A 922,746-nucleotide genomic window follows, 5' to 3' on the forward strand; every position below is an offset into this window, starting at 1 on the left:
CGCACGAAACAGTGGGATTCGCCTGCTCGGGCCGGAATGCATGGGCATCTGCGTGCCCAATCGTCACCTCAATGCCTCCTTCAGCGGACAGCCGGTGGCCAAGGGCAAGGTTGCCTACCTCGGCCAGTCGGGAATGCTGGGCAATGCGATGATCGACTGGGCGGCGGGTCGCGGCATCGGCTTCTCGCATCTGGTCACCCTGGGCGACAGCGTCGATGTGATGCTGCCCGACCTGATCGACTATCTGAACCAGTACGGGCCCTCGCAGGCCCTGCTGCTGCACCTGGAGCGCATTCACGACCCGATGCACTTCATGACCGCCTTGCGCGAGGCATCCCGCAATCGGCTGGTGCTGGCGATCAAGAGTGGGCGCACCCCGGAAGCCGACCTGTTCGGCACGCATGTCACGCGGGGCGTGCCCAATCGCGACCGGATCGTCGATGTTGCCCTCGCGCGTGCCGGGGTAGTGCGGGTCAATGACAGCGAAGACATGTTCGATGCGCTGGAGACGCTCAACCGCATGAAACCCTTGCGCGGTGATCGACTGGCGATCGTCTCCAACGGGTTGGGCCCGGCCTTGCTGGCCATCGACAAGCTGATGGCGGGCGGTGGCAAGCTGGCGGAGCTGAGTGCTGACAGCCGTCGCGCGCTGCTCAAGGCCGAGCTGGATGTCAGTCTGCCGGGACGCAATCCGGTCGACCTGGGCGGCAACGCCACGCCGGAAGATTTTCTGGCCGCGGTCGACATCGTGGCCAATGACGCAGGGGTCGATGCCGTGCTGGTCGTGCATGCGCCGACACGTCTTGCGCCTTCGCGGGCGACGGCCGAGGCGCTGGTGGCGCATCGCAAGCAATTCCGACGCAACCTGCTGACCAGCTGGATGGGACTTGAGCAGGCACTTTCGGCCCGTCATGAATGTCATCTGGCCGGCATTCCGACCTATCTGTCACCTGAGAAGGGCGTCAAGGCCTTCCTGCAGATGGTCGATTATCACCGCGTGCAGACACTGTTGCAGCAGACGCCACCGAGCCTGGCCTTCTCGACCAGTGCCGAGATCCGCGCCCGTGCCCATGACCTGGTGCATAGCGCGCGGCGTGCAGGCCGTGAATGGTTGACCCACTCGGAGACGGCGCAGGTGCTCGATACCTATGGCATCGCGACCGCGCCCAGCCGCTATGTACTCGACGCCGCCGAAGGCGTGCGTGCCATCGTCGAGTTGCAGCGTTCTGCCACGGATGACGACAAGCCTTCTCGTCAGGGCCCCTATGCGCTGCGCGTGGTGCATGAACACAACAGCCAGCCGTTCCGCTATCGCCGCTACCCACAGCGGTTGTCTTCCGGCGTGGTGCAGGACCTTTCCGGTCCGGAGGATATCGCGCTGGCGATCCGCCGCATCACCCAGAAGGTGGCGGAGGGCGATGCAGAGCGCGGCCGCAGTGACCACGAGCGCACGCGCATTCATGAGTTCTGCCTGCAGCCGATGCAGCGTGGCAAACACTCGCTGCAGTTGAGCGCAGGCATCACCCGCGATGACGAATTCGGCCCGGTGATCGTGTTCGGTATCGGCGGTTACAAGGTCAATGTGCTGGCGGACCGCCAGGTGGCCTTGCCGCCCCTCAACATGACACTGGCGCGTGAGCTGATCTCGCGCAGCCATGCCTCCCGCCTGATCGCCGAGCACTCGCCGGACCCGGAGCGTGATTTCGAGCGCGTCAGCACGCTGTTGATCAAGCTCTCACAGTTGGCATCGGATTTGCCTGACATAAGAGGGTTGGAAATCAATCCGTTGTTGCTCAACCGTGAGGAAGCCGTGGCGGTGGACTTCGCGTTGGATCTCGGCAAACCGGCTCGTTTCGCGATCATGCCGTATCCGGAGGAGCTGCGTGAATGGGTGTCGCTGGACAATGGCATGCACGTCGAGGTGCGCCCGATACGCGGCGAGGATGCGCCCTTGATCACGGCCTTCCATGCGCGGCTCTCCGAGGAGAGCATTCGTTTCCGCTACTTCCACCACAAGGCGGCGCTGACTCAGCGAGATCTCGCGTTGCTCGCCCAGATCAATTACGACCGCCAGATGGCCTTCATCGCCGAGCGTGAAGTGGAAGTCCAGTCAGGTCAGTCGCCGCAGCGCGAGATGCTGGGGGTGGTGCGGGTATGGAATGACCCGGACAACATTCGCACCGAGTTCTCCGTCATCATCCGCGATGACATGCAAGGCGAGGGGATCGGTCGTCTGCTGATGGAGAAGATGCTGCGCTATTGCCGCTCGCTGGGCACGCTGGAGATGGTCGGCAAGATCATGATCGACAACCATCCGATGCGTGCCCTGATGAAGCACCTTGGCTTCACCTGTCGCTACAACATGGAGGAGCAGGTCATCGATGCCAGCATCCGTCTCAACGAGCCGGTCAGTGACTGGCAGCGCCTGAGGCTGGAAGCCAAGGCCTGATGCGTCTTGTTGGTGCATGGACTCATTTGATAGGCGTGTGCGGGGGGGGGCAAGGGCGCGTGCACGTCAGGCGGTTCTCGGCCACACGCAATGCGTCAGGGGATGGAGAGCAATAGACCAATAACAACATGCAATGTCGTGATTCAGGGAGGTACCAGCAAGAAGCGTCAAGAGCATACCACCTTGGTCGTATAAACATCTGTTCGTGTTTGAGCGCTTATCAATAAAACTGTATTGTAAGTACAAATATAAGAATCCTTTATGGTTAATGGCGCAGGGGATGACACAGTATTCTGCCAGCAGGTCGGCAAGCGCAGCTTGCGGCCAGATTGCGCGATGTCAGCGGCAGGGTGAGCCATTCTCCCTGCCGGATTGAGTGCGTAATGGACAGAATCCGTGAATATTTCCTGCCCGCTGACGACAGGAAAGCCAATGACTGACACTCGCGACGTGAAGATTCGAGTGCGCAATCTGAGCAAGGTGTTCGGCAATCAGCCCGACAAGGCACTCAAATTGCGTGATGAGGGCATGAAGCGCCCTGAGATTCTCGAGAAGACTGGCCAGACGTTGGGGCTTTCCAACGTGGAATTTGATGTGATGGAAGGCGAGTTGCTGGTCATCATGGGGCTGTCTGGTTCCGGGAAATCGACCCTGATCCGCTGCCTGAACCGGTTGATCGAACCAACGGAGGGCGAGATCCTCATCGATGGCGATGATGTCGCCAAGCTGGATGACAAGTCGCTGTTGCGCTGTCGCCGCAAGCATTTCTCGATGGTGTTCCAGAATTTCGCGCTCTTTCCGCATCGCACTGTGCAGCAGAACGCCGAATTTGGCCTCGAGGTGCGCGGTGAGGACAAGACGGTCTGTTATCAGCGTGGGCGCGATGCGCTCAAGCAGGTAGGGCTGGAAGGGTGGGAAGATGCCTATCCCAGCCAGCTCTCGGGTGGCATGCAGCAACGGGTCGGCCTCGCACGCGCCCTGGCCAACGACTCAAGCGTTCTGCTGATGGACGAAGCCTTCTCGGCGCTCGATCCTCTGATTCGCAAGGATATGCAGCAGGAGTTGCTGGCGCTGCAGCACAAGATGAAGAAGACCACCATCTTCATCACCCACGACCTCGATGAAGCTCTGTCCATCGGCGACCGCATCATCCTGCTCAAGGATGGCGAGATCGTGCAGATCGGCTCCCCCGAAAGCATCCTCACTTCCCCGGCCAATGATTATGTGGCGCGCTTCGTCGAAGGCGTCGACATGTCGCGTATCCTCACTGCGCGCTCGGCGATGACCGATGTGCGGGCCACCGCACGTGATGACGATGGCCCGCGCACGGCGCTGCGCAAGATGGGCGACAACGGCCTCGACAGCCTGTTCGTGGTCCGTCGTGATCGTACCGTGCTCGGGATCATCACCGCCGAGGATACCGAACGTGCCGTGCGCGAGAATCTTACCGATCTCTCGAGCATCATCCACTCCGATTGCTGTCAGGTCTCGCCGGAAGAACCGCTGCACAACCTGTTCGCGATGTTTGCCGGTCATCACCATCCGCTGGCGGTGGTCGATGAGCAATCCCGCCTGTTGGGCGTGGTGATCAAAGGGTCCGTACTCGCGGAACTGGCGGAAGCAGGGGAGGCACACGCATGAGCGACGCAACCGGTTTTACCATCCCGAAGATAGAGCTGGGTGACTGGATCGAGACGGGGCTGGATTACCTGACGACCAACTACTCAGGCATCACCCGCGGTATCTCCAAGTTCACCGAGACCGGCATCGACGTCCTGAACGATGCACTGATGTGGCTACCCGAGTGGGCGCTGATCGCCCTGGTCGCGCTGTTGTGCTGGCGGCTGGCCGGCCCGCGACTGGCCATCGGTTCCGTACTGGGGCTGGGGCTGATCTGGAACCTGGATTTGTGGCACCCGATGATCGAATCCCTGACCCTGGTGGTGATCGCCACGCTGGTCGCGGTGGTCATCGCGGTGCCGCTGGGGATACTGGCGGCACTCTCGGACCGCTTCTACAAGGTCATCATGCCGGTGCTGGATTTCATGCAGACCATGCCGGCCTTCGTCTACCTGATTCCGGCGATTCCCTTCTTCGGCATCGGCTCGGTCTCCGCCATCTTCGCCACCGTGATCTTCTCGATGCCGCCGGCGATTCGCTTCACCACGCTGGGCATTCGTCAGGTGCCCAACGACCTGATCGAAGCGGCCGATGCCTTCGGTGCCACCCGCAGCCAGAAGCTCTTCAAGCTGCAGCTGCCACTGTCACTGCCCACCGTGATGGCCGGCATCAACCAGACCATCATGCTGGCACTCTCGATGGTGGTGATCGCGGCCATGATCGGCGCCGATGGCCTGGGGAATGAGGTCTGGAAAGCCATTCAGCGCCTGCGTCCGGGAGATGGTTTCGAAGCGGGCATCGCGGTGGTCATCCTGGCCATGCTGCTCGACCGCCTGACCCAGACCTTCAGCAAGGAAAAGAAGCCCCGTTCATGAGGGGATTCACCAGTGGCCTCCGTGCGCTTTGTGGCTACGCGGAGGCCGCTTCGAGGACTTCCATACCCGACTCAACGTTTGGCCGTCGACACGCGTTTCTCGACAGATGTGCTTCGATAAGCAATGAGTAAATTCGAATAAAGGGGAAAATGATGAACAAGCAAGATGCCTCCCGCACTACCTTGAACGTCACCGCGAAGATGAACGCTGCCACCAAGGCATTGCTGCTTGGCGCTGTCATGTCCTCCTCACTGGCCGGGGCAAGCGCCGTGTATGCCGCCGGTGACAAGGGCGATGTGACGCTGGCCTACGTCGAGTGGTCTTCTGAAGTCGCCTCCACCAATGTGGTCAAGGCTGTGCTCGAATCACAGGGCTACAACGTCGAACTCAAGGCGCTCTCTGCGGCGGCGATGTTCCAGGCGGTCGCCTTCGGCGATGCCGATGCCATGGTCGGTGCGTGGCTCCCCACCACCCACGAAGACTACATGGCCAAGATCGCCGACAAGGTCGACGACCTGGGCGTCAATCTCGAAGGCACCAAGCTGGGGCTGGTCGTGCCGTCCTACAGCAAGCTCGAGACCATCGACGACATCAAGACCCACGCCGAGGACATCGATGAGCGCATCGTCGGCATCGAGCCGGGCGCAGGTCTGACGCGCCTGACCGAGCAGGTGATCGAGGACTACGATCTCGAGGACATCGACCTGACCACCGGTAGCGGTGCGACCATGACCGCCGCGCTGAGCAATGCGATCAAGGGCGAGCGTGAGATCGTCGTCACCGGTTGGACGCCGCATTGGATGTTCGCCCGCTGGGACCTCAAGTACCTGGATGACCCGAAGGGCGTCTACGGCGGTGCCGAGGAGATCCACACCCTGGCGCGCAAGGGACTCGAGGAAGACATGCCGGAGGTCTACGCGATTCTCGACAACTTCGCCTGGACCCCGGCTGACATGGGCGAAGTGATGCTCAACAACCAGGAAGATGACGCTGACCCCTACGAAACCGCCAAGGCGTGGGTGGAAAGCCATCAGGATATCGTCCAGCAATGGCTGCCGGCCGCGGCTGAGTGATGCCTGACACATGACTCGCTGAGTCATGTATGACGAAACGCCCCCACAGGGTCTCCTGTGGGGGCGTTTCGTTGTGTGTCTGCAGATCACTCGACGGGCTTAGGACAGGCTGGCTCAGAACGGGCAGGGACTGCGCACTTCCATGCGCTCACCGCTCACCGGGTGATCGAAGCTGATCATCTCGGCATGCAGCATCAGGCGCTCGGCCATGAAGAAGGCCTCATCCGTCGCATAGAGATCGCAGCCCAGGATCGGGTGGCCGATCTGCTGACTATGGATGCGCAACTGATGCGTGCGGCCGGACACCGGCGTGAACTCGACTCGCGTCCGCGCCGGATTCTCAAGACGCTCGATGACGCGGAAGTCACTGATGGCGGGCTTGCCGGTCTCGTGGCAGATTTTCTGCAGCGGAAACTGGTTGACGTCCTTGGCGATGGGCAGCGAGATGCGCCCGCTGTCCTCCTCGAGATGGCCATGCAGGATCGCGGTGTAGGACTTGCCGATGTTGCGGTCCTGAAACTGGCGGGTCAGGTTGCCGTTGGCGGGCTTGTTGAGCGCAACCAGCATGATTCCGGAGGTGCCGAAATCCAACCGATGCAACAGCTTGGCACTGGGGTATTCCTTGACCAGGCGATGATGCAGCGAATCCAGATTGAGCGGATGCTTGCCGGAGAGGCTGAGCAGGCCACTGGGCTTGTGGATCAGCAGGATGTCATCGTCGGCGTACAGTACCTCGTAGGTCTCGTGGCAGACGGGAACGATGAACGGGTCGGCTTGTGGCTGCATAAAGGCTCGTCAGTGACGTCAAGGGAGTCGGGGCGTAATGGCAAGAGGGGCAATCGCTGGCATGGTCTAGAGCGCGATGTCCTGCCAGTGATATTCGTATTCATCGTCCTCGTCATCATCCGGCGCACGACCGATGAAGAGGCTGGCGGTGAAGGCGCGCACGAAGATCACCTGGCTGCCATCCAGGGCGGTCAGCAGTTCACCCTTCTTGAGCTTCTTGATCTTGCGCTTGCGCGCCGCGACGGCCTGACGCGCCGCGCGGGTGTCGGCGCGCCATTGGGCGGCAATCTGACCGGGTGCCGTCGACTGTGCCAGCAGCTCTTCCGGGCATTGCAGCGGAATGTCGGGCGTGCCTTCGTCACGGATATGGTATTCCCAGCGGCTGGGATCCCCATTTTTCGGGGCCTGCATCAGGTGCTGGCGAATGAAGGTATGGCCGCGAGGATGCTCGAGCACGGTATACAGCACATTGCCGACCACGGCGTGATCGACCAGCGAGATACCATGACTGTCGGACGGGGTGTAGCCCGCCAGTAGACGGTCTACCAGTGTCTGACGTGCCACCTTGGGTGTGCCGCTGTCATCCCAGGCCATGAAGCCTCCAATCTGAGCGTGTCTGGCATCGCAGGCCATGTCGGCTGCGCCATGAGAGGCGCAGGATGACGGGCGTTCGCGAGGCCGAAAGGGCGGCCATTGTCCGGCTTGTGCCCGGTGAGGGCAAGCCGCGGGTGAGGGAATGCCCTGACGGGGGCTCGGGCGGTACTCATGCGGTACTCGTTCGGCGCTCGTGAGGCACTTATCCGACTTGCAGCCAGGCGGAAAACGCAAGAGGCCCCGCCTGAGCGGAGCCTCGAGAAGAGCGCACGGTGTGGCCAAGCCTGGCGATTGGTGTAGATTGGCGGTGGTGCAGGCCGGCGATCGGTGCAGACTGGCCAGCGGTTCAGGGCGCCAGAAGTTGCTTGTGCCATTCACCGTCTTCCGCGTCCTGGCGCTGGTAGCGCACGCGATCGTGAAGACGCGAGGGCTGGCCCTGCCAGAATTCGATCATCTCCGGCACTACACGATAGCCGCCCCAGTGTTCCGGACGCGGCACTTCGCTGGTGGCATAGACCTGCTCGAAGCGGCCCTGGCGCTCGCTGAGCCACTCGCGATCGGGAATCTCGACACTCTGCTGCGAGACCCAGGCGCCCAGCTGGCTTTCCTTGGGACGTGAGGCGAAGTAACGGTCGGAGAGCTCATCCTCGACCTTCTCGACGCTGCCTTCGATACGTACCTGACGCTGCATTGCCGGCCACCAGAAGGTCAGTGCGGCGAAGGGAACATTGGCCAGCTCGCTGCCCTTGTGACTCTGATAGTTGGTATAGAAGATGAAACCCTCACTGTCGCAGCCCTTGAGCAGCACGATGCGCGCATGCGGCTTGCCCTGGCTGTCGACGGTGGAGAGCGTCATCGCATTGGCGTCACTGTCATCGGCTGACAGCGCGCTGGTCAACCACTCCTGGAACAGCTCGAAGGGTTCCATCGGTGTGTTGGCAAGGCTGAGGCCATCACCGGAATAGGTTCGGCGCACATCGGCGATATCGCGGTTCATGGTGGGCTCCCTTGATGAATTGCTCATGTAATGACATGACTGTGACCGCTCACGTGCTGGATCGCAAGCCTCAGGCTCCGCCGAGTTGCAGCCAGGCCATGTAGAGTCCGGTGCCGACGGCAATCGAGAGCAGCGCATTGCGTCGCCACAGATGCAGTCCTGCCACGCAGGCGGCCGCGATCAGCATGCCAGCACCCTCGGCGCTTTCAAGCCAGTCTTGCCAGGCGGCGAGGCGTGACGCGGATTGCGTCATGTCCGGCAGTTGCATGGCCGACAGCGAGACGATGATCAGCACGACCATCACGATGGCCGGCAGATAGCGGCCCATATGCAGAATCAGCGGATGGGCCGAGTGGCGTGACAGGAACACGAAGGGCAGCGCGCGCGTGGCGAAGGTCGCACCGGCCGCCACGATGATCAACAGCAAGGCCTGCAAGGTGGTCATGGGGTAGGAGGCTCCGAGGCATCAGTGCATTGCGTCCGTCGTGGGGCGGACGTCTTTTCTGGGCGATGAGTGTCTCGCGGATGATGAGCGTTGCGCGAGCAATGTCTGCCGCGCAGATAGTGATAATGCCCCAGCAACAGTACGCAGGCGGCCGCGATGCTGCCCAGCAACAGTTGATCCTTGGGCAACCACCACAGTCCGGCGAGCGTAACCAGCAGGCCAAGCATGAAGGGCCAGCGCTCGCGCAGGGCGAACCACTGCTCGATGCCCAGCACCACGAACAGCGCCGTCAGCGCGAATTCGATGCCGCTGCTGTCGAAGCTGAGTTGGCCGGCTGCCAGTCCCAGCAGTGTGCCCAGGACCCACCAGGATTGATTGAGCAAGGTGATGCGCACCATCAACCGCTGGTCATCACGGCGCGCCACTGGGTCATCGCGTTCGCCGCTGCGTGGCAGACTGGCCAGCAGCGAGTAGGTTTCATCGGTCAGCCCGAAGATGAGGTAGAGCTTGGCGAGGCCCGCGGCGCGAAAGCGCTCCAGCAGCGACAGGCCGTAAAAGAGGTGGCGTGAATTGAGCAGCAGTGTGGCCACGAAGACCTCGGTGATGCCGGCCCCCGCCCCGAGCAAGGCAACCGCCAGAAACTGGCCGGCCCCGGCCAGGATGATCAAGGACATGAGCAGGCCCAGCCACGGACTCAACGGCAGCTGGCTGAACAGCACGCCGAAGGCAGCGCCCAGCGGGATATAGCCGAACATCACTGGCAGGGTCTGGTTGAGTGCCTGTTGCCATAGGTGACGACCGCTGATTGGCTGCCGGGGAGGCGAGCCCGCACCGGCGGTGTCGTCCCGGGAGGCGTGCGAGGTACTGGCCGTGGAAGGCGATGACATGGCGAGAGTTCCGTTCTGCGCAGGCGGGGTGAAGATGGGCGACACATGCAGGGAGTCTTCAAGAGGCCGAGTCCCCACAAGCCGCAGACAATCTACGCAGCATATAATGTCATCAAGCGTCAGGCGATGCTGCCAAGGTGGCAGCTGGCAGTGGAAAGTGCTGAATCAGCGCTGCATTGCTGATATTTCATATGTCTCATGGCGCTGCGATGGATTGATTTACCGTGGGTCGCCAGGTCATGGCCACCTATACTGGTCTGTAGCCGCTCGTTGGCTGTCATCGCTGCCTGACCGCATGCTATGTCACCCAGGGTTCATTCGCTGAGGGAATCATCAGGATGAGTTCGAAACGATCCCGCAAGTCCACGCCTGATATGGCGCCTGTCGACCAGGGTGCGCCTTCGCCGTTGCGCAGTGTCGAGATATGGGGGCTGGCCATCCGGCTGTTTCACCTGCTGCTAATTCTGGCGATCATCGGCATGTGGTACACCGCCGAGGTTGGGGCAGGGCTCGATTTTCCGATGGTCTGGCATGCACGGCTGGGATATTGCGTGATCGGACTGGTGGTGTTTCGCGTCATCTGGGGGCTGGTGGGCAGCGGCCATGCTCGCTTTGGTCGCTTCGTGGTATCGCCGCGCATGACCTGGCGCTACACATTGGACTTTCTGACAGAGCGGGCGAGGCGCCATGCCGGTCATAACCCCTTGGGTGGCTGGATGATGCTGACGATGTTGCTGGTGCTGGCGATTCAGACAGCGAGTGGACTGTTTATCACCGATGACCTCTTGTTCGAGGGGCCCTTGCATGATCGAGTCCCGGCGAGTGTCGCCGAACGTCTGGGTTGGGTGCACCACACCAATATCACGCTGCTGTGGGGGCTGATCGTGCTGCATCTGATGGCCATCGTCTGGCATGGTCTGCGCGGTGAGTGGCTGATCTGGGCGATGGTGCATGGCCGCAAGCATGTCCGGCGCGATGAGTCGCTGGTGGGTGAGGGGCAGTCGGTGCCGACTTCACGCTCTCGCAAGTGGCTTGCACTGGGGCTGGCGGCCGGTATCGGGGTGTTGGTCATCTGGCAGGGCGCGCAGTTGCCGTAAGCGCTGCTTACTGCTGCTTTCGCCCCCAAGTACCTCAAGACGCAAAAGCGCCGCCTGAGCAAGCTCATGGCGGCGCTTTTGCGTTCTGGCGAAGCCTTGGTATGAGGCGGTATGAGGTGTTATGAGCCGGTATGAGGCGTTCAGCGCGCTTCACCTTCGTAAAGACCCGTGCAGACCCCTACAGACCCGAAGAGGCGCTCATCAGTCAGCGCGATATTGCTGATGACAGCCCTTGCAGGTCTTGGCTGTCTCGACGAACTGGCTGCGCAGGGCGTCAAGATCCAGACTGGCGGCGGCGTCGGCCAATGCCCGGCTCTGGGTCATCAACGCCTCTGCACGCTTGTCGAAGCCTGCACGGTCGCTCTCTATCTTGCTCAGCGCGTCGGTATCACCGTCGTAGGAACCGGCGATGAATCCCTCCCATGGCATCTGCGCCAACAGCGCCAGTCGCTCGGCGCGAGTGCGAAACTCCTCGGCATCATACTCCTGCTTGCCCTTGACCATCGCGCCCATCGGACTGAACTGCCACGCCAGCGCCTGGAAGACTGCCTGGCGATACTGGATGGCATCCTCCGCCTTGTCAGCCAGTGCCGCTGGCGACGCCAACAGGCTGGCAAGCACCACGCCAGCCGCCAGCACGCCAGTGGACAGGCCGTTGCGCGCTACGCCCGCAGGGCGGTGGCGCGAAATGCCCGCAGGGCGGGGGAAAGACAAGTGTGTTGTCAGGCCGGTCATGGCAAAGCCTCGCTGGGGTCAACTCGCAAAGCCGATACAGCATGGACGGCTCGCGATGGTTGAGGAGACACGCTGGAAGGAGCGGTGGGTAAGGGTGGGGAAAGCGGCAAGCCGCTATGGGAAGGCGCAAACCGATACCCGCCATTCTAGCCGCTTATTTTAGTCGGCTATTCTAGCCGAACAAGGCACGACGAGAAGGGCGGGTAATGGAGAGGCCAAGGCTTGATCAGGCCTGCGGCTGACGCTTGAGGTTGCGCGAGCGGAAACGGGCATACGCCATGCTGGAAAGGAACAGCCCCAGCGCCGCCACGGCTTCAAGTCCACCGATGACGGCGTGGCCAGGCACACCGGCCAGCATCACGCCCTGCATGATGTAGAGCAGGCTGACGAAGGCCAGCCAGACATGGCCGCGCGCGCGCCGGGTGAGAATGGCGGGCAGAAACAAGGCGAGCGGCAGCAGGCGGATCAACAGCGGCAGCAGGCCGTTGTTCTCGCTCTGGGCCATCAATTGCATGCCGCCGATCAGCAGTAGCAGGGCAAGCGCCGCGAAGCTTGCGATCACACCGCGACGGCTCTTGGCTTCCAGCGTATCGAGTCCCTGCTCACGTTCCAGTCGTTCAAGCCAGGCACGCATCTATTTCGTCTCCCTGAGCGATTGCATGGCAAGGGCCAGGCGAGCGATGCGCTTGCCTTGCGCCAGTGCCAGGCGCTGTTCGTTGTCATCGACGTCGTTGTCGCCACGCTTGCCGCTGACGTGGGTCGTGCCGTAGGGCGTGCCGCCCTGGGTGGTCTCGAGCAACTCGGTGGCGCTATAGGGCACGCCAGCATAGACCATGCCGTGGTGCAGCAGCGGAATCAGCATGGTGATCAGTGTGGTTTCCTGGCCGCCATGCAGAGAGCTTGAGGCACTGAAGGCGGTGGCAGGCTTGTCGATCAAGGCCCCGTTCATCCATAGCTCACTGGTGGTATCCAGGAAGTACTTGAGCGGTGCCGCCATGTTGCCGAAACGGGTCGGGCTGCCCAGCGCCAGGCCCGCACAATGGCGCAGGTCGTCCAGCTCGACATACATGGCCCCGCTGTCGGGGATTTCCGGTTCGGTCTGCTCACAGGTGGCCGAGATCTCGGGCACCCGGCGCAGGCGCGCCTCGACACCGCTGATGGACTCGATACCGGCGGCGATCTGCTCGGCCAGCGTGCGGGTCGCACCATGGCGGGAGTAATAGAGGACGAGGACGTACGGCGTCGCGTCAGGGGTCGTTGCGGACATGAGCTTCCTCAGGTGGATGACAATCTATCGAAAGGGGCAAGCCGAGCGCCTGGGTGAGCACACCCTGTCAGCGGGGACTCAGGCATCACCCAGCAGCACCAGCACATCTTCGGGCGGGCGCCCGATGACGGCACGCTTGCCATCATCGAGAATCGGTCGCTGCATCAGTTTCGGCGTTGCGGCAATGGCATCGAGGCGTTGCGCGTCACTGGGGTCTACAAGGCCCAGCGCCTTCCACTCGGCTTCGTTCTCACGGGTCAGAGCCCGCGCCCCGCCTTGCACGCGGGCGGCCAAGGCCCCGAGCTGTTCGCGATCGAGAGGGTGCTCCAGGTAGCGGACAATCTCGAGGTCACTCACCTCGAGACGCGAGGTCAAAAGGGCCAGTGTTTCCCGTGACTTGGAGCAACGCGGGTTGTGGTAGAGTTTCAGGATCGACATGACTGTCTCCATTTTCGAACAGACGATGGGGCATCACGCAGGCGCTACTGGCCATGGCCGGCGGTGGCGTATGCATCAGGCACGCATTGTAGAGGGGCGCACAAGAATGCCACAACTGCCAGGGATTACGCGGGGCATGCCCGCCATCGGCGTCATTCTCAAGCTGGTATCACGATTCAACTACCATGACGGCAAGAAGACCGCGTCGGCACTGACCTATACGACGCTGTTCGCCATTGTGCCTCTGATGACGGTCATCTATGCGATGTTTGCCGTCATTCCCAGTTTCGATGGGGTAGGCGATCAACTGCAGACCACGGTGTTCTCCCAGTTTCTGCCCTCGACCGGCGCTACGGTGCTCGAGTATCTCAACGAGTTCTCCGGTCAGGCGCGCAATCTGACCTCGGTGGGTCTGATCTTCCTGTTCGTGACCTCGGTGATGATGATGATCACCATCGAAGGCGCCTTCAATGCCATCTGGCAGGTGCCGGAAGGGCGCAAGGGACTGTCGAGCTTCCTGATGTACTGGGCGGTGCTGACCCTGGGCCCTCTGATGCTGGGCTCGGGCTTTCTGCTGTCCTCCTTTCTGACCTCGCTGTCGTTCTTCGATTCGGCCGCCGAGATGCTGGGCGGCAAGGCGCTGCTGCTGCGTCTGTTGCCGCCGCTGTTGAGCGCCGCGGCCTTCACCTTCATCTATGCCGCGGTGCCCAACTGCAAGGTGCGACTGCGTGACGCCGCAGTCGGGGCCGTGACCACCGCGCTGGCGCTGGAGCTGGCCAAGGCGGGCTTCTCGCTCTACGTGACGCACTTCCCGTCCTATCAGGCGATCTATGGGGCCTTTGCCGCCGTACCGCTGTTCTTGCTGTGGGTCTTCCTTTCCTGGTGCATCGTGCTGCTGGGGGCGGAGGTGGCGGCCTGGATGGGCGAACGCTCCAACGCCGACTGGCATCGCTGGCCGCCGTTCTGGCAGACCCTCGGCGCGGTGATGCTGCTCAAGGATGCCCACGAGCGCGGTGAGCCGCTGTCTGATGATCGACTCACGGAAGTGCTTGGCAGCCGTTACCGCCGAGTCCTAAAGCCGCTGATCTCCGAGAACATCGCCAGCCAGACCCAGGATGGCCAATGGGTATTGGGGCGTGACCTCAACCATTACTCTCTGTGGGAAATGGCCCATGCCTTGCCCTGGGAGTTGCCGGCCGGCGAGGCGGGCGAAGCGCCGCATCCGCGCCTCGAGCCGCTGCGCGAAGCGCTGGCGCATGCGCGCGCCGCCGAGAAGGAACGCATGGCCTGCAGCCTGGTGGATGTCCTGCCCGGAGTGGAGGAGGTGGACGCCGAGTCCGCGGCGGTGGAGAAGAAGGGCTCGCAGGATCCCGCACTTGCCGCGACCTGAAGGCGACGGGTACGCGATGGCAAGGTGACAGCCCGAGGTTGAATGGGCAGAATGCGCACCCTGTGCCGACGGCTCTCCCCGCACAGGGTGAGGCGAACGCCGAAGACTGATGACAATGAAAAGGCCCGACTCCCGCTCGGGCCTTTTCATTTGTCTCTCACGCATGACCCGGAACCGCTCGCTTGTCTTGCTAGAAGTCGACCTGCACGCTGGAGAGCCTGACTGAAGTATGGGTGAGGTGTGAGTGAGACAGGTCAGCTGGCGGCGGCTCGCGGCGGCTCGCCGTGCAGACACGCAAGTGAAAGGTTGGCATGCCAGACTGACGACGGTGCCTTGCCCGCTGCCTGATGTGACCTTTGCGCGACCTGTGTGCGAGCGGCGAGTCGAGAGCTGGCAGTCTCCCGGTGGCCAGGCACGATGGAATTGACGATGTGGCGTGCCAGTCCCTGGCGCGCCTGACATGCATGAGGGTGCCGTTCGCGGCGCCCGCTGGAGGTGACAACCCGCCGATGAAAAGCTCTGCTCCTGAGAAGGCCCCGCTGGTCAAGTTGCGTGGCATTTCCAAGACCTTTGGTGATCGCAAGGTGTTGGACAGCCTTGACCTGGATTTGAACGATGGTGAGTTCGTCACGCTGCTGGGCCCGTCCGGTTGCGGGAAGACCACCGTGCTGAGAATGATCGCCGGTTTCGAATCGCCGGATAGCGGCACTATCACGCTCGAGTCGACGGCCTTGCATGAGCGTCCCGCTCACCAGCGCCCGGTCAATACCGTCTTCCAGAGCTATGCGCTGTTTCCGCATATGAACCTCTATGACAACGTGGCCTTCGGTCTGCGCATGGAGAAGGTCGCCAAGGCCGAGATTCATGAGCGGGTGCGCGATGCGCTGGAGATGGTGCAACTGGCCCATCTGTCGGACCGCCGCCCGGACCAGCTCTCCGGCGGGCAGCAGCAGCGCGTCGCGATTGCCCGCGCCGTGGTCAAGCGACCCCGCGTCCTGTTGCTCGATGAGCCGCTGTCGGCGCTGGACTACAAGCTGCGCAAGCAGATGCAGAATGAGCTCAAGCGCCTGCAGCGACGTCTGGGCATCACCTTCGTCTTCGTCACCCACGATCAGGAAGAGGCGCTGTCGATGTCCGATCGCGTGGTGGTGATGCGCGAAGGCGGCATCGAGCAGATCGGCACACCGCGTGAGGTCTATGAATCGCCGAGCACGCTGTTCGTGGCGCGCTTCGTCGGTGAGATCAACCAGCTGGCGGCACAGGTCGTGCGCCCCGCGGCGACGGCCGGACGCATTGAGATCACGCTGCTCGGTCAGACGCTGGAACTCAGCAGCCATGGCCGGGCCTATCAGGGCGGAGAGGCGGTGCAGGTGCTGCTGCGCCCGGAAGACATGCGACTCAAGGGCGCCGAGGACAGCGAAGGTTTCCCGGCACGGGTCATCGAGCGAAACTACAAGGGCATGACCTTGGACACGGTGCTGGAGCTGGACAGCGGTCAGCAGTTGCTGGCCAGCGAGTTCTTCGACGAGGATGATCCTGACTTCGACTATCGCCTTGGCGAGCGCGTACGTGTCAGCTGGGTGCCGGACTGGGAGATCATCCTACCCGATGATGCGCCTGCCGTGACGGGAGCGGGTGCATGAGTCTGGCGCGCAATCCCTTCAAGACGGCCACCCTGACCGTCATCTGGGGCTGGCTGATCCTGCTGGTGCTGGCCCCGACGCTGCTGGTGGTGCTGGTCAGTCTGATGCCGGAAAACACCGGCCAGCTGCTGGGCGGTGAGCTGTCGCCGAGTACGCTGTGGCAGGGCTTCGTGACCAACTATGGCCAGATGATCAGCCCGGTGTATCTGAGCGTCTTCGGTCATTCGCTGTGGATCGGCCTGGTCACGACACTGATCTGTCTGCTGCTCGGCTATCCCTTCGCGTGGATGATCTCGCGGGCCAGTCCGCGCCTGCAGCCCTTGCTGCTCCTGTTGGTGATCATTCCGTTCTGGACCAACTCGCTGATCCGCATCTATGCCCTGCGCACGCTGATCGCCACGCGCGGGCTGCTCAACGATGTGCTGATGAATCTCGGCCTGATCGATGCGCCGCTGCGTCTGCTGTATACCGAGGAGGCGGTGATCGTGGGGCTGGTCTACATGCTGCTGCCGTTCATGATCCTGCCGCTGTATGCCGTCTTCGAGCAGTTGAATCGCCCGACACTGGAGGCGGCCCGCGACCTTGGCGCCAATGGTCTGGCCACCTTCCGCCATATCGTGCTGCCACTGACCATGCCGGGCATCATCGCGGGCGTGCTGCTGGTGTTCCTGCCGGCGATGGGCATGTTCTATGTCTCGGACCTGCTAGGCGGTTCGCGCCATCCGCTGATCGGCAACATCATCAAGGGTCAGTTCCTGGAGGCCAACAACTGGACCTTCGGCGCGGCGATCAGCGTGATGCTGACGCTGGTGATGGCGTTCCTGCTGTTGGCCTATTACCGCAGCGTCAAGCTCTTCAAGCGTGAGGTGACCCTATGAAGGCGAGCGCCGCGCTGCGTTGGTTCAACCGCTGTTATCTGACGCTGATCTTCACGCTGTTGTATGTGCCGATCCTGGTATTGATCGGCATCTCGTTCAATGACTCACGCAACCCCTTCGTGTGGGGCGGCTTCAGCTTGCGCTGGTACGACAAGCTGCTGGGCAATGGCAATCTGATGGAGGCTGCGCTCAATACGCTGTGGCTCGGGGTGACGGCGGCGACGCTGGCGACCCTGATCGGCACGCTGACGGCCACCGCGCTTTATCGCTATCGCTTTCGTGGCAAGCCGTTGCTCAATGGCATGCTGTTCACGGTGATGATGATGCCGGACATCGTGATGGCGATCGCCTTCCTGGCGCTGTTCATTGCGTTGGGTATCCAGCTGGGCTATTTCTCGCTGCTGGTCTCGCACGCCACCTTCTGTCTGCCGTTTGTGGTGATCACCGTCTATTCCCGCCTGACGGGCATCAACCCGCAGTTGCTGGAAGCGGCGCGTGATCTTGGTGCCAGTGAAGCCCGCGCCGTCTGGCACGTGCTGGTACCGGCGCTGATGCCGGCGATCGCCTCCGGCTGGCTGCTGAGCTTCACCCTGTCGCTGGATGATGTGGTGATCTCGACCTTCGTCACCGGGCCGACCTTCGAGGTGCTGCCGCTGCGCATCTACTCGATGGTGCGACTGGGGCTCAAACCTGAAGTGAATGCATTGGCAACCCTGCTGTTGGGGCTGTCGCTCTGTCTGCTGTTGATTTCACAGTTGTTGCTCAAGGAGAAAAAATAACATGCAAGGTACCCGTTTCCCGCTGCGCGCCGCTGGCCTGATGGCTGCCGTCAGCCTGGCCTGCGTGGCCACATCCGCCCCCGTTCTGGCCGCGGATGACAGCGACAAGGTCCTCTACGTCTACAACTGGACCGAGTACATGCCTGATGAGGTCATCGAGCGCTTCGAAGAGCAGACCGGCATCGATGTCGTCTACTCCACCTTCGATTCCAACGAAGCGATGTACGCCAAGCTCAAGCTGCTGGACAGCGACAACAGCTACGACCTCGTCTTCCCGTCGACTTATTACATCGACAAGATGGCGCGTGAAGGCCTGCTGCAGAAGCTGGATGTCAGCAAGCTCGACCATTTCGAGGACCTCGACCCGAATCTGGTTGATCGTGACTTCGACAAGGGCAACCAGTACAGCGTGCCTTACATGTGGGGCAGCGCCGGTATCGGTTACAACCCGGACTATGTCGAAGAGGGCGCGCTGACCAGCTGGAACGATCTGTGGAACGACAAGTATCGTGACAAGCTGCTGCTCTCCAACGACATGCGCGAAGTCTTCCATGTCGCATTGGCAAGCCTCGGCTTCAGCGGCAACACCACGGACCCCGATGAGATCAAGGCGGCCTACCAGAAGCTGACCCAGCTGATGCCGAATGTGCGTGCCTTCAACTCGGATGCGGCGCGCGTGCCCTTCATGCAGGGCGAGGTCGATGCCGGCCTGATCTGGAACGGTGAGGTCTATCAGGCCAACCAGGAAGGCGTGCCGGTCGAGTATGTCTATCCCAGGGAAGGCATCATCCTGTGGATGGACACCATGGCGATTCCGTCCAACGCGCGTCACGTCGATGCGGCCTATCAGTTCATCGATTATCTGATCAGTCCGGAAGTCAGCAAGGAAATCAGCGAGTACGTGGGTTACACCACGCCGAGCCTGGCGGCCAGGAACATGATGGACCCGGAAGTGCGTGACAATCCGGTGGTCTTCCCGACTCAGCAGGATCTCGCCCGCGGCGAATTCCAGACCGATGTCGGCGATGCGCTGTCGATCTATCAGAAGTACTGGGAGCAGCTCAAGACCGGGCATTGATCCGCCCTTGATGCGTGATGACGCAAGAAATCACGTCAGCGACTTGAGCTGAACCGACGCCCCGAGGCATGCTCTGTCTCGGGGCGTCGTCGTTTGTCGACCTTGACTGCGCGCTCCACGTAATTGACACGTCCTGGTGAAGACTGGAGGGTGCCATGTCACGTTTTTCCCCTGCAATGATGTCGGCGGCGCATGCCCGTGAGTTGAGCAGTGCCGAGGCGGATGATCTGTTCAGTCGTGAGATGCAAGACGTTGCTCCTCTGACGCGCGGCAAGGACCGCGCCGATGTCACCACGGCCCGCAAGGGCCCCAGCGAGGCTCAGCTGGCACGGCGTGAAGACGCACAGAAGACCCTGGGCAATGAACTGGACGGGTTGTCCGACAGCTACGTGGAGCATCTCTCGCCGCATGACCCGGTCGAGTTTCGCCGCGATGGCATCCAGACCGGTGTGCTGGAGCGCTTGCGCCAGGGCGGCTACCCACCTGAGGCGCAGCTCAATCTGATGCGTCGTCCGCTCATCGAGTGTCGCCGTGAGGTGCATCGCTTCATCCAGGACGCCTGGCGCAGCGAGTTGCGTTGCCTTCTGGTGATTCATGGCAAGGGGCGTGACAGCGAATCGCATGCCGCCTTGATTCGTGCCTACCTGGTGCACTGGCTGGAGCAGATGCCCGAGGTGCAGGCCTGGAGCAGTGCCACGCCGCGCCATGGTGGGCTGGGGGCGACGCTGGTGATGTTGCGCAAATCCCGCGCGGCGCGTGACAACAACCGCGAACGGCACCAGAAGCGGCGCGGCTGATCGCCACGAGCAGGAAATCCCGCAAGCAGGCGAATCCGTAACAAGCAGACAGACACAAGAAAGCCCCGCCAGGCCGCGATCATCGCGAACTGGCGGGGCTTTTTCATGCTCATGGCTCAAGCAGACTATTGCACGCTGTAACCGCGACCAGTGAAGCAGGCACTCAGAGCGCGTCGATAGGTGTCTGCGTTGCTGGCGGTCACGGGCGGCGCCGCGGAATTAGCTTCGGCGCCACTCTGCTGATTGGCCCAGCGATGGCACTCATAGCGGTCACGCGCTTGCTGGTCTTCGCTCTGGCCCTTGGTGGGGTAGGCGATGACATCAACCGCCGCGGCCGTGAGTGTCGCCTGAGCGGGGGCCTGGACCGGCAGATACTGCTGCTGGCTCTCTTCCCACAGGTAATAGGTGCCTGCCGCCAGGAAATACAGCGTAGCGCCCACCCAGACACCACGCGCCCCTGCGGGCAGGCCATGACCGTGCCCCGGGCCACCCGGTGCCCAGCGAATCAGCCGACCGGGCTTACCATGCCCGATCACGATGTCGGGGCCTATGTAGCCCGGACCATCGAAACGCCCATGCCCTGGTCCGGCCATAGCAGATGTGGCCGGCAGGGCACTCAACAGGGCGAGAGCCAGCGCGAGATAGCGTAGGGGGGCCTTGCCGGAATGACGATTGCGACTCATGCGTTTACTCCTGTACGAACAGCATGGCAATTGAGTGTGCTGATGGTGTTGGAGGCCAGCGTGCAAGCATCAAGAAAACAAATGGCATTGTGCACCAGAGCGTGGCGAGAAGTTGGACGGTAGTTGGACAAGACATTGGCTGCTTAGTTATTAGATGATATTATTTCCAAACGATCTGATTATTTTTTTTCATTATAGTGTCGTGTGCCAGCAAGGCGTCGACACCGGTCATGACTGCCTTGCAGTACACTCACAAGGAAATCCTCATGCGCAATACTCCTGCAGCGGGCGGTGGCGAATCCGCCAGTGACGCGCCGCGCTCCGGCCTGTTTGCCAAGGTCAACCCACCGGTCTTCTTCGGTGCCAATGCCATCGTATTGATGCTGGTCATCTTCACGGCGGCCTTTTCCGGTACCGCTATGTCGATATTCGAAGCGGTTCAGAGCTGGATCACCAACACGGCAAGCTGGTTCTACATCCTGTGTGTCGCCATCGTGCTGATTTCGGTGGTGTATGTCGGCTTCTCACGCCATGGCGAGATTCGCCTGGGGCCGGACCACTCATTGCCGGACTACAGCAACGTCACCTGGTTCGCGATGCTGTTCTCGGCGGGCATGGGCATCGGGTTGATGTTCTTCGGTGTCGCCGAGCCGGTGATGCACTTCCTAAATCCGCCGACGGGCACTCCCGAAGAAGTCGAGACCGCGCGCGAAGCGATGAAGCTGACCTTCTTCCACTGGGGGCTGCATGCCTGGTCGATCTACGCCATCGTCGCCTTGATCCTGGCCTACTTCAGCTATCGTCATGATCTGCCCCTGACGCTGCGCAGTGCGCTGTACCCGCTGATCGGCAAGCGTATCTACGGCCCGATCGGCCATGCGGTGGACATCTTCGCCATCGTCGGCACCGTCTGTGGTGTCGCGACCACGCTGGGCTACGGTGTGGCACAGGTCAATGCCGGGCTCTCGCACCTGACCGGCATGCCGAACAACGACTGGACCCAGGTTGCGATCATCGTCGTGATCACCGGTCTTGCCACCGTGTCGGTGGTGACAGGCCTGGACAAGGGCATCCGCATCCTGTCCGAGATTAACCTCGGACTCGCCGTGGTGCTGTTGCTGTTCGTGCTGCTGCTCGGCCCGACGGCCTTCCTGCTCAAGGCATTCGTGCAGAACAGCGGTTTCTACATGGCGGATATCGTCGGCAAGACCTTCGAGCTCTACGCCTACGAACCCAACGATTGGATCGGTGGCTGGACGCTGCTCTACTGGGGCTGGTGGATGTCCTGGTCGCCGTTCGTCGGCATGTTCATCGCGCGTGTCTCGCGTGGTCGTACCATCCGTGAATTCGTGATCGGCGTGTTGTTCGTGCCGGCCGGTTTCACCCTGCTGTGGATGACCATCTTCGGCAACACCGCCATCTCGATGATTCTGGAGCAGAACGTCACGGCGCTGGTCGACACCGTCAACGACAACTATTCGCTGGCCCTGTTCACCTTCCTCGAGCAGCTGCCGCTGTCGTCCATCACCTCGGTGATCGCGCTGGTGATGGTGATCGTGTTCTTCGTCACCTCGGCGGATTCCGGCTCGATGGTCGTTGACATGCTGGCCTCCGGCGGTCGTGAAGACACTCCGACTTGGCAGCGTATCTACTGGGCCTTCGCGGTAGGTCTTCTGGCCATCGTGCTGATGCTGGCCGGTGGACTGGGTGCGCTTCAGACCGCCACCATCGCCACGGCCTTGCCGTTCGGCATGATTCTGCTGGCGGCGATCTTCGGTCTACTCCGACAGCTCAATCTCGAGTCCGTCAAGCGCCGTTCTCTGTCGGTGAACACTGCCGCCGCGACACCGATGGGCGAGAAGGGCAACTGGCGCAAGCGTGCCCAGCACCTGATGAGCTTCCCGACGCGCGCCATGGTTCGTGGATTCCTGCGCGGCACCGTCGCGGAAGGCATGCAGGAGCTGGCCGAAGAGCTGCGCAGCCAGGGGCTGGAAGTCGACGTCACCACCAGCCGTGATCGCGTCTACTTCAATGCGCGCCACGGTGAGGAAGATGACTTCATCTACGGCGTGCGCATTCGCTCTCACCTGCGCCCGGATCTCAATCTGGATCAGGAAGACGAGGGGGATGAAGAGGATTACTGTCGTGCCGAAGTCTTCCTCAAGGAAGGCGGTCAGTCCTATGACCTGATGGGCTACAGCAAGGACCAGGTCATCAATGATCTGCTCGAGCAGTACGAGCGTCATATGCACTACCTGCACCAGTTACGTCTGAGCCAGTCGGTCGGTCAATGATCCGGGCGGGCAGTCAGTGACGCTTCTCGCGTCGCCATGACGCAAGAGCCCCTTGTGGAGAGATCCGCCGGGGGCTTTTGTCTGTCTGGATGAGGTTCCCTGAACGAGGTTCCCTGAAAGAACTGGCCTGGATAGTGCATGTGTCGAAAGGTGCCTTGACCTGAGGCTTCGTTTTCCCAGTTCAGGTATTAGCTCTGCTTATCCAGCCGACGTCGAGATCTTATTTGTCTCGCAAGCAGGGGGCCTCTAGCATGGATTCTTCCCACAAAGTCGCATATCGGCTGGGGCCAGATGACATGCCGCGGTGTTGTCTCCTGCCAGGATTCTCGCCCATGACTGACCGAAGGTGAACGCGATCTGCCCGCAATATCTCCATGACGGCTGAGGTTCCCTGAGCCCCAGCATCCGCAGTCATGAACAACGATACCGCTGTCATCAACGACGATAGCGGCATCATGAAAATGATAATAAATACCCGTCACGAGGTAGAAACATGCTGAAAGGAAAGGAACTGGATGCACTCATCGAGCAGCGAGGTGTCCTGAAGGGACTCAACTCGACGCTAGGTATCACCGCGATCACCATGACCGTGTTCTTCATTCTCTATGCGATTCTGTTGGGCAAGACGGCCAGCGAGCAGTTTCTGGGCATCAAGTCCTGGATAGAGAGCACCCTGGGCTGGTACTACGTGCTGGTGATGTTCTCGACCTTCATGGTCTGTCTTTACGTGATGTGTTCGCGTGTCGGCAAGATTCGGCTGGGGCGTGACGATGAGCGTCCCGAGTTCAGCAATTTTGCCTGGTTCTCGATGCTGTTCGGCTGCGGGACCGGCGCAGGCATGCTGTTCTTCTCGATGTCCGAGCCCATGATCCATTTCGCGAGTGATTGGAGCGGCGGCAATCCGTTTTTGAGTGCTGACGTCAAGGCGGCGGTCGCTGCCTTCTTCGAAGCCAAGCAGGCCGCCCTGGCGAGTGGTCTCATGCCGGGGGACGAAGGCTTCCCGGTGCCTGACAGCCGCGTCGCGGAAGCGGCGGCCGGTGGCATCAAGCTCACCGTTTTCCACTGGGGCACAATCGCCTGGGCCATGTATGCCATCGTCGGGCTGTCACTGGCCTATTTCGCCTTCCGCAAGGGCCTGCCGCTCTCGATGCGCTCGGCTCTCTATCCGCTGATCGGCAACCGGATCTACGGGCCCATCGGACACACCGTCGATATCCTGACCGTGTTCGGCACCATTTTCGGCATCGCCACCACGCTCGGTCTGGGCGTCGAGCAGATCGGCTCCGGCCTGATGTCACTGAGTCTCATCGAAGAGAAGTCGCGCATGGTGACCGTGGTCTCCATCGTGTTGATCAGCGTCATTGCCACCCTCTCGGCGACCAGTGGTGTCGCACGGGGCATCAAGTTGCTTTCCACCTTCAATACCTGGGTATGCCTCGCCATCCTCGCCTACTTCCTGCTGGTGAGCGACGCCAACTATCTGATCGCGAGCTCGATCACCGCACTGGGCGATTACCTCACCGACGCCGTCTCGATGACATTGTGGACGGCACGCACGCCGGATGAGCGAGTGTGGCAGGGCGGCTGGACCATTTTCTACTGGGGCTGGTGGATCGCCTGGGCCGGCTTCGTCGGCATGTTCATTGCCCGCATCTCGCGTGGCCGGACCATCCGTGAATTCATTCTCGGGGTGATGGTCATTCCCTCCATCGTGGCGCTGGTCTGGTTCGGGGTCATCGGCTCGGCGGGCATCTACCAGTCCCTGTACGGGGCCGATATGGGCATCTACACGGCTGCGGTCACCAACTGGGATTATGCCGGCACCCTCTATCACTCGTTCGAGGTGCTCACACCCGGCATCGCTGCAACCGTGGCCAAGGTGGCGGCGCTGATCGTGGTGATCATCTTCTTTGTCACGTCTGCGGATTCCGGCACCCTGGTGCTGGGACGTCTGCTGGCCTTCGGTCGTCGCCCTCCGGTTCAACAACGCATCATCTGGGGCATGATGCTGGGCGCCGTGACCTTGATCCTGCTGCTGCTGGGGGGCGATCAGGCGCTCAAGTCCCTGCAGGCTGCCTCGATCGCCGGCGCCTTGCCGTTCACCTTCGTGCTGATCGCCATGATGATCGGGTTGTTGAAATCGCTGCGCGAGGACGGCGAATCGCTGATCGAGAACGAGGAGCACATCCGCAAGATGATCGAGAACGAGGTTCGCGACCTATCGTGAGTTGCCATGTTCCTGACTACGCACCAGACGCATGCGCCTGACGTAGGCGTTCGGTGTGAAAGACATGAGGCCTCTGCCCCCTGGGCAGGGGCCTCGGTGTTTCTCGCTTTCAGGTCAGGGCCGTTTACCTCCTGGGCTCAGGGCTGTTTCCCTGCTCCAGAGCAGGTCTGCGCATGTCACCAAGGTCGCAAGGCAATATCAAACGTACGTATGTTCCAATGCTGACAGGTCCATCGATTCCGCCAACGGCGCGCAGCATCGGTTTGCGGCTATGCTGTCGACAGTGAGGGCCCCACAGACTGACACTCACCTGACGGAGCCCCAGCAGCGCCTCACCACGTATCTCATCACGACGTCTTACGATCTAGTCTCATGACGACGTCTACAACAACAAGGTAGCGGGGGCAGTGACGCCGAGCGCCCCACGTACTGATCAAGGAGCAACGCCATGCATGATCCCCTAGCGGCTCGACCCGATGAGTCAGGCAAGCCCACTCCCGATTCCACTCTCGACTCCACGACAGACCCCTCCCACGTGGCAGATGTTTCGCCCGACGCTTCGAGAGCACAGCCAGCGGCAGGCGACATGAGCGGCATGTCGTGCCTGCGGTCTTCCCAGGAGGTGGATTTCAGCGGCTACGACTCCCTGATGGACATGCTGGAGAAGGCCTGCTCGGCGCATGGCGAGCGCCCTGCCTTTACTTGCATGGACCGCACCATGACCTTTGCGGAGCTGGATGCCACCAGTCGTCAGCTGGCGGACTGGTTCCAGCATGAGACCGACCTCCAGCCGGGCGATCGGGTCGCCATCCAGTTGCCCAATACGTTGATGTTTCCGGTGGTGGCCTTCGCCGTGCTGCGTGCAGGCCTGGTGCTGGTAAATACCAATCCGCTGTATACCGAACGTGAGATGGAGCATCAATTCAATGATTCCGGCGCGCGGGCGTTGGTAGTACTGGCCAACATGGCGGACAAGGTCGAACGCGTGCGGGGGCGCACTGGCCTTGAGTACGTGCTGGTCTGTGAATTGGGCGACATGCACCCGGCCTTCAAGCGACTGCTGATCAATACCGTGGTCAAGCACGTCAAGAAACTGGTGCCGAGTTACCACCTGCCTGACGCCATTGCGCTACGCACGGCCATCTCGCAGGGCAAGGCCGAGCGCTGGGAACGGCCGACACTGGCACTCGATGATATCGCTGTGCTGCAGTACACCGGCGGCACCACCGGGGTCGCCAAGGGCGCGATGCTGACTCACCGCAACCTGCTCGCCAACATGCTGCAAGGCAAGATGGCCCTGACGCAGGGCTTGAACCCCGGCCACGAAACGCTGGTGGCGCCGCTGCCGCTCTATCACATCTACGCCTTCACCATTCATCTGGCCTGCATGCTCAGTGAAGGTAATCACACCCTGTTGATTCCCAATCCGCGCGATATCCCGGGCTTCGTCAAGACGCTGCAAAAGCACGACTTCACGATGTTCGTCGGCCTCAACACGTTGTTCGTGGCGCTGTGCAACAACCCCGGCTTCCAGGCACTGGATTTCTCGAAGCTCAAGATCACCACCTCAGGGGGCGTGGCGCTGACGCGCAAGGCGGCAGAAGAGTGGAAGCGGGTCACCGGCAGCGATATCTCCGAGGGCTACGGCATGACCGAGACCTCGCCGATCGTGTCGTTCAACCCGCTGGATGCCATTCAGCTCGGCACCATCGGTCGGCCGATGCCCTCCACCGAGGTGCGCCTGTATGACGATGAGGGTGCACTGGTCGCGATGGGGGAGCCGGGCGAGCTGTGCGTGAAGGGGCCGCAGGTGATGAAGGGGTATTGGCAGCGTGAGCAGGCAACCAAGGACAGCTTCACTACCGATGGCTTCCTGCGCACCGGGGATATCGCAGTCTTCCAGGACGATGGTTATATGCGCATCGTCGATCGCAAGAAGGACATGATCATCGTTTCCGGCTTCAACGTGTATCCCAATGAGGTCGAGGACGTCATCGTGCGTCACCCGGATGTGCTCGAGGCGGCCGCCGTCTCGGTGGTGGATGAGCGCAGTGGTGAAGCGATCAAGCTATATGTCGTGCTCAAGGACGGTGCAGAGCTCGAGGCGGATGCGCTGCGTGACTGGTCGCGCAAGGAGCTGGCCAGCTACAAGGTGCCACGTCAGGTGGTCTTCATCGATGAGCTGCCCAAGACCAACGTTGGCAAGGTGCTCAGGCGTGAACTGCGCGATTCGCCGCCGGAATCTGCCTGACCTTGCCGTTGATATCTCCCTGTTGGTGACAGCCTGAAATACGGAGTCTGAACACTGCTTTTGAAACACGAACGCCCCGCTCATTGAGCGGGGCGTTCGTGTTTACGATGCATGTTTCAAGGCCTGGCGCGGTTGAGAGCGCCTGAGCCTGCTTCAGGCGTCTTTCTTGTGCTGGAGCGCGTTGTAGATCTCGAGGTCCAGCTCGTTCTCGGACTTGCCAACCAGGGTGGTGACCATCAGGTCGCCCGCGACATTCACGGTAGTACGTGCCATGTCGAGGATACGGTCGATGCCGGCGATCACCGCGATGGCTTCCAGCGGCAGGCCTACCTGGCTCAATACGATGGAAAGCATGATCAGCCCGGCACCGGGAACGCCCGCCGTGCCGATGGAGGCCAGCGTACCGGTCAGCACGATCATGCCGTAATCCATCATCGACAGCTCGATGCCGGTCATCTGGGCGATGAACAGTGCCACCACGCCCTGATAGATGGCGGTGCCATCCATGTTGATGGTCGCGCCGACCGGCAGCACGAAGCCGGAGACACCTTCCGAGACGCCGAGATTCTTCTGGGCGCAGCGGATGGAGATCGGCAGGGTGCCGGAGCTTGAAGCCGAGGAGAAGGCCACGACCAGTGCATCGACGATACCGCGCAGATAGCGCACCGGGTTCAGCTTGCCCAGCGTCGCCAGCAGGCCGGAGTAGACCACCAACACGTGCACGATGCTCGCCAGATAGGCCACGCCGATCACCTTGGCCAGCGGCAGCAGCACGTCCAGTCCATAGTTGCCGGAGACATGTGCCATCAGGCCGAAGACGCCGAACGGTGCAAAGGCCATCACGAACTCGGTCAGCTTGTACATCACCTCGGCGAAGCTGTCGAAGACGCGCACGACCGGCTCACCCTTGTCGCCGATCATGATCAGCGAGATGCCGATCCCGATGGCGAAGACGATGATCTGCATGATGTTGCCGTTGGCCAGCGCATCGATGGGGTTGCTTGGCACCAGGTTGACCAGGATTTGCACCAGCGAGGGCGCCTCCTTGGCTTCCATCGCCTTGTCGAAGTCGAACGTGAAACCGTTGCCCGGCTGGAAGATGCTGGAGGCCAGCATGCCGATGGCGATCGCGAAGGCGGTCGTCAGCAGGTAGAGGGCGATGGTCTTGCCGCCGATGCGGCCCATCTTCTGCGGGTCACGCATCGAGGTGATACCGACCACCAGGGTGCTGAAGACCAACGGTACGATCAGCATCTTGATCGCATTGATGAAGATATCGCCCAGCGGCTTGAACATGCTGGCGCTTTCTCCCATCAGGGCGCCAGCGAGTATCCCCAGGGCGAGGCCGCCCAGGATCTTCTGCCACAACGGCAAACGGCGCCACAGGTTAGGGCGGGAGGAATCACTCATGGAACTGTCCTTAGGTGTCTAGCGATGATCATCGCTGATGATGCTCAGGGCGCGCCCGAGTCTGTCGTCTCGATGCCTTGTCACGATTGCGCACTGCATTAAGCACTTTTTTGGTGCGGGAAGATTAACAGTCAGCCTTCACTCACCCTCTGCACCTTTAGTCGCAAAAAAGCGTTCTTACGCGCGAATTCAGCTTTCTATGCCGAACGCGCATGAGCCCATGCCGCAAAAGGTTCCACCAAAGAAGTAGTTGTCAGGCAGGCACATCGTCTGCCTTTGCGATACCTTGACGTTAACGTTAACTGATAGGCCGCCAGAGCGACTTTCCACTAGTCTGATGGTAGGCACTGTCGCCATCGTCGAATCGACAGCTTCCGGTTCGACATTCCTGAAGGTACGTCATTGCCTGCCCGGCCTCACGAGGGCTGGGTAATCCCTCAAACGCCTGATCGGTAAGAGAGGACGCTGAGCATGTCCGATACAACAACACGCGGACCCGTCTCCCCGGGGAGCGCGCCGCCCGATGGCTTACAGCCAGAGCTGAATGACCTGACCGCCATGCCGACGGCAGACCAGATCGCGCCGCAGGGGCCGACGGTGCTGCATCATCTGGCCTTCATGACCGGCGATGAACTCTGCATCCCGATCTTCAAGCGCCTGCGTCAGGACGGCACCCTTTATCCCGTCGATGAGTCGCAGGTACAGGGAGAGCCGTCACAGGACGCTTCACCTATCGAACGTGATCCGATCGAGCGCGACCCGATCGAGCGCGACACGGCGCTCAAGATCTACCGCACGATGCTGTTCACCCGGGTGCTGGATGAGCGCATGCTGGCTGCCCAGCGCCAGGGGCGCTTGAGCTTCTACATGCAATGCACCGGCGAGGAAGCCACGGTGATCGGCAGTGCGGCGGCGCTTCAGGAAGATGACATGATCATGGCGCAATACCGTGAGCAGGGTGCGCTTGCCTGGCGTGGCTTCAGCTGTGACGAATTCATGAACCAGATGTTCGGCAACGAGCGCGACTACGGCAAGGGCCGTCAGATGCCGATCCACTATGGGTCGCGTGACTTGCACTACATGACCATCTCTTCACCGCTGGCTACCCAGATCCCCCAGGCCACCGGCTATGCCTACGGTCAGAAGCTGGCGGGCAAGGGGCAGTGCACCATCACCATCTTCGGTGAAGGGGCCGCCTCCGAGGGCGATTTTCATGCCGCCCTCAACATGGCCTCCGTGCATCGGGTGCCGTGCATCTTCCTGTGTCGCAACAATGGCTATGCCATTTCCACCCCGTCATGCGAGCAATTCGCCGCTGATGGCATCGCGCCCCGCGCCTTCGGCTATCACATGCAGAGCATCCGGGTGGATGGCAATGATGTGATCGCCGTCTACGAAGCCACCCTGGCGGCGCGCAAGATCGCGGTCGAGACCCATCAGCCGGTATTGATCGAGGCGATGACCTACCGTCTGGCGGCGCACTCCTCTTCGGATGATCCCTCCGGGTATCGCAGCAAGAAGGAGGAGGCCATCTGGCGCGACAAGGACCCCATTCTGCGCATGCGCAACTGGCTGGAGGCACAAGGCTGGTGGAGCGAAGAGGAGGAAAAGGCCACTGGTGATCAACTGCGTCGCGAAGTGCTTGAGTCCATGAAGCGCGCCGAGAAACTGGCGCCACCGGCGTTGGACACGCTGATCAGTGATGTCTACGACACGCCGACGCCGTTGCTCACACAGCAGCTCGAAGACGTGAAACAACATATTCGCAAGTACCCGCACGCCTACCCCAAGGGCGCCGCCAGCATGGGATTCACTTCGCAGGAGCTGGAAGACAGCCGCAAGGTGTATCAGGAACGCCATCAGCGTGTGGATGGAGGCCAGACATCATGAGCGAGCAGATGAGTGAACAGCCGTTGGAGAAAACGCCAGTGACAGATTCAGCTACAAGCGACTCAGCTGCGGCGGGTTCAGCGGCGAAAGAAGCGTCTGCCGCGCCTGGCAGCAAGGATGCAGTAGCCTCGGCCTCGGGCAAGAAACAGATGAACATGCTGCAGGCGATCAACAATGCGTTGGATATTGCCATGGCCGCCAATCCCCGTGTGGTGTTGTTCGGGGAGGATGTCGGGGTATTCGGTGGCGTCTTCCGGGCTACCAGCCACCTGCAGGACAAATACGGTCGAGAGCGCTGCTTCAATACGCCACTCACCGAGCAGGGCATCATCGGGTTTGCCAACGGGCTGGCGGCGCAGGGCTCGACACCGGTGGCCGAGATCCAGTTCGCCGACTACATCTTCCCCGCCTTTGACCAGATCGTGAACGAGGCGGCCAAGTTCCGCTACCGCTCCGGTGATCTGTTCGATGTCGGCGGCCTGACGATTCGCACGCCCTATGGTGGCGGCATCGCAGGTGGGCTCTATCACTCCCAGTCGCCCGAGGCGTATTTCGCGCATACCCCGGGCCTCAAGATCGTGATTCCACGCAACCCCCACCAGGCCAAGGGCCTTCTGCTGGCAGCGATTCGTGATCCCAATCCGGTGCTGTTCATGGAGCCCAAGCGGCTCTATCGCGCCTCGGTGGGCGAGGTGCCAGAAGCCGATTACGAACTGCCCCTGGGCGTGGCCGATGTCATTCGTGAAGGCCGCGATATCACGCTGCTCGGCTGGGGCGCTCAGATGGAAGTCATCGAGAAGGCCGCTGCGCTTGCCGAGCAGGATGGCATCGACTGCGAGATCATCGACCTGCGCAGCATTCTGCCCTGGGATATCGAGACGGTGTGTGACTCGGTGCTCAAGACCGGTCGTCTGGTGGTCAGTCATGAAGCCCCGCTGACGGGAGGCTTTGCCAGCGAGATCGCCGCCACCGTGCAGGAGCGTTGTTTCCTGTATCTCGAGGCACCGATCCGGCGCGTCACTGGCCTTGATACGCCGTTCCCGCTGGTGCTCGAGAAGGAGCATCTGCCGGACGAGCTCAAGATCTACGAGGCCATCAAGCAAAGCTTGAATTACTGATGACAGGGAGTGATGCGCGCCATGAATGATTTCATCCTGCCCGATATCGGCGAAGGCATTGTCGAGTGCGAGCTGGTCAAGTGGTTGATCAAGGAAGGCGACGTGATCGAGGAAGATCAGCCGGTGGCCGAGGTCATGACAGACAAGGCGTTGGTGGAAATCCCCGCGCCCCACGCCGGTACCGTGGTCAAGCTTTACTGTCAGGAAGGCGAGATTGCGCGTGTCCATGCGCCGCTCTTTGCGGTGGATGACGGCGTTGGCAGTGATAGTGATAGCGAGAAGACCGGACACGGCGAGCGCGAGGATGATCACGCCGGCGATGTCATGACGGTTGCAGCACCTGCTCGCTCGACGGCACCGACTCAGTCAGCCGCCAGCCAGGCGGCCAGCAGTCAGTCGGATGTCGCTGCGTCAGCGTCTGCCAAACCAGCCAGCAATGGGGCAGCTAGCCCACAGACAGCCGCGGCCCTTGAACGACGTTCGCGTGATTTCATCCTGCCGGATATCGGTGAAGGCATCGTCGAATGTGAGGTGGTCACCTGGCACGTCGCGGAAGGCGACACGGTGGAAGAAGACCAGACGATCGTGGATGTGATGACCGACAAGGCGCTGGTCGAGATCACCGCCTCGGAGCCCGGACGTATCGTGCGCTTCCATTATGCCCAGGGCGAGAATGCTCGAGTGCATACGCCGCTCTATGCCTATGTGCCTGATGAAGAGGCAGAGGCTGAAAGCGCTGAGAGCACTGAGAGCACTGAGAGTGACGTCACCGCGCCTGAGCGCAAGCAGGCTCAGCCAGAGTATCTGACGGAACACCGCCGGGAGGGCGACGACAAGAGCGACCAAAAGAGTGGGCAAGACGGTAGTCATGGGGAGAGCCGGCCTCGCATACCCGCGACCCCTGCCGTGCGCCGCCTGTTGCGCGAGCATCAGCTCGAACTCCAGGCCATTGCTGGCTCGGGGCGTAACGGCCGGGTGCTGAAGGAAGATGTGCTGGCTTATCTCAAGCAATCCGAGGCTCGCGAGACTGACCTCGTGCCTGATGATGCTCACAAGGTCGGCGAGGCTGTCGAGACCGGCAAGGCAGCTGCCGAAGCGTGTGCTGTGGCCAGTGACGTGGTCAGTCACGAGGAGAGGTCGTCACGCCTTGAGTCGAAAGCGGTACCGCTCAAGGGAGTTGCGGCCGTTATGGCTCGGCGCATGGTACAGGCCAGCACGCAGATCCCGCATTTCCATTATGGCGATGAGCTCGATATCACCGACCTGCTGGCGTTGCGGGCTCGCCTCAAGGTACGCGCCGAGCAGCAGGGCATTCGCCTGACCCTGATGCCGTTCATCATGAAGGCCATGGCGCTGGCGGTCATCGAGGAGCCGATTCTCAATGCGCGCCTCAGTGAGGATGAAAGCGAGATTCTCTACCAGGGCACCTGCAACATCGGCATGGCGGTGGACAGCGCCAGCGGACTGATGGTCCCGAACGTGAAGAGCGTCGAACGCCTGAGCATTCTCGAGATCGCGCGTGAGGTCGGGCGGCTGACCGAGGCTGCGCGCAGCGGGCGCGTTGCCCAGGCGGACCTCAAGGGCGGCACCTTGTCGATCTCCAATATCGGTGCGCTGGGCGGCACCTATGCCGCGCCGATCATCAACCAGCCCGAGGTCGCCATCGTCGCGCTGGGGCGCACTCAGCGTCTGCCGCGCTTCGATGACGAGGGCAATGTCTGTGCGCGTGACATCATGACCATCACCTGGGCGGGAGATCATCGCATCATCGATGGCGGAACCATCGCGCGCTTCAGCAATCTGTGGAAACATTATCTGGAGCACCCTGACGAAATGTTGCTGTCGCTGTCATGAGGCGCTGTCTGATCCAGGGGCCGGCTAGAGAGCATCCTGCATGAGTGATGCGCGCGCCCACGAGCGCCTGCAACAGTTCTATATCCCGGAAGAGCAGTCGATCTACCTGCTCTCGCATCATGATGCCAAGAAGCTCAAGGATTGGGTGGCGCTGTGCATCTCCCAGCTCCAAGGGCTTGGCTACCGGGATATCCATCTGATCGGAAAGGGCGCCTACGGCTTCGTATTCGCGGGCTGGCGCCTTGGCGAAGACCGGCGCACGCGTGAAGAGCACGTCTTCAAGTTCACGCGGGTGACTCTGCCCCAGGCACTGCAGGACCGTCTGGAGGAAGAGGCCTACATGCTCGACCAGGTCGCCCACCCGCTGATTCCGCGTCTGATCAGCTATCAGCGGGTACGGCGGCAGTCGATTCTGGTCATGCAGCGTGCACCGGGCATCAATCTCGAGGAATATTCGCTGCGTCATGGGCGCATGGCGCCGCGTCTGGTGGTCAAGATCGCCAGTCAGCTGGCCGATATTCTCAAGTCGTTGCGCGGATCAACGACGGGAGCGAATACACCACCCATCGTGCATGGCGACATCAAACCGTCGAATCTGGTCTTCGATGTCGAGCAGGAACAGGTGGCATTGATCGACTGGGGCAGTTCGGTGTTCGCTCAGCTCGATGAACATCAGCAGTTCATTACCACCAACGTGATGCAGCTGATGTCGGATAACCTGCAACAGACCAATGCGCGTCTGGGCGATGTCTATTTCATCGGTGAGGAGCAGCTCAATGGAGCGCTGTCCTCGCCGCGCTTTGATGAGCAGGGTGTGGCCGCCACTCTTTACGCCTTGGCTTCTGGGCAATCGTGTCGCTTCGGCGTGCGCGCCATCCCGGCGGTGTCGCTGGGGTTGCCGCGGGAATTCGCGCGTCTGCTTGACGGCATGCTGGCGGATGACCCGCAGCTGCGTATGCAGGCCGGCGACTATTTCCTGCGCGAAATGGGCAGGATCGCACGGCTGGTGATGCCGGAATTGCCTCTCGAGCCGCCACAGTCTCTGCTGCCGGTCTGGGTGAGGCCGGCAACGCGGGAGATCGATACGGTTGTCTATACCTCGCGCAAATCCTTCCTGCGTGAGGCCTTCGAGACGCACGAGTCCGGTGAACACGCTGGCAACGCGCTGGACGCCGTCAATGATGTCCAGCTGGATCGTTACTACAAGAACTTCATGCAAGGCATGGGAGGCACCGAAAAAGCCTTCCTGGCCGCGGTCAGTCGTCTGGGCAAATACCCGATCGTCGGCGGTCTGGCGATTCGCTGGGAGCCACAGGGCATCTTCGTGGATACTGCGCTGCACCTACATGACCCTGCCTTGAAGGCCGCCTTCGTCGTGGCGATCAACAACATGGTCGCTCTGGCGCGTGCCATCTATCGCCGGGGCGTGTTCAAGGCGTGTCTGTTCAATGCTCGCGATACCCTGCATCTGGAGCGGGAAGACCCGGAGGCCGCCTTCGTCTTCGCGCCGACGGCAGACGGGGAGGCCAGACCTCGTTTGAGCTATGAGGTCAGCGCGGTGCCGGAGCTTGAAGATGACTCGCGTGTGCACTCCTACTTCGAGGACGGACCGGACCCTGAGGAACTGCTGGTGCTGCCCGAGGAGATATTGAAGGCACTGGAGTCACTCAATGCCATCCATCACACCGGCATGTTGATCTTCGAAGCCCTGCCACACCACCTCAAGATTCACAGTTATTACCGACTGCTGGATCCCTCGCGCGAGCAGGAATTCGCGCGTCTGCTGGCGGAGATTCTCGATGCGGTGCCGCTGATCTCCGGGCTGGGAATTTCCGGCTTCATGAAGATGCCCTACAAGAACACCAAGCATTTCGATCATATCGAGGCGCAACCCGAGCGCTTCTATCCACGGGATCCGCGTGCGGTGTAAACCCAAACAAAAACCCGCCTAAGCAATTGCTTGGGCGGGTTTCATCATTGACATGCTATCGAGTTGCTTTCAGGTTCCCAGGACCACTCAGTCCTTCATCTGGCGTGGGCGCGTCATGGCCTGCGGAGACAGCAGTGCCTCCAGGCGAGCTTCATCCAGCAGGCCTTCCTCGCGCACCAGTTCCAGCACGCTGCGCCCGCTGGTCAGGGCTTCCTTGGCGATACGAGTGGCATTGTCATAGCCGATATACGGGTTGAGTGCGGTGATCAGGCCAATGGAGTTATTGACCAGCTCGGCACAGCGATCGCGGTTGGCGGTGATGCCGATCACACAGCGATTCTTGAGCATGGTCATGGCGCGGCTCAGCTGGCGGATGGAGTCGAGCAGCTTGTAGGCGATTAGCGGCTCCATCACGTTGAGCTGCAGCTGGCCGGCTTCCGCCGCCATGGTCAGCGCGGTGTCGTTGCCGATGACATCGAAGGCGACCTGATTGACGGCTTCCGGAATCACCGGGTTGACCTTGCCCGGCATGATCGAGCTGCCCGGCTGCTGAGGCGGCAGGTTGATCTCGTTGAAGCCGGTGCGTGGGCCTGAAGACAGCAGGCGCAGATCGTTGCAGATCTTGGACAGCTTGACCGCCAAGCGTTTGAGCATACCGTGGAATAGCACGAAGGCGCCCATGTCGCTGGTCGCTTCGACCAGGTCCGACGCCGGACGAAAGTCGATGCCGGAACGACGCGCCAGAGCCTCGATCGCCAGTGCGCTGTAGCGCGGGTCGGCATTGATGCCGGTGCCGATCGCGGTCCCGCCCAGATTGACCTCCTTGAGCAATTCATTGAGGTTGGCGATGCGATCGACGTCTTCACGCAGGGTGTTGGCGAAGGCGCGGAATTCCTGGCCCAGCGTCATCGGCACCGCATCCTGAAGCTGGGTGCGACCCATCTTGACCACGTCATCGAATTCCAGCGCCTTGCTGGCGAAGGCATTGGCCAGTTCGCTCAGCGCATCCACCAGCACCGAGTGGCTGCGCAGCAGGCCGACACGGATGGCGGTCGGGTAGGCGTCGTTGGTGGACTGCGCCATGTTGACGTGGTTGTTGGGGTGCAGCTGCTGGTAATCACCTTTCTCATAGCCGAGGAATTCCAGGCCCAGATTGGCGATCACTTCGTTGGCATTCATGTTGGTTGAGGTGCCGGCGCCGCCCTGGATCATGTCGACCACGAACTGATCGTGATGATCGCCATTCATCAGACGCGCACAGGCGTGCTGGATGGCATCGTGTTCGCGTGTCTCGAGATAGCCCAGCGCATGGTTGGCTTCGGCGGCGGCGGCCTTGACCAGCGCGAGCCCTTCGACAAGACGCGGAAAGTGTGACAGCGGCACCCCGGAGAGGTGGAAGTTGTTGAGCGCGCGCTGGGTCTGCACACCGTAGTAGGCATCAGCCGGCACCGGCTCGCGCCCGAGGAGATCCTTTTCAAGTCGGAAGCCGTTGGCCAGTGCCTCACGCTCGGCATGGCTCAAGTCGGCCGGTGTGGAAGCTGCCGGGGTGGCATTGGCGGCGATGGGGGTTTCCGAGAGATGGTTCACTTGGGCGGAACTCCTGGCTGAAGTACACTGTGGCGCTTGAATGGCGGCTAGGTGGACAAGGGTAACCAGCGCAGCCCCTCGGCGGCCAATGCCATTCAACGCTGCCGTATACGTCAAATGCATAAGACGAAGGTGGTGGTGCGCCGCGACGCACCATTCTCCATGACAAGACCCTGCATGACCGGCCAGGCAAGCCTCGCTTGGGCATGTTCGACATTTTTGGGAGTTCGGGTGAACCTGGAAACTAAGTGGTTGGAAGATTTCGTTGCGCTGTCCAATACCCGCAGCTTCTCCACCTCGGCTCGCCTGCGACACGTTACCCAGCCTGCGTTCAGCCGCCGCATACGTGCGCTTGAACAGGCCGTGGGCACTACGCTGGTCGACCGCTCGACGACCCCGGTCAGTCTGACGCCGGAGGGCCAGTTGTTCCTGGTCACCGCGCGCAACCTGACAGAGCAGCTGTCAGAGTGTCTCGCCCACCTGCGCGGGCTGGGCATGGCCAACGAGACCCTGGATATCGCGGCCGCTCATTCGCTGGCGCTGGCCTTCTTCCCCAAGTGGATCTCGCGTCTCCAGCAGGGCCTGGGGGAGCTGCCGACACGCCTGTCCGCGATGAATGTCGGCGACGCCATTCACTCGCTGCGTGAAGGCAACTGCGACTTGATGCTCGCCTATTACGACCCTTACGCCAGCATGCAGCTGGACGCCGAGGCCTTCCCATCCTTCTCGGTCGCCAAGGTCAACATGCTGCCGGTGTGCGTGCCGCTGGAGAATGGCGAGCCCCGCTTCCCGCTGACCGGTCAGAGCGAGACCAGCCAGGATGCGATTCCCTTGCTGTCCTATACCCAGGGGGCATTTCTGGGTCGCAGCGTGAAGATGCTTTTGAAGAATGATCCACTGCGCCTGCGCCTGCGCACCGTCTATGAGATGGCGATGGCCGAGGGCCTCAAGGGCATGGCCTTGCAGGGCGTCGGCATGGCGTGGATTCCGGATTTCTGCATTCGCGATGAGCTGGAGAGCGGCAAGCTGGTGCGCGCGGGCAACGAGGCATGGGATATCCCGCTGGAGATTCGTCTCTATCGTTGCTCGCTGGTCCACAAGCCCGGCATCGACAAGCTGTGGAAACAGCTGATGAACCTGCCGCGTGATTTCCTCGAAGCATGAGCCCGAGAGTGGCAAGTGAAGGCAAAGACAAAAGTGAAGACAAGAGAAAGCCAGGTGCCTTGTGACGAAAACGGCAGCCCCGCGGGGCTGCCGTTTTCGTTGTGCTGATGCAGGGAAGTGTGCGCGACTGCATGGGCCGTTCCAAGGAGTCAGAAACTGCTTTGGCCTGCATGCAGGCCGAGGAAATTCTGAATGATGAAGAAGTGGTCCTCGAAGAGGGTGTCGGGCTCCAGATCCGCCAGCGCGACCCAGCGTGCCTGCTCCTCGCTCTCGCCGCCGCTTCTGAGCTTGGGAAGCTGCTGCTCCGGTCGCAGGGCGAAGTAGAAGGCCTCTGCCAGGGTGCGCCCGCGCCAGCTGCGATGCGGTGCGTCAAACAGACGCTGACCGCGCAGAGAGCCACGCAGGACTGGTTCCGGCACCTTGAGGCGCACACGCTCCTTGAGCTCACGCAGACAGGCATCCAGCAGGCGCTCTTGGGGTTGCACGAAGCCGCCAGGCAGGGCGTAAAGCCCCTTGCCGGGTGCCGCACGACGTGTGGTGAGCAGCACATGACCTGACTGCACCACCACGGCGTTGACCGTGATGAACAGTGGCGGGTAGGGCGCATCGCTCCAGGCGGCGCGATATTGCTCCAGCAGGCGACGTTCCTCGACCAGCCCTTGCCACGCGGTCTCCTCCAGGAAGCCATGCAGGTGCTGAGCCACCGGCGGTGGCAGAAGCTCCAGCCCCTCGTTGTCCAGCCAATCCTCGGCGCGGGCGCGCTCGGTGAAGATGACCTCACGAATACGGCTGGCCTCCATCCCCTCGCGCAGTGGCACCGCCACTGACTCCCACTGCGGGAAGAGGCTCAGGTAGTAGCTTGACTGGCTGTTGCTGTCACGACGATTGGCACCGATCAGTGCGATTCTCGGCATTCGATTGGCCTGCGGACGCGCGATATCGCGTACCTTGCGCTGCACATCACGTACCCAGACATCGTCGTTGTAGAGGGCATCCAACAACGGCACGATTTCCAGGCGCGCATTGTCGGCATCGTCAAAGCAGCTGCGGATCATGCGCGTACGTTCAGAGAAGGTGAACGGGTTGCGCAGTGAACGTGCCTGCCAGGCAGAACCGACCAGCACGATGACCTGCCGCGCGAGGCGCAGGGCTTCTTCCATCACGGCAACATGGCCATGGTGCATGGGCTGGAAGCGACCGATGAAGACCAGGCAGTCGTACTGGGTGTCGGCGATTGCGGGAGAATCCTGAGTGCGAAGCGTTGCAGCGGGGGCAGAGGGCAACGTTGTCGTCGAAGGCATGATGAGCTCCGTGGCAGGCAGGATGGGGCGGCGTATGAGGCGCTTGCCCAGTGAGATTCCGCTAGCGTATCAGATTATGTGCATGCGCCGAACGGCTCGCCATTCACTCTTGTCTGGTAAGGGGTATTCAAAAGTTTATCCCGTTATCTTGCTGAAAGATTATCCATAATTTAGCAACTTCTCGGTGTTCGGGGGTGGGAAGGCAGTTGCGGTAAAAGGAAAGACGCGAAAGAGGAGAAGAGGGAAGGATAGGGGAAGGTGAACAAGCGCGAATGCACAAACCGAGCCAACGCCCGCCAGCGAAATTGTTGCCGGGCGTTGGCTCGGTTTGTTGGCAAGCCCGATGGTAGACCCAGGCGGGCCTGCCGGGCGCCGGATCAGGACGCCTTGGCGGTCAGCACGTCGGTGATCCACTCGACGACCTTGTCGCCCTGGGCATTGAGGCAGACGTCGACCAGCGGCGTCTGGGACCACTGGTTGCCGAGGAATTCGCGACCCTCAGGGGCGAACAGCGTCTGACCTTCGGCCAGGCCTTCGACTTCGACATTCAGGTGGCCGCGCTCGGTAGTGAACAGCTCCGGCTTCATCAGCCAAGCGAGGGCGCAGCTGTCGTGCGGGCAGCAACCATCGATGCCACGCGCTTCCTGATAGAAAGCCTTGTAGAACTGATAGCTGCCGGACAGCACTTCGCCGAGTGCGCCTTGCGCGACGCGGATGCGCTCGACATGGGCCGGAGACAGCACGCAGCGGTGCGTCGCATCGAGACCGACCATGGTCAGCGGCCAGCCGGCGGTCAGCACCTTGGCGGCGGCATGCGGGTCATTGAAGATGTTGGCTTCGGCGACCGGTGAGACGTTGCCGCCTTCACGGATGGAGCCGCCCATGATGACGACCTGCTTGACCTTGCTGATGATGCTCGGGTCCAGCTGCAGTGCGGTGGCCAGATTGCCCAGCGGGCCGACGGCGACGAGGGTGATCTCGCCCGGACGCGCATTGACCTGCTCGACGATGAACTGCGGTGCGCTGATGGACAGCGCCTTGCCCTTGGGCTCCGGGATCTCCATGTTGCCGAGACCATTGGCGCCGTGGATGTGCGCCGGCGCCGGGAACTTGTCCTTGACCAGCGGCTGGGCAGCGCCCTGGGCGACCGGAATCTCCTGGCCCGCCAGTTCGCCCAGCAGCAGGGCGTTGGAGGTGGCCGTTTCGATGGTAACGTTGCCGAAGGTGGTGGTCATGCCGAGGAATTCGATGTCCGGATGCGCCAGACAGATGGCAATCGCCTGGGCATCATCCACGCCCGGATCGGTATCAAAGATAATCGGTGTTTTCATGCTGACCTCGTGAAACTCGTGAAACTCGTGAAAGAAGTGACCTGCAATAGAGGGCGTTACGCCAACAGGGCGCCCATGAGGTGACACGGGCACGGCACGGGCCACGTGGTAGTGCCCCGTGCAGGTAGTTCAGTCGTTCAGAGACTTGTTGCTCGAAGACTCAGTTGCTCAGGACGTCGAGTGTTGGCCATTCGGCCAGGGCAGCGGCGACATCACTGGCCAGCGGAATGCTCGGCGCTGCGCCTTCGCGGCTCACGCACAGGGCAGAGGCGGTGCTGGCACGACGCAGGCTTTCTTCGATGCTCTGGCCTTCGATCTGGCTTGCCAGGTAATAGCCGATGAAGGTGTCGCCCGCCGCGGTGGTGTCCACGGCATTGACGCGATGCGCCGGCAGCTGGATGTGCTGTTCCCCCAACTGGTAGCAGACGCCTTCACTGCCCAGAGTCATGACCACTTCGGTGTCAGGCAGACGAGTGTGCAGCGCGGCGAGCAGGGTGGCGACAGGCGCGCTCTCTTCCAGCTCGACCAGCTGTGCCGCTTCGCCACGATTGAGGAACAGCACCTGGCAGTGTTCCAGCGGCAGGCGCAGGACATCAGCCCCCATCGGGGCCGGATTGAAGGCGATCTTCATGCCCTTGGCATGTGCCAATTCGATGACCTTGCCCAGTGCGTTGCACTCATTTTGCAGCAGCAGCCAATCTCCCTGTGTCACGCCGGAGAACAGCGTCGCGAGATGCTCATCGGTGAAACCGTGATTGGCACCCGGATGCAGAATGATGCTGTTCTCGGCGTGGTCGTCCACCTGGATGATGGCGTGGCCACTGGCGCTGGCGCTCAGCTCGACCTGCGAGGTGATGACACCGGCGCTTTCCAGCGGCTCAAGTGCCCAGCGATCACTGTTGCCAAGGCGGCCCCAGTGCGTGACGTCGCCTCCGGCGCGCGCAAGCGCGAGCGACTGGTTGGCACCCTTGCCACCCAGTACCTGACGGTAGGAGAGACTCGCCAGGGTTTCACCCGGTCGTACCAGGTGAGGTACCCGATAGACGTGATCGATATTGATAGAACCGTAGTTGTAAAGCATGCAGCCTCCTTGGGGGCGAGCATCCTAGCAAAGCCTTGGCCGCCTGTCCCCAGTCGTATCACCAAGGTCTGACCTTTAGGTCATGATTAAGCGTTGAAGCTATTAGCCTCTTGGAACGCAAGAGAAAGTGCATACTTCCCGCATCTCGCTGGATTCAGGATAGTCGCCCATGTCGGAGTCGAAGCAACCCGCCGTCACGATAAAGAAGTGGGTCTGGCGAGCACTCTTCACCAGTACCATGATTCCATTGCTGTTGGTCGAGACCGCCCTGGTGGCGGTGTATTTCGTGTCCAATGACGAGATTCGGGATGCCAACCTCAATTACCTGCAATCCCAGTCGAGCAGTGAGCTCAATCTGGCAATGCTACGGGAGGCCAAATCACTCAGCCAGCAGCTGGAGCATGTCCAGAACCTGTCGCGCGGGCTCGGTGTTCAGGCAGGCGAGCTGGCCATGGGCGATGCCAGCTCTGGGGTAACGGCTCGCGAAATTGCCCGTCACGCAAGCCTGCCCAGCGGTGTCTGGGCCAGTCAGCAGACGGCGGACAATCAGGGCAGCGGCTTCTATCCCGCCTTGCCAGACTTCGAGCAGGACATTCCCCTGGCGCTGCGCATGACGGCGGTCGACCCGATCATGCGCAGTGTCGTGTCCTCGCACTCGGCCGTGGTGCAGTCATTCGTCACGATGGCCGACTGCTATGTCCGCCTTTTCCCCTATGTCGATCTGGTCTCGCTGTTACCAGCCGACCACGACTGTCGTGATTTCTCCTTCTTCTATCTGGCCGCGACAGAGGCAAATCCCTCACGAAACACCATCTGGACCGACATCTACGAAGACCCGGCCGGCAATGGCTGGATGACGTCGGCCGTCAGTCCCTTCTATTCCAAGCAAGGCGAGTTTCTCGGCGTCGCCGGCGTCGACATGACCCTGGACGTGATCGTCAATCAGGTGCTGGCGATGGAGCTGCCCTGGCAGGGCTTCGCGATGCTGTTCGATGCCGAGGGGCGCTCACTCGCCGTCCCGCGGGTCGGTGAGCAGTTGTTGTCGCTGCTGCCGCTGGAAATTCCCGATGCCAATGACCTCCAGGAAGAGGATGTCATTCGGCCCGCCCAGTTGGACCTGAAAGGTCATGATGTCTTCAAGGGACTCGCGCCCCGTATCCTCGAGCAGCGTCGTGGCCTGGAGAGCGTTAATGTGGCGGGGGCGCCCTACAAGGTGGCGTGGGAGCGCTTGCCGGGCAATGGCTGGATCATGTTGAGCATGGTCGAGGAGAGCGCAGTCTTCTTCCGTACCGCCGAGATCGGACGCAACTTCCAGCTGGTCGGCATGGCGCTGGTCGGTGGCCTGATCCTGTTCTATTTCGCCTTCTTCATTCTCATGAGCTGGCGCACGCATCACATCAGCCGTCGCCTTTCGGTGCCGCTGGCCGAGCTGCGTGAGCGACTGCATCGCATCGGCATGGGCGCGGAGGTCGAGTCCGTGGGCAGCAGTGGCATCGTCGAGCTGGATGATGCCAACGCCACCGCCGAAGAGATGTATCAGCGGCTGCGCCAGACCCAGAAGGAATTGCAGTCCAGCGAGCGTCGCCTGCTGGATTCCCTCGAAGCAAGCGGTGATAGCCTGTGGGAAATGGACATTCCTGAACGCATCGTGCGCATCCATCCCAATCTCTGGAAGATGCTCGGCGCTTCGGGCCACGAGCCGTTGGTAATGCGCGAAATGGACTTCGATCGCTTGATTCACCCGGAGGATCTCGAGCAGGTACATGCGATCAGGCACAAGATCATCACTACCTATGGCGAAAGCTTTGAGTGCCAGTACCGGATGCGTGCGCCGCAGGAAGAGGACCTTCAGCAGATCGAGGCGATGGGAATGAACGAAGCCGGCATAGACGCCGAAACAGGTAATGCCGGCGACAAGCCCCTGCAACAGCGGAGCCTGGCCGCTGGCGATGGTGGTGTACGGGAGGGAGGTGCGCTAGAGGGCGACGACAAGGAGGGGGCAGAGCGAGCGATCGGCACCCGGTGGGTACTGTTGAGCTCACGTGGTCGTGTGGTGTCGTGGGACACTGAAGGCAATGCCCTCAAGGCGGCGGGCATGCATATCCGCATCCGTTGATGCTGACCACTCACGAAAAAGCCCCCGACTTGGCGTATATGCCGGTTCGGGGGCTTTTTCGTGACCTGCCGCTCGCACCTGCCACTCGGCGTCAGTGGCTGGCGCAACGAGGGTGTGGCCGTGTCAGGCGTGTTCGTTCAGGAATGTCTCGATATTGGCCAGACTGAGATCGAGCATGTTCTGGCGCGCCTCCTGGCTGATCCAGGCATTGTGCGGCGTGACGATCAGGTTCAAGGGCGCACTCGCCGAATGATGCTGGCTTTCCAGGGCCGAGATCAGCGAGTGGCCTTCACGTGGCGGTTCTTCCGGCAGGCTATCCACCGCCAGGCCGCCGAGTTGTCCGGTGGCCAGTGCCTCCAGCGCTGCGTCCTCGTCGATGATGCCCCCGCGGGCGCAATTGACTAGCAGTGCACCTGGCTTCATGGCTGCGAGCGCCTGCTCATCGATCAGATGCTGTGTCTTTGGGGTCAGCGGGCAGTGCAGGCTGATGGCGTCAGCCTGGGGCAGCAGGCTTTCCAGCGCGGGGCGCTCGGCGGTGGGGGCGGTGCCCGGTCGAGCGGCATAGGTCACGCGCATGCCGAACGCCTCGGCCAGCCTGCCCACCGCAGTGCCCAGCTCTCCCTTGCCGATGATGACCAGATGCTTGCCGGACAGCTGCACCACGGGGCGGCCCATCAGACAGAAAGTCGGACTGCGTTGCCACTCGCCCGCGGCGATGTCGGTCTGGTATTCCGGCAGGCGACCTGCCAGTGCCAGCAGCAGCATCCAGGTATGCTGCGCCACCGAATGAGTGCCGTAGGCATTGACGTTCATGACCCGAATGCCACGTGCTTCGGCGGCCGCCATGTCGATATTGTTGGTGCCGGTCGCCATTACCGCGATCAGCTTGAGGGTCGGCAGCTCATCCATGTGGTGCGCCTCGATGCGTACCTTGTTGACCAGCACGATGGAGGCACCTCTCAGTCGTGGCACCACTTCCTCGGGTGCGGTGGCGTCATGACAGACCAATCCTTCCAGACGGGCCTCGAGGCGCGAGAAGTCCAGTCCGTCACCGACGGAGCCGGCATCGAGCATGACGGCCTGCGGGGCGCCGGTGGACGAGGCGGGCTCACAGTGAGAGGAAGCGGGCATGGAAGAACGAGAGCGAGACTGCGCAGTACGATCGTGATCGGACATAGGTGCCTCATGATGGCGTAGGAAAACAGACAGGAAGACATAAAGGGCTGGCCCAGAAATGACGAATACGTAGCGTCTGGGCCGGTTTGTGCTTGGGTGTTGCCCCGCACGGGGCCGAGCACGCTATAATGTGCCCCTTTCGCTTTGACTTGAAAGCCGCTCAACTGGCCTTATTGTAGGCGTCTCTTGCTGATGCTTGCGAAAGCTCTCATGTTGGGGCCGCAGGTGCGCTGAACGCAAGACGCGCCGCAAGGCATAACATTGTCATGGTTCACGGTGCTCAGACAGCCCCGTGACCAGTATCGTCAGGAAAGAAAACCATGCCGATCTATGAATACCACTGCAAGGCCTGTGGCCATCGGATGGACAAGTTGCAGAAGATCAGCGCTGCGCCGCTGACGGAGTGTCCGGAGTGCAAGACGGACCAGCTCGAGAAGCTGGTCTCCGCCGCCGGGTTCCGTCTGGCAGGTAGTGGCTGGTACGAGACGGATTTCAAGTCCGGCAGCAAGAAGAATCTGGCCGGTGGTAGCGACAGCACCGCCTGATACAGCTGGGATAGTGCGTCAGGCATCAGCGTGATGAGGGTCAAGGGCGCCCAACGGGTACCCTTGACCCTCATCGCCAACGGCAGGCCCTCTGAGACAGATGCGCATCAGCGCGTCGATCATGAATTTGAGCAACAAGGAATCAACATGCGCAGCCACTATTGCGGCAAACTGAACGAGACCCTGATCGATCAGGATGTCACTCTGTGCGGGTGGGTGCACCGCCGTCGCGACCACGGTGGCGTCATCTTCCTCGACATGCGCGACCGTGATGGCATCGCCCAGATCGTCGTCGATCCGGACACCGTCGATGCCTTCGCCACTGCCGACAAGGCGCGCAGTGAGTTCGTACTGCGTATTAAGGGCCGTATCCGTCTGCGCCCGGAAGGCACCCAGAACCCGAACATGCCGACAGGCATGATCGAAGTGCTGGCCAAGGACGTCGAAGTGCTCAACACCGCACAGACGCCGCCGTTCCAGCTCGACGATCACAACAAGGTCGGTGAGGAAGTTCGCCTCAAGTATCGTTATGTCGACCTGCGTCGTCCCGACATGATCGATAAGCTGCGTCTGCGCTCGCGCATCACTCACAGCGTGCGCGCCCAACTCGAAGCACTGGGCTTCCTCGACATCGAAACCCCGATCCTGACACGTGCCACCCCGGAAGGTGCACGTGACTATCTGGTGCCGAGCCGCACCTACGCCGGCAGCTTCTTCGCGCTGCCGCAGTCTCCGCAACTGTTCAAGCAGCTGCTGATGGTCGCCGGTGTCGATCGTTACTACCAGATCGCCAAATGCTTCCGTGATGAAGATCTGCGTGCTGACCGTCAGCCGGAGTTCACCCAGATCGACCTCGAAGCCAGCTTCGTCGACGAGCAGGACATCATGGGCATGACCGAGACCATGATCCGTGGCCTCTACAAGGAAGTGCTCGATGTCGAGCTGGGTGACTTCCCGACCATGCCGTATTCCGAGGCCATCAGCCGCTTCGGTTCCGACAAGCCGGACCTGCGTATCCCGCTGGAACTGGTGGATGTCGATGACCTGATGAGCGGCGTGGACTTCAAGGTCTTCTCCGGACCGGCCAAGGACGACAAGGGCCGTGTCGCCGCGCTGCGTGTGCCGGGCGGTGCCAGCCTGTCACGCAAGGAAATCGACGCCTACACCAAGTTCGTCGGCATCTACGGTGCCAAGGGCCTGGCATGGATCAAGGTCAACGAACGTGCCAAGGGGATCGAGGGGCTGCAGTCGCCGATCGTCAAGTTCATGGAAGACGTCGTGGATGACGTGCTGGACCGCTGTGGCGCCGTCGATGGCGACATCGTGTTCTTCGGTGCTGACAAGGCCGACATCGTGGCCGAGGCCATCGGTGCGCTGCGCGTCAAGCTGGGTGAAGACCTCAACCTCTACACCCGCGAGTGGGCACCGCTGTGGGTCGTCGACTTCCCGATGTTCGAGGCCGATGCCAATGGCCGTCTGAGCGCGCTGCACCACCCGTTCACTGCGCCGTCCTGCACGCCGGAAGAGCTCAAGACCAACCCGGAAGCGGCACTGTCTCGCGCCTACGACATGGTCATCAACGGCACCGAGCTGGGTGGCGGCTCCATCCGTATCCACGAACAGGCCATGCAGCGTACCGTGTTCGAAGTACTGGGCATCGGTGAAGAAGAAGCGGAAGAGAAGTTCGGCTTCCTGCTTGATGCCCTGAAGTTCGGCGCGCCGCCCCATGGTGGTCTGGCCTTCGGTCTCGACCGCCTGGTGATGCTGATGACCGGCGCCAAGACCATTCGTGAAGTGATTGCCTTCCCGAAAACCCAGAGCGCCGGCTGCATGATGACCGACGCTCCGGGTGTGGTCAGCGGTGAGCAGCTCAAGGAGCTGAACATCCGTCTGCGTCAGAAGGTCAAGGTCGAGGGCGAAAGCGGTCAGGCCTGATTCAGCGGCGCATGACCGAGAGAGTGACTGGTGGGGCCGTCAGGACTGATTCGATCAGACCCGGGCGGTCCCGCGGTGGCAGGTTTGCCCCTGTGGCCTGATAAACTAGGGGGCGAGCAAGCCTGACAAGGCGGTGCGAGACTGTTTGCTGGCGTTCACGTCAGGCAATGACAGTGTCGCACCGCCTTTTTTGTGGCATGGTGGCTGGTTATATACACAGTAAGAGCGATGGCGTGATGACGACAGCGAAAACGCAAGGTGTGAGAGACGAGGCAGCGGCATGATCATTCTTGGCATCGACCCGGGCTCACGTCTGACCGGGTATGGGGTACTGGATGTCTCTGCGGCTCAGCCTCGCTATGTGGACAGTGGCTGCATCCGCATGTCACAGGTCAGCCTGGATCAGCGCCTGGCGCAGATCTATGCCGGTATCAGCGAGGTTATCGCCCTGCATCGCCCCGCGGAATTCGCCATCGAGCAGGTCTTCATGTCCAAGAACGCCGATTCGGCGCTCAAGCTGGGCCAGGCGCGCGGAGCTGCCATCGTGTGTGCAGCCAACCACGGCTTGCCGGTATTCGAGTACGGGCCGCGTCAGATCAAGCAGGCCGTGACCGGTACCGGTGCCGCGGAGAAGTCTCAGGTGCAGCATATGGTCACGCATACGCTCAAGCTTTCCGCCACGCCACAGGCCGATGCCGCCGATGCGCTGGCCATCGCCTTGACGCATTGTTTCGCGCGTCGACGACTGACGCCCGGCAATGACCAGCTGGAAGCCTTGGGGCTGGGGAATACCAGTCGACGCAAGGGAACCCGCGTGCGACGTAGCAGCAGCTGGCGAGACTTCGAGCCTGACGCCTGACATGCCGCTGAGCGACAAATGCGGTATTGTGCTCAATTAATATCGATTTTTCAGTCACTTGTAGAGTGTCTGCCGAGCCTGGCAGCAGCCGATTGCGTGATGCGCCAAGCCGCGCGGCATCAGGCTTCGGGTCCTCACCCAAGGTATGACTGTCAGAAAGATGCGACAAATTCGTCGTGACACTGGGACATGCCGCCTGCGCTTCATCTTTGGTAGGCTTGCCCGCATTGTAACAATCCGTGCAGAGAATCGGGTCTGCGAGCAGCACGATCCCACCGAACACGTTCTCTGCCGAGCAAGGACAGCCGCAACATGATTGGACGCCTGACCGGGACATTGCTGGAAAAACAACCGCCGCAGCTGGTGCTTGACGTACAGGGTGTCGGTTATGAATTGGAAGCTTCGATGAACACCCTGTTGGGCTTGCCGGCCGTGGGTGAACATTGCCAGCTTTACACCCACCTGGTGGTGCGCGAAGACGCGCAGTTGCTGTATGGCTTCGGCAAGGAGCCCGAGCGTCGTTTGTTCCGTGAATTGATCAAGATCTCCGGTGTCGGTCCGCGACTGGCGCTGGCGATTCTGTCAGGAATGGAGCAGTCCGATTTCATTCGCTGTGTTCACGACGAAGATAGCCGAGCGCTGACACGACTGCCGGGCGTCGGCAAGAAGACGGCGGATCGACTGATCATCGAGATGCGCGATCGCCTCAAGCATTGGACGCTGCCGGCGGATGATGGGCTGGATGAAATGGCGCGTGCCTCCCAGCCGCAACCGCCGGTCACCCATCCTCTGGCGGATGCCGAAGCCGCGCTGGTGTCTCTGGGCTACAAGCCTGTCGAGGCGGCCAAGATGCTCTCCGGGCTCGAGACCGGCGCCTCCACGGAAGCGCTCATCAAGGCGGCACTGGCGCGCAAGATGGCCAGCTGAGGCGCCGCCGGAGCAGCAAACATGCGCCCTATAGTTTCCGTGAAGGAAACGGCGCATCGTGATTGGATTTATTGACTAGGGATTGGCAGGTTACTGGGGTAGAAAGTGCGCGCTTGAACGCAGATGCGCTAGATCGTTGCACCGCCCTGGCCAACCTTGCCACCTGCCACTGACGCATGTTCATGGCCCATCATCTGCGTCATGTGCGTGACCTGCGTCATCAGGAGTTGAGCAAGCATCATGATGGAGTCGGACCGACTGATCTCCGCGGCGACGCATGATCCGGAAGAGCGGATCGATCGCGCCAACCGGCCACGAACGCTGAGTGACTACATCGGACAGCCCATCGTCCGCGAGCAGATGGAAATCTTCATCAGTGCCGCACGAGGACGAGGCGACAGTCTGGATCACACCCTGGTCTTCGGCCCACCCGGTCTCGGCAAGACGACGCTGGCGCACATCATCGCCAGCGAGATGAGTGTCGATATCAAGTCGACCTCCGGGCCGGTGCTGGAACGGGCAGGGGATCTGGCAGCGATGCTGACCAACCTGCAGGAAGGCGATGTCCTGTTCATCGACGAGATTCACCGCCTGTCACCGGCCGTCGAGGAAGTGCTCTATCCGGCGATGGAAGATTACCAGCTCGACATCATGATCGGTGAAGGGCCCGCGGCCCGCTCGATCAAGCTTGAACTGCCACGATTTACCCTGGTGGGCGCGACGACGCGCGCAGGGCTGCTGACGGCGCCACTGCGCGATCGCTTCGGCATCGTTCAACGCCTCGAGTTCTACGATATCGAGTCACTCACCGACATCGTGGCGCGCAGTGCCAGGCTTTCCGGCATGGAAGTCGAGATGGAAGGGGCGCTGGAGATTGCGCGTCGCTCCCGCGGCACGCCGCGTATCGCCAATCGCCTGCTGCGCCGGGTGCGTGACTTCGCCGAAGTGCGCTCGGATGGCCGCTTGACGCTGGAAGTGGCCGACAAGGCGCTCAACATGCTCAACGTCGACAGTCACGGCCTGGATCATATGGATCGTCGACTGCTGTTGGCGATGATCGAGAAGTTCGATGGCGGGCCGGTCGGGGTCGATTCACTGGCGGCGGCCATCGGGGAAGAGCGCGATACCATCGAGGATGTGCTGGAGCCCTATCTGATTCAACAGGGCTTCATGATGCGCACGGCGCGCGGGCGTCTGATCACACGCTCGGCCTATCTGCACTTCGGGATCACCCCACGTGAAGAGCAGGCGCGGCTGGGACAAGAAGGAAATGATGCGTCATGACATCTGAAGACGCTGGAAATACGTTGAAGGGGGAAGCTGCATGTTTTCACCACACTGTGCGCGTCTACATCGAGGATACTGATGCCGGTGGCATCGTCTACTACGTAAATTATCTGCGCTTCATGGAACGTGCGCGCAGTGAATGGTTGCGTGCGAAGGGCTTCACGCAGCAAGCCTTGCTTGAAAAAGGCATTCAGTTGGTAGTACACAGTGTAACAAATCGTTATCTTCGTCCTGCGCACCTGGATGACCTGCTGACCGTGACGGCAACGGCAGGCGCCTTGCGCGGTGCACGCTTGACGTTCACCCAGAAGGCGCTGCGCGGTGAGCAGATCTTGAGCGAAGCGGAAGTCGTGATCGCTTGCGTCGATGCCACGACCTTGCGCCCCAGGCGCTGGCCCGGGGAATTGCTCGCGGCTCTTGAGGTCTGAGACCACAAGGCGCGATGAGGCCGCTGTCAGCCAGGCACAGAGACGCCAGGCTGATGAACAGATTATTTATCGTGTCACTGAGTGACGGTGGCACAGACTGAACCAAGTAAAGAGGGATTTCCGTGGAAGATTCGATGTCGATCATTTCGCTGTTCGCGAACGCCAGTCTGGTCGTTCAGGCAGTCATGTTGCTGTTGCTGGCAGCTTCCATTGCATCCTGGGTGGTGATCTTTCAGCGCGGGATGGCATTGTCCCGTGCCAAGCAGGCTTACGCGGCCTTTGAAAAGCGCTTCTGGTCCGGGGTCGACCTCAATCACCTCTATCGTGAATTGCCGGCAGATGAAGAATCCACCCCGGGCGCCCATGGCGTATTCCGTGCCGGCTTCCGCGAGTACAGCCGCCTCAAGCCCAAGTCCAGCAATGCCGATGCGGTGATGGATGGCGTGCAACGCAGCATGCGCGTCACGCTGTCACGTGAAGAAGAGCGCCTCAACGTGCACCTGCCGTTTCTGGCCACGGTCAGCTCCGTCAGCCCCTATGTCGGTCTGTTCGGCACCGTGTGGGGCATCATGGGCTCCTTCCAGGCACTGGGTACGGCTCAGCAGGCAACTCTGACTACCGTTGCCCCCTGGATTGCCGAAGCACTGGTCGCGACTGCCATGGGCCTGTTCGCCGCCATCCCGGCCGTCATCTTCTACAACCGTCTGGCGAGTCGTGCTGATCAGCTGCTGGGTCGCTATGAAGACTTCGCCGAAGAGCTTCACTCCATTCTGCATCGTAATCTGCACGGTCGTGGCAGCAACGACGCTTGAAGGGAGTCGAGTCAATGAAAGGACCGTATAGCAGAGGCCACAAGCGCAAGCTGTCCTCCGAGATCAATGTGGTGCCCTTCATCGACGTCATGTTGGTGTTGCTGGTCATCTTCATGATCACCGCGCCAATGATGACGCAAGGGGTTCAGGTCGAATTGCCCAAGGTCACCTCCAAGCCGATCGACAATCCCGATGATGTGACGCCATTGATCGTCTCGCTGGACGACAGCGGCAAGTACTACATCGATCTGGGGTCGGATGAAGACAAGCGCACGCCGGTGGCGCTGGACGAACTGGGCAGCAAGGTCGCGTCCATCGTGGCCGAGAAGCCCAAGACGCCCGTGCTGGTCAAGGGCGCCAGAACAGCGCCCTACGGCGATGTCATGGGGCTGATGAGCACGTTGCAGGGTGCCGGTGTTCCCAATGTCGGGCTGATTTCAGAACCACCGACCGAGGGCTGATGGATGAGTCAGCCAGAGATAGAACAGCGGGTCGGGTTGGGATTGCCTGTGGTGCTGGCCGTTGGCCTGCACTTGGGCATCCTGGTTCTGACTCTGGTGAGTTGGCCAGAATCCGAACCGGAGAAGACCAACACCACCATCGTCAACGCGACACTGGTCAGTACCGAGACAACGACCAATCAGGCCCAGCAGGCGAAGTCCAGCAAGGCGCGTGATGCGGCCGAAGAATCGGATCAACGCCAGAGCGCGAAGGAAGAGGCGGCCAGAGAGGCAGAGCTTGCAGCGGAACAGCAACGCAGCGCCGCCGAGGAAAAAGCGGCTGTCCAGAAGGCGCAACAGCAAAAGGCGGCTGAGCAGGCCAAGGCGGCTGAGCAGGCCAAGGCGGCTGAGCAGTTGAGGACTGAGCAGGCGGCTGCCGAAAAGGCCAAGGCAGAAGCGGCCAGGCGTGCAGAGGAAGCCAAGGCGATTGCCCTTGATCGCAAGAAGGCCGAAGCGGAAAAGCAGGCCAAGGCCGATGCCTTGAAGAAGGCTGAAGCCGAAAAGGCTGCCAAGGCCAAGGCGGAAGCCGAAAAGGCTGCCAAGGCCAAGGCCGAAGCCGAAAAGGCCGCCAAGGAAAAAGCCGCAGAAGAAGCGCGCAAGAAAGCCGAAGCGGAGAAGGCGGCCAAGGCCAAGGCAGACGCTGAAGCCAAGAAAGCGGAAGCCGAAAAGGCAGCCAAGGCCAAGGCAGCAGCGGAGAAGGCCGAGAAGGAAAAGGCAGCCAAGGCCAAGGCGGCGGAAGAAGCGCGCAAGAAAGCGGCCGCTGAGGCCGCACGCCAGAAGGCGCTTGCCGAGAAAGCGGCGCAGGCCTCTGCCGGCTCGCTGGATAGCCTGATAGACAGTGAAAGCGACGCCATCAGCGGCGCCAAACAGGCCGCTCAGGCAGCCAACAGCTTCGAGAGTCTGCTCAAGAAGTATGTCGGACAGAATTGGAATCGGCCCTCGGGCTCCGTTCCCGGTATGACGGTCACGCTGAGAGTGTCATTGTTGCCGACAGGCGAATTGGTGTCGGCTGCGGTCAGCAAGAGCAGTGGTAACGCCGCCTTTGATCGCTCCGCGGTTCAGGCGATCCAGAAAGCAGCGCCGTTTACCGAGATGCAGGACCTGCCGGCTGGTGCCAAGAGCCAGTTCCGAAACTTCAACCTGTACTTCAATCCAGAGGACCTGGGCCGATGAGACGATTGACCGCATGGATGATGGCAGCCGCCTTGCTGGCAGTGACCAGCCTGGCAAGAGCTGACCTGACCATCGAGATCACCAAGGGCAATGACAGCGCCACACCTATCGCTGTCGTGCCGTTCGAGAATCTGACCGGGGGAAGTCTGCCGCAGGACCTCGCACGTATCATCTCCGATGATCTGGCGCGCAGTGGCCAGTTCGACCCGATCAAGCGCGACAATCTGATCGCGTTGCCGGGTACGACGCAGGACGTCTTCGTCAATGACTGGAAGCGCCTGGGGGCCAGTTACCTCGTGGTGGGGCAGGTAAAGTCGGCCAGCAATGGTGGTTATAGCATCCAGTATGAGCTGATGGACGTGCTGGGCAACAAGCGCATGCTTGGCGAAGTCATCACCGGAAGCAATGGTGAGCTGCGCGCGCGTGGCCATTATATGAGCGATGAAATATTTGAGGAAATTACTGGAATTCGCGGTGCTTTCTCGACAAAAATCGCATACATTACCGCCAAAGGTGTTGGCGACAATATTCGCTTTGCCCTGTACGTGGCGGACTCAGATGGCCACAATAGTCAGGAGGTTCTGGCGTCCGATGAACCGATCATGTCACCGGCATGGTCGCCGGATGGCAAGAAGCTGGCCTATGTCAGTTTTGAAGCCGAACGTCCCGCTATCTATGTGCAGGAATTGGGTAGTGGTCGTCGTGCAAAACTGACAGGTTTCCGAGGCATCAATGGTGCCCCGGCCTGGTCGCCGGATGGTCGTAAACTGGCAATGGCATTGTCAAAGGATGGCCAGCCGGAAATCTATGTGATGGATATTGCCAGCCGTCAGTTCCAGCGTCTGACCAACAATCCTGCGATCGATACCGAACCGGATTGGTTGCCGGATGGCAGCGGTATGGTGTTCACCTCTGATCGTGCAGGCTCCCCACAGATCTATCGACTTGATCTGTCCGGCGGCACGGAGCGTGTGACATATACCGGCAATTACAACTCCCGCGGGCGCATCTCACCCGATGGAGAGAACCTTTTCATGATCAACCGCGCAGGCAACGGTTATCAGGTTGCCAAGCAAGATCTGAAGAGCGGTCGGGTTACCTCCCTGACCGATACTCAGTGGGATGAATCACCAAGTGTTGCGCCGAATGGCACTATGGTGATATATGCCACTCAGCAAGGAACCCGCGGGGTCCTGGGCCAGGTGTCGGCAGACGGAAGGGCACAATTCTCCCTGCCGTCAGCACAAGGCGACGTGCGTGAACCTGCGTGGTCGCCGTTCCTGAACTAAACCACTAGAATGCAACTGAGCCTCCAAGAAAGGCTTGGCATTCGTACCCATTAGAGCAAGGAGTTTCACAATGCAGTTCACCCCGTATGCAAAAGGTCTGTTGGTTGCCCTGTCCCTGAGCGTGATGGCAGGTTGTTCCAGCAGCGGCGGCGCTCAGGACGGCGACATGGATTCAGCCAACAGCGGTGCGAACACTGCCGGCATGAATACTGGTGCCAACACCAACGCCAACCAGATGAGCAACGCCACCATGCCTGACGTGCGTACCATCTACTTCGCCTTCAACAAGGACACCATCCGTCCTGAGTTCGAAAGCGTCCTGATGGGTCACGCTCAGTACCTGAAAGCCAACACCAGCGCCAATGTCGTTCTGGAAGGCCACGCTGATGAGCGCGGTACTCGTGAATACAACCTGGGTCTGGGCGAGCGTCGTGCCAAGTCTGTCGCACGCTTCCTGACTGTCCAGGGCGTGTCTCCGTCACAGATCGAGATCGTCTCCTACGGTGAAGAGCGTCCGGCAGTCCAGGGCCACGGCGAGTCTTCCTATGCCAAGAACCGTCGTGTGGTCTTCGACTACTAAGCACGGTTCATCTCCGCGACTCTCTCATGAGGCGTGGAGACGCTAGAAACTTGTGTTGAGCCGGCCCGGGCAAGAGGCGTGACCTTGAACCCCGGGCTTGCTTGCGCGATACCATGATGATTCGGCGGAGCCGACAGCATGAAACACAGCCTGAAAGGGTTGTTCGGTGCGGGAGCCTTGTTGCTCCCGTTGTCCGTTTTGGCCGCACCGACGGTCGAGGACCTCACTGGGCAATCAAACTCGCTCTATCAGCAGGCCAATACTCGTTTGAGTGGCGGCGGCACCCTGACCCTTCTCAATCAACTCGACGAACAGGCACAGGAAATTGCCCGACTTCGCGGTCGAATCGATGAGCTGGAATACCAGTTCAAGCGCCTGACCGAGATGTCACAGCAACGCTACCTGGATCTGGAACAGCGGGTTTCTGGTGGCGCTTCGGCCGGGGAGAACGGTCAGGTTGTCGATTCACAGGCAGCAGCGGCAGTCACTGGCGGCGCAATTGCCGGTGGTACAGCCAGCACCAATGCCGACAGCGGTGCAGCTGCTCAGAAGGATTACGAGAATGCCTTCGCCAAGGTTCAGTCTCGCGACTTCGACGGTGCCATTGTCGCCTTTGAAGCTTTCGTGGTGGACCATGGGGATTCCAATCTAGCAGCCAATGCACATTATTGGCTGGGCGAGCTGTATTCGGCCAAGAACCAGCTGGATGCTTCCGCCCAGGCCTTCGAGACTGTAATCAGCGAATTCTCGCAATCCAGCAAGGTGCCGGATGCGATGTACAAGCTGGGACTGGTCAAGGCGCGTCAAGGCAAGGCGCAGGAAAGTCGCTCCTTGCTCGAGAAGCTGGTCCAGCAGTATCCGGACAGCAAGGCTGGCACCATGGCCAAGGACTTCCTGTCCTCCGGCGCCTGAGTGCCCGTGGCCATTGGCCATCTGTATTCCGCAAAGCCCGCGCTTGGTATTCTACCAGGTGCGGGCTTTGTCTTATGTGGCGCTCGGCGCCTTATGCCATCGGCAGGCGACCCGAGTGCGCTTCATTCGATTCATGTGGCCAAGCAAGTATTGTCGGTGAAGAGGCAGTGACTCTCATCGGCGTTGACGACAGATCTCAGACAGGGATATCACCATGGCAGAGTGCAAGATCGACTATCAGGCCCCGGGCGACATGCTGAAAGGGCGGATCATTCTGGTGACCGGGGCGGGGTCCGGCATTGGGCGTGAAGCGGCAGTCGAATATGCGCGTCATGGGGCGACGGTGATATTGCTGGGCAGAACCATTGCCAAGCTGGAAGAAGTCTATGACGAGATCGAGGCCTTGGGAGCACCACAGCCGGCCATCTATCCGCTCAACTTCGAAGGGGCTTCGCTAAAGGATTATCAGCAGATGGCTGACACCCTGCACAGCGAGTTCGGTCGACTGGATGGTCTGCTGCACAACGCTAGCCTGCTGGGCAAGATCACTCCGTTCGAGCAGTATGATCCGGCGCTGTGGGAGCAGGTCATGCAGGTCAATATCAATGGCCCCATCTGGATGGTCCAGGCATTGCTGCCGTTGCTCAAGGCCTCGAAGGACGCCTCAGTCGTGCTGACAAGCTCCAGTGTCGGGCGCAAGGGGCGTGCCTTCTGGGGCGCCTACAGTGTCTCCAAGTTTGCTACGGAAGGCTTCTCGCAGATGCTGGCTCAGGAACTGGAGAATACCAGTCAGGTGCGGGTCAATACGCTCAATCCCGGTGGCACGCGGACTCCGATGCGCAAGTCGGCGTTTCCGGCCGAAGACCCCGATACCCTGCGCACGCCCGCCGACATCATGCCGACCTATCTGTGGTTGATGGGGCCGGACAGTCGTGGTCGTACCGGCGAGATGTTCGATGCCCAGCCGCCGAAAGTCTGAGCCATTGTCAGCTGTCATCTCCTCACTGGATGACGAGTAACGCCGCCAGGCGGGCCAGTCGTTACGCCTCACAACAAGAACGCCGACGGCCATGGCCGTCGGCGTTCTTGTTACTAACTGCCTGTTTCTAGCTGCGTGTGTCTATCTTCTGATATTCAGCTGCGGATCACTTGCTCGTGGGGACTGATTCGTGTGAGCTTCGCGCGTGTCGCTCGGTCAGCGCAGGTCCGCTGCCCTTAGTGCGGCATTGACGACCTCTTCCGAGGTGTCAAACCATACGTCGGCAGGCCAGGCATCCACGTCATCGCCGTCACGCACATAGCCATAGCGCACCGCGACCGCCAGCATGCCCGCTGCGCGCGCCGCCTGCATGTCACGGTCATGATCTCCCAGGTACCAGCATTCGGAAGCATCGACGCCGAGGCAGCGCGCCGCCTCCCACAGAGGCTCTGGATGCGGCTTCTTGACCGGCAGGTCATCGGCACACAGCAGGCAGCCGGGCGTAAGCTCGAGCGCGGCAATCAGCGGCTCGGCGAACTGACGGGGCTTGTTGGTCACGATGCCCCACGGCAGGCCTGCGCGCTGACAGATCTCGATCAGGGCGTCATAGCCCGGGAACAGCACACTGTGCGCCGCGACATCGCGGGCGTAGAAATGCAGCAGACGAGTGCGCTCGGCAGCATGCTCGGGATGGTCGAGATCATGGCCCAGGGCAAGGGTCACCAGTGCACTGCCACCGTGGGAGACTTCGGCACGGATCACCTCGTACTCCAGGGGGGGGAGGCAGTGATGCTGACGCAGCTCATTGGTGGCGCGCGCCAGGTCCGGCGCGGTGTCCACCAGGGTGCCATCGAGATCGAAGATCAAGGCGGCGGGACGAGGTAGCGCTGCCGGCAGGCTCACGCAAGCTCTTCCTCTGTGGGGCGACGGGTGTGCATCAGGTAGTTGACCGACAGGTCGGAGGCATTCAGGCGATATTTGCGCGTCAGCGGGTTGTAGGTCATTCCGGTGGAGCCTTCCATCTTGAGGCCCGCATCACGTGTCCAGCGACCCAGCTCGGCCGGACGGATGAACTTGCGATACTCGTGAGTGCCACGTGGCAGCATCTGCAGCACATATTCCGCGCCGAGAATCGCGAAGGCATACGCCTTGGGATTGCGGTTGATGGTCGAGAAGAACACCATGCCGCCGGGCTTGACCAACCGTGCGCAGGCCGCGATCACCGAGGATGGGTCTGGCACGTGCTCGAGCATTTCCAGACAGGTGACGACGTCGAACTGGCCGGCCATCTCTTCTGCAGCGGCTTCGGCGGTGGTCTGGCGATAGTCCACCTCGACACCGGACTCCAGTTGGTGCAGGCGGGCAACGGAAAGTGGCGCCTCACCCATGTCGATACCCGTCACCTGGGCACCACGATGCGCCATGGCTTCGGAGAGAATGCCGCCGCCGCAGCCGACGTCGATCACGCGCTTGCCTGCCAGGCCAGCGTGGGTGTCGATATAGTCGACCCGCAACGGATTGATGTCATGCAGTGGCTTGAATTCACTGTCACGGTCCCACCAGCGACTGGCCAATGCCGAGAACTTGGCGATCTCGCTGGCATCGACATTGCCCAGATGGTCCTGGGGCTGGGCATCTTGCTGGGTGTCGTTATCGCTCATCTTTGCATCCTTACCGTTACGGAAGTGCTGTTCGGGAGGTGGCAGGCCTGTACAGGCACCTTACCCTCGGGCACGATTCCACCATTCTAATCCGACTGCCGTCGCGGGTCAGCGTCCAGCGCAAAAAACTCATCATGACGGGCACTTGCGTTACGATGGGGCAGGACGTCGCGCCACACGTGATGGCCAGTCGTCATTATTGTCATGTAGCAACGGGGAGTGGTCATGAGCCTGGTTCCGATTCGCTGGGTAAGCCAGCAGGAGTGTGCGTCGCGGGAAGAAGACACGGCAGTAGTCCAGCCCGATGCCCGCGCTGGCGTCACTCATGATGTCACTCAGCCGGCGGTGAAGCTTGTGTTGCTCGACCAGCGCCTGCTGCCGGGTGAGACCCGTGAGGTGCTGCTTGAGGATGCACGCGGGGTCGCGACTGCCATTACCGACATGGTGGTTCGCGGTGCACCGGCCATCGGGATCGCCGCCGCCTATGGCGTGGCGCTGGAGGCTTTCGTCATCAACCGCGAGGGCGGCGACTGGCCGTCACGCCTGGCCAGTGCCTGTGATGTGCTGGCTGCCTCGCGCCCTACAGCGGTGAACCTGTTCTGGGCGCTGGATCGCATGCGCAAGGTGATTGCCGCACACGCCACCCAATCGCAGGCCCCGTATGAAGCGTTGCTCAAGGAGGCCGTGCGCATTCATGAGCAGGATCTGGACGACAATCTGCGCATGGCCGAGTTTGGTGCCCAGGTGATTGCGGCCTCCCTTGCGCAAGGCGAGACGCAGTGCGAGGTCATGACCCACTGCAATACCGGCGCACTGGCCACTGGGGGCCACGGCACGGCGTTGGGCGTGATCCGTACCGCCTACGCCCAGGGCATTCTTGGCCGTGTGCATGTCAACGAAACACGCCCCTGGTGGCAAGGCTCTCGCCTGACGGCGTGGGAGCTGGTGCAGGAGAAGATACCCGCACGGCTGGCCGTGGAAGGCGCAGCCTCGTTGATCATGCAGCAGGGGGCCCGGACGCCGGAAGGGGTGCGCTGGTTGATCGTCGGCGCGGACCGCATTGCTGCCAACGGCGACACGGCCAACAAGATCGGCACCTTCTCGCTGGCCGTTCAGGCGCGTGCCCACGGCATCAAGGTCATGGTCGTGGCCCCGCTGGCCACGTTCGATGGCACCCTGGCCAGTGGCGCGGACATCCCCATCGAGACGCGCGGCGCCGACGAGCTGCGTGAGGCGGGTGGTCGCCAGATCGCGCCGCAGGACATCGATGTCTTCAACCCGGTCTTTGATGTCACACCGCATGAGTATATTGATGCCATCGTCACGGAACATGGCGTGGTAGAGTCGCCCGATAGCGACAGTGTCGGTGCGCTGCTCGGGCGCGCCATGCGCCGCTGATGGCGCTCCACAAGGTGGTCGCGCTCACCAAGCCTCAGATAGTGCAGGAATTTCGCACTCCTTGATCAAACTGGCATAATCTCTGCCTATGATGAAGGATGGTCGTTGATTGGCTTCGACGGCAGTAACCCGGTGGAGGTCCTTCGATGGTCCTCATCACGACATAGACACAAGGAAGACGCTACATGATACGCAAGGCTGTTCTGCCTGTTGCCGGTCTCGGCACACGTTGCCTCCCGGCCTCCAAGGCCATCCCCAAGGAAATGATCACCATCGTCGACAAGCCGGTGATCCAATATGTGGTGGAAGAAGCGGTCGCAGCCGGTATCAAGGAAATCGTGCTGGTTACCCATTCCAGCAAGAACGCCATCGAGAACCACTTCGACAAGCACTTCGAGCTGGAAACCACCCTGGAAGCCAAGGGCAAGCTCGAGCTGCTCGAACAGCTGCGTAACATCATCCCGGATGACGTCAAGATCATCAGCGTGCGCCAGCCGGAGCCGCTGGGCCTGGGCCACGCCGTGCTGTGTGCCAAGCCGATCGTCGGTGATGAGCCGTTCATCGTCATGCTGCCGGACGTGCTGGTTGATGGCGAAGGGCTCGAGAAGAATGATCTGGCGCGCATGATGGAGGCCTATGAAGCCACCAACGCCGCCCAGATCATGGTCGAGAATGTTCCGCAGGACATGGCTTACAAGTACGGTATCGTCGCGATCGACGGTGACACGCCGGAAGCCGGCAAGTCCGCCCTGATCAATGGCATGGTCGAAAAGCCGGCCCCGGGCACCGAGCCGTCGACCCTGGCGGTCATCGGCCGTTATCTGTTGCCGGGCCGTATCTTCGAGCTTCTGGAGAACACTCCGCCGGGCGCCGGTGGTGAGATCCAGCTGACCGATGCCATCGACACCCTGCGTGACGACAAGGCCGTCGCGGCCTACCGCATGGCCGGTGACACCTACGATTGTGGCCACCAGCTGGGCTATCTTGAAGCGACTCTTTCCTTCGCCAAGCGTCACCCGACCTTCGGTGAAGGCTTCCGCGAGCTGCTGACTCGCTACCAGGAGAAATAAGCCATGCAGGTGCTGGTGCACGGAAGCGAACTGGCGGCGGCAACGGCCAGCGCCGCTCTGGCGAGCGTGGGTCACCGTGTCTGGTGGTGGCCGCATGAGGATATGGACTGGGCTGCCCTGGAACACGTCGACTGGTTGAACAGTGAGCCAGGCCTGCGTGAACGCCTTGATCGCCATCGGGAGCGCGGCGATCTCACCCTCATCGATGGGCTCGAGTCACTGCGGCGCATCGATATCCACTGGATCGCCGTCTCGCCGGACCAGCGCGAAAGCGCGCTGAGCCGTGTCGAGCAGCTGGTGGCGACCCTGGATGAGCCGCTGGTGCTGGTCAACAACTCGACCTTCCCGGTGGGCACGACCGAGCGTTTCGAGGCGTTGCTCCCGCGTGACGACCAGTACGCCGTCGCCTTGCCGGACATGCTGGAAGAGGGCCGTTCATTGGCCACCTTCGAGCGTCCGGCCCGCTGGTTGCTGGGCAGCGAAGCGGAACCTGCCACCCTGCGGGTGCAGGAGCTGCTGCGTGCCTTCAACCGACGTGAAGATGTCTTCCAGATCATGCCACGCCGCGCCGCCGAACTGACCAAGCTGGCCATCAACGGCATGCTCGCGACGCGTATCAGCTACATGAACGAAGTGGCGGGTCTGTCCGACTCCCTCGGCGTCGATGTGGAATATGTGCGTCAGGGCATGGGCGCCGATCCGCGTATCGGCTTCGGCTATCTCTATCCGGGCTGTGGGTTTGGTGGCCCGAACTTTTCGCGTGACCTGATGCGTCTGGCTGATGTCCAGTACCAGACAGGGCGTGAATCGATGTTGCTCGAGCATGTGCTCGACATCAACGAAGCCAAGAAGGAGACGCTGTTCCGCAAGCTGTGGCAGCACTTCGATGGTGAATTGCGCGGCCGTACCGTGGCGATCTGGGGTGCGGCATTCAAGCCGGGTACCGCGCGTATCGACCATGCGCCGGTGTTGACCTTGCTGGAAGCGCTGTGGGCCCAGGGCGTGCGCGTTCGCGTACATGATCCCGCGGCCTTGTCGGCGCTGGGTGAGGCCTGTGGCGCGCATCCGTTGCTGGAGCTGGTCGATGGCAACATGTATGACGCCCTGGAGGGGGCTGATGCCTTGATGCTGGTCACCGAGTGGAAGTGTTACTGGAACCCGGACTGGCAGCGCCTGAAGCGTGAGCTAGGCGCGGGCCTGGTGCTCGATGGCCGCAACATCTTCGACCCGCGTTACGTGGCAAGCCAGGGACTGGTCTATCGCGGTATCGGCCGCCGTGCCAGCCCCTGATGGGCAACTCGGTGGAACAGGCTGACGCGCTCTGAAGTTGATTTTCTCTCAAACTGATGCATCTTCAGGCTGACCCTTGCGTGCTCGGTATGCAAAAGCCCTCATCCGGAACCGGATGAGGGCTTTTTGTCGTGAGCGTCAGGCTTTTATCATGGGGCCCAAGCTTTTCATGATGACCGCCAGGCTGTCTTCAAGCCCAGGGCTCGAGCACGAACTTGCCCACGTGGCCCTTACTCAGAAACTGCTGTTGGGCAGTGACGATCTCGGTCAACGGGAAGCTGGCCGCGATCAGCGGGCGAATCTCGCCTTGCTCTACATAGCGAATCAGATTGGGGAAGGTGGCTTCACACCAGGCAGTGGTGCCTAGCAGTCGCAGATTCTTGAGGTACAGGTCGCGCAGGTCCAGCGTCACCATCGGGCCGGCGATGGCGCCGGTAGTCACCAGACGGCCGCCACGCGCGAGCAGCTTCATCATGATCGGGAAGTTGTCGCCCGCGACATTGTCGACCACCAGGTCGACGCTTTCGTGGCCCAGCAGTTCGAGCAGGTCGGCCTTGCGGTCCAGAAGTCTGTCGGCGCCGAGTTCGGCAAGGGCCTCATGCTTGGCGGCGCCCGCTACTGCATACACCGTTGCGCCGCGGCGCTTGGCCAGCTGCAACGCGGCGGAACCGACTCCGCCCGAGGCGCCCAGAATCAGCACACGCTCGCCCGTCTTAAGCTCTGCCTGTTCGAGCATGTTTTCCGCCGTGCCGTAGGCGCAGGGCAGGGAGCCAAGCTCGACATCGCTCCAGTCACAGTCCACCGCGAACACTTCACTGGCGCGCACGCTGACGAATTGCGCGAAGGCGCCGTCGAAGTCCGAGCCCATCCATTCATTTTCCAGTGAGTCCCAGCCCTCGCTGCGCATGCAGGAGCGTACCAGCACGCGCTTGCCCAGCAGGCTGGTATCCGCATTCGGGCCCAATGCCACCACCTCGCCACAGCAATCCGTGCCCTGTATCAGGGGGAAGGGCGTCTCTCCCTTCCAGCCACCTTCCGGCGGCGCCGGCCTGTCAGTCGCCGTCTCTGCATCCGCGTTGTCATGCACGCTGCTGGCCTGTTGGGTCGCGGTGGTGATCGTGGAGGAATACCAGCCCAGACGCGTATTGATCTCGGTGTTGTTCATGCCAGCTGCCAGCACCTTGATCAGCACCTCGCCTTCACCGGGTGTCGGCACCGGGCGCTGCTGCGTCTCGAGGCATTCATAACCCCCATGGCCGATGGTCACGATCGCCAGCATGGAGTCGGGCAGTGAGGAGGTCGAGGTATCAGTGGGCATCGGTATTCCCTTTTTAAAAGTATGTATTTCGTGCAGTCAAAGAATGCATTTCAAGCAGTGTGTGCCAACAATGTCGTCGAGTCTCTTGTCGTTGAGGCCCTGTGAACGATCAAAGGCACGCAACGAGGTAGAGCATACGTTCTACTTCTACATCATTAGATAGGGGCAACGCCGTGGTTTGCAAGTCGACAGGCGAGATTCTTCTTCTGGCGGCGCATTCCTTAGCGTAGCCAAGCCTTGCGTGTAGCAGGATCGCGGCAGGGTGACGTTGTCTTGAACGAAAAAAACCCCGCCAAGTGGCGGGGTTTTTAGAGCAGGGCACTCAGGCGTCATATCAGGGTGACGTTGAATGCCTTGGCTCAGCTGGAGTTCCGAGCGGTAAACGACTCGGCTTCCTGAGGCTAGCAAAGCTCGGTCTAGCCAAACTCAATCTGGAAAAGCTCAGGCTGCGAAGTTCTGTGCAGCGAATTCCCAGTTGATGATGTTCCAGATGCTTTCCAGGTACTTCGGACGTGCATTGCGGTAGTCGACGTAGTAAGCGTGCTCCCAGACATCGACGGTCAGCAGCGGAGTCTGACCAGACTTGGCGATCGGGGTGTCAGCATCGTCAGTGTTGACGATTTCCAGCTCGCCCTGGGCGTTCTTGATCAGCCAGGTCCAACCGGAACCGAAGTTGCCAGCGGCGGAAGTGTTGAAAGCTTCCTTGAAGTCAGCAACGGAGCCCCACTTGGCCACGATAGCGTCTGCCAGCGGACCGGACGGCTCGCCACCACCATTCGGGGACAGGCAGTGCCAGTAGAAGGTGTGGTTCCACACCTGAGCCGCCTGATTGAACAGACCACCCTGGGCGCTCTGGATGATCTCTTCGAGAGATTTTTCTGCGTCAGCAGTGCCTTCGACCATGCTGTTCAGCTTGGTGACATAGGCTTGGTGATGCTTGCCGTAATGGTACTCGAGGGTCTCGGCAGAGATGGTCGGCTCGAGTGCGTTCTTTTCGTACGGCAGTGCTGGAAGTTCAAATGCCATGGGGATCAGCTCCTTTTCCTCACCAATTGGGTCGTACTCTGCCTTCGTGGGGCTTGGGGCTGAGTATTTCAATGCCTGGCCTGCCATCGCGTGATGGAAGAGGGTCAGACAAGCACAGTCTCAAGCTCCGCGACCAGCATCACTCCCAGCCCTGAAACTGGCCGCCCGCTCAGGCAGCGGGCAAGGGCGAAAGTGCATGACTCGCCGTGCATCCTTCATGCCGTGGCTACGCGCATGAAATGTGCAATCAGCGTGAAAAACCTTGTGAATCCAGATAGCTACGAAGACAGAGGCTGCGCGTATCGCAGTGTCTGGCACTATAGCACCCAGACACCGACAGGCCAACGCCGGTGGGCACCGACCGCGGTATCCTCTCAAGCGTCTTGCAAGGCTCGCGTTCATTGCCAGGCTCTTGTCCCATTCCTGCCACTCTGCCCTCGATGGCGGGCCATCGCGGGAACCTGATGAGATGACCGAGGTCAGCTGTTAGACTCGATTTCCTGTACGTGAACCGTGACTTATCTTTTGCAGAATCTGCATGACTGTATTTTTATACAGCAGCGCGAAAAAGCGCGCTTTCGGTCGCCTTGCATCTGCTGCTGCGATGGGGCCAGTGAGCCCACCGACAAGCCCGAAGATGCTGCGCTGACCCTTTCGCTGCTGATTGACTGCCGGAACTGGAGCCAGAATGCGGCCGCACAATGCTGAACCGTCTCTCAATGACTCACCGGACGATGCGCTGGTCGCGCGTCCCGACGATGCGCTTGGCGTGCATCACACTCGTCCCCCCGCGCCCAGACGCTGGCCGACGTGGCTTTGCCTCCTTGCCCTGGGGGGCGTGGTGGGCTGGCAACAGTGGCAGCTACATGACCTGCAGACCCTCGGGGGCGATCAACGCGATCAGCTTGGTGTGCGTGTCAGTCAGCTCGAACGTTCCGTGGCCCAGCTTGAGCAGCAGGGCGATGAGCGCCTGAACGAACTGCGTGATGCACTGGATGGGCAACTCAGCGCTCTGGACAGCCAGTTGAATGACACTGTGCTGCCGGCGCTGACCACCCTGCAGAAGGACAAGGCGTCCCTGTCGAGCGAGGCCGTCGCGCGCCTCGAGACGCTGGAAGACAAGGTGACAAAGGATGCGGATGGTGCTCAAGAGCGTCTGACCGCCATGGACGAGGCGCTTGATCGTCTGGAGGGTCGCGTCACGACGCTTGCCCAGATAGGTGACAATCACGCGACCCTGATCACGGCGCTGCAAGGTTCGATGGCGGCGCTGGAATCGCTCAGCCGTGATGGCCGTGCAGCGTTGGGCGCGCGCCTGGACGCCCAGTCGGCCACGCTTGAACACCTCGAGCCGCTGATGGACAAGACCTCCAGCACTCTGGACACGCTGGCTACCCGCATCGAGACCTTGCAGAGCGATATTGAAAGCGTTAACGCCGAGCAGTTGGCCTCGCTCGAGACTCGCCTCACGGCACTCCAGACGGGCCTAGCCACGCAACAGATCCAGACGCGCGACTTGCAGCAATCGCAGCAGCAACTGGGCGAGACGCTGAAGGCACTGCCGGAGCCGGTGGCGGCCGCTGATGGCGATGAACTGGCCAGCAAGCTCAAGGGCCGTTTTGCGCCGCTTGACGAGCTGACAGCGCTTGAGACCGCGCAACGCTCACTGGCCTCCCAGCTGGGTGAGCTGCGTCGTCAGCAGACAGCGCTCAGTGCCGGCCTGGAAGCCAGCTCACAGGGGGCGTCAGAGGACACGCGAGAGCAGTTGCGCTCGCTGGATGCCAGCCGTCGTCAGCTGAGCGGACGTGTCGCGTCACTATTGGGTCAGATGTCTGAACTGGAACAGCGCGTCAATCGACTGGAGCGCCGTTGAGCCTGTGAAGCAGGGATACAAGTAACGACGATATGGCGTGGCCCGCCATCCAGGCAGGCCATGTGCAACGCCCCGTGATGACCGAACGCCGCACGACATGATGAACGGGAACGATGGACAGTGCTTTCCACCAGCACTCAACAAAGGACGAATCATGAGTGGCGACAACAAAGAGCCTGCTCGAGCGACCGGGCCGCGCGGTTTGCCGCATCGCTATCTGATGCCGCTGATCCTGTGTGGCGGTCTGTGCTTCGCATCCCAGGCGCTGGCGATCGATGCCGCCGTCAAGGGTGTCAAGGGCGCGACGGCCACCAATGTGGTCAACTTCCTGGCCGGGATGACGCTCGAGGGCGATGCGCCGGCCGAGCGCTATGAGGATGAGATCATCCGGCGCACCCAGGAAGCGCTGCAGGCCTTCGGTTACTACGATGCCCAGATCACGCTCAGCTATCCCGAGAAGGGGCTGCTGGGCGGCGATGATGTGGTCGTGACGGTGGATGCCGGTGAGCCGGTCACCATCGAGACGCTGGAGCTGCGACTCGAAGGCGACGCCGCGCGTGACAAGGTCATGAAGAAGGTGCTGGCCGACGCCGACCTCGAGGAAGGCGATGTGCTGCGTCACTCACGCTATGACAGCCTCAAGTCGACTCTGACGTCGCTCAGCCTCGAACGCGGCTATTTCGACACCTCCTTCTCCCAGCAGCGCATCGAGGTACGCCCCTGGCTGCACTCGGCACGCATCTATCTGGTCATGCAGAGCGGTCAGCGCTACCGCTTTGGCGATATCACCTACCTCAACAGTCAGATAGAGCTGGATCGCGTCAAGACCATGCAGCCGTTCAAGACGGGAGATTATTACGAAGCCGACAAGTTGAACCAGTTCAACCAGCGGCTCAGTGAGGCCGGCTGGTTCCGCTCGGCCGCGATCAAGCCACAGCTCAATCCGGGCGCCGAACTCAAGACCACCAGCCCCGACAGCGAGATCAAGACCCCTTATGCCGTGGCACAGGGCTATGAGGGCTCATGGCTTGCCGATGTCGAGAGGACTGAAATCGAGGCGGAGGCTGATGACGCTGGCTCCGCTGTGGCTGGCACTAAAGGTGCCGCTGGCAACGACACGCCGGTGCTGACGGGCGATGCGCTGGAGGCCGCGGTCAAGACGGCCAACGGCCCCATCATCCCCGTGGACATCAGCCTGATTCCCGCTGACCGTCACAAGTTCGAGACCGGTATCGGCTACGCGACGGATGTCGGACCACGCCTGCAGTTCAGCTGGGAGATGCCGTGGGTCAATCGCTATGGCCATAGCCTGACCAACAGCCTGTTCCTGTCCTCGCCGGAACAGACCTTCGAGGGCGAATACCGCATGCCGCTCGAAGACCCGCTCAAGGATAGCTATATCCTCGAGTACGGGATGTCGAACACCGACGATGAAGATACCGAGAGTCTCGAGACCACCGTGCGCTTCACCCGTGAGTGGAAGTTCGACAATGGCTGGACCCAGCGCGTGTTCTTCGGTTCCACCTATGAGGACTACACCCAGGCTGACGAATCCGGAGCCGTGCTGCTGCTGTATCCCGGCGTGAGCTGGAATCGTACCCGCACCCGTCCCAAGACCTTCCCGATGTGGGGCGACCGCCAACAACTGACTTTCGAGTACGGCGATCAGTTGTGGGGCTCGGACGTGACCTTCCTGCGCTCCCAGTTCAACACCAACTGGATACGCTCCATCGGCGACAACCATCGTTTCGTCGCGCGCATGGGCGTCGGCCACGTCGATACCGACAATTTTGATGACATGCCACCTTCGATGCGCTTCTTTACCGGGGGCGACAACAGTGTGCGTGGCTATTCCTACGAAACACTCGCCCCGGAAGACGACGATGGCGATCTGGAGGGCGGTAGCTCGTTGCTCACCAGCAGCCTGGAATACGATTACCGCCTGACCGGCGACTGGTGGGGCGCGACCTTCTACGATGCCGGTAACGCCTTCAATGGCTGGGACGCACTCGAGCTCAAGACGGCGGCCGGCATGGGGATTCGCTGGATCTCGCCGGTAGGGCCGATTCGTCTCGATATCGCCCATCCCTTCGATGACGATGACAACGATTACCGTATTCACTTCTCGATCGGGCCGGAATTCTGAGCGGGCCACGCCTCTAAAACGAGTGTCGTGCGGATCAAGCGCTAGCAAAGGACCCTCAGCTGAGCGGGCGAGCTGATAAAAAGCTATGGAGATGTTGGAATTGTCTAATCCCTATGTACGTCGGGGCGGCCTGGTCATCCGGTTGCTGATATGGCTGCTCGTGTTCCTGATCGGGCTGACGATGCTGCTGGTCGGGGGCGTGCTGTCCCCGTGGGGCACCGGGCTGGTGCTCGATCAGGCGCGCTCGCGTGGCTTCATCGATTACTCCCGGGCCTCTGGCTCACCGCTGGAAGCGCTGTCACTCAAGGACGTCTCGCTGGACCTGCCGGGGCTGGCCGTCAATGCCGACTCGCTGTCACTGGTCTGGGGCGAGGACTGTCTGCTCAAGGGCAAGCTGTGCCTCGAGTCGCTGGAGTCCAGTGGTCTCGCGATCACCCTGAGCGATAACGGTGCCAGCACTGAACCGGAAGCGGAGAGCGGCGAGAGTCTCAACGTGCCCATCGTGGTGCCGATTCCCATCGAGGTGCGCAAGGTTGCCATTGATGACTTCGCCCTGGCGCTGGCGGATGGCAGTCGCGTCACCTTTGATCATTTCCATACCTCGGCCGCGCTGTCAGTGAGTACGCTGACGCTTGGCGAGACACGCCTGATCACCAGTCGTTTCATTCCCGCCGATGCCGCCGCGGCGCAAACGACGTCAGACACTGCCAGCCTCGAGGGAGTGAGCATCACGCCTGAGGCTCAGCAAGCGGCAAGTGAAGTGGTCCACACTCAGGTCGTGGCGTCTCAAGCCGAGAGCGCCGCCAAGGCCATCTCGAATGAGACCATCTCGAACAAGGCCATCACGGATGACGCCGCAGAAGTATCTGACACGTCTGCCGCTGAAACCACGGATGAGCCAGCACAGGCCGGGCGCATCGCCTTGCCGGAAGTCTATCTTCCGCTGACCATCGAGGTTCCCGACCTCGCCATTGAAGACTTTGCGCTCAAGGGGCCAAGCCCGTATGAGGTCAGTCGCCTGTCGCTGGCACTCAAGGCGGAAGGGCATGACATCACGCTCTCGCGTCTCGAGGTCGATTCCCGCGACGTGAACGCCGATCTCGTGGCGCAGGTCACCTTGAAGGGCGAGTATCCGCTGAGCGCCACGCTCAATGCCGAGACCCTGATTGACCCCGTGCGTCATGAAAAGCTGCGCCTGTCTCTGGAAGGCTCGCTGGCGGATCTTGAAGCCTCTCTCAAGGCCGACGGCCCACTGGCCGCTGAGCTTGTGGCCAGCGCGGATGTACTGGACAGTGATCTGCCCTTCGAGGCGCGCCTGAGCTCCGAGCGGATCACCTGGCCCTTTGCTGCCGTCACTGATGCCTCCGATGACACCCCCGCGGATGCGCAGACGGGCGCTCAGACAGCGACTCAAGCCAAAGATGGCAAGAATACGTCCGGCACCGCTGCCGCTGCCTCCTTCACGCCTGACTATAGCGTCGAGAATCTGGCGCTGGTCGCCAAGGGCTCACTGTTGGGGTATACGACCACGCTGGACGCCATCATCGAGGGGCGTGACATTCCGCGCGCCACCTTGTCATTGGCAGGCGACGGCGATCTCGAGCATTACCGCTGGCAGCCGCTCAAGATCGCGCTCAAGCGTGGCTCCGCGACCACCCGTGGCGAGATTCACTGGCAGGAAGGTATCCAGGTCGCCGCCGAGCTGGCCCTCGACAAGCTGCATCCCGAAGACTTGCTGCCGGCTCCGACCGGGGGCGGTCAGAAAGCCGTGCGTGGTGAGCTGAGCGGCAATCTCGTGGCCAGCTTCCAACAGCCGCAGCAAGGACCGTGGGCCGTCGATGTCAGCAAGCTGGATATCCACGGCACCTTGCTCGAGCGTCCGCTCACGCTGACTGGCAAGCTTTCAGGCAATGCCGACATGCAATGGAACGTCAACGCGCTGGAGCTGCGTCAGGGCCAGAACCGGCTGAGCGCCAAAGGCAAGATTGCCAAGACCATCACCCTAGCGGCCAACATCGATTTTCCGGCGCTCTCGACCTTGATGCCGGATATCGCGGGTGAGCTTAAGGGCAAGATCGATGCCTCGGGCACGCTCGACAAGCCTCAGCTGGCCAGCAACTTCACCGCACGGCGCCTGCAGATCGGTGAGAACCGTATCTCCGACTTGGCGCTGTCGGCCGGGGTCGATGCCCGCAAGCGGGGGATTGATGACCCGGCACTGGATATCGCTCTGAATGCCGATGATGTCAGAGCTGGCGGACAGCAGATCGCTACGGTCGCGCTGACGCTGGGAGGCTTCCTGAGCGATCACACCCTGCAGTTCGATACCGAGATGGCCGGTGAGATGCCGTTGTCTCGTCTGGGGCTGACTCTCAAAGGTGGGCTCGACAAGGCGCGTGAGCATTATCGCGGTGCGCTGTCTCCGCTGACGGCGAATACCGATTTCGGGGACTTCAACTTCGACACGCCGGCGAGCTTCGATGCCAATCTCGCCAAGGGTAGCGTGCTGGTGCAGCCGTTCTGCCTGAGTCGTGAACAGGGCGGCCAGATCTGTGTCGCCGAGCCCTTGAGCGCGGGCAATGACGGTCAGGCCGTGGTGACGCTCGAGGGGATTCCGCTGGACATGGCCCAGAGCGTCATGCCGGAGAGCTGGACCATCGGCGGTGCCACGGGCGGCAAGATCACGGCAAGCTGGAAGCAGGGTGGCCAACGCTGGAATGCTGACGCGGAGCTGGCGGGCAAGTTGACGCTGGCCGGCGAAGACGCCGACGGCAATGCCTGGTCTCTGCCCGAGACCACCCTGCAACTGGCGCTGGAGGCCACGCCCGACAAGGCCGATCTCGATACCCAGATTCGCCTCGACAGCGCTGGCGGCATCGGTCTCACCGTGTCGGTCCTCGACCCGGCGGGCGCAGGTCAGCTGGATGGTTCGCTGGCCATTCGCGACATCGACCTTTCGCCGTATCGTCCGCTGGTGGCGGGCATGACTCAGCTGGAAGGCAAGCTGGCGGGTGACGTCGAGGTCGGCGGCAACCTGAGCCTGCCGTCGCTGACCGGCCCGATCGCGCTGACCGGCGTCAAGGTGCAGGGCGAAGGCCTGCCGGTGTCGCTGTCGGATGCCCAGTTCACCGTCGACTTCGATGGCAACAGTGCCGATATCGATGGCTATCTGGTGGGCAATGATGCGCGCTGGGGCATCGATGGCGAGGCAGCCTGGCCGACGCTTGAGGACTGGACGGCATCATTGAACCTCGACGGTGCGAAGAATCCGCTCGAGCTGCATATCGCCGGGATCGGCCGCATGCGCGTCGCGCCGGATCTCGAGATCAATGCCAGCCCTACGCTGCTCAAGCTGCGGGGTGACGTCAAGGTGCCGTGGACACGCATCGAAGTGGACCAGGTGCCGCCGTCTGCCGTGTCACCCTCCAGTGACACCATCATCATCGAACGTCCCAGTGATGAGGACACCTCCAACCCGGCCGAGCTCGCCGATGGCAGCGATACCGCCAAGGCGCTCAACGAGGCCGGCATGGCGCTGGATGTGCGTATCGGCATCCATATCGGGCCGGATGCACGCCTGGAGGCGATGGGGCTCAAGACCAAGCTCAGAGGCGATCTCGATGTGCGCCAGTCCAAGGGCGGCGTGCAGGTCTTCGGTGAGGTCAATCTGGTCGACGGAACCTACAAGAGCTTCGGGCAGGACCTGCAGATCAGCAAGGGGCAGGTCTTGCTGGCCGGACCGCCTTCTAGCCCGCGTCTGAATATCGAGGCGATCCGTGATCCTGACAACACCGAGGACGACGTGACCGCAGGGGTGCGTGTGACCGGACTTGCCTCGTCGCCCAGCGTCGAGATCTTCTCGGACCCGTCGATGGATGAATCCTCGGCACTGAGTTATCTGCTGCGCGGTGAAGGCCTGGACAGCGACACCAGCAGTGACAGTGCGGTCACGTCCGCCTTGATCGGCATGTCGCTGGCGCAAAGTGGTCAGGTGGTCGGCCAGATCGGGGAAACCTTCGGTGTGCGCGACCTGAGTCTGGATAGCTCCGGCAGCGGCGATGACAGCCAAGTGGTGGTCAGCGGCTATATCGCCCCGGACCTGAAGCTCAGTTACGGCGTCGGGCTGTTCTCGCCGATCGCGGAGCTGACGCTGCGCTACAAGCTGTTCCGCAATCTGTATGCCGAAGCGGTGTCAGGCACGGCGCAGGCTGTGGATCTGCTCTACAGCTTCTCGCTGGGCCGCAGCGAGCTGGCGCCCAGAGTCGGCAAGGACAGATGACACGTCAGGCCAATTGATTGCCTAAGCTTCAGCCCCCATCGACAGGTTCGGTGGGGGCTGTCTCGTTTTGGAGGGGGCGTTTCAATGAGCTTGTCTTAAAGCGCTCGTTTCGAAGGGCTCGCAACGCTTATGCTCGAGAACTCAATCTCAAGCGCACGCGCGTCAGCACAAGACGCTGACGGTCACGCAGTGCAGCAACGCTTGATCTTCTTGCCGCTGCCACAGGGACACAGGCTGTTGCGCCCTGGCGTCAGTGTCTGCCACTCGGCATCACCGTCGACATAACGCCAGTGATGGCCATCGTGATGGAAGCGGCTAAGTTCTTGCAATTGTTGGAACTTTCCCTGCTCGAAGAAGGTGGCATGAAAGCGTACCATGCCGGTATCGGCATCTTGTCCGCTGTCCAGAATCTCCAATGCCAGCCATTGCGGGCCAGCACCTTCGAGATCGGCGCGTGCCGGGCAATGGGCCGGGTCCCAGCTGTCGATCAGGAAATCGCTGAGCGACAGGCAGAAGGCACTGTAGCGGGCGCGCATCAATTGCTCGGGGCGTTCGGCGCGGGTGATGTCAGCATGAATCGGCTGACAGCAATCGACGTAGCGTCGCGCCTCAGCACTATTGGGCTGGCAGGGGCAGATCTTGGGGGGCAGAGATGACATCATTGAACCTATACACGATTGCACGACGCGACACAGGAGAGAGTCCGCCATGTGGATAACGGAAGATAAGCAGACCATTCCTTCAGCGCAGGACAGCTTGCCAGGGCGCAGTGAAGCGGTTCGCATCAGCGGCGTTCATCACGTCAATGGCCGCTCGATTGTACCGCCGTTCGACAGTGAGTGTGAGGAGATCGTGCTGGGGCTGGGCTGCTTCTGGGGAGCCGAGCGCCTATTCTGGCAGCTGCCGGGTGTCAAGGTGACGGCGGTCGGCTATGCCGGCGGCTATACGCCGAATCCGAGCTATGAAGAGACCTGCACCGGCAAGACAGGCCACACCGAGGTCGTACGCGTGATCTTTGACCCAACGGTGATCGGTCTGCCGGAGATCCTGCGGGCCAGCTTCGAGGCCCATGACCCGACCCAGGGCATGCGTCAGGGCAATGACATCGGCAATCAGTACCGTAGCGCGATCTATTACACCCGCGAAGACCAGCGCGCCATCGTCGAGAAGAGCATGGCCGACTACCAGCAGGCGCTGGATCAGTCCGGTCTCGGCCGCATCACCACCGAGGTCGCACCGCTGCGCGAGTTCTACTACGCCGAGGAATATCACCAGCAGTATCTGGCCAAGAATCCGGGTGGCTACTGCGGTCTGAAAGGCACGGGAATCAGCTGTCCCATCGGCTGACAGTTTGGCACAGTCTCAAGACAGGCAGGACATGGCTGCCACGAGACTGTGCTGAGAGATTACCGCTGAGAAACACGAAAGCCTCATGGTCGCCGCGAAGTTCACGGCCACCATGAGGCTTTTGTCTGTCTGGAGCAGCTTTCGGTCAGGCGCTGCGATGCACGGTGTCAGCGGTAGCGCTGTCGATCCTGCTCGGCTTCTGCAAAGCGGTCGATCCACTGTACCAGGGCACCATCGCCAGTGACGTTGCACGCGGTACCGAAGCTGTCCTGCGCCAGATAGAGCGCCATCATCAGGCCGACGGCGGCGGCATCGAAGCCCAGCAGGCTCTGCAATACCCCCACCGAGGTCACTGCGGCCCCGCCGGGCGAGCCGGGCGCGGCAATGATTGTCACCCCCAGCGCGGCGATGAACGGCAGCAGCGCGGTGAGCTCGGGCGTTGCCAGTGAGGGAGTGACCAGCATCACGCCAATGGCGCACACGGTCAGCGTGATAGCACTGCCGCACATGTGGATGGTGGCCAGCAACGGTACCGCAAAGCTCGCCACGGATGGGGAGATGTGATTGAGGTGCATCTGGCGCACGGTAACCGGAATCGTGGCCGCGGAAGACATGGTACCGGCGGCGGTGAAGTAGGCGGGCAGCATGTGGGCCAGCGCCCTCATGGGTGAGCGGCCGGTGCTGGTGCCGCTGGTGACGTAGAGCAAGCTCAGCCACAGCCAATGCAAGGTCAGCGCCAGCAGCAGGATCATGCCGAAGCTCTTGAGGGTATTGGCCACCGTGCCGGCGATCGTCATCTCGCAGAACAGGCCGGCGATATAGAACGGCAGGGCAGGAATCAACGCTTTGGCGATGAAGCGCTCGACGATATCGCGGCCGCCGTCGGCCAGCTGACGCATGCCGTCATGCTCGGTGGCGGAAATACCGATGCCGAACAGGAAGGCCGTCACCAGGGCGGTGCTGATATCGGTCAGCGGCGGAATATCCAGCGTGAAATAGGGGCTCAAGTGCTTGATGGCATGACTGACCGGCAGCTGGTCCTGCTGCACGATATGCGGCACGACCTCCAGGCCAACGATGCCCGCCAACAGGCCTGCCAGCGTCGTCGAGGCATAGGCCAGCACGATGGTCAGGGTCAGCAGACGGCCCGAGGAGCGCTCGAGACGAGCGATCCCACTCATGATGAAGAACAGGATGATCAGCGGAATGGCGTATTCCAGCAGCTCACCGAACAGTACCTTGAAGGTCAGCAGGGTGCGGATCAGGGATTCGGGAGCCCATGGCCCCAGTAGTATGCCAGCCACGATGCCGAGCACCAGGCGAAAAATCAGGTTCATTATCAGGCCAGTAGAGTCTTGAACGTAGGGTGGGCGCGCAGTCTACCATTCTCCCTGAATCGTGACAGTGATCCGTGTCACCCTTCACTCCATCATCCTGTATACCGTTATCGTTTTTAATGCTCTAAATTTGACTATCCCAAAACGCATACGGTCGTAGTCAGGGCTCAGGGCTTTCCACCGGATCTGAGGGTGGGAAGGCGAGCAAGGGTGGAAGAAGCAAAAAAGGCAAGAAATGCCCCAAGGACAAGGCAACCAGGGAGGGGAATGCGTGGTGGTGCCTGAGTGGTAGTCAAGCCCGCCAGTTCAATGCCCGCCAGTTCAATGCACGCCAGTTCAATGCACGCCAGTTCAATGCAGGTAGCTCAGTACAGATAGCTCAGTGCGCTTCGCTCTGCACCTCGGCCTGCGCTTGCGGCTTGGGTAGCCCGCTCCAGGCCTCCAGCTGCTGACTGACACGGCGAGCCAGCCAAGAGCTAAGTCGCCCACGGCGCCATTCGACGAAGCCGACGTGCCCACCGCGCTCACTGAGCTCGATACGCACGGCCTCGGAGGGTTGGTGGAAGCGTGCGAACAGATCGCGTGGCATGAAGGGATCATCCAGTGATTGCAGAATCAGGGTCGGCAGTTCGATCTCGCTCAGCAGGCGGCCCGCCGAGGAGCGCGTGTAGTAATCACTCGCCGAAGTGAAGCCATGCAGGGGCGCGGTAACTTCGTTGTCATAGGCCCAGAAACTGTTCAGCTGGGTCAACTGATGCGCTCCGATCGAGATGGGTAGCGGGCCATTGGCAAGCTTCGCCGCCACCTTGGCCTTCAGGCCCTTGAGCAGATGGCGCTGGTAAAGGCGCGAGAAGCCGTGATTGAGCACATCCGCGCTGGCCGCCAGATCCAGCGGGGCGCTGATGGCGATCGCGCCAGCCAGGTCCAGGCCATCACCGCCTTGTTCAGCCACCAGCTTGAGCAGCATGTTGGCGCCCAGTGATACGCCACAGGCGACCTTGATGGCGTGCGGATAACGTCGCCCCAGCTCGCCGAGCACCCAATAGGCATCTGCGGTATCCCCGCTGTGATAGGCGCGTGGCAGGCGGTTGGGAGATTGCCCGCAGCCACGGAAATGCATCATCACCGGTCGCCAGCCCATTCGAGCGGCAGCATTGAGCAGCTCACGGGCGTAGGGCGAGCTCAAGTCACCCTCAAGGCCATGAAACAGCACGAACAGAGGCGCATCCTCGCTCAGGGCCGTCGTACGCTCATGCTTTTCATGACCGTCACTGATGACCCAGGCGAGCTCGACGAAGTCACCATCGGGAAGATTGAGAATCTCGGTGCGACGACTCAGGGGCGCGCGGGGCAGAAGGCGGGGCAACAAGGTCTGGACATGGCGATTGCGCAGGCCAAGGGCAGGGCGAAACTCTGACGTGAAGATGGAGTGCGGCATGTGAGGTAGCTCCAGTGGCAGGCCTGGGCGATGACGTTGGTAATCGGGTGATGGGCATGCCCTTGATGGCGGTGGCCTGCAGCAAGATCTGACAGGAATTTCTACACGGATGTCGTTGGCATCATTTCACTTGGCGACGCCAATCGCTAGTCGCAGTGCAGCATACGCATCGACGCCAATGGGGCTAGCTCGCCTTGGATCACATTCCCGGCCTGGCGCTCGAATACTCAGCCTTGGGTCACGCGACAAAAAGCCGCCATCGGCACAAGACCCATGGCGGCGTGAGGCAGACGTGACCGCAAGTGTTACAGCGAGGGGGCCGACGGCGTCGTGACAGGCCTGATTACAGACCTGTCGCCGGGCTGCGTGTCAAATTGAGGGCACCGTCTGCGGTGATGACCAGATTGTCTTCGATACGCACACCACCATGCGGAGCCAAAGCCTCGACCAACTTCCAGTCGATATGCTCACCGCGTGCATCGTTGCGCAGCGGCTCCAGCAACATGGGGATGATGTAGCAACCCGGTTCGATGGTGATGGCCATGCCGGTCTCGAGCACACGCGTCAGGCGCAGCATCGGGTGACCTTGCGGCGGATGACGGATATCGCCGGTGGTGTGATCAGGAATGCAGCCCGCCACATCATGGACCTGCAGCCCCAGCAGATGCCCGAGACCATGCGGGCAGAAGGCTGCCGTGATCCCTTGTGCAACCTGATCTTCAGCGGGCAGCGACACCACGCCCAGCTCCCGCAGCAGCTCACCCAGCTCGCGATGCATCTCGAGGTGCAAGTCGACGTAGTCCACCCCGGGCGCGAGTCTTGCGATCAGACGCTTCTGCAGCGCTTCCACACCCTCGATCAGGGCGCGATACAGCGGCAGCGCATCGTCGCCCGCCCAGCTGCGCGTGATGTCAGAGGCATAGCCGTGCACGCTGGCGCCGGCATCCACCAGCAGGCTGTGACGGGCAGCAGGAGCCTGTAAACCATAATGCTGGTAATGCAGAACCGCGGCATGCGCATTGAGACCCACGATATTGCCGTAGGGCACATCCGATTCCCGTTGGCGAGACGCGCCAAGATAGGCCAACTGGATATCGAGCTCCGCACCGCCTTCCATGAAGGTACGTCGGGCAGCCAGATGGCCACGCGCGGCGCGCAGGCTGGCTTCTTTAAGACAGGCGATCTCGAATTCGCTCTTGCAGACGCGCCCCTCGTCGAGCTGGCGCACCAGGCCGACCGGGTTGGGCAGTGCCTCAAGTTCGCTGACCACCTGCGGCTGAAGCTCAGCGATCTCGCCCAGCAGCGCCACGCGGCCCTCGGGACGCTGTGGCAGTGTCGGCTTGCGCAGATGGACGATCTCGAACTGCTCGGCCCAGGGCGCAGTGTCTGACGTCGGCAGGCTGGGTGACAGATGCCAGAAGTCATCGGGGGTATAGAGGTAAAGCGTCGGACGCTCGCCCGGACGAATCACCAGCCAGCTATCGCTGAGACCCGCCATCGGCACCCAGTGCAGAAAATGAGCATGCGACTTGAAGCTTGCATCCTGATCATCGGCGAAATGCCGCTTCGGCTTGCCACTGTGCAGCACGATGGCCTCTAGATCGTGCTGCTGCATGGCGACTTCGTAGCCTGTTTGCAGCGCCGCCAGATGGGCGCGGTGTGCCGCGGCGTGGGTGATGGTCGGGTCGTTGAGCTGGCTGTCGGACATCATGTTTCCTTGCAAACGGTCGTCACGCCTGACATGGAGAAGTGAGCGTCAATGGCGTGGTGTGGTGGAGAATGAGGGGATGAAGGAGAGAGGAGAGTGCCGCTGAGCCGTCGCCCCTCCTGCCCGGATGACTCACGAGAAATGGGCTTCCAGCTGGTGCCAGAGTTCACTGACACTGTCGTGGCGCGGCACGCGCGGGCGATACAGGCGAATATGCAGGCCAAGATCCCAGCGCGAGTCACCGGCACGCACCAGCTTGCCGCAGGCGATTTCTTCTGCGGCCAGTCGCTGCGGCAACCAGCCGATGCCATAGCCCTGCAACACCAGTGCCTTGATGTTGGCCGCCTGGATATTCTCGTTCATGGTGACCAGGTGCGCCTGAATCGGGACCTGAGCGAGATGCGCCATCAGCGAGGTGGCGACGACGGCGCGCGGATGCGGGCTGATGAACGGCAGCGGATTGCGCCGTGTGCCCGGCAACTGATGGCGGGGGTTACCATCCGCGCCGGGCGCACACAGCGGAATGAAGGTTTCTTCGCCGACTACCAGGTATTGGTAGCTGTCCAGCTCAAAGCCGAGATCGACACGTGCCTGGGGCCAATAGCACAGCGCCAGATCACATTCGCCGCGATCCAGGCCGTGGAAATAGTCGGCCGCCAGCCAGCCGGTGGCACGCAGATAGGGCAGCACCTGTTCACGCAGCTGAAGCTGATCGAGCCAATCGGGCAGGAAGTGCGACACCAGAGACTGCGGTGCCCCCAGCGATATCTTGCTGGCTTGCTGCTGGGCCATGTCCTGCAGGCGTTCGCGTGTGATGCGCACGCGCTCGGTGATCTGCTCGCACAGCTGGAGAAACTCGTCTCCGGCGGGAGTGAGCGACAGCGGCAGGGTCTGACGATTGATCAAGGTGGTGCCCATCTCCTCTTCCAGCAACTTGATGCGGCGGGAAAAGGTGGGCTGAGAGACATTCTGTGCATCGGCAGCCCGCGAGAAATGTCGGGTCTGAGCCAGAACGATGAAATCTTCGAGCCAGCGAATTTCCATGTAATCGGAGTGCCTCGTCGGCCTGGGAACAGGCCATGTCAGGAGGTCGGGCGCACATCTCTTCGGACGTGTCACACCAGAGTATCTTGGGGATGCGTCATCGGGGCCCGGTGCCACGCTGAATCTTCTTCTAGCATCGTGGGCAATGGCGTCAATTGACCTGTTGGTCAATCGCGGATGTGCGAAATCTTGCCCACACAAAACGCGAGATGCAATCGTCAATGAGGGCAAGACGCAAGGTTGCCGATGACAATGGCAACCTTGCGCGGTCTTTCCTTGCTTGAGGCCGGAAACACAATGATCGATGGCGCCCATTACATCGCCGTCACCACTTTCGTCACTGCCATCCCATCAGTCGATGCGGCCTTCCTCCACGGCGTGGCAGGCGACCTGACCGGTGTCCGTGGCGATCAGGCGCGGAATCTCCGTGCGGCAACGCTGATTGGCATGCGGACAACGGCCATGGAAGACACAGCCCGAAGGCAGATTGACCGGCGTCGGCACCTCGCCCTCGAGGCGAATGTGATTGGGTTTGTCGTCATGCAGGCGCGGGATCGCCGACATCAGCGCCTGGGTATAGGGGTGACGCGGACGGGCGAACAGTGAACGGGTGTCCGCCAGCTCGCACAGCGTGCCCAGATACATCACCGCAACGCGGGTGCCGAAGTGCTCGACCACGGCCAGATCATGGGTGATGAACAGATACGTCAGGTTGCGTTGCTCCTGCGCCTCCATCATCAGGTTGAGCACCTGGGCCTGGATCGACACGTCCAGCGCCGAGATCGGCTCATCGGCGACGATGAATTCCGGGTCCACCGCCAGTGCGCGCGCGATCGAGATACGCTGACGCTGCCCGCCGGAGAATTCATGGGCGAAGCGCTTGCCCCAGTCGGGGTCAATGCCCACCGAGCGCATGACCTCCTCGATCTTGTCACGGATCTCGCCATCCTTGAGGTTCGGCTGATGGAAGCGCAGCGGCTCCTCCAGGGTCTGCTGGATGGTCATACGTGGATTCAGCGACGCATAGGGATTCTGGAAGATCATCTGCATGCGACGACGGTAGGGCAGCAGGTCCCGCGGGGCCATGTCATCGATGCGGGTACCGTCAAAACGGATCTCTCCACCGCTGGGCTTGAGAAGCCCCATCACGGTCCGTGCGACCGTCGACTTGCCACAGCCGGATTCCCCGACCACGCACAGCGCCTCACCGCGCTTGACATCCAGCGTGACGCCATTGATGGCGTGCACATATTCCTGCTTGCGACGCAGGCGTCCCTTCTCGAAGGTCAGCTGCTCGAGGAAGTCGCCGGACAACGAGAAGCGCTTCTCGAGATCACGGATTTCCACCAGGGTTTCGCCAAGCTCGGCGCTATCCACACGGGTGGATGCCTGGGAGGAGGACTGAGCGTCCTTCAGAATTGCCGCGCTCATGCGTTCACCTCCGTGCGGTGGCTGTCAGTGGGTGTGGTGCCATTGCCGTTGGCATCGGAGATGATCGGGGTCCAGCGCTCGCCGGCCACCATGGCATCGACCATATGGCAGGCCACCTTGCAGTTGCCGGAATGGGCAAAGGCCGGCACTTTCTCGAGGCAGACATTCGCCGCGAAATCACAGCGCGGATTGAAGGCGCAACCGGCCGGAATCTTGGTCAGGGTCGGCATCGAGCCACGAATCTGGTTCAGACGGCTGCCCGGAGTGGCCATCTGGGGCAGGGCGTTGATCAGCCCCTGGGTGTAGGGGTGCTGAGCATCATTGATGATCTCGCGGGTCGGACCCTGTTCGATGACACGCCCGGCATACATCACCAGGGTGCGCTGGGTGACCTGGCTGACCACCCCCAGATCGTGGGTGATCAGGATCAGCCCGACGTTGTGCTTCTCGCACAGCAGCAGCAACAGCTCCATGATCTCGGCCTGGATGGTCACATCCAGTGCGGTGGTCGGCTCATCGGCGACGATGATGTCCGGGTCCAGCAGCAGCGCGATGGCGATGATGATGCGCTGTCGCATGCCACCGGACAGCTCATGGGGGTACTGATCCAGGCGCTTCTCCGGTGAGGGAATGAAGACCTGATTGAGCTTGTGCAGGGCGATGGCGCGCGCATCCTTGCGGGAGATGCGACGGTGCGCCTTCAGACACTCGATCATCTGCTCGCCGATGGTCAACACCGGGTTGAGCGTCATCATCGGGTCCTGGAAGATCATCGAGATGCGGTTGCCGCGAATCGACTGCATCGCCTTGGGCTTGAGGGTGTTGAGCACTTCCCCATCGAACTTGATTTCGCCGCCGGCGATGTAGCCCGGCTTGGCGATCAGATTCAGGATGGTGAAGGCCGCGACCGACTTGCCGGCCCCCGACTCACCGACGATCCCCAGCCGTTCACCGCGTTCCAGGGTGAAACTGACGTCGCGCAGGGCGCGCACCTCACCGCCTCGCATGGCGAAGCGGACGTCGAGATTGTTGACTTCAAGTAGTGCCATTGTCTTGACTCCTCTCGGCTTCAGCCCTTGTAGAGACGCGGGTTCATGACATCACGTAGCCAGTCGCCCAGCAGGTTGATGACCAGGACCAGCACGATCAGTACGCCACCGGGGATCAGCGTGATCCACCAGCTACCCGACTGCAGATAGTCGAAGCCAGACTTGATCAGTGACCCCAGCGACGGCTGGGTCTCCGGCATGCCAAGACCGAGGAAGGACAGCGCCGCCTCCGAGATGATCGCGTTGGCGATCTGCACCGTGGAGATGACGAAGATCGGCGACAGGGTGTTGGGCAGGATGTGACGGAACATGATGCGACGGGAGCGGAAGCCCATCACCCGCGCGGCATCGACGTATTCCTTGTTCTTCTCCGCCAGCACCGAGGCGCGGACGGTACGCGCATACTGCGGCCATTCCGCCAGCCCGATGATCAGGATCAACAGGATCAGCGCGTAGTCCGAGAAGGCGGCGCCACCGAAGGTCGCCTTGATGATGGCACCCACCACGATGGCCACCATCAGGGTCGAGAACGATAGCTGGATATCGGCCATGCGCATCAGGAAGGCATCGATACGCCCGCCCAGATAGCCCGCCAGCAGCCCGAAGGTCACGCCGAGCAGCGCCTGCAGGATGACCGCGCCGAAGCCGATCAGCAGTGACACGCGCGTGCCGTAGAGAATGGTGGAGAGCAGATCTCGCCCCTGGGCATCGGTGCCCAGCAGGAAGGCCGGATCACCGCCCGCCATCCACGCCGGCGGCAGCTCCGAGTTCATGATGTCGATACTGGCCAGGTCATAGGGGTCAGCCGGAGCGATCCACGGCGCGAGGAAGGCCCCGAGCACCATGGCGATGAACACCAGCAGACAGGCCTGAGCCATCCAGTCACGCTTGAAGCTGTAGACCAGATAGGACTCGCGGAAACGCTGCCAACGGCCGGGGACCACGATGGAACTGGTCTTCGGGGTGACGGGCGCGTTGCTCGATTGGGTGTTGGATTGGCTCATGCCGGTTTCCCCGCAAGCTTGACGGTGGGGTTGACCAGTCCGTAGATCAGATCGACGAGGGTATTGGTGATCACGAAGATCACGCCGACCATCATCAGATAGGCCACGATCAGCGGGATGTCGGAGCGGGTGATGGCCTCGAGGAACATCAGGCCCATGCCCGGCCACTGGAAGACGGTCTCGGTCAGGATGGTGTAGGCCACCATGGTGCCGATCTGCACGCCGCCGACGGTGATCACCGGCAACATGGTGTTCTTCAGTGCGTGCAGGAAGTAGATACGCTTGAGGCCGATGCCCTTGGCGCGCGCGAACTTGATGTAGTCCGACTGCAGCACTTCCATCATCTCGGCACGAATCAGGCGGATGAACAGCGGCAGCATGATCGAGGCCAGCGAGATGGCCGGCAGCACCAGGTGCCAGAGGCCATCGGCGGTGAAGAAGCCGCTCGACCAGGTGCCCGCGACGTGCACCAGCTCACCACGTCCGTAGGAGGGCATGCCGCCATCGGTGGAAAGCATGCCGTTCAGGACACTGCCCCAGGTGGTGTCGCTGGGGAACCAGTCCACCGTCACGCCGATCGCGAACAGCTGGATCAACACGATGGCGGTCAGGAAGACCGGCACCGAGATACCGATGATCGAGGTGCCCATGAACAGGCGGGACAGCCAGTTTCGTGGACGGATCGCTGCGAACACCCCGATGGGGGCAGACAGCAGGATGATGATCAGGCTCGAGGCCATCACCAGTTCCAGCGTGGCTGGCAGGTGCTTGAGAATCACCTCGGTCGCCGGCTGTTTGTAGAAATACGAGGTGCCGAGGTCCCCTTGCAGGGCATTGCCGGCAAAACGCAGATATTGGGTGATGAAGGGGTCGTTGAGGCCCATTTCATCGCGCATGACTTCACGCTGGGCTTCCGACACGGCCTGGCCGGTCATCTCGCGCAGCGGATCGCCCAGGTTGTCCTGGATGGCGAAGCTGATGATGCTGATCACGAACATGACCAGTACGGCGTGCATCAGGCGTTTGATCAGAAAGGCAATCATGGATCGCCACCTTCCTCGTGAACATCACGGTCTCGCGCGTGTCGGCCCTGGCCATGCTGACCGATCACGCTGGGTGTCAGGTATCCCGCCTGTCGCTGGCCTGACACTGGGCACAGGCTCCCCAACCCATCACCGAGAGGCGATGACCAAAGGGGAAGAACAGGCGAGGGTAAGTCGTCGCGTTCAGGTCAGCAGGGCAACCAGAGAGTTCGCTTTGGCTATCTCCGGTTGCCTGACTTGCCTATCGCAAGGGGTTCGTGGCCAGAAACATGGCACTGAACGATGCAAGGCGGTTCAGTGTCTGTCCCTCACTCACGCGGCGGGATCACTCCTGGTCGATGACCAGATCCCCCAGGTACGGGAAGTTCATCACGTTGAGGACCGGCTCGATGTTGACGCCATCACGCGCCCCCCAGGCCAGGTTCTGCCAGTGCAGCGGCACGAAACCGGCGTCGTCGTAGACGGCCTTCTCGGCGGCCTGCAGCATCTTGGCGCGCTTGTCGGTATCGGTCTCCAGGTTGGCCTCGGTGACCATCTTGTCGACGTCCGGGTTGCAGTAGTTGCCTGAGTTGTACTGGCCGACACCGCTGTCGGCGTCCGGGCAGAAGGTCAGGAATTCGAAGAAGTTTGCACTGTCTTCGGTATCCGAGTGCCAGCCGATCATCATCATGTCAGCCGCACGCGCATCGAACTCCGGCCAGTACTGGGCCTTGGGCAGGGTCTTCAGATCGACCTTGATATTGATCCTGGCCAGCATCGAGGCCACGGCCTGGGCGATCTTGGCGTCGTTCACATAGCGGTTGTTGGGCGCCATCATGCTGATCTCGAAGCCATCCTCGTAGCCGGCTTCCTTCATCAGCTCCTTGGCCTTGGCCACGTCATAGCGCGGCGTCAGCTCGGGGTTGTGGCCCTGATAGCCATCCGGGGACATCTGGGCGGCGGGCGTCGCGAAGCCTTTCATCAGCTTCTGGGCGATGCCTTCCTGATTGATGGCGTAGTTGACGGCCTGACGGACGCGCTTGTCCTTGAAGGCTTCGACACGCTCCTGGTTCATCTGGAAGGTGATGATGCGGGTGCCGCCCATCTCGACCAGATGCACGCCGTCCTGCTTGCGAATGCGTTCCAGATCGGTCGGCGGTACCGGCGCGATGAAGTCCATGTCGCCGGAGAGCAGCGCCGCGACGCGCGTGGCGTTTTCCTTGATCGGGGTCAGCACGATGTCATCGACGTTGCCCGGGGATTCGGTGTCCCAGTAATCCTCGAAACGCTCGAAACTGATCTTCACGCCCTGTTGGCGGTCGGTAACCTTGTAGGGGCCGGTACCGGATTCATTGCGCGAGGCGAAGGTGTTGGCGGCCTTGGCGATCTCGTCCTTGGCCTTGCCGTCTTCGGTCTCACCGGTATAGAAGGCGCTGTCCATCGGGAAGATGTAGGTGGCGGCATTCAGCACCAGCGGGAAGGGCTTCTCGGTCACCAGGTCCACGGTGTAGTCATCGACGGCCTTGACCTCGGTGAAGGGCGCAAAGATTGCCTTGAAGTCGGCACTCTTCTTGAGGCGCTCGATGGTCCAGACCACATCCTTGGCGGAGAAGTCATTGCCGGAGTGGAACTTGACACCTTCGCGCAGGTGGAAGCGCATGGTGTTGTCATCGACACGCTCCCAGCTCTTGGCCAGGCGGCCATCGAAGCCGAGATCCTTGTTCCAGCGAATCAGCGGGTCGTACACCATGTGCGACAGCTGCAGGGTGCCGCCGGAGAGCTGTTCGTGGATATCGAGGGTCACGGGGTCAGCGTCGTAGGCCATGCGCAGGGTGACGTCTTCGGCCATTGCCGGAGCCGCCATGGCCAATGTCGCGCTGCCGATCAGCGCGCACAGGGTCTTCTTGTGGAAGAGGGTCTGGAAGGCATTCTGACGGGTCATGAGCTTCCCTTTGCTTGTGATGTTTGGTTGTTCTTGTGGGCTCTCTTCGCGTTGTCCCTGTCAGGACATCACGCAAGGATGCGCTTTCACAGTAGTGAGGCTGGCTGCATGGAGACAATCGAAATGTTGAGTAGCCGGATTCAGGTGGTGAATAGCCTTTTCCTCGCGGCGCAACGTCATCCAGGCTGGTGCAAGGTTTGGCAGGGATGAAGTGACACCCCGGATGTCACACGGCGTTGTCATTTTTCACCTCGATAACGACGTGAGCTGCGCGCGCTTTCTGCCAAGGCTATACGGGGCGATTCAGCAATGCCACGTGCAAGGAAAGCCACCGTGACACTGGCCTGCCTCGTTCATTCTTCAAGCCTTCAAGATAATTAAATTACAATAGAATTAGTCACTTGGGCCTGGCGCAATAATCGAGGACTGGAAAGTTTTTCGTAGACGGTACGGCCGTGATGTGTGTCAGTTCCGTCAGCCGACAGCGCCTGGTTGAGAGACATTGCATACGCTGAATACTGCCAACCAGGCTTCACGCCACCTAGCGATAAACAAATGCCATCAACGGCAGAAAAGCCGCCAGGGTACGCAGTGATTTTTCAATGAGTGCAGCCTCTGCACTTGATTGGTGCGCATGGCGTTCTGCGACCAAAGTTGCGCCTCTGAGGCCCTCCACGAAGGCCTGCGAGGCCGATCCTGCGCTGTAAAATTCACAAACGGTGCGCTGAAAGCACGTGAAAGACTTCCCAGCGCAGATGATCGCTAGCCCTGATCCCATTCAATAGACGCCAAGCCATAGGGTGATCGGAACATTGCAAGTCAGCACATTGGAGATCAGGCCGACAGGCGCCAGGGCAGTCGCCGCTGACAAGCACTCGCGATCAAGCACTGGCACGGGGAGGAGCGTTTGAGGTAAGGCGACTGAGAGCCAGTCTTGAAAAGAGGCAGGCCTGAAACGCGACGCGCCTCCCGAATGGGAGGCGCGTTGGAGGCACTGCTGACGATTCTACCGGTACCCTGCGGCATCGGCAGCTGGATCAGGTCAGGCTGGCCTGCTCAGTCCTGCTGGGGCAAAGGCTCGATGCGGTCCACGCGATACAGCTGCGGCACCTGTGACAGATTGCTGATGGTGCAATCGAGGTTGTTCACTCGACCATCGGAAAGGCCGTAGACCCAGCCGTGCACTTCCAGCTTCTGACCGCGCTCCCAAGCACGCTGCAGGATCTTGGTTCTGGCCAGGTTCTGCACCTGAGAGCGGACATTGAGTTCGCACATGCGGTCGACCTGCTCATCCAGCGGTAGGTCCTTGAGCTCGTCATAGTGCAGGTTGTAGAGCTCACGCAGGGTGTGAAGCCAGTAGTCGACCATGCCATTGTCACCGCCGGTGATCGAGGCACGCACGCCACCACAACCGTAATGGCCGACGATCATGATGTGCTCGACCTTCAGGACATCGACGGCGTACTGGATCACCGACAACGCGTTCATGTCGTTGTAGTGGATCAGGTTGGCGACATTGCGATGAACGAAGACTTCGCCGGGCGGCAGGTCGATGATCTGGTTGGCCGGTACGCGGGAATCCGAGCAGCCGATCCACAGAAAGTCAGGATTCTGCTGGTCCGAGAGGCGCTTGAAGAACTCAGGGTCGCGCTCGGTCATGGATTCAGCCCAGACCTTGTTTTGCTCAAGCAGCTTTTCGATATTGCTCATGGCAGGGAGACCACTTTTTCAAATGACGGGGGCAGGGATAGTTCTCACACAGAGGCGTTGGCCGTGATGCCTCTCGGGCGGAGAGCCTCTTGGCTCAGGCCAACAGGCAGGCATTCACTTCAGCGTCAGGAAGACATCAGAGCGCTGATGCGACGAGCGACAGTGTTAAGAACAACAATGTTACGCGCCCGCGTAGCGCTTCGCCAATGACGGAACTTGCCCCTGTGCCAGCACGTTGTAACTTTTGTCTAACATGCTTGTGAGACATATTTACCGTGTCACAGGCCACAGGGTCAACCTGAAGGCCGAAACGCGGGTAACCGTGCCCAGCGACACGGGACTCCCGAGGCCGCACGAGTCCTGATACCATGTGGCCAATTCATCAAGGAGATTCCCGTGACCGATCAGACCCATCAGCCTGCGACAGGCCAGTTTGACTTCGACCTGTTCGTCATTGGTGCCGGTTCCGGCGGCGTTCGTGCCGCCCGGACCGCCGCCGCGACCGGCGCCCGCGTTGCCGTGGCAGAAGACCGCTACCTCGGCGGTACCTGTGTCAATGTCGGTTGCGTGCCCAAGAAGCTCTACTCCTACGCTGCCCACTACCATGACTCCTTCAAGGACAGCGCCGGCTTCGGTTGGGATCTGGGGGACGCCCCTCGCTTTGACTGGGCGACCCTGCGCGATCGCAAGACCGCCGAGATCTCTCGTCTGAACGGTATCTATCGCAATCTGCTCAACAATTCCGGCGCCACGCTGATCGAAGGCCGTGCCACCATCGCCGATGCCAACACCGTCGTCGTCAATGGCGAGCGCCACACCGCGGCCAAGATTCTGGTCGCCACCGGGGGCTGGCCGTTCCTGCCGGACTTCCCGGGTCGTGAACATGCGCTGGATTCCAACCGCATCTTCGATCTGGAAAGCTTCCCGAAGCGCTTCTTCGTCATCGGTGGTGGCTATATCGCCGTCGAGTTCGCCAGCATCTTCAATGGCCTGGGTGCCGAGACGCATCTGAGCTATCGCGGCGACCTGTTCCTGCGCGGCTTCGACAACGAAGTGCGCGAGTTCACGCGTGACGAGATGGCCAAGAAGGGCGTCAACCTGCACTTCAACACCACGGTCGAGTCCATCGACAAGCAGGGCGACGTCTACAGCGTGCGCCTGAGCGATGGCCAGGTGCTGGAAGTGGATTGCATCCTCGCCGCCACCGGGCGCAAGCCGAACATCGAAGGCCTGGGGCTCGAGAATGTCGATGTGGCGCTGAATGTCGATGGCACCGTACGCGTCAACGAGCGCTTCGAGACCACCACCCCATCCATTCTCGCGCTGGGTGACATCATCGGTGGCCCGGAACTGACGCCGGTGGCGCTTGAAGAGGCCATGCACCTGGTGCGTGCGCACTTCGGCGACGGTGTCGTGGGTGGCCTGGACTATGACAGCATCGCGACAGCGGTATTCTGTCATCCGAACATCGGTACCGTCGGCCTCAGCGAAGAAGCCGCGCGTGAGAAGTTCGACAGCATCCGCGTCTACACCGCCGATTTCCGTCCGCTCAAGCACACTCTATCCGGCAGCGATGAACGCAGCCTGATGAAGCTGATCGTCGATGATGCCAGCGACAAGGTTGTCGGCGTGCACATGGTCGGTGATGAAGCCGGTGAGATCATGCAAGGCATCGGCATCGCCGTGCGTGCCGGCCTGACCAAGGCCGACTTCGACCTGACCGTGGGCATTCACCCGACGGCAGCGGAAGAGTTCGTCACCATGCGCAGTGTCACGCGCACCTGACAAGCCAGTCGCCAAGACGGCTCAGCGAAAGGACTGAGCTTCGAAAAGACTGAACGTCGAAATAGAACATCGAAAACAGAACGCCCCACGGCCTTGCCGTGGGGCGTTTTTGCATGCGTCTTTTGCCTGCACCCTGACGCGAATGGACTGCAAAAGGGGAGTCATGGTTACTGAGTAACGTTGCAGGTTACACGGTCTGCAGCAGCCACTACTTGAATCCGTGCTGACAGTTGCACGCAATGAGGAAGCGGCAATCCTCTAGTGGCCATCTACACGTCGTTGCCTGCGCAGTTCACTGCCAACACCTACACCTTTCGTAGCACAAAGCATGACAAGCTGGTACTCGCGCACTTCAGCTATGCTAGTCTCAGTGCAGCGTTATGCACCTCAAATTACTGAAATATCAGCCATGTGGCAGTGGATAAGCCTGAAAATCGGCTTGTTTCACACACGAGAAAAGCAAGGGCCTGGCCGGTATCGAGGTGCATGACGGCAAGACCAATAACAAGCCAGCAAAGGGAGTTTCAACATGACCATGATCAAGAAGTCGCTGACAGCGGCGGTCGCGACCGCAGGTCTTGGCCTGATGGGGATCTCCGGAGGCGCCAGCGCCGCCGAGCAGACCTTCGTAACCATCGGCACCGGCGGTGTAACAGGCGTTTACTATCCGGCTGGTGGTGCAATCTGCCGCTTGGTCAACCGTGGCAAGGCCGAACATGGCATTCGCTGCAGCGTCGAATCCACGGGCGGTTCCGGCTACAACCTGAACAGCATCCGTACCGGCGAGCTGGACATGGGCGTTGCCCAGTCTGACGCGCATTACAATGCCTATGAAGGCAAGGGTGACTTCGAAGACTTCGGCCCGAACAAGGACCTGCGTTCACTGTTCTCCCTGCACCCGGAACCGTTCACTGTCGTCGCTCGCAAGGACAGCGGCGTGACTGAGTTCGACCAGCTGGAAGGCAAGCGCATGAACATCGGCAACCCGGGTTCCGGTCAGCGCTCGACCATCGACACTCTGCTGTCCTCGCAGGGCAAGGACACCAGCGTGTATTCCGTGGCCTCCGAACTCAAGGCCTCCGAGATGTCTTCTGCACTGTGTGACAACAAGATCGACGGTTACGTCTACGTCGTGGGTCACCCGTCCGGTTCCATCAAGGAAGCGACCACCACCTGTGACGCGAACATCGTCAATGTCACCGGCGACGCCGTCACCAAGCTGGTCGAAGAGAAGCCTTACTTCTCCGTCGCGACCATTCCGGGTGGCATGTACCGCGGCAACGATGACGACGTGACCACCTTCGGTGTCCGTGCCACCATCGTCTCCAGTACCGAAGTCGAAGACCGCGTCGCCTACGAAGTGGTCAAGGCCGTGTTCGACAACTTCGATCAGTTCCAGCGCCTGCACCCGGCGTTCCAGGTCCTGAAGAAGGAAGAGATGGTCAATGCTTCCCTGACGGCGCCGCTGCACGATGGCGCCAAGCAGTACTACAAGGAAGCTGGCCTGCTGAGCGAGTGATATGCCCTGTGCGCCTCGCCTGCGAGGCGCCGTGCATGAACGCTTACCCTGCGCTCAGGGAGCCGAGCGCAGGGAGCACAGGGAATTACCGGAGACCGCACTCGTTGCGGTCTCCGTGCTTGTGGTCTGCATTCCCGGGCGGCCACTCAGGTCGAGCAGGAAAGGGCCAAGCAGGAAAAGGCCGAGCAGGGAAAGCGCAGCAGAGACACCCGCCGTCAGCGCGCCGCCAGGACTTGCCTGCGAGTGGCAAGTGGCGTGACGGCAGCCGCAGCATGGACAAGCGTGACCAGGCAAGGTCTCACGCTCGTCACGAGCCTAGCTCACTGCCCGTTCAGGACATCGTTCAGGAAATTTACGCCCTGATCGGGTGAATCAATGGAAACATCTGTCAGGCCGGACATACTGAAGACGTAACCAGCTTGATAAGCATGTGGTTGAGCAGCGCCTTCTGGTCGAGCAAGAAGGTGAACTGTCAGCCATCGCCTGACTCGCGTACCGGATCACACAAAATGACCAAAACCCAAACTGCAGCAACGTCTCAGGCGCCAGACGCCGAGACGCATCATGATGCTGAAGTCCTCGAGATGCTGGAGTCGGAAACCGGCGGCCGTCATCCCGTGGGCTTCGTGGGCCGCCACTTCATGTGGCTGATTCCACTGGCATGGTCGTTGTTTCAGCTTTATCACGCCTCGCCGCTGTCACTGCTCAATTCCGACACCGCGCGCGCCGTGCATCTCTGTTTTGCCATCTCGCTGGCCTTCGTGGCGTACCCGGCCTACAAGGGTGCCCCCGCCAACCGCATTCCTCTCTATGACTGGGCATTGGCGATATTCGCCGTGGCGGGTGTCGCCTATGTGCTGATCTTCAGTGATGAGCTGGCACGCCGCGCTGGCGCCTATACCACCGTGGACCTGGTGTTCTCGGGGATCGGCCTGGTCCTGCTGCTGGAAGCCACGCGTCGCGCACTCGGGCCGCCACTGGCGGTCGTCGCCAGCGTCTTTCTGCTCTACAGCCTGTTCGGCGCCTACATGCCCGATGTCATCGCGCATGCCGGGGCCAGCCTCAACAAGCTGCTCGGCCACCAGTGGCTGACCACGGAAGGGGTTTTCGGAGTCGCGCTCGGCGTTTCCACCGACTTCGTGTTCCTGTTCGTGCTGTTCGGTGCCTTGCTGGAACGCGCAGGCGCCGGTAACTACTTCATCCGCATGGCCTTCTCCATGCTCGGCCACATGCGTGGCGGACCGGCCAAGGCCGCCGTCGTCGCCTCTGGCCTGTCCGGCATCATCTCCGGCTCCTCCATCGCCAACGTCGTCACCACCGGCACCTTCACCATCCCGCTGATGAAGAAGGTCGGGTTCCCGGCCACCAAGGCGGGCGCCGTGGAAGTGGCAGCGTCCACCAATGGCCAGCTGACGCCGCCGATCATGGGCGCCGCAGCCTTTCTGATGGTCGAATACGTCGGCATTCCTTACCTTGACGTCATCAAGCATGCCTTGCTGCCGGCATTGATCTCCTACATCGCTCTGATCTACATCGTGCACCTGGAAGCGTGCAAGGCCGGCATGGAAGGCCTCAAGCGCACCCAGAAGACCAACATGATCGCGACCTTGCTGACCTTCCTGACCGTCTTCATCGGCATGGGGATACTCACGCTGGTCGTCTACTACGGCATAGGCTGGATCAAGACCCTGGCGGGTGATGGCGCGGTCTGGATCGTGCTGCCGCTGCTGCTGGCCTCCTATGTGGCACTGATCGCTTATTCGGCACGCTTCCCGGAGCTCGGGGAAGGCGATATCGATGTACTGCCGCCGGTCGGCCCGACCGTCAAGGTCGGTCTCTACTTCCTGCTGCCGGTCGTGGTACTGGTGTGGTGCCTGACGGTTGAACGCATGTCACCGGGGCTGTCGGCCTTCTGGGCCGTGTTGTTCATGATCTTCATCACCGTGACCCAGCGTCCGCTGGTGGCCATCTTCCGCAAGCAAGGCAATGTCGGCGGCGCCGCACAACGCGGTGGCGAAGATCTCTTCCATGGCCTGGTGATCGGCGCCAAGAACATGATCGGTATCGGCGTGGCCACCGCGGCGGCAGGTATCGTCGTGGGCACCGTGACCCTGACTGGGCTGGGCCTCAAGATGACCGCCTTCGTCGAGTTCATCTCGGCCGGCAATCTGATGCTGATCCTGCTCTTCACCGCCGTGATCAGCCTGATCCTGGGCATGGGCCTGCCGACGACTGCCAACTACATCGTCGTCTCGACGCTGATGGCACCGGTCATCGTCAATCTGGGCGCGGAAAACGGCCTGATCGTGCCACTGATCGCCGTGCACCTGTTCGTGTTCTACTTCGGGATATTGGCCGATGACACGCCACCGGTGGGGCTAGCCGCCTTCGCGGCGGCCGCGATTGCCAAGGCAGACCCGATCAAGACCGGTATCCAGGGTTTCACCTACGATATCCGCACCGCGATCCTGCCGTTCATGTTCATCTTCAATACCAACCTGTTGCTGATGAACATCGACAGCTACTGGCACCTGGCGATCACGGTGGCCTCGGCCGTCGCGGCGATGCTGGTCTTCGCGGCGGCGACGCAAGGCTACTGGCTGACGCGTACGCGCTGGTACGAGACCATCGGCCTGCTGCTGATCACCTTCACGCTGTTCCGTCCGGGCTACTGGTGGGACATGATCTATCCGCCCACCACCATGGCCGCGCCGCAGCAGATTGAAGCGCTGATCGCCGAAGCGCCGGTGGACAGCAAGCTGCCGATTCACGTCTCGGGCATCAACCTGGATGGCGACGAGGTCTCCAAGACCGTGTTGCTGCCGGTTTCTGACGCCGAGAGTGGCGAAGCCCGCCTGACCGATGTCGGCCTGACGCTGGATATCAGCGACGAGCAGGTGCTGGTCAGCATGATCGAGTACGGCAGCGTGGCACAGCAGGCCGGCATCGATTTCGACTTCACCATCGATGGCATCCAGCAGAAAGCTGAGCGTCCGCCGAAGGAAATCGCCATGCTGCCGGCACTGGCATTGCTGTGGCTGATCGGCTTCCTGCAGGTACGTCGACGCCGTCAGCAACCCGCTGTTGCCTGACGCCTAAGCGCTTCCGCTCGACAAGGTAGCGTTTGAGCACCAACCCTCACGGCCGATGCCGTGAGGGGATAAACAAAAGCCGCCCCGAGATTCTCTGTGGGCGGCTTTTCATGCCTGAAGCGCTGGCGTTGAGTGCGGCGCGGCTTGCACTCTCGGCTGCAAGGTGATGCTGCTCAACATGATGTTGTCAGGCACCGGGCAAGAAGGCATTTCATGAGGGAGCCACAGTATGCGCCTGCCTTGCGTGACCTGTCTGCAAGGCTTGCGTGAAATCTGAACGCGTTTTTGCAACACGATCGACATATTCATCATGCTAGGTTCAAGGGGCACACTCCAACGGAAGGCATGTCGCCAATGGTAAGAGTCGAGAAGCAGTCCCGTCGTCTGTACGTCCTCGATACCAACGTGCTGATTCACGACCCCTCAGCCCTGTTCCAGTTTGACGAGCATGATGTCGTCATCCCGATGACGGTGCTGGAGGAGCTGGACAAGCACAAGAATGGCCACAAGGAGATTGCCCATACCGCCCGCCAGATCAGCCGTACGCTGTCCGATCTCACCGCGGATGTCACACCTCAGGAAATCCTGCGTGGAATTCCGCTCCCGCCCTCCATGAATGGTGCGGGCAACCTGCACTTCCTCTCCGGCCACGTCGATCAGAGCGACGCCTGTGCCGACAATCGCATTCTCGCCGAGACCCGCAGCCTGGCTACACGCTGCCAGGACGCTTCGGTCATCCTGGTCACCAAGGACATCAATCTGCGCATCAAGGCCGCCGCTTTGGGGATGGCGGTGGAGGACTATCTGACGGACCGCGCCTTCACCGACAGCGATGCCATGATCGAGGGCGTCAAGCTGTTTCATGAAGCCGGTCCCGATGGCCAGGGCGTGTGGGACGACTTGCAGGTCGATGTCACCGTCACGCGAGAACACCATCGCACCTTCTATGAGCTGTCCGGCCAGATGCCCAAGGACTGGTACCCCGGCATGCTGATCGCGGATTGCGATGGCGATGGCGATGATGGTGCAAGCTTCGAGGCCATCGTACGCGAGCTGGAGCACGACTATGCACGCCTGGAAGTGCTGCAGAACTATCGCAACGAGCGCAGCGCCTGGGGGGTGAATGCCCATGACAGTCGCCAGAACTTTGCCCTCAACCTGCTGATGGACGATAGCGTCGACATGGTGTCAATCGCGGGCAGTGCCGGCACCGGCAAGACCTACATGACCCTGGCTGCCGCGTTCGAGCAGACACTGGAGAAGAAGCGTTTCGAACGCATCATCTTCACCCGCGCGCCGATCGCGATGGGCGAAGAGATTGGCTTTCTGCCCGGCACCGAAGAAGAGAAGATGTCACCGTGGATGGGCGCCTTCCACGACAACATGGACAACCTGCTGCGCAAGGAGGGAGAAGGCACCAGCGCCTGGAACGAGGAGGCCACGCGCGCCTGGATCGGTAATCGTGTCCAGATTCGCTCACCGTCCTTCATGCGTGGCCGCACGCTGAGCGACACCTTCCTGATCATCGATGAAGCCCAGAACCTGACACCCAAGCAGCTCAAAGGTCTGCTGACACGGGCGGGCGCCAACACCAAGGTGGTACTGCTGGGCAACGTCGGCCAGATAGACACTCCCTACCTGACTGCCAACACCTGTGGCCTTGCAGTGGCAGTGCAGCGTTTCAGCTCGTGGCCGCATGCCAGTCACGTGACACTCAAGTGCGTCGAGCGCTCACGTCTGGCGCTGGTCGCGGAAGAGCTGTTGTGAGCGGTTCACCATACTTTCGACAACCTGTTAGCCACACGATGGTGTCGTCATCACGACACTGGCGACTCTGACACCACAGGCTCGGTATCAAGGGAGTGGTATCACGAGAATGAGATCACGACAGCACTGACAGAAAACGCCGCCCATCTGGGCGGCGTTTTCGTGCGCATTACTCATGCCAGTCACGGAAATCATGCCACAAGTGCGTGGCAATCACTCGCAAGGCTTTCAGCATACGAAGGGCGGCAAGGGCGCAAAGGCCAGGCGTTCCTTGAGCAGCTTGTTCTCGTGCGTCAGCTGCCCAAGCTGAGCCTCCAGGCGTGAGTATTCCGCAGAGGAGTGCTCCAGCTGCGCACGCATGTCCTTGAGCTCCGTCTCGCGCTGCTGGCGAGCCGATGTCTCTTCAAAGCGGCGACGCTCTTCTTCCTGCAGCTGCTTGCGTTGCTCGGCCGCCTGGGCATCGAGACGCTCGACGCGCTTCTCGAGCTGCTCCTGGCGGCGTCGATGCTGCTTGTCGAGCTCGCTCTTCTCGAGGCGCGCATCATCCAGCATCTTCATCAGGCGCGTTTCACTGGCCTCATGACGCGCCTCTTCCTGCGCGAGGCGTTCCTTCCACTCGCTTTCCTGCGCCTGAATCGCCTGTTGATGGCGCTCATGGTCCACTTCGCGCGTGCGCTCCATGGCCGCGATGTCTTCCTGGGCCAGGGTCAGACGCTTTTCGAGCTTGTCCTGCAGCTGCTGCCAATGTTCCCGCTCATTGGTCAGTGTCGCCAGGGCCTGCACGCGCTCTTCAAGTCGCGCCTGCACCTGGGCCAATTGCTCGGACAGGGCGCTGAGACGCTGTTCGGCATCTTCCGCGCGGCGCTGCGCCTGCGCTTCGGCTTCACGCGCCTCGACGGTCTGCTTGTCCGCTTCCTGGCGATAGTGCACCAGGCTTTCATTGGCCAGTGACTGCGCCTCCTTCCAGACCGTGGCCAGGGTCTCGGTGAGACTGTCAGGCATGGCCTGGCTCAGCGGCTCATCACGCTTCTCGGCGCGCCGTTGGCGCCAGTCACGCAGGTGATCGCTGATGGTGGTGAAGCTGCCGGTCCCCAGCACTTCACGAATCTTCTGCACGCTCGGGGCCTCGCCCCGCGCCATCAGTGACTCGATGGCTCGTTGTACATCCTCGTACTGGACGCCAGTGCGCGCCATGGGAATCTCCGTCCTTAGTCCGTCATTGATACGTAGTCTGTCATTGATACGCAGTCTGTAATTGATACGTCGTCAGTCGTTGCTGCTTGACCGCCATTACGCCACGAAGCGCGGCCAACTACCACTCTCCAGCACGCACTCTCGTAACGTAAAGGCAGCGGATGGGCCACGCCATCTGGCGAGAGCAATACCATGGATGCCGCTCGCCTTCTTCTGCCGTCAGCCTGTCATCAGCCTCGCGCCCATCTTAGCGATGTTTTCTGACAAGATAAAGATAATTACATATTACGTAATATGTAATGTACGATACGAGCAGATTGATAAATTCATGATTACTCGCCTTATCTTGAATTATGGTGACCGTAACGTCACAATCAGCCCCGAGGACAGGCCAAGCCTGGACAGAACAGAGAAGGACAGAACAGGAAAGGGCAGACAAGAGAAAGACAGGGGCGCTACAGAGCGGCGCACGCCTGAAATGACACGCCAGACGGGCCATATACAGCCGAGAGGCAGCAACGGGAGTTGATCGGTGGAAGAAAGCACACATGACGGCATCACGGCGCTGGTCGGGCATCTGGAGGGCGAGCTATCCAGAGCACAGCAGCATGCCCAGCTGACGGCCGCTGATGATCGCTCACTGATTCGCGCCCGCACGGATGTCGAAGCCGTGGCCGCCTGGCTCAACGAATATCGCCACAGCGCTCAGACGCTGCGCGCCTATCGGAAGGAGGCTGAGCGCCTGCTGCTATGGCTCAAGGCCGAGGGAGAGCAGGGCAGAGAATCTTCACTGGCCAGCCTGGATCGCGAACGCCTCGAGCACTTCGAGGCGTTTCTGGCCGACCCTCAGCCTGCAGAGGTCTGGATCGGTAGCGTGCGCGCCCGCAAGCATCCGCAGTGGCGACCCTTTCGCGGCCCGCTGGCCCCCGCCAGCCGCCGTCAGAGCCTGGTGATCCTGCAGGGCATGTATGCCTGGCTGATCGAGGCCGGCTACCTGTCACGCAATCCGTTCCGCCTGATGCGCGACAAGCGCCGCATGGACAACCGCACGCTGCGCATCGAACGCTATCTCGAGCGCCCCTTGTGGGACTGGCTCTGGGGGCGTATCGAAGCGCATTGCGAGGAGCTGACACCGCTCGGTGATTCACCTGAGGATGGAGTGTCCCGCGAGCGCTTCGTGGCCGAGCGCCAGCGCTTTCTGTTCGCGTTCGCCTATCTGATGGCACCCCGCATCGCGGAAATGGCCGCCGCAAGGATGGGCGATATCGTCAAGCGGGAAGGCCAGTGGTGGTGGCGGGTGATCGGCAAGGGCGCCAAGCTGGCCGAGATTCCGCTGCCGCCGCCGATGCTCGAGGCGCTGGTTCGCTGGCGACGCCTGCGCGGGCTCAGTGATCTGCCGCAGGCACTGCCCGCCGACGAGTCGCTGCCGCTGCTGGCGCGCCTGGATGGCACGACACCGCTCGGCGACAACCAGCTCTACCGCTTGATCAAGCAAACATTCACACAGGCTGCCGCTGACATGCGCCAGCGAATCCAGAGCCCCGGCGATGCCAGTGAGCTGATGGCACGCACCCTCGATCAGGCAAGCCCTCACTGGCTGCGCCACACCGCGATCACCCATCAGGCACAGGCTGGGGTAGAGCTGCGCTTTCTGTCGCGCTCCGCCAGACACTCGCGACTGGATACGACATCGCGCTACCTGCACGCCGAGGACAGCGAATGGCAGCAGCAGATGGCCAGACATTCGCTGGCGACGCCAGGCTATCCGCCTGAGGCGCCAGAACACGACTCATGAGCGCTGCCACCACGCACAGACTCCAAGGCGCCGTGCGTCCGGCGAGGTCAGGCGTTATCATGGCGACAGCGTATCTTCAGACACTTTGCAGTGACATCATCGGGAGTCAGCATGAGCGACGCGCAACAAGCGCAGGCGGAACTGGTCGAGGAATTCAGCTTCTTCGACAACTGGATGGACCGCTATCAGTACATCATCGACATGGGCAAGGCGCTGCCGGAATACCCGGAAGCCCTGAAAGGCCCTGAGACCAAGATCGACGGTTGCCAGTCCAACGTCTGGATTCATCCTGAAGTGCGTGGCGAAGGGAGCGAGCAGCGCCTGCATTTCCAGGCGACCTCGGACGCCGCCATCGTGGCAGGCCTGATCGCCGTGGTGCTGCGCATCTACAACGACCGGACGCCGCAGGAAATCGTCGCCACCCAGCCGACCTTCCTCAACGAGCTCGGCCTCGACAAGCACCTGTCGCCGACGCGCTCCAACGGCCTGCATGCGATGCTCAAGCGTATCTACGGCGTCGCCGAGCTGCACGCCAACGCCTGAGGCCTGGCGCTTTAGCTCTGATGCTTGAGGTCTGGGCCAACACGAGTAACGCAAGACGCCCGCCATTCCAGTCTCGAGATTTCGAGCGGAATGGCGGGCGTCTTTTTTGGGTCTTTTTCAAGAATTTCTCAGGGCTTTCTCAGGCTAATTTCAGACTGTTCAGCAGGGCGCTGCACGCTCTCAGCGATGCTCGCGCACTTCCAGCACATGCGTCATGGCCTGATGCTGACCATCCCAGACATAGCGCAGGTGTGGCCCCTGAATGGGGATGCTGACCGCCGGCGGACGCAGGATGGCAGCGCACTCGGCGCTTGCATCCACCTGAGCGTGGCGCACGCTGGGGTAGAGCAGGCCAAAGCTGCCAGCCTCTCGCAACCTGGCGGCAAATGCCTGACCGGCAGGGTAGCTGGCCATGTCTGGCTGACAGAGGGCGTCATGACCCTCGCGAATGTCATGCAGTGGCTGCGTCACGCGATTGACGTAGCTGCGCATGGTCATTTCCTGACTGGGCTGCGCGGTATCGGCCAGAAAGCGTGCCATGTGGAAGCGGGTCTCGCTGATCGCGGTATCCAGCGTACTGGCGCAGTAATAGACCCCGAAACTGCCATCGGTGAAGCGCGAGGCACGCCCGATGTGCGTGAAGGCCGCCATCACCGGCGTGGAGCCCGGTCCGCTGATGCGGTCTTGCGGCGCGACGCGACTCAGCTCGCCGGCTTCTTCACGCAGACGGTCATTGGTCAGCGCCTCGATGGCAAACGCCATCTCCAGCTCATCAGGCTCGAGAATATCCTCGAATACCGAAATGGGCGGGAAGGCGCTGGAGATCACGCGCCAGGCGTTCTGCCAGTCCGGCAGCGTCAGCGCGGGCAGGGCGGAGTCATCGACATGCTTGCCTTCGCTCGTCCATTCGCTCATCCACGCACTCCGTCGAGATAACGGCGAGTGTCGGCCAGCGAGACCACCTGGCCGGCCAGCATGTAGTCCAGCGCACTCTGGCCATTGAAGGGCGCCGCCCGATTGGGGCGACGCACCCATTCATGGGCCATCTCGGGCGTATTGCTGAACAGGATGCGCAGGGCCTTGTGGATCCCCATCACGTAGGAGATACGCTCCAGGGTGTCGTTGGGCAGGCGCACTTCCGGCAGCTTGCGATACTTGTGATAGGTGGTGGTACCGATGCCCCCCAGCAGCACGCGCTGATCCGCCGCGCTGCACTGCCACTTCTCCATGATGTTGAAGAAGGACTTGAGGGCAACGCGGCCCGCACTGGGGCTGGTCGGGGACACGCGATCGAGGGCGGCTGCGGTGGACATGACATTCTCCTGCTGACTGACGATGGCGTCACAGCTGACGCCATATACATGTGAATGATAACACATAAACACTTCACATGCGTAAAGCCAGCCGCAAGACTCCGCCGCTCGCAGGGCACTCGACCCAGTCACTCGCAAGGCGTATGCCCTCAAGGCCTGGGCGCGTCGTCCTGATCATGCGCATCGCAGCTGCTGGCAGTCGAGGCGTGACCCTTGCGCGGTGGCACGGGGTCCACGCCACCCGGCCCGCCCAGCGGGTGGCAGCGCGACAGACGCCTGGCCGTGAGCCAGCACCCCTTGAGGGGCCCATGCACCTTGATGGCCTCCAGTCCGTAACTGGAGCAGGAAGGATAGAAGCGACAGCGCGGCCCCAGCAGCGGGCTGAGCACCAGCTGATAGCCGCGCAGCAAGCCGGTCAGAAGGCGCGTCATGACCGACGTCACGCCGCGCCTGAGGGAGTGGCGACGTTCAGGCGTTTCCATACAAGGTGTTCGGATCAATGATCGGTGCATCGGTAATCTCGGCACCTTCAGCATCCAGGCGCCAGTAGAAGCAGCTCTTGCGGCCGGTATGGCAGGCAGGGCCCGTCTGATCGACCTTGACCAGCAGGGTGTCGCCATCACAGTCCAGATGCGTACTGACCAGCTTCTGCTGTTGGCCCGAGCTTTCGCCCTTGCGCCACAGCTTGCTGCGCGAGCGTGAGAAGTAGCACACGCGACCGGTGGAGAGCGTCTCGCGCAGGGCTTCGGCGTTCATCCACGCCATCATCAATACCTCGCCGCTGTCATGCTGTTGCGCGATGGCGGGAATCAGGCCATCGCCATTCCAGGGCAAGGCGGCGATCAGCGCCTCCAGCGCGACCTTCTCGCCGACGTCGGCATTCTCCAGCGACTTGAGCAGTCCATCCTGTACCATTGAGGGGGTTCCTTGCAGAGTTCATATCGAAGCCCCTGCCAGCGTGATGTCACGCTGGCAGGGGCTCACGCAGTATCAGTATCACAAGTCGCGAATCAGCGACGCAGTCCGCCACGGGCGCTGCGCCAGATGAGCGACAGCAGGTAGGCGACACCGGCCACCAGCACGATGGTCGCGCCGGCGGGCAGGTCGAACTGCCAGGAGAGCGCCAGGCCGCCGGTGGTGAAGGCCATGGCCGCCAGACTCGCGATCACGATCATCATGCCCAGTGAGCGGGCATGATGGCCGGCAAGCGCGGCAGGCAAGGACAGCAAGGCCAGCACCATGATCAAGCCCACCGCCTGCAACAGCAGCACGACGGTGATCGCCACCATCACCAGCAGCAGCAGGTAGAGCGTCTTGACCGGCACGCCCCGCAGACGTGCGAACTCTTCATCGAAGATCACCGCAGTCAACGGGCGATGCACCAGCAGCAACACCAGCGCCAGGCCTCCCACCATCCAGGCCAGGGTGCCGATGGCATCCGCAGGCACCAGCAGCAGGTTACCGAACAGGTAGCTCATCAGGTCGACCTTGTAACCCGGGGTCTGACTGATGAACAGGATGCCGGTGGCCATGCCGATGGCCCACAGCGCGCCGATGACGGTGTCTTCCTGATCAAAGCCCTTGAGACTGATGTAGCCGATCAGCAAGGCGGCGAGAATGGCGCTGATGAAGGCGCCGACCAGCGGGCTTGCGCCCATGAAGTAGGCGATCCCCATGCCGGCAAGCACGGTATGGGCGATCCCCCCGGCCAGATAGCCGATGCGGCGCACCACGACATAGGGGCCGACCAGACCGGCCGCAAGACTGGCCAGCAGGCCGGCGAAGAGGGCGTTCTGGAGAAAATCCTGGCTGCCCAGGGCGGTGATGAAATTCATGTAGTGTAAGCCTAGAGCGCAGAGCGGGCGACGTGAAGGAAGTGAAACAGGCCAGACGGACAGTCACCGGCCGCGGCATCAGTGATGGTGATGGATCATCTGGACGTTTTCACCATAGAGCCGCTCGATCGATTCAGCGGTGAGCGTCTCGGTGTCATGGACGATCATCTTGCGGTTGAGGCAGGCGACCCGATCGACGTAATCGCTGATGAAACCGAGATCGTGACTGATCACCACCACGCTCATGCGATTGGCCAGGCGATTGAACAGCTCGAACAGGGAGCGCTCGCCATCGCTGTCGACACTCGCGGTGGGCTCATCCAGCAGCAGCAACTGAGGCTCGGCCGCCAGGGCGCGGGCGATCAGCACACGCTGCAGCTGCCCCCCGGAAAGGGCATCGATGTGCCGACGGCGCAGATGACTGATACCGACTTCTTCCAGCACCGCACCGATCGCCTCACGGTCCGCGCGTGGCCAGGGGCCCCACTGACGACGACGCCCCTGGCGCCCCATCAGCACGACGTCTTCCACGCGGATGGGGAAGCGCTTCACGAAGTTGGCAAACTGCGGCACATAGCCGATATGGCGCGCGGCGGCCTTGGGCGTGCGCCCCAGCACGCGGACACAGCCAGCCGCCGGCTTGTGAAGACCGAGTATCAGCTTGAGCAGCGTGCTCTTGCCACCACCGTTGGGCCCGATCAGCCCCACGATCTCGCGCGCGCCGACCTGAAAGTCGACATCGTCGAGAATAACCTGCTCGCCATACCGGAAGGTCACGCCGCGAATATCAATGGCATCCGGTGCATCTGCCGGCACCGGGCGAAAGACCGGTCCGACACTGCGCCCAGTGGCTGACGCCTCCGGATGGCTGTCCGTGCGCGGGCGCGCGACGGAGATGGGGCTGACCATGACGTAAGGTACCTCGTTGCAACGCAGACGGGCGCATGAGCGCCCGTCTGACTTTTCGATGGGGCAGGGCATTGTGCAAGATCAGGCGATATGCGCAACACCCCGGCCGGCAATTACTGGCTGTCAGTCAACTTGAAACCCGCCTTCAGCGCTTCGGTGGCGTGCTTCAGATTGTCGAGATAGTCCTCTGCCAGCGGGTCCAGCACGGCCACTTCGGCCTCCAGGGAGCTCGCGATCCGCTTGGCCGCCGTCTGGGAGAACTGCCCCGAGACGAAGATGGTGCCGATGTTCTCATCCTTGGCACGCGTGATCAGCGTGGCCATCTCGCGCGGCGTGGGCTCACGACCACTGACTTCAATGGCATGCTGCTCGAGCGAGTAGCGGTCCGCGAAGTAGCCGAAGCTGGGATGGAAGATCAGGAAGTTGCGGCCCTTGTAGGGCGCCAGCGTCTGAGCGATCTGCGCATCCAGCTCGCTCAGGGTCTTGAGCAGACGCTGCTCATTGGCATCGATCTCGCTGGCATGCTGCGGCAGGCGGGCCTCGAGCACCTCGGCGGCACGCTCGACGACGGTCTGCATGCGCTGCGGGTCCAGCCAGAGGTGGGGATCGGCTTCGCCGAGGCCATCATCCTCGCCATGCTGGGCGCCATGCGCCTGATGATCAGCGTGCTCATCGTGGTGCTCGGCGTGACCTTCATGCTCGTCATGATGTTCTTCATGACCTTCGTGAACGTCGTGATGCTCGCCGTGGCCACCGTTATCAGCATGATCATCGTGCTCATCATCGTGATGCGCGTCATGCTCATGCTCATGCTCATGCGCTTCATCATGACTGTGGTCATGCGCCTCGCCACTACCGAAGTGGCGTGTGTTGAGACCCTCTTCCAGGTGCACGACCTGCATCTCGGCGTTGTTCTTCTCCAGGCGCGGCAACCACACCTGCTCGAATGGCACACCGATGGCGAGATAGAGCGGGACTGTCGACAGCTCGGCCACCTGGCGCGGGGTCGGGTCATAGGCGTGCGGGTTGTCGCCCGGCTTGGCCAGCGTGGTGATCTCGACATGCTCACCGGCCAGCTGATCGACCATCCACGCAATGGGCGGCACGCTGACGGCCACATGCAGAGGGGCGCTGTCCTGGGCGTGGGCGGCAGGCGTCGCGAACGCGGCAAGCGCGCCCAGCACACTCAGCGGCAGGGCACGCGCGGCCCGCGGACCCAGCGTGCGCTGGACCCGGGACAGCAGCTTTTCACACAACACTTGGCGAGACGCCAGGGGAGAGCCCGCATGCATACTCATGACACCACTTCCTTTGCTAGTGATCACGGCATGATGCAGGCAGGGCGTGCCGAGAACCGGCACGCCAGGACCGCCATCAGCCGCGGTTGAACGAGAGTCGCTGGCCGTTGGCCACCGAATTGACGGTCTTGCCGTCATAGGCTTTCACACCGTTGACGAAGGTCGCATCGATACGTGCCTTGAAGGTCACGCCATCGAAGGGGCTCCAGCCACACTTGTAGAGCACATTGTCACGCGTGACGCTGGTCTCGCCATTGAGGTCGACCAGCACGAGGTCAGCGAAGGCCCCTTCACGGATGTAGCCGCGATCGACGATGGAGAAGCGATCCGCCACGTTGTGGCTGGTCTTCTGCACCAGGGTCGCCAAGTCATAGATGCCGTCCTGTACCTGATCGAGCAGTGACAGCAGGGCATGCTGCACCAGCGGCAGGCCGGAAGGCGCCTTGAAGTACGGGTTCTGCTTCTCTTCCCAGGTATGCGGTGCGTGATCGGTGGCGATGATGTCGATACGGCCATCCATCACGGCAGCGCGCAGGGCGGCGCGGTCTTCGGCGGTCTTCACTGCCGGGTTGCACTTGATCAGGCTGCCACGGATGTCGTAATCGGCGTCGCTGAACCACAGGTGGTGCGCGCAGACTTCGGCGGTGATCTGCTTGCCCTTCATCGGGCCGGCCTTGAACAGCGCCATTTCCTCGGCGGTGGTCAGGTGCAGGACATGCAGCTGGGTACCGTTGCGAGTCGCCAGGTCGATCGCCAGACGCGAGCTCTTGATGCAGGCTTCGCGCGAGCGGATCAGACCGTGTTCGGAGAAGGGCACGTCTTCCCCGAAACGCTCACGCCAGCGAGCCTCGTTCTCGAGAATCATCGGCGTATCTTCGCAATGCGTGACGATGGGCGTCGGTGCATGCTTGAAGATGCCTTCGAGAATCTCCGGATCATCGACCAGCATGTTGCCGGTAGAGGCGCCCATGAAGATCTTGATGCCGCAGGTCTGGTTCGGATCCAGCGTCTTGATCGCTTCCAGGTTGTCGTTGCTGGCACCCAGATAGAAGGCGTGGTTGGCATGGGCACGGCCGGCCGCCACGGCAAACTTGGCTTCCAGTGCATCGCTGTCCAGGGTCGCCGGCTTGACGTTGGGCATATCGAAGAAAGTGGTGATCCCCCCGGCCACGGCAGCAGCTGACTCGGTGGCGATGTTGCCCTTGGCGGTCAGGCCCGGCTCACGGAAGTGCACCTGATCATCGATCATGCCCGGCAGCAGGTGGCGGCCAGCGGCATCAATCACTTCACGTGCATCGAGGTGAGACAGGTCGCTGCCGATGGCGTGTATACGCCCGTCCTTGATGCCCACATCCAGAGTGGAAATGGTGCCTTCGTTGACGACTTGCGCCTGTGAGATGCGGATGTCCAGCATGTGACGTCCTCCGTGGGAAGCAAATGTTATATCGTATCAAAAGCGCTCGCAAGCGCCGTTCACTGAGCGTTTTCTGCCATGGCAGCTGCTTGAGAGGTGCAATCCTGGCAACGCCCCTCGAGCTCGATGGTCTGGCGTTCGATCGAGAAACCATGGCGATCGGCGCTGGCGACTAGCCGAGTGCCGAGATCGTCATCATGCATTTCCTCGACACGACCGCAGCCGCGGCAGATCAACAGCTGAAATCCGTGCTGATGTTCCGGGCAGTGGCAGGCAAGGTAGGCATTGAGTGATTCGATGCGATGAACGAGGCCCTGTTCGAGCAGGAAGTCCAGCGCACGATAGATCGTGGGAGGGCGGGCAGCGCCATGTTCCTTGGCGAGCTGATCCAGCAGGTCATACGCCTTGAGTGCGCCATGACTGGTCGCGATCATTTCCAGTACACGTCGCCGGATCGGCGTAAATCGCACACCGCGCGCCAGGCATTGACGCTCGGCCTGGTCGATCAGCGAAAGTGGCTCTGGCATGAAGAATCCTGAGTGTCGTGAATCCCGGATGTCAAAAGGCGTCGAGCGCGATGAGGGCAAGGGCGTCAGCGCGCAGCCTGAATGACCAGATGCTTATTCTAGGGCAATTGGACCACGACGGGCCACCGGCAAAGGCATCGAGGCTGCGTGAGTCACTCAAAGGCAACGCACGGCGCGGGAGCCGACATGAAGTCGTGGACAACAAAATAATATGATATAACATAACAATAATGACTTTCTGGTCGCGATGATAGACCACCGACCATCCCTGACAGGAGTATTACATGGCCCAGTTCGAGGCGCTGCACCCGCCCCTTCACACACGGCCCGTGCCACCCCCGGCGGCCAGTTCGTCACCTTCTACTCTCGCGTCGGCGCAAAGGCCTGTGGCTCATTGGCATATCGGGCACGAGGCACGTGACCTGGGGGCGATCTTCGAACCCCATATCAGCCTGGCCGTGATGCAGCGCCGCATCGATGCGGCATTGAAAATGGCGGTGAAGGCCCAGTCCTCGGGTGCCTACCCGCTGCGCATGCGCTGGCGCGGCCCTATCAGTGAGCTGCGTGAGGCGCTGGAGCGCTACCTTCCCGCACCGGATGCCGGGGCTGCACTGATAGAGGATATCCGTGTGCTGGGTGAGGCCATGGGCGAGCTCTTCCAGGTCAAGGATATCGGCATGCGACTGGAGATGACCCAGAGCGCCATGTGCCCGCGCTTTCATGTCGACCGCATCCCCGTCAGATTGGTGACGACCTACGATGGCCCGGGCACCCAGTGGCTGCCGGAACATGCCGCCGACAGAATGGCACTGGGCCATGGCCAACCAGGACATCAGGACATCTGCCTAGCCCCCGGCGAGATACATGAGCTGCGCCCGGGCAGCCTGGCGTTGCTCAAGGGAGAGTGCTGGCCGGGCAACGAAGGGCGAGGGCTGATCCATCGCTCGCCTGTGGTGCCCAATGGTAGCCGCCTGATGTTGAGCGTGGACCCCGGCTAAGCTGAGGCTCGGTGAGCCAGCAAACAGAAACACCCCGCCTTGGCGGGGTGTTTCTGTCTTTCCAGACGCTGGAACGCTCGATCAGCCACACCATCGGCCAGCAGACGAGTCGATCGGCAACCTGGTGGAACCGGGATCAATCGGCGATGGGCGCCATGCCGACATTGGCGACATCTTCCTTGCTACGCGAGAAATGCTTGCGCGCAAAGGCGACACGCTCGGCGACCGGCACACCGTCGGGCTGACGCTCGATCAGCTCGAGCCGCTTGCGCAGGCCCTCGCCATTGGCCATCTGGATGGCCAGCCCCGGACGGGCGTTGAGCTCCAGAAGCATCGGGCCATGGCGACGATCCAGCACCATGTCGGTGCCCAGATATCCAAGTCCCGTCATCTCGTAACAGCCGGCAGCCAGCTCGAGCAGGGTGTCCCACTGCGGTACCTTGAGCGAGAAGATATCGTGCCCGGTATCGGGGTGCGCGAACTGCGGGCGATCGTACTGCACACCGCGTACCGCCCAGCCACTGCCGATATCCAGCCCGACACCGACCGCGCCCTGGTGAAGATTGGCCTTGCCATCCGAGGCTGCCGTCGACAGGCGCATCATCGCCATCACGGGATAGCCCTTGAAGACGATGACACGAATGTCCGGCACACCCTCATAGGTGAACTCGGCGAAGGCCTGATCAAAGGAAATCAAGCCTTCGACCAGTGCCACATCCGGTGAGCCACCCAGCGAATAGAGCCCTGACAGGATATTGGAGACGTGACGCTCCATGTCGGCACGCGTTATGCGCGCGCCGCTGGGCTTCACATACTCTTCGCCATCATGGTGCTCGATAACGAGGATCCCCTTGCCGCCTGAGCCCTTGGCCGGCTTGATCACGAAACCTGCGTGATCGCGCACCATGTCGACGACGCGCTCGACCTCGAACTGGCTGGCGACCTTGCCGATCATCTCCGGCGAGGCCAGGCCGTACTTCTGACACAGCAACTTGGTCTGCAGCTTGTCATCGACCAGCGGATAGAGGCGGCGGTCGTTGTATTTCGAGATATACCCGATGTTGCGGCGATTCATGCCGACAACCCCCCGGGCGCGCAAGGCGCCCGGCGTGGTCCAGTTGCGCGACCAGCGATTCAGCCATGACGAGAGCATCTCAATCCTCCGTCAGCGGCTTGAAGCGGCGCAATTCCAGCAGACGATAGCCGGTGTAGTTGCCGAGCAGCAGGATGAAGGCCATCAGCACCAGTTGCAGACCGAGGAAGTTGAAGGTCAGGTGACGCACCCACGGATTGTTCATCGCCAGATAGGCCAGTACGGCGGTCAGAAGGCTGCCACCACCTTGCTTGAGCACTTCCTTGGGGCCTTCCTCTTCCCACAGGATCGACATGCGCTCGACGGTCCACGACAGGATGATCATCGGGAAGAAGGTGATGGTCAGGCCGGCGTTCAGGCCGAAGCGATAGGCGAGCACCGAGAAGATGGAGATGATCGCGATTACCGTGATGATCACCACCGAGACCCTCGCCACCAGCAGCAGATTGAGCCGCGACAGGTAGCTGCGGATCACCAGGCCCGTCGCGACGATCAGCAGGAAGCCGATCAAGCCGGTCACCAGGCTTGTCTGGATGAAGGCGAGGGCGATCAATACCGGCATGAAGGTACCAGAGGTCTTGAGGCCGACCAGTACACGCAGCAGCACCACGACCAGCGCGCCGATCGGGATCAGCAGGATGGTCTTGAACAGCGCCTGTTCTTCCAGTGGCAAGGAGTGGATCGAGAAGTTGAGCAGCTCGTCATTGGCCAGCTTGTTGCGCACCGCGACGGCCGCCGGCTCGTTGTGACGGATCATCGAGAAGCTGACACGGGAATTCACGCCACCTTCGACTTCCAGCATCGGCGCGCCACGACCTTCCCACAGCAGCAGGTTGTCCGGCTCACCTTGCTTGCCGGTTTCCGGGTTGATCAGCACCCAGTCGGTGTTGATGTCCTCAGCAGCGGCATCGACCTCCACCGCCTCGTTGCCTTGCGGCGTTTCGGCGAAGACCTGCAACCAGGACGAGACCGTCTGGCGACGACGACCGTCTTCCAGGCTCAGGCCGCTGACCAGACGCGCACTGACACCGGCCTCATTGAGCAGGCGCAGCATGAGCTCGGGACGCTCGAACTGGGTCAGCAGCAGGCGCGCATTCTCGCCCTGACGCTGATTGTCGAACTGCTTGATCAACTCGCGAGCGAAGGTGAAGGAATCGGCACTGCGCTCCCGGGCCTGATCGATGACCTGGGCTGCGGCGGTATCATAAGGACGCTCCCAGGAGACTTCCTGGGGGGCAGGCAGACGCTTGATGGCCGCAGGCGTCGCATTATCGGACTCCAGCATGGTCACGGTGTAATACAGCAGCTGCGAGCCTGCCGCTTCACGGATCGACCATTCGGCACGACGGCCCGGCAGGTCATCCAGATAGGACAGCCCGAAGCCCGAGGACGCCGTGTTCTCGGTCAGGACGCTGTAGCCCTTCTGATTTTCCGGCAGCGCCAGCGACGCCTTGACCGGGCCGCCAGTGGCCGTGAAGGCCACCTGGGCTTCGATATCCCACACTTTCTGCTGTGCACCGGGCACCCAGGGCACATCGAACGAAATATGGCGATAGGCGGTCAGGCCTACACCGATCAGCATCAACAGGCCGACCAGAAGATAGAAAGCAAAACGCGACATGGGAGTCCTTGAAATGTCTGGAGCAGTCATGATGGCTCGGTGGCGCACCGAGCCATGTCAGGCAACGAAGCCGGGCAGAGGAGACAAGAGGGCGCTTGCCACTCAGTCGCGGTTGCCTTCGTTCGGGTCCTCGTCCTTGGCCGCTTCGTTACTGGGTGCACTGCCCGGGTATTCCGGACGTGCATTGATGAAGGTACGGCTGACGTCCACCGCGGCGATGTCCATCATGAAGCGACGGCCCAGCAATACCGGATAGGTGAGATCACGACGATCATTGAGGGTGAACTCGACCTTCTGCTTGATGTCACCCAGTGTCATAAGCAGGCTGACGACGGGACGCTCTTCGCGACCGGAGGCCTGGATGATGGTCACCGTGCGGCTGACCTGGGCCTCGACCCACTTGTCCCGATCACCTGACACGAAATACTTGCCGTCATCCCGCAGTGCGAGCTTGAACTTGACCCATTTGGCGCCGTCGCGCTCGAATTCGGTGATATCACGCGCCGACAGCGACGAGGTGTTGGCCCCGGTGTCGATACGCGCCTTGAAATAGCTGCTGATGGTGGGGAAGCCGACCCACTCGACACGCCCAAGCAAGGTCTTGTCGAGGATGGGGTTGTCGGTCACGGCCTTGCAGGCTTCCACGGCCTGCGGCTGTGGGGGCTGTTCCATCTCGGCATGGATCTGGCGCAGCTGACTGCCGACTTCTCGCACATCACGACGCAGAGAGCGGCTCAGTGCCTGCTGGTCGGCAAGTTGCTGCTGTTGGACGTTGCATTGTCCTGCCAGCTGTTCCTGCAGGGCATCGATACGCTGTGAAAAGGCATCTGGCGTCAATACCGGTTTCTGCGGCTGCGGTTGTGCCGGGACGCAGCCGGCCATGACAACGACACTGGTCAAGGTAACAGGCAATAGCAGCTTGCGGATCAGCATAGGGGAGAAGGTTCCTGTTCAGCCTTGCTACCGCTCTACAACCTGTGTGAACGGCAGACATAATTCTTGTCCATCGTCAGTCAGCACACTGACCCGACGATGCCTGGGTATTCCCTTGTATAGCTTGGGCGTTCTAGCACCGAAGCGTTACTGGGAGCGATCATACGTAGCCCGAATGGTGACTGTCCATGTTTCAGCACCTGACGCCGAGCCATTTCCTGCGATTCACCAACGTAGCGATCACTTTCTGTCGCCAGTCGAGGACAGACCACACAAGGGCCCACCATTCGTGGGTCAGGGCCGCTGTCAGCCGGCCGGAAATATAACGCCAGCTTGGCTTGCGTCGCCTTCAGGTGACGAAAACCTTAATGGAATCCAATCTGCAGACAGGACTAGCCTTCGCGGCAACTTGCACAGCCAGACCTCACTGTTTGCGCATTGTTCAGGGTGTCACCGTAGAGTCAGCACGGAATCACCGCATGACAGCGCCACGCTCTAGGATGAGAACACGCCGACATAGCAAGTCAGACTGTCGCCAAACTGATCAAATGCAAGCTACTCAGCAAAAGATAGGCGGGAACACCGGCTGACTCCATCGGCTGGTTTCATCCATAGGCAGAACCTAAGATTCAGAAGCAGGCATGCAGAAGCTGCTATTCGCACGGAGGAAGCCTGGTACCAGGCGATCGACGCTCAAGCATTGCCGTACACAGCCCGGATGAACAAGGCACCGACGTACACAGCTTGAGCACGCTCACGAAACATCGTATTTAACATAATATATATTATGCGAACTACAATATACACGGGTTCATTAGTGATCCTGGGCGCCCGTATGGTCAGTTGCTTTGGTCCATCAGGTCAGGCCTATCAGGTCGAGTCGTCGGGCCAAGTCCAGCGAGTTGAACCTGTCGCTTGCATCAGCGACGGCAAGGATCACGATCCACTTGAGCTCGCACCAGGCACTCCGAGCCATTTTGCCAGAGTCCGTGTGCAAACAGCCCGTTAGCTCAAGAGCGCGAAAAAACTTATCCTTGATATAATTAACGCACAAGTGCTGTAGAATAATTCGAGCCACATGTGACCCACACCGCTCATCTAGTCACTCAACCTTGCCGCGCGCCGTGATGACTCACGCGTCGGCGCGAATCGGAGTCAGCGATGCCCTCCTTCCCGTCCTGTCTGTCAGCTAGCGCTGGATTCATGCACAACGGCATTCGACGCCTTCGGCGCATCAGCGGCCGCGCAGCAGTGTTGATCATGGCAGCGGGATTGTCAGCCTGTAGCGGGCCTCAGATAGAGGATTACGCGGGCAGCGGCCCTGAATTTCGCATCGATGACTACTTCCTGGGCCACACGCGTGGCTGGGGCATGGTGCAGGATTACCGTGGTGAGGTGACGCGGCGGTTTGTGGTCGATGTCATCGGCAGCATGCAAGGCAACCAGCTGATTCTTGAGGAAGACTTCGTCTATGCCGATGGCGAGACACAACACCGCCGCTGGACCTTTACCCCTGCGGGTGATCGCCAATGGATCGGTCGAGCGGCGGATGTTACGGGCGAAGCGACAGCGACGACCCGCGGTAATGCCCTGCGCATGAACTACGTGCTTCAAGTACCGATCGACGACAGTACTTGGGAGTTCAGCATGGATGACTGGATGTATCTGCAACCGGACGGCCGCATCCTGAACCGAACTTCGATGCGCAAACTGGGCCTCGAAGCCGCTAATATTACCCTGGCATTTCAGCGTTGTCCCTGTGACTCACCAGCGTCTGAGCCGAAATGACAGCTCTTGCGCGGCAATAACGTGAGCCCTTAATGGCTCCAATCCTTGATAAGCGCCAGCATCTGATAGCCTAGCCATCATGTGTCGGCGGATTTGTCAGATTGCGGCTCAAGAGAGCTTTCCACCCTAGCCTTCCATTTACCGTAATCTTCATCTGGCGCCATCGGCTCTCCGAAAGCGTGTCCCTGCAATTGATCAAAGCCCAGATCAACCATTGTCTGGCGATGGCGTGAGTGTTCGATGCCAACTGCGATGGCGGATATATCCAGGGCATGCAATGCCGCCGTCCAGGCTTTCAATAGCCGCCCCTGACGCGTATCGGTCTGCAACAGACTGATCCAGCGAGGATGCAGTTTCACGCTAGCGATGGGCAGCATGCTTAACAGACGCAGGCTGTCATGCTCAGGGCCGAAACGGTCGACACAGAAGCTGATGCCGTCATTGGCCAGCGATTTCATCGCCGAGACCAATGGCTCAGGCGTCGCGACAAAACTCTCGACACCGCTGATATCAAGGCGAAGGCAATCTCCCCTGAGTCTGTAGAGGCGAAGAACGCGCCGCAGAACATCCATATACTCGGCTTCAACGAGACGCGACGCCGTTACGTTCAACGACAGCGGCAACACGGTAGCCCCCTCCTCCCTAGTCGAAACCCAATGGCTCAGCAAAGCGCAACTTCTGCGCAAGACCCAGATATCAAGCTCCTCATCCAGCCCCGCGTGTCTGGCGATGCGCAGCATCTGATGGGGTGTGATCCAGCGATCCTTGTCCTGCCAGCGCAGTAGCACTTCCTGACCACTGAGGCTTTGACGGCCAGCAGTGACGATTGGCTGCAGGTGGATACGTAGTTCATTGTCACGAAGTGCTTGGGCAAAGCGGTTGTTCATCTCGAAACGCAGATTCAGATTGTCTGTCAGATCCGCGAACTGCACGCCCTTCTCTTTCGGCGCCCATTCACTGGCACAGACAAGCTCCTCTTCCACCACCTCGACCAGTTCCGCCCCTGACATGTCATCGCTGATGAAGGTGCCTGCTCCGATCAGTAAATCAGGTCGGGTGTTGGCGGAGAGATGCAATAGCCAAGGTTGTTCCACGAAACGATGCCAGCGCATGCCGTGTAAGGCCTGGTTACGAGGTAACAAAATCATCAGGGTATCTTCGCTGATGCGCCCCTTGAGTAGGCTCTCATCATCGAAGTTTTCATTGAGCTGGTGGGACAATGATTGCAGTACGCCTTCGTAGAAATCGACACCCTGCTGCCTGCGCAGTCTTTCAGCATTTTGCAGCTTAATCAGGATGACTTGTATCGGCCCTTGACTTGCATATTCTTCTAGCCAAGCAGCCATTTTCTGAAGAAAGCGCCTACGCAGGCTGTAGCCGGTAATGGGGTCGATATTGGCTTGCAGGGTGGCGCGTGCGCGTTCTGCCAGCAGCGCATCACGCTGGATTAGCTCATTCTCGACCAACAGTGCACAACGCTCCAGCCGCTCCAGCTGGGCCGTAGCCAGCTGACGGGGCTTGTGGTCGATCAGACACAAGGTGCCCAGCGGCAATCCGCTACTATCACGCAGCACGGCACCCGCATAGAAGCAGACATGCGGTGGCCCTGTCACCAGGGCGTTATCAAAGAAGCGCTCATCCTGACGCGCATCATTGATGACCAGAAAGCGCTCTTCATGCAGCGCGTGGGCACAGAAAGCGAGATCCCTGTCCGTCTGCCGTGCATCCAGCCCACAATGGGCCTTGAACCACTGGCGGTCTTCGTCCACCAGCGACACGAGGCAGATGGGCACATCAAAGATATCGGCGACCAGGCGCGTCAGATCGTCATAACGCTTTTCATGATCACTATCCAATACATGTAAAGAATGCAGGCTATTGAGACGCTCTTCTTCACGCGGATGAGGCGCCGCCGGCCTGAAGCCGGGGCGCCCACCTGGCGCGAGGGTCGTCTTTGGAGTGGAATCTGCCATGGCCTACTTCCTCGTTGGAATTTCCAGGAGATATAACCGCATTTTAGTACTTGAGCATACTCGTCTCGACTGTTGACTGGCAGAGTCGGCAAATTACGCGCCACTAACGATAATTGAGCGTGTAAAGCCCTGCACGCCCTGCCATTAGGCAACTTCATGATGCAATTTCTCTTCACCACGACGCAGAAAGCCCCGCAGCAAGGCTACGGGGCTTTCTGGATGGCGCTTGTCCCTTTGAGGTCAGGCGCTTCGCGCCTCACTCAAGACGCGACAGGGTCTCAGGCTTCGGCAGGTGCATAGGAGCCATCTTCACGATGGACTTCCTTGCCGGTCAGGCCTGGGGTGAACACACAGGCCAAGTGCATGGTCTTGGTGGCACGCAGCAGGTGATCGTCATGCTCGTTGAGGATATAGATGTCGCCCGGCTTGATCGGCCAGATCTTGCCATCGGCCAAGGTTTCGACCTCACCCTCACCTTCCATGCAATACACCACTTCATAGTGATGCTTGTAATGGATGTGGGTCTCGGTGCCTTCAAAGATTCGGGTGATGTGGAACGAACACTTGCCACCATCTTCATCGAGCAGCAGGCGCGTGCTATCCCAGTTGCCATTCTCGGCCTTGACCAGACGATCGGTGCTGCGAGCTTCTTCGAGATTGCGAACGATCATGTGTTTTCCTCACTAGGCTGCCTGACATCGACAGCTGACAGATGGCGATTACCGTAACGAAGGGATGACCTGGATGGGCAATCGGTGGGGATGGCAAGCCAGGGGCTCACCAACGACCCGCGGGGCACCGATGATCGGGCGCCCCGCGGGAAGACAACGTTACTTGGACAGCACCGCGGCAGCGTTTTCCTCGATGATATCGAGGGCCTCCAGCAGATCTTCGTCGCGGATGGTCAGCGGGCACAGGCACTTGACGACCTGACCGGAATGACCACTGGTCTCGATGATCAAGCCCTGCTCGAAGCAGCGTGAGGTGATGGCATCGGCCAGCTCACCGTCACGGACATCGATACCGCGCATCAGGCCACGGCCCTTCTCGTGCGCTTCGAAGCCGTTCTCGCGAGCCTTGGCGGCAATCTTCTGGAAGCGGTCTTCGACGATACGGCCCTTACGCTGGATGTCGCGCTCGAACTTGTCATCGCTCCAGAAGTGGCGCAGCGCGGCGGCGCCGGTAACGAAGGCCAGGGCGTGGCCACGGAAGGTGCCGTTGTACTGGCTCGGCTTCCACTGGTCCAGCTCGGGACGCATCATCACCATCGCGAACGGCACACCGGAGGCAGACAGCGACTTCGAGTTGCAGACGATATCCGGCACGATGTTGGCGTGCTCGAAGCTGAAGAACTTGCCGGTACGACCACAACCCGCCTGGATATCATCCACGATCAGCAGGATCTTGTGCTCCTTGCACAACGCATCCAGACGCTGGAGCCATTCGATGGAGGCCGGGTTGATACCGCCCTCACCCTGTACGGTCTCGACCAGCACTGCTGCCGGGCGATCCAGACCGCTGGAGGAATCTTTGAGCAGCTTGTCGAGATAGGCAACGGTGTCGATGCCCTCACCCATGTAGCCATCGTAAGGCACGAATTGCGCACCCTGCGCCGGCAGGCCTGCCGCATCGCGGAATTTGGCGTTACCGGTGGTGGCCAGCGCACCCATGGTCACACCATGGAAGCCGTTGGTGAACGACACGATGTTGTGGCGGCCGGAAACCTTGCGCGCCAGACGAATGGCAGCTTCGACCGCGTTGGTGCCGGTCGGCCCCGGGAAGTGGACCTTGTAGTCCAGACCACGCGGCTTGAGGATCACTTCCTCCAGCGCTTCGAGGAAATCACGCTTAGCGGAAGTCCACATATCCAGACCGTGAATGATGCCATCATTGCTGATGTAATCGACCAGTGCCTTCTTGAGTACCGGATGATTATGCCCGTAGTTGAGCACACCGGCACCGGCGAGGAAATCGATGTAGCGCTTGCCGTCCTCGGTGAACAGGTGGGCATTCTGCGCCTTGGTGAAAACGGTCGGGAAAGAACGCGAATAAGTGCGTACCTCGGATTCCATCTGTTCGAGAATCTGCGTATTCATGCTGTCACCTCCCTGGTGATGGATGGCCGCGTACTAAAAGGCCATACCAGAATGTAAAGACGATCCAACGAATGACACTGCCCCCACCTCGCTAACACATGGGGTCAGCAGGAGATGTCACAACCTTCCTGTCGTGAACATCTGCCGAACGGGACGTGATTCTTCTCGACGACCGACACAAGAATCATGACGGCGTCCCGTCCGGGACTTCTTGCGATTTGCTACCCGCCCTTGCTGCGCATGGGCCTTGATTTTCACAAGAGCCTTGAGCGCGTCGAGCACTCAGATGTCTCTTGGCAGGAACGGGCCGATGCGCACCAGGTTTTCGGCTAGGTGCACGCCACCCAGCTGGTCTGAAGAGAAGTATTCACGCGAGTGAAGCGGCACCTGCCAGCGCTCGGCGAGGCGAGTGAACAATGCCCAGGACGCCTCGTTGTCCGGCGTGATGGTGGTCTCAAGATGACGCACGTGCGCCATTTCGGGACGCTTCATCACGGCTTCAATCAAACGACGTGCCAGGCCAGTACCACGCGCCTTCTCACCGACGGCGATCTGCCAAAGGAAGAAGGTCTGCGGGGCGTCGTTGCGGGTGTAACCGGAAACGAAGCCGACGACCTCACCTTCCTCATCTGTCGCGATGGCACAGCTGTCACGGAACTGCGTGGCCAGCAAAACGTACGAATACCCTGAATTGAGGTCCAGCGGCGGGCAGGCCTTGACCAGCTCATAGATGCCCCAACCATCATCGGTAGTCGGCTGACGGATGAACAACGGCGCGCTGGCGCGGTTGATCACAGCATCGTGGGTGTGGTGGGCCAGGCCCTGAATCGTGGAAGTCATTGTCATGGTTTTCATAAAATATTTCGCAGTTGGCGAATTCGCTATAAACCATAACAAACCGTTATGGATGTCGCAAACCATAAATTATTCTCGTGAAGCGTATGGATAACGTAGAATTATCCCAAGCCCCGTGTCGGTGAGCGCGCAAGCCGGGGCCATGGCCAGTACCAGTACCGGGCAATACTCGCCCTTGCCCACCGCCCGCAGGTGGTTTGTCCCCACCAGACGCAAAACGGCACCCCGAGGGGCGCCGTTAGATTGCCTGCTCATGCGGCATCTAGCCTTGCTATCGTTGCCAATGCCGCTGAGGCGGCTTCTGCACTAGTGCTTGAACCCTAGGGCTTCCGTCACTGCTGTTTCTGCACATCACGCTTCTTGCTCGCGATCGCGACAATCTGGCCCAGCTCATCATGGCGGCTGAACTGCACCGCGCAATTGCGTCCCTCATGCTTGGCGGCGTACAGCGCCATGTCCGCATTGTGTGATAGCTGTTCACGGTCGGCGCCATGTTGAGGGGCGATAGCAATCCCGATGCTGCAGCCCACTTCCAGCTTGTGCTCTTCATACAGGAATGGCTTGCCCAGACTGTCGATGATGCGCTGGGCCAGCTGGGCGAGTTCCCCGTGGCGACCCAGATTCGCCTGGATGTCGGCATTGTGGACCAGCACCACGAACTCATCGCCTCCCAGACGCGCGACGAAATCGCCCTTGCGCACCACCTGATTGAGTCGCTCCGCGATCACCTTGAGCGCCACATCCCCGGCAGCATGGCCATGGATATCATTGATGGGCTTGAACTTGTCGATGTCCAGCATGAGACACGCCAGCTGCCCGCCTTCGTCACTGACGCTTTCGAGCCAATGCTCGACCCGCTCATAGAAATGCTGTCGATTGGGCAGCCCCGTCAGAGAATCATGCATCGCCAGTTGCGTGATACGCTTCTTGTAGTTGTTGCTCTCGATGATGTTGTACTTGAACTTCTGCAACGCCCGCGCCATCTGGCCCACTTCATTGGTGTGCTGAGTACTATCGATCACCACGCTCACATCATCGTTGGCCAAGGTATTCATGGTCTGCGTTAGACGACGTATCGGCACCAGGACATAACGTCCAAACAGCCACATCGAGATGCCGATCAGCACCACGATCATCGCCAACGCCAGGCCATTGACGACCGGCGCCACCGTGGCCAACAGATTGAGCGTCTTGCCTACCGAGGCAGAGGTCGCCCCGATCCGCATGCGGGTTTCATGATCCAGCACCGCCAGTGCTGCAAGCGCTTGTGCTTCATTGATCCTGACTTGCTGATCGATCTCACGCGGCGAAAGCTCTGTCTGCTGGTCATGCAACTGGCTGACCTTGTTCAAGCGGTCACTGTAGGACTGGATGACATCGGCAATATCGCGAATAGCACGCTGCTCGGCAGTATTCATGCCCATCTCACGATATGCCGCCAGTGTCGCTCGCAGCGACTCGAGGTCCTGCGCCGCCTGTTGACCGTAGATAGCATCACTACGCAGTACGTAATTCTTGAAGTGGTGGATCATCTCGCCATAGCCGAGGTCACGTCGCAGGTTGGCTACCAGTCTCGCCTTACCCATGCCGTTCTCAAGCGGGTTGTCATTATCACGTAACTCAGCGACGGAGATACGGCGCAAGGTATCTAGCCCTGAGACAGCCTGGAAATCGTCGATCTTTACCACCTTGTCGATATCGGTACTAGAACGCCCCTGCTCAATCATCTCGCGTATTCTAGGAGTCATCTGCTCATAGCGACTGATGGTGGCACGCAGACCCGCCACCGCCATTTCCTCTCCTTGTGATAACCCGAGGTTTTGATAGCGGTTAAGAGCACTACGTGCGGCCCCAATCTCACTTTGTATCTCAACGAGCAAGTCAAGGTCCTGACGCAATACGAGATTCTTGAAATCATGCACCATACCGCCATAGCCTAAGGCCTTGGTCAGCTGCCCCTCTAGGCGCGGCTTGTCAGAGCGCGCCTGCTGATATTCCTGCCAGTCACGCTGCAGGTCGGACACATTACGGGTAATAAATGCCAACACGATCAGCAACACCAGACCCGCCAAGGCAGAAAGCACACAGATGATGATGTTGATGGTGCGAAAACGCAGGTTGGCCAGACTCATGAAGGCTATCTCTTGACGATGGAAGGAAAGGTTCGACGAACACACGTCATGCCGGACGGCCGTAGAGCTGATGCCAGCATGAAAAAGATACTGCCACGATACCAGATAACCCTAATACTTTACTCAGCTACTTCACTGAGCCTCCCTTCATACGCCGAGCGCCCTGGCCTGGATATCCCAGGCTCGCGCCAGCTCGCCTCAACCCATGAGAGGCCGACGTCGCACGCATAAAAAAATCTCCCACCGAAAATCGATGGGAGATTGCATTCTTGGCCTGTGCTTGGATCGACTCTGGCATTGGCCTGGCCACATGCCTGAAGCCAGACCCGCCCTCAGCTGTAGTAGGCGTTGGTCGTGTCGGTATGATCGGTGACGTCACGGACACCGGTCAATTCCGGGATACGCTCCATCAGCGTCTTCTCGACACCATCCTTCAGGGTCAGATCGACGGCGGAGCAGCCTTGGCAACCGCCGCCGAACTGCAGGACGGCGACCTGCTCTTCGGTCAGCTGCACCAGTTTGATCTCGCCGCCATGAGCTGCAAGCCCCGGGTTGATCTCGCTGTAGAGGATATAGTTGATGCGATCTTCCAGCGGGCTATCCGCGTTGACCTTGGGCATCTTGGCGTTCGGTGCCTTGATGGTCAGCTGGCCGCCCATGCGATCGGCATTGAAGTCGACAGTCGCTTCTTCCAAGAAAGGCACGCTGTGCGTGTCGAGATAGACCTTAAGCTTCGGCAGATCCAGGATCTCATCCGTCGGCTCTTCCTCGCCCGGACGGCAATAGGCGAGACAGGTCTCGGCATATGGAGTGCCCGGCTGGGTGATGAAGATGCGCACGCCGATACCTTCGACGTTCTGCTTCTCGAGCAGCTCGGCAAGATACTCTTGGGCGCTATCGGTAATCTGGATGCTCTCACTCATGGCGCAGAGACTCTCTTGATGTCAGGTGACTAATGGCTCCATGTTAAGGGAAAACCTGCTGCACTCGCAATCCTGAGCAAATCACTCGGGTTTGGTGACTGCGCGCGACCACTCCCTTTTAGACACTCCTGACTGACTCATGTTGCCCATGAATCATGCTCATCGTGACGCTTCTGTAGTCTGATACGATAGCTCCAACTGGCCAAGGCGGGGGTTTCTGAGCGAATCCCTCGCCGGCGCCTCTCAATAGCAATGAGTTCGCGCCTGTGGCGTGTGACTTTCTCGGCAAGATGCTGGCTTGGCAAAGCACTGGCTTGGTAGAGAAAGTTGCCCGCCCGGGAAACAACGCGACAGGTCACGTACGCTGGAGTCCGTCATGGCGCAAGCCCAATCCCCTGTTCCTTATTCTCTGTCCTTGTCCGACGCGCTGAGCCAGGCGCTGCAGGAACGCATCCTGATCCTCGATGGCGGCATGGGCACCATGTTGCAGAGTTACGGGCTGGAGGAGGAAGACTTCCGAGGTGAGCGCTTCGCCGACTGGCCCAGCGACATCAAGGGCAACAACGATCTGCTGGCGTTGACCCGACCGGACATCGTCGAGGCGATCCACCGCGCCTACTTCGAGGCCGGCGCCGATATCGTCGAGACCAACACCTTCAATGCCACTCAGCTGTCGCAGTCCGATTACGGCATGCAGGCGCTGGTCCACGAGATCAACCTCGAATCGGCACGCCTGGCGCGCAAGACGGCGGATGCCGTGGCCGCCGAGACTGGCATCCCGCGCTTCGTCGCCGGGGTGCTGGGTCCGACTAGCCGCACCTGCTCCATCTCGCCGGACGTGAATGACCCCGCCAAGCGCAATGTCACCTTCGATATCCTGCGCGACAACTACCGCGAAGCCGCATTGGCGCTCTTCGAGGGCGGCGCAGACCTGATCCTGATCGAGACAATCTTCGACACCCTGAATGCCAAGGCGGCGATCTACGCCCTCGAGGAGCTGTTCGACGAAGGCCATCCGCGCCTGCCGGTGATGATCTCCGGCACCATCACCGATGCCTCGGGGCGTACGCTGTCCGGCCAGACTACTGAAGCCTTCTGGAACTCGGTCCGTCACGCGCGCCCGCTGAGCATTGGCCTCAACTGCGCACTGGGCGCCGAGGAGCTACGTCCTTATCTGCGTGAGCTGTCCGAGAAGGCCGATACCTTTGTTTCCGCGCACCCCAACGCCGGCCTGCCCAACGAATTCGGCGAGTACGACCAGACCCCGGACGAGATGGCCGAGATCATCGGATCCTTCGCCGCCGCGGGCCTGCTCAACATCATCGGTGGCTGCTGTGGCTCCACCCCGCAGCACATACAGGCGGTCAAGCGCGTGGTGTCCCAGTACCCGCCGCGCAAGGTGCCGGAGATCGCGCCGGCCTGCCGCCTGTCGGGACTTGAGCCCTTCAACATTCAGCCGGACTCGCTCTTCGTCAATGTTGGTGAGCGCACCAACGTCACCGGCTCCGCGCGCTTCCGCCGCCTGATCAAGGAGGAGGACTACACCACCGCGCTGGAAGTGGCCCTCGAACAGGTCGAGAATGGCGCCCAGGTCATCGACGTCAACATGGATGAGGGCATGCTGGAGTCACAGGAGGCCATGGTGCGCTTCCTGAACCTGATCGCCTCGGAGCCGGACATCTCGCGCGTGCCGATCATGGTCGATTCCTCGAAGTGGGACATCATCGAGGCGGGGCTCAAGTGCATCCAGGGCAAGGCGGTGGTCAATTCCATCTCGCTCAAGGAAGGCGAAGAAAGCTTCCGTCAGCAGGCGCAGATCTGTCGTCGCCATGGCGCCGCGGTAGTGGTCATGGCGTTCGATGATGTCGGTCAGGCCGACACCTATCAGCGCAAGATAGAGATCTGCGAGCGCGCCTACCGGATGCTGGTCGATGACATCGGCTTCCCGGCCGAAGACATCATCTTCGACCCCAACATCTTCGCCATCGCCACCGGCATCGAGGAGCACGACAACTACGGGGTCGATTTCATCGAGGCCACGCGCTGGATTCATGACAACTTGCCCCACGCGATGATTTCCGGTGGCGTCTCCAACGTGTCCTTCTCGTTCCGTGGCAACAATCCGGTCCGCGAAGCGATCCACTCGGTATTCCTCTATCACGCCATCCAGGCGGGCCTGAGCATGGGCATCGTCAACGCCGGCCAGTTGGCTCTCTACGATGACCTGCCCCGGGAGCTGCGCGACGCCGTCGAGGATGTAGTGCTCAACCGCCGCGATGACAGCACCGAGCGCCTGCTCGACATCGCCGACAAGTACAAGGGCGATGGCAGCAGCGGCGAGAAGAAGGAAGACCTCGAATGGCGCAGCTGGTCGGTCAACAAGCGCATCGAGCACGCGCTGGTCAAGGGCATCACCGTCCATATCGAGGAAGATACCGAAGAAGCGCGCCTGCAGGCAGCCCGGCCCATCGAGGTCATCGAAGGGCCGTTGATGGACGGCATGAATGTGGTCGGCGACCTGTTCGGCGCGGGCAAGATGTTCCTGCCCCAGGTGGTGAAGTCGGCGCGCGTCATGAAGCAGGCGGTCGCCCACCTGATCCCCTTCATCGAGGCCGAGAAGAGCGGCGAGACCCAGGCCAAGGGCAGGATCGTCATGGCCACCGTCAAGGGCGATGTCCACGACATCGGCAAGAACATCGTCGGTGTGGTGCTTCAGTGCAACAACTATGAGGTGATCGACCTGGGCGTGATGGTGCCGGCGGAGAAGATTCTGCAGACCGCCATCGACGAGAAGGCCGACATCATCGGGCTTTCGGGGCTGATCACGCCGTCGCTGGACGAGATGGTCAGTGTCGCGAGGGAGATGCAGCGCCGTGGCTTCGAGTTGCCGCTGCTGATCGGTGGTGCCACCACGTCCAAGGCCCATACCGCAGTCAAGATCGAACCGCAGTACGATCAGCCGGTCATCTATGTCACTGATGCCTCACGCGCGGTGGGCGTGGCATCGCGTTTGCTGTCGCCGGAACTCAAGGCAGCTTATGTCGATCAGATTCGCACCGAGTACGCCGTGGTGCGCGAGCGCAATGCCAAGCGCCGCCCCAAGGCCGCGGATCTCGACTACCGCGAAGCGCGCAAGCGTCGCTTCCAGACGGACTGGGAGCATTACACCCCGCCGGCCCCGAGCTTTACCGGCCTCAAGGTCTTCGATGACTACGATTTGAATGAACTGGTCGAGCGCATCGACTGGACGCCCTTCTTCATGAGCTGGCAGCTGGCGGGCAAGTACCCGAAAATTCTGCAGGATGAAACAGTCGGGGAAGCGGCGCGTTCGTTGTTTGCCGATGCCAAGGTGATGCTGCGCAAGCTGATCGATGACAAGGTGCTGTTGGCGCGTGGCGTGATCGGCTTCTGGCCGGCCAACTGTGTCGACGACGACACCCTGGAAGTCTACGCCGATGAATCACGCACACAGGTGGTCGAGCGCCTGCATCATATCCGTCAGCAGATGACCAAGAATCGTGATGGCGTCTGTCACAGTCTTGCCGACTACATCGCCCCGCGTGATAGCGGCAAGCCGGACTGGATCGGTGGCTTCGCCGTGACCACCGGGCATGGCGCGGATGAACTGGCCAGGGAGTACGAGGCGGCTGGCGATGATTACAACGCCATCATGGTCAAGGCGCTGGCGGACCGTCTCGCCGAAGCCTTTGCCGAGCGCCTGCACGAGCGCGTACGCAAGGAGTTCTGGGGCTACGACAGCGAGGAAGTACTCGACAACGAGGCGTTGATCGCCGAGAAATATCGCGGCATTCGTCCGGCGCCCGGCTATCCGGCCTGCCCGGACCACACCGAGAAGGCCACGCTGTTCCGCATGCTCGAACCAGGCAAGCATGCCGGCATGGAGCTGACCGAGAGCTTTGCCATGTGGCCAGCCGCCGCCGTCTCAGGCTGGTACTTCGCGCACCCGGAGTCGAAGTACTTCTCCACCGGCAAGATCACTCGCGATCAGGTGCAGTCCCTGGCGAGCCGCAAGGCAATGGAGCTTGGCGAGATGGAACGCTGGCTGTCGCCGGTGCTGGGCTACGATCCAGACACCGATTGACTCCTCCCGTCAGCTGCCCCCACCGTCTGACACCGCCAACGTCGCCCCGCGCGCCTCACCTCTCAGGAAGTGGGGCGCGCTGTTGTCTGTGAGCCGATGTCTTCAGTTTGCCGAGCGCGCTATCATGTTGCCCCTCTTGTCCGCTGTCGTGAGTCGCCCGTGCTGCCGTTGTCACTGCTTTGTCTATCACTCCTCTATAAATCAATGCTCTGTTCACTGGTTTCCCGTTTTTCAGGCACATTCGAGGCTTTCAATTCTTCCCGAGCTTCATATCCTTTCGCCACCCCGCGTGGGAGCGTCTGATGCTGGGGAATCTTGCGCGCAACACACGAATACTGAAACTGGCGCTGCCCATCATCGGGGCGATGCTGTCGCAGAGTCTGCTCAACCTGATTGATGCGGCACTGGTCGGCAGCCTGGGGGAAACGGCGCTGGCGGGTGTCGGGATCGGTGGCTACGCCATGTTCATGGTCACGGCACTGATCTTCGGGCTGTCTTCCGCCGTTCAGGCTCAGACCTCGCGACGCCTGGGCGAGGAATCGCCCGAGCGTTGTGGCGAAGGCCTCAATGCCGGCCTGGTGTTGGCGTTGTCGATCGGCATTCCTGTCACCCTCGCCTGCCATCACTGGGCTGGGCCGCTGCTGTCACTGATCAATGACCAGTCCGGCGTGCATGAAACGGCCTCGTCATATTTTCAATGGCGTGTGCTGGGGCTGATACCTGTCGCCATGGCGTTCTGCTTCCGGGGCTTCTGGAATGGCCTGCAGCGCACCGGGATCTATCTGCGCATCATGTTGATCACCCAGGCGGTCAATGTCGTGCTCAGCATCATTCTGATCCATGGCCTGTTCGGTGCTCCGCAGATGGGCGCGGATGGCGCCGGGGCCGGTACGACACTGTCCCTGCTGGTCGCATTGGCGCTGTGGATCAAGGCGACGCTGGGCGAGCGCAGTCTGCACGGTGTTCTGCATGCCTGGCCGCCGATGACGCATTACCTGACGCTGTTGAAGCTCGCGGTGCCCCACTCCTTTCAGCAGTTATGGTTCGCGGCAGGCTACGCGATGCTGTTCTGGATACTCGGTCAGATCGATGCGGCCAGTGTCGCGGTCGGCCATGTACTGGTGAATCTCTCCCTGCTACTGATACTGCCCGGGGTCGGACTTGGGCTGGCCGCCATGAGTCTGGTGGGGCAGTCTCTGGGCAGCGGCGAACATGAAGAGGCCCACCGCTGGGGGTGGGACACCGTGCGCGTGGCACTGCCGTGTCTATTGCTGCTGGGCTTGCCACTGTGGGTCGCGCCCGAGAGCGTGCTCGGATTGTTCCTGCATCGCCCACAGTTGATCGAGCTGGGCAAGCTACCTCTGCAGATGACGGCCGCCATGATCGTGCTCGATTGCACCGCTATCGTGCTGGCCCAGGCACTGCTGGGCGCCGGCGCCCATCGCACCGTGATGCTTGCCACCTTGAGCCTGCAGTGGCTGATCTTTCTGCCCGCGGCCTGGTGGTGGGGGGTTCATCAGGAAGGGGGCCTCGTCGCCATCTGGGCAATTCAGCTCGCCTATCGCCTGCTCAACTCGCTCGTCTTCGGACTTATCTGGCAGCGAAGAGCATGGCAAGCCTTGCGCCTTTGATAATGCTCTATGATGCGACTCGCCATTCATCGCTGTAGCCACTCGCTCCTGTAGCTCATGGTAAATATCAAGAGTCAATGATATAGATCGTTCAATCGTTGAAATTTGGTAAATGGCAGCTTTGTTGCAGTCAATTCAAGGCCTGCCCAGTCGCGTATCCTGATTGAATTGTAATCAAATGTAATAGGGAGAACGCCATGTCCGCTGCCACCCACGAGACAGGACGAGTACAACTTGGCTTGCCAAGGCTGATCGTCCTGTGTGGTTGCCTTGCCCTCAGCGGGTTGGTCAACGCCGCATCCTCTGGCTCTTCCTCCTCCGATCTCACGCCTCGAGCCTCAATAAATACTCAAGCTTCGACCTATCCTTAAGGCGAGTCGAGGGCACGTGTTGCACAGAAGGCGATGCCAGGACGCACGCTGAACGCCACCTTCGTGAACCCCGGGCTTCGTGGCGAGCGCTTCTGGGACATGGTGACGAACACCATGCGAGCGGCCGCCCTGGACTTGAACATCTCGCTGGAAGTCGTCTAAGCCGAGCGGAATCCCATCCTGCTCAGGAAACTCGCGATTCAGGCTTTGGAGAGCCCTTCCGCTCCTGATTATCTCCTGCTGGTCAATGAAGAGCAGGCGGCATCCGAGTTGTTGACGATCGCGGATGGCCACGACACCCATGTCGTGATGCTGTTGAACGGACTGAGCCGCGAACAGGCGCTGATTCATGGCACCCCGGGGTCCCTCCACCCCTCCTGGATCGGCAGCGTCATCCCGGACAACCATACCGCGGGCAAACGCATGGCGGCCCAGTTGATCAAGGTGGCGCGGGAAGGGTCCCCCACCGAACAATTGCATGGGCTTGCCTTGATCGGGGATACCCGAACACCTGCCTCGATTGCCCGCAATACCGGCATGCTTGCCGGCTTTTCCCAGGACCAGAATGTCCACATAGACCGCATACTCGAGGCGCGCTGGAATACTCGGGATGCTGAACATCTTACTGCGCAATATCTTAAGTGGGTCAGCCGCTCAAGCGGTCAGAATGATCTGATCTGGGCGGCGAATGATGCCATGGCCGAGGGGGCCATTCTTGCGCTCGAGTCAGCGAGCCTCACGCCCGGCGTGGATGTGCTGGTGGCAGGACTCAACTGGTCACCGGAGGGTATCAGCATGGTGAAGGATCAGCGCATGCTGTTGACGGACGGCGGTCATTTCATGGCGGGAGCCTGGGCGATGGTGATGGCAAGAGACCATGCCGATATCGAGGAATGGACCCCCAGAACCGTCAACTTTCCGATGAGCGCCATCACGCATGGTAATGTGGCTCGATACGGCCCATTTCTGGAAAATCCTGACTGGGAGGCTGCAGATTTCGCGGCCTTCGGATTGCAGCCATCGCAGGATGACTATGGGTTTGATCCGATGAAGGTATTGGCGCAGATGCTTGATCACCAGGCCGCGGCATCCGGATTGCTCCCTCAGGCTCCTGCCGTCTAGAAGAAGATTGCACATTCCAGCGCGCTCATGAATACCCCTCAATGAGGGGCCGCAAGGATAGCTAGCAGGGCGACTTTCATCGCCACCGAGGGAGAACAGCGTGATCAATGATGGCCCGACACCCGTCAAGACCCCGGATACGGCACCCGGGGGTGATGGCGAGCATGCGTCACCGCTCAGATGGCGAATACTGCGGATACTTGCGCCGCTGGTATTCGCCATCTGTGCCATCAGTGGAGCCGTGAGTTATTACCTTTATGCCAGTGAGGCCGTCGAGCACATGCATGATGACCATCAGGAAATGATGGATATCGTGGCACTATCGATGCCGGACGCCATCTGGAACTTTGATGATGAGAGAGTTCATGCCTACCTCGAGACTCTCAGTCATCACGCCAGCGTCCATGCCGTGCGCTACTTCAATCATGAGGGTGAGCTTGTCGAGGAGATAGCCAAAAGCGGCACAGCCTTGAACCCCCGTCACGCATTCGAAGCCACTTGTCTATCAGAATTCTCTGGTCAAGCAGGCCGTTGGCAGACTTGAACTGGAGAGCACCAACGCACCGTTGCTTGCCGCCCGTTACCAGGGTGGAGCAGTGCTGTTCGCGATTGCCCTGACCATCATCCTGTCGATCCTGCTGATGCTTTCCTGGCAGTTGAAGCGCTATGTGATGAACCCCTTGAGCAAGGCTGTGAGGCGCATGAGGCAGCTGGAGGGCCAGCATGCCACCTTCCAACGAATTCCCCCTGTTCACTCGCGTGAGATCAACAAGGTCATCGTGGAGCTGAACAAGCTGGGGCAGCGAATCTTCAACATGATGGAAACGCTGCGTAACAACGAAGAGCGCTATCAACACTTCTACCGTGATACCCCCGCATTGCTGCTGGTGATCGACGACAAGGGCACAGTGCAGGATGCCAGCGAGCAAATGCTGGAGGTGACCGGTTGGACACGTGAACATCTTGTCGGCATGCCCTTCGATACTCTCATCAGCAGTCAGAATAGCAAGCATATCCATCGCATCAGTACTGCCTTGAAGCTGGGCAATGCCTGCAATGACCTTGTAATGACATTGAACTGCCGACATCAGGAAGACCGTCAGGTCCAGGTGGTCATTCCGGCCGCCAATGGCAGCCAATCCCGGGGCACGATGATGCTGCTGACGGACATCACCGAACTGACCAGGACCCAGCAGCGACTGTTGGAGCATGAGCTGATTGACCCCTTGACTCAATTGCCCAACCGGCTGTCACTCAATCAGCACGTACAACAGTTGATCGCACGTGACGCTGTCTTTGGTTTGCTGCTGGTCAATATCGATCGATTCCACAGCATCAATCACCACCTGGGGCCGATGGACGGTGATCTGCTGTTGAAAGAGGTTGGCGCACGACTCAAGGAGTGTGACCCCGCCTGGATCGGTCGTACTGGTGGTGATGAATTCGTCATGACCTGTGATATCAATGACTTGCGACCACTTGTTCACCGAATTCAAATCGCCTTCTCCCATCCGCTGCTCAAGGCTGGCGAACCCATCCATCTCAGTCTGAGCATGGCGGGTCTGCAGGCGCAGGCAGATGACGAGAGCCCGAGCCGGCTGATGCGTCTGCTGGAACTTACCGTGGTCGATATCAAGCATAAAGGGGGCAATCAATACCGCACCTGCGTCCGTGACAGCGCGCTGGAAGACGGTGAGCCGTTGTTCCTGAAGGAGCGCATGATTCGCGAAGCCTTGACCATGGGCTGGTTCCGCCTCTATTTACAACCCATCTTCCGGGCGGCCAGTGCCGATCTGGAGGCGCCGGAACTGCTCGGTGCGGAGGCACTGATCCGCCTTGAGCACCCTGAGCTCGGCCTGGTACCACCCGATGAGTTCATTCCGGCAGCAGAAAAGACCGGACAGATCGTCGAGATCGGCAACTGGGTATTGGAAGAGGCTGCCGTCATCCTGTGTGAATGGCGACGACTCGGGATCGAGGAGCGCTATCTGTCCGTCAACGCCTCTGTCATCCAGTTCAGGGATCAAGGCATGCTGCACCAGCTCGAGTCACTGCTCGAGCGCTACCCGATTCGTCCCTCGCAGCTGGTGGTCGAGGTCACCGAGAACCTGATGCTCGACAGCAAAGACAGCTTGCGTTATCAGTTGCAGGCCATACGCAGGCTGGGCGTCAACCTCTCGCTGGATGATTTCGGAACAGGCTTCTCATGTCTCTCCTATCTGCATGATCTGCCTTTCGGCATCCTGAAGGTCGATCACTCCTTCGTCATGAACGTCGAGACCAGTCGCCGGGACAGGGAGCTGGCGCGGGTCATCGTCGCGATGGGCCAATCCCACGGCATGCAGGTCGTTGTCGAGGGGGTCGAGGAGCTGGGGCAAGCCGAAATCTTCCAGACCATGGGCGTCCACGCCTTCCAGGGCTTTCTCTTCGGTCGCCCGATGCCGCAGCAAGTCTTCGAGACGCGCTTTCACGCCCATGCGGATTCGCGCCTCAGTCTGCTGAAACCTGTCAGGAGCGCACCAGGCACAGGCAATGACCTGGACTGATATCGTCTGACTGATGTCGTCAGTTCTGCGCGAGCCCGGCCTGTGGCAGGCCCTTGCCTATCGTGAGCCCTCGTGTACTTGGCCAGACGCCTGCCAGCCGGCGTCTGGTCTTTTCTTTTTGGCTGCCGATAGGCAAACTCGACGCGCCCTTCTTAATAACGTCATCATCGAAAACTATGAGGATTTATTCTTTTAAAGAATAAAGAATAGAGGGTATGGTGGCTTCAGCATCAACAAGATTCGCATCAGTGGACGATCATCTGATGCCCGACCGCAGGACACCCCTGACATGTATCGCTATGACACCTACGACCAGACACTGGTCGACGAGCGGGTAGCTCAGTTCAAGGACCAGATGGATCGCTATCTGGCGGGCCGTCTGGGGGATGAAGAATTCCGCCCTCTGCGCCTGCAGAATGGCCTTTACATCCAGCGTCACGCCCCGATGCTGCGTATCGCCATTCCTTACGGCATGTTGAGCGCTGTCCAGCTGCGCGCCATGGCGGCCATCAGTCGTCGTTATGACCGTTCCTATGGACACTTCACCACCCGCCAGAATCTGCAGCTGAACTGGCCGAAGCTGGAAGATGTCCCGGCAATTCTCGCCGAACTCGCTCAGGTCGAGATGCATGCGATCCAGACCAGCGGCAACTGCATCCGCAATACCACGACTGACCAGTTCGCCGGTATCGCGGAAGACGAGACCGTCGACCCGCGTCCGTGGTGTGAGCTGATCCGTCAGTGGTCCACGCTTCACCCGGAATTTGCCTATCTGCCGCGCAAGTTCAAGATTGCCGTCACCGGCGCAAGCGCCGACCGTGCTGCCATCCAGGTCCACGATATCGGCATTCGTCTCAACCGCGCCGACGATGGCAGCGTCAAGGCCACCATCCTGGCGGGTGGCGGCCTCGGCCGTACACCGATGGTCGGCGACATCGTGCGCGAAGACCTCGACTGGCAGCACCTGTTGACCTATCTGGACGCTATCGTGCGTGTCTACAACCAGTGGGGCCGTCGCGACAACAAGTACAAGGCGCGCATCAAGATCCTGGTCAAGGCACTGGGAATCGAGGAATTCCGCCGTCGCGTCGAGGAAGAATGGGCCCACCTCAAGGATGGCCCGGAAACCCTCACCGACTCCGCCGTCACCAAGGCGACCAGCTACTTCCCCGAGCCTGAGCGCCGTGAAGTCAGCGCCGAGGCCATCGAGGCCTACGAGACCCTGCGCCGCGAGAACCGCGCCTTCGCGCGTTTCGTGACCAACAACGTCGTCGGCCACAAGGTGCCGGGCTACAAGGCCGTCACCCTGTCGCTCAAGCGCCGTGAACTGGCCCCGGGTGACGTCACTGCTGACCAGATGGACGCCGTGGCTGACCTCGCGGAGCAATATGGCTTCGGTGAACTGCGCGTGACACACGAGCAGAACCTGGTGCTGTCAGACGTGCCGGTTGATGAGCTCGAGACACTCTGGAAGGCGCTGGAAGAACTCGGCATGGCCAACCCGACCGTCGGCACGCTGGCGGACATGATCTGCTGCCCGGGTGGCGATTTCTGCTCGCTGGCCAATGCCAAGTCGATTCCCATCGCTCAGGCACTGCAGGACCGCTTCGAAGACCTCGACTTCCTGTACGACCTCGGCCCGCTGGACCTGAACATCTCGGGCTGCATGAACGCCTGTGGCCATCACCACGTCGGCAACATCGGCATCCTGGGTGTCGACAAGAAAGGCCAGGAGTTCTACCAGGTCTCGCTGGGCGGACGCAGCGACGACAACGCCACGCTCGGCAAGATTCTCGGCCCCTCCTTCAATGCCGAAGACATGCCGAACGTCATCGACAAGGTGCTGCAGGTCTACGTCGAGCAGCGTCTGGAAGATGAAGTCTTCGTCGATACCTACCACCGCATCGGCATGAAGCCGTTCAAGGAGCGGGTCTATGCCTGAGGTGACTGCACAAATGACATCAGCACGTGAATTGACCGATCAGCGCCAGGGTGGCGTCATCCGTCAGAATCAGCTGGTGAGCGAAGATGCCTGGCAGGTCGTGCGTCTGGATGAAGACGGCAATCTACCGAGCTATCAGCAACCTGCCCTGCTGCCGCTGGCAGAATGGCAGGCGCTGGTCGCCGCCGGTGAAGGTTCTGATCATCTGGCGCCCTGGCTTGCCAGTGACACCGAGCTCACGCCCGAGCTGGGCAAGGCACTGGCGGACGCACCACTGCTGGGGGTCGACTTCCCGAACTTCAATGATGGCCGCGGTTACACCATTGCCCGCCTGATGCGTGAGCGCTTCGGCTACCAAGGTGAGATTCGCGCCATCGGTGACGTGCTGGTGGATCAACTCCACTACATGAGCCGTTGTGGCATCAGTGCTTTCGCCCTGCGTGACGATCAGTACGTGGAAGATGCTTTGCATGCCCTGAGCTTGTTCAGCGTCAGCTACCAGACCGGTGTCGACCAGAAGACGCCGCTGTTCGCGCGTCGTTGATCGCCCGCTCTTGATCACTCACCGTTACTGCCTGCGGATAGACGCGGGATAGAAAGCAATCGCAGTCGAGTGAACCAAGCAAAAGCCCCCGTCCAGGATGGTCTCCTAGGCGGGGGCTTTTTTCGTGCCGGATGGTTAGTCTCTGCAGTGTCTTGCCTGACGTTTCGTCTCAGTCGCCTGAGCGGCTCTTCAACCGGCGACGACCGTGGACAGCAGTGCCATCCCTCCCACCAGCAGTGCGGCCATCACCAGTCCCACCACCAGAAAGTTCAGCGCATGGCCGTGCTCGAAATCACGCTTGCGATTGGCCTCCTTCTGGACACCAAAGAATGCTGCCAGTACGGATTTGACTTCATTGATCATGATCGCCTCCTGGTCGGTGACCTCACGCAATTCATCATCAGGGCACAGGGTTGTCTGAGGACAGGGGGGGCCGGGATAGAGTTGACTGGAGACAGCACAGGATGCTCGCGCGCATTCCAGCAGAGGGAGCTATGCTCAACTCAGCTCAGGTTGCGAAGCCTGTGCCACTAGACACCAGCCACTATCACTATTGGTCACAATAACGCCAAACACCAGCCGCCCCGCCGGTATTTTCCCCAAGGTCTGCACTCATCAGCTATCAGATACCATGAGACAGGAGTCCGGAATGCCAATCGCCAATCAACCGATGCACCCTTTCGCTGCCTTGTTCAGCACCCCACTGCCCTGGATGAATCGACCCGATGACCTCGTGCATCCCCTCGCCCCCTTGATGCGTTGTCAGCAGGTATGGTGGAGCCTGAGCCTCAAGGCATATGAGCAGGAGATCGAGTTTATTCGCATGTGGCAGACCAAGAGCATGGAAATGGGCCAGTGCCTGCTATCCTCCGGGTTCGTTGACCCTCACGAGTCAAAGGAGTGCCTGACGGAGATCGTCAGTGATGTACAGGAACATACCGTCAAGCGCCTGCAACGCCTGCAAGGCCTGACAGACGAATTGAAGGAAGCCATCTGGGAAGAGATCTAGGGCGCAGCTCTGGGCCTGGGGCCGGTGGGAGCGTTGCCCAAAGGCCCTTGTCGACAACAGGCTAGTGGTGTCGTCGCCAGGTCAGCAAGCCACCAAGCCAATAAGAAGACGTCAGAAGATCTATCGGGCTAGATGATCCATCGGATCCAGGTGAACCAAGCGAGAAACGCACAACGCCCAGCCTTCAGGTAGAAGTGCTGGGCGTTGTGCTTACACGCTTGCAGGCCTGATAAAGCCATCGCGACGCGCGAGCCACTGCATGACTCAGGTGATAGCTCATGGCTTGCTCAGAGCGTAGCGCAGGACAAGTCAGGCAAGACGAGGGCTTACTCTGAATCCGCTTTCCCCTTGAATGCCTCAAGCTCTCGCAGCCATGTCTGGGCGGCCTCGCGATCAAGATCGAATTCCGCGATCAGGCTTTCGAGTCGCGCCACGAACTCCTCATCACGCTTCTGGGCGCGCGCCTCGTCAGCGTCGTGGTTCGACTCGGCGGCGGGGGCAGGCTGAGAAGAGCGATCCAACGCATTCAGCTCTTCTGCCAACGCCTTTTCGAGCTCATCAAAGAGAGCACGCTGCTTGCGAGCACTGGCAATGATCTTTTCATCATGTCGGTTCATGCACGATTTCCACTTTTGATCTTGTCGACAACAAGAAGACAACGCTATGAGTTCACTGCAGGACGATGAGCGACAATTTGACTTGCAGCTTATGCACGACACCTTCAACACTCGACCGGCGCGCCTCAAATCAAGATGTTAGCGAGCCTCTTCTGGACAGCCATCGATAAATGACAGATATCTTCTTGAAAGCCATACAGAAAACTAGCTTCATCATGCCCCTTTCAACGTCTGCTCGCAAGACATCGCGCGACAGGAAAAACGTGCAATTGCCCTGAACTGGGGCTTCGCGGAGTGTTGAGTGCCCTCTCTTGGCATTGGGGCGGTAACATCGTAGCGTTGGCTGGATGACATAGAGGACTGAAACGATATCCTCTGGGTCTTGCGCTAGCCGCTATGCTCGAAACAGTGCCATCATCACCCTCCCCGGCGCCACCGCATCACTCATGGATGACGTGACTCGATGATCAAGGATAGTGATCTCTCTCGACATGGGCCAGATACCGGCCCGCCCGATCTTCGCTCCCCGGTCAGACAGCGTCCGTTGGGCAAGCCCTTGCGCCTATGGCTGGGGTTGACCGCACTCTCCTGTCTCTCACTTGGTGCCCTGCTGGTATTTCAGGAATCGCAGAGTCGCGAGCAGGATATTCTGCAGGCCCAGGCGACACAGATGCTGGTCGCCAAGGAGCGGCGTCAACAGGCCAGATTAATGGTGGAGCAGACGCTCGGCATGATCGCCTCGCGGCATCGCGATTACGAGCATCGTCTGCAACGTCTTCTCATCACCACCATGCGCTCCCCGTCACTGGGCATCAGCCATCTGAGTGGACGCGATCGCTCCTTCGTCAGTACCGAACTGTTGCGCCAGTTCCCGGACCTGCGCATCAACCCGGACTGGATCGACATCATGCAGCTCCCCACCACGCTCCACCCTGACTGGTGGAATCAGGAGCTGAATCAGCGCCTCAATGCGGGCATGCGCAAGCCACAATTCCTGCGCGGCACGGATGCCGGGCTGGTGTTTGCCGTGCCGCTGGGGCAGGAGGAAGGTAACCCCGGCGCCGTGCGCCTTGATCGACGACAACAGCCCGCCCCCTGGGCGCTGGTGCATATCGACCCGAAGATGGTGGCCTTTCTGGTCGCCAATGAGCTGAGACAGTCTCTGCACGCCAGTATCGAGCGCGAGGAAAGCCGCTATGTCTGGATCAACGAGATCCTGGACCCGACCGGAGGTGAGGGCTATGCACGCCGGTTGATCCATCCTCTGCTGCCGGCCACCGAAGGCAAGTTGCTGTCGACCGAGTACCAGGACAGCAGTGGCCGCTTCCCGTATCGCACCGAGCTCGAGGGTGTCTTGAACGGCAGTGGCATCTACTTCGATTACCGCTTCCCCAAGCGCCCGGGCGCCGAGCAGGTCGACAAGACCGCCTACGCCGCCCTGTATCCCCCCTTCCAGTGGATCATCGCCAGCGGCGTCTATCTCGATGACATCAGTGAAGCCGCCCTCCAGGCGCACGAAGACTTGATGAACAAGAAGCACGCGCTGGAGCGTTGGCATTTCCTGATCACCCTGCTGGTGACCTTGATGCTCTGTCTGGCCTTTGGCTACGCCTTCCTGTGCCAGTATCGCGAGCGACAGCTGCAGATGCGCCAGCGCATGAATCAGCTGGAGCATGAGCTTGAGCAGCGCGGCGAAGACAGGCTCGGGGCGGTGATGCGCATGATCCGTGAGGAACGCTGTCCCGAGCGCTCGGGAGAAGACTTTCTGGCCGCCAATCTTGTCAGCGCCATCGCGACACGACTCGGGATGGACCGCCAGGAAATCGCCACGCTGGAGCGCGTTGCCATGCTGCACGATATCGGCAAGCTGGCGCTGCCTGACTCCCTGCTGCGACCGCGCGATGAACTCCATTTCGATCAGTATCACTTGCTGCGTCGCCATGTCGAGGTCGGTGCACGCATGATGGAAGATGCCCTGATGGCACCCGCGGAAGCTGACCTGTTGCGTGCCAGTCAGCAGTTCATGCTGGGGGCCTGCAGCAGGTTGACATCGTATGCAAACGGCAACGCTGCCGCGACCTCGCAAACCTCTGCAACACCTCCTGCCATGTCTCCGTCTGCTCCTCCTCGTGCAGATATCCCACAGGCAGAGCAGACCTCGGCCGATACAGCAGCGACGTCGCTCGCTGCCAGCACTCTGGCACTGGTCGTGCAGGTCATCGAGCTGGTGCGACACACCGGTGTCAGTGAGGCCCAGGCACTGAGCGAGATCGAACACCGTCTAGGCCTTATGCCACCAGAGTTGCTGCAAGCGGCGCGTGAAGTACTGACGGAGCAACCGATAGCGCCGGCACCCACCCTGCATCGACTCTGCCCGCAGCAGGTAGAGCGTGACCCGAACCGGTGGCGCGACAGCCACAGTGGCTGCTTCACCCGCGCACTGCTGGATGCCGCTCTCGAAGCGCTGGCCCGGGAGTGTCAGGACGCCATGGGGCAGCACATCACGCTGTGCCATCTTCACCTGGGCGGCATGAAAGGATCGCGCCGCAGCGCTGACGACAGACACCTTGCGCCACTCGATGCCCAGCTTGGCCCACACCTGAATGCCTGCTTCTATCCGTTGCGTGTCTTCCGCGTCAGTGAGGGCAACTTCATCGTGATGGGGCACCAATGTCGAGATATCTCGCCTGCGCAGAAAGTGACTCGCCGCCCTGAAGGCAATGAGCCACTGTTCGAGGCGCCAGCCAATGGCACTGCCTCGCCACCCACCGCCAATTCCCTGACATCGCTGCTGTCATCGCTGGAGGACACCGCGACGCTCGAGATCACGCTGCTCGATCTCTCCTGTGCCCAGACACTCAAGGAATGGCAATTGACCCTCAATGGCCATATGGCTCGCTACCCGCCATCGGCGTGATCTGATCATGGCGCCAAGCTTTCCTGGTGACCCGCTTCCCGATGACCCGCTTTGCATGTGAGCCGTCTTACCAACCGTGACAGGGGCCAGACATCGTGTCTGGCCCCGTTCGTTGTAGATGCACCCTTTTCACTCCCCCTTGTTACCCGCCTCCTCGTTGGCTGCGCCATTGTTAGCTGTGACGGGCGAACTTTTCGCGCGACCAAAGTTGAAGAGCTTGTGGCTTGTTGAAATGTCCGACATTTATTAATGTGTGTTCAGACATTTATCCTGATGCTCGGAACCTCATGCGTCAGCGCCGCGCTCGAAGGCGATGCGATGCAGTGACTCTCCTGACCATCCTCTCACGACAGGCATCTCAATGACCGACTCTCTGGCGGCAGCCTCACTCGCCACTGACAGCGCCTCGGCGAACGACGCGACCCCGCGCAGCATGGAGGCCATTGCCACCTGCATGGCGCGGGAAATTCTCGCGGGCAGCTTCGGCCCCGGTGACAGCTTTCCGCGTGAACTGGACCTCTGCCAGCGCTTCGACGCCAGCCGCAACCGTGTTCGCAACGCCCTGGCTCAGCTGGTGAGCGCCGGGCTGCTGGAACGTACCGCCGGGCGTGGCACCATCGTGCGCGAGATGAGCGAATGGCAGCTGCTGGATCCGCTGATGAGCCATTGGGTCAGCGGTCTCGACGGTATCAACCCGGACCTGATGCGCGAGATCTACGCCTTCCGCCTGTCCGTCGAGCCCTATGTCAGTGCGCTGGCCGCAATGAAGGCCAACGCCCAGGACCTCGCGCGCCTGGAGCGCGCCTTCGAAGGCATGGTCAATACCGCCAATGACAGCTCGCGTGAGGCGCACGCCGAGCACGATGTCGCCTTCCACGAAGCCATCTACCACGCCACGCACAATCTGGTGTGGACACAACTTGGCAGCCTGCTGCGCCCTGCCATCAGCCAACTGATCCACAGTACCCAGCAGTCCGCGCAGCAGCATGATCACAGCCATCATCGCGCCAGCCTCGATCGTCACCGCGCGGTGATGGAGGCCATTCGCCTGCGCCAGCCCGAGATGGCACGCACCTGTGCCGAGCGCGTGCTGGAGACCGCAGCGCGCGATCTCGGCTTCTCACCTGACCACCCACAGCTGGGACACCGCCGCTTCTGATGCTGATCGGGCGTCAGCTGATGACGACCGATTCCACCACCCGCTTCGCCTGGCGCTGAGCCTCGTTCAAACGCCCATTCTCAACAAGGATGCATCCGTGAAAATCACCCGACTCAAGACCTGGCAAGTTCCGCCGCGCTGGCTTTTTCTCAAGATCGAGACCGATGAAGGCTGCTATGGCTGGGGCGAACCGGTCATCGAGGGCCGCGCCGCGACGGTCGAGGCCGCCGTGCACGAGCTGTCCGATTATCTGGTCGGTCAGGACCCGCGCAATATCGAGCACCTGTGGAACGTGATGTACCGCGCGGGCTTCTACCGTGGTGGCCCGATCCTGATGTCTGCCATCGCCGGCATCGATCAGGCGCTGTGGGACCTGAAGGGCCGTGATCTGGGAGTGCCCGTGCATCAGCTGCTCGGCGGCCCGGTGCGCGACAAGATGCGCATGTATGCCTGGACCGGCGGTGACCGCCCGTCAGATGTCGGCGCAGGCGCCAAGGCGCTGGTCGATCAGGGCTTCACCGCCTTCAAGATGAATGGCACGCCGGAGATGCAGATCGTCGATTCGCACAAGAAGATCGATGACGCCGTGGCACGTGTCGCCGAGGCCCGTGATGCGGTCGGTGCGGATGTCGGCATCGGCATCGACTTCCATGGTCGCGTGCATCGCCCGATGGCCAAGGCGTTGCTGCGTGAGCTGGAGCAGTTCCACCCGATGTTCATCGAGGAACCGGTCGCGCCTGAGCACCTGCCGTCGCTCAAGCACATCGCCGAAGGCATCGCGACGTCCATCGCCACCGGCGAGCGCCTGCACACCCGCTTCCAGTTCCGCGATCTGCTGGCGGACGGCATGGTCGACATCATCCAGCCGGATCTTTCCCACTGTGGCGGCATCAGCGAAGGCCTGAAGATCGCCACCCTGGCCTCGGCTTACGATGTGGCGCTGGCCCCGCACTGCCCGCTCGGCCCGCTGACGCTGGCGGCCTCGCTGCAACTGGACGCGGTGTGTCACAACGCCTTCATCCAGGAACAGAGCATGGGAATCCACTACAACAAGGACAACGACGTACTGGATTACCTGGTCGACAAGGATGCGCTGGCAATCAAGGACGGCTTCTGCGCCATTCCGCAGGGCCCGGGGCTGGGCGTCGAGATCGACGAAGCCTTCGTCGAGGAGCGTGCCAAGGTCGGCCATCGCTGGCGCAACCCGCTGTGGACCCACGAAGACGGCTCCGTCGCCGAGTGGTAATGCCGAGCAAGCCGCAACGCACCCGCTGACAACCTAGACGCCATGCCAGGACAGGCCTTCCGCCGAAGGCCTGTCACGCTCAAGGAAGGATTCGACATGACTCGTACCACATCATCCACGTCTGAAGGCTCCGCCTTCGCCGACTTTCGCTACCCGGACCTCGAAGGCGCCAGCGTCTTCATCACCGGAGGTGGCTCCGGCATCGGCGCCGCGCTGACCGAAGGCTTCCTCGCCCAGGGCGCCAAGGTCGCCTTCGTCGGCCTGTCCGATGCCAGCGAATTCTGTGACGCCATGGAAGCTCGCTACGCCAATCGTCCGCTGTTCATCCCCTGCAACATCCAGGACATCGAGGCACTGCAGGCCGCCGTCGCTCAGGCGCGTGAGGCCCACGGCTTGATCAATGTACTGGTCAACAACGCCGCGCGTGACACCCGTCATACGCTGGATGAGTGGACGGTGGAACAGTGGGATGAATCCATCGCCACCAACCTGCGCCCGCAATTCTTCACTGCCCAGGCCGTCGCCCCCGACATGCGCGCGTTGGGTGGCGGCGCCATCATCAATCTGTCCTCCAACAGCTACATGCTGGGACTGGGCGGCTACCCGACCTACGTGACCGCCAAGGCCGGCATCATGGGCATGACCAAGGCACTGGCACGTGAGCTGGGCCCGGACGCCATTCGCGTCAACTGCCTGATTCCGGGCTGGGTGATGACGGAGCGTCAGCGTGAGCTGTGGGTCAACGACAAGGACCTGAACGAGTGCATTGATCAGCAGTGCCTGAAAGAGGCCATTCCGGTCGAGGACATGATCAATCCGTGCCTGTTCCTGGCCTCCAGCGCCTCGCGCATGATGACCGGCCAGCCGATGGTGGTAGACGGAGGCCGAGTGTGAGCGGCGTCAGCGTCACGCCGGCCTGGATCGCCGTCGATTGGGGCTCCAGCAATCTGCGCGCCTGGGCCGTCACTGACGAAGATGAGGTCATCGCTCAGGCCAGCAGTGCCCGCGGCATGCTGGGACTGGCGGCGGATGAGTTCGAGGATGTGCTGCGCGTGCTGATCAATGACTGGCTGCCGGATGATGCGACGGCACCCGTACCGGTACTGATCTGTGGCATGGCCGGCGCGCGTCAGGGCTGGCAGGAGGCGGCTTACCTGCCGCTGCCCGCAGACAAGACGCCTTCCCGTGATGTGCTTGCTGCCCTCGGTGAGCGACTGACCCATGTCACGACGCGCGACAGCCGCCTTGCCGTCGCCATCGTGCCGGGCCTCTGTCAGCAGCAGCCGACCTACGATGTCATGCGTGGCGAGGAGACCCAGCTGGCGGGCCTTGTCGCCGCCCAGCCCGGCTACAGCGGTGCGGTGTGCCTGCCCGGCACCCACGCCAAGTGGGCGCATCTCGTCAATGGCGACATTACCGGCTTCAGCACCTTCATGAGCGGCGAACTCTACAAGCTGCTCAGTCAGGATTCGGTGCTCAAGCACTCCGTCGCTGCTGGAGATCTCACCGACGCCACCCAGCGCGATGCCTATCTGGAGGGCATCGATACAGCGCTTGCTGCCCCGGAGCGCACCACCGCGCAACTGTTCGGCATTCGTGCCCGCGATCTGCTCGATACATCTCTGCCTCAGAGTGACGCTCGCAAGGCGATGCTCGGTGCACGCCTGTCAGGCCTGGTGCTGGGACTTGAGCTGGCGGGCGCTACTGCGGAGCTTTCAGATCACACCACCATCACCCTGATCGGCGACGCCGTGCTATGCCAGCGCTATCAGGTCGCGCTGGAGCATCTGGGCTATCAGGTCACCACCGCGGCCAACGCCGACATGATTCTGGCAGGGCTCGGACGCATCCGGCGTGGACGATCATCCACGCAGTCATCATCAGACCGTGGCTTGTCATCAAAACATGCCTCTGTGAGCCATTGATTGAGCATTTCTGGCATTGCCAGACAGCATTTCTCTCTTCACACAGCCCTTGTTCACACAGCTCCTCTTCAAATAGACCCATTTCTGGAGATTGCCATGAGCCTGCCTCTGGTCGCCATACTGCGCGGTGTGACACCGCAAGACGTCATCGCCATCGCCGACGAGATCATCGCCGCCGGCATCACCCGCATCGAAGTCCCGCTCAACTCCCCACAACCGCTGGAGAGCATCGCCGCGCTGGTCGAGCACTGCGAGCGCGCGCATGACGGCAAGATCCTGATCGGTGCCGGCACCGTGCTGATCCCACAGCAGGTACGCGATGTGCACTCCGCCGGCGGCCGTCTGATCGTCTCGCCCAATGCCGATGTCGACGTCATCCGCGAAAGCCGCCGCCTGGAGATGGTCTCGCTGCCCGGCATCGTCACGCCGACGGAAGCCTTCGCGGCTCTCACTGCCGGCGCCTCGGGCCTCAAGCTGTTCCCGGCGACTCAGGTCGGCATCGTCAACATGAAGGCCATGCTGGCCGTGTTGCCCAAGGACATCGAGCTTTATGCCGTCGGCGGCATCGGCAGTGACAACTTCGCCGAATGGCGTGCGGCGGGTGTCCACGGCGCCGGCCTCGGCACGGCCATCTACACGCCCGGCCTGAGCGCGGCCGAAGTGGGTGAACGTGCCCGCACGCTGGTCGCGGCATGGCTGGCGGCAGACTGATAGCGACAAGTCACGCCGCCGCAAGAGTGACGAGACAACGAACAGAGCACGGATATCGCAAAGGAGCAGCAGATGATGTCATCCCCATGCCTTGGCACTGCCAGTCGCCTCGTCGCCAGTGGCTGCGAGCTGGGCGAAGGGCCGGGCTGGACGCCCGCGACAAGCACCCTACCTGCCCGGGTGCGCTGGCTGAACATCCTCGCCGGCGAGCTGCATCACGCGGCCGCGGACGGCAGTGATCACGTCATCACTCAGCTGGCGCGCCGCACCTCCTACGCAGCCGTTACCCAAGACGGCGATTACCTGCTGGTCGGCCAGGGAATGCTCTCGCGCTACACCCCCGAGACCGGCGCCGTGGAGGATTTCATGCCCTTCGAGGCGGACGCGGCGCCGGCCACGCGCAGCAATGATGCGCGGGTCGATCGCCACGGCAGTCTGTGGCTGTCGAGCATGGGCTGCAACGCCGAGTCCGGCGCTGGCAGCCTCTATCGACTGCATCGCGGAGAGCTGACCCGCGTACTCGAGGGGCTGACTATTCCCAATGCGCTGTGCTTCTCGCCGGATGGCCGCTTTGCTTATTTCACCGACACCGTTACCGGTCAGGTGATGCGCTGGCAGCTGGACGCCGATGGCTGGCCACTCAAGTCAGCAGGTGAATACAACGCCCCCGAAGTCTGGGCCGATCTGCGGGATGCCGGTGGTGGCCCGGATGGCGCCGTGATCGATGCCGAAGGCCATATGTGGATCGCGCTCTGGGGGGCCGGCCGCGTGGCAAGGCTGAACCACGACGGCAAGGAAATCGCCCATGTAGCGCTGCCGGTCAGTCAGCCTTCGTGCCCACTTTTCGGTGGCGAAGGGCTGAACACGCTGTATGTCACCACGGCGCATGAAGGCATGGCCACGCCGGTTCATGCGGCGGGCGATGGTGATCTCTTCACGCTGAACCTGTCAGCACACGGCTTCAAGGGACTAGCAGAGCTACCACTGGTGCTGGGCTGACACCGCCACTCCCTCTCTGATCTTTCTTTATTTCTGGACCCCTCATGATGACCGCAGACGCCCCATCCTCCCGACCTCCGGCTGCGCCTGACGCGACCTGGTCAAGCGATCAGCAGTGGTTGAGCCTGAGTGCCGATGGCATCCAGCTACAGCTGGATCTCGCCGATGGCCTGCTCAAGCTGGCCCATTTCGGGCGCATCGCGCCCATCAATCCGGACCAGCACCGCCTGATGAGCGCTGCCGCCACGCCCCAGGCCAGCCTGGATCAGCTGCCGCCCAATACCCTGTTCAATGATGCCGGGCTCGGCTTTGCCGGCTATCCCGCGCTGATCGGTGACCGCGAAGGCCGCGACTGGCTGACGGCGATGCGCCTGAGCGATGTGGCCTGCTCGACGGATGCCTCCGGCGCTCACGCCCGCCTGACGCTTCGCGACAGCCTGAGTGAGCTGGAAGTATTGCTGGCGCTGACCGTTACCCGCGAGGGCGTATTGCGCCAGCAGACGACCCTGACCAATCAGTCATCCGCGCCCTATCGGCTCGAGTGGCTGGCGGCCGCCTGCCTGCCGCTGCCAGTCCGCTTCGAGGAGTGCCTGAGCTTCGGCGGCCGCTGGGTGCAGGAATTCACCGAGACGCGTCATCGTCTCAGCGAAGGCACCTTCACGCTCGAGAACCGTCGCGGCCGCAGCTCGCATCAACGCGTGCCGACGCTGATCACCGGCACGCCAGGTTTCAGCGAGCAGCGTGGCGAAGTCATCACCGCGCATCTGGCGTGGAGTGGCAATCATCGCGCATTGATCGAGCGTCAATTTGATGGCAGCACTCAATTGCAGATGGGTGCCCTGCTACTGCCTGGCGAGCAGATGCTGGCCGCCGGCCACAGCGTGGCCACCCCGGAAGTGGTGATGGCCTGGTCGGATAGAGGTATCAATGGCGCTAGCCAGCGCATGCATCGCACCCTGCGCGCGCGGCTTGACTGGCCGGTGGCCGACAAGCCGCGTCCGGTACACGTCAACACCTGGGAAGCACTCTATTTCGATCACGATGCGGCGCGTCTCGAGGAGTTGGTCGTTGCTGCCGGTGAGGTGGGTGCCGAGCGTTTCGTGCTCGATGATGGCTGGTTCGTCGGCCGAAGTGGCGAGCGCGCCGCCCTTGGCGACTGGTATCTGGATTCCGACAAGTACCCGCAGGGGCTGGGGCCGCTGATCGAGTCCGTGCAGGCGCACGGTATGGAATTCGGCTTGTGGGTCGAGCCCGAGATGGTCAACCCGGACAGTGAACTCTTCCGCACCCATCCGGATTGGATTCTCGGGCTGGAGGGGCGCGAGCAGCCGCTGGGACGTTATCAATGCGTGCTGGATCTGACTCGCCGCGAGGTCTGTGACTACCTGTTTGCGCGCCTCGATGCGCTGCTCAGCGACTACCCGATCAAGTATCTGAAATGGGACATGAATCGCGACCTGACCCACGCGGGCGGCCAGTCGGAGGAAGGACGCGGAAAGCCTGCCGCCCATGCCCAGGTCAGCGCGCTCTACTCGCTGCTGGCCCGCCTGCGAAAGGCGCATCCCGGCGTCGAGATCGAGAGCTGCGCCTCGGGCGGCGCGCGCACCGATCACGGCATTCTGCGGCACACCCATCGCGTCTGGACGTCTGACTGCAACGATCCCCACGAGCGCACGCATATCCAGCGCGGGGCCAGTCGCGTGCTGCCGCCGGAGCTTCTGGGTGCGCATATCGGCCCGCAACACGCCCATACCACCTCGCGACGCACGTCGCTCGCCTTCCGTGCCTCCACGGCGCTGTTCGGTCATCTGGGACTGGAGCTGGATGTCAGCCAGCTCGGCCAGGCAGAGCGCCGTGAGCTGGGCGGCTGGATAGCGCGCTACAAGGCGCTGCGTGGCCTGCTGCACAACGGTGTCAGCTGGCGTCTGGATTGCCTGGATGACGATCAGCATGCCCATGGCGTGGTCAGTCAGGATGGGCAGCAGGCCCTGTTCAGCATCAGCCAGCTGGCCATGCCACGCCACGCCGTGCCCGCCGCCCAGCCGCTGGCCGGCCTGCAAGCCGACACGGCCTACCGGCTCGAGCTGCTGGAACTGCCGGAGCACCCGGAGCGACGCATGAAACAGCTGCCCGCCTGGATCAGCCGACAACAGGCCGGCGAGCCGGTCGTCGTCTCCGGTGAGTACCTGATGCGAGAAGGCCTCGCCCTGCCGGTGCTGGACCCCGACCAGGCAATCCTGATTCACCTCCATGCGGTAGCGCCATGACGCGTGCCACGCAGGATGTCATTGCATGCGACGCGCTCGCTCCCCACTTTCAGCATCAAGGATGAACCCCATGCAGCTCGGTGTCTGTTATTACCCGGAACACTGGCCACGTGATCGCTGGCCGCAGGATGCTCGCGACATGATGGAAGCCGGCGTTCGTGTCGTGCGTATCGGAGAATTCGCCTGGAGTCGCCTGGAGCCCAGCGCGGGTGACCTGCGCTTCGAGTGGCTGGATGAGGCCGTCGAGGTTCTGGCGGCGGCTGGTCTCAAGATCGTGATGGGCACGCCCACGGCGACACCGCCCAAGTGGCTGGTGGATGCTCATCCGGAAATTCTGGCCGTCGATGAGAATGGCGACACACGCGGCTATGGCTCGCGTCGTCACTACTGCTTCTCTTCGCCGACGTTCCGCACCTTGAGCGAGCGCATCGTGCGCCTGATGGGCGAGCGCTACGCCCACCATCCCGCGGTCATCGCCTGGCAGACCGACAACGAGTACGGCTGCCATGACACCATCCTCAGTTACTCCGCAGCGGCCCGCGCCCGCTTCCCCCAATGGCTCGAGGCGCGCTATGGCACGGTCGAGGCCCTCAATGAGGCCTGGGGCACGGTGTTCTGGAGCATGGAAGTCAGCGAGTTCTCCCAGGTCGAGGCGCCCGTCGGCACCGTGACCGAGCCGCATCCGGCCATCGTGCTCGATTATCGACGCTTCTGCTCCGACATGGTGGTCGAATACAACCGCCTGCAGGTCGACACCCTGCGTGCCGCGGGTGTCAGCGGCGATATCGTGCACAACTTCATGGGCCTGTTCACCGAATTCGATCACTTCGATGTCGCCCGGGACCTGGATATCGCCAGCTGGGACAGCTACCCGCTGGGCTTTCTGGAGCGCGGCGCCCACGACGACGCCACCAAGGCCCATTATCGCCAGCAAGGTCATCCGGACTTTGCCGGCTTCCATCACGACCTCTACCGCGCCATGTGCAAGGGCCGCTGGTGGGTGATGGAGCAGCAGCCGGGCCCGGTCAACTGGGCGATCAGCAACGCCGCGCCCTTGCCCGGCATGGTGCGACTGTGGAGCCACGAAGCCTTCGCGCATGGCGCCGAAGTCGTTTCCTACTTCCGCTGGCGTCAGGCGCCCTTCGCCCAGGAGCAGATGCACGCTGGCCTGCTGCGCCCGGATGGCTCGCCCGCCTCGGCCTGGCCGGAGCTCTTGCAGGTGCGCGATGAACTGGCGACACTCGCGGAACATGACTCGGCGTCTGCCCAGCAGGCGCCCGCCGCCCTGATGTTCGATTACGCCTCCATCTGGGCCTGTCAGATCCAGCCTCACGCCGAGAACTTCAACCCGCTCGAACTGTACCTGAGCTGGTACAGCGCGCTGCGGCGGCTCGGGCTTGATGTCGATATTGTCTCACCGCGCGATGCGCTTTCTGGCTATTCACTGATTGTGCTGCCCTGTCAGGTAATTGCCGATGAGGCACTGGCGGCGCGTCTTAGCACGGCGCGCGATTCAGGCAGTCGCGTGGTGATCGGCGCACGCTCCGGCTCGCGCACGCCGGAGTTTCAGATACCCGCGCAGTTGGCACCCGGCGCACTCAGCGAGCTGGCTGGCGTCACGGTCGATCGAGTCGACGGCCTGCGGCCAGGTGCCAAGCCGGCCGTCATGTTGAGCAACGGTGCACACGGCCATGCCCTGCGCTGGCGCGACCTGCTCGACCATCAGCGCACCAGTGCCCAGGTGGTAACGCGCTTCGAGGATGGCGAACCCGCCATCCTGCATCAGCGCGGTGTCAGCTATCTGACCGCCTGGTTGAGTGAAGACACTCTGGTGGCGATTCTGCAGGCGGAGTGTCAGGCCTGCGGCATCACCACTCATGCCCTGCCCGACGGCGTGCGCCTGAGGCGGCGCGGGCCGCTGAACTTCGCCTTCAACTATGCCCCCGAGCCGCGCTGGCTGCCGGAAGGCCTCGTCAATGACAGCGGGCTGCTGGCCGGTAGCCGGGTGCTGGCACCCGCTGACGTCTGTATCTGGTTCAGTGACGAAAAGCGCCCCTGAGTGCGGCGGCTCCTGCCCACTCATTCAACGCGAAAATCGACTTTGCTTGAAAGCAGGACATCTCTCGGATTTCGCGACCGGCAGACTGTTCGATCACTTGTCGCGGCGCCTTCGGGCGCCGCTTTTTTGGATAGCTATTCTGGGTCTGCAGGCTTCATGAGTGACTACAACACGTGCTGACCCCCCCCCCTGCTTACCGGATGACTGAGGCTGTCTTATCGTCAAAATAAAGCAGAATGAAGATAACGGTATATATTTTGATGTAAAACGACCTCTCTTTTCACTGCGCAAGGCCAGATGGAGTTTGCCCTTGAGTGCTTGCTGACCGCACAGCGCTGCCACTTAAGGCGCATTGTTCTCATGTCAGACAATCTCTAGTGTGCTGGATGTCTCTGTATATAAGCCAATAAATAGCAAAAACAACAGGCCACGCACCTGTAAACAGGACAACCGTCGTCAATGGCAGACGACCCACGACTACGATAACGCCAACTACGAGATACCCCCATGAGTATTCTTGCCATTCTGATATCGCTCGGGCTGCTGATGTTCCTGGCCTACCGCGGTATCACCGTTCTCTTGCTTGCCCCTCTGATGGCCGCCCTCGCCGTCGTCCTGTCAGGAGATGCAGCCGCCCTGCTGCCCAGCTACACCGTGACCTTCATGAGTCAGCTGGGCGGCTATCTGGCAAAGTTCTTCCCGCTGTTCATCCTCGGTGCCCTATTCGGTCAACTGATGGCCGATTCCGGGGCCGCGCATGCCATCTCCGAAGGCCTGGTCAAACGCCTAGGCACACGCCATGTGATCCTGACTGTGGTCCTGGCCTGTGCACTGCTCACCTATGGGGGCGTCTCGCTGTTCGTGGTCGCCTTCGCCGTCTACCCGATTGGCGCTCAGCTCTTCCAGCGCACCGGCACGCCCAAGCGACTGCTGCCCGCGGCCATCGCCCTCGGCTCCTTCACTTTCACCATGACGGCACTCCCCGGCACACCTGCCATCCAGAACGCCATCCCGATCCCCTACTTCCAGACCAACAGCTTTGCAGCGCCAGGCCTGGGCATCATCGCAGGCCTGATCATGCTAGGGCTGGGTACCTGGTGGCTGAAGGGACGTGCCAGCAAGGCTCAGGCACAGGGGGAAGGCTACGGAGTTCACAAGGACGAAGCGCTGGAGGAATCCATGGCGCCCACCGCACAGATGGGCATGATCACGGCGCTGATTCCGCTGGTGATGGTCATCGGCCTGAACGCCCTGATGACCTATCTCGTCTTCCCGCGCATCGATTTCTCCTACCTGAGCGAGGCCTTCCCGGAGCTTGACCCGGCGGGCGCCACCGGCATGTGGTCGATCCTGATCGCGCTGGCCTTGGCCTCCACCTGGCTGGTCATCTCACGTTGGAAGCAGTGGGCCGACCTGAAGACCACCGTCAACAATGGCTGCTTTGGCGCCATGCTGCCGGTCTTCAATACCGCCTCAGAGGTGGGATATGGCGCGGTGATCGCCAGCCTGGCCGGTTTCGCGATGGTCAAGGAGGCGGTGCTCGGCCTGTATCCGGGCAACCCGCTGATCTCGGAAGCGGTGGCAGTCAATGTGCTGGCCGGCATCACCGGCTCGTCATCCGGCGGCATGAGCATCGCGCTGTCGACTCTAGGCGAAACCTACCGCGAGATGGCCGTCAATGCCGGCATCGACCTGGAACTGATGCACCGCGTGGCGGCGCTGGCGGCGGGCAGCATGGACACCTTGCCGCATTCCGGAGCGGTCATCACCCTGCTGGCGATCTGCAAGCTGACTCACCGCCAATCCTACGGCCAGATGTTCATGATGACGGTCGCCTTCCCGATGCTGGCCCTGATTGCCGTCGTGACCCTGGGCAGCCTGGTCGGCAGTTTCTGAGCCGTAACAGCTTTTGAACCGTTTAAGCTACTGGCCATAAGCGGAGCAAAGTGACACCAATACAATGACAAGAAGGCCACCCATTCGGGTGGCCTTCTTGTTGAGCAATCACGCCAGCAATGCGCTGACACCTCAGTAGACGTGGTGAGCCCGCTTCGGGTTCAGCGTCTCATGACGTGCACGCGTCTTTATCCAGAGCGTAAGGTCATCGCGGTCGGTGCCTGGATTCTCGGCGACCCACTCGACGATACGCGAGGCGATGAATTCGGCATGAAACTCATCATCGAACTGCAGCAGCATGAGGTCCTCGCCCGCCTGAGAGATGCGCAACAATACCTCGCTGGTCGGCAGTACATAGAGATTCAACTCATGCAGGTATTGTGTCGTGAAGGTGACACGCCGAAAGCGTTCGGGAACATTGCGCCCGCTGTGAGTAATATCATTCATGAAAGCCATGGCTCTCTCCTGCATCAAGGCGCTCATCGTTTTTGCTCATTTTTGAGCTTTGCCACTTATCATAGCGCACAGGATGTACTTCCGGCTGATTTATGCATATATTTTAATAAAACCTGCAAACAACATCCTTCAACCGGTTATCAACTCTATATCCTGGCAAGTCACTTTCGGATAGCGGCCGTTATCACTGTTGCCGCTGAAGCAATGCATCACTTTGCAAGGTTAGCTGAACTCGCGTCAGCCAGCCCGCCAGCAGCGCCTGCTTGTGCCGACTCATGGTGCGATGTTGCTCGATCACTTCGCATAATCGATCGCCGGCCGCACGCATTCTGGTAGGGCTCTCCCCTCGGGCACAGCGCTGATAGTCATCCGCCAGCCCATGGATCAATTCGCGCAAGGCGTGCTGTACCGGGCGCGGCACATCGTTGCCCAATTCCCGCCGCACGAAGCCTATGCCGCGTCCGATATCCATCCCTGTCAGGCCCAGCGTCAGTAGCGGCATTCCGAGCACTTGCTCCTGTGCAGCATCGGGCTGGCCGTTTGCAGTTTCGCCACTGCGGCGCGCTTCCTGTTCACGACTGCGAGTCTGCTCATGCCGGGCCAGGCGCAACAGCCTGTCGCCCATACGGCCGCCGAACCAGCTGTCCAGGCGTTCGGTAGAGCGCTCCGCCAGCTCACGAATATCACTCGCCGTGGCGCGAATCAGCTGGCGCTTGTCCCAACCGGCTCCCGGCACAGGGATCAGGCGGAATCCAATGATGGTCACGATCAGACCGATCCCGGCTGCCAGACTTCGATTGAGGGTATAGGCGACATCGAAGGTCATACCGTTGTCCGGCATCACCAGCAGAATATTGAACACCACGAAGGGCAAGGCGATACCCGCCAGCGCCGGCACGACGGACCCCATCAGGCCGAGGAACAGAGGAATACTGAAGATGGTCACAAAGGGCACGAAGTGGTGGGCGTGACTGAGCATGACATTGCCGAACAGCAATACGCTCGGGACCGCCAGCAGCAAGCCCTTGAGCACCATCGGAATGATCGGCGCCGGATCACCACGGCTGACGAAGATGCCCGAGAACAAAGTCCCTAGCAGCATGGCCACCGCCCCGTTGTCCCACGCCGTCGCAAGCCAGAAGATAGCCGTGGCGCTGAAGATGGTCATCGCGCGGATCGCATCAATGGCGGCGCGTCCGTGATCGCGGTGCCAACTCATGCTTGGCTGACGCAGCTGATGACGGTCGGGATGATTGATGACCTCACGTGCCTGCAGGATGACCAGCGCATGCCCCAGCACCTCACGCAGACTGAACAGCAATCTGGCTTCCAGCGCGGTGATGCTTCGCTGACCGCGTGACAGGCGCAGACATTCCCCGCGCAGCTCCTTGAGCGTCTTGCGAGCCTGGGCCGTGCCCTGATTGTCGGCCATGCTTTGTAAAGCCGCGCCCAGACGTTGCATCAGGTCCTGGGTCGGCTGACTGAAACGCTCGGCTTCCTCTCTCTTTACCTGGTTCAACTCGTTGGGCTGTGCGCTTGCCCCACCGTCATCGTTCTGTGATGGCACAAAGAACTCGGGATGACGCAGCTGGTGCAGGGCCTTGAGTGTCGCGTAGAGACGCATGCTGCGCCGTGTCAGCAAGTGAACACCGCGAATACGTCCCTTGCCTTGGGGGCCTTCATAACGCGCCGAGTGAGCATCGATCTCGAGATTGTTGAGCGCCTCCAACCCGGTCATCATCTGCTCGAGCATCGCCATGCGTTCCTGATGTTGATCCTTTTGCCGTCCAGTTGTCTTGCCTCCCTCTAACGGCATCGAGAACGCCAGCGCCATATAGCGGAAGGTGGCATTCACCGCTGTGTCCGCCAGCTGGCCGAGATGATCCCGTACCCGTATCGGCCATAGCAGCGCACTCACGACGACAGCACACAGCGCGCCGAGACTCAGCTCACTGAGACGGGCCAGCGCCACCGAGAAGAAGTCATCCGGCGCCGAGGACGTCAGCACCACGATGATCATGCAGGCCACCGCCGCCATCACACAGCCATAGGACAGATTGTTGTGCGTCAGCGAGGCGCCATAGATACATAGCCCGATCCACAGTGTGACCGAGCCCAGCGCCAGTTCGGGTACCTGGGCAAAGCAGCCCATGATCACCACGGCCACACAGGTACCGACGAAGGTACCCGTGACCTGACAGATGCCCTTCTCGACCACCATGCCCGACATCGGACGTGTCTGCAGAAACGCCGCCGAGATCAGCGCCCAATAGGGTCGATCGAGGTCGAAGAAGAAGGCGGCGTAGAGGGCCAGCGCCATCGCCAGCACACCCTTGGTGGCGAACTTCAGGGCGAACGGCGAAGGCCTGAGAAAGGCGGCCAGAGCGGGAGACATGGATCAGTGCTTCCCGTCTGCGTCTTGGGCGGCCTGATCTATCTCGTCAGGTTCCGCCTTGGCAGGATCCGCCTTGGCATGACTGGTCTCATCCTTGCCATCCTCAGCAGTGATCAGCCTGACACTCGCCGTCATGCCGGCGGCAAGATTGACACCTGAGGCACGTACCGCCTCGATATCATCAAATTCCACCCGTACCGGAATGCGCTGCGCCAGACGCACCCAACTGAAGGTGGCGCTGACCTGAGGCAGCTGCTGGGCATTGGTCGCGGTATTGTCATCGGCGATGCCCTGACCGATCCCCACGACCCGCCCCTTGAAGTCTTCATTGCCGCTCATCAGCGTGATCTGGACCGGATCGCCCGGACGCACATGCTGCAGCTTGGTCTCCTGGAAGTAGGCGCTCAGGTAGAAGGAGTCTTCCTTGATCAGCGCCATCACCGCCGTGCCGGCCGTGACGTAATTGCCCTGACTGAGGTGCATGTTGAGAATGCTACCGTCGGCGGGTGCCACAAGACGCGTACGATCGAGATCCAGCTGCGCGGATTGCACCGCGGCTTCGGCCTGTTGCACGTCGGCGCGGGCGACTTCGGCTTCCAGACGCGCACTGTCGCGCTCTTCCTCACTGATGGCACGATTGGTCAAGCGACCACGACGATTGGCTTCATGCTCCTTCAGACTCAGGGTCGCCCTGGCACTGGCGAGACTGGCCTTGGCCTTGGCGAGCGCGGCCTCATAGCGCGCACGATCGACCTGAAGGATGACGTCCCCTTCCTTGACGCGCGTGGTATCCGCCACATTCAGCTCACGCACCCAACCGGAGACATCCGGGCTCAACGTGATCACCTCGGCGCGCACCCGGGCGTCGCGCGTCCAGGGACTGTACATGTAGGTATTCCACAGCCACACCGCACACCAGGCTGCAGCCGCCACCAGACAGAGAGTGATGATCCATTTGACGGCTTTGTGTCGCAGGTTGCGCATGCGGTTTCCTTGGGGAATAGAGGGGCTGGGGAAAATGGGTGCCACGAAACGGGGCATGGGAAGATCGGGATCACGAATGGCGTAACGCTGAAGGAATGGCGCACGTCACGTCACGAGGGCGACCACCGCCGCCAGACAGATGACAAACAGCGAGATATCGAACCAGGCCTCGAACCAGAGCTCGTGATTGGCCAACAGACGATGCAGCAGCGTGCGAATGATACCCGCCGCCAGCAAGGCGACCAGCGCATAGACCAGCATCGGGCTGATCAGGAATTCCCCGACCACCATTTCATGCAGCGCATTGAAGCCAGGCGCAACATCATTGCCTGCAGCGATTTCCTTCATCGAGATGTCCTAATCCTGTGTTATGCGAGATCTGGCTTGCGTCATGCGAGAGCTTGGTCCCACCTGACAAAATCCCGACTGACATGCGTACAATCAGCGTTCAACGATGGTGGCAGACTCGTGCGCATTCAAGGTCCGCGAGTGGACTGTTCCACCATGCGGATCTGGAGGGCAGCGTCGTCGCTGAGAATATATGCAGGCTAACATTTTTTGCCGTCGCGCACCGTTGCGTCAGAAGAATCACCCCATTCCTCGCACAACGGGCGACCAGAATCCGCTCTCAATTTGGCTGAACGCTAATTGGAACAATCAGCCTGGACGCCAAGTATTCAGGTAGTAGCAGAGTACAAGGTGCCCCGAACGCAAGACGGCTTACCCGGAAGGCAAGCCGTCTTGTTTTTTCCACTTCCTGCTTCCTGCAGATTGCTACACCGCGTAGCCGAGCACGCGTGGCAGCCACAGGGCGAGCTCAGGGAACAACATCACCACCGCCAGCGCTGCCAGCATCGCCACCACGAAGACCATGGCCCAACCTACCGTCTTCTCGAGCCGGACCCCGGCCACGCTACTGGTCACCATCAGATTGACCGCCACTGGCGGGGTGAACTGCCCGATCGCGATGTTCATCGCCAGCAGGATACCGAACCACACCGGATGCCAGCCGAAGTGCTGCATCACCGGAATCAGCACCGGCATCAGGATCAGGTAGATGGAGACCGCATCCAGCAGCATCCCGGCAATCAGCACTGCCACCATCACCAGAATCAGCAGCGTCGTTCCGCTATCCGACAGCGTGATCAGCCATTCGGCCAGATGCCGGAAGGTACCCAGCATGGTGCCCGCCCAGGCGAATATGCCCGCCAGCGCGATGATCAGCATCACCACACCGGAGATGACGGCCGCCTCTCTGAGCAGTTCCCACACCTGGGAGAGCTTGAGCTCGCGGGTGATGAATAACCCGACACACAGCCCATAGGCGGCGGCCACTACCGCCGCTTCCGTGGGCGTGAAGAGGCCTGAGCGCAGTCCGCCGAGGATGATCACCGGCGCGAGCAGGGCCGGGATCGCTGCGCGGAACGCCGGACCCAGCGCGATACGCTCTACCTGAGTCGGGTCTTCCCAGCGATAGCGACGCGAAAGGAACCAGGCCGGCAGCAGCAAGGCCACGCCCACCAGCAAGCCCGGAATCAGGCCCGCGGCAAACAGCGCACGCAGATCCACCCCCGGCACCACGATGGAATAGAGGATCAGCGCGATGGACGGCGGGATCAGGATCGCCGTGGAGGCCGAGGCCGCAATCAGCGTCGCCGAGAACGCCCTGGGGTAGCCCGCCCGAGTCATGCTGGGGATCATCACCATCGCCACCGCGGCCGCATCCGCCGGGCCGGAGCCGCTCATGCCGCCCATGATCAGGCATACCAGCACCGCCACCAGTGCGAGCCCCCCGTGACGCGGGCCGATGAGCGCCTGGGCAAAGCGCACCAGCCGCGCCGCCACACCGGCACGCTCGAACACCAGCCCCGTCAGGATGAACAGCGGAATGGCGATCAGCGGATACTTGGCGATGCTGTTGTAGGTATTGGTGCCGAGGGTGGCTAGCATGCTGACCGGCAGCCCCGCGACGATACCCACCGCACCCGAGAGCCCCAGCGCGAAGGCCACCGGCACGCCGAGTATCAACAGGGCGGCAAAACTGGCGAGCAACCAGAGATCAGGACTCATGATCTGACTCCTTGTGCTCTGACGACGCATTTTGACCGGGCCCTTGCGAAAGACGCTCGACACACTGCTGCAACTGACGCCAGGCCATCGCCAGCGCCAATATGGGCAGCCAGATCACGTACCACCAGTTGGGCAGACCCAGCCCCGGTGACAGCGAGTCCCACTGATACTCCTCCAGCGCGAAGGTCCCCCCGAACCACACCACCAGCCCCAGCACGACCAGCACCGCCAGGGTCTGCACGATCACGACCAGTCGCCAGAGCGGCAACGGCAGCACGTCTTCCAGCAATGCGATACGAATATGCGCCTGACGGCGAATCGCCACCGAGGCGCCCGCCAGCGTCAACAACACCAGCAGGAAGACCGAGAATTCCTCGGTAAAGGCAAAGGAGGCATCGGTGGCATAACGCACCACCACATTGGCCAGACTGATGATACCGATCAGTCCCAGCGCCAACGCCGCCAGCCAGGACTCCGGCCGCACGCGTGGCGGTGGCCTGTCCGTGGGGGCAGGCGCTCCATTGGCGCCGTCTTGCAGAGCTCGTTGCGACGTTTGAGGTGATGCTTGTTGAGAGGATTGTTGCGACTTTTGCGACATGACACGCGATCCACACGAACGCCGAGGCTGTCAGGCCCCGGCGTGGTTCTTCACTCAATAACGCGCATAGACCGCATTATTCCCGATGTCATCTGCTCTGTGAGCAGCGGCGATCATGGCCAGGCTCAGCGCGAGGCCTCGACCTCGGCACGTGCCGTCTCGACCAGCGCCTCACCGATCTTCGGTGTCCAGCTTTCGTAGACCGACTGGGTGGCATCCCGGAAGGCCTGCATCGCATCCTCATCCAGCTTGACGACATTCACGCCGCGCGCCTCGATGTCCGCCAGCCGCTGGGCATTGCCTTCACGACTCATGGCGATCTCCCACGCGCCTGCTTCCCTGGCGGTTTCGGTCAGCAGAGTGCGCTCCTGTTCACTGAGCGACTTCCACACGCGCTGGTTGGCGGCGAAGATCAGCGGGTCCGCCATGTAGTGCCAGAGCGTCAGGTGGCTCTGACCGACCTGATCGATGCGCGCGACATCGAACACCGACAGCGGGTTCTCCTGGCCATCCACCGCGCCGGTGGTCAGTGCCGGCTTGGCATCCGCCCAGCTCATCTGCGTCGGGTTGGCGCCCAGCGCCGTGAAGGTGTCCTGGAACAGCGGCGAGCCCACCACACGAATCTTCAGGCCCTTCAGGTCATCCGGCGAGGTGATCGATTTCGACGAGTTGGACACCTCACGGAAGCCGTTCTCGCCCCACGCCAGCGGCTTGATGCCCTTGGACTCGATGGCGGCGAAGACCTGCTTGCCCGACTCGCCCTGGGTCAGCGCATCGATGGCGGCATGGTCCGGCATCAGGAACGGCAGCGAGAACAGGTTGAGCTCCGGCACCTGGGGCGACCAGTTGATGGTCGAGCCCACCGCGAGATCGATCAGCCCCTGACGCATGGCCGAGAACTCCTTGGTCTGGTCCCCCGCCACCAGCTGGGCATTCGGATAGACGCGCAGGGTGAGGTCGCCACCGGAGCGCTCCTCTACCAGCTCCGCCCACTTCTCGGCCGCCTGCCCCCACGGGAAGGCATCCGACAACACGGTGGAGACGGACAGCTCGCGCGCCTCGGCATCACTCGCCATCAGCGGTGACAGCAGAGCCAGCCCAAGCACGCCGGCCATCAAGGCGGAGCGACCCGTGGCAGCGGCACGCGGGCGCGCGGTCTGGCTTTGAGAAAGGGCTGGAGAATGATCCGAAGTGCAGTGACGCAGATGACGAGGGGCGGGGCCAGCGTTGGCGTGTACAGCGGTCAGGGTCATGAATAACCTCTTGATTATGATGTTATTGAGTGTGTCCAGAGGCAGATTCGCATCTACTTTGGTCGCTGACCATTCGACCATGCGACAGATCGGCGCTTTTTCGACGCTCACAGGCTGACTCGCTGCATTACGAATCACTGTACATTTATCCACCCCACGGATTTTCCGAGACCTCTTGCGTACGAAACGCTCGACCATCGGGTGTCATCAGCGTGTGTCGCCAAGAAATGTATCCAGCGATGCAGGATGGCCAATCCTCGCGCAGGCCCCGCCAGCAGGGAGTTTTACGATATTTCCCCTTTGCAAAATGCCGTGCCTTTCACATCGTCGGCGTGTCCTGGGTCGTATCGGGTCATGATTTCATGAGGGACTGTATATTCATCCACCCCATTACATCCTTGAGACAAATTTCACGATATGTCGCCTTTCAACCACGCAATGGCGCGCCACGGGTCGCAGACTCCGGATTCGGTCGGTAGACTGAGCGCCGTTCCCGCAAGGACCAACCACGACTGACCAACATCACGCACGCAAGTGTCGTACCTGACATCTCGTCGGCACCGCTCCCACGGTCCCGACCCCGACCGATGAGGCCCCTTCCATGCCGCACCCCCAGCAGGAAGCCGTACCCACTCCCACCTTCGAGACCGAGCCTCTCGACACCACGCGCAAACGACTGCAGCCGACCAGCAGTCTCGGCGCAGCGGTCGTTCTGTGGTCGCTGCTGCTGGGAATGGGGATGCTGATGCTGGCCAACGGGCTGCAGGGCAGTCTGTTGGGGATTCGCGCCTCCTCGGAAGGCTTCAGCAACACCATGACGGGTATCATCATGTCGGCGTACTTCGCCGGCTTCCTGCTCGGCTCGACGCTTGCGCCCCGCAAGCTGCGCCGGGTCGGCCATGTGCGCACCTTCGCGGCGCTGGCCTCCATCACCTCGGTGTGCATCCTGATCCATGCGCTCTATGTGGTGCCCGAGGTGTGGATCGCGATGCGCTTCATCACCGGCTTCGCCTTCGCCGGCCTCTACGTGGTGGCGGAGAGTTGGCTCAACAGCCAGGCGACCAACCAGATGCGTGGCCGTCTGCTGGCCATCTACATGGTGATCACCTATCTGGGCATGGGCGGCGGCCAGTTGCTGCTCAACGTCGCCAACCCGGACACCTATCTGCTGTTCATCCTGGTGTCGGTGATCATGTCGCTGGCGCTGGTGCCGATGCTGCTGTCCGCCTCACCGCAACCGGAAGGCGCTCAGCCGGAGGCCATGGGGCTGGTACGTCTGCTGCGCCTGGCACCGCTGGGCACCCTGGGCGGCTTTGCCACCGGTATCGCCAACGGCACCGTCTTCGGCATGGGCGCGGTGTATGCCGACCGCGCGGGCTTGCCGGTGCAGGAAGTCTCCTGGTTCATGGGCGCCTTCATTCTGGGGGCCGCCCTGCTGCAATGGCCGCTGGGGAAGCTTTCCGACAAGCTGTCGGCCAAGAAGGTGATTCTGGGCTGCAGTCTCGGGGCGATCGCGCTGTCCATCGGTGGCGTGCCGTTCAGTGGCGGTAGCATGATGACCATGGCGCTGCTGGGTGCAGGCCTCGGCGGGCTGATCCTGACCCAGTACTCGCTGTTCCTGGCGGCGGCCAACAATCTGCTGACGACGGCCCAGATCATCTCCGCCAGCGGCACGCTGGTGCTGATGCATGGTGCCGGCGCGATTCTTGGCCCGCTCACCGCGGGGCTTCTGATGGAGCGCTTCGGGGCCGTCGGCTTCCTCTATACCTTGACTGCCATTCACGTGCTGATCGTGATTCTGGCCGCCAGTGTCACCAGCAAGCCGCGTCAGGAGCTTGAGGCCGAGGAAGGCGATCACCCCGGCCACTATGTGGTGGCGCCCTCCACCACCAGTCCGCTGAGCGCCGCCTGGGTCGAGGAAGCCATCACCGAGCCGGAAACCGGTCAGCTGGAATTCGACTTCGATGCTGAGCCTGATTTGAGCGAGGAAGAGCTCGCTACCCAGCAACAGGAAGCGGCCTCCGAAGCAGAAGGAGGCGTCGTGCAGCAGGTCGACAATGAGGAAGGCGTGATGAACGACCGCGTCACCGGCATGGAAGACGACTGGCACCTGGATGGCCATATCGACGAGCAGGCCCAGCACCTCAGCGAAGAGGAACGTCGCGTAAAATCAGAACCGGAGCGCGAGAGCTACTGATCACGCCTGACGGCATGCCGAAATTGACGAGATAAAAAAGAGATCACCAAGAACACCGCCCTGAGAGGCGGTGTTCTTGGTTGGAGCGGGCGAAATAGCGGCGGGCGGAACAAGGAGAGGATAACGTTCGGGGGAAACCAAGAAGGCGCAAAACGATAGAGACTCAGCGACGACGATTTCCAAGCCACATACCCAGTGTTTTTCTCATTCTCAGCGGCTAGACCCTAATAAATAATTACCATTGCACACCCCGCACTAGACCTCAGACTACAGAAAGGTAGTCACCCTACAGCACCTACGACGTATCGCTTACCGCACCGCAAACGTTTGCGGTTCATAATTGGCGCCATTGTGAACCAGCGGATTCAGATACTGGATCGACTCATTCCTGCTTTACCCAAGGACTGCGACGTGAAACGACACGGCATCTTGAACGGACCTCTCAGTGGCCACCTCGCCCGCCTCGGCCATACCCACACCGTGGTGATCGCCGACGCAGGCCTGCCGATTCCCGAGGGCGTGCCCTGTGTCGACCTCGCGGTGGTTTCCGGCCTGCCCGCCATGCTGCCGGTACTGGACGCCCTGCTGGCCGAGCTGTGCATCGAGGCCACGACCCTGGCCGAGGAGCTGCCGGTCAAGAGCCCCTCCTTCCATGACGCCATCATCGAACGTCTGGATACACTGGATCGTCTGTCACTCACGCCGATCACTCGCCAGCAACTCAGTCATGAAGCCTTCAAGGCGGCGCTACCCGAGGCCAGCGTCATCGTGCGCACGGGCGAGTGCACGCCGTACGCCAACGTGATCCTGCACTGTGGGGTGCCCTTCTGATGCAGAGCCATGCACAACCGAGAGTGCTGATGGCACTCAAGGGCATCGACAAGGGCTTCTCAGGGGTCAGCGTGCTCAAGGGTGTCGATCTGACCCTGCGCGCGGGGCGCGTGCATGCGCTGGCCGGTGAGAATGGCGCGGGCAAGTCGACGCTGATGAAGATTCTCTCCGGCGTCTATCGCTATGACGCCGGCACGCTTTGGCTGCGTGACGAGGAAGTGGTCTTCACCACTCCACGTCAGGCGATGGACAGCCGCATCGCCATCATCCACCAGGAACTCAATCTGGTGCCAGGCCTGTCCGCCGGCGAGAACATCTTTCTCGGCCGTGAGCCACGCACCGCGCTGGGCACCGTCGACTGGAAGCGTCTGCATCGCGATGCCCGCCAGCTGCTCGACCGCCTGCGCCAATCGTTGGATTCCCGCACCGCCGTCAGCGAGCTGAGCATCGGTCAGCAGCAGATGGTCGAGATCGCGCGTGCGCTGTCGCTGGACGCCGAGATCATCATCATGGATGAGCCCACCGATGCGCTGACCGACATCGAGACCGAGATTCTCGCCGAGGTCGTGGCGGAGCTGCGCGCCGAGGGCCGCTCGCTGGTCCTGATCACCCACCGCCTGAACGAGATCTTCAGCATGTGCGATGAAGTCGCCGTGCTGCGCGATGGCCAGATGATCCACCAGGGCCCGACGGCGGAACTGGATGAGGATGGCCTGATTCGCCTGATGGTCGGCCGCGAGCTGGCCGAGCGCTACCCTTATACGCCCGCCACCCCTGATGGCGAAGCGATGCTCGAGGTCGAGGATCTCGAGGCGCCGGGTGTCAAGGGCATCAGCTTCTCGGCCCGTCGCGGGGAAGTGCTCGGCTTTGGCGGCCTGATGGGCGCCGGGCGTACCGAACTGGCCCGCGCCCTGTGCGGCGATACCCGTATCAGCGCCGGCAGTGTGAAGCTGCATGGCCAGCCGGTGCGCTTCGCCTCGCCGGCCGAGGCATTGGCCGCGGGCCTGGTGTACGTGCCGGAAGACCGCAAGCAGGCGGGCCTGATTCTCCCTCACTCGGTGGCCAACAACATGTCGTTGAGCGCCCTGCCCAGCTTCTGTGGCGCGTTCGGGCGTATTCGCCATGGCGAGGAAGCCGCCGCCGTCGAAAGCTTCGTCAAGAGCATGCAGATCAAGGTCAGCAATACCGACCAGCCGGTCGATACCCTGTCCGGCGGCAACCAGCAGAAGGTGTCGCTGGCCAAGGCATTGATGCCGGCGCCGGAGCTGGTGATTCTCGATGAACCGACCCGTGGCGTGGATGTCGGCGCCAAGCGCGAGATCTACCTGCTGATCAACGAGCTCAAGCGCCAGGGCAAGTGCGTGCTGCTGATCTCCTCGGAGATGCCCGAACTGCTCGGCCTGGCCGATCGCATTCTGGTGGTCGCCGACGGGCGCATCTCCGGCGAGTTCAGCCGTGAGAACGCGACCCAGGAAGCGATCATGACCGCGGCCTCGGGCCTCGAGAGCCCCCTCAACAGTGGCAACGACGCCGCGAATGGCACGTCAACGTCCAGCGCTGCATCACGCGATGCCATCCGCCCGTCTTCTACCCCCGATTCCTCCGCTTCCCGCCACGAGATGCCGAACTGATGTCTACTCCTTCTTCCTCTGCCGCCAGCGGCCGCCGCCTCGACGTCATGCGTCTGCTGGTCGACAACAAGGCGCTGATCGCGCTGGCCCTGTTGATCGCCGTGAGTGCCGGCCTGTCCGACAACTTCCTGTCTTCTGACAACCTGCTCAACGTGCTCCGCCAGACCAGCATCAATGCCATCATCGCCATGGGCGTGACCTTCGTCATTCTCACCGCGGGCATCGATCTGTCCGTTGGCGCAGTACTAGCGCTGACCGGCGCCTTCGCGGCCTCGATGACCGCCGCCGGCCTCTCCCCCTGGCTGAGTGTGCCGGGCACCATCATCGCCGGTGCCGGCCTGGGCGCCATTTCCGGCCTGTTCGTCGCCTTCGGTCGCATCCAGGCCTTCATCGTCACGCTGGTGGCGATGACGGTGCTGCGCGGTGCCACGCTCGTCTACACCGATGGCCGTCCGGTCTCCATCGGCGTCAGCGAAGCCGCGGACAGCTTCTGGAATCTGGGCGGCGGTTACTGGCTCGGCGTGCCGATTCCGATCTACATGATGTTCTTCGTCTACGTGCTGTGCTGGGGCGTGCTGCATCACACCCGCTTCGGGCGCCACGTCTATGCGGTCGGGGGTGGTGAGAAGGTCGCGCGCCTGTCCGGCATCAACGTCAATCGCATCAAGATCAGCGTCTATGCCATCGCGGGTGCCTTCGCGGCACTGGCTGGTGCCATACTCGCCGCACGTCTGGGTTCGGCACAGCCGAATGCCGGCACCGGTTACGAGCTGGACGCCATCGCGGCGGTCGTCATCGGCGGTACCAGCCTGATGGGTGGCCGCGGGCGCATCTTTGGCACCTTGATCGGTGCACTGGTGATCGGCGTGCTGAACAATGCGCTGAACATCATGGGCGTCTCCAGCTACTACCAGATGATCGCCAAGGGCGCTGTCATACTGCTTGCGGTACTGATCGACAGCCGTGCGCAGAAATAGAAGAGCAAGTACGTAAGACACGACACGATTTCATTCCCTGCAGCATCGAAGACCCTCGCCCCCGTGCGCCAACCACGGGGGCCCTTCAGCGGGTCGCCGACAACAATGAAAGGACCATCGCCATGAAGAAGAACGGAAAACTGCTCACCTCCACGCTGACCACCGCCATCACTGCCGCAGGCCTGAGCTTGATGCCGGTGCAATCCGCCATGGCCGACAAGATCGCGCTGGTGGTCTCGACGCTGAACAACCCGTTCTTCGTCAGCCTCCAGCAGGGTGCCAAGGACAAGGCCGAGGAACTGGGCCACGAGCTGATCGTGCTGGATTCCGGTGATGACGCCGCGCGTGAGCTGTCCAACGTCGAGGACGCCCTGTCCCGCGGCGTCGATCTGCTGCTGATCAACCCGACCGACTCCGATGCCGTGGTCTCAAGCGTGCGCACCGCCAATGGCCGTGATGTGCCGGTGGTGACACTGGATCGCAGCGCCAACGGCGGTCGGGTCGCGGCGCACGTCGCCTCCGACAACGTCGCCGGGGGTGAACTGGCGGGCAATTTCATCGCTGAGAAACTCGCAGGCAAAGGTGAGATCGTGCAGCTGGAAGGTGTCGCCGGCGCCTCGGCCACGCGCGATCGTGGTGAAGGCTTCATGAAGGCCATCGACGGCCAGTCAGGCCTCAGCCTGGTGGCCACTCAGCCGGCCAACTTCAACCGCACCCAGGGGCTGAACGTGATGGAGAACCTGCTGCAGGCGCACCCGAGCGTGAATGCCGTCTTTGCACAGAACGATGAAATGGCGCTCGGCGCACAGCGTGCCCTGCAGGCCGCTGGCAAGGACATCCTGCTGGTCGGCTTCGATGGTACCGATGAAGGCATCAAGGCCGTGCAGGCCGGCAAGATGGGCGCCACCGTCGCCCAGCAACCGGCACTGATCGGTAGCCTCGGCGTCGATACCGCCGACAAGCTGCTCAAGGACGAAGACGTCGAGAAGACCATTTCCGTGCCGCTCAAGCTGATCACCGAATAAGCGACCGCACGGCTCGCACCCTCTTCATCGCAAGACAGGACGCCGGCCACTGGCCGGCGTTTTTCCGTCTTTCCTTCAATGGCGTGTCTTGCTCGCCTCGCAGGGACAGTGACGCCCACTCGACTTTCACCACCAGGGATAGAGATGTGATTCGACTCAAGGATGTGGCGGCACACGCCGGAGTTTCCGTGACCACGGTGTCGCATGTCGTGAATGCCACCCGCCCGGTGGCCAGTGCGACCGAGGCCCGGGTACGCGAATCGATCGCCGCACTCGGCTATCGACCGGACAGCGTCGCCCGCGCGCTGAAATCCAACCGTAGCCACACCCTCGGGATGATCGTCACCAATGCGCACAACCCCTTCTTCGCCGAGGTGATCCGCGGCGTCGAGGACCGCTGCTACCAGGCGGGCTACAGCTTGATTCTGTGCAACAGCGACGATATCGACGCCAAGCAGCTCAGCTATCTCGAGACACTGCGGGACCGACGCATCGATGGACTGGTGGTGATGACCGCCAAGAACGGAGCCGGCTTTCTCGAGGCGCTCAGTGCTCTGCCACTGCCCACGGTGATGATGGACGCCGAGCCCCAACCGGGCTGGGACATGACGGTGGTCAATGATGATTCACGCCTGGGGGGCAGGCTCGCCATCGAACACCTGCTGGAGCAGGGGATCGAACGCATCGCCCTGCTGACCGGGCCTCGCGATCATGCCCGTTCCCGCGAGCGACTGAGCGGAGCGCTGGACGCTCTGCACGCCGCCGGCCTGGGGCTTGCCGAGGACTGGCAGATCGAGACCCAGCTGATGCTGGCCGACGGTCATCGCGCGGCCCATCTGCTGCTGGCCGATCCGGCCGACAGACCCGATGCCATCTTCGCCTTCAATGACCTGCTGGCACTGGGCTGTCTGCGCGCCGCTCGAGACCTGGGCCTTGAGGTACCCACGCAGCTCTCGATCATCGGCTACGACGATATCGAGATCAGTGCCTATCTCTCACCCGCCCTGACCACCATCCGCCAGCCGATCTATGCGCTGGGCACCACGGCCGTCGATCAGCTGATCGCGCGCCTGGAAGGCACCCCCTTCCCGGGCCAGACCCAACTGGCCCCGAGGTTGGTGAAACGCGACAGTGTCGCGCAGCCAGGCCAGCGCCTTCAGAGCCACGTTTGAGCGCAGCCACGTTTGAGCACAGTAAGTATTGAGCGCCTCCAGGATAGATCACAGATCTATACCGGTTGAGTATCAAACATATCAAACACCAACATTTCTCTTATAGGTGAACACTGCCTACCCTGCCCCTCGTGAATCACCGCTGCCACGGCTGGCAGCACGCACATGAGGACACCCAGGTGACAGGCACTCCCCCTTCCAGCACTTCCCGATCGGACACAGCCCGATCAGATACTGTCCAGTCAGGCCCAGCCTCGCCGACATCGACATCGGACGCCGACAGCACGCCCGCCATTGGCCGTGGCCTGCTGTTGCTGATGGCGATCGCGGTCGCTGCAACTGCCGCCAATCTGTACTACAACCAGCCGCTGCTGGCAGAGATGGCCCGCTCACTGGGCGTGAGCCAGGGCTTGATCGGCCTGATTCCCTCCGCGACCCAATTCGGCTACGCCGCCGCCATCCTGCTGATCTCGCCGCTGGGCGACACCATGGACAGGCGCCAACTTATCCGCAATCTGTCCATCATCCTGGCACTGGCCTCACTGGGCATCTTCCTGGCACCCAGCTTCTGGCCGCTGTTGCTGGCAAGCTTCGTGGCCGGGCTGGGCGCCAACATCACCCAGCAGCTGATTCCGCTGACCGCCTCGCTGTCCACCCCCGAGGCGCGCGGCAAGAACATCGCCACCCTGATGACGGGGTTGACCATCGGCATACTGCTGTCACGCACCCTGAGCGGCAGCATTGGCGAATACTGGGGCTGGCGCAGCGTCTTCCTGGTCGCGGCCATCCTCGCCATCATCATCGGTGTGCTGCTGCATCGTCACCTGCCCAGTCGCGCGCCTGCCGTGCAGATGGCTTACCCCAGACTGATCCTCTCGATGGGCACGCTGTTCAAGCAACATGCCCTGCTGCGAGAGTCCGCACTGACCGGCGCACTGTGGTTCGCGGCCTTCAATGCCATGTGGGCGACGCTGGCCACGATGCGCCGTTTGACTACAGCGTCCAGCAGGCGGGGCTGTTCGGTATCATCGGGCTGGCCGGCATCTTCGGGGCCAAGGCGGCGGGCCGTCTGGTCAATCGTGTCGGCGCAGGGCGCCTGATCAGCTTCGCCCTGGTGATGGTGCTGGCGTCCTTCGCGGCGCTCGGCCTCTGGGGAAACAGCCTGGCAGGGCTGATCGTCGGCATCATCCCGCTGGACCTGGGCGTCTTCGCAGCTCAGATTCCCAACCAGGTGCGCGTATTCTCGATCGACCCCAAGGCCCAGAGCCGCATGAACGCCGTCTACATGCTGTGCTACTACCTCGGTGCGGCAGCCGGTTCCGCCATCGGCGTCAAGATGATGAGCGTGTATGGCTGGCAGGGCATGTCGCTGTTCGGGCTGGCACTGGCAGCGGTGGCACTGGTGCATCATGGTGTGAAGCAGCGCCGCTCGGCCTCTTCATCACAGTGAGATAAAGACAGTGAGGCGAGAGCGCAAGCGAAGCGCTGGATGGGCAGGCGAGGCGCGAAGGAGAGAAAGCGCGAAAGTGATGAAAGCGAAGCGATGAACGGCTGAGAGCCTGAGATGGCGCCTGGTCAGCACGTCGAGTCATGGGCAATCACACCCCATGCCACGGCAGCTGGCCAGGCGCCTGAAATGGTGGCGCAATTCAGGTAAACTCTGCGCGCCATTTCGGTGCGTCGCCGAGGTGGTACGCGATTCACGACCCGTTATCGGGGCAAGAACCCGTCAAACCCTCGAGATCCACATGAAGCTCATCGTCAAACTTATCCTCGGCATCATTGCCGGCCTGCTGATCGGCCTGATGGCCCCGGATGCCCTCGTACGTGCCGCGCTGACCGCCAAGGTCATCATCGGCCAGCTGATCAACTTCACCATCCCGTTGATCATCCTGTTCTACGTCATGAGCGGCATCGCGTCGCTGCCGAAGAATTCCGGCGCCATGCTGGGTCGCACCGTCGGCATGGCCTACGGGTCGACGATTCTGGCCGGCATCTTCGCCTTCCTGGTGGCCAGCAACCTGCTGCCCGGCATGCTGTCCGGCATGGCGCCGGTCGCTGAAGGCCGCGATGCCCTGACTCCCTTTCTCGATCTCGAAATCCCCGCGGCACTGCCGGTGATGACGGCCCTGGTGCTGGCCTTCGTGTTCGGCGTGGTCATCAGCCGCCGCGAACTGCCGACCCTGAAAAGCGCCGTCTTCGAATCGCGTGAAGTGGTCGAGGTGTTCCTCAATCGCGTCATCATCCCGCTGCTGCCCCTGTTCATCGCCGGCACCTTTGCCGAGATGGCCTACGAGGGCAAGGCGCTGTCAACTCTGGATACCTTCTGGAAGGTGCTGGTGCTGGCGATCGTGATGCACTGGATCTGGCTGAGCACGGCCTACCTGATCACCGGCCTTATCCAGCGTCGTTCTCCGCTGGGCCTGTTGCGCAACATGCTGCCGGCCTACCTGACGGCGCTGGGCACCATGTCGTCGGCGGCGACCATTCCGGTCAGCCTGCGTCAGACCAAGGCCAATGGCGTCAGCGATGAAGTGGCCAACTTCAGCGTGCCGTTGTGCGCCACCATCCACCTGTCCGGTTCCACCATCACCATCGTCACCTGCGCCACTGCCGTGATGATGATGAGCCACAACCTGGCACTCGCAAGCCTCGGCGAAGTGATTCCGTTTCTGATCATGCTGGGCCTGACCATGATCGCCGCGCCCGGGGCACCGGGTGGCGCGGTGATGGCGGCGCTTGGCGTGCTGGGCAGCATGCTCGGCTTTGGCGAGGCGGAACTTGGCCTGATGATCGCGCTGTATCTGGCCCAGGACAGCTTCGGTACCGCCACCAACGTCACCGGCGATGGCGTGATCGCGCTGTGGGTCGATCACTTCGCGCGCCGCGATGGTGTGGTAGCTACGCCGGAGCTGGATGCCGCGACCGGTGAAGCACCGGTGGCACGCTCACAGCCGTGAGCTGCCATATGTGCTGAGCCGTGAGCTGTCGCATGCTCTGAGCCGTGCAAGAAGTGAGCTGAGCCACCTGTGCTGACAGTCGTCAAAAGCCCCGCCTCCTTTCGGAGACGGGGCTTTTTCATGCCAGCGGCCATCCATACGCTCATCTCCACGGTCTTCCTCACGGTCATCCTCGCGCTCATCCTCTCAACCACCCCGCAGGGTGGCGTGCCGGCGGCGAGGTGAGACATGACGCCGCGCCGTGCCTGACACCCACAGGCCAAACGGCTACCATTGGCGCCCACGCGCGAGTGCTGTCATCGCTGCCGTACGCCATCACCCTGTTACCGTTGCCGGAGTGCCAGATGTCCCTGCTTCCCCCTGCACTGTTCTGTCCTTCGATATCACTACCGATATCTCGCCCGCGTCTGGCACGCATGTTCGCCACCCTGTCGCTCACCACTGCCAGCCTGACCCTTGCCCAGCACGCCAGCGCGCTGGAGATCGGCATGCCCGCCGATGGCGGCGTCAGCGTCAGTCCCGCCGTGATGCTTGAAGCCGAGGGCACCCTCGATGAGCAACTGAGCAGCCCGCTGATGCTCAAGCAGTTCTCAAGCCCCGAGGCCGTGGAGCAAGGGCTGAGCGATGGTAGCCTCGACGCCGCCTACCTGACGCCGCAGATGCTCAAGGCACTGACCGACAGCGGCATGTCACTGCGAGTGCTGGACGGCGCGGATCTCGACGATGTCAGCCTGGTCGCGCGCGATGAGCTGATCCGCTACACCGAATTGTTCGAGCCGCAGGAGCTGCTGATCCGCTTCCTCAATGACACCACGCGTGCGGTGCGAGTGGTGATGCGCGATGACGATGCACGCTCGCATCTGGCGCTGAAGCAGTGGATCGAGGTCAAGGTCGGCTCCAGCATGCAGCTGGTCAGCCCGCGCTCGCTGGAAGAGCTCGAAGGCGATGAATATGTAGGGGATGCGCCTCAGGCACTGATCAACAGCCGCAAGATGCACGCCGCCTTCCTCAACGGCGATGACGCGACGCGTCTGGTGGCGCTGCATCCGCTGTCCAAGAACTGGCTGCCGCGCGCCGACATGCTCGACCTGCCGCGCATGCTGCTGGTCAGCCGCGCCGATATCGAGGATGCGAGCCTTGAGGCCGAGCTCGAGTCTCTGTCCGTCGCACACGCCCGCATGCAGCAGAGCCTGCACGGCGAAGAGCCGATGAAGCTCGCCTTCACGCTCAAGCAGGCCTGGCCGGCGGATGCCGGTGAGGCGCCGAGTCTGCCCAAGGTGGTGCATGCGCTGAACGGGCGCGCTATCCCGACCGCCGACATGCGCACCGCCCTCAAGGACTGGCTGGGCAAGCAGCAGTCAGCGGTCAGCTGGCCTGAGCTATAGCAGTAGACCCAGGTGTAGACCCGGCCGTAGGCCCAACAGTCATGCCCGCCACAGGGCAAATGACAGACACAAAAAAAACCCGCCGATTGGCGGGTTTTTTCGATCAAGGCAACGATCAGGCGTCGAGGGCTTCAGCGATCTGGGACTGAGCCTTCGGGCCGATGCCCTTGACTTCAGAGATCACGCCATCAGCGTGAGCCTTGCGAACCTTGGCGACATCGTCGTAGCCAGCGTCAGTCAGGGCACGGATAGCGGCAGCGTTGAGGCCGAGGTCTTCCAGAGAGGTCGCATCGGCTTCTTCGGTCGCTTCCTCGACGGCTGCGCCCATCGGCATCATGCGAGACTGGGCGATGGCCTGTTCGCGTGCCAGACGTGCCTTGTACTGCACAAGCTTCTGGTTGAACTCGTGTTCGACCTGCTTGCGGTGCTTGTCAGAGGCTGCGGCTTTCTCGCTCAGGCGTTCGTTGCGAGCGCGCAGGTCTTCGACTTCCTTCTTTGCCTTGTCACGGGCATTGCGGAGCTTGTCGGCTTCTTTGCTGGCTTCACGCAGCTGACGCTCCAGCTCCTTGATGCGGGCGTTCTGGTCCTGCTTGGTGTCCTGCTCCTGAAACAGGGATGCAAGCTGGTCGTCAAGATTAGCGTCGGTCATACTGCTATGTTGCCTCGAATAATTGATAAAGAGCTAAAGTCTGGGCGCACATTCTACCGCAGTTCTTCAGTTTGTGCTGCATTTGAGCGCAACCCGAGCGGGATGAATGTGAATCGGGGGTCCTGCATGGGGCAATATTACCCCAACTGTGTGACATCGCCAGCCACGGATGAACCAGTTATGGACGATCCAGTCATGGATGATCCAGTCGTGGAGGATACCGAGCGCGGGATGAGACGGCACTGAACGCACACGATAATCGCATGTCGGCGCCGTGGCGCAGGTCACGGAAAAGACAGCCCGCTTTCATGGGCTGTCTTTTTTAGCGGTTACCCAGCACTTGTGCAGGCCTGTCAGCCTAGACCTCAGTGCCTGCACCGGACTCAGTGCTTGCGCCAGTCCTCGAGCTTGTCGCTCAACTGCTGACGACGCGCTTCGGGCGATGCCAGCGTCTCGGACTGATGGCCTTCCCCGAAGCGATTCTCGAGATAGTCCATCAGATTGATCAGCTCATCATCGGTCAGGCTGTCATCGAAGGCCGGCATGAAGACACTGTGGCCATTGTTCTCACGCTGCACGCCATTGAGGATCGCCTGGGCCAGATTGTCCGGATAGACACTGCCGGTCACGCTGTTGTGGAACAGCGACGGGTAGTAGCCATCCTGGGTGCCGGCACCATCCGCGCCGTGGCACATGGCGCAGTGGCCCAGATACAGACGCACGCCCGGCGTGGCATCGGTCAGCTGGCCGATCAGATCTTCATCGTCGGGACGCTTGTCCAGCGGCTGACCGCGCAGCAACAGCACGTCATCGGCCGGTGCGCCCTGATTGAAGCGCGTGGCGACCTGCGGCTCGCTTTCGGCCTCGCGATCGCCATCATTGACCGCCTCGCCCTGCTCGCCCTTGCCATCCACCGCCGGAATCGACTTCAGATAGACCGCGATGGCGCGCAGGTCATCTTCACTCATGTGACGCATGGAGTGCTCGACCACATCCGCCATCGGGCCGCCAGCCTGCGCCTTGCCCTTGAGGTTGCCGGTCGCCAGATAGGTCTGGATATCCTGCTCGCTCCAGCTGCCCAGACCATCCTGCATGTCCGGCGTGAGGTTGAAGGCGCGCCAGCCCTCGATCATCGCCCCACCCAGATAGCCTTCTTCATCACCGGTCAGTGCCGTTTCCTGGAAGGCGAAGCCACGTTCGGTGTGACAGCTGCCACAGTGGCCCGGCCCCTGGACGAGATAGGCGCCACGGTTCCAGTCGGCACTCTTGTCCTCGTGGTCCTGCCACGGCTCCAGCGGCGAGAAGATCTCTTCCCACAGCGCCATCGGCCAGCGCATGTTGAGCGGGAACGGAATCTCGCTTTCGCGGTTGGGCGTGCTGCTCGGCGTCACCTCATGCATGTTCCAGGCGTAGAGCGCCTTGATGTCCTCATCCGTCAGACGGGCGTAGGACGGGAACGGCATCGCCGGATAGAGGTTGTGGCCGTCGGCAGCCTCGCCCTCGCGCAGCACACGGGTGTATTCCTCGAGGGTGTAGTTGCCGATGCCGTGCTCGGTGTCCGGGGTGATGTTGGTGGCGTAGATCTCGCCCACCGGGGTCTCGAAGCCGAGGCCACCGGCATATTCATCGCCGTCCTCGGTGCTGTGACAGGCCGCGCAATCGCTGGCGCGCGCCATGTACAGACCCTTTTCGATCAGCGCGGGGTCATTGGTGGCAGCCTTGTCGGCTTCCACCTGGCTGGCGTGCTCGTCCTCGCCACTACCACAGGCGCTGAGCAACAAGGCGCTGGTGCCCGCAATGGCGGCCAGGCGGACGGCACGGGTCAGGCGTGCGGGGCGAAGGATCGGGCGGGCACCGCGACCTTTCTCATCAATGGCATCACGGGTGCCAGCAGTACGGACGTGCGGGACCATGCTTATATTTCCTGTTCGAGCAGATCGGCAATACGCAGAGACAACGCCGCGATGGTCAGGGTGCAATTGACCGACCCGACGGTGGGCATGCTGCCGGAGCTGGCGACAAACAGGTTGTCATGGCCATGCACTCGGCAATCGCGATCCACCACGGAATCTTTGGGGTTGTCTCCCATCAGGGTCGTACCGCAGATATGCTGGTTGTTGGAGAACTCATCACGGAACGCGATGTCGGTGCCTCCCATCAGCTGAGCGATACGCGCATATTGTTCACGGGTATGCGCGGCGCTGCGCTTGACGTAATCATCGATAGCATAACGGAATTCCGGGCGCGGCAGGCCGAGAGCGTCATGTTTTTTTGACGGCGTGATGCGATTGGCGGCCTCTGGCAACAGCTCGTGGAAGCTGTCGAACTGCACATAGCGGCTGGCGCGGTTATCGATCTGCGCCTGCAGATCCGCGCCGAGCCTGAGCGGTGTTTCCGACAGCACTTCGGTCGTCATCTGCTGCGTGCGGGCAATGTTGGACAGGTGCAGCTTCTTGGACGCGAAGTCCTTGCGGAAGTCGCCGTCGCGCCAGGTGATGATGGAGGTCATCTCCTGAGGGCCACGCCCAGCCCACAGCGGCTCATCGGCCAGAAAGCTCACCCCGGTGCCGGGATGGTCCATAAGATGCCGGCCGACCATGTCGTTCTGGTTACCCACCCCATCGGGGGTATGGGCGTTGACCGACATCTGCATCAGCTTGGGCGTCTCGATGCCATTGGCCGCCAGCACCACTCGCGCCGCACTCAGGCGATGCTGCGTGCCCTCGGGGTCCAGATAACGTACCTCGCGAATCTTGCCACTGGCGTCGCTCTCCAGGTGATGCACGATGGCATTGTCGATCAGCCTGGCACCGGCACGTTCGGCCTTCTCGACATGGATGATGCCGGAATACATCGCGCCGATCGGGCAGATGGGCATGCAGTTGTTGTTGCCACAGCAGGTCGGGCGCTCATCATAGGGGCGGCTGTTGCGCGCCACCGGCTCGGTGACCATGTCAAAGCCGTGGGGATTGATGCGCTCGCTGACCCGCCGCTCGTTCCACGACAGCGGCAGAGGCGCCATCGGATACTCGGCGCTGCGTGGGCTGCCGAGATCGACATCATTCGGCCCCCAGACACCCAGCGCAACCTCAGCCCGGAAGTAATAGTCTTCCAGATCGTCATAGCCGATCGGCCAGTCGCGCCCGACGCCATACTCGCTCTTGAGCACGAAATCGCTGGGCAGAAAACGCCAGGAAGACGCCGCCCAGTGCCAGGTAGTGCCACCGACCGCGCGAATGTACTGGGCGTCGTAGGCCTGCTCGCCCTTCTGCACCAGATAGTCGGCATTCTCGCCGTAGAGCATCGGATGGGGCGCCGCCTTGCTGGCAGGATAGGGCCCCATGAAGTCCATCTTGTTGGCCTGGTTGCGGAAGCGCTCGACGATCTGCCAGCGCTGCATGCGCGGGCCGGCTTCCAGCATGATGACCGACTTGCCGGCCTCGGCCAGGCGATGTGCGATCAGGGCACCGGCAACGCCGGAACCGACCACGATCACATCGGCATCATACGCACGGGATTCCTCGGCCATGCAGGATTCTCCTCGGGAAATTGGGAACAGCAACAGGGGCAGTCAGGACGCCCCTGGAAGGTCTGGCATGCAGGCGATGTCAGGAGCTGAGGTCTAAGCACGGACTCAAGGCCCGACCATCCGCCACGCGCAAGCCTGGGGAGAAAGCGTGACCACTCAGGCCTTGGGTGCCTCTGCCCAGAACCCCGGGCGATTGGGGCAATAGGTACGCACCACCTGCACATCGCGCGGCCCGGCATACATGCCAGCGCGTTCGAAAGCGATGACCTCGGCGGCAGGGTCACTGATCGACTTGCCGACCGTGCCCAGCATCCAGGCCTGCAGCAGACGGCGCACCAGCGCCATCTCGCCGTCACTCAGGTCTTCCTTTTTCACGTACTCTCGCGACTCGCCCAGGGCCAGCAAGCGAGTCTTGAGGGCCGGCAAGCTGCCGACACCGGGCACTCCCTCGGCTGGAATTCTCGCCAGCGCCTCGAAGTAGCGCTGGCCCAGCCGCTCATCCAAGGTCTTGTCGCTGAGCAACCAACGCGACAGGACCATGAACGTCGCGAAGGCACTGTCATCCTGCGTCTGTTGCTCGTCAGCGACTGTCTCGGCCAGGGCCTGGAGGGACAGGCCGCCGAACACGGCAATGCCTGCCCCACCGAGCCCCAGCTTCAATAGCTGGCGACGTGAAGGATCAGTAGCGCTCTGGGATGTCGACATGCGGCCCTCCCGGACAATGAATGGTTCACCCGACGCCAGCGCACAAGGCGGTATTGCCACCTGTGTGCTGCACCCGAATAGCACTCGAACAGCACACCAGCAGACCTTGAGCGGTTCTGAACAGCTCTTGCGCAGCCCTTGCACAGGGTTTGATGAGTTGCATGGTAACAAGCGCCATCACGTTATAGACAAACGTATAATGAACAAGTAGTTCCTGTTTAAGCAACTCCAGAGACATGCTTTGCGCAACCCAGCCCGCTTACGGACAAACGCTTGCTGCTGGCCTACTGACAAGGGTCGTTCGAAACCGCGAGAGTTACCAGCGGATGCCCACGAATGCCGATGCCTGACGGAAGAGTCACCCGCGCCTGTCTCCCGCTCGCCGACAGTTCCCTGACTGTGCTCGGCGCAGTAGGATGTGGGGCAAAGGCAACAGCTGTGGCCAGACTGGCTCGCTCACGAGCCGACGCCCGCGCCGCCCATCAACTCGACTTCAGGGAAGACTCGCCATGCTTCGTCACTTGCGTACTCCACTCGCTCTGCTCATGTGCACCGCCGTTCTTGCCGGGTGTGAAAGCGCCTCGCGCATGGCCGACAGCATTTCGCTGCCGGACTTCGGCTCCTCCTCGCAGACCGAACAGGGCGAGCAACGCGTCCAGCGCACCGTCGCCTTCCCGGAGGCGGAGTACGCCAAGCTCGACAAGACCGGCACCTCGGTGATCAAGGGCCGCATGTCCTATGAGTGGCAGGGCCAGACGATCTACGCCAACCGGGCGGGCATCTCGATCGCGCCGGTCACCACCTACTCCGCCGAAGCCGCGGAATTGGCGCTGGCGGGCAAGACGGCGTCTCGCGCCGACCCCCGTGCCCAGGCCTATACCCACATCGTGCGCACTGACAGCAATGGCTACTTCAATGCCACTGGCCTGCCGTCCGGCACCTTCTATGTCGCCGGTGTCATCCAGTTGCCGGACGGCACACGCAGCCCGCTGATTCTCAGTCAGGTGCAGGTCGGCCGCGGCCAGACCCGCAGCATCGAGCTGAGCCGCTGACGGCCCGCGTGTTCCTCTTGCTCTGCTTGCTGCCCTTGCATCGCCGGATGATGGCCATCGCACCATGACGACACTCTCGTTGCGCGCCTATACCCCGCAGGCCACGAGTCATGACCACGACCACCACCAGCTGGTGCTGCCGATCCGCGGCCATCTCGATATCCAGGTCGGCAGCCATCATGGCACAGTGGTCACCGGCGAGTGCGTCATCATTCGCCCCGGGGAGGCGCACCTGTTCCATGCCAAGGACGCCGCGCGTTTCATCGTCGCCGACCTGGACTACCTGCCCGACAATCTCGCGGCGTCGCAACGCGTGGTGTTCTCGATCAGTACCCTGCTGATGAACTACCTGCTGTTTCTCGAAGCGCAGCTGCAGGGTGAGGTCGACAAGCACATCGATCAGCTCTCCATCGCGCTGTTTCTCGGTCTGCTGGAGAAGCAGACCTGTGATCAACGCGTCGATCGTCGTCTGCTCAGAGTGCTCGACGTCATGAACGCGCAGCTGGCCCAGCCCCACGACGTGGCATCACTGGCCCGACTCGCCCACCTGAGCCCGACCCAGTTTCACAAGGTGTTCCGCGACAATCTGGGCGTCAGCGTCAAGCAGTACCTGACCGCCAGACGCATGGAGCGCGCGCGGGCGCAGTTGATCCATACCGATCTCAGCGTCCAACAGGTCGCCGAGGCCGTCGGCTATCAGAACCTTTCCGCCTTCTCGCGGCGCTTTTCCTGCTACTTCGGCCAGTCGCCACGCGAGATGACGCGTCAGTATTCGAGCCTCACTCCCCCGAATGACTGAATCACTGAATGACCGACTGACTGACTGACACGATCATCTGAACAACCGATTGAGTCCCCGAACCCAGCAGTCAATCACCGCATGCTGGTGGTATATGACGTTTTTTGCTTCTCCTGGCAGATCAGAGCGTAGTTTCAGCACAATATATTCTCGCGATGCCGCGTAATCTCGTGCACACCGAGATACACTTCATTGCGAGCCATCCACCATGCAGCACTCCTTCTCCCGGACGCCCTTCCGCCCAGCGCTGGAACGCCAGATCGGCAATCTTTCCGTCCTCACGGCCGCCCTGCTATGGGGCACGACCGGCACCGCCGCCCACTTCAATCAGGATGTCAGCCCGTTGGCCACCGGCGCCTTCGCCATGGGCTTTGGCGGCATTCTGCAGGCCGTGCTGTCGCGACGAATCCTCCATGAGGAGCTGGCCGCCCTGCTGGTCCACAAGCATCTCGTGCTGTGGGCGGCGCTGTTCATCATCGTCTACCCACTGGCCTTCTATTCGGCCATGGAATACACCGGCGTCGCGATGGGCACCGTGATCACCATCGCCACGGCGCCGTTAGCGGCAGCGGTGCTGGAATATGTGCTGGATCGCAAGCGCGTCAGTGCGCGCTGGTACACGGCGCTGATGCTGGGCATGGCCGGCGTGGGGTTGATGGCCATGGGCGAGACACGCCTGGCAGACACGGCGGCAAACGCCACTGCCAGCGGCGTTGCCAGCGAGAGCCACAAGCTTATCGGTATCGGGCTGGGCGTGCTGGCCGGCGCCAGCTACGCCACCTATTCGCTGCTTGCCAGACGCATGATGCTGCTGGGCGTGCATCGCCGTGCGGCCATGGGGGCGATGTTCGGCTGTGCCGGCGTCCTGCTGTTGATCGGCCTGGCCATCAGCTGCCTGCTCCTCGATCCACGTCTGTTTGCCACGCCGGTGAATTCGGCGGTCGCCATCTACATGGCACTGATCCCGATGCTGCTGGCCAGCCTCATCTTCGGGCGCGGGCTCGCCAGCGTGCCCATCAGCCGGGTGACGGTTCTGACCATGTTCGAGCCGCTGGTGGCGGGCCTGTTGGCCGTCATCGTGGTCGGCGAGCAGTTCACGCTGATGGGCGCCATCGGCATGGTGCTGATCATGACCTGCCTGATGCTGCAATTGCGTCCGCAGGCAACGCAGGCACCGATGGCCAGCCCGCAGGCAGACCTCGCGGCCTGGACGACGCCCGACACGGCCTGCGACGCGCTAGCTGAGACACACGGCGACACTGCCCACTGGGGTGAGCATGATCCGTGGAGCGATACCGAGCATGGCCGCGATGCCAAGCAAGGGTCGGAGCAAGGATCGGACCCATGGCAGCGTCATGACGCCTGACGGCATTGATGAAATTGAGGGCAAGTCACAGTGCGCACTGAGCGGCAGCCAGCCGGCGCGGCAACTCAACTGCTCGAAAGTGGTTCCAGCACACTTTCGCCAGCGCTCATGCGGCGACTGAAAACGGCCAAGGGATTGGCAATACACGCAAGGACATCACCATGACAACCACACGCTCCGATATCGCCGGGTCTGCAAGGTCGACCGACATGGGAAGCCTGGCCGTCCTGTTTGCCGCGCTGCTGTGGGGCACCACCGGCACGGCGGCCCACTTCAATCAGGATGTCAGCCCGCTGGCGACCGGCGCCTTCGCCATGGGCGTCGGCGGCCTGCTTCAGGCAGTGATCGCACGGCCCAATATCATGGGCTGCCTAGGCCTTTTGATGGCGCAGAAGCGCTGGGTATTGCTCGGCGCCGTGTGTGTCGTCATCTACCCGCTGGCCTTCTACTCCTCGATGAATCTGGCCGGCGTCGCCATCGGCACGGTGATCACCATCGCCACTGCGCCACTGGCCGCGGCGATTCTGGAGCGCCTGTTCGGCCACCACCAACTCACTCTGAGCTGGTATATCAGCCTCGCGCTGGGCATTGCCGGTGTGGCGATGATGGCGATGGGCGAAACGGCCACTCATGGCGGGGAACTTGCCACCGTCAGCGCCAGCGGCGACCCGATGGTGACAGGGTCAGGGGGCGTGCCTGATGCTGACTGGCAACGTCTGGGCGGTATCGTGCTGGGTATCATTGCCGGCACGACCTACGCCGCCTATTCGCTGATCGCCCGGCGCATGATGGACCAAGGCACCCACGCCCGCGCTGCCATGAGCAGCCTGTTCGGCGTCGCCGGTATCGCGCTGATCGCCGGCCTGGGTCTCAGCATGCTGATGGCCGACCCGCGCCTGTTCGCCACCCCCGGCAACACATCGGTCGCGCTCTACATGGCGCTGGTACCGATGTTCCTTGGCTATATTGCCTTCGGCTACGGCCTGAAGACCGTTGCCGCCAGCAAGGCCACCCTGCTCACCCTGTTCGAACCGCTGGTCGCCGCGCTGCTCGCCATCACCATCGTCGGGGAACATATCGCACCGCTCGGCTGGCTCGGCATGGCGCTGATCGCGGTCTGCCTGCTGATTCAGGTGAAGCCAGCAACCGCCTGATCAACGCGAGCGGCTCGACGAGATGGCCCCGGAAACGAAAAACACAAAGCCCAACCTGAAATTCAGGCTGGGGCTTTGCATTGCTGGGCATAAGCTCTCGGGCTCACGCCATCTCAATCACTCGCCGTGAAGAGCGCGCGCCGTCAATGCGAGGCAAGCTCGCCGGCATCCACTTGCGGTGTTATCCGACGTACGCCCTTGGCATCCTGCGCGTAGGCACGATGTCGCACATCCCAAAGCTCCACGGCATGCTGGATGTTGAGCCAGAACTCCGGCGTATTGCCTAGCGCAGCCGCCAGCTTGATGGCCATCGGTGCCGTCAAGGTGCCCTTGTCATGCACGATACGGCTCAGGGTATTTCTATGCACTCCCATCGCCTCGGCCAGGGTGCGGATATCGATGTTCATCGGCTCCAGAAACTCTGCCGTCAACATCTCTCCTACCGTCAGCGGGCGCCGCTGGGTGTTTCTCATCACTGCTACCTCCTCTAGCCCTTGTAAGCAGCGGGTCTAGATGTGTTTGATGGGCGACCCCTGCCTCCCACCGGAAGATGAGTCGATACTGCTTGTTGACAAGAATCGAGCAATAACCTGCGAGATTGCCCTGCAGATGCTCGAACCGATTGCCCGGTGGAACCCTCAGATCAGACTCCTGACTTGCGGCATCGAGAATCTGCAACTTTCGGTAGAGCGAACTGGAGAGCGCCGCAGGTATCTTGCGGTGGCCAACATCATGCTCATAGAAGCGCTCGAGCCACACATCCCTGAATTCCACCGCCATGGCAGCACCTTTTTTCCTCATTCTATGCACAACCACGTTGTGCATCAAGCGGTTCTACCCTGACGCTACCCCCCAGGAAAAACGCCCAACGAGTCCAGGACTCGTTGGGCGTTTCATATTCCTCTGCCCTTCACACCAGACGCTCAACCACTCACGCCGCCGTCTTGCTGGCCAGTTCTACCTTGGCAAGCTTGCTCAGCCCGCCGTAGACGACGAAGGCGACCATGACACCCACGACCGGCGGCATGAAGGGTGAACTCCAGGCGCACAGGCAGGCGATGGCGTAGGCGGCGAGACCCGGCCAGTGGTAATCGACCTTGTGCATCTCGGCGAGGCGCGGATACTGCCCTTTATGACCGAGCCAGAAGTTGGCCATGATCACGCCGCCGATCGGCGGAATGAAGGTGCCGAGCAGAATCAGGAACGGAATCAGCCACTCATACATGCCGAGTACCGCCAGCACTGTGCCGATGGCCGCGCCGCCCAGAGTGACACGCTGGCGATGCGGCGTGCGCAGCAGATTGCAGCCGGCGATGGCGAAGTTGTAGATGGTGTTGTCCTGGGTGGTCCAGATATTGAGGAACAGCATCAGGACGGCGAGGCTGACCAGCCCCTGGGCGATCATCACGTCAACGATATCGGCTTGCTGGTAGATCATCGCGCCGAGCGCGCCGGTGAGCACCATCAGGCCATTGCCAGCGAAGAAGGCCGCCAGGGTGGCAATGACGGCGATCTTCGGCGAACGCGCGAAGCGGCTCCAATTGGTTGCCTGGGTGCCACCGCTGATGAAGGTGCCGATCACCGCGGTGATGGCGGCCGTCCAGCTCATGGAGTCCGTCGGCGTCAGTGACGCAAGGCCTGCCACGCCGCCGACATCGACCATGCCGGTGTAGAGACTGAACAGGATGAACAGCAGCATGGCCGGCACGGCGATGCGCGAGAGCATGTCCAGCCCGCGATAGCCGATCATCGCCGTCAGACAGAAGGCAAAACCGAAGATGATCATCAGCGGCGTGGTCAACCACTCCGGCAAGCCGAGTGTCTTGACCAGCACGATGGCGATGGTCGCGGTGCCCCAGGCGTACCAGCCGATCTGGGTGAACCCGAGCACGAAGTCAGACAGGCGACTGCCCTTCTCGCCAAAGCACAGCCGTCCCATCAGCACTGAATTCAGACCACTCTTGCAGGCGATATAGGCCAGGGCAGCGGCGTAACCACCGAGCAGCAGATTGCCGATCACGATGATCCACAGCAGTTCATTGAGCGCGAACGCGGCACCCAATGACCCACCCGCCCACATGGTGGCGGTAAAGAAGGTGAAGCCGAGCAGCACCATCGAGATGGAAAGCAGCCCACGTCGTGCCGAAGCGGGCACTTCGCTCAAGGGATAATCATTGCCGGATTCGCCTGTCATCGATTGCTGATCTGAGGTGCGGTCTGAGGCGTGCGGTGAGGAGTTTTCTGCCATGAGTGCCTTCCTGGAGCTCGGTCGTGAGTCGTCGAGTCTTGTGGTGGTGTCAGCCTGCCCGAACGCCGGCCACCGCCCCCTGCGCGCAAGGTGGTGGTCAGAGCGGCGGTCGCTACCCTACCACCACGCAAGATTCACGCCACCCATCCTCAAACCGTGCAAGACGCCAGCTCGTCGTCTGCCTCATGAAGCTGACACAGGCGTCAGGATCTGGCCTGTCAGCAGGCGCGGTTGGGCGCAGGACCGCCTCCAGAAATGATTTCGCGACTAGTCCGGCGCAGTACCCACAACCCTTCAATTACGCAGACTTTGGCATCAACTTGAGTGCCAGACACCAGAACGCCACGCGGCGCACTCTTTCAGTGCAGCGCGTGGCGTGGCTCGAGGCGTCCTGCACTGACATCGAAACCTGACGCCGAGTACAGGATGCAAATTTTTTCAGGTTTTCCTTGTTCAGCGGTTCATGCTGAAGCCCTTCAGCTGCTCGCCAACACCCCTTCGCTGGCATTGACCTCTTCAGTGTCCATCAGGCGCAGTCTGACCGGCACCGATTTCGAGGCGGGCGTATTGCTGCGCGCATCGCGGTGATCCAGCGGAATCAGATCATTGGTTTCCGGATAGTACGCTGCCAGACAGCCGGTCGGGATGTCGTATTCCTTGAGCTTGAAGCCCGCCATGCTGCGCTCGACGCCGTCTTCGCTGACCGTTTCCAGCGTCACGCGCTGACCCTCGCTCAGGCCCAGCGTCTCGAGATCCTGCGGGCTGATCATCACCACCATCCGCGTGCCATAGACGTCGCGATAGCGGTCGTCATTGGAGTAGACGGTGGTATTGAACTGGTCGTGACCGCGCATGGTGATGAGCAGGAAGGTGCTATCCATGTTCAGGGTCTCATGGGTGACCTTGTTCAGCCCCTCCTCATCCGTGCCCAGCCCCTCGGGGAATAGGAAGTTGGCACGCCCCGAGTCGGTATGCCAGATGCGCTCGCGCGGGGCGATGCGGATATGGAAGCCGCCCTGAGCCAGGCGCGCATTGTAGTCGGGGAAGATCTGCGGGAAGACCTCTTCGATGCGATCACGGATGCGCGCGTAATCCGCCTGCAGCCAATCCCAATCCAGGGTCGGATGCGGCGGCAACGTCGCCTTGGCCAGCTGACAGGTGATGGCGATCTCGGAGTGCAGGCTTGGGTCCGCCGGTGCCATCACGCCGCGCGACGGCGCCACGTTGCACATACCGTCCTCGGCACTGGAGACCTGCTCCGCGCCCTTGCCATCGGCGCCCGCCTGCAGGTCACGTTCGCTATGGCCAATCGTGGGCAGCACCCAACCATGCTTGCCGGGGTGCAGGTGACTGCGATTGAGCTTGGTGGCGACATGCACCGTCATGTCGAGATCGTGTACCTTCTCGACCACGCGCTTCTGATCGGGAATCGCACGGAAGAAGTTGCCGCCCATGCCGATGAAGGCCCGTACCTCGCCACGCAGAATCGCCTCGCAGCATTCGGCGACATCATGGCCATTCTCGCGCGGGCACTTGATGTCGAAGACCCGATCGAAGGCATCCAGCATCGCGTCATTGGGCAGGTTCTCGATGCCGACGGTGCGGTCACCCTGCACATTGGAATGGCCGCGTATCGGGCAGGCGCCCGCGCCGGGCTTGCCGATATTGCCACGCAGCAGCAACAGATTGATGATCTGCTGGATGGTGTCGCCGCCGCGCGCATGCTGGGTGATGCCCATGCCCCAGCAGCAGATCACGCGCTCGGCCTCCAGATAGGTTTGCCCCGCCTGTTCCAGCGATTCACGTGACAGGCCGGACATGGCGACCAGATCCCGCCACTCGAGCTTGCGGCAATGCTCGGCGAAGGCATCAAAGCCGTGGGTATGCTGGGCGATGAAGTCATGATCCAGATAGCCCACCGCATGCGGATTGCACTCGCGAAGCGCGTCGTCAGCCTCGATCACGTACTTGCACATCGCCTGCACGGCGGCGAGGTCCCCGCCGATGCGCAGCTGATGATACTGACTGCTGATCTCGACACCCTTGCCGCCCAGCATGTCCTTGGGCGACTGCGGATCGGCAAAGCTGACCAGCGCCCGCTCGCGCAGCGGGTTGAAGCTGACCACCTCGGCCCCGCGGCCACGCGCCTCGTGGAGATCCCCCATCATGCGCGGGCTGTTGGTGCCGCTGTTCTGGCCGAAGATGAAGATGGCATCGGCCTGCTTGAAGTCCTCGAGATTGACCGTCGCCTTGCCGATGCCGATGGACTCCGGCAGCGCTCGGGAGGTGGTCTCGTGACACATGTTCGAGCAGTCCGGGAAGTTGTTGGTGCCGTACATGCGCCCGAACAGGGAAAACAGGAACGCCGCCTCGTTGGAGGTACGCCCCGAGGTGTAGAACTCGACCTGATTCGGGTCCTCATAGCGTTTGAGGCGTTGGCCAATCTCGGCGTAGGCAGCTTCCCAACTGGTGATCTCGTAGCGGTCCGTCTGGGCGTTGTAGCGCAGGGGGCGCGTCAAGCGCCCTTCCTTCTCCAGATGGTGATCCGACCATTCACGCAACTCGCTGAGCGTATTGTTGGCGAACAGCTCATCACTGACTCGTTCACGTGTCGCCTCCCACGCCAGCGCCTTGGCACCGTTTTCGCAGAAGTTGGCCCCCTTGGGCTTGTCACCATTCGGCCAGGCGCAGCTCGGGCAGTAGAAGCCATCGGGCTTGTTCATCTTCATCAGGCTGCGATGGCCCTCGATGGGTAGATGCTCCTGCCAGATGAACTTCTCGACCGCCTTGATCGACGGCCAGCCACCGCCCGGCGGCCGGTCCAGCTGACTGCCGGACAGCGACGCCGATAACGCCGGCGCGTGGGACCCCTTGGGGCCGAAGGAATCGACTGGCGTGGTCTGGTCTTGGGACATGTCGGGGCTCCTGACGGTGGCGGCCGGCGGCTGGCATCGATCAGACACCGCTGCGGTCACGCCACCGAACAAAGAATTCAAGGGTAACCATTGCTTCCTTGACTCGCGCCAAGCCTTTTTCAAGGCCGATCGCCGTTGCGCACTTGAACTTCCGCCGATCCGCCACCAGAGTTGTACAGACCTGACACAAACAAGATCGCACTTGAGCAAGACCGCACACAAGCAGACCTGCCACTCAACACGCCAGACATGATGAGGAGCTGGAACATGACCGTATTTGAAGCCCTGCGCGAGACCCACGACGAACAACGCCGCCTGCTGGACATGCTGCTGCAGACCGAGGGTGACAGCGAGCCGCGCGATGATCTGTTCAAGCGTCTCAAGGAATCGCTGACCAATCACGCCGGTGCTGAGGAACGCGCGCTCTACATGCCGATGATGGAGCACGACATGACGCAGGAGAAGGCGCGTCACAGTGTCGCCGAGCACCATGAGATCGATGAACTGGTCGAGAAGCTCGAGGCGACCGACTACAGCTCGCCGGGCTGGCTGGCCACAGCCAAGCAGCTCGAGCACCTGGTGACCCACCATCTGGATGAGGAAGAGCAGGAAGTCTTCCAGCTGGCAGGCCGCGTCTTCGATGACGCCACCAAGAAGCGCCTCGCCGAGGAATATCATCAGGACATGAAGGCGCGCGAAGCGGCCTGAGCCAGAATTCAGCATCGAGCCAGGTCGAAAGCGCTTGGCGCTGTGACAGGCTGAATGCTATCGATAAGCGCCGATGACGCACACGAAAACGGGCTGACCACATCATGTGGCCAGCCCGTTTTGTCATGCGTTCAACCAGCCGCGAAGGCGCTGCTGTCTCTCACAGCGTGTGTCATAGCGAATGAGGCGAAGAGTCATCCATCACGTCATCAGCCACGACGCACTCGGGTTACTTGCGGCGCGATGGCCGTGCGGTACCTTTCGCTGCCGACTTTCTGCTTGGGCTGCCTGAGCGCTTGCCCTTGCCTCTCCCAGCCTTAGGCCTGGCATCAAGTGCCTCGGAGCGCCCCACGTAACGCGCGATCCAGATGGTGTGCTTGGCTCCCGAGGTGCCATGCGCGTAGACCTGACGCGCCTCGGCCTTGAAACCGGCCCGCGACAGGCGCTGCGAGAAACGCGCATCGGCCGTGGCCGACCACACCGCCAGAATGCCGGCCGGGCGCAACGCCCTGGCACATACCGCCAGCCCCTCCGCACTGTAGAGCCAGTCGTTGTCATCCGCAGTCAGGCCTTCCGGGCCATTGTCCACATCCAGCATGATGGCATCGAAGCCACCGGGCGCTTCACGCAGCATCTCGGCGACATCGCGATTCTCGACTGTCGTGCGCGGGTCCCGAATCGGATAGCCCGCCTTGGCCCCCAGCGGGCCGTCATTCCAGGCCACCACTCCCGGTACCAGCTCGGCGACGACCACCTCGGCATCTGCCTTGAAGTGCTTGAGCGCGGCAGCCAGCGTGAAGCCCATCCCCAGGCCGCCGATCAGAACGCGCTGTGGCGCCGCCGACGTGCCGCGACTCTTGAGCAGGCCGGCAGGAATCTCAGCCAGCGCATCTTCCGAGCCATGCATGCGGGTGTTCATCAGCTGCCCGCCCTTGCCGCTCTCGATCTTGATGACGAAGTCCTCGCCATACTCGAACAGGCACAACGAATCCGACGTGCCGGGGATCGGCGCGGTATCGAGCAGCACAAAGCGTTTCATGGCACATCCATAGAAGGAAAAATGATCATCTGTCAGGTGGCTTCGTGGCCATCCTGACTATATTCAACATGACGGACATCTGTACGACATGGGGGAGCGTTAGTCTAACAGTCAGAACCCCATGGCAGGCATCCGCCTGCGCGAAGGCATGAAGTTTCGCGAAAGCACGAGAAAAATGAGAGCATGCGCGCATCAAGGCTGGAAGATATTCGCGAATTCTCTAATACTAGCTTTTGTAGAACGCAACACCGTCGTAAACCAGACACACTCAGAACGAACACTCTCAGTAGCAACTGTCACTTGCCTGATGGCTGGCGCGCAATGTAAAGCGCGTGGGTCTCGCCGGCAGATGGGCTAGCCTCACCACCGACGAAGCAGCGTGACACCTAGAGAATCACTCAAGATTCCGACTCATCGGAACCCGAAAAGAGGATATTTCGATGCCGCATACCCATCCGGAGCGACTCGCGACGATCAGTGCCAGCCAGGTCGAGGAACATTTTCGCGATCTCCATCCCATCGTGGCGTTGGTCTCAGCCACTCGGCTGCTGCAATTCCTCGAACGGGAAGGTCTGACACTGCATGCACACCGTGCCCTGTGCGCCAACATCATTCGCAAGGCATTGCCCAGCCTCGAAACCGGCCCCGGGCATGATCCTGCCAATTTGCCGAGCCTGCACGGAATAGAACAGACCGAGGAAAGCGAGCCGCGTGTTCCGCTTGCGCAGGCCTTGGCAGCGGGCGCCAGTACGCCAGCCACCATGCAAGACAAGCATGAGGATATCGCCTCCTGACAACCGTCAGGCTTGCCGATGACGAGACATTCTGACGCCCAGCTCCGTTCACACGGGGCTGGGCGTTTTTATATCGCTAAACAAGAAAATCATGATTAAGGGGGTTTAATCCGCCACGATCGTCCACAGATCTGTGGGTAGACGTTCAGCGTCTGAACGCGCAGCAGCGCATTCACGATCAACGAACCGGAGGTGACGGCATGACTCAGCAACAGCCCCCACAGCATCAGAACTATCAACCGGGCGATGAACATCGCATGGACCCCAAGCCCGAATATATCCGCGAGAGCTATCGGGGCAGCGGCAAACTTCTGGGCAAGGTGGCAGTCATCACCGGTGGTGACAGCGGTATCGGTCGCGCCGCCGCCGTGCACTTCGCACGCGAGGGTGCCGATTGTCTGATCACGCACCTGGGCAGTGAAGAAGTCGATGCCCAGGAGACCATCCGTCTGATCGAAGCCGAAGGCAGACGCGGACGCCGCATCGCAGGGGATATCGGTGACCCGGCCTTCTGCCGCAAGGTTGTCGAGGGCGCTCTGGAGGAATTCGGTCAGCTGAATATCCTGGTCAACAATGCTGCAGAACAGTACGACTGGGACGACGTCACCGAGATCGATGACGAACAGATCGAGCGCACCTTCAAGACCAATCTGTTCAGCCACTTCTACATGATCAAGGCCGCCGTGCCGCATCTTTCCAAAGGCGACTCCATCATCGCCACCTCGTCCGTCAACGCCTTCAAGGGCAACGACAGCCTGATCGATTACAGCGCCACCAAGGGCGCCATCCAGGGGCTGGTACGCTCACTTTCCGGCACGCTGATGGACCGCGGCATTCGCGTCAATGCGGTTGCACCCGGCCCGGTCTGGACTCCCTTGATCCCCGCCAGCTTCGAGGATGAGAAGGTCGCCAACTTCGGCCAGCAAGTACCGATGGAGCGCCCCGGTCAGCCTAGCGAGATGGGCCCGGCCTACGTCTATCTGGCCAGCGAAGATTCAAGCTACATGACAGGCCAGACAATCCACCTCAACGGCGGCGTCGTGCTCAACACCTGATCGCCCTGCTTTTTCAGGCTCCCACTGTGCCTGATGCTTGAGAGCAGTACCGCCGCAAGCGGCGAGAAACAACCGCGCAGGAAACGCAAGGCCACCCGATCCGGGTGGCCTTCTTGCATAGGGGACGGTTCATGGAAGACGCGCTGCACCTCGGCGCCTGCTCAGCGCTCAAGCCGCCTTTGCTCTCCCTGGAAGTATCAGGTCCTCCTGTCTGTCTCTATCAGTCTTTTCAGTCGGCTGAAAGCCAGTGGCCTCTCTATTCTGGTAGCAGCCACAGACGTTGCCGTGGACAGGATTGAGCATTACCCGCTCTGCAGGAGGCAAGCATGTCCAAGTTGATTCTTTCTCTGGATGGCGGCGGCATACGCGGGGCGGCCACCGCTCAATTTCTGATGCGTGTCGATGCGACACTCAGGAATGAGCACCGTACCAGTCTGCGTGAGCAGGTCGATTTCTATGCAGGCACCAGCACCGGCAGCCTGATCGCGCTGGCGCTGGCGACCACCGACATGAGCCTCGAGGACATCAATGGGCTCTACAGCGCGACCAGCGTCAGGCAGATCTTCGCCGACAACCGCGGCTGGTTCGAACTCGATGGCATCAATGCACCCAAGTACGAGGCCAAGGGCAAGAGCACGATGCTCAAGAAGCACCTCGGCCAGGCCAAGCTCAGGGATGTCCCCGCTGGCAAGCAGGTGCTTGTCGTCACCTACGGCATCGAGAGACGCCGCCCGCATGTCCTGAAGTCGAGCAAGCGCGAGCATCACAAGCTGCTGGCCTGGCAGGTGGCGGATGCCTCCAGCGCGGCGCCGACCTACTTCCCGACCCGAGACATGAAGCTCGGGCCGGACAACGAGCAGACCTGGCTGATCGATGGCGGCGTCATCGCCAACAACCCCACCATGTGCGCCATCGCCGAAGCCTGTCGCCTGTGGCCGCATGAGCCGCGTCGCGTGCTGTCGATCGGCACCGGAACACGCACGCGCAAGATCAATGGCCCGGATTCGCAGCACTGGGGCGCAGTACAGTGGGTGCTGGAAGGCAGCCTGATCGACGTGCTCTCCGATGAGAAGGTGGTCGGCTATCAGGCCATCACCATCTCGCCGCCGGGCAGCTATATCCGCGTCAATGCCGAGATGCGCCCGCAACCGGGGATGCTCAAGGCGCCTGATGACGCGATGGACGACATCAGCACCACCAACATCAAGCATCTGAAGGTCATGGGCGATTTCTGGTTCGAGCAATATGGTGACGCCGTGGTGGCCCTGATCACCGACCGCTACCAAGGGCCCTCGCTTGACCGCATCGATCCTCTCACCGGCCGGCCGCAAGCCTATCAACCGCACTGAGCAAGCCTTCCCCACATTGCACTCGGAGACGTCTGTCAGCGATTTTGCTACTCTGCGCTGCCGTGCTTCACGCCGACCCGAGTTCATTCAATGACACATGGCACACCGCAAGACACTCGCATTCGCCCCGCCACCTCAACATGGCGAATGCTGGTGACTTTCACATTATCTCTGGCGATTCTCGTACCCACTACAGCGCAGTCAGACGACGATATGCACTTTGACCAGCCGGAAGCCTTCGCCACCCTGAAGAAGGCGGTCAGCTATTTCGATGAAATGGATACCTTGCCGGAAGAGGCATGGATCAGCCGAGATCAAGCGTCGGCGCGCAGCGATATGGACGAGATGATAGAGGAAGCCATGCAGGCCCTCGACGTCCCGCAACTCTCGACACTGCGCAGCACCTATCGCCAGGTCGAGGACAAGATACGCGAGTCGCGTAGCGAGATTTCCGAGTTGAAGGAAAAGCGCATCCTTGCGCCTGACACCGATGTCTCGACGCTGACGCGCCTCACGCCCACCGACACCCTGCGCGAATTCACCGCCAGTACGCGCGGCGATTATGATCTGCTGATCGCCGCGCATGAGAAGAACATCGCCGCCTATCAGGGCGAGCTGACCACGCTGGAAGGCAAGCTGGCCGCGCGACTCGAGGAGATCGGCATCACCCTGACGCCAGACCAGATCCAGGTATGGCTGTCCTCGGTGGTCGGCGATGATGTGCTGACCATGAGTGTAGTGTTCGCCAGCATCAAGTCGGTGGCCCAGCAGCTCGCGGAGCTGACCCGCGACAGCGGCGAGAACCTCGACTACGCGCGTCGTTATTACGGCATGGTCGTCATGCTTCACCGCATGATCGTGACCATGCAGCAGGACTTCATCACGCGCGTGAATGATGAGGTACTGCCGCAACTGCAAGGCTTCGCCGACGAAGCCGAGGCCACCACGCGAGAAGCGCGCACGCTGATCAAGCAAGGCGGATCACGCGAGAGCCTGGAAAACAACATCCGCGCCAATACGCTGACGCTCAAGACGATCAACCTGTATCGTTCGCTGGTCACCGAGCAGCGCGACCGCGTCACGACCTCTCTGACCAAGAGCCAGCGCGAGCTTGCGGTGGCGACCAATACCTATCGCACCGTCAAGCTCAGCGCTCACGTCGCCGACCTGATCCGCCAGGGTGTCAAGACCTTCGACACCCTCGCCGGACTGCAGGTGCCGGTCGCCACCAGCTTCGAGAACAGCGCTATGCGCGAGGAATTCCGCAAGCTGACCGAGCGCATGCGCTAGCAGTCCACCTCCCTCTGGGCCAGAGGCAGGAAGCATGGTTCAGAGGGCATTTACCGTCTCTCTTCGGCAGGTTGCGCACGGCTTTCAGTTATCGATCATCTCTATGGGCTTGAGACATGGAACCTGAGATATACAACCTGAGACATGGCACTTGAGATCTAGCACTTGAGAAACAGAGCTTCAGGCACGGAGCTTGAGATTCACGCTGTTTCGCCCACTGCTCCCTCCGCACTTCGCGAATTACTCCGCTGCCCGTTTCGTTCCTGACTCCCCTCTTTATTCCATCCTGATCATTCCATCCTGATGAGAGTCTCTTCTGCTCTCAGCCCTGCTTTCCGCTGTACCCTCTCACTCAGGCCGTCCCCGTATCCTCTGTCAATCTTCCCTTGGCGACTTCGCCTGACCTCCTCCTCGCGGCTGCTCTTTCTGATTACTCTTGAAGACTGCTCTTGACGGTAGAGGTTTTCCGTTAATTCAACTATCCAACTCCAGCTTCAGTGGCCCCTGCTCTCGAGACGCCCACCATGAACTTGCGGGAAATCGCTAAACTTTAGAATAATCGCAGAACCTGAACTAACATGAAAACATGTCAGACTAGCAGGTGGCAGAACATCACCTGATGAGAAATACGTTCTTGACCCTGGATAGCCGGATTGAAGAGCGACAAGGCTTGTTCAGAGGAATCACACAGGAATGTCAGTCCTTTGACTGGGAGATTGATAGTCATTATCCAGGTCAGGACGCCACGATTTGCCTTCGTTACCCATGACAGGACGTGACTCATGCGCAAGCAATCGTTACGGACAACGGGACTGCTGGTACTGGGCAGTATGGTAGGGATCACCACCGCTCATGCCAGTGAAGCAACCGAGACCACATCTCCCAGGGCCGAGATCGAGCATGGGAAATACATCGCCCGGGCGGCTGACTGCGCGGCTTGCCACATGGGCCCTGATGGCACGCCATACGCTGGGGGCCGGCCGATCAGCACGCCGATGGGCGACGTGGTCGCCACCAATATCACATCATCAAAGGAATACGGTATCGGCGATTATTCGCTGGAAGACCTCACCAACGTATTGCGCCATGGCAAGACGCCCGACGGCAGCCACCTGTATCCCGCCATGCCTTACCCTTCCTATCGTGGCATGAAGCAAGACGATATCGCGGCACTATACGCCTATCTGCAAAGTATTCCCGCAGTGGATCGCGAACCCGAGGCCCACACCGACATGGACTTCCCATTCAATTTCCGGATATTGATGGCGATGTGGAATACGCTCGAACTTGAAGATGATCCTGCCTCACAGGGGCAGGATGGGGCGGTGAGTCGTGGGCAATACCTCGTGGATCATCTGGCACATTGTGGTACCTGCCATACCCCTCGCGATGATTTCATGGCCAGTGACTCGACGCGTTATCTGAGTGGTGCACGGTTGGGAATCTGGTCGGCCCCCAACATAACCTCCGATGAGACGTCGGGTATCGGTGCCTGGCAAGACCAGCAACTGGCGGATTATTTCAAACATGGCATGGCAGGCTATGTCGCCCAGGCAGCCGGCCCCATGGGCGAGGCTGTCCATCAGAGCCTGCAATATCTGAGCGAGAAGGATCGTCTGGCGATCGCCGCTTATCTGAAGACGGTGCCAGCAATTGAGGATGAGACCCAGCAACAGCCCGTGTTCGATCAGATGGCCAATCAGGCACTGCTAGGCCATGAGCCGGTGGTGAGCCCCGCCACCCGCCACCGCGAAGACACGCTGGCAACGCAAGGCCTCAGGCCAGACGATATCGCGCAACCAGACACCGGACAGGGGCTCTACCTCACCCATTGTGCAGCCTGCCACGCGGCGGATGGCAATGGTCAGCCGGTCTCCTACTACCCGAGTCTGAACGGGAACACCACCCTGCGGCGCGCCGACCCGCGCAACCTCATCGCGGTGATTACCGAGGGTGTCGCCTATCAAGGCGCGACGCCACTGCCTCAGATGCCGGGCTTTGCTGAAGTGTTGAGCCATGCCGAGACCGCCAAGGTGGCCAACCATGTCAGAACCGAGTTTGGCGGGCACGACGAGAGTCAGCTCACGGCGCAGGACGTCAATGAGCTGATCACGGGTGAGCGCCCGGTGCCGGCACTGATACGCCACGCCGGTACCCTCGCCTGGCTGGGCATTATCGTGGCCGTGACACTGGCGGGCCTCGCTGGTTGGTGGCTATGGCGGCGCCGTGATCGCCGCCAGCCCGCCAGTGCCACGTCCAATACCCATCACTCGCCATAAGGGTGTTCTCATGCCTACGCCTCCTTTCATGACACGTCGCGACCTGCTGACCATGATCGGCAGAACCGCTGGTGCGAGCGCACTGTATTCCGCCATGTCCTCCATGGGCCTTGCCAAGGCCTCGACCTTCACCGGTGAATTGAATCTCTCACAGGCCCCCAAGGGCGACAGCGTCCTGGTGCTGGGGGCCGGCCTCGGGGGCATGACGGCGGCCTACGAATTGCGCAAGGCGGGTTACGACGTCAGCGTACTGGAATACAGCGAGCGGGCCGGCGGGCGCTGCTTCACGCTCCACGCCGGGGATACGGTCACTGATCTTTCCGGCGAGACACAGCACTGCGACTTCTCACCTGGCAACTACATCAATGTCGGCCCGTGGCGGGTGCCTTATCACCACTACGGTGTGCTGCATTACTGCAAGAAATTCGGGGTCAAGCTAGAACCCTTCATCCAGCTCAACTACAACGCCTATGTGCACGCGCAGAACGCTTTTGAGGGCAAGCCACAGCGGGTACGGGAAGTGCTGACCGACATCCACGGCTACACCTCGGAGCTGCTGGCCAAGGCCACCGACCAACGTGCACTGGACGAAGTACTGACGAAGGAAGACTGCGAGGCTCTGCTCGACCAGCTGGATGACTGGGGGCGCCTGACCGGCGATCACCAGTATCAGCAAAGTCTCAAGGCCAGCCGCTTCCGAGGCTACGAGCATTGGCCTGCCGGCGGCCTGATGCCAAGGCCGTCGCCCAGCAAGCCACTGGATTTCAAGGAGCTGCTGCACTCCGGCCTGTGGGGACTGCTGCTGGATTACTTCAACAACGAGTACCAGCACACCATCTTCGAGCCGGTGGGCGGCATGGATCAGATCGCCAAGGGCTTCGCGCGCGAGGTCGGGGACCTGATTGAATATCGCGCCCAGGTGGTGCGCATCGAACAGTCCGAGACTCAGGTCATCGTGCACTACATCGACCCGAGCCGGCCGGACGACATCAAGACGCGCAGTGCCGACTGGTGCGTGTGCAACATTCCGCTGTCGATCCTCAGCCAGATTCCAGTGGATGCCTCGCCGGCCTTGCGTCAGGCCATCGCCGCAGTGCCCTATGGCAGCTCCACCAAGACCGGTCTCGAGTTCAAGCGTCGCTTCTGGGAACAGGACGAGAGCATCTTCGGGGGTATTACCTTCACCGACCTGCCAATCACCACCATCTCCTATCCGGCCTACGACTACTTCAGTGATGGCCCGGCGGTCCTGCTGGCTGCCTACACCTTCGATGATCCCAACAGCTACACGATGTCCACGCTGACCGCCAGGGAACGCATCAAGGCAGCGCTGGCCTACGGCAAACAGATCCACCCCCAGTATGAAGAGGAATTCTTGAGCGGGGTCTCGTGGTCCTGGCATCGCAGCCCCTGGTCACTGGGCTGCTACGGCCTGTGGACCGATGAACTGCGTGCGGCACACTACGAGACACTGTGCGAGATCGATCATCGACTGGTGCTGGCCGGCGAGCACTGCTCCTACATCCCTGCCTGGCAGGAAGGCGCCATTCTGTCGGGCATGGATGCCAGCCAACGTCTGCACGAGAAAGCCACCAAGCACAAGGCAAGCGCCTGAGGGGGCCAAGTTGATCTTCCACGACACCGGTTCATCGGCGAAGGGCGCAACCAGGCAAGCAACGAAATTCGCCACCATGGGATGGCGTAGCAGCGTGATGGCCTGTGCTCTGGGCGCGGTGAGTCTGACCACCACGGCCCTGACGGTATCGGCCGCCGCAGCGACGAACGACAGTATGCAACATCACCGTCTCACGCCGCCGTGGGTAGTGAGTCAGGCAGACTCCCGCCAGGCCACCACGGCACCCCCGGACCGGAAGCCTGAACAAGGGGCGAAAAAGACACCCGAAAGCGGTGCTGGCGGGCCTTCCCGAGAAGGCGCCAGCAACTCGACTGACAAGACCGCCGAGGACAGCTCTAGGCCAGGCGCCAGCAAGGGCACCCTGAAAGCCACCGGCGAGGCAACGGGGAAGACAGGCACTATCAGTGCGCCCGTCACGTCCGGCAGCCAGGAGGTGAACCCGCGCTGGGAGGAGTGGTTTGCCGACACCAAGGGCTATTCCGCCAGCAGCGGCAAGGCAGTCTATGAGACCCTGTGTCAGGCCTGCCACATGGCAGATGGTCAAGGCGCTCAGAGTGCCGGCACCTTCCCGTCCTTCGTCGGCAATGAACGCCTGCGCACGCCCTACTATGCCGTTGATGTGGTGCTCAATGGCCTGCGCGGCATGCCTGGCTTCGGCGACACCTTGAGTGACAAGCAGATCGCCGATGTGGTGAATCACCTGCGCAGCCATTTCGGCAACCAGCTCGAGGCGACGCTGAGCGCCGAGGATGTCGCGCGCATGCGTCCCGATCTCGGCAAGGCCGAACCTCGCTGAAGCCGGGCGTACCTATCCTGTGGTCAGCAATCACGCCCGTCCGCAGGCCACAGGATCACGACAGCGAGTGTCGTCATACCCGTCAGGACTAGCGTAGCGGGGAGCCGCCCAGCGGGGTGCCGCCCAAACGGATGTCGCGCATGCTCAGGATGCTCTCCAGCGTGCGCCGTAGGCGCGCCACCTCGTTGACAAGGCTATCTCCCGCCAACATCCCCACTCCGAGCACCAGGCCACGACGCGAATCATTGGCACTACACACCGGACTTAACGGCCGCACGATCAGATGCTCCTTGACCATCAGTTGCGCGACGCGCTTGTCGTCGATCTCGGGGGCAAATTGCACGCACAGGCTGATACCGCGTGATGGCGGCGAGACACTGATCACGCCCTTCACCTGGCACAGCTGGTCATGCACCACCTGCTGTCGGCCCAGATAATCGCGCTGGATGCGCTGATACCAAGCGTCCAGATCGCCATCGGCGATGAACTGCGCCAGCACCGCCTGATCGAGCATTCGCCCCTCGCGGAACACCTCACTGCGCAGACGGTTCATCGGCCCGGCCAGCGCGCGCGGTACCACCAGGTAGCCCAGCCGCAGCCCGGGAAACATCAGCTTGGAGAACGAGCCCACCAGCAGGCGATTGCCGGAATCGGGATCAAACAGCAACTCGCCATGATCATCACCGCTGAACTCGTAATCATCCTCGAGGATATAGGCGGGCTGACAGACCTCGCAGAGCGCCAGCTTGTCACACCGCGAGGTGGGCACACTCAAAGGATAGTGATGCGAGCCGGTGAAGTAGGCAATCTGCACCGGCCCCTTGGCAAGCGCGGTGAGATCATGTCCGGCCTCGCCCGTCGTGTCGCTAACAGGCCGCCAGGGAATCTGCCGGGTCTCGAGTCCAGCGGCCAGAAAGACATTGCGTGCCCCCCAGTAGCAGGGAGACTCCATCACCACCTGCTGCCCCGCATCTGCCAGCGCCAGCGCGCACAGTTCGATGCCGTGGTGAGTGCCCTCGGTGATGATGATCTGCTGGGTATCGCAATCGATATTGCGCCAGCGGCGTAGAAAATCGCGTATCTCACGCTTGAGCGGGCCGTAGCCGCCGCTCGAATACGACAGCAGCAGCGCATTGTGGGGCACCGTCACACTGGCATATAGCTGACGCCACTTGCGCATCGGAAAGCGTGCGATATCCGGAATGCCCGGCACGAAGGCACCACTCTGGATCAGGCTGGCCCCCTGCCCGCCCAGCACCCGGTGCGCACGGGTGGAGAGCGGCAGTGGCACAGGTGATGCCTCAGGCATGGCGCTGCCGGGTCTCGCGGCATAGGGGCGGCGCGTCCAGGTGCCCTGACCCTGCCCGGTGTGTAGATAGCCCTCATCTATCAATGACTTAATGGCCAATGACAAGGTGTTGCGCGCCACCCCCAGTGCATCGCACAGTTTGCGGTGCGGCGGCAGCCGAGCACCGACGGGCCACTGTTCGCGGATCATCTCCAGCAACGCCTGCTCCAGGCGCACCTGCTTGCCCAAGGTCTCGGACTGGCGGCGATAACATTCGATCAGCGGCTCAAGCGCAGCCAGTTCCATCCAAGTCTCCCGTTGTCGTTGTCGATATGGTGTCACGCAGCTCCTCGAGGTTGTCCCACTCCCGTCAGCCACGCGCTTCAAGGCCGGCGCGCAACGCCCATTCAGCCCTGATTATCCGCAGCCCCAGTCGATTGGTCCAGTCAAACGCGCAATTGGTCTATTCGCCTAAACAGTGGGCGCTGATAGCGTGTGTTTCATCAATCAGGCGGGTAGCGCAACCAATCTCCGCAGCCCGTATTCGTGTCCAACGACCATCGTCAGCAGCAGGAGCTTCACATGTCCCGTTCCGCCCTCCCGATCAGCGACTTCCTGAAGCGCTACGTCAACTCGGAAACCAGCAGCGACGTCTTCGTCCCGGCGCTCATCGGTACCGAGCACCGCGAGACCGGCACCACCTTCAACGTGACCAATCCGGCCACCGGCGAGCAGCTGGCCCGTGTCGCCGAGGTCAGCGCCGATGACACCCGTGACGCCGTCGCCGCGGCCGAGGCCGCCGGCAACGCCTGGAAGAAGGTGCCGGTGAAGGAGCGATCCGCACTGCTGCGTCGCTGGTTCGATCTGGTGCTGGCGCATCGTGAAGATCTCGCCCAGCTGATGACGCTGGAACAAGGCAAGCCGATGGCGGAGTCGCGTGGCGAGGTGACCTATGGCGCCTCCTTCATCGAATTCTTCGCCGAAGAAGCCAAGCGCATGGCCGGAGAGACCCTGCCGTCCCACGGTGCCGACAAGCGTCTGATGGTACTGCGCGAGCCGATCGGCGTAGTGGCCGCGATCACGCCGTGGAACTTCCCGCTGGCGATGATCACCCGCAAGTGCGCCCCGGCGATCGCCGCAGGTTGTGCCGTGGTCATCAAACCGGCTGAAGCCACGCCGCTGACCGCATTGGCACTGGCGGACCTGGCGCTGGAAGCCGGCCTGCCGAAGGGGCTGATCAGTGTCGTCACCGCCATGAAGCCGATCGCCATCGGCGAAGTGCTGACCACCGATCCGCGCATCCGCAAGGTGTCCTTCACCGGCTCCACGCCGGTGGGCAAGACGTTGATGGCGCAGTGTGCCTCCACCGTCAAGAAGACCGCGATGGAGCTGGGCGGCAATGCGCCCTTCATCGTCTTCGATGATGCCGATCTGGATGCGGCCGTCGATGGCGCCATCGCCTCCAAGTTCCGCAATGCCGGCCAGACCTGCGTGTGCACCAACCGCTTCCTCGTCCAGGACGGTGTCTACGACGCCTTCGTCGAGAAGCTCGCGGCACGCGTTGAAAGCATGCAGGTCGGTGATGGCCTGGTCGAAGGCAACACCATCGGCCCGCTGATCAATGATGCGGCGGTCAGCAAGGTGCAGAGCCACGTCGATGATGCCGTCAACAAGGGCGCGCGCCTGGTCACTGGCGGCAAGAAGCACGCTCTCGGTCACAGCTTCTTCGAGCCGACCGTACTGGCCGATGTCACCACGGAAATGGTCGTCGCGGCTGAAGAAACCTTCGGCCCGCTGGCGCCGGTGTTCCGCTTTGGCAAGGACGAGGAAGCCATCGCGATGGCCAACGACACCCCGTTCGGGCTGGCCGCGTATTTCTACGCCAACGATTACCGCCGCATCTGGCACACGCTGGAAGCGCTGGAATACGGCATGGTCGGCGTCAATGAAGGCCTGATCTCGACAGAACTCGCGCCCTTCGGTGGCATCAAGGAATCCGGTCTGGGTCGTGAAGGTTCTCACCACGGTCTGGAAGAGTTCACCGAGCTGAAGTACATCTGCATCGGCGGCCTCTGATCCTGCGAGGGCGCCTCGCGACGACGCATCGCGCCGATGCCTCGAGAGGACGTCCCACAATGTTATCCCACCACGTTTACTGCACATCGGTGGCATGGCCCGCGCCATGCCACCGGCAACAAGAAAAGGGACCTGACATGAGCCACTCTCAGCTGAGCAACGAACAACTCGACGTCCTCAAGCACAAGTACGTCGCCAAGGGTGCCGTCACTGCCACACCGCAGTTCGCCGACACCGCGCTGAACGCCGAGATCTGGGATGCGGACGGCAACCGCTGGATCGACTTCGCCGGTGGTATCGGCGTGCTCAACCTGGGTCACCGTCACCCCAAGGTCGTCGCCGCCGTCAAGGCACAGCTCGACAAGGTCATGCACACCGCCGCGGGCGTCATCTCCTACGCGCCGTATGTGCAACTGAGCCAGAAGCTGGCCGAGCTGACGCCGGTGCGTGGCCCGGAACGCAAGACCCTGCTGGTCAACTCCGGCGCGGAAGCGGTCGAGAACGCCATCAAGATCGCACGTGCCGCCACCGGACGCAGCGGCGTCATCACCTTCGACGGCGCCTTCCACGGCCGCACCATGATGACCCTGGCGATGACCGGCAAGGTGCTGCCGTACAAGAACGACTTCGGTCCGATGCCGGGTGATATCTTCCGTGCGCCCTACCCAAACCCGATTCACGGCATCAGCGAAGAGCAGTCCCTGAACGCCATCCGTACCCTGTTCAAGACTGACCTCGCACCGCACCGCACCGCCGCCATCGTCATTGAGCCGGTGCAGGGCGAAGGCGGCTTCTACATCGCCTCGCCGAGCTTCCTGACCGCCCTGCGTGAGCTGTGTGACGAGCACGGCATCCTGCTGATCGCCGATGAAGTGCAGTCCGGCTTCGCGCGTACCGGCAAGCTGTTCGCGATGGAGCACAGCGGCGTCGAAGCCGACATCATGACCATGGCCAAGAGTCTGGCTAACGGCATGCCGCTGTCGGCCGTCGTCGGTACCGCCGAGGTGATGGATTCCTCCGGCCCGGGCTCGCTGGGCGGCACCTACAGCGGCAACCCGCTGTCCTGCGCTGCGGCCCTGGCCGTCATCGACGTCATCCGCGAGGAGAACATCCTGGAGCGCAGCACCCAGATGGGCGAGCAACTGGCCGCGCGTTTCGCCCAGTGGGAAGAACGCTTCGCGCATGTCGCGCACTCACGCAATCAGGGTTCCATGGCGGCCTTCGAGCTGGTGGATGCCGATGGCAAGCCGGACCCCGCCGCGACGGCGGCGGTGTGTGCCAAGGCCAAGGAGCTGGGACTGATCCTGCTGTCCTGTGGCTTCTACTCCAACTCCATCCGCGTGCTGGTGCCGTTGACGGTCGAGCCGGAAGTGCTGGAAGAAGGTCTCGACATCGTCGAGAAGGCGCTGGAAAGCCTCGTCTGATCCACGGCCTGTCATGAGACAGACAAGCCAAGCAACGGCCACCTTAGGGTGGCCGTTGTCGTTTCCAGCGCAGCTCGCTGTGTTGGATGCCCCCCCCTGGGCCAGGACATGCATCGCAGCTGATTGCCCATCTAACCATATAGCCAATCAACCCAAGCAGCCTTTTGTGGTAACTAATTGATTAAATTATGATATTCGCTGAATTTCTGCGTCTTCCCGACCGATTATCGCCATGCCACACGCCATCATGAATGAAGGTTGCCAGAGAGAGCCCTTTCTCATCGGCAGCCCCTCGAGTGACCCCGACCATGACTGACAGCAACGCCCACGACTTCAAACGCAGCATGCAGCAGCGTCACCTGGTGATGTTGTCCCTCGGCGGTGTCATCGGCACCGGCCTGTTTCTCAGCTCCGGCTATACCATTCAACAGGCGGGCCCGGCGGGGCGGTACTGGCCTACCTGATCGGCGGACTGGTGGTCTATCTGGTAATGATGTGTCTCGGCGAACTGGCCGTGCATCACCCGGAACCCGGCGCCTTCAGCGCCCACGCCACCCGCTATCTTGGCCCTGCCACCGGCTATACCGTGGCCTGGCTCTACTGGCTGACCTGGGCCGTGGCGCTGGGGTCGGAATTCACCGCCTCCGCCGTATTCATGGGGCGCTGGTTCCCCGGCGTCGAGCCATGGGTCTGGTGCGCCATCTTCTCGCTGATCGTGTTCGGCATGAACATCGTCTCGGCGCGCTTCTTCGCCGAATCCGAATTCTGGCTGTCGCTGATCAAGGTCGCCGCGGTGATCGTGTTCATCGCGGTGGGGGCCGCCGCCATGTTCGGCTTCACGCCCCTGGCGGGTAACGTCGAGGCGCCGGGCATCACGCGTATCCTGCAGGAGGGGGTATTCGATCACGGCGTGATGCCGATTCTGATGACGCTGCTGGCTGTCAGCTTCGCCTTCTCCGGCACCGAGCTGATCGGCATTGCCGCAGGCGAAAGCAAGAACCCCGAGAAGAACGTGCCGCTGGCGATTCGCGCGACCCTGTGGCGGCTGATCATCTTCTTCATCGGTACCATCATCGTCATCGCCGCCCTGTTGCCGCAGGACAGCGCCGGCCTCAAGGAAAGCCCCTTCGTGGCGGTCTTTCAGCTCACCGGTATTCCCTACGCAGCGGATATCATGAACTTCGTGATCATCACCGCGCTACTGTCAGCGGCCAATTCCGGCCTCTACGCCGCCTCCCGCATGCTGTGGACCCTGGCGGACCAGAAGACGCTGCCGCGTGTGTTCAGTCGCGTCAATCAGCGCGGCATTCCGGTGCCCGCCCTGCTGATCACCATGCTCGGTGGCCTGCTGTCACTGCTCTCCAGCGTGTATGCCGAGGACACCCTCTATCTGGCGCTGGTGTCGATTTCCGGGCTGGCCGTGGTCCAGGTGTGGATGGCGATCGCCGCCAGTCAGTTCAGCTTCCGCCGCCAGTGGCTGAAGGCCGGCCATAGTGCCAGCGAGCTGACCTAGCGCGCGCCGCTGTATCCCGTCGTACCGATTGCCGCCTTCCTGTTCTGCGCGCTGGCCTGCATCGGCATCGCCTTCGATCCCAACCAGCGCATCGCGCTCTACTTCGGCGTGCCCTTCGTGGCGCTGTGCTATCTGGTCCACTCTCTGACCCATCGCACGTCTGCCGACGCCGCGAATTCCCCGACTCCACAGGAGGCCCTCGATGCCCGCTGATGCCACCCGCAATCCGCTGAGCGCCATCACCGCGCGCCAGCCCTTCCTGATCGTCGATGGCGCCCTGGCCACCGAACTTGAGCGCGCCGGGTTCGATCTCTATGACTCGCTGTGGTCGGCCAGAGTGCTGGCCGATGAGCCGCAGGCGATCGTCGATGTGCACCGCGCCTACTTCGAGGCCGGCGCCGATGTCGCCACCACCGCCAGCTACCAGGCAACGCTCGAGGGCCTGATGGCGCGCAGCCTGAGCGAGACCCAGGCCAGCGCGCTGATCCAGCGCTCCGTGACCCTGGCGGCGCAGGCCCGCAGCGAGTACCTGGCTGCGCACCCGGAGCGTCTGGACTGCCCGCCGCTGGTCGCGGCCTCCGTCGGCCCCTATGGCGCATATCTCGCCGATGGCTGCGAATACCGTGGTGGCTACGCGCTGGACCGCGCTGGTCTGCGCGACTTCCACCGTGCCCGTCTCGCCACGCTGCTCGATGCCAAGCCGGACATTCTCGCCGTGGAGACGCTGCCGTGTGCCGAGGAAGCACTGGCCGTGTGTGATCTGCTGCGCGATGACTTCCCCACGGCGCGTGCCTGGATCGCCTTCAGCGCGCGCAATGCCACCGAATTGAGCGACGGCACGCCGATCCGAGACGCCGTGCGCGCCATCGCCGACTGCGAGCAGGTGGTCGCCATCGGCGTCAACTGCACCGCGCTTGAGCACATCGAATCGCTGGTGCGTGAGATTCGTGGCGAGACCGACAAGGACATCGTCATCTACCCGAACTCCGGTGAGGTCTATGACCCGATCACCAAGACCTGGTCTGCCGCCTGTGCCGTCTCGGCTGATGACGAGGGCCAGGGCGTTGAGCACGGTTTTGAACACGGCTTTGACCACGACCATGATCTCGCCGGCTGGACACCGCGCTGGCTGGCCGCCGGCGCCACGGCGATCGGTGGCTGCTGCCGCACCGGCCCGGACGACATCCGCGCCCTGGCGGACCTGCGCAAGGCGCTGAGTTGATTGAGGCACGGGGCTGATACGAACGCTGAGTACGCCGCAGTGAATACGCAGCACTGAGCTCCAAGTACTGAACTCGAAGTGTTGAACTCCAAGCACTGAACACGAACGCCCTGTCCGGTCATGTCGCATGATCGGTCAGGGCGTTTTCGGTAGCGTCCCGCGCCCCAAATCGCTAGGATGGCAGGACACTGATGAGCGATTACTCAAAATCATTCCGACATGCTCTCAAGATGGCCGTAGGCTCCCATTGAAGAGCGCGTGAGAGATCAGCAGGAGAATCCCCATGTCACAGCTCGATATCCAGGTCGCCTACGACGTGGTCTGCCCCTGGTGCTGGATCGGCAAGCGTCATCTTGATGACGCCATCGCGCAACTCGACTTCAAGGATGAAGTGCGCGTCAGCTACCTGCCCTTCCAGCTCAATCCGTGGGTGCCACGTGAAGGCATGGCGCGCGCCGACTATCGCGCGCAGAAGTTCGGCAGTGTCGAGCGTGGCGTGGAGCTGGATGCGCAGGTGGCCCAGTCAGGCGCGCAGAGCGGCGTCACCTTCCGTCATGCCCTGATGAAGCGCACGCCCAACTCCACCGACGCCCAGCGTATCGTCTGGCGCCAGCAGTCCGCGGGCCTGGCGGAGCGCCCGTTGCTGGAAGCGCTGTTCAGCGCCTACTTCCACGATGGCAAGGACGTGGGCGACCGCCAGGTGCTGGCAGAGATCGCAAGCCAGCACGATGAGAACCTGAGCGTCGAACAGGCGCTGTCCTTCCTCGAATCCGACGCGGGCGAGCAGGAAGTCGCCGCCCAGCAGGAAGCGCTGCGCAACGCCGGTATCCAGTCGGTGCCCAGCACCATCGTCGGCCAGTACTACGTACCCGGCGCACAGCCGGTGGAAGTGCTGGTGCAGATGCTCAACGAGGCACGCGCCCAGTAGACGGATAGATCTGCCTCGCACTGACGCCAAGCGCTGTCACCAAGCGCGAATGCCATGCACGGACAGACGACACGCCCTTCGCAAGGATGGCGTGTCGTTTTGCGTTCAGGCATAAAGGAAAGGCTCATAGAGGCAAATCACGACAACAAGACGACTCACGACAAGGATTGCTGCATGCCGCGCCCCATCATTCTCGATTGTGATCCCGGCCACGACGATGCCATCTCGCTGATTCTGGCCCTGAGTTCAGACGCGCTCGACGTGCTGGCCGTCACCACCAGCGCCGGCAATCAGACCCCCGACAAGACCCTCAACAACGCGCTGCGCGTGCTCACCCTGCTGGGGCGGCATGACATTCCGGTCGCCGGTGGTGCGCCCAAGCCGCTGGCGCGTGAGCTGATCATCGCCGACAACGTGCATGGCGAAAGTGGCCTGGATGGCCCCGAACTGCCAGACCCCGCCTTCGCCCCCGTCACCCAGAGCGCCATCGAGCTGATGGCCGAGAAGGTCCGCACCTGTGAGCAGAAGGTCACGCTGGTGCCCTCTGGCCCGCTGACCAACATCGCGCTGTTTCTCGCTGCCTACCCTGAGCTGCACTCGCGTATCGACAGCATCGTGCTGATGGGCGGCGCGGCAGGGGTCGGCAACTGGACCCCCGCCGCCGAGTTCAACATCTTCGTCGACCCCGAAGCCGCCGACATGGTGTTCAAGTCCGGCCTGCCCATCGTGATGTGCGGGCTGGATGTCACTCATCAGGCGCAGGTCATGGACGAGGATATCGAGCGTATCCGCGCCATCGACAATCCCGTCGCCCAATGTGTCGCCGAGTTGCTCGACTTCTTCATGATCTACCATCGCGACCCCAAGTGGGGATTCACCGGTGCGCCATTGCATGACCCCTGCACCATCGCCTGGCTGTTGAAGCCTGAGCTGTTCACCGCTGTCGAGTGCTGGGTCGGGGTCGAGACACAGGGCGAGCATATCCAGGGCATGACGGTAGTCGACCGTTACCAGCTCACCGGCAAGCCACACAACGCCAGGGTGCTGTTCGAGATCGACCGCCAGGGCTTCGTTGACCTGATCGCGCAACAGCTCAAGCGCTATCAATGACTACCGATGACTATCGATGACGACCGCTGATCGCCACGCCAGCGCCACTGCGCCACAAGAGCACGGCCATGGCTTCGACTACGACTACCTGATCGTGGGCTCGGGCTTTGGCGGCTCGGTATGCGCGCATCGTCTGACCGAGAAAGGCTATCGCGTGGCGGTCATGGAACAGGGCAAGCGCTGGACGCCGGACAACATGCCCCGCTCCAACTGGCGTCTTCGCCGCTGGCTGTGGCGACCGATGCTGGGGCTGCGCGGCTTCTTCACCATGAGCTTCTTCCGCCATGTCATCGTGCTGCACGGCAACGCGGTGGGTGGCGGTTCCATCACCTATGCGCAGACACTGCTGGTGCCGCCTGCAAGGATCTGGGACAACGGCCAATGGGCAGGACTCAATGACTGGCATGCGGTGATGCCAGAGCACTACGCCACGGCGCAGCGGATGCTCGGCGTGACGACCAACCGGATCATCGCGCCGGCGGATGACGCCCTGAAACGCATGGCGGAAGTCGCCGGCTGCGAAGACACCTGGTACCCCACCGAGGTCGGCATCTTCTTCGGCCCCGAGGGCGAAAGCGGCACGCCCGCCGCCGGTAGCACCCATCCAGACCCCTATTTCGCTGGCGAAGGGCCTGAACGAAAAAGCTGCATCGGCTGTGGCGGCTGCATGATGGGCTGCCGTCATGGCGCCAAGAACACACTCGACAGGAACTATCTCTATCTGGCCGAGAAGCACGGCGCCAAGGTGCACGCCGAGACCAAGGTGATCGATGTCGTACCGCTCAATGGCAAGGCGGATGGGGCCGATGGCTATGTGGTGACGACGGTGCCCTCCACCTTCGCCGGGCTCTATCTTGGCAGAGGCAAGCGCACGTTCACCTGTCAGTCCATCGTCTTCGCAGGCTCGTCGCTCGGCACCCAGGAGTTGCTGTTCCGCCTTAAGGACAAGGGCTCATTGCCGAACCTCTCGGACGCGCTGGGCAAGCGGATGCGCACCAATGCGGAGTCCTTGATCAGTTGTCGCATGCCGGGAAGTCGCGATGACATGTCCAAGGGCATCGCCATTGGCTCCGGCATCCATATCGATGAGCACACCCATATCGAAGCCACGCGCTATCCCGCGGGCTCCGATTTCATGGGGCTGCTGTTCACCGCGATGGCCAGGGGCAAGCCTAGCTGGACACGCCCCTTCTCGTGGCTCAAGGCCATGGCGAAGGTGGTGGCGGCCAATCCGCGCCGCGCGCTGAAATTCCAGCTGCCGTGGGGCTTCGCGAAGGAAACGATCATCTTTCTGTGCATGCAGACGGCAGAGGGCCACCTCGACATGACGCTCAAACGCCTGTGGTACTGGCCATTTCGCAAGGCGCTGGTCACCGAAGGCAAGCGAATACCCACCTTCATCCCCGAGGCGAATGACTTCGTCACACGTGGCGCAGAGGCCATTGGCGCCATCCCCGGCAGCAGCATCCCCGAGATACTCTTCAACATCCCGACCACGGCGCACTGCATGGGCGGCGCGGCCATGGCGGCCTCCCCCGAGGACGGCGTCTGCGATGGCCAGAATCGCGTCTTCCATTATCGCAACATGCTGATCTGTGACAGCTCGATGCTCGCCGCCAACCTGGGCGTCAATCCAAGCCTGACCATCACCGCCTTGGCGGAACATGCGATGAGCCATATCCCGCGCAAGGAATGATCTGCAGAATGCGTGGTGTGGAATGTGCTGATGCAGGAAGTGCTGGTGTAGAGAGAGAGAAAGCGACGGCTGGTATCATTGCCCGCCAGCGCCTCAGGCCAGGTGCCTACAACACGCGGGATCGATCAACACGGGAGCAACAGCAATGAAACGGGTATCACTCTACAGCATGGCCAACTGCCCCCACTGCAAGACAGCCAAGCAATATCTGGAGCAGCAGAAGATCGGCTTCCGCCTGGTGGATGTCCGATCCCCCGCGGGACAAAAGGAATTCGCCAAGACCGGCTTTCGCAGCGTGCCGGTCCTGAAGATTGGCGATCAGTTCCTGAAGGGCTTCAGCGTGAAAGGCTTCAATCAGTTGTATAGGGGTTGAGAGGAGTACTCTTTATGACAGCAGTATCTTCTGGATACAGTTCATTACCCTGACAACCGCCTACTGCATGGGCCGGAAACTGAAAATATTTATAAAAACGGCTCTTCGACGCCAGGTGTGGAATTAGTGCCCTAGAATGGTCCAGGATATGGGGCCCCGAACAGACTGGAGAATTGACATGGATGGTACTCAGATCCTGACCCTTGGTTTGGGCTTGCAAGCGCCTTGGAAACTCAAGGACCAGCATCTGGATACCACGTCATCTCCGCATCGTCTCGAGCTTTACGTGGAAGCCGACCGGGGGAGCCTTTATGCCTGCCCGGAATGCGGCAAGGCATGCCCGGCGCATGACTTTGCCGACAAGTCCTGGCGACACCTGAACTTCTTTCAGCATCATTGCTATCTCCATGCCCGCGTTCCTCGCACCCGGTGTCCAGAGCACGGCGTCAAGCGAGTCGAGGTGCCCTGGGCTCGCCCTGATAGTGGTTTCACACTGTTAACAGGCTGCCATGTCGTTGGTCAGGGAGATGCCTGTGCTCGCCGTCTCTCGGCAATTGGAAGTCACTGACAAGCGTCTGTGGCGCATCGTGCATCATTACGTAGGCCGCATGCTGGGAGACCTGGATCTTTCTCAGGTTGCCAATGTCGGGGTAGACGAAACGGCATCACGTCGAGGGCAACGTTACGTCACCGTATTTCTCGATATGCAACGCCAACAAGAGCCGGTGATCTTTGCTGTCCAGGGACGTGGCAAAGAGACGATCAAGGCGTTCAGCGCCTTTCTCGAGGCACATGGCGGCGCCCCGGGCAATGTGGTTGAAGTCGTGTGTGACATGTCTCCGGCCTTCCTCAATGGCACTGCGAAACATCTTCCTGATGCTCGAGTGACGGTTGACTGGTTCCATATCGTGCAGACGTTCACCAAGGCGTTGGATGAAGTGCGTAAGCGGGAACGTCGAGAAAAAGCCCATCCCAGGGCCCTGCGCTGGGCAGTGCTGAAAAGCATGGATAACCACAACCTGACGGAAAAGCAGCTGGTCGCCCTCCGGGAGCTGGTTGCTGACCAAAGGGCTACCGCGAATGCATGGATCATCAAGGAAAAGCTGAGGTGGATTCGTCGCGCACCGACAGCGCGCGGGGCTCGTTGGCGCATCACGAATTACCTCAATGTGATGCGTGAGGCAGTCGCCGGCCACACGCTCCTCAAGCCAATGGCAAAAGCACTCAATACGTTGGAGCGACATGCCGATCAGGTTGTGAGGCGCTGGTATTCAGGCCTGACGAACGCATGTCTGGAAGGCATGAACGGCCTCTTTCAGGCTGCCAGATCTCGCGCTCGCGGCTACCGAAACGAAAGCAATTTCATTGCGATGATCTACCTGATCGGCAGCCCCGTGGGGCGCATGCTGGATGAAGCCAAATCCACATGAAACGTCGAAGAGCCACATTGATATCAAGCACCTGCCCCAAATGCCTGACGAAGATCAGAAGCGTTATCTCTACGTCGCGATTGATCGTGCCACTCGGTGGGTGTATCTGGAGGTCAGATCAAGTCAATCTGCAAAGGACACCCAGGCGTTCATGAAGCGTGTGGAAGAGGAGGCTCCCTTCACGATTCGAACCGTGCTCACGGACAATGGTAAATCCTTTACCGATCGCTTCACCGTGGGTGGCGAACGTAAGCCCAGTGGAAATCATCTTTTCGATCAGGAATGTCAGAACCATGGTATTGAGCATCGATTGATCAGGCCAGGCAGACCCCAAACGAACGGGATGGTGGAGCGCTTCAATGGGCGTATCAGCGATGTTCTGGCGACTCGGCGTTATGACTCAAGTGAGGATTTAGAACAGACACTCGAGCGTTATTGCTGGCTCTATAACCACCACATTCCTCAGAAGGCACTACACCACAAAGCGCCTATAGCAGCAATGAAGGAGTGGCAGGTTGAACGACCTGAGCTGTTTACGCAAGCTATAGTCAATCAGACGGAACCCGACATCGCTGGCGCTGGAGATGATCAGTGAATGCCTGGCGGCCAGACCCGCCCAGACGGATGCCGGGGAAAGGCATCCTCCCCGGGAGACGGCAGACTGGAAGGAAACGCTGGAAGACTGGATCCACAACGGGGAAGTTGCCTATCAAAGCCAGGCGGAGATCGCCGCTCGTCTGGGCATGAGCGTGCGCCAGTTGCAGCGCCGCTATCGCGATGCCTACGGCCAGACCATGACGCAGGACCTGAGACGACGACAATTGGTCCGTGCCGCTCACCTGCTTCAGGACCGCAATGTCACGGTGGAGGCCGCGGCCGAAATGGCGGGGTATCGCAGCGCCGCCAATTTCGCCACCGCCTTTCGTCGCCAGTTCGGCGTGCCGCCCAGTCAGCGGCCTGTCATTGACAACAGCGCGGTGTAGGGTGAGTCGACATGCAAGGGGGACGGTCAGGGCAAGGCGCTGGATGTCAGGCGCAAGCGGCAAGGAAGCGAACAAGTCGTGTCATCACTTCCTCTGGCTGTTCGCGATGCGGAACATGTCCGCAGTCGTCGAGAAGATGCAGCTCAGCGCCGCGCCCCGCGTTCTCGGTCAGGCGCGCCGGCTGGGAAGCACTTCCGTACTCATCCTGCGCGCCATGGATCACCAGCAACGGACAACGCAACGCTGCCAGAGAGGCATCGAGACACCAGTCACGAAAAGCGGGGGCCAGCCAACTATCGATCCAGGCGCTGAGCACCCACTCGGTCCTGGAGCCGTGATATCGGGCAAGTCGTGCGCGCTGGTCGGGCTCGGCAAACAGGCGTTGCGCTTCACGGATACCGTTCAGGGTCAGCTCCTCGACCATCGCCTGCGCCGCCAGCGTGATAACAGCCTGACAACGCGCATGATGTGTCGCGGCGCCGGCGATGGCCATGCCCCCGCCGACACTGTGGCCAAGCAGGATGAAGCGCTCCAGCGCGAGCCCTTCGATCACGGCCTGCAAGTCGCCGCGAGCCTCCTGCTCGATGAAATCCAGCGGCATGGGGTGATGGCGTGCCTCCGAACGGCCGAAGCCTGCCCGGTCGTAGGCGATTACCTCGCGTCCGCTACTGACCGCCAGCGTTGCAGGAAAGCCTCGCCACAGCGCCACGCAGCCCAGTGAGTCATGCAGCAGAATGATGGGCGCACGCACTGGGTTAATGGCCGGAACGGCAGGCTGCCATCGGGCCACGAACAACGCACCATACGGGCCTTGCAACCAGTTCTGCTGGCATATGATGTCTTGTGATGTCACATCCATGTCTCCTGTGCCCACCATGGTGGAATCTCCGAGCTGTTGCTCTCAAGACACTGCCACAGCCCGCGCCGGGAAACGCTTAGACATCCTGATGACCCATTGCTAATGTTGGGCGTCGTCGCGGTATGCGCCCCTGTTGGTGTTGGCGGCAGATCGCAGCCGCACGATCGCAAACAGCACGAACGAAAAGCGCACGAACGAAAAGCGCACGACAGAACAAGAACTTCGCCACGCTCTCGCACAAGGACACTGTCATGTCGGTTGACAACATGAAGCTGGAATCCCTCGCCCTGCATCACGGCTATACCTCGGAAGCCACCACCAAGGCCGCGGCGGTGCCGATCTACCAGACCACTTCCTACACCTTCGATGATACCCAGCATGGCGCGGATCTCTTCGACCTCAAGGTGCCGGGCAACATCTATACCCGCATCATGAACCCGACCAATGACGTGCTGGAGCAACGCATGGCCGCCGTCGAGGGCGGTATCGCAGCGCTGGCGGTGTCATCCGGCATGGCGGCGATCACCTATGCCATCCAGGCGCTGGTACAGGTCGGCGACAACATCGTCAGCACCAGCCAGCTGTATGGCGGCACCTACAACCTCTTCGCCCACAGCCTACCGCGTCAGGGGGTCGAGGTACGCATGGCAGCCTTCGATGATTTCGAAGGCCTCGAAGCACTGATCGATGACAGGACCCGCGCCGTGTTCTGCGAATCCATCGGCAACCCTGCCGGCAACATCGTCGATCTCGCGCGTCTGGCCGAGATCGCTCACAAGCATGGCGTGCCACTCATCGTCGACAATACCGTCGCCACGCCAGTGCTGTGCCGCGCCTTCGATCACGGCGCCGATATCGTGATCCATTCGCTGACCAAGTACATCGGCGGCCACGGGACCACCGTGGGTGGCATCATCATCGATTCCGGCAAGTTCGACTGGGTCGCCAACAAGGACCGCTTCCCGATCCTCAACGAGCCGGACCCCTCCTACCACGGCGTCGTCTACACCGAAGCCTTCGGCCCGGCTGCCTATATCGGTCGCTGTCGCGTGGTGCCGCTGCGCAATACCGGCGCGGCACTGTCACCGCAGAGTGCCTTCCTGCTGTTGCAGGGCCTGGAAACCCTCAGCCTGCGCATGGAGCGCCACTGCAGCAATGCGCTCGCACTGGCCGAATACCTTCAACAGCACCCGAGCGTCAGCTGGGTCAACTACGGTGCCCTGCCGGACAGCTCCTATCACGCCACCTGCCAGAAGATCACCGGTGGCAAGGCCTCCGGCATCATCAGTTTCGGCATCAAGACGGACGCGACAGGTGACGACAAGGCCGAAGCCGGGCGCATCGCCGGCGGCAAGTTCATCGATGCGCTGCAGATGATTCTGCGCCTGGTCAATATCGGCGATGCCAAGTCACTGGCCTGTCACCCGGCCTCCACCACTCACCGTCAGCTCAACGAGGAAGAACTGGCCAAGGCCGGCGTCTCGGCGGATCTGGTGCGCATCTCGGTGGGGATCGAGCATATCGACGACATCATCGCCGATGTCAGCCAGGCACTGGACAAGGCGGTGGCCTGACGCGGGAGCGGTTCCTAAACGACAGTCAGGCGACATTGAGGCGCCAACCAGGCAGTCTCAGTCATATCTCAGCGCCCGCGAAGACTCGCTTCTTTGCGGGCGCCTTGTGTTGCGTATCCCGATGACTGTACTTCTCTCAGGCCTGCCAGACCTGCAAAAGACGACAAGAAAGATAACGGTATACATATCGCTGAACCGTTAGGTCGGCGGGACATCCAGACCCAGCATAAATCTGGTTAATACCAAGAATAAAAAATCGAAACTACCGAAATACACGAGCAGAACACACTCTTGGCTCAAGGCGCACACAGAGGCGCCTGTCACGATGATAACAACTCCAAGAGGTGTCCCGATGAAATCCGTCCAGTTGAAGCCAGCCCTGCTGACCACCGCCATCGCGGTGGCCTGTGCCTTGCCGCTGAGCGCCGCTCAGGCCCAGGATATCAAGCTCGGCCACGTGCTGGCGCCCACCCATAGCTGGAACATCGCGGCGGAAGGCTTCGCCAAGGAAGTCGCCGAGGCCACTGATGGCCGCGTCAATTTCCAGGTCTTCCCCAGTGGTCAGCTCGGCAACGAGAAGACCGTCGTCGAAGGCATGCAGATCGGCAGTGTGCCGGCCGGCGTGATCGGCTGTGGTTCCTTCCAGCCGCTGGATGCGCGCTTCGGCATCGTCGAACTGCCCTACTCCTGGCCGGACCGCGAACACGCCTACGCAGCCTATGACGGCAAGCTGGGCGATGCGCTCGAGGACATCGCCGACGAGCACAACATGAAGATCCTGTCGTGGTGGGAGAACGGCTTCCGTCACGTCACCAACAACCGTGGCCCCATCACCACCCCGGAAGACCTCGCGGGTCTGAAGATTCGCGTCACGCCGGACAAGATGCGTCTGGATACCTTCACCGCGCTGGGCTCAAGCCCCGCACCGCTGTCCTTCGGTGAGCTCTACTCCGCGCTGCAGCAGGGCGTGTTCGATGCCCAGGAAAACCCGCTGGCCATCATCTATTCCTCTTCCTTCAGCGAAGTGCAGGACTACGTCTCCCTCACCGGTCACGTCTGGGCACCGGCGTGTCTGACCATGTCCAACTTCACCTGGAACCAGCTTTCCGAGCAGGATCAGGCGGCAGTGCAGAAGAGCGCCGACGAATGGCGTGACAAGCAGCGCGCGATGACCCAGAAGGATGACGCCGAGCTGGTCGCCAAGCTGGAAGAGGCCGGCATGCAGGTCAACGAGGTCGATACCGCGCCCTTCAATGCCAAGGTGCAGGGTGTCTGGGCCGAGTACACCGACGTCTTCGGGCCTGAGCTGATGGGCCTGGTCGAGCAATACCGCAAGGGCGAGTGACGATGTCTTCCGCCACTCCCTCCGTCAAGCCGCTGGCCGTGTTGTGTGCCGTGCGTACCCTGATGATCACCCTCTCACGTTGGAGCTGCCGGGGCTGTCTGGCCCTGGCTGCCAGCGGAGTCGCCGCGCTGTCGGCACTGGTGATCTGGACCGTCTTCATGCGCTGGGTCATGGGTCAGCCGCCGCACTGGGCAGAAGAGTTGCCGCAGCTGGTACTGGTATGGACCACCCTGCTGGCCGCGGTGTCCTGCACCCGCAACCGCACGCATCTGAGTGCGGGCCTGCTGCCGCTGCTGGTGCGCTCGGTGCGTATCCAGCGCATCACCTGCCGCATCACTGACGTCATGATCCTGATCATGCTGATGATGCTGGCCAAGGCAGGCATGGACCTGACCGCCATCACCATGCGTCAGACCACCACTGCGCTGCAGATTCCGGCCGGTATCGTCTATCTGTCCGTGCCGCTGTGCTGCACCGCAATGGCCCTGATCCAGCTTGAGCATCTGTTGAGCCCTTCGGCCATCGCAGCCGAGATTCACGAGACAGATACCACTGCGTCTGACAACGCTTCATCTCGCCAAGGAGATGCCCCATGACACTCGGCGCCCTGGCTCTGCTCGGCGTCTTCGCGCTCGGCATCCTCATCGACATTCCCATCGCCTTCGCGCTGTTGATGTCGGCCCTCTTCTACCTGCTGGCCTTTGGTGCCGCGCCCATGATGGTCTCCGCGCAGCAGTTCGTGGCCGGAATGGAAAGCTTCACCCTGCTGGCGATCCCGCTGTTCGTGCTCGCCGCCCAGTTGATGAACCGCGCCGGGCTGACCGAACGCCTGGTACGCCTGTGCATGGCGATGGTCGGTGACATCCGCGGCGGCTTGGCAGTGGTCGCGGTTCTTGCCTGCATGATGTTCGGCGCGCTGTCCGGCTCCGGCGTGGCGGACGTGATCGCCATCGGCAGCATGCTGCTGCCCACCATGGCCCGCAACGGCTATGACAAGGGCTTCAGCAGTGCGCTGGTCGGTACCGCCAGCTCCATCGGCACCGTGATTCCGCCCAGCATCGTGATGATCGTCTACGGCACCACCTCCAATACCTCGGTGGGCCAGCTGTTCATGGGCGGCATCATCCCCGGCCTGATGCTGACCGTCGCGCTGGTCGGCGTCGCCCTCTACATGTCACGCAAGCATGGCTGGTCGGGCGGTGTCGCGGCCCGTGTGCCCGGCGAGCGACGCCGCGCCCTGCTCAGTGCCATGCCGGCACTGATGGTACCGGTGATGATCATCGGCGGTATCCGCTTCGGGGTCTTCACGCCCACCGAAGCCGCCGCCTCCGCGATTCTCTACGCCATCATCATCGGCACCTGTGTCTATCGCAGCCTGACCTGGCGCGGCTTCCTGGACAGTGTCCGCGCAACCGCCGAGACCACCGGCGCCATCCTGCTGATCATCGGTGCGGCCGGCATGTTCGCCTGGGGCCTGACCTACGAGCAGGTGCCGCAGGCCATCGCCCAGCTGATCGGCGAATTCACCGACAGCCGCATCAGCGTCCTGCTGCTGCTGACCGCCGTGCTGCTGGTACTGGGGTCCTTCATGGAAAGCGTGGCAATCATCATCATCGTGACGCCCATCGTGATGCCGCTGCTGGCGCAATACGGCATCAGCCCGGTGCACTTCGGGGTACTGCTGACCGTCAATCTGGCCATCGGCGCCAATACGCCGCCGCTGGGGATCGACCTGATGGCCGCCTGTCGCATCGCGGGCATCAACGTCAGCGACTCGCTGCGCCCGCTGGGCCTGATGCTGGGCGCGATGCTGACCGTGCTGATGCTGATCACCTTCATTCCGGAACTCGTGCTGTTCCTGCCCAACCTGATGGAGGGCTGAGTGATGACCACCGCCATGGACCACAAGCTTCCCCAGCGCTGGCTGTTCGTGCCGGGTGACGACGACGCCCGTCTGCAGGCCGCCCTCACCAGCGGCGCCGATGCCATCGTGGTCGATCTCGAAGAGTTCACCCCGGCCGCCGGACGCAAGCTTGCCATCAGTCGCTTCGCCGACTTCGCCAGACGCGCCCGTGCCCTGAAGGTGTGGCCGGCCGTGCGCCTCAACCTGCTGGAGCACGGCGGTCGCGAAGAGCTGGCAGAGCTGATCAGCACCACCCTGGGCGATCCCACCGGGACTCCCGCCGCCATCTTCCTGCCCGCCGTCGGGCAACGCGCCCAGCTGGCCGCGCTGGATGACGCCCTCGCCGAGCAGGAAGCCCTGCATGACCTGCCACGGGGCAGCCTGAAGAGCGTCGCGACGCTGGAAAGCCAGGCCGGACTGCTGGCCGCCGAGGAACTGCTCGCCGCGGGCGATGACACGCCACGCCTGCTGGGAGCGCTGATCGGTACCGGGGATCTGGCCACGGATCTGGGCCTGATGCCCGACCAGCCCGCCGCCACCATCACCGAGACGCTCAAGCCGTGGCGTCAGCGGCTGGCGAGAGCCTGCAAGACCCATCGCCGGCTGGCCATCGATGGCCCGTGGCGCTGGAAGCACGGGCTGGGTACCGACCAGCACTGGGCCAATCAGCAGGGGCTGCAGGCGCGTTGCGTCATCTACCCCGAACAGCTCGAGGCGCTTTACGACCTCATGCCCGCTCGCGGCGCTGACCCGATGCCCGTCGACAGCACCGCGCCTCAGACCTGAGCCGCTGCCCTGCTGAGCGCCGCACCGAATTCATTACCGCGTCAAAACTACCGACGTCTCAACACCGATTTCTCAACATCCGAATTCTCAACATTCGAATTCTCAACAACGAGAGCACTCCCATGACTCAGGCCGCGAACACTTCCTCCGCTTCCACTCTGCCGCTGCGCAATGGCGGGCAGATTCTCGTCGATCAGATCCGTCTGCACGGTACCAAGCGTGTCTTCTTGGTGCCGGGCGAAAGCTACCTGCCGTGCATCGATGCACTCAATGAGCACAAGGGCTCCATCGAGCCCATCGTCTGCCGCCAGGAAAGTGGCGCAGGCTACATGGCCGAAGCCTACGGCAAGCTGACCAACGAGCCGGGCGTGTGCTTCGTCACCCGTGGCCCGGGCGCCACCAACGCCTCCATCGCCGTGCACACCGCCTATCAGGATTCCACGCCGATGATCCTGTTCATCGGTCAGGTCGGGGGCGACTTCATCGAGCGCGAAGCCTTCCAGGAAATCGATTACCGCCGCATGTTCGGCGAGATGACCAAGTGGGTCGCGCAGATCGACGACACCTCGCGCATTCCGGAATACATCGCGCGTGCCTATCAGGTGGCACGCAGCGGCCGTCCGGGACCGGTGGTGCTGGCACTGCCCGAAGACACCCTGTGGGGCGAAGCCCAGGTCGCGGACGTCAAGCCGCACCCGCGTCTGGCCACCTATCCGGGTCAGCCGCAGCTGGATGAGCTCAAGCGCCTGCTCGCGACTGCCGAGCGCCCCTTCCTGCTGGTCGGTGGCAGCGGCTGGACCCGCGATGCCCAGGTCGCGCTGGAAGGCTTCGCCGAGCGTTTCGATATCCCCACCGGTGTCGCCTGGCGCCGTCTGGAGTGCGTCGATGCCGAACTGCCGCAATTCGCCGGTCACGTCGGCATGGGCATGCATGACGCGCTGCGTCAGCAGCTGGTCGAGAGTGATCTGGTGATCGCCGTCGGCACCCGTATCGGCGAAGCCACCAGCGAAGGCTACAGCTGGATCCAGTCGCCGGTGCCGACCCAGAAGCTGGTGCACATCTACGCAGACCCGGAAGAGCTGGGCCGTGTCTATCAGCCGACGCTGGCCATCAATACCGACGTCAACGGCTTCGCACTGGCGCTCTCCACCCTGTCCCCGGATAGCGCCCCGCGCTGGTCCGGCATTACCCGCGAGGCGCGCGCCGCCTACCTGGCCACGCTGGAAGAGCAGCCGTCGCCGGGCCCGCTGAGCCTGGACAAGGTCAGCTTGACCGTCGACCGCATTCTCGATGGCAAGGGCTGCATCAGCGTCGGCGCCGGCAACTACGCGCTCTACGCACACCGCTACGTGCGCTTCCGTGGCCTGGGCAGCTCGCTGGCCCCGACCGTCGGTTCCATGGGTTATGGCCTGCCCGCCGCCATCTCCAGCAAGCTGGAATTCCCGGAACGCCCCGCCGTCTGCTACGCCGGTGATGGCTGCTTCCAGATGAACCTGCAGGAACTGGGCGTGGCACTGCAGTACCGCCTCGGCGTCGTGGTGCTGGTGTTCAACAACGGCATGTGGGGCACCATCCGCGCCCACCAGGAAAACGACTTCCCGGGCCGCGAGATCGCGCTGACCTTCACCAACCCGGACTTCGCCGCGCTGGTCACCGCCTACGGCGGCCTGGGCCAGGTGGTGGAGAAGGACGAGGACTTCGAGGAAAGCTTCAAGCGCGCCCTGGAATTCGCCGACCGCGAGCGTCTGCCGGCCCTGATCGAGCTGCGCTATGACCCGGACGGCATCGCCCCGGGCAAGCTGCTCAGCGGCATCCGTGAAGATGCCCTCACGCGCAACGCAGCCGAGTAAGTCACAGGGAGGCGCGCCTTCCCGCCTTCGGACGACCTTCCCGTCGCCCGAAGGCGGGAAGGTCGCCAGTCAGAACAGTTGAACCATGCCGCCAGAGCGCGACGACAGGAGTCATACAACAACATGTCCACTACCACTACCCCTTCAGCTCCCTCTGCCAATACCGAACAGACCCAGCAGATTCTGGATAGCTTCGCCCTGCGCGTCGACGGCAAGCGCCTGTGGGACGCGCTGATGACATTGGCCGAGATCGGCGCGACGCCCAAGGGCGGCAACTGCCGTCTGGCCCTGACCGAAGAAGACCGCGCCGGCCGTGAGCTGGTCACCGGCTGGCTCGAGGCCGCTGGCCTGACACTGCGCGTCGACGAGATCGGCAACATCTTCGCCCGTCGTCCGGGCCGCAATGACAGCCTGCCGCCGGTCGCCACCGGCAGCCACATCGACACCCAGCCCACCGGCGGCAAGTTCGACGGTTGCTACGGCGTGCTGGCTGGCCTGGAAGTCATGCGCGTGCTGGATGAGCGCGGCATCGAGACCGAGGCCCCGCTGGAAGTGGTGATCTGGACCAACGAGGAAGGCAGCCGCTTCGTGCCGGTGATGATGGGGTCCGGCGTGCATGCGGGCTTGATCCCGCTCGAGAAGGCCCTGGCCGCCACCGACCGTGACGGCGACAGCGTTGCCGCGTCACTGGCGCGAACCGGCTATGCCGGCGACGTGCCGGTGGGCAGCCATGATTTCGGCGCCTATTTCGAGGCGCATATCGAGCAGGGCCCGGTGCTGGAACAGGAAGAGATCATCATCGGTGCCGTCACCGGCTCGCTGGGTCTGCACTGGTTCGACGTGGTGGTCAGCGGTCAGGAAGCCCACGCCGGCCCGACGCCGATGCCCTACCGCCGCGATGCGCTCAAGACCGCCTGCGCGCTGGTCAGCGACATCCTGACGCTGGCCGATGCCTACCAGCCCAACGGTCGCGTCACCTGCGGCGAATTCAATGTGCATCCCAACTCGCGCAACGTGATTCCGGGCCAGGTGCGCTTCAGCGTCGACCTGCGTCACCTGGAACCGGCCGTGCTGGCCGAGATGCACGACCAGCTCAAGGCGCTGTGCCTCAAGCATCACGCCGCCAACCAGAGCGACAAACAACGCGTGGACATCGAGCTGATCGAGGTCCAGCACATTCCGCCGACGCCCTTCGCGCCGGAACTGATCGAGATGGTGCGCAGCGCCAGCCAGGAACTGGAACTCAGCTACCGCGACATGGAAACCGGCGCCGGTCACGACGCCGTGCAGATCGCCGGCATCAATCCGGTGGCGATGATCTTCGTGCCCTGCGAAGACGGCATCAGCCACAACGAGAGCGAGAACGCCGAACCGTCCGATCTCGAGGATGGCTCCAACGTCCTGCTGCTGGCGATGCTCAAGCGTGCCGGCATCGTCAGCTCTGACACTGACGACGCCAATGCGACCCACAACACCGCGGAGAACGCCCAATGAGCACTGCCACATCCGCCCCGCTGACGCATGCCGACTGGCAGCAACGCGCCGCCGCGCTGACCTTCGAGACGCGTGCCTTCATTGATGGCGCCTATACCGAAAGCACCGGCTGCGACACCTTCCCGGCCTACAACCCGGCCACCGGCGAAGTGCTGGCGCATATCACCGCCTGCACCGAGCAGGATATCGACCGCGCCGTGATGGCCGCGCGTCGTGCCTTCGAATCCGGTGTCTGGTCGCGTCAGTCCCCCCAGGCCCGCAAGGCCGTGCTGCAACGCTTTGCCCAGCTGATCAGCGACAATGCCGAAGAACTGGCGCTGCTGCAGACGCTGGAAATGGGCAAGCCGATCGGCGACAGCCTGGGCTTTGATCTGGCGGAAACCGCGCGCTCGGTGGCCTGGTACGCCGAGGCCATCGACAAGCATTACGACGAGATCGCGCCCACCGGCGAGAACGTGCACGCCACCATCACCCGTGAAGCGCTGGGCGTGGTCGCGGCGGTGGTGCCGTGGAACTTCCCGCTGATGATCGCTTCCTGGAAGTTCGCGCCGGCGCTGGCGCTGGGCAACAGCGTAGTGCTCAAGCCGGCCGAAGCCTCAAGCCTGAGTGCGCTGCGTCTGGCGGCACTGGTCGATGAAGCCGGCATTCCGGCGGGCGTGTTCAACGTCACGCCGGGCCTCGGCGCGGTGGCGGGTCAGGCGCTCGGCCTGCACAAGGAAGTCGATGCGCTGGCCTTCACCGGCTCCACCGCGACCGGCAAGCGCTTCATGCGCTATGCCAGCGACTCCAACCTCAAGCGTGTGTGGCTGGAGTGTGGCGGCAAGTCGCCGCATATCGTGTTCGCGGATTGCCCGGACCTGGACCAGGCCGCTCGCGCCGCCGCCGATGCCATCTTCATCAATCAGGGCGAAGTCTGCATCGCCGGTTCGCGCCTGTATGTCGATGAGGCCATCTTCGATGACTTCATGCCGCGTCTGATCGCCTGCGCCCGCGCCATGCCGGCCGGTGATCCGCTCGACCCGGCCACGCGCATGGGCGCACTGGTCAGCGCGGACCACCACGAGAAGGTGCTCGGCTTCGTCGAGACGGCGCTCTCGGAAGGCATGACGCTGCACCAGGGCGGTCAGGCGATCGCGCCCAGCGATGCCACCGCCGGCGGCTGGTATCTGGAGCCGACCATCGTGGAAGGCGGCCAGAACAGCACCGTGATGCGCGAGGAAATCTTCGGCCCGGTGCTCGGCGTGACCCGCTTCAGCGGCGAGGAAGAGGCCATCGAACTGGCCAATGATTCCATCTACGGGCTGGGCGCTGGTCTGTGGACCCGCGATCTGGCGCGTGCCCATCGTGTCTCGCGGCGTCTCAAGGCGGGTCTGGTGTGGGTCAACTGCTACGCCGATGGCGACATCAGCGTGCCCTTCGGTGGCGTCAAGCAGTCCGGTTTCGGGCGTGACAAGTCACTGCACGCGCTGGACAAGTACTCCGACCTGAAGACCACCTGGATCAATCTCGCCTACTGAGGCCAGTGACGACCCACCCACCATCGGCACCGCTGCCATCCTATGTTGCAGGATGGCAGCGGTGTCGATGGTGGTCGTCGAGAAATGGGGCTAGAAACTGACATTCGGTCTAGACGGTTTCGCCCTCGCCCTCATTCTCGTCGGACTCGGGCTGCGCCGCACCCGGCTGGGCCGCACCCGGCTGGGCCGCATCAGGATCAGCATGCACGGCGGCAAGCGGGTCGCGACTGGCCGGCACGCCGTCGGCTGCGGCAGAGGCCGCGGCGGGCTGCATTTCCAGCCCGCGATGCAGGCGCTCTTCCAGCGGCACCTTGGCCAGCGCGTTGTGCATGAAGTTGACGAAGGTGGATTCGGCGGCACTGAAACGCGCCTCGCGGTGCCACATCAGGTGCAGGTCGATATCGGCCACGCCACCGTAGGGCGGCAGGGGCCACAACTCTCCTTCCGCGACTTCACGGCGCACGATGTGCTCGGGCATGCAGCCGATGCCCCAACCGGCCAGCACCATGCGGCGGATTTCCTGCAGACTGCTGGACTGACCGATCACCGGACCCTGCACGCCTTCGCGGGCACGGAACATCGCCAGCGGTGACAGCACGCCATCGAGCTGCTCACTGCCAAAGGAGACATAGCGTTCATTGCGCAGTGCATCCATCGGCAGGTTCTGCTGACCGAACAACGGATGCATGCGACCACAGAAGTAGCGGTAATTCTGGCGCGCCAGCACCTGGGACATCAGCTGTTCAGGCGTCTGCTGGGCCAGACAGATACCCAAGGCCCCCTGGCGCTGCAGCAGGCCCTGCTGCACCTCGTGACTGGACATTTCCTGGATCGAGAAGGTGACCTGGGGGAAACAGCGGTGAAAGCGTGCGAACACGCTATCAAGGAAACGGCATTCAATGCCGGTGATGAACAGGAGCGAGACATGTCCGGAAATCTCCGTATGACTATTGCCCACCTCAGAGGCGAGACGCGCCACATTGGCGTAGATCTCCACCGCCTCGCGATAGACCACCTGCCCCGCCCCGGTCACGCGAAAACTGTGACTGTCCCGTTCAATCAGACGCTGCCCCAGGCGCTCTTCCAGGCGCTTGAGTGACAGACTCACCGCTGGCTGTGACAGGTAGAGACGCGCCGCGGCCCGACTGACGCTTTCCTCCTGGACGATGACGATGAATGTTCTCAGCAGGTTCCAGTCCAGCGTGTCATGTATGGGTCGCATGGCGATTGTTCCTGTCCCGAAAGTGGCGCGACCGGCAAGAGCGCAATGAAACGCACTCCCGGTGGCACGCCAGATGGTAATAAAGTCAGCACCGCGTCACCAACGTCTGCCCTCGAGTGATATATTCCCCCTCGCTCAAGACACTAATGACGATCAATACAAGATCAATAAAGCGTAAAACACGACGATGTTCGATACCCGAGAAACCTTCATTCTCTCGATCATGATCATAGCATGTGGCGTATTTCTGATGGGGCTTTCGCTCTATTTCTTCCGCCGCATCAAGACCTATGATGATTACAATGTCGCAGGCCGTTCCACCTCGACCTTCCCGCTGATCTGTACGCTGATCGGTACCGCCGTCGGCGGTTCTACCCTGCTGGGCTTCGTCTCCAAGGGCTACACCTTCGGCATGGGCCAGCTGTGGCTGCCGGTGGGCATGACCTTCGCGGGCATTGCGCTGTACTTCTTCATCGGCAAGATCCACGCCGAAGGCGAGCGCCTCAACATGGTGACCCTGGCCGACTTCCTGGTCAGTCGCTTTGGCGAAGGCGTCAGGGTGCCGACGCTGCTCAGTATCCTGTGTGCCTACGCGGCCATCACCGGCATGCAGTTCGTGGCCGTGGCCACGGTGCTCAAACTGGTGTTCGGCCTGGCACTGCCGGTGGGCATCCTGCTGACCTGGGCACTGCTGACCGCCAAGACATGGCTGGGCGGCCTGATGGCGGTCATCTGGTCAGACGCCATCCTGGGCACCCTGCAGACCCTGGGCATCTTCTTCCTGCTGGTCACCGTCTACTACGTCAGCGGCAGCTGGGAATTCATCAGCGCGGCACCCATGCCCGAAGGCAACCCTGACTTCCTGAGCCTGACCGGCATTTCCGGGCATGAACTGGCGGTCTACATGCTGACCATCGGCGCCTATCAGTTCGTGCGTCAGGACCTGTGGCAGCGCTTCTGGGCCGCGCGCAGCCTCAAGGCGGCACGCACCGGCTACGCCGTGGCCATCGTCTTCACGCTGCTGGTCGGCGGTGCCGTGGTCCTGATCGGCGCCTTCGCCAAGCTGGGGCTGGATATCGCGGTCGCCAATCCGGACCTGTCCTTCTACGCCATCATCAAGGCCACCCTGCCGTTGCCGCTGATGGTCAGCATGGTCGTCGTGCTGCTGGCGACCATCATCTCGTGCGCCGATTCGTTCTTCATCGCCGGTGCGTCTTCCATCGCCAATGACATCATCAAGCCGCGCATGAAGGGCCGCGATGATGCCTTCATGCTGCGCATGAGCCGCCACTCGGTGGTCGCCATGTCCTTGATTTCGCTGGGCCTGGCGCTCTATGCACCGCGCCTGCTCGATATCTGGATTCTCGGCAGCGCGATGCTGGTCTGCGGTGTGCTGGTGCCGACGGTGGTCGCGCTGTGCCGTCGCACGCCAGACCCGCGTGGCGGGGTGATCATGATGTGGGGCGGGCTGGCCACCGCCGTGCTGTGGCAGGTGCTGGGCCATCCCTTCGGCCTGCACCCGGTGATGATCGGTCTGCCGGTCTCGCTGGCGCTGATGCCGCTGGCGTTGCGCAAGCCGAGCCTGGGCCTCTCGACCGAGTCTGCGGCGCGCTGACTGACCGAGCTGACTAGCCGAGCTGACTGGTTGAGAGAACAGTTGCGCTCAGTGCTCATCAAATAGTGATGCACCACCCGAAAGCCCCCGTTGCCGATGACCTCTTGAGAGCATCGGCAACGGGGGCTTTCCTGTGGTCAGGATCCATCGCTCTGCGGGTTTCCTGCTCGCCACTCTGATAGCTATTCCGATGACCATTCTGCTGACCGAGCAGATGGCTTCAGGCAGGTTTATCGCGAGCGACTGCCCGCTATCCTTGCGACGACTTGGCTGCCTTTTCTGCCATCAATCGGCCAATTTCTCATCGCAATCCCCGCATGTTGTCATCGCGCAATACACACATATTTTCTTACATAAATTTGGCAAATACTGCGTATTGAAATTTGAAAGCCCAAAAGGCTGATGATTCGTTGACCGCGAAGGGAGGGCCTCATAGATTGAAGGCGTACCATCACAACAAGAAGCAGGGACAGGTACCGCATGCATCTCCCGGACGCAGCATCATGGTCACGAGAAGTCCCGCATGCACTGCCCCGCTCACAATAACGATAACGTGGATACTGCTATGAAAACCCTCAAGCCCGCTCTGTTGCTCCCGCTGCTCGCTCTCCTCCCGGCCACCCAGTCCATGGCCACCGAATTGCGCATGCTGTCCAGTTACGACCAGACCACTGCCTACTCCCGCGAGATTGCCCAGCGCTTCATCAAGGAAGTCGAAGCCAACAAGGCCGCCGACCTCACCATCAAGCTGACCGGTCCGGATGTGGTGCCGCCCTTCGAGCAGCTGCAGCCTGTCGCGGCCGGTGTCTTCCAGCTGCTGTATACCCACGCCGCTTACCACACCAACACCACCGGCGTCGGCGCCGCGATGGATGGCGTGGCGGTGAATCCGGAACAGACGCGCGAATCCGGCCTGTGGGACATGGTCGATGAGCACTACAACGGCCTGGGCCTCAAGCTGATCGCGATTCCGCCGCTGGGCAGCCACGGCTTCCAGTACGTTCTGAAGGAGCCGATCACCGGTACGCCGGGTCTGGATGGCCGTCGTCTGCGCGGCAGCCCCACCTATACCAACGTCACCAAGGGCCTGGGCGGTACGCCGGTGCTGATGTCCAGTGGCGATGTCTACTCCGCGATGGACCGTGGCGTGATCGACGGCGCGGCCTGGGGCCTGAATGGCGTCAAGGACATGGGCTGGCAGGAAGTCGCCGGCTACTACTCCAAGCCGACCTTCGGTCAGACCTACAACTTCGTGCTGATGAACCTGAACGCCTTCAACACCCTGTCGCCGGAACAGCAGCAAGTGCTGCTCGACGAAGGCCGTGAGCTGGAAACCGAGATCGTCCCGATCCTGGATGAGCTGGCAGTCGAAGAGTGGAAGGCGCTCGACGAAGCCGGCATGCAGGCCACCGAATTCGCACCGGAAGACGCCGAGCGTCTGGATGCCCTCGTCACCGACGGTATCTGGCAGCTGGGCATCGACAAGACCCCGGACACGGTGACCGCCATGCGTGAACTGGCGATCGAGAAGAACCTGACCACCGTCAGCGAGTAAGGAATCCACCATGCTAACCCTGCTTGCACGTGTGCATGACGGCGTGACGCGAGCAGGCTTCCTTCTGGGCGGTGTCACATTGTGTGGCATCGTCCTGTGCTTCTGGCTGGAAGTCATCGCGCGCTACTTCTTCAACTCTCCCACCCTGTGGTCCGGCGCGATGGTGGCTTACCTGCTATGCCTCTCGATTTCGCTGGCAACGCCGGAACTGGCCCGCACCCATGGCCATATCGCCATCACCGTGCTGCCGGAGCGCCTCGGCCCTGCCGCGCGCGCCTTCTATGATCGTCTCCTCGCCCTGGTGACCGGCGCCGTCTGCGCCGTGGCCGGTTGGATCTGCGTGCAGGAAAGCCTGCGTCAGTTCAATTACCACACCACCACCGCCATGGGCCTCGACATTCCCAAGGTCTGGGTCTCCAGCTTCATCGCCTACGCGATGATCAGCGCCGCCCTGTACTTCCTGCGCCACGCCTTCACCCGCGCGACGCCCCCGGCTACCGCCGCCAGAAAAGGACCCTGAGTCATGGAATGGTATACCTCTCTGGGCCTGGCCATCGCCTTGCTGATGGGCCTGTTCGCCCTCGGCATTCCCGTCTTCGCCGCCTTCCTGACCATCAACGTGCTCGGTACGCTGTGGTTGATGGGCACCGCCGGTTTCGGCATGTTCGCCAACAGTGTCTACGACAGCATGACCTCGGAGACGCTGACCACCATCGCGCTGTTCGTGCTGATGGGGGAGCTGCTGTTCCGCTCCGGCTCCATCGATGTGATCTTCGACTCGCTGGATGCCCTGATGGGCCGCATGAAGGGTCGCCTCTACTTCTTCGTCGTCGCCCTCTCGACGCTGTTCGGTGCCCTGTCCGGCTCGGCACTGGCCGTGACCGCCATGCTCAGCCGCTCGGCGCTGCCGACCATGCAGGAGCGCGGCTATGACGACAGGCTCTCCATCGGCCTGATTCTGGGCGGGGCGAGTCTCGCGCCGATCATCCCGCCGAGTCTGTTGGTGATCATCATCGGCTCGATGGTGGATGTCTCCATCGCGCGCCTGCTGATCGCGGGTATCCTGCCCGGCATCCTGCTGGCCGCACTGTTCATCCTCTATGTGAAGGTGCGCATCACGCTGGACCCGCGTCGCGCGCCGCCCGTCGATGAAAGCGGTGGCGGCACAGCCCGGGAAAAGCGCCGCGCCGTGATCAACATGCTGCCGTTCACCATCATCATCTTCGCCGTGCTCGGCCTGATTCTGCTCGGCATCGCCACGCCGTCCGAATCCGCCGCCACCGGCGTGCTGGGCTCGCTGGTAGTCGCGGCCTACTACCGCAAGTTCTCGTTCAAGATGGCCGGCGAGGCGGTGATGTCCTCGCTCAAGGTCAGCACCATGATCATCCTGATCCTGGCGTGTTCGAAGCTGTTCTCGCAGCTGTTGAGCTTCACCGGCGCCACCAGCGGTCTGGTGAGCAGCGTGACCGGGCTGGATCTTGACCCGGTATGGATGCTGCTGATCCTGATGCTAATCCCGCTGATCGCCTGCATGTTCATCGACCAGATCGCCTTCATGATGGTGGTGATTCCCATCTACGCGCCGCTGGTCAAGCTGTATGGCTTTGATCCGGTGTGGTTCTGGACACTGTTCCTGATCAACATCTCGGTGGGCAGTCTGACCCCGCCCTTCGGCTACAACCTGTTCGCGGTGAAAGGCGCCGCCCCGGCGACGCCGATGCAGACCATCTACGCCGCGGCCTGGCCGATCGTCATCTGCTTCCTGTTCGCGATGCTGATGCTCTACTGGGCCCCGTGGCTGACGACCTTCCTGCCCAGCCTGATCTGACCGACCACGACGAGAGACTTCCATGTACCAACTCAATGACATGCCAGCGCAGGTCGCGCCTGAACGGCTGGAACAGCTCAAGCAGTGCGAGACGGCCACCATCGGCCACTTCCACACCCACGGCTTCGTCGAACCGGCGATTGCCAGCATGCTGCCTGAGGTGCGCATCGCCGGTACCGCCGTCACCGTCTCGCTGCCGCCGGAAGATGGCACCCTGCTCAACCACCTGATGCGCCTGGTGCGTCCGGGCGATGTGCTGATCGTGCATCGTCAGGGCGATCGCCACCGCGCCTGCTGGGGCGGCGTGATGACGGAAGTCGCCTCGCGCCTCGGCGTGGCGGGTGTGGTGATCGATGGCATGGCCACCGATGCGCTGACCATTCGCGACAAGCAGTTCCCGGTCTGGAGTCGCGGTGTCGCCTCGCTGACCACCCGCTTCGCCGGTATCGGCGGCGCGCTCAATGTGCCGGTCAGCATCGGCGGTGTCGTCGTCAATCCGGGCGATGCCATCCTCGCTGATGAAAGCGGCGTCATCGTCATGGCGCCCGAGGAAGTCTCGGCCATCGCCACTCACGCCATCGAGGTGCAAGAAGCGGAAGAAGTGCTGCTGGCGAAGATTGCCGACGGCGCCTGCCTGCCGGACCTCACCGGCTCCAGCAAGCTGATCGAGGAAGTGAATGCACGCGGTTGATTCCCTCGTTTGATGCGCTTGCGAGACGCTGAAACCAAAAAAGGCCACCAGATTGCTCTGGTGGCCTTTTGGGTTCTGACACGGTCTGTAAGACACGGTCAGTCTGACAAGGTCTGTATGACACCGTCAGTTTGACACGGTCGGTCGGACACGGTCAGTCCGACGCGGGATGAGGGCTACCCATCACTGATGGGTGATCACCGCCTCACAGCTGACCGGAAAATTCAGCGAATTGGCGATGAAGCACAGCGCATGCGCTCGGTGGTGGAGCTGATGGGCGAGCGCGATATCGTCACCGGCGGCCAGCGTGATCTCGGGGCGCAGCACGATGGAGGTGAAGCGTCCCGCCTCGCCCTGGCTCTCTGTCTGAGTCTTGTCATCGGCGGTGGGCGCGCCTTCCTGCATCGTGCCCTCGGCAAGGTCGTGATAGCTCATGACACGAATGCCGGCCTCAGCACACAGGTGCAGATACCACAGCTTGTGGCAGGCCGAGACGGAGGCCACCAGCATGTCTTCCGGATTCCAGCGGCCAGCGTCGCCCCGAAAAGCGGGGTCGGCGGAGCCTTCCAGGCTCGGCTTGCCGCTGACGCGGGCCACGAAATCACGCTCATAGGCGGTGTAATGGCGGGTGCCATCACCGCGATTGCCGGTCCACTCAAGTTCAACCGAATACTGGTGTCGTCTGGACATCGTTGTCTGCTGCTCTCTGAAGGGAAACCGCGTGCGTTGCATGACGCGCAGTCTGATACTTCTGCCTGATTAGGCATCTGAACAGCGTCAGCACGCAAGAATTCACCGTAGGCGGATGATAGGATTGAATCGATCGCACTCTGACAGGATGTCACGCATGGCGTTTGCCGTAACACGCTCCCTTGGGGCAATTCCCGGGCTGGCCGCCGCCGCCCTGACGCTCGGACTGGGCCTGAGCTTGTGCCTCATCACCCCCGGCGCCTCGGCACGCGCCGAAGCCGCACAGTTTCGCCCCACGCCCAAGGTCATCAATACGCTGAGCAGTACCTACGGCTTCGTCATCGCCCAGGACATCACCCTGTCACGCATCGCCGAGGAGTATCCCGGCCTCGCGCCGGATGCAGAGCTTGCCTCCGCCTATTTCGACAATGCCTTCCCGAACATCACCCATCGCCTGGCGGACAACCTCGCCACCTTGATGGGGCGGGAGCACGCACGCGAAGTGCTGGATGGCATCCGCCGTCAGATAAAGACGCAACTGGATTCGCAACTGACCACCGACAAGCTGACCAGCGACTTCGCGGCCCGCTTCATCGAGGCCATTCATCTGCGCGCCCAGGGGGAATACCTGCCCTCGCCGTTCAAGGAATTTCTGCTGGCGACCAAGTATCAGATCGAGCCGGTGTACGAGCTGTACGACGGCTATTTCCAGCAGTTCCACACCAAGGGCCATCCCAAGTCACTGGGCATCAGTCTTGCGCTGCACCTGCCCGCCTCGTGGTCTGCCGCCGAGGGACGCCTGCCGCATATCGTGCAGAAATGGCAGAGTCAGGCGGGTACCGGCACCGACATGATCATCCTCGAAATCTATGACCTGCATGGCGAGACTGTCAGCGACGCGCAGCTCAAGGTGATGGCCGCCACGGACCAACTGGCGCAATGGGCGCCCATCAACAGCCAGATGCTCGACTCCGGCCTGACCCGAGTGGATCACCGTCAGGTCTACTGGTTCGATATCGCCATGACACAGCGACACCAGGGCATGCCCATCACCTCGCAGACCCGCGAATACGGTCTCTTCCTCGACGACAAGCTGATCCGCCTGCACTGCACCAGCTACCACCCCACCGCCGACGGCACCACCTACGCCAAAGCCAAGACAGACCTCGCCGTCGATGACGGCTTCAGCGAGATCAAGCCGTTGTGTGAGGGGGTAATGGGGAGTTTGGTGGTGATGGAAGGAAGCTGAATTTATAAGCCTTTATAAAAAAGCACAATATAAACAACTATAACAATCATACAGAGACGTATGGATTATCATTAAACAGCACTCCCACCAACAGCCAACCTACAAATCAAGTATGCACGCCCAAAAATTTAATAAAGATTAAACAATAAACTTAAACCACATTTTCACTTTGTTTTTTTAGTTCAAAAAAACAAATATACTTTACAAAAAGTTCCGCCAGATAATGCGCCCTATCAAATAACTTTTTCTTTTCATGTATATCTAAAACCTCACCATGAGCTCGGTTATTCCTCTCCTCGCGCAATGTATTGAGGTGATAACCTTTGGTCACCACCCTTAATTTTACTGCGCAAGTTATCATACTAACCAGATTATTAAGCTCCTTTGAACTGACTTGGGAGGGATCCTTTTCTCTTCTTATATTCAAATAATCCCTCAAAGAGTTTTCAAATATCAAGCCTAGCTCGCCTAGTGCAATGTCAACGTTAGAGATTGTTAAATGACCGAGTGGCCTAGCTAACTTATTCTTAACTTCATCATTTGCTCCATATTGCGAAGGGTCTATTTTAATACTTATATCAGGCTCGTAGTGTTTATATACGGCGTAATGCTTCCCATTATCAGAGTATTGCTCTATGGAATCCATCTTTTCTAAATACTGATAAAATGTTGGCCTAAGGCAACTCACATTCGATATAACCATGTGATACAAATCACCTTTTAGTATTGGCTCATTAGGCCTTGCATAAAGAATAGATTTAACTTCATTTTGAACGAGATCTTTTAACAAAACCTTTTTAGTTTCTACATTTTTTATTAACTCATCAAGTAAACTTAGGTCTGGGCAAAACACCTCCTTACCACGGCCAGACTCTCGATCTCTAAGCTCAATAGCTTCTAACGATCTTAACTTTTGGCGTGCACTCACTTCGGAGCAACCTAAAGACTTAGCCACAATAGAGATGAGTGTAGCAAAAGGCTGAGGATTTTCTATTTGCAGCCCCTCCTTTACTGCTAGTGCAAAATCATGACTAGAAATTGATTTTAGCCGCTTAACTTTTGGTGATGGCTTAATGCGCCAAGAATTTAGAGCAAATAACCTACGACCTACCCTAGCAAACTTAGAGTCATCATTTAAATAAGTAACCACGGATTTTTCAGAAGCATAAGGGCGTATTTCTTTCAACTCACTAAGAATATCTGCATATTCCATTGGCTTGCCAGTACGATGGAGGATTCTTTCTAATGCCTGAACTATTGTTATATTTTCAATATCTGAACTGGATGATAGACCCCAAAAGCCACTTTTACCTACAGGTATGAATCTATCATCGGCTGTTAGCTGATTAGTCACATTGGTTTCGGATACTGGTGCGTACGTGTAGGGTGCCGGATGATCGGATTTCACAACGAAGCTATCCTTTGTTAGCCTCTCGTGAGCTCATCAAGCAATTGATTCAGGAAAAGCTTCATGGACATCAAGCTGCATAAGCAAGCGACGACGACACCGAAAATCCGTGCCGACATCCAAGCAGCTCCCTCCAGCATGACGAACAAAGATCTCGCTCGTCAGTTCGGGGTCAGCGTCTCAACTATACAACGCTGGCGCTATCGTGATGATGTCCTGGATCGTTCCCACACACGTCATAACCTACTCGCGACTCTGACCTCAGAACAGGAAGAGATCGTCATCGCCGCACGTGAACTGCTTCGCCTGGGGCTCGATGATCTACTTGTCGTTGCTCGGGAATTCCTGAACCCAAATCTGTCGCGTTCCGCACTTCAGCGCATGCTCAAACGACGTGATGTACCGACTCTCGCCAAGCTGGCGCGTCAAGATGCGAAGGAGGACGAAAAGCCCAAGCATCGGCCTTTCAAGGATTATGAGCCCGGGTATGTGCACATTGATATCAAGCACCTGCCCCAAATGCCTGACGAAGATCAGAAGCGTTATCTCTACGTCGCGATTGATCGTGCCACTCGGTGGGTGTATCTGGAGGTCAGATCAAGTCAATCTGCAAAGGACGCCCAGGCGTTCATGAAGCGTGTGGAAGAGGAGGCTCCCTTCACGATTCGAACCGTGCTCACGGACAATGGTAAATCCTTTACCGATCGCTTCACCGTGGGTGGCGAACGTAAGCCCAGTGGAAATCATCTTTTCGACCAGGAATGTCAGAACCATGGTATTGAGCATCGATTGATCAGGCCAGGCAGACCCCAAACGAACGGGATGGTGGAGCGCTTCAATGGGCGTATCAGCGATGTTTTGGCGACTCGGCGTTATGACTCAAGTGAGGATTTAGAACAGACACTCGAGCGTTATTGCTGGCTCTATAATCACCACATTCCTCAGAAGGCACTACAGCACAAAGCGCCTATAGCAGCAATGAAGGAGTGGCAGGTCGAACGACCTGAGCTGTTTACGCAAGCTATAGTCAATCAGACGGAACCCGACACGTACGCTTTATCATTTGTGCTACTAAGTAAATTAATTTCTCTACATAGCTTGGAATAATGCATAGGCTGCTTGACTGAATCCAACACTCTAAAAGCCTTATCAGCAGCGCTTCTCAAATAAGAAATTTTAACTCTTACAATATCGCTTACTTTTTCAAATTCTAGCACCGATTGCAATGCAACTTCTAAGCTATCATTCTCGATAGATTTGTTGACTCTTTTCTTAGAAAACTTTTTCGCTAATATTATTACATCAAACGTAGATAACCCCTCAGTATAATCAAACACGGAATTGAGTGCCATAAACATCAACTCAATCTCTTCCTTAGAATAATTATCTTGTGAGCACCAAGAGTCTTTGATAGTGCCTCTGAACCCCGGCACTGCTGTAGGTACTTTACGGTAACCTAAAACCTCCAATAACAAAGACAGATATGAAACATCCAAACTTGAGCCAAAATTTCGACTCAATGTAGATTTCACAACCTCTTCAGATATTATTGGAGAGTACTCTGAAATCTCACTCTCGAACGCATTGAAGTTATCAACAAGCTTTTCGCAAATTTTCCATTTCTTGGGCTGGATCTCGCCTTTCAAAATTCCCTTTAGCTCTTTTATACCTTTAGCCTCAACTTGACGAATTCTTTCCCTAGTGACATCGTAAAAAGTACCAATCTCCTCTAAAGTGTATTGTTTAGAATCCATCAAACCAAATCTCTTAACCAAGATGTCAAGCATCCTATTGTCACTATTTTTTATTCCTTTTTCTGAATAAAGAGTAACAAGAGCAGGAAAGCATTCAACTATATTACCATCACTGGCAGCAAAAAATGTCTCTCTAGGATCATTCAAACTTTTAACTAGCTCTAGCGAAAGACTATTAATCTTCTCTACAAATTCTTTAGAAGCAAGAGCTGATTCATTGACTGTCTTAGGGCCTACTCCTGACTCACTTGCCAATTCATACAGAATAAAACGAATTGCATCATAAGAATTTTCAATATTTTTAGACAAGACCAAGTTTAATGCACGCTTAGGTAGTCCAATTACACGAGGCTGAACCAAATATGCCTTATCACGATTTAATTCCAATTCATTTATTAAAGCTTCCATGCCCCACCCCCTTAACACAAATAGCCACTATAAACTATAGCAGAACAATAACATCAAATATATATTTCGCAATTGCAATACTTATCCAACAAGCTATACATAGCCAGCAAGTTTAATATACATTATTTTTACCAGCCTTATCTGTTCATCTTCTTGATTTTTCTCACCACCGACGGCTGACTGATCCCTGCCCTCTTGGCTATCGCATAGGTACTGGGCAGCTCCGCCGCCATCTCGTGTAACCATTGTGCTTCGATACGTGCCAGGCCTTCCTTGAGGGTTTCGTTAGGGCCAAGTTTGGGGACTGGCATAGCTACCGCCCCCTCAGCGGCAGGCGCTGAGAGGGATTTGTCACTATGTAAGGTATCGGCAGTGGGAAAACTATCATTAACGCCTATTTCATTGGATTTTTCATTACTGAAGCCAAATGAATTGCCTAGTCCATTAGCGTTATTCGTGGAACAAGTGTTGAGCAGTGTTTTTACTGAGTCGCTGTCGATGACATCACTGGGGGCGCTGAGCCAGGCGCGTTCCAGCCAGTTTTCCAGTTCGCGGATATTGCCGAGCCAGTCCTGGCGCATGAGGATGGGCCATAACGAGGCGTCGAGGAGTTTGCGGCGACCATGACGTTGATTGAGGCGAGAGAGGTGTTGCTCGATCAGGGCGGGAATGTCTTCGCGGCGTTCGCGTAGCGGTGGCAGGCTGACGGGGAGCACATTGATGCGGTAGTAGAGGTCGAGGCGGAACTGTCCCTGCTCCACGCGGGCGGCGAGGTCTTGATTGGTGGCGACGACCAGCCGAAAGTCGGCGCGGCGGGTGGTGGTGTCGCCCAGGCGGGTGATTATTCCGTCCTGAATCACCTTGAGCAGCTTGGTCTGGGTGGCCAGCGGCAGCTCACCGATTTCATCGAGGAACAGGGTGCCGCCTTCGGCCTGCTCCATCAGGCCCGCCTTGCCACGGTTACCCGCGCCGGTGAAGGCACCGGCCTGATAACCGAACATCTCGGACTCGAACAGGCTTTCGGGAATGGCGCCGCAGTTCACCTCGATGAAGGGGCCGTCGGCGCGTTGGCTCCAGCGATGCAGTTGATGGGCGAAGGCCGTCTTGCCGACCCCGGATTCGCCCAGCATCAATACCGTGGCGTTGGTGGGCGCGACCCGCTTGAGCAGCAGCGCTATCTCCCGCATCACGGGGCTTCTGACCTGCAGCTCGCCCAATTCCAGCGCGGCGTCTTCGCATTCCGCCTGCTCGCGCGCGGCCTGCTCGCACAGAGCACGCCCCTGCTGCGCGTCATGGGTGGTCTGCTCAGCAACTGAGCGCGCACTCCCCACCGTCCCCCAGTCACTCTCGTCCGCACTCGCCCCGCCCAGCTCACTGCTCCGCGAGTTGCGGCACAGGTGATCCGTGAAACGCTGCTGGAGCACAGCATATTCCTGCTGCAACAGCTGGATATCGGTGAGGTCCATCGAGCGGCTGACCACGCACTCAAGCTTGCCCGCGACGAATACCGGATGCGCCTGCGCCACCACTCGCCGCCCGGTGGCGGTGAGCTGCATCATCTGCAGCGCGCGCCCCGTACGCAGCACCTCCAGGCTGATCGATGGCTTGAGCACGCCACTGGCTTCCAGGTCATGCACGTTGGCGGCACACAGCTCCTCGCGGGTCATGCCATAGACCGCCGCGGCGCCGGGGCTGACATCCAGCACCTGGCCATCGGCATTGACCACGAAGTAGTGATCGTGAGCGGTGTCGATGATGGTCTTGAGAATCTGACGGTCGAGCTCTGACATGGCGGGTACCTCATGGTCGAGCCTGTGAATCGGGCGGGGCTTTCTGTGCTTCTTTTCGCAGGTCTTTCTCGCAGCTCTTTCTAACAGCTCTTTCCAGCAGGTCTTTCTCGCACTGCGCTGAAGACAGTCTCGATGATGCCTGAATGTGATCCACAAATGAATCAGTGATCCATTTTTGAATCATCAATGCCGCACTGGTGATCCACAAATGAATCACCCAGCAACCTCCGCCAAATAAAACTCAATAAAATCAATTGACTAAAAATTGGCATGGTTACTGCAATGCTGGAGTATGCGCCAAGGAGGATCGCCGGCTTTCATCACACCGTCCGGTCGGGCGATAAAGCGAACAAACACAATACCCCGCTCGCCGTCAGCGTATCGCGAGCAACTCAAGACCTGGAGAGACAGATGAGCGAGTTCAATCAGCCGCTGGGCGGCAACGACATGCCACGTTTCGGCGGCCCGGCCACCATGATGCGCCTGCCGGCTCAGGAAACCGCGGAAGGCCTGGATGCCGCCTTCATCGGCATTCCGCTGGACATCGGTACCTCCAACCGTCCGGGCGCGCGTCTCGGCCCGCGTCAGATCCGTGATGAATCGCGCATGCTGCGCCCCTACAACATGGCCACCCGCGCCGCGCCCTTCGACAGCCTGCAGGTGGCGGACATCGGCGATGTGCCGATCAACACCTTCCACCTGCCCAAGAGCATGGACATCATCGAGCAGTTCTACGATGAAGTGCTCAGTCACGACTGCGTGCCGCTGACACTGGGCGGCGATCACACCGTCACCCTGCCGGTGCTGCGCGCCATCGCCAAGAAGCATGGCCCGGTCGGCCTGATCCACATCGATGCCCACGCCGACGTCAACGACCACATGTTCGGCGAGCCCATCGCCCACGGCACGCCGATTCGTCGCGCCCAGGAAGAAGGCCTGCTCGACAGCCAGCGCGTGGTGCAGATCGGCCTGCGTGGCACCGGCTACTCCGCCGATGACTTCGACTGGTGCCGTCAGCAGGGCTTCCGTGTCGAGACCGCCGAGATGTGCTGGTTCAAGTCACTCGCGCCGTTGATGGCCGAAGTGCGCGACATGATGGGCGATCGCCCGGTGTACATCACCTTCGACATCGACGGACTGGACCCCTCCGTCGCCCCCGGTACCGGCACCGTGGAAGCCGGCGGCCTGACCATGCCCCAGGGCATGGAAATCGTACGCGGCGCGCGTGGCCTCAACATCGTCGGCGGTGACCTGATGGAAGTCTCCCCGCCCTACGACACCAGCGGCAACACCGCGCTGATGGGCGCGACCCTGCTCTACGAGATGCTCTGTGTACTGCCGGGCGTGCAACAGCGCGACTGATCCACGAACGACCCACGAATGACCTGCTGTCCTGCTGCACCCGCGCCGGGGGCCCGTCCCGCCCTCGGCGCACACAGAATCACCCGACACGATACGGCATGATGCATCACACGATGCACGGCTAGAGCCTGACCATTACAACAAGATCTAGGTGACCCGAATGACAACCAGCATCGACCCGACGGCGGATCACACGCCGTCCCGCTCCAGCCCAAGCGCCGATTCACCTTCAGACAAGGTGCACAAGGGTGAGAAGGCTCAGAAAGAGCTCATCGCCACCCGTCCCGTTCCGCTCACGACTCATGGAGTCATGAAATTCCTGCTGCCGTCATTGCTCGGCGTCAGCTTCTTCCTGGTGCCCTTCAGCACGGGTGACACCATCAATATCGGCATGGGCCTGATGGCCGATTGGCTCAAGGCGACGCTGGGCGGCGCACTACCCGCCATCGCCGTCGCGGTGCTGTGCCTTTCCGTACTGCTGACCGGCTTCGTCAAGCTCGCCAAACCGGCCTGGGCACGTCAGGGCGCGGCACACGAGCTGTTCGATGTCTCGCCGGTATGGTTTGGCATGCGTGCCCTCGGCGCCATCTTCGCGCTGATGACCTACTTCCAGTGGGGCCCCACTCAAGTGACGGCGGCCTTCACCGGCGGCGTGATGCTCAATGATCTCGCGCCGGTACTGCTGACCTTCTTCTTCTTCGCGGCCATTCTGCTGCCGCTGCTGGTCGACTTCGGCTTCATGGAATTCATCGGCAGCCTGGTACGCCGTCCGTTCCGTGCCATCTTCAATCTGCCCGGGCGCAGCGCCATCGATGCCACCGCCTCATGGATGGGCTCCGGCACCGTCGGCGTGCTGATCACCACCCAGCAGTACGAGCAGGGCTTCTACAGCAAGCGTGAAGCGGCGGTGATCGCCACCAACTTCTCGGTGGTCTCGATCGCCTTCGCATTGCTGGTCACCAGCTTCATGAACATCAACCACCTGTTCGTGCCCTTCTACCTGACCGTGGTCATCGCGGGCCTGATCGCCGCCGTCATCGTGCCGCGTCTGCCGCCGCTGTCACGCAAGCGCGATGACTACCACGAGCCGGTCGGCTGCCAGATCAGTGAAGAGAATCAGAGCGGCTGTGGCGTGCTGCGCTACTCACTCGGCATGGCCGTCGCGCGCGCCGAGCATGCGCCGGGCCCGCTCAAGCTGGTGAAATCGGCCTGCTTCAACGTGGCGGACATCTTCCTCGGTCTGCTGCCGGTGGTGATCGCCATCGGTACCGTGGCGCTGATGCTGGCCGAGTTCACGCCGGTGTTCACCTGGCTGTCCTACCCGATGATTCCGCTGCTGGAACTGCTGCAGATTCCCCACGCAGCAGAGGCAGCCCCGGCGACGCTGGTCGGATTTGCCGACATGTTCCTGCCGGCGGTACTGGCCAAGGACATCGACAGCGAACTGACCCGCTTCGTGATCGCCTGCCTGTCACTGACCCAGTTGATCTACATGTCCGAGATCGGTGCCCTGCTGCTCAAGTCGAAGATTCCGCTCAAGCTGTGGGAACTGGTGGCCATCTTCGTGCTGCGTACACTGATCACCCTGCCGATCATCGCTGGTATCGCCCATCTGTTCGTGTTCTGAGCCATCGATTGAACTGCTAGTTGAGCGACGACTCGCACTCGACTGACACCGCTTCGCGACCGACTCCTTTTCCTCATGACTTCAGGGAGCGCCACGGCGCTCCCGTCTGCCGGATAGACTGCCATGACCTGTGCTGAACTCCTGATCCGATTGCTGCGTGACACCTACGGCGTCGACACCGTCTTCGGTATTCCCGGCGTACATACCGTCGAGCTCTACCGTGGCCTGGAACCGGATGCCGATCCCGCCGCGAGCAGCATTCGCCACGTCACCCCGCGCCATGAACAAGGCGCTGGCTTCATGGCCGATGGCTATGCCCGCAGTACCGGCAAGCCCGGGGTGTGCTTCATCATCACCGGCCCGGGGATGACCAACATCACCACCGCGATGGGGCAGGCGCTGGCCGACTCCATTCCGATGCTGGTGATCTCCAGCGTCAATCGCACCGACACCCTCGGCCGTGGCCAGGGGCGTCTGCATGAGCTGCCCAGCCAGCAGCAGCTGGTGTCGGGCGTAGCGCGCTTCAGCCACACGCTGCTCGACACGTCCGCACTGCCGGAAGTGCTGGCCCGCGCCTTCGCGCTGTTCGAGGGCGCCCGCCCGGGACCGGTGCATATCGAGATTCCCATCGATCTGTTCAATGCCGAGGTGGCACTGCCTGCCGGTCGCACCACCCATGACGTCACGCGCCCGCGCATCGGCCGTCTGGCGCCGGACCCGGCCCTGCTCGAGGAAGCCGTGAGCCTGCTGCAGGGCGCCGAGCGCCCGCTGGTGCTGCTGGGCGGTGGCTGTGTCGCCGCACCCGCAGCGGCCCGCCAGTTGGTGGAGGCACTCGATGCCCCCACCGTCACCACCATCAATGCCAAGGGCCTGCTGGGCAGCGCTCACCCACTGGATCTCGGCGCCAATGCCGCGCTGCCTGCGGTACGCAAACTGGCGTGCGACGCCGATGTGGTGCTGGCGATCGGCACCGAACTTGGCGAGACCGACTACGACGTGGTGTTCGATGATGGCTTCGTCATCGGTGGCCAGCTGATCCGCATCGATATCGACCCCGAACAACTGGCGCGCAACCAGCAGGCGACACTCGCCATCGTCGCCGACGCCGGCTTGGCGCTGGAGACCCTCGCCGACCGGCTGACCGGCCTCGAGAGCAACCCGAAAGGCAAGACACGCGGCGCGCAGATTACCGCCGCCACGCTTGACGCCCTCGCGATACCGACTGACCCGGCCTTCGCGCCCTACGTGCCGCTGTTCAATACCCTGCAGCAAGCGCTGCCGGAGGCGATCTGGGTCGGCGATTCCTGTGCGACGGTCTACGCTGCCAATCACCTGCTCAGCCAGCCGGCGCCGCGCCGCTACTTCAATGCCTCCACTGGCTACGGCACGCTCGGCTACGGCCTGCCTGCCGCGATGGGCGCCACCCTGGGCCGCCCGGACCTGCCGGTGATCGCGCTGGTCGGCGATGGCGGCATCATGTTCACGCTGTCCGAACTCGCCTGCGCGGTGGAAGAACAGCTGCCGGTGGTGATCGTGCTGTGGCACAACCAGGGCTATGAAGAGATTCGCCGCTTCATGGACAACGCCGGCGTCACGCGCCTGGGAGTCGACATCAAGTCCCCCGACTTCCAGCTGCTCGCCCAGGGCTTTGGCTGCGCCGCCGTCGCGATCGACTCCCCCCGTGAGCTGGCGACAGCGATCAGCGAGCGCGACGCAAGCGCCCCGCTGCTGGTGGAAATCGATGCGGCGGGATGGCAGCGCTCAATCGCCGGCTGAGTCCGGCTAGGCGCAGCGCATCATTTTCACGAACAATGCCCGCCTGTGACCCTGAGGTGGCAGGCGGCAAGACACTCACATGTCAGGAATGTCCATGCACAAGCTCGATCATCAGTTCATCAACAATGCGTGGGTCAAGTCCCACGGCGAGCGTCGTCTGGCGGTCACCAACCCCTTCGAGGAAACCGTCATTGCCGAGGTGACGGCCGGCGATGCACGCGATGTGGAGGTTGCGGTCGCGGCTGCCGCCGAAGCCTTCGAGGGCTGGCAGGCACTGAGCGGCGCCGAGCGTGCGGTCTATCTGGAGGCCTTCGCCGAGGGGCTGACCTCACGTCGGGAAGCGCTGGTGGAGATGTCGTGTCGCAACAACGGCAAGATCCGCGCCGAGGCCGAGATCGATCTTGATGACGCCATCGGCTGCTACCGCTACTACGCCGCCCAGGCACGCGCGCTGGATGCGCGTCAGGGCGCGGAGGTCGCGCATGATGTCGAGGGCTATGCCGCGCACACCTATCACGAGCCGGCAGGCGTGGTGGGACTGATCACGCCGTGGAACTTCCCGCTGGTCACCAGCGCCTGGAAGGTCGCGCCGGCGCTGGCCGCGGGTTGCACCCTGGTGATCAAGCCATCTGAAGTGACACCACTGCCGGAACAGGTGATGGCCGAGATCGCGCTGGAAGCCGGACTGCCGGCGGGCGTGTTCAACCTGCTGCACGGCGATGGCGAGGGCATCGGCGCGCCGCTGACCCGTCATCCGCGCATCGACAAGATTTCCTTCACCGGCAGCAATGTGGTCGGTGAGAAGGTCATGCAGGCCGCGGCCTGCGGCACGCGCGGCGTCTCCCTTGAGCTTGGCGGCAAGTCGCCGATCATCGTGCTCGACGATGCCGACATCGAGGAAGCCGCCGACTGGGTGATGGCGGGTATCTACTTCAACGCCGGCCAGATCTGCTCCGCCACCTCGCGCCTGCTGGTGCATGAGTCCATCGCCGATGAGCTGCACGCCGCACTGGCCAGCCGCATCGATGCGCTGGTGCTGGGTGACCCGCTGGACGCCGCGACCCAGATGGGCCCGATGACCAGCGCCCGCCAGCGCGATACCGTGCTGAGCTATCTGAACGTGGCGCGCGAGGAAGGCCTGACGGCGCTGCGCGATGGCACCCACCGCAGCCTGCCGAACAAGGGCTACTTCGTGGCGCCGACGCTTTTCATCGATGTGCCGGTGACTAGCCGTCTGTGGCGCGAGGAGATCTTCGGGCCGGTGCTGTGCTCGCGCCGCGTCGTCGATGAGGCCGAGGCGATTCGCCTCGCCAATGACTGTGATTTCGGCCTGGTGGCCACGGTGGTCAGCGGTGATGCCAGACGCGCCCAGCAGCTCGGCCGTCGTCTGCGCGCCGGGGTGGTGTGGTACAACAGCGAGCAGTTGCCGCTGGTACAGGCCAGCTGGGGTGGCTTCAAGCGCAGCGGCATCGGCCGTGAGCTGGGGCCCTGGGGCATGGCGGGCTACCTGGAGGTCAAGCACATCATCGGACCAGTGCTTGACTGAACGTATTGGCTGAGTGCCTTGTGTTCAGATGACAAGACGCCCCGCCTCGGCAATCACCGAGACGGGGCGTTTTTCTTCAAGGCTCTTGCTTCAAGGCTCTTGCTCAGAGCTCCTCTTCTTCACGGCTCTCCGTTGAAACCAGGGTCTTCTCCTGTCAGCCAACCGCCGTCGTCTGGCTGATACCGTCGCGCGCGCAGGACTGGTCGCAATGGCTGCCGTGAATGCTCAGCGCCTGCCAGGCATCGAAGGTGCTGAGATAGATGTCGCCACCCAGATTGGCCGGCAGCTCCGAGCACTTGAGGCGGTCCATCACCGGGCCCTTCACTTCACTCAGATGCAGTTGCACGCCAGCGGCGCTCAAGCGCTCATTGATGACTTCCAGGCTTTCCAGCGCCGAGGCATCGATCAGGTTGACCGCCTGACAGGCCAGCACCAGGTGCTTGAGCGAGGGGCGTTCGGCCATCAGCGCCAGCACCGTGTCTTCCAGATAGCGCGCATTGGCGAAATACAGGCTCTCGTCGATCCGCAGAATCGCAAGTTCAGGATCGGTCTCCACCTCATGGCGCTCGACATTGCGAAAGTGCTCGCTGCCCGGCACGCGCCCGACCAGCGCACTGTGCGGCTGGCTGGTGCGCTTGAGATAGAGCCCCAGCGACACGACGATACCGACGATGATGCCGCTCTCCACCCCATGCGCGAGGGTGATGATCAGCGTGACCAACAGCGCCGCACCGTCACCCTTCGAGTAGCGGAAGGTGCGTTTGATCGCCGCGAGATCGATCAGGCTGGTAGTGGCGACGATGATGATCGCCGCCAGCGTCGCGCGCGGCAGCCACGCCAGCCAGTCGGTCAGCCACAGGCTGGCGAGCAGAATGCCGATGGCGGTGAAGGCCCCCGCCAAGGGCGTGGCCGCCCCGGCATCGAAGTTGACCACCGAGCGCGACAGCCCGCCCGAGATCGGCATGCCGCCGCTGATGCCTGCCCCCATGTTGGAGACGCCCAGCGCGATCAGTTCCTTGTCGGGGTCGATGCGCTGACGGCGACGCGCGGCGAGGGTCTGGGCCAGCGCCAGCGATTCGACGAAGCCGACCACGCTGATCAAGAGTGCCGAGAGCAGAAGGCCCGACCAGTCATTGCTGACGAAGGACGGCAGGCTCAGGGTGGGCAAGCCGCCGGGCACGCTGCCGACCAGCGCCATGCCCTGTTCTCCAAATTGCAGCCCCCACGTCAGCAGGCTGGTTAGGATGACAGCGAGAATCGGTGTGGTCTTGCACAGCATGCCCGCCGCGCTCGCGCGCATCCCGAGGGCCATCAGGCCCTGCTTGAGATATCGGCGTGCCAGAATCAACCCCGCCAGGCAGCCCACCCCGATGACGAGTGTCGGCCAGTGCAGCCCCTGCCCGCCTGCCGACAGCGATTCGCCCATGGCGATCAGATTGCCGCCGCTGAGGCTCAGGCCGGTGAGGGGCCCGAGCTGACTGGCGATGATCAGAATGCCCGAGGCGGTCATGAAGCCCGAGATCACCGGGTGGCTGATGAAATTCACCAGCACTCCCAGGCGCAACAGCCCCATGGCGATCAACATCGCACCGGAGAGAAAGGCCAGCAGCAGCGCGGCGGACAGCATCTCGGGCGTGGAGAGCGCTGCGCCATCGGCGCCGCTCATGCCCGCGATCGCCGAGGCCGTCATCAGCGAGATGATCGCCACAGGCCCCACCGCCAGGGTGCTGCTGGTGCCGAACAGCGCATACAGCACCAGCGGCAACATGCTGGCATAAAGACCGACCTGCGCCGGCAGCCCCGCCAGTAGCGCATAGGCCAGCGCCTGAGGCACCAGCATGACGCTGACGATCACCGCCGCCAGCAGATCGCGCCCGAGACTGTGGCGGTCATAATGGGCAAGCCAACCCGCCAGCGGCAGCCAGCGGGCAAGCGGCGTCCCCTTTGCCTCTCGAACCGGCTCAGACATCGCGTGACGCCGGACGCGCCAGCCATTCATGGCCCTTGAGCATCAGGTTCCAGTAGATGAACGGCAGCCCCCGCGCCTTGAGCTGCCAGGCCAGGCGAGTCGGACGCGTGCCGTCATTGACCCACTTGGGGAAGGTCGGCTGCAGTTCGCCGCCGTAGCCGAATTCCGCCAGCACGATGCGGCCGTTCTCCACCGTCAGCGGGCAGGAGCCATAACCCCGATAGCCCGCCGTGAGCGCGCCACCGGTCAGTGTGGCGAGCAGATTCTCCACCACCACAGGGGACTGCTTGCGCACCGCTGCGGCAGTCTTGGCATTCGAGGTGCCGCTGACATCGCCCAGCCCGAAGATGTCTGGATGGCTCATGTGCTGCAGGGTCTCGGGGTCGAGATCCAGCCAGCCAGCGCCGTTCGCCAGCCCGGACTGTGCGATCAACGCCGGTGCCTTCTGCGGCGGCACCACATGCAGCATGTCGAAGGACTGCTCGACGATCTGCGGCTCGCCGCCCTCCTCGGCTGCCGGCACCTCGAAGCGTGCCGTCTGCGTCTCGCCATCCACTCCGACCAGGCGCTGATGGAACCTGACATCGATACCATAGCCCGCGACCGCCTCTTCCAGCGCTGGCACGTAGGCCGGCACGCCGAACATCACGCCGCCGGCGTTGTGGAAGCTGACCTCGAGCTGCGACAGCACGTTCTCGCGCTGCCAGTGATCGCAGGCCAGATACATCGCCTTCTGCGGCGCACCGGCGCACTTGATGGGCATCGGCGGCTGGGTGAAGAGCGCCTTGCCGCCCTTGAGAGACTGCACCAGCTGCCAGGTATAGGGCGCGAGATCATAGCGATAGTTGGAGGTGACGCCATTCATCCCCAGCGTCTCTTCCAGCCCCTCGATGGCGCTCCAATCCAGTTCCAGCCCGATGGCGATCACCAGGCGCTCGTAGCGCAGGCGATGGCAATTGCCAAGCGTGACTTCGTGCGCCTCGGCATCGATGCCGGTGGCGGTATCGCGATACCAGTGCACGCCCTTGGGCATCACCGAGTGCATCGGCTTGCGCGTGAATTCCGGCGTGAAGATGCCGCCACCAACCATCGTCCAGCCCGGCTGATAGCTGTGCTGCTCGGCGGGTTCGACGATGGCGATGTCCATGCCCGGCTGGCGCTTGAGCAGACTGGCCGCCACCGCGATACCGCCGGCCCCACCACCGATGATCACCACCTTGTGGGCGTTGGGTGCCAGACGGTGATTGGCGGTGCGAGTCGCCTGCGTGGCCGAATCAGCGCCCTGATTGTCACAAGGCGTCGTTGCAGAACCCGAAACTGGCGGGGTTTGTGGCGTGCTCTGGCTCATCGATAAGGCTCCCATCGCGGAAATTCGTCCATTTGAGTCACAGAATTACGTAAGCAAGCTACATAGGCAAAGCACTTCAGCAAAGCCGGCATGGCGGCCATCACAGCTGATCAAAAGGCAGATTGAGCGGAATCTTGAGATAGGCGCGCCCGTTGTCTTCCGCCGGCGGCATCTGGCCGGCGCGCATGTTCACCTGCACCGCCGGCAGCATCAGGCGCGGCATGCCAAGCCCGGCGTCACGCTTTGAACGCATATCGACGAAGGCCTGCTCATCGATGCCGTCATGCACATGGATATTGTGCTCACGCTGCTCACCCACCGACGTCTGGCAGCAGAAGCCTTCGCGTCCTTCGGCCGAATAATCATGACAAAGGAAGATGCGCGTGCTGTCAGGTAGCGAGAGCACCTTGTGGATCGAGCGATACAGCGCGCGCGCATCGCCGCCGGGGAAATCGCAGCGCGCGGTGCCGTAATCGGGCATGAACAGGGTATCGCCGACGAAGACGGCGTCGCCGATCACGTAGCTGACGCAGGCCGGCGTATGACCCGGCGTATGCAGCACGCGGCATTCAAGCCCGCCGATGGCCAGGCTGTCGCCCTCTTCCAGCAGGCGATCGAACTGGCGACCATCACGCGCGAAACCCGCCTCGGCGGCGAAGATATCGGCAAAGATGTCCTGCACTTCGCGTATGCGCGCCCCGATCGCCAGCTGACAATCCAGCTTGTCTTTCAGGTAGGCGGCCGCCGACAGGTGGTCGGCGTGAACGTGGGTCTCGAGAATCCACGCCACCTCGAGGGACTCGGCGTCGATATGCGCAAGCAAGGCATCCGCTGAGCGGGTGCTGGTGTGGCCTGCGGGATAATCGAAGTCGAGCACGGGATCGATGATCGCGCACTGACGGGACTGCGGGTCACGCACCAGGTGCGTGAAGGTATTGCTGTCTTCGTCGAAGAAGCTCTCGACCTGGGGGCGCTGTGTTGAGGTTGCCATCTTTCGACCTCCTGCTTCGCTCAAGGATTGATGCCTCAAGCCTACGCCTGCATCGTCAACAACGCAAAAAAGAATAACGTTAAAACCATAAAGAATAACAATAAGGCGATTTCAATAACCTGCTGTTCTAGCGAGATAATTTCTGAGTCGAGGCCGAGCAAGTGCGGCTGCCGGGGCGGCTCTCCCCCAAAGGTATAGCGGATGGCACGCCGCAGGGCAGATAGGCTGATATCGCCAGGTGACACGATTCACCCTTGCACTCTTTAACGATTAACCTCCGCGAATCGCTGTCTTTCCTTCACGCCTCATTGGATGAGCTACGCCATGCCACGCATTCTTCAATGGTCGATCACGGTTGCCCTCGCCGGCTTCCTGTTCGGTTTCGATACCGCCGTCATCTCGGGGGCGGATACCTCACTGCAGAGCCAATGGGGTCTCAGCGATCTCAACCACGGCCTCATCATCATGTCGATGGCCCTGTGGGGCACGGTGATCGGCGCCATCTTCGGCAACTGGCCGACCGATCGCTTCGGGCGCCGTGCCACGCTGATCGGCATCGGTATACTCTATCTCGTCTCTGCGCTGGGGTCGGCGCTGGCCACTGACCCTTATGTGTTCTCGTTCTTCCGTCTGCTGGGCGGGCTGGGCGTGGGGGCCTCGTCCGTCGCGGCGCCCATCTACATCTCGGAAATCGCACCGCGCGAGCGGCGTGGTGCGCTGGTCGGGCTCTATCAGTTCAATATCGTCTTCGGGATTCTGATCGCCTTCGTCTCCAATTACTTCATCGGCTTCACCGACGGTGAGAACTGGCGCTGGATGCTGGGCGTGGAAGCCGTGCCAGCCGCGCTCTATCTGCTGATGATCTGCAAGGTGCCGCGCAGCCCGCGCTGGCTGATCCTCAAGCGCAACGATGAAGCGGCAGCGGCGGAGGTGATCAAACAGATCAACCCCAAGGCCGATATCGCGGAAGAAATTGCCATTATCCGTGGTACGGAAAGCAAAGAGAGCGTCAAGCAACATACTCGCCTGTTCGCCTGGCGCTATCGTCTGCCGGTGCTGTTCGCCTTCCTGATCGCGGCCTTCAATCAGCTGTCCGGCATCAACTTCATCATCTACTATGCGCCGCGCATTCTGGCCGAGGCGCAGCTTGAATCCAGTGCTGCCCTGCTCTCTACGGCAGGCATCGGGGTCATCAATCTCGCCTTCACGATGCTGGGCATGTCCTTGATCGACAAGCTGGGTCGACGCACATTGATCCTGATCGGCTCTGCCGGTTATCTGCTGTCGGTGTGCCTGATTTCCTGGGCCTTCTACCTCAAGGACTTCAGTGCCTTGGGCGGTTATGGGGTCCCGATTTTGATGGCTGTCTTCATTGCGGCGCATGCCATGAGCCAGGGTACGGTGATCTGGGTGTTCATCTCTGAGATCTTCCCCAACAAGGTACGCGCCATGGGCCAGTCCTTCGGCAGCTCCGTGCACTGGGTCTTCGCGGCATTGATCGCGCTGCTGATGCCGACCATTCTCAGCCACTTCAGTGGCGGACCGGTGTTCGCCTTCTTCGCCCTGATGATGCTGCTGCAGTTGGTCTTCGTGCTGTTCTTCATGCCCGAGACCAAGGGTGTCTCCCTTGAGGAACTCCAGGGCCGTCTGATCCGCCCTTCGCGCAAGGAGAAGGAGCTGGAACAGGCCGCGGCACTCGCTTCACAGGGCAACTGAGGCTCTTGACGATCGGGCTTTGAAACCTGACTCGAATAACGCTCTCCAGACGCCGACACCCCGCCCTGTGCGGGGTGTCGGCGTTTGTGGCTCTGGCAGTCATGCCCGTCAGGAGCCCCCGCCGAGCGTCGCCTCACGACATGTGGGAGCGACACCAATGCCAGCACTCCATATGGATTGCTGCCCTTCTCCTGCGCTGACGCGCGCCAGATCGCTACGTGCAAATAGCGTGGTATCGTCGCCGGCTCAATCGCCAGCCTCATCGGCGATTTTCAGCGCCAGATATCGGGATTATTACGGATATATTCTTTGGTCTCGTCATTCTTGCCAAGCCAATTGAAACAGTGAAAAGATCGCTTCCGAAACGTTTCGGGTAACGATTTCTGCTTACCGTTACCGCCAAGGGAAAAGTGCCATGCCGCCGAACATCACACTCAAGCATCTCGCCAGCCAGCTGGGCCTGTCGGTCACGACGGTCTCACGGGCATTGGGCGGATTCGAGGATGTCAGCGCCACGACCCGTGAGCGGGTGCAGGCCTATGCCAGTGAAGTGGGCTACAAGCCCAATCAGAGCGCACGCCGCCTGAAGACAGGCCGCACCTCTTCGGTGGGCTACATCATGAACGGCGCCCAGGGCGACTTTCGTGATCAATTCAACACCCGCCTGCTGGTATCACTGGGTCAGGCGCTGCACGACGCCGCACCGGAACACGACCTCATCGTTACCACGGTACCCGAGGACCGCGACGAGCTGGATACCTACAAGCGCTTCATCGATGGCGGCAAGGTCGATTCCTTCGTGGTAGCCCGTACCCGCATTCAGGACCCGCGCGTCGACTTCCTGCTCGACAGCGGCATCCCCTTCGTCACTCACGGTCGTACCGGCCGCGCCAGCGAACACGACTGGGTCGACATCAATGCCGCCGACGGCTTCATGCGCGCCACCCGCCATCTGATTGGCCTGGGCCATCGCAATATCCTGTTCCTCAACTTCTTCAGCGACCTCTATACCGCCGTCGAACGTGAGACCGGCTATCTGCAGGCGATGCACGACGCCGGCCTCGCGCCCAGCTCGCGCCATTGCCCGCACGGCTATGCCAGCGCCTATCAGGTCGCCCATGAAGCGCTGTCCGGGGCCAACGCCCCCACCGCCTTCGTGTGTGCCAGCGACATCTTCGCCTACGGCGTGATGGAAGCGGTCAGCGCTTGCGGTCATACACCCGGCGAGGACATCGCCATCATCGGCGCCGATAACCTGCCGCCGCAGATGTACCGCCAGCCCAGCCTCAGCACCCTGGACATCTCGTTCGAGATCGTCAGTCAGGCGCTGATCGAACTGGTGCTGGCACCGCAGGAGGGCTCGCCACGCCATCGCTGCTTCGATTACGACCTGCTGCTGCGCGATACCACTGCCTGAGCACACATGCCTGAGCACACAGGACCATCGACTGACCTCACGACGCCAGACGCCTGACCGCCAAACGCCAGAACGTGGTCAGCGTGACGCCAGAAAAACAATACCCGATCGGGGAGACCTCCATGCGCAAGATGCCAACCGCCCTCGCTTTGCTGGCGCTGCTGGGCACTACGTCCGCCCTCGCTGACATCACCTTCTTCAGCACCCAGGCCAGACCGCTGGAAGAGGCTCAGCAGATGCGCGAGATCGCGCTGGCACCCTACGCCGAGGCTATCAATTACATGCCGCAGGAGACAGGCACCTTCCTGTCGCGTCTCGAGGCGGAGAAGACCAGCCCCGATGGCGCGCTGGATCTGCTCGGCGGGCTGCACGGCGAACTGGGGTCGCTGACGCCCAGTATTCTGACGCCGCTGAATGACCTGCAAGGCTCGCTTGCGGACACTGGCATCAGCAAGCAGTACATGACGCTGGGCAAGCTGGGCGGCGACCAGCAGCGCTACATTCCGTGGATGCAGGCGACCTACATCATGGCCGCCAACCGCAAGGCGCTGCCCTACCTGCCCGAAGGCGCTGACCTGAACGCGCTGAGCTATGACGAGCTGCTGGCCTGGGGCCGCAACATGCAGGAGGCCACCGGCAGCCCCAAGCTGGGCTTCCCGGCCGGTCGCAAGGGGCTGATCCACCGCTTCCTGGAAGGCTATCTCTACCCGTCCTTCACTCACTCGGTGGTGCGTGAGTTCCGCAGCGATGACGCCGTGGCCATGTGGCAGAAGTTTCGCGAGATCTGGGCGGTGACCAATCCGCGCTCCACCGCCTACGGCTTCATGCAGGAACCGCTGCTCAATGGCGAGGTGTGGGTCGCCTTCGATCACACCGCGCGCCTCAAGGATGCCTTCAACAAGCAGCCGGATCAGTACGTGGCCTTCCCGGCCCCTGCCGGCCCAAGCGGACGCGGCTACATGCCGGTGGTCGCTGGCCTGGCGGTACCCGCCAATGCCACGAATCCCGATGCCTCGCGCAGGCTGATCCGCTATCTGATGACGCCGGAAGCCCAGATTCGCACCCTACGGGCCACCAACTTCTTCCCGGTGGTGGAAGCCGAGCTTCCCGATGACCTGCCCGCCAGCATTCGCATGTCCGGCAAGGCGGTCGCGGCCCAGTCCTCCGCCGACGACGCCGTGCTCTCGCTGCTGCCCAGCGGCCTGGGCCAGCAGTCGGGCCTGTTCAACAAGATCTACCGCGATGCCTTCGTGCAGATCGTACTGCGCGACGCCGACATCGAGGAGACGCTGGATATCCTCGCCCCGCGCCTGCAGACGCTGATCAACACATCAGGCGCAGGCTGCTGGCTCCCGGATCCCCCCAGCGACGGCCCCTGCCCGGTCAAGTAAGCCGCTGGCGCCAGAACGCAACACTCAAGAACGCAGCACTCGCAACACTCGCAACACAGCAGCAACAACGCCCCCCCGACGGGTCGCCACGACGGTACGCCAACCCCTGTCATGCCGACCCAGTGCCACCAAACCATTCCGACAAGCTATCACAACAACGCCAAAGGTGAGCAAAGATGAAGCACGATCGCTGGCTACCTTATTACCTGATCGCCCCCAGCCTGCTGTTCATGGGTGCCTTCTTTCTCTATCCGTTCATCCAGATCTTCGCCGAGGCCTTCACCAGCAGTGATGGCAACGTGGGCCTGGCCAACTTCACGCGCATCTATCAGGACTTCAACTTCTGGCCGTCACTCAAGAACACCCTGCTGCTGACCGGGGTCGTGGTACCGCTGCAGCTGGTGCTGGCCATCGGCATGGCGCTGATGGTCACCAGGATGAACAAGGGCCGCGACAGCATCCTCTACATCTGGACCATCCCGCTGGGCATCTCCGATCTGGCCGCCGGCATCATCTGGCTGGCGATCCTCGAGCAGTTCGGCTTCCTCAACAGCTTTTTGAGCGCGGTCAGCGTAATCGATGCGCCGGCGTCCTGGCTCAACTATCAGAATGCCTTCGCGCTGTTCCTGGCCGTGGTGGTCGCCGAGATCTGGCGCGGTACCGCCATCGTGCTGGTGATCCTGGTATCGGGCATGGGGCTGATCCCCAAGGAATATGACGAGGCCGGTCAGGTGTTCGGCGCCAGCTACTGGCAGCGCCTGTGGAAGATCACCCTGCCGATGTTGCGCCCCAGCATCCAGTCGGCGCTGATTCTGCGCACCCTGCTGGCACTCGAGGTCTTCGCGGTAGTGATGATGCTGGGCGGCAGTGACATGCCGGTACTGATGAGCGAGACCTTCGACTGGCAGTTCCTCTACCAGCAGACAGGTGCCGCTGCAGCCTACGCAGTGTTGATCATGCTGATCTCGGTGGTCATCACCGGCTTCTACATCAAGTTCCTCAATGTGCCGAAGGAGGCCCGCTGATGAAATCCTCTTCTTCCGAGGCCGTCATGCCGTCATCGCTTTCGTCACGCGCAAGCGCCTCCTTAGCCGATTCCTCAAGCCAGCTGGCGCAGACCGCCCACAAGCCACGTCGCAATGACATGGCCTGGAGATGGCTGTTCCGGGCCGGTGTCTCGATCCTGGTGCTGTGGGTGCTGGTGCCCATCGCCCTGCTGATGCTCAACAGCGTCAGCACGCCGGAGCAGATCACCGGCTGGCCCAAGACCCTGACCCCGGCGCTGAGCTTCGAGACCCTCGACTTCTTCTGGCACTACCAGGGCGTGATCAGCGCACTGGGCAACTCGCTGCTGGCCGCCGTCTTCACCATGGTGATCGCCATCGTGCTCGGCGCGCCGGCAGGCTATGCGCTGGCCCGCTTCGTGTTCCCGGGCATGAATGCCTACCGCATGATCATCATCCTGTCGCGGGCCTTCCCGATGCCGCTGCTGGCGCTGCCGCTGGCCGTCATCTTCATCCAGGTCGGCATCGATGACTCCATCCTGGGTCTGGCGATGGTGCACGCCACCCTGGCACTGCCGTTTGCGGTGCTGATCACCTCCAGCCTGTTCATGGGCATTCCGGTGGAACTCGAGGAAGCCGCCTGGTTGATGGGCTGCAACCGCTGGCAGGCCTTCCGCCGCGTGGTACTGCCGCTGGCCGCGCCGGGCATCACCGCCTCGGCCGTGTTCGCCTTCGTGATCTCGTGGAACGAGGTGTTCGCCTCGGCGATTCTCACCGTCGAGAACCGCACCCTGACCGCCTTCCTGGTGCAGAGCCTTTCCGAGTCACCTGCCGAGATCAAGTATGCCGGTGGTCTGATTCTGGTCGTCCCGGCGCTGCTGTTCCTGTTCGCGATCAGGAAGTACCTGTTCAGCATGTGGGGCATTTCCAACCGCTAACGTACGCCCGCTCATCAGGCCAATGACCGGCGGCGATCCTCATCGTCTCTCGCAAGCGAGTTCACTTCCTCGCCGCCGCTCTCGATCAAAGGAGTCAGACCATGTCAGCCATCCAAATCAGCGCCGTAAGCAAGCAGTTCGGCAAGCAGGAAATCCTCAAGTCCATCGATCTCGAGATCCGCGACAAGGAATTCACCGTGCTGCTCGGTCCATCCGGCTGCGGCAAATCGACTCTGCTGCGCATCATCGCGGGGCTGGAATACGAGAGCAGCGGCTCGATCCGCATCGGCGAGCGTGAGATCACCTCGCTGGCACCGCGCGATCGTCGCATCGCGATGGTGTTCCAGAACTACGCCGTCTTCCCGCACATGACCGTGGCGGAGAACATCGCCTTCGGTCTGCGCGTGCGTAAGGACAGCGAGGCGCATATCCAGCGCAAGGTGAAGGAAACTGCCGCACTGATGCATATCGAGGACCGCCTCGATCACTACTCCGGTCAGCTCTCCGGCGGTCAGCGTCAGCGTGTCGCGGTAGCGCGCGCCCTGGCGACGGAGCCGGAAGTGCTGCTGATGGATGAGCCGCTCTCGAATCTGGATGCCCTGCTGCGTCTGGAGATGCGCGCCGAGCTCAAGACCATCCTCGCCGCCTCCGACACCACCACCATCTACGTGACCCACGACCAGGTCGAGGCCATGAGCTTGGCGGACCGTATCGCGGTCATGAAGGGTGGCCAGATCGAGCAGTACGCGCCGCCCTCCGAGATCTACCACTACCCGGCGACCGAATTCGTCGGCAGCTTCATCGGCAACCCGCCGATGAACTTCATTCCGCCGGATGCACGCTGGAATCACCCGACCCGCTCCGAGCAATCGAGCCAGCAGGTGCACAAGTGCGGTATCCGCCCCGAGGACTTCGAGGTGCGCTTCGAGCCCACCGAGAGCTTCGCCCCGGTGCGCGTACTGGTCTCGGAATTGCTGGGATCGCACAAGCAGCTGACCGCGCGTTTCGGTGACGAGATGATTCGCGTCAACGTGCCGAGCGATCTCGAAGTCGGCAATGGCGGCGATATCCACATCCGCCCGCTGGCCGAGAAGGTGCGCTTCTACGACCACAGCGGCCACCTGATGTCGGCGTAAGAGCGCCGCGCACCTGACAGACAGTTGCCGGGCAATCTGCAACACCCGGCAAGCCGCCCGTGCTGCTTGCCGGACACGACACTGATTGACGACTGCTCACTTGCGATCAGTCGCTGACAGCCAGTCACTGATGACCATTCTCTCACAGCCCTTTTGTGACAGTCCTTTTGTAACTACACCGCGACCCACGACGGAGCCGACTCACATGAATGCCAAGCTCGACGCGCTCAGCGCTCACGACGTTCTCAAGCTCAACGACCTGGGCGGCTACACCGTGCCCACGCGTGGCCTCTATCCCTTCCAGTGGAACTGGGACGCCGCCATCACCGCGCTGGGATGGCTGGCCGCCGGTGACGAAGCGCGTGCCTGGCGTGAGGTTGAGCGCCTGCTGGAAGGTCAGTGGGACAACGGCATGGTGCCGCACATCGTCTTCCACGGTGACGCGGAAACCTACTTCCCGGGGCCGGAAGTCTGGGGCGTCAAGCATAGCCCGTCGACCAGCGCCATCTCCCAGCCGCCGGTGCTGGCCAGCGTCATGAAGCTGCTGTTCGAGGAAGGCCGTGATCGCCGGCTTGCCGAGGAAAAGCTGGTCGCCACCCTGCCCGGCGTCATCCGCTACCACCTGTGGTTCTACCGCGATCGTGATCCGGAACATACCGGCCGCGTGTGCAGCTATCATCCGTGGGAATCGGGCATGGACAACAGCCCCCAGTGGGATGGCCCGCTGGCTGGCGTGCCGCCGGTCGATGCCGAATACGTGCGTCGCGATACCGGGCTGGTCGATCCGTCCGAGCGCCCGCACAAGTACGAATACGATCGCTACATCTATCTGGTGAAGTTCTTCCAGCAGAACGAGCACGACGCCGAGGTGCTGTATCGCGACTGCCCGTACCGCGTCGAGGACATCAGCCTGATCTCCATCCTGCACCGTGGCACGCGCGACCTGATCGCGCTGTGCGAAGAGGATGCCGCCGGTCTGGGTCTGGTCAACACCCACGGCGAGGCGCTCTTCAGCCTCAAGCAGTCGTTGGCGCGCACCGAGGAAGGCGTGCAGGCGCTGTGGAGCGATGAGCTGGGCTGCTTCCTGAGCCGTGATGCGCGTGCCAACGTGCTGCTGGAGCACATCACCACCGCCGGTATCCTGCCGCTGTTCGCCGGGGTCGCAAGCGGCGCCCAGGCACAGCGCATGGGCGGTCTGCTCGAGGAATGGCTGGAACAGGCGCCCTTCGGTGTCGCCTCTACCCATCCGGCCAGCACCCGCTTCGAGCCCAAGCGTTACTGGCGCGGACCGAGCTGGTTGCACATCAACTGGATGCTGGGCACCGGCTGCGAGGAATATGGCATGTCCCGCGAGGCCGACCAGATCAAGCAAGCAAGCCAGAAGTGCGTCGAGGCCGCCGGCTACTACGAATACTTCAACTCGGTGACCGGCGAAGGCTGTGGCGGCCGCGACTTCTCCTGGACCGCGGCGATGGACCTCTACTGGCTCAACCCGCTGGAAAGCTTCACCGCCAGCAAGGCCGCAGCCGGCGTCGTGGAGACTTCCTGATGACTCAGCACGCCTCTCAGCAAGCCTCACCACTGGCGCAGGCACCGCAAAAGGCACCGCTGTCATGCCAGGCAGTACCGCCCATGCCGGCAACGTTCGCCAGCCGCGACTTTCTGGGTGAGCATATCCGCTCGATCATGGACTTCTATCTGCCCAAGGCTATAGACCATGAGCGCGGTGGCTACTTCCAGGCTTGGCGCGACGACGGTACGGTGTATGCGCCCACGGCGCGTCATCTGGTCAGCAGCACGCGGATGGTCTTCAACTTCGCGATGGAATATCTGCGCAACGGTGATGAGCAATGTCTCGCCGCGACCCGTCACGGCATCGACTACCTGCGCGATGTCCATCTCGATCCGCAGACCGGTGGCTATCTGTGGTCGCTGAGCGAGCAAGGCGAGGCAGACCACACCAACCAGTGCTACGGCCTAGCGTTCGTGATGCTGGCCTATGCGACGGCCTGGCGTGCCGGCATCGAGGAGGCTCGCGGCTGGCTCGAGGAGACCCGCGCGCTGATGGAAGACAGGTTCTGGTCACCGGAGGCAGGACTCTATGCCGACGAGGCCAGCGCCGATTGGCAGACACTGTCGGACTATCGTGGCCAGAACGCCAACATGCATGCCTGTGAAGCCATGCTGGCCGCCTTCGAGGCCACCGACGAGGCGCACTATCTGGAACGGGCCATGACCCTGGCCAGCAACATCTGCCAGCGTCAGGCCGCCAAGGCCGATGGCCTGATCTGGGAGCATTACGATCGCGACTGGAACGTCGACTGGGACTACAACCGCGACGACCCCAAGAACCTCTACCGCCCGTGGGGCTTCCAGCCGGGTCACCTGACGGAATGGGCCAAGCTGTTGCTGATGCTCAAGCGTCATCGCGATGACGACTGGCTGCTGCCGACCACGCAGCGTCTGTTCGATACCGCCTTGGATCTGGCTTGGGACAGCGAACGCGGTGGCATCTACTACGGCTTCGCGCCGGACGGCACCATCTGCGATGACGACAAGTACTTCTGGGTGCAGGCCGAGAGCCTGGTGGCCGCGGCGCTGCTGCACGAGGCCACTGGTGATTCACACTACGCCGAGTGGTACGAGCGCCTGTGGGGCTATGCCTGGCAGCACTTCATCGACCACCAGCACGGCGCCTGGTATCGCCTGCTGAATGCCGACAACCAGCGCTTCGATGACCTGAAGAGCTCGCCCGGGGCCAAGTGTGACTATCACAGCCTGGGCGCCTGCCATGAGCTGTTGCGCGTGATCACCGGCGACTGAGCCCTGTCGCACTGCCGACCGCACCACCCGACACCCCGCCTTGTGCGGGGTGTCGGCGTCTGGAGACCTTCACTGCCTGTCATCGCCTGCCAGCCCGCTCTATTTATTCGTACACCTATCATGTTTCTTTAGAGCACCGCTCCTGACAATACTGGATTGCGCTGACCGCCCCGGCAGAGGGCGGCAGCCGACAGCCGCGGGCATGCCCCGAGGCGCTGCATCCAGCCGTTTCAAAAGCTTCAGAAACTACAATAACAAGCGGAGTCCCACATGCCCCTTTCTCAACTCCTGGACTGGCGGTTGCACCTGCTGGTCGTGGTGCTGTCTCTCGGCGCCGAACTGATCGGTATTCTCAAGTTCCCGCTCGGCCCCGGCACCTTGCTGCTGTTGCCGCTGTTCTATGCCTTCATTGCCGCCGTACTGTGCAATCCGCACCTGTTCAGTGGTACCAGGCGCTTCATCCCGCCGGTGGTCAGCGCGGCGGCAGGGCCGGTCATCCTGCTGTCGATCATGCCGTTCATCGCCCGTTTCGGTTCCACCATCGGCCCGGCCATCGAGCAGCTGATCTCGGCGGGTCCGGCGCTGATCCTGCAGGAGCTGGGCAATCTGGGCACCATGCTGATCGCGATGCCGATCGCGGTGGTGGTGCTCAAGATGGGCCGCGAGGCGATCGGTGCGACCTACTCCATCGCGCGTGAACCCAATATCGCGATCATCTCCGACAAATACGGCCTCAAGGGCCCGGAAGGCGTCGGCGTGATGGGCGTCTATGTCGTGGGCACCATGTTCGGCACCCTGTGGTTTGCGCTGATGGCGGGCTATCTGACCTCACTGGACATCTTCGATCCTCGTGCGCTGGCCATGGCCTGCGGTGTCGGCAGCGGCAGCATGGTGGCGGCGTGTTCCGGCGCCATCGCCGGTGCCCTGCCGGAGATGGGCGAAGAGCTGCTGGCCTTCGCCGGCGCCAGCAACCTGCTGACCTATGCCACCGGCCTCTACGTCTCGCTGTTCATCGCCCTGCCGGTCGCGGAGCGCCTGTTCCGCTTCTTCAGCCGCAAGCGATCCCGCAGCGAAGACGCCATGAATGACGAGGAAGCCAAGCTCGCCTCCGAGGCACTGGCTGAAGACCGCCCGGAAAACCAGCTGGGCAAGACGGCCATGGTCGTCGCGGCTGTCTGCGTGGTCGGCTGGGTGGTCAACACCATCAATGGTGCCAGCCTGATCGACGCCGCCCCCGGCATGCTGATCCTGTACGTGATGACCATGCTCGGTCTGCTGGTCGCCCGCATCATGCCCTTCTATCTGCCGGCCATCGCCTGGGTGTCGCTGGTCAGCATCCTGATGACACTGCCGTGGTTCCCGGGCAGCGGCTGGATCACTGAGCAGCTGGGCTTCGTCAACTTCCTCGCCATCGTCACGCCGGTACTCGGCTATGCGGGTCTGGCGCTCAGCAAGCGCGAGTTCAGCATGTTCCGCCAGGCGGGCTGGAAACTGGTGATCATCTCGCTGCTGGTCTTCACTGGCACCTATATCGGCTCGGCGGTCGTGGCACAGGCACTGCTCTGATCACGCTAGCTTCGCCCTTTGCATCTCACCTTGCTTTCCCCTTCTCATCACTTTCACGCCGGCACTCCAGGGTGCCGGTTTCCACAGGAATTCAGCATGCAACTACCCGACAAGATCGACGAGGCACTGCTGCGCAGCTGGCGTCATGAGTTTCATCAGCATCCCGAGACAGCCTTCGAGGAGCACCGCACCTCGGCGCGCGTCGCCGAGATCCTGCGTGCGGCAGGCCTGGAAGTCACCACGGGACTCGCCGAGACCGGCGTGATCGCGGTACTCGATGGCAAGCTGGGCAAGGGCCAGACCATCGGCCTGCGCGCCGACATGGATGCGCTGGATGTCACCGAGGCCAACGCCGTCTCACATTGCTCGCACACACCGGGCAAGATGCATGCCTGCGGTCATGATGGCCATACCACCATGCTGCTGGGCGCGGCCTGTGAACTGGCGCGCGACCCTGACTTTGCCGGCCGCGTGGTGTTCGTGTTCCAGCCGGCCGAGGAGAACGAAGGCGGCGGCCGCCGCATGGTCGAGGATGGCCTGTTCGAGCAGTTCCCGATGGACGCCATCTATGGCCTGCACAACTGGCCGGGGCTGGCACTCGGCGAGGCGGCGGTGCATGAAGAGGCGGTGATGGCGGCCTTCGATGTCTTCACCCTGACCCTGAGCGGTCACGGCTGCCACGCCGCCATGCCGCATCTGGGCAAGGACACCATCCTGGCGGCCTGTCAGCTGGTGACTCAGCTGCAGGGGCTGATCAGCCGCGAGACGCCGGCACACCAGACCGCGATTCTCAGCATTACCCAGTTCCATGCCGGCGATGCCTTCAACGTGATGCCGGAAGAGGTCGAGCTGCGCGGTACCCTGCGCTGCTTCGACCCGGCACTGCGCGCGCATCTGCAGCAGCGCTTCCATGACGCCGTCGATGCCATGGCGACCTTCCACTGTCTCAAGGTCAACTTCGACTATCAGCCGCGCTATCCCGCGACCCTGAATGCGCCCGGCCATGCCGAACGCTGTGCCAGCGTTCTCGAGCAGCTGCCGAGCATCCAGCGGGTCCATCGTGATCTGCCGCCCTCGATGGCCTCGGAAGACTTCGCCTATCTGCTGCAGGAATGCCCGGGCGCCTATATCTGGCTGGGCAACGGTGAAGACAGCGCCTCGTTGCACAACCCGCACTACGACTTCAATGATGCTGCCACGCCCATCGGCGTCAGCTACTGGACATCGCTGGTGCGTCAGCTGCTGGCCGTTGGCGGATAGCGCATGGCTGCGATGAAGCTCTGACGAACCATCACCACTGATCAAGACCACCAGCGACACGGGCCCGGCGAGGAGTGCTGAGCATGAAGATCTGCGTGATTGGCGATGCGCCCATTGGCACTCGGGCCATACAGGCGCTTGCGCATGCCGGAGTCGAGGGCGTCATGGCAATGGCGGCCTCGGAGGTGCAGGACGCCCGGAGCCACCCACCCTTCAGCGCCGATGTCTATCTGATGGCGCTGGCGACATCACAACAGGTACAGAAGGTACTGACAGGCAATCAAGGCCTGCTGCGCATGGCGCCGCCCGGCAGTACCGTGATCGATCTCTGCAGTGGTGATGTCACGCTCAGCCGCGAGCTGGCCGTGCAGACACGCCTCGCCGGCCATCACTGGCTGGAAGCGGCCACCAACCGCAATCCTGCCGATGAGGCGAATGACAGCCTGACGCTGTTGATCGGCAGTGATGAGGCGACAGTGACGCGCATGACAGCGCTGCTTGACGCCATCTGCACGCAGCATCTGCATGTCGGGGACGCTGGCTGTGGCCATGCCGCCGCCCTGGCCAGCGACTATCTGCATGCCGCGCACCTGATCACCACCGCCGAGGCGGTCGCCATGGCCTATCGCGCAGGCGTGACACCCCAGGCGTGCATCGATGCCATCAACCTGGGTGCCGGGCGCAGTGCCGTGAGCGAGGTGAATTTTCCGCGTTGGGTGCTGCCGGGCCGCTATGACTCGGGGATCTCGACCGGTCAGCTGCGCCGCGACCTGCGCCTGGCGCGCAGTTTCGTCACCACGCTCAACCTGCCGGAAGGCTTGATGAAAGCGGTCTTCGAACGCTGTCAGCCGCCGGAGCTGTGTCCGGCGGACGAGGATGATCTCCATCATCTATGTGATCGCTGGCTGAGCAGGGTGCCCGCCCAGCTGCGCCCGCCTCGACTGACCGAAACCAGAGCCCCTGGATCATGAGGCCCGAGGTCAGCGCGCTTCCTGACGCGGACCGCTGAATGCCGTGATCCAGCGTTCGAGATGACGCAGCAACTGCAGGCTGGCACGCGGCATGCGCCGCCCGACCCGCGTGATGATATGCGCGCGGGCCTGGCGGAAGCTGGCACATTCCACATCGCGAGCGATCAACACCCCCTCCTGGAGCTCTCGGGCCGCGGCGAAGGCCGGCAACAGCGTGATGCACAGTTCGGACCGCGCCGCCTGCTTGAGCACTTCCATGGAATTGGTCTGCACCACCATATGCGGGCGCACCCCTGCCTCACGAAATCCATCGTCCATCAGCTGACGCACGCCGTGACTCGGCCCCCACAGCGCCATGGGGTGCTGCGCCACTTCCTCGAGTGTCAGCGCATGGGCCTCACTCGCCAGCGGATGCTCCGGTGACATGATGGCCACCAGCGGCTGCGGACTCGAATGCCAGAAGCGCAACTGGGGATGGACCCGCTCGTGATACATCAGGCCGATATCCGCCTCATCCTCGATCACGCTGTCGATGATGCTCTGCATGCTGCCGGTATCGACCTTGAGCGTGATGCCGGGGTACTGCTTGCGAAAGGCGCGCAGCGGACTGTTGATGATATCGCCGACGAAGCCTTCGCCGATGATCAGGCGAATCTCCCCGGTTTCCAGCCGCTGATAGGCATCGAGGCGTTCGCCGAGGTGCTGATCGAGCTTCTCTCGCTGCAGGATGTAATCCAGCAGCATCTCGCCGACCCGCGTCGGCTGCACCCCGTCACGGGTGCGCTCGATGAGCGAGGCGGCCATGGCCTCTTCGAGCAGACCTATCTGACGACTGACTGCCGAGGGGGCGATGTTCAGACGCGCTGCGGCACGCCGGATGGAGCCGGCTTCGACGGTGACCTGAAAATAGACAAGACGCTGATGCGGGATATCCATGAGGCGCTCTGCAGAGGATGGGAGAGAGAATTACATAAGTGCCAGGAAAAGTGCTGCCAGGAATGTCTGGAAAACTGGACAGTCTTCACACAGGACGCAGCCAGCAGAGTACCCGATATTCTGCCGTCTCGGGCAGCACGCGGTTGAACTCCCCCACCCTCAACGCCATATCAGAATGGATCATCGCCTCGCCTCCTCGCCTCTCCTCCTATTCATGACAGTTCTCACGGCCCTCTGCGCCGTGACGCGAGAACAGGCGATCAGCGTCGCGAGCCGGCCGAATGGAGAAGCGACGCACCGCCATTCTGAAGCCAGTACGCGAATAGGCTAAGATGGCCCATCGCTCCATTGACTGTGTCTGCGTGACACACCACACAGTCCCCATGACAAGGAGATTCAATATGCTGACCATCTCCAATTCGGTAACGCTGGCCGACTGGGAAATCGACCTCACCCAGATTCGCGCCCAAGGCAATGGCGGCCAGAACGTCAACAAGGTCGCCTCCGCCGTCCATCTGCGCTTCGATGTACAGCGCTCGACGCTGCCCGGCTTCTACAAGGAGCGCCTGATGCAGCTGTCGGATCAGCGCATCAGCAAGGAAGGCGTCATCATCATCAAGGCGCAGAGCCATCGCACCCTCGAGTTGAACAAGGAAGATGCGCTGGCCCGTCTCAAGGCGATGATTCTGGAAGCCGTGAAGGTACAGAAAGCGCGCCGTGCGACAGCGCCCAGCAAGGGCGCCAAGCGTCGCCGCGTCGACAGCAAGACGCGCAAGGGCAAGATCAAGGCCATGCGCGGCAAGGTACAGGACTGACATCGCCGCAAGCGGCGGCCAGTTCACGACTCATAATTCACGTCAGGGATAACAATACATGCGCAATATCATCAGCTCGGCCGTGCTGGGCGGCCTGCTGGCCGCGGGAATGGTCTGGAGTGGCAGCTATCTCAAGCAGGCTGCCCAGGTATGGGAATCTTCCAGCCGTGTAGTGACGGTCAAGGGGCTCGCGGAGCGCGAGGTCAAGGCCGACCTGGCCCTCTGGCCGCTGCACTTCAGCGTCAATGCCAATCAGCTGACCGGGCTTCATGAGGCGCTGGCCAATGATGAGCGCAAGATTCGCGCCTTTCTCACCGCACAGGGCTTTCCCGCCGACCAGGTCAGCGTGACCTCTCCCCAGGTGACTGACCTCTACGCCAACAGCTACAACGCCCAGCGCCCGGATGAGCGCTATCGCGCCGAAGCTACGGTGCTGGTGCGCTCGCCCAAGGTCGACCTCGTCAAGCAAAGCGCCTCACTGACCGGTGAACTGGTGCGCGAGGGTATCCTGCTCTCGGCTGACTATGCCTACCGCACCGAATTCCTGTTCACGGGGCTTGAAGCCATCAAGCCGGACATGATCGCGGCCGCGACCGCGGATGCCCGACGCGCCGCCCAGCAGTTCGCGGAGGATTCCGGTAGCACGGTCGGCCACATCAAGCATGCCAGCCAGGGCTATTTCTCGATCTCGGACCTCGACAGCTATACCCCTGACATCAAGAAGGTCAGAGTCGTGACCACCATCGACTACACCCTGAGCCACTGATCACCTCTCGACAGCCCCCTTCTTCGCCGTATGGAGCCCCAATGCCCGACACCCCGCTGAGCAAGACCCAGACAAGCTTCTATCGACGCCTGTTCGTGGCCCACCTCATCGCGCATGACATCGCCAGCGTGCCAGCCATCATCGCGGCCACCGGCATGCCGCGGCGTACCGCCCAGGACACCATCACCGCCCTGGGTGAGCTCGAGATCGTCTGTGAATTCCAGCGCGAGGAGGGCCAGCGCAACAATATCGGCCACTACGTGATTCGTGACTGGGGGCCGATCAATGCCCAGTGGGTAGCCGACAACGCCGAACGTCTGCAGAAAGCGCTGGGCTACGCGTGAGGGGCATGAACTTTATCGAACAACGAGGGCCGAGAAATGGGGAGCGAGAGATGGCTTTCGAGAATGAGCTCTCAAGCATGAGGCCTCAAGCATGATGGCTGACCCATGACGGCCGAGATTCTGGACAGTGCCGTTCAGCACGGCTTGATCGCCGTGCTGATCCAGCTGGCGCTGTGGCCGCTGTTTGGCGTGTGGTCGGCAGGTGCCATCGCCGTCGCCCTGTTTCTGGGCCGTGAGATCGCTCAGCATGAATACAAGGGCGATGGACCCAAGGCAGAGAACTGGGACTACGGCCTGCTGCAGCACTGGAATCTGGATTCCTGTCTCGATGTTGCCCTGCCACTGCTCTGCTGTGTGAGCCTGGCCAGTACGGTCTGGGCGTTAAGGCGCTACCTGGCCCGGGCGTGATCCGCGGCCCGCCTCGCGACTAGATGGGTCGCGCAAGCGCACGGCGAAAAGTGAACGTCGTAAAAAGTGAAAAACCCGTGCAGTCTTCTCTGAACGGCTCCCCTCCCCCAGCGCTGCGTTCTACCCTTCCTTGCCCTGCGCGTTTTGACTGTCCTTATAGCCTTCTCTTCCTGGCTGTCTTCCTTGCTGCCTCGCTAGCCCTTTGCTGGCTGTCTCTTGCCTACATCTGGCCTGCCTTTTCACCTCAGCACGGTGCAACCAGATTCGCTGGAAAGCGTTGCCTCAAGCATCATCAGCCAACGGCAATGCTGGTGACACTGCGCCGTACGGCGCCCGACCCAGTGGCGGAAAGCGCAGTGGCGGAAGGCGCAGAGGCGGAAGGCGCAGAGGCAGCGCGACGACGCAGCGGATGTCGGGCGCGATCCTGCAGGTAGGCCGAGAGCGTTTCCGGGCGGATGCCGGGATGCTGAAAGACGTAATCCTCGGTGATGATCGACAGAAATTCAGCACTGCGTGCGCCCGCGACCTCAAATCCCAAGATGAAGTGGCGCGACTGAGAGACCTCGAAGCAATAGTTTTCGGCGGCCACGGCGCAGGTCTGCACCACATAGCCTCCCCCCAGCTGTTCTCTGAGGATGGATCGTTCGGGATTGAATCGAGATGCCGTGTAAACGTCTATGATTTTCATTATCACCCCCAATATCGACTGGCGCAGTATATACGGAAAATCTAATACTTACATGCTTAGAGAACTCATCCCGCCTACCCCGCACTTCGAGCCGACAGTCAATTGATCCAGATCAACTCAAGCGGCAGCGCTTTCTGGGCCAGATGTCAGTGGCATCTGCCTGGATCAATAGAAAAGCGCTTGCGCGAGCACAGTGCTGATTGAGCTGAGAGGCCGGGAAAGTGAGCAATACGAACCAAAGGCGAGATACGTGAGGCAGGCGGGTCATCGCGAGAATGGTGATGAAGAATGGAAATCGGGAGCTGAAAGATGGAGAGCAGTGAGTGAGCAGTGAGTAAATAGTGACGAGATGGGCATCTTCAGGACATGCGAAAACGCAAAAAGGCCATCCGTTACCGGATGGCCTTTTCACTTGAATCTGGTCGGGACGACAGGATTCGAACCTGCGACCTCTGCAACCCCATTGCAGCGCGCTACCAAGCTGCGCCACGTCCCGACAGTGTCTGGAAGAGCTTCCCCCTCAAGACGAGACGTAATGTACCGCATTGATCTCAAAAAGAAAAGCAGGAATCTCACATTTCTTTACCTGCGTCGTGATCTGGTGTCGCACTGACGCCTGAATCCGCTGTCGGCATTGCAAAATGACCGGGTGCGACGCATGTTCATGAAGCAGGCATTCATTGCGCACCTTCGAATGCAACGCCCATGAACGACAATCGTCCAGAGGAGTTCGCGACCGATGATCCAATTCACGCTTACCACCACGCTCAAGGGCGGCACCAGCGTCAGCGGCGACCCCATCAAGGTCAGCGCCGAGAGCGCCCCTGCCGCCGGCAGCCAGATCACCAAGGGGCAATGGCCCGCACTCGACGCCTTGTCACCCAACTTTCCGGTGACAGTGACGGGAGTCGAAGAGGACGAGGATGGCAATACCCTCGTGCGCCTCAAGGAAGCCGACAGCCCGGATGCCAACGACCCCGAAAGCTACCGCTACACGCCCTGGAAGTAACGGAGCGACGCCGGGTAGCATCGGGAAGGTATGAGGGGTTATCGCGCCAGCGTCGAGAAGGCAATATATTGCGCTTCATGCGGAAAGTTGGACGCCTTCATTTCGCGCAGCTTCTTGTCAGACAAGTTATGACCCACGCTGCGTTAGCATAGGGTTTGCGGAGCCTTCGTTGGCTCTGGCGAGCTGTGGCTGATGATGAGGTGGTGTATCATCCAGCCTTTCCCGGTTGGTGCCTGATGTGCACTGACATCTCGATGCCCGAGGTCACATGGTCAGCCCATTGAAATTGATAGTTACCTCCTGGCGCTGGCTGGTCGGCAAGACCGGCTCCGCCCGAGAGACACTCCATCATGGCTTTCTCGTTTCCGCATTCTTCATCGGGTTGATTTCGGCCCTCTTCAATTCCCTGCTGGGCCTCACCCTGCCGGCGTACAACATCGTGCTGGTCATCACCAGCGCGTTCATCGCCCTGATGTGGTATCGCTCGCGGTTTCATGGCGAGTTCCAGCGCATGGCCTGGCTGTTCTGTGCGCTGGTCACTTTCGTGATGCTGCCCGGCAACTGGCTGTTCAATCATGGCGCGACCGGCCCGACCCTGCTCTTCTACCTGATGGCGTCGGCCTATGTATTGGCGGTACTGCCCGCCGACCCCAAGCGCCGAGGCATCATCGTCATCGGCCTGATGTTCATGCCATGGGCACTGCTGGCGTTTGAGCATGCAAGGCCGGGCCTGGTCAGCAGCTATGCCAGCGAAGGCATGCGTTTTCTCGATATGGGCTTCAGCTACACGCTGGCCTTCGGGCTTCTCAGCGTGGTGATCGCAGGCTATGCCCGACGTATCCATGAAGAGCGTGATATCGCCAATGCCTATGCGGCGCGACTCGAGCGCCTCAGCCTGCTGGACAGTCTGACCGGCCTCTACAATCACCGCGCCATCCACGAACAGGCCGAAGCCTGGATCAGGCGTTCGCAAAGTGCCTGCCTGCTGATCTGCGACCTGGATCACTTCAAGATGATCAATGACAACCACGGCCACCCGTACGGCGACACGGTACTGGAAGAGTTCTCACGCCATGTCAGCCAGTTGACCCGAGAGTTCTCGGGAGAAGCCGGACGCTATGGCGGCGAGGAGTTCATGATCCTGATTCCCGGCACCCTGGCGACGGCTCGCCAGTTCGATGGATGCCTGCGGGAGCGCTGCGAAGCCTCGCCCCTGTTGCATGGCGTGATTCTCTTCAGCACCGGCGCCAGCGAATTGCACGCCGATGACACCCTGTCGAGCTGGGTCAAGCGCAGCGATGACGCCCTCTACCACGCCAAGGAAAATGGCCGAGGCCGTCTGATGGTCGACAAGGACCTGAGCGTCATCTGAGCCTTCACCCGCCCGACCTGGACCGACTGAGCCCCCAGACACAACGCCCCCGCAAGCATGGCTTGCGGGGGCGTTGTGTCTGGGCCGGTGCGAGGCTGATGTCGCTCAGCGCTCGCCCTTCAGCCACTCGAGATTGATCTCGTGCTGGCCATTGTCATCGGTGATGAAGATGGTGCCTTCGGAGATCATCACGGTCCACTTGATGTTGCGCGGCAGCGACTCGGTGATGGCGTCCAGCGACCCTTCCGGCACGGCCGCGATGCTCAGGTTGGAGAGCCCAGCCACCGCCGGCACGACCTTGGTTTCCCACACACGCAGGCTGCCATAGGCCAGCAGCGAGGTACGCTCGGTGCGTCGCGAGCACCAGGTCAGGCGCTCGGCATCCGGCTGACCGACTTCGATCCAGTGCAGGATACGGCCATCGAGGCTCTTTTCCCACAACGCCGGCTCATCGACATCGGACAGGCCGCGACCGAACGCGATGTTCTCGCTGTACCACAGGGCGTGGCCCAGCAGACGCACGCAAAGACGCAGTTCGGTTTCGGAGGGGTGACGAGCCACCGTGAAGCGCAGGGTCTCGTAGACGCCGCGATCCAGGTCGGTCAGCGACAGATCCACCTTGTAAGGCGTGGAAGACAGGGCCATGAAAATCTCTTCTTGAAAAGGCAGACGTCTTGGAAAGGCAATGGCAGGAAGACACTATCCCGATAAAGCACCATGCTCCTCGACTGAACCACGCGCGTGAAAATGCAAGCGCGTGGGTGCGGAGCGCAGAGTCTACCCTAGCCGGGCCCTGAACGCCCGACTCCTGCCTGGCATGCCAGCCCTCAGGCGAGGTGACGCGCCACCAAGGCATCGATGGCATCGATATCGCTCAGGCGTTCGCGCGTCATGATCAACTCGCGCCCGAGCGCCAGCGCCCGCCGCTCGGCGCGTGCGCGGGTGGCCTCATCGCTGATGGATTCGAGCTCCAGAATATGCGCAAGCCCCACAGTGCGGCGGATCAGCTCACAGCCGGCATAGCCCAGTGCATCACGCAACATGCGAGACAACAGATGCTCTGCCACGCCCGACGCAGCGAAGCTGGCATCCGATGTATGGGTGGCCTGCTCACGATACTCACAAGCGAAGCTCTCCCAACTGGCGACCGCCTGGGCGCGCAGCTGCGCTACGTAGTCACGCTTGTTGCCCTGTTCTCCCTCAAGCTCGGTATGCGCACAGGCCGCCAGCCACAGTGCTGCCAGCCAGCTGCCAATATCAAAGCCCGCCGGCCCGAAGAAGCCGAATTCCGGATCGATGACCTTCGTACTGTCTTCACGCACGAAGATAGAGCCCGCATGCAGATCACCATGCAGCAGTGCCTCGGGCGCGGAGAGGAAACGCTGCTTGAGCTCCGCCACTTCGACCTTCAGGGCAGCATCCTGCCACAGGGCTTCGGCATCCGCGCGCAGCGCCGGATTGATGCTGTTGCGCTCGTGATCACAGAACGGATCGATGAAGAACAGGTCTTCGGTGATCTTGCACTGATCGGGATTGATGAAGCGGGCGACGCGCGCCTTCTTGTCGTGGGCATCGAGTGCCAGATCGCTGCTGCGATAAAGCGTAGTGGCCAGAAAATGCCCCATCTGCTCGCCCAGCCGGGGCAATGACGCGCGCTCCAGGAAGGCATGGCGCAGATTGCGGTGATCGCCGATATCTTCCATCACGATCGCTGAACGAGCTTCATCGAAGTGATAAAGCGCCGGCACCAGGTCCGGCGCGCAGTCTGCCTCGAACTGCAGAGTTTCCGCCTCGATGCGCACACGCACCAGCGACAGCGGCCAGCTTTCGCCGATGATGCGCACCCAGGGCAGGCCCTGCTTGACGATTACCGAGGCGGAGCGGTCCGGCGTGCAGACGCGATAGACATAGTTGATGTTGCCATCGCCGATCTCTTCGACCTGAAGTGCTTCAGCGGTCGCGAAGCCCGGATATCGAGCACCGACGTGCTGGCGCGCGAAGGCGATCACATCCGCATCATCGCGAAACTGATAGTCGATGGAAGGCGCGTGGCTAGCGGTGGGGTCTTGAGCAGTCATGGCAGGTCTCAGCGCTGAATCATGAAGTCGCCGGCCTCGGCGACGCTTCGCGTGCATGGCATGCGAAGCACCTCAAGGCTCTCACTTTATTCATTTAAGAAATAAGAAGGCGATCAGTTATAGCGAGAAGATGCCTGCTGGCGCGGCGATTGGCAAGACCTGCCGAGCGAGTTTTGCTCAGCTCGGCAGGCGCTTGTCGCATGCAGGATGCTGGATTACTGGATGGGAGCCAGCAGATAGGCCGCGCGCGAGATCAGCTTGCGCCACATCGGCCGCGCATCCAGCTCTTCGCAGCTGATTTCACGACAGTGGCGGAAGTCCTCTTCGAGCATCGCCTCCACTTCCGAGGCAAACTGGTGATCGGGCACGAACGCCGTGATCTCGAAGTTGAGGCGGAAGGAGCGGTTGTCAAGATTGACGGTGCCGATGGTTGCCGTATGACTATCCATCAACATCACCTTCTGATGCAGGAAGCCTGGCTGATAGCGGAAGACGCGTACGCCGGAGCGAATCATCTCGGACAGGAACGAGAACGCCGACAGGAACACCAGCAGGTGATCGGGTCGCTCAGGAATCATCACCCGCACATCCACCCCGCGCAGCGCAGCGATCTTGAGCGCATCCTGCACGCCCTGGTCCGGCACGAAATAAGGGCTGGTGATCCAGATGCGGCTGACCGAGGAGTGAATCGCCTGCTGCACCAGCAGGCTGGCCGTCTCGCGGCGGTCCGCCGGGCCGGAAGGCACGATCACTACATGCTGACATTCGTCACAGCTGATCTGCGGCTGCCATTCAAGCGACAGCACCTCACCGGTCGCCCAGTGCCAGTCTTCCCAGAAGGCTTCCTGCAGGCCCATCACGCTGGGGCCCTCAAGCTTGAGATGGGTATCACGCCAGGCCCCGTAACGCTCGGAATGGCCCAGATATTCATTGCCGACATTCAGCCCGCCCACGAAGCCGACACGGCCGTCGATGACGGTGATCTTGCGATGATTACGGAAGTTGATCTGGAAACGATGACGCCAGCCCCGCGAGGAATTGAAGGCACTGACCTCACACCCCGATTCCATCAGATCATTCAGATAGCCGTCGGGCAGCTTGCGCGAGCCGATCTCGTCATACAGGAAACAGACCCGCACGCCGCGTTCGGCGCGGCGCATCAACTTCTGCTTGAGACGCACCCCCAGTTCATCGTTTCGCACGATGAAGAACTGGATCAGGATGTAATCCTCGGCGGTATCGATGGCATGAAACAGCGAATCGAAGGTGTGCTCGCCATTGATCAACAACTTGGCGCGGTTGCCGGTGGTGACAGGCATCATCGCCAGGCGCTCTATGGCATCCAGATGGGTGGGATTGCCGCCCAGCGGGCGTGACAGCCACGGCGACAGTTTGGGACGGAAACGCATCAAGACGCGGCGCATGGTCGAGTCGCGCTCCTCGCGAGCGCTGACATAACCATAGAAACGTGGACGCCCGAATACCCAGTACAGTGGCAGGGCGACGTAGGGAAAGGTCAGCAGACACAGAATCCAGGCGATCGCACCCTGGGAGGTACGACTGGACATCAGGGCCATGACGGCGGTCATCGCACCCAGAATGTGACTGCTCAACAGCAGAAAGCCAAGTAACCAGGCGGTCATTGCAGCTCCATTGCAGGCGTCAGGGTTGCCAGAGTATGCCACAGCAGTGCGCGCAACGATGCCATGACATCGACGGCACACAGACGAAGACCCCCGCCGGCATGCCATCACCGGCGGGGGTCTTCAGGTCATATCCACACGATACGACGGCGTATCACGACAGGGCCATCATGCACGCTCAGCGATGATTTCCTTCCACTTGGCCGGGCCCGTCTGGTGCACGGAGACACCCGCGCTGTCGACGGCTACGGTCACCGGCATGTCTTCGACCTCGAATTCGTAGATCGCTTCCATGCCCAGGTCTTCAAATGCCAGCACACGGGATTTCTTGATCGCCTGGGCGACCAGGTAGGCAGCGCCGCCGACGGCCATCAGGTAGCTGGACTTGTTGTCACGGATGGCGTCGATCGCGGTCGGGCCACGCTCTGCCTTGCCGACCATGCCCAAGAGGCCGGTCTCTTCCAGCAAGGTGCGCGTGAACTTGTCCATGCGGGTCGCGGTGGTCGGGCCAGCCGGACCGACGACTTCGTCACGGATCGGGTCGACCGGGCCGACGTAATAGATGAAGCGACCCTTGAGATCGACCGGCAGCTGCTCGCCGCGTGCCAACATCTCGGTCATGCGCTTGTGAGCGGCGTCACGGCCGGTCAGCAGCTTGCCATTGAGCAGCAGGGTGTCGCCCGGCTGCCAGCTCTGCACTTCCTCGGGCGTCACGGTGTCGAGGTTGACACGCTTGACACTGTCGCCTGCTTCACGGGTGATTTCCGGCCAGTCCTCGAGCTTGGGTGCCGGCAGTTCTGCCACACCGCTGCCATCCAGGGTGAAGTGCACGTGACGGGTCGCCGCACAGTTCGGGATGATCGCCACCGGCTTGTTGGCCGCGTGGGTCGGATAATCCATGACCTTGATGTCGAGCACGGTGGTCAGACCACCGAGGCCCTGGGCGCCGACGCCAGTGGCGTTGACCTTCTCGAACAGCTCGAGACGGATCTCTTCGGCACGGTTGGAGGCACCACGCGCCTTCAGTTCCTGGATATCGATCGGCTCGAGCAGGGACTCCTTGGCCAGCTGCATCGCCTTCTCGGCGGTACCGCCGATGCCGATACCCAGCATGCCGGGCGGACACCAGCCAGCGCCCATCTTCGGAATCTGCTCCAGCACCCAGTCGACTACGGAGTCGGACGGGTTGAGCATCGCGAACTTGGACTTGGCTTCGCTGCCGCCACCTTTGGCCGCGACGTGGATCTCGACGCTGTCACCCGGCACCAGCTTGTGGTGGATGATGGCGGGCGTGTTGTCCTTGGTGTTGGCACGCTTGCCGTCCGGGTCTGCCAGCACAGAGGCGCGCAGCACGTTGTCCGGCAGCAGATAGGCGCGACGCACGCCTTCGTTGACCATGTCATCCAGGCTCATGTCGGCCTCGAAGCGCACGTTCATGCCGACGTGAACGAAGACGGTGACGATACCGGTGTCCTGACAGATGGGACGATGACCCAGGGCACACATCCGGGAGTTGATCAGGATCTGCGCGATGGCATCCTTGGCGGCAGGATTCTCTTCACGCTCGTACGCCGCGTTCATGGCGTCGATGAAATCCTTCGGATGGTAGTAGGAGATGTACTGCAGCGCGTCGGCGACGCTCTGGATCAGGTCATCCTGGCGGATCACGGTCATCAGGATCGGCTCCTCAAGGGCAAGCGATGGAAAAGACAGACACACTGGCGCACAGGGCACAGGGGCGATTACTGTTGTCAGGCACGGCAATCGCGCCGCCACGGGGCGAGCGTCAGATCAGGTGCGCGGGATTATACCTCATGCGAGCACGCGGCGGCAGAGCGAATCCTGCAACCCGCAAGACATGAGAATTCAGCAGGTTATGGCCCAGTCTGCGCAAGGCTCTCCCGCCCTGAGCCGCCTGCTTCGCTGCCGGCAGTCGCGTGTATCGCGAAGCGACTGCCGCCGTCCCGTTGCGGTACCGTCCTGTCATGCAGACTCCCCTTCTTCAGCCACGATGATTGCTCAATGACGCCACGCGACTGTTCACCCCCCTCCTTCTCGCCACGCCTCTTCCCGCGACGCTTCTTCTCGCGGCGTCTGCTGTCGCTGGCCGCTGCCGCGCTCACGATGTTGCTGGCAGGCTGTGGCACCCAGTCGGGTTCTGGCGCAGGTGTCGGGAGCGATACCTTCGACTGGGTGACGCCCTCCCCCCACGGCAAGAGCAATTCACGGGTTCGCCATCTGGTACTTCACTACACCGATGATGATCTGCACGGCTCCCTGCTCAGCCTGACGGGCTCTCAGGTCAGCGCTCATTATCTGCTGTCGGCGCCGATGCCCGCGACCGGCCTGCCGCGCGTCTATCCGCTGGTGCCGGAAGCGCGCCGCGCCTGGCATGCCGGCGTCAGCCAGTGGGGTGAGCGCAGCAATCTCAATGACACCTCCATCGGTATCGAGATCGTCAATGCCGGGCCCCTGGCACTGGAGCCATTGCAGGGAGGCGAGCAGGAAGATGCCAGGGAGGCGGTCGCCAGGCGCTGGGCCCCCTCACGTGGCTTCGCACCGTGGAGCGAGGCGCAGATCACTGCATTAATCACGCTGCTCAAGCCCATCATCGCGCGCCATGGCATCAAGGCGGTGGATATCGTCGGGCACTCGGACATCGCCCCTGAGCGCAAGACCGACCCCGGCCCGCGATTCCCCTGGCAACGCCTGCATGACGCCGGCATCGGTGCCTGGCCACGCACCTCTGACGTGCTGTGCTTCCAGCGCCAACTGGCAAGCGAAGGGCTGCCATCACGAGAGGTTCTGCTCACGGCGCTGACGCATTACGGCTACCCAGTGGACGTCGCACGGCCCGAACTGGCGATTGCCGCGTTCCAGGCACACTTTCGTCCCGGGTCGATCAGTGGGGCCTTCGATGTCGAGAGTATCGCGATATTGCTGGCGCTCAACGCACGTTACCGCCAGTCGCCTGGCTGCCAGCCGCCCTGAAAACGTCAGGCATGAGCCCCGGACAGTCACCTGAATGTCACTTCCCTGTCACATTTCTGACGCAGCATCGATTTGTCCTTGACGCACCAAACAGATTTGCATGGCAGTTTGACGACCGCCGTCTACTCTGGGATGAGGCATGACCAGAGAGGGTCATGGGCAGACAAGCTAGCGACTGGCTCGAAGAAGCCGGAATACCCCATCACAATGAGGTTCGTCATGGCTGACAACATTCTCAGTGCAGTACCTGAAACGGCAGCAGACATGACAACACCCGCCACATCCCCCGGGGCTCTTGGATTCGTCGTCTGTGATGACAATCGCATCTATGGGGCGGGCATGAGCGAAGAAGACTGCCTCGACAACGCCCTGGAGTGCCTGTGCGGTTTCTGTGAGCGCAGCGCGCTCAAGAAGATGCTGGAGCTATGTCAATCCGGCGTGCGCTATCCCTTGCGCCAGCTTCCCGCCAGCCAGGCCTGCGTCAGCAATTGCCAGGTCTCCGGCCCTACCGATCATTACCGTATCCATGACGGCGTCGCCTATGCTCCGGAAGAATTCGTGACACCTCTCTCGGCGTAAGCCATTCACGCCACTTTACCCGCCCCCCCCTGGCTCGCACCCTGCATCGCATCCTCAAGAAAGCGCCCCTGCCACCGAGGTTTCAGTGACAGGGGCGCGTTCTTTTGCATTGCCTTCCTCTGGTGAGGCGCGACAGCGAATCACGTGCCAGGCCTCTCAGCCGCCAAGATAGGCACGACGCACGTCATCATTGGCCAGCAGCGCCTTGCCGCTGTCCGCCAGCACCACGCGACCATGCTCCAGCACATAACCGCGATCGGCGATCGACAGGGCGCGATGGGCATTCTGCTCCACCAGGAAGATGGTGGTGCCCTGCTCGCGCAGCTGCTCTACGATCTCGAAGATCTGCCCGATCACGATGGGCGCCAGCCCCAGCGATGGCTCATCGAGCAACAACAGCCGCGGCCGACTCATCAGGGCGCGCCCGATGGCCAACATCTGCTGCTCTCCGCCGGACATGGTGCCGCCGCGCTGCTGAAAGCGTTCCTTGAGGCGCGGGAAGAGCCCCAGCACGTGCTCGATACTGCGCTCGTTTTCCTCCTTGCTCTGGTAATAGCCGCCCATGGCAAGATTCTCCTCCACCGTCATGCCGGTGAAGATGCGGCGACCTTCCGGCACCACCGACAGCCCTCCACGCATCACACGCGCCGTGGGTGTACCGGTGATCTCCTCGCCCTCGAACCACACCCGCCCGCTGGTCGGACGCGGATCGCCACAGATCGACATTAGAAGCGTCGTCTTGCCGGCACCGTTGGCACCGATCAGCGTCACGATCTCGCCCTGTCCGACGGCCAGCGAGACATCATTGAGCGCCTGCACCGGCCCGTAGTGGGTGGTCAGATGCTCGAGGGCCAGCATGGCCTCCCGGGGCGCGAGCTCCTCACCGGCAAGCGTGGCCTCGGGTGTCACGTCTTCGACATGCTCACTCATGATCACTCTTCCCCCAGATAGGCCTTGATCACGGCATCATTGCGCCGTATGTCTTCCGGACTGCCATCCGCCAGCGGCTGGCCCTGATTGACCACGTAGATGTGGTCCGAGATGCCCATTACCAGACTCATATCATGCTCGATCAACAGCACCGAGATGCCCTCATCGCGGGTCAGGCTGACGATCAGATCATCCAGATCGCGCGTTTCATTGGGATTGAGGCCCGCCGCCGGCTCATCCAGCATCAGCAGCCGCGGCCTGGCGACCATGCAGCGCGCGATCTCGAGCCGACGCTGCTGGCCATAGGCCAGATTGCCCGCCTCGCGGTTGGCGAATTCGAGCAGACCGACTCGCTCCAGCCAGTCGCCGGCATGCTGCATCAGCGCCTTTTCACTGCGTCGATAGCCCGGCGTCTTGAACAGTCCCTTGAGAAGGTTGCGTTCGGCGTGCATGTGCTGCGCCACCAGCAGGTTCTCGATGACGGTCATCTCCTTGAACAACCGCACGTTCTGGAAGGTGCGCACCATGCCAGCCTGAGCAATTCGGTAGCCCGGTAGACGATGCATGGCGCGGTTCTGGAAATACACCTCGCCGCCAGTCGGCTGATAGAAGCCGGAAATGCAGTTGAAGACGGTGGTCTTGCCTGCACCATTCGGTCCGATGACCGACACCACCTCCCCCGGATGTACCTGAAGCGTCACCCCATCCACGGCCTTGAGGCCACCGAACTGCATGGTGAGGTCACACACATCCAGCAACGGTGCCCTACCCTCGGCGCGCGCCTGACGATGTGAGGAGGTGGCTGGTGCTGCCTTGTCGAGGCCTTGCCTGTCGTGGACCTGCTTGTCACAGACCTGATTATCATGTGTGTCAGCCACGGTCGAGCTCCATCTGCGGTCGTTTGAGCGGCACCAGGCCCTGAGGACGCCATACCATCATCAGCACCATCATCAGTCCGAACAGCAGCATGCGATATTCATTGAATTCGCGTGCCAGCTCCGGCAACAGCGTCATGGCGATCGCGGCCAGAATCACACCCAATTGCGAGCCCATTCCCCCCAGCACCACGATGGCCAGAATGATCGCCGACTCGATGAAGGTGAAGGATTCTGGGCTGATGAAACCCTGACGCGCAGCGAAGAAGGCACCGGCGAAACCGGCGAAGCTCGCACCGATCGTGAAGGCCGAGAGCTTGATACCGGTGGGGTTCATCCCCAGCGAGCGACAGGCGATGTCATCCTCGCGCAGCGCCTCCCACGCCCGCCCGATGGGCATGCGCAGCAAGCGGTAGATCACGAACAGCGTGATCAGCACCAGAATCAAGGCCAGCAGATACAGGTAGATCACCTTGAGGGCCGGGTCATAGTCGATGCCGAAGAACTCATGGAAGGCGATGTTGCCCTCGTCGGCCCGCCGCGAGAACTCGAGATTGAACAAGGTCGGCTTGGGAATGCGCGCGATGCCATTCGGGCCGCCAGTCAACTCGGTCCAGTTGTTGAGCAGGATGCGGATGATCTCGCCGAAGCCCAGCGTCACGATGGCCAGATAGTCACCACGCAGCCGTAGCACGGGGAAGCCAAGCAGATAGCCGAACAGCGCCGTCATCAATCCGGCGATGGGCAATGCCTCCCAGAAGCTGAAGCCCAGATAGCTGTTGAGCAGCGCATAGGTATAGGCCCCAACGGCGTAGAAGCCCACGTAGCCGAGATCCAGCAGCCCGGCGAGCCCTACCACCACGTTGAGCCCCAGGCCCAGCATGATGTAGATCAGCGTCAGGGTGGCGAGGTCCACCGCCGAGCGGTTGGAGAGGAACGGGAAGATCAGCAACGCACCGATGGCCAGCATGATCCACAGCTGACGCTTCTGACCGCTCATGACATCAGGGACGCTGAAACGTGAAGGTTTGCGCGTGCGTGCGCGCCACTCCTCGATCTGCGGACGTACCAGCTGATGCAGGAAGACGGCCAGCGCCGCGGCCAGCAACCATCCCCAGGTGTCCATGCCCATCAAGCGTACCGTGGTGGTGATGCCGGTGGACTCGAGCTGCACACCCAGTACCGAGCCCCCCAGCACGAGGGTCAGCACGGCGGCCGCAAGTGCCGACCACCAGGGACGCCGATAGGAAGGCTGTGGCGGAATCGTCTCGGCGGGTGAGGTACCCGCTGTATTCAAAGTCTGTTTCGCAAGCTTGGGCATCAGATCTTCTCCACTTCGGGCTTGCCGAGAATCCCGGAGGGACGGAACAGCAGAATCAGGATCAGCAGTCCGAAGGCCACCACGTCCTTGTATTCAGTCGACAGGTAACCGCCGGTCAGCGCCTCCGCGACGCCCAGCAGCAGGCCACCCAGCATGGCGCCGGGGATACTGCCGATACCGCCCAGCACCGCCGCCGTGAACGCCTTGAGGCCAGCCAGGAAGCCGATGTAGGGATTGACCACGCCGTAGTACATGCCGAGCAGCAGGCCTGCCACGGCGGCAAGTGCCGCCCCGATCACGAAGGTCATCGAGATGATCATGTCGGTATTGATGCCCAGCAGACGCGCCATGCCGGCATCCTGCGAGCAGGCACGGCAGGCACGACCCAGACGCGAGCGCGAGATGAAGGACGACAGCAGCAGCATGCACACCAGGGTGACGCTGAAGATGATCACCTGCATGTAGGAGAGATTGACTGCGAAGCTTTCCAGCCCGAACTCCCAGCCGCCCGGGATCAGGCTGGAGATCGCCATGTCCCGCGAACCCTGGGCCAGACGCATGTAGTTCTGCAGGAAGATCGACATGCCGATCGCCGAGATCAGCGCGATCAGACGCTTTGAGCCACGTACCGGGCGATAGGCCACCCTCTCCACGGCAAAGCCGTAGGCACAGGACACCAGCACCGCCACCAGCAAGGCGGCCGCCATCAGAAAGAAGGGGTTGGCGATACCCAGCATGCCCAGCGCCGCGATGACGATGAAGGTCACGTAGGTGCCGATCATGTAGATCTCGCCGTGAGCGAAATTGATCATGCCGATGATGCCATAGACCATCGTGTAGCCGATGGCGATCAAGGCATAGGTACTGCCGATGGTCAGGCCATTGATGACCTGTTGCAGGAAGTAGAGGATGTCTTCCATTGGAACGACCCTTGGCCGCGACTGTCGTCGGCTTGTGGCCGGTGACCGTCAGGGAAATGCCGCATGTGCGGCGACAACGGGAAGGCACGGCGATGTTGCATCACCGTGGACTCGACCGAACGGAGAAGCCCGCCATGCCAGGTGGCATGACGGGAAGCGTTTCGGGGGTGATCCACCACGGCCACATGAGGTCTCAAATACTCTCTCAAATGATCGCTCAAATGAGGTGCCAGATGTGATGTCACATGGCCGTGGCGAAGGCTGAGCTCAGACGAGCAGAGGCCAGCCGATGATCAATGTGCCGCTTCGCTCTTGGTTCCGTCGGCGTGCCAGTTGTAGACGACGAAGTTGAAGTCCTTCAGATCGCCCTTCTCGTCGTATTCGACCTTGCCGATGGGCGTGTCAAAGCTGTTGGCCTTGAGATATTCGGCGACGTCATAGGGGTCGGTGGAGTCAGCCCCCTTGATGCCATCGGCGATCAGCTCCACCGCGGTGTAGGCCGGCATGACGAATGGCCCGGAGGGGTCCTGATCCTTGTCCTTGAAGGCCGCGACCAGATCGGCGTTCTTCGGGTCTGTCTCGAAGGCCGGCGGCAGCGTCACGTAAAGCCCTTCGGAGGCCTGACCGGCGATCTTGGAAATGTCCGGATTGCCGACCCCTTCCGGGCCCATGAAGGGTGCATCGAAGCCCAGCTCACGCGACTGACGCAGCAAGAGGCCCAGCTCCGGGTGATAGCCGCCGTAGTAGACGAAGTCGACATTCTCCTTCTTGAGCTTGGAGATCAGCGCCGAAAAATCCTTGTCGCCTGCCGTGATGCCCTCGAACAGCACCACATCGATGCCGGCTTCCTCGACGGTATCGCGCACGCCGGTGGCGATGCCTTCCCCGTACTGCTGCTTGTCGTGGATCACGGCCATGTGCTTGGGCTTGACCGTCTCGGCGATATAGCGCCCGGCGACCGGCCCCTGCAGGGAATCCAGGCCGATGGTGCGGAAGACCAGCTCATAGCCCTGCTCGGTGATGGTCGGGCTGGTGGACGCCGCCGTGATCATCATCACGCCTTCCTCGGCGTAGATGTCCGAGGCCGGCTGGGTCGCACTGGAGCACAGGTGGCCGATCACGTACTGGACACCGTCATTGACGATCTGGTTGGCCACCGCCACCGCCTGCTTGGGATCACAGGCGTCATCGTATTTGACGCCCTTTAGCATCTCGCCGTCGACGCCACCGGCGGCATTGATCCGCTCGATGGCCATCTCGGCACCGATGAACTGCATGTCACCGTACTGGGCAACCGGCCCCGTGACAGGGCCTGCCATGGCGATGGTGATATCGGCCTGAGCCTGGGTGGACATCGCCGCGGCGATACCGAGAGCGAGAAGAGACCTGCGCATCATGATGAGAATTCCTGTTCCCGATTATTGTTGTACTACGGCCGGGCAGACCTGACTGACGCCTGGTGCCAACGCTGGGCTGACCGAAAAAGGCTGGCGACAGTGTCTGTCATTCGCTGACCTTGTGCGCCGCTGCCAGCCTGCAGGCAGGGGGTCGACACGTCAGGAATGCCTTGAAAGCATTATTGGCAGCAGCGAATACGCATGTAAAGTGACCGTTTGGGCGCTCATGAATGCGGCTCGGCAGCCTACCAATAGCGAAAAGCACCACGCTTCCCAATGTGGCCAGACAATCCTCGGAAAACCCGATCAAAGCCAGTCATTGGCACATGCCAACACGCGGATAACAGGATTTCCCTCTCCTCTCGCACCATCAGGAGGCACTGCAGCCCCCTGCCCGGCTACGCCCAAGGTTGTAAGAGAAGCAATGCTGCCGCCCTCCCCGAGCAACCGGTTGCCCCTGAGCCATGCACTGAGCTGCCATGTGATGATTTGCGAAGCATAGGCAAGATAACGGGATAACTCGCTGATGACACTTGCGCAACACATATCCGCCGCGCGCTGGTACCAGGGTACCTGCAGACAGGCACACGCCAGCCCTGAACGCCACGCGCCCGACGATGGGTGACATCGTCGGGCGCGCAGGGTAATGCCTTTGGCAACGCGAAAGCTGGGAGATGGAGAGTAGCGTCAGCCCAGCGCGATCAGGCGATTGCGGACGTCGTTGATCTGGTCGCGCAGTCGACCGGCTTCCTCGAACTCGAGGTTCTTGGCCGCGGCAAACATGGCATCTTCGAGACGGCTGATCTCCTTTTCAAGCGCCTGAGGACCTTCGGCCGCCAGCGCGGCGTAGTCCGGCGTCTCTTCCGCCACCTGACGCTCGCTGCCCTTGCGACGGCTGCTCTTGCGGCCCGGTGCCTGGGCACCTTCCATGATATCCGCCACCGACTTGGTGATGGTGCGCGGCGTGATGCCGTGCTCGTCATTGAAGGCCATCTGCTTCTCGCGACGGCGTTCGGTCTCGGCGATGGCCCGCTGCATGGAATCGGTGATGCGATCCCCGTACAGAATGGCCTTGCCGTTGGCATTACGCGCCGCGCGGCCGATGGTCTGGATCAGCGAGCGTTCCGAGCGCAGGAAGCCTTCCTTGTCGGCATCCAGAATCGCCACCAGCGAGACCTCCGGTATATCGAGACCCTCACGCAGCAGGTTGATGCCGACCAGCACATCGAACTTGCCCAGACGCAGGTCACGAATGATCTCGACACGCTCGACGGTGTCGATATCGGAGTGCAGATAGCGCACCCGCACATCATGCTCTCCCAGATACTCGGTCAGGTCTTCCGACATGCGCTTGGTCAGCGTGGTGATCAGCACGCGCTCGCCCACCTGGGTGCGCGCCTTGATCTCGGAGAGCACATCATCGACCTGGGTCGAGGCCGAACGCACCTCGATGATCGGATCGAGCAGCCCGGTGGGACGTACCACCTGCTCCACCACCTGGCCGGCATGTTCTTCCTCATAGGGGCCAGGCGTCGCCGAGACGAATACCGTCTGCGGCAGGATGCTCTCCCACTCCTCGAATTTCATCGGGCGGTTGTCGAGGGCCGACGGCAGACGGAAGCCGTACTCCACCAACGTCTCCTTGCGCGATCGGTCACCGCGGTACATCCCGCCGACCTGCGGCACGCTGACGTGGGACTCGTCGATGAAGACCAGTGCATCCTTGGGCAGGTAGTCGAAGAAGGTCGGCGGCGCATTGCCGGGATCACGCCCCGACAGATAGCGCGAGTAGTTCTCGATGCCATTGCAGTAGCCCAGCTCCATCATCATCTCGATGTCATAGAGGGTACGCTGCTCCAGGCGCTGGGCCTCGACCAGCTTATCGTGCTTGCGCAAGTAATCGAGGCGCTCGACGAGTTCTTCCTTGATGCGATCGACCGCAGCGACGATGGTCTCGCGCGGCGTCACGTAGTGACTCTTGGGATAGATGGTCATGCGCGGCACCGACTCGGCCACTTCACCGGTCAGCGGATCGAACAGCCGGATGGAATCGATCTCGTCATCGAAAAGCTCGACACGCACCGCCTGCTCTTCGGAGTCGGCCGGGAAGATGTCGATCACGTCGCCACGCACCCGATACGTACCGCGCCGGAAATCCATATCGTTGCGAGTGTACTGCAGCTCCGCCAGACGCCTTAGGAAGCCACGCTGGTCAATCTGCTCACCACGATTGAAGTGCAGGCGCATCTTCAGGTATTGATCCGGATCCCCCAGGCCGTAGATGGCCGAGACGGAGACCACGATGATCGCATCGCGGCGTTCCAGCAGCGCCTTGGTCGCCGACAGGCGCATCTGCTCGATATGGTCGTTGATCGAGGCATCCTTCTCGATGAAGGTGTCCGAGGAGGCGACGTAGGCTTCGGGCTGATAGTAATCGTAATAGGAGACGAAATATTCGACGGCGTTGTCGGGGAAGAACGACTTGAACTCGCCGTACAGCTGTGCCGCCAGCGTCTTGTTGGGGGCCATGACGATGGCCGGGCGCTGCAGACGCTCCACGATGTTGGCCACCGTGAAGGTCTTGCCGGAGCCGGTCACGCCCAGGAGGGTCTGATGCGCCAGACCCGCGTCCAGGCCGGTTATCAGCTTCTCGATGGCCGCCGGTTGGTCACCGGCCGGCTGAAACTTGGAATCGATGCGAAATGGTTTGCTCATGCGCTCTCAATGGTGGCAGTCAGTCGGGTCTTCAACTGACGACAGGCAGATGATTGCCCAGCGGCATCATTCGCTCGCGGGCGCTTCTCGACTGGTCACCAAGACCCGGGTGCTGGTCATCAGGCGATGGATGGGGCAACGCTCGGAGATCTCGATCAGACGCGCGCGCGTCTCGGCGTCCAGCTCATGGCCCTCCTCGGCCAGAAACTGCATGCTGACCGTGAGGCGGTATTCGCTGTCGCTGCCACGGCGCTCGTCGCTGTCGTCCCGGTCCACCGTGGTGGTGATCCCCGCCAGCGGCAAGCCTTTGCGCCTTGCGTACATCTGCACGGTGATCGACTTGCAGGCCCCCAGCGACAGGTCGAAGTAGTCATGCGGGTCCGGAGCGCTCTCGGCGCCACCGACCACCGCCGGCACATCGACCAGCAACTCATCAAAGCTTGCGACCTGTACCCGCTGCACGAAACTGCCTGACCGACGGCTGATTACCTCGATGCTCATTCGTCACCTCCCTGTCGCTGATCTGTCCGTGATCCCGCTCATGAGACGTTGCCTGCTCGCCGCCTGTCCAGCGTCTGTGCACTGCGGTCACTTGACCTTGTAACCGGCCTTCTCGACCGCCTTGACCAGGGCGTCATAACGCACCTGACCGTCGACTTCGGCAAAGCCACGCCCGACCTCGGCTTCCTTGACGCCATCCATCATCATCAGCGCCGTGGTGACCTTGTTGACGTCCTTGACGCTCTCGACACCGATCAAAGTAAGAGAAAAGCTGGCCATCGTGTCATTCCTGTCATGCAGTAAAAAAGGGGCGCCGCGGCGCATTGCAGCCGTCAAGAATAGCACGGTTGTCTGGCAGTCAGCGCGGACCAGACGCTTCGCAAGCCAGGCCGCAGAAACGCCTGGCAGGACGGGAGCCCTGATTTGCCCGTTCTTTTACTGTCACTTGAGGCACTAGGGGCTGACAGCCGCCAGCTGGCGCGTGACAATGCGGGCATCCGACATGCCGCATGGTTGCCAGAGCGCCACCGGCAGTTCACTCCTTCGCAACAGGATGGTGGTAAATGAATCCCTTCAAGACCCTGATGCAAGACCACGGCTACCAGCTCGGCGAGGACGGCCGCCTGACGCTGGGTGAGCCAGACGATGCCTCCATGCCACTCGCTGGCGTAGCTGACCGCACCCTGGCCGAAAATGGGTTGACCCCGCTGGGCAATTTCGAAGTCCTCGAGGTCTGCGGCAAGGATGGCGAACGCTTTCTGCAGGGGCAGACCTCACAGCAGCTGAGTCTGGTCGATGGCGAGCTGGCGCCGCTGACGACCTTCTGCACACCGAAGGGGCGCATTCTGGCCATGGCTCAGCTGCTGCGCGTCAGCGAAGGGCGCCTGTGGCTGGTGATGCCGGCTGGCACCGCCGAACCGCTGCGCGCCCATCTGGCCAAGTTCGCGCCCTTCTACAAGGTGACGCTGGAGGTGTCGTGCGAGCTGAGTGTGCTCGGCCTTCTCGGCGAACAGACTCTGGCGGCCTGTGCCGACGCCCTGGCGGCACCGGCTCTGCCCGCGCACGACCTGGCCATGCGCTCGGTTCTCCCGTCGCCCCTGCAGTCGAGCGAGGAAGAAGAACCGCAGACCTGCGCGCTGGCTCGCCAGCCGTCAGGCAATACCCCGCGCGCGATACTGGTCGGCCCGCATGCCGCCCTGGCAGACCTCGCGACGGCGCTTTTCGGACGCGATGTGGCCGCCAGCGACGAAACCCGCTGGCGCCTGGAAGATATCCGCGCCGGTCTACAGTGGGTCACTTCCGCGCAGACTGACAGCTGGCTGCCGCAGATGCTCAATCTGGAAGCCCTCGCCGCGATCAGCTTCAAGAAAGGCTGCTATACCGGTCAGGAAGTCGTGGCACGTGCCCACTTTCGCGGTCAGGTCAAGAAGCGCCTGCAACGCCTGACGACAATGCAGCCGGCCGACTTGCCGGCGGTGGGCAGCAAGGTCACATCTCCCGATGGCAAGTCCCTTGGCGAAGTGTTGCAGGCAGCCCATGATGAGCAGGGACGCCTGGAGCTGCTGGCCGTGATCAGCCTGCGTGATGAAGAGATAGCGTTGGCATTGGAAGATGGCACCGAGCTTGAGCGCAGCGCACTGCCCTATGCCGTCGAGCGTCGCGACCCGGAGCAGCTCAAGGGCTGAAGGGTACGGCTTGAAGGACTGGCTGTCTTGAAGGGCTTAGCCTTGAAGGACTTAACGCTTGAAAGCCGCCACAAGAAAGCCCCACACGTGCCAACGTGCGGGGCTTTCGTCTTTCACGGATTGCAGACCTGATGCACCTACCGGGGCTCACAGCCCTTCCGGCAGCCAGCCATCCCCTGCGATCAGGTGCTCGATCAGCTCCTGCACCGGCATCGGTCGTGCATAGAGATAGCCCTGATGCAGCGAGCAACCATGCGCGAGCAATTCGGCTCGCTGCTCTGGCGTCTCGATGCCCTCGGCCACCACCGCAAGATGGAAGGCCTCCGCCAGCCCCAGCATCGCTTCGATCATGGCCTGCCCCTTGCTGGAGCCCAGCGCCGTCACGAACTGTCGATCGATCTTGAGCTTGTCGAACGGCAACCGCTGAAGCTGTGACAACGAGGAGTAGCCGGTGCCGAAGTCATCCAATGCCAATGCCACGCCGTGAGCCCGGATGGTCTGGAACAGCACGGCGAGTGCCTGGATGTCATCCGGCAGCTGGCTCTCGACCAGCTCAAGCGTCAGGCGCTCACACAGCTCCGGATGCCGGAACAACATTTCCAGGTCTGACAGGAAGCGCTTGTCCATCATGTGGCGCACGGTCACGTTGACGCTCAGATGCAACTCATGGCCGCTTTCGTGGACGCGCATCAAGGTCGCGATGCTTTCCTTGAGCACCCAGCGCCCCAGCGCGACATCCAGGCGTGCGGACTCGACGATCGCCATGAAATCCGCCGAGCCCATCAAGCCATGTTCGGGGTGCTGCCAGCGAATCAACGCCTCCGACAGCTGCAAGCGGCCGCTACGCCCATCGACGATCGGCTGCACGAAGAGCCTGAGCTGATTCTCACGCAGCGCGACGGTGAACTCGGCCTCCAGCTGCTTGAGGCGACGCAACTCACGCTCCGCCTCCTCATCGAAGAAGTGCCACTCACGTTGGCACTGCTGGGTATCGTGCAAGGCACGCTCGGCGCGATAGACCAGCGCATCCACCTGGTGGCCATCCTCGGGGTAGCGCGTGATGCCCAGACTCGGCTGCAGATAGATCACCTCATCATTGAGCGTGACCTTGTCGCGCACGGCATTCAGCAGGTTGTCCAGCCAGCCACTGATACCGCCACGCGTCGCTTCCAGCAGCCGGCGCTGGACCATGATCAGCAGCCTGTCGGTCTCGAGGCGCGCCACATCGCCCGAATTGCCCAGCAAGGGAGCGATACGCTTCTTGACCTGCTCCAGCTGGTGATTGCCCGGCTCGGCGCCGGCATGATCATAGAGCACCTGCAAACCGCCAATCCGCAGCGCCATCAGCACGAAGCCTTCCATCGGCGCGACCTCACCCAGCTGATCAATCCGCACCTTGATCAGGCGCAGCATGCCTTCACGGCTGAGCAGGCCGGTATCGAGATCCGTCTCGCGCTCCTCGAGCAACTGGTGCTGGAGCAGCACGCGTTCCTGCTCCAATCCTCGTACCACCAGCGTATCGAGAGTCATGTCCAGCAACGGCATCATCTCGGTGGCGTTGAGTCGATGGCCACGACTGGCCACCAGCAGCAACTCGCTGCGCCCGGGATGCGGCGAGACCGAATAGCCCATCAGCTGACTGGCGCCCAGTCGCTGACACAGCAGCAGCGCGCGGTCATTCGGCTCATCGGCATTCTTCTCGACGCTCCCATCGCCATCGCGCCGCGAGCCATCACCGGGTGACACGCACACGCGCCCTACCGGCAGGCGCAATAGAGGATCACGCCGCAACGATGCTTCACTCAACCACTCACGCTCATCGTGACTCTGCAGAATCAGGTAGCCGGCATTGGGATTTCCCACCTCACGCCGATAGATGATGATCTCCGCCCCCAGCATCTCGCGCACGCGCTGCAGGTATCGGGTGAGAGACGCACGCGCATTCTGCGGCGCGTGGGTTTCGTAGGGGACGCTCAGAAATTGCTGGTTGAGAGTGTTGTGGCGCTGGTTTTGATGCTCGAGATAGGCGCCATAGGCCCGACACGCCCTGCGGCGCCGACTGTCGCGCACCAACATGCCAATGGTGCCCATGCCCGCCAGCACAATGATCAACAGCAGCACCGCCAGCGGAGCGCCCATCTCATACACAAGCTGAGCGACGCGATTCTCATCCTGCCAGCAGGCCTTGGCATGGTGGTAGCGATCGGCACGGCCGGATGCCGGCAAAGCCACGCAGATCTGCTGCGTCGCGATGGGCTGTGGCATGGCGTTGCTGACGACCTTCAGACCCTTCAAGCCCAGTACGGCCGCCTGCTCGTCCAGCAGGTCTGTCGTGAGCGGCATGCCCAAAATCAACAGCCCCTGCTCGTCTCGCGGTGGCAAGGCCTCCTCATCCTCGTAGAGCCCCTGCATGCCGATCAGCCATGGCTGGTTATCGACGATCAACCAGGCCAGCTGGGATTGTGTCGATGACTGGCGGGCAGCCTGCATGACGGGGGCGAGCGCACGTCGCCAGCTCACCGGCTGCTTGCCCAGCCAGTCGGCCCCCGGCGACCCGGCGTTGTGCTGCACCCAGGCTGCCACCTGCCCATCGCCCCGCACCGCAGAGATCAGATGTATGCCGGTATTGATGGCGAACTCGGGGCCATACATGTACTCGAGCCAGGTCGTGTCGAGCTCGGGCTTGCGCAGAAACCTGGTCACGGCTTCTTCCCAGTAGCCGTTCTCCTGCAACTGTCCTGCGAGCAGGCGCTGTTCACTCTTGATCCACAAGGCCAGCCGCTGCCTGTCGGATTCACGATCCGCCTCACGGGATTGGGTGATCTGGCTGGCCGTCAACCAGGCGGTGGCCAGCAGTGCCGCCAGCAACAGCAGCGGCAGCAGGTACATCCGATAGCGGGGGCCAGCAGGCATGAAGGCATGCGCGAAGACAGCAGAAGACTCATGTGACGACACACGAGAGGAGGAACGCGGTGCTGAAGAATCTGACATTGATTTACCGATGATGAGGCGACCTCCTGAACCGGGTCGGCAGGCTGTCGCCTGGCCTTTGAGGTCAGTCTAGATCAGACGTTCAGTTGAAGAATACGCTGCACATTCGTCGTGGTGGATAACGCGATATCGTGGCGACTGCTCGAGCGGAGCTCCGCCACCACGTCCGCGACCTTCGCCACTCGCGATGGCTCATTGCGCTGGCCCTGAAACCCGCACAGCGGCATGTCGGGGCTATCGGTTTCCAGCACGAAGCCATCGTCGGGCAGTGACGCCACCACTCCGCGCAGCTTGTTGGCACGCGGGTAGGTCACGCTGCCGCCCAGCCCCAGCACAAAGCCAAGCTCGAGAAAGCGCTGTGCCTGCACCTGACTGCCCGCGAAGGCATGGATGATGCCGCCACGGGTGAGTCGTGCCTGCTTGAGGCGCTTGGCCACTTCGTCGTTGGCGCGCACGCAGTGCACGATGACAGGCAAGGAGAATTCGCGTGCCATGCTCAGCTGGGACTCGAACAGCTGCCATTGGGCGTCATGATCGGCCAATCGCGTATCGAAGCCACATTCTCCCAACGCGACGATCTTACCAGCATGCTGGTCGAGAGCCTGATGAAGCGACGCCAGCGCGTCATCGCCATGCTCGGACAGAAAATAGGGATGCAACCCCAGGGCACCGAACATACGCGCCGATGAACCCGCCAGCGCCAGCACTGCCGGGAAGCTTGCCACCGTGGTGGCGGGCACCACGAAGGCCGAGACGTCTTCCTGCTCGGCACGCGCGATGACCGCCTCACGATCCGGCGTGAAGTCAGCGAAATCCAGATGGCAATGGCTGTCGATCAGCATGGAATCTCCCAGGGATGGTCGTACAGCCATCGTGCTATATCAGCGTGTGTCAGACAAACGAAGGGACCGGCCTGGTGACCGGTCCCTTGTGGACAAGTGTCGATATTGCTTGTTAGTGGTCGTGACTGGCGCAGATGGCCTAGGCCGCCTCCACCGGCGCTGCCGGCGCCAGTTCGGAGGTGCAATGACCACAACGGGTCGCCGCCAGCGGCACCCTGGAAAGGCAATACGGGCAATCCTTGTCGGTGACCTCTTCGGGCGCTTCCTCGGCTTCCTTCTTGAGCTTGTTGATCTGGCGGATCAACACGAAGACCGCCAGCGCCACCAGCGCAAAACTGATGATGGCATTGATGAACAAGCCATAATTCAGCGTCACGGCTCCCGCTTCCTTCGCGGCATCCAGGCTGGCATAGGGGGCAGCCTGAGCGCCTTCCTTGAGCACGATGAAGAAATTCGAGAAATCTACCCCCCCGATCAGCAGCCCCATCAGCGGGTTGAGCATGTCCCCCACCAGACTCTTGACGATCAGTGTGAATGCCCCGCCGATGATGATGCCGACGGCCATGTCGACGACGTTACCCTTGACGGCAAAATCACGAAATTCCTGCATGAATCCGGACATCTGTCATCTCCTGTCACTCGCTAACCATCCGGTGAATTGCCACGCATCATGCATGGCCCGCACTGAGACACATTCCACGCCATTGTTGTTGTCATTGTCTGCGCCCTACCGACCTTCGCCCCAGCAAGCTTCATCACACGGATGCCAGCAAGACAACATGACCCAAACATTATGCCGTGCTGATGCCGCGCCATGGGTTGGCTGTGTAAACGTAGGGTTACACGCATATCTGGACACAAAAAACGCCACCCCTCGGGGTGGCGTTCTTCATGACGTGATCGACAGTCTCGCTATCGCAGCGTCGCTGTGGCAACTGTCTCAGTGCTCACGGGTCGCACGGAAGGTGATGTCCGGCCAGCGTTCCTGGGTCAGCTGCAGGTTGACGCGGGTCGGCGCGATGTAGGTCAGCCAGCCGCCGCCGTCGTAAGCCAGGTTGGCACTGGCCTTGCGTTTGAAGTCTTCCAGCATCTTGGTGTCATCGCAGTAGATCCAGCGTGCGGTCTGCACGTTGATCGCCTCATAGATGCACTCGACCTTGTACTCTTCCTTCAGGCGGTGAGCGACCACGTCAAACTGCAGCGTACCGACGGCACCGACGATCAGGTCGTTGTTGTCGAACGGCTGGAAGACCTGGGTCGCGCCCTCTTCGGAGAGCTGCTGCAGGCCCTTCTGCAGCGCCTTCATCTTCAGCGGGTCCTTAAGGCGCACGCGCTTGAAAAGTTCCGGCGCGAAGTGCGGAATGCCAGTGAAGCGCATGTCCTCGCCGATGGTGAAGGTATCACCGATCTGGATGGTGCCGTGGTTGTGCAGGCCGATGATATCGCCCGGCCAGGCTTCTTCCACGTGGGAGCGGTCCGCCGCCATGAAGGTCAAGGCGTCGGGAATCTTGACGTCCTTGTTGATGCGCACATGGCGCATCTTCATGTTCTTCTCGTACTTGCCGGAGCAGACACGCAGGAAGGCGACACGGTCACGGTGCTTCGGGTCCATATTGGCCTGGATCTTGAAAACGAAACCGGTGAAGCGCTCATCGTGGGCCGTGACTTCGCGGGTATCGGTATCGCGCGGCTGGGGGGGCGGGGCATATTCGACGAAGCCGTCGAGCATCTCGCGCACGCCGAAGTTGCCCATGGCAGTACCGAAGTAGACCGGCGTCAGCTCACCGCGACGATAGGCCTCGAGATCGAACTCGTGAGAGGCGCCGCGCACCAGCTCGACCTCCATGCTCAGCTCTTCGATCAGGTCCTCGCCCAGCACTTCGATGGCTTCGGGGCTGTCGAGGCCCTTGATGCGCACGTCGTCGGGAATGCGGTTGCCCTGGCCCTGCTTGTAGAGATGGATCTCGTCATTGAGCAGATGATAGACGCCCTTGAAGCCCTTGCCGACGCCGATCGGCCAGGTCATCGGCGCGCACTGGATGTTGAGTACCGTCTCGACTTCATCCATCACCTCGATGGGATCACGCGTCTCGCGGTCCATCTTGTTGACGAAGGTCAGAATCGGCGTGGTGCGCAGGCGGCAGACTTCCATCAGCTTGATGGTGCGGTCCTCGACACCCTTGGCGCCATCGATGACCATCAGCGCCGAGTCGACGGCAGTCAGCGTCCGGTAGGTATCTTCGGAGAAGTCCTCGTGCCCGGGGGTATCCAGCAGATTGACCATGCGGTCCTTGTAGGGGAACTGCATCACGGAGGTGGTCACGGAGATACCACGCTCCTGCTCCATCTTCATCCAGTCGGAGGTCGCGTGGCGATCGGCCCGCTTGCTCTTGACCGAGCCGGCCATCTGGATGGCATTCCCGAACAGCAGCAGCTTCTCGGTGATGGTGGTCTTACCGGCATCCGGGTGAGAGATGATGGCGAATGTACGGCGCACATCCGCCGCCTTGGCAATCTGGGAATCTGACATGAGCTGAAAGGCATCCGGCCCGACGTGAGGCACGCCGCGCGCACTGTTGGGTGAATAGCAGAACAAGACGAATGGCGCGCATTGTAGCGGCTGGCGCGGCGCGGCAACAGAGGCGAGCGTGATCTACACGCCTTCGATCATCCCTACGCGCGCGAAAATGCCAAGGCCTTACTCCTCGACCTCAGACAGTGTCTCAATGATATGGCACTGTGCCATCACCCCGCCGGCACAGCAGTGCGTCAGGCGCTGCAACTCTTCCTCCATGACGGCGAGGTCGCGCTGACGCTTGCGCACCTCGATCAGCTGCGCCTCGATGCGCGCGTCTATCTGATCGCACGGCAAGGACTGCTGGTCCGCCAGGCCCAGCAAGGCGCGGATGTCATCCAGCGAAAACCCCAGCCTCCGACAACGGCGGATGAAGGTCAGACGCCTAAGCTGTGCATTGCCATACTCACGATAGCCATTGGACGCGCGTCGCATCGGGGCCAACAGCCCCTGCTTCTCGTAGTAGCGGATCGTCACCGCCTGGACATCAGACGCCTTGGCCAGTTGGCCGATGCCCATCGTCACCTCGCCGTGCGATGACGTGAACGATTCCCCTCTCCGTGCGAAATCTCTTGCGGTCATCGATGACTTCTCCTCTCGCCATGTGTTGCATGTCGATGCATCAACCGTTTCATCAGCCTACTTGACCTTATAGTGACTATAACCTCCATGCTGTCATCAACACGACAGGAGGCCAAGACCCATGAAAAGCTGTTGCGAAAGTAAATCCGGCGAGCTGGCAGAGCTCAGAGCCTCACAGGGCAAGGTCCTGAAGATTCTGTTGGCGCTGAATGCCAGCATGTTCTTCGTCGAATTCACCGCGGCCTGGTGGCTGGGTTCCACCGCGCTGCTGGGGGATTCCCTCGACATGTTCGGCGATGCCAGCGTTTACGCCCTGACTCTCTATGTCCTGCACCGCAGTGTGCGTGAACGCGCAATGAGTGCGCTGATCAAGGGCATCGTGATGCTGTCGCTAGGCCTGATCGTTTTTGGCGAAGCAGGCTACCAAGCCCTCAATGGAGTGGCACCGGCCGCCCACGGCATGGGCGTCTTCGCCCTGCTGGCACTGGTCGTAAACCTCATCTGCTTCGGCCTGCTGTGGCGCTTCAAGTCGGATGATCTCAACATGCGCTCCACCTGGCTGTGCTCACGCAATGACATCATCGCCAATGCCTCGGTCTTCGGGGCCGCGATACTGGTGGGCTGGACAGGCTCCCGCTGGCCGGACGTGCTGCTGGGGGCGGCGATTGCCGCACTCTTCCTGCAGTCCGCCTGGCAGGTGATTCGCGATGCGCGTGAAGAACTGCGCGAGGCCAGAGAGGCCGAGAACGATCAGATACCTGACGACCAGGACGCTTCCAACACCAGCAGCTGTTGCACCCCGCCGACGGCTGCGGTAGTGCTTGAGCAATCTCACGCCAGCAGTTGCTGCTCCAGCAAGCGCTGTGGTTGAAGCACGACGTCGCTGACCCATGACTGCCAGCAACACGAAAGCGCCCCGTCGGTACCGACGGGGCGCTTTCGTGTCTGGATAACACCAGGCTCAAGGGGCCGGACAATCTGGCTGACGCTCGGGGTGAGCCTGCCGGAAGGCTTCCAGTGACTGACAGGCCGCCTCGATGGCCAGAATCCTTGGGTAGTCCATAAGTTCACACTCGAAGCGCCGCGCATTGTAGAGCTGAGGCATCAGGCAGGCATCCGCCATGCCCGGGCTATCGCCATGGCAGAAACGCCCTGCACTTTCCGCCAGCATCACTTCCAGACGCGCGAAGCCCTCGGCGACCCAATGTCGATACCACTCAAGGCGCTGCTGCTGGGTGACCTCAAGCCGATCGGTCAGATAATTGAGCACGCGCGGATTGTTGAGCGGATGCATCTCACAAGCCATGAACTGACACAGTGAGCGCACCTTCGCACGCGCTTCAGGCGCGGAGGGCAACAGCGCCGGGGTGGGCCAGCGCTCCTCCAGATATTCTAGGATCGCGATCGACTGGCTCAGGGCCACAGATGTTGGGGTATCTCCCACCATCAGGGTCGGCACCAGTCCCTGGGGATTGATGGCCAGATAGTCCTCGCTGCGCTGTTCGCCCTTGAGCAGATTGACCGGCACCTGAGCGACCTCAATCCCCTTGAGCGCCAGCGCGATTCTTACCCGATAGCTGGTAGATGAACGGTAATAGCCATACAGACTCATTGAACTCATGCTGCATTCCCCTGTGACGCAGTTGGATGCCGGCCGCCCCTTCGCACTGTCTCGCGCCCAGTTGGCTTGAGGCTTACCGGCGCACGACGTCTTCCCGAGACGTGTCTCTGAGAAGCTCTGCCTGACGAGGCCGCCCTCAGGCGTCCAACTGCGTCACCTGCTGATCAATGGCGCCGAAGATGCTCTGGCCATCGCGATCGAACATCTCGATGCGGATGCGATCACCGAAACGCATGAAGGGAGTGCGAATCTCATCGAACAGGATCTTCTCGACCATGCGCACTTCTGCCAGACAGCTGTAGCCCACACCCCCTTCACTGATCGGCTTGCCGGGGCCGCCATCCTTGCCGGGATTGGACACGGTGCCTGAACCGATGATCGCGCCGGCGCCCAGTGGGCGGGTCTTCGCGGCATGCGCCACCAGCTGCGGGAAGCTGAAGATCATGTCTGGCCCGGACTCTGGCTCACCGAACTTCTCACCATTGAGATGCACGCTCAGCGGCAGATGCACGCGCCCCTGCTGCCAGGCCTCCCCCAGCTCGTCCGGCGTCACGGCGATGGGCGAGAAGCTTGACGACGGCTTGGACTGGAAGAAGCCGAAGCCCTTGGCCAGCTCGCCGGGGATCAGTCCACGCAGACTGACGTCATTGACCAGCATCAACAGGCGAATATGGTCCTCGGCCTGCTCCGGACTGACATGCATCGGCACATCATCGGTGATGACGGCGATCTCGCCTTCGAAATCGATGCCATGCTCCTCACTGACACATACGATATCGGCGCTGGGGGCCAGGAAGCTGTCGCTGCCGCCCTGATACATCAGTGGGTCGTGCCAGAAGGTCTCGGGCATCTCGGCGCCACGCGCCTGACGCACCAGCTGCACATGATTCAGATACGCCGAGCCGTCTGCCCACTGGTAACTGCGCGGCAGCGGGGAATGCAGCGCCTGACTTTCCAGCGCAAAAGCGTCCGCCAGCGTGCCATCATTTAGCGCCACGTAGCGTTGCTCGAGCCTGGGCGCCAGCGACGTCCAGTCTTCCAGCAGCGCCTGCAGCGTCGTGGCGACATCCGCGACCTTGACGGCGCGGGTCAGGTCACGGGAGACCAGCAGCAGTGTTCCATCGCGGGAACCATCCTGGCAGGTAGCGAATTTCATGGGTGCCTCCTTGAAGAGCAACGTGAGCAAGAATGCAGGAATTGCCTGGGGTCGGATGACGATGAAAAGTCAAAGGTCATCGCTGATGCAGGGTGGATTGAGGAGTGAATCAAGAGGTGGATTGAGGAGTGGTGTGGGACGTGAAGTGAGACGCGAGTCCCTGCCAGACCGAGCCATAGTCGCGCTGACGAGCGCTCGACGACAGGGCCTGCGGGGTGGGCTGGAACAGATAGCGACTCTCGAACATGAAGGCGAGCGTATTTCCCTGATAGCGGGGGGCAAGTTCCGCCCGACTGGCGGCCTCGAAGGTGGCAGCGTCAGGGCCATGCGGGGTCATGGCGTTGTGCAGACTCGCGCCTCCAGGACGGAAGCCTTCGCGTTTGGCGTCGTACTCACCATGGATAAGCCCCATCAACTCGCTCATCAGGTTGCGATGGAAGTACGGCGGCCGGAAGGTGTTCTCGGCGACCATCCAGCGTGGCGGAAAGATCACGAAGTCGAGATTGGCGACCCCGGCAGTGTCCGACGGTGAGGTCAGCACGGTGAAGATAGAGGGATCAGGATGATCGAAGCTGACCGTATTGATCGTATTGAAGGTCGCCAGATCATATTTGTAGGGCGCGTAATTGCCGTGCCAGGCCACGACATCCAGCGGTGAATGATCCAGACTCGCGCGCCAGAAACGCCCGCCGAACTTTGCCACCAGCGTGAAGTCACCGGCTTCGTCCTCGAAACGTGCCGATGGCGCGAGGAAGTCACGTGGATTGGCCAGTCCATTGCTACCGATGGGCCCCAGCGAGGGCAGCTCGAGAGGCGCGCCGTAGTTCTCGGCCACATAACCACGACAGCCTTCCGCGTGCCCCGCCAGCGGATTGAGCTGGAACTTGATACCACGCGGGATCACGACGATCTCGCCGCTGGCGACTTCCAGCAGGCCCAGCTCGCTGCGAACCTCGATGGCACCCTGCTGCGGCACGATCAGCAATTCGCCGTCAGCATTGTAGAAAAAGCGCTGCTGCATGCCGCGAGTGAAGGCGTAGAGATGCGTGGCACAACCCTGCTGCGCCTGGGCATCCCCATTGACCGCCAACGTGATCAGACCTTCCAGAAAATCGCCAGCGCAGAACGCGATGGGGTCCCAGCGCATCGGGTTGGGATCCGGCATTCCCTCGGCCAGCGGTGCGGTGGCGACCTGCGGCATCTCCATGGGCTGATAGGTGCCCTGCACCACCGAGGGCCGAATGCGGTAAAGCCAGCTGCGCAGGTTGTGGCTACGCGGCGCGGTGAAGGCCGAGCCGCTCAACTGCTCCGCGTAAAGGCCGTAGGGGCAACGCTGGGGGGAGTTCTGGCCCTGCGGCAAGGCACCAGGCAACGCCTCGCTGGAGACATGATTGCGAAAACCGGCGTGATAACGACACTCAGCATTGCGCTCGCGCATGACGATTCATCTCCTTGTGGGCTCGCGGCTCCTGATGACCCGGGGCATCTATGGCACGACATGCCGCCACCGCCCCAAATAGTAACATATGAAACCATATAGCCAGATCCATACCTTGGCAATCGCCAAAGTGGCCGACTTTTGTCTTGCCCAACATCGAAAGTGGTAACATTGGCAACCTGATCTGGCCGCAATGCTCTGATGCGACAACGCAAGTCAGCCCTCTCACCGAGACAGGTAACTCTCGATGCAACGCACTGATGACACTCCCGAAGCGCGCGATGCCCTTGATGGGGATGCCTCCCAGGACACGCCCCGCTGCGAGCTGGATCTTGACCAGTTTTTGCCCTATCGCCTCAACCGACTGGCCGAGCGTACCAGTGAGGCGATGTTCGCCCGCTATGGCGAGCGCTTCGCCATCAATGTCGCCGAGTGGCGTCTGCTGGCCTGGTTGAGCCGTGGCGTACCGATGACCGCTCGGGAAATCAGTCTGCGCACCCACATGGACAAGGTACGCGTCTCGCGCGCCGTCAAATCACTGGAGAACCGTGAACTTATCCTGCGTCGTCCGAGCGAGCAGGACCAGCGTGCGCAGCTGCTGGTTCTCACCGCCGAGGGTGAGGCCATGCTAGCCGAGCTGATTCCCGAAGCGCGGCGTTTCGAGGATGAGCTGCTCGGTGCGGTCAATGCACGCCAATACCGTGATCTGCTACTCACCATGCAGACCCTGGAGCGACAACTGGATCAACTGCCGGGCAGCGATTGAGCCAGGCATGCAAGACGCTCATTCACAGAACGACAGGGGGTTTCCTGGCCGCCATTTCGCGTGATGTATAATTATGGTATAGGTTGTGTACTGTTTTTAAGGAGCCTTGCCAGCATGCATCGCAAACCGCACCTGCCCAGCAAGCTGTGTCAGACCTGCCAGCGCCCCTTCACATGGCGCAAGAAGTGGCAGGATTGTTGGGATGACGTACGCCATTGCAGTCAGCGCTGTCGTCGCAACGCACGCCAGCTGGCACGGGAGACGCGCGATGACGTCCACTGACCCCTGGCTGGTATGGTTGAACGAGGATCTGCGCCTCGATGACAACCCGGTATGGCAAGCCGCACTCGAGGAGCGAGCCTCGCACCTGCTGGTCGTGCATGTTCTGGCGGAAACGACCTTTCAGCCCTTCGGCAGCGTCAGCCCTGGGAACCACGCCTGCAGCCGCTTAGCACGGGACGGCAACATGCCCTGCTCGGGAGTCTGGAATCGCTGCGCACACGACTTCAGGCGCTGGGCAGTGACCTGCTGATCCTCCACGGCGATGCGGCACAACTGATTGGGCAGCTAGCAAGGCAATATGACTGCCGAGGCGTCATCACATGCCGCGCTACGGGCGTGGTGGAACACCGACAGCAACGCGCGGTGGCAAGCCAGTGTCGCCTGCGGCGATTGAACAGTGGTTTGCTGCTGGACGAAGACGAGCTGCCGGAACCGCTTACCGCGCTCCCCGAGAGCTTCAGTGCCTTTCGGCGCAAGCTGGAGAAGGCCCGCCCGAGCCTTCCCGACATGCCTGCCCCGTTAAAAGCCCCCTCCCGGCTCCCCGGCTGGCCGGAGGCCGCCCCTCGTGGCTTTCAGGGCGCGGCCAGGTATCTGTTGGAGGCTCGCCACTGGCAGGCCGATACCCGCGGCGAATACACCTTTACTCCCGGAGAGCCCGCCGGCTTGCAACGCCTGCAGGATTATCTGAGCCCGGCCTCCGCCGGCCACTACAAGACCACCCGCAATCGCCTCAGCGGCGCGGATTTCTCGACCCGCTTCTCCGTGTGGCTGGCACTGGGCTGTCTGTCGCCGCGGCGGATACTGGATGCACTGCACCGCTTTCAGACCACACTCCCCGAGCACTGCGCGCATCCGCAGGCTGCCTTCAAGGACAGCGACTGGATCCGCATCGAGCTGCTATGGCGCGAATATTTCCACTGGGATGCACGGCGGCTAGGCAGACATACCTTCACGAGCGAGTCCCCAAGCCACGACGGGGCTCAACCGCGCGGCCATGAGCCGGGGTCACAAGCGCTTGAACGCTGGCAGGCCGGAATGACCGGGGTGCCATGGGTCGATGCCGGCATGCGCGAACTGGCGGCTACCGGCTGGCTGAGCAACCGCATGCGCCAGAACGTGGCGAGCTTTCTGGTCAAGGACCTTGGCGTGGACTGGCGCCAGGGAGCGGCCTGGTTCGAACATCAGCTACTGGATCACGACGTCGCCTCCAACTGGGGCAATTGGCGCTATCTGGCGGGTATCGGACGTGACCCACGCGGGGATCGCCACTTCAACATGATGAAGCAGGCACGCCAGCATGACCCTCTCGGCCATTACGTCAGCCGCTGGATACCTGAACTTGCGGCACTGCCCGCCGGCATGCAGTGCCATGCGCCCTGGCTCGCCTGGTCAAGCAGCGCCGGACGCGACAGAACAACGGCTCACTATCCGCGCCAGCCAATCACGCATGTCGAGGGTTGGAAGGCCCACCTGACCGACATCACACCGACACGCGTGACGCCCTGGCCGAGTGGCTCCTTCGAGCGAGGCTGACAACCATTGAATCCCGAAGAGAGCGCCACCAAGCGGTCACGACGCAGAGGAGGCGACCCAGGGGATCCCTTGGCGCCTTGACGCTAACTGTCCGTCAGGGCTGCACTTTATGCGCCTTATTCACTATCATGGCCGCATTCCTCGCAGGAGTTGTCATGAATCAGCCGCTACCGCCACCACTGTCCACGCCGCACCGCAATCTCATTCGTCTGACCATTGCGCGCGGCATCACCTGGACCGGCTTTCTCATCCTGATCATCTTCGGGATCGAGATCATCGGCTTTCAGCTCAACGTGCTGCCCGTCATCTCGATCATCATCGCGATGGGGCTGGTCAATGTCGCGACCTGGTGGCGCCTCGGGCAATCTCACCCTGTCACCGACACCGAGAACCTGATTCACCTGCTGGTGGATATCGCCGGCCTGACGATGCTGTTCTTCCATACCGGTGGCTCCACCAACCCCTTCGTGCCCTATTATCTGGTGCCGGTGACCATGGCGGCCGCAACGCTCCCGTGGCGCTATGCTTGGGTGATTGCTGCAGTCGGCATGGGCTGTTACAGCTTCCTGATGGTGTTCTACGAGCCGGTGCCGCAGCTGGCGACCTATGAGCTGGGCGGACGCATCAGCCTACATGTCATCGGCATGTGGCTGAACTTCGGCCTGTCGGCGTCTCTGGTGACCTACTTCATCTACAAGATGGCCCATGCGCTGCGCACCCGGGAGCAGGCGCTGTCCACCACGCGTGAGGCCGCCCTGCGTAGCGAGCAGGTATTGGCAGTGGCCAGCCAGGCCGCCGGCACCGCGCATGAGCTGGGCACCCCGCTCTCCACCATGGCGGTGCTGTTGAGCGAGATGCGCGAGGATGCCAAGGACAGGAACAACCCTCAGCTAGAGGATGATCTTGCCCTGCTGCGCAGCCAGGTCGACACCTGCAAGCAACGCCTGCAGGCGATGGTGGCCGCGGCCGACCGCCGCCGCATGGAGCAGCCTCAACCCATCAATGCTGCCCAGTGGCTGGAAGAAATCGTGCAGCGCTGGCTGGTAGTGCGCCCGGACGTGCAGCATAGCGTCGAGGTGACGCCCGGCGCTGAACAGGCCTCCATGCTGGTGGACACCACGCTTGAGCAGGCGCTGATGAACCTGCTCAACAATGCCGCCGACGCCTGCCCGGATGATATCGAGATCACCCTGGAGCAACGCGATCAGGAAGTGCTGATCGACATCCGCGATCATGGCGAAGGTGTGCCCATGGCGGTGGCGGATCAACTGGGTGAGACCTTCATCTCCACCAAATCCAAGGGCATGGGCATCGGCCTGTTCCTCACGCATGCCACCATCAATCGGTTCGGTGGCGGCGTCAGTCTGTACAACCACGAAGATGGCGGCACCTTGACGGAAGTGCGCCTCCCCCTTCATCTGACATGATGGCGGCAAAGACCGCCCAAGCGAGAACCCTGATGAGCGATGCAACCCGACTGCTGATCATCGACGATGATGAATTCTTCTGCCAGGTCACCGCGCGCGCCATGACGCGTCGCGGCTATGAAGTGGAAGTGGCCCGCGATGAGGCCCAGGCACTCAGCGTGGCGCGCAGCCACCGCCCGGAGCTGATCACGCTCGACCTGAAGCTGGAGCAGAGCTCTGGCCTCAAGCTGCTGCCCGAGCTGATCGCTCTGCTGCCTGACACGCGTATCGTGGTGCTGACCGGTTATTCCAGCATCGCCACCGCGGTGGAAGCCATCAAGCTCGGCGCGGTCAACTACCTGTGCAAGCCCGCCGATGCCGACGAGATTCTCAACGCATTCAACCGCGAAGGCGGTGACCCGGCCGCCGAGATTTCCGACAACCCGCCGTCGGTCAACCGCCTGACCTGGGAGCACATCCAGAAGGTGCTCAACGAGCACGATGGCAACATTTCCTCCACAGCCCGCGCCCTGGGAATGCACCGTCGCACCCTGCAACGCAAGCTGCAGAAGCGCCCGGTCAAGCGCTGAGATAGCGCCGCTGCCCTGGCCTGCACCCAGGCGACAATTTGCAGACGACCAAGCAAGAGCCCTCACCATCCTCGCTCGCAAACGCGATTCGATGGTGAGGGCTTCGAGTCACTGCAGTGACTGTAATGCGTCGGATCTCAATGATAAGCCGTTATTGCGCCGTCCACCCCAAGTCCATGTTGAAGCTGGAGCCGGTCACTGAACCTGCCTTGTCGGAGGCCAGCCATACCGCCATATCCGCCACTTCGGAGGGGTCAATCATTTGCTTGATCGCCGCTCCCTTGAGCATGACCTTCTCGATCACTTCATCTTCTGGCATGTCATTGAGCTTGGCCTGTTCGGCGATCTGCTTGTCGACCAGCGGCGTGCGTACATAGGCCGGGCAGATGGCATTGGCGGTGATGCCACTTTCCCCACCCTCTAGCGCAGCAGTTCTGGTCAGCCCCATCAAACCATGCTTGGCACTGACGTAGGCCGCCTTGCCCGGGGACGCGACATGGGCGTGAATGGACGCCATATTGACGATGCGCCCGTACCCATTCTTCTCCATGTACGGCCAGGCCGCCTGGATCAGCGTGAATGGCGCACTCAGCATCAAGGCGATGATCTGATTCCACTTGGCTTCGGGGAAGTCCTTGATACGCTCGACATGCTGGATGCCGGCATTGTTAACCAGGATATCGAGGCGCCCGAAACGGGACACGGCTTCTTCTACCGCCGCGCGACACTGCTCAGCATCCGTCAGGTCGGCCTTGAAGAAGGCAGCCCCTGCCTTGTCGGCGACCTCTGCCCCCTCATCACTGAAATCGACCGCCAGCACCTGATGCCCGGCATCGCACATCGCTTGCATGATGGCGGCGCCGATACCGCTGGCGGTACCGGTCACCAGTGCAACACGGGCAGGGGAAGATTGTTGTTCACTCATGCGAATCTCCTGACAGAGGGTAATGTCATGCTGCTCTGCAACATATAATGAAGATAGCGCTAATCTAGCCGTCTTTACCACCCGACCATCGCCGAGTTGCACTCCGCGCTGGCATTATCGAGCGCCAGCCAGCATCACAGCCGCATGATGCATTCGACGCAATCATTGACCTCCGCTGACGCAACCCGGCCGACAGGCGCTATTCACGACGAGAAGCGAACCTGCTATGACAGGAAGCGAACCTGCACCAGCAGCCCCGGGGCCTGGGGCGTTCCCAAGGGGCTCTCCTTCAGCGCCAGCGCTGCGCCTAGACGTTCGGCGAGCTCGCGCACGATGGATAGGCCCAGCCCGGAACCTTGAGTCTTCTGGCCGGCCAGACGCACGAAGCGTTCAAAGACGCGCTCGCGTTCACGCAGCGGGATTCCGGGGCCCGTATCGGCCACTTCCATGCGCCATCCAGCATCGTCGCGGCGGATATCCAGGCGCACCTCTCCGCCTTCTGGCGTATAGCGCAGCGCATTATCGAGCAGATTGCGCAGCAGCACGTAGAGGCCGTTCTCATGACTGACCAGCTGCGCGCCAGGTTCAACCTCGATATGCAGCTTGATGCCTCGCTGGCGTGCCATGGGGCCCAGATCCCGCGCCAGCTCATTGGTCAGCTGGGCGAGATCGACGGAGCGACGCGGTGCCTCTGCCCCGCTTTCCAGTCGTGACAGGGTCAACAGCTGCTCCACTACCCGTGTCATGCGATTGACGCCATCCACGATCATGCGTGCCGAGCGCCGCGAGGCCTCATCCCTGGCATCGGCCTCCAGATTCTGGGCATGCACCTTGATGCCCGCTAGGGGAGTCCGCAATTCATGGGCCGCATTGGCCGTGAAGCGCCGCTCCTTGTCAAGGGTGTCCGCCAGGCGCACCAGCAGCCCATTGAGGGCATCCACCATGCCGCGTATCTCGTCAGGTGCCTCGCTGGCATCCAGCGGCTCGAGGTACCCGGGTTGACGGGCCGTGATCTGATGACTGATGCGCAATACGGGACGAAAACCCCGCGAGACCGCCACACCGATCAGCAAGGCGATCACGAGCAACCCGACCACCAGCGCCAGCACGTTGTGCAACGCAATCTGGCCGGTCAGTTCATCGCGCACATCTTCACGCTGGGCCGCCGTGACCCAGATGCCACTCTCGGGGAAATACAGCGTGAAGGTGAACCAGTCATGATGATTGTCATGCTGCATGCCATAGCCAGGCACCGGCAGGTAATCCAGCGCCACAGAGGGTGAAGAGAGGCCAAGCAACGGCTGGCCCAGCGCATCCCACATCTGGAAGATCAGTTTGTCTTCATAGACATGCCCCAGCGGGGATTTCTCGTGACCATCGGCAAAGCTCAAGGAGGGTGGACGCAGGCTGAACTGGCCCGATGTCATCTGCTGCAACTTTTCCTGACGCGCGGCCGGTGTCAACGACGCCAATTGAGACTGATAGAGCCGCCCCAGCATGCGTGCATTCTGGGCCAGCTCAGCGTCGAACAGCTCATCAATCTGCTCGCGGGAGTCGAAGTAGCTCCAGGCAGCGGCCGTCCCCAGCACGATCACGACGCCACCAATCAGGTTGCGCCGCAGGAAACTGCGGATGGATTTCACGTGAGTTCCCCCAGCCGATAGCCCACGCCGCGCACGGTCTTGACCACCCCGGTGCCGAACTTGCGGCGCAGATGGTGCACATGTACCTCGATGACATTGCTCTCGACATCGCCATCCCAGCCATAGAGCTGCTCGACGAGCTGATCTCGGCTGAAGACACGGCTGGGGTGCAGCAGCAGGAACTCCAGCAGATCAAACTCGCGCCGTCCCAGCGCGACCTCACTACCGGAGAGCGTGACAGTGCGGCCAGCTTGATCAATGCGCAACGGCCCCAGCTGCAGGCAACCGCTGGCCTGCCCGGCATGGCGCCTGACCAACGCACGCAGACGCGCCACCAGCTCGGCAATGTCGAACGGCTTGACCAGATAGTCGTCCGCGCCGCCGTCCAGACCACGTACCCGGTCGCTGATGTCATCACGTGCCGTCAGGATCAATACCGGTAACGTCTGGCCCTGACGGCGCAGGTGACTCAAGACCTGCAGACCGTCGAGATCCGGCAGGCCAAGGTCCAGCACCAGCACATCAAAGGGCGAATGCTTGAGCGTGGCGGCAACGTTGGCGCCCTCCTTCAACCATTCAGTGCTCATGCCTTCGCGGCGCAGGGTATGGTTGACCCCCTCCCCCAACAACGGATCATCTTCGACGAGCAGAACTCGCATCTGGACTCCTTGAAATCGTTCTGATTCTGCCATGTCATATCAGGACATGAGACAAGACGTCCGCCACCGAAAGGTGACGGACGTTGGAAGCAAACCTCGGGATAGCACATCGCCTGTGTCGATGGATCAGCCAGCCATCACACACCGCTGCGTGCACGACGCCCCGGGTGTCGAGCATGGCGCCACCTGGCCAGACGCGCCGTCAGCAGCATCCTCTGCTCACGCAGCCCGAGCGCGCCACGCTCCAGCATGCGGCGCGGTCCTCCGATGACACGCCGCAACGCCTCACCCGCCATCAACCAGCCATACGCGAGCGGGTGCCCGGCTCGCGCCAGACGCAGTCGGAAGATCAGCGCGCGCGCCTGACGCGCCACACTGACAGGATGATTGCCCTGATGACGCGCCAGGCGCATCAAAAGAGGGTCCTCTTCACCAGTGATCAGCGCCGGGGTATGCAAGCGGATACGTGAGTGCTTCGCTGTCGGCAGCGGAACGAAAAAGTCGCCGTCTGCCTGCACGATCAACTCCAGCAGCGGGCGTCGGCTATCCGCCGAGCCATGAAGCTCAAGACACTCCAGTACCTTGGCGCGCACCTCGGCCGGCCACCCCCCACGCTCGAGCACATGCCAGGCGCGGCCACTCTCCAGATGCCAGCGGCCATCGCCCGGCAGGCTTAGCAAGGTATCGGGGCGCTCCGAAGCCGGGATGTTGTGCAGTTGCGTGCATAGCGCGTCACCCCTCACATCTGCGTGCGTCAGTGACAGGCGGCGGTGTTGCTGGCCACTCGGGGTGGGCAACAACCTGCACAGCAAGGCAAGGTCATCCCCCTCTCGCTCGACCAGAATCAATGCAGCCCCTGCCGCCGCCAGCTGCCAACAGAGTTCTCGACAACTGGAGGCCATCGGCGCCTCGACCAGGACACGATGCCCGGCTAGGCTAGCGGGCTTGAGCTTTGCAGCGGTGTGGGCAAGACCAGTGCGTTCAAGAACTGTGCGTGCAAGAGAAATGAACATGAGGGCTTTCCTTGGGTCGAGGCATTGCCAGACACAGAGGCGCGAGTGGATGACACGCCTTGTGGACCTGCATAGGAGCATGATCGATCAGCTCACTGACAGACATGTGGCAACGAGGTGACATTTCCACAAGACGTGCTGACGATTCCCATGGCCAACACGCAAGCGCTGAGCTTAACCATGGAGTGATCACCAGCATGAATGGCTGCGCTTAACGCAAACTTAAGCTCTCACAAGACGATGCCACGATAACGCTGGCCTTCCTGCTTCTTGCTCGCCTCCAGCTCGACTCTCCACCAATACCCCTGATGCTCAGAAGCCGAACAGCCTGACGATAGGCGGCACGATGAAGGCGGTCAGCAGACCGGTCAGCCCCATCGACATGCCAGCGAAGGCACCCGCCAGAGTGCTCACCGACGAGAAGCAGAACGCAGTACCGATGCCATGCGCCGACAAGCCCATGGTGAAGCCCTTGACGGTATCGTCTCGCGCCCCTGCCAGTCGCATGACAACGGGGCCTACCACACAGCCGAGGGTGCCGGTCAGCAGCACCAGCCCTGCCGTCAGCGAGGGGATACCGCCCAATTTTTCGGCGATCCCCATCGCGATCGGTGATGTGACGGATTTGGGCGCCAGGCTCAAGGCCACCTGGGTGTGTGCTCCCAGCGACAGTGACAGCCCCAGAGTAGTGGTCACGGCAGTGACGATGCCGACGCAACAGGCCGTCAGCAGTGGCCACAGCATCTGCTTGACCCGATCGAGATGGTCAAACAACGGTACCGCCAACGCGACGGTGGCCGGCCCGAGCAGGAAGTGGATGAACTGGGCCCCTTCAAAGTAGGTGGGATAGTCGGTGTCTGTCAGCCACAGAAACCCGATGATCAGCGCGATGGAGACCAGTACCGGGTGCGCCAGCGATGCGCCCCGTGCCAGACGATTGATCGCCGTCGCCAGCAGAAAGGCCACCAGCGTCAGCAGCAGATGCAATAACGGAGAAGCGCTCAGGTACACCCACAGGGCGTCAAGCGGGGCCAGATTCATGAGGACACCTCATCACCGTTGGGTGACTTGCCCCCTGGGCCGCTCGGCGTAGCAGAGCCTCGATCGATCAGACGCTGCAACAGCCAGGCCGTGACGAACTGGGTGACCGCGATCGACGCGATCAGCGTGATGGCGATGGCGGTGAGATCGCGTGCGATGAGCTCGAAATGGACCATGACGCCAACGCCCGCAGGCACGAACAGCAGCGACAGATGCGAGAGCAGGCCATTGCTGGCAAGCCTGAGACTGGCCGGCACGCGTTCCCGCAGTAGCGCACGGGCCAGCTGACGTTGACCGAAGTCTCGATCCGCACTCTCGTCAACGCGCAGCACTCCTTCCCCTTCTCTGTCCGGGGCAGGCAACAACCGTTTGCGCAGCCGCCCTCGCAACATCAACCCCAGCAGCAGGAAAAGCATTCCCAGTACTGGCCCTGGCACCGGCAACAACAACGCACGCCCCGTCACCTCGCCGAGAAACTGGCAAAGCAGAAGGATGCAGAACCCCTTAATCAACGCCATTTCCTTTCATACTCCTCTTGACCGTGTCAGCCCGTCAGGCTGCCATACTGACAATTATGTCACAGCCATCCTTGACGACCTCCCCTCTCTGCCCTGGCGTCCTTACTGCCCTCAATGTTCAAGACGCCAACAACGGTTTGGCAACGCTCTACTGTGGTAGTCTGCGATTTCGACCTCTCCATCACCGTTACAGACAGGGAAGGCTGCGACACGATGCCAGACTCTCTCGGGCTTGATACTTCCGTTATTCCCAATTGGATCAAGACATTGCGGCATGAAGAGGATCATCAGGCCCTGATGATTCTTGAGCTGGCTGCGGACCTTGCTGGCGCTCCTATGGGGATGATCAACCTGCGTGACGGCGAGCAGCTCAAGCGCTGGTTGAGTCTGGATGACAACGCGCATGAGTCCGTCCTTATTAGCAATGCGCTGTGTGGCGTGGCAGTACTACAAGCTAGTCCCCTCATCACGTGTGACGCCCGTCGACAACCCGAATTCGCCGGTTGCAGTTCGGTGCTTGCCGACGGCATTCGTTATTACATCGGCTTGCCCCTCAAGGCAGACAATGGCGAGATAATCGGCTGCATGAGCCTGGCGGACACTACACCGCGTCAACAGTTGCCCAGCCCAGACGTCCTCATCCGGCTGGACAAGCTCGCGACCCTGGCGACCGAGGCGCTGAAACGCCAAGTCAATCAAAGCTACCTCAATGCAGAGTTCGCAGACAGTCAATCGCGCGCCAGCTGGATATTGCGCAGCATTTCCGATGGCATCATCGAATGGAAAACAGGCAACGAGAGACTGACCATCTCTACCCGCCTGGAAAACCAGTTGGGGTATGAAGCCGGAACACTCGACACCGGACTCGAAGCATTGCATGAGAGAGTCGCACCCGACATGCGTGACGACTTCAAGGCCTTGGTCAACGCCAAGCGACTGAGCGGAACGCCTTTCAATTGCGAGTTGCTGATTCGCACTCAGCAGGGAGACCATCGCTGGTTTGAGCTACGCGCTCAATTCGAGGTCAGAGACGGCGAGCCCTACCGCTTCATTGGCTCATTACTGGACATCCATCAGCAGCATCTGGCCAAGGAGGCCCAGGCTGACAAGCTGCGCCGCTATGAACGCCAACAGGCGGCCTTGATCGAGCTCGGCAACACCCGCCACGATGACAGCACGCACCTAGATAGCCTACTGCCATGGTTATGCGAGCAAGTCGCCAAAGGACTGCAGATACGCAAGGTGAGCTTCTGGTATATGAATGCCGCCCACGACTGCCTTTCACTCGCCCACGTCCATGATGCATGGATTCCCCCTCCGCACGATGCGACGCTTAGTACGGTCCCCACCAGCCTCACTAGAAAACACAACGGACTCTATTTCGAAGCCCTAGATGCCGGACGCGCTCTCGCGTTGGCCGATGTGACCAAGGCCAATCAAGAGTTGCTGTTTGATGGAACCTTCCGATGCAGCGTGAAAGCCATCATCGACAGCCCGATCCGTGTGGCAGGTCAGGTGGTGGCCGTCATCTGCTGTACAGAAAGCCATGCCCCGCGCGAATGGGCAGATGATGAGCGGGCGTTTCTTGCCTCCGTGGCGGATCACGTCTCACAGCTCATGACCGAATTCGAGCAACAAGCCTCTCAGAAGCGCCTGCGGGCCAACGAACGACGCTACCGCGCCACCTTCGAGCACTCTGCTGTCGGCATGGCGCACCTGAGCACCAGTGGCCAGCTGTTGCGCGTCAACCAACGACTCGAGAGCATCCTGGGCTACACCGCCGCCACCTTGTCCCAGAGTGTCATTCGCGAACTGATCGAGCCGGAGGACCTGGAAAGCTTCCTGCAGCAACATCAGGCTCTGATCGAGCAGCGCAAGGACTTCTTTACCCAGCAATGCCGCTTCATCCACGCCTCCGGCAACTCGGTGCATGCCGAGATCAGTGTTTCTGCGGTTGAGGCGACGCCAGACCAGGAGGGCTATACGCTGCTGGCGCTGATCGACAATACGCTCAATCACACCATGTCGCAGCGCATGGCCCACGAGGCCAACCACGACAGCCTGACGGGATTGCTCAATCGCGGCGCCTTCAAACGTGAACTGACGACACTTTGTGATGATGCGCGTGCCACCCGCGCACTGCATTGTCTCGCCTACATCGATCTGGACCAATTCAAGGTCGTCAATGACACCTGCGGGCACTCGGCAGGCGATGCCCTATTGATCCAGCTGGTCGACGTCATTGCCGCCGGCTTGCGCAAACAGGATCGACTCGCACGCCTGGGAGGAGATGAATTCGGCTTGCTAATGCCCGACACGACGCTGGATGACGCCGAAGCGCTGCTTGAACAGATGCGCCAATCCGTCACCAACTTCCGATTCATGTGGGAAGATAAACTGTTCACCATCAGCACCAGCATTGGTCTCGTGAGCATCGACAGCAACCACAACGACCCGCACCAACTGCTGAGTGCCGCCGATGCTGCCTGCTATGAAGCCAAGGATGCCGGGCGCAACCGCATTCATCGGCACAGCGAATCCGGTGATGAGGTAGCACGGCGCATGCAGGAAATGCACTGGCTGACAGAAATCACCGCGGCCATAGAAGAACAACGCCTGGTGCTTTACCAACAGCCGATTGTCAGCACCCTCGCCACTCCACAAGCCGTCAACGCAGAGCCAGGCGAGGGCCCGCACTGCGAGCTTAACTGCGATCTACATTACGAAGTGCTGGTGCGCTTGAAAGGCCGGGATGGCACCATCATTGCGCCGGGCGCCTTCCTGCCTGCGGCGGAGCGTTATGGCCTGTCGGCCGCCATCGATGAACATGTCATTCGCCAATACCTGAGCTGGCTGGCAGCGCACCCTGCGCATGCCCAGCGACTGACCATGGTGTCACTCAATCTCTCCGGACACTCCATAAGCAGCCCAAGCTTTCGCGACCTGCTGGTCACGATGGTCCGCGACAGTGGCATCCCGGGTGACAAGCTGTGTTTCGAGATCACCGAATCCGTCGCCATCACGCGGCTGGGCGACGCCCGCGCCTTCTTCGAGGCACTCGGCGCACTCGGCTGTTCCTTCGCGCTGGATGACTTCGGGAGTGGAGTCTCGTCCTTTGGTTATCTGAAAAACCTGCCCGTCGACTTCCTGAAGATCGATGGCGCCTTCATTCGCGACATGGACACCAACCGCGTCTCCTACTCCATCGCCCGCGCCATTGCCGAAGTCGCACGTGAAATGGGCATGAAAACAGTGGCGGAATTCGTGGGGAGTGCACAAGTGCTCGACTCCGTCACCAGTATCGGTGCCGACTTTGTACAAGGCTACGCGCTGGGCATGCCGGAGCCACTCGAGACAAACGCCATACTACCCAATACCGATGATGCCCACGGCAAGGGGCATACTGAAGGCAAAGTCTCCAGCACAATCTCACGGGGCAATGACACTCGCGTGGTGGAGCCTTCTCCTAAAGTTTACTGAGACAAGGGCTTGCTGAATCAGAGGCTCGGGCTTGCTGAGTCAGGGCGGGGCGCCATAGAGCAGAGAAGCGGCATTTCCTCAAAACCACACACTACCCTATCTCCAGAACCGGACCAGAGAAGCCCAGCCTCTGAGCGGCGAACGCTACTCGGGGGCTGGGCTTATTTTCCCTTTCAGGGTGCAAGATGCAAGAAAGAGTAGCGGTGTCAGAAACCGGATTCGCGACGCCAGCCCCCACCACTTGACGCCAGGTTCGGCTCAACAGGCTGCGCGGCTCAGTATCGACATTGACCATGCCGCGCCGGCCAGGCATCGAGAGTGCCAGCGCCTGAGAGAAGTCCACTGGCTCAAGCGTGACCCGATAGAGGCTGCGCATCAGTTCCAGCTGCCCATCATCACCCTCGCGAACCTTCAAGTCCCCACCATAGGGCGCGGCCATTTCCGGCTGCTCAAGCACTGCGACTGCCTGAGCCTCGACGCTGACCACGCGCATTTCCAGCGGCTTGCCTACAGGCGCCAGCGGATAGAACCAGGCAGTAGCACCTTCATCGACGCGCAGTACCTCTTCCTCTTCCACCCAGGCCGTCAGGGCCACTTGCCGAGGATTGCGCAGCGTCATCACCCACTCCCCTCACCGACCCAGCCCCCTGCTTTCAAGGCAGGATTGAGCGAGTGCACCTTGCCGGCGAATGCCGCCTTGAGCTGGCCGGTCGCCTGCTCGGCTTGCAGCGCGCTGACCCGTTGGCGCTGCACCTCAAGATCGGCCTGCACCACCGGGCTATCCTGCAGCAGTCTGCGATCCAAACCACTGGCGGAGCGACGCCAGTCCAGCTGCTCCACGCGACGCTCGGCACTGGCAAGGCGCTCACCTCGGCGGGGCAAAAACCATGTAAAGTTTTTAATAGCAGAATATTGGTTACATCAGTTTCTTGACCCAGAGCGCAGCAGCCTCCACCAGCTTCTGGTGTGCGTGGCGGAATGCCTCCTCACTCTTGCGATAGGGATCGGGAATCTCTTCTCCCTGGCCGCCAGCCAGCCAGCGGCCGAACAGCATCGTCTTGCCACTGACCTGCGGTGCCATCTGGTTGATGGCACGGCGGTGGCCATCGCTCATGACCAGAATCAGATCCGCCGCCGTCAGCATCTCAACCGACACCTGGCGTGCACGATGCTCACCTACCTCAAGGCCCGACTCGACGGCGAAGCGTGCTGCCGTGGGCTCGACAGGGTGATCGACCAGAGCGCCCACGCCCGCCGAATGCACTGTCTTGCCAGGCAACGCCTGCTTCAGCAGTGCCTCACCGACCGGACTGCGACAGATATTGCCGGTACACACCACCAGAATATTGTTGAACACGCTGACTTCCTCTTCCTTGTGACGCTTGCACTCATGTCGATGGCCCGGCACTGGAGACGCTTTCCCGCACCCGGGCACCAAGTATTCATTGTCGCATGCTGGCAGCCTGTAGTGGCAGGCTTGCGAGGCGCGATTGACGCAGCCTGTGGCGTTTCAAGGGCCAGCAGCGTGCTCATATGGCAACACTGAGGTGACCTGACGCATTTGTCCCCTGCCCCTTGAAGACCTCAGGCAATATCGCCAAGTCCTGATGTGTAGCCAATGAAGTGACTAGTCAAAGGGCCGATCTCGATCCCTTGCGACCCCCATTCAGTCACTTGCTGAACCAGCACCCACCAGGGAGGCAAGATGAGCAACAAGACACTGACCGCGTCCAATCCGGCCAATGACAAGGTTCTCAAGGAATACGCCACGCTGAGCAAGGAAGAGGTTCAGCAGAAACTGGAGCAGACGCGCAAGGCGTACTCGAGCTTCAGTCAGACCACCGTGCAGGATCGTGCGCAACGCCTCACCATTCTGGCGGACTTGATCGATGAGCATCAGAAGGAAATCGCCACGCAGATCGCTCATGAGATGGGCAAGCCCTATGATCAGGGCATCAGCGAGACGCAGATTTCCTCCAGCATCGCGCGCTTCTATGCCGACAACCTGCCCAAGCTGATGGAAACCGAGCAGCGTGAAGCCGACGGTGCCGTGCGTGCCAAGATCGTCAAGGACCCCATCGGCGCCGTCCTGGGCGTGATGCCGTGGAACTATCCGCTCTATCAGGTCATCCGCTTCGCGGCTCCGGCCCTGGCAGGCGGCAATGTCTGTCTGATGAAGCACGCCTCCAATGTCCCGGGCTGCGCCGATCTGATCACTCAGCTATTCCACAAGGCCGACTTTGAAGAGGGCATCTTCACCTGGTTGCCGGTGGGCTCGGAGATGATCGAAGACATCATCAATGACCCTGTCGTCCAGGGCGTCACCCTGACCGGCAGTGAAGAGGCGGGTCGCAAGGTCGCCGAGCAGGCAGGCGCGGCGCTCAAGCCAAGCGTGCTGGAGCTGGGCGGTATCGATCCGCTGATCGTGCTGGATGATGCCGACATCGAGCGTGCGGTGGATCTCGCCATCGCCGGGCGTTTCGACAATACCGGCCAGAGCTGCGCCGCATCCAAGCGCCTGATCGTCGACAAGTCCCTCGCCGAGGACTTCTCCAAGCGCCTGATCGAGAAGGTCAAGGACATGCGCATGGACGACCCGATGAGCGAAGGGGTCGATATCGGCCCGATGTCTCGCAAGGACCTGCGCGATGACCTGCACGATCAGGTCCAGCGCGCCATCAAGGCAGGCGCCAAGCTTGAGTGCGGCGGTGAGATTCCGGATCGCGACGGCGCCTGGTACCCGCCGACGGTGCTGACCAACGTCACTCAGGGCAATCCAGCCTTCAATGAAGAACTGTTCGGGCCAGTCGCCTCCGTGGTGGTCGCCGACAACGAAGCGCATGCCATCGAGCTTGCCAACGACTGCCCCTATGGCCTGGGCAGCACCGTGGTGGCCAAGGACGACGAACGAGGTGAACGCGTCTCTCGTCAGCTCCAGGCTGGCATGAGCTTCGTCAACCGTCCGACCACGCCCTTCGCCCAACTGCCCTTCGGTGGCGTCAAAGGCAGTGGCTACGGTCGCGAGCAGAGCGAATATGGTTTCGGTGCCTTCATGAACATCCGCACCGTCTATGTCGCTGAACACTGATGTGACACATCGTCGATGCCCCTGAGCACTGAGCTTTTGAGGCATTGATGTCGCGAAGTCAGGCAGCCCATGGCTGCAATCAACAACGCCCCGCTTTTCAGCGGGGCGTTTTGCGTCAGGCATTCGCATGCCTTGCCTTGCGATATTCCCCTTCCTCAACCATCGCGCTGAGCGCCCATCAAGTCAGCGCGTCACACAGCCCTGCCGACATGCCTCACCTTCCAGCTGAACCGTGACGTGCGAGATGTCGTGGCCGTCGCGCAGATAATCCTGAACCCGTTCCAGCACATCACCGGGCACACTGGTGGCGGCGACGACGACATGCAGACTGGCAATCGGCGACTGAGGCGTCAGCCCCCAGAGATGCAGGTCATGTACGCTCTCCACGCCCTCAAGCGCCAGAACGCCCGCCTGAATATCGGCGTGATCGAGCTGCTCCGGCGCTCCTTCCAGCAAGGTATGCGCCGAGCGTTTCACCAACGACCAGGCACCGCGCAATATCAGCACCGCCGCGAGCACTGACAACACGGGGTCAGCCTGATTCCAGCCGGTGGTCATGATGATCAGCGAGGCGACGATGGCCGCCACCGAGCCGAGCAGGTCCCCCATTACGTGCAATACCGCACCGCGCAGATTGAGGTTGTCCTGATCGCCCTGATGCAGGATACGAAATGCCGCGATATTGACGATGAGCCCAAGTACGGCGATGGCCAGCATCGGCCCCGCCAGTACTTCGGCGGGAAGCCAGAGCCGCTTGATGGCGGCCACCACGATCGCCGCCCCGATCACCAGCAGGGTCAGGCCATTGACGAAGGCAGCCAGCACCTGAAAGCGCGCATAGCCGAAGGTCAGCTTGCGGGTCGCCGCCCGATGCCCGAGACGAAACGCCCCCCAGGCCAATGCCAGCGACACGGTATCACTGAGCATGTGCCCGGCATCCGCCAGCAGAGCCAATGATCCGGCGACCAGACCGCCGACTACCTCCGCCAGCATGAAGCCGCCCGTCAGATACATCGCCATCTTGACGCGGCGCTCGCTATCGGCTGTCACCTCAGGCGCATGATCATGGTGATGCCCATGATGCTCATGCGAGTGGCTGTGCGAATGATCGTGTAAATGACCCTGCGAGTGACCGTCTGAAGAGCCGGGGACATGGGAATGATCGTGAGCGTGTTGCTCGCAAGACTCATGCAAAGGTTCGCGGGCGTCATCTTGCGGTGTCGATGCCATTCAACCTCCGGCCATCTAATGAAAAAAGAAACGTGTCTGCATGATGCGCAGCGTAACATCGAAAGTCGCGCGGCTTTCAAGACGCATTGGCGGATTTTCGCGTTCCGATAAAGGCCAGCAGCCACTGCGCCAGCTTGATAGGATAGTTATCACTTGCGAAGCAACGAATAAAGGATTCCTGCCCTCCCCATGAGCCTCTCCTCCGAGACCACCCCCTCCCGCTCGCCCCTCAAGGCCGATCTGCTGCTCCTGCTGGTCACCATCATCGCCGCCGCCGGCTGGATATTCTCCAAGGAGGCGATGGCCGGCATGCCCCCTCTGCTGTTCATCGGCAGTCGCTTCCTGCTTGCGGGGCTCATTCTGGCCATCTTCGATGCGCGCTCACTGGGCCAGCTATCCACCAGACGCAAGGTGCGTGCCAGCGGCGTCGGTGTCCTGTTCGGGGGTGCCATGGCCTGCTGGTCGCTGGGGGTCGCACTGTCTGATCAGCTGGGCGTGATCGCCTTCATCAACAGCTTCGGCATCCTGCTGGTGCCGGTGCTCGCACGACTGCTGTTCAAGGACAGGCCACCGCTGAGCACCTGGATCGCACTGCCCACCGCCCTGCTCGGATTCGCCCTGCTCGGCATGGGCCAGCCCGGCGCGACCGATGGCTTCACCATCGAGCCCGCTCAATGGCTCATCTTCGGCGCCGCCTGCCTGTTCGCTCTGGTGTTCAACTTCAATTCACGCCTGGTGCGCAATATCCCGGCCCTGCCGCTGACGGCCATCCAGCTGATGACCACCGGCGTCACCTGCCTGATACTGTCGGCGCTCAGCGAGAGCTGGCCCGCCGGCATCAGTCTCGACATCCTGAGCTGGTTCCTGGCCAGCACCCTGATCGCCAGCACCCTGCGCTTCTTCCTGCAGATCTACGCACAGGGCCTGACCACCCCCAGCCACGCCTCGGTCATCCTGATGCTGGAAGCGGTCTGGGCCGCCCTGATGTCGGCAGCCTGGTTCGGTGAGCGCATGACCCTGATCCAGATGACCGGCTGTGGCCTGATCTTCACCGCCCTGCTGATCAATCGCTGGCAGTGGATCTCACGCCTGTGGCGTCAGCGGCGGGCTGCCTCGTGAGAACAGCGTCCTGACTTGAGTGTCAGGCATGTCGCCACCATGTCTGACGCTTGAGCGTTCGACTTCCCGCCCCATTCTCTGCCATCGGAGCCACCATGATCCCCACACTACTCGGCGTACTGACGCTGCTGATGGCAGCCTTCACCCTGCTGCCACTGACGCGTATTCGCCATTGGTCGGTGCGCATCATGGATTTCCCCCGTCTGCAGCTGGCTGCATTGTGGGCGATGTTGTTGATCGCCGACCTCGCGGTACCCCAGCTTGCCTCCGGGCTCAGGGTGTCACTGGCCGTGATCGCCGTGGCCGGGCTTGTCTATCAGGCACACTGGATCGTGCCCTATACCCGCCTCTTCCCTTGCGAGTCCGCGCGCACCAGACAGCACGACCGGCAGCGTCAGGTCCGCCTGCTCACCGCCAATGTCCTGACCAGCAACCACGACAGTGACAAGCTGCTGGCCATCGTCGAACGCGAACAGCCCGACGTGCTGGTGACGCTGGAATCCGATGACTGGTGGCAGCAGCGGCTCGACGTGCTCGAGGCGGATAGCGAGCAATACGGCTATACCCACACCCTCAAATGCCCGCTGGACAACCTCTATGGCATGCATGTCTATTCACGCCTGCCACTGCATGACGCCAGCATCAATTATCTGGTGGAAGATGACGTGCCCTCGATGCATGCGCAGCTGGAGCTGGCCAGCGGTGATCGCGTGCGAGTGCACTTCCTGCATCCGGCGCCACCCAGCCCGACCGAGAATGACGAGTCATCCGAGCGAGATGCCGAGCTGATCATCGTGGCGCGCAGCGTCGCCGACAGCCAGCAACCGGTGATCGTGACCGGTGACCTCAACGACGTGGCCTGGTCTCGCACCACGCGCCTGTTCCGCAAGCTGTCCGGTCTGCTGGACCCGCGCGTCGGCCGTGGCATGTTCAATACCTTCCACGCCAACATTCCCCTGCTGCGCTGGCCGCTGGATCACCTCTTCCATAGCGAGCACTTCAGTGTGGTGCGCGTGGCGCGCATGGAAGCCTTCGGCTCCGACCACTTCCCGCTGCTCACCGAACTGGCGCTGACGCCCGCCCAGGACACCGGCGAGACGCTCGATGCCCCGGAACCGGACGCCGACGACCAGGCCGAGGCCAGCGAGACCGCCAGTGACGAGAATGTCAGTCAGCAGGACGTGCCGAAGCCAGGTCGCTGAGCGCGACATGCCTGAGATGGCATTTGGCTGAATTCTCCAAAAGGTCCCAGACTGGCTGATGAGGGTTGAGCCATACGGGAGGCAGGCATGCGAGGACTCGACTGGCTGGGCACGCGGCTGGCGCGTCATCTCACGGCGCCGGGCAAGCTGCCGGCGCATCGCGCCACGTCATCACCGGAAAAGCTGGCTGCCACCCTGCGGCGCGGCGATGTCCTGCTGGTCGAGGGCTCCTCGCGTATCAGCACCGCCATTCGCTACCTCACCCAGTCGACCTGGTCTCACGCCGCGCTCTGCGTGCGCACGCCGCTGGACAGCAGAGGACGTCCGGCCAGGGGCGACTGCCTGCTGGAAGCGGACGTCACCGCCGGGGTGCGCCGCGTCCCCCTCAACCATTACTGGCATCAGCACACGCGTATCTGCCGCCCGGTCGGGCTCACGGAGGAGGAGATCAGCGCATTGATCGCCCACGCCGAGGCGCGGCTGGGCCATCAATACGACCTGCGCAACATCGTCGATCTGGCTCGCTATCTGATTCGCACGCCACCGGTGCCAAGCCGCTATCGGCGCCGCATGCTGGCACTGGGCAGCGGCGACCCGACCCGTGCGATCTGCTCGTCGCTGATCGCCGAAGCCTTCCAGGCCGTGCGCTACCCCATCCTGCCAGACAGTGACGTCCTGCCCTCCAGCGACCCGGCATGCCTGCACTGCTATCAGGAGTTGCTGCATATCCGCCATCACAGCCTGTTTGCGCCCTGCGACTTCGATATCTCGCCCTACTTCGACATCATCAAGCCGACCCTGTGCGCCGGATTCGATCCCCATCGCCTGCAGTGGAGCGAACCGCCCGCCTGATCTGGTATGCTGCGCGCCATCCGCGGCCTTGCTGGCCGGCACCTGGGCATCAGTTCTGCTGTGCCGACTGCGCCGCCTGCCGCCCTTTGACACTCTTCACGACCGGAACCACGCCCGTGACCAATAACGACATCATCCGTCGCCTGCGCTACGCGCTGAATCTCTCCGACACCGACATGATCAACACCTTCGCTGCCGCGGACCACGAGGTCTCACGCGCCCAGATCAGCGATTGGCTCAAGCGCGATGATGATGAGGCTCAGCAGCGCATCAAGGACATCGACCTGGCCAGGTTCCTCAATGGCCTGATCAACGTGCGCCGCGGCAAGCGCGAAGGCGCCCAGCCGGCGCCTGAAAAGCGTCTCGACAACAACCTGATTCTGCGCAAGCTCAAGATCGCCTTCGAGCTCAAGGATGACGACATGCTCGAGCTGCTGGCACTGGCCGGGTTCGAGCTGATCACCAAATCCGAGCTGTCTGCCTTCTTCCGCAAGCCCGATCATCGCCACTACCGCGAGTGCAAGGACCAGATCCTGCGCAACCTGCTCAAGGGCATCGAGCTGCGCCATCGTCGCCAAGACCCCGAGACCGAGCAGCACGCCGTCGATCCGGTCTGATCAGACCCTGATGTGACGCCATACAACAACGCCGCCCCGGATTCCGGGGCGGCGTTGTTGTATGGCGGCAATGGCGGTACCCACAGCGGCTCAGCATTCGCGGTTGGGGCGCCCTTCCATGGTGACCAGGCGCGCCAGCAACGGCGCCATGCGGTGCTGGCTCCCTTCCGCCGCCGCAACCAGCGCCGGCAATACCCAGCACGGCAGGTCAGGCATCAGGCGGTAGTAGACCCATTGTCCCTGGCGGCGATCCAGCAGCAGACCACAATTGCGCAACTGGGCCAGATGGCGCGATACCTTGGGCTGCGACTCCTGCAACACGTAGGTCATCTCGCATACGCAAAGCTCGCCTTCTGCATGGATAAGCAACATCAGCACAAGGCGTGTATCGTCGCTGAGGCATTTGAAAAGACGTGTCGGGGTCAGAAGAGACAATGCAGAATTCCACCTGATTCAATGATGTGAGCGTGCCGCCAACCACAGCTGCAAGCGCGTGCGAATTTCGTTCAAGGCGCGCCCATAGGACACCGCAGTATCCTCATTGCGCGGATCCTCGATATCCCAGAACAACAGCTCATCGGTCTGGCCATCCCACTGGCGACACTGCTGCATCGCCTTCTGATACGACGCGATGGCGGTATCGAAGGGTTGAGATCGGTAGCGATCGACTCGCTCGCCAAGTCTGAGTCATCGCCCCCGGCGCGTGCAAGAAGGTCCGACGCATGCTGTAGCGAGGCACCAGTTGCTCGCCACTCGAGAGCTCTTCCCAAGAGCTGCCCGCCACAACCCAAGCCCCGGCCAGTAGCTAGCAGCTCAGCTAGTCATCATCGCCCTCTTCGGCACTCTTCTGGCGCGCCTTGCGCTCCTGCTCTTCTTCCATGGCCGCCATGATGTTCTCGAGCAGCGCATCCACGTCCGGCGCTTCGGCGTCGTCCTCATAAAGGCCCGTCAGCTCGACATCCGGGTCCATATCACCGGCCTCAAACAATGCCCAGATCTCATCGGCGTAGCGTGTCTGTGCCAGTTCAGGCGCGAACATCGCGTAGTAGGCGGTGATATTGGCGACATCACGCGCCAACATGCTCTTGGCATTATTGTTGGCCGCAGCATCGACCGCCTGCGGCAGATCAATGATCACTGGGCCATAGTCATCGACCAGCACGTTGAACTCGGACAGGTCGCCATGCACCAGGCCGGCATGCAGCATGCGCACGATGTACTGCATCATCAGCGCATGGTCTTCCCGCGCCTGCTCGGCGGACATCGAGACATCATTCAGGCGCGGCGCCACATTGCCGTCGTCATCGGTGACCAGCTCCATCAGCAGCACGCCATCGAAGCAGCCGAACGGTTGCGGCACGCGCACACCGGCATCGGCCAGACGATACAGCGCATCGACCTCGGCATTCTGCCAGGCGGCTTCCTGCTGGTTGCGTCCGAAGCCGGAGCCCTTCTCCATCGCCCGCTGACGGCGACTGTTACGCACCTTGCGACCTTCCTGATACAGCACAGCCTGCTTGAAGCTGCGCTGGGCAGCATCCTTGTAGACCTTGGCACAGCGAATCTCTTCTCCGCAGCGCACGACATAAACCGAGGCTTCCTTGCCACTCATCAAGGGGCGAAGCACTTCATCGACCAGGCCGTCATCTATGAGCGGCTGGATTCTCTTTGGCGTTTTCATCGCGTTCTTATACGCGTTTTGCGATACATCGGGAATCACCCTGTAGCAATTTTGTGACATACCTTACGACAAAACCCCCGCCAATGCGTCATTGGCGGGGGTTTCAGCATTCACTGACAGACTGCCTGATCGGCAGCAGCGTCAGCGCTTATTGGGCGTTCTTGAGGCTCTGCATGTCAATCACGAAACGATACTTGACCTTGCCTTCCTGCATGCGCTTCCAGGCATCATTGATGGTGTCGATGTCGATCATCTCGATATCGCAGCCAATGTCGTGCTCGGCGCAGTAGTCGAGCACTTCCTGGGTCTCGGGCATGCCGCCGATCAGCGAGCCGGCCAGCACGCGACGCTTCATCACTAGATTGCCGCCCTGCAGCGCGGGGTCCACTTCCTGCACCAGGCCGACGAGGATATGCGTGCCGTCGTACTTCAGGGTATTGAGGTAAGGGTTGAGATCATGCGGCACCGGCACCGTGTCGAGCAGGAAGTCGAAGGTTTCGGTGGCGGCTGCCATCTGCTCATCATCCGTCGAGACGATCACATGATCGACACCATTCTCGCGCGCTTCCTCGACCTTGCTCTCGCTGCGGGTGAAGAGCGTCACTTCACAACCCATCGCCTTGGCGAACTTGATGCCCATGTGGCCCAGGCCGCCCATGCCGATCACCCCGACCTTGTCACCGGACTTCACGCCATAGTGACGCAGCGGCGAATAGGTCGTGACACCCGCGCACAGCAGCGGCGCTGCCACAGCCGGGTCGAGCTTGTCCGGGATGGAGACCACGAAGCGTTCGCTGACGACGATCTTGTCGGAATAGCCGCCCTGGGTGAGGCTACCGTCGTGACGGTCCGGGCTGCCGTAGGTCATGGTCATGCCGTCAAGGCAGTATTGCTCGAGCCCCTTCTGACAGGCGCTGCATTCGCGGCAGGAATCCACCATGCAGCCAACGCCGACCATGTCGCCCACCTTGTACTGACTGACGTCATTGCCTACCTGGGTCACCCGCCCCACGATCTCGTGCCCCGGCACCAGCGGATACTGAGAAAAGCCCCAGTCATTGCGGCCGACGTGCAGATCCGAGTGACAGACACCGCAGTAGAGAATCTCGATGGCCACATCGTCCGGACGCGGCTGGCGACGCTCGAAGTTCCAGGGCGCCAGGTCTGCCGTTTCGGATGCCACGGCATAAGCGCGAGTCTGGCCGTCAAAACCACCGTTGGAAGGGCTAGTCATGGAGTCTCTCCTTGCTTGGCTGAGCGTCGGTTGGCGTAACCATCAAAGATGATTCAGCGCCCGTGAAAGGGATTCGCATGCCATGCGGCAATCGCGATCATGCCCACTGACCTCTTGCCGACAGCCCGACTTTTCAATGGCTTGGCTGCCCTGCATCACTGTGTTGGTCAGATCGCAACAGCGACCCACCAAGCTGCGCGAGGCTTGCAGACACAACAGAAAGCGGCGCGAAACATAAGGCTCCTGATTCCAAATTGACGCCATCAAGCAGCAAAGTTGCCACTGTGTTATCATACACCTTCACCCCTCACGTCTTGGAACGGAGTCCCGCATGGCGAATACTCGTACTGCTGCAAAGAAAAAAGCACCGGCTGCTGTCGAAACCTCAGCCTCGCTTGAAGCTCAGATGCAGGCCTTCCTGGACCGTGGTGGCAAGGTGGATGTGATTGAATCCGGTGTCAGCGGCCAAATCATTGGCGTCAAGCCGACCAAGCCGTCAAACCCTGCTGCCAAGAGCTGAAGCTTGCCCATCAAGCCTTGGTGCCCGAACGCGCTGCTCGCCTCTCTCAACTGGCGCCTGCCATCGAGTCACTGACTGGTGAGAGCGTTGTTCATCGCTAGACCTCCAGCCGCTGCCCTGCATCATCAGGTAGCGGCCGGCTTCTTTCTGGGGAGAGGAAAACCGCCTCTTGCCTGCCATTGCCCTCCCGCCACGGCGACGCCCATGTCAGCATCCTCTTCGCGCGACAGCTCTCTCGACTCCCGCCAGCATAGCGCGCATGGCACTCTCGACGCGGATGGGGCACGCACACGCCTGGCCGTCTTCATCGATGTGCAGAACATCTACTACACCACCCGCGATACCTTCGGTCGGCAGTTCGATTATCGTCGCCTGTGGGCAGAACTCGAGCGTCTCGGCTCGATTCAGCATGCCTACGCCTACGCAATCGACCGTGGCGACCCCAAGCAACAGCAATTTCAGCAGCGTCTGCGCGAGATAGGCTTTGAGGTCAAACTCAAGCCCTTCATCCAGCGCGGCGACGGCTCGGCCAAGGGCGACTGGGATGTCGGCATCACCATCGACGTGATGGAAGCCGCCCCCGAAGTCGATGAGATCATCCTCGCCTCCGGCGATGGCGACTTCGCCCTGCTGCTGGATCATGTCGCCACCCGTCACGCCATCACCACACGCGTCTATGGCGTCGAAGCCCTCACCGCCCTCACCCTGATGAAAAGCGCCCATCACTTCCGCGAAGTCGATGAAAGCCTGCTGATGCGCTGATACCGATCGATCGCGTCTCAACCGCGCTCGAATCCTGTCTGTCGCACAAGAAACACCCGCACTGCCTCCACTAATCAAGAGGATGTGCGGGTGTTTTCGTCTGGGCTACCAGCGGCCTGCCAGACATTCAGGCTTTACCGCGAACTTGTCGACTAGCTCTGTGGTGCGGCACTCAGCGTCAATTCGATGGCATCGTGGCGCCAGTGTTCATCATCGCAGTCCACCGCGCGGCCATTCTGATCGAAGTTGATTCGGGTGATGCGCTGCGCGGGGCTGCCTTGCGCGGCGTTCAGCGCGGCGGCGGCCTCAGCGTCGAACACCGTGGAGGCCAGTTCGAAGCTGACGCGGCTGACACGAATGGCGTATTCGCGTCGATAGAGGTCGGTCAGGGAGTGGGCTCCGAGATCGAAATCGAGGATGCCCGGGAAGCAGTCACGTCGCAGGTGATGGCAGACATGCAGCACGCGCCGCCCGTCGATACGCCGCACGCGAGTGATGCGATAGACCACTGAGCCCTCCGCAATCCCCAGTCGCTGCGCGATCACCGCGTTGGCAGCGACCTCTCCTGCCGCCAGTACCTCGGTGCTGGCCACCCGCTGCTGTGACTCGACCATGTCGCGAAATGGCAGGCACGCCAGCAAGTCATAGCGCAGTCGTGGCGGCGAGACGAACCAGCCCCGCCGATTCTCGCGATAGATACGCCCCTCCGCCTCCAGCTGCAGCAGGGTGTCGCGCAGGGTGACCCGCGTCGTGGCAAAGCGTTCGATCATCTCACGTTCGGAGGGCAGGCGCTGTGAGGCGCGTAGCGGCGCTGCCTCAAGATGGTTCAGCAGCTTGCCCTTGAGCCCTGCCACGGGGACATCCGCGTCAGGAGTTGCTGATGAAGCAGCGTCACTCTGGGGCTCAAGCGAAGATGAAGGCATGCGAAGTTCCTGAAAGATAACGAAAGACAGCAATTTCTGGCGAGTCACTTGCATGACATCCAGGGCGTCCAGGATGGAAAGGGTCAGAGAGAAAAGATTCCTGTGGTCTAGTTCAGATGACTCGCAAAGCTCAGTGCGTATTTTCAAGACACGCTTGTCGAGACACGCATGAGGAGAATAGTGGCATTGGCGTGACAACTCGGTGACAGCGCAGCTCTGGCTGCCACGCCAGGCCAGTCATCACACGCTGGCTCATGCCTTGCACGCCATGCTTTGCACACTTATGGCTGTGGAAGATAGCGAGGACTGAAGCCCGCGGCAAGGCACGGAGAAGGTATGAAGGAGGCAGAGGCAGAGCCCTCACCCATGCCATGACAACGACATGTTGACGACACGCAACTGTCACAGGCGAGCGCTAGAGTCGATCGTGTCTTTCAGACTGAACTAGACCACACAGTTTCGGCTCTCTCGGCACTTGCCTGAGCACTTGGCAGAGCGCTGGTCTGATCAATGATCCGAGAACCGGCCTGAGCAATGACCTGAGCACCCGGACGTGCTCTCAGCGTGTCGACAGGGTGCCTGATGCCCGTCACGCCTTACCTTCAGCGCAGCGATTGTTCATCACCTACTGGGGAAATCTCCTTGAAATCGATTGCCACTACCTCACCCCGCTCCACCGGCCTGCTGGTTTCCACCTGCATGGCCGCCCTGTTGGGCAGTGCCTCCGTCAGTGCCGCCGACATGCCGGCTGACCTTCTCGAGGCTGCTCAGTCCGAAGGCCGTGTCGATAGCGTCGGCATGCCGGACAGCTGGGCCAACTGGAAGGACACCTGGGCAGACCTCGAGTCGAAGTATTCCATCGCACATAGCGATACCGACATGAGCTCCGCCGAGGAAGTCGCCAAGTTCAAGGCCGAGGGTGAGAACGCCACCGCCGATATCGGTGACGTGGGCTTCGCCTTCGGTCCGATCGCGGTGCAGCAAGGCGTGACCCAAGCCTACAAGACCACGACCTGGGATCAGATCCCGGAGTGGGCCAAAGACAAGGATGGCCACTGGGTACTGGGCTACACCGGCACCATTTCCTTCATGATCAACAAGACGCTGGTCAGCGAAGATGAGCGCCCGACCTCCTTCTCAGATCTCGCCGAGGGTGACTACAAGGTGTCCGTCGGCGCCGTGGGCAAGGCCTCCCAGGCCAACAACGCCATTCTGGCCGCTGCCTTCGCCAATGGCGGCAAGGAATCCGACCTGACACCGGGCCTGGAAGTCTTCGCGGAACTGGCGCGCCAGGGCCGTCTGTCACTGGCAGAGCCGAGCATCGCCAACTTGGAGAAAGGCGAAGTCGAAGTCGCCCTGCTGTGGGACTTCAATGCCCTGAACTATCGCGATCAGATCAACCGCGACACCTTCGAGGTCGTCATTCCGTCTGATGCCTCCGTCACCTCCGGCTACGCCACCATCATCAACAAGCATGCCGCGCACCCGAATGCCGCCAAGCTGGCCCGTGAGTACATCCTCTCCGATGCCGGTCAGCTGAATCTGGCCAAGGGCTATGCCCGTCCGATCCGCGCCGAGCACCTCACCCTGCCTGAGGATATCGCCGCCAAGCTGCTGCCCAACGAGCAGTACGCCAATGCTCGTCCGGTTCAGGACTTCGCGGGCTGGGAAGCCAGTGCCAAGCAGCTGCCGCGTCAGTGGCAGTCCCAGGTACTGATCCACCAGCAGTGATCCCCGGCCTCTGCTTCACGCGAGCAGAGCGCGCACCATCCTGACAGACGGCATCGCCTTTGCGGTGCCGTCTTGAGCTTCACGGAGTCACCATGTCTCAGCGTGTCATTCTTGTCGTGCTCGACGGCCTCAACCATGCCGTGGGTCATCATGCCATGGGCTATCTGAGTGCCCTGGTCGAGGCCGGCCGTGGCCAGTATCAATCACTGGACTGCGAGCTGCCGGCCATGTCGCGCCCGCTCTATGAATGCCTGCTGACCGGCGACCTGCCTGTCGACTCAGGTATCGTCAACAACGGTATCGTGCGCCGCTCACGCGGCATCAGCCTGTTCGACCTTGCCAGCCAGCAGGGCAAGCGCACGGCTGCTGCCGCCTATCACTGGGTCAGCGAACTCTATGTCGCGGCCCCCTTCGTGCCGGCCCGCCATCGCTGGCTCGACAACCCGGAATCCGCCATCCAGGCGGGCATCTTCTACTGGCAGGATCATTATCCGGATGACCATCTGTTCAGTGACGCCGAAATGCTGCGCCTGCGTCACGACCCGGATTTCCTGCTGGTGCATAGCATGAACATCGACGATGCCGGCCATCGTCATGGCGGCGACACGCCGCAGTACCGCAACGCCGCGCGGCATGCCGACGTCGCCCTGGCCGACTACCTGCCGGCATGGCTGGAAGCCGGCTATCAGGTGATGGTCACCGCCGATCACGGCATGAATGCCGACCGCTCACATTCCGGCCTGCTGGAAGAGGAGCGTCGCGTGCCGCTGTGGACCTTCGGCACCGCCTTCGCCAACGCCACCGCGACGGATCTCAAGCAACGCGAGCTCTGCGGCACCCTGGCCACACTGCTGGGGCTCGAGCACAGCAAGGCGAGCAATCCGTCGCTGCTGGCGAGCCATGCTGCCACGCGAGGCCTCAAGTGATGTCTGCCGCCTTCAAGCGCCGCCTGACCAGCCCCGTCATGTGGCTGTTGCCGTTTGCACTGATCTTCGGCGCCTTCCAGATCGCGCCGCTGGTGTGGGTGATGATCAGCGCCTTCAAGCCCCCTACTGGCTGGGGGCTGGCCAACTTTCACGAGATCGCCTCTTCGGCCTTCTTCCGGCAGGCCATCTGGCGCAGCCTCGAGATCTCCTTCATGTCCAGCGTGCTGGGGCTGGCGATCGCCGCCGTGACCTGTCACAGCATGCAACGCTGCGGCCCGCGTCTGACGCGCATGATGATCGCCTTCACCAACATGACCAGCAACTTCGCCGGTGTCCCGCTGGCCTTCGCTTTCATCATCCTGATGGGCGCCAACGGCATGCTGACCCTGATGCTGGAGCGCTTCGGCCTGCTCGAGGACTTCAATCTCTACTCGCGCACCGGCCTGATCGTCATCTACACCTGGTTCCAGATTCCGCTGGGCATCCTGTTGCTGTATCCCGCCTTCAGCACCCTGAAGACGGAGTGGCGTGAAGCCGCCAGCCTGCTGGGCGCCAATCGCCTCGCCTACTGGCAGCACATCGGCCTGCCGGTGCTGTGGCCGTCACTGGCGGGCACGCTCACCGTGCTGTTCGCCAATGCCATGGGCGCCTACGCCACCGTCTATGCGCTGGTGAACACCAGCTACAACCTGATGACCATCCGCATCGCCAACCTGGTCTCCGGCGACCTGTTCCTGCAGCCGGAACTGGCCAGCGCACTGGCACTGGTGCTGGTCGTCATTCTCATCATCGTCACGCTGATTCAGCAATGGCTCATGCGCAGGAGCTACCATGTCACTTCCCGCTGAACTGCCCTATCGCCACGGCAAGCCCTTGCTGCCCAGCCTGATGGCGCGCCTGCGCCGCGTGAATCTCTACACCTTCATCGTCACCAGTATCTTCGCGCTGCTGGCACTGCCGCTGATCGCGACGCTGTTCTACGCCCTGGCGACACGCTGGGGCGCCAGCCTGACCCCCGACGCCCTGACCGTGAAATGGTTTCTGGAACTCTGGACCACACCGCGTTTTCTGGCGGCGTTCGGGCGCTCGCTGCTGGTCGCCGTCGGCGCGCTGGCACTGTCGTTGCTGCTGATCGTGCCGGTGGTATTTCTCGCCCATACACGCTATCCGCGCCTGGACAGCGTGATGAATGGGCTGATCCTGCTACCCTTTGCCGTGCCGCCCATCGTGTCATCGGTCGGCCTGCTGCAGCTCTACGCAGGCGGCCCGCTGGCCATCGTCGGTACGCCGTGGATCCTGATACCCACCTACTTCACCATCGTGCTGCCTTTCATGTACCGCGCCTTGGCCAACAGCCTGCGTGCACTGGATGTAGCCTCCCTGATGGAGGCCGCTCAACTGCTGGGGGCAAGTCCGCTCAAGGCGTTCTTCCTGGTCGTACTGCCCAATATTCGCGTCGGTATCCAGATTGCCGTCTTCCTGGCCTTCTCGTTCCTGGCCGGCGAATTCGTGTTCGCCAACATGCTGGTCGGCACCCGATTCGAAACCCTGCAGGTCTATCTGAACAATATCCGCGGCGCCAGCGGCCATTTCACCAGCGCCCTGGTCATCACCCTGTTCGTGTTCACCCTGATCCTGACCTGGCTCGGCAATCGTCAGCCCGCCGAGCAGGAGATGCCCGCGGATGACCCCGACGAGGTGCTGGCCACCGCCATGACCGACGGCTTGCCCGGCCCGGTGCCGAGCGCCGACCCCGAGCCGCGTCACACCACTCACCAGTCGCCAGACTCCACATACAGAGGGGACCGCTGATGCTTGCCATCGACACCGCCACCACATTCGATAGCCAGAGCGCCGGCGGCCTTCTGACCAGCGCCCTGCGCGAACGCGCCGCCGACCAGCACTATCTCAAGCTCAATGGCCTGGCCAAGAGCTTCGGGAAGACCCAGGTGTTCGCCGAGATAGAGGCCGAGATCGCGCGGGGGGAATTCATCACCCTGCTCGGCCCCTCCGGCTGCGGAAAGTCGACCCTGCTGCGCGCCATCGCCGGTCTCAATGATGTCGATGCCGGCCAGATCATCGTCGATGGTCACGACATCACGCCACTGCCGCCGCAGCGTCGCGGCATCGGCATGGTCTTCCAGCACTATGCGCTGTTCCCCAACATGCGGGTGGCGGACAACGTGGCCTTCGGCCTGCGCATGAAGAAGGTACGCCCGGAAGAACGCGAGCGGCGTGTCAGCGAGGTGCTCAGACTGGTGGAGCTGACCGATCAGGCGCAACGCTTCCCGCACCAGTTGTCCGGCGGCCAGCGTCAGCGTGTGGCACTGGCACGCGCGCTGGTGGTCGAACCGCAGATCCTGCTGCTGGATGAGCCGCTGTCGGCACTCGATGCGCGTATCCGCCGCCATCTGCGTGATCAGATCCGTGACATCCAGAAGAGCCTCGGCCTGACCACCCTGTTCGTGACCCACGATCAGGAGGAAGCACTGCTGCTGTCGGACCGCATCTTCCTGATGCATCAGGGGCGCATCCTGCAGCAGGGCAATGCCGAGTCGCTGTATACCCGCCCGGTGGATGCCACGGCGGCAGGTTTCATGGGGCATTACAATCTGATCGGTCGCGAGCTGGCGCGCCCGCTGCTCGGGTACGAAAGCGACAGCCAGCGCGTGGCACTGCGCCCGGAAGCGCTGTACCTGCAACCGGACACCAGCCCCCAGGGACAGCAGGATGAGTACGCCAACTTCCCGACCCAACCCTTGCCGGACAATGCCGGCCCCGGCTGCCCGGGCGTGATCCGCCGCCACCAGCTGCTCGGCAATATCGTGCGCTACGAGGTGGACTGTCAGGGACTGCGCCTGAATGTCGATGTCCTCAATCGCAGTGCTCGGCAGCTACTGCCGCGCCATCTGCGCGTGATACTGCACGCCGATCTGGATGAGGTTCAGGCGCTGGGCGGTAACGAGACCGCCACCACGACGCAGGTGTCCCATGACTGACATCACAGGGCTTGCCATCTTCGATCTTGACGACACCTTGCTCGAGGGCGATGCCACGGGGCTTTGGACCGACTGGTTGATCGCGAGGGGCTGGATCGTCGATGGCGAGAAATATCGCGCGATCTGGGCACAACAGATGCAAGACTACGTGGCAGGTGAGCTCGACATGGAGACCCACCTGACTCACCTGCTGGTCCCGCTGGCAGGGCGGGCCGTCAGTGAGGTCGATGCCGAGGTGGCACGCTTTCTCGATGCCGAGCTGATGCCACGCCTGTATCGTGAGGGGCTGGAGCGGATCCATTGGCACCGCGCTCAGAATCATCAGGTCGTGATCATCTCGGCCTCGACAGCGCATCTGGTCGCCCCCCTCGCCGAGCGCCTGGCGCTGGACGCGGCCCTGGCCACGGCCCTTGAGACCGAGCAAGGCTGCTACAACGGGCGGGCCTGTGGCATTCGCACCTTCCGCGAGGGCAAGCTCGCGGCACTCAAGGCATGGCAACGGCAACACGCCAGCCACAGCACTGGAGTGCCCAGCTGGGGCTATTCGGATTCACGCAATGATCTGGCCTTGCTGGAATTCGTCGATCACCCCTTCGCCGTCCACCCGGACCCGACCCTTGCCAACCTAGCGCAACAGCGCGCCTGGCAGACACTACGTTGGCAATGAAGGAAACCGGGTTGGTAATGAGAGAGGCTGGCAGCAAGAGACGCTGGGCTGGAATCGAGAGACGGGAATCGAGAGCTCCTGCGCTGGAATTGAGAGACTGGACGGGAATCGAGAGTCCCTGCGCTGGAATTGAGAGAAAGTGCATAATAGGCGACGCTGGGCGTAAAAAAAGGCACTCTATGCCAAAAATGCAAGCATAAAGGAAGCCATGCAATGGCCAAGGTCAGGGTCAGTCGGATCGCACGTGTACCCGATCCCATGCGCGTCAGGCGCTATCTTAAAGCCCCCGAAGTCGGCCCGCGCGTGCTGTTCTTCAGTGGCGGCACCGCACTGACCGGGGTCTCGCGCACCCTGACCCGCTATACCCACCACAGCATCCATCTGGTGACGCCGTTCGACTCCGGTGGCAGCTCAGCCAAACTGCGCGACGCCTTCTCGATGCCCGCCATCGGCGACCTGCGTTCACGCCTGATGGCGCTGGCCGATGACAGTGTCCTGGGCCATCCCGACATCTATCGCCTGTTTACCCACCGCCTGCCGCGTGAAGCGCGCCCGGAGATGCTGCACGCCACGCTGCGCGAGCTGGCAGCCGGACGTCATCCGTTGACCATGGCGGTCGCGGAACCGATGCGCACCCTGATCTGCCATCAGCTGGGCTTTCTCATCGACGCCATGCCGGAAGGCTTCGATCTGCGCGGCGCCAGCATCGGCAACCTGATCATTGCCGGTGGCTATCTGAACCATCACCAGCAGCTGGATCAGATCATCTTCCTGTTCTCCAAGCTGGTACACGTGCGCGGTACGGTGCGCGCCGTGGTCAATGCCGATTTCCATCTGGCGGCAACGCTGGAAGATGGCCGCGAGATCATCGGTCAGCACCGCATCACCGGCAAGGAAGTCGCCCCTCTCGATTCGCCCATCGCGCGCATGCGCCTGGCCGCGACAGAGGGCGACCAGCATGTGCCCGTGGTGCCGGAGCTACACGCCAACAATCGCCAGTTGATCGAGTCGGCCGAGCTGATCTGTTTCCCTCCCGGCAGCTTCTACTCCAGCGTGCTCGCCAATCTGCTGCCCAAGGGCGTCGGGCGCGCGGTGCTGGCCAACCCCTGCCCCAAGGTCTATATCCCCAACTGCTGCCCGGACCCGGAGCAGACCGGCAAACGCATGGATGAGCTGGTCAGCGTGTTGCTCGACACCCTGTGTGCCGACCTGACCGGCCGCATGGAAGACTGCCCCACCGAGAACCTGCTCAACATCGTGCTCCTCGACAGCCAGCGCGGTGACTATCCCGGCGGCCCCTGCATCGAGGCGCTCGAGCGCATGGGCATCACCGTGATCGACACCCGTTTGATCAGCGAGCAGAGCGCACCCTACTACGACAACGAGCTGCTGGTCACCGCGCTGTTGTCGCTGGTGTGACGCCAACCACGAGCCGCTCGGCCTGAAGTTGCTCTGAGCGAAGTTGCTCGGCATGAGCTGCTCGGCCTGAAGCTTCTCTGTAGAACAAGAACGCCCCCGCCTGCCAACGGCAGACGGGGGCGTTCTGTTATCAGATACGACGTCGGGACTTAGATCACGCCACGCACCGCGCCGAGGATCACCATCCCCAGCACCAGCTTCCAGGGTGCCAGCGAGAAGCGTGTCAGAGCGATGAAGGCGGCCAGCGCGATCACCATGTCCGTGCGGCTCAGCACGCTGGTGGTCCATAGCGGGTCATAGAGCGCCATGCCCAGCACGCCCACGACGGCTGCATTGGCGCCGGCGAGCGCAGCGCGCGCCCCCGCGCGGGAGCGCAAACGCCCCCACAGTGGCGCCACACCGATCAGCAGCAGAATCCCCGGCAGAAAGATGCTCAACAGCGCAATGACGGCAGCGAGCAATGCCGAACCGCCGTCCACCTGCGCCATGCCAACCCCCAGCCAGGCGGCAAAGGTGAACAGCGGCCCCGGCACCGCCTGGGCGGCGCCATAGCCGGTGAGGAAGGTATCGGCCGCGATATGCCCCGTCTCGACGGTAGAGGCCTCCAACAGCGGCAGCACCACATGCCCGCCCCCGAACACCAGCGCCCCGGCACGGTAGAAGATATCGACCAGACTGCCGGAGGCCACCAGCGGCAGCCCGATCAACAATACGAAGAACGCGATCAGGCAGTAGCGCGCCAGGCGCGGCGAGACCGGCAGTGACAGCCCCGCGGCCTGGGCTTGCTGGCACACGGATGCTGCCTTGTCATCACGACACAGCAGGCTACCGAGCACTGCGCCCATCGCGATCATTCCGACCTGCGTCCAGGCGCTCTGTGCCAGCGCCAGGCCCAGCATGGCCAACAGCGCCAGACAGGTACGCCGCAAATCCGGGCACAGCTTGCGTGCCATGCCCCAGATCGCCTGGGCGACGACGGCCACTGCTACCAGCTTCAAGCCGTGAATCACCCCGGAGGCCAGCGGCCCTTCGAGGCTGCCGGCCACCAGTGCCAATACCAGCAACGCCAGCGCAGACGGCAATGTGAAGCCGATCCATGCCAGCAGCCCACCCATCACGCCACCGCCACGCACCATGCCTAGCGCGAAACCGACCTGACTGCTGGCCGGCCCCGGCAGAAACTGACAGAGCGCGACCAGCTCGGCGTAGGCCTTGTCACTCAACCAGCCTCGCCTGCGTACCAGCTCATCGTGGAAGTATCCGAGGTGGGCAATCGGGCCGCCGAAGCTGGTCAGTCCCAGCGTGAGGAAGGTGCGCAGCACTTCACTGCGCCGCGTCTTGTCGCTCGCAAGCGGGGCATCAGGCGTCGCAGGGTCGCGCTCACGCCTTGCAGTTTCATCCGGATGTGACATGACGTTTCTCTTGGAACGGAAAGAAAAGGCTAACGACCGGAAATCCAGCCAGGAGCTTATATCAGGGACTTATGTGAGAGATATACAAAGATTCTTCACTTGCTGACGCTACGGTGACATCAGGTAAATGCGCAATGTCCTGATTCTCGCCCCTAGCATCACCCACCAGACTATCGCCGCCAGATGACAGGAAGCCCTTCCCATCAATGGGGAGGGCTTCCTGTAGGAGTGCTTTCTGCATACTGGCTCAGGCGCCAGCAACACGCCTTATGGCACCGGGTCATCAAGCGCATGGCGCCTTTAGTCATGGCGCATCAGGTGGCCGACGTCTTCTGAGTGGAGGCATGCTGCGTATCCGAGGGCAGTGCGATGGCCATCACGGCGCTCGCCGCCACCAGTGCCGCAGACCACCACAGGCAGGCTTCCAGACCATAGGCCTGATAGAGCCAACCGGACAGCAGCGTCCCCAGCAATCGGCCCATGGCGTTAGCCATGTAATAGAAGCCGACATCCATCGACACGCCTTCACTGCGCGCGAAGCGCACGATCAGGTAGCTGTGCCAGCTGGAATTGACCGCAAAGATGACGCCGAACACCAGCAGGCCGATGATCAGCCACTCGAGAGGTGCCAGCCCCAGCAGGATGGCCGCAGTCCTGTCGACTCCCTGCTGCACATCCAGCGACATGCTCGCCATCAGCGCGGGCAACAAGGCCAGCACACCAGCCAGCAGCACGGTCATCCAGCGCACGCCTGCATCACCGTGCAAGCGACGCGCGATCGGCCCGGTGATGCGCGGGGCCTGGGTCTGCACCCCGCCGTAACCGATCACCCACGCGGCCATCAGGATACCGACTGTCCAGAAGTTCCAGCCATGTACCTCGGCCAGATAGACCGGCAAGGCGACCACGAACCAGACATCGCGTGCAGCGAACAGACACATGCGCGCCGCCGACAGCACATTGACCGCTCGCGAGGTCGAGAACATCTCACGAAACGCCGGCTTGCGGCTGGCCTTGCTCTGCCCCAGTGATGCCGAGAGCTTGCGCAGGGACAGCACCAGCACCACAGCCAGCATGAGCCACATGGCCAACACCGTGCCCTGGAAGCCGATGAGGCTGAGCGCCGCGCCACCGAGGAAGAAGCCCAGACCCTTGAGAGCATTCTTGGAACCGGTCAGCAGCGCGACCCAGCGATACAGCGAGCTCTGCGACTGCGCCGCCTGCTGCCCCTTCGGCACCAGCACCTTGATGGCGCTCTTGGCGCTCATCTTGTTGAGATCCTTGGCGATGCCCGACAGCGCCTGGGCGATCATCACCCAGATCACCGTCAGCATGGGCTCCGGCACCAACAGCATGCCGAGCGCCACCAGCTGCATCGCAAGCCCGGCATTCATGGTGCGATTGAGGCCAAGCCTTGCCCCCAGCCAGCCGCCGACCAGGTTGGTGACGACACCGAAGGCCTCGTAGAACAGGAACAGCAGCGCGATGTCCAGCGCCGAATAGCCCAGCGAATGGAAATGCAGCACCACCAGCATGCGCAGTGCGCCGTCCGTCAGCGTGAAGGCCCAGTAATTCCCCGTCACCAGCAGGTACTGGCGCACCTCATGGGGCAGCTCTCGCAGGCGGGCAAGCATGTCAGCGCTCCCGTGTGCTGGCGTCGGCCAGATCACTCAGGCCCACTTTCAGCGCCAGCTCTGCGGTGCGGTTGGCATAGCCCCACTCGTTGTCATACCAGGCGTACAGCTTGAGCTGGGTACCCGCGACGACCATGGTCGAGGGCGCATCGATGATGCTGGAGCGGGAATCGGTACGGAAATCGATCGACACCAGCGGACGTGTCTCATAGCCCAGCACGCCGGCCAGTTCGCCTTCTGCCGCGCTCTGCAGCGCCTGATTGACCTCATCCACCGTCACTTCGCGGTTGAGCTCGAACACCATGTCGGTCAGGGAGGCATTGGCCAGCGGCACGCGAATGGCGTGGCCGTTCAAGCGGCCTTCCAGTTCAGGGAAGATGGCGCTGATCGCCTTGGCGGAGCCGGTGGTCGTCGGAATCAGGCTCATGCCGCAGGCCCGCGCGCGGCGCAGGTCCTTGTGCGGCGCATCCAGAATCGTCTGGGTATTGGTGATATCGTGCACGGTGGTCATGGAACCATGACGAATGCCGAACTGCTCCTGAATCACCTTGATGACCGGTGCCAGGCAGTTGGTGGTGCAGCTGGCCGCCGTCACGATGCGATGCTGTTCGGCGTTGTAGAGGTGGTCGTTGACGCCCATGACGATGTTGAGCACGCCCTCTTCCTTGACCGGCGCGGAGACCACGACCCGCGCGACACCCTGCTCGAGATAGGCGTTCAGCACCTCGGTACTCTTCTTCTTGCCGGAGGCCTCGATCACCACATCGCAGCCCGACCAGTCGGTATCACCGATCTCACGCTGGCTGGAGAACGCAGTGCGCTGACCATCGAGGGTAATGGAATCCGCGTCACTGGTGATACCGGCGCCCGGCGACCACTGGCCATGCACGGAATCGAATTCCAGCAGATGGGCGAAGGTAGCGGCATCGCCACCTGGGTCATTGATACGCACCACGTCCAGCGCGATATCCTCGCGCAGCTTCCACAGCGCGCGCAGCGCGAGACGACCGATGCGTCCGAAACCGTTGATGCCGACGCGCAGGGCCGGCATGCCCTCCGGCACGGTGATGGACGAGGAATAGGACGGAGCGCTATGAGCAGGACACATGGGCATTTCCTTGAGAGTGTTCGAAAGGATTCGGCTAACGTTCTTCGCCCTGTGCGCTCAGCAGCAGCGCACAGGGCGGTTGGGCATCGTCTCCAGCCACGCCACCCAGCGCGACACCTCGCGGGCGTTGGCCTGACAGAGAGTCGCGAGAATCTGATGGCACCAGGCCGGCAGATCAGGTGCCAAGCGGTAGTGCACCCACTGGCCGCGCCGCTGACTGATCAGCAGGCCAGCCTCTCTCAGCTGGGCGAGATGCCGCGAGACCTTGGGCTGGGAGATGGGCATGGCGCGCTGCTCCAGCAGCCAGATAAGCTCACAGACACACAACTCTTCCATCCGGGCCAACAGCTGCACGACGGTCAGGCGAGTGTCCTCGGCAAGGCACTTGAAGACCTGCAACGGTGTCAGGCGGGCCGCCATGTCTCCCACTCCATCAATAACGTCATGGGTTGACGGTTTCATGGCGATGTCCTCGCGTATGCCTGAGCCATCTTGCTCCCACTCTCGATTCCCCCGCCCGACTCCCCCACCCGATTCCCTCTCCCGCCCCCCTCTCACCGGCACCTGACGCATGGCGTGGCAGTTTGCCTGCCAGTCGGCTGATGCGCGGCGACATACGAAATATCATATATATGTTTTTCCATATATCAAGTGACACATGCATGACAGTTGGATGACAACCAGCGCGTGAATCGATGGCAACGATGGTGAGCGAGTGGCGGGTGAATGGAGGACGAATGAAGCGCGATCAGAGCATCGCTTGGCTGGGTGTAGCAGCGGATAGGTGGCCACACCCTCGCCACTGTTGCGCAAACGGCACGCATATGTTGCCTGGCCTCAAAAGCGAATGCGCTTGCGAACAAAAGTCGAGCGGCGTTAGTGTGTGCCCATCAAGCACACCAAGTGCCCTTTTGAATCACGCATCCCTCGTGATGCACAGGAGAGACAAATGGCGGATTTCGCACAAGTCGTCGATAGCAACTACACCCAAGAAGTCATCGAGAGCGAGCAGCCGGTGCTGGTCAAGTTCTGGGCACCGTGGTGCGGCCCGTGCAAGATGCTCGACCCGATCGTCGAATCCATCGCCGAAGAACAGGGCGATGCCCTCAAGGTCGTTGCCATCAATGTCGATGATGCACCGGACCTCGCCGCCCAGAATGGCGTCCGTGGCCTGCCGACCATCGCGCTGTTCAAGTCCGGCGAGAAGCTCGAAGCCCTGACCGGTGTCCAGCCGAAGGAAAACTTCGATGCCATGATCTCGCGTCACGCCTGATCAAATCGGCTTCTGGCCGCAAGGCACTTACGCTGAAATGAAAAACGCCCTCCATGAGGGCGTTTTTTTGGTCTGCACGGTACTTCAGGTTACTCTATGCCCATGATTTTTCAGGAAATTATCGTCATCGAGAAATCCCTTCCTTCAAAATATCGCTCATCGCGACAGTAACACCAGCATTACCACGACAAGGAAACATTGATGCCTGACCCCGTCCGTTCGACCCGACATCTGGGCATGGTCGCCCTGCTTACCGGCCTGCTGACGGGCTGCGCCAACGGCCATACGACCCTGCCGGCCACCACCTCAGCGCTCAAGGCCGGGCCTGCCTACGGTGAAATGCGCTCTGTCGCCGTCATGCAGATTCGCCCCGGCAATGTGGCGGTGACGCCCAATGGACAGGTCTTCGCCACCATCCACCCGATGGATGGGGACCACGATGTGCAGCTGGTCGAGATCACCGGTCAGAACAGCTACCGCGCCTGGCCCTCCCCCGCCTTGCAGACGCATGCCGGCCGCTACAGCGACGCCACCATCGACTCCCCGCTGGGCATCTACCAGGATGGCCAGGGCGGGCTTTGGATTACCGACATGGGGCTGCATCTGGGCAAGACCCGCCTGTGGGGCTTCGATATTGCCTCGGGCAAGCTGATCACCAAGCTGACTTTGCCGGCGAATATCGCCCCCGAGGGTAGCTTCGTGCAGGACCTAGCGGTGGACCGCAGCCGTGGCGTGGCCTATCTGGCAGACATCGCCAATCCGGGCTTGATCACCGTTGACCTGGAGAGCGGCGAGGCCACCCGCTTCGGCGAGCATCCGGCGCTTGAGGCAGAACCCGGTGCCAAGCTCAAGATCAATGGCAAGGACATCCAGTTCAATGGCAAGCCTGCCAAGGTCGGCGTCGACCCGATCACCCTGTCCGGCGATGGAGAGACGGTCTTCTTCGGCGCCATGACCGGCCACAGCTGGTACAGCGTACCGGCCAGACTGCTGCGCGAAGGCGCCGATCACGCCACCATCGCCGCTGCCATCACGCGCGTCGGCGACAAGCCCGTTTCCGATGGCGCGGATACCGCCGGGGGCATCCACTACTTCACCAACCTCAATCAGCATGGGCTGGATGTACTGGGCGCCGATGGCAAACTGACGCCGCTGGTGCGCGATGAGCGTCTCGACTGGCCGGATGGCGTGCGCATGGCAGCCGACGGCTGGCTCTATGTCACCGTCAACCAGCTCGACAGCACGCCGCCCTTCAATGACGGCAAGGACAGCGGCCAGGCGCCGTACCGTATCTTCAAGGTCTGGCCGGTCGATAATTGAGACGGCTATAAAGAGGTCCATCGAGTCGACCCTCTGAACGACAACGCCCGCATTCCTTGGTCAGGAATGCGGGCGTTGTCGTTTCTCATCCTGTTGAAACCCTGCTGGACACTTGCAGGAGGACTGAACAATACTGACGACAAACAAACGTTTGAATTTGTACTGACCAGCAGCGTGTCAAGACAGCCTAATGACAAGCCCAGCCCAAAATAAAAAAGAGACCAGATCGCCATGACCGAACGCTTGCCGGATACCTGCCCCGCTACTGCCAGTGCGCTTTCAACAGCGCCACAGAATCACGAAACGGCACAACACCCCGCCCGCTCAAATGGTGAACACGAGTGCGAGATTGCGGCGGCAGACGGCTATCGCCTCGCGGCGAGCGTGCATGAGCCTGAGCTGCATCCCGCCAGCGTAAAGGGCGTCGTCCTTCTCCACCCCGCCACTGGCGTGCCGCAGTCCATCTATCGCGCCTTCGCGCAGGCGCTGGCCAGCCGCAGCTTCCATGTGGTCCGCTACGACTATCGCGGCATCGGCCGCTCGGCGCCTCCCACACTGCGTGGCTTCGCCGCCAGCATGTCCACCTGGATCGATCAGGATGTCGAGGGCGTGACCCGCTGGGCCGCACAGCGCTGGCCAGAGTTGCCGCTTCTGGCAGTGGGCCACAGCATCGGTGGTCACGCCGTGGGCCTGAGTGACTCGAGCCGCCTGCTGAGTGCCGCGGCACTGGTGGCCTCCCACGCAGGCTGCCTGCATTTCATCAAGCCGCTTGGCGAGCGCCTTCGGGTCACGGCCCTGCTCAAGGTGATCGGTCCACTGACGTCGCACACCCTGGGCTATGTGCCGGGGCGGCGGCTCGGCATCGGCGAGAATCTGCCCCGTGGCGTCGCCCTTGAGTGGAGCCGCTGGACCAGCCTGCCACGCTACTTCTTCGATGATCCCTCAATGCAGGCCGAGCGCCGTTTCGCCAGAGTCACCCAGCCGTTGCTGGTATTGGGCTTTGACGATGACCCTTGGGCGACGGCCCCAGGCATTGATCTGCTGATCGGCTATTTCACGCAAGCCACATTGGAGCGCCATCAGATCGACCCACGCCAACACGCTACGGGGCCCATCGGGCATATGGGGTTCTTCCGCCGCCAACATCGAGACAGCCACTGGCCGCTGGTGATCGACTGGCTGGAACGCCAGGCAGCAGCCGCTCGGGGGAAATGAAGCCGCCAATGCGAGTTTCATGACCGCAATACGCAAGACGGCAGCCCGAGGGCTGCCGCTTCATGCTGTCGTCGTCATTCTGCCGTTGTCGTACTGTCGCTGTCTGTCTGCAAGGCACCACATCAATCGGGCTGTCGGAATATCACGAACTCGTGCTCACATTGCGGGCAATGCCCCGAGTAGACCGCCCCGGACTTGCTCAGGCGTACGCTGTGATGCTCGCAGGCCGGACAGTCCTGCTTGAGTGATGTATTGGCGTTGCAGACCCGACATTTGACGTAATAGCCGTAGGGGCCGTAACGCCCCAGCAGTGCATCTTTTTCCTGACATTTCTGGCACTGGACTCGCACTTCCGGTGGCGCTTGCGTGGTGGCGGAAGCCTTCAGGCGTGCGGTGATTCTGTCGAGATGCTCGCTCAACTGTGGCGAGGCCAGACACGCTTCAGGCACTGGCGACCCGACTGGTGCCTCGGTTGGCGGCGCTGGTGTTTCGGCTCTGGTTTCAGCTTTGGGCTTGGCGACGCTCTCGGCGCTTGCCTTCGCCTCATTGGCTGCCGCGGCGGCGGGGACGGCAACTGTCATTGCACTCGAATCGCCTCCCTGCCTGGCCACGGTGCGCGGCTTCTTATTACAGCGCGCCTGGCCGTCAAGCTCATGACTGCCAGGCGCATTGTCGCCAATGCCATTGCTGCGATGAGCACTGTAGCCCGCGCCATTGTTACCGAGGGCTTCGCTACCGAGGTCTTTATTGGCGAGGGCTTTGCTGTCAGATTCAAGGAGACTACCCTCATTGACCGCCCATCGACTCGCGGCATTGCCAGCGGCGTCTGGCCTCTTCGCTGCCAGCTGCGGACGACGACTCACCTCGCGACGGACGCTCTCGACGGCATGTGCGCGACGCGAACGAGCGTCCTGCTTGAGCAGGAACTCGCTGACACGCTCAAGCTCATCCTTGGTGAACTCCGGACGCGTATCAAACAGCAAGGCACGCTTGACCATCGACCGCGCCCCGATCAGACCACTGACCTGCTCGTGGAGAAACTCCGGCTTCACCACTTGAGCCGAGACCCCCTTGGCCATATCGTCACGGTGCACGATGGCATTGCTTGAGACGGCGCACAGCACTTTCCATTGTCGACCGGCAAAGCCGCCTTGCAGCCCCAGGGTCTTGTTCATCAAACGAGCGCGATGCTCGATCAACAGGCGCTTGAGAATATCCTGCTGCAATTCCGCCTGACGCAGTGGTGACTTGAGCCCAGACCAATTGCCCCGATAGCTGCGCTGCCATTCACCTGCCGCATTGACCCTGACTTCACCAGTGATGCTTTTCGACTCGATGATGATGAAGCCGAAGGGATGCATGACCAGATGATCGATCTGGGCATTCTCTTCACCATGTTTCAGTCGCAGATCATTGAAGATCACGACCTCGGGGTCGTCCCCGAAGGCACGCCGTAGATGGAAGGCCACATCCTCTTCCTGGCGGTGACCATATCTGGCGCGCTCATCGTCGCCACTGTAGGTGTAGGGTGCCGGATGATCGGATTTCACAACGAAGCTATCCTTTGTTAGCCTCTCGTGAGCTCATCAAGCAATTGATTCAGGAAAAGCTTCATGGACATCAAGCTGCATAAGCAAGCGACGACGACACCGAAAATCCGTGCCGACATCCAAGCAGCTCCCTCCAGCATGACGAACAAAGATCTCGCTCGTCAGTTCGGGGTCAGCGTCTCAACTATACAGCGCTGGCGCTATCGTGATGATGTCCTGGATCGTTCCCACACACGTCATAACCTACTCGCGACTCTGACCTCAGAACAGGAAGAGATCGTCATCGCCGCACGTGAACTGCTTCGCCTGGGGCTCGATGATCTACTTGTCGTTGCTCGGGAATTCCTGACCCCCAATCTGTCGCGTTCCGCACTTCAGCGCATGCTCAAACGACGTGATGTACCGACTCTCGCCAAGCTGGCGCGTCAAGATGCGAAGGAGGACGAGAAGCCCAAACATCGGCCTTTCAAGGATTATGAGCCCGGGTATGTGCACATTGATATCAAGCACCTGCCCCAAATGCCTGACGAAGATCAGAAGCGTTATCTCTACGTCGCGATTGATCGTGCCACTCGGTGGGTGTATCTGGAGGTCAGATCAAGTCAATCTGCAAAGGACGCCCAGGCGTTCATGAAGCATGTGGAAGAGGAGGCTCCCTTCACGATTCGAACCGTGCTCACGGACAATGGTAAATCCTTTACCGATCGCTTCACCGTGGGTGGCGAACGTAAGCCCAGTGGAAATCATCTTTTCGACCAGGAATGTCAGAACCATGGTATTGAGCATCGATTGATCAGGCCAGGCAGACCCCAAACGAACGGGATGGTGGAGCGCTTCAATGGGCGTATCAGCGATGTTCTGGCGACTCGGCGTTATGACTCAAGTGAGGATTTAGAACAGACACTCGAGCGTTATTGCTGGCTCTATAACCACCACATTCCTCAGAAGGCACTACACCACAAAGCGCCTATAGCAGCAATGAAGGAGTGGCAGGTCGAACGACCTGAGCTGTTCACGCAAGCTATAGTCAATCAGACGGAACCCGACATGTAGGCCTCTTTTTCCTTGGCTATCATCTGCTCGTCCCTGAAGCGCTGATTACATCCTTCTCAGCCCAATATATCGCTATTGCCCGTAAAATACGCCATGCAACATGCGTCAATAAACAGATTTCATCAAGAGATTATAAACTTTATTTAAATCAGCCCGACTTCACTGCCATGCTTCAGGTGCGGGATAATCGTTAAAACTCTGTGCCAGGACAAATCAGCGCCCCTTTATCCGCTGTTGTCAGGGCAAGTCTGGGGCGCCAGACATCAGCCACTCACAGCGTCAGGCGGGTGGCGAGAAACTCGACGAAGGCGCTGATGCGTGGCGACAGCGTGCTGTTGCGGTAATAGACCGCCTGGATCTGCTCGCGGGGATTGGGACTCTGGACCTGCCCGGGCAACACTTCCACCAGAGCGCCGGTCTTGAGGTCATTGCCCAGCATGAAGCGCGAGATCAGGGCGATACCATGTCCCGCCAGGCACAGCTGACGCATGACTTCGCCACTGGTGGTCGGCAGATGAGGGGTCGTGTCGAAGCCCTGTGCGGCACCCTTGAGCGGCCAGCGATTGAGACGACTGGGGGGCAGGAACCCCAGCAGCTGATGGGTCTGCAGCGCCGCGACACTGGACGGCACGCCATGCTCGGCCAGATAGGCAGGGCTTGCGACCAGATGCAGCGTGGAGCGCCCCAGCACCTTGGCGTGCAGCGTGGAGTCATCCAGCTCACCGATGCGGATGGCCACATCGGTACGCCGTTCCAGCAGGTTGATGATGTCATCGGCCGCTGACAGCTCCAGCGCGATGCCGGGATAGCTGCGCGAGAACTCCGCGACCAGCGGCACCAGCTGATGCAGCACGAAGGGACTCGCGGCATCGACGCGCAGCCGCCCACTGGGCTGATCGCGCTGCTGCAACAGAGCCTCTTCGGCACTGCCGAGCAGCAACAAGCCCTCGCGCACGCGCTCGACGAAGCCGCGCCCCTCATCGGTCAGTGCCACGCTGCGTGTGGTGCGATTCAGCAGCGGCGTTTCCAGCTCACCCTCCAGGCGCTGGATGGCCCGCGATACCTTGGCCACCGGAATGTTCAACCGATTGGCGGCGGCGCTGAAGCCCCCGCTATCCACCACGGCCAGTAGCAACTCAAGGTCATCCGAACGGCTGCGCATGCTGTGATCTCCTTGAAAGTGCAAGATACATGGTCCCATGCATCTTTGCAGAAATCACAATAATCATCCGCATCAGGATCGCTTTTGCAATATTGCTTGCCGATAAAATCACCCAGCAAAATGATCTCCTAGAACCCGCCACGCCGACGCTCTCCGGGGCGCAGCATCCTGACGCGTGCCTTGGGCGTGCGCCGCGGCAATGAAGGTGGCGCAGGAGGCGCCTCCAACTGATCCGAAGGGGAAACATCGCTGGTGCCGATAGAGCCGCCCAACGTCGTCGCGAATTCCGAGCGCCGGGGAGGCTTGTCCTTGATCAGAGCGGAAGAGGCCCCCTCTTTCTCGGCCGCCGTACCACCGCCGCTATCGTCAGTTGCGAGGCCATTGCCCTCTGCCCTCGATGGGGATGGATCATGCTCATGACCTGTGGGCTGCGAAGCCAGTGGAGGAGGCGAAATGATCACCCAGGCAAAGGTCGGCAAGGTCAAATGCCAATAGATCGCCGGCAGGCGAATCGCCAGTATCAGCACGATGGCAGCGCCGGTGGCCCACGCCAGGCCAACGCCAGCCTCGAGAAGCGCGATATAGAGAATGCCACCCGCCAGCGACGCGGAGGCATAGATTTCCTGACGCAGCACCATCGGTACACGACGTGCGAGCACATCGCGGATCATGCCACCCGCCACGCCGCTCATGGTGCCCATCAGGACGGCCACGATGCCATCCACGCCCAGCATGCGCGCCTTGTGTGCGCCCAACACCGTAAACAGCGCCAACCCGAAGGCATCGGTGACCGGTAGGAAAACCCGCGTCAGGCGATGGATATAATGAAAGCCGAGCGTCGCCACCAGCACCGTCAACAGGATGACCCACAGATAGATCGGCTGCTCGACCCAGAACACCGGGCCGATCCCCAGCACGAGATCACGCAGCGTACCACCGCCGATACCGGTCACGGCACCCAGTACCAGCATGCCGATCGGGTCCATGCGTGAACGGCACGCCACGACGACACCGGTCAGGGCAAAGATCATCACACCGGCCAGGTCGAGCCAGGTTATCCAGTTCATTCTCGTGAAGCCTCCTGCAGTGCGCTGGCGTGCGCATGAAACAATGGCGTATATGCTTGTCGCGAACCGTGATGGCCTCTTCTGCCAAGTCGTCTGCTGCGATGGCGTTTCGGCGCAGCGGCGCGATCATACTCCCTTTGGCGGCTTTTTTTGCGCCCTCGATGTCATCCGCGCCACCTTCAGGGAGCGCAGGATGGTGGGCCGCTTCAGGGCGAGACCTGACCACGGCGGGCGGTCGCGCTGGGCGGCTCCCCGAATCGCTGACGATAGGCACGCGAGAAGTGCGCCAGATGCGCGAACCCGACGCCGAGGGCCGCCTGGGAAACGCTGCGACTGCTGTCGGCCAATACACACCGCGCATGATCCAGGCGCATGCCGAGATAGCGCTGCTTGGGCGTTTCCTCAAAATGCGCCATGAACAGACGCGTCAACTGGCGCTGGGATTGGCCGACCAGACGGCAGATGTCGGGGATCGAGAGCACCTGGGCAAGATTGGCCTCCATCACGGCCAGCGCCTTGACCACACTACGTGGCAGCGAATCGTCTCGAGTGCTGACCGCAGCAGGCGTGGCCAGATGTCCGCGCTGATGCACCAGCTGCCACCCGACGGCGTCCGCCAGCGACGGCCCGTACAGAAACTCGATCCACGCCAGCATCATGTCGATACTGGCCGCGCCGCCAGACCCCGTCAGCCGCTCGCCCTGCCATTCATAGTCGGCCTGACTGATCTCGAGTTGAGGAAATTCCTCGCGAAAGGCCGGCACGCTCTCCCAATGCAGGGCGACCCGATGACCGGCGAGCACCCCGGCGCGCGCCAGAATGAAGGGAGCGGTGTCCAAGCCTCCCAACCAGGCGCCGTGGGCTGCCAGATGACGAATCACGCCACGCGCCTGGCTGCCGACGCTGACTTCCGGCCCGTAGGATGACACCACCATCAAGCGCGTCTGCGCCCCACCCTGGCCACCCGACGACGGCTCATCGACCAGAGACGACAAGGCACCATCGACGTCGATGCGTACGCCATTGCTGGCCACGACAGCCTCGCCATCACTGGACAGCAGGCGCCAGGCGAACAGCGGCCGTCCGAAGCGATTGGCGACCCGTAGCGGTTCCAGCAGACAAAACAACGTCAACATCGAGAAGCGCGGCACCAACCAGACATTCAGCGTGTGCTCGGCGGCCCCCGGCGCCAGCAGCGGCGGTGAATCCGGGCGCGGATACGGCGCAGAGAGAGACTCCGACGCCGACGCTCGAGGAAGCATGAGGAATGGCGCGGGCTGTTCTGAAAGCCCGGAGGATTCAGAGGGGGCGGACTGCGGTTCAGACATGAGGCAAATTTCATCAACCTGTGGCCATTTTCCTCAACCTTACCCGTGTCATGCATTCGAGGTAAGTGGCACAGGGTTGAGACAGGTCACACCGGATGAAACATGATGCTGTACCCCGCTCACAGGCAGGGTGCAGCATCAGGCGTTCGATCATTCCCTGTCACTATCGCGAAATGCAGTTGCGAGATGCAGTTGCGATGCTCAGTCGTGCTTCTCTGCTGCGGCCTCAGTCGTGACCCCAGTGTTGATCATCGCGCCGAGTGATTCGAAGTCTCGAGGCCTACTACCAGCCCGGTCAAAGCAACGCCATCGTTGCTCAGCGCCAGGATACCCTCAAGATCGATGACATCGAGCAGCAGAGTGGCAATCCCCATCTGATAAAGGCCGTGCGCGATGCCAGCCATGACCCCGCTGACGCCACCCTGTCATTGAGCGTACCGCCCTCCTTTGCCGCCAAGTAGCTGATGCCTCGGCTGGCAAGCTTTCGCCACGCACATCCCGAATGGCAACTGCGGGTAAACGCAAGAGAGGGGCTTTCGAATCTGCATCAGGACGGGGTCGATCTCGCCATACGCCAGGGTCATGGCCAGCATGACGCCGGACTCAAGGCGATATGGTTGACGGGGCTTGAGCGTATCGCCGTCTGCAGTCCCGGCTATCGGGAACAGCTGGGCGAGCGACTGAATAGGCTCGATATGCGCGGCAGCGTATTGATCGAGGACAGTCATCAGGGGGGGCATACCTTTGCGGCACACTTCTCGGGCCTGGAAAAGGCCGATCGTCTCTGGGTCAATCACACCAGTCTCGCGATCGATGCCGCTATGGCGGATCAAGGTATCGCGCTGACACCGCGACTGATGGCGGCGGAAGGCATCGCGAAGGGGCAACTGGTCACCCTGTGTAGCCTGCCGGATCAGGGCCAGGGATTCCATCTGATCTACCCCGGCGCATGGGCGCATCAGGCAGAGCAAATCATGCTGCCGTGGCTTCGCCAGCAGCTGGGGCTGTCACACAAGACGTGAGCGCACACACCCTTGGGCGCTCGACCCAGACTCCACAACGACCCAGACTCCACAACGACACAACGACACAACGACACCACCACGACGCTAGCCGGCGAAGGCTCGGCCTAGCGCTTGCTGATTCTGCTGAGCAAACAGCTCGCAGCGATCTCGCCCCGAGGCCTTGGCACGATAAAGCGCCTCATCCGCCTGCTTCAGGATGGTCTCGAAGCTGCAGTTCTGGCCGGTGCCTGTGGCAGAAACCCCGATACTGACGGTGGCAATATCGTGGCGTGAATTCCCCGCGTGCGAAAGCGCCAGGTCGCGAACATGGCGGCAAATCTCTTCTGCGCGAGCCAGTGCCTGCTGCGATGTACAAAATGGAAGTAGCACCACGAACTCCTCACCCCCGAAACGCGCCACGATATCGACATCAGGGTGCACACTTTCAGAGATGGCCGTCGCGATACGCTTGAGGCACTGGTCCCCTTTCACGTGGCCGTAGTGGTCGTTGTAGGCCTTGAAATGGTCGACATCGATCATGGCCACAGCGCACTGGAGTCGACTGCCGGCCTGCTTGCCGGGCAGGGAGTTCACGAGACTGTCGAAGTGACGCCGGTTATAGACTTCGGTCAAGGGGTCGATCGATGCCAGACGCCGAAACTCTTCACTCTTTTCAGTGAACTCCTCGACCCTGAGCTGCTCGCGTAGCAGCAACAGGTAGGCAAGACGCTCGGCCTTTTCGCTGCGTAGATTGGCAATGATCGAAAACAGAGTAATGGAAAAGAACACCATGAAGGCCATCAAGCCCGCCGAATCGGAAGGCGTGGGATGCGTGGTAACCAGATACAGCATCACACTGAAATGAAAGATCGAGGAGCACAGGGCATACCAGAAGCGCAGCTGAAACAGGACATTGCCCACCAGCACGATAAGTCCGAGTGCGAACAGGTCGAGGAAGGAATGCGCAGAGGCTGACACCTGAAGCAACAAGGCAGTCAAAATCATCGCGAGGCAGATGAGTCCAGTCATCAACATCTCACGCATAATCGGTGAAACGCCACGCTTGAGCACGTATAGGCCGAACAAGGTGATGGGTGTCATGACCCCGACGCGAATGACGATGGCTTCCCGCATGTGGTCCGGTCGCAAATACCAGTCATTGAACAGAAACAACACATAGATACCTATCGCCACCAACCCCATCAAGGCGAGCTTATGACTACGTGCCTGATGAATATCCTGCTCGAAGCGGGCCTCAATCTCGACCGGGAAACACACTCCAGGACCGCCCTTATGCTGTATCTGTCGTTCCACCTGCACCATCAGGTCATTCATTAACATCCCCTCCAAGAGGAGTGACAATCAATGAGCTCATTCTAGGTGTGGCGATTCAGATCGTTAAGCAATCAGATACAAACGTGACAATCGTTCACAACCTCGCCATACGCAGAGTCTGTCAACATATTTCAGACAACTGTTCTTGAGCCAAACGCTCGGTTATCAGCGGAGTGATGCCCCCCGACATCACTCCGCCATGACCTACCAGGCTGCTTATCAGCGCTTGAGACTCCAAGGGGCGGCGATGCGGAAGAAGCGCAACGTCACCGCCTCATCCACCGGCCGGGTCAGCAATGACACCAGCACGAAGACCGGCAGGTTGAGCATCAGCCCCCAGAAACCGGCATGCAGGCCCAGCGGATGCGGCCATACGACGGTAAACAGCACCGTGACCACGAAGCCGGCACTGATGCCGCTGATGACACCTGACGCCGAAGCGCGCGGCCAGAAGAACATGCCTAGAAATGCCGGCAATACCTGAGAGGCAAAGCCCAGCCCGATCAAGAGGATCATCACCAGGTTGCCCGGCTCCCAGATCGCAAGCGGCGCCACGATCAGGAACATCACCGGGAAGATCAGCCAGCGCGCCAGCCTGCCAGCGCGTTGGTCATCAAGCTTGAGGCCCGGCTGCAGCACATCACGACTCAAGCTCAGGGCCACCGAGTGGATGAAGGGCTCGCTTGAGGACATCGAGGCCGCCAGCGTGCCCGCGCCCAACAGACCCACCAGCCAGACCGGCATGTTGGCCATCGCGTATTCGAGCACCACGGTGTCGGCGCGCGCAAGCTCTGGCAGGCTATAGATACCGATGAAGCCGACCACCACCAGCGGCAGGATCACCACATAGTAGGTCGGCAGCCAGCTGGCACTGCGGCGGATGGTGTCGGCGGAGGCGGCACTCATCCATTGGGTCCATACCGGCGGCATGAAGGACAGCATCGAGACGATGATCGAGGTGGTCCAGAAGCTGAAGCTCATGTCGCCGCCGGCGCCGGGCAGACGCAGATACTCCGGGTGGCTGGCCTCAAGACGCGTGAACACGCCACTGAACCCCCATTCGCCGGTGGAGAGATAGGCCGCCCACAGGCCGATCACCCAGGCAACGACCAGCATCAACACGCCCTGGAAGGCATTGGTACGCCCGATGGCGCGCTGGCCGCTGACGAACAGATAGACGGCAATCGCGCTGAGCACCAGTAACACGCCAGCCCAGAGCGGAATGCGCCCGCCGCTCATCACCAGCAGGATGTAGGCCGAGCCGATGGTCTGCAGGACCGCATAGGCGATGGAGGCAATCGACATCACCAGCGCCGACAGCGCGCCCAGCAGCGGGCTTTGATAGCGGTCCGCGATCGCGCTTGCCTGGGTGACATGACCGAACTGCTCGCCGAACTTCCACACCTTGGGGCCGAAGTACCAGGCCACCAGCGCCAGATAGGCCAGATAGATGGCGACATAGAACACCGGCACGCCCTTGCTGTAGGCCCAGCCCGGCGCGCCCATGAAGGTATAGGCACTGACGCTGCCGGCGGCGATCAACAGATAGAGCGTCACAGGCCCCATCGAGCGCCCGGCAACTCCCCACTGCTCCAGCGTGTCCATGCGCCGGCCGCCCCGCGCCCCGAGACCGATGGCCATGGCGAGGACGACATACCCTAGGGTGACCAGCAAGGGCACGCTGTCATGCACGGGCGAAAAGGCATGCGGATCAATCACGCGGCGCCTCCGTCTCATTCGCCAGCGGGTCCTTGGTCATCAGGCCTTTGGCCCACGGGCCTTTCGTCAGCGCGTCGTCACCGTGGCGACGGCGCAACAGGCAATTGCCCAGCAGCATCGCACCACTGCAGGCGAAGATGATCAGGTAACTCCAGATGATCAAGGACGGCATGCCCCACAACAGGGTCTGCTGGTTGATCCAGCCGATCACCGGCCAGACGCCCATCACGACCAGTAGCAGGAAGATCACCAGCAGGCTCCAGCCCCGCCAGGTCGAGGGCACGACGAGGCGTGGCAAGGAACAGGGGGTCTCTGCAGCCCGGGCATCAGGCTGAGAGGAAGACAAGGTGTCAGGCGCGGCCAAGACGATCTCCGATGTGAACAGGGAGTGAATGAAAATTCTCGGCGCGCAGTGTAGCCGCTGCGCCCCGCCCTGTGGAGTCACCCTGGTGAATCCCGCTGTTGAGTCGCCCGGTTGAATCAGCCAGTGGCGCCACGTGACACGAAATCGCGCTCGATAAGGCGACACAAGCTGACAGGGACAGCCGCTGCAAGGATGGGAAGAAAAGAAGCTCTCAAGGGTCGTCTTTACGAAAACTGCAAAAGTCTTTCATCATTTGGCGCGTTTATCACAAAGGTAACTCACGGCAGACTGCACAGCATCCAAGACCCACCCATTGCTGATGGAGAACTGCCATGCCCCTTGCCCTGCTGGCGCTGACATTGAGCGCCTTTGCCATCGGGACCACCGAGTTCGTGATCGTCGGACTGGTACCCACCATCGCTCAGGATCTGAGCGTCTCTCTGCCTTCCGCTGGCCTGCTGGTCAGCCTGTATGCCGTCGGTGTCGCCATCGGCGCCCCCGTGCTGACCGCCATGACCGGCCGCTTCAATCGCAAGCTGGTACTGCTGGGGCTGATGGCACTGTTCATCGCCGGCAACCTGCTGGCTTGGCAGGCACCCAGCTATAGCTCGCTGATCACGGCGCGCATCCTGACTGGCCTGGCCCACGGGGTCTTCTTCTCCATCGGCTCCACCATCGCGACAAGCCTGGTGAGCAAGGACAAGGAAGCCAGTGCGATCGCCATCATGTTCACCGGCCTGACCGTGGCTCTGGTCACTGGCGTGCCGCTGGGCACCTGGATCGGTCAGCACTTCGGCTGGCGCGCCACCTTCCTCGTGGTCTCGGTCCTCGGCGTGCTGGCACTGATCGGTAGCGCCATTCTGGTGCCCAACAATCTCAAGAAGAACGTACCGGCCACCTTCGCCCAACAGCTCAAGGTGCTGACTCATCCGCGCCTGCTGCTGGTCTATCTGATCACCATTCTCGGCTACGGCGGCACCTTCACGGCCTTCACCTATCTGGCCCCGCTGCTGCAGAACGTCAGTGGCTTCAATGAAGGCGCCATCAGTCTGATCATGCTGGTCTACGGTGTCTCGGTCGCCATCGGCAACATCCAGGGCGGCAAGCTGGCCGACCGCATGGGCCCGATTCGCGCCCTGACCCTGATCTTCGGTGGCCTGATCGTCATCCTCGGCGTGCTGACCTTCACTGCCGCCAACCCGATCACCGCCGTGATCACCATACTGATCTGGGGTGCCTTCGCCTTCGGCAACGTGCCGGGCCTGCAGGTCTACGTCGTACAACAGGCCGAACGCTTCGTGCCGCAGGCCGTTGATGTGGCCTCCGGCCTCAACATCGCCGCCTTCAACATCGGCATCGCGCTGGGCTCCATCGTCGGTGGCCAGGTGGTCTCCTCGATGGCACTGACCGACACCGCCTGGATCGGCGCGCTGATCGTCACCGCTGCCCTGCTGCTGACCCTGCTGGCCGGTCGCCTCGACAAGCGTCACGCGTCTTCCATCGCGACCGCCTGACTCGTCACCTGCCCGCCCGCAGCCTAATGCCATCACGACGTGCCCCCGATTCCGACAGCTCAGCCTGCTGGCTCGGGGGCACCGTCGTCTACATACCCACTTGCTGAAGGATTCCATCATGATCTCCCCGACCCGCCCGCTGGATCGCCTCACCCAAGGCCCCCTGACCCTGGGCGTCGAACTGCCTCTCGACAATGACTGGGTCCGCACTGACAGAGCCCCCTCCACGCCCTTCGGCGTGCCTGACATGCGCGCCCATGCCGAGCTGATCAAACAGGTCGACAGGCTCGGCTTCCGCGCCGCCTGGCTGCGTGACGTGCCGCTGTTCGACCCCGCCTTCGGCGATGCCGGTCAGGTCTTCGAGCTGTTCACCTACCTGGGCTATCTGGCCAGTCACACCGACAACCTGCTGCTGGGTACCGCCGCCGCGGTGCTGCCGCTGCGCCAGCCGTGGCTGGTGAGAAAGGCCGCCGCCAGCGTGCAGGCCCTGAGCGAAGACCGCCTGCTGCTGGGCGTCGCCAGTGGCGACCGACCGGCGGAATATCCACTGTTCGGCGAGGAGTTCGCGACCCGTGGCGCCGCCTTCCGTCACGCGGTGGATGTCATCAAGGGCCAGGCGGATGATGCCCTGCGTGAAGGTCAGGCCATCCTGCCTGCCGCAACGCGCCCGCCGCTGTTGAGTGCCGGGCTCTCGCAGCAGACGCCGGAGTGGATCGGCCGCGAGATGGACGGCTGGCTGGCCTACCCAGGCACACCGGACGATCACATCCGCCGCGCGGCGCTCTGGCGTCAGGTCGCCGGCGACAAGCCCTACGTCAGTTTCATCCACCTCAATCTGGAAGAAGACCCGCACGCCCCGGTGCGTCGTCATCGCTTCGGGTTGTCGAGTGGCCGCCTTGCCCTCATGGAAGAACTGTCTGCCATGCAGAATGCCGGGGTAAATCACATCGGCTTCCACCTGCGTCGCAATCGCCGCCCGCTCACGGAAACCCTCGAGGAACTGGGTCGTGAGGTGCTGCCGCACTTTTCATGAGGCTGATGGTTCACACTGATCTGCCCCCGCCATGGCGCAAAGGATTACCGTTCACGCTTGCAAGGAGATCCCATGTCAGATTCCACAGAGACCACTACCCCGCAAGACATCAGTCACAGCGCCACTCGGGTACCCGCCTGGATATGGCAAGGCCCGGGAGAGCCTGAGGCGCTCGAGCAGTCAGAGGTGGACATCGGTGCCCCGGGTGACGACGAGGTACTGGTCGCCACACGTGCCATCGGCCTCAATCCCGTCGACTGGAAGTTCATGGCGATGGACAGCGAGCTGTGGCAAGCCGGCCAGATACCCGGCGTCGATGCCTCCGGCGAGGTGATTGCCTGCGGTGCCAATGTCCGCCACGTATCGCCGGGCGATCGCATCGCGGTCCACACCACTCTGGCGGGGCCGGGCACCTTCAGCAAACGCCTGCGTGTCCCGGCGCGCGCCGTGATGCGCCTGCCCGTCACCCTGGGCTTCAATGACGCCGCCGCCTTCCCGTGCCCGGCACTGACCGCCTGGCTTGCCATCGACAAGCTGCCCGTCAAGACCGGGCGACGCCTGCTGATCACCGGCGCCTCCGGCAGCGTGGGCCGCTGGTTGATCCAGCTGGCCAGACAGCGCAACTTCCACGTCATTGGCGTTGCCTCCGAGAAGCGCCACGCGGACCTCAAGGCGCTGGGCGCCGACGAGACGCTTGCGGACGCCGAGCAACTGGACGCGCCGGTCTTCGCCGTGATCGACACCGTCAATGGTGATCACGCCCACAAGATGACCCGCCATCTGGGGGCCAATGGCCACATCGTCTGCATTCAGGACCGTCTGGAGCAGGCGGCCACGCCAGCCTTCGATCGCGCCATCTCGCAGCATGAAGTCGCGCTGGGTGCCCTGCACTGGGCGGGTGATGACGAGGACTGGGCACGCCTGGTCGAGGCGGGGGAAGGTCTGCTCGAAGCGATTGCCGATGGCTCCATGAATCAGCCGGCGCCCTGCGTCGAGTCGTTCACGGCACTGCCGACCTGTCTCGCCGAGCTGAAGGGCGGTGAGCGTCGCGCCCTGAAATTCGTTATCACGGCCAACGAATGAGGTGCATTGCGGGAGGCTCAGGTCGAGAAATGCAGCATTGTTGCGAAAACGGCACTTGACTGATGCGTAGGTACGCCATTGTCGCGCCACTTTTACAGCCCCAGTAAACACGACACCACACATGGAAACGCTCCCGTCATTCACGACGGAAACGTCAACAGGAGTTACCGCATGTCGACTACCCTACCGAATCCCGGCTTTGGCACTTTCCGTCTGGAAGGCGATGTCCTGCGTGACAGCATGCAGGCAGCGCTGGACGCCGGTTATCGTCACTTCGATACCGCTCAGTTCTACGGCAACGAAGCCGAAGTGGGACAGGTGCTCGCCGACAGCGGCATTCCGCGCAGCGAGCTGTTCGTCACCACCAAGATCTGGCACGACCGCCTGCAGCCGGGCGACCTGGAGAAGAGCGTCGAAGAGAGCCTTGAAAAGCTCAAGATGGACTACGTCGACCTGCTGCTGATTCACTGGCCGTCGCCGAATGACGAGGTGGCCATGGAGGATTACCTGCCGGCACTCGCCAAGCTCAAGGCTCAGGGCAAGGCCCGTCACATCGGCGTCTCCAACTTCACCTGTGCCCAGTTGGAACGCGCAGTGGGCATTCTGGGGCGTGACGAGCTGATGACCAATCAGGTCGAGGTGCATCCCTTCCTGCAGAACCGCAAGGTACTCGACAAGTGCCACGAGCTGGGTATTCAGGTCACCGCCTTCATGCCACTGGCTGTCGGCAAGGTGATGGATGACGACACCCTCAAGGCCATCGCCGAACGCCACGATGTAAGCCCCGCGCAGATCGCGCTGGCATGGCTCAATATGCAGGACATCGTCACCTTCCCGTCCTCCACCAAGGCGAAGAACATCAAGAGCAACTTCGAGGCCTTCTCGCTGACACTGACCGGCGAGGACATGGCCAAGATTGCCGAGCTGGATCGCGGCGAACGTATCGCCAACCCGGACTTCGCACCCGACTGGGACTGATGACCCTCAGGCCTGTGCCTGATGCCACGTCAAAGAAATGAAAAGGCCTCCCTCGGGAGGCCTTTTGCGTTGCTGTCCAAGGATACTGGCAGACAGACCCCGATCCCGCTCGCACGAATTTGACGTGTTATTCGCATCCTCACGCCTTATGGGAGGTAGCCCCTATCTTTTCATTCGTCTGTGAGAGCGGACCGAGATGACGTTCCATCACTTGACGCTTGCCTATCAATCCACGGTCCAATAGTCTCGGCCACAAACTATTGAGCACAGCGAAGGATCGCTCTGCCCACCCTATCGTTTGACGCACTTGTCCACTAGCCAACTGCTTCACCACAAGTCTCGCAACGCTTTCTGGCTCATCAATGGCATTGCCCAATGCCGCGTTCATCTGCTCAACATGTTGTGGATTGATGGGAGTACGAGTTGCCCGAGGTGCAATGTACTGTATCTTCACGGAACTGCCCGCGAGCTCTCGCGCCAATGCCTCACTGAACCCCCTGAGTCCTGCCTTCGAGGCACAATAGGCAACATTGCCAGGGTGGCCGATATGACCAAGCATCGACCCCACCAGCATCAACTGTGCTTTTTCTGCCAACGCCAGGATCGGCAAGAGCTGCTGGGTCAGCAAGATCGTGCTGGTCAAGTTGATGTCGAGCAATCGTTCCACCTTCTCGCTCGACTGTTGGGCAAACCAGCCAACCTCATTCACACCCGCCAGATGTACCACCAGAAAAGGTCGCTGAGACTGAGGACAGGTCAATAGTGCATCACTCAATGCCTCACGGGCACTGACGTGGGTCAGATCAAGTGCCAGCAAGCTGGTTACCACGCGCTTGGGCAACTCATCACGCAATGCCTCCAACGTGTCACGACGACGCCCTACCAACCATAGTTCACAGCCGAGCCTCGCCAGCTCATGGGCCAGTGCCCGTCCTATCCCGCCACTGGCCCCTGTGATCAATACTCTGGATGCGTGAAGCGAGTGGCTCATGCCAACGCCTCCTTCTCCATGGCGCAATCCGCTGCAAGCGCCGCATCAGTCCAGTGGAATGCATCCTCGAGCGCAGCCTGATGGACACTGGAATAGAGATGATAGAAGGCCTTGGCGGCATGGATAATTGCCTGCTGCTCTCCTTCATCGGTGATACTGTCCATGAGGTTGGCGAAGAACTCCATGTGAGAGATATCAAGCTCGCCATGAGAAAAAAGATAGTGGAAGGCATCATCTCCAAGCCCCAGACTGTCACGCACGGCTCGTCCGGCCCCGCTGGCCACAGCAGTACTGGTCCCCTCCAGCACCAGCACCATCCCGAACATGCTGAGTGGATGACGCCGACGTATGCTGTCGTAGGCATAAGCCACCATCAGCTCGGTTGCCAACAGTGGCGCTCGTTGCACCGCCCTCTCACGAGGGACTCCCGTCGCAGCGAGATCATCCAGTACCCAATGCTCGTGCCCCTTCTCTTCATCAATGTATTCCGCGACGGCCATACGCAGCGCGTCTCGCGAGACATGAGCGGGTTCTGACAACTGCGCCCCACAGGCCATCATGAGCGATACGGTATGGCGCACATGGTGATAGGCTTGAGCCAGGAAGGCGCGATATTCCGCCAGGGTGATCTGACCATTCAGTGCACGGGCCACCAGAGGACCGGATAGCAACTTCTCGCGTTCCGTGGCCGTGGCAGCGACCAACTGGCGGTAGAACCCATCAGGCCGGCCATTGTCGGAGGGGATGCCAGCTCCAGAGGCAGCAGGAGTCTGAGTAGCGACTTCGCCAGTATCCGCCTGCCGATTGACAGATTGGTATGATGAGACGTTGTTGTTTAAGGACATGATCATTTCCTCAGGAAGCACTGTGATGACGTGACAATACGTCAGACTCTTGGGAAGAAGAGGGGCAGGGATAAACGGTCGATGGCGTCGAGATGCGTTGAGCCAATCGCTTGAGATCATCACCACGCCGTTCACGAATACGCGCGCGCCTGAGGCGCCCGTTATCCGTCATTTCACCACTGGCAATCGATAATGGCTGCGTGGTATCCGGTGATGCTTCCAGTACCTGCCAGGCAACAAGTCGGGCGTAATCAGGCAAACGAGAATTGAGCAGGGTAATCGCTCGAGCAATGGCATCCTCCGTACACGTGGAGTCTCCGTTGAGCACCGGTGCCAGCAAGGCAATCAATCCGCATAGACCATCACCCTCCACGAAGGCCTGTCGGATACCGGGAATGAGTGCCAGCTCTGCCTCGATCCATCCTGGCGAGACATTTCGGCCCGAGGAAAGGATCAGCACGTCTCTTTGTCGCCCTTCCAGACACCAGCCCCCGGTTTCGAGACAGCGAGCAAGGTCACCACTGGGCCATGGCTGATCGGCTGACAAGGGATTAAGTTCCCCCAGATAGCCCAGCATGCGACGGCCGTGGATCATCAGCTGTCCCGTATCATCGAGTGAGAGATTCAGGCCCTCAAGCGGCTGCCCGACACTGTCAATTTCGCCTTTTTCCTCCCCAGGTAACGACAGACACACCACGGACCCCAATTCCGACAAGCCATATCCCTGGGCGACCGGCAGGCCAAGCCTTATGGCACGCGCCAGCAGCGAAGCGGGGACCTTGGCTCCACCGACCGCGACCAGCGTCAGTGAGTTGCGCCAAGGTGACTCAATCGGTGAGCTCTCACACAATGCAACCAATACCTGCAGCAGATTAGGGACCAGAATCAGGCTCTGGGGCCGACGTTCATCAAGCCAGGATTCAAGCGTCAGGGCATTGAGCCCTCCACTACCAATCAATCCAGTGCAACTAGCGGTATCCACGATGGCGCAGCGGCCTTGCCACAGTGCCAGCAGACCACCAGCGAGGTTCTCCAGTAGCACTGCCAGCGGCAGGAGAACGCCATGCCGCTTGAGCGTCACGGGCTCCAATCGTACCGATAGACCCTCAAGAACCTTTTCAAGATGCTCAAGCGACAGACAGACTCCCTTGGGCGCCCCTGTCGTCCCAGAAGTGAACGTGATCAATGCAGTGCCGGCAGGGACGGCAGCAGGGACGGATGAGCGCTGTATCAGATAGACCGCCTCACCCTTTTCCAGCGACAGACAGCGGGACCTCCATTCGCCCTCGCCAATCTCATGATCCAGCTGAGCATGCCATGACTCATCGGCCAGACTCTCATTGGAAACTTCTAAATTGACCAGACGAGTCAACGCCCCCGGTTCAGCGCTCGCGATGGCATCAAGTGCCGTAGTAGCCAACAGATGTTGGCACTGTTCGGAACTGAAGAAATTCGCAATAGGGGTAACGACAATACCCGCCCGCCAGGCGGCAAGTTGGATGACAAGCCACTGCGGACTGTTGTCCCCCGCCAACCCCAGATGGCGAATACCAACGGCATTGAAGGCGCCTCCAAGTACCTCGATCGCCTCCCATAGTTGCTTTGCCGTGTAATCTCGATCCTCATGGATGGCATCGCGCCCTATCAGCAAGACTCGCGCAGGGTCGACCTCGGACAGGAGCTCTAGCGTCTCCAGCAGTCGTGAGTTCATCTCAGCACCCTCCGTTAGTGGTAGGAAATGCCGGGAATGGTGAAAGACTTGTCTGCAGAAAGCGTGGTGCTCCAGCCAGCAATCGGCGTCCCAAGGGAGAGCTGCCCATACGCTGAGCCTCATCCAAGGGACGAATCACGACGACGCGAGGATCATGTGCATAATAGCTTCCCCAATCATCCTGACTGTCAAGGCATGTGGGATCGGCCTTGCCCATATCACGCATGGCGATACCCAGACGTGACAGACCATTTCTCACCTCGCGCGAAGCCGTCACCACCAGCCACTCGACCTCGAGACTCGCCAGCACCTCAACCAGAGCCAACATCAGCATCCGTCCTGCACCCGCAGTGGCGCTGCATAGTGCACCGATTTCCATGATCTGATGCCGTTCGATCTGACGTTGCTCAGTGTCGGCCAGCAGCGTCTCGATGCGAACTCCAAGATAGGCTTCCACCCTCAAGGGACCTTCATCGGCGCGCATCAGCCCAGTCACTGCATGAATGTCGACATCTCCGATATCAAGCGAATGGCCATCCTCTGGCTCACCCTGCATCACCAGTAGACGAGAATAGTGGACGTGAATGCGCGCACTATGGTGACGCTGGAAACAAGCTTTCACGAAGGCCTCTGCCTGAGGCCGGCCAGCTATATCGCACCAATACAACTCGTTGCGCACCGTGACATCGGATGGCGCTGGCGTCTCTGAAAACGAAGTGTCTGTTGCTACAAGAGAAGAACTACTGGAACGGATAACAGGCGAAACATCATTGCTGACCGCAACCGTCGCTGTCGTAAGCTGAGAGCTTGAAAATTCCATGGGGCACCTCATCGAGGAAGATGTCCCCAGACTAGGGTCGCCAGCTTAGCGAAGGCTTAAGACAGGAAAAAAGATCGTCACTAGGAAATGCACGGCCTGAGAGGTAACCGTGCATGTCATTCTGCAAGCCAGGTCGATGGCCACAGAGAGGATTCCGGGATCAGAGTTTCTTTTGCGCCAGAACGCTACTCGTTACCGGAAGTGAGTGAACCCGAGTGATGCTCTGCGTACCGGGGCGCGGTGAAGCCAAGTCATGCTCATGCAGCAGATAGATCACCGTTCGCGCCTTGAACCAACCCTCCAGACGCTGTGCCATACGCTGTGTGGTGCGCGCATCCAGGCCGGAAAAGGGTTCGTCCAGAATCAGCAATCCCGGGTCCGTCAGCACGAGACGCGCCAACCCCAGGCGCCGCGCCTGCCCCCCCGAGACCTGCCGGCCGCCCTCACCCACTCGGGTGGCGAGCCCCTGCGGCAACTGGCGTGCCCACCCGGCAAGGTCCACCGCTTCCAGAGCCTGCCAGACCTGCGCATCGCTGGCCTGACGCGCGCCCAGTCGCAGGTTGTCGGCAAGGCTAGCATCCAGCAGCTCCACCTGCTGGGTCAGACAGCCCACCGCATGGGAAAGCGCCTCGGGCGAACAGGCCTCGATGGGCTGATCATTGAGCAGGATGCTGCCGCTCTGCAGGCGCGTCTGACCAGTCAGCAAGGCCGCCAGCGTCGACTTGCCGGAACCGGATGCTCCACAGATGGCCAGTTGGGTACCTGGGACGATATCAAGCGTTACCTCATGCAGCGCCTCGAACCAGGCACCGGGATAACGCCACGACACCTGCTGTATCTGTACCCGGACGGCTCCGCTGGCCAGAGCCTGCTGCCCCTTCAGCGCGCGAGTGGCGAAGGACAGCTCATTGAGACGTTCGGCAGCCCCCAGGCTGGCGCCGGCCTGGGTGAAGGCAGCAGGCAAACCCGCCAGGCCCTCACTCAAGGCCATGGCCGCGAGCGGCAGCATGACCATCACCGCCGGTGTCAGTCGCTCATCCGCCATCCCCTGCATGGCGGCCGCCAGCAACAGCAGCCACGCAAGGCCGATCACCAGACTGGCCAGCCCGTTGCCGATGGCCGCGATCACCGCCAAACGCCACTGATCCTTCAACAGCCGCGATTCGATCTCGTCCAGCCGCTGGCGGGCACTGCCCAGCGCCGCATAGGCTTCAAGCTCCGCCTGACCGCGTAGCGTTTCCATCAGTGCCGAGCGCAACGCCTCCAGGGTCGTGACGCGTCGTCGACTGGCAGCCAGCCCCCAGCGCGCCTGGCCCAGCGTCAACCAGGCCCAGCCCAGCACGAGGAGTCCCGCCAGCCACGCCGCCGTTACCGGCAGCCAGACAGCGACCAGCCCCACCAAGACCGCGATCAGCCCCAGCGCCATCAGTGGCGGCGCTGCCAGACGCAGGTAAAGCGCATCCAGGGTGTCGATATCCGCGGTGAGGCGATTGAGCCAGTCACTGGAACGCCGCGCCGCCACCCGCGCGGGGTCCATCGTCACCAGTGCGGCAAACGCCGTGCCGCGTAGACTGGCCAACAGACGCAGGATGGTGTCGTGGTTGTAGAGCCGCTCCAGATAGCGCGACACGGTGCGCACGACGGCGAACAGTCGAATGCCGCTGCCCGGGGTGTAGACATCGAGTGTCATGGCCGCGCCAGCGGCCAACGCCGCCCCCGTCAGGGCGGACGCGGTGATGAACCAGCCAGACACCGCCAACAGGCCGAGCGCCGAGCAGGCCGTGAGCAGCATCAGCACCACGCCGAGTATCAGGCGACGGCGATAGCGATCATGCAGACGCCACCAGGGAGCCAAGCGCGTAAGCGCCTCGCGCAAGGTCACACTGTCAGTCTCGGGATGTGTCACGCTCGTCCTCCTGTTGGCTCGTCGCTCCGGCTGTCACTGGCAGGATTCGCCCCTCCTCCAGCACCAGGTGGCACGTCGCCATGGCGATCAGCGCCGGATGGTGGGTCGCGATCACCAGAGTTCGCCCTTGCGCGCTCAATCCCTCGAAGCCCGCGATCAGATGACGTTCCGTCTCGGCATCAAGACTAGCGGTGGGCTCATCGAGCAGCACCAGCGCGGCATCGCTCAGAAATACCCGCGCCAACGCCAGGCGCTGTGCCTGACCACCGGACAGCCCACGTCCGCCCTCGCCAAGCGGCGTGTCGATGCCGTGGGGCAAGGCGGCAAGCACGGCCTCAAGCCCGGCGCGCTCAAGCGCGCGGGTGATCTCGGCGTCACTGGCCAGGGGAGCAGTGATCCGCAAATTGTCGGCCAGACTGCCCTGCATCAGCAGCGGGCGTTGATCCATCCAGGCAAGCCGCGTGGAGGGGGCTATCTGACGCTGACCGCTGTCCGGGGCCACGAACCCGGCGATCACCTGAAGCAGGGTCGACTTGCCTGCCCCGGACGCCCCGCTGAAGACCAGCACCTCGCCCTCCATCAGTGCCAGATCCAGCGGCCCGAGTACCTGACCGCGCTCGGGGTGGCTCAGACAGACCTCCGTCAGGCGCAACAGCTCATCTGTCGCTGAGGCGGCAGCGTCACCAGGCGCAGGCTTCGCCACAGGGTCGGCATGGCGCGTCGGCGCGCCATCGGCAGCGGCGAGAATCTCCATCAGCGTCTCGGAGGCGGCCAGCGCCGCAGCGCGATCATGATAGAACTGCGACAGGGTGCGTAACGGCTGGAAGAACTCGGGCGCCAGCAGCAGGATCACCAGTGCACTGAACAGCGTCAGCTCATCGGCGGGCCCGATGGGGATGTCGCCGAGCAGGCCGAAGCCGATGTAGATGGCGACCACGGCGATCGACACCGAGGCAAAGAACTCCAACACCGCCGATGACAGGAAGGCGAGCCGCAAGGTGCGCAGGCTGCGTTTGCGGTAATCATCGGCCACCAGCGTCACCTCACGAGTCGCCAGATCCCCTAGCCCGAACAGCCGCAGGGTGGTGATGGCACGCACCCGATCGACGAAGTGACGCGACAGCCGAGAGACCGCCTGAAACTGGTCACGATTGAGCGACTCGGCCCCCATGCCGACCAATGCCATGAACAGCGGTATCAGCGGCGCGGTCAGCGCCAGCAGGATGGCCGCCAGCCAGTCCTGACTGAGCACGATGACAAGAATCACCAGCGGCGTGATCACCACCAGGCGCATCTGCACATGAAAGCGCGCGAAGTAGCCTTCCAGCGCCTCGACCTGTTCCACCCAGCGCTGGGCGAGCTCGGCACTGTGATAACGGGCAGCGCGGACCGGCCCCAATGTCTCGAGCGCTGTCAGCACCTCGCCACGAATGGCTTGGCGCAGTCGCTGGCTGGCACGCTGGGCCAGCAGCTCCTGTGCCCCCGTCGCCAGCACCCGCGCGCCCAGGAGCGCCAGCAGACCGACGAAGGGCCATATGAGCTCTCCCAGCGCGGCGGGAGACGCGATGGCTTCGCTGATCACCCAGGCGGCAAGCACCAGCTGGGCGACCGTCAGGCCGCCGGCCAGGATGCCGAAGCACGCCGCAAACCCAAGCAGGCGACGCTCTCGCGTCGCCTGCTGTCTCAGCCATCGACCGGCCTGGCTGCATTTTCGGGTGCCCCGATCAGCGTTACCGACCGGGGACTTGACTGATTCAGTGATAGCCACCTTCCTTGACCTTGCCGCGGAACACCCAGTAGCTCCAGGCGGTATAGCCCAGCACCATCGGAATGACGAACAGGACGCCCAACAGCAGGAACAACTGCGATTCCGGCGCGGAGGCAGCGTCCCACAAGGTGATATCCGGTGGCACCAGATACGGCCACTTGCTGAAGATCAGCCCGAGATAAGTGAACAGGAACAGACCCAGCGTCGCCACGAAGGGCTGTCCTTCCAGGCGCTTGCTGGTGGCCCGCCAGATCAATGCCGCGCAGCACAGCGCCAGTACCGGGAAGACCCAGAACACGCCCAGATGATCGAACCAGCGCTCCCGCACATAGTCATCCACGAACGGGGTGTAGAGACTGATGACCCCGAAGCCGACCAGCACGGCAATCAGCAGTTTCGGCGTGATGCGATAGGCCCACTCCTGCACCTCGCCCTCGCTCTTCATGATGGTCCAGGTGGCCCCCAGCAGGGCATAACCTGCCACCAGCGCAAGCCCGGTGATCACGGTGAACGGGGACAGCCAGTCAAAGGCGCCGCCGACATAGACGTGCCCTTCAGTGGCGAAGCCCTGAATATAGGCACCGACCACCACGCCTTGACAGAAGGTCGCCAGGAAGGAGCCGCCGCTGAAGGCGATGTTCCACCAGTGACGATTGCGCGAGGACTTGAAGCGGAACTCGAAAGCGATGCCCCGGAAGATCAGCCCCGCCAACATCAGGAACACCCCCAGATATAGCGCCGGCAGCAGGATGGTGTAGACCGCTGGGAAGGCGGCCAGCAACCCGGCCCCACCCAGCACCAGCCAGGTCTCGTTGCCATCCCAGATGGGCGCGACCGAGTTCATCATCACGTCGCGGGCGTGCTCGTCAGGAGCGAAGGGATACAGGATGCCCACCCCGAGATCGAAGCCATCCATCAGGATGTACATCATGACGCCGAAACCGATGATCAGCGCCCAGATCATTGTCAGATTGATCATTTCCATCAGCTCAACTCCTCACCGTACGGCTGGCATCGTCATCCAGGCTCTCATGGGCGGCAGACAGCGGACGCATCGCGGTCTCGACTTCGTCATGCGGCAGTTCCGGTTGCATGCCACCGCGGATGACGCGGGTCAGGTAGTAGCTGCCGGTCACGAAGACCACCAGATAGACCAGGAAGTAGCCGATCAGAGTGGTCAGCACCATCCATCCGGTGAGTGACGGCGTAACGGCCTCCTGCTGAGTCATCATCCCGTAAACCAACCATGGCGACCGCCCGGCCTCGGTCACGAACCAGCCCGCCAGCACGGCGAAGAATGGCGCAATGGACATCAGGCGCAGCGTCTGCAGGAAAGGACGTGAGTGATAGAGCCTGCCCCCGCGGCGCAGATAGAAACCGATGAAAGCCACGGCGATCATCAAGAGCCCCATCGCCACCATCACGCGGAACGACCAGAACACGAACCACACCGGCGGCTGCTTGTCAGGCGCGACCTCCTTGAGCCCCGGCACCACACCGTCGGGGTCATGAGTCAGAATCAGACTGGCAAGCTTGGGAATCGCGATCTCGAAGTGGTTGGTCTGGGCTTCCTTGTCCGGCCAGGCGAACAGCAGCAGCGGCGCGCCCGACTGAGTCTCCCAGTTGCCTTCCATCGCGGCGACCTTGGTCGGCTGATGTTCCAGGGTATTGATACCGTGCATGTCACCCACCACCGCCTGGGCCGGAGCCAGCACCAGCAGCAACCACATGCACATGGACAAGGCCCGCTTGTTGGCTTCCACGTCGCGTTTGATCAGCAGATACCAGGCACTTACCCCCGCCACGACAAAGCCACCGGTCAGGAAGGAGGCGATCGCCATATGGGCGAAGCGATACGGCAGGGAGGCATTGAAGATTGCAGCGGCCCAGTCCTTGACGAAGAAGTGGCCATCTACCAGCTCCACGCCTGCCGGGGTCTGCATCCAGCTATTGGTGGAGAGAATCCAGAACGAAGAGATGAAGGTCCCCAGTGCCACCATCAGAGCTGAGAACAGATGAACCCCTTCCGGCACCTTGCCTCGCCCAAACAACAGCACGCCGAGGAAGCCCGCCTCCAGGAAGAAGGCCGTCACCACCTCATAGCTGAGCATCGGGCCGATGAAGTTGGAGCTGGCATAACTGAAGTTGCTCCAGTTGGTACCGAACTGGAAGGCCATCACGATTCCCGAAACCACCCCCATGGCGAATACCACGGCAAATACCTTCACCCAGAAGGCGGCAAGTCGATCCCAGGCAGCATTGCCCGTCTTGTAATAAAGCCCGTGCAACAAGGCAACATAGGACGCCAGACCGATAGTAAACACCGGGAAGACGGCGTGGAATGACACGACAAAACCGAACTGTATTCGCGACAGCATCACGGGATCCAGTTCCATGGGCGACTCCTCACGACTTCAAGCTTCAGGATTGCACAGCGCGCGCCTCATCCAGAGACAGAGCACTCTGTGGCAGCGATATCACGGTCAGGCCGTGATCACACGATAGACAGGCTCAATGCTTTTTACTGACATACGGAGCATAGAAAACAACGTTCTAACATGCACGATGACGTATTGCCGCAGGCCTGGCCGTACCCATCATCATCAAATGCTGCGTGACAGGGCCCGCCATATTGCATGGCAGCATCTCCGTATTTTTCACTCAGATCACTTCCACTTACCACCTTTCTTTCGCTGCATAACCGTATTTATTGACGCATATCAAGATACCCAAACACCGAGCTTCAGACACGGCCAATGATAATCAAAATCAGTGCCGGAGCAGCTTGACTGCCATTGGACGCCCCCACTGATTCGAGCACTTACATTAATATAGACTTATGTAAAGACATACCCTTTCGAGAATACATGTTATTTGCTTCCATGCCTCGATTGCTTTTTTGCCAAACCTCTTACTTTGCCCTCTTCTTCTTGTTCTGTTCCACCACTCTGGCGCAGTCACTCACCCCACGACACACCGATCACGGCCCTGATGCTTGGCATCATATAATGCTGCATCGGCGGCACGTACAAGGTCGGTGAAGTTGGTGTGCTGCTCAGCCTTGTAGCACACCGCCCCGACACTGACGGTCAGTACTTTCGCCACGGAGCTTTCGGGGTGGATGAGCTTGAGCGCACGCACCTTGCGACGGATGCGTTCGGCGCAGGCCCGCAATTGCCGCTCGGTCACTGACTCCAGCAGAACCAGGAATTCCTCGCCGCCATAGCGCACCACCATGCCCGGCTGCGGGCCGATGGCGGCCTGGAGGGCCTCGGCGACCTGCCGCAGGCAGTGATCCCCTTCCACATGGCCATGATGGTCGTTGTAAGTCTTGAAGTAATCGACATCCACCATCAGGATCGCCAGCCCATTCTCACGGGTCAGGTCCGCCCAGCGCTGGGCCAGATCCCGTTCCAGGTGACGCCGGTTGTAGACGCCCGTCAGTGCATCGCAGTTGGCTTCTCGGGTAAGGCGCTGACCGGCAGCACGCTTCTCCTCCAGCAACAGTCGCTCACGCTGGCGCAGCAACCACACCTGCCGCTGATTGTGCTCGAGCTGGTAATTGGCCAATAGCGAAAGTCCCGTGGTGCTGACGAATATCACCATCGCCAGCAGCTCCAGCCCCTCCTGACCGGCAGGTTCCAACACGATCACCCCGGCCATGATGAGCGTGCAGGTCAGCGACGCCGTCAGTGCCTGGGGGAAGCGCAGCCGAAAGAGAATGTTGCCGACCATCGGAAAGAAGCCGAACAACAGCGTATCGACATGCGAAAGCTCGGTGCGCGAGAGCTGCAACAGGATGGCGCTGACCAGCATGGTGTTGATCACCAGCGCAGTCATCAGCCATTCCTTGAGCCGCATGGAAGACGCGCGCTGCACCAGCGGCAGCACCAGCATGGCCACCACGCAGACACAGCCCAGCCGCAGCATGGCGGCCAGTGCCAGGTCCTCACTGCGATGAATGGTGTCACTGATCAGGAAGGTGGCATACATCACGAAGGCGAAGATGCCGGAATACAGCAAGCCACGCGTGCGCGAGACGCGTGTCTCTTCCACATACCGGGTCTCGAGGGCATCAGGAAACATGAGCCGCCAGCGTGACGCGCCATGACCGTCGATCAGCCCCTCGACGACCCCGCGCTCGGCGGCCACCGCCGCGGGCATCATCGCCTCACGGCCGCCGGGGAGTCGCTTTTGACTTCTCATGACAGGCCCGCTCCGCCCATCGGCGGCCTGTGATCAGGCAGCTCAGCCTTCTGTTCATCGTGCTGCGCATTCTGCCGCTTACCCTGCGGCGCAGCCTGGCGCTCGTCATGAAGGCCATCACGCAGGTCATCACTGACCTGGGCGCGCGCCTTGTCATGGCCGTTGCCACGTTGCACGCAGGTACGGTTGCGGCCATGGCGCTTGGCACGATAGAGCCCCTTGTCGGCCTGATCGACCCAGCGGCTGAGCAGCGTCTCGACCGCCATGTCACGCGTCATCTCATCCTCCATCCCCTCGCCCTCGAGCAGGTACGACAAGGGGATGACGCAAAGCCCCACACTCAGGGTGACGACGCCGAGTTCCGACTCGCGGTGAGGCAGCTTGAGCGACTTGATGGCATAGCGCATCGCCTCGGCCAGGCTGCGCGCATGCTCGAGATCCCGCACGGCCACCAGGGCGGTAAATTCCTCGCCACCGAAGCGGACGACGCTGGCCAACGCAGCCTCTTTCCCCTCGAGAGCACCGGCGTTGCCAGCGCCTTTTTCTCTGTCCAGTGTTTCGTGCAAGGCCTGGGCGATCTGATACAGGCAGTTGTCGCCCGCAACATGTCCGTAGTGATCATTGAAGGCCTTGAAGTGATCGACATCCATCATCATCAGCGCCAGACATGGTAAGGGTGGCACCGGATGGGACGCTGACACGCCGTTCTTTGCCTGCTGAGCATCGCCATGGTGCTGCTTGAGCACCTCGATCAGATGACGGCGATTGTAGAGCTGGGTCAAGGGGTCGAAGCTGGCCATTTCCTGCAGCTCGGCATTGCGCGACTCGACATCCTGCAGACGCAGTTGATCGATGGAGGTCATCAGGTAGGCATGGCGGGCCGAGAACTCTATGCGAAAGCTGGCAACCAGCGAAAACAGGCAGAACGCCATGAAAACGAAGGCGATCGCGAAGTCCATGTGGGCATAGGGCATCGCGACACTCAGCGCTACGCTCATCACGATGGCCATTCCCCCTGCCGACAGCACCAGAGCCGAGACGAAACGAATCTGCATCAGGACGATACCGATCAGTGGCACCACGCCCAGCGCATAGAGTTCGAGGAAGCAGCGCAGGTGATTCTCGCGCACCGCCAGCCACGCCGCCAGGCCGATCACGCCCCACAGGGTCGCGACCAGCAGCGCCTCGCGCCCGGCGGAACGACAGACCTCGCTCTTGAGGACCAGCACGAGTATCGCGAGTGCGATGCAGACATACAGGCGCAGCATCACGGCGAGATTCTCTGTCACCGGCATCACGATCGGCGCATAGACGGTGTCATAGAGCACGAACATCAGCTGAAAGATGATCAGGCTCCAGCAACCCATTACGGCACGGCTTACCCGCCGACGATGCTCGAACTGCTCAAAGTCTCTCTCGAGTTCAGGGGCAAAGCTCAGCTTCGCAGGGGTCGTGGCACTCAGGTGCTGCTCCAATATTGCCATTCGTGAAGGCATGTCTGATTTCCCTTCAATCGTCCTGCTTTCTTTATCACATGCGCCGATGTTGAAAGCACGCTGACGGAAATGACAAACGCCTCAGGTCCGTGTTGATACCCCGCTGATGGACGAAAATCCAACGAAAACACCGGGCCTCGATGAGGCCCGGTGTTCTAGATACAGCTGACTGCGCTAACTGGCTCAACCGATGATGGCGTTGAGCAGCAACAGGATAATGATGGAAATGGCCCAGGCGAGTGTCGTCGGCTTAGATGCGCCCTCTAGCTGTACCTCCCTCAAGACGCAGCCCGATAGGCTCAGGCGCTAGGCGTCTAACCGATGCATTCGCGTCCATCAGGGCGGGTTGGCGCCCGGCCTGAGCAAAGTTGACGTAAAACGCAAAGTATCCGGCGTCTTCCGATCATCTCACTGCCCTCAACTTCACGACACTGTGTTCAACAAAGGCGCAGAGGCGATGCGACCGGGACGTGCAGGTTGACGTCTGGTGACATGGCCGCTGCGACTTACCGCAGACAAGTGTTCTGACACGTGAGGCCCGACGATGAATCGCAAGACTATCCTGACATGCGCCATCACTGGCGCGGGTGATACCGCCAGCAAGAACCCGAATGTTCCGGTGACGCCGAAGCAGATCGCCGATGACTGCATCGCGGCCGCCAAGGCCGGTGCCAGCGTGGCTCACATTCACGTGCGTGATCCGGAGACCGGCGGCATCAGCCACTCCACCGAGCACTTCCGTGAAGTCATGGACCGTGTGCGTTCCGCCGACACCGACATCGTCATGAACATCACTGCAGGTGGCGGCGGCGACTGGATTCCGGACGTCAACGACCCGACTCGCGGTGGCCCGGGCACCGACATCCAGACCCCGGCCGAGCGTCACGCGCCGATCCAGGAACTGCTGCCGGAACTGTGCACCCTGGACTGCGGCAGCCTGAACTTCGGCGACATGGTCTACATCAACACCGCTGACTGGCTGCGCGAGCACGCTCGTCTGGTGCAGGCCGCTGGCGTCAAGCCGGAGCTCGAGTGCTTCGATCTGGGCCACGTCTGGTTCGCCCGTCAGCTGCAGCAGGAAGGTCTGCTCGACGACGACCTGCTCTTCCAGCTGTGCCTTGGCATCCCGTGGGGCGCGGAAGCCGACACCGAAACCATGCTGACCATGAAGAACAAGCTGCCGACCAACTCCAACTGGGCTGCCTTCGGCATCGGCCGCATGCAGATGCCGATGGTCGCACAGGCCGTGCTGCTGGGCGGTCACGCTCGCGTCGGTCTCGAAGACAACCTCTATCTGTCCAAGGGTGTGATGGCGACCAACGCGCAGCTGGTCGAGAAGTCCTCCGGCATCATCGAGAACCTGGGTTCCAGCGTGATGACCCCGGCCGAGACGCGTGAATTCCTCAAGCTGCGTGATCCGTCCACCGGCAAGACCGCTGGCGATATCGCCGCACTCGAAACCGCTGGAGGTGTCGCATGAGCCAGTTGTCTGTCGTAGGAACCGGTGTCATCGGCAATGGCTGGATCTCTCGTGCGCTGGCCAATGGCTGGGATGTGGTCGCCTTTGACCCGGCGCCGGACGCCGAAGCCCGTACTCGCGCCTTCGTCGCGAATGCCTGGCATGCACTGGAAAAGGATGGCCTGGCAGAGGGTGCCTCCGTCGAGCGTCTGCGCTTCGCCGCGACCCTCGAGGAAGCCGTGATCGGCGCCGATCTGATCCAGGAGAACGTGCCGGAGCGCCTGCCGCTCAAGCAGGAAATCCTCAGCGCCATTGATGCCGCTGCCGAAGAGCACGTCGTGATCGGCTCTTCCACCTCCGGCTTCAAGCCGACCGATCTGCAGCAGGACTGCAAGAAGGCACCGGGCCGCGTCATCGTCGCTCACCCCTTCAACCCGGTCTATCTGCTGCCGCTGGTCGAGCTGGTCGGTGGCGAGCACACCTCACCGTCACTGCTGGAAGGCGCTCGCGATGACTACCAGCAGCTGGCGATGCGTCCGCTGATCGTGCGTCGCGAGATCGAAGGTCACATCGCTGACCGCCTGATGGAAGCGCTGTGGCGGGAGGCCCTGCACCTGGTCAACGACGGCGTCGCCACCACCGAAGAGATCGACGCGGCTGTCGTCTATGGCTGTGGTCTGCGCTGGTCGCTGATGGGCACCTTCCTGACCTTCCACCTCGCGGGTGGCGAGCAGGGCATGCGTCACATGCTCGAACAGTTCGGCCCGGCCCTGAAACTGCCGTGGACCAAACTCGAAGCACCGGAACTGACCGACGAGCTGATCGACAAGGTCGTGGAAGGCTGCGAATACCAGGCAGCAGGCCGCCCGGTCGCCGAGCTGGACCGCCGCCGCGATGACTTCCTGGTCGAGCTCTTGAGCCTGACCCGCAAGTACTGGCCGGAAGCCGAAGGCCTCGAGGGGCGTATCTGATGGACCTGCTCGAGATCACGGTGCCGCATGAGTGGGTCGACTATAACGGCCACATGAACGATGCCGAGTACGCGCGCGCCTTCTCGATGGCGGTCGAGGCGCTGATGGAGCACGTGGGCCTGGGGGAGGAAGGTCGCAAGGAGCACGATCTGACCATCTACACCCTGGAGACGCACCTGTGCTATCTGGCGGAAGCGCACGAGGGCCAGATGCTCAAGGTCAAGGTGCTGCTGCTGGACCATGACGCCAAGCGCCAGCACGTGCTGTTCACCCTGACCGATGCCGATGGCGGCGAGATCGCCACCAGCGAGCAGATGTTGATGGCGATGAGCATCAGTGGCGGTCGTCCCACCCCCTGCCCAGAAGCGGTCGCGGAGCGCATTGCCGCCCTGCCCCAGTCGGCAGACAGCGATGACTGGCCCAAGGCGGCCGGTCGTCGTATCGCCATCCGCCGCAAGACGGCCTGAGACATGTGACAATCGGTGTCCGATTCGGATAACAAGTCGCTGATTCAGCGTCGAAACCCGCACCCTGCCAGTCTTCTGGCGGGGTGTTATTGTCTTGGGACACCCGCCGAGAGCCGATTCATGACCATGACGCCTTCCCCCATCACCTGTCGTACCTTCATCAATGACTTCGCACGTGGCATGGATGAAATGGTAGAGATGCCGCTGGCAGACGCCCGCAAGCGCTATGAACAACTGTGCCAGCAACTTGGTGCGCCACTCGCGGAGGGCATCACGTCTCATGAAAATCATGTCGAGGTCGCCGGCCGCGCGACGCCGCTGCGCCTGCGCCACTTCATCCCGGAGGTGGCACGCAAGGCGGATGGCAACCTGCCGGCACCGGTAGTGTTTCTGCACGGCGGGGCCTGGCAGATAGGCTCGCCGGAGAGCCATCAGGGCATCGCCTCCAGTCTGGCCGCCCAGCTGGGGCGTGAAGTGGTCAGTGTCGATTATCGCCTGCTGCCAGAAGCCAGCTATCGTGACGCACTGGCGGATTGTCTGGCGACCATCGAGCACCTCTCCGCCACTGTCGAACCGGTGGCCATCGTCGGTGACAGCGCCGGCGCTCGACTGGCGATGGATGTGGCGCGCCGACTCGATACCGAGATGCCCAACATCGGCCTGCAGGGCACGCGCATGCAAAGCCTCGGCACCCACGGCGCGGAAATGGAGAAGGCCCACCATCAGGAGAATCCGCCCCCCGAGAAGCCCACACGCTATGTGCTGGGGCTGATCTACCCGCCGATGGACCCGGTCTTCGTGCTGGCTAAAGAAAATGAGTTCGCGCTTGGCTCGGACGCCCCGCTGCTTGGCCGTGAGGAAGTGGTCAGCATGTGGCTGACCGTCGCCGAAGGCGACCGCTCTGCCAGCTACTCGCCCTCGCCGGCCCATTCCCAGCAGCCGCCGGCACGCCAGATCGAAGTGCTGGCCGCCGAGCATGATCCGCTGACCCAACCGCTGGAAGCAGCGTTGGATGTCTGGCGCTGGCGCGGTGCCGATGTCGGTTATCGCTGCGCACGCGGCATGGTGCATGCCGCACTACATGCGCATCACGCGCTCCCCGAGATGCAGCACGCCTGGCGGGCCTTCTGTGAAGCCCTCGATCGACGCCTGTGCGACCTGGACTGACGCAGACTTCCCGCGCACATATGGATACCCAGCTACGCAAACGCCCAGCCAAGAGCACCGTGACTGGGCGTTTGCGTGACAGGCGGCAACGTTCGAGCCTCAAGTCGTCGCTTCCGTTCTCAGACTGGCCGCTGACATGAAGCGCAGCTCGATGGCGACCGGGCACTGACGGATGCGCTGATGCCACTCTTGCTCCAGCCGCTCCCGCGTCATGCCCTGAGACGAATCATCCGTCAGCACGACCACGACGATCAATCTGAAATTGGCCTCCAGGATGCGGTCCACCAACAGCGCTTCGTAGAGCAGACTTTGCAGCACCGTCTGCGCTCTGGCGTAGTGCTTGAGCACCTTCACTTCAATGAACGTGAAGGGAGCACCATCCCCCTCGAGCAGTGCATCAAAGCAGGCATCGGTCTCGCCGACACGCACATGCCGCGTCATCGCGCCGCTCGTACTACCGCCACCACCCGCCGTGGAGGACTCCTGCATCTGACGCAGCACCGCATCCTTCAGCCGGGTCACCTGCTGGCGATGATGATCCAGATGCTCGGCACGCGATAACGGCGCCTTCTCGTCGGTGCCGCCCTGAGGGCTCAACAGCTGCGCAACATCGGCATCGTCGACGGCCTGACCGCTATCCTCATCTGCGGCTGATACCTGAGCCTCGGCGTCTACTCCGCCCTGCTGCCAATCACTCTCCCCCAGCGACGCCTGCACCTCGCGAGTCAGACGCTGCTCCTGCTCAGCTGGCGATAGCGTGCGCATGAAGGAGCGGTCCTTGTCGTAATCCCCCGGCGCATACAACTTGCCGTGATGATGCGTCACGAGTCGATAGAACACCGCCAGCACCAGCAGCGGAAACACCACGATGAAACCGATCAGCGGCCAACGCTCCGCCACCGTCAGCATCTCGGCCGCCGAATTCAGCAACAGACTCGCGAAGCCATAGATCAACGAGATGAACAACGCGATGATCCCCAGCGGGTTTCGCGCCAACTGCCGGGCATATTTCACGAACTGCATGCGCGCTCCATTCCTTGGGGCTTGCTGAGAGCATCTTCATGTAATGGAGGCGAGCAGCCTGATAATGCAAGAGGCCCGCCTCACCACTGCATCACGATTAACGTCAGCGTCATCACGCCGATGGCGACCAGCCAGGCCTCAGCGCGTCTGGCGAGGAGAGTGCCCGAAGTGGTTGCGGTAGGCTCGCGAGAAGCTGGAGCTGGAGGTAAAGCCGCTCGACAGTCCGACCGAGAGAATATCGAGGTCGGTTTCCTTGAGCAGATGCCGCGCCCGCTCCAGGCGCAGCCGCAGGTACCAGGCTCGCGGCGAGGTCGACAGCTCCTGCTCGAACAGGCGCTGCAACTGGCGCAGCGAGACGCGACAGCGCTTGGCCAGCTCCTCCAACGACAAGGGGGTGTCCAGGTTCTGCTCCATCAGGGCGACCGCATCGACCAACTGGCGCTTGTGGGTGCCCAGGCGGCGCGCCAACGTCATGCGCTGCTGGTCCGTCCGCGTGCGCATGCGGTCGTGTACCAGCTGCTCAGAGACATCCACCGCCAGCGCCGTGCCGTGCCGGCGGGCAATCACATCCAGCGCCATGTCCATCGCGGCTGCCCCACCGGCACAGGAAAAGCGCCGCGCGCCCAGCTCGAACAGCTCATCCGAGGTACTGATGGTCGGGAAGCGCTCACGAAACGCCGGCAGGCTTTCCCAGTGCAGCGTGACGCGCTCGCCATCGAGCAGTCCTGCCGCCGCCAGCAGAAAACACCCGGTATCCAGGCCGCCCAGCACACAGCCTCCACCATCGAGACGATGCAGCCAGCCCGTCAGGGCACGATTGAGGTGCGCCTCGGGCTCGAAACCGCTGCACACCGCCAGCGAAGGCAGAGAGCGAATGTCGAGAATGCTGTGGTCGGCGACCAGCGTCATGCCACTGGAAGACGTGACCGGCTGGCCATCCTCACTGATGAGCAGCCAGCGAAACAGCGGCTTGCCACTGATGCGATTGGCGATGCGAAGAGGCTCCACGGCCGCGAAGAACGCCATCATCGAGAAGCGTGGCAGCAAGAGAAACCCGATGGTTTCCGGTAGTGGGCCGATGTAATCGAGTCGCATCGTGCAGTGGCTCCAGAGAGTGAGAAGGTGAATCCGCCCTGCCCGGCGACTGAGCGCAAGCAGCGTCAATGACATCCTGAGGGCAAGCCCCTGAGGTGCAGGCTCGGCTCACGCCCCTGCACCGCCGGAATGATATCCCGAAAGCGCCCATCAGACGGCCAACATTGTCGCTTTCGGGCAATAAAGAGTCGTATCACATCAAGAATATCATTGCATAATTTCTGTCTCTCAGACAGCTGCAACGCTCCTGCGCGATAGACCCTGCCAATGCGTCGGCGTGACCAAATGGGCTCGCTGGCGAACGCGCTCTCGCGACACAGCCAATTTTCCAGAAGCTGTAGCCATCAAAATCATTTCCATACATAATATATTGTAATGCTTTGAAGGAGTTAGCGTCTTTCGCCGCCTCTCGACAATCATTCACGTCTTCATCTCGTTGCCTTATCGACAACAATTTTTCGCAACAGATGAACGGTCATTCCGCCGTGACCGCGACAGGGAACGCTGGCCCTACGACCAGCTCGAACAGGAGATATTGCGTGACCCCACCTCAGCCTGATCCCGCCTCACCTGACATTGCCAGTACCAAAAACGCCAGTAACAAAAACGCCACCTCCAACAACACCACCTCTGGCGGCAGCGCCTCGGCAATCGTCGGTTCTCAGCGCTACCATTCACCGGACCTGAGCCTGCGCGTCGAGACCTCCGGCCCGCTCAAGGGCATGCACAAGGGCATGACCCTGACCTCCGCCGGCCTGCTGCTGCTTTTCGTTCTCGCCACCGGCCTGGCTCCCGAACTGTCCTCCAGCCTGTTCGGCGCCGCGCGCGCCTGGATCGAATCCACCTTCGGCACCTATTACCTGGTGACCATCGTCGGTCTGATCGGCCTGTGCATTGCCCTCGTCTTCTCCCCCTGGGGCAAGCTGCGCCTGGGCGCGCCGGATAGCCGCCCCGAATTCTCGCGCTTCACCTGGGTCTCGATGCTGCTCTCGGCAGGCGTCGGGATCGGCATCCTGTTCTTCGGCGTCGCCGAGCCGATGCTCTACTTCGACAATTCCGGCGGCTTCGGCTATCCCAACAACCCGCACGCTGACCTCGCCGGCCATATGGCGATGGATCACGCCCGCGCCGTCGACGCGCTCAAGCAAGCCTTCTTCCACTGGGGGCTGCACGGCTGGGCGGTCTATGTCATCGTCGGCATGACGCTGGCCTACTTTGCCTATCGCCGCAATCTGCCGCTGGCACTGCGCTCCGCGCTCTATCCGCTGATCGGTGAGCGCATCTACGGCCCCATCGGCCATGCCGTCGACATCATGGGCGTGCTGGGCTGCGTGTTCGGTATCGCCACCTCGCTGGGGCTGGGCGTCAGTCAGATCGCCGTCGGCCTCAACCGCCTGACCGGTATCGACTCGGGTATCGGCACCCAGGTCGTATTGATCGCGATCATCAGCGTCATCTCCATCGTCTCGGCGGTCTCCGGCGTCAAGCGGGGTATCCGCATCATTTCCGAGCTGAATGTCGGCGTGTCCGTCATCGTGGTCGGCAGCTTTCTGATCGGTGGCCCGACCCTGTGGCTGATCAGCATGTTCGGCGAGACGGTCGTTTCCTACGTGCGTGACGTCATCCCCATGGGCCTGTGGGTCGCGAGCACACCGGTCGAGCGCGACTGGCAGGATGCCTGGACCATCTTCTACTGGGCCTGGTGGCTGGCATGGGCTCCGTTCATCGGTCTGTTCATCGCGCGTATCTCCAAGGGCCGCACCCTGCGTGAATTCATCCTCGGCGTGCTGATTGCCCCGCCGCTGATCATCTTCATCTGGCAGACCCTGTTCGGCGGCACCGCCCTGCATCAGGAACTGAACGCAGCCATGGGTCCGGGCACCGGCCAGCTGATGGGCATGATTCGCGACTGGAATCTGCCAGAGGCGCTGTTCGCCACCGCAGATGCGCTGGTGAGCAATGGCATTCTCAGCACCGTGCTGACGTCACTGCTGATCTTCCTGCTGATCAGCTGGTTCGTGACCAGCTCCGACTCCAGCACCCTGGTCATCACCACCATCCTGTCGATGGGCGATGAAGACCCGCTGCCGCGTCACCGCATCTTCTGGGGTGTCTGCATCGGCTCCGTCGCGGCGGTGCTGCTGATGGCAGGCGGGCTCAAGGCGCTGCAGACGGTCCTGATGGCTGCTGCCTTGCCGGTCAGCTTCGTGATCCTCGCCATGACGCTTGGCCTGCTGGTCGCGCTGGTCGATGAATCACGCAGTGCAATCAAGTCGCGTCGTCGGCCCAAGAGCGGCCCGCAAGCCACGCCGCGAGCGGTCAGCCAGACCAACGCGGGCTAAGGACTGCAGAAGAGTCACACTCTTTGGTAGTGATTTGTCATCATCAAGTCACCAATGCCCGCTCAGGCCAACACCTGAGCGGGCATTGTCATTTCTGGCATCTTTTGCATGCCCTTGACGTCGTGTTGCGGCAAATAGCCGTCGCCTTTCTTCAACGCCCACACACCGCACCTGACTAGTCTGGAAGGCGCAACCCTCGGCCTGACAGCCGGTTGCGTTGCTGACAGGACACTGACAGCAAAGGTGCCCAGCTAGGCACGCATGACACTCTTGGCACTCTCGTGATTGGCCATCCCCGGCATTGGCCTGATCGAGAACACCACCCCCTACTTTCGCCACTGGCCTTGCCCGTACCGCTTTCGCTCTCAAGGCTTCAAGGCATTCAGGCCGCAGCAGGAGCGACAGCTCAAACAGCAATTAGAACGACAGCTCACACAACAACTACAACAATTCAGGAGTCTTCTCATGGCAGCGACAGACCATGATCCGCTCGGTGATCACGCACCACCCCCTTCGCAGAACAATGCCCTCACGGCACATCTCCATGTGGAAACCAGCGGCCCGCTCAAAGGCATGCACAAGGGCATGACCCTGACCTCGGCCGGCCTGTTGCTGGCATTCGTCGTCGGGGCCGGCCTCTCTCCCGATGGGGCGGCCGCCATCTTCGGTGCCGCACGCAGCTGGATCGAACATACCTTCGGTACCTACTACCTGGTGCTGGTGGTCGCGATGATCGCCCTGTCGTTGGCACTGGTATGCTCGCCCTGGGGCAACCTGCGCCTCGGCCCCAAGGATAGTGCCCCGGAATTCTCGCGCTTCACCTGGATCTCGATATTGCTGTCGGCAGGAGTCGGCATCGGCGTGCTGTTCTTCGGTGTCGCGGAGCCGATGTTCTATTTCGACAACTCCGGTGGCTTCGGCTACCCCAACAACCCACATGCGGATCTGGCCGGTGCCACCGCCATGGACCACGCCCGCGCCGTCGAGGCGCTCAAGGTGGCCTTCTTCCACTGGGGGCTGCATGGCTGGGCGATCTACGGCATGGTCGGCATGACACTGGCCTACTTCGCCTATCGCAAGAAACTGCCGCTGGCGCTACGTTCAGCGCTCTATCCGCTGATCGGTGATCGCATCTACGGCCCGATCGGCCATGCCGTCGATATCATGGGCGTGCTGGGCTGCGTGTTCGGTATCGCCACCTCGCTGGGCCTGGGCGTCAGCCAGATCGCGGTGGGCCTCAATCGCCTCACCGGCCTGGATGCCGGCATCGGCACCCAGCTGGCATTGATCGTCGTGATCAGCGCGATCTCCATCGCCTCGGCGGTCTCCGGGGTCAAGCGCGGCATCCGTTACATCTCGGAGCTCAATATCGGCGTGTCGATCATCGTGGTCGGCAGCTTCCTGGTCGGTGGCCCGACGCTTTGGCTGATCTCGCTGTTCGGCGAGACGTTGCTGGCCTATCTGCGCGATGTGGTGCCGATGGGGCTGTGGGTCGCCGAGACCCCGGGCGAGAGCAGCTGGCAGGAAGGCTGGACCATCTTCTACTGGGCCTGGTGGCTGGCGTGGGCGCCTTTCATCGGACTGTTCATCGCCCGCATCTCCAAGGGCCGTACCCTGCGGGAATTCATCCTGGGCGTGCTGATCGCCCCGCCGCTGATCATCTTCATCTGGCAGGCGCTGTTCGGCGGTACCGGCCTGTATCAGGAGCTGACGGCCAGCATGGGCGCCGGCAGCGGTGAGCTGATGACGCTGGTACGCAACTGGAACCTGCCCGAAGCGCTGTTCGCCACCGCCGATGCCCTGACAGGCAACGACGTGCTGGGCATCATTCTCTCGGCACTGCTGATCTTCCTGCTGATCAGCTGGTTCGTGACCAGCTCGGATTCCAGCACTCTGGTGGTCACGACCATCCTGTCGTTGGGCGATGAAGAACCGCTGGCGCACCACCGTATCTTCTGGGGCATCTGCATCGGGCTGGTGGCCGGTACGCTGCTGATGGCAGGCGGACTCAAGGCGCTGCAGACCATCCTGATGGCTGCCGCCCTGCCGATGAGCTTCGTGATCGTGGCAATGACGCTGGGCCTTGTGGTGGCGCTCTATCAGGAATCCGGCAACGCACTGAAAAGGTTCAGGAAACCTGCACAGCATCACACAGGCCCTTGAGCCCACTCAAAGCCCCTCACTCGACCCGAGTCCGTCGTGCCAGCAGGCAACGGCGGGTCTTGAGCCATGTCTTTCACGTCAGGCGTTGCACGAAACACATAATGTCGTGTTATGGAAAATACTGGTCGTCAATAAACAAAAATTCACCAGAGGGCAGGATAGGCTTATGAGGTCCTTGCCACCCACAGGAGTCAGCCATCGTTATCTGCCCTCGCTTGACGACTTATTGCTGCCGCCAGCTTGCCAGTTCGACAACAACAACTTCAGGAATCGCGCTCTCATGACGACCGACACTTCCTCCTCCCGCCAGCCCGAGGCCACCACGGATTCCGTCTGCGGCCTGGGGGACACAGACTCCGCCAAGGGCAAGTACCTGACCTCGATCGCCACCGTCGCGGTCATCACGCTGCTGATCGGCGCCGCCGCCCTCTTCCCGACGGGATTTCTCGCGGCCCTGGACGCCGTCAAGACCTCGGTGATCGGCAACTTCGGCTTCATCTTCACCTGGCCGGCCTTTGCCGTGTCGCTGCTGCTGGTCGCGGTCTGCTTTACCCCACTGGGCAAACTGCGCTTCGGCGAAGGCGAACCGGAATTCCATACCCTGAGCTGGATGGGCATGCTGTTCGCCACTGGCATGGGTATCGGCCTGCTCACATGGGGCGTGCTGGAGCCCAAGTATCATACCGATGCCGGACAGAGCACCGACATGGCGCTGCTCAACGCCTTCAATCACTGGGGCCTGCTCGCCTGGGCGGGCTACTTGGCCATCGGCGCGCTATTCGCCCACGCCATGTACAACATGCAGATGGCCAAGCCCGCCGAAGAACTGCTGGGCAACGGCCTGTGGAGCAAGCTCAACCTTGTCAGCCTCGTCGTTTCCACCGTCATCGGCCTGTCGCTGTCCTTCACCTACGCGACCACCCCGATCCAGCAGGGGCTGGTCAAGCTGGTCGGCATCGAGTTCAGCCCGACCCTGATCATCTGTGTACTGGCCATGTGCGCTATCGTCTCCTCCGCCTCGGGCCTCAAGCGCGGCATCAAGTGGCTGAGCAACTACAACACTCTATTCGCCATCATTCTGATGATCGGCGCACTGGTGCTGACCGTCCCCGGCGACATCCTCTCCACCTTCGTGCGTCTGGTGCCGGAATACCTGCTCAAGTACCCCGCAATGGCCACCGATATCGGCCTGGGCGATCCGGAGCGCAAGACATGGCTGGCTGACTGGCTGTATGCCTTCGAGGCGGCCTGGTATGGCTGGTTCATCTTCACCGGCGTCTTCATCGCCCGCATTTCCAAGGGCCGCACCCTGCGTGGCATGGTACTGGGCGTGATGCTGGTGCCGACCCTGTTCTCATGCCTGTGGTTCGTGGTGTTCGGTCTCGGCAGTCTGAGCCTGGGCGTCGATGACGTGTTCAAGCTGATCGATACCATCGACACCACCGGTATCCTCTCACTGATACTGACGCTCAACATCCTGCTGTTCTTCATCACCAGCGCCGACTCCGCGGGCTTGGTGTGCGAGATGCTGACCGTCAAACGCTCACGCGCCTTCTGGATCATCGCCATGGCCGCCCTGGCCGTCGTGGTCAGCTGGCTGGGCGGCGATGTCTACAAGACCCTCCTGAGCCTGATCTCGGTCGCCGCCATCCCCGTCGCCTTCGGCATCTTCGCCCTGGTGATCGCCTTCGTGATCCGCGTACGACGTGATCGGGCCTCCCAGGCAATCCCGGCACCGGCGACACTCGCTCAGCGCTGAACCGCCATGGCGTGAGGTGATCCGCAGCGCACACTAGTGCGATGCCGTCTGCCCAACACAACGGCCCTGCCCTCGAATGAGGTGCAGGGCCGTGTCACGTCTGATGGACACCTTTTTTCGCTACCCGCCACGAACGACACGTCTTGCGCCTTCGCCGCATTGACAGTCCATCAGCACACACTGATAGGCTGAAATGACTGGCAGAACGCTGGATTTTCAGCGCTTCATGCTGGAAAGACATCAAACATCCACAAGCCTTGCTGGCGTTTGTATTGCTGACAAGGCCATGCGGACATCGCCATTGCGCTCTGGCATGTGCCGAGTGCAATCCGATGCAAGGTGAAGCAAGTGCCTTGCCATTCGGAAGATCGTCTTGCCCAGCGACTGCCTCAAGTCGTCACCCAACAATCACAATGACGTAGACAGGTAATGACATGTCCCCGACTTCACAGCAGAGTCCTGGGCAGCAGAACGCTGCTCACCCGCCCAATGACGCATCACACGTAGCGCCTGGCTCCCCTTCGCTGACATTCCGCTTCGGTGCCTGGGGCGCCGCCATCCCGTTGATCTTCTTTGTCGTCTGGGCAATCACGACCAGCGTGCTGGGGCTGTCCTCTGAAATCGGCCTGGTCATGGGGGCACTGTTCGGGCTGACCCTCGGTCTGTTCTTCTGCACCAGTCGCTGGGAGGACTATGCCAACGGGCTGTTCGATGGGCTGACGCAGCCCATCGGGGTGGTCGCCATCGTCGCCTGGTTCTATGCCGGGATGTTCGCTCAGGTTCTGCAGGTCGGGGGACTGGTCGAAGGGCTCGTCTGGCTGGGCGGCATCTCGGACATGACCGGGGGCTGGTTCGTCGGGCTCACCTTCCTGCTCGCAGCCGTGTTCTCGACCGCTGTCGGTACTGGTTACGGCACCACGGTCGCCTTCTGCACGCTGATGTATCCGGCCGGTATCGCGGTGGGCGGTGATCCCACCCTGCTGTTTGCCGCAATTCTGTCCGGTGCCATCTTCGGCGATAACCTGGCCCCGGTGTCAGACACCACCATCGTCTCCGCCACGACCCAAGGCGCGGATGTCCCCGGCGTGGTGAAAAGCCGTTTCAAGTACTCGATTGCAGCAGCCTTGCCGGCGCTGGCGTTGTTCGTGATCTTCGGCGGCAGCGAGCAAGGCGGAGTCACCGACCCCGCGGCGGTTCAATCGATGCAGGAGGCCGCCGATCCAGCGGGACTGATCATGCTGGCGCCCTTTGCACTGGTACTGATACTGGCACTGCGTGGACAGCACCTGCTGACCTCTCTGACCTGGGGCATCCTGCTCGCCATTCCTGTCATGCTGATCGCCGGCACCGGCAGCCTGCCACAGATCATCGCCTTCGATTCCGAGGCCGATGGCGTCATGACTGGCGCATTGGTTCGCGGCGTCGAAGGTTACGTCAACATGGGCATCCTGATCCTGCTGATCGTCGGTGCGGCCCACCTGATGACCCTCGGCGGCACCATGGAGCATGTCACGCGCCTGCTGATGCGCTGGATCAAGCAATCCATGCGCCGCGCCGAGCTGGCCATCTGGGGGATCGTGGCGCTGCTCAACAGCGCCATCACCATCAATACCGCCGCCGAAATCGCGGCCGCGCCCTTCGTGCGTGCGCTGGGCACCCGGTACCGCATCCATCGCTATCGCCGCGCCAACATGCTGGACGCCGTGACCTCCGCACTGGGCTACATCTTCCCTTGGGGGGCACCGGTGCTGTTGGGCTGGTCGACAATCCAGTCCATGCAGGGCACCTACGATTGGCTGCCCACCGTCTCGCCGACCGCCGTCTTCCCGTTTGTCTTCCAGGGCTGGTTCCTCGTGGCCATCATGCTGCTGGCTGCCATTACCAGCTGGGGGCTGACCTTTGAGGACGAGGATGGCAACGAACTCAAGGAGCACCCGGCCAGCTGAGCGCCCGATCCGCACCACGCCGCTGACAGACCCCGACTACGCTGAAAGCCTGTGCCATCACGTTTCCCGCAGGCGTTCAGCGTCCATCGGAAACGAACAGGACAACGACAGACAGGAGTGACGCATGCCAGCCAGTTTCCACGACCACCTCAGCCGTCAGATCAATGAACTGCAAGAAGAAGGTCTCTACAAGCAGGAGCGCGAGATCACCTCGCCCCAGCGTGCCAGCCTCAGAGTCGCGAGCGGTGATGAACGCGAGGGGCAAGGGTCGGAGGTGATCAACTTCTGTGCCAACAACTATCTGGGCCTGGCCGATAGCCCCGAGCTGATCGCGGCCGCGCAGCAGGCGCTGGAGCGTGATGGCTTCGGCATGGCCTCCGTGCGTTTCATCTGCGGTACTCACCATCAACATCGCGTGTTGGAAAAGCGCCTCGCGGCCTTTCTCGGCATGGACGATGCCATCCTCTATTCCTCATGTTTCGACGCCAATGGTGGCCTGTTCGAGACACTCTTCGGCCCTGAAGACGCCATCATTTCCGATGCGCTCAATCACGCCTCCATCATCGATGGCGTGCGCCTGTGCAAGGCCAGCCGCTATCGCTATGCCAACAATGACATGCGCGAACTCGAGGCCCGCCTCAAGGAGGCGGACGCCGCTGGCGCACGCTTCAAGCTGATTGCCACCGACGGTGTCTTCTCGATGGATGGCGTGATCGCCAATCTCAAGGGCATCTGCGAGCTCGCCAGACGCTACGATGCGTTGGTGATGGTGGATGACTCCCACGCCACCGGCTTCGTAGGGGCCAACGGGCGTGGCAGCCACGAATACCATGACGTGATGGACCAGATCGACATCATCACCACCACCTTCGGCAAGGCACTGGGCGGGGCCTCGGGCGGCGTGACGGCCGCACGCGGGCCCATCGTCGAGTGGCTGCGCCAGCGCTCGCGCCCTTATCTATTCTCCAATTCGCTGGCGCCGCCCATCGTGGCGGCGACCCTCAAGGCGCTGGACAAGGTCGAGGACAGCGCCGAGGCGCGCCAGAAGCTTTGGGAGAACGTCGAACGCTTCCGTCGCGGCATGCAGGAGGCCGGCTTCACCCTCGCGGGTGCCGGTCACGCCATCATTCCGGTGATGATCGGCGATGCACGGCTGGCGGGCGACTTCGCCAATCGCCTGCTGGAGGCCGGTATCTACGTGATCGGCTTTTCCTATCCGGTGGTGCCCAAGGGACAGGCGCGCATTCGCACCCAGATCTCGGCGGCGCATACCCCGGAGCAGATCGAGACGGCCATTGCCGCCTTCACGCGCATCGGCCGCGAGATGGGCGTGATCGACTCCACGACGGGAGGTGATGCATGAAGGCGCTGGCCAAGCTCAAGGCCGAACCCGGCATCTGGATGACCGAGACGGCCGTGCCGGAAATCGGCCACAACGATGTGCTGATCAAGATCCGCAAGACCGCGATCTGCGGCACGGACATGCACATCTATCAATGGGATGAGTGGTCGCAGGCGACCGTGCCGGTGCCGATGGTCACCGGTCATGAGTATGCAGGGGAGATCGTCGCACTGGGCAGCGAGGTGCGCGGCTATGAGATCGGCGACCGTGTCTCGGGCGAAGGACACATCACCTGCGGCCATTGCCGCAACTGCCGCGCGGGGCGTCGTCATCTGTGCCGCAATACCGAGGGCGTGGGCGTCAACCGCCCCGGCGCCTTCGCCGAATACCTCGCCCTGCCCGCCTACAACCTCTTCAAGTTGCCGGATGAAATCAGCGATGACCTGGCAGCCATCTTCGATCCCTTCGGCAATGCCGTGCATACGGCACTGGCCTTTGATGTGGTCGGCGAGGACGTCTTGATCACCGGTGCCGGGCCCATCGGCATCATGGCGGCGGCGGTCATCCGCCATATCGGGGCTCGCCACGTGGTGATCACCGATGTGAATGACTATCGACTGGCACTCGCCGAGCGGATGGGCGCGACCCGCACCGTCAATGTCAGCCGCGAATCCCTGAAGGAGGTGATGGCAGAGCTCGACATGCATGAGGGCTTCGATGTGGTGCTGGAAATGTCCGGCGTGCCTTCCGCCGTCGAGCAGATGCTCGATGTCATCAATCATGGCGGCAAGATCGCCATGCTGGGCATTCCGCCCGGCGAGATGGCCATCGACTGGACCAAGGTCATCTTCAAGGGGCTGACCATCAAGGGCATCTATGGCCGCGAGATGTTCGAGACCTGGTACAAGATGGCCAGCCTGATCCAGTCAGGTCTGGATCTTTCGCCCATCATCACCCATCGCCTGAGCGTCGCAGACTTCCAGCAGGGCTTCGAGATCATGGGCTCCGGTCAGTCGGGCAAGGTAGTGCTCGACTGGGACTGAGGGCGTCTGTTCGTGTCAGTCTCCACGCAAGTCAGTCGTCGCCTCGCGCGGCAACAGTCCGAAGGTCTCGCCCATGCCGGGGGCGGCAAGGCGCTCAAGGAACCATTTGAGCGCCTTGCCCTGACGACCACTGCGCCACGCGAGCGAGAGATCGAGCGGCGCGCGCTGCGTCTCCAGCGAAAGCACGACCAGACTGCCCTCCTCCAACTGGCGATGGATTCGATGCCGCGGCAGATAGCCGACCCCCAGCCCCTTGCGCTGAACCTCGATCTTCTGCGCCGTGGTCTTGACAATGATCTGACTGCGGCCATCCAGCAAACCGGAAGAATGGCCGGGCAGGCTGCGCGAACTGTCCGCCACGATCACGGTGGGATACTCCTGCAGCGCCTCGATGGCAATCGGCTGCGTCAGCCGGGTCAGCGGATGATCTGACGCCACGACGAAGACAGGCTCTATTGCGCCGAACCGCCGGCACGCTAGCCCCGACACCGGTGGCTCGCCGGGCACGCCGATCACCAGATCACAGCGATTGTCATGCAGCGCATCCCAGGCACCCGCCATCACCTCCTCGCTCAACACCACCCGCGTGCGCGGCTGGATGGCCTGGAATTCCTCCAACAGCGGATAGAGCGCCTCCGGATCAAGAATGGTATCGACGCAGATACGCAGCTCGACCTCCCAGCCAGCTCCCGCCTGACGCGCCAGCGCCGTCATCTCCTCGGTGGCCAGCAGAATGCGCCGCCCATGCGCCAGCACCAGGTGGCCCGCATCAGTCAGCTCAGCCTTGCGACGCGAGCGATCGAACAGCGGCACGCCCAGCTCTTCCTCCAGCTTCTGGACCGAATAGGAAATCGCCGAGGGCACGCGATGCAGTGTCTCGGCGGCCGCGGCGAAACTGCCGCGTCGCTCGATGGCATCCAGCACGCGCAGGGCGTCGAGTGTGATGGGTGAGACCATGGTTCAAAAATTCTGATTATTTAGACCAGAATCCTCCGTTATTTTTTTGATAAGCCGCATTCTATAGTAGCTCCATCGATCAAACACACTGATCTGAAAAACCTCATATCCCCTGATCAATGGAGCCACACATGTTCAAGTCTGCCCTCTCTCGCCTGATGACCACCGATTCCAGCCTCGCAAGCCTGGTGCTGCGTGTCCCGACCGGCATCATCTTCATGGCCCACGGTTCACAGAAACTGTTCGGCGCCTTCGGCGGCTACGGTCTGGAAGGCACCGGTCAGTGGATGGCCTCCATCGGTATCGAACCCGGCTATCTGATGGCGCTGCTGTCCGGCAGCGGCGAGTTCTTCGGCGGACTGGCGATCCTGATCGGCCTGCTGACACGTCCGGCGGCTGCCGTGCTGGCCTTCACCATGCTGGTCGCCATCCTGACCGTGCATATCGGCAATGGCCTGTTCATGAGCAACAACGGCTACGAATACGGACTGGCACTGCTGACCATCGCGGCGAGCCTGGCGATCACCGGCGGCGGCAAGCTGTCCCTTGACCGGATACTGCAACCGGGCAGCAACGCTGTGCGCGAAGACTGAAGCCTGCTTCACTTACCGGCAGACACCACGACACTCTGAGGAGGTTGCCATGTTCACGTTACGAGCAGCGGCAGAACGCGGTCATGCTCGATTTGGCTGGCTGGAAAGCCGCCACAGCTTCTCCTTCGCCAGCTACTACGACCCGGCTCACATGGGCGTCTCCGTATTGCGCGTAATCAACGATGACCACGTGGCGCCGGGCGCGGGCTTCGATCCGCACTCGCACAGCGACATGGAAATCATCAGCTATGTGCTGTCAGGCAACATCGAGCATCGCGACAGCATGGGCTCACGGCACACCTTGGGGGCGGGCGAAGTCCAGCTGATGAGTGCCGGGACGGGCATTGAACACAGTGAGTACAACGCCTCGTCCCTCGAGCCGCTGCGCTTTCTGCAGATCTGGATCACGCCACAGGCCAAGGGGCTGCCGCCGCGCTATCAACAGCAGCCCTTCGTCGCCCGCGACGGTCTCACCCTGCTGATCGCACCACCGGCGCAAGCCGCGCCTGGGATGCTGACCATCAATCAGGATGCCCGGGTGTATCGCATCGGCCTGCAAGGGAATGACGAGCAGCGCGCAGCACTGGAACTGCCGCTGGATAGCGAGCGCCGCTACTATCTGCACGTCATCGACGGGTCGGCGACACTGAAGGGCAAGGGTCAGCAGAGCCTGCCACTGTCCGCGGGGGATGCCGTCACGCTGGATCATGAACCCGAGGCCACTCTCGATGAGGCGCGAGGTCTGCATGCGCTGCTGTTCGACCTGCCCGCTTGAGCCGGCCTTTGATGGCATCGGGCCATGATTGTCCTCTAGACCCACGACGCCTCCCCGCCCATATGACTGTCGGCGGGGAGGCGTCGTTATGGCATGTCCGCATGGGAGAACACCTGGCAGGGAACGTGGCTGGGCGACATCTGTCATAGGGAGTCATGATACGATCAAGCGCGAGGCTGGCCGTCATCGCCATCCTCGTGAGCTGACGGAGGAAACCCAATGAGCAAGGACACGACCATTACGTCCACTCCACCCGAGACACCCGGATTGCCGGCACCGGATGCACAGCCCCTCACGGCCCACGCCTCCGAGTACAGCGAGGAAGGTTTCTGGCACAAGGTCTCGTCGGTCGCCCGCAAGGCCGGCCAGACAGCACTCAATCCCGCCCTGCGCATGTATTTCGCGGCGCAGGATTCCGATACCCCTGTCTGGGCCAGAACCACCATCTACGGCGCGCTGGGCTACTTCATTTCCCCCATCGATGCCCTGCCGGACTTCACCCCCCTGCTGGGTTACACCGATGACATCACCTTGATGGCGGGCGCGGTAGCCATCGTGGCGGCCCATATCAAGCCGGAACATCGCGCACGCGCGGACAAGGTGCTCAAGCGCTGGTTCGACTGAGCTGACGCCTCTTGCGAGCCTTCACATAGACAAATGCAACATTATTCAACAAAAGTTGACAAAGGTTGAAAGGCGTTGTCTGGCCCGTGTTTAGCCTCATGACATGCGCATGTTACGGTTAGCGACAACTTCGCCACGCCCGAGAATTCGTCATATGCCCGTCACTCGAATGCCCAAGCCATTGATGAAACTCGCTGTCGCGGGCACCGCCCTCATGATGCTGGCCGGCTGCGCATCGCGCGCGCAGATCGATGTCCCGAAGGTCGCGCCAGTGGAAGCGCAGGCCTACCAGCACAAGGTGTTCTATTCCGACGTCTATTACAGCCAACCACAGGCCAACCTGTTTTCTGGCGCAGCCCAGCAGGCCATGCAACCACTGGGCAACATCAAGCTGTCGCGCATCTGTTCACCGGCGATGACCCACTTCGATCAATTGCTGCGTGAGCAATTGCCCGCGTCTTCGCGCATCACCCATGATGCGCGTGCCAGCGACTACCGCCTGCGGGTGGAAATCCAGGCCCATGAGAATCGTGGCCCTGTCTATCTTGATTACCTGATCGCCCAGAACCTGACCAAGAATCTGCTGACCTTCGGCGTCGCCAACGAGGATTTCGATATCATTGCCGATTTCGATGTCCAGTATCGTCTCTACGACAAGAACGAGCAGTTGCTTTACAGCAAGGATTACGCCGTTCAGGACTCCGTGCCTCACCAGGCAGGCAACTTCGACTTCGGCGATCGCATCTTCCTGCCGGCCCAGAACATGATGAAGAAGTACCTGCTGTTGACGATGAATGACTTCTTCGTCAACGCCAGCCGCCCGAGCCCAGAACTTGCCGTCGTGCTCAGCGATAGCTGACAGCGAGCCAGATCAAGCACGCACTGGCAACACTCGACTTCCTATATGTCACATCACGACAACGCCTCGCCAGCCATGCTGACGAGGCGTTGTCGTAAGTGACTATTAGTCTAACTTCGATAGCTTTTCTGCATAGGTCTTCACTGACAAAACTAAAAAACTCATCAACAGATTCAATGACTTGATGACCAGGAAATTTTGTTGAGCCACTGGTAATACCAGATGACCTCAAGTAGCAGAAACAAATGGACTCTCTTACCTTGAGCTAGCGTCAGGTGCGACATGACAACGCACCCATCCAGCAACAAAGACTTCCAAACGATGTTCGCCACGCAACATAGGGAGAGTGCTGCACATGAATCAGTCGCTATTGGCACTATTGGCCTTTGTGCCATTGCTGCTCGCCGGGGTGCTGTTGATCGGCTTTCGCATGGCCGCCCGCCTCGCCATGCCCATCGTCTTCGTGGTCACTGCATTGATCGCACTGCTGGCCTGGGACATGACCTTCACTCGTGTACTGGCCTCGTCCCTGCAGGGGCTGATACTGACGGTCGCGATCCTGTGGATCATCTTCGGCGCCCTGCTGCTGCTCAACACCCTCAAACATTCCGGCGGCATTGCCGCAATACGCAACGGCTTCTCCGGCATCAGCCCGGACCGCCGCGTACAGGCCATCATCGTGGCCTGGCTGTTCGGCTGCTTCATCGAGGGGGCCTCCGGCTTCGGCACTCCCGCCGCCGTCGCCGCTCCCTTGATGGTGGCGCTGGGCTTCCCGGCCCTGGCGGCGGTCGTGGTGGGCATGATGGTGCAATCGACACCGGTCTCCTTCGGCGCCGTCGGCACGCCCATTGTGGTCGGGGTTTCCGGTGGCCTCGACAAGGCCGGTATCAGCGAGACACTGGCCGCGAATGGCTCGAGTTGGGATGCCTACTTCCAGCTGGTGACGTCTGAAGTCGCCATCACTCACGGCATCATCGGCATCTGCATGCCGTTGATCATGGTTGCGGTGATGGTGCGGTTCTTCGGTGCCAATCGCTCCTGGCGTGAAGGATTGGAAGTCGCCCCCTTCGCGCTGTTTGCCGGCGTCTGCTTCGTGGTGCCTTACGTACTGGCCGGCATATTGCTGGGGCCGGAGTTCCCGTCGATGATCGGCGCCATGGTGGGGCTCGCCATCGTGGTACCGGCGGCGCGCAAGGGCTTCCTGCTGCCCAGCCGGACCTGGGACTTCCCGAACGCTGACAGCTGGCCCGCGGAGTGGATCGGCAAGCTGGACATGACACTTGTGCCCGTCGAGGGCCGCAAGCCGCTCTCGGTCGGCATGGGGTGGCTGCCGTACGTGCTGCTCGCGGTGCTGCTGGTGATGTCGCGCGTCATCGCACCGATAAAGGAAGCACTGACCTCTTGGAGCTTCGGCTGGAGCGGCATTCTCGGGGAGGGTGACATCTCCGGCAGTCTGCAGCCCCTGTACCTGCCCGGCGGTATTCTAGTGGTGGTGGTACTGCTGACCATCGTGCTGCACCGCATGCGCATGCGCGATGTCAGTGCTGCCGTCAGCGAATCCAGCCGCACCATCCTCGGCGCAGGCTTCGTGCTGCTGTTCACGATTCCGATGGTGCGCATCCTGATCAATTCCGGCGTCAACGAGGCGGATCTGGTGTCGATGCCGGTGGCGATGGCGCAGTTCATCGCCGATGGCGTGGGCGATATCTACCCGCTGTTCGCGCCGAGTGTCGGTGCCCTCGGGGCCTTCATCGCAGGCTCCAACACCGTCTCCAATCTGATGCTGGCCGATTTCCAGTTCAACGTCGCCCAGGCCCTGGGCATCTCCAGCGCCATGATGGTCGCCCTCCAGGCGGTCGGCGCGGCTGCCGGCAACATGATCGCCATCCACAACGTGGTCGCCGCCTCGGCAACCGTCGGCCTCCTGGGTCGCGAAGGCGTCACGCTGCGCAAGACGATCCTGCCGACGCTCTACTACGTGATCTTCGCTGGCCTCATCGGCATGATTGCCTTCCACGGCCTGGGGGTGATCGACGGCTTGATGGGCTGACAGCACACCGCGTATTACTCTGGCAGACGACAGCAGGCCCGCATTGTGTGCAGGCCTGCTGTCGTGTGGAGATCATCAACGAGATATTGAATGTGTTTACTCCAGAGGGCTGTTTATCAACAGGGTGCGGCGTAATAAATTGCCCAACATCACCGAAACGCCAACCCTCATACCGCAAGTTTCTGGAGCAGACACCCCATGACCCACTCTGTATTGCACCCTACCCGATTACAACAGGCCCGCGAGCTCGAATTGCCTTCCCGCGAGGCCATGCTGCGGCGCGCGCCCTCCGTCCAGCAATTCTGGGACGATCACCGTCAGCTGCTGAGTGACGCCTGGCGTGAATGGGAAGCCGTCGAGCAAGACGACCTCGCCATCCTCGACAGTACCTTGATCGACGAGGCGCTGCGCACTGCCGTCAAGCAGGCGTGGGAGAATCCCGAGCGCGAGACGGACGTCAAGGCGCTGATGACCGAAGTCGCCACTGACGTCTATCAGTTCCAGCTCTTCGATCCCGAACGCATCGCTGACCTGCGCAACCTGCTGGAGCAGGCATGGGACGCCGGCATTCCACTACGCCCGCCGTATGGCATCGTGCTCAATCGACGCGGCGCGATGCTCGACCAACGCTCACAGGGCTACTTGGCGGCACCGAATTTCCAGGCGTTCTACCAGCAGCTGCTCGACACCTACATGCGCCCGATCTCCCGCATGCTGTTCCCGGAGATCATGGGCTACGATGGCCAGACCTTCGGCTTCTCGATCCACTATCAGCCCACCACGGACGCCTCGATTCGACCGCATACCGATGCCTCATCCGTGACGCTCAACATCAACATGAACCTGCCGGACGAGCCCTTCGAGGGCTCTGAACTGGACGTTCTCGATGCCGCCAGCGGTGATGCGGTGCGCTTCTCGTTCACGCCCGGCTCGGCCATGCTGCATCGCGGTAACGTGCCGCATGCCCCGCAGCCGATCACCAGCGGACAGCGCTCCAACCTCGTGCTGTGGCTGTATGGTGAACGAGGCCAGATACCGCCGCAGAGCGCCCAGCGTCGGGCGATACCTGCCGAGGATCGCTGGGTCGCCTCGAGCGCTGAACAGGATGATTACGCTCCGTTCTGATGGATATCGCTATCGAACAAAAACGACAAAGGGGGCCTTTGATAGGCCCCCTTTGTCGTTGTCATGTGATCGAAACGCCGCTCGATCACCCGCTCATGACCATCGGATCATGGCCTCGCCTGGCATGACGGGAAAGCCGAGCAGATCACGAAGGAACGCGGCATCCGGCGAGAGCGTCAGCCAGCTCACGGCGGCGATATTGAGCAGTACCACACACCAGAACACGAACTGGTAGCTTGTCTTGCGCGTCTTGTGGCGCAGACTCTGCTGGGCGATCAACGCGCCCGGCCAGCCACACGCAAGCTCCATGAAGTGCAGGGTATCCTCGCGGACTCTCTGTTCACTCTCAGCAGCGGCCAATTTATCTACCCGATACGCCATGTACGCCACCAGGCTCATGCCCAGATACGCTACAGGCAATATCCATGGCAGACGCTCCTGCCACCATCCTGCACCGAGCACCACCGCAACGGCCAACGCCACCAACCATGCAAGCCCCACCCCGGTTGAAGTGCTGGAAGCTCCGGCCCCATGGGTGCGAAAGCAAATGGCACGTGGACGATTGTTGTCATCCATGCCCAACTGATAATGCACCTGCGCGCTGGCCTTGGGTCGCCCACGCCCCTTATATGCACTGATGTGGGCAAAGACATCCTTGCCACCCGACGCCGGGGTAATGAAGCCGAAGCCCTTGGCATCGTTCCAACGCGTCAATCGTCCTTGAAGGTTCATCGTCTCTTCTCTTCCTGGTCTGGCCCCTTAGCCGATGAAGGTACCGGAGGTATTGCCGCCCCCCTTGCCGCCGGCGCCACCTTCACCGTGGTCGTCATCATCTCCATCATGTCGGCCATCCTTATGCTCTCGCTCGACGTCGCGCTGCCCCTGGGAAACTCCCTGATCCTGAGAGCGAGCGCCGCCTTGTTCATGATCACGGATATCGCCAGCGGGAGACGCCTGCGCATTGGCATACACCGCCAGCGCATCATCGGAATTGCGCGCCTCGACCTGAGCCTGCTCTCGATAGCCCTGGGTTTCCAGCAGGCTCGCGTACCACTGGTTGCCCTTGAGGCTGATGGTCAGATTCAGGCCCAGAAACAGCACATTGGAGATGAGCTGCCCTTCCATGGTCGCCGGAATGAAGACCGAGCTGAGCACGATGAAGCCGAACAGGCTGCCCGCCAGCAACCACATGCGCTTGTAGAGCGCCCAGAACATGCCGAAGAAGAACGCCGGCCAGGACCAGCCGATCTTGACGGCGAGCGTGCCGTGCTGGGGATGCGTCAGAATGCGAAATGAAGCCATCGAGGAGATCCTAGTCTATGGCGCCGGGCCAGCCGTGAGCCGCCAGGGGCGCGGAACAAATGACATACATCGTCCACTATACCGCTGCCCACTTGTCAGGACCATGAACCTCGCTGGCGCTATCTCACTGATTCTCCTCAATCTTGTCAGCCGCGCGAGTCATCGAGCTCAGTCATTCAAGCTCAGTCATTCACAGCGGGCCATTCGCGCCTGACGACACAGCTCACAGCGTCTGGATGACCAGAGGCGCCTCTCCCGCCGGGTAGGCACAGCACATCAGCACCTGCCCCGAAGCCACGCCAGCCTGTGGCGGCTCGGGATACTGCACCTGCCCCTCGACGAGTCGCAGTGCACAGCTACCACAGCGCCCGGAACGACAACTGGACATGGCATTCACGCCTGACTGCTCGGCTAGCTCCAGCAGGCTGCCCTGTTCGGGCGTCCACTGACGTGTGATGTCCGCATCGCTATCCGGCGGCTGGCCGGGTGCCCCGCGCGGCGTGAAGGTGACTTGGGCATGTTCCGGCAAGCTCGCCTGGAAGTCTGCCGATAGTGCAACCGCAGTTGCCTCGCCCTCCTCCAGTGAGCCGAGGCCGAAGAATTCGTGATGCAATTGCTCTCGCGGCAATCCCAGTGTCATCAGGGCGGCGTATTGCGCGCGCATGAAGCCTTCCGAGCCACACAGGTAGACATGGCTCACGGCAAGCTCTGGCAGGCTTGCCGCCAGACTCGCCAGCTCCAGCCTGCCGACCGATTGATGGTGTCCGGCTGCGAGGTCCGCCTCGGTCGGGCGTGACAGGGCGATATGTAACCGCAACCACGCATGCACACGCGACCAGCGCTTGAGCGTGTCGAGAAATGCCAGCTCTTGCCCATCCCGCGCGGCATGCAGGAAGAGCACCTCGCCGAGCGGAGGGTCGCCCGCCTCTGCCTTGTGTATCAGCTCTTCCAGCATGGCGATCATCGGCGTGATGCCGACTCCGGATGACAACAGCACGATAGGTGCGGTCGCGTCCTGCAGGATGAAATCCCCTGTCGGGGGTAGTGCTTCCAGTTCATCTCCCACCGCGATTTCATCATGCAGCAGTCGTGAGGCGAGCCCCTTGGGATCGCGGCGTACCGAGATGCGGTAGGCACTCTGCCCCTCCTGCCAGGCCCGGGAGAGACTGTAACTGCGCATCACCGCTATCTCGCCGATGGACAAGGGCTTGCGTGGCGTGGAGGCCAGACGCAGCGTCAGAAACTGGCCGGCCTGATAGGCAGGTGTCGGTGTCGCGGCGGACTCCTGCTCCGCCTGCGACAACGGTGCCAGATAGAAGGAGGTGATCGACTCGCTTTCGCGCACCTTGTCGATGACGCGCAGTCGGCGCAGGCGGGCGGGCGCCTCGTCAGCGGCCGGCCAGTCACCGGTCTGCTCAAGCGACGGTGAGAGTTCGATCAGACGTCCCTGGGCGGGCAAGACATGCTCGACGTGCAATATCTGCTCCGGCACCACATCCACGATGCGCTCGGCCCCTTCGACCAGTGCTGCTCGCTGGGGATTCCAGTCGACCCGGGCATGTCCCTTGAGCAACAACACCTCGCCCGTGATGAAGTCAGGAATCAACAGGCTGACCCGCGCATCCAGCTCGATATTGCCCAGGGTGTTGAAGAAGCGATTGCCAGCAAAGTCCGGAAACGACAGGCTGCCATCGGCATTCAAATGCACAAAGCCGGGTCTGCCGCCACGATGCGAGACATCCACTCCGTTGGGCGCAGAATCGTCAAGCTCACCTGCGCGAGTGGCGATGAAGAAGGTGTCCGCCCGGGCCAGCAAGGCCCGCGCCGCTGCATCGTGGCATGTCGTCTCATCATTGAGTGACACCTCGCGACTGACCAGCGATTTCGTCTGTCCACCCGCCCAGTCGATCTCACGTTGCTGGATATATTGCGGACAGTTGCCAAAACTCTGGTCGACCCCGATCCGCAGCCCATCCGGCACCCTGCCCGCCACCGCTTGCGGGGCAAGCAGGGTGCCATTCATTCGATTGCGTCGACGACTGGCAAGATCCAGCCCCAGCACGCCGATTCTAGTGCCGGGAGTGAAGTCCAGTCCCAGCAAGTTCTCCAATGCGGGACGCACCTTTACCTGCAGCTCAGCGGACGTGGCGTCACACAGCTGCCCGGGCGGCGCGTAGCTCACCACGGCCCATGGCCAGCCATCGCCGTCAGGCACCCCCATGAACAGCACCGGCAGGCTTTCGAAGAAGGCGACGTGCTGCTCGGGCATCCGCTCGCGGACGTAGGGCGCGACCTGCTCGAGATAGCGCTCTGGTACCCCTGCACGTGCCTGCACACGCTGCTCACCTGCATGAAAGACCTGCCGATGCTCACTCATGGTCAATCCCTCGCGAAGATGTGGAGACTCAGGCCAGTACAGGACTCGTGGCCATGCCGACGAAACCCGGCTCGCCTTCGATACGCGCAAGCCAGCCACGGATATTGGGATAACCTCCCAGGCCGACACCTCCCTCAGGGGCATGGGCGATATAGCTGTAACCCGCGATATCGGCCAGGCTGAGGCGCTCTCCCACCAGGTAATGACGCTGATCCAGATGGGACTCCATCACGGCGAACAGGGCATGTGCACGAGCGATGGCCTGTTCGTGGTCGAAGGGAGCACCGAACACGGTCACCAGACGTGCGGTGCAAGGCCCGGCAGCGATCTCACCCGCCGCCACCGAGAGCCAGCGTTGCACTTCAGCCACGGCCAGTGCCTCAGTGGGCATGAAGCGCTGCTCGCCGTCATAGCGCCGGGTCAGATAGACGAGGATGGCATTCGAATCGCTGAGGAAGACCCCATTGTCCTCGATGGCCGGCACCTGCCCGAACGGGCTGATCTTGAGAAACTCGGGGGCCTTGTGCGCGCCGTTGGCCATGTCGAGATCCACCGTCTCATAGGGAATCTCCAGCAGTGCCAGCAGCAGCTCGACGCGGTGGCAGTGGCCGGACTTGGGATTGCGGAACAGGCGAATGGGAGATGCTTCAGCAGGAAATAGCGAGTTCATGGGTCACCTTCGTGGGCAGTGGAAAGACACGGTCTGAATCGTCTCATGCAGTCGAAACACCACGACCTATCAGACCTCCCCACGGTAATCCAATCACCACAAGGCTAGAATCCTCGAACAATACAATTCATCATTCCATGAAATGATAGTAATCGATGCCAACGAGGCGCGAAGAATGGATAGACTGCAGACACTGGAGGTCTTCGTGGCCGTGGCCGATGCGGGAGGCTTCGCGGCCGGCAGCCGCGCACTGGGGATGAGTGCCCCCTCGGTGACCCGCGGCATCAATGCCCTGGAAGCTCGCCTGGGGACGCGACTGTTCACGCGTAGCACGCGACGCGTGCGTCTGACCGAGATCGGGCAGCGCTATCTGGAGGATGCACGCAGAATCCTGGCGGAACTCCAGGCGGCCGAGGACAGTGTCAGCGGCGCCGCGACTCGCCCGACTGGCGTATTGCGTATCACCTGTCCCACCGAATTCGGTCGCCTGCACGTGATGCCGTTGCTGATGGAGTATCTCGAGCGCTATCCCGAGATGCGAGCCGAGGTGGTGATGGTGGACCGCGTGGTCAACATGATCGAGGAGGGTTTCGATATCGCCGTGCGGATCGGCTCACTGCCCTCCTCGGGACTCTCGGCATTGCGCGTCGGCAGCGTGCGACGCGTGGTATGTGGCTCACCGGCGCATTTCGCCCGCGAAGGCATACCGAATTCGCTGGAGGCCCTGGCCGCCCAGCGCATCATTGCCTCCAGCAATCTGGGCGCTGGCAAGGAATGGCGCTTCGGTCGTGAGGGCGAGTATGCGATACGCATCAGCCCGAGGCTGACGATGAGCAGTATCGCCGCCTGCATCGAGGCGGCCCGCAGTGGCTGGGGCATTACCCGCGTGCTCTCGTATCAGGTCGGCGAGGATCTCGTCGCCGGTCGTCTGCAGGCGGTACTGGAGGAACTCGAACCGCCTGCCCTGCCGATTCATCTGCTGCATAGCGAGGGACGCGGCGCAGTGGCCAAGGTACGTACCTTTCTGGATTTCGCCGCCGAGCGCCTGCGCGCCAATCCCGTACTGAATCCCTCACCGTCAGCGCGATTGACCGACTGAGCCTGCCTATGGCGGGTTGAAGGCCGCCATGTCCTCACGCAGCAAACCAAGCAGCCGATTGGCACCGACGCTCAGTTGCCGACCCAGTCGGCTGATCAGTTGCACATGGGGTGTGACGAACTGAGCTTCCTGCAACGGAATGCGGCACAGCCGTCCAGCATCGACCTCCTCAGCCACCACGAAATCCGGCAGCAGGGTCACGCCGCCCTGCAGCGCGAACTGCTTGAGCATCGCCAGCGCGTTGCAGGTGAGCGTCGGGCTCAGCATCACCCCGGCCTGATACTCCGCCTGGGCGACAATCTGACGGATGCCGAACGACACCTCCGGCAGCGCCAGGGCATGGCCCTCGAGCGCCGCCAGCGTCAGTGGCTTGCGTGGATCCTGGGTCTGACGTGCCAGAGGGTGCTCGGGATTGACCACCGCACACACCGGCTGCGGCCGCGAGGCATGCGTGCGGATCTTGGGATCGCGTGTCGGATGGAACACAAGTCCGAGATGCGCCTCGTCCTCGACGACCTGACGGATCACTTCATTGGTCCCGCACAGATTCACCTTGAGCTCGATGCCCGGATGGCGGGCGGAGAAACGGCTCAAGGGCCCTGCCAGCCCCTCGATGAACCCCTCACCGATCGCCAGCACCAGCGAGCCGCTCTGCAGTCCCTTCAATGACTGCAATGACTCCAGCAACACCTCCTGCTGGGCCAGACGCTCACGGTAATACTCCAGCACTCGCTCGCCGGCCTCGGTGGGCTTGACCCCGCGGCGATGACGCTCCAGCAGCGGCATGCCCAGCTCATGCTCCAGCTGGGAAATCTGACGACTGACCGCCGACGGCGCCACATTCAGGAAATCCGCCGCCGCACGCACACTGCCAAGCCTTGCAGCCTCATGAAAGTGACGGATACGCCGCTCCTGCACCAGACTCATCACGCCTCCAGCATTGCCTTGAAGGCAACATTATAGTGAATTCGGGATTATTGCTGGAACACAGAAGCGCTGTCCATACTCGAGTCACCGGGTAGTACTCCCCCTTTCACCACGACAGGCACACCACAATGACAACAACCGTCGGTGTCATCGGCCTGGGCAACATGGGTGGCGGCATGGCCGCCACACTTGCTCGCCATGACTTCCCCGTCTTCGGGTTCGATCTCTCACAGGCTGCGCGTGACAAGGCCGCTGCGGCAGGCGTCACACCGGTCAGTTCACTGGCAGAGCTGCTGGACAGGATCGACGTCGTAATCCTCTCGCTGCCCAAGGCAGAGCAGGTAGAGCAGCTATGTCTGGGCAAGGAAGGCGCACAGGAAGAGGATCAAGACGCCACTCGTCTCCTTACGCTGGGCAAGCCCGGCCTGATCGTGATCGACACCACTACCTCGACTCCCGAGACCAGTCGCAGGGTGGCGGCGGCGCTGGCGACTCGTGGTATCGACTTCATCGATGCCCCGGTGTCCGGCGGCCCCAAGGGCGCGGCGAGTGGCAGCATGTCGATGGTGATCGGCGCCGAGGAGGAAGTGCTGGCCCGCGCCATGCCGGTACTGGAAGCCATGAGCGGCAGCCGCGTACACGTTGGCAGCTGTGGTGCGGGCAACGTCGCCAAGATCGCCAACAACATGCTCGCGGCCTGTCATCTGATCAGCACGGCGGAGGCCGTCAGCATGGCCGCCAAGGCAGGCGTATCGCCGGAGAAATTGCTGGAAGGCGTGAATGCGGGCTCGGGACGCAGCGGCGCGAGTCAGGTCATGTTCCCCAGCTGGGTGATCAACCAGGCCTATGATTCCGGCTTCACCATGGGCCTGATGCGCAAGGATGTCGGGCTGGCCAGTGATCTGACGGCAGAACTGGGGCTGGCGCTTCCGCTCTCCAGTACCGTCGCGCAGCTCTGGGATGAGAGCCGCGCGACGCTGGATGACAGCGAAGACTTCTGCGCCATTGTGCAACGCACTGACCCGACCCTCTTTGGCCACGGAGAATAAGCCATGCTGACCCAGAACATGACCCCGACCTCCCCGATCGCTAAGCGCATCGCCGAGCTGATGCAGAATTTTCAGAACGGCAGCCAGCCTCATGACGACAACTTTGTCATCAGCAGCCTGATCGGTGGTGAGTTCATCACCGGCACGGGTGAGCCCATCGAGGTGCGCAACGCCCAGGATGACAGCCTGATGCTGTCCTTCCCGGATGCCGATGCGTCTCAGGTCGCGCTCGCCAACGCCGCCACGCGCCAGGCACAACCGCAGTGGGCCGCCATGACCGCCCAGGCACGTGGGCGCGTCATCTATCAGGTAGGGACCTTGATTCGCGAACAGGCCGAGGCGCTGGCCGAACTCGAGGCGCTGAGCGCCAACAAGCCGATTCGCGATGCGCGTGTCGAGGTGGCCAAGGTCGCCGAGATGTTCGAGTACTACGCGGGCTGGGCAGATAAGCTGCACGGCGAGGTGATTCCGGTCCCGACCTCGCACCTCAACTACGTCACCTACGAGCCGCTGGGCACCGTGCTGCAGATCACGCCATGGAATGCCCCCATCTTCACCGCCGGCTGGCAGGTAGCCCCGGCCATCACCGCCGGCAATGCGGTGATCCTCAAGCCCTCGGAGCTGACGGCGCTGTCCTCGCTGGCCCTCGGTGTGTTGATCGAGCGCGCCGGCGTGCCACGCGGACTGGTCAACATCATCGCAGGCTACGGCCATACCATTGGCCAGGCCTTCATCGCCGAGGGCGACATCCGCAAGGTGGTGTTCGTCGGCTCGCCCGCGACTGGCCGCCACATCGCCACCGCCGCGGCGCAGCGCTGCATTCCCAGCGTGCTGGAGCTGGGCGGCAAGTCGGCCAACATCGTCTTCGAGGATGCCGATCTCGAGGTGGCACTACGTGGTGCCCAGGCGGCCATCTTCTCCGGCGCTGGTCAAAGCTGCGTGTCGGGTTCGCGCCTGCTGGTACAGGCCTCGATCTTCGAGAAGTTCACCACTGCACTGGCCGAGGCCGCCACGCAATTCACCCTCGGTGATCCTCAGGACCCGGCGACCCAGATCGGCCCGATCAACAACGCCAAGCAATACCAACATGTGACGTCGATGCTTGCCGGCGCCATCGAGGACGGCGCGCGTCTCGCCGATGGCTCAGCAGACCCCATCCCGGACACCGGCGGCTATCATGTCGCGCCGACGGTACTGCTGGGCGACAACGCCATGGCCTGCGCACAGGAAGAGATCTTCGGCCCGGTCGTGGTGGCCATACCGTTCGAGGAGGAAGCCGACGCCATCCGCATCGCCAACGACAGTCGCTTCGGACTGGCCGGCGCCGTCTGGACGCGCGACGTCGGCCGCGCCCACCGCGTGGCACGCCAGGTACGTGCCGGCACCTTCTGGGTCAATGGCTACAAGACCATTCACGTCAGCTCGCCCTTCGGCGGCTACGGCGAGAGTGGCTATGGCCGCTCCTCAGGGCTGGATGCGCTGCGTGAATACAGCGAAGTGAAGAGCGTGTGGGTCGAGACGGCTGCCGAGCCCGCCGCCAGCTTCGGCTATGGGGCGAGTCTAGAGTAGCAAGATAGCGTCGTGTTGCCTGTCAGCTGGGCAGCACTCAAGACACGCAGTGGTTGACGGGATGCATGGCCTTGAAAAGTCCTGCATCCTTGCTCCCTCCCCGCATGACACCGCAAGGCGCCGTGGATTTCCCACCACGGTGCCTTGCGGCGTTTGACGGCTTGCGCCAGCATCGACTTCTGATTTCCGACTTCCGAGTTCTGAGTCCCGGCATCGCGGCCAGTGGCAAGCAGTACTCCCGTGGCAAGCAGTACTCTCGTGACAAGCAGTACTCCCGAGACAAGGCATTCGTCCATCGCCCCGACGACTCAAGGATACGTGAATGCGCGTCAAGACCGACTTCCCCCATCGCGTCCGCGAGATCGAGCACACGCTGATTCCGCTCTCGGACGGCACCCGGCTGGCCGCCAGAATCTGGCTGCCGCAAGATGCGGATCGCACGCGTGCCGAGATCGTCTGGCACTACCATGCCGGACGTGGTCAGCACGGGCGTGACAGTGCGCTTGGCGAGACCACCCCGGGCCAGTTCGACGTCCGTGTCGAGAGCCACTACCGCATGCGCTGCGACGCCGAGAACTTCTATCTCGAAGCCGAGCAGATCGCCTGGCAAGACGACGAGGAGGTCCACCGACGTGGCTGGCAGCGTACAGTGCCGAGATCATCGGTCTGAGACGCCCGCTCAAGCGCCTGGCGCATACCTGTCCTGCGAGCGTTGCTGCCAGGACGCCAGCTCCGCCGCCAGATAGGGCATGAAGCGCTGCCCCTGACGCGAGACGGGATGAAAGCGCGAGGTGACCAGCGCGATGTCAAGGGTGATGCTCGGTGTGAAAGGCACGATGCGTATATGGCAATCGTGGCGCGCCAGCATCGCCTCCGCCGTCACCGGATCGATCAGCGCGATCCCCAGCCCTTCATTGACGAGCATCGCGACCGAGGGAAACAGATGGGTCTCGATGCTCGCCTGCAGTGTCATGCCGACCTGCTGGAAGGCCCGCGCGAGTTTCAGCGTGCTCTGATGATGCTGGTCCAGCGTGATGATGGTTTCCCCGGCCAGGTCCGCAGGGCCCAGTGACGTCTTCTCGGCGAGAGGGTTGTCTTCTGGAACTGCAAGCGCCATGCACAGCCGGTACTCCTCGAGTATCAGCTCATCGATGGCGGCGTCCGACTCGATCACGCCGAGATCGAACTGGCCCTCAGCGACCCACTCGGCGATCTTGCGCGAACTGAAGGTCTGCAACGACAAACGACTGTCGGGAAAATCGACAAGATAGCGCGCCATCACTCGAGGCATCACCGTGGGAGACAGCCCCGGCATCGACGCCACGGTGAGCTTTCCGGCATGGCCGTCACGCAGTCCATCGGTCAACTCATCAAGGTGGCCCACCGAGGCCAGCACCTTATCGACCCCTTCGGCCAGATGGACGGCCTCCGGCGTCAACTGGGTACCGTAGTGGTTGCGGCGAAAGAGCAGAAAGCCGACTTCACTTTCCAGATTGGTGATCGCCGTGCTCACCGCGGGCTGGGTGATGGCCAGGCGACGCGCTGCCTGGGAAAGACTGCCCGTACGTACCACCTCCTGAAAGATCTGCAATTGACGCAGGTTGTGCCTGAGTTTCATGACGGCTGGGCTCTCATCTGATGGCAGGGCTCTTGTGGCAGAGCTCTCGCGGCGAGGCCTCATGCCCGGATTCTCGAGACTAGCCTTTCTCGGGCAGACTCTAAATTGTTCTTATGACTTAATAGATCGCCTTTAGTTGTGCTTATACCCTCTGTGGGAGGAAGCTGACCAGACCCTCATAACCAACAACAAAGGGCCACACAATGCATATGATCGACCTCATGGGGCTATTGCTGTATTTCGCGATACTGCTCTACATCGGCTACCGCAGCGCCAAGAAGACCTCCAGCAGTGCCGACTTCGCCGTCGCTGGCAACAAGATCATCTGGCCGGTGCTGTTCGCCACGCTCGCTGCCTCCTTCCTCGGCGGGGGGGCCTCGATGGGTCGCGCCGGCAAGGCCTTCGATGAAGGCTACGCCTTCATGTTCGCGGCCTCTGCCTTCCCCATCGCCACCATCATTGCAGGTCTCTACATCGCACCGCGCCTCAAGCGCTATGCGGGTGCCCAGACGGTTGGGGACATCATGGCGCACCACTATGGCCGCAGTGCTCGCCTGCTGACCGGCGTCTTCTCGCTGATCTTCTGCGTCGGCATCCTCGGGGCTCAGGCGCTGGCCATCGGCACCGTCTTCAATGCCATCTTGGGCATCGACATCAGCACCGGCATCCTGATCGGCATGGCAGTGGTGCTGGTGTACTCCACGGCCGGTGGCATGTGGGCCGTGATCCAGACGGATGTGGTGCAGTTCGTGATGCTCGCCGTCTTCCTGCCCATCACCATGATCGTCGGGCTCGACAAGATCGGTGGCCCCGATGCCTTGATCGCCGCGCTACCCAGCGAGCACTTCAGCCTCATGGGCGATTACACGCCGCTGATGTTCATCAGTATCTTCATCGCCTTCCTGCTCGGCGAGACCCTCGTCCCGCCCTACACCCAGCGCGCCCTGTCGGCACCGGATTCCCGTCATGCCAAGATCGGCTACTCGCTGGCCGGTGGCTTCGGTCTGCTGTTCTATGCCGTCAGCTCCACCATCGGCCTGATCGCGCTGGTGCTCTATCCGCAGATCTCGCCGGATCAAGCCATGCCGGAACTGATTCGCGACGCCCTGCCGCTGGGCCTGACCGGCCTGGTGCTCGCCTCACTGCTGGCCGTGGTGATGTCGACGGCGGATTCCTACCTGAACTCGGCAGCGGTCATCTTCGTGACCGACATCTACAAGCCCTTCCTCAACCCCGCCATGTCCGGCAAGCAGCAGCTGTGGATCGAGCGCGGCGTCAACCTCGCCATCGGCATCGGCGCCATCGTCTTCGCGCTCTACGCCACCTCGATCATCGATGCACTGCTGCTGAGCTACGCGCTGTGGGCACCGACCATCCTGCTGCCGTTCATCTTCGCGGTGCTGTTCAAGATCCGCTGCAAGCGTGCCGGCATCGCCGCGATGCTCGCCGGGGCACTGGCCACCAGCATCTGGAAGTGGAGCAGCCTGGAGCTCGAGGCATTAAGCGGCATCACGCCGCTGATCGCCGGCGTCATCGCCAATATCGTGGTCTTCACCCTTGTCTATCAGTTCTTGAACGCGGCGCCGGATCACAACGGCAAGAATGCCCCGACCCAGCCCACCCACTCCTGAGGACCTGACCATGTTCGGATTGACCCTGTATGTGATCTGCCTGCTGAGCATCCTCACTGCCGTGGGCATCGCCATCGCCTCCTGGAAGTTCTACCGCGACAACTGAGCCACCGGCAGGGTCTGCAACGCTCGGCCCAAGGTCACCCAAGGCCCCGTCGTGCCCTTGTCATGGCCCTGCCACCGTCTTCATCACGCCGAGCATGCCGGGTAACCCGCCCGGCACGCTCGGTCAAGAGAGTCCACGCGATGACCCCGCAATCCCCTGCCGCCGAAGCGGCGAGTCACGCCAGCATTGCCGTCATTGGCGCCGGCATCATTGGCCTCGCGACCTGCCGCGCCTTGCAGGCACGTGGCTATCACGTTCATTTGTATGACCCGAAGCCCGTCGGCGAAGGCACTTCCTTCGGCAACGCGGGTCTGATCGCCAACTACGCCACCTCGCCGATGGCCAACGGCGATACCCTGCGCCAACTGCCGGGCCAGCTGCTGAGCAGGCAGCCCTCCCTTGGCATCGCCCTGCGCCACACCCCTGCCCTAGCGGACTTCGGCTGGCGCTTCCTCAAGGCGGCAACGCCCACCAATTTCCAGCGCCACAAGTCAGATCTGATCGCCCTGCTGGCCAATGCCGTCGAGCGACAGCATGCCCTGATCGATGATCTTCAGGCCCACACATCCGCACCACTTTTCCAGCAGCACGGCTGCCTACAGATCCAACGCGACACCGCCATCACCCCGGCAGCGCTGGAGACGATGGCCCGAGCGAAGCGACATGACGGGGTCGAATGTCAGGCACTGAGCGCAAACCAGCTGCGAGATCTGGAACCGTCGCTCAACTCGAAGGGACTGGCAGGCGGCCTCTACTATCCTGACACCCGCCACCTCACCAGCCCACTGTCACTCAGTCGCCAACTCTACGCACAGCTGAAAGAAGGCGGCCTGGAGTGGACGGCGCAGCAGGTTGACACCCTCACGCCGCTTTCCAGTGGTGGTTGGCGCATCAACACCGCCGCCACCTCGCAGGAGGCCTCGCATGTGGTGATCTGCGCCGGCATCGCGAGCAATACGCTGCTGACGGGGCTCGGCAAGCGACTGCCGGTGGTCAGCGAGCGCGGCTATCACATCGAACTCGCCACCTCACTGCCACTCTCACGCCCGGTGGGTTGGCTGGCGCATCACTTCTACGCCTCGCCCATGGCCGAAGGGATACGCCTGGCGGGCACCACCGAATTCTGCGCGCCCTCGCGTCCCGCATCGTCACAACGCTGGCAAGCCCTGAAGCAATGGGGCGAGACACTCTTCGGTCAGCCGCTGGACGTCGCCAGCCACTGGATGGGCGTGCGCCACTCCACCCCTGATGGCCTGCCGGTAGTGGGCGAAATGCCCGGCTGCCCCGGCCTGCTACTCGCCTACGGGCACGGCCACCTGGGCCTGACACTCTCGGACGAGACGGGCGATCTGGTGGCACGCACAGTGGCGCACGAGCCCCTGCCGGAATACGCGCGCAGCCTGTCGCCCGCCAGGTTCTGCCAATGATCCCGCTGCCCTGAGCAAGCAGGACGACACCCTTGCCCCTGAAGACGAAAGCCCCTGAAGACGAAAGCCCCTGACAGGCGAACCTGTCAGGGGCTTCTTGCGTCAGAGCTTCTGCTTACAGAAGGTGAAGAGAAAATTTCCCTTCCTCAATACACGAAAGCGAACAGGAAATTGAAGATCAGCGCAGCCCCGAAGCCCAACGGCGCTGCCTTGAACAGCAGCTTGGGCAACAGGTCATTGCGACGCTCTTCACTGGGGCATGAACCCAGAATCAGGCTACCGCCGGAAGAGAATGGCGAGATAGCGGTGGACTGAGCACCGATGACAATGGCGACAAACAGGATCATCGGGTCAATTCCCAGCTGGGTGGCCAACGCCGGCACGACAGGGAACAGCGCAGGCGTCACCACTCCCAAAGTGCTGGCGAAAAGCGACATGATCGCTGAGATCACTCCAAATACGATCGGCACCGCGTAGACCGGGATATTGCCGCTCACCCAGGAAGCCAGAAGATCGATCGTGCCGACCTTGATGGCAATCGAGATCAGCATGCCGACGCCACAGATCATGATGATGGTGCCCCACGGCAGCGAGGCGATCGCCTTGCGCTCATCTCCCAGCTTCATCAGCAGCGCGATCACCGAGAACACGCTGGCGATCAGGCCGATGTTGATACGGTCATTCACGTAGGCCACCAACGCATTATCCGGCAGGATCATCGCGGCGATCGGCGGTGCCAATACAGTGACCATCAACAGCAACGTCAGACGCAATGTCAGTCGCTGCTCACGATTCATCGGTGAGGGCTGGGCGGCATCGGAAATCTGTACACCGCCCTGACTCCCTCGCAGCGAGAACAGCACCAGCAGTCCCAGCACCACGATGGGCACGACCATGGTCGCCAGGAAGATGCCGAAACTGTAATGGAAGGCATCACCGGACGAGATACCGGCACCGGTCATCAAACCTTGAAAGATGATGCCACTCTGACTGGAAACGAAGTTGGCCCCCGCCAACGCGCCGTAGTTGACCGCCATGGCACCGACGATCAGCGACAGGCGAGTCTTGTCACACAACAGCAGTGTGATGGGCGCCATGAAGGCCAGTACCGTGTAGTAGCCTGCACCCAACGCCGAGATGATCACCGACGAAAAGAAGATGGCAAACGGCAACAAGGCTGGCACATTGCGACAGCGGTACAGCAGATGTTCCGCCAGCTTCTCAAGCGTGCCGTTGACGATGGCGAAGTTATAGAACAGACAGACCGAGAAGATGATGAAGAAGATCTTCAGCGGCCATAGGCCGATCACCTCGTTGGGCGACATTCCAAGCCAGAAGCAGCCAATCAGATAGGAGAAGGCAATGGCGAACAGACCGATATTCAGGCGCAAGCGATAGCCCAGGACGATCGAGACCACGATGGCCAGTATGACGACAAGACTCGACATGGCGAACACTCTTGTTATGTGGGGACAGGGCAGATGTGGCAGGACAATGAAGTTACAGCTGCAGCAAACGACGCGGGTTGTGGATCATTACCTGTTCGATCAGCTCCGGGCTCAGCAACAGCTCGCGTATGCGCCGGGTCTGGGCTGCATGATCGGCCACGTGTTCGAAACGGGTGTGCGGCCAGTCGCTGCCCCAGATCAGCCGCTGGTCATTGCCCATGGCCTGGCGCAACACGGCGAGCGAACGTCGTGACTGCTCAAGCGTTGCGTCCGAGCGATACGGTGCGGAGACCTTGACCCACAGCTGCGGAGAGCTCAGCAGTGTCAGAAAACGCTGATGCTCAGGAAGTGTCGGGACCAGCTCGCCCTCCTTCGGCAGGCCGAAGTGGTCGATCACCAGTGTCACGCCGGTCTCGATCAAGCTCGGCAGAAAGTCGGCGAGATCGGCCACGCTGCGCTGGATTTCTACATGCCATCGGCGGCGCGCCAGCTCACGATAGAGCGACAGCCATTCCTCCCCTAGATAGTCCGCCGGTGTCGCACCGATCAGATTGAGGCGAATGCCGACCACGCCCTCCGCTTCCATGCGATCCAGCTCCGCCATGGAGATGGCACTGTCGACCACTACTACGCCCTTGAGGCGCTCAGGAGATGCGGCAAGCGCCTGCAGCAGGAAACGATTGTCGGTGCCCAGAAAGCTTGGCTGGACTAGCAAGCCATGTGACAGCCCCTGCGAATCCAGCTGCGCCAGATATGCGTCGACCGTGGCATCATACTCAGGGCAATAGCGACGACCTTCCACCATGGGGAGGTCATGAAGAAAGACGTGGGCGTGGCAATCAACGCCACGACAGGAAGTCAGGAAATCTACAGTCATCAGGGTCACTCACTATCGGTGTGTATGTCAGGAAGCCCGAATATCAGGCCATACCGCCCGAAATTCATGCAAACATATATATGTATTTCGAGTGACAGGTTAGCGTAAAACTTACGCTGATAGCAGAGACCCATGACCAAAGGAGTAATGCATGCCGCAAGCACGGTCAGTTCGGAGGATCACTGGAACGGACAGCCGACTACCGCTTTACCAGCGCCTTCGCGATGAATTCCTTCTGCAGATCGCCGAGGGGCATTGGGTGCCGGGCACCCCCATCCCGACCGAAGCCGAGATGACGCGAGAGTATGAAGTCGCGATCGGCACGGTTCGCAAGGCCATCGAGACACTGGTGCAGGACGGTATCCTGGAGCGCCAGCAAGGACGCGGTACCTTCGTTCGCCGCCCGGAATTCACGCATTCGTTGTCGCGCTTCTTCCGTCAGGTCGACTCACAGGGCATTACCCGGATTCCGGAGAGCGATATCCTGTCATTGGAGAGCGAGCCTGCCAGCCAGCATGTCAGGCAGGCACTGAACCTTGGAGCCAGAGCAGGAGTCATCCACTTGGAGCGTCTACGCCGCCTGGAGGGAAAACCGCTGTTCCATGAGCGAATCTGGCTCCCTCAGAAGCGCTTTGCCGCACTGCTCGAGACCCCGAAGGATGCACTGGGTGACCTGCTCTACCCGACCTACGAAACACTATGTGGGCAGCTGGTCGCCCATGCGCGGGAAACACTCTCCATCGGCGTGGCAGACGCGTCTACCTCTGAGTTGCTAGGTGTAACTCTCGAGACACCAGTCGTGGTGATCGACCGCATCGCCAGTGGCTTTGATGGCACTCCGTTGGAGCTGAGGCGCTCCTACGGTATCGCCAGCGAGTTCCGATATCAGATCGAGATCGCCTGAGGTAATTGAAAGGAAACAGCAAGATGTGACGTTGCAGGTTCAGTCTGCAAGTTGTCATGTCAGTCACCCTCAACGACAAGGCCCCTGATCGGTGACGATCAGGGGCCTTGTCGTTGAGGGTGTAACACCTGACGGGTATTCATCAGGGCGCATGAACGCCTTCGAACATGCGTCGGCGCGCGCCTTCGAGATGCGCCCGCATCGCGTTTTCGGCCGCCGTGGCGTCCTTGTCGGCAATCGCATCGATGATTGCCTGATGCTCGTCCTGGACGATGCGCAGGCGCTCCTCGGAGGCGCGCAGTGACAGGCCGCGCGTCAGATTCATGCCTTCCTTGATGCTCTGATTCAGCGAACGCAGCACGGTGGCGTAGTAATGATTGCTGGCCGCCTCGGTGATCGCCAGATGGAACTCGAAGTCTTCATCCGAGGCCCGGTCATGATTGAGATTGGCCTGGTTGATGGCCTCGAAACGCTGGCGGATCTGCTCCAGCTGTTCCGGGGTGCGTCGCTGTGCGGCAAGCCCCGCCGCACTGGCCTCGACATTGGTGCGAAACTCGAAGCAACGCTGGATGTCGGCGATGCTGGAGATACGTGCGAATTCGAGCACGGCGCTGTCGGGTCGATTGATGACGAAGCTGCCGGAGCCCCACCGAGGCCGCGGTGATCGCGGTGGTCTACGCGCTGGTTCTGGGCTTCGTGATTTATCGCGAGCTGGATCTCACCAAGCTGCTCAATGCCTCCACCGACACCGTCAGGCTGTGCTCGCTGTCGCTGTTCAGCCTGGTGGGCGCGGCCATCTTCGGGTATCTGATCAGCTTCTATCAGATTCCGCCCAAGCTGATGGCAGGCGTCAGCATCACAGACCCGACGGTGCTGTTGATCGTGATGACCATCGTGCTGCTGGTGATCGGTACCTTCATGGATGCCCTGCCCGCGATGGCGATCATGGCGCCCATCTTCTATCCGTTGGCGATGTCGGCAGGCGTGCACCCCGTGCAGTTCGGTGTCATCGGCGTCATGGCGATGGGCCTGGGCCTGATCACACCGCCCTACGGCCTATGCATGATGATCTCCGCCAAGATCGGCGGCATCCCCCTGCTCAAGGCCATGGCGACCACCCTGCTGTACCTGGGCGTGATGTTGGCCGTGATTCTGATGATGATCCTGTTCCCGGAGTTCGTGTTGACCATTCCGCGCCTGATCGCCCCCGATTTCGTCTGATCCACTGCATTATCCGGACATTCTGAAAACTGTTTGAGGAATGTCCGGAGTTCTCCTTTTCTTGCCCAGACGCAACGCCTGTCTTCTCCTCGCGGCTCATCCCTGCCCACTTCACCCCGCCGGCCTCAACGTAGTGCCTGCATGAAACCGCCCTGAAAGTACGCCAACGTCGTGGTTCGTCAAGAAAATTTCTCGCTTCACGGCAAGAACTGCTACGCGTATCGTGACGTCCCTCGGGAAATGTCGCCGGTAACATGCCAAAGATGAACTCACGATTATCGTGTTTTTATTGAAAGTCTTTCATCCATATGCCGCTATATTCGGGCACCTGCCCACTACAGGATTTACGGCGTCAATCGTCAGCACACTGGCGATTCATTTTTCTTTTCCATGTTCAGACAGGCAGGCAATTCTCATGAAACGCCCCTTTTCCCTTGCTCTTCTCGGCCTCTCGGTCGCCTTCGCCAGCATGACCGCCCACGCCGATGACCACGCCACGCTCACACCAACCAGTGAAGTCGTCCAGCAGTCTGACGTCGACTGGGGCTACCTGAACCCGCTGCGCGGTGACAAAAGTCCCGCCGCCGGCGACCTGTGGGGTGATCGCACCAAGGATGGCGCTTCGGGCTTCCTGGTGAAGTTCAACGAAGGCTTCTCCTCACCGCCCCACATCCACAACATCACCTACCGTGGCGTGGTCATCCAGGGCGAGGTCCACAACGATGACAAGAACGCCGATGAGCAGTGGCTGCCCGCAGGCTCGTTCTGGATCCAGCCGGCAGGGGAATCGCACATCACCGCGGCCAGAGACAAGGTCAACATGGCCTACATCGAGATCAATGAAGGGCCCTACCTGGTAAAGCCGGAATCCGAGGCCTTCCACAACGATGAAGAGCCGCTGAATGTCGCAGAGAACAACATGGTGTGGCTTGATGCCAATGACATCCGCTGGATCAACCTGCCGGGCAGCGACGACGCCGAGCAAGGCCCGAAGACCGCCTTCCTGTGGGGCAACCCGGAGGTCGGCCAGCTAAGCGGCCGCCTGGTGAAACTGCCGGCCGACTTCTCCGGCGAGATCGAAAGCCACGCCGACGAATTCCGCGCCGTGGTCATCAAGGGCGACCTTACCCACGAGACCGAAGGCAAGGACGATAGCCAGAGTCTGGCGACCGGCAGCCACTTCGGCTCTCAGGGCGAGATCACCCATGTCATCACTACCGGCGCTGACGGCGAGGCCCTGCTCTACGTGCGCACCAATGGTGATTTCGACATCGTCGAGGACTGAAACCTGAGGTCGTCTGAACTCTTGGCTCTGAGCTCTGAGACCAGAAGCAGCAGACATCCCGACCTGCAGCAAACACGAACGGCCACCCCGATCTCAAGACCGCGGGTGGCCGTTCGTGTTTGTGTTGCGTTGGTATGCGTACCCGCCATCAGGCGACGCGGTCAGGCCAGTCTTTGGACCGCCATTTCGAGGCCACGGATTTCCGCCAGCCCCTTCATGCGGCCATAGAGAGGATAGCCGGGACGGGTCTCGCGGCGTGCATCGTCCAAGATGTGGTGGCCATGGTCCGGACGCATCGGCAGGGGAGCTCCGCCCGATACCAGGCGACGGCGCTCCTCCGCGACCAGCACGCTGATGATGTCTACCATGTCCAGGTCGCCCTCGAGATGCTCAGCCTCATGGAAGGAGCGCTTGTCTTCACTGTCACGCCCGGTGGCCCGCAGATGGGCAAAGTGGATGTGAGGGGCGAAGCGCCGCGCCATGATGCTCAGGTCGATCTCCAGATTGGCCCCGTAGGAGCCGGTGCAGAACGTCAGGCCATTGGCGGGACTAGGCACGACGCCCAGCAGCCAGTCAGCATCGACCATGCTCGAGACCACGCGCGGCAACCCGAACATCGGCCGCGGCGGATCATCAGGGTTAATGGCCAGACGAATGCCGACCTCTTCCGCCACCGGCACGATGGCCTTGAAGAAGGTGGCCAGATGCTGGCGCAGGCGCGCGGCATCGATACCGTCATAGGCCGCAAGCGCCGCTCGGAACTGGGCCAGCGTGTAGCCTTCTTCCGCCCCCGGCAACCCCGCGATGATGGTGCGGATCAACGTCTCGCGCCCGGCATCATCCAGCGTCTCGGGATGCTGCCGCGCGGCAAGGGTCAGCTTATTGAGCAACGCCACTGCCCCCTCCACGACCTCCGGCGACAGGCCTTCGATCATGGAGGCCTCTTCCGCGACCAGCTCGGCGTGAATCTGCTGGTACAGCGCCCTGCCCTCTGGGGTCAGCGAGAGCTCAACAGCACGCCGGTCGCTGGGGTCTTCGATCTTACGCACATAATGCTTGCGGATCAGCGAGTCGGCGACCCGGCTGGTCGTGCTCTTGTCGAGGTACATCTCGTCCGCCAGCGCCTGCAGCCTCAGCGAACCACGCTTGACCAGCGTCTCCAGCGCATAGCATTGAGCGACGGAGACGTTGTGGTGACAGATGCTTTCCCTGTCACGAAACTGATGGACACGAATGAGCTGATTGACGGCTTCGTACAGCGCTTCTGCTTGATCCACTCTGATGCCTCACGTGACGGTGGTCCTAAAGGGAGGAAGATGCTGGCCAAGATAACCGAGCACGACCAAGAGTGCACCGAGTCCAGCCACCCTTATCCTTCCCCCTTATCCAGCTTCCCTTGACCAACCACCCTATTCGGCCTGCACGTGGCAGTGCTTTGCGCGAGCAACTCAATCGCGACTCTTCCCCCCGAGACGGCTCCAGCAAACCTTTCAGGCAAAGACTGTGCAAGAATCTTGCAATTCAATATTGAGAACGATTAGCATTGCCAGCCGCAATATATAACTATTCATGCAAGGGAATCCACGTGCATCTTCGTCTCCATCCGCTTACCGCAGCCGTCCTCTCCGCCAGCACATTGACCCTGAGCCTCTCGGGCCACGCCTCGGCCGACGACATGTCCACCCTCGTCATCAGCGAAGACCGTCTTGAACAGAATGTCGTGATCAGCGCTGAAGAGATCGATCAGCGCCAGGCAGGCGATCTGGAAGACCTGTTCCGCGCCGAACCGGGCGTCAGTGTCGGCGGCGGCATCGCCATTGGTCAGAAGGTCTATGTACGCGGTCTGGAAGACACCAACCTGAACGTCACCATCGATGGCGCGCGTCAGGGCGGCTACCTCTTCCACCATACCGGCCGATTGACCATTGATCCGGCGCTGCTCAAGCAGGCGGAAGTCGATAAAGGCCCCGCGACCGCCGATGACGGCCCCGGCGCGCTTGGCGGCAGCCTCCGCTTCGAGACCAAGGACGCGCAGGACCTGCTCAAGCCCGGCCAGGACCTTGGCGCACGCGTCTCCGTCGGCACCGAAAGTGCGGCGGATGCCACCTCCGGCACCACGGCGTTCTATGGTCGTCTGGGGGAGAATCTCGGCCTGATGGGATACGTCAGCGGCCGCAACAGCGATGACTATGAAGTTGGCGGTGGCGGTGAGCAGGAACAGACCGCAGGCCAGCAGCGTGGCTACCTGCTCAAGATGTCATTGCTGGACGTCAATGATCAGGACCTGCGCATCAGTGCCGAGCGCACCACCGATCAAGGCACCTATTTCACGCGTCCGCACATGCCGAGCTTCAGCAGTCAACAGCCGACCTACCAGGAAATGGAGCGTGAGACCTTCACCATCAATCATGCTTGGCACCCGGGCAATGATCTGATCGACACCAAGACCACCCTCTACCACACCACTCAGGAACTGGATCGTGTCGAGGCGGGCAGCACCAGCCGCTCCAGCGAATTCGGCGCGGATGTGCGTAACACCTTCCGTCTCAAGACGGGTGATGTGGCACATGCTCTGACCACTGGTGTGGACTTCTACGATCAGGACACCCGTCGTTCCGATGATGCCGGCAGCTCCGGCCCCAACAACGAAGACACGTCACGCAACCTGGGGGTCTACGCCCAGAATCGTATGACACTGGGTCCGTGGGCCCTGTCCGTCGGTGCACGCTTGGATGATTACGACAGTGATTACGGCGAGGCCGGCAGCGTCAGTGGCAGCGAGGTATCTCCCAACGCGATTCTGAGTGTCGATGCGACTGACAACCTCACCCTGCATGCGGGCTACGGCGAGGCCATTCGTGGCGCCAAGGCGCGGGAAGTGATCCTGATCGGCGATGAAGTCGCCATCGCACAGGGGCTTGAGCCGGAGAAGGCACGTCAGCGCGAAATCGGTCTGGATTGGCATCAGAAAGATGCCTTGATGGAGGGAGATCGTCTCGGCTTCGCGCTGACCGGCTTCCATACCGATATCGAGAACTATCAGGCCTATGATCGCCGCAGTGATCCGGCGCTGCTCTACAACCTGGATGGCGAAGTCGAGAGCCGTGGCTATGAAGCCAGCCTGAACTGGGGCGTGGGCGGCTACGACACTCGCCTGGGCTACGCCAAGGTCGTGATGAAGAACAATGAAGGCAACCCGCTGGGCGACGAGATGAACATCGGTGCTTCCACCGGCGACAAGTGGACCTGGGATCACCAGTATCGCCTGCCGAACCACAACGTCACCCTGGGCTATACCCTGAACGCGGTAGAACGTCTGGAGCGTGTGGCTGAAGGCGACGAGGAGAAGCCGGGCTACGTGACGCACGACATCCGCGCCCAGTGGACACCCGCCTCCTATCAGGACCTGACGCTGACACTGGCGGTCAACAACGTATTCGACAAGCGCTACAGCGATCACAGCAGCTTCCTGCTCAGCAGCGGTGACAGCATGCTGGAGCCGGGCCGCGACATCCGCCTGGGTGCCAGCTACAGCTTCTGACCCAGTCCCTGGCTTCACGAACAGCTCGCGATCAGCTGACGGAAAAATGCCCCACAGGCCAGGCCTGTGGGGCATTTTCCTATCTGGGACTCGGTAATATCGCATTTGAGGGAACAGACTTCAGTTCGCCTCTTCCGCCTCGGCATCCTGCTGTTTGGCCAGCTTGTGGCCATCTTCTGACTGCCCGATCTTCCAGTAGCTGGAGACATAGAAGTGGGACTTGGGAATCTCGTAGGCCTGCTTGAGGTGAGCACGTAGCGCTCGCATGCTGCCGAATTCACAGGCCGCCCAGACAGAGATCTGACCTTCCTGTCGGGGCAGTGCGGCAACTTTCTCCAGCAGCGGCCGCCCTTCCGGGTCAGGCTGCGGATTGACCAGCCAATGCAACTCGATCCCCGGCGGGTGCTCCAGCGTCTGGATATCGGCCTCGCTGATCACCTCGATGACGGCGTGACCGCACGCATCAGCCGGTAGCTCGGCTAGATTGACGCTGATCGCCGGCAAGGCCGTCATGTCACCCGCCAGCAGGAACCCGTCGGCCTCCATATTGATCAGCTTCGTCGGGCCGGGGCCGCCGATAGTGATTCGATCCCCCGGCTGCGCATTGGCGGCCCAGGAAGATGCCGGACCGGCATGATCGTGAAGTGCGAAATCGACATCGATCTCGGTCGCACGCTGATGACGAATGGTATAGGTGCGCATCATCGGGCGCTCGCCTTCCCCACGCGGAAACACCAGTTTGATATAGGCGCTCTCCTGCCCCTCGGGGATGGAGTCGATATTCTCCCCGCCCAGGGTGACGCGCAGCATATGCTCCGTCACCTGGGCAGAACGAATCACTTCAAGCTCTCGCATCGCGGGCTTACCCATCTTGCGCACTCCTCTGGCAAACGCCTTCAAGTTGTTCGGCAGCGCGAGTTTCATACTCGCCTGCATTGTGAATCATGGCAGATGCCGTCTTCACGAATGCGGCGACCTCCTCATCGCTGAGGTCGCCCGCCATACGCTGAGCTGTCTCAGCTTCCAGAGCTTCAATTTCCTTGAGCATGCTCTGCCCCGCCTCCGTGGGGGCGAGAAGCAGGCTGCGACGGTCTTGCGGGTTTTTCGACTTGACGATCAATCCCGCCGTCATCAATTCATTGAGCACCCGCGTCACGCGCGCCTTGTCCTGCCCCAGATGCTGCACGATCTTGTGCGCGGTGCACTCGGAGGTACGGTTAATGCCCTTCAGCACCCGAATATGCGTGACTGGCAGATCAAGCTGGTAACGCTGGATACCCAGACGCAGCTGCCTGCGATAGACATGCATCAGCTGATGCAGCACATCATTGAGTGATGCCTGACTCATGTGTCGCTCACCATATGGTTGGTACAAGTCAACTATATTGGCAGATGGTTGACACTGTCAACAAAAACAGGATCGAGAAGCATTCTCATATTAATACCAAAAATCTCATATGCCTATCACTGTTCCTTCCACTACCAGACGCCTATCAGACAACACTTGCCGCGTGAGATGGTGACAGCGAGCAAGAACCTGCTAAGGTCGAAGGCCCCACATTCCTGACGCCCACGAGAGGCATCGATGGCTGAACTCTGCCTGCTGTTTGATTCCGATGGCACCCTGGTCGATAGCGAAATCCTCCTCGCCGAAGCCATGTCCAGCACCCTGCCCCGCTATGGTCTGCCATTTACCAGCGACCGCTATATGAACGAGTTTCGCGGCATGCGTTTCATGAGCATCGTGCGCACGCTGGAGGCAGCACATGGCGTTCTGGAAGAAGAGCCCATACGGCGCATGGAAGGCGAGATGCGAGCGCTGCTGGAAGAGTTGATGAAGGCGCGCCTGACAGCGATGCCCGGCATGTCAGCCGCCTTGATGGAACTTGAGGGCTATCCCTGTGGCGTGGTGTCCAATGGGCCCGAACGCAAGGTACGTCTGGCGTTGGACACTACGCGGCTGGCGCGTTTCTTCGACGGGCATATCTTCAGTGCCTATACCCTGGGCGTGTGGAAACCGGACCCTCGAATCTATCGGCTCGCCGCTGAGCATATGGGCTTTGCGCCTTCACATTGCGTGGTGATCGATGATGCCATCGTCGGTGTACAGGCAGGATTGGATGCTGGCATGCAGGTCATCCACTTCGCCCACCACGACGACGGCCATGAAACGCCGCATGGTGCATTGCGCATGCACCATGCGCGCGAGCTGCCGAGGCTGGTGGCGCAGATTTCCCAGAGACTCGCTGCGCAGTACTAGACGTCGTCGATTCTTCTCTCTCAATTCCCGCTCGCTGAAATTCTGCACCGAGAACTTCTTCATCGAGAAATCCTGCCCCTCGAGGCGGGGTTTTTCATGCCCGGCGTACAATACGGCTGCTCGTGGTGTGACTCGCTTTGCGTGTCGCGCCAACCAGTACTCCCGTTCAAAAATACCGCATGCCGCCCCTCACCCTTTGATATAAATAGGCAAGTTTTAGCGACTAAAGCGCCTATATATCACCTTTCCCGATACCTATAGTGCCTCTACAGCAAACCCGCGCAAGACACGCAAGGCTCGCGCACGGACAGCCAGATGCAGCTGTCTTGCGCGCCCTTGACGTGATCAGAGCGCAACCGCCGCACACCTGATATCAGGATCATGACCATGACTCGCAATATCCCCTTTGGCCCCAAGGGCTGGACCCCAGACAGAATCGGCTCGCTCGTCGGCAAGACCTATGTCATCACCGGCGCCAATAGCGGCGCGGGTTTTCAGGCGACGCGCATATTGCTGAGCAAGGGGGCGAGCGTCGTGATGTTGAATCGCAACCCGACCAGATCAGAGATCGCCATCGCGGCGCTGCAAGAGGAGTTTGGCCCCGCGGCGAATGTCCGCCATATCCGCATGGATCTGGCGGAGCTGGCCTGCGTACGCAGCGCGGCCGCGGAAGTACTGGAGAAGGTCCCGCAGATCGATGCCCTCATCTGCAATGGCGCCATCGCTCAGGTTTCCCGACAGCAACTCACCGTCGATGGTTTCGAAAGTCAGCTCGGCGTGAATCATTACGGGCATTTCCTGCTGTGCGGGCTGCTGTTCGAGCGCATCGATGCCTCCCACGGGCGGATCGTCGTGGTTTCCAGTGAAGGCCACAAGATGGGCCTCAAGACCATCCAGTTCGATGACATGAACTGGGAGCACAACTATCACCCAAACAAGGTCTATAGCCACAGCAAGCTGGCACAGATGATGTTCGCCTATGAACTGCAGAACAGGATTGAGGCCGCAGGCCGCCAGGCAAGAGTTCTTGTCTGCCATCCGGGCGCGTCCAACACCTCACTGATTCGTGACGACGCCAACCTGGCGACTCGACTCAGCTGGGCACTGATGGTGAAGACAGGGATGGCGCAGACGGCAGAGAAAGGCGCTTACCCGGAAGTCATGTGCGCCACCGAGGAGAACCTCAGACAGCATGCCTACTACGGCCCGACAGGGCTGATGAATTTCGGCGGGCCGGTAGGCGAGTGTGAGTTGGGAGCATTCGTTCTCGAGAAAAACGTCATGACCCGACTGTGGCAAGTCTCGGAGCAGGCAACGCGGTTCAGCTGGTCAATCTGATCTTGAACCGACCATCGCCCTTCCCACCCACTTTCAGGGAGGTGAGTTACATGAACGCATCAATGGTACTTTCAGGACTCCTGATGATGATTCCGAACCTGTCGTTCGCCAACAGCCTTTATGACGAGCTGATCCAGCCGGAGACCTCGATTCAGGACAGTGAAGGCAATCTCTATCGCAGCGTGAAGATCGCCGATCAGACCTGGCTTGCCGACAACCTCAGAACGACTCGCTATCAGGATGGCTCGCCCATCAAAACGGCATTCATTCCTGATGATGATCACGACAACCTTCTGCCGTATGGCCGTCTTTACGACTGGCACGATGTCAATGATGCTCGCAATCTCTGCCCAGCGGGCTGGAGAGTCGCCTCGGATGAGGACTGGAAGACACTGGAACGCACCATTGGAATTGCAGAAAAGGAAATCGACTCGACGGGCTGGCGTGGCGATGATGATATCGCCATCACGCTCAAGGCGGCTCAACCCGACTCCCTGTTGACGTCCTTCGATCAGGCACGCATCAATCTCAGCGGCTTTTCTGCCAGACCGGCGGGCGTGAAGTGGAAGGGTTGGTATATCACCTAGGGGGCATACACCGAATTCTGGACCCGCACGGAGGCCACACCGGCGAAAGCGTTTGCCAGAACATTGGCCTACTCCTGGTGGAATCCGCACAAGGGCGAGATCCGCCGCGCGGCACTTGGCAAGAATGGCATGTTCTCGGTGAGATGCATCAAGGAGTGATCAGGTCAAGATACTGGTGTCGCGCTGATGCGGTTTTCAGGTCAGATGAAAACTCCTCCCTCATCAATCGCCCAGCGAGAGATCGCCAACTCAAGACCTGAGGGCCAGACGTTCAGGCCAGGATTGTTGCGTCCTGTCATCCAATCCGCGCGGCTCGACACACTCGATGCTGCCCCTCAACCACCATCAATCCGCACGGACGCAGGCCCACCGCGACCCCACTCCCCCACTCTCTGCCTTGTCCGCCGCTGCCAACGCCTTGTCAGGCATGTCCATACGCCAGAAACGACAACGGCCCCTCATGTTGAGGAGCCGTGAGTGAGGAGCCGTTGTCGTGAAGTCTTGCGACGTATCTGTCAGCGCATCCCGCGGTTACGCCTGACGATTCGTCTTCTTCGGCTTGCGCTGGAAGGCCGGCATGTCATCGATGACCAGTACTGGGTTCAGCTCTTCCTTGGGGAAGTCATTCTTGAGCCAGCGCAGCATGGACAGCCCCAGAATCAGCATCACCGGAATCATCGGCAGCGCCACCACGATGGTGGAGGTCTGGACGGTCTTCAATCCCCCCAGCTGGATCAGAGCCACCCCGACAGCGGCGATCAGGAAGGCCCAGATCAGGCGGAACGAGCGCTTGGGCTCCTGATACCCGGAGAGCTTGCGCGACGTGACCGAAGCCAGCACGTAGGCCGAGCTGTCCAGGGTGGTTGCCAGGAAGATGAAGCACAGCAGAATGAAGGCCACCGTGACCAGCTTGGCAAACGGCAGGGTCTGCAGGATACCTTCCACCGCCAGCGGGATACCGCCGCTGTCCAGCAGCGCCTTGATGTCAAGTGCGCCACTGATCTGCAGGTCCAGCGCGTAACCACCCCACACCGCGAAGAACACCCAGGTGCCCAGCGAGCCGAATACCAGCTCGGCGATGATCAGCTCACGGATGGTACGGCCGCGCGAGATGCGCGCCACGAACAGGCCAACCATCGGCGCGTAGGCGATCCACCAGGCCCAGTAGAAGACGGTCCAGTCCTTCCAGAAGGTGGAATCCCCCGCCGGGTCGGTCCACAGGCTCATTGGGATGAAGTTGCCCAGGGTCTTGCCGAGGCTGTTGACGAAGCCTTCGACCATGAATTGCGAGTCACCGACGAGGAAGGTGAAGGCCAGCAGGAAGATCGCCAGGATCACGTTGACGTCGGAGAGAATCTTGATGCCCTTGGCCAGGCCGAACCAGACACTGGCGGAGAACATCGCCGTCCAGATGCACAGCACCGCGACTTCCAGCCCGAAGTTGGCTTCCATGCCAAGGATGCCACTGACCAGCTGCGAGACCAGCGGGACCGCCAGCCCCAGCGAGGTGCCGACGCCGCCGACAATCCCGAACACGACGATGGAATCCAGCAACACGCCCCAGGCACCATCCGCATGACGACCCAGTACACCGCGTGAGGCGACGGACAGACGCACGCCATCACGCTTCTTGACGTACATGGAGTAGGCGATCGGCAGGCCCGGCAGGCAGTAGAAGGCCCACGGCGTCAGCCCCCAGTGGAACTGACCGAAGGCCAGCGCCCACTCCGCGGCCTCACGACTCTTGGCCGCCACGTGGTAGGCCGGCGAGGTGTAGTAGTAGATCGGCTCGACCCATGCCCAGTTGACGATCGCGATCCCCATCCCGCAGGTGAATATCATCGCCACCCAGCTGAAATAGGAAAAGTCAGGTGTATCCTCAGCCCCGCCCAGGCGGACGTTGCCGTAGCGGCTGAACGCCAGCCAGATGAGGAACCCGACGACACTCAGGCCGGCCACCAGGTACAGCCAGCCGAATTTGCCGGTGGCGAAGGAGAAAGCGGCATTGATCAGCGCGGTGCTGGCCTCCGGGAAGAGGATGACCGGAGCGATGAAGGCCACGATGACCAACACGGCAGGGATGAAGACACGCGGGTCCAGATGATCGCCATCACTGGCGGGGGGAACGGCTTCTTGCACGGCTACCACCTTGGTGAGAAAGCCCGAGCAGGAACGGCGAGACGCCGCTCTTGCTCGGGCTATTCGCTATATTCGATAATTTTTCGTAATGAAAAGAGCGCAGTATTATACATATTTTTATTCCACGCGCATTATACTTTCCCGGCAACCGCGGGGAGCATGAATCGCGACACGGTATTTTCTCATGAAAACATGAATTTCATTCATCAATCTTGCACTGCGCACTTCACATCCTCGCGCCCTCCTCATGCCTTCTTCGCGCCCTCCTCGACCCAAGGTTCCACCAGACGCGAACAGGCCGCCGACACGTCGATGTCGGCGGCCTGTGGGTCTCAAGCGCTCATGAGCGACGACTGTCACGCAGAAGCCAGCACCTGACGCGGCAGTCTTTCCGCCCCTTGCTTCGCGAGGGTCACGCCAGCTGATGCATCACTATCAAGAGCAGCATCATCAACGTTAACCTCATGTCACAAGAGGCTCAGCGCTTGAGCACTTCTCATGCGCGGTAAGCTGCCCTCTGCAAGCTCAGGGTCAGACGAGCCGGCCTTGAGCGATCAGCACTGGCTGACGTGATGAGTCACGAAAACGCCCCACCTCGTGAATCACGAGATGGGGCGTTGGAACGTCTCAGACGCTATCGACTGCCTTCAATCGGCGGCCCTCGGTGAACAATCACCGCATGGCGGGATCAGCTTGGCAGGTACTCCTCACTCCAGCTTTCGGACACCACGCCCTCCTCAATCAACTGATCGATCTCTTCATCGCTGTGATCAAGCCCTTTGAGTACCGAGCGAGTCGAGGCGCCGTATTTTTCGGCCGGCGACAGCGGGTAGATACGTCCACGCCGCGGACGGATGGCGTAGGGATCAAGCTGGGTGATCTCGTGACCACTGGGGTGATCCGAGTAGACCGAGAACGAATAGCTGCCGGCATCGATCCCGGTCCGCTCGCCAGCCGGATGGACGTTGTAGGAGCGCAATGTCTCCAGGTTCTCGCACACGGCCGCTGCGATATCCGCCGCCTGCAGCCGCTCGACCCAGTCACTGGCTCGCGCGCTGATGAAACGCGGTGCCAGGTAGGCGGCCCGCTCCTCACGCGGCATTTCCGGCAGCTCTTCCAGCCCCTCGACCTTGCGGAATTTTTCCAGCTCCGACTCATAGACACTGACCAGCAGGATGCCATCGGAGGCCGAATAGAAACGCGCCAGATCATCGTAGCCGGTTGCCTCACGACCGGACGGCTCGTCGAACAGGCCACGGCGCTCATAGTCATAGCAGAACGGCAACTGGGCCAGACCGCTCAGTGCCGACAGCGAGGTCTTGATGCGCGAGGTGCGGCCGGTCTTGAGCTTGCGATACAGCGCGGTGGCTATCCCCAGCGACGCGCCAAAGCCGCACATGACATCGATGGTGCCGACGTGGGCGTGCTCTTCCGGAGTGTCCATGCTGCCGCCGAAGCGCAGCATGATGCCGGTGGTGGCCTGCACCAGATCGTCATAGCCAAGGTAGTTGGTGCGCGGCCCGGGCAGCACGCCACTGAAGCAGTCCAGCTGACAGAAGACGGCGTCCGGATTCAGCTCGCGCATGGCCTCCTCGCTCAGTCCCATGGAGGCCACCTGTCGGTCGGTGGCATTCCAGACCACCACATCACTCTGACGAATCAGCTCATCCAGGATGGCGCGCCCGCGAGGCTGTCTGACGTCGGTCAGCAGCGAGCGCTTCGAGCGCATGTGCGACAGGCCGAAGATGACGGTATTCCAGCAGTCATAGAACGGCTTGGCCGGGTCAACCTTGATGACCTCGGCACCGAAGCGTGCCAGATAGGCTACCGAGTGCGGCCCGGCGATCACGTTGCACAGGTCCAGAATCTTGACGCCTTCCAGCCAGCCATCGCGGGCATTGCGTGCCCGCACCCGTGGCAGCTTGGTCTCGATGCGGGTCAGCACCGACAGCGCATGCGTGACGCTCACCCAGCGCCGCGGCCTGGGCGTCAGCATCTCCTGGCCGCTGTCGGCCATCCACACCATCGGGCCAGGCTGGATCATCAGCCCGAATTCCGGGTCCTCGACCTCGACCATCAGGCCCGCCGTCTCGGCGTGGTCATCGTGGATCCACTCCTGCAGCCAGCGCTGCGGCGCGCCGGGGAACTTGCCCTTGCCGAAGATCTTCTCCCATTCCTTGGAGGTGCGCGTGAGGAAGACTTCCTTCATGCGCGCCGCGATATGGTCCGCCCAGGATTTGGGCAACGGATAGACGCCCAGCGACATGTCGGATTGCCATTCGCTGCTCGGGCGATAGGTATCCGGCTCCTCGCTCATGCCTTCGGCGACCAGCTCATCATAGAGGCCCAGTACCTTCAGGCAGCGCTTGGCGTGCTCGCGGTGACTCGGACAGACCACATAGAACATGCGACCATCCTTGCACTTGTAGCTGCGATAGAAGGGATCGAGCAGCTCCTGCAGTTCGTCGTAGTCGAGATTCATCGGCTGCCCTTCGATACGCCGGCGCTCGATTTCCTTCTCGCGCTGGGTCTTGTAGCGCTCCGGCAGGCCCTCGATCTTGATCGAGTTGTAGCAGAGCCCCTCCATCAGCGCGCAGACCAGTGGCACCTCGATCTCGTCGCCCATGCCGGTCCGCTCGCGGGCCTGCAGCGCCAGTACCACCGAGGAAGCCGCCAGCATGGTGCCGTAGGCCGAGCCCAGCGGCAGCGGCGAGAAGGAGGGGTTGATGCCCATCAGCACCCGGTTGAGGCCCATGTCGGTGAAGACGCCGGAATTGGCGGCGATCACGCTCTCGAAGGCGCGCCAGTCGCGGCGCAGGGTGTCATTGGAAGCAAAGCCGGGAATCGACAGCGTGATCAGCTCATTGCGCTCTTCACGCAGGGTCTGGAAGTCGATGCCCAGCCGCTTCATGACCCCGGGGCGGAAGCTCTCGATCACGATGTCGGCCTCCTCGATCAGCGCCAGCGCCTGCTCGACGCCCTCCTCGGACTTGAGGTCCAGCGAGACGATCAGCTTGTTGCGATTGAGCGTGGCGTTGGCCGGCGACTGCCACATCGGCCCGCCGGGCGGGTCGACGTGAACCACGGTGGCGCCCAGGTCGGCGAGGATCATGGCGACGGCCGGGCCCGCCATGTATTGACCGAAATCGATGACCTTGACGTCAGTCAGCGGCAGGCGGGTTTCGGAGTGGATTGTCATCGGTGCGGTCCTTCTGTCCGGGGGGCATGCGGGTCGCGTCAGCCCCGGTGAGCGTCATATGTTGAGAGAGACAGGAAAAAGTGCACTCAGCGAGGCTTGGCGTCATCGCGCGAGCTGGGAGTCTCCAGCACCAGATGCGGTTCCAGCACCTTGCGCGCGAAGTCCTGGCGCAACCAGCGCACCAGCGACCAGGTCAGGATAAACAGCACCGGAATCATCGGCAGCGCGACCACGATGGTCGAGGTCTGCACCGCCTTGAGGCCGCCCAGCTGGATCAATGCCACCCCGACACCGGCGATCAGGAAGGCCCAGATCAGACGCACGCTGCGCTTGGGCTCCTGATAGCCAGAGAGCTCACGAGTGGTCACCGACGCCAGCACATAGGCGGAGCTATCCAGGGTGGTGGCCAGGAAGATGAAGCACAGCAGGATGAAGCTTGCGGTGATCAGCTCGGAGAACGGCAGCGTGGCGAGAATCGCGGACACGGCGCCGGGGATACCGCCGTCGCTCAGTGCAGCCGCGACATCCAGGGTGCCACTTACCTGCAGGTCCAGCGCATAGCCGCCCCAGACCGCGAAGAACACCCAGCAGCCCAGCGAGCCGAACACCAGCTCGGCGATGATCAGCTCACGAATGGTGCGCCCCCGCGAGATACGGGCGACGAACAGCCCCATCATCGGCGCGTAGGCGATCCACCAGGCCCAGTAGAAGACGGTCCAGTCCTTCCAGAAGGTCGAATCGCCCACCGGGTCGGTCCACAGGCTCATGGTCACGAAGCTCGACAGCATGGTACCGAGACTGTTGACCCAGCCTTCCACCATGAACAGCGACGGCCCGGCAATGAAGGTGAAGGCCAGCAAGGCGATGGCCAGAATCACGTTGATGTCGGAGAGAATCTTGATGCCCTTGGCCAGCCCGAACCAGACACTGGCGGAGAAGATCGCCGTCCAGACCAGCAGCACTCCCAGATTGAGCGCAAAGGACGGCTCGATCCCCAACAGATCGCCGAGCAGTCGTGATACCAGCGGCACTGCCAGCCCCAGCGAGGTGCCGACACCGCCGACGATGCCGAACACCACCACGGCATCCAGCAACACGCCCCACCAGCCATCGGCACGCTTGCCGAGCACGCCGCTTGAGGCCACGGAAAGACGCACACCCGGGCGGTTGCGCACATACATGGAATAGGCGATGGGAATCGCCGGCAGGCAATAGAACGCCCAGGGCGTCAGCCCCCAGTGAAACTGGCCATAGGCCAACGCCCACTCGGCGGCCGCATCACTGCCGGCCTTGACGTCAAATGGCGGGCCGGTGAAATAGTAAATCGGCTCGACCCATGCCCAGTTGACGATGGCGATACCGATGCCGCCGGCGAAGATCATCGCGACCCAGCTGAAATACGAGAATTCCGGGGTGTCCTGCGGGCCTCCCAGACGGACGTTTCCGTAGCGGCTGAACGCCAGACCGATCAGGAACACGACGACGGAGAAGCCCGCCAGCAGGTAAAGCCAGCCGAAATTGCCGGTCGCGAAGGCGAAGGCCGCATTGACGGCAGCCTCACCGGATTCGGGAAACAGGATGATGGGAATGATGAGGCCGGCGATGACGAGCACCGAGGGCAGGAAAACCCGCCAGTCGATCTCGTCGCGGGCCTTGTGGGAGGCGCGGGGCTCGCGTGTCGGGCTCCCGCTGCCGGAAGACGTCTTGGGCGCAGAACTGCTCATGTTGATCACCGTTATTGTGGTTGTGCGGTTCGGTGTTTAGGCGAGGTCCACCGCGATTGGCGTATCGCTGGTGGACCACTCAACGCATGGTGTTGAAAGGGGCTAAAGGGTCTGGCTGGCTAAAGTCGGAATCTCTGACGCGTCACATCGATTGCTGTCACTTCTCAGACACGGCACAAACGATGCCGAGGCTCATCAGCCCCGCTCAATCCGGACAGAATTGCGCAATGCCATCCTCGAATGACCAATCGATATCGTGATTCTCCGAGATCGTGATCAGGACGTTGCCGGGGGCAATCCCCGGGTTTCTGCCCAGCGCCTCGACCACTCTGGTGTAGAAAGCCTTCTTGGCCTGGTCCGGCTTTCCGCTGCGCATCACCAGATGCATCATCACGCGGTCCTGATCACGTGACTGGAATTCGAGGTCCTGATCGGTACATTCATGGATCACCTGGTAGCGATCATCTGCCGGGAAATCCAGGGTCTCGATGACGGCGGCATTGACCTCATCGGCAATCGCCTTGCGATAAGCATCAGACTTGCCTTTCAGAACATTGATCGTGACAAAGGGCATCATGGCCTCCGCTGGCACCCGGACAAGGGGTGCGGTGAATGAACATCGAACTTGCCAGACCCCGGGGCCTAGCGATGACGGAAAACCGGCGCTCGCTTGGCAACGAAGGCGCTCATGCCCTCCTTCTGGCCCTCGGTCGCGAAGGCGGCCTGAAAGAGCAGACGCTCTTGACGAAGCCCCTCATTGAGCGGGGTCTCGAATGCCGTGTTGACGGCTGACTTGGCCATCTTGACCGCCGGCGTGTTGTAGCCCGCGATGGTATGCGCGGCCTCGAGCGCGTTCTGCATCAACTCATCCTTGGGCACGACCCGCGCCACCAGGCCAATCTCCTTGGCCTCCTGAGCGCCGATGTTGCGGCCGGTCAAGACCATATCCATCGTCATCGCCTTGCCGACCGAGCGGGCCAGGCGCTGTGATCCGCCGATGCCCGGCAGGATGCCCAGCTTGATTTCCGGCTGGCCAAACTGGGCGTCTTCCGAGGCGATGATGAAGTCGCACAGCAGGGCCAATTCACAGCCGCCACCGAGGGCAAAACCACTGACGGCGGCGATGATCGGCTTGGAAATCCTGCGCACCTCGTCCCAGGGCGAGAGAAAGTCATCCATGTAGAAATCAGTGAAAGACTTCTCGGCCATTTCCTCGATGTCCGCGCCGGCGGCAAAGGCGCGGGGATTGCCGGTGATGACGATGGCGCCGATGCCCGGGTCAGCGTCCAGCTCGCGGAGGACCGCAAGCGTCTCCTCGGCCAATTGGCGGTTGAGCGCATTCAGGCTTTTCGGACGATTGAGGATGATCAACCCGACGCGCTCACGACGCTCGACGACGATCATCTCGAGATTCTCCGACTCCGGCGCGTCAGAGGCCGACTGCTTGGCTTGGGGTTGCGATTTCACTATCTTGTTCATTCTTGTCTCCCGGTGTGGAGTGGCGTCACTTTGGCGTAAATTCGGCGTACTCACTGCGCATCGCAGATCGTTGTGCCGCTGGACGATGACGCGTCGCTGAATGACGAGGTGTCTGGCGCTGCGCTGCGCTTTTTCTTGGCGGTACCTGATGGCTTGCGAACCGGACGGGCCTTGTATGCAATGCCATTCTCGACGGACGGTCCGGTGTTCTTCTGGCGGTCAGATTCGGGCAGATGATAGGCACCATGGCGTGCCATCAGCTCGTCCAGAATCGCCTCGCGATGCTGGCCAAGGCCCGGCGCACTGCATGGCACCTGACTGTCGATGTCCCGACGTCCCGTGAGCTTGATCGGATTGCCCGCCGTCCTGAATGGCTTGCCGGCCTTGCCCTGGACCTGAACGATCATGTTGCGGGCCTTCAGCTGCGGATGATCGAACAGCTTGTCGATGGTATTGATCGGCGAGCACGGCACGCCCTCCTCATTGAGCAGGTCCACCCAATGCTGAACCGGCTGCTGCACCAGGACCTTTTCCATCTCGATCACCAGTTCCGGACGATTCCTGCAGCGCATGTCGTTGCTGAGAAAACGCGGATCGAAGGCCAACCGCGCCGCACCGATGGCATCGGCCATCAACAGGAACAAGGTGTCGTTGCCGGCCGCGATGACGAGCTTGCCATCTTGCGCATTGAAGCTTTCAAACGGCGCCAACGAAGGATGACAATCGCCGGTGCGGTGCGGCACCTTGCCCTCGATATCGAAGCGCGCCAGCGCCGTTTCCATCAGCGCCGCCTGGCAGTCGAGCATGCCGATATCCACCCGCGTGCCTTGGGCATCCCGGGTGCGGCTATAGAGCGAAGCGAGAATGCCCACCGCCGCAAACAGCGCCGCACTCAGGTCGCCAAAGCTGGTCCCCACGCGGGCGGGCTCTCCATCAGGCCAGCCCGTCAAGCTCATGATGCCCCCCATGGCCTGCACGACCATGTCGTAGCCGGGCAATTCACTGAAGGGGCCGGTGTGCCCGAAGCCCGAGATCGAGGAATAGATCAGGTGAGGATGCGTTCTGGCCAGGCGCTCAGGGCCATAGCCCAGGCGATCCATCACCCCAGGGCGGAAGTTCTCCACCAGTACATCCGCCTCATCCAGCAGACGCTCAAGCAGCTCGCGATCACGAGGCGACTTGATATCCAGCACGATGCTTTCCTTGTTGCGGTTGAAGCAGCTGAAATAGGCGCTTTCTCCCTCCACGAAGGGACCGAATTCGCGGGTATCGTCTCCGGTCCCGATCTTCTCTACCTTGATGACACGTGCGCCCAGGTCAGCCAGCACCATGGTGCAATAAGGCCCGGCGAGTACCCGTGAGAAATCCAGCACGGTGATCCCGTCCAGCGGCCCCTTCTTGAGTTCCGGTTGCGTCGAGATGGCCATCGGTCAACTCCCAAAGTCGTGGCGTATTACTGTGCGTTCAGGATCCATCCCGCGGCTTTTTCCGCGATCATCAGGGTCGGCGAGTTGGTATTGCCGCTGACGATGGTCGGCATGATGCCGGCATCGGCCACCCGCAATCCCCGGATACCGCGCACACGCAGACGGCTGTCGACCACCGCCATCGGGTCATTCGCGCGCCCCATGCGCGTGGTGCCCACCGGATGGAAGATGGTGGTGCCGATATCGCCGGCGAGTCTGGCGAGCTCTTCATCAGTCTGGTATTCGACCCCCGGCTTGATCTCTTCGGGCTTGTAGCGTGCAAAGGCAGGCTGGGAGGCGATACGCCGCGTGACCCGCAAGGAATCGGCCGCGACCTTGCGATCTTCCTCGGTGCTCAGGTAGTTGGGCGCGATGGCCGGGGCCTGACGCGGATCGGCGCTCTGCAGACGCACCGTGCCACGGCTGGTGGGGTTGAGATTGCAGACACTCGCGGTGATCGCCGGGAAGGGATGCAACGGCTGCCCGAAGGCCTCGAGGCTCAGTGGCTGGACGTGGTACTGGATGTTGGGATGGGCGTAAGTCTCGCTGCTGCGCGTGAAGGCGCCCAGTTGTGACGGCGCCATGCTCATCGGCCCGGAACGCTTGAACAGGTACTGCATGCCGATGTCCATCTTGCCCAGCAAGGTGCTGGCCATGGCGTTCAGGGTCTTGGCATTGGTGACCTTGTAAACCGAGCGGATCTGCAGGTGATCCTGCAGATTCTCGCCGACACCGGGCAGGTCCTTCACCACCTCGACGCCATGTTCCTCCAGCAATGCCCTGGGCCCGACGCCCGACACCTGCAGCAGATGTGGCGAGCCGATGGCGCCGGCACACAGCACGACCTCACGCTTCGCAGAGAGGTGGATGACCTTGCCGTCACGCACGACCTGCAGCCCCGTACAGCGCAGATCGGTTGCTTCTTTCGCCTCCCCTGTTTCAGCCCCCATGCCCTGCTCGCCGCCCGAGAACAGCAGACGATTGACCTGGGTGGAATGCCACAGCGTCAGGTTGCTGCGCTTGAGCGCGGGGCGCAGGAAGGCCTTGGCCGTGTTCCAGCGCCAGCCCGCACGCTGATTGACCTCGAAATAGGCCACCCCTTCATTGCTGCCGCGATTGAAGTCCTTGGTGCGCGGAATGCCGGCCTGCTCGGCCGCATTGGCGAAGTCGTCCAGCACTTCCCAGTTGAGGCGCTGACGCTCGACGCGCCACTCCCCACCGTGACCATGGAAATCACGCTGCTCAGGATCACAGCTGGCGCCGTCATCCAGCAGCGCGTGATCCTCGTGACGCATGAAGTCAGCCAGACAGTGCTCCCAACGCCACTCGTCGTCTCCGGACACCTCGGCCCAGTGATCGTAATCCCGCGCCTGGCCGCGCATGTAGATCATGCCGTTGATGCTGGAACAGCCGCCCAGCGTCTTGCCGCGTGGATAGATCAGCGAACGGCCGTTGAGTCCCTTGTCCGGCTCGGTGCGGAACATCCAGTCGGTGCGCGGATTGTTGATGCAGTACAGATAGCCCACCGGAATGTGAATCCAGTGGTAGTTGTCACGTCCGCCCGCCTCGACCAGCAACACGCGGTGGTCAGGGTTGGCGCTGAGGCGATTGGCCATCAGGCAGCCAGCGGAACCGGCGCCCACGATGATATAATCGAATTCAGAGAGATCGTCGCCCCTACTGGCGGTAGAGGGGGCGGGGCGAGCCCCCTGCTCGCCCTCCGGCGATCGATGCGGGTTGTTCTTGTTGCCTGACATGGCGCGTCCCTCTCCAGACAGCTGACGTAGGCTGGTAGATAACCAGAATGCAGATGACTACGATGCTGATGGCCCAGCCGCGAGCGACTTACTTGGCCGTCGGCATGGCGAATTCGGCACCGGCATCAATGGAATCCGACCAGCGCTGCATGATGGACTTCTGTTTGGTATAGAAACGCACACCCTCTTCTCCGTAGGCGTGGGTATCCCCGAACAGGGAGCTCTTCCAGCCACCGAAACCGTGCCAGGCCATCGGAACCGGAATCGGCACGTTGATGCCGACCATGCCCACCTGGATGCGACGCCCGAATTCCCGCGCGACACTGCCGCTCTCGGTGAAGCAGCTCACGCCGTTGCCGAATTCGTGGTCGTTGATCAGCTGGATGGCGGTTGCAACGTCCGGCACGCGGACACAGGCCAGAACCGGGCCGAAGATCTCTTCCTTGTAGATGGTCATGTCCGGCGTGACGTTATCGAACAGCGTACCGCCCATCCAGAAGCCTTCAGTACTGTCGCCGCCGATGTCGTTACCGGAGAAGTCACGCCCGTCTACGACTATCTCGGCGCCTTCCGCGACACCCTTTTCGATGTAACCGCAGATACGCTCGTGCGCCTGACGAGTCACGATCGGGCCCATTTCGGCGTCCAGATTCATGCCGTCCTTGATCTTGAGCTCGCGGGCACGCTCGGCCAGACGCGGCACCAGGGTATCCGCCACATCGCCCACCAACACCGCGACGCTGATGGCCATGCAGCGCTCACCGGCGGAGCCGTAGGCCGCGCCGATCAGGGCGTCCACCGCCTTGTCGAGATTGGCGTCCGGCATCACCACCATGTGGTTCTTGGCGCCACCCAGTGCCTGGATGCGCTTGCCGTGACGTGCGCCGCGCTCGTAGATCAGGTTGGCGATCGGGGTCGAGCCCACGAAGGACAGGGCGCGCACCTTGGGATGATCGATCAGCGCCTCGACGGAATCCTTGTCGCCCTGCACCACGTTGAAGACGCCATCCGGCAGGCCCGCCTGCTTGAGCAGGTTCGCTATCATCAGCGAGGCGCTGGGGTCCAGCGGGCTCGGCTTGAGCACGAAGCTGTTGCCTGCCGCAATGGCTACCGGGAACATCCACATCGGCACCATCACCGGGAAGTTGAACGGCGTGATGCCGGCGACGACGCCCAGCGGCTGGCGCATCGTCCAGTTGTCGATGCCGGTGCTGACCTGGTCGGTGAAGTCACCCTTGAGCAGCTGCGGGATACCGCAGGCGAATTCGACGATATCGATGCCGCGTGCCACTTCGCCCTGGGCGTCGGTGAATACCTTGCCGTGCTCGCGGGTGATCGCCTCCGCCAGCTCGTCCTTGTGCTCGTTGAGCAGCGCGAGGAACTTGAACATCACACGGGCACGGCGGATCGGCGGCGTGTCGGCCCAGGCAGGGAAGGCGGCGTCGGCAGCAGCCACGGCGGCATCGACATCACTGTTGCGGGCCAGCGCAACCTGGCCGGTCACCTTGCCAGTGGCCGGATTGAAGACATCCTGAGTGGCGCTGGAGTCGCCTCGGGTCACCTGGCCGTTGATGAAATGCTGGATAGCGTTGGCTGCTGTCGTCATGGTGCTGATCTCCGCTGGCGGTGTTTTATCGGAATAAGCCTGTGTCATGCACATGTCTGGCGCTGAAGGTCGTTCGCTTCATCAATGACGTTCGCCTAGTCAATGACGAACGAGGACATGTCATCAGCAGGTGTTCATGAAATTACGCCGCCACGCGCAGGGTGCAATTGAGTAATTCTTGGGTGAGATATAACGATTGCTGATATCCGATTTCGCTCGAGAGATCCTCCGCTCTCCTCCAGAGGCAGAGAAACATTTAAGCGCTGAAAATCAATCAGTTATAGCGAAAAAAGAAAGGAGTGCCGACAGTGGCAGGCGCTTCGCTCACGAGGCCTGCCCCGGGTGAACACGACTTGCCGCGACCAATGGCCAATAGGTGGCAGAGAACGCATTCAGGCCACAATGCGAGATGCTGGACCAGCAGCACGCGTCTCGCCGGCCAGAAAAATGCCAAACACATGGATGTCACTGATGCAGGATCTCTCCCGACTCAATGCCTTTGTCACCGTGGCGCGCACCGGCAGCGTGTCGCGAGCGGCGCAGGCATTGCACCTCACCCAGCCCGCGATCAGCCTCAAGCTCAAGCAACTGCAGGAAGGCCTGGGGTTAAGCCTGTTCGAGCGTCACCCCCATGGTCTGTTATTGACGGCCGATGGCCAGGCCTTGCTGCCCAGTGCCGAGAAGACCCTGGCCAGTGCACGTAGCTTCGAGCAGGCCGCCGCGGCACTGCACAGTACCGTGCGCGGCAAGCTGCGCATCGGCACCATCGTCGACCCGGAATTCATTCGCTTGGGCAGCTTGCTGCGCCATCTGCTGGAGCGTGCGCCCAATCTGGAAACGGAACTTCACCACGGCATGAGCGGCTGCGTCCTCAAGGCGCTGTGCCAGAATGAACTGGAAATCGGCTTCTACCTCGCTCCCCCCGGTGAAGGCCCACGCGATGACTCCCTCTGTTATCGCGAGCTGGCATTCTTCGACTATTTCATTCTCGCCCCCACCGGCTGGTCAGCACGCCTGACGGAGACTGACTGGCCCTCCCTGGCCGCCCTGCCGTGGATCGTGACGCCGGAGAATTCCGTCCACTCACGCCTGCTGGCGCATGCCATGCGTGACAGTCAGTGCACCCCTCACCGTGTCGCGCAGGTGGACCAGGAAGTCTGCATGCTGGACCTGGTGCGCGCGGGCGTCGGGCTGACACTGGCCCGCGATGTCCTGGCGCTGGCCGAGCGCCAGGAACGTGGCCTCAATATCGTGCCGGACACCCGCCTGCCCTGCGCCTTGAGTGTGGTATGGCGCCACGACAAGCAGCACGAACCCTGTGTCGAAGCCGCTCTGCAAAGTCTCGAAGAAGTCTGGCCATCCCAATAAATGATACTTTCAGGACAAGTGAGTGAGGCCTGATATTTCACGCGGCAAGCCCAGTCCTGCCGTGCCTTATCTTTCTTGACTTACCCTCACTCCGCGGCATGCCGACGGCATCGGGCTGCCCGTTCATGCGGGGCTACTCGATTGGTGCAGGATGGATTATTCTATTCGTGTTTCGGATGAAATCGTGTGCCCCGTCACGAGCGCGTGTTGCCTCCTCACGCTCGGTGTCGAGGCCTCATCGGATGACAGTTTTGTCGAATCACAAGGTAAGAAATGATAGATTTCAACAATAAAGGCTTTTTCAAACTCAAACAGAATGATGAATATGCCGAGCGCGTCAATGACCTGCTGATTGATGGCGAAGAGATCATCTCGGCCTACAAATCGATGCGTGACGGCGTCGTCTTTACCAACAAGCGAATCATCGCCGTCAATGTTCAAGGCTTGACCGGCAGCAAGAAAGATTTCACCTCTCTGCCGTACAAGAAGATTGAAACCTACTCCATCGAAACTTCCGGCACCTTTGATCTTGATTCAGAGCTCACAATCTATTTCTCGGCACTCGGTACGGTGAGGTTTGAATTCACCGGCAAGACACGCCTTACCGAAATCTCGCAAGTCATCACCACCTATGTGTGCTGATGCCCTACTGCTTCCATTGTGAATTCCTTTGATCAAACGGGGGTACCCAGATGAGTGACATGTCAGTCGAGCAATTCGAAGAAAACATGAAACGTGAACTCGACAAGTTCGTGCGCAGTACCACGGCACCTGCCAAGCCAGTTGCCAAGCCACGTGCCACGCAAAGCACCACGCCTCTCAAGGGGCTCAGGGTGACGCTGGGCGTCAAGAACAAGCGACTGGCATTGGAAGAACCCTTCACGGTGCAGACCGACAGCATCTCCAAGGTTCAAGCCAAAATTCAGGCAGAGAAAGCGGCGCGCAAGGCCGGCTGGAAAATCATCAGCCATGTGATCGACTGGAACGACACCGAACGAGCCCCCGACGCTCGCTGACGACGCGCCAGCCACGGACATCAAATATTCCGCTAATCCATATCGATATAACCGAAAGGCAATCCTTAAGCGCGTGACATAGTCTCTGTAGACACACTCGTTGTCTAGAGGGGGATATCGATGAAATACTTTGATGCATTATTCTCGTTGATCGCCGCGGTACTGGTCTCTGCACTACTCCCTTTTGAAGTGGAACAAGGCAATCGTTCTACTCCACAAGCACCGCATGAACACTCTATTCTGGTGATAGAGGGATTGCTGAAGGAGAGTGAGGACAACGCGTCGGTTGATACGTGAGTCACCATCACTGGATCATCGCGATAGGGAGCCGGCTTGCGGCGTAAACGGACAATCCCGTCAATTGCCCGGATATTCCCGCAGTACGCTCATGCGCAGCGACGTCACTTGAGGAGGCCGAATGGCGGACATTCAACTACGTATTGAATTGATGGGCACGGATCCCCTGGTCTGGCGTCGAGTCGTCGTGCCAGAAACCATCAATCTGCACCGACTCCACGAGCTCATCCAGGACGTGATGGGGTGGGAGGAGCGACACCTCTACGAGTTTGAGTGTGACGGTCGCTACTACGCTGAACCCGACGACCTCAGCGAACGTCCCATTACCATGTCGCGAAATGCCAAGCTGAAGACCCTGGTGAAACGGGCCAAGGGAAATGCCTTCCACTATCTCTATGATTTTGGCGATGACTGGAAACATCGCATCATCATCGAAGCAACAGGGATGGAAGCTATCTCCCCCTGCCCAAGATGGCTGGATGGCGCCATGGCATGCCCCCCGGAGGATATCGGCGGTGTGCAGGGGTATGCTGCCCTGAAAGCCGCCAGCGCCGGCGAGCAGAATCCTCATGGTCACGAGCTACTTCAGATGCTGGGGGAAGACTTCTCGCCGGAGGCACTGGACGAAGAGGCCATTGAAGAGCACCTCATCCCCTTCCAGGCGGGCTTCAATCGCATGGCATGACTCAAGAGACAATAGCGGCCATTATTGAACGTGAACCGCCAAATCAATCACTTGGCTGGGCCCAGGAGTTCGGCATAGCCTGCCTTGACGAGGCCATCTGGCGAGACATCTTGCCGAGGAGGCTCTGCCCAATAGGAGCAGCATCGAGTGAGCCCGTGACGACGACGAACGGTACACGCTGGCGCTGTTACGCCTTACCTAACTCAACCTTTCTTTGCCCCCCCCCCCTGCGCACTCACGTCAGCGGCCCTGCAGGGGTTCATCATTTCCTCGCAGCACACGCCTTGGGTGGGCTGTACGCTTGCCGGGGCGATGCCATTTACCGACAGAACGGATCCCTCCTCTCTATCGCGTATTTCGCTCACGGAGCCCCACGCGAGCGCGTGGAACGACCCTCCAGCTCATCCATGACACCTTCAGGCGAATACTGTTGCGAGTCCTGTCGCGGATACCGGACAGAATTCCGTGCTCACAGTTGATGGCGATGACGCAATCCCCTGCCCCGTGATTTTTGGCTGAGTGTTATATCTCGTCAGAAAACACGAACAGTACCATAAACTTTAGCCTAAATAAATTATTAATCGATAATTTAACGGCAATATCGATTATTTAGCGTGTAATTATCAATTAGCGTGTGGACAAGGGGCTCTGCAATGTACCAACACATCCGTAGCATGTTGTTTACCAAAGGAAAATAGAATTCATTGCCCGTTGAGTACTACTTTATTCCTCGATGTGATTGAAATTGTCAGATTCTTGCGCATACTCTTGATCATACGAAGGCGGGGGCCTTCGACAATAATATATGGTTAAACGAAAAAATAACGCTTATTGCCCTGCACATCTCGGCGCTAGCTGTCGTGGTGAGCAGACACAACATTGAAACCGTAACGCATAAGGAACATCGCGATGGCAGCGCTGAATCTGAACCTTGCTGGTACTCAAACAGAAGTCATTAAAACTCCAAACGATGGTGTCAACATCACCGCACTGGGCTCCTCTGAGCTGGTGTCCGATGGTGTTGAAACCAATGTACTCAGTATCGCAGGGGTTGAAGTTGGCGCCCAGCCGACCTTCACGGCGACCAACGGTGGTCAGCTCAATATTGACCAGGGCCTGCTGAATGTCAGCGCCCTCAGCAATGTGACTTACAAGGTTGATGGTGCAAGTGGCATCAGCGTCGATGCTTCTAGCATCTCTGCTCTATCTGGGCTCAGCTCCTACGATGTGAACTTCACCGGAGAAGGCGCTGGTAACTTCACTTACGACGCTTCAGATGTCAGCCTTCTGGACACCACCACACTGAATGTCACAGGTCTCGGAACAGGTGACACGCTGAGCATCGCTGATGATACTTGGCAGCTGGATGACGGCCTGTTCACAGAAGCCTATCGAGATGGCGCCCTACATATCACCAACTCAGGGAATGGGGTTTTAGGCGAAGGGGATGTCGTCGCCAATATTCCCATGACAGAAGCAGAAGCTCAGGCTTACATTGATGATCCAAGCCTGCTAAACGGTGAAAACGGCTTCACCTTGGTGTGCTTCGCTGAAGGTACCATGATTTCTACGCCGGAAGGTGAAGTTGCTGTCGAAAACCTGTCGATCGGCGATATGGTTGTGACCGCAGAAGGTAACGCCGTGGCCGTGAAGTGGGTGGGTCGTCAGACAGTGCGCCCGGCAAAGGCGCAAGACAAGTTCCAGGCTATTCGCTTCCAAGAAAACGCTATTGCTCCAGGGCTGCCGAACCAGGATCTGACAGTCACTGCCAGTCACGGCATGATCATCGATGGCTTGGTCATCAATGCCGGTGCACTGGTCAATGGCTCAACGATTAACACTGTTGAGGCAAGCGAACTTCCCAAGGAAGTCACCTACTATCACATCGAGACAGAGAATCACGAAGTGATTCTGGCGAATGGTGCTGCCGCAGAGACCTATATCGACTACGTCGATCGCAAGGCCTTCGAAAACTATGATGAGTACCTGTCACTGTACGGCATGGACACAACCATCACCGAAATGAAGCGTCCGCGCATTTCCGCACGTCGCCTGCTGCCACTGGCCATTCGCGAGCGTTTCGGCATTCAGGAGCCGAAACTGTCGATCCAGGCTGCCTGATAAGCTCCGCCAGAGCATAAGGTAGTTCACCTACACCTGCGTAACAGAATCCATCTGTTGCGCGGGTGTTTTTATGTTCATGGCTTGCTAATATGTTCTACCTAAGAGTACGTCAACTCTCCACTCAGACCTCAACAAGGTAATGACAACATTGTCCGTACATGACGATCGCTCACAAAATCAAAGCCAACCTTCGTTTGACCAAATTCAACAGGCGATCGCCAATAGTCATTATGAACAAGCGGCACAGTTGCTCGCACCGAGATTAGAAGCACCGACTCGCTGTGCACGTACTTGGCAGTACTGGGTACAACTTGCCTATCGACAAAATGACTTGGTGGAAGCCAGTCATCGTGTTGTGCAAGCTGTCTCAGACCACCCCTATCATCGCCCCATACATGAGCTCTACGGGCGTATTCAAAAGGCACAAGGGAGCGATGTAAAAGCTAGAGCCATCGTAGATAAAGCGCTTATCCAATGGCCGATGGCACCAGATCTTGTGTGTCTCAAGCTTGACCTATTACGGGGCAAGGAACTCAAAACAGTAGGCTTAGAATTCGTCAGCAACACAAGAAAAAATACAGATCCTCATCCCGCAATACAGATGGCAATAGCGCGCTGGTACCAATCCTATGGTAGATTCGATGCTGCCTATACCATTATCACTTCTCTTTTGACTCACCAACCAACTCATACAAATGCCATTACCCTAGGCAAAACCCTGGCAGTTCATATTGCACAGCATGCGGTTAATAGTCGTCAGCTCGATAAAGCGAACAAGGTGCTAGAGGATGCAATCTCCCATAAAATCTACAACCCTATCATCTGGAAGTTATGGGTACAGGTGGCATTGGATCTAGACCTGATAGAACTGGCATCTGAGCGGGTCACAAGAGCACTCGCACGTAGACCAAGCGATCCGGAACTACAAGTTCTGAGAGTTAGAATACATATGGCAATGGGGGAACTATCTCAAGCGCTTACTGTAGCCGATGGCGAGTTAAATAAACATCACCTACACGCAGGACTATGTTGTGCAAAGTTAGATTTGCTACGCATGGTTAACCTAAAGTCACCAGCTTTCTCGCTACTTCGTATGCTTCATAATACGACGGTCGTGCATCCCGGTGTGATGCTGGCAGCTGTGCGATTTTACCTAGCGAATGGTCGTATCAAAGCAGCAAGAAGAACATTACATACCCTTATTGTACTACACCCAGAACATATTAATGCCAATAAGCTTTGGCTTTCACTAATAGCTAATTTCAATAAAGAAGAATATACCGCTCATCTTATTGAGGTGTACCGAGCAATTAAAATAAAAAAGGATGTATCTCGGCAAGATATACAGATTTTACTTCATGCAGCATCACTCATAGATATTATGCAAGCTGTCTCTGAGAAAGAGCGTGATTGTTATCGCAATATCATTCAATTTATTCTTGAAAAATCACAACTTATAAGTGAAAAAGAGAAACTAGAACTAGTTTGTAATTCTGAAAGACTGGCAAGTAGAAAAGAGACATATTTAGCATGTGATGCTATATTCTTACACGGACCGAAAGATAAAGATGTCGTATTAACTCTATTTCAGAAAGCCATGGCATCGCAAGTACATCATTCGCTTTTCTCACTGAAAGAAAGGTTGACTAAACATCTTACAAATAAAGCAAAAAACGACGTAAATGTCGAATTTGCACTATACACTAGTGGGCCGCATGCAGCGCTATCCGTCTACCGTTCTCGCCATCAGTCGAAACGAGATTTACTAGAAGCACGTAGGCTATGCAACCTACTAAAGCTTACCGATGTCCATGGGCTTGGGCAACGCTATGTAAGGCAATGTCGACTGCGCTGGCCCCAAGACTTTGCACTCAAATCGTTGCATGCGTTAATGCTACTTAATTCAGGCCAACCCCGAAGGGCGCTTGAGATATTGCATGGTAATATCCCGATTGCAAAAAAAATAGCCGCGGCAAACCTACGTGCTCAATGCTGGTTAGAACTAGGAAATAGCCAAGAAGCACAAAATGAACTGGACGCTAGCGGTGTAGGAAATACGACACAGTTATTGATGACACGACTCCGTTTGCTCATCATGCTAGGCCGCTCTGAAGAAGCTCAGAACCTTATTGAGAAAGCTAGGCGATCCGGTATACAACACGAGGTAACATCAGAACACTTTTCTGTATCAATGATAGGAGTTCACCTAAATGATCTATACTTATACCAAGCGGAACAAAAAGCCCTGAACTTGGCATACGAGACAGCAGAACTTACTTCTCGCTACAACTTTGCAGCCTCAAAGGTTGTAGCAGCCTATGCTCAAGTGGCTACTACAGCCTTCCAGGCGAATAGCTGTCTTATTCCTCGACGTATTGTGCAGTACTGGGATGCCACTACTCCACCAAAATCCGTAATGGATACTATGGAAACTTGGGCACATTTCTCAGATATTGAGTATGTTCGATTTGATAGTCGTAAAGCGAGACAGTTCTTAAGAACTGCCTTTGACCGGTCTTATGAAAAAGCATTCTTATTAGCTAATAATCCTGCTGAAGGTGCCGATTTCTTCCGTCTTTGCTATCTAAGATATTACGGAGGTCTATATATTGATGCCGATGATCGTTTCCACGATAACCTAGACAGACTCTTCCCGAAGGGCGTCGAATTGCTTTGCTTTAGAGAGAACTTTGGTGCATTAGCCAACAACATAATAGCTGCAGCTCCTCAACATCCCGCTATTGTATATGCAAGCGAAATGGCATTGTCTTCACTGCTCGCACGAGATAATGAAAGCACTTGGAGCAAAACTGGTCCAGGGTTACTTACACGGGCAATTGCCACATATCTTAAAATCAGAGAAGCACAGGCATCGGAAATAGGCATTATGATACAACCCATTTACCACTTACGTCGTATAGTACATATACATATGGAGCTACCCCATAAAAAAACACAGTCGTACTGGAATGCTAATACGAACAACCATTTCGATATACGAAAACTAATCCTCTGAAATCCCTGAATTCAAGCAATAAGCGCAGCACCTGCGGTATCCAGGCCTCCTGAGTATTCCCCTAGATGTCGGGTCTCGCCTGATTGATTACCCGCCTGTGGAAAAGCTCGGGCCGCCTTTTTTGCCAATCTTTCATGGCTGATATCGGCGCCTGATGATGTAATGCTTTCTGCTGGATGCAGTGATTATAGAGCCAACAGTAACGCTTGAGTGTCTGCTCCAGATCCTCCCTCGATTCGTAGCGTCGAGTCGTCAGCACATCGCTGATACGGCCATTGAAGCGCTCGACCATCCCGTTGGTTTGGGGGTGACCCGGACGGATGAGCCGGTGTTCGACATGATGCTGTGCACAGGCCATGTCGAAAAGATGGCTTCCTGTCGGCTTACGTTCACCGCCCGACGTGAAACGATCAGTGAAGCACTTTCCATTGTCTGTCAGCACCTTCTGAACCTTGAACGGTGCCTTGTCGATAACGCGATGGAAGAACTCCTCTGCGTCTTTCGCTGACTGGCTGGAGCGCACCTCAAGATAGACCCAGCGCGTGGCACGGTCGATGGCCACGAACAGGTACCGCCGCTGGGTCTCATCGGGCATCTGTGGCAGGTACTTTATGTCGATATGCAGGTAGCCTGGCTCGTAGTCCCGAAATGCCTTGGGAGCCTGCTTGTTGTCCTTTTGGTCCTGGCGTGCCAGCTCGGCAAGTGTCGGCACCTGCCGTCTTTTCAACATCCGGTGCAAGGCTGCGCGGGAAAGGGTCGGATGAAGAAACTCACGAGCCACCACGAGGAGATCATCCAGCCCCAGACGAAGGAACGTTCTGGCGGCGATGAGAACTTCTTCCTGCTCCCCGTTGAGGGTGGCCAGGAGGTTATGACGTGTGTGAGGACGATCATAGACGTCGTCTCGATGCCGCCACCGGCGGATGGTCATATCACTCACGCCAAATCGCTCCGCCAATACGCTGTCCGGGATGTGGGCAGGAGCGGCCTGGATCTCAGCACGGACCTTGGGTGTGGTAGTCGCTTGCTTATGAAGCTTGATGCCCATCTCGATGCTCCTGAACGAACTGACGAAGAAGCCCTCTGGCAGCAAGCAAGGGATAGCTTATTCTAGTCAATTGAACATCCGAGACCCTACATCTACGAGGTGGGCATTTCCCTGAGTAGGTCATTACAAAGACTATGAGGCCTATGAGCCAGAAAGTTGGTGGAATACTACACTCAGATTGTTCGCCGGCATCTCGATCACCTTGTCGAGCCGCAAGCCGTTGCGCTCCGCTTCCTCGATGACCGCTTCCAGATCACGCACGCCCCATAGCGGGTTGCGGCTCTTGAGCTGCACATCAAAGCCCTCGTTGCTCGGCGCCGTGTGCTGCCCTCTCCGCTTGTAGGGACCGTAGAGATACAACACGCCGTCCTTCGGAAGGCGTCGACCGGCCTGCAACATCAGCTCGGATGTGACCCGCCACGGCGAGATGTGGATCAGATTGATCGCCACCAGCGCATCGTAGGCCACCTCAGGCCACTCGGCCTGCACATCCAGCGTGATCGGCGCCTTGAGGTTGGGCAAGGCGGCCTCGGTGCGCCAATCCGCGATGGACTCCAGCGCACGCGGGCTGGCATCGCTGGGCTGCCACGCCAGATGAGGCAGTCCGTGGGCGAAATGCATAGCGTGCTCACCGCTGCCACTGGCCAGCTCCAGCACCTCACGTTGCTGTGCCAACACATCGCGCAGGACATCAAGAATCACGTCACGATTGCGGGCGACCGCTGGGCTCGCGAGACGTTGACTGTGCGCCACCTCGACATCCTTCTGCGAGGATTGCGACGCGGCGCTGGGCAAGTCATCGGGTAACTCGGGGGTGGCCATGCAGCACTCCTTTCAACAGGGCAAATGACTCAGAACGAAAAGATGGCGAGATCATAACAAAGCGCCGCACCCCTGAGGGGCGCGGCGCTTGAGCAGACCGTGATTGGATCGAGCAATTTCAGCCAAGCTATCTTGTTTGGGCTATCCGAAGCAGGCCACAAAACGACTTTAGCGTGCGCGCGCCACCGTCGAACGCGCGCGCCAGAAATCCAGCACCTGCAGTGGATCGCCCACTTCATGGGCCTTGTGTTGCGCGTTGTGCGCCATGGCACGCGTCGCATCACGATCGCCCAGCAGGCGCTCGAGGGCGGCGGTCCATTCTGTCGGATCATCCTCCACCAACAGGCCATCGACGCCGTCCTCGATCAACTCGACATAGGGCGCCCGGCGACTGTAGATGCCCACCCCGCCCATGCGGGTGATATCGAGAAACCGAAGCCAGGAGGCATCGCGATTGTCGGAGTTTTCCATCAAGGGGGCCAGGCCGATGGCGATCCGACGCCGCGAGCAATAATCCTGGAATCCCTCCCAGCTGACGGCCTCCATCGTCTTGAGGCGGGGAATGTCGCTGAGTGCCAGCGGTAGATGTCGCCCCATCATCAACTCCACCTCACTGTCGGAATGCCGCGTCTGGATATCGCGCAACACGGGGGCCAGCGCCACGATATCGTCACGATGAGACAGAGTGCCGTGAAAGCCGATGCACCAATCGCTCTGCTCGAGATGGTGAAGATCCGGCAGCTTGCCAGTCAGTGGCGGTGTCAGCAGGCTGACTTTGGGATGCAGGCTCGCCAGAGCGGCCTCCAGCTGCTCGCTGACCACGACGATCTCATCCGCCAGCGTGAACAGTCGCTGCTGCAATTGGGCAGCCTCAGAGCCTGCTTCAGGGGTAGAGTTGCCCTCCTCCGCTGCCAACGACTCAGGCGAATACAGATGATCGACGAGGTAACAGATACGACCGAGCTGCTCACGGTGTTGCTCCAGCATCTCGATCCATTCCCGCCCCAGGCTACGCGCGATCAACAGGCAGGCGCCGGAGAGGCGCGCCTGGGCAAGTTTGGGAGAGAACTTCCAACGGCGGGTTTCAAAACGCTCGACACGTGTGCCTTCCTTGCGCAACGCGGCCATGGCAGGCAGGAAGAAGTAGATATCTTCCAGCGCCTGGGCTTCATCACTGAGTACGATCCATCGAGGAGTGGTCGGGAAGGCGGTCATGTCAGTCTCCTTTACTCGAGGCATTCATGGTCCCGGCACGTTCGGCGTGACCGCCAAACAAGCGCGAGCGAGAGCACACACTGACTCTGGGACGCTTACTTTGAGCTTAATGATTTCTGGGCATCACACCACTCAAATTTTGCTGGTGTGTAGCGGATGTAATCAACGTGTTACCTGCGTTGGACACGAAATCGCCGCTGGAAGTGTCAGATTGGTCGTTCTCAGCTCCAGAAATAACAAGGCCCGCAGGGTTGGCTGCGGGCCTTGTAGGTTGGGATCATCTCGCTCAAGTCAGCGCGAACGCCAGAAGTTCGTACACGCCTCTACAGCGCCAATATCTCGGGCTTTCTGCAATGCCCGCTCTGCCATGGCCTGTGTAGCGGCTGGGTCAGCCAGCAATTGCTCCAGCGCTGCCCGCCACTCGCTGGGGTCGTCCCCCACCAAGAGCCCATCGACGCCATGCTCGACGATTCCGTCATACGGCGCCCGACGACTGTAGATACCGACGCCGCCCATCGCGGCGATATCGAGAAACTTGATCCACGACTTGCCGCGATTGAACGGCGTCTCCAGAAGCGGTGCGAGGCCGATCTGGATGCGGCGTGTCGCCTGGTACTCTTGAAAGGCCTTCCAGGGCAGCGCCTCCGGGGTCTCCAGCCGTGCGATACCGCAAAATGATTCAGGCACGTGCCGCCCCATCATGATCTCGAGGCGTGCCTGGGGATGTGATGCCATCACTGGCGTGAGTGCCGGCGCCAGGTGCGCGATGTCATCACGATGCGCACGGGTACCGTGGTAGCCGATGGTCCAGTCAGACTGAGTGAAATCGGCCAGCTCAGTTTCTGGCGTCAGCATTGGCGGTGTCAGCAGCGAGACATTGGCATGCTCTCGCCCAAGCTGGGCCACCAGCGCCTCACAACAGGCCACTACCTCATCCGCGAGCGCAAGCAGTGCGGGCTGACGCATCGCCAAGCCGCTCAAACGAGCGACATAGGCGGCAGGCAATCCAGCGGTACGGGTCACGGCGCCAAGATCATCGTCGATCAGATAGACGATACGCCCGATGCGCTCATGATGACGTTCGAGCAGACGCACCCAGCGCTCGCCCAGAGAGCGCACGATCAGCAGATTGGCGCCCGCCAGGCGCCGCAATGCCCATCGCGTCGGCAGGTAGTAGCGGCGTGTATCGAAACGCTCGACGATGGCCCCCTGCTGGCGAAGAGCAGGGGCGGCCGACTCAAGAAAGTAGATATCTTCGGTGGGTCGAGCACCATCGCTGAGAACGACCCACCGCACACCTGCCAAGGGTGAAGCTTCAGCCGACATCAGGACGGGTCCTGCGCACGCAAGGAATCACGCGCCACGACATGCCAGGAAGACTCGACACCACGCGCTGCGGCACGTTTGTCATCCCGCGCCCGCTCCGCCTTGAGCACACGATACTGCAGCCGATTGAGCCATTCGCCGCCCAGCCCCGGCAACGGCAGGAAGGGCGTCGTGCGACTCATTCCCCACAGCGCCAGACGCGAACTGCCCGCCTCGGCAGGACCACGGCCGTGCATGCCGAAGGTATCCGCGATCAACAGCGTGTTGGCAGGCACCTTGAACAGCGTGGGCGCATTGAGACCGAAGCGAGCCAGTGCGCCCTCCTCGACCCGGAAGGACCCTCGCTGGGTATAGCGATTGGCATGCTCACGCGCCGTCAGACTCATGTGATACTCCCAATCCAGACGGCCCTTGTTCAACTGCGTGGACTGAGGCACGAACATGAAAGGCCCGTTGCGATCGCTCACCTCCTCCAGGTAAAGCCAGAACTTCATGGTCGGCTGGAAGGTATCCACGTGCAGGGACTTCTGCGGGTCGGCCTCATCACTGTCGCGGGCGCCATTGAACACCTTCTCGAGATGCACGATGGGCAGGCGACGATGGCCAGCGCAGAAACGCAGCAGACGCTTGAGCTGAGGGTCAGCCAACACTTGCTTAGCCACCGGCAGCTCGCTCAGGGTATCCGGGTCCAGCAATACGCGATGCGTGCGGGTATCCCCCTGACAACACTCACGTACCTCACCGGGACCGTGATCATGCACGGTTTCAAGCTCGGTCTTGAGTCGCGCGAACAGCTCTGGCGACAGGAAGTCCTGCTTGAGTAGATAGCCATCACGCAGATAGGCTTCACGCTCCGCTGTCGGCACGCCTCGACTCAACATGGCCATGCGCCAGCGCATGATCCGAGACGCCGCCTTCACCCGCCAGACGTGCAGCCCGCGGCGATTCAGACGCTCGCTCCCGATCAGCGGATTGGCGATGAAGGACTTGGCACCGGTGAATAGCGCAAGGCCCCACAGGGGAGCCTTGAGCAGAAATCGTGAACGGGACATGGCGTTCCTTGCGAGACGATGTTCAATAGGCAGCTACAGGCATGACGGGACGGCACTCTGCTCAGCGTAACGAAAAGTCTTCGTGGACGAGAGTCAGGTTGGGGTTGTAGTAAGGGTCCGTCGTCAGAGTGTCACCCCATGCCTGCAACATATAAGCATCTTCACGTTCTGCACGTGCCTGCTTCTCGCCGCTGTGATCTCGCCCGCGTGAGACGGATTCGTGGTGATAGAGCTCTGCATAGGGTATCCAAAGATTTCGATAACCGGCTTCACGTACCTTCAGACAGAAATCCACATCATTGTAAGCAACAGCCAGATGCTCTGCATTCAGCCCTCCCACCTCGAGGAAGACCTCACGACGAACCAGCAAGCACGCTGCCGTGACAGCGCTGAAGTTCTGGGGCAGCATCAAGCGAGAAAAGTAACCCGCCTCATTGCGATGGAAGTATTTATGGGCATGTCCAGCCACACCTCCAATTCCCAGAATGACACCAGCATGTTGTACGGTATTGTTGGGGTAATACAGTTTGGCACCAACACAGCCAATCTCTTCACGTTGAACTTGCCCTACCATCTCATCCAGCCAATCAGCATTGATGGGCTCGATATCGTTGTTGATCAGTCCGATGATCTCGCCACGAGATTCACTCACGCCAAAGTTGTTGATGGCTGAATAATTGAAAGGATGATCCCACTGCAGCACCCTTACCCTCGAGTCACGCTGGCTGACCTCCTGCATGAAGGCGAGCGTCTTCTCGCATGTCGATTGATTGTCCAGAATCAGCAGCTCGAAATGCCGATAGTGAGTTTTTTCCAACAGCGCCTCGACGCACGGCTTGAGGATATCGACACCATCGCGAGTCGGGACGATCAAGCTGACAAGTGGCTTGCCGATGACTGGCCAATTGACACGATAGGTATTCGGCATACTCCCGAAGCTGACAGAAGCATGTGCGTAATGTTCAGCCAGATAATCCTGCACTGCCTTGAGTCCGGCTTGACTGGTGTAATCCTTTTCGCCACTGTCCAGCGCCGTCGACCCCTTGCCTGCCCGCCAGTGGTAGAGAACACGTGGAACATGCACGACCTGAGTTGCCTTCAGGCCATGAGTGACCCGCAAGACCAGGTCATGGTCCTGGCTGCCCTCGACCCCCGCTCGGAAACCTCCCACCTGACGAACCCGCTCGGTCAGGTACATGCCCAGATGAGAGATATAATTCTGGGATAGCAGAAGATCAGGGTTCCAGCCGCTCTTGAAGTGCGGGTCATGACGACGACCTTGCTCGTCAAGCTTGTCTTCGTCCGAGTACACCACCACGGCATCTGGTGATTGCTGAATTGCCTGAACCATCAGATAGAGCGCTTGCTCCGCGAGCACATCGTCATGATCCAACAGCGCAACATAATCTCCATTGGCGTGGGCCAGAGCAGTATTGCTGGCGTGAGAGATATGCTTGTTGTGATCGTGAACGATGACATGCACACGATCATCTCGCTTGCGATATTCATCCAATACTGCAGTCAGCTCAGCTGAGCCTGAAGCATCATCGACGAGGCATAGTTCGAGATTGCGATAACTCTGTGCCAGTACGGATTCTAGACAGGCCCGGAAATCATTGATATCAGGGAGGTAGACTGGTACCAGCACTGAAATCAATGGCTGATGATCAAGTGCTGTCTCTGCAATGGGCAACTCATGTCGTGTTATCCACGCAAGATAATCCCCTTGGGTGCGATTATTGCGGAAGGTGTCAGCATAGTGGCTCATCAGAGACTTCTCGCGACTCTCCCCTCCGGCCGCCTTAGCAGAATTGAATACCTTTTTGGCATCTGCCAATGACTTACCTCTGAAGTCATGATGTAGGCGAGTGATACGCTTCAACATACGATCATGGGCAAACTGCGGCGTCAGCAGAATCAAATTCAACTTGTCAATGCCGAATTCGCCAGAAACATCAATCGGATCGAATCTGAGACGAGTTCCCGGCCTAGTAACCTTGATGATACGCTTGGAAACACAACCGTTCTTGATTGGCAGTATGAAGCTTTTGTCATTGGTATAGCCATTGCCCTCATTGAGGTATAAACGCGATTCTCGAGCCATAGTGGCATGAAGGACAGTCGCTTCTAGCATATACCATCCTGGAAGCCATATACGGGAATGTAGAATTATCTGAGGGTCCTTAGTGCTAGCAATATAAGAACCTTTTCCTTCATCAAAATAAATATTTATTTTTTTACACTTGGATTTATCAAGAGATAGAGAAAAAAATCTTTCCCACAGACGCTCTATAACATCGAATAAGAAATATTTAGACGTCATGAATGATAGTCCACATTGAAAACAGAAGTATCATAATCAGTATTATAGAACAAAGCTATCGATCAATTGGCCTGTCAGGGCTACCTTGCAGCTAATTCTCATCCCACTGGAATTAAACTTCCCTAGACTTACACTGAAACCAACATAGCTATCTCGAGGAGGAGATAGACCTATCAATCCGGGTCGATAATCACATGCTATTGCTCGCGAAATGAATATGTCATCGGCAAATATTTCGATCTCGACCGGATCATCCGAGAGACTCCACCACGCCCACCCAAGAATGTTATTCTCTACTGACCTTTGTAAAGCACCATGAACATAAGGAAGATAATTAGCGTGTAAGTCAATACGCTGGGAAAAGATTTCTAAAGCGGAGGCATAAAGTTTCAAGTCTTTATCATTGAGCTCCGATATTCGATCATGATCAGCTTCAGAAATTGAATGAATGCACCCAACGTTAGTCTCAACATTTTCCATTCGATGTGGTATATCAATAGAATAAAGATGATTAATTAAATCCAATGATTCTTTATATCGTTCTGTGATACCAATAAACCCATATGCTTGCAATCTTGCGCCAGCCAGAAATCTAGATTGTCTATTCTGTAGTTCAGGGCGCTCAATAAAACTCTCCAAGCTACCTGTATAGCCACTGTATCGAACAAGGTGTTTATAGTCCGAAATTATCCTTTGTAGCGGGTCTCGAAGGAAGGTAAATGAGTTTCTTATTCCAGCGGTGTCGATATATCGACTTGCAGGAACATGCCCTACTATAATAGATACATTATTTGATCTGATTGCTTTATTCAACTCATACCTATCTTGCAAATCATAAATTGTTCTACTTATCACTGGATGGGTTTCTTTGCTATCTTTTCCATAATCATTCCATACATTTTCTTTACCAAACTTGGAGATCGCACCAAGTCTAAAACTGGTACCAGCAGTTTTGGGGATATGTATAAACCAGAATGGTTTGTTTCGAATCAGTTTGCGTGGTAGGCGATTATAGCTATCTACTTTCAACGCATTAAAACAACCTGATTCTATCAACTCTTCGTTCATATCATGACTTTTGAAATATTCAATATTTCGAGAATATTTGGGTCCTAGATTGGCACGTCCACGTGAGGACTTTATATCTACAAATTCTTGCTCAGACTTAATATTATAATGATTTAATATCAAGCTATCTTTACAAATAAATTCGGTCCTACCCGTTTTTACTTGATTATTAACAAATGAGACAGGCTCACCATTTGGAGAAACATAATAAAAGTCAGACTTTAGCTTAGGGGCATGAATATAAATTTTACTAACAGCTTGTGGCTTGACAATACATTTAACATGTTGATTGACGACACGTGATGATCGGCTTGCCATGTTGAACCGGCTGGTCACGGCACCTGGCTGAACTCTTTTAAACCCGGCAGAACCATAAACTCTCCAGTTGATTGCAACCCCGCCTATGGCATCATCTTTTAGCAAAGTAGATAATTTAGCAATTATATTACTATCTTGACAATCTATTAAAAACTCATCAATATCAAAGAACCCCAGCCATTTACATTGATATTTATACCTTGATAGACATTCTTCATACCATTTAATTTGCGCATTAATAGGACAAGTCCATGATTCCCATGTAATATCACCGACCAAGGCTTCTTGAGCCAATATTTCTTGCGTTCCGTCGTCACTACCGTTATCGGCTATAAAAAAATGTGTAACGCCTATATTACGATAATGAGTCAACCATTCTGAAATATACATTGCTTCATTTTTAGCTATCGCTGAGATACATAAACTATGTTTATCTAAAATTTTCTTTTTACCGAACATTCACAATGTACTCTAGACGGTTTATACATACTGATGCAAATAGTATATTACTATAACCCATAGACCATAGCGTACACGACCTATGGGTTTCAACAGAATTAAAATAAATTTTTTACATTTCGTCTCTTTGTCAAGATTGTTTTAATAAAGAGGTACCAGCGACGAGCTTTTCAACTTCAGAATTCCCTTTTGTTAACATTCTACTGATTTTCTCCTTGACAATACCAGAACGAGAAAATACGTACTCACGACTTTGATTTGTAATCTCTATAGTATTAGTGGTTTTATAAAAATTTTCTTTCTTTTTGTTATATTCTTCGAAGTTACTTTTAGGCCAGGAATAAGTAGGATGCAAGGTAGCCACCCCCTTTTTATAACCTGGACGATTGTTTTTTAGAGCGAACTCATGCTCTGGATTTCCTCTGGCCAAAGTATTTAAATATTCAACCTCTGACCTGAACATCTGATGAACAATATAAGCATCGCGCTCACCTACAAAATCATCACTTGCTACTTGTATATTATCTTCACTAAACTTGAAAGGTCTTCCATTAGCATCATGTACAATGATATCGTCTTCAATTTTATGACGATGTACTCTTACACGTTTAACTTTCACGTTACGGATTGGAGAAATAGTTTTCACCTGCTTTCCAACAAAATATCTGGATTCGGGAGTAACCCCTTTAAAAGCTTCTTCTTCACCAAAAGCATTATGCCACATAAAAGAAATAGCATGTTCTTGAGACTTGGTGGATAGATAATCTTTTATATTGATATCGAATTTTTTAGGGACCCAGGTTTCATCGATATCCAAACAAAACCACCAATCTACACTATTCTCTTTGGCCCAATGTAAATCTTTTGCATAGGCGATGACTTGCATTTTTTTAGTAACGTCAATAGGACAAGCATCTACCCAGTCCAAATATTCATAACTGACATTTGGGTAAATTTTGGCTATATTATCTAAAATCTCAGCTGTGGCATCAGTAGTTCTATTTATGTATACATGGATCTGGTCAAACCCAAAATAAAGATGGTGAAAAACCCAATCTACGATATAAGGGGCTTCATCTTTGGCAATTGCACATATTCTAGTGATCATAAAAACCTCAAGTTTCAATAGTATAAGCTAAATATTGATGTGTATCCTTTACTCTTGCTGATATAACTGTTTTTTCTGGTAATACTCCAAGCTTAAACTCGAAACCTACATATCCTTTTCTAGATACAGAGAGCAACGCCAAGTATTTTCTATGGTCCTTTGCTATTGCTTCTCCAATCACGACGCCATTGGCCAGTATTTCAACTACAATAGCCGGTGAATTATCCTCAGCAGGAATGGCATAACCTGAAACAACATTCTCTTTAATAAATTCTAATCTACCTCGAACAAAACTATGCTGGTCTGGAAGAGAAATTCGTTGATTAAAATAATCAACTGCAGCATTATACAACTTAATATCACCTTGATTACATTTACTTATTAGCTCTAACTGTTCTTGCGATAAATCATAGCCTTTGCCAACATTTCCTCGTCTTTTATTGACCTCCATGTATTCAAGCTCTACGGAACACTCAGAGTTGATCAAACACATAGACTTATTATATTCTTCTGTTAAGCCAACACATCCGAATGCTGGCCAAGCTACACCGGCTAGCATTTTAGACTGTATATTACAGAATCTTTCTTCTTGACAATAATCTTCAATAGTTCCAGTAAAACGATCAAAGTCTCTACTGGATCTATGATTGTATTCAGAATAAAATCTTTGAATCGGGTCTCTTAAGATAGTTACGAATTTTGAAATAGGAATTTGATATGCATATCGAGAAGCTTTAAAATGACCTACGATAAACTTACTCCCTTTATCCGCTACATCTAAAACAGCAGAGTAAGGATCGTTTTCAATATGTAATTTTTTTTTGATATCAACATCTGTCTCTGGAAGATAAGGGCCATAATCTTTTGAAATATAACTTTCCCCATAGTACCTCCCCAAAGACTTACGAAAACTTGTGCCAGCAGTTTTAGGCAAATGAACAAATACAAACATAACAACCCTTAATTATGTAGATATAGAATAATACAAAAATTTAACTCAAATCGACAGCACCAAGACGGCAATCAAGCAACTTCATATCAGATCTTCTAGCGACAGTCTATCTTCAGGCAAGACATTGATTGAAGAATAATCCGTCTTTATCAGACCTTCTGACGGCAATTCAAACCACTCAATCAGCTTCTGATTGCCTTGTTTGAAATTAGCATCAAAGGCTTGCTGCTCCGCAATAGAAAACAACACCTCTTGATCATGATCACGATCGATTGCGTTCGACAAAGTGATGATCTTGTCACGCCTTTTGGCAAACTCGTTATTACTTGATGCGCCTCGCCCCAGTTTCTGCACAAGCAATAGACAGCGTGTCGGCAAAGAAGGGTTGATGATGGCCGTCTCAGGAGTCTGGTTGGCATCTTGGCGATACTCGATATCAAATGCCTGGAGGAAATCCTGTACCACCTGACGACTGTAGGAAAGTACCGACAGGTTATTCTCACCCACATGTTTTTCCCACTGTCGAATGTGGTTCAGATAGTTCAACCAGCCGATATTTCTCATCGCAAGCGTGAAGAGTGAAGCGTCGTAACGGACGTTGGGATCTTTCACCAACTGGTTGTAAAGCGACAATAACAGTTCAGACTGCGGCCGCACAGTGAACAATACCTTGACTGTCTCAAAATACTCAGTAACAAAGTTCCGAAAACGAGGGTTATTGAAGTACATCGGTGATAATTCAGAAGACAATAACACGCTAGGTGCAGGACTTGCTTCCATCTCGATACGCAGCTTTTCCAAGGCATCGGCAGGTGACATATCGCTTTGATACGCACCACTCCCCTGGAAAGATAAGGCAAAAGGATGATGGGAGTGATCAGGCCACTGCAAGGATTGAGGGTACAGGATACCCTTGTCAAGAAAGTCGGCATGTTGTGCCTGAATCTGGGACTGCACTGCCGATGTGCCCGTCTTCGACCAACCTACGTGAAGGTACAGAGTATCTTTTTTCATTATTCACCAATAAACGGGTTACGGCCGATCTGGCTCACCAGAGCGCCCCATTTCAGTATTTGGGCTTCATCCAGTGCATTCTTGCCATTGAGAACATCTGGCATGCCCAATGCATGCCACTTGTCCATTGGATGCAGGATATGAAAGCACGCCAGCCCCATATCTCCCGGACGCTGAGCGTCGGCAACGACATTGTCACCGATATGCAGGTGACTACGGCCATGCTCATTGGCAAGGTCTTCCTTCACCATTGCCCACATGCTGCCACTGTCCTTGCGCTTGCCTTCCTCGCTGGACACCATCAGGCGATAGGCCCCGGCGACGCCTGCTTTGCGCAACATCAGGCCAACCTGATCACGTGTGTAATAGGTATCAGAGATAACCCACAGCACGTGACCGGAAGACCCGAGGTTGTTGAACAGCTCCACCATTTCATCCTTGGGTTGAATCATCGCGAGGTCCAGCTCGAATTCACGCTGCATCCACCCTTGCGCAACGTCCTTTGTGACCTTCAGAACATCCGCGAGTTCATCGTAGATGGCATCGATACAGATATCGCCCTGGAAATTGGCGCGCTTGCGCAACGTGAACTCTGCCTTGTTGCGCAATGCCACAAAGTCATGGGCAGATGTCACGACGCCCTGCTCCACCAACCACTTTCCCAGTTTCAGCTTGGCGTAATCTGCTACGGTAAATTCACGACGCACCAGCGTATCAAACACATCGAAACTGATGATCTGATGCGATTGGATCGCGGGCAAGTGCTGCTCGATGGAACCATGATAACTGGCGGTGATATAGCTTTGATCGGACGTGAAATCACCACCGGAGGGGTGATAGAAGAATTGTTGATAGCCAAGATTCTCGACCTGTGCTCCCAATACGCGCTCCAACGCATGCAATTGCGAGCCATCATTGGGGAGTGGCTCCTCCGGGAAGTCCTCATACTTCCAGGCTCGATCCGCGATTCCCTTGAGCGCCATCGGCCGCGCCCAGAACATGCCGCCAGCCGGGTAGCTCAAGAAGTCGTTCACGTGCTCTATCTCGAGAGATTCCTGCCACTCACGCATGAAACCCTTGTTCATGGTCTGGTGGTTAACCCAGCTCGGCATCATCCAGAATGTCGTGGGATAGTAGAGTCCCAGGCTATCGTCTGCCGCGAAGGCGTTCAGTGCACGCTTGACCACAGACTTGTCGCGCAGCAGAAACTCGGTGAGATAGTCGGCCCACTGAGTCTGCTCACGCCCTGAATACAGTGATTTCTTGGAGTGCAGGTGGCAGAAGAGATCATAATTCTTGAGTTGGTCTGCGTATTCGACCAGAAGCGGACCAAAGTTGCGTCCGCGGTTGGGTACCCGCCGTGTCTCGACACGGGAGACGCAGGCATGACGCGCGAAGGTCTTGCGGGCGCGAGTTTCATCGACTCCTGCCGCCAGGGTCAACAGGACATCCACCTTGATCGGCATTTCATTGAGCGCTTCTGCAAAGCGATCAATGAAGTCTTCATAAAAGACGTGCAGGCAGATGGCCATCTTCAACTGACTGGCGGCTTCTGTCAGGGCTGTGTCCAACGGCAAGCGGGAATTGGGTACCCAGCGGGGCGTCAGCGGGACATGCTGGCGCCCTTCCTGCTTGCCGTTCTTCAGATAATGGAGCAGTGGGCTTTGCTGGTCATAGAATACGTCCATGTACATGCGATGGTAGCTTTCACCATCGAAGGCGGGTGACGGGTGCACCGGTGCAAAACGGGATTTGTGGAGATAGTCCTGGAAGGCATCTGCCGAGCTCGCAAACTTCTGGCCGTATTGCTGCTGATACCAACCCGCATCAAAGAGACCAAGCGCCTCAGCTTGTTGTAGTTGGGTCTGATCCACGACAGGCAAGGCCTCTTGTTTACGCTTGTTGAAGATGTTGAACGCTTTCATGATGTCTCTCGATCAAATATTGAAAAGGGCGAGTGGATTGAGAATTCCATTACCCGAGAAGTCATCATCGACAAAGAATAGATGCCAGGCGCACTGGGGAATCCCTCCCTGTCGCGTGGCAAAACTCTCATACATCTGCTCAACTTCTTCAGAGGTGAAGGTGACGCCATCTGCCAACCAAGTGGCCACTTGCTCAATGGCACCATCGAAGACTTGTTGCAAATCCTGAAAATGTCGCTGCGTCGCCGCCTGACGGCCATAGCAGAACTCGAAACCTCCCTCGCTATCCTCACGCACATCGACCACCTGGCCATGCGGCGCTGTCATCAACGACTCGAACAATAGTGATCGGTCCAGCATCTGGAAACCTTCACCCCACGCAGCATTCTCTTGAAAAACACCCTCCAGCGTTGCCACACCCTTTCCGTGCTGGCTACCGCTCTGCTTGGTCGTGACGTAATACAGTCCGTGCGTGTCACGCTCCAGCATACGAGTCAATACTTTCTGGATAGTCCCCGAGTAGCCCAGGTCAAGCATCATGGGCTGCGGGCCGGTTTTCAGACCGAGCGCCTCAAGATACGCCATCACGCCCTGCAAGGTAGGAGCGACCAAGGCCTTCAACCTCGGCAAGTGAGGCTCCAGCCACATGATGGCATCCGCCTGCTGCTCAGGCAGCTTGACCTCCATCTGCAACAGCTCGCCTGGCAAGACACTGAATGCTTCATGCATCTGCAAGCCAAACCGCTTGAGCATGAGATCAAGCATTGAGCCTTCAAAGTTGTTGCCAAGCGCGAACGGCCAGAGAAAATCATGGCCGAGATTGGCGCGGAACAACAAGGTACGTGAAACCTTCAGATACTGTGGGGCATGCTCCAGCTCGATATGTCCTTGGGTATTCAGGTGAGACAACAGTCGCTCGAAACACCATCCCTCACGAGCTAGACATACCGGTACTCGCCCTGCTCCTTTCGCTTCTATTTGCTTGGCATACACCAGAAATGCCGGCCCCATAAAAGTGGCACCAAACTCTCTGAGAGCCTGACGAGTATTCTTCATCTTATCACCAATCCCTTAATTTACGATCTCGATATACCCTTGACAATACTCAGGTATATGACGTCGTAACATTTTGCAATCCTGCAGTGATACGACGTCTTATTATCAGGCGAACAATGCTGCCTCTTCAAAAGACTTGCCTTCTTCATCCTTGCCAGAAAGCTGGGGTGGCTCTCCGTTGACCAGAGGCCATTCAACACCCACTGTGACATCGTTCCACTTCAAGGAGTACTCATCGCCCGGCGCATAGTAGTCCGTGCACTTGTACTGGAATTCTGCCGACTCGCTGATCACATAGAAACCATGTGCGAATCCCGGCGGTACCCACAACATCTGCTGATTGTCTTCGCTCAGGTGCGCACCTACCCATTGACCAAACGTCGGGCTGCTCTTGCGCATGTCTACCGCGACGTCAAAGACTGCTCCCTGAGTGACACGCACCAGCTTGCCCTGCGGCTGATTCAGCTGATAGTGCAGGCCGCGCAAAATACCCTGGCGAGACTTGCTGTGGTTATCCTGTACGAAGGTGTAGTTACCGCAGTGTTCAACGAATTCGCTCTGACGGAAGGTTTCCATGAAGAAACCACGCTCGTCACCGAACTTTTTGGGAGTCAACAGCACAACATCCGGGATGGCGAGTTTTTCATAGTTCATGCGGGTCTAACTCCTGAATAAGGCAGTGATTCATTGAACGACAATGTATTCGATGACATATCGGATTTGTCGCTTTCTATCATGAAAATTCCCGCAGTCGTCATCTATACCAACACGACTGCGGGAATATCGACACTAGCACCACCTTCAGCGTATCTATACCAAAGGACTGATGATGTTATGTCTCAGTAGTTGCAGCTACGCTTGTCTTCAAGGCGCTTGAGCAGGTACTGACCATAGCCGGTTTTCTTCAGTGCCGTACCCTGCGCTTCCAGCTGCTCGTCGGTAATCCAGCCATTGGTCCAGGAAATCTCTTCCAGACATGCCACCTTGAGCCCCTGACGATGCTCGATGGTTTGCACGTACTGACCCGCTTCCAACAGGCTATCGTGAGTGCCGGTGTCCAACCAAGCGAAGCCGCGACCCAGGCGCTCGACACGCAGGTCACCGCGTTCCAGGTAGGCATTGTTGATGCTGGTGATTTCCAGCTCGCCACGCTCGGAGGGCTCGACTGCCTTAGCGATCTCGACCACGTCGTTGTCATAGAAGTACAGGCCAGTCACGGCGTACGGGGACTTGGGCTTCGAGGGCTTCTCCTCGATGGAAATCGCCTTGCCTTCTTCGTCGAACTCCACGACACCGAAACGCTCTGGGTCTTGCACGAGATAACCGAAGACAGTAGCTCCACTCGGTTGTGTCGCAGCACGCTTCAGCTGCTCGGAGAAGTGCTGACCATGGAAGATGTTGTCACCAAGTACCAGGCATACCGAATCATCACCAATGAAATCCTCACCGATGATGAAGGCCTGTGCCAAGCCATCCGGACTAGGCTGAACGGCATACTCCAGGCGCACACCATACTGCTCGCCATTGCCCAGCAGCTTCTCGTATTGCGGCAGGTCTTCCGGCGTAGAGATAATCAGAATCTCTCGGATACCGGCCAACATTAAGACAGAGACCGGATAAAAGATCATCGGCTTGTCATAAATCGGTAGCAATTGCTTGGAGACACCGCGAGTAATCGGATGCAGCCGTGTACCGGAACCACCGGCGAGAATGATACCCTTGCGCGCCATATAAAAATCCTTGTCGAATCGACGTTTAGCGTGATGCGGAGAAATTGCGTCGTTCAGCTTATCCAGCAATTATCATATCGCCAGAAAGCGATGAGCTAGATCAGCCTTTAATACCAGAACCTAACAATGCACAAGTCTAGCTCAACAATCGAGATGTTCTTTCAGCGTCAATGACAACTGAGTATCCCAACTTGGCAGCGAACAGCACAATGCCGCTTCCAACTTGCCCAACGCTAGACGAGAATTCAACGGGCGCGTTGCGGGCGTTGGGTAGTCAGCGGTCGGGATACCACCTAGCGTCTCTGGATTGATCGCCAAGGTTTCGCCCTGCTCGATGGCCATGCGGAAGATAGCTTGCGCAAAACCATGCCAGCTGGTCGTGCCTTGAGGCGCTAGATGATATAGCCCGCTAGCAATGTTCTGGCGCAGCGCTTCAGAGGTCAGCTGCGAAATCAAACGGGCCGGGGTCGGAGCGCCAATCTGGTCATTGACGATATTCAGCGTGTCACGCTCACGGCCCAGCTTGAGCATCGTCTTCATGAAATTGTTGCCACGCGCGGCATACACCCAGCTGGTACGGAACACCAGGTGGCGGCAGTCACTCGTCAGCACCGCTTCGTCGCCTGCCAGCTTGCTTTCCCCATAGACAGACAGCGGCGCTGTCGGGCTATCTTCGCTCCAGAATTGCTCACCATCTCCCGGATAGACGTAATCCGACGAGTAATGCACCAAGGTGGCGTTCAAGGCACTAGCCTTTTCAGCCAGCAAGGCGGGCAGCTCAGCATTCAGGCGTATGGCACCGTCACGCTCTGCCTCAGCCTTGTCAACGGCCGTCCAGGCGGCGGCATTCAAGATCAGCTGAGGCTGAAGCTCGTCCACATAGGCAGCGACTGCCTGCAAATCATTGGCATCGACTTCACTGCGACGCGGCGCTCGCACTTCACCAAAAGGCGCAAAGCTGCGTTGCAGCTCAAAGCCAACCTGGCCATTGCCGCCCAGAATCAGAATACGACCGAAGCTATTAGAAGACATCATCAGCTCCCGGCGCCCAGACGTTCACCCCGATAGCTGCCATCCTGCACACGCTGCCACCAATTCTCGTTGGCCAGATACCACTCGACCGTCTTGCGCAGTCCGGTCTCGAAGGTTTCCTGCGGCATCCAACCCAGTTCACGCTCGATCTTGGCAGCATCGATAGCATAACGCACATCGTGACCGGGGCGATCCGTCACGTATTTGATCAGGTCTTCATACTTGGCAATACCAGCCGGTTTCTGCGGCACTAGTTCTTCGAGCAGCGCACACAGTGTCTTAACGACTTCGATGTTCTGCTTCTCGTTATGGCCGCCAATGTTGTACGTCACGGCGATCTTCCCTTCGGTTGCGACCTTGATCAGTGCACGGGCATGGTCTTCCACATACAGCCAGTCACGTACCTGCTTCCCATCGCCATACACCGGAAGCGCCTTGCCAGCCAATGCATTCAAGATCATCAGCGGGATAAGCTTCTCGGGAAAATGGTACGGGCCATAATTATTGGAACAGTTAGTCACCAACGTCGGCAGGCCATAGGTACGCTGCCAGGCACGCACAAGGTGATCAGAGCTGGCCTTGCTCGCAGAATACGGCGAGCTGGGAGCATAGGCAGTCGTCTCGGTAAAGAGATCTTCCGGCCCTTCCAGATCGCCATACACCTCATCGGTGGAGATGTGGTGGAAGCGGAAGCCGGCGGCCTTCTCAACATCAGTCTCTTTCAAGCCCTTCCAATACTGACGTGCCGCTTCCAACAGCTGATAGGTACCAATGATGTTGGTCTCGATAAAATCAGCCGGGCCATCGATAGAGCGATCCACGTGGCTCTCGGCCGCTAGGTGCATCACGATATCCGGCTGGAATTCCGCGAAGACCGCTTTCATCTTCTCGCCATCGCAGATGTCAGCGTGCACGAAGTGATAGCGCTCGGAATCCGCGACTTCCGCCAGAGACTCGAGGTTACCGGCGTAGGTCAGTGCATCAAGATTAATAACTGTGTGTTGAGTGGACCGGATCAGTTCACGCACGACTGCAGAACCAATAAAGCCAGCACCGCCTGAAATTAGAACTGTATAAACCATAGACATTATAAACTCTCTAGCAGCTTATTATAATGGATAGAACGCACTTTCATGGAATCAACTATATGATGATCGGGTCCACAAGGGATAAAAGAATGGTCGATCCCATTAAGTGGTTCACCACACGATAATGCGTCATTTATATCAAAATAACCTAAGCCATGGTTATAGCATAAAGCTTTAAGCTCTTTATTATAGCTTACTACTGATTCATTCAACACACTATATTTCTCCAAGCTTTTTTTAAGTAACTCTAATTTATAATTATAGCTTTCACCTTTGTCAGTTATTATCTTTGCTATATATCTAGCCGAAAAAACTGGATCCTTGAGAACAGTTAAATTCAATCCTTTGACGACTATTTTTAAATTAGGATCTAGAGATGTTAGAAAACTAGACATAGAATCCAACATACGTTTTGAAAAATCATCCCTAGTAATAACTTCTCCCTTCTGTATCAATCTATAATAATAACCTAGTTCAAAATCTACTTGCCCAAAACTGAAGACCTGCACAGCATCAGAATCAATTCTCCCAAATATATCTTCAACAGTATTAAGTTTACTACTAGGTCTCGCTAAACCAATAACACTACCACCTCTATAAACATTTACATCTACAGAAAGATTTTTAAATTTTGGGTACAATCTTCTCATTTTAGGAGTAAGACGAAAGTAACTTGAATGAGAATCGCCATAAATTTGGAACTTCATAAAAATTGCTCCATATCTTCAGCCCAAGACTTTGGAACATATGAGAACTTATTTAAAACGTATTTATACTGCTCACTGAAGGATGTTACTAACACTTTTCTTTGCTTTGAAGTTAGTACATCTGTCGCTTTAGATTTGTTCACAACCTTAGAATAATCCGGATTGACCAAATCGATATTTAGAAAATTAGCGATCTTTCTCAATGACGTTTCAGTAAACAAGTTCTCGTAAAACTCATAGTGTACTTGATCTGAGTTAAAAACAGATTCTAAATTAGCAATTGTTTTTAAATAGTCCGACCTTAGTATATGATGTTCGTTACTCAAATTTTTTCTTATAACTTCACCAGAATCATTACTCCCATCTAGCAATTGATCGCCATAAGTAATAGAAGACCAAAAACGATCTGCTGGGTTGCGTAATAAAAAAATTACCTTTACATCTTCTCGTACATTAAGAGCTTTTATTCTCATGAATGTTTTTTTAGACAAAAAAGAATAAGAAGGTGTAAAATCACATACGATTTTTTCATCCCGGTTATCGAAAAATTTTTTGTAGTCAACATCATTGAGCATATTAACCCTTTGATAAGACTCAAGCAAAACCTTTTGATCTTTCTCTACTATATATTTATTTTTATGGTTTCTATGCAATACGTTTTTAATTTTTTTATTAAATTGATAGTCCCATCCACCAGAAAGATGACTGCAGTACTTAGCGTCCCAATAATGTAATTCTTTTATTTCGGGGACATATACATTAACATTATCGGACAAAATTTCTGAAAGCCAAGTGGTACCTGCTTTTTGTGCTCCAACACATATTAAAAAAGTACTCATTTAAAAAGATACTCCAATGTCATAACATCTTTCTTATTAATCATACCTTCACGTTGAGCGGGAATGGAATTGGACCATCCATCAAGAACAGCACCAAAATCAAATACACTTGCCCCTTTTTTATAAATCTCACAGGCATAGATTTTTCCTAATATGCCAGCCCCAACTAAAAACAAGTAACCATCATAATTTTTATTACTTATACTCTTTATTATATCTCTATAAACATGTGGATAATGAGTATTGGTTTTCTCACTCTTGCTCCAGTTTTCACTAGGAACTTTGATAAAAGTGATCTCTGTTAAGTTATCGAATGTATAGATGTCATTGAGAACATTATGATTCCAATATACAAATCCTAGTCTAGAATACTTACTTAAGAGCTTTTTAATACTTTTATTTTGTTGTATTGTATGATGCAAATTTGCTGAGCAAATAGGTTTGCGCTTTAAAAAATTTAAACCGAAGTTATCAATCAAAGATTGCCATAATAATTGACAATTCTTTGCATCGCTGGTTAGTGCACCATTTTCACTATTAGTGCATCGATGATAGCCAGGTAAGCCTAGTATGGTAGCTTGATTAATAGAGGAGATGAGCATACTTTTAATATGCATTATATCAGCATGTGTAAGCTGATGCTCGCCAAACCATATCCTTAGCTGCTTGTCAAGGGATTCATAATCCAAGTATTCAGGATAGGCGAGGAGCTTTGCCTCGCCATCTCCAAGCCTAAGTGCTAGAAAATTTATATTAAGAGTGGCGTCCGTTAACACTCTATTAATAGAATGAACGTCACTTTCTACATAATTTAGGAAGCATTCTTCGCTAGCGAATATATTCATTACAAGTGCTCTTTGTTAATTCTAGTGAGGCTTTATATCTTAACTTTAAGGCTTCGTACAGTTGACTATCTATAGTCGATATTTCTCCAAAGCTATTTGTTTTTTGCTTTACTAAACTAGAAGCCTTATCTTTGTCAAAGGGTACGCCTAAAAAAGAGGCGAGATTATCAATGAATACTTTTGGATTATTAACCAATCCTTCATAAGATAAAGTCAGTAAATTGTCAAAATGCTTACTATAATTTTTGAGAGCCTCTTCATACTCATTAAAACGGTCTTGTTGCTGAATCCAATGTGAATTACTTGCTATTTCTGCTTTAATGCCCGCACTGATATCAGGCACTTTTATTTTGCTGCTTTTACCATAATTCATCTTCAACTTATAAGCGGAAATAATCCTATCAACGGGATCTCTGACTATTAATATAATCTTAGTATCACCACCTAATATCTCTTTCATGTTTTTAATACCCTCTTCAGGCAATAACATGTACTCTGGAGTTATTTCTCCTAAATATGAATAATCTTGTAGACAAGGTCTGAATAGGTCTATATAGTCAATCTCATCAATGAAAGTATTCTTTAAGATTAAATTTGCTCTTATATAAGCACGATACTCTTTAGATAGCTTAAACTCTTCCTTATTAACTAGATTGCTTAATTCACGATCTAATTGTCGACTAGAAAAGTCGACAAGAGTATCTCTGCCTCTTAGTCCGTATTTAGTATCAAAGTAATGTAACTCTTTAATTCCGTGCATATAGATATTAGTACAGCTAGAAATCAATTTATGCAACATAGTAGATCCAGCTCGTTGAGAGCCAATTCCAATAACAAATTTATTCACAATAATCCTTATATATTTTAGATAAAATGTTTGCTTGGATAGTAGAATATATCAAAGGTGATTCTTTAGAGTGTTTTTTATACTTGCTAGAGTTTACACTATGCAAAACCTTTAACAGATCAGCAACACACGGATTTATAACAAAACCTTCGCTAACATTTTCACCAATACCACCTAAACTTGATGCTACTATCCAGCAGCCACAGGCTGCTGCCTCGCGTGTTACAAGCCCAAAGCTCTCGGGCCAGGTAGATGGTGCAAACAACACATCGATCTGACGATAAATATCGACCACTTTGTCTTGACTGGCACGTCCAATGAATCTGACTGGTACATTTCCCCAGTATTGGCGTGATTCATAGCCTTCTTCTTTGGAGTGGTCTACCACCAGAAACTCCATGTTACTTGGCTGTGCTTCCATGACGGCTTGCTTGAGCAGGAAATATCCCTTGTGTTCTGCCATCCCCCCCACGTGTCCACCGACTACTCGTTTGGTATAAGACGTATTTTTGGACTCCCAGGGCAAGTCATCAGAGATACCGTTAGGCGTTACTTCGATGTCAGCGATATCATTCTTGCGGTAGATATCGGCAAAGGCATTGGAGACTGTGAGAACCCTATGAGCGCTACTCAGCAGACCCTTCAGATACAGCTTACGCTCTACTGAGGCTTCTTGCGTGACGCTAGGCGGTAGATCGATAGTCGCGAAGGGGTCCGGATGTCCATCTGGGTATACCGTGCCCTCATGATCTACCAGGAATTGGAAATCAGAAATCCACCACGCATCATGTGCCGTCACGATGTAAGGTATCTTGGCGTCACGCGCGGCTTCCACGACAGAGCCTGTCAGGCGCTGTACACAATGGAAGTGAACCATGTCAGGCTGTTCACACTCCAGGAATTCGGTGAACATCTGATGCATGCGCTCATCCTTGGCATGCCAGTCCATGTTCTCACGCCAAAGCGTCGTTGTACGGTAAACACGAACTCCCTCATGTTGATACATGCTCAGTTGATGAGGTGTGCGACACTCACTATCCGCGGTAAACACGACCAATTCGAAGTCGTCACCGTAATGCTTGCACAGCGCCTTGAAATTGTCGTCTACCACACGGGTAGCACCACCGATAGATTGAGGTGGGAAGAAGACATTGACGAGGGCAATCTTGCGTTTCTTGCGAACCAGAACGATTTGCCCGTCCCCATCGTCGACATGGCTGGCACTGTCCATCAAGCGATTGGCGTGGTATTCCAAGCCAGAGACAAGTTGGCTACCCAGTACCTCGAGAGAATATTCATCGCGCGTACGTTGTTGAGCTGCCTTGCCCATTGCATGGCGTAGTGATTTGTCTTCAACCAAGCGAGTAATCGCAGATTCCCAATCATCTGCAGTCACCGCCAGGAAAGCATCTTCCCCATCGCGAATCACGTCGCGGTAGTTCTGCGTGCTACTGACCACAGAAGGGACGCCATGACATGCCGCCTCAAACCATTTCAGTTCGGATTTGCATTCATTCATGACATCGTCATGCAGGACCGCCAGATTGATATCTGCGCGACGCAACAGCGACCAATAGCCCTGAACACTTTTCAAAGGAGGTATCAAGGAGAGTTGATCAGCGAAACGCTCAGTGAAGGATTTGGGTAGCTTCAGGTAGCCTACGACGACAAGGCGCAGGTGTGGATATTGATCGAGAAGCTTCACAATCGCCGGTAACGCAAGATCCATGAAATCCTGATTGTGCGCTTGTGTCCCGCTTCCATAAAAAATATCGAGTGTCTTCTTGGGAGAATCCAACGGCTGACTGAACTCATTAAGACTATCCAGTCCGTTGCGATGCAACATACATTCTTTGCCAAATACCAGTTGGGCAAGTCGCTCTTTCAACGGTTCTGTGGATGCTAAGCCAAGACGACAGTGACGTGCAGCCGCGTGGAACAGGGCCATGCCACGCGTGAGTTCCTGGTACGTCTCCAGAGAGACATAGCCTCCATAGCTGGCAAGCGCCGGAGGGTAGACAGGGTCAAAGATCAGGTCGTCTATTTCGTAGATGCTGAGCTTACCTACGGCATTGGTTTGGGCCATGGCCTTCAGAATTTTTGGCATGGCCGGCACACGGTAGAAAATGACAACGTCATGCGTGGCTAATGCCTCAGCATGCTGATCGATCTCGAGCCAGTTAATTGCGGTCACCTCCTTACCAACGGCTTCCAGCTGCTCGACTTTTTGATTGATGCGGTAGCGCTCGCACTGCGCAACATGATAGTCGCCAACGATCAAGATTCTGTCGAGGTTGAGGCTCGGCAAGGTGACAGGATTTTCGCTTGTTCCGCAGGCGCGCAAGTAGGCGTCGTAGACAACATCACTAAAGGCATCAAATGCCCTGACAAGTTCCTCTCGGTTGCCCTGACCCACGTAGCTCAATAGCGCAGGGAATACGTTATTCCAGGCCTCTTCTGCAAACTCATCGAGCTTTTCATGTTGAAAAGTGAAGTCTCCATAAGCTTCCAACCCTTCCGCAAGACTGGTCAGTGCTTTTTCATATTGTTGAAGCCTGGCCAGACAAGTCGCTCTATTGAAATAAAGCCATTTGGGCGGATTACTCAAAGCCTTTGCAGAATTGTAGTAACCTAATGCAATTCTATTATGACCTTGATCTAGGTAAAGATTACCCAACAACTCCAGACTAGCTGAGAGGCTATGGAATGAATTAGAGCTTTCCAGTAGCTTTTTCGCTTTAATCTTGTCGCCAATCTCAAGATAGTACCTTGCTATTCGGAGATAAAATTCTGCATTTTTCTGGTTATCTTCGTAAAATGAGACAGGAGCATTGATTTCTGCAGAAAATGCTCCCAACACATCCTTGAGCGTCACATCAATACCTAGCGTAGAATTCAACTGACAAATTGTCGCATAGTCAAAATCATGTGAGGCAATGATTTCTGGATAACCTTGGCTCTTCAGCCATTGCGAGAGAGTTGCAATCCTGCCCTCTTTCTCTCCAAACATATCATAATGTTTTGAGAGTTTCTTTTCTTTATGAAATTGAGTCTTTTCCAGGTCCGGATAAAAAGCACAATAAAAGGCATCATCGAAAGGTTTCTTTAAAATCATATCTTGCATCTGATTAGATTTTTTGAAACTAGGCAAAATTTCCTTATCCGGACTGTCAGTTACCATACTGGTAGAATTTTCTTTGACATTAATACCATCAGCTTCCAACATCAAGCTCTTAGCATGATCACCAGAGCAAACTCTTCCTTCTGGTTTACCGTAATTATGCCAATGATTGATGACTTGGGCATCGGTCATCAACTTTAGATCATGATAACGTGATTTATAATACTGTACATCAAGTGCATATCCTGTGATAACTTGATCTTTATTAAAATTAGTTCCCTTGATCGACATTTTATAATCCTTGCTCAATCACGATGATCTTTAACAATAAGTACCAGCATGCTAAATATGAACCCGAGGAATATCATCACTAGGCCAAAGACTGTGACATTATAGAGTCGCTCAGGCTGTTCAGGATATTCTGGCAGTATCGGGCTTTGCAGAATACTGACTTGCTTGAGTTTTCGCGCAGCTTCTATTCGCGTGTTTTCCAGTGCCGCTAAGGCATTGGAGTATGACTGCTTGGCAAAATCTGCACGCAATTGCAAGGTCTCGTATTGACTAGAAACACTGTTGAGTGCGTTGCCAGATTGGCGCGCAAGACGCTCTTTTTCCAAATCGATCTGCTGCTTGATCGCATTTATTTCACTTTCTATGCGTACCATGTCACTGGAGCGACCGCTCTGATAACTGGCCAAGGCACTCTTGCGCGCCTTATATGTCGCCAATTGGGCTTCCAGGGTGGAGACAACGGTATTGAGACTTTCGACCGTCTGCGTCGGAGACACCAGGCCATTCTTATTTTGATAATCCAGCAGATCTTGGCGCGATTGCTCAAAGTTCACTTCCAGCAAGCTCACCTGCTTGTCGAGAAACTCCACTTGGTCTTCTGCGAGGCGTTGTCCCATCTGGTTCATATGGCGCTCACCCTCCTTCAGTAGAAGTTGAGCGAATTGCTGAGCAAACTCTGGCGTCCAGGCTTGGACTTCTATATTCAGCACACCGGCATATTCATCCATCTCGACATTGATGCGCTTGAGATAATAATCATGCAACTCTTCAATGGGAGCTTCTGCATCGCCCAATCGTGCAAAGAAGTCACCGTGTTGGCTATAGTGTCTTCTGAAATCGAGCTTATCCTGCACTTTCTTGAGCATATCAACACTCATCAGATATTCACGCAACAGCAGAAGGTCACTGTCGGTCTGATTTCCTGATAACAATGATCCAAAGCTGACTTCACTTGCACCGCTCAGCTGAGGGCTTTCAAGCACCACCGTCGCCTTAGAAACATAGCGATCATCTGCCCAAGCTAGCCAGTAGAAGCCGACCACCACGATGGAGAACAGAACGACAGCCCATTGTGGATAACGTTTAATAAATGACGTCATGCGTATTCTCACTAATGAAGCGCGCTAGTTGAGCCCAGCGACATTGAAAGGAAAGGCCTTTGTTTCGCAGCCATAATTGACTTAGGGAGTCTTGATTTTTCGTGATTCTATTTCTTCCCGAACTTCGCGCAGTACTTCATGAGCAGCAAGCAATTTATTAGTATAGTATTGTTTCTCGCTAACCTGCATTTTATCCGCCTCTTCCTTAGCAAGCTTAGCTTTATCAACATTACTTCGGTACCTTGACCTAAGGTTTTCCAGCTCGAGAAGTGTCAATTTACTAAACGAAGATTTATCGCTGTCTTCGTGATACCTTCCGATAGCGTCTTCAATATTACCAAACCATTCAGCTTTACCATTATTCAGATAAATGCCAGCTTGACATAAATCTTTCAAAATACTTTCGCTGTGTGATACCATGATAAGGCTAGCCTCTCCTACTTTATCCTTAAACGCTTTCGATGCCTTAGCCTTAAAAGCTCTATCACCTACTGAAGTTGCCTCATCTGACAAGTAAACATCAAAATCAAAAGCTAACGATAAACCGAAATTAAGACGAGCACGCATACCAGAGGAATAAGTGCGAATCGGCTCATCAAAGGCTGGGCCGATTTCTGCAAAATCTTGGACTTTCTCGATGATGCTGTTGATGTCGTATTCTGTGCCATGCAACCGTGCCACAAATTTGACATTTTGACGGCCTGTCATGCTGCTTTGCAGGCCTGCGGCAAGCCCTATCGGCCAAGACACCTTGGAATGACGGATCACACGACCCTTTTGCGGCGTATCCATCCCGGCGATCAAGCGGAGCAAGGTCGATTTTCCTGCACCATTGGCACCGAGCAAGCCCACACTGATGCCGCTTGGAATGGTTAAGTTGATATTCTTCAACACCCACTGATCATCACTCTGACTATAGTGGGATTGATAGAAACGCTTGTAGAGACCCAGGATTTCAATCATTGGCTTTTCAGAAGCTCCTTAAACCGAATATGCATCAAAAGCCCCAATGCCAAGCTGGATAGTATCCATGTAAAGAAATAGGTCAAACTAGTACCGTGGACTACCTGATAGCCACCAAAGAAGCCATGACGAATGTACTCGAGTCCATGCACTATAGGATTAAGCATCAAATATTCCAGTAGATAATGCGGTAAACTATTCAGTGGCAGGATGACTCCAGACAGGATAAGCAATGGCATGTTCACCATGCGTACGATCTTGCTCACCTCTGGCACCAAGGTTCCCAATACGGAAGTGACAAGCCCCAGCCCCAGCCCGAACAACCAGAGTGATAGCCAGCCTCCAATAGCCTGATAAGCGTTATCAGGCCGAAAGTCCGTATCGAGCATCAAGCCACCGAGTATGAATAATAGGAAAATGAAGGTTCTGATTAAGCCATCAAGAGCATTACGCACAAGAACACCATCGACCGGATGCACCTGACGATAGGCAAACAGGGCCTTATTAGCATTAATGGCCCCCAGTCCCTGTTGCATTCCTTCACGTATGAGAAAGAAGCCCATCATTCCGACCAGCATCCAGGGGATGAAGGGCGCATTTATTATAAGGTTACCACTAGACAAAAAGCTTCTAATCGAAATCATTATAAGCATTAATGCGGCTGGCTCCGCAATCATCCAAAACCAGCCCATACGATCAGTCATAGTGCGTCCGATGGCTTCACGCATAAACATGGCGAACCAGACACTTCGCGTCACAGCCCAGGCGGAGCGGGATTTGGTTTTTTTATCCAGATCACCTTCAGAGCTATCAATTGATTTATATATCTCTCTAGACATATTAGAGATCCAGTGCGACTTTAGTAGCAACCGCCACTTGATAAAGTATCTGGGTGATACTTGTTGCAAGCTGTAAATTCATAGTAGGGACACTAGGAAGTACTAAAACTTCATCGCCAGCTCTCAAATCTACATCTTCAGCGTTTCTTACCGCTCCGTTACGTCTTACCACAAGGACTTGATCTTCATTAGCTCTACTTGTAAACCCACCAGCGTTTTTAATATAGTCTGTAACAGAATATCCTTGACTATATACCACTGCTTGAGGCACAAGAACCTCGCCACTTACTAAGACTGCATCACTGACTTCAGGCAATGTCACGATATCGCCATCCTGTAAGCGCACATCAGCGATATGCCCATCTCCACGAGATAGTACCAACGTTCCTGATGGCTCAACTTCCTTTGCTTTTTTAACAAACTCTTTGATTAGCTGTGCTTGAGTAACTCGAGCTTGCAATTCTTCTGTGGAAGAAGACTCAGCACCAAGGTAAGTTGTTTCCAGCCTTTCCAGACTTGCTTCTAAAGCTTCAGCCTGTTGTTCCTTGACACTCTCACGACGGATGGAAACGCTCTGATAATCGGTCAGCCCTTTGGGCACCCCGACGGCATTGAGCAGTTCACCCAGGTGGGCATCGCGCGGCAGTGCATAGCGCGACGGGCCATAGAAGCTGCCTTCCAGCTGCACGACGATGGTCTCGTCACGCTGGTCGGCACTGAACAGCACTTCATCACCAGCGCGCACATCAGCAGCGCGGAATTCGGTCACAGGCAGATAGCGTGAGATGGGACCGTCGGGACGAGAGCCCCGCAGCAGCACGTGAGAGACACCCGACTTGAGGCGCGCCAGGTTCAGTACGTCCTCGCCACTCAGGGGCGAGTCGGTGAGTTCATAGCGGTAATCACGCTCGACATCCCCGACTACGCTAATCGCCGGGCCACGCTCTGCAACGACGACGGTATCCCCATCGCGGAACTGCGGACGAGCGATCTCGCCGTTAACCAGGAAGTTATAGAGATCGACCGTATTGATGACGCGGCCATTGCGCTTGATCTTGATCTTGCGGTAGCTGCCCAGTGCCTGATCGATGCCACCTGCCTGGTCGAGAAAATACAGCATGGAGTCGTTCGGGGTGCCGGCGTAGCGGCCCGGGTTCTTGACATACCCAGTGACGAAGACGCCCACCGGCTGCACGCCCTGCAGGTTGGTGTAGACGCTGACGTTTTCGGGATACACCTCTTGAATAGCGCTACGTACCTTGCCGTCCAATTGGGCATTGGTAATGCCCTGCACCCTCACGGGACCGATGCCCGGCAGGAAGATGTTGCCCTGCGCGTCGACAGGCAGCACGGACTCCATCTCGACCCCACCCCAGACGCGCAGGGTGATCTGGTCACCCGGCTTGATGGTGTAGCTGCTATTCAAGCCATCAGCCATCATGCCTCGGAAACCACCTGTAAACAGGTTCTCTCCAAAGGGAGGCAGATAATCCACGTCTTTTTTCTCATCCGCATTAAGTGGCCCATAAGTACCGCTGCGCCAGTCAGCACGTGCAGAGTCCTGTACATCGTCCGTCTTTTCAGGAACTTTATCAGCTTGGTCTTCACTAGCCAGAATAGAGCCACCATCGAGACCAACAGCAAAGACTGGAGTCGCATTCAGGCACGCTACCGCCACCAGGCACCCGGCCCGGAGAAAGAATCTGGAAATTTTCATCGGGCTAAGCCCCTCGTAGTGCAAAAATAGTGCAGTGTTGATCAGAAATAACAATGCCAGTCACGCCAACCTGCTCCCTGTCGCCGTCGGCTCATACCGAACCGCGGTGCAGACCTCTACCGCCCCTCTTCCAGCAGGCCGGTCACCAACCGCTGGGTCACCCAAGTGCCTTCACCAGCCTGGCCGTCATTGCTGGTCCGACACGCCAGTTCCTTGCTGGGTAGATCACGCTGATTGGAGACCGTCAGCTCGCGACAGATACGCCCGCTGGCCGCGAAGTAGCGCTCATGGGCGACTATTTCGACGTTGCTGCCCCAGGGGCTGGTCGGCACGGCAATCACACTGCCGGGGGCCGCGCTGTCGAGAAATGACGAGACATCCGCCGGCAGCGACGCAGCGCCGGTCAGGTTAGCCAGATTGGTGCTGCCGGCACCGGTAGATTCCGGATAGGAGGTCGCGCAACCGGTGATGGCCAGTGCCAGGCCTGTCACTGCCACGAGACGCACGACATGCGGCAAGCGCTGTTTGAATCGGGATAAAGTCATATGGGAGTCCTGGAACTGCAAACGCCCCCGCCTGGCGGCGGGGGCGGATCGGTGCGAATGAATCAGCCGATGACGTTGTAGTGCTTGAGCTGGCTGACCAGCTTGAGCGCGGTCTGCTCGAGACTCAGCTCACCGGTGTTGATCTCGATTTCCGGGTTCTCCGGTGCTTCGTACGGAGAGCTGATGCCGGTAAAGTCACTGATCTCGCCAGCACGTGCCTTGCGATACAGCCCCTTCGGATCACGCTCTTCGCACACACTGATCGGCGTATTCACGAAGACTTCGATGAACTCGTCGGAACCGACCATGTCACGCACGGTCTGGCGGTCTGCTTGGAACGGCGAGATGAAGCTGACCAGCGTGATCATCCCGGCATCGACCATCAACTTGGAGACTTCGCCGACGCGACGGATGTTTTCTGCGCGGTCGTCTTCGCTGAAGCCAAGATCACCACACAGACCGTGACGCACATTGTCACCATCCAGCAGATAGGTGTTGTAGCCCATCGCAAACAACTGACGTTCCAGCGCGTTGGCGGCAGTGGATTTGCCGGCACCGGACAGGCCGGTGAACCAGATGATGCACGGCTTCTGCTTATTGCGATCGGCGCGACGCTGCTTGGTGACCGCCATGTCGTGCCACACGATGTTGCTAGCGCTCAGAGTCTCCTTGACCATGCCCGCACCGATGGTGATGTTGGACAGGCGGTCGATGAACACGAAGCTGCCGGTATGCGGCGAGCGCTGGTAGCTGTCCATGGCCAGCGGCTGGGTCAGTTCGACCTGCACACGGGCGATGCCATTCAGCGGGATGTCCTCGGCTTCGTTGCGCGCCATGGTGTTGACGTCGGTCTGGTGGATGATACGACCGACACGACCGATGACACTGGAAGTCCCAAGCTTCAGCTCATATTCCTTACCGACGACCAGCGGGTTCTCGTGCATCCACACCACATCTGCGGTGAAGGCGGTACACGGCACCATGTCGGAATTGGACGCGACAATCATGTCTCCACGCGAGATATCGATCTCATCGGCCAGAGTCAACGTGATGGCCTGCCCCGGCCAGGCGATATCGAGGTCGCCATCGAAGGTGACGATACGCTCGACCGTCGACGTATTGCCGGACGGCAGCACCTTGATCTTCTGACCCGGCGTGACGGTACCGGCGGCCAGGGTGCCGCAGTAGCCACGGAAGTTGAGGTTGGGACGATTGACGTACTGCACCGGGAAGCGCGTGTCGGTCAGGTTGCTGTCTTCGGTGACATCGACGGTCTCGAGGATGTCCATCAGCGGACGCGCTTCATAGGTAGCGTCGTCATACCACGGCGTGTGCTCGCTGATAGAGACGACGTTGTCCCCTTCCAGCGCGGACAGCGGTACGAAGCGGATGTCTGGGACTTCCAGGTCCTTGGCAAACTCCTTGTAGTCCGCGACGATCTCGTCGAAGCGTTCCTGGGAGTAGTCGACAATATCCATCTTGTTGACCGCGACCACCAGGTGCTGGATGCCCAGCAACGAGCAGATGTAGCTGTGACGGCGGGTCTGGGTCTGCACGCCGTAACGGGCATCGATCAGGATGATCGCCAGGCTTGCAGTGGAAGCCCCTGTGGCCATGTTGCGGGTGTACTGCTCGTGCCCCGGGGTATCGGCAATGATGAACTTGCGCTTGTCGGTCGAGAAGTAGCGGTAGGCGACATCGATGGTGATGCCCTGCTCACGCTCGGACTGCAGGCCATCGACCAGCAGCGCCAGGTCAACCTTGCCGGTGGTGCCGCTCTTCTTGGAATCCCGGGTGATGGCGGCCAGTTGATCTTCATAGATCATCTTGGAGTCGTGGAGCAGACGACCGATCAGGGTCGACTTGCCGTCATCCACGCTGCCGCAGGTGATGAAACGAAGCAGATCTTTCTGCTCGTGTTCCTTGAGATAGGCTTCGATATTTTCCGCGATCATCGTCGACTGGTGTGACACTGTCATTCTCCCTAAACGAGGCCTATCCGGCGCGAGCGTCTTGGGACGCTTCCAGCACTACGGACATCCCTCGGCCTGTCAATTTCGTTGAGTCTTACTTTCCTTGAAGCACGCCACCGCCGTTGCCGGCGACAGAGCCGGGTACCTAGCCCGTGGCCTAGAAATAGCCTTCGCGTTTCTTCTTCTCCATCGAGCCCGCTTGGTCGTGATCGATGGCACGCCCGGAGCGCTCGCTGGTGCGTGTCAGCAGCATTTCCTGGATAATTTCCGGCAGGGTCGCAGCAGTGGATTCCACAGCGCCGGTCAGCGGGTAGCAACCCAGGGTACGGAAACGCACGGATTTCATTTCCGGCACTTCGCCTTCGGCCAGTGGCAGGCGGTCGTCGTCGACCATGATGTCGAGGCCATCACGCTTCACCACCGGACGTACGGCGGAGTAGTACAGCGGCACGATCTTGATGGACTCGAGATAGATGTACTGCCAGATGTCCAGCTCGGTCCAGTTGGAGAGCGGGAAGACGCGGATGGACTCGCCCTTGTTGATCTTGGAGTTGTAGATGTTCCACAGCTCCGGACGCTGGTTCTTCGGGTCCCAACGGTGGTACTGATCGCGAAAGGAGTAGACACGCTCCTTGGCCCGCGAGGCTTCCTCGTCACGACGTGCGCCACCGAAGGCGGCATCGAAGCCATGCTTGTCGAGCGCCTGCTTGAGGCCGGCGGTCTTCATGATGTCGGTGTACTTGGCACTGCCGTGATCGAACGGGTTGATACCCGCGGCCACACCGTCGTGGTTGATGTGCTCGATCAGCTCCATGCCGACTTCCGCGGCCATCTCATCGCGGAACTTGATCATTTCCTGGAATTTCCAGGTGGTATTGACGTGCATAAGCGGGAACGGCGGCACGCCCGGCGCAAAGGCCTTGCGCGCCAGGTGCAGCATGACGGCGGAGTCCTTGCCGATGGAGTACAGCATGACCGGGTTGGAGAACTCGGCGGCGACTTCACGAATGATGTGTATGGACTCGGCCTCAAGCTGCTTGAGGTGAGTCTGACGTTCTGGTGTGATGCCGAGTTTTTCGGCCGTGGATGATGCAGTCATTTCAGGTTCCTTGAGATCACTCTGCTAATTGTTCCTGCCCTCTCCACTTGCAGGCGCTGCTGCATACCTTGAAGAGGCCCATGTATCCTTGACATGAGACTGACATCTTTAGAGGTCAGTCATGTGACGACAGTACTGAACTGCGAGAATACAAATTTCTAACATTCCCCCCAAGGCGCGGCTGGCTTGGCACAGACGATGAAATAGGGGTTGAGCACGCTATCATGTTGGTTGTAGCGCAGTGCCTGACGGGTCTCGGCATTCAGCACCTGGCCACCGGCGGCTTCGACCACCGCATGCGCGGCACCGGTATCCCATTCACAGGTCGGGCCGAGGCGCGGGTAGAGATCTGCCGCCCCTTCCGCGACCAGGCACAGTTTCAGCGAGCTGCCCATGGCGATGATATCGCAGGCAGCAAAGCCGGCGACGAACGCCTTGAAATCTTCCGTCTGGTGAGAACGGCTACCGACAATGCGCCAGCTATCGGTGCTGCTTGGGACCTCACTGACCACAATGGTCTCGCGTTCACCATCGCCAACCTGCTTCTCGGCGATGGAAGCCTGGCCGCCCCCTTGCTGTGCCCCAACGTAGAGCGTCTCAATAGCCGGCGCATAGACGACACCCATTGTTGGCACGCCGTGCTCGATCAGCGCGATGTTGACGGTGAATTCGCCATTGCGCTTGATGAACTCCTTGGTGCCATCCAGCGGATCGACCAGCCAGTAACGAGCCCATTCACTGCGCACGTCCCAGCTGATACCTGCGTCTTCTTCGGACAGGATCGGTGTAGCGCCGAATTCGATATCCATAGCCTTCAACCCGTCGACGATGACAGCATGTGCTGCTCGATCTGCCGTGGTCAGCGGAGAGTCGTCCGATTTCATATCGACAGTGAAGTCACCGCTCTCATAGATCTCCATGATGGCAGCACCCGCACTACGAGCAATCGACTCGAGAGCGGTCAACATCGGGCGTGTGTTACCTATGCTTGTCGCGTCTGTCATGTGCCTTCCTGTCCCCATGTAATGTCTTTCTTTGAACCGTACCCTACTGTCGCCAGCGTAACCCATTGAGGTCTGCTGACTTGCGACGGCTGTAAACGACGGTATCTTTGGCAGGTGTCTGTACTCATCTGAGACCCAATAGCCGACTCTCTTGCCCATCCATCATGGAGAAGCAATAAGCTTGCCATTGCCTCTACCAACCCACACTTAATCTACCCAGTAAACGGCCAGATCATCGGGATCAGGGTAACCGACGTCACCCCGACAATGAGGCTCATTGGTAGGCCGACCTTCATGTAATCGGCCACTCTGTACCCCCCCGGCCCCATCACCATCAGGTTGGTCTGATAGCCCAGCGGGGTGAGGAAACTGGCCGAGGCCGCGAACATGATGGCAATCGCATAGGGCATCAATGAGACCCCCAGCTGCTCGCTAACAGCCATGGCGATCGGAAACATCAACACGGCGGCGGCGTTGTTGGTGATGATCTCGGTAAAGAGCGTCGTGGTGAGATAGACGAGTGCCAGCATCAGCAACGGCGAGCCGCCGCCCAGCTGCATAAGCTGGTCCGCCACCAACTGGGCCGCACCACTGTCGGTCATCGCCTGCCCCAGCCCCAAGGCAGCAGCAATGACGACCAGCACGCTACCATCGATGCTGGCGCGCGCCTGTGAGGCAGGGAGACAACCGGTGAAGACCATCAGAATGGCGGCCGCCACCGCCGCCTCGACCAGCTCGGCCATGCCCGCCAGGTGCGTGATGATCATCAGGCTCATAATGGCAAGTGCGGTGGGAGCCTTGGTCAGATTGGGCATGCCATTGCCATCCAGCGTACTGACCAGCAGGAATTCGCGGTTATAACGGTGCAGACGCGTGAAATCGGCAGCAGCTTCCAACAACAGGGTGTCGCCAGGACGCAGCACGATGTCACCCACCTTGCTGTTGATGCGCTCACCATCACGTGACACGGCGAGAATCACGGATTGGTAGCGAGTACGGAAACGCGCTTCACGTACATTCATACCGACCACGGGGGAGCTTGGGGCGATGACGGCCTCGACCATACGGCGCTGGTGATGGTCCAGGTCCAGCCCTGCGGCGTCACTCTCAAGGCCTCGGACAACACGCACTTCATGCGCCGTATCTGCCACGCCGACGAAGATGAGACGATCACCAGACTGGAGCATGGTATCAGGGCCGACCATGGACAGCAGCTTGCCGGAACGTTCTATCTCGGCCAGATAACCGAATTGAAGACTGCGCAGGCCTGCCTCTTCGATACTCTTGTCGTGCAACGGCCCCTTGTCGGCCACCCGCATGGCCACGGAATACTCGCGACCATTGCCAAGCTGCTCGACCAACCCCTTGCGCTGGGGCAGGAAACGCCACCCGACAAGCACCATCCATAGGGTGCCAATAATAAGGACAGGGACACCCAGCGCAGAGATATCAAAGATGCCGAGCCCAGGCAGGTTAGCCTGAGATTGCAGCAGGCCATCGACGACCAGATTGGTACTAGTACCGATCAGAGTGCAGGTGCCGCCAAGAATAGCGGCATAGCTCATAGGCATCAGGAGACGCGAAGGCGAGATTTTCATACGCGCACACCACCCCTGAACCAAGCCGATGAAGAGTGCGACGACAGGTGTGTTGTTCAAAAAGGCGCTGAGCAGCGAGGTGATCGGCATCAGGCGTGCCAGTGCAGAAGAGGGAGAGCTGGGGCGCCCGAGCAGACGCTCGAGCATCCAGCGCAGCGCACCGGTTTCCTGCACGCCAGCGGCGACCACGAAAAGGGCACCGATAGTCATGATGCCCGGATTGGAGAATCCAGCCAGGAAGGTTGCCGGAGAAATGATGCCCAGCAGGATCAACGACACGGCAGCGGCCATCATCAGCCACTCCGCCGGCCAACGATTCCATACAAGCCCTGCCAACACTCCAACCGTCACCACCAAGGTGACAAAAGCATCCATGTGCTGCGCGATTTCCATCTAGTAGCGTTCCCTTGGCGTCCTGCCGCTTCTTCTGGTCAACCCCTGCGATTCACGCTCATATGAAGCTCAAGCATTAATGAAAATTCATCGCAGAGCATAACACTTTAGCAGTAAAGCTATTACTGCTGAAGCGTGTAGTGAAAAAGCTGACTAACAAAATAAAGCACAGGCTAATCATTTCCCTGCTACCAATGTCGCAAGCAAATACTTGATTGAATTCGTTCGTCACTTTGCGTACTTTCCCTATTTGCGGACTCTGAGTCAACGGTCTCGCGCAACAGCCTCACTAGGCGTGCTGAGTATCACGAGCAAGCAGTCACTTTTCTTATCTGAAACGGACACCCTGCATGCTGAAGGCGGCAATGAACCAAGGACGGGAGCTTATCATGCGCGCTCTGCCCTGCGCCTCTCACGCTCGGTACGGATCACAAGATGTCGTGAACGACGCGACCTCTGAGGCATCACTCTGCTTTTCTGCAGGTATTTATCGCCAACCACATCTTGCCTGCTTCATTCCCGAGTTGCTGCCACTGACAAAAAGGCGTACGCCTCTTTCATGTCAGAAAAATGACAACTCACTCACCTTCAAGAATTTATCTTTCACTGCCAAGCGACGTGCCCCGACAGGCACACTGAGCAAAAAAAATGTAGGAAAAGAACAACATCCTGCACCAGCGATAAATGGCACTGCTTCCCTGACAGAAACTGGGGCATCGAAAGGAATAAATACTGCGCCAGAATTCGTGGGCCAGACATCCTTGAAAAGAATCAAGCGTGTCATCGGCTGGGGACATAAACCCACGGCAAAGCGCGCGCGCCAATATGCGCTTGAACATGGACTGCCCTACGTAGCATTGGAGGATGGCTTCCTACGTTCTCTGACCTTGGCAAGCGCCGGTTACCCTGGCATAGCGATGGTGGTCGATCATCAGGGCATCTATTACGATGCGCGCCAACCGAGCGATCTCGAGCAACTGATCAATGAAGCGCCGACGCGTCAGGGAGAGGCACTGCTGACTCGGGCGCGCGCGGCTATCGAAAGCCTGCATAAGCATCGCTTGAGCAAGTACAACCATGCACCAGAGCGCAAGCTGCCAGCCCGAAAGCCCGGTGTGCAGCGACTTCTGGTCGTGGATCAGACCGCCGAGGATGCGTCTATCATTGGTGGGATGGCCAACCCGGAGACCTTCCTTGCCATGCTGAGAGAGGCCTGCGCTATCAAGGGAGTCGAGGTGTGGGTCAAGGTGCACCCTGATGTAATCGCCGGCAAGAAGCGCGGGTACCTACTGGATGAGGCACGCAAGCTGAACTGCACCCTCTTGAGTGACGACATCAATCCTTGGTGCCTGTTCGAACAGATTGATGGCGTTCATGTCGTGACCAGCCAGCTTGGGTTCGAGGCCCTGATGGCAGGCTTGCCGGTGACCTGCCATGGCATGCCGTTCTATGCTGGCTGGGGCCTGACGGATGATCGACAGCAATGCTCACGTCGCGGCATCTCGCGTACGCTTGAGCAGGTATTTGCCGCGGCCTATCTCGAATACAGCCGCTATGCCAACCCCTATACCCACCAGGCCTCGTCGCTCGAAGAGATCATTCAGTTATTGGCGGATCAAAAGCGCCAAGCCGAGAGATTGGCGGGTCACTGGGTAGCGCCAAGTTACTCGCGCTGGAAGCGCAAGTTCCTGCCCAGCTTCCTGGGGCCATTGGCGCACTGCGACTTCGTCAAAAGCGATGCCATCGCACTGCAAAAGCTGCAAAAGACAACTGGTGTCACCACCGCTCATGAACCGCAAGCCATGTCGCAGCGCGAACAAAAGGTCCAACAACCTGCTCGGGTGCTGAGCTGGGCGAGCCGAACCACAACACAGTTAGAGACCTCCGTCATTGCACAAGGGGGCGCTCTGTGGCGAATCGAAGACGGCTTCTTACGCTCAGTGGGCCTGGGGGTGGATCTCACGCGGCCACTTTCGTTGATCTTCGACCCGCTCGGCATGCATTTTGACGCCAGTCGCTCAAGCACACTGGAGCAGTGGCTGATGCATCATGATTTCACCGATGCCGAGCTAGTCCGCGCACGCCAATTACGCGAGCGCCTGATCACGTTGGGATTGAGCAAGTACAATTCGGAAGGTGATGAATTGCCGGACCTTCGCGCGATGGCCAAGGGCCGTGACGTGATATTGGTCGTCGGCCAGGTGGAGTCAGATGCCTCGATACGTCATGCGTGTCCCGGGATACGGACCAATCAGGCTTTGCTTGAGGCGGCGCGGAAATTGCACCCTGAAAGCTACGTGATCTATAAACCGCATCCCGACGTTGTCACAGGGGGGCGTAGTGGCGAGGTGGCGATTGAAGGCGGGACGTACGATCTCGAATTGACCACCGGCAATATCAGTCGGTTATTTGAGCAAGTGGATCACGCACACACGCTCTGCTCGCTCGCCGGCTTTGAAGCCCTGATACGAGGTGTGCCCGTCACGACCCATGGCCTGCCCTTCTATGCTGGCTGGGGGCTGACTAATGACCTTGTCAAGTGTCCAAGGCGAACTCGGCACTTGAGTGTGGATGCCCTAGTGGCTGGCGCTCTGATCGAGTATCCCGTGTATGTGGCCCCTGAGCACGGTCACTTATGCAATGCCGAGACAGTCGTCACGATTTTGGAACAACAACGTGACAAGCTTCGCAGAGGTACTTTGAAGCCAGCATTGCCTTGGAAAACCCGTCTTTATCGAGGCTATCGCGCCTTATTCATCGGGAAGCATTGAATCATGTCACATGGACGTCTGGCATTGCCTTTCACCGCTTCAGCTTCCGCCCTCATGCACGCGGACGCTCGCGCGCAAGAGAGCCTCGGGGAGCAAGGCCTTTCACCGACAACCTCCGTGGCTAGCGCGATCGAAAAACTGCGCCAGCTCAAGATGTCGGATGATGCCGTCCTGACACGTCCGCCAGCTCAGCCCGACGTCTCGCGTGGTGCTGAATTGTACACTCCGGGGCAGCCACCCTCTGCTCACATCCGACCGGGAGGCGGCCGCCGGCGCGTCTTCATGTTGCTGCAGGGGGTGTGCTCGCCCTTCTTCCTACATCTGGCGAAAAAGCTCAAGCAGGATGGCCATGAGGTCATCAAGGTCAACTTCAACAGCGGCGACAGCTTCTACTGGCGCCACGACAAGGCGTATGCCTATCGCGGCAAGCTCGAGGACCTCGGCGACTGGATCGCCGATCTGTGGCGCAAGCACCACGTCACCGATCAGGTATTGTTCGGCGACCGACGTCCGGTACATCGTGATGCCGTGCTCAAAGCAGAATATCTCGGCATCCGTACCCACGTGTTCGAGGAGGGCTACTTCCGCCCTTACTGGGTGACGCTGGAGCGCGAAGGCGTCAATGGCCATTCCTTGCTGCCACGCGATCCTGACTGGTTCCTCGAGGCAGGCAGGCACCTTGTAGATGCCCCCACGCCACAGCGTTTCAAGGCGCCATTTTGGGAGCGTGCACGCCACGACATGACTTACCACTTGGCTGGTGCCGCCAACCCACTCCTGTTCCCACGTTATAGACCACACAGCATTAACGCGGTGGAAGAGTATTGTGGCTATGCCACGCGCCTCCCCCTGATGCGCTGGTACAAGCGGCGGGATGCCGGGCGCATCGAGCAACTAATGCGCAGCGGGGCACCTTTCTACCTATTGCCATTACAGCTCAATACCGACGCCCAAATTCGTCACCACTCGCGTTTCTCGAATATGCAGGAAGTGATCCAGCGTGTGATGAAGAGCTTTTCCCTGAATACTCCCAGCGGAGCTCGGCTCGTTATCAAGAACCATCCGTTGGACATGGGCTTGGTAGATTACGCGAAGCTGATTCGAAAACTTGAGCGTCGCTATGATGTGATCGGACGCATCGTCTACCTAGAAAGTGGCAATCTAGAGAACCTCCTTCAGCATGCCAAGGGGATGATCACCGTCAACAGCACCACCGGCAATGTCGCACTGCAGTACCGTTGCCCGACGTATTGCATGGGAGATCCGATCTTCAACTTGCCTGGCTTGACTTTCCAAGGGTCCTTGCATGACTTCTGGATCGACGGCACGAGGCCAGATACTACCCTGTTCCGAAGCTTCCGCAATACGGTCATCCATACCGTGCAACTCAATGGGGGGTTTTACAGCAAGCCGGGCATGCAACTCGCCGTGAGGGGGGCCACGAAGATACTGTGTGCCGAGCGCTCTCCCCTAGAGCAGATGCTGAGTCGCGGCTGAAAATGCAGCAGACTGCTGGATCAATAATTGAGGTGAGACAAGCCAATGATGACAGCCTCTCTCACCCGACCATAACGAGAAACGCAAGGGAACTGCCGACCTTGGGTGTCGGGATTCAAGGAGACCAAAGATGACGGCCATGCCTCCCCAGCAGCCAGAGCCCACCGACGCTGAGCGCACCGCTGACACTCACCGAGCGGATAATCGACCTGCAGAGAGCGACGCCAGTGCGCAAGCCGCGCAGGATGCCAGCCGCCTGCGACGCATCCTGATCACCGGTGCCACGGGCGAGATCGGCGGCGCCCTGGCGCGCGCCTACGCTGAGACGGGCACCACGCTGATTCTCACCGGCCGCAAGCAGCGCAAGCTCGATGCGATCGCCAACGACTGCCGCAAGCTGGGCGCCGAGGTGGAATGCACGGTACTCAACCTGTGTGATGAAGAGACCCTGTTCACCTGGCTGGATGAAGTCTGCGCGCGCGGCGTTCCGGACATCGCCATCGCCAATGCCGGCATGAATACCGATATCGGCCCCCAGGGCAACGGAGAGCGCTGGGAGGATTCACGCCGCCTGCTGCAGACCAACGTGATCGGCACGCTGGGCATGGCCCATCATCTGGCCATGGCGATGAAGCAGCGAGGCAATGGCCAGCTGGTACTGCTCAGCTCCCTGGCGGCGTGGCATGGCCTGGCATTGACGCCCAGCTACAGCGGCAGCAAGGCGGCGGTCAAGGCATATGGCGAAGGCCTGCGCAGCTGGCTCAAACCCCATGGCGTAGGGGTCACCGTCGTCATGCCCGGCTATGTCACCTCGCCGATGTGTGAAGCCATGCCAGGGCCCAAACCCTTCGAGATGCCACCCGAGAAGGCCGCACGCCGCATTCTCAAGGGGGCAGCGCGCAACCGGGCGCGTATCAGCTTCCCCTTCCCGCTCAACTTCGGGTGCTGGTGGTTGAGTGTCCTGCCCGCCGGAATCTCCCAGCGCCTGCTCGGGTGGTTCAATTACACTCATTGATCGGGGCTTGCGTCTTCGTGAACCGTGAACCTAAGGCCTGAACCGTGAGCGGGGCCGCCATGCGCAGCAGGCGATGACTCGGCGTTTTTCCATTGTCATGACAATGAGTTAGCGTAATACCCCAGTACCTGCCACTGGAGTACATCGTGCAGGATCGATAAGGAAGACAGTGGCGGGAACGCCATAGCGGCAGTTGAACACGCTGGAACGATCAGGATCTGGACACCAGAGCGCCTGAAAATACTGCGGCGAGGGGCCGACTTGTCACTCCCCTCGTCGCCATGGATCTTGATCAAGGTCGAGTACTCGACCAGACACTACACAGCCCCTGCGACGACAGAGGCTAACGAGGTCGGCATTACATGGAGTTTGTCATTGCGTTTGTGTCTTTCATGTCCGGGCCACTGCTGGTCGGCCTCGGGATGACGCTGGGGCTTGAGCATCTGCTGCTGAAACAGATGACGACACCGCCAGCCGCATTCTGGCGTCGCCCCGTCAGCGCCAGGCTGGCACATGTTGGATACTGGTGCGCCAGCTGGTCACTGTGCACCTTGATCACCCAGCGGCCCTGGTTCTCGCTGATCGTCGTCAATGCGCTGTGGCTGGTGGTGCTGCAGGTCAGCCACACCAAGTACGTGTCGCTGCGTGAACCCTTCCTCAGCCAGGACTTCGAGTACTTCACCGACGCCATCAAGCACCCGCGCCTGTACATCCCCTTCTTCGGCATCGGGCTGACCATCGCCGCGACCACGGCAGGAGTGCTGGCGATCGGCCTGGGGTTCTGGCTCGAGCCCGCGCTGGGCTTCTCCACCGCCTATTCAGGCAATGCCGCTTTGTGGCTGGTGCCGTTGATCAGCGTACTGATCGGTGCGAGCCTCCTGGTCTACGCCCTGGGCAACCGTCTGGCCAGCAAGGTAATGCTGGTCCACGAATTCGATCTTAGTGAGCTGGGCATGGTGCCCTACCTGCTGGCCTATGCGCGACTGGCGCGTCGCCCGCTGACGCCACTGCGCAATCCGTTGGAGGAGGCACAGCGCGAACTCGACGCCACCTTGCGCGAACTCGATGACGAGGACGCCACCAAGGCACTGCCCCATGTGGTCAGCGTGCAGAGCGAATCCTTCTTCGATGCCCGCCGCGTCTATCCCCGGGTACGTGACGACCTGCTGCCGAACCTGGACCGCTGCCACTTCACCGCCCTGGCCCAGGGGCTGCCGTGTGGTCGTCTGGCCGTGCCGGCCTGGGGCGCCAATACCGTGCGCACCGAAACCGCCTTTCTGACGGGGCTGACCGCCGAAGAGCTCGGCGTGCACCAGTTCAACCCCTACCATCAGCTGGCGCGTCGCGCCGTGCCCAATCTGGCCGCCAGCTACAAGGCAATGGGCTACCGCACGCTGTGCATCCACCCTTACCCGGGCACCTTCTATCTGCGCAATCAGGTGCTGAAACAGCTCGGTTTCGATGAATTCCTTGACATCGCCCACTTCAGCGATGCCGACAGGAGCGGCCAATACATCAGCGATGCCGCCGTGGCGGCCAAGGTCGAAGACTGCCTGCTGGAAGCCGGCGACACGCCGTTGTTCATCCAGGTAATCACCATGGAGAATCATGGCCCGCTGCATCTGGAAACTTTCGACAGCACACGTCTGGCGGAATGGTATGACGGAGACCTGCCGGAGAACTGTCGGGAACTGGGCATCTATCTGCGCCATCTGGTGAATGCCGATGCGATGATCGAACAGCTCAACACCGCGCTGGCACGACTGCCACGCGGCGGGCTGCTGTGTTTCTATGGAGACCATGTGCCGATCATGCCCGAGGTCTATACGACCCTGGGCGAGCCCAATGGCGTGACCGACTGCTTCATCTGGTCCAGCATCCTGCCGGAGTCCGGCGACACCGCCCGCCAGACCATGGCGGCCGTACACGACGAGAACCCGGAACTGATGGAGTGGGCCCTTGATTGTGAAGGGCCCTTCAAGACTGACGAGCAATGCCGCAAGGGCGACCCGCGCGTCATCAATATCGATACATTAGGAAGTGCGCTGCTGAAGGCGACCGCGAAACATGCTCGCCACAGTGCCGTGACTCAGAAGTTCAGGAGCTTGTCATGACCCGACGCGTTGCCATCATCGGCGCAGCCAGCCGTTTCCCCGGCACCACTCAGGCCACTCTGTGGGACGACCTCCTGGCCGGCAAGGACATGGTGACCGAAGTCGCCGACGACCGCTGGAGCAAGGATTCTCTCTCGCATCCGGACAAGAAAGCCCCAGGCATGAGCTACAGCTTCGCCGCAGGCTCACTGGGCGACATCACGGGTTTCGACCCGGCCTTCTTCGGCATCAGCCCGCGCGAAGCCGCCAGCATGGACCCCCAGCAACGCATGTTGCTGGAGATGAGCTGGGAAGCCATCGAGCACGCCGGTATCCCGGCCGAGAAGATGCGCGGCTCACGCTGTGGCGTCTTCATGGGCATCGCGAGCCTGGACTACTCCTATCGCATGGCGGATGACCTGAGCGCCATCGGCCCGAATACCGCCACCGGCAATACCTCCAGCGTGGCCTCGAATCGCCTGTCGTATGCCTTCGATCTGCACGGCCCGAGCCTGTCGCTGGATACCGCCTGCTCTTCTTCGATGGTCGCCTTCCATCAGGCCTGCCAGTCGATCAGAAGCGGCGAGACCGACATGGCGCTGACCGGTGGCATCAGCCTGCATCTGCACCCTTACGGCTTCCTGATCTTCTCCAAGGCCACGATGCTGTCGAAGACCGGCCGCTGTCAGGTCTTCGATGAGGCCGGCGACGGCTATGCGCGATCAGAAGGCGGCGGCGTCTTCCTGCTCAAGGATCTCGACCAGGCCATCGTTGATGGCGATCGTATCCTTGCCGTAGTGGCCTCTTCGGTGGTCAATACCGACGGCTACAAGTCCGGCCTGACCGTGCCCAACCCGTCGGCGCAGATCCAGCTGATGGAACAGGCTTGCGAGCAGGCCGGCATCAGCCCGGACGAGATCGACTACCTCGAGGCCCACGGCACCGGTACCGCGGTCGGTGACCCGCTGGAAACCCGCGCCATTGGTGCTGCCATCGGCCAGAAGCGCACCAGTCCGCTGCCGATCGGCTCGATCAAAAGCAACATGGGACACCTGGAAACCGCCTCTGGCGTGGCCGGGCTGGCCAAGGCACTGGGGGTGATCGCGCACCGTGAAGTTCCGGCGACGATCAAGATCCAGCGCCTGAATCCGAAGATTCGTAGCGACGAGTGGAATCTGGATATCGTCACCCAGCCGCGCAAGCTCAAGGCGGAAGGTCGCCTGGTCGTCGGCGTCAACTCCTTCGGCTTCGGTGGCGCCAATGCCCACGTGCTGCTGGAAAGCGCCCCCGAACAGTCGGTAGCGCAACCGAGCAGTGAAGGTGAACAGACGCCGCCGCTGCGCCTGAGCGCCCGTTCCCCACAGGCGCTCAAGCAATCCGCACTGGAGCTGGCAGAGCACCTGCGTGAGCTCGCCGACCACGACATGGCGCCCAGCCTTTACGATCTCGCCTGGCAGCTGGCCGCCCGCCGCGAGCACCATGTGCATGGTGCCCTGCTCAGCGCAGATAACTTCACCACCCTGCTTCAAGACCTCGATACCCTCGGCAGCGAAGGGGATCTCGGCGACCATCCGCGTATCACCCTGGCGGACCGTCTGCCGGCATTACCAAGCGCCAGTGACAATGATGCATCACCCCGTGCCACGACGAATGCCCCGACTCCCGTACAGGAGCGCGGCCCGGTGTTCGTGTATTCCGGCAATGGCTGCCAGTGGGTCGGCATGGGCCGTGTCCTGCTGGAAGAATCCGCCAGCGTGCGCGCCTGCCTCGAGCGCCTCGACGTCGCCTTCCGTGCCTTCAATGGCTTCGAGTTGCTCAAGGAGCTGGACGGCAGCCTGAGCGAGAAAGGCGAGAACCGCCTGGACGCCACCGAGATCGCCCAGCCGACGCTGTTCGCGCTGCAGGTCGCGGTCACCGAATGGCTGATCGAACGCGGTATCCGCCCCGCTGCGGTCAACGGCCACAGCGTCGGTGAAGTCGCTGCCGCCTGGGCCAGTGGCGCGCTGACACTCGAACAGGCTACCCGCGTCATCTTCCAGCGCAGCTACCACCAGGGGCGCACCCGTGGCACCGGCGCGATGATGGCCGTCGGCCTTGGCGAGTGCGAGATGCGCGAATGGCTGGAGCAGCCGCAATGGGCCTCGCTGTCACTGGCCGGCATCAATGGCCCGCGCGGCACCACCTTGGCCGGCGAGCGTGAGCTGCTGGAAGCGTTGAGCAAGGAACTCTCCGCCCAGGGCACCTTCGCACGGGTACTGGGGCTTGACTACGCCTTCCACAGCCCGGCGATGGACACGATCAAGTCCGGCCTGCTTGAATCCCTCGACGGCCTGAAGCCCCGCGCCACCCATACCCCGTTCATCTCCACCGTCACCGGCAGCGTCATTGCCGGCGAGCAGCTGGATGCACGCTACTGGTGGGAAAACATCCGTCAGCCGGTCATGTTCGAGGCCGCTATCACCTCACTGGTCAACTGGCACGCCGATGCGGAAAAGAACACTGCCCTCGGCCGCCATCGCCTGCTGATCGAGATCGGCGCGCACCCGATCCTGCGCAGCTACCTGAACGACATCCTCAAGGCGCGCAGTGAAGAAGCGCCCGCCGGCCAGGTGCTCGCCAGTCTCGACCGTCGCCATGCCGGGCTAGACGCCCTGGAGCATCTGCGCGGTCGCGTGCTGCTCTCCGGCGCCGTCGACATCAGTCGCCTGTTCCCGGTCGCCGGTCAGTTCGTCGAGCTGCCAAGCTACCCGTGGCAACGCATCCCGTGCTGGATCCAGACCACCAGCGAAAGCCAGCGTCTGCTGGATCGTCATTACGTACATCCGCTGCTCGGCTATCGTCTCGCCCAGCAGCGTCTGACCTGGGAAGCCCAGCTCGATACCCAGAAGGTCGCGTGGCTGGCCGATCACCAGGTCGGCGAGAGTGCCGTCTTCCCGGGCGCCGGCTATCTGGAGCAATGCCTGGCCGCCGCCCACGAATGGCAGGCCGCCGGCGCCGATGCGGGCAGCCTGCCCGACGTGCTGGATCTGGAAGACTTCGAGATTCGCGCCCCGCTGCTGCTTGATGACAGCACGCTGCGTCTGACCCGCCTGTCACTGGACAGCGCCAATGGCGCCATGCGTCTGGAGAGTCGTGAGACACGCGCGGAGGATGCCGACAAGTGGAATCTGCACGCCGTGGCGCGCGCCTTCACCGCCACCCGTGGACGCCTGCTGGAGCGAGCCGCCCCGATCATGCCCACTCGCGCCGCCGATTTCGGCCGCGATGAGCACGTGGCGGCTGCCGCGCAACTCGGCCTGCATTATGGCCCGCATTTCCGTGCCGTCGAGCAGATCTGGGTCGACGCGGGCGCCGACCATCACGCACCGGGCACTGCGCGTCCGCAGGTGCTGGCCCGCTTCTCGCTGACCGAGGAAATGGCCAGCCAGGATGCCGACTTCCACCTGCACCCCGGCGTGCTCGACAGCGCCTTCCAGCTGTTCATTCCGCTGCTTGGCGTGCTAGAGGGCCAGATGGCGGCCAGCAATGGCATGGCCTTCGTGCCGGTGCGCGTGGGGCGCCTGCAGGTGCGTGAGCAGGTACGCGCCTCGCAGATCATCACCGCGCGCGTCGTGCTGCGCTCGCGTGGCCCGCACTCCCTGTGTGCCGACTTCGAGCTGTTCGACGCCGAAGGCCGCGCAGTAGCAGTTGCCGAAGAGGCCCGCTTCCGCGCCGTACGCCTGGGGCGTGATGGCACGGCGCATCTGGATTACCTGGATATCGAACTGACTGCCGCACCGCACCCGCTCACCCAGCCGTCCACGCCGGCATTGGATCTCGCAGACCTGGTGAATGACGCCATGCAGGCGTCAGACGCTGCCGATAGTGTTGTGGAAGGTCATGAGAATGTTGGTGAGGGCGACGCGACCGCCAGTGCACAGGTGCTACTGGCCGACAGCCAAAGCTACCGCGATGAGCTGGAGCCGCTGCTCGACAGCCTGATGCTCGCCAGCGTCCACGAAACCCTGCTGCGTCACGCCGCGCCGGGCGACCCGGAGCAGGCCCATCTGGATCACGAGGCACTGTCGCGCTGGCAGCGCCGTTGTCCGCTGTTCAGCCGTGCCCTGCTCGACTGGGCCGAGTCGCAAGGCCTGACGGAAGCACTCGACAGCGGCGACTGGCAGATCAACTCGCTGGATCTGCCCGCCGCCAATGACATCTGGCAGCTGCTGGTACATGACTATCCGGGCCAGTTGCCGCTGACGCATGCCGCCGGTCGCCTGCACCTGCATCTGGATGAATGGCTCAATCGCGGCATGCCGTTGGGTGGGACTCAGTCAGAAAGGACTCAGCCAGAAGGAACTCAGCTGGACGGCACCGCTGATGAAACGGTGGCAGATCGCGAGGCGCTGCTCTCGACGGACGCCAGTGCCGCACTGGAACATCTGCGCCAGCCGCTGATCCCGACGCTGCTCAAGACGGCAGTCGGCTATGCCGGCTGGCAGTGGTTGAGCGCACAGCTTGATCAACGCATCAGCAGCGCGCTTGCCACTCTGCCTGCCGGCCAGCGCCTCGATGTGCTGGAGCTGGGTGCCGGCGGCCCCTGGCTGGGCCAGCGTCTCGCGACACTGCGCGAGGCGGATGCACGCAACGGGCGCTTCGCAGCGCTGGATTACCGCTTCGTGGCCGCCAGTGCCGGTGCCCTCAGTGAAGCCAATCGCCTGCAGGATGACTTGCCACTGATCGACGTGATCACTGGCGAGACCTTCCAGGACACTGTCACGACCCACAAGGCGCAGCTCGCCATCGTGCATCTGGACTTCGAAGCACCGTCACAGGCGCGCGAGCTGCTGACAGCGCTGATCGCCCGTCTGGCGCCCGGCGCGCAGCTGCTGCTGTATGGCTGTGAACCGGCGGCCTGGGCCGGGCCAATTCTGGCCCTCAATGATGGTGAGCAGCTGCGCAGTCATCCAGGCATCGCCCAATGGCAACGTCTCTTGACCCAGCTGGGCCTCGACATCGAGTCACCAGCGCCTGCCAGCGATAACCTGACCAGCGATCACTTGAGCACTGAAACATCAGGTGCCTGGTGGCTGTCCGCGACGCTTGCTGCCAAGACGCCGCTTGCAGCTCTTACGGAAACCGCTGAAGGCCAGACGGCGGCAGATGAATCAGTCGAGAGTGAATCAGTGGCAAGCCAAGCCGCTACGCTCTCCATCGCGCTGCTGGATAGCCCGCAGGCACCGGCAGATCAGGCACTACTCACGCGCTTGAGTGACTCACTGGCCGCGCGCGGCCATCAGGTCAACCATCACCGCCTGTCAGCGACTCTGCCAGCGGACGGGTCCGCATTGATCGAGCAGCTCGGCGACGTTGATCACCTGATCGCGTTGCCTGACGCTGTCGCAAAGGGTGAGCAGAGCGACGCGGATCACACCAACGTCCTCCAGTGCGCACGCCTACAGCTGCTGGCGCAGATCGCCCAGGCCTTTGACAGCGCCCAGGAGCAGGACGACAGTCGCCTCGCCCCGACCCTGTGGGTGCTGACACATGACGTGGCGACGCTGTGGCAGACAGATGGCGCCCCCGCAGCGACTCCTCCGGCGGATGCGGCCAGCTGGGGCTTTGCGCGCAGTCTGGCCAACGAGAGCCAGTCGCTGGCCATACGCCTGCTGGATACGCCGGCGCTTGGGCACGACACCGTCAACACGCTGGCCTTGATGGGCGCGCTGGTGCAGGAATTCGAAGCGCCGGACCACGAACAGGAAGTGGTCCTGGATGCCAATGGCGCCCGCTTCGCGACACGCCTGCGTCAGGTAGCGGCTCCTCAGCAGGCCGCTGGTGGCGAAAGCTCCCTCTCGCAGACCTCAGGTGCTCAGACATCAGTCTCTACAGCCACAGGCACTCAGCGCCTCGGCGTCAGTCTCGGCTTCAGCCAGCCCGGTCAATTGCGCAATCTGGAGTGGCATCCACGGATTCTGCCCGCCGTAGCAGCCGATGAAGTCGAAGTGCGTGTCGAGGCGACCGGTCTCAACTTTCGCGATGTCATGTACACCCTCGGCCTTCTGTCGGATGAAGCCATCGAACACGGTTTCTCCGGCCCGAGCCTGGGGCTCGAGTTCTCCGGCATCGTCACTCAAGCCGGCGCCAATGCCGAATTCAAGGTCGGCGATCGTGTGGTCGGCTTCGGCCCAGCCAGCTTCTCCGACCGACTGGTGATTGCCGACACGGCGCTGGCCCATGTGCCCCACGGCGTCAGCCTGGAAGCCGCGGCGACCATCCCGACCACCTTCTTCACCGTCTACTACGCGCTCAAGCATCTTGCGCGGCTCGAAAAAGGTGAGAAGGTACTGATTCACGGCGCCGCCGGCGGCGTGGGTATCGCGGCACTGCAGATCGCCGGGTGGCTAGGCGCCGAGGTGTTCGCCACCGTCGGCTCGCCGGCCAAGCGTGACTTTCTCGCGCTGATGGGCATCGATAACGTCTATGACTCGCGCAGCCATGGCTTCGCCGAGAATATCCTGGCCGATCTCGCTGCACGCCAGCAGCGCGATCCATCCGTGGATGCCCGTGGTGTCGATGTGGTGCTCAACTCGCTGGCCGGTGAAGCCATCGCCCAGAACCTGCGCGTGCTCAAGCCGTTCGGGCGCTTCTGTGAACTGGGCAAGCGCGATTTCTACGAGAACACCCCGATGGGGCTGCGCCCGTTCCGCAACAATTTGAGCTACTTCGGCATCGATTCCGATCAGCTGATGAAGGAATGCCCTGGCCTAACCACGCGTCTGTTCCGCGAGATGATGGCGCTGTTCGAGGACGGTACCCTGGCGCCGCTGCCCTACACCACCTTCGATGCCAGCCAGGTGGTCGAAGCCTTCCGCTACATGCAGCAGGCCCGCCAGATCGGCAAGGTCGTCGTCACTCAGCGCACTGCCGAACCCGCCGCTGAGCAGACAGCTAGTGCAGTGCCCGCTAGTTCAGACGCAATAACGGCCAATGCAAAGACACTGACGATCGACCCGGCGGGCAGCTATCTGGTCACCGGCGGTCTGGGCGGCTTTGGCCTGCGCAGCGCCGAATGGCTGGCCATGATGGGCGCGCGTGAGCTGGTCCTGCTCGGGCGCTCCGGCGCGGCCAGTGAGGAAGCGCAGCAAGGCGTCGCGCGTCTCGAGGCCCAAGGGGTGAACGTGCATGCGCTGGCCTGTGATGTCGCCGATGACGCCGCGTTATCAAAGGTGTTCGCACGCTTCGGCAAGTTCGCTGACGCCGATGGCATCGCACCGCTCAAGGGCATCATCCATGCCGCCGCGGTGATCGATGATGCGCTGATTCGCCACCTCGATGCCGAGCGCATCCAGCGCGTGATGACGCCGAAGCTGGAAGGCGCACGCCTACTGGACCGCCTGAGTGCCGAGCATGCGCTGGATTTCTTCGTGCTCTACTCCTCGGCCACCACCCTGTTCGGCAACCCGGGACAGAGCGTCTACGTGGCGGCCAACCACTGGCTGGAAGGCCTCGCCGCCAACCGTCGTTCGCGTGGCCTGCCCGCCACCTGCGCACGCTGGGGCGCGATCGAGGATGCCGGCTTCCTAGCTCGCAACGAAAAGACCCTTGAAGCGCTCAAGAATCGCCTCGGCGGCGATGCACTGATTGCAGACCACGCGCTGGCCTGTCTCGGCGAGATGATCAGTGCGGATCAGCACGCCCAGGCACTCGGCCTGCCAGGACGCTCATTGGGCGTGCTGGAACTGGACTGGGGCGCGCTTGCACGCTTCCTGCCGACCGCCGCCACGCCACGCTTCGAGGAAATCGCCCGCCGCGCCGGTGAGGATGACAACAGCCAGGCGCAGCAGGATGATATCGCCGCGGCACTGGCGGGCTTGAGCGGCGAAGCGCTGCAGACCGCCATCGTCGAGATTCTCAAGGGCGAGCTGAGCAAGATTCTGTTGATCGACGCCAGCGCCATCGACGTCAACAAGAGCGTCTATGACATGGGCTTCGACTCGCTGATGGGGGTCGAGCTGATGACGGCAGTCGAGGCACGCCTGGGCATCAGTATTCCGGTGATGATGATCAGTGAAGCCGCTACCCTGTGGCGACTCGCGGAGCGCCTGATGCACAAGATGGGCAACACCGACGGCGAGGAAGCCGAAATCAGCTCGGAAGACAAGGCCATGGCGCAGCTGGTAAAGCAGCATGGCGGTGAAGCAGCCACAGTGACTTCAGAACGCGGTGAGATGGTCAGCAAGTAACGCGTAATACTAAATGATCATCCAGTCCTGAAATAGGTTAATACTTTTGTAGCTCAAACGAGCGCAATTTTGCATCGGTCGTTTGAGCTCCATGGCCATGTGAGGCTGAATTTCCTAGATTCGTAGAATAACCGCAGCACTTTGGAACGCACGGTAGAGGCAGGAGGCTTGGATACCGCGGGTGCTGCACTTGTTGCTTGAATTCAGGACTCAGAATCTGCGGCCAAGAACATTAATACTTAAACCATTTTAGGACGCTAATTTCAAATTTTACACCGAAAGTATCTACATCCTGTTGTAATTGTTTAGCTAAAAAATAAATGACAACTAGTGTTTTACTTACTAGACTATTATAGTCAGCGGTGCTGCCTCAACGGACATTAGGCATCATCCGGCAAGTTCCCATATTTTCACGAGGTGAGATCACCTTCATGGACGAAATGAGCATCCTGTCTGTCAACTCACATAGAGACTTCGTAGATCATGTGCCTTTGGCTATCACTACGAGCACCGAAGGTTACGCATTGCTCCTTGCCCGAACGCAGCAGGATACTTATCTCGTGATCGTCCAGCTGATGGGGCGCACTGTCTCGACAATAGAACTCGCCTCATCGCGTTATGCGGAATTTGTCATTCAGCTAATCGATGAACATATTCGGCAACACCCTGGGCTTCGGGGAGAGGAGCTCAATACGCACATTACTCTCAAAGCCAAGAACCATTTACCCCGTACCCCACTGCCTGGCGACTTTCTAGCTCCTGTCGCTTGATCGCCCTGGCCGCTGAGTGCAACCGCTCGCCTGGCGGCCAGCCAAGAACGGCGATAAGACCTTGATATGGCAGCACACGTTGGATAATGGGCATTATTGTGTGCGCAACGCCCCGTGCCGTCCCCCTCTTCGACCAGCATGATCTCAGTGCACTCACGAACTCGCACGCTTGCCTACAAGACGCCTCCTGAAAGCCTGAGAGATTCGTCCCCACACCTGCAAAGACTTGCCCTCTTGCGCGTGCACACTCATCATCGGGGAAAAGACTGCTTCTACTTCAAGGACTTCCTCTTTGGCATCTCGTCACTCCTCCGGCCCCAACCCCCGCGACATGAAACAACAGTTGTTGGACAAAGCGCGTGCCCGTCGCACCCAAGCTACCGCCGCCATGGCGGGCGAGGCTGACAATGATGTGTTTGCCCCCAGGACACCGACACTGGAGATCAGCGACGACTTCGTGCGCTTCGATCGCCAACCGGGCTATCAGCAGCTCAGCATGATGCAGCAGGCCGGCGCCGCCTTTGGCGTGCCGGAACCCTTCTTTCGCGTGCATGAAGGCTGCGCCGGTGCCACGACGCGTATCGAGGGGCGTGAGCTGGTCAACTTCGCCAGCTACAACTACCTCGACTACTCGCGCCATCCGGAAGTGGTCAAGGCCGCGTCTGACGCTGCCGCGCACTATGGCACCTCGGTATCGGCCTCACGCGCCGTCTCCGGCGAGCGACCGATCCACCAGCAGCTGGAAGCCGCCGTCGCGCGCACCTACGACGTCGAGGATGCGGTGGTCTTCGTCAGTGGCCACGCCACCAATGTCTCCACGCTGGGCTATCTGCTCGGCCCGAAGGACCTGATCCTGCATGACGAGTGGATCCACAACAGCTCGCTGGTCGGCGCCCAGCTGTCCGGCGCCCGCCGCATGCCGTTCGCGCACAATGACCCGGACGCGCTGGAAGCGCTGTTGCGTGCCCAGCGGGGCAAGTTCGAGCGCGTGCTGATCGTCACCGAAGGCCTCTACAGCATGGACGGCGACGTGCCGGACCTGCCGCGCCTGATCGCCCTCAAGCAGAAGTACCGCTGCTGGCTGATGGTCGACGAAGCGCACTCCTTCGGCGTGCTCGGCGAGCGCGGTCTCGGCCTGAGGGAGCATTACGACATCGCTGCGCGTGACGTCGATATCTGGATGGGCACGATGAGCAAGACGCTATCCGGCTGCGGCGGCTATATCGCCGGCTGCAAGGAATTGGTCAGCATGCTGCGCTACTTCGCGCCGGGCTTCCTCTACTCGGTGGGCATGCCAGCACAGGTCGCCGCCCCATCGCTGAAGATTCTCGAACTGCTCCAGGGCGATGATGCCAGGCAGCGCATCGCCCGGCTGCACGCCGTCTCCGGCTACTTCCTCAAGCGCGCCCGCGCCTTGGGACTCGATGTCGGCGACAGCCTGGGCGTTGCCGTCGTGCCGGTGATTCTGGGCAGCTCGCTGGTGGCCGCTCGCCTCTCCAACCAGCTATTCGAGGCAGGCTTCAACGTCCAGCCCATCCTGCACCCCGCCGTGCCGGAGAAGAGCGCGCGGCTGCGCTTCTTCCTCTCCTGCGAGCACACCGAAGCGCAGGTCGACGCCGTCCTCGACACGCTCATGCAGCAACTGAGCAATATCAAGGCGGGTCTTTGACCAGACTCATGAGCCAGAGGTGTGAACCAGAGTGACAAGTCAGCGCAGGAAGTCAGAATCGTGAGCCAAGGCTGATCGGGATTTCGCAGCCTTCGCTGCTGACATCCCACAACGAAAAACGCGGCCCTGCTTTTCAGCGGGGCCGCGTTTTTATCACGACAAGAATCAGTGGCGGAGCCAGATGTCAGTGGCTCAAGACTGCTCTGCCATCAGTTCGCTCAGCACCTGCTCGAACACTTCCTTGGGCTGAGCACCGCTCAGGGCACTGCGGCGGTTGAAGACGAAGGTCGGCACGCTGGAGATCCCCATCTGCTTCCAGTAGTTCTCATGCTGGACGACCTGCTCACGTGCCTCGGCGTCATCGAGTTGCGCGAGACTTTCCGTGGCATCCAGCCCGACCGCAGCCAGCGAGTCCGCCATCACGGCGCGGTCCGACATATCCTTCTGCAGTGCGAAGAAGTCCGCGAAGAACTGCATCATCAGGTCATGCTGCATGCCTTGCTCGGCGGCATACTCGAGCAGCACGTGCAGCTCGAAGGTATTGACCATGCGCATGTCGTCGAAGTAGTTGAAGACCAACCCTTCCTCCGCCGCCAGGTTGGCGAGGTTCTGGCGCGCCTCGACACTGCCCTTGGGCGTGGTGCCGTACTTGCGTTCAGAGTGCGCGCGCAGGTTCTCGCCATGGGCCGGCATGCCCGGGTTCAGCTCGAAGGGCTGCCATTCGATCTCGACCTTGTCTTCCAGACCCAGTGACTGAATGGCGCTCTCGAGGCGCTTGTAGCCAATGATGCACCACGGGCACACCACATCGGAGACGATGTCGATCTTGAGCTTGTCTTGCATATCCATTCTCCTGAGCGGCGAGGCAAGGCGCCTTACCGCTCGTCAATATTCGTGAGCGACTGCTCAAATTTGCGCATACTGTAGACCCCGTGCGTGCTCAGGTCAAAGCCTCTCCAGAGTGCCGAAGCGGCAGAGTGTCGAATCGCCAGAGCGCCAAGCGCTGAACGCTGTCGCCTCTTCAGGTCTGACATTCCATGCAAACATCCCGATCAGCCATACTTGGCTTGGGCTTTATCACAAGCGGCGGGCGGCGCTGCCTCAAGGCGACGCTCATGGGCGCGCAACGTGCCCCAGACGATCGCCAACCAGTAGGCGTAGATCATCACGCCGCTGGCCTGGGAGAACATCACCCAGGTCATGCCGAAATCGAGGAAGGTCAGCGGCAGCAGTACCCCGGCGACAGCCAGTGAGCGCAATGTCAGGTCGTCACAGTCCAGACGGCGATAGAAGAGGCGTAGCGGCACCAGATAGAGGGCCAGCAACGCAAGCAGCCCCAAGATCCCACGCTTGACCCACGCATCGAGAAACTCGTTATGGGGATGCGAATACTCCTGCACATGGCGACTCAGCTCGCCCTGCTCGATCATCGCATCACGCGCCTCGGTGTAGCCTGTCTCGCCTCTGCCTAGCCACGGCTGCTCGGCAATCATCAGCACGGCGCCCCGCCACATCTCGAGGCGCGCCCCCGCCGAGGTGCAGGCATTGCGGTCTTCCACGTACTTCGTGACATCCGAGACACCGGCTTCGACACGTTGCTGAACGCCGGTCGCCTGTGTCATCACCATCAAGGCGATCACCCCGGCACACATGAAGACGCCCAACCACAGCACACGCCGCGAGATCATCTCACCATAACTGCGATACAGCACCCAGGCGGCAAACGGGAAGCCGATCCAAGCGCCGCGCGTCCCCGACATCAAGGAGCCGATGATGCCGAACGCACCGCCAATCAGCAGCGCCAGCAACCAATAGCGCCGCCGAGCTCCCGCCTGACTCATTGCCCAGCCAAGGCCTGCCAGACACATCAGCCCCATCAACATGCAGATATCGCCGAAGTTGATGGTATTGGTGAAGCCCCCCCGCACGATGCACGCCCCACACCAGCTTCTGCCACATCGCCCAGCTGCCGGTCAGCACACTACCGAGGATCAGCCCGCTCCACATGGCCCCGTGCGATGGCGGGCACGACAACACCAGCAACAGCACGGGCACAGCCAACAACAAACGAATCGGCACGCCTGTCGTCTGCCACGCATCCCCCTGCAGCAAGATGCTCACCAGCAACAGGGCAGCGAGTCCTGCCACCACGCCAATCACTGCCAGGTCTTCCTTGTGGGCGGCCCCCAACAGCGCGCGCGGCTCTCGCAGCAAGCAATAGCCACTGATCAACACCAGCAACGCCGGTCCCAAGCTATAGCCAGAAGGCATCACCAGGCTGAGCAAGCCGAACAGGAAGACACTGCAGGAAACGGCGCGCGAGATCATAGGTGAAAAATACTGAGAAACACCGGATGAATCCGAGCGCGCAGCAGAAGCGAATGACGGCATACCTGGCCTTCCTGATTCAAAGATGACGATGTGAACGGTGATACGGGCAACTCAATCGAATACGGGAAAGCGCCATCGTGAGCTTGATGAGCGGGATAGCCTGACACAACTGCTCTCCTCCTTGGCATCAGGCGCGCAGCATGAAAGTCACCACCTGCTCCCTCTATCCCGTTCCCTGTGAGCCCATATGAAAACGCCGCATCACGAGGATGCGGCGTTTGAGTTTTGATCAAGAAACAGAACTCTGGATCAATCGTTGCCGAACAGATCGCGGGTGTAGACCTTGTCGACCACATCAGCGAGCTCTTCCGCCATGCGATTGCTCAGGATGACATCTGCTTCCTGCTTGAATGCCTCAAGATCACGCATGACGCGTGAACCGAAGAAGGTGTCTTCTTCCAGCACCGGCTCGTATACCACCACTTCCACGCCCTTGGCCTTGATGCGCTTCATCACACCCTGCATGGCACTGGCGCGGAAGTTGTCAGAACCGGACTTCATCACCAGGCGATATACCCCCACCACCTGCGGGTCGCGCTTGAGCACGGATTCCGCGATGAAATCCTTGCGCGTGGTGTTGGCATCGACGATGGCCTGGATCATGTTGTTGGGCACTTCCTGATAATTGGCCAACAACTGCTTGGTATCCTTCGGCAGACAGTAGCCCCCATACCCGAATGACGGGTTGTGGTAGTGCTGCCCGATGCGCGGGTCCAGCCCCACACCTTCGATGATCTGCTTGGCATCCAGGCCATGTGACTCGGCGTAGGTATCCAGCTCATTGAAGTAGGCAACGCGCATCGCCAGGTAGGTATTGGCGAACAGCTTGATGGCTTCCGCCTCGGTGCTGTCGGTGAAGAGCACATCAACACCCTGCTTGATCGCGCCTTCCTTGAGCAAACCAGCGAACACCTCGGCACGCTCGGAGCGCTCACCGACGATGATGCGAGACGGATGCAGGTTGTCGTACAGCGCCTTGCCTTCGCGCAGGAATTCCGGCGAGAACATCAGATTCTGTGTCTGGAAACGCTCACGCGCCTCAGCCGTATAGCCCACAGGTACTGTGGATTTGATCACCATCACCGCGTCAGGATTGATGTCGCGCACATCCTGAATCACCGCTTCAACACTCCTGGTATTGAAATAGTTGGTGGTCGCATCGTAATCCGTCGGCGTGGCGATAATCACGAAATCGGCATCGCGGTAGGCCACTTCCTTGTCGAGGGTAGCGCGGAAATTCAGATCTCCACGTGCCAGAAACTCATGGATCTCGTTATCGACGATAGGCGAGATACCACGGTTCAGGCCTTCCACCTTCTCCGGCACGATATCCAACGCGACGACTTCATGATGCTGAGAAAGCAGCATGGCGTTGGAAAGACCGACATAGCCGGTGCCTGCGATGGCAATTTTCATTTCAAATATTTCCTGTGTTTACCGTAACGAAAAGCTAAAAATACTGAAGACATCAGACTGCTGGCAGGCGCTGAAGTTCCTTGAGGGAAAGCCAAGTTGAATCACCGCCATCCTGCTTGAGCAATCTGATATCAACATCAGCACAGTCATGTACTGCCAAGAGCTATCAGTGAATCTCAACTGATATAACGATAGCCACTGAACAATACAAATGAAAACCTGACTATAAAGATGACATCTGGATTAGGTAACGAGCAGCGCAACCCTACTAGTTGGAAAAGTACTTGCGGTACCACTCCACAAAACGGCGAGCCCCTTCTTCTACCCCGACTTGCGGACGATAGCCAGTCGCGGCAAAGAAATCTTCAGTATCCGCCCAGGTCTGAGACACATCCCCTGGCTGCATATCCATATAGTTTTTCTTGGCCTCAATACCCGTGGCTTTCTCAACGGCACTGATGAAGTCCATCAGCTGAACCGGGCTACCATTACCGATATTGTAGAGAGCATAGGGTGCAGGACTTTCATCCGGAGCAAGGCCCTCCGCTGCCGATTTCTGACCAGCCTGCGGGACGACATCCTTGATGCGAATGATCCCCTCAACGATATCGTCAATGTAAGTGAAATCACGCGATAGATCGCCGTGGTTATACACATCGATGGACTTGCCTTCGAAAATGGCCTTGGTGAACTTGTACATAGCCATATCTGGGCGACCCCATGGGCCATATACGGTAAAGAAGCGTAGGCCAGTAGTCGGGATATCGTATAGATGTGAGTAAGTATGTGCCATCAATTCATTGGATTTCTTGCTCGCCGCATACAAGCTGACCGGGTGATCAACACCGTCCTTGGTAGAGAACGGAACCTTGGCATTCAATCCGTAAACAGAGCTGGAAGAGGCATAGACCAGATGCTCAATCCTGTGATGACGGCAGCCTTCCAGGATGTTCAAGAAACCCAGCATATTGGCATCCGCATAGGCATGCGGGTTTTCCAGCGAATAGCGTACCCCTGCTTGAGCGGCCAAATGAATGACATGAGAAATCTCGTTGTCAGCAAAGACTTTCTCTACTGCATCACGATCTGCAAGATCAAGCTTCAGAAACGTAAATTCAGAAGACTGCTGAATGCGCTCGAGGCGAGCCTCTTTCAGCGAGACATCGTAGTAATCATTGAGAGAATCAATACCAATGACATTTTTTCCTGCTTCCAGCAGTCGCTTGCTGACTTCTGCACCAATGAAGCCTGCAGCTCCAGTAACCAATACTGACATTATTATTTACTCTTCTTGGCAAGTATTTCTTCAGCAACATCAAGATAACGCTGAATCACGTATTGTTCGTCAAATTTCTCTTCAGCCAACTTCCTGGAGTTGGCCTGCATCTCTGCCAGCTTTTCATCTGAAAGATTGATGACCTTTTCCATGGCTTCTTTCAGAGCTTCTGTATCACGGGGAGGCACGAGGAAACCATTGACACCTTCGATGACAACATCACGACAACCAGGGGTGTCAGTAGTAATAATAACTTTTCCGGCAGCGGCAGCCTCTAATAGGCTACGTGGAGTTCCTTCTGGATAGTATGAGGGAAGAACTACGCAATCAACACTTTTTAAAAGGTTTGGCATATTTTTTACATGACCAAGAAAAGCTGCTCTGTCGATTGCAGTAAATTCAGCGATAATTTTTTTACATATAGAACGTTGTGAATTATCCTCAACTCCGGCTAACCTAAAGTAGCTTGAAGAATGATGTGGAGCTAATAGCTTAGATGATTCAACAAACTCTGCAATTCCTTTAGGATATATTAGTCTTGCAGCCATTAAAAAAGTAATACCGCTAGCTTTATAAGTTGGACAGAATTTTTTCAAATCTACGCCCGAACCAGGTAAAACTTCAGAGCAACACGGATCTGAATATCCTGAGTCAATATAACATTGATAATCTTCTTTATTCTGAAAGAAAACATGATTAGCTCGCTTATAAAAAAAACCAATAAGCTTACTGTATATTTTCCCAAGGACACCACCAAGCTGTGAAGCTTGGCCAACTCCAGAGACATTCGGTATACAAGGTATGCGTAATACCCAGCAACTAATCAAAGAATAAAGATTGGTTTTAGGATTAAACGAATATACGACGGCGGGCCGCTTTATGATTAATATAAAAAAAATAGATACTAATGAGCAAATCTCTTTAATAGCGTTTTTACTAGTGGGGTTTAAATATACATTAATAACTTGCGCGGACTCTGAGTAACTAGGAATCCCATTATCATCCTTAGGTGCTAAACAACTTACAGAAAATTTATCTGAAAAAGTTTTGATAGTAGAACTTCTGAAATTCTCTAAATACCAAGCACTATTACCTATAAAAAACACACGAGTCAACTTTGACATTAATTTTAACCTTTCGAGATATTTATAATTACATTATTCCATAGACTGGTAATATGACTCGTGCTGCAGTTAAATTTTATATATTGCTGCGCCAAAGAACCCATAGACTTCCTGGCATTGTCGTCCAAAGAATAGAGTTTTAACATAGAGTCTGCTATATGTTTATAGCTAAACCCATTCGAAACATAACCATTAGCACCATCCTGAATCATCTCTGGCGTAGCCCCAGCAGGAGTAACTACAGAGGGTAGACCGAAGTACATTGCCTCCATTAACGCATTAGGCATACCTTCTCTTAAAGATGGTAAAATAAAAGCGTCAGATTTTTCGAAAGTAGTTCTAACATCATAAGAGTGTCCTAAGAACACCAACTTATCTTCTAAGTTTAATTTAGCTGACAATTTTTTTAATTTATCTTCTTCTGGACCACTACCCAAGATATACAATTTCGTATTAGCTGTACCAGAATTACAAAATTCCTTAAAGGCATATAACAATTGTTCGAGATTTTTTTGTGGCGCTAATCTACCCACATAGCACCAATCAAAACTAGATTTGTCCTGCTTATGAGTTAATGCACAACCCAAATTATCTGGAAAAAAATAATTAGGAATAACATCAACAGACTTATTCAAACATTTCAAGCACAAACGTTCTTCAGCTTTTTTGGAATTAGATAATGTTTTGGTGTCAAGTAATGAGGTCAACCGAATAATGACATCTCTCCAATAACCACCATAACTTGTATTTCTATAAGATGTTATTACAGGTATCCGTAGAACTGTCCCAAGTATTCTTCCGATCAAGGTAGCATGATATAAAAAGCAGACAATTAAATCCGACTTATTTTTACGAAAGTACGAATACGTCTTTATTATTCCGGACAATGAAGAAGTAGAAGAAAGATTAACGACTTGAACTTCGGATGACAATAAACTCTCATATGCTTGTCCATTTTTAAGAGTTACTATTTTGACGTTATGTCCTAATTCAGCTAAATTATTAGCCACATAAATGAGCTGCCTTTCGGCCCCACCAGTGTGCATTACACCAATAAAGAAACTAATCTTCATATATAACCCTTTCCAGTTAGATGCTAGAGGATTTGTCTTATGTTATCACAAGGATATGATTATAAATAAAAATTATAGACATCATAGAGCAAATTATCTGGTTTATAGTGCAATAAAAAGTTTTTATATTCTATCAACATCAATATAGCCATATTAAATAAACTTAGCTTTCTATTGAAGTGGTCCCCGTAATGCGGACCAGGCGCTAAGCTCTGATCAGACCGACCAGGAGAGCTTGATCATGAGCAGGAAACGTCGACAGTACAGCGGTGAGTTCAAAGCCAAGGTAGCCCTCGCCGCCCTCAAGGGAGAACAGTCCACGTCGGAGATCGCGGCCCGCTTCGAGATCCACCCCACCATGGTGAGTCAGTGGAAACGCGAACTGCTGGACAACGCCACCGGCGTCTTCGAGAGCAAGAGTTCCGGAAAAACCGCCCAGAAGACCCAGGAGGAGATCGATACACTCTACCGCGAGATCGGCAAGCTGACGGTGGAACGGGATTTTTTGTCACGCGGGCTCGGTCGTTGAGCCGGGCCCAGCGCGTGGCACTGGTCGAGCCGCAGGCGCCCGACATCAGCCTCCGGCGTCAGTGCCAGCTACTCGGTATCAGTCGCTCCTCGATGTACTATTAACGCAAGGCACTACGGGCCTATGATCTGGAGTTAATGCGTCTGATCGACGCGGAACATCTGCGCACACCGGTCTATGGCTCACGAAGGATGTCAGCCTATCTCAATCGCTTGGGCACGCAGTGAGCCGCAAGCGCGTCCAGCGATTGATGCGCGGGATGGGGCTACAGGCTATTTATCCGAAGCCATGCACCAGTCGGCCAGGCACGGGACATCGGATCTATCCTGACTTGCTGCGAGGGCGAGTCATCGACCGTCCCAATCAGGTATGGGCGACTGATATCACCTATATTCCTTTGGCGCGCGGGTTCATGTACCTGGTGGCCATCATGGACTGGCACAGCCGTCGCGTGTTGGCCTGGCGGGTCTCCAACACCCTGGATACAGACTTCTGTCTCGATGCTTTGGAGGAAGCCCTGGCGTGCTATGGAAAGCCCGAGATATTCAATACAGATCAAGGCTGTCAGTTCACCAGCCAGTCGTTCACCGAAGTTCTAGAAGCCCATGATGTCCGGATCAGCATGGACGGCAAGGGATGCTATCAGGACAACATATTCGTGGAACGACTCTGGCGCAGTGTGAAGTATGAGTGCGCTTACCTGAAGGCTTTCGAGAGCGGCGCCCACTTGCGAAGGGATCTGAAGCGTTACTTCGCTTGGTACAACACGGAGCGGCCCCACCAAGGGCTAGACGATGCTACACCTGATGAAGTGTACTTCTCTCAACCACTGACCCAGGCGGCCTGACGCCGATGATGACCTGATCCGAGCTTAGACGACCCGTCAGGTGGTCCAATGGATGGGGTCCACTTCAGTATTGCTCAATTTATAATAGCCTAGAGATTAAGACCAATAATCTATACCTGTAGGGTGCCGGATGATCGGATTTCACAACGAAGCTATCCTTTGTTAGCCTCTCGTGAGCTCATCAAGCAATTGATTCAGGAAAAGCTTCATGGACATCAAGCTGCATAAGCAAGCGACGACGACACCGAAAATCCGTGCCGACATCCAAGCAGCTCCCTCCAGCATGACGAACAAAGATCTCGCTCGTCAGTTCGGGGTCAGCGTCTCAACTATACAACGCTGGCGCTATCGTGATGATGTCCTGGATCGTTCCCACACACGTCATAACCTACTCGCGACTCTGACCTCAGAACAGGAAGAGATCGTCATCGCCGCACGTGAACTGCTTCGCCTGGGGCTCGATGATCTACTTGTCGTTGCTCGGGAATTCCTGAACCCAAATCTGTCGCGTTCCGCACTTCAGCGCATGCTCAAACGACGTGATGTACCGACTCTCGCCAAGCTGGCGCGTCAAGATGCGAAGGAGGACGAAAAGCCCAAGCATCGGCCTTTCAAGGATTATGAGCCCGGGTATGTGCACATTGATATCAAGCACCTGCCCCAAATGCCTGACGAAGATCAGAAGCGTTATCTCTACGTCGCGATTGATCGTGCCACTCGGTGGGTGTATCTGGAGGTCAGATCAAGTCAATCTGCAAAGGACGCCCAGGCGTTCATGAAGCGTGTGGAAGAGGAGGCTCCCTTCACGATTCGAACCGTGCTCACGGACAATGGTAAATCCTTTACCGATCGCTTCACCGTGGGTGGCGAACGTAAGCCCAGTGGAAATCATCTTTTCGACCAGGAATGTCAGAACCATGGTATTGAGCATCGATTGATCAGGCCAGGCAGACCCCAAACGAACGGGATGGTGGAGCGCTTCAATGGGCGTATCAGCGATGTTTTGGCGACTCGGCGTTATGACTCAAGTGAGGATTTAGAACAGACACTCGAGCGTTATTGCTGGCTCTATAATCACCACATTCCTCAGAAGGCACTACAGCACAAAGCGCCTATAGCAGCAATGAAGGAGTGGCAGGTCGAACGACCTGAGCTGTTTACGCAAGCTATAGTCAATCAGACGGAACCCGACATATACCTCTACCCCACCCAAAGCCTGGCTCACCTAATCTGTCTGTCCACTGAATAAAGAAGAGAACAGCTATCATGCTTATAAAAATTAAAAACCTACTATTCCTTAGCTTTAATCCAGAGAGCAGGACTATCAGTATTGCACTTTCAAATATCCTAGCTGATACAGGAAATAGCAAATAGGTTGAAGTATAAAATACTAGTATATATGTGGCTAAACTATTATTTTTTATATATTCACTCCCTTGGGATAAGAAAATCAATAGACACATAGACCAAAATACAAGCCCTAATCCACTGGCATGAGTCATTTGTAATTCATAACGCTCACCTTGTCTAGCTCCTAATTTGCTAGCTAGCCATAAGCTTAAGATAGATAGCGAGACTGATATTATGAAAAACAAAATAACTTTTATCCCGTACGAAGCTCTGAAGTAGCGAAATGCTTCAGTTATGTATATAAAGAATACTATGAAAAAAAAGGAGGAGTGTACAAATGGTGTAATTAGAATTAGATAGATAGACTTGTCTTTGTTAAAGCAAAAATAGAAATACAAGAAAAGTGCTATAGCTAAACCTTGTCTAAGGTGAACTATGTTATTTTTTACAACTTGAGGCATTAGCAAAAATACAATTAACAAGATAAAGTATTTTTTTCTGTTATCAAAACCACATATGAACTTAAAAAAGCAGAGAAAAATATGATGACTCTAAGGGTGTACTCCTGGTTTAAAAAAGATGATAAAGATACATTAACTAGCAACCATATTGGTTCGTTTGTTAATAAGCTTAAGAAACCATTTGACATATAACCAAGAAGAATATTATAAGAATTCTCAGCATAAAAAAGATAATTCACCCTATCGTAAAACGCATCTATAGGTAGACAGAAAAAAATAAAAGCATACAATAAAGCAAATAATAAACTGGCTAATTTCCAAATATAATGAGAACCAACATTCATTTAAGTTACTGCCTCAGATTTATAATTTGAAAAAATCAATATATTGCTTTGAGATGTACTCTACTTCATATTGCATAGATCTTGAAATTAATTTTTGCCTGTCAATAGGCAGCGTATATACTTCAATTATAGCCTGGCTAAGTTGTTGTGGATTTTGTATATCGACTAATGGGCCATAGTTACCGTTATCCAATATTTCCACCGGGCCGCCTGCACATTTAGTAGATACAACTGGACAACCTACAGCCATAGCTTCTACAAGAACATTACCAAAACCTTCATATATAGACGACAATACAAATATATCATGCTTGAATATTAGTGATAAAGGCTCTTTATTTTCCTCTACAAAAGTTACTTTTTCCTCAATTTTTAAATGTTTAGCATATTCTTTTAACTCTGATTCTTGTTGACCTTTTCCTAAAATTGTTAAATTTATATCATGGGTATCCAATACAATACTAATTGCCTTTAAAAGAGTCTTAAAATCTTTCTGCTCATGCAAACGACCAATAGCCACTACTTTTATTACACTATCGGATTTTTTTATTTTATTTTTTAAGTAATATTTATCAGCGTCTTCTTTGAAAAAGACAGGGTTAGAAATTATAGTGGAACTACTATTATTAATTCCAACCTTATGCAAAGACATCAAAGTGTCTTTTGAGTTAGCAATTAAGCCGGTACATCTTCCATATATAAATTTAGCTAAATTTAACAAAACCTTATCGAAAAAGTACGCTTTTCTTGGTACTAATACGTTAGCCTCTCTTACGAACAATTTAGTTCCGGTATGCTTACCACCTGCTAATAACCAAGCTAACCCTACTGCTATATTTATATGTATTAAGGTCGATATCATTACATCAGGCTTATTCTCTTTTATATATTTGTACATTTTGTAAACACTAAGCGAAGCCTTAGTATTTAAATTAATTACTTTAATCCCTTTTTTTATTAATTCATCTAAAAACATACCTTTTTTTTGAAATAGAACTACTTCTACTTGATATTTATCTAATTTGGTAGCAGCTATAGCAAGATTTAGTATTACTCTTTGAGCTCCACCAGCTCTCATATTCGACACAATAAAAGTAATTTTCTTACTTTGACACATTTATTACACTCACTTTGATTGTTGTAGAAATACTACATATACTAAATCAGTTTTCTGTGAAGCATTAGTTAAATTTTTTACGTACTTTATTAATAACTTCTACTAAACATTCTTTAATATAGATAGGGAATAGTTTTTGGTAATACCTTAATTTTGGTTTAGCCAATATAGCTAATCTTGAAACACTAATATGGCTATTAACTTTTTTGATTTTCCAGAATATCGGATCATCAATATAAAGTGACTTAACAGCTTTTAGGAGAGTATTTCTATTATAAGTATTATGAGAATTCTTAGCTTTCTTAGACCCGTGGCGAGTATCTTCCTTGAGTAAACTTAATGGTGATCTAAGTGCGGCCAAATGAAAACCATGGTAAGGTCTAAAATTAGTTAGTTTCTCTCGTATATTCTCGTTAAATGATTCATCCAATATTTTATATAGAACCCTTTCATCCACACCTACTTTATCGAACTCATCAAATTCAGTTTCTAACTTAGCACTATCATAAAAATAACAGTGCGACTTTATTTTACTGAAGTATATATCTGTTTCAAAAAAATGGAGCCCAGTCAACCGATCCTCTTTTCTTACAGCATTACTAAAAGGTAAACCTGTTAACTTCATAGAATCGATATGCTGCTGCGATAAAGCGGGCTTTTCAGGTACTATAAAAAAGTCTATATCTCCTATATAGACGTAATCAAATCCCTGGAAGTAATTCTCATTTATAAACCATCTTAGTGCGGGCTTGGCATGAGGATATTTCGATTTTGAAAGCACTTCGGTTGATGTTGGAAGATCGTCTGAATTTAATTCGATAATTTTAAAATTATTAGATATTTCAGCTTCTATTATTTCTAATGCTTGAAGTACATTATGAGATAGAGGATCATCTACAAAAACATAACAACTATAGTTAGGATAAGACTTTAAAACAGAGTATATATAAAAAGGTATAAATACTTCATAGCTTCCAAACACATAGCATGCTACGCACACTGATCGTTTATCATTTGAAGATGCATACAGAGGGGTTGATTCTTGAAACATAGTAGATTCTCTATTTAGTTTATAACTTCTTAAGAAAAATAGCCTAAAAAAGACTAATATTCTTGAAAATTAAAATTTATTCACTAGCGTATTCTGTTGAAGTTAAGATCAGCAAGTGTATACAAATCACTATTGACAATGATATTTAATTAGCATTTTTTCCCCTTTCTATACCATACGTATAATAAAGGACATGCACCATAAGCAAAATATTCATTACACTACTTACTATGCAATATATCGCTATAGCAAGAACAGCATCCTCAAATAAGTATATCCCAATAAACAGAGCTACTAATGTAGAAGCTAGATAAAAAACACGATACATTAAATATACTTTTTGTAACTTTAATGGCGCTATCGCTCTTGTGCAAGCTGCTGCACTAAAAGCAGTGAATAACCAGAGGCTAATCCACTGTGCGTATAAGCCAGAATCAGCCCATTCAATACCAAAGACAAAAGTAAATATTTCAGGCCCAGCTATCATTACAATTGTATATGGTAACAAGGATAACAAGCTTAGAGCTATAGTGAACTTAACTAAAAAATCAAACGGATTATCTAGTTTTTTTACCTTATCGGTAAACTTAGGGAAAAATACATCTCCAACTGCTTTAGTTAGCAAAAACCCAGGCACCGCTAAGACCGTTTTAGCCATTACATAATAACCTGCTGCAGCACTACTCAAGAAGCTAGCAAGTATTATGACAGGTAGATTTCTAACCATAGCACTTAAGAAAGATTCGGGCATTCTATAAATCGGAAAATCAGAATATTTTTTAGCTAGATCTAAAATTATAGGCTTTATCTGAGATGTTGGTCTTAAAAAAAATATCAAATTATTTTCATTAACAGGCTTTACCTGCATAACTATCTTTGTTAATATTCCTAAAAATGTTGCTGATATTAAAACCCACACTGTTGGACTAAGTAACCCAAATCCTATTTTAGTACCATTAACGACTAAACTAGAAATAAAGTTAGAACCACTTATGTAACCAAAGAAGTTTTCTTTTATTAATATATTTTCAGAAATTTGATTAAGCGTAATAAAAAAAATAAATAATGGTACAAAATATAGCCATGTTTCAATTTGTATATTCCACGGTGTAAACTGATCGATTAATGTTACTAGGCCTAAGGCAATAATAATAATTAGAGAAATTATTGCTCCAGACATTACCGATATCCAAACCATACCAGCAGCTTCTCTTCTATTATTAGCTAGTACAATTGCTACCGGATATGAAAAACCTGCTATAGGTGTTAATATTGCCAATATTGATTGAAAACTACCTAACATACCAATATCAGAGGGAGTAAATAGTCTACTTATAATAGGAATAGCAAGCATTGAGATTAATTGCGCACCGGAAGCTCCTACTAACATAGCTAATATATTCTTCACTATTTTGCTTCTGAACAACCCATCCTTGATATATCCCATAAAGTCTGTTCCATAAGCAAATACAACGGAATAAAGGCACTAAACCGATTGATAAATCTCTATACGCCGGCGGTCTCAATGACCAAGTGCAACACGTGACCCATCAGGTACGGTGTTGCCATGAACCACTGCTATCGCCATCTTTCTGCTGAAGACCGAGCCGCCATCATGACGATGAGAGCGACTCACTCGATCCGAGCTATCGCCCATCATCTGGGCCGTGCACCGAGTACCGTGTCGCGAGAAATTGCTCGCCACTCCATCAATGGCTACGATGCCAGCCTCGCAGGCTACCGGGCCCGCCTGACACGCCATCGGCCCCGTCGGCGTCCCAAGCTGCACCCCGACAGGGAGTTGTTTGAAGTCGTGGTCCATCTGCTGCGCAAGTACTGGTCACCGCAACAGATAGCCCGCACACTGAAGCGCATGTCTCCCAACGATTCATGTCGACAGGTCTCGCATGAGGCCATCTACAACGCGCTCTATGTGATGCCCCGCGGCAGCCTCAAAAAGGAACTTATCGCCTGCCTGCGACAAGGCAACGGCAAACGCCGGCCACGAAATCGTGCCACGGATCGGCGCAACCAGATTCCCGGTCTGGTTAGCATCCACGCGCGACCGCCTGAGGTCGAAGATCGTTTGATGCCTGGCCACTGGGAAGGCGATCTCATCATCGGTGCCAACAATCGCTCTGCCGTCGGTACGCTGGTGGAACGCACCACGCGATTGGTGATTCTGGCGAAAGTGGATGGCACCACCGCAGCGGCCGTTGGCTTCAGCGACAAGCTAAACGAGGTGCCGCGATCGCTGCGCTTGTCCATGACCTACGATCAAGGCAGAGAGATGGTGAGACATGCCGAGATTACCCAGAAGACCGGCACGGCGATCTACTTCGCTGACCCGCATAGCCCTTGGCAGCGAGGTTCAAACGAGAACACCAACGGGCTGTTGCGGCAGTATTTGCCAAAGGGCACGGATCTCTCCGTCTACAGCCAAGAAGAGCTCGACGAGATCGCCGACTCACTGAACACACGGCCTCGCCAGACACTGGACTGGCGAACCCCACTGAAAGTCTACGCCGAGATGCTCAAGAAATCCGTCGGCGGTCCGAGCACCCTTCAATAGCGTTGCGCTTGGAACTTGAGACCGCCGTCATTAATCTTAAAACAAATCTATCTATAAGACTTTAACATACGTAGGTATCGCAATCATCAACTATTTAAAATCAACACAGAGTGCAATAAAAAATATAACGACGATTAACGACTACCTTTGCCAGTAAGAACAATGCGAACTGTACGCATTATTACTAGTATATCTAACCATAAAGAAAAATTCTTAATGTAGTAAAAATCGTATTCTAACTTCTCTACCATACCATCAATTTCAGCTGCATATCCCTGTTCAACTTGTGCCCAACCAGTAATTCCGGGTCGTACAACATGCCGATAATGAAAGAATGGCACATCTTTCTCATACCATTTTGTCAAACTCATTGATTCTGGACGCGGGCCTATCATGCTCATGTCGCCCTTTAATACGTTGAATAATTGAGGAAGTTCATCCAAGCGACATTTACGAATGAAGTGCCCAACACGGGTGATACGAGGATCATGGCCTTCTTGGGTGAAACCAGTGCCCTTCATGTCAGTATACATACTACGAAATTTGTAAACTGTGAAGGGACGACAATGGAATCCCATACGCTGCTGACAGAATAGCGCTTTACCAGGGCTATCCAGACGAATGGCAAGTGCAGTCAATAGCATGACGGGAGCCAGCAACGGAATAAGGATCAGGGCAGCGAAAATGTCCATGCCGCGCTTGATGACTTCATAGTCTTCACGCGGGGTGAGTGAACCAAACTCATTGGCATAGAGATGATCCAACAGTACCTTACCGGTAATCATTTCATGTGCCTGGGTGGCGTGATACACCGGAATACGGTGTATCGTGCAATCGGCAAGAAAACGCTGCCACTCTTCAGGGAGGTCAGCATGCAAGTCCGCGACTACTGCATCGATTCGCTTCATGCCTGCGAGAGTTGGTGATTCCATTTGATACCAATACACTGATTTGCTCTGATCACTGCACAATACTGATGCCTTGCCAAATGGCACTACTGCCATACGTTTGGTATTCACCTTACTGTCGATATAGTAGAAAGTACCACCAAAGATGATAGCCAATGCAAAGGAAATTCCCACCTGAAGGCGTGATACCTCAATGTCTAGCATACCACAGATGACAACAAGTAATGTATAGGATGCTGCAACTGTTGGAATCACATACGTGAAAGATCGTGTCCCTGGCAATTGACAAAGGCGATTTATTAGCTTTATTGATAATGAAAAGGAAGCTGCTGTCCCCAATATAGCATTCCACTGCGCAGATGTGGAAGTATTCCAAAAATCAATACCCCAACGGTACATGGCCGGTAAAATAACAACCAACAATACACCAAAACATGTTTGTAGCCTTTTGCTAGCTAATAATCGTTCATAATGTCGTGAATAGCGACGTTGATGCTCCATTGCAGTGCTCACCTCTTTCATGACATGTCCCTACGGTATTAGGTTTTGTACGAAAAGCCTTTTTGCTAATGTGGTCCATACACATCCAGTATAGGTGCGGTATGACAGGACGCTACGAAGTCTCTGATAGCCAATAGCAATTGATCGAAGACATTGTGTCATTGGACCAAGCGATGGGCAGGCCCAAGAAAGATGACAGGCAGATGCTGAACGGCATCTTTTGGGCCCTCTGCTCTGGCGCCAAGTGGCGCACCTTTCCGTTAATCATGGCCATTGGTGTACTGTCTACGCCGGGTTTCGACAGGGCGTGATGAGGTCATTTTTGAGACGGTCTTGTCGCGTCTCCAACTACGGCTTCACGAAGATAGGCTGATGGATCTGAAAACCTGGATGATCGGCTCAACTACTGTTCGTGCAGCACATGCCTCCGAGGGTGGAAGCAAACAAAGGGGTCTGCTGGGGAATCTCATCCGGCCACTAAAACATTGCCGCGACATCGTGGCAGACAAGGGCTATGACAGTGATGAGTTGCGCCGTTACTGAGATTGCGTTCGAATCAAGCCGATCATCGCTCACCAAGAGATGAAACGAAAACCGTGTCCAGGTCTCTCACACGGTTTCGATAAACCCATGTATCGTCTGGGTACATCGTAGAGCGCTCTTTCAGTTGGCTGAAAGAGTTCCGTCGCATTGAGACGTGATATGAGAAGTTGGCTCGCAGCTTTTATGCGATGGTATGCATAGCTTGCATACTCCGATGTCTACGAGCCGACTTTTCGTATAGAACCTAGATTATATCTAAAATTATAGATGACCTTAGATATTATAACAACTACTACTCTGCGAATAGATGTTAGCAGCCTTGCGTTCTACAGCATTTAAAACCCCGCCATTCACTGTTATTCCACAAACTTCTAGCCGCTTCAGCGAGGCCTCTATTTCCTTGGACGAATTTACCTCAAACCGTGATACCAAAAGTGTAGTACCCACAAGCTTACCAATGACGGCTGCATCAGTTACTTCTAGAATGGGTGGAGAATTTATGATTACTAGATCATAATTCTTACTAACTGTATCCAAAAACTCCTTGAACTTGTCTCTCATTAACAATTCCGAGGGATTTTGAGGGATATTACCGCGTGCTACATAGTAGAGTGGTTCATGTTTAGATACTGGCCTTATAACCTCTTCCAGCGCTTTTTGTCCTACAAGCAGGTTACTCAGACCGCATTCAGAGCTTTCATCAAAAATAGAATGTATATGGCCCTTACGCATATCTGCGTCTACTATCAATACTTTCTTGCCAGCTTGAGCACAGACTGCAGCCAAATTAACCGTAATAAAGCTCTTTCCAATACCTGAGCTAGGGCCTGCAACCATTAACGTATTAGAACTAGATTCGCGCATTGCGAAATGAAGACTGGTACGTAGTACTCGTAACGACTCTATAGCAAGGTCCGTAGGGGTACTCATGTACAATAGTTTATTATCAAACTTCTGAGCACGCTTATTCCATAAGGTTTTTTTGTTTCGATTTGATTGACTTTCTACGCCCGAAAACGGGATAGTAGCGTATACTGATAAACCCAGCATTTCCAGTTGGTCTGGCGATTCCACACTACTTCGAAAGCCGACACGTAATAGTATAACCCCTATGGAGAGCATCCCTCCGATTAGTATCGCAATAGTCAACAACATAGTTTTGCTTAACTTAACGTTCTGCGGAGAGACATCTACAACATCCATGATACTGATATCACCTATCATGCTAGCCTTGAAGACTTTTATCTCTTGCACTTTATTTAACAAATGTACGTAGTTTGCTCGAAGTACTGCCACATTGACTGAAAGGCGTAATGCTTCCTGGTCCGTGTCGCTCAGCTTTTCAACTCTGTCATTCAACTTTTTTAATTCACGTTCTCGCTGTGCTATTCTATCCAACAATGCGGCATATGTTGATTGACTTGGAATATAATATTTAGCGAGCTCGGTCCCCATTAACTCTAGCTGATTAACTTGAACTTCAATATTAATGATGCGATCTAAAAGGACTTTAGCCTCCAAAGAGAGTTCCTTCTCATCACTATGCGAGGCTCTCAAAGCCTTCAGACGCGATTCCGCTTTACCCAGCTGGATCCGTAATCTCGGCAACTGCTTCTCAAAATAACTGAGAGAGCTGGGAATTTCTTCACTTTGAAACTGAACGTTCTGTAAATAATATAGATCCCTTATCGCATCCAAGGTACGCTGTAGCTTGGGAGGATGCTCACCATTCAACGTTAATGACAGTATTCCTGTGTTGTCGCCGACCACTGTTACGGAAAGTGAATTGCGCAAATTGTCGACCACCTGCGCACGACTTGCATGAGTTAACACAAATTCTGCGCCCGGAGCCGCATGCAAGGAAGTTATACGCAATTGAATCTGACCATCGACAAAACTATTCAGTTGATTAATACTCCCTTTACCTAGCAGCTCCCCCTCCTTGAGCAGCTCATAATGTCCAGCATCAACAACACGTAGAGTAAAATTATCACCGATCATGGCCTCATCAATAGGCATTTCACTTATGGTAATGCTCTCGTTTGCCCAAGTACTCGCCCACCCTTGAGCAAAACTAGGCCGCTCCACTCCATGCCGCATGAGCAAGTTACCCAATACCGGTAAACGCTTTGGAGTGACATTGATGTCCAGATTGAGCAGGTCTATCACGCGGCTCAAGAGCACCCGGGATCTAATGTTCTCGATCGCAATTTCGGACTGAGAAAGCGGCTTCTGGACCAATTTTTGATTGTTGTTTGTTAGTGAATTGCTTGAAGTTTCACCCACAACTTGTATCTTGGCCTCTGCCTTGAAGGCTGGTATAGGCGTGAATATTGCGCTATAGATCAGCGCTAGAATGGCAAACAGAGCTGTGGTCGCAAATATCCATACCTTGTGGTCGATCAGGATGCCAAACAAACGCCCCAGATCAATAACATCCTCATCTGTGTCACGTCTGGCAGAATCTTGCACCCCGCTCGTGGTTTTATAATAATTTTGATTTTTATTCATATTACACCCTTCAAGTATATCTGCTCTTATGAGAGCTAGTAATAGTTGGTAATTAAGAAAGAGGTAGGCTTGCTTGCCCGCAGATTCTGAGTGCAACACCTGAGTTTATCTGTAAAGCATTACGCTCATATTATACTCAGAACTAGGTGTATGGGTCCCAGAAAGTAGTAGATGAGATGTTGATAGTATCGCTCAGGATCATCTTGCCAACGCTCAAGAATGAAACCAATGGGTATTTCCCCCTTGAGCGCTCGCAGAGCGCCGAGCATTGTTATAATGCCCAAAGATAGTCCTTTAGGTGGACACTAAGCTCTTCTAAGGTTGCATAATGGATGCTGCGGGAGTGGCTTCCTTGATCGTATTTTTTTATCCGTTCAACCTACCCGTTTGTCCAAGGATGGAAAGGACATATCAGGCGATGTTCGATGCCATGTCGATGGTAGACCACGCCGAACCAGTGTGGCTTGTTGGTTTCTGTTCCGCGTCGCTTAGCGAATTGCGCACAGTTGTCTGGCAGCACGGTGTGGGCCCGATACGGTAGCTGTTACAGCGTATCTTCGAGAAACTCAGCGGCCTGTTCCCGCTTGGCCTGCCGTTAAAGCCGGGCATGTACGAATTTGGAGGTACGATCGACCGCCACGAACAAATACGCCTTACCTTCATCGATACGGACTTCACAGATGTCTATATGTAGGTAACCGATCGGGTAATGTTTGAAGGATGGTTTGTCCCTCGTTTCAGGGATTGACGAGGTATCTGATTGATACCGTGATGCGCATACAGGCGAGCCAGGTGGTGTAGTGGCACAGTGAATCTGGCCACCTGACTTTGAGTGTATGATGGCTCACAGAGACAATCAGGTGCAGATGATGACGAAGAAGAGAACGTTTAGCCCGGAATTTCGCTTGGAAGCGGCCCAGCTCGTGGTCGACCAGGGCTACACGCTGAAGGCGGCGTGTGAGGCCATGGGGGTTGGCAAATCCACCATGGAGTATTGGGTTCGCAGGCTTCGCGCTGAGCGGGCAGGCAAGGCGCCGCTGAAAGGTGAGGCTCTGACGCCGGAACAGCGTGAGATCCAGGAACTGAAGCGCAAGCTGCGGCGAGTGGAAGAAGAGAAGGCAATATTAAAAAAGGCTACTGCTCTCTTGATGTCGGACTCCCTGAGCAATTCTCGATAATCGAGCGACTTGAAGAGAGCTACGCGGTGCAGCACTTGTGTCAGGTGTTTGGGGTGCATCGCAGTAGCTACCGGGCTTGGCGTAGTCGGGATAGAAGACCTTGTGAGACTGAGCAGAAGCTGCTGGATCAGGTTGTCGAGGCGCATACCGTCAGTAACGGCTCTGCCGGCGCTCGCAGCATTGCAAAAATGGTCACGCAGGCAGGATACAGTTGAGTCGTTATCGGGCCAGCAGGCGGATGAAGCAGCTGGGGCTGATGAGTTCGCAGCCGCCGAGGCACGCCTACAAGAAGGCTGATCAGCCACACCTGGATATACCGAATGTTCTTGATCGGGAGTTCGATGTAAAGCAGCCCAATCAGGTATGGACCGGCGACATTACCTATATTTGGACAGGGGCACGCTGGGCTTATCTGGCAGTGGTCATCGACTTGTATGCTCGTAAACCCGTGGGGTGGGCATTGTCCCTATCGCCGAACACGGAGTTGGTAAAAAAGGCGCTGACCATGGCCTACGAATCGCGTGGAGAGCCACAGAATATCCTGTTTCATTCGGACCAGGGGTGCCAGTACACCAGCCGGGCATTTCGGCAGATGCTCTGGCGCTACCGAATGACGCTGAGTCTCAGTCGCCGTGGCAATTGCTGGGACAATGCCCCAACAGAGCGCTTCTTCAGAAGCCTGAAAACGGAATGGATACCAGAGATCGGCTATCCCGATGTTGCTGCGGCGAAGCGATCTGTCACTGATTATATGATCGGCTACTACAGCAGGCTCAGGCCGCACAAGCATAACGATCGGTTACCACCGAACTTGGCAGAAAAGAACTACTGGAATGCTCAAAGCTCGGTGGCCAAAAAACGGCTCTTCGACGTTTCATGTGGATTTGGCTTCATCCAGCATGCGCCCCACGGGGCTGCCGATCAGGTAGATCATCGCAATGAAATTGCTTTCGTTTCGGTAGCCGCGAGCGCGAGATCTGGCAGCCTGAAAGAGGCCGTTCATGCCTTCCAGACGTGCGTTCGTCAGGCTTGAACACCAGCGCCTCACAACCTGGTCGGCATGTCGCTCCAACGTATTGAGTGCTTTTGCCATTGGCTTGAGGAGCGTGTGGCCGGCGACTGCCTCACGCATCACATTGAGGTAATTCGTGATGCGCCAACGAGCCCCGCGCGCTGTCGGTGCGCGACGAATCCACCTCAGCTTTTCCTTGATAATCCATGCATTCGCGGTAGCCCCTTGGTCAGCAACCAGCTCCCGGAGGGCGACCAGCTGCTTTTCCGTCAGGTTGTGGTTATCCATGCTTTTCAGCACTGCCCAGCGCAGGGCCTTGGGATGGGTTTTTTCTCGACGTTCCCGCTTACGCACTTCATCCAACGCCTTGGTGAACGTCTGCACGATATGGAACCAGTCAACCGTCACTCGAGCATCAGGAAGATGTTCAGCAGTGCCATTGAGGAAGGCCGGCGACATGTCACACACGACTTCAACCACATTGCCCGGGGCGCCGCCATGTGCCTCTAGAAAGGCGCTGAACGCCTTGATCGTCTCTTTGCCACGTCCTTGGACAGCAAAGATCACCGGCTCTTGTTGGCGTTGCATATCGAGAAATACGGTGACGTAACGTTGCCCTCGACGTGATGCCGTTTCGTCTACCCCGACATTGGCAACCTGAGAAAGATCCAGGTCTCCCAGCATACGGCCTACGTAATGATGCACGATGCGCCACAAACGCTTGTCAGTGACTTCCAATTGCCGAGAGACGGCGAGCACGGGCATCTCCCTGACCAACGACATGGCAGCCTGTTCAAACAACAGTGTGAAACCACTATCAGGGCGAGCCCAGGGCACCTCGACTCGCTTGACGCCGTGCTCTGGACACCGGGTGCGAGGGACGCGGGCATAGAGATAGCAATGATGCTGGAAGAAGTTCAGGTGTCGCCAGGACTTGTCGGCAAAGTCATGCGCCGGGCATGCCTTGCCGCATTCCGGGCAGGCATAAAGGCTCCCCCGGTCGGCTTCCACGTAAAGCTCGAGACGATGCGGAGATGACGTGGTATCCAGATGCTGGTCCTTGAGTTTCCAAGGCGCTTGCAAGCCCAAGCCAAGGGTCAGGACCTGAGTACCATCCATGTCAATTCTCCAGTCTGTTCGGGGCCCATATCCTGGACCATTCCAGGGCACTAATTCCACACCTGGCGTCGAAGAGCCCAAAAAACACTTGACCACTACATGGTGCGCCGAAGGTGATCGCAGCAGTCTCCTCAAGATCTGTCAAAGAGGTAGAGTTTGGTTGCTTGCGCCCATGCGTTCATCTTCCACGGAATGGCGATAGCGCCATTTACGCACCGTTTTAGGATTAAGGTTATAGCGACGGCTCAACTCCGCGATCGAAGCTGACGATCGCTGCATGTCTTTTCGGATGGCGTGCATGGTCTTGGCGCGTTTTTTAAATACTTGAGCCTTTGATCCTCCTTTGATAAAGGTTCACACCATGGACCATTATCCCCTGGGCTAACCACCTAGCCCACACAGAAAGTGCTGCGGAAGCCAGACACGCTACCGCCCTGAGATATATGACGGCTCTTATCCCAAGGCCCTATCACGCCCTATCAGCACTGGCGTGACTGAGCTGCTCTCTCACAGAAACAGCCCTAATATGTAATATAATCTCACTTACTTAAAGGCTTTCTGAAATCAAAGTAAAAATCAGCATCTATAAAACTCAAAATATTTTCGCTTTCAATGGAGGATGGTACCACATGATGAGCCTCATTATAAAGGGGGTGACACGAGCAGCGCTTTCCAAGATAATCGAGACATAAGTTAGCTATAGCTCATAAAAATCCTAGCTTATAAGGTGCCACCTGAGTTGACTAAGTGCCTATTCAAAATTAATCGTGCACTCAGTGCCATAACCGTCGAGCAGCCGGTGCACCTCATCGCACAGGTGCTCAAATGACAGATATGCACTCAGTGGCAGCCATGCATACTTCATCTGTCGCCACAGAATCTCAATCAGATTCAGCTCCGGCGAGTACGCCGATAAGTAGATCAAGTACACACGCTGCGACATCCAATCAACTATCTTCCGCCTGAACGCCTTGGAGTGATGCATGCTGGCATTGTCCAGCACCACGACGGCGAAGGTATCAGGGTCTTTCTGATCGGCAAACTGGTCGAATGCATCGATGACCGTCTCGGTAGTCACGGAGTCGGTCACAGAGTGATAGACCAACTTGCCTGCTCGGCTGAGGAACCCCAGTACATTCAACCTCCGGCTGCGAGAGTAGGCGGTTACCTCGCAAGGTTTACCGACAGGGCTCCATGCATATGGCACCGATGATGATTGTGAAAAGCCTGATTCATCAAAGTAATAGAGCTCATGCTCGCCCTGGTCTTCTCGCTTGTGAAGCGCCTTGAGAAGGCCCTGAGTATTGCGAAAATCCGTTTCGTCACGCCGCGCCTTGAGTGAGTGCCGAATCCGCTTGAAGCTGAAGTCATTTTTTTTTCAACGCCCGGCGAAGAGTCACCGTGCTGACCGTCTTGCCGGTCTCTTCTTGAAAGCGGGCCTGCAAGGTCCGAATCTGATGGGGCTGTTCGGCAACCAGTTCCTGCAATCGCTGGTGGTCATTCGCATCCAAGACCGGCGCTCGCCCACTGCGCGGCTTATCGATGAGCCCATCGAGTTCTGATGCTTCCCACTGCTTAAGCCATCGAGACACAGCATCACGACGAACCTGCAGTATTTCAGTGATTTGATTGATCGTATGGCCTTTATCACTGAGCAGGATGGCATGAGCACGCCGCCGTAAGGCGCGCTTCTCACCATGGTGATAGGCCGAGGTCAGCGTTTGCTGTTCAGAGTCAGTGAGAGGAGCAACGAAGCGCTTTGCCATACGATCATCCGTGTCAGAAATCCTAGCATCGATGATACACGAAAACTTAAGACCAAGCACTTACACAACTGCACTCTACGTATGGGGCAGAGCAGGCAACTGAGTGCATACATACTTATCAAAGCATTGTACATCCCAATGCACTCCTCCAAAGCGTAACCCTTGGGTATCAATACCGATATGTTGCGAAAACCCAACTTGAAACATACCCCATCAGCAAATGCCGAGCACATCTTAAACTAAATTTTATTATTACGATCTCTGAGAGTTGATGTACTGCCTGCAATCTCCTACTTCAACTTTCACCTTAACAAAACATACATTGTCTTTAGTAATCAAACATCAAAACTAAGTTGGCTGCTGCAAGCAGCTAGGCCCCTTGACAATATGAATAGGCGATCGTCCTCTACAGATCTTGCTCTGAACGCCACATCCGCCTTTCAAGGACAGACGGACCAAGCTCCTCTCTGTTATGGATAGCTGAGGAGGGTGCCATGGGCGCGCAATGTAAAGCAAAATGTGCCGCGCTCCTCTTCCCGCCCATCGTGCTTCTTTCCCAGTATGAGTTAAGGAGACTATCAGTCTCCTCTCACGCTCGCACCCTGTAAACGAGCAATAAGGCAACGATTATGCACAATCCCTTTTGATTTGTCACTTATGCACCTGGTGATCGCATGGTGGCTTCGTGCTCACCAGCTCCATCCGCCTACTGACTCGATAACGACTCAACGATGTTCCAGTCTGCGTGCCCATTTTGGCAATGCGCAAGCGTCGGCAAACCATGGCTGACAACACATGTCTAGACAACCTGAAATTGCAGGCTTTTCTCCATCTCGCAAGGGTTTTTTACCGCAATTACGTCAGGCCCTGTAGCTGCTGTGAAGTGGTCCCCGGAATGCGGACCAGGCGCTAAGCTCTGATCAGACCGACCAGGAGAGCTTGATCATGAGCAGGAAACGTCGACAGTACAGCGGTGAGTTCAAAGCCAAGGTAGCCCTCGCCGCCCTCAAGGGAGAACAGTCCACGTCGGAGATCGCGGCCCACTTCGAGATCCACCCCACCATGGTGAGTCAGTGGAAACGCGAACTGCTGGACAACGCCACCGGCGTCTTCGAGAGCAAGAGTTCCGGAAAAACCGCCCAGAAGACCCAGGAGGAGATCGATACACTCTACCGCGAGATCGGCAAGCTGACGGTGGAACGGGATTTTTTGTCACGCGGGCTCGGTCGTTGAGCCGGGCCCAGCGCGTGGCACTGGTCGAGCCGCAGGCGCCCGACATCAGCCTCCGGCGTCAGTGCCAGCTACTCGGTATCAGTCGCTTCTCGATGTACTATCAGCGCAAGGCGCTACGGGCCTATGATCTGGAGCTAATGCGTCTGATCGACGCGGAACATCTGCGCACACCGGTCTATGGCTCACGACGGATGTCAGCCTACCTCAATCGCCTGGGACACGCAGTGAGCCGCAAGCGCGTTCAGCGACTGATGCGCGGGATGGGGCTACAGGCTATTTATCCGAAGCCATGCACCAGTCGGCCAGGCACGGGACATCGGATCTATCCTTACTTGCTGCGAGGGCGAGTCATCGACCGTCCCAATCAGGTATGGGCGACTGATATCACCTATATTCCTTTGGCGCGCGGGTTCATGTACCTGGTGGCCATCATGGACTGGCACAGCCGTCGCGTGTTGGCCTGGCGGGTCTCCAACACCCTGGATACAGACTTCTGTCTCGATGCTTTGGAGGAAGCCCTGGCGTGCTATGGAAAGCCCGAGATATTCAATACAGATCAAGGCTGTCAGTTCACCAGCCAGTCGTTCACCGAAGTTCTGGAAGCCCATGATGTCCGGATCAGCATGGACGGCAAGGGACGCTATCAGGACAACATATTCGTGGAACGACTCTGGCGCAGTGTGAAGTATGAGTGCGTTTACCTGAAGGCTTTCGAGAGCGGCGCCCACTTGCGAAGGGATCTGAAGCGTTACTTCGCTTGGTACAACACGGAGCGGCCCCACCAAGGGCTAGACGATGCTACACCTGATGAAGTGTACTTCTCTCAACCACTGACCCAGGCGGCCTGACGCCGATGATGACCTGATCCGAGCTTAGACGACCCGTCAGGTGGTCCAATGGATGGGGTCCACTTCACTGCGGCCTACCCCAAATACTTGATACAAGTGCTGTGTATGGTCCCGGAAAATAGGATGGGATGTTGATAGAATCGCTCAAGATCGTCTTGCCAACGTTCGAGAATGAAACCAAAGGACGTTTCCCCTTGAGCGCTCGCAGCGATCGAGCACTGTTATAGCCCCAAAGATAGTCCTTTAGATGGGCGCTAAGCTCTCCTAAGGTCGCATAATGGAAGCTACGGGCGAGGGCTTCCTTGATCGTATGGTTTATCCGTTCAACCTGCCCGTTGGTCCACGGATGGATAGGACGTATCAGGCGATATTCGATGCCATGTCGATGGCAGACCACGTCGAACCGGTGCGGTTGTGGGACTCGAGCCTTGAGTCCTCCTCCGATATCGGTTGATACCATAGACCGTTACACCTCGGGACTGAACACCTAATATTTCCATCTCGTCCTTCACTCGTAGAAGCTTGCGCTTCAGCTCTTGGATCTCACGCTGCTCCGCTGTGAGAGCTTCACCTGCTGGCGGAGCTTTTCTTGTGCGCTCACCCTGAGGTCTTCGATCTCAATATTTCATGGTAGATATGCCAACCCCCATAGCCTCAATCGTAAGTTCAGCCTGTATGACATGACCAGCTATCGCGACATGGATGACTACTGGCGCGGCTTCGCTTCCCTGGTCTGGAAGTGAACGACGCCATGAGATGGTCTTTGCCGCGCGGCGGTCTACGTAAAGAGCTGACATACGTAATAGTGCGATAGCTGCACTCACAAGAAGGCCCCGATCCACAGGATCGGGGCCTTCTTTCGCATCAGCTTCGTACAGATAACTGAGCAGTTTACCGGCTCATGTTATTTGCTCAGCGCTTGGTGAAGTTGTTGCGCACCAGGTCGACCACATCATCCATGCGGCCATTGAGCACTGCCTTGGCGGAGTAGAGTGCGGTGGAGGCGACCTGGCCGGCCTCGATATGCGGCGGCATCACCAGTTCCATACGGTTGACCTTGACCTCGAGAATGCCGGGGCCTTCCTGAGCCAGCAGGCTCTGCACCGCCTCATCCAACTCGTGCTTCTCCTCGACGCGACGCCCCCACAGCCCCATGGATTGCGCCAGCAGCGAGAAGTCGGGGTTCTCAAGTTCGGTATAGCTATCCAGAATGCCATCCACCTTCTGCTCGAGCTCCACGAAGCCAAGTGTGCTGTTGTTGAAGATGACGATCTTGAGCGGGATCTTCTCCTGCTTGAGGGTCAGCAGGTCCCCCATCAGCATGGCAAGGCCGCCATCGCCACACATGGCGATCACTTGACGCTGCGGGTAGGCCTTCTGGATGCCGATGGCCTGAGGATAGGCGTTTGCCATGGTGCCATGCATCAGACTCGGCAGCGTGCGGCGCTTGCCGTTGGCCCGAATGTGGCGCAGGCACCACACCATGGGGCTACCGCCATCGGCAGTGAACACGGCGTCCTGGCTTGCATAACGGTCCAGCGACAGAGTCAGTTCCTGCGGGTGAATCAGGTGGTCATCATCAGATGTGACGGCGGCTTCATCGCGAGCCTCGAGATACTTCTTGCGGCAGCTGTCGAGCCAGCCACGATCATCACGCGGGTCCACCCTTGTCAGTAGCGCCGCGCAGGTGTCCTTGGCGCTGCCAACCACACCGAAGTCCACCGGATGACGCAGCCCAATCTTGCCGGGGTCGATATCGACCTGAATCACCGTCGCCTTGTCCGGATAGAACTGGGTCCAGGCGAAGCTGCAACCGAGCAGCAGCAAGGTGTCACAATCCGCGACGGCCTCGTAGCCGCCCTGCAGCCCGAATACGCCGGTCATGCCGACTTCGAGCTCGTTATCGGGCTCGATGAAGTCCTTGGCACGCGACGTCCAGGCTATTGGCGCCTTGAGTCGTCGTGCCAGCGCCAGCACTTCCTCCTGCGCATGCTGACAGCCGATGCCGGCATAGATCGAGACCTTGCCCGGCGCATTCAGCGCCTCGGCCACGGCGGCCAGCTCCTGCTCGCCGGGACGAATCACCGGCGTAAAGCGATGGGCACGCCACGGCAGCGAGCCCTTGGGCTTCTGGGTGAACAGATCCCCCGGGACGATCAGCACCGCGACCCCGCCTTCCGCCAGCGCCTTCTGCGCCGCGATGGCGACCATGCGGCGGGCATTCTCGGGGTTGGTCAGGTACTCGCAGAACACGCAGTACTGGGAATAGAGCGCCTTTTGATCGACATCCTGCGGGAAGCCGACGCCCATCTCGCTGGTATCGATCTGCGAGGCAATGAACACCACCGGCGCGCCATTGCGATGTGATTCGATCAGGCCATTCAGAAAGTGCGTGCTGCCCGGCCCACAGGTACCGGCACAGCAGGAAAGCTCGCCACTGATAAAGGACTCGCCCCCTGCCGCGAAACCGGCCACCTCCTCGTGCCGCACATGCACCCACTCCATCTCGGAGCGCCGAATGGCGTCGGTGAAGTGGTTGATGGTGTCACCCACGATGCCGTAGCAACGCTTGGCGCCGGCCTCAAGCAGTGAGTCGACGATGATCTCGGAGACGGATGCTGACGAAGATGTAGTTAGTGCCATGTAGGTGCTTTCCTTTTCCGGTGAACTTTCGGGTCAGGATGAGCAATGCATTCACTCATTCGAATAAACAGTGAACATGACCTTGGGTCCAAGCCGCGGATAACAATGGCCAGCCTCGAAACTCACGTTGGCACACCGCGTTGCGCCAAGCGTACGATGAGGCCATACACCCTGGAGGCTTGAGGAGAACACCATGCAGCAAGCAGCGGGAAGCAGTGGCTCAATCAGCCTCAACCCCGACAGCAAACGCACGTCCATGGGCGAGCTGCTGGGTGTCGAGCTGCCGATCATCCAGGCCCCGATGGCCGGGGTCACGACTCCACAGTTGGCGGCCGCTGTCTGCAATGCCGGTGGACTGGGCTCGCTGGGAGCAGGAGCCACTGATGCAGCAGGCGCACGCCGCATGATCCAAGAGTTGCAGTCACTGACCGACAAGCCCTTCAACATCAATGTCTTCGTGCATCAGGCCCCCGTTCATGACACAGAACGTCAAACGGAATGGCTCAAATGGCTGACCCCTCACTTCCAGGCCTTCGACACAGAGCCTCCTACCCAGCTCGATGCGCTCTATACCAGCTTTGCCGATGATCCTGACATGTTGGCGATGTTACTCGAGACTCGTCCGCCGATTGTCAGCTTCCACTTCGGACTCCCCTCTTCGCAGGCCATTGCTGCCTTGAAGACAGCGGGCATCTCGCTCTTCGCAACGGCGACCTGCCTTGAGGAAGCCATCGCCATTGAACGAGCTGGTCTGGACGCCATCGTGGCGCAAGGGTTTGAAGCCGGGGGACATCGCGGCATGTTCGATCCACAAGCCGCAGATGCCGAGCTGAGTACTGCCGCATTGACACGGCTGCTGGTACATGAGACGCACCTGCCGATCATCGCCGCGGGCGGCATCATGGATGGTGCGGGCATTGCCGCTGCTCTCGCATGTGGCGCCGTGGCGGCACAGCTCGGCACCGTCTTCATCGCCTGCCCGGAATCCAGCGCCGATGACGCCTATCGAGACGCACTCACCGGGCCAGCAGCGCATCACACGCGAATGACCTCGATCGTCTCGGGCCGTCCCGCGCGCATTCTCGCCAACCGATTCGCCAGCCTGATGGAGGAGCCTTCACGCCTCACCCCACCGGACTATCCTCTGAGCTACGCGGCAGGCAAGGCGCTCAACGCCGCAGCCAGATCAAAAGGGGAAACCGGTTTCGGGGCGCAATGGGCGGGGCAAGGGGCCCCGCTGGCCAGGGCAATGCCAGCAGGCCAACTTACACAAACGCTGGGAGAGGAATACCACAGGGCATGCCAGGCGATGACATGTCCGGCGATACGCTGTTGAGTCACCCGTTCACTCGACCAATTCCAGCACCTTGCTCATGCCCTGGTGCATATGCTCATCGATATGCGCGAGCATGTCCGGCAGCGAGTCACCGGTGGCAAGCGCCACATAGCGGTCATGGGCTTCACGCGATGGGCCGGGCCGCTGATGGGCCCGCTGGTGAAGCACGAAATAACACTGCAGGTGCGGTCGTATACGCTCCCAATCCGCCAACAGGAATTCATTGCCCGAGACCTCGTGGCACCAACCATGCAGATGCAGCTCGGCGATGATGGCGCCTTCACTGTCACGCCGCCCGATGGCGTCGCTCAAGGCGTGCTGACGCCGAATCAGCTCGTCAGTCATCTGCACGGTCTTGATCGGCCAGAGAATATTGAAGGCCATTCTCTCCAGCCCCGCGCGATAGGCGTACAACTGGGCGAGATGGGCATGATCGAAATGACGGACTCGCACACCCTTGTAGGGCTCACTGACCAGCAACCCCGTACTCAGCAGATGGCGCAAGGCCTCTCGTACCGGCACCCGGCTGACGCCGAGTGCCTTGGAGAGATAGGCTTCAGTGAGCTTCATGCCCGGGACAAGAGTGCCCGACGCGATGAGGTCCTGGATCTGCTCAGCCACGCCCGACCACAGGGTGTCAGGGCGATGCAGCTTGCTGAAATCGTTCATGCCTTGCGAATCCCTCTGGTCACTTGCTCTCCTCAAGATAGGCTTCATAGAAGGCATTCAACTGCCGATAGGCCGGCCCCATTTCCCCTATTCCGATCGTGCGACCATCAATGCACACGACGGGGGTCAGACCGCCTAAGGTACCGGTCACGAAGGCCTCTTCGGCACTATACACTTCAGCCAAAGTGAAGTCCTTTTCCCGCACCACCAGGCCGTTGCTGGCCGCCAGGTCAATCACTGCCTTGCGGGTCAGGCCATTGAAGTTGCAAAGGCCGGTGGAGGTCCAGACTTCACCCTTGCGCACGATGAAGAAGTTGGTGGAGTTGCAGCTGGCCACGAAGCCACGGCTATCCAGCATCAAGGCTTCATCCGCCCCGGCGTGCAATGCCTGAATCAATGCCTGGATGAAGTTGAGACGACTGTGGGAATTCAGGCGCAGGTCGAAGACATCCGGTGTGCTGCAGCGGAAGGTCGAGGTGAACAGCTTGATACCCTTCTGCTTGCGCTCGACATCGATCTTCTTGTATTCCGCCACGACGACGACCGTCGGGCCCTCGAGCACGAAGCGCGGGTCCTGGTTGGGCGTGCTCTTCAAGCCACGCGACACCATCAGACGGATATGAACACCATCGTGCATGTCATTGACGCGCAGCGTCTCGCGGATGATGCCGATCATGTCGGCGCGGCTCATGCCAAGGTCCAGATCGATCGAATTGGCGCCCTCGAACAGACGATCCATATGCGCATCAATCGCCAACAGCTTGCCATTGATCAGACGCATCCCTTCCCAGATGCCATCCCCGAGCACGAAGCCACTGTCAAAGATCGAAACCGTCGCTTCGTTGCGCTTCTTGAACTCGCCATTGACGTAGATGAGGACGTCATCGTTGCGCGGATCGGAGACATACGCCTGAGAACTGATAGTGGACATGGCCATGATCAAGCTTCCTGAGAAAGAGGTGAAGTTGTGACGGAATGTGCGGAATTCAGGGCGCGGCGCCCCTTCCAGAACGCGAGCCCGGTCATGGCGCTGATGAGACAGCCAGCCATGAAGGCGAAGTGATAGAACAGGTACGGGAGGTAATCGAGGGTCGCCACGCCGGTGGTGGCCGCCATGAAGACAGCACCGCTGGTCCAGGGAATCATCGGGCAGGACAAGGTGCCACCGGCCTCGCAATTGCGCGAGAGCACCCGTCGCTCGATATCCTGCTGCTCATAGAGATTGCGAGTCATGGCCGAGGCCGTGAACAACGAGACATAGGCGGCGCCACCGAAGACTGAGCCGAAGAATCCGCAGGTCACGGTGATGAGGGTAAGGCTGACGTCCCCCTTCACCATCCGCGACAGACGATTGCCCACCGAACGGATGACGCCGAGGCTTTCCATCAGCCCGCCGAGTCCGAGCGCGAAGATGACGATGACGACCACCGGCAACATGGACTGGATGCCGCCGCGGCTGAGAATCCCGCCGATCGTGGAGCCTTCCAAGGTCTGGGAATAGCCCTGATACAGCGACATGGCAGCTTCGAGAGGCGTTGCGCCCTGCACCCACCAGGCACACAGCACACCGAGGAAGGCCCCTATCGCGATCACCGGAATGGCGGGCTTGCGTGCCATCAGAAGACCGAGGGTGATCAACAACGGCAACAGCAACATCGGGCTGATCACGAATAGGGCATCCAGGTCACTCAACATCACCTGAGCGGACTGCATGGCTTGGGTTGATGCCGCGGAATCCATGCCCAACAGGTAGAAGCCGCCCAGTACGAGCACACCGGCAGGCAAGCCAACCCAGGCCATGGAGCGCACGTGATCGATCAGGGAGACATCACACAGAGAGGACGACAGGATGGTGGTGTCGGACAGCGGGGAGATGGCGTCACCGACATAGGCGCCAGAGATCACGGCCCCTGCCACATAGGGCAGCGGAATCTCGAACCCCGCACCGACGCCCATCATCGCGACGCCGACAGTCCCCACCGAGGCAAAGGAGGTACCTGTGACCAGGCTGGTCAAGGCGCAGGCCAGAAACGCGATGGGCAGGAAGGTACCCGGGTGGACGAGACTCAGGCCGTAATAGATGACGGTCGGCACGATGCCACCCGCGATCCAGGAGCCGACCACCGCGCCCACACAGGTAATGATCAGCACGCCTTCCATGCCACGCATGATGCCTTTCATCAGGCCCGCCTGCAGGCTGGGGTACGGCACCTTCAACATCCAGCCACACAGCATCAGCAGGAACCAGGCAGCGAACAACGCCAGTGCCACCGGCACCTTGAGCAGCAGGACGCTGGACATCAATAGACAGAATGCCAGGAAGATTCCCGACAGGGATGCCCCGTTCAACTCCGGGACGGAGGGGTTTTCAGTTGTCATGACTGCACCTTCTTAGAATTGTATACAGTACACACTAACTCTATACCGACCTTCCCGAGAGGCGCAAGCAACTTGTGTGAGCCCATAGACTCGAGCCCCTCATCAGGGAGTGATGAGGGGCTCGAAGCATGCTGACCTTGTTGATTCATGCCATTGGCTTACTCCTTGGCTGCCTTTCGCTTTCTTGCTCCATTCTCTACTGCCCCCTCTCTGCTCCTACCTCTACTCCCCTCTCGACTCCGCTCTCTATCCCCCTCCTGCCTCTGTTCTCTGGCCTGCCACCATCGGGTCAGGCTGCGCATCGGCGTTATTTCTTCTGTATTTCAAGATGTTAATGACGGCAGCCAAACGCTTTACATGTGAATGAAAAAATACTTAAAAAATTTCACTTGAACGATTTTACTCGCCGTCTATTTTCATTTGTGACGCGAGAAGATTCATCGAGTGCTGTATCAGCTGCAGCGCATTCACTGACGATGGATGGGGACCTAGCCGGTTCGATGAAGGGCGACGTCCCAGCCCCCGCTCCCATGACAACAATAAAATCTGCTCTCGATATTCCTGTCGGCTTGTCAGGTGTCTGACGAGATCTGGCGTGGAGCATCAGGGCCCCTTCCTGGAGGCACCCCAGTGACAGCAACACGCAACCCCGCAGCGGCTGAGCGCGCTGTTAGCAACGGCGTTCCGCGCTCATCCGGTCTGCTTGGCGACTACGACAAGGGGCTGTTCTGGCCCGTCCTCAGCATATATCCTGATCATGATCTACGCCCTGGCGGCGCCGGAGCAGACCGGCGCGGCGCTGTCCGGCATACGTGACTTCCTGATCTTCAATTTCGGCTGGAGCTTCGTGCTCGGGGTCGCCGCGACGCTGATCTTCAGCTTCTATCTGTTGCTCAGCCCCTTCGGCAGCATCCGCCTGGGGCCGGATGATTCACGTCCTGAGTTCAGCTATGTGGCGTGGATCTCGATGATCTTTAGCTGCGGGCTGGGCATTGGCTTCGTGTTCTTCAGCGTCGCCGAGCCATTGACGCACCTCTACACCTCCTCGCATGTGCAGGACCTCAATCAGGTCGGCCAGCAGGCCGGGGTATCAACCGCGATCCGCAACACCCTGATGGACTGGGGCATGAATGGCTGGGCACTGTTTGCCGTGGCCGCCTGGGCCATCGCCTTTCCGGCCTATCGCCTCGGGCAGCCGCTGACGGTCGCCACCGGTCTATATGGTCTTCTGGGGGAGCGCTGCAACAGCAGTCTGTGGGGAAAGCTTGCCAACGGGCTTGGCGTGATCGGTACCATCGGCGGCAATGCCACCATGATCGGGCTGGGCGTCACCTCCATCAGCTATGCCTTGAAGGTGCTGTTCGGACTCGAGTTCGGCGCCTTCGGTCAGGCCATGGTGATGCTGGTGATCATCATCGCCTACGTGGCATCGGCGGCGACCGGCATCGGGCGCGGCATCAAGTACCTCAGCCTGCTCAACATGATCATGGCCGGCGCCATATTGCTGGCGCTGCTGGCCTTCGGTCACGCCCCGGCGCAGTACCTGCTGAACATGATCACCCAGCAGTTCGGTGACTACTTCGGCTCGGTATTCGTCAACCAGTTCTGGACCGACGCGGGCAGCTTCGAACAGCGTGAGTGGGTGGGCTGGTGGATGATCTTCTACTGGCTCTGGTACATCTCCTATATCCCCCTCTGCGGCGGTTTCATCGCGCGCATCTCCCGCGGCCGCACCCTGCGCGAATTCGTGTTCGGCGTGGTGGTGGTGCCGATGCTGCTGTCGATCGTGTGGTTCAGCATCTGGGGCGGCTCGGCCGGCTATGCCGAGGTCAATCAGATCGTACCGCTGTGGGAAAGCGTGCAGGGCAATCCGGAATCCGGCATCTACCTGTTGCTGCAGAGCATGCCCGGCGGCTGGTGGCTGTGCCTCGCGGTGCTGTTCAACATCATCGTCTTCGCCGTCACCACCTCGGATTCGGCCTCGTTCTTCTCGGCCATGCAGGTCTCCAATGGCAACGAGAACCCGAAGATCCTGATGCGCCTGCTGTGGGGCGTGATCATCGGCGTCACCGGCATCGTCTTCCAGCTCGCCGGTGGCTTCACCGCCATCAAGTGCCTGGCGATCGTGGTCGGCGCGCCCTTCTTCCTCGTCAGCATCGCTTACATGTTCTCGGTCTATCGCATGCTCAAGGCGACCCATGAACAGCCCGCGACGGCCATGCAGCCGGCCCCTCAGGTAAAGCCTCTGCCTGCCGAAGCCGTTGAGCCGGAAGCCCCAAGTGCTGTCTCACCCACCACGCCAGCTAGTACGCCCGCGCCGCCCTCCCTCCCGGGGTCGGGAAGCCAACCCATCCCGGGCGCGACCTAAACGGCATGACGGGCTCACGTCGACTCGAGCAGGCAAGTCACCCGAGCGCAACGCGCACGAACCAACACCGCCATTGATCGCCAATGACAATGATCACCAATGACAATGATCACCAATGACAACGATCACCAATGACAACGATCGCCAACAACAAGACGGATGGTGACCCACGATGACTGTCAAGCAGCCTTACAACCCTCACTACGACCCTCTCAAGGACAGCTCCCCAGGCGAAGGAGTGGATTATGCGCCGAGCTACTGGCGCTACCACGCAGGGCCGCCGCCAGAGAATGATGGCCCGGTCACTGACGACATGGAGGCCGACGTGGTGCTGATCGGTGCCGGCTTCACCGGCCTTGCCACGGCGATGTTCCTGGCGCGCGAGCATGGCATCAAGGCGGTGGTGCTGGAGGCCAATCAGATCGGCTGGGGCTGCACCAGCCGCAATGGCGGCCAGGGCCATCTGGCCTGGGGGCGCCTGAGTCGCAGCCAGTGGGTCAGGAAATGGGGCGTCGACATGGCGCGCCAGTTGCACGCCAATAGCCTGGAGGGTTTCGAGGTCTTCAAGTCCCTGACCCAGGACCCGGAGGTGGACTGCGAGCCTCAGCCACTGGGCAATCTGCTGATCGCCCACAGTCCGCAGGCCATGCAGCATCTCGAGGCCGAATCACGCCTGTGCAACAACATCCTCGGCTACCGGACCCGAACGCTGGACCGCGCGTCAGTGCATCGTGACTTCATGGGCGATCAGGAGAGTCACGGTGCGATGCTCGAGCCTGAAGGCATCGCGGTACAGCCGCTCAAGCTGGCCTACAGCTACGCGCGTATCGCGCGCCACCATGGCGCCAGAATCCACACCAGCAGCCCGGTGCAGCACTGGACAACCGAGAACGGCATCCACTATCTGCAGACGCCGGGTGGCACGGTGAAGGCGCGCGCGGTGGGCTATACCAGCCCCAATCTTCACTCGCTGACCGCCTATCGCAACATGCCGATCATGGCCAATTCGGTGTGGACGCGCACCCTGACCGACGATGAGATCGAGGCTTGTGGCCTGCGTTCGACCATCCTGACCACGGACACACGCAAGCTGCGTTATTACTATCGCCTACTACCCGAGAAACGCCTGCAGATCGGCACGCGTAGCGCCATCAGTGGCGCGGATGCGCAGAATGCCCGGCATCTGGATGTGGTGCATGAGGCCATCGCGCGCAAGTTCCCGGCGCTGGCCGGCATCGAGACGCCGTGGTTCTCGCATGGATGGATATCTCCCACGACATGATGCCGCGCATCGTGCAGCCGGACCCAAGCAGCAGATCTTCTACTCCCAGGGCTACAGCGGCAACGGCGTGTCGTTCTCGGCCTATGCCTCCAAGCAGCTGGCCGCGCTGATCGCCGGGCAGTCGTTGCCGGAGGCCCATCTGCCGATCTTCAACTCGCCGCTGCCCGCCCATCCACTCAGACCTATCCGGCGCATGGGCCAACACCTGCTCTACAAGTATTTCCAGGTGCTGGACAAGGTGAGCTGAGTAACGCCCCGCGCGAGTTCCGCCACTGATCGCCTCTATCACTTCTCAATACGCCGCGGCGCACTCCAATGCCGTCGCGACACCTCCCACTGACATGCCTCTTGCGGCATGCAAGCACCAGAGAGACGCACCATAAATCGTGAACAGATGACCGCAATGTTCGACGCCTTCAATCGCCACGCCATCGATGAGGTCATGGAGTACTTCGCCGACGATGTGGTCTTCGACACCGTGTCCGGCGATGAGGCGCACGGCACGCGTATCGTCGGTAAAGCCGCCGTGCGCGACGCCTTCGTGAATACCTGGACGACAATGCCCGATGTGCAGTGGGCCAAGGGCGAGTTCTTCTTCGCCGATCAGCGCGTCGTCTCCGAATGCACCTTCATGGCGACCCAGCCCGATGGCCAGCGTGTCGAAGCCGACAGCGTGGATCTCTTCACCATCGAGAAGGGCAAGATCACCCGCAAACAGGCCTTCCGCAAGCAGCGACCGGCCTTTACTCCAGCTGCCTGAGGGTAACGCGCAGCGCATACGCAAAAGGCCAGTCATCATGACTGGCCTTTTGCGTATCAACATCTATCTCGACACGACGATTTGATAACGACACAGGCTTATCTCTTGACGCCGCATGCTGATAATCTTGCTGATGAAAACCGCTGTATGCTTTTCATCCACATGAAACGCCACTCATTGACCGCCAGTTCCCATTGCCAAGAGGAAACCGGATGACCACGGACACAGACTCCTCACAGGCATCAACCGACAGCACACTAAGCAATGCAGAACAGGAAGACCGCCGTATCGGCAGGCAGCTGCGCGACCTGCGCAAGTCCCGCCAGCTGACCTTGAACCAACTGGCAGGCCAAGTCGGCAAATCCGTCGGCTACCTGAGCCAGGTGGAGCGTGGCGTCTCCTCGCTGCCCATCGGAGTGTTGCAGACGCTGAGTGACGCCCTAGACGTGCGCGTCAGCTGGTTCTTCCAGCCGGGCGGCAGTGACTCGGCGGCCGAGCAGGAAACTATCGTGCGCGCGGATCAGCGCCGCGCCATGAACCTTGGCACCATCGGTGCACGGGAAGAATTGCTCTCCCCTCGCCTGAGCGGTCAGCTCATCCTGATCATGACCCGCCTGCAGCCCGGTGGCAGCGGCGGCGAGACACCGCGTGAGCGGCGCGGTGAGGAAGCGGGCTATGTGGAAAGTGGCCAGCTGGAGCTGACCCTCGGCGAACAGGTCTTCCTGCTCAACCCGGGCGACAGCTTCTCGCTCACCGGGGAAGAACCCCACTGGATTCGCAATCCCGGCGAGACCGAGACCCGCATCGTCTGGGTGATGACGGGCGTGGAGTACTGAGGCAGCGCGCTCAGGGGCTGCTTGTTCGCGCCATTTTATTTTCCTTCACTTATATACACCCCGCTGATGCATGTCCCTTCTGTTTCATGGCCCTCTTGGTTCATCTCCTCTCTCAATGGGGCATCTTGTCGCGCGTGGTGTAATAGACGCTATCGATATGCGAGAGCATGGCGCGTTCAGCAGCATCCGGGTCACCGGCACGTAGCGCCTCGACAATACGCACATGCTCTTCATAGCTGCGCTTGATCGAGCCGTGTTCGGCCATGACCTGGCGGCGAATGTTGAGCGCGTAGGTATAAAGCTCATCGGCATAGCGGATCAGGATCTCGTTGCGCGAGTATTCGGCGATGACGTGATGGAAGTTCTGATCCGAGAGCTGGAAGTTCACCGGCGAGTCGAAGTGCTGTGACTGGGCTTCCAGCAAGGCGTCCAGCTTCTTGAGCCCTGCTTCATCGATGTGCCGCGCAGCGCGGCGGGCGATGGCCGATTCCACCACGATCCGGCTCTCGAAGACGCTCTCGATATCCAGGTTGTTGAGCTCATCACCCTGTTGACGTGCGGGATGATTGCGGAAGCTGTCGATCACGGCCTCACTGGCACAGACGCGTGACTTGCTGCCGTGCGAGACATTCAAGAGGCCATAGCCCGTCAACAGCGCCAGCCCCCCGCGCACGGTCTCACGACTCACTTCAAACAACTGTGCCAGCTCACGCTCGCTGGGCAGCTCATCTCCATCGCGCAGCAGCCCCGTCAGGATCATCTCGATGAGCTTGTCGGCGAGAATTTCCTTCTTGGTCTGATTCTTCAGCGCTTTCTCGAAGGCGAAAGGCGTCTGCTTCATGCAGCCTCCACTGGTATATATTTCATACCAGCATAACCGACAACCGCATATCACGCATCCACAAACCGACCATGGTCGCAATTTTCGAGAAAACCTTGACCGATCAGCGTGGGCTCGGCTAATTTTTATCTCAACTGGTCCGGTAAACCAACCAGCAGACCATAAAGTGCGAATTGATTGAAGAAACCAACAACAACGCCAACTCTCACAAGGCTGGAATTCACATGTCAGCAACACGCCCTGTCATTGCCCTTACCCTTGGTGACCCCGCCGGTATCGGCCCGGAGCTGATCGCGCGCCTGGTCGCCGAACCCGAGCAATTCGCCGAGACCCACAGCGTGCTGGTCGGCGATCAGTGGCTGTGGGAGCAGGGCCAACGCCAGGCCGGTCTCTTCACCCAGCTGCCGCGCGTCGCAAGCTTCGCCGAGGCCCGCGAGCATGAAGGCCTGTCATTGATGCTGGTGGAAAGCGTGGCCCAGCAGGACGTGACGCTGGCCGAGGAAAGCGCCGCCTGTGGCGCCTCGACCCTCGCGGTGCTGTCTCGCTGCCTGGAAGCAGCCCAGAACGAGGAAGTCGACGCCATCTGCTTCGCGCCGCTCAACAAGCTGTCGATGAAGAAAGGTGGCCTCGGCCATGAGGACGAGCTGCACTTCTTCGCCGAGAAGCTCGGAGTCGAAGGCTATTTCTGCGAGTTCAACACCCTGGGGACGCTGTGGACCTCGCGCATCTCATCGCACATTCCGCTCAAGGACGCCGCCGAGTACGTCACCCAGGAGCGCATCATCGCCGCCAGCCAGCTGATTCATGACTCGCTGAAACTGGCCGGCTTTGAGCGTCCGCGCATCGCCGTCGCCGCCTTCAATCCCCACGGCGGCGAAGGTGGCACCTGTGGCCGCGAGGAAATCGACGTCATCGCGCCGGCCGTCGCGCGCTGCAATGAACAGGGCTACCCGGTCGAAGGCCCCTTCCCGGCCGACACCATATTTATCAAGGCGCGAGATGGCGAGTACGACGCCATCGTGACCATGTACCACGACCAGGGGCAGATCGCGATCAAGCTGCTGGGCTTCAAATCCGGCGTCACCGTCCAGGGCGGCCTGCCCATCCCCATCACCACGCCGGCCCACGGCACCGCCTTCGATATCGCAGGCCTTGGCAAGGCGGACGTCAACCCGACCCGCAATGCCTTCGCGATCGCCAAGCGCATGGGCACCAACCTGCGTGCACTGCGTCTCGAGACCGCTTTTGCCTGATGCCCTTGCGCCTCTCGCTCATGAACCTGAATCAACGCCATCCACAACAAGGATAATTCGATGAAGATCACCAACGTCAGAACCCGCGTCTTCGAATGGAAAGGCCACACCGTCCCTCCGACCGCCCACTTCTGCTCCAACGCCATGGACGAGCTGTGGGACAAGGGCGACTCGATGGGCACCTTCCGCTTCCACGGCTGGACAGTGGTGGAGATCGAGACCGACAACGGCCTGGTCGGGCTGGGCAACGTGGCGCTGGCGCCGCGCATCGCCAAGGCGATCATCGATCAATACCTCACGCCGCTGATCATCGGTCAGGACCCCTTCGACTACGAATACCTGTGGCAGCGCATGTACCGCTCCACCCACGCCTGGGGCCGCAAGGGCATCGGCATGGCCGCCATCTCCGGCGTCGATATCGCCATCTGGGACATCATGGGCAAGGCGGTCGGCAAGCCGGTCTTCAAGCTGCTGGGCGGGCGCACCAAGGAGAAGATCCCCTGCTACGCCTCCAAGCTCTACCGCACCGACCTCAAGGGCATGCAGGAAGAGGCCCAGTCCTATCTGGACCAAGGCTTCACCGCCATGAAGATGCGCTTCGGCTACGGTCCGCGTGATGGGGTCGAGGGCGTGCGTGCCAACCTGGATAGCGTGGCCGCCGTGCGCGAAGTCATCGGCGAGGATGTCGACCTGATGCTCGAGTGCTACATGGGCTGGAACCTGGACTACGCCAAGCGCATGTTGCCGAAGCTGGAACGCTTCCAGCCGCGCTGGCTGGAAGAGCCGGTGATCGCCGATGACATCGATGGCTACGCCGAACTCAATCAGCTGACCAGCATTCCCATCTCCGGCGGCGAGCACGAATTCACCCATTACGGCTTCCGCCAGCTGCTGGAAAAGCGCGCCGTCTCCGTCATCCAGTACGACACCAACCGGGTCGGTGGTATCACCGCCGCGCGCAAGATCAACGCCCTCGCCGAGTCCTTCAGCGTGCCGGTCATCCCGCACGCCGGCCAGATGCACAACTACCACCTGACCATGGCCTCACTGGCCTCCCCGATGAGCGAGTACTTCCCGGTGCATGATGTCGAGATCGGCAACGAGCTCTTCTACTACATCTTCAAGGGTGACCCGGAGCCGGTGAACGGCTTCATCGACCTCGACGAAGAGACCCCGGGGCTGGGCCTCGAGCTGAACAGCGACTACTTCGATCAGTTCAACATCATCGAGTGAGGAAGCCATCATGAGACTCGTCCAACTTCGCACCGCCAATGGCCCGCGGGTCGCCGTGGTCGAAAGCCGCGACCAGCTGCGCCTGCTCGACTTCCCCGGTGGCACCTATGAGCTGGCCTCCCGCGCCATCGAGCTGGGCATCGGGCTCAGCGCGCTGATCGAACAGCACTACTCGCACACCCTGGTCGACTACAAGCAGGCGATCGATCGCCGCGAACTGCTGCCGCCGGTCACCCACCCCGATCGCGCGCGCTGCACCGTCACCGGCACCGGCCTGACCCACCTGGGCAGCGCTGACACCCGCGATGCCATGCATGCCGCCGCCCAGGCACAGAGCGAGAATGACGCCAACGTCACCGACTCGATGCGCATGTTCCGCATGGGCCTCGAGGGCGGAAAGCCCGCCGCGGGTCAGGTCGGCGCGCAGCCGGAATGGTTCTACAAGGGTGACGGCAGCATCGTGGTCGCGCCGGAAACCGCGATCAGCGTGCCGGCCTTCGCCGAGGATGCCGGCGAGGAGCCCGAACTGGTCGGCCTGTACCTCAACGATGCCAATGGCCAGCCGCACCGCATCGGCTACGCCGTGGGCAACGAATTCTCCGACCACATCACCGAGCGCGCCAATTATCTGTGGCTGGCCCACTCCAAACTGCGCGCCTGCAGCTATGGACCTGAGCTGCTGATCGGCGAACTGCCCCAGCACCTGGAAGGCACCAGCCGCATCACCCGCGAAGGCCAGACCCTGTGGGAGAAACCCTTCCTGACCGGTGAGGCCAACATGGCCCACAGCCTGGCCAACCTGGAACACCACCATTTCAAGTACGCCCAGTTCCGCGCGCCCGGTGACCTGCATGTGCACTTCTTCGGCACTGCCACGCTGAGTTTCGCCGATCAGATCAAGGTGCAGGAAGGAGACCGCTTCGAGATCGAACTGCCGGCCTTCGGGCGCGCACTGCGCAACCCGGTCGCGTTCGAGTCCCACGACAACCAAGCGGAACAGCCATCCGCCATGGCGGTGCTGTAAACACTGCCGATCAGCACAAGAAGTAGAGCAAGGATCAGGGTCTTGAGAACCCCGCCATCACACGGCCCTGATCCCGGCAGCACCAGCAGTACCAATAGCACCAACAGCAGCACCAGCGTCAACACGCCGCCTAAGCATCACGACAATAACGAGAAAAGGGTTTCGCCATGACAACCTCACGCCACCACACCACCGCCACCCTCCTGTCCGCCGCCCTACTCAGCCTGGCGATGACAGGCACCGCCACTGCCGCTACCTCGCTGACCTTCGCGCATGCCCACCCGGTCACCGATTCGCAGCATCTGGCCGCCGAGCGCTTCGCCGAACGTCTCGCCGAGCGCAGCGCGGGAGAATTGACGGTCAAGATCTTCCCCAACGGCCAGCTGGGCAATGACCAGGCGATGATTTCCGGTGTCCGCAGCGGCACCATCGACCTGGAGCTCTCCGGCAATCCCTACTTCAGTGGTCTGGTCAGCGAACTCAACGTGCTGGACCTGCCCTTCCTGTTCGATACCCGCGAGCAGGCCTATCAGGTACTGGACGGCGAGGTCGGTCAGAACCTGCTGACTGCCATGCAGCCTCAACAGATCGAAGGCCTCGCCTTCTGGGAAATCGGCTTCCGCAACCTGACCAACTCGCGCCGCGCGGTAGAGACCGCCGAGGACATCAGCGGCCTGACGCTGCGCACCACCCCGAACCCGGCGCATATCGCCGCCTTCCAGGCCCTCGGTGCCAACCCGACTCCGATGCCCTTCGCGGAGCTTTATACCGCGCTGGAAACCCGCACCGTGGATGGCCAGGAGAATCCGGTCAGCCTGATTCGCTCCGCCAACCTGTATTCGGTGCAGGACCATCTGTCACTGACCGCGCACGCCTATACCGCCGCGCCCTTGATCATGAACAAGCAGACGTTCGACAGCCTCGCCCCCGAACTTCAGACGCTGATCAAGGAAGAAGCCCGCGAAGCGGCCCGCTATCAGCGCCAGCTCAATCATGACAATGAACAGGGCGATCTGGCCTTCCTCGAGGAACAGGGCATGCAGGTCGTGCGCGAACCCGATACCGCCAGCATGAGGGCCAAGGTCGCCGAGCCGGTGCGCGCCGAGTTCACCGCCAAGCACGGCAGCGAGCTGCTGGAACGCATCGACGCCGCTCTCGCCCACTGATCAGGCTCGCCTGACTTGCCACTGGAAGGAAGCTCGCCATGCTCTCTGACTCACTCCAATCCCCGGTGATGACTGCGTCTCTTGCCGAACTGGGCGAGCAACGCGAGCGCTATCTGGCCACGCAGCAGGATGAAGATCTGCCGATCATCGATGCCCACATGCATGTCTGGGACCCGACGCGCAATTACCACCCCTGGCTGTGCGATGAGCCGATGATTCCCTTCCGCTACGGCGACTATGCCGCGATTCGTCGCCCCTACCTGCCCGCCGAGCACCTCATGGCAGCGGGAAAGGCGCATCGCGTGATGGGCTGCGTCTACATGGAAGCGGAATGGGCGCGGGGCGATGCGCTCAAGGAAGTGCGCTGGGTCGAGGAGACTGCCCGCGAGACCGGCTGGCCGAATGCCATGATCGCCCAGGCCTGGCTGGATCAGGACGACATCGCCGAGCAACTCGCAACGCTGTGTGAGCCACGTTCCCCCCGTGGCAGCCTGGTCATGGGCATTCGACACAAGCCGGCCGCGCTGGAACGTCATGATCCGAGGCTTGCCACCCACACCATGCCCGGCTCGCTGCGCTGCCCGCGTTATCAGTACGGCGTCAGTGAAGTCGCGCGTCGCGGGCTGATCTTCGAGCTGCAGGTGCCCTGGTGGCACCTCGAGGAACTGTTGCCACTGCTGGGCCGCCACCCCGAGATGCCGGTGGTGATCAATCACGCCGGCGTGCCCGGTGATCGTCATCCCGACACCCTGCGTCAGTGGTCACGGGCCCTCGCCAAGGTCGCCGCCTGGCCCCAGGTGATGATCAAGTTCTCGGGGCTCGGCATCGTGGGTCAGCCCTGGCGGCTGGAAGACAACCGTGAGGTCTTTGCCATCGTGCTGCGCCATTTCGGGGTCCACCGCGTGATGTTCGCCAGCAACTTCCCGGTCGATGGGCTGGTGACCTCACTCGATACGCTGCTGCAGGCATTCAAGGACCTCAGCCGCTCCTTGAGTCCCGAACACCGCCTCAAGCTGTTCTGCGACAACGCCGTGCGCCGCTACCGCTTGAACGCTACCGCCTGACCGGAATGACGACGACCGCCACGACAGCGATTGCCACAACGACAGCCTCTATAACAACAACTTGCAAGGAATTCGCCATGCTTACCCGCCACGCCCTGTCCCATAAAGCTCTGATCAAGACAGTCTCCGCGCTGGGACTGATGCTGACCTTCGCGACCACTGCCCACGCCGAGATCACCGCGCGCATGGGCACCAGTCTGCCGGATGCCCACCCCCAGACGCTGGGGGCCAAGAAGTTCGCACAACTCATCGAGGAAAGATCCGACGGCGAGATCACCGTCAAGGTGTTCTCCAACGGCATTCTGGGCAACGACGTCAACATGACCTCGATGCTGCAGTCCGGGACCCTGGATTTCACCGTACCGTCCACCGCGACCCTCAGCAGTCTCAATCCTGACTTCAACATCGTCAGCCTGCCCTTCCAGTTCGATGACAGTACACATGCGGACGCGGTGCTGGATGGCGAGGCTGGCCGAGCCCTGCTCGCAAGCCTCGATGACAAGCAGCTAGTGGCACTCGAGTACTGGGAAAACGGCTTCCGTCACATGACCAACAGCCGCCGCCCCATAGAGACGCTCGAGGACATCGAAGGCCTCAAGATTCGCACCATGCAGAACGCGCTCTACATCGACCTCTTCAATGGGCTGAATGCCAATGCCGTGCCCATGGCGGTCAATGAGCTGTTTACCGCCATGGAGACCCGCACGGTGGATGGCCAGGAAAACCCCTACACCGTGATCGACGCCAAGCGCTTCTTCGAGGTCCAGAAGTACCTCTCGCGCACCGCGCATGCCTATGACGCCCTGGTGCTGGTCGCCTCGGCAGGCTTCATGCAGTCACTCGATGAGGCGCAGCGCCAGCTGGTCCGCGAGGCCGCCCGTGAAGCCACGCTCTATCAGCGCGAACAGAGCCGCGCCCTGAACGAGGAATTGCTGAGTGCCCTTGAGAAGAAGATGGCCGTCAACGTGGTCGCGGACAGTGAGCGCCAGCGCATGCGTGAGGCCCTGGCACCGGTGATCGAGCAGCACACCCAGGCGCTTGACGCAGACGTGGTGACGCAGTTCCAGACCGCCCTGGCCGACGCGCGCTGAACACTTTCATCAGCGCCTGTGTCATCAGCCCCTGACATCAGTCCCAGCCACCGACACGCGGCAGCGCCCTTTTCGCTGCAACCAGAGGGGCGCAATGACAGCGCTGCCGCACCGTCATCGAGATGCCTCCCTCGGGGATGACACCATGAACAAACTGACCCAAGAGATGCCGTTATCCATGTCGATCAAACCGCCCTCTGCCACGCACGCCGAGTCCCGCAAGGCCGCTGGCGCCGAGCAGAACAAGGCAGCTCCGCAGGACAAGACAACTGTGCAGGAAAAGACAGCCCCGCAGGACACGGCCGCCCACTCGAACATTGCCGTCGGCATCACGGCGCTGTTCAAGGGACTCGAGAAGACCCTGACCCTGCTGATGGTGCTGGCGCTGGTGGCGATGATCGTACTGGTGTTCGTCAATGTGGTGCTGCGCTACGGCTTCAACAGCGGCATCTCGATCAGTGTCGAACTGTCCCGCTTCCTGTTCGTGTGGGTCACCTTCATGGGTGCGGTCACGGCGCTGATCCGCCAGGAGCACCTAAGCGTCAATACCTTCGTCGACAAGCTGCCTGCGGCCATGCGCGCAGGGCTTGATCGGCTGGTGACCCTGGCGATGCTCGGCTGCTGCCTGATGCTGCTCAAGGGCAGCTATGCCCAGACGGTGCTCAACTGGAACAACCTCTCTCCCATCAGCGGCATTCCGGTCGGCGTCTTCTATCTCGCCGGCCTGATGGCAGGCGTGCTGATGTCGCTGATTCTGCTCTGGCGTCTGCTGACGCCGCTGGCACTGCATGCTGTCACGCCGCGCGTCGCGCCGAGCCACGCCTCTGATTCGCAAGGAGATACGCCATGACCATCGGGCTCTTCCTCGGCTCCCTGCTGGCCGCCATCGGCCTGAGCCTCCCCATCGCCTTCGCCCTGCTGGTCAGTGCCATCGTATTGATGCTGCATTTGGATCTGTTCAACTCGCAGATCCTGGCCCAGAACCTGGTCAATGGCGCCGATAGCTACACCCTGCTGGCCATTCCCTTCTTCCTCACCGCCGGCGAAGTGATGTCGCGCGGCGGGCTTTCCCAACGCATCGTCACACTGGCGATGTCACTGGTGGGCCACCGCAAGGGCGGGCTCGGCTTCGTCGCCATCTTCGCCGCCATCGTCATGGCCAGCCTGTCCGGTTCCGCCGTCGCCGATACCGCGGCGCTGGCCAGCATGCTGCTGCCGATGATGCGCAAGGCCGGCTACCCGCTGGGCCGCTCCTCCGGCCTGATGGCCGCCGGTGGGATCATCGCGCCGATCATTCCGCCCTCCATTCCGCTGATCATCATCGGGGTCGCCGGTGGCATCTCCATCGGCAAGCTGTTCCTCGCCGGCATCGTGCCGGGCCTGATCATGGGCGTGACCCTGGTAGTGATGTGGCTGTTCATGACCCGCAAGGAAGATCTGGTGGTCACGAAGAAGGCCAGCGGGCGTGAACGCCTCAAGGCACTCAAGGACAGCTTCTGGGCCATCATGCTGCCGGTCATCATCATCGGCGGCATCAAGAGCGGCATCTTCACCCCGACGGAGGCCGGTGTGGTCGCGGCGGTCTACGCCATCTTCGTCGCCACCGTGGTCTACCGCGAACTCGACCTCAGCCAGCTCTACGCCGTGCTCGCCCAGGCTGCCCGCAGCACCGCCATCGTGATGTTCCTGGTCGCTGCGGCGATGGTCGCCTCCTGGCTGATCAGCATCGCCCAGCTGCCGCTGATGGTGGCCGGCCTGCTGCAGCCGCTCGCCGATGATCCGCGCATCCTGATGCTAGCCATCATGGGTATCGTGCTGGTGGTCGGCATGGTGATGGACCTGACGCCGACCATTCTGGTGCTCACGCCAATCCTGATGCCCATCGTCAAGCTGGCCGGCATCGACCCGGTCTACTTCGGGATCATGTTCGTCCTCAACTGCGCCATCGGCCTGATCACCCCGCCGGTCGGCAACGTGCTCAACGTGATCACCAGCGTCGGCAACCTCAAGTTCGAGAAGGCGGTCAGTGGCGTCGCGCCCTTCGCCCTCGCCTATGTGGTGATTCTGCTGCTGTTCATTGCCTTCCCGCAGATCATCACCGCGCCGCTTTACTGGATGACCGACTGACCCCGTGGCAACCACAACCACGAAGCCACAAAGGAAGACTGAAAGAAGGCAAGACGCCAACGACACGCCACTTGCTTAGACAGTCGCCCACTAAGACAGCCGCCCACAAAGACAACAAGAGAGCCATTCAATGACACCCATGATCAAGACGACCCTCGCCAGCCTGCTGTTGATCGCCCCTCTGAGTGCTGCCCATGCCCAGATGACGCTCAAGCTGGCCCACGCCGCCCCGACCACCGATACCCAGCAGCAGGCGGCGGAGCGCTTCGCCGAGCTGGTCAAGGAAGGTACGGATGGCGAGATCACCGTCAACATCTTCGGCAATGGTGTGCTCGGGGGCGACCAGCAGATGATCGCCGGCGTGCGCAGCGGCACCATCGATATCGAGATGTCCGGCAACCCCAACTTCGCAGGTCTGCAGCCGGCGCTGGGCGCCTTCGATCTGCCCTACATCTTCCCGGACCGCAAGACGGCCTATCAGGTGCTAGACGGCAAGGTCGGCGACGATGCCCTGGCTCTGCTCAAGGAAGACAACCTCAAGGGCCTGGCCTTCTGGGAGGTCGGCTTCCGCGCGATGACCAACTCCAAACACCCGATCAAGACGCCCGCCGATGTCGACGGCCTGGTGATGCGCACCAACTCCAACAAGTCGCTGATCGAGGCCTTCTCGTTGCTGGGTGCGAATCCGGTGCCGATGCCGCTGGGCGAGCTCTACACCGCGATGGAAACCGGCACGGTCGACGCGCAGGACCACCCGATCAGCATCGTCTGGTCGGCGGGCTTCTATGAGGTCCAGGACTACCTGTCATTGACCAATCAGGCCTACACCTCACTGCTGATGGTGATGAACGACGACAAGTTCGAAAGCCTGTCACCAGAATATCAGCAGGTACTGGTAAGCGCGGCGCGGGAGGCCGGCGATTATCAGCGTGAACTGAACGCGAAGAACGAGCAGAAGATTCTCGCTGAACTGGCCGACAAGGGCATGAAGATCGAGACCGATGTCGATACCGCCGCCTTCCAGAAGGTCGTGCTGCCGACCTGGGACAGCTATATCGCCGCCAATGGTCGCGACTGGATCGATGCCATCCAGGGCGCCAGCCAGGCCAGCGCCGATGTCGATGTCGATGTCGATGACAAAGCCGAACCGCAAGGCACGCAGAAGACCACGGCCGCCGTGACGCAGTAACGCCCATCCGTTCTATCGCCTTGCTTATCTGTCACCCCAGCGAGGGCACAAGTCCTTGATAACCAGGCCCTGACGGCACCCTCGCTGATTGGAGAAATGTCATGTCCCGAGATGTTCTGCTGCTCAACCAGAAATGCGCACACACCCTGAGCCTGTTCGACGCCACCAGCGGCGAGGAACTCCACCACCTGCGCCTGCCGGATTACCCGCATGAGTTCGTGGTGGATTCCACCGGCCGCTACGCCTTCGTGGGTCACTACGGCATCCTCGGTGCCGACTGTATCGGCGACCAGGGCGGCTGCTCGGTATTCGTGGTCGATCTCGAGACCTTCACGCTGATCAATACGCTCAGCACCTGGCCTTACTATCGTATCCACGGTCTGGGCATCGATGACCAGGACCGCCTCTACGCCATGAGCGAAGGCCACAACACCCTGCTGCTGTTCAACACGCCCCTGACCCAGACCACGCCGGATCTGGCCGTGTCCTCTGGTGGCTACAAGACGCACCTGTTCGCGCTCACCAAGGCCGGCGACTGGGCCTACGGCATCAATCTGCTCAGCAATACCATCACCAAGTTCAAACCTCACGATGCCACCTTCACGCCCATCGCGATGATTCCGGGCCGCAAGCCCGAGGGCAACAGTCTGTCCGCCGATGGCCGCACCCTGTTCATCAGTAACCGCGATGACGACAGCATCGTGGCGGTGGATACCGAATCGATGACCGTGCGCGCCTCGGCGACCACCGGTCGAGATCCCAACCGCATCTACCGTGACCCCAAGGGGCGCCTGATCACCACCAATTACGGGGAAAGCTCGCTGTCATTGTTCGATGAGGCGCTGGCGCCGCTGGGCACCATCCAGCTTGAGGCGATTCCCATCGCGATGAGCTTCCACCCCGATGGCGAGAAAGCCTTCGTCTCGCTCAAGGACGATCGCATCGCGGTGCTGGATCTGGAGAGCGGCCAGGTACGCAGAAGCTTCGCGACACGCGCCGAGCCGGACGTGTCCTGCCTGCTGGTGCGTGACCACTGAGTCAATCGGCACTTGATGCTTCCAACCAGAATACGAGCCAGTCATGACGGATACCACACTCAGGCACGAGCCTTCACACAGTCAGCCGCTGATCGATGCGCACCATCACTTCTGGGCCCTGGATGGCCAGGTGGCGTACCCCTGGCTGGAAGAGTCGCCGGTGGAGAACTTCTTTCTCGGCGATTACGCCACGATCCGCCGGCCCTTTATGGCCACGGACTTGAAGCGCCTGGTGCCTGAGGGCTTCCGGCTGGTGGGCAGTGTGCACTGTGAAGCCGAGGCCGCACGCTCGCAGGCACTGGAAGAGACGCGCTGGATCACCCGACAGCAGGCCACTCATGCACTACCCAGCGCGCATGTCGGCTGGGCCGCCTTCGGCACTGACGAGTGCGCCACTCAGCTGGACGCTCAGCGTGAATCGCCGCTGTTTCGCGGCGTGCGCGCCAAACCAGTCACCGCCGCCACGCCCCAGACCCGCCAGTCGGTGGTGGGCGCCAGCGGCAGTCTGCAGGACCCGCGCTGGTGCGAGGGACTGGCGCTGCTCACGGAGCATGACCTGAGCTGGGACCTGCGCGTGCCCGCCTGGCATCTTGAAGAGGCAGCCGCGACGCTTGCGGACTTCCCCGGCTTGCGCGTCATCCTCAACCACAGCGGGCTGCCGTGGGATCGCACGCCGCAAGGACTCGCCCAATGGCGCGCAGGCATGCGGGAGCTTGCCGATAACCCGAATGTCGCCGTCAAGCTGTCGGAATTGGGCACGCCCTGGCATGCCTGGGATGCCGACGCCAATCGAGAGCTGCTGTGTGAAGTGCTGGATATCTTCGGTGTCCAGCGCTGCCTGTTCGCCAGCAACTTTCCGGTCTCCGGCCTCAAGGTCAGCTATGGCGACTGGCTAGCGCTGGTGACTAGCGCCATTGAACAAACGACGAGCGCCGATCTGCGCCAGAACACCCTCGACAAGGTGCTCCACGACAACGCCATCCACTGGTATCGGCTACCGATTACCGCTATCGCATCGCCTACGGACGCTGCTGCTGTAACCAGCTCCACCGCAACCTCTATTACGACCTCTACTACGACCTTTACTGCAACCCACAAGACACCCACGGCCTGACTCAACCTGCCTCAGGGCTTCACTTATCAAGGAGAAGACATGATGTCACTCAACGGTCATCAGCTTATCGGACAACGCAGCTTCGCCGCTCAGGGCGAGGCGATCCACGCCATCAATCCGGCCACGGGTGAGCGTCTGGAGCCTGCCTATCCGGGTGCCAACGCGAGCACGGTGGAAGAGGCCTGCCAGCTGGCCAGTCAGGCCTTCGATGCCTATCGCGCTACATCGACCGACGCGAGAGCCATCTTCCTCGAGACCATCGCCGAGGAAATCAATGCACTGGGCGATACCCTGACCCAGCGCGCCATGCAGGAGACCGGCCTGCCCGAGGCACGCCTGAACGGTGAACGCGGCCGCACCTGCGGACAGCTCAAGCTGTTTGCCAAGGTACTGCGCCGCGGTGAGTGGCAGGATGTGCGCGTCGACCCTGCGCTGCCGGAGCGTGCGCCCCTGCCGCGTGCCGACCTGCGCCAGCGTCAGATCCCGCTGGGCCCAGTGGCCGTCTTCGGGGCCAGCAACTTCCCGTTGGCCTTCTCGGTGGCCGGTGGCGATACCGCTTCCGCGCTGGCCGCAGGCTGCCCGGTGGTGGTCAAGGGGCACTCGGCTCACCCGGGCACCTCGGAACTGGTCGGCCAGGCCGTGGCGCGCGCCGCCAAGCGTTGCGACATGCCGGAAGGTGTCTTCTCACTACTATTTGGCCCGGGCAATGAGGTCGGCCAGGCGCTGGTCAAGCATCCCGAGATCCAGGCGGTCGGCTTTACCGGATCGCGCAGTGGCGGCACCGCCCTGCTGGCTCTCGCTCAGGCGCGCCCACAGCCGATTCCGGTCTATGCCGAAATGAGCAGCATCAACCCGGTCATCCTGATGCCGGCCGCACTGGAAGCCCGCGGCGAAGCGCTGGGCAGCGCATTCGTCGGCTCGCTCAACATGGGCGCCGGTCAGTTCTGCACCAACCCGGGGCTGGTGCTGGCCGTCAAGGGCGAAGCACTGGAGCGCTTCAAGCAAGCCGCCATTCCCGCCATCAAGGCAAGTCCGGTGCAGACCATGCTGACGCCGGGCATCCACAAGGCTTATGCCGAGGGCGTGGCAAGCCTGTCCTCACAGCCCGGCATCACCTGCCTGGCCAGTGGCGAAAGCGACTCTCCCATCGCTAGCCCCTGCCAGACCCAGCTGTTCAGCACTCAGGCGAGTGACTTCCTGGCTAATGAGGCCATGCAGGCCGAAGTCTTCGGCTCCAGCTCATTGATCATCGAATGCGATGATCTCGCTCAGCTCAAGCAGGTCTGCAGCGCGCTGGAGGGCCAGCTGACCGCAACTCTGCACCTGAATGACGCCGATCACGATGCCGTACGTCAGCTGCTGCCGGTGCTGGAACGTCGCGCTGGACGCATCCTCGTCAATGGCTGGCCGACAGGGGTCGAAGTCTGTGACGCCATGGTCCACGGTGGCCCCTGGCCCGCCACCTCCGACAGTCGCACCACCTCAGTCGGCACCGCCGCGATTCACCGCTTCCTGCGCCCGGTCTGCTATCAGGACCTGCCGGATGCCCTGCTGCCACCGGAGCTCAAGCACGACGCGACCTCCGGCATCAGCCGACTGGTGGATGGAGTGCGGGAGGGGCGAGAAGCTCAATGAAGCACATCGACTGAACTTGGAGTACTTGCAGCAGCTTTCCTACCCAATGACCATCGAATAGATAAATGGAATGTGAGCGGCTGGAGGTGATAAGCCAGCCGCTCTTTCCGAGTGGCAACGCATAAGGGTGACTGTCTTCTATCCGTTACATGAGCTCCAAGCCAACTCGTACCAGCCGTAGCTATGCCAGCCTGAGACTCTATCAGAGCCTATCGTATTTCCCGTTACGGCGAGACAATAGCATCTGGAGTAGTGATACTCTTTCGCTCCAGAGGCCTTCCATAAAGAAAAAACCCCACGCAGTGAAATCTGCATGGGGCTTGAGTATTCATTGCTGTAGCGGTGCGTAATATTTGCAATATTCTGATATTTCAGGAACGTAGCAGGTTAGTGTTCAATCTGCTTCTGCTGCTCATGGCGCCAACGCCAGTAATGAGTTACCAGGCCGCCAACAACAATGTTGTGGATATACAACCCAGTCCACATAGACTCATAGGATTCAAACTGGTTGATGATCATCCAGAAAACGAAGAATATCATTCCAAAGAAAGCCATATCACTTGGCATGACTCCTGCGCGCCAAGCCAACCAGGTCGCACGACCGATCCATATCATTAATGCAGCTATGGCCAGCACACCCAATAGGCCATAGGCTACCCACGTCTCCATGAAGAAATTATGTAGATGGCCATATTTCTTCGCCACTTTTTCAGGAATCCAGGCTGTCTCGCGCATCACAAGACTTTTGCCTTTTGCTCCCCAGCCTGTCAGCGGGCGCTCAGCGATCCATTCGCTTGCCGCGATCCAGCTATTGACCCTGATACCAACGCTGGTATACGGGATTTGGGTCAACTCGCCCTTCAATACTTGGGTTATCACATCACTTTCTTTATTGACACGCTTTTCAAGAGAATCCCCCAAGCCTAGTCCAAACACTACCATCAACAAGGCTAATGCAGCCAAAAACATTGATAGGTATTTCAAGAATTGGCGGACACCACGACGCATTACGACAAAGCCACCCCAGACCGACAACCCTAAGCCAAGTGATACTATAGTACCAATCCAAACTGCCCGCGTTTGACCAACGACAATACCTGCCAGCGCGATAATCAGTGCCATCCCCCATAAGGTAATGCGCACCCCTTGGCGACTCCCCTGCTGGCAGATACGTTTAGAAAATGCTACTAGTCCCAATAACAAGGTACCAAAGAACATTGCGGAATGTTGCGCGTTACGTATACCAAAATCAGCTCTCTCACCGGATAGTCCTGTTATCCAGTTTTCATCATTCGGTGGCGCCAGAAAAAAGGTAGTCAATAAAAAGCCAGTTGCTGCTACACCCCAGAGAAGTAGCGTATTTCGCGTACTACCGCGTAGCCACCAAGCTACGCTGATGAATATGAACAACTTGGCGAGAAGCGCCAGTCGAGGAGATGAATCCATCCACTGCGGGTGGTGTGACAATCCCGCCCACCATGAAATCAACTGCACCGTTACGACTGCCCCAAGCAATAGCAGTACAGGAAGACGGAAACCTTTTCCCCAGATACAAAATGCGATCAAACCAGAAAACGCCAACAAGGTTTCTGCTGGCTTGGCGATATCGCCAGCGGGAATATTGAAAAACGTATACACCATCAATGACGCCACTCCGATGAGCAGCAACCATCCAGGACTTTTCCAACCTGCCCCTTCGTCCCACTTATTTGTAACCATCATGCTCGCTTGCCATCTCCAGACAGGATGAAAAACGATATATTACAACAAAAATATTGTTTTATCGCCTATATTCCAGATTCCCGATGCAGTGAGTTGACGAAATCTTGTGTTCCTTACAGGAAGCCTATCTCGAGGAATGAACTACCAGGCATGGGCTAGACATCAACCTCGGACCAATGCTTCTACCCTTGAAACATATACTTTAGTAAAACCTGAATATCACTTTGATCAGCGCTTCAGTGGTCACTCTCGGCATATATCCCTCCCTGCGCTCGGCTTACTTGAAAGCCCGGTGAGGTCCCGGGACCCTCTGAACCCATCACGTTCAGCCCTTCTGCTCAGACATTCTGCCCTGTCACACCGCCCTCCCCAGCCTTGGCGATCAGCCAATCCCGGAACAGTCGCGCGGAGGCCAAGAGCGGTCGATCGAGATCAAACACGAGATGCTCCGCGAGGCCGGTGATCGCGCGATGATCCGTGACACGAATCAGCTCGCCCTTGGCGATGGCGTCCGCCGCCATGAAGTCCCACGCCAGTCCGATGCCGGCACCTCGCTGGATGGCGGCGAAGGTCAGCGTCAGCTGATTGAAGGTGATGTCTGACTTGGGCGGGCGGTAGCGAATACCGAAATGGGCGAACCAGTGAGACCAGTCCATGCAGTTCCACGAGGAGTCCAGCTGAATCAGCGGGCGCTGGGCCAGCTCTTCCAGCGAAAGTCCCTGCTCCTTGATCACATCCGGGCGCGCCACCGGATAGATATCTTCGTGAATCAGCGGCGTAGCACTCAGCGCTGGCCATTCGCCGTCGCCATAGAGGATCGCGAGATCATGGTCCGGCACCATGCTGGCATCCATCTCGTTGCTGGCATGGATGTGCACGGTAATCTCGGGGTGCTCGGCGCTGAAGCTCAAAAGGCAAGGGAACAGCCAGTACTGGGAGACGGCATGCGTTGCCAGCACGCTGACGGTGTCAGGGTGCTGCAGTGCGCGCAGGCGCTGTCCGGCCATCTCGAGCCCTTGCAGCGCCGGGAAAATGTCCTTTTGGTAGAGCATTCCCGCCTTGGAAAGCGTGACACCACGCGCCTTGCGCACGAACAGCGGCGTGCCAAGTGACGCTTCCAGCGCGCGAATCTGCTTGCTGATGGCGCTCTGGGTCAGGCACAGCTCATCGGCGGCACGGGTGAAGCTTCCCAAGCGACTCACGGACTCGAAGGCTGCAAGTCCCTCCAGTGAGGGAAGATGGCGGAAACGTCCTGCCATGGTGGCTCCCTGTATTTGGAATTGTGTCTGTGTTCGTCATTGCGCTCGCGCGGATGGCTCTAGGCAGCTCTCTCGCCGCACATTCCTTGACGGAATGGCTGGATGCGGCAAAGTCGCTGCTTGATCACAAAGTAACGCATTAGAGTGGCCCCTTGATCAAGACAAGGGCGACTCATCATGAAGAAAGCAATAGTCCATGCTGGCATGGCAGGCGCCCTCTGGGGAGGCGTCATCGTGTTGCCATCACTGCTTGGTGACATCCATCCAGTGGTCATCAGCTGCGCGCGTTTTGGACTCTACGGACTGTTTGCCGCGGCGATAGCGTTACCCCATGCTCGCCGCCTGTCTGCTCGCCTCACTACGCGCGATACCCGCTTGCTGCTGGAGTTGGCGCTGACAGGCAATGTGGCATATTTCATCTTGCTGACGGCGGCCGTCCAATATGCCGGCGTGGCCATCGCGGCATTGATCAACGGGCTGGTGCCGGTGGCGGTGATGTTGATCGGGAGACGCCATATTCAGGCGAGCCGCCTGTCCGTGAGCCTGTCCCTGACGCTGATCGGGGTGGGAATCATCTGCATGAACGTGCCTGTTCTGCTTCGCTTCCTTCAAGGCGCGGGAGAGTGGCGAGACCTGATCGGCGTGCTGTGTGGCTCGCTCGGCGTGATGTCCTGGGCATGGTTCGCGTTGCGCAATGCCCAGCAACTCAAGGCCGGTCGTTTTTCCGCGCGAGAGTGGTCCACCCTGCAAGGCATCGCGACCGGGGTCGTGGCAGTGATGATTCTTGTGCTGGTCGCCGTCTTGCAGCCGCGAATATTGCCGCTGGAGCTCTCGTCTGAGCGCTGGCTGGCCTTCGCTGCCGCAGCCCTGTTCATGTCGGTCGGGGGCTCCTGGATCGCCAATGCCCTGTGGAATTCGTCGGCCCAGCGCCTGCCGGTGTCGGTAGGCGGACAGATGATCGTCTTCGAGACCTGCTGTGCGTTGCTCTACGGATATCTGCTTGCCTGGCAATGGCCGCAGAGCAACGAAATGCTGGGCATGCTGTTGATTCTCGGCGGTGTAATGTGGACGCTGCGCGCCGAGCAGCGTGTGTCCGGCCCTCGAAAGGCTGTGGGTGGCGTACCTGTTACGGGATCAGAGCAGTGAAATACCCCACCTGATGAGGCCTGGCCTGGCCGATGGTCATTCCCCGCACATTTCACTCGCCTATTTCAGACACGCCAAGGCCGCCTCAAAGGGCGGCCTTGGCGTGTCTGGCGGGCAGTCTCCACCACTGCCCTCTCAACCTTATCTCTCAGACATAGCTATCAACCATAGAAGTGCTCGACAAGACTCATGGGAATCGCCGGCACGTAGGTGACCAGCATCAGCACCAGGAAGAGCACGAAGATCATCGGAAGATTGACCTTGGTGGTTTCCCACATGTCCGTCTTGGCGATGGAGCATGAGGTGGCCAGTACCGAGGCCACGGGCGGCGTCTGCTGACCGATGGCCAGATTGAGGGTCAGGATCAGACCGAAGTGGATGGGGTCGATGCCGATCTGCTGGATCAATGGCATCACGATCGGTACCACCAGAATGATGGCAGCGGCACCATGCAGGAACATGCCGAGCAGGAGCAGCAGGATGTTGAGCAACGCCAGCACCGCCACCGGGTCCGTGGTGATCGCGGTGATCTCCTGGGCCAGCTGTTGCGGCAACTGCATCTCGGTCAGGAACAGCCCCAGCACCGCAGATGTGGCGACCAGCAGCATCACGACGGAGGTCTGGATCACGCCATCGATCACCGCGCGGTACAGCACCTGCAGGTTCAGCTCACGATAGACCAGCCCCCCGATCACCAGCGCCGCCAGCACGGCGATGCCCGCGCCTTCGGTGGCGGTCACGAAGCCACCGAAGATACCGCCCAGAATGATGACCGGCAGCGTCAGGGCCCAGAAGGCCTCGCGAAACGCCTTGCCGAGTGTCGACAGCGAGAAGGCAGCCTCACGCGGCATGTTGTACTTGCGGGCGTAGTAGTAGCAGAGCATCGCCAGCCCCAGACCACCCAGAATCCCCGGAATGATGCCGGCGACGAACAGCTTGACGATGGACGTGTCCGCGATGGCCCCGTAGAGAATCATCGACAGCGACGGCGGAATGATGATGGCAAGCGACGCCGAAGACGACGTGATCGCCGCCGAGAACTGCGGCGTGTACTTGCGCTTCTTCATCTCGGGAATCAGCACCGAACCCGTCGCGGCCACATCGGCCACCGCGGAGCCGGAAATCTCGGCGAAGAACAGCGATACCCCGACATTGACCATCGCCAGGCCACCGCGCACGAATCCGACCATGGCCGTGACGAGGTTGATCAGTCGCATGGAGATGCCCGAGGTATTCATCAGCGCGCCGGCCAGAATGAACAGCGGAATTGCGATCAGCGGGAACTTGGTGGCGCCATTGAAGAGCGTCAGTGGCACGTTCACCAGCGCGTCCACGCCCATGAAGATCACCACTCCGACGACCCCGACGGTGCCGATGGCGACCGCAATGGGCACGTTGATCAACACCAGTGCGAACAGCGCCGCGATAATGATCAGTAACGTCATGAACGGTGCTCCTTGAGGTCTTGCTCGGCCAGACGGATGGCTTCCGCGATCTCTTCCTCTTCACTGTTGACGCCTGCACACATCTTGCGCCAGGCATGAGGCAGACTCAGCAGTTCACACAGTATGAAGAGCGCCGCACTGATCGGAATCACCGACTGGGTGACGTCCAGACCGATGGCCGGCAAGGCGATGAGGGAGTCCCAGGCCAGCACGTCAAGCACCTGATAGCCGAACCAGCCCACCACGGCGAAGAACCCGATCACGATTAGCTCAGAGGTAATGAACAGTGCACTGCGCAGTGCGATGGGCGCCTTGGTGATCAGACCAGGGAAGCCCATATGGGATCGCTTCAGAGCCGCCAGGCCAGCGCCATAGAAGCTGAGCCAGGCCAGATTGATCGAGGCGACCTCGTCATACCAGGGCAAGGAGCCCCCGAAGGTACGCAAGGCCACCGCCGCCAACACGATCACCGTCAGCGAGAGCAGCAACCCGACGGTGAACACTTCCAGGCAGCGTTCCACCACCTTGTTGACTCTGTCCAGCAGGGTCACACCAGCCGTGGCCGTCAGTCCTTCCCCACTCTCGGTGGGGAAGGTTGCCTTGGCCGCATGGGAATGCGAGCTCATGACTTACTCCTTGGCCAGTGCCATGGCCCGGTCGACCATCGCCTGACCACCGTCGACCTTGTCGGAGAACGCCTGATAGACCGGCGCACTCGCGGTGACGAAGGCATCCCGATCCACCTCATTGACGGCCATGCCGCCCGCCTTCAGGCTCGCCAGCAGCTTGTCATCCAGTTCTGCCCCCTTGGCGAAGGCCCAGCTCTGGGTCTCGGCGGACACCTCGGCAATCGCGGCCTTCACGTCCTCGGGCATCTTGCCCCAGCCGGCCTGACTGCTGGTCAGCCAGATGGGCGAATAGACATGATTGGAGAGTGACAGGTACTTCTGGACCTCCTGGAACTTGGCGCCATCGATGTTGGACAGCGGGTTCTCCTGGCCATCGACCACCCCGGTCTGGAGTGCCACGAAGACCTCCGAGAAGGCCATCGGTGTCGGATTGGCACCCCACGCCGTGAACATGCCGGTACGCCATTCGCTCTGCGGGGTGCGCAGCTTCAGCCCGTCCAGGTCTTTCGGATCCACCACGGGATGTTCATTGTTGGTGATCTGGCGGAAGCCGTTCTCCCAGGTGGAGACCAGCTTGAGGCCCTTGGCCTTGGCATCCTCGGCCAGGTCCGTCATCACGATCTCGTCATCGATGCGCTTGAGATGCTCGCGATCCTTGACCATGAACGGCATGTCAAATAGTGCAAAGCTTGGCGAGACGGACGACATCACCGAGGAAATCGCGGCCAGATCGACCGTGCCGAGGCGCAGCTTCTGGATCAGCTGGCGCTCATCGCCCAGCTGGCCACTGTGGTAGTACTCGACCTGATGCTCATCCCCGAGTCGTGCCTGCAGGCTATCGGCGAAATGTTGCGCAGTCTGGCCCTGCAGACTGTTGGGGCTACCGCCGATGGCAAACACGATCTTCTCGGCATGCGCAGTGGTGGTACCCAAGGCGGCGGCTAACAGCGTGGCGGCAAGCATGGCTCGCTTCATTGTCGAATCCCTTTGATTGTTCTGTTGTGGGGTATGGACGTATCGGGGCTGGCTTGCCGCTTGATCGCTCCGGACCTGAGTCTGTGTTGGCGAGACTGACTCACGTGCGTGACGTTCATATTCCACTCCCTAAAGTGGACTGCAAACCATACCAGATGAAGCAAAACTTAGTCGCCCACTGCCGCACCGGTCAATCACACCGCAGCAGAAATAGACCTTTGTCTAGCGAAATACGCAACAATCCCCCTTCCCCGGCCTCATCTGGACTGGATGGCAAACCACATACCGACATCATCCGTCTGCTATCGTCAGCAGCGGTGTCTGGCGTTTTTTCAGCTCTGCAAAACCAAAAGCCCCGCCGATTTCCTCGGCGGAGCATGCATGTAGATCAGAGACGCCAACCTCTCGAAAAAGGGCAGAACGGGCGAATGAGGCTGGAGAACCCGGCTTGAGCGCCAGGCAAGAGTGCGGCTGGGCGTCACTCAGCCACGGCGTCACTCAGTCGCGGCGACCCCAGGCCACGGCGTCATGCGGGTGAAGGCTTTCGATATGCCGTACATGCACATGCGCCTCGCCGTCTGAGATCGCCAGGCCATTGATCAACCTGCGTGCGGCGTCTTCAACGAACATCAGATTCTGGCCATTGAGCGCCGCGAAGGCTTGCTCGTCGGCGCGTTTCACGGCCGTCTGGACCGGCGTGGCCACGGCCTGTTCGATGACATCGATCAGCGCGATCAGCCCCAGATCCTGCGCCGTGGGCTTCAGCTCGATCTGGACCTGCGCTTCGCTACGCTGACTGTGGGGCGTGGCCAGAGTGGCGTTATGGGTGAGCCACTCGGCGACCTGCTCAGGCGTCAGTGTGGTGTCATTGCGATGAGCCGCCAGGAATGCCTGCTCGATCAGCTGGCGCGACAGGGCCGCCGAGCACGGACAGGTGGAGGAATACCCCACCGTGACACTGGCCTGCAGCGTGAAGCTGTCCTCGCGCAGACTGGCCTCCAGCGTGACGGGGTAGGACTTCCAGCCAGAGAGTTGCGGTGTGACTAGTGCCGGACGCTTCACCAGCAGCGCGAATTCCAGCCTGACGCGGGTATTGCGCGAGGCGCAGTCGTGATGGCTTGCCACCATCGCGGCGAGCACGTCCTGCAGATTGCCCGGGGTCAGTGGCTCGCCCTCCGCCAGCCCATCCAGCAGGCGGTAAAGGCGCGACATGTGAATGCCCTTGGTATGCGGCATCGGCAGGTCGACCTGCGCATCCACGTGGGCATGCAATTCACGGCGATAATCGCCCTCCTCGATGAGTACAGGCAGATCAATCCCCTGCATGCCCACCCATTCCAGGGGACTCAAGGAGCGCGAGCGCTCGGTCAGGGAAACGTCGGGGAGTATTGCGGTCATTCGTCAGATATCCAAAGCGGCCCTCGTCAGTGACCGCCTCCCTCAGGATGCAGGAAGGCGGCACTGAGCTCAGCCGAAGTGTGGGGTGTATCAGGAGAGGTGAAGAGCAGAGCGCGGACGGCTCGTCGTCAGCGCAGAATCATCCCGCCAGTCGCGAGGAATGATGACCGGTGATCTTCCACTCACCGAGGATCTCCTCGAAGGTGAACAGAAAACGGGCCGGAATCGTGACCGTCTCGTCAGCGGCGCGATATTCGAAGGTGTAGTGCCCTCCAATCACGACGGTACCCAGCTTGCGACTGACTCGGGGTGAGTACTCTCCCAACTCGCAGGCCAGCGCTTCATTGGCGAGAAAGCCATCGAAGTAGGCCTGTCGTTGCTGGCGATTCTCACGCACATCATCGGCGACCGTCGGCACCAGGATCGCGTCCTCTGCATACAGCGAGAGAAGCGTCTCCTTCTCCCCGCGAGTGACGGCAATCGCCCAGCGCTCCAGCGTGCGCGTCGCGGCATTGATGCAGAACTCTGCGTCACGCTCACTCAGCGGTGGCGATGTCGGGTGGGGCATGCGGTGGCTCTCCCTTGAGGATGAGGCTCTTGAGGAAAGACGGGGGCCGACAGCGCCCCCGTCGATTTGTCACGGAGCGATCAGGCGTCGGCACACCGCAGGATGCCCTGTCCCAGGCGCTCGATCAGCTGCGGATACAGCGTCTCGCCCAGCGGCAGCCCCACACCCAGCGGCTCGAAGACGATGGAGGTCTTGACGCCAGTTCCCTCGAAGACGCTCTCGATCAACGCCGGGTTGTACTGTGGCTCTCGGAAGACGCACTGGATGTCGTCCTGCTTGACGCGCGCCTGGATCTCCTTTACGCGGGCCGGGCTGGGGGTGGAGGCATCGCCCAGCGAGATGGCACCAGACGCCGGCACGTCGAAGCGGTGCTCGAAGTACTGATAGGCATCATGGAAGACGATGTAGCGAGTGCCCTGCACCTGAGCCAGACGCGCTGACAGTGACTCGGTCAGCGCCTCGAGCTCCTGCTGCCCCACCTGGGCATTGCTGCGATAGGTCGCCGCGTGCTCCGGGTCCTGTGCTGCCAGTGACTCCGCAATGGCGCCCAGCCAGGTGTGAGCATTCACCGGGTCCAGCCAGCCATGGGGATTCTCGCCGTCATGACCATGCTCGTCGTGATCCGCATGGGCTTCGTGGCCACCATGCTCGTCGTGCTCTTCGCCATGCGCGGAAGAGGCTTCATCAGCGTGATGATGCGCCTCGAAGGTGGGGCCCGAACGATAGGTCAGGTGCAGGGTGCCCGGCACCTCCATCAACTCGACGGCATCGGCCTCCGCGGCCAGCGACGCACGCGCCTTGGCAAGCCAGGGCGTCAGCTCATCACTGACGAAGAACACCACATCCGCATCGGACAGTGCCCTGGCCTCGGAGGGACGCATGGAATAGCCATGCGGTGAAGCGCCTGACTGGATGACCAGATCGGGGCTGCCCAGCTCCCCCATGACACGTGCCACCAGTGAGTGCACCGGGGGGATGTCCACCGGGACCGATGGCACCTCGGCCACTGCCACGGCAGGTGCCAGCATCAGGGGCAGAGAGAGGGAAGGCAGTAACCGATGGCGCATGGCGGTTCTCCAATAGAGGCGATATCGCGGAAGGAAGATCGAAGGCTGCAGTGACCAGACTCAATATGTTATAACATAACATTAATGGTTACTGACCCGTCAACTCTTCAGCGCCAAGAGGTCCCCATGTCGCTGTTATCGATCAAGAATCTGTGTGTCACGCTCGGCAGGCATCGTATCCTCGATGCGATCGATCTCGAGGTTGAGCGCGGCGAAATCGTTACCCTGGTAGGCCCCAATGGCTCAGGCAAGTCCACGTTGCTTCGCAGCATCATCGGGGCGGTGTCCCCGACGAGCGGGCGGATATATCGTCAACAAGGCTGCAGAATTGGCTACGTCCCCCAGCGCCTGAGCCTGGACCCGACACTGCCGATGACGGTGGTGCGTTTCCTGAATCTGCCCCATCGCCATTCGCGCGCGGCGGTGGCAAATGCCCTGGCGCAGGCCGGCATCCCCGGCGTCGAGCAACAGCAGATCGCCGACCTCTCGGGGGGGCAATTCCAGCGTATTCTGCTGGCCCGTGCCCTGATGGATTCGCCCGATATATTGCTGCTCGATGAGGCAACCCAAGGGCTGGATCACCGTGGCATCGCGGACTTCTACCGTCAGATCGATCGCGTCCGCCACACCCTCGGCTGCGGGGTACTGATGGTCAGTCACGAGCTGCATGTGGTGATGCGCGCCTCCGACCGTGTCGTCTGCCTGCATGGCCACGTCTGCTGTCAGGGCACGCCTGAGCGTGTCATGGCCTCACCGGCCTACCAGGATCTGTTCGGGCTCGATACCGCTGATGCCCTGGCCTTCTATCGCCATGAGCATTCACACGATCACTCTGACTCTCGCACCCACTCGCCTGCTTACGCTGCGCCCACCTGTCGGCCCTCATCCGGACCTGCACCCGCGCCTGCAGCCAAGCCTGTGCTCAAGCAAACAGCGCAGCGCCGGGAACCAGCGCTCCAGCTCATTGCACCGAACGCAGAGGGATGTCACTGATGTTGGAGGGACTGATACTGGATGACTTCATGCTCCGCGCCGCCCTGGCCGGGATATTAGTGGCGCTTGCGGCAGCGCCGCTGGGCTGTTTCGTCGTCTGGCGACGCATGGCCTATTTCGGCGACGCCACGGCCCATGCCGCGATCCTCGGCGTGGCGCTGTCGCTCTTGATGTCCACCTCGATTCTGGCCGGCGTGCTCGTCGTCTCGCTGATCATGGCGACACTGGTCACGCTGCTCAGCGGACGCGGCTACGCCATGGACACCCTGCTTGGCGTGATGGCGCACTCCGCACTCGCCTTCGGCCTGGTGGCCGTCTCCTTCCTGCCCGGCGTACGCATTGACCTGATGGCCTATCTGTTCGGCGATATCCTGGCGGTCAGCAAGACAGACCTCGCAATCATCGCCGCAGGTGGCGTGTTGGTCATCGGCCTCATCTACTGGCGCTGGTCGGCGTTGCTCACTGCCACCCTGAATGAGGACCTGGCGCGTGCCAGCGGCATCAACCCGCGACGCGAGCAGCTGGTGCTGACACTGTCGCTGGCCGTGGTGGTCGCGGTTGCATTGAAGGTGGTCGGTGCGCTGTTGATCACCGCACTGCTGATCATCCCGGCGGCCACGGCGCGCCGCTTCTGTCACACCCCGGAGCTGATGGCGATCGCCGCCGCCATCATCGGCGGAGTCTCCACCACCGGCGGACTGCAGGCGGCTTACTGGCTGGATACGCCCACCGGCCCCACCATCGTGTGCCTCGCCACCCTGCTGTTTGCCCTGAGCACTGCAGCGGCACGCATCTCACGCCTTGTCTCTCAGAGGGGCAGCGAAGCGTCTGCTCGAGGGTGACCTGGTGCATGCCCGCACAGAGGCCCGATGGGTGCTGCACGATAGCTAGCGTTGTTCATCAGTCATCAGCTTGCGCAGCAGACAGGCAAGCTGATGTTGCTCATCGCTGTCCAGCGCACTCGCCATCCGGTGCTGATTCTCGACATGCGCTTCCAGAGTGGAGTCGATCAGATGACGCCCTGCTTCCGTCAGCGCGACGCGATTGCTGCGCCGATCCTCATCACTGGCCTGGCGCTGCAACAACCCTCGCTTCACCAGCTGATCTATCCGCGTGCTCATGGCACCGGAAGAGAGCATCAACGTCTGATACAGCTGAGTCGGGGTCAATGGCGCCTGTGAACGTCGTAGCGTCGCCAGGATGTCGAACTCGACAGTCGACAGGCCCTCCTTCTCGAATACCTGCTCCATCCTCGAGCCAAACACGCGACTTGCCCGGCTGATACGCCCGAATATGCCCATCGGCCGGCAATCCAGATCGGGGCGAGCCTTCTCCCACTGCGCAAGAATGCGATCCACAGCATCTGTCATCATGAAACCTCCCAGTTATCTTTCCAAAAAGATACTTTAATGACGACGGCTTTGCGAGTACTCTCACACCTATCTTTTTAGAAAGATACTTTAAGGAGAGACAAATATGCCATCTTCACACCTGAAGGTTCTCGCCATGACCGCCACGGCCCCGGTCATATGGGGAAGTACTTACCTGGTGACACAGACCCTTCTCCCTGCCGACACCCCACTCACCGCAGCCACCATTCGCGCCCTTCCCGCGGGACTGCTGATTCTGCTCTGGACTCGACAGACCTTGTCGGGAGGGGGGTGGGTGAAGGCCATGGTGCTGGGCACTCTCAATATCGGACTCTTCTTTACCTGCCTGTTTGCCGCTGCCTACCGCATCCCCGGCAGCATGGCCGCCTTACTGCTGGCAAGTCAGTCGGTGTGGGTTCTACTGCTGAGCCGCTGGTGGCTGGGGACAGGCTTCAGCATGACAGCCGCAATGCAGTGTGGACTGGGCATGGTCGGAGTGGTGCTGCTGCTCAATCCCGGTCAAGGTGGGCTGGACATGACAGGGGTCGGGATCGCGCTGCTCGGTGCTGTCTCGATGGCCGCCGGCATCGTACTCAGCAAGCGCTGGCAACGTCCGCCCGACGTCAGTCAATTGAGCCTGACGGGCTGGCAATTGATCTTCGGCGGACTGCTGTTGCTGCCCCTGGCCGCCTGGTCGGAAGGTATTCCGACCAATCTCGAGCCGCAACATCTGCTGGGCTATGGCTACCTGATCCTGCCGGGTGGAGTGCTCGGCTATGGCCTCTGGTTTGCCGGCATCCAGCGATTGCCCGCCTTCTCCGCATCACTGCTGGGTATCTTCAGCCCGCTGACGGCAACGGTGCTGGGTTTTGTGTGGATGGGCGAGTCGTTCGGGCCCCTTCAATGGCTTGGCACTTTCTGCATCGCTTCTGCCCTGACATTTCCCCTCTGGGTATCGCTCAAGCGACGTAGCGCTCAGCCAAGCCGTCATGAGTTGACTCGATGACCCATCGGGGGAAACCCGACGTGCATGGGCAGCCGGCCTTTAACGGGAAGGCCATCTCTGCAAGTAACGTAGAAACAGAACACCCCACTGATTGCGGATCAGTGGGGTGTCTTGGCGAATGTCAGCAGATCAGGAACTCAGGTGCCGCTGCTCATTCCCAGGCGGGGAACGGGTCCGGCAGGTCACGCCAAGCTTCCTTGCCCGCCAGCAGCGTGGCGTCATCGAGCAGGCACTCGTCCAGCGCCTGGCGGATACGGGCTTCATCCAGGTTCTGACCGATGAATACCAGCTCCTGGCGCATGTCGCCGAACGGCTCCTGCCATTTTTCCCGGATCGACTCCAGATACTCGGGGTCTTCTGGCCATTCGACCTCCGGCACTGCCTTCCAGAACATGCCGCCGAACCCGTAGTGCGCGATGCCACCGGCCTGGTTCCACTGTCCGGCAAACTGCGGCCGCGTGGCCAGCCAGAAGAAGCCCTTGGAGCGCAGCAGCTTGCCGCCGAACCAGTCTCCGTGGAGCAGCTGGTGGAATTTCTCGGGATGGAACGGCACGCGCGCATGATAGGAGAAGCTCGAGATGCCATATTCCTCGGTCTCCGGCACGTGCTCGCCGCGCATCTCCTTCAGCCAGCCCGGTGCCTGTTGCGCGCGATCGAAGCTGAAGCGGCCAGTGTCCAGCACCTTGTTAAGCGGCACGGCGCCCTTCGTCATGGGCAGAATCTCGGCCTCTGGGTTGAGCGAGCGCAGCACCGCGCTCAGCTCGGCAAGCTTTGGGGCATCGAGCAAATCCGTCTTGCTGATCAACAGCACATCACAGAATTCGATCTGATCGACCAGCAGATCCGCGACATTGCGCTCATCGTCCTCACCGAGGCTTTCCCCCGCTTCCGCCAGCGACTGCGCCTCGCGATACTGGATGAGAAAGTTGGCGCCATCCACGACGGTAACCATGGTGTCGAGACGCGCGACACTGGAGAGGCACTGGCCGTCCTCGTCCTCGAAGGTGAAGGTTTCCGCCACCGGCAGCGGCTCGGAAATGCCGGTGGATTCGATCACCAGGCAATCGAAGCGCCCTTCCTCGGCCAGTCGCCGTACCTCGATGAGCAGGTCCTCACGTAGCGTGCAGCAGATGCAGCCATTGCTCATCTCGACCAGCTGCTCCTCGGCACGATTGAGCGCCACCTCGTTGTCCGCACCGGGCGCGCCACGCACCATGGCGGCATCGATGTTGACCTCGCTCATGTCATTGACGATCACCGCCACCCGGCGCCCTTCGCGGTTGGCGAGGATGTGATTGAGCAGCGTCGTCTTGCCAGCACCCAGAAAGCCGGACAGCACGGTCACTGGCAGGGGTTGAGACAGGGGCACTTGTGGGTAATTCATCAGGCGGTACCTCGATAGGATAGGGTCTTGGCCACGTCTCTTGCGCGTGAAGGCATCCTTGCCGGCGCAGGGTCTGGATCAGGGCTTGGGGCAGGGTCAGGTAAGCGCCTGGACGTGGGGACCTCTGGATTCTCGATCATCAAACATACCAAATGATACGTTATAACATAATTATGGTCAGCCACTTTTTGTCGCTGACGCCGAACGACGCATGTTTGACATCGAAAACCTCAATAGCTTCCGACAAGCTCTTCTTATGACATACAGACTGCAGGAGTGCGGCCGTCAGGCCGTTGCAGATTGCCTTCCCAGAAGCACGAAGCCCGATAGCGTAGGAGGGACTTGCGAACAACAGCGCAAGTCACAGGCGCCACAGCGTCGACGCCCCACACTATTGATCAATCGAGGTGCTTCATGACCATCCCATTGGCATACCGGTATTCACCCAGGCGTGAAAACGCCCCGTGCTGGGGTACGCCCTCTGGCTTCGATGGATTGACATCATCAGGAGGTGAGCATGTCGCTTGAAAAGGAACCGGGTCGTTTACCGAGCGAAGTCACACCATGGCTCGGCAAGGAGCAGAGCCATGAGCTGACAGACAACATGCAATTGTCACGCGCCGCGAGACGATTACTGGCTGACAGCATGGCAAAGAACACCATCCTGGCATTTCGATCAGATATCCGGGGCTTCATGAAAGCCGGCTACTCACTCCCCGCTACTGCCCAGCAAGTCGCCAATTATCTGGCGGAGATGCATACCAAAGGCCGCAAGCCTGCCACGATTTCCCGTCACGCCAGCTCGCTGGGCACCTGGCATGTTTACATGCAACTGCCCTCTCCCACCCTGAGCCTGGAAGTGAAAGGCGTATTGAAGGGGATTCATCGCAAGAGTGATGGACGGCAACGTCAAGCGCCCGCATTGCGACTCCATCATTTGCGACAGCTGTTGAAGGCTCTGGACCTTGATGCTCCACGAGATCTACGTGATGCCAGCATGTTCTGTCTGTGCTTCTACGGGGCGTTTCGCGCAAGCGAGGTCGTCGCGCTCTACAGAGAGGATATCGAATGGCGTGATGGCGGTATCGTGATCACGTTGCGCCACAGCAAAACCAATCAAAGCGGACGGATCGAACAGAAGATGCTTCCCCGTAATCCTGCGGGGGGGCGTTGCTGCCCAGTGACGTTACTGGAGGCTTGGCTTGCCTGGAGTGGCATTCGTCGAGGCGCACTGTACCGATCCATCGATCAGGCAGATCGAGTGGGGGCCGGCAGAATGCACCCCGTCACGTTCGGCAATCTACTCAAGAAGGCGTTACAGCGCGCCAACCTCACTGCAGAGAAGTTTACCACCCACAGCTTTCGTGCCGGCTTCATCACCGAAGCGCATCTCCGTGGCAAGAGCGACCAACAGATAAAGCGCATCAGCGGGCATCGTGACCAAAAAACCTTCGAACGCTACATCCGCATGGCGGATGACATGCATGACCCGGGCAATGACATCTTTTGATAGCTCGTACCCTGAAAGGCGCTGCCAAGGACGGCAGCACTTCCAGTGGGGCCGATGAGATGATATTTATCCTACTATAAGGATGAGATAATTAATAAGACGCAAGGGAGAGCTCATGACCGATACCTACACGCCCCTGCCTGAGGCTGACTTTTCCATCTCGGGCAAGATACGGAATCTTTCACGACGCTCTCTTGGCGATCTCATCTCCCTTCCGCCTCCACGCAAAGGCAAGGCCCCTTCATACAAGGGCCTGCTGCTAAGTCACCTACCCATCGTGCTTGTCGGTGACCAGGGCCACACCGAGCTGCTCACCCATGGCATGCTCCTGCGACAACTCAGAGGGTCATCTCTCGAGAACTTCCAATCCCTCAAGGTGTTTGAGGTGGACCGTGAAGGTCTCACCCACGAGGAGCTGGAGGTGTTGCGCTATCTGTCAGAGGTGCTACCTCAGGAGCTTTTCAACACCTCACACGTGATGGAAGCCCGTGCATTCATCAAGCAGCTCAATGAGAAGCCTGGGCTGGAAGAGAAGTTGGCCCGTATCGTGTTCGGGTTATCGAAACCCACCCTGGATATCAAGAGTCTCATGATCCTGACCCAGGGCCGCTGGGCGAAGAGCACACTGCAACGTGCCCACAGTCCCAAAGGCCAGCGGAGTCTCGACGATGATCGCGGAGCTTCAGAGCCACTCTCCCCCGAGACAAACAAGGACAACGAGGCACAAAAAGCGGCGCAAACATCAGTGCCCCTCACTCCCCCAGCGCCCAAGGCGATTCCATCCGCTCGGTGGCAAGCAGCATCGGGCCCCGCCACAGACACCACGCGGCCAGCCCTCTCACGGACTCGCCAGTCGCATGTGCCCCAAAGAAAAAGCGATCTGCTTGACGGCCTGCCGGATGCGTCCGAGACCCCCTCGTCATGATGCATGACCTTCCCGAAAGCAAGACATGGCTCCCCGAAACCATCCTTCATCAGTGGGAAGATCAACTAGATGACCTGGTATTGTCAGCTTCGGAGGAAACGCGCTTATGGCCGTTTCTTCACTGTAATCTTCCCCCGTGCAGTCAGGCGGATCTCTGGATATCCGCCCATATTCAAGCAGCGGATGAAAACGATCCTGAATTGCTCGACCTCATCAACAAACTCCTGAGGGTGCTCCCTCTTGCGCCGGGGCCTTCACAGGCGATTCGTCAGAGCCACCCACTGCATAGTCAGCTGACCTTTCCCGATAAATTCGCTCCCTCCTCCATGGTGCGAGCCGATATCGCAAACCAGGCAATACAGATCGCGCGCCATGGCACGGCCTCAACACACTCTTTCGAACTCTTGTCAGGCAGTGGCGAGCCGTCCCCTATCGAGCACAATCGCCGATTGATTCGTCTTGCCTTGCGCGACATGGCCGGCTACCACTCGGGGCCTTCTGTCGATTGCAGTCTCTATTACCAGCATTTATCAACCCTACATATCGCTTTGAAGTCCATGCTGTCACTTTGGAAGCACCCGATCGCGTGGCATCGTTCTGCCAATCTCTCGTTACTCAGCGCCTGGAAACACATCCCGTGGCTGAAAAACGGCGAACCAAGGCTGCATGACCAATTGCAGCAGGCCCAGGAACTGCTCTCCGGTTACCTACCCATCGGGACTCGTCGCGCGCGCTACGCGAAGCGACTCCCGCAACGCTCCGTCTTTTTTCATGACTCATTCAAGCGCGACTTTTCATCGGTTGCCTCCAGTCCTGAACTACCGGAGACACTCGGTACCGCACGCCCCTCGGACGGAGACGAGGACGATGACACCAGTCTCGAACCAGACAAGATCTCGCATCCGCAAGAAGAAGAGGAAGCGCCCTTCCATCACAAGGGAGACACCCTGTTGACACCGGAAGATTGCAGGGTGATCGCTCGCAGACGTCAGCAAACCTCTATCGCGCAGAGCCTGGGAAGTCTGTCGAATTTCGCCACGACTCAGGGGCAGATCCGAAGAATACTGACATTACCTCTGCCGCCTGATGCCAGACTGCTGGTGCAGCTTGTCCTCGCAACAGGTATTGCCCCGGAACGTCTCAGTCAGCTCCGTGTAACGGACGTCGAGCAGGAGGCACTGCTCTGCACTACGCCGGTGTCGCGGACTCAATCACTGCAGTGGGTCCCCGAAAGCAGCACACTCTACGTCCCTGTCATTCATGCACCGTCAAAAAGCCCACCCCTGCCTCTGCGACTATCGGACGTCCTCGCGATACCCCTCAATCAATTGAGCGAAGCGACAACTCAGCCTCTGACCAAGAGCCTGACACGGCTCAACCGTCAGCTGAGGCAACACATGGCAACGAACACTGGCACGACTCCCACGGCTCAGCGCGTGGCCAGAGCCGCACGTCATCACCTTCTCGGCATGGCGAAGACCGATGTCGAAGCGGAGTGGCTTCACGGGGAGCTCAGCCTGAAAACATCAGCCCCTGCCGCTTACCGCAAGATGTCCCTACGTGAGCTGCAGCGTCTCATGAACACGTCGCTGGCGTGGTGGGGGATCGCGACACCGATGAAAGCGACCGTGCCTCCCAGGAAGGCACACGCCATCACGGCCTTGGGCTCGAGCGTGACACTTTCGCTCCACACTGCCAGGGAGGCATTGAAGGGCTTGCATGATCTGGTCCAAGAGGGTCTTTCCAACTTTCCCATTGCTGCCCGTGGGATATCCCCTTCTCCTGAGGACTGTTCGGCCTTGATCGGGCTCAACAGTGCGCTGTGCTGCTACATACTCATGGGAGTCCAGCTGACGGCAGGACTTCGTCCGCCAGGCGCCACTACGCAAATGTCTCGGCGTGGACGTCTGCTGTGGGTCGCTGACAAGGATTCGGGCCTCTACAGAGAAAGCCGAGTCATCCCGTTGCCTCTGCCGGTTTGCCAGAATCTCGATACCCTGCAGGCATGGCAGGCCTCCTGGCGGCAGCACTGGCCACGTAATGGCGGGGCCTGGCTGTCATGGCCTGAAGACGAACAGGCACTGGCCATGTGGTGGTCAAGACGCCAGGCCAGCCTCAATCTGACCGCAAAGCCTTGCCAGCAGACTCACATCCGAGGCTGGATCAGCACACATCATCAAGCGCCGTCACTGACAGCCGCGTCACGCGGTGCACTCGCCACCCTGCTGGCACTTCCCGATAACGCACCACGTCATTTCGTCGCCCAGACACTCGATGGGCGAATGCAAGCGAACACGCTGGACATGCTGCTGGGCCATGTCAAAAGCGGCCAGCAGCGCCACGTCCCCTATGCCAGCAACATCTGCCTACCGCCGGAGATGCAACGCCTCTTGGGGGAGTTGTCCGATGAGTTGCGAATCAAGGTGATACCTCTCAAGGATTTGCCATGAGCAGAGATGGGAAATTTTACCTTGCACCTGCAAGGGAGACGTCAGGAACCGGATCACTGGCCAAACTCGACCCTGACTTGCACCTCAAGCTCATGAGCACCCACCACATGCAAGAGCTCTGGTCGCGCTGGGAGGAGCGCCGACTTGATCGAGTCAAAGGCAAGCAACGCCAGCAAAGCCTGCATCTGCTGTACTGGATCGAGCGTCACGCCAAGCGCCAACCGGCCAACGATATGCCGGCAGAGGCCGGAAGCATGATGCTGTACCTTAACCATACGCAAGCCAAGGCCATGGTCACGGAACTGATTCGATGGAGAAAGGTGCATCATCGCCAACCGATAAGGCATCGGGAAGCTTACCGAGTCATCAGCCGCTTCCTGGAGGAAGTCAACCAAAGCCCTGGAGTCGTGGCGATGCTGCCACAGTGGCCCACACAGGCCCGGCGCAAAAGCGTGCTGCCAATGGAAGCCAAAGCTCTGGACCGCGCAACCAGGGTCTTGCCAATCATCCGCGCGCTACGTCAACCCAGGACTGGCTTCGCGCTGTTACGCGCTGCCGTAGAGCTCGGTGTGCGTGCCGGGTTAGGCCAACAGGTGATTCTGGTCACATTGGCCTGCCTGACGCGTCGTCACTTCGAGAGCGACCGCAACGCCCCCAATGAGTGGGTCTGGATCCCCGCTCACGCGGCACCGCCGCCGGTCATGTCGCCTCACCTGACAGCCTACCGTCTGCCATTGGAGTCGACACTGACGACTGCGCTCAAGACATTGAGAGCCAGAAAGCCCACCACCGCCAGGGACGAATGGTTATTGGCCGAGAGGCCAGAAGACCAGTTCCTCTCAATACCCGAACGGATTCGCATCGTCAAGGGTCGCATGAGACAGGAGCTGGCCTCCCTGATCACCACGCTGCCCATGACAACCGAGGAACGCCGCACGCTTAAGCTGACCACCTTGCTGAGCGCATTGCCTCATGCCGCAGTACTGGGAGGATTGCCCGGCTACTGGGTCAGCCAGTTCAGTCGCTATCCGATTCCCTACAGCAGCGCGCATGGGCTTTATGAGCCCCATTCCTACTTCGCTCGGCTCGAGGCTCCACCGGTCAGTACAGTCATGGCGTCTGATTCCGGCAACCATCAGCAGGAATCTGTGGCGGATGACGACACGATGAGCGCCATGGATCTTTTCGCGACCAAGGCATCAGAAACGAACGCTTCCCCCCACTCAACCGTACTGACACAACCTCCGGGGCAGCGCTTGATGACCCAGGATTCCTGGCCAATCGACTGGCTTCCGTCGGCAAGGCGCATCCTCAAGCAATGGATCGGGGTCATTTCCTCTGATCATCTTCGCAAGACAAGTGACGATAGGGTCAAGAAGCGTCTGGAGGCGCTGCTACTCGAGACACGCAGACGCCTCACAAGACTCATGGGCATCCGCCATAGCTACCCGGTCATGGTGCTCTATTGGCTGCATGATCTGCGCGTGACTCGCATGCTGCGCGTCAGTTCACTGCACACCTATCTTTCTCGCAGCTTGCCGATGGCGATGGCGGATTACACCTTGTCGATCGACATTCAGGAGTGGGACAACGACAGTGCCCAGGAAATGTGCTGGTGCGTGCCACGCGATATGGGTTGGTCTGCCAGCACGACACACAGCTTTCTTGGCAATATGGGGCAGCTCATCCGCTTCATGCACAGCATGGGAGTATTGCTGGACGTGGAGCCGCCGATATCAGGCAATCACAAGACCCCCAGCGCCAAACGAATTCATTTCGCCACCCTGAGACAGATGGAAAAGGTACGTACCCATCTTCTCGCAGTACCCGATGCAACACCTGATGCCACCATGCAGTGGCTCAGCATCGCGCTGGGCTTCCACGGGGGGATGCGCGCCAGCGAGGTCTGCGCCCTGACGCTACGGGACATTCGCATCGAATGTCCTCAGGGCACCTTTTCGCTCGAGCAGTGGTTGGAGGACCACTGCCCGGCCGAGCCCACAAAGGCGCTACCTGATACGGGATTCTCACCTCCCTCACCACATGAGAGAGATACCCTGCACGTGAAGTTGCGTGAACTTCTGAAGTCATTGCCGGAGATTGAGTGTCGCGTTTATATTCACGCCGGAAAGACGCCTTCAGCGCGGCGCGTACTTCCCCTGCACCTTCTGACATTCTTCGGCGATATTGAAATGTTGGCAGCATGGTGGGTATATCGACGGCGATGCTTCCCCTCGACAGCCCTCTCTGATATCGCGCTGTTCGGCCCGAGCGAGAGTTGTCAGGCATTCAATCATGCCGGCCTGATCGCTCCGGCAATCGACACCATGCGAAGTGTGCTGGGTAGTGCCATCGATTTTCACTCGTTGCGCCATGCAGCGGTCAGTTGGTGGCTGATTCGTCTTGAGGCGGCGCAGAACCGTGACATACTCGACGACTTGCAGGAGCACGGCTCCTGGGGACTGCAAAAAGCGCCCCTGAAACGCTTTCTGAAGGGGGTTCGAGGCTATGCCGGACAGGACAGTCAGGATCGCGGCATGTTGTTGTATCAACTTGCCGTCTGGATCGGCCACCGCACCCCGGAACAGACATTGACGCACTATGCCCATAGTCTGGAATACCTGCACCGGCAGGCCATGCGGCGCGCCAGTGAGTACACCCGGGCGATCACACCCTGGGTAGCCCCAGTAACATGAGGTGCCATGGCCTGACTCAACGCCTCTCCCCCCCCCCAACAGGCAACCGCCTTGCCATGCCCCAACGGGGGGGCCATATCGGGATCACACCGGAGCAAACAACAAGGCCAGATCCTCCTCATCAAACAGGGGCCCCTCCTCCTGACGCCCGCTTCCCCCTTCCAGTACTGATGCAGCAAGATCCGCCTTGCGAGACTGCAGCTCCAGGATGCGTTCCTCAACAGTTCCTGCACAAACCAGCTTGTAGACAAACACCGGATTCGTCTGGCCCATTCGATGAGCGCGCCCGGTGGCTTGGGCCTCTACGGCAGGATTCCACCAGGGATCGTAGTGGATGACCGTATCTGCCGTCGTGAGATTGAGCCCAGTCCCCCCTGCCTTGAGGCTGATCAGGAATACGGGTACCTCGCCACGCTGAAATTGCGCCACACGCTCGGTTCGCACTGCCCCGGGCGTCTGCCCTGTGAGAGTCAAGTGAGAAATCCCCTCCCGCTCCAGTGCTCCCCCGATCAATTCAAGCATTTCCGTAAATTGCGAGAAGATGAGGATACGCCGACCGTCCTCGACCAACGATGGCAACAGTTCACGTAGCGCCTCCAGTTTGGCTGAGCGCCGAACCGTCGCCGCACTTTGATGTTTGACAAGCCGTGGGTCACAACATACCTGGCGTAATTTCAACAGGGCATCCAGCATCACGATGCCGGAGGCCGCCAGCCCGCGTGTCTCGATCGCCTCCTTGACCCGTTGATGCTGTGTCAGTCGAAGACTCTCATAAAGCTCTCGCTGTGCACCGGTCAGCGTGATGTCTCGCTGAGTCTCAGTCTTGTCCGGCAACTCATTGAGGACTTGCTGTTTGGTACGCCGCAGAATGAGTGGCGAGATACGACGAGAGAGTCGCTGACTCACAGCGGCGTCAGCATGCTTCTCGATAGGGGTACGAAAATGCCGGCCAAACCACTGCTGGCTCCCCAGGGCCCCTGGCGCAGCAACATCCAATTGCGCCCATAACTCACCAAGGTGGTTTTCCAATGGCGTTCCGGTCATCGCGATCATACGACCAGCATTGAGCCTGCGTACGGTACGCGCCGTCTGACTGGCAGCATTCTTGATGGCTTGGGCCTCATCCAGTACCACGATACCGAAGCGCTGCTCGCACAGATGCTCGATATCTCGAACCAGGAGGGGGTAAGTCGTGACGACAATATCCACATTGGCGACAACAGTATCGATCTGCTCACGACGGCTGGCCTTGGCCCCCTGAAGCGCCAGCACGCTCAGTGTCGGCGCAAATCGAGCCGCTTCGGCGCACCAGTTACCGACAAGACTTGTCGGGGCCACCACCATGACAGGCCCGCGCAGCTCCCCTCGCGAACGCTCAGCGAGCACGTGTGCAAGGATCTGAATGGTTTTTCCAAGCCCCATGTCATCGGCCAGAATACCACCCGTACTCAACTCCGAGAGAAATCGTAACCAGGCCAGTCCTCGCGCCTGATAATCGCGCAATTCACCCTGGAAACCGTCAGGGGCCGGCAATTTATCAGGAAGCTCACGCAATCGTTGGGCGAGGGCAACGACATCCTCTCGCCCTACCCAGCGCTCATGATCTGCCAAGGGGGCCAGCTGATCGATGGAGGTCAAAGGCACACGCAGGGCGCTTGAGGATGCCTCGCTATCGTGAAGCCAGTCCATCAAGGGAGCCAACCAGGCACGTAGCCTGCCAAGTGGAAGCACCAGCCGACGATTATCCGGCAGGTGTACGACCCAGCTTGCCCCCGCTTCCTCATCCTCCTCCGGCGTCAACGGGAAGTCTTCGCGCTGAATGAGTTGACGCAGAATGGGGAGCAGATTGAAGGATTCATTCTCCACCTCAACGCCCAACGCAAGATCGAACCAACCATTCTCGGCAGGCTCGAGCGCTCCATACCAGTGGTCTGGCGATAGATATTCAGGCTCTTGCGGGAAGTCATCACTGAACTCAACCACACATCCCGCCTGACGTAATTGCAGGATCATGTCCCACCATTCCTCAGGAGCAGAAAGACAGGTCCTCCATTGCGCCGCATTTTCTGGCACCTGCCTATCTATCGGCAGCAGCAAGCTCCACGAGGGCAACTCCAACCCATCCGGTACATCGTGGTGCGCGGCGAGTTCTTCCAACGTGACCATGCCTGGCGGAATGGCGCGAATCAGCGCGATTTCCGCTTGTTGATCACGTGGTATCGTCAAACGCTGCCCATCGCGCAGCCCCTGGGCCACCTCTCCCTCCTCTGGGGGTATCTCGATACCGGCATAGCTCAGGCTCACGACACCAGCGCCCAACCGAATAGAAGTTTCGTTCCAGACATGGCGGCGCGTTGGCAGACGTGCCTGTGCGACACACATGGTGATCTTCAGCTTGGGTTTCACATCCTCGAGCGTTGTTTCCACGAGGGTTCTCGGAGAGGGGACTTGGGCTGCCAGCCCCGAGACATTCTGGAGGCGAGAGATCAACCACTCGCTCATTTCCGGCGGTAACGCGGGAACGTGCTGGAGTTGGCGCCAAAGCTCAACATCCCCCTCCAGAGGGCCAAACTGCTTATTCTGAGGGTCAAGATAACAAAGCGACTTGCCGACACTGGCTACGATAGCCGCGGGAGACAAGATATCTTCAGGTATCGTGGACATCTGCAGCCGCTGCACACCCTGCTCATCCATCTGCCAGGTCGGGGCGATACGGCAGGTCGGCCCAATACCAAGCTGTGGGCCCGTCTGCTTCTGATGGAAAAGCAAGGGGGAGGCATCGCTTGCCAGCAGGGACCAGAGTGCCTTCGCCTGGAATGCCTTGTTCAACGACACCCCTTTGGATTGCTCAGGAAAGTACCATTGCGAATCTTTGCTGCCATGCAATAACTGCTCGATGGCCTCCTCCTGCGCCGGCTGCCATCCCATTGCAGGGACAGGTGACAACTCCCCCGCGTGAGAGACTTCAACTTTCACTGGCGAGACCCATCGATCAAGCTGCGTCTTGCTCTTGGAGGGCCTCAACCACACCGGCTGCACCGTCAGCGCGGGAAGCCCCCTGTGGCCGGACTGCACATCAAGGAACAACCCGAGACGGTGGTTGGCACCTACTTGGACGGCTGACGGCACCGCCGGGGCTTGACTGTGATGTTGCAGCCAGATTGTCCACTCACGTTTCGCCGCCTGAAGTGACGGCGCTTGCTCCACTTCGTCGGGCTCAAGCGTGTCAGGAACCTCCAGGGCTTTCCCCAAAGGGCCGCTACTCAGGAAGGTATCGATCAATGCGACTGCGTGCTTGCAGGTACTGCCCACCGGACAACTACAAGCTGTTCGCATCTGGTGCCGAGTACCCACAGGAGCCAACATGATCATCGTGCGATAAGGGGTGCCCAGACTGCCCGCGACATCGCCAGAAAGCGTCAAACCACCCTTCTCATCCAACTCTACCTGCCACTGCTCATCCACTCGCTGCTGGCGCGCGTAACGCAGACCACGCTCCAAGGTGCCTGCATCAAACTCATCACGCCATCCATGCTGAAGGAGTGCGATATTCAAGGCGAACGATGCATTACTCAAACCAGTGGCTGCCACAGCGGCACTCTCCATAGAAATATGACGATATTGGAGCAAATTACGGGACTGCTAGTAAACCAGACGGATTCGCCGCCATAAGGCAGGCCTAACAAGCCTCATGGACCGAAGCAAACCTCTATGCAAAGGGGCTTGCTCCGATAGCCAGAGAAGTGAGCGAACACCATGAGAATTAAGGTATCAGTCGCGATGCCACCTGAGACTCTCTGGTATAGCGCCGTCCCCCACTTCGGTATCCTTGCCCTTCCACAGCCCACCAGGATAGCTCCCATGAAGCGTTATGAACGCTTTGCTGCCGAGATCTCAAACCTGATTCGTACCGGCATTCTCGCCCCAGGTGAGCGCGTGCCGTCAGTGCGTCAGGCCAGCAAGGCGCATGGCATCAGTCCCTCTACCGTCTTCCAAGCGTATTACCTGCTGGAGAATCAGGGCCTGATCAGTGCGCGGCCGCGCTCGGGATATTTCGTGCGTGACAATGCCTCGCGGATACTCGATGAGCCGCATGTCGCCCTGCAGCAGCAAGCTCCTTCCGATGTCGCCGTCAGTGAACTGGTGTTCTCGGTGCTGGGCTCACTGCGCGACAACGATACCGTCCCCTTCGGCTCTGCCTTCCCGAGCCCGGAGCTCTTTCCCCTCGCGCGGCTTGCGACCAGCATGACGCGCGGGCTGCGCCAGCTGTCATCGCATGCCGTGATCTCCGACATGACCACAGGCCATCCTGACCTGTGCCGACAGATCGCTCAGCGCTACATGGTCAATGGCATGCAGCTGCCGACAGAGGAGCTGGTGATCACCAATGGCGCCATGGAGGCGCTCAATCTTGGCCTGCAATGTGTCACCCAGCCCGGGGACCTTGTCGCCATCGAGGCGCCGGCCTTCTATGCCACGCTTCAGGTGCTTGAGCGGCTCAAGCTGCGCGCGGTGGAAATTCCGGTACACCCGCGCGAAGGGATTGATCTCGAGGTACTCGAGAATCGTCTGGAGACGCTGCCCATCAAGGCCTGCTGGTTCATGAGCCATCTGCAGAATCCGCTGGGGGCCAGCTTGAGCGATGCGCGCAAGGCCCAACTGTACGCGCTGCTCTGCCGTCATCAGCTGCCGATGCTGGAGGATGATGTCTACGCGGAACTGTATTTCGATCAACGTGCCGAGGTGTCGCCTCCGCAGCCCGTCAAGGCGCTGGATGTCGAGGGCCTGGTGATGCACTGCGGGTCGTTCTCCAAGTGTCTGGCGCCGGGCTATCGGGTGGGCTGGATATCCGCGGGGCGGCATACCCGGGAGATTTCGCGCCTCAAGCTGATGACGACCATCTCGCCATCGCTGCCCGCCCAAGTGGCTCTGGCCGACTACCTTCAGCATGGCGGCTACGACCGCCACCTGCGCAAGCTACGTCTGGCGCTCGAGACCCAGCAGACAGCCATGCTGGCAGCCATTGATCGCTACTTCCCCGAAGACACTCGCGTGACCCACCCCCACGGGGGTTATTTCCTGTGGTGCGAGCTTCCCGAGCACATCGACTCGCTGGCCCTGTTCCAGCAGGCGTTGGCCCACGGCATCAGCCTGGCGCCGGGGCCTATCTTCTCGGCCACCCAGGGCTTCAAGCATTGCATTCGCTTGAGCTACGGCCACCCATGGGATGCGGCGTCAGAGCGCGCCATGCAGACATTGGGTGAATTGCTCAAGGCAGCCTGAAACGCGGACCGCTCAGGCTGCATGCGAGGTGCGAGGAGTGCCTCGAGTATATGCGCGCATGAGTGCGCGCAAATGCCGCAGCCCTTGTGGCCGCCTTGCCACACAGTCTTCACTCGTCATCCGCGGGGGCGAAAACAGCCTTTTGTGGCGCATGTCACTCGCGCGACAGTCGTTTGCCACGCCTGGATGTCGCAGCTTGTCACGCACTTTGATTGCATGGCCTGATGCCGTATGTGTTCCCCTGCAGGGTGCGCCAAAGCCTGCCATGGCAGGGCCTGCCGCCAAGGACGATACGACAATCACCTGACACTGACATGGTGCTGGCATCAATCAAAGTGCGCCCTCCTGCCCGACTCGCCTTGCTGGATTCTCGCCATACCACCTGGCTGGCCGGCTGACTGGCTCACGGGCATTTAACGACTGACCAAGGTTCCGCGCGCAACTGATATGGTTTTTTCTCGCACAACTGAGCCTGTTATGGCTTCCGGTGGCTCCCTAGAGTAGCGGCGAAGATTCAGGCAGGGCCGTCCCCCTTGCCGCCTACTCAGGAGACATTGCCATGTTCGGCACCGAGGCCATCGACCTGGCCAGGATACAGTTCGCCTTCACCATCTCGTTTCACATCATCTTCCCGGCCATCACCATTGGCCTCGCCAGCTATCTGGCGGTGCTGGAAGGCATGTGGTTGAAGACGGGCACACAGGTCTACCGCAACCTCTATCATTTCTGGTCGAAGATATTCGCGGTCAACTTCGCGATGGGCGTGGTGTCAGGGCTGGTCATGGCCTACCAGTTCGGCACGCATTGGAGCGGTTTCTCGGCCTTTGCCGGCAGCGTGACCGGGCCACTGCTGACCTATGAAGTGCTGACCGCCTTCTTCCTCGAAGCCGGCTTCCTCGGCGTGATGCTATTTGGCTGGAATCGCGTCGGTCGCGGCCTGCACTTCTTCTCGACCTGCATGGTGGCGCTCGGCACCCTGGTCTCGATGTTCTGGATCCTGTCCTCCAACAGCTGGATGCAGACCCCTCAGGGGCATGAGGTCATCGATGGCATCGTCGTGCCGGTCGACTGGTTCGCGATCGTCTTCAATCCCTCCTTCCCCTATCGCCTGGCCCACATGGCACTGGCCTCCTTCCTGAGCACCTCGCTGTTCGTCGCTGCCTCCGCCGCCTGGCTGCTGCTCAAGAAACGCGACACCCCGGAAGTGCGCAAGATGCTGGTCATGGCGGTGCTGATGTTGATGGTAACCGCCCCGCTGCAGGCCTTCGTCGGCGACATGCATGGCCTGAATACGCTCAAGCACCAACCGGCCAAGATCGCGGCCATCGAAGGCCATTGGGACAACAGCCATGGGGAACCGACGCCGTTGATCCTGTTCGGTGTGCCCGACATGCAGCGCGAAGAGACGCGATTTGCGCTCGAGATTCCGGCCCTCGGCAGCCTGCTGTTGATGCATGACATCGACAAGCAGGTACCGGCGCTCAAGGACTTCCCCGCCGCGGACCGCCCCAATTCGACCGTTGTGTTCTGGAGCTTCCGCCTGATGGTCGGCCTGGGCCTTGCGATGATTCTGCTCGGCCTCTCGGGGGTCTATCTGGCCCGCAAGGGCAGGCTCTTCACCTCGCGGCGCTGGCTGAGGCTGGCCGTCGCCATGGGGCCGGCCGGTCTGATCGCGATACTCGCGGGCTGGTTCACCACCGAGGTCGGCCGCCAACCCTGGGTGATCTATGGCCTGATGCGAACGGAAGATGCTGTCTCCGGGCATAGCGCTAACCATCTAAGTGTCAGCCTTGCCACCTTTGTCACGGTTTACTTCATCGTCTTCGGCACGGGTATCAACTACATCTTCAAGCTGATCAAGAAGGGGCCTGAGGGAGATGACAGTCACTCCCCCAAAGGCGGCCCCGGGCAGGCACGCACCCCTTCCCGACCACTGTCAGCCATCGAGGAATCTCTCGACGGCCAGACTCACTGACTGGAGCGATGAACGCTATGGGTATCGATCTTTCTGTCATCTGGGCGGGCATCATCCTGTTCGGCCTGATGATGTACGTGATCATGGATGGCTTTGACCTGGGCATCGGCATTCTTTTCCCGTGGGTAAAGGAAAAGGTAGATCGCGATGTGATGATGAATACCGTGGCCCCGGTGTGGGACGGCAACGAGACATGGCTGGTCCTGGGCGGTGCTGGACTCTTTGCGGCCTTTCCGCTGGCCTATGCCGTCTTGCTTGAAGCACTGAGCATTCCCCTGGTTGCCATGTTGATAGGACTCATCTTTCGGGGTGTCGCCTTCGAATATCGCTTCAAGGCCTCGGATGCGAGCCGTCATTGGTGGGACAAGGCATTCGTCGGTGGCTCGGTGCTTGCCACCTTCAGTCAAGGCGTTGCACTGGGAGGCTACATACAAGGCATCGCCTTTGATGGTGTTCATTTCAGCGGTGGGTCCTTGGACTGGCTGGCGCCCTTCCCACTGTTCTGTGGTGTGGCCCTGCTGTTTACCTATGCGCTTCTCGGTAGCACCTGGCTGATCATGAAGACCGAAGGCATTCTTCAGGAGCGGATGTATGCCCTGACGCGCCCGCTGACGCTATGGGTATTGATCATGATCGCGGCCGTCAGCCTCTGGACACCGCTGGCACACCCGGCTATCGCCGAGCGCTGGTTCACGCTGCCACAGCTGTTCTGCTTCCTCCCGGTGCCGCTACTGGTATTGCTGACGGGATATGCGCTGATCCGCGCGGTTGCCTTCCAATATCACGCCCAGCCCTTCCTGCTGGTCCTGGCCTTGATCTTCCTGGGCTACAGCGGGTTCGGCATCAGCATGTGGCCTGACATCATTCCCGGTCATGTGACGATCTGGGAGGCGGCCTCTCCGCCACAAAGCCAGGGCTTTGCCCTCGTCGGCACGCTCTTCATACTGCCGATCATCCTGGTGTATACGGCCTGGAGCTATTTCGTATTCAAAGGCAAGGTCCGCCATACCGATGGCTACCATTGAGAGGTGACGACATGACATCCCCTGTAGGAGAGAAACACTCAACGTCATCCCTAGGCCACACCTCAAGGTCCAGCCATGAGACACATGACATGAGCTATACCTCTGGAAGCTGGCTCAAGAAAATCGGCTGGTTGGTGGTCATCTGGGGAGGCAGCGTGGCAGCACTGGGTATCGTCTCTCTAGCACTGCGCAGCTTCATGCAGGCCGCGGGGCTTACGCCTTGAAAGAGAAGGTGGAGAAGGCATGATGCAAAAGACGCCGAAGCAGAGAATGCTTCGGCGTCTTCTTTGTTGGCCTGAGGGGCCTGATGCACCTTGATGACGGGTCAAGGCAGAATGTGAAAGTGACAAGCCACCCCATTGCCAGCCTCACGACTGGCTTTATGCATCAACCTCCAGTGCGGCATACGCGACCATCTCGACCAGCATCTCTTCACGTGCAAAGCCGGAAACGATGATGGCAGCCCGGTTGGGGTACGGCTCTCGTACGTACTCGGCATAGATGCCATTGACCGTCGCCAGATGCTCACGTTCTGTCACATAGATCAGCACCTGCGTCAGAGAGGAGGCGTCGCCCCCCGCGCATTCCAGGGTATGAATCAGGTTATCCAGCGTCTGTCGGGTCTGGGCGGCAATCCCACCCTCCACCACATTGCCATTGGCATCAATGGGGATCTGGGCAGTGAACAGGATGCCATTGCCGACACTCGCCCAGGACAGGGGCGCTCGCGATGCAAACAAATCGGTTTTTACGGGATGAACCATGGAACTTCCTCGAGAGTGTTGCAGGGATACGTCGCATGACTCGCCGATATATTGCCGGCGAGTCTGCACAAGGGGTCGGGGGAACATCACACACGCAGAAAGTCAGTCGTTGTCCGTGCTACCAGCGCCGGCACCACTGCGGGAATCCTCTGTTGCCTCGACCAACAGGCGCGTCGATAGCGCTTTCAGACGTGACCAGAGTTCGTCATCCACCTCGATGCCTTCCTGCATGGCACGTTGGCGACAGGCGAGCAGCTTCGACTCTTCATGACAGGCCAGCAGGTCGACGTCATAGTCGGAGCGAAGGGATGGCAGCAGGTCGACATGGTTGGCCATCACCAGCGTGATGCCATCATTGGGCTCATTTTCTTCTGGCACTTCACGCACGGCATAGACCCGTATCTCGGGGACCGAGCTGTTGGCTCTGAAGCCCACGACCTGCTCGATCATGGGGCAGCCGACCGCCTCGTCCACGTCCTGGGCGTTGCGCCAGAAGGCGGTGACATTCATGCCGCGCCCCGCAAGGCGCGCCAGATAGCCCATGATCAGCTGCCGATTGTGGCAATGCTGGATCTTGATGACGGCGAGGCCACGCGCACGTGCCTTGGCGAAGCCGAGTTCCAGCGCCAGCGATGAGCTCTTCAATACGCTGTGTCCGTGGCTATCGAGTACCGCGAGGTCGCCATCGGCATAGACGATCTCCGGCGGACGCTCATCGGTATCCTCCAGCAAGAAACGCAGCCCGCGATTGAGCGCCGCCAGCCCTTCCAGCTCATAGAGCTGCATCCAGGCCACCATGTCGGCGGCATCACCGGCGTCACCGTCTTCAAAGCCCATCGCTTGAAAGGCCTTGCGACACAGTCCGTGAAGCTCGTTGTAGGAGACCTTCATGACATTCCTCCCACTGTCGTGGTATTGCCCTGCCGAGGATCGGCGGTCATCTCTGGTCGCGTAGTGCGCGCAACCTGCGGTGCCAGCGGGAAGCTCCAATCATCAAACGCGACAGGGTCCTGCGGCTCGGCGTTGAGTTCCTCCACCAGCGGAGCCCCCTGGAAGAGCGTGATACGCACCCAACGATCAGACTTCGGATCGAAACGACTGGCACCGAAGAACGACAACTTGGTCCGCAACAGGTGCATGGGCTTCATGTCGCGCGCCCACAGATTGGCGCGTATCTCGCCGAAACTCGTGCTGGCCATGCTCTGAATGCGGCGAACGATATCCTTGTGACGCGGGCACTGGATCAGGAATTCCACCACCAAGGCACGAGGGTGATCTTCCAGGTACTGACTGATCGCCGCATGGGTATCGGCGACACGCGGGGCAATCGCCAGCTTCATTTCCTTGTCGGCACCTGCCTCCCTGTCGCGGACTCCCAGACGGGGCTCCTCCTTCTCGACCGAGCGATACCAGAACCAGTGGCGATTTTCGGCGAGTGTAAAATCGACGCGCAACGCCCAGTCGTAGTGCGTTTCGATCACTTGCTTGAGGTGAACCAGCGGCATGTCAGGGATCAGCTCCAGGCTTTCTTCTACCGCCATCAGATCCTCATAGCGGTCGACGATGCTCGGATACAGCTCCAGCAGCAGAGTGTTCACCAGCTCCTGAGCCTCGAGCCCATGCTGCTGGTGACTCCAGTCGATCAGCTCCTGCCAGAGCTCCGGCGACAGCGGCACGAGTTCGAGCCAGGTCATCAGCTCAGGCAAGGACGCCACCGTGGCCTGGTTGCGCTGGGTCTGCTCGTGATCGTCCGTGACCGTCTGGCGCAGATGGGTCTCGGCGCGCTTCAGGAGTGCCAGCAGACGTGAACGCTCCTGCTCTCCCGGTACCTGTGCCGTCACCTCGGCAAGCGCCAGTTCTCGGCTTTCCACCCAGCGCTGTACCAACTGCGGATGATTGATCAGGAACGGCGCCATCCCGAGGCCAGTGGAGTTGCCGATGCCAAGATAGCGCTTCAATGAGGTTGCCAGAGGTGCGGCGGTCTCGGGAGCCCGGGCACGGGCCATGTGCTCTATCTGCTGGATCGAGAAGTGACGCAGCAGATAGACGCCCAGCATCTGGGCAGAAAATGGCCGATGGAAATCCGCGTTGTCCTTGAGGCGATCATAATCCGCGATGCCGAACTTGCCATTGCCGTAGACGGCCGTGGTCCGATACAGATAGCCGACCCGGGTCAGCCACTCAGGATCCGGTTGCTGGCCTGCACTCAGCGCCTCCAGGAAGCTTGCGAAGTTACGCAAGCTGCGATTGGCACGCGAGAGGACCAGCAGTCTGGGATGCTGGCGTCCGGCTTCCTGCAACGGCACATTGGCCGCCATCTGCTCGAGAAGCGCATCATCCACATCCCCCTCCACGACGCCGAAGGTGACATCCCAGGCTTCGGCGATGACGCGGTCAGAGCGTGCGGAATCCTCAAGCGCCTGAGAAAATATGACGCCGTGATAGCGCTTGCTGGGCGTCTGCAGGCAGTAGATCGCCACACCGTGACCGAGAGCATCCAGTTCGAAGCGGGTCGTGGTGATTTTCCATTTTTTATGTGCCATCTGGCGCACCAGACTTCTCACGAAACTCAGGCGACTGGCATGCAGGCTGCCGAGGCGCTCCAGCTGCATCACATCGTCCGGTGCCCGCAGTCGCAGACGTTGCTCGGTGGATGAGAGGCGCGCGCCCTGGTGATTGCGAGACATATCAACGCTCTCCTGCGTCTTCCGGGGCCGGCATGGCGGGCCGCTGGCTGGTGATTCCCTGCGCACGTGCCATCGCGAAGGCTGATTGAGGTCCTGTCCACAAGGAGGGCAGCAGCACCAACGAGACGGGGATGGCCGTGATGACGATGAACTGCTGAAGCGCACTGATCTGACCGGCCCCCATATAGAGGAGTATCGCAGCCATCAACGCCATGCTGATGCCCCAGAAGGCACGCACCAGCGGGCTGGGGTCATCGTGCCCAGCACTGACGACGGCGATCGCATAGCTCATCGAGTCACCGGTGGTGGCGACGAAGATGGTGGTCAGCGTCAGGATGGCAGCTGCCATTGCAGTCCCGCCGGGCAATGCCTGCGCCACGGTGAGGGTCGCGACATCGAACTGGAAATTGTTGAGCGCTTCGGTGAGGTCGATCACGCCGGTGAACTGATAGAAGATGCCCGCGCCACCCAACAGCGTGAACCAGATGGCCGTGGCCAATGGCGCCAATACGGCGACGGTCAGAATCATCTGACGAATCGTCCTGCCCTTGGAAATACGTGCCACGAAGATGGCCATCAGCGGCCCATAGCCGAGGAACCAGGCAAAGAAGAACACGGTCCACCACTGCATCCACCAATCCGGCGCACTCTGGGCCGTCATGGTCGACATGGTGAAGAACGAGCTCAGATACTCGCCAAAGCCCTGAGTGAAGGCATTGACCATGAATAGGGTCGGTCCGAAGACGAAGATTACCGCCGCCACGCCTAGCGCCAGGAAGACGTTGAAGCGCGACATGATCTGGATGCCCTTGTCGATGCCGGTCACGGCCGAGGTGACATAGATCACCCCGAGCACTACCAGCACGCTCAGCTGCGTCGAATAGTCATTGGTCACGCCAAAGAGTTCATGCAGGCCGAAGCTGACCTGGGTGGCCAGAAAACCGATGGGGCCCACCGTTCCTGCCACCACGGCGATGACGCACATGGCATCCACCACCCCGCCCAGCTTGCCCTTCATGATCTTCTCGCCGAACACGGGATACAGCAGCGTTCTCGGCTGCAGAGGCTGACCCTTGTCGTAATGGGCATGCGCCAGCACGATGGCAGTCAAGCTGCCCAGAATGGCCCAGGCAAGAAAGCCCCAGTGCATGAAGGATTGCGCCAGTGCAGGCGCGATGGCGTTCGCAGTGCCCGGCTCGGTATCAAAGGCAGGCGGCGTCACCAGGAAGTGGTACACCGGTTCGCCGGCAGCGAAGAAGACCCCGCCTCCCGCCAGCAAGGTGCACATGATGATCGACACCCACTTGAAGGTGGATAGCTCAGGCGTTCGCGTGCCACCGATACGGGCACTGGCCGCAGGCGTTGCGGTCAGCCCCAGGGCAATGAAGAAGGTGAGCAGCAACAGAATCTGGAAGTAGCTGCCCAGTGTTCTAGCGGTCCAGGCAAAGCCGGCACTGATGGCTTGCGCGACCCCTTCAAGATCAAACAGGGACAGACCGACAAACAGCAGTATGAAGCCGATGCTGCAGGTCAGAACGACAGGGTCACCAAAGCGGTACTGACCTTCCGGTAACGCATCCGACGTGGCGGACGTCGTGGTCTTGCGAGATGAAGTCATGTGGCATTCCTCTGACGAGCTCTCGTCATTGGCAGGCATTTATTATGGTTGTTGGTTGCCGAGCGATACCCTGAGGATTCCTGGCTCGGCACAGGTGCCATGGCATAGCGTAACGGCGATCAGGCAGGCGCGGTCTCCTGACGGGTCGCGGCGCGCTCGAGGAGCGCGACCCAGTTCTTGCCCATGATGCCGGCCACATCGTCCTCGGACATGCCGACCTTGCGCAAACCAGCAATCAGGTTGGGGAAGTCACGACTGTCTCGTAGCCAGGACAGCGGGCGCGGCCAGTCAGCGTTGCTGGCACTGCCTTCACCGTAATCCATATCCTTGGACCAGCGGCCATTGCGCATCCACTCCAGAATAGACACCGGTTGGTTCTGGCACAGGTCGGTGCCGATCCCCAGGTGCTCGATGCCCATCAGGTCTGCGGTTCTGGCGATCATTTCGCAGTATTCGGTCAGGGTACAGTCGGAGCCATTGCGCAGATGGAAGGGATACGCCGAGAACCCCAACAGCCCATCACTCTCCGCGATGGCCTTGAGCACCTTGTCGGACTTGTTGCGCTTTGCCGGATGGAAGCTTTCCGGGTTGGCGTGGGAAATGATCACGGGGCGCTCGGATATCTCGATCGCCTCGAGCGTGGAGCGCTCTGCGCTGTGTGACATGTCGATGACCATGCCGACGCGATTCATCTCACGGATCACCTGGCGTCCGAAGCGTGTGATCCCGCTGTCTTCCGCCTCATAACACCCGCAGGCCAGCAGACTCTGGTTGTTGTAGGTCAGCTGCATGATCATCAACCCGAGGTCACGCATCACCTCGACCATGTCGATATCGTCCTCGATGGGGGAGCAGTTCTGCGCCCCCAAGATGATGCCGACACGCCCACTGGCCTGAGCAACCGCGATGTCCTGCGGCACATGCACGGGCATGATCAGATCAGGCCAGGCCTCGAAACGACGATTCCACTCGCCAAGACGCGACAACGTCTCTCGCGTCGTCTCGTGGTACACGAGGGTGGCATGTACGGCGTCCAGCCCGCCTTCACGCATCTGTTCAAATATCTCGCGTGACCAGTTGGAATACTGCAGGCCATCGATCGTCAGCATTGTCTTTGACATGGGGCCTCCTCACGCCTTGATGTAGCAGGTCTTCACGACGGTGTAGAACTCGCGCGCATATCGCCCCTGCTCACGAGGCCCGAAGCTTGAGGCCTTACGTCCGCCGAAGGGCACGTGGTAATCCGTCCCCGCAGTCGGCAGATTGACCATCACGCAGCCAGTCTCGGCACGCGCCTTGAAGCTGCTGGCCAGTTTCAGGGAGTTGGTGATGATGCCCGCCGTGAGCCCGAAGTGCGTGTCATTGAGCACATTGATGGCCTCTTCTGCGTCGCTCACCTTGATGACACAGGCGATGGGACCGAAGATCTCCTCGCGATTGATGGCCATGTCGTTGCTGGTATTTACCAGCAGCGCCGGGCTCATGAAGTAGCCGTCGGTAGCGCACTCCACACGCTCGCCGCCGCAGACCAACGTTGCGCCCTCTTGCTGCGCGCGCTGTACCCAGGACAGGTTGGACTCGAGCTGCTTGGCATCGACTGCAGGCCCCATGTGCACGCCCTCTTCCAATGCGTGGCCGACGCGTACCTGAGACAGGCGCTGAGTCAGCTTTTCCACGAACTCGTCATGGACTGATTCCATCACGATCAGCCGCGAAGATGCCGTGCATTTCTGCCCAGTGCCTGAGTAGGCACCATTGAAGGCTGCCTCGACGGCCAGCTCCATGTCGGCATCATCGGCGATGATCAGGGCGTTCTTGGAGCCCATTTCCAGCTGGCACTTGACCAGATTGGCGGCAGTGGCCGCCGCCACTCGACGTCCCACTTCCAGAGAGCCGGTGAAGGACAGGGCATGAATGTCAGGGCTGGAGATCAGTTCATCCCCGATGCTGCTGCCCGGGCCCATCACCAAATTGAAAGTGCCTGCCGGGAGTGACTGGCGATGAATGATTTCGGTCAGCGCCCATGCGCTCGCAGGGACCAGATTGGCCGGCTTGAAGACGACCGAGTTGCCGAAGGCCAGCGCAGGCGCAATCTTCCAGACCGCTGTCGCCATCGGGAAATTCCAGGGGCTGATCACACCGACGACACCGACGGGTTCCCGACGGACCTCGACCTCAACGCCAGGACGCACCGAGTCTGCGCGCTCATCAATCTGGCGCAGCACTTCAGCGCCGTAGTAATGGAAGAACTGCCCGGAGCGATGTACCTCACCCACTCCCTCCGCCAGGGTCTTGCCCTCCTCACGTGCCAACAGCTCACCCAACTCCGCCTTGCGGGCGATCAGCTCATCGCCGATGGCCATCAACACGGAATAACGTTGCTCGAGACCCGACTGGGCCCATTGTGCCTGGCCACGCTTGGCCGCCTGGATGGCATCGGCAACCTGATCGACACTGGCCTGCGCATATTGGCCGATGACATCACGGGTATCGGACGGATTGAGATTGGCGATGCTGCCCTGACCTGCGACCCACTGACCATCGATGTAGAGATCGTGAGCAGCGGCGTGAGTGGCGGTAGTGGTGTGGTGTGACATGTGAACCTCCTTGAACGCGGTGACAACAGACTAGGAGGACCAGAGGGATAAAGATAATCAATAATAAATACCCTATGATAAATTTCCCTTACCACTTTGAAGAGGATCGACGCGATGGTCGCAGAGCTGAAGATCACGCCGCTGCGCTATGTCCTGGCAGTGGTGGATCACGGTGGTTTTCACGCTGCCTCTCGTTATCTGCATCGCACGCAGCCAGCCCTGTCGATGGCCATCCGCGAGCTGGAAAACCGCCTGGGGGAGGCGCTGTTCGAGAAGGGTGCCAAGGCGACCCTGACCCCCTATGGCAGCTACTGCGTGCCGCGCTTTCGGGAGCTGATCAATCAGCATGATCGTCTGAGCCGGGAACTACAGGCGCGCGCCGCCAAGGAGGCAGGCCAACTGGACATGGCAGTGGTGCCGTCAGTGGCCAGCCGACTGATGCCGAAACTGCTCTCCGAGTTCGTCAGTCGCTATCCGGGGATCAAGGTCGGCCTCCACGATGGAAACGCCGATTTTGTCCGCGAGCAGGTCATCAGCGGTCAGGTCGACATCGGCATCACCAGCCTGTGGGGATTGGAGGAAGAACTGCTCTTTCATCCCTTGTTCCATGACGAAGTCGGCGTGGTCTGCCGTGACGATCACCCCCTGGCCGAGCGCCAGACTCTGACATGGCAAGCACTGGAGACAGAATCCCTGATCGGCAATGGCACCTCGCGGCTGTTGCAGGGCACGGCGGCCGAGTCACTGCTCGAAATGCATGCCTTGTATATCTCCAACATGATTTCGCTGACAGCCACGCTGGTCGCCGGGATGGGGGTCACGACGCTGCCCCGCCTGGCATTTCCGCAGGAATATGAGCGCCTGCGGTTCATTGAGCTCGCTGAACCGCGGGTCAGTCGCGAAGTGGGCCTGATTCGCCGCAAGGGCGCCAGCTTGTCGCCGGCGGCGCAGGCCATGGAGAGCTTCATCATTGAAAGCCTCGGCGCCGAACAATGAGTCCTTCATGGCCCGTCGCCTGCGCCTTATCCTGCGCCTTTCGATAGTGACGCTGTCGCCCACGGGATGTCGGCCCGGGTGGCGGCCATGCGAAGATAGCGCTCCGAACGCCCAGGGCGTTACCCCCGCCAGGTTTTGACAGGAGGCATGCGTGTATTCGATTCGTCTGTGGGCCGCACGTCACGCGCGATTGCTGGAGCTCACCTATCAGGCCGTCGAGCCGGTGATCATCAAACTGCAGCCGCTGTGGAAGTCCGTCGGTTACGCACGCGCCGAGAAGCCCGTCGCCAGACTGGAGCAAGCCTGCAAGGGCTTGCTGTTTGATTGCCAGATGTGTGGCCAGTGCATTCTGAGTTCGACCGGCATGTCCTGCTCAATGAACTGCCCCAAGCACCTGCGCAACGGCCCCTGCGGCGGTGTCATGCAGAATGGCAACTGTGAAGTCGAACCGGACACGCGCTGCGTGTGGGTGGAAGCCTGGGAAGGCAGCCAGCGGATGAAGAACAGCGATGCGATCCAGATCGTGCAGTTGCCGGTGGACCATCTCCTGCAGGGCACCTCATCCTGGTTGCGCGTGGCCCGGCTAGCCGCTGAACGCCGAGAGAGCCTGAAATGACTTCCAGACTCACTATCCCCGACAACACCCAACTGCCACCTGCTGAGGACGCTGGCAACGTCGGTCGCCTGGAGCGAGTACTTCGCAGCGGTCAGTTTGCCGTCACCGCCGAGCTGGCGCCGCCCGACTCGGCCGATCCACAGGAGGTGCATGCGCGCGCGCAGCTATTTGCCGGCCATGTGGATGCCATGAACGCCACCGATGGCTCGGGTGCCAACTGCCATATGTCGAGCGTGGCGATGTGTGCCCTGCTGGCCCGCGAAGGCCATGAGACGGTGATGCAGATCTCGTGTCGTGACAGAAACCGCATCGCCATCCAGGGCGATGTGCTGGGGGCCGCGGCGCTGGGCATCCGCAACCTGCTGTGTCTGACCGGAGATGGCGTGCAGGTCGGGGATCACCCCGAGGCCAAGCCGGTGTTCGACCTCGACTCCCTGTCGCTGCTGGAAATCGTCGCCGGACTGCGTGACAAGCACGCCTTCGCCAGCGGCCGAGCACTGACCTCAGCGCCCCAGGTATTTCTCGGCGCAGCCGCCAATCCCTTCGCCCCGCCCTTCGCGTTTCGCCCTCACCGCCTGGCCAAGAAGATTGCCGCCGGCGCCCAATTCATCCAGACACAGTACTGTTTCGACCTGCCGCGCTTTCAGGACTTCATGCATCGTGCCCGTGATCTGGGGCTGCTGGAGAAATGCTTCATCCTGCCCGGCGTCGGCCCGCTGGCCTCGGCACGCACCGCCGAGTGGATGCGCCGCCATGTTCCTGGTGTGCATATCCCGGATGACGTACTCAAGCGCTTGAAAGGGGCCATGGATCAGAAGGCGGAGGGCCGGGATATCTGCATCGAGATGATCCAGCAGTTACGTGAGATAGAAGGTGTGAGCGGCGTACATATCATGGCGCATCGTCAGGAAGCCTTCGTGCCCGAGATCATCCAGCGCGCGGGCATTCTAGGGGCGCGCATGCCATGGACACCCGAACCTCGCCCAACCCCTTATCCGTAAACCCGCTAGCCTCTGACTGATAGCGTCACACTTCAGGAAGCAACGACAGAGTGATGACCAACAACGAGATTGATATCCACTCGGGCACTCTTGCCGATATCACGCGGGCGTTGGCGAGGCCGGTGGCGGCGTTTGTATTCTTCTGTCTGATGCCGGTTCAGGTTTGGCCTAGGGCCGGTACTACCTCAGGAAGCCGACAAACGGTACGAGATACTGGCAAATGAATCATCTGATACCCTGAAGAGGTATCAGGTGAAGTCACGGGAGAGAGCTATGCAAGCCACTATCAAAGAGTATCGCCCAAAACCAGCCGCTCGGAAGGACGGTTTCTGGAGAGCTCTGGGTCTTCCCTCGCGTGGAGCCAAGCTGCATGAAGCGCTGAGTGCCGGCATCTCGTACAAAGTCTATACCAAGCTCACTGAGATCTCCGGGCTTGAGAGCAAGGAGTTGGCACGGTATGTGGTCATTCCTCCGGCAACCCTGAAGCGTCGTGCCGATACTGGCTACTTCAAACCTGCCGAGGGCGATCGGCTTTACCGTTTCGCTGAGGTGTACAAGAGCGCGATGGACCTGTTCGAAGGCGACAAGGCGAAGGCGAAAGAATGGTTGCTCAGCCCCGTGCGTGGGCTGGGGGGCCGTCGACCGGTCGAGATGGTGGCTACCACTGCTGGCGCCGAAGCCGTTCTAGATCTGATCGGCCGGCTTGAGCATGGCGTCTTTGCATGACTGTGGTGCGCGGTTATCGGCTCGTTAAGCGGAAGTGGCTAAAGACAGCCTTTGATGGGGAAGGGGCTTGGCTGTACGGCGGGCGCTGGAACAGCAAAGGTAAGGCCTGTGTGTACCTCGCGAGTACAGAGTCATTGGCCATGCTCGAGGTGATGGTTCACCTGGAAGACAATCAACTGCTGAAGGAGTATGCGCTCCTGGAGGCGACATTCCGAGAGGAGGTGCTAATGCAGCTCCCGGAGGACGTTCTGCCAGCAGATTGGCGAGCTGAGCCGGCGCCACCCTCCACAGCCGAGATCGGTGACGACTGGCTTGAGGGACAGTCGAGCCTAGTTCTGGCGGTTCCGAGTGTGGTCGCGCCCCGAGAAACGAACTACCTCGTTAATCCAGAGCACCCCGCTTTTCTGGCGCTGGCCCAGAGTGCCGAAGAGGTCGAATTCACTCCAGATCGTCGCCTGTAACGCCCGCTCCTCAGTGTCAGCGCTTCCCTTAGACCGGGAAAGCCGTGTGTTGCCCTTTCTTTCTCTCAGGAGCGCTATTACCTCGCTCCTTCACCCCTCTGACACTGTCTGCCTGCACAGCAATCGAGAGAAAGACGTTGCCCTTCCAACATGATGACGCTACCTCTTGCGGAGTCGAAACACTGGGGCAGTCGGATAGCGATTCTTGCTATACCCTGCCGTTGATGGCTGGGGAGGTTCGGGCCGGGTTTTCCATCCACGCGGATGCGGAACTTGATCACGTCCTGGGCCTCACCGAACACCTGATCTCTCACCTCAGCGCCAGCGACTTCTGTCGAGCCAAGGGCGACAGCATGGTGGGCCAATGGCATGGCCAGCGGCGTTGCTGTCGGGGGACCCCGAGCACCCGTCTATCGCGCTGCGTGGCGTAGAGTTTAAGGATTGGGGCATAGTAACCCACACACCCATTATCGCCGTCGCCGAGGCCGAATGATCGGGTTTCAAAAATGGGCTCTTCGACGTTTCATGTGGATTTTGCCTCATCCAGCATGCGCCCCACGGGGCTGCCGATCAGGTAGATCATCGCGATGAAATTGCTTTCGTTTCGATAGCCGCGAGCGCGAGATCTGGCAGCCTGAAAGAGGCCATTCATGCCTTCCAGACGTGCGTTCGTCAGGCCTGAGTACCAGCGCCTCACAACCTGGTCGGCATGTCGCTCCAACGTATTGAGTGCACTAGCCATTGGCTTGAGAAGCGTGTGGCCCGCGACAGCCTCTTGCATGACCTTGAGGTAATTCGTGATGCGCCAACGAGCCCCGCGCGCTGTCGGTGCGCGACGAATCCACTGAAGTGGACCCCATCCTTTGGACCACCTGACGGGTCGTCTAAGCTCGGATCAGGTCATCATCGGCGTCAGGCCGCCTGGGTCAGTGGTTGAGAGAAGTACACTTCATCAGGTGTAGCATCGTCTAGCCCTTGGTGGGGCCGCTCCGTGTTGTACCAAGCGAAGTAACGCTTCAGATCCCTTCGCAAGTGGGCGCCGCTCTCGAAAGCCTTCAGGTAAGCGCACTCATACTTCACACTGCGCCAGAGTCGTTCCACGAATATGTTGTCCTGATAGCATCCCTTGCCGTCCATGCTGATCCGGACATCATGGGCTTCTAGAACTTCGGTGAACGACTGGCTGGTGAACTGACAGCCTTGATCTGTATTGAATATCTCGGGCTTTCCATAGCACGCCAGGGCTTCCTCCAAAGCATCGAGACAGAAGTCTGTATCCAGGGTGTTGGAGACCCGCCAGGCCAACACGCGACGGCTGTGCCAGTCCATGATGGCCACCAGGTACATGAACCCGCGCGCCAAAGGAATATAGGTGATATCAGTCGCCCATACCTGATTGGGACGGTCGATGACTCGCCCTCGCAGCAAGTCAGGATAGATCCGATGTCCCGTGCCTGGCCGACTGGTGCATGGCTTCGGATAAATAGCCTGTAGCCCCATCCCGCGCATCAATCGCTGGACGCGCTTGCGGCTCACTGCGTGCCCAAGCGATTGAGATAGGCTGACATCCTTCGTGAGCCATAGACCGGTGTGCGCAGATGTTCCGCGTCGATCAGACGCATTAACTCCAGATCATAGGCCCGTAGTGCCTTGCGTTAATAGTACATCGAGGAGCGACTGATACCGAGTAGCTGGCATTGACGTCGGAGGCTGATGCCGGGCGCTTGCGGCTCGACCATTGTCAGGCGCTGGGCCCGACTCAACGATCGAGCCTGCGTGACAAAAAATCCCGTTCCACCGTCAGCTTGCCGATCTCGCGATAGAGCGTATCGATCTCCTCCTGGGTCTTCTGGGCGGTTTTACTGGAACTTTTGCCCTCGAAGACGCCGGTGGCGTTGTCCAGCAGGTCGCGCTTCCACTGACTCACCATGGTTGGGTGGATCTCGAAGCGGGCCGCAATCTCTGACGTGGTCTGTTCCTCCTTGAGGGCGGTAAGGGCTACCTTGGCTTTGAACTCACTGCTGTACTGTCGACGTTTCCTGCTCATGATCAAGCTCTCCTGGTCGGTATGATCAGAGCTTAGCGCTTGGTCCGAATTCTGGGGTCCACTTCAGATTTGCCAACCCCATGGCCTCACACGCCGCCTTCAGCGTGTAGCCCTGGTCGACCACGAGCTGGGCCGCTTCCAAGCGAAATTCCGGGCTAAACGTTCTCTTCTTCGTCATCATCTGCACCTGATTGTCTCTGTGAGCCATCATACACTCAAAGTCAGGTGGCCAGATTCACTGTGCCACTACACTTCTCAGGAAACAATTCTTTACAAATCGGACTTCGTCGCTGAACGCTTCTTTCTGATGCCCGGTTTAGTGACGCTTGAGGGACTATATACCAAAGTATTAAAAAAGGCACAACATCATGAAAATATCATATAATAGAAATAGCCCAAATATCTTGAACTAAAGCGAGAAACATAAAATTACCTGGCCAAAAAACAGCAAAAGGATAAATAAGAAAGTATTAAATTAGAAAAATATGAAAAATATATTAGAAAAACTCTGCTTTTTTGAAAAAATAAAAATAATGTAAATTCAAATAGATAGAAAACATTTGGCGAAAAAATCTTACTTCTTTAAACAATAAGAAGACAAAAAACACAACTATTTCCTCGTAGTTCTAAAGAAAATTAAAGACAATATAGAAGAAAAAATTTCTATCAACACAATCTATCTCATGGCAACAAATATACTCAAAGAAAATAAAAAATCAGCTAATTCTCAAAAAATACATTGATTTTGTGCACTTTATTCGAAGCTGAAAATAACTTTACAAATCTCTCTAAACACTATTTTTTTCCTGATCACACCTCTAAAAGCAATTTGTTTGTTCAAAAAGACTGTGCTAAAAGTTTTCTATCTGCAGAGGTCGGATGATCGGGTTTCGCAACGAGGACATCCTTTCTGGCCTTACGTGAGCTCATCATGCAATTTATTCAGGAAAGGCTTTATGGACATCAAGCTGCATAAGCAAGCGACGACGGCACCGGAAATTCTTGCCGACACCCAAATAGCTCCTGCTGGTATGTCCAAAAAATATCATGCTCGTCAGTTTGGGGTCAGCGTCTCATCTACCCAGCGCTGGCGTCATCGTGATGATGTCCTTAATCGTCCCAAAACACGTCATAACCTACTGCCGACTCTGACCTCAGAACAAGAAGAGATAGTCATCGCCGCTCGGGCACTACTACGGCTGGGACTCGATGATCTACTTGTTGTTACTCGTGAATCCCTGAATCTCAATCTGTCACGTTCCGCGCTCCAGCGTATGCTCAAACGACGTGATGTACCGACTCTTGCCCAGCTGGCGCGTCAAGACGCGGAACAGAACGAAAAGCCCAAGCACCGGCCTTTCATGGATTATGAACCCGGATATGTGCACATTGATATCAAGCACTTGCCCCAAAGGCTTGATGGAGATCAGAAGCGTTATCTCTACATCGCGATTGATCGTGCCACTCGGTGGGTGTATCTGGAGGTCAGATCTAGTCAATCTACAAAAGAGGCTCGTGTATTCATGAGATGCGTGGAAGAGAGGGCTCCCTTCACTATTCAAGCCGTACTCACGGATAATGGTAAATCCTTTACCAATTACTTCACCGTGGGTGGCGATCGTAAGCCCCGTGGGCATCACCTATTCGGTCAGGAATGTCAGAGCCATGGAATAGAACATCGATTGATCAAGCCGCGCAGGGCCCAAACGAATGAAATGGTGAAGCACTTCAATGGGCGTATCAGCGATGTTCTGCAGATTCTGCGCAATAACTCAAGAGGATTTAGAACAGACTCTCGAGCGGTATTACTGGTTATACAATCACCATATCCCCCAGAAATCACTACACCACAGGACACCTGTTGAAGTAATGAAGGAGTGGCAGGCTGAACGATCGGAGCTGTTTACTCGGGCTGTAATCAATTAGACGGAACCCGACAGCTATATGTGCTAAACGAACCCACAGCAATTCAATATGAAAATTAACCAAGGAGTTAAAATGACACATATAATCGCGATAGCAAATGAAAAAGGTGGAGTTGGGAAAACAACGATTTGTTGGCTGATGGCTCAAAGGCTTTCAGAACTTTCATATATTGATGGAAACGGTCGCGATCCTCAACGTGTATTGTGTGTTGATCTTGATCAGCTTTGCTGTTTGAGCTTTCTATTCTTAGAAAAATACGATAGTTTTAAAGAAATGTGGACTGATTTAGCGAAAGATAATGCCATAGAAATTCTTTTAGAAAAAGATGATAGGCTACCGACAATAAAAACATATAACTCGAACATTGACCTAATATCAGGATCACCGAATGCGAGCATAATTACTAACGATAATCAGCCTCATGACGTTACTTTAGGCTACAAAAGAATACGTGAGTTAGCAGAAAAAGGTGACTATGACTATATTCTAATCGACACTAAGGCCAGGCCAAAGAACAAATATAAAGCAGCAATTATAATGGCAGACTATGTTCTGATTCCTGCCACCCAGGATATATTTTCTATACAGGGCGCTATTAACACAGAGGGGTTTATAAAAGACATAAGTTCTCAATACGAAAAGTCTGCAACATCCCTTGGTACAGTTTTCGTAGGTTATCAGAAATCTCTAGGTGATGATATAGAAAAATTAGCACAACCATTGAAAGAGCGCGGTTACTACTCATTCACAAACAACATTAAACTTAGTAAATCAATAAAAAAATCATTACATACCAGGCAGCCTCTTAACAAAATCACTAACAGCCACATTGCCAGAAAAAACATAGACCGTTTTGTCAAAGAATTGACTGTTAGAATCAAGACAATGGAATCCTACAAAAATAGAAATTAAACTAAATAGATGCAAAAGATCATGAGAAACGAATTTGAAAAATACAGCGCCGCATTTAAAGCAGATATTGCTTTATTAGCGTTAGAAAAACATTCCATAGAAGAAATATCTTCTATGTATAACGTTAGCTATGAGTTCGTCTATAAATGTAAATCAGAATTACTTAATAAAGCCTGTACTATTTTTGGAGGCAATAGTGAAAAGAACAAATATACTACGGAAGATGTTCGAGAACTCTATGATAATATTAAAAAATTCATTGATGGTGTAGATAACTTTAATTATGAAATAAAGCAACTAAGAAAAGACTCTTCGACACCAAGTGCAGAATCAGCTACCAAAAATAATCCAGGGTATGGGCCCTCAAACAAACTGAAGAAGACATGCCGACCAGGATCTAACCAACGCATATCTGGAAAATATGAATGATCTCCTTCAAGCTGTTATGCCTCGGGCTTGCGGCTACCGAAACGAAAGCAATTTCATTGCGATGATTTACCAGATCGGTAGCCCCGAAGGAGGCATGCTGGATGAAGCCAAGTTCACATGAAACGTTGAGGAGTTCCAGATTCACTGTGCCACTACAAGTGGTGATCCCCGAACGCTTACTCTTGACAGCCTCAACGGTAGGTCACACCTTCTTGAGGCAGTCTCTGGTGGGCTGCCATCAGCGTCTTCATTTCTCGTACGACAAAGCGTGGCATCCAGTCGCACAGAGACTCAAAATCAAACCGCTCGTTGTTGGCGCTTCCTTCAGGTGTCACTAGGCGATTTAGGATCAGCTCCTCATAGAGCCACTCATCCAGTTTCAGACTGATACCGTAGTCATCGAAGAGCTTGCAGCGCAGTTGATGGGCAATTTTTAGGCCCGCCACATCCAGGTCACCAAAATAGAGCAGTTGCTTTATCTGTTCGGCCTCAAGAAGTTGTGACACGCACTCGGCTTGGCCTGACACCTTGTTACCCGCGCCATAAATCACCAGTGACCAATGTCTTTGTTCACGATTAATTTGGCATAGGCGGTAATACACATCGGAATTTTCAACGATGATGGCCGGAAGATCTCTGCGACTGGATGGTTCATACGGTAGCGGCGGTGCTCGCCGAATGGCACCTAGGTCGGCCAAGGTCAGCGCTACATGCTTCCAGCCACCGAGCGGCATGGAGTCTAGTGCTTTTTCATCACCAAAGATCAATAGCGCCCGCTCACGGCGCCCGAGCGTGCCCGGAAAAAGCGGCTTGCCGCACTCGGCTTGACGAAACAGGTAAGCATTGAGCTGCTGTAAACGCTCCTTGACCTGCGGCGAGAGCAGCCCTGTAACACGCTCCGCCAACCAAGGATGCCAGGCGATTTCTGGCACCGTCGTCTCGGAGGCTACTGCACCTTCGTAAATAAAAACGTTGGGAAGGCGCAGTCCTCGCCAGTACGGCTGCCAGCTTGCTTCGCGCTTGGGTTGGGCTCGCCAGTCGCCCTCGAGCATTTGCACGATCGCTTGAGCCAGCAGGTCGGGAGCGTCATGATTCAAGGCCTCCTGCCGATGCGTGCTCAACACCTCATCAAGTACCGCCTTGGCCTTCGCCGTGCGCGCTGCCTTGCCTGCTGCAAGACGGTGTTTGTTGGCGGTCAACTCCATTCGGGATAGCCACAGCGTCACACCGTTCATAACGCTCCTCCTTCTATGACGTGGCTATGGGTTGCGGCTTGGCTGCGAGGGAGGCGGCCCACAACGCGTGGCGGTCGTTATCAACGGTCACCAGATCACGCCGCTTCAGCTTCTGCACCTTGTTCAGGAAGAGGTGGTTATCAAACATCGACTGGGCATTCTCGTCAGAAATGCCGGTCAAGTAGATGAGCTGGATGTTGTAGGCCTTGGCCATCTGTGTCTGAATCCGCATCAGATCATCGGCATTCGATTTGCCCAGCGGATTGTCGGCCAGCAAGAAGCCCGCGCTCGAAATACCCGTATCGTACTCTCGGACCTTGCCGACCGTCACAAACAGCAGGAAGGCTGATGTGAGTCGCTGCCCTCCTGATCCCTCCAGCCGGGTGATATGGGTCCACTGTGGACGACTGGCGTTCGTCTTGAGCAGCCGCACCTCGAGCGAACCTTCGCCGAACACCGACTGAACCAGATCGGCCGTCAGGGCGTCTCGGTTTGGTGCGCGGGGCACCTGGCCCTTGGCGATCCAGTGTTGCAAGCGGGCGCTGGCAAAGCCCCTGAGGTCGGCAGTGATATCGTTCAATCGGTCCGTCAGCTTCACAATAGGCCGACCGGGCAGTACGGGGCAGTCGTCCGGGATTCTGACCGACTTGGCACGTTTGAGCAGCTTAATCGCCCCTTCCAGATGAGCGGTCAGGTGGGTAACGGTCAGATCAATCGAACGCTGGAACTGCTCCAGGCTGTCCTGAACAGCCTCAAACACCTGCGTGATCCCCGTACCGACCCGGTCCAGATCGCCCAGCACCTCGTGGTAGGTTGCGATTGAATCCAGCTGTCGCAAGTATTCTTGGCTGGCACGACCGTCCGGGTCCTTGGTCGACTCTGCTTCGATCCGTTTGCGGAAGTGACTCCAGACCGTGGCTACACGCACATCTTGCTGCTTCAGCGTTTCTTTCAGCTGCGCGTACGTTCGGCATTGGATACGCAGTGAATTGGCATACTCAGCGATGTTCAGGATCTTGGCGGGCAAACCCGCCGCCGAGGTCGGCGTGATGGGCTGGATCATCGCCTGCGCTGTTTTGGCGCTCTGTAGCCGCTCCTTCACATCCTCGATCTTTTTCGCCTGGAGCGTCCGTTGCTCCTGCAGGCGTCTAAGCTGGTGCTTGGTTTCATGGAGATTATCGACGATTTCGACCAGAGACGCCCGAATAGCTTCGATCTCGGTGGGCTTCTCCTCCCACACAAAATCTTCGCCCAACGCCTCGCGCGCCTCCTCGCATTTCTCGGTCAGATTTTGCAGAGTGGCCTGCGCCGTAATCTGACGCTGCGCGCATTGCCGGTGCTGCGTCTCGAGCTGCGCGATGCGGTCGTTAATCAGCGCCAGATCACTGATGGCTGCTGTTTTGACCGCATCCGGATGCGTCTCGTAGGCGGTATGTGTCGATAGCTGATCAAAGGCGTCGCGTTGCGCCTGCTCAGCCTCTTTCCGCTGTTGCTTGAGTTCCGTGACCTGATCACCCTGGGCAGCCTCAAGCAATTTCTTGTGCGCCTGAGAGGCCGCCTCATGGGCACCTTGCGGGCTCCGATCGTCGGCACCCTCGATCGCCGTAATCCCCGTATAGAACGGCTCGTTGCGCATGCTTATCCACTGGCTGATCTGTATATTGATGCCGGTTCGCTCGGCGCGCTTGGTCTCCGCTGTCTGGCTTTGCTGTGTCAGCTCCTCAGTCTGGCGCGCGAGAGTTTCCTCGCCCCGCCGAATCTGCCCTGTCAGCTGATCCAGCTTAAGGATCGCTGCTTCGCGCGCCGCCCATTCCGTGTCAACAAAATGAGTCAGCGTTTCATGCTTCTTTTCCGCTTGATTGCGCTGCTGTTGGGCTCTTTCGAGTCGCGCTTGAGCCTGTGCTTTTTCGCCGCGTAGGTCCTGTTCGCGTTGGCGTGCCTGCTCGAGCGCGGCATTGGCTTTTGCCAGTGCTGAGCGTGCGTGATCACGCTGTTCGATCAGGCTCAACCAGTGTCTGCCGTGCTGGTTGTGGTGTAGGCACCATTCGTTCTTGAAGGACTCCAATGTCTTCAGGGCGCGCTCCGCAGTTTCTACGCAGGCCTTTTGTGACGCCACGTCGCTTTCCAGCTCCAGTAGCCGCGCTTCGTAGGCGGCCTGGCTGTAGCCGTGCTTGTCTGGGTTTGAGAGAACGACCTGTGCTGACTCGGGTGCCATACCCCTGAGATCTCGCGCTTCATCCAGGCGATGAACGGCGACGGGCCCCCCTTTCCAGGTCAGCGTCTCACTGACCGCGCAGACTTGAGAGAGTGTCGCCTCATCCAGTGCGACTAGACTCAGATAGCGGCCCGGGTTTTGATCGATAACCGCAGCGATACGCGGCGCATCATCGTTGAAGGCAGAGGCCAGGTAGTGAGGGAAGGCCCAGAGCTTATCCCGAGGAATGCCCGCCGCATAGAACGCCTCAAGCACCTGGTTGATCTGCTTGGTGACCAGCTCGTGGCCCGTGAGCTTTAACTCATTCAACTCGTGCTGGGCTTGCAACAATCGCTGTTTCATCCCATTGAGCGTTTGGGTGTTGGTCTCCAGCACCTCACCGATCTGCGATCCGCACTGCGCGCTGTGCCAGTTGGTATCCTCAAGACCAAGGGCGTGCTGGGTCGGCGCAGGTAGCGCCTGATAGCCCTCGGCCAAAGCCCGTGCGCTGTCTACCGCAGCCTGGTGCTTTTGCTCTGCGTGAGTGAACGCCTGCTGTGCTTGGCTTTGTGCAACCGAGGCTTTTCCCACCACCTCCTGATGCACTTCCAGTGCCTGCTCTGCCTTACCACAAGAGATCTTGGCCTGAGCCTCGGCCTGCTCTGATTCACGCAAAACCGACCCCAGTCGATGCTGGGCGGCCGCAGGGGGTTCCCCTGTCTGGATCAGCCCCTCGTCGCACAGCGCATCCCTTCGTGATTCGCCCTTGTGCTTGTCCAGCCGGCACTGTTTGCTCTCCGACTCCAGGCTGCCCAGCTTTTTCTGCAGCTTGCCACAGGACTGCCTGAGGGCTTCGCTTTCCTTGTTGAGCTGTGTCAACGCTTCCGTGATCTCGGCCTCCTGCTGGCGATGACCGCTAATCACCCACTCCAGCACACCCAGCGCTTCGCCAGCGGTGCGCTCGAAGATTACCTGCAGCGGCTTTTCTGTTTCGCTTTGGAAAACCTTCAGGTCGTCGTCCGCTTGGTGGTACGCATCTTGAGCCTTCGCATAGGCTTTGTAGTCAATGGCAGTGCGTGTGATCTGCAGCTGACGCTGACAGGTGTCGTCCTCGTCTTGAAGTGCGGCGACTTTGGCCTGCTGTTCGTTGAGTTGATGCAGAGCGAGATCGTGCTCAAGCAGGGCCTGGCGCCTGCCCTGCATGTCGCGGTGAGACGTTGTTTGGACAATCTCTTTCCGAAGGCTTTCCGCTTGGTCATCGAGCCGTGCTTGCTCTGTCTGAGTATCCTCAATAAAGGCCGTGAGATCACGCATTGCCTCGCGGAAGCCATCATCCATCTGCCGTTGCTGCGTCTGGGCGCTTTCCAGCAGCCGGGCCGGCTCAAGAAACGCCTTCCAGTTAGCGAGCACATCCCCCAGGAAGGACTCGTTACGGCGAATCGCTTCCAGCTCACCCTGGCGCTCGACCTCGTGCGCCACCAGATCACGCAACTGCTCCGTGGTGTCCTTGGACATGGTGCATGCGAAGAACGCGCCGAGAAAATCCTGCTCGGTTTTATAGTCAATGAACTTGGTCAGCCCACCCTCTTCTGAGTTGAAGGTGACCATTGTTTTGATGAGATCAATATTGATCCGCTGCTCCAGCAAAAACGCGCGCCATTCTTTGATCACTCGGGTTTTTCGCCAGTGTACACCGCCGCTGCCACCCGCCTTGAGATTGAGCCAACCTTCAAAGCTATGCAGAGTGTTGGCATAGGGACGCAGCTCGGGATTGTACTCGGCACGCGAGTATGACGGCACTTCGTCAAACGGGGTGTCCAGCAGGGAGTCGGGCGTATCACAGATAAACAGAACGCGATCCACATCATCGCCGCGGCGCTGGTGGGCGTGTCCCAGCAGCAAGGTTTGACCGGCTTCATTGACCATTTCCACCAATATGACAGACAGCTCCTGATGGAAGTAATTGCGGTAGTGGTATTCACTCTGGCGACGATTGGCCAGGTACTGGGTAAAGTCGTTGACAGACGGCTCAAAGACTGATAATAGCAATGCGATGTAGGTGGACTTGCCGCCACCGTTCACCAGTTGCTGATAGGTGCTGGCCACAGCCTTTACGTTCTTGGCCGAGATGCTGCGTGGTGAGTCAGCAGATTGATCGACCGCATGAGTCATGCCAATGTAGTTTAGAGTAAGGTCTTTGTAGAAGGCCTCTTCGTGGCCCGCACCATCCATATAAACCCGTTTGATCAGCCACATGCCTAGTAGACCTCCCCCGAGCGTAGAGTTTCAGCGGTTTCGACGGGATCAGGCTGGCCCTTGGCCGCTGCAGGTTCCGGGTTGTCAACTGACCCCGCCGCATCACTGTCGACAAGGTCGGACGGCGGCTTCCCTGTTGTGGGGTCGATATTCATCACAAAGCGTACCGTCTCTTCAATGCCAGTATGGCGCAGATAGTGTTTGAGCTTCTGGGTCGGGTACCAGTCGGATTCTCCTGACAGGCTGCTGTCCTCTGCCAGGAAGCCTTCCTCCTGCAGCAGCTGTATCCAGCGCATTGCCATTTCCGTTTGCGAGCGAATGCTGGAGACACGCCCCACCTTCTCGTCGTGGATGCGGGGGATACGTTCTTCCTGCACAAACCGGGCAGCCAGGAGCATGCCGTCCACCACATCGTCCCCCTCAGCTTTGCGTTGCGCGATCACCTGGTCGGCAACGTCGTTGAGCTTGGTTACTACTGAGGTAGCATTGGTACCGCTGGTTTGACCGGACTCGACCCGAACCGCATCGGGGTTGGGAAACATATCGGCCAGCAACGCGATCAGTGTTAATCCCGCGAAGAGACGCTGCTCCTTGCGCTCTCTGCTCATTTGCTCTGCTGTGGTTTCAGGTAGCAGGCGTTTATTCAGCCAGCCCAGGGTGGGGGCAAAAGGGCCACGACCATCTGCAGTCAGCAATACTCCGTATGTCTCGTGGATGCCGAGGTAACGCAATTTCATACCGGCCGCGACGCCACGGATAATTTCAGCGAACAGAACGTCTCCCTGAAGCTCCAGTGCTCGCTGAATTGGCTCCTCCCCCATCTTGTACCCCAATGAACCCATGATCGCCTGTGTGGCGATCTCGGCATAGAGTTTGGCCTGTTGATGCATCTCGTACATGACTACTCCTCAAAGGGCAGTGCGGGGGCGACTGTCAGTAGGCTGATATTGTCAGCCCGCCAGAGCGCTGTTTCGATAGGGGCGTCGTCCACATCCACCTCGATGGTAGGATCGCTGTTGGCCGCTAAACTGCCGATGTGGAGCAAGCAGACCTGTTGCTCCAGCTCGGACAACTCGCCGTTCGCGTAGGCGTCAAACACATCAGCAAAACTGACGCGCCCACGATCCTTTAAACGGGCGCTAACCCAGTCGCTGCAGTGCTTAACTACCGAGTCGGGAATACCGCGCAGTGTGGCTTCAATGGCAACGGGCTGCTCGGTGGGGTCGTGAATCTCGCGTGGAAGCTCTTGCTCGAACTGATCGAGATACAGGTTAAGCACTGCCTCGAGGTCGAGCAGGGTGTGCAGGTCGTCATCTTGGTTTCGGGGAGCCAACAGGTGCGTGACCAGCTCATCCATTCTCTGTTCGGCGGTCGCTGGGGCATGGGCTAGCAAGGGCTTGAGTGCACCTTGTTCCAGCGTCTCCCGAAACAGGGTGTTGTCTCTGGGAATGATTAGCTTCAGGCGAGCCCGCTCAAAATCCTTGTTCACATCGTGCAAGCAATCTTGATAGCTCAGTGTGAAGGTGCTGACCTCGGCAAAAATCTCTTGCGCCTTGCGTAGCTTGTGTAGCTTGTCGGGGTGCAATTCCGAGTGTCCATCAGCCAGCATTTCGGTAATGGTCGACAGGGTGTTCTGAATATGCCCCAGCACTTCCTGAGTCTTATCAAAGGAGTCGCTGAGTACGGGACGGATATCGTGCGCATAGGATGTGCTCAAATCACCCGACTGCGCGGCGCGTACTTTCATCCGCATCCCAATCAGGTATTGCTCCAACTGCCGCTGGGTTGACTGGATCTGCTGTACCGCTTTATCGATCTCGCCTCGACGGATGGTTTTGAGAGTTCGCCAAGCGAGAATCGCAGCTCGCTCTATTGGCGTTTCGTCCAGACGGAGGGTGTAAAACAGCATCCCCTCATCGGTCAGAGACCAGAGAATATCATCGGAACCGAGCACTTGGTCGTGGCGTATCAGGCGAACGACCTGCTCATCGGAATGCGCGCGTTCGGTGAAATCGTAGTACCGGAGGCGAAAAGGGTCCTTGATCGCCGCGAAAATCTTGCCGGCTACCTGCGTGTAGCTTGAGGCTTTTTGTCCCGGATACGCCTCCTGCAGGTGCTCCGCCAAGCACCACTCCGCTTCTTTGCGAGTCATGCCCGGTTGGTGCTCACGGTCGGCGTAGTAAAGCATGGCGTCGAAGAGGTGCATGATGGCCGCGAGGGCGTCAAAGTCGACTCCGTCAAACAACTTGCGCTGTAGGGCGCTATAGATCGAATCCAGTGTCCGCACGACCAGCAGCGCGTGAGACTGAATAGTCAGTTCACGACGTGCCATGGATTCATTGCGAGCCTGCTCCAGAAACTCTAGCAACATAACGCCCTCCAGCTTAGAGAGGTACACCGTAGCAAATCATGCCGGACCATGGAAAACAATAAAAATGATGTTTTTTTTATACATGTCATACAAAATAGACTAAAAATAACGCAATGATAAACAATACAACCATGGCGATTTTATTTCCCCTGTCGTACCTTGATGCATTACACTGCTTACCAAATCTCTCTACTCTAACCTCTTTCGCCAGCCCCCCGTACGCGGACATTTCCGGCCAGCCCAATGGGCTTGGCCTCCCGGTCACACTGTCTTCATAACCTGTTGTTCAATAACAGAAAATAAGTAGCTCTTGCCGGATGGCAAGAAACGCCCACCCCTAGAATCGCTTACCATATGACAACAAAACTGCGTTTCTCGTTAATGGCTTTCTGTAAGTCTCTGTTTTTCTTAATCACATAAAATAAGCGGGATTATTTATTTATTTATTTGTTTATCAATCTGACACCAGTACCCTTCATGGGCCATTACCCCGGGTTCCATCCGCCCCATAAGAAAAATGCATACCCTCCGATAACACTCACCCCCTACTTAGGTCCCATGCCTCGCTCCCATAATGGCCACGGTATACAACCGTGCTAATGGAGAGATGCCTGCATGCCCCTGACCAATGCCCTGTCCGACGCGCTGCCGCTGACCCTGAGCGAGTCGCCGCTGTCACTGAATCTGATCACCGCCGAAGGCCTGGAGCCGGTCAGCCCGCTGTGGCTGCGCGAGCGCACCCAGGACCCGGAGCAGCTCGATGAGGTAACCACTCAGCGCCTGTTCGATTCGCATGCCATCGACGTCAACCTCGAGCTGACCGCGGCGCGCCCAGTCGACGAGACGCACGTGGAATTCACCTTCAGTGACGGGCATTGCGAGGTGTATGACCTCACCATGCTGGCGCTTGAACTGCAGGGCATCACGCCGTTCCCCAAGCCCGAGAGCTGGGATGCGAGCATCGATCAGCAGGCGCAGCGCGTCGACTGGGAGAAGATGGGCAACAATGAGGACTTCCAGAAGGCATTGAAGGCCTATCTGCGCTTTGGCTACCTCATCGTGCAGAACGTGCCGACCGATCCGGAGCGCATTCTGGAAGTGGCCGGTCACTTCGGCTACGTGAAGGACACCAATTTCGGCAGCTACTTCGAGGTGTACTCGCGTCCGACGGGCAATGACCTGGCCTACCGCAGCGTGGCGCTTGGGCCGCACACCGACAACCCGTATCGTGATCCGGTGCCGGGCATCCAGATGCTGCACTGCCTGGTCAACGAGACCACCGGTGGCCTGTCCACGCTGGTCGACAGCCTCAATGCGCTCAAGCAGCTCAAGGCTGAGATGCCGGAAGGCTATGAACTGCTACGCACCACCCCGGTGGGCTTCCGCTTCCTGGACGCCGGCACCGAGCTGACTACGCGTCGCTGCGTGATTCGCGAGAATTCCGATGGTGAGCCCATCGGCGTCAACTACAGCCCGCGCCTCGATCACCTGCCGCACATGTCGCTGGAGAACACTCGCCGCTACCATCAGGCCCGCCAGCGTCTGGGGCAGCTGTTCCAGGACCCGGCCAACGAGATTCGCTTCCAGCTCGAATCCGGAGAGCTGATGATGTTCGACAATACCCGCGTGCTGCATGGCCGTACCGCGTTCGACACCAATGAGGGGCATCGCCACCTGCAGGGCTGCTACATGGATAGCGACGGCCCGCGTGAGCGCTTCGCCACCACCCTGATGCGTCAGCGTCAGCAGCAGGCACAACAAGAAAACCGTGAGGAAATGGCGTAATGGATCAGGTTTCATTCACCCAGATGAAGGATGGCACCGCAGAAGACTATGCGTTGCTCGAGCGTCTTGAAGATCAGTTCAATGAAGGGCTGGTGGAGCGTCTCAAGCTTGCCCTGCGCAAGCTCGATGATGGCCTGAGTGGCTACAAGGTCAGCCGTCTGGAGCATTCCCTGCAGTCAGCGGCACGCGCCGAGGCCGATGGCGCCGATGACGACCTGGTCGTTGCCACCCTGCTGCATGATCTCGGCGATGAGTTGGCACCTTACAATCATTCGCAGCTGGCCGCTGCCATCATTCGCCCGTACGTGCGTGCCGAAGTGACCTGGATCATCCATCACCACGGCCTGTTCCAGAAGTTCTACTACGGCCACTTCTACGGCGAGGACCGCAACGAGCGCGAGATCTACAAGGACCACCCCTGGTATCAGAAGTGCGTGGATTTCTGCGAGCGTTATGATCAGGCCGCCTTCGATCCCGACTACCCGACCCCGCCGCTGGAGCACTTCGAACCGGCACTGCGTCGCGTCTTCGCGCGCAAACCCTTCGATCCGGACGTGATCGGCGAAGAGCCAGCCGGCGGTTTCGACAGCCGCGTCTGAGCATGTGAAGGCGGGGGCGTGAAACGCGACTGACTTTCTTCTCCTGCGCTCCCTCGCTTGACCCTTGCCCTCACTGGCTCGCCCAGTGGGGGCAATGTAGTTTGTGGGCGTGGCGTTGAGTGCGCCACATCAACAAGGGGTTGAACCTTGCCACTCAGCCTTCATCATCACTGACTAACGTCAGTATCAATGAAAGCGGTGCCGCTACGGCCGTCTTTCCCTCGCGGATCATCCTCCTTCCCCAACCCGACAGGTAGACGCATGGAACATCTCTTCATCTACGGTCCACTGGGCCCCGGCGGCCTCAATGAGCATGTCATCGCCAATATCGATGGCGAATGGCGCTCGGCCTATCTACGCGGCCGACTGGAAAACACCGATCACGGCGATGAGCACAACTTCCCGGGGCTGGTCATCGACCACTCGGGCCAGGTGATACGCGGCCAGGTGTTCTCCTCGGCGCAATTGCCGGAGCATTGGGATGCTCTCGATGACTTCGAGGCCCCCATCTATCAGCGCACCATCACGACCGTCATTCTCGATGACAATCGTGAACTCGAGGCCTATGTCTACGCCCTGCCGCAGTGAGACTCACGTGCGGCGCGGATAGCGGATGGCTCGTGCAAGTGCTGGATGACCGTGTATGACTGCCCGCCGCCTTGCGCCCGGATGGCGTAACATTGTCCTTCGGGCGATGCATGGCCAGTCAGCGCCAGCGTCCTCATTCATGCATCACAAGGGAGATTCCTCATGCAGCTTGAAGGTTCCTGCCACTGCAAGGCCGTCACATTCCAGCTCGAATCGCCGCACCCCTATCCGTATCAGCGCTGTTATTGCTCGATCTGTCGCAAGACGGCGGGCAGCGGTGGCTACGCGATCAACCTGGCGGGCGATGCCGACACCCTGAAGGTGGAAGGCCGGGACAATCTCTCCATCTATCACGCGGTGACCGACGGGATCGAAAGTCCGGCGGAACGACACTTCTGCAAGCGCTGCGGGAGCGCGCTGTGGCTTTACGATGCCCGCTGGCCGGAGCTGATCCACCCTCAGGCGGGGGCGATAGACACCCCGCTGCCCGTGCCACCTGAGCATGTCCACATCATGCTCGACAGCAAGGCCAACTGGGTGGAAGTCGCGCACGAAGCGCGTGATGCTCATCATGCCGAGTATCCCGAAGAGAGCATTGCCGCCTGGCATGCGCGGATTGCCGAGCGCGACACCGACTGATATCAGCGGCGCGTCAATCAGGACCAGCAACGCGTCGATCAGGATCCGATGCGACGCTGGTCAGGATCCGTTGCGACCTCATGGCCTGATCCGCCGGGCTGAGCGTTGATGTCATTCGCTGCGTCGCGTATAAGTGCCGCCTACACAAGGCGGCACTCCTGTTTTTATCCGATGATTCCTGGCTGATGCCTTCTCATGCCTGAGCCAGGCAATCGCCCGAGCCATCAGCCAGGCCATCATCTAGGCCAAAACAGTACGACAGGAGCGCCGCGACAGCGCATCACAGTGAGGACTCTCGTGCCGGCCCGAAAGACAAGCACCCCAGCGCCGCTGGAAAGCGCAAGCCCTCTGGATGACCAGCCCTCCCTGCGCGGGCTGGTCGCCTTTGACGTGACGGTCCGTCTGGGGTCGATGACGGCCGCCGCCAGTGAGCTGGATACCACCCAGCCCACCATCTCCCAGCGCATCCGCGCGCTGGAGGAGCACCTGGGCCACCCGCTGTTCGATCGCCAGGGCGGCCGACTGATCCTCAACCACTACGGCGAGACCTTCCATGCCGAACTGGCAAGCGGGCTTGGCAAGGTATGCAGTGCCGTCACGGAAGCACGTAGCAAGGTGCACAAGCCGACGCCGCGCATCACCATCGCCGCGGGCGCCGGTTTCGCGCATGTCTGGCTGCGCCCGCGTCTGGAGCGGCTGGAACAGGACTTTCCCGACTGTCACTTCACGCTGCTGCCGATCGATCGCGATGAAGACCCGCAGATGCAGCAGGCCGATATCGCGATCCGCTTCGGCCCGCCGCTGACGGGCGATCATCGCGATACGCTGGTGGTCGCGGAGCGTGCCTTCCCGGTCTGCTCCCCGGACTACGCCCGGCGTCATGGGCTCGAGAAGGGGCTGGACGCCGAGGCGCTGTCGCGCATCACCCTGCTGCATCTGGACATGCGCGATACCCGCTGGCTAGACTGGGCCACCTGGTGTCGCCACGCGGGGCTGCCGGTGCCGCGCCTCGACAAGGCTTTCCCCTACAACAACTTTCCGCTGACGCTCAATGCCGCCGTCAATCATCAGGGCGTCGCGCTGGGCTGGAGCCACGTCATCCAGGACCTGCTCGACAACGGCTCGCTGATCGCCCTGACGCCGCATATCTCGCGGGACCGCCACGGCTATCGCATGAGTGTCCGCCACCCCAACAGTGCCGTGATCCAACCCATCACCCGCTGGCTGACACGCGAATTTTCCGGCCTCGAGATTCCGGGGCCTACCTCAAGGCAGCCGTGAGCGGCCGCAATCGCTCCGTCCGGCGCGCGCCGCCGAGACAGGCTTATCCCCCGACGAACGACAGAGACTCCCATGCAGCACCTATTCATCTACGGCACCCTCGGCCCGGGCGGCCCCAACGAACACGTCATGCTCGACATTGGTGGCAGCTGGACACCCGGCACCCTCAAGGGCCGCCTGGAGGCAGCTGGCTGGGGGGCTGAGATGGGCTTTCCTGGGCTGAGACTGGATGAGGCGGGCGACACCATCCGCGGTCACGTCTTCTCCTCCGACAACCTGGCCGATCACTGGCAGGCGCTGGATGATTTCGAAGGCAGCGAATACCTTCGCCAGCCGGCCACGATCACGCTGGAAGATGGCAGCACCCTGACGGCACAGGTCTATGCGCTGAGCCAGCCGTAAGCTCCACCATGAAATGATCCATGAACTGCTCCATAAGCTCATCAGTGCGCTGATGCCCGGCGTCGATGCCTAAGTGTCGAGGTCTGAGCGCTGATACCTGAGTACTGATGCCTCGGCGTGCTACAGCGACACCTTCAGATACTCCAACACCCGTCTGGCGCGCGCCGAGAGCGGCCATTCCGCACGCGTGAGCAGCCACAGGGTATCGACCACCTCCGTACTGCCCTCAGGCGGTGGCACCACCCGGATGGCCTGATGATCAGGAAAGGCCTCACGGGCATGGCGCGGCACGACGCTGAAGCCCAGCCCACGGGCGACCGGCTCCAGAATCAGGCTGATCTGGTTGGTGGAGCCACTGCGCGGCAATGAGCTGATGCCCGGATTGCCCGGAAAGCGCCGGCTCAACAGGCGCGAGGCCATGTCCTGACCATCCGGGTGATCGATGAAGCCCAGTGTCTCGAGATCCCCCCAGTCATGGATCTCGACCCCCGCCGGCACCACCAGCTCGAGGGGCTCACGCGCCCACTCCGTCACGCTCAGGCGCGGGTCATCGGGCTTGAGCGTGACGATCCCCAACTCGAAGCGATTCTCCAGCACGGCCTCCACCACCTCGCGCGTCGGCGCGAAGCGATGGTGGACATTGAGGCCCGGCGACTCCTGCTGAAGCGCCAGCAAGCGCGGATAGATCGCCAGGCCAATGCTGCCCGGCGTGATCAGCCGAATATCACCATGACTGTCTTCATTGCCCGCCAGCCGCTGGGTCAGGCGCTGCTCGGCGGTTTCCATCTCACGCGCAAAATCCAGCAGTGCATGGCCGGCCGGCGTCAGTTCGATCTTGCGCGGATGACGAATCAACAGCGTGCCAAGTCGGGTTTCCAGCTGGCGCACATGCTGACTGACAGCGGCCTGGGTCAGATCGAGCCGCTCCGCGGTGCGCGTGAAGTTGCCGACACTCACCAGGGTGCGAAAGGTGCGTAGCCATTGGGGTTGCAGCATTCAAGCTCCTGGGGCTGGAAGAATCAGGGGGCAGAGTCAGGGGGCAGTATCAGGAAGTCAGCGTCGGAGGAGTAGCATCAGCAGAACTACGACAGAGAACTCCTACCACCATAAGCAAGTCTTATCATTATCATAACACCTACGTAGTTTTCATTATTGCTCATGACGCCCAAGATGGCATCCAACGTCACGCAGGCAGTAACCGAACCATTTCCTTCACGACTCACATATCGAGGTGACTCATGAGCAACGAAAAGACCACACCGTATCCGCGCACCTTCTCCCACATCGGCCTGTCGGTCGGTGATGTGGAAGCTGCGGTCAAGTTCTACACCGAAGTGCTGGGCTGGTACGTGATCATGGAGCCGACCACCATCACCGAAGATGACTCCGCCATCGGCGTGATGTGCAGCGATGTCTTCGGCCCGGGCTGGGGCAGCTTCCGCATCGCCCACCTGTCCACCGGTGACCATATCGGCGTCGAGATCTTCGAATTCCCGAACCACGAGACGCCGGAAAACAACTTCGAGTACTGGAAGACCGGCATCTTCCACTTCTGCGTTCAGGACCCGGACGTCGAGGGACTGGCCGAGCGCATCGTCGCCGCCGGCGGCAAGCAGCGCATGCCGGTACGCGAGTACTTCCCGGGTGAGAAGCCGTTCCGCATGGTCTACATGGAAGACCCGTTCGGCAACATCCTCGAGGTCTATAGCCACAGCTATGAGATGACCTACGCCGCCGGTGCCTACCAGAACTGAGCACGGCGCAGACGTCAGATACAACAAGGCCCCGCCATGGCGGGGCCTTGTTGTATCCGCTGCGTGTCTTGATGGCCTCGCGGCCTGACACCTTCTCCATGCCATGCCTTGGCCTGTCCTGCCGTTAGCCACGATGTGATATCTGTACAACTCTTGCCGGTACACATCGAAGCACGCAACGCCTCCAATACGCTCCTTGAGCTGGCGAGCCCCGGGCACTGCCGAGCTGTCGGCACAAGCCTCCTGGGGGGCTGTCTCGTCAGCCCCCCCCCTTCATTTCAGGCATGAAAAAACCCACCCTGGCGGGTGGGCTCTTGCGTGAAGCCATGGGCCGGCGCACCGCAGGATCATTCCGTCTCGCGGGCCGAATCCTCCTGCTCGATACGGGTCAGTAGCCTGTCAAAGACGCCAGTCGCCAACAGCACAAAGGTGACGGCCAAGCCAAGCCCCATCCAGATAGCGATATTGCTCATTGTCCCTTACCCCTGCTGTTTTCTTGGTTTTTTCAGCCCTTCTGCGACGCAATATGGCGTAAATTCAATATTTGTACAACATTTGATCATGAAAATGTCGACCTCCATCTGGCGCTGAAATTACCGGTGCCATTCCAGACCTCTGACCGGCGTCCTCACGCTGCCAGCGGCCATGATTTGAGCAATCGCTCAATAACGGGTAGTCTTGCGCCATGAAGCATGAAGAAAGCGGCGTGGGCTTGCCTGCACTGATTCCTTGGCGCTGAGCCGTTGGTGCTGCCCCCCCCCTGGCGCCACCCGTGCCTGCTACCTCGCTTCGCGCCTACCGCATGTCTGAAATATCCCCCCAGGAGTCATCATGCCCGACAAGACCTTCCCCAACGTACTGGTGTTCGACGTCAACGAGACGCTGCTCGATATCACCACCCTGTCACCGCTGTTCGGGCGTGTGTTCGGTGATGAAGGCGTGTTGCGCGAATGGTTCGCGCAGCTGGTGCTGTATTCGCAAACCATGACACTCTCCGGGCGTTACACCCCCTTCGGCGCGCTGGGTGTGGGTGCCCTGAAGATGGTCGCCGAGATCCATCAGGTCACGCTCACGGATGACGATATCGGTGAGCTCAAGTCGCGCATGGCCGAGATGCCGGCACATCCCGATGTCGCCCCGGCACTTGAGCGTCTCAAGCAGGCCGGATTCCGCCTGGTGACACTGACCAACTCTCCCGCGGGCGCCTCCCCGACACCGCTGGAAAAGGCCGGCATCAGCGACGCCTTCGAGCGGCATTTCAGCGTCGACAGCGTCAAGCAGTTCAAGCCGGCGCCGGCCACCTATCAGCATGTCGCCGAGCAGCTCGAGGTCGAGCTGGGCGACATGTGCATGATCGCCTGCCATGTGTGGGACACCATCGGAGCCCAGGCCGCCGGCATGCAGGGGGCTCTGCTGACGCGCCCGCACAATGCCGTGCTGCCCGCCGAGAATGTGCCGACCCCGGACTTCATCGCCGCGGAGCTGATGACCCTGGCGGACCAGCTGATCGCGGCCAGAGAGGCCTGAGCGAGCACTGGCCTCTGAGCTCTCTTGCTAGGCTCTCTTGCTAGGCTCTCTTGCTAGACTCTCTTTCCAAACTCTCTTTCCAAACTCTCTTTCCAAGCTCAGTTTCTCAGCTCTGTCTCTGAGTGCTGCCTAGTAAATAAACGCCGCTCGCCCATTCGGGTGAGCGGCGTGGCTGTGCCTGCCTTCCTGTTCGCCCTCTCCACCATCTCGTCTTTCGATCAGCCGCCGCACATGGCAGCCTTGCTGTCTTGGCGGGACGCCCTCACTCGAGTGAACGAAAGGCCTTGAGCATCTCGTCACGGGTCGCCTGCAGCGCGGCCTGAATCTCCGCCCTGCGCTCGCTGATGCGCCACGAGGGGCCGACCACGGACACGGAGTAATGGCCCTGGCTGGTCTCTAGGCCGATTCCGATCGCGCCAACTCCCTGCATATGCTCATCCTCGTCATGGCCGATACCGGTGCGACGCACCTCGGCCAGTTGCGTCAACAGTGCCGGCATCGCAAGGGTGTTGTCCGTGTAGGCCGTGAGATCCGTGCCCAGCAGGCGCTCCACCTGCTCGTCCTCGAGATGCGAGAGCAGCACCTTGCCGCTGGCTGTCGCATGCAATGACAGGAAGTTGCCGGCCATCGGCGATACCCGCAGCGGCAGCGGCGACAACACCGAGTGCAGTATCAGCAGCTCGTTGCCGCTCAGACTGCAGAGCACCACCGTTTCCTCGGTGGTGACGCTCAACGCCTCCAGAAACGACTTGGCATGCGTGGTGATATCGAGCTGGCTATGACGCGCCAGCCGCATCAGCGCAGAGCCGAGCCGTATCCCGCCATGGCCGTGGATTTCCAGCAGGTCTTCCTGGGCCAGCGCATCGACCAGCCGCTTGACGGTCGAGCGCGGCAGATCGTTGCTGGCGGCGATCTCCCCCAGACTCATGCCCTGCTCACTGCCTTCCAGACTCTTGAGAATCGCCGCCACTCTGGCCACGACCTGCACGCCACTACCTTCTCTTGTGGACACGGACATAACTCCTTAACAAGCTAACTACTTGCCTAACAAAACCACTAGATGGTACAGTGCTCCGCATAATGGTACACCCAAACGTGTCTAGCGCTTCACCTCAAAACGGGAACTCTACAGTGGCCGCTCCTCAACCCTTCAATCTACGACTCGCACTCGGTCTTGTGGGCATCCTGCTCGCATCGCTGATGTCCGGTGTGGGAGAGCGTGTCACGCAGACCGTCCTGACGGATGTGGTCGGACACTTCGGCTTCTCCCACGATGAGGGCAGCTGGCTGACCACCCTCTACAGCGCGGCGGAAGTCTCGATGATGCTGCTCGCCGGCTGGCTGGCCGTCACCTTCAGCCTGCGCCGCTTCGCGATCGGTGCCTGCCTGTCACTGGCCCTGTTCTCGCTGCTGGTGCCCCTGGCCGACAGCTTCCCGCTGATGGCGGGGCTGCGCGTGGCCCAGGGCCTGGCCTCCGGCAGCATCCTGCCGCTGTTGATGATGTCAGCGCTGCGCTTCCTGCCCTGGCACAGCAAGCTCTATGGCCTGTCGGCCTATGCGATGACGGCCACCTTCGGCCCTTATCTGTCGGCACCGCTGGCCGCTCTCTATGGTGACCTGGGCGACTGGAATCTGGTGTTCTGGGAAACCGCGCCGGTATGTATTCTCGCCGCCGCGCTGGTCTCCTGGGGCCTGCCGCAGGACCCGCTCAAGCTGGAACGCTGCAAGCAGTTCGACTGGCTCGGTGCCTTGCTGGGCGTCACCGCCCTGTGCGCGCTGGTCGCCGGCATGACCCAGGGTGAGCGACTCGACTGGGGCAACTCGCCGTTGATCGTCGCCCTGCTGACCACGGGCGGACTGGTCTTCGTGACCTTCCTGATCCATGAGTGGTTCCACCCGATGCCACTCTACAAGCTGCAGCTGCTGGCACGCCGTAACTTTGCCTTCGGCATCATCACCATATGTACCTTCATGTTCCTGACCCTGGCCGCCGGCACCATTCCCGCCGCCTTCCTGGGGGAAGTGCAAGGTTATCGCCCCATGCAGCTGTTCCCGGTCATGTTGACCATGGCCCTTCCACAGCTGCTGCTGGCACCGCTGGTGGCGACACTGATCAACCGCAAGAGCGTCGACAGCCGCTACGTGATGGCCACGGGCCTGGTGTTGATCCTGATCAGCTGCCTGCTGGGCTCGCAGCTCACCAGCGACTGGAATCGCGACAACTTCTATCTCATCGAGGTGCTCAACACCTTGGGCCAGCCGATGGTGGTGGTACCGCTGCTGATGAATGCCACCGGGGCGGTCAGCCCGCTGGAAGGGCCGTTCGCCACCGCGATGGTCAACTCGCTGCGCGCCCTGTTCACGGTGGTAGCCTCCACGGTCTACGGAAGCTTCCTCGTCACGCGTGAAGCCCTGCACACCACCCGCCTGGGCGAAGCACTCGGCCTGCAGGGCAATCAGCCCGCCGGACTCATCCAGGTCGACGCGGCAAGCGATATCACCACGCGCATCTCCGAGCAGGCCTCCGTGATGAGCTATGCGGATGCCTACCTCGCCATCATCCCCTTCGTGGTGGCGCTGCTGATACTGGTCATGGTGCTGCCGATCCGCGCCTGGCCGCCCCAACCGGCACCGGCAGCTCAATCACCAGACCGATCACCAGAGCCAGCACAGCTCTCGCAGACACGCCCCTCTCAGGCTCAGCCCTCTCAAGCACAACCCTCCGGGGCATAGACACAGACAAAGCCGGCGGCTGCCCGCCAGCCAGGATTCAGCCACTTCCCCTTCTTCGACGTAGACGACGAGATACGACACCGACATGAACAAGACACGTACCACCCTACTGTTGAGCGTTCTGGCGCTCCTGCTGGTCGCGACCTACGCGGGCCTCTACTGGAAGGGCCACGATGGCCGCGAAGCCACCAACAATGCCTATGTGCGCGCCGATAGCGTGATGGTGACCACACGCGTCGCGGGTCAGATCGACAAGGTGCTGGTGGAAGACAACGAAGTGGTCAAGGAAGGCCAGATTCTGGCCACGCTGGATGACCGCGATTACCAGGCCTCCCTGCACTCCGCCCAGGCCGATCTCGCCGCCCAGCAGGCAGCGGTCGGTGACCTGGATGCCAACATCGAGCGTCAGCACGCCGTCGTTCAGCAGTCCATCGCGGAAGTGAAGTCCACCCAGGCCTCGCTGCGTTATGCGCGCAATGATGCCAAGCGTTACCGCAGCCTGCGCATGACCAACGCCGCCTCCCAGCAGGACAAGGAAAAGGCCGATGAACAGCAGGGCATCTGGGAAGCCAATCTCGTGCAGGCCCAGGCGGCACAGCGCTCGGCAGAAAAGCAGATCGGCGTCCTTGAGGCCCAGCGCGTGGAAGTCCTGGCCGAGGTCGAACGCTCAAGTGCAGCGCTCGAGCAGGCGGAACTGAACACCGGCTATACCGTCATTCGTGCGCCGAAGGACGGCATCATCACCCAGCGCTCACTGCGTGTCGGTGCCTATGTGCAACCGGGTGATTCGCTGCTGGCCATCGTGCCGCACAAGGAAGCCTATGTCGTCGCCAACTATCTCGAGACCCAGATGGCCGAGATGGCGCCGGGGCAGCCGGTCGAGATGACGCTGGACAGCCTGCCGGGCAAGACCTTCACTGGCCATGTCGACAGCATCGCACCGGCCTCCAGCAGCGCCTTCTCGGCCGTGGCCAGCGAGAACGCCACCGGCAACTTCACCAAGATCACCCAGCGCATGCCGGTCAAGATCGTGTTCGACGCGAACCAGCCCGACTTCGACAAGGTACGCATCGGCATGTCCGTGATTGCCCATGTCACGACCCAGCCACAATCCTGATTCGACACGCGGCTCGGCAGTCATCACCTGCGCCATCGGGTCTGAACCGAAAAGCCCCTGTGCGTCACTGACGCACGGGGGCTTTCTTCGTTGACCGGCACGACCTCAATCAGCACGCTCGCGCATTGCCTACGACTGACACAGCTGCCAGGCGTCGTGGTCGATATCGAGCATGGCGGCGATGGCGGCCGAGGCGATGACATGCGTCTGGCCACTGGCCTCGTCATGCACATTGAGACCGCCCTGCACCACCGTCACCTCGGCGCGCCCACGGGGAAGCTCGCGCGCCACCGCGTCTGCATCCACGGCGTCCGGCTCCTGGACCGCGATGGTGACCTCGACACGCATCTGGTGGTGATCGATGCCGAGTGACTGGAACATCACGATGGAGGAATGATGCAGGGCGTCATGCACTGCACGGCAGGCGGCCTTGGTGTAGTCCATGCCGTAGAGGTCATTGCCGGTGCCCATCTCGAGAATGATGCGTTGCTCGCTCATGACTGACCTCCTGCCGACTGCCCGGGCGTGGAAGAAGTGGGCGCCGCACCGGCGGCCGCCATGTCGAATGACACGATGATGGCGACGTTGGCGATCACGCTGACCCCGCTGCCATCCGGCTTGGCGACGTCCAGCCCGCCCTTGAACACGCGCACACTGGGCTGACCGTAGGGAAAGATGCCCAGCAGGGCGTCACTGTCGACCTTGTCGGGCTGCTGCACGCCGATCTCGACCTCGATCAGCATCGCCTCCTTGGAGAAGCCGAAGGCGTCCGCCACATTGAGCGAGTTGTGCCACAGGGCGTCGCGGATGCCACGTGCCGCCGCCTCGGTGTAGTTCTGGCTGCGGATGGAGGTGCCCATGCCGAACTGGGTCACCATGCGTGTCTTGGCCACATTCCCCCCTGGTTTGCTGTCACGCAGAAAGCGCACCGCACTCGGCGCACATCAACGCGGATATTTGAAGAGTCCGATCACCCAGCCTACCCCGCCCAGCAGCAGGGCGCCCTGCCAATCGCCCTTGAACAGCGCGATCAGCGCCAGGACGATCGCCACCAGCTGCGCACTGCGCACCGGGCTGGGCGTCACTGGCGGCCTGGGGTCATCGGGCGCTGACATGTAGTCTCCCGTCGATGCCCGGATAGCGTCCTCGGGCAATGAAGGCGTTGCTCCATCGTTTCAGGAAAGTCTCAATCAGGGAATACGACTTCCGTGCGGTGGTCCCTGGGTAGCTGCCCCCAGAAGTGGCCACTGCCGCGCGACAGCGTCGGGTCGTTCATCAGCCAGGCAAAGGTGGCCATGGGGTCGAGGTCGGCAAAGGTCTCGGGGTGCAGCCAGCGCGCGATGGCCTCCAGCGCGACGATGGCATAGGGCCCCTGGTGGAAGCCATGCCACAGCGCCATCACCCGGCCCTGTTTGACGGCATCGAGTGACTGCCAGCCGGGCAGTGTCTGCACCATGCGCGCCAGATCCCCTTGGATATCCTCATCCGAGATGCCGATGCCGGCGCGCAGGCCATCGCCCTTGGCCCACTGACCACCGGTATTGAGAATCGCCTCGGGCGGGTGTGCCAGCACCCACTCCTTGCTGAGGGTGGCACCGCTGACCGGTGCCAGTTCAGCGGCCAGATTGCGCCCGCCGGCCCGCGTGACCAGGTCCGCCACGCCGTTGTGCAGATTGGTACGACAGCAATCCACCTTCACGCCCGGTGCGATATTGATCAACACACGCGGCCGTTCGGTTATCGTCGCCAGACGCTCGTCAATCAGCGCCAGATGCGCCGCGATAGTGTCATCCACCTCGCGGGCACGCGCCTCGACGCCGAGCACCTCACCCAGCAGGCGCACGCTGACCGGAGCATCCTGCAGCGGATGATGATTGAACTCGACATACAGCCAGGGAGTGCCAACCTCATCCAGCAGCGCCGCCAGCGGCGAGCCTTCGATACGCGAACGCTGGGAGAGATCGAACAGCACCAGGTCCGGCGTCAACGCCAGCAGGGCCTCGCCCTCGAGGCTCGGCGTCGAGGCGCGACTCAGCGCTGGCAGCGTGGCAAGTTGCGGCCAGCGCGCTTCAAGACGCTCGGTCATCGCCGGGTCAAACACCGCCAGGGGGTAGGCCCAGCCGACGATACGCTCAAGCGGCGCATCCAATAGCGTCAGCAGCGCATACAACTGGCGCGGCTGGGCCAGGAAGATGCGCTGCGGTGAGGACTCAAGCGTCACCTCGCGCCCGGCGAGATCCGTGACCTGACGCGGAAAGCTGGCCTGGGCCTGTTCAGTAGCGAAGGGCACCTTGGCGACCGGCTCGGCGGCATGGGCAAGGTTGCCCGGCGCGCTTGAGAAGGCGCCTGCAAAGACAGTGGCGAGTGCCAGCAGGCAGGCGCCTGCCAGTCTTGTGCTCACCGCCATCATCGTCTGACTCCGGCATCGCGCGTGATCTGACCGATATCGGTGTGGGCCGAGTCGGCGACGCGATCGGTGAGTACCACCGGATGGCCCAGCGAACAGCTCTCGATCCGTGCCTCGATGCCATAGGCCTCACGCACATGCTCGGCGGTGATCACCTCCCGCGGGGCCCCGGTGGCCAGCAGGCCGGAGGGCGCGAACAGGATGATCTGATCGCAGAAGCGCAGCGCCAGATTGATGTCATGCAGCGCGATCAGACAGATGGCCTGCTGCTCCTGCACCACACCGCGCACGCCTTCGACCAAGGCCAGCTGCCAGCGCAGGTCCAGCGCACTGGTCGGCTCATCCAGCAGCAGCAGTTGCGGCTGACGCACCAGCGCCTGGGCGAGGCCGACCATCTGACGCTGGCCACCGGAGAGCGTGTCCATGCGCCGGAAGGCCAGCGAATGCAGCGACAGGCGCGCGAAGACCTGCTCGACCAGCGAGTCGGTGGCCTCGCGGCTCAGTTCGGCACGCGCCGCGCGGCAGGCGCTGGCCACGGCTTCGTAGGCCACCAGGCTGGTGGGCTGCGGCAGCGTCTGCGGCAGGTAGCCGACATGACGCATGCGATTGGCGCCATGCAGTGACGACAGCGCAAGCTTCCCGAGGTGGATGTCGCCCTTGGCGAGTCGCATGCCGGCGATCGCCTTGAGGAAGGTCGACTTGCCCACAGCGTTCGGACCGAGCACACCGACCAGCGACCCCGCCGGCAGCGCCGGCAGATCGAGACCATCGAAGATCAGCCGGCGCTGGTAGCCGGTGGTCAGCTGCGAGATCTTCAGCGCCGCCTGCGAATCAAAGACGTGATGGTTCATGCCTGCCCCCTGCGTTGACCGAGCAGCAAGGCGAGGAAGCACGGAATGCCGATCAGGGACGTCACGATGCCCACCGGCAGCACCAGTCCGGGCACCAGTGATTCACTGGCCGTCGCGGCCAGTGACAGCACCAGCGCGCCGGCCAGGGCACTGCCGGGCAGATAGAAGCGATGGTCTTCCCCCAGCGCCAGACGCGCCATGTGCGGCCCGACCAGACCGATGAAGCCGATGGTGCCGACAAAGGCCACCGCCACTGCCGCCAGCAGGCTGACGCGCAGCAGCGCCGTACGCCGCAGCCGCGTGACCGGTACGCCGAAGCTGCGCGCATGGTCCTCCCCGGCACGCAGCGCCGTCATCGCCCAGGCACGCCGCATGGCGAATGGCAGGCAGACGGCCAATACGCTGGCGATGATCGCGACTCGCTCCCAAGAGGCTTCCGAGAGGCTGCCCATGGTCCAGAACACCAGCTGCTGCAGGGCATCGGGACTGGCCACGAACTGCACCAGCGCATTGACGGCATTGAGCACGAAGACCAGCGCGATGCCGAACAGCACGATGACCTCGCGACTGGCGCCATACAGCGAGGCCACGGCATCGATGGCCAGTATCGACAGCGCCGCGAACACGAAGGCCATCAGCGCGATGGTGTAGCTGGGCGGCAGCCCCGGCAAGGCGACATCCAGAATGATGACCAGCGAGGCTCCAAGCGTCGCCGCCGCGCCCACGCCCAGCGTAAAGGGGCTGGCCAGGGCGTTGTTGAGTACGGTCTGCATCTCGGCGCCCGCCAGGCCCAGGGCTGCACCGACCAGCGCCGCCATCACGGCGGTCGGCAGGCGAATCTGCCAGACGATGGCCTCATTGATGGGTCCGTGGGAGCCGGGGTGGAACAGCTCGCCGAGCAGATCGGACAGCGCGAGGTCCGCCGGGCCGGTCATGATGCCGCCGAAGATGGCCAGCAACAGGGCCAGGGCCAGCACGGTGAGAATCACCACGCGCTTCCAGGCGAACCGCCGGTACTGTTGGGCGAGCGTAGGCGACGACTCAGGCGCTGAGGCCTGAGCGTGCGCGGGGTGAGACATCGGACTTTTTTCAATCACCAGCAAGGTCTGCCACTAGGAGGAGGAAGTGAACTTCCATGCATCAGGGCCCACCGCAGCCGCCAGGCAGCTCGGTTATCAGCATGAATCATGCGCAGATGATAATGATTGACGCCTGCAGTCACAATGCGCACGGCCGCGACTGGCGATTTGCGCGCCCTAGCTCACGCCCATTCAACCCAGCCAGGCGGCGCCGCCAGTCCTTCATACACCAGTCCTTCATACACCAGAGCTTCCCACACCCGCCCTAGTCACGCCTGCCCTGCTCACGCACGCTTCGGCAAATACCTGACTCGGCAAATACCTGACTCAGCAAATGTCAGGCTCACAAAATGACAGACTCGGTGAACAGGCCGGCAAAAACTTGGTAGCGTCATGACGGGTTGCTATGTTCAAAGCTCACTCGCCCCTTCTCTTGCCCAGGAGTCTGACATGGCCCGCCTCACTGCAAAGGATTTTGCTCCCGAGTTGCTGGAGCTGTACGACGGATATGTGCATGGCAACATCACTCGCCGCCAGTTTCTGGATCGCGCGGCGGCCTTTGCCGTCGCGGGCATGACGGCCACCTCGATTCTGGCAAGCTTGAGCCCCGACTACGCGCTGGCTTCCCAGGTCGAGTTCACGGACCTCGACATCGTCGCCGAATACATCACCTACCCGTCCCCCGAGGGCCACGGCGAGGTGCGCGCCTATCTGGTGAAACCCGCCAAGGCCAGCGGCCCGCTGCCGGGTGTGGTGGTGGTGCATGAGAATCGTGGCCTCAACCCCTATATCGAGGACGTGGCGCGCCGCGTGGCCAAGGCCGGCTATATCGCGCTGGCCCCGGACGGACTGAGCTCGGTGGGCGGCTATCCGGGCAATGACCCCATGGGCAAGGAGCTGCAGGCACAGATCGACCCCGAAAAGCTGATGAATGACTTCTTCGCCGCCATCGATTACCTGATGAGCGAGGACCGCACCACCGGCAAGATCGGCATCACGGGCTTCTGCTACGGCGGGGGCGTCTCCAATGCCGCCGCCGTGGCCTATCCGGAGCTTGCCTGTGCCGTGCCCTTCTATGGCCGCCAACCGCGCGCCGAGGAAGTCGCCGCCATCCAGGCCCCGCTGTTGCTGCACTATGCGGAGCACGATGAGCGCGTCAATGCCGGCTGGCCCACCTATGAAGCCGCGCTTGAGGAGCACGACAAGGTCTATGAAGCCTACATCTACCCCGACACCCACCACGGCTTCCACAACGATTCGACGCCACGCTATGACGAACAGGCCGCCAGGCTCGCCTGGGACAGAACGCTTGAGTGGTTTGCCAAGTATCTGACCTGATCCGCTCGACGCAATCTGACTCCTCTCTGAACGACAAGGCCCGCACCCCATGCTTCATCCTTGGGGTGCGGGCCTTGTCATGAGCATGTCATGACACCATCGGGCCGTCTTTCAGCTGCACAGCATGCCGCTGGCGACGATCTCGCTGAGCGTGCCCTTGCCGATGCCGCTGATGCGGGTCAGCTGACCGCTGGAACTCCACGGGCGCTGCCGGATGATATCGGCGGCGCGTGCCGGCCCGATGTTGGGCAGCCGATCCAGCTGATCGGCGTTGGCGGTATTGAGGTCGATACAGGTCTGACTCGCCGAACTGGAGACGTTGGATACACGACTGGCCACCTCTGTGCCCGCCGCCTGCGGCTGGCCACCGTCCAGCGGCAGCAACGCCAGTGTCTCGCCGGTCACCGACAGATAGATCGGGGCGTGATCGGAGACATCGGCACGCGCCGCCTCATGACTGATACCCAGATAGTCCGGGAAGCGGAACACATCGCCGCTGGCGCTGGGCCATTCGCTCGGCACATACCAGATGTTGTCGTAGAGCGAGGCATAGCGGCCATCGGTCTTGGAGAGCGTCGTCGCGCCCTCGGTGATCAGCGGGCGCAGGCCGAGGGTGCGCAGGTCTCCCCAGGCAGGCTCGTCCGGTGCCATGTTGAAGTCACCCATGATGATCGCCGGGGTGCCGGGCGAGATTTCCTTCATCAGGTCGTAGATATCCGCCAGCGTACGGATTTCAGGCGCGCGATCCGCCTTGCTGTCGCCATAGACGATATGCACGTTGGCGGCGCTGAAGGCCCGCCCGCTGTCCTTCTCGATGAAGGTGGCCAGCAGTGGCTCACGCGAGAACACATCCTCGGGATCGAGATAGACGGTAGCCCCGCCCTGATAGGCGATCGTCTTGTCGCGATACAGATAGGCGTAGCGCTCGGTATAGGTGCTGCGCCCGACAGCATGGCTGACCAGGCTGTCCCACTCATCGCCGGTCAGGGCTTCAAGCTGCTGTTCGAGCTCGCTGACGACCTCCTCCTTCATCACCTCCTGCAGACCGATCAGATCCATATGGCTCGCCACCGCCGCGACCTGTTCGAGATGCTTACCGTTGTTCCAGCCGGCATGCTTGAGATTCCAGCTGGCGATCACCGCATCCGCCTGACTGCTGGCCGCAGCGCCCAGCAGTGCGGGCACTGCCAGCGCCAGCGCCACCCGTCTGACAATCCGCTCAAGCCGAGAGCCATCAGAGGGCTGCCGGCCGCGCGGGTGCTTGCTGTTGTTGCTCGTGCTGCTCGTGCTGCTGTTGCCAGCGATATCCAGGTGACTGCTGCCCGTATTGCTGACGCTACCGCGCTGACCTATCCGTATCACTGCGTGACCCTTGACTGATGACTCGTACACAAAAGACCCTAAGAGACGGTATCTTATGGACTTGTCGTCAAGGTTTATAGAACCACGATATTATTTATTATCCTTTGCGAGACTCTTGATAAATGACAGGGAGCTAGCGCGTCACGCCACCGTCAGCGCCGGACCTTGCCACTTGACCTTTCAGCGCCCGCTTTTACTCTCGAGCGCTGATGCTTCCTTTCTCCAGTCACGAGATCCCATGACCCCATCGTCATCCCTTTCTCCCGGCAGCCTGCTGAATCAGCTGCGCCAGACCACGCCGCTGGTGCACAACATCACCAATCATGTCGCGATGACACCGACCGCCAATACCCTGTTGGCCATCGGCGCCTCGCCGCTGATGGCGCATGCGCAGCAGGAAATCCAGGAGATCTCCGCCATCAGTGCGGCGCTGTCGATCAATATCGGCACCCTGTCACCCAGCTGGATCGAGGCCATGCAGCTGGCCGCGATGTGCGCCCACCGCGATGGCAAACCCTGGGTGCTGGACCCCGTCGGCATCGGCGCCTCCAGCCTGCGCCAGTATGCGTGCCGCGCGCTGCTGGAATATCGTCCCAGCGTGATTCGCGCCAATGCCTCCGAAGTGCTGGCGCTGGCCGGTGAGATGAATCAGGGCCGCGGCGTGGACAGCGGCGATGATGGTGAGGATGCGCAGGAGCGCGCCTGTCGGGCCGCCGTCGCGCTGGCGCGCGCGCAGAATTGCGTGGTGGCGATGACCGGCCGTGTCGATGTCGTCACCGATGGCCAGCGGCAACTCACGGTTCAAGGTGGCCATGCGCTGATGGGGCGCGTCACCGCCATGGGATGCGCGCTGAGCAGCGTGGTCGCCGCCTTCCTCGCCACCTCCCTCGACGGACATGACGACACCCTGCAGGCAAGCGCCGCCGCGCTGGCCTGTTACGCCGAGGCCGGTGAGACGGCGGGCCAGTCGGCGCAAGGCCCGGGCAGCTTCGTGCCACGCTTCATGGATGCCCTGTATACTCTCGACGCCGATTCCACCCTGCTAGCCTCTCGTCTGGAGCTGACCGATGTCACTTGATCTATCCCTTTACCTGGTCACCGACCCTGCGCTGTGCGCCGAGCGTGGCCTGGAAGCCACCGTGATGGCCGCCGTGCGCGGCGGCGTCAGTGTCGTGCAGCTGCGCGACAAGCACGCCAGCGACGAGGAGATGATCGCCCAGGCCATCCGCCTCAAGGCGCTGCTGGACGAGTACGAGGTGCCGCTGATCATCAATGACCGCATCGAGGTCGCGCTGGCCAGTGGCGCCGATGGCCTGCACATCGGTCAGGGCGATGGCGATCCGATCGAGGCGCGTCGCCGTCTCGGCGAGGACGCCTTGATCGGCCTGTCGGTCCAGACGCTTGAGCAGCTCAAGGTCGTCGACGTCGAACGCATCGACTACCTCGGCCTCGGCCCGGTGTATGCCACCCCGACCAAGCCGGATCATGCCGCACCGCTGGGCATCGAGGGGCTCACGCAGCTCGTGCGCTCAAGCCCGCTACCGACGGTCGCCATCGGCGGTATCTCGCTGGCCAATGCCGGTGAAGTCATGACCAGCGGCACCGACGGCCTCGCCGTCGTCTCGGCGCTGTGCAGTGCCGAAGACCCCGCCGCGGCCGCCCAGCAATTCCTGGCGCAGTATCCTTTCTGATCGGATCCCGCCCGTCAGATAGAGACGCCGACGCCCGCCATGGTCAGCCATGGCGGGCGTCGGCGTCTTTGCTACCTGAGGGCTTGAGCTGATTGAACTGCTTGAGCGGATCAGCTGGTCGCCAGGTCACTCTCGGCATTCGCCACCAGCGCGAACTCCTCCTCGGCGGTCTTCGCCACCAGTCGATGACGGCTGAAGATGGCATAGTAGGCGATGCCCACCACGAACAGCACCAGGGTGTAATTGAAGGCACGCGGATCGAAGGCATAGACCCCGGTCAGCGCGATCAGCGAGAGCACCAGCGCGATGGCGGACGTTACGATGCCGCCCGGCATGCGATTGAGACGCGCCAGATAGTCCTGCTCATTCGTGTCGTGATGCGTGTCGCAAGTCATGGTGCCGCCTTGTTGCCGTCAAGCATTGTCATTGTTGGATCGGGAGTTTCCCGCTGCTGCGCTGCCGTCCCGTCAGGACAGCAGGAAGTTCTGGATACCGCCTCCGCTCTCCAGCGAGTTGTCGCCACTTCTATCCTTGAGACCCACGCCGGTGAGGCCGAGCTTGCGTGCCTCACGCAGCAGGTAGTGCAGACGCTGGGCGGCCATGGCGAAGTCGAGCCCTGCCGGACGCACGTTGGAGATGCAGTTGCGGCTGGCATCGCTCAGGCCGACGCGCGGCTGCCAGGTCAGATAGAGGCCGAGGCTGTCCGGAGAGCTGAGGCCGGGACGCTCGCCGACCATCACCAGCACCGCCCTCGCCTTGAGCAGCTCACCGACTTCATCACCGATCGCGACCCGCCCCTGCTCCACCACGCTGATCGGTGCCAATGACCAGGCATCCGGCCCGTCTTCTGCCAGCGCCTCCAGCAGTGCCGCGATGAAGGGCCCAGCATTGTTCTGCACCGCCAGAGACGAGAGCCCATCGACGACCACGATGGCCAGATCGGCAGGCTCCGCTGCGAGGCCGGACAACTGCTGACGCGACGCCTCATAGAGACGCCGCCCGTAGTCGGGGCGTTGCAGATAGGTGGTGCGATCCACGGCGCGACTGTGCAGTCGCTGGATCTGCGGAGCATTCTCGAGCGCTGTGAGCTGATTGAGGTCCTCGATCAGCCGGGGAATCTCCAGCGGCAGGTGGACGGCGTCCTGGGCGCGGGCGTGCGCCAGCTGGAATTCCAACGAACGATTGGTTGGCAGGCTGATGCCGGCACGGCCAAGGCCGATGCGCGCATCCGTGAACTGGCCAAGCCGCTGCCAGGCATTGGGCGTGACGATGGCATCGGGTTCGAGGCTGCGTGAGAGTGCGTCAGCAGAGGGCTGGTCATGGCTCATGCGTCACCTCCGGATACCTGACGCAGGGAATCGGCAAAGCAGGACGGCATGTCAGTGGGCAGCTTCTGCTGGGCGACATCGGTGAAGATCTGCATCTCCTCGAGCCAGGCGGCGAATTCGGACGCCGGGCCCAGGCCCAGTACCCGCCGGGCATAGAGGGCATCGTGGAAGGAGGTGGTCTGATAGTTGAGCATGATGTCATCCGAGCCGGGGATGCCCATGATGAAGTTGCAGCCCGCCACCCCGAGCAGCGTCAGCAGAGTATCCATGTCGTTCTGATCGGCATCGGCATGATTGGTGTAGCAGATGTCGCAGCCCATCGGCAGGCCCAGCAGCTTGCCGCAGAAGTGGTCCTCGAGGCCGGCGCGGATGATCTCCTTGCCATTGAACAGATACTCGGGGCCGATGAAGCCGACCACGGTGTTCACCAGCAACGGTGAGTACTTGCGGGCCACCGCATAGGCGCGCGCCTCGCAGGTCTGCTGGTCCAGGCCGTGATGGGCATCGGCGGACAGCGCACTTCCCTGGCCGGTCTCGAAATACATCACGTTGTCGCCCACCGTGCCGCGCTTGAGTGACAGCGCGGCCTGTTGTGCCTCCGCCAGCACGGAGAGCTCGACGCCGAAGCTCTCGTTGGTGGCCTGGGTGCCGCCGATGGACTGGAAGACAAGATCCACCGGGGCGCCCTGCTCGATGCATTCAATGGTGTTGGTGACGTGGGTCAGCACGCAGGACTGGGTGGGAATCGAATACTTCTGGATCACCTCATCCATCAGACGCATCAGCTTGATGCTCTGGACCACGTTGTCGGTGGCCGGATTGATGCCGATCACGGCGTCGCCGTTGCCGTAGAGCAGCCCATCGAGAATGCTGGCCGCGATGCCGGTGACGTCATCGGTGGGATGGTTGGGCTGCAGGCGGGTCGAGAGATGGCCGCTCTTGCCGATGGTATTGCGAAAGGCCGTGACCACCTCGCACTTCCTGGCGACCAGAATCAGGTCCTGATTGCGCATCAACTTGCTGACCGCGGCAGCCATTTCGGGAGTGATGCCGGCACGCACCTGCGCCAGCATCGTCGGCGTCGCGAGATCACTCAACAGCCAGTTGCGGAAGTCACCGACGGTGAGATGCGCGATCGGCAGGAACGCCACCGGATCATGCTCATCGATGATCAGGCGGGTGATGTCGTCCTGTTCGTAGGGAATCAGCACGTCTTCGAGGAAGGTCTTGAGGGGCAACTCCGCCAGACACAGCTGAGCGACGACTCGCTCCTCGGCGGTTTCCGCGATCACGCCAGCAAGACGATCTCCGGAGCGGGCGGGCGTCGCCTTGGCCATCAGCTCGGCCAGATTGGCAAAACGATGGACCTGACTGCCCAGGGTGTAACGGTACTCGCGGCTCATGGAAAATTCCTTGCCCTGACGGATGTCATTTCATCTCAGTCGTTTTGCAGGAATCACGCCAATCTCCCTCCATGCCTCTTTGGTCCCGCATGCGCCTTGAAGCCGCATTGCATAGGGCTGCGCTAGCACCACTATGGTGCATGCCCGCGTTCACGCTCGGTGCAGTGAGTCGCGGGGGTCAGCCGCGTGCGCCCCCCAGCTTCGTGATGATCGCCTCGCGCTGCTTGAGCGAGGCCACCCCGGCCTCACCCAGCTTGCTGGCCACCTCGCTGAGCAGGCCTTCGGCGAGGAACATGAAGGCGCTCATGCTGTTGCTATAAAAAAGGCTGTGATTGGGCACATGGAAGCTGTAGCGCGCCAGCGGCTCCAGCGGAGAACTGGCCGAATCGGTCAGCGCAATCACCTCGACACCACGCTCCACCGCCACCTCGGCACAGGCCACCACGCTCGGGGTATAGGGGAAGCAACTGGCCACCACCAGCACATCACCCGCCGTCAGCTGAGCCAGCGCATCCGCCACGCCCTGGCGACTGGCGTCCAGCGGTGCCACGTCCGAGCGCAGCATCCCCAGCCCATAGGCCATGAACAGTGCCAGGGAATTGAACTGTCGCATGCCGTGCAGGCGCACGCGCGGCGCCTCGGCCAGCAAGGTGGTCGCGGCCTCGAAGACCGCGGCGTCCACCCTCTCCAGCATGCTGAGGATGTTGGCGCTCTCCTGACGCCCCAGCCGCGCAAGCTGGGCCATGGCGCTGCTATCGGCGTCTCGCGCCAGCAGCTGCGAGGCCTGCTGGCTGTAGAAATGCTCGCCATCCGTCACCGCCTGGCGAAAGACATCCTGAAACCGGCTGAAGCCCTCGTAGCCCAGCCGCTGGGCCAGACGCGAGAAGGTCGAGGCGTTCACGCCGGTCAGCTCCGCCAGCTGGCTGATGGAAGACACCGCCGTGCGTTGCGGGGACTCGATCAGCACCGCCAGCACGCGCCGGGAACTCGCGCCGAGGCGGATATCCACCTCACGACGATCGATCGCCGCCAGCAACTGCTTCAAGCCCTCCAAGGTCTCCGGTGGCGAGTCAGGGGATGTGGGCCCGGGGGCTCGGGCGGATAGGGGCATGGGATACCTCCTTGGCAAGGGACAGGAAAGTTGGCGGCAACGGTAGCATCTCTGGCCGGTCGAGTCCGAAGGCACAAGCGACCATATGCAATCATTTATTGCATAAACCAAAAATGCACTCCATATTTGCACTCATTGTTCGCACCCCTGCCGCCACGGAGCCCACATGAGTCACGTACTGCATCGCAACCTCAATCAGGAGTATCCCACCGCCGTGAAGGGCGATGGCCCCTACATCGTCGATCGCGAGGGACGCCGCTATCTGGATGCCAGCGGTGGTGCAGCCGTGTCATGTCTGGGGCACAGCGACGAGGCGGTGGCGCAGGCCATCAAGGATCAGGTCAGCCAACTGGCCTACGCGCATACCTCGTTTTTCACCAGTGACCCGATGGAGCAGCTGGCCGACTTTCTCATCGAACGCGCCCCCGCAGGGCTCGACTCGGTCTACTTCGTCTCCGGCGGCTCGGAAGCGGTCGAGGCGGCGCTCAAGCTGGCCCGTCAGTATTTCGTCGAGATCGGTCAGCCGCAGCGCAAGCATCTGATCGCGCGGCGCCAGAGCTATCACGGCAATACGCTGGGTGCGCTGGCCACCGGCGGCAACGCCTGGCGCCGTCAGCAATTCGAGCCGCTGCTGATCAACGTCAGCCACGTCAGCCCCTGCTACGCCTATCGGGACCAGCAGCCCGACGAGACGCCCGAGGCGATGGGCATTCGTCTCGCCGCGGAACTTGAGGAGGAAATCCTGCGTCTGGGCGCCGAGAACGTGATGGCCTTCGTGGCAGAACCCGTCGTGGGTGCCACCCTGGGCGCCGTCACGGCGGTGCCGGGCTACTTCAGACGCATCCGCGAGGTCTGTGACCGCTACGGCGTGCTGCTGATTCTCGACGAGGTGATGTGCGGCATGGGGCGCACCGGCAGTCTGTTCGCCGCCGAGCAGGAGGGTGTCACGGCGGACCTGATCACCATCGCCAAGGGCTTGGGCGCCGGCTACCAGCCAATCGGCGCGACCCTGGTCAGCCAGCGCATCCGTGATGCCATCGCCAATGGCTCCGGTTTCTTCCAGCACGGCCATACCTACATCGGCCATGCCACCGCCTGTGCCGCGGCCCTTGCCGTCCAGCGGACCATCGAAACCCGCGACCTGCTCACGGGTGTCAACGTCCTCGGCGAGGGGCTCAAGGCGCGCCTGAACGAGCGCTTCGCGCAGCATCCCCATGTCGGCGACATCCGCGGTCGTGGCCTCTTCCAGGGGCTGGAACTGGTGGCGGACCGCGACAGCAAGCGCCCCTTCGATCCGGCCCTCAAGCTGCACGCCCGGCTCAAGAAGGCCGCCATGGCCGAAGGCCTGATGTGCTATCCGATGGGCGGCACTCTCGATGGCCGCCGGGGCGATCACATCCTGCTGGCGCCGCCGTTCATTCTGCAGGAGTCGCACCTGGACGAGCTCACCGCCAAGCTGGGGCGTGCCATCGATACCACCCTGGCCAGCCTGTGACGGCTCAGCTGCCGACCCATTGCCTGCCCCACGATCTTTGAATGGATTTGAATGGAGTGACTTTCATGGCGATCACATCGCGTCTGACCGAACTGGATGACGCCAGCATGAGCGCGGCTCAGCGCGAGGTGCTGGCCGAGATTCTCAGCGGCCCGCGCGGCAATCTGGACGGCCCCTTCCTGGCCTGGATCCACAGTCCCGAGCTTGCCGATCATGCCCAGCGCCTCGGCGCCTTCTGTCGCTACGCCACCGGCCTCGAGCTGCGCCTCAGCGAACTGGCGATTCTCACCACGGCGGTGTGGTGGAAATCCCAGGCTGAATGGCAGATTCACGCGCCGATCGCCGAGCAGGCCGGCCTCGCGCCCGAGGTCATCACGGCGCTGCGCGAGGAGCGTGAACCCGCGTTTGAAAAAGACGATGAGCGGTTGGTCTATCGCATCACCCGCGCCCTCTACGCCGAGCGGCGTGTCGATGATGGACTTTACGGCGAGGCCGTCGCGATGTTCGGCGAAACCGTGGTGGTGGAGCTGGTCGGGGTGCTGGGATATTACGCCCTGGTGGCCATGACGCTGAATGTCTTCGCCGTCCGGCGCGATGATGACATCCCGCTACCCTTCGAGGAGCCAAGCCGAACTTGAAGCGCGTGTCTTGAAGGGCCTGGATTGCGGCGCGAATACCCCGATAACGGCGCCTCGATATCGACGCCAGGATGACAACACCTCGATCACAACAAGATGACCACTCGATGAGTGGTGACGAGCACACGGAAGTGGCGGTGATCGGCCCGCTGCCCAATGAGTTACGCGTGATCCATGCCCTTGGCCATCAGCATATCGGGGTGACATTGACAGGCGTGACTGGACAATAGCTCAGTGCTGGCACCTGAAGACTGGATCAGCGGTCAGCAATCGGGTGCGACGACTCAGCGTCCTGCTTGCTCGTCCGGCTGGCAGTGATTGCCTCAGTCGAGACGCGATGGATGATGCCGCAATCTTCACAGTGATAGAGCGGCGCCTTGCCGGCCAGTCGCTGCCACCATTGGCGTTTTACGCGATGTACGCTGGCGCCCCCGCATTGGGTGCAGAAACGATATCCACTCATGACGACATTCCGCTCTCTGTTGAGGGTATTCACGGGCATCCTTCCCTTTGATAACGATCGATCGCGTTCCAGCGAGACGGCCTGTTCAGCGACACGCGGTGTGTCATTGCCAGAAGAAGCACTGTCCCGACCGATTGCGCTCCCCAGGCAGGCGCCTGTCACTCTCACTCGCGGGGCCATTGTGCGCGTTAAATCCAGCAGCAGTTCCTGATATTTGCCCAACCGTCGAGAACGATTTTCTTCATCTTTCTGACCAAAATCCAACAATATCAATATGTTATCAACCCTCCTCACGAAGTAGCGAGTACTGACTTACGCAACTTGATATCCAGTGTGTGCTGCAGACAGCCCTGCATCTGCTGCTCGAGAGACTCGACATTGGCCGCTTCGCACAGCCAGCCAGTGACGCAGGGATTGACCGAGCTGCGGTGAAACTTGCCCAGTTCCTGGTTGCTGAACGGCTTGCGCGTCAGGGAGCCTCCGCGGATGGCCTGGCCACTGAGGACGAACAGGTGAGCGACCTCACCCTGAGCAGTGATCTCTCAAGGGATGACCGCTCGTGAGAAAGGGAGTGACAGAAAACAGCAGCAAATGGTGACACTTCCTGCCCCGCCGTTGACCACAGACCAATAATCCCCCAGCCCAAACAAGCTGCGCTGTCGCCAAACGCCGAAATCATGAGCATTTATGCGCCAATCCTCCGGTAACTCATGCCAGGTACTGACAATCAGGACTATTGAAATGCGCCCCGCCAATTGAGCCAATGCAATCAAAGCCATCATGCCCGCGGCCTTGTGTGACGCACATCAAGGTGAGTACTTTGCGCGAGTGTCATATTGCCGGGGCGCAATGCAGGCTATGATGGCAGGCGGTGCGCATGACGGAGCCAGCGCCGCCCTGCCCTTTCTGTTCTATCCCCCTTGCCCACGGAGACTTCATGGAGCCTTGGCAACTTGTCGCCATCATGATGAGCCTGGCACTCGCCAGCTATATCCAGACCCTGACCGGTTTCGCCTTCGGATTGATCGTGATGGGCCTGCTGGCGACCCTCAATGTACTGCCAATAGAGAGTGCTGCTCTGCTGTGCGCTCTGCTCAGCCTGTTCAACAACACCATGGCACTACGCGGCCATTGGCGTGAGATCGACCTCACTCTGGCTCGGCGTCTGTTGATGACCAGCCTGCCGCTGCTGCCGGTCGGTTACTTTCTCGCCAGCTGGCTGGGTGAGGCACATACGCCCTTGCTGGGCATGCTGCTGGGCATCGTCATCCTGATCGCCTGCGTGGCACTGCTGGTCCAGCCCACGCCGCGCAGCACGCTATCCCCGCGCTGGCACTTTCACCTCGCCGGGGGGCTGTCCGGTCTGATGGGTGGACTGTTTGCGGCAAACGGCCCCCCGCTGGTCGTGATGCTCTATCGCCAACCGATGACCCTGATCGCGATCCGCTGCACCCTGTTCGGCGTATTTCTGCTCGGGGGACTGGTACGTATGGGGCTGTCCATCGCATCTCCCGGACGCGCTGGAGAACATCTCCAGGATCTGCTGATGATCGGAGCAGCCGGCATCTTCGTCGTGATCGGCTTTACTGAACTCGCTCGCCGCTATCCTCCGCCCCTGAGCGATACCCACCTGCGTCAGATGGCATACGCCATCCTGCTGATCGCCAGTGGCAACCTGATCCTCAAGGGCTTGATCTGATTCGCTAGCCGCCGCGCTGCCTGATTCCCCGCAAGAACGCCAAGACACGACAAAGCCAGTCAAACAAGAAAGGGACTGCCCATGGGCAGTCCCTTTCGTTTGCTTCATGGCCTCAAGCGCAGTCGATCACTCCACCGTGACACTCTTGGCCAGGTTGCGCGGCTGATCGACATCGGTGCCCTTGAGCACGGCGACGTAATAGGAGAGCAATTGCAGCGGCACCGCGTAGACGATCGGCGCGAGGAAGCGGCACACGCCCGGCACGGTGACGACGTGAACGCCTTCACCGGCCTTGAGGCTGACTTCCGGGTCCGCGAATACGAACAGCTGGCCTCCGCGGGCGCGAACTTCCTGCAGGTTGGACTTCAGCTTCTCCATCAGGTCATCCATCGGCGCGACCGCCACCACCGGCATGTCTTCGTCGATCAACGCCAGCGGACCGTGCTTGAGCTCACCGGCCGCGTAGGCTTCGGCGTGGATGTAGGAGATTTCCTTGAGCTTGAGTGCCCCTTCCATGGCGATGGGATACTGGCTGCCACGCCCGAGGAACAGGGTGTGGTGACGATGCATGAACTTCTCGGCCAGCTGCGCGATCTCCCCATCCAGCGCCAGGGATTGCTCGATCACGTGCGGCAGGTCCTTGAGGCGCATCAGCAGCTGACGGCTCAGCAGGTCATCCGTCTGACCATCGCCCTTGGCCTGACGCAGCGCCAGGGTGGTCAACATCAGCGCGACCAGCTGGGTGGTGAAGGCCTTGGTGGAGGCGACCCCGATTTCCGGCCCGGCGTGAGTCAGCAATGACAGGTCGGATTCACGCACCAGCGAGCTGCCCGTCACGTTACAGATGGCAAGGCTCGCCAGATAATGACCGGCCTGCGGGCCTTCACGGTTGAGCTTCTGGATGTCGCGCAGCGCCGCCAGCGTATCGGCGGTCTCGCCGGACTGGGACAGAGTCAGGAACAGCGTGCCCGGCGCCGCGACGCGCTCGCGATAACGGAATTCCGAGGCCACCTCGACCTGCGCCGGAATGCCCGCAACCTCTTCCAGCCAGTAACGCGCCACCATGCCGGCGTGATAGCTGGTACCACAGGCGATGATCTGTACCTGGCGCACATCGGCGAACAGCTGTGTCAGGCGCGCCACATCCACGCCCTGCTTGCCGCCCTCGGCGCCGCTTTCGTTGCCAGCGCTGGCGGCGAGGAAGGAATGACGCGAGACATCGAAGGCCTCCAGACGCACGCCCTGCGGGTCCAGTCGCTCGGCCAGCGTGCGCGACAGTACACGCGGCTGCTCCATGATCTCCTTCATCATGAAGTGGCGATATTCGCCCTTGCCGGCAGCTTCGACGCTGTGCTCGTACCGCACCACTTCACGCGTGACCGGTGTCAGCTCATCGCGGTCGCCGGTACGTTCCAGCACCTGGATACCCGCCGGCGTGATGGCGACCATGTCGCCTTCATCGAGATAGATGAAGCGATCGGTCACCGGCAGTAGCGCCAGCGGATCGGAGGCGATGAAGTGCTCATCGATCCCCACGCCGACCACCAGCGGGCTGCCCTGACGGGCACCGACCAGCAGTTCGGGGTTGCGCTGCTCCATCACCGCCAGCGCGAAGGCGCCATCGAGACGCGCGGTGACCGCATTGACGGCTTCCGGCAGTGCCAGACCGCTGCACAGTTCGCGATCGACCAGGTGCGCGACCACCTCGGTGTCGGTCTCGGAAGTGAAGACATAACCGGCGCCTTCCAGCTCGCCGCGCAGCGCTTCGTGGTTCTCGATGATGCCGTTATGCACGACAGCGACCCGCTCACTGGAGAGATGCGGGTGCGCATTGTGCTGGGCAGGACGCCCGTGGGTCGCCCAGCGGGTGTGCGCCACGCCGATGGCGCCGGACAGCGGCGCCTCACGCAGCTCGTCTTCCAACGCACGCACCTTGCCCACGGCACGCGCACGACGCAGTTCACCGGCAGGGTCGATGACCGCCACGCCGGCGGAGTCATACCCGCGGTATTCGAGGCGATGCAGCCCCTCGATCAGAATCTTGCTGATATCACGCTGAGCCAGACCGGCAACGATGCCACACATGAGAAATTCCTCTACTGCGTGCCACCCTCATGGAGAGCGTGGCACGACTGAATGGATGTCTTTCAGGGACTGCGTACGCAGATCAGGTACGCGTGCTGAATCTTTCAGCGACGTTCAATGCCTGCTTGAGCCTTGATGCTTGAGCACTGACGTTTGAGCAATGACGCCCGGGCTGTGATGCCAAGTGGCATGCTCAAGCCTGATTCAGCAGCAGGGTGTCACCGCGACCGACCGCGTAGTACATCAGGCCAGCGGCCTTCATGGCGGCGGGCTCGAACAGGTTGCGGCCATCGACCACCACCGGGAAGCCGAGCTGAGACTTCAGCCACTCGCCATCCAGGGTGCGGAATTCCTTCCACTCGGTGCAGATCACCAGCGCATCGGCACCCTTGACTGCCTGCTGACGGTCCGCGACCAGCACCAGCTCATCGCGCTCGCCGTAGATGCGGCGGCATTCCTTCATGGCTTCCGGGTCATAGGCCTGCACGGTCGCGCCAGCCGCCCACAGCGCTTCCATCAGCGTGCGGCTCGGCGCGTCGCGCATGTCATCGGTGTTGGGCTTGAAGGCCAGACCCCAGACGGCGATGGTCTTGCCCTTGAGGTCGCCATCGAAGGCCCGCGACAGCTTGTCGAACAGCGTGACCTTCTGGCGCTTGTTGACGGATTCCACAGCGGTCAGCAGCTCGGCGTCATAACCGACCTGACTGGCAGTACGCGCCAGTGCCTGGACGTCCTTCGGGAAGCAGGAACCGCCATAACCACAACCGGGATAGATGAAGTGGTAGCCGATACGCGGGTCACTGCCGATGCCGCGACGCACTTCCTCGATGTCCGCGCCCAGGCGCTCGGCCAGGTTGGAGATCTCGTTCATGAAGCTGATCTTGGTCGCCAGCATGGCGTTGGCGGCGTACTTGGTCAGCTCGGCGGCGCGCACATCCATGAACATCAGCTTTTCATGGTTGCGGTTGTAGGGGGCGTAGCATTCGCGCATGCGCTCACGCACCGCTTCGGAATCGGTGCCGACCACGATGCGCGCGCCACGCGTGAAGTCGTCCAGCGCCGCGCCTTCCTTGAGGAATTCCGGGTTGGAGCACACATCGAAATCGACGCTTGCACCACGGTCCTTGAGCACGTCCTTGACCCGCGCCTTGACGCGGTCCGCCGTGCCCACCGGCACGGTGGACTTGTCGATGATGACCTTGTAGTCATTCATGTGCTCGCCGATGGTGGTGGCGACGGACAGCACGTACTTGAGGTCGGCGCTGCCGTCTTCATCCGGCGGCGTGCCCACGGCGATGAACTGCAGCACGCCATGCTCGACGGCTTCACGCGCGTCGGTGGTGAAGCTCAGGCGACCGGCTTCCACGTTGCGCAACAACATGCCTTCCAGGCCCGGTTCATAGATGGGAATCTCGCCCTGCTTGAGACCCTCGATCTTGGCGGCGTCCACATCCATGCACACTACATCGTGGCCGACGTCGGCCAGGCAGGTACCCGTGACCAGACCGACATAACCGCTTCCAAAAATCGTGATCTTCATTGATGTCATCCTTGTCTGCCATATGGCTCTAGCGTGTATTGAGAGCGACCCGAGGGGTCATGTCATGACGTTCAGGCTGAATGGCGCGCGAGGCTCCCCAACCCGTCGGCGTCAACGCCAACGGGGCTGTCCACGGGTATGTCAGCGAGTGGGCAAGGACTGTCTCAAGAGTGGAAGGCCGAGACAGCCGGGAAAATGTCAGCACTGATGAAAAGCGCGCGATGTCAGCGAAAATAGTGCCTCGCGAAGGTGCCGAGGTGGCCATGCTTCATGGCGACCGGAGCCTTGCGCAGGAAAAAGGCCAATGACAACGGCGAGAAACGACTGCCGGTGGCGCGGGCAAACATGCGCCCCTTGGTGCGCGCCTTGGCTGGCGTGCTGTAGAAGTCGCTGCCGGAGGTGACCCCCGCATGGGCGACAATGCCCAGATTGGCACGCATCAGACGCGCGCCCTGACGACGCGCATCGCTCAACACGATGAATTCCTCGCCGGAGGGCTGATCGGTGCCCAGGCCGAACTGCTCATCGAAGCGTGCATGGAACTGGCAGAGATCCAGCGCCATGTCCACCGAGCGCACGCGCGCCAGTGACATCAGGCTGTGGGTCTTGAAGGACACCGGCGGCGCGGGCCGATCCGGGTCCCGTTCATGCAGCGGGAAGGCCTTGACGTGGGGGAAGCTGATCGCGGCCGCTTCGGTGCAGGTGAAGGCTTCCATCACCAGTGCGACAGCCTGGGGATGCAGCTCGATGTCGTCATCCAGCACATAGGCGTAGCGCGTGGCACAGGCGGCCAGCGCCGTGTTGCGGCTCCTGGACAGTCCCCGCCCATCGATCGCCAGGTACTCGAAACGGCTATCGAAATTGGCCAGCGCGTACTCGCGGTATTGCTCGCGGCTCGCGAAGTCAGACAGCTGATGCACGATCAAAAAGCGCGCCCCGGGCAGCGCATCATGACGCGGCACGCGATAGAGGCCGTCATCCAGCGTCGAGATCAGGAAGGTCAGCTCCGGCACCTGTCGACGCGTACTGTCATCTACCTGGCGTGCCCCGACCAGCACGCGCGGGCGCGAGTCGAGGGTCGGCTGCGCACCAGTATCGGCGTGGCGGGAAGCCGCCGCGGACTCGGTGGAAGATGTCGCGGACGCCGCGACATCCTGTTCAACGATGTTTTGCATAACCGTTCACCGCGTAATGGACAAAATTGCGACTGGCGCTGATCACATCCATCCCCAGCACCTCACGATACAGACGCCACTGATAGGCGGCGGCCTTGAACTTGTTGGACGACACGCTGCTCTCGCGACGAGTGTAGCGCGCCAGCGGTTCCGGCATGCCCTGCGCCGGGCCCAGCTGGCCGATGATGATCAGCCACAGCGCCAGGTCCTGACGCTTGCGGATCGTCGGCATGTAGAAGCGCCCGAAGCGCCCGGCGTCATAGATGGCAGTCAGGCAGCCGATGGAGTTGGAGCGCAGCATGTCATCGCGCGTCAGGCGCTCGGGCGGCACGAAATACGAGACGTGCTCGCCCTGCTCATCGACCATCTCGTAGCCGGTGTAGGAAAGCCCGGCGCCGGTGTCCTGCATGAAGGCGATCTGGCGTTCGATCTTCTCGGGCAGCCAGGCATCGTCGGCATCCAGAAAGGCGATGTAGCGACCCTTGGCCTCGGCGATGGCACGGTTGCGCGCCCGGCCCGGGCCACCGTTGGTGTCGGTTTCCAGCACGCGGATCTCGACACCGCCGGTGTCCAGCGCCGCGAAGTCGTCACGCAGACGACTGGCGGCACCATCTGGTGAGGCATCGTCGCTGATCAGGATCTCGCGTACCGGCTCGCTCTGGGCCAGTACCGAGTCGACGGCGGCGTGCAGGCGGCGGTCATAGCCGTAGTTGGGCATGATGACGGAGACATCAGCCATGGGCCTTCTCCTCAAGCGGCTGTCGCTGAACGCGACGCGAGTGTGTGTCTGGGCGCGTGTCTGCGGATGAGTCCTGATGCGCTTGCTCGGTCGTCGCCGCATCGCCGGGCGTCGGCGGCGCGAGACGCGAGATCAGACGCTGGTATTGCGGCAACACCGCGTGCGCGCTGTAGCGGTCAAAGCTCTGCCAGGCACCGTTCGAGAGGCGCAGCAGAAGCTCGTCATCGAACTCGAGGCGCGCCAGCTCGTGGGCAAGCTCCGCGATGATGGCGGCATCCCCGCTGCCATCCGGTTCCGCGCTGAGCATCCCGTCGCGGCCATGTTCGATCAGCGCCAGCGGGCCGGAACGCACCGGGCGCGACAGGCACGGCAGTCCCTCACGCTTGGCCTCGATCACGTTCATCGGCAGGCATTCGCGCTCCGAGGTCAGCAGCAACAGGCGTGCACGCCGCAGCTCGTGGGAGACATCCCTGAGCGCGCCGGTGAACAGCACCTGAGTGCCGGCAGGCACCGTGCTGTCGTTGGCGCCCTGGAAGGCACGCAGGCCCAGCTCGTTGCACAACGCCAGCAGGCGTTCACGCTCAGGGCCGTCGCCGACTACCACCAGGCGACCGCGACGATAGCCGGAATCCGCGAAGGCACGAATCGCCAGGTCGAGGCGCTTGATCGGCGCCAGTCGCCCGACCATCACCACATCGACCTGATGCTCGCAGCCGCTGCGTGCCTCATCTGCCTGCTGGTCATCCAGATAATTGGGAATCACCGTCGGCGTGAGGCCGCGGCGACGCCAGCATTCGGCATCGACCTCATTGAGCACCTGCAGCACATCGAGGTGGCGATAGGCCAGCTGCTTGACGATGCGCTTGGCACGGCGATCGTGATGATAGGCGCTGTGCTCCTGGGCGATGATGCGCGTGCGCGGACGCGGGCGCCCCTCACCATCGACGCCACCGGTGCCGCGTGCCGCCAGCTGCGCCGCCAGATGGAAGGCGAAGTAGCCGCTGACCATCACCTCGATCCGCGCCTCCAGCATCAGGCGACGCAGATGCGTCACCCAATGGCGGAAGTTCTGGCGCGTGCCGGTGGCCGGCAGCCCGAGGGTGCGATATTCGACACCCTCCAGACGCCCCCAGTAGGGCTCGCCTTCGCGCACCGAGACCAGCGTGACCCGGTGGCTGGCGCTCAGATCCCGCGCCAGACCATGCATCACCTTCTCGACGCCACCACAGGCACTGATGTCCTGAATCAACAGAGCGACATGTGCCATATCAGGCTCCTCGCACGACAGGCTCGCTGTCATGAGCGGCAGTCGCGCTGTTGTCGCCGGCAGGCGCATCCGCGGCCATGGCAGCGGCCGCCTCGACAGCAGCTGGCTTGGGCGCCACCTGTGCCGGGAAGGCAGCGTCATTGAGCTTCAGCTCACGCTGGCCCCAGACGCCGGCACGCCCCGGTGCACGGCGCAGGAAGTCACGCGTGATGTCGGCGGTGATCGCCAGCTTCTCGGCGATGACGCGCTCGGCCAGCGCCGGGAAGGCCTTGTCGGCGACCAGCGCCTCGATATCGGCCACGATGCGCGCCGGGTCGAAGTTCTCGATGTCCTGCACGCTGTCGCCGAGCCCGAAGTCACGCATGATCCCCGGCGCCTTGGGCCCGCAGTAGGACAGCGCATAGACCGGCGTGCCGGACATCAGCGCGAAGATCACCGAGTGGAAGCGGGTACCGACCAGGAACCGGGCATCGCGGTAGAGATCGACCAGCGCATCCGGGCTCGGGTCGCCCTGCACCAGCTCGATGCGCTTGGCGAGGTCTTCACCGCCCGCCGTGGCCAAGGCCTTCTGCAGATGATCGAACACCAGCCGGGAGATGCGCTGGTCATTCTCGATATCGGTCGGGCCCAGCACGTGCGGGACCACCAGCAGGCGCTCGATGCCCAGACGCTCGCGGGATTCCAGCAGTGAGCGCGACAGCACCTCGACACGCTCGGCGAAGGCTTGCTGATCCAGGCCCCACCAGTCGCGCAGGGTGATCACGGCGTACGGCGAGGCCATGCCATTCGGCGCCTTCACCTTGGCATGCTCGTCACTGGCACGCGGGGCCATGGCAAAGGCCATGTCGGTGCCCAGCAGCGCATGCGGCAGCTTCGGGTCGGCCTTCTGGGTCATGGCGTGGGTGATTTCCTCACGCGAGACCACCAGGCAATCGCTCAGGGTGCGCAGGAAGAAGCGCTCCTGGGCCGGGGTCTTGAACGGGCCGAAGGAATGACCCAGCAGAAGCACGCGCTTGCCGGCCTTGCGGGCCAGCATCACCGGCGCCAGATAGCCGATCAGTGCCAGCCACGAGGACAGCGTCTTCTTGAAGCTGCCGTTGTGGAAGATATGACCGCCCTTGACGACCACCAGGTCTGCGGCGTCGATGATGTCGTTGCCACTCTTGCCCTGCTTGCCGAACATCATCTTGGCGCTCAGGCCGAGCAGCGAGCTCACGAAGCGCAGCTTGTCACGCATCGGCGGCATCAGCGGCTGGCCGACGGTGACGCGTTCGCGGTAGCGACGACGAATGTGACGGAACGGGCCGCGCTCGGTGGCGAACACCTGATCATCGATGGGCAGGATGTCGATGCGGTGGCCTTCGGCCTTGGCCACACCGGCGCCGGAGACATCGCTGCGGCCCTGTTCGGCATCGATCAGCTGATCGAGAAAGTCGATGGTGCCCATCAGGATGGCGGAGTCGCCCTTGTTGTCGTCATGCCATCCGTGCGTCATGCATATCTTGGCCATGCTGTTCGTCCTTCTGTCCGTAATGTCGCGATTCGAACGCGCGATGCCTGAGGGCTGTGTCTGAATGCCCGGCATCGCCGTCATGTCATCAACCGGAAGTCACAGATGCTGACCTTCCGATTCCTGCTGCGCGCGTGAAGCCCGGTCAGGCACTCGCCGCAGCGTTGTCTTCGTGTGCCTTGCCACCACGGGACAGTGATGGCTGGAAGAGGATCGCCATCGCCAGCATCACCACTTCGGCGGCGACCGGCACACACAGGAAGAGGCTGTAGAGATCGACGCCCAGAAGGCTGCCGGTGTCGCCGGACGCGTTGCCCAGCGAGTGATTGAGCGCCGCGATCGCAAGCCCGCCGCCGACCACCAGGGTGGCGCCGGTGCTCTGGCACAGCAGGCGCTTGCCGTTGAGGCGCAGCGCGGCCAGACGCGTGAAGGCGCAGGTGACGAAGGCGTGCACCAGATAGACCAGCGCGAAGGCGCGCAGCGTCAGGGTCAGGCGCGGGTAGGCGCCGCTCAGGAAGTGTTCCGCCAGCCAGGGCGCGATCAGCGCCAGTCCTCCCGCCACCGGCAGCGCGAAGCCACTGGCGATGACCAGGTACTCCTTGAGGCGCGCATCGCCGTGGGTCAGCTTGGGCAGGTAGTAGCGATACAGGCTGGTGGGGAACACATAGAGCGCGAACACGATGGAGGTCACCACCGAGACACTGGCCACCTGCGCCGGCGCAAAGGCCAGCCCGGCCAGGATCACCCAGGCCTGCAGGTAGGCGAACGACATCAGATTGTTGTAGAGAAAGCCGCGTCCGCGTGCGAATTCGGCCTTGCTTGGCAGATGCCCCTGGCCCGCGGCGTCGCTATCGACCGCCTGAGCATCTGCCTGCGCATCACGCGACAACCACATGCCCAGCAGCATCACGATGACCAGCGCGATGGCGCTGACCGTCACGAAGGTCGGCACCGGCGCCAGGCCGAACATGCCGGCGGGGGTGGTCAGGTCAGCGCTGAACTCGGCGCCGATCACAAGCTCGACGCCCTGATGATAGAGCGCCGGGCCCGCGGCGCAGCCGACCGCGATCGCCACCGCCAGCGAGATCAGCACCGTCATCAGATTGACGCGCCCCAAGCGCTCCTGACGCTGCAGACGCGAGTTGATCATCTGCAGGCCGACCTGCTCCGCCGCGGCGCGCAGCGCACAGAAGGCGAAGATGAAGGCCGACAGGCCCAGCAGCGGCGCGATGCCGACGGCGAAGCCGATCGCCAGCAAGGCGTAGAGCGAGATGCCGACGCCCATCCAGCGGCGCAGTGCCGCGCCACTTGAACCATCGCGGGTGACCAGCAACACCTCGTTGCCGCCCATGCGCGCCAGTACGCCCAGCAGTACCGCGTAGTTGAGCGCCAGCGCGTATTCACCGAAGGCCTCCGGCGCCACGGCACGCGCCAGCAGCAGGCCCGCCGCGGAGGACAGGCCGCGCGCCATCAGATTGAACAGCGAGAAGATCAGCGCTTCGCTCATGACTGGCCTCCGTTGCCGACGACCAGGGCTTCATCGCTCAGGAAATAGAACTCGTAGTTGTTCAAGAAATCGTGGTCCTGATTGCCGGCCGCCACCTTCAGCGACATGAAGAACAGCGCCATCATCAGCGCACCGCTGATCAGGCTGGGCAACAGCTTGTCGCGGAAATGCTCGATCACGTCACAGATGACGAAGATGGCGAACGGCAGGAAATAATAGCTGGCACGTGCCACATGCTCACCGTAGGTGATGAACAAGGTGTAGAGCGCCACGCCGATGAACATCAGGTTGAAGGCCCAGGGGGCCAGTGACAGGCGGAAATGCTTCCACAGCACCAGAGTCCCCAGGCAGATCAACAGGTAGATGACGTAGAGCTTCTCGCCACCGCCGGAAAAATCCTCGAAATAATGCGCATAGAGGCCCAACGCATTGAGAATGCTCTTGGCCAGCGGCCCGGACACGAAGCACAGTGGCAGCAGCCCCAGGTAGAGCCAGAACGGGTAGGCGCGGCGCAACAGCGGATAGATCACCAGCAGTGGCAGATACAGTGCCAGGGTGTAGTGGAAGCTGGTGCCGACGAGCATCAGCACCAGCGCGGGCAGCCGCATGCCGCGCTCCAGGCACGCCATCGCCAGCATGAACAGCGCAATTGCCACGTGCTGCTTCACGAATCCGAAGGCCGACAGATAGATCAGCGGCAGGCAGACGAAGAACAGCAGGCACCAGGCCAGATTGCGACGGCTCATCACCAGTGCCGAGACGAAGCACGACACGTAGAGGATGGCGGTGATGATGAAGAACAGCTGCGGCTCGCCCCAGGCCCGCGCCATGCGTGCCAGGGCAGCAGGTGCGGGCTCGAGAAAGCTCAGGTCGACCTGCCAGGTGGCCATCTGGCGGTACGAGAAGTAGTCGTACCCTGCGTCGTAACGCAATGCCATGAACGCCAGACACAGCCCACCGGCCAACCAGGCACCCACCATGCGGGTGCGCTCGTTGGCGGCCAGCGGCAGGATTGCCACCAGCAGGGCCATGAAGCCGACGTAATAGCCACTGACGGTCAGCATGCTCAGCGTGCCCCGAAGCCGGTCAGCATGGTCTTGATGGTACGGCCGACGATCAGCAGGTCGAGCCACACGGAGAAGCGCTTGATGTAGTAGAAGTCGTGCTCGAGCTTCTCGCGGGTCTCGTCGGCGTCAGAGGCGTAGCCCTGAGTGACCTGCGCCCAGCCGGTGATGCCCGGACGCACCACGTGACGGTAGTTGTAGAACGGAATCTGTTCGGCGAATTCATTCACGAACTTGACCTGCTCCGGACGCGGGCCGATCAGGCTCATCTCGCCCTTGAGCACGTTGATGAACTGCGGCAGCTCATCGATGCGGGTCTTGCGGATCACGCGACCGATACGGGTCACGCGCATGTCGTTGGCCTGGGCGAACTGGGCACCGGTCTTCTCGCTGTCGTGGCACATGCTGCGGAACTTGAACATGCGATACGGACGACCGCCCTGGCCGACACGCTCCTGGACAAAGAACACGCCGCCCGGGGAATCGAGGCGGATCAACACGGCAGTCACCAGGCAGATCGGCAGCACGAACGGTGCCACGGCGAGCACGGCCAGCATGTCGAACAGACGCTTGAACAGCTCATATTCACTGTTGGGGGCCAGCTGACCGAAGCTGTTCTCACGCACCTGATCGAGCTCGACACGACCAGTCAGCGACTCGCGGACTTCGCTGGCGTCATAGACCGGGATGCGATGCAGCACGCAGTTGGCCAGGAAACGCTGCCATTCTGCCGGCATCTCGGCTTCCAGATCGGCGACCACGCCGTTGTAGCGCTCTTCGCCCAGGTCCGGCGCGCGCATCAGGTTCCAGCGTGCCCCACGGGTGGTGAACAGGCTGCGATAGTCACCGAAGGGCACCACGGCCAGCTTGCGGATGCGGGTGCGCTGCTCGGCCCAGAAGCCGATGGAGCAGATCAGCATCGCCGCCAGCCATGAGCTGCCGAGCACGATGCGGCTGAAGCGCAGATCCAGCGCGATCAGCACGCTCATCGCCAGCAGATAGCTGATGGTGATGGCCGGCAGCACGTAGGCGAAGGCCTTGGCGCCGGGGTAGCGCGACATGTGACGAATCGCCTGCAAGGCGAGCAGGAAGCCGCCGCTGGCGGCGATGACACTGTGCATGCGCATCTCGCTGACCCACGGGCGCAGGCCATTGATCAGCAGCAGCGGGACACCCACTGCCAGAATCAGACCGACGATGGCCTGACACAGCGAGTTGAACATCAGTCGCTCGTACATGCGGGAGTGGCGCTGACGCCCTTCCAGCCCGGAGCTTGCATGGTTCGTCGTGGTATTCATATGCCGTTACCCCCTTGGCTTGCGTTCGTGTTGTGGTTCCGTTCATCACGCTCGGAGCCGCTGGTGCCGTCGCTCGACGGCGTGCTACCCGATGCTTCACCCGTACTGCCCCGGCTCTCGCCTCGACTGCCGATCCCCACTGCCGATCCCCACTGCCAACGAGGCACGCAGTCTCAGACATCGGGTTCGCGGGCTCTAATGCAAGTGGCCGCTAACCCTTGGCGCCACCCTGGTACTGATAATCGTGATAGCTGTAGCCGTAGCTGTAGGTCGTGGTGGCCTTGCGCTCGACGGCATTGAGAATCGCGCCATCGACATGCACGCCACTGGAGGCGAAGCGCTCCAGCGCCGCTTCGATTTCCTTGGGCGAGTTATGCATGAAGCGCGTCACCATCACGCTGACCCCGCACTGCTTGCCGACGATGGCCGCATCGGTAACCGCCAGGATCGGCGGCGTATCGACGATGACCATGTCGAAGTTCGCACTGGCCCAGTCGAGGAAATCGCTGAAGCGTGACTGCAGCAGCAGCTCCGACGGGTTGGAGGGCGTGGTACCGCGCGCCACGTAGCACAGGTTGCTCGGCGCACCGTTGGCGGCCGCCCCTTCGCCAAGCGCCACAGCAGCGGCCTCGGACATCGCCAGACTCGGATCAGTGATGTGACGCACGATGCTGTCGCGGTCGGCCTTGCCGAGCAGGAAGTCGCTCAGGCCCGGCGCGGCGTCGCTGGGCGAGACACCCGCCATGCTCTGGTGGACATGGCCACGGCGCATGTCGGCATCGATGACCAGCACCCGATTGCCGGCCTGGGCGCAGACGGCGGCCAGGTTGGCGGACACGAAGCTCTTGCCGATGCCCGGGCTCGGGCCACAGATCATCAGGCGATTGTCGGGGGCTTCCATCATCGCGAAGTGCAGGCTGGTGCGCAGACCGCGCAGACCCTCGATGGAGAGATCCGCCGGGTTGCGGATCGCCAGCAGCCCCGACGCGACGTTGTCATTGGCCGCTGTGGCGACACCCCGACCGGTGAAGCGCTTGAAGCCACGTGCCAGACGACGGTTGAGGCGTGCCTGCTCCTCGGAGAGCGGCAGGGTCGCGTGGACATTGAGCCCAAGGTCGGAAAGCTCCGACGGCGTCTCGATACCGCGATGCAGCATGGAGCGCAGCAGCACGAAGACCACCCCGAGCATGCCGCCCAGCAGGGTCGCGATCACCACGATCATCGCCTTGCGCGGGCTGATCGGATGCGGCTGTGCAACGGCCTCGTCCAGAATGCGGATATTGCCGATGGTGCTGGCCTGGGCGATGTTCATTTCCTGGGTCTTGTTGAGCAGCTGCACGTAGATCTGCTGATTGACCTCGACTTCACGCTCCAGACGCAGGATTTCCTGCTGGGTGTCCGGAAGATCACCGACCTGCTTCTCCAGCTCCTTGCGGGTCTGCTGCAGGTCCGCACGCTTCTTGCGCAGTGCCACGTAGTTGGGGTGACTGGGGTTGAACTTGCCGGACAGCTCCGCTTCTTCCAGCTGGGTCTCGTTGATCTGGTTGTCGATATTGACCAGCTGCTCGAGCACCGACTTGGTCTCGAGATCCAGATTCACGCTATCGCTCTTGCCGCGATAGGCATTGAGACGGTTCTCGGCCACTTCGAGACGCTCACGCACCGTCGGCACCTGCTTCTTGAGAAACTCGAGCGACTTCTCGGCTTCGGCGGACTGACGTTCGATGTTCTGCTGCTGGTAGGTATCGGTGATGCGCTGCAGGGTCTGCTGGGTGCGCAGCGGGTCTTCGCCGACCAGCGCCAGACCCAGCACCCCGGTTTCCTTGCCCATCTCGGCCACCGCGAAGCGCGAACGCAGCGCATTGGTCGCTTCCAGGGTCGACTGATGCATCAGCGTGAATTCAGCACCTCTGGCCGCGTCCAGTGCACTGACCTTGAGCGTCACCTCGCCCAGCGGGCCATCGAAGCGTGAGGCTTCGCCGACCACACCGGTGCCCAGCGCACCGCCGTCGTACTGCAATTCGTACTCACCGCCCTCTCCCAGCGACACGAGCGTCAGCGGCACGTCGTCCCAGGCCGCCGGCACTTCGAGGCTTGCCACGTCGATCGACTCGCCGGCCCAGACCATGCTGGACCCGGCAAGCCAGCTCGGACGCGTGAATTCGTGGGTACGCAGGAAGGTGCCGATCAGCGGGTACTGATACGGCTTGACCACCAGATCCAGCTGTTCCTTCTTGACCGTCTCGCCCAGCACCAGCCGTGAGGTGATGATCTGGATCTCGGACTCGGACGGCGGCGCCTCGCCACGCAGCAGGCTGGAGACATCACGCAGCGGATTCATGTTGCCGCCGCCCTCCTCGACCTGCACCAGCGCATCGGCCTTGTAGATCGGCGTGGCCAGCAGCGCGTAGAGCACTGCCAGCACGGTGAAGGTGCCGGTGATCAGCGCCAGCGTCAGACGGCTGTCATACAGCTGGCCCAGCATGCGGCCGAGATCGAGACTGGTGCGCGCGGGCACGCTTGACGACTCGCTGGCCGAGGCCTGACGCGTGGTGTGGGAATTGCGGTTCGACATCGTTGGGTCACTCTCCTGGTGTCCTGCCCGGCCACGGCGATGCCGGGCAGGGACGCCTTGACGACCCCTCGCCTTACTGGCCGAGGGTATCGAGGTTGTCCTGGATTTCGGTGCTGTAGTAGATGGAGCTCACCGTCGGCAGCAGCTGGGTAATCACACGGTTCCAGCGCGAGACCGGTGCAGCGGTGACATAGACGACGTCCTGCGGCTTGAGGCCGAAGTCCGCGCCCAGAATCAGCGCCGTGGAGTTGCGTGCATCCAGCTGATAGACGGTGGCCAGCTTCTCGGGGTCTTCACGATCACGACGGATGACGAAGATGCCCGATGCATCGGCGGAGTTTTCCTTGATGCCGCCGGCACGCGCGATGGCATCGGTCAGCGAGATCGGGCTTCTGCCCAGCGGCAGGCTGATGGACTTGTCCACCTCGCCCATCACGAACACCTTCTGGGTACCGACGTCCGGCACGTAGAGGGTGTCGCCATCCTTGAGCAGGCGGTCATCGCCCGCCTCATCGTTGGCGCCATTGCGCTCGGCCAGCAGCTCATAGAGGGAGATGGTGGTCTCTTCGCCATTGCGCTTGAGCACCACGTTGTGCCAATCGGCGTCTTCGGACAGACCGCCCGCCGCCGCGATGGCGTCCAGCAGGCTCAGCGGCACATCGCTGATCGGTTGCACGCCGGGAGACTGCACCTCGCCGGTAATCCGTACCTTCTGGCTGCGGAAGGCGGCGACCTTGACGTCGATCTGCGGCGCATTCAGGTAGGGCTGCAGCTTCTCGCCGAGATCACGGCGAATCTGGTCCAGCGTCATGCCACTGACCTTGACGCGACCGACATAGGGATAGAACAGCGTGCCATCGGCATGCACGACGTTGCCGGCTTCCTGCGCACTGCGCTCGGAGCCCGTCGGCAGGGTCAGCTCGGGATGGTCATAGACGATGATGGTCAGGATATCGCCGGGGCCGACACGGTACTGATAGTCCGGTGCCAGACTGGCGCGCGTGCTGCTGTTGAGCTCCTGGGCCAGCGCCTTTTCAAGCTCACGACGCTGCCTGTCATCGCCACTGGACTGGCGTGATTCGGCGTCTGCGCGCGCCTGGGCCTTGATCAGGCCAAAGGTGATCGGCTCCACATCGACGATGTCATCCACCGGCGCAGCGCTGGTGTCGTAGTCGATGTTGCCACCGGGGGCGAAGACGCACCCGGCGAGCCCGGTGAGGGCGCCGATGCTCAAGCTGGCGCCCAGAAGTCGTGCTATCAGTGCATTTTTCATCTGAAGTCCGTTGAGTCGACAGGCCCGATGACCCGGCACCCCAGTGCCATGATCATCGCGCCTTCCCCCGCCGCACATGGCCGCCGGGATGGATTCGATAACGTCTTCAGTTCCTGCTGCGTCATGCGTGTCGCCGGCCTTGCCTGGCAATCACGCGGCTGCCGAGGGTGGGCCCTCGTGCATTTGGGTACCGGACCCTGGCGGTCTCGGTGTCTTGTGACTGGTGTCTTGCGACTGGCGTCTCAGGACTGGTCGCTGCGATTTCATTCACGCTCACGCTGCGCCAGTGTGATCCGCAACGCTTACCGCGATATTTCCGCCATATGAATCATGCACATGGCTTGTCATAGCCCGCCGTCATCCCCAGTCAGAAGGTAGGCACATGGGTCAAGATCTACGAAGCAAGACCCTGAACCGCAACCAACGATACTCAGCAAGCATGTGCATTCAATTCGCTTTCCACTTGCGGCTCTGACACCACTCTCTGCATGGCGGCCTTCATGCCCCTCTTGCTGGAATTTTGGCAATATCTTCAGCGCCATTGCAGAGCGAACTTTCTTTAGCTTTTTACCGAAATGCGGCACACCTCTTTCGACCACAGCCCACGACCCATGGAGCTGCCAGAGAATTTACCGATGAATCAGTAACCACCAATGCCGTGGCATCGCCCTGCATTGAATCACGCCATTCGTGGCGTTCTTGGCAAGGTGACCAAACCCTGTCTGCCGTGCATTTTACCTGATACACGCCCCCCGCCAATCAGCACCCTGTTACAAAAATCCAATAAAAACATTGGTTTGTAGCACCTAAAGTACGCTCGATGTCGCCACTTCCACGAAATACGCGTTGCCGATGACAGACACCTCAAACCCCATTTCGTCGGCAATGCGACACACTCAACCACAGGATTCCAGTCGCCACGCGGCCCCCGTCTGGTGTAGCGCCCGCTGGAACATCGACAGTCACGTCGCCAATCATCCACACCCCGATTACTCTTTTTTACATAAATAATCCTCAAGCGATCAACGCGAATAATACGCAAGGCTTCACGCTAGACAGTTCACATATTCTCGTTAACATGAGCCTCGCTTTGCCGTGACTCATCGGCCTTGTCTCCGTGCGGAGAAGGACTTCCTGAATCAACCGCTCGGCGGCTGATACCTCACAGGCCCGTCAGGCGCAGACAGCAAGGCGCAACGATGAATTTCGGCAAGCACATGACCAGGGAATACGGTCATGACAGGAACACCTCAGGACGAGGTCGCGCCACGGAGGATGCCAGGGATGGCGTCAGGGACGGCGCTCTTCTCCTCTATCGATATCTTCAGCAGCAGGTTGGATGATCGCCAGCGTCTGCTGGCAGCCTCGACGCCGATGTCTCAGTCCTTGAGTCATCCCATCGTGGCCTGACATCCCTCCCTGGTCGGCTGACCGCCGACAATGCTCATCAAGGAGAGTTATCCATGCGCAAGACACATCTGGGAGCCATCATCGGCCTGACAGGTGCCCTGCTTCTCGCTGGCAATGCCATCGCGGAAGAAGAAGCGCCTCAGGGTGCGACTGGCACCATCGGTACGACCGGCACGACTGGTACGACTGGGACTACCGGCACGACTGGGACTACCGGCACGACTGGGACTACCGGCACGACTGGGACTACCGGCACCACTGGCACGACTGGGACTACCGGCACCACTGGGACTACCGGCACGACTGGGACTACCGGGACTACCGGCACGACTGGGACTACCGGCACCACTGGTACGACTGGGACTACCGGCACTGTGCCGACAGGTAGCGCAGCCGGCACCGGCACAGCCAGCCAGAATGCCACCGGCAGCGTGACGCCGAGCGCCAGCAGCGGCAGCGTCGCTGCAGGTGCGGCCACCGGCACCGTCGGCGGCGGCACCGGCACCACCGGTACTACCGGGACAACCGGCACCACTGGCTCAACCGGGACTCGCTGATGAAGACGGCACGTGCGACGCAACGCTTCACGTTCTCAAGCCCTGCGCGGGGCACGGCGGCTACCTCGGTGGTCTCCCGTGCCCTGCGCAGCAGGTCGTTGGCGGCATTCGGCACCCTCGCGTGTCTGGTGTCGCTTTCCGGCTGTGCCCAGATCGTCTCGAGTTCGCTCGGTGACGTGATGGGCAAGGACGAGTTTGACGCCACACGTGCCAGCGAGCTGCCCTATGCCTCTCTCAAGCTTGAGCATGCCAACAGCACCGCGCTGGTGGTTCTGGCGACGCTTGAAGGCAATGGGCGCATCGCGCGTTTCGAGAGTCGCGACCGCGGCATCGTCGAATTGCGTGATGGCGTCCTGTCCGCCACCTCAGGCTTTGCGCGTGATGTGGCAGACAGGCGTGAGCGAAGTACTACCGGACGCGCTCTGGCGCGTCCGGCCTGGTTGATGGCCAGTGGCACGACCTATCAGGTCAGTGTCAGTGCGCTGTCCCCCTACCCGCGTCGGCTGGAGCGTCAGGATGCCGCCTCCACCGGCAGCCAGCGCCAGGATGACGTCGCCGTGATGCAGGTACACGAGGCCACGGCGCGACTCGAATGCGAGGCCGCCGCCCCCTATTCGCTGCCGCTGGCAGAACTGCCGCTGCAGCACTGCCGCGAGATTCTGAACTGGGACGACGGCAGTACCACGCGCAATGACCTGTGGCGCGACGAGAATCGCGTCTGGGCGGCCGACATGACGGCCTGGCCCGATGGCCCGCGGTTCGGTTGGGAGGTCGCCAAGGCATGGTGAGCCCCATCCTCTCGTCGCTGGCCCGTCTATCATCACTGGCTCATATGAACAGCAGCGCCCTCCTGCTGCCGCTCGCACTGAGCGCACTGCTGGCCGCGCCCCTGTCGAGCGCTGATGACACCCCGCTGCCGTTCAGCGCCGCGAGCACGCCGCTGGCCAGCCAGGTGCTGCAGTCGCAATGGGATGGCCTCGCGCCATCCAAAGCGCTGGACTGGCGCTACAGCTTCGTCAGCACGCCGCTGATTCGCCAGCAGATGGCCGCGCGAGCCAACCGCGTCAGCGCCGAGCTCGAACTGATCGCGGCGCGCTACGCCGTCGGCGCGAAGGACGACAGCCCTAAGGCGCGTTATGCCGAGGCATTGCAGGCCTGGCAGGCCTATGTCGAGCAGGGCCGCGCGTCAGGCACCCACTCGCCAAATACTGACGCCGTGGTGGCACGCCTGCCCGGTCAGCTCGACCCGCGCCGCGACATGCGCGACGGCCCGCAGGCGATCCGCATCGCCCCGGGCATGGTGGTCGGTGCCTGCCAGGCGCCGCGCAGCGTGGTGATTCTGGACGCCACCGGCGTTCATGAGCGCAAGTGGACGCCGAATCTCAGCCTGGATGCGCTGATCGACGAGCGCGCCGCTGCCGGCGGCATCGGGCCAGCCGTCGAGGTCAGCCTGGTGACGCCGCAGGGCCAGGTGCTGACCCGCCCGGTGGCGAGCTGGAATCGTCTGACCAGCGGCGACGCCGACCTGCCCGTCGCCCCCGGCGCCAGCGTGGTGATCAGCACGCCGGGCATCGATACCGCGCAGCAGTGGGTGAACGAGGCGCTACCGGCCTGGCTTGCCAGCCGCCTGCCGGGCGATGCCTGCCAGAGCTGGCAGCTGGACGCCGCAAAGCTACCGACCTCATGACACGCCGTCGAGACTGCCCCGGCGCAGCACACTGCACCTGACCGCGAACCCAATCCCTTATTCACGTACGTGAGCCGCTGGCTTGCGTGCATGCGAGACGCCCATGTCGAGTCCTTTTCGCCCTGCCAATCACGTTACGCACTCAAGCCCCGAGCAGCGCCCTGCCCTGGCACGCAATGGCTGGCTGGCACTCGGCATGGCGGGCGGATTGCTGGGTGCGCAGATCGCCCATGCGGCGACCGGCGAATCCCAGAGCGACTTCGGTGGCGTGGGTCTGATGCAGACGCCCACGGCGCGTTTTGCGCCCCAAGGCGAATTGAGCTTCACCTACAGCCGTACCCAGCCCTACAAGCGGTTCAGCGTCAACGCGGCGCCCTTCAACTGGATGGAGCTAGGCTTTCGCTATGTCTCGGTGGAAACCGTCAGCTACGGCGCGGCCGCCCCGGACCGCGACTACCTGGATAAATCCTTCGACACCAAGTTCCGTCTGATGGAAGAAGGCCGCTATCAGCCCGAAATCGCGGTGGGCCTACGAGATCTCGGCGGTACGGGCCTGTTCAGCTCCGAGTATCTGGTCGCCAGCAAACGCTACGGCGACCTCGACTTCAGCCTTGGCCTCGGCTGGGGCTATCTGGGCACGCGCGGCGACTTCAGCAATCCGCTGGCAGTGGTGAGAAGCAGCCTCGAGACGCGCAGTGACTCGACCAGCGATGACGGCGGCGACTTCCAGCTCGGCAGCATGTTCAGTGGCAGCCCGGCCGTCTTCGGTGGCATCGAATACCAGACGCCCTGGGACCCGCTGACCCTGATGCTGGAATACGAAGGCAACGACTACTCCGACGAGCCACTGACGGTGGAGATCGAGCAGGACTCGCCGGTCAATCTGGGTGCGACCGTCAAGGTCAATGACAACCTGTCGCTGCATGGCGGCTGGGAGCGAGGCAACACCGCCATGCTGGGGCTGTCGCTGTCGACCAATCTGGCCGGGCTCGCCCAGGCCAAGGACGATGGCACGCCGGAAGCGGTCGCTCCCAGCACCCATGGCCGTTATCGCAACGACCAGACACCCGAGGCCTTCCGCGTGCGTTCGCTCAACGCGAACGCCTCACACGGCACAGCGTCCTCCGCCCCCACCGCCAGCGCTACCCGACCGGCAGGCGTGGTAGCAGAGCCGTCAGCCCATGAAGAGCCTTCAGCGAACAGAGAGCCTTCAGCGAACAGAGAGCCTTCAGCGAACAGAGAGCCTTCAGCCCATGGAGAGCCTTCAGCGCATGAAGAGCCTTCAGCAAGTAAGAAGCCGTCAGCGAACAAGGATCAACAAGGCCGCCTGCTGACCCTCGACTCGTTCGGCGGCGCGCCCGCAGACTCCCCGCTCGGGCCGAGCGCGACTGACGGCCCGCAGGCAGACGATCTCCCGCGTCTTGCCGACGTGGACTGGGACGCGCTGGCCGATACCCTGCGTGCCCAGAGCGGCCTTGAGGTGTCACAGCTGCGGGTCGATGGCGATACCCTGATCGTCGAGGCCGAGGCGACGCGCTTCCGCGATGACCTGCAGGCCGAAGGCCGCGCCAACCGCGTGCTGCACAACCGCCTGCCCGCCGAGATCACCACCTTCCGCTATCGCCTGAGCAGCAATGGTCTGGCGCTGCGCGAAGATGAGCATCCGCGCCAGCCCTTCGTGGCCGCCGCCAATGACCGTCGCTTCGGCGCCGAATATGAGCACTCCATCACCGCCCATGCTGCCTCGCCTCATAGCTCCGACGAAGCGACACGCCAGGCGACAGGGGATGGCGTCAAGCTGGCGCGCGAGCCGTTCGGTTTCAGCTGGGGCTTCTCGCCGAGCCTCAAGCAGAATTTCGGCGGCCCCGATGGCTACCTCTATCAGCTCAACCTGCAGCTGGACGCCCTGTGGCGCACCGACCGCAATGGCTGGTTCACCGGCGTGGCGACCTATCAGCTTGCCGACAACTTCGACAACTACGAGTACATCGCCGATTCCGAGTTGCCGCGCGTGCGCACCTATGTCGGGGAATACATCAAGGAAACCGATCTGGGCATCACCAGCCTGCAGTACAACCGCACCCACCAGTTCGGGCGCGACTGGTACGCCCAGGCCTACGGCGGCATTCTCGAGATGATGTACGCCGGGGTCGGTGCCGAGCTGCTCTATCGCCCGATGAACAGCTCGCTGGCGCTGGGGCTGGACATCAACCGCGTCCGCCAGCGCGAGTTCGACCAGCAATTCGGCCTGCGTGACTACTCGGTCACCACCGGCCACGCCACCGCCTACTGGCAGTCCGGCTGGCACGATGTGCTGGTCAAGGGCTCGGTGGGGCGTTATCTGGCCGGCGATGTCGGCGCGACGCTGGACCTGTCGCGCAGCTTCTCCAACGGAGTCAGCGTCGGTGCCTGGGCGACCCTGACCGATGCCGGCGATGACTACGGCGAGGGTAGCTTCGACAAGGGGCTCTACGTCAGCATTCCGCTGGATGCCTTCTTCACCACCTCCAGCAAGGGCAGCACCGGCTTTGCCTGGGCACCGCTGACCCGTGATGGTGGCGCACGCCTCAACCGCCGCTACCAGCTGTATGACATGACGCGCGATCGTGATCCCGAGACTTACTGGGAAGGCATCGACAAGGTCTACAGGTAATCCGTGCGTGAGTGTGTTTCACTGCCGGCTGAAGCGTGCCGATATTGGCGCCTGACTCACTGTGGCTGACCCTGACCCGATGAATATTCCGATTACCGACGTCTCGCCGGCCACTGCCGGCGCTGCGACACCTGCCAATCACGAGATCGCCTGCAGCAATTGCCAGGCCTGTTGCTGCCGGCTTGAGGTCATTCTGCTCACTGATACCGGCGTGCCGGACTACCTGATCGACGAGGATGAATGGGGCGGCGAAGTCATGCGCCGTCTCGACGATGGCTGGTGTGCCGCCGTCGACCGCGAGACGCTGATGTGCAACATCTACGACCGGCGCCCGCAGCTGTGCCGCGATTACGAGATGGGTAGCCCCGAATGCGAAGACGAGCGCCTGGAAAACGGCCTCGATCAGTAGGCCGCCTGCCAGCGCTCGTCTTTATTGTCTGTCATTACTGCCCGGCCTGATGTGCTGTCTCAGGCAGTGGCGTCCGGCACCGATGGGGCCGACTCTTCAAGACTTGGCTCGGGTGCCGTGCGCATGGCGCGCATATGCCCTTTCACCTCTACCTCGCGATGCCAGCTCAGCGCCTGCTCCAGACAATGCGGCGTGTGGCCGCCCCGCTGGCACGCCTGTTCGAAGTAGGCGCGCAGCGCAGGACGATAGCTCGGGTCCGAGCAGTTCTCGATCACCTGCACCGCTCGCTCGCGTGGCGCCAGACCGCGCAGATCCGCCAGCCCATGCTCGGTAACCAGGATATCGACATCGTGCTCGGTGTGGTCCACGTGGCTGGCGAACGGCACCACGCTCGAGATATCACCGCCCTTGGCCAGTGATTTGGTGATGAACACCGACAGCTGGGCATTGCGCGCGAAATCGCCGGAACCGCCGATACCATTCATCATCCGCGTGCCGCAGACGTGGGTGGAATTGACATTGCCGTAGATATCGAATTCCAGCGCCGTATTGACCGCGATCACGCCAAGGCGCCGCACGATACCGGGATGGTTGGACAGCTCCTGCGGGCGCAGGATCAGGCGATCACGATAGCGCTCGAGGTCCTTCCACAGCGTGCGGCCACGCTCCTCGGTGACCGTGATGGAGGAGCCGGAGGCGAAATCGAGCTTGCCGGCATCCAGCAGATCGAAGGTGGAATCCTGCAACACCTCCGAGTACATGGTCAGGTGCTCGAAGGGCCCTTCCTTCAAGCCACTCATCACCGCGTTGGCCATGCTGCCGATGCCCGCCTGCAGCGGCAGCAGTGCCGGCGTCAGGCGCCCCAGCGCGACCTCCTGCTTGAGCAGCTCGACCAGATGGTCGGCCATGCGCCGGGTATCGTCGTCCGGCGGCGTGCAGGTCGAGGGGCTGTCACTGCCGCGGGTCAGCACGATGGCCGCGATCCTGGCGGGGTCGATGGGGATATACGGCGTGCCGATACGCGAATCCGGCGCCACCACCGGTATCGGCTGTCGGCTGGGGCGCATCTGCGGGATGTAGATGTCGTGCAGGCCTTCAAGCGCCGCCGGCGACTCGAGATTCAGCTCGATGATCACCTTGTCGGCGAGAATCGCATAGCTGGCCGAGTTGCCCACCGAGGTGGTCGGCACGATGCCGCCATCGGCGGTGATGGCGCTGGCCTCGATCACCGCGACATCCATGTCACTCAGCTGGTGATTGCGCAGCAGCTCCACCGTCTCCGAGAGGTGCTGGTCCATGAACATCACTTCGCCGGCGTTGATGGCACGTCGCAGCGCCGGGTCGACCTGGAACGGCATGCGTCGCGCCAGCATGTGGGCATCCGCCATCTGACCGTCGAGGTCATTGCCCAGCGAGGCGCCGGTCATCAGCGTGATGGAGAACGGCTCGCGACGTGCCTTCTCGACCAGCGCCAGCGGCAGGGCCTTGGCCTCTCCCGCCCGCGTGAAGCCGCTCATGCCCACCGTCATGCCATCGTGAATCAATTCGGCGGCCTGGCTGGCGCTCATCTGGCGCGACTGCCAGTCAGGCCAACGGCAGCGGCGCGCGATCTCGGCGTGCTGCTCCGGGGTCAGCTCGCCGACCTCCATGCGCGCCAGCAGCGAGAAGACCTCGCTTGATGCAGCTGCTGCTTCGGGAGATGGGGAGGCTGGCGGAGCATGGGGCGTGACACTGGAGCGAGAACCGGATGAAGACACGACGGCAGAACCTCCTGAAGGGCAAGACACCACGAAATGAGCAAACAAGGCACTGGCAAGGCGCAGACCTAGCCAAGCCTGAAATAGCCAAGGCTGTAATAACCAGGCACTGGCTTTCAGCATCCCACGCAGTACGCCGCCCCCGCATCAGGCCTTGGTCGCAAGGCGGTGGCAGCGGCTGGAACCCGGCGGTGCACAAAGGGCGACGCCACACGCGGGGCAGATGGCGACGGTGAGACACGAAAAAGCCCGCTCATGAGGAGCGGGCTTTCGAAAGGCGCAGACAATGGACGCGAGGCATTACACCATGCTGTCGAAGTCCATGTTGTCGAAGCTTTCCGGCGCATCGGCGTAGCCGTAGAGCGTATTGCGACGCTGCAGGCGGAATTCACCCAGCAGCTGCTCGTAGCGGCGCGGTACCTCGGCATTGTCACGCGTGACGATGTAGAGGTTCTCGTAGACGGCTTCGGTCAGCGGCATCTCGCGCACCTGACGCTGCCACGGCGAGGTCTCCAGCACCGTGCGCGAAACGACGGTGAAGCCCAGGCCGCGCGCCACGGCGTCCAGCACCATGCCGATGTCGTTGGTGAAACCCTGCTGGGGGAAGTGACTCATGGAGCGGAATTCACCGGCGAAGTTCTCACGCAGCAAGGCACTGGCATTGTTGACGCCATCGGCGTAATTCATGAAGCCCAGCGCCATCAGCTCGTTGAGACTGTTGCCGGCGAAGTCGGCGGGCACCACCAGGCACAGCGGCTCCTGATGCCACAGCTCGAAGTTCAGGTCCGGATGCTTGACCGGCTCGGTGACGATGCCCAGGTCGAAACGACCCGCCAGCACGTCCTGCACGATCTCGGAATTGAAGGCGAAGCTGTAGCTGACCGTCAGCCCCGGATGCTGCTGCTGATAGCCCAGCGTGAACGGGTAGAACATCAGCCCGACGCTTGAGGGACTGGCCACGCGACATTCGCCACTGTCCGGGGAGTCATCATCCAGCGAGTGCATGAACTGGGTGTGCTCGGCGAACAGCTTGATGGAGTAGTCATAGCAGCGACGCCCCGCTGCGGTCAGCGAGAACTTGCGTCCCTGGCGATTGAGCAGCGAGCGGCCCAGATACTGCTCCAGCTTGCGAATATGCTGGCTGACGCCGGGCTGGGTCATCTCCAGCTTGCGCGCGGTATGGGTAAAGCTGCCGGTCTCCACCAGTGTGATGAAGGTACGAAAATACTGGGCGTTGAACATGAAGGCACTGACCACTCACGAACGGGGGACGCGACTCGGCGCATCGTGTTGCCGGCGACGACCTGCATGACGCAACTGCCATGTCAGCACAGGTGCCACCGACCCGCAAAGCAGATGATTCTACCAGAGCTGGCCGCCATGCGCAGCGCTGCGCCCCGCCACTCTCGCGTGTTAGCATCATGGACAATGCCTGCTGCCACCCTGGCCGCGTCTGCCGTGTTCAACGTCACGATGACGCGCCCGGGCCCGGCGCTTTACCCCTGTCCTGGCCAATCTTCTGACTGGCCCGAAACACGAGATGCTTTAGATGTCTGATGCTCTGGCTGCACGCGGCGAAGCCATTCACAAGGCGCTGCTCGCCATGGAAAGCGAGTGTGCCGAAAATGACCTGTTCCCGCTGGGGTACATGATTCCCCAGGTGGAACTGGTGCTGGAAAACGCCGATTACGACCCCGAGGATGTGGTCGCGGAAGACTTTGACGCCACCTTTGAAGAGTGGATGCAGCACGCCTTTGCCCAGGACAGCATGAGCGTGGACGACCGCGAGCGCATTGCTGAACTCTGGGCAGAAGCCCGGAAACGCGCCCAGACCACCGTGGGCGCCTGACACAAGGAAGACAGTCATGAATTCTGTCACCAGCGAAGCGACGACCTATTCACGTGATGCCAGCTCCATGCTGGTCTCGACCATCATCTCGCCGGAAGGCAGCCTGGAAGTGCTCTCCCAGGATGAGGTCAATCGCCTGCGCGACACCTCCTCCAACGGGTTGCACGACATCCTGCGCCGCTGTGCGCTGGCCGTGCTCAATTGCGGCAGCCAGACCGATGACAGCGTCGCGGTGCTCAACGCACACAAGAATTTCGAGATCGAGGTACTGCAGCAGGACCGCGGCATTCGCCTCAAGCTCGACAACGCCCCCGGCGATGCCTTCGTCGACGGCAAGATGATCCGCGGCATTCGCGAACATCTCTCCAGCGTGCTGCGTGACATCGTCTATGTGGCCAACGAGATCCAGAACACGCCACGTTTCGATCTCACGACCACCGAAGGCACCACCAATGCGGTGTTCCATATCCTGCGCAACGCCGGGGCCCTGAAGTCCTCGCGTGAGCCGAGTCTGGTCACCTGCTGGGGCGGGCACTCCATCAACCGTGAGGAATACGAGTACACCAAGGACGTGGGTTACCACCTCGGCCTGCGTGACCTCGACATCTGCACCGGGTGTGGCCCGGGCGCCATGAAGGGCCCGATGAAGGGCGCAAACGTCGCGCACGCCAAGCAGCGTCGCAAGGAAGGCCGCTATCTGGGCATCTCGGAGCCGGGCATCATCGCCGCGGAATCGCCCAACCCGATCGTCAATGAACTGATCATCATGCCGGACATCGAGAAGCGCCTTGAAGCCTTCGTGCGCACCGCACATGGCATCATCGTCTTCCCGGGCGGCGTGGGCACCGCCGAAGAGATTCTCTACCTGCTCGGCATTCTGCTGCACCCGGAAAACAGCGAGCTGCCATTCCCGGTCATCTTCACCGGCCCCGCGTCCAGCGCCGAGTACTTCAAGCAGATCGACGAGTTCATCGCCTACACCCTGGGCGAGGAAGCGCGCTCGCGCTACCGCATCATCATCGACAATCCGGTCGAGGTGGCACGCACCATGCGCAGTGGCATCGACCAGGTGGCGGAATTCCGTCGCCAGCATCAGGATGCCTTCTACTACAACTGGCGCCTGCACATCGCGCCGCACTTCCAGCAGCCCTTCGCGCCGACCCACGCCAACATGTCGGGCCTGGCGCTGCACCGCAACCAGCCGGTGCACGAACTGGCGGCCAACCTGCGTCGCGCCTTCTCGGGCATCGTCGCCGGCAACGTCAAGAAGGAAGGCATCGAGGAGATCGAGCGCGACGGCCCCTTCCGCCTGACCGCCGAAACCGAGCTGATGGAGCGTCTCGACGCCCTGCTCACCTCCTTCGTCGCCCAGGGCCGCATGAAGCTGCCGGGCAGCGATTACGTGCCCTGCTACACCCTGTGCAAGTAAGTGGCCCGGTGATGGCACGCTGAGGCGTGTCGTCACCTCATCAGCCATCACAAGAACGCCCCGATCATCGCTGATCGGGGCGTTCTTGTTTATCGGGAAGATCTTGCTGACAGCATCTCATGAGCCTCAAGAACCGAGACTCAGCCTTCCTCACCACGACGGCGCTGCATCCACATGCTGATCACATGCGCCAGCAGGCCCAGCGTCAGACCATCGACCAGCACCTCCAGCCCACCTTCCTGGGGGCGGTTGAGCACCGGCGCGGCAAGGTTGAACGCCGTCATCGCCGCCAGCCCTACTACCAGCCAGACCAGCAGACGACGCATCATGGTCGGCACCTTGGCCTTGGCGGTGTCTGACAGCTGGCGATAGATATAGATGCCCAGCGCGCTGACGGCGACGGCAAAGCCGACGATCAGCATCAGACGCGTATTCTCGCCGCTGATCAGGAAACGCGGAATATTGGCGACCATTACCACCGCCAGACCCGCCAGCACGGAGACACGCTGCGGCGTCAGGTTGCGAGCACGCGGATGATCAGGATTCAGTTTCGGCATGTGAAGCAGTCTCGATGAAAGAACGGACAACAGAAGAAGCAGACGGCGGGCCAGCCCACCGCCGCAGGATCAGGCCGTGGCCACGGCATCAAGCGCTAGCCGGGAGCGTCGGAATCCAGCTCTCGACCCACGGCAGCGCCGCGTCGTCGGCCATGAAGGTTTCCATGGCGTCGATCTCGAGGCGCTCGCCGTGACGCGTGGCGCCCAGGTCGGCCAGACGCTCATCCAGATGACGCCCCGCGCCACAGTAGGTCTCGCCGTAGGAGCTGTCGCCCAGGGCGATCAGCCCATAACGCAGCCAATCCAGCGCCGGAGACTCGGCAGACAGCGCATTGAGGAAGCCGGTCAGATTGCCCGGCACATCGCCACTGCCGGTGGTGGAGGTGACGAACAGCGCCAGATCAGGGCGCGCGTCAGTCAGGTCGGCCAGTGTCGGCTGGTCGATCACCTCGACCGTGTAGCCGGCCTGCTCGAACAACGGTTGCACCTGCTCGGCCACATCCAGTGAACCGCCATACATCGTGCCGACAAAAATCTTCAGAAGCGCCATGCATCCTTCCTTATTCGAACGATCACCCGCCAGTGACGGGAACGTGAGTGCAGTGCGAAGCGTCGCGCAGACGCTCTCCGACATTTGGTCGCGATGGTAGCACAGCAAGCCTGCGAGACGCAGGCGGGCCTGGTCCGATGAATCGCTAGCACAGCGCGCCTGCGGGACGCAGGCAGCAGGAGCTGGCATCTCCCTTCTGAGCATCCCGCAAACGAAACAGCGCCACCGTGAAGAACACGATGGCGCTGCGAAGCCTTGCCAGTGAAGCATCCTGCGTTGCGAGCCTGGATCACGATCGCTGGCGATGACGCCCTGTCAGGGGCGAACTTGCTGACTCAGCCTTCTGATCAGAAGCGATACGCCGCTGACAGACGCACGTCACGCCCCGGGCTGGTGATGGCGCCCGTGGTGATGCCGCGTGCGCTATTGGGTTCCAGGTAGTAGGTGTTCTGGTCGGTATATTCCTTGTCGAACAGGTTGTAGATACCGGCCGTCAGGGTCAGGTCGGGCATGTCGCTCGGTACCCAGCTGGCGTAGACATCGTGTGTGGCGTAACCGGCGCGCTCGCTCTGATCATCCGGCAGGTCAGTGAGGCGCTCGTAGGCGGTCACGGTCCAGCCGATCGTCATCTGCGGGTCAGCGAAGGTGTAGCGGTTGTCCAGGCTCCAGCGATCACCGGTCTGGTTGCCCAGGCCCATGTCGTCGACCACGGTCTCGCCCTGGTTGTCTTCCAGGTCCATGGTCAGGTAGCCCAGCGTCATGTCCCAGCCGCCGATGCCGTAGGTGGCACGCGCCTCGACACCCTTGCTGGTGACGATACCTTCCATGTTGGTGATAGTGGTCACACCGCCCGAACTCTCTTCGGTGATGTAGTTGTCGAAGTGGGTATCGAAGTAGGTGACTTCCAGGCCAGCGCGGTCACGCTGGGTGAGGAGGTCATTGCCCTTCCAGCGCGCGCCGACTTCCGTGCTGCGCGAGGTCTCGGCCTCAAGCCCCGGCTCAACCACCAAGCTCTCGCCGGGACCGACACCACCATCGACCAGGATGGCTTCACGGCCCTTGTTGCCGCGTACTGCCGTGGAGTAGCCGGTGAACAGCTCGACACCGCCGCCGACACGCCAGTTGAGGCTCGCGTTCGGGCTGACATCGGTGTCATCCAGCGTCTCGCCATTGGCGTATTCGGTCTTGTAGTCATCGACACGTGCGCCGAAGGACAGGTCCACCGCGCCAAGCGTCATGCGGTGCTGGGCGTAGAGCGCGAGGTTGCGGGCCTTCTCGTCGAAGCCGCCGGTGCTGGATTCGTCGTAGACATAATCGCTACCCAGCGTCAGACGGTTGTCCATGTCCTCGGGGCCGAAACGGAAGGTGTTGTTGAGATCGCCGCCATAGCTCTCGACATCGGCGTTCAGCTCGGCGCCGGTGGAAACCGTGGTGCGTTCCAGCTCGGCCCTGGTATGGAAGACGTTGGTGTGCACGTCCACCAGGCGCGAGCCCGGATCAAAGTCATAGTTGGCGGTATAGGTGTCACGGCTCAGGTCGGTATCGACCTTGGCATTGTTGAACTCCTGACACTCCATGTTGGGGCGCACGCAGTAGATGCCGGTGTCCTCGTTGTGCTCGGCGCTGATGCGCAGGCTGTGAGCACCCTGATCCAGCAGGCTGAACTTGCCGAAGTAACTGCGCTGATGGCCGCCGGTGCCCTCTTCTTCATCACCGCCGCCAGTGCGGTAGTCATCGCTGTTGCGTGCGCTGGTCGAGAACAGCAGGCCCGCGTTCGGCGCGACTTCACCGTAGACAGAGAGCGTGCCCTTGACGGCATCTGCCGCGGACTCGGTGCTGCCCTTGACCATGCCGCCGAAGGTCTGACCCGGCTTGAGCAGGTCCTGGGCATCCTTGGTGACGAACTTGATGCTGCCGCCCAGGGCGTTGGGGCCATTGTCGGCGGCGCCCGGTCCGGCCTGGACTTCGGCACGCTTGAGCAGTTCCGGCTCGATGTTGAAGCTGGAGCTGTGGTGGAACAAGTAGCCGTTCTGGCTGGCACCATCGACACTGATGTTGAGGTTGGTGTCTTCCAGACCACGCACGTAGATCTTCTCGGACGAGGCGGTGGTGCCGCCGACGGTGACGGACGGCGTATCACGGAACACATCCTTGAGATCATGCCCCTGATGCAGGGCGATCTCTTCACTATCGATGACCGCCGTGGCGTTGAGGCGATCGTCCTCGATCTGCAGCGTGTCCATCTGCAGCGTCTCTGCATGGGCAGTACTGGCACACAGCAGCGCAATGGCTGCCACCAGCGGACGCGGAGTGAAAGCAGTGGCGCGGGAAGCGCTGGCTGCCACGCACGGAGTGAGGCGATCGGTCATGAGCGGAGGGTTCCCAAGAGTAATAATAATAATGATTCTTTTTGCGAACGAGATGATGCACGCGTTTGCACATTTGCGTCATCAACACTCCCTGCAACGCCGCTCTGCAATTTCTGCAATCAGCGCGCGTCACTTCTCGTCTCTTGCAGCGCCAGATCGTGCCTCTAGCGCCAGAAACGCCCTGATTTGCACACTTTTTCACCCGTGCAGTCACCGGATTCACTTTTTTATCACCTGTCTGTCATCAGATACGGAACCATCGCCAGCCACTGACGTCTTAGCCGACATGGCTCGACAAGTGCCTTTCCCACGCAAATTTCTCGCTTCACGACAGGGTTTCGTCTTGCGGAGATCGGATTTGCGCAATGTGTGCGTCTTTGGATGCAACACTAAGGGCAGAGTGATATAGTTAGCGTGCTCAGATTAAGGGCGCTTGCTGTCACGCCGGACAGTGCCCTGTGATGATGGCCTCGGCCCTGAAGATATCTGCAGCAGTTGCAAGACCTGCCGCCGCGCGTGAAGGCCCGGCTGGCAGCTACGGTTGTTGATCGATGAGCGCGTCTTTGCCCGGGGGAAGCCCCCTGCGGCCTCAGGGGCACGGTCATCGACAGGCAATCCGTTGTGCAGCGACTGGCGCTGCAACGGGCCCGTTTGGCCCGTACAAGGTGGGTGTTTCCCTGACGGCACACCCCGACCCTCTGAACAACCGGACCTATTCGATGAGCGATATCGACGCCTATAACACCTTCCTGATGGTCGCGGACCTCGGCAGCCTGTCGCGCGCAGCAGAACGCCTGCGCCTGCCCAAGTCCACTGTCAGCCGTCGCCTCGACGCCCTTGAGGGCCGTTTCGGCACTCGCCTGGTCGAGCGTGGTCATCGTGGCATTCGCCTGTCAGAAGCCGGCGAGACCCTTTACCGTTACGCACGCTCGATGGCCAATCTCGATGATGAAGCGCACCGCGCCATCGAAGACCGCCAGTCAGACCTCACCGGTACCATCCGTATCCACGCCACGCCGTCGCTGGGTCGTCACTTCCTGGGTCACGCGCTGACCAGCTTCCTGTCGGAACACGAAGGCGTCGATATCAAGCTGAAGCTGTGGCACAACGGCCGCGAGATTCTCGAGAACCAGCCACACCTGGTGATCGGCTTCCCGCATCTGGCCGGCAGCACCCACGTCTTCCGCCCGTTGACCCACTGGCATCAGGCGGCCTACGCGGCCTCTCACGTCGAGAACCCGGAAGAACTGCCGTGGGGCGAGCTGGAACCGCTGGTGTCCGGCACCTCCCTTTCGCGTCACCCGGAAGACCCGCGCCCGAATCACATCCAGTCAGATGACCTCGAAGTCCTCACCGACTACGTGGCCGATGGCCTGATTCGCGCCGTGCTGCCGACCGACTGGGTCAACACCCTCAGCGAGCGCAACGGCCAGTCCTTCAAGCGTCTGGAATGCGACGAGATTCCGCCGGTCGAGATCGGCATGCTGCTGCCGCGTGGCCCGATCCCGACCCGCGTGCGCATGCTCGCCGACTGGCTCGCCCGCGAGATCGGCAAGACAGAGCCGGAACGCGTCACCGCCAAGGCCGCCCGTCGCACTGTCAGCGAAGCCGCCACCTCAGCCGGTTGATTCACGCTCTGCCACGCCGGCCCTCACCCTCGCGGTGAACCGATACAGCGCGGCACACAGCAAAAAAGGCCAGCCCTCAGGGGCTGGCCTTTTGCGTTCTGGCTTGTCATGTTTAGCAGGTACTGAATAAACGACAGGCAGGGCTTCTCATGTGGCAACGCGACACGCTCACCCTCTCCGCCCGCAAGCGCGGTTTTCACCTCATCAGTGACGAGGTGGAACAGGCATTGGCCGAAATGCCGCCGGTCAGTGTCGGCCTGTTGCATGTGCAGCTGCTGCACACCTCCGCCTCGCTGACGCTCAACGAGAACGCCGACCCCGACGTGCGTCACGACATGGACGCCTTCCTGCGCCGCTTGGTGCCCGGCGACCTGCCCTACTTCCGCCACACGTTGGAAGGCGATGACGACATGCCTGCCCACGTACTCGCCAGCCTGCTCGGCACCCAACTCACCCTGCCTGTCGAAGCCCGCCGCGGCGTCAATCGCCTCGCACTCGGCACCTGGCAAGGCATCTGGCTCGGCGAACACCGTGACCACGGCGGCAGCCGCAGGCTGTGTCTGACGCTGAGTGGAGAATGAAGAAAGGCCGCGATCAAACGCGGCCTTTTGGGTCTTCCGAAGCTACTGAAACACAGGCTCATCGCGTCGAGTCTTCGTCCCCTACCGTGCCGCCCATCGGGTCCATGGCGCGGCTGGAGGGATATTTATAGGAGGCGAAGCGCACGGCGAGTACCGAGAGGGCGAGGAAGAAGATGCCGCCGCAGAGGTAGAGCAGGCCGATATCGGGGGCCTTGTGGTGGGAGACATCGCCGATGAGGTAGCGCGTCAGCGCGGTGATGGCGATGTAGAGCAGAAAGCGGATCGGCAGGTGGTTGGTCTTAAAGTAGATACCGACCATCGCGCCGAGTTCGAGATAGATGAACAGCAGCAGGATGTCATCGACGCTGGCCGAGCCCTTGGCGAACATCTCGAAGAAGGCCGATACCGAGGCGATGGCAATCGCGCCGCCGATGGCGAACAGGCCAAGATAGTGAAAACCTTCGACCAGCAAGTTGCCGATCGAGTTGGCTTGCTTGTGCATGCGCTCCCGATGCTTGTCCAGCCTGTTCATGCCGCGTGTCCTCAGACAGAGATGATGAGAAAGAGACTGCAATATCGGTGCCGCGGTCGTGATGAAGGCAAGATTGGGCCATCAGGCCCGCGCAGGCGCTGCCCTACCAGCCGAGCGTCTGCTTGACGAAGGGAATGGTCAGTTTGCGCTGAGCGGAGAGCGAGGCGTTGTCGAGTTCGCTCATCGCCGCGAACAGGCCCGGCAGGCTACGCGGCCCGCGATGCAGGATGTAGCGGGCGACTTCGTCGGGCAGTGCAAGGCCGTGGTCACGGGCACGCAATTTGAGCGCTTCGAGGCGCTGGGCATCATCCAGCCCCGAGAGATGGAAGGTGACGCCCCAGGAGAGGCGCGAGGCGAGATCCGGCAGGATGACGGGCAGCAGACGCGGCGCGCAGCTGGCGCTGACCAGCAGATGCCGCCCGCCATCGCGCAGGCGGTTGTAGAGGTGGAACAGCGCCTCTTCCCAGCGCTGGCGACCGATCACCACATCCAGGTCATCGATGGCGACCAGGTCCATCTCATCCAGCCCTTCGAGCATGTGCGGCGGGAAGTGGCCCAGCTCATTGAGCGGCAGATAGAAGGCACGCTTGCCCAGCTCGCCCGCCAGATGACAGGCCGCCTGCAACAGGTGGCTACGCCCACTCTGCTCGCCGCCCCACAGATAGACGAAGGGCTCCCCGCCGTCGGCAAGCTGCCCCTTGAGGGCCTCCGCCAGCGAGGTCGAGGTGAAGTGGTAGTTGTCGAAGGTCGCGGCGTCACGTACCCCGACGCCGAGTGCCATCTGTCCCTGAGTCATTGCCATCCGTCATGCTGATTGTTGTTGCCGTGATCTCGTCTCTCGATCACTGGGTATCCTCTGCCGCCGGCGGTGCTGGCTGATCGGCAGCCACCGCGGGGCGAGAATCACGCTGTTGGTCATATAAAGTACTGTTTTTATAGCGATCATGCAGATAACGCAAGAGCACCATGATCACGGCCGCCACCGGCAGGGCCAATAGAATGCCGGTAAAGCCGAACAGCTGGCCGCCCGCCATCACCGCGAAGATGACCGCGACCGGATGCAGTCCGATCTTGTCGCCCAGCAGCAGCGGCTGCAACACCACGCCTTCCAGCAGCTGGCCGAGCGCGAAGACTCCGCCGACCGCCAGCAGCGCCCACCACTCGCCGAACTGGAAAAAGGCCACCGTGGCCGCGATCAGGATACCGACGATGACGCCCAGATACGGCACGATGCTGGCAAGCCCCGCCACCAGACCGATCAACAGCGCGAACTTGAGCCCGATGATCGCCAGGCCGATGGCGTAGACGATGCCCAGACTCAGCATCACCAGCAGCTGCCCGCGCAGGAAGGCGCCCAGCACCTCATCACAGTCATGCGCCAGACGCGTGGCGGTGGGCTCCATATGGCGCGGCAGCAGGCCCTGCAGCTTCTCCTTCATGCGGTCCCAGTCGAGCAGCAGATAGAAGGTGACGACGGGAATCAGCGCCAGATTGCCCAGCCAGATGGCCATCGCCAGCCCGGACTTGGAGACGGTACCCAGCAGCGCGGCGGCGAAGGTGCCGGTCTCTTTCCAGTTGCCCAGCAGCAGCGAGCGGACCTGATCGAAATCGGCACTGAAATCCAGCCCGGTGAACGCCTGGATTTCCGGCAGCACCGTCTCGCGTATCCAGTTGAAGACCACCGGCATGAAGCTGATCAGCTGTGCCAGCTGGCGCCCGAGCAGCGGCACCAGAATCAGCATGGCGATCAACAGCACCAGTGAAAGCACGCTGAACACCAGCGTGACCGCCAGATGGCGCGACAGGCCCTTGTCTTCCAGCCAGTCGGCCAGCGGATCACCCAGATAGGCGAGAATCATGCCGATGAAGAACGGCATCAGGATAGGCTCCAACAGAACCAGCAATCCCAGCAGGGCTACGCCTGCGGCCAGCAACCACCATTTACGCTGCATCTTCACTCCTTGAGACAAGCCGGGGCACTCGTGACGGCTGACTGCCGACGGCGCACGCATCACCCATTGTTGCCTGTCGCCGAGTCACCCACAAGACACGCGCCGCTCACTCGTCTGACATTGCCTCTCCCGGCGCCATCCAAGGCGCGACAGGGCCTGCCATGACTGGCGCGGCGGCCTTTTCACATTTTGATGCAGCTTTGTGAATCGGCACAGTGTCAGCTGCGAAGCGCAATGCTACAATGGCCGCCTTTCTTTTCCCGCGATCGATCGTGTCTCACCGCCCAGGCCGCACCGACAGGAACCTCACATGACGCAACGCCCCCAGGACTCCTCGCCCAGCAAGACTTCCTTGAGCTACAAGGATGCAGGTGTCGATATCGATGCAGGCAACGCCCTCGTCGAACGCATCAAGGGTGTCGCCAAGCGCACTCACCGCCCGGAAGTGATGGGTGGTCTGGGTGGCTTCGGCGCCCTGTGCGAACTGCCGGCAGGCTACCGCCAGCCCGTGCTGGTCACCGGCACCGATGGCGTGGGCACCAAGCTGCGCCTGGCCATGGACCTCAACCGTCACGACACCATCGGCATCGATCTGGTGGCCATGTGCGTCAATGACCTGGTGGTCGCCGGCGCCGAGCCGCTGCAGTTCCTCGATTACTACGCCACCGGCAAGCTCGACGTCGACATCGCCGCTGACGTCGTCACCGGTATCGGCGAAGGCTGCCTGCAGTCCGGCTGCGCGCTGGTCGGCGGTGAAACCGCTGAAATGCCGGGCATGTACGAAGGCAGCGACTACGACCTGGCCGGTTTCTGCGTCGGTGTGGTCGAGAAGTCCGAGATCCTCGACGGCAAGAAGGTCGGCGCAGGCGACGTGATTCTGGGTCTGGCCTCCTCCGGCCCGCACTCCAACGGCTACTCGCTGATCCGCAAGATTCTCGAAGTCGCCGATGCCTCCCTGCTGGAGCAGGAAATCGACGGCCAGCCGCTGGCTGACGCCCTGATGGCGCCGACGCGCATCTACGTCAAGCCGCTGCTGTCGCTGCTCAAGGAAAGCGGCCTGTCCGTGCACGCCATGTCCCACATCACCGGTGGCGGCCTGCTAGAGAACATCCCGCGCGTGCTGCCGGAAGACTGCACCGCCGAGATCGACGTCGCCAGCTGGAAGCGCCCGGCCATCTTCGACTGGCTGCAGCAGCAGGGCAACGTCGAAGAACACGAGATGCACCGCGTGCTGAACTGTGGTGTCGGCATGGTCGTGGTCGTCGCTGAGTCTGACGCCACCGCCGCACGTGCTCACCTGGAAGCCCAGGGCGAGACCGTCTTCACCCTCGGCAGCATCCGCGCCCGCAAGGAGCTGGAAGAGCAGGTCCAGCTGGAGAATCTGTCCGCATGATCGAACCGACTACCAACGCCTCCAATGGTGACACTCTCGGCGGCTTCGGCAACGGTTTCGAGGCAGACGATGCGCCGGTTCGCCCGCGCGTCGTGGTACTGATTTCCGGCAGCGGCAGCAATCTGCAGGCGCTGCTGGAAGCGCAGGAACACGACGAGCTGGGCGGCGACGTGGTCGCGGTCATCTCCAACAAGGCCGATGCCTACGGCCTGGTACGTGCGCGCGACGCCGGCGTCGATGCCGTGGTGCTGCCGCATGATGAGTACGAGAACCGCGAGCACTACGATGGCGCCCTGATCAAGGTGATCGAGCGTCATGAACCGGACCTCATCGTGCTGGCCGGTTTCATGCGCATCCTGTCGCCGATCTTCGTGCAGCGCTTCTTCGGCCGCCTGATCAACATTCATCCGTCACTGCTGCCGGCCTGGCCAGGGCTGGATACCCATCGCAAGGTACTGGAAGCCGGCGAGAAGGAACACGGCGCCAGCGTGCACTTCGTCACCGAGGAGCTCGACGGTGGTCCGGTCGCGATCCAGGCCGTCGCCAACGTGCTGGACGGCGATGATGAGGCCAGCCTGAAGGAGCGCGTGCACACGCGTGAGCACCTGATCTACCCGATCGCAGTGCGCTGGTTCCTCGAAGGCCGCCTGACGCTCGACGGCGATGTGGCCAAGCTCGACGGCCACACCCTGCCGGTGGGCGGTCTGCGCCTTTCCCACGCCGATGTGGAAGAAGAGCTCAGCGATGAGCTGCCGGAAGGCGAAGAAGACTGATCCGTTGACAGCGAACTGACGAACAGCGAACTGATGGAAAGCTGACAGCGAGCTGACAACACAAGACCCCGCGACATGCCGATGTCGCGGGGTCTTCTTGTTTCTACTGATTCACTTCTCTCTCGATGGCATTCGCTTTCAGAAGGTGTAGCTGACCCCCACCTCCCCGCGCGCCGTCACCTCATCCCAGGTCTCGATGCCGGCGCCCAGATGCAGCATGGCATTGCGGCCCAGCTGCATGCGCCAGCCACCGTCGACACGCAGGTAGTTGTCGCTGCCGCGATCGAGATCCTCGCCGTGGTAGGCATTGGTCGGCAGGCTCGCCAGTCGCACCTCAGCGCTGTCGGCGTCATCATCCAGACGCTTGCCGTAGGCCAGCTCACCGTAGAGGCCGAAGCCCTCCGCGATGGCGCGGTCGACCATGAAGCCAGCCTCGACCCGGCGATCGCGCAGCGTCTGATCCGAGACGCTCAGGGCGTTGGCGGAAGAGCCGGATTCGGTGTAGCCCTCGATGTCGGACTCGGTATGGCGATAGGCCACGAAGGGCGCGTTGTACCACAGCGAATCGGCAGCGGTGAGGCGATAATCGAGACGCGCCTCGGCGCTGAAGCCATCGCCATCGGTCTCACCGGACAGGGTGCGCGATGACTGACCCAGCGCGACATGGCGGTCAAGGTCGTAATCGAAATCGCCGTAGCTGGCCACCGCCTGGACGCCAAACCTGCCCAGCTGCTGACGCGCGAACAGGCTGAACACCTGCCCTTCCAGCTCAAGCTCACTGCCATCATCGACATCGAAGTCCGCATTGCGCTGACTGACCGCAACACCGCCCCAGGCCTGGCCGAGCGCGTTGTCCAGCGGCAACATCACGCCGACACCCGCACCGCGCTGCTCGCTGTCAAAGCCCTGCTGGCCGGTGGAAGTCTCGCCATCGCCGGTGCCGCCACTGGCCGAGCCGATGGCGAACACGCGCACGCCCTTGCCTTCGCCATCACTGGAGCGCTGCTTCTGCGCGCCGGGACGCAATTCATCGGCGAGGCTGCGCTGACTGGCATTGAGCGTCCCCGTACCCAGCTGCGGTGCCAGCCCCAGTACCGAGGGCGCGGCGAGCATCGCATAGGCGTAGTCGGCCAGAATCTCCTGACCGGCGGTGGTCGGGTGCACGCCATCATTGAACAGCAGCTTGTCAGGGTCTTCCGCGGCGCCGCCCAGCCCGTAGGGCGTGACGTTGCAGCTGTCCGAGAAGCACACCCGGGTCAGCGGCACGTCGCCGGCGAAGCCGAACTCGGCCGGCGAGGCCAGCACCTCCTCGAGAATACCGACGGTATCCAGGCGGATGATGTTGACCTCGCCATCCAGCGCCGCCAGTCGCGCGCCCAGCGCATCATTGAAGACGCCCACCAGCGCGGAGGTCCCCGCCGCCTGCGCCGCGCCCGCCGACTGGCCGGCCGGGGTGCTGCCGACATCCGGCAGATTGGAAACCATGATGGTGGTGGCACCCGCCGCTGCCAGCGCCTCCACCGCCGCGGCCAGATTGCCGGCAGAGGCGACCGCCGTGGCCGGTGAGGTGATCACGCCCTGCAGGAAGTCATTGCCACCGCCGTTGACGTAATAGAGGGCGTCCGGGTCGGCACTGCCGCCGGTGCTGACCAGATAGCCATCCTCGACCCTGAGCACCGTGCCGGCGCCCGGGCTGCCCGCGGGAATGACCACCTCGGAGCCATCCTCATCGGTCACCGAGGCCAGAATCTGCGCCGTGGTGTAACCGCCCACCGCGTAGTTGGTGCCGTCACTGAAGCCGGCCAGCTGATAGATCACCGAGGTGGAGGGCTCTGCCGCCAGCCCCAGTTCCGTGGCCAGCAACTGGGTCGAGACGCTGCCATAGGCCGAATTCTCGTAATCCGGACCGCTGCGGTTGGTGAAGCGCAGACTATTGAGGCCACCCAGAGTGGTATCGGGGAACTGGCCAGAGTCGCTCAGGCTGTCGCCGAAGAGATAGAGATTGGTATAGGCCTGTGCGGGAGTCGCCAGCAAGGTGGTGCTGATGGCGAGAGCGAGACTCGTGAGAGTGAAACGTCGGGCCAGACCGCTGGCCGGAGGGAATACAGCGCGATGTGAACGCGATGGCATGGCGTGCCCCTTGCTTGTGGGAGGTATCCGTCCTGCAGCCACTCTGGGGGTGGCCTGCAGACAAGCATAGGCAATAAAACGAATGATTGAATCACGTGTTTCGTTCAACTTCCGGCTAAGACTCAGCGCCTTGCGAGCATGTCACGTTCTCGCGACTGCCATCGGCATCTCCCATTCCGCCGTCGTCTCTTTCTTGTCATCGCCTCTTTCTTGCCACCGTCGCCACACGCCACAGGCAAGCACAAAAAAAGCGCCTCCCGCAGGAGGCGCTCTTGGCTTGCTTGTCTTGCCGCACCCTTGGCCTGCCGCACTCTTGGCCTGCGGCGTGCGGGTCACTTGCGTGAACGCAATACCCAGGCGTGCAGCAAGAGGTATCAGGTACGCGGCAGTGTCACGCCACGCTGGCCCTGATACTTGCCGCCGCGATCCTTGTAGCTGGTCTCGCAGACTTCATCGGACTCGAGGAACAGCATCTGTGCCACGCCTTCGTTGGCGTAGATACGCGCCGGCAGGTTGGTGGTGTTGGAGAACTCGAGGGTGACGTGGCCTTCCCACTCCGGCTCCAGCGGCGTCACGTTGACGATGATGCCGCAACGCGCGTAGGTGGACTTGCCCAGGCAGATGGTCAGCACGTTACGCGGAATACGGAAGTACTCGATGGTACGGGCCAGCGCGAAGGAGTTGGGCGGAATCACGCAGGAGTCGCCCTTCACGTCCACGAAGCTCTTCTCGTCGAAGTGCTTGGGGTCCACCGTCGCCGAATGGATGTTGGTGAAGACCTTGAACTCATCCGAGCAGCGCACATCGTAGCCGTAGCTGGAGGTGCCGTAGGAAATCACACGGCGCTCATCGTGAAAGCGCACCTGATCGGGCTCAAAGGGGTCGATCATGTCGTGGCTTTCGGCCATGCGACGGATCCACTTGTCGGATTTGATGCTCATCGAGCGTACCTGACTGACTGATGGGGAGAGACGCGTGAGCGCCATGAAACGCGGGCCAGCATGATACCGGCCCGCTGCGTCACTGGAAACCTCGGCAAGCGCGGCTTGCGCGTGGCGCGTCGGGCTCAGCTGAAGCTGATGCTCGGGCCTTCGTCCGCGCCGGCACTTTCCAGAGACTCGGCGACCTGACGCGCGACGGCGCGGAAGCTCGCGGCCACTTCGCCGTCCGGCTCCGCGATCACGCTCGGGCGACCGCCATCGGCATTCTCGCGAATGCTCAGGGTCAGCGGCAGCTGGCCCAGCAGACGAGTCTGGTACTCATCGGCAATACGCTCACCACCGCCCGCGCCGAAGACCGCTTCACTATGGCCACACTGGCTGCAGGTATGAGTGCTCATGTTCTCGACCACCCCAAGCACCGGCACCTTGACCTTGCGGAACATCTCGATGCCCTTCTGGGCGTCCAGCAGTGCGATGTCCTGCGGCGTGGTGACGATGACGGCGCCGGAGACCGGCACCTTCTGCGACAGGGTCAGCTGGATGTCACCGGTGCCCGGCGGCATGTCGATCAGCAGCACGTCAAGCTCGCCCCAGGCGGTCTGGTTGAGCAGCTGCTGGAAGGCGCCGGCGACCATCGGGCCACGCCAGACCATCGGGTCCTTCACGTCGACCAGATAGGCCATCGACATGGTCTTGATGCCATGCGCCTCGATGGGGCTGAAGACCTGCTCACCGGCCATTTCCGGACGCTGACCACTCGGCACGCCGAACATCTGCGCCTGACTCGGGCCATAGATGTCGGCGTCCAGCAGGCCGACCTTGAGCCCTTCCGCCGCCAATGCCAGCGCCAGATTGGCGGTGACGGTGGACTTGCCGACGCCTCCCTTGCCGGAAGCGACCGCGACAATGTGCTTGATACCTTCCATACCTTGAAACTCCTGTGACGCCCTGCGCGGCGCGATGAATGTGGCGCGCAGGCGTCTGAACTGTCAGCGAAAAAAGCCGTGGAACACGATGGGCACAGTATGCCTGCCACCGCGATACGGGCCAAGCCGATGAACCATGTCCTGATAGACAGTGCCCAGATAGACAATGCCTGGATGCATCAGTACCGATCAGCCATGCCCCGGGCCGTGGACGCCATGCCCTTGAGATCAGGAATCAGAAGCGCACGTCGACCGGCAGGAAGCGCCACTCGCCCGGCGCCATGCGGCCGAGCAGAATCGCGCCCAGACGCAGACGACGCACCTCGATGACCTTGAGGCCCTGCCCCTCGACCGCAGCGCGGATACCCCCCATCGGCACCCGCTTCATGGCGATGCGCAAACGGGTGTCGCTCTGCCAGCTGATGCTGACCTTGGGCTTGCGGCCGCGGATGTCAGCACACAGCGCGAAGCCGATACGCTTGAGACCTTCGTCATCCAGCGCTCCCTCCACCTCGACGACGTATTCCTGCTCCAGCTGGTCCAGATCATCACCCAGCTTGCGGATCACGCCACGGTTCTGTGACCACACGGCGAGACCGGATTCATCCTCGCCGAGCTCGGCCAGCGGCTGCTGGGACAGGAAATGCACCTTGAGCCAGTCGGCACCGCTGTTGTCGAGTGCACTGCGCGGCGCGCCGTCACGCAGGGTCAGAGGGTCCGGCAGCGGCGTGCCCGGCGGCTGGTACCACAGCAGTGTCATCGGCGCGATGGGTTCCATGCTGGCCCCCTCGTCGACCGTGACGACCTGATCCGTAACCTTGAAGAACGGTGCCTCGATGACCTCACCCGCGACACGCACCACACCTTGCGCGATGAGATGCTCGGCCTCGCGGCGCGAGATGCCCTGCTGATGGGCCAGAAACTTGGATAGACGGACGGGTTCGGTCATGGGGACTCTCGAGGCAGCGACGCAGGCAACAGGCAGAGCAGCAGCACGCAGAAGCGCAGATAGATAAAAAGAAGCGGGACGCCTGACAGGGTCATCAAGGCTGGCCCGCCATGATAACGGCATGCGCCGAGGATGGCACGGACGAGACACACCGAAGATGCTAGGCTGCGGGGCCATAAATCGGTGCTGCGCGCTTCGGCAGATCATCTGACGTGCCCCACAAAGTCCGGGGCTGCTCTCCGCCAGCTCATCTGTTCCACTACGCCTGGGCATGCGCCATCGCCACGCAACCGCGTGGTGACACTTGCGGAACCCTTTGCGCGGCAAAACGTCAGAGTTGCGTTGAAGCTCACTCTGAACCATACAGGGCCAGGGTCAGGCAAACTGATGCGCTTGCGCGTCAACTGTCGCTACCGAGGAAGCCGATGGCCAACGCTTGAGCCTCCGTCAGTGACACGCCAGCCGAAGGTGTACGATCAACCCGGCTTTACCCTGCGCGCCATCCCGCCTTGCTGCGCTTCCCAGGCAACGTTCACAGGTATCTTGCATGCGTTTATCTCCCACATCGCCCCGCCCGCTGACTCACACTCGGCGCTACGCCATCAGCAGCGCTCTCACGCTTCGTCATCTGGTACTGATCTTCGGCCTGACACTGGCCGCGGGCTGCTCCGCGCCGCACGCCTCGGACGCGCCTGCCGCACCGACCACCGCGGCCAAGGCAGCCGTCAAGGCCGAGCGGCTGGAAAGCCTGCTGGTGCAAGGCGAAAGCGATGTGCCCGAGAACCTGCTGCTCAGCAAGGCCGGCGCCAAGGCGATCGACCCCAACGGCCAGCGACCGGTGGATGACCCCCTGACCTGCCTGGCGCGCGCCGCCTATTGGGAAGCCAAGGGCGAAGGCAGAAGCGGCATGCAGGGTATCGTCAATGTGGTGATCAACCGCGCCGCCGACCCGCGTTTCCCCGATAGCCTGTGCGGCGTGGTCAAGCAGGGTGGCGAAAGCGGCAGCTGCCAGTTCTCCTGGTGGTGTGACGGGCGCTCCGACCGCATTCGCGAACCTGCCGCCTACGCCGAGGCCCGCGACGTGGCCCGCCAGGCACTCAACCATCAGCTGGAAGACGTCACCGACGGCGCCCTCTACTTCCACGCCCGCTATGCCACGCCCTACTGGGCCAAGCGCTTCGTGCGCACCGCGCGCATCGGTCAACACCTGTTCTATCGCAACTGAGCGCGAGCCACTGCTGCTGGAAGACCGCTGCAGAGAGCCAGCCGATACTTGCTCCAGACACCCTGCGATCAGAAGCCATAAACACGACGCCCCCGCTGCCATCGGCAACGGGGGCGTCTGCATGAGAGCGGGTTGTCACTTACTTGTCCGGCCGGGCCGCCAACTTGGTGCGGATGAACTCGCTGTGGCTGACATGCAGCAGCCCGGCAAGACGGCGGATGCGATGCTCCTCCTGGGGGTCCAGCTCGCCATCGGCCCAGGCCAGCTCCCAGAGCATGCCGATCAGTTCGCTGCGCTCCTCAAGGCTCATGTGCTCGTTGAGCTGCTTGACGAAGCGGTAGTGGTCCGTGGCCTGCTCGGCATCCTGCTCGGCCTGGGTCAGCAGGCTGGCAAGCTCCTCATCCCCCAGCGAGAAGCGCTCGGCCAGCTGGCGCGCCAAGGCTTCCCGCTCGCGCACATCGAGATGGTCATCGGCGCGCACCACCTCGAACATCAGCACAGCCATGGCGAGTTCCGGGCCGAGCTCCTCATTGGGGCGGGCGTTGCTGCCGGGCATCATCACTTGGCGGATGAGACGATTGATCTGACCGGCGACGGATAGCTGAGCTGGCATGCTGACCTCCAGGAACGGGAAATGTAGTGTCCTTGATTCCTTCATAAGGGCAGCGGCACGCGTTGCAACCTCACAGTTGCGCACGGCTGCGTTGCCGGTGACGCGACGCGCCCTTCGCGCCGCCCGCGCCTTCGCGATATAGTAGCGCCCATCCCGACGGGGCGATGCGTTCGCCCCTTATCACGAGTCATCCCGGCGAGTGGCTGCGCACTGCGCAGCAGGCGCCCTTTACCGTCAAGACGAGGCCTCATGTCAGCGCGCAAGATTCTGGTTACCAGTGCCCTGCCCTATGCCAATGGGTCGATCCACCTGGGTCACCTGCTTGAGTACATCCAGACCGACATCTGGGTACGCTTCCAGAAAAGCCGTGGCCACGAATGCCATTACGTGTGCGCCGATGACGCCCACGGCACCGCCATCATGCTGCGTGCCGAGCAGGAAGGTATCACCGCCGAGCAGCTGATCCAGCGTGTGAGTGACGAGCATCAGGCCGACTTCGCCAAGTTCGGCGTCGGCTTCGACAACTATCACTCCACGCACTCGCCGGAGAACCGCGCCCACAGCGAGCGCATCTATCTGGCACTGCGTGATGCCGGCCATATCGCCACACGCGATATCGAGCAGATGTTCGATCCGGTCAAGGGTCTGTTCCTGGCCGACCGCTTCATCAAGGGCACCTGCCCGAAGTGCAAGACCGAAGACCAGTACGGTGACAACTGTGAAGCCTGCGGCGCGGCCTACACGCCGGCCGAGCTGATCGATCCGGTCTCGGCCATCTCCGGCGCCACGCCGGAAATGCGCACCTCCACCCACTACTTCTTCAAGCTGCCGAACTTCGAGAACTTCCTCAAGGAATGGACGAAGAGTGGCCGCGTCCAGAGCCAGATTTCCAACAAGCTGCAGGAATGGTTCGAGGCGGGGCTGGCCGAGTGGGACATCTCCCGCGATGCGCCCTACTTCGGCTTCGAGATTCCCGACGCGCCGGGCAAGTACTTCTATGTATGGCTGGACGCGCCGATCGGCTACCTTGCCAGCTTCCAGAACCTGTGCGAGAAGCAGGGCATCGACTTCGACAGCTACTGGAAGGCCGATTCCGACGCCGAGGTCTATCACTTCATCGGCAAGGACATCGTCTACTTCCACGCCCTGTTCTGGCCGGCGATGCTGGAAGGTGCCGGCATGCGCACCCCGACCGGCGTCAACTGCCACGGTTTCGTGACCGTCAACGGCGCCAAGATGTCCAAGTCGCGCGGCACCTTCATCAAGGCCGACACCTACGCGCAGTTCCTCAACCCGGAATACCTGCGCTACTACTTCGCCGCCAAGCTGACCTCCGGCGTCGATGATCTTGACCTCAACCTCGAGGACTTCACCGCGCGCGTGAATTCCGACCTGGTCGGCAAGGTGGTCAACATCGCCAGCCGCTGCGCCGGTTTCGTCAAGAAGTTCGGCGACGGCAAGCTGTCCGCGACCTGCGCCGAGCCGGAGCTGGTCGAGCGCTTCATCGCCGCTGGCGAAGGCATCGCGGCGGACTTCGAAGCCCGTGAGTTCGCGCGCGCCATGCGCAAGGTGATGGAGCTGGCCGATGAAGCCAACACCTATATCGCCGACAAGGCACCGTGGGCGATGGCCAAGGCAGACGGCCGCGAGCAGGAAGTGCTCGACGTCTGCTCCGTGGGCATCAACCTGTTCCGCCAGCTGATGGTCTATCTGGCGCCGGTGATTCCGGAACTGACCGACAAGGCACGCGACTTCCTGAACCTCGAGAGCCTCGACTGGGCCAGCCGTGAAAGCGTGCTGACCGATCACGCCATCAACAAGTTCAAGCCGCTGCTGACCCGAGTGGAGCCGGAGCGCATCGACAAGATGCTCGAGGCCTCGCGCGAAGTGCTGGTCGAGGAGCAGAAGATCAAGGACGGCACCGCCAAGGCAGAGGCCGCTGCCGCGCCGAGCCCGCTCGACGCCGACCCGATCGCCGAGGAGATCGACTTCGATACCTTCATGAAGACCGACCTGCGCGTGGCGAAGATCGTCAAGGCGGAGCACGTCGAGAAGGCGGCCAAGCTGCTCAAGCTGACGCTGGATATCGGTGGCGAGACGCGCACCGTCTTCTCCGGCATCAAGTCCGCCTACGCGCCGGAAGCCCTGGAAGGCCGCCTGACGGTGATGGTCGCCAACCTGGCACCGCGCAAGATGCGCTTCGGGGTGTCCGAGGGCATGGTGCTGGCCGCCGGTGATGACGAAGGCATCTACCTGCTGGAGCCGCACACCGGCGCCAAGCCGGGTCAGCGCGTCACCTGATGCCGTGACGCTGCACTGAGCGAGCCTCTCCGAGGGCTCTTCAGCACAACGCCCCGCCAGAATCGCTCTGGCGGGGCGTTGTCGTTAATGCGTCGCCTCCAGACGCCGAGACGGCTACTCGTAGCGGCGACCCGCGTGCTCCAGCCAGCCATCCACATGGCGGCCACCGGGATCATGGTGCGTCCAGTGGATCACGCCACCCTTGTTGGTCCATTCATATTCTCCATAGAAGCCGATGCGATCACCGACCTGAAGACTGTCGATGCGCGGCGCGAGGTCGATGTTGTGCGCCACCAGAATGGTGGTGCCGCCCGCGACCCGAATCAGGAACTTCTGATGACGGCTGCCCTTGAGATCATCCCGGAGCAGACGTATCACCTCCCCCGTGCCACGTACCTGAACATCACTCTGCTGCGCACTGATGGCGCGCCTGAGTCGGCTTTCGTCCGCCGAGGAGGTGCCTTCTCCCTGCGTCGCCTCGGCCTGCGGCGACTGGAAGTCATCCCACAGCTGGGAAAGCGAGAAGTTGCCATTGCCCGTCAGCTGCGAGATGCCCGCCATCGCCACCACCAGGATGATGACCCATAACGGCCGACGGCCGCGTGTTCCTGTCCTGCGCATATCCCGCTCCTTGTGCCACCCCTGGATGACGTGAAAGTCTCTGATCACGTCACAATCAATAAAAGTAATAAAGGAATTCTTCTTTATTACTTCAAGAACCAAGCAAAACGCGAAACAATGGTCGTCTCATACTGGCAACACTCCGCCTTGCTTGCCACGCTACAGGCTGTCGGCCAGCAGCATCTTGCGTATAATACCGCCGCGCTCGACGATCCCCTGCCCTGCAGCTTCCTGACAGCTTGCGGCAGCACCAGCCCTGATCGCCTGCGAGCGCCGGTTAACACATGCCGCGAGCACGGAAGCGCCTTCGAAACACCCTGACCGAGCGACGCCCCTGATGAGTGAATACCTTCTTATCCTGATCAGCACCATCCTGGTCAACAATTTCGTACTGGTGCAGTTCCTCGGCCTGTGCCCCTTCATGGGTGTCTCCAACAAGCTGGAGTCCGCGATGGGCATGTCGCTGGCCACCACCTTTGTGCTCACGCTGTCCTCGATGTGCGCCTACCTGACCTATCACTTCATCCTCGCGCCGCTGGGGCTCGAGTACCTGCGCACCATCGCCTTCATCATGGTGATCGCCGTGGTGGTGCAGTTCACCGAGATGGTAGTCAAGAAGACCAGCCCGCTGCTCTATCAGGTGCTGGGCATCTTCCTGCCGCTGATCACTACCAACTGTGCGGTCCTCGGCGTAGCGCTGCTGACCCTGAACCGCAATTCCAGCTTCATGGAAGCCACCCTCTACGGCTTCGGCGCGGCCGTCGGCTTCTCGCTGGTACTGGTACTGTTCGCCGCCATGCGCGAACGCCTGGCCGTCGCCGATGTGCCGCGCCCCTTCCAGGGCCCGGCCATCGCGATGATCACCGCCAGCCTGATGTCGCTGGCCTTCCTCGGCTTCTCCGGACTGGTGCAGATCTGACATGCTCGAATTCTTCAACGACCATACGCTGATCTCCGCCATCGTCGCACTGGTGGCCATGGCCGTCGTCTTCGGGGGCCTGCTCGGCTTTGCCGCCGTGGCCTTCAAGGTCGAGGGCGACCCCATCGTCGAGCAGATCGACCAGCTGCTGCCGCAGACCCAGTGCGGCCAGTGTGGCTATCCGGGCTGCAAGCCCTACGCCCAGGCCATCGCCGAAGGCGACGAGATCAACAAGTGCCCGCCGGGCGGCGAAAGCACCATCGCCTCGCTGGCCGACCTGCTGGGCCGCGAGGCCACGCCGCTGGATGGCGATACCGACAACACCCCCAAGGTGGCAGTGATTCGCGAGGACGAATGCATCGGTTGCACCAAGTGCATCCAGGCCTGCCCTGTCGATGCCATTCTCGGTGCTGCCAAGCACATGCACACCGTGATCGCCGACGAATGCACCGGCTGCGACCTGTGTGTCGAACCCTGCCCGGTCGATTGCATCGACATGGTGCCGGTCGCCACTGACGTGCGCAGCTGGCACTGGCCGCAACCGGCGGGCCCGACCCGCGACAATGCCCGCTTCAGCGGCAACCTGATCGTGACCGATGCCGCCGACTCTACTGCCACATCTGCAAGGAATGTCGCCTGATGGTTCTGTCGTTACTCAAGTCCATGGTGACTTCCTCAGGTTCTGCTGCCACGGCGGAGGCGGAACACACACAGAAGGGTCAGGTCGCGCCGCGCGTGTTCGACTTCCACGGCGGTATCCATCCGCCGGAGCACAAGGCGCTCTCCAACCGCGCCCCGCTGGTGGCCGCCCCGCTGCCCCGTGAGGTGGTACTGCCGCTCAGCCAGCATATCGGCGCGCCCGCCCAGCCGCTGGTGGAGATCGGCCAGCGCGTCAAGACCGGCGAGCTGATCGCCCGCGCCCAGAGCATGATCTCCGCCCCGGTGCATGCCAGCATCACCGGCGTGGTCACCGCCATCGAGCCGCGCCAGATTCCCCATGTCTCGGGTCTGGAAGACCTGTGCATCGTGATCGAGCGCGAGGGTGAGATCGACGAATGGGCGCGCCTGGAAGCCTGGCGCGACTGGCGTCAGCAGGAAGCCCAGGACCTGATCCAGCGCCTGCAGGATGCCGGCGTGGTCGGCCAGGGCGGCGCCGGCTTCCCCTCGGCGGTCAAGGCGCGGGTACGTGAACGCCACGCCATCGACACCCTGATCCTCAATGCGGCAGAGTGCGAGCCCTACATCACCGCCGATGACCTGACCATGCGCACGCATCCGGAAGCGCTGATCGAAGGGCTCGAGATTCTCGCCAGCCTGATCGGCCCCGAATGTATCCTGATCGGCATCGAGGACAACAAGCCCGAGGCCGTCATCGCGCTGGAGCAGGCGATTCGCGCCCGCCGCGCCGACAAGCGCCTGCCGCCGCTGGACTCACGCCTCGAAGTCGTGGTGGTACCGACCAAGTATCCCTCGGGCGGCGAGAAGCAGCTGATCAAGCTGCTGACGGACCGCGAAGTGCCCAGCCGTGGCCTGCCCGCCGATGTCGGCGTGGTGGTGCACAACCCGGGCACCGTGCGCGCCGTGCAGCGCGCGGTGTGCTTCGGCGAGCCGATGATCTCGCGTGTCGTCACCCTGACCGGTGAGGCGCTGCAGCACCCGCACAATGTCGAGGCGCGCCTGGGCACCTCCATCGCAGACCTGCTGCGTCTGGCGGCGCCGGCGCCGACGGGCATCGCACGTCTGGTGATGGGCGGGCCGATGATGGGCTTCACGCTCGAGAGCGACGCCCTGCCGATCATCAAGACCACCAACTGCCTGCTGGCCTCCTCTCCCGAGTCACTGCCGACACCGGCGGCCGAGCAGCCGTGCATCCGTTGCGGCATGTGCGAACAGGCCTGCCCGGCCGAGCTGTTGCCGCAGCAGCTCTACTGGTTCTCCAAGGCACGCGAGTTCGACAAGGCCGAGCTCTACAATCTGGCGGACTGCATCGAATGCGGCGCCTGCTCCTATGTCTGCCCCAGCCAGATTCCGCTGGTGCAGTATTACCGCTTCGCCAAGGGCGAGATTCGCAGCGCCCAGCATGAGGCGCGCAAGTCCGAACGCGCTCGTCACCGCTTCGAATTCAAGCAGGCGCGCATGGCGCGCGAGGAAGCCGAGAAGGAAGCCAAGCGCCAGCAACGCGCTCAAGCGGCCCAGAAGTCCGCCGCCGCTCGCGCCGATGCCAGCACCACCGCAGACACGGCCTCGGCCTCCACAGCGACCGCTGCTGCCCAGCCGGCACCGGCCACCGACATCAAGGCCTTCAAGACGGCGCGCGCTGCGGCCAACATTGCCCTCAAGAAGGCCGAAAAAGCCCTCAAGGCAGCCCAGGATGGCGGTGAGAGCTCCGAGAGCGATATCGCCAAGCTCGAGGCCAACGTGACCGCAGCCAAGACCAAGCTCGCCAGCGCCGAGAGCTCTCTCAAGGCCGCCAGCGAGACAAGCGAGTCAGCTGCCCCTGCGACCGCCGGCGCTTCGACAGGCGCTGCTGCTCCGGCAGCCGCAGCATCGGCTGTCGATCTCAAGGCACTCAAGACGGCGCGGGCCGCAGCCAATATCGCCGTCAAGAAGGCCGAGAAGGCCCTCAAGACCGCCCAGGACAGCGGTGAAGGCGATATCCCGGCCCTCGAGAGCAGCCTGGTAGAGGCCAAGACCCGACTGGCCAAGGCTGAAGCCGACCTCAAGGCTGCCAGCGAGTCAGCGGCCCCTGCACCGGCCGGCGCTTCCTCGACAGGCGCGGCTGCCCCGACAGCCGACCTCAAGGCGCTCAAGACGGCGCGGGCCGCCGCCAATATCGCGGTCAAGAAGGCCGAGAAGGCCCTCAAGACCGCCCAGGACAGCGGTGAAGGCGATATCCCGGCCCTCGAAAGCAGCCTGGCAGAGGCCAAGACCCGACTGGCCAAGGCTGAAGGCGATCTCAAGACCGCCAGCGAGGCCAGCGAGTCAGCTACCCCTGCACCGGCCGGCGCTTCCGCGACGGGCGCGGCTGCCCCGGCAGCCGACCTCAAGGCACTCAAGACAGCACGCGCTGCGGCCAATATCGCAGTCAAGAAGGCCGAAAAGGCCCTGGCCCGCGCCAGCGAGAGCGGCGAAGGCGATATCGAGGACCTCCAGACCCTGCTGGCCACGGCCCAGGAAAACCTGCGCGCCGCCGAGGTGCGCCTCAACAGCGCGCAAGCCGGCAGCACTGACGCGACGCCTGCCGCCAAGAGCGCGGGCGAATTGATTCCCGAGGCGCCAAAGCCTGCCGCAGGTTCTGTGGGACGCGGCAGCATGGCCAGCAACGTGACGCTCTCTCAGGCAGAGATCGAGGCATCACGCGCCGAGAACCTCGCCAAGCGTCACAAGCAGGTCAGCATCGCGGTCAAGGCGGCCGAGGCGGCACACCGCAAGGCCGAGGCCGCATTGAGCGAGGCGGATGACGAAAACCGTCAGCGCCTGGCGACCAAGGTCGACCGCACACGCCGCAATCTGGAACACGCCCGCGAGTCATTGGCCGAGGTGCAGGCACTGGTGGACGCCCAATGAACGACCTGAGCCCAATTACCGCGCCAATGGCGACTCATCCTGAAGCACGCCTCGTGTCATTGCCCATTTACCGCAAGGATCTGACCGTCTCATGAGCCTGATGCATGCAAGCTCCCCCCATGCCCACGGGCCGACCGCTACCTCGCGCGTGATGGCCTGGGTGTTGGCCGCGACGCTGCCGGGTATCGCCGTGCTATGCTGGCACTATGGCTGGGGTGTGCTGTTCAACCTCGTCTTCGCCTGTCTGGCGGGTGTCGCCCTCGAGGCGCTGCTGCTCAAGCTGCGTGGCCGTCCGGTCAGCTTCTTTCTCAAGGACAATTCCGCGCTTGTGACCTGTGTGCTGCTGGCGGTGTCGTTGCCGCCGCTGGCGCCCTGGTGGCTGGTGCTGACCGGTGTGATCGCGGCCATCGTGGTCGCCAAGCAGCTCTACGGTGGCCTGGGCCAGAATCCGTTCAATCCGGCGATGGTCGCCTATGCGCTGCTGCTGATCTCCTTCCCGGTCGAGATGTCGCGCTGGTCATCCCCCGATGGCTTCGTGCTCGGCTTCACTGACAGCCTGCGGCAGTTCTTCGGCGTGATCACCACGCCAGATGCCCTGACCGGCGCCACGCCACTGGACGCCTTCCGCAACAAGGGTGAGCTTTCCAGCAGCGAGTTCTGGGCAGACCCGAGCCTGCTGCCCGCCGCCAACCTGCTGGCCTGGCAGCAGACGGCCATCGCCTGGGGCCTCGGCGGCCTGGTGCTGCTGGCGCGTCGCCTGATCACCTGGCATATCCCGGTGGCGATGCTGGGCAGCCTGGCGGTGATCTCCGCCACCTTCGCCTTCGTGGATGGCGAGCAGCACGCCAGCCCCCTGTTCCACCTGCTGTGCGGTGCGGCGATCTTCGGCGCCTTCTTCATCGCCACGGACCCGGTCACGGCGGCGACCTCCAACAAGGGCAAGCTCTATTACGGCGTCGGCATCGGCGTGCTGATCTACCTGATTCGCACCTTCGGCGCCTATCCAGACGCCATCGCCTTCGCGGTGCTGCTGATGAACTTCAGCGTGCCGTTCATCGATTACTACACCCAACCACGCAGCTATGGTCACAAGAAGGCCCGTCGCGGCATCAAGCTGGAGGACAAGGCATGAGCCTGACGCCTGATCAGCCCGAACAGCAAGCCCAGGCCGCGCAGAGCCTCAAGCACACCATCGCGCGGGCCGCGCTGGGTCTGGCGGTCTTCGCTGTCGTCACCGCCGGTGTGGTCGCCGTCACCCAGATGACCACCGCCGAGACCATCGCCGACAATGAGCGTTCCGCCCAGAGCGCGGCGTTGGCCGAGATCATCCCGCCGTCGCTGCACGACAATGACCTGCTCGACGCGGCCTTCGCCCTGCCGCCCTCCCGGGTGCTGGGTCTGGAGAGCGCCGATACCGGCTGGCGAGCCACCAGGAATGGCGAGACCGTCGCGGTGCTGCTGCCGGTGGTGACCGGCAAGGGTTACAGCGGCGATATCCGCCTGCTGGTCGGTATCCGTGCCGATGGCAGCGTGGCCGGTGTACGCGCCGTCAAGCACGCCGAGACCCCGGGGCTGGGCGACAAGATCGAAGCGCGCAAGTCCGACTGGATCCACGAATTCGATGACCAGACGCTCAGCTCGGTGGAGTGGAAGGTGCAGAAGGATGGCGGTGATTTCGACCAGTTCACCGGCGCGACCATCACCCCGCGCGCCGTGGTGGGTGCCGTTCGCCAGGCATTGATCTACTTCATGGCGCACCGCACGGCGCTGCTGGCCGGCGACAGCGAGACGCTGACCGCGACCCGCCGCGCTGCCAAGGCCCAACAGAGTACGCAAGCTCCCACCGCTGATGGCACGCTCACGCCATCAGCGCCTTCTGAACACGGCGGAGACGACCCTCATGAGTGATATCTCGCTTGGCAAGATCAGCCGCGACGGCCTGTGGGACAACAACCCGGCACTGGTACAGCTGCTGGGCCTGTGTCCTCTGCTGGCCGTCACCGCCAGCGTCGTCAACGCCATCGGGCTGGGGCTTGCCACGCTGCTGGTGTTGATCGGCTCCAACGTGGCGGTATCGCTGATCCGCAATCTGGTGCCTTCTGCAGTGCGCCTGCCGGCCTTCGTGATGATCATCGCCTCCTTCGTGACCTGTGCGGAGCTTCTGATGAAGGCCTACACCTACGAGCTCTATCAGATTCTTGGCATCTTCATTCCGCTGATCGTCACCAACTGCGCGATTCTCGGACGCGCCGACGCCTTCGCCGCCAAGCATCCGGTGCTGCCGGCCGCCACCGATGGCCTGATGATGGGGCTGGGCTTCATGGCCGTGCTGGTGCTGCTGGGCGGGATGCGGGAACTGTTCGGCCAGGGCACGCTGTTTGCGGGCATGGAGCTGCTCCTCGGGCCGATGGCCGCCGACTGGCAGCTGACGCTGTTCCCGAACTACTCCTTCCTGTTCCTGGTGCTGCCGCCGGGCGCCTTCTTCTGCATGGGGCTGATCATCGCGGGCAAGAAGACCATCGATGAGCGCCTCGAGCAGCGCCGCAAGGCCGCCAACGCCGATGTGCCCAAGGTATCGCGGCGTGTGCGCGTGACCGGCACCATCTCCTGAGCCCCTCTCACTCAGACTGTCAGCCACTGGTTGACAGTCCGAGTCGACGTCCCCGCTCCCAAGCCCTTACCGCAGCCCCGAGATACCATGAACGCCCAGAAACGCCTCGAGATCTTCACCCGCCTGCGCAACGAGAATCCTGAGCCGCGCACCGAGCTTGCCTGGTCAACGCCCTTCGAGCTTTTGATCGCGGTACTGCTGTCGGCGCAGGCGACGGATGTGGGCGTCAACAAGGCCACGGCGAAGCTGTATCCGGTCGCCAATACGCCGGAGAGCATTCTCGCGCTCGGCGTCGATGGCCTGAAGGAGTACATCAAGACGATCGGCCTGTTCAACACCAAGGCCGAGAACGTCATCAAGACCTGTCGCATGCTGATCGAGCGGCATGGGGGTGAGGTGCCGCAGACTCGCGAGGCGCTGGAAGCGCTGCCCGGCGTGGGCCGCAAGACCGCCAACGTGGTACTCAACACCGCCTTCGGCCAGCCGACCATGGCGGTGGACACGCACATCTTCCGCGTCTCCAACCGCACGCGCATCGCCCCGGGCAAGAACGTGCTGGAGGTCGAGCACAAGCTGATGCGCCATGTGCCCAAGGAGTTCCTGGTAGATGCCCACCACTGGCTGATCCTGCATGGCCGCTACACCTGCGTGGCACGCAAGCCGCGCTGCGGCAGCTGCATCATCGAGGACCTCTGTGAGTACAAGGACAAGGTCGACCTGTAACGCCTCCCGGCACGAGGGTTTGATGACTTCTTCATGACCAGGGGCTTGATGACTGGGCCTTGATGACTGAGCCTTGATCACTAGACGCCTGGCGAAAGCCCCGATCCTGCGTGGCCTGCCTGCGTGGCCTGCATGCATGATCGTTGATTGAGCATGAACCCCGCCTCCCCACCTATTCAACCGAGCGGCAACGTAGACTGAGAGCACAGCCCGTCGCCTCAGGAACCTGCCATGACCGCACCTTCCGATGCCGGGGATCGCCGCCCTCCGCGCCCAGAAGGCTCCGACGATTCCCGCCAGCCTGATGACAGCTGCCTGCACTCGCGTCTGCAGGAGATGTCGTCACGTCTCGAGGCACTGGAAGCCGAGAACCACCTGCTGCGCACCCTGGTCGACACCCACCCCGACATCCTGTTCATCAAGGATGCCAAGGGGCTGTTCCGCTTCGCCAATCGCACCTTGACCGACTTCTACGGTACTACGCTCGAAGACATCATCGGGCGCGACGACAGCCATTACACCGGCAACACCGAGCAGAGCCACTTCTTTCGGCGCAGCGTGGAGCAGGTACTCAGCAGGTTCGAGCGCGAGACGATCTTCGAGGATGCCACCGACGGCACCACCGGCGAGGTCAACCATTTCCGCTCCATCAAGCAGCCCTTCCATGACATTCACGGCCAGCCGCTGGTCGCCGTTCTGGCGCACAACATCACCACCGAAGTCCGTGAGCATGAGCGCAAGACCCGCCAGATCGACCACATCTATGACACCTCGCTGGAAGGCTTCTGGGACTGGAACATCCTGACCAGTTCCGTGACGCACAATCGCCGCTGGTCACAGATTCTGGGCATCCCGGAGAGCGAGCTCAGCAACAGCCTGGAAGAATTCGCAAGCCTGCTGCACCCCGAGGACAAGCCCGAGGCGATGATCGCCATCCAGGACTGCATGGCGGGCAAGACGGCCTATTATCACCGCCACCGCATGCTGACCCGCGGTGGCGACGTCGTCTGGGTGATCGACAAGGGCGATGTCACCGAGCGGGACAGCGAAGGCAATCCGCTGCGCATGATCGGCTCGATCACCGATATCACGCGTATCGTCGAATCAGAGGCCCTGCTGCACCAGCACAGTCGCTTCGACTCGCTGACCAAGCTGGCCAACCGAGCCACCCTGATCGACAGCCTGCAGCAGGCCATCATCATCACCGACGCCCGTGACACCCACGGCGCGCTCATCTTCATCGATCTGGACCACTTCAAGAAGATCAACGACCTGCTGGGGCATACCACCGGCGACCATCTGTTGATCGAGGTGGCCCATCGCCTGAGCTCCACGGTGCGTGACAGCGACCTGGTGGCGCGCTTCGGCGGGGACGAATTCGTCATCCTGGTACAGCCCCTGAGCCACGATCCGCAGATTGCCTGTCGCGAACTGGATGAGCTGCTTGAGCGCCTGCAGCAGGTACTCAACCAGCCGTATTCGCTCTTGGGCCCACAGTCGCAGCCGCTGCAGCATCACAGCTCGGCAAGCCTGGGCAGCATCATGTTCCATGATCGCCATCTGAGTGCGGAGGAGCTCATCCGGCGTGCGGATATCGCGATGTATCGCGCCAAGGAGGGCGGGCGCAACCAGACCGTCCGCTTTGACCCCAGCATGCGTGTGGAGCTTGAGCGCGCCATACAGCTGGAAAATGACCTGCGCAGCGCCATCGAGACCGAAGAGCTGTACCTGGAACTGCAGCCGCAATTCGATCGAGGGCTCAAGCTGGTCGGTGCCGAGTGCCTGTTGCGCTGGCGACACGCCAAGCTCGGCAATATCTCGCCCTATGAATTCATTCCGCTGGCCGAGAAGAGCCAGCTGATCGACAGCCTCGGCGACTGGGTGCTGGAGCAGGCCTGCAAGCTGCTGGAGGACTGGCAGAAAGGCACCGCCTTCGCCAGGCTCTATCTGTCGGTCAATGTCAGCGTCAAGCAGCTGGACTCCCCTCACTACGTCGGCAATGTCGCCAAGGCACTCAGCCAGCACACGCTGGACCCGCAATATCTGCAGCTGGAGCTGACCGAAAACGTCTTCGCCACCGACATGCCTGCCACGGTGGCACGCATGCACGAACTGCGCTCGCTGGGCCTGCGTCTGTCACTGGATGATTTCGGCACCGGCTTCTCCTCCCTGACCTACATCAAGCACCTGCCCTTCGATGAGCTCAAGGTCGACCGCAGCTTCGTCAATGATCTCGAGAACGACGAGATCAACCGCCGCATGGTGGACTTCATGGTGCAGCTGGGGCGTGAGTTGGGCATGTGCGTAGTGGCGGAAGGCGTCGAGACCCCCAGTCAGCGCGATCTGTTGCTGGAGATGGGCTGCGATGCCCTGCAGGGTTACCTGATGGACAAGCCGATGGCGATCGAGGCATTCACCGCCAGGTATCAGCTCGGATGACAGCGCATCCGCGTCTTTCATGGCACACTGGGGCCTCTTTTCTGTCTGGACATCATGCGTTATGGAAGACTTCTTCAACTGGATCGGCACTCAGCTTGGTGCCGCCATTCGCTTCATCGTCGAAGGCCTGAGCGGTTTCTTCGCCAACTTCGATGATGCCCTATCGGGATTCTTCAATGGCTTGACCGGCGAGCTGGGACTTGGCACATCGCTGTTCAGCCTGCTGGGATTGGCGCTGGGGCTCTATCTGCTCTTCAAGGGCATCACGTCGCTGTTGAGAGGCTCCATCATCGGCGGACTATTGATGACCTTCATCGGCCTGACCTTCCTGGGCTGGATGATTGCCTGACGCGCGCAATGCCCCTGAAAGCGACGCCCTAGAAGCGACGCCTTGGAAGCGATGACCGTGAAGGCGATACCCTGGCGGGACTCGCGCCAGGCTCGTGACATGAAAAAGCCCCTGCCGATCGGCAGGGGCTTTTCATGTCAGCGGCAGTCATCACCATGCGCGCGATGACTGCCGCCTGTCTTCAAGGGTCAGCTCAGAGGATCAGGCCAGTGCCTTCTCCACGACTTCATACAGGTTGTTCGAGAGCTTCTCGCCACGGATACGCTCAAGCTCTGCCTTCATCAAGTCCTGACGCTTGGCATCGAAACGCTTGTAACGCGTCAGCGGCGTGATGATGCGCGCCGCGATCTCCGGGTTCAGGCGATTGAGCTCGATGACCACATCCGCCAGCAGACGATAGCCTTCGCCATCGAGACGGTGGAAGTTGACGCGGTTCTGGCCGGCGAAGGCGCCGATCAAGGCACGCACCTTGTTGGGGTTGGTCAACGAGAAGGCCGGATGCTCCATCAGGAAGCGCACACGGTCCAGCACATCGGCCTGCGGACGCGTGACCTGGATCGAGAACCACTGGTCCATCACCAGCGGATCATGCGACCAGCGCTCGGCGAAGGACTTGAGCGCCGGGTCACCCAGATCGGTGCGTGAGGAGTGCACCAGCATCGTCAGCGCGGCACGCACGTCGGTCATGTTGTGGGCCGCCGCCAGCTGGGCCTGGGCCAGACGCACGCCCTCCTCGTCCTCGATGCTCATCAGATAGCTGAGCGCGGCATTCTTGAGGCTGCGACGCGCCATCTGCTCGAAGGTCGGCGCGTAGTCGCCCTGCTGTGCATTGGCGTGATAGAGCGCCACGAAGTCGTCGCGCAGTGCACTGGCCAGCTGCGCCTTGGCGGTCTTGCGCGCCCAGTGGATGGCATCGACATCGACGACACTCTGCTGCTCGGCGATATAGGCCTCCGAGGGCAGCGTCAGCATCTCGGCGAGCACCGCACGATCGGAAGCCTCGCTCTGGAGCAGGAAGCGATAGGCGGCCAGCAGGCGCTCATCCAGCTGGGCCTCGTGCTCGCCACGCTGCCAGGCCTCCATCAGGTCTTCAAGTGCTGCCATGGCCAGACGCTGACCGGCATCCCAGCGGTTGAAGCCATCGCTGTCGTGCTGCATCAGGAAGGCCAGCTGCTCGCGGCTGTAGTCAAAGGCCAGCTTGACCGGCGCCGAGAAGCCACGCAGCAGCGACGGCACCGGCTCGGCATCGCCCGCAAGGCCGGTGAAGACGAAGGTCTGTTCGGCCTCGGTCAGCTCCAGTACGGTTTCCGTGCCCAGCGCTTCGCCGTCGAGGGTCAGCGTCAGATCGCTGCCATCGGCGCCGACCAACCCCATGCGCACCGGAATCACCAGCGGCAGCTTCTCCGCCTGCCCCGGCGTGGGCGGCGTGGACTGACGCAGCGTGAGGGAATAGGTGCCAGCCTGGGCATCGAAGGCGCCACTGGCGGCGATGTTCGGCGTTCCGGCCTGGGAGTACCAGCGCATGAACTGGCTGAAGTCGCGGCCGGAGGCTTCGCTCATCGCGCTGATGAAGTCCTCGATGGTGGCGGCGCTGCCATCGTTGCGCGCGAAGTAGAGATCACTGCCACGGCGGAAGGCCTCTTCCCCGAGCAGATTGGCGACCATGCGCACCACTTCGGAGCCCTTCTCGTAGATGGTCAGGGTGTAGAAGTTGGAAATCTCGATATAGGAGGCCGGGCGCACCGGGTGTGCGGTGGGGCCGGCATCTTCGGCGAACTGCGCGGTACGCAGCATGGCGACGTCTTCGATACGCTTGACCGGCGCCGAGTTCATGTCGGCGGAGAAGGTCTGGTCACGATAGACGGTGAAGCCTTCCTTCAGGGACAGCTGGAACCAGTCACGGCAGGTGACACGGTTGCCCGACCAGTTGTGGAAGTATTCATGCGCGACCACCCCTTCGACGCGCTGGAAGGCGGCGTCGGTGGTGGTATCGGGGTTGGCCAGCACGCAGGCGCTGTTGAAGATGTTGAGGCCCTTGTTCTCCATCGCGCCCATGTTGAAGTCGTTGACCGCGACGATCATGAAGATGTCGAGGTCATATTCACGACCGTAGACTTCCTCGTCCCACTTCATGGAGGCCTTGAGGGAGTTCATGGCGTGCTGGGTCTTGTCGAGATTTTCCGGCTCGACCCAGATTTCCAGAGCGACTTCACGGCCACTCATGGTGGTGAAGCTGTCGTCATGCTTGACCAGGTCACCCGCCACCAGCGCGAACAGATAGCACGGCTTGGGGTGCGGGTCCTGCCAGGTGACGAAGTGACGACCGCCCTCGCGCTCGCCACGCTCAATGGGATTGCCGTTGGAGAGCAGGATCGGGTAGCTGTCCTTGTCGGCGATGATGGTGGTGGTGAACACCGACATCACGTCCGGGCGGTCCGGGTAGTAGGTGATGCGACGGAAGCCTTCGGCCTCGCACTGGGTGCAGAACATGCCCGAGGACACGTAGAGGCCTTCCAGCGCGGTATTCGCGGCCGGGTCGATCACCACCACCGTCTCGAGCTCACAGTTGGCCGGCAGGCCGGCCAGCGTCATGTGTGTCTCGTCGAGCTTGTATTCATCACTGGCCAGCGCTCGCCCATCGACACGCACGGACTCAAGCGTCAGATGCTCGCCATTGAGCACCAGCGGCGGCGTGGCGTCACTGCCCACGGAGGCATCGGGATTGGCCTCAAGGGTCAGCACGGTCGTCACACGGGTCGCGGACGGTGCCAGATCAAACGTCAGCCGGGTGTCCAGCACACGCCAGGCGGGTGCCTGATAATCGGCAAGATGAATCGCTGCAGGTTGTGACATCAAAGACTCCGCAATCAGCGCCGCGGGAGAGGACTCCTCACGGCAGGAAGACAGCGGACAGCGAGGGAGCAGACACCTCACCTGCCCGCGATGAAGCGCTCATTCGCGCGGAAGGGATTCGCCACTGACGGCAAGGTTCGCCCCCTCGCCCTTGGGCTCCGGGCGCGTGGCCAGCCAGAGTGCCAGCAGCGACAGGAAGACCAGCAGCGAGACCTTGACGGCCAGCACTGACACGGTGAACAGGATGATCAGCATCGAGACGGCCAGCATGCTGACCGCCATGATGCGGGCGCGCAGCGGAATGGCGCGTTCGCGCTCCCAGGCCACCAGTGTCGGCCCGATCTGGGGATGTTCCCGGATATAGCGCGCAAAGCGCGGTGAGCCTCGGCTGGCACAGGCCAGCGCCAGCAGCATGAAGACGGTGGTGGGCAGCAGCGGCAGAAACATGCCAGCGAAGCCGATGCCGAAGAACAACCAGGCCAGGCCAAGCCAGCAGATACGCTTCATGCGCCGAAAGATCATCATGTCGAATCCTCACCACCTGCGGTCACACACCTTGTGCTTCCTGCCATCAGTCAAACGCCAAGTCGTGCATGGGAAAAGTACTTTCTGACTATCCGCCTGATAGCAACTGCGTGCATGGTAACGGGCTTGCCGATATCGCGAAAGGCCACGCCCCCCGCCACGGGGGCCGTGGGCCGCTGTCTGCGCCGGATTCGACGCCGCAATCCGTCGAGCCGGGCGTGGCTTAGCGGCGGTCAGCCGCGCTGCGGTCAGTCGGGCTGCGCCAACTGCCAGAGACGCATGATGGCCTCGCAGCGGTCAGCCAGCAGCTCCGAGGTGCGCGCCAGCGCCTGCTCAAGCGGCATGGCACTGTCACACAACGTGAAGACGGCACTGACCCCCTCATCATGGGCGGCTTGCCAGCCCTCGGCCAGTCGCCCCGCCAACACGATGGCGGGCACCCCGGCGACTCGCGCGGCTCGCGCCGCACCGATGGGGGTCTTGCCGCCCAGGCTCTGGCCATCCAGACCGCCTTCCCCGGTGATCAGCAGATCACAGCCCACCAGACGCTCGCTCACCTTGAGGCGCTCCATCACCAGCTCGATGCCCGGGCGCAATTCACCATGCAACCAGGCCGCCACCGCGAAGCCCATGCCGCCTGCGGCCCCTGCACCGGCCAGCTGTTGCTGATCCGCACCCAGCACTTCAGCGCTGAGGCGAGCGAAGTGGGCCAGTGCCGCATCCAGCTCCTCGACCACCGCGGCATCGGCACCCTTCTGCGGGCCGAACACGGCGCTCGCGCCGCGCGGGCCACACAGGGGGTTGTCGACGTCGACTGCGGCAGACACCCTGAGATCGGCCAGGCGTGGGTCCAGCGCACTGACGTCCAGACTCGCCAGACGCGCGAGGGCCGCGCCGCCTGCGGGCAGCTCATTGCCATCAGCGTCGAGCAGACGCAGCCCGAGCGCGCGCAGCATGCCGCTGCCGCCATCGTTGGTGGCACTGCCGCCCAGCGTGACGATCAGCCGCTCGGCACCGGCGTCCAGCGCCGCCAGGATCAGCTCGCCTACGCCATGCGTGTCGGCGACACGCGCGTCGCGCTCTTCAGGGCTGACCAGATGCAGACCACTGGCCTCGGCCAGCTCGACGATGGCCGTGCGGCTACCCGGCTGCCAGCCCCACTGGGCGGTGACGTCGCGCCCGAGCGGATCACGCACCTGAGCGCTGCGCGCCTCGATGGGGTCTGCTTCACTGGCCGCCGCCAACAACGCCGCCAGCGTGCCCTCACCGCCATCCCCCAGCGGGCAGAGGTCGATCTGTGCCTCGGGCAGTACCCGGCGAACACCACGCGCCATGGCCTCGGCGGCATCACTGGCTGCCAGCGCTTCCTTGAAGCTGTCAGGAGCAATCAACAAGCGCGGCGCACCGGCAGAATTTGAGGAACCAGAAGAAGCGGAGACAGCAGCAGCGGAGACAGTCATGCAGACATTCCTTGTCGAAGTTGAAGGAGCGAATGGGGTGACTCAGTGCAAGATATTCCCATGATACGCTGTCATTGGTGACATGCGGGACCCTGAAACGCAAACTGCCACCCAGGGTCTCCCGAGGGTGGCAGTGGCAGTACAGGCTGACAGTAGTGCTTACTTGACCAGACGCGTCTCGGTGGGCGCCAGCGTGACCTTGCCTTCGCGCTTGAGATGCCCGAGCGCACGCTTGAAATTGGCCTTGCTGGCACCGAAGGCCTCGCTGATGGCTTCCGGCTCGCTCTTGTCGCCCAGCGGCAGCACGCCCTGACTGGCTTCCAGCGCGGCCAGAATGCGGTCCGCCAGCTGCTGATGGCCAGCCGGGCCCGGCGCCTGCGGCGTGAGATCGACATTGCCCTTGCCGTCATTCTTCAACACCCACAGACGCAGACGGTTGCCGATGCGCAGACGCGTGAAGATACGGTCGTGGTGCACCAGGCCCCAATGGGCGTTGTCGATGATGATCTTCATGCCCAGGTCGGTGCGGGCAGCGACGAGACCGGAGACCTCCTGCCCCACCGCGTAGGTGGCCGGGGTCTTGTCGAGCCATCGATCCAGTCGCATCGAGGCGACCATCCGGTCACTGTGCTTGTCGAGACCGACGTGCACCATGGCGAACTGGCCGGCCTTGAGCTCACGCTTGCGCTCGCCGTAGGGCAGCAGCAGATCCTTGCCCAGGCCATTGTCGAGGAAGGTGCCGATATCATTGACCTCGACCACCTTGAGCGCGGCGAATTCGCCGACCATGGCGCGCGGATAACGCGTAGTGGCCAGCAGACGGTCTTCATCATCCAGACTGACAAAGACGTCGACTTCGTCACCAATGTCGGCCCCCGCCGGAATGAAAGGTGTCGGCAGCAGGATTTCCCCGCGATCTCCACCATCAAGGAAGACGCCGAAGCCGACCCGCTTGGTGATCGTCAGGGTGTTGCGCTGGCCGATAGCGAGCGGAGCAGACATATAACCTCTCTTTGCGCGTTGGCGGGTGCCGTAGCGGCCCGCATGGCGCAGATATCACGTACGAATAGGGTGAAACGCTTTGAAAGCGACGCGTCCGGTCGTCTCGAGTGATGCACCGGGCTGGACAAGCGTAGCCCCAGCGACGAGACATGACGCTTTCAAAGCGAATCCGTTGATCCAGAAAACATGCGAGTCAGTGACTCTCACGACAGCGCAAATCAGCGAGTCAAACGAATACAGCACCGCACGCCGATAGCGAACGGTGCTGATAATGGCGACCGCCAGTCACTTGCGCGCTGGATCAGTCGCGGAAGTTGTTGAACTGCAGCGGCAGATCGATACTCTCATCGCCCTTGAGCAGTGCCATGGCGCCCTGCAGGTCGTCACGCTTCTTGCCGGTGACGCGGACCTTCTCGCCCTGGATCTGCGCCTGGACCTTGAGCTTGGCATCCTTGAGCGCCTTGACGATCTTCTTGGCGGTCGGCTGGTCCAGCCCCTGACGCAGCACCAGCTGCTGACGGGCACGCACACCAGCGGTTTCGGCATCCTTCTCTTCCAGGCAGCGCACGTCGATGCCACGCGCGATCAGACGGCCCTTGAGCAGTTCGACCATCTGACGCAACTGGAAATCGGCATCGGCTTCCAGATTGACGTTCTCTTCCTTCTCGAGTTCGAAGCTGGCAGTCACGCCCTTGAAATCAAAGCGCGTCGCGAGTTCGCGATTGGCCTGATCGACGGCATTCTGAACTTCGTGCTTGTCGAGTTCGGAGACAATATCGAATGACGGCATGGGAGCGATTCCTTTGAAGCCATGAAGAATAAACAGCGCATCCTAGCCCATGGGGGCCACGCGCGCCATGCCCCCGGCTCAGGCGGCGCCGGCATTCACCGTCGAGGGCGACCCCGGGTGCGCTTCACCGGCATCACCGGCCGCGAGTTTTTGAGCCACTGGCGTCGGCGAATCCAGCGTCAGTGCCTTGCGCATCTTCCAGGCGGCCGCCCCATCGGCATAGTAATCGCGCAGGCGACCACACTTCTCGAAGCCGTGTCGCTCGTAGAGCGCGATCGCCGCGCCATTGCCGGTATGCACCTCAAGATCGAACTGCGTACAGCCCTGGGCGATGGCCAGCTGCTCAAGCGATGTCAGCATGCGCTGGGCAAGGCCGCGGCCACGCGATTCCGGATGCAGGCAGAAGGAGTAGAGTCGCGCCCGGCGTGAATTGCGCCGAAACAGCACGGTGCCGTAGCCGAGCACACTGCGCAGCGGCGTGGCGTCATCACGCTCGACGCTACCGTCTGGCCATAGCGGGGCCATGACATCGTCCACCGCCGCTGTGGACGGGATGACATCGTCATCGGGCTGGATGATCACCAGGGTACGGGCATGGGCACGCAGAATCAGGTGGGACAGCTGACGACGACTGAACCAGTCGCTGTCGAAACTGACTTCCTCGAGCTCTACCAGAGCGTCGAGATCGGCCCGGATGGCCGGGCGTAGAATGGGGGTCATGGTGCAGGCTCTCCCGCCTGTCAGCGCCCTGACGCTGCTTGATGTTCAGCGTGTCGCGGGGCGGTAGCAATGCGCTGCATTCTGGGCATGCAGGCGCGTCTTGTCTTGGTCTCTTTGCATGAAATTATTTCACTTTCCAGCCTATTGCGATGACGGGGATTGTTTCTCATGATGCGCGCATTCGGCACCACTTCGGTGCCCGCCTTGCGAGGCTTCGCAATGTCCCGCCTGCGTATCGTGGTTGACCGTGTGTCTGACTGGCGCGCCTTCTATCCCAGTGATGATGTCATCAGCGCCCATGACTTTCTTTCCGAACTCTCAAGCGATGCGCCAGCCCAGCGCGCCGACGATGCGCCGCAGCCCGCCACCCACGTCATCAATCTGTGCGGCGGGCTGGATTACCTGGGCATCGGCTATTACGTCTCGTTGCTGGCCCAGGCGCGTGGCCAGAAGGCGCTGCCGTCGGTGGAGACCCTCAATCAGCTGTCACGCAAGTCGCTGATCGACATGGAGCTGGGCGGCATCCGCGTGCTGCTCGAGGAGCTGACACGCAAGGGCGCCCTGCCCGCCCCGCAAGGCATGACGCATGGGGCTGGCAAGCCGCCACGACTCGACCTGCTGCTGACCTTCGGCGAGAGCGCAGACCCCGCGCTTGCACGCCTCGCACGCAAGCTGTTCGAGCGTCTGCCCTGCCCGCTGCTGGAGGTGCGTCTTGAAGGCCGAAGCGATCATTGGGTGCTCAAGCGGGTGCGCCCGCAATCCCTGAGCCACCTGGCAACGGCGGATGAAGACCGCTTCGCTCAGGCGCTCAATCGCCATTCGCGCAAGGTGTGGCGCACGCCCAAGGCCCGCCGCCATTATCGCTTCGATCTCGCCATGCTGGTCGACCCGGACGAGGCGCTGCCGCCGTCGAACCGCACCGCGCTCAAGCATTTCATCCGCGAAGGACGGCGCCTGGGCATCGATGTCAGCCTGATCACCCGGCGCGACGAGGGCCGCCTGGCCGAGTTCGATGGACTGTTCATCCGCGAGACGACCAGTCTGGATCACCACACCTATCGCATGGCCAAGCGTGCCGAGCACGAAGGGCTGGTGGTGATCGATGACAGCCAGTCGATCCTGCGCTGCACCAACAAGGTCTTCCTGCATGAGCTTCTCAAGGCACGTGGTCTGAGTGCCCCACAGGGTCGCCTGATCCATCGGGGCGAACTGCGCCAGCTGGCCGAGCGCGGTCAGCACATGCGCTACCCGCTGGTGATGAAGGTACCGGATGGCGCTTTCTCCCGCGGCATCGTCAAGATCGATGGCCCCGAGACACTGGTGCGCGAAGCCGAGCGGCTGTTCCAGGATTCCGCCCTGCTGCTGTTGCAGGAGTGGCTACCGACCGAGTTTGACTGGCGCATCGGCGTGCTCGACGGCAAGCTGCTGTTCGCCAGCCGTTACTACATGGCGCGCGGCCATTGGCAGATCTACGACCACAGCGGCGCGCGTACCCGCTCCGGCGGCTTCGCGACAGTCGACCCGAGCGAGGTGCCAGCGGCCGTGATCAAGGCGGCCCTGAAGGCGACCCGCCTGATCGGCGATGGCCTCTATGGCGTCGACTTGAAACAGCTGGAGGACCGCGTGGTGGTCATCGAGGTCAACGACAATCCGAATCTGGATGCCGGCGTCGAGGATGTGGTGCTGGGACGCGAGCTCTACCGGCGCGTGATGCAGGTCTTTCTGGCACGCATGCAGGCGCGCCGCCAGCCCGTGCTGGGGTGACACCCCCCGAGTCTGCAAGCCTCTAGCAAGAAGCGAGAAACCAGAAACCAGAAACCAGAAACCAGAAACCAGAAACCAGAGGCACAGAAACGACAGCGCCCACCCTCCGTGAAGGAGCGTGGGCGCTGTCGTGTGTGCGGTGCTGTGCTCTTGGCTATGGCTCAGCCGCGGCTCATTGCTCGCCGAGCTGGGCCTCGATCTCGTAGCCGGTGAACTTGCGCAGGTTGATCACGCCGCTGTCGAGAATCAGATACTGCCCCTTGAGGCCTTCGAGCACGCCTTCCACCACTGGCGTCTTGTCGAAATTGAACGAGGTGACCTTGGTCGGCGCGCTGCGCACCGGAAACTCGAAGGCCAGCGCCGTGGTGTCCAGCACCCGGATGGCACCCTCGCCGCAATGCGCCTGAAGGGCCGCCAGGCCCTCCGACATCTGCTCGAGCAGCGCATCACGTTCCGCTTCCAGATCCAGCTCGGCCACATCGCCCTTGAGCATCGCGCGCCAGTTGGTGCGGTCGTTGAGCGCCTGCTTGAACAGCACCTCGACCAGCCCTGATTGCAGGCGATTGGACACCTCGACGATGGGCAGCGCCTGGATGGCGCCCTGATCGAACCAGCGTGTCGGCATCTGGGTCTTGCGCGTGATGCCGACCTTGAGGCCGGAGGAATTGGCCAGATAGACGATATGCGGCTGGAAGCAATGCTCCTCGCCCCACTGCGGATCACGGCAGGTGCCTTCGGCGTAGTGGCAGGTCTCCGGCTTCATGATGCAGCCATCGCACTGCGGCAGCTTGCGAAAGCAGGGATAGCAATGCCCCTGCGCGAAGCTCTTCTTGGTCTTGCGACCGCAATGGCTGCAGTGGATCTGACCGGAGAAACTCAGGCGCACCTTGTGGCCGATATAGGCATTCAGCGGCTGGGTAGTCTCGCCCAGACGCAGGCCATAGCTGGCCGCCAACGGCTCCCGCGTGACCGACAGCGTGTCAGGCGCAGTATCGATCGTCGGCACCTCGCCGGCGGGCACGATGGACATCTTGCGGAGGTTGCCGCTCAGGGTTACGGCCGGTACCTCGGGAAGCATCGCTTTGGTGGTCAGTGCATCATCCAGTGTCAGTTGACCCACTTGATCTGCTCCGGCTCATCGCTTGCAGTGCCATCGCCATCACGCGGCCCACAGGTACCGTTGTCGATGAAGCCGACCCGCGATTCGGCAGGCACGTTGTTGTGCGCTTCGTACTTGATGACGGCCTCCATGCACAGCTCGACCTGCTCCTGGGTCAGCACGCGGCCATCCGGCCATTTGCGCAGCTGCATGGACTGCTTGAGGCTCTCGTAGATGGCTGGCGTCATCTGCTCGACCATACCGTCGAAGGTCATGTCACTCATGATGGGGTCTCCTGAGACTGAGGCACGCGGATCCAGGGCTTTCAAATGCCGGACCCGACGTGGGGAATGTGCACATTCTACCATCGTCAGCGCATCGACTGTCAGGGTGCGACACGGCGTGTCCGGCGTGGCAGCACGAGGCCGAGCGCGAGACCGGCGAGCAGCCCCCCGAGATGCGCCTCGTTGGCGATGGCACCCAACCCGATGGCGCTCGAGAGCGGCGTCATGCAAAGCACCAGATAGATCAACATGAAGATCATCAGCGAGCGCTGCATCTGATAGCCCAACGTGGGGCGGCGGCGTGCGGCGATGAAGACATAGCCGATCACGGCGAAGTCGATCCCCGACAACCCACCGAACAGCACGCTGCCGGTGGCGTATTGCGCCAGGTTGGCCGCCACGCCGCTCAGCACCACGACCAGCGCGAAGCGCCAACCGCCATCGATGGCCTCGATCTGTCGCCCGAACACCCACAGCCACAGCAGGTTGAACACCAGGTGCAGTACCCCGAAGTGCATCAACGACGGCGACCAGAGCCGCCACCACTCCCCCGAAAGCGTCACGGACAGCGGCTCGGGGGCGATGTGCTGACTGCCGACAAGCTCGAAGGGCACGATGGCCAGCCATTCGAAGACCGCTGCCTGGCCCAGCGCATACTGGAACAGTACCGTGATACAGCAGGCCAGACCGACCAGCCAGGTCAACGGCGTCTGGCGCATCAGGGTGATGAGGGACTGAGAGCTGGCGGTACCGCGCGTCGTGGTACCTGCGGAGGCGTCCCGCAGCGGTTCACCGCGCGACTGGCGCTCGAGCATCGCGATGACGCGCGGCAGTTGCTCGGGGTCGGCCAGCCACAGCTCCTGGCCGCCCTCGTGGCTCTCGGCATCGTCGCCAGACGCAGCCTCTGTCGGGCGAGCCTGGCTCAGAGTGATCTGATGACCGATCTTCTCGGCCCACAGGGCTTCACGCAGGGGGCGGCTGTCGAAGGATTCAGGCAGCGTCAGAACCTTGAACATATATGCCTCTGAAAATGACATGCGACTGAACAGACTCAGTACACGTTGATAAACAAGGAGATGTCAGACCAGCCTGCGAAAATCTACCACAGCCTCGCAGGGGGCTGGCCTTTGTGACAGACATAAAAAAAGCCCGGTGGGGGGGCACCGGACTGAGCAAGGATCATTCAAGGGAACACTTACTCAGAGTGCGCAATCGGGCTTTGGTTCACTGACATATGATTGTAAAAAACAATCGTCATTCATCACCAGCATTACTGACGCTATTGGGACGTACCAATGAGCAAGCAAATGACCAGTGCTATTGACTGGCGCCATTGGCCAATGACGGGTTCGACAGGGTGTCGCGGGACAGCTCTTCCGGCACGGGGCGTCGGGAAGGCTCACGCGGTACCGGTACCCACACGAAGTTGGCGGCATCCAGCGTGGCTTCGCCACTGAAGCGATACGCCACCAGGCGCCCGAACTTGACCGCGCTGTAATCCAGGCAGGCGATGTTGGGAGCCGGCAGCGCCGGCAAGCCCTCACACCAGTAGTGCCCGAGGAACAGGGGCGGCTGCTCCGGCCCGTAGTAAGGCAGATTGGCCAGCTCCTGCTCGCTCAACCAGCGCGATTCCAGCTCACCGGGCAGGTTGTCGGGCTGGAAGACGACATCGCCGTAGGTGCGGGGCTCACGTGCCCAGAAGTGGGTGCGGAAGCTTCGGCGCGTGAAACCATCGCCGGAGTGGATCTCGACTCCTTCCGGCAAGCGCAGATTCGCGCCGCGCGTCATGCGGTCCAGCACGCGATAGGCGAAGCTGTCGTGCTCGATGGACTCATGCAGGAAGTCTTCATCGATGCAGCCATCGGGGTAGCGCTCCAGGAAGGAACGCACCAGAGGCTCATCCCAGCAGGCGTGCACCACGCGCAGCCCGCTCTGGCCGGGGGCCAGCGGCGGCAGCTCCAGACACAGCGGCATGCGCATGAACCAGCGCAGCGCCTCGTCCCACTCATCGGGATGATGCTGATATTGGTCAAGCGTCTCGCGGATGATGCGATTGTGACGTGAGGTATGCGAGCGCAGGAAATCACGATGCTCGCCTCCCGGACGCGGGCGTGCGCGCCGACAATACGCCAGGGCGTTGTATTCGTGATTGCCCATCACGATCAGCGCTTCGCCGGCATTGACCATGCTGCTGGCCAGCTGCACCGCCAGGCGGATGCGCGGACCACGATCGATGATATCGCCGAGAAAGATGACCTTGCGGGTCGGATGGCGATAGACGCCATCGACGATGTGATAGCCGAGCGTTTCCAGCAACGTCGCCAGAGTGGCGCCGCAGCCGTGTACATCGCCGATGAGATCATAGCCATCCTGTGGCGCCACGAATGCTTGCATGGTGTCAGCCTTGAGGTCATTCGCCGAGGCGATTGCTCCAACCGAGCTTGGTGCGACAGATCTCGAAATAGTTGTGCTCCAGCGGATGAATCAGAGTCAGACGCTCACACTTGCGCCGAATCTTGAGCACATCCCCGGGCTTGGCCACCACCTGGGTCTGGCCGTCGCAGCTGATATGCGGATAGGTCGAGTTGCTGGCACTGATATGCAGGATGATCTCGCTGGCCGCATCGATCACGATCGGACGACTGGAAAGGGTATGCGGGAACATCGGCACCAGGGTGATCGCCTCGAGGCGCGGGTGCACGATGGGACCGCCACCGGACAGCGCATAGGCGGTCGAGCCGGTCGGCGTGGCGACGATCAAGCCATCCGAACGCTGGGAGTAGACGAACTGGCCATCGATGAACAGCTCGAACTCGATCATGCGCGCCGCCTTGCCGGGGTGCAGCACCACGTCATTGAGGCCATCGGCCGCCCCGATGCGCTCGCCGTCACGATAGACCTCGGCCTCGAGCAGGAAACGTTGCTCGCTGAGATAGTCACCTCCCAGCACCTCGGCCACCTTCTCCTCGAGCTCATCGGGGCGAATGTCGGTCAGAAAGCCGAGTCGCCCACGATTGACGCCGAGCACGGGCGTGCCGCTGCGGCACAACGCGCGCGCGGCGCCCAGCAGGCTGCCGTCACCGCCGACCACGATCACCAGATCACACTGCTCGCCCATCTGACGGCGGCTGGCCACCTGCAGACCGTGGTCCAGCAGCAGCGTGGCAGTGCGTTCCTCGATCACCATGGCCAGGCCACGGGAATCCAGAAAGCGAATCAAGCGCTTGAGCGTATCCACCACCTGGGCACTGCCCAGTCGGCCAATCACGCCGATCGTATTGAATTGCTGCTTCATCACGCCTCCCAGGCTGTCATGCCGGCCATTATGCGGACTCACCGCGCGAGCAGCAATGCAGCCGCGCCGCACCTTTCCCATTGGGTGCAAGGTGACTGGCTGGCGTCATGTCCAGGCACGTCTGAAAACCGGCCGCGAACATCCAAGGCAGGAAGCGGGACGTTACCAGACTATCCTCCCGCAATTGACGCACCGCCGTCCCGACCGTCACGGGCGTTGATCCTTTCTCGAACGAAGGCCTCTATCATGCAACTTGCCATTCCCCGACGGTGCACTTACCGTCAGCTGATCAATGGACCCCCCGCCAAAGGAGCCGGCCGCCCCATGCCAGCACAGAAGCCGTCAGTCAGTCCGCCAGACGCGGAAAGCTTTGACCACGCCAGTGCGATAGAAGCCTGTGCACGCGGAGACGAGGCCGCGTTCCGCAGCCTCTATGATCTTGAATCGGCCCGCATGCTGGCGCTCGCCATGCGCCTGTTGAACAGCCGCGACCAGGCGGAAGATGCCGTCCATGACGCCTTCATCAAGCTGTGGTCCAACGCGGGTCAGTATCGCCGTGAACTCGGCAATGGTCGCGCTTGGCTGTTTACCATCCTGCGCTATCGCGCCCTGGATCAACTGCGCGCCCAGGGGCGGACGCCACGCGGCGACAGCGATGCGCTCGACACCCTGGCCGATCTGCTCGCCAACCCAGAAACCGCGGCTGATGACAGCCAGACTGCGCACCAGTTGAGTGACTGCCTGGGTGAGCTGGAAGTGCCACGACGCGAGCCCATTCTGCTGGCCTTCTTCAAGGGACTGACACACGAACAGATCGCCGAGAAGCTGAGCGCACCGCTTGGCACTATCAAGGGACGCATCCGCGCCGGTCTCAAGCTACTGCAGGAGTGCCTGTCACGATGAATAGCCCCCTGATTCCCGAATCTCCCGAAGAACAGAACCTGCTGCTGGGTGAGCATGCCCTCGGGCTGCTGGACCCTGAACGCGAGGCCGAAGTGCGCGCCTGGATCGAGCGCGATGACAATGCCGCACGCATGGCCCTGCGCTGGCAGCAACATTGGCTGAGCGTGAGTGATCGCCTGCCGCCGGAGCCCCCTTCCGACTCATTATGGAAGCGCATCGACGCCAGCCTGGTGCGCCTCAAGCAGTCCTCTGCCACCCGCGATAACGCCGCTCGGCATGACGCAGAGCAGACAAGCACCTCGACCAAGGCGCCCTGGCTACTGCGCTGGCTAGGCGGTGGTCTCGGCCTGGGGCTCGGAGCGGGGCTCGCCCTGGCGCTGGTCATGCAGGTGGGGCCCTTCTCTCCCAGCGCGTCGCTTGAGGGCACGTCACCGAAGGTGGCTACCCAGACACCTGACGGCGATGCGCAACGCATGGTCGCTATTCTGCAGACACTGGAAGATCCGGGTACGCCGACCTGGGTGGCCAATGTCACGCCCAGCGGGGGCCTGCAGCTGACACCGAAGGTCTCCATCGAGCGTCCGACGGATCGCGCCATCGAACTGTGGACCCTGACCGACCCGCAAGAAGGGCCCCGCTCACTGGGGCTGGTCAACCCGATTGCCGGCATCGAACTCAGCGCCGAGCAGATCGGCAGCATGAGTCCGGGCCAGCTGCTGGAGATGACACTGGAGCCAGAAGGCGGGTCGCCGACCGGCAAACCGACAGGCAAGATTCTCGCCATCGGTCGCCTGGTGGACCTCAATCAGCGTGATAGCTGATAGCCCCAATGACAGCCCTCGGGCATGACGACTGCCGTTAGTGGCGCTTTCTGCCGCTGTAATTTCACAGTGAGTCTCACGGGAAAGCGCCCTATCGCTCTGCTCTAGGCCTTCTCAAGACCTGCTCAAGACCTGCTCAAAAGAGGGAGTCCGCCCTCTAGCGTCAGCCAAACGCCAGACATGAAAAAGCCCCGCGATTGCGGGGCTTTTTCATGTCTGGCAGCGTCAGCTAGCTGGCAATCAAGCCAGTGCTCAGCTTTCAGTGCGCTCGAGCCAGGATTCGACGGTTTCCGCACCGTGCTCTTCCTTCCACTCTTTCAGCTGCTTGTGGTTGCCACCACGCGTCTCGATGACTTCACCGGTGTGCGGGTTCTTGTAGACCTTCAGCTTGCGCTTGCGACGCACGCCACCGGTCTTGCTTTCCGGTGCGGCAGCAGCCGGCGCCTGGGACGCTTTCGGGTCCAGCAGGGTAATGACGTCACGAGTGGACTTGCCGTACTCGCCCATCAGCGCGTCCAGCTTGTCCTTGAATTCGAGTTCGTTCTTCAGACGGTCATCATTGCGCAGGCTTTCCAGCTGCTCTTGAAGTTTCTTGAGCTCTTGCTCTTTCTGCATGAAATCAGTCAACAGGGACATGAGTATCTCCAGGAGGTCGGGACAGACAGTTGAGTCACGAAAACACGATGCTGAGTGAGGCCCGGCGATATTCATCTGCCGTACATGTTTAACAGCGCGTTTTCATAAAGACTTGTGCAGGCACTCGGGACAGTTAAGCGCCCACACCAGATCAAGGGCGATTATAGACCGAGTCAACTGCAAGGTGAAGTCTTAAATAACATGTTTCCAAAGTATGCAATCTTTCCGATCAATGCAATAGCCAGAAAAAATTACTCACTGCCCAGGCACTTCATTATCCACTGTCACAACTGAAGGCAGATCTGACAAAAGCGTCTCTGCAACAACACGAAGACGTCTTTACCACGACCTGATATCGGGCTTGAGGGCCCGCCATGACAAGGCCTCCAATATTCACGGGATATGCACAATTCATGACAACAACCCACAAGGAAGTATTATGCAACCACTTTCCCCATCGGCGTGACAGCGTCACGGTGCAGACTTTTGATGAAGGGCAATCATTGCCTGCGCACCTCGAAGAGCATGCACCTGAACGAACAACAGCAGTCCATACTAAAGCAGGTGACGAACTAATAGTGGTGCGAAATGCAACACTTTCTCCAGAAAGCGTCACTTCAAAAACACCGTAAACCTGATAGAATGGTCAAAGTTGACAAAGAATGCGCCGTCATCACGCCATTTCACTCTCCCGCCACTCGCAGAGACACTCCATGCCATTCTCCCAGATGCCGACCCGCGATACGGACTCACTTTCTCTCTGGCACCCTTATACCCAGATGCAGGACATGCCAGCGCCATTGGAGGTGGTCGGCGGCACGGGGGCCCGCATGACACTGGCAGGAGGCGAGACACTGCTGGATGCGACATGTTCCTGGTGGTGCATGATCCATGGCTACGGACACCCGCGCCTCGTCGCGGCCATCCAGCAGCAAGCGGCAGAACTCTGCCATGTGATGCTGGGAGGCATTCGCCATCGACCGGCCAAGGAGCTTGCCGATGCGCTGGTGCGCGTCACCCCTGAAGGCCTGAATCATGTCTTCTTCTCGGATAGCGGCTCGGTGGGCATGGAAGTCGCCATGAAGATGGCAGTGCAATATCAGCAACAGCGCAAAGACCGCAATGACACGCGCGGACGGACGCGCATGCTGTCATTGATGAAGGCCTATCACGGCGATACGGCGGGCTGCATGGCAGTGTGTGACCCCGAAGAAGGCATGCATTCCTTGTTCGCCGACTTCCTGCCCAGACATCATTTCGCACCGGCGCCGACTGCCGGTTTCAGTGCCAGTCGTGAAGAGGTAGCAGACGATATCAGCGCATTGCGCGCCTGCCTGGAAACACACCAGCATGAGATAGCGGCATTGTTGATGGAGCCACTGTTACAGGCGGCAGGTGGCCTCAACATGTATTCGCCCTACTATCTCGAGGCGGCACGCGAGTTATGTGATGAGTTCGGAATCGTATTGATCTTCGATGAGGTCGCGACCGGCTTCGGTCGGACCGGCAAGATGTTTGCCTGTGAACACGCCAATGTCTCTCCTGACATCATGGTGCTCTCAAAGGGACTGACGGGGGGATATCTGGGACATGCCGCCACCCTGGCCCAGAGTCATATCTTCCATGCATTTGATGGTGAGGATGCCAACAGCGCCTTCATGCACGGCCCGACCTTCATGGGCAATCCACTGGCCTGTCGGGTAGCACTGGAAAGTCTCGCGGTATTCGAGGAAGAGAATTATCTGGGCAAGATTGCCGAGCTCAATCAAGTGTTGCGCGATACCCTGCTGAATTTCTCCCACCCCGCCATTCGCGATATACGCGTATTGGGTGCCACGGCGGTGATAGAAGTGCACGATGCCAGCAGTCTGGCAGGCGCTCAGGCCCATGCCCGTGAACTGGGTGTCTGGTTACGTCCCTTCGGGCGCTGGCTCTATACCATGCCGGCCTATATCACCTCGCCGCAGGACTTGCGCCAGATCACCCATGCGATGACCAGCTACTTCGAGACTCTGGAACACTGATGCACTGATTGCACTGACATACAACACGACTGCCCCTGGCGATGTTCATCAAAGGCGATGTTCATCAAAGACGATTACCATCGTATGCAAGCGCCATCTGGGGCAGTCACGCTCGAGAGCCACCATTCTCGAAAGCCATCACCATCAGAGGCATTCACCCCCACAGACGGGCTTCGAGTGCCTGATAATCGTCTGGCGAGAGCTGACCGCCCTTGACCAGCTTCTTGAGGAAGTGACGATAGCGACGCGCGACCTTGCGCCGTGCCAGCCAGGCAACACTGGTCGCCAGCGGAATGAAGTCAGGATTCGAGATACCGTCGATCAGCCACAACCTGGGGGGCTGGTCGTCGCTGAACTGGACCACGATATTGCGATCATTGAGATCAGACGGAATCAACCAGCGTTTCTCGAGATAGCGATAGAGATTGGCCAGCTCGCTCACCAGCACCTCGGCGCTCAGGCGCTCGGGGGTCTCGAGATGCACCTCGCGCAGTCGGCGTGACGTGGAGCCGTCACTGTCGAGAATCAGATCGAAGACCAGCCCGAGCCCCTCGGCGGTGGCGACACTGCCGTGATAGGCAGGCACATAGGACCAGTCGCGCATGCCACGTCTGACCAGGCCCTCGAAATAGCGTTGCTCGCGTTCATTCTGGCGGCTGCCCTTGTCAGGGTAACGCGGGACCTTGATGCAGCGATGGGGGTCATTCGGGTCCTGATAGACACGCCGATCATTTCCCATGCCGATGACGCGGGCATTTTCCAGCTCCAGCATGCGCACTCCTGTTGAATAACGCCTGCGACTGCAGCCGCCGGGCAGCGTGGCATTCTACAAAAAGCCGTCATGGCACGCCAACTTGTGCCATTTGGCAGCGCCCACGTTCATCGGCCATTCAGCTTGCGTTGCCCTTCTGGTAAGATTATGCGCCGTTTTTGACGGCATTCAGGAGGAAGCCGCAGGAACACTGCGACAGCAAGGCATTCGTCACGAATGTACACGTCATGCGAGGCATTGCCCCGGGATCGGGTGGCCACGCACCCACAGTTCGCCCGCTCTGTCCGCAACACTCCCAAAGCTGGCACAACCCCACATAGAGGTACTCGCATGAATGCGGTAATTCTGGCCGTCCTGGTCATGGTCGGCCTGTCGTTGGCTCGCGTCTCGGTCGTCTTCGCGCTGGTCGCCGGCGCCTTGGTCGGCGGTCTGTTCAGCGGGCTGTCCCTGACCGACACGCTCGGCGCCTTCAATGACGGTGTCGGCGGCGGCGCCAAGGTCGCGCTGGCCTACGCCACTCTCGGTGCCTTCGCCGTCGCCCTGTCTCGCTCCGGCCTGCCGGACCTGCTCGCCGCACGTCTGATCGGCCTGCTCAATGGCGAAAGCACGCCGCGCCGCCATACGGCCATCAAGTACGGCCTGCTGGGCAGCGTGTCTCTGGTCGCGATTTCCTCCCAGAACCTGATTCCGGTTCACATCGCCTTCATCCCGATCCTGATTCCGCCGCTGCTGGTCGCCATGAACCGCCTGCGTCTGGATCGTCGTGCCGTGGCCTGTGCACTGACCTTCGGCCTGACCGCGCCCTACATGCTGCTGCCGGTCGGTTTCGGCTCCATCTTCCTCAACGACATCCTGCTGGCCAACATCAATGATGCCGGCCAGTCGCTCGGCCTCGACGTGACCCGTGGCATGGTGCCGATGGCGATGGCGATTCCCGTTGGCGGCATGTTCCTCGGCCTGCTGACGGCGCTGTTCGTCTCCTACCGCAAGCCGCGTGACTACGCGACCCACGAGATCAAGTCCAGCAACGTACCGCACCACACGCCCATGCACACGCCGTCCAAGAGCGGCCTGGTCATGGCAGGCATCGCCATCATCGCCGCCCTCGGCATTCAGCTGTATTCCGGCTCGATGATTCTCGGCGGCCTGGTCGGCTTCGCCATCCTCTCGCTGGGTGGTCTGTTCAAGTGGAACGAAGCGGATGACCTCTTCACCTCCGGTATGCGCATGATGGCGCTGATCGGCTTCATCATGATCTCGGCGGCAGGTTTCGCTTCCGTGATGAAGGCCACCGGCGATATCCAGACCCTGGTCGACGCCTCCTTCCACATCATCGGTGACAACAAGCCGCTGGCCGCACTGGTCATGCTGATGGTCGGTCTGTTCATCACCCTCGGCATCGGCTCCAGCTTCTCGACCATTCCGATCATTGCCGCCATCTACGTGCCGCTGGCGCTGCAATTCGGCTTCTCGCCGCTGGCCACCGTCGCGCTGATCGGCACCGCCGCCGCGCTGGGGGATGCCGGCTCACCGGCTTCTGACTCGACCCTCGGCCCGACGGCCGGCCTGAATGTCGATCAGCAGCACGACCACATCTGGGACAGCGTGGTGCCGACCTTCCTCCACTACAACATCCCGCTGATCGTGTTCGGCTGGGTGGCCGCGATGACGCTGTAATCCGCTGAGCGACAGCCTCGCGCCCCCAAGCGAGATGCCAGACCTGACAACGCCCGACAGAGAGGACTCTCCTTACTGTCGGGCGTTGTCGTTGGTGAGCCGGCTCAGGCGCAATGAATGGGCACCGCCACTGGACAGCCATCCAGTCTTTTAGCATGATGCGCGCATGCGCAAGATCCTCCACGCCGACTGCGATTGCTTCTATGCCGCCGTCGAGATGCTCCGCCATCCCGAGTGGCGCGAGGTGCCCATCGCCATCGGTGGCCGCACCGAGCAACGCGGTGTCATCGCCACCTGCAACTATCCCGCGCGTGCCTTCGGTATACGCTCGGCGATGTCGACTGCCCGCGCGCTACGCCTGTGCCCACAGCTGATTCTGGTGCCACCGGACTTCGAGCGCTACCGCGCCGTCTCCGCCGAGATCCAGGCACTCTTCCATGAGCTGACGCCCCTGGTGGAGCCTCTCTCGCTGGATGAGGCCTATCTGGATGTCAGCGCCGTGACTGACTTTCAGGGCAGCGCCACCTGGATGGCGCGCTGGCTGAAGGAAGAGGCGCTCAAGCGCACCGGCATCACCCTCTCCCTTGGCGTGGCCGCCAACAAGTTTCTGGCCAAGATCGCCAGTGACTGGGAAAAGCCCGACGGCCTGACGGTGATCACGCCCGAGACCAGCGACGCCTTCATCCGCCAGCTGCCCGTCGGCAAGCTGCACGGAGTCGGCCCCGCGACGCTGGCGCGTCTGACACGCCTGGGCATCACCACCTGCGAAGACATGCGCGGCACACCGTTGACGACACTGGCCGAGCACTTCGGCAAGTTCGGCACCCGCCTGCACGAACTGGCGCACGGCATCGATGAGCGACCGGTGCGTGTCGAACGCGAACGCAAGTCGATCAGTGTCGAGCACACCTTCGATCACGACCTGCCTGACCTGCCGGCCTGCCTGGAGCGCCTGCCCGCCCTGCTCGAACGCCTGACCAGCCGTCACGCCCGTCATGACCAGCCGGTGCTGGCCAAGCAGTTCGTCAAGATCCGCTTCAGCAACTTCGAGAGCACCACGCTGGAAAACCTGCTCCCCGCCTCGACCACCACGCTGCCGAGCGCCAACAGCTTCGCCCTGCTGATGGAGCAAGCCTGGCAACGCGGCCACCGCCCTGTCCGCCTGCTGGGCGTCGGCGTACGCCTCAAGGCCCGCGAGGACGCCCAGCAGCTGGGATTGTTCTAGCTCGCACCAGGCGCCCACCCCATCCCGCAAACAACAAAGCCGGCACCTAGGACAGGTACCGGCTTCATCGTCACGACCTCAGGTCGATGACAGACTCATGCGCTGAGCAAGCGGGGCTCAGGCGAAGACGATGGTCTTGTTGCCGTGGATCAGCACGCGATCCTGCAGGTGCCAACGCAGCCCGCGCGCCAGCACCTTCTGCTCGACATCACGGCCGATGCGCACCAGTTCCTCGGCGGTATGGCAGTGAGTGACGCGGTGGATGTCCTGCTCGATGATCGGGCCGGCATCCAGCTCTTCGGTCACGTAATGGCAGGTCGCGCCGATCAGCTTGACCCCACGCCCGAAGGCCTGGTGATACGGCTTGGCGCCCACGAAGGAAGGCAGGAAGCTGTGGTGGATGTTGATCAGGCGACCGGCATAGCGCTCACACAGGCTCGGCGGAATGATCTGCATGTAGCGCGCCAGCACGATGCAATCGGCCCGGGATTCTTCCACCAGACGCTCGACTTCGGCAAAGGCCGGCGCCTTGTCATTCTTGTCGACCGGCACGTGATGGAACGGAATGCCGTGCCATTCCACCAGCGAACGCATGTCATCGTGGTTGGAAATGACGCAGGGAATCTCGCAATCCAGATCACCGGACTGCCAGCGATGCAGCAGGTCCACCAGGCAATGGGAGTCCTTGGAGACCATCAGCACGACACGCTTCTTGGCAGCGGTGTCATGCACGCGCCACTGCATGCCGAACTCTTCACCGATCGGGGCGAAGCGCTTGCCGAGCTCAGCGGCGCTCAGGCCGATGGTTTCGGGGTTGATCTCATAGCGCATGAAGAAACGACCGGCGCCAAGATCAGAATGCTGATTGGCTTCGGTGATCCACCCGCCCTGCTCGGCGATGAAAGTGGAAACTCGGGCAACAATTCCGACCTGATCAGGGCAGGACACCACCAGGCGATAGGCGTGAGACATCGTAAGTTCAACCATTGTGATAGCGGGGATGATGTTCAGCCGGCGAAGCGCCGGCCTGCGCGAGGAATCATGACACCGCCCGTAAGCAGCCCCTCGGCAAAGGTGGGCTATTGTAGCTGATCACGCGGCCTGAAACAGTGCTGCGCCCCGATTCTGTCCATATGGTCAATACGACATTGCGATCAGCGGCCATCACGCCGGCCCACCTCAAGGCGTCACGCGGACGGTTGGGCCGCTCTCGAATCGACTCGATCGGACAACAGCGCCATTTGTGGCGCTTCGCGGGATTCCCGTATAGTTGAGCCACATTTTATAGATGGCATGACATCCATGTTGAAACCCCGCGTTCAAGTCCGTCAGAGACAACGTCCGCCGCTGCACCTGCTACCGCTGGGTGGCTGCGGCGAGATCGGCATGAATCTGACGCTGTATGGTTATCAGGATCACTGGATCGCCGTGGATTGCGGCATGATGATTCGTCAGGACCTGCCGGAAGGTCCATTGCAGGTACCGGATATCGAGTCTCTGGCAAGCCTGGGCATCAGCCCGCAGATGCTGGTGATCACTCATGGCCACGAAGACCACATCGGCGCAGTCGCCTGGCTGTGGCCAAAGTGGCGCTGCCCGATCATCGCCACGCCCTTGGCGGCTGGCCTGCTGCGCGCCAAGTTTGCCGAGCGCGAGCTGGAAACCTCCAGCCTGCAGATCATCGAGGTGGATGAAGGCTTCGAATCCGGCCCCTTCGCGCTGCGACTGTTGCCGCTGACCCACTCGATTCCGGAAAGCTGCTCATTGCTGATCGTCACGCCGGAATATCGCGTGATGCATACCGGCGACTGGAAGCTGGACCCGGAGCCGTTGATCGGCAAGCCTACCGATCCGGAGCGCTATCAGGCACTGGCGCCGGTCGATCTGGTCGTCGGCGACTCCACCAATGCGCCGCTGGCAGGCCATTCGCGTAGTGAAGGCGAGGTTGCACGCGCACTGGAGAAGACGCTGGCCGGCTGTCGCGGACGCGTCGTCGTGACCTGCTTTGCCAGCAATCTGGCCCGCATACTGGCACTGGGGCGCGCCGCCGCACGCAATGGTCGCCGCATCACGCTGCTGGGTCGCTCGATGGAGCGCATGGTGCGCGTCGCCCGCGGTCTCGGTTATCTGGAGGACTTCCCGCCACTGGTACCGGTGAAGGACCTGGGCTATCTGCCCCCGGAAGAGGTCATGGTGATCGCCACCGGCAGCCAGGGCGAGCCGCGCGCCGCACTGTCACGCCTGGCCAATTCTCGGCATCCGGACTTCGAACTGGCTGCCGGCGACACCGTGATCTTCTCTTCCAAGGCGATTCCCGGCAATGAACTGGCCATCGGCAAGCTGCACAATGCCCTGACACGACTCGGCGTCGGCATCATGGAAGAGAAGCAGTTCCCGGACCTGCACGCCTCCGGCCACCCGGCACAGGAAGAATTGCGCACCTTCTATGGCTGGCTCAAGCCGGTACGTCTGCTGCCGGTGCATGGCGAATATCGCCACCAGCTCGCTCACACCCAGGTGGCACAGTCCCTGGGCATCGAGGCACCGCTGATTCCCGTCAATGGTGACGTGATTCGCCTCGATGCTCAGGGGCTGTCGGTGGAGAAACGACTGACTCTGCACGAACGCATCATCGAGCATGACAAGGTGCGCCCGCTGGACTCCATGGACCGCCGTGCCCGCGCGCGTCTCGGCCGGCATGGCAGCGTCTCGCTCGCGTTGCCCGTCACGCTGCAGGAAGCCGGCTGGGTTCGCATCGGCCGCTTGATGCTGGATATCAGCGGCACCTCAAGCCTGGATGAAGACAGTTTCGCCGAGTGGCTGGATGACACCCTGGCAGGCCTGGATGCCAGCAATGAACGTGAACTCAAGCAGCAACTCGATGGACGCATCAATCGCTGGCTGCGCAACCACCTGCGCCATGAGCCGGTGCTCTTCCTGCATATCATGGCCATGAATCAGGAGTGAGTATCGCGCCAACATGGAAGTGATGGCCGCTTCGAGCTCACTGCCCTGCGCAAAGCGAGGCATGAAAAAGCCCGCCCGGGAAATACCGGGCGGGCTTTTCTGCTACTGGGAGGCGCTCAGGGACTGGTGATGGCGAGATTGCCAACTTTCCGACTGGAAATCTCGTTCTCAAGCACTTCAGCCACCTCCATGGCGTCAGGCCGAAGGTCTCAAACGGACTTGTTCTTCGGCGGACGGCCACGACGCTTGGGCTGATCACTGACCAGATCATCCACGGAAAGGCCTGCTTCGATCATCGCATCACGAATCTCGGCAAGCTTGCGCTCCTTGGCGATTTCTTCTTCGCGGCGCTGCTCGTCTTCTTCGGCTTTCTGCTCGATCACCTCATTGATGACCTCGGAGAGCTTGTGCAGTTGCTCCATGGACAGCTGACGCGCTGCTGCACGAGCAACATTCTTGTTACGAGCGATCTTTTCGAGAGAATCGGCTGTCATTTCGCTACCTCCACCATATGCACTGAGCTGGAATCCCTGCGAGTCATCGCACCGGATGTGATAATGCAACAAAGTATAAGCGCTAAATATGAACTAACAAGCCTTGTCAAAAGCAAGGCTGTGTTTCCACAGAATAGACCAACAAAAACCCCGCATGATGGCGGGGTGTCTTTTGATACATCAAAGGCTTCTGCAGGCCTCGAACAACATGACCGAGAATGAAAAAGGGCTCAGCCTCCCGTCATGTTCATGAAGCGAACGATCTGGACATCACCATCTGTCGTGAAGTAGTGACGCTCGGGCTTGAGGTGCATGGCATCGATGATCGCGGCCTTTAGCGGCTCGATCTCACCCGGGTGGCGACGCATGATCTCGCGCAGATCAAGCGAGTGCTCATTGCCAAGGCACAGCAACAGACGCCCTTCCACCGTGACGCGAACACGATTGCAGGTCGAGCAGAAGTTATGACTGTGCGGTGAGATGAATCCCACACGTGATTCGCTGTCCGCCATGCGGAAATAACGCGCCGGCCCCAGGCTGTCTTCAAGCGTGGGAATCAGCGGATAACGCGTCTCGATGCGCGCCTGGACATCATCACTGGAGCAGAAGGTCTCATCACGACCGTGGTCCGAGACCTGACCCAGAGGCATCTCTTCGATGAAGCTGATATCCAGGCCTTCCTCACGCGCGAACTCGACCAGCGAGACCACTTCGTGGTCATTGCGCCCTTTCAGCACCACCGCATTGAGCTTGATACGGAAACCTTCCTCGCGCGCAGCACGGATTCCGGCGATCACCTTGTTCAGGTCGCCGGTACGCGTCAGCGCCTTGAAGCGCTCCGGGTCCAGAGAATCGAGGCTGATATTCAGCCGTGACATGCCGGCGGACTTCAACTGCGCGGCGTGCCTGGCAAGGCCCGCACCGTTGGTGGTCATCGAGAAGTCCTTGAGGCCCTCGAGCGCGCCGATTTCATCGACCAGCTTGCCGATATCACGCCGCACCAGCGGCTCCCCTCCGGTCAAGCGAATCTTCTCGACCCCCAATTCCACGAAGGCGCGCGCCAGCAACGCGATCTCTTCGAGGCTCAACACCTCATCGCGCGGCAGAAAGGTCATCTCTTCGCTCATGCAATAGACGCAGCGAAAGTCACAGCGGTCCGTCACTGACAGGCGAACATAGCGGATGCGACGACCGAAGTCATCGACCAGGGTTTCCATCATGACTCTCCCGAAAACTTGGGTGTTGCCAGCGCTGATTGTCTCTCTTCGCCGCTGGCCTCGGCCAATGAGTCATCAGCCTTGTGTTGCTCGGCAAAGGGGGTTGCCGCTCTACCCTCTGCCGTCACCGCGGACTCGGGATGCCAGCGCTCGAGTGCCTCGCGATCACTCGAGCGTTCTCGCACCCAATAATCTCCTGTGGCGGTGTGCTCCTTTTTCCAGAAAGGCGCTCGCGACTTGAGGTGGTCCATCAGGAAGTCACACCCCGCAAAGGCAGCCTGACGATGTGCACTGGCGACCAGCACCAGCACGATATTGTCGCCGGGCTCGAGCCGTCCGACACGATGAATGATACGCGCCCCGGTGAGCGGGAAGCGCTCGCGCGCCTCTGTGATCAAGCGCTCGAGGCTGCGCTCCGTCATGCCGGGATAGTGTTCCAGCGTCAGCGCGACGACATCCGGACGCTGATTGAAATCACGCACCAGCCCCGTGAAGGACACCACGGCACCGATGTCGCCGCGCCCACGCGTCAGGGCATCCTGCTCGACACGCAGATCAAAATCGCTGGCCTGAATACTGACCGAAAAGGCCTGCGTGGCTTCGTTTGCGACCTGGGTCATGTCAGCCCCCCGTCACCGGTGGGAAGAAGGCGACTTCATCACCGGCATTCAGTGCATGGTCATCGCGCACCATCTCCTGATTGACGGCGCATAGCACGCGGGTGTCATTGAGCGCTTCAAGCTGCGGGTCACGCAGCGCCAGGGTGCGCTTGAGGCCCCCGACCGTCGCCTCCGACAGCGTCGTCAGGTTCAGCGCCAGGCTGTCGAGATCCAGCCGCTCCCGCAGTTCCGCCAGGAAGAGGACCCGCACGGTGGCATCATCGCGTGCCGCCGAAGCGGCCTGTCCCGCTGTCACTCTCACTTCGTTGGGCTCAGCTGCCGCAGCACGGCTCGGCTCGGCTCGGCTTGATTCAGCACGGCTTGGCTCAGCGGGCGTCTGCTCGACAGCGGCAGCCTCCTCCGGACGCTGCCAGTCTCCACTCTTGCCGCCGGTCTTGGTCTCGAGCTGGATATCGCCGATCACGATACCCTTGTCGACCGCCTTGCACATGTCATAGAGCGTCAGGGCCGCCACCGAGGCCGCCGTCAGCGCCTCCATCTCGACACCGGTACGCCCATTGAGGCGACACAGCACCTGAATCTCCACGCAGCTGTTGGCGCTGTCCAGCGTAAAGTCGACCGTCACCTTGGAGAGCATCAGGGCATGGCAGAGCGGAATCAGCTCATAAGTGCGCTTGGCCGCCTGGATACCGGCAATACGCGCCGTCGCCAGCACATCGCCTTTGGGCAAGCCACCTTCGGCGAGCAGGGCGAGCGTGGCAGGCAGCATGCTGACGCGTGCGCTGGCTCGCGCCTCGCGGCGGGTTTCCTGCTTGTCCGCAACATCCACCATATGGGCTTCGCCGCGTGCGTTGAGATGAGTAAGGCTCATGAGCTGTCTCGTATCCGTATCGGGTGCGCCTGACTGGCGGCAATCTCAGAAATACCAAAGCCTGAAGAAGCAGGCAGGCAAGCCCTGATGAACAGGACTGGCCCATAAATTAGCAGACTATCTTTTCATGAATCCGCTGGCATGACCACTGCGCGGGGGTCGCCTAGACGATGCCGCGACTGCCCAGCCACTGCACCATGACCGACTCGCCGGCGTGAAGCGTGGCGCAGCCGGCGGGGATCTCGATCAGACATTCGGCCAGCAACATCGAGGTCAGAATACCCGAGCCCTGCCGCCCCGTGGTCATCACCACCTGACGCCCCTCGGCATCCAGCACGACCTGGCCGCGATGATAGTCGACACGCTCGGCACGTGAGCGCAGCGTCTCGCCGGCGATCAACTGCAGGCGCGGGGATTGCCATTGCGCCAGTGTCATCGCGGAGGCGCTCGCCTCACCCTTCGCCAACCGCTGCTGTCCCGACAGCAGGCGTAGCGCGGGTAGCACGAACTGCAGGAAGGTGACCATGGTAGCCACCGGATTGCCCGGCAAGCCGAAGAACGGCACCTGACCAGATGACGACTCGGCGCCGGCGGGAGTGGCACGCAACATGCCGAACGCCAGCGGGCGCCCGGGTCGCATGGCGATGCGCCACAACGCGAGCTCACCACAGGCAGTGAGGGCGCTGCGCACATGATCGGCCTCGCCCACCGAGACGCCGCCGGAGGTGATGACCATATCGGCACGCGTCGCGGCATCCCGCAGGGCAGCACTCACGCTCGCCTCGTCATCGCTCAGGATACCGAGATCCAGTACCTCGATGCCCTGGTCGCGCAGCAGCGCTAGAAGGCTGAAGCGATTGGCGTCATAGATGCCGCCGGCCGGCAGCGTCTCGCCGGGAGCCGTGACCTCGTCACCGGTGGAGAAGATCGCCACCGTCAGCGGCCGATAGACGGCGACCTCGGCGAGCCCGAGCGAGGCCAGCACGCCCACGGCGGCAGGCGTCAGCCACTGGCCCGGCGACATCACCCGGTCGCCGCGCGCGATGTCCTCTCCGGCCTGACGCACATTCTGGCCACGGCGAATGCTGGTCATGCCCTCGATCACCACCCGCTCGCCTGCTTCGCCGTCGACCAAGCCCTCGCCCTGCGCGGAGCGATACTCGAGCTGCTCCTGCATGACGACGGTGTCGGCGCCTGCAGGCAGGGCCGCACCGGTCGTGATACGCATGGCCTCCCCCGCGGCGAGCGCCCGGCCCGTCCAGGGATGGCCCGCCAGCGAGCTGCCGATCACGCTCAGCTCGCAGTGATCGCTCAATTCGCCGCGATCGCTCAGGGCCTCGCCGCTCTCCGCGTCTGGCAATGAAGCCCGTGCCAGTGCGATGCCGTCCATCGCTGCGTTGGTCTGCGCCGGAACATCCAGCGGCGAGATGACCGTCTCGGCGAGCACACGTCCGGGCGCCTGCGCCAGGGCGACACGCTCGCTGCGCGGCGTGCGCCTCACGCCCGCCAGGCTCTCCCCCAGCACGCTCAAGGCTTCATCGACACTCAGCATGCGCTCACCGAAACGCGGATCGAAACACGACAGGCTCATGCGCCCACCTCGCCACGCGGCTTGCCGCCTTCCAGACGCCAATGCACCGGCCAGGCGGCGATCCAGGCGGCCAGCGCCTGAGGATCGTCCAGGTCCAGCCGCTTGAGGTTCTGCGGCACATCATCACGAGGCGGCAGCTGCGCCGCCGGTGTCGCCAGCGCATGGATCCAGGGGTCCTCCGAGGCTCGCAGCGGCTTGCCCACGGCCTCGCGGTACAGCTCAAGCTTGGGCAACGGCCACTGCTTGAAGCCCTCGACCAGAATCAGGTCCACCTCCAGCCCCTCGAGCTGCGCCACCAGCTGCTCCAGATCGGCCTCCGCCTGGTCCGGCGTCTCCATCATCAGTGCAAAGCGCTTGGCGGACGCCACCAGCATCGGTACGGCACCCGCCGTTCGCAGACGATGACTGTCCTTGCCCGGCGTATCGACATCAAAGGCATGATGAGCATGCTTGATCACGGCGACGCGGAGGCCGCGCGCTCTCAGCTCGGGCAGCAGCTGTTCGAGCAGCGTGGTCTTGCCAGTGCCGCTCCAGGCTGCAATGCCCAGCAGCGGACACGCTGACGCCGCCAGACGTGCCTGCCAGGCGGGCGACATCCCGACCTCATGAGAAATATCACCACGTGGCGTGGGAGCATCATTGCGGGGGGAGGAATGTTCAGCACTGACAGCGGTATCGGCACGCTGGTCAGTCGTGGAGGAAGACTCAGGCATGAAGGTTCTCTTGGTGATTCCGGCGTATGGCGGCCTGTCGACGGGCTCACCGCAGCGCTCCCGCAAGGGAAAAGATGACGATGACAATGCGGGCTGAGCGGGTGCCATGAAGGTGAACACGCACGGCGCTCATTTCAATGGGCAACGGCTCGATATACGCAAGGATTCAATGGGGGCTACGATGCAGAGTGGCAAGACACCCGCCAGTACCGCCAGACACGACACTTTTGAGGTGCAACGCCAAGGCCATCAATACCGGGCAGGCAAAGACAATAACCCGCCAGACTCCTGAAGAGACGCCCCCGGCGATGACGACCTGCATCACAATGACACACCCTGGGCGTGCAAGCGGGAACGGATGACACGCAAAGGACGTCAGGAAAGAAGCACGCTCAGCGCGAGCCGGCTTCCATCTCACGGCATTCATCCAGGGTATTGAGGTTGGCGAAGTCCTGCTCGCTGCCCGCTTGCACCTTGAGCCAGACATGCTGATCGAACCAGCGGTCGATCTTGCGCTCGCCAGCGGCCAGCGCCGCCTGCAGAGACGGCAGCAGGCCACGATGCATGAGACAGATCACCGGATGGCAACGAAACTCGTCTGCTGCCACGGCCAGCAGCGCAGGCCCGGCATCAACCGCGTGATCGCCCTCGACAGTGAAGCCTTCCAGCTGATCGCCGTTGGCATGATCGATCAGCGCCACGCTCAGCGTCTCGACCAGTTCATTGGGCAGGTGCGGCACATCGCAGGCCACCATCATCACCCAGGGCGTCCGCGCTGCCGCCAGTGCACTGGCCATGCCCATCAAGGGGCCGTGGTAACCCGGCTCGCTGTCTTCGACCAGCGGATGCCCATAGGCGGCATATTCGGCGTGCGAGCGATTGGCATTGATCAGAAGCTCACCCACCTGAGGGGTCAGCCGCGCCAGCACATGCGCCACCAGCGGCACCTCATTGAGCGTGACCAGCCCCTTGTCGACGCCACCCATGCGCCGCGCCTGGCCACCGGCCAGCACCACCCCGGTGATATTGGCAGGCGAGAGCGAGGCCTTGAGCTGCTCGGCATCGCTCGGCAGGGGTGTAGCGTCAGAGGTGTGATTGGAGCTCGGCATGAAGGCGTATCCCGGTCGAGTGCGCAAAGGCGCAGGTAATGTCATGCAGCAGGGCCGCTGGCAGAGCATCCAGTGCAAGCGGCTGATGCACAAGGCCTTCTCAGCCCTGAAGCTTGAGGTGCTTGCACTGAGGGCTCAGCCCATTGAAGACGACTCAGCCCGCTGTGGGCTCAGTGTGCAGGCTGGCAGCGCTCAGCGTCCAGCGCGCACTCGAGCCCTGACTCAAGGCATTGTCCTGATGCGAGGACAGGATCACCGCACACCCCTGCTGGCACATCTGCTCCAGTCGCAGCGCCAACTGCTCGACAGCGGCCTGGTCCAGATTGGCGGCAGGCTCATCCAGCAACAGCACCGGCGGACGCGACAACCAGGCGCGCGCCAATGCCAGGCGCGCTCGCTCGCCACCCGACAATGAGCGGGCCGGCTGACGGGCCTGATCGCTCAGCCCGCTCCAGCGCAGCATCTCCTCGACCTGATCGCGCTGCTGGCCGGCAGAGCCGCTGTCGGGTTGCCAGCGAGCCGCCAGCACCAGATTGCCGGCCACGCTGGTGTCGAATAGATACGGCTGCTGATGCAGGTAGCGCACCGGATGAGCGTCACGGGTCTGCCATTCAAGCTTGCCGCCAGTCGCTGACTGCATGCCGGCCAGCACGCGCAGCAGCGTGGTCTTGCCACTGCCGTTGTCACCCTTGAGGTGCACCCAGCCGGACGCCGGGGACGGCGCCCAATCCAGCGCCGCCACATGCCATAACAGGCGCCCTTGCGCCTCGGCGCCCTCGCCGGAGACTTGCGCCGCAGGCGGCAAGCGATATTCGAGGTCGCGCACACGCAACAGAGGGGCAACGCTTGCGTCAGCATCAAGTGCCCGGGCAGCAGACGACGAGGCTTGCGCGAAGCCAGTCCCCGCCACTGGGCAGGAGGAGTCGCCCGGGGGAACAGACGAGGACGAAGAACTAGGGGGGAACATCATGACTCCATACGACGATTCAGCCTGACGCGATCAGTGCTGGTGTGCTTGTCTCAACTGGCAGGTAGGCGGCTTGCAGGCTGCGGGAGCAGAACGCGACTGGCGGCGGGGCCTGGGGTCAGGCCTGCACCGCCAGCTGACCGCGACCGCGCAACAGCCCCAGCATCAGATTGAGCGCCAGCGCCAACACCAGCAATACCATGCCCAGGGCGACCCCCTGGGCGTACTCGCCCTTGAGGGTTTCCAGCGCGATGGCCGTGGTGATATTGCGCGTGAAACCGGCAATGTTACCACCCACCATCATGGCGCAACCCACTTCCGCGATGATTCTACCAAACGCGGCCACCAACGCCGCCATCACGCCGAAACGGGCCTCCATCACCAGCCGCCACAACGCCGCCCGGCGCGACGCCCCAAGCTGCAAGGCTGTCTCCCAGGCACGCTTGTCGACGCCCGCCAGCGCGGCATGCAGCATCACCACCAGAATCGGCAGGGCGAGCAGAATCTGCCCGATCACCATCGCCGGCTGGGTGAACAGCAGATGCCAATCACCCAGCGGTCCAGCGCGCGACAGCAGGATGAACAGCAGCAGCCCCACCACCACGGTGGGGACGGCCATCAGGGTATTGATCAGCGAGATCAGCAGCCAGCGCCCCGGGAAGGCACAGCGAACCAGCACGAAGGCGATCAACAGTGCCGGTGGTACCGCGATCAGCATCGCCATCAGCGAGACACGAAACGACACGCCGATGATCTCCCACAGCGCGCCATCCATGCTCAGCAGGAGGCTCATGGCCTCCTGCGTGGTTTGCCACAAGCTCACGAACGCGGCTCAGCCTGTGCGTCCTGCGCCTTCACCGGCGTGCGCTCAGAGGCGCGATCCGCTGTCTGGCGAGCATCGAAGCCGGTCTCGCCGTGGCTGGCATGAAACAGCGCCTTGCCCTTGAGACGGTAATCATCGATTGCCTGCTGCCCTTCGCTGGAGATCAACCATTCGGCCAGCTCACGCGCACCACGAGTATTGAGCCCATCATGATTGGCAGGATTGACCAGAATCACCTGATAGGGGTTGAAGAGACGCGCATCGCCCTCGACCAGAATCTCGAGCTCGAGCTTGTCTTCCATCGCAAGCCAGGTGCCCCGATCGCTCAAGGTGTAGTCCTGCAGCTCACTGGCCATGCTCAGCACCTTGCCCATGCCCTGACCGACGGCCTTGTAGCCGGAGAAATCAGGGGTGACATTGGCACTCTGCCACAGGGCCAATTCCTTCTTGTGGGTGCCGGAATCATCGCCGCGCGAGATGAAGCCGGCATTGGCGCCGGCGATCTTGCCCAGTGCGGCGTCCACATCCTGCATGCCGTCAATGGCCGCCGGGTCCGCCTCGGGGCCAAGCAGCACGAAGTCGTTGTACATCACGCCATGCGGTTCGACACCGTAGCCGGCATCGACGAACTTGCGCTCGGCGCCCGGGGCGTGGGTCATCACCAGATCCACATCGCCATCCTGGCCCATGCGCAACGCCTTGCCGGTACCGACCGCGATGACCTGGATGGTGACATCGTGGGCCTGTTCATACTCCGGCAGCAGGTGATCGAGCAGGCCTGAGTTGTAGGTGCTGGTCGTGGTGGCCAGACGGATGATGTCGTCGGCTGCCTGGGCCGGCAGAATGCTCAGCGCACCGAATGACAGGCCTGCGAGAGTGGCCAGCAGGCGACGAGAAGACAATGTATGGCGTTGCAGCATGGGGATGCTCCCTGAATATTTTTTATGGCGTGACGGTATTGATGACATCAACGTGAATGCTGACTCTGCAAACGACATGCCGAAAGCGCTCTCGTGACAAGACCTGTCATCCATCAGAGGCTTTCAGAGCTTTGGCATCGGACTGATACATGGGCTGGCACGCAAGACAGCCGGCGATGATACCGGAAACATCTCCAGCAGGCTGGCTTGCCGGCTCCCGCCTCCTGTCGTCCCTGACGCCCCTCTCATCCCTGACGCCCCTGTCGCCCTGCTGACGTCGCTATATCAACTGGAGCGAATGGCGCTGCTGGAATGGCACTGCCGGAATGGCAGGAAAAATACTGACAATAACTCCAGGCATGACCACCGCTGACCCATGACGCCCCAATTGACCCATCATCGCCGGGCCTTGCGTAGCACAACGGGACAGCCTGCCAACCCTGCCCGCCAGCGCCGCGTGCTGACAAGGCTGCAAGGCTTCGCCTGTGGCAAGCGCAAGCAGAAAGAGGCAGCAATGTGCCATCCAGCGCTAGATTACCAGTGAGCAGCACGCCACAATGCCCGCATGATAGAGATGATCTCCCCTGCGACCATTATTACTGCCCTGTTGACCCGAGGAACGCCATGACTGCCCACGCCCCCTCCACACCCCGTGAGACCCGGCGTAGCGGCAGCGACCCCCTCCCCACCGCCTCGGTACTGATCGTTGATGACGAGCCCGGCATGCGCCGCTATCTGGAGAAGGCACTGTCCTCGCGCTTCGCGCTGATCGAATGCGCCGATAGTGTCGAGCAGGCCGAAGCCCTGCGCTCGCGTCTCCACTTCGACCTCATCCTGCTCGACATTCGCCTGCCGGGGCGTGATGGCCTTGACTGGGATGAAGCCCTTGCGCCCTCATCGGTCAGCGATGTCATCTTCATGACGGCCTACGCCGATCTCGAGACCGCTGTGCGCGCACTGCGGGCCGGGGCCTGTGATTTCATCATCAAGCCGTTTCGTCTCGAACAGCTGCAGGCCGCGCTGGACCGCTGCCTTGAGCGCCGCCAGCTGACGCGGGAAAACTTCCTGCTCCGTCGCGACAATGCCCGCCATCAGCAGGAAGAGGCCAGCCTCAAGGGCGAGAGCCCTGCCATGCAGGAGCTGGCGCATATCATCGCGCGCGTTGCTCCCGCGCCCTCGCCGGTGCTGATCCTGGGAGAATCCGGCACCGGCAAGGAGCTGGCGGCGCGTGACCTGCATCGCCTGTCCGGTCGGCGCGGCGCCTTCGTGCCGGTCAACTGCGGCGCCATCAGCCCGGAGCTCTTGGAGAGCGAGCTGTTCGGCCACCTCAAGGGCGCCTTCACCGGCGCGCACCGTGGCCGAGATGGCCTGTTCAGCTTCGCCGATGGCGGCACGCTGTTCCTGGATGAAATCGGCGAGATGCCCCTGGCGATGCAGGCCAAGCTGCTGCGGGTGCTGGAAACGCGCCGCGTGCGCCCCGTCGGCGGCGAGCAGGAACAGGCAGTCGATGTGCGTATCGTGGCCGCCACTCACCGCACACTGGAAACGGAGGTGGCCGCGGGCCGCTTCCGCGAAGATCTCTACTATCGCCTCAACGTGTTGAGCCTGACGCTGCCGGCCCTGCGCGAGCGCCCGGAGGACATCCCCGCGCTGGCCCAGCATTTCTCGCGCCAACTGTCGCGCGAACTCAATCTCCCCGCCGTGCCCTGGCAGCACTCTGATCTCACTCGCCTGTGCCACTATTCCTGGCCCGGCAATGTGCGGGAACTCAAGAACGTCATCGAACGCGCCTTGCTGCTCGGCCGCCTGCCCGGCGATACCCTGCCGGCCGACGCTCAGGCCGAACATGCATCAGGCCACCTGGCATGGGGCGACAGCGGAGACGCGTGCACCTCCGCCGAGGAAGAGGCCACCAGCAGCGGTTATCCGCTCGAGTGGTCATTGGATGCGGTGGAAAAGGCCCATCTGTGCGCGGTACTGGAGCGACATGCCAACAACAAGTCAGCCGCCGCCCGCCAACTGGGCATCTCGCGCAAGACGCTGGATCGCAAGCTGACCACCTGGCGCGCCGAGCAACAGATCAGTGAGGACAACGGCGCTGAGAATGGTACTGAGAGTGGTGCTGGGAGCGGTACTGAGAGCGGCGCTGAGAGTGATCAACCCGCCACCTCCACTGCGTCTATCACTCCCTACGGAGCCGACGGCAGCGCATGATCAAGCGCCTGCGCCATTACTTCGCCGGTTCGCTGCGGCGCAGGCTGCTGCTGCTGACGCTGGCGCCGCTACTGGCGCTGATGCTGGCGCTGGTCGGCCTGACCGCCTACTGGACCACAGCCTATACCGACCGCCAGCTGTACATGAACGTGCGCAGCGATCTCGATGTCGCCAGCCGCACGCTGCAGAGCCAGCATCAGCGTCTGCGTGATGGCCTGGAAGCGATGCGCCGCAACCTGCGCCAGCTGGTGGCACCCGATGAGCAGACCGCGCAGCTGTTGCCACGCCTGGTGCCGCGCCTGGTTACCATGCGGGACACCCTCAACGCCGACTGGCTGCGCTGGTTGCCCACCGAGCAGTTGCGCCAGACACCCGGCGTCGCCGCGCTGATTCCGCAACTGGCGAGCGGCGAAAGCCTGGATGGCCTCGACATGCTGTCCAGCGACTCACTGGCGACGCTGGATCCTGCGCTTGCCGAGCGTGCGCGCCTTGCGCTGCGCCAGACGCCCTACGCACAACCCAGTGCCCGTCGCGAGGAAAACCGCGGCATGCTGCTGCGGGCGCTGGTGCCCATCCTCGATGGCGAGGGCAAGCTGCTGGGCGCGCTGGATGCGGGCCGCCTGCTCAATCGCGACCCGCGTCTGGTCGATGAAATCCGCGATCTGCTCTATGGCCCCGGCACCCTGCCGGAGGATGGCACCGGCACCATCACCCTGTTTCTCGATGATGTCCGCATCGCCACCAATGTCACCGACGCCAGCGGCGAGCGTGCACTGGGCACGCGCGCCTCGCTGGAGGTGAAGCGTCAGGTGATCGGCAATGGCGAGCGCTATATCAATCGTGCCTTCGTGGTTCGTGACTGGTTCGTGGCTGCCTATGCCCCGCTGGATTCTCTGGATGGCCAGCGGATCGGCATGATCTACGCGGGCTATCCGCAGGCGCCCTACGCGCGGCTCTATCGCGAGACGCTGACGCATATCAGCCTGGTGCTGATCGCGGTCAGTCTGTTGGGGGTACTGCTGGTATGGAGCAGCATCGAGCGCCTGATGCAGCCGATCCGACAGATTCGCCGTGTAGTGCATGCCGTGCGTGATAACCCCTCACAGGAAGGCTTGCGCATAGGCCCGCTGTCCTCGCTGGGGCCGGCGCAACGGCACGGTGATGAGCTGGATGAACTGGCCGAGGAATTCGACGCCATGCTGGCGCGACTGGAAGCGCACCGCCACGAGATACAGCTCGCGGCCCAGACGCTGGAAGCCCAGGTGGAGGATCGCACCCGCGATCTGCGCGCCCAGACCGCCACGCTGCGAGAGCGCAGTCAGGCACTGGAGGAACACGTGCGCCTGCTGCGTGAAGCGCGCGCGCGCCTGCTGACCCGCGAGAAACTGGCGGCGCTGGGCGAACTGACGGCGGGTATCGGCCACGAGATCAACAACCCCGCTGCCGTGATTCTCGGTCATGTCGAGTTGATCGAGGTGATTCTCGGTGAACAGGCCGAGCCGGTGCGCGAGGAAATCGCCACCATCATCCATCAGGTCGAGCGCATTCGCGCGCTGGTCGACAACCTGCGTCAGTACGCGCGCGACCCGCTCGCCTCCAACGACATTGGCGACGGCAACTCATTGACGCCGTCACTCGGCGCGCCTCACCTCAGCCAGATTCATCCCGATGAGGCGATCCACAGTGTCGAGGTGCTGGTCAGGCACGCGCTGGATCATCATGGCCATCAATTGCAGCATGAGCTGGCGGCGACTCGCCTGATCGAGGCCGATCGCGCCCAACTGACCCAGGTGCTGGTCAACCTGCTGATCAACGCCATCGAGATGGCACCTGCGCCGGATACGCTGTGCATCACCAGCCGTGATCGTGATGCGGCGCTGGCCCAAATGAACGGCGAGCCAGACAACCGTCCGGATAGGTCAGTCTCAGCGCCAGCGTCAGTGCAAGCGCCAGGAGCAGAACTCGCCCCAGTGGCGGGAGTCGAGATACGCGTCATCGACCACGGCGCAGGCGTGCCGGAGCATCTGAAGTCGCGCATCTTCACGCCCTTCTTCACCACGCGTGCCAATGGCTCGGGCATCGGGCTATCCGTCTCATCGGGCTTGATCACCCAGCTGGGGGGCAGGCTATGGCTGGAAGATACCCCCGGTGGTGGCGCCACCTTCTGCCTGTGGCTGCCGTGCATCGCACGCCGGCATCATGAGGATGATCAAGGGCGCCATCTGCTCGAGACGCTCAGCGCCGGGGGCAGCAGTCGCTCGCCTTGAGCCACAGGCGGCAGATGAGCATACTTGGCCTTGGCGAGGGGCACTGCCACGGACTCCCGCCCGCGTGCTAGCCTGCGCGCATGCTCACTCAATCAGGCACCACTGATGTCGCACGATAGCTCCCCTACTGCCCCCGAACCTCTCACTGCCGGCAAGGCAGCGCAGCCCCCTGACGACGAGAAAATGGCAGACGAGGAAATGGCAGACGAGGAAATGGCAGCGCCTCGCACGCTGGGCAAGCGGCTGCGCGAACTGCGCACACGTCATGGCCTCTCTCAGCGCGAACTGGCCAAGCGTGCCCAGGTGACCAATTCGACCATCTCGCAGGTCGAGCAGGACGCGGTCAGCCCTTCCGTCAGCTCGCTGAACAAGATTCTCGAGGTATTTCCGATCTCGCTGAGCGACTTCTTCAGCGATGAGATACCCGTCGAACCGCCACGCATCCTGCGTGACAGCGAGCATGAACCGATCGCGGGCTGTGGACCGGGTTTCAGCCTGCGACGCATTGATCAATCCCGGCAGACAACGCCACACCCCCACGTCGAGCTGGGCAGCCTCGCACCGGAGTGCAGCGCCTATCTGCAGGCCGCGCATGACAGCCTGGTACTGGTCACGCACGGCGCACTGCGCATCGAGTTCCCCGCGACGGCGGCCTGCCAGGAGGCACTTCTCGAATGCGGTGATGCTGCGCGACTGCATGCCGGGGAGCGCTATCAACTGTATTGGCGCAAGCCTGATGCGTCACAAGCCGCAAGCGATGAACTCGCAAGCGGTGAAGGTATCAATCATGAAGCCTCGGACGCTGATGAAGCCCAAAGCTGCCAGTGGTTATGCATCGCACAGAGTCGCTAGGCCGGCATTCGCTCGAGAGCTGCTCGGCCCTGCCAGCTCAACCCTGGCCAGCACGACCCAGGCAGCACAACTGGGCCGATATGACCCTGACCAACAAGACTCAAGCCAGCTCGGTCGAGTTGGCGTAACACGCGTTGCTAGATTCTTGCAGTGCGGGAGTGAGGCCGGTCAACAGCGTCAGATGTCTGCTCGCGCACCTCATCCCAGGGATCATTGGTGGCCGGCTCGGCCAGAAAACGCTCCACCATGGTGTGCGGGCAGAAATCTGCCAACCATTCCTCGCGAATCGGATAGCCCTCCTCTGCCAACAATTCGTTCATGCGGCGCGCGAGGCCTTCGGCGGAATGCGGCGCGATGGCGTGTTCCAGTTCGCCCTTGAGGATCTCGCGTATCCCGCCACGGCAATCCACCGATACGACAGGTGTGCCGCAGGCCAGCGCCTCCATCAGTACGATCCCCATGCCCTCGACACGCGAGCTGAGCACGAACAGCTTGGCGGCACGCATCCAGGCATAGGGGTTGTCACGCTGACCGGCGAAGATCACCCGCTCGGCGATGCCAAGCCTCTCAGCCTGGTTTTCCAGGGCTTCCCGGCAATTGCCCGCCCCCACGATCACCAGCGGCTCCTTCGGATTGGCCAAGGCATAAGCCTCGAGCAACAGGGCATGGTCTTTCTGAGGCACCAGACGCGCCACGTTGAGAATGAAGGGCTCAGCGGGGATATCCGGCTCATCCATGGCGGCCTGCTCGCGGATCCGGGAGATCGGGCAGGCATTGACGATCGTCTCGATATGCGCCGGTGTCACCCCATGCTGGCGAGCAATGTCTCGGGCCCCTTGCGCCACATCGTCAGATACCGCCACCAGATGCTTGTCCTCCAGCAGACAGCGGGCAAACATGCGCTGCTTCCACTGCGGGCCGGTAAAGTTGACGCGATTTTCCAGCACGTAACGTGCACGGGAATCCTTGAACCCCCACACCTGCTCGAAGGTCCCCAGGCCACGGAAGATGATGCGGTCAACCTTGCCGTGTTCCTGCTCGAATTCCTTTAGCCAAGCGGCAAATTCCTCGCCACCGGCCTTGCCGACCCACTCGAAATTGGAGCGACGGATGACGGGATTGAGCACCAGCCGCGACGCCAGTGTCGTCAGGGCGCCGCCGACGGAACGCTGAACGCGTTGCTGAATCGGCACGATGTGCTGCTGGACGGTGGCATCCTGTGGCTCAAGCACCTGATCACGACCGCGCCAGATGACCATATGCGTCTCGTGGTCATTCGCGGCCAGACTGTCGGCAAGATTGACCGCCACTCGCTCCATGCCGCCCATTTTCAGGCTTCTCACTACAACCAGGGTACGCAAGCATCACTCCTTCGAATGTCCGCCAGTACCGCTTTATGCCGCGCGCAAGACATGCAAAAACGATAGCTGGCGTCGGGTGGGAAAACGAAAAATGCAACCCCCGCGTGCCAGTCGCTCGGCACACGGGGGTTGCATTTATCTGAACCGTCATTCGCGGAAATGTTCCTGAGTTCTACCTCTCAGATGACAATGACAATCACTCTCCTTCTTTCGCCGGCGGCAGAATCAGATTGAGCACGATGCCCAGAATGGCGGCCAGACTCACGCCCTGCAGCGTGAATTGACCACCGCCGACCTGCATGCCACCGATTCCGAATACCAGGATCAATGACGCGATGACCAGATTGCGCGGCGCGGTCAGCGACGCCCCCGCACGTACCAGGGTATTCATGCCGACCACCGCGATCGAACCGAACAGCAGGCACATGATGCCGCCCATCACCGGTGTGGGAATCGTCTGCAGCACGGCGCCGACCTTGCCGACGAAGGCCAGCGAGATCGCGACACAGGCTGCGACCGTCATCACCCGCGGATTGAAATTGCGCGTCAGCATCACCGCGCCGGTCACTTCGGAATAGGTGGTATTGGGCGGTCCCCCGAACAGTGACGCCGACGAGGTCGCCAAGCCGTCACCGAGCAGCGTGCGATGCAGCCCCGGTTTCTTGAGGTAATCGCGGCGTGTCACCGAGCCGATCGCCACCATGTCGCCTATATGCTCCACGGCAGGCGCGATGGCCACGGGAATCATGAACAGGATGGCCGAAAACTCGAAGGTCGGCGCAGTGAAGCTTGGCAGCGCCAGCCACTCGGCGGCATGCACCGGCGAGAGGTCGATCACTCCCATCAGCAGCCCCAGTACATAGCCTGTCAGGATACCGCCGAGAATCGGCACCAGACGCAACATGCCACGCCCGAAGATCGACAGCACCAGGGTCACGCCGAGACTGGCCAGCGACAACGTCAGCGCCTGGGCATGCGAGATGTGATCGCTGAACTCGCCGGTGGCCATCTGCACCGCCGTCGGTGCCAATGCCAGGCCAATCACCATGATCACCGGACCGACCACGACGGCAGGCAGCAAGCGATGCACGATGCCGACACCCTTGAGACGAATGCATTGCGCCAGCAGCACATAGACCAGCCCCGCGACGAACAAACCGCCCATGGTGGCAGGGATGCCGAAGTTGGCGACCGAGCTCTGGATGGGCGCAATGAAGGCAAACGATGAGGCGAGAAAGACCGGCACGCTGGCCTTGGTCACACATTGGAAGACCAGGGTGCCGACACCGGCAGTGAACAGGGCGACGTTGGGATCAAGCCCGGTCAGCAGCGGGACCAGTACCAGTGCACCAAAGGCGACGAACAGCATCTGCGCGCCGGTGACGAGCGTCGTCAGCGAGAACCCTTCCTGTTCCGGCAAGGGCACATGGGCAGACGACGCATGGGGAGAGGAAGTATCAGAGGACGGTGATGAAGACGACATGGCAGCACTTCTTTTCACGGGCGGAGGAGTCAACCGCCTGATCCTGACTGCTCAGACAGGTCAGACAGATACAAAAACGCCCCACGCAGATGCGCAGGGCGTTGTCATCTCTGGCGGGCGCTCAGCGCGTGCCGAAGATCTTGTCACCGGCATCGCCGAGACCCGGTACGATGTAACCGTTCTCGTCGAGACGGTCATCGACGGAGGCGGTGTAGATCTCGATGTCCGGGTAGGATTCCTGCACCTTGGCGATCCCCTCAGGCGCTGCGACCAGCACGATGACCTTGATCTGCTGGCAGCCCTTGGCCTTGAGCATGTCCAGCGTGGCGATCATGGAGCCGCCGGTCGCCAGCATCGGGTCGATCACGATGGCCAGACGCTCGTCGAGATCTGACACGAACTTCTCGAAGTACGGCACCGGCTCCAGCGTCTCTTCATCACGGTACAGGCCCACGACGCTGATGCGTGCCGGGGGAATCAGGTCTGTCACGCCGTCCAGCATGCCCAGGCCGGCACGCAGGATCGGGACGATGGTCACTTTCTTGCCCTTGATGGTCTGGACATCCAGCTCGTTGCCGCTCCAGGCATCAATGGTGGTAGTTTCCAGCTCCAGGTCCTGGGTTGCCTCATAGGTCAACAGCTTGGCGACCTCACTGGCCAGCTCACGGAAGCTCTTGGTGCTGATGCCTGCTGCACGCATCAGGCCGAGCTTGTGCTGGACCAGTGGATGATTGATGGCATGGACGCTCATGGAAATACCTCTTGGGACAGAAGATGGTGCAAACGATACGCAGCACTACCCCCGCCGGCTCGGACGATAGCAGCGGGAGGCTGGTAAATTGAGCGCATTCTAGCGGAAGCAGGCTGACAAGTTAAGGCTCTCGCCTTCAGGTGACAGTGGAAGCGCCGCAAATGGACTGGCGCCCTCCCGCTTGCCACTCATTCAAGGTGTGTAACCGAAGTTGACGAAATCCTGTGCATAGAGAATGGCCAGCTTCTCGCGGGTCGCCGCTGTCATGCCGCCCCCCGCCTCGACACTCCCCTGGTTGCGATGCGCAATCTCACCGCTGATGCCCAGCTTGTTGGCAACCTGCTGGAAATCCTTGTCCAGGGTTTCGAAATGCCCCAGAAAATCCACCATCAAGGTCTCGTTTCCATCCATGACAAAAGAGGATTGCGAGAGAAACAGAAGATGACTACGAAAAGCGCCTTGCCACAAGCCACGTGCGACAAAATCATCAAAATCTGAATACTCCGCCATCTCCTTGGCAATGGCGAGATCCTGCTTGCCTTGATTGCCGCCACTCAATATATAGCGATACGCTGACAGGGCACGATCGTAGGGATTTCTGACAAAAGAGAATTTGTAGTATGAGCTGAAGCGTTTCTTATCCGACTTTTTATAACTTTGCCATGACACATGATCTCTCCCCTTATCTTTTTGCTTACCTAAAGCAGCCAAGATAGAAGTACCAGCCACCTTGGGGATATGAATAAATATGCATTTATTTTTCACCAAATGCCTACGATATGGAAACCGTTCGGAACACCACATAACATTTCTCTATTAGAACATTGATGACACAGCAATATAGAGGCAAATCGAGGAAAAAGAATGTAAGCAAAATGAATTTCCTTTCCTTTCCAATGGTGGAATGTACGTATCCATTCATGATATGATACTCGGGTTTATTAACAGAGCACCTTACCATGTTTAATATTTTTATTTCCTGTGATGAAAACTACGCACCTCACCTTGCGACAACAATCGTATCGATAATTTCAAATTGTCGTACTCCTGAAATGCTGAATTTTATTATCGGTGACGGAGGGTTGTCATCTCTAACCATCAGCCGCCTCAACAAGATGATAAAATCTAAAGGGGCTGCAGTAGAATATGTGTATCTTGATGAGGAAAAGTTCGAAGGCCTAGAAGTCAAACGCTATGGTCTATCCATTTATTTCAGACTATACCTTGACGAAGTCATTAGCGAAGATATCACTGACGTTCTCTGCATTGATTGCGATACTGTAGTTGTATCCGACATCCTGAAAATAACAAAGCATGTAACGATGGATGACTATACTATTGCGGCTGTTGAAAATATCGGTCGATCTCCTTATAAGTCCTTGGGATTACAGAAAGGAGATTACTTCAATTGCGGCCTAATGCTTATCAATATGAATAAATGGCGAAAGAAAGATATCGGTAAAAAAGCATTATCTTTCCTACGCAAGCATCCTGAACTTTGCCTATATCCTGAGCAGTCTTCTCTAAATAAAATCATAGAGGGACAGTGGACAAAACTACCCATTACCTGGAATGCACAGCGCCCAGCCTATAAAATCATCGAAAAGCGATTGGCAGAGCAACATCGACCAAAACATGAGTTTGTAGAATCCATACAGGCCCCTCATGTTATCCACTACATGGGGAAAAACAGCAAGCCCTGGGATAAATATAGCCTTCATCCGCTAAAGGATTTATATGAGTTTTATCGCCGCAAAACTCCGTGGCCTCGAGAGATGAACAACAATAGGGGGCCTTTTTTCAAAAAAATAAAGCACTATGCCTCGATTCAAAAGCTGTATATCTTCCACAAGAGAAGAAAGATGAGCAAAGACCTATTGAATCAACATAAAATCTAATTGAAAAGCGGCATCATGAAATATGCCGCTTTTCAATGATGGTTACATCAAACTTTACCAACGCATAAAAATGCTTCTCCACAGGTCTCTTTTAAGCGCCTTTACCTGCCTATTAGCATTCAGCCTCCAATATTCACCATCTTTGTAGCTCCCCCCCCCTTTCGTTTCAATTCGATAATCAGCGATATCACTTTTGACATCCGATTCTGGAAGTTGATCGCAAAAAAGAGGGTAAACAGCATAAGCCTTGAATTCAGTCGCGTAGAAACTATCTACCGCTTTTTTTGAATAAGGCTTATCAACGATCTTCTTCATACCTTTACGAGACAGCATATAGGCATGCCCTCCCGTCAGCTTGGCTCTAACCACGCCCGCAAAAGGAATCAACCACATCCTTCCCAGCATGCCACCAAGGTAAAAAATTTCCGGGTTACGTATTTTCAAGAAACAATTGATACGTGCTATTACTCTTTCAGCCGGCATGGCAAGAGTAGCATCATCTTCAAGGATCAAGACTCGTTGATAACCTCTTTCCATGGCCATTGCTGCGCAGGCACGATGTGACTCGTAACATCCACGCTCAGGATTATCCACATCACGCTCGGCAAGATAAAACTCAATATCCAAGCCTAGCGGTAAAAACTCTTTCTGTAGATGTTCCCGGCGGTCTTCACGCTCTTTGAGGCTGATACAAAATACCCCATCCACCTCGAGTGTTTGTTGACTCTTGTTCATCCTTGGCGGCTTTCCCTAGAAGCTTGTCACAATAATATATTATAGCTGCCAGTCGATCGGCTTTTCCCCACGCGCTTCCAGCCAGGCGTTGGCTTGCGAGAAGTGGCGAGAGCCGAAGAAACCGCGGTGCGCTGCGAGGGGGGATGGGTGCGGCGCGTGGAGCACCAGGTGCTTCTGGGTGTCCACAGCGCGGGCCTTCTTCTGGGCATGGCTGCCCCAGAGCAGGAAAACCACACCCTGACAGTGCTGATTGATCACGTCGATGGCGCGGTCAGTGAATTGCTCCCACCCCTGCTTCTGATGCGAGGCGGCCTTGCCCTGCTCGACGGTCAGCACGCTGTTGAGTAGCAAGACGCCCTGCTTCGCCCAGCTTTCCAGGAAACCGTGATCGACGGGGTCGACGCCGACATCGATGGCCAGTTCCTTGTAGATGTTCTTCAGCGAAGGCGGCGGGCGCACACCGGGGCGTACCGAGAAGCACAGTCCGTGCGCCTGGCCCGGGCCGTGGTACGGGTCCTGCCCGAGGATCACGACCTTGACGTTGGAGAGCGGCGTCAGCCAGAAGGCACGGAACCAGTCATCGGAATGCGGATAGATGACCTTGCCGGCATCTTTCTCGGCGCGCAGAAAGTCGCGCAGACGCTGCATGTAGTCAGCCTGAAACTCTTGGCCAAGATGCGCCTGCCAATCGGCAGGCAGCACCTCGGAGCGGCCAGTCGCGGCAGTCTCCAACGGCATGTCAGCTATCGCTCTCTTGCTTCTTGAGCTGCTCGGCGATCGGCTCGACGTAGGCGATGCCCATATCCCACGGGAACTGGATCCAGCAGTTCTGCGGCACTTCGGTGATGAAGCCATCGACCAGCGGACGCCCTTCCGGCTTGGCATAGACGGTCACGAAGTGCGCCTTGGGCAGCATGTCACGCACCGCACGTGCGGTATTGCCGGTGTCGACCAGGTCATCGACCAGCAGCCAGCCGTCACCGTCGTGGTCGACGCCCTTGACCACTTCCAGACCACCCTGCTCCATGTGGTCGTGATAGCTCTTGATGCACACGGTATCGATGTGGCGGATACCCAGCTCGCGGGCGATCAGGCCGGCCGGAATCAGGCCACCGCGGGTGATGGCGATGATGCCCTTGTAATCGCGACCGCTGAGGTCGTGACATAGCGCGCGCACATCACGGTGCAGCAGATCCCAGGAGACGATGAAGTGGTCGTGGTAGCGTTCGGAAGACATGTGGGTCACTCGCAATGACGAAATAGAAGGAAAGCATGGTGGCTGGCGCGCCACCGCACAAGGGGAAGATCCACTCAGCCACGCTAGAGCGCGGACAAGGGCCTCGGATTCGCTGCCCGCAGCAACGACGATGGCCCTGCCAGAAGACAGGGCCATCGCGTCAAGCCGGCATTACTCGGATTCGGTGAAGCTGCACGCCGCGAAGACGCTGTGGCCTTCTTCACGAATGCGCGCAGAGCCGCCGATTTCCGGCAGATCGATGATGGCTGCCGTCTCGACGACCACACCGCCGGTGCGCTCGATCAGCTTGCAGGCCGCCAGCATGGTGCCGCCGGTGGCGATCAGGTCATCCATCACCAGGATGCGATCGCCTTCACGGAAGGCATCGGAGTGCAGCTCGACGGTGGACTCACCGTATTCCAGCGTGTAGGTCTCGCTGATGGTCTTGAACGGCAGCTTGCCCTTCTTGCGCACCGGCACGAAGCTGCAGCCCAGTTCATAGGCCAACGGTGCGCCGATGATGAAGCCACGCGCATCGATGGCGGCGATGGCGTCGATTTCCATCTCCTGATAGCGGTGCACGAAGGAGTCGATCAGCTTGCGGAATGCGGCGGAATTCTGCAGTACCGGCGTGATATCACGGAAGTTGACGCCTTCCTGCGGCCAGTCCGGCACGGTGCGGATGACAGACTTGATGTAGTCGCTGTAGATGCTCATTAGAGGGCTCCGTCGAGGAACAGGTATTTGCAGGCGAACAGGATGGCGAGAATCACCAGCCCCGGGCTCAGATCACGATAACGGCCGGAGAACAGCTTGATCACGGCGTAACTGATGAAGCCCAGCGCGATCCCGTTGGCAATCGAGTAGGTCAGCGGCATCACCAGGGTGGCAATCACCACCGGTGCCGCTTCAGTAATGTCGTTCCAGTCGATGCGTGCCAGGCCACCCGTCATCAGGCAGGCGACATACAGCAGCGCACCGGCAGTGGCGAAGGCCGGAATCGAGGTCGCCAGCGGCGACAGGAACAGGCTGACGAGAAACAGGCCAGCCACGACCACGGCCGTCAGGCCGGTACGTCCGCCGGCGGCCACGCCGGTGGCGGATTCGATGTAGCTGGTCACGTTCGAGGTGCCCATGACAGAGCCGACCATGGTGGCACTGGAGTCGGCCATCAAGGCTCGCCCCAGGCGTGGCAGGTGGCCACGCTCATTGGTCAGGCCAGCCTGCTGGGAGACGGCGATCAGCGTGCCCGAGGTGTCGAACAGATCGACGAACAGGAAGGCGAAGATGATCGACACCATGCCCAGATTGAAGGCGCCGGCGATATCGAGCTCCGCCAGCGTCGGCAGCATGCTCGGCGGCATCGAGGCGAGGCCGTGGAAGTCATTGTTGCCGGTCAGGGTTGCCAGCAGCGTGACGAGCAGTATGCCGATCATCACCGCACCGATCACCTTGCGGTAGGACAGCGCGACGATCAAAAAGAACGAGAGCAATGCATACATGGCCGCCGGCGAAGACAGATCGCCCAGCGTGACCAGCGTGCCGGGGGCGTCGACGACGATGCCGCTGCCCTGCAGGGCGATGATCGCCATGAACAGGCCGATGCCTGCGGCGATGCCGGTCTTCAGCGAGGCGGGAATGGCATTGATGATCCACTCGCGAATCTTGAAGGCGGACAGCAGGAAAAAGCTCACCCCGGACAGGAAAACCGCGCCCAGCGCGACCTGCCAGGGCACGCCCATCTGACCGGCGACCGTATAGGTGAAGAAGGCCGTCAGCCCCATGCCCGGTGCCAGCGCGATCGGGTAATTGGCATAGAGGCCCATGACCAGACAACCGATGGCTGCCGCCAAGCAGGTCGCGACGAACACGGCGCCGTGATCCATGCCGGTGGAGGCCAGCATCGAGGGGGCCACGAAGATGATATAGGCCATCGCGAGGAAGGAGGTAAATCCTGCGATGACTTCGGTACGCACATTGGTACCGTGCTCGGAGAGCTTGAAAAGACGTTCCAGCATTGAGGTAGCCCCTATCCTAGAGCAGTGCCTGTCCGGCAAGGCGCAGTGGTCGGTGATTGTCAGAATCAGCAGATCAAGACGAACTCGCTCGGACAGGTATGCCGCACAGGGCGTTGGATGACGCTTTTCCCCTGTTCAGCCTGCCTGAACCACGATGCCCCGCCGGCGGCAGGGCATCGAAAGGCGCAACATGGTACCCAAAGGTCTGCAGCGAATCGAGCATTCCCGGCATATTTCCTGACCAGTCAGACGAGTACTGGCGTCCTGCCAGTGAGGTGATCCGCTGCAGACCTGCAAGCCTCATGCCAGACGGGAGGCCATGACCCGCTCGACGGTCTCGACAATGGCTTGCGTCTGCGGGTCGACTTCAAGGTTGACCTGATCCCCGACGGCACGGACTCCCATGAGGGTGCGCTCGAGCGTCTCGGGAATCAGATTGACGCAGAAGCGCGTACCCTGCACCTCGCCGATCGTCAGGCTGACACCGTCAAGTCCCACATAGCCCTTGTCGAACAGAAAACGCATCAGCTCGGCCGGCGCCTGGAACCAGATACGACGATTGTCGGCAGTGGCTTCGATGGCATCGATGGTCACCATCGCCATCACGTGCCCGGACATCGAGTGCCCACCGATCTCGTCGCCGAAGCGTGCCGCTCGCTCCACGTTCACGACGCTGCCCACCTCGAGCTCGCCCAGATTGGTCAGACGCAGCGTCTCGCGCATCAGGTCAAAACTCGCCAGTTGGCCCTCAAGCACCGTCACGGTCAGACAGCAACCGTTATGGGCTACCGATGCCCCCAGCTCCAGCCCCGCCTCCAGCCCCGCCGGCAACCGGACCTGATGCGTGCGAAAGTCAGTGCGTTCCTCAATGGCCACCACTTCCGCCATGCCTTGTACGATACCCGTGAACATGCGTGATCTTTCCTTGCAGCTGCTTCTTGCTGTCGAGAAGCCATGAATAAGGGACGGCATGCAGCAGCGAGATGACCGGCATGCCCAGCCGAAATCCTAGCATGGTGGACTTGCCGTCGACATGCTGGCGTTATCGACCGTTGGGCTGCGCGGCGTTGCTGCCCTCGCCACCCACCGCGGGCACGTGCAGCCGCCACCGCGAACGCAGAGCAGCGATAGCAGGCCGCAACTCATACCCGACTGACCGTCAAGACAGGAAAGCCATTGATAGCCGTTGAAACCCTCGCCACAGCCAGATACTTGTAAGAAATGGCTTACAGAGCGTATCGCCAAATTACCATATCGAACGCCAGTTCGAATAAACGCCCGGCGCAAGACCAAAGTCGTTGACACCCCCAAGGTGACTGATAGAATGCGCCTCAAATCTGTTTGGCGCCGATTTGTACCCGGATTGCGGGCGCCCACCACGAGAGCTGGTCTCACGGGGTGCAAGTTCTGCTAAAAGGGTGTGTCCAGCGTTGATGGCCACCCGTCTTGGGTGGTCTTTTTTCTCCCCACTGGATCGCTCCCCTCTTCGCTGTCTGCCATGTGCGCAGACGCCGGCAGAACGCTCTGTCTTCTACAGACCTTCGCCCGCAATCCGGTTGGTGCCTTAACCACTCGGACCCCCATGATCACACTCAAGAACGTCTCCAAGACTTACGGCAGTGGTGACAAGGCCGTGGTCGCGCTCAAGGATGCCAGCCTCACGGTTCCTCAGGGCGCCATTACCGGTGTCATCGGCCTGTCCGGTGCCGGCAAGTCGACCCTGATTCGCTGCGTCAATCTCCTTGAACGCCCTACCTCCGGCAGCGTCGTCGTCGATGGTCAGGAACTGACCGAGCTCGACGAGTCCGCCCTGCGCAATGCCCGTCATCAGATCGGCATGATCTTCCAGCACTTCAACCTGCTCTCCTCGCGCACGGTCTTCGCCAATGTGGCCTTGCCCCTGGAGCTGGCAGGCATCTCGAAAGACGAGATCAGCAAGCGCGTCGAGCCATTGCTGGAGCTGACCGGTCTGAGCGACAAGGCTGGCCAGTATCCGGCCCAGCTCTCCGGGGGCCAGAAACAGCGCGTAGCCATCGCCCGCGCACTGGCCAGCCGGCCCAAGGTGCTGCTGTGCGACGAGGCCACCTCGGCACTCGACCCCCAGACCACCACGTCCATTCTCGAGCTGCTCAAGGACATCAACACCAAGCTGGGGCTGACGATCCTGCTGATCACCCACGAGATGGAAGTGGTCAAGAGCATCTGCGATCAGGTCGCCTTGATCAGCGGGGGTGAACTGGTGGAAGTGGCCTCGGTGGGCGACTTCTTCACCGCGCCGCAGACCCGCCTTGGTCGTGAATTCCTCAACGACTTCCTCGAGCTTGAGCCGCCGCGTGCGCTGGTGGAGCGCCTCGAGGCCACGGCCGGTCCGCATACCCATCCCGTGGTCCGTCTGGCCTTCAGTGGCGATGCCGTCTCCACGCCGCTGATCTCCCGCCTGGCGCGTGAATGCCAAGTGGATGTCAGCATCCTGCAGGCCAAGGTGGAATCCATCCAGGAGCGCACCCTGGGCCTGATGATCGCTGAACTGATGGGCGACAGCACCCAGACCCGTCAAGCGCTCGACTATCTCGAATCCCACGACCTCAAAGTGGAGGTGCTCGGTCATGTCACCCGCACTGCTTGAACTCGTCCTGTCCTCCACCCTCGAGACGCTGTACATGGTCGCGGTGGCAGGCCTGATCTCCGCGGCACTCGGCATTCCGCTGGGCGTGGCACTCTATACCTCGCGTCCCGGGCAGATCCTGGCACGCCCGGCACTCAACAGCGTGCTGAGCATCATCACCAACATCGGCCGCTCGGTACCCTTCATCATCCTGATGGTGGCAATCATCCCGCTGACACGCCTGATCGCCGGCAGCTCCATCGGTACCAACGCCGCCATCGTGCCGCTGACCATCGCCTCGATTCCCTTCGTCGCCCGCCTGATCGAAGGCGCGCTGAATGAAGTCGGCCCGGGGCTGGTCGAGGCCGCCCAGGCCATGGGCGCCACGCCGATGCAGATCATCACCAAGGTACTGCTACCGGAAGCACGCGGCGGCATCATCAATGGTCTGACCATCACCGTGGTGACGCTGATCAGCTATTCCGCCATGGCTGGTACCGTCGGTGGCGGCGGCCTGGGGGATCTCGGCATTCGCTACGGCTACAACCGCTTCGACCCGATGGTGATGCTGGTGACCGTGGTCATCCTCGTCGTCATGGTGCAAGGCTTCCAGAGCCTAGGCGACCATCTGGTGCGCAAGTCGAACCATAAGTAAGCGTCGCCACATGAGCGTCGGCTGGTCTATAAGTGGCGTTCGATCCACAAATCACACGGCTTTCGGTATCGTGGCGGCTCATCACCATGAGCCGTCACTCATAACATCCCGCGGACCGCGTCGGTCACGCTGGATCACAAGGAGAACATCGATGCGCAACATGCTGAACACGCTTTCTTCCCCACTGCGCCTTGCCGGTGCTGCCACTCTGCTCGGCGCCACTCTGCTGGCAGGCTGCGGCAACGACGCGTCCGACGAGAACACCCTCAAGATGGGTACCGTCGCAGGCCCGGAAACCGAGGTGATGAAGGTCGCGGCCGAGATCGCCAAGGAAAAGTACGACCTGAACGTCGAGATCACCGAGTTCACTGACTACGTGTCTCCGAACGCTGCGCTGGCCGATGGTTCTCTGGACGCCAACGCCTACCAGCACCAGCCGTACATGGAATCCATGGTGCGTGAGCGTGGCTACGAGTTCGCCAGCGCCGGCAAGACCTTCGTGTACCCGATCGGCGCCTACTCCGAGAAGTACGCAGACATCAGCGAACTGCCGGACGGCGCGACCATCGCCCTGCCGAACGATCCGTCCAACGAAGGCCGCTCCCTGATCCTGATGCACGACCTGGGCATGATCGAGCTGACCGACAAGAGCAACCTCGAAGCGACCCCGATCGATGTCGCCAAGAACCCGCATGACTACCAGTTCAAGGAAATCGAGGCTGCCCAGCTGCCGCGCATCCTGCCGGACGTCGACCTGGCCTTCATCAACAACACCTTCGCTCAGCCGGCTGGCCTCGCGCCGGAAGACGCACTGATCCGTGAAGGTGCCGAGTCTCCGTACGTCAACCTGATCGTCGTGCGCGAAGGCGATGAAGACAGCGAGAAGGTGCAGAAGCTGGTCAAGGCCTATCAGACGCCGGAAGTCGAAGCCAAGGCCGAAGAACTGTTCAAGGGCGCTGCGGTGCCGGGCTGGAAGTAAGCCTCACCCCACGTCACTGACAGACGCCTGAACACGAAGCGCCGACCACTGGTCGGCGCTTTTGCATCTGTCACCGGAATTCCTCGGTCACGGGCCCGGGCCGGCGCCACGCTTGAAAGCCCGAGCCGCTGACCGCATCTCTCGCCACCTCGCACCAACACGAATCTCAGGAGCCCTCATGGCCACTCGCCCCGACTATTCACTGCTGGCCCGCCAGCTGGATGCCATTCTCGATACCCGCGACTGGCTGACCAACGCCTCCCAGACGGCCGCCTTCATCAACATGACGGTGGACAACCTCAACTGGGCAGGCTTCTATGTGCAACGCCAGCCGCAGGTCCTGCACCTGGGGCCATTCCAGGGTCAGCCGGCCTGCCACCCGATCCCCTTCACCAAGGGCGTATGTGGTGCCACCGCCACTGAGCGCACCACCCAGCGTGTCGCTGACGTGCACGCCTTCCCGGGGCATATCGCCTGCGACGCCGCCTCACGCAGCGAGCTGGTAGTCCCGGTGATCATCGAGCAGGACGGTGAGCAGGTACTGTGGGGCGTGCTGGACCTGGACAGCCCCAGCCCCGAGCGCTTCAATGAGCAGGATCAGGCCGGCATCGAGCGCCTGGTCGAGGTCTTCATCGCCTCCAGCGACTTCGACAGCGTGCCTGCTTGAAGAAGAGCACCTGAAGAAGAGCGTCTGAAGACGACCGCTTCAGAAGGCCGTCCGCAAAAGACTGCCGACAGAAGCCTGTCTGACCTGCAGTTTCCTGCCCTGCCGCCCGCCGTGCTTACCCGCACCGCGGGCGGTCTGCGTTGTTGCCAGCCTGCCACTTGCGCAACTCTAGCCGAGGTGTAACGTGAAAGCTCCTCTGATCTGACAGGAGCAGAACATGCCAGCGACCGCACCTCCTCATGCAGAAGCCTCCCTCCAGAATCACGATGACGCCCACGCCGGGCTTGATCGGGTCATCACGCACCTTGAGCGCATCAAGGCCTTCACCGCACGCACCGGCAATGACCTCGGCGCCAAGCGCACCCTGCTTGAGGCTTACTTCGCCGCCGATGCCAGCATTCTCGACACTGGCGTGACACCGCGTCTCATGATGGTGCCGGGTGGCGAGGGAGAGCGTGTCTGTGAGGTATTGCCAGCACCCGATGACGCACCAGCCCGCCCGCGTCGCCTGCTGTATGTGCATGGTGGCAGCTGGATCGCAGGCTCACCTGCCGGTCATCGCCCGCTGGCCAGCCGTCTGGGCCGTGCGGCACGCGCCGAGACCTACACCCTGGATTATCGTCTCGCGCCAGAGGCCGCCTTCCCGGCCGGCCTGCAGGACGTGTTGGCCGCGTGGCGCTGGCTGTGTGACGAATACCCGCAGGACCACCTGCTGCTGGCCGGTGACAGCGCGGGCGGCAACCTCACACTGGCAGCCCTGAATGCACTCAAGAGTGCAGGCGAGCGGCTGCCGGATGCTGTAATCGCCTTCTCGCCCGCCACCGACCTCAGCTGGGGCAGCGCTTCGCTGTCGCGCAAGGCCGAGGTGGACCCGATCCTCGACCCCAACCTGCTACCTTTCGTGAGCATGGCCTACGTGCAGGACGGTACCGACATGAGCGACCCGCGCATCTCGCCACTGGAGGGAAACCTGTTTGATCTGCCTCCGACACTGATCCAGTGCGGCGAAGCCGAGATTCTGCTCGATGACAGCCGTCGCTATGCCGCCCAGGCACAGGACTGCGGCTCGCCCGTCACCCTGAGCCTGTGGCCGGATATGCCACATGTCTTCGTCGGCTTCGCTCCGCTGCTGGGCGCTGCCAATGCCGCCCTCAAGGAAGCACGCGAATTCCTCGACACCACGCTTGCCTGAGCGGCCCGCGCTTGGCCCGCGTCAGAATTTCATGACACGCACACGAAAACGCCCGACTCGATGAGTCGGGCGTTTTCTGGAATCTGGTAGGACCAGGCGGATTTGAACCGCCGACCTCCACGATGTCAACGTGGCGCTCTAACCAACTGAGCTATGGTCCTGAAATGTGGCAGATGACCCACAAACACTTGAAACATGCCGCGAAACGGCTTGGTAGGACCAGGCGGATTTGAACCGCCGACCTCCACGATGTCAACGTGGCGCTCTAACCAACTGAGCTATGGTCCTGTATCAAGTGGCCGATGTTGCCATCAATGCCGATGCTGGTAGGACCAGGCGGATTTGAACCGCCGACCTCCACGATGTCAACGTGGCGCTCTAACCAACTGAGCTATGGTCCTATGCCAGCATGCTGAAATGCGAAGCAGTGTGATGCGAAGTGCTTTGCCCTGTCAGCGAGGACGTATTCTACGCAACTCCCGTTTTGATGCAACCCCCTGATGATAAAAAATTTTCTCGACATTGCGCACTGCCGTGACAGGGCACGGATCACCCCCTCCAGCGGAGTGAGGCGTCGACCCTGAAAGTCAGAAAGCTCGACGCGTCACCCTGTGCACTGGTGCTACAGCAAAACTCCCCGCAATCCGGCTGCCACCACGGCACCCAGCAAGGGGCCGGCGATCGGTACCCAGGCATAGCGCCAGCCCGAACTGCCCTTGCCGGCAATCGGCAACACCCAATGCGCGATACGCGGCGCCAGGTCGCGCGCCGGATTCATCGCGTTGCCGGTGGGCCCACCCAGTGACAGACCGATCGCCCAGACCAGCAGACCGATCAGATATGGCAGTGCCTGATCAGTGACCATGGAACTTTCGACCATGCTGCCGATGGCAAAGATGAGCACTACCGTCGCGATCGCTTCACTGATGACATTGACTGTCTTGTTGTTCACTGCCGGGTCAGTGCAGAAGACCGCACGCTTGCGCAGCGGATCTCGAGTCACCTTCCAATGCGGGTAATAAGCCGCCCATACCAGCACCGCCCCCATGAAGCAGCCCAGCAGCTCCGCCAGCATCATCCTAGCGACCTTGAGCTCACTGACATGGATGCCCAGCAGATATTTCGCCAGCGTCACCGCCGGATTGAGATCGCCGTAGGGCGACCCCGTCGAGGTAGACACCAGCACCCCGACCATCACGGCAAATCCCCAGCCGGCATTGATCATCAACCAGCTGGAACCCGCTCCCTTGGTGCCTCTGAGCATCGCATTGGCGACCACGCCACCTCCCAGCAGAATCATGAAGGTGGTGCCCAGAAACTCGCCTGTCATGACGTCAGTCCACATCCTGATGACCTCCGCCATTCATCCCCTGTAAGTCGCCTGCCGCCATCTCTCGCCCGCACGAACAGGCCCGCATAAACACGCCCCCTGAACGCGGACGTGAACATGACGTCACATGATGACCAGAAAGGACGCAGACCTGAAAGCACTTCGCCCCGTCGATGGACGGGGCGAAGTCAGGCTACAGTGCCACAGGTGCAGGAGACGGCTCCAGCAGATTGCGGCAAGGATTTGTTACAGCAACAGCAGGTGCCACATGGAGGCCGCGATCAAGGCACCCGCCAGAGGCCCGGCGATCGGCACCCAGGCATAGCCCCAGCCGGATGCACCCTTGCCGTGGATCGGCAGCAGCGAGTGCGCGATACGTGGGCCCAGATCACGCGCCGGATTGATGGCATAGCCCGTCGCGCCACCCAGCGAGAGGCCGATGGCCCATACCAGCATCCCGACCAGATAGGGCAGCAGGCCGGCGCTGATGGTGCCGGAGCCGACGATGGCGCCGATACCGAAGATCAGCACCACGGTACCGATCACCTCGCTGAGCATGTTGCCCAGGCGACACTCGACTGCCGGATCCGTGCAGAACACCGCCCGCTTGAGGTCAGCATCACTGGTGCGTTTCCAGTGCGGCAGATAGGCCAGCCATACCATCACGGCACCGGCGAAACACCCGAGCATCTGCGCGATGATATGCCGCGCCACCTCCATGAGGGTGGCATGCACTCCGAGCAGGTACTTGGCCAGGGTCACCGCAGGATTGAGGTCTGCCTGGGGCGAGCCGGTCGAGACGGCCACGAACACGCCAATCATCACCGCAAAGCCCCAGCCGGTGGTGATCACGATCCAGCCGGAGCCATTGCCCTTGGTGTCAGACAGCACCACATTGGCGACCACGCCACCGCCAAACAGGATAAGGAACAGACAGCCGAGAAACTCGCCTGTCATGACATCGGTCCACATGCTCAGTGGCCCCCGTCGCTTTTCACTCTTTCCACCGCTTCCAGCCAGCCGGCGTAGAGGCGTTCGCGCTGCTCTTCCGGCATTTCCGGCGCGAAGGTACGCTCGCAGTGCCACAGCTCGCCGATCTCATCCAGGCTGTCATACCAGCCGATATGCAGGCCCGCCAGATAGGCGACGCCCAGCGCCGTGGTCTCCAGCACGCGCGGACGATCCACCTTCACGCCCAGCATGTCAGACAGGAACTGCATCACCCAGTTGTTGCTGACCATGCCGCCATCCACGCGCAGATTTGCGCAGCTGATGGCCACGTCATCCAGCATGCACTCCTGCAGGTCACGCGTCTGATAGCACACTGACTGCAGGCCGGCCGCCACGATGTCGGTGATGCCGGTGCCACGGGTCAGCCCCAGGATCGCGCCACGCGCCTGCGGGTCCCAATGCGGCGCACCGAGACCGGTGAAGGCCGGCACCATGTAGACGCCGTGATCGGCCTTGGCCGCACGTGCCAGTGGCTCGGTCTCGGAGGCATCGGAGAACAGCTTCAGGCCATCACGCAGCCACTGTACGGTTGCGCCCGCCACGAAGATGCTGCCTTCCATGGCATAGGTCGGCTTGCCATCGAGGCGATAGCCCACCGTAGTCAGCAGACGATTGCGGGACAGCTCCATCTTCTCACCGGTGTTCATGATCATGAAGCAGCCGGTGCCATAGGTGCTCTTGCTCATGCCGGGCGTGAAGCAGGCCTGGCCGACCAGCGCCGCCTGCTGATCGCCGGCCACGCCGCGAATCGGCATCGCCGCACCGAACAGCTGCGGATCGGTGGTGCCGAAATCATCACTGGAGTCCAGCACTTCCGGCAGCAAGGATTGTGGGATACCGAACAGCTCCAGCAGCTCACTGTCCCAGCACTGATCGACGATGTTGAACAGGCAGGTACGCGAGGCGTTGGTGGCATCGGTGACGTGGCGCTTGCCAGCGGTCAGCTTCCAGATCAAGTAGCTGTCGACGGTGCCGAAGGCCAGCTCGCCCTTCTCGGCACGTGCGCGAACGCCTTCGACATTCTCGAGAATCCAACGCAGCTTGGTCGCGGAGAAATACGGGTCGATCAGCAGGCCGGTCTTCTGCTGGATCATGTCACCATGACCGGCATCGGAAAGCTCACGACAGTACTCGTGGGTGCGGCGGTCCTGCCAGACGATGGCGTTGTAGACCGGCACGCCGGTCTCGCGGTCCCAGACGATGGTGGTCTCACGCTGGTTGGTGATCCCGATGGCGGCCACCTGTTCGGCGCCGACATTGGTGTTGATCAGCGACTGACGCACGGTGCGCTTCACTGACCCCCAGATATCATCGACGTTGTGCTCGACCCAGCCGCTGTTCGGAAAGTGTTGAGCAAATTCTTCTTGTGCCAGTCCGGTCACCGCGCCTTCACGATCGAAGAGGATGGCGCGGGAGCTGGTGGTACCCTGGTCGATCGCGAGAATGCGCGTGGGTCCATCGACGCGAGAGTCTTTCTCTGGCTTGGGGCTAGACATTATGACTGTCCTTGGCTTCGAGGCTGCTTCTGAGAGTACACGTCAGCGGAGATTGCGGTACTTCACTATATTGGCTCGGATATCATGTGAGAGCGGCAGGAGAAAGCGGGTTGGCTTTGTCCTCTTCACGCTTGGCAGGCGCAACGAGAACACTTCCTCTTGAACCATCACAACCGAACACTAAATGTTCGTCTTCGAATATCGCTGCAAACGTTAGCGCCAAATGCGCATTATCACAAACGTATTACCAATCAATATCATTGTACCTTGGTCTCATGTCCAATGCGCCGACATGGCCTGTTGCAGCTTCGCAACACCCTGACGCCATTCGTCAAATTGCACTGACGCCCCCCTGTTGGATTAGGATGTACCCTCACTGGACGACCCCACTCCCCAACGGCAATCGTGATGCGCGCTTCCTGACATGAAGTGAACTCACGATCCGCAAGCCGCTGACAACAAGAGAGCAGGATGATGCAGCCAAAGCGCCATCGCGCCATTGTCGAACTGATCACGCGTCAGGGATATGCCTCCATCGAGCAGCTGGCCAGTCACTTCGATGTCACGCCACAGACCATTCGTCGCGACCTCAATCAGCTGTCCGAGGCCGGTGCGCTCAAGCGCGTGCACGGGGGCGCGGGGCTTGAGTCCAGCACCGTCAGCACCGCCTATAGCACCCGCAAGACATTGAACCTGGGCGCCAAGCGGCGCATGGCGGCGGCCCTGGCCAGGCAGATCCCCGACCACGCCTCGCTGTTCATCAACATCGGCACCAGCAACGAGATGGTGGCCGAGGCGCTGTGTGATCACCGCGGGCTTGAGGTCATCACCAACAACCTGAACGTGGCGGCCATCCTCCAGCACAAGGAGGATTTCAACGTCATCGTGGCCGGCGGCATGGTGCGCTCCCGCGATGGCGGCATCATCGGCGAGGCCACCATCGACTTCATCAACCAGTTCAAGGTCGACTTCGGCATCATCGGTATCAGTGGCATCGATGAAGATGGCTCGCTGCTGGAATTCGACTATCAGGAAGTGCGTGTCGCCCAGGCGATCATCCACAACTCACGCCAGGTCTTCCTGATCGCAGATCACTCCAAGTTCCAGCGCAATGCGGTCGTGCGCCAGGGCAACCTGAGCCAGCTCGATGCGCTCTTCACCGACATCCAGCCGCCGGAGAGCATCCTGACCCTGATGCGCCAGCATGAGGTCGCGCTGCATGTCGCTGAAGATGAGTCGCCGAGCGAGACTGGCGACGCTTGAGCACCGGGACGCGCCATCCAACCGACCAGTCACCTCACCAACAAGCCATCTCACCAACAAGCCATCTCACCAACAAGCCACACACGACCGACTCGTCACGCGATCACGGGGCCAGGCAACACGCCGACGAGCAGCCTGGCCCGGCTCTCATCATCATCTACCTCGCCCCTTCCCCCATTCTCCTCGCCCCCTCTTGCACCAATGAGCCCTCGCAGATGACGACAGCCGCACTTCTGCTGTCTTACCGCTGCCCAGCGGCACCGCTTCGTCTCCGTATATCGTGTCAGGACGCTTGATCAGTCACTGCGGGCATCGTCTGCGCCGCCCGCGCGGCAACATGACAGCCAGGCGCTTCATGAAAATGTCACGGCATGATCAGAGACTGAGAAAAAACACCGGCAAGACAACAGGTTGAATATCAGGCAATCCTCAGTTGCCAGACACTCGCCCAAATGATCACTTTCGAAAGCCATCGGCGCACAGGAATCCCCTTGATGTTCGACTTTTGCTAAGCTATGTTCACTTTCGAAAAGCCATTATCGCGCACCTTGCCGGTGCAGACTCATTCGCCCCACCCGGTAGCGCCGGGCACGAGCAGGAGCAGCCCATGTCCCGCGACAACGATGCACTTCTTGACCTCTTCATCATCGGCGGCGGCATCAATGGCGCCGGTATCGCCAACGATGCCAGCGGCCGCGGCCTGAGCGTGGCCCTGTGCGAGCAGAACGACCTCGCCAGCGCGACCTCCTCCGCCAGCAGCAAGCTGATCCACGGCGGCCTGCGCTATCTGGAGCACTACGAATTCCGTCTGGTGCGCGAGGCTCTGCAGGAGCGCGAGGTGCTGCTCAAGAAGGCGCCGCATATCATCTGGCCACTGCGCTTCATCCTGCCGCACCAGCCGCATCTGCGTCCGGCGTGGATGATTCGCGCGGGCCTGTTCCTGTATGACCACATCGGCAAGCGCGAGACACTGCCAGCCTCCAAGGGTCTCAAGTTCGGCGAGCAGAGCCCGCTGGTCAGCGAGATCAATCAGGGCTTCGAATACTCGGATTGCTGGGTCGATGATGCTCGTCTGGTCATCACCAATGCGCTGCAGGCGCGCGAGCAAGGCGCCGAGATCATGACGGGCACCCGCTGTGTCGGCGCCCGTGATGTCGAAGGCCACTGGGAGCTGACGCTTGAAGATGTCAGCAGCGGCGAGACCTTCACCCGTCGTGCACGCACTCTGGTGAATGCGGCAGGCCCGTGGGTGGAGTCCTTCATCAAGGGCGCCACCGAACGCACGCCGCGCTATGGCATCCGCATGATCCAGGGCAGCCACCTGATCGTGCCGCGCCTGAACACCGATGATCGCGCCTTCATCCTGCAGAACAAGGACAAGCGCATCGTGTTCGTGCTGCCCTATCAGGAAGATTTCAGCCTGGTCGGCACCACCGACGTGCGCTACAAGGGCGACCCCTCCGAGGTGGCCTGCTCCAGCGACGAGACCGACTACATGCTCGAGGTGGTCAACCATCACTTCAAGCGCAAGCTCGGCCGCGAGGACGTGGTCTCGACCTTCTCCGGCGTACGCCCGCTGTGTGACGACGAGTCGGCAGACCCCTCCGCGATGACGCGTGATTACACTCTTCACCTGGATGACAGCGGCGCACCGATGCTGTCCATCTTCGGCGGCAAGATCACCACCTATCGCAAGCTGGCCGAATCGGCACTTGAAGACCTCAAGCCGCTGCTGCCGAGCATGGGCAAACCGTGGACCCACGAGAAGGCCCTGCCCGGGGGTGATATCGAGAGCCGCGCAGCCTTCACTCGCCAGCTGCAGCGCGACTACCCGTTCCTCGGCGAAGCACGCGCCCGACGCTTCGCCTCAAGCTACGGCAGCCTGTGCCTGCACTTCCTCGACGGCAAGCAGAGCGAGGCGGACCTGGGCGAGGACTTCGGCGCCGGCCTGAGCGCTGCCGAGATCGACTACCTGGTCGAGCACGAATGGGCGCGTGAGGTGCAGGATGTCGTCTGGCGCCGCACCAAGTTGACGCTGCGCCTGAGCGATGAGCAGAAGACGCGCATCGGCGACTACCTCAAGGAACGCCTGCTGGCACGCGCCGCCTGATGAAAACCGGCTGAGCCAGCAGCGAAAAAAGCCCGCCCCTCCGACAAGGAGGGGCGGGCTTTTCGTTCAGGGACAGGCGGCATTTTAGGTCATGTATTGACGGATTATTGGATACCGCCCGCCGTCAGCTTGGCCGGGTCGAGCAGACGCTCCAGCTCCTCGCGTGACAGCTCCGTCTCTTCCTCGGCCACATCCAGAATCGGACGCCCGGCCTGATAGGCCACCTTGGCCACTCGCGCCGCCTCGTTGTAACCGATCACCGGATTGAGCGCCGTGACCAGAATCGGGTTCTTGGCCAGCGGTGCCTCGATGTTGTCCTGGCGCACGTTGAAGGTGGCAATGGCCTTGTCCGCCAGCAGGCGGCTGACATTGGCACTCAAGGTGATCGAGGACAGCAGGCTGTTGGCGATCAGCGGCAGCATGACATTGAGCTGGAAATTGCCGCTTTGCCCGGCGATGCCGATGGTGGCGTCATTGCCCATCACCTGCGCCGCCACCTGAGCGGCCGCCTCGGGGATCACCGGATTGACCTTGCCCGGCATGATGGAGCTGCCCGGCTGCAGGGCCTCAAGCTCGATCTCGCCCAGCCCTGCCAGCGGGCCGGAATTCATCCAGCGCAGGTCGTTGCTGATCTTCATCATCGCCACGGCGTAGGTACGCAGCTGGCCGGAGAGCTCGACTGCCGTGTCCTGGGAGGACAGCGCCGCGAAGAAGCTCTCGGCGGGACGGAAGGCATGGCCGGTCTGGTGCGAGAGGCGGTCGGCAATGCGCTCGGCGAATTCCGGATGCGCGTTGATACCACTACCCACGGCAGTCCCGCCCTGGGCGAGGCGCTCCAAGCGCGGCAGCACCTGCTCGATGCGCTCGATGGCCTGCCCGACCTGCGCCTGCCAGGCACCCAGCTCCTGGCTCATGCGGATCGGCATTGCGTCCATCAGATGAGTGCGGCCGGTCTTGACGACGTCGTCCACCTCAGAGGCCTTGCGGGAGATCACCTCATGCAGATGGCGCAGCGCCGGCAACAGGGTGTCCGAGACAGCGATGACGGCGGACAGATGAATGGCTGTCGGGATCACATCATTGCTCGACTGCCCCATGTTGACGTGGTCGTTGGCGCCGACGGTCACGCCCTTGTCGCCCAGATGCTGATTGGCAAGTTGCGTCAGCACCTCGTTGACGTTCATGTTGGTCGAGGTGCCGGAACCGGTCTGGAAGACATCGACCGGGAATTGATCAGCATGTTCGCCGTCGATGACCTGGCGCGCCGCCTTGATGATCGCCTCGGCACGCACGTCATCCAGCAGCTCCAGGTCACGGTTGACCTCGGCCGCAGCCAGCTTGATGCGCGCCACGGCGCGAATGAAGGCAGCAGGCAACGGCTGGCCGCTGACGGGGAAGTTATCGACCGCTCGCTGAGTCTGGGCGCCATAGAGTGCGCTGGCCGGCACTTCGAGTTCACCCATGCTGTCGCGTTCACGGCGGGTCTGGCTGCTCATGCTTGTCTCCCTGTGCTGTTGCATATGACGTCGCACCTGGCTGGCGTCACTGATGGGCGGCTGGCAATCATTGATCAATGACCTGATCGCCAGCTTCAGTCCCCTGATGGTCACTTGGGGACGCACAGGATACCAATCAAGCCGCTTGATGGTAGTGATTATCAATAACAATTACACATTCATTGCCTGGCTCCGTCATCCCCCGCCCTGCAACCTTTCAGATGCACGCTTGCAAGATGGCTGCTCACCAATCCGCTGTTACGCAAGACGAGGCCTCGGTTACACTGTGCGGCGCTTCCACCATGGCCATGGCCCCTTGACCACGCCTCATGAATCCTGTCGACGGAATGACCGCGAACCTGATGTCCACCTCTTCGCTGCTGAAACCCGCCCTGTGTGCGGTGTGCACCATCCCTCACTTCCTCGTGCCTGTCGGAGGGGAAATCGCGTCATGAAATGGTTATCGCACAACCCTTACTTCACCTACCTGCACCGCCAGCGCCTGCATATCCTGCGTGTGACCGTCGCTCTGACGCTGTGCTTTTCCATCATCGAACTGTTCAGCCTGCCGCACAGTTCCTGGGCATTGGTCAGCACCGTGATGGTCATGGGCAACCTGCCCCACGTCGGCGGTGTCATCGACAAGGGCTGGCAACGTCTGGTCGGCACACTGCTTGGTGGCCTGTGGGGCCTGATCCTGATTCTGGTCGCCGAGCCGCTGCCGGGCGTGGTGCCCTTCTGGAGCATCGTCGGCATCGCCCTGGCGCTGAATGCCACCTTCAGCAATCGCTATGGCTACAGCTCGCTGCTGTTCTGCGTCACGCTGCTGATGGTGATCGGGGATGGCAATCATGATATTGGCATCGGGCTGTGGCGTGTCTTCAATGTGGTGCTGGGTACCCTGATCAGCATCGTGGTCAGCATGGTGCTGCTGCCCCAGAAGGCGACGGATGTCTTTCGCTTCCTGCTGGCCGACAACCTCGACAAGCTGGCACGCCTCTACCACGGCCATACCAAGGCCGAGCGTGAGGGTGTCAGTGAGGCACTCGCGCTGGTGCGTGCCACCTCGGCACAGCTGGTCAAGCAGCGCGGGCTGGTCGATGCCGTCGCTCAGGAAGGCCGTATCAATCGTGCCGACATCGAGGAAATCCTGTCCTTCGAGCGCCGCATGATCTCGACCATCGAGCTGCTGCAGGAAACCCACTGGAACACCCGCGAGGGGCATGAATTCATCGAGGGACTGGATGGTCTGCGCGATGCCCAGCATCGTCTGGCCCGCGCCCTAGGGACCCTGGCTTTCCAGGTGCGCACCGGCCAGAGCATCGAACTGACGGTGACGCCCTTCGACCTGCAACGCTATGCCGATGTCCGCAATGTCGAGAGCCGCAAGGGCCGCGCGCTGTTCAGCCCATCGGGCTATCTGTGGCTCAATCGCGAGCTGGCCCGGCTGACCGAGGCACTGGGCAAGCGTCTGTCGCTGCTGGAACGGCTGCCGAGCCAACGCCTGCAACGCCGACTGCCGGGCCATGGCCTGATCAGTGATGCACGCCGCCTGTTCCTGCCGGAAGACCCGACGCCGGGCGATACGGCAGCCCCCACCAGGCGCGAGAACAGCGCTGGCAGGCAGCACACTCCGGCCAGCAAGGCGCCGGCCAGCAAGGTGCCAGCCAGCAAAGCGACGGCGGGTAATGACAACAGCTGTGATGACACAGTCAGCGATGAGCCAGACCGCCGCGACAGGCGCCAGCCGGACTCGGCCGGCAATGAGACTGCCAGGAAAGACACATGAACTCAGTATCCGGAGTGACTCCCGCAAGCCAGCATGACGTGTTGATCGTCGGTGGCGGCGCGGCAGGTTTGACCCTGGCACTCAGCCTCGCCAATCGCCTGCTGCCCGGCCCGCGCACCCGCCGCGTCACGCTGTTGCGTCCAGCGCGTGAGGCACAGGGCGCCAGCCGCTGGGCGCAGGGCGGTATCGCGGCGGTGCTGGCGCCCGAGGACGATGTGGAATCCCATGTCGCCGACACCCTGATTGCCGGCGATGGCCTGTGCAACGAGCGCGCGGTGCGCTTCACCGTCGGTCACTCGCGGGAGGCCATCGAATGGCTGATCGCGCTCGGCGTACCCTTCACCCCGGCCGACGCCGACGCCAGCTACCCCTTCCACCTTACCCGCGAAGGGGGGCATGGCCGCCGCCGCATCATCCACGCCGCCGACGCCACCGGGCGAGCGCTGCTCGATACGCTCAGCGCCCACGTCGAAGCTCACCCGAACATCGAGATTCTCGAAGACCTGCTGGCCGTCGACATCGCGGTCAACGCTGGCCGCGCCAGTGGTCTGTGGGTGATGGACGGCACGGGCCAGCGCCAATGGCTGGCGGCCAATGACCTGGTACTGGCCACCGGCGGCGCCAGCGGGCTGTTCGCCCACGCCACCAGCCCGAGCGCCAGTGTCGGTGACGGCATGGCGATGGCGACCCGCGCCGGCGCCAGCCTGATGAACCTGGAGTTCCAGCAGTTTCATCCCACCTGCCTATATGATCCCGATGGCACGCCCTTTTTGATCTCCGAGGCGGTGCGGGGCGAAGGGGGGCTGCTGCTGCGCCCGGATGGGCATCGCTTCATGGCCGATCATGACCCTCGCCTGGAGCTGGCGCCGCGTGATGTCGTGGCACGCGCCATCCTCACCGAGATGCGCACGCACGGTCTCGAGCATGTCTGTCTGGATATCAGCGCGCTGGGCGCCGAGGCGATCGAGCACCATTTCCCTACCATCGCCGAGCACTGCCTGACGCGCGGGATCGATATTCGTCATGCTCCGATACCCGTCGTCCCTGCCGCCCACTACAGCTGCGGCGGCATCGCCACCGGGCTGGATGGCGAAAGCGACCTGCCGGGGCTCTGGGCCATCGGCGAAGTCGCCTGCACGGGCCTGCACGGTGCCAATCGCATGGCCAGCAACTCGCTGCTCGAATGCCTGGTGCAGGCGCGCGCCTGTGGTGAAGCACTTGGGCAACTCCACCGCGCCGACGAGCCACGCCTGACGAGCACGCTCGACTCGCTGATGCCGCAACACGCCGCCCTGCTCACACAGCTTGCCGACAATGGTCAGGTCTGGCGCTGCGTGATGCGCCTGAGCGCCGATGAGGCACGCACGCGCCTGCACAGCTTGCGCCAGCTGATGAGTCTGCAAGCGGGAATCGAGCGCAGCCAGCACGGCCTGAGGGAGGCGTTGGAGCAGATAACACAGTGGGTATCGCTTGAGACGGGACAGGCGGCGGAGAGCGAGCAGCACAGGCAAGCTTCAGCGCCGCGGGCAGGGCTCGATCATCTTGCGCTCTATCAGGCCCTGACGCTGGCACCGCTGCTGCTGCTGTGCGCTCATCAGCGTCATGAATCACGCGGCCTGCACTTCATCCGCGACTTCCCGATGCCGGCGTCGCGCGCCCGCGATAGCGTCATACGCCTCTCGGCCTTTGCGGCCGCGACCTGAGCGGCTCATGCGAAGGACCATGAAAAGGCCCATGAGCAGGCTCAGCGTGGATGAGCCCCTTGGGCTGCGACGCGCCGCAGGGTCTCCAATGGCGGCGGCTGACGCGGCAAGCCATGTGGCAAGGGTGGCCACAGCAGCCACAGGCGCAGCTGGTGAAGGTCTTCGCTGGAAGCACTATCCGGCCACAGCCATACCCGCTGCGTTTTCAGGGGCTGCTGGTCCGCGCCCTGCTGTCTCAAGCCCGGCTGACTCAAGCCCGGCGGCCTCAAACCCTGGGCCCCCATCCCCGGTGGCCCAACACCCTGCGGCGAGATCTCGAGCCCGATCAGGCGCGGTGAGCACCACAGGCAGCGCACGTTGACGGGCTGCCAGCTGCGTGAGGCGCCATCGGCCCACCACCAGCAGAGCTGCATCTCCGGGTGACGATGGCGCGCATCTGAGACAGGCGGGGTGTCACTGGCTTCGGTCTCGGCTTCGCTTTCTGCTTCGGTCTTGGCTTCAGCCTCGTGCTCCGGCACTGGCGCCTGGCCACCGCTGGCAAGCGCCGCATCGGCGCAGAGGCTGCCCCCCAGGGCCAGCCAGACTCGCGCCTCGGGGTCCTTGAGACGCCGCCGAGCCTGGCGCCACCACGACACCAGCTCGCCAGCCTGCAACAGCCAGCCCAGCCCCATCACGGCCAGCAGCGCCATGATGCCATCCGGCAGCTGAGCGAGCCCCTCAAACGCACAATGCCCCGCCTCGAAAGGCAGGGCATTGCGAAGATATTGCCACTGACAGGTCCACCACGTACTGACAATGAACTGGCCAGTCGCCAGCTCGGCAAGCCAGACCCACAAGGCGAGACTCGCCGCCAACAGCCCGACACGCAGGCTGGTGTGGGTCGCGAACGCCTGCCTAGAGGCCCTTGAACTGATCGCGCTCGCCATTCTCGGCATTGGCGATCACCATGTTGATCAGGCGCTGGTATTCGGCATTGCCGCACGGGTCGCGCTTCATCAGCCACACGAAGAGATCCTGATCCTCTTCGGCCAGCAGCTGCACATAGAGCGCCTTGTCGTCTTCGCTCAAGGCGTCGAAACGCTGCTCCAGAAACGGCAGCAGCAGCAGATCGAGCTCCCACATGCCGCGACGCGAATGCCAATGCAGCCGCTTGCGAATCACATCTTCCATTGCCTGAACCTCAGTCGTCACATCAATGCGCGCAGTATACCCGAGGGGGGCGTCAGCGGCATCCGTTGACCCGTTGCTCGGGCAGGAATTGGCAATCCGTGCCGTGATCGGCAATGATGTCCCTAGTGCGTTGTTTTCTCAGGATTTGCCCATTATGCTGAGGAGATAACAATCACAAGGATGCGTGTGCCTGTCCGGTGACGAGAGGTCGCCCGGCTGACGCATCACGAACGCCTTTCACGAGAAAGGTGCAGGCATGGAGAGATCCGATGACCAAGTCCGAGCTGATCGAACAGATAGCCATGCGACAGCCTGAGTTGTCGCTCAAGGATGTAGAGGCCGCGGTTCGCATCATCCTCGATGATGTGACAGACGCCCTGGCCCACGGCGGTCGCGTCGAGATTCGCGGTTTCGGCAGCTTCTCGCTGCACTACCGTGAGCCACGACTGGGGCGCAATCCCAAGACCGGCGAGCCTGTGGATCTGGATGGCAAGTTCGTCCCCCACTTCAAGCCCGGCAAGGAGCTGCGCGAGCAGGTCGATGCCAGTCGCGCCCTGGGGTATTGACCACAATGATGATGACGATGCGACTGACTGACAGCGCTGACCGTAGATGAATACCCGGCGTGACGGGGCTGGCGGGTTCAGTGCCGGCCGAAACCCGCTCAAGCCCTGATGCCAGAGACGACAGCCACCCACCTCACGGCGTCGCCGCCAAGACTCGCGCGATGGGCAGTGATACACTCGCTCCCAGATGATTCACGACTGCATTTCATGACAAGGAAACCGTTATGCGTTGGCTAAAAGGTCTCGTTCTGGCCGTGATCCTGCTGATCGTCCTGCTGGTCGGTATTCTCTTTGCCGTTCACAACCAGCAAGCCGTGCCCCTCGACCTCATCTGGGTAGAGCTGCCTGCTGCGTCCCTTTCCATGTGGCTGCTGTTCTCGCTGGCCGTCGGCGTCGTGCTTGGCATGGTCGCGATGACCGGCATGTACCTGCGCCTGCGCACGCTGTTGACCCGTGCCCAGCGTCGCAACCAGCAGCAACGCAAGGAACTGGACCAACTGCGCATCCAGGAGATCAAGGAAGTGGCATAAATGCCTGATCTGATATTGCTGGGATTGCTGATGGCGGCCATCGCCATCGGATTCTGGCTGGGGCGGCGTGATCGTCGCCCCGATGAACAAGCACCGGCTCCTGCCACCCTGTCCCGCGACTACTTCGTCGGCCTCAATCATCTGCTTAATGAGCAGCCTGATCGTGCCATCGAAACCTTCGTTCAGGCCCTGGAAGTCAACAGCGACACCGTCGATACCCACATCGCGCTGGGCAATCTCTATCGCAGTCGCGGCGAAGTCGATCGTGCCGTCAAGATTCACCAGAACCTGCTGGCCCGCCCTGCCCTGGATAGCGAACAGAGCGAGCGTGTCCAGCTGGAACTGGCCCGCGACTTCATGCGCAGCGGTGTCTATGACCGCGCCGAGAAACTGCTGGAAACCCTCCTCAAGCAAGCACAGCACGACAGTCATCGGCGTGCCGGCCGCCGCCTGTTGATCGACCTCCTCGAGCGGGAGCGCGAGTGGGAGGCCGCACTCGAAGTCGCTCACGCCATTCTGCGTCAGGAAGGCGGCATCCGCCGTGCGGCGGCCCATTGGCACTGCGAACTGGCCGCGCTGGATATCGCCGAAGGCAGCCACGCGATGGCCCGCAAGCGGCTAAAGCAGGCGCTTTCCACTGACGAGAAATGCGTACGCGCCAACTGGATGCTGGCCGAGATCGAATTCGATCATGCCAACTACAAACAGTGCATCCGCCTGCTGCAGCGCATTCCACGTCAGGACACCGGCTTCACCCCCATCATCCTCGAACCACTGGGCAACGCCTTTCGCATGCTGGATGACGAGAGCGGCCTGGTGCGCCTGCTGCATCAGGAAGTCGAGCGCGCGCCCTACACCACGACGGTCATCAGCCTTGCGCAATTGATCGAGCGCCGCGAGGGTGTTGAGGCCGCTGCCAGCTTCGCCAGCGAGCAGCTGCATCGTCACCCCAGCCTGCGTGGCGTCGACTACCTGCTCGATCTCTACCTGCTGGATGCCGACGAGCGCGAGACCGAGCGTTTCAATCTGCTCAAGCGCCATACCCAGCAGCTGATCCAGGCGCGTCCTCGCCATCGCTGTCATCGTTGCGGCTTCGAAGCCTCGATGCTGCTCTGGCAATGTCCGAAGTGCCGCCACTGGGGCACGGTCAAGCCGATCACCGGCCTGGAAGGCGAGTAATGGCGCCAACTGGTGCACAGATACCCGCTGACAGACAGGCCACAGATACCAGAACGAAAAGCCCCCTGCAGCATGCTGCAGGGGGCTTTTTCATGCCGCCTTGATGACTTCCGGGCTGACGCCATCGAACTGACGCCATCGATCACATCATCCCTGCCCGGTGGCACGCTCGCGCAGGCGCGGCGAGAGCAGCTCGCCCACGAGACAGGCTGACAGGATGGCGGCCACGAAATACGGCCAGTCACCGAATGACAGTTCTGCGACACCCAGGGCATCGATGAAGATCGCCAGGATGCAGACCGGGCTGACATAGCGAATCATGAACAGCCACAGACGATAGCCGGCGTCGCTCAGATTCAACTCATCGCGCAGCATGCTGCTCTTGAAGACGAACCCGGCCAGCAGCGCCATGGCGATGCCACCGATCGGCATCATCCAGCGCGAGGTCAGGTAATCGAGCCAGTCGAAGAAGTGCTTGCCGGCCAGCGTCCAGTCCGCGCCGAGATTGAACGACAGCATCGCGAACATCGCCACCAGCCACAGCACACTGCCGGCCAGCCACGAAGCCTTGGCGCGGCTCATGTTGCGGTTCTCGCTCAGCCAGGCGACGGTCGCCTCGATCATCGAGATGGCGGAGGTCAGGGCGGCGATCGAGAGCATGGCGAAGAACAGCACCCCGAACAGCTGCCCGAAGGGCATCTGGTTGAAGGCCACCGGCAGGCTCATGAAGATCAGCCCCGGTCCGGAGGACGGGTCCATGCCATTGGCGAAGATGATCGGAAAGATCGCCAGGCCCGCCATCAGTGCCACCAGGGTATCGGCGATCGCCACCGTGAAGGTGGTACGGGCGATGGAAGTGCCCGACGGCAGGTAGGAGCCGTAGGTGAGGATGGCGCCGGAGGCCAGTGACAAGGTAAAGAAGGCATGTCCCAGCGCGGCCAGCACCCCTTCGCTGCTCAAGCGCGTGACATCGAAATCGAACAGGAAGTGGAAGCCTGCCGAGAAGTTGCCCGAAGTCAGGGCGTAGCCGATCATGATCAGCAGCATGATCACCATGCCCGGCATCATCCAGCGCACACTCTTCTCGACGCCTTCCTGCACCCCGCGCCCGACGATCAGCATCGTCACCACCGCCACCAGCGTGGCCCAGCCGCCCAGTGCCCAAGGATTGGCGTTGCCAGCCTCGAAGATGGCACCCAGCTCCGCGACGCTGTGTCCGGACAGCGCACCACTGGCCATCTTCCACAGGTAGCTGAACGACCACCCCGCGACCACGACATAGAACGACAGGATCATGAAGCCGGCCAGCATCGCGATCCAACCGAAGACCTTCCACAACGGACTGGCCCCCGCTTCACGTGCCAGATTGGCAATCGCCTCGATGGGGCTGCCGCGCCCCCGCCGCCCGAAGGAAATCTCCGCCATCATCACGGGTACGCCCACGGCGAGAATGCAGGCCAGATACACCAGCACGAAGGCACCCCCGCCATACTCACCGGTGATATAGGGAAACTTCCAGATATTGCCCAGCCCTACTGCGGAACCGGTAGCTGCAAGGATGAAGCCCCAGCGACTGATCCAGAGATTCTTGGGTTGCTGTCTTGCCGTCATGGAATACCTTACAAGTTATTGTTGTGAGCCAGTGGTGATCGACGCAACGCCTGGCCGTCTTGGGTGCTCACACAGACCATTTTACTGATATGAAGCGTGTTCGTCCGCGATTCCCATCGAAAATCACCACGATTCCCTCAGAATTCCTCTGCAAAAACGCCATCACCACACGACGGCAATCACTCTACATTAGATACTCCAACTTGGTAACATTTGAAACGATATTGGCCACCCAAGGCTGGCAAGCAACCGCCTCTGAGAGGCACGGTGCTGCAAAAGGCCCCGACATCACCGCATCAATGGAGTAGGCTCATTCAAGAAACGCAGACCAGAACACTCTGGCTAGAGAGGTCTGGGCCTGAGAGTGCTGGGCTGAGAGTGCCTGGCCAGAGAGCGCCTGGACAAAGAGCAGCTGGCTTCACCTGGCAGCACCGACAAGGAGTCGTCATGCATCGTCAATTCGCGGTTATCGGACTGGGTTATTTCGGCAGCACCGTCGCACGAGAGCTGAGGCGCCATGAGCATGAGGTACTCGGTGTCGACGCCGACGAGAAACGCCTCAACGCGGTGGCTGACCTGCTCAATCAGGCGGTGATCGCCGACCCTACCGATGAACACGCCTTGCAGGAGCTGGGGCTGGAGCAGTACGATGCCGTCTTGATCGACCTAAGCGACTCGATGGAGCAGAGTCTGATCTGCGCACTGCTGGCCAAGGAGCTCGGCGCGAAGGAGCTATGGGTCAAGGCCACCTCGGATGCCCATCACAAGCTGCTCAGTCGTCTGGGTGTCGATCACATCGTGCATCCGGAATACGATCTCGGCGTACGCGTGGCGGAAAGCCTCGCCTACCATGCCATGGTCGACTTCATCCATCTCGGCGATCACCAGTTCGTGGTCGAACTGGAGGTCAGCGCACGACTGGGCGATGACTGCCAGCAGCTCGATCAGCTGCCCATCGATGACGACATCAGCGTGATCGCGCTGCGCAAGGGCAAGACCCTCGATCGCCAACCCTCCGCCAGCACGCGACTGTCCGCCGGCGACCATCTGGTTCTGATCGGCGAATTGAGCGCGCTGCGCAAACTGGGGGCTCATCTATGAGGCAGCGCTACCGGCGCTATCTCCGCCCCCTGACCCGCACCCCACGCGGCCCCATCATCCATCTGTCGCCGCCGGAGATTCTGTTGAGCGGCTTTCTGGGCCTCGGCATGCTCGGCGCCTGCCTGCTGAAACTGCCCGGCATGCATCAGGAAGGCTTGAGCTGGCTGTCGGCGCTGTTCACCGCCACCTCGGCCGTCACGGTCACCGGCCTCTCCGTCACTCCGCTCAGCGAGTTCACCCTCGCGGGCCAGATCATCGTACTGATACTGATCCAGCTCGGAGGCCTGGGCTTCATGACCATTGCCGCCCTGTCGCTGGTGATGCTGGGCCAGCGCCTGCCGATGCATCAGACCAGCCTGCTGCGCGAGGCGCTCAATCGCAGCAGTTCACGCGAGATAGGCCGCCTGCTCAAGATCATCACCGCCTTTGCGCTGACGCTCGAGCTGGCAGGCGCTTCCTTGCTGGCGATGGACTGGGTGCCCGAGTACGGCTGGCAGGAGGGGCTCTGGCTGAGCCTCTTCCACTCGGTCTCGGCCTTCAACAATGCCGGATTCACCCTGTGGCCGGACAGCCTGATGCGCGAGGCGGCCAATCCCCTGACCAGCGGCGTGATCGGAGTCCTGTTCATGACCGGTGGCATCGGTTTCGCCGTCATCGGCGAGCTGCGTGAGCGGCGACGCGAACATGGCTGGCGCGTGCTGCTGCAACCCTCGCGCTTTTCGGTGCAGACACGCCTGGTGATCGAAGCCAGCGTAGCCCTCAATCTGCTGAGCCTAGTGGTGATATTGGCCCTCGAGTGGCGTAACCCGGGCACGCTGGGTGGCATGGCCAGTCACGACGAACGCCTGCTCGCCGCCGCCTTCATGGCCACCACACCGCGCACCGCCGGCTTCAGCGTCATTGACACCGCCGAGATGACACAGGCCTCGACCCTGTGGACCATGGCACTGATGTTCATCGGCGGCGGCAGCGGCTCGACGGCCAGCGGCATCAAGCTGACCACCTTCGTGGTGCTGCTGCTGACCACCCGTGCCTTCCTGCGCCGCGAACCCTCTCCCACCCTGCATGGTCGCCGCATCGGCGATGACACCGTCTTCAAATCGATCGCCGTGGCACTGGCGGCGATGCTGCTGATCTTCAGCATGCTGTTCGGTCTGACCATCACCGACCCGGACCACGCCTTCCTGTCGCTGGCCTTCGAGACCGTCTCGGCCTTTGGCACCGTCGGCCTGAGCCACGGCCTGACGCCCGAGCTCTCGCCCGGCGGGCAATTGCTGATCATCACGACCATGCTGCTGGGCCGCACCGGACCACTCGCCCTCGGCTACCTGCTGGCGACCCGCAGCCGCCCCGGCATCCGCTATGCGCGTACCGAGCTCTCGATCGGCTGATGTGCATGTGCACGGGCGATGGCGCACAGCTGATGGCACACCACAGACGACACCTCAGAACGACGAAAGCCCCGACGCTGGGCATCGGGGCTTTCGTGAGCATGGTCACCCGCTCAGGGAGCGACGGGTGAGGTCAGGCAATGACCTCAGTGATCATCATCATGATCATCGTGGTCATCATGCTCTTCAAGACGCTGATGTGCGTGCGTCTCGCCGTCGTACTCATCCACTCGGGCCTTGAGCTTCTGACCTGGACGGAAGGTCACCACACGACGCGCGGAGATCGGAATCTCCTCGCCTGTCTTGGGGTTGCGCCCCGGACGTTCGCGCTTGTCACGTAGATCGAAGTTGCCGAAACCGGACAGCTTCACCTGTTCATTTTCCCGCAGGCAACCGCGAATCTCGTCGAAGAATACTTCTACCATCGACTTGGCTTCGCGCTTGGACATGCCGAGTTCTGCGTGCAGATGCTCGGCAAGTTCCGCCTTGGTCAACGCTCCCATGTCCGCTCCCTCGTTCAAGTGGCGACTCATGCTCTCAGCGCCGCCCCGAAACGTGTGTGGCCATCGGTGACGATCGCATCGACTAACTGATTGATTTCCTCATCATTCAGCGTGCGCGAAGGATGCTGCCAGGTCAAGCCCAGGGCGAGCGACTTGTGACCATCGGCTACCCCCTGGCCCTGGTAGACGTCAAACAGGCGCAGGTCCGTCAGCCATTCACCGGCTTGCGAGCGGATGGCGTCGAGCAGCGACTGCACGTGAATGCCCTCTTCGACCACGAAGGCCAGGTCACGACGCACTTCCGGATACCTGGAGAGCGGCGCGAAGCGCGGCAGACGGCCCGCACAGGCGGAAGCCAGCGTGATCTCGAACACGAAGACCTCGACCTTCAGGCCAAGCTCGGCGCGCGCCGCCGGGTGCAGGGCACCCATCCAGCCTGCCGGCTCGCCATTGAAGAACAGCTGAGCGCACTGGCCCGGGTGCAGTGCCGGATGCTCGGCGGCTTCGAAGCGCCAGGCTTCCAGATTGCCGCCCAGTGCCAGCAGTGCCTCGACATCGCCCTTGAGATCGAAGAAGTCGACCTTGTCACGACCGCCATTCCAGCCTTCCGGCAGACGGGCGCCGGTGACCAGACCGCCGATCATCGGCGTCTGCTCGAGGGAGTCCAGCTCGCCGCGGAACACAAGCCCGGTCTCGAACAGGCGCACGCGCGACTGCTGACGATTGAGGTTGTGGCTCAGCGCCTTGACCAGCCCCGGCAGCAGCGAGCTGCGCATCACCGCCATGTCGCTGGAAATCGGGTTGGCCAGTGCCGGTGCCACCCCTTGCGGGTCCAGCGTCTTTTGCAGCTCAGGGGCGACGAAGCTGTAGCTGATCGCTTCCTGATAGCCCCGCGCCACCAGCTGACGACGCAGGCTGGTCAGCGGCTGGGTGGTCTCATTGGCCACGGCCGGCGCCAGACGCGCATTCGGGCGGCTGACCGGCAGATTGTTGTAGCCGTGGATGCGCGCCAGCTCTTCGATCAGGTCAGCCTCGATGCTGACATCGAAACGCCAGCTCGGCACCGTCACCTGCCATTGGCTATCGCCATTCGCGGCGACCTGCATGCCCAGACGCTCGAGAATCTCGACGATCTCGTCATCCGGCAGCGCCATGCCCAGCGTGCGCTCGACACTGGCGCCGCTCAGGCTGACGACAGCGGCCTTGGGCAGCGCTGCGTCGCTGGCAACCTCGATGATCGGGCCCGGCTTGCCGCCGGTGATCTCGAGCAGCAGAGCCGTCGCGCGCTCGATGGCATCACGCTGCAGCTGCGCGTCCACACCACGTTCAAAACGATGCGAGCTGTCAGTGTGCAGGCCGTAGCTACGCGCCTTGCCAGCCACGCTCAACGGCGCGAAGAAGGCCGACTCGAAGAAGATGTCGCGCGTCTCGGCATTCACGCCACTGCCTTCGCCACCCATCACACCGGCGATGGCCAGCGGGCCCTTCTCGTCGGCGATGACCAGGGTGTCGTCCCGCAGCGCGACTTCCTGACCGTCGAGCAGCGTCAGCGGCTCTTGGGCGGCTGCCATGCGCACCTCGATGCCACCATTCAGGCGTGCCAGATCAAAGGCGTGCATCGGCTGGCCGAGCTCGAGCAGCACGTAGTTGGTGACGTCGACGACGGGGTCGATGCTGCGGATGCCACTGCGACGCAGACGCTCCTCGAGCCACAGCGGCGAGGTCGCGGCGACATTGACGTCACGCACGACACGTCCCAGATAACGCGGGCATGCCTCTGGCGCGCTGACGGTGACCGGGAAGGTATCATCGATCTGGGCGGCGACCGGCTCGATGCCCGGCGCCGTGACGGCGAGACGGTTGAGCACGCCGACTTCTCGTGCCAGTCCCTTGACGCTCAGGCAGTCGCCACGGTTCGGGGTCAGATCGACCTCGATGGCGTTGTCGTCAAGATTCAGGAAGTCACGGGCATCACGACCCACCGGCGCGTCCGCAGCCAGCACCATGATGCCATCGGAGGCCTCGGCTTCCAGACCCAGCTCGGAGGCACCACAGATCATGCCGCGGGATTCGACACCACGCAGCTTGGCCTTGCGAATCTTGAAGTCGCCCGGCAGCTTCGCGCCGACCTGAGCGAAGAGCACCTTCTGGCCAGCGGCGACATTGGGCGCGCCACAGACGACCTGTACCAGCGCACCACTGCCATCATCCACCTGACAGACATTGAGGCGATCGGCCTCCGGGTGCGGTTGCTTGTCCTTGACCTCGGCCACGACCACGCCGGTGAACTCACCGGCGACCGGTTCGATACCATCGACTTCCAGACCGGCCATGGTGACCTGATCGGCCAGCTGCTGGGTGCTCAGTTCCGGCGAGACCCACTCACGCAGCCACTGTTCGGAAAATTTCATCTTGCTGTCCTGTTCCGTAAGTTCACGCCCTCAAGGCGCGATACGTGAATGAGTGCCTAGCTGAACTGGCGAAGGAAACGCAGGTCGTTCTCGAAGAACAACCGCAGGTCGTTGACGCCGTAACGCAGCATCGCCAGACGCTCCACGCCCATGCCGAAGGCGAAGCCGCGGAAGCGCTCGCTATCGATACCGGAGTGACGGAAGACTTCCGGGTGCACCATGCCGCACCCCATCACCTCGAGCCAGCCGGTGTGGGAGCAGACACGACAGCCGTCACCGGCGCACATCACGCACTGGATATCGACTTCAGCGGACGGTTCGGTGAACGGGAAGTAGGACGGACGGAAGCGGACTTCCAGATCATCACGCTCGAAGAAGGCATGCAGGAACTCTTCGACGGTGCCCTTGAGGTCTGCGAAGCTGACATTCTCGTCGACCAGCAGACCCTCGACCTGATGGAACATCGGGGTGTGGGTCAGATCGGAGTCGCAGCGATAGACGCGGCCCGGACAGACGATGCGCAGCGGCGGCTCACTGGCCTTCATGCTGCGCACCTGCACCGGCGAGGTGTGGGTGCGCAGAAGACGCGTGGCATCGAAATAGAAGGTGTCATGCATCGCGCGCGCCGGGTGATGCGACGGGATGTTCAGCGCTTCGAAGTTGTGATGGTCATCTTCGATTTCCGGCCCTTCCGCGACACCGTAACCGATGTGCGAGAAGAAGCTTTCGATACGCTCAAGCGTGCGGGTAACCGGGTGCAGGCCGCCCACCGGCTCACCACGGCCCGGCAGGGTCACATCGACGCGCTCGGCGGCAAGGCGTGCATTGAGCGCTGCCGTTTCCAGCGTATTGCGACGTGCGTCCAGCTCACCGCTCAGCAGCTGCTTGGCTTCGTTGATGGTCTCACCGGCCTTGGGGCGCTCTTCGGGGGACAGCTTGCCAAGGCCCTTGAGCAGTGCGGTGATCTCGCCCTTCTTGCCGAGAAAACGTACCCGTACCTCATCGAGGGACTGGACGTCTTCGGCCGCCTGGATCGCGGTGCGTGCTTCGTCCACCAGGGTGGAAAGATGTTCCATCCGTTCAGCTCCGATCGCTTGAGTCACTGGCGCGGCAATGTCCGCCGCCAATGGAAGTCGCGCCGACCCGAAGGTCGGCAGGGAGAGCGCTCCGCCTGCGGTGAATCACACAGACGATCGCGCCCTTGCCAGAGACCGGCCCACAACGCGGCCAATCCCGTTCATGTCACTGCTGACCCACCGCCGGTTCTCTGACGGCAGGCCAAACAAAAACAGGGGAAGAGCGGCTGCTCTTCCCCTGTGACGTAACACGTCATCTCGATACCGCCTGAGTTGTCCAATGCAAGCATTCGACAGTCACGACCCGGTTTGCCTGCTTTGCGACTCGCCGGGTCTGGGCGATATCTGATCCGGTCACTTACTGAGCAGCCTTGGCCTTCTCGACGATGGCAGCAAAGGCAGCTTTTTCGTGAACCGCGATATCGGCGAGGACCTTGCGGTCGATCTCGATATTGGCCTTCTTCAGACCAGCGATGAAGCGGCTGTAGGACATGCCATTGATGCGGGCCTCAGCGTTGATACGCGCGATCCACAGGGCACGGAACTGACGCTTGCGGACACGACGGTCACGGTAAGCGTACTGGCCGGCCTTGATGACAGCCTGCTTGGCTACGCGGAAGACGCGTGAACGCGCTCCGTAGTAACCCTTGGCCTGCTTCATGATCTTCTTGTGACGGCGACGTGCGACGACGCCACGCTTGACGCGGGACATAGCGTACTCCTGATATTAAGAAAGTTGGACCGAGGTAAGGACGGCTTACAGGTTCGGCAGCATGCGCTGGATCAGCGCCTTGTCTGCAGCGTGAACCTGCTTCATGCCACGCAGCTGACGCTTACGCTTGGTCGACTTCTTGGTCAGGATGTGGCTACGGAAAGACTGCTTGTGCTTGAAGCCGTTGGCAGTCTTCTTGAAGCGCTTGGCAGCGCCGCGGTTGGTCTTGATCTTCGGCATGAGTATTAACTCCGCTCGGTTTCTTGAGAAAATCCAGGGCCGACAAAAAAAGCCACGCCCGCAGGCGTGACCCTGATGTGTCCGTTCTACTGCCTATGGATCACTTCTTTTTCGGCGCGAGAATCATGATCATCTGACGACCTTCCATCTTCGGGAAGGACTCGACGGTCACGAGTTCACCGAGGTCTGCGGCGATACGTTCCATCAGCTTGCGGCCGATGTCCTGATGCGCCATCTCACGACCACGGAAGCGCAAGGTAACCTTGCCCTTGTCTCCGCCTTCGATGAAGCGAGTCAGGTTGCGTAGCTTGACCTGATAATCGCCTTCATCGGTACCAGGACGGAATTTGACTTCCTTGACCTGGATCTGTTTCTGCTTCTTCTTCTGCAGATTCTTCTGTTTCTTCTCGTCGAAAAGAAACTTGCCGTAATCCATGATCTTGCAGACGATGGGATCGGCATTGGAAATCTGGACTAGGTCGAGCCCTGCCTCTTCGGCCTTGGCAAGCGCGTCTCTGGTTGACACTACGCCAACCTGCTCGCCATCTGCGTCGATGAGGCGGACTTCGTCCGCACGAATACGGTCATTGATGGGAGCCCGCTTTTCCTGGGGGCGTCCGCGCTGATTATTCCGCTTGATCGTTGCGTCTCCGTTTGGCTGAAATTCGTTACTGTCAGACCTGCTCTTCCTTCAGGCGTTCCATGAACTCTGAAACTTTCATGGTGCCGAGATCTTCACCGGAACGGGTTCTGACAGCTACTGCATCAGCTTCCACTTCCTTGTCGCCAACGACGATGAGGTAAGGAACCTTCTGCAGAGTATGCTCACGGATTTTAAAGCCGATCTTCTCGTTCCTCAAGTCTGCTTTGACACGGATGTCATGTTTCTCGAGGCGGGAGACCAGATCCTTGGCATATTCTGCCTGGGAATCCGTGATATTCATCACGACAACCTGCTCAGGGGCAAGCCAGAATGGCATCGCGCCTGCGTGGTGCTCGATCAGGATGCCGAGGAAGCGCTCGAAGGAGCCGAGAATCGCGCGGTGCAACATGACCGGCATGCGACGCTCTCCACTTTCATCGACAAACTGGGCACTGAGACGCTCAGGCAGATTGAAGTCGAGCTGTAGAGTACCACACTGCCAGACACGATTCAGACAATCTCGCAGAGAGAATTCAATCTTTGGTCCATAGAAGGCGCCCTCACCCGGCTGCAGCTCCCACGGCAGGCCAGTCGCATCCAGTGCTGCCTGCAGGCCAGCTTCGGCCTTGTCCCACGCTTCCGGCTCACCGATGAAGGATTCCGGACGAGTGGAGAGCTTCAGCTCGACGTCTTCGAAGCCGAACTGACGGTAGACTTCCAGCGTCAGACGGATGAAGTCCTCGGCCTCGGACTCGACCTGATCCTCGGTACAGAAGATGTGGGCGTCGTCCTGGGTGAAGCCACGCACGCGCATCAACCCATGCAGAGAGCCGGACGGCTCGTTGCGGTGGCAGGAGCCGAACTCGGCCAGACGCAGCGGCAGGTCACGGTAGCTCTTCAGGCCCTGATTGAAGACCTGGACGTGGCACGGGCAGTTCATCGGCTTGACCGCATACTCACGCTTCTCGGACTCGGTGGTGAACATCAGCTCGTTGTAATGCCCCCAGTGCCCGGATTTCTTCCACAGCGAAAGATCGACCACTTGCGGGGTCTTGATCTCCTGGTAGCCATTGGCACGCTGGATACGGCGCATGTACTGCTCGAGCACCTGGTACATGGTCCAGCCATTCGGATGCCAGAACACCATGCCCGGCGCCTCTTCCTGCATATGGAAGAGGTCCAGCTTCTTGGCCAGCTTACGGTGATCGCGCTTCTCGGCTTCCTCGAGACGCTTGAGGTAGGCCTTGAGCTGCTTCTTGTCCGGCCAGGCGGTGCCATAGATGCGAGTCAGCATCGGCTTGGTGGAATCACCACGCCAGTAGGCACCGGCCAGCTTGAGCAGCTGGAAGTGCTTGAGGTGGCGGGTATTCGGCACGTGCGGGCCGCGGCACATGTCGGTATATTCTTCGTGGTGGTAAAGACGGATGGTGTCGCCTTCGCCGATGCCCTCGATGATCTCCTGCTTGTACGGCTCATCGCGCTTCTCGAAAGCGGCCATGGCCTGGTCACGCGAGACATATTCACGCACCACATCGTACTCGCTGTCGATCAGCTGCTTCATGCGCTTCTCGATGGCCTCGAGATCTTCCGGGGTGACCGAGCGGCCAAAGTCGATGTCGTAATAGAAACCGTCATCAATGACCGGGCCGATGGCCATCTTGGCCTCCGGGTAGAGCTGCTTGACGGCATGACCGATCAAGTGCGCGCAGGAGTGACGAATCACGTCCAGGCCTTCCGCATCACGCGCCGTGAGAATGGCGACGTTGGCGTCTTCGGTGATCATGTCAGCGGCATCGACCTCGACGCCATTGATCTTGCCGGCCACGCAGGCCTTGGCAAGACCGGGACCGATGGACTCGGCCAGCTGCATCACGGAAATCGGGGTATCGAAGGTACGCTGGCTGCCGTCAGGCAGAGTAACGATAGGCATGAAGAAATCCTTGCGTTCAGTGGTGGCCCTTACCAAGGGTCACGTGAAGCGAATTTGGCCGAACGCGAGGCGTCGGCTCGAAATGGGGGCAATGACGATCACACCCCTCACGCTACTGACCCCGGCCTACAATGCCTGGGGCGCCGCCCACTGCCCCATGATGATCGAGCGACCAGTCAGGGTGTGGACACATAACGCGGGAACATGAACGAGGCAAGACCTTAGCAGCCCATTCAAAAGTCGTAAAGATACGCTTGGCCACTGAAAGCCATGCACGACACGAACGCAGACGGGGCGCCCTGAGGCGCCCCGTCTGATTCAGCTTACCGCGTTCGGCTTACTTGACTTCAGCAAGCTCGACACGACGGTTTTCGGCACGGCCTTCAGCGGTATCGTTGCTGGCGACCGGCTGCTCTTCACCGTAACCCACAGTCTGGATACGGTTGGTGTCAACACCTTCGGAAGCCAGGTAGGCCTTCACGGAGTCAGCACGCTTCTGGGACAGCTGCTTGTTGTAGGAGTCAGAACCCACGGAGTCAGTGTGACCTTCGACGCGAACGCGGACATTCTCGTTGGAGACCAGCTTGGCCGCCACACCGTTCAGCACTTTCTCGGCGTTGGCAGTCAGCTTGGCGGAGTCGAACTCGAAGTTCACGTCACGCAGGACGAGGTCAGCGACACAGCCCAAGGCATTGACCTTGGCGCCGGCCGGGGTGTTCGGGCACTGGTCCTGGTAGTCCGGCACGCCGTCACCGTCGGAATCGAGCGGGCAGCCTTTCGCGTCAACAGTGACGCCGGCCGGAGTACCCGGGCACTGGTCCTTGTAGTCAGCAACGCCGTCACCGTCGGTGTCCAGCGGGCAGCCTTTCGCATCGACTGCGACGCCTGCCGGAGTTCCCGGGCATTCGTCACGGTCGTTCGGCACGCCGTCGCCATCGTCGTCCATGGACTTCGGTGCATCGTCTGCACACAGCAGTGCGCCAGCGGTCGCGCCGCCGACAGCACCCAGAGAAGCGCCGGTATCTTCGTCGCTGTCGCCAGAGACGCCGTAACCAATCCCGCCACCGATCAGGCCACCGGCCAGACCGCAGACGAACGGCTGGCTGTACCAGGGCTTCTCAGCAGATGAAGACTGGGAAGCAGAGCTTGCGCAGCCAGACAGGCCAACAACCAATGCAGAACCCAGAACCAGGCCAGTCGTAGATCTTTTCATGTAAGACTCCTTCTTAACACAGCGCAATATGTAACGAGGGTGTTACGTTTCGACTCAGTATAAGAGCCGAACTCGTTACGATGAAAGGAATTTTATTCAAATCTTCCTTTATGAAGAAAGCACATGCAGGTGCGTCCTTCCAGCTCTGATCGGGTCTGTTCCCTTGAAAACGGTACCGATCCTCAGGCATACGTTGAAGGAAAACAGTGTTTTTTGCAACGTCGAAAAACTTTGACACTAACTGTATCAGAATGGCGACGCTGTAAAACCCCTGTTTTACCCTCTTCCAAGGTGCTGGCGCACCAGCCCCTCGAAGATCTCGACGCCGGGCGCCAACAGCGTATCAGGAAAATCGTAATCGGGGTGGTGAAGCCCCGGCATTTCCTCACCTGCGCCAAATGTGAACATGGCAGCATGGCAGTCTCGTGCCAGCACGCCAAAGTCCTCGGACCAGCGATGTGCCTGAGGAAGTTCCACACAATCAAGCCCTTGCTGTCGCGCCACGCGGCGAATCATGTCGTTCGCCTCAGGCGAGTTCCAGGTCGCATCGAAGGTGTCACACCAGTCAACGTCGATACCCAGACGGTCTTCTTCCGCCTCGCTGCGCGCCAGTGACACGGCCGCTTCCGCCAGCGCCTTCATCATGTCATCGCTCTCGGTGCGCAGGGTGACCATCACCTCGGCATCGCCCGGTGAGGTACCGAACGCGACCTCGCCCAGGCGCGCATGAATCAGAGTCACCATCGCAAGTCCGGTTTCATCGGCAAATTGCAACGGCAGACGCGACAGGCCTTGCATGATGCGACACATGGCCATCGCCGGACTGCGACCGTTTTCCGGGTGGGCCGCATGCGCACAGAGCCCGGAAAGCCGCACGATCATGCCACGTGAAGCGCAGGTGAAGGCATGGTCGCGCACACTGACCTCCCCGAGAGGGCGCCCCGGCAAGTTATGACACGAGTAGAGATAATCCGGCTTGAGTGCGGCAAAGGCCTTGCTGCGCACGACGGCACGCGCCCCTTCGCCGGTTTCCTCGGCGGGCTGGAAAAGCAACACTACCTCGCCCCTGGCGACCGGAGACGCCGTCAGGCGCTGCGCCACGCCCAGCATCCAGCTCATGTGGCCGTCATGGCCGCACAGGTGACCGACATGCGGATGACAGGAGGACCAGTCGCCGCGCGGCGCCTCATCGATGGGCAGAGCATCCAGCTCACAGCGCAGCATGACGCGCGGTCCTGGTTCGGCGCCGCGGAAGATGGCGGCCAGGCCATGCCCGCCCAGCCCGCTGACCACCTCGGCGCCGGCCTCCTGCATCCAGCCGGCGATGCAGGCCGCCGTGGCGGCTTCCTGTCCGGAGAGTTCCGGTGAGCGGTGCAGCGCGTGACGCAGCTCGGCCAGCGGCGTGGCCAGCAAGGAAAGTGAAGTGTTCATGCCTGGCTCTTGAAGACTCATCAGACGGCCTGCCCTAGATCTGCTGGCGAAGCGGGACGCTTGCGCCCCAGGTAATGCTGATGCCAGGACTCCATGTTGCTCAGCACGCGACTCGCCGCCAGCTGCAGCGGCTCCGCCAGCGCTTCCTCGACGGCAATGCGCTCCTTGTCTTCGGCCAGGCGCTCACGCGGCGACAGCTCCTTGCGTGCTGAATGGGTATGCAGGTGTGAGACCCGCCCATGCAGGACACCGAAGACCGAGAGCACGTCATCTTCCGCCAGCGAGGTGTCGAGAATCTCGATCAGTACCTTGCAGCGCAGACCGCCTTCCACCACGTCGACCTGCCCGGCCTGCATGGCGCGTGCGATGGCTTCGAGGCTTTCCAGACAGTTCGCGCGGGCCTGAATGAGCTCTTGCTCGCGACGCGCCTCACGCACCTTGACCTCGCGGCGCAGCTTGAGGGCATAGAACGCCAATCCCGCGATGATGATGATCGCGATGACGGCCAGAATGATGCTGATAGTCAGGGACATGCCTTTCTCCTGCGGTAAACAAGCCATGAGTATAGGGACTGCACACGCGACACCCAAGGCGGGGCACTGCGACCGATGACCACATAGCCCGCCCTCGCCCACGCCTTGCGTCAACAAGAGGCCCCGCATCAGGGATACGGGGCCAGTCGTGTCATTCACTCTTGCACGCTTTTCTCTGTCGCACTCATGCTTCGTCCGGCACGCGAGTGGTCGAGCTGTCGGCACAGATTTTCATCTGTCCAGCCGTCAGCGCCCCGCCATCAAGGCCTCGAAACTGGCCTTGAGCTTGAGATTCTGTGCCTGATGCGAGTAATTGCGTGCCAGGCTGGCCAGTGCAGTGCTCAGCGCCTGCGTGTCGCTCTCGAGCAGATGGCTGCAGCGCTCGGCCCACTGCTGTGGCGTGGACTCTGCCGCCATGACCAGCTCAGGATAGTCATCGAGCAGCTCGGCCGAGCCGACCCGCGCATTGAGCAGCACAGGTGCGCCACAGGCCATCGCCTCCAGCGCGACACGTCCGAATTCCTCGATATGGGCCGGCATCACGAACAGGTCCAGCGCGCCGTAGAGCGTCTCGACCTCCGGGATGGTCGAGCGCCAGAGCATACGCTCGGCGATGCCCGCCTCCCTGGCCTGCTGCTGGTAAGGCGCGGCATCATCCTTGCCTACCACCAGGAAGCGATAGCGGCCCGGTGAGGCCTGCTCCATCAGCGCCGCCATCGCCACGAACCCTGCCACGTTGCGCTTGGTGAAGTTGCCGGATGACACCAGACCGACAAGCAGCTCATCTTCCGCCACTCCCAACGCTTCACGCTGGGCGGAGCGCCCTGCGCGCGCACGCTCGACCGTGAACTGCACCGGGTCATAGCCCGGGTAGCTGATCTCGATCCGCTCAGACGCGATACCATAGCGCGCTATCAGATCCTCGCCCATCATGCGCGAATTGACCGCGACCTGACGGAACTTGCCGCCCTTGAGCACGTGATCATGAATCGCCGCCACTTCGTGGTCGCCAGGCAGCTCACGGCCATGGATGCACTGCGAGGCAAGGTGCACGCAATTGTGCAGATAGACGGTATCCGGGCTTTCGCAGTCACCATGACTGATCAGCAGGTCGGGCGCATGACGGCTGGCCCAGGCCTGGACACGGCGATTGAACCAGAAACGTCGATACGCCCCCTTGAAGGGCCACCGCCACAGACGCACCAGCTCCGCGCCGTGGGCGCGAGCCAGTTCAGGCTTGCCACGCTCGGCGAGAATCACCACGCGATAGCCCAGCGCGCGCAACGCATCCGCCTGCTCGAAGGCATTGCGGCTGGCACCGGTGTTCTTCTCGACCTGACGAATGGCGATCGCGGCCAGCTTGCCTGCACCAGTGCTCACGACGCCTCCTGCACACGGCGCATGGAATCACCACGACCGACGGCGTAGTACATCAGGCCTGCGGCCTTCATGGCGGCGGGCTCGAACAGGTTGCGGCCATCGACCACCACCGGGAAGCCGAGCTGAGACTTCAGCCACTCGCCATCCAGGGTGCGGAATTCCTTCCACTCGGTGCAGATCACCAGCGCATCGGCACCCTTGACTGCCTGCTGACGGTCCGCGACCAGCACCAGCTCATCGCGCTCGCCGTAGATGCGGCGGCATTCCTTCATGGCTTCCGGGTCATAGGCCTGCACGGTCGCGCCAGCCGCCCACAGCGCTTCCATCAGCGTGCGGCTCGGCGCGTCGCGCATGTCATCGGTGTTGGGCTTGAAGGCCAGACCCCAGACGGCGATGGTCTTGCCCTTGAGGTCGCCATCGAAGGCCCGCGACAGCTTGTCGAACAGCGTGACCTTCTGGCGCTTGTTGACGGATTCCACAGCGGTCAGCAGCTCGGCGTCATAACCGACCTGACTGGCAGTACGCGCCAGTGCCTGGACGTCCTTCGGGAAGCAGGAACCGCCATAACCACAACCGGGATAGATGAAGTGGTAGCCGATACGCGGGTCACTGCCGATGCCGCGACGCACTTCCTCGATGTCCGCGCCGAGACGCTCGGCCAGGTTGGAGATCTCGTTCATGAAGCTGATCTTGGTCGCCAGCATGGCGTTGGCGGCGTACTTGGTCAGCTCGGCGGCGCGCACATACATGAACATCAGCTTTTCATGATTGCGGTTGTAGGGCGCGTAGCATTCGCGCATGCGCTCACGCACCTTCTCGGAATCAGTGCCGACCACGATGCGCGCGCCACGCGTGAAGTCGTCCAGCGCGGCGCCTTCCTTGAGGAATTCCGGGTTGGAACAGACATCGAAATCGACACTCACACCGCGCTGGTCGAGCACGTCCTTGACCCGCGCCTTGACGCGGTCTGCCGTGCCCACCGGCACGGTGGACTTGTCGATGATGACCTTGTAGTCATTCATGTGCTCGCCGATGGTGGTGGCGACGGACAGCACGTACTTGAGGTCGGCGCTGCCGTCTTCGTCCGGCGGCGTCCCCACGGCGATGAACTGCAGCACGCCATGCTCGACGGCTTCACGCGCGTCAGTGGTGAAGTTGAGACGGCCAGCCTCGACATTGCGCAGCACCATGCTCTCCAGCCCCGGCTCGAAGATGGGGATCTCGCCCTGCTTGAGGCCATCGATCTTGGCTGCATCAACGTCCATGCAGATCACGTCATGGCCGACATCGGCCAGACAGGTGCCAGTCACCAGGCCTACGTAGCCTGTTCCGAAGACAGTGATTTTCATGTCAGTCCTTGAGAGTTTCTGAAGGTAATGAAGCAGGGGACAAGGTGAGCGCCGACGACTCCTCTGGCGGCGTCACGCGGGAATCCGGTTCTGGAGCTTGCCCATCGCGCTTCGCACCCAGCCCGGACGCGAACCCCGGACGTTCCAGCAGCTCGGTGGTCGCCTCGACGGCTTCCTCGAGCTCTTCGGCACCCGGCGCGAGAGGTCGGGAAAGAAAGTCCGACGGCAGGGCTTCATAGAAGTTAAGTCGTCCCAGCTGGTCCAGCACCGGATGACGCTCACGCGGCTGATAGCAGACCGCCCAGGGCGACAGGCACGGCTTGTCACCGGAGAAGCGGATACCCAGCCAGTCGCTGGCCAGATAGGGCAGGTCAAAACTGGCGAAAGGCGCATCGGCGTGCGACCGCAGGCGCGCCAGCTCACGTGCGGGATTGGGCGCTTGCGCCGTCTGCCACAGCCACAGCGGAATGCGGTACGGCGCCTGACTGGGGCGGTCACCGCCATGCACATAGGCGTCACTGAGCGGGTCATGCTCGAGGCCGTGGTCCGATAGATAGAGCACGCCAGCGGGCCGCCCTTCGAGGCGCTGGAAGACGCCCTCTATCACCTGATCCGTGAAGCGGATGCTGTCATCGTAGGCATCGGTCAGCGGCGAGCGGCTGTCCGGGGCCAGGAAATAGCGCAGTGAATCCGGGTACTGCAGACTGGCGGGAGGATGGCTGCCGTACAGATGCAGCACGATCAGCCGCGGCCCGGCAACATCACGCGCCAGCGCCTCATCAAGGGCATCCAGCAGGCCATCGTCATAGTCGGTCATGATGGTGCGCGCGATATCGGCACGCTGGGCGATGGCGGTGATCCAGGTACGCTCGGAGGTGATGTCGAGCCCTTGGCGCGACAGCCACTCGGTATGATAGCCGGCCTGATTGGCCAGCGAGATCAGATTGGCGTCCAGGTAGCGCGGCGAGAAGGTGCGCGGGTCGGTCAGGCTGGCCAGCATCGGCACCGCCAGCACGGTCTGCGGCGCCGGGGCGATGGCCTGATCGAAGACCACCAGCTCATCGCGGCGCGCATCGAGATTCGGCGTCGTGGCGCGGGAATAGCCATACAGCGACAGCTGATCGCGGCGCTGGGATTCGCCGATGATCAGGACGAAAACGGCGTCATCCGACACTTCGGGGCTGCGCGAGACGCCGCCGAAATCATAGTCATCCGCCATCAGCGCCTTGTAGCGTTCCTTCTCCCACCAGGCATGCGAGGTGGTGGCCAGATTCCAGCCCGGCGAGACCGACAGCGTCGTGATGACCAACGGCACGCTGGCCCGCCCCCACTGCCAGCTACCGGCCAGCAGCATCAGCATCCAGAGCACGAAGGCGATTCCGCTGTGCCCGCCCAGCCGGGTACGCGCCAACCCCGACCCGAAGCGATTGCCCAGTGACAGCGCCAGCAGGAAGAACCCCAGCGGCACGATCAGGGCCAGCGGGAACTTGAACAGCATCGCCATCGATTCGCTGCGACTGGTATCCAGCGAGCTGAGCGCAAAGGCCAGCCCATAGCGGGAATCGTAATAGACGGCGCTGACCACACTTGCGGAGAGATTGACACCCAGCGCCGCCATCAGCCCCAGCGCCGGCCAACGCCAGCGCGGACGATGCAGCGCCGCCAGCAGACACGGCCACAGCAACAGGTTGCCGAACAGGATCAGGCCGCCCTCGAGCAGGCCGTGATAGATCAACGGCACCAGGCTCGCCAACAGGGACAGCATGATGGCGGAGATCCCCCCGGCCCGCTTGCTCGCCTGATCACTGCGCGCAAACAGGCGACGGACGAGGCGCTGCAGCAGGCCCTTCATGCGCGTCCTCGCAACGGCATGAACGCTTCAGCCCTCACGCGGGCCAATGGATGCACGAGCCGTCGAGCCCCGGCCACCCTTAGACGTCCAGCGCCTGGCGCCAGCGACCATCCGCTTGGCCACAGGCGATGAAGAAGGGATTCACCAGCGTATCGCGGGCGTTATAGTCCAGACGACGCGGCTGTACAGGCAATGACTCGGCATCGAAGACCTGGCCGCCGGCCGCTTCCAGTACGGCCTGGGCCGCCGCGGTGTCCCATTCGCTGGTCGGCGCGTAGCGCGGATAGAGGTCCGCATTGCCTTCCGCGATGCGACAGAACTTGAGCGAGCTGCCACAGCTGACATTCTCCACCGGTGCCAGGCGCTCGATCAGCGCCGCCGTGCGCGCATCGAGATGCGACTTGCTGGCCACGACTCTCAATACCTCTGGCTCCGGACTGACCGCGATCTCGACACGCCCGGCGGCGTCTTCCCGGAAGGCCCCCACGCCGGCAAGCCCGCTCCAGGTCGTCGCCAGCACCGGCGCATCCACCACGCCCAGCACACTGCGCGACCCTTGGATCAGTGCCACGTTGACGGTGTATTCACCGCTGCCGGTGACGAATTCGCGCGTGCCATCCAGCGGGTCGACCAGCCAGAAGGTCTGCCAGTCACGCCGCGCCGCGATATCGGCCTTGTCGCTCTCCTCCGAGAGCACCGGAATCTGAGGCGTCAGGCGGGCCAGCCCCTCGACCAGCACACGATGCGCCGCCATATCCGCCGCCGTGACGGGACTGTCATCCGCCTTGGCGCGCGTGCCGAGCTCTCCCCCACGGGCAACGGCGAGTATCGCCTGCCCCGCTTCACGGCAAAGCTGTTCAATGGCCGTCAGCAGTTCAAGATCGAGGGTGGCATCAGACTGGGTCATGGGGGTCTCGCAGAGAATTCGAAGGAGTCGACACGGGCCCTTCGGCCCGCCGTCATCATACGCAAAAGCGGCCGCGGATGCTGCCCGCGACCGCTTCGAGAGGTCTTCACACAAGCGCCGTCAACTCAATCTCGGTCAACTCAAGCTCGGTCAACTCAAGCTCGGTCAATTTCGGCGCACTGACCATGCAGTATCAGTTGTCAGGCACTGCGATAGCCGTTGGGATTGCGCGACTGCCAGCGCCAGCTGTCGGCCATCATGCGGTCGAGACCCAGCTCGGCCTTCCACTTCAGCTCGTTGAAGGCCTTGTCCGGCTCTGCCCAGCATTCGGCGATATCACCGGCGCGACGCGGTGCGATGCGATACGGCACCGGACGACCGCTGGCCTTCTCGAACGCCTTGACCATGTCCAGCACGCTATAGCCGGTACCGGTGCCCAGGTTATAGGTGTGAACGCCATCCCGCGCATCACCGGCCAGGTAGTCCAGCGCCTTGAGGTGGCCATCGGCCAGGTCGACGACGTGGATGTAATCGCGCACCCCGGTGCCATCCGGCGTCGGGTAGTCATCCCCGAACACGGCCAGTTCCTCGAGGCGGCCCACGGCGACCTGGCTGATATACGGCACCAGGTTGTTGGGAATGCCGTTGGGGTCTTCACCGATGGTGCCGGACTCATGGGCGCCCACCGGATTGAAGTAGCGCAGCAGCGCGATACGCCAGCTGTCATCCGCGACAGCCAGGTCGCGCAGCACTTCCTCGACCATCAGCTTGGAGCGGCCATAGGGGTTGGTCGCGGAGGTCGGGAAGTCTTCGCGGATCGGCGTGGAAGCCGGATCGCCATACACGGTGGCGGAAGACGAGAACACGATACGCTTGACGCCGGCACGCGCCATGGCGTCACACAGCACCAGGGTGCCATTGACGTTGTTGTCGTAGTAGGCCAGCGGCTTGGCGACGCTCTCGCCGACCGCCTTGAGCCCGGCGAAATGGACCACGGCCTCGATATCGTGACGCTCGAACAGGCTGTCGAGCAGCGCCCCGTTGCGGATATCCCCTTCGACGAACGGCACTTCACGCCCGGCAAGTGTCGCCACACGCGCAAGAGAGGCTTCGCTGGCATTGGACAGGTTGTCCAGCACCAGCACCTGATGGCCGGCCTCCATGAGCGCCAATACCGTATGAGAGCCGATGTAGCCTGCACCACCCGTGACCAGAATCATCAATCATCTTCCTTGTGAAAGTAACGCGACAGCAGGCCACGCAGTTGTCCTGCGCTGGCCCTGTTCATGGCTGCTAACCCTACCTTCCAGCCCTTGCGCTCACAAGTCCACAGCCAACGACAGCGTCTGTCGCCAGACGGCAACCTGCCCCGTGCAAGATGGCGCCATACAGGGCCTGGCCCGAGGTGTGAACACATCGGATCACGCGTCGCGCTTGCGCGGCGTCAAGGTTTCACCTATCGGCGTTTCAAAACAGGCAATGAAGGCTATTGAGCCGCGCCGCAATGCTGAGACAATGGCCGCGCCTTGTCGCCTGAACGCCCGGCTGATCGACTCGCGAGCGACTTTCTGACAAGGCAGGCAACATGACACGCCGTGCACGTCACCCCGACCGGGGATATATGCGCGGCATGTAATGAATAACACCAACACGACAACTCGCCATCACCTACCATGACCCATACCAACAACACGATGACCACCATGATGAGGAAGCCAGTCGCCGACCGGCTTCTCTGGAGTCGACATGCCTGAGCAATCTCCCGATCACGTCGCTGATCAATCCACTACGCCGCCACAAGCGCCACTCGCGGCGCGCATCGGCCTGATACTCGGCCCCCTCCTGTTGCTGCTGACCTGGTTGACACCGGCACCGGGCGACATGCCGGACAGCGCCTGGCTCTGCGTCGGCCTGGCCCTGTTGATGGCCACCTGGTGGGCCACGGAGGCCCTGCCGATTCCGGTGACCTCGCTGCTGCCCATCGTGCTGGTGCCGGCGCTTGGCATCGACGACATCAAGAGCACCACCGCCGCCTATGCCAACCCGACCATCTACCTGTTCCTCGGTGGTTTCCTGCTCGGGATCGCCATGCAGCGCTGGGACCTGCATCGCCGCGTGGCCCTGCATACGCTGAAGCTTGCCGGTCACTCGCCGCGCCGCCAGATCGCCGGCTTCATGATCGCCACCGGCTTCATCAGCATGTGGGTGTCCAACACCGCCACCAGCATCATGATGCTGCCCATCGGCATGTCAGTGGTCAGCCTGATGTCCAGTGGTCAGGATGAGCGCGACAGCAATGACCCGGAACTGAAGCGCTACGCCGCCGCCCTGCTGCTGGGCATCGCCTACTCCGCCAGCCTCGGCGGTATCGCGACCCTGATCGGCACGCCGCCCAATGCCCTGCTGGCGGGCTACCTGTCCAGTGATCAAGGCATCGAGATCGGCTTCGCCCAGTGGATGCTCGTCGGCCTGCCGGTCGCCATCACGATGTGCGCCATCACCTGGTGGTGGCTGACGCGCACGCCCTTCTCCTTCAAGTCCGAGACGGCAGACAGCGGCGAGATGATCAGCCGCGAGCTCAAGGCACTGGGTGCCATGAGCAGCGCCGAGAAACGTGTCGGCGTTGCCTTCCTGGTGGCTGCCCTGCTGTGGATGTTCCGCCCGCTGATCAACCAGATGGGCCTTGCCTGGCTGTCGGACACCGGCATCGCCATGGCCATCGGCGTGGGCCTGTTCGCCATTCCCTCCGGCACCTCACGCGGTCGTCGACTGCTGGTGTGGGAAGACGCGCGTGACCTGCCCTGGGGTGTGTTGCTGCTGTTCGGGGGTGGCCTGGCACTGGCGGGCGTGATCAAGAGCTCGGGCCTCGCCGAGTGGATCGCCGGCCAGCTGTCGATGTTCAGCGTGCTGCCACTCATCGGCCTGGTCGCCATCGTGGTACTGGTGATCATCTTCCTGACCGAGGTCACCTCCAATACCGCGACGGCTGCCGCCTTCCTGCCGCTTTTGGGAGCACTGGCGCTGTCGCTGGACATCGATCCGCTGCTGATCACCGTGCCGGCGGCCATCGCGGCCAGCTGTGCCTTCATGATGCCGGTGGCGACGCCGCCCAACGCCATCGTGTTCGCCACCGGCCACCTCAAGATCCAGACCATGATGCGCGCCGGCTTCTTCCTGAACCTGGCCGGTACCGTGGTCGTCACGCTGCTGGCCTATGGCCTGATCGTGGCACTGTGGGTGTAGAGGCAAGTGTTGACGCAGGATCTGGGGGAGCACGAGGAAGAGAACAAAGGTAAAAGCGAAGGTGAGAACAAGGGTTTAAGCACAAGCGCCTGACGAGATTCTCACCGCCCTTGAAGCCTGAGCCCTTGAAGACTGAGTCCTTGAAGACTGAGCCCTGGAAACCTGCAAGCCTCAGCCCCCCGAAACGACAACGCCGGACTCCAATGGAGTCCGGCGTTGTCGTTCATGCCAGGCAGATTCTGCGACTTCTCATCATGACACCTGCGGTCATGTTCAGAAGAAGCCGAGGAAGCCCTTGATGATCAGCGAGTTGGCGATATCGATCAGGAAACCACCCACCACCGGCACGATGATGAAGGCCAGACGCGACGGCCCGTGGTGCTGCGTGACCGCCTGCATGTTGGCGATCGCCGTCGGCGTGGCGCCCATGCCGAAACCACAGTTACCCGCAACCAGTACCGCTGCGTCGTAGTTCTTGCCCATCAGGCGGAAGGTGATCTGGGTGGTGTAGAGGAACACCAGTGCAACCTGTGCCAGCAGGATGGCCAGAATCGGCAGTGCCAGATTGGCCAGATCCCAGAGCTTGAGTGTCATCAGCGCCAGCGCCAGGAAGATGGACAGGCTGATGTTGCCCAGCACATCCACGGCGTGGGTATTGAGGTGCTTGTCGCCGAAGGCGCGCACCACATTGCCGATGACGATACAGCTGAACAGCACCCACACGAAGGTCGGCAGCGAGAAGGCGGTGCCCGACGTGAGCGACTGCAGCTGCTGGCCACAGACGACTCCGAGCAGCAGCATGAAGAGTGTCTTCAGGGCATTGGCCGTATTCAGCGGATGTTGGACTTCCGTCTCGTCATATTCGGAATCGCTGACCTGGGCGTTGATGTCCTGCCCTTCGCGCTTCATGCGATTGATCAGGAAGCGTGCCGTCGGCCCGCCGATCAGAGAACCGAACACCAGCCCGAAGGTGGCACAGGCCATCGCGACTTCCATCGCGCCATTGATGCCATATTCGTCGGCGAAGACGTTGGCCCATGCTGCGCCGGTGCCGTGACCACCGGACATGGTGATGGAGCCACCGAGCAGACCCAGCACCGGATCAAGACCGAACAGGCTGGCGACACCGACACCCAGCAGGTTCTGCAGGATGAGCAGACCGATGACCAGCGCGAGGAACAGTACCAGCTTGCTGCCGCCGGCACGAATCATGCGAACGTCTGCCGACAGGCCAACGGAGCCGAAGAACAGCAACATGAAGGGAGTCTGGAGGCCGCCGAAGAACTGGAACTCGTAACCCAGGCCGCGCAGGCCGGTGACGATGATGGTAGCGATGAGGCCGCCGACCACAGGCTCGGGGATATTGAATTCGCGCAGCACGCGCACGCGCTCGACGATCAGATGGCCAACGACGAGGACAAGCGCCGCCAGCAACAGGGTGGTGATAGCATCAAGTTGAATCATGCGATACCGATGAGTAGTTGTGGGTTGTTCTAGCGGACCTCCTGAACGAGAGGTGCACTGGCGATTCCCGACCAGAGCATGGATGGGGACGCATCCATTATCTCTTCCATCAGGGGGTTTGCCTTTGCACCGCTTGGAATTGTTGTGTTCTCGAATCCGGTCTGCCACCAGATCGTTATCATTATGCGGGTGCAGCGATGATACGCAGGGTGGGCACCGGTGCAAGCCCGGATGTTGACTGAGCCGTCAACATCAGACAAAAGTCTATAGAGGCCTGGCGAGCATGACACGTATTTTCCACGCAAGCCTGCTCGCGTCAGCCCAGCAACGGCGGGCGTGAGCGCCAGCCGGGCAACTTCTGCCCTGCCACGAAACGCAAAGACCCCCGCTCTGATGAGCGAGGGTCTCGAGAGAGGCAAAAAAGCCTCTGATCAGTCACGCATGAGGCGTGATGCCATCAGACAGCGACCGGGCCAGCTTCCTCGGCACGTTCCGCTTCGCTGCGTGCACTGCTTTCCAGGCCGCGATTGACCGCCGACAGCACGGCCTTGAGCGATGCGCTCACGGTATCGCCATCCTCGGCCATGCCGCAGACACGCTTGCCATCCAGGTTGAGCATCACGAAGGCCACCGCGACGGCATCGCTGCCTTCGCCGAGGGCGTGCTCACCGTAGTCCACCACGCTGACGGTAGAGCCGGTGTGACGCTGCCAGGCATCCATGAAGGCGGAGATGGCGCCATTGCCTTCGCCGGCCAGCGCGATCTGCTCGCCCTTGTCATCGACCAGTGTCGCGGTGAGCTGCTCGGCTCCTTCGCGATCCAGACGATAGCCCTTGAGACTCAGCGGCGCTTCACGCTTGAAGCTGGCATCGAGAATCGCGCGAATCTGGTCGCTGGACAGCTCACCACTGACCTGCTCGCTAGCCTTCTGCACGTGCGGCGCGAGCTCAAGGCTCATCCAGCGCGGCAGGCTGATGCCGTGATCGCGCTCGAGCAGGAAGGCCATGCCGCCCTTGCCGGACTGACTGTTGACGCGGATCACCGCCTGGAAGTCGCGACCGAGATCCTGCGGGTCGATGGGCAGATAGGCGACCTGCCACGGCTCATCAGGCTGCTGCTTCTTGAGGCACTTGCGGATGGCATCCTGATGGCTGCCGGAGAAGGCGGTGTAGACCAGCTCGCCGACCCACGGGTGACGCGGGTGAACCGGCAGGTTGGTGCACTCGGTGTAGACCTGGATGATCTCGTCCGGGTTGGAGAGATCCAGCTCCGGATCGATGCCCTGGCTGTAGAGGTTCATCGCCAGGGTGATCAGGTCCATGTTGCCGGTGCGCTCACCGTTGCCCAGCAGGGTGCCTTCGATGCGGTCAGCCCCGGCCAGCAGGCCAAGTTCGGCGGCGGCAGCGGCACCACCGCGGTCGTTGTGGGTGTGCAGCGAGATGATCGCACAGTCACGACGGCTCAGGTGCTTGATGAAGTACTCGACCTGGTCGGCGAAGTGATTGGGCGGGCCCACTTCCACCGTGGCCGGCAGATTGAGGATGCAGCGTTTTTCCGGCGTCGGCTGCCAGACATCCATCACCGCTTCACAGACCTCGACGGCGTAATCCATCTCGGTGGAGGTGAAACTCTCCGGCGAGTACTGGAACACCCAGTTGGTGTCCGGGTAGCGCTCGGCGTAGTCCTTGACCAGCTGAGCACCCTCGACGGCGATGGCCTTGATGCCGTCACGGTCCATCTCGAACACCCGCTCACGCTGTACGGTGGAGGTGGAGTTGTAGACGTGAACGACGGCATCACGCGCGCCGACCAGCGATTCGAAGGTACGCGCGATCAGATGCTCACGCGCCTGCACCAGCACCTGGATGCTGACGCCTTCCGGAACCTGATCTTCCTCGATCAACCAGCGCACGAAGTCGAAATCCAGCTGACTGGCGGAGGGGAAACCGACTTCGATCTCCTTGAGGCCGATCTTGACCAACAGCTTCCACATCAGCTTCTTCTGCTCGACCGTCATCGGCTCGAGCAGCGCCTGATTGCCATCACGCAGGTCGACACTCGCCCATAGCGGCGCCTGGGTCACGGTACGCGACGGCCACTGGCGGTCGGTCAGTGCAACAGGGGTCACGGGGCGATATTTAGTGTGGTCGAAGGCAGCACTTGGCGTGGATGCAGCAGTCATGGTCGTGTCCTTGGCGGTCTGGGTGCGAAAAACCGGCAATCGAGGCCCGATACGGGAGATCGATGGCACCTTTCGCACTCAACAGTGTCCCAATCGGGGCGCCTGAGTAAATGTGAGATGACGAAGGCGTGAAGGCCTTGCATCCGAAAGCTTGCCGTCAGCAGGGCAAGCAAGCAAGTCGGGGGCAGCCTAACGTCACTGCCCGCCGCAAGCTCCGGGACCGGATCACGGTCTCCAGCGCGGAGAGAAGGACGGTGGGATCACCACCAGAGCCTTTTCGTGAGCCTCGCTTCGATCAGAAGCCGACTGCGTTCCGCGTTCACCGGTTGCAAGAGGCGTGTCGCCAGCGCCGGTGGCTCATCCTGCTCAGGTATGTCGTTCGCGTCGTGCGTCGTGCGTCGTGCGTCGTGTCATGCGACAGCCACGACCCGAGCGGGCATCTTCATCGCTGAGCAGTGATTACAGTATATGCCGCATATCAGGGCGGACGATTGCGAAAACCACATGACATCGCCATCTTAAAAGCAGATTATTTCACCATTAACACCTTCACCGCCAATGGATTGCGAAAATGAGCCAGAATATTCCTCTCCCGACACTGGACCGCTTCGACCGTCGCATTCTTGACGAGCTTCAGCACTCGGGTCGCATCAGCAATCAGGAACTCGCGGAGCGCATTGGCCTGTCCCCGTCGCCCTGCCTGCGCCGTGTTCGTGCGCTGGAAGAAAGCGGCATGATCACCGGCTATCGCGCCCAGATAGATGCCCGCAAGCTGGGACTCAGCCTGATGGCGTTGCTGCATATCTCGATGGACCGCCACACCCCGGAGCGCTTCACCAACTTCGAGGACACCATCGCCTCACTGCCCCAGGTGATGGAATGCCTGCTGATCACCGGCCAGGAAGCCGACTACCAGCTCAAGGTGGTGGTCAAGGACATGGATGACTATCACGACCTGCTGCTCAAGCAGATCACGCGCATCGAGGGGGTGACCGGCGTGCATTCAAGCTTCGTGCTGCGTCAGGTGATCGACCACCAGCGCGTCCCGACGACCTCCTGAGCCTGACTGTCTGAATCAAGCCCTCATCAACACGAAAGCCCCGTCGGCTATCACCGGCGGGGCTTGCGTGTTGATGAAGATGCCAGCGTGATCACGCAATGATCAGAGCGTGCCGGCTAGCGAAATCACTCGGCATGCCGATTGGAGAAATCACTCGCCACCGATGATGCCGCGGCGAATCTGGTCTTCCTCGATGGATTCGAACAGCGCCTTGAAGTTGCCCTCACCGAAGCCATCGTTGCCCTTGCGCTGGATGATCTCGAAGAAGATCGGTCCGATCACCGTCTCGGTGAAGATCTGCAACAGAATCCCCTCCCCCGGCGCGCCATCGACCAGCAGATTCAATGCCTTGAGGTCCGCGACATTCTCCTCGTGGTTGGGCACCCGCGCATCGACCTTCTCATAATAGGTGGCCGGCGTGGTCAGGAAGGTGACGCCATTGGCCTTGAGCGCCTTGACGGTGGCATGGATATCATCCGTCGCCATCGCCAGATGCTGAATGCCCTCCCCATGGTATTCGCGGATGAATTCCGCGATCTGGGAGTCATCATCCGCTGACTCGTTGATGGGAATGTGCATCTTGCCGCAGGGTGCCGTCATCGCGCGCGAGAAGAGCCCGGTCATCTTGCCTTCGATATCGAAATATCGGATCTCGCGGAAGTTGGCGATACGCGAATAGAAGTCTGCCCATACATCCATCTGACCACGCCCGACATTGTGGGTCAGGTGATCCAGCGTATGCAGGCCGACACTGTTGGCATTCTCGATTGCGCCATCAATGGCGACGAAGTCGGTATCGTAGATCGAGCGCTCGCGGTGATGGTCCACGAAGTACAGTACCGAACCGCCGATGCCTTGCACCGCGGGGATGCCCACCTCGCCCGGCCCGACCGGATGCTCGACGCTGCGCGCACCGTGCGCCAGTGCGTAACGATGTGCCTGCTCGGCATCCGCCACACGCCAGGCCATCGCACAGGCACTCGGGCCGTGGATCGCCGCGAACTCCGCCGCCGGGCTGTTCGGCTCGGCGTTGAGCACCACATTGATGCCGTGCTGCTGGAACAGGAACACCTGCTTGGAGCGATGGCGACGGGTCTCGGTAAATCCGAGCTGGTTGAACAACTTGCGCAGGGCATCAATGCCGGCCGCATCCGGGGCCGTGAATTCGACGAACTCGAAGCCGTCCGTGCCGATGGGATTGTGCTGTTCGATACGCGCCGGTGCGTTCATGTGGGGCTCCTGAGTCAGGCTGCCGACAAGGCAGGCAAGGTAGAGAAAAGGCGGGCAACATCCTTCACGACAGGTGAACGCGTCACACTGGCCACCTGTCGTGTCCCGATTCCGTTATCGGAAATCTATGCCTTGCCTGCCGCCCTGCCCATGCGCCTTGCGCCTGCATTGGTGCCGTGCCCTGCCTCCCCTCACGCCAGACATGTAACGAATCTCTGCCATGGCGCTGACGGCCATCTCGACACTGCCCTCTCGGGGCGCTCCCGCTGCGGCGAGCGCCTGACACTGCGTCATGCTTTCTTTACACCCATCGGCGCCTCACGCCTGCTGCTGCCTCTTGCCCGTCTTGCGTTGGCTGCTAGAGCCAGGCACCGCTGCCCAGCTGCCAGGCCACCCACAGCAGGATCGTGGCGATGAAGGCCTCGATGATCTGCCAGGCACGCGGGCTGGTCAGGCGTGGCGCCAGCCAGCCGGCACATGCCACCAGGCCGAAGAACCAGCCGAAGGAGGCCAGGCTCGCCCCGACGATGAAGCTCTCCGGTGACGGCTGTTGCGCGCCGATCGCGCCCAGCATCACCAGCGTATCCAGATAGACCTGGGGGTTGAGCAGCGTGACGGCCAGCGTCGCCGCCAGCACCTTGCCAAGATTGGCCTTGAGGGCGTTGCTGGCCGTCAGCTGGCCGCCAGTGCGCATGCGCCCCAACGCCTTGAGTGCCTGCCAGAGCAGAAATGCCACGCCGCCCCAGCGGGCAATGCTCATCAACAGCGGTGATTGCTGCATCAGCGCGCCAAGCCCGAGCACGCCGGCGATGATCAGCACGCCATCGCACAGTGCGCAGAGCCCCGCCACCCACCATTGATGCTCGCGCTTGAGCCCCTGCCCCAAGACGAAGGCGTTCTGCGCCCCGATGGCGATGATCAAGCCTGCGCCTACCCCCGCACCATTGAAGAATGACCACCACATATCGCCTGTCCTTTCGTCGTGTCGTTGCCGTGACTGACGACGTCTGCCACGGCTGCCAGTGCTGAGGCAGGCAGAGTACGCTAGGATGAATCCATCAAGGAAATTGATTCAGGGAATGGATCATAAGGAATATTGATGCTGGACTATAAATTGCTGGAGGCGCTGGCGGCCGTCATCGATCAGGCGGGCTTTGAACGCGGGGCGAGAGCATTGGGGCTGACGCAGTCAGCGGTCTCGCAGCGCATAAAACTGCTGGAGGCACGGCTGGGGCAGCCGGTACTGGTGCGTACACCGCACCTGGGGCCGACGCCGCTCGGGCGGCGCCTGCTCAATCATGTCCAGCAGGTGCGCCTGCTGGAACATGACCTGCTCGACCAGATTCCCGCCCTCGGCGAGAGCGAGCAGCGACTGCGCATCGCCATCAATGCCGACTCGCTGGCCACCTGGTGGCCGACCGTCACCGGCAGTTTCTGTCGCCAGCGTGACCTGTTGCTGGACATGCTGGTGGAGGATCAGGAAGTGGCGCTCAGGCGCATGCGCGATGGAGAAGTCGCGGGCTGCATCTGTGCCACGCCACGCCCGGTGCAGGGGGCACGCTCCCATCCACTGGGCAGCATGCGCTATCGGGCGCTGGCCAGCCCGGACTTCGTGCAGCGCCACATCACGACACAAGGTCACGCCATCCCGGCCATTCTGCCGGCCGAGACCCTGCGCAGCATGCCCGCCATCGTCTATGGCCGTGATGACCGCCTGCAGCACCGACTGCTGGCGAGCATGGGCTTCGATGAACCCTTCCCCCACCACCTCTGCCCGTCATCGGAAGGCTTCGTGCGTCTGGCCTTGAGCGGCATGGGCTACGGCATGATTCCCGAGCAGCAGGCGGCACATCTGCTGGCCAGTGATGAGCTGGTGGATATCGCGCCGAACCATGCCCTCGATGTACCGCTTTACTGGCATCACTGGCGCCACGGAGGCAGCACGCTGGACAAGCTCACCGACCACCTGTTGCGGGAATGCGCCACGGCATTGCGCCCGATGCCGGAGCAGGAGACACCCCGCCCCGGCATGCTGTGAGCGCACGCTTCAGTCGTGCATCAGGCCCGTTCAGAAGGGACTCAATACAAGAGCCTCAGCCACCCTGTTGCTCACGCACCAGCTGGGACAGGAAGCGATCACAGGCCGTCAGCTGGCTGAGTTCGATGTACTCATTGGCCTGATGTGCGACCCCGATGGAGCCTGGCCCGCAGACCACCGTCGGCCAGCCTTCGCTCTGGAACTGGCCCGCCTCAGTGGTGTACGCCACGGCCTCGCTGCCCCGCTCGTCGCCCAGCAGGCGCTGACAGAGACGAATGGCCGGGTCTCGATCGCCATGCCCCAGAGAAGGCACCGTTTCCACCGTGCGTTCGCTACGAATCGCCACTTCCGGCGCCCGCTCACGATAGGGAGCGACCAGACGCTCGGCGTGGGCATCGATTTCCGCCAGCATCGCCTCGACATCCTCGCCCGGCAGGTGGCGCAGCTCCCAGTCGAAGATGCACTCCCCGGCGGTGATGTTGACCGCCGTGCCGCCCTCGATGCGCCCGACGTGCAGACTGGCGTGGGGCACATCGAAGCGCTCGTCCAGATGGCCGCAGTCGATGCGCGCCTGCATGCGGTCTTCGATGAAGGTCACCATGCGCGCCGCCAGATGGATGGCACTCACCCCCTGATAGACCAGGCTGGAATGCGACGGCTTGCCGGTCACCGTGGTGCGCAGATCGGTAATGCCCTTGTGAGCATCGACGATCGCCATCATGGTCGGCTCGCCCACCAGCACCGCGGCCGGACGCGGCAGGCGATCACGCAGGCGCGCGATCATGCGCGGCGCGCCCAGACAGCCGATCTCCTCGTCATAGGAGAAGGCAAGGATCACCGGCTTCTTGAGCGTGCCCGCACGCTGGGCATTCACCAGTGCCGGCACCGCCGCCATGCAACAGGCGATAAAGCCCTTCATGTCGGAGGAACCACGCCCATAAAGGCGACCCTCGGCCTCACGCAGCGTGAAGGGATCACTGTCCCAGGCCTGGCCCTTCACCGGCACCACATCGGTGTGCCCGGAGAGCACCACACCGCCCTCGACTTCCGGCCCGATCACCGCCAGCAGATTGGCCTTGTCGCCGCCATCGTTGTGGATGACCTCGGCACTGACACCAGCCACTTCCAGGGCGTCGCGCAGGCAATGGATCAACGCCAGATTCGACTCGCGCGACACGGTATTGAAGCTGACCAGGTGCGCCAGCCAGTCGCGGCTGTCGGGCCAGTCGGAGAAATCGGCGCGCTGTGGCATCAGGCTGGCGGTATTGGCGATGGGGGACGCTGAAGCGGACATGGGCATTCCTGTGCAGATACATCAGAGCGGAGAGCACCATACGCAGCGCGCTGGCCTCATATGCTCACCGGTATAGCGCAGCGCCTCTTCGACAACAAGGGCCTGACTGCCACAAGCGCCTGGCAGGCACGCATCAAGAAAAGACGACGCTGCCACGCCCCGGCAAAGGGCGTGGCAGCGTCGTCTGTGGCGGCAAAACTCCGCTACTGGCGGGATTCAGGCCGTGATGGCGTCAGGCGGCACGGCCGTTGCGCACCATGGTGTGAGGGTCGATGACGAATTTCTTGGCAGCGCCGCCATCGAAGTCCGCATAGCCCTGCGGCGCTTCTTCCAGACTGATGACCTGCACATTGACCGCATCGGCGATGTTGACGCGCCCGAACAGGATCGCCTGCATCAGCGGGCGGTGATATTTCATCACCGGACACTGGCCCGTGTGCAGCGAGTGGGACTTGGCCCAGCCCAGCCCGAAGCGCATCGACAACGCCCCGACCTTGGCGGCCTCATCCTCGGCGCCCGGGTCTTCGGTGACATAGAGACCGGGAATGCCGATCTGGCCGCCGGCACGCGTCAACGCCATTGCCGAGTTGAGCACCGTCGCTGGCTGCTCACGGCCGTGGTCACAACCACAGCCATGCGCCTCGAAGCCGACGCAGTCGACGAAGCAATCCACCTCGCGCTCGCCGAGAATCACCTCGACCTTGTCTTCCATCGAGCCTTCCTGACGCAGATCGATGGTCTCGCAGCCGAAGCTCTCGGCCTGCTGCAAACGCTCGGGGATCATGTCGCCGACGATGACACAGGCCGCACCCAGCAGTTGGGCGGACACGGCCGCCGCCAGCCCGACCGGCCCGGCGCCCGCGATATACACGGTGGAGCCTGGCCCGACACCCGCGGTCACGCAGCCGTGGAAGCCGGTGGGGAAGATATCGGACAGCAGCGTCAGGTCACGGATCTTCTCCATCGCCTGGTCGGCGTCCGGGAACTTGAGCAGGTTGAAGTCGGCATAGGGCACCATGACGTAATCTGTCTGACCGCCAGTCCAGCCGCCCATGTCGACATAGCCGTAGGCCGCGCCGGGACGCGCCGGATTGACGTTCAGACAGATCCCCGTCTTGCCTTCCTTGCAGTTGCGGCAGCGGCCGCAGGCGATGTTGAAGGGGACCGAGACGATGTCACCGACCTTGATGAATTCCACATCGCGCCCGGCCTCGACGACCAGACCGGTGATCTCGTGACCCAGCACCAGGCCCTGTGGGGCCGTGGTACGGCCACGCACCATGTGCTGATCACTGCCGCAGATATTGGTCGAGACGACCTTGAGAATGACCCCGTGTTCACACTTGCGATTTCCCAGCGCCAGGGTCGGATAGTCCAGTGATTCGACGCTCACCTTACCCGCTCCCTGGTAGACAACTCCGCGATTGGCATTGGCTGACATGACGTGCTCCTGGCTGGCATGGGGTTTGGCACGTGGCCGGCGACAGGTAGACAAGCTGGCTTGCACCGCCCGTCACTTTTCCTGCTTAGGCCACCAGCCCCCGGTCGGTGGCGTCCAACCGCAAGGGCTCATGCAGACTAGGTCAGCTGTCACAGGTTGGCTGTCCAGATGAGGCATCGACATGCCTAAATAAGACAGCTCACGACCAAAGTGTCACTTCAGTTACCCGCAAGCCCACGCACCAGTGCCCCAGCGCCTCTGCTGTTGTTGGCCGGCGACAGCCAGCGTCGATGCATCTCGACACTTGAAGCGCACGCTCATATCCCCCAGTACTGATAGCAGTGTCATCCTGACGACAGACATTGCGACCCGAGCCCGCTTACGGCGGCTCTGGAAGACAATTCTGAACGACAGTTCTGAAAGACAGCTTCGAAAGACACTTCAAGGAGAGATCATGACCCTGACATCCAACGCCCTGCGCAATTCCTGCATGACCCTGGCCATCGTCGGTTCCGCCTTCATCGCCGGTTGCGGCAACACCAGCGTGATCGAGAAGCAGGACACGCGCTACGAAGTCAGCGCCGTCGATGAAGACCGCGATGATGCCATAGCACAGGTCAAGGAACGCGCACTCGAGGTGTGTGAAGAGCAGGACCGCGACAAGTACGATGTGCTCGATTCGCGCGTCTTCGGCCCGCAAGACGCTACCGCCAAGGCCGCCGATGGCAATGACCAGCTGGAAGGTGGCACTATCAATGAAGACACCGAAATGGCTGCCGCCACCCATGAAGGCGAAGGCTACAAGGTCGTCTGGACCGTGCGCTGCCGCTGAGGCGCTCCCCCGTCAGGTAGCGTGACCTGACGGCGCGATCGAACGCGAAAGCGCAGCATCCGTCAAAAAGCCGCCCTCAGGGGCGGCTTTCTTGTGTTCCGACATCCGAAGAGCCCCCCGGAAAGCCGACACTGCGGCACTTGAGTTCCAAGTCCGCAACCATCGGTTGCCCCGGAAATCAGCCTATTGCGTCACCGCATTAGACGACTCTTGACTATGCTGAGACGACAGCTGCCCCAGCGCCGCTCCTGATCGCCGCGTATACCTGGTGAAGAACGTTGTTACCAGACACCCGGCTGGCATACCTGCGGCGACTCGGATGCTGTACCTACAACTTCGGCACCGACTACGCCCCGACATTGATGGCGTGGCGCGCCAATCTCGACCAGCACTGGCATGAACTGGCCGATACCTACTCACCGCGCGACAAGCGCATGTTCGAGTACTATCTCGGCGCCTGCGCAGGTGCCTTCCACGCCCGTCAGCTGCAGCTGTGGCAGGCGGTGTTCCCCCATGGCACCGTAGGGCGCTACGACGCGCCACGCTGATCGGGTGCTACCCCTGGCGACTGCGCTGATATTCAGCCTGGGAGCGCGCGATGCTGGCACTGGCATTGTCTTCGAGCTGGAGCAAAGCTCGGGCGAAGGCATTGAGCGCTTCGTCATCGAAGCCGACGTACAGCTCGGCACGCACTCGCTCGATGCGCTCCGTCAACTGGGTCAGGCACTGGCGGCCTTGCTCGGTGAACCACAGACAACGCGCCCGCTTGTCGGTCTCGTGCGGCACGCGCGCGATCAGCTGCTGAGCCTCGAGCTGGTTGAGGGTGCGCGTCAGCGACGGCATCTCGATGCCCAGCTCGCTGGCCAGCATCTGCTGGGTACAGCCCTCGCCGAGCTTTTCCAGATGGACCATGACCGTCCAGCGCGATTCCGTCATGTCCAGGCTACGCACCGCGCTGGTGATGGCGGTGCGCCAGAGACGGTGGACCCGGCCGACCTGGCCCCCCAGCGAGGGCTTGATCTGCTCGTGAAACGGGATTTCCTGTGTCGAATCCGTCCCCGGAGAATGTGCGTTCATGTATCATCTCTCGACATGAAGGCTCCCATGACACTCCCCCTCATCGGTACTGAGCGGAAGACCCACGAGAGCCTTGATTGGTGCGGCGTCAGGGCGGCTGTTGCCGGCGATATCAGACGCCATCCATATTAGCTTGCTAACAATATGAGAATCATACCCTTTGTTAGCGAGCAAAACAATTCACCAATTCCGATATTCAAACACGCATTCAAGCACCTCTACGCTCCTGACTTCTTGCCTGCCTTCTTGCCCTTCTCCTTCTCCTTTTCCTGCTCGTCCGCTTTTCTCGCGCCCTGTTGTCCTGACTCTCCCGCCATCAGCTGCACCGTGGGTCACTCCTGTGCGATGCCGTGACGCTTGAGCTTGTTGGCGATGGTGGTATGCGAGACCCCCAGACGCTTGGCCAGCAATCGGCTGGACGGATACTCGGGATAGAGATGCGCCAGGATGCGCCGTTCGACCTCGTCATGGATATCGCCCAGGCTGCCAGTGAGGTCGATATTGTCCAGCCCCTCATCACGCGCCTCCCCAGTCAGGCGCAGATGCTGCGCCTCGATCACCTCGCCATCGCACAGCGAGACGGCCTGGAACAGCACATTCTCCAGCTGACGCACGTTGCCCGGCCAGTGATAGCCCTGCAGGCGCGCCATGGCCTCGGGCGAGATATCCCGCACGCGAGCGCCGATCTGGCGCACTGCGCGCTCGAGAAAATGCCTCGCCAGCTCCTCGAGCCCATCCAGACATTCCCTGAGCGGCGGGATCTGCACACACAGCACATTGAGGCGATGGAAGAGATCGTGACGGAAGCGCCCTTCACTGCACAATGCCGGCAGGTCCTGTTGGGTGGCGCAGATCACGCGCACATCGAGGAAGGTTTCCTCATCGCTGCCGACACGCCGGAAACCGCCGTCCTGCAAAAAGCGCAGCAGCTTGACCTGCATGCGCGGGCTCATCTCGCCGACCTCATCCAGGAAGATGGTGCCGCCACTGGTCAGCTCCAGCAGGCCCAGCTTGCCCTCCGGCCTCGCGCCCTCGAAGGCACCCGGGGCGTAACCGAACAGCTCCGTTTCAGCCATCGACTCCGGCAGCCCCGCGCAATTGAGTGCCATGAAGGGTGCCTGGCCGCGGGGGCTGGCCAGGTGGCAGGCCCGCGCCAGCAGCTCCTTGCCGGTGCCGGTTTCGCCCTCGATCAAGAGCGGCGCATCCAGCGGAGCCATGCGGCGAGCTTCCTTGACCACCGCCGACAGCTGACGGCTCGCCTGGAATATCGCTTCGAAGCCGCGCACCTCGGTGCGCTGGATCTGATAGATACGCGAGCCCAGGCGGTCTGCACGGTGCAGGGTGACCACGGCACCCGCCAGCGAAGCAACATCCTCGTTCTCGGTGTGCAATGGCGCGATATCGGCGAGAAAGGTCTCCTCCCCCACCCGCAGGCGCAGGCCATTGAGGCGGGCATTGTTGCGCCGGATCAGCTCCGGCAGATCGACATCCTGGACATGACGCGTCAGCGCCAACCCCGGCACCTCATCGATGCGTACCCCGAGCAACTTGCCCGCTGCGCGATTGGCCGCCACCACGCGCCCATCCATGTCGATGGACATCACCGGGTCCGACAGCGATGACAGCAGCGCATTGAGCTCCAGATGGCGTCGCTCGGTGGGCATCAGGCTGACGCGGCTGACCTTGAAGACCCCGGGAATGTCCTCGAGAGTCGGCTTCAGGGTCGAGAGCTGCATGCGCAGCATGTTGGGCACATGCAGATAGATGGAGTTGTTGGCCTCTCCGCCGACCTCACCGCGCAGCACATTGAGGCCGTAATCGGCAAAGGGGGCCAGGATGTCGCGCAGAATCCCGATTCGATTCTGACAGGTCAGTTTGAGGCGCATGGCGTTCTCGGCATCGTTGTTGGAATTCTTGTCGAAATGATGTCACTGGCTTGACGTCGCCGACCGAGTGACAGCTGAGTGACGTTAACGTAAGCGTTGTCAAAAACCTCGTAAAGCATTCCTTACAAAAGACGGCGACACGAAGTGCATGAGCGCCCGAATGGCACAGGATACGCCCAGTCACCGCTCCAGTGTCAGAATTATCTGACAAGACACGTGCCAACGCGGACTCATCTGCCGCGCAAAGCCACGCCTGACCACTGGTCAACGCCACCCGACAAGGCCTAGCGTTGTCATCGACATGCAAGAACTGGCATGTACGCCATAATGACAACACGGCAGCCTGCTTGGCAGCGCCGCCAACTCGTTGGGGAGGTTGCATGAACGCACCGCAGGGTCGTCATTGGCCACAGACATCCCAGGAAGCTCAGCCCGGCTCGCAAACCAGGGCCAAGGGCACCCGCTACGTGGCCCATGAGCCGGATGCCCGGGGCCATATCCAATACAGCGATCAGGAAAACGCCACCTGGCAGACACTGATGACGCGCCAGATGGCACTGGTCGAGGGGCGTGTCTGTCGCGAGTATCTGCAAGGGCTCGAGCGCCTTGCCCTGCCAGTGGACCGCATCCCCCAACTTGGCGAGATCGATCGTGTCCTCGAGGCCGCCACCGGCTGGCGAACCGCTCGCGTGCCGGCCTTGATCCCCTTCACGCGCTTCTTCGAGCTGCTCGCCGAGCGGCGCTTCCCGGTTGCCACCTTCATCCGCTCCCCGCAAGAACTCGACTACCTGCAGGAGCCGGACATCTTCCACGAGATCTTCGGCCACTGCCCGATGCTCACCCACCCCGCCTTTGCCGAATTCACCGCCACCTACGGACGCCTCGGTCTCGCCGCCAGCAAGGAAGAACGCGTCTATCTGGCCCGCCTCTACTGGATGACGGTGGAATTCGGCATGCTGCGCGAGACTCAACCCGATGGCAGTCGTGCGCTGCGCCTCTACGGCGGCGGCATCATCTCCTCGCCGCGCGAGACCCGCTACGCCCTGGGTGAGCTTGCGGAGAGTCTCGAGCGCCCCGAGCATCTGCCCTTCGATGCCGTCGAGGCACTGCGCACCCCGTATCGCATCGATATCCTGCAGCCGCTCTACTATGTCCTTGAGTCACTGGAGGACCTGCATGAACTCGCCAGCCGCGACATCATGGCGCTGGTCCACGAAGCGATGGCCCTCGGCCTCAAGACGCCGCGCTTCGCACCACGTTGATCGCACCGGCCTCCTTGCGCTCCTTATCACCCGCCCCACCCTCTTTTCTCAAGCCGGAGATAGTGACATGACCGAACTCGCCAGACAGTCCTGTGAAGCCTGCAGCTTCGATGCGCCCAAGGTCAGCGATAGCGACATCGAGACGCTCAAGACCGCCATTCCCGAGTGGCAGTTGCTCAATCGCGATGGCATCATGCAACTGGAACGGTGCTTTACGTTCCGCAACTTCAAGCAGGCACTGGCATTCACCAATCGCGTAGGCGAGATTGCCGAGGAAGTCGGGCACCACCCGGCACTTCTCACCGAGTGGGGCAAGGTCACCGTGACCTGGTGGTCCCACGAGATGAAGGGTCTGCACAAGAACGATTTCATCATGGCCGCCAGAACCGACGAGGTAGCGAAATAAGATGTTCGAGCAGATTGCGCGTGTACCCGGGGATGCCATCCTCGGCCTGATCGAAGCCTTCAACAAGGACACCAACCCGCAGAAGGTCGACCTCGGCGTGGGTGTCTATCGCGATGCCAACGGCAATACGCCGGTCATGCGTGCGGTCAAGCAGGCCGAGAGCCGTCTGGTCGAGAATGAAGTCACCAAGACCTATATCGGCTCTCACGGTGACCCGCGCTTCGGCAAGGTCGTGCTGCCGATGGTGCTGGGTGCCGAGTCGCCGGTGCTGGCCGCCAATCGCGCCAGCGCCACCCAGGCGCCCGGGGGTACCGGTGCCCTGCGTCTGGCCGCGGACTTCATCGCCAGCAACCTCAAGGGCCGTGATATCTGGCTGTCCACCCCGACCTGGCCGAACCACCTGGGCATCTTCGACGCCGCTGGCGTCACGCGCCACAGCTACCCCTACGTCGACGAGAACAACCGCCTCGACTTCGATGGCATGCTGGCGACGCTCAAGACCATCCCGGAAGGTGACGTGGTACTGCTGCACGCCTGCTGCCACAACCCGACCGGTTTCGATCTGAGCCGCGAGCAGTGGGACCAGGTGCTGGAAGTCGTCCAGGCACGCCAGCTGCTGCCGCTGATCGACTTCGCCTACCAGGGCTTCGGTGACGGCCTGGAAGAAGACGCCTACGGCGTGCGCCTGCTGGCCGAAAATGTCGATGAAGCCATCATCACCAGCTCCTGCTCCAAGAACTTCGGCATCTATTGCGAGCGCACCGGCTGCCTGATCCTGATCGCCAAGGACGAGGAAAGCATGCTCGACGTGCGCTCCCAGGCCGCGATCACCGCGCGCGAGAACTACTCCAACCCGCCGGCCCATGGCGGCGCGGTAGTCATCGACATCCTCGAGGACGACACCCTGCGCGGCGAGTGGCAAAGCGAGCTGACCGAGATGCGTGAGCGCATCAACGGCCTGCGTCGTGACTTCGTCGAGGCACTCAAGCCTTATGGTCTGGATGAGCAGTTCGCCTTCATCGCCGAACAGCGTGGCATGTTCTCCTACACCGGCCTTTCGCCGGAACAGGTCGATCGCCTGCGTGACGAGTTCGGCATCTACATGGTGCGCTCCGGGCGTGCCAACGTGGCCGGCTTCTCCACCGAGAACCTGCCCTACGTGGCCAAGGCCATCGCGACCGTCGTCAAGGGCTGAGCCCGAACGAGCGCTGTCGTGAAAGACAAGAAAACCCCGCCAATCGGCGGGGTTTTTTAATGGTCTGTTGACCGGCCCGGTGTTTGGCCTGACCTCTACTCTGAGGCAAGGCTTCCGCCAGGCGCCTGCGCCATCAGCCGATCAGCCTTCCTCGTCCGCCTGCGGCAAGCGGGCAAGACTCGCCTCTACCTCCTCTTCGAGCAGGCTGATCAGCAAGGCCTGTACCGCGTGCAGCGACTCCCCTTCCTCGGCCGTCGGCAACTGCCACTTGAGCTCCAGATAGCGCTCGCTGCGCATCGAGAGCGGCAGGCCGATCAGGTCGCCTCTGGCGTCCTCGAGCGCCTGCTGCGCCGACAGCGCATCAATGATGGTGGCGGCACTGCCAGCGCGTGCCAGACGCCCGGCGCTGGCCGGCGTAGCGACTTCCAGCAGACTCGCCGGCGTCACGCGCTCACGCTTGAGCAGCCCCCGGATCAAGCGCCCCTGACTGCTGGTTTCCGGCAGATCAACGAAGGGGCGTTCATTGAGGCGAGCAAGGGTCAGCGGCTTGTCCAGCAGCGGCCAGCGTGAGGGCCACAGCAACATCAAGGGAAGCTTCAGAGCGGGCGGTGCCTCGGCTTGCGCCTCTTCACCTGTCCCGCTCCGGGAAGCGGTCCTTTCGGCATTGTGCGCATCATCCTCGACGTCAAACGCAAGCTCCGGCGTATCCCCCAACTCGGGCATGGCAGCCTTGGCGGCGGGCTTTGCCTCGGCGTCATCGCCTTCGATGAGAGTCGTCTCCTCTCGCGCACGCTGACGCAGACTGGCCTTGAGCTCGCGGGCGCGTGCCGCCGCCGTCTTGGCACGCTTGCCGCCCTGGGGCTCCGGCGGTGCTTCCAGGCTCACCGCCATCGCGACCCGGCCTTCGCGAATGGCGAGATCATGCTGTGATACCTCCAGCACTTCCAGGCTGGGCAGCCACTCACTCAAGACTTCACTGGCCGCGATGCGTGTCAGCCAACCGGCACTGAAGGCCTCCAGACCGGGCGTGACCGCCAGCACGAGACGCGGACGCTTGCCGCTGCCCGGCCCGAAGGCCAGTCGCCTGAGCTCGGATTGAGCGCTGAACATCCGGGCGAGTGATGGCGTCAGGCGCTCGGCTTCCGGGGTCGGCACCAGCTTGCCACCCTCGCGCAGAAACAACGAATAACCCAGCGTCTGCTCGAGCTGTGCCAGGCCCCGCGAGACCACCGGCACGCTGATCCCCAGTTGCGCGGCACCGCCTTTCATCGAGCCACACTCGATCACCGCCCACAGCATTTCCAGCTGACGCAGTCGTATGCCGGGTTCACGGGTGCCTGTGTCTGACTGCGCCATGGTGTTGCTCCTTGAAGGGTTCGTCCGCGATGTTCCGAGAGTCAGCGCTGATCGCTGGCTCATTTAGCCTTACGCTAATCATGCTGGCTCCAAATGTCACGCTCAAGCTGTCTACAGCACGCTCAAGCTGTCTACAGGACGTCACGGCCCCTGAAACGACACTCCCCCCGCTGATGAATCAGCGAGGGGAGTGAGAGACTAGGCATCGATTCACGCCAGTCGGTCGTTCAGACCAACCACTGGTTCAGACCGACAATCGACGAGCGATCAGGAGAGTGCCAGTACACCTTCTGCTTCAAACAGCACGCCCTTGGGCAGCTCCTTGACGCCGACGGCCGCACGCGCCGGATACGGCTGGCTGAAGTAGTGCTCCATCAGCGTGTTGACCACGGCGAAGTTGCTGAGATCGGTCAGGAACAGATTGACCTTGACCAGTTGATCCAGGCTGCCACCGGAAGCTTCACACACCGCCTTGAGATTGCGGAACACCTGGTCTGCCTGGGCTTCAAAACCACCTTCCACCACTTCCATGGTCGCCGGGTCCAACGGGATCTGGCCAGAGAGGAACACCAGATTACCCGTGCGCACCGCCTGGGAATACGGGCCGATGGCAGCAGGAGCGGACTCGGTGGCAATGATCTGCTTGGTCATGCGGGTTTCCTTTGCTTGGTGACGTGAAAACACTCAGTGAAAACGGTTCATGACGAGACATGGCCTGTCAGCGTGATGACAGGCCATCGAACGACGTTATTCGGAATCAGGCAGCGTAGCGACCAAGACTGAGGCCGTTGGGATCGATGGTGGGCTTGCGGCCATCCACCAGGTCCGCCAACAGACTCGCACTGCCGCAGCTCATGGTCCAGCCCAGGGTGCCGTGTCCGGTGTTCAACCACAGATTGTCGTACTTGGTGCCCCCGATGATCGGCGTGGAATCCGGCGTCATCGGACGCAGGCCGGCCCAGAATTCCGCTCGCGCATAGTCACCGGCTTCCGGGAAGACATCACGCACCACCATGTTGATGGTCGCACGGCGCTTCTCGAGCAGCGACAGATCGAACGAAGCCAGCTCGGCGGTGCCACCCACGCGAATACGGTCATCGAAGCGTGTCAGCGCGACCTTGAAGGTCTCGTCCATCACGGTGGACTGTGGCGCAGCATCGGCATCGATGATCGGCACGGTCAGGCTGTAGCCCTTGACCGGATAGATAGGCAGATCCAGATCCAGATCACGCGCCAGGAACGGCGAGTAGCTGCCCAGGCACATCACGTAGCTATCTGCGGTCATCTCGCCACGGTCGGTGATGACCTTTTCGATGCGGCTGCCGCTGCGCTGGATGCGCTGAATGGTGGTATTGAAGACGAAATTGACGCCCAGGGTGTCGCGGCAGTAATCCGCCAGCCGGTTGGTGAACAGGTGACAATCGCCGGTCTGGTCATCCGGCAGGTGCAGGCCGGCGATGAACTTCCCCGGCACGCGAGTCAGTGCAGGCTCCACCGTGGCGCAGGCGTCGGCGTCCAGCAGCTGATGGCGCACGCCACAGCCTGCCAGCACCTTCATGTCGCTCTGCACGGCATCGACCTGGGCCTGGGTACGAAACAGCTGCAACAGCCCCTTCTGGCGGTCTTCGTAGCGCAGCCCGGTCTCTTCGCGCAGGGCGTTGATGCAGGCGCGGCTGTACTCGGCGACCCGCACCATGCGCTCCTTGTTGACGGCATAACGGTCGGCGTTGCAGTTGGCAAACATCTTGACCATGAACTTGGCCATCTGCGGGTCCATGCGCGGCTGGATCTTGAGCGGCGCATGCTCCTGGAACATCCACTTGACGGCTTTCTGCGGAATGCCCGGCGCCGCCCACGGCGAGGAGAAGCCGAAGGAGACCTGACCGGCGTTGCCGTAGCTGGTTTCCATCGCCGGACTGGCCTGACGGTCGACGACCGTGACCTCATGCCCCTGACGCGCCAGATAATAGGCACTGGTGACGCCGACGACGCCGCTACCGAGTACAAGAATCTTCATGTTGGCCTACCCCATGACTGCAAGCCGCGCCCCACGGCAAATGACAGGCGTATCCGCGCACTCGGCAGCGAATAAAGACGATGAAGGCCAACACCGGTCGACTGGGCGACGCATAGTGGCTTGGCCTGAATGCATCCAGTATAGAGGCGCAAACCACGGTTAATATTCTGTTATGAGCCTCTAAATCAGAAAATAAGCAGGTAAATTTTGTACCATGGTAGTGATAAAAAATAAAAAAGCGGCCATTTTTGGAATGGCCGCTTTCGGTCTGCTCAACGGGACTGCTGACGGGGCTTCTGACAAGGTCTACTGGCAGGGTCTCCAGCAGGATCTTCTGGCGAGAATCTCATGAAAAGCGCCTGACATCTCAAGGGCGCTCGTACATGACAGCACGGGGGCCCGGGCGATCAGGTCGTCGCGACATAGGCATGGCGACGCACTGACTTGCCGCGCTCGCCCAGTGCCTGACGATAGACACGCCATGCCACCACGCCCGCCAGCAGGTTGCCGATTGCCGAGCCGATCGCGACCCCGCGTAGCCCATCCAGATGTGCCCCTAGCCATACCGCCGGCAAGAAGCAGACGAAGAGACGTACGAAGGACAGCGCCGTGGCACGCAGCGGCCACCCCAGCGCGTTGGCAGCCGACACGACCAGCATGCAGATGCCGAGGAAGGAGTAGCTGGGCAACATCCACGGCAGCAGGACCGCCAACGCCGCCGAGACCTCATCACTGCCCACCAGCACATAGGCCAGCGGAGTCGCCAGCACTGCCGCGATGATGCCCAGCACCAGCTGCCAGAGCATCACCACGCGAGCGGCCAGGTTCATCAGGCGGCGAATTTCCTGCCAACGGCCGGCACCATAACAACGCCCGAGCCACGGCGGCAGCGACATGGTCAGGGCCAGCACCACGATCAGCGAGAAGGTTTCCAGGCGTGAGGCGATCCCCCAGGCGGCCACCTCCGTCTGACCAAGCCCCGCGACGATGGCGGTGACCAGCATCGCGGAGAGCGCCGGCATCATCTGGCACAGAATCGCGGGTATCGCGATTCCCGCCAGCTGACGGCGCGAGGCCTGCCATTCGGCCCACAGGCCGCAATATTCCATCCAGTCGCGGCGCGAGAGCTTGAACGCCGTGATGGCAAGCCCGGCCCCGAAGGAGAGTACGGTCGCCCAGGCAGCCCCCGCCAGACCGAAGCCGGGCAGCGGTCCCGCGCCGAAGATCAGCAGCGGGTCCAGCACCAGATTGAAGACACTGGTCAGCAGCATCATCTCACCCGGCAAACGCGTATCGCCGTGGGCGCGGAACAGACTGTAGAGCACATAGGCCATGGCCCCCAGCCAGCTGGCGATCAGTGATGGGCCCCAGTAGACCTCGATCAGCTTCATCTCGGCGGCATTGGCACCCAGCAACTCGAAGGCCGGCCCCCTGATGACCCACAAGAGCAGCATCAGCAGTGCCATCAACACACCGGACCCCAGCAGCACCACACCGCCCAGGCGCCGTGCACGCGCCTCATCCTCGGCACCCAGGGTTCGCGAGACGATCGCGGCGATCGCGATGCCCATGCCGACCTGCACCCCGATGATCAGAAAGGTCAGCGGGAAGGTGAAGGATTGCGCGGCCAGTGGTGCGGTGCCCAGATGCGAGACGAAGGCGGCATCGACCAGGTTGAAGCCCAGCAGTCCCATGATACCGAGTGTCATCGGCAAGGTGCTGCGCCACAGGCGTGACATCAGCTCACGCGTCGTCGGAGTTTCCGACGTTGGCGGGGTCGGTGCAGAGGCGTCGTTGGACATAGAAGAAGACATGAACTCACTCCCAGCATGTCGAGCATGACTGGTTGGATGAAAGTAAAGGCGTCGGAGCACTTGCGTGACGCTGGAAGGATGATTCTAGGGATTTCACCGGACCCCAGATAGGCTCAGTGGGACATGTCTTTGATGCATTGTCGGCAACAGGAAGAGCGAGAAACGCGTTGATGCGTGGTATTAGAGGAAACAGTGACCGTGATAAACTCATCCTGTCAGAGATTTCCGTCATCTGGATTCGTGAAGATGATCCATGCAATGTCACCGGTTATCGACTGCTACCGAAGATGGACCGTCGCTTTATATGCACTGACTGCCTCACGGATGGCTGGCAGAGTGTTCCCCTCCCCATGGCATCACGAGAGGTCAGACCGTGGATAAAGCATCCCGTTTGTTGCTGTTTCTCGATGTGGTAGAAGCACAGAGTTTTTCCAAGGCGGCTGACCATCGTCAGGTCAACCGCTCGGTGGTCTCCAAGCAGATCAGCCGTCTGGAAGAAGAACTGCAGATTCGTCTGTTCAATCGCTCGACTCGCTCACTGGCTCTGACGGATGCGGGGCGCGAGATCCATCAGCACGCACTGCGTCTGCGTGAAGTGCTGGAAGATACCGACGATGTGGCCGGCGCCTATCAGGATGGCCCGCGCGGCATCCTGAAGATCACCAGCCCGAGCCACTTCGGCCGCACCTACGTCGCCCAGGCCGTGCGTCTGTACATGGAGCGCTACCCGGATACCCAGGTGGAAGTGCGCCTGGAAGATCACCTGACCGACCTGATCGGCGGCGGTTATGACCTGGCCATTCGCATGTCGGAGCTGGAAGACTCCAACCTGATCGCGCGTCCGCTGGCGGCACACCGTCACCTGATCTGTGCCTCGCCGGCCTTCATCGAGCGTCACGGCATGCCCCAGACCCCCGCCGACCTGTCTGGCCTGCCGGCAGCGGTGTATTCCCGCGATGGCTTCATTCTCGATCGCCTGCGCGTCTGCACCGAGAGCGGTGTCGAGGAAAAGGTGGCACTGGATTCGCGTCTCAAGGTCAATGATGCCGACGTGCTGATCGGTGCCATCAAGTCGGGAACCTGCTATGGCATGGTGTCCGCGATCAGCATCAAGGACGAGATCCTGGATGGAGAACTGGTGCCGCTGTTGACCAACGTGCCGATGAAGCCCTTGCCTTCGATCCATCTGGTCTACCCGCACCGCCAGTACTTGCCGCAGAAGACGCGTCGCTTCAGCGATTGCCTGCAGGAGGTCGTCGGCACTCCCCCCGTCTGGGAGCAGCGCATTCCGGGCTTCGAGAACATGTACGGCTACGGTAGCGGTTGCAGCGAATGAGACATCGCCACGACTCCCGAGTCTGAATGCAAGCCGTCCCCTCCCACGGCTACTGCCAGCCCCGAACGTCCAGCATGAAAACGCCCGCCATGCAGAATCACTGCGTGGCGGGCGTTTTCATTCAAGGCCCCTTCACTTACCCCCCTCAGGACATGGCACTCAGGGGTAGGGATGGATTGACGGCTTGCGCTTGAGCCACTCGACCAGCTCCGGCAGGCGCTTGGGCCGTGCATAACGGAAGCCCTGTACCAGATGACAGCCCATCTCGACCAGCAGGCGCTCCTGCTCTGCGGTCTCGACGCCCTCCGCCAGCACCTCCATGCCCAGACTGTCGGCCAGCGAGATCGCATGGGAGACGATGGCGCGGTCACGGGCATCATGATCAAGACTGCCTACGAAGCGCTGATCGACCTTGAGGCGGCAAGCACGCAGGTCGCGCACGTAGAGCAGTGACGCGAAGCCGGTGCCGAAGTCATCGATCGCCAGGCGCACACCGCGTTCGATCAGGCCGGTCAGTCGCTCCACGACGCGATCGAGATCCGGTACGCGTGAAGATTCGGTGATCTCAAGCTCCAGGCGTTCCGGGGGGAAGCCATGACGTGCCAGCGCCTCCGAGACGCGCTCGGGGAAGCCGGGGTCACGAAACTCCTGAGCCGAGACATTGATCGCCACTGACAGCGGCTTGCCGTTCGGCGTCACCAGATCACGCGTCGCCGAGAGGGCCGTGTCCATCACTCGCGCGCCGACGGTGCCGATCAAGCCGTACTGCTCCGCCAGCGGAATGAAGCGCCCCGGGCCGATGGTGCCAAGCTCGGGATGGTCCCAGCGCACCAGCACCTCGACGCCGACGGCCTCGCCACTGGCGAGGTCAAACTGGGGCTGGAAGGCGAGATCCAGCTCTTCAAGATGCTCGCGCAGGTCACTGGTCAGGCGATAGTCGTTGAGGTGCTGCATGTGCGCGCCGGGCGAGAACACATGCAGGGGACCGCAGACATCGATGTCGTCGTATCCCCCGTGCAACATGGCGAGTTCGGCCAGATGCATCAGGCGATGGGCACGCCGTGCGTGCTGCGGCGCCAGACTGATGCCGACCCTTGCCGTGACCGGCAGAGGCTTGCCATCCAGTCGCATCAGCATCACCAGGCGTTCGCACAGCTCGTTGGCACGCATGATCAGGCTGGCCTCATCCCCGGCGAAGAACAGCGCGAAGGCGTTGCCCAGGGGGCGGCAGACCAGGGCGTCGCGATACTGCAGGGACATGGCTTCTGCCACACGCTCCAGCAGCGGATCGATACGTTCGGCTCCATGCGCCGAGTTGATGATTTCCAGGTGGGTCAGCGACAGGTAGATGATGCCACCATCGATGCTGCCATCGACGCTTTCTTCCAGCAGCAGTTCATCGATCTGAGCATTGAAGCGATCGCGCGACAGCAGGTTGATGGGCTGCATACGGCGCAGGGCGATCAAGACCTTGTCATCCACCCCGGCCGCTCGGGCCTCCGCCAGCCCCGAGAACGGCGCCTTGAGGCGGACTCGCCGCTCGCTGACCGGCTCGAGACGCGGCCGCTCGGTGCCGAACAGCTCCTGCCAGCCACAGGTGTTGGCCACCAGACACTCGGCATCGAAGATCGCCATGCGCCACGGCAGATTGGCCTTCTGCACCAGCAGCCATTCTCCCAGCTCGCCGGTGATGCCCATCAACCAGAAGCCGGGCTGGCCGCTGATGCCACAAGGCTCCGGCTGCTTGGGCAGCGGGGATGGCAGCTCCGGCACTCTGTCTTCCTGGCGAGCGCGCGGCGACGTCCAGGCGAGCTGGCCGAAGCAATCATGAATCCACAACGGCTCTTCGATGGACGACAGCAATTTGATCAAAATATCGAGAGGCACGTTCACTCCACCTGCAGTCATAAGGAAAATGGCTTGATGCCCCGCAAGGGCCGCCTGTCGCCAGTGATGCTGGTCGTTGGCTGCGCAACGCGGGCAACACCACCGGGACACGACGCGTCATTCACGCTACCAGCTGTTCTCGCGCTTATCTGCTTACACCTGCTCTCATTGTCGCCGCTGGCTGCAGCATGGCCCGGCCGCATGGCTATGGCTAGTGCGGCAACGTCCAGGCGCACATGCAACTCTACCGCGCGCCATTGCGAGAGCCACTCCCGGAGCCATTCGGCAAGCCACTCAGCCGGCTCCTCAACCTGCTCCTTAGCCAGTCATCCCGAAGGGCGTGCCGTCAGGGCAAGCACCAGGTGGACAAGCGTGCAGCACGCAGTCGACTCTCTCTACGCTTCGCTAATACTCCGAGTCTATGCCAGCCTGTGGTGCGGGTACCAAGGCTATTTTCTCGCCGACTCAACGCTTGGCTGCCATGGCCACAGTAGAACCTGGCGACAGGCGGCGTATCCGCGATCCGCATCAGTGCGCGAGTGGCATCAAGGCGTGTGGAAGAGTAGGATAGGCGCCCGTTTCGCCCGGACCGGATCCCGGGCGCCGAATCCATCGGTCAAAGAAATTCTCCGTCATGACTCTCAACGTCCAGAATTCTGCTGTCTCCGCTTCCGCCCCCTCTGCAGAGCGTCCCCGCGCCGTCGTCATATACTCCGGTGGCATGGACTCCTACACTGTTCTGCATCAAGCGCTGAAGGAAGGCTTCGAGGTACATGCCCTCTCCTTCCATTATGGCCAACGTCACTCGCGTGAGCTCGACGTCGCACGCCAGGTCTGCGAGTCGTTGGGCGTCGCCCACGAAGTCGTCGACATTCGCGCCATCCATGGCCTGATCGACAACTCCGCGCTGACCAACAGTGACCAGACGATGCCCAAGGCCGACTACGACGAGGCCTCCATGACCTCGACCGTGGTGCCCAACCGCAACATGATCCTGCTGTCGCTGGCCATCGCCAAGGCCGTCAACATCGAGGCCGAAGTCTGCTTCTATGGTGCCCATGGCGGCGATCACGTGCTCTACCCGGATTGCCGTCCGGAGTTCGTCGATAAGATGAACGCCGTCGCCGCGATCGCCAACTTCTCGCCGGTGGAGATTCGCGCGCCCTTCCTGCACGCGAGCAAGGACGAGATTCTGGCCGCCGGCATCGCCATGCAACTCGATTACGCCCAGACCTGGACCTGCTACGAAGGCCGCGAACTGGCCTGCGGGGAATGCGGCAGCTGCCGTGAACGTCTCGAGGCCTTCGCCGCCCATGGGCTGAGCGATCCGCTCGGTTATGAAACGACCGACTCCGTCAAGGACGCAGGCACTCGCTGATGTATACGGTAAAGGAAGCGTTCTACACCCTGCAGGGCGAAGGTGCTCGCGCAGGGCGCGCCAGCGTGTTCTGCCGCTTTGCCGGCTGCAATCTGTGGAGTGGCCGCGAGCAGGACCGCGACACCTCGGTCTGCCGCTTCTGCGACACCGACTTCGTCGGCACCAACGGTCAGAATGGCGGCAAGTTCCGCACCGCAAACGCGCTGGCGGACTTTTTGGCCAGCCTGTGGCCGGAGCACACCGGCATCGCCACGCCCTATGTGGTCTTCACCGGCGGTGAGCCGCTGTTGCAGCTCGACAGTGAGCTGGTGGACGCGATGCACGCCCGCGGCTTCGAGATCGCGGTGGAGACCAACGGCACCGTCGAGCCGCCTGCCGGCATCGACTGGCTGTGCGTGAGCCCTAAGGGCGCCAGTGAGCTGACCCTCACCGGCGGCGATGAGCTCAAGCTCGTCTACCCGCAGCCGGAAGCCCTGCCGGAGCGCTTCGTCAGTCTGGACTTCGCGCACTTCTATCTGCAGCCACTGGATACCGCCGCCCTGGATGCCCTACCCGCGCCTGCCGCGGCCCGCGAGCATTACCGCGAGGTGTTGGCGTCCGACACGCCGATGAACCAGTGCGTCAGCTACTGCATGCGCAATCCCCAGTGGCAGCTCTCGCTGCAGACCCACAAGATCAGTGGTATCGATTGATGACCGCAATGACTCCCAAGACCCTCTTCGTCAGGGCCCTCACCGCGGTGGATGCCTCGGTGTGGAGCAATACCCGCGGCCTGTACGGCATCAGCCAGCATCTGGATCTCGAGCTGGACGGCGCCGTCGGCCATGACGGCATGCTGTTCGACTTCGGCGATGTCAAGCCGTGGGCCAAGCGCATGATCGATCAGGACGCCGATCACACCCTGATCGTGCCCAGCCAGGCCGAAGGCGTGAGCATCACGGACTGCCCGGAAGGACTATGCCTGCGCTTCACCCAGCCCTATGCCATGGAAGTGCGCGGCCCGCGTCAGGCCTTCTGCCTGCTGCCGGTGGCCGAGGTCACCAGCGAGGTGCTGGCCGAGCACTTCGAGAAGCTCTTGACTCGCCGCCTGCCGCCGCGTGTCGATGGGCTGCGCGTGCGTCTGCGCGACGAGAGCATCAACGGCGCCGCCTACACCTACAGTCATGGCCTGCGTCATCACAGTGGCAACTGCCAGCGTATCGCGCATGGCCATCGCTCTCCGCTGATCATCGAGCGCAATGGTGAGCGGGACACGGCACTGGAAGCCGAGTGGGCCGAGAAACTCAACGACCGCTATCTGGCCGAGGAAGGCGATCTGATCGACCGCCCGGGACGTGAGCTGGTATTCAGCTATGAGGCGCCGCAGGGCAGGTTCCGCATCCGCCTGCCGCGCAAGCAGGTCTGGCTGCTGCCGACACCGACCACCATCGAGTGGATCGCCGACTGGCTGGCACGCCAGATCGCCCTCGACAGCGGTGACAGTATCCGTGTCGAAGCCTACGAGGGCATCAACAAGGGCGCCATCGCGCGCCATACCCCGCAGACGGCGCGCGAGCCGCTCGTCCTCCCCGAGCACGAAGACACGACCGCCACCTCATGATGCAGACTGCCGCCCCTTCTGCAGATGCTGCCGCTCTCGGCTGTCGTGCCGGTTGCGGCGGCTGCTGCATCGCCCCTTCGATCTCGAGCCCGATTCCCGGCATGCCCGATGGCAAGCCAGCGGGGGTGCGTTGCGTGCAGCTGGATGACGACAACCTGTGCAAGCTGTTCGGCACACCGCAGCGCCCGGCGGTGTGCCGTGACTTCGATTTCGATCACGAGCTGTGTGGCGATTCCCGCGAAGAAGCCCTGCGCCTGATCGGCGAATGGGAGCGCCTGACGTAGCAGACAGCTCTTGAGAGGCATGGGCTGAAGCGCTCCACGAAGGAGCACCTCAGCTCACTCGCCGAAGAAGTTGAAAGGTCTGGCAGCGCCGTCGCTGCGACAGGCCAGCAAGGCCGCATTCAGCTGGTGGGAGTCCTCAAGCGGCAACGCCGCCACCATCCCTTCCTGCTCCTCCCCCTGCTCCTGTCCATCCAGCGGTGCAATCAGCTCAAGCCGCGAATCCTCACGCCAACTGGACGGCGCAAGCTCGGCACGCCCCTTGGCACGGTTATAGCTGCGCCAACCATCCTGGGTGTGAAAGACGCCCTTGATGCGCCACTCGCGCGGCAGGCCATCCAGCCACTGGGTCAGCTGATCGAGATCGAACACCTCGCTTGCGGCGATTCGCCAGCCCAGACTGGCATGCTCAAGCCCTTCGGCCTGCTCAATCACCGGTGCGCCGGGCAGCGGCATCACGTCCGAGGCGGGCGATTCATCACCCACGGACGCCTCAAGTGCCTGACCCGCATTGGCGTATGCGGCACGATGCGCGGCCGGCATCGTCACATTCATCTGTTCCGCCAACGGCTCATCGACACTTCCGCTCGCGCCCTGTCCTGCCATCAACCAGTCAATGATCCGGGCTTCCTGACCGTTCATGCGTGCCTTGAGTACATGGGTCTCGCCGTCGGCTCTGCCCAGCTCACCGACCCAGCGCTTGCGCGGCCACATCCCCGCCAGAAACTCATGCGCGGCCGCCAGCTGCTGCTCGCTCGCCAGATCTCGCTTGCTGAGCACCACGCCGCCCGCCAGCGTCAGCTGGTCCTGGAAGGTAACGTGTTCGCGCGTACGGGTATCGTCCAGTGCGCGCGGGTCCAGCAGGGTGATGACTTCCTCAAGCGCAAGTGCCGAGGCCAGCCCTTCACTGCGCAGCACATCGATCAGCCCCGCCGGATGGCCCAGCCCTGAGGGCTCGATGATCAGACGATCAGGGCGCGTCTGATGAATCAGGCTGACCAGCCCCGCCTGCAGCACGAAGGCCAGCTGACAGCACAGACACCCGCCAGGCAGCCCCTTGACGCTGACATCCTCGCGCCCGGCAAACAGTGCCTGATCGATCCCCACCTGCCCGAACTCATTGACCAGGATAGCCCAGTGTTCATCCTCAGGCTTGGCCGCGACCAATGCCTGGATGAAACTGCTCTTGCCTGTTCCCAGGAAGCCGGTGATCAGATGCACTGGTATCCGCGTTTGGCGTGCAAAATCCGTCGGGGCGTCGCCGGTATCGGCGCCGCGTGAAGCCACAGACATGCTGAAATCTCCGCAAGATGAAGGGCGTGCAAAAGGTTATAGAGTAACAAAAACCGGCCGGCGACGAAGTCTCGTCAAGTGAATCCGGCCTTCTGGCATGACGCGATCTGGCGAACGGCAATCTGCAACAAGGGGGGAGACAAGGAGGGAAATACGCAAAACCCCTCGCCACCAGGGGTGACGAGGGGTTTGAGGCTGACACTCGAGCCTGACTGACGCGTGCGATCAGGCCGCGCGGGTCAGGATACGGCGCGCCACGTCCGGCGTGATATCGCCGTGCTCACCGATGGCGGTGAAGCCGTGACGGGTCAGGTTGTCGACCAGCTGATCGATGCTGTCGGCACTGATACCAGCTTCGCTCAACGATACCGGCGCGCCCATGCGCGTGAAGAACTCACGGGTCTTGTCGATGGCAGCGCGCGCAACGCTCTCCTCATCACCTTCCAGTGCCCAGACGCGACGACCGTATTGCGCCAGCTTGGCACGCTTGGCCTCGAACAGCTCTTCCCACAGCGCCGGCATCACGATGGTCAGGGTGCGACCATGATCGACACCGTGCAGTGCGGTAATCTCGTGACCGATCATGTGGGTGGCCCAGTCCTGCGGCACGCCACGCCCGATCAGGCCGTTGAGACCCAGGTTGGCGGCCCACATGATATTGGCGCGCACGGCCAGGTCATCCGGCTTGCTAAGCACCTTGGGGCCTTCCTCGATCAAGGTCAGCAACAGACCCTCGGAGAAGCGATCCTGCACCGGCGCGTTGACCGGGTAGGTCAAATACTGCTCGCTGACGTGCACGAATGCATCGACGACACCGTTGACGCTCTGGCGCTCCGGCAGGGTCAGGGTGGTGGCCGGGTCCAGCACCGCGAAACGCGGATAGGCCAGTTCGCTGAACATCGGCAGCTTGTCATGTGTCTCATAGTTGGTGACCACGGCATTGCCATTGGACTCGGAGCCCGTAGCCGGCAGTGTCAGTACCACGCCCAGCGGCAGCGCCATCTCGGGGTGCTTGCCCTCGGCGAGAATTTCCCACGGATCACCGGCATGACAGGCGGCGAGCGCGAGAAACTTGCTGCCATCGGCGACGCTGCCACCTCCGACCGCCAGCAGATAGTCGATCTTCTCGCGCTTGATGATTTCCAGGGCTTCGAGCAGGGTGTGATAGCTCGGGTTCGGCTCGATGCCGCCGAAGCTCCACCACTGACGACCTTCCAGTGCGCCTTCGATCTGATCCATCACGCCGTTGCGCTTGATCGACCCGCCACCGTAGGTGACCAGCACGCGGGCATCCGCCGGAATCTCGTCACGCACCTTGGCGATCTGGCCGGCACCGAAGTGCACGCGGGTCGGGTTCTGATAGGTAAAGTCCTGCATGATGCTCTCCTCGCGGAGTCAGGGGCGACACGGCAACATGAGATGACAGAGCCGTGGTCAGGCGCCACCTGACACAGAGTGATATGTGGGCGAAGTGACAGAAAAGCACGACGATGACGCCACCTGCCCACGAACGATGGTCTGCATTCTAGAGCAGCGACCAAGACTAAAGTAGAGCACAGGCCGCACGTCTTTGGTTCGTAAGAGTCACCAATCCTTACAACCAGTGATATTTAGCGACCAGTAATGCGTGATGGCAAATGTTTGGCCAACCACGCAAAAGGCCCGCCGCGGCGAGCCTTTCGTGACTGTCTGAGCAGCGCGCGTACGCGCGGTGTCAGGTGTTCGGGTCTCCAGTTCGGGTCTCCAGTTCGGATCTTCAGTAATGCTGGCTCAGTTCTAAGATCAAGTTCTAAGATCAGAGACGCACCAGCATCTTGCCCTTGTTGCCACCCGAGAACAGCTTGAGGAAGGCGTCCGGCGTCTGCTCGAGCCCTTCTTCCACCGTCTCTTCGTAGTCGATATCGCCCTTGGCGACCTGCGGCCCTACCTCTTCGAGGAAGCGGCTGTAGTTCTGCCAGTGATCAAAGACGATGAAGCCTTGCATGCGCGCGCGACGGATCAGGATCATCGAGATGTTCGAGGGGCCAGGCGCCACCTCGGTATCGTTGTAGCTGGAGATCATGCCGCAGACGGCGATACGAGCGCCGACATTCAGGTTGTTCAGCGCCGCCACTAGGCAATCACCGCCGACATTCTCGTAGTAGACATCGAAGCCGTCCGGGCAGGCTTCCTTGAGCGCCTTCGTCAGCTGCTCGGCATCCTTGCCCTTGTAGCTGACCGCCTTGACGCCCCGCGCTTCCAGCCAATCGAGCTTTTCCTGGCTGCCGGCGATGCCGACGACGGTGCCGCCCTTGGCCTTGGCCAGCTGGACGGCGAGCGAGCCGACCGCACCGGAGGCCGCGCTGACCAGCACGTTATCGCCCTCTTTCATCTCGGCGATGATGTTGAGGCCGGTCCAGGCGGTCATGCCCGGCATGCCCAGCACGCCCAGGTAGGCCTGCTCCGGCACCTCGATGCTCGGCAGCGGTTCGACCTGGTCACCAGAGAGCTGCGCGATGTCACGCCAGCCACCCATGTGACGTACCTTGTCGCCGCGCTTGAAGCGAGAGTCACGTGACTCGATCACTTCACCGACGGCTGCGCCCTGCAGCGGCTCATTGAGCTCGAAGGGGTCAATATAGGTCTTCACGCCGCTCATGCGGCCACGCATGTAGGGATCCACGGACAGCCAGCTGTTGCGAATGCGCACCTCGCCTTCACCGAGCTCGCTCAGCTCCTCTTCGCGCAACTGGAACAGGTCGCGTTCCGGGGTGCCTTTCGGATAGTCGGTGATCGTGTAATAGCGTGTCTGCATGCGATGCTCCTTGCGAATGATCTGGTCAAACGACTTGTGATCAGAATCGTCATCAGGCCGCTGGCCCGAGGCCTCAACCCTGTGACGACTGGCCGCCGCAAGCGTTGCTCGGCGACGAAGTGCCCCCAGATTACGCGCGCTCCCGATATCACACCAATGACAGAAACTGAATCCCGGTATGCATGAGGCTGATATCATATGCGGTTGAAACTGCACACTTTCATCCCAGTGACTGGGCCGCCTCGCTACCGGGAACCACTTGCCATGCACCTGGCTGAACTTGCCCGCCATGATCTCAATACGCTGGTTGCGCTGCATGCGCTGCTGGAAACCCGCAGCGTGTCGCGGGCCGCTGAGCGCCTCAACCTGAGCCAGCCTGCGGTGTCCCGCACCCTGGGCCGTCTGCGCGAGGCCTTCGATGACCCCCTGTTCGTACGCGCGCAACGCGGTCTGCGCCCCACCGCACGGGCAGAGGCCCTCAGGCAGCCCCTCGCCCGTCTGCTGCAGGAGCTGGGTGCCCTGCTGGCACCGCCCGAGTTCTCGCCTAGAGATAGCCAGCGTCGCTTTCAGCTGGCCACCACCGATTACGGCATGCACGCCTTCGTGGCGCCCCAGATCGCCCCGCTGCACGCGCAGGCACCCGGCATCCGCCTGGATATCCAGGCCTATGGCGGCAATGTCGAACAGCAGCTGGAAGAAGGCGGGCCGGAGCTTGCGATGTGCGTGCCCACCGCCAGGGTGCCGGCCGGCGTGCATGGTCGCGAGATCGGGGATGATCAGTTCGTCTGCGTGATGCGCCAGGACCATCCGCTGGCAGCGAAGGAGACCTTGAACCTGGAGGACTTCCTCGCCGCCAGTCACCAACTGATCAGCATGGGCGGTGATGAGCGAGGCGCGGTGGACCTCAAGCTGGCGGAACTGGGACTGAGTCGTCAGGTGGTCATGCGCCAGCCCCATTTTCTGGCCGCCTTCAGTGTCAGCTGCCACAGCGACCTGCTGCTGTGCGTGCCGGGCTGTCTGGCCATCAGCATGCTCGATCAGCTGCCGCTGGCCCTGCGTCCGCTACCCATCACCCTCAACCGCTTCTCCTACTGGCTGGTGTGGCACGAACGCCTGCATCATGACGCTGGCCACCGCTGGCTACGCCAGACGCTCTCCACAGGCATTCAGGTCCGTCACCGCGAACTCTCCCAGCAGCTGCGTCAGCGGCTGGGCTCGTGACTTGATACATGACGCGTGACCTGACACCAAGCTCGTGATCTGACGCCACACCCGCACGCAGCCTCGCGGCCTGAGCTTCGCTACCTGAGCCTGCGAGGCTTGAACCCAATGACCTGAACCCAATGGCTTGAACCAAAAAAAGACCGCCACCCCAGGGGGTGACGGTCTCATTGGCAGGCAACGCTGCCCACGCCAGTTGCCTGGCTCATGTGCGCTCGATCAGTTGCGCTCGATCTCGGCACGCTCGCGCAGGGATTCCTGCAGGCCCGTGACAGCGGCCTGAGCACGCAGACGCGTGGCCAGACGCGAGAGGAACTGGTCCATCTCGCTCGGCTCGGCCTCGCCGATCTCGGTCAGGGCGATCAGCGCGATGCCACCACTCAGCGACGCCTTGCCGTAGACCGGCTGGCCATCCTGCGGGTGCGCCAGCGTGAAGGCCTGCTTGACCAGGCTCTGCGGCAGCTGGGTGCTGGCCTGACGGCTGACGTCATCAGCCTGCTGCCAGTCGATCCCCTCGAGTGATCCACCCTGGCGCAGCGTCTCCAGACGCTTCTCGGCCAGTGCCTCGAGTGCCTTGGCAGTCTTGTCGGCCTTGGCTTCGCGCTGAACCTGCTGCTTGACCTCATCCAGTGCCAGCGTGGTGGCCGGGCGCTGCTCGAGGACGCGCAACACCAGACGGCGGCTGTCGTCCAGTTCGATGACATCACTGTTGTAGCCCTCTTTCAGCACTTCGTCACCGAAGGCTGCCGCCATCACACCCGGCTCGGACAGCAGTTCGTCATCGTTTTCCTGCGCGACCCAGTCGGTCTTCTCAAGCGGCAGGTCCAGATCCTCGGCGACGCTGGCCAGATCATCCGCCGCGAAGCTCTCGTCCTTCAGCTGCTGCGCCTTCTCGTTGAAGGTATCGCGGGAAGCGGCCTGACGGGCTCGCGTCAGCAGCTCGTCGCGCATGTCCTCGAAGGGCGCGATGTCCAGACCGGTCACCTTGATCAGATGCAGGCTGTCGCCGGTATCGACGATATCCGACACCTGGCCTTCATCCAGCGCGAAGGCCGCGTCATCGAAGTCTTCACCGAAGATACCGCGGGTGATCACGCCAAGCTCACCGCCATCCTCGGCCGTGGAGCTGTCTTCGGAGACCTCGGCCGCCACCTTGGCGAAGTCTTCGCCGTTGGCGAGTGCGTCACGTGCGCCCTCGAGCTTGGCACGTGCCGCCGCATCATCGTCACCCTTCTCGACCATGATGTGCGCGATCTCCCGCGGCGCGTCGGCACGCTTGGCCGCATATTCAGCCTTCAGCGTGTCTTCGCTGATATCGCCACCGCTGGCCAGCTCGTTCTGGTCCAACAGTACGTAGGCCAGCTTGACCTGTGCCGGACGACGGTAGTTGTCCTGATGGTTGTCATACCAGGCCTTGAGCTCGTCTTCGCTGACCGTCACCGGCGCATCGAGGTCCGCGCTGCTCAGCGTGGCATAACGGAAGGTGCGCGTCTGACGCTGCAGCTGGCTGAGCTTCTCTTCTTCGCCCGGCAGCACGAAGGCACTGGCGGCAAAGCCGTCGGTCAACTGTTGGCGCAGGGTGTCGCTGCTCAACTGCTGACGGAAGGAGGTGGGCGAATAGCCGGCGCTGGCCAGACGATTGCGGAACAGGTCGGCATCGAAGCGTCCCTTGTCGTCCTGGAAGTCCGGAATGCTCACGATCAGTTGATCGAGCTGCGCATCGGACATGTGCAGGCCGCCTTCCTCGGCGTATTGATCCAGCAGGCGGGAATCGATCATCTGGTTGATGATCTGATTGCGTGCTTCGCGCTCCTGTTCCGGCGCTACCTGGCCAGAACGGATGGCACGCTGGACTTCGGTTTCCACCGCCTGACGGCTGATGGTATCGCCATTGACCGTGGCCACGTCGTCACTGCTGGCAGTGAAGGCGCCAATGATCGACTCAACACCAAAGAAGGCAAAGGTGACGACAATGAAACCAACGATCGTCTTGGCCACCCAGCCATGCGACCGGTCTCGAATTCGTTGCAGCATGCAGGCCTCGAACTACAGGGATTGGAATGGCCACAAGGGCCGCGACTCAGTGACTGATGATTATACGCATGCCGCAGACAGATGCAGGTGACTTTGCACGACTGACTGACTCGCCAGGGTCATCAAACGCTTGCGCCCTGCCGACATGGCCGGGTTCAGCCACAAAAAAAGCGCATCGCCAGGCGATGCGCTTCGATGTTCTGGTGCCGGTTCGGCAGTCATCAGACCACTCCCGAACCGGTACCGCGCCACCGGGTGCCTGCGAAGCAGGCAGACCTCAGTTGACGGCGTCTTTCAGTGCCTTGCCAGCCTTGAAGCTCGGCACCTTGGCAGCACTGATCTCGATCGGAGCGCCAGTCTGCGGGTTACGGCCAGTACGTGCAGCACGTTCCTTGACAATAAAGGTGCCGAACCCGACCAATGCCACGGTTTCACCCTTCTTCAGGCTATCAGTGACGGTGTCGACCATCGCATCGAGTGCACGGCTAGCTGCTGCTTTCGGAATGTCGGCAGATGCAGCAATGGCTTCGATCAGCTCGGATTTATTCACTCTTCACCCCTTGAATTTGCAAAAATTACCAGAAATCAGCGCGAAAATTACGGGTGCTAAACGCGATCGCGACGAAGCGGAGTTTATAGCAACGCCCTCAAACGACTGTCAAGCAACCTCACGCGCAAAACCGCACCACGCCGACATTTCGACAGCGGCATGGCCAAAAAAATCCCGTCAATGTGTACTGATCATTGTCTGACGACCACCGGCATCGTCTGAACGAGAATCGTCCTTCTCAGCAGTCGACTTTTCTGCTAGAGCCACCTCAAGCACCTCGTCGATCCAGCGCACCGGCCGAATATCGAGTGCATCCTTGATGGTGTCCGGAACCTCCTTGAGGTCACGGCGATTTTCCTCGGGAATCAGCACAAGCTTTATACCACCGCGTCGCGCCGCCAGCAATTTCTCCTTGAGGCCACCGATCGGCATGACTTCGCCACGCAGGTTGACCTCACCGGTCATTGCCACGTCACAGCGCACGGGGCGTCCACAGTAAGCGGATACCATCGCGGTGACCATGGCAGCGCCCGCACTGGGGCCGTCCTTGGGCGTGGCGCCTTCCGGCACGTGGATGTGCAAGTCTTCCTTCTCGAAGCGCTCAGCCTCGATACCGAAGGCCTCGGCACGCGCACGCACCACGGTGTGGGCCGCACTCACCGACTCCTTCATGACGTCGCCCAGTGATCCGGTCTTGCTGACACGGCCCTTGCCCGGCGTGACGACAGATTCGATGGTCAGCAGCTCACCGCCGACGGAGGTCCAGGCCAGGCCAGTGACACGGCCGATCTGGTCCTCGGCATCGGCGAGGCCGAAGCTGTACTTGCGGACCCCCGCGTAGTGCTCGACCTGCTCGGCCTCAAGGTGCATGGAAGACAGTGCGCCCTCCTTTGCCTCGGCGACCACACGCTCGCGCACGATCTTGCGGCAGACCTTGGCGAGCTGGCGCTCAAGCTCACGCACACCGGCTTCACGCGTGTAGTAACGGATCAGCTCGAGCACGGAGGCTTCGCTGAAGGTCAGCTCGCCCGGCTTCAGGCCATTGGCCTTGAGCTGCTTGGGCGCCAGGTAGCGCATCGCGATGGCCAGCTTCTCGTCTTCGGTGTAACCCGGCAGACGGATGATTTCCATGCGATCGCGCAGCGGGCCCGGAATGTTCATCGAGTTGGACGTACAGATGAACAGGGTCTCGGACAGATCGTAATCCAGCTCGAGATAGTGATCGGCGAACTTGTCGTTCTGCTCCGGGTCCAGCACCTCAAGCAACGCCGAGGCCGGATCACCGCGGTGGTCCATGCCCAGCTTGTCGATCTCGTCGAGCAGCACCAGCGGATTCTTCACGCCCGTCTTGACCATGCGCTGGATGATCTTGCCCGGCAGTGCCCCGATATAGGTGCGGCGGTGACCGCGGATCTCGGACTCATCGCGCACGCCGCCCAGCGCCATACGGGTGTACTGGCGGTTGGTGGCACGTGCGATGGACTTGCCCAGCGAGGTCTTGCCGACACCCGGCGGACCGACCAGACACAGCACCGGCCCCTTGAGCTTCTTGACGCGCTTCTGCACGGCGAGATACTCGAGGATGCGTTCCTTGACCTCATCCAGACCGTAGTGATCCTCGTCCAGCACCTTGGCGGCGTGGTCGATGTCGTGACGCACACGCGTGCGCTTCTTCCAAGGCACGTCGCACAGCCAGTCCAGGTAGGTGCGCACCACGGTCGCCTCGGCGGAAGTCGGCCCCATCATCTTGAGCTTGTTGAGCTCTTGGGTAGCCTTCTCCTCTGCCTCCTTCGGCATGCCGGCGTCCTTGATGCGACGCTCGTACTGCTCGACCTCGTTGGGCACGTCATCCAGCTCACCCATTTCCTTCTGGATGGCCTTCATCTGCTCGTTGAGGTAGTACTCGCGCTGCGACTTCTCCATCTGCTCCTTGACGCGGGTACGAATGCGCTTCTCGACCTGCAACAGGTCGATCTCCGCTTCGATCAGCGTCATCAGGTGCTCGATGCGGTCACGCACCTTGTCCATCTCGAGCAGCGCCTGCTTGTCATTGATGCCAAGCGACAGGTGCGCGCTGATGGTGTCCACCAGACGGCTCGGGTCCTCGATGCCCTGCAGGCTGCCCAGCACTTCGTTGGGCACCTTCTTGGAGAGCTTCACATACTGCTCGAATTGATTGAGCAGTACGCGTACCAGGGTTTCCTGCTCCCGCTCGGACAGCGGCTGGCTGTCACGCAAGACGACATCGGCAATGCTGTGGCCGTCGTCGTGCAGGCGGATCGCCTGGATATCGGCGCGCGAGCTTCCCTCGATCAGCACCTTGACGGTGCCATCAGGAAGCTTGAGCAGCTGCATGATGTCGGCAACGGTGCCGATGGCGAACAGGTCTTCCGCCGTCGGGTCGTCCTGGCTGGCTTCACGCTGCGCCGCAAGCAGGATCTTCTTGTCGCCTTCCATGGCCACTTCGAGGGCCTGGATCGACTTTTCCCGGCCGACGAACAGCGGAATCACCATCTGGGGATAGACCACCACATCCCGCAGCGGCAGCAGCGGAAGTGTCAGGGTCTGATCTTCGTTCTGCTCCATGGCAGACGTTCCTCGGTATTCTGTGGGTGGGCCGCCTCACACGGCACTTTGATACTAGGACCATGGGGGCAAGGTCATGATTTTGCAATGATCCCGACACGCCTGGCGGTAACTCAACGCTGAATGAAGCCGTGCGTGCCCCGCGAATGCATCACAATAAGGATGACTTGCGAGCGCAAACGCAACGGGGGGCCTTGCGGCCCCCCGTTGGTGCGACTCAGGCCCGGACGTTTCAGCCGTCCTTGCCGGCCACCTTGCCCTGACTCTCTTCGTTCTTGGAGTAGATCAGCAGCGGCTTGCTGTCGCCGGCAATCACCGACTCATCCACCACCACCTTGCTGACACTCTCCTCGGACGGGATGTCATACATGGTGTCGAGCAGCACGGACTCGAGGATCGAGCGCAGACCACGTGCGCCGGTACGACGCTCGATGGCCTTGCGAGCCACGGCACGCAGCGCATCTTCGCGCAGGTCCAGCTCGACATCTTCCATCTCGAACAGGCGCGAGTACTGCTTGACCAGCGAGTTCTTCGGCTCGGTCAGAATCTGCACCAGGGCATCTTCATCCAGCTCGGTCAGCGTCGCGATGACCGGCAGGCGGCCAACGAACTCGGGAATGAGACCGAACTTGACCAGATCACCCGGCTCGACGTCTGCCAGCACGCGACCCACGGTCTTCTCGTCCTGCTTGCTCTTGACCTCGGCATTGAAGCCGATGCCACCCTTCTCGGCGCGTTCGCGGATCACCTTGTCCAGGCCAGCGAAAGCACCGCCGACGATAAACAGGATGTTGCCGGTATTCACCTGCAGGAATTCCTGCTGAGGGTGCTTGCGACCGCCCTGCGGCGGCACCGAGGCAGTGGTGCCCTCGATCAGCTTGAGCAGTGCCTGCTGCACGCCTTCACCCGAGACATCACGCGTGATGGAGGGGTTGTCGGACTTGCGCGAGATCTTGTCGATCTCATCGATGTAGACAATGCCGCGCTCGGCCTTCTCGACATCGTAATCGCATTTCTGCAGCAGCTTCTGGATGATGTTCTCGACGTCCTCACCGACATAGCCCGCTTCGGTCAAGGTGGTCGCATCCGCGATGGTGAACGGGACGTTCAACAGGCGCGCCAGCGTCTCGGCCAGCAGCGTCTTGCCGCTACCGGTCGGGCCGATGAGCAGGATGTTGGACTTGCCCAGTTCCACTTCATCCGCGGCCTTCTGACCGGCGCGCAGACGCTTGTAGTGGTTGTACACCGCCACGGACAGCACACGCTTGGCGCGGTCCTGGCCGATCACGTAATCGTCGAGAGTGGAACGAATCTCACGCGGCGCCGGCAGGCGATCATCATCACCTTCGGCGTCGGCTTCGAGGACCTCTTCGCGAATGATGTCATTGCACAGATCGACACATTCGTCGCAGATGTAGACGGAAGGTCCTGCGATCAGCTTGCGCACTTCATTCTGGTTCTTGCCACAGAAGGAGCAGTACAGCAGTTTGCCGTTCTCGTCCTTGCCTTTGCCGTCAGCCATTCGCGTACCTCTCAATGGCGGCGACTCCCCGGGGAGCCGCCGGAAATGCATGTTTGCCGACGTCAGGTCAGCCGTTTACGCGGGATCATTCCACGTCGGGACGGCGTTCCAGCACGGCATCGATCAGGCCGTACTCCACTGCCTGATTGGCCGCCATGAAGTTGTCACGGTCGGTATCATTGGCAATGGTGTCGAAGTCCTGGCCAGTGTGGTGCGCGAGAATGCGATTGAGCTTCTCACGGATGGTCAGGATTTCCTTGGTGTGAATCTCGATATCCGTGGCCTGACCCTGATAGCCGCCCAGCGGCTGGTGGATCATGACGCGGGAATTCGGCAGCGCGTAGCGCTTGCCGGCGGCACCGCCTGCCAGCAGCAAGGCACCCATGCTGGCTGCCTGGCCGATGCACACGGTGGACACGTCGGGCTTGATGAACTGCATGGTGTCGTAGATCGCCATCCCTGCAGTCACGGAGCCACCCGGCGAGTTGATGTACAGATGGATGTCCTTGTCCGGGTTTTCAGACTCGAGGAACAACAGCTGAGCCACGACCAGATTGGCCATGTAATCCTCAACCGGACCCACAAGGAAGATCACCCGTTCCTTCAGCAGGCGGGAATAGATGTCATAGGCCCGTTCGCCGCGAGCATTCTGCTCGACAACCATCGGAACCAGACCGCCAGCATTCTTGATGTCGAAGTCGTTCATGGGGGCTTCCTTCATCCGATGACATTGATATCCATTGAGCATGCCACTTTACCCCGCCCACTGACCAGAGACCCGGCCGTAGCCGGGTCCTGGTCTAGCAAGCACTAGGGGTCAACCAAGCTTCAGGCTTGCTCGCCTTCGGCTTCAGCAGCCTCTTCTTCTGCTTCTTCCTGCTGCTGTGCAGCCTGCAGGGCTTCCTGGTAGGACATGGCAACGTCCTTAACCTGAGCCTGTGCCAGCAGCTTGTCAACGGCCTTCTCTTCAAGCAGCACCGACTTGAGCTGATTGCGAGCCTGTTCGTTGGAACCATAGTACTCGGTGACCTGAGCCGGGTCCTGGTACTGCTGAGCCATTTCTTCAACGCGAGCATTCAGCTCTTCGTCACTGACGTCCATCTCGTTGCTGCTGACGACTTCGCTGAGCAGCAGGCCAGTCTTGACGCGCTGGACCGCCTGGTCCTGGAACAGCTCGCCCGGCAGCTGGGAGACGTCGAAGTCTTCGCCCAGACCGAACTGCTGTGCCGCCTGACGCTTCAGACCGTCGATTTCCTGGTCGGCCAGAGCCTGCGGCACGAGGATGTCGTTGGCCTTGGTCAATTCGGCCAGCACCTGCTGCTTGACGCGATTCTCGATCGCGTTCTTCAGCTCACGCTGCATGTTCTTCTTCACTTCCACCTTGAAGCTTTCGACATCGGCAGCTTCCAGGCCGAACTGGGCGATGAACTCTTCGTTCACTTCCGGCAGTTCCTGAGCCTTGACGGCGTGGACCTTGACCTTGAAGGTCGCTTCCTGACCGGCGAGGTGCTCGGCCTGGTAGTCAGCCGGGAAGGAAACCTTGATTTCCTTGTCGTCGCCGGCAGCAGCGCCGACCAGCTGCTCTTCAAAGCCCGGGATGAAGCTGTTGGAGCCCAGCACCAGCTCGTGACCTTCTGCCTTGCCGCCTTCGAAGGCCTCTTCACCGAGGAAGCCTTCAAAGTCGATCTTGACCTGGTCGCCGTCAGCGGCAGCGCGCTCGACGTCGGTCCAGGAAGCGTTCTGCTTGCGCAGGGTCTCGATCATCTCTTCGACGTCGGCGTCGGTCACTTCAGCCTGCGGACGCTCGATTTCAGCGCCTTCGATCGGCTTCAGTTCGATTTCCGGGTAGATTTCCAGAGTCGCGACGAACTCCAGATCCTTGCCGGCTTCATCGACGGTCGCGTCGATCTTCGGCCAGCCAGCCGGGTTCAGTTCGTTTTCGGTGACGGCGGTCACGTAATGCTGGCGCATGATCTCGCCAACGATCTCGTTGCGCACGTCCTTGCCGTAACGCTGTTTCACCACTGCCATCGGCACGTGGCCCTTGCGGAAGCCGTTCAGACGAACGGTCTTGGCGGTTTCCAGAAGACGGGCGTTGACGGCCTGGTCGACTTCAGAAGCCGGCACCGTGATGGTGACCGTGCGCTCGATCGGAGAAGTCGTTGCGACAGAAGCTTGCATGAAAGTTCCTCTACCCACTGGTGGCGTTCGAATCATAAAGGCGAAGATTGTAGAAACCCCGCCACGCGCTGGCAAGCGCGGATATGACCCCTTCATATGGTGCCTTGGTCCAAGTTATTCAAGGACCCCGGCCATTTTCTGCTCCACCTACCCGCCAGACAGGCGCCTGGAGCGCCCGGCGACCCGGAATCGTCATGCATGGAGCAGTGCGAAAAAAACCAAAAAAAAGGAGGAGAAAGCCATTGGCCTTCTCCCCCTTTTGCGGCATGCCGCCCGCCCAAGTGGGCCAGGCAGCATCCTGATATTCATCGAGACGTGGGGTGGATGATGGGGTTCGAACCCACGACCACCGGAGTCACAATCCGGGGCTCTACCACTGAGCTACACCCACCACTTCTGGAGATTGGACAGAAAGCCTGCCGCCTCCATCTCGTTGATACTGCTCAAGCTGACATGCAATGGGGTGGATGATGGGGTTCGAACCCACGACCACCGGAGTCACAATCCGGGGCTCTACCACTGAGCTACACCCACCACTGCATGAACATCTTCACATCGTCTGGTCGCAGTCATCAGGCTCAGTGAAGAGCATTCCGACATCCACTTCGATGACAAACATCATCTCGATGGCACGCCCAGCAGGACTCGAACCTGCAACCTACGGCTTAGAAGGCCGTTGCTCTATCCGGTTGAGCTATAGGCGCAGAAACTAATGCTGCGAGTCAACCTCCGGACAAAGCCCTGAATACTGTTTCAGAAGACCTAAGCCTTGCGAGACGTTGTATTCAAGTGGTCGGGATAGAGGGATTCGAACCCCCGACATCCTGCTCCCAAAGCAGGCGCGCTACCAGACTGCGCTATATCCCGAAACCGTCTTCAACCGACCGTCGAACCCCGTCGATGCGAGGCGTATTCTACCGAACTTTCGTCTGCGGTCAAGCCCTTACGTGAATTCTTTCCAAAAGAATCGTTTGCCCCTCGCGCTGTCATGCCAATGTCATGTCGCGAGCTTTCATCCATGAAGCCCCCAACATCTCTGCTTGCTGATACAAGACGCCTTACCTGTCATCGCTTCTGCCACTGACACAGTGATGACTTGCGACGGCTGAGCGCCGCCGGTGGACTGACTATTGTCCCTACGCCTTCTGCTTCTCTGCCCTACAACCTCCCCTTCCCCCCTTTCTCCTTTCCTTGCTTCTACCTATGCCTCTACCTCTACCTTTGCTTGCGCCTCTATTGATGGAGCGTCAAGGCAACAATCGCATGGCATGCCCCCACTCTCGCCTGCCTCCTGGCGCCGTCATCTGACCTGTGGGCGACTGCGGAAGACCTGACGCCCATGACAGCTTTCGACCAAGGTCTTCATTCGGCGTTGACTGGAGGGCAAGGCATGCGAAAATTGGCCATCGTTGACCCTCCTGCATTTATCGCCCACGAGAAGGAATGATCGCTGATGTCAGCACAACTGATAGATGGCAAGGCCATTGCCGAACGCGTACGCCAACAGGTAGGCCGACAGGTCGATGCGCGTCGTGATGCCGGTGAACGTATTCCGGGGCTTGCCGTCGTGCTGGTCGGCGAAGACGCGGCGTCCGAGGTCTATGTCCGCAACAAGCACCGTGCCTGTGAGAAGGCTGGCATTCTCTCCACCCAGCACCGCCTGTCCGCTGACACCACTCAGCAGGAGCTGGAAGCCCTGGTCGACCAGCTGAATGACGACACCAGCATCGACGGCATCCTGGTGCAGCTGCCGCTGCCGGCGCATCTCGATTCACGCCCGATTCTCGAGCGCATCCGTACCGACAAGGACGTGGACGGCTTCCACCCCTACAACCTCGGTCGTCTAGCGCAGCGCCTGCCAGTAATGCGCCCCTGCACTCCCAAGGGCATCATGACGCTGCTGTCCGAGAGCGGCCTGCAGGTACGCGGCATGGACGCCACCATCGTGGGTGCCTCCAATATCGTCGGTCGTCCGATGTCACTGGAGCTGATGCTGGCCGGCTGCACCACCACCGTCTGCCATCGCTTCACCAAGGATCTGGAGAGCAAGGTCCGTCAGGCCGACCTCGTTGTGGTCGGCGTCGGCAAGCCGGGTCTGGTCAAGGGTGAGTGGATCAAGGAAGGCGCCATCGTCATCGATGTGGGCATCAACCGCCTCGACGATGGCTCGCTGGTCGGTGACGTGGAGTTCGCCCCGGCAGCGGAACGTGCAGGCTGGATCACGCCGGTACCGGGCGGCGTCGGGCCGATGACCGTTGCCTCGCTGCTGGAGAACACCCTGTTCGCCGCCGAGTTGCACGATGCCCAGCTGGCCGGCAAGTAAGTACAAGCCCTCTCGCTGACACCTCCCCTGGCCACGGGGCATCGCGTGACAGGATGCCCCGCAGGCCCTGCTTCAGGATTTCATCATGTCCCTCAAGACACTTGGCATCATCGGCGCCATGGCCGAGGAAGTCGCCATCCTCGCCGAACTGCTGGAAGACAGCACCACGACTCGACATGCCGGCTCCACCTTCCACGTCGGCCAGCTGCACGGCCTCAAGGTCGTGCTGCTGCAGTCCGGCATCGGCAAGGTCAACGCCGCCGTGGGCGCCTGCCAGCTGATCGAGCGCTATCAGCCGGACGCCATCATCAACACCGGTTCCGCCGGTGGCTTCGCCTCCGATCTGGAGATCGGCGATGTGGTCATCTCCAGCGAAGTGCGTCACCACGACGTCGATGCCGTGGTGTTCGGCTACGAATATGGCCAGGTGCCACAGATGCCGGCCGCCTACCCGTCAGACCCGGCACTGGTGAAGATCGCGCGTGAGTGCGTCGAAGCCCAGGGCGAGATCAAGGCGCGTGAAGGCCTGATCTGCACCGGCGACATCTTCATGGCAGACCCGGAACTGGTCGCGCTGACTCGCTCACGCTTCCCGGACATGCTGGCCGCCGAGATGGAAGCCGCCGCCATCGCCCAGACCTGCTTCGTCTATGAGATGCCGTTCGTGGTCATCCGTGCGCTGTCTGACATCGCAGGCAAGGACAACAACAGCCAGTCCTTCGAGGAATTCCTGCACGTCGCCGCACGTCAGTCCTCGCGCATGGTCGAGGCCATGGTCAAGCGCCTCGCCAGCTGATCAGCCGCTGCCTGAGAGCGACCCCGCCCGACTGACCATAAAAAACCGCCGCCCCTCTCGGGACGGCGGTTTTTTTCGCGGTGACATTTTCGCGGCGACAATGCGTCATGCCAACGGCATCAGCCTTCCAGCACCCAGGTTGTCCCCTCGCGGGAATCCTTGAGGATGATGCCCTGAGCGGCCAGCTCGTCACGAATACGGTCAGCACCCGCGAAGTCCTTGGCCTTCTTGGCGGCAGCACGCGCCTCGATCTGCGCCTGAATCTCGTCTTCCGACAACGCCAATGCGGCTGTGTCACCCTTGAGGAAGACCGCCGGGTCCTGCCCGAACAATCCCAGCAGGCCGCCCAGCGACGTCAGCTCGAAGGCCAGCGCCGGCGCCTGCTGCGGCGCCTCCTTCTTGGCACGGTTGAGCTCGCGGGCCAGCTCGAACAGCACCGACAGCGCACCGGCCGTATTGAAGTCGTCATCCATGGCTGCCACGAAGCGTGCCTGCCAGTCACCTGACACCTCACCCTGTTCGGGCGTGACGTTCTCCAGCGCATTGTAGAAGCGCTCCAGCGAACGACGCGCCTCATCCAGCGAGTTTGCCTCGTAGCTGATCGCGCTGCGGTAATGGCTGGCCACCAGCAGATAACGCACCACTTCCGGGTTGTGCTGCTCCAGCACATCACGAATCGTGAAGAAGTTGCCCAGCGACTTGGACATCTTGTCCTGCCCGACACGCACTGCGCCGGCGTGCATCCACACGTTGGCATACTGCTGACCAGTGGCGGCTTCGGACTGGGCGATCTCGTTCTCGTGATGCGGGAAGGTCAGGTCCGGCCCGCCACCATGGATATCGAAGGTGTTGCCCAGGCAGCAGGTCGACATCGCGGAGCACTCGATATGCCAGCCCGGACGGCCCGCACCCCAGGGGGATGGCCAGCTGGCCTCGCCCGGTTTGGCTGCCTTCCACAGCACGAAGTCGAGCGGATCTTCCTTGGCCTCTCCCACTTCCACGCGCGCGCCGGACTGCATGTCATCGAGCTGACGGTTGTTGAGCTTGCCGTAGCCTTCGAAACGACGCACACGGTAGTAGACGTCCCCATTGCTGGCCGCGTAGGCAAAGCCCTTGTCGATCAGCGTCTCGGTCATCGCGATGATATCGCCGATGTGGGCGGTCGCCCGTGGCTCGCGATCAGGCCGCAGGATCCCCAGACGACCCTCGTCTTCGTGCATCGCCTGGATCATGCGCTCGGTCAGCGCCTCGAAGGCTTCGCCATTCTCGTCGGCACGCTGGAGGATCTTGTCGTCGATATCGGTAATGTTGCGCACATAGGTGACGTCATAGCCACGCGCACGCAGGTAACGCGTGATGATGTCGAAGGCCACCATCACACGCGCATGGCCGATGTGACAGAGGTCATAGACCGTCACGCCACAGACGTACATGCGCACCTTGTTGCCTTCCAATGGCACGAAGGGTGCCTTGGTCCGGCTCAGGGTACTGTAGATGGACAGTGTGCTCGCGGCATCTTCGAGTGAAATCATTCAGTCATCGCCCTTGGCTACTTTGCTGACAGCGCTCTGTCAGTCTTGCGAAATGGAGCGACCCGCAGGCCGATCATGCAACTTCGTCATCGAAGGTACAGGATCCGCCTGCGGGCCGTGAAGCGGGTAAAAGTCATGCCAGCAGACCTCCCGCAGGGGGCCTGGCTGCCATCAACCCTTCTTCTGGGCCTTGGCCCAACCGTCCTTCAGGCTGACGGTACGGTTGAAGACCAGCGCGCCATCGACGCAGTCATGGCGGTCGGCGACGAAGTAGCCGATACGCTCGAACTGGTAACGCGTTTCCGGCGCGGCATTGCGCAGGCTCGGCTCACCGAAGCCCTTGACGATGCTCAGCGAGTTCGGATTGAGGTGCTCAAGGAAGTCGACATCCTTGTCACGGTCCGGCTCGGCTTCCAGGAACAGGTTCTCGTACTGGCGCACCTCGACCGGCACCGCGTGCTCGGCGCTGACCCAGTGGATGACACCCTTGACCTTGCGGCCTTCCGGGTTCTTGCCGAGGGTCTCGAGATCGACACTGCAACGCAGCTCGACGATCTCGCCGGCCTCATCCTTGATCACTTCATCACAGCGGATGACGTAGCCGTTGCGCAGACGCACTTCCTTCTCGGGCGCAAGGCGGAAGAACTTCTTCGGCGCATCTTCCATGAAGTCGTCGGCGTCGATCCACAGCTCACGGGTCAACGGAATCTGGCGCGTGCCCATGTCGTCACGCGCCGGATGGCCGGGCACCTCGAAGACTTCCTCATGGCCTTCCGGCAGATTGGTCAGCACCACCTTGAGCGGGTTGAGCACGCACATGGCACGCAGCGCGTTGTCTTCCAGGTCGGAACGGATGGCGTGGTGCAGCATGCCGATCTCGACCATGCCACCATCCGCGCGGCTCACGCCGATCATGTCGCAGAACTTGCGAATGGAAGCGGCCGTGTAGCCACGACGACGCATGCCCGAGATGGTCGGCATGCGCGGGTCATCCCAGCCATCGACGACGCCTTCGTCCACCAGCAGCTTCAACTTGCGCTTGGAGGTGACGGTGTAATCCAGGTTCAGACGCGCGAACTCGATCTGACGCGGCGTGCTCGGCACCGGCAGATTGGCGAGGAACCACTCGTACAGCGGGCGGTGGTCTTCAAACTCCAGCGTACAGATGGAGTGCGTCACGCCTTCCAGTGCATCGGACTGACCGTGGGTGAAATCATAGGACGGATAGATCTTCCACTTGTCGCCGGTCTGGTGATGGCTGGCATGACGGATACGGTAGAGAATCGGGTCGCGCAGATTGATGTTGGGCGCCGCCATGTCGATGCGGGCACGCAGCACCTTCTCGCTCTCGCCGAACTCGCCCTTCTTCATGCGCTCGAGCAGATCGAGGTTTTCCTCGGGACTACGCTCACGGTAAGGGCTCGGGCGACCCGGCTCCTTCAGCGTGCCACGATATTCACGAATCTCGTCAGGCGACAGGTCATCGACATAGGCCTTGCCTTCACGCACCAGGTGCTGGGCCCAGGCATAGAGCTGGTCGAAATAATCGGAAGCGAAGCGCACCTTGCCGGCCCACTCGAAGCCCAACCATTCGACGTCTTCCTTGATGGCGTCGATATAGGCCTGCTCTTCCTTGGCCGGGTTGGTGTCATCGAAGCGGAGGTGACAATCGCCACCGAGCTGCTGCGCCAGACCGAAGTTCAGACAGATCGACTTGGCGTGCCCGATATGCAGGAAGCCGTTGGGCTCCGGCGGGAAACGCGTGACAACCTTATCGGCACGGCCGGCCTCGAGTTCTTCGCGGATCTGGTTAAGCACGAAGTTCGGGGCGCTCTGGGTCTCGGTACTCATGAAGTTTCGCTGCACCTCTGTGTGGTTCCTGGGCGTCGTATTGCGGGTCGTCATGTGGTTGAACGAACGTGCGCAAGGACAACAAGACGGATGATCAGGGCTGCATCCACGCGCCTGCCGCCCGCTCAGGCTTTCGTGTCTGGATGCAAAGCCGCTATTATAGCGCGACGCCCGCAGGCGATGCCATGAAGCCGCGCCTGCCTGACACTTGAGCAAGACAGATGACCGGGAAGCCCGCATGATCGTTCTTCACACCAACTACGGCGATATCACCCTCGAACTCAACCACGAGAAGGCCCCGAAGACCGCGGCCAACTTCGAGCAGTACGTGCGTGAAGGCCACTACACCAATGTCCTTTTCCACCGCGTCATTCCGGGTTTCATGGTTCAGGGCGGTGGCTTTGACACTGACTTCAACCAGAAGCCGACCAATGGCGTGATCGAGAACGAAGCCGACAACGGCCTCAAGAACGACCGCGGCACCGTGGCCATGGCTCGCACCATGGACCCGCACTCCGCCAGCGCCCAGTTCTTCATCAACGTCAATGACAACGACTTCCTGAACTTCACCAGCAAGACCAGCCAGGGCTGGGGTTACTGCGTGTTCGGCAAGGTCGTCGAAGGCATGGACGTGGTCGAGAAGATCGAAGCAGTCAAGACCACCCGTCGCGACGGCCACGCCGACGTGCCGGCAGAAGACGTGATCATCACCAGCGCTGAAATCACCGAATAAGCGATTTCGCCTGATCACGCCGCAAGGCGTGCCTGCCGCCCGGCCTTGCCTCGTGATCGCGAGTGTCAGGCTGGGCGGTTTGCGTTATGAACTCCCACGGCAGTGCGCCCTTGCGATGCCCTACTGACCGCCCACCTTCGCGGACCCCGACCATGAACATGACTGCCACCACCCTCTTCATCTCCGACCTGCACCTGCAACCCGACACGCCCGAGATCGCCCAGGGCTTTCTCGACTATCTGGCGCGCCTGGCATCTTGCCAGCCTGCCGTCGAGCGTCTGTTCCTGCTGGGTGACATCTTCGAGGTCTGGGTCGGCGACGACTATCGCAACGACTTCACCGACAGCATGAGCGCTGCGCTCAAGCGTATCGCCGAACGCGGCACCGCAATCTTCTTCATGCACGGCAATCGCGACTTCCTGGTCGGTGAGACCTTCGCAGCCGAGGCCGGCGTGACACTGCTGCCCGACCCGAGCGTGATCGAGCTCGATGGCGAGCGCGTGCTGCTGATGCACGGCGATAGCATGTGCACCCGCGACGAGGCCTACATGAAGTTTCGTGCCATGACCCGCGACCCTCAGTGGCAGGCACAGATTCTGGCCATGCCGCTGGAACAGCGTCTGGCGCTGGCCCAGTCATTGCGCATGCAGTCCGGCGAAACCAACAGCGAGAAGGACGAGGCGATCATGGACGTCACGCCCGAGGAAGTGGTGCGCGAGATGCGTGAGCACGGCGTGCGCACGCTGATCCATGGCCATACGCATCGCCCGGCGGTGCATGAACTCGAGATCGATGACGAGCCGGCGCGCCGCATCGTGCTCGGCGACTGGCGCCCGACCCAGGCCTTCGACATCATCGCTTGTGGCCAGGGGCCAGAACTGCGTGAATTTGCGCTGCCGCTGGTCGATGCGATCACTCACGGCTGATCGCTCGCACACACCAAAAAGCCCCGCTGCCGATCACGGCAGCGGGGCTTTTTGCTTACGCTCTCACAGTATCAGGCGCTTCGCTGCGCCAGTCGCTTCGCTCAGGCCGGTGACGATGCCTTGCGGCGCGCACGCCCCTCGGCGATCTCCACCAGCTGATGCCAGCCCAGCACCGCGGGGGCATCGGCACTCGGCAGCCCTTCCAGCAACACTTTCAGACGCTGACACCGCTCGGCATCATGGGCATCGACCAGACGCAGCCAGGCGGCAAGCCCCATGGCTTTATGGTGGGTGTTTTCCTGCTCGATGGAGTAGGACAGCCCCTGCTCGATCAGGGAGCGCACCTTCTCCATCGGCAGCCCCTGAGCACTGCGCAGGCTCGCGACCAGATAGCTGACCTCTGACAGGTAGAAGGAATTGCGCTCCTGGGCGACCAGCAGCACCTTCTCCATGTATTCCTCAGCGGCAGCGTACTCGCCCAGCGCCATCACGGCGTCCATGTACCACAGATTGGGACGCTGATGACGCTCGCGACCGGTCAGTTCCGCGAACTCGTTCATGCTCGACTGCAGCATGGACAGGCCATTGCGATCGCCGTTCATCGCCCGCGCCCAGCCCAGCACACCATGCGCGGCCATGTGCCAAAGGTGAAGGTCCGCTGAACGCGTCACTTCCAGGGCCCGCTCGGCGCGCTGGGTCGCCAGATGGGTGTGGCCCAGCTGGCGATACAGGGAGGTGGAGAACATCAGTGCCATCGCCAGCGAACCGGGCTGACCGATCTGCTCGGCCATGCGAATCGCCGCCTCGGCCTGCTGCTCGGCCTTCACGTAGTCGCAGCGCAGACACGATGTCCAGCTCTGCAGACATGACGCTGCCACCTGCGGGTGATCGCTGAACGGCAGCCATTCGAGGACCATCGGATGGTTGACCGGATCGATCTCATCCAGGTGCTCGCCCGCCACACGCACGCGACCGGCCCAGAACTCGCAGTGGGCACGTGCATAATCGGCCAGACGGCGATAGCGATCATCGGAAAGCTCTTCCGCCAGCTCGCTGAGGCCCGAGGCCAGCGCGAAGGCATCGGCGTGGGCATGACGCTCGCTGCAGCCGACCCACAGACCCCATTTGACGATGAAGGCCTGTTCAAGGTCCGGCTCATCGTCCTCGACCAGCGCAGGACTGCTGAGCAGATTGCGTGCCTGCACGAAGCTCTCGTGGGCAATGCGTGAGCCATGGCCCTCCAGCGCGAAGCCGGACTGACCGCGTACCGTCAGCAGGCTGACCTCGCGCTCTTCCTGTCCATCGACATGCTTGAGGCAAGCCAGGCCGTTGTCCGCCATCCTGAGCGCGGTGCGGTTGGCGCTGATCTTGAGCGCCTCGCGCGCCGAGAGCTCGAAGTAACGCGCGGCACGGCTGAAGTTCTGCGACTTGCGCAGGTGAACGGCGAAGTAGCCGGGGTGACGACTGATCCAGGCGGGATACTTGTCCTCGATGAGCGCGACCACCTGATGGTGAATCCGGCGTCGCACATCCCGCGGACACGACAGATAGGCCGCTTCCTGGATCAGCTGATGGGTAAACTGGTAGTCGAATTCGCTGTCGCTGCCGCAGGCCTCGATGATCTCCAGACGCTGCATGTTCTCGATGGCACGCTTGAGGCGGCCCTCTTCGAACTCACAGCTCTGGCGCACGAAGCTCAACTTGAAGACACGCCCCAATACCGCGGCGGCGTGAGCGACATCGCGCCCTTCTTCCAGCTGATCGATACGACTGGAGAGCAGGCCGATCAGGCCCTTGGGCAACTCGTCGAGCTGCACCGGGCGCCCTTCGCGGCGGTCCATGTCGAGACGACGGCAGATTTCCTGCAGGTAGAGCGGCACGCCATCGCAGCGCTCGATGAGCTGACTGCGCATGCGCGGACTCAGGTGCAGGCGATAGCGACGTGACAGGTGCGACAGCAGGCGCGAGACCTGCATCGGATCGAGGCGACCCAACGCGATGTACTGGTCCCAGTTGAGCTTGACTGCCAGGCTGTCGCGACCGTTGTGGCTTGCGGCCAGCATGAAGCCGATGTTGATCGGCAGACGCGCCTGCAGGCCAGCCAGTACCTTGAGCGACGGCTCGTCGAGCCACTGCAGGTCATCGATCATCATCACCAGCGGGCGCAGGCTGGCTGACTTCTCGATCACCAGATGCAGCACACGCACGACGCGTTCGACCGTCTCACTGGACTGGATCAACACTTCGTCTTCCGTGGTGTCTTCCGCAGTGCCGAGCACCGCATGGAAGGAGCGACGCACTTCCTCGCTGATGCCCTGCAACGCCTCGGAGGACTCGAACAACTGCTCGACGCTTTCGCGATCGATATTGCCGTCCAGACGCCAGCGAATCAGTGCCGTCACGACACTGTAGGGCTCCAGCTGCGAGAGGCGCGTGGTCGGCATCCAGCACAGCCCGACATCCTGGCTCTGCTCCAGCTGACGGAAATTGACCATCAGGGCCGACTTGCCCATGCCGGTGTTGCCACTGACCAGCACGCTCTGGCGCAGGCCGATGCTGGCGCGAGCCAGTGCATCGCGCAGACGACGCAGCTCGCCCTCGCGACCAATCAATGTCGGCAACGAGGATTCGCGAGTAGCGACGCTGCTGCCCAGCACCAGCGCGCGCAGACGCACGCGACCGTCAGCGGCCAACAGGCGCGAGGTCAAGCGGGGCTGCAGGTCCAGTGCCGGCGGCATGTGCTGGCTGGCTTCCTGGGAGATCACCAGCTCGCTGCCTTCGGCGGCGGTCATCAACTCGAGGGAATATTGCGTGACCTGACCCAGCGGATCGGCCAGCTGACGCTCCGGCAGGTAGATGACCTGACCGGAGTGCAGGCCCGCCGACAGCGAGAAGACCGGCGGCTTGCCTTCGCCGTCCCACAGCTTGGCGATCTCATCGGGGATCGCCTTGCTGCAATGTTCATAGAGCGCGACCAGCTCGGCGAGCTGATGCGCCGGGCCGTGGGTACCGAAACATGCCAGACCCACGCCCCCCGTGGCACCCGGCAGCCAGAAGCCCCCCAGGTGGTGGCACTGCTGCTCCAACCAGCGCAACAGCTCGATCTGCAGCGTCAGGCAGGCACGCGCCCAGACGCGGTCACGATGGCTGTCCTTGACGCTCAGGCGTATGGCCATGACCGACAGCTGACGGTGATCGATTTCCTCTTCGCGCAGCGGCGCGCTGTCCAGCGAAAGGGTCCGTGAGATGGCGCCCTGCGGCGTCATGGAGCTCATGGTCTCGCTCTTGCCATCGGACCAGTAACGCGCCAGTTGCAGGAAGCCGGGGTCCGGCTGCTGGCCGGAGAGCGCCAGCTGCTGCAGGAAGGCATTGAACTGCTCATGGGCCGCGGCCGACTGACCGCCTTCGGCCAGCTGACGCACGAGACGCTCATGGAAGGGGCCGTAACCGGAGAAGCGGCTGACCAGCGTGCGCAGCACGTCATCGGGCAGCGGTTCATCCGTGGCCAGCACCCGCTCGGCGAACTGGATGACGCGCTGACGCCACTCGCCACGCACCTTGATCATCCAGCGCTGGAAGTCAGGGCACTGGGTCAAGGCGAGCTCCTCGACCAGATCGCCACGATACAGGGTGAGAATCTCTCCCAGGGTGGCGACGGAGGGCGGTGCCAGCAGCAGGCCGTTGAGCTCGTCGAGATCAAGCTCCCAGTGCTCCGGCAGCGAGAGCGCGATGGTCTGACGCGACACCGTCAACAGATTGTCGGCCTCGTCGCCGAGACTCTGACGCAGACAGTGCAGGGCGTGGCGAAGGTTGGTCCGTCCGGAGGACAGCCCCTGATCCGGCCAGAGCAACTCCGCCAACCCGGCACGGGAGACGGCCTGATCATGCAGCAGCAGATGCAGAAGTAGCGCCTTGACCTTGTCGTAGCTGAACTGAGTCAGCGTGTCATCACCCAACGTCAGCTGGAAATGTCCCAGCAGTGCCAGTTGAGCTTGACCAGATGTTTCCTGCGTCATGTGTCATCCATTTCAAAGTCGCGAACGAAACGCCAGCCCTGCCACGGCGCCGGTGATCCCCTGTCCTTGATCCTTGCCTTAGTCTCTCGTGCCTTGATCCATCGCGTCTCGGCCCACCCTGACCGAGGCGCGCGCTGCCCGTCGTGCGCTCGGCTGACCACTGTGGAAGCGGAAGACAGCGTCGGGGGTTTCGATCAGCTCTCGTTCCACTTCACGTAGCACCGCGAGACGGGGGGCCAGTGGTTCATTGGTGTATTGCTCTGCCAACATGAGGTAATCCTCATAGTGACGTCCTTCTGACTTAACCAAAGTGCGATAGAACTTTGCAAGCTCTGGTTCCAGATACGGGATGAGGCGCGCGAAGCGCTCACATGACCTTGCCTCTATCAGGGCCCCGATCAGCAGGATGTCCACCAGGCGTTGCGGGTCTTCGTCCCTGACCTGCTGGCGCAAGGCTTCGGCATAGCGCGAGGCCTTAATATGCCGATAGGCGATGCCCCGCTTCTCCATCAGCCCGACCACCTGCTCGAAGTGCAGCAGCTCTTCGCGCGCCAACTGTGACATCTTGGTCAACAGCAGTGGCCGGTTCACGTAGCGGTACATCAGGCTCATGGCGGTGGAGGCGGCTTTCTTCTCGCACTGCGCATGATCGATCAGCAACAGCTCCGGATTCTCAAGCGCCGCCTCGACCCAGCTCAGGGGCGTCCTGCAGGGCAGAAAGGCCAGCAGTGACGCCGGCAGCAAGGCATCGGTATCTTCATCGCTTGGCCCCTGCGACGCTGCAATCATGTACGTCCCGGCCTCACTCTCGCCATACTGCCCAGCATGAACATCATCATGCTGCCTGCTCTGCTCAGGCGCAATCACATTGCGCTCGGTCACGTCGGTCATTGAATTCATTATCACGTCAGTCTTTTGTCTCGCTCGCTTGCGTCTGCTGCTGACTGACAGGAGACACCTCAACGACGGAGTTCATATCATTATCGGCACGCTTTGCCGCTTCCACCATGATTTCATCGTTTATATGAGCAAAAAGCTGTTCGGGCTCAAGTGCTCGCGCATGATCCAGTGGCGCGATGCCATACGCTGACAGGTCCTTGATGCGGGTACGCCCGACACGCAGCAGCTCAACGGCGCGTGACAGAGCCGACTGCTCGGCACGGAAACGGATGCGATGGCGGGTAAGCTGCTCGGCCAGCATGGCGTCATCGGCGACGCGCAGCCAGCGGGCGGCGACCTGACTGCGCAGCTCGTCCAGTGCCAGCATGCGCTGGGCGCGCTGGTCACTGTCATAGCCGAACCAGGCCAGGATCTCATGATCATGACGCTGGCAGCCGCGACAGACGCTATCGCCGACCGTAGTGGAGCAGACACCTACGCAAGGAGAAAGAATACGGCTCATGTTGCCCTCGGGGAGGCGGAAAGTGTGATTCGGGGTACCCCCCATCATACCGTGCGTACCCGAGAGCCGACAGCATCGCGCCGCCTGCGCCAAAAGGGCCCCTTGTCAGCGGCGTGCTGGGCGTCATCAGCGCGTCATCAGGGTTGCCGCATAGTGTTTTCTCAGCGTGACTTCCTGACAATCAGATGAAATATCAGGATGTTATGCCGCAATAGGCGACCAAAGTCTCAGCCCCCGCCACTGGGCGCTCCTTAACATTGTCGACAAAGTTGAGTAGACTCGCATTCGCCCCGTAGCGCCTGATTCGCTCGCAATAAGACGCTTGAATTACCCGCAAGAAGCCTCGAGGTGCCATGCCCTGCGTCTTCAAGACGACTGGCCCGCGCATTTCGACACGATTACAGATGAGGGTCTCCCACGTGCTTGAAGCCTACCGTCAACAGGTTGAAGAACGCGCCCAGCAGGGCATCCCGGCAAAGCCGCTGAATGCCGAACAGACCGCCGAACTGGTCGAACTGCTCAAGAACCCGCTGGCCGGTGAAGAAGAGTTCATCCTCGATCTGTTCACCAATCGCATTCCCCCGGGCGTTGATGAAGCCGCCTACGTCAAGGCTGGCTTCCTGACCGCCATCGTACGTGGCGAAGCCGCATCTCCGCTGATCGACAAGACACATGCCGTCAAGCTGCTTGGCACCATGCAGGGCGGTTACAACATCGCCACGCTGGTCGAGCTGCTGGACGATGAGAGCCTGGCCAAGGAAGCCGGCGAACAGCTCAAGCACACCCTGCTGATGTTCGACGCCTTCCACGATGTCGCAGAGCGCGCCAAGGCCGGCAACGCCGTCGCCCAGGCCGTGCTGCAGTCCTGGGCCGACGCCGAATGGTTCCTGTCCAAGCCGGCGCTGGCCGAGAAGATCTCGCTGGCCGTCTTCAAGGTGCCGGGCGAGACCAACACCGATGACCTGTCTCCGGCGCCTGACGCCTGGTCACGCCCGGACATCCCGCTGCACGCCAACGCGATGCTCAAGAACCCGCGTGAAGGCATCAGCCCGCAGGAAGATGGCGTCGTCGGCCCGCTGGCCCAGATCGAGGAAGTGAAGGCCAAGGGCTTCCCGGTCGCCTACGTCGGTGACGTGGTCGGTACCGGTTCTTCCCGCAAGTCCGCCACCAACTCCGTGCTGTGGTTCTTCGGCGACGACATCCCGTTCGTGCCCAACAAGCGCGCTGGCGGCTTCTGCATCGGCAACAAGATCGCCCCGATCTTCTTCAATACCATGGAAGATGCCGGTGCCCTGCCCATCGAGATGGACGTCGAAAAGATGGCCATGGGCGATGTCATCGACATCTACCCGTACGAAGGCAAGGTCTGCCGTCACGACACTGACGAAGTCGTCTCCACCTTCTCCCTCAAGACTCAGGTCCTGCTGGATGAAGTGCGTGCCGGCGGTCGTATTCCGCTGATCATCGGTCGCGGTCTGACCGACAAGGCGCGTACCGAGCTGGGTCTGGAAGCGTCTGACGTCTTCCGCCTGCCGGAGCAGCCCAAGGATACCGGCAAGGGCTTCACCCTCGCGCAGAAGATGGTCGGCAAGGCCTGCAACATGCCGGGCGTGCGTCCGGGCATGTACTGCGAGCCGAAGATGACCACCGTCGGCTCCCAGGACACCACTGGCCCGATGACCCGCGACGAGCTGAAGGACCTGGCATGCCTGGGCTTCCAGGCCGACCTGGTGATGCAGTCCTTCTGTCACACCGCCGCCTATCCGAAGCCGGTCGACGTCGAGACTCACCACACCCTGCCCGACTTCATCATGAACCGCGGCGGCGTCTCCCTGCGTCCGGGCGACGGCATCATCCACTCGTGGCTGAACCGCATGCTGCTGCCGGACACCGTCGGTACCGGTGGTGATTCCCACACCCGCTTCCCGATGGGTATCTCCTTCCCGGCGGGTTCTGGCCTGGTGGCCTTCGCCGCCGCCACTGGCGTGATGCCGCTGGATATGCCGGAATCCATCCTGGTGCGCTTCAAGGGCGAACGTCGTCCGGGCATCACCCTGCGTGACCTGGTCCACGCCATCCCGCTGTACGCCATCAAGCAGGGTCTGCTGACCGTCGACAAGGCCAACAAGAAGAACGCCTTCTCTGGCCGCATTCTGGAAATCGAGGGTCTGGAAGATCTGACGGCCGAACAGGCCTTCGAGCTGTCCGACGCCTCTGCCGAGCGTTCCGCCGCCGGTTGTACCATCACGCTGTCCGACGAGAGCGTGACCGAGTACCTGAAGTCCAACATCACCCTGCTCAAGTGGATGATCGCCAACGGTTACGGCGATGCCCGTACCATCGAGCGTCGTATCGCGGGCATGGAAGAGTGGCTGGCCAATCCGAGCCAGATGCGTGCCGACGAGAACGCGGAATACGCCGAGATCATCGAGATCGACCTCTCCGAGATCGACCAGCCGGTGCTGTGTGCGCCGAACGATCCCGACGATGCCCGTCTGCTGTCAGACGTCGCCGGTCAGAAGATCGACGAAGTCTTCATCGGCTCGTGCATGACCAACATCGGTCACTTCCGTGCTGCGGGCAAGCTGCTCGAGAAGCAGCCGGCCGGTAGCCTGAAGACCAAGCTGTGGCTGGCTCCGCCGACCAAGATGGACCAGCACCAGCTGACCGAAGAAGGCTATTACGGCATCTATGGCCGTGCCGGCGCGCGCATGGAGATGCCGGGCTGCTCACTGTGCATGGGTAACCAGGCACGTGTGGCTGCCAAGTCCACCGTGGTGTCCACCTCCACGCGCAACTTCCCGAACCGCCTGGGCGACGGCGCCAACGTATTCCTGGCCTCTGCCGAGCTTGCGGCCATCGCAGCCGTGGTCGGTCGTCTGCCGACCGTCGAGGAATATCAGGGCTACATGGGCGAATTCGATGCCATGGCGGGCGAGATCTATCGCTACCTGAACTTCCATGAGATCGAAGAGTTCCAGAACGCCGCGTCCAACGTGATTCCGGTCACCCAGGAAGCCTGATCAGGCGGGGAGTCATGCTGCCCCCTGCATGGCTCCCCCCTTACAGCAGCATTGGCGTCATGCAACTGGCGTAGTGCCAGACAACGAAACGGGCCGCCCCTCAAGGGACGGCCCGTTTTTTCATGCCTGCGACAAGCTCATTCTTTCATGCCTGCGATAAGCTCAGTGGATGCAAGCGCCCTGCCTCAGAACTTGTAGCCAACCGAGGCGGTGAAGGCATCCACCTGATAATCGCTGTCGAAGTCATAGCGCTCGTACTCGGCACGGATCAGGAACGGGTCCAGATTGACCTGTGCGCCGGCGCCATAGACCGGATCAAAGCCGTCGTTGTCCTTCAGGTCGACGCTGGAATTGCCCAGATTGCCGTCGACATCGGTTTCCCACTTGGCCATCCCCGCCTTGGCGAACAGCGAGAAGTACTGACCGATGGGCAGGATTCCCACCACGTTCACACCATAGGCCTTGGACTCGAGATCGGTATTGCTTAAGTCATTGCCCTTGAGCCGGACAGTTCCCAGGTCGGTGTAGAAGGCCTCTGTGGCGAAGTACGGATTGTACTGATAGCCCACGAAGGCCTTGTAGACGTTGTCGTCATCATCCACATCGAAGTCATCGCTGCCGGATTCGATGAAGTCACCGGCCTCATCGGAATCATCGTTCTCAAGGCTGGAGAAGCCGGTACCGGCACCGATGTAGAGCCCTTCGCTGGTTTTGCCTGCTGCCTGAGCGTGGCCACTGAGCGCCAGAGCGAGAGCGGCGAAGGAAACGGTAGCCAACGGGGCGGCCAGAAGACGTGACTTGCTCATGTATTGCTCCTTGATCCAATGGGCGGCACAGGCAACAGCCGGCCGGACACTGACGGTAAAACGGCGCCTGTCATGGGTTGCAGAAGCATCGTCGTAGATATAGAACAGTGTTTCAAGAGTGGCGTTTTGACTACTTGTCACGTCGCCAGTCAGCAACATGTCCTCGTGTCCTTCCCGCCCCCTCCACTTGCGCGTGCCCGAGACCCACTTAGCCCTTCGCACAGGTGCAAAGCCCTGGCGCATCGGGCATTCTCGACGTTGTGGCATTGCAGCAATCGCCAGCGCTCCGTCCCTCAAGCGGCCTGCCGTGGCCGACCAGCACAAGGAATACGACATGACGCATCCCATCTCCACCCCCGACCTCTGCGATGAGTTCCCCGACGTGCAGGTGCTCGAGCCGCTGTTCATCAATTACGGCGGCGTCGAGTCCTTCGGTGGCGAAGTCGTGACCATCAAGTGCTTCGAGGACAACTCGCTGGTCAAGGAAGCCGTCGCGGAGCCCGGCGCAGGCCGCGTCCTAGTCGTCGATGCCGGCGGCTCGATGCGCTGCGCGATGCTGGGCGACATGCTCGCCGAACAGGCCGCCAAGAGTGGCTGGGCCGGCGTGATCATGTATGGCTGCATCCGCGATGTGGATGAGATCCACGCCACCAATCTCGGCGTGCAGGCACTGGGCTGCTATCCGCGCCCCAGCATCAAGCGCGGCGAAGGCCAGCGTGATATTCCGGTCACCTTCGCGGGCGTCACCATCGTGCCTGGCGACTACCTCTATGCCGACAACAATGGCGTCATCACCGCCAAGGAAGCGCTGATCCGTACCCAGCCGACGCCCTGAGTCGCCGTCTCGCACCGCTGTGTGCGCCGCAATGAAAACGCCCCCGCAACCAGGCAGGTTGCGGGGGCGTTTCGCGTCAGAGTGAGGGCTCAGCGAGTGCTGGCGGGCTCAGCGGCCCGTGAACCAGCTTGAGCACTGGCCTGAGAGTCCGCAGCCGTATCATCGGCACGCGCGAAGCGGTCCACCACGGCGGCGCAGGCAGCGTCACCAGTGATGTTGAGCGCGGTACGCGTCATGTCGAAGATACGATCCAGCGCGAACAGCAGCGGCAGGCCTTCGATGGGGATACCGGCAGCCAGCAGCACGGCGACCACCAGGAACGACGGCCCCGGTACACCGGCCTGGCCGATGGCACCCAGAGTCGCGGTGAACACGATGGCGGCGTAGGCGGAGAATCCGAGATCGACATCGAAGACCTGGGCGAAGAACATCGCCACCAGCCCGTAATAGATGGCATTGCCGCTCATGTTGATGGTCGCGCCCAGCGGCAGCACGAAGGCAGAGGTGGCATTCTTGAGGCCCAGCTCCTTCTCGCAGACTTCCATGGTGACCGGCAGGGTCGCCATGGAGGACGCCGTGGACAGCGCGACGGCCTGCGGCTTCTTCATCGCGGACATGAAGCGACCCAGCGGCACGTCAGAGCCGAACTTGACCACCAGCGGGTAGAACACGAAGCCGTAGATGAGAATGGCGCCCATATAGACGAGGAACAGCTTCATCACCAGCGTCAGTACATCGAAGCCGAAGGTGCCGACAGCGTCCGCCATCAGGCCGAAGACGCCGATCGGCGCGATCAGCATCACCACGTTGATCATCCACACGAAGGCTTCGATGACGGTGTTCAGGCCTTCGATCAGCGGCTTGCCCCGCTCACCGGTCTTGGACAGGCCAATGCCGAGGAACAGGCAGAACACCAGGATCTGCAGGATATTGGCATCGGTGAGTGCACCGAAGATATTGGTCGGCACCATGCCAAGAATGGTGTCCATCACGCCCGGCACGCTGCCCTTGTCCGCGTAGGCATTGGAGAACATGCCCTTGGCGCTTTCCAGGTCCACTCCGCTGCCCGGCTGGAAGACATGCCCCATCACCAGCGCCAGCATCACGGCCACGGCCGAGGTCAGCATGAAGAAGGCGAAGGTGGAGAGACCGATCTTGCCGGCGGAAGGGCTGTCACCCAGATTGGCGGCGCCCGACACGATGGAGACCGCGATCAGCGGCACGACCAGCATCTTGATCAGGTGAATGAACAGCTCGCCCAGTGGCGCGAACATCGAGGCGTCTTCGCCCATGTACGCCCCGACACCGGCACCCAGGATCATGGCGATGACGACCTGGACGCCGATGTTTTTCCATAAAGACTGTTTCACGTTACGACTACCTTGGATTGTGTCTGAAAGGTCGGTTGTTGCGTGCCACCGCGTTGCTGGCTACCGGTGAGGCCTGCCGTCATGGTCACCATGGACTCATGGTCGCCTTGGACTCATGGTTACCTTGGATTCATAGGCACCATGAATATTGTGGTCAGCAGGGTGGCTGGGATTATAAATGACTGCCTTTTTTACATAAGACAGAAGGATAATCCTTTAGTCGCGCAATCGAGATCATTTTGTTGCTATTTGTTACTAACTGACGTCTTTGGGCCGCATTCTCCCCCATTGGTCTAATGTTTGAGCTGACCAATCTTTCAGGTTTCAGGCCACGAAACGAAAAGCGCCCACCGCACGTCGAGTGCGATGGGCGCCCTGGGTGACAACGACTGTCTGCGCCTCAGCGCATCAGGTCACCGTCGTGGGGAGTCTGGGTCATACCAGCTCCTTGTCCGCCAGCATGAACCAGGTTTCCAGCACGGAATCCGGGTTGAGGGAGACACTGTCGATGCCCTCTTCCATCAGCCACTTGGCAAGCTCCGGATGGTCTGACGGGCCCTGACCACAGATGCCGACATACTTGCCCTGCGCCTTGCAGGCACGAATCGCCATCGACATCAGCTGCTTGACCGCCGCATTCCGTTCATCGAACAGGTGGGCGACGATGCCGGAGTCACGGTCCAGCCCCAGGGTCAACTGGGTCAGGTCGTTGGAGCCGATGGAGAAGCCATCGAAGTGCTCGAGGAACTGGTCCGCCAGCAGCGCGTTGGTCGGCAGCTCGCACATCATGATGACACGCAGGCCGTTCTCGCCACGTACCAGACCATTCTCGCCCAGCAGCTTGATGACCTGCTCCGCCTCGCCGGTGGTGCGCACGAAGGGCACCATGATCTCGACGTTGGTCAGCCCCATCTCGTCACGTACGCGCTTGAGGGCACGGCACTCCAGATCGAAGCAGTCACGGAAGGTGTCGGACACGTAGCGCGAGGCACCACGGAAGCCCAGCATCGGGTTCTCTTCGCCCGGCTCATACATCTTGCCGCCGATCAGATTCTCGTACTCGTTGGACTTGAAGTCCGACATGCGCACGATGACCTTCTGCGGGTGGAAGGCGGCCGCCAGGGTGGAGATACCCTCGACCAGCTTGTCGACGTAGAAGTCGACCGGGCTTGCGTAGCCGGCAGTGCGCGCATCAATGGTCTGCTGCAGGTCGATGGGCAGGGTGGCGTAGTCAAGCAGCGCCTTGGGGTGCACGCCGATCATGCGGTTGATGATGAACTCGAGACGCGCCAGGCCCACGCCGGCATTCGGCAGACGCGAGAAGCTGAAGGCGCGGTCCGGGTTGCCGACGTTCATCATGATCTTGAACGGAATCTCCGGCATCTCGTTGACGCTGGTGACGGTGCGATCGAAGTTGAGGATACCGTCATAGACGTGACCGGTATCGCCTTCGGCGCAGGAGACCGTCACTTCGCGGCCTTCGGCAAGCACCGAGGTCGCGTCGCCACAGCCGACCACAGCCGGGATGCCCAGCTCACGCGCGATGATCGCCGCGTGGCAGGTACGTCCGCCACGGTTGGTGACGATGGCGGAGGCGCGCTTCATGACCGGCTCCCAGTCCGGATCGGTCATGTCGGTGACCAGCACGTCGCCGACCTGCACCTTGTCCATCTGCTCCGGGTTGTCGATCACGCGCACCGCACCCTGGCCGATACGCTGGCCGATGGCACGTCCGGTGACCAGAGTGCGGCCCTTCTCGCGCAGCTGGAAGCGCTCGAGGTTGCCGCCCTCTTCCTGGCTGACGACCGTTTCCGGGCGCGCCTGGACGATGTAGAGCTTGCCGTCGTCGCCATCACGCGCCCATTCGATGTCCATCGGACGCTGGTAGTGCTTCTCGATGATCATGGCCTGGCGCGCCAGTGCCTCGACATCGGCATCGCTGATGCAGAAACGGTGGCGGTCCGGCACCGGCACGTCGACGGTCTCGACGGAACGGCCCGCACTGGTGTCGTCGGTGTAGACCATCTTGATCAGCTTGGAGCCCAGGTTGCGGCGCAGTACCGCCGGGCGGCCAGCGGCCAACGTGGTCTTGTGGACGTAGAACTCGTCAGGATTGACCGCGCCCTGCACCACGGTCTCGCCCAGGCCCCAGGAGCCGGTGACGAAGACGGCGTCGCGGTAGCCGGATTCGGTATCCAGGGTGAACATCACGCCGGAAGCGGCCGTCTCGGAGCGCACCATCTTCTGTACGCCGGCAGACAGTGCGACCAGTGAGTGATCGAAGCCCTTGTGCACGCGGTAGGAAATGGCGCGGTCGTTGAACAGTGACGCGAACACCTCGTGAACCGCACGCTTGATGTTGTCGAAGCCTTCGATGTTGAGGAAGGTTTCCTGCTGACCGGCGAAGGAGGCATCCGGCAGGTCTTCCGCGGTGGCGGAAGAACGTACGGCGACCTTCAGGTTCGGGTGTCGGGTCTGAAGCTCGGCATAGGCACGTTCCATCTCGGCCTCGAAGGCCGGCGGCAGCGGCGTGTCGATGATCCACTGACGGATCTCGGCACCGACGCGCGCCAGTTCGACCACGTCGTCCACGTCGAGAGCATCGAGGGCAGCATTGATACGCTTGTCGAGGCCTTCGTGGGCCAGAAACTCGCGATAGGCAAAGGAGGTCGTTGCAAAGCCGCCGGGCACGGTGACACCGGCATCGGCCAGATTGGAGATCATCTCACCGAGCGAGGCGTTCTTGCCGCCAACGCGATCAACATCGTTCATGCCGAGCTGATCGAAATCGACGACGTATTCGGATGTGGCTTGCTGTGACAAGGGAACCCCCTGGTACCAATGGATGGAAACGAGTGACCGATGGAGGACGATGAACCGCCTTCCGTTCAGCAATGACGCCACCCTAACAAGCTCTCTCTAGCATTAGCCATTGGTCTAACCGGCTAGTCAGTGGAGGAGGACTACAACCCTGAGCCTTTTTCAGACGTTCTGTCGCCATCGTCGGCGAAAATGTCGACAAGCCAGAAACGGCCGCTACAGGAATGTAGTCATAAGACGCTTTGGTGGAGAACGGGAACACGGGATTTCTCATATCGCGCCACTGGCCCTGTGCCGGATATTGCAAGCGCGACAGTGAACACCGACACTTGGGGTCTTCATGGGGCAACAGCCTGAGCGGGCTGGTGTCTTCGATTCGTTCTTCACGAGTGCCCGTCATGACCCGAACCGCCTTCTTCATTTCCGATGGCACCGGCATCACCGCCGAGACACTGGGACGCAGTCTGCTGGCCCAGTTCGAGAACACCGACATCCGCATGGTGACCAAGCCCTATATCGATTCGGCCGAAAAGGCGACGGCACTGGTCAAGGCCATCGAGAGCGCGCATGCCAACGACGGCGAGCGCCCGATCATCATCGACACCATCGTCGACCAGAACATTCGCGACATCATCTCCGAATCCTCAGGTTTCAAGGTCGACATCTTCTCGACCTTCCTCAAGCCGCTGGAAGAGGAACTGGACACCCACTCGTCCTACAGCGTCGGCAAGACCCACTCCATCGGGCAGGACGACGTCTACATGAATCGCATCGATTCGGTGCATTTCGCCCTCGACAACGATGATGGCGCGCGCACGCACCAATACGACAAGGCAGACGTCATCCTCATCGGCGTCTCACGCTGCGGCAAGACCCCGACCTCGCTGTATCTGGCGCTGCAATTTGGCATCCGCGCGGCCAACTACCCGCTGACCGAGGATGATCTGGACGAGTCCGGTACCCTCAAGATGCCCGCCTCACTGGCGCAATATCGTCACAAGCTGTTCGGGCTGACCATCGACCCGCGCCGTCTGGCCGCCATCCGTACCGAGCGTCGCCCCAACAGCCGCTACTGCTCGATCGACCAGTGTCTGCAGGAAGTCGAGCAGACCGAGGCACTCTTCCGCCGCTCCAAGGTGCCCTACATCGATACCACGCGGTTCTCGATCGAAGAGATCTCGACACGCATGATCGCCGAGACCGGCCTGGCGCGCCGCTTCTCACCGCGCTGACCTCGACGCCAGGTCATCACTAATCGAACAACACGACACACGTCGGCCACGACGACACCTACCCACGCAGGAATTCCTCCCATGTTCAACACCAACCACTACTTCGACGGCCAGGTGGCCTCCATCGCCTTCCAGAGCGCAGACCTTCCTGCCACGGTCGGCGTGATGGCCATCGGCGAATTCGTGTTTTCCACCAGCCAACGCGAGTACATGACCCTGATTAGCGGCGACATGCAGGTACTGCTGCCGGGCGCGGAAGAGTGGTATCAGCTCGCCGCCGGTGAAAGCTTCATCGTCGAAGCCAACCAGAGCTTCGAGGTGCGCACCACGGTCGAGTCCGCCTATATGTGCAAGTACGAAGACGCTTAAGGCACTGGAAAACAACCGCCTGAGGCGCTGGTAACAAAAGCCCAAGGCACTGAAAGCCAGGCATGAAAAAGCCGCCGTGACCCGAGAGGGTACGGCGGCTTTTTCGTCACGACAGCAGCTTCTCGATACCAGGCTCAGGCCCGCTGTCTGAGTACCGAACGCAGCGCCAGATAACTGATGCCACCCATCAACAGGTAACTTGTCGCTACGCCGGCAAAGATGCCGATCACGCCATACAGAGCGCCGCCCAGCCAGGCCAGCGGCACCAGCAAGGCGAACAGGCGCACCAGCGAGAGTGTCATCGCGCGGCGCGGCTTGTGCAGCGCATTGAGGCTGGAGTTGGCGAGGATGATCACGCCCTGGGCACCGAGTGCGGCGGGAATCAGCCACAGATAGGTGCTGACCAAACCCGCGACCTCCTCACTCTCGGCGAAACGCGCCGCGATCCACTCACCGCCCAGCCCCAGCCCCAACCAGACGACCAGCTGCCAGACGAGAATGAAGGCCAGCACGCCGTGGATGGCGCGCCACACGCGCTTCTGCTGGCCAGCGCCATCGTTCTGGCTGATGAAGGGCGACAGCGTCATGGACAACGCCAGCACCAGAATCAGCGCCAGCGACTCGATGCGTGAACCGATACCGTAAGCCGCCACCGCCGCGTGGCCATGCTGACTGACGATACGCGTGACCAACGCGGTGGCAATCGGCGTCATCACGCTGGTCAGCGCGGCAGGCAAGCCGATCGCCCCGATCTCGCGCCATGATGTCACCAGCCGCGTCACGCTCAGGTGACGAAAATCGAGTCGCGCACGCAGCAGTGGCAAAGCCAGCAAGCCCAGCGTCATCGCCAGCCATGCCAGCACCGTGGCCAGCGCCGCACCCGCCACGCCCATGCCCTGCCAGCCGCCGATACCGAAGATCAGCAGCGGGTCGAGCAGCGCATTGAGCACCCCCGCCGCCGCCATCACCAGCGAAGGCACCAGCGTATTGCCCTCGGCGCGCAGCACGCTGCCCAGTACACGCGGCAGCAATACGAAGGGCGCGCCGAAATACCACACCTGCATGTAGTCGCGGATATGTGGCATCAGGGTGTCATCGGCTCCCAGCAGCCCGAACAGTGGCCCGATGCTGGCAAGCCCCAGCACCAGCATCACCAGCCCCAGCAGCAGCCCCAGCAGACTGGAATCCGTGGTGCGCGCCTTGACGGTCTCGAACTCGCCACGCCCCAGCCTGCGCCCCACCACGGCGGTGGTGCCAATGGACAGCCCGATGGCGATGCTGATCACGCCGAAGGTGACCGGGAAGGTCATGGTCACCGCCGCCAGCTCCGCGGTGCCCAGCTGGGCGATGAACCAGGCATCTACCAGGTTGAACAGCATCATGGTGACGATGCCGCCGATCACCGGCCCCGTCATGCGGGCCAGCGTCGAGGCAATCGGGTCACGCAGCAGGTCACGCGTACCACGTCGAGACGAGGCACGTTTGGGGGTGGCAGGGGTATCAGGGTCAGACATACAGGCTCCGGACAGAAAACGACCCCGACCGGCGAGGCGCCAGCGGGGTCGAACAGTGTAAAGCATCAGCGTATCAGGTGAGGGGCAACGCCGGATCGCGTCGAGCATTCCCGCGCTGCATCAGTTGCCCTGCATGAAGGGCGAGACGATCTCTCCCCCCGCCTCGCGCCAGGCCGCGAAGCCGCCCCCCAGATGGGCCACCGGCCCGAAGCCCATGTCCTTGAGCGACTTGGTGGCCAGCGCCGAGCGCAACCCGCCAGCGCAGAACAGCACATAGCGCCCCTCGCGCGCGAAGTCGGCGCGGTGATAGGGCGAGACCGGGTCGACCCAGAACTCCAGCATGCCGCGCGGCGCGTGGATGGCGCCGGGGATGCGCCCTTCGCGCTCCAGCTCACGCACATCGCGGATGTCCACCAGCGTCAGCGGTGTGCCGCCAGCGCGCGCCTCTTCCAGCGCCTCGCGCAGCTCACGGGGCGACAGGGTCTCGATCTCCGTCTCGGCGGCGGCTACCAGCTCACTGACCGGTCGAATCATGTGGTGCTCCTTGCAGATGATGTTGTCCTCGGATGCCTGTCAGCGGCTGGCGGCGTGACAGCTCACGCATCCGCCTCGCCACAGCGATAGAAGCGCTGGATGCTCGAGAAATCGAGGCGTCCTGCACCCTGGGCAGCATGCTGGACGAACAGATTACGCGCCTGGGAGCCCATTGGCACCGCCGATTTCGAGCCCAGCGCCATCTCCCAGGCAAGGCCGAGGTCCTTGGTCATCAGATCGACCAGAAAACCGCCCTGATAATCATTGGATGCCGGTGCAGCTTCCATCACGCCAGGCCAGGGATTGTAGACGTTGAGCGCCCAGTTGCCGCCAGATGACTGCTTCATCACCTCCGAGAGCACGGCCGGGTCCAGTCCGTTCTTGACCCCCAGCGCCAGCGCCTCGGCGGTGCCACTCATCAGGATACCCAGCAGCATGTTGTTGCAGATCTTGGCGACCTGGCCGCTGCCGGCCGGGCCGGCATGGAACAGATTCTTGCCCATCACTTCCAGCAGCGGCACGGCACGCGCATAGCCGTCGGCCTCGCCGCCGACGATGAAGCTCAGCGTGCCGGCACGCGCACCACCGACCCCGCCGGACACCGGGGCGTCCATGAAGGTGATGCCACGCTCGGCGGCGTGGCGCGCGACCAGACGGGCGTCATCCGGCGCGATGGTTGAGGCGTCGATCACCAGCACCGAGGCATCGAGCGTGGCCAGGAGGCCACCCGCGCCGTCTTCCTTGTCACCCAGATAGAGCTTTCGTACGTGCTGACCGGCCGGCAGCATGCTGATCAACACCTCGACACCCTCGACGACCTCTCCGGGAGATGCCGCGCGGGTGGCACCCGCCTCGACCAGCTCGTTCATGGCCGACTCGACCAGGTCGAAGACCCTTACCGCATGGCCAGCCTTGACCAGATTGAGCGCCATGGGCCCGCCCATGTTGCCGAGTCCGATGAAACCGATGGATGTCATGGCAATGCTTCCTTGTGAACAGGTTCTTGTTGTCATTGGCGTACAGCAGCAAGTCTGCGCCTGCCGCCTTTGCTGAAAAGCGTGCTCAGAGGTCCATCAGCGGATGCTCATCCTCTTCCCATAGCGGTGCGAAGAAGCCATCGATGTATTCCTCGGAGACCTGGGCGATCGAGGCATAGGCCCACTGCGGCTGCTTGTCCTTGTCGATCAGCAGGGCGCGCACCCCTTCGGCAAGCTCGGTGCCCATGCAGCAGCGCACCGACAGGGTCAGCTCGTCGCGGAAGGCTTCCGCCAGCGAGGAGTGGCGATGGCGTGCCAGCATGCGAAATACCAGATGCGGTGAGCTGGGGCAGCCGGCCAGCAGACGCTCGCGGTTGGCGTACAGCCACGCATTGCAGTCACTGCGCGCCTGGGGGTCATCGAGGATCCGCTGGCAGGCCTTCAGCACTTCATGCCCGGCGACCAGCTGCTGGATGTGATCGAAGAGCGGCAGCACCTGCCCCGGCGGCGCCAGTTCACGGCGCTCGAACTCGCTCAGTACCTGGCTCAGATGTCGCGACGGATGACGGCCGAATTCCCCCTCGCACAGCGCCTGCTTGAGCGCCTCGCGCTGTTCATCGGGAATCAGGCGTGTCGCAAGCCCCAGATCCAGCGCATCGCGGGCATTCAGTTGCGCACCGGTCGCGCCGAGATATTCTCCGATGCCACGCGGCAGGCGATTGAGCAGCCAGCTGGCACCGACATCCGGATACAGACCGATGCTGACTTCCGGCATCGCCAGTCGTGAACTCTCGGTGACCACGCGCTCACAGCCGCCGGCGAACAGCCCCATGCCACCGCCCATCACGATGCCGCCACCCCACACCAGCAGCGGCTTGGGGAAGGTATGCAGGCGATGATCGAGCCGGTATTCGGCGGTGAAGTAGCGGGTGGCGAAGAAATCATCCAGCGCCTCGAGGGGGTCTGCGCCTTCGCTGGCAGGCGCCGTGGTCATCGCCTGATAGAGCGCCACGATATCGCCACCGGCACACAGCGCACGCTCGCCGGCACCTTCCAGCCACACCATGGCGATGCTGCTGTCCAGCTCCCAGGCATCCAGCTGCGCCTCGATGCGCTCGATCATGGCCAGCGACAGCGCATTCAGCGAACGCGGCGCGTTCAGGCGCACGATGCCCAGCTGCTTGCCGTCGCGGGCGCGACGCGTCTCGAACACCACGGGCGCCTCGACCTCGGTCGCGGCCCTGGCAGTGACACCTTCTATCTGGCTCATGAGCGCCCTCCTTCCTTCACCTCTTCCTGACGCGAGACCCACTGCGGGGCGCGCTTCTCGAGGAAGGCACTCACGCCTTCCTTCTGGTTGGGGTCATCGAACAGCTCGACGAACAGCTCGCGCTCCATGCGCAGGCCATCGCTCATGCCGCGATGGCGCGACGACATGATCAACGCCTTGCAGCGTGCCACAGCGCTCGGACTCTGGTTGGCGACGCTCTCGGCGATCGCCAGTGCGCGCTCGAAGCTCTGGCCGGTCTCGACCACCTCTTCCGCCAGTCCGATGCGACCGGCGGTCTCGGCGTCTACCTGTTCCCCACACAGGATCATGCGCTTGGCCCAGCCTTCGCCGACCAGCCACGGCAGGTGCTGGGTGCCGCCCGCACACGGCAACAGCCCCACCTTGGCCTCCGGCAGCGCCAGCCTGGCCTGACGTTCGACGATACGCATGTCGCAGGCCAGCGCGCACTCGAGCCCGCCGCCCATCGCGTAGCCATTGACGGCGGCGATCGTCACGCCCGGGAAGTTGGCCAGCCGTTCGAAGGCGAGCCCGAAGCGACGCGCCATGGTGGCGGCGACGCCCTTGTCGCCATCGGCGAAGGTCTTGAGATCGGCCCCGGCAGAGAAGAACTTGTCGCCCTCACCGGTGATCACCACCGCACTTATGCTGCCATCGCCCTCCAGCTCATCGAGCAGCTGCTCCAGCTCGATCAAGGACGCTTCCGTCCAGGTGTTGGCCGGCGGGTTGTTGATGGTGACCCGGGCGATATGACGATCCTTCTCGAGAACGAGGCATGGCCCTTGACTGGATGACATCATGTAACTCCCTGAAAGATGGTAACCAATGACAAATGAAGTGGAGGTGGCGTTACGCCAGCGACTCGATCATGCCCGGGGTCAGAAGACGCCGCGCGATGATCAGACGCATGATCTCGTTGGTGCCTTCCAGAATCTGGTGCACACGGGTGTCACGCACCAGTCGCTCCAACGGGTACTCGCGGATATAACCGTAGCCGCCATGCAGCTGGAGTGCCTGATTGCAGACCTCGAAGCCCATGTCGGTGGCAAAGCGTTTGGCCATCGCACAGTGGGCGCTGGCCTCGGCGTCGCCCTCATCGAGCTTGAAGGCCGCCAGCCGCACCAGGGTGCGCGCCGCGGTCAGTTCGGTAGCCATGTCGGCCAGCGTGAACTGCAGCGCCTGGAACTGCGCCAGCTCGCGCCCGAACTGCTTGCGCTCGCCGAGATAATCGCGAGAAAGCTCCAGCGCCTTCTGGGCCGCGCCCAATGAGCAGGTGGCGATGTTGATGCGTCCGCCATCCAGCGCCTTCATCGCGAAGCGGAAGCCCTCGCCCTCCTCGCCCAGACGATTGGCCGCCGCAACCCGCACGCGATCGAAGCTCACCAGCCGGGTCGGCTGGCTGTTCCAGCCCATCTTGTCTTCCTTCTTGCCGTAGCTAATGCCCTCGGCGTCAGCCGGCACCACGAAGGCCGAGATACCCGCAGCGCCGCTGTCCGGCTCGCCGGTGCGCGCCATCACCACCAGCACGTCCGTGGCGCCGGCACCGGAGATGAACATCTTGGAGCCACTCAGATAGTAGTCATCGCCCTCACGCTCGGCGCGGGTGCGCAGGCTGGCAGCATCACTGCCGCTGCCCGGCTCGGTCAGGCAGTAGGAACCGAGCTTGTCGCCCGCCACCATCGCCGGCACCCACTGCTCGCGACAGCCCTCAGTGGCGAAACTGGCGATCATCCAGCCCACCATGTTGTGGATGGTGATGTAGGCGGTGGTCGAGATGCAGCCAGTCGCCAGCTGCTCGAGAATGATGGAGCTGTCGAGACGTGGCAGGCCGAGGCCGCCATGCTCCTCGGGGACGTAAAGCCCCATGAAGCCGGCCTCGCCCGCCTTGCGAAGTGTCTCGATGGGGAAGTGGGCCGTGGCGTCCCACTCGGCGGCATGCGTGGCAAGCTCGGCATCCGCGAAGGCACGCGCCCCCTCCTGGAGGGCACGCTGGTCATCGGTCAGCGAAAAGTTCATGCAGCTGCCTCCTGTTGTCCTTGTTCTGTCGGCCCGGGTCTATCGCCCGGGCCTGTCAAAGCGGCTCAGCGCATCTGAGGCGCCATCAGCGCATTTGAATAGAAAAGTTGGGCTGATTGCCCTCGGCCGGCGCATCGTCGAACCAGCGCGCGGTCACCGTCTTGGTCTCTGTATAGAAACGCACCGCCTGCTTGCCATAGGCATGCAGATCACCGAAGAAGCTGCCGCGCCAGCCGGTGAAGGAGAAGAACGGCAGCGGTACTGGAATCGGCACGTTGATGCCGACCTGACCGACCGCGATCTCGTTCTGGAAGCGCCGCGCGGCGCCGCCGGAGCGCGTGAAGATGGAGGTGCCATTGCCGTAGGGGTTGTTGTTGATCAGCTTGATGGCCTCGGACAGGTCCGCCGCCTCCATGCAGCACAGCACCGGTCCGAAGATTTCCTCGCGATAGAGCACCATCTCCGGCGTCACCTTGGAGAACAGACACGGCCCCAGCCAGTTGCCGTCGGGATAGCCCGCCACCGAGACGCCGCGGCCATCCAGCAGCAGCTCGGCGCCTTCCTGCTCGCCCTGCTGGATCCAGCCGGTCACGCGCTCCAGCGCCTGCGGCGAGATCAGCGGCCCGTAGCTGGCGCCCTTGTCATCCCAGGCGCCCGGGCGCACCTCGGCCAGCGCATCGCGCACCCGCTCGATCAAGGCCTTCGAATCACCGACGAAGACCGCCACCGAGATCGCCATGCAACGCTGACCCGCCGCGCCGACACTGGCACCGACCAGCGCGTTGACGACCTGGTCCGCTGGGGCGTCCGGCATGATCACCATGTGATTCTTTGCCCCGGCGAAGCACTGGGCGCGCTTGAGGTTGTCGGTGGCGGTGCGATAGATGTGCTGCCCCACCGGTACCGAGCCGACGAAGCTGACGGTGCGCACCATCTCGTGGGCGAGAAGATGATTGACCTGATCCCGCCCGCCCTGCACCACGGTCAGGATACCCTCGGGTGCCCCCGCCTCCATGAACAGCTCCGCCAGCCGTAGCGTGGTCAGCGGCACCTGCTCGGAGGGCTTGAGCACGAAGGCATTGCCACAGGCGATGGACAGCGGGAACATCCACAGCGGTATCATGGCGGGGAAGTTGAACGGCGTGATCCCCAGGCATACCCCCAGCGATTGGGTCACGGAATAGCTGTCGATGCCGGTGGCGACGTTCTCCACCGTCTCGCCCATCAGCAGGCTGGGAATGTTGGCGGCGTGCTCGACCACCTCGATGCCGCGCCACACATCGCCCTTGGCGTCCTCGAAGGTCTTGCCTAGCTCGTGGGAAATGATCTCGGCCAGCTCGTCATGATGCTGCTTGAGCAGATGCTGATAGCTGAGCATCAGGCGGGCACGGGTCGGCACCGGCGTGTTGCGCCAGCGCTGGAAGGCCTGTTCGGCGCGGTCCAGCGCCTCATCCAGCTCACTCAGCGGTGACAGGGGCACGCGGGCGATCTCGCCGTTGGTGGCCGGGTTGGTGACGCTCAGGTGCTGATCGGCGCGACTTTCGACAAACTGACCATTGATCAGCTGAGGCAGCACCAGCGGCGCGCCGTCACCGGCGACCACGGCGCGCAGGCGTGACAGCAGATCCAGTGAACTGGTAGAGGGCGCGGCAGTAGAGGGCGTGAGAGACGTCGAAGACATGGCGTGGCATTCCTGTGGCTGTTGTTATTGGGAGGAAGACAGTGTGTCAACAGAGCCGAAGTCGTCAGCAAGATCCGCTTTGCAGGACCAGGCCGTCCTGCAGAAAGCGGCAAGCCGAGACTGTGATCTGATTCAACCTATCATCTGCTTGGTTGGCTGCAAATACTATTACCCTTTACGTTAACGTAAACAATGCTAGTCTGTAGAAAATTCACGGCCAGACGCCGCTGGCACCCACAGCGCCAAGGAGCATTCCCCTCTCCCTGGCGCGCACAGCATCCGGAGCGGCAGCGCCCATGACAGATACGATGATGACCCCGAGTCCTGACCCCAGATCCCGAGCAACGCCTGATGGCACGACGCCTGGCGGTGCAATGAATGACGGTGCCGGTGTGGAGTCCCTGCTGAGCACCACCAGCACCAGCGATGCCATCCGTCCGACCCAGCGCACCTGGAGCATCGGCGAGCTGGCACGGCATTTCGACGTGACCACGCGCACCATCCGCTTCTACGAGCAGGAAGGTCTGCTGCACCCGGAGCGACGCGGTCAGACGCGCGTCTATCGCGACAAGGACCGCGTACGCCTCAAGCTGACCCTGCGCGGCAAGCGACTGGGCTTCTCGCTGGCCGAGATTCGTGAAGTGGTCGACCTCTACGACGCCGCCGACGGCGGTGGCGAGAAACAGCTAACGCGCCTGCTTGGCATTCTGAGCGAAAAGCGTGAGGGCCTTGAGCGTCAGCTGCGCGATCTCACCGCCATGCAGCGCGAGCTGGATGACGTCGAGACACGTGCCCGCGAAGCCCTCGCCCGCCTGGCCGGCGACAGCGAGAGATAGCACCCACTCGCGTCAGCAACAGTTATGTAACTGACAGCTATACAAGTGACAGCGACTAGACTGTCCATGGAAAACTGCCCATCAGGAGAACATTCACCCCAGGAGTGACCGGCGCCTCGCGAGTGCGGGCGACAGCAGACTGCCGGAGAGCAACGCGTCGCACGCTGAGCTCACGACAAGACGACAGCACGACCAGACGACAAAAACGAAAAGAACGAAAAGAACGAAAAGAACAACAACACAGCGTCACCGCCTCCCTGAGGCGGCTCCCCCTGACAAGCCTTGCCTCACCAATAACAACCAAGGACACAGGAAAGCACCATGTCACAGGACGCCATCGCCACACGCCAGCCTGCCAGCGAAATGACACGTGCAAGCCGGTCAGTCAGCTATCTCAGCACCACCTCCGACACGCCACTGATGGGAGAAACCATCGGTGATTGCCTTGATCGCATCTGCGCGCGCTGGCCCGAGCGCGATGCCCTGATCAGTCGCCATCAGGGGCTGCGCTACACCTGGCGCGAGCTGCACGCGGAGGTCGAGCGCGTGGCGCGCGGCCTGCTGGCGATGGGCATCGAGCGCGGCGACCGCGTCGGCATCTGGGCGCCCAATCGCGCCGAATGGACGCTGATCCAGTACGCCACCGCCAAGATCGGCGTGGTGCTGGTCAACCTCAACCCGAGCTATCGTGGCCATGAACTGGCCTACGCCCTCAAGCAATCCGGTGCGGCGACGCTGATCTTCCAGTCTCGCTTCAAGGCGTCCGACTATGTGGCGATCCTCGAGGAGCTGTTCCCTGAGGCCAAAGAGGCCCGCGGCCGTGATGGCATTCACAATGGCGCGCTGCCGGACCTCAGGCGCCTGATCTGCTTCGAGGCCGAGGATGCCCTGCCCGGCATGCTCAATTGGCAGGATGTGCTCAGCGGAGCCGATAGCGTCTGCGTCGAGACACTCAAGGAGCTGCAGGCCAGTCTGACCTTCGATGACCCGATCAACATCCAGTACACCTCCGGCACCACCGGCGCCCCCAAGGGCGCGACCCTCTCACATCACAACATCCTCAACAACGGCTTCTTCGTCGCCGAGCGCATGAATCTCAGCGAGCACGACACGCTGGTGATGCCGGTGCCGCTCTATCACTGCTTCGGCATGGTGATGGGCAACCTGGGTTGTCTGACCCACGGCGCCGCCATCGTCTATCCGGAAGCGGGCTTCGATCCGCTGGCCACCCTGCAGGCGGTCAGCGAGGAAGGCGCCACCGCGATGTTCGGCGTGCCGACGATGTTCATCGCCGAACTCGAACACCCGCGCTTCGCCGAATTCGACCTCACCAGCCTGCGCACCGGCACCATGGCCGGCTCCATCTGCCCCATCGAGGTGATGCGCCAGGTCATCGAACGCATGCACATGCGCGAGGTCACCATCGCCTACGGCATGACCGAGACCAGCCCGGTGAGTCTGCAGACCACGCGTGAGGCGCCACTGGACAAGCGCGTCTCCACCGTTGGCACCCTGCACCCGCACCTGGAGATCAAGATCATCGACCCTGACAGCGGCCGCGTGGTGCCAGTCGGCGAGAAGGGCGAGCTGTGCACGCGGGGCTACAGCGTGATGCTGGGCTACTGGAACAACCCGGAGGCCACCGCCAAGGCCATCGACGCCGGCCGCTGGATGCATACCGGCGACCTCGCGACGCTGGATGAAGACGGCTACGTGACGATCGTGGGACGTATCAAGGACATGATCATCCGCGGTGGCGAGAACATCTACCCGCGCGAGATCGAGGACTTCCTCTACACCCACCCGGCGGTGTCGGACGTGCAGGTGATCGGCGTGCCCGATGAGCGGTATGGCGAGGAAGTGATGGCATGGGTCAAGCTCAAGGAAGGCGAGCAGCTCGATGAACCGGCGCTCAAGGCGTTCTGCCAGGGACGTATTGCTCACTTCAAGGTGCCGCGCTACATCAAGTTCGTGGAGGAATTCCCGATGACCGTGACCGGCAAGATCCAGAAGTTCAAGATGCGCGAGGCCGCGACACAAGAGCTGGGGCTGGCCAGGTGAGTACGTCACGTGAGGGGGAGGATGACACTCCCGCCGCACGCCACCTGAGCAGCGCTCGTCAGCAGGTCGCCCACTATGCGGCGAGCCACCATCATGCGGCTCTCGACGAGGCACTCGAGACGCTGATAGACGCCCACCCGAGCGGTGAACTGCCGATCATGGCACTGGCCGGGCTAGACCAACTGCATCTGGGTGGCGTGACGGGCACCCGCGAGCTGCTGGCCCTCGCCCGGCTGGAACCCCAGTCGCGGGGGCTTTCGATGCTTGAACTCGGCGCCGGCCTCGGCGGGCTGGCGCGACATGTTGCCAGCCTGTCGCGTGACACCGGCGCTGACCATCACATCACCACACTGGATCTCTCGAGCAGCCTCTGCGAGCTGGCGATTGCCCTCAACCGGGCCACCGGACTGCGCGAGTCGATTCGCGTGCTGGAGGGCGATGCCTGCTACCCCGAGCTGCACCCAGCACTCTCGGGCCGCCGCTTTGATCGCCTCTTCAGCCAGCACCTGCTGGTGCATCTGAGCGACAAGGTCAGCACGCTCACGCAGTGGCATGACTGTCTCGAGCAGGATGGCTATCTCCTGCTGCACGAGCCGGTGCTCAGCGTGCAGGCGCAGGCGTTTGGCGAGCGCCCTGCCCTGCCACTGCCGTGGGCGCTGTCACCGCGTGGCGACCAGCTGGCCAGTTGCGAGGAGCTGCATGAGGCGATGGCCAGCAGTGGCTTCGAGGTCGATGCCCATGTCGAGCTGACCGATCAGGTGCTGAGCTGGCAGGCGCGCCGCATGTGCGAGAGTACCAGCGAGCAGCCCATCGCCTACCGCGAGGACGCGCCTGCGCCCTCGCCGGCCATGCTGGCTGCTCGCGGCCTGACGCCGGAACTGATCTTCGGCCCGGCCTTATCCCTGATGCAACGCAACCTGATGCTGGCCCTGGAAGCCGGCTGGCTGGAGGTTCACCTGTGGCGCCTGCGCAAGCGTCCTGCCAAGCAGTGAAGGGCGCGCTGGATCAGTAGACCTCACCGCAGGGATGCGGTGAGGAAAAAATTAGGAAACAGCGCTCGCAAATGACTGGCATCCGCCTGTCTCAACCGTTATTCTTGCCAGTACAGTCCCGTTCGGGGGATAAGCCGTTCGTTACCCGTCAGCATGTGAGGGTAATGTGCCCGACATGATGACCGCATTGCCTCGTGTTTCATCGATACCCACGAGTCAGTGCAACGTTTCCCGATGCTCGCGCAACGTTTCTCCGGGAATCTGTTCATCAAGGATGTGATCTGATCAATCACTCCCAACAGCATCAAAGATTCCCTCACGGGAAAACCGAAAGGGCCTCCACTTGGAGGCCCTTTTTTTGTCTGCACGCTTCGATCCAGTCGCTCAGGTCTGCACGTTCAGGTCTGCAGGCGTCGAGCTGAAAGCTTCGCTGCGGCGCATCACGACTGCCAGCCGGTCAGCACCTCGAGGTGATCACGACGCGCCTGACCCGGTGTCACGGCCGCCAGTCGCACCCGGGAGCCCGGCACACATTGTCCGAGCCGTGCGCAGGCCAGTGGCGTCAGCGCGCCAAGGCGCGGGTAGCCGCCGATCGTCTGGCGATCATTGAGCAATATGATGGGCTGGCCATCGGCCGGCACCTGCACGGCGCCCAGCGGAATGCCCTCGGACACCATGCCCGCCCCGTCACGCTCGAGACGCGGGCCGGTCAGGCGCACGCCCATGCGATCGGCTCGCCCATCCACTGCCCATTCGCTGTTGAAGGCGCGATAGAGGCTGTCGCCACTGAACTCGGCGATCTGCGCCCCCACGACCAGCGGCAATTCGAGCGCCTCGCCTTCCTCGGGGGTCAGCGACTGCTGCCATGCCTGTGCCGACGCCGGCAGCTCGCGCAGCGACAGCTCATTGCTGGCAGCCGTCAGCACATCACCGCTGACCAGGGCTCGCCCTTCGCCATCCAGCCCGCCGAGGCCGTCGCGCACCGTGCTGGCGGCGCTGCCCAGCACCGGGGCGACATCCAGGCCACCGGGGAAGGCCAGATAGGCGCGCAGCCCGGCGACGGGACGCTCGAACTTGAGCTGCTGTCCGCAGGCCACCTCGAAGGCCTGACCCGGTGCGAGCGTCTCGCCGTCGAGGGTCGCGGCCAGGTCTGCGCCGCACAGCGCCAGGGTGCCGGCCTGTTCGACCTTGAGCAGCAAGCCGCCGCCCATGGTGATCTCGAGGCCCGGCGCATCATGGGCGTTGCCCAGCAGCCAGTTGGCCCAGCCCAGCGACACCCAGTCCGCCGCGCCACCCTGGGTCACGCCCAGGTGACGCACGCCCAGACGGCCAGCGTCCTGCACCAGTGCCAGGGCACCGCTGCGCTCGACGCGCAGCGTCGTCTTCGTCTTCACGTCGCTCATGCGCGCTCCTCCAGCGGGGTGACATCGCCGCCCAGGCGAACGAATTCCTCTCGGCTCACGGAGACAAAGCGCACGCGGTCACCGGGCATGAAACGACTGGACGGTTCACCGGCCTCGTTGCGCCCGAACAGGGTGATGGGCGTACGGCCCAGAATGTTCCAGCCACCGGGAGAGCGTGACGGGTAGATGGCGGCCTGACGGTCAGCGATACCGACGCTGCCGGGGGCGATCTTCTGGCGCGGCGTCTTGAGGCGCGGTGTGGTCAGCGCCTCTTCCAGCACGCCCATGAAGGCGAAACCGGGCGCGAAGCCGAGGGCGAACACGCAGTAGTCATGCGCCCCGTGACGCTCGATCAGCGCCTCGACACTGATGCCCAGCCGCGCGGCGATCGACGCCAGCTCCGGCCCGACACTGTCGTCATACCAGACGGGCACTTCATGCAGCTGGCCCTGCTGGCCACTGCCCGGCGCGAGATCCGCCAGCGCAGCCTGGATACGGGCACGCGCCTCGCCTTCTTCCAGCGCGGCCACATCGTAGTGCAGCAGCAGCGTGGTGTAGGACGGCACCAGATCGACCAGCGCCGCGCCGAAGGCTTCACGCAGCGCACTGTCGGCGGCCAGCACCCAGGCCATGTTGGATTCCTCGATGCGATCGAACAGCCGGATGATCAGCGAGTCCATGCCGACGGTCTCGAGGCGCAGCTGCGGTGACGTGCCACGGCCGTGGCTGTCAGCCCCCGCCATCAGGCACCCGCCAACGTATCGAAGGCTTCACGGATGGCGCGCACCGCGGCCACGGACTCGGCGTTGTCACCGTGCACGCACAGCGTATCGGCGGACAGCACCAGGTCACCGCCGCTGCTGTCGGTCAGCGCTTCACCACGTGCCAGCGTCACGGACTGGGCGATGATCACCTCGCTGTCATGATGCACGGCGCCCGGCTCACGACGCGACACCAGGTGGCCACGTGAATCGTAGGCGCGGTCGGCGAAGGCCTCGAACCACAGCGTGATGCCCATCTCGTCGGCCAGCGCCTGCATCGGCGCGGGGTTGGCGGTCGCCATCACCATCAGCGGCAGGCTGGCGTCATAGCGCACCACGGCCTGCATGACGGCGCGCAGCAGCGTCGGGTCGGCGGCCATGTCGTTGTAGAGCGCACCATGCGGCTTCACGTACTGGACACGAGTGCCCTCGGCGCGACAGATGCCATCCAGCGCGCCAATCTGATAGAGCAGCATGTCCTCGACTTCGGCAGGCGAACACGCCATCGAGCGACGGCCGAAGCCTTGCAGGTCCGGGTAGGCCGGGTGCGCGCCGATGCGCACGTCATGCTTGACCGCCAGACGCACGGTGCGGCGCATGATGGTGGGGTCGGAGGCGTGGAAACCACAGGCGATATTGGCGCAGTCGACGAAGGGCATGACCTCTTCATCCAGACCGATCTTCCAGTTGCCGAAGCTTTCGCCCATATCGCAGTTGAGCAGGGGGAGGGAGGGAGCAGAGCGGGACATAGCAAAACCTCACAGGTCAGATCTTGTGTGTTGTTATGCCTCCACTCTATGTAAGGGGCCGCCTTGGTATCCAATCGTATTTTATGATTCGTCATATCGGTGAAATCTTTCATCATCTTGCGCCATGAAAGCACCGGCCGTGTATCGCTTGCCCGACAGAGCGCATCATGCTTGTGTCTTGAGCGAGCCGAGCGGTGGCGGCAGGGCCTGTCTTCCCGCCCACCGCCTGTCTGAAGTCACGCTTTGCTCAGCCGAATCCCCCTACAACAACAGGAGTTTCACCATGGCCGTCAGCGATCCGTTCCACCTCGCCATCCAGGTCCGCGATATCGCCGAGGCACGCCGCTTCTATGGTGTGTTTCTGGGCTGCCCCGAGGGCCGCTCGTCCGACAGCTGGGTCGATTTCGATCTCTATGGCCATCAGTTCGTCTGTCACCTGAATCCGGCGCTGGCCGACCCGGCAAGCGCCGTCGCTCAGCACCGCAATCCGGTCGATGGCCATGGTGTGCCGGTGCCACACTTCGGTGTGGTGCTGGAGATGGACGCCTGGCAGGCACTGGCGGATCGCCTCATCGCCGAGGGCGTCACCTTCGAGATCGAGCCCCATATCCGCTTCAAGGGCGAACCCGGCGAACAGGCGACGATGTTCTTCCTCGACCCCACCGGCAATGCGCTGGAATTCAAGGCCTTCAAGGACCGCGAGAGCCAGCTGTTTCGCAAATGACGTGAGCGACCCACGCAGGCGCATGAGCCCACGCCCGGCCTGACGCGGGCCGTGCCCCGTGATGAAAGCTGACGCCCCGCGCTGCATGCGGCAAGATGGGCGGTCACAACGATTCATCACGGGGCATCTGCCATGTTCGACTTCAAGGAACTCGAGGCCTTCGTCTGGGTGGTCCGGCTTGGCTCGTTCCGCAAGGGCGCGACCAAGCTTCACCTGACCCAGCCCTCCATCTCGGACCGCATCAACCGCCTGGAAGCCACCGTCGGCGAATCCCTGCTGGAACGCGCCACCCGCCCCATCCAGCCCACCCTGCGCGGGCGTGAGTTCTTCGCCCACGCCGAGCGCCTGCTCAGTGGTCGCGATGAAGCCATGCGCCTGTTTCAGGATGAAGGTGCCTTCTCCGGCACCCTACGTCTGGGCGTGATCGAGACCATCGCCAACAGCTGGTTTCCCGCCTTCATGCGCCATCTGGCCGAACGCTATCCCAAGCTGACGCTGGAAATGACCGTCGATATCTCGCCCTCTCTGCATCAGCGTCTGGCCGACAATGATCTCGACATGCTGTTCGCGATGGACAGCGCCGCCATGGGGCCCTACGCCACCCAGACCCCGCTGTGCACCTTCGAGATGGGCATGTTCGCCTCACCGGCCCTCGCCGAGCAGCTGGCCGAGGATGGCGAGCGCTTCGCTTCCACGCCATTCATCTCCTTCAGCAAGCAGGCGCGCCCCTATACCGAGCTGGTCAGCTATCTGTCGGACCAGGGCATCACCCAGCCCAAGGTGCACTGCACCAGCACCCTGATGACCATCCTGCGCATGAGCAGCGAAGGGCTCGGCATCGGCGTACTGCCGGTCGCTACGGTGGAGGATGTCATCAGCCACGGCGAACTGGTGCGCCTGCCACTGAAGACCCCGCTGCCCCCGATGATCTATGAAGCCATCTGGCGCAATGCCAACTACCCCGATTTCTGTGCCAGCGTGGCACGCCTCGGCTGCCAATGTGCCGAGACCTACTCGCAGCAACACGCGCATTCCACTCCCTGATCAGACCGCCTGTTGTGCGCTGAGTCAGGGTTGATCGCGCCCCGCTCCGCATCAGGCCAGCATCAGACCAAGGTCTAACAATATCGCCAAAGGCTTTCATGCGACGACACTATGAAAGATTTCATCGATACTGCGAATCAGAATTAACGATTGGACGGGATGGCCCGTCGCTTGAAGAATGAAATTGTCTGCCGACAACATTCAATAATAATGAGGAACAAGACATGCGTAAGCCCAACGATTCCCTCACTCGCAAGACCCCGACAGTCAAGTCCTTCGCCTGGCTGGCGACAGTGGGTGCCCTGGCCTTCAGTGGCTCGGCACTCGCGGCACAGTGGAACCTCGCCACTCCGTATGGCGATGCCAGCTTCCACACCAAGAACACCAAGCAGTTCGCCGAGGAGGTCACCGAGGCCACCGATGGCGAGCTGACCGTGACCGTGCACAGCGGCGGCTCCCTGATCTCCCACGGCGAGATCAAGCCTTCCGTGCGTCGTGGCACCGTCCAGGCCGGTGAAATCTTCCTGTCGATTCTCTCCAACGAATCGCCGGTCTACGAGCTGGACACCCTGCCGGGTGTCGCCTCCAGCTACGAAGAAGCCTTCGCCCTCTGGCAGGCCTCCAAGCCGGACATCACCGAGCTGTTCGCCAAGGAAGGCCTGATGCCGCTGTACGCGGTCGCCTGGCCGGCCCAGGGCATCTACACCGACTTCGACCTGACCGACGTCTCCCAGCTCAAGGGCCTGCGTATCCGCGCGCCCAACATCAACACCCAGCGCTTCGTCGAGAACGTCGGCGGCAAGCCCACCGAGACCGAAGAAGCCGACATCCCCACCGCCTTCAGCACCGGTCGTGTCGACGCGATGATCACCTCCAGCTCCACCGGCAAGTCCATGTCGGCCTGGGATTACGTCAAGCACTACAACGACGCCAAGCTGTGGCTGCCGAAGAATATCGTCTTCGTCAACAAGCGTGCCTTCGATCGCCTCGACGAGAGTACTCAGCAAGCCGTGCTTGATGCCGCCAAGGCCGCCGAGACCCGCGGCTGGGAAGCCAGCAAGGCAGATGCCGCCGAGAGCGCCAAGGTACTCAAGGAGAACGGCTTCACCGTCACAGAGCCTGACGCCAAGCTGGCCGAAGACCTCAAGGCCGCCGGTGACAAGCTGTTCCAGGACTGGAAGTCGCGTGCCGGTGAAGAAGGCCAGCAGCTGCTCGAGCGCTACCGCGCAGACCTGGATGCCTGAGATCGGCTCGCAAGCCCGACTGCCCGGCGCTGAATGCTGGACATGTGGCCAAGCGCATCGACCGTGCACTGCCGAGCAACGTCTGAGCATTGCCTGAGCGCTGCAGATGTCCTGACTGACCCCAGCTGCAGCGTTGCTATCCCGCCACGCGGTACGCCACTCGAGACTCCGACACCTGCCGCCCGCCGGCAGGTGACCCACGGACAAGCCTGTGCGCAGCATCGCGTGGCCACCCTCACCTTCCCTGTGAGCGCCCGTCATGACCTATTTCTTCGACAGACTCTATCGCCTCGGCGCGTGGGGTGCGGCGGCCTGCATGCTGCTGATCTGCACCCTCGTCAGCCTGCAAGTCTTCCTGCGCCTGATCGACGCCATCATGGTGATGTTCGGCGCCGAGCGTCTCGGCTTCGAGATCTCCGGCGTGTCGGAAATGGCTGCCTTCCTGCTGGTTGGCGCCACCTTCCTGAGCCTCGCCTACACCTTCACGCATCACGCCCATATCCGCGTGACGCTGGTCATCAATCGCCTGCCGGCCGCCGTGCGCGTATGGATCGAAAGCCTCGCGCTGCTGATCGCACTCGGCCTGAGCGTGTTGATCACCCATGAACTGGTACTGCTGGTCGGCGAGAGCCTCGAGTACCACGACATCTCCTCCGGCCTGCTGGCGCTGCCGCTGTGGATTCCGCAGAGCGTGCTGGTCGCCGGTACCGGCCTGCTGTGCCTGGCGATTCTCGAGACCCTGATCGCCACGCTGCGCACCGCCTTCACCACGCCCTCAAGCTACGTGGCGCCCGAGCCCGAAGACGGAGCCGAATGACATGCTGACACTCATCCTCGTCACTCTACTGGCCCTCGCCTTGCTGCTCGGCAGCGGCGTGTGGGTCGCCTTCTCGCTGATCGGCACTGGCTGGATCGTGCTGACCTTCTTCTCCACCTTCGAGACCGGCCCGATCCTGGCCTCCGATTTCTGGGGTGCCAGCTACGGCTGGGACCTGACCGCCCTGCCGATGTTCGTGTGGATGGGCGAGATCCTGTTCCGCTCGGGACTGGCCGACAACATGTTCCGCGCCCTGGCACCGTGGCTCAATCGCCTGCCCGGCCGTCTGCTGCACTCCAACATCATCGGCAGCGGTCTGTTCGCCGCCGTGTGCGGCTCCTCCGCCGCTACCTGCGCCACCGTCGGCAAGATGACACTGCCGGAGCTTGAGCGCCGCGGCTACGACAGCAATCTGGCCATCGGTACCCTCGCCAGTGCCTCGACCCTCGGCCTGCTGATTCCGCCGTCGATCATGATGATCGTCTATGGCGTGGTCACCGAGCAGTCCATCTCGCGTCTGTTCATCGCCGGTGTCCTGCCGGGCATGCTGCTGCTGGCCCTGTTCATGGGCTACCTGGCGATCTGGTCGAAGGTCGTCGGTGAGCCGCAGGGCCGCGCCGGACATGACGAGCCGCACATGGGCTTCATGGCCAAGCTGCGCAACAGCGCCCAGCTGATTCCGCTGCTGGCCCTGATCGGCGGTATCCTCGGCAGCATCTACGGTGGCCTGGCGTCACCCACCGAAGCGGCCGCGGTCGGCGTGGTACTGTCGCTGATCATCGCGCGCCTCAACGGCCACATGACCGCCGCCACCTTCAAGGAATCGCTGTTCGCGGCGCTGCGCACCTCGTGCATGATCGCCTTCATCATCGCCGGTGCCTCCTTCCTGTCCTCCGCGATGAGCTTCACCCAGATTCCGATGCAGCTGGCCGAAGGCATCGCCACCCTGGGGCTGTCCCCGACCATGCTGCTGGTGGTGCTGACACTGTTCCTGCTGATCCTGGGCTGCTTCCTCGACGGCATCTCGCTGATCCTGCTGGTGACCTCCATCATCATGCCGGTCATCGAAGCCGCCGGTTTCGACCTGATCTGGTTCGGTATCTACCTGATCATCGTGGTCGAGATGTCGCAGATCACCCCGCCGGTCGGCTTCAACCTGTTCGTGATCCAGAGCCTGACCGGCAAGGACATCATCACCATCACCAAGGCGACACTGCCGTTCTTCCTGCTGATGATCTTCTCCATCGTGCTGATGCACGTCTTCCCGGAGATCGTGCTCTATCTTCCGCAGGCCATGAACAACTGATCAGGTGACACAATGCCATGGATGGCAGCTGGTAGCGCTTCCAGACTCGGGAACCGCAGCTGTCGGCACCTCTATCGGTCGCCCCTTGTCTCAGGGGCACCGAGCGTCACGGCAGACATACGGTGACGTGCTTGCAGACCTCCCCACGGGGAGGTCTTTTTTATGCCGCCTGCCTGGCACCTGCCGCACGCCGCTTACAGAGCACCGCGACTGAAAGCATCGCGACGCAAAGCACCGTCCTCGCACACACAGCCCAGCCCCATACAGCTCAGCTCAGCTCAGATCGGCACACGGACACGCACACGGACACGGACACGAAACAAGAAAGCCGCCCCTTCCTTGCCGTGAGGCAGAAAGGGGCGGTTTTTTCGTCAACCAACAGGCGAGGCTAGATCAGGACAGATGATCCGCCGGTGCGCTGGCCGGGGTGTCGATCATCGCGTGACCCTTGCCACCACCGCCGCCGTGACCACCATGGCCGTGGCCATGACCGAACAGACCACAACCACTCAGGGCCAGAGTCGCCGCGACCAGTGCAATCGGAAACAGATTTTTGATACGCATGAGTCTCTCCTTCAAGGGGGTAGAGGCTGCTGCACGTTCGAGCCGTCCAGGACTGCCCGGCGCTGTCTGCAAGCGCTGTCAGAAAGCCCTTACTTTCCCCTTCACATTACGCTGATCGACGACCAACGTTAAACCTTCGCAGCAGGCTTCCTTTTTTACTGCACGCCTTGTACAAGAGTTGCGACATGATTGTCGTGTAATGTACTACGCCGTTTTTTCCAGCTCAGCGCGACTTCAGCCCGCGCATATGGGCCGGTATCACCAGGCGCTCGAACAGCTCGAACAGCAGCTCGGCACAGATGGCCAGCAATGCCGCGGGAATCGCCCCGTAAAGCACCAGATCATAGTCATTGAGCGAAAGCCCGGTGACGATGGGCTCCCCCAGACCACCGGCGCCGATGAAGGCTGCCAGCGTCGCGGTGCCGATATTGATGATGGCGGCGGTCTTGATGCCGGTGAGCAGATTGGGCGTCGCCAGCGGCAGGATGACGTGACGCAACTGCTCGCGACGCGTCAGGCCCATGCCGCGTGCCACCTTGACCAGTAGCGGGTCCACCGTCAGCAGCGCGGTGATGGCCGCGCGGATGATCGGCAACAGGGAGTAGACGAACAGCGCGATCACCGCTGGCACCACGCCGATGCCGAACAGCGGAATCATCAGTGCCAGCAGCGCGATGGAAGGGATGGTCTGCAGCAGGCCGGTGACGTAGAGCACCACCCGCGAGACCTTCGGATTGCGATAGACAAGCAAGGACAGCGGCAGTCCGACCAGACACGCCAGCAGCAGCGCGGACAGCGTCAACTGCAGGTGCTCGATCAGATTGGTGCCCAGCTTGTCCCACTTGGCACCGCTGACTTCCCGCTGCTCGGTGGTGATGCCCTGCTCCTGAATGAAGCGACTGGCGAGCTGGGCGAAGCTCTGCTCATCGGTGGAAACGCGGGCGTTGAGCGCCTGCATGCTGTCTTCATCGAGGCTGCCCGCCAGCTGGTTGAGCGCCGCGACGGCATCTTCCGGCAAGGCGGCATTCACGAAGGGCACCGCCAGATATTCGGGGAAGTAGCCCTTGTCGTCCTCGAGCAGCACGAAGTCGAAGCGCTTGATGTCGCCCTCGGTGGAGTAGGCATCGGTGGCGTCGATCTTGCTCTCGCGCAGCGCCTGATAGGCGATGCCGTGCTCGATGCCACGCGGCACCTGGGAAAGCCCGTATTCCGCCGCCAGTCCCGGCCAGCCATCCGACCGCTTGATGAACTCATGCGACATCGCGATGGACAGCTCCGGGTGATCGGCCATATCGCCGATGGTACTGATGCCCAGCGACTCGGCCTGATCGCGGCGCATGCTGACGGCATAGGTATTATTGAAGCCCAGCGGCTCGAGCACGCGCAGGCCCTGCTCGCGACTCAGCTCATCGAGCGTCTCGAGCGGGGGTACGTCATCCAGCTTGAGAATGGCGTGGGCCAGGGTGCCGGTGTACTCGGGATAGACATCCAGCTCGCCTTCCGCCAGCCCCTGATAGGTGATGATGGTCTGGCCCAGCCCCAGACGGCGCTCGACCGTAAAGCCGGCATCCTCCAGCACCTGTGCGAATATCTCGCCCAGCAGATGGCCTTCGCGGTCAGCCTTGGAGCCGACCACGATCGGCTTGTCCTCGGGCCATGCCGCGGCTTGCTCTTCCGCGCTGGCAAGCGGGCTGCTCACCAGCGCCCCAAGACTGGCAAGCGCCAGGCCGGCGACCATCAGCGCACCAGACAGCCCGCGGCGCGAGCATTGCAGGACGGGAGTCGTCATCAGCGTCTTCATGCGCGTGCCTCCAGCAGTCGGGCCACGCGCTCATCCGCTGGCGCCGTGGTGATGGTGTCGGGACTGGCGGCCTGCAGCACCACGCCGGGTGCCATCACCACCATATGATCAGCCAGGCTCAGCGCCTCGTTCATGTCGTGGGTGACCATCACCACGCTGCGCGGTTCCTCCTGTTGCATGCGCTGGAACTGGGCATGCACCTCGATGCGCGTGATCGGATCGACGGCCGAGAAGGCCTCATCGAGCAGCAGCAACGGTGGCTCCAGCATCATGGCGCGACACAGCCCGACGCGCTGGGCCTGACCACCGGAAATCTCGTGGGGATAGCGGGTCAGCAGCGCCATGTCGAGATCCATCATCTGGAACAGACGCGCGATGCGTGACTTGACGCGCTCGTCGCTCCAGCCTTCGCGGTCAGCGAGAATGGCGACGTTGTCGCGCACGCTCAGATGGGGAAAGAGGCCGATCTGCTGGACGGCATAGCCGATGCGGCGACGCATGGCTGGCAGGTTGGCGTAATCGACGGCGGCGCCGAATACCTTCACCTCACCTTCATCCGGGCGGATCAGGCCGTTGATCAGCTGCAGCAGGGTCGATTTGCCACACCCGCTGGCACCGACCAGGGCGGTGATGCGATCACGCGGCAGTTCAAGATCAATGCCTTCAAACAGGCGCTGACCGGCAAAGCCCTTGTGCAGGCCGCTGAAGCGGACTGCCGGGGCGGTGTCATCACTCATCGAGTAGGTCCTTCTAGGCAGGTGAGCATGAGTCTTGAATGGCGGAAAGCGCTGGCGAGTCGGCGCACTTGCACACCAAAGAGTGCCGGTGACACCAGGCAGGTGACGGGAATGCTCCCCACTGACGCCCTCACGGCTTCCTCAATCAACAGTGACTACAGCGTCTCAGCTTATCAAGTCACCCCGGCGATGCCGGAGCAATTTCGTTTCTGAACTGACTTTCTCTCCCTGACGTCATTCAACTGCGTTACTCGACCTGGCGCTCCCCCTCGAGTCCCCTTCAGGCCCCCTGTTACAGGTCCTGCGACCTTGGTCAAAGCGCTGCATAATGACCTTTACGTTAACGTCAACTTTGACCTAGAGTAATCCCATCACACGCCAAGGCGGCCCATGGCGGGCGGACTTGATAAGCCGGTCGCGACAGACCGTTTGCCATCAGGTCATCACAGCCCCTGGTGGACCTTGCTCATCGCGCTTCACCGATCTACAGGATGCCAGATCATGCACAGCCTCTATTCACCGCTGGATTTCGGACTCGACGAGACACACACCCTGCTGCGTGAGCAGGTCAACGCCTTTGCCCGCGACGAGATCGCCCCGCGCGCCGCCGAGATCGATGCCAGCAATGCCTTCCCCGATGACCTGTGGCAGAAATTCGGCGACATGGGCCTGCTCGGCATCACCGTGCCCGACGAGGACGGCGGCAGCGGCATGGGCTACCTGGCGCACTGCATCGCGATGGAGGAGATCTCGCGTGCCAGCGCCTCGGTGGCACTCTCCTACGGCGCGCATTCCAACCTGTGCGTGAATCAGATCAAGCTCAACGGCACCGCCGAGCAGAAGACACGCTACCTGCCGAAGCTGATGAGCGGCGAGCATGTCGGCGCGCTGGCGATGTCCGAACCCGGCGCCGGCTCTGACGTGGTCTCGATGCAGCTCAAGGCCGAACTGCGCGGCGATCACTACGTGCTCAACGGCAACAAGATGTGGATCACCAACGGTCCGGATGCCCACACCCTGGTGGTCTATGCGAAGACCGACCCGGACGCCGGCTCGAAGGGCATCACCGCCTTCATCATCGAGCGTGACTTCCCCGGTTTCTCCACCGCCCAGAAGCTCGACAAGCTCGGCATGCGCGGCTCCAACACCTGCGAGCTGGTCTTCCAGGATTGCCAGGTGCCGGTGGAGAACGTGCTGGGTGAGGTCAATCGTGGCGTCAAGGTCCTGATGAGCGGCCTGGACTACGAGCGCACCGTACTGGCCGCCGGCCCCATCGGCATCATGCAGGCGTGCATGGATATCGTGGTGCCCTACCTGCACGAGCGTCGTCAGTTCGGCCAGGCCATCGGTGAATTCCAGCTGGTGCAGGGCAAGGTCGCCGACATGTACACCACGCTCAATGCCTGTCGCGCCTATCTTTATGCGGTCGCCAATGCCTGTGATCGCGGCCAGACCTCACGCAAGGACGCCGCGGGCGTGATTCTCTACTGCGCCGAGAAGGCCACCCAGATGGCGTTGGATGCCATCCAGCTGCTCGGCGGCAATGGCTACATCAACGAGTACGCCACCGGACGCCTGCTGCGCGACGCCAAGCTTTACGAGATCGGCGCCGGCACCAGCGAGATTCGCCGCATGCTGATCGGGCGTGAGCTGTTCAACGAGAGCGCCTGATACCTCTCGTATTCCCCTACTCTTTTCGTATTCCTACGCCGCTGGAGCTTGCTCGATGGCCATACTGACCTCCCTGATCAATCCGCGCAGTGACCAGTTCCGCGCCAATGAAGCGGCGATGCAGGCCGAGGTCGATCGCCTGCACCAGCTGCTGGAGACCGTCGCGGCCGGTGGCGGTGACAAGGCGCGCGAGCGTCACGAGTCGCGCGGCAAGCTGTTCGTGCGCGAACGCATCGACCACCTGATCGATGAAGGCTCGCCCTTCCTCGAACTCTCCGCACTGGCGGCCCACGACGTCTACGACAGCCCCGTCCCCGGCGCGGGCCTGGTCACCGGCATCGGCCGCGTCAGCGGTGTGGAGTGCGTCATCGTCGCCAACGACGCCACCGTCAAGGGCGGCACCTACTTCCCGATGACGGCCAAGAAGCATCTGCGCGCCCAGGAGATCGCCCGCAAGCATCGCCTGCCCTGCCTCTACCTGGTCGATTCCGGCGGCGCGCATCTGCCCCACCAGGACGAGGTCTTCCCGGACCGCGACCACTTCGGCCGCATCTTCTACAACCAGGCCACGCTGTCCGCCGAGGGCATCCCGCAGATCGCCGTGGTGATGGGGTCATGCACCGCAGGCGGCGCCTACGTGCCGGCTATGGCGGACGAATCCATCATCGTGCGCGAGCAAGGCACCATCTTCCTGGCGGGGCCGCCGCTGGTGAAGGCCGCCACCGGTGAGGACATCAGCGCCGAGGCGCTGGGCGGCGCCGAGGTGCACTGCAAGATCAGTGGCGTGGCCGATCATCTGGCCGACAATGACGCCCATGCCCTGCAACTGGCTCGCCGCGCCGTGTCGCGTCTCAACTGGCGACGCAAGGGCCAGCTCGCCCTGCGTGAATCGCGTCCGCCACGCCTGGACCCGCAGGAGCTCTACGGCATCGTCGGCACCGACCTCAAGAAACCCTACGACGTGCGCGAAGTGATCGGCCGCCTGGTGGATGACTCGGACTTCGACGAGTTCAAGCGCGAGTACGGCGAGACGCTGGTCACCGGCTTCGCGCATCTGCATGGCCATCCGGTCGGCATTCTCGCCAACAATGGCGTGCTGTTCTCGGAAAGCGCCCTCAAGGGCGCGCACTTCATCGAGCTGTGCACCCAGCGCCGGATTCCGCTGATCTTTCTGCAGAACATCACCGGCTTCATGGTCGGCTCGCGCTACGAGCACGAAGGCATCGCCAAGCACGGCGCCAAGCTGGTGGCGGCGGTGGCCTGCGCCAGGGTGCCCAAGTTCACGGTACTGATCGGCGGCAGTTTCGGCGCGGGCAACTACGGCATGTGCGGGCGCGCCTATGATCCCAATCTGCTGTTCATGTGGCCCAACTCACGTATCTCGGTGATGGGCGGCGAGCAGGCTGCCAACGTGCTGGCACAGGTCAAGCGCGACCAGCATGCCCGCGAGGGGCGCGAGTGGCCCGCCGAGGAAGAGGAGGTCTTCAAGGCGCCTGTGCGCGAGCAGTATGAGCGTCAGGGCCATCCGACCTACGCCAGTGCGCGCCTGTGGGATGACGGCGTGATCGACCCGCTGCAGACCCGCGACATCCTGGGGCTGTCACTGGCCGCGGCCATGAATGCCGAGATCGAGGAAAGTCGCTTCGGTGTGCTTCGCATGTAACCAGGCAAACACCGTGGCAATCCTTGTAGCCCGCACTGAATGCCATCAGTCATCTTTAAGCTAACAGAATGGAAGAAAGTGCGATGACAGAGCCTCGCCAATCAAGTCGCCTCGAGATAGATCAACACGGCGTCGCCCGCCTCACTCTGCTGCGCCCCGAGGTGCACAACGCCTTCGATGATCTGCTGATCGCAGAGCTGAACCAGCACCTGGAGAGCCTGCACACCAGGACGAGCCGCGACGAGGTGCGTGTGGTGGTACTGGCCTCCGAGGGCAAGAGCTTCTCGGCCGGCGCCGACCTCAAGTGGATGCAGCGCATGGTCGAATATTCGCTGGAGGATAACCTCGCCGACTCACGCGAGCTTGCGCGACTGATGCAGCTGCTCGATGGGCTGCCATGCCCCAGCGTGTGTCGTGTCCAGGGCGCCACCTTCGGCGGGGCCGTCGGTCTGGCGGCCTGCTGCGACATCGTGATTGCCGCCGAGCGTGCGCGCTTCTGTCTTTCCGAAGTGCGCATCGGCCTGGCGCCGGCGGCCATCAGCCCGTACGTGCAGCGCGCCATCGGCTCACGCCAGATGCGCCGTTATGCCCTCAGCGCCGAGGTGATCGACAGTGCCACCGCGCAGCGCATCGGCCTGGTCCACGAGACCTGCCCCGATGAGCTGCTGGAGGCGCGTGTCACGGAGATGGTTCAGACCCTGCTGGCCACCTCGCCTGCCGCCAGTCGCGCCACCAAGGCGCTGCTCAGCGAGGTGGCTCAGGCACCTGACAGTGCCGCGACCCGTGAACGCTGCTGCGAGGTGATCAGCCAGCTGCGCGTCAGCGAGCAGGGCCAGGCCGGCCTGGCCGCCTTCTTCGCCGGCACGCCGGCGCCCTGGGTGCCGACCGAGAACCAAACAACCGAGACGCCGAAATCCTCGTGATCACCAGAGGCCTGAAGCCGCTGACGGCATGTCGACGCTCTCGGCACTGGTCATCACTCTTGGTCATCAATCTCAGACATTCACCTCGGCCATGCCTGCCGGATTTTTTCATAAGAGCTTTTCTCTTCCTGATTTCCCTAGCCACCTTCGCCACAGGACGCTTGCCATGAACGCCAACCGCGAGACAGACCAGACCCTCCCCGCCGGTTGCGGCGAGATCCGCAAGCTGCTGGTCGCCAACCGGGGTGAGATCGCCGTACGCGTGATGCGCACCGCTCGCGCGATGGGCATCCAGACAGTGGCGGTCTACTCCGATGCCGACGCCGACGCCCTGCATGTGCGCGAGGCCGACGAGGCCGTGCGCCTTGGCCCCGCCAGCGCCCGCGAAAGCTATCTGGATATCGACAAGGTGATCGCTGCCGCGCGCAAAAGCGGTGCCGATGCCGTGCATCCCGGATATGGCTTCCTGTCCGAGAACGCCGCCTTCGTCAGCGCGCTGGCCGAGGCCGGCATCATCTTCGTCGGCCCGCCCCAGAGCGCGATCGCCGACATGGGCGACAAGTCCGCCGCCAAGATGCGCATGCAGGCGGCCAACGTGCCGCTGGTGCCCGGCTACCACGGTGAGGACCAGCAGGATGCGCTGCTGCAGGCCGAAGCGGACCGCATGGGCTATCCGGTGCTGATCAAGGCGTGTGCCGGTGGCGGCGGCAAGGGCATGCGCGTGGTCGAGAGCAGCGACGAATTCGCGGCGGCGCTGGCCAGCTGTCGGCGTGAGTCCCGCGCCGCCTTCGGCGATGAGCGCATGCTGATCGAGAAATACCTGACCCGGCCGCGCCACGTCGAAGTCCAGGTGTTCTGCGACAGCTACGGCAGTGGAGTCTATCTGTTCGAGCGCGATTGCAGTGTCCAGCGTCGCCACCAGAAGGTGCTGGAAGAAGCCCCCGCGCCGGGACTGACGCCGTCGCTGCGCCGTGAGATGGGCGAGGCCGCCGTGCGGGCAGCGCGCGAGATCGGCTATGTCGGTGCCGGCACCATCGAGTTTCTGCTCGACGCGCCGCAGCCGGGCAGCGAAAGCCACGGCGCCTTCTACTTCATGGAGATGAACACCCGCCTGCAGGTCGAGCACCCGGTCACCGAGATGATCACCGGCGAAGACCTCGTCGAATGGCAACTGCGCATCGCGCGGGGTGAACGCCTGCCGCGCCAGCAGGATGAGCTGACATTGACCGGCCACAGCTTCGAGGCGCGCCTCTACGCCGAAGACCCGGACAACGACTTCCTGCCCGCCACCGGTATGCTGGAACGCTTCCGGCTGGATCTGGCAGGGGGCGGACTGACCGCCCGGCAGGTACGTCTGGACAGCGGCGTCGCCGAGGGCGATGAAGTCTCGATGCATTACGATCCGATGCTGGCCAAGCTGATCAGCTACGGGCCGACTCGCGAACAGGCGCTCGAGATACTGCTGCGCGCGCTGGCAGCGCTGGAAGTGCGTGGCGTCACCACCAACCGCGCCTTCCTGTCCCGCCTGGCGGGCCATCCTGACTTCCGCGCCGCCGAGCTGGATACCCGCTTCATCGAGCGCCATCACGACAGCCTGTTCCCCAGCGCGACGCTGGATCATGACAGCCTCGCGGCCAGTGCCTTGCTGGCGCTCTCGCGCCTGAATGAGCAAGCCAATCACGCATCACCAGCGAGTCGCACATCACATTCACGCCAGCCCTGTGCCAGCCCGTGGGAGCGCCGCGATGGCTGGCGCAATGGCCTGCCACACCAGGTGCGCCTGGCGCTGTGTCTGCCCGCTGACGCCGATACCGATGAGCGCAGCGACAAGGTGGCGCATATCATCGCGCGCCGCCCCGTAGCGCATGCCTCCATGGCGAATACGCACACGGCGGGTACCTCATCCGGGAGTGATTCGCACGGCGACTGGCAAATTGAAGTGACCACTCACTGCGGCGAAGATAGACAGACCACACACCATCTCGGTCGGCTCACTCGCCTTGAAGGCAACGCCATCGCCGTGACGCTGGATGGCCATCGTCGTCGCTTCCAGGCAAGCCACGCGCCGGCGCGCGGCGGTGAAGTGCTGGTGCTGTCGTCAGCGCAGCACAGCCAGTCCGGCAGCACTCCACAGGGGGAATCACGCCTGCTGTGGCGACGTGCCGATGCCGTGGACCACGCGCGTCACGAGACCCAGGCAACCCTGAATGCGCCGATGAATGGCACCGTGGTCGCGCAGCTGGTCGCGCCGGGCAGCCATGTCCCGCGGGGCACACCCCTGATGGTGATGGAGGCGATGAAGATGGAGCACACCCTCAACGCCCCCGCCGATGGCGAGGTCGCCCAGTTCCACTTCTCGGCCGGTGACAGCGTGGTCCAGGGCGATGTGCTGCTCGAATTCACGGCCGCGCAGGTCGAGTCGGACAAGGAGTAGTCAGCATGCACTTTCCCCGCAAGGTACGCATCGTCGAGGTGGGGGCACGCGACGGACTGCAGAACGAGTCGGTGCCCGTCGCGACTGCCACCAAGCTTGAGTTGATCCGGCGTCTGAGCGATAGCGGTCTTGCGCATGTCGAGGCCGCCAGCTTCGTCTCGCCCAGGTGGGTGCCGCAGATGGCTGATCACCGCGAGATCATGCTGGCGCTGCGCGACAGTTCCGCCAAGTCAACAACCATCGAGTCAACAACCACCAAGTCAACAACCACCAGGTCAGCGACCACTTACTCCGCTCTCACACCCAACATGAAGGGCCTTGAGGCGGCGCTTGAGTGTGGTGTGCGCGAGGTGGCCGTGTTCGGCTCGGCCAGCGAGTCCTTCTCGCAGCGCAACATCAACTGCTCGATCGCCGAGTCGCTTGCGCGCTTTGCGCCGGTGATGGAACACGCCCTCAAGGCCGGTGTGCGTGTGCGCGGCTATGTGTCCTGCGTGCTCGGCTGCCCCTATGAAGGCGAAATAGCCCCCGCCGAGGTGGCCGCCGTCGCTCGCGAGCTCAAGGCCATGGGCTGCTACGAGGTCTCGCTTGGCGACACCATCGGCGTCGGCACGCCGCTCAAGGCCAAGCACATGCTGGAGCAGGTCAGTCGCGAGGTGCCGATCACGCAGCTCGCCGCCCACTTCCACGACACCTACGGCCAGGCGCTCGCCAACCTCTACGCCGTGCTGGAAGAAGGCATCGCGGTGATCGACAGTTCGGTGGCGGGCCTGGGCGGCTGCCCCTACGCCAAGGGCGCCTCGGGCAATGTCGCCAGTGAAGACGTGCTCTATCTGCTTGAGGGCATGGGCATCGAGACGGGGGTGGATCTGGCAGCGCTGGCCCGCACCGGTGACTGGATCAGCCGTGAGCTTGGGCGGCCGAATGGTTCACGCGTCGGCCAGGCGCTGATGGCCAGTGACTGATGACTAAGGCTGAGGGCGATTGGATCGAGGCACTGCCAAGCGAGGGCGCAATGGCGCGCACTGATTGCGACCAAGGGCCGCACTGGATGGTCGCTGTCATGGAATCGGTGTAGGCTTGCCGCCTTTCGCGCACCGCTTGAGCCCGATGCGCGCCTTCTAACACCATGTCTCTGCCTGAATCTTCGCCTGCCTTCTGAGCAGGTGAAGCACGAGACAGCTTTCAGGACACCGTGATGAGCGCCCTCCCGAACTGCCCGGCCTGCAATTCCGAATTCACCTACGACGACGGCATGCAGTACGTCTGCCCTGAATGTGCCCATGAGTGGTCCAAGGAAGCCGCCGTCGAGGAAGCCGGCCCGGTATTCCGCGATGCCAACGGCAACGAGCTGGTCGATGGCGACACCGTCACCGTCATCAAGGACCTGAAGATCAAGGGCACCTCCTCCGTCGTCAAGGTCGGCACCAAGGTCAAGAACATCCGCCTGGTGGATGGCGATCACGACATCGACTGCAAGATCGATGGCGTCGGCCCGATGAAGCTGAAGTCAATCTTCGTCAAGAAAGCCTGATTGGCCTGCTGCCTGACACGACGATGCCCCGCCTGCGCTCTGTGCGCGACGGGGCATCGTCGTTTGCGGACTGTCGTTTGCAGACTATCGTTTCAAGCCCGTCATTTCCGGCTTGCCAAGGCGCCTTGCTCGGCCCGCTCTAGCTAGCACTGACCCGCTCCAATTCGCTCTAGCCCGCTTCAGCCCACTACCCGTGCAAGTGCTCACTCACTCCTCAGGCGACGTCTTGTCGAGCGGCGTGACCTTGGACAGGCGTATGCGGCGCTGACCGCCGACCTCGAATTCAAAGCGGCCACTCACCTGGACCTCGCGCCCGATATAGGCACCGATGCGCTCCGGTGGCAGCAGTTCCAGGCGCTGCTGGCTTTCGCCTTCCAGCCAGTAGCGGTTGGGCACGTCTTCGCTGCGCACCCTGCCCTGCACGGCCACCTGCTCGCCCTGCCAGGCCTCGGAGTGTTCCAGCAGCGTCGCCACGCTGGTAGAGCGCGGGCCATTGACGCCATCGCATCCCGCCCCGGCCATCAGCATCACCGCCACGGTTACCATCACCAGCCAGTGTTGCATCCCCTTGTTCATCTTCATTCCTCGCGCGACTGATACTTCATCGGGGGCTACCCGCTCGCTCATTCACTCGCTTGCGGCTTGAGAGGACTCGGGCAACGGCCCGGCAGTCGAGTTCCTCGCCCTCGCGTCGAATGGCGATCTCTCGTGGTCACCCAGACGCACCTGACGCCTGACATGGACTCATGCACAGTCTGACAGCTGCCACGCGAGGCGATAACTCCCTGACCAATAGAATCAGCCATCAGGATCAGTCCTCAATGCAGGCCGTGAGGCGCCGCGCCACCCGCCAGCCCCATCACGACTCTGAGGCCTGTCATGCTGAGGCATGGTCGCCGTGCGCGGTGTCTGCGGGCACCGCCCTTGTCTCGCGCGCCCGCCGCACCTATATCATTGCCCGCAGGGGCACACCGCGCCATCGACGAGACGTGAATGACGCGCTTCGTCACATCGCCCTGCACACAACGCCCTGCCGGCACCTCATCAGGAGAATCACATGAAGACAGCCAAGGTGGCCTATATCACCGGCGGTGCTCAAGGCATCGGCCGCGGCATCAGCGACTACCTGCTCGCCCACGGCTGGCGCGTGGCCGTGGCGGATATCGATGCCGAGGCAGGCCAGCAATATCGGGAGATGAAGAAGCGACAGGCGAGCGGGCTCGCAGAGGAGTCTGCAGCGCCGTCGGGGGAGCAGCCCGCAGAGGACATCGGCAAGCGCCTGCGTGTGTTCACACTCGATGTGCGTGACGAGAAATCCGTGGCCGCCAGCATCGCGGCTACCTGCGAGGCCTTCGGGCGGCTGGATGCGGTGATCAACAATGCCGCGATCGCTGATCCCTTCCAGGGCAAGCTTGAGGAGTTGTCACTCGAGCGCTGGCATCAGGTGCTGGATACCAGCCTGACCAGCAGCTTCCTGACCGCCAAGCATGCGGCGCGTCATCTGCGCGAGACTGGCGGCAGCATCGTCAATCTGGCCTCCAGCCGCGCCCTGCAGTCCGAGCCGCACAGCGAAGCCTACGCCGCCAGCAAGGGCGGCATCGTCGCCCTCACCCACGCCATGGCGATGAGCCTGGGGCCGGAGATTCGCGTCAATGCCATCAGCCCGGGCTGGATCGATGTAAGCCGCCTGCAGAAAAGCGGCGAGGCCGAATCACTGAGTGACCAAGACCACGCCCAGCATCCCGTCGGGCGCGTCGGCCATGTCGATGACATCGCTGCACTGGTGGCCTTCCTGATCTCGGACAAGGCCGGCTTCATCACCGGCCAGAATCATGTCGTCGATGGCGGCATGACGCGCAAGATGGTTTACGCCGACTGACAGAACAAGGCCGACTGAGACGATAAGGCCGACTGATACGATAAGGCCGACTGATACGATAAGGCCGACTGAGACAACAACGCCTGACGCGATTGCACGTCAGGCGTTGTCAGTGCTTGATCTGCGTCCGGTTTTCCCTGAACGCTCAACTGCGGACTTGTCTCGCGCAGGCCGAGGGTCACACTGCGTGCGGGGCCAGCCACTGCTTGAGCTGACCGGCCTGCATCACGCCGGATTCGCGCGCCAGCTCCTTGCCCTGCTTCATCACCAGCAGCGTCGGAATGCTGCGGATGCCGAAACGACCGGCCAGCGACTGCTGGGCTTCGGTGTCGATCTTGGCGAAACGCACACGGGTGCCCATCTGCGCGGCGACTTCATTGAAGATCGGCCCCATCATCTTGCACGGACCACACCAGCTGGCCCAGAAGTCGATGACCACCGGCATTTCACTGCGCACCACCAGAGCCTCGAAGTTGTCGCTGGTCAGGTCCAGCGGCTCCTTGGGCAGCACGGCGGCGCTGCACTTGCCGCAGCTGGGGTTATCATCCAGACGCGGGGTGGCCACACGATTGAGAGCGAGACATTGCGGACAGGCCAGCACGAGGGATTCAGACATGATCGGACTCCAGAGAAAGGGGGATGCGGTACGCCATGTGGCGGTCAACCGTCAGACGCGAACCGATAAGCGCAGATCATACGACTCATGGGCCAGGAAGCAATTGAGCCGCCTTATCGCCGTGATTGGCTGACTGTATGACCCCGCCTGATCTGAACAAACGCCTGACCTGAACGACCGCCTACCCTCAACCTGAAGGGCCCCGCCAGTCACGGCGGGGCCCTTCAGGTTGAACACACCCAGTTGAACACACCCAAGAGTCGGTCAGATGCTGGCCAGCCCGAACTTGATGCACAGTGTCACCAGCACCAGCAGGAAAAGCGTTTCCACCACCATCAGGATCACCGGCTTCCAACCGACCACCGCCAGCTTCTGGAACGACGTCTTGACGCCCAGCGCGGCAATCGCCGCCACCAGACACCAGCGCGACAGGTCGGTGAAGCCTTCCACGGCGACGCTCGGCACCCAGCCGAGGCTGTTGATCAGCACCAGTGCCACGAAGGCGATCAGGAAGGTGGGGAACATCGGCACCTTGCCGCCCTCATCGCCATTGGCCTGGCGCGCACTGCGGAACAGCAGCATGAAGACCATCACCGCCGGCACCAGCATCGCCACCCGCAGCAGCTTGACGAAGGTCGAGACGTCCCCGGTGTGCTCGGAAATGATGTAGCCCGCCCCCACCACCTGCGCCACATCGTGGATGGTGCCGCCGAGGAAGATGCCGGCCTCGGCATCATCCAGCCCCAGCAGTCTGACGATCAGCGGATAGGTGATCATCGCCACGGTCGAGAGTGTGGTCACCCCGACCACGGTCATGATGGTGTGGCGCTCACTGGTGGCGTTGCGCGGCATCACCGCCGACAGCGCCAGTGCCGCCGAGGCACCGCAGATGGCCACCGAGCCACCGGTCAATAGCCCCATGTCGCGGTCCAGCCCCATCACGCGGGCCAGCAGCGCGCCGAACAGGATGGTCGCCACCACCCCGAGCACCACCGTGATCACCGGGCCGAGGCCGAGACTCGCGACCTGCTCCAGGGTGATGCGCACCCCCAGCAGGGCCACGCCGAGACGCAGCACCGTCTTGGAGGCGAACTCGATGCCCGCCTTGCATGGCCCCTCCTCGGAGAGAAAGTGCAGCGACATGCCGAACAGCAGCGCATAGAGCAGCGTCGGGCCGCCGTAATGATCGGCGATGAAGGTGGTCGCCAGCGCGATGATGATGCAGATCAACAGGCCCGGCATGATGGTGCGCACACGCCCTTCCAGGGTCCGCCACAAGCTGGTGGGCGGGGTAGGTGTGTCGTGCAGTGATGAACTGTTGTCAGTGGCCACGCGAATTCCTCAAGCAAACCGGCAAGCGATGACGGGCAAGATGCTCCGCCGCGATGTGTTGTTCAGGCACGAAGGCCTGTCAGCTGGCCTGAGCCATGTCCACTCTGGCGGCCTTGATCATGTCGGCGGCCTTCTCGGCGATCATGATGGTCGGCGCATTGGTATTGCCCGACACGATCACCGGCATGATCGAGGCATCCACCACACGCAAGCCCTGAAGACCGTGGACACGCAGTTCGTCATCCACCACCGCCAGCGCATCGTGGCCCATCTTGCAGGTGCCCGCGGGGTGATAGATGGTCTGGCTGAACTGGCGCGCGGCCTCGAGCAGCTCCTCATCACTCTGATATTGCACGCCCGGCACATACTCCTCGCTGATCACCGAGGCCAGCGGCTCTGCCTGGGCGATGCGTCGCGCCACCTTGATGGCATCGACCACCACGCGGCGGTCTTCCTCGGCGCTGAGATAGTTGGGCTGGATGGAGGGATAGACACTGGCGTCGGCGCTGGTGATGCGCACCTGGCCGCGGCTGTGCGGACGCAGCTGACACACCGAGGACGTGAAGGCCGAGAACGGATGCACGCCATCGGCGGGCTTGTCGGCACTCAGCGGCTGCATGTGGAACTGGATATCCGGACGCGTCAGCCCCTCGCGGGATTGGGTGAAGGCACACACCTGACTGGCTGCCAGCGTCAATGGCCCGGTGCGCGTGAAGATGTACTGAGTACCGACCGCCAGCTTCTTGAGCGGATGACGCACTTCATCATTGAGCGTGCGGCACTGGGTCTTGAACACCAGGCGTACCTGCAGGTGGTCCTGGAGGTTTTCGCCGACGCCCGGCAAGGCGTGCAGGCATTCGACGCCGACACTGGCCAGATGCTCAGGCTCACCGATACCGGAGCATTGCAGAATCTGCGGGCTGCCGATGGCGCCGCTGGACAGCAGCACCTCGCGCTCGGCGCGCGCCGTGTGGATCGTGCCCTTCGCCTCGTATTCCACTCCCACTGCGCGCTTGCCTTCCAGCAACACACGGCGACAGTGCGCATGCTTGACCAGTGTCAGATTGCTGCGTGTGAGCGCAGGACGCAGGAAGGCCTTGGCCGTACTGCAACGCAGGCCCTTGTATGTCGTCTGCTGGAAATAGCCGACCCCTTCCTGGCGCTCACCATTGACGTCCTTGTTGAGCGGAATCCCCGCCTCCACCGCCGCCTCGATGAAGCGTTCGGCAATCTCACGCTTGAGGCGCAGGTCAGAGACATGCAGCGGCCCATCGGTGCCGTGCCACTGATTGGCACCCCGCGACTGACATTCCGACTTGCGGAAATACGGCAGCACCGATTTGAAGTCCCAGCCCTTGTTGCCTGCCGCCGCCCAGTCGTCGTAGTCCTCATGCTGGCCGCGGATATACAACAGGCCGTTGAGTGAACTGGACCCGCCCAGCACCTTGCCGCGCGGCCACTGCAGGCGACGGCCATTGATCCCCTGGTCAGGATCGGTGAGATAGCACCAGTCGGTCGCCGGATTGTGCATCGTCTTGAAATAGCCCACCGGCACATGGATCCACGGATTCCAGTCCGAGCCACCGGCTTCCAGCAGCAACACCTTGATGGAAGGGTCTTCGCTTAGACGATTGGCTAGCACGCAACCGGCTGAACCCGCACCGATCACGATGTAGTCATAGGCGGCTGATGCATCTGCATTGGCGTAACGTGTTGTTTTCATTATTTTATATACCATATCGAGACATATTGTCTCATAATCATGGTATCAAAATTTGAATTCGTCAAATACGAAACGTATTGTCTCAATATCTTTGCCAAAGCTGAAAAAGTGCCCTACATTGAGATTTGAAACGCCGGTAACGGTACTTTTCGTCTCGTTATACAACCAACTATGTAAGACGAACTAGCGAGAACGACACAGACCGCCATCAATGGCAGTCACCAGAGAGGCCAGAAGCAGGGCTCATGGGCTCTGCAGACATGTTTGGAGAGAGTTTGAGGAGACTCTGAAGAGACTTTGGGGTGTTTTGGAGAGGCTTTGAAGAAATAGCGGATATGTCTGACAAGCGCTCCAGCGCTCTCTGAAGAGACACGCTCTGAACAGGCACTGCGAAAACGCCTGACAAATAAAGACGGGCAAATCAGGACAGCAAATAAGGACGGATAAACAAGCACTTGGCTAAAGAAGTGATCAGCCGACTGCTTGCCAGACACGCAACGGAACAAAGAATCGCACCGCAAGAACCACAACAACGCCAGAATAGGGCCGGGGAAGACGACATCTCAGCCCAGCCGACAGACCAGTATCCCAACACAAAAGCAAACACAATACCGGGAGCACTACCATGCCATCGCCACTCAGCAAACTGTCACGCCGTGACTTCCTCGACATTTCGGGCCGCTTCGGCCTGACCTCGACCCTGCTGGCCGCCACCGGCCTCGGCGCAGGTCTCACCGCGTCCACGCTGGCGCGCGCCGCCGACCAGGAGCAGCAGCGCCGCTACAAGACAGCGCCCAAGTTCCAGCTGCGATTCGGTGCCTCGGGCTTCAATGAGCGCAACCTCGACATCCAGAAATCCGGTCAGCTGTTCTTCGCACGTGATCTCGAGGAGCGCACCAACGGCGCGATTCGCGTCGAATTCATGGGCAGCAACGAGGTCTGCAACCAGCTGGACTGCGTCGGCAAGACCCAGCAGGGCATCGTCGACATCTACTCGGCCTCCACCCAGAATTCCTCGGGCAGCGCGCCGTATCTGAACGTGCTCGATTTCGCCTATCTGTTCCCCACCGTCGCCTCGATGTTCCACTTCTTCTATCACAAGAAGAGTGAGCAGCTGCTGCGTGAACCGCTGCGCCAACGCCACAACCTGCAGTTCCTGTTCACCCACTGTGACCTGCGCGGCATCATGCTCGGCCTCAAGTGGCAGGACAAACCGCTGGTCACCAGCATCGATGACCTCAAGGGCACCAAGAATCGCGTCACCGGCACCCAGATGGGGCGTATCGCGATGGAGCAGCTGGGCCTGAACCCGGTGCCGGTCGCCTGGGAAGAAACCCTTGATGGCCTGCGCCAGGGCCTGCTGGATGGCGCCGAGACCTGGATGAGCGCCGTAGCCTACGCCGGCATGGCACCGGTGGTGTCCCAGGCCGTCGACCTGCGCTTCTTCGCCGGCACCGAGCACACCGGCATGAGCCTGCCCAAGTTCGACAGCCTCGGCTCCGAACTGCAGGACCAGGTGATGGAGTCCGCCTACTGCGCGCAGATCTTCACCCAGGGCATGAACGAGGCCGGCCGCTTCGAGATCGTCGGCGCCACCGAGCACCCTGCCGCCGGTACCGTCTTCGCCGAGAACAATGTGCGCGTGGCACCGCTGTCTGACGCCGAACGCTCACGCGCCGAACAGATGTGCTCGCCGGAATTCAATCCCGAGCCGTGGGAACAGTGGCGTGAACGCCTCAACAAGTGGTCCGGCGGTCTCGACATCTATCAGGAAATCCACACCATCGCGCGCGAGATTCCACGTGATGTCGCCGCCGTCAACGTCAAGCCGCAGCGCTGGTGGAGGGGGTAATGGGCGATACCACCATCTTCAGCCAATCGACGAAGCAACCTGCCATCAAGAAGGCCGCGCCCTGGGCGCGTCCCTTCCTGTGGCTGGATGCCCATCTGGAACAGGTCGTGATTCTGATCGCCTATTCCGGCATGGCCGGCATCATCTTCGTCGAAGTCATCCGCCGCTTCTTCTTCGGCCTGCAGGCGCCGTGGAGCACCAGCATTCCGGTGCTGCTGTTCCTGTGGCTGACCTGGTTCGGCGCCTCGCTCAACGTCAAGAAACGCACTCACCTGAGCCTCAACGAGATCCGCATGAAGCTGCCGCGCGGCGGCCAGTTCGCCTGCCTGATTCTGGACGCCGTGCTGTGGATCGGCTTCGGCATGATGGTGATCTACTTCACCACCACCCAGGTGACGCTGGCCTACGACAACTACGCCATCGTACCGGGCACCGACAACGTCATGCAGTGGTGGTTCTACCTCGCCACGCCGCTGGCATGGGTGATGATCATCTACCGCGTACTGCAGAACCTCTACGCTGACTGGTCACGTTATCGCCGCGGTGAATCCTTCAACCTGCAACCGTCCATCATGGACTGAGGAGATCAGCATGACTGACGGTACCTGGATATTTCTTATCACGGCGGGCGTGACCAGCTTCTTCCTGCTTGGTGTGCCCATCTTCCTGGTCATCGGCCTGTGGGTGGTCGGCACCAGTCTGGTGATCGACTTCACGCTGGCCAATGTCGGCGTCACCCTCTTCCAGGGGCTGAGCTTCTTCGGTCTGCTGGCATTGCCGCTGTTCATCCTCACGGGGGACCTGATCAACGCGGCGGGCATCGCCAAGCGACTCTCCGACTTCGCCTACTCGACGCTGAGCTGGATGCGCGGCGGGATGGGCATGTCGACCCTCGGCGCCTGTGGGCTGTTCGCGGCGATTTCCGGCTCCAACGCCGGTACCACCGCCACCATCGGCTCGATCATGCAGCCCGAGATGGTCAAGAACGGCTATGACGAACGCTTCGCCGCTGCCACGGCGGCTTCCGGCGGCACCGTGGGCATCATCATTCCGCCCAGCATCATCTTCATCGTCTACGGCTTCATGATGAACCTGTCGATCAGTGACCTGTTCATCGCCGGCATGGTGCCGGGTGCCTTGATGGTGGTCGCGATGATGGGGGCCTGCTACCTGGTGGCACGCAAGAATGGCTGGGGCCAGCTGCAGCCCTTCAAGGCCGGGGTCAGTGCCAGGCTGGCGCGCAAGGCCTACCTGGGCTTCGCGACCATCGGCGTGGTGGTCTACGGCATCTACTCGGGCAAGTTCTCGCCGACCGAAGCCGCCGCGATCACCGTAGGCTTCACCATGATCGCGGGGCTGTTGATCACTCGCGAGATCAGCCTCAAGAAGCTGCCGACCATCATGCTGCGCTCGGGTCAGATCGCCGGCATGCTGGCACCGCTGATCGCCATCTCGGTGGTCATGCAGCAGCTGCTGTCGGTGCTGGGTGCCGGTCAGGCACTGAGCGAGATGCTCAGCGGCATCGACAACTACTACCTGACGCTGGGCACCTGCATGCTGATCATCCTGCTGGCGGGCATGATCCTGGAGAGTCTGCCGGTGACGATCATCCTGGCGCCGATTCTCGCGCCCATCGCCCAGCAGGCTGGGGTCGACCCGATCCACTTCTCGGTCATCTTCCTGGTCGGTGCCGCCATCGGCTTCGTCACGCCTCCCTTCGGGCTCAACCTGTACGTGGCCAGCAGCATCACCGGCATCTCCTACGTCAGACTGGTGAAATACGTGATTCCCTATTTCATCGCGTTGATCGCCTGCTGGCTGGCCATCTGCCTGATGCCTTCCCTTTCCCTGTTCCTGGTAAACCTGTAACACTAGCCTCATCGACAGCCCCGCAAGGGGCTGTCTTCGTCTCATCACGCAAGCCATCAGCGGATGTCGGCCTGCGTGATGAATCGATGCACTGACGCCTTGCCACCCTGCCCCTGTCGGCCGCGCTGATCGCCCACGACATGCCCCCGACAGTCAGGATGAGGACACTAGATGAGCAAAGACATCACGACGAATTCGACCCTCTTTCGGGCCCTGAGCCTGCTGGAAGACATCGTCACCACCCAGCATGCCGTCAGCGCCGCCGATCTCGAGAAGCGTTTCGACATTCCCAAGCCGACCATCCACCGCCTGCTCAAGCAGCTGGAAGAGCAGCAGCTGATCAGTCGTGATCTGGATGGCCGTCACCTGCTGCCCGGCCCGCGCTTTCGGCGCATGTCGCTGGGGGCACTGGCCAATGAAGGCCTCAAGGTACCGCGCCGCGTCCTGCTGGAACGGCTGGCCAGGGAAGTCGGCGAAACCTGCAACCTGACACTGCTCGATGGCCACGAGGTGATGTATTACGACCGCGTGGAAACCAACTGGCCGGTGCGCATCCAGCTGGCCCCCGGCTCACGCCTGCCGCTGCATTGCACCGCGAGTGGCAAGCTGTTTCTGGCGCTGATGCCGCTGCACCGTCGCCGCGCCCTGCTCGCCCATCTGGCGCTGGAGGCGCACACACCCTGCACCCTGACCTCGCGTGCCACGTTGGAAGAGGCGCTCGACACCGTGGTGCGCAATCAGCTGAGCACCGATGATGAGGAGTTCATCCAGGGGATGGTCGCCATCGCGGTGCCGGTCTTCGATGAGGTCGGCCAGATCCAGGCGACACTGGCGATCCACGCACCGCGCCTGCGCCATTCCATCGACTCCCTGCTGGAGTGGGCACCGCTGATGCGCCAAGTCGCCACTGAGCTGGAAGGCACGCTGTGACTCAGGCACCTCAGTGACGCTGAGAAGGGAGCATGCCCCGAGCACAAGAGGGAGCATGATCAAAGCGAAAGATGGAGCATGATCAGAAAAAAGCTCGCCCCACAGACCGTCACTGTCTGTAGGGGCGAGCTTTTTCACGTGCCGCCCTGATGTGCCTCCCTCGGCTCAGGGCGTCGGCACCACCACCACCGGAATGCTGGCGCGCTTGATCACCCCCTTGGTGACCTTGCCCGCATAGGAGGCCACGAAGCCGCGCTTGTTGGTGGCCATGATGATCATGTCGCAGTCATGGCGCGTGGCGTAGCGGATGATCTCCGAGGCCGGATAGCCCTCCACAACATTCAGCCCGGCGATCACCGGGCGCGGGTCGCCGTCGTCATGGGTGCTCCAGAAGTCCTCCAGCATCTTTTCCAGATTTTCCTGCGCCTGATCGAGCCGCTGCTGCATCAGGCCCTCCAGTGTCGGCTTGTGGCGGATGTTGACCTTGAGGGTGTTCATCACGTCATCCGAGAGTGACTTGACGGCGTGCAGCACGTGCAGCTCGGCGCCCGTCGCCCCCGCCAACCACACCGAGCGCGCCAGTACCCGCTCACAATCTCCGCGCAGACCTACACAACACAGAATTCGTTTGACTGCCGGCATCATCCTTCTCCTCGTTCATTGCAGGGCTAGCGTACGGATGGCGCTTCAGTACCCCATCACCCTGGGTAACCACAGCGAGATTTCAGGCACATAGGCGATCAGGAAGATGGCCGCCACCGAGCCCGCCGCGAACGGCAATGCCTTCAGGGAAATCTCCTCGATGGAGGCGCCGCCTATCCCCGAGGCCACGAAGAGGTTCTCCCCCAATGGCGGCGTCTGGAAGCCGATGGCCAGCGCGCAGACCACCACGATGCCGACGTGCACCGGGTCCATCCCCAGCATGTACATGATCGGCAGCAGCACCGGGGTGAGAATCATAATCGCGGCCAGCGTCTCCATGAACATGCCGACGAACAGCAGGAAGAAGATGATCATCGCCCAGATGAGGTAAAGGTTGTCGGTCATCGCCAGCATGCCCTCGGCGATATGGGCCGGCACGCGCTGCTCGACCAGCAGCCGCCCGAAGACCGTCGCCGTGAACAGGATCAGCAGCACGCGACCGGTGATCCAGGTGGTGGTTTCCAGGGTGCGCAGCGTCGGCTTCCACTTGAGTTCCTTGTGCAGGAAGATGCCGACGATCAGGGTATAGACGATGGCGACGATGGCAGATTCGGTCGGCGTGAACAGACCGCTGTAGATGCCGCCCAGAATGATGAAGGGCGCCAGCATCGACCAGATGCCCTTCTTCAAGGTGGCGCGAATATGCGTCCACGACCAGCTGTTGGTCAGCCCGCGATAGCCGCGTTTCTTCGAGATCACATAGTTGATCGTCAGCAGGAAACCGGCGATCACCACACCCGGCATGACGCCGGCGATGAACAGTTTCGGGATGGACAGTGTCTGGAAATCCCCGTGCATGGCCACCGCTTCGGGCGGCGGCTGCAGGCCCATGCCGGAAATCCCGAAGATCACCATCGGGATCGACGGCGGAATCACCACCCCCAATCCACCGGATGAGGCCGTGATCGCCGAGGCATAGCCACGGTCATAGCCGCGCTTGGCCATCGCCGGAATCATCAGCATGCCGACCGCCGCCGTGGTGGCAGGCCCTGAGCCGGAAATCGCGCCGAAAAACATGCAGGCAAATACCGTGGCGGCGGCCAGTCCGCCCGTCACCGGCCCGGCGAAGGCCTCGGCGATATCGACAAGACGCCGCGAGATGCCGGCGGCCTCCATCAGCGCCCCAGCCAGAATGAAGGCCGGCAAGGCCATCAGCGGGAAGGAGCCCACCGAGGTAAAGGCGATCTGCACGAACGCCATCGGGTTTTCATCGATGCTCAGATAGGTCGCCAGCGCCGCGACACCCAGCGAGACGGTGATCGGTGCGCCAAGCACCAGCAGCAGGAAGAAAACGCCAAACAGGATGTAGATGATGGTGGAATCGATCATGACTTGCCGCCCTCCTGTCCTTCACTGCCCTGTCTTTCACTGACCTGGCCATCATCACCCTGCTTCAATTCCTCCATTGCCTGGGATTCCGGGTCCACGATGTCTTCCTTGCGCACGAACTTGAGATAATTGGTCTGGATGATGCGCACCGTCATGGCGGTAAAGGCCAGCGGCAGAATCAGATAGAAGTACTTCATCGGCACACCCAATGTCTGTGACTTCCAGAACAGATTCATCTTGTTGAACACGAAGTCGTAGCTGTAATAGATGAACACCGCATTGAAGGCGATCCAGATGATATCGGTCATCACGCCGCAGACGGTTTCCACCCATCGCGGCAGGAATCGAAACTGGAAGGTCACACGGTTATGCGCCGACATGCGTGTGGCGTAGACGGCGCCCAGATAGGCAAACCACACGAAGGCATAGGTCGCCAACTCGTCTCCCCAGGGAATCGAGTAGCTGAAAAGGTTACGCAGCATGATCTGCGTGAAGAGAATGATGACGAACACCACCAGCAGGAACTGGCAGAGATAGTTCTCGAGATTATCCAGAAACTTCAACAATACCCGCATGGATACACATCCCCCGACATCGCCAGCGATGACCACTTGACGCCACATCTCCCCTGCCAGCGATCACATGTCGACGACATGCTCTTGGCATGCTCATGACAGGTGCCGGAAGGCAGGGGAATCCGGGCGGGCCTTGAAAGCCTCAGCCGTTCAGGAGGTCTTCAGGGCGCGGTGGACGGATCGCGTCCGAGGGTCTCGAGCACTTCGACCAGCTTGTCGCGGCCGCCGATGCTGTCATAGAAGTCCGGCCAGATGCTGGAGGCCTTGGCGATCCATTCCTTCTCATCATTGGCGGGCTGGGTGATGGTCATGCCGTGCTCTTCCACCAGTGATTTCTTGATGGAATCCTCGGTGGCCAGCAGGTAGTCGTAGCTATGGGACGTCGCCTCTTCACCAGCGGCCAGCACCAGCTTCTGTTGCTCTTCGCTGAGACTCTGGAAGGTGCCTTCGCCCATGATCAGCGGCTCCATCGAGAACACGTAACAGCTGTCGGTGACGTGGTTCTGCACCTCATAGAACTTCATGGCATCGATGGTGATGTAGGGATTGTCCTGGCCATCGACGACGCCCTGTTGCAGGGCGGTGAAGGTCTCGGACCACGCCAACGGGTTGGGATTGACGCCCCAGGACTGATACGAAGAGATCATGATCTCGTTCTTGGGCACGCGGATGACCATGCCTTGCAGGTCCTCCGGGGAGGCGACCGCCTGCTTGGAGTTGGTCAGACGACGGCAGCCGGAATAGGCCCAGCCCAGAATGCGGATACCGGAATCACGCAGGGTGTTCTCGCGCAGCTCATCGCCGATCTTGCCTTGCGTCAGCGCCTTGGCATCGTCCGGGCCGTGGATGACATACGGCAGGGTCAGCACGCCGACGGTCGGCGAGAAGGGCGTCAGGTTGTTGATCGCCACCACGGACAGGTCAACGAGGCCCATGCTGGCGTTGTTGACGGTATCCTGCTCGCTGCCCAGCTGGCCGTTGGGGAACAGGTCCACCTTGATGTCGCCGCCGGATTTCTCTTCCACCAGGCTTGCGAAGGTCTTGCCCAGTTCATACTGGGTGCCGCCTGCCGCATCGCCGAGGGCCATCTTCCAGGTCGCGGCATTGGCGCCCGCGGCCATGCCCAGACTCGCGGCAGTCACCGCGATGGCCAGCGTGGTCTTTAAGGCGCCGGTGCGAGATACGCCAGCGCGAGTCAGCAAGCGGAGGTCTGAAGGGGTCTGTGTCGAGTCGATCATCTTGTCTGTCCCGTCGTTATTGTTGTTGCGGGCTCCTGACGGCTGCGCGTGATAGCGAGCGGGGTACTGCACCTCATATCGTCAATGACTTCGCGTCTGCACCACTCTCTTGCAGCGCATCATGTCATTCACGATTGCCATCACCTGCTCATCTACAGCCCCAGGAAAGGGAGTGTGAAATCGCGTCGTGCTTGAACTGTGCTTTCGTTGTACCTGCCAGATCACTTTCCCCCCGTGCGCCATTCCTCGATAGAACCAATCCGTCGACATCGATGGGACCAGCTCCGGCTGGCTATTGCTCTCCTTGCGGCGCTCTGCCTCAATGATGACAGGCCGGGTTTGGCGGCCGGATCGTCCACGCCGGCCCGCACCGCGCTTCCCGGCGCTGCCTACCAGCAAAAGGCATGAAAAATGCATATAAAACGAGAGCTTATGGTAAAAAGTCCTAGTAACGACACTCTCGCGACAACAATAGAGAACATGCATGAGTCATCCGCTGTTTCACCTTGATTCCTCGCGCAAGGAAAGCCTGCAATTCCAGATTCGTGAGCAGATCTCCCAGGCGATTCTCGAAGGCCATCTGCCACGTGATGTCGCGCTGCCCTCGAGCCGCAAGCTGGCCCGCGAGCTGAATGTCGCGCGCAATACCGTGATGCTGGCCTACGAGCAGCTGCTGGAAGATGGCTTTCTCATCGCGCGCGAGCGCAGCGGTTACTTCATCAATCCCGAGATTCTCAAGGGTCGCGCCGATACGCCGGTGCGTCTCAATGACATCGAGGCCGACAGCCTCGACTGGGATGAGCGGCTGGCCTTCAAGCCGTCCAGGCAGCGCACCATCGAGAAGCCCGGTGACTGGCACCAGTACGACTACCCCTTCCTCTATGGTCAGCTGGACCCGGAATTCTTTCCCACCCAGCACTGGCGCGAATGCAGCCGCGACTCGATGAGCGTGCCGTCGATCCGCAGCTGGTCGGTGGACCACCTCAACAATGACGACCCGCTGCTGATCGAGCAGATCCATCAGCGGCTGCTGCCGCGCCGCGGTGTCTGGGCAAGCCCGGAGGAGATTCTGATCACGGTAGGTACGCAGCAGGCGCTGTGGATCAGCTGCATGCTGCTGCTCAAGCAGGGCCAGCGCTTCGCGATGGAGAACCCCGGCTACGTCGACATGTACAACATCGCCAGCACCTTCACCGATGACATCCAGCTGCTGCCCATCGACGACAAGGGCATGCAGCCGGTGGAGTCACTCAAGGACTGCCGACTGGTCTATGTCTCGCCCAGCCATCAATCACCGACCACCGTCACCCTGCCGCTGGAGCGTCGCCGCCAGCTGCTGGATATGGCCGAGACCGGCAACTTCCTGATCATCGAGGACGACTACGAGAGCGAGAGCAACTACGCCGACAACCCGACACCGGCGCTCAAGAGCCTGGACCGCCACAAGCGGGTCATCTATGTCGGCAGCCTGTCCAAGACTCTCGCCCCCGGGTTGCGACTGGGCTACATGGTGGCGCACCCCACGCTGATTCGAGAGGCCCGCGCCCTGCGCCGTCTGATGCTGCGCCATCCGCCGACCAACAATCAGCGTGCGGTGGGGCTGTTCATCGCGCGTGGCTATCACGACAGCCTGATCAATCAGATGCATCAGGTGATGCAGCGGCGCTTCCTGCTGATGCGCGACGCCATCCAGCGCCATCTGCCGATGATGAGCACGCCCGCGATCTACGGCGGCTCGTGCTTCTGGATGCAAGGCCCCGACACGCTCGATGCCCACCGCCTCGCTGCCCTCTCCCGTGAGCGCAGCATCCTGATCGAGGTCGGTGATCTGCACTTCTTCCACGATCGCGACAGCCATCGCCACTACTTCCGCCTCGGTTTCTCGGCGATTCCGGAAGCGCGCATCGAGACCGGCATTCTCAAGCTGGCCGAGCTGGTACCGCTGGCGATGGAGGCACCCGAAAGCGTCATCGACATGAGCGCCTGATTCTCGACAGGAGATTACGGGAAATGATTACCCTATAGCTAAAAAGAGACTCCCTGACTGACCAATAATACTTGGCAATCAGGGAGCCTCTTGTCTTTCGGGCAATTGCACTTGCAGACAATCGCACTTGCAGACTACTGCGCCTCATCCTTGAAGGCGTACCAGCGATACAGGCAACGCTGGCCGGTGCGGCGGAACGGTGCGAACAGCGGCGATTCGACCTTGTTGAGCACATTGGGATACGGCAGGCGTGACTGGAAGATCGGCAGCACCAGGTCCGCCGCGTCCCTGGCGATCCACTGTGCCAGACGCTTGCCCGCCTGGGCGGAGTACATCACGCCGTTGCCACCATAGCCCATCGCGTAATAGATGCTCTGCTTCGGGTCCGGCTGATGGATGCGCGGCATCATGTCGTGACTGACATCCACCCAGCCCCACCAGGAATAATCGACCTCGATGCCCTGCAGCGCGGGGAACTTGCGATGCATGTCGGCGATCAGCAGCTGCTCGTATTGCGCCTTGGGTGCGTCACGGCCTGACACGGCACTGCGACTGCCGATCTGCAGGCGGTTGTCCGGCAGCAGGCGGTAGTAGTGACGCAGCACCCGAGTATCGGTGAGTACCTGATGGGTATGGAAGCGGGTCGCCTCGATTTCCTGCGCCGTCAGCGGGCGCGTCACCAGCGAGTTGGAGAGCACCGGCATCAGCCGCTTGTCGAGCTCCGGATGCAGCTTGCCGGAGGTGTAACCGCCAGTGGCCATGCCCACCGAGCGCGCCTTGACCACACCACCCGGCGTCGTCAGATAGTGCACGCCATCGCGGGTCTCCCAGCTCTCCACCGGGCTTGCCGGGTGCACCTTGACGCCCAGGCGGCGCGCCTTGCGCAGATAGCCGAAGGCCAACTTGCCCGGGTGCACGCCGATGCCTTCCGGCTCGTGCATCGCGCCGCAGGCCTCTTCGTCGCCGACCCACTCGTTGCGCACCGTGGCGCCATCGATGATGCGGGCGTCGTAGTTGAAGGTCTCGCGCAACAGGCGCGCTTCCTTCTCCAGCCCCGGCATCATGCGCTCGCGGTGAGCGATATACAGATGGCCGCCCGGCTGCGGATCGCAGTCGATGTCCTTGATCAATTCCTTGAAATTCTCCATGCCCTCGACGCACTCGCGGTGCAGGCCGTGGGCGGCCTCGAGACCGTAACGCTCGATCCACTGCGAGCGCTTGAGGCGACCGGTGGCGCACTGCGCCTGACCGCCATTGCGGGTCGAACAGCCCCAGCTGACCCGATTGGCCTCCAGCACGGTGGCCTTGATGCCGTACTTCTCGGCCAGCACGATGGCAGCGGTCAGACCGGTGAAGCCGGAACCGACGATCACCACATCGGCGTCGATATCGCCCATCACCGGGCCATCGTCTGCCGGCGGCTCGCCGGCGGTGGCGACCCAGTAGGTCGGCGCGTAATCGCGCCCTTCGCCGGGGGTGGCGCTCACCATCGGGTCATAGGCCGGGTCATACGGCCGGGAGGCCTGAGTGGCCGGGCGCTGTGGTGACTCGCTGCCCACCTCATCTGGCCGGGCGCCATGCTGCACGATAGTTTCCATCTCGAACACCTCCTCTCACCCACGGGGCGCACGCCACGACCTGACGCCGTGACGCGCTGCCCCCCTGGGCAAAGACAGCTTCAGAAACCTCATCCCTGATCGATACGCCGCTGGCGCTCAGACGTTGACGGGCAGACGGTTCTTGCGGAAGGCGTTCTTGATCGCGATCTTGCCGTCACGCAGCGTGAAGGCGTCGATCATGCGCGCTTCGCTGCGCGCGCCATCGGCGGTGGTGCCGGTATAGGTGCTGATGACGAAGCCACGGTCGCCATCGGCGAAGATTTCCGCGTCGATCCACTGGGCATCCGGCGCGTTCTGCCAGGCAGCGGAGAGACCCGCACGCACGGCGTCCTGACCGGCGAAGGTCTTGCCTTCGAGTTCCGGCCCGGCGATGGCGAGGAATTCGCAGTCATCGGTCATCATCGACAGGCAGTCGTCGATGTCGTGACGGTTGAGGGCATCGCAGAAGGCAGTCAGCAGTTCGATGGTCGCTTGGTGAGTCATGGGTCGGGCTCCGCAGTCTTGTTGTTGGGCTTGTTGTTCGAGCGTGTCGTTTGAGCAAGGGCGACAGCAGGCGCTGCGCCATGACCCGAGACTACGCCGACACCTGCACTGCCCTTTAGCACCAGTTGACCACCAGCGATTGGGCCAGTTGGTACCAGCGCTGCTGCCCTGGCGCCAACTGGTCCCATCGCACCGCGCTGATGCCGTACCAAGGCCATCCGATCGCCGCCCTCGGACGATTCAGCCTGCGAGGGCCGTGGGCGCTGCCACGCCCGGTGGCGTGAAGGCCTCCGCTGACATGAAGCTCTCGCGCCCGAGCAGGATGTCACTGAGCAGGCGCGTGGCGGCGGGCGCCAGCACCAGACCATTGCGGTAGTGGCCGGCATTCACGTAGAGGCCGTTCAGCCCAGGCACCGCGCCGATGAAGGGCGTGCCATCCGGCGTGCCCGGACGCAGACCTGCCCAGTGATGTTCCGGCGCCAGATCCCCCAGCGCAGGCAGGATGCTCGCGGCGCTGGCATGCAGTGACTCGCGCGCCTGCGTGGTAGTGGACTTGTCGAAGTCCTGATGCTCCAGGGTCGAGCCGATCAGAATTCGCCCATCGGCGCGCGGAATCACGTAGCGGCCATCGCACAGCACCACACGCGACAATAGCGGCGCATACACGCTGCAAAGCCCCGCCGCCACCGGATTGAACACCATCATCTGGCCCTTTACCGGGCGCACCGGCAACAGCACACCGGCGGCGGCGAGCAACTTGCCACTCCAGGCGCCACCACACACCACGACGTTGTCTGCGCTGACGGTCTCATCAACAAGCCGGACGCCCGTGACACGCGACGGCGTGGCAAGCACCAGCTGGGTGACCTCGCACTCTTCACGCACCCGGATACGCGGGTGGGCCAGCAGACGCGCACGCAGCGCCTGACCGAGGCGCGGATTGCGGATGCTGCCCAGTGTCGGCATCCACAAGGCTTCCTGATGACCCGCGACCAGATTCGGTTCACGCGCGTAGAGCGCCTCCTGACCGATCACCTCCAGCGGCTTGTGCTGGGTGCGCGCCCAGTCCAGCGCCAGCGCCTCATCCTCGACCCGCAGGTAGATCAGACCCTTCTGGCGGTATTCGGGATCGATGCCGGTGGCGTCCTTGAGCGCCTCGGCAAGCCTGGGGTATTCGCCTTCTGACCAGCGTGACAGTGACGAGATGGCACTCGAATAGCGCCACGGATACAGCGGCGAGACGATACCGCCACCGGCCCACGATGCCTCGCGCCCGCACTGACCGCGCTCCAGCAGCGTGACCGTCTGGCCGGCCTCGGCCAGCTGCCACGCCATCATCATGCCGATCACGCCGCCACCAATGATCAGGGTATCGCTCATCTGCCTTGCTCCTGCGGGGGAATGAATAATCACAAATCTCATATTTCGATACGATTTGCATTATTTTTAGAAACAAAGCTATATTCAAGCCATTGCCGCCGTCCGCTTGCCACTGCATCCCCTGCAGCCAGTGCGGCCAGCCACCGACAAGAATGACGAGGGAGACACCCCGTGAGCGACGCCACCTTGACGCCTTCCAGCGATGCCCAACACCCTGCCGGCCCTGTCAGCGATGCCGAGCAGCCGCTGGCCGCTGGCCAGTTGCAGGCCACCGAACTGCGCAGCGTACGCGAGCTGTTCGATATCGACAGCGACCTCAAGGTGCCGGTATTTCTGCATCGAGACGCCCACGTGCCGGAAATCGACACGGCCTATCGCTTCAATCCCGATGTCACCCTCGCCATTCTCGCCGGCTTCACCAACAACCGCCGCGTGATGGTTCAGGGCCTGCACGGCACCGGCAAGTCGACCCATATCGAGCAGATCGCCGCGCGCCTCAACTGGCCGTGTCTGCGCGTCAATCTCGATGGCCATGTCAGCCGGCTGGATCTGGTCGGCAAGGACGCCATCGTGATTCGCGACGGCGTGCAGGTCACCGAGTTCCAGGAAGGCATCGTGCCCTGGTCGCTGACTCGCCCCATCGCGCTGATCTTCGATGAGTACGATGCCGGCCGCCCGGACGTGATGTTCGTCATCCAGCGCATTCTGGAGCGCGACGGCCACTTCACGCTGCTCGACCAGAATCGCGTCATTCGCCCGCATCCGCAGTTCCGGCTGTTCGCCACCGCCAATACCGTCGGGCTCGGCAATCAGGACGGGCTCTATCACGGCACCCAGCTGCTCAACCATGCGCAGATCGACCGCTGGAACATCGTCGCCAAGCTGGATTACCTGCCGCGTGAGGAAGAGGTGAAGATCGTGCTGGCGCGGGTACCCGCCAAGGACAACGAGCGTGGCCGCGCCCTGATTCGCGCGATGGTCGCGGTGGCCGACCTCACCCGCAAGGGCTTCGCCAATGGCGACCTGTCGAGCCTGATGTCGCCGCGTACCGTGATCACCTGGGCGGAGAACTGCGAGATCTTCCGCAACCCGGCGCTGGCCTTCCGTCTCTCCTACCTCAACAAGTGCGATGAGCATGAGCGACCGCTGGTCGCCGAGTTCTATCAGCGTTGTTTCGCCAAGGAACTGGAGGAATCCGCGGCGCTGATGGAAAGCGACCTGATGAATGAGCAGGACAGCGACAAGGGAGTCCGGGCATGAGTGCGGCCCAGCAGGTACGTCGTCGTCAGCAGTATCTCGAGGAGCTTGCGGCGGCGAGTCTCGGGGCACTCAGCGGCCAGGCCGGCTGGGCCTATCGTGGGCGGCGCCTGAGTCGGCATGCTCGGGCGCTGCCATTGCGCACGCCACATCTGCGCCTTGAGGAAGATGACTGTACGCTCGACAACTATCGCGCGGTCAGCGATGGCATCGCCCTGCGTCTGATCCACACCGACGAGGCGCTGCATCTGGCAGCGCGGCCGGCGCTGCCGGAAACCCGCCTGATCTATGACCTGCTGGAGCAGCTGCGCGTCGAGGCGCTGGTCGACCCTGACATGCCCGGCGTGAAGGAGAATCTGACGCGGCGCTTCACCGACTGGTGCCTGGCCTTCTATCACGCGGGCCTGACCGAGACGAGCAGCGGCATCCTCATCTACAGCGTCATCCAGTCGTGCTGGTCGCGCCTGATGGCCTGTGCGGTGATCCACGAGACGGAAGATTACATCGAGACGACGCGCGCCTCCTTCTATCAGGCGCTGGGCGCTGACATGGCGGGGCTGAGACGCACGCGTTTCGATCAGGCGGCCTATCAGCAGCACGCGCTGAACATCAGCCTGTGGCTGGAGCAGGAGCTGGCCGAATCGCTGGAGGAGCAGGACGGCGAGGAGGATGACGAGGCGGACGCCAGACAGCGCTTCGCGCTGTTTCTGGAAAACGAGGATGAGGAAGCGAGTCTGCTCGAGGAGCAGGCGGCATCACAGCTGCCGAGCCATCGGCGTGGCGCGCCGGAGGAATTGCTGCCCTATCAGGTGTTCACCACGGCCTATGACCGCGAGCTGGAACCGGCCAGACGCATGCGCGCGGCCCTGCTCGATGAGTATCGTCAGGCGCTGGATACGCGCCTGGCGGAGCAGAGGATCAACGTGCGGCGCCTGGCACGCCAGCTGGCACGCCATTTCAGCTCGCCACAGCGTGAGGGGTGGCACTTCGGGGAGGAAGAAGGAATCATCGATGGGCGGCGGCTGAGTCAGGTGATTTCCTCACCGGCCGAGCGGCGGGTCTTCCAGCGCGAGCGCTGGGTGCCCGAGGCCAGTGCGCAGGTCAGTTTCCTGATCGACTGCTCCGGTTCGATGAAGGTGCATGGCGAGGCGGTGGCGATGCTGATCGAGATACTCACCCGCGCGCTCGACATGGCCGGTGTGCCCACCGAGGTGCTCGGCTTCACCACTGGCGCCTGGAATGGAGGCCGCGCCCTGAAGGACTGGCGGCGCGCCGGCAAGCCCGCGCGTCCGGGCCGCCTGAATGAAGTGCAGTATCTGATCTTCAAGCCCGCCTCACTGGCGTGGCGACGTGCGCGGCGCAACTTCGGCGCCCTGCTCAAGGCCGATCTCTACCGCGAAGGCGTGGATGGCGAAGCCGTGCAATGGGCCTGCTCACGGCTCGCCGACAACGCCCCTGCCGACGAAGGCGCACGCCGTCTGCTGGTCGTCATCTCCGATGGCAGCCCCTGTGACAGCGCCACCAACACCGCCAATGACGAGCAATACCTCGACAGCCACCTCAAGCAGGTCGTCGCGCAACAGACTCGCTCCGGCCGCCAGGCCATTCTCGGCCTCGGCGTCGGGCTGGACCTCAGCGCCTACTACCCCAACCAGCTGATCATCGACCTCGAACGCACCCTCGACAACGCCCTCGCCGATGAAATCGTCTATCACATGGCGCTGGCGTGTCGGCATCAGGGGATGTGAGGCGAGACAGTATCTTCAGTTTTAGCTATCCATTGTGTGTGCTCTCTTGAGAATGCATTCTCAGCATCTCGGACAAAGTCTGAAAAATCAGAATCAGTATTAGAGTACTGAAGCTTTGTTTTAATAATGCCAATTTCATTAGCTGTTAGTGCATATGCTGAACTTATTTCTCTAAATCTTTTTAATTGCATCCACACTGGGCGGATGCAGGCTCTGAGTGCAACACTCTATTGAATTGAGGGTGGTGCTTCATTGTGTTTTGCCATCAGTTCATTCATCACCTCGATAGGGCATTTGAAGTCGAATCGTTTTCGAGGCCGCATATTCAGTTCGAAGGCAATGGCATCCAGCTCTTCCTGGCTGGTCAGCGACAGATCCGTTCCCTTGGGGAGATACTGGCGAATCAGGCCATTGATATTCTCGTTGCTGCCTCTTTGCCAAGGGCTATGGGGATCACAGAAGTAGATGGCGACGCCAGTATTTTGCGTGATAGCGGCATGCCTAGCCATCTCCCGTCCTTGGTCATACGTCAGGGTTTTTCGTGCTGCCAATGGCATTCTGTTCAGCGCGGCACTGAAGCCCTCTACGGCTGAGGTCGCAGTCGCATCATGCATCTTTGCCAGTATCAAGTATCCGCTACTGAGCTCTACAAGAGTGCCAACCGCTGAGGCATTGCCTTTGCCCTTGATCAGGTCGCCTTCCCAATGCCCAGGCATCTCGCGCTTGTCCACCTCGGGCGGGCGAAGGTGAATGCTGACCATGTCGGGGATCTGACCTCGGCGGTCCGTCTCACCACGGCGAGGCTTACGCGTACTTTTGCCATGCCGCAGGCAATGGATGAGCTCTTTGCGCAGTTGCCCAACTGGCAGCGCATAGATGGCGGTGTAAATTGTCTCGCGACAGACGTAGGCGTCTTCAAGCTTGGGTAAATTCATGTGTCGAAGCTTGCCGGCGATCTGCTCAGGAGACAAGTAGCGGCGGAGAAGGTACTCGACAAGCCTGAACCGCTCAGTACCGATGGAAAGCTTTCGCTTGGGCCGGCAAAAGCGCCGACGCTTTAGTCGCGACACTTGCGCGCGTTCAGCTCGGTAGTCGTTACCCGGCACACTATTTCGGCGAATTTCTCGGCTGATAGTGGAGGGAGAACGACTTAGGCATCGAGCAATGGCTCGGAGGCTCAGGCCTTGAGAGAGGCAAACCTGGATAGTGGCACGATCGGTGATGCTGAGTTCTGAGTATGACATGAGCGCAATACCTTACAGGGAAACTCAGGTGTTGCACTCAGAATCTGCGGCCAAGTTTCCTATCAGCCAAATTTTGAGACCTTACTTGCATCATACTATTGGTAATTTGATCATTAGTACAACTTTGACCTGAAAGAATCTCTCCTATTTGATTATTAGACCTCAAGATTTCAACAAGCAAGTCCGTGAATTTCTTATTAGCGTCTGATATTGACGCAGCGTCTAGGAAAGGATCTGCCCGCATCATATATCGCCAAGTAGCCGTTTTAACTGACTCAGCTACAGCTCTTGCGCCATACCATTTTCGCTCATACCGCTTCACTGCTATAAGGATTGAAATACCTAGTGCAGCTAAAAAAGAAAAAATACTTACCAATGATAAAATCATGCTTTGCACAGGACATATTGCTACACCAGCGCCAAGCAGCAAAATAACAATATGATATAGATGAGTCTTTAAGTGTAGGGTGCCGGATGATCGGATTTCACAACGAAGCTATCCTTTGTTAGCCTCTCGTGAGCTCATCAAGCAATTGATTCAGGAAAAGCTTCATGGACATCAAGCTGCATAAGCAAGCGACGACGACACCGAAAATCCGTGCCGACATCCAAGCAGCTCCCTCCAGCATGACGAACAAAGATCTCGCTCGTCAGTTCGGGGTCAGCGTCTCAACTATACAACGCTGGCGCTATCGTGATGATGTCCTGGATCGTTCCCACACACGTCATAACCTACTCGCGACTCTGACCTCAGAACAGGAAGAGATCGTCATCGCCGCACGTGAACTGCTTCGCCTGGGGCTCGATGATCTACTTGTCGTTGCTCGGGAATTCCTGAACCCAAATCTGTCGCGTTCCGCACTTCAGCGCATGCTCAAACGACGTGATGTACCGACTCTCGCCAAGCTGGCGCGTCAAGATGCGAAGGAGGACGAAAAGCCCAAGCATCGGCCTTTCAAGGATTATGAGCCCGGGTATGTGCACATTGATATCAAGCACCTGCCCCAAATGCCTGACGAAGATCAGAAGCGTTATCTCTACGTCGCGATTGATCGTGCCACTCGGTGGGTGTATCTGGAGGTCAGATCAAGTCAATCTGCAAAGGACGCCCAGGCGTTCATGAAGCGTGTGGAAGAGGAGGCTCCCTTCACGATTCGAACCGTGCTCACGGACAATGGTAAATCCTTTACCGATCGCTTCACCGTGGGTGGCGAACGTAAGCCCAGTGGAAATCATCTTTTCGACCAGGAATGTCAGAACCATGGTATTGAGCATCGATTGATCAGGCCAGGCAGACCCCAAACGAACGGGATGGTGGAGCGCTTCAATGGGCGTATCAGCGATGTTTTGGCGACTCGGCGTTATGACTCAAGTGAGGATTTAGAACAGACACTCGAGCGTTATTGCTGGCTCTATAATCACCACATTCCTCAGAAGGCACTACAGCACAAAGCGCCTATAGCAGCAATGAAGGAGTGGCAGGTCGAACGACCTGAGCTGTTTACGCAAGCTATAGTCAATCAGACGGAACCCGACATTTAAGTGCTTGGCCGCAGATTCTGAGTGCAACACCTGAGTTTCCCTGTAAGGTATTGCGCTCATGTCATACTCAGAACTCAGCATCACCGATCGTGCCACTATCCAGGTTTGCCTCTCTCAAGGCCTGAGCCTCCGAGCCATTGCTCGATGCCTAAGTCGTTCTCCCTCCACTATCAGCCGAGAAATTCGCCGAAATAGTGTGCCGGGTAACGACTACCGAGCTGAACGCGCGCAAGTGTCGCGACTAAAGCGTCGGCGCTTTTGCCGGCCCAAGCGAAAGCTTTCCATCGGTACTGAGCGGTTCAGGCTTGTCGAGTACCTTCTCCGCCGCTACTTGTCTCCTGAGCAGATCGCCGGCAAGCTTCGACACATGAATTTACCCAAGCTTGAAGACGCCTACGTCTGTCGCGAGACAATTTACACCGCCATCTATGCGCTGCCAGTTGGGCAACTGCGCAAAGAGCTCATCCATTGCCTGCGGCATGGCAAAAGTACGCGTAAGCCTCGCCGTGGTGAGACGGACCGCCGAGGTCAGATCCCCGACATGGTCAGCATTCACCTTCGCCCGCCCGAGGTGGACAAGCGCGAGATGCCTGGGCATTGGGAAGGCGACCTGATCAAGGGCAAAGGCAATGCCTCAGCGGTTGGCACTCTTGTAGAGCTCAGTAGCGGATACTTGATACTGGCAAAGATGCATGATGCGACTGCGACCTCAGCCGTAGAGGGCTTCAGTGCCGCGCTGAACAGAATGCCATTGGCAGCACGAAAAACCCTGACGTATGACCAAGGACGGGAGATGGCTAGGCATGCCGCTATCACGCAAAATACTGGCGTCGCCATCTACTTCTGTGATCCCCATAGCCCTTGGCAAAGAGGCAGCAACGAGAATATCAATGGCCTGATTCGCCAGTATCTCCCCAAGGGAACGGATCTGTCGCTGACCAGCCAGGAAGAGCTGGATGCCATTGCCTTCGAACTGAATATGCGGCCTCGAAAACGATTCGACTTCAAATGCCCTATCGAGGTGATGAATGAACTGATGGCAAAACACAATGAAGCACCACCCTCAATTCAATAGAGTGTTGCACTCAGAGCCTGCATCCGCCGTGTTTAGACTGCGATTGGTTAGATGCAGTGTCAGCAGCCCTATGTAACCCGGGATAGTCTTCAGCATTCATATCCCTAGCTCCTACATTGTAGCTAAACTTTGCAAATTTTCTTCACTCCAATCATGAACTCTAATACCATTATCTGAGAGACATTTCGGAATAGCTCCATAAACACCATTAATTCTAATAGCATATACAGGCTTACCTTTTTCGAAGGTCATTCTCACCTCATGAGGTACCCAATAGCTTCTATGCGTTTCATTACCTACAAAAACGATTGTTCTAGATGTACCACTAAGGCTTTTGGAAATTGCTTGCTTAATAACTGCCGAGTCTTCCGTTCTCCATCTTCTTAGCAAATCGCGAACTCTAAAACTCAAATTACTATACCTAGGATTAACTGCTCTTCCCTTGATAGTTAGAACAATCTCTCTATCAGCTTCCTTGAAGCTAAAAAATACCACATTAGACATTTTTCCACCCCTTACTATTAAGTAATTGCAATGATCACCCTTACCCTAATCTATATGTTAAAGCTTAGTAATTAACACATTCATAGCAAGACCATAGAATATAGGACTAAAAGACGACACAACAAAGCATATATTTAAAGTCAACGAACATTGAACGATAAAAGAGTTCAAATCTAACATCACTAAAACTATATAATAATCTACAGGCAGGCTTTCGCCTGCCCTATCCGCCGTGAGCGGCTAACAAAAGGAAAAGAAGGAGAAATCAGTCTTGCGGGGAGCGTTGCTGTGCCTGAACGACAGTGACCGCAATGACATTGAGGATGTCGGCGGTGGAGCAGCCGCGCGAGAGGTCGTTGGCGGGTTTGGCGAGACCCTGGAGCAGCGGGCCGATGGCTTCGGCGCCGCCGATGCGTTCGGCGAGCTTGTAGCCGATATTGCCGGCTTCCAGATTGGGGAATACCAGCACGTTGGAGGTGCCTTTGACGCGCGAGGTGGGCAGCTTGCGCTCGGCGATTTCCGCCACGATGGCGGCGTCGAGCTGTACGTCTTCATCGATGGCGATATCCGGGCGTTGCTCGCGTACCCGATGCGCGGCCTGCACTACCTTGTCCACCGAGGCGTGATGCGCGCTGCCATTGGTGGAGAACGACAGCATCGCCACCCGCGGATCTTCCCCGAGCAGAGCCTGGGCGCTGTCGGCAGCGGCCAGCGCGATCTGCGAAAGCTCCTCGGCGTCGGGGTCGATCACCAGCCCGCAGTCCGAGAAGATCATGCCGCCCTTCAGGTTGTGGAACGGCTTGCACAGCATCATCAGAAAGAAGCTGGAGACCAGCTTGCTGCCCGGCGCCAGCCCCAGCAGTTGAATGGCGGTGCGCACCACATCGGCCGTGGTGAGCACGGCGCCGGCCACCGAGCCATCCGCCAGCCCTTCGCGCACCAGCATGTTGGAAAACGTCAGTGGATCACGAATCTTCTCGGCGGCCAGCTCCGCCGTCATGCCCTTGGCCGCGCGATGCGCGTGCAGCGCTTCGGCAAGCCTGGCGGTGTGCTCGGAGGTGGCGGGGTCGATCAGCTCGAGCCTTGCCAGCGCCTGATCCTCAAGCCCGGCTTCTCTGGCGGTGGCGGCGATGACGGTCGGGTCGCCCACCAGCATCACCTGCGCCAGGCCCTGTTCCGCCGCGTTCACCGCCGCCTGCACCACCCGCATGTCCTGCCCTTCACAGAGCACGATACGGCGCGGGTCTGCCTTGGCCCGCGCCAGAATGTTGTTGAGTGCCTTCATGTCTGTCTCCTCGCTGCCCTTGCAGGCAGCCGACACATCCAAAAAGCCCCGGACATCTGAAATGGCCGGGGCAAGGGAGAGTTCCAGTCGTTGATGCGCGTCGCGCTATCGCTTGAACATCACGCTGCCATCCATGACCTGCACAGCGCGATCAGCGACGGGCGTTACACGTAATCCTGATACTTCTCGAGCAGACGCACCGGCTTCTTGAGGGCGTCGCGGCGGAACGGGTCGCCCAGTTCGCGAGTACACATCACTTCGATGACGCAGGTCTTGCCTTCGTTCATCTGCATGTCGACGGCCTTCTTGAGGGCCGGGCCCACGTCTTCCAGACGGTCGACGGTGATGCCTTCGGCACCCATGGAGCGCGCGATCTCGGCGAAGCTCTGGTTGTCCAGCTCACCGGCGACGAAGCGACGGTTGTAGAACTCGACCTGGTTCTTCTTCTCGGCGCCCCACTGACGGTTGTGGAAGACGACAGCCGTGACCGGAATGTCGTGACGCACGGCGGTCATGATTTCCATCAGGCTCATGCCCCAGGCGCCGTCACCGGCGTAGGCGACGGCCGGACGTTCCGGCGCGGCAGTCTTGGCACCCATGATGGTCGGCAGGGCGTAGCCGCAGTTGCCGAAGCTCATCGGGGCGAAGAAGCTGCGCGGCTTGTCGAAGCGCAGATAGCTGTGGGCCACGGAGTTGATGTTGCCGATGTCGGTGGAGACCATGACATCTTCCGGCATGGCCTTTTCCAGCTCGCGCAGTACCTGACGCGGGTGCAGGTATTCGCCGCCGGAGAACGGCTTCTCATCCTTGGCTTCGTCGATGGCGTCGAGGCTGAAGGCATCTTTCTCGTGGGTCCACTCGTCCAGCTCCGCTTCCCAGGCGGCCTTCTCTTCGCGGATGGTGCTCAGACGCGAGTCCTTGGAGGCATCGCATTCCAGCGTGCGGCCTGCCAAGCGCTCGGTCAGGGCGATGGCCGCTTCACGCGCGTCGCCGCAGATGCCGACGGAGATCTTCTTCACCAGACCCAGCATCTTGTGGTCGGCGTCGATCTGGATGATCTTCGCGTCCTTCGGCCAGTAGTCCATGCCGTGCTGCGGCAGGGTACCGAACGGCCCGAGACGGGTGCCCAGCGCGATGACGACATCGGCCTGGGAGATCAGCTTCATGCCCGCCTTGGAGCCCTGATAACCGAGCGGACCACACCACAGCGGGTGGCTGGCCGGGAAGGAATCGTTGTGCTGGTAGCTGTTGACCACCGGCGCGCCGAGACGCTCTGCCAGTGCCTTGCACTCCTCGACGCCATCGGCCATCACCACACCGCCACCGGAAACGATGACCGGGAACCTGGCGCTGGCCAGCAGCTCGGCCGCCTCATCCAGACTCTTGCTGCCACCCGGGCCGCGATCGACACGTGCCGGCTTGGGAATCTCGCATTCGATCTCGCCGTAGAAGTAGTCACGCGGGATGTTGAGCTGGGTCGGGCCCATCTCGGACATGGCGCGATCGAAGCAGCGACCGGTGTACTCCGCCATGCGCGACGGGTGAGTCACGTGGCCCTGGTACTTGGTGAATTCCTGGAACATCGGCAGCTGCTTGCATTCCTGGAAGCCGCCCAGGCCGATGCCGGTGGTGCCGGCTTCCGGCGTGACGATGACCACCGGGCTGTGCGCCCAGTAAGCGGCCGCGATGCCGGTGACGCAGTTGGAGATGCCCGGACCGTTCTGGCCGATCACCATGCCATGACGGCCGGAGACACGAGCATAGCCGTCGGCCATGTGGGCAGCGCCCTGCTCATGCACCACCGGAATGAGGCGAATGCCGGCCGGCGCGAAGATGTCCATCGCATCCATGAAGGCGGAGCCCATGATGCCGAACATGTCGGTGACGCCATTGGCGACCATGGTTTCCACGAAGGCCTCGGAAGGGGTCATCTTCTGCTTGCCCTGCACGACCTTGCGATTGTCTGCGCTGTCTTGAGTGCTCATGGCGTCTCCAACTCTAAATTTTATGTTTATTGATACATTTAGTTCCGATTACCGAAACATGTGACCAAAATTAGCCCTCACCAGCCAGCCCGTCAAGCACGATTTCGAAAAATGATAAAAAACACACCTTTTTTAGAAACTTATTCCAATGAATGGAGTACTGTTACAGTAGGCACAGCAACGCAAGGCACTGACGGGCCGCGCGTTTCCGCGCCATACTGCCCCGCGCATGACGGCTCGACACACGACCGCCCCGGCGCACGACCGTTCAGCGCTCGGATCGAAAGAGGAAAACGCCCATGAACAGTGCCACCCAACCCCACACGAGCCTGCCGCATGACCGCAAGGACAGCGACACCGCCAGGGAAGGCAGCAAGATAGAGGGTGATACACCTGCCCAGCGCCTGCTGGCACTGCTGGAGGTGATCGCCGCCAAGGACCAGTTCTTCACCCTGCAGGGGCTGGTGGAAGAGACCGGCCTGCCCAAGCCGACGCTGCATCGCATGCTGCAGCAGCTGGAAGGCAGCGGCATGCTGCAGCGCGAGGCGGATAACCGCCATTACAGCAAGGGCAGTCGCCTGCGCCGTCTGGCGGAGAACCTGCTGCTCAACGACACCGTGCAGGGTGCCCGCCACGGCGTGCTCAACCGGCTGATGGAAGAGGTCGGCGAGAGCTGCAACATCACGGCGCTGTCCGGCAGCGAGGTGCTGTATCTGGACCGCGTCGAGACCCAGGCCCCGCTGCGCTTCTATCTGCACCCCGGTTCCCGGGTGCCGGTGCATTGCTCCGCCAGCGGCAAGCTGTTTCTTGCCCAGATGCCGCCCGCCCAGCGCCGTCGTCTGCTGACCGGCACGCCGCTGAACGCGATGACGCGCAATACCCTGACCGACATCGAATCCGTCGAGGCCGAGATCGAGCAGGTCCGCCAGCAGGGCTTCGCGCTGGATGACGAGGAATTCCTGCCCGGGCTGGTGTGCATCGCGGTGCTGGCGCCCAATCCCGATGGGCCCTCCAACATCGGCGTGGCCATCCAGGCGCCGGTGATGCGCCAGTCGCGCGAGGACATGCTCAAGCATCTGCCGGCACTCGAGCGCGCCGCGCGCGATATCGCCGCCATCCAGCGCGGTGCGATTCCGTCCGCCTGAGGCCAGCGGGCTGGAGCTGGAGCTGGGACTGGGAAAGAAGAGCGACAGGCACAAGGTCGTGCTTCCCGTGACGCGCATGAGGGGCTAGCCTGTCGGACTGCCTTTCACATGCCACGTCGAGAACACCATGTCCGCCAGCGATGCCTTGCGTCTTGTCCTGCTTTCCAGCCTGTGGGGCATGTCTTTCATCTTCATGCGCGTGGCCGCGCCGGAATTCGGCCCGACCACGTTGATACTGCTGCGCATGGGCATCGGCGCGCTGGTACTCGCCCCGCTGCTGCTGGGGGCGGGACGCCTGAGAATGCTGTGGGAGCACAAGGGCCCGCTTGCGGTGTTGGGCCTGACCAGTCAGGCACTGCCCTTCTGCCTGCTGGCGCTGGCCACCACCCAGCTGGAGGCCGGTTTCACCTCGCTGATCAATGCCACCACGCCGCTGTTCACCGCGCTGCTGGGCATGGCGCTGTTCGCCACGCCGATCCAGAAGCAGCAGTATCTCGGCCTGGCCGTGGCCTTCAGCGGCGTCTATGTGCTGTCGATCGATCGCCTCGACTTCCAGCTTGGCGGCGATGGCTGGTTCATCCTCGCCGCCCTCGGCGCCACCTTCTGCTACGGCTTCGCCTCCAACTTCTCGCGCCAGCGCCTGAGTCACCTGCCCTCACCGGTGCTGGCCGCAGGCAGCTCGCTGATGTCTTCCCTGCTGCTGCTGATTCCGGGCCTGTGGATGTGGCCGACGACCAGTGTCAGCCTGGAGGCCTGGGGCAGCGCGATCGCGCTGGCGGTGCTCAGCACCAGCCTCGCCTTCCTGATCTTCTTCCGCCTGCTGGCCAGTGCCGGCGCCACCGCGACCACTTCGGTCACCTTCCTGGTGCCGGTCAGCGCGCTGCTGTGGGGCAACCTGCTGCTCGATGAGGTGATCGATGCGCGCATCCTCACCGGCATGGGCATCACTCTGCTGGGCACCGCCATCGCCACCCGTCTGATTCGGCTGCCGACACGTCAGAAAGTCGCCTGACCGCTTGCCGCGTGACGCTTGCCCCATGAACCAAAAGGCCCGCCCCTGAACACGAGGTTCATGGGCGGGCCTTTTTGCGTCATGCGGCTTTGGCTCTAGAGCTTTATGGGGCTGGAGAGCTCAGACACTCGTCATTCGGGTCAACCAGCTCAGCCGGTCAATCGAAGCTTCAATCAACCTGCCGCTTCCTCGGCGGCATCGGCCAGCGCTTCGAAGACGCGCGCCACGGCTTCCGCGCCCGGGTCGCTGTTGCCGACCAGATGGGCGGAAGGCACGTAGGCAGAGCGCCCGGCCCGCGCCTTGGCCATCTCGGCGGTGGCATCCGCGCCCTGACGGGCGGCGCGTGCCATCGCGGCCCAGTCGACACGGGCGCTCGGTGTCGTCTGCAGTGAAGACTGCAGTGCCTCCAGCGCCGGCAACAGCGCATCCAGCAGGCTGCGGTCGCCGCGTGAGGCGCCGCCGTAATGCTGCATGCGGGCGACGCCGTGACTCAGGGCATCGTGCCAGCGCTGGCTCATTGGCGCCTGGCCATGCGTGTCCGACGGCTCCTTCCAGCGGGTGGCGGCGGCGGTGAACAGCGTCGAGAGCAGCACACCACTGGAGCCGCCCATGCCGTGGGCCAGCTGCTTGCCGATGGTGGCCATCAGCTCGCCGGAATCACCACATGCCAGCTCGCAGTCTTCCAGCGCTTCGATCACCGCGCGCGCGCCACTGGCGAAGGTACTGCCGGTATCACCGTCGCCGCTGATGGCATCGAGTCGGTCGAGATCCGCCTCGCTGGCGAGCAGGACTTCCAATGCCGCGCGCAGGCGTTGCTCGACCTGCGGATCGCCCGGCAGGCCGGCACGCGATTTCACGCCACGGGCGGCACGCGCCTGGCAGTCGGCCCTGGCCTGGGCACGTCTGGCATCCGAGGCCTCATCACTGGCGGTTCTGACGGCGTCCTGACTCGGGGTGAAGTGCGCCAGTGGCGTCACCGATTGCACGCCCGGCCAGGCCACCGGCGCGCAGCTGGCACTCAGCGCCTCTTCCAGCAGGCTATCCAGCGGCAGCAGCGTCAGCGAGAAGCCGTGCATGTCCAGCGAGGTCATCAGCGGTTGCGGGCCGACCACGGCATGGATGCCCAGCGCCTGCAGCGACGGATGGGTCAGCGCTTCTTCCAGCAGCAGGCTGCGCTCCAGCGCCGAACAACCGCCCAGATCATTGATCAGCAGCAGATGGCCGCTGGCCGGCAGGTCGCCGCCGACATCCTTGCGCGAATGACCCTGCACCAGCGCCGTGACCACGATATCCATGATCGCATGCACGCCGTGGGTGTCCGAGTCGCTGCCAAGCTCCAGCGCCATGGCGCCCGGCTCGCCGTGAATGCCCAGCCCCAGCTCCGGCGCGCGCTGCTCACGCGGCTTGCCGGGATGACGGCCGACATTGAAGGCCAAGCCGAGGGTTGAACAGCTGTCGGCGACGCGCCGTGCGATGGCGGTGATTTCCTTGAGGCCCGCCCCGCGTGCCGCCAGCGCACCGGTGACCTTGTGCACCAGCAGCGTGCCGGCCAGCCCGCGTGGCTGCGGGTTGTCGGGCAGCGCCACATCGTCGGCGACGATGACCATCTCGACCCGGAAGCCTTCCTGACGCGCCCGCTCGGCGGCCAGCCCGAAGTTGAGGCGATCCCCGGTGTAGTTCTTGACGATCAGCAAGGCCCCGGCCTCACCGGTGACTTCGCGGATCGCCGCCAGCACGGCGTCCACCGTCGGCGAGGCGAACAGCTCACCACACACGGCGGCTGTCAGCATGCCCGCGCCGACGAAGCCTGCGTGCGCGGGTTCATGCCCCGAGCCGCCACCGGAAATCAGCGCGACCTGATCACGCGCCCAGTCATCACGCGCCCAGTCATCACGCACTACCAGGCGCATGCCACTGGCGGGGTCTGACAGCCGCACGCCACTGCCATCCGGGTGGCGCAGTCGTGCGCAGCCTTCCAGGGCCTCGCCGACGACCTGGCGTGGCTGATTGATGAACTGTCGGCCAGACTCGCTGCTACTCATCCTTCTCTCCTTGAGGACACTCGCCCTGCTGATAAAGGCGGCACTGGAGGCCGCCGCTCATGCCTGTCCTGTGCCACGACGCTTCCATGACGCTCGGGGCCTCGGCTCATCCTGCCTTGCCGCTCCCCCAGCGTCGTTCGCGACCTTGCCGGATGCAATAGTCATATCAGAAAATGATGGCATTCGCGCTGCAGCGTTGTGCCACGCCCATCAGTCAAGTGGCCTGAAAGACAAAAGCCCCCCGACGCCTGCGCGTGCGGGGGGCTTGGAATGCCGAGTGTCACCGGGGCGTGTTTTCAGGGTCATGCCTCTCACCTTTCCTCTCTCACCTTTCCTCTCTCACCTTTCCTCTCTCACCTTTCCTCTCTCACCTTTCCTCTCTCACCTTTCCTCTCTCACCTTTCCTCTCTCACCTTTCCTCTCTCACCTTTCCTCTCTCACCTTTCCTCTCTCACCTTTCTTCTCTGGCCTTGATGCCGCGGCTGGCTGTCTCGCTGGCAGGGCCGGTGGCAAGGGCGCCTGACGAGGTGGTGGCGATGAGGCAGGCCTCAGTGCCGGTGCCGGCTCCAATTTGGGCTCCGGTTCCGGTTCCGGTTCCGGTTCCGGTTCCGGTTCCGGTTCCGACTCCGGTTTCGGCGCAGGTCTCAGCTTCGATTCAGTCTCCGGATGCAGCCAGGAAGGCAGCCGACTGGCGGGGGCCTGCAGATTCGAGGTCTGGTATTCGCTGGCAGAGCATTCCACCGGCGCGTGCACCCTGAAGCCGTGCTTGCCGTGGTGCTTGACTCGATACATCGCCTGATCGGCCTGTTCCAGCGCCAGCCCGAAGCGATTGTCGGCATCGCGCCCGAAACAGATGCCGATGCTCAGGCCGACGCAGCCGAGGCCACCGCTGATCTCGAGGGGATGCGCGAAGCGCTCCAGCCAGCGACGGGCGATATGTTCGACACGCGGCAGTGTCATGCGGGGCAGCTGAAAGAGGAATTCATCGCCGCCGAAACGCGCCGAGAGATGCTGGTGGATGCTCAGTCGATGCAGCTCATCGTTCAGGCCATGCGCGACCAGCACCAGCACTTCATCGCCGGCACGATGGCCGAACTGGTCATTGACCTGCTTGAAGCCGTCAAGGTCGATGAAGATCAAGGCACTGTCATCGGCCAGCGGTCGCTGATGCCAGCTGTTGATGGCCTGACGATTGGCAAGCCCCGTCAGGGCATCGGTGCTGGCCAGCGCATTGAGGCGCGCTTCGTAGTCTTTCTCATGACTGATGTCGGCATGCGTGCCCAGCAGGCGCAGGGCATCGCCGTGCTCATCGCGTTCGACTACCCGCCCGCGATCGGCGACCCAGGTGATGCTGCCATCGCGAGCCAGCATGCGATGCACGACCTGATAGACCTCGGTGCGCCCCTCCAGGTGGTCATTGAGGTTGGCGAGCACTTCCTCGCGGTCTTCCGGGTGCAGGTGCTCACGCCAGACATCGAAATGGGCGTTCAGCTCGCCCGGCTGGTAGCCCAGCATGCGTCCCCAGCGATAGTTGAAGATGGTGAGCTTGCCGCTGGGCACCTCGAGTTGCCAGAGGCGCAGGCCGGTACCGTCGAGCGTCGCCGACAGTTTTTCCTCCAGTCCCGCCAGTCGGCGTTCAAGGCGGGCCTTGTCGCGCTCCATCTGCTTGAGTGCTTGTTCCAGTGATTGTTCACGCAGACTCTTGTGTGCCATGCCAGGCCCCCGGTCGACTCCTTGTCCTGCATCCTGTTTATCCATCGGCACCACGGCGAACTCCCTGTTCGCTTGCCGATGCATCGCTCACGGTCTTCTGTTCTGTCTTGTCGTTCTGTCTTGTCGTTCTGTCTTGTCGTTCTGTCTTGCGATGCTCTTCCTGGCATCCTTCGCGCTTCGCTACCCAGCCTGGTGACTGGGCGGCTGTCGCCCGCTCGAGGTCAATAAGCATTAACTGTAGCTTAAATATCTAAAGCAGAACCTACCGATATAACGTTAAGATGTGACAGCTCGGATGCCGAAAGAATCCCGACGAAAGTCTAAATCACATCAATAGCGCAGAAATGCGCAAGCC

The 922,746-nt window shown here is 60.8% G+C and carries 752 protein-coding genes, 8 tRNA genes and 12 pseudogenes (1 of these 772 only partly in view); 373 read left to right on the forward strand and 399 right to left on the reverse strand.

Annotated features, from left to right (window positions below):
- The 4 genes from AC5WNJ_RS08065 to AC5WNJ_RS08080 all read left to right on the forward strand — a co-directional run.
- Positions 1–2,449: the 3' portion of a bifunctional acetate--CoA ligase family protein/GNAT family N-acetyltransferase gene (locus AC5WNJ_RS08065; protein ID WP_495930968.1), read on the forward strand. Its footprint begins 641 nt before the window's first position; the window shows 2,449 of its 3,090 coding nt (coding positions 642–3,090); its start codon lies beyond the left edge, outside the window; it ends in the stop codon at positions 2,447–2,449.
- A gap of 432 nt (positions 2,450–2,881) precedes the next feature.
- Positions 2,882–4,090 (forward strand): quaternary amine ABC transporter ATP-binding protein, encoded by a 1,209-nt coding sequence (locus AC5WNJ_RS08070; RefSeq protein WP_176677040.1) that lies wholly within the window; start codon positions 2,882–2,884, stop codon positions 4,088–4,090.
- Positions 4,087–4,944: an ABC transporter permease gene (locus tag AC5WNJ_RS08075; protein WP_495930969.1), complete on the forward strand. Its 858-nt coding sequence runs from the start codon at positions 4,087–4,089 to the stop codon at positions 4,942–4,944. Before AC5WNJ_RS08070 ends, AC5WNJ_RS08075 begins: the two co-directional genes overlap by 4 nt.
- A 152-nt stretch (positions 4,945–5,096) precedes the next feature.
- Positions 5,097–6,017 (forward strand): glycine betaine ABC transporter substrate-binding protein, encoded by a 921-nt coding sequence (locus AC5WNJ_RS08080; protein ID WP_495930970.1) that lies wholly within the window; start codon positions 5,097–5,099, stop codon positions 6,015–6,017.
- A 114-nt stretch (positions 6,018–6,131) separates the two neighbouring features.
- Here AC5WNJ_RS08080 and AC5WNJ_RS08085 read toward each other — a convergent pair whose 3' ends face one another.
- From AC5WNJ_RS08085 to AC5WNJ_RS08105, 5 genes are all read right to left on the reverse strand, one after another.
- On the reverse strand, positions 6,132–6,803 hold the full coding sequence (locus tag AC5WNJ_RS08085) for an RluA family pseudouridine synthase (RefSeq protein ID WP_495930971.1): 672 nt from the start codon (positions 6,801–6,803) through the stop codon (positions 6,132–6,134).
- Between the two features lie 66 nt (positions 6,804–6,869).
- Positions 6,870–7,397 (reverse strand): hypothetical protein, encoded by a 528-nt coding sequence (locus AC5WNJ_RS08090; protein WP_495930972.1) that lies wholly within the window; start codon positions 7,395–7,397, stop codon positions 6,870–6,872.
- A 346-nt stretch (positions 7,398–7,743) separates the two neighbouring features.
- The gene (gene pdxH, locus AC5WNJ_RS08095; protein WP_495930973.1) at positions 7,744–8,394 is read right to left on the reverse strand and encodes a pyridoxamine 5'-phosphate oxidase; all 651 of its coding nucleotides are present in this window, start codon (positions 8,392–8,394) and stop codon (positions 7,744–7,746) included.
- Positions 8,395–8,464: 70 nt separating this feature from the next.
- On the reverse strand, positions 8,465–8,839 hold the full coding sequence (locus AC5WNJ_RS08100; protein ID WP_495930974.1) for a branched-chain amino acid transporter permease: 375 nt from the start codon (positions 8,837–8,839) through the stop codon (positions 8,465–8,467).
- Positions 8,836–9,726, reverse strand: coding sequence for an AzlC family ABC transporter permease (locus AC5WNJ_RS08105; RefSeq protein WP_495930975.1), 891 nt, complete (start codon positions 9,724–9,726; stop codon positions 8,836–8,838). Before AC5WNJ_RS08105 ends, AC5WNJ_RS08100 begins: the two co-directional genes overlap by 4 nt.
- Positions 9,727–10,064: 338 nt before the next feature.
- Between AC5WNJ_RS08105 and AC5WNJ_RS08110 the strand changes: the two genes are divergently transcribed.
- Entirely contained in the window at positions 10,065–10,823 is a 759-nt protein-coding gene (locus AC5WNJ_RS08110) for a cytochrome b/b6 domain-containing protein (RefSeq protein ID WP_495930976.1), read from the forward strand.
- Positions 10,824–11,024: 201 nt separating this feature from the next.
- Here the strand turns inward: AC5WNJ_RS08110 and AC5WNJ_RS08115 are convergent, their stop codons facing one another.
- The 4 genes from AC5WNJ_RS08115 to AC5WNJ_RS08130 form a co-directional block, all read right to left on the reverse strand.
- Complete coding sequence (locus tag AC5WNJ_RS08115) at positions 11,025–11,537, reverse strand: c-type cytochrome (protein ID WP_495930977.1); 513 nt, start codon at positions 11,535–11,537, stop codon at positions 11,025–11,027.
- A 247-nt stretch (positions 11,538–11,784) separates the two neighbouring features.
- Positions 11,785–12,192, reverse strand: a complete 408-nt coding sequence (locus AC5WNJ_RS08120) for a DUF2069 domain-containing protein (protein WP_495930978.1) — start codon at positions 12,190–12,192, stop codon at positions 11,785–11,787.
- Positions 12,193–12,825: an NAD(P)H:quinone oxidoreductase gene (wrbA, locus tag AC5WNJ_RS08125; protein ID WP_495930979.1), complete on the reverse strand. Its 633-nt coding sequence runs from the start codon at positions 12,823–12,825 to the stop codon at positions 12,193–12,195.
- Positions 12,826–12,903: 78 nt separating this feature from the next.
- Positions 12,904–13,263, reverse strand: a complete 360-nt coding sequence (locus AC5WNJ_RS08130; protein WP_176677051.1) for an arsenate reductase family protein — start codon at positions 13,261–13,263, stop codon at positions 12,904–12,906.
- Positions 13,264–13,369: 106 nt separating this feature from the next.
- On the opposite strand from AC5WNJ_RS08130, the gene AC5WNJ_RS08135 reads away from it, so the two are divergent.
- From AC5WNJ_RS08135 to smrA, 6 genes are all read left to right on the forward strand, one after another.
- A complete protein-coding gene (locus AC5WNJ_RS08135) occupies positions 13,370–14,653 on the forward strand; it encodes a YihY family inner membrane protein (protein ID WP_495930980.1) in 1,284 nt (427 codons plus the stop codon).
- Between the two features lie 509 nt (positions 14,654–15,162).
- On the forward strand, positions 15,163–16,296 hold the full coding sequence (potA, locus tag AC5WNJ_RS08140) for a spermidine/putrescine ABC transporter ATP-binding protein PotA (RefSeq protein WP_495930981.1): 1,134 nt from the start codon (positions 15,163–15,165) through the stop codon (positions 16,294–16,296).
- Entirely contained in the window at positions 16,293–17,174 is an 882-nt protein-coding gene (gene potB, locus AC5WNJ_RS08145; protein WP_176677054.1) for a spermidine/putrescine ABC transporter permease PotB, read from the forward strand. The genes potA and potB overlap by 4 nt, the downstream gene beginning before the upstream one ends.
- Entirely contained in the window at positions 17,171–17,953 is a 783-nt protein-coding gene (potC, locus tag AC5WNJ_RS08150; RefSeq protein ID WP_495930982.1) for a spermidine/putrescine ABC transporter permease PotC, read from the forward strand. The genes potB and potC overlap by 4 nt, the downstream gene beginning before the upstream one ends.
- Position 17,954: 1 nt before the next feature.
- On the forward strand, positions 17,955–19,031 hold the full coding sequence (locus AC5WNJ_RS08155) for an extracellular solute-binding protein (protein ID WP_495930983.1): 1,077 nt from the start codon (positions 17,955–17,957) through the stop codon (positions 19,029–19,031).
- A gap of 155 nt (positions 19,032–19,186) precedes the next feature.
- The gene (gene smrA, locus AC5WNJ_RS08160) at positions 19,187–19,828 is read left to right on the forward strand and encodes a DNA endonuclease SmrA (RefSeq protein ID WP_495930984.1); all 642 of its coding nucleotides are present in this window, start codon (positions 19,187–19,189) and stop codon (positions 19,826–19,828) included.
- A 125-nt stretch (positions 19,829–19,953) separates the two neighbouring features.
- On the opposite strand, the gene AC5WNJ_RS08165 is transcribed toward smrA, so the two are convergent.
- Complete coding sequence (locus tag AC5WNJ_RS08165; RefSeq protein ID WP_253063695.1) at positions 19,954–20,511, reverse strand: hypothetical protein; 558 nt, start codon at positions 20,509–20,511, stop codon at positions 19,954–19,956.
- A gap of 266 nt (positions 20,512–20,777) precedes the next feature.
- Between AC5WNJ_RS08165 and AC5WNJ_RS08170 the strand changes: the two genes are divergently transcribed.
- The 3 genes from AC5WNJ_RS08170 (at position 20,778) to AC5WNJ_RS08180 (ending at position 27,283) form a co-directional block, all read left to right on the forward strand.
- Positions 20,778–22,805 (forward strand): BCCT family transporter, encoded by a 2,028-nt coding sequence (locus tag AC5WNJ_RS08170; protein WP_495930985.1) that lies wholly within the window; start codon positions 20,778–20,780, stop codon positions 22,803–22,805.
- 493 nt (positions 22,806–23,298) lie between these two features.
- On the forward strand, positions 23,299–25,032 hold the full coding sequence (locus AC5WNJ_RS08175) for a BCCT family transporter (RefSeq protein WP_495930986.1): 1,734 nt from the start codon (positions 23,299–23,301) through the stop codon (positions 25,030–25,032).
- 586 nt (positions 25,033–25,618) lie between these two features.
- The gene (locus tag AC5WNJ_RS08180; RefSeq protein WP_253063701.1) at positions 25,619–27,283 is read left to right on the forward strand and encodes an AMP-binding protein; all 1,665 of its coding nucleotides are present in this window, start codon (positions 25,619–25,621) and stop codon (positions 27,281–27,283) included.
- A gap of 153 nt (positions 27,284–27,436) precedes the next feature.
- Here the strand turns inward: AC5WNJ_RS08180 and AC5WNJ_RS08185 are convergent, their stop codons facing one another.
- On the reverse strand, positions 27,437–28,693 hold the full coding sequence (locus tag AC5WNJ_RS08185; protein ID WP_495930987.1) for a dicarboxylate/amino acid:cation symporter: 1,257 nt from the start codon (positions 28,691–28,693) through the stop codon (positions 27,437–27,439).
- 558 nt (positions 28,694–29,251) lie between these two features.
- On the opposite strand from AC5WNJ_RS08185, the gene AC5WNJ_RS08190 reads away from it, so the two are divergent.
- The 5 genes and pseudogenes from AC5WNJ_RS08190 (at position 29,252) to AC5WNJ_RS08210 (ending at position 35,485) form a co-directional block, all read left to right on the forward strand.
- Complete coding sequence (locus AC5WNJ_RS08190; protein WP_495931033.1) at positions 29,252–30,583, forward strand: thiamine pyrophosphate-dependent dehydrogenase E1 component subunit alpha; 1,332 nt, start codon at positions 29,252–29,254, stop codon at positions 30,581–30,583.
- A 149-nt stretch (positions 30,584–30,732) separates the two neighbouring features.
- Complete coding sequence (locus tag AC5WNJ_RS08195) at positions 30,733–31,701, forward strand: alpha-ketoacid dehydrogenase subunit beta (protein WP_495930988.1); 969 nt, start codon at positions 30,733–30,735, stop codon at positions 31,699–31,701.
- A gap of 21 nt (positions 31,702–31,722) precedes the next feature.
- Positions 31,723–31,881: pseudogene (locus AC5WNJ_RS08200) on the forward strand (biotin/lipoyl-containing protein); the annotation flags it as partial.
- 312 nt (positions 31,882–32,193) lie between these two features.
- The gene (locus AC5WNJ_RS08205; RefSeq protein ID WP_495931034.1) at positions 32,194–33,555 is read left to right on the forward strand and encodes a 2-oxo acid dehydrogenase subunit E2; all 1,362 of its coding nucleotides are present in this window, start codon (positions 32,194–32,196) and stop codon (positions 33,553–33,555) included.
- Between the two features lie 40 nt (positions 33,556–33,595).
- Positions 33,596–35,485, forward strand: coding sequence for a protein kinase domain-containing protein (locus AC5WNJ_RS08210; RefSeq protein ID WP_495930989.1), 1,890 nt, complete (start codon positions 33,596–33,598; stop codon positions 35,483–35,485).
- A gap of 87 nt (positions 35,486–35,572) precedes the next feature.
- Here the strand turns inward: AC5WNJ_RS08210 and AC5WNJ_RS08215 are convergent, their stop codons facing one another.
- Complete coding sequence (locus AC5WNJ_RS08215; protein ID WP_495931035.1) at positions 35,573–36,982, reverse strand: aspartate ammonia-lyase; 1,410 nt, start codon at positions 36,980–36,982, stop codon at positions 35,573–35,575.
- 321 nt (positions 36,983–37,303) lie between these two features.
- Here AC5WNJ_RS08215 and AC5WNJ_RS08220 point away from each other — a divergent pair, with 321 nt between their 5' ends.
- Positions 37,304–38,236, forward strand: coding sequence for a LysR substrate-binding domain-containing protein (locus AC5WNJ_RS08220; protein WP_054556694.1), 933 nt, complete (start codon positions 37,304–37,306; stop codon positions 38,234–38,236).
- A gap of 149 nt (positions 38,237–38,385) precedes the next feature.
- Here the strand turns inward: AC5WNJ_RS08220 and AC5WNJ_RS08225 are convergent, their stop codons facing one another.
- The 3 genes from AC5WNJ_RS08225 to AC5WNJ_RS08235 all read right to left on the reverse strand — a co-directional run bounded on the left by AC5WNJ_RS08225 (position 38,386) and on the right by AC5WNJ_RS08235 (position 41,949).
- Positions 38,386–39,537: a bifunctional nicotinamide-nucleotide adenylyltransferase/Nudix hydroxylase gene (locus AC5WNJ_RS08225; RefSeq protein ID WP_495930990.1), complete on the reverse strand. Its 1,152-nt coding sequence runs from the start codon at positions 39,535–39,537 to the stop codon at positions 38,386–38,388.
- 377 nt (positions 39,538–39,914) lie between these two features.
- A complete protein-coding gene (locus AC5WNJ_RS08230) occupies positions 39,915–40,868 on the reverse strand; it encodes a nucleoside hydrolase (RefSeq protein WP_253063711.1) in 954 nt (317 codons plus the stop codon).
- Positions 40,869–41,028: 160 nt separating this feature from the next.
- Complete coding sequence (locus tag AC5WNJ_RS08235) at positions 41,029–41,949, reverse strand: ribokinase (RefSeq protein ID WP_253063713.1); 921 nt, start codon at positions 41,947–41,949, stop codon at positions 41,029–41,031.
- Between the two features lie 169 nt (positions 41,950–42,118).
- Between AC5WNJ_RS08235 and AC5WNJ_RS08240 the strand changes: the two genes are divergently transcribed.
- Complete coding sequence (locus tag AC5WNJ_RS08240) at positions 42,119–44,065, forward strand: PDC sensor domain-containing protein (RefSeq protein ID WP_495930991.1); 1,947 nt, start codon at positions 42,119–42,121, stop codon at positions 44,063–44,065.
- Positions 44,066–44,188: 123 nt separating this feature from the next.
- On the opposite strand, the gene AC5WNJ_RS08245 is transcribed toward AC5WNJ_RS08240, so the two are convergent.
- The gene (locus AC5WNJ_RS08245; RefSeq protein ID WP_495930992.1) at positions 44,189–45,241 is read right to left on the reverse strand and encodes a D-2-hydroxyacid dehydrogenase; all 1,053 of its coding nucleotides are present in this window, start codon (positions 45,239–45,241) and stop codon (positions 44,189–44,191) included.
- A 320-nt stretch (positions 45,242–45,561) separates the two neighbouring features.
- Here AC5WNJ_RS08245 and AC5WNJ_RS08250 point away from each other — a divergent pair, with 320 nt between their 5' ends.
- From AC5WNJ_RS08250 to AC5WNJ_RS08310, 13 genes are all read left to right on the forward strand, one after another.
- Positions 45,562–45,786, forward strand: a complete 225-nt coding sequence (locus tag AC5WNJ_RS08250) for an FmdB family zinc ribbon protein (RefSeq protein WP_043333602.1) — start codon at positions 45,562–45,564, stop codon at positions 45,784–45,786.
- A 147-nt stretch (positions 45,787–45,933) separates the two neighbouring features.
- Complete coding sequence (gene aspS / locus AC5WNJ_RS08255; RefSeq protein ID WP_495930993.1) at positions 45,934–47,721, forward strand: aspartate--tRNA ligase; 1,788 nt, start codon at positions 45,934–45,936, stop codon at positions 47,719–47,721.
- 280 nt (positions 47,722–48,001) lie between these two features.
- Positions 48,002–48,580 carry a crossover junction endodeoxyribonuclease RuvC gene (gene ruvC, locus AC5WNJ_RS08260; protein WP_043333606.1) on the forward strand — a complete coding sequence of 193 codons (579 nt, stop codon included), beginning with the start codon at positions 48,002–48,004 and terminating at the stop codon, positions 48,578–48,580.
- Positions 48,581–48,892: 312 nt separating this feature from the next.
- Positions 48,893–49,507 carry a Holliday junction branch migration protein RuvA gene (gene ruvA / locus AC5WNJ_RS08265; protein WP_043333607.1) on the forward strand — a complete coding sequence of 205 codons (615 nt, stop codon included), beginning with the start codon at positions 48,893–48,895 and terminating at the stop codon, positions 49,505–49,507.
- A gap of 240 nt (positions 49,508–49,747) precedes the next feature.
- Entirely contained in the window at positions 49,748–50,791 is a 1,044-nt protein-coding gene (ruvB, locus tag AC5WNJ_RS08270) for a Holliday junction branch migration DNA helicase RuvB (protein ID WP_176677071.1), read from the forward strand.
- Positions 50,788–51,222 carry a tol-pal system-associated acyl-CoA thioesterase gene (gene ybgC, locus AC5WNJ_RS08275; protein ID WP_176677072.1) on the forward strand — a complete coding sequence of 145 codons (435 nt, stop codon included), beginning with the start codon at positions 50,788–50,790 and terminating at the stop codon, positions 51,220–51,222. Before ruvB ends, ybgC begins: the two co-directional genes overlap by 4 nt.
- A 134-nt stretch (positions 51,223–51,356) precedes the next feature.
- A complete protein-coding gene (gene tolQ, locus AC5WNJ_RS08280) occupies positions 51,357–52,034 on the forward strand; it encodes a protein TolQ (RefSeq protein ID WP_253063723.1) in 678 nt (225 codons plus the stop codon).
- Between the two features lie 14 nt (positions 52,035–52,048).
- Positions 52,049–52,495 (forward strand): protein TolR, encoded by a 447-nt coding sequence (tolR, locus tag AC5WNJ_RS08285; protein WP_495930994.1) that lies wholly within the window; start codon positions 52,049–52,051, stop codon positions 52,493–52,495.
- Positions 52,496–52,498: 3 nt separating this feature from the next.
- Complete coding sequence (gene tolA / locus AC5WNJ_RS08290) at positions 52,499–53,707, forward strand: cell envelope integrity protein TolA (RefSeq protein ID WP_495930995.1); 1,209 nt, start codon at positions 52,499–52,501, stop codon at positions 53,705–53,707.
- Positions 53,704–54,996 carry a Tol-Pal system beta propeller repeat protein TolB gene (gene tolB / locus AC5WNJ_RS08295; protein ID WP_368449035.1) on the forward strand — a complete coding sequence of 431 codons (1,293 nt, stop codon included), beginning with the start codon at positions 53,704–53,706 and terminating at the stop codon, positions 54,994–54,996. Before tolA ends, tolB begins: the two co-directional genes overlap by 4 nt.
- Positions 54,997–55,066: 70 nt before the next feature.
- Positions 55,067–55,576 (forward strand): peptidoglycan-associated lipoprotein Pal, encoded by a 510-nt coding sequence (pal, locus tag AC5WNJ_RS08300; RefSeq protein ID WP_176677077.1) that lies wholly within the window; start codon positions 55,067–55,069, stop codon positions 55,574–55,576.
- A 138-nt stretch (positions 55,577–55,714) separates the two neighbouring features.
- The gene (gene ybgF, locus AC5WNJ_RS08305; protein ID WP_495930996.1) at positions 55,715–56,488 is read left to right on the forward strand and encodes a tol-pal system protein YbgF; all 774 of its coding nucleotides are present in this window, start codon (positions 55,715–55,717) and stop codon (positions 56,486–56,488) included.
- A gap of 214 nt (positions 56,489–56,702) precedes the next feature.
- Positions 56,703–57,467 (forward strand): YciK family oxidoreductase, encoded by a 765-nt coding sequence (locus tag AC5WNJ_RS08310; RefSeq protein WP_253063740.1) that lies wholly within the window; start codon positions 56,703–56,705, stop codon positions 57,465–57,467.
- Between the two features lie 216 nt (positions 57,468–57,683).
- On the opposite strand, the gene AC5WNJ_RS08315 is transcribed toward AC5WNJ_RS08310, so the two are convergent.
- Together AC5WNJ_RS08315 and ubiG are read right to left on the reverse strand one after the other, a co-directional pair.
- A complete protein-coding gene (locus tag AC5WNJ_RS08315) occupies positions 57,684–58,364 on the reverse strand; it encodes an HAD-IA family hydrolase (RefSeq protein ID WP_495931036.1) in 681 nt (226 codons plus the stop codon).
- 2 nt (positions 58,365–58,366) lie between these two features.
- Entirely contained in the window at positions 58,367–59,128 is a 762-nt protein-coding gene (ubiG, locus tag AC5WNJ_RS08320; protein ID WP_495930997.1) for a bifunctional 2-polyprenyl-6-hydroxyphenol methylase/3-demethylubiquinol 3-O-methyltransferase UbiG, read from the reverse strand.
- A gap of 225 nt (positions 59,129–59,353) precedes the next feature.
- Here ubiG and mtnA point away from each other — a divergent pair, with 225 nt between their 5' ends.
- The 3 genes from mtnA to AC5WNJ_RS08335 all read left to right on the forward strand — a co-directional run bounded on the left by mtnA (position 59,354) and on the right by AC5WNJ_RS08335 (position 62,886).
- Positions 59,354–60,526, forward strand: a complete 1,173-nt coding sequence (gene mtnA / locus AC5WNJ_RS08325; RefSeq protein ID WP_495930998.1) for an S-methyl-5-thioribose-1-phosphate isomerase — start codon at positions 59,354–59,356, stop codon at positions 60,524–60,526.
- 185 nt (positions 60,527–60,711) lie between these two features.
- On the forward strand, positions 60,712–61,596 hold the full coding sequence (gene galU, locus AC5WNJ_RS08330) for a UTP--glucose-1-phosphate uridylyltransferase GalU (RefSeq protein WP_054556681.1): 885 nt from the start codon (positions 60,712–60,714) through the stop codon (positions 61,594–61,596).
- A gap of 3 nt (positions 61,597–61,599) precedes the next feature.
- Entirely contained in the window at positions 61,600–62,886 is a 1,287-nt protein-coding gene (locus tag AC5WNJ_RS08335) for a nucleotide sugar dehydrogenase (protein ID WP_253063754.1), read from the forward strand.
- 190 nt (positions 62,887–63,076) lie between these two features.
- Here the strand turns inward: AC5WNJ_RS08335 and AC5WNJ_RS08340 are convergent, their stop codons facing one another.
- Together AC5WNJ_RS08340 and AC5WNJ_RS08345 are read right to left on the reverse strand one after the other, a co-directional pair.
- On the reverse strand, positions 63,077–64,204 hold the full coding sequence (locus AC5WNJ_RS08340) for an alcohol dehydrogenase family protein (protein WP_495930999.1): 1,128 nt from the start codon (positions 64,202–64,204) through the stop codon (positions 63,077–63,079).
- A 441-nt stretch (positions 64,205–64,645) separates the two neighbouring features.
- Positions 64,646–65,230, reverse strand: coding sequence for a superoxide dismutase (locus AC5WNJ_RS08345; protein WP_253063758.1), 585 nt, complete (start codon positions 65,228–65,230; stop codon positions 64,646–64,648).
- 688 nt (positions 65,231–65,918) lie between these two features.
- Here AC5WNJ_RS08345 and AC5WNJ_RS08350 point away from each other — a divergent pair.
- The 3 genes from AC5WNJ_RS08350 to tamB all read left to right on the forward strand — a co-directional run bounded on the left by AC5WNJ_RS08350 (position 65,919) and on the right by tamB (position 73,528).
- On the forward strand, positions 65,919–67,103 hold the full coding sequence (locus tag AC5WNJ_RS08350) for a hypothetical protein (RefSeq protein WP_495931000.1): 1,185 nt from the start codon (positions 65,919–65,921) through the stop codon (positions 67,101–67,103).
- 154 nt (positions 67,104–67,257) lie between these two features.
- Entirely contained in the window at positions 67,258–69,249 is a 1,992-nt protein-coding gene (tamA, locus tag AC5WNJ_RS08355; protein ID WP_495931001.1) for an autotransporter assembly complex protein TamA, read from the forward strand.
- Between the two features lie 100 nt (positions 69,250–69,349).
- Positions 69,350–73,528 carry an autotransporter assembly complex protein TamB gene (gene tamB, locus AC5WNJ_RS08360; protein ID WP_495931002.1) on the forward strand — a complete coding sequence of 1,393 codons (4,179 nt, stop codon included), beginning with the start codon at positions 69,350–69,352 and terminating at the stop codon, positions 73,526–73,528.
- Between the two features lie 182 nt (positions 73,529–73,710).
- Here tamB and AC5WNJ_RS08365 read toward each other — a convergent pair whose 3' ends face one another.
- Positions 73,711–74,187 carry a YchJ family protein gene (locus AC5WNJ_RS08365; protein ID WP_495931003.1) on the reverse strand — a complete coding sequence of 159 codons (477 nt, stop codon included), beginning with the start codon at positions 74,185–74,187 and terminating at the stop codon, positions 73,711–73,713.
- A 49-nt stretch (positions 74,188–74,236) separates the two neighbouring features.
- Here AC5WNJ_RS08365 and msrA point away from each other — a divergent pair, with 49 nt between their 5' ends.
- Positions 74,237–74,875: a peptide-methionine (S)-S-oxide reductase MsrA gene (gene msrA, locus AC5WNJ_RS08370; protein WP_495931004.1), complete on the forward strand. Its 639-nt coding sequence runs from the start codon at positions 74,237–74,239 to the stop codon at positions 74,873–74,875.
- A gap of 167 nt (positions 74,876–75,042) precedes the next feature.
- Here the strand turns inward: msrA and AC5WNJ_RS08375 are convergent, their stop codons facing one another.
- The 10 genes from AC5WNJ_RS08375 to can all read right to left on the reverse strand — a co-directional run bounded on the left by AC5WNJ_RS08375 (position 75,043) and on the right by can (position 88,560).
- On the reverse strand, positions 75,043–76,212 hold the full coding sequence (locus AC5WNJ_RS08375; RefSeq protein ID WP_495931005.1) for a dicarboxylate/amino acid:cation symporter: 1,170 nt from the start codon (positions 76,210–76,212) through the stop codon (positions 75,043–75,045).
- Between the two features lie 379 nt (positions 76,213–76,591).
- Entirely contained in the window at positions 76,592–77,650 is a 1,059-nt protein-coding gene (locus tag AC5WNJ_RS08380) for a hydrolase (protein WP_495931006.1), read from the reverse strand.
- Between the two features lie 343 nt (positions 77,651–77,993).
- Positions 77,994–79,358: a Xaa-Pro dipeptidase gene (gene pepQ / locus AC5WNJ_RS08385; protein WP_495931007.1), complete on the reverse strand. Its 1,365-nt coding sequence runs from the start codon at positions 79,356–79,358 to the stop codon at positions 77,994–77,996.
- A 132-nt stretch (positions 79,359–79,490) separates the two neighbouring features.
- The gene (locus AC5WNJ_RS08390; protein ID WP_495931008.1) at positions 79,491–80,402 is read right to left on the reverse strand and encodes a LysR family transcriptional regulator; all 912 of its coding nucleotides are present in this window, start codon (positions 80,400–80,402) and stop codon (positions 79,491–79,493) included.
- 351 nt (positions 80,403–80,753) lie between these two features.
- Positions 80,754–81,833 (reverse strand): ABC transporter ATP-binding protein, encoded by a 1,080-nt coding sequence (locus tag AC5WNJ_RS08395; RefSeq protein WP_495931009.1) that lies wholly within the window; start codon positions 81,831–81,833, stop codon positions 80,754–80,756.
- Entirely contained in the window at positions 81,830–82,882 is a 1,053-nt protein-coding gene (locus tag AC5WNJ_RS08400) for an ABC transporter ATP-binding protein (RefSeq protein ID WP_495931010.1), read from the reverse strand. Before AC5WNJ_RS08400 ends, AC5WNJ_RS08395 begins: the two co-directional genes overlap by 4 nt.
- 20 nt (positions 82,883–82,902) lie before the next feature.
- Positions 82,903–83,886 carry an ABC transporter permease gene (locus AC5WNJ_RS08405; protein WP_052384673.1) on the reverse strand — a complete coding sequence of 328 codons (984 nt, stop codon included), beginning with the start codon at positions 83,884–83,886 and terminating at the stop codon, positions 82,903–82,905.
- Positions 83,883–84,929, reverse strand: coding sequence for an ABC transporter permease (locus AC5WNJ_RS08410; RefSeq protein ID WP_175088773.1), 1,047 nt, complete (start codon positions 84,927–84,929; stop codon positions 83,883–83,885). The genes AC5WNJ_RS08405 and AC5WNJ_RS08410 overlap by 4 nt, the downstream gene beginning before the upstream one ends.
- 325 nt (positions 84,930–85,254) lie before the next feature.
- Positions 85,255–86,850: an ABC transporter substrate-binding protein gene (locus AC5WNJ_RS08415; RefSeq protein WP_495931011.1), complete on the reverse strand. Its 1,596-nt coding sequence runs from the start codon at positions 86,848–86,850 to the stop codon at positions 85,255–85,257.
- 1,056 nt (positions 86,851–87,906) lie between these two features.
- Positions 87,907–88,560, reverse strand: a complete 654-nt coding sequence (gene can, locus AC5WNJ_RS08420) for a carbonate dehydratase (protein ID WP_043334249.1) — start codon at positions 88,558–88,560, stop codon at positions 87,907–87,909.
- A 396-nt stretch (positions 88,561–88,956) separates the two neighbouring features.
- Between can and gorA the strand changes: the two genes are divergently transcribed.
- The 4 genes from gorA (at position 88,957) to AC5WNJ_RS08440 (ending at position 96,723) form a co-directional block, all read left to right on the forward strand.
- Positions 88,957–90,345, forward strand: coding sequence for a glutathione-disulfide reductase (gorA, locus tag AC5WNJ_RS08425; RefSeq protein ID WP_285460843.1), 1,389 nt, complete (start codon positions 88,957–88,959; stop codon positions 90,343–90,345).
- A gap of 535 nt (positions 90,346–90,880) precedes the next feature.
- The gene (locus AC5WNJ_RS08430; protein WP_253064046.1) at positions 90,881–91,864 is read left to right on the forward strand and encodes a TAXI family TRAP transporter solute-binding subunit; all 984 of its coding nucleotides are present in this window, start codon (positions 90,881–90,883) and stop codon (positions 91,862–91,864) included.
- 509 nt (positions 91,865–92,373) lie between these two features.
- A complete protein-coding gene (locus AC5WNJ_RS08435) occupies positions 92,374–94,956 on the forward strand; it encodes a TRAP transporter permease (protein ID WP_495931012.1) in 2,583 nt (860 codons plus the stop codon).
- A gap of 354 nt (positions 94,957–95,310) precedes the next feature.
- Positions 95,311–96,723, forward strand: coding sequence for a PhoH family protein (locus AC5WNJ_RS08440; protein WP_495931013.1), 1,413 nt, complete (start codon positions 95,311–95,313; stop codon positions 96,721–96,723).
- Positions 96,724–96,951: 228 nt separating this feature from the next.
- Here AC5WNJ_RS08440 and AC5WNJ_RS08445 read toward each other — a convergent pair whose 3' ends face one another.
- Positions 96,952–97,917, reverse strand: coding sequence for a DNA-binding protein (locus AC5WNJ_RS08445; RefSeq protein ID WP_495931014.1), 966 nt, complete (start codon positions 97,915–97,917; stop codon positions 96,952–96,954).
- A gap of 532 nt (positions 97,918–98,449) precedes the next feature.
- Between AC5WNJ_RS08445 and AC5WNJ_RS08450 the strand changes: the two genes are divergently transcribed.
- A complete protein-coding gene (locus tag AC5WNJ_RS08450) occupies positions 98,450–99,712 on the forward strand; it encodes a tyrosine-type recombinase/integrase (protein WP_349496607.1) in 1,263 nt (420 codons plus the stop codon).
- Positions 99,713–99,823: 111 nt separating this feature from the next.
- The gene (locus AC5WNJ_RS08455) at positions 99,824–100,255 is read left to right on the forward strand and encodes a SufE family protein (protein WP_054556665.1); all 432 of its coding nucleotides are present in this window, start codon (positions 99,824–99,826) and stop codon (positions 100,253–100,255) included.
- 180 nt (positions 100,256–100,435) lie between these two features.
- Here the strand turns inward: AC5WNJ_RS08455 and AC5WNJ_RS08460 are convergent, their stop codons facing one another.
- The 9 genes from AC5WNJ_RS08460 to AC5WNJ_RS08500 all read right to left on the reverse strand — a co-directional run bounded on the left by AC5WNJ_RS08460 (position 100,436) and on the right by AC5WNJ_RS08500 (position 107,551).
- The gene (locus tag AC5WNJ_RS08460; protein WP_225346677.1) at positions 100,436–101,170 is read right to left on the reverse strand and encodes an RES family NAD+ phosphorylase; all 735 of its coding nucleotides are present in this window, start codon (positions 101,168–101,170) and stop codon (positions 100,436–100,438) included.
- Entirely contained in the window at positions 101,167–101,568 is a 402-nt protein-coding gene (locus tag AC5WNJ_RS08465; protein ID WP_052384668.1) for an MbcA/ParS/Xre antitoxin family protein, read from the reverse strand. Before AC5WNJ_RS08465 ends, AC5WNJ_RS08460 begins: the two co-directional genes overlap by 4 nt.
- A gap of 149 nt (positions 101,569–101,717) precedes the next feature.
- Positions 101,718–101,999, reverse strand: a complete 282-nt coding sequence (gene yidD, locus AC5WNJ_RS08470; RefSeq protein WP_284891862.1) for a membrane protein insertion efficiency factor YidD — start codon at positions 101,997–101,999, stop codon at positions 101,718–101,720.
- Positions 102,000–102,036: 37 nt separating this feature from the next.
- Positions 102,037–102,483, reverse strand: coding sequence for a phosphoribosyl-AMP cyclohydrolase (hisI, locus tag AC5WNJ_RS08475; protein WP_284891863.1), 447 nt, complete (start codon positions 102,481–102,483; stop codon positions 102,037–102,039).
- A gap of 95 nt (positions 102,484–102,578) precedes the next feature.
- Positions 102,579–103,403, reverse strand: a complete 825-nt coding sequence (locus AC5WNJ_RS08480; protein WP_043334239.1) for a metal ABC transporter permease — start codon at positions 103,401–103,403, stop codon at positions 102,579–102,581.
- 78 nt (positions 103,404–103,481) lie between these two features.
- Positions 103,482–104,312 (reverse strand): metal ABC transporter ATP-binding protein, encoded by an 831-nt coding sequence (locus AC5WNJ_RS08485; RefSeq protein ID WP_082388762.1) that lies wholly within the window; start codon positions 104,310–104,312, stop codon positions 103,482–103,484.
- A 113-nt stretch (positions 104,313–104,425) separates the two neighbouring features.
- Complete coding sequence (locus AC5WNJ_RS08490) at positions 104,426–105,610, reverse strand: metal ABC transporter solute-binding protein, Zn/Mn family (protein WP_495931015.1); 1,185 nt, start codon at positions 105,608–105,610, stop codon at positions 104,426–104,428.
- 76 nt (positions 105,611–105,686) lie between these two features.
- Positions 105,687–107,024, reverse strand: a complete 1,338-nt coding sequence (locus tag AC5WNJ_RS08495; protein ID WP_225346680.1) for a dihydroorotase — start codon at positions 107,022–107,024, stop codon at positions 105,687–105,689.
- Positions 107,025–107,083: 59 nt separating this feature from the next.
- The gene (locus AC5WNJ_RS08500) at positions 107,084–107,551 is read right to left on the reverse strand and encodes a Fur family transcriptional regulator (RefSeq protein WP_043334236.1); all 468 of its coding nucleotides are present in this window, start codon (positions 107,549–107,551) and stop codon (positions 107,084–107,086) included.
- A gap of 386 nt (positions 107,552–107,937) precedes the next feature.
- Here AC5WNJ_RS08500 and AC5WNJ_RS08505 point away from each other — a divergent pair, with 386 nt between their 5' ends.
- A complete protein-coding gene (locus tag AC5WNJ_RS08505; RefSeq protein ID WP_225346681.1) occupies positions 107,938–108,549 on the forward strand; it encodes a DUF1826 domain-containing protein in 612 nt (203 codons plus the stop codon).
- A gap of 136 nt (positions 108,550–108,685) precedes the next feature.
- On the opposite strand, the gene AC5WNJ_RS08510 is transcribed toward AC5WNJ_RS08505, so the two are convergent.
- From AC5WNJ_RS08510 to AC5WNJ_RS08520, 3 genes are all read right to left on the reverse strand, one after another.
- Positions 108,686–109,702: an alpha-L-glutamate ligase-like protein gene (locus AC5WNJ_RS08510; protein ID WP_043334235.1), complete on the reverse strand. Its 1,017-nt coding sequence runs from the start codon at positions 109,700–109,702 to the stop codon at positions 108,686–108,688.
- 1 nt (position 109,703) lies between these two features.
- On the reverse strand, positions 109,704–111,263 hold the full coding sequence (locus tag AC5WNJ_RS08515) for an inactive transglutaminase family protein (protein ID WP_225346682.1): 1,560 nt from the start codon (positions 111,261–111,263) through the stop codon (positions 109,704–109,706).
- A gap of 102 nt (positions 111,264–111,365) precedes the next feature.
- Entirely contained in the window at positions 111,366–112,196 is an 831-nt protein-coding gene (locus tag AC5WNJ_RS08520) for an ATP-dependent zinc protease family protein (RefSeq protein WP_225346683.1), read from the reverse strand.
- A gap of 1,203 nt (positions 112,197–113,399) precedes the next feature.
- Between AC5WNJ_RS08520 and AC5WNJ_RS08525 the strand changes: the two genes are divergently transcribed.
- Positions 113,400–113,984 carry a DUF3833 domain-containing protein gene (locus AC5WNJ_RS08525; RefSeq protein WP_225346684.1) on the forward strand — a complete coding sequence of 195 codons (585 nt, stop codon included), beginning with the start codon at positions 113,400–113,402 and terminating at the stop codon, positions 113,982–113,984.
- Between the two features lie 77 nt (positions 113,985–114,061).
- Here the strand turns inward: AC5WNJ_RS08525 and AC5WNJ_RS08530 are convergent, their stop codons facing one another.
- From AC5WNJ_RS08530 to nfuA, 6 genes are all read right to left on the reverse strand, one after another.
- The gene (locus AC5WNJ_RS08530) at positions 114,062–115,957 is read right to left on the reverse strand and encodes an EAL domain-containing protein (protein WP_175088781.1); all 1,896 of its coding nucleotides are present in this window, start codon (positions 115,955–115,957) and stop codon (positions 114,062–114,064) included.
- Positions 115,958–116,235: 278 nt separating this feature from the next.
- Positions 116,236–116,628, reverse strand: coding sequence for an ectoine synthase (locus AC5WNJ_RS08535; protein ID WP_043334232.1), 393 nt, complete (start codon positions 116,626–116,628; stop codon positions 116,236–116,238).
- A 159-nt stretch (positions 116,629–116,787) separates the two neighbouring features.
- Positions 116,788–118,053: a diaminobutyrate--2-oxoglutarate transaminase gene (gene ectB / locus AC5WNJ_RS08540; protein ID WP_043334231.1), complete on the reverse strand. Its 1,266-nt coding sequence runs from the start codon at positions 118,051–118,053 to the stop codon at positions 116,788–116,790.
- A gap of 282 nt (positions 118,054–118,335) precedes the next feature.
- On the reverse strand, positions 118,336–118,893 hold the full coding sequence (ectA, locus tag AC5WNJ_RS08545) for a diaminobutyrate acetyltransferase (protein ID WP_404813685.1): 558 nt from the start codon (positions 118,891–118,893) through the stop codon (positions 118,336–118,338).
- A gap of 347 nt (positions 118,894–119,240) precedes the next feature.
- Entirely contained in the window at positions 119,241–121,040 is a 1,800-nt protein-coding gene (locus AC5WNJ_RS08550) for a sensor domain-containing diguanylate cyclase (protein WP_175088783.1), read from the reverse strand.
- Between the two features lie 332 nt (positions 121,041–121,372).
- Complete coding sequence (nfuA, locus tag AC5WNJ_RS08555; protein WP_175088784.1) at positions 121,373–121,963, reverse strand: Fe-S biogenesis protein NfuA; 591 nt, start codon at positions 121,961–121,963, stop codon at positions 121,373–121,375.
- Between the two features lie 376 nt (positions 121,964–122,339).
- Between nfuA and metH the strand changes: the two genes are divergently transcribed.
- The 8 genes from metH to AC5WNJ_RS08595 all read left to right on the forward strand — a co-directional run bounded on the left by metH (position 122,340) and on the right by AC5WNJ_RS08595 (position 134,221).
- Positions 122,340–126,065, forward strand: a complete 3,726-nt coding sequence (gene metH / locus AC5WNJ_RS08560) for a methionine synthase (protein WP_175088785.1) — start codon at positions 122,340–122,342, stop codon at positions 126,063–126,065.
- Between the two features lie 302 nt (positions 126,066–126,367).
- Complete coding sequence (locus tag AC5WNJ_RS08565; protein ID WP_175088786.1) at positions 126,368–127,696, forward strand: MATE family efflux transporter; 1,329 nt, start codon at positions 126,368–126,370, stop codon at positions 127,694–127,696.
- Positions 127,697–128,100: 404 nt separating this feature from the next.
- A complete protein-coding gene (locus tag AC5WNJ_RS08570; RefSeq protein ID WP_263643029.1) occupies positions 128,101–128,229 on the forward strand; it encodes a hypothetical protein in 129 nt (42 codons plus the stop codon).
- 45 nt (positions 128,230–128,274) lie between these two features.
- Complete coding sequence (locus AC5WNJ_RS08575; protein WP_225346686.1) at positions 128,275–129,189, forward strand: ABC transporter substrate-binding protein; 915 nt, start codon at positions 128,275–128,277, stop codon at positions 129,187–129,189.
- Positions 129,190–129,289: 100 nt separating this feature from the next.
- Positions 129,290–129,733, forward strand: coding sequence for a hypothetical protein (locus tag AC5WNJ_RS08580; protein ID WP_225346687.1), 444 nt, complete (start codon positions 129,290–129,292; stop codon positions 129,731–129,733).
- A gap of 22 nt (positions 129,734–129,755) precedes the next feature.
- On the forward strand, positions 129,756–131,735 hold the full coding sequence (locus tag AC5WNJ_RS08585) for a sensor domain-containing protein (protein WP_495929388.1): 1,980 nt from the start codon (positions 129,756–129,758) through the stop codon (positions 131,733–131,735).
- Between the two features lie 289 nt (positions 131,736–132,024).
- Positions 132,025–133,677, forward strand: coding sequence for a nitrite/sulfite reductase (locus AC5WNJ_RS08590; RefSeq protein ID WP_141391638.1), 1,653 nt, complete (start codon positions 132,025–132,027; stop codon positions 133,675–133,677).
- A gap of 13 nt (positions 133,678–133,690) precedes the next feature.
- Entirely contained in the window at positions 133,691–134,221 is a 531-nt protein-coding gene (locus AC5WNJ_RS08595; RefSeq protein WP_175088790.1) for a DUF934 domain-containing protein, read from the forward strand.
- 189 nt (positions 134,222–134,410) lie between these two features.
- Here AC5WNJ_RS08595 and AC5WNJ_RS08600 read toward each other — a convergent pair whose 3' ends face one another.
- On the reverse strand, positions 134,411–134,584 hold the full coding sequence (locus AC5WNJ_RS08600; RefSeq protein ID WP_175088791.1) for a DUF2970 domain-containing protein: 174 nt from the start codon (positions 134,582–134,584) through the stop codon (positions 134,411–134,413).
- A gap of 286 nt (positions 134,585–134,870) precedes the next feature.
- Here AC5WNJ_RS08600 and AC5WNJ_RS08605 point away from each other — a divergent pair, with 286 nt between their 5' ends.
- Positions 134,871–135,230: a hypothetical protein gene (locus AC5WNJ_RS08605; protein ID WP_225346688.1), complete on the forward strand. Its 360-nt coding sequence runs from the start codon at positions 134,871–134,873 to the stop codon at positions 135,228–135,230.
- 326 nt (positions 135,231–135,556) lie between these two features.
- On the opposite strand, the gene AC5WNJ_RS08610 is transcribed toward AC5WNJ_RS08605, so the two are convergent.
- Entirely contained in the window at positions 135,557–135,847 is a 291-nt protein-coding gene (locus AC5WNJ_RS08610) for a hypothetical protein (RefSeq protein WP_175088793.1), read from the reverse strand.
- 463 nt (positions 135,848–136,310) lie between these two features.
- Here AC5WNJ_RS08610 and AC5WNJ_RS08615 point away from each other — a divergent pair, with 463 nt between their 5' ends.
- From AC5WNJ_RS08615 to AC5WNJ_RS08660, 10 genes are all read left to right on the forward strand, one after another.
- Positions 136,311–138,764, forward strand: coding sequence for a cache domain-containing protein (locus AC5WNJ_RS08615; RefSeq protein ID WP_175088794.1), 2,454 nt, complete (start codon positions 136,311–136,313; stop codon positions 138,762–138,764).
- A gap of 361 nt (positions 138,765–139,125) precedes the next feature.
- Positions 139,126–139,923, forward strand: a complete 798-nt coding sequence (locus AC5WNJ_RS08620; RefSeq protein ID WP_225346689.1) for a FadR/GntR family transcriptional regulator — start codon at positions 139,126–139,128, stop codon at positions 139,921–139,923.
- A 97-nt stretch (positions 139,924–140,020) separates the two neighbouring features.
- A complete protein-coding gene (dgoD, locus tag AC5WNJ_RS08625) occupies positions 140,021–141,169 on the forward strand; it encodes a galactonate dehydratase (protein ID WP_175088795.1) in 1,149 nt (382 codons plus the stop codon).
- A gap of 96 nt (positions 141,170–141,265) precedes the next feature.
- Positions 141,266–142,063, forward strand: coding sequence for an SDR family NAD(P)-dependent oxidoreductase (locus AC5WNJ_RS08630; RefSeq protein WP_175088796.1), 798 nt, complete (start codon positions 141,266–141,268; stop codon positions 142,061–142,063).
- The gene (locus tag AC5WNJ_RS08635; RefSeq protein WP_175088797.1) at positions 142,060–143,094 is read left to right on the forward strand and encodes a 2-dehydro-3-deoxygalactonokinase; all 1,035 of its coding nucleotides are present in this window, start codon (positions 142,060–142,062) and stop codon (positions 143,092–143,094) included. The genes AC5WNJ_RS08630 and AC5WNJ_RS08635 overlap by 4 nt, the downstream gene beginning before the upstream one ends.
- 96 nt (positions 143,095–143,190) lie before the next feature.
- The gene (locus AC5WNJ_RS08640; RefSeq protein ID WP_175088798.1) at positions 143,191–143,805 is read left to right on the forward strand and encodes a 2-dehydro-3-deoxy-6-phosphogalactonate aldolase; all 615 of its coding nucleotides are present in this window, start codon (positions 143,191–143,193) and stop codon (positions 143,803–143,805) included.
- A gap of 72 nt (positions 143,806–143,877) precedes the next feature.
- Entirely contained in the window at positions 143,878–144,804 is a 927-nt protein-coding gene (locus AC5WNJ_RS08645; RefSeq protein WP_225346691.1) for an SMP-30/gluconolactonase/LRE family protein, read from the forward strand.
- Positions 144,805–144,848: 44 nt separating this feature from the next.
- Positions 144,849–147,071, forward strand: a complete 2,223-nt coding sequence (locus AC5WNJ_RS08650) for an alpha-galactosidase (RefSeq protein WP_175088799.1) — start codon at positions 144,849–144,851, stop codon at positions 147,069–147,071.
- A gap of 70 nt (positions 147,072–147,141) precedes the next feature.
- A complete protein-coding gene (locus AC5WNJ_RS08655) occupies positions 147,142–149,130 on the forward strand; it encodes a beta-galactosidase (RefSeq protein ID WP_175088800.1) in 1,989 nt (662 codons plus the stop codon).
- 507 nt (positions 149,131–149,637) lie between these two features.
- The gene (locus tag AC5WNJ_RS08660) at positions 149,638–151,026 is read left to right on the forward strand and encodes a GntP family permease (RefSeq protein WP_175088801.1); all 1,389 of its coding nucleotides are present in this window, start codon (positions 149,638–149,640) and stop codon (positions 151,024–151,026) included.
- 132 nt (positions 151,027–151,158) lie between these two features.
- Here AC5WNJ_RS08660 and AC5WNJ_RS08665 read toward each other — a convergent pair whose 3' ends face one another.
- The 7 genes from AC5WNJ_RS08665 to AC5WNJ_RS08695 form a co-directional block, all read right to left on the reverse strand.
- The gene (locus tag AC5WNJ_RS08665) at positions 151,159–151,482 is read right to left on the reverse strand and encodes a hypothetical protein (RefSeq protein ID WP_175088802.1); all 324 of its coding nucleotides are present in this window, start codon (positions 151,480–151,482) and stop codon (positions 151,159–151,161) included.
- 184 nt (positions 151,483–151,666) lie between these two features.
- On the reverse strand, positions 151,667–153,877 hold the full coding sequence (locus tag AC5WNJ_RS08670; protein WP_175088803.1) for an FUSC family protein: 2,211 nt from the start codon (positions 153,875–153,877) through the stop codon (positions 151,667–151,669).
- A 3-nt stretch (positions 153,878–153,880) separates the two neighbouring features.
- Positions 153,881–154,861, reverse strand: a complete 981-nt coding sequence (locus AC5WNJ_RS08675; RefSeq protein WP_175088804.1) for an efflux RND transporter periplasmic adaptor subunit — start codon at positions 154,859–154,861, stop codon at positions 153,881–153,883.
- 105 nt (positions 154,862–154,966) lie between these two features.
- Positions 154,967–155,209, reverse strand: coding sequence for a DUF1656 domain-containing protein (locus AC5WNJ_RS08680; RefSeq protein ID WP_225346692.1), 243 nt, complete (start codon positions 155,207–155,209; stop codon positions 154,967–154,969).
- A gap of 426 nt (positions 155,210–155,635) precedes the next feature.
- A complete protein-coding gene (locus tag AC5WNJ_RS08685) occupies positions 155,636–156,931 on the reverse strand; it encodes a TRAP transporter large permease (RefSeq protein ID WP_175088805.1) in 1,296 nt (431 codons plus the stop codon).
- Complete coding sequence (locus AC5WNJ_RS08690; RefSeq protein ID WP_225346693.1) at positions 156,921–157,415, reverse strand: TRAP transporter small permease; 495 nt, start codon at positions 157,413–157,415, stop codon at positions 156,921–156,923. Before AC5WNJ_RS08690 ends, AC5WNJ_RS08685 begins: the two co-directional genes overlap by 11 nt.
- A gap of 239 nt (positions 157,416–157,654) precedes the next feature.
- Positions 157,655–158,644 (reverse strand): DctP family TRAP transporter solute-binding subunit, encoded by a 990-nt coding sequence (locus AC5WNJ_RS08695; protein ID WP_213114649.1) that lies wholly within the window; start codon positions 158,642–158,644, stop codon positions 157,655–157,657.
- Between the two features lie 739 nt (positions 158,645–159,383).
- Here AC5WNJ_RS08695 and AC5WNJ_RS08700 point away from each other — a divergent pair.
- The 10 genes from AC5WNJ_RS08700 (at position 159,384) to AC5WNJ_RS08745 (ending at position 170,960) form a co-directional block, all read left to right on the forward strand.
- Positions 159,384–160,979, forward strand: a complete 1,596-nt coding sequence (locus AC5WNJ_RS08700) for an MFS transporter (RefSeq protein WP_225346694.1) — start codon at positions 159,384–159,386, stop codon at positions 160,977–160,979.
- A 411-nt stretch (positions 160,980–161,390) separates the two neighbouring features.
- The gene (gene rbsD, locus AC5WNJ_RS08705; RefSeq protein WP_225346695.1) at positions 161,391–161,810 is read left to right on the forward strand and encodes a D-ribose pyranase; all 420 of its coding nucleotides are present in this window, start codon (positions 161,391–161,393) and stop codon (positions 161,808–161,810) included.
- On the forward strand, positions 161,810–163,441 hold the full coding sequence (locus AC5WNJ_RS08710) for a sugar ABC transporter ATP-binding protein (RefSeq protein ID WP_495929390.1): 1,632 nt from the start codon (positions 161,810–161,812) through the stop codon (positions 163,439–163,441). The genes rbsD and AC5WNJ_RS08710 overlap by 1 nt, the downstream gene beginning before the upstream one ends.
- On the forward strand, positions 163,441–164,418 hold the full coding sequence (rbsC, locus tag AC5WNJ_RS08715; protein WP_107334720.1) for a ribose ABC transporter permease: 978 nt from the start codon (positions 163,441–163,443) through the stop codon (positions 164,416–164,418). Before AC5WNJ_RS08710 ends, rbsC begins: the two co-directional genes overlap by 1 nt.
- Positions 164,419–164,540: 122 nt before the next feature.
- On the forward strand, positions 164,541–165,443 hold the full coding sequence (rbsB, locus tag AC5WNJ_RS08720; RefSeq protein ID WP_225346697.1) for a ribose ABC transporter substrate-binding protein RbsB: 903 nt from the start codon (positions 164,541–164,543) through the stop codon (positions 165,441–165,443).
- A 146-nt stretch (positions 165,444–165,589) separates the two neighbouring features.
- Positions 165,590–166,615, forward strand: coding sequence for a LacI family DNA-binding transcriptional regulator (locus AC5WNJ_RS08725; RefSeq protein ID WP_225346698.1), 1,026 nt, complete (start codon positions 165,590–165,592; stop codon positions 166,613–166,615).
- Between the two features lie 179 nt (positions 166,616–166,794).
- Positions 166,795–167,715: an MFS transporter gene (locus AC5WNJ_RS08730; protein ID WP_495929392.1), complete on the forward strand. Its 921-nt coding sequence runs from the start codon at positions 166,795–166,797 to the stop codon at positions 167,713–167,715.
- Positions 167,716–167,732: 17 nt separating this feature from the next.
- Positions 167,733–168,065 carry a hypothetical protein gene (locus AC5WNJ_RS08735; RefSeq protein WP_495929394.1) on the forward strand — a complete coding sequence of 111 codons (333 nt, stop codon included), beginning with the start codon at positions 167,733–167,735 and terminating at the stop codon, positions 168,063–168,065.
- 298 nt (positions 168,066–168,363) lie between these two features.
- Positions 168,364–169,575: a dicarboxylate/amino acid:cation symporter gene (locus tag AC5WNJ_RS08740; protein WP_225346701.1), complete on the forward strand. Its 1,212-nt coding sequence runs from the start codon at positions 168,364–168,366 to the stop codon at positions 169,573–169,575.
- Between the two features lie 344 nt (positions 169,576–169,919).
- A complete protein-coding gene (locus AC5WNJ_RS08745) occupies positions 169,920–170,960 on the forward strand; it encodes a hypothetical protein (protein WP_225346702.1) in 1,041 nt (346 codons plus the stop codon).
- A 115-nt stretch (positions 170,961–171,075) separates the two neighbouring features.
- Here AC5WNJ_RS08745 and AC5WNJ_RS08750 read toward each other — a convergent pair whose 3' ends face one another.
- The 4 genes from AC5WNJ_RS08750 to AC5WNJ_RS08765 all read right to left on the reverse strand — a co-directional run bounded on the left by AC5WNJ_RS08750 (position 171,076) and on the right by AC5WNJ_RS08765 (position 175,843).
- Complete coding sequence (locus tag AC5WNJ_RS08750) at positions 171,076–171,609, reverse strand: hypothetical protein (RefSeq protein ID WP_175088822.1); 534 nt, start codon at positions 171,607–171,609, stop codon at positions 171,076–171,078.
- A gap of 383 nt (positions 171,610–171,992) precedes the next feature.
- Complete coding sequence (locus tag AC5WNJ_RS08755; protein WP_225346703.1) at positions 171,993–173,522, reverse strand: c-type cytochrome; 1,530 nt, start codon at positions 173,520–173,522, stop codon at positions 171,993–171,995.
- 2 nt (positions 173,523–173,524) lie between these two features.
- The gene (locus AC5WNJ_RS08760; protein ID WP_225346704.1) at positions 173,525–175,138 is read right to left on the reverse strand and encodes a GMC family oxidoreductase; all 1,614 of its coding nucleotides are present in this window, start codon (positions 175,136–175,138) and stop codon (positions 173,525–173,527) included.
- Between the two features lie 156 nt (positions 175,139–175,294).
- Positions 175,295–175,843, reverse strand: a complete 549-nt coding sequence (locus AC5WNJ_RS08765) for a sorbitol dehydrogenase family protein (protein ID WP_215822787.1) — start codon at positions 175,841–175,843, stop codon at positions 175,295–175,297.
- 587 nt (positions 175,844–176,430) lie between these two features.
- Here AC5WNJ_RS08765 and AC5WNJ_RS08770 point away from each other — a divergent pair.
- The 4 genes from AC5WNJ_RS08770 (at position 176,431) to AC5WNJ_RS08785 (ending at position 180,214) form a co-directional block, all read left to right on the forward strand.
- Entirely contained in the window at positions 176,431–176,895 is a 465-nt protein-coding gene (locus AC5WNJ_RS08770) for a carboxypeptidase regulatory-like domain-containing protein (protein ID WP_215822789.1), read from the forward strand.
- A 64-nt stretch (positions 176,896–176,959) separates the two neighbouring features.
- Positions 176,960–177,694: an AraC family transcriptional regulator gene (locus AC5WNJ_RS08775; RefSeq protein WP_225346705.1), complete on the forward strand. Its 735-nt coding sequence runs from the start codon at positions 176,960–176,962 to the stop codon at positions 177,692–177,694.
- A gap of 208 nt (positions 177,695–177,902) precedes the next feature.
- Positions 177,903–179,060 (forward strand): DMT family transporter, encoded by a 1,158-nt coding sequence (locus AC5WNJ_RS08780; RefSeq protein ID WP_153635854.1) that lies wholly within the window; start codon positions 177,903–177,905, stop codon positions 179,058–179,060.
- 161 nt (positions 179,061–179,221) lie between these two features.
- Positions 179,222–180,214 carry a DMT family transporter gene (locus tag AC5WNJ_RS08785; protein WP_153635855.1) on the forward strand — a complete coding sequence of 331 codons (993 nt, stop codon included), beginning with the start codon at positions 179,222–179,224 and terminating at the stop codon, positions 180,212–180,214.
- A gap of 143 nt (positions 180,215–180,357) precedes the next feature.
- Here AC5WNJ_RS08785 and AC5WNJ_RS08790 read toward each other — a convergent pair whose 3' ends face one another.
- From AC5WNJ_RS08790 to AC5WNJ_RS08805, 4 genes are all read right to left on the reverse strand, one after another.
- Positions 180,358–180,687, reverse strand: coding sequence for a HigA family addiction module antitoxin (locus AC5WNJ_RS08790; protein WP_153635856.1), 330 nt, complete (start codon positions 180,685–180,687; stop codon positions 180,358–180,360).
- Positions 180,575–181,039: a type II toxin-antitoxin system RelE/ParE family toxin gene (locus AC5WNJ_RS08795; RefSeq protein ID WP_347237555.1), complete on the reverse strand. Its 465-nt coding sequence runs from the start codon at positions 181,037–181,039 to the stop codon at positions 180,575–180,577. Before AC5WNJ_RS08795 ends, AC5WNJ_RS08790 begins: the two co-directional genes overlap by 113 nt.
- Before the next feature lie 106 nt (positions 181,040–181,145).
- On the reverse strand, positions 181,146–182,408 hold the full coding sequence (codB, locus tag AC5WNJ_RS08800) for a cytosine permease (protein WP_153636878.1): 1,263 nt from the start codon (positions 182,406–182,408) through the stop codon (positions 181,146–181,148).
- Positions 182,409–182,938: 530 nt separating this feature from the next.
- Positions 182,939–185,377, reverse strand: coding sequence for an FdhF/YdeP family oxidoreductase (locus AC5WNJ_RS08805; protein WP_153635858.1), 2,439 nt, complete (start codon positions 185,375–185,377; stop codon positions 182,939–182,941).
- A gap of 267 nt (positions 185,378–185,644) precedes the next feature.
- Between AC5WNJ_RS08805 and AC5WNJ_RS08810 the strand changes: the two genes are divergently transcribed.
- Complete coding sequence (locus AC5WNJ_RS08810; RefSeq protein WP_153635859.1) at positions 185,645–186,085, forward strand: hemerythrin domain-containing protein; 441 nt, start codon at positions 185,645–185,647, stop codon at positions 186,083–186,085.
- 229 nt (positions 186,086–186,314) lie between these two features.
- Here AC5WNJ_RS08810 and AC5WNJ_RS08815 read toward each other — a convergent pair whose 3' ends face one another.
- Entirely contained in the window at positions 186,315–187,124 is an 810-nt protein-coding gene (locus tag AC5WNJ_RS08815; protein ID WP_197738651.1) for a spermidine synthase, read from the reverse strand.
- Positions 187,125–187,564: 440 nt separating this feature from the next.
- Between AC5WNJ_RS08815 and AC5WNJ_RS08820 the strand changes: the two genes are divergently transcribed.
- The 7 genes from AC5WNJ_RS08820 (at position 187,565) to AC5WNJ_RS08850 (ending at position 196,323) form a co-directional block, all read left to right on the forward strand.
- Positions 187,565–187,918 carry a hypothetical protein gene (locus tag AC5WNJ_RS08820; RefSeq protein ID WP_153635860.1) on the forward strand — a complete coding sequence of 118 codons (354 nt, stop codon included), beginning with the start codon at positions 187,565–187,567 and terminating at the stop codon, positions 187,916–187,918.
- 200 nt (positions 187,919–188,118) lie between these two features.
- Positions 188,119–188,973: an SDR family oxidoreductase gene (locus tag AC5WNJ_RS08825; RefSeq protein ID WP_153635861.1), complete on the forward strand. Its 855-nt coding sequence runs from the start codon at positions 188,119–188,121 to the stop codon at positions 188,971–188,973.
- A gap of 326 nt (positions 188,974–189,299) precedes the next feature.
- Positions 189,300–190,322, forward strand: coding sequence for a patatin-like phospholipase family protein (locus AC5WNJ_RS08830; protein WP_153635862.1), 1,023 nt, complete (start codon positions 189,300–189,302; stop codon positions 190,320–190,322).
- Positions 190,323–190,535: 213 nt separating this feature from the next.
- A complete protein-coding gene (locus AC5WNJ_RS08835; protein WP_197738652.1) occupies positions 190,536–191,612 on the forward strand; it encodes a hypothetical protein in 1,077 nt (358 codons plus the stop codon).
- Positions 191,613–192,394: 782 nt separating this feature from the next.
- The gene (locus tag AC5WNJ_RS08840) at positions 192,395–193,891 is read left to right on the forward strand and encodes a cytochrome c (RefSeq protein ID WP_153635864.1); all 1,497 of its coding nucleotides are present in this window, start codon (positions 192,395–192,397) and stop codon (positions 193,889–193,891) included.
- A 10-nt stretch (positions 193,892–193,901) separates the two neighbouring features.
- The gene (locus AC5WNJ_RS08845) at positions 193,902–195,506 is read left to right on the forward strand and encodes a flavin monoamine oxidase family protein (protein WP_153635865.1); all 1,605 of its coding nucleotides are present in this window, start codon (positions 193,902–193,904) and stop codon (positions 195,504–195,506) included.
- Between the two features lie 76 nt (positions 195,507–195,582).
- Positions 195,583–196,323, forward strand: coding sequence for a c-type cytochrome (locus tag AC5WNJ_RS08850; RefSeq protein ID WP_495929398.1), 741 nt, complete (start codon positions 195,583–195,585; stop codon positions 196,321–196,323).
- 88 nt (positions 196,324–196,411) lie between these two features.
- Here the strand turns inward: AC5WNJ_RS08850 and AC5WNJ_RS08855 are convergent, their stop codons facing one another.
- The gene (locus AC5WNJ_RS08855) at positions 196,412–197,917 is read right to left on the reverse strand and encodes an aminotransferase-like domain-containing protein (RefSeq protein ID WP_153635867.1); all 1,506 of its coding nucleotides are present in this window, start codon (positions 197,915–197,917) and stop codon (positions 196,412–196,414) included.
- Between the two features lie 276 nt (positions 197,918–198,193).
- Here AC5WNJ_RS08855 and AC5WNJ_RS08860 point away from each other — a divergent pair, with 276 nt between their 5' ends.
- The 11 genes and pseudogenes from AC5WNJ_RS08860 (at position 198,194) to AC5WNJ_RS08910 (ending at position 210,366) form a co-directional block, all read left to right on the forward strand.
- The gene (locus AC5WNJ_RS08860; RefSeq protein WP_153635868.1) at positions 198,194–199,687 is read left to right on the forward strand and encodes an NAD-dependent succinate-semialdehyde dehydrogenase; all 1,494 of its coding nucleotides are present in this window, start codon (positions 198,194–198,196) and stop codon (positions 199,685–199,687) included.
- Positions 199,688–199,824: 137 nt separating this feature from the next.
- Complete coding sequence (gene gabT, locus AC5WNJ_RS08865) at positions 199,825–201,111, forward strand: 4-aminobutyrate--2-oxoglutarate transaminase (protein WP_404813616.1); 1,287 nt, start codon at positions 199,825–199,827, stop codon at positions 201,109–201,111.
- A gap of 365 nt (positions 201,112–201,476) precedes the next feature.
- Positions 201,477–202,624 (forward strand): annotated as a pseudogene (locus AC5WNJ_RS08870) (amino acid permease).
- 202 nt (positions 202,625–202,826) lie between these two features.
- Complete coding sequence (gene mmuM, locus AC5WNJ_RS08875; protein ID WP_153635869.1) at positions 202,827–203,846, forward strand: homocysteine S-methyltransferase; 1,020 nt, start codon at positions 202,827–202,829, stop codon at positions 203,844–203,846.
- A 283-nt stretch (positions 203,847–204,129) separates the two neighbouring features.
- Entirely contained in the window at positions 204,130–204,774 is a 645-nt protein-coding gene (locus AC5WNJ_RS08880) for a DsbA family oxidoreductase (protein WP_284891874.1), read from the forward strand.
- Between the two features lie 174 nt (positions 204,775–204,948).
- Positions 204,949–205,884, forward strand: a complete 936-nt coding sequence (gene rihA, locus AC5WNJ_RS08885; RefSeq protein ID WP_153635871.1) for a pyrimidine-specific ribonucleoside hydrolase RihA — start codon at positions 204,949–204,951, stop codon at positions 205,882–205,884.
- 16 nt (positions 205,885–205,900) lie between these two features.
- Positions 205,901–207,580 (forward strand): cholesterol oxidase, encoded by a 1,680-nt coding sequence (choxAB, locus tag AC5WNJ_RS08890; protein ID WP_153635872.1) that lies wholly within the window; start codon positions 205,901–205,903, stop codon positions 207,578–207,580.
- Between the two features lie 145 nt (positions 207,581–207,725).
- Positions 207,726–207,953 (forward strand): glutaredoxin family protein, encoded by a 228-nt coding sequence (locus AC5WNJ_RS08895; protein ID WP_153635873.1) that lies wholly within the window; start codon positions 207,726–207,728, stop codon positions 207,951–207,953.
- A 178-nt stretch (positions 207,954–208,131) separates the two neighbouring features.
- Positions 208,132–209,383 (forward strand): annotated as a pseudogene (locus tag AC5WNJ_RS08900) (ISL3 family transposase).
- Positions 209,384–209,396: 13 nt separating this feature from the next.
- A pseudogene (locus AC5WNJ_RS08905) lies at positions 209,397–209,978 on the forward strand (DDE-type integrase/transposase/recombinase); the annotation flags it as partial.
- A complete protein-coding gene (locus AC5WNJ_RS08910; RefSeq protein WP_153635874.1) occupies positions 209,968–210,366 on the forward strand; it encodes a helix-turn-helix transcriptional regulator in 399 nt (132 codons plus the stop codon). The pseudogene AC5WNJ_RS08905 and the gene AC5WNJ_RS08910, both read left to right, overlap by 11 nt.
- Positions 210,367–210,412: 46 nt before the next feature.
- On the opposite strand, the gene AC5WNJ_RS08915 is transcribed toward AC5WNJ_RS08910, so the two are convergent.
- Positions 210,413–211,219, reverse strand: coding sequence for an alpha/beta fold hydrolase (locus AC5WNJ_RS08915; protein ID WP_495929401.1), 807 nt, complete (start codon positions 211,217–211,219; stop codon positions 210,413–210,415).
- A 272-nt stretch (positions 211,220–211,491) separates the two neighbouring features.
- Between AC5WNJ_RS08915 and AC5WNJ_RS08920 the strand changes: the two genes are divergently transcribed.
- The 8 genes from AC5WNJ_RS08920 (at position 211,492) to AC5WNJ_RS08955 (ending at position 221,694) form a co-directional block, all read left to right on the forward strand.
- Entirely contained in the window at positions 211,492–212,799 is a 1,308-nt protein-coding gene (locus AC5WNJ_RS08920; protein ID WP_225348137.1) for an O-acetylhomoserine aminocarboxypropyltransferase/cysteine synthase family protein, read from the forward strand.
- A gap of 352 nt (positions 212,800–213,151) precedes the next feature.
- A complete protein-coding gene (locus AC5WNJ_RS08925; RefSeq protein ID WP_153635876.1) occupies positions 213,152–214,144 on the forward strand; it encodes a TRAP transporter substrate-binding protein in 993 nt (330 codons plus the stop codon).
- 2 nt (positions 214,145–214,146) lie between these two features.
- Positions 214,147–214,740 (forward strand): TRAP transporter small permease, encoded by a 594-nt coding sequence (locus AC5WNJ_RS08930; RefSeq protein ID WP_225346708.1) that lies wholly within the window; start codon positions 214,147–214,149, stop codon positions 214,738–214,740.
- The gene (locus tag AC5WNJ_RS08935; protein WP_054556959.1) at positions 214,737–216,026 is read left to right on the forward strand and encodes a TRAP transporter large permease; all 1,290 of its coding nucleotides are present in this window, start codon (positions 214,737–214,739) and stop codon (positions 216,024–216,026) included. The genes AC5WNJ_RS08930 and AC5WNJ_RS08935 overlap by 4 nt, the downstream gene beginning before the upstream one ends.
- A gap of 3 nt (positions 216,027–216,029) precedes the next feature.
- Positions 216,030–216,833, forward strand: coding sequence for an aldolase/citrate lyase family protein (locus AC5WNJ_RS08940; protein ID WP_153635877.1), 804 nt, complete (start codon positions 216,030–216,032; stop codon positions 216,831–216,833).
- A 122-nt stretch (positions 216,834–216,955) separates the two neighbouring features.
- Positions 216,956–218,683 carry a thiamine pyrophosphate-binding protein gene (locus tag AC5WNJ_RS08945; RefSeq protein WP_284891875.1) on the forward strand — a complete coding sequence of 576 codons (1,728 nt, stop codon included), beginning with the start codon at positions 216,956–216,958 and terminating at the stop codon, positions 218,681–218,683.
- A gap of 123 nt (positions 218,684–218,806) precedes the next feature.
- Positions 218,807–220,177, forward strand: a complete 1,371-nt coding sequence (locus tag AC5WNJ_RS08950; RefSeq protein WP_495929403.1) for a Zn-dependent hydrolase — start codon at positions 218,807–218,809, stop codon at positions 220,175–220,177.
- Positions 220,174–221,694 (forward strand): aldehyde dehydrogenase, encoded by a 1,521-nt coding sequence (locus AC5WNJ_RS08955; RefSeq protein ID WP_284891878.1) that lies wholly within the window; start codon positions 220,174–220,176, stop codon positions 221,692–221,694. The genes AC5WNJ_RS08950 and AC5WNJ_RS08955 overlap by 4 nt, the downstream gene beginning before the upstream one ends.
- Positions 221,695–221,803: 109 nt before the next feature.
- Here the strand turns inward: AC5WNJ_RS08955 and AC5WNJ_RS08960 are convergent, their stop codons facing one another.
- Positions 221,804–222,916 (reverse strand): LysR family transcriptional regulator, encoded by a 1,113-nt coding sequence (locus AC5WNJ_RS08960; RefSeq protein ID WP_284891879.1) that lies wholly within the window; start codon positions 222,914–222,916, stop codon positions 221,804–221,806.
- 187 nt (positions 222,917–223,103) lie between these two features.
- Here AC5WNJ_RS08960 and AC5WNJ_RS08965 point away from each other — a divergent pair, with 187 nt between their 5' ends.
- From AC5WNJ_RS08965 to AC5WNJ_RS08985, 5 genes are all read left to right on the forward strand, one after another.
- A complete protein-coding gene (locus AC5WNJ_RS08965) occupies positions 223,104–224,531 on the forward strand; it encodes a sodium:solute symporter family protein (RefSeq protein WP_284891880.1) in 1,428 nt (475 codons plus the stop codon).
- A 565-nt stretch (positions 224,532–225,096) separates the two neighbouring features.
- A complete protein-coding gene (dctP, locus tag AC5WNJ_RS08970; RefSeq protein ID WP_192838901.1) occupies positions 225,097–226,086 on the forward strand; it encodes a TRAP transporter substrate-binding protein DctP in 990 nt (329 codons plus the stop codon).
- Between the two features lie 10 nt (positions 226,087–226,096).
- A complete protein-coding gene (locus AC5WNJ_RS08975) occupies positions 226,097–226,606 on the forward strand; it encodes a TRAP transporter small permease (RefSeq protein WP_284891881.1) in 510 nt (169 codons plus the stop codon).
- 3 nt (positions 226,607–226,609) lie between these two features.
- Positions 226,610–227,914, forward strand: coding sequence for a TRAP transporter large permease (locus tag AC5WNJ_RS08980; RefSeq protein ID WP_279833455.1), 1,305 nt, complete (start codon positions 226,610–226,612; stop codon positions 227,912–227,914).
- Between the two features lie 22 nt (positions 227,915–227,936).
- A complete protein-coding gene (locus AC5WNJ_RS08985; RefSeq protein ID WP_244995057.1) occupies positions 227,937–228,605 on the forward strand; it encodes an RraA family protein in 669 nt (222 codons plus the stop codon).
- A gap of 183 nt (positions 228,606–228,788) precedes the next feature.
- Here the strand turns inward: AC5WNJ_RS08985 and AC5WNJ_RS08990 are convergent, their stop codons facing one another.
- Positions 228,789–229,295 (reverse strand): OsmC family protein, encoded by a 507-nt coding sequence (locus AC5WNJ_RS08990; RefSeq protein WP_284891883.1) that lies wholly within the window; start codon positions 229,293–229,295, stop codon positions 228,789–228,791.
- A gap of 157 nt (positions 229,296–229,452) precedes the next feature.
- On the opposite strand from AC5WNJ_RS08990, the gene AC5WNJ_RS08995 reads away from it, so the two are divergent.
- Complete coding sequence (locus tag AC5WNJ_RS08995; protein ID WP_153635888.1) at positions 229,453–230,544, forward strand: hypothetical protein; 1,092 nt, start codon at positions 229,453–229,455, stop codon at positions 230,542–230,544.
- Positions 230,545–230,695: 151 nt separating this feature from the next.
- Here AC5WNJ_RS08995 and AC5WNJ_RS09000 read toward each other — a convergent pair whose 3' ends face one another.
- Positions 230,696–231,952, reverse strand: a complete 1,257-nt coding sequence (locus AC5WNJ_RS09000; protein WP_495929406.1) for a hypothetical protein — start codon at positions 231,950–231,952, stop codon at positions 230,696–230,698.
- A 63-nt stretch (positions 231,953–232,015) separates the two neighbouring features.
- On the opposite strand from AC5WNJ_RS09000, the gene AC5WNJ_RS09005 reads away from it, so the two are divergent.
- Complete coding sequence (locus AC5WNJ_RS09005) at positions 232,016–233,059, forward strand: IS481 family transposase (protein WP_495929408.1); 1,044 nt, start codon at positions 232,016–232,018, stop codon at positions 233,057–233,059.
- Here AC5WNJ_RS09005 and AC5WNJ_RS09010 read toward each other — a convergent pair.
- Positions 232,984–234,114: a sigma factor-like helix-turn-helix DNA-binding protein gene (locus AC5WNJ_RS09010; RefSeq protein WP_495929410.1), complete on the reverse strand. Its 1,131-nt coding sequence runs from the start codon at positions 234,112–234,114 to the stop codon at positions 232,984–232,986. The two genes, AC5WNJ_RS09005 and AC5WNJ_RS09010, sit on opposite strands and share 76 nt — an antisense overlap.
- A 137-nt stretch (positions 234,115–234,251) precedes the next feature.
- Entirely contained in the window at positions 234,252–235,904 is a 1,653-nt protein-coding gene (locus AC5WNJ_RS09015; RefSeq protein WP_225348138.1) for a sigma-54 interaction domain-containing protein, read from the reverse strand.
- A gap of 411 nt (positions 235,905–236,315) precedes the next feature.
- Here AC5WNJ_RS09015 and speB point away from each other — a divergent pair, with 411 nt between their 5' ends.
- The 4 genes from speB to AC5WNJ_RS09035 all read left to right on the forward strand — a co-directional run bounded on the left by speB (position 236,316) and on the right by AC5WNJ_RS09035 (position 242,215).
- Positions 236,316–237,266 (forward strand): agmatinase, encoded by a 951-nt coding sequence (gene speB / locus AC5WNJ_RS09020; protein ID WP_153635890.1) that lies wholly within the window; start codon positions 236,316–236,318, stop codon positions 237,264–237,266.
- Positions 237,267–237,576: 310 nt separating this feature from the next.
- Positions 237,577–238,893 carry a YjiH family protein gene (locus AC5WNJ_RS09025; RefSeq protein WP_153635891.1) on the forward strand — a complete coding sequence of 439 codons (1,317 nt, stop codon included), beginning with the start codon at positions 237,577–237,579 and terminating at the stop codon, positions 238,891–238,893.
- 123 nt (positions 238,894–239,016) lie between these two features.
- On the forward strand, positions 239,017–240,669 hold the full coding sequence (locus AC5WNJ_RS09030) for a 5-guanidino-2-oxopentanoate decarboxylase (RefSeq protein ID WP_225346711.1): 1,653 nt from the start codon (positions 239,017–239,019) through the stop codon (positions 240,667–240,669).
- 94 nt (positions 240,670–240,763) lie between these two features.
- The gene (locus AC5WNJ_RS09035; RefSeq protein ID WP_225346712.1) at positions 240,764–242,215 is read left to right on the forward strand and encodes an aldehyde dehydrogenase family protein; all 1,452 of its coding nucleotides are present in this window, start codon (positions 240,764–240,766) and stop codon (positions 242,213–242,215) included.
- A gap of 154 nt (positions 242,216–242,369) precedes the next feature.
- Here AC5WNJ_RS09035 and AC5WNJ_RS09040 read toward each other — a convergent pair whose 3' ends face one another.
- The 4 genes from AC5WNJ_RS09040 to AC5WNJ_RS09055 all read right to left on the reverse strand — a co-directional run bounded on the left by AC5WNJ_RS09040 (position 242,370) and on the right by AC5WNJ_RS09055 (position 246,768).
- The gene (locus AC5WNJ_RS09040) at positions 242,370–244,184 is read right to left on the reverse strand and encodes a SulP family inorganic anion transporter (protein ID WP_153635893.1); all 1,815 of its coding nucleotides are present in this window, start codon (positions 244,182–244,184) and stop codon (positions 242,370–242,372) included.
- A complete protein-coding gene (locus tag AC5WNJ_RS09045; RefSeq protein WP_153635894.1) occupies positions 244,177–245,532 on the reverse strand; it encodes an NAD(P)/FAD-dependent oxidoreductase in 1,356 nt (451 codons plus the stop codon). Before AC5WNJ_RS09045 ends, AC5WNJ_RS09040 begins: the two co-directional genes overlap by 8 nt.
- A gap of 100 nt (positions 245,533–245,632) precedes the next feature.
- Complete coding sequence (locus AC5WNJ_RS09050) at positions 245,633–246,523, reverse strand: MBL fold metallo-hydrolase (RefSeq protein WP_153635895.1); 891 nt, start codon at positions 246,521–246,523, stop codon at positions 245,633–245,635.
- A 41-nt stretch (positions 246,524–246,564) separates the two neighbouring features.
- Positions 246,565–246,768, reverse strand: coding sequence for a hypothetical protein (locus tag AC5WNJ_RS09055; protein ID WP_153635896.1), 204 nt, complete (start codon positions 246,766–246,768; stop codon positions 246,565–246,567).
- Positions 246,769–246,829: 61 nt separating this feature from the next.
- Between AC5WNJ_RS09055 and AC5WNJ_RS09060 the strand changes: the two are divergent.
- The 11 genes and pseudogenes from AC5WNJ_RS09060 to AC5WNJ_RS09110 all read left to right on the forward strand — a co-directional run.
- Positions 246,830–248,239 (forward strand): annotated as a pseudogene (locus tag AC5WNJ_RS09060) (sugar porter family MFS transporter); the annotation flags it as partial.
- A 415-nt stretch (positions 248,240–248,654) separates the two neighbouring features.
- Positions 248,655–249,656, forward strand: coding sequence for a substrate-binding domain-containing protein (locus tag AC5WNJ_RS09065; RefSeq protein ID WP_153635898.1), 1,002 nt, complete (start codon positions 248,655–248,657; stop codon positions 249,654–249,656).
- Between the two features lie 122 nt (positions 249,657–249,778).
- Positions 249,779–251,047, forward strand: a complete 1,269-nt coding sequence (locus tag AC5WNJ_RS09070) for an ABC transporter substrate-binding protein (protein WP_225346713.1) — start codon at positions 249,779–249,781, stop codon at positions 251,045–251,047.
- A gap of 176 nt (positions 251,048–251,223) precedes the next feature.
- Entirely contained in the window at positions 251,224–252,072 is an 849-nt protein-coding gene (locus AC5WNJ_RS09075; protein WP_192838913.1) for a carbohydrate ABC transporter permease, read from the forward strand.
- Complete coding sequence (locus tag AC5WNJ_RS09080) at positions 252,072–252,989, forward strand: carbohydrate ABC transporter permease (RefSeq protein WP_197738653.1); 918 nt, start codon at positions 252,072–252,074, stop codon at positions 252,987–252,989. Before AC5WNJ_RS09075 ends, AC5WNJ_RS09080 begins: the two co-directional genes overlap by 1 nt.
- Before the next feature lie 101 nt (positions 252,990–253,090).
- Positions 253,091–254,125, forward strand: a complete 1,035-nt coding sequence (locus tag AC5WNJ_RS09085) for an ABC transporter ATP-binding protein (RefSeq protein WP_495929413.1) — start codon at positions 253,091–253,093, stop codon at positions 254,123–254,125.
- A gap of 205 nt (positions 254,126–254,330) precedes the next feature.
- Positions 254,331–255,674, forward strand: coding sequence for an MGH1-like glycoside hydrolase domain-containing protein (locus tag AC5WNJ_RS09090; protein WP_225346715.1), 1,344 nt, complete (start codon positions 254,331–254,333; stop codon positions 255,672–255,674).
- The gene (locus AC5WNJ_RS09095; protein WP_318527656.1) at positions 255,674–256,948 is read left to right on the forward strand and encodes an AGE family epimerase/isomerase; all 1,275 of its coding nucleotides are present in this window, start codon (positions 255,674–255,676) and stop codon (positions 256,946–256,948) included. The genes AC5WNJ_RS09090 and AC5WNJ_RS09095 overlap by 1 nt, the downstream gene beginning before the upstream one ends.
- A 270-nt stretch (positions 256,949–257,218) precedes the next feature.
- Positions 257,219–258,514 (forward strand): DUF3100 domain-containing protein, encoded by a 1,296-nt coding sequence (locus AC5WNJ_RS09100; RefSeq protein ID WP_153635903.1) that lies wholly within the window; start codon positions 257,219–257,221, stop codon positions 258,512–258,514.
- Between the two features lie 96 nt (positions 258,515–258,610).
- Positions 258,611–259,774: a M20 aminoacylase family protein gene (locus AC5WNJ_RS09105; protein WP_153635904.1), complete on the forward strand. Its 1,164-nt coding sequence runs from the start codon at positions 258,611–258,613 to the stop codon at positions 259,772–259,774.
- An 83-nt stretch (positions 259,775–259,857) separates the two neighbouring features.
- Complete coding sequence (locus AC5WNJ_RS09110; RefSeq protein WP_175090121.1) at positions 259,858–260,745, forward strand: NAD(P)-dependent oxidoreductase; 888 nt, start codon at positions 259,858–259,860, stop codon at positions 260,743–260,745.
- 9 nt (positions 260,746–260,754) lie between these two features.
- On the opposite strand, the gene AC5WNJ_RS09115 is transcribed toward AC5WNJ_RS09110, so the two are convergent.
- Positions 260,755–261,681, reverse strand: a complete 927-nt coding sequence (locus AC5WNJ_RS09115) for a LysR family transcriptional regulator (RefSeq protein ID WP_153635907.1) — start codon at positions 261,679–261,681, stop codon at positions 260,755–260,757.
- 401 nt (positions 261,682–262,082) lie between these two features.
- Between AC5WNJ_RS09115 and arfB the strand changes: the two genes are divergently transcribed.
- From arfB to AC5WNJ_RS09135, 4 genes are all read left to right on the forward strand, one after another.
- On the forward strand, positions 262,083–262,496 hold the full coding sequence (gene arfB, locus AC5WNJ_RS09120) for an alternative ribosome rescue aminoacyl-tRNA hydrolase ArfB (protein WP_153635908.1): 414 nt from the start codon (positions 262,083–262,085) through the stop codon (positions 262,494–262,496).
- Positions 262,497–262,554: 58 nt separating this feature from the next.
- Positions 262,555–263,262, forward strand: coding sequence for an SIMPL domain-containing protein (locus AC5WNJ_RS09125; RefSeq protein ID WP_153635909.1), 708 nt, complete (start codon positions 262,555–262,557; stop codon positions 263,260–263,262).
- A 41-nt stretch (positions 263,263–263,303) separates the two neighbouring features.
- The gene (locus tag AC5WNJ_RS09130; RefSeq protein ID WP_153635910.1) at positions 263,304–263,606 is read left to right on the forward strand and encodes a winged helix-turn-helix domain-containing protein; all 303 of its coding nucleotides are present in this window, start codon (positions 263,304–263,306) and stop codon (positions 263,604–263,606) included.
- 105 nt (positions 263,607–263,711) lie between these two features.
- The gene (locus AC5WNJ_RS09135; RefSeq protein WP_153635911.1) at positions 263,712–264,014 is read left to right on the forward strand and encodes a hypothetical protein; all 303 of its coding nucleotides are present in this window, start codon (positions 263,712–263,714) and stop codon (positions 264,012–264,014) included.
- Positions 264,015–264,306: 292 nt separating this feature from the next.
- Here the strand turns inward: AC5WNJ_RS09135 and AC5WNJ_RS09140 are convergent, their stop codons facing one another.
- A complete protein-coding gene (locus AC5WNJ_RS09140) occupies positions 264,307–264,621 on the reverse strand; it encodes a hypothetical protein (RefSeq protein ID WP_495929415.1) in 315 nt (104 codons plus the stop codon).
- A gap of 500 nt (positions 264,622–265,121) precedes the next feature.
- Positions 265,122–265,198: transfer RNA gene (locus AC5WNJ_RS09145), tRNA-Pro, on the reverse strand.
- 243 nt (positions 265,199–265,441) lie between these two features.
- On the opposite strand from AC5WNJ_RS09145, the gene AC5WNJ_RS09150 reads away from it, so the two are divergent.
- Positions 265,442–265,711 (forward strand): hypothetical protein, encoded by a 270-nt coding sequence (locus tag AC5WNJ_RS09150; RefSeq protein WP_495929417.1) that lies wholly within the window; start codon positions 265,442–265,444, stop codon positions 265,709–265,711.
- A 280-nt stretch (positions 265,712–265,991) separates the two neighbouring features.
- The gene (locus AC5WNJ_RS09155; protein WP_172978678.1) at positions 265,992–267,083 is read left to right on the forward strand and encodes a GGDEF domain-containing protein; all 1,092 of its coding nucleotides are present in this window, start codon (positions 265,992–265,994) and stop codon (positions 267,081–267,083) included.
- Positions 267,084–267,188: 105 nt separating this feature from the next.
- Here AC5WNJ_RS09155 and AC5WNJ_RS09160 read toward each other — a convergent pair whose 3' ends face one another.
- From AC5WNJ_RS09160 to AC5WNJ_RS09175, 4 genes are all read right to left on the reverse strand, one after another.
- On the reverse strand, positions 267,189–267,728 hold the full coding sequence (locus tag AC5WNJ_RS09160) for a YaeQ family protein (RefSeq protein WP_153635915.1): 540 nt from the start codon (positions 267,726–267,728) through the stop codon (positions 267,189–267,191).
- A gap of 182 nt (positions 267,729–267,910) precedes the next feature.
- The gene (mtnK, locus tag AC5WNJ_RS09165) at positions 267,911–269,161 is read right to left on the reverse strand and encodes an S-methyl-5-thioribose kinase (RefSeq protein ID WP_153635916.1); all 1,251 of its coding nucleotides are present in this window, start codon (positions 269,159–269,161) and stop codon (positions 267,911–267,913) included.
- A gap of 215 nt (positions 269,162–269,376) precedes the next feature.
- Positions 269,377–270,804: a cardiolipin synthase gene (gene cls, locus AC5WNJ_RS09170; protein ID WP_153635917.1), complete on the reverse strand. Its 1,428-nt coding sequence runs from the start codon at positions 270,802–270,804 to the stop codon at positions 269,377–269,379.
- A 168-nt stretch (positions 270,805–270,972) separates the two neighbouring features.
- Positions 270,973–272,478 carry a fumarate hydratase gene (locus AC5WNJ_RS09175; protein ID WP_153635918.1) on the reverse strand — a complete coding sequence of 502 codons (1,506 nt, stop codon included), beginning with the start codon at positions 272,476–272,478 and terminating at the stop codon, positions 270,973–270,975.
- A gap of 348 nt (positions 272,479–272,826) precedes the next feature.
- Between AC5WNJ_RS09175 and AC5WNJ_RS09180 the strand changes: the two genes are divergently transcribed.
- Positions 272,827–273,795: an N-acetylmuramoyl-L-alanine amidase gene (locus tag AC5WNJ_RS09180; RefSeq protein ID WP_225346717.1), complete on the forward strand. Its 969-nt coding sequence runs from the start codon at positions 272,827–272,829 to the stop codon at positions 273,793–273,795.
- A gap of 339 nt (positions 273,796–274,134) precedes the next feature.
- Positions 274,135–274,374: a hypothetical protein gene (locus tag AC5WNJ_RS09185; RefSeq protein WP_153635919.1), complete on the forward strand. Its 240-nt coding sequence runs from the start codon at positions 274,135–274,137 to the stop codon at positions 274,372–274,374.
- A 156-nt stretch (positions 274,375–274,530) separates the two neighbouring features.
- Here AC5WNJ_RS09185 and AC5WNJ_RS09190 read toward each other — a convergent pair whose 3' ends face one another.
- The 8 genes from AC5WNJ_RS09190 to AC5WNJ_RS09225 form a co-directional block, all read right to left on the reverse strand.
- On the reverse strand, positions 274,531–275,232 hold the full coding sequence (locus AC5WNJ_RS09190; protein ID WP_043336899.1) for an ABC transporter ATP-binding protein: 702 nt from the start codon (positions 275,230–275,232) through the stop codon (positions 274,531–274,533).
- Positions 275,233–275,306: 74 nt separating this feature from the next.
- Positions 275,307–276,062, reverse strand: coding sequence for a high-affinity branched-chain amino acid ABC transporter ATP-binding protein LivG (livG, locus tag AC5WNJ_RS09195; RefSeq protein ID WP_263643040.1), 756 nt, complete (start codon positions 276,060–276,062; stop codon positions 275,307–275,309).
- 112 nt (positions 276,063–276,174) lie between these two features.
- A complete protein-coding gene (livM, locus tag AC5WNJ_RS09200) occupies positions 276,175–277,500 on the reverse strand; it encodes a high-affinity branched-chain amino acid ABC transporter permease LivM (RefSeq protein ID WP_153635920.1) in 1,326 nt (441 codons plus the stop codon).
- On the reverse strand, positions 277,500–278,420 hold the full coding sequence (gene livH / locus AC5WNJ_RS09205) for a high-affinity branched-chain amino acid ABC transporter permease LivH (protein ID WP_043336883.1): 921 nt from the start codon (positions 278,418–278,420) through the stop codon (positions 277,500–277,502). The genes livM and livH overlap by 1 nt, the downstream gene beginning before the upstream one ends.
- A 293-nt stretch (positions 278,421–278,713) precedes the next feature.
- Positions 278,714–279,814 carry a branched-chain amino acid ABC transporter substrate-binding protein gene (locus AC5WNJ_RS09210; protein WP_404813686.1) on the reverse strand — a complete coding sequence of 367 codons (1,101 nt, stop codon included), beginning with the start codon at positions 279,812–279,814 and terminating at the stop codon, positions 278,714–278,716.
- Positions 279,815–280,504: 690 nt separating this feature from the next.
- On the reverse strand, positions 280,505–282,532 hold the full coding sequence (gene uvrB, locus AC5WNJ_RS09215) for an excinuclease ABC subunit UvrB (RefSeq protein ID WP_153635922.1): 2,028 nt from the start codon (positions 282,530–282,532) through the stop codon (positions 280,505–280,507).
- A 66-nt stretch (positions 282,533–282,598) separates the two neighbouring features.
- A complete protein-coding gene (locus AC5WNJ_RS09220) occupies positions 282,599–283,033 on the reverse strand; it encodes an OsmC family protein (RefSeq protein WP_153635923.1) in 435 nt (144 codons plus the stop codon).
- Positions 283,034–283,120: 87 nt separating this feature from the next.
- Positions 283,121–283,312, reverse strand: coding sequence for a hypothetical protein (locus tag AC5WNJ_RS09225; protein WP_153635924.1), 192 nt, complete (start codon positions 283,310–283,312; stop codon positions 283,121–283,123).
- 284 nt (positions 283,313–283,596) lie between these two features.
- Between AC5WNJ_RS09225 and ygfZ the strand changes: the two genes are divergently transcribed.
- Entirely contained in the window at positions 283,597–284,718 is a 1,122-nt protein-coding gene (ygfZ, locus tag AC5WNJ_RS09230; protein WP_225346719.1) for a CAF17-like 4Fe-4S cluster assembly/insertion protein YgfZ, read from the forward strand.
- Between the two features lie 147 nt (positions 284,719–284,865).
- Here the strand turns inward: ygfZ and AC5WNJ_RS09235 are convergent, their stop codons facing one another.
- The 5 genes from AC5WNJ_RS09235 to AC5WNJ_RS09255 all read right to left on the reverse strand — a co-directional run bounded on the left by AC5WNJ_RS09235 (position 284,866) and on the right by AC5WNJ_RS09255 (position 291,645).
- Entirely contained in the window at positions 284,866–287,631 is a 2,766-nt protein-coding gene (locus AC5WNJ_RS09235; RefSeq protein ID WP_172978679.1) for an EAL domain-containing protein, read from the reverse strand.
- Positions 287,632–287,783: 152 nt separating this feature from the next.
- Entirely contained in the window at positions 287,784–288,551 is a 768-nt protein-coding gene (locus AC5WNJ_RS09240) for a TatD family hydrolase (protein ID WP_153635926.1), read from the reverse strand.
- A 139-nt stretch (positions 288,552–288,690) separates the two neighbouring features.
- Complete coding sequence (gene mscL, locus AC5WNJ_RS09245; RefSeq protein ID WP_153635927.1) at positions 288,691–289,173, reverse strand: large conductance mechanosensitive channel protein MscL; 483 nt, start codon at positions 289,171–289,173, stop codon at positions 288,691–288,693.
- Between the two features lie 318 nt (positions 289,174–289,491).
- Complete coding sequence (locus AC5WNJ_RS09250) at positions 289,492–291,081, reverse strand: peptide chain release factor 3 (RefSeq protein WP_153635928.1); 1,590 nt, start codon at positions 291,079–291,081, stop codon at positions 289,492–289,494.
- A gap of 168 nt (positions 291,082–291,249) precedes the next feature.
- On the reverse strand, positions 291,250–291,645 hold the full coding sequence (locus AC5WNJ_RS09255) for a MerR family transcriptional regulator (protein WP_153636887.1): 396 nt from the start codon (positions 291,643–291,645) through the stop codon (positions 291,250–291,252).
- Positions 291,646–291,829: 184 nt separating this feature from the next.
- Between AC5WNJ_RS09255 and AC5WNJ_RS09260 the strand changes: the two genes are divergently transcribed.
- Positions 291,830–292,579 (forward strand): cation efflux transmembrane domain-containing protein, encoded by a 750-nt coding sequence (locus AC5WNJ_RS09260; RefSeq protein WP_153635929.1) that lies wholly within the window; start codon positions 291,830–291,832, stop codon positions 292,577–292,579.
- A gap of 90 nt (positions 292,580–292,669) precedes the next feature.
- Here the strand turns inward: AC5WNJ_RS09260 and maiA are convergent, their stop codons facing one another.
- The 3 genes from maiA to hmgA all read right to left on the reverse strand — a co-directional run bounded on the left by maiA (position 292,670) and on the right by hmgA (position 295,923).
- Positions 292,670–293,320 carry a maleylacetoacetate isomerase gene (gene maiA / locus AC5WNJ_RS09265; RefSeq protein ID WP_225348140.1) on the reverse strand — a complete coding sequence of 217 codons (651 nt, stop codon included), beginning with the start codon at positions 293,318–293,320 and terminating at the stop codon, positions 292,670–292,672.
- Between the two features lie 145 nt (positions 293,321–293,465).
- On the reverse strand, positions 293,466–294,485 hold the full coding sequence (locus AC5WNJ_RS09270; protein ID WP_153635930.1) for a fumarylacetoacetate hydrolase family protein: 1,020 nt from the start codon (positions 294,483–294,485) through the stop codon (positions 293,466–293,468).
- 109 nt (positions 294,486–294,594) lie between these two features.
- On the reverse strand, positions 294,595–295,923 hold the full coding sequence (gene hmgA, locus AC5WNJ_RS09275; RefSeq protein WP_153635931.1) for a homogentisate 1,2-dioxygenase: 1,329 nt from the start codon (positions 295,921–295,923) through the stop codon (positions 294,595–294,597).
- Positions 295,924–296,170: 247 nt separating this feature from the next.
- Here hmgA and AC5WNJ_RS09280 point away from each other — a divergent pair, with 247 nt between their 5' ends.
- From AC5WNJ_RS09280 to AC5WNJ_RS09300, 5 genes are all read left to right on the forward strand, one after another.
- On the forward strand, positions 296,171–296,689 hold the full coding sequence (locus tag AC5WNJ_RS09280) for a MarR family winged helix-turn-helix transcriptional regulator (RefSeq protein WP_153635932.1): 519 nt from the start codon (positions 296,171–296,173) through the stop codon (positions 296,687–296,689).
- Between the two features lie 114 nt (positions 296,690–296,803).
- Positions 296,804–296,971: a DUF2256 domain-containing protein gene (locus tag AC5WNJ_RS09285; protein ID WP_153635933.1), complete on the forward strand. Its 168-nt coding sequence runs from the start codon at positions 296,804–296,806 to the stop codon at positions 296,969–296,971.
- 51 nt (positions 296,972–297,022) lie between these two features.
- Complete coding sequence (locus AC5WNJ_RS09290) at positions 297,023–298,504, forward strand: DASH family cryptochrome (protein WP_495929419.1); 1,482 nt, start codon at positions 297,023–297,025, stop codon at positions 298,502–298,504.
- A gap of 155 nt (positions 298,505–298,659) precedes the next feature.
- Positions 298,660–299,931: an ATP-binding protein gene (locus AC5WNJ_RS09295; RefSeq protein ID WP_153635935.1), complete on the forward strand. Its 1,272-nt coding sequence runs from the start codon at positions 298,660–298,662 to the stop codon at positions 299,929–299,931.
- 32 nt (positions 299,932–299,963) lie between these two features.
- Positions 299,964–300,500, forward strand: coding sequence for a response regulator transcription factor (locus AC5WNJ_RS09300; RefSeq protein ID WP_043336058.1), 537 nt, complete (start codon positions 299,964–299,966; stop codon positions 300,498–300,500).
- A gap of 151 nt (positions 300,501–300,651) precedes the next feature.
- On the opposite strand, the gene AC5WNJ_RS09305 is transcribed toward AC5WNJ_RS09300, so the two are convergent.
- From AC5WNJ_RS09305 to AC5WNJ_RS09330, 6 genes are all read right to left on the reverse strand, one after another.
- Positions 300,652–301,425 carry a 3-hydroxybutyrate dehydrogenase gene (locus tag AC5WNJ_RS09305; RefSeq protein ID WP_153635936.1) on the reverse strand — a complete coding sequence of 258 codons (774 nt, stop codon included), beginning with the start codon at positions 301,423–301,425 and terminating at the stop codon, positions 300,652–300,654.
- Positions 301,426–301,649: 224 nt separating this feature from the next.
- Positions 301,650–303,068, reverse strand: coding sequence for a sensor histidine kinase (locus AC5WNJ_RS09310; RefSeq protein WP_153635937.1), 1,419 nt, complete (start codon positions 303,066–303,068; stop codon positions 301,650–301,652).
- Positions 303,065–303,727 (reverse strand): response regulator, encoded by a 663-nt coding sequence (locus AC5WNJ_RS09315; protein ID WP_107334631.1) that lies wholly within the window; start codon positions 303,725–303,727, stop codon positions 303,065–303,067. The genes AC5WNJ_RS09310 and AC5WNJ_RS09315 overlap by 4 nt, the downstream gene beginning before the upstream one ends.
- A 137-nt stretch (positions 303,728–303,864) precedes the next feature.
- The gene (locus tag AC5WNJ_RS09320) at positions 303,865–304,740 is read right to left on the reverse strand and encodes a hypothetical protein (RefSeq protein WP_153635938.1); all 876 of its coding nucleotides are present in this window, start codon (positions 304,738–304,740) and stop codon (positions 303,865–303,867) included.
- A gap of 312 nt (positions 304,741–305,052) precedes the next feature.
- Entirely contained in the window at positions 305,053–305,781 is a 729-nt protein-coding gene (locus AC5WNJ_RS09325) for an LrgB family protein (protein WP_153635939.1), read from the reverse strand.
- Positions 305,778–306,299 (reverse strand): CidA/LrgA family protein, encoded by a 522-nt coding sequence (locus tag AC5WNJ_RS09330; protein ID WP_495929421.1) that lies wholly within the window; start codon positions 306,297–306,299, stop codon positions 305,778–305,780. Before AC5WNJ_RS09330 ends, AC5WNJ_RS09325 begins: the two co-directional genes overlap by 4 nt.
- A 114-nt stretch (positions 306,300–306,413) precedes the next feature.
- Between AC5WNJ_RS09330 and AC5WNJ_RS09335 the strand changes: the two genes are divergently transcribed.
- The gene (locus tag AC5WNJ_RS09335) at positions 306,414–309,779 is read left to right on the forward strand and encodes a bifunctional diguanylate cyclase/phosphodiesterase (protein WP_495929423.1); all 3,366 of its coding nucleotides are present in this window, start codon (positions 306,414–306,416) and stop codon (positions 309,777–309,779) included.
- A 91-nt stretch (positions 309,780–309,870) separates the two neighbouring features.
- Here AC5WNJ_RS09335 and AC5WNJ_RS09340 read toward each other — a convergent pair whose 3' ends face one another.
- From AC5WNJ_RS09340 to AC5WNJ_RS09350, 3 genes are read right to left on the reverse strand one after another with little or no spacing between them, the layout of a single operon-like run.
- Entirely contained in the window at positions 309,871–310,398 is a 528-nt protein-coding gene (locus AC5WNJ_RS09340; RefSeq protein WP_285461042.1) for a hypothetical protein, read from the reverse strand.
- Positions 310,398–310,661, reverse strand: coding sequence for a hypothetical protein (locus AC5WNJ_RS09345; RefSeq protein ID WP_495929425.1), 264 nt, complete (start codon positions 310,659–310,661; stop codon positions 310,398–310,400). Before AC5WNJ_RS09345 ends, AC5WNJ_RS09340 begins: the two co-directional genes overlap by 1 nt.
- A gap of 34 nt (positions 310,662–310,695) precedes the next feature.
- Positions 310,696–311,136 (reverse strand): low molecular weight protein-tyrosine-phosphatase, encoded by a 441-nt coding sequence (locus AC5WNJ_RS09350; protein WP_285461040.1) that lies wholly within the window; start codon positions 311,134–311,136, stop codon positions 310,696–310,698.
- Positions 311,137–311,484: 348 nt separating this feature from the next.
- On the opposite strand from AC5WNJ_RS09350, the gene AC5WNJ_RS09355 reads away from it, so the two are divergent.
- Positions 311,485–312,867, forward strand: a complete 1,383-nt coding sequence (locus tag AC5WNJ_RS09355; RefSeq protein WP_495929427.1) for an NAD-dependent succinate-semialdehyde dehydrogenase — start codon at positions 311,485–311,487, stop codon at positions 312,865–312,867.
- 183 nt (positions 312,868–313,050) lie between these two features.
- On the opposite strand, the gene AC5WNJ_RS09360 is transcribed toward AC5WNJ_RS09355, so the two are convergent.
- Complete coding sequence (locus AC5WNJ_RS09360) at positions 313,051–313,917, reverse strand: cation diffusion facilitator family transporter (protein ID WP_495929429.1); 867 nt, start codon at positions 313,915–313,917, stop codon at positions 313,051–313,053.
- Positions 313,918–314,286: 369 nt separating this feature from the next.
- Between AC5WNJ_RS09360 and AC5WNJ_RS09365 the strand changes: the two genes are divergently transcribed.
- The 4 genes from AC5WNJ_RS09365 (at position 314,287) to AC5WNJ_RS09380 (ending at position 317,887) form a co-directional block, all read left to right on the forward strand.
- Positions 314,287–315,216 carry a DMT family transporter gene (locus AC5WNJ_RS09365; RefSeq protein ID WP_495929431.1) on the forward strand — a complete coding sequence of 310 codons (930 nt, stop codon included), beginning with the start codon at positions 314,287–314,289 and terminating at the stop codon, positions 315,214–315,216.
- 95 nt (positions 315,217–315,311) lie between these two features.
- A complete protein-coding gene (locus AC5WNJ_RS09370; RefSeq protein WP_495929433.1) occupies positions 315,312–316,418 on the forward strand; it encodes an endonuclease/exonuclease/phosphatase family protein in 1,107 nt (368 codons plus the stop codon).
- Between the two features lie 87 nt (positions 316,419–316,505).
- Entirely contained in the window at positions 316,506–317,270 is a 765-nt protein-coding gene (locus AC5WNJ_RS09375; protein ID WP_495929435.1) for a YiiX/YebB-like N1pC/P60 family cysteine hydrolase, read from the forward strand.
- 116 nt (positions 317,271–317,386) lie between these two features.
- Complete coding sequence (locus AC5WNJ_RS09380; protein WP_495929436.1) at positions 317,387–317,887, forward strand: YehS family protein; 501 nt, start codon at positions 317,387–317,389, stop codon at positions 317,885–317,887.
- A gap of 90 nt (positions 317,888–317,977) precedes the next feature.
- Here the strand turns inward: AC5WNJ_RS09380 and AC5WNJ_RS09385 are convergent, their stop codons facing one another.
- The 4 genes from AC5WNJ_RS09385 to AC5WNJ_RS09400 form a co-directional block, all read right to left on the reverse strand.
- A complete protein-coding gene (locus AC5WNJ_RS09385; RefSeq protein ID WP_495931037.1) occupies positions 317,978–318,259 on the reverse strand; it encodes a metalloregulator ArsR/SmtB family transcription factor in 282 nt (93 codons plus the stop codon).
- Between the two features lie 81 nt (positions 318,260–318,340).
- Positions 318,341–318,499, reverse strand: a complete 159-nt coding sequence (locus AC5WNJ_RS09390) for a hypothetical protein (protein WP_176677284.1) — start codon at positions 318,497–318,499, stop codon at positions 318,341–318,343.
- A 205-nt stretch (positions 318,500–318,704) separates the two neighbouring features.
- Complete coding sequence (locus AC5WNJ_RS09395; RefSeq protein WP_054557253.1) at positions 318,705–319,568, reverse strand: PA4780 family RIO1-like protein kinase; 864 nt, start codon at positions 319,566–319,568, stop codon at positions 318,705–318,707.
- A 148-nt stretch (positions 319,569–319,716) separates the two neighbouring features.
- Positions 319,717–320,802 (reverse strand): NAD(P)-dependent alcohol dehydrogenase, encoded by a 1,086-nt coding sequence (locus tag AC5WNJ_RS09400; RefSeq protein ID WP_495929438.1) that lies wholly within the window; start codon positions 320,800–320,802, stop codon positions 319,717–319,719.
- Between the two features lie 331 nt (positions 320,803–321,133).
- On the opposite strand from AC5WNJ_RS09400, the gene AC5WNJ_RS09405 reads away from it, so the two are divergent.
- Together AC5WNJ_RS09405 and AC5WNJ_RS09410 are read left to right on the forward strand one after the other, a co-directional pair.
- Complete coding sequence (locus AC5WNJ_RS09405) at positions 321,134–321,322, forward strand: PFL_1563 family small protein (protein WP_495929440.1); 189 nt, start codon at positions 321,134–321,136, stop codon at positions 321,320–321,322.
- A gap of 204 nt (positions 321,323–321,526) precedes the next feature.
- Positions 321,527–322,084, forward strand: coding sequence for a LabA-like NYN domain-containing protein (locus AC5WNJ_RS09410; protein WP_495929441.1), 558 nt, complete (start codon positions 321,527–321,529; stop codon positions 322,082–322,084).
- A 152-nt stretch (positions 322,085–322,236) separates the two neighbouring features.
- Here the strand turns inward: AC5WNJ_RS09410 and AC5WNJ_RS09415 are convergent, their stop codons facing one another.
- Positions 322,237–323,007: a UTRA domain-containing protein gene (locus tag AC5WNJ_RS09415; RefSeq protein WP_495929443.1), complete on the reverse strand. Its 771-nt coding sequence runs from the start codon at positions 323,005–323,007 to the stop codon at positions 322,237–322,239.
- Positions 323,008–323,649: 642 nt separating this feature from the next.
- On the opposite strand from AC5WNJ_RS09415, the gene AC5WNJ_RS09420 reads away from it, so the two are divergent.
- From AC5WNJ_RS09420 to AC5WNJ_RS09450, 7 genes are all read left to right on the forward strand, one after another.
- Complete coding sequence (locus tag AC5WNJ_RS09420) at positions 323,650–324,738, forward strand: ABC transporter substrate-binding protein (protein ID WP_495929444.1); 1,089 nt, start codon at positions 323,650–323,652, stop codon at positions 324,736–324,738.
- A 92-nt stretch (positions 324,739–324,830) separates the two neighbouring features.
- Positions 324,831–325,664: an alkaline phosphatase family protein gene (locus AC5WNJ_RS09425; protein WP_176677285.1), complete on the forward strand. Its 834-nt coding sequence runs from the start codon at positions 324,831–324,833 to the stop codon at positions 325,662–325,664.
- Entirely contained in the window at positions 325,664–326,512 is an 849-nt protein-coding gene (locus tag AC5WNJ_RS09430; RefSeq protein ID WP_495929445.1) for an ABC transporter permease, read from the forward strand. The genes AC5WNJ_RS09425 and AC5WNJ_RS09430 overlap by 1 nt, the downstream gene beginning before the upstream one ends.
- Positions 326,496–327,476 carry an ABC transporter permease gene (locus AC5WNJ_RS09435; protein WP_495929447.1) on the forward strand — a complete coding sequence of 327 codons (981 nt, stop codon included), beginning with the start codon at positions 326,496–326,498 and terminating at the stop codon, positions 327,474–327,476. The genes AC5WNJ_RS09430 and AC5WNJ_RS09435 overlap by 17 nt, the downstream gene beginning before the upstream one ends.
- Complete coding sequence (locus AC5WNJ_RS09440; RefSeq protein WP_495929449.1) at positions 327,476–328,663, forward strand: ABC transporter ATP-binding protein; 1,188 nt, start codon at positions 327,476–327,478, stop codon at positions 328,661–328,663. The genes AC5WNJ_RS09435 and AC5WNJ_RS09440 overlap by 1 nt, the downstream gene beginning before the upstream one ends.
- Complete coding sequence (locus AC5WNJ_RS09445; RefSeq protein ID WP_495929450.1) at positions 328,656–329,330, forward strand: HAD family hydrolase; 675 nt, start codon at positions 328,656–328,658, stop codon at positions 329,328–329,330. The genes AC5WNJ_RS09440 and AC5WNJ_RS09445 overlap by 8 nt, the downstream gene beginning before the upstream one ends.
- 213 nt (positions 329,331–329,543) lie before the next feature.
- The gene (locus tag AC5WNJ_RS09450; RefSeq protein WP_175090099.1) at positions 329,544–330,749 is read left to right on the forward strand and encodes a GAK system CofD-like protein; all 1,206 of its coding nucleotides are present in this window, start codon (positions 329,544–329,546) and stop codon (positions 330,747–330,749) included.
- Between the two features lie 149 nt (positions 330,750–330,898).
- Here the strand turns inward: AC5WNJ_RS09450 and chrA are convergent, their stop codons facing one another.
- The 4 genes from chrA to AC5WNJ_RS09470 all read right to left on the reverse strand — a co-directional run bounded on the left by chrA (position 330,899) and on the right by AC5WNJ_RS09470 (position 335,365).
- Positions 330,899–332,161: a chromate efflux transporter gene (gene chrA / locus AC5WNJ_RS09455; RefSeq protein ID WP_495929452.1), complete on the reverse strand. Its 1,263-nt coding sequence runs from the start codon at positions 332,159–332,161 to the stop codon at positions 330,899–330,901.
- Between the two features lie 314 nt (positions 332,162–332,475).
- Positions 332,476–333,795, reverse strand: coding sequence for an organoarsenical effux MFS transporter ArsJ (gene arsJ / locus AC5WNJ_RS09460; RefSeq protein WP_495929454.1), 1,320 nt, complete (start codon positions 333,793–333,795; stop codon positions 332,476–332,478).
- 1 nt (position 333,796) lies between these two features.
- Entirely contained in the window at positions 333,797–334,846 is a 1,050-nt protein-coding gene (locus AC5WNJ_RS09465) for an ArsJ-associated glyceraldehyde-3-phosphate dehydrogenase (RefSeq protein ID WP_495931038.1), read from the reverse strand.
- A gap of 114 nt (positions 334,847–334,960) precedes the next feature.
- A complete protein-coding gene (locus tag AC5WNJ_RS09470) occupies positions 334,961–335,365 on the reverse strand; it encodes a metalloregulator ArsR/SmtB family transcription factor (protein WP_495929456.1) in 405 nt (134 codons plus the stop codon).
- 487 nt (positions 335,366–335,852) lie between these two features.
- On the opposite strand from AC5WNJ_RS09470, the gene trxA reads away from it, so the two are divergent.
- The 3 genes from trxA (at position 335,853) to AC5WNJ_RS09485 (ending at position 338,711) form a co-directional block, all read left to right on the forward strand.
- The gene (gene trxA / locus AC5WNJ_RS09475; protein WP_054557199.1) at positions 335,853–336,176 is read left to right on the forward strand and encodes a thioredoxin; all 324 of its coding nucleotides are present in this window, start codon (positions 335,853–335,855) and stop codon (positions 336,174–336,176) included.
- A 201-nt stretch (positions 336,177–336,377) separates the two neighbouring features.
- Positions 336,378–337,496 carry an L-dopachrome tautomerase-related protein gene (locus AC5WNJ_RS09480; protein WP_495929458.1) on the forward strand — a complete coding sequence of 373 codons (1,119 nt, stop codon included), beginning with the start codon at positions 336,378–336,380 and terminating at the stop codon, positions 337,494–337,496.
- Between the two features lie 231 nt (positions 337,497–337,727).
- The gene (locus AC5WNJ_RS09485; RefSeq protein ID WP_495929460.1) at positions 337,728–338,711 is read left to right on the forward strand and encodes an alpha/beta hydrolase family protein; all 984 of its coding nucleotides are present in this window, start codon (positions 337,728–337,730) and stop codon (positions 338,709–338,711) included.
- A gap of 122 nt (positions 338,712–338,833) precedes the next feature.
- Here AC5WNJ_RS09485 and AC5WNJ_RS09490 read toward each other — a convergent pair whose 3' ends face one another.
- Positions 338,834–340,261, reverse strand: a complete 1,428-nt coding sequence (locus tag AC5WNJ_RS09490; protein ID WP_495929462.1) for a nuclease-related domain-containing protein — start codon at positions 340,259–340,261, stop codon at positions 338,834–338,836.
- A gap of 63 nt (positions 340,262–340,324) precedes the next feature.
- On the opposite strand from AC5WNJ_RS09490, the gene AC5WNJ_RS09495 reads away from it, so the two are divergent.
- Positions 340,325–341,314 (forward strand): IS481 family transposase, encoded by a 990-nt coding sequence (locus tag AC5WNJ_RS09495; RefSeq protein ID WP_495929463.1) that lies wholly within the window; start codon positions 340,325–340,327, stop codon positions 341,312–341,314.
- A gap of 271 nt (positions 341,315–341,585) precedes the next feature.
- On the opposite strand, the gene AC5WNJ_RS09500 is transcribed toward AC5WNJ_RS09495, so the two are convergent.
- The 3 genes and pseudogenes from AC5WNJ_RS09500 to AC5WNJ_RS09510 form a co-directional block, all read right to left on the reverse strand.
- Complete coding sequence (locus AC5WNJ_RS09500) at positions 341,586–342,476, reverse strand: LysR family transcriptional regulator (protein WP_495929465.1); 891 nt, start codon at positions 342,474–342,476, stop codon at positions 341,586–341,588.
- Between the two features lie 446 nt (positions 342,477–342,922).
- Positions 342,923–343,543, reverse strand: a pseudogene (locus tag AC5WNJ_RS09505) (trimeric intracellular cation channel family protein); the annotation flags it as partial.
- Between the two features lie 206 nt (positions 343,544–343,749).
- A complete protein-coding gene (locus AC5WNJ_RS09510; RefSeq protein ID WP_175090153.1) occupies positions 343,750–344,805 on the reverse strand; it encodes a GlxA family transcriptional regulator in 1,056 nt (351 codons plus the stop codon).
- A gap of 326 nt (positions 344,806–345,131) precedes the next feature.
- On the opposite strand from AC5WNJ_RS09510, the gene AC5WNJ_RS09515 reads away from it, so the two are divergent.
- Together AC5WNJ_RS09515 and AC5WNJ_RS09520 are read left to right on the forward strand one after the other, a co-directional pair.
- On the forward strand, positions 345,132–345,332 hold the full coding sequence (locus tag AC5WNJ_RS09515; protein ID WP_495929467.1) for a hypothetical protein: 201 nt from the start codon (positions 345,132–345,134) through the stop codon (positions 345,330–345,332).
- A gap of 3 nt (positions 345,333–345,335) precedes the next feature.
- Positions 345,336–345,893, forward strand: a complete 558-nt coding sequence (locus AC5WNJ_RS09520) for a LysR substrate-binding domain-containing protein (protein ID WP_495929469.1) — start codon at positions 345,336–345,338, stop codon at positions 345,891–345,893.
- An 87-nt stretch (positions 345,894–345,980) separates the two neighbouring features.
- On the opposite strand, the gene AC5WNJ_RS09525 is transcribed toward AC5WNJ_RS09520, so the two are convergent.
- From AC5WNJ_RS09525 to AC5WNJ_RS09535, 3 genes are all read right to left on the reverse strand, one after another.
- Positions 345,981–347,210 (reverse strand): GGDEF domain-containing protein, encoded by a 1,230-nt coding sequence (locus tag AC5WNJ_RS09525; RefSeq protein WP_495929470.1) that lies wholly within the window; start codon positions 347,208–347,210, stop codon positions 345,981–345,983.
- A gap of 219 nt (positions 347,211–347,429) precedes the next feature.
- Positions 347,430–348,851, reverse strand: a complete 1,422-nt coding sequence (locus tag AC5WNJ_RS09530; protein ID WP_254627180.1) for a sodium:solute symporter family protein — start codon at positions 348,849–348,851, stop codon at positions 347,430–347,432.
- Positions 348,852–348,921: 70 nt separating this feature from the next.
- Complete coding sequence (locus tag AC5WNJ_RS09535) at positions 348,922–349,227, reverse strand: hypothetical protein (protein ID WP_175090360.1); 306 nt, start codon at positions 349,225–349,227, stop codon at positions 348,922–348,924.
- A gap of 398 nt (positions 349,228–349,625) precedes the next feature.
- Between AC5WNJ_RS09535 and AC5WNJ_RS09540 the strand changes: the two genes are divergently transcribed.
- The 4 genes from AC5WNJ_RS09540 (at position 349,626) to dkgB (ending at position 353,901) form a co-directional block, all read left to right on the forward strand.
- Positions 349,626–350,807, forward strand: a complete 1,182-nt coding sequence (locus tag AC5WNJ_RS09540; protein WP_175090361.1) for an MFS transporter — start codon at positions 349,626–349,628, stop codon at positions 350,805–350,807.
- Between the two features lie 118 nt (positions 350,808–350,925).
- Positions 350,926–351,840, forward strand: a complete 915-nt coding sequence (locus tag AC5WNJ_RS09545; RefSeq protein WP_175090362.1) for a TIGR03571 family LLM class oxidoreductase — start codon at positions 350,926–350,928, stop codon at positions 351,838–351,840.
- A gap of 72 nt (positions 351,841–351,912) precedes the next feature.
- Positions 351,913–352,923, forward strand: coding sequence for an alcohol dehydrogenase catalytic domain-containing protein (locus AC5WNJ_RS09550; RefSeq protein WP_175090363.1), 1,011 nt, complete (start codon positions 351,913–351,915; stop codon positions 352,921–352,923).
- 171 nt (positions 352,924–353,094) lie between these two features.
- Positions 353,095–353,901, forward strand: a complete 807-nt coding sequence (gene dkgB / locus AC5WNJ_RS09555) for a 2,5-didehydrogluconate reductase DkgB (protein ID WP_175090364.1) — start codon at positions 353,095–353,097, stop codon at positions 353,899–353,901.
- A 139-nt stretch (positions 353,902–354,040) separates the two neighbouring features.
- Here the strand turns inward: dkgB and AC5WNJ_RS09560 are convergent, their stop codons facing one another.
- The 10 genes from AC5WNJ_RS09560 to AC5WNJ_RS09605 all read right to left on the reverse strand — a co-directional run bounded on the left by AC5WNJ_RS09560 (position 354,041) and on the right by AC5WNJ_RS09605 (position 367,644).
- A complete protein-coding gene (locus AC5WNJ_RS09560; RefSeq protein WP_175090365.1) occupies positions 354,041–354,892 on the reverse strand; it encodes an SDR family oxidoreductase in 852 nt (283 codons plus the stop codon).
- Positions 354,889–355,737, reverse strand: coding sequence for an iron-containing redox enzyme family protein (locus tag AC5WNJ_RS09565; protein ID WP_175090366.1), 849 nt, complete (start codon positions 355,735–355,737; stop codon positions 354,889–354,891). Before AC5WNJ_RS09565 ends, AC5WNJ_RS09560 begins: the two co-directional genes overlap by 4 nt.
- A gap of 10 nt (positions 355,738–355,747) precedes the next feature.
- Positions 355,748–357,448: an AMP-binding protein gene (locus tag AC5WNJ_RS09570; RefSeq protein ID WP_175090367.1), complete on the reverse strand. Its 1,701-nt coding sequence runs from the start codon at positions 357,446–357,448 to the stop codon at positions 355,748–355,750.
- 1 nt (position 357,449) lies between these two features.
- Complete coding sequence (locus tag AC5WNJ_RS09575) at positions 357,450–358,268, reverse strand: thermostable hemolysin (protein WP_175090368.1); 819 nt, start codon at positions 358,266–358,268, stop codon at positions 357,450–357,452.
- Positions 358,269–358,428: 160 nt separating this feature from the next.
- A complete protein-coding gene (gene cydC / locus AC5WNJ_RS09580; RefSeq protein WP_282627930.1) occupies positions 358,429–360,174 on the reverse strand; it encodes a thiol reductant ABC exporter subunit CydC in 1,746 nt (581 codons plus the stop codon).
- The gene (gene cydD / locus AC5WNJ_RS09585; RefSeq protein WP_282627929.1) at positions 360,155–361,942 is read right to left on the reverse strand and encodes a thiol reductant ABC exporter subunit CydD; all 1,788 of its coding nucleotides are present in this window, start codon (positions 361,940–361,942) and stop codon (positions 360,155–360,157) included. Before cydD ends, cydC begins: the two co-directional genes overlap by 20 nt.
- Positions 361,929–362,927 carry a cytochrome d ubiquinol oxidase subunit II gene (gene cydB, locus AC5WNJ_RS09590; protein ID WP_175090369.1) on the reverse strand — a complete coding sequence of 333 codons (999 nt, stop codon included), beginning with the start codon at positions 362,925–362,927 and terminating at the stop codon, positions 361,929–361,931. Before cydB (AC5WNJ_RS09590) ends, cydD begins: the two co-directional genes overlap by 14 nt.
- A 4-nt stretch (positions 362,928–362,931) precedes the next feature.
- Positions 362,932–364,338 carry a cytochrome ubiquinol oxidase subunit I gene (locus AC5WNJ_RS09595; protein ID WP_175090370.1) on the reverse strand — a complete coding sequence of 469 codons (1,407 nt, stop codon included), beginning with the start codon at positions 364,336–364,338 and terminating at the stop codon, positions 362,932–362,934.
- A 565-nt stretch (positions 364,339–364,903) separates the two neighbouring features.
- Positions 364,904–366,148: a GGDEF domain-containing protein gene (locus AC5WNJ_RS09600; protein WP_175090371.1), complete on the reverse strand. Its 1,245-nt coding sequence runs from the start codon at positions 366,146–366,148 to the stop codon at positions 364,904–364,906.
- A complete protein-coding gene (locus AC5WNJ_RS09605; protein ID WP_175090372.1) occupies positions 366,145–367,644 on the reverse strand; it encodes a GGDEF domain-containing protein in 1,500 nt (499 codons plus the stop codon). The genes AC5WNJ_RS09600 and AC5WNJ_RS09605 overlap by 4 nt, the downstream gene beginning before the upstream one ends.
- Before the next feature lie 544 nt (positions 367,645–368,188).
- Between AC5WNJ_RS09605 and AC5WNJ_RS09610 the strand changes: the two genes are divergently transcribed.
- From AC5WNJ_RS09610 to AC5WNJ_RS09625, 4 genes are all read left to right on the forward strand, one after another.
- On the forward strand, positions 368,189–369,124 hold the full coding sequence (locus AC5WNJ_RS09610; protein WP_131432243.1) for a beta-keto acid cleavage family enzyme: 936 nt from the start codon (positions 368,189–368,191) through the stop codon (positions 369,122–369,124).
- Complete coding sequence (locus AC5WNJ_RS09615) at positions 369,121–370,074, forward strand: L-carnitine dehydrogenase (protein WP_175090373.1); 954 nt, start codon at positions 369,121–369,123, stop codon at positions 370,072–370,074. Before AC5WNJ_RS09610 ends, AC5WNJ_RS09615 begins: the two co-directional genes overlap by 4 nt.
- Complete coding sequence (locus tag AC5WNJ_RS09620; RefSeq protein WP_175090374.1) at positions 370,074–370,541, forward strand: thioesterase family protein; 468 nt, start codon at positions 370,074–370,076, stop codon at positions 370,539–370,541. Before AC5WNJ_RS09615 ends, AC5WNJ_RS09620 begins: the two co-directional genes overlap by 1 nt.
- A 120-nt stretch (positions 370,542–370,661) precedes the next feature.
- Entirely contained in the window at positions 370,662–371,708 is a 1,047-nt protein-coding gene (locus tag AC5WNJ_RS09625; protein WP_254627175.1) for an alpha/beta hydrolase, read from the forward strand.
- Between the two features lie 99 nt (positions 371,709–371,807).
- Here the strand turns inward: AC5WNJ_RS09625 and AC5WNJ_RS09630 are convergent, their stop codons facing one another.
- Together AC5WNJ_RS09630 and AC5WNJ_RS09635 are read right to left on the reverse strand one after the other, a co-directional pair.
- Positions 371,808–372,731, reverse strand: a complete 924-nt coding sequence (locus AC5WNJ_RS09630) for a hypothetical protein (protein ID WP_175090375.1) — start codon at positions 372,729–372,731, stop codon at positions 371,808–371,810.
- A 138-nt stretch (positions 372,732–372,869) separates the two neighbouring features.
- Positions 372,870–373,826, reverse strand: a complete 957-nt coding sequence (locus tag AC5WNJ_RS09635) for a GlxA family transcriptional regulator (protein ID WP_054557162.1) — start codon at positions 373,824–373,826, stop codon at positions 372,870–372,872.
- A 539-nt stretch (positions 373,827–374,365) separates the two neighbouring features.
- Here AC5WNJ_RS09635 and AC5WNJ_RS09640 point away from each other — a divergent pair.
- The 6 genes from AC5WNJ_RS09640 (at position 374,366) to tdh (ending at position 384,421) form a co-directional block, all read left to right on the forward strand.
- A complete protein-coding gene (locus AC5WNJ_RS09640) occupies positions 374,366–376,168 on the forward strand; it encodes a BCCT family transporter (RefSeq protein WP_282627926.1) in 1,803 nt (600 codons plus the stop codon).
- 465 nt (positions 376,169–376,633) lie between these two features.
- Positions 376,634–378,331, forward strand: coding sequence for a BCCT family transporter (locus tag AC5WNJ_RS09645; protein ID WP_175090376.1), 1,698 nt, complete (start codon positions 376,634–376,636; stop codon positions 378,329–378,331).
- 280 nt (positions 378,332–378,611) lie between these two features.
- On the forward strand, positions 378,612–380,090 hold the full coding sequence (locus AC5WNJ_RS09650; RefSeq protein WP_175090377.1) for a BCCT family transporter: 1,479 nt from the start codon (positions 378,612–378,614) through the stop codon (positions 380,088–380,090).
- 434 nt (positions 380,091–380,524) lie between these two features.
- Positions 380,525–382,036: a Na+/H+ antiporter NhaC family protein gene (locus tag AC5WNJ_RS09655; RefSeq protein ID WP_176677302.1), complete on the forward strand. Its 1,512-nt coding sequence runs from the start codon at positions 380,525–380,527 to the stop codon at positions 382,034–382,036.
- Between the two features lie 124 nt (positions 382,037–382,160).
- Positions 382,161–383,399 carry a glycine C-acetyltransferase gene (locus AC5WNJ_RS09660; RefSeq protein ID WP_175090379.1) on the forward strand — a complete coding sequence of 413 codons (1,239 nt, stop codon included), beginning with the start codon at positions 382,161–382,163 and terminating at the stop codon, positions 383,397–383,399.
- Entirely contained in the window at positions 383,396–384,421 is a 1,026-nt protein-coding gene (gene tdh, locus AC5WNJ_RS09665) for an L-threonine 3-dehydrogenase (RefSeq protein ID WP_175090380.1), read from the forward strand. The genes AC5WNJ_RS09660 and tdh overlap by 4 nt, the downstream gene beginning before the upstream one ends.
- Positions 384,422–384,436: 15 nt before the next feature.
- On the opposite strand, the gene AC5WNJ_RS09670 is transcribed toward tdh, so the two are convergent.
- Complete coding sequence (locus AC5WNJ_RS09670) at positions 384,437–385,378, reverse strand: LysR substrate-binding domain-containing protein (protein WP_175090381.1); 942 nt, start codon at positions 385,376–385,378, stop codon at positions 384,437–384,439.
- 131 nt (positions 385,379–385,509) lie between these two features.
- Here AC5WNJ_RS09670 and AC5WNJ_RS09675 point away from each other — a divergent pair, with 131 nt between their 5' ends.
- From AC5WNJ_RS09675 to AC5WNJ_RS09700, 6 genes are all read left to right on the forward strand, one after another.
- Positions 385,510–385,971, forward strand: a complete 462-nt coding sequence (locus AC5WNJ_RS09675; protein WP_175090382.1) for a DoxX family protein — start codon at positions 385,510–385,512, stop codon at positions 385,969–385,971.
- A gap of 49 nt (positions 385,972–386,020) precedes the next feature.
- Complete coding sequence (locus AC5WNJ_RS09680; protein ID WP_175090383.1) at positions 386,021–386,746, forward strand: pirin family protein; 726 nt, start codon at positions 386,021–386,023, stop codon at positions 386,744–386,746.
- Between the two features lie 219 nt (positions 386,747–386,965).
- Positions 386,966–387,370 carry a YkvA family protein gene (locus AC5WNJ_RS09685; protein WP_175090384.1) on the forward strand — a complete coding sequence of 135 codons (405 nt, stop codon included), beginning with the start codon at positions 386,966–386,968 and terminating at the stop codon, positions 387,368–387,370.
- A gap of 154 nt (positions 387,371–387,524) precedes the next feature.
- Positions 387,525–388,229, forward strand: a complete 705-nt coding sequence (locus AC5WNJ_RS09690; protein WP_175090385.1) for a hypothetical protein — start codon at positions 387,525–387,527, stop codon at positions 388,227–388,229.
- A gap of 355 nt (positions 388,230–388,584) precedes the next feature.
- Positions 388,585–390,279 carry an L-lactate permease gene (locus AC5WNJ_RS09695; protein ID WP_175090386.1) on the forward strand — a complete coding sequence of 565 codons (1,695 nt, stop codon included), beginning with the start codon at positions 388,585–388,587 and terminating at the stop codon, positions 390,277–390,279.
- 198 nt (positions 390,280–390,477) lie between these two features.
- Positions 390,478–391,404, forward strand: a complete 927-nt coding sequence (locus AC5WNJ_RS09700; RefSeq protein ID WP_217485933.1) for a 2OG-Fe(II) oxygenase family protein — start codon at positions 390,478–390,480, stop codon at positions 391,402–391,404.
- Between the two features lie 93 nt (positions 391,405–391,497).
- On the opposite strand, the gene AC5WNJ_RS09705 is transcribed toward AC5WNJ_RS09700, so the two are convergent.
- The 4 genes from AC5WNJ_RS09705 to AC5WNJ_RS09720 all read right to left on the reverse strand — a co-directional run bounded on the left by AC5WNJ_RS09705 (position 391,498) and on the right by AC5WNJ_RS09720 (position 395,753).
- Positions 391,498–392,136, reverse strand: a complete 639-nt coding sequence (locus AC5WNJ_RS09705; protein WP_175090387.1) for a DUF1294 domain-containing protein — start codon at positions 392,134–392,136, stop codon at positions 391,498–391,500.
- Positions 392,137–392,163: 27 nt separating this feature from the next.
- Positions 392,164–392,706, reverse strand: a complete 543-nt coding sequence (locus AC5WNJ_RS09710) for a DUF2628 domain-containing protein (protein ID WP_175090388.1) — start codon at positions 392,704–392,706, stop codon at positions 392,164–392,166.
- Between the two features lie 223 nt (positions 392,707–392,929).
- The gene (locus AC5WNJ_RS09715; RefSeq protein ID WP_175090389.1) at positions 392,930–395,083 is read right to left on the reverse strand and encodes a 2Fe-2S iron-sulfur cluster-binding protein; all 2,154 of its coding nucleotides are present in this window, start codon (positions 395,081–395,083) and stop codon (positions 392,930–392,932) included.
- 28 nt (positions 395,084–395,111) lie between these two features.
- A complete protein-coding gene (locus tag AC5WNJ_RS09720; protein ID WP_175090390.1) occupies positions 395,112–395,753 on the reverse strand; it encodes a glutathione S-transferase family protein in 642 nt (213 codons plus the stop codon).
- A 175-nt stretch (positions 395,754–395,928) separates the two neighbouring features.
- On the opposite strand from AC5WNJ_RS09720, the gene AC5WNJ_RS09725 reads away from it, so the two are divergent.
- Positions 395,929–396,852 carry a LysR family transcriptional regulator gene (locus tag AC5WNJ_RS09725; RefSeq protein ID WP_175090391.1) on the forward strand — a complete coding sequence of 308 codons (924 nt, stop codon included), beginning with the start codon at positions 395,929–395,931 and terminating at the stop codon, positions 396,850–396,852.
- 6 nt (positions 396,853–396,858) lie between these two features.
- On the opposite strand, the gene AC5WNJ_RS09730 is transcribed toward AC5WNJ_RS09725, so the two are convergent.
- Positions 396,859–397,779 carry a LysR family transcriptional regulator gene (locus tag AC5WNJ_RS09730; RefSeq protein ID WP_175090392.1) on the reverse strand — a complete coding sequence of 307 codons (921 nt, stop codon included), beginning with the start codon at positions 397,777–397,779 and terminating at the stop codon, positions 396,859–396,861.
- A gap of 128 nt (positions 397,780–397,907) precedes the next feature.
- Here AC5WNJ_RS09730 and AC5WNJ_RS09735 point away from each other — a divergent pair, with 128 nt between their 5' ends.
- From AC5WNJ_RS09735 to AC5WNJ_RS09745, 3 genes are all read left to right on the forward strand, one after another.
- Entirely contained in the window at positions 397,908–398,828 is a 921-nt protein-coding gene (locus AC5WNJ_RS09735) for an NAD(P)-dependent oxidoreductase (RefSeq protein ID WP_175090393.1), read from the forward strand.
- Positions 398,829–398,831: 3 nt separating this feature from the next.
- The gene (locus AC5WNJ_RS09740) at positions 398,832–400,397 is read left to right on the forward strand and encodes an aldehyde dehydrogenase family protein (RefSeq protein ID WP_254627176.1); all 1,566 of its coding nucleotides are present in this window, start codon (positions 398,832–398,834) and stop codon (positions 400,395–400,397) included.
- 322 nt (positions 400,398–400,719) lie between these two features.
- Entirely contained in the window at positions 400,720–401,067 is a 348-nt protein-coding gene (locus AC5WNJ_RS09745) for a hypothetical protein (protein ID WP_217485934.1), read from the forward strand.
- Between the two features lie 9 nt (positions 401,068–401,076).
- On the opposite strand, the gene AC5WNJ_RS09750 is transcribed toward AC5WNJ_RS09745, so the two are convergent.
- Entirely contained in the window at positions 401,077–402,015 is a 939-nt protein-coding gene (locus tag AC5WNJ_RS09750; RefSeq protein WP_175090395.1) for a LysR family transcriptional regulator, read from the reverse strand.
- A gap of 203 nt (positions 402,016–402,218) precedes the next feature.
- Here AC5WNJ_RS09750 and AC5WNJ_RS09755 point away from each other — a divergent pair, with 203 nt between their 5' ends.
- Together AC5WNJ_RS09755 and AC5WNJ_RS09760 are read left to right on the forward strand one after the other, a co-directional pair.
- On the forward strand, positions 402,219–403,646 hold the full coding sequence (locus AC5WNJ_RS09755) for a sodium:solute symporter family protein (protein WP_175090396.1): 1,428 nt from the start codon (positions 402,219–402,221) through the stop codon (positions 403,644–403,646).
- A 246-nt stretch (positions 403,647–403,892) separates the two neighbouring features.
- The gene (locus tag AC5WNJ_RS09760; protein WP_175090397.1) at positions 403,893–405,179 is read left to right on the forward strand and encodes an NAD(P)/FAD-dependent oxidoreductase; all 1,287 of its coding nucleotides are present in this window, start codon (positions 403,893–403,895) and stop codon (positions 405,177–405,179) included.
- 146 nt (positions 405,180–405,325) lie between these two features.
- Here the strand turns inward: AC5WNJ_RS09760 and AC5WNJ_RS09765 are convergent, their stop codons facing one another.
- Both AC5WNJ_RS09765 and AC5WNJ_RS09770 read right to left on the reverse strand, forming a co-directional pair.
- The gene (locus tag AC5WNJ_RS09765) at positions 405,326–406,627 is read right to left on the reverse strand and encodes an SLC13 family permease (RefSeq protein WP_175090398.1); all 1,302 of its coding nucleotides are present in this window, start codon (positions 406,625–406,627) and stop codon (positions 405,326–405,328) included.
- A 52-nt stretch (positions 406,628–406,679) separates the two neighbouring features.
- The gene (locus AC5WNJ_RS09770) at positions 406,680–407,504 is read right to left on the reverse strand and encodes an amidohydrolase family protein (RefSeq protein WP_175090399.1); all 825 of its coding nucleotides are present in this window, start codon (positions 407,502–407,504) and stop codon (positions 406,680–406,682) included.
- Between the two features lie 151 nt (positions 407,505–407,655).
- Here AC5WNJ_RS09770 and AC5WNJ_RS09775 point away from each other — a divergent pair, with 151 nt between their 5' ends.
- Entirely contained in the window at positions 407,656–408,408 is a 753-nt protein-coding gene (locus AC5WNJ_RS09775) for a GntR family transcriptional regulator (protein ID WP_175090400.1), read from the forward strand.
- Positions 408,409–408,550: 142 nt separating this feature from the next.
- Here the strand turns inward: AC5WNJ_RS09775 and AC5WNJ_RS09780 are convergent, their stop codons facing one another.
- A complete protein-coding gene (locus AC5WNJ_RS09780) occupies positions 408,551–409,015 on the reverse strand; it encodes a FadR/GntR family transcriptional regulator (protein WP_282627924.1) in 465 nt (154 codons plus the stop codon).
- Between the two features lie 53 nt (positions 409,016–409,068).
- Here AC5WNJ_RS09780 and AC5WNJ_RS09785 point away from each other — a divergent pair, with 53 nt between their 5' ends.
- On the forward strand, positions 409,069–409,629 hold the full coding sequence (locus AC5WNJ_RS09785) for a TRAP transporter large permease subunit (protein ID WP_282627923.1): 561 nt from the start codon (positions 409,069–409,071) through the stop codon (positions 409,627–409,629).
- Positions 409,630–410,044: 415 nt separating this feature from the next.
- Positions 410,045–410,914, forward strand: a complete 870-nt coding sequence (locus tag AC5WNJ_RS09790; RefSeq protein ID WP_175090401.1) for a DUF4437 domain-containing protein — start codon at positions 410,045–410,047, stop codon at positions 410,912–410,914.
- A gap of 161 nt (positions 410,915–411,075) precedes the next feature.
- Here the strand turns inward: AC5WNJ_RS09790 and uxuA are convergent, their stop codons facing one another.
- On the reverse strand, positions 411,076–412,191 hold the full coding sequence (uxuA, locus tag AC5WNJ_RS09795; protein WP_217485936.1) for a mannonate dehydratase: 1,116 nt from the start codon (positions 412,189–412,191) through the stop codon (positions 411,076–411,078).
- Positions 412,192–412,499: 308 nt separating this feature from the next.
- Here uxuA and AC5WNJ_RS09800 point away from each other — a divergent pair, with 308 nt between their 5' ends.
- On the forward strand, positions 412,500–414,455 hold the full coding sequence (locus tag AC5WNJ_RS09800; RefSeq protein ID WP_175090402.1) for a TonB-dependent receptor domain-containing protein: 1,956 nt from the start codon (positions 412,500–412,502) through the stop codon (positions 414,453–414,455).
- Between the two features lie 120 nt (positions 414,456–414,575).
- Here the strand turns inward: AC5WNJ_RS09800 and AC5WNJ_RS09805 are convergent, their stop codons facing one another.
- Positions 414,576–415,325, reverse strand: a complete 750-nt coding sequence (locus AC5WNJ_RS09805; RefSeq protein ID WP_175090403.1) for a siderophore-interacting protein — start codon at positions 415,323–415,325, stop codon at positions 414,576–414,578.
- Positions 415,318–415,779, reverse strand: a complete 462-nt coding sequence (locus AC5WNJ_RS09810; RefSeq protein ID WP_368462532.1) for a MarR family winged helix-turn-helix transcriptional regulator — start codon at positions 415,777–415,779, stop codon at positions 415,318–415,320. The genes AC5WNJ_RS09805 and AC5WNJ_RS09810 overlap by 8 nt, the downstream gene beginning before the upstream one ends.
- Before the next feature lie 261 nt (positions 415,780–416,040).
- Between AC5WNJ_RS09810 and AC5WNJ_RS09815 the strand changes: the two genes are divergently transcribed.
- The 3 genes from AC5WNJ_RS09815 (at position 416,041) to AC5WNJ_RS09825 (ending at position 418,640) form a co-directional block, all read left to right on the forward strand.
- Positions 416,041–416,715 (forward strand): HAD family hydrolase, encoded by a 675-nt coding sequence (locus AC5WNJ_RS09815; protein WP_175090405.1) that lies wholly within the window; start codon positions 416,041–416,043, stop codon positions 416,713–416,715.
- Positions 416,716–417,102: 387 nt separating this feature from the next.
- Positions 417,103–418,053, forward strand: a complete 951-nt coding sequence (locus tag AC5WNJ_RS09820) for an SDR family oxidoreductase (RefSeq protein ID WP_175090442.1) — start codon at positions 417,103–417,105, stop codon at positions 418,051–418,053.
- 83 nt (positions 418,054–418,136) lie between these two features.
- Positions 418,137–418,640, forward strand: coding sequence for a fibrobacter succinogenes major paralogous domain-containing protein (locus AC5WNJ_RS09825; RefSeq protein ID WP_368449294.1), 504 nt, complete (start codon positions 418,137–418,139; stop codon positions 418,638–418,640).
- A 531-nt stretch (positions 418,641–419,171) separates the two neighbouring features.
- Here the strand turns inward: AC5WNJ_RS09825 and AC5WNJ_RS09830 are convergent.
- From AC5WNJ_RS09830 to AC5WNJ_RS09865, 8 genes are all read right to left on the reverse strand, one after another.
- Positions 419,172–420,779 (reverse strand): BCCT family transporter, encoded by a 1,608-nt coding sequence (locus tag AC5WNJ_RS09830; RefSeq protein WP_175090406.1) that lies wholly within the window; start codon positions 420,777–420,779, stop codon positions 419,172–419,174.
- A gap of 688 nt (positions 420,780–421,467) precedes the next feature.
- On the reverse strand, positions 421,468–423,978 hold the full coding sequence (locus AC5WNJ_RS09835; protein ID WP_175090407.1) for a CoA transferase: 2,511 nt from the start codon (positions 423,976–423,978) through the stop codon (positions 421,468–421,470).
- An 86-nt stretch (positions 423,979–424,064) separates the two neighbouring features.
- Positions 424,065–425,702: a BCCT family transporter gene (locus tag AC5WNJ_RS09840; protein WP_176677305.1), complete on the reverse strand. Its 1,638-nt coding sequence runs from the start codon at positions 425,700–425,702 to the stop codon at positions 424,065–424,067.
- A 205-nt stretch (positions 425,703–425,907) separates the two neighbouring features.
- A complete protein-coding gene (locus AC5WNJ_RS09845) occupies positions 425,908–426,276 on the reverse strand; it encodes a tautomerase family protein (protein ID WP_175090409.1) in 369 nt (122 codons plus the stop codon).
- Positions 426,277–426,344: 68 nt separating this feature from the next.
- Positions 426,345–427,181 (reverse strand): enoyl-CoA hydratase-related protein, encoded by an 837-nt coding sequence (locus AC5WNJ_RS09850; protein WP_495929485.1) that lies wholly within the window; start codon positions 427,179–427,181, stop codon positions 426,345–426,347.
- Positions 427,182–427,231: 50 nt separating this feature from the next.
- On the reverse strand, positions 427,232–428,608 hold the full coding sequence (locus AC5WNJ_RS09855) for a CaiB/BaiF CoA transferase family protein (RefSeq protein ID WP_254627178.1): 1,377 nt from the start codon (positions 428,606–428,608) through the stop codon (positions 427,232–427,234).
- Between the two features lie 26 nt (positions 428,609–428,634).
- A complete protein-coding gene (locus tag AC5WNJ_RS09860; protein ID WP_495929487.1) occupies positions 428,635–430,404 on the reverse strand; it encodes a GMC family oxidoreductase in 1,770 nt (589 codons plus the stop codon).
- A gap of 88 nt (positions 430,405–430,492) precedes the next feature.
- A complete protein-coding gene (locus AC5WNJ_RS09865; RefSeq protein ID WP_495929488.1) occupies positions 430,493–432,010 on the reverse strand; it encodes a CoA-acylating methylmalonate-semialdehyde dehydrogenase in 1,518 nt (505 codons plus the stop codon).
- Positions 432,011–432,481: 471 nt separating this feature from the next.
- Here AC5WNJ_RS09865 and AC5WNJ_RS09870 point away from each other — a divergent pair, with 471 nt between their 5' ends.
- The 7 genes from AC5WNJ_RS09870 to AC5WNJ_RS09900 all read left to right on the forward strand — a co-directional run bounded on the left by AC5WNJ_RS09870 (position 432,482) and on the right by AC5WNJ_RS09900 (position 440,516).
- Positions 432,482–433,378: a LysR family transcriptional regulator gene (locus tag AC5WNJ_RS09870; protein ID WP_495929489.1), complete on the forward strand. Its 897-nt coding sequence runs from the start codon at positions 432,482–432,484 to the stop codon at positions 433,376–433,378.
- A gap of 273 nt (positions 433,379–433,651) precedes the next feature.
- Entirely contained in the window at positions 433,652–434,020 is a 369-nt protein-coding gene (locus AC5WNJ_RS09875) for a PH domain-containing protein (protein ID WP_054557116.1), read from the forward strand.
- A gap of 86 nt (positions 434,021–434,106) precedes the next feature.
- A complete protein-coding gene (locus tag AC5WNJ_RS09880; RefSeq protein WP_176677309.1) occupies positions 434,107–434,394 on the forward strand; it encodes a hypothetical protein in 288 nt (95 codons plus the stop codon).
- A 120-nt stretch (positions 434,395–434,514) separates the two neighbouring features.
- On the forward strand, positions 434,515–434,691 hold the full coding sequence (locus AC5WNJ_RS09885) for a hypothetical protein (RefSeq protein ID WP_495929491.1): 177 nt from the start codon (positions 434,515–434,517) through the stop codon (positions 434,689–434,691).
- A gap of 121 nt (positions 434,692–434,812) precedes the next feature.
- A complete protein-coding gene (locus AC5WNJ_RS09890; protein WP_495929492.1) occupies positions 434,813–435,376 on the forward strand; it encodes a plasmid pRiA4b ORF-3 family protein in 564 nt (187 codons plus the stop codon).
- A gap of 909 nt (positions 435,377–436,285) precedes the next feature.
- Positions 436,286–437,497, forward strand: a complete 1,212-nt coding sequence (locus tag AC5WNJ_RS09895; RefSeq protein WP_495929494.1) for a Hint domain-containing protein — start codon at positions 436,286–436,288, stop codon at positions 437,495–437,497.
- 142 nt (positions 437,498–437,639) lie between these two features.
- Positions 437,640–440,516: a glycosyltransferase gene (locus AC5WNJ_RS09900; RefSeq protein WP_495929496.1), complete on the forward strand. Its 2,877-nt coding sequence runs from the start codon at positions 437,640–437,642 to the stop codon at positions 440,514–440,516.
- A 61-nt stretch (positions 440,517–440,577) separates the two neighbouring features.
- Here the strand turns inward: AC5WNJ_RS09900 and AC5WNJ_RS09905 are convergent, their stop codons facing one another.
- From AC5WNJ_RS09905 to AC5WNJ_RS10050, 30 genes are all read right to left on the reverse strand, one after another.
- Entirely contained in the window at positions 440,578–441,564 is a 987-nt protein-coding gene (locus AC5WNJ_RS09905) for an IS481 family transposase (protein ID WP_495929497.1), read from the reverse strand.
- 141 nt (positions 441,565–441,705) lie between these two features.
- The gene (locus AC5WNJ_RS09910) at positions 441,706–442,386 is read right to left on the reverse strand and encodes a DUF938 domain-containing protein (protein WP_495929499.1); all 681 of its coding nucleotides are present in this window, start codon (positions 442,384–442,386) and stop codon (positions 441,706–441,708) included.
- 168 nt (positions 442,387–442,554) lie between these two features.
- A complete protein-coding gene (locus AC5WNJ_RS09915) occupies positions 442,555–443,601 on the reverse strand; it encodes a glycosyltransferase family protein (RefSeq protein ID WP_495929500.1) in 1,047 nt (348 codons plus the stop codon).
- Positions 443,602–443,892: 291 nt separating this feature from the next.
- Complete coding sequence (locus AC5WNJ_RS09920; protein WP_495929502.1) at positions 443,893–444,927, reverse strand: glycosyltransferase family protein; 1,035 nt, start codon at positions 444,925–444,927, stop codon at positions 443,893–443,895.
- Positions 444,927–445,979, reverse strand: coding sequence for a phytanoyl-CoA dioxygenase family protein (locus AC5WNJ_RS09925; RefSeq protein WP_495929504.1), 1,053 nt, complete (start codon positions 445,977–445,979; stop codon positions 444,927–444,929). The genes AC5WNJ_RS09920 and AC5WNJ_RS09925 overlap by 1 nt, the downstream gene beginning before the upstream one ends.
- 61 nt (positions 445,980–446,040) lie before the next feature.
- Positions 446,041–448,302, reverse strand: a complete 2,262-nt coding sequence (locus tag AC5WNJ_RS09930; protein ID WP_495929506.1) for a glycosyltransferase family 2 protein — start codon at positions 448,300–448,302, stop codon at positions 446,041–446,043.
- Positions 448,303–448,344: 42 nt separating this feature from the next.
- Entirely contained in the window at positions 448,345–450,147 is a 1,803-nt protein-coding gene (locus tag AC5WNJ_RS09935) for a glycosyltransferase family 92 protein (RefSeq protein WP_495929508.1), read from the reverse strand.
- 130 nt (positions 450,148–450,277) lie between these two features.
- On the reverse strand, positions 450,278–451,255 hold the full coding sequence (locus AC5WNJ_RS09940; protein WP_495929510.1) for a glycosyltransferase family 2 protein: 978 nt from the start codon (positions 451,253–451,255) through the stop codon (positions 450,278–450,280).
- A gap of 7 nt (positions 451,256–451,262) precedes the next feature.
- Complete coding sequence (locus AC5WNJ_RS09945) at positions 451,263–452,207, reverse strand: sulfotransferase family 2 domain-containing protein (protein ID WP_495929512.1); 945 nt, start codon at positions 452,205–452,207, stop codon at positions 451,263–451,265.
- An 81-nt stretch (positions 452,208–452,288) separates the two neighbouring features.
- Positions 452,289–453,221, reverse strand: coding sequence for a hypothetical protein (locus tag AC5WNJ_RS09950; protein ID WP_495929514.1), 933 nt, complete (start codon positions 453,219–453,221; stop codon positions 452,289–452,291).
- Entirely contained in the window at positions 453,221–455,146 is a 1,926-nt protein-coding gene (locus AC5WNJ_RS09955; protein WP_495929516.1) for a rhamnan synthesis F family protein, read from the reverse strand. The genes AC5WNJ_RS09950 and AC5WNJ_RS09955 overlap by 1 nt, the downstream gene beginning before the upstream one ends.
- A gap of 12 nt (positions 455,147–455,158) precedes the next feature.
- Complete coding sequence (locus AC5WNJ_RS09960) at positions 455,159–456,202, reverse strand: hypothetical protein (protein ID WP_495929518.1); 1,044 nt, start codon at positions 456,200–456,202, stop codon at positions 455,159–455,161.
- A 105-nt stretch (positions 456,203–456,307) separates the two neighbouring features.
- Positions 456,308–456,856 (reverse strand): dTDP-4-dehydrorhamnose 3,5-epimerase, encoded by a 549-nt coding sequence (gene rfbC, locus AC5WNJ_RS09965; RefSeq protein WP_495929520.1) that lies wholly within the window; start codon positions 456,854–456,856, stop codon positions 456,308–456,310.
- Between the two features lie 185 nt (positions 456,857–457,041).
- Positions 457,042–457,932, reverse strand: coding sequence for a glucose-1-phosphate thymidylyltransferase RfbA (gene rfbA / locus AC5WNJ_RS09970; RefSeq protein ID WP_495929522.1), 891 nt, complete (start codon positions 457,930–457,932; stop codon positions 457,042–457,044).
- A 141-nt stretch (positions 457,933–458,073) separates the two neighbouring features.
- Positions 458,074–458,967 (reverse strand): dTDP-4-dehydrorhamnose reductase, encoded by an 894-nt coding sequence (rfbD, locus tag AC5WNJ_RS09975; protein ID WP_495929524.1) that lies wholly within the window; start codon positions 458,965–458,967, stop codon positions 458,074–458,076.
- On the reverse strand, positions 458,967–460,052 hold the full coding sequence (rfbB, locus tag AC5WNJ_RS09980) for a dTDP-glucose 4,6-dehydratase (protein ID WP_495929526.1): 1,086 nt from the start codon (positions 460,050–460,052) through the stop codon (positions 458,967–458,969). Before rfbB ends, rfbD begins: the two co-directional genes overlap by 1 nt.
- Entirely contained in the window at positions 460,052–460,759 is a 708-nt protein-coding gene (locus AC5WNJ_RS09985; RefSeq protein ID WP_495929528.1) for a hypothetical protein, read from the reverse strand. Before AC5WNJ_RS09985 ends, rfbB begins: the two co-directional genes overlap by 1 nt.
- Entirely contained in the window at positions 460,756–461,598 is an 843-nt protein-coding gene (locus AC5WNJ_RS09990) for a sulfotransferase domain-containing protein (RefSeq protein WP_495929530.1), read from the reverse strand. The genes AC5WNJ_RS09985 and AC5WNJ_RS09990 overlap by 4 nt, the downstream gene beginning before the upstream one ends.
- Positions 461,595–462,443, reverse strand: a complete 849-nt coding sequence (locus AC5WNJ_RS09995) for a GT-D fold domain-containing protein (RefSeq protein ID WP_495929532.1) — start codon at positions 462,441–462,443, stop codon at positions 461,595–461,597. Before AC5WNJ_RS09995 ends, AC5WNJ_RS09990 begins: the two co-directional genes overlap by 4 nt.
- Entirely contained in the window at positions 462,427–463,290 is an 864-nt protein-coding gene (locus tag AC5WNJ_RS10000) for a sulfotransferase (protein ID WP_495929534.1), read from the reverse strand. The genes AC5WNJ_RS09995 and AC5WNJ_RS10000 overlap by 17 nt, the downstream gene beginning before the upstream one ends.
- Entirely contained in the window at positions 463,283–466,702 is a 3,420-nt protein-coding gene (locus AC5WNJ_RS10005; protein WP_495929536.1) for a glycosyltransferase, read from the reverse strand. Before AC5WNJ_RS10005 ends, AC5WNJ_RS10000 begins: the two co-directional genes overlap by 8 nt.
- Before the next feature lie 14 nt (positions 466,703–466,716).
- Positions 466,717–467,802, reverse strand: coding sequence for a KpsE/RkpR family capsule polysaccharide export protein (locus tag AC5WNJ_RS10010; protein ID WP_495929538.1), 1,086 nt, complete (start codon positions 467,800–467,802; stop codon positions 466,717–466,719).
- 81 nt (positions 467,803–467,883) lie between these two features.
- Positions 467,884–468,765 (reverse strand): ABC transporter ATP-binding protein, encoded by an 882-nt coding sequence (locus AC5WNJ_RS10015; RefSeq protein ID WP_495929540.1) that lies wholly within the window; start codon positions 468,763–468,765, stop codon positions 467,884–467,886.
- Positions 468,762–469,604 (reverse strand): ABC transporter permease, encoded by an 843-nt coding sequence (locus AC5WNJ_RS10020; protein WP_495929541.1) that lies wholly within the window; start codon positions 469,602–469,604, stop codon positions 468,762–468,764. Before AC5WNJ_RS10020 ends, AC5WNJ_RS10015 begins: the two co-directional genes overlap by 4 nt.
- Position 469,605: 1 nt before the next feature.
- Complete coding sequence (locus tag AC5WNJ_RS10025; RefSeq protein ID WP_495931039.1) at positions 469,606–471,321, reverse strand: polysaccharide biosynthesis/export family protein; 1,716 nt, start codon at positions 471,319–471,321, stop codon at positions 469,606–469,608.
- A gap of 116 nt (positions 471,322–471,437) precedes the next feature.
- The gene (locus AC5WNJ_RS10030; RefSeq protein ID WP_495929543.1) at positions 471,438–471,866 is read right to left on the reverse strand and encodes an RT0821/Lpp0805 family surface protein; all 429 of its coding nucleotides are present in this window, start codon (positions 471,864–471,866) and stop codon (positions 471,438–471,440) included.
- 62 nt (positions 471,867–471,928) lie between these two features.
- On the reverse strand, positions 471,929–473,845 hold the full coding sequence (cysN, locus tag AC5WNJ_RS10035; protein ID WP_495929545.1) for a sulfate adenylyltransferase subunit CysN: 1,917 nt from the start codon (positions 473,843–473,845) through the stop codon (positions 471,929–471,931).
- Positions 473,846–473,996: 151 nt separating this feature from the next.
- Positions 473,997–474,938 (reverse strand): sulfate adenylyltransferase subunit CysD, encoded by a 942-nt coding sequence (cysD, locus tag AC5WNJ_RS10040; protein ID WP_495929547.1) that lies wholly within the window; start codon positions 474,936–474,938, stop codon positions 473,997–473,999.
- A gap of 158 nt (positions 474,939–475,096) precedes the next feature.
- Positions 475,097–475,942 (reverse strand): 3'(2'),5'-bisphosphate nucleotidase CysQ, encoded by an 846-nt coding sequence (gene cysQ, locus AC5WNJ_RS10045; RefSeq protein ID WP_495929549.1) that lies wholly within the window; start codon positions 475,940–475,942, stop codon positions 475,097–475,099.
- A 212-nt stretch (positions 475,943–476,154) separates the two neighbouring features.
- Entirely contained in the window at positions 476,155–477,915 is a 1,761-nt protein-coding gene (locus tag AC5WNJ_RS10050; protein ID WP_495929551.1) for a sodium:proton antiporter, read from the reverse strand.
- A 407-nt stretch (positions 477,916–478,322) separates the two neighbouring features.
- Between AC5WNJ_RS10050 and AC5WNJ_RS10055 the strand changes: the two genes are divergently transcribed.
- The 7 genes from AC5WNJ_RS10055 to AC5WNJ_RS10085 all read left to right on the forward strand — a co-directional run bounded on the left by AC5WNJ_RS10055 (position 478,323) and on the right by AC5WNJ_RS10085 (position 495,976).
- Positions 478,323–480,704: a capsule polysaccharide biogenesis protein gene (locus AC5WNJ_RS10055; RefSeq protein ID WP_495929553.1), complete on the forward strand. Its 2,382-nt coding sequence runs from the start codon at positions 478,323–478,325 to the stop codon at positions 480,702–480,704.
- A gap of 3 nt (positions 480,705–480,707) precedes the next feature.
- Positions 480,708–482,201 (forward strand): capsule polysaccharide biogenesis protein, encoded by a 1,494-nt coding sequence (locus AC5WNJ_RS10060; RefSeq protein ID WP_495929555.1) that lies wholly within the window; start codon positions 480,708–480,710, stop codon positions 482,199–482,201.
- A 130-nt stretch (positions 482,202–482,331) separates the two neighbouring features.
- Positions 482,332–483,216 carry an SDR family NAD(P)-dependent oxidoreductase gene (locus AC5WNJ_RS10065; protein ID WP_495929557.1) on the forward strand — a complete coding sequence of 295 codons (885 nt, stop codon included), beginning with the start codon at positions 482,332–482,334 and terminating at the stop codon, positions 483,214–483,216.
- A 392-nt stretch (positions 483,217–483,608) separates the two neighbouring features.
- Positions 483,609–485,330, forward strand: coding sequence for an LTA synthase family protein (locus AC5WNJ_RS10070; RefSeq protein WP_495929559.1), 1,722 nt, complete (start codon positions 483,609–483,611; stop codon positions 485,328–485,330).
- Complete coding sequence (locus tag AC5WNJ_RS10075; RefSeq protein WP_495929561.1) at positions 485,327–493,537, forward strand: type I polyketide synthase; 8,211 nt, start codon at positions 485,327–485,329, stop codon at positions 493,535–493,537. The genes AC5WNJ_RS10070 and AC5WNJ_RS10075 overlap by 4 nt, the downstream gene beginning before the upstream one ends.
- A gap of 431 nt (positions 493,538–493,968) precedes the next feature.
- On the forward strand, positions 493,969–494,307 hold the full coding sequence (locus tag AC5WNJ_RS10080; RefSeq protein WP_495929563.1) for a hypothetical protein: 339 nt from the start codon (positions 493,969–493,971) through the stop codon (positions 494,305–494,307).
- A 331-nt stretch (positions 494,308–494,638) separates the two neighbouring features.
- Positions 494,639–495,976, forward strand: a complete 1,338-nt coding sequence (locus AC5WNJ_RS10085) for an aminotransferase class I/II-fold pyridoxal phosphate-dependent enzyme (RefSeq protein ID WP_176678392.1) — start codon at positions 494,639–494,641, stop codon at positions 495,974–495,976.
- Positions 495,977–496,168: 192 nt separating this feature from the next.
- Here AC5WNJ_RS10085 and AC5WNJ_RS10090 read toward each other — a convergent pair whose 3' ends face one another.
- From AC5WNJ_RS10090 to AC5WNJ_RS10115, 6 genes are all read right to left on the reverse strand, one after another.
- Positions 496,169–496,819, reverse strand: a complete 651-nt coding sequence (locus AC5WNJ_RS10090) for a DsbA family oxidoreductase (protein WP_176677336.1) — start codon at positions 496,817–496,819, stop codon at positions 496,169–496,171.
- Between the two features lie 209 nt (positions 496,820–497,028).
- Complete coding sequence (locus AC5WNJ_RS10095; protein WP_495929565.1) at positions 497,029–497,904, reverse strand: O-antigen ligase family protein; 876 nt, start codon at positions 497,902–497,904, stop codon at positions 497,029–497,031.
- A gap of 712 nt (positions 497,905–498,616) precedes the next feature.
- A complete protein-coding gene (locus AC5WNJ_RS10100; protein WP_176677339.1) occupies positions 498,617–499,783 on the reverse strand; it encodes a nucleotide sugar dehydrogenase in 1,167 nt (388 codons plus the stop codon).
- A gap of 268 nt (positions 499,784–500,051) precedes the next feature.
- The gene (locus AC5WNJ_RS10105) at positions 500,052–501,059 is read right to left on the reverse strand and encodes an NAD-dependent epimerase (RefSeq protein WP_176677340.1); all 1,008 of its coding nucleotides are present in this window, start codon (positions 501,057–501,059) and stop codon (positions 500,052–500,054) included.
- A 2-nt stretch (positions 501,060–501,061) separates the two neighbouring features.
- Positions 501,062–502,183, reverse strand: a complete 1,122-nt coding sequence (locus tag AC5WNJ_RS10110; protein ID WP_176677341.1) for a glycosyltransferase family 4 protein — start codon at positions 502,181–502,183, stop codon at positions 501,062–501,064.
- Between the two features lie 5 nt (positions 502,184–502,188).
- On the reverse strand, positions 502,189–503,256 hold the full coding sequence (locus AC5WNJ_RS10115; protein WP_495929567.1) for a glycosyltransferase: 1,068 nt from the start codon (positions 503,254–503,256) through the stop codon (positions 502,189–502,191).
- 241 nt (positions 503,257–503,497) lie between these two features.
- On the opposite strand from AC5WNJ_RS10115, the pseudogene AC5WNJ_RS10120 reads away from it, so the two are divergent.
- Both AC5WNJ_RS10120 and AC5WNJ_RS10125 read left to right on the forward strand, forming a co-directional pair.
- Positions 503,498–504,632 (forward strand): annotated as a pseudogene (locus tag AC5WNJ_RS10120) (IS3 family transposase).
- A 208-nt stretch (positions 504,633–504,840) separates the two neighbouring features.
- On the forward strand, positions 504,841–505,881 hold the full coding sequence (locus AC5WNJ_RS10125; protein ID WP_495929569.1) for an IS481 family transposase: 1,041 nt from the start codon (positions 504,841–504,843) through the stop codon (positions 505,879–505,881).
- A 925-nt stretch (positions 505,882–506,806) separates the two neighbouring features.
- On the opposite strand, the gene AC5WNJ_RS10130 is transcribed toward AC5WNJ_RS10125, so the two are convergent.
- The 3 genes from AC5WNJ_RS10130 to AC5WNJ_RS10140 all read right to left on the reverse strand — a co-directional run bounded on the left by AC5WNJ_RS10130 (position 506,807) and on the right by AC5WNJ_RS10140 (position 510,402).
- The gene (locus AC5WNJ_RS10130) at positions 506,807–507,904 is read right to left on the reverse strand and encodes a glycosyltransferase (protein WP_225346882.1); all 1,098 of its coding nucleotides are present in this window, start codon (positions 507,902–507,904) and stop codon (positions 506,807–506,809) included.
- A gap of 64 nt (positions 507,905–507,968) precedes the next feature.
- The gene (locus AC5WNJ_RS10135) at positions 507,969–508,955 is read right to left on the reverse strand and encodes a hypothetical protein (RefSeq protein ID WP_225346883.1); all 987 of its coding nucleotides are present in this window, start codon (positions 508,953–508,955) and stop codon (positions 507,969–507,971) included.
- A gap of 145 nt (positions 508,956–509,100) precedes the next feature.
- Positions 509,101–510,402 carry a lipopolysaccharide biosynthesis protein gene (locus AC5WNJ_RS10140; RefSeq protein WP_176677346.1) on the reverse strand — a complete coding sequence of 434 codons (1,302 nt, stop codon included), beginning with the start codon at positions 510,400–510,402 and terminating at the stop codon, positions 509,101–509,103.
- Positions 510,403–510,522: 120 nt separating this feature from the next.
- Here AC5WNJ_RS10140 and AC5WNJ_RS10145 point away from each other — a divergent pair, with 120 nt between their 5' ends.
- The gene (locus AC5WNJ_RS10145) at positions 510,523–511,527 is read left to right on the forward strand and encodes an IS30 family transposase (protein WP_176677347.1); all 1,005 of its coding nucleotides are present in this window, start codon (positions 510,523–510,525) and stop codon (positions 511,525–511,527) included.
- Between the two features lie 134 nt (positions 511,528–511,661).
- Here AC5WNJ_RS10145 and AC5WNJ_RS10150 read toward each other — a convergent pair whose 3' ends face one another.
- On the reverse strand, positions 511,662–512,957 hold the full coding sequence (locus AC5WNJ_RS10150) for a sugar transferase (RefSeq protein WP_225346884.1): 1,296 nt from the start codon (positions 512,955–512,957) through the stop codon (positions 511,662–511,664).
- Between the two features lie 134 nt (positions 512,958–513,091).
- Here AC5WNJ_RS10150 and AC5WNJ_RS10155 point away from each other — a divergent pair, with 134 nt between their 5' ends.
- Complete coding sequence (locus AC5WNJ_RS10155; RefSeq protein WP_455580286.1) at positions 513,092–513,247, forward strand: hypothetical protein; 156 nt, start codon at positions 513,092–513,094, stop codon at positions 513,245–513,247.
- 61 nt (positions 513,248–513,308) lie between these two features.
- Positions 513,309–513,479 carry a hypothetical protein gene (locus AC5WNJ_RS10160; RefSeq protein WP_455580287.1) on the forward strand — a complete coding sequence of 57 codons (171 nt, stop codon included), beginning with the start codon at positions 513,309–513,311 and terminating at the stop codon, positions 513,477–513,479.
- Between the two features lie 273 nt (positions 513,480–513,752).
- Here AC5WNJ_RS10160 and AC5WNJ_RS10165 read toward each other — a convergent pair whose 3' ends face one another.
- Positions 513,753–515,990 (reverse strand): polysaccharide biosynthesis tyrosine autokinase, encoded by a 2,238-nt coding sequence (locus AC5WNJ_RS10165; protein WP_495929571.1) that lies wholly within the window; start codon positions 515,988–515,990, stop codon positions 513,753–513,755.
- 869 nt (positions 515,991–516,859) lie between these two features.
- On the opposite strand from AC5WNJ_RS10165, the pseudogene AC5WNJ_RS10170 reads away from it, so the two are divergent.
- A pseudogene (locus tag AC5WNJ_RS10170) lies at positions 516,860–518,021 on the forward strand (IS3 family transposase); the annotation flags it as partial.
- 21 nt (positions 518,022–518,042) lie between these two features.
- Here the strand turns inward: AC5WNJ_RS10170 and AC5WNJ_RS10175 are convergent.
- Positions 518,043–519,299 (reverse strand): ISL3 family transposase, encoded by a 1,257-nt coding sequence (locus tag AC5WNJ_RS10175; RefSeq protein WP_495929573.1) that lies wholly within the window; start codon positions 519,297–519,299, stop codon positions 518,043–518,045.
- 751 nt (positions 519,300–520,050) lie between these two features.
- Positions 520,051–521,065, reverse strand: a protein-coding gene (locus AC5WNJ_RS10180) for an IS630 family transposase (RefSeq protein WP_495929574.1) whose coding sequence is annotated in 2 segments (ribosomal slippage) — positions 520,051–520,677 and positions 520,679–521,065 — 1,014 coding nt in all. Because the reading frame shifts where the segments join, the coding sequence is not laid out codon by codon here.
- Positions 521,066–522,010: 945 nt separating this feature from the next.
- Here AC5WNJ_RS10180 and AC5WNJ_RS10185 point away from each other — a divergent pair.
- Positions 522,011–523,146 (forward strand): IS3 family transposase gene (locus tag AC5WNJ_RS10185; protein ID WP_495929576.1). Its coding sequence is split into 2 segments (ribosomal slippage): positions 522,011–522,269 and positions 522,269–523,146, totalling 1,137 coding nucleotides; the frame shifts between segments, so codons are not numbered across the junction.
- A gap of 64 nt (positions 523,147–523,210) precedes the next feature.
- On the opposite strand, the gene AC5WNJ_RS10190 is transcribed toward AC5WNJ_RS10185, so the two are convergent.
- Together AC5WNJ_RS10190 and AC5WNJ_RS10195 are read right to left on the reverse strand one after the other, a co-directional pair.
- Positions 523,211–523,606, reverse strand: coding sequence for an integrase core domain-containing protein (locus AC5WNJ_RS10190; protein ID WP_176677350.1), 396 nt, complete (start codon positions 523,604–523,606; stop codon positions 523,211–523,213).
- Positions 523,607–524,058: 452 nt separating this feature from the next.
- Positions 524,059–525,789, reverse strand: coding sequence for a thiamine pyrophosphate-dependent enzyme (locus AC5WNJ_RS10195; RefSeq protein WP_176677351.1), 1,731 nt, complete (start codon positions 525,787–525,789; stop codon positions 524,059–524,061).
- Positions 525,790–525,982: 193 nt separating this feature from the next.
- Between AC5WNJ_RS10195 and AC5WNJ_RS10200 the strand changes: the two genes are divergently transcribed.
- Complete coding sequence (locus tag AC5WNJ_RS10200; protein ID WP_495929578.1) at positions 525,983–527,125, forward strand: NAD(P)H-dependent flavin oxidoreductase; 1,143 nt, start codon at positions 525,983–525,985, stop codon at positions 527,123–527,125.
- A 9-nt stretch (positions 527,126–527,134) separates the two neighbouring features.
- On the opposite strand, the gene AC5WNJ_RS10205 is transcribed toward AC5WNJ_RS10200, so the two are convergent.
- From AC5WNJ_RS10205 to nhaC, 3 genes are read right to left on the reverse strand one after another with little or no spacing between them, the layout of a single operon-like run.
- Complete coding sequence (locus AC5WNJ_RS10205) at positions 527,135–527,794, reverse strand: GntR family transcriptional regulator (protein ID WP_176677352.1); 660 nt, start codon at positions 527,792–527,794, stop codon at positions 527,135–527,137.
- Between the two features lie 19 nt (positions 527,795–527,813).
- Positions 527,814–528,731, reverse strand: coding sequence for an aminotransferase class IV (locus AC5WNJ_RS10210; protein ID WP_225346887.1), 918 nt, complete (start codon positions 528,729–528,731; stop codon positions 527,814–527,816).
- A gap of 2 nt (positions 528,732–528,733) precedes the next feature.
- The gene (gene nhaC, locus AC5WNJ_RS10215) at positions 528,734–530,173 is read right to left on the reverse strand and encodes a Na+/H+ antiporter NhaC (RefSeq protein WP_176677354.1); all 1,440 of its coding nucleotides are present in this window, start codon (positions 530,171–530,173) and stop codon (positions 528,734–528,736) included.
- A 703-nt stretch (positions 530,174–530,876) separates the two neighbouring features.
- On the opposite strand from nhaC, the gene AC5WNJ_RS10220 reads away from it, so the two are divergent.
- From AC5WNJ_RS10220 to AC5WNJ_RS10240, 5 genes are all read left to right on the forward strand, one after another.
- Positions 530,877–532,541 carry a BCCT family transporter gene (locus tag AC5WNJ_RS10220; RefSeq protein WP_263643032.1) on the forward strand — a complete coding sequence of 555 codons (1,665 nt, stop codon included), beginning with the start codon at positions 530,877–530,879 and terminating at the stop codon, positions 532,539–532,541.
- Between the two features lie 172 nt (positions 532,542–532,713).
- Positions 532,714–533,823, forward strand: coding sequence for an NAD(P)/FAD-dependent oxidoreductase (locus tag AC5WNJ_RS10225; protein WP_225346888.1), 1,110 nt, complete (start codon positions 532,714–532,716; stop codon positions 533,821–533,823).
- Positions 533,798–534,070 (forward strand): hypothetical protein, encoded by a 273-nt coding sequence (locus tag AC5WNJ_RS10230; protein ID WP_225346889.1) that lies wholly within the window; start codon positions 533,798–533,800, stop codon positions 534,068–534,070. Before AC5WNJ_RS10225 ends, AC5WNJ_RS10230 begins: the two co-directional genes overlap by 26 nt.
- Before the next feature lie 147 nt (positions 534,071–534,217).
- Positions 534,218–534,583 (forward strand): nuclear transport factor 2 family protein, encoded by a 366-nt coding sequence (locus AC5WNJ_RS10235; RefSeq protein ID WP_225346890.1) that lies wholly within the window; start codon positions 534,218–534,220, stop codon positions 534,581–534,583.
- 212 nt (positions 534,584–534,795) lie between these two features.
- The gene (locus AC5WNJ_RS10240) at positions 534,796–535,419 is read left to right on the forward strand and encodes a helix-turn-helix domain-containing protein (RefSeq protein WP_495929580.1); all 624 of its coding nucleotides are present in this window, start codon (positions 534,796–534,798) and stop codon (positions 535,417–535,419) included.
- A 112-nt stretch (positions 535,420–535,531) separates the two neighbouring features.
- On the opposite strand, the gene AC5WNJ_RS10245 is transcribed toward AC5WNJ_RS10240, so the two are convergent.
- Positions 535,532–536,260 (reverse strand): FadR/GntR family transcriptional regulator, encoded by a 729-nt coding sequence (locus AC5WNJ_RS10245; RefSeq protein WP_153636113.1) that lies wholly within the window; start codon positions 536,258–536,260, stop codon positions 535,532–535,534.
- 224 nt (positions 536,261–536,484) lie between these two features.
- On the opposite strand from AC5WNJ_RS10245, the gene AC5WNJ_RS10250 reads away from it, so the two are divergent.
- The 12 genes from AC5WNJ_RS10250 (at position 536,485) to AC5WNJ_RS10305 (ending at position 550,193) form a co-directional block, all read left to right on the forward strand.
- Complete coding sequence (locus tag AC5WNJ_RS10250; protein WP_176677358.1) at positions 536,485–537,513, forward strand: 4-hydroxythreonine-4-phosphate dehydrogenase PdxA; 1,029 nt, start codon at positions 536,485–536,487, stop codon at positions 537,511–537,513.
- Positions 537,514–537,573: 60 nt separating this feature from the next.
- Positions 537,574–538,746: an L-rhamnonate dehydratase gene (locus AC5WNJ_RS10255; RefSeq protein WP_024952543.1), complete on the forward strand. Its 1,173-nt coding sequence runs from the start codon at positions 537,574–537,576 to the stop codon at positions 538,744–538,746.
- A 10-nt stretch (positions 538,747–538,756) separates the two neighbouring features.
- Positions 538,757–539,770, forward strand: coding sequence for an AraD1 family protein (gene araD1 / locus AC5WNJ_RS10260; RefSeq protein ID WP_176677359.1), 1,014 nt, complete (start codon positions 538,757–538,759; stop codon positions 539,768–539,770).
- 167 nt (positions 539,771–539,937) lie between these two features.
- Positions 539,938–540,936, forward strand: coding sequence for a TRAP transporter substrate-binding protein (locus AC5WNJ_RS10265; protein WP_176677360.1), 999 nt, complete (start codon positions 539,938–539,940; stop codon positions 540,934–540,936).
- Positions 540,937–540,974: 38 nt separating this feature from the next.
- Positions 540,975–542,000, forward strand: coding sequence for an amidohydrolase family protein (locus AC5WNJ_RS10270; RefSeq protein WP_176677361.1), 1,026 nt, complete (start codon positions 540,975–540,977; stop codon positions 541,998–542,000).
- 77 nt (positions 542,001–542,077) lie between these two features.
- Positions 542,078–543,091: a TRAP transporter substrate-binding protein gene (locus tag AC5WNJ_RS10275; RefSeq protein ID WP_495929583.1), complete on the forward strand. Its 1,014-nt coding sequence runs from the start codon at positions 542,078–542,080 to the stop codon at positions 543,089–543,091.
- A gap of 145 nt (positions 543,092–543,236) precedes the next feature.
- A complete protein-coding gene (locus AC5WNJ_RS10280; RefSeq protein WP_176677363.1) occupies positions 543,237–543,941 on the forward strand; it encodes a TRAP transporter small permease subunit in 705 nt (234 codons plus the stop codon).
- Positions 543,938–545,218 carry a TRAP transporter large permease subunit gene (locus tag AC5WNJ_RS10285; protein ID WP_176677364.1) on the forward strand — a complete coding sequence of 427 codons (1,281 nt, stop codon included), beginning with the start codon at positions 543,938–543,940 and terminating at the stop codon, positions 545,216–545,218. Before AC5WNJ_RS10280 ends, AC5WNJ_RS10285 begins: the two co-directional genes overlap by 4 nt.
- A gap of 130 nt (positions 545,219–545,348) precedes the next feature.
- A complete protein-coding gene (locus AC5WNJ_RS10290) occupies positions 545,349–546,407 on the forward strand; it encodes a TRAP transporter substrate-binding protein (protein WP_176677365.1) in 1,059 nt (352 codons plus the stop codon).
- Between the two features lie 101 nt (positions 546,408–546,508).
- Positions 546,509–547,444 (forward strand): YncE family protein, encoded by a 936-nt coding sequence (locus AC5WNJ_RS10295; RefSeq protein ID WP_495929586.1) that lies wholly within the window; start codon positions 546,509–546,511, stop codon positions 547,442–547,444.
- A gap of 43 nt (positions 547,445–547,487) precedes the next feature.
- Positions 547,488–548,558, forward strand: a complete 1,071-nt coding sequence (locus AC5WNJ_RS10300; RefSeq protein ID WP_176677367.1) for an amidohydrolase family protein — start codon at positions 547,488–547,490, stop codon at positions 548,556–548,558.
- Positions 548,559–548,600: 42 nt separating this feature from the next.
- The gene (locus AC5WNJ_RS10305) at positions 548,601–550,193 is read left to right on the forward strand and encodes an aldehyde dehydrogenase (NADP(+)) (protein ID WP_176678395.1); all 1,593 of its coding nucleotides are present in this window, start codon (positions 548,601–548,603) and stop codon (positions 550,191–550,193) included.
- Between the two features lie 387 nt (positions 550,194–550,580).
- On the opposite strand, the gene AC5WNJ_RS10310 is transcribed toward AC5WNJ_RS10305, so the two are convergent.
- Positions 550,581–551,915 carry an O-antigen ligase family protein gene (locus tag AC5WNJ_RS10310; RefSeq protein WP_225346892.1) on the reverse strand — a complete coding sequence of 445 codons (1,335 nt, stop codon included), beginning with the start codon at positions 551,913–551,915 and terminating at the stop codon, positions 550,581–550,583.
- A 338-nt stretch (positions 551,916–552,253) separates the two neighbouring features.
- Positions 552,254–553,174 carry a LysR substrate-binding domain-containing protein gene (locus AC5WNJ_RS10315; protein WP_176677368.1) on the reverse strand — a complete coding sequence of 307 codons (921 nt, stop codon included), beginning with the start codon at positions 553,172–553,174 and terminating at the stop codon, positions 552,254–552,256.
- A gap of 204 nt (positions 553,175–553,378) precedes the next feature.
- On the opposite strand from AC5WNJ_RS10315, the gene AC5WNJ_RS10320 reads away from it, so the two are divergent.
- Complete coding sequence (locus AC5WNJ_RS10320; protein WP_495931040.1) at positions 553,379–554,320, forward strand: DMT family transporter; 942 nt, start codon at positions 553,379–553,381, stop codon at positions 554,318–554,320.
- Positions 554,321–554,481: 161 nt separating this feature from the next.
- Here AC5WNJ_RS10320 and AC5WNJ_RS10325 read toward each other — a convergent pair whose 3' ends face one another.
- From AC5WNJ_RS10325 to AC5WNJ_RS10350, 6 genes are all read right to left on the reverse strand, one after another.
- A complete protein-coding gene (locus tag AC5WNJ_RS10325; RefSeq protein ID WP_176677370.1) occupies positions 554,482–555,765 on the reverse strand; it encodes a TRAP transporter large permease in 1,284 nt (427 codons plus the stop codon).
- Complete coding sequence (locus tag AC5WNJ_RS10330) at positions 555,762–556,391, reverse strand: TRAP transporter small permease (protein WP_176677371.1); 630 nt, start codon at positions 556,389–556,391, stop codon at positions 555,762–555,764. Before AC5WNJ_RS10330 ends, AC5WNJ_RS10325 begins: the two co-directional genes overlap by 4 nt.
- A gap of 3 nt (positions 556,392–556,394) precedes the next feature.
- Positions 556,395–557,369: a TRAP transporter substrate-binding protein gene (locus AC5WNJ_RS10335; RefSeq protein ID WP_176677372.1), complete on the reverse strand. Its 975-nt coding sequence runs from the start codon at positions 557,367–557,369 to the stop codon at positions 556,395–556,397.
- Between the two features lie 498 nt (positions 557,370–557,867).
- On the reverse strand, positions 557,868–558,767 hold the full coding sequence (gene folE2, locus AC5WNJ_RS10340) for a GTP cyclohydrolase FolE2 (protein WP_176677373.1): 900 nt from the start codon (positions 558,765–558,767) through the stop codon (positions 557,868–557,870).
- A gap of 139 nt (positions 558,768–558,906) precedes the next feature.
- Positions 558,907–559,335, reverse strand: a complete 429-nt coding sequence (locus AC5WNJ_RS10345; RefSeq protein WP_176677374.1) for a DUF4440 domain-containing protein — start codon at positions 559,333–559,335, stop codon at positions 558,907–558,909.
- Positions 559,336–559,415: 80 nt separating this feature from the next.
- Positions 559,416–560,402 (reverse strand): zinc ABC transporter substrate-binding protein, encoded by a 987-nt coding sequence (locus tag AC5WNJ_RS10350; RefSeq protein WP_176677375.1) that lies wholly within the window; start codon positions 560,400–560,402, stop codon positions 559,416–559,418.
- Positions 560,403–560,528: 126 nt separating this feature from the next.
- Between AC5WNJ_RS10350 and AC5WNJ_RS10355 the strand changes: the two genes are divergently transcribed.
- Entirely contained in the window at positions 560,529–561,395 is an 867-nt protein-coding gene (locus tag AC5WNJ_RS10355; RefSeq protein ID WP_176677376.1) for a metal ABC transporter ATP-binding protein, read from the forward strand.
- A gap of 29 nt (positions 561,396–561,424) precedes the next feature.
- The gene (locus AC5WNJ_RS10360; RefSeq protein WP_495929591.1) at positions 561,425–562,237 is read left to right on the forward strand and encodes a metal ABC transporter permease; all 813 of its coding nucleotides are present in this window, start codon (positions 561,425–561,427) and stop codon (positions 562,235–562,237) included.
- 45 nt (positions 562,238–562,282) lie between these two features.
- Here AC5WNJ_RS10360 and AC5WNJ_RS10365 read toward each other — a convergent pair whose 3' ends face one another.
- Positions 562,283–562,768, reverse strand: coding sequence for a MarR family winged helix-turn-helix transcriptional regulator (locus tag AC5WNJ_RS10365; protein WP_176677378.1), 486 nt, complete (start codon positions 562,766–562,768; stop codon positions 562,283–562,285).
- Between the two features lie 103 nt (positions 562,769–562,871).
- Here AC5WNJ_RS10365 and AC5WNJ_RS10370 point away from each other — a divergent pair, with 103 nt between their 5' ends.
- A complete protein-coding gene (locus AC5WNJ_RS10370) occupies positions 562,872–563,771 on the forward strand; it encodes an EamA family transporter (protein WP_176677379.1) in 900 nt (299 codons plus the stop codon).
- A gap of 151 nt (positions 563,772–563,922) precedes the next feature.
- Here the strand turns inward: AC5WNJ_RS10370 and zigA are convergent, their stop codons facing one another.
- Entirely contained in the window at positions 563,923–565,155 is a 1,233-nt protein-coding gene (zigA, locus tag AC5WNJ_RS10375; protein ID WP_176677380.1) for a zinc metallochaperone GTPase ZigA, read from the reverse strand.
- A gap of 517 nt (positions 565,156–565,672) precedes the next feature.
- On the opposite strand from zigA, the gene AC5WNJ_RS10380 reads away from it, so the two are divergent.
- From AC5WNJ_RS10380 to AC5WNJ_RS10395, 4 genes are all read left to right on the forward strand, one after another.
- Positions 565,673–566,665: a site-specific integrase gene (locus AC5WNJ_RS10380; RefSeq protein WP_225346893.1), complete on the forward strand. Its 993-nt coding sequence runs from the start codon at positions 565,673–565,675 to the stop codon at positions 566,663–566,665.
- 115 nt (positions 566,666–566,780) lie between these two features.
- The gene (locus AC5WNJ_RS10385; RefSeq protein ID WP_495929594.1) at positions 566,781–567,590 is read left to right on the forward strand and encodes a hypothetical protein; all 810 of its coding nucleotides are present in this window, start codon (positions 566,781–566,783) and stop codon (positions 567,588–567,590) included.
- Positions 567,587–570,040 carry a hypothetical protein gene (locus AC5WNJ_RS10390; protein WP_495929596.1) on the forward strand — a complete coding sequence of 818 codons (2,454 nt, stop codon included), beginning with the start codon at positions 567,587–567,589 and terminating at the stop codon, positions 570,038–570,040. Before AC5WNJ_RS10385 ends, AC5WNJ_RS10390 begins: the two co-directional genes overlap by 4 nt.
- Positions 570,037–572,736, forward strand: a complete 2,700-nt coding sequence (locus AC5WNJ_RS10395; protein ID WP_495929598.1) for a site-specific integrase — start codon at positions 570,037–570,039, stop codon at positions 572,734–572,736. Before AC5WNJ_RS10390 ends, AC5WNJ_RS10395 begins: the two co-directional genes overlap by 4 nt.
- Positions 572,737–572,820: 84 nt before the next feature.
- Here the strand turns inward: AC5WNJ_RS10395 and AC5WNJ_RS10400 are convergent, their stop codons facing one another.
- On the reverse strand, positions 572,821–576,366 hold the full coding sequence (locus tag AC5WNJ_RS10400; RefSeq protein ID WP_495929600.1) for a DEAD/DEAH box helicase: 3,546 nt from the start codon (positions 576,364–576,366) through the stop codon (positions 572,821–572,823).
- A gap of 231 nt (positions 576,367–576,597) precedes the next feature.
- Here AC5WNJ_RS10400 and AC5WNJ_RS10405 point away from each other — a divergent pair, with 231 nt between their 5' ends.
- The 4 genes from AC5WNJ_RS10405 to AC5WNJ_RS10420 all read left to right on the forward strand — a co-directional run bounded on the left by AC5WNJ_RS10405 (position 576,598) and on the right by AC5WNJ_RS10420 (position 581,243).
- Complete coding sequence (locus tag AC5WNJ_RS10405; RefSeq protein WP_495929602.1) at positions 576,598–578,019, forward strand: aminotransferase-like domain-containing protein; 1,422 nt, start codon at positions 576,598–576,600, stop codon at positions 578,017–578,019.
- A gap of 559 nt (positions 578,020–578,578) precedes the next feature.
- The gene (locus tag AC5WNJ_RS10410) at positions 578,579–579,994 is read left to right on the forward strand and encodes a cytochrome ubiquinol oxidase subunit I (protein ID WP_495929604.1); all 1,416 of its coding nucleotides are present in this window, start codon (positions 578,579–578,581) and stop codon (positions 579,992–579,994) included.
- A 17-nt stretch (positions 579,995–580,011) separates the two neighbouring features.
- Positions 580,012–581,019, forward strand: coding sequence for a cytochrome d ubiquinol oxidase subunit II (gene cydB, locus AC5WNJ_RS10415; RefSeq protein WP_495929606.1), 1,008 nt, complete (start codon positions 580,012–580,014; stop codon positions 581,017–581,019).
- A gap of 89 nt (positions 581,020–581,108) precedes the next feature.
- Positions 581,109–581,243 (forward strand): DUF2474 domain-containing protein, encoded by a 135-nt coding sequence (locus tag AC5WNJ_RS10420; protein ID WP_348471762.1) that lies wholly within the window; start codon positions 581,109–581,111, stop codon positions 581,241–581,243.
- 156 nt (positions 581,244–581,399) lie between these two features.
- Here AC5WNJ_RS10420 and AC5WNJ_RS10425 read toward each other — a convergent pair whose 3' ends face one another.
- The 6 genes from AC5WNJ_RS10425 to AC5WNJ_RS10450 all read right to left on the reverse strand — a co-directional run bounded on the left by AC5WNJ_RS10425 (position 581,400) and on the right by AC5WNJ_RS10450 (position 588,685).
- Complete coding sequence (locus AC5WNJ_RS10425; RefSeq protein WP_348471764.1) at positions 581,400–581,783, reverse strand: RidA family protein; 384 nt, start codon at positions 581,781–581,783, stop codon at positions 581,400–581,402.
- Between the two features lie 102 nt (positions 581,784–581,885).
- Positions 581,886–582,674, reverse strand: coding sequence for a DUF3726 domain-containing protein (locus tag AC5WNJ_RS10430; protein ID WP_107336417.1), 789 nt, complete (start codon positions 582,672–582,674; stop codon positions 581,886–581,888).
- Complete coding sequence (locus AC5WNJ_RS10435) at positions 582,671–584,470, reverse strand: hypothetical protein (protein WP_495929609.1); 1,800 nt, start codon at positions 584,468–584,470, stop codon at positions 582,671–582,673. Before AC5WNJ_RS10435 ends, AC5WNJ_RS10430 begins: the two co-directional genes overlap by 4 nt.
- Position 584,471: 1 nt before the next feature.
- On the reverse strand, positions 584,472–586,088 hold the full coding sequence (locus AC5WNJ_RS10440; RefSeq protein WP_495929611.1) for a BCCT family transporter: 1,617 nt from the start codon (positions 586,086–586,088) through the stop codon (positions 584,472–584,474).
- Between the two features lie 119 nt (positions 586,089–586,207).
- On the reverse strand, positions 586,208–587,209 hold the full coding sequence (locus AC5WNJ_RS10445) for a dipeptidase (RefSeq protein ID WP_284727363.1): 1,002 nt from the start codon (positions 587,207–587,209) through the stop codon (positions 586,208–586,210).
- Positions 587,210–587,218: 9 nt separating this feature from the next.
- Positions 587,219–588,685 (reverse strand): aldehyde dehydrogenase family protein, encoded by a 1,467-nt coding sequence (locus tag AC5WNJ_RS10450; protein ID WP_284727362.1) that lies wholly within the window; start codon positions 588,683–588,685, stop codon positions 587,219–587,221.
- A gap of 114 nt (positions 588,686–588,799) precedes the next feature.
- Here AC5WNJ_RS10450 and AC5WNJ_RS10455 point away from each other — a divergent pair, with 114 nt between their 5' ends.
- From AC5WNJ_RS10455 to AC5WNJ_RS10475, 5 genes are all read left to right on the forward strand, one after another.
- The gene (locus tag AC5WNJ_RS10455; RefSeq protein ID WP_131432367.1) at positions 588,800–589,681 is read left to right on the forward strand and encodes a LysR family transcriptional regulator; all 882 of its coding nucleotides are present in this window, start codon (positions 588,800–588,802) and stop codon (positions 589,679–589,681) included.
- A 151-nt stretch (positions 589,682–589,832) separates the two neighbouring features.
- On the forward strand, positions 589,833–590,297 hold the full coding sequence (locus tag AC5WNJ_RS10460) for a methylenetetrahydrofolate reductase C-terminal domain-containing protein (RefSeq protein WP_284727361.1): 465 nt from the start codon (positions 589,833–589,835) through the stop codon (positions 590,295–590,297).
- Positions 590,294–591,298 (forward strand): methylenetetrahydrofolate reductase, encoded by a 1,005-nt coding sequence (locus AC5WNJ_RS10465; protein ID WP_284727360.1) that lies wholly within the window; start codon positions 590,294–590,296, stop codon positions 591,296–591,298. Before AC5WNJ_RS10460 ends, AC5WNJ_RS10465 begins: the two co-directional genes overlap by 4 nt.
- A gap of 273 nt (positions 591,299–591,571) precedes the next feature.
- Positions 591,572–592,024 (forward strand): Xre family toxin-antitoxin system antitoxin, encoded by a 453-nt coding sequence (locus tag AC5WNJ_RS10470; RefSeq protein WP_284727359.1) that lies wholly within the window; start codon positions 591,572–591,574, stop codon positions 592,022–592,024.
- Positions 592,021–592,485 (forward strand): RES family NAD+ phosphorylase, encoded by a 465-nt coding sequence (locus tag AC5WNJ_RS10475; RefSeq protein WP_495929615.1) that lies wholly within the window; start codon positions 592,021–592,023, stop codon positions 592,483–592,485. The genes AC5WNJ_RS10470 and AC5WNJ_RS10475 overlap by 4 nt, the downstream gene beginning before the upstream one ends.
- A 523-nt stretch (positions 592,486–593,008) precedes the next feature.
- Here the strand turns inward: AC5WNJ_RS10475 and AC5WNJ_RS10480 are convergent.
- The 3 genes and pseudogenes from AC5WNJ_RS10480 to AC5WNJ_RS10490 all read right to left on the reverse strand — a co-directional run.
- Positions 593,009–593,326: a transposase gene (locus AC5WNJ_RS10480; protein WP_495931041.1), complete on the reverse strand. Its 318-nt coding sequence runs from the start codon at positions 593,324–593,326 to the stop codon at positions 593,009–593,011.
- A 71-nt stretch (positions 593,327–593,397) separates the two neighbouring features.
- Positions 593,398–594,532 (reverse strand): annotated as a pseudogene (locus AC5WNJ_RS10485) (IS3 family transposase).
- A gap of 73 nt (positions 594,533–594,605) precedes the next feature.
- Positions 594,606–594,710 (reverse strand): annotated as a pseudogene (locus AC5WNJ_RS10490) (transposase); the annotation flags it as partial.
- 778 nt (positions 594,711–595,488) lie between these two features.
- On the opposite strand from AC5WNJ_RS10490, the pseudogene AC5WNJ_RS10495 reads away from it, so the two are divergent.
- The 4 genes and pseudogenes from AC5WNJ_RS10495 (at position 595,489) to AC5WNJ_RS10510 (ending at position 597,920) form a co-directional block, all read left to right on the forward strand.
- A pseudogene (locus AC5WNJ_RS10495) lies at positions 595,489–596,458 on the forward strand (DDE-type integrase/transposase/recombinase).
- Positions 596,459–596,530: 72 nt separating this feature from the next.
- Positions 596,531–597,370, forward strand: a complete 840-nt coding sequence (locus AC5WNJ_RS10500) for a ParA family protein (RefSeq protein WP_495929616.1) — start codon at positions 596,531–596,533, stop codon at positions 597,368–597,370.
- Between the two features lie 21 nt (positions 597,371–597,391).
- A complete protein-coding gene (locus AC5WNJ_RS10505) occupies positions 597,392–597,799 on the forward strand; it encodes a hypothetical protein (protein WP_495929617.1) in 408 nt (135 codons plus the stop codon).
- On the forward strand, positions 597,792–597,920 hold the full coding sequence (locus AC5WNJ_RS10510; protein ID WP_141392011.1) for a hypothetical protein: 129 nt from the start codon (positions 597,792–597,794) through the stop codon (positions 597,918–597,920). Before AC5WNJ_RS10505 ends, AC5WNJ_RS10510 begins: the two co-directional genes overlap by 8 nt.
- A gap of 70 nt (positions 597,921–597,990) precedes the next feature.
- Here AC5WNJ_RS10510 and AC5WNJ_RS10515 read toward each other — a convergent pair whose 3' ends face one another.
- The 4 genes from AC5WNJ_RS10515 to AC5WNJ_RS10530 are packed head-to-tail and all read right to left on the reverse strand — an operon-like array spanning position 597,991 to position 605,855.
- Positions 597,991–599,034, reverse strand: a complete 1,044-nt coding sequence (locus AC5WNJ_RS10515; protein ID WP_495929618.1) for a Wadjet anti-phage system protein JetD domain-containing protein — start codon at positions 599,032–599,034, stop codon at positions 597,991–597,993.
- Between the two features lie 13 nt (positions 599,035–599,047).
- Positions 599,048–603,484: a coiled-coil domain-containing protein gene (locus AC5WNJ_RS10520; protein WP_495929619.1), complete on the reverse strand. Its 4,437-nt coding sequence runs from the start codon at positions 603,482–603,484 to the stop codon at positions 599,048–599,050.
- A 2-nt stretch (positions 603,485–603,486) separates the two neighbouring features.
- Positions 603,487–604,383 carry a hypothetical protein gene (locus AC5WNJ_RS10525; RefSeq protein WP_141392014.1) on the reverse strand — a complete coding sequence of 299 codons (897 nt, stop codon included), beginning with the start codon at positions 604,381–604,383 and terminating at the stop codon, positions 603,487–603,489.
- Positions 604,384–604,385: 2 nt separating this feature from the next.
- Positions 604,386–605,855 carry a hypothetical protein gene (locus AC5WNJ_RS10530; protein WP_495929620.1) on the reverse strand — a complete coding sequence of 490 codons (1,470 nt, stop codon included), beginning with the start codon at positions 605,853–605,855 and terminating at the stop codon, positions 604,386–604,388.
- Positions 605,856–606,470: 615 nt separating this feature from the next.
- Between AC5WNJ_RS10530 and AC5WNJ_RS10535 the strand changes: the two genes are divergently transcribed.
- From AC5WNJ_RS10535 to AC5WNJ_RS10560, 6 genes are all read left to right on the forward strand, one after another.
- Positions 606,471–607,640, forward strand: coding sequence for a TauD/TfdA family dioxygenase (locus AC5WNJ_RS10535; RefSeq protein WP_495929621.1), 1,170 nt, complete (start codon positions 606,471–606,473; stop codon positions 607,638–607,640).
- Positions 607,640–608,239, forward strand: coding sequence for an HD domain-containing protein (locus tag AC5WNJ_RS10540; protein ID WP_054556215.1), 600 nt, complete (start codon positions 607,640–607,642; stop codon positions 608,237–608,239). Before AC5WNJ_RS10535 ends, AC5WNJ_RS10540 begins: the two co-directional genes overlap by 1 nt.
- Positions 608,240–608,500: 261 nt before the next feature.
- A complete protein-coding gene (locus AC5WNJ_RS10545; protein WP_253060865.1) occupies positions 608,501–608,827 on the forward strand; it encodes a gamma-glutamylcyclotransferase family protein in 327 nt (108 codons plus the stop codon).
- Between the two features lie 162 nt (positions 608,828–608,989).
- Positions 608,990–609,466: a GFA family protein gene (locus tag AC5WNJ_RS10550; protein WP_495929622.1), complete on the forward strand. Its 477-nt coding sequence runs from the start codon at positions 608,990–608,992 to the stop codon at positions 609,464–609,466.
- A 297-nt stretch (positions 609,467–609,763) separates the two neighbouring features.
- Entirely contained in the window at positions 609,764–610,747 is a 984-nt protein-coding gene (locus AC5WNJ_RS10555) for a LysR substrate-binding domain-containing protein (RefSeq protein ID WP_495929623.1), read from the forward strand.
- A 72-nt stretch (positions 610,748–610,819) separates the two neighbouring features.
- Complete coding sequence (locus AC5WNJ_RS10560; RefSeq protein ID WP_153636169.1) at positions 610,820–611,149, forward strand: gamma-glutamylcyclotransferase family protein; 330 nt, start codon at positions 610,820–610,822, stop codon at positions 611,147–611,149.
- 120 nt (positions 611,150–611,269) lie between these two features.
- Here the strand turns inward: AC5WNJ_RS10560 and AC5WNJ_RS10565 are convergent, their stop codons facing one another.
- Complete coding sequence (locus AC5WNJ_RS10565) at positions 611,270–612,145, reverse strand: LysR family transcriptional regulator (protein WP_107336393.1); 876 nt, start codon at positions 612,143–612,145, stop codon at positions 611,270–611,272.
- A 242-nt stretch (positions 612,146–612,387) separates the two neighbouring features.
- Here AC5WNJ_RS10565 and AC5WNJ_RS10570 point away from each other — a divergent pair, with 242 nt between their 5' ends.
- Positions 612,388–612,903: a lactoylglutathione lyase family protein gene (locus AC5WNJ_RS10570; protein ID WP_495929624.1), complete on the forward strand. Its 516-nt coding sequence runs from the start codon at positions 612,388–612,390 to the stop codon at positions 612,901–612,903.
- 347 nt (positions 612,904–613,250) lie between these two features.
- Here the strand turns inward: AC5WNJ_RS10570 and AC5WNJ_RS10575 are convergent, their stop codons facing one another.
- Entirely contained in the window at positions 613,251–613,376 is a 126-nt protein-coding gene (locus AC5WNJ_RS10575) for a hypothetical protein (protein WP_290441651.1), read from the reverse strand.
- Positions 613,377–613,734: 358 nt separating this feature from the next.
- Between AC5WNJ_RS10575 and AC5WNJ_RS10580 the strand changes: the two genes are divergently transcribed.
- Positions 613,735–614,430, forward strand: coding sequence for a haloacid dehalogenase type II (locus AC5WNJ_RS10580; protein ID WP_495929625.1), 696 nt, complete (start codon positions 613,735–613,737; stop codon positions 614,428–614,430).
- Between the two features lie 262 nt (positions 614,431–614,692).
- Here the strand turns inward: AC5WNJ_RS10580 and AC5WNJ_RS10585 are convergent, their stop codons facing one another.
- A complete protein-coding gene (locus tag AC5WNJ_RS10585; RefSeq protein WP_495929626.1) occupies positions 614,693–615,442 on the reverse strand; it encodes an IclR family transcriptional regulator in 750 nt (249 codons plus the stop codon).
- Between the two features lie 119 nt (positions 615,443–615,561).
- Between AC5WNJ_RS10585 and AC5WNJ_RS10590 the strand changes: the two genes are divergently transcribed.
- Together AC5WNJ_RS10590 and AC5WNJ_RS10595 are read left to right on the forward strand one after the other, a co-directional pair.
- Positions 615,562–617,163 carry an MFS transporter gene (locus AC5WNJ_RS10590; protein ID WP_495929627.1) on the forward strand — a complete coding sequence of 534 codons (1,602 nt, stop codon included), beginning with the start codon at positions 615,562–615,564 and terminating at the stop codon, positions 617,161–617,163.
- An 85-nt stretch (positions 617,164–617,248) separates the two neighbouring features.
- Positions 617,249–618,280 carry an HlyD family secretion protein gene (locus tag AC5WNJ_RS10595; RefSeq protein ID WP_495929628.1) on the forward strand — a complete coding sequence of 344 codons (1,032 nt, stop codon included), beginning with the start codon at positions 617,249–617,251 and terminating at the stop codon, positions 618,278–618,280.
- 129 nt (positions 618,281–618,409) lie between these two features.
- Here AC5WNJ_RS10595 and AC5WNJ_RS10600 read toward each other — a convergent pair whose 3' ends face one another.
- The 6 genes from AC5WNJ_RS10600 to AC5WNJ_RS10625 all read right to left on the reverse strand — a co-directional run bounded on the left by AC5WNJ_RS10600 (position 618,410) and on the right by AC5WNJ_RS10625 (position 622,530).
- Positions 618,410–618,778 carry a Lin0512 family protein gene (locus tag AC5WNJ_RS10600; protein WP_176677416.1) on the reverse strand — a complete coding sequence of 123 codons (369 nt, stop codon included), beginning with the start codon at positions 618,776–618,778 and terminating at the stop codon, positions 618,410–618,412.
- On the reverse strand, positions 618,775–619,173 hold the full coding sequence (locus AC5WNJ_RS10605) for a Lin0512 family protein (protein WP_495929629.1): 399 nt from the start codon (positions 619,171–619,173) through the stop codon (positions 618,775–618,777). The genes AC5WNJ_RS10600 and AC5WNJ_RS10605 overlap by 4 nt, the downstream gene beginning before the upstream one ends.
- Before the next feature lie 51 nt (positions 619,174–619,224).
- Positions 619,225–619,395 carry a hypothetical protein gene (locus tag AC5WNJ_RS10610; protein WP_176677418.1) on the reverse strand — a complete coding sequence of 57 codons (171 nt, stop codon included), beginning with the start codon at positions 619,393–619,395 and terminating at the stop codon, positions 619,225–619,227.
- Between the two features lie 71 nt (positions 619,396–619,466).
- Entirely contained in the window at positions 619,467–620,690 is a 1,224-nt protein-coding gene (locus AC5WNJ_RS10615) for an ABC transporter substrate-binding protein (RefSeq protein WP_495929630.1), read from the reverse strand.
- Positions 620,687–621,538, reverse strand: a complete 852-nt coding sequence (locus AC5WNJ_RS10620; RefSeq protein WP_495929631.1) for an ABC transporter ATP-binding protein — start codon at positions 621,536–621,538, stop codon at positions 620,687–620,689. Before AC5WNJ_RS10620 ends, AC5WNJ_RS10615 begins: the two co-directional genes overlap by 4 nt.
- Positions 621,535–622,530, reverse strand: a complete 996-nt coding sequence (locus tag AC5WNJ_RS10625) for a FecCD family ABC transporter permease (RefSeq protein ID WP_495929632.1) — start codon at positions 622,528–622,530, stop codon at positions 621,535–621,537. Before AC5WNJ_RS10625 ends, AC5WNJ_RS10620 begins: the two co-directional genes overlap by 4 nt.
- A 537-nt stretch (positions 622,531–623,067) precedes the next feature.
- On the opposite strand from AC5WNJ_RS10625, the gene yghX reads away from it, so the two are divergent.
- The gene (yghX, locus tag AC5WNJ_RS10630; RefSeq protein WP_495929633.1) at positions 623,068–623,955 is read left to right on the forward strand and encodes a YghX family hydrolase; all 888 of its coding nucleotides are present in this window, start codon (positions 623,068–623,070) and stop codon (positions 623,953–623,955) included.
- Positions 623,956–624,066: 111 nt separating this feature from the next.
- Here yghX and AC5WNJ_RS10635 read toward each other — a convergent pair whose 3' ends face one another.
- Positions 624,067–625,140: an endonuclease/exonuclease/phosphatase family protein gene (locus AC5WNJ_RS10635; RefSeq protein WP_495929634.1), complete on the reverse strand. Its 1,074-nt coding sequence runs from the start codon at positions 625,138–625,140 to the stop codon at positions 624,067–624,069.
- Between the two features lie 415 nt (positions 625,141–625,555).
- Between AC5WNJ_RS10635 and thiM the strand changes: the two genes are divergently transcribed.
- Both thiM and thiE read left to right on the forward strand, forming a co-directional pair.
- Positions 625,556–626,395, forward strand: a complete 840-nt coding sequence (thiM, locus tag AC5WNJ_RS10640; RefSeq protein WP_495929635.1) for a hydroxyethylthiazole kinase — start codon at positions 625,556–625,558, stop codon at positions 626,393–626,395.
- Positions 626,385–627,008 (forward strand): thiamine phosphate synthase, encoded by a 624-nt coding sequence (gene thiE, locus AC5WNJ_RS10645; protein ID WP_495929636.1) that lies wholly within the window; start codon positions 626,385–626,387, stop codon positions 627,006–627,008. The genes thiM and thiE overlap by 11 nt, the downstream gene beginning before the upstream one ends.
- 110 nt (positions 627,009–627,118) lie before the next feature.
- Here thiE and AC5WNJ_RS10650 read toward each other — a convergent pair.
- The 4 genes and pseudogenes from AC5WNJ_RS10650 to AC5WNJ_RS10665 form a co-directional block, all read right to left on the reverse strand.
- Positions 627,119–627,373: pseudogene (locus tag AC5WNJ_RS10650) on the reverse strand (ethanolamine permease); the annotation flags it as partial.
- Between the two features lie 102 nt (positions 627,374–627,475).
- Positions 627,476–628,336 carry an ethanolamine ammonia-lyase subunit EutC gene (gene eutC / locus AC5WNJ_RS10655; RefSeq protein WP_495929637.1) on the reverse strand — a complete coding sequence of 287 codons (861 nt, stop codon included), beginning with the start codon at positions 628,334–628,336 and terminating at the stop codon, positions 627,476–627,478.
- Complete coding sequence (locus AC5WNJ_RS10660) at positions 628,333–629,739, reverse strand: ethanolamine ammonia-lyase subunit EutB (RefSeq protein WP_495929638.1); 1,407 nt, start codon at positions 629,737–629,739, stop codon at positions 628,333–628,335. The genes eutC and AC5WNJ_RS10660 overlap by 4 nt, the downstream gene beginning before the upstream one ends.
- A 178-nt stretch (positions 629,740–629,917) precedes the next feature.
- Positions 629,918–630,850: a MurR/RpiR family transcriptional regulator gene (locus AC5WNJ_RS10665; RefSeq protein ID WP_495929639.1), complete on the reverse strand. Its 933-nt coding sequence runs from the start codon at positions 630,848–630,850 to the stop codon at positions 629,918–629,920.
- 166 nt (positions 630,851–631,016) lie between these two features.
- Between AC5WNJ_RS10665 and AC5WNJ_RS10670 the strand changes: the two genes are divergently transcribed.
- Together AC5WNJ_RS10670 and AC5WNJ_RS10675 are read left to right on the forward strand one after the other, a co-directional pair.
- Positions 631,017–632,345 carry an aspartate aminotransferase family protein gene (locus AC5WNJ_RS10670; RefSeq protein WP_253060889.1) on the forward strand — a complete coding sequence of 443 codons (1,329 nt, stop codon included), beginning with the start codon at positions 631,017–631,019 and terminating at the stop codon, positions 632,343–632,345.
- 65 nt (positions 632,346–632,410) lie between these two features.
- Positions 632,411–632,983 carry a carboxymuconolactone decarboxylase family protein gene (locus AC5WNJ_RS10675; protein WP_253060890.1) on the forward strand — a complete coding sequence of 191 codons (573 nt, stop codon included), beginning with the start codon at positions 632,411–632,413 and terminating at the stop codon, positions 632,981–632,983.
- Positions 632,984–633,239: 256 nt separating this feature from the next.
- Here AC5WNJ_RS10675 and AC5WNJ_RS10680 read toward each other — a convergent pair whose 3' ends face one another.
- On the reverse strand, positions 633,240–633,446 hold the full coding sequence (locus tag AC5WNJ_RS10680) for a hypothetical protein (protein WP_495929640.1): 207 nt from the start codon (positions 633,444–633,446) through the stop codon (positions 633,240–633,242).
- A 937-nt stretch (positions 633,447–634,383) separates the two neighbouring features.
- On the opposite strand from AC5WNJ_RS10680, the gene AC5WNJ_RS10685 reads away from it, so the two are divergent.
- Entirely contained in the window at positions 634,384–635,145 is a 762-nt protein-coding gene (locus tag AC5WNJ_RS10685; protein ID WP_176677432.1) for a TSUP family transporter, read from the forward strand.
- A gap of 126 nt (positions 635,146–635,271) precedes the next feature.
- Here the strand turns inward: AC5WNJ_RS10685 and glmS are convergent, their stop codons facing one another.
- The 11 genes from glmS to AC5WNJ_RS10740 form a co-directional block, all read right to left on the reverse strand.
- Positions 635,272–637,230, reverse strand: coding sequence for a glutamine--fructose-6-phosphate transaminase (isomerizing) (gene glmS / locus AC5WNJ_RS10690; protein WP_495929641.1), 1,959 nt, complete (start codon positions 637,228–637,230; stop codon positions 635,272–635,274).
- A 193-nt stretch (positions 637,231–637,423) separates the two neighbouring features.
- A complete protein-coding gene (locus tag AC5WNJ_RS10695; protein WP_495929642.1) occupies positions 637,424–638,770 on the reverse strand; it encodes a UDP-glucose dehydrogenase family protein in 1,347 nt (448 codons plus the stop codon).
- Positions 638,771–638,994: 224 nt separating this feature from the next.
- Complete coding sequence (locus tag AC5WNJ_RS10700) at positions 638,995–639,945, reverse strand: glycosyltransferase family A protein (RefSeq protein ID WP_495929643.1); 951 nt, start codon at positions 639,943–639,945, stop codon at positions 638,995–638,997.
- Entirely contained in the window at positions 639,929–640,684 is a 756-nt protein-coding gene (locus AC5WNJ_RS10705) for a glycosyltransferase family 2 protein (protein WP_495929644.1), read from the reverse strand. Before AC5WNJ_RS10705 ends, AC5WNJ_RS10700 begins: the two co-directional genes overlap by 17 nt.
- A complete protein-coding gene (locus tag AC5WNJ_RS10710; RefSeq protein ID WP_495929645.1) occupies positions 640,677–641,951 on the reverse strand; it encodes a glycosyltransferase in 1,275 nt (424 codons plus the stop codon). The genes AC5WNJ_RS10705 and AC5WNJ_RS10710 overlap by 8 nt, the downstream gene beginning before the upstream one ends.
- A gap of 1 nt (position 641,952) precedes the next feature.
- Positions 641,953–643,461 carry a polysaccharide pyruvyl transferase family protein gene (locus AC5WNJ_RS10715; protein ID WP_495929646.1) on the reverse strand — a complete coding sequence of 503 codons (1,509 nt, stop codon included), beginning with the start codon at positions 643,459–643,461 and terminating at the stop codon, positions 641,953–641,955.
- Positions 643,462–643,606: 145 nt separating this feature from the next.
- Positions 643,607–644,968: a polysaccharide biosynthesis protein gene (locus AC5WNJ_RS10720; RefSeq protein WP_495929647.1), complete on the reverse strand. Its 1,362-nt coding sequence runs from the start codon at positions 644,966–644,968 to the stop codon at positions 643,607–643,609.
- A complete protein-coding gene (locus tag AC5WNJ_RS10725; RefSeq protein ID WP_495929648.1) occupies positions 644,965–646,032 on the reverse strand; it encodes an EpsG family protein in 1,068 nt (355 codons plus the stop codon). Before AC5WNJ_RS10725 ends, AC5WNJ_RS10720 begins: the two co-directional genes overlap by 4 nt.
- Positions 646,033–646,034: 2 nt before the next feature.
- A complete protein-coding gene (locus AC5WNJ_RS10730; protein WP_054556262.1) occupies positions 646,035–647,330 on the reverse strand; it encodes a sugar transferase in 1,296 nt (431 codons plus the stop codon).
- A 211-nt stretch (positions 647,331–647,541) separates the two neighbouring features.
- Positions 647,542–649,905, reverse strand: a complete 2,364-nt coding sequence (locus tag AC5WNJ_RS10735; RefSeq protein ID WP_495929649.1) for a GNVR domain-containing protein — start codon at positions 649,903–649,905, stop codon at positions 647,542–647,544.
- Positions 649,906–649,978: 73 nt separating this feature from the next.
- Positions 649,979–651,178: a polysaccharide export protein gene (locus AC5WNJ_RS10740; RefSeq protein ID WP_495929650.1), complete on the reverse strand. Its 1,200-nt coding sequence runs from the start codon at positions 651,176–651,178 to the stop codon at positions 649,979–649,981.
- A gap of 1,463 nt (positions 651,179–652,641) precedes the next feature.
- On the opposite strand from AC5WNJ_RS10740, the gene AC5WNJ_RS10745 reads away from it, so the two are divergent.
- The 5 genes from AC5WNJ_RS10745 to AC5WNJ_RS10765 all read left to right on the forward strand — a co-directional run bounded on the left by AC5WNJ_RS10745 (position 652,642) and on the right by AC5WNJ_RS10765 (position 657,894).
- Positions 652,642–653,145: a hypothetical protein gene (locus tag AC5WNJ_RS10745; protein ID WP_495929651.1), complete on the forward strand. Its 504-nt coding sequence runs from the start codon at positions 652,642–652,644 to the stop codon at positions 653,143–653,145.
- Positions 653,145–653,933, forward strand: coding sequence for a YjbF family lipoprotein (locus AC5WNJ_RS10750; protein ID WP_495929652.1), 789 nt, complete (start codon positions 653,145–653,147; stop codon positions 653,931–653,933). Before AC5WNJ_RS10745 ends, AC5WNJ_RS10750 begins: the two co-directional genes overlap by 1 nt.
- On the forward strand, positions 653,927–654,832 hold the full coding sequence (locus tag AC5WNJ_RS10755) for a hypothetical protein (protein WP_495929653.1): 906 nt from the start codon (positions 653,927–653,929) through the stop codon (positions 654,830–654,832). Before AC5WNJ_RS10750 ends, AC5WNJ_RS10755 begins: the two co-directional genes overlap by 7 nt.
- Positions 654,833–654,935: 103 nt before the next feature.
- The gene (locus tag AC5WNJ_RS10760) at positions 654,936–657,485 is read left to right on the forward strand and encodes a YjbH domain-containing protein (protein WP_495929654.1); all 2,550 of its coding nucleotides are present in this window, start codon (positions 654,936–654,938) and stop codon (positions 657,483–657,485) included.
- Between the two features lie 79 nt (positions 657,486–657,564).
- Positions 657,565–657,894, forward strand: coding sequence for a YkgJ family cysteine cluster protein (locus AC5WNJ_RS10765; RefSeq protein ID WP_495929655.1), 330 nt, complete (start codon positions 657,565–657,567; stop codon positions 657,892–657,894).
- Positions 657,895–657,953: 59 nt separating this feature from the next.
- Here the strand turns inward: AC5WNJ_RS10765 and scpC are convergent, their stop codons facing one another.
- Both scpC and AC5WNJ_RS10775 read right to left on the reverse strand, forming a co-directional pair.
- The gene (scpC, locus tag AC5WNJ_RS10770) at positions 657,954–659,651 is read right to left on the reverse strand and encodes a succinyl-CoA:acetate CoA-transferase ScpC (RefSeq protein ID WP_495929656.1); all 1,698 of its coding nucleotides are present in this window, start codon (positions 659,649–659,651) and stop codon (positions 657,954–657,956) included.
- 300 nt (positions 659,652–659,951) lie between these two features.
- A complete protein-coding gene (locus tag AC5WNJ_RS10775) occupies positions 659,952–660,893 on the reverse strand; it encodes a LysR family transcriptional regulator (RefSeq protein ID WP_043334148.1) in 942 nt (313 codons plus the stop codon).
- Positions 660,894–661,200: 307 nt separating this feature from the next.
- Here AC5WNJ_RS10775 and AC5WNJ_RS10780 point away from each other — a divergent pair, with 307 nt between their 5' ends.
- Both AC5WNJ_RS10780 and ppnN read left to right on the forward strand, forming a co-directional pair.
- The gene (locus AC5WNJ_RS10780; RefSeq protein WP_166018474.1) at positions 661,201–661,500 is read left to right on the forward strand and encodes a hypothetical protein; all 300 of its coding nucleotides are present in this window, start codon (positions 661,201–661,203) and stop codon (positions 661,498–661,500) included.
- Between the two features lie 16 nt (positions 661,501–661,516).
- Complete coding sequence (ppnN, locus tag AC5WNJ_RS10785) at positions 661,517–662,929, forward strand: nucleotide 5'-monophosphate nucleosidase PpnN (RefSeq protein ID WP_495929657.1); 1,413 nt, start codon at positions 661,517–661,519, stop codon at positions 662,927–662,929.
- Between the two features lie 140 nt (positions 662,930–663,069).
- Here the strand turns inward: ppnN and AC5WNJ_RS10790 are convergent, their stop codons facing one another.
- The 3 genes from AC5WNJ_RS10790 to AC5WNJ_RS10800 form a co-directional block, all read right to left on the reverse strand.
- Positions 663,070–663,486, reverse strand: a complete 417-nt coding sequence (locus tag AC5WNJ_RS10790; protein WP_495929658.1) for a hypothetical protein — start codon at positions 663,484–663,486, stop codon at positions 663,070–663,072.
- Positions 663,487–663,574: 88 nt separating this feature from the next.
- Positions 663,575–664,036: a flavodoxin domain-containing protein gene (locus AC5WNJ_RS10795; RefSeq protein WP_495929659.1), complete on the reverse strand. Its 462-nt coding sequence runs from the start codon at positions 664,034–664,036 to the stop codon at positions 663,575–663,577.
- Positions 664,037–664,383: 347 nt separating this feature from the next.
- Entirely contained in the window at positions 664,384–666,405 is a 2,022-nt protein-coding gene (locus AC5WNJ_RS10800) for a TonB-dependent receptor domain-containing protein (RefSeq protein ID WP_495929660.1), read from the reverse strand.
- A 719-nt stretch (positions 666,406–667,124) separates the two neighbouring features.
- Between AC5WNJ_RS10800 and AC5WNJ_RS10805 the strand changes: the two genes are divergently transcribed.
- Both AC5WNJ_RS10805 and AC5WNJ_RS10810 read left to right on the forward strand, forming a co-directional pair.
- Positions 667,125–668,033: a LysR family transcriptional regulator gene (locus AC5WNJ_RS10805; RefSeq protein WP_495929661.1), complete on the forward strand. Its 909-nt coding sequence runs from the start codon at positions 667,125–667,127 to the stop codon at positions 668,031–668,033.
- A gap of 149 nt (positions 668,034–668,182) precedes the next feature.
- Positions 668,183–668,614, forward strand: coding sequence for a secondary thiamine-phosphate synthase enzyme YjbQ (locus tag AC5WNJ_RS10810; RefSeq protein ID WP_495929662.1), 432 nt, complete (start codon positions 668,183–668,185; stop codon positions 668,612–668,614).
- Between the two features lie 58 nt (positions 668,615–668,672).
- On the opposite strand, the gene AC5WNJ_RS10815 is transcribed toward AC5WNJ_RS10810, so the two are convergent.
- The 3 genes from AC5WNJ_RS10815 to AC5WNJ_RS10825 form a co-directional block, all read right to left on the reverse strand.
- Positions 668,673–669,146, reverse strand: coding sequence for a phosphate-starvation-inducible protein PsiE (locus AC5WNJ_RS10815; RefSeq protein WP_495929663.1), 474 nt, complete (start codon positions 669,144–669,146; stop codon positions 668,673–668,675).
- 103 nt (positions 669,147–669,249) lie between these two features.
- On the reverse strand, positions 669,250–669,948 hold the full coding sequence (hda, locus tag AC5WNJ_RS10820; protein ID WP_253060926.1) for a DnaA regulatory inactivator Hda: 699 nt from the start codon (positions 669,946–669,948) through the stop codon (positions 669,250–669,252).
- Between the two features lie 40 nt (positions 669,949–669,988).
- Complete coding sequence (locus AC5WNJ_RS10825) at positions 669,989–671,098, reverse strand: AI-2E family transporter (RefSeq protein WP_253060928.1); 1,110 nt, start codon at positions 671,096–671,098, stop codon at positions 669,989–669,991.
- 310 nt (positions 671,099–671,408) lie between these two features.
- Here AC5WNJ_RS10825 and purM point away from each other — a divergent pair, with 310 nt between their 5' ends.
- The gene (gene purM / locus AC5WNJ_RS10830) at positions 671,409–672,491 is read left to right on the forward strand and encodes a phosphoribosylformylglycinamidine cyclo-ligase (RefSeq protein ID WP_495929664.1); all 1,083 of its coding nucleotides are present in this window, start codon (positions 671,409–671,411) and stop codon (positions 672,489–672,491) included.
- Positions 672,488–673,264 carry a phosphoribosylglycinamide formyltransferase gene (purN, locus tag AC5WNJ_RS10835; protein ID WP_253060930.1) on the forward strand — a complete coding sequence of 259 codons (777 nt, stop codon included), beginning with the start codon at positions 672,488–672,490 and terminating at the stop codon, positions 673,262–673,264. The genes purM and purN overlap by 4 nt, the downstream gene beginning before the upstream one ends.
- Before the next feature lie 138 nt (positions 673,265–673,402).
- On the opposite strand, the gene AC5WNJ_RS10840 is transcribed toward purN, so the two are convergent.
- The 4 genes from AC5WNJ_RS10840 to AC5WNJ_RS10855 all read right to left on the reverse strand — a co-directional run bounded on the left by AC5WNJ_RS10840 (position 673,403) and on the right by AC5WNJ_RS10855 (position 678,210).
- The gene (locus AC5WNJ_RS10840) at positions 673,403–675,394 is read right to left on the reverse strand and encodes an autotransporter outer membrane beta-barrel domain-containing protein (protein ID WP_495929665.1); all 1,992 of its coding nucleotides are present in this window, start codon (positions 675,392–675,394) and stop codon (positions 673,403–673,405) included.
- A 374-nt stretch (positions 675,395–675,768) separates the two neighbouring features.
- On the reverse strand, positions 675,769–676,335 hold the full coding sequence (gene dcd, locus AC5WNJ_RS10845) for a dCTP deaminase (protein ID WP_176677458.1): 567 nt from the start codon (positions 676,333–676,335) through the stop codon (positions 675,769–675,771).
- A 125-nt stretch (positions 676,336–676,460) separates the two neighbouring features.
- On the reverse strand, positions 676,461–677,297 hold the full coding sequence (gene apbC / locus AC5WNJ_RS10850; RefSeq protein ID WP_495931042.1) for an iron-sulfur cluster carrier protein ApbC: 837 nt from the start codon (positions 677,295–677,297) through the stop codon (positions 676,461–676,463).
- A gap of 199 nt (positions 677,298–677,496) precedes the next feature.
- Positions 677,497–678,210: an RNA pseudouridine synthase gene (locus AC5WNJ_RS10855; protein ID WP_495929666.1), complete on the reverse strand. Its 714-nt coding sequence runs from the start codon at positions 678,208–678,210 to the stop codon at positions 677,497–677,499.
- A 547-nt stretch (positions 678,211–678,757) separates the two neighbouring features.
- Here AC5WNJ_RS10855 and AC5WNJ_RS10860 point away from each other — a divergent pair.
- Complete coding sequence (locus AC5WNJ_RS10860) at positions 678,758–679,435, forward strand: cell wall hydrolase (protein ID WP_253060935.1); 678 nt, start codon at positions 678,758–678,760, stop codon at positions 679,433–679,435.
- Positions 679,436–679,574: 139 nt separating this feature from the next.
- Here AC5WNJ_RS10860 and AC5WNJ_RS10865 read toward each other — a convergent pair whose 3' ends face one another.
- Positions 679,575–680,048, reverse strand: coding sequence for a tellurite resistance TerB family protein (locus AC5WNJ_RS10865; protein WP_495929667.1), 474 nt, complete (start codon positions 680,046–680,048; stop codon positions 679,575–679,577).
- Positions 680,049–680,297: 249 nt separating this feature from the next.
- On the opposite strand from AC5WNJ_RS10865, the gene metG reads away from it, so the two are divergent.
- Positions 680,298–682,349, forward strand: coding sequence for a methionine--tRNA ligase (gene metG / locus AC5WNJ_RS10870; RefSeq protein WP_495929668.1), 2,052 nt, complete (start codon positions 680,298–680,300; stop codon positions 682,347–682,349).
- Between the two features lie 114 nt (positions 682,350–682,463).
- Here metG and AC5WNJ_RS10875 read toward each other — a convergent pair whose 3' ends face one another.
- Positions 682,464–682,970: a DUF3465 domain-containing protein gene (locus AC5WNJ_RS10875; protein ID WP_495929669.1), complete on the reverse strand. Its 507-nt coding sequence runs from the start codon at positions 682,968–682,970 to the stop codon at positions 682,464–682,466.
- A 30-nt stretch (positions 682,971–683,000) separates the two neighbouring features.
- Between AC5WNJ_RS10875 and AC5WNJ_RS10880 the strand changes: the two genes are divergently transcribed.
- The 10 genes from AC5WNJ_RS10880 to AC5WNJ_RS10925 all read left to right on the forward strand — a co-directional run bounded on the left by AC5WNJ_RS10880 (position 683,001) and on the right by AC5WNJ_RS10925 (position 693,578).
- Positions 683,001–683,291, forward strand: a complete 291-nt coding sequence (locus AC5WNJ_RS10880) for a hypothetical protein (RefSeq protein WP_495929670.1) — start codon at positions 683,001–683,003, stop codon at positions 683,289–683,291.
- Between the two features lie 16 nt (positions 683,292–683,307).
- Positions 683,308–683,889 (forward strand): electron transport complex subunit RsxA, encoded by a 582-nt coding sequence (gene rsxA, locus AC5WNJ_RS10885; RefSeq protein WP_043334102.1) that lies wholly within the window; start codon positions 683,308–683,310, stop codon positions 683,887–683,889.
- A gap of 1 nt (position 683,890) precedes the next feature.
- Positions 683,891–684,529, forward strand: coding sequence for an electron transport complex subunit RsxB (rsxB, locus tag AC5WNJ_RS10890; protein WP_253060940.1), 639 nt, complete (start codon positions 683,891–683,893; stop codon positions 684,527–684,529).
- Complete coding sequence (gene rsxC / locus AC5WNJ_RS10895; protein ID WP_495929671.1) at positions 684,529–687,456, forward strand: electron transport complex subunit RsxC; 2,928 nt, start codon at positions 684,529–684,531, stop codon at positions 687,454–687,456. The genes rsxB and rsxC overlap by 1 nt, the downstream gene beginning before the upstream one ends.
- Positions 687,457–687,547: 91 nt before the next feature.
- On the forward strand, positions 687,548–688,588 hold the full coding sequence (gene rsxD, locus AC5WNJ_RS10900) for an electron transport complex subunit RsxD (protein WP_495929672.1): 1,041 nt from the start codon (positions 687,548–687,550) through the stop codon (positions 688,586–688,588).
- Entirely contained in the window at positions 688,585–689,364 is a 780-nt protein-coding gene (gene rsxG / locus AC5WNJ_RS10905) for an electron transport complex subunit RsxG (RefSeq protein WP_495929673.1), read from the forward strand. The genes rsxD and rsxG overlap by 4 nt, the downstream gene beginning before the upstream one ends.
- On the forward strand, positions 689,357–690,067 hold the full coding sequence (locus AC5WNJ_RS10910; RefSeq protein ID WP_495929674.1) for an electron transport complex subunit E: 711 nt from the start codon (positions 689,357–689,359) through the stop codon (positions 690,065–690,067). Before rsxG ends, AC5WNJ_RS10910 begins: the two co-directional genes overlap by 8 nt.
- 87 nt (positions 690,068–690,154) lie before the next feature.
- On the forward strand, positions 690,155–690,790 hold the full coding sequence (nth, locus tag AC5WNJ_RS10915) for an endonuclease III (protein WP_495929675.1): 636 nt from the start codon (positions 690,155–690,157) through the stop codon (positions 690,788–690,790).
- 231 nt (positions 690,791–691,021) lie between these two features.
- Positions 691,022–693,229: a putative bifunctional diguanylate cyclase/phosphodiesterase gene (locus AC5WNJ_RS10920; protein ID WP_495929676.1), complete on the forward strand. Its 2,208-nt coding sequence runs from the start codon at positions 691,022–691,024 to the stop codon at positions 693,227–693,229.
- A gap of 61 nt (positions 693,230–693,290) precedes the next feature.
- Positions 693,291–693,578 (forward strand): hypothetical protein, encoded by a 288-nt coding sequence (locus AC5WNJ_RS10925; protein WP_175089424.1) that lies wholly within the window; start codon positions 693,291–693,293, stop codon positions 693,576–693,578.
- 201 nt (positions 693,579–693,779) lie between these two features.
- Here AC5WNJ_RS10925 and pepN read toward each other — a convergent pair whose 3' ends face one another.
- The 6 genes from pepN to AC5WNJ_RS10955 form a co-directional block, all read right to left on the reverse strand.
- A complete protein-coding gene (pepN, locus tag AC5WNJ_RS10930; RefSeq protein WP_495929677.1) occupies positions 693,780–696,431 on the reverse strand; it encodes an aminopeptidase N in 2,652 nt (883 codons plus the stop codon).
- A gap of 99 nt (positions 696,432–696,530) precedes the next feature.
- Positions 696,531–696,956, reverse strand: coding sequence for a YbaN family protein (locus tag AC5WNJ_RS10935; RefSeq protein ID WP_225996323.1), 426 nt, complete (start codon positions 696,954–696,956; stop codon positions 696,531–696,533).
- Between the two features lie 248 nt (positions 696,957–697,204).
- Positions 697,205–698,416 carry a glycerate kinase gene (locus tag AC5WNJ_RS10940; RefSeq protein WP_495929678.1) on the reverse strand — a complete coding sequence of 404 codons (1,212 nt, stop codon included), beginning with the start codon at positions 698,414–698,416 and terminating at the stop codon, positions 697,205–697,207.
- A 159-nt stretch (positions 698,417–698,575) separates the two neighbouring features.
- On the reverse strand, positions 698,576–699,418 hold the full coding sequence (locus tag AC5WNJ_RS10945) for a CvfB family protein (RefSeq protein ID WP_495929679.1): 843 nt from the start codon (positions 699,416–699,418) through the stop codon (positions 698,576–698,578).
- A 301-nt stretch (positions 699,419–699,719) separates the two neighbouring features.
- Entirely contained in the window at positions 699,720–700,208 is a 489-nt protein-coding gene (locus AC5WNJ_RS10950) for a YajQ family cyclic di-GMP-binding protein (RefSeq protein WP_253060953.1), read from the reverse strand.
- A gap of 78 nt (positions 700,209–700,286) precedes the next feature.
- Positions 700,287–700,928, reverse strand: a complete 642-nt coding sequence (locus tag AC5WNJ_RS10955) for a GNAT family N-acetyltransferase (protein WP_495929680.1) — start codon at positions 700,926–700,928, stop codon at positions 700,287–700,289.
- Between the two features lie 168 nt (positions 700,929–701,096).
- Between AC5WNJ_RS10955 and AC5WNJ_RS10960 the strand changes: the two genes are divergently transcribed.
- Positions 701,097–702,692, forward strand: a complete 1,596-nt coding sequence (locus AC5WNJ_RS10960) for a RimK family ATP-grasp domain-containing protein (RefSeq protein ID WP_495929681.1) — start codon at positions 701,097–701,099, stop codon at positions 702,690–702,692.
- A 172-nt stretch (positions 702,693–702,864) separates the two neighbouring features.
- On the opposite strand, the gene AC5WNJ_RS10965 is transcribed toward AC5WNJ_RS10960, so the two are convergent.
- The 5 genes from AC5WNJ_RS10965 to AC5WNJ_RS10985 form a co-directional block, all read right to left on the reverse strand.
- Positions 702,865–703,770: a DUF2797 domain-containing protein gene (locus AC5WNJ_RS10965; RefSeq protein WP_373456549.1), complete on the reverse strand. Its 906-nt coding sequence runs from the start codon at positions 703,768–703,770 to the stop codon at positions 702,865–702,867.
- A gap of 29 nt (positions 703,771–703,799) precedes the next feature.
- Complete coding sequence (locus AC5WNJ_RS10970; RefSeq protein ID WP_253060956.1) at positions 703,800–704,075, reverse strand: YeaC family protein; 276 nt, start codon at positions 704,073–704,075, stop codon at positions 703,800–703,802.
- 101 nt (positions 704,076–704,176) lie between these two features.
- Positions 704,177–705,091 carry a rhomboid family intramembrane serine protease gene (locus tag AC5WNJ_RS10975; protein WP_253060958.1) on the reverse strand — a complete coding sequence of 305 codons (915 nt, stop codon included), beginning with the start codon at positions 705,089–705,091 and terminating at the stop codon, positions 704,177–704,179.
- Between the two features lie 301 nt (positions 705,092–705,392).
- The gene (locus AC5WNJ_RS10980; RefSeq protein WP_495929682.1) at positions 705,393–706,469 is read right to left on the reverse strand and encodes a metallophosphoesterase; all 1,077 of its coding nucleotides are present in this window, start codon (positions 706,467–706,469) and stop codon (positions 705,393–705,395) included.
- A 16-nt stretch (positions 706,470–706,485) separates the two neighbouring features.
- Complete coding sequence (locus AC5WNJ_RS10985) at positions 706,486–707,370, reverse strand: NAD(+) kinase (protein WP_495929683.1); 885 nt, start codon at positions 707,368–707,370, stop codon at positions 706,486–706,488.
- A 324-nt stretch (positions 707,371–707,694) separates the two neighbouring features.
- Here AC5WNJ_RS10985 and AC5WNJ_RS10990 point away from each other — a divergent pair, with 324 nt between their 5' ends.
- A complete protein-coding gene (locus AC5WNJ_RS10990) occupies positions 707,695–708,273 on the forward strand; it encodes a sigma-70 family RNA polymerase sigma factor (protein ID WP_495929684.1) in 579 nt (192 codons plus the stop codon).
- The gene (locus AC5WNJ_RS10995) at positions 708,270–709,094 is read left to right on the forward strand and encodes an anti-sigma factor (RefSeq protein ID WP_495929685.1); all 825 of its coding nucleotides are present in this window, start codon (positions 708,270–708,272) and stop codon (positions 709,092–709,094) included. The genes AC5WNJ_RS10990 and AC5WNJ_RS10995 overlap by 4 nt, the downstream gene beginning before the upstream one ends.
- A 252-nt stretch (positions 709,095–709,346) precedes the next feature.
- Here the strand turns inward: AC5WNJ_RS10995 and AC5WNJ_RS11000 are convergent, their stop codons facing one another.
- Entirely contained in the window at positions 709,347–709,730 is a 384-nt protein-coding gene (locus tag AC5WNJ_RS11000) for a histone-like nucleoid-structuring protein, MvaT/MvaU family (protein ID WP_043336770.1), read from the reverse strand.
- Positions 709,731–710,143: 413 nt separating this feature from the next.
- On the opposite strand from AC5WNJ_RS11000, the gene AC5WNJ_RS11005 reads away from it, so the two are divergent.
- Together AC5WNJ_RS11005 and bioA are read left to right on the forward strand one after the other, a co-directional pair.
- A complete protein-coding gene (locus AC5WNJ_RS11005) occupies positions 710,144–710,362 on the forward strand; it encodes a hypothetical protein (RefSeq protein WP_495929686.1) in 219 nt (72 codons plus the stop codon).
- An 81-nt stretch (positions 710,363–710,443) separates the two neighbouring features.
- The gene (bioA, locus tag AC5WNJ_RS11010) at positions 710,444–711,754 is read left to right on the forward strand and encodes an adenosylmethionine--8-amino-7-oxononanoate transaminase (protein ID WP_495929687.1); all 1,311 of its coding nucleotides are present in this window, start codon (positions 710,444–710,446) and stop codon (positions 711,752–711,754) included.
- Positions 711,755–711,908: 154 nt separating this feature from the next.
- On the opposite strand, the gene AC5WNJ_RS11015 is transcribed toward bioA, so the two are convergent.
- Positions 711,909–712,526, reverse strand: coding sequence for a YrbL family protein (locus AC5WNJ_RS11015; RefSeq protein WP_284893703.1), 618 nt, complete (start codon positions 712,524–712,526; stop codon positions 711,909–711,911).
- A gap of 330 nt (positions 712,527–712,856) precedes the next feature.
- Between AC5WNJ_RS11015 and AC5WNJ_RS11020 the strand changes: the two genes are divergently transcribed.
- Positions 712,857–714,203 carry a Na+/H+ antiporter family protein gene (locus tag AC5WNJ_RS11020; RefSeq protein ID WP_495929688.1) on the forward strand — a complete coding sequence of 449 codons (1,347 nt, stop codon included), beginning with the start codon at positions 712,857–712,859 and terminating at the stop codon, positions 714,201–714,203.
- 166 nt (positions 714,204–714,369) lie between these two features.
- Positions 714,370–715,428, forward strand: a complete 1,059-nt coding sequence (gene dinB, locus AC5WNJ_RS11025; protein ID WP_495929689.1) for a DNA polymerase IV — start codon at positions 714,370–714,372, stop codon at positions 715,426–715,428.
- A 117-nt stretch (positions 715,429–715,545) separates the two neighbouring features.
- Here the strand turns inward: dinB and purU are convergent, their stop codons facing one another.
- Positions 715,546–716,400, reverse strand: a complete 855-nt coding sequence (gene purU, locus AC5WNJ_RS11030; RefSeq protein WP_043336780.1) for a formyltetrahydrofolate deformylase — start codon at positions 716,398–716,400, stop codon at positions 715,546–715,548.
- Positions 716,401–716,814: 414 nt separating this feature from the next.
- On the opposite strand from purU, the gene AC5WNJ_RS11035 reads away from it, so the two are divergent.
- Positions 716,815–718,395, forward strand: coding sequence for a ribonuclease J (locus AC5WNJ_RS11035; protein WP_253061517.1), 1,581 nt, complete (start codon positions 716,815–716,817; stop codon positions 718,393–718,395).
- A gap of 209 nt (positions 718,396–718,604) precedes the next feature.
- On the opposite strand, the gene AC5WNJ_RS11040 is transcribed toward AC5WNJ_RS11035, so the two are convergent.
- The 10 genes from AC5WNJ_RS11040 to AC5WNJ_RS11085 all read right to left on the reverse strand — a co-directional run bounded on the left by AC5WNJ_RS11040 (position 718,605) and on the right by AC5WNJ_RS11085 (position 727,720).
- Complete coding sequence (locus AC5WNJ_RS11040) at positions 718,605–718,889, reverse strand: H-NS family histone-like protein (RefSeq protein ID WP_043336782.1); 285 nt, start codon at positions 718,887–718,889, stop codon at positions 718,605–718,607.
- A gap of 230 nt (positions 718,890–719,119) precedes the next feature.
- Positions 719,120–720,109, reverse strand: coding sequence for a GTP 3',8-cyclase MoaA (moaA, locus tag AC5WNJ_RS11045; protein ID WP_253060965.1), 990 nt, complete (start codon positions 720,107–720,109; stop codon positions 719,120–719,122).
- Positions 720,106–720,726 (reverse strand): molybdenum cofactor biosynthesis protein MoaE, encoded by a 621-nt coding sequence (locus AC5WNJ_RS11050; protein WP_373456548.1) that lies wholly within the window; start codon positions 720,724–720,726, stop codon positions 720,106–720,108. Before AC5WNJ_RS11050 ends, moaA begins: the two co-directional genes overlap by 4 nt.
- 1 nt (position 720,727) lies before the next feature.
- Positions 720,728–721,597, reverse strand: a complete 870-nt coding sequence (moaC, locus tag AC5WNJ_RS11055; RefSeq protein WP_495929690.1) for a cyclic pyranopterin monophosphate synthase MoaC — start codon at positions 721,595–721,597, stop codon at positions 720,728–720,730.
- A gap of 163 nt (positions 721,598–721,760) precedes the next feature.
- Positions 721,761–723,188: a molybdopterin molybdotransferase MoeA gene (moeA, locus tag AC5WNJ_RS11060; RefSeq protein WP_495929691.1), complete on the reverse strand. Its 1,428-nt coding sequence runs from the start codon at positions 723,186–723,188 to the stop codon at positions 721,761–721,763.
- Complete coding sequence (gene mobB, locus AC5WNJ_RS11065) at positions 723,185–723,784, reverse strand: molybdopterin-guanine dinucleotide biosynthesis protein B (RefSeq protein WP_495931043.1); 600 nt, start codon at positions 723,782–723,784, stop codon at positions 723,185–723,187. The genes moeA and mobB overlap by 4 nt, the downstream gene beginning before the upstream one ends.
- Before the next feature lie 509 nt (positions 723,785–724,293).
- A complete protein-coding gene (gene mobA, locus AC5WNJ_RS11070) occupies positions 724,294–725,010 on the reverse strand; it encodes a molybdenum cofactor guanylyltransferase (RefSeq protein ID WP_495929692.1) in 717 nt (238 codons plus the stop codon).
- A gap of 154 nt (positions 725,011–725,164) precedes the next feature.
- Positions 725,165–725,836: an ABC transporter ATP-binding protein gene (locus AC5WNJ_RS11075; RefSeq protein ID WP_495931044.1), complete on the reverse strand. Its 672-nt coding sequence runs from the start codon at positions 725,834–725,836 to the stop codon at positions 725,165–725,167.
- Between the two features lie 259 nt (positions 725,837–726,095).
- Positions 726,096–726,770, reverse strand: coding sequence for an ABC transporter permease (locus AC5WNJ_RS11080; RefSeq protein ID WP_253060975.1), 675 nt, complete (start codon positions 726,768–726,770; stop codon positions 726,096–726,098).
- Between the two features lie 26 nt (positions 726,771–726,796).
- The gene (locus tag AC5WNJ_RS11085; protein WP_495929693.1) at positions 726,797–727,720 is read right to left on the reverse strand and encodes an ABC transporter substrate-binding protein; all 924 of its coding nucleotides are present in this window, start codon (positions 727,718–727,720) and stop codon (positions 726,797–726,799) included.
- Between the two features lie 624 nt (positions 727,721–728,344).
- Between AC5WNJ_RS11085 and AC5WNJ_RS11090 the strand changes: the two genes are divergently transcribed.
- The 3 genes from AC5WNJ_RS11090 to AC5WNJ_RS11100 all read left to right on the forward strand — a co-directional run bounded on the left by AC5WNJ_RS11090 (position 728,345) and on the right by AC5WNJ_RS11100 (position 733,053).
- Entirely contained in the window at positions 728,345–729,934 is a 1,590-nt protein-coding gene (locus AC5WNJ_RS11090) for a sigma-54-dependent transcriptional regulator (RefSeq protein ID WP_495929694.1), read from the forward strand.
- Positions 729,931–732,201 (forward strand): sensor histidine kinase, encoded by a 2,271-nt coding sequence (locus tag AC5WNJ_RS11095; protein WP_495929695.1) that lies wholly within the window; start codon positions 729,931–729,933, stop codon positions 732,199–732,201. The genes AC5WNJ_RS11090 and AC5WNJ_RS11095 overlap by 4 nt, the downstream gene beginning before the upstream one ends.
- A gap of 105 nt (positions 732,202–732,306) precedes the next feature.
- Complete coding sequence (locus AC5WNJ_RS11100; RefSeq protein WP_495929696.1) at positions 732,307–733,053, forward strand: helix-turn-helix domain-containing protein; 747 nt, start codon at positions 732,307–732,309, stop codon at positions 733,051–733,053.
- A gap of 137 nt (positions 733,054–733,190) precedes the next feature.
- Here AC5WNJ_RS11100 and AC5WNJ_RS11105 read toward each other — a convergent pair whose 3' ends face one another.
- The 4 genes from AC5WNJ_RS11105 to AC5WNJ_RS11120 all read right to left on the reverse strand — a co-directional run bounded on the left by AC5WNJ_RS11105 (position 733,191) and on the right by AC5WNJ_RS11120 (position 737,452).
- A complete protein-coding gene (locus AC5WNJ_RS11105; RefSeq protein WP_495929697.1) occupies positions 733,191–734,414 on the reverse strand; it encodes a glycosyltransferase in 1,224 nt (407 codons plus the stop codon).
- A gap of 196 nt (positions 734,415–734,610) precedes the next feature.
- Positions 734,611–735,897, reverse strand: a complete 1,287-nt coding sequence (locus AC5WNJ_RS11110; RefSeq protein ID WP_495929698.1) for a uracil-xanthine permease family protein — start codon at positions 735,895–735,897, stop codon at positions 734,611–734,613.
- Positions 735,898–736,018: 121 nt separating this feature from the next.
- Entirely contained in the window at positions 736,019–736,648 is a 630-nt protein-coding gene (upp, locus tag AC5WNJ_RS11115; protein WP_043335602.1) for a uracil phosphoribosyltransferase, read from the reverse strand.
- A gap of 192 nt (positions 736,649–736,840) precedes the next feature.
- Positions 736,841–737,452: a sulfotransferase family 2 domain-containing protein gene (locus tag AC5WNJ_RS11120; RefSeq protein ID WP_495929699.1), complete on the reverse strand. Its 612-nt coding sequence runs from the start codon at positions 737,450–737,452 to the stop codon at positions 736,841–736,843.
- A gap of 155 nt (positions 737,453–737,607) precedes the next feature.
- On the opposite strand from AC5WNJ_RS11120, the gene AC5WNJ_RS11125 reads away from it, so the two are divergent.
- Positions 737,608–738,546: a glycosyltransferase family 8 protein gene (locus AC5WNJ_RS11125; RefSeq protein ID WP_495929700.1), complete on the forward strand. Its 939-nt coding sequence runs from the start codon at positions 737,608–737,610 to the stop codon at positions 738,544–738,546.
- 54 nt (positions 738,547–738,600) lie between these two features.
- Here the strand turns inward: AC5WNJ_RS11125 and AC5WNJ_RS11130 are convergent, their stop codons facing one another.
- The 6 genes from AC5WNJ_RS11130 to AC5WNJ_RS11155 all read right to left on the reverse strand — a co-directional run bounded on the left by AC5WNJ_RS11130 (position 738,601) and on the right by AC5WNJ_RS11155 (position 743,448).
- Positions 738,601–739,281: a glycosyltransferase family 25 protein gene (locus AC5WNJ_RS11130; protein WP_495929701.1), complete on the reverse strand. Its 681-nt coding sequence runs from the start codon at positions 739,279–739,281 to the stop codon at positions 738,601–738,603.
- Between the two features lie 39 nt (positions 739,282–739,320).
- The gene (gene ung / locus AC5WNJ_RS11135) at positions 739,321–740,019 is read right to left on the reverse strand and encodes a uracil-DNA glycosylase (protein WP_495929702.1); all 699 of its coding nucleotides are present in this window, start codon (positions 740,017–740,019) and stop codon (positions 739,321–739,323) included.
- A 1-nt stretch (position 740,020) separates the two neighbouring features.
- Entirely contained in the window at positions 740,021–740,518 is a 498-nt protein-coding gene (gene gpt, locus AC5WNJ_RS11140; RefSeq protein WP_175089368.1) for a xanthine phosphoribosyltransferase, read from the reverse strand.
- Between the two features lie 171 nt (positions 740,519–740,689).
- Positions 740,690–741,235: an adenine phosphoribosyltransferase gene (locus AC5WNJ_RS11145; protein WP_175089366.1), complete on the reverse strand. Its 546-nt coding sequence runs from the start codon at positions 741,233–741,235 to the stop codon at positions 740,690–740,692.
- On the reverse strand, positions 741,235–742,536 hold the full coding sequence (locus tag AC5WNJ_RS11150) for an NCS2 family permease (RefSeq protein WP_175089365.1): 1,302 nt from the start codon (positions 742,534–742,536) through the stop codon (positions 741,235–741,237). The genes AC5WNJ_RS11145 and AC5WNJ_RS11150 overlap by 1 nt, the downstream gene beginning before the upstream one ends.
- A gap of 300 nt (positions 742,537–742,836) precedes the next feature.
- Positions 742,837–743,448 (reverse strand): riboflavin synthase subunit alpha, encoded by a 612-nt coding sequence (locus tag AC5WNJ_RS11155; protein ID WP_495929703.1) that lies wholly within the window; start codon positions 743,446–743,448, stop codon positions 742,837–742,839.
- A gap of 670 nt (positions 743,449–744,118) precedes the next feature.
- Here AC5WNJ_RS11155 and AC5WNJ_RS11160 point away from each other — a divergent pair.
- The 5 genes from AC5WNJ_RS11160 (at position 744,119) to AC5WNJ_RS11180 (ending at position 748,634) form a co-directional block, all read left to right on the forward strand.
- Entirely contained in the window at positions 744,119–745,162 is a 1,044-nt protein-coding gene (locus tag AC5WNJ_RS11160; RefSeq protein ID WP_253060994.1) for a methionine ABC transporter ATP-binding protein, read from the forward strand.
- Entirely contained in the window at positions 745,143–745,796 is a 654-nt protein-coding gene (locus AC5WNJ_RS11165) for a methionine ABC transporter permease (RefSeq protein ID WP_107336314.1), read from the forward strand. Before AC5WNJ_RS11160 ends, AC5WNJ_RS11165 begins: the two co-directional genes overlap by 20 nt.
- Positions 745,797–745,956: 160 nt before the next feature.
- Positions 745,957–746,775, forward strand: a complete 819-nt coding sequence (locus AC5WNJ_RS11170) for a MetQ/NlpA family ABC transporter substrate-binding protein (RefSeq protein WP_495931045.1) — start codon at positions 745,957–745,959, stop codon at positions 746,773–746,775.
- A gap of 178 nt (positions 746,776–746,953) precedes the next feature.
- Positions 746,954–747,442: a GAF domain-containing protein gene (locus AC5WNJ_RS11175; RefSeq protein ID WP_495929704.1), complete on the forward strand. Its 489-nt coding sequence runs from the start codon at positions 746,954–746,956 to the stop codon at positions 747,440–747,442.
- 217 nt (positions 747,443–747,659) lie between these two features.
- Complete coding sequence (locus AC5WNJ_RS11180) at positions 747,660–748,634, forward strand: alpha/beta hydrolase (RefSeq protein ID WP_495929705.1); 975 nt, start codon at positions 747,660–747,662, stop codon at positions 748,632–748,634.
- A gap of 84 nt (positions 748,635–748,718) precedes the next feature.
- Here the strand turns inward: AC5WNJ_RS11180 and AC5WNJ_RS11185 are convergent.
- From AC5WNJ_RS11185 to glpK, 6 genes are all read right to left on the reverse strand, one after another.
- Positions 748,719–748,795, reverse strand: a tRNA-Val gene (locus AC5WNJ_RS11185).
- 50 nt (positions 748,796–748,845) lie between these two features.
- Positions 748,846–748,922 (reverse strand) — tRNA-Val (locus tag AC5WNJ_RS11190).
- A 36-nt stretch (positions 748,923–748,958) separates the two neighbouring features.
- A tRNA-Val gene (locus tag AC5WNJ_RS11195) sits at positions 748,959–749,035 on the reverse strand.
- A gap of 221 nt (positions 749,036–749,256) precedes the next feature.
- Positions 749,257–749,964 carry an MIP/aquaporin family protein gene (locus AC5WNJ_RS11200; protein WP_495929706.1) on the reverse strand — a complete coding sequence of 236 codons (708 nt, stop codon included), beginning with the start codon at positions 749,962–749,964 and terminating at the stop codon, positions 749,257–749,259.
- Positions 749,965–750,210: 246 nt separating this feature from the next.
- On the reverse strand, positions 750,211–750,936 hold the full coding sequence (locus AC5WNJ_RS11205) for an MIP/aquaporin family protein (protein WP_253060999.1): 726 nt from the start codon (positions 750,934–750,936) through the stop codon (positions 750,211–750,213).
- Between the two features lie 2 nt (positions 750,937–750,938).
- Positions 750,939–752,471, reverse strand: a complete 1,533-nt coding sequence (glpK, locus tag AC5WNJ_RS11210) for a glycerol kinase GlpK (RefSeq protein ID WP_495929707.1) — start codon at positions 752,469–752,471, stop codon at positions 750,939–750,941.
- A gap of 471 nt (positions 752,472–752,942) precedes the next feature.
- Here glpK and AC5WNJ_RS11215 point away from each other — a divergent pair, with 471 nt between their 5' ends.
- Together AC5WNJ_RS11215 and glpD are read left to right on the forward strand one after the other, a co-directional pair.
- Entirely contained in the window at positions 752,943–753,734 is a 792-nt protein-coding gene (locus tag AC5WNJ_RS11215; protein WP_176677509.1) for a DeoR/GlpR family transcriptional regulator, read from the forward strand.
- A 607-nt stretch (positions 753,735–754,341) separates the two neighbouring features.
- Positions 754,342–755,844, forward strand: coding sequence for a glycerol-3-phosphate dehydrogenase (gene glpD, locus AC5WNJ_RS11220; protein WP_495929708.1), 1,503 nt, complete (start codon positions 754,342–754,344; stop codon positions 755,842–755,844).
- Between the two features lie 104 nt (positions 755,845–755,948).
- On the opposite strand, the gene AC5WNJ_RS11225 is transcribed toward glpD, so the two are convergent.
- A complete protein-coding gene (locus tag AC5WNJ_RS11225) occupies positions 755,949–757,340 on the reverse strand; it encodes a class II fumarate hydratase (RefSeq protein ID WP_495929709.1) in 1,392 nt (463 codons plus the stop codon).
- Positions 757,341–757,791: 451 nt separating this feature from the next.
- Between AC5WNJ_RS11225 and AC5WNJ_RS11230 the strand changes: the two genes are divergently transcribed.
- Positions 757,792–759,129 (forward strand): FUSC family protein, encoded by a 1,338-nt coding sequence (locus AC5WNJ_RS11230; protein WP_495929710.1) that lies wholly within the window; start codon positions 757,792–757,794, stop codon positions 759,127–759,129.
- Positions 759,126–760,832: an L-aspartate oxidase gene (gene nadB / locus AC5WNJ_RS11235; RefSeq protein ID WP_495929711.1), complete on the forward strand. Its 1,707-nt coding sequence runs from the start codon at positions 759,126–759,128 to the stop codon at positions 760,830–760,832. The genes AC5WNJ_RS11230 and nadB overlap by 4 nt, the downstream gene beginning before the upstream one ends.
- Before the next feature lie 41 nt (positions 760,833–760,873).
- Here nadB and AC5WNJ_RS11240 read toward each other — a convergent pair whose 3' ends face one another.
- Both AC5WNJ_RS11240 and AC5WNJ_RS11245 read right to left on the reverse strand, forming a co-directional pair.
- Complete coding sequence (locus AC5WNJ_RS11240; RefSeq protein ID WP_253061013.1) at positions 760,874–761,668, reverse strand: hypothetical protein; 795 nt, start codon at positions 761,666–761,668, stop codon at positions 760,874–760,876.
- Between the two features lie 58 nt (positions 761,669–761,726).
- Positions 761,727–762,002, reverse strand: coding sequence for an FAD assembly factor SdhE (locus tag AC5WNJ_RS11245; protein ID WP_043335628.1), 276 nt, complete (start codon positions 762,000–762,002; stop codon positions 761,727–761,729).
- Between the two features lie 269 nt (positions 762,003–762,271).
- Here AC5WNJ_RS11245 and AC5WNJ_RS11250 point away from each other — a divergent pair, with 269 nt between their 5' ends.
- From AC5WNJ_RS11250 to lapB, 3 genes are all read left to right on the forward strand, one after another.
- The gene (locus tag AC5WNJ_RS11250) at positions 762,272–762,568 is read left to right on the forward strand and encodes an integration host factor subunit beta (RefSeq protein WP_043335630.1); all 297 of its coding nucleotides are present in this window, start codon (positions 762,272–762,274) and stop codon (positions 762,566–762,568) included.
- A gap of 224 nt (positions 762,569–762,792) precedes the next feature.
- The gene (locus AC5WNJ_RS11255; protein WP_054555462.1) at positions 762,793–763,098 is read left to right on the forward strand and encodes a lipopolysaccharide assembly protein LapA domain-containing protein; all 306 of its coding nucleotides are present in this window, start codon (positions 762,793–762,795) and stop codon (positions 763,096–763,098) included.
- Positions 763,099–764,277: a lipopolysaccharide assembly protein LapB gene (lapB, locus tag AC5WNJ_RS11260; RefSeq protein ID WP_495929712.1), complete on the forward strand. Its 1,179-nt coding sequence runs from the start codon at positions 763,099–763,101 to the stop codon at positions 764,275–764,277. It begins immediately after the preceding gene.
- A 147-nt stretch (positions 764,278–764,424) separates the two neighbouring features.
- On the opposite strand, the gene AC5WNJ_RS11265 is transcribed toward lapB, so the two are convergent.
- On the reverse strand, positions 764,425–765,888 hold the full coding sequence (locus AC5WNJ_RS11265; protein ID WP_495929713.1) for a sodium-dependent transporter: 1,464 nt from the start codon (positions 765,886–765,888) through the stop codon (positions 764,425–764,427).
- Between the two features lie 447 nt (positions 765,889–766,335).
- On the opposite strand from AC5WNJ_RS11265, the gene AC5WNJ_RS11270 reads away from it, so the two are divergent.
- Both AC5WNJ_RS11270 and AC5WNJ_RS11275 read left to right on the forward strand, forming a co-directional pair.
- Complete coding sequence (locus tag AC5WNJ_RS11270; RefSeq protein WP_495929714.1) at positions 766,336–766,989, forward strand: potassium channel family protein; 654 nt, start codon at positions 766,336–766,338, stop codon at positions 766,987–766,989.
- Positions 766,986–768,380: a TrkH family potassium uptake protein gene (locus AC5WNJ_RS11275; RefSeq protein ID WP_495929715.1), complete on the forward strand. Its 1,395-nt coding sequence runs from the start codon at positions 766,986–766,988 to the stop codon at positions 768,378–768,380. Before AC5WNJ_RS11270 ends, AC5WNJ_RS11275 begins: the two co-directional genes overlap by 4 nt.
- Before the next feature lie 146 nt (positions 768,381–768,526).
- Here AC5WNJ_RS11275 and ihfA read toward each other — a convergent pair whose 3' ends face one another.
- From ihfA to galE, 15 genes are all read right to left on the reverse strand, one after another.
- The gene (gene ihfA / locus AC5WNJ_RS11280; protein ID WP_107336300.1) at positions 768,527–768,883 is read right to left on the reverse strand and encodes an integration host factor subunit alpha; all 357 of its coding nucleotides are present in this window, start codon (positions 768,881–768,883) and stop codon (positions 768,527–768,529) included.
- A gap of 26 nt (positions 768,884–768,909) precedes the next feature.
- The gene (pheT, locus tag AC5WNJ_RS11285; protein WP_495929716.1) at positions 768,910–771,294 is read right to left on the reverse strand and encodes a phenylalanine--tRNA ligase subunit beta; all 2,385 of its coding nucleotides are present in this window, start codon (positions 771,292–771,294) and stop codon (positions 768,910–768,912) included.
- A gap of 56 nt (positions 771,295–771,350) precedes the next feature.
- Positions 771,351–772,370: a phenylalanine--tRNA ligase subunit alpha gene (pheS, locus tag AC5WNJ_RS11290; RefSeq protein ID WP_495929717.1), complete on the reverse strand. Its 1,020-nt coding sequence runs from the start codon at positions 772,368–772,370 to the stop codon at positions 771,351–771,353.
- A 358-nt stretch (positions 772,371–772,728) separates the two neighbouring features.
- A complete protein-coding gene (rplT, locus tag AC5WNJ_RS11295) occupies positions 772,729–773,082 on the reverse strand; it encodes a 50S ribosomal protein L20 (RefSeq protein ID WP_495929718.1) in 354 nt (117 codons plus the stop codon).
- Between the two features lie 45 nt (positions 773,083–773,127).
- Positions 773,128–773,322 carry a 50S ribosomal protein L35 gene (rpmI, locus tag AC5WNJ_RS11300; RefSeq protein WP_043335648.1) on the reverse strand — a complete coding sequence of 65 codons (195 nt, stop codon included), beginning with the start codon at positions 773,320–773,322 and terminating at the stop codon, positions 773,128–773,130.
- Between the two features lie 100 nt (positions 773,323–773,422).
- The gene (infC, locus tag AC5WNJ_RS11305) at positions 773,423–773,962 is read right to left on the reverse strand and encodes a translation initiation factor IF-3 (RefSeq protein WP_176678415.1); all 540 of its coding nucleotides are present in this window, start codon (positions 773,960–773,962) and stop codon (positions 773,423–773,425) included.
- Between the two features lie 34 nt (positions 773,963–773,996).
- Entirely contained in the window at positions 773,997–775,895 is a 1,899-nt protein-coding gene (thrS, locus tag AC5WNJ_RS11310; RefSeq protein ID WP_176677519.1) for a threonine--tRNA ligase, read from the reverse strand.
- 337 nt (positions 775,896–776,232) lie between these two features.
- Positions 776,233–777,108 carry an OmpA family protein gene (locus AC5WNJ_RS11315; protein ID WP_176677520.1) on the reverse strand — a complete coding sequence of 292 codons (876 nt, stop codon included), beginning with the start codon at positions 777,106–777,108 and terminating at the stop codon, positions 776,233–776,235.
- 276 nt (positions 777,109–777,384) lie between these two features.
- The gene (locus AC5WNJ_RS11320; protein WP_495929719.1) at positions 777,385–778,539 is read right to left on the reverse strand and encodes an amidohydrolase; all 1,155 of its coding nucleotides are present in this window, start codon (positions 778,537–778,539) and stop codon (positions 777,385–777,387) included.
- Between the two features lie 20 nt (positions 778,540–778,559).
- A complete protein-coding gene (locus AC5WNJ_RS11325; RefSeq protein WP_176677522.1) occupies positions 778,560–779,072 on the reverse strand; it encodes a DUF2489 domain-containing protein in 513 nt (170 codons plus the stop codon).
- Between the two features lie 246 nt (positions 779,073–779,318).
- Positions 779,319–780,452 (reverse strand): glycosyltransferase family 4 protein, encoded by a 1,134-nt coding sequence (locus tag AC5WNJ_RS11330; protein WP_495929720.1) that lies wholly within the window; start codon positions 780,450–780,452, stop codon positions 779,319–779,321.
- On the reverse strand, positions 780,449–781,801 hold the full coding sequence (locus tag AC5WNJ_RS11335) for a UDP-glucose dehydrogenase family protein (protein ID WP_495929721.1): 1,353 nt from the start codon (positions 781,799–781,801) through the stop codon (positions 780,449–780,451). The genes AC5WNJ_RS11330 and AC5WNJ_RS11335 overlap by 4 nt, the downstream gene beginning before the upstream one ends.
- Position 781,802: 1 nt before the next feature.
- The gene (locus tag AC5WNJ_RS11340) at positions 781,803–783,653 is read right to left on the reverse strand and encodes a sulfatase-like hydrolase/transferase (protein ID WP_495929722.1); all 1,851 of its coding nucleotides are present in this window, start codon (positions 783,651–783,653) and stop codon (positions 781,803–781,805) included.
- Between the two features lie 79 nt (positions 783,654–783,732).
- Complete coding sequence (cysQ, locus tag AC5WNJ_RS11345) at positions 783,733–784,560, reverse strand: 3'(2'),5'-bisphosphate nucleotidase CysQ (protein WP_176677526.1); 828 nt, start codon at positions 784,558–784,560, stop codon at positions 783,733–783,735.
- Between the two features lie 200 nt (positions 784,561–784,760).
- Positions 784,761–785,783 carry a UDP-glucose 4-epimerase GalE gene (galE, locus tag AC5WNJ_RS11350; protein WP_054555473.1) on the reverse strand — a complete coding sequence of 341 codons (1,023 nt, stop codon included), beginning with the start codon at positions 785,781–785,783 and terminating at the stop codon, positions 784,761–784,763.
- A gap of 523 nt (positions 785,784–786,306) precedes the next feature.
- Here galE and AC5WNJ_RS11355 point away from each other — a divergent pair.
- Positions 786,307–787,803 carry a DASS family sodium-coupled anion symporter gene (locus tag AC5WNJ_RS11355; RefSeq protein ID WP_176677527.1) on the forward strand — a complete coding sequence of 499 codons (1,497 nt, stop codon included), beginning with the start codon at positions 786,307–786,309 and terminating at the stop codon, positions 787,801–787,803.
- Positions 787,804–788,076: 273 nt separating this feature from the next.
- Here the strand turns inward: AC5WNJ_RS11355 and gltS are convergent, their stop codons facing one another.
- Both gltS and leuA read right to left on the reverse strand, forming a co-directional pair.
- Positions 788,077–789,267 (reverse strand): sodium/glutamate symporter, encoded by a 1,191-nt coding sequence (gltS, locus tag AC5WNJ_RS11360; RefSeq protein WP_175088646.1) that lies wholly within the window; start codon positions 789,265–789,267, stop codon positions 788,077–788,079.
- A gap of 457 nt (positions 789,268–789,724) precedes the next feature.
- Entirely contained in the window at positions 789,725–791,449 is a 1,725-nt protein-coding gene (gene leuA, locus AC5WNJ_RS11365; RefSeq protein WP_253061038.1) for a 2-isopropylmalate synthase, read from the reverse strand.
- A 571-nt stretch (positions 791,450–792,020) separates the two neighbouring features.
- On the opposite strand from leuA, the gene AC5WNJ_RS11370 reads away from it, so the two are divergent.
- On the forward strand, positions 792,021–792,509 hold the full coding sequence (locus AC5WNJ_RS11370; RefSeq protein ID WP_043331273.1) for an Lrp/AsnC family transcriptional regulator: 489 nt from the start codon (positions 792,021–792,023) through the stop codon (positions 792,507–792,509).
- 150 nt (positions 792,510–792,659) lie between these two features.
- Here the strand turns inward: AC5WNJ_RS11370 and hppD are convergent, their stop codons facing one another.
- Complete coding sequence (gene hppD / locus AC5WNJ_RS11375; protein WP_495929723.1) at positions 792,660–793,739, reverse strand: 4-hydroxyphenylpyruvate dioxygenase; 1,080 nt, start codon at positions 793,737–793,739, stop codon at positions 792,660–792,662.
- Between the two features lie 358 nt (positions 793,740–794,097).
- Positions 794,098–794,703 carry a LysE/ArgO family amino acid transporter gene (locus AC5WNJ_RS11380; protein WP_287020597.1) on the reverse strand — a complete coding sequence of 202 codons (606 nt, stop codon included), beginning with the start codon at positions 794,701–794,703 and terminating at the stop codon, positions 794,098–794,100.
- Positions 794,704–794,838: 135 nt separating this feature from the next.
- Here AC5WNJ_RS11380 and AC5WNJ_RS11385 point away from each other — a divergent pair, with 135 nt between their 5' ends.
- Positions 794,839–795,777: a LysR family transcriptional regulator ArgP gene (locus AC5WNJ_RS11385; protein ID WP_495929724.1), complete on the forward strand. Its 939-nt coding sequence runs from the start codon at positions 794,839–794,841 to the stop codon at positions 795,775–795,777.
- Positions 795,778–795,832: 55 nt separating this feature from the next.
- On the opposite strand, the gene argE is transcribed toward AC5WNJ_RS11385, so the two are convergent.
- Both argE and fdhA read right to left on the reverse strand, forming a co-directional pair.
- Entirely contained in the window at positions 795,833–797,071 is a 1,239-nt protein-coding gene (gene argE, locus AC5WNJ_RS11390) for an acetylornithine deacetylase (RefSeq protein WP_495929725.1), read from the reverse strand.
- 232 nt (positions 797,072–797,303) lie between these two features.
- Positions 797,304–798,512 carry a formaldehyde dehydrogenase, glutathione-independent gene (fdhA, locus tag AC5WNJ_RS11395; protein WP_495929726.1) on the reverse strand — a complete coding sequence of 403 codons (1,209 nt, stop codon included), beginning with the start codon at positions 798,510–798,512 and terminating at the stop codon, positions 797,304–797,306.
- Positions 798,513–798,966: 454 nt separating this feature from the next.
- Between fdhA and AC5WNJ_RS11400 the strand changes: the two genes are divergently transcribed.
- Together AC5WNJ_RS11400 and AC5WNJ_RS11405 are read left to right on the forward strand one after the other, a co-directional pair.
- The gene (locus AC5WNJ_RS11400; protein WP_253061048.1) at positions 798,967–799,344 is read left to right on the forward strand and encodes a hypothetical protein; all 378 of its coding nucleotides are present in this window, start codon (positions 798,967–798,969) and stop codon (positions 799,342–799,344) included.
- Between the two features lie 278 nt (positions 799,345–799,622).
- Complete coding sequence (locus AC5WNJ_RS11405) at positions 799,623–799,892, forward strand: class I SAM-dependent methyltransferase (RefSeq protein ID WP_253061050.1); 270 nt, start codon at positions 799,623–799,625, stop codon at positions 799,890–799,892.
- A gap of 7 nt (positions 799,893–799,899) precedes the next feature.
- Here AC5WNJ_RS11405 and AC5WNJ_RS11410 read toward each other — a convergent pair whose 3' ends face one another.
- Positions 799,900–800,421, reverse strand: coding sequence for a MarR family winged helix-turn-helix transcriptional regulator (locus tag AC5WNJ_RS11410; protein WP_253061052.1), 522 nt, complete (start codon positions 800,419–800,421; stop codon positions 799,900–799,902).
- Positions 800,422–800,753: 332 nt separating this feature from the next.
- Entirely contained in the window at positions 800,754–802,307 is a 1,554-nt protein-coding gene (locus AC5WNJ_RS11415) for a sigma-54-dependent transcriptional regulator (RefSeq protein WP_495929727.1), read from the reverse strand.
- A gap of 380 nt (positions 802,308–802,687) precedes the next feature.
- On the opposite strand from AC5WNJ_RS11415, the gene phhA reads away from it, so the two are divergent.
- The 3 genes from phhA to AC5WNJ_RS11430 all read left to right on the forward strand — a co-directional run bounded on the left by phhA (position 802,688) and on the right by AC5WNJ_RS11430 (position 805,170).
- Positions 802,688–803,569, forward strand: a complete 882-nt coding sequence (phhA, locus tag AC5WNJ_RS11420) for a phenylalanine 4-monooxygenase (RefSeq protein ID WP_495929728.1) — start codon at positions 802,688–802,690, stop codon at positions 803,567–803,569.
- Positions 803,570–803,636: 67 nt separating this feature from the next.
- Positions 803,637–803,975 carry a 4a-hydroxytetrahydrobiopterin dehydratase gene (locus tag AC5WNJ_RS11425; RefSeq protein WP_054555480.1) on the forward strand — a complete coding sequence of 113 codons (339 nt, stop codon included), beginning with the start codon at positions 803,637–803,639 and terminating at the stop codon, positions 803,973–803,975.
- 1 nt (position 803,976) lies between these two features.
- Positions 803,977–805,170, forward strand: coding sequence for an amino acid aminotransferase (locus AC5WNJ_RS11430; RefSeq protein ID WP_495929729.1), 1,194 nt, complete (start codon positions 803,977–803,979; stop codon positions 805,168–805,170).
- A 141-nt stretch (positions 805,171–805,311) separates the two neighbouring features.
- On the opposite strand, the gene AC5WNJ_RS11435 is transcribed toward AC5WNJ_RS11430, so the two are convergent.
- From AC5WNJ_RS11435 to AC5WNJ_RS11450, 4 genes are all read right to left on the reverse strand, one after another.
- The gene (locus tag AC5WNJ_RS11435; protein ID WP_495929730.1) at positions 805,312–806,526 is read right to left on the reverse strand and encodes a LysR family transcriptional regulator; all 1,215 of its coding nucleotides are present in this window, start codon (positions 806,524–806,526) and stop codon (positions 805,312–805,314) included.
- A 267-nt stretch (positions 806,527–806,793) separates the two neighbouring features.
- The gene (locus AC5WNJ_RS11440; protein WP_495929731.1) at positions 806,794–807,177 is read right to left on the reverse strand and encodes a RidA family protein; all 384 of its coding nucleotides are present in this window, start codon (positions 807,175–807,177) and stop codon (positions 806,794–806,796) included.
- Between the two features lie 106 nt (positions 807,178–807,283).
- On the reverse strand, positions 807,284–808,543 hold the full coding sequence (locus AC5WNJ_RS11445) for a D-amino acid dehydrogenase (RefSeq protein ID WP_495929732.1): 1,260 nt from the start codon (positions 808,541–808,543) through the stop codon (positions 807,284–807,286).
- 407 nt (positions 808,544–808,950) lie between these two features.
- On the reverse strand, positions 808,951–810,282 hold the full coding sequence (locus AC5WNJ_RS11450) for an MATE family efflux transporter (protein WP_495931046.1): 1,332 nt from the start codon (positions 810,280–810,282) through the stop codon (positions 808,951–808,953).
- Between the two features lie 448 nt (positions 810,283–810,730).
- On the opposite strand from AC5WNJ_RS11450, the gene AC5WNJ_RS11455 reads away from it, so the two are divergent.
- Positions 810,731–811,693: a LysR family transcriptional regulator gene (locus AC5WNJ_RS11455; RefSeq protein WP_495929733.1), complete on the forward strand. Its 963-nt coding sequence runs from the start codon at positions 810,731–810,733 to the stop codon at positions 811,691–811,693.
- A 159-nt stretch (positions 811,694–811,852) separates the two neighbouring features.
- On the opposite strand, the gene AC5WNJ_RS11460 is transcribed toward AC5WNJ_RS11455, so the two are convergent.
- Positions 811,853–813,580, reverse strand: a complete 1,728-nt coding sequence (locus tag AC5WNJ_RS11460) for a putative bifunctional diguanylate cyclase/phosphodiesterase (RefSeq protein WP_495929734.1) — start codon at positions 813,578–813,580, stop codon at positions 811,853–811,855.
- A 634-nt stretch (positions 813,581–814,214) separates the two neighbouring features.
- Here AC5WNJ_RS11460 and queC point away from each other — a divergent pair.
- From queC to AC5WNJ_RS11480, 4 genes are read left to right on the forward strand one after another with little or no spacing between them, the layout of a single operon-like run.
- Positions 814,215–814,958, forward strand: coding sequence for a 7-cyano-7-deazaguanine synthase QueC (gene queC / locus AC5WNJ_RS11465; RefSeq protein WP_253061066.1), 744 nt, complete (start codon positions 814,215–814,217; stop codon positions 814,956–814,958).
- Positions 814,958–815,650 carry a 7-carboxy-7-deazaguanine synthase gene (gene queE, locus AC5WNJ_RS11470; RefSeq protein ID WP_253061068.1) on the forward strand — a complete coding sequence of 231 codons (693 nt, stop codon included), beginning with the start codon at positions 814,958–814,960 and terminating at the stop codon, positions 815,648–815,650. Before queC ends, queE begins: the two co-directional genes overlap by 1 nt.
- Before the next feature lie 8 nt (positions 815,651–815,658).
- Positions 815,659–816,558, forward strand: coding sequence for a 6-pyruvoyl trahydropterin synthase family protein (locus AC5WNJ_RS11475; protein WP_253065221.1), 900 nt, complete (start codon positions 815,659–815,661; stop codon positions 816,556–816,558).
- On the forward strand, positions 816,555–816,842 hold the full coding sequence (locus AC5WNJ_RS11480) for a YkgJ family cysteine cluster protein (RefSeq protein WP_495929735.1): 288 nt from the start codon (positions 816,555–816,557) through the stop codon (positions 816,840–816,842). The genes AC5WNJ_RS11475 and AC5WNJ_RS11480 overlap by 4 nt, the downstream gene beginning before the upstream one ends.
- A gap of 54 nt (positions 816,843–816,896) precedes the next feature.
- Here AC5WNJ_RS11480 and AC5WNJ_RS11485 read toward each other — a convergent pair whose 3' ends face one another.
- The 3 genes from AC5WNJ_RS11485 to AC5WNJ_RS11495 form a co-directional block, all read right to left on the reverse strand.
- Positions 816,897–818,132: a CobW family GTP-binding protein gene (locus AC5WNJ_RS11485; RefSeq protein ID WP_495929736.1), complete on the reverse strand. Its 1,236-nt coding sequence runs from the start codon at positions 818,130–818,132 to the stop codon at positions 816,897–816,899.
- A 225-nt stretch (positions 818,133–818,357) separates the two neighbouring features.
- Positions 818,358–819,509 carry an iron-containing alcohol dehydrogenase gene (locus AC5WNJ_RS11490; RefSeq protein ID WP_495929737.1) on the reverse strand — a complete coding sequence of 384 codons (1,152 nt, stop codon included), beginning with the start codon at positions 819,507–819,509 and terminating at the stop codon, positions 818,358–818,360.
- Positions 819,510–819,927: 418 nt separating this feature from the next.
- Positions 819,928–820,926 (reverse strand): zinc-binding dehydrogenase, encoded by a 999-nt coding sequence (locus AC5WNJ_RS11495; protein WP_176677549.1) that lies wholly within the window; start codon positions 820,924–820,926, stop codon positions 819,928–819,930.
- 264 nt (positions 820,927–821,190) lie between these two features.
- Here AC5WNJ_RS11495 and AC5WNJ_RS11500 point away from each other — a divergent pair, with 264 nt between their 5' ends.
- Positions 821,191–822,147, forward strand: a complete 957-nt coding sequence (locus tag AC5WNJ_RS11500; RefSeq protein ID WP_495929738.1) for a LysR family transcriptional regulator — start codon at positions 821,191–821,193, stop codon at positions 822,145–822,147.
- A 219-nt stretch (positions 822,148–822,366) separates the two neighbouring features.
- Here the strand turns inward: AC5WNJ_RS11500 and AC5WNJ_RS11505 are convergent, their stop codons facing one another.
- The 10 genes from AC5WNJ_RS11505 to AC5WNJ_RS11550 form a co-directional block, all read right to left on the reverse strand.
- Positions 822,367–824,181, reverse strand: a complete 1,815-nt coding sequence (locus tag AC5WNJ_RS11505) for a SurA N-terminal domain-containing protein (RefSeq protein ID WP_495929739.1) — start codon at positions 824,179–824,181, stop codon at positions 822,367–822,369.
- 277 nt (positions 824,182–824,458) lie between these two features.
- Positions 824,459–824,731 (reverse strand): HU family DNA-binding protein, encoded by a 273-nt coding sequence (locus AC5WNJ_RS11510; RefSeq protein ID WP_043331296.1) that lies wholly within the window; start codon positions 824,729–824,731, stop codon positions 824,459–824,461.
- Between the two features lie 177 nt (positions 824,732–824,908).
- Positions 824,909–827,317: an endopeptidase La gene (gene lon, locus AC5WNJ_RS11515; protein WP_253061082.1), complete on the reverse strand. Its 2,409-nt coding sequence runs from the start codon at positions 827,315–827,317 to the stop codon at positions 824,909–824,911.
- Positions 827,318–827,549: 232 nt separating this feature from the next.
- A complete protein-coding gene (gene clpX, locus AC5WNJ_RS11520; protein WP_043331299.1) occupies positions 827,550–828,839 on the reverse strand; it encodes an ATP-dependent Clp protease ATP-binding subunit ClpX in 1,290 nt (429 codons plus the stop codon).
- An 85-nt stretch (positions 828,840–828,924) separates the two neighbouring features.
- On the reverse strand, positions 828,925–829,545 hold the full coding sequence (gene clpP / locus AC5WNJ_RS11525; RefSeq protein ID WP_043331300.1) for an ATP-dependent Clp endopeptidase proteolytic subunit ClpP: 621 nt from the start codon (positions 829,543–829,545) through the stop codon (positions 828,925–828,927).
- 122 nt (positions 829,546–829,667) lie between these two features.
- Positions 829,668–831,020: a trigger factor gene (gene tig, locus AC5WNJ_RS11530; RefSeq protein ID WP_253061084.1), complete on the reverse strand. Its 1,353-nt coding sequence runs from the start codon at positions 831,018–831,020 to the stop codon at positions 829,668–829,670.
- 316 nt (positions 831,021–831,336) lie between these two features.
- Positions 831,337–831,411: transfer RNA gene (locus tag AC5WNJ_RS11535), tRNA-His, on the reverse strand.
- A gap of 68 nt (positions 831,412–831,479) precedes the next feature.
- Positions 831,480–831,554 (reverse strand) — tRNA-His (locus AC5WNJ_RS11540).
- Positions 831,555–831,647: 93 nt separating this feature from the next.
- Positions 831,648–831,724 (reverse strand) — tRNA-Arg (locus tag AC5WNJ_RS11545).
- Positions 831,725–831,810: 86 nt separating this feature from the next.
- Positions 831,811–831,887: transfer RNA gene (locus tag AC5WNJ_RS11550), tRNA-Pro, on the reverse strand.
- Positions 831,888–832,473: 586 nt separating this feature from the next.
- On the opposite strand from AC5WNJ_RS11550, the gene folD reads away from it, so the two are divergent.
- Positions 832,474–833,343 (forward strand): bifunctional methylenetetrahydrofolate dehydrogenase/methenyltetrahydrofolate cyclohydrolase FolD, encoded by an 870-nt coding sequence (folD, locus tag AC5WNJ_RS11555; RefSeq protein ID WP_176677554.1) that lies wholly within the window; start codon positions 832,474–832,476, stop codon positions 833,341–833,343.
- Between the two features lie 85 nt (positions 833,344–833,428).
- Positions 833,429–834,139: a 5'-methylthioadenosine/S-adenosylhomocysteine nucleosidase gene (gene mtnN / locus AC5WNJ_RS11560; protein WP_176677555.1), complete on the forward strand. Its 711-nt coding sequence runs from the start codon at positions 833,429–833,431 to the stop codon at positions 834,137–834,139.
- Between the two features lie 119 nt (positions 834,140–834,258).
- Here mtnN and cysS read toward each other — a convergent pair whose 3' ends face one another.
- Both cysS and AC5WNJ_RS11570 read right to left on the reverse strand, forming a co-directional pair.
- A complete protein-coding gene (cysS, locus tag AC5WNJ_RS11565) occupies positions 834,259–835,641 on the reverse strand; it encodes a cysteine--tRNA ligase (RefSeq protein ID WP_495931048.1) in 1,383 nt (460 codons plus the stop codon).
- 201 nt (positions 835,642–835,842) lie between these two features.
- Positions 835,843–837,522 (reverse strand): glutamine--tRNA ligase/YqeY domain fusion protein, encoded by a 1,680-nt coding sequence (locus tag AC5WNJ_RS11570; protein WP_495929740.1) that lies wholly within the window; start codon positions 837,520–837,522, stop codon positions 835,843–835,845.
- A 238-nt stretch (positions 837,523–837,760) separates the two neighbouring features.
- Here AC5WNJ_RS11570 and AC5WNJ_RS11575 point away from each other — a divergent pair, with 238 nt between their 5' ends.
- A complete protein-coding gene (locus AC5WNJ_RS11575; protein ID WP_175088611.1) occupies positions 837,761–838,255 on the forward strand; it encodes a peptidylprolyl isomerase in 495 nt (164 codons plus the stop codon).
- Between the two features lie 152 nt (positions 838,256–838,407).
- Positions 838,408–839,181, forward strand: coding sequence for a UDP-2,3-diacylglucosamine diphosphatase (locus AC5WNJ_RS11580; RefSeq protein ID WP_495929741.1), 774 nt, complete (start codon positions 838,408–838,410; stop codon positions 839,179–839,181).
- A gap of 101 nt (positions 839,182–839,282) precedes the next feature.
- Here the strand turns inward: AC5WNJ_RS11580 and AC5WNJ_RS11585 are convergent, their stop codons facing one another.
- From AC5WNJ_RS11585 to AC5WNJ_RS11595, 3 genes are all read right to left on the reverse strand, one after another.
- Entirely contained in the window at positions 839,283–843,197 is a 3,915-nt protein-coding gene (locus AC5WNJ_RS11585) for an ATP-binding protein (RefSeq protein WP_495929742.1), read from the reverse strand.
- 78 nt (positions 843,198–843,275) lie between these two features.
- Complete coding sequence (locus AC5WNJ_RS11590) at positions 843,276–843,986, reverse strand: MiaE family protein (protein ID WP_253061531.1); 711 nt, start codon at positions 843,984–843,986, stop codon at positions 843,276–843,278.
- 118 nt (positions 843,987–844,104) lie between these two features.
- Positions 844,105–844,599: a DUF1289 domain-containing protein gene (locus tag AC5WNJ_RS11595; RefSeq protein WP_176677560.1), complete on the reverse strand. Its 495-nt coding sequence runs from the start codon at positions 844,597–844,599 to the stop codon at positions 844,105–844,107.
- Between the two features lie 419 nt (positions 844,600–845,018).
- On the opposite strand from AC5WNJ_RS11595, the gene acnB reads away from it, so the two are divergent.
- The gene (gene acnB, locus AC5WNJ_RS11600; protein ID WP_176678420.1) at positions 845,019–847,622 is read left to right on the forward strand and encodes a bifunctional aconitate hydratase 2/2-methylisocitrate dehydratase; all 2,604 of its coding nucleotides are present in this window, start codon (positions 845,019–845,021) and stop codon (positions 847,620–847,622) included.
- A 185-nt stretch (positions 847,623–847,807) separates the two neighbouring features.
- Here the strand turns inward: acnB and AC5WNJ_RS11605 are convergent, their stop codons facing one another.
- A complete protein-coding gene (locus tag AC5WNJ_RS11605; protein WP_495929743.1) occupies positions 847,808–848,428 on the reverse strand; it encodes a porin family protein in 621 nt (206 codons plus the stop codon).
- 334 nt (positions 848,429–848,762) lie between these two features.
- Here AC5WNJ_RS11605 and rraA point away from each other — a divergent pair, with 334 nt between their 5' ends.
- Positions 848,763–849,263 (forward strand): ribonuclease E activity regulator RraA, encoded by a 501-nt coding sequence (rraA, locus tag AC5WNJ_RS11610; RefSeq protein ID WP_043331314.1) that lies wholly within the window; start codon positions 848,763–848,765, stop codon positions 849,261–849,263.
- An 89-nt stretch (positions 849,264–849,352) separates the two neighbouring features.
- Here rraA and AC5WNJ_RS11615 read toward each other — a convergent pair whose 3' ends face one another.
- Together AC5WNJ_RS11615 and ppsA are read right to left on the reverse strand one after the other, a co-directional pair.
- Positions 849,353–850,633, reverse strand: a complete 1,281-nt coding sequence (locus AC5WNJ_RS11615) for a dicarboxylate/amino acid:cation symporter (RefSeq protein WP_495929744.1) — start codon at positions 850,631–850,633, stop codon at positions 849,353–849,355.
- Between the two features lie 435 nt (positions 850,634–851,068).
- Positions 851,069–853,456 (reverse strand): phosphoenolpyruvate synthase, encoded by a 2,388-nt coding sequence (ppsA, locus tag AC5WNJ_RS11620; protein ID WP_495929745.1) that lies wholly within the window; start codon positions 853,454–853,456, stop codon positions 851,069–851,071.
- 395 nt (positions 853,457–853,851) lie between these two features.
- Here ppsA and ppsR point away from each other — a divergent pair, with 395 nt between their 5' ends.
- Positions 853,852–854,685, forward strand: coding sequence for a posphoenolpyruvate synthetase regulatory kinase/phosphorylase PpsR (ppsR, locus tag AC5WNJ_RS11625; RefSeq protein ID WP_043331317.1), 834 nt, complete (start codon positions 853,852–853,854; stop codon positions 854,683–854,685).
- Between the two features lie 81 nt (positions 854,686–854,766).
- Positions 854,767–855,054 (forward strand): pyrimidine/purine nucleoside phosphorylase, encoded by a 288-nt coding sequence (ppnP, locus tag AC5WNJ_RS11630; RefSeq protein ID WP_495929746.1) that lies wholly within the window; start codon positions 854,767–854,769, stop codon positions 855,052–855,054.
- Positions 855,055–855,188: 134 nt separating this feature from the next.
- Here the strand turns inward: ppnP and AC5WNJ_RS11635 are convergent, their stop codons facing one another.
- The 7 genes from AC5WNJ_RS11635 to AC5WNJ_RS11665 form a co-directional block, all read right to left on the reverse strand.
- Positions 855,189–856,568 carry an MATE family efflux transporter gene (locus AC5WNJ_RS11635; protein ID WP_176677563.1) on the reverse strand — a complete coding sequence of 460 codons (1,380 nt, stop codon included), beginning with the start codon at positions 856,566–856,568 and terminating at the stop codon, positions 855,189–855,191.
- 120 nt (positions 856,569–856,688) lie between these two features.
- Positions 856,689–857,102 carry a rhodanese-like domain-containing protein gene (locus AC5WNJ_RS11640; protein ID WP_495929747.1) on the reverse strand — a complete coding sequence of 138 codons (414 nt, stop codon included), beginning with the start codon at positions 857,100–857,102 and terminating at the stop codon, positions 856,689–856,691.
- A 62-nt stretch (positions 857,103–857,164) separates the two neighbouring features.
- On the reverse strand, positions 857,165–858,079 hold the full coding sequence (gene mmsB, locus AC5WNJ_RS11645; protein WP_348470746.1) for a 3-hydroxyisobutyrate dehydrogenase: 915 nt from the start codon (positions 858,077–858,079) through the stop codon (positions 857,165–857,167).
- Between the two features lie 85 nt (positions 858,080–858,164).
- Positions 858,165–859,349 carry an enoyl-CoA hydratase/isomerase family protein gene (locus tag AC5WNJ_RS11650; protein ID WP_495929748.1) on the reverse strand — a complete coding sequence of 395 codons (1,185 nt, stop codon included), beginning with the start codon at positions 859,347–859,349 and terminating at the stop codon, positions 858,165–858,167.
- On the reverse strand, positions 859,346–860,164 hold the full coding sequence (locus AC5WNJ_RS11655) for an enoyl-CoA hydratase (protein ID WP_495929749.1): 819 nt from the start codon (positions 860,162–860,164) through the stop codon (positions 859,346–859,348). The genes AC5WNJ_RS11650 and AC5WNJ_RS11655 overlap by 4 nt, the downstream gene beginning before the upstream one ends.
- Positions 860,165–860,216: 52 nt before the next feature.
- Positions 860,217–861,383, reverse strand: coding sequence for an acyl-CoA dehydrogenase family protein (locus AC5WNJ_RS11660; protein WP_495929750.1), 1,167 nt, complete (start codon positions 861,381–861,383; stop codon positions 860,217–860,219).
- Positions 861,384–861,468: 85 nt separating this feature from the next.
- The gene (locus AC5WNJ_RS11665; protein ID WP_495929751.1) at positions 861,469–863,064 is read right to left on the reverse strand and encodes a CoA-acylating methylmalonate-semialdehyde dehydrogenase; all 1,596 of its coding nucleotides are present in this window, start codon (positions 863,062–863,064) and stop codon (positions 861,469–861,471) included.
- 374 nt (positions 863,065–863,438) lie between these two features.
- Here AC5WNJ_RS11665 and AC5WNJ_RS11670 point away from each other — a divergent pair, with 374 nt between their 5' ends.
- The 3 genes from AC5WNJ_RS11670 to AC5WNJ_RS11680 all read left to right on the forward strand — a co-directional run bounded on the left by AC5WNJ_RS11670 (position 863,439) and on the right by AC5WNJ_RS11680 (position 866,953).
- Positions 863,439–863,900, forward strand: a complete 462-nt coding sequence (locus AC5WNJ_RS11670; protein ID WP_495929752.1) for a MerR family transcriptional regulator — start codon at positions 863,439–863,441, stop codon at positions 863,898–863,900.
- Positions 863,901–864,263: 363 nt separating this feature from the next.
- Positions 864,264–865,961 carry an AMP-binding protein gene (locus AC5WNJ_RS11675; RefSeq protein ID WP_495931049.1) on the forward strand — a complete coding sequence of 566 codons (1,698 nt, stop codon included), beginning with the start codon at positions 864,264–864,266 and terminating at the stop codon, positions 865,959–865,961.
- The gene (locus AC5WNJ_RS11680; RefSeq protein ID WP_495929753.1) at positions 865,958–866,953 is read left to right on the forward strand and encodes an SAM-dependent methyltransferase; all 996 of its coding nucleotides are present in this window, start codon (positions 865,958–865,960) and stop codon (positions 866,951–866,953) included. Before AC5WNJ_RS11675 ends, AC5WNJ_RS11680 begins: the two co-directional genes overlap by 4 nt.
- 440 nt (positions 866,954–867,393) lie before the next feature.
- Here the strand turns inward: AC5WNJ_RS11680 and AC5WNJ_RS11685 are convergent, their stop codons facing one another.
- From AC5WNJ_RS11685 to AC5WNJ_RS11695, 3 genes are read right to left on the reverse strand one after another with little or no spacing between them, the layout of a single operon-like run.
- Positions 867,394–868,356, reverse strand: a complete 963-nt coding sequence (locus AC5WNJ_RS11685) for a 5-oxoprolinase subunit C family protein (RefSeq protein ID WP_495929754.1) — start codon at positions 868,354–868,356, stop codon at positions 867,394–867,396.
- A complete protein-coding gene (locus AC5WNJ_RS11690; RefSeq protein WP_176677572.1) occupies positions 868,353–869,099 on the reverse strand; it encodes a carboxyltransferase domain-containing protein in 747 nt (248 codons plus the stop codon). Before AC5WNJ_RS11690 ends, AC5WNJ_RS11685 begins: the two co-directional genes overlap by 4 nt.
- Complete coding sequence (locus AC5WNJ_RS11695; protein ID WP_054555509.1) at positions 869,099–869,866, reverse strand: 5-oxoprolinase subunit PxpA; 768 nt, start codon at positions 869,864–869,866, stop codon at positions 869,099–869,101. The genes AC5WNJ_RS11690 and AC5WNJ_RS11695 overlap by 1 nt, the downstream gene beginning before the upstream one ends.
- 283 nt (positions 869,867–870,149) lie before the next feature.
- On the opposite strand from AC5WNJ_RS11695, the gene AC5WNJ_RS11700 reads away from it, so the two are divergent.
- From AC5WNJ_RS11700 to AC5WNJ_RS11720, 5 genes are all read left to right on the forward strand, one after another.
- Positions 870,150–870,590 carry a VOC family protein gene (locus tag AC5WNJ_RS11700; protein ID WP_495929755.1) on the forward strand — a complete coding sequence of 147 codons (441 nt, stop codon included), beginning with the start codon at positions 870,150–870,152 and terminating at the stop codon, positions 870,588–870,590.
- A 132-nt stretch (positions 870,591–870,722) separates the two neighbouring features.
- Entirely contained in the window at positions 870,723–871,634 is a 912-nt protein-coding gene (locus AC5WNJ_RS11705; RefSeq protein ID WP_495929756.1) for a LysR family transcriptional regulator, read from the forward strand.
- Positions 871,635–871,858: 224 nt separating this feature from the next.
- Positions 871,859–872,878, forward strand: coding sequence for a TRAP transporter substrate-binding protein (locus AC5WNJ_RS11710; protein ID WP_495929757.1), 1,020 nt, complete (start codon positions 871,859–871,861; stop codon positions 872,876–872,878).
- Between the two features lie 259 nt (positions 872,879–873,137).
- The gene (locus AC5WNJ_RS11715) at positions 873,138–873,695 is read left to right on the forward strand and encodes a TRAP transporter small permease (protein ID WP_495929758.1); all 558 of its coding nucleotides are present in this window, start codon (positions 873,138–873,140) and stop codon (positions 873,693–873,695) included.
- 1 nt (position 873,696) lies between these two features.
- Positions 873,697–875,001 (forward strand): TRAP transporter large permease, encoded by a 1,305-nt coding sequence (locus tag AC5WNJ_RS11720; RefSeq protein WP_043331336.1) that lies wholly within the window; start codon positions 873,697–873,699, stop codon positions 874,999–875,001.
- A gap of 393 nt (positions 875,002–875,394) precedes the next feature.
- Here AC5WNJ_RS11720 and AC5WNJ_RS11725 read toward each other — a convergent pair whose 3' ends face one another.
- The 3 genes from AC5WNJ_RS11725 to AC5WNJ_RS11735 form a co-directional block, all read right to left on the reverse strand.
- A complete protein-coding gene (locus AC5WNJ_RS11725) occupies positions 875,395–875,565 on the reverse strand; it encodes a hypothetical protein (RefSeq protein WP_495929759.1) in 171 nt (56 codons plus the stop codon).
- A gap of 223 nt (positions 875,566–875,788) precedes the next feature.
- Positions 875,789–877,366 carry a glycine betaine ABC transporter substrate-binding protein gene (locus AC5WNJ_RS11730; RefSeq protein ID WP_495929760.1) on the reverse strand — a complete coding sequence of 526 codons (1,578 nt, stop codon included), beginning with the start codon at positions 877,364–877,366 and terminating at the stop codon, positions 875,789–875,791.
- A complete protein-coding gene (locus tag AC5WNJ_RS11735) occupies positions 877,363–878,103 on the reverse strand; it encodes an ATP-binding cassette domain-containing protein (RefSeq protein WP_176677576.1) in 741 nt (246 codons plus the stop codon). The genes AC5WNJ_RS11730 and AC5WNJ_RS11735 overlap by 4 nt, the downstream gene beginning before the upstream one ends.
- 501 nt (positions 878,104–878,604) lie before the next feature.
- Between AC5WNJ_RS11735 and AC5WNJ_RS11740 the strand changes: the two genes are divergently transcribed.
- From AC5WNJ_RS11740 to AC5WNJ_RS11765, 6 genes are all read left to right on the forward strand, one after another.
- Complete coding sequence (locus AC5WNJ_RS11740) at positions 878,605–879,774, forward strand: isovaleryl-CoA dehydrogenase (protein ID WP_176677577.1); 1,170 nt, start codon at positions 878,605–878,607, stop codon at positions 879,772–879,774.
- A gap of 55 nt (positions 879,775–879,829) precedes the next feature.
- Complete coding sequence (locus AC5WNJ_RS11745; protein WP_495929761.1) at positions 879,830–881,437, forward strand: carboxyl transferase domain-containing protein; 1,608 nt, start codon at positions 879,830–879,832, stop codon at positions 881,435–881,437.
- Positions 881,438–881,520: 83 nt separating this feature from the next.
- Positions 881,521–882,360: an enoyl-CoA hydratase-related protein gene (locus AC5WNJ_RS11750; RefSeq protein WP_176677579.1), complete on the forward strand. Its 840-nt coding sequence runs from the start codon at positions 881,521–881,523 to the stop codon at positions 882,358–882,360.
- A 166-nt stretch (positions 882,361–882,526) separates the two neighbouring features.
- Entirely contained in the window at positions 882,527–884,794 is a 2,268-nt protein-coding gene (locus tag AC5WNJ_RS11755; RefSeq protein WP_495929762.1) for an acetyl/propionyl/methylcrotonyl-CoA carboxylase subunit alpha, read from the forward strand.
- A gap of 5 nt (positions 884,795–884,799) precedes the next feature.
- Positions 884,800–885,756 carry a hydroxymethylglutaryl-CoA lyase gene (locus AC5WNJ_RS11760; protein WP_253061125.1) on the forward strand — a complete coding sequence of 319 codons (957 nt, stop codon included), beginning with the start codon at positions 884,800–884,802 and terminating at the stop codon, positions 885,754–885,756.
- 233 nt (positions 885,757–885,989) lie between these two features.
- The gene (locus AC5WNJ_RS11765; RefSeq protein WP_043331342.1) at positions 885,990–886,325 is read left to right on the forward strand and encodes a zinc ribbon domain-containing protein YjdM; all 336 of its coding nucleotides are present in this window, start codon (positions 885,990–885,992) and stop codon (positions 886,323–886,325) included.
- Between the two features lie 207 nt (positions 886,326–886,532).
- Here the strand turns inward: AC5WNJ_RS11765 and AC5WNJ_RS11770 are convergent, their stop codons facing one another.
- The gene (locus tag AC5WNJ_RS11770; protein WP_495929763.1) at positions 886,533–886,901 is read right to left on the reverse strand and encodes a hypothetical protein; all 369 of its coding nucleotides are present in this window, start codon (positions 886,899–886,901) and stop codon (positions 886,533–886,535) included.
- Positions 886,902–887,382: 481 nt separating this feature from the next.
- On the opposite strand from AC5WNJ_RS11770, the gene AC5WNJ_RS11775 reads away from it, so the two are divergent.
- Positions 887,383–888,204, forward strand: a complete 822-nt coding sequence (locus tag AC5WNJ_RS11775) for an SDR family oxidoreductase (RefSeq protein ID WP_495929764.1) — start codon at positions 887,383–887,385, stop codon at positions 888,202–888,204.
- A gap of 178 nt (positions 888,205–888,382) precedes the next feature.
- Here the strand turns inward: AC5WNJ_RS11775 and trxC are convergent, their stop codons facing one another.
- The 3 genes from trxC to AC5WNJ_RS11790 form a co-directional block, all read right to left on the reverse strand.
- Positions 888,383–888,820, reverse strand: coding sequence for a thioredoxin TrxC (trxC, locus tag AC5WNJ_RS11780; protein WP_495929765.1), 438 nt, complete (start codon positions 888,818–888,820; stop codon positions 888,383–888,385).
- 264 nt (positions 888,821–889,084) lie between these two features.
- Positions 889,085–890,152: a YeiH family protein gene (locus tag AC5WNJ_RS11785; protein ID WP_225347067.1), complete on the reverse strand. Its 1,068-nt coding sequence runs from the start codon at positions 890,150–890,152 to the stop codon at positions 889,085–889,087.
- 79 nt (positions 890,153–890,231) lie between these two features.
- Positions 890,232–891,875, reverse strand: coding sequence for a GMC family oxidoreductase (locus AC5WNJ_RS11790; RefSeq protein WP_495929766.1), 1,644 nt, complete (start codon positions 891,873–891,875; stop codon positions 890,232–890,234).
- A gap of 625 nt (positions 891,876–892,500) precedes the next feature.
- On the opposite strand from AC5WNJ_RS11790, the gene AC5WNJ_RS11795 reads away from it, so the two are divergent.
- The 4 genes from AC5WNJ_RS11795 (at position 892,501) to AC5WNJ_RS11810 (ending at position 896,526) form a co-directional block, all read left to right on the forward strand.
- Entirely contained in the window at positions 892,501–893,727 is a 1,227-nt protein-coding gene (locus tag AC5WNJ_RS11795; protein WP_176677586.1) for a TRAP transporter substrate-binding protein, read from the forward strand.
- Positions 893,727–894,308, forward strand: a complete 582-nt coding sequence (locus AC5WNJ_RS11800) for a TRAP transporter small permease (protein ID WP_495929767.1) — start codon at positions 893,727–893,729, stop codon at positions 894,306–894,308. The genes AC5WNJ_RS11795 and AC5WNJ_RS11800 overlap by 1 nt, the downstream gene beginning before the upstream one ends.
- Positions 894,309–894,318: 10 nt before the next feature.
- On the forward strand, positions 894,319–895,596 hold the full coding sequence (locus AC5WNJ_RS11805) for a TRAP transporter large permease (protein WP_495929768.1): 1,278 nt from the start codon (positions 894,319–894,321) through the stop codon (positions 895,594–895,596).
- A gap of 171 nt (positions 895,597–895,767) precedes the next feature.
- Positions 895,768–896,526, forward strand: coding sequence for an IclR family transcriptional regulator (locus AC5WNJ_RS11810; RefSeq protein WP_495929769.1), 759 nt, complete (start codon positions 895,768–895,770; stop codon positions 896,524–896,526).
- A gap of 165 nt (positions 896,527–896,691) precedes the next feature.
- Here the strand turns inward: AC5WNJ_RS11810 and AC5WNJ_RS11815 are convergent, their stop codons facing one another.
- The 4 genes from AC5WNJ_RS11815 to AC5WNJ_RS11830 all read right to left on the reverse strand — a co-directional run bounded on the left by AC5WNJ_RS11815 (position 896,692) and on the right by AC5WNJ_RS11830 (position 900,370).
- Entirely contained in the window at positions 896,692–897,168 is a 477-nt protein-coding gene (locus AC5WNJ_RS11815; RefSeq protein ID WP_176677590.1) for a universal stress protein, read from the reverse strand.
- 45 nt (positions 897,169–897,213) lie between these two features.
- A complete protein-coding gene (locus AC5WNJ_RS11820; RefSeq protein ID WP_253061143.1) occupies positions 897,214–898,557 on the reverse strand; it encodes a TRAP transporter large permease in 1,344 nt (447 codons plus the stop codon).
- On the reverse strand, positions 898,554–899,132 hold the full coding sequence (locus tag AC5WNJ_RS11825) for a TRAP transporter small permease (protein ID WP_495929770.1): 579 nt from the start codon (positions 899,130–899,132) through the stop codon (positions 898,554–898,556). The genes AC5WNJ_RS11820 and AC5WNJ_RS11825 overlap by 4 nt, the downstream gene beginning before the upstream one ends.
- A gap of 161 nt (positions 899,133–899,293) precedes the next feature.
- Positions 899,294–900,370 carry a TRAP transporter substrate-binding protein gene (locus AC5WNJ_RS11830; protein ID WP_495929771.1) on the reverse strand — a complete coding sequence of 359 codons (1,077 nt, stop codon included), beginning with the start codon at positions 900,368–900,370 and terminating at the stop codon, positions 899,294–899,296.
- Between the two features lie 484 nt (positions 900,371–900,854).
- On the opposite strand from AC5WNJ_RS11830, the gene pdxR reads away from it, so the two are divergent.
- Complete coding sequence (gene pdxR / locus AC5WNJ_RS11835) at positions 900,855–902,357, forward strand: MocR-like pyridoxine biosynthesis transcription factor PdxR (RefSeq protein WP_495929772.1); 1,503 nt, start codon at positions 900,855–900,857, stop codon at positions 902,355–902,357.
- Positions 902,358–902,491: 134 nt separating this feature from the next.
- Here pdxR and AC5WNJ_RS11840 read toward each other — a convergent pair whose 3' ends face one another.
- The 3 genes from AC5WNJ_RS11840 to thiO form a co-directional block, all read right to left on the reverse strand.
- Positions 902,492–903,955, reverse strand: coding sequence for an NAD(P)/FAD-dependent oxidoreductase (locus AC5WNJ_RS11840; protein WP_495929773.1), 1,464 nt, complete (start codon positions 903,953–903,955; stop codon positions 902,492–902,494).
- Positions 903,956–904,072: 117 nt separating this feature from the next.
- Positions 904,073–904,459, reverse strand: a complete 387-nt coding sequence (locus tag AC5WNJ_RS11845) for a nuclear transport factor 2 family protein (RefSeq protein WP_495929774.1) — start codon at positions 904,457–904,459, stop codon at positions 904,073–904,075.
- Positions 904,460–904,699: 240 nt separating this feature from the next.
- Entirely contained in the window at positions 904,700–905,839 is a 1,140-nt protein-coding gene (gene thiO / locus AC5WNJ_RS11850; protein WP_495929775.1) for a glycine oxidase ThiO, read from the reverse strand.
- Positions 905,840–906,010: 171 nt separating this feature from the next.
- Between thiO and AC5WNJ_RS11855 the strand changes: the two genes are divergently transcribed.
- Both AC5WNJ_RS11855 and AC5WNJ_RS11860 read left to right on the forward strand, forming a co-directional pair.
- Positions 906,011–907,099 carry an AAA family ATPase gene (locus tag AC5WNJ_RS11855; protein WP_495929776.1) on the forward strand — a complete coding sequence of 363 codons (1,089 nt, stop codon included), beginning with the start codon at positions 906,011–906,013 and terminating at the stop codon, positions 907,097–907,099.
- Positions 907,096–908,844 carry a cobaltochelatase CobT-related protein gene (locus AC5WNJ_RS11860; RefSeq protein WP_495929777.1) on the forward strand — a complete coding sequence of 583 codons (1,749 nt, stop codon included), beginning with the start codon at positions 907,096–907,098 and terminating at the stop codon, positions 908,842–908,844. Before AC5WNJ_RS11855 ends, AC5WNJ_RS11860 begins: the two co-directional genes overlap by 4 nt.
- Here the strand turns inward: AC5WNJ_RS11860 and AC5WNJ_RS11865 are convergent.
- From AC5WNJ_RS11865 to AC5WNJ_RS11875, 3 genes are read right to left on the reverse strand one after another with little or no spacing between them, the layout of a single operon-like run.
- The gene (locus AC5WNJ_RS11865) at positions 908,832–909,035 is read right to left on the reverse strand and encodes an SLATT domain-containing protein (RefSeq protein WP_495931050.1); all 204 of its coding nucleotides are present in this window, start codon (positions 909,033–909,035) and stop codon (positions 908,832–908,834) included. The two genes, AC5WNJ_RS11860 and AC5WNJ_RS11865, sit on opposite strands and share 13 nt — an antisense overlap.
- A gap of 36 nt (positions 909,036–909,071) precedes the next feature.
- Positions 909,072–910,088, reverse strand: coding sequence for an IS30 family transposase (locus AC5WNJ_RS11870; protein WP_495929778.1), 1,017 nt, complete (start codon positions 910,086–910,088; stop codon positions 909,072–909,074).
- 37 nt (positions 910,089–910,125) lie between these two features.
- Entirely contained in the window at positions 910,126–910,572 is a 447-nt protein-coding gene (locus tag AC5WNJ_RS11875; protein ID WP_495931051.1) for a DUF4231 domain-containing protein, read from the reverse strand.
- A 68-nt stretch (positions 910,573–910,640) separates the two neighbouring features.
- Here AC5WNJ_RS11875 and AC5WNJ_RS11880 point away from each other — a divergent pair, with 68 nt between their 5' ends.
- Both AC5WNJ_RS11880 and AC5WNJ_RS11885 read left to right on the forward strand, forming a co-directional pair.
- Positions 910,641–911,630, forward strand: coding sequence for an IS481 family transposase (locus tag AC5WNJ_RS11880; protein ID WP_495929779.1), 990 nt, complete (start codon positions 910,641–910,643; stop codon positions 911,628–911,630).
- A 58-nt stretch (positions 911,631–911,688) separates the two neighbouring features.
- Positions 911,689–912,705, forward strand: a complete 1,017-nt coding sequence (locus AC5WNJ_RS11885) for an IS30 family transposase (protein WP_495929778.1) — start codon at positions 911,689–911,691, stop codon at positions 912,703–912,705.
- A 111-nt stretch (positions 912,706–912,816) separates the two neighbouring features.
- Here the strand turns inward: AC5WNJ_RS11885 and AC5WNJ_RS11890 are convergent, their stop codons facing one another.
- The 3 genes from AC5WNJ_RS11890 to xsc all read right to left on the reverse strand — a co-directional run bounded on the left by AC5WNJ_RS11890 (position 912,817) and on the right by xsc (position 916,479).
- Positions 912,817–913,209, reverse strand: coding sequence for a TIR domain-containing protein (locus AC5WNJ_RS11890; RefSeq protein ID WP_176677597.1), 393 nt, complete (start codon positions 913,207–913,209; stop codon positions 912,817–912,819).
- 265 nt (positions 913,210–913,474) lie between these two features.
- Positions 913,475–914,494 carry a phosphate acetyltransferase gene (gene pta, locus AC5WNJ_RS11895; RefSeq protein WP_176677598.1) on the reverse strand — a complete coding sequence of 340 codons (1,020 nt, stop codon included), beginning with the start codon at positions 914,492–914,494 and terminating at the stop codon, positions 913,475–913,477.
- Positions 914,495–914,658: 164 nt separating this feature from the next.
- Positions 914,659–916,479 (reverse strand): sulfoacetaldehyde acetyltransferase, encoded by a 1,821-nt coding sequence (gene xsc / locus AC5WNJ_RS11900; protein ID WP_495929780.1) that lies wholly within the window; start codon positions 916,477–916,479, stop codon positions 914,659–914,661.
- A 299-nt stretch (positions 916,480–916,778) separates the two neighbouring features.
- Here xsc and AC5WNJ_RS11905 point away from each other — a divergent pair, with 299 nt between their 5' ends.
- Both AC5WNJ_RS11905 and AC5WNJ_RS11910 read left to right on the forward strand, forming a co-directional pair.
- Positions 916,779–917,624, forward strand: coding sequence for an IclR family transcriptional regulator (locus tag AC5WNJ_RS11905; protein ID WP_176677599.1), 846 nt, complete (start codon positions 916,779–916,781; stop codon positions 917,622–917,624).
- A gap of 127 nt (positions 917,625–917,751) precedes the next feature.
- On the forward strand, positions 917,752–918,636 hold the full coding sequence (locus AC5WNJ_RS11910) for a DMT family transporter (RefSeq protein WP_495929781.1): 885 nt from the start codon (positions 917,752–917,754) through the stop codon (positions 918,634–918,636).
- 173 nt (positions 918,637–918,809) lie between these two features.
- Here the strand turns inward: AC5WNJ_RS11910 and AC5WNJ_RS11915 are convergent, their stop codons facing one another.
- Complete coding sequence (locus tag AC5WNJ_RS11915; protein WP_495929782.1) at positions 918,810–920,678, reverse strand: dihydroxyacetone kinase subunit DhaK; 1,869 nt, start codon at positions 920,676–920,678, stop codon at positions 918,810–918,812.
- A gap of 423 nt (positions 920,679–921,101) precedes the next feature.
- On the reverse strand, positions 921,102–922,391 hold the full coding sequence (locus AC5WNJ_RS11920) for a GGDEF domain-containing protein (RefSeq protein WP_495929783.1): 1,290 nt from the start codon (positions 922,389–922,391) through the stop codon (positions 921,102–921,104).
- Positions 922,392–922,746: the final 355 nt, after the last annotated feature.

The organism is Cobetia sp. PDI-23MA (assembly GCF_059507735.1).

Coding starts and splice junctions, on each gene's coding strand:
- AC5WNJ_RS10165 (WP_495929571.1), bottom strand. CDS start 515,990: ATGAATAAAAATCAAAATTATTATAAAACCACGAGCGGGGTGCAAGAT.
- AC5WNJ_RS11605 (WP_495929743.1), bottom strand. CDS start 848,428: ATGAGCAAGTCACGTCTTCTGGCCGCCCCGTTGGCTACCGTTTCCTTC.
- AC5WNJ_RS11125 (WP_495929700.1), top strand. CDS start 737,608: ATGTTTAATATTTTTATTTCCTGTGATGAAAACTACGCACCTCACCTT.
- gltS (WP_175088646.1), bottom strand. CDS start 789,267: ATGATTCAACTTGATGCTATCACCACCCTGTTGCTGGCGGCGCTTGTC.
- AC5WNJ_RS09510 (WP_175090153.1), bottom strand. CDS start 344,805: ATGCTTCCTCGAGCGTCGGCGTCGGAGTCTCTCTCTGCGCCGTATCCG.
- AC5WNJ_RS11120 (WP_495929699.1), bottom strand. CDS start 737,452: ATGTGGTGTTCCGAACGGTTTCCATATCGTAGGCATTTGGTGAAAAAT.
- AC5WNJ_RS09930 (WP_495929506.1), bottom strand. CDS start 448,302: ATGACGTCTAAATATTTCTTATTCGATGTTATAGAGCGTCTGTGGGAA.
- AC5WNJ_RS11800 (WP_495929767.1), top strand. CDS start 893,727: ATGGGCGATACCACCATCTTCAGCCAATCGACGAAGCAACCTGCCATC.
- AC5WNJ_RS08745 (WP_225346702.1), top strand. CDS start 169,920: ATGTCCCTGCTTCCCCCTGCACTGTTCTGTCCTTCGATATCACTACCG.
- pdxR (WP_495929772.1), top strand. CDS start 900,855: ATGAGTCATCCGCTGTTTCACCTTGATTCCTCGCGCAAGGAAAGCCTG.
- AC5WNJ_RS08785 (WP_153635855.1), top strand. CDS start 179,222: ATGACAACCACACGCTCCGATATCGCCGGGTCTGCAAGGTCGACCGAC.
- AC5WNJ_RS11205 (WP_253060999.1), bottom strand. CDS start 750,936: ATGTGGACCGATGTCATGACAGGCGAGTTTCTCGGCTGTCTGTTCCTT.
- AC5WNJ_RS08350 (WP_495931000.1), top strand. CDS start 65,919: ATGCGGCCGCACAATGCTGAACCGTCTCTCAATGACTCACCGGACGAT.
- AC5WNJ_RS08820 (WP_153635860.1), top strand. CDS start 187,565: ATGCCGCATACCCATCCGGAGCGACTCGCGACGATCAGTGCCAGCCAG.
- pheS (WP_495929717.1), bottom strand. CDS start 772,370: ATGGAACATCTTTCCACCCTGGTGGACGAAGCACGCACCGCGATCCAG.
- trxA (WP_054557199.1), top strand. CDS start 335,853: ATGGCGGATTTCGCACAAGTCGTCGATAGCAACTACACCCAAGAAGTC.
- AC5WNJ_RS08345 (WP_253063758.1), bottom strand. CDS start 65,230: ATGGCATTTGAACTTCCAGCACTGCCGTACGAAAAGAACGCACTCGAG.
- AC5WNJ_RS10020 (WP_495929541.1), bottom strand. CDS start 469,604: ATGTCTAGAGAGATATATAAATCAATTGATAGCTCTGAAGGTGATCTG.
- AC5WNJ_RS09480 (WP_495929458.1), top strand. CDS start 336,378: ATGCCTGACCCCGTCCGTTCGACCCGACATCTGGGCATGGTCGCCCTG.
- AC5WNJ_RS11415 (WP_495929727.1), bottom strand. CDS start 802,307: ATGCGCCTCAAACTGACCTGTCAGAATCGAATCGGGATTCTGCGCGAC.
- AC5WNJ_RS11660 (WP_495929750.1), bottom strand. CDS start 861,383: ATGAACTTTTCGCTGACCGATGACCAGCGTGCCCTCCAGGAGGGGGCG.
- tolB (WP_368449035.1), top strand. CDS start 53,704: ATGAGACGATTGACCGCATGGATGATGGCAGCCGCCTTGCTGGCAGTG.
- AC5WNJ_RS08165 (WP_253063695.1), bottom strand. CDS start 20,511: ATGAGTCGCAATCGTCATTCCGGCAAGGCCCCCCTACGCTATCTCGCG.
- smrA (WP_495930984.1), top strand. CDS start 19,187: ATGTCACGTTTTTCCCCTGCAATGATGTCGGCGGCGCATGCCCGTGAG.
- araD1 (WP_176677359.1), top strand. CDS start 538,757: ATGAGACTCGTCCAACTTCGCACCGCCAATGGCCCGCGGGTCGCCGTG.
- AC5WNJ_RS09300 (WP_043336058.1), top strand. CDS start 299,964: ATGAGCGATGCAACCCGACTGCTGATCATCGACGATGATGAATTCTTC.
- AC5WNJ_RS08225 (WP_495930990.1), bottom strand. CDS start 39,537: ATGCCTTCGACGACAACGTTGCCCTCTGCCCCCGCTGCAACGCTTCGC.
- AC5WNJ_RS10240 (WP_495929580.1), top strand. CDS start 534,796: ATGACCACGGACACAGACTCCTCACAGGCATCAACCGACAGCACACTA.
- mobA (WP_495929692.1), bottom strand. CDS start 725,010: ATGCCGAGCTCCAATCACACCTCTGACGCTACACCCCTGCCGAGCGAT.
- AC5WNJ_RS08895 (WP_153635873.1), top strand. CDS start 207,726: ATGAAACGGGTATCACTCTACAGCATGGCCAACTGCCCCCACTGCAAG.
- AC5WNJ_RS08455 (WP_054556665.1), top strand. CDS start 99,824: ATGAGCGACGCGCAACAAGCGCAGGCGGAACTGGTCGAGGAATTCAGC.
- purN (WP_253060930.1), top strand. CDS start 672,488: ATGATCGAACCGACTACCAACGCCTCCAATGGTGACACTCTCGGCGGC.
- ectB (WP_043334231.1), bottom strand. CDS start 118,053: ATGAATACGCAGATTCTCGAACAGATGGAATCCGAGGTACGCACTTAT.
- AC5WNJ_RS11810 (WP_495929769.1), top strand. CDS start 895,768: ATGAGCAAAGACATCACGACGAATTCGACCCTCTTTCGGGCCCTGAGC.
- AC5WNJ_RS09550 (WP_175090363.1), top strand. CDS start 351,913: ATGTCAGATTCCACAGAGACCACTACCCCGCAAGACATCAGTCACAGC.
- AC5WNJ_RS09630 (WP_175090375.1), bottom strand. CDS start 372,731: ATGCAGTTCGTGAAATATGCCCGGCAGTTGGCGCGAAACCCGCTGGGG.
- AC5WNJ_RS09495 (WP_495929463.1), top strand. CDS start 340,325: ATGGACATCAAGCTGCATAAGCAAGCGACGACGACACCGAAAATCCGT.
- purU (WP_043336780.1), bottom strand. CDS start 716,400: ATGTCTCACGCCTATCGCCTGGTGGTGTCCTGCCCTGATCAGGTCGGA.
- AC5WNJ_RS11795 (WP_176677586.1), top strand. CDS start 892,501: ATGCCATCGCCACTCAGCAAACTGTCACGCCGTGACTTCCTCGACATT.
- AC5WNJ_RS08180 (WP_253063701.1), top strand. CDS start 25,619: ATGAGCGGCATGTCGTGCCTGCGGTCTTCCCAGGAGGTGGATTTCAGC.
- galU (WP_054556681.1), top strand. CDS start 60,712: ATGATACGCAAGGCTGTTCTGCCTGTTGCCGGTCTCGGCACACGTTGC.
- AC5WNJ_RS11910 (WP_495929781.1), top strand. CDS start 917,752: ATGTCCGCCAGCGATGCCTTGCGTCTTGTCCTGCTTTCCAGCCTGTGG.
- mtnN (WP_176677555.1), top strand. CDS start 833,429: ATGTCCCTCAAGACACTTGGCATCATCGGCGCCATGGCCGAGGAAGTC.
- AC5WNJ_RS10250 (WP_176677358.1), top strand. CDS start 536,485: ATGTCAGCAACACGCCCTGTCATTGCCCTTACCCTTGGTGACCCCGCC.
- tig (WP_253061084.1), bottom strand. CDS start 831,020: ATGCAAGCTTCTGTCGCAACGACTTCTCCGATCGAGCGCACGGTCACC.
- AC5WNJ_RS10055 (WP_495929553.1), top strand. CDS start 478,323: ATGCGCGCTCTGCCCTGCGCCTCTCACGCTCGGTACGGATCACAAGAT.
- AC5WNJ_RS09805 (WP_175090403.1), bottom strand. CDS start 415,325: ATGGGTAAGCCCGCGATGCGAGAGCTTGAAGTGATTCGTTCTGCCCAG.
- gabT (WP_404813616.1), top strand. CDS start 199,825: ATGAGCCACTCTCAGCTGAGCAACGAACAACTCGACGTCCTCAAGCAC.
- AC5WNJ_RS09385 (WP_495931037.1), bottom strand. CDS start 318,259: ATGTTGCTTATCCATGCAGAAGGCGAGCTTTGCGTATGCGAGATGACC.
- AC5WNJ_RS09150 (WP_495929417.1), top strand. CDS start 265,442: ATGATCCAATTCACGCTTACCACCACGCTCAAGGGCGGCACCAGCGTC.
- AC5WNJ_RS09675 (WP_175090382.1), top strand. CDS start 385,510: ATGTTCAAGTCTGCCCTCTCTCGCCTGATGACCACCGATTCCAGCCTC.
- AC5WNJ_RS10440 (WP_495929611.1), bottom strand. CDS start 586,088: ATGACTTCATCTCGCAAGACCACGACGTCCGCCACGTCGGATGCGTTA.
- AC5WNJ_RS09745 (WP_217485934.1), top strand. CDS start 400,720: ATGCGCGTCAAGACCGACTTCCCCCATCGCGTCCGCGAGATCGAGCAC.
- AC5WNJ_RS09250 (WP_153635928.1), bottom strand. CDS start 291,081: ATGTCAGATTCCCAGATTGCCAAGGCGGCGGATGTGCGCCGTACATTC.
- AC5WNJ_RS08945 (WP_284891875.1), top strand. CDS start 216,956: ATGACTCAGGCCGCGAACACTTCCTCCGCTTCCACTCTGCCGCTGCGC.
- AC5WNJ_RS09955 (WP_495929516.1), bottom strand. CDS start 455,146: ATGAAAGCGTTCAACATCTTCAACAAGCGTAAACAAGAGGCCTTGCCT.
- AC5WNJ_RS11230 (WP_495929710.1), top strand. CDS start 757,792: ATGAAATGGTTATCGCACAACCCTTACTTCACCTACCTGCACCGCCAG.
- bioA (WP_495929687.1), top strand. CDS start 710,444: ATGCCATTCTCCCAGATGCCGACCCGCGATACGGACTCACTTTCTCTC.
- AC5WNJ_RS09540 (WP_175090361.1), top strand. CDS start 349,626: ATGCCCCTTGCCCTGCTGGCGCTGACATTGAGCGCCTTTGCCATCGGG.
- AC5WNJ_RS10475 (WP_495929615.1), top strand. CDS start 592,021: ATGACTGTGGTGCGCGGTTATCGGCTCGTTAAGCGGAAGTGGCTAAAG.
- AC5WNJ_RS09075 (WP_192838913.1), top strand. CDS start 251,224: ATGAAGCACGATCGCTGGCTACCTTATTACCTGATCGCCCCCAGCCTG.
- AC5WNJ_RS10970 (WP_253060956.1), bottom strand. CDS start 704,075: ATGAGTGACATGACCTTCGACGGTATGGTCGAGCAGATGACGCCAGCC.
- AC5WNJ_RS08600 (WP_175088791.1), bottom strand. CDS start 134,584: ATGATCAATGAAGTCAAATCCGTACTGGCAGCATTCTTTGGTGTCCAG.
- AC5WNJ_RS09375 (WP_495929435.1), top strand. CDS start 316,506: ATGCGAGGACTCGACTGGCTGGGCACGCGGCTGGCGCGTCATCTCACG.
- xsc (WP_495929780.1), bottom strand. CDS start 916,479: ATGAGCACTCAAGACAGCGCAGACAATCGCAAGGTCGTGCAGGGCAAG.
- AC5WNJ_RS11665 (WP_495929751.1), bottom strand. CDS start 863,064: ATGTCTTCGACGTCTCTCACGCCCTCTACTGCCGCGCCCTCTACCAGT.
- AC5WNJ_RS08430 (WP_253064046.1), top strand. CDS start 90,881: ATGATCAAGAAGTCGCTGACAGCGGCGGTCGCGACCGCAGGTCTTGGC.
- AC5WNJ_RS10950 (WP_253060953.1), bottom strand. CDS start 700,208: ATGCCGTCATTCGATATTGTCTCCGAACTCGACAAGCACGAAGTTCAG.
- hmgA (WP_153635931.1), bottom strand. CDS start 295,923: ATGCGCGAGCGCAATGCTGAGTGTCGTTATCACGCCGGTTTTCGCAAT.
- AC5WNJ_RS09520 (WP_495929469.1), top strand. CDS start 345,336: ATGCCTCGGCTGGCAAGCTTTCGCCACGCACATCCCGAATGGCAACTG.
- AC5WNJ_RS08680 (WP_225346692.1), bottom strand. CDS start 155,209: ATGAAGGAAATCGCTGCAGGCAATGATGTTGCGCCTGGCTTCAATGCG.
- potB (WP_176677054.1), top strand. CDS start 16,293: ATGAGTCTGGCGCGCAATCCCTTCAAGACGGCCACCCTGACCGTCATC.
- AC5WNJ_RS10730 (WP_054556262.1), bottom strand. CDS start 647,330: ATGAATACCACGACGAACCATGCAAGCTCCGGGCTGGAAGGGCGTCAG.
- AC5WNJ_RS11770 (WP_495929763.1), bottom strand. CDS start 886,901: ATGAACAAGGGGATGCAACACTGGCTGGTGATGGTAACCGTGGCGGTG.
- AC5WNJ_RS08100 (WP_495930974.1), bottom strand. CDS start 8,839: ATGACCACCTTGCAGGCCTTGCTGTTGATCATCGTGGCGGCCGGTGCG.
- AC5WNJ_RS11445 (WP_495929732.1), bottom strand. CDS start 808,543: ATGAAGATTCTTGTACTCGGTAGCGGCGTCGTCGGCGTCACCAGTGCC.
- AC5WNJ_RS09325 (WP_153635939.1), bottom strand. CDS start 305,781: ATGAATCTGGCCCCGCTTGACGCCCTGTGGGTGTACCTGAGCGCTTCT.
- AC5WNJ_RS10620 (WP_495929631.1), bottom strand. CDS start 621,538: ATGAACCATCACGTCTTTGATTCGCAGGCGGCGCTGAAGATCTCGCAG.
- AC5WNJ_RS09615 (WP_175090373.1), top strand. CDS start 369,121: ATGAGCCAGTTGTCTGTCGTAGGAACCGGTGTCATCGGCAATGGCTGG.
- AC5WNJ_RS11250 (WP_043335630.1), top strand. CDS start 762,272: ATGACCAAGTCCGAGCTGATCGAACAGATAGCCATGCGACAGCCTGAG.
- AC5WNJ_RS08460 (WP_225346677.1), bottom strand. CDS start 101,170: ATGAGCGAATGGACGAGCGAAGGCAAGCATGTCGATGACTCCGCCCTG.
- AC5WNJ_RS11270 (WP_495929714.1), top strand. CDS start 766,336: ATGCATCGTCAATTCGCGGTTATCGGACTGGGTTATTTCGGCAGCACC.
- hda (WP_253060926.1), bottom strand. CDS start 669,948: ATGGCAATGACTCAGGGACAGATGGCACTCGGCGTCGGGGTACGTGAC.
- AC5WNJ_RS09545 (WP_175090362.1), top strand. CDS start 350,926: ATGATCTCCCCGACCCGCCCGCTGGATCGCCTCACCCAAGGCCCCCTG.
- AC5WNJ_RS10075 (WP_495929561.1), top strand. CDS start 485,327: ATGACCCGACGCGTTGCCATCATCGGCGCAGCCAGCCGTTTCCCCGGC.
- AC5WNJ_RS11760 (WP_253061125.1), top strand. CDS start 884,800: ATGCACTTTCCCCGCAAGGTACGCATCGTCGAGGTGGGGGCACGCGAC.
- AC5WNJ_RS11655 (WP_495929749.1), bottom strand. CDS start 860,164: ATGTCATCCAGTCAAGGGCCATGCCTCGTTCTCGAGAAGGATCGTCAT.
- AC5WNJ_RS08880 (WP_284891874.1), top strand. CDS start 204,130: ATGTCACAGCTCGATATCCAGGTCGCCTACGACGTGGTCTGCCCCTGG.
- AC5WNJ_RS08825 (WP_153635861.1), top strand. CDS start 188,119: ATGACTCAGCAACAGCCCCCACAGCATCAGAACTATCAACCGGGCGAT.
- AC5WNJ_RS08075 (WP_495930969.1), top strand. CDS start 4,087: ATGAGCGACGCAACCGGTTTTACCATCCCGAAGATAGAGCTGGGTGAC.
- AC5WNJ_RS11130 (WP_495929701.1), bottom strand. CDS start 739,281: ATGAACAAGAGTCAACAAACACTCGAGGTGGATGGGGTATTTTGTATC.
- AC5WNJ_RS08845 (WP_153635865.1), top strand. CDS start 193,902: ATGCCTACGCCTCCTTTCATGACACGTCGCGACCTGCTGACCATGATC.
- AC5WNJ_RS08940 (WP_153635877.1), top strand. CDS start 216,030: ATGACCACCGCCATGGACCACAAGCTTCCCCAGCGCTGGCTGTTCGTG.
- AC5WNJ_RS10365 (WP_176677378.1), bottom strand. CDS start 562,768: ATGATGACAGATGCTGTGGATCGCATTCTTGCGCAGTGGGAGAAGGCT.
- fdhA (WP_495929726.1), bottom strand. CDS start 798,512: ATGTCAGCCAATGCCAATCGCGGAGTTGTCTACCAGGGAGCGGGTAAG.
- AC5WNJ_RS11590 (WP_253061531.1), bottom strand. CDS start 843,986: ATGATTGCAGCGTCGCAGGGGCCAAGCGATGAAGATACCGATGCCTTG.
- rsxG (WP_495929673.1), top strand. CDS start 688,585: ATGAGCCTGACGCCTGATCAGCCCGAACAGCAAGCCCAGGCCGCGCAG.
- AC5WNJ_RS09440 (WP_495929449.1), top strand. CDS start 327,476: ATGCTTGCCATCGACACCGCCACCACATTCGATAGCCAGAGCGCCGGC.
- AC5WNJ_RS10535 (WP_495929621.1), top strand. CDS start 606,471: ATGCCCCTGACCAATGCCCTGTCCGACGCGCTGCCGCTGACCCTGAGC.
- AC5WNJ_RS11400 (WP_253061048.1), top strand. CDS start 798,967: ATGACCCTGACATCCAACGCCCTGCGCAATTCCTGCATGACCCTGGCC.
- AC5WNJ_RS10525 (WP_141392014.1), bottom strand. CDS start 604,383: ATGTACGAGATGCATCAACAGGCCAAACTCTATGCCGAGATCGCCACA.
- AC5WNJ_RS09130 (WP_153635910.1), top strand. CDS start 263,304: ATGCCCGACACCCCGCTGAGCAAGACCCAGACAAGCTTCTATCGACGC.
- AC5WNJ_RS08590 (WP_141391638.1), top strand. CDS start 132,025: ATGTATCGCTATGACACCTACGACCAGACACTGGTCGACGAGCGGGTA.
- mscL (WP_153635927.1), bottom strand. CDS start 289,173: ATGTCCGGATTCATGCAGGAATTTCGTGATTTTGCCGTCAAGGGTAAC.
- AC5WNJ_RS08310 (WP_253063740.1), top strand. CDS start 56,703: ATGGCAGAGTGCAAGATCGACTATCAGGCCCCGGGCGACATGCTGAAA.
- AC5WNJ_RS11915 (WP_495929782.1), bottom strand. CDS start 920,678: ATGAGTAGCAGCGAGTCTGGCCGACAGTTCATCAATCAGCCACGCCAG.
- dctP (WP_192838901.1), top strand. CDS start 225,097: ATGAAAACCCTCAAGCCCGCTCTGTTGCTCCCGCTGCTCGCTCTCCTC.
- AC5WNJ_RS10085 (WP_176678392.1), top strand. CDS start 494,639: ATGAAACAACAGTTGTTGGACAAAGCGCGTGCCCGTCGCACCCAAGCT.
- AC5WNJ_RS10390 (WP_495929596.1), top strand. CDS start 567,587: ATGATGCATGACCTTCCCGAAAGCAAGACATGGCTCCCCGAAACCATC.
- AC5WNJ_RS08490 (WP_495931015.1), bottom strand. CDS start 105,610: ATGAGTATGCATGCGGGCTCTCCCCTGGCGTCTCGCCAAGTGTTGTGT.
- AC5WNJ_RS10090 (WP_176677336.1), bottom strand. CDS start 496,819: ATGCAAGACAAGCTCAAGATCGACATCGTCTCCGATGTGGTGTGCCCG.
- AC5WNJ_RS08515 (WP_225346682.1), bottom strand. CDS start 111,263: ATGTCGCGTTTTGCTTTCTATCTTCTGGTCGGCCTGTTGATGCTGATC.
- ruvA (WP_043333607.1), top strand. CDS start 48,893: ATGATTGGACGCCTGACCGGGACATTGCTGGAAAAACAACCGCCGCAG.
- AC5WNJ_RS11495 (WP_176677549.1), bottom strand. CDS start 820,926: ATGCAGACACGCTATTACACGATCACCGACTATCCGAAAGGCACCCCG.
- AC5WNJ_RS10920 (WP_495929676.1), top strand. CDS start 691,022: ATGACCGCACCTTCCGATGCCGGGGATCGCCGCCCTCCGCGCCCAGAA.
- AC5WNJ_RS10380 (WP_225346893.1), top strand. CDS start 565,673: ATGTCGCTTGAAAAGGAACCGGGTCGTTTACCGAGCGAAGTCACACCA.
- codB (WP_153636878.1), bottom strand. CDS start 182,408: ATGACAGGCGAATCCGGCAATGATTATCCCTTGAGCGAAGTGCCCGCT.
- AC5WNJ_RS10345 (WP_176677374.1), bottom strand. CDS start 559,335: ATGCCCCACCCGACATCGCCACCGCTGAGTGAGCGTGACGCAGAGTTC.
- speB (WP_153635890.1), top strand. CDS start 236,316: ATGAGCGAGTTCAATCAGCCGCTGGGCGGCAACGACATGCCACGTTTC.
- AC5WNJ_RS10670 (WP_253060889.1), top strand. CDS start 631,017: ATGAGTCACGTACTGCATCGCAACCTCAATCAGGAGTATCCCACCGCC.
- AC5WNJ_RS10270 (WP_176677361.1), top strand. CDS start 540,975: ATGCTCTCTGACTCACTCCAATCCCCGGTGATGACTGCGTCTCTTGCC.
- AC5WNJ_RS09565 (WP_175090366.1), bottom strand. CDS start 355,737: ATGTCCTTAAACAACAACGTCTCATCATACCAATCTGTCAATCGGCAG.
- AC5WNJ_RS11830 (WP_495929771.1), bottom strand. CDS start 900,370: ATGATCGACTCGACACAGACCCCTTCAGACCTCCGCTTGCTGACTCGC.
- AC5WNJ_RS10010 (WP_495929538.1), bottom strand. CDS start 467,802: ATGACGTCATTTATTAAACGTTATCCACAATGGGCTGTCGTTCTGTTC.
- AC5WNJ_RS08510 (WP_043334235.1), bottom strand. CDS start 109,702: ATGCTCTCGTCATGGCTGAATCGCTGGTCGCGCAACTGGACCACGCCG.
- AC5WNJ_RS10145 (WP_176677347.1), top strand. CDS start 510,523: ATGAACCACTGCTATCGCCATCTTTCTGCTGAAGACCGAGCCGCCATC.
- AC5WNJ_RS08445 (WP_495931014.1), bottom strand. CDS start 97,917: ATGGCGCGCACTGGCGTCCAGTACGAGGATGTACAACGAGCCATCGAG.
- AC5WNJ_RS08380 (WP_495931006.1), bottom strand. CDS start 77,650: ATGCCGCACTCCATCTTCACGTCAGAGTTTCGCCCTGCCCTTGGCCTG.
- AC5WNJ_RS08790 (WP_153635856.1), bottom strand. CDS start 180,687: ATGAGAAACACCCAGCGGCGCCCGCTGACGGTAGGAGAGATGTTGACG.
- AC5WNJ_RS11860 (WP_495929777.1), top strand. CDS start 907,096: ATGAGTGCGGCCCAGCAGGTACGTCGTCGTCAGCAGTATCTCGAGGAG.
- AC5WNJ_RS09110 (WP_175090121.1), top strand. CDS start 259,858: ATGAAGATCTGCGTGATTGGCGATGCGCCCATTGGCACTCGGGCCATA.
- cysN (WP_495929545.1), bottom strand. CDS start 473,845: ATGACAGTGTCACACCAGTCGACGATGATCGCGGAAAATATCGAAGCC.
- AC5WNJ_RS11480 (WP_495929735.1), top strand. CDS start 816,555: ATGATGCAGACTGCCGCCCCTTCTGCAGATGCTGCCGCTCTCGGCTGT.
- AC5WNJ_RS09865 (WP_495929488.1), bottom strand. CDS start 432,010: ATGACGACAGCAGCCAACGCTATCCAGCATTTCATCAACGGCCAGGTG.
- AC5WNJ_RS10565 (WP_107336393.1), bottom strand. CDS start 612,145: ATGCTGCAACCCCAATGGCTACGCACCTTTCGCACCCTGGTGAGTGTC.
- rihA (WP_153635871.1), top strand. CDS start 204,949: ATGCCGCGCCCCATCATTCTCGATTGTGATCCCGGCCACGACGATGCC.
- AC5WNJ_RS11255 (WP_054555462.1), top strand. CDS start 762,793: ATGCGTTGGCTAAAAGGTCTCGTTCTGGCCGTGATCCTGCTGATCGTC.
- AC5WNJ_RS08480 (WP_043334239.1), bottom strand. CDS start 103,403: ATGAATTTCATCACCGCCCTGGGCAGCCAGGATTTTCTCCAGAACGCC.
- AC5WNJ_RS09430 (WP_495929445.1), top strand. CDS start 325,664: ATGTCTGCCGCCTTCAAGCGCCGCCTGACCAGCCCCGTCATGTGGCTG.
- AC5WNJ_RS09920 (WP_495929502.1), bottom strand. CDS start 444,927: ATGTCGGCTGAAGCTTCACCCTTGGCAGGTGTGCGGTGGGTCGTTCTC.
- AC5WNJ_RS11425 (WP_054555480.1), top strand. CDS start 803,637: ATGACCGAACTCGCCAGACAGTCCTGTGAAGCCTGCAGCTTCGATGCG.
- queE (WP_253061068.1), top strand. CDS start 814,958: ATGTATACGGTAAAGGAAGCGTTCTACACCCTGCAGGGCGAAGGTGCT.
- AC5WNJ_RS11575 (WP_175088611.1), top strand. CDS start 837,761: ATGATCGTTCTTCACACCAACTACGGCGATATCACCCTCGAACTCAAC.
- AC5WNJ_RS09190 (WP_043336899.1), bottom strand. CDS start 275,232: ATGCTGGCCCTCGAGCATCTGACCACCCACTACGGGCCGGTGCAGGCG.
- AC5WNJ_RS10680 (WP_495929640.1), bottom strand. CDS start 633,446: ATGAGTGGATATCGTTTCTGCACCCAATGCGGGGGCGCCAGCGTACAT.
- AC5WNJ_RS10910 (WP_495929674.1), top strand. CDS start 689,357: ATGAGTGATATCTCGCTTGGCAAGATCAGCCGCGACGGCCTGTGGGAC.
- pheT (WP_495929716.1), bottom strand. CDS start 771,294: ATGAAATTTTCCGAACAGTGGCTGCGTGAGTGGGTCTCGCCGGAACTG.
- AC5WNJ_RS09610 (WP_131432243.1), top strand. CDS start 368,189: ATGAATCGCAAGACTATCCTGACATGCGCCATCACTGGCGCGGGTGAT.
- AC5WNJ_RS08170 (WP_495930985.1), top strand. CDS start 20,778: ATGCGCAATACTCCTGCAGCGGGCGGTGGCGAATCCGCCAGTGACGCG.
- AC5WNJ_RS10265 (WP_176677360.1), top strand. CDS start 539,938: ATGACAACCTCACGCCACCACACCACCGCCACCCTCCTGTCCGCCGCC.
- AC5WNJ_RS08985 (WP_244995057.1), top strand. CDS start 227,937: ATGTACCAACTCAATGACATGCCAGCGCAGGTCGCGCCTGAACGGCTG.
- mtnK (WP_153635916.1), bottom strand. CDS start 269,161: ATGACTGCTCAAGACCCCACCGCTAGCCACGCGCCTTCCATCGACTAT.
- AC5WNJ_RS10740 (WP_495929650.1), bottom strand. CDS start 651,178: ATGAAAAATGCACTGATAGCACGACTTCTGGGCGCCAGCTTGAGCATC.
- AC5WNJ_RS11890 (WP_176677597.1), bottom strand. CDS start 913,209: ATGTCTAATGTGGTATTTTTTAGCTTCAAGGAAGCTGATAGAGAGATT.
- AC5WNJ_RS09225 (WP_153635924.1), bottom strand. CDS start 283,312: ATGGCCAGCTTTTCTCTTACTTTGATCGGTGTCGAGAGCGTCAAGGAC.
- AC5WNJ_RS10595 (WP_495929628.1), top strand. CDS start 617,249: ATGAACAAGACACGTACCACCCTACTGTTGAGCGTTCTGGCGCTCCTG.
- AC5WNJ_RS10225 (WP_225346888.1), top strand. CDS start 532,714: ATGACTGTCAAGCAGCCTTACAACCCTCACTACGACCCTCTCAAGGAC.
- AC5WNJ_RS09960 (WP_495929518.1), bottom strand. CDS start 456,202: ATGAAGAATACTCGTCAGGCTCTCAGAGAGTTTGGTGCCACTTTTATG.
- AC5WNJ_RS10015 (WP_495929540.1), bottom strand. CDS start 468,765: ATGATTGAAATCCTGGGTCTCTACAAGCGTTTCTATCAATCCCACTAT.
- AC5WNJ_RS08950 (WP_495929403.1), top strand. CDS start 218,807: ATGTCCACTACCACTACCCCTTCAGCTCCCTCTGCCAATACCGAACAG.
- AC5WNJ_RS09840 (WP_176677305.1), bottom strand. CDS start 425,702: ATGAGCAGTTCTGCGCCCAAGACGTCTTCCGGCAGCGGGAGCCCGACA.
- rplT (WP_495929718.1), bottom strand. CDS start 773,082: ATGTCCCGCGTCAAGCGTGGCGTCGTCGCACGTCGCCGTCACAAGAAG.
- AC5WNJ_RS09525 (WP_495929470.1), bottom strand. CDS start 347,210: ATGAATGACCTGATGGTGCAGGTGGAACGACAGATACAGCATAAGGGC.
- AC5WNJ_RS08670 (WP_175088803.1), bottom strand. CDS start 153,877: ATGTCTCCCGCTCTGGCCGCCTTTCTCAGGCCTTCGCCGTTCGCCCTG.
- AC5WNJ_RS08675 (WP_175088804.1), bottom strand. CDS start 154,861: ATGCGCAACCTGCGACACAAAGCCGTCAAATGGATCATCACTCTCTGT.
- livH (WP_043336883.1), bottom strand. CDS start 278,420: ATGGAAGACATCCTCTACTTCCTGCAACAGGTCATCAATGGCCTGACC.
- dkgB (WP_175090364.1), top strand. CDS start 353,095: ATGTCGACTACCCTACCGAATCCCGGCTTTGGCACTTTCCGTCTGGAA.
- AC5WNJ_RS09595 (WP_175090370.1), bottom strand. CDS start 364,338: ATGGAACTGGATCCCGTGATGCTGTCGCGAATACAGTTCGGTTTTGTC.
- AC5WNJ_RS09330 (WP_495929421.1), bottom strand. CDS start 306,299: ATGGCGTTGATTAAGGGGTTCTGCATCCTTCTGCTTTGCCAGTTTCTC.
- AC5WNJ_RS09415 (WP_495929443.1), bottom strand. CDS start 323,007: ATGCCTTCATCTTCGCTTGAGCCCCAGAGTGACGCTGCTTCATCAGCA.
- AC5WNJ_RS11170 (WP_495931045.1), top strand. CDS start 745,957: ATGCTGAACACGCTTTCTTCCCCACTGCGCCTTGCCGGTGCTGCCACT.
- AC5WNJ_RS09050 (WP_153635895.1), bottom strand. CDS start 246,523: ATGGCAACCTCAACACAGCGCCCCCAGGTCGAGAGCTTCTTCGACGAA.
- AC5WNJ_RS10315 (WP_176677368.1), bottom strand. CDS start 553,174: ATGGCAGGACGTTTCCGCCATCTTCCCTCACTGGAGGGACTTGCAGCC.
- AC5WNJ_RS08070 (WP_176677040.1), top strand. CDS start 2,882: ATGACTGACACTCGCGACGTGAAGATTCGAGTGCGCAATCTGAGCAAG.
- AC5WNJ_RS09925 (WP_495929504.1), bottom strand. CDS start 445,979: ATGTCCCGTTCACGATTTCTGCTCAAGGCTCCCCTGTGGGGCCTTGCG.
- AC5WNJ_RS10815 (WP_495929663.1), bottom strand. CDS start 669,146: ATGAACAGGCTGGACAAGCATCGGGAGCGCATGCACAAGCAAGCCAAC.
- trxC (WP_495929765.1), bottom strand. CDS start 888,820: ATGTCTGAATCCCTCGTGCTGGCCTGTCCGCAATGTCTCGCTCTCAAT.
- AC5WNJ_RS08990 (WP_284891883.1), bottom strand. CDS start 229,295: ATGTCCAGACGACACCAGTATTCGGTTGAACTTGAGTGGACCGGCAAT.
- AC5WNJ_RS08410 (WP_175088773.1), bottom strand. CDS start 84,929: ATGATTGCCTTTCTGATCAAACGCCTGATGCACGCCGTACTGGTCATG.
- AC5WNJ_RS10080 (WP_495929563.1), top strand. CDS start 493,969: ATGGACGAAATGAGCATCCTGTCTGTCAACTCACATAGAGACTTCGTA.
- AC5WNJ_RS09935 (WP_495929508.1), bottom strand. CDS start 450,147: ATGTTCGGTAAAAAGAAAATTTTAGATAAACATAGTTTATGTATCTCA.
- AC5WNJ_RS11265 (WP_495929713.1), bottom strand. CDS start 765,888: ATGACGGCAAGACAGCAACCCAAGAATCTCTGGATCAGTCGCTGGGGC.
- pepQ (WP_495931007.1), bottom strand. CDS start 79,358: ATGTCCGACAGCCAGCTCAACGACCCGACCATCACCCACGCCGCGGCA.
- ectA (WP_404813685.1), bottom strand. CDS start 118,893: ATGACTTCCACGATTCAGGGCCTGGCCCACCACACCCACGATGCTGTG.
- AC5WNJ_RS10735 (WP_495929649.1), bottom strand. CDS start 649,905: ATGTCGAACCGCAATTCCCACACCACGCGTCAGGCCTCGGCCAGCGAG.
- AC5WNJ_RS10715 (WP_495929646.1), bottom strand. CDS start 643,461: ATGGCCAAGATATGCATGACGCACGGATGGCATGACGACAACAAGGGC.
- AC5WNJ_RS10150 (WP_225346884.1), bottom strand. CDS start 512,957: ATGAAAGAGGTGAGCACTGCAATGGAGCATCAACGTCGCTATTCACGA.
- lon (WP_253061082.1), bottom strand. CDS start 827,317: ATGGAGCAGAACGAAGATCAGACCCTGACACTTCCGCTGCTGCCGCTG.
- AC5WNJ_RS09220 (WP_153635923.1), bottom strand. CDS start 283,033: ATGAGCATCGAGGTAATCAGCCGTCGGTCAGGCAGTTTCGTGCAGCGG.
- nadB (WP_495929711.1), top strand. CDS start 759,126: ATGAACTCAGTATCCGGAGTGACTCCCGCAAGCCAGCATGACGTGTTG.
- AC5WNJ_RS11840 (WP_495929773.1), bottom strand. CDS start 903,955: ATGGAAACTATCGTGCAGCATGGCGCCCGGCCAGATGAGGTGGGCAGC.
- AC5WNJ_RS09290 (WP_495929419.1), top strand. CDS start 297,023: ATGGCAAGCCGCACTCGAGGAGCGAGCCTCGCACCTGCTGGTCGTGCA.
- pal (WP_176677077.1), top strand. CDS start 55,067: ATGCAGTTCACCCCGTATGCAAAAGGTCTGTTGGTTGCCCTGTCCCTG.
- livM (WP_153635920.1), bottom strand. CDS start 277,500: ATGCCCAAGCTTGCGAAACAGACTTTGAATACAGCGGGTACCTCACCC.
- glpK (WP_495929707.1), bottom strand. CDS start 752,471: ATGTCTAGCCCCAAGCCAGAGAAAGACTCTCGCGTCGATGGACCCACG.
- AC5WNJ_RS11215 (WP_176677509.1), top strand. CDS start 752,943: ATGATGCAGCCAAAGCGCCATCGCGCCATTGTCGAACTGATCACGCGT.
- AC5WNJ_RS10745 (WP_495929651.1), top strand. CDS start 652,642: ATGCGCAAGACACATCTGGGAGCCATCATCGGCCTGACAGGTGCCCTG.
- mmsB (WP_348470746.1), bottom strand. CDS start 858,079: ATGACATCCATCGGTTTCATCGGACTCGGCAACATGGGCGGGCCCATG.
- AC5WNJ_RS10575 (WP_290441651.1), bottom strand. CDS start 613,376: ATGAGCAATATCGCTATCTGGATGGGGCTTGGCTTGGCCGTCACCTTT.
- AC5WNJ_RS08830 (WP_153635862.1), top strand. CDS start 189,300: ATGTCCAAGTTGATTCTTTCTCTGGATGGCGGCGGCATACGCGGGGCG.
- ygfZ (WP_225346719.1), top strand. CDS start 283,597: ATGAATCCCTTCAAGACCCTGATGCAAGACCACGGCTACCAGCTCGGC.
- AC5WNJ_RS10760 (WP_495929654.1), top strand. CDS start 654,936: ATGTCGAGTCCTTTTCGCCCTGCCAATCACGTTACGCACTCAAGCCCC.
- AC5WNJ_RS08605 (WP_225346688.1), top strand. CDS start 134,871: ATGCCAATCGCCAATCAACCGATGCACCCTTTCGCTGCCTTGTTCAGC.
- AC5WNJ_RS11580 (WP_495929741.1), top strand. CDS start 838,408: ATGAACATGACTGCCACCACCCTCTTCATCTCCGACCTGCACCTGCAA.
- AC5WNJ_RS09575 (WP_175090368.1), bottom strand. CDS start 358,268: ATGGAATTTTCAAGCTCTCAGCTTACGACAGCGACGGTTGCGGTCAGC.
- AC5WNJ_RS10695 (WP_495929642.1), bottom strand. CDS start 638,770: ATGAAGATCACGATTTTTGGAAGCGGTTATGTCGGTCTGGTCACGGGT.
- AC5WNJ_RS10245 (WP_153636113.1), bottom strand. CDS start 536,260: ATGAAGCAGACGCCTTTCGCCTTCGAGAAAGCGCTGAAGAATCAGACC.
- AC5WNJ_RS10445 (WP_284727363.1), bottom strand. CDS start 587,209: ATGTCAAAGACAATGCTGACGATCGATGGCCTGCAGTATTCCAACTGG.
- clpP (WP_043331300.1), bottom strand. CDS start 829,545: ATGAACGACTTCGACATCAAGAATGCTGGCGGTCTGGTTCCGATGGTT.
- AC5WNJ_RS09500 (WP_495929465.1), bottom strand. CDS start 342,476: ATGCGCAGCCGTTCGGATGACCTTGAGTTGCTACTGGCCGTGGTGGAT.
- nfuA (WP_175088784.1), bottom strand. CDS start 121,963: ATGAGTGAGAGCATCCAGATTACCGATAGCGCCCAAGAGTATCTTGCC.
- AC5WNJ_RS08955 (WP_284891878.1), top strand. CDS start 220,174: ATGAGCACTGCCACATCCGCCCCGCTGACGCATGCCGACTGGCAGCAA.
- AC5WNJ_RS09870 (WP_495929489.1), top strand. CDS start 432,482: ATGCAGGATCTCTCCCGACTCAATGCCTTTGTCACCGTGGCGCGCACC.
- yghX (WP_495929633.1), top strand. CDS start 623,068: ATGGCCCGCCTCACTGCAAAGGATTTTGCTCCCGAGTTGCTGGAGCTG.
- rbsC (WP_107334720.1), top strand. CDS start 163,441: ATGTCTACTCCTTCTTCCTCTGCCGCCAGCGGCCGCCGCCTCGACGTC.
- nhaC (WP_176677354.1), bottom strand. CDS start 530,173: ATGACAACTGAAAACCCCTCCGTCCCGGAGTTGAACGGGGCATCCCTG.
- AC5WNJ_RS09600 (WP_175090371.1), bottom strand. CDS start 366,148: ATGAGAAGTCAAAAGCGACTCCCCGGCGGCCGTGAGGCGATGATGCCC.
- AC5WNJ_RS11020 (WP_495929688.1), top strand. CDS start 712,857: ATGAATGCGGTAATTCTGGCCGTCCTGGTCATGGTCGGCCTGTCGTTG.
- AC5WNJ_RS09725 (WP_175090391.1), top strand. CDS start 395,929: ATGGATAGACTGCAGACACTGGAGGTCTTCGTGGCCGTGGCCGATGCG.
- AC5WNJ_RS09255 (WP_153636887.1), bottom strand. CDS start 291,645: ATGGGCATCGGCCAACTGGCCAAGGCGTCTGATGTCCAGGCGGTGACG.
- AC5WNJ_RS11730 (WP_495929760.1), bottom strand. CDS start 877,366: ATGAAGACGCTGATGACGACTCCCGTCCTGCAATGCTCGCGCCGCGGG.
- AC5WNJ_RS09080 (WP_197738653.1), top strand. CDS start 252,072: ATGAAATCCTCTTCTTCCGAGGCCGTCATGCCGTCATCGCTTTCGTCA.
- AC5WNJ_RS10750 (WP_495929652.1), top strand. CDS start 653,145: ATGAAGACGGCACGTGCGACGCAACGCTTCACGTTCTCAAGCCCTGCG.
- AC5WNJ_RS11885 (WP_495929778.1), top strand. CDS start 911,689: ATGTCATACTCAGAACTCAGCATCACCGATCGTGCCACTATCCAGGTT.
- AC5WNJ_RS11865 (WP_495931050.1), bottom strand. CDS start 909,035: ATGCAATTAAAAAGATTTAGAGAAATAAGTTCAGCATATGCACTAACA.
- AC5WNJ_RS11805 (WP_495929768.1), top strand. CDS start 894,319: ATGACTGACGGTACCTGGATATTTCTTATCACGGCGGGCGTGACCAGC.
- AC5WNJ_RS10205 (WP_176677352.1), bottom strand. CDS start 527,794: ATGAACGATTTCAGCAAGCTGCATCGCCCTGACACCCTGTGGTCGGGC.
- rfbD (WP_495929524.1), bottom strand. CDS start 458,967: ATGATGTCTTCTAATAGCTTCGGTCGTATTCTGATTCTGGGCGGCAAT.
- AC5WNJ_RS08805 (WP_153635858.1), bottom strand. CDS start 185,377: ATGTCCCAAGACCAGACCACGCCAGTCGATTCCTTCGGCCCCAAGGGG.
- AC5WNJ_RS11735 (WP_176677576.1), bottom strand. CDS start 878,103: ATGAGTGATGACACCGCCCCGGCAGTCCGCTTCAGCGGCCTGCACAAG.
- AC5WNJ_RS10300 (WP_176677367.1), top strand. CDS start 547,488: ATGACGGATACCACACTCAGGCACGAGCCTTCACACAGTCAGCCGCTG.
- AC5WNJ_RS09185 (WP_153635919.1), top strand. CDS start 274,135: ATGAGCGAAGAAGACTGCCTCGACAACGCCCTGGAGTGCCTGTGCGGT.
- AC5WNJ_RS08400 (WP_495931010.1), bottom strand. CDS start 82,882: ATGGCACTACTTGAAGTCAACAATCTCGACGTCCGCTTCGCCATGCGA.
- AC5WNJ_RS10255 (WP_024952543.1), top strand. CDS start 537,574: ATGAAGATCACCAACGTCAGAACCCGCGTCTTCGAATGGAAAGGCCAC.
- AC5WNJ_RS09175 (WP_153635918.1), bottom strand. CDS start 272,478: ATGACCGTGATCCGCCAGGATGACCTGATCCAGAGCGTCGCCGACGCG.
- AC5WNJ_RS08620 (WP_225346689.1), top strand. CDS start 139,126: ATGACCGACTCTCTGGCGGCAGCCTCACTCGCCACTGACAGCGCCTCG.
- thiE (WP_495929636.1), top strand. CDS start 626,385: ATGTCACTTGATCTATCCCTTTACCTGGTCACCGACCCTGCGCTGTGC.
- AC5WNJ_RS11040 (WP_043336782.1), bottom strand. CDS start 718,889: ATGACAGCCGATTCTCTCGAAAAGATCGCTCGTAACAAGAATGTTGCT.
- AC5WNJ_RS09760 (WP_175090397.1), top strand. CDS start 403,893: ATGACCCCGCAATCCCCTGCCGCCGAAGCGGCGAGTCACGCCAGCATT.
- AC5WNJ_RS11320 (WP_495929719.1), bottom strand. CDS start 778,539: ATGAACACTTCACTTTCCTTGCTGGCCACGCCGCTGGCCGAGCTGCGT.
- AC5WNJ_RS10310 (WP_225346892.1), bottom strand. CDS start 551,915: ATGATGGTTACAAATAAGTGGGACGAAGGGGCAGGTTGGAAAAGTCCT.
- AC5WNJ_RS11820 (WP_253061143.1), bottom strand. CDS start 898,557: ATGATCGATTCCACCATCATCTACATCCTGTTTGGCGTTTTCTTCCTG.
- AC5WNJ_RS11880 (WP_495929779.1), top strand. CDS start 910,641: ATGGACATCAAGCTGCATAAGCAAGCGACGACGACACCGAAAATCCGT.
- AC5WNJ_RS10135 (WP_225346883.1), bottom strand. CDS start 508,955: ATGTTTCAAGAATCAACCCCTCTGTATGCATCTTCAAATGATAAACGA.
- AC5WNJ_RS08700 (WP_225346694.1), top strand. CDS start 159,384: ATGCCGCACCCCCAGCAGGAAGCCGTACCCACTCCCACCTTCGAGACC.
- AC5WNJ_RS10355 (WP_176677376.1), top strand. CDS start 560,529: ATGTCGCTGTTATCGATCAAGAATCTGTGTGTCACGCTCGGCAGGCAT.
- AC5WNJ_RS09655 (WP_176677302.1), top strand. CDS start 380,525: ATGTCCCCGACTTCACAGCAGAGTCCTGGGCAGCAGAACGCTGCTCAC.
- AC5WNJ_RS10995 (WP_495929685.1), top strand. CDS start 708,270: ATGAATAGCCCCCTGATTCCCGAATCTCCCGAAGAACAGAACCTGCTG.
- AC5WNJ_RS10235 (WP_225346890.1), top strand. CDS start 534,218: ATGACCGCAATGTTCGACGCCTTCAATCGCCACGCCATCGATGAGGTC.
- folE2 (WP_176677373.1), bottom strand. CDS start 558,767: ATGACCGCAATACTCCCCGACGTTTCCCTGACCGAGCGCTCGCGCTCC.
- AC5WNJ_RS10500 (WP_495929616.1), top strand. CDS start 596,531: ATGACACATATAATCGCGATAGCAAATGAAAAAGGTGGAGTTGGGAAA.
- AC5WNJ_RS11500 (WP_495929738.1), top strand. CDS start 821,191: ATGCACCTGGCTGAACTTGCCCGCCATGATCTCAATACGCTGGTTGCG.
- AC5WNJ_RS11905 (WP_176677599.1), top strand. CDS start 916,779: ATGAACAGTGCCACCCAACCCCACACGAGCCTGCCGCATGACCGCAAG.
- ybgF (WP_495930996.1), top strand. CDS start 55,715: ATGAAACACAGCCTGAAAGGGTTGTTCGGTGCGGGAGCCTTGTTGCTC.
- AC5WNJ_RS10700 (WP_495929643.1), bottom strand. CDS start 639,945: ATGCAAAACATCGTTGAACAGGATGTCGCGGCGTCCGCGACATCTTCC.
- AC5WNJ_RS08340 (WP_495930999.1), bottom strand. CDS start 64,204: ATGCCCACTGATACCTCGACCTCCTCACTGCCCGACTCCATGCTGGCG.
- tolA (WP_495930995.1), top strand. CDS start 52,499: ATGAGTCAGCCAGAGATAGAACAGCGGGTCGGGTTGGGATTGCCTGTG.
- AC5WNJ_RS10395 (WP_495929598.1), top strand. CDS start 570,037: ATGAGCAGAGATGGGAAATTTTACCTTGCACCTGCAAGGGAGACGTCA.
- AC5WNJ_RS10470 (WP_284727359.1), top strand. CDS start 591,572: ATGCAAGCCACTATCAAAGAGTATCGCCCAAAACCAGCCGCTCGGAAG.
- AC5WNJ_RS09085 (WP_495929413.1), top strand. CDS start 253,091: ATGTCAGCCATCCAAATCAGCGCCGTAAGCAAGCAGTTCGGCAAGCAG.
- AC5WNJ_RS11145 (WP_175089366.1), bottom strand. CDS start 741,235: ATGAGCATCTACAGCGACTACATCAAGTCTGTCATCCGCACCGTGCCG.
- AC5WNJ_RS10305 (WP_176678395.1), top strand. CDS start 548,601: ATGTCACTCAACGGTCATCAGCTTATCGGACAACGCAGCTTCGCCGCT.
- AC5WNJ_RS11340 (WP_495929722.1), bottom strand. CDS start 783,653: ATGAAGGGCCTGCTGCAGCGCCTCGTCCGTCGCCTGTTTGCGCGCAGT.
- AC5WNJ_RS09530 (WP_254627180.1), bottom strand. CDS start 348,851: ATGGCCATCGGTCTCGGGGCGCGGGGCGGCCGGCGCATGGACACGCTG.
- AC5WNJ_RS09045 (WP_153635894.1), bottom strand. CDS start 245,532: ATGAGCCAGAGCACGCCACAAACCCCGCCAGTTTCGGGTTCTGCAACG.
- AC5WNJ_RS10755 (WP_495929653.1), top strand. CDS start 653,927: ATGGTGAGCCCCATCCTCTCGTCGCTGGCCCGTCTATCATCACTGGCT.
- AC5WNJ_RS10335 (WP_176677372.1), bottom strand. CDS start 557,369: ATGAAGCGAGCCATGCTTGCCGCCACGCTGTTAGCCGCCGCCTTGGGT.
- AC5WNJ_RS11085 (WP_495929693.1), bottom strand. CDS start 727,720: ATGCTGCAACGCCATACATTGTCTTCTCGTCGCCTGCTGGCCACTCTC.
- AC5WNJ_RS09100 (WP_153635903.1), top strand. CDS start 257,219: ATGCCCCTTTCTCAACTCCTGGACTGGCGGTTGCACCTGCTGGTCGTG.
- AC5WNJ_RS11095 (WP_495929695.1), top strand. CDS start 729,931: ATGATCAAGCGCCTGCGCCATTACTTCGCCGGTTCGCTGCGGCGCAGG.
- AC5WNJ_RS08395 (WP_495931009.1), bottom strand. CDS start 81,833: ATGAGCGCGGCAATTCTGAAGGACGCTCAGTCCTCCTCCCAGGCATCC.
- thiO (WP_495929775.1), bottom strand. CDS start 905,839: ATGAGCGATACCCTGATCATTGGTGGCGGCGTGATCGGCATGATGATG.
- AC5WNJ_RS08835 (WP_197738652.1), top strand. CDS start 190,536: ATGCACTTTGACCAGCCGGAAGCCTTCGCCACCCTGAAGAAGGCGGTC.
- AC5WNJ_RS08535 (WP_043334232.1), bottom strand. CDS start 116,628: ATGATCGTTCGCAATCTCGAAGAAGCTCGCAGCACCGATCGTCTGGTC.
- AC5WNJ_RS09065 (WP_153635898.1), top strand. CDS start 248,655: ATGCCGCCGAACATCACACTCAAGCATCTCGCCAGCCAGCTGGGCCTG.
- AC5WNJ_RS10865 (WP_495929667.1), bottom strand. CDS start 680,048: ATGCCAGCTCAGCTATCCGTCGCCGGTCAGATCAATCGTCTCATCCGC.
- AC5WNJ_RS08770 (WP_215822789.1), top strand. CDS start 176,431: ATGGCCGACAGCATTTCGCTGCCGGACTTCGGCTCCTCCTCGCAGACC.
- AC5WNJ_RS09715 (WP_175090389.1), bottom strand. CDS start 395,083: ATGAGTGAGCATCGGCAGGTCTTTCATGCAGGTGAGCAGCGTGTGCAG.
- AC5WNJ_RS10405 (WP_495929602.1), top strand. CDS start 576,598: ATGAAGCGTTATGAACGCTTTGCTGCCGAGATCTCAAACCTGATTCGT.
- AC5WNJ_RS10455 (WP_131432367.1), top strand. CDS start 588,800: ATGGTCGCAGAGCTGAAGATCACGCCGCTGCGCTATGTCCTGGCAGTG.
- AC5WNJ_RS09770 (WP_175090399.1), bottom strand. CDS start 407,504: ATGACTGTAGATTTCCTGACTTCCTGTCGTGGCGTTGATTGCCACGCC.
- AC5WNJ_RS10675 (WP_253060890.1), top strand. CDS start 632,411: ATGGCGATCACATCGCGTCTGACCGAACTGGATGACGCCAGCATGAGC.
- AC5WNJ_RS10425 (WP_348471764.1), bottom strand. CDS start 581,783: ATGGTTCATCCCGTAAAAACCGATTTGTTTGCATCGCGAGCGCCCCTG.
- AC5WNJ_RS08175 (WP_495930986.1), top strand. CDS start 23,299: ATGCTGAAAGGAAAGGAACTGGATGCACTCATCGAGCAGCGAGGTGTC.
- AC5WNJ_RS10955 (WP_495929680.1), bottom strand. CDS start 700,928: ATGACCCCCATTCTACGCCCGGCCATCCGGGCCGATCTCGACGCTCTG.
- can (WP_043334249.1), bottom strand. CDS start 88,560: ATGAGCAATATCGAAAAGCTGCTTGAGCAAAACAAGGTCTGGGCTGAA.
- AC5WNJ_RS10600 (WP_176677416.1), bottom strand. CDS start 618,778: ATGAGCGAGCAACGCATCATTCTCGAGATGGGCACCGGCAATGACCTC.
- AC5WNJ_RS08995 (WP_153635888.1), top strand. CDS start 229,453: ATGGCGTTTGCCGTAACACGCTCCCTTGGGGCAATTCCCGGGCTGGCC.
- AC5WNJ_RS08685 (WP_175088805.1), bottom strand. CDS start 156,931: ATGAGTCCTGATCTCTGGTTGCTCGCCAGTTTTGCCGCCCTGTTGATA.
- AC5WNJ_RS08925 (WP_153635876.1), top strand. CDS start 213,152: ATGAAATCCGTCCAGTTGAAGCCAGCCCTGCTGACCACCGCCATCGCG.
- AC5WNJ_RS08335 (WP_253063754.1), top strand. CDS start 61,600: ATGCAGGTGCTGGTGCACGGAAGCGAACTGGCGGCGGCAACGGCCAGC.
- AC5WNJ_RS09905 (WP_495929497.1), bottom strand. CDS start 441,564: ATGGGCATCAAGCTTCATAAGCAAGCGACTACCACACCCAAGGTCCGT.
- AC5WNJ_RS10560 (WP_153636169.1), top strand. CDS start 610,820: ATGCAGCACCTATTCATCTACGGCACCCTCGGCCCGGGCGGCCCCAAC.
- AC5WNJ_RS08630 (WP_175088796.1), top strand. CDS start 141,266: ATGACTCGTACCACATCATCCACGTCTGAAGGCTCCGCCTTCGCCGAC.
- AC5WNJ_RS09775 (WP_175090400.1), top strand. CDS start 407,656: ATGCCGCAAGCACGGTCAGTTCGGAGGATCACTGGAACGGACAGCCGA.
- rsxD (WP_495929672.1), top strand. CDS start 687,548: ATGAGCCTGATGCATGCAAGCTCCCCCCATGCCCACGGGCCGACCGCT.
- AC5WNJ_RS10510 (WP_141392011.1), top strand. CDS start 597,792: ATGAATGATCTCCTTCAAGCTGTTATGCCTCGGGCTTGCGGCTACCGA.
- AC5WNJ_RS11920 (WP_495929783.1), bottom strand. CDS start 922,391: ATGGCACACAAGAGTCTGCGTGAACAATCACTGGAACAAGCACTCAAG.
- AC5WNJ_RS10660 (WP_495929638.1), bottom strand. CDS start 629,739: ATGAGCCGCGAGTACCGTTACACCCTGGGCAGTCAGGTCCATCGTTTT.
- ruvB (WP_176677071.1), top strand. CDS start 49,748: ATGATGGAGTCGGACCGACTGATCTCCGCGGCGACGCATGATCCGGAA.
- AC5WNJ_RS10065 (WP_495929557.1), top strand. CDS start 482,332: ATGACGGCCATGCCTCCCCAGCAGCCAGAGCCCACCGACGCTGAGCGC.
- AC5WNJ_RS09390 (WP_176677284.1), bottom strand. CDS start 318,499: ATGCAGCAGTGTCGCCAGTGGGATGGCCAGACCGATGAGCTGTTGTTC.
- AC5WNJ_RS11005 (WP_495929686.1), top strand. CDS start 710,144: ATGACAACAACCCACAAGGAAGTATTATGCAACCACTTTCCCCATCGG.
- AC5WNJ_RS08760 (WP_225346704.1), bottom strand. CDS start 175,138: ATGGCCGAGGAATCCCGTGCGTATGATGCCGATGTGATCGTGGTCGGT.
- leuA (WP_253061038.1), bottom strand. CDS start 791,449: ATGACTGCTGCATCCACGCCAAGTGCTGCCTTCGACCACACTAAATAT.
- AC5WNJ_RS09740 (WP_254627176.1), top strand. CDS start 398,832: ATGCTGACCCAGAACATGACCCCGACCTCCCCGATCGCTAAGCGCATC.
- AC5WNJ_RS11670 (WP_495929752.1), top strand. CDS start 863,439: ATGAATGACGGTGCCGGTGTGGAGTCCCTGCTGAGCACCACCAGCACC.
- AC5WNJ_RS08525 (WP_225346684.1), top strand. CDS start 113,400: ATGCACAACGGCATTCGACGCCTTCGGCGCATCAGCGGCCGCGCAGCA.
- AC5WNJ_RS10210 (WP_225346887.1), bottom strand. CDS start 528,731: ATGGCCATGTCCACTATCAGTTCTCAGGCGTATGTCTCCGATCCGCGC.
- AC5WNJ_RS09790 (WP_175090401.1), top strand. CDS start 410,045: ATGAAACGCCCCTTTTCCCTTGCTCTTCTCGGCCTCTCGGTCGCCTTC.
- AC5WNJ_RS09720 (WP_175090390.1), bottom strand. CDS start 395,753: ATGAACTCGCTATTTCCTGCTGAAGCATCTCCCATTCGCCTGTTCCGC.
- AC5WNJ_RS10685 (WP_176677432.1), top strand. CDS start 634,384: ATGGAGCCTTGGCAACTTGTCGCCATCATGATGAGCCTGGCACTCGCC.
- AC5WNJ_RS10130 (WP_225346882.1), bottom strand. CDS start 507,904: ATGTGTCAAAGTAAGAAAATTACTTTTATTGTGTCGAATATGAGAGCT.
- AC5WNJ_RS11450 (WP_495931046.1), bottom strand. CDS start 810,282: ATGTCACGCCTGTGGCGCAGCACCTTGCCGATGACACTCGGTATCATG.
- AC5WNJ_RS10875 (WP_495929669.1), bottom strand. CDS start 682,970: ATGCGCAGGACAGGAACACGCGGCCGTCGGCCGTTATGGGTCATCATC.
- argE (WP_495929725.1), bottom strand. CDS start 797,071: ATGTCCGCTTCAGCGTCCCCCATCGCCAATACCGCCAGCCTGATGCCA.
- arfB (WP_153635908.1), top strand. CDS start 262,083: ATGCTGACCATCTCCAATTCGGTAACGCTGGCCGACTGGGAAATCGAC.
- AC5WNJ_RS09685 (WP_175090384.1), top strand. CDS start 386,966: ATGAGCAAGGACACGACCATTACGTCCACTCCACCCGAGACACCCGGA.
- AC5WNJ_RS10320 (WP_495931040.1), top strand. CDS start 553,379: ATGGCAGGCGCCCTCTGGGGAGGCGTCATCGTGTTGCCATCACTGCTT.
- AC5WNJ_RS10115 (WP_495929567.1), bottom strand. CDS start 503,256: ATGAAGATTAGTTTCTTTATTGGTGTAATGCACACTGGTGGGGCCGAA.
- AC5WNJ_RS10795 (WP_495929659.1), bottom strand. CDS start 664,036: ATGGCGCTTCTGAAGATTTTTGTCGGCACGATGTATGGCGGTTCACTG.
- wrbA (WP_495930979.1), bottom strand. CDS start 12,825: ATGTCCGCAACGACCCCTGACGCGACGCCGTACGTCCTCGTCCTCTAT.
- AC5WNJ_RS08655 (WP_175088800.1), top strand. CDS start 147,142: ATGCAGCTCGGTGTCTGTTATTACCCGGAACACTGGCCACGTGATCGC.
- AC5WNJ_RS09635 (WP_054557162.1), bottom strand. CDS start 373,826: ATGCGACTCGATTACATCGGCCCACTACCGGAAACCATCGGGTTTCTC.
- AC5WNJ_RS09370 (WP_495929433.1), top strand. CDS start 315,312: ATGATCCCCACACTACTCGGCGTACTGACGCTGCTGATGGCAGCCTTC.
- AC5WNJ_RS10570 (WP_495929624.1), top strand. CDS start 612,388: ATGAGCAACGAAAAGACCACACCGTATCCGCGCACCTTCTCCCACATC.
- AC5WNJ_RS10100 (WP_176677339.1), bottom strand. CDS start 499,783: ATGAAAATTGCCATCGCAGGCACCGGCTATGTCGGTCTTTCCAACGCC.
- AC5WNJ_RS08090 (WP_495930972.1), bottom strand. CDS start 7,397: ATGGCCTGGGATGACAGCGGCACACCCAAGGTGGCACGTCAGACACTG.
- AC5WNJ_RS09355 (WP_495929427.1), top strand. CDS start 311,485: ATGAGCAACAAGACACTGACCGCGTCCAATCCGGCCAATGACAAGGTT.
- AC5WNJ_RS10465 (WP_284727360.1), top strand. CDS start 590,294: ATGACTTCCAGACTCACTATCCCCGACAACACCCAACTGCCACCTGCT.
- dinB (WP_495929689.1), top strand. CDS start 714,370: ATGCGCAAGATCCTCCACGCCGACTGCGATTGCTTCTATGCCGCCGTC.
- AC5WNJ_RS11745 (WP_495929761.1), top strand. CDS start 879,830: ATGGCCATACTGACCTCCCTGATCAATCCGCGCAGTGACCAGTTCCGC.
- zigA (WP_176677380.1), bottom strand. CDS start 565,155: ATGAATTACCCACAAGTGCCCCTGTCTCAACCCCTGCCAGTGACCGTG.
- AC5WNJ_RS09940 (WP_495929510.1), bottom strand. CDS start 451,255: ATGATCACTAGAATATGTGCAATTGCCAAAGATGAAGCCCCTTATATC.
- AC5WNJ_RS11165 (WP_107336314.1), top strand. CDS start 745,143: ATGTCACCCGCACTGCTTGAACTCGTCCTGTCCTCCACCCTCGAGACG.
- AC5WNJ_RS10140 (WP_176677346.1), bottom strand. CDS start 510,402: ATGGGATATATCAAGGATGGGTTGTTCAGAAGCAAAATAGTGAAGAAT.
- AC5WNJ_RS09700 (WP_217485933.1), top strand. CDS start 390,478: ATGACCCACTCTGTATTGCACCCTACCCGATTACAACAGGCCCGCGAG.
- AC5WNJ_RS09450 (WP_175090099.1), top strand. CDS start 329,544: ATGGCCAAGGTCAGGGTCAGTCGGATCGCACGTGTACCCGATCCCATG.
- AC5WNJ_RS10295 (WP_495929586.1), top strand. CDS start 546,509: ATGTCCCGAGATGTTCTGCTGCTCAACCAGAAATGCGCACACACCCTG.
- AC5WNJ_RS08500 (WP_043334236.1), bottom strand. CDS start 107,551: ATGCCAGAGCCACTTTCGCTGATCGACCAGGCCGAGCGTCAATGCCTG.
- AC5WNJ_RS09160 (WP_153635915.1), bottom strand. CDS start 267,728: ATGGCCCTGTCTTCCACGCCTTACAAGGTGGATCTGTCGCTGACCGAC.
- AC5WNJ_RS11775 (WP_495929764.1), top strand. CDS start 887,383: ATGAAGACAGCCAAGGTGGCCTATATCACCGGCGGTGCTCAAGGCATC.
- AC5WNJ_RS11845 (WP_495929774.1), bottom strand. CDS start 904,459: ATGACTCACCAAGCGACCATCGAACTGCTGACTGCCTTCTGCGATGCC.
- AC5WNJ_RS09010 (WP_495929410.1), bottom strand. CDS start 234,114: ATGGAAGCTTTAATAAATGAATTGGAATTAAATCGTGATAAGGCATAT.
- AC5WNJ_RS11715 (WP_495929758.1), top strand. CDS start 873,138: ATGACCTATTTCTTCGACAGACTCTATCGCCTCGGCGCGTGGGGTGCG.
- AC5WNJ_RS10860 (WP_253060935.1), top strand. CDS start 678,758: ATGCGTTTATCTCCCACATCGCCCCGCCCGCTGACTCACACTCGGCGC.
- AC5WNJ_RS11155 (WP_495929703.1), bottom strand. CDS start 743,448: ATGTTCACGGGTATCGTACAAGGCATGGCGGAAGTGGTGGCCATTGAG.
- AC5WNJ_RS09670 (WP_175090381.1), bottom strand. CDS start 385,378: ATGGTCTCACCCATCACACTCGACGCCCTGCGCGTGCTGGATGCCATC.
- AC5WNJ_RS10285 (WP_176677364.1), top strand. CDS start 543,938: ATGACCATCGGGCTCTTCCTCGGCTCCCTGCTGGCCGCCATCGGCCTG.
- AC5WNJ_RS11750 (WP_176677579.1), top strand. CDS start 881,521: ATGACAGAGCCTCGCCAATCAAGTCGCCTCGAGATAGATCAACACGGC.
- AC5WNJ_RS09950 (WP_495929514.1), bottom strand. CDS start 453,221: ATGAAAAAAGATACTCTGTACCTTCACGTAGGTTGGTCGAAGACGGGC.
- AC5WNJ_RS10720 (WP_495929647.1), bottom strand. CDS start 644,968: ATGAGCGAAGCGCTGATCTTCTCGCTGTTCAATCTGATGGCGCGCGGC.
- AC5WNJ_RS09660 (WP_175090379.1), top strand. CDS start 382,161: ATGCCAGCCAGTTTCCACGACCACCTCAGCCGTCAGATCAATGAACTG.
- AC5WNJ_RS08245 (WP_495930992.1), bottom strand. CDS start 45,241: ATGTCCGATCACGATCGTACTGCGCAGTCTCGCTCTCGTTCTTCCATG.
- AC5WNJ_RS10385 (WP_495929594.1), top strand. CDS start 566,781: ATGACCGATACCTACACGCCCCTGCCTGAGGCTGACTTTTCCATCTCG.
- AC5WNJ_RS09090 (WP_225346715.1), top strand. CDS start 254,331: ATGAATGCCAAGCTCGACGCGCTCAGCGCTCACGACGTTCTCAAGCTC.
- AC5WNJ_RS08855 (WP_153635867.1), bottom strand. CDS start 197,917: ATGGAACTGGCTGCGCTTGAGCCGCTGATCGAATGTTATCGCCGCCAG.
- AC5WNJ_RS08640 (WP_175088798.1), top strand. CDS start 143,191: ATGAGCCTGCCTCTGGTCGCCATACTGCGCGGTGTGACACCGCAAGAC.
- AC5WNJ_RS11000 (WP_043336770.1), bottom strand. CDS start 709,730: ATGTCCCTGTTGACTGATTTCATGCAGAAAGAGCAAGAGCTCAAGAAA.
- AC5WNJ_RS08980 (WP_279833455.1), top strand. CDS start 226,610: ATGGAATGGTATACCTCTCTGGGCCTGGCCATCGCCTTGCTGATGGGC.
- AC5WNJ_RS08740 (WP_225346701.1), top strand. CDS start 168,364: ATGAAGCTCATCGTCAAACTTATCCTCGGCATCATTGCCGGCCTGCTG.
- AC5WNJ_RS11225 (WP_495929709.1), bottom strand. CDS start 757,340: ATGAGCAGCCAGACCCGCCGTGAACGCGACAGCATGGGTGAACTCGAA.
- AC5WNJ_RS08610 (WP_175088793.1), bottom strand. CDS start 135,847: ATGAACCGACATGATGAAAAGATCATTGCCAGTGCTCGCAAGCAGCGT.
- AC5WNJ_RS09425 (WP_176677285.1), top strand. CDS start 324,831: ATGTCTCAGCGTGTCATTCTTGTCGTGCTCGACGGCCTCAACCATGCC.
- AC5WNJ_RS11570 (WP_495929740.1), bottom strand. CDS start 837,522: ATGAGTACCGAGACCCAGAGCGCCCCGAACTTCGTGCTTAACCAGATC.
- AC5WNJ_RS11380 (WP_287020597.1), bottom strand. CDS start 794,703: ATGTGGTGGTCATTCTTCAATGGTGCGGGGGTAGGCGCAGGCTTGATC.
- AC5WNJ_RS11705 (WP_495929756.1), top strand. CDS start 870,723: ATGTTCGACTTCAAGGAACTCGAGGCCTTCGTCTGGGTGGTCCGGCTT.
- AC5WNJ_RS10725 (WP_495929648.1), bottom strand. CDS start 646,032: ATGCTGACCGTCAGTGGCTATTACGTCGGCTTCATGGCCCTGCTGGTG.
- AC5WNJ_RS09340 (WP_285461042.1), bottom strand. CDS start 310,398: ATGACGCTGCGCAATCCTCGGCAAGTGGCCCTGACGGCCTGGGTGGAA.
- AC5WNJ_RS09895 (WP_495929494.1), top strand. CDS start 436,286: ATGGCAGCGCTGAATCTGAACCTTGCTGGTACTCAAACAGAAGTCATT.
- metH (WP_175088785.1), top strand. CDS start 122,340: ATGGCGCAAGCCCAATCCCCTGTTCCTTATTCTCTGTCCTTGTCCGAC.
- AC5WNJ_RS09850 (WP_495929485.1), bottom strand. CDS start 427,181: ATGAACAAGATAGTGAAATCGCAACCCCAAGCCAAGCAGTCGGCCTCT.
- AC5WNJ_RS09645 (WP_175090376.1), top strand. CDS start 376,634: ATGGCAGCGACAGACCATGATCCGCTCGGTGATCACGCACCACCCCCT.
- AC5WNJ_RS08530 (WP_175088781.1), bottom strand. CDS start 115,957: ATGGCAGATTCCACTCCAAAGACGACCCTCGCGCCAGGTGGGCGCCCC.
- AC5WNJ_RS11585 (WP_495929742.1), bottom strand. CDS start 843,197: ATGACGCAGGAAACATCTGGTCAAGCTCAACTGGCACTGCTGGGACAT.
- potC (WP_495930982.1), top strand. CDS start 17,171: ATGAAGGCGAGCGCCGCGCTGCGTTGGTTCAACCGCTGTTATCTGACG.
- AC5WNJ_RS11080 (WP_253060975.1), bottom strand. CDS start 726,770: ATGAGCCTCCTGCTGAGCATGGATGGCGCGCTGTGGGAGATCATCGGC.
- AC5WNJ_RS10060 (WP_495929555.1), top strand. CDS start 480,708: ATGTCACATGGACGTCTGGCATTGCCTTTCACCGCTTCAGCTTCCGCC.
- AC5WNJ_RS10200 (WP_495929578.1), top strand. CDS start 525,983: ATGCAGCAAGCAGCGGGAAGCAGTGGCTCAATCAGCCTCAACCCCGAC.
- AC5WNJ_RS10050 (WP_495929551.1), bottom strand. CDS start 477,915: ATGGATGCTTTTGTCACCTTGGTGGTGACGGTTGGAGTGTTGGCAGGG.
- AC5WNJ_RS09445 (WP_495929450.1), top strand. CDS start 328,656: ATGACTGACATCACAGGGCTTGCCATCTTCGATCTTGACGACACCTTG.
- AC5WNJ_RS11720 (WP_043331336.1), top strand. CDS start 873,697: ATGCTGACACTCATCCTCGTCACTCTACTGGCCCTCGCCTTGCTGCTC.
- AC5WNJ_RS11100 (WP_495929696.1), top strand. CDS start 732,307: ATGTCGCACGATAGCTCCCCTACTGCCCCCGAACCTCTCACTGCCGGC.
- AC5WNJ_RS09620 (WP_175090374.1), top strand. CDS start 370,074: ATGGACCTGCTCGAGATCACGGTGCCGCATGAGTGGGTCGACTATAAC.
- AC5WNJ_RS08710 (WP_495929390.1), top strand. CDS start 161,810: ATGCAGAGCCATGCACAACCGAGAGTGCTGATGGCACTCAAGGGCATC.
- AC5WNJ_RS09560 (WP_175090365.1), bottom strand. CDS start 354,892: ATGAGCCACTCGCTTCACGCATCCAGAGTATTGATCACAGGGGCCAGT.
- AC5WNJ_RS10965 (WP_373456549.1), bottom strand. CDS start 703,770: ATGCTTCCCGAGGTACCGGCCGTAACCCTGAGCGGCAACCTCCGCAAG.
- AC5WNJ_RS11160 (WP_253060994.1), top strand. CDS start 744,119: ATGATCACACTCAAGAACGTCTCCAAGACTTACGGCAGTGGTGACAAG.
- AC5WNJ_RS08650 (WP_175088799.1), top strand. CDS start 144,849: ATGATGACCGCAGACGCCCCATCCTCCCGACCTCCGGCTGCGCCTGAC.
- ung (WP_495929702.1), bottom strand. CDS start 740,019: ATGCCGTTGGAGACTGCCGCGACTGGCCGCTCCGAGGTGCTGCCTGCC.
- AC5WNJ_RS09295 (WP_153635935.1), top strand. CDS start 298,660: ATGAATCAGCCGCTACCGCCACCACTGTCCACGCCGCACCGCAATCTC.
- AC5WNJ_RS09320 (WP_153635938.1), bottom strand. CDS start 304,740: ATGTTCATTTCTCTTGCACGCACAGTTCTTGAACGCACTGGTCTTGCC.
- AC5WNJ_RS08695 (WP_213114649.1), bottom strand. CDS start 158,644: ATGGCCGGCGTGCTTGGGCTGGCTCTGCTGTCACCGCTGATGGCGAGT.
- AC5WNJ_RS08230 (WP_253063711.1), bottom strand. CDS start 40,868: ATGAAAACACCGATTATCTTTGATACCGATCCGGGCGTGGATGATGCC.
- AC5WNJ_RS08195 (WP_495930988.1), top strand. CDS start 30,733: ATGAACATGCTGCAGGCGATCAACAATGCGTTGGATATTGCCATGGCC.
- AC5WNJ_RS08520 (WP_225346683.1), bottom strand. CDS start 112,196: ATGCTGATCCGCAAGCTGCTATTGCCTGTTACCTTGACCAGTGTCGTT.
- AC5WNJ_RS11370 (WP_043331273.1), top strand. CDS start 792,021: ATGAGCCAGAATATTCCTCTCCCGACACTGGACCGCTTCGACCGTCGC.
- AC5WNJ_RS10275 (WP_495929583.1), top strand. CDS start 542,078: ATGCTTACCCGCCACGCCCTGTCCCATAAAGCTCTGATCAAGACAGTC.
- AC5WNJ_RS09945 (WP_495929512.1), bottom strand. CDS start 452,207: ATGTTTGTATTTGTTCATTTGCCTAAAACTGCTGGCACAAGTTTTCGT.
- tolQ (WP_253063723.1), top strand. CDS start 51,357: ATGTCGATCATTTCGCTGTTCGCGAACGCCAGTCTGGTCGTTCAGGCA.
- AC5WNJ_RS09115 (WP_153635907.1), bottom strand. CDS start 261,681: ATGGATATCCCGCATCAGCGTCTTGTCTATTTTCAGGTCACCGTCGAA.
- AC5WNJ_RS09875 (WP_054557116.1), top strand. CDS start 433,652: ATGATAGATTTCAACAATAAAGGCTTTTTCAAACTCAAACAGAATGAT.
- AC5WNJ_RS10615 (WP_495929630.1), bottom strand. CDS start 620,690: ATGATGGCGGTGAGCACAAGACTGGCAGGCGCCTGCCTGCTGGCACTC.
- ppsR (WP_043331317.1), top strand. CDS start 853,852: ATGACCCGAACCGCCTTCTTCATTTCCGATGGCACCGGCATCACCGCC.
- purM (WP_495929664.1), top strand. CDS start 671,409: ATGACGCAACGCCCCCAGGACTCCTCGCCCAGCAAGACTTCCTTGAGC.
- AC5WNJ_RS09605 (WP_175090372.1), bottom strand. CDS start 367,644: ATGCCTTCACGAATGGCAATATTGGAGCAGCACCTGAGTGCCACGACC.
- AC5WNJ_RS10105 (WP_176677340.1), bottom strand. CDS start 501,059: ATGTCAGTATTGGTTACTGGAGCTGCAGGCTTCATTGGTGCAGAAGTC.
- AC5WNJ_RS11685 (WP_495929754.1), bottom strand. CDS start 868,356: ATGAGCGACGTGAAGACGAAGACGACGCTGCGCGTCGAGCGCAGCGGT.
- AC5WNJ_RS09070 (WP_225346713.1), top strand. CDS start 249,779: ATGCGCAAGATGCCAACCGCCCTCGCTTTGCTGGCGCTGCTGGGCACT.
- AC5WNJ_RS11710 (WP_495929757.1), top strand. CDS start 871,859: ATGCGTAAGCCCAACGATTCCCTCACTCGCAAGACCCCGACAGTCAAG.
- AC5WNJ_RS10790 (WP_495929658.1), bottom strand. CDS start 663,486: ATGCCGAAACTGAATCCTGATCATCCGCGTGCTCGCAACCTGACGCCG.
- AC5WNJ_RS08920 (WP_225348137.1), top strand. CDS start 211,492: ATGAAGCTGGAATCCCTCGCCCTGCATCACGGCTATACCTCGGAAGCC.
- AC5WNJ_RS11180 (WP_495929705.1), top strand. CDS start 747,660: ATGCCAGCGACCGCACCTCCTCATGCAGAAGCCTCCCTCCAGAATCAC.
- AC5WNJ_RS09485 (WP_495929460.1), top strand. CDS start 337,728: ATGACCGAACGCTTGCCGGATACCTGCCCCGCTACTGCCAGTGCGCTT.
- AC5WNJ_RS10705 (WP_495929644.1), bottom strand. CDS start 640,684: ATGGCTGATGTCTCCGTCATCATGCCCAACTACGGCTATGACCGCCGC.
- AC5WNJ_RS11035 (WP_253061517.1), top strand. CDS start 716,815: ATGAATCTGACGCTGTATGGTTATCAGGATCACTGGATCGCCGTGGAT.
- rfbC (WP_495929520.1), bottom strand. CDS start 456,856: ATGAACTATGAAAAACTCGCCATCCCGGATGTTGTGCTGTTGACTCCC.
- lapB (WP_495929712.1), top strand. CDS start 763,099: ATGCCTGATCTGATATTGCTGGGATTGCTGATGGCGGCCATCGCCATC.
- ihfA (WP_107336300.1), bottom strand. CDS start 768,883: ATGGGAGCGTTGACCAAGGCGGAACTTGCCGAGCATCTGCACGCAGAA.
- AC5WNJ_RS11675 (WP_495931049.1), top strand. CDS start 864,264: ATGACACGTGCAAGCCGGTCAGTCAGCTATCTCAGCACCACCTCCGAC.
- AC5WNJ_RS11015 (WP_284893703.1), bottom strand. CDS start 712,526: ATGCTGGAGCTGGAAAATGCCCGCGTCATCGGCATGGGAAATGATCGG.
- AC5WNJ_RS10935 (WP_225996323.1), bottom strand. CDS start 696,956: ATGATGATCTTTCGGCGCATGAAGCGTATCTGCTGGCTTGGCCTGGCC.
- AC5WNJ_RS11435 (WP_495929730.1), bottom strand. CDS start 806,526: ATGGCGCAGTCAGACACAGGCACCCGTGAACCCGGCATACGACTGCGT.
- AC5WNJ_RS08365 (WP_495931003.1), bottom strand. CDS start 74,187: ATGTCATCTCTGCCCCCCAAGATCTGCCCCTGCCAGCCCAATAGTGCT.
- AC5WNJ_RS09855 (WP_254627178.1), bottom strand. CDS start 428,608: ATGGCCATCTCGACGCAACCGGAACTCAAGAAGGGGCCGCTGGACGGG.
- AC5WNJ_RS10550 (WP_495929622.1), top strand. CDS start 608,990: ATGCAGCTTGAAGGTTCCTGCCACTGCAAGGCCGTCACATTCCAGCTC.
- AC5WNJ_RS11315 (WP_176677520.1), bottom strand. CDS start 777,108: ATGAAAAGATCTACGACTGGCCTGGTTCTGGGTTCTGCATTGGTTGTT.
- AC5WNJ_RS08240 (WP_495930991.1), top strand. CDS start 42,119: ATGTCGGAGTCGAAGCAACCCGCCGTCACGATAAAGAAGTGGGTCTGG.
- ybgC (WP_176677072.1), top strand. CDS start 50,788: ATGACATCTGAAGACGCTGGAAATACGTTGAAGGGGGAAGCTGCATGT.
- thrS (WP_176677519.1), bottom strand. CDS start 775,895: ATGCCTATCGTTACTCTGCCTGACGGCAGCCAGCGTACCTTCGATACC.
- AC5WNJ_RS11485 (WP_495929736.1), bottom strand. CDS start 818,132: ATGTCTGTGGCTTCACGCGGCGCCGATACCGGCGACGCCCCGACGGAT.
- AC5WNJ_RS10330 (WP_176677371.1), bottom strand. CDS start 556,391: ATGAGCTCGCATTCCCATGCGGCCAAGGCAACCTTCCCCACCGAGAGT.
- AC5WNJ_RS09990 (WP_495929530.1), bottom strand. CDS start 461,598: ATGAGTACTTTTTTAATATGTGTTGGAGCACAAAAAGCAGGTACCACT.
- AC5WNJ_RS09820 (WP_175090442.1), top strand. CDS start 417,103: ATGACTCGCAATATCCCCTTTGGCCCCAAGGGCTGGACCCCAGACAGA.
- AC5WNJ_RS09730 (WP_175090392.1), bottom strand. CDS start 397,779: ATGAGTCTGGTGCAGGAGCGGCGTATCCGTCACTTTCATGAGGCTGCA.
- AC5WNJ_RS09035 (WP_225346712.1), top strand. CDS start 240,764: ATGCACAAGCTCGATCATCAGTTCATCAACAATGCGTGGGTCAAGTCC.
- AC5WNJ_RS08120 (WP_495930978.1), bottom strand. CDS start 12,192: ATGCGTGCCTGGCTTGAACGACTGGAACGTGAGCAGGGACTCGATACG.
- AC5WNJ_RS11790 (WP_495929766.1), bottom strand. CDS start 891,875: ATGAAAACAACACGTTACGCCAATGCAGATGCATCAGCCGCCTATGAC.
- AC5WNJ_RS10530 (WP_495929620.1), bottom strand. CDS start 605,855: ATGTTGCTAGAGTTTCTGGAGCAGGCTCGCAATGAATCCATGGCACGT.
- AC5WNJ_RS10450 (WP_284727362.1), bottom strand. CDS start 588,685: ATGTCACACCACACCACTACCGCCACTCACGCCGCTGCTCACGATCTC.
- AC5WNJ_RS11650 (WP_495929748.1), bottom strand. CDS start 859,349: ATGAGCCAGATAGAAGGTGTCACTGCCAGGGCCGCGACCGAGGTCGAG.
- AC5WNJ_RS09410 (WP_495929441.1), top strand. CDS start 321,527: ATGTCAGCATCCTCTTCGCGCGACAGCTCTCTCGACTCCCGCCAGCAT.
- tdh (WP_175090380.1), top strand. CDS start 383,396: ATGAAGGCGCTGGCCAAGCTCAAGGCCGAACCCGGCATCTGGATGACC.
- AC5WNJ_RS10110 (WP_176677341.1), bottom strand. CDS start 502,183: ATGTCAAAGTTGACTCGTGTGTTTTTTATAGGTAATAGTGCTTGGTAT.
- AC5WNJ_RS10975 (WP_253060958.1), bottom strand. CDS start 705,091: ATGTTCAAGGTTCTGACGCTGCCTGAATCCTTCGACAGCCGCCCCCTG.
- AC5WNJ_RS08960 (WP_284891879.1), bottom strand. CDS start 222,916: ATGCGACCCATACATGACACGCTGGACTGGAACCTGCTGAGAACATTC.
- AC5WNJ_RS09690 (WP_175090385.1), top strand. CDS start 387,525: ATGCCCGTCACTCGAATGCCCAAGCCATTGATGAAACTCGCTGTCGCG.
- AC5WNJ_RS09395 (WP_054557253.1), bottom strand. CDS start 319,568: ATGAAAACGCCAAAGAGAATCCAGCCGCTCATAGATGACGGCCTGGTC.
- AC5WNJ_RS08485 (WP_082388762.1), bottom strand. CDS start 104,312: ATGGTCAGCCCCATCTCCGTCGCGCGCCCGCGCACGGACAGCCATCCG.
- AC5WNJ_RS10025 (WP_495931039.1), bottom strand. CDS start 471,321: ATGAAAATTTCCAGATTCTTTCTCCGGGCCGGGTGCCTGGTGGCGGTA.
- AC5WNJ_RS08440 (WP_495931013.1), top strand. CDS start 95,311: ATGGTAAGAGTCGAGAAGCAGTCCCGTCGTCTGTACGTCCTCGATACC.
- AC5WNJ_RS10160 (WP_455580287.1), top strand. CDS start 513,309: ATGGATCTGAAAACCTGGATGATCGGCTCAACTACTGTTCGTGCAGCA.
- AC5WNJ_RS10520 (WP_495929619.1), bottom strand. CDS start 603,484: ATGTGGCTGATCAAACGGGTTTATATGGATGGTGCGGGCCACGAAGAG.
- nth (WP_495929675.1), top strand. CDS start 690,155: ATGAACGCCCAGAAACGCCTCGAGATCTTCACCCGCCTGCGCAACGAG.
- AC5WNJ_RS10580 (WP_495929625.1), top strand. CDS start 613,735: ATGCCCGACAAGACCTTCCCCAACGTACTGGTGTTCGACGTCAACGAG.
- AC5WNJ_RS10505 (WP_495929617.1), top strand. CDS start 597,392: ATGAGAAACGAATTTGAAAAATACAGCGCCGCATTTAAAGCAGATATT.
- AC5WNJ_RS08935 (WP_054556959.1), top strand. CDS start 214,737: ATGACACTCGGCGCCCTGGCTCTGCTCGGCGTCTTCGCGCTCGGCATC.
- AC5WNJ_RS10775 (WP_043334148.1), bottom strand. CDS start 660,893: ATGTTCAACGCCCAGTATTTTCGTACCTTCATCACACTGGTGGAGACC.
- msrA (WP_495931004.1), top strand. CDS start 74,237: ATGTGGATAACGGAAGATAAGCAGACCATTCCTTCAGCGCAGGACAGC.
- AC5WNJ_RS10175 (WP_495929573.1), bottom strand. CDS start 519,299: ATGGATGGTACTCAGGTCCTGACCCTTGGCTTGGGCTTGCAAGCGCCT.
- AC5WNJ_RS10430 (WP_107336417.1), bottom strand. CDS start 582,674: ATGAAGGTCTCCTACAACGAGCTTCACGGACTGTGTCGCAAGGCCTTT.
- AC5WNJ_RS11430 (WP_495929729.1), top strand. CDS start 803,977: ATGTTCGAGCAGATTGCGCGTGTACCCGGGGATGCCATCCTCGGCCTG.
- choxAB (WP_153635872.1), top strand. CDS start 205,901: ATGACGACCGCTGATCGCCACGCCAGCGCCACTGCGCCACAAGAGCAC.
- AC5WNJ_RS09705 (WP_175090387.1), bottom strand. CDS start 392,136: ATGAACCTTCAAGGACGATTGACGCGTTGGAACGATGCCAAGGGCTTC.
- cysQ (WP_495929549.1), bottom strand. CDS start 475,942: ATGACAGACGCGACAAGCATAGGTAACACACGCCCGATGTTGACCGCT.
- AC5WNJ_RS09405 (WP_495929440.1), top strand. CDS start 321,134: ATGGCGAATACTCGTACTGCTGCAAAGAAAAAAGCACCGGCTGCTGTC.
- rfbB (WP_495929526.1), bottom strand. CDS start 460,052: ATGTCTATGGTTTATACAGTTCTAATTTCAGGCGGTGCTGGCTTTATT.
- AC5WNJ_RS11825 (WP_495929770.1), bottom strand. CDS start 899,132: ATGCGGGTATTGTTGAAGTTTCTGGATAATCTCGAGAACTATCTCTGC.
- AC5WNJ_RS09210 (WP_404813686.1), bottom strand. CDS start 279,814: ATGCGCAGGTCTCTTCTCGCTCTCGGTATCGCCGCGGCGATGTCCACC.
- AC5WNJ_RS09315 (WP_107334631.1), bottom strand. CDS start 303,727: ATGCGAGTTCTGCTCGTCGAAGATGATCCGTTGTTGGGGGAGGGGGTC.
- AC5WNJ_RS08155 (WP_495930983.1), top strand. CDS start 17,955: ATGCAAGGTACCCGTTTCCCGCTGCGCGCCGCTGGCCTGATGGCTGCC.
- AC5WNJ_RS10360 (WP_495929591.1), top strand. CDS start 561,425: ATGCTCCGCGCCGCCCTGGCCGGGATATTAGTGGCGCTTGCGGCAGCG.
- chrA (WP_495929452.1), bottom strand. CDS start 332,161: ATGTCACATCCGGATGAAACTGCAAGGCGTGAGCGCGACCCTGCGACG.
- moaC (WP_495929690.1), bottom strand. CDS start 721,597: ATGAGCCTTACTCATCTCAACGCACGCGGCGAAGCCCATATGGTGGAT.
- AC5WNJ_RS08595 (WP_175088790.1), top strand. CDS start 133,691: ATGACATCAGCACGTGAATTGACCGATCAGCGCCAGGGTGGCGTCATC.
- ruvC (WP_043333606.1), top strand. CDS start 48,002: ATGATCATTCTTGGCATCGACCCGGGCTCACGTCTGACCGGGTATGGG.
- AC5WNJ_RS10190 (WP_176677350.1), bottom strand. CDS start 523,606: ATGGTATCAACCGATATCGGAGGAGGACTCAAGGCTCGAGTCCCACAA.
- AC5WNJ_RS08755 (WP_225346703.1), bottom strand. CDS start 173,522: ATGGTCCCGCACGTCCGTACTGCTGGCACCCGTGATGCCATTGATGAG.
- AC5WNJ_RS10435 (WP_495929609.1), bottom strand. CDS start 584,470: ATGTCTCGCAATCACCAGGGCGCGCGCCTCTCATCCACCGAGCAACGT.
- AC5WNJ_RS11595 (WP_176677560.1), bottom strand. CDS start 844,599: ATGAGCCGTATTCTTTCTCCTTGCGTAGGTGTCTGCTCCACTACGGTC.
- AC5WNJ_RS09985 (WP_495929528.1), bottom strand. CDS start 460,759: ATGAAGTTCCAAATTTATGGCGATTCTCATTCAAGTTACTTTCGTCTT.
- queC (WP_253061066.1), top strand. CDS start 814,215: ATGACTCTCAACGTCCAGAATTCTGCTGTCTCCGCTTCCGCCCCCTCT.
- uvrB (WP_153635922.1), bottom strand. CDS start 282,532: ATGAGCAAACCATTTCGCATCGATTCCAAGTTTCAGCCGGCCGGTGAC.
- AC5WNJ_RS10945 (WP_495929679.1), bottom strand. CDS start 699,418: ATGTCTGCTCCGCTCGCTATCGGCCAGCGCAACACCCTGACGATCACC.
- AC5WNJ_RS09280 (WP_153635932.1), top strand. CDS start 296,171: ATGCAACGCACTGATGACACTCCCGAAGCGCGCGATGCCCTTGATGGG.
- AC5WNJ_RS08750 (WP_175088822.1), bottom strand. CDS start 171,609: ATGACCGACGCTAATCTTGACGACCAGCTTGCATCCCTGTTTCAGGAG.
- AC5WNJ_RS11870 (WP_495929778.1), bottom strand. CDS start 910,088: ATGTCATACTCAGAACTCAGCATCACCGATCGTGCCACTATCCAGGTT.
- AC5WNJ_RS09015 (WP_225348138.1), bottom strand. CDS start 235,904: ATGTCAGAGCTCGACCGTCAGATTCTCAAGACCATCATCGACACCGCT.
- AC5WNJ_RS11490 (WP_495929737.1), bottom strand. CDS start 819,509: ATGCAGGACTTTACCTATCAGAACCCGACCCGCGTGCACTTCGGTGCC.
- AC5WNJ_RS08850 (WP_495929398.1), top strand. CDS start 195,583: ATGGGATGGCGTAGCAGCGTGATGGCCTGTGCTCTGGGCGCGGTGAGT.
- AC5WNJ_RS09885 (WP_495929491.1), top strand. CDS start 434,515: ATGAAATACTTTGATGCATTATTCTCGTTGATCGCCGCGGTACTGGTC.
- AC5WNJ_RS09465 (WP_495931038.1), bottom strand. CDS start 334,846: ATGCCGGCCCTGCGCGTCGGCATCAACGGTTTCGGACGCATCGGTCGT.
- AC5WNJ_RS11200 (WP_495929706.1), bottom strand. CDS start 749,964: ATGACAGGCGAGTTTCTGGGCACCACCTTCATGATTCTGCTGGGAGGT.
- AC5WNJ_RS11175 (WP_495929704.1), top strand. CDS start 746,954: ATGGCCACTCGCCCCGACTATTCACTGCTGGCCCGCCAGCTGGATGCC.
- pdxH (WP_495930973.1), bottom strand. CDS start 8,394: ATGAACCGCGATATCGCCGATGTGCGCCGAACCTATTCCGGTGATGGC.
- rpmI (WP_043335648.1), bottom strand. CDS start 773,322: ATGCCGAAGATCAAGACCAACCGCGGCGCTGCCAAGCGCTTCAAGAAG.
- AC5WNJ_RS09125 (WP_153635909.1), top strand. CDS start 262,555: ATGCGCAATATCATCAGCTCGGCCGTGCTGGGCGGCCTGCTGGCCGCG.
- tolR (WP_495930994.1), top strand. CDS start 52,049: ATGAAAGGACCGTATAGCAGAGGCCACAAGCGCAAGCTGTCCTCCGAG.
- yidD (WP_284891862.1), bottom strand. CDS start 101,999: ATGACGCGCCTTCTGACCGGCTTGCTGCGCGGCTATCAGCTGGTGCTC.
- AC5WNJ_RS09735 (WP_175090393.1), top strand. CDS start 397,908: ATGACAACAACCGTCGGTGTCATCGGCCTGGGCAACATGGGTGGCGGC.
- AC5WNJ_RS10610 (WP_176677418.1), bottom strand. CDS start 619,395: ATGTCAGCGCCCGATGACCCCAGGCCGCCAGTGACGCCCAGCCCGGTG.
- AC5WNJ_RS08645 (WP_225346691.1), top strand. CDS start 143,878: ATGATGTCATCCCCATGCCTTGGCACTGCCAGTCGCCTCGTCGCCAGT.
- AC5WNJ_RS09305 (WP_153635936.1), bottom strand. CDS start 301,425: ATGAGTGAACAACAATCTTCCCCTGCCCGTGTTGCACTGGTGACCGGT.
- pta (WP_176677598.1), bottom strand. CDS start 914,494: ATGAAGGCACTCAACAACATTCTGGCGCGGGCCAAGGCAGACCCGCGC.
- ppnN (WP_495929657.1), top strand. CDS start 661,517: ATGAATTCTGTCACCAGCGAAGCGACGACCTATTCACGTGATGCCAGC.
- AC5WNJ_RS10960 (WP_495929681.1), top strand. CDS start 701,097: ATGATGCGCGCATTCGGCACCACTTCGGTGCCCGCCTTGCGAGGCTTC.
- folD (WP_176677554.1), top strand. CDS start 832,474: ATGTCAGCACAACTGATAGATGGCAAGGCCATTGCCGAACGCGTACGC.
- AC5WNJ_RS08565 (WP_175088786.1), top strand. CDS start 126,368: ATGCTGGGGAATCTTGCGCGCAACACACGAATACTGAAACTGGCGCTG.
- AC5WNJ_RS09815 (WP_175090405.1), top strand. CDS start 416,041: ATGGCTGAACTCTGCCTGCTGTTTGATTCCGATGGCACCCTGGTCGAT.
- AC5WNJ_RS11640 (WP_495929747.1), bottom strand. CDS start 857,102: ATGATTCGACCGGTCAGTGAGCTGGTAGCCGCCGCCGAGACGGAGATC.
- rraA (WP_043331314.1), top strand. CDS start 848,763: ATGACGCATCCCATCTCCACCCCCGACCTCTGCGATGAGTTCCCCGAC.
- AC5WNJ_RS08250 (WP_043333602.1), top strand. CDS start 45,562: ATGCCGATCTATGAATACCACTGCAAGGCCTGTGGCCATCGGATGGAC.
- AC5WNJ_RS11505 (WP_495929739.1), bottom strand. CDS start 824,181: ATGCTGCAACGAATTCGAGACCGGTCGCATGGCTGGGTGGCCAAGACG.
- hisI (WP_284891863.1), bottom strand. CDS start 102,483: ATGGTACAGGATGGACTGCTCAAGTCGCTGGAGAATGCCGACGTCGGC.
- AC5WNJ_RS08735 (WP_495929394.1), top strand. CDS start 167,733: ATGGTGCTGGCGTCCTTCGCGGCGCTCGGCCTCTGGGGAAACAGCCTG.
- AC5WNJ_RS09025 (WP_153635891.1), top strand. CDS start 237,577: ATGAAATTCCTGCTGCCGTCATTGCTCGGCGTCAGCTTCTTCCTGGTG.
- AC5WNJ_RS08550 (WP_175088783.1), bottom strand. CDS start 121,040: ATGAGTCTGGCCAACCTGCGTTTTCGCACCATCAACATCATCATCTGT.
- AC5WNJ_RS08665 (WP_175088802.1), bottom strand. CDS start 151,482: ATGGCTTTCATGAATGATATTACTCACAGCGGGCGCAATGTTCCCGAA.
- AC5WNJ_RS09845 (WP_175090409.1), bottom strand. CDS start 426,276: ATGCCCTTTGTCACGATCAATGTTCTGAAAGGCAAGTCTGATGCTTAT.
- AC5WNJ_RS10125 (WP_495929569.1), top strand. CDS start 504,841: ATGGACATCAAGCTGCATAAGCAAGCGACGACGACACCGAAAATCCGT.
- AC5WNJ_RS10280 (WP_176677363.1), top strand. CDS start 543,237: ATGAACAAACTGACCCAAGAGATGCCGTTATCCATGTCGATCAAACCG.
- AC5WNJ_RS09285 (WP_153635933.1), top strand. CDS start 296,804: ATGCATCGCAAACCGCACCTGCCCAGCAAGCTGTGTCAGACCTGCCAG.
- AC5WNJ_RS10410 (WP_495929604.1), top strand. CDS start 578,579: ATGTTCGGCACCGAGGCCATCGACCTGGCCAGGATACAGTTCGCCTTC.
- AC5WNJ_RS11740 (WP_176677577.1), top strand. CDS start 878,605: ATGCACAGCCTCTATTCACCGCTGGATTTCGGACTCGACGAGACACAC.
- AC5WNJ_RS10005 (WP_495929536.1), bottom strand. CDS start 466,702: ATGTCGATCAAGGGAACTAATTTTAATAAAGATCAAGTTATCACAGGA.
- AC5WNJ_RS10925 (WP_175089424.1), top strand. CDS start 693,291: ATGGAAGACTTCTTCAACTGGATCGGCACTCAGCTTGGTGCCGCCATT.
- AC5WNJ_RS09365 (WP_495929431.1), top strand. CDS start 314,287: ATGAGCCTCTCCTCCGAGACCACCCCCTCCCGCTCGCCCCTCAAGGCC.
- AC5WNJ_RS08415 (WP_495931011.1), bottom strand. CDS start 86,850: ATGACCCGTCAGAATGCCTTCCAGACCCTCTTCCACAAGAAGACCCTG.
- AC5WNJ_RS10805 (WP_495929661.1), top strand. CDS start 667,125: ATGAGCGATATCGACGCCTATAACACCTTCCTGATGGTCGCGGACCTC.
- AC5WNJ_RS10420 (WP_348471762.1), top strand. CDS start 581,109: ATGAGCTATACCTCTGGAAGCTGGCTCAAGAAAATCGGCTGGTTGGTG.
- AC5WNJ_RS09260 (WP_153635929.1), top strand. CDS start 291,830: ATGAAAAGCTGTTGCGAAAGTAAATCCGGCGAGCTGGCAGAGCTCAGA.
- AC5WNJ_RS11150 (WP_175089365.1), bottom strand. CDS start 742,536: ATGCTGGAACGTCTTTTCAAGCTCTCCGAGCACGGTACCAATGTGCGT.
- AC5WNJ_RS10985 (WP_495929683.1), bottom strand. CDS start 707,370: ATGAAGCAGCAATTCAATACGATCGGCGTGATTGGCCGACTGGGCAGT.
- AC5WNJ_RS08765 (WP_215822787.1), bottom strand. CDS start 175,843: ATGTCGACATCCCAGAGCGCTACTGATCCTTCACGTCGCCAGCTATTG.
- AC5WNJ_RS08085 (WP_495930971.1), bottom strand. CDS start 6,803: ATGCAGCCACAAGCCGACCCGTTCATCGTTCCCGTCTGCCACGAGACC.
- AC5WNJ_RS11335 (WP_495929721.1), bottom strand. CDS start 781,801: ATGAAAATCACTGTCTTCGGAACAGGCTACGTAGGCCTGGTGACTGGC.
- AC5WNJ_RS08860 (WP_153635868.1), top strand. CDS start 198,194: ATGTCCCGTTCCGCCCTCCCGATCAGCGACTTCCTGAAGCGCTACGTC.
- AC5WNJ_RS10800 (WP_495929660.1), bottom strand. CDS start 666,405: ATGACCGATCGCCTCACTCCGTGCGTGGCAGCCAGCGCTTCCCGCGCC.
- rsxC (WP_495929671.1), top strand. CDS start 684,529: ATGGTTCTGTCGTTACTCAAGTCCATGGTGACTTCCTCAGGTTCTGCT.
- AC5WNJ_RS10070 (WP_495929559.1), top strand. CDS start 483,609: ATGTCCGGGCCACTGCTGGTCGGCCTCGGGATGACGCTGGGGCTTGAG.
- AC5WNJ_RS11695 (WP_054555509.1), bottom strand. CDS start 869,866: ATGTCCCGCTCTGCTCCCTCCCTCCCCCTGCTCAACTGCGATATGGGC.
- AC5WNJ_RS08975 (WP_284891881.1), top strand. CDS start 226,097: ATGCTAACCCTGCTTGCACGTGTGCATGACGGCGTGACGCGAGCAGGC.
- AC5WNJ_RS10840 (WP_495929665.1), bottom strand. CDS start 675,394: ATGCCATCGCGTTCACATCGCGCTGTATTCCCTCCGGCCAGCGGTCTG.
- AC5WNJ_RS08930 (WP_225346708.1), top strand. CDS start 214,147: ATGTCTTCCGCCACTCCCTCCGTCAAGCCGCTGGCCGTGTTGTGTGCC.
- AC5WNJ_RS08185 (WP_495930987.1), bottom strand. CDS start 28,693: ATGAGTGATTCCTCCCGCCCTAACCTGTGGCGCCGTTTGCCGTTGTGG.
- AC5WNJ_RS08080 (WP_495930970.1), top strand. CDS start 5,097: ATGAACAAGCAAGATGCCTCCCGCACTACCTTGAACGTCACCGCGAAG.
- AC5WNJ_RS08235 (WP_253063713.1), bottom strand. CDS start 41,949: ATGCTTTACAACTACGGTTCTATCAATATCGATCACGTCTATCGGGTA.
- AC5WNJ_RS08465 (WP_052384668.1), bottom strand. CDS start 101,568: ATGTCCACCGCAGCCGCCCTCGATCGCGTGTCCCCGACCAGCCCCAGT.
- AC5WNJ_RS11690 (WP_176677572.1), bottom strand. CDS start 869,099: ATGGCGGGGGCTGACAGCCACGGCCGTGGCACGTCACCGCAGCTGCGC.
- metG (WP_495929668.1), top strand. CDS start 680,298: ATGTCAGCGCGCAAGATTCTGGTTACCAGTGCCCTGCCCTATGCCAAT.
- phhA (WP_495929728.1), top strand. CDS start 802,688: ATGAACGCACCGCAGGGTCGTCATTGGCCACAGACATCCCAGGAAGCT.
- AC5WNJ_RS09860 (WP_495929487.1), bottom strand. CDS start 430,404: ATGTCAGGCAACAAGAACAACCCGCATCGATCGCCGGAGGGCGAGCAG.
- AC5WNJ_RS10990 (WP_495929684.1), top strand. CDS start 707,695: ATGCCAGCACAGAAGCCGTCAGTCAGTCCGCCAGACGCGGAAAGCTTT.
- aspS (WP_495930993.1), top strand. CDS start 45,934: ATGCGCAGCCACTATTGCGGCAAACTGAACGAGACCCTGATCGATCAG.
- arsJ (WP_495929454.1), bottom strand. CDS start 333,795: ATGCTTGCCCGCCTGCGAGAGCTGCCCCATGAGGTGCGCCAGTACCTG.
- AC5WNJ_RS11090 (WP_495929694.1), top strand. CDS start 728,345: ATGACTGCCCACGCCCCCTCCACACCCCGTGAGACCCGGCGTAGCGGC.
- AC5WNJ_RS09650 (WP_175090377.1), top strand. CDS start 378,612: ATGACGACCGACACTTCCTCCTCCCGCCAGCCCGAGGCCACCACGGAT.
- AC5WNJ_RS10290 (WP_176677365.1), top strand. CDS start 545,349: ATGACACCCATGATCAAGACGACCCTCGCCAGCCTGCTGTTGATCGCC.
- AC5WNJ_RS09470 (WP_495929456.1), bottom strand. CDS start 335,365: ATGAAACCGTCAACCCATGACGTTATTGATGGAGTGGGAGACATGGCG.
- AC5WNJ_RS09915 (WP_495929500.1), bottom strand. CDS start 443,601: ATGACCGCCTTCCCGACCACTCCTCGATGGATCGTACTCAGTGATGAA.
- AC5WNJ_RS09400 (WP_495929438.1), bottom strand. CDS start 320,802: ATGACTAGCCCTTCCAACGGTGGTTTTGACGGCCAGACTCGCGCTTAT.
- AC5WNJ_RS10515 (WP_495929618.1), bottom strand. CDS start 599,034: ATGAACGGTGTGACGCTGTGGCTATCCCGAATGGAGTTGACCGCCAAC.
- AC5WNJ_RS10825 (WP_253060928.1), bottom strand. CDS start 671,098: ATGCAGCGTAAATGGTGGTTGCTGGCCGCAGGCGTAGCCCTGCTGGGA.
- AC5WNJ_RS08660 (WP_175088801.1), top strand. CDS start 149,638: ATGAGTATTCTTGCCATTCTGATATCGCTCGGGCTGCTGATGTTCCTG.
- AC5WNJ_RS10780 (WP_166018474.1), top strand. CDS start 661,201: ATGTCTGATGCTCTGGCTGCACGCGGCGAAGCCATTCACAAGGCGCTG.
- rfbA (WP_495929522.1), bottom strand. CDS start 457,932: ATGGCGCGCAAGGGTATCATTCTCGCCGGTGGTTCCGGTACACGGCTG.
- mmuM (WP_153635869.1), top strand. CDS start 202,827: ATGCCCGCTGATGCCACCCGCAATCCGCTGAGCGCCATCACCGCGCGC.
- thiM (WP_495929635.1), top strand. CDS start 625,556: ATGACCCCATCGTCATCCCTTTCTCCCGGCAGCCTGCTGAATCAGCTG.
- AC5WNJ_RS09135 (WP_153635911.1), top strand. CDS start 263,712: ATGACGGCCGAGATTCTGGACAGTGCCGTTCAGCACGGCTTGATCGCC.
- AC5WNJ_RS08190 (WP_495931033.1), top strand. CDS start 29,252: ATGCCGACGGCAGACCAGATCGCGCCGCAGGGGCCGACGGTGCTGCAT.
- AC5WNJ_RS08210 (WP_495930989.1), top strand. CDS start 33,596: ATGAGTGATGCGCGCGCCCACGAGCGCCTGCAACAGTTCTATATCCCG.
- potA (WP_495930981.1), top strand. CDS start 15,163: ATGAAAAGCTCTGCTCCTGAGAAGGCCCCGCTGGTCAAGTTGCGTGGC.
- AC5WNJ_RS10195 (WP_176677351.1), bottom strand. CDS start 525,789: ATGGCACTAACTACATCTTCGTCAGCATCCGTCTCCGAGATCATCGTC.
- cysQ (WP_176677526.1), bottom strand. CDS start 784,560: ATGACCCAGTCTGATGCCACCCTCGATCTTGAACTGCTGACGGCCATT.
- AC5WNJ_RS09835 (WP_175090407.1), bottom strand. CDS start 423,978: ATGACAATCCACTCCGAAACCCGCCTGCCGCTGACTGACGTCAAGGTC.
- AC5WNJ_RS09005 (WP_495929408.1), top strand. CDS start 232,016: ATGGACATCAAGCTGCATAAGCAAGCGACGACGACACCGAAAATCCGT.
- AC5WNJ_RS10325 (WP_176677370.1), bottom strand. CDS start 555,765: ATGACGTTACTGATCATTATCGCGGCGCTGTTCGCACTGGTGTTGATC.
- cydB (WP_175090369.1), bottom strand. CDS start 362,927: ATGGAAATGATCAATCTGACAATGATCTGGGCGCTGATCATCGGTTTC.
- AC5WNJ_RS09695 (WP_175090386.1), top strand. CDS start 388,585: ATGAATCAGTCGCTATTGGCACTATTGGCCTTTGTGCCATTGCTGCTC.
- AC5WNJ_RS11725 (WP_495929759.1), bottom strand. CDS start 875,565: ATGCGTATCAAAAATCTGTTTCCGATTGCACTGGTCGCGGCGACTCTG.
- AC5WNJ_RS11475 (WP_253065221.1), top strand. CDS start 815,659: ATGACTCCCAAGACCCTCTTCGTCAGGGCCCTCACCGCGGTGGATGCC.
- AC5WNJ_RS08775 (WP_225346705.1), top strand. CDS start 176,960: ATGACGACACTCTCGTTGCGCGCCTATACCCCGCAGGCCACGAGTCAT.
- AC5WNJ_RS08570 (WP_263643029.1), top strand. CDS start 128,101: ATGCCAGGACGCACGCTGAACGCCACCTTCGTGAACCCCGGGCTTCGT.
- AC5WNJ_RS10540 (WP_054556215.1), top strand. CDS start 607,640: ATGGATCAGGTTTCATTCACCCAGATGAAGGATGGCACCGCAGAAGAC.
- rsxB (WP_253060940.1), top strand. CDS start 683,891: ATGCTCGAATTCTTCAACGACCATACGCTGATCTCCGCCATCGTCGCA.
- clpX (WP_043331299.1), bottom strand. CDS start 828,839: ATGGCTGACGGCAAAGGCAAGGACGAGAACGGCAAACTGCTGTACTGC.
- AC5WNJ_RS09825 (WP_368449294.1), top strand. CDS start 418,137: ATGATGATTCCGAACCTGTCGTTCGCCAACAGCCTTTATGACGAGCTG.
- AC5WNJ_RS09910 (WP_495929499.1), bottom strand. CDS start 442,386: ATGGCCACCCCCGAGTTACCCGATGACTTGCCCAGCGCCGCGTCGCAA.
- AC5WNJ_RS11325 (WP_176677522.1), bottom strand. CDS start 779,072: ATGTCCCTGACTATCAGCATCATTCTGGCCGTCATCGCGATCATCATC.
- cls (WP_153635917.1), bottom strand. CDS start 270,804: ATGACCGCCTGGTTACTTGGCTTTCTGCTGTTGAGCAGTCACATTCTG.
- AC5WNJ_RS08810 (WP_153635859.1), top strand. CDS start 185,645: ATGACCGTATTTGAAGCCCTGCGCGAGACCCACGACGAACAACGCCGC.
- AC5WNJ_RS10855 (WP_495929666.1), bottom strand. CDS start 678,210: ATGACCGAACCCGTCCGTCTATCCAAGTTTCTGGCCCATCAGCAGGGC.
- AC5WNJ_RS11275 (WP_495929715.1), top strand. CDS start 766,986: ATGAGGCAGCGCTACCGGCGCTATCTCCGCCCCCTGACCCGCACCCCA.
- AC5WNJ_RS11700 (WP_495929755.1), top strand. CDS start 870,150: ATGGCCGTCAGCGATCCGTTCCACCTCGCCATCCAGGTCCGCGATATC.
- AC5WNJ_RS08110 (WP_495930976.1), top strand. CDS start 10,065: ATGAGTTCGAAACGATCCCGCAAGTCCACGCCTGATATGGCGCCTGTC.
- AC5WNJ_RS10230 (WP_225346889.1), top strand. CDS start 533,798: ATGGATGGATATCTCCCACGACATGATGCCGCGCATCGTGCAGCCGGA.
- AC5WNJ_RS09890 (WP_495929492.1), top strand. CDS start 434,813: ATGGCGGACATTCAACTACGTATTGAATTGATGGGCACGGATCCCCTG.
- glpD (WP_495929708.1), top strand. CDS start 754,342: ATGTCCCGCGACAACGATGCACTTCTTGACCTCTTCATCATCGGCGGC.
- AC5WNJ_RS11755 (WP_495929762.1), top strand. CDS start 882,527: ATGAACGCCAACCGCGAGACAGACCAGACCCTCCCCGCCGGTTGCGGC.
- mobB (WP_495931043.1), bottom strand. CDS start 723,784: ATGTCGCCCGCCTGGCAGGCACGTCTGGCGGCGTCAGCGTGTCCGCTG.
- tamA (WP_495931001.1), top strand. CDS start 67,258: ATGAGTGGCGACAACAAAGAGCCTGCTCGAGCGACCGGGCCGCGCGGT.
- AC5WNJ_RS11110 (WP_495929698.1), bottom strand. CDS start 735,897: ATGTCGTCTTCATCACCGTCCTCTGATACTTCCTCTCCCCATGCGTCG.
- pepN (WP_495929677.1), bottom strand. CDS start 696,431: ATGTCACAACCTGCAGCGATTCATCTTGCCGATTATCAGGCACCCGCC.
- eutC (WP_495929637.1), bottom strand. CDS start 628,336: ATGAGCCATGACCAGCCCTCTGCTGACGCACTCTCACGCAGCCTCGAA.
- AC5WNJ_RS10810 (WP_495929662.1), top strand. CDS start 668,183: ATGTGGCAACGCGACACGCTCACCCTCTCCGCCCGCAAGCGCGGTTTT.
- AC5WNJ_RS09095 (WP_318527656.1), top strand. CDS start 255,674: ATGACTCAGCACGCCTCTCAGCAAGCCTCACCACTGGCGCAGGCACCG.
- AC5WNJ_RS08130 (WP_176677051.1), bottom strand. CDS start 13,263: ATGTCGATCCTGAAACTCTACCACAACCCGCGTTGCTCCAAGTCACGG.
- AC5WNJ_RS09750 (WP_175090395.1), bottom strand. CDS start 402,015: ATGAAACTCAGGCACAACCTGCGTCAATTGCAGATCTTTCAGGAGGTG.
- AC5WNJ_RS11765 (WP_043331342.1), top strand. CDS start 885,990: ATGAGCGCCCTCCCGAACTGCCCGGCCTGCAATTCCGAATTCACCTAC.
- AC5WNJ_RS11440 (WP_495929731.1), bottom strand. CDS start 807,177: ATGACCAAGCAGATCATTGCCACCGAGTCCGCTCCTGCTGCCATCGGC.
- maiA (WP_225348140.1), bottom strand. CDS start 293,320: ATGAGTCTGTATGGCTATTACCGTTCATCTACCAGCTATCGGGTAAGA.
- AC5WNJ_RS08910 (WP_153635874.1), top strand. CDS start 209,968: ATGATCAGTGAATGCCTGGCGGCCAGACCCGCCCAGACGGATGCCGGG.
- rbsB (WP_225346697.1), top strand. CDS start 164,541: ATGAAGAAGAACGGAAAACTGCTCACCTCCACGCTGACCACCGCCATC.
- AC5WNJ_RS08495 (WP_225346680.1), bottom strand. CDS start 107,024: ATGCTGGACATCCGCATCTCACAGGCGCAAGTCGTCAACGAAGGCACC.
- AC5WNJ_RS08840 (WP_153635864.1), top strand. CDS start 192,395: ATGCGCAAGCAATCGTTACGGACAACGGGACTGCTGGTACTGGGCAGT.
- AC5WNJ_RS09235 (WP_172978679.1), bottom strand. CDS start 287,631: ATGCCTGCTGGCCCCCGCTATCGGATGTACCTGCTGCCGCTGCTGTTG.
- AC5WNJ_RS09570 (WP_175090367.1), bottom strand. CDS start 357,448: ATGAACTCACGACTGCTGGAGACGCTAGAGCTCCTGTCCGAGGTCGAC.
- AC5WNJ_RS08795 (WP_347237555.1), bottom strand. CDS start 181,039: ATGCACAACGTGGTTGTGCATAGAATGAGGAAAAAAGGTGCTGCCATG.
- dcd (WP_176677458.1), bottom strand. CDS start 676,335: ATGAGCATCAAATCCGACAAGTGGATCCGTCGCATGGCCGAAAGCCAC.
- AC5WNJ_RS08780 (WP_153635854.1), top strand. CDS start 177,903: ATGCAGCACTCCTTCTCCCGGACGCCCTTCCGCCCAGCGCTGGAACGC.
- AC5WNJ_RS10665 (WP_495929639.1), bottom strand. CDS start 630,850: ATGCCCCTATCCGCCCGAGCCCCCGGGCCCACATCCCCTGACTCGCCA.
- AC5WNJ_RS08435 (WP_495931012.1), top strand. CDS start 92,374: ATGACCAAAACCCAAACTGCAGCAACGTCTCAGGCGCCAGACGCCGAG.
- AC5WNJ_RS09710 (WP_175090388.1), bottom strand. CDS start 392,706: ATGGCTTCATTTCGCATTCTGACGCATCCCCAGCACGGCACGCTCGCC.
- moaA (WP_253060965.1), bottom strand. CDS start 720,109: ATGATGGAAACCCTGGTCGATGACTTCGGTCGTCGCATCCGCTATGTT.
- AC5WNJ_RS09900 (WP_495929496.1), top strand. CDS start 437,640: ATGACAACATTGTCCGTACATGACGATCGCTCACAAAATCAAAGCCAA.
- AC5WNJ_RS11815 (WP_176677590.1), bottom strand. CDS start 897,168: ATGCCGGCAGTCAAACGAATTCTGTGTTGTGTAGGTCTGCGCGGAGAT.
- AC5WNJ_RS08965 (WP_284891880.1), top strand. CDS start 223,104: ATGTTCGATACCCGAGAAACCTTCATTCTCTCGATCATGATCATAGCA.
- rsxA (WP_043334102.1), top strand. CDS start 683,308: ATGAGTGAATACCTTCTTATCCTGATCAGCACCATCCTGGTCAACAAT.
- AC5WNJ_RS09030 (WP_225346711.1), top strand. CDS start 239,017: ATGACCTGTGCTGAACTCCTGATCCGATTGCTGCGTGACACCTACGGC.
- AC5WNJ_RS09755 (WP_175090396.1), top strand. CDS start 402,219: ATGCATATGATCGACCTCATGGGGCTATTGCTGTATTTCGCGATACTG.
- AC5WNJ_RS08615 (WP_175088794.1), top strand. CDS start 136,311: ATGATCAAGGATAGTGATCTCTCTCGACATGGGCCAGATACCGGCCCG.
- AC5WNJ_RS11050 (WP_373456548.1), bottom strand. CDS start 720,726: ATGACCCAGGTCGCAAACGAAGCCACGCAGGCCTTTTCGGTCAGTATT.
- AC5WNJ_RS09240 (WP_153635926.1), bottom strand. CDS start 288,551: ATGCTGATCGACAGCCATTGCCATCTGGATTTCGCTGACTTCACGCCG.
- AC5WNJ_RS09680 (WP_175090383.1), top strand. CDS start 386,021: ATGTTCACGTTACGAGCAGCGGCAGAACGCGGTCATGCTCGATTTGGC.
- AC5WNJ_RS11410 (WP_253061052.1), bottom strand. CDS start 800,421: ATGAACGCACATTCTCCGGGGACGGATTCGACACAGGAAATCCCGTTT.
- hppD (WP_495929723.1), bottom strand. CDS start 793,739: ATGAACGCACCGGCGCGTATCGAACAGCACAATCCCATCGGCACGGAC.
- gpt (WP_175089368.1), bottom strand. CDS start 740,518: ATGTCTTCCGAACGCTACCACGACCACTTCATCGTCTCCTGGGATCTG.
- ubiG (WP_495930997.1), bottom strand. CDS start 59,128: ATGAGCGATAACGACACCCAGCAAGATGCCCAGCCCCAGGACCATCTG.
- ppnP (WP_495929746.1), top strand. CDS start 854,767: ATGTTCAACACCAACCACTACTTCGACGGCCAGGTGGCCTCCATCGCC.
- AC5WNJ_RS10710 (WP_495929645.1), bottom strand. CDS start 641,951: ATGGCACATGTCGCTCTGTTGATTCAGGACATCAGTGCCTGTGGTGGC.
- AC5WNJ_RS09765 (WP_175090398.1), bottom strand. CDS start 406,627: ATGTCGAGTCTTGTCGTCATACTGGCCATCGTGGTCTCGATCGTCCTG.
- glmS (WP_495929641.1), bottom strand. CDS start 637,230: ATGTGTGGCATCGTTGCCGGTCTGGCTCAGCGTGATATCAGCAAGATT.
- AC5WNJ_RS08375 (WP_495931005.1), bottom strand. CDS start 76,212: ATGAACCTGATTTTTCGCCTGGTGCTCGGCATCGTGGCTGGCATACTA.
- AC5WNJ_RS10350 (WP_176677375.1), bottom strand. CDS start 560,402: ATGCGCCATCGGTTACTGCCTTCCCTCTCTCTGCCCCTGATGCTGGCA.
- AC5WNJ_RS10370 (WP_176677379.1), top strand. CDS start 562,872: ATGCCATCTTCACACCTGAAGGTTCTCGCCATGACCGCCACGGCCCCG.
- AC5WNJ_RS09180 (WP_225346717.1), top strand. CDS start 272,827: ATGACGCCACGCGACTGTTCACCCCCCTCCTTCTCGCCACGCCTCTTC.
- AC5WNJ_RS11385 (WP_495929724.1), top strand. CDS start 794,839: ATGCTGGACTATAAATTGCTGGAGGCGCTGGCGGCCGTCATCGATCAG.
- AC5WNJ_RS11245 (WP_043335628.1), bottom strand. CDS start 762,002: ATGGAAGATGTGATTCGCAAGCGGCTGCATTGGCATTCGCGTCGCGGC.
- AC5WNJ_RS10545 (WP_253060865.1), top strand. CDS start 608,501: ATGGAACATCTCTTCATCTACGGTCCACTGGGCCCCGGCGGCCTCAAT.
- AC5WNJ_RS09995 (WP_495929532.1), bottom strand. CDS start 462,443: ATGAATATATTCGCTAGCGAAGAATGCTTCCTAAATTATGTAGAAAGT.
- cydB (WP_495929606.1), top strand. CDS start 580,012: ATGGGTATCGATCTTTCTGTCATCTGGGCGGGCATCATCCTGTTCGGC.
- AC5WNJ_RS09435 (WP_495929447.1), top strand. CDS start 326,496: ATGTCACTTCCCGCTGAACTGCCCTATCGCCACGGCAAGCCCTTGCTG.
- moeA (WP_495929691.1), bottom strand. CDS start 723,188: ATGAGCCTGTCGTGTTTCGATCCGCGTTTCGGTGAGCGCATGCTGAGT.
- AC5WNJ_RS09335 (WP_495929423.1), top strand. CDS start 306,414: ATGTTCAAGACGCCAACAACGGTTTGGCAACGCTCTACTGTGGTAGTC.
- AC5WNJ_RS10980 (WP_495929682.1), bottom strand. CDS start 706,469: ATGCAAGCATTCGTGGCGCCACAGGATGGCTATGATCTCATCGGCGAT.
- AC5WNJ_RS09625 (WP_254627175.1), top strand. CDS start 370,662: ATGACCATGACGCCTTCCCCCATCACCTGTCGTACCTTCATCAATGAC.
- AC5WNJ_RS09270 (WP_153635930.1), bottom strand. CDS start 294,485: ATGAAATTCGCTACCTGCCAGGATGGTTCCCGCGATGGAACACTGCTG.
- AC5WNJ_RS08135 (WP_495930980.1), top strand. CDS start 13,370: ATGCCACAACTGCCAGGGATTACGCGGGGCATGCCCGCCATCGGCGTC.
- cysD (WP_495929547.1), bottom strand. CDS start 474,938: ATGACTGCATCATCCACGGCCGAAAAACTCGGCATCACACCAGAACGT.
- mtnA (WP_495930998.1), top strand. CDS start 59,354: ATGAGCCTGGTTCCGATTCGCTGGGTAAGCCAGCAGGAGTGTGCGTCG.
- AC5WNJ_RS10765 (WP_495929655.1), top strand. CDS start 657,565: ATGAATATTCCGATTACCGACGTCTCGCCGGCCACTGCCGGCGCTGCG.
- upp (WP_043335602.1), bottom strand. CDS start 736,648: ATGAGCGTCCATGCCATCAATCATCCACTGGTCCAGCACAAGCTCGGC.
- AC5WNJ_RS09105 (WP_153635904.1), top strand. CDS start 258,611: ATGCAACTACCCGACAAGATCGACGAGGCACTGCTGCGCAGCTGGCGT.
- AC5WNJ_RS11635 (WP_176677563.1), bottom strand. CDS start 856,568: ATGTCTGACCCTGATACCCCTGCCACCCCCAAACGTGCCTCGTCTCGA.
- AC5WNJ_RS08390 (WP_495931008.1), bottom strand. CDS start 80,402: ATGGAAATTCGCTGGCTCGAAGATTTCATCGTTCTGGCTCAGACCCGA.
- AC5WNJ_RS11355 (WP_176677527.1), top strand. CDS start 786,307: ATGCCTGAGCAATCTCCCGATCACGTCGCTGATCAATCCACTACGCCG.
- AC5WNJ_RS10030 (WP_495929543.1), bottom strand. CDS start 471,866: ATGACTTTATCCCGATTCAAACAGCGCTTGCCGCATGTCGTGCGTCTC.
- AC5WNJ_RS09880 (WP_176677309.1), top strand. CDS start 434,107: ATGAAACGTGAACTCGACAAGTTCGTGCGCAGTACCACGGCACCTGCC.
- AC5WNJ_RS09040 (WP_153635893.1), bottom strand. CDS start 244,184: ATGTCTGAGCCGGTTCGAGAGGCAAAGGGGACGCCGCTTGCCCGCTGG.
- AC5WNJ_RS10940 (WP_495929678.1), bottom strand. CDS start 698,416: ATGACTGTCTCCGCTGCTGCTGTCTCCGCTTCTTCTGGTTCCTCAAAT.
- AC5WNJ_RS08815 (WP_197738651.1), bottom strand. CDS start 187,124: ATGAAACGCTTTGTGCTGCTCGATACCGCGCCGATCCCCGGCACGTCG.
- AC5WNJ_RS08405 (WP_052384673.1), bottom strand. CDS start 83,886: ATGAGCCAATCCAACACCCAATCGAGCAACGCGCCCGTCACCCCGAAG.
- AC5WNJ_RS08105 (WP_495930975.1), bottom strand. CDS start 9,726: ATGTCATCGCCTTCCACGGCCAGTACCTCGCACGCCTCCCGGGACGAC.